Below are 922,746 nucleotides of genomic sequence, written 5' to 3'. Positions count from 1 at the left end.
TGTCTGTCTTGTTCTCCTAAACCCTGGTTCAGTAAGACAAGTTAACAGAATTATTTAAGGTATATCTCAAAACACGAACTTTAAGTGCATCAATAAAGGACTAACGGTGTGCTGTATTTAGCAGAAGTACAAAAACAGAAAGGTGGTTTACTCAGTGGCGGTGGCAAAACCGAACTGAAACTGCTAGCTTGTCAGCGAACTGACCAGAATTGGAGTACTGTGTCGGAAGAAGTGATTGCCGCTGAGGACGCAAGCAAATTAAATGATGGTGCTTTGGTATTGGTTGAACTGAATCCGAATCGTCAAGTGCAGCGGATTCAAGAAGCAGGGCGTCCACTCGTTAACATTTTGCAGAATTTTTCCCGCCAATTGGAGAAATTTAAGCTCAAGGAAGATGAGATCGATCAGTGGAAACAGTCACTAACATTTCAGGCGCAAGAGTTGAATCGCCGTGAAATGGACATGGAGGTACGAGCAGAACAGTTGCAGCAATTGGAGGATGACGTACAACACCTAGAGGAGCAAAAACAGGAAGTTGACACCTCCCGCCAGGAAATTGAACGATTACAAGGAGAAATTGAGCGCAACCGCCAAGAGTTGGAAGGCGCTTGGGAGCATTTACGAGGTGAGCAGCGTCGCCTGGAAGAACGCCAAGCGGGTTTTCAACAAGGGACGGTTTTGGATGAGGAGCAAAGTCGAGTAATGAGTGAGTTACTCGATCGCTTGTCTAGTCGTGTTACTTCTACGGAAACAGTTAGAGGACACCTGCATCTGGCCTTTGAATTGGTCGAAAAGCAGCAAGCTACTCTTACCCCGCACTGGCAAAAATTGGAGGAGCATAAAAGTGCGATCGCACAACAGCAAGAAGAAGTTGAGCGCTTATCACAAACCCTTAGCGATCGCCAAAATGCATTGCAACAAGCACAAAATTCTCTAGTTCAGCAAACAGCCCAATTGCAGATAAATACAGCAGACCTTAGCAGCAAGCAAGAGTATGCTCGGCTCGTCAAAGAGCAGTTACGAAACGCCGAAGAGTTATATCAACAGATGCACTCTTTAGCTGCAACATCTGGTGATGTAGTTCTCGGTAAGCAAGCTGATGTGGAGGCTTTGAATAAAATGCCTTTAGAAGAACTACAAAAGATAGTGCAAAACTTGCAGCATAAGTTAGAAATTGACGCTAGCTTTGTTCATGATCAAGAACAAGAACTGAAATATAAACAAGAAGCTATAGAAGAACTTCAAACTAAATTAAATCGAGCATCTGACCACGATCACATCAATTTGGAACTAGAATTAACTGATGAAAAAGACCTTTATCAGATGCTAAATTCCAGTTTGGTGGGACAACGCCGCAATATGCTACAGCATCAGAAGTTTCTCAAGCAACATCAAGCTGTACTGCTACGGCGGCAAGGGCATACTGTTACTGAAGAAGAAAGTAGCAACAAAATTAATTTAGAACCGATTCTGTTACAAATTGAAACCCAGCGACAACAATATTCACAGGAAATCCAAAAACTGGAACGTGAAATTGAGCAGATTCGTTCTGGTGTTGAGCTAAATCAGGGAATGATTGACAATCAAACTCACGATCTAGATGAAAAGCGCCAAGAACTGAAAGCGATCGAGGAAAATTTGCTATCCTTACGAAGAACAACTGCTGAATACTATGGTCGAGTGAATCTTTATCAAGAAGCACTACAACCAATTCAGGATTCTCTAGATGGATTAAGGCAAAAGCTGCAAGCAATTAGAGAATCTTTGGATCAATTCCAGGAAACTGGTGATTATCAAGTCCAAGCGATCGCTCAGTTGCGTCATACTCTCCAAAGTTTAATGCCTCAGCCAGAATTACTAGCATCTTAACAAGTAATTGGGCTTTAGCCTAGCTAAAGTCCAATTACGAACTATGAGCTTAGTTATTACTCTATAAATAAACTAGAGTCTACATGAAAAAACTCTCCCAGCTTACGAGCTTGTTCTGTATTTATCTTCTCTTGTCCATTTAAAATATTATTAACCAAATTTTCTGTTCCTAAAACTGATAATAAATCATCTCTACTTCTCTCAGATTCTTCTAAAAGAAATAACAACATAGATGTAGGATTATTTTGCTGGCTTGGTTGATAATATTCTTGTTCAAACTTTTCAATTAAAGTAATTAATAACTGATAAAGTTCGTCTTCTTCTGGGCTGCGTTCCCGGTGCATTAAATCTTCCACTATCCCCAAAGCTTGCTCATTTTCGGCTTCACTCTTTATAAGTTTGGGAAGATAAGCTGTTAATAATTCTTTATATTTATCTGGATTAAAAATAAGGGTCATTTTTCCAGTTCTCCCTATCATATTCTGCATAGTTGAGGATATATTTAATATAAATTAACTGTCCTTCATAATCTATACTAACAATCAAGCGATATTTATTTCCTTTAATATTGAAAACTGTAAAATTACCAACAGCTTCAGCTTTAGGAAAAACCTGCTGTACTTCAACTAAATTTGACCATTTCGCTTTAGTGGTAACTTTATACCAATTGCTTAATGCTTCTTGGCAATCTGAATAGATTTCTGCATATTCTCTTAATATTCTGAAACTAATAATGTGCATCGTTCCTGATCACAAAAAGCCTTTAAATAACTATTTAAAACAGATCCAATCACTTTCTACTTGAGCGATCGCACCACCAGGGAATGGATCGGTTTGCGATCGGTTGGGCGCTATAATTAAAGCCGTTAATTTTTCGATGTGTTCAAAACTAGGGGCATCAGTCAGTATTTGCTGCAATACCTGACGCATCACCCGACGTTGCAACGCCAATGGTGCTTTCTGCAATACCCGACGATTTAACCTCAGGGGAAGAAAAGGAGTAAGAGAATCTTCTTCATGCCCCATGTCCCATGCCTCATCCCGCAACTCCTGGGCAGCTTTTTCTAAATATTCCACTTCTGCTTGTAAAAGTTCTGCTGTTTGGGCTAAGGCTGATTCTACTTGGGGATTGAAATTATCTCGCAAATATGGTATTAATTCTTGGCGAATGCGGTTACGGGCATATTGCAAATCTTGATTGGTGGAATCTTCCCAAATTGGTAATTTAAATTCTTGACAAAATTGCTCTGTTTGTATGCGAGTAATTTCTAAAAGTGGACGCACTAATATAATGCCTGTAGTTAAGGGGCGTTGCCAAGTTAGGGCTTGTAAACCATCAGCACCAGTACCGCGAATTAAATTATAGAGGAGAGTTTCGGCGCGATCGCTGGCGGTGTGTCCTGTAACTATATATTGATAATTATTTGCCTGAGCGATCGCACTTAAAGCTTGATAGCGCCACTCGCGTGCAGTAGCTTCACTATTTATAGGCTTGTTCGCTGTTTCTAAATAAAAAGATATACCCCAAGTTTTAGCTAAGTTTTCGACGTGGTTAGCATTAGCTTCGGAGTCAGAACGCCAGCGATGATCGCAGTGAGCAATACCTAAATACCATCCCCATTTGGATTGTAAATCTAAAAGTAATTTTATTAAACATAGAGAATCTTGTCCGCCGGAGACAGCAATTAATAGTTGCTGGTTTCGCTCAAATAAGTGGCGCGATCTAATTGTGCGATGGATTTTTGCATGTATGGGAGTCCATACCATATAGAAATAATTTACTCATAACTGAATATGTGCTAATTAGAACCGAGTATATATCTCCCACCCAAGGGTGAGAGACATTATACATCATAAATTTCTGTTGTAATTAGTGCAGGGTAAAGCTAGCGTAAAGTGGACAATTTGACAATCTTTAATACTAAAACTACTTGGCGTATAGTCATAATCTGTCCACAGGCAACAACAACGCAAGACACTTGATATATGGTTCAGAATCTCGACTGTCTGTTAATTGATCAAGCTAACTTCTTACCAACTGTAACTGGAGGAAAGTCAGGCTACATAAATAAGCAGAGTCAGTCTGGTGTTTCTCAGGCTCCCAGACTGACTCCTAAGTTCAAAAACATAGAAAGGACTGTAAATGATGAAACCTCAAATTCCATCTATTATCCAACCCCATTTAAAGGTTAAACCAATGGAGACACAAAGAAAAGCCCCAGAGGAACCCTTCTGGAAGAAACTTCCAAAACCCATTACTGTTAACGTTATTGGTTGGGTGACTGCTTTGGGAATACTCTCGGCTTCGGGAGTGTTGGCAGGAGCCAACTGTGGAAGCCTGCACGTTCAACTTAGCTCTTTTGAGTTGCAACTCATAAAAGGAAGTTGTACACCATTTGATCAACAAATGAAATAACCTACCTCTGCTACTGCTAGGGCAGGTTTATGATGCCTGCCCTTACCTGGGTGATCGCTCCTCACTTCTAGGGGGTAAATTTTCAAATGCTTCTTGATGAAAATGCACAAATTATCATCAGGATTTAGAGGTTCCCATTCATTATTTATAATCAATCTCTTATAGCTAGATTTATTACCCCGTTCACGACTGTTGTAATTGGTGCAGTATCTAAAACGCTCAAAAGCAAGCTCCATAAATGTTTGGGCATATTGCGCTTGTGAGAAATGCGGGCTTGGCGTATAGTCATAATCTATCCGCACGCAACAACAACGCAAGACACTTTATATATGCTTCAGAATCTCGAAAGAACACGCCAGAGTGCAAGGTTTCCAGAAACTGCACCGGCTGCTAATCCCGTATTTTTTAGAACCTATAGCCGCCGGACAAAGGCGGGACTAAGGGAAACATGGGATGAGGTATGCGATCGCACTCTACTCGGCTTAGTCGAGTTGGGAAAGCTAACTCAAGAAGAAGCTGTCATCTTGGATAAGATGCAGCGCAACTTGAAAGCTATGCCTAGTGGGCGCTGGCTCTGGGTTGGTGGTACAGACTGGATAACCAAGCCAAAGAACTTTTCCGGGGCATATAATTGCACCTCTACCAATCTCGAAGACTGGAGTGCCTTCGGGTTAATGATGGATCTGGCAATGATGGGCTGTGGTACTGGAGCCGTCTTAGAACCACAATTTATTAACCAGTTGCCCCTCATTCGTAATCAACTGAATGTCACTGTCCAAGGTGAAATTGGCAGCACTCCTGTCCAACAGCGGCGTGAATATACTGAAACTCATATAGAAGGCAATAACGTCATTATTCACGTTGGAGATAGCCGTGAAGGTTGGGTTGAATCATATCAAGCCCTATTAGAACTCTCTACTGATGAACAATTTTCAGCAAAAGTTGAAGTATTAGTTGATATCAGTGATGTCCGCAAATCAGGAGAAACTCTCAACGGCTTTGGAGGAGTTGCTAATCCTGTAAAATTGCCCGGACTTTATCAGCGTTGTGCATCTATTTTGAATAAAGCTGTAGGACGACAATTAAATTCAGTTGAATGCTGTCTATTAATCGATCAAGCTGCTGTCACAATTGTTGCCGGTAATATTAGGCGATCAGCTGGCATGAGGCAAGGTTCAAGCGTTGATAGTTTGTTCGCCGATGCCAAAGATAACTTATGGCAGCAAGATGAAAATGGCAACTGGCGAATCGATCCAGAGCGTGATGCACTTAGGATGGCAAATCATACCAGAGTTTTTCACCGCAAGCCAACTTTAGAAGAATGTATTGGTGCTGTCCGCAAACAATATTATAGTGGCGAGGGAGCGATTCAATGGGCTGGTGAAGCCGTAGCGCGATCGAACATTGATTTGCTGCCAACACAAGCTTTGAAAGTAAGTTTTTTGCAAGCTTATGAACAAGGAACAGCAAAACAGTGGTTAAAAGAACGTTATCCAAATCTGGATGCTAATGAGTTAGAACATCGTTTAGCTCGTTATGGTTTAAATCCGTGTGGTAATTGATTTTGCCTCACGTTAAAAACCTCGCAAAAACGGGGAAAGCTGAGATGCTAATCCCGTGGTAATCAAAGGAAGTAAAAAGCCTTTGACACCGTACAGCGTAGAGAGTGAAACTAGATTACATCGAAAATTGGTGTCTAGAATATAATCTCTCCAAGAGTGCGGGGGCGGATGTGAAAAACACTTTTATCATCTGAAGTCACATCTGCAAAATGTACGCGGAACTACTGCGAATAATCAAGCAGTAGAACTAGGGGATAAAAAGCCTCTAGGGTAACAAATCTGGAAATCATCGGTAGTAACTTCCACTGCAATTTGTCTGAGGTTCATCTCAATCAAATCGACCCACATAACTACAAAGAACAAAAGGAGGCTTTCACTGCTGGGGCGCTATCTGTAGCAGCACTTTTAAATCACAAATTCCTAGAACCACGCTATCAATACAGCCGTGAATTAGACCCGATTGTGGGAGTTTCTTTTACAGGTTTATTTGATTTCTTTGTCCATGCTTTTGGTGTTGATTGGCTACGCTGGTGGGAAGAAGGAAGACCTGCAACTCCACAAGGATTAGCTTTCAAGCGTGAGGAAGAGAAATACCTCAGTTCTTGGAGAGATATTGTACATCGGGTGGTTTGGGATTATTGCGATCGCCACAATCTCAAACGTCCAAATCGTTGCACCACAGTCCAACCTAGTGGCACTAAGGCTTTATTAACTAATGCTAGTTCGGGATGGCATCCCCCGAAAGCCCAAAGATTCATTCGTCGAATCACCTTCGGCAAAAATGACCCAGTAGCTTTAGCTTGTATTGACTATGGTTACAGCGTCATTCCCTCTCAATCAGACAAAGATGAACACGGCAATTTACTTAACGATCCCTTCGATCCACGGGTGAGTGAATGGCTAGTGGAAATCCCTGTTTCTGTAACTTGGGCTGATTTACCAGGTGCTGATGAAATTGATGTTTCTAAGTTTTCAGTCTTAGCCCAATTTGATTTTGTCCTCCAGGTTCAACGTTGGTACGTTACTCACAACACATCAGCTACTTTGGAACTTCGCTCTGATGAAATCGAGACTTTGGGAGAACGCATTTACGAAACCATCCAAAACGATCAAGGATATATTTCAGCGGCTCTTTTAGCACGTTTTGACGATTTGCAATTATTCCCACGTTTGCCATTTGAACCAATCAATAAATCAACTTACGATCGCTTAACTCAAGAAGTGAAAGCGCGGCGCAAAACAGATGATTTCTGTGCAGTACTAAGTCGCTACGATTTAGGCGAAATGACAGAGGCTGGCCCTAGTGGTTGTGATTCTGATAAGTGTATGTTTCCCGATCAGCAACCAAGCTCATAAGGTGAAATGACTTGGAAGTATGGAGTGGGGAATGGGGATGAGGGAGATTACTTAATAATCAATGCCTAATGCCCAATGCCCCATGCCCTACATCGCTCAACACGTTACGATCAATTAAGAAGTAATAATTTTTTACGGCACTGCCAGGAGTCTCTTAATGTTCATTAATGAATTGTCACCTATATTCAGAGAATTTACCCAGCATCCAGTCTCATTTGTGGGTGGGTTCTTCTCTGGTGTGCTTCGGCTCAATCTTGCAGATGATCCCGTTAAAGGCTGGCTAGATAAACAGATCCGCTCAAATAGTTACACGACCAACATAACGGACGCACATAACGGCAAAGCCTCTGGCCCTCAGCAAATTTCGATTGACTAAAAACTCCAACCTGACATAGTTAAATTTACTACAAACTAGGGATTCAGCACTGACTCCCTAGTTTGTACAATAATTATTTTTACTTTGATTTTTACTTTGAGGATTGAGATGCTAACGAGTAAACATATCATTAATTTGGAATGGGTGGTTTATTTCCACCGTGCTGTACTAGTTGGTTGTTCTCCTATTAAGGGATACTAAAGCCAGGTACATAAGCAAGAAAATATGGAATCCTTAACCTCTCGTATGCAGGGTGTACAGTCGCCAATTATTCCTGTGGTTGGGGAACTGATTAAAAATTCTCCTGGAACAATCTCTCTAGGACAAGGTGTTGTTTATTACGACCCACCACCAGAAGCCATCGAATTTTTACCCAAATTTTTATCCGAATCCGCTAACAATTTATACAAACCAGTTGAGGGAATTCCCCTGTTGCTGGTAGCACTTGCTGGAAAATTGCAAGCCTTCAACGGCATTGAAATCAACGAGGAAAACTGCATCGTCGTGACAGCAGGGAGCAATATGGGATTTATGAATGCCATTCTTGCGATCACTAACCCAGGCGATGAAATTATTCTGAATACGCCCTATTATTTCAACCACGAAATGGCGATCGCAATGGCTGGTTGTCGTGTAGTATTAGTGGCGACGGATGAAAATTACCAACTGCGAAAAGAAGCGATCGCTCAAGCAATTACTCCTAAAACACGGGCTGTAGTTACAATTTCGCCAAATAATCCCACTGGAGTTGTCTATTCAGAAGCCGCATTGCGCCAAGTAAATCAAATTTGTAGCGGTCGCGGCATTTACCACATCAGCGATGAAGCCTATGAATACTTTACCTATAACGGCGTAAAACATGTTTCTCCTGGTGCATTTGGAAGTAGCAAGTACACTATTTCTCTATTTAGCTTTTCCAAAGCATACGGGTTTGCTAGCTGGCGCATTGGCTACATGGTGATTCCCAAACACTTATTTGTCAGCATCAAAAAAGTCCAAGATACAATTTTGATTTGTCCGCCAGTAATTTCCCAATATGCAGCTTTAGGGGCATTGCAAGCAAAAGTGGAGTATTTGCAGAGTAATATAGGTGCAATCGCTCAAGTACGGCAAGTAGTACTCGACTCCCTTAACCGCCTAGAAGGTTTATGTAGCATTACATCGGCTAATGGCGCTTTCTATTTTTTCCTTAAAGTTAATACCCAGATGGATGCTTTTGAGTTAGTTAAAAGACTAATCCAAGAACATAAAGTAGGAGTTATTCCAGGTACAACCTTTGGGATGGATGACGGATGCTACCTGCGTGTTGCCTATGGTGCGCTGCAAAAAGAGACAGCAAAAGAAGGTATAGAAAGATTAGTGCAAGGTCTGGAAACTATAGTTAGAAATTAGAAGTCATTCATCCTGCTTCCTCTGCAATCCCAAATATAAAATTGAACCGATGTCAATTATTAATAAGTTAATTGAAATTGAAACTGAGCCAAAAATTAATATTTATAATATAACACCACAAATTCAAGATTTTCTGGCTTCAACATCAATTAAAAATGGACAAGTTTTAGTATTTTCTCGACACACAACAACAGCCTTAGCTATTAACGAAAATGAAGTCAGATTGTTAGAAGATATAAAAGTATTCTTGCAAAAATTAGCACCAGAATCAGATAGTTACTTGCATAATGACTTGCATTTAAGAGATGTCCCGGAAGATGAGCCGATTAATGCTCACTCTCACTTAATGGCTATGATGCTGACCACTAGTGAGATAATTCCCATTGTGGATGGTAAATTAGCTTTGGGAACCTGGCAGTCTGTATTGTTTTTTGAGTTGGATGGGCCGCGCAAAAGAACGGTATTTGTGCAAATTTCTGGTGAATAATCCAACTTCACGCCTGCAATCCTTCCAGAGCAACCCAAAATAAAATTACGAAAACAATCAACAAGTGCATCAGTTGAGTTTACTTACAGCAATTAAAAACCTGAAAGAATGTTTCTAAGCATAACCTTCCTTTCCACAAACCAGGACTTTCGTTGTGTCAAAGGTAGAGGCAATTAGTGATGAAAAATAACGATAACTTTGTATTACGGAATACTTGGTACTATGCTCTGCCTAGTAATCAAATCAAGCCAGGTATGATGGTCAGCCGCATTTTCTTGGGTGAACCGGTGCTGTTAGTTCGAGACCAGAATGGTAAAGTCTCGGCTATGACAGATATTTGTCCTCATCGTGCCGTGCCTTTGAGTTGTGGTAGATTCGATGGGCAGGAAGTGGAATGCTGCTATCACGGTTGGCGCTTTAACCCGGCTGGACGCTGCACTGCAATTCCATCTCTTGTTGAGGAGCAGCAAATTGATTTGAGTCGCTTTGACGTACAATCCTACGAAGTCAGGGAAGCCCAAGGGAATATCTGGATATATATGGCTGATCCCGATAAATCTAAATCGGCTTCTGAGATGGAGATTCCAGTGATTCCAGGGTTTGATGATCGATCGCACCAGTTTATAGAGGTGGTAAAATTCCCTTGTTTTATAGATCATGCAGTAGTGGGTCTGATGGACCCTGCCCATTCACCCTACGTTCATCGCGCTTGGTGGTGGCGAAGTGAACAACTGCACGAGGAAGTTAAGCAATTCGATGCTTCACCCTACGGCTTCACGATGCGACGACACCGATTACCAGCGAATGGCGGTCGATTATACTGGCTGATTGGCGGTGGTGTGCCGGAAACGGAGATTTCTTTTCGTTTACCTGGCGTGAGAATAGAAGAAACCACAATTGGCAACCATCGAGTCGTTAATTTAACGGCAGTTACACCCATTTCAGACACAGAAACTGAGGTAACTTTTGCTCTTTACTGGACACTTCCTTGGGTGGGATTTTTCAAGCCACTGCTACATCTCCTGGCGCGGACTTTCATTGGTCAAGACCGCACGGTTGTGGAAAAGCAGCAAATTGGTTTGCAATATAATCCTGTGCTGCGACTGATTAAGGATTCAGATATGCAGGCGCAGTGGTATTACCAGTTGAAGCGGGAGTATGCTCGGTCTGTCGCTGAAGGACGAGAATTTGTGAATCCTGTCAAGGGTCAGATACTCCGCTGGCGTGCTTAAAATTGAGATTTACGGCGTTGCATTTGGGATGATTTAGCAGCAACTAAGTACGGTTTTGCATAAAATCGTATCGTTTTTAAATGCAGAGGGATGCATTGCTATTGCAGAGGGACGCATTGCCATTGTAGAGGGACGCATTGCTATTGCAGAGGGACGCATTGCCATTGTAGAGGGACGCATTGCTATTGCAGAGGGACGCATTGCCATTGCAGAGGGATACATTGCTATTGCAGAGGGACGCATTGCTATTGCAGAGGAATGCATTGCCATTACAGAGGGACGCATTGCCATTGCCAAATTTAATTCGCTACGAATTAATGAAATGCTGTACTAAGGCTGATTTCTCCTACTTGCCCAAATTCATCCCACTGTTCTGCAACGCCAGATTTACTTCTCTTGGCACGTCAACAATACCAATGAATAACGCTCCACTACTCGGTACTGCGTATTGGGAATATATTTTCCTAAAGAGGTAGTCCAGCAGAAGTGGTTGACGCAAAAAACAAAGGTATTGTTTTAATCAAGCTTTTAGACTGAAGTTCTAATGCGTAGGCGTAGCCCGTCGTAGACATCGCCTAAAAACCAAAACTGAGAATTTAGCCTCAAACAGCAATATCATGCTAAATCCACGGCTGATACCATTTCTTTGTGAGGCTGCGCCAAACCCTTTTAACTTCTTTCTTTCTTTCTTTCTTTCTTTCTTTCTTTGTGTCCTTTGCGTCCTTCTCTACGAGACGCTGCGCGAATGCGGTTCGTTTTTCTTTCTTGCACTTAAATGTGGTTTAGCGCATTCTTCATACAGAATTGGTATGAGAAGATGATCCGGCTATTTGGGGAAGCGCACTTGGTCTGATTTTTTTCTTATTTCCCCAGACTATTACCTGCACTTGACCTTAATTATGTACACAATATTAAATAGCTATGCATATCCCTAAGTTCTCAGAATTACCGCATTATTCAATCTAGAAGTACGAATTATGGAACACAAAAAAAGGGCAGAAATAACATCCCAACCCGGTTTTTTGGGACAGGCACTGACTGCTGCCGGAACAGCTATAGCCGCTCCCTCATTACTCAATCAGGCAACTATAGCAAAGGAAGCTAGCCAAAGTAACCCAGGTGAGATCAACGTGAAACTTACTGTTAACGGTGAGCAGCAAACCCTCGACCTTGAGCCGCGTGTCACACTCTTAGATGCCCTGCGCGATCGCTTGGGGCTAGTGGGCAGCAAAAAGGGATGCGATCATGGGCAGTGTGGGGCTTGTACTGTTCTAATCGATGGTGAGCGAGTTTATTCCTGCCTGACTCTGGCAGTGATGCAGGAAGACAAGGCGATCGTCACCATTGAAGGACTGGCCAACGGCGATACTCTCCATCCAGTACAAGCAGCATTCATTGATAACGATGGCTTCCAGTGCGGCTACTGTACCCCAGGACAGATTTGTGCTTCTGTTGCCTTACTTGATGAAGTCAAACGGGGCTGTGCCAGCGTTGTCACACCAGATTTGGCTAGTCCCCCACAGTTGGCTGAACTCTCTGAAGCTGAAATCAAGGAGCGACTGAGTGGTAATCTCTGTCGATGTAGCGCTTACAACGGCATTGTGGCAGCAGTCCAGCAGGTAACGGGACAAAAACCGCCCTCTCCTGCCGCAGTGATGGTCAATGAACCCCAGGAGATGCTCAGATGAACAACTTCACTTACGCCCGTGCCACCTCTGTGAAAGATGCGGTTGAACGGGCAACGAATGACCAAAATGCGATATTGATTGCAGGCGGTACGAACTTGGTTGACCGTCTCAAGGTTTTCCTAGATGAGCCATCGCAACTTATCGACATCTCTCGATTAGAGATGAAGCGCATTGAACGGACAAGTGAGGGTGGTCTGAGCCTTGGAGCGCTAGTAACTAACACAGCAGTGGCAGACCATCCTGATGTTCGCCGTGATTATCCAATACTGTCCCGGGCGATTCTTTCTGGTGCGTCTCAGCAAATCCGCAATATGGCAACCGTAGGGGGCAACCTACTGCAACGCACTCGCTGTCCCTACTACTACGATACCGCCTTCCCTTGCAACAAACGGCAACCGGGAAGCGGCTGTCCGGCAGCAACGGGCATCAACCGGATGCACGCCATCCTTGGGGCCAGTGACCAATGCGTGGCAGTTCAACCCTCGGATATGTGTGTCCCTCTTGCGGCTCTGGATGCTGTTGTTGTTGTGGAAGGCCCCAAGGGTAAGCGGCAGATACCATTGACAGACTTTCACCGTCTACCAGGGAACACACCCCAGCGAGATACAAACTTAGAGCCAGGTGAGTTGATTACCTCTGTGGTTCTGCCCCCAGTGCCGTTTGCCAAATCAGGGGTTTACCTAAAGTTACGCGATCGCACTTCCTATGCCTTTGCGTTAGTCTCTGTGGCAGCTGCGGTTGACTTAGCGGGTGAGCAGATTCAGAATGTGCGCTTGGCAATGGGTGGCGTAGCCCATAAACCTTGGCGCTCAAAGGAAGCAGAAAAGTTTTTGATCGGCAAGAGTGCCAATACTGCAACGTTTCAACAGGCGGCAGAAATTGCACTTCTTGAAGCTAAACCATTAACTCATAACAGTTTCAAAGTTGACTTGGCAAAGCGGGCAATTCGTCGCGCACTCACGGTGTCAGCTAAAGGAGGAGGCGTAGTATGAACAAAGTAATTGGGACTGCCATCAACCGTAAGGATGGACGGGCAAAGGTAACGGGCACGGCAACCTACGCCGCAGAACATCAAATTCCAGGTCTGGTTCACGGTTATCTTGTCACCGCCAGCATTGCCAATGGGCAAATTAAAAATATCGACACCAGTGTGGCAGAAAAGGCAATAGGTGTGATAGATGTTTTCACGCATAAAAACTCGCCGAAAGTGTTTATGCCAGCCAACGACTTTATCACCTCGAAAATCTACGAGGCTCGTCTGCCGTTGTCGGATGACAAAATTCACTATGCAGGGCAAATTATCGGTTTGGTAGTAGCAGATACCTTCGAGCGGGCGCGTGATGCGGCGCATTTGGTCAAGGTGGAATACACAAGCCAAAAGCCAGTCGTGGAAGCTGCAAAAGCCACCTTCAAGGAGGCACCACCGCAGATGGGTCAAGAGCTAAAGTTTGAAAAGGGGAATTTTGCGGCAGGGGTGGCGAGTGCAACAACGAAACTTACAGCCACCTACAAGACAGCCATCGAACTGCACGCGGCGATGGAACCCCATGCGATCATTGCCCACTGGGAAGATGCAAATTCTCTCACTGTTTACGAACCGTCTCAGTGGGTGTTGGCAACTGGGCGCACCTATGCAGAACTCTTTGGACTGCCAACTGAACAGGTTCATGTCGTCACACCTTTTTTGGGTGGAGCTTTCGGCTCTAAAGCCTTTCCCTGGCCCCACGGTATTCTCTGTGCTGCGGCTGCCCGTGAACTTCAGCGTCCTCTCAGAGTCGTCCTCAGCCGACGGCAAATGACAGCGAACGCCGGACACCGCTCCCAAACCGAGCAAACTATGCGCTTGGGAGCAACTGCTGATGGTAGTTTAACTGCGATCGCCCATGAGGTTAAATCCTGTACCTCACCAGTGGAGGTCTTTACAGAACCCTGTACCTCGGTCACGCCAGTTATGTACACAGCGCCGAATTTGCAACTGAAGCAGGAACTAGCGGTGCTGAACATCGGTACACCAACATTCATGCGCGGGCCAGGAGAGAATCCTGGGATGTGGGCGATGGAGTCAGCGATGGACGAATTAGCCTGGATGCTAAAGATTGACCCGGTAGAACTGCGCCTAAAAAACCAAACTAAAGAACACCAGCGCGAAGGTCTGCCATTCTCAGCCAAACATTTTGCTGACTGTTTGCTCTTAGGTGCGGAGCAATTTGGCTGGAAAGACAGACCAAAACAGCCCCGTTCTTTGACATCCGATGGTAAACTCGTTGGTTGGGGGATGGCGGCAGCAACCTACCCTGGCAGGCGAGGTGCAGCATCAGTCAAGGTACGGCTGCTACCAGATGGTACTGCCCATGTTCTCACTGCCGGGAATGACATGGGCACTGGCGCATATACCGTTGTTGCAGCCACAGCAGCAGACGCATTGGGGCTACCCGTCGAACAGATACATGTAGAGTTAGGCGACTCCTTGCTACCAGATGGAGGCATGGCAGGTGGTTCCATGATGACAGCATCTCTGGTTCCGGCGGTGATGTCAGCTTGTGAGCAAGTTCTGAAAACTGCTAATGCTAAGACCGCACAGGAGGCGTTTGCAACTCTGAGTCAGTCCGGCCAAGCAGCAATTGAGGCCACAGCATCCTCTGCTCCTGGCGATGAAACCAAGAAATGGGCGTTCCAGTCTTGGGGCGCACATTTTTGCGAAGTCAGTGTGGATGAAGAAATCGGGCGTTTGCGGGTGACGCGCTGGGTGTCAGTGATGAATATCGGGCGAATTATCAACTCTAAAACAGTTGCCAGTCAAGTCCGTGGTGGTGTGATCATGGGTATTGGGCAAGCTTTAATGGAGGAGTGCCAAGTTGATCCAAACATCGGCTACCCCGTGGTTTATGACCTTGCTACCTATCACTTCCCAGCCCATGCAGATATTCCTCGCATTCAGGTGGCCTTCGTCGGCGAACCTGACTTCAACTTCAACCCAGCAGGTGTACGAGGTGTAGGCGAAATTGCGATCACAGGTGTTTCAGCTGCGATCGCCAATGCAGTTTACCATGCCACTGGTAAGCGCATCCGTGATTTACCCATTACACCTGACAAGTTGCTCTAAAAGGCATTGGGCATTGAAAAGAAGCTCTAGGGGCACTAACCCAAACTAAATTCTGCAAATTCTCTTTGCCCAAATAGCATGTTTCGGTCTACGGCTGACAAAATTTTATTATTGGCGTGTTGGCTATTTAAACAGCGAACAACTAACTGCGCGACATCTGCACGATTGATGCTACCAATAATCTGTGGATCTTCGGTTAAAACGCCATTACCCGTTGCTGATTCTGACTTGAGTCCACCAGGACGGATGATTGTATAGGTGAGTCCACTGGCAATTAAGTGTTGTTCAGCTTTGTCTTTCTCAGCTAAAACTTTTCCCAGAACCTGTAAAACTTGGGGTGAGGCAGCAACAACACTATTGCCAGTACCAATGGAAGACACAAGAATAAACTTTTGCACTCCAGCTTTAACTGCTGCATCGATCAGATTTCTATTACCAGGGTAATCGGGCCTTTCTACATCTGATGGTAAACCGCCAATTGTACTGATAACAGTGTGAATAGGTTCATCTGTCAGGATTGCGCGTTCTACATCGCCAACATTCAAGGCATCTCCCTGAACTACCTCAATACCGATTCTTTCTAGTTCACTAGCAACTGCTGCTGTTCTCAGGAGGGCTTTAACCTTTAGCTGTTGCGTTGTCAGATATTGGGCAATTTCTCGACCAACACCGCGACTTGCTCCAGCCAGAAAAATATAAGATGCACTTGTCATAATCAGCCTAACTACTTACGCTCAAAGGATTTTATCAGAGGATTGGCAGTATTTAATAATTGCTCAAGCAACTGAGATGCTTCTGGTTGGTGGCGAACATAAGTGTCAATAAACAGACCAATAATTTCACTTATCAGCAAACGCAAGTTTTCTTGGGATTGAGTAGCTTCTAAGTCGAGAGAGGATCTAACTATAGTGGAGTCTGGCTCATCAACTATCGAAAAGTGATTTGCTCCTTCTAAAATTACCAGATAGGTGTCATTTCGTCCCCCAGTAATTGCTTCTTGGAATGTACGGATGACTGGGGTGGTAGCATCCTCAGGACTTACTTCGCTACTCTTAACCATGAATCCATCACGGGTTCCTCCCATCAGTAGAAGTGGTAGGGAATCTGGTAAAGGTAAAATGGTTCCTGGTTCATACCCGATGATTGGAAATCCTGTGCTACTTGCGCCATAAGCAAAAGATGCAGCAACTTCAGGGAAAAACCGAGGGTCAGCATTTTCCATAGATACCCTACCACCCGCAGAGTGTCCACCGAGAATGATCCGTTGTAAATCCAGCATTCCTGCTAAAATTCCCTGATTTTGTAACTGTTCGAGTTTAGCTAAAAGTGCTGGCAAAGCCGAAGCTGTGGGAGCAGTACGATAAATTGTGGGTTTCATCTTTTCAAAATCAATCCCAGGTGTGAGGCTAATTACGCCTGGTAGATTTTTGGTAATCCAATTAAACAGAACCACTACCAATCCACGTTCAGCGAGTTTAACCGCTAGCCATTGGTATTGTTGAGCATCACAGTTCAAGCCGTTGAATAAAATCACTACTGGAAAAGGTGCGTTTTCTGGATTAGCTGGCTCAGTTCCGGTACTTTTTTCTAACTGATCGGGTATCTGTGCTGGATAGAGAATTTTCAGGTGAATGGTATCGTAAGGTGACTGGAAACCTTCAACTTTGGCAGCTTCAAAAAAAGCCCGAACTGTCATCTGTACCTTCTTGACTATGACTTTAAGGAAATCTTCCTCTCAGTCTACAACTGTTCCTTGCAAGCAAAATCTAATGATCTAAAATAACGAAGTAACTAAATGCAAAGCAGAAGGCAGCAGTAAAAACGCGATTAATCGCGTCTGTATAGAAGTTAGGAAAATCATTTCGCTGATTGGGATTTTATGTTCAGGACTTACGCACGGGTCATGGAAGAACGAACCACAGAGACACAGAGAAGCCAGTGCGTTGGGCGGGTTCCCCGACTTGAAGCAACTGGCGCGACACTGAGGAATGAGAGTTTGAGAGGTTTTTCGCGTAAGTCCTAATGTTGAATTCTGTTTATCTATTGGTAATTAAAAATATTAGTACAATAATTATACTTAACCCAATTGTAGGAAGTCTTTTAGTAAACAATTGTGCCAATCTAGCAAATAACTTTTCAATAGATTTACTTATGGCTAAGAAATCTCAAACAAATCTAGAACAATACCAAGATGTCAGATTATCTGCCACCACCAGAATCTGGCTAATTACAGTCGCCATTCTCGGAGTTTGCGTCCCACTCTCAGCAGTTACGAGAAGCGGTGCTATTCTTCCTTTAGTTGCTATTGGTGGTGCAGCTGTTGGTACAGTCGCTGTTTGGCGTTCTGATGAACAAAAATCAAAAACTAACTATTTGCAACAGCAGCAAATAGAACTGTTAGAGCGAAGATTAGCGAATTTAGAAACAATTGTTAGCAGTGATGACTTGAACTTGCAAATGAAAATTAAACAGATTGAGGTAAGAGATACTTTTGGCGACTCCTCTGATCTAAGTACTATCTCCAGACAACCAAAACGCAAAGGTTAAAATTAGCCGAACTTTACCATTTACGCTAATTTAAGATAATCTCACCGAAAAACACCGTTACTAAGTCAGTCTAGTAGAGGTATTTGTTGACTTAACGTTGCCGCAACCTTGAAAATGCCTCTTAGATTAAACTTTCCTTTGCAGCTAGAAGTGTTTCTTTAGAAACAGTATCTTCTTATCCATCTCCGTTAGAATTGACTGACATCATTTAATTCTATATACTGCAACTGCATCAGTTCATGAAATGTCTAAGTGCTATCCATCTTTATCTTTCCCGGAAACATCTGCCAATGGCTGTGTTTTATTAGACTAGTAACATTACTGAATTTTTAATTAACTAAGGTTATAAACTTGAGTAATTGCATTGGTATAGCTTACCGTAGGTATGCAATAGTTTGCCGCAGGAATGCAGATGGATTGGATTAGCTTACTTAAAGCTCAACAAACTGACTTCCTTCAACGTGTGAAGAAACCTAAAACTTATGACTTATCTTTACTGGAAAGTCAAGTCAAAGGTTGTCACACTGAAATTATGGCTTTTTGGGGCGAGCCTTTGGCAAAACTCCAAGAACTTTCTCGCCAACAAGCAGAAGTTCTGGCCAAAAATCCGCCGCCGATACCGCCTGAATATCCTGAGCCTCCCGACTGGACGATACCTTTCCCCAAATACTTCCAGCAACAAGCCCAAGATTATCTTTTGCGGGAAAAAATCGTTGACTTGGTGATAGCTGAACGTTTGGGGAAATTGGTAAAAAAAGTGTCTTGTGATACTTTGCAAAACATGATTTTAGATGATGAAGGAAATTTGTGTGGCGAAAGCAAATTTTCTTATGTACTAAAAGATAATCCTCAGCTAAGTGTTCAAGTTTATGTTGCTGATGGAGAAAGTTTTAATGGTATTAAGAAAGACAAAATTAAGTGGTCAGTTACTCAAGAAGATTTAAAAAATCACCAAGTATTAATTTTTCTATGTTTGTTTTATCCATCTACAGGTCAGTTAGGAAACGAAAGACAAAGTATAATTACTGGCTTTTTACCTGCTAATCAAATTGAACTTACTGAACCAAAACTGTATATAAGTCCGAGTAACTTGTTGTATGGTGGGGGGTTGAGTTGGTATTTAGAATCACTTCTTGGCAAAAAAGACACCTCACCAGTCATTAATGAGCAGGCGATCGCAGATACAATACAGACTCTACCATCAGAGCATTGCCTTAAAGGTATAGTCGGTGATTGGGAATGCTGGCAGACTTTGCAAGGGCACAACAGGGGCATTAATTGCCTAGCTTTCAGTTCTGGGTGTAAGAATGGCAAAGCCTTACCCATATTAGCCAGTGGTAGTCGGGGAGAAACAAAACTCTGGGATTTAAGCAAGGGTGAATTAATAGAGACATTATCAGAGTATCCTTGGGTGATATCTGGGCTGGTGGATGAAGTGAATTCCCTGGCTTTTAGTTCAGATGGACAGACTTTAGTGAGTTGCGGTGCCGATTCTACAATTAAGCTTTGGCACGTAGGCGCACTAGACTTGATAGATATTTTGCACAAACATAATGGGGTAGTGCGGTGTGCTGCGTTTACCCCAGATGGCAGAATGTTAGCTACAGGCGGAGATGACAGAAAAATTCTATTTTGGGATTTGATGCAACGTCAGGTTGCGATCGCCCTCTCTTTAGATGATACCGCAGCTCATTCCCTGGTTTTGAGTCGGGACGGGGAAACTTTGGTTACAGGTAGCTATCGCAAAATTAAAGTTTGGCGTACCTTACCCAAGACGGGGATAAAAAGTTTAAAGGACGCACAACCACTGCATACCCTCATGGGTCATTCTCACATCGTTCGTTCCTTGGCGATTAGTACAGATGGTAAAATACTCGTCAGTGGTAGCTGGGATCAAACGATTAAAATTTGGCAATTGGAGACTGGGGAATTACTTCATACTCTTAAAGGACATAGAGATAGAGTATATGCGATCGCATTAAGTCCTAATGGGCAAATTATTGCTAGCGGTAGTGCTGATAAAACCATTAAATTGTGGCATCTACAAACCGGAGAATTGCTGGCTACGTTTACAGGTCATGGGAATATAGTCACAGCATTAGCTTTCACACCTTCCGGCGAGATGTTGGTTAGCGGGAGTTTGGATAAGACTATTAAAATTTGGCAACGCAGTTAGTAGAGAGGCGATTAATCGCGTCTATTCATCCATTTTGAACTCCGTTAACGAGTCTTTAACTGCTTAGAAAATAAGTATTAATTATGGCAAATAAAAAACGCCATTCACGTACTCTTGGCAAAGCTGAAGTACGTTTAACAAGCATTAAATCCATTAGTCCAACTCTTGATGTCGGATAGAGCTTAACAGTCAAAGATTATACTTAAAAATCAAAAACCTCCGAAAATCTTCAGAAGCATATAATACCACCCTCTCTACTATTGATGTCTTACTAACCCAGATCATCGAAAATGAACAATATTTGGCAGACTATTCTGGGAAAATTTTGCGTGGTATGGCTTATAAATATGGTAACAATAGCCATAAGTATCAGATGGCAGGAGGTATTCGTAAAAGCGATGTCTACGACGGGCTACGCCTACGCAAGCGTAATGTGCGTCAAAGCGTGGTTTTTGCCAAAGTAATACCATTTTAGATTATAGGCCGCACCAAAGGTAAAGGTGCGCTGGAAGCGCAACGCCAGATTTGGGATTGAGAATTGCTGTCTGCATCTAGGTTTGTCAATCCATCTGGGCTTTGTCTGCAAAGCGATCGCAATTGGATTAATATTGTATCAAGTAAAAGTGCGATCGCATTCCAAATGCAAAGCTGAATCAACAGCTTGAGTTTGCGAGGGAAGCCAATAGCATAAGCCCAACTCCATGCTCTATAAGCATTTTAAAGATTTTGAACAAATTTTCTGATCTCAGTGCATAAAGACTAAAAGCCATCGTAAAGAATCATAGTACAGAGTTCACCTAGTAAGTATCACAAAAAAGGTGCAAATTTGCGGTGTTGTTGAATCATAAGATGATTTGTTCCAATAGGGAACGAAGTTTTGATGATTTCAGTTGCCGATTCATCTCGCAAGTATGTAATGCCAATTTAGTGAATTAAAACTTACCTAATTATCTCTATATGCACTTAATTAAAAAAGGACAAAAACCATGCTAGACATCAACAAAAGGACTCTTATTTCTGACCTTTCTTGTATCGATGACGAACAACTATTCGCTCAATTGACTCCTGAAGAAGGTGCTGTTATAGAAGGAGGCGGGGGGTTCCTTATTATAGATCAACTTCAAGCTATCAATGCTGATGCAGATACATTCGGCGATGATGATACCTATATCACAGTCAATGGCAGTAAGCTCTGGGGATCTGGTGGTTTTTCTACGGGACAGACATCTGGAGTTAACAGGGGTTTAGGCGTTGATTTCCCTGCAAGGGTCGAACTTTTCGATGAAGACGGCGGTTTAAACGGCTCTGACGATTCTCTAGGTGGTTTTATTGTCAATGGGTCAACAAATGGTACGACGGCAATAACACGTGTGTCTGGAAGTGGCTCTATATATGATGTGTATTACCGTGTTTTTTGATTAAGAGGATCATAAGTTAGGGCGAAAGCAGCAATAGCCAAGCCTTCCAAAGTCTGAATTTAAGTTAGGTTTTTCGTACGGGCGCACATCTGTGCGTCCTTATTACGTGTTGCTCTGTGCAAAAATATTTGTAACTTAGCAATCAACTAAAATCAAACTAAAGCTATTGTCGAAGCAATAGAAAAAAGGCGGCTATGACGGTAACTACCTACTTTTCAGGTCATCTGGAAAGACCCACGAAAAACCTAACCCCCTTCCCGTTGCAGGAAGGGAAAAATTCAAAGTCTCTGACGATGGATGAAGCTTGGCAAGCAGCCCAGATGGCAGGTTTCGCGGATGATGTTGCCGCAATGCCAATGCAAATGCATACAGTGGTGAGTGAAGACAGATTCTTTCGCGACTTCTAGTCGTCGGGTGCTTACAACTGTGGAAGTTTCAAAATGTATATGTAAACTTTAATCACAAAATTATTTATTATGCCAAAAGCAATTTATAGTCGCACAGTTTTAGCCCACAACGATAATACCGTAGTTGTTGAAAACAACCATTATTTCCCTACTGACACAATTAGCAAAGAATATTTTCAAGATAGTAACAATTGTCTCAACTAAAGGGTGCATTAGGCTTAACACCGTAACGCACCCTACTGCTTTGTGTTTACTAGCAAAGCCAGACTAACAGTAAGTATACTACCAGCGATCGCGCTAGTTTCTGGCAATGATTTCAATATCAAGTTAATAAATGTAATAGAAATCTATTTTCTACATTTAACTTTAGGGTTGGATGAATATAAAATCCAATATCTGGGTTGTTTATTGGTTGTTTTTTGCTGTACTATTCATTTTTATAAAGACAACTAACTAGGTCTGTTTAAACAGATATAAATAAAATTTAGACTAGACTTTACGGACACTTTATAGAGAATTTAAGCTTAGTTGATATTATTAGATATCTATCCTTTTGCGTGTAAGTTAGAATTCAGCTAGACAACTAAAGCTCAGATACTGTTAATTAGTAAAAAATAATGTTTATTTCACAACGTGGCATTATCACCTATGCTTACGGAGCATCTTATTATCTCGAAATGGCAAAGTCATTAGCACGTTCTCTACGTCTTCATTCACCAAATGTTCCGCGTGCTATTGTTACTGATAATGAAAATGATCAAGATTTACTAGAATTTTATGATTACGTTATAAATATTAAATACGAATACGGTTATAACGTAAAACAAAAGCTTCATATATATGATTATTCTCCATTTAAATATACACTTTCTCTTGATAGTGATTGCATAGCAGTGAGGGATATTAACTTTATTTTTGATGATTTTAAAGGCAGAAGTTTTAGTGTGGCAGGTAATGTATATCTTCAAGCAGGCGATAAAGATAAGTTCATTGATGTAGATGACACACTCAAACGATTTAATCTTACAAAATTACCTAGATTTAATGGAGGTCTCTATTATTTTGAAAAAAACGATACTGCTAAGGCATTTTTTGAAACAGCACTAGAATTGGCAAGGGACTGGAAAAAGCTAGGTATTAGTGAGTTTCGTGGTGATGGCCCTAATGATGAACGTATTTTGGGTCTAGCTATGATGCTACACAATCAAAGTATGTTTGAAGATCATGGTCAGATGATGCGAACACCTATCGGTCTTCGTGGTTCTTTTAATATAGATGCGATTACAGGTCAATCTACTTTTCAAAAATACAATCAGGTAGTGTCTCCTGCTCTTGTACACTTTGCCTGCGTTTGGGGAGAACATCCCGTATATCATCGTGAAGTATCAAAGTTAAAAAACCTAGACAAAGGTTCAGCTAACCAGGTCAAGTCTAATATATTTTCCGCAATTAAATATAAGTTTGGCTATCAGATTGCTTTCTTAAGGTATATAGCTAAACGTGTACCTAAAAATTCTAAATATATTCAAGCTAGAGTGAAAAAACTTTTGATAGAATTGCCTGAGTTGATTAAAGCTAAATATAGAATTGAGCCAGTTCGGAGCAAATAAAGTTTGGTAAAACTCTGCATTGCTTTGTGCTTAATTTAAATTACTCAAAGGCTGCTTTGGTTACTTTCTGTATAGTTTTAATAGTGTATAATATGCTGTCTGTGGTTCAGACAGCACTAACAAAGTGCAATAGCGATCGCGCCTCACATCCTTCGCTCCTGACAGGTACTAGAAATTATATTTTTGTGAAAACTACAAGGATTGTATCTGTGGGTTTATTCTAGAAACTACACGGTACAGCGCAAATTTGTGCGTACCACAAAAATTTGTATTGCCGTACTTCTATGGAAAATCAACTAGGATTAATTCTGAAACTGCTTTTACTCTCGGCTTTGTTATCAGTATTGATTAAGTATGCAGGGCCAAGTCTACCAATTCCGGCGACAGCAAGCAACGCGCTGATTATAGTATTGTTGCCGATTGCGATCATAGCGATCGCTCTACTGTGGCGATTTCAAGCACAAAAACAAAATTAACTCAAACCATTCACGCACAAGTTCCTAAAATCAGCTAACCTAGCTTAATTACAATAAAATTGCATCTCGCCAACCGTTGGGAGTTAGCCTGTGAACCTGGGTCAATGGATCGGCTTAATCGCCATAGTTCTTTCTTTATACATCTTGTGGCAAATTCGAGAAGTACTTTTGCTCATGTTTGCCGCAGTTGTGTTAGCCACCACCTTAAATCGCCTAGCGAAACGCTTCCAAAGGTTTGGGATGAGGCGCGGATTTGCCGTCCTCTTAGCAGTAGCTATCTTTTTCGCAGGTGTCGTGGGCTTTTTCTGGCTAATTGTGCCGCCATTTGCCCAGCAGTTTCAAGAACTAACCTATCAAGTTCCTAAAGGGTTTGGACGCTTTAATAGTTGGCTTGATGCCTTGAGAACTCGTATTCCTGACCAGTTAATTCCTTACATCCCAGATATCAATAGCCTCATTCAACAAGTACAGCCCTTCGCCAATCGGCTACTGGGAAACTCCTTTGCTTTTGTATCTGGTTCTTTAGAAGTCGTCCTCAAGATTTTGCTAGTGTTGGTTTTAACAGGAATGATGTTAGCCGACCCCGTGGCTTACCGCAAAGTATTTGTGCGGCTTTTCCCTTCATTTTATCGGCGGCGGGTAGATGGAATTTTAGATAAATGTGAAGTCTCTTTGGAGGGATGGATTACAGGCGCTTTCATTGCCATCTTTGTAGTGGGTCTAATGAGTCTGATTGGCTTATCAATTTTGCATGTCAAGGCAGCACTAGCTTTAGCGGTTTTAGCGGGATTTTTTAACTTGATTCCCAATCTGGGGCCAACAATGAGTGTAATCCCAGCAATGGCGATCGCCTTCTTGGATGAACCTTGGAAAGCGATCGCTGTTTTGATTCTCTACTTTATCATTCAACAGGTTGAGAGTAATTTTATCACGCCCGTTGTCATGGCGCATCAAGTATCATTGCTGCCAGCCATAACCTTAATTGCCCAGCTATTTTTTGTGACTTTCTTTGGCTTTTTAGGATTATTTCTAGCGCTACCTCTAACTGTTGTCGCTAAAATTTGGTTGCAAGAAGTGTTAATTAAAGATGTTTTGGATGAATGGGGGAATAACAATAGAAAAGAGACTGAATTTGTGATAGTTTCTAAATCTCCTGGAACAGATGATAATTGGACGGCAGAAAATCTAGATATAAATGAGAATCCCTCGATTGATGATGATATCTTGAAAAAATCAGATTAGTCGCTTGACTTTAAATACGGTTCTAGTTATGGTTATTTGATGAAAATTATAGATTGCATCTCTTACCTTAACTAAACAGTATTAACTCGACTTTGGATTAATAAAAAAACTAGATAAATAAGCTATTCAAAGAGCCATTAGATGGCAACAATAATAACTGGAAAACCAAAAACTCAATGACATAAGTTATGTGAATTCTTGCAAATTTGGAAGCGATTGGGATAATGATTGCTAGAGTTAAAAACAATAAGATCGCCAACTTTTTTAAGAAGTTGGGGATCTCATACTTTTGAGTAAGCCTGAATAAATCCTATTTGAAAGAATAACCATGAGCATGGACATAATTAGCTAATCAGCTATTGTTTGTTCTGGTTTGTTACCTCTGCTTTGTTTAACTCATTAGATAAAGTAGATTCTGTCTTCTCTGATTGCGTCTCACTAGTTTGTTGCAATTGCTTGAGATGAATATTGTTCACTTGAAAAATAAAATATTCTAATGCGTGACTTGCCTTTTGGTCAAATGTAGCAATAAAATCAGATGCGATTAATCGCGTCTCTGCCCATTCCCCACTCACCAGGAAGCGTAAGCACTGATAAGATGCGAACAATTGCAGAAATTAACGAGAAAATTAAGCGCCAACGTGCAGTGGTGTTGACAACTGAAGAATTAAAAGCACGAGTTGTAGAAATCGGTGTTACTAAAGCTGCTAAAGAAGTTGACGTAATCACCACTGGTACTTTTGAGCCGATGGAATCAAGTGGTGCAATTATCAATCTGGGACATACTGATCCCCCGATAAAAATTCGCCGTTGTTGGTTAGATGGCGTGCCGGCATACTCTGGTTTTGGGGCAGTAGATTTATATTTGGGTGCGAGTTGTGCTGTGGAGACGACAGATGGGGAAGAAGTGCGAGAACGTGGTGGGGGTCATGTAATCGAAGATTTGATCGCTGGTAAATCTATACACGTGAAAGCGCAAGGACAAGTAACAGATTGTTACCCCAGAGCAAATTTTGAAACTACGATTACCAGTGATACAATTAATCAGTTTTATTTATTCAATCCGCGCAATCTTTATCAAAATTTTATTGTTGGTGTAAATGGTGGCGATCGCCCCCTCTTCACCTATCTCGGCCCTTTACAACCGCGTCTGGGGAATGCTGTTTATTCTAACCCCGGTGCTATTTCCCCCTTACTCAACGACCCCGATTTGCAACTCGTTGGTATAGGTACTCGAATTTTTTTAGGCGGTGGTGTTGGATATGTCGCCTGGGAAGGCACTCAGCACTTCCCCTTACAAAAGCGTTTAGCTAATCGTACACCGATTGGGCCTTCTGCCACTTTAGCTTTAATTGGTGATGCCAAGCAAATGGATGCTCATTGGGTGCGGGGGTGTTACTTCAAAAGTTATGGTCCCTCATTAATGTTAGGGGTTGGTGTACCTCTACCTGTATTAAATGAACAAGTAATTGAACACTGTGCCGTCCAAGATCGAGACTTAGTAGCCCCAATAGTAGATTTTTCCATTCCCCGGCGCGTCCGTCCCACTTTTGGTTTGGTGAGTTACGCCCAACTCAAATCTGGACGGATCACTATAGAGGGCAAAGCAGTACGCTCTGCCCCCTTAGCAAGTTTGTTTTTTTCTAGGCAAGTCGCTCTAGAGTTGAAAAAGTGGATCGAAGCAGGTACGTTTACCCTTACAGAACCAGTTTCTTCAATTCCGATGGAGCGATCTTTTCTACCCCAAGATCGTCGGACGGATTTTTGATTGGGGGGAGTGCGGGGAGTGCGGGAGCAGAGGAGAAGAGAAGTAGCAGTGAATCTTTCCCCGCTGCCCATCCGCACCTCTGCCTTTTGTGCCCCATGCCCAATACCCAATGCCCTATTCCCTACTCTTGAGTTGGTTTCGGTCGCTTGATGGGTTTAGGAGCGGGTGTTCTTGGTATAGGTTTTGACACCACTGAGGGGTCGCCGCCTGTACTTGTTTTCTTGATGGGGCGAGGAGTTTCGCCAGTGCGTCTGGGGGGGAATGGTTTTCTACCACCAGCACCACCAATGCCAGCACGAGGTCCACCTTTAAATGGTGGCTTGCGTTTTTTGGGCAAATCAGCGATCGCCTCAGCTTTTTCTACTACTAAAACGTCTGCTTCCCGCTTGGCTTGGAAGTCCCAGAATTTACCCACTGCTTTGGTAGTTAGTACACCCCTTAATTTCAACTTAAAATACTTCGGTTTGTCTGTTGATTTACGTGGAGCCTGCCTAATTTTGACTACCAAGCTTTTAGCATCAAAAGATTGGTATACTACTTCACCACGAACAGAAAAACCACCATCTGCAACTTCTGATGAAGGTTTGGGGGCAGTTGTACTTAGTTCAGAGTTCTCGGATAAGCCATCATCGAGTATCTGTAACTCTTGCAACTCAAAATCCGATTCGTCCTCATCTGTTGAGTTTTTAGCCAAATTTTCTGGCTCCCAAACTCCGACGATTTGGATGTGCAAGGTATCATTTTCTTGTCTGGTACGTGGATATACTACCCACAAGTGTTCTTTTTCTAAGTCTAGATGATTCTTGACTAAGCTCATAATCCGGCCTAGGAGGACGGCATTGAGTTCTACACCATCTGCGGTCAGCAGCGTACCTTGAGTAAATTGTTCGCTGCTAGCATGATAGCGACCCCGGACTAACCCGATGGCTCGATACTGCATCGGTTCGCTGGGAGGCGGAATCGGTTGCTGGCGATTAATCAAGTTCCCATTTGAGTCAGTCTCACTGAGGTTGACAGGCAAATTTTCAACTTCTTTAGAGGACTGGGCTGCTATGTGAACATTAGCGGCTGCCTCTACTTTAGTTGGGCCCTGGTTAGAGGCAGAAGAATTGGAAGATTCAGGCAACGGCATCAGGTCGGAATTCATAAAAACTCCTTGCGGCGGAGACACATCCCATTGTGGGATTTTACAAAGGCAGCTGGAAAGAGCATTTGTGCGACTGATGAAAGTATATTGGCTTTTCACAAAATCACACTAGGGTACTCTATACAATCCTAAAGGCGCTAAATTTAATGTATAAACACTAAATGTCTAATTTAGCGGCTTTACACTAGTTTCGGAAGCATATCATAGCTGCAATTCTGACGGCTCCTCCTAAAGTCATCACTTACTTTAGCAGTGTGGATAGTTAATTGTTATAAAATTCACAGGCAATTGGCGGTATTCCGCAAAGTTTTGGAAATTTTTAACTTTACGATTTGTGTAAATGATAATGTCATTAAAATTTAGGAGAAAGACAAAACCGTGTCTCAACCGCGCAATCGTTGGATAGTTCAAGTCGTCTTAGCGGTGGCAATTCTTGCTTTTGTGGGTGTTTCGGTGATTCCCATAATTGGAGCATTTAATAATACGCCACCCTCAAGTCAAAATACCGCTAGCACCAGAGGCAGTTTGCCCTCCGCTGACCAAAAATCAAAACTGGAAGACGAAGTACGGGGTTATGAACAGGTTTTGCAAAGGGAACCAGAAAATCAGACTGCGCTTAAGGGTCTGTTACAAGCACGGCTGCAATTACTGAGTCAAAAAGATAAAAGCGAGGTTAAACCAGCTGATATCCAAGTTGTCATTGAACCCCTAGAAAAGCTAGCAAAACTGAATCCCGAACAGTCAGAATATTCAGTGTTACTAGCTCAAGCCAAACAGCAAATTGGCGATCGCGAAGGAGCCGCTCAAGCTTATCGCTCGATTTTATCCATTAAACCAGGCGATTTGAATGCTTTGCGAGGAATGGTGGCTCTATTGATCAGTCAGCAACGCCCCGAAGCAGCCATTGGTTTGTTGCAAGAAACCCTCTCTAACGCAGCCCAAGCAAATACAATTCAGCCTGGAAGTGTAGATATAGTAGCCGTGCAGGTGCTGTTAGGTTCTGTTCATGCTTCCCAGAAACGCTACGCTCAAGCTAGCTCTGTTTATGACCAGGCAATTAAGAAAGATCCCAAGGATTTTCGCCCCGTCGTGGCAAAAGCGATGCTCCTGAAACAACAGGGTAAAGACGCAGATGCAAAACATTTGTTTGATAGTGCCGTAGCTTTAGCACCTGCTGAGTACAAAGACGGAATTAAAAAGGCAGCAACGGCTTCCCCCACACCTAATCCTGTTGCATCTCCCGCGCCTTCACCGGAAAGTCAGCCCAAGTAAGGGTATTGGGCATTGGGCATGAGGCATGGGGAAGAGACTTGGGGACAAGGAGAAGGGAAAGACTTGTTGCAAGTTCTAATTTTTGTCAGCTTGTCCCCTTGTCCCCTTGCCTTCCGTAATCCTCTGCTCCCCTACTTCTTCCCCTCATGCTCCCTCAATGGCTGCAACTACACCAAAGACTAAAAACAGGCATCCGCCAATAAAGGTTAGTTGACGCTCAGAAATACGTCCGGCAATCATTTTGCCGCCGATAACTGCGATCGCAGCACATAAGGAATGTCCTAAAATTGCACCTATTGTGACTCCAATGGGGTTATTGCCTGCTGATAGGGCAATAGTGGCAATTTGGGTGCGATCGCCCCACTCTGCCATAAATGTCAACACAAAGGCTTCTATGACAATTGCTAAGGAAGTCTTTTGCTTTGGTAACTGCAAATCTGCTTGTTTTACCGCAGCCTCAGCTTCTTCTACAACTTCTGTATCACAAGCAGCAACGGACATCTTACTAGCGTCATACAACAGCTTGATACCGAAGGCAATAAATAAAGCTATTTCGGCATAATGAATATAAACTTTTGGCAACAAAGATACCGCTTGTCCAAATATCACCGAAAGGATTGTCATCGCCGCCAAAGCAGTTGTCACACCTATAAATACCAGCCGCCTTGGGTGGTGCATTGCCAAAATTACAGCAATAAAAAATGTTTTATCGCCTAGTTCTGAAACTGTAATTAGTAATAAACCTGCGGTAAAAGCTGTTAACACTCTCTCAAGCTCCTGAAGAATCGTTTACCGATGTGAAGCTTGATGAGAGCCAAAAGACCTCACCAAGTTTACACTTTTCGGTGTGAACTTAGTGAAGGTCTCGCTTTCAAATATTGATTACTTGCCACCTGAACCAGGCTCATCGCCAGTATGTTGATTCAGATGTACTGGCTTTTATATTTTTTGCCAGCAGCTACTCCCCTTCTATGCGATCGCAATTATACATATTTCCCATGTATAAGTCAAGGTGGTAGGGAATGGAGAGGTATAACTTTAGAGTAAATTACCCACACTGTACCTAGCGGTCAGTGTAGGTAGTTCAGATCATGTCAGGTTAATTAAAACAAGTCCAAATCTGTCACAGCACCAACACTGCTAGAAGATACTAATTTGGCATATTTCGCCAACACGCCTTTAGTGTAACGTGGAGCCGGAGGTTGCCAGTTGGCATGACGACGGGCCAATTCTTCTTCGGATACGTTCAACTGCAATAAACGAGCGGGTGCATCAATAGTAATACTATCGCCTTCTTCTACAAGCGCGATCGTACCACCAACGGCGGCTTCTGGTGCAACATGACCAACCACCATGCCGTAAGTACCGCCAGAAAAGCGTCCGTCGGTAATTAATCCTACAGCATCACCCAAACCAGCACCGATAATTGCTGAGGTGGGAGCCAACATTTCTCGCATTCCAGGGCCGCCTCTAGGCCCTTCGTAGCGGATGATGAGAATATCACCAGCTTGAATTTTACCCGCCAAAATTGCATCTAAAGAAGCTTCTTCCGATTCAAACACCCGTGCAGGCCCGGTAATTACTGGCTTTTTTACCCCAGTAATTTTGGCGACCGCCCCTTCTGTTGCCAGATTACCTCTGAGGATGGCTAAATGTCCTTGAGCATACATTGGGTTATTCCAAGTCCGAATCACATCTTGATTGGCAGATGGTTCTTCTGGTATGTCTGCTAATATCTCTGCAATGGTTTGACCGCTGATGGTGAGGCTATCACCATGTAATAAATCATGCACAAGTAACATTTTCATAACTTGCGGAATACCACCAGCTTTGTGCAAATCTGTAGCAACATATTTACCACTTGGTTTCAAATCACACAAAACGGGAACGCGGGCGCGGATAGTTTCAAAGTCGTCTATAGTTAACTCTACATCAGCAGCGCGGGCGATCGCTAAAAAGTGCAGTACTGCATTGGTCGAACCACCGACTGCCATGATCACAGAGATGGCATTCTCTATAGATTTACGGGTGATAATTTGGCGGGGTAAGATTTGTTTGCGAATGGCTTCGACTAACACAAATGCTGATTTTTCCGTGCTGTCGGCTTTTTCGGCATCTTCTGCCGCCATTGTCGAGGAATAGGATAAACTCATCCCCAGCGCTTCAAATGCTGAAGACATGGTGTTAGCTGTGAACATTCCCCCGCAGGAACCCGCACCAGGACAAGCTCGATTTTCAACTTCTAATAATTCCTTTTCGTCAATTTTTCCAGCACTGTATTGACCAACAGCTTCAAAAGAACTGACAACAGTTAAATCGCGTCCGTTGTAGTGACCGGGTTTAATTGTGCCACCGTAAACGAATATTGCAGGGATATTCATCCGAGCGATCGCCAGCATTGCCCCTGGCATATTTTTATCACAACCGCCAATGGCTAGCACACCATCCATACTTTGTCCGGTACAGGCGGTTTCAATGGAATCGGCGATGACTTCCCGCGATACTAGGGAATATTTCATCCCTTCAGTTCCCATCGAAATCCCATCGCTGATGGTAATTGTGCCAAACATTTGTGGCATTGCTCCGGCGGTTTTAATCCCAACTTCTGCTACGAGTGCTAGTTGATTTATCCCCATATTGCAGGGGGTGATCGTGCTGTAACCATTGGCAATGCCCACAATGGCTTTATTGAAATCTTCATCTTTAAAACCAACTGCACGCAGCATAGCTCGATTAGGCGATCGCTGCACCCCTTGCGTTACAATTTGGCTTCTCAAATTCTCCGACATCTTTTTTCCTTCCGTGCCATCATCGCAACAGTTGCGATTGTATTACCTGATTTTCTCATGCCTGGGCGATGCGATCGAATATGAGTAATTCTCTATGTTTCACCGTGTCTTTTAGTCAGTCATAATTAGAATAAATCTTCATCTAACCGTTTGTATAAAATAGGAATGATTCTTGTGTGCTATACCAATTTTGTATAAAAATGCACTAAATTATACAGCAGTTTTCTTTGGCATGAAGTAAAAAGTTACGGGTTTTGAGGCAGGAGGCAGGAGGTAGAAACTATATTTTATCTGATGTTGAGTCTTGCATTTTGTACCTCATTTACTTACAAACTGCTGTATAAGGAACGAACCGCAAAGGGCGCATTCGCGCAGCGTTTCGTCAGAGAAGGATACAAAGGAAGAAAGAAAATTTGGCGCAGCCTCACAAAGAAATGGTATTAGGCATTTAGAGTGCCGGAAATACTAGGATAGTAATACGAATTTAAATATGAAAAAAAGTCATTGCTGCAAGTTTAAGCTCTGACTTTCTACGTTTATAGCACAGTATATTGATATTGATTCCGGTGCAAAGCGGAGACACTCTAGCTTTGCAGTAGAGTTCTTCTTCCAAATTATATCTGCCTTGAAAATAGTGACTAGGAACTAAGGACTGGAAAGAGATATTTTCATTCTCTAGTGCCTTCTGCCTTCTGCCTCCTGCCTTATTTTCAAGGCAGGAATATTAAATTAAAGGATGAGGTCACTTGACACTAATTGTGGTGATCCTATAAGCCGAATTTCAAAATTAGCCGACAGACTCCCATCAGTGTTACCTTGCAGAACACCTCCAGAATAACGGATTTGACCCGGTGCGGAGAATTGGCCACTCCCAATGAAAGTGAAAGCTTGGTTGCCCCCAATAGTGAAATTGGCATCGATAGTAGATACATCGATTCGATCGCCTGGCAAACTACCGTTTCCACGAAAGTCAGTGATTAAGTCACGTGACGAAAGTAGACTCTCAGAAGTTGAGTTGTACTTGAAAATATCATTACCCGATCCTCCAGTGAGAATGTCTTTGCCAGTACCGCCAGTCAGGACATCATCCCCATCACCGCCGATGAGAGTATCATTACCCGATCCTGCAGTGAGAATATCTTTGCCAGTACCGCCATTCAGGCTATCATTGCCAGCACCACCGTTAAGAGTATCGTTGCCAGCATTACCAAAGAGGTTATCGTTGCCGCCACCACCGTTAAGGAGACTGTTGCCACTACCACCTATAAGGGTACTGTTGCCACCACTAACGTTAATGATATCGCTCTGACCATTATTGCTACTACTGCTATGACTACTAGAACTGCTACTAACACTGCCGCTACCAGAGGAGATTGATATTGAAGTTGCCATTGATGAGTTTCTCCTAAACTTAGAGTAAAAAAAATTACGTCTTTACTTCCCCATTATAAAACGGCATTGCTGAATTAAGAGTATAAATTTGGTCTCCTTGAAAAGCATAAAATAAACAATTTTAAACATAGAATTTGGGAATTTCACACTTTCATTTAGCAATGCCGACAAAACAAGGTCAAAAGCTTGCAAGTAGCAATATATTTTTGAAACAAATCTGATTGAAACAGGTCTTGACTATTAAGTTTGAATATTTGAGAATATTTGAGAATATTTAAGAAATACTGGATATTTTTGATGATGTTTATATCAAAATTTCAATAAAACTCCTTTAATGTCCTAATAACTTATGTTTTCAGTCATTACATCGGAAAAATACTAATGAATAAGTAGATTTCATCCTACGTAATTATATAGATTTAAATAAAATATTCCTGTATTCAGAATAACAACACTATAGCATTATCTTCCAGGACAATTTTCTCTTGATAAATAATAATTAGCTTTCTTTTATCCTCTCACCATAATAAAATCGAAACCCTTTGTTCAGATAGGGTTAATTTTGCATATTGATATTTGTTTAGTGGTTTTTGTAGTTAGATATAACAAATAATTGCCAATAAGTTAAAAGCTTTGTTAGACCATGACCCTAAAAAAAGCCTAAAGATTTGTGTAACTTGAATTCGTTCCCAGTCTTAAGACTGGAAATGTATTTCAAGAGGGCTGCTGCCTATGGTAAAGTCACTGGAGGTGAAGCCTCCCAGGATCAGGCTGTAATTCACATTAGGTGTAAATCATAAATAAGAACCCCACCCCCAAGCGCTTGCTCTTAGAAGTTGGGTGTGAAGCGCTTTTGCAAGAGGTCTATTAGATTAAAGAATGATGTCGCTTGCCAGTAGTGGTGGTGCTCCTGTCAGTCCAATCTCAAACTCAGCCGACAGGTCCCCATCAATGTTACCTTGAAGAATACCTCCTGAATAACGAACCTGACGCACACCTGATTCCAACAGGTCTTTGCTGTTAAGTTTGAAGATTTGACAAGCACTAGATGTATTGATGACGTTGGCATCAAAATTATGCCAAGAGTGATGTGATGTCCTTATGTCTTTACTGGTTGCAGTAGGCTGCCATAACACAAGTAAACTTCCTCGTACAGAAACATATAAATTTTAGAACATTTTGATTTTATTCATAATCACAAGACTATAGTATTACTTTCAAGCCTAATTTTTTCTATCTATAAGAAAGAGTAATTAACCTTATTTTATTCCTCTCGTTAAAGCAAAATCGTAAACCTTTGTTCAGATAGGGTTGATTTTGCTTTTTGAGATTTATTGGGTGATTTATCTAGTTATGTATAAGGAAATAATTGCCAAAAACTTAAAAGCCTTGTTAACCAGTGCGATCGCTACATCCCTTGCGTCACAACTTGCCTTCTCAAATTATCTGACATCTTTTTCATTAAGTGGCATCATCGCAACAGTTGTAATTGTATTACCTGATTTTCTCATGTATACGCAGCGCAATTTAATAACTATAAACTATAACAGAGGCAAGCTAAACTTATCTCTATTTGCGACTATTCAATTATCAAAATTATGTATTCTGCCTTATTTTCAAGGCAGATAATATTAAATTAAAGGATAATGTCGCTTGCTACTAGTTGTGGCGCTCCTGCAAGCCGAATTTCAAACTCAGCCGACAGATCCCCATCAGTGCTACCTTGGAGAATACCTGCTCAATAACGGATTTGACTGGTTGCAAAGAATGCACGACTGCCGATAAAAGTGAAGGCTTGGTTGCCCTCTTTAATGGAGTTGGCGTCGATGGTAGATAAATCGATTCGATCCCCTGCAAGGATACCGTTCCCAACAAAATCAGCGATCGCATCCTGCAATAAACCAGGTTGACTCTCTGAAACGAAGTTGAAATCGAAAACATCGTTACCCGATCCTCCAGTGAGAACATCAGTTCCACCTACACCAGTGAGGATACCACCGTTACCAAAATCACCGCTAATCGTATCGTTGCCAGAACTGCCGTTAATCGTATCCTTGTTAAATCCGGCATCAATCCGATCGTCACCAGATCCGCCGTCAATTCGATCGTTGCCAGATACGCCGTTAATCGTATCGTTGCCAGCTCCACCTTGAATCCGATCGTCGCCAGATCCGCCATTAATCTTATCGTTACTGTCAAATCCGCCGTCAATCGTTCTGTTTTATTACTCTTGCCATAACGAAATATGAAATCTTTGTTCAAAGAGGTTTTTTAATAAATATCGGCATAACAAGGTCATGGTAGTACAGACGATAGTACTTGTTTTCATAAAAAAAAGTGGCATTCATTTATAAAAACTGAATACCACTTTGTATTTCTCTAAATTCCTGATGATGAAGATATTTTACCCAGGTAAAGTTATCCCAGTCACAGCGATCGCACCTGCGATCACACTGGCGCAAAGAGAAGTAATCGCTGTCCCAAATATCCACCACGCAGCATTTGCAACGGTTTTCTTGGTTTCTTCAGCTTGCTTTTGAGTTTGTTTTTGAATCGCTTTCAAGCGTTTTTGAGTTTCTTTCTGGATGCGTTCGGCTCGTTGCAATACGCCATCCCGCGCCGCTTCTATTTGGTTAATTATCCGGTTAGCATCCGCCTCGGAAATATCTTCACGAGAACTCAATACAGCAACTAAGGTATCACGATCGAATTCACTGAGGCGATCGCGCAATGCTTCAAATCCGGCTTGCGGATCGTCAAACACTTTCGCAAAGTCTTGCTTAATCCCTTCATAGTTGAGTTCGGAACGATTCAGGGAGTTGAGATAGTTGCGAACTTTGGCAAAAACTCCATCTAACACTGATTGCACTCTTTGCTGAATCTGCTGGAATTGTTCGACAATCGAGCTGCGAACAGAATCAATTTGATCCACAATTCGGTTAGCTTCTTCTTCTGAGATATCCTCACGTTGGGATAATAGCGCCACAATTGTCGAACGGTCAAATTTCGAGGCGCGATCGGTTAAATTGCCAATTCCAGCACGGGGAGAAGACAGCAGCAATTGTAAATCGCGTTTGATTCCTTCGGGGTTGAGTTCTTCTTTGTTGGTATTACGCAGATATTTTTCGAGATTGGCTTCAAAATCTAAAGCTTGTTGAGTGGTGCGCTTCGCTAAACGTCGTGGCGCTCTCAGGATATCACCAATGGCATCTTGAGCGCGATCGATAATCTGATTAACCTGTTCTTGGCTCAAGTCTCCGCGTTGACTCACGAGTTTTACTAAGGTTTCTCGATCGACATTAGACAAGCGATCGCGCAGTGCTAAGGCTCCGGCTTTGGGATCGTCGAGTAATTTTTCCAAATCCCCTCTGATACCTTCTGGATCGAGTTCTTCCAAGTTAGTATTGCGGAGATATTCAGCGATCGCTTTTGTAGTTTTTTCGTACTGTTCTTTCGCTTGTTGCGGTACTTGTAAAATACTATCTCGGACTGCTTCAAGCTGATCGAGAGTTTGGTTTACCTGTTCTTCGCTCAAATCTTGACGCTGACTGAGCAATTGTACTAGTGTATCGCGGTCAAATTGCGATAGGCGCGATCGTAAAAGGCTAATTCCGGCTTGGGGATCGTCTAGTAAAACTTTAAACTCGCGTTTGATAGCTTCAGGATTGAGTTCGTCTTTATTAGTATTCCGCAGATAGTCTTCAACTCTTTGGCGTAGTTCATCGGCTTTTGCTTTTGCTTGTTCTTGCAATTCTCTAGCACGATTCAAGAGATTATCGCGGTTGCGTTCGAGTTGACTAACAATATTATTAGCTTCCTCTTCGCTGATATCTTGACGCTGACTGAGTAATTGTACAAAAGTATCACGGTCAAATTGCCCAAAGCGGCTACTTAAATCTTCAAACCCAGCTTGTGGATCGTCCAGCAACTTGCCAAAGTCCCGTTCAATACCTTCAGGATTGAGTTCGTCTTTACCCGTCGAACGCAGATAATCTTCGATGCGGCTGCGGAAATCTTGCCCTTTTTCTCGCGTTTGAGCCTGTTTTACAGTTTCTAAAACTTCTAGGCGATCGCTTTCCATTTGTTCGGAAATTTCTTTCACCCTAGCTTCGCTAATATCACCACGTTCCTTTAGTAAGTTGGTGAAATATTCTTGATTGATTTCTTCCAACTCTCGTCTTACAGTTGTTGGATCTGCATTTACGTCATAGATGACTTCTTTAAATTCATCTACTAGGGTAATTCGGTTAAAGTGCCAAGGGAACGAATGCAATATGTACTCTTCTACATCTGCCTTAATCGCATTTTCCAGTGAGATTGGTAATTTTGCAGATACTTGCTCAGATGCTTGCTTTTTAAACTTTTGGAGTTGTTCTGTGATTTGATCGACATCGACATCTTTAATTTTCTCTTTCAGTTTTTGCAACTGAGTTGTAATTTTATCTACATCGATATTAGAAAGGTTTACTCGTTCCAGAACCGCTGGTGCAGCGGCGCTCAACCCATATCGAATAGCTTGCTTGATTACACCATTCCCATTACCGCCTCCGATTGTCACCAGTTCTTGAAGCCGTTCACCCAATTGCTCAGAATTAAGTTCTTCAGGAGTAGCAGACTTGAGTAAATTAATTACTTGTTCTGTGGGATTTTTGCGATTTAAAGCTTGTTGCCATGCACCTTCAAACTGGTCAGCAATGCTATTGATGTCTTCTTTAGATAAATCGCCACGGCTGCTGATTAAATCAACAAATGTTTGGCGATCAATGTTTTGCAAAAGGTCGCTGTTAGCAACAGATTGCAAATCTGTATCCTTAAGAAGCTGGTCAAATTGACTCCGAATTTCTTTAATATCCAGCTTTGGTAATTGTAGAGAACCTAAAGAACTTTGAAGGGTATTTTTAATACCTTCAGAATCAAAACCTGAAGTGAATTCCCGCCGGACTGCGGCTGTAATATCTTCAACAGTAGAAACTAACTGTTTTTTCGCACTATTAGCACCGATGCCAGCAGTTGCCGTGCCCATCAGAGTTTGAAAACCAGAAGTGACAGTATTAGATATAGAACCAATTAAAGAGCCTACCGCTGATGAACCCAACCAAATTACTAGTGAAAAATAGGTAGACCAAATGACTACACCAATAATTGCTCCTAAAAATGCGCTTTCGATTAGGCTCAGTTTTACTGCTAAAAAACAAGCAATAAATAATGCGATGCTAACAGTTATTAACGCCCAAGTACCAACTTTAGCTTGACCTTTACGAATTGTCTTACCCAAACTTTCAGACTCATTATCAGAATCTGAATCAATTTCCCAAGATGAAATTCCGACAGCAACTGAAAAGTTTGTCAATAACAATTGAAAAGCAAATGCCATCAAAACCCCAGCTAACAGTGCCATCAACAATTTAGGCCCCGAAAAAACAACTGATGCTTCTTCTGGAGTTAGTACTTCCTGAGCTAAAGTTATTGGCGCTAATCCTAAAGGTAGCCAATTCCATCCCCAAATAATTAAAACACCTTGAAACATAAAATTTTCTCACTTTTACTCAATTAAAGGGTGTTTGAAAAGGATCGGCTTGAGCCTCAAGTGCAATTCAGAGGTGTGAGCTTAAATGCCAAAACTCCGATTCCCTGATAGCAGCTTCTCTGTAGTTAGTACAGCTTGGTGGCTTATTTATCAGCTTAATTAGAATTTCTGTAAGCCTGCACTTTCTTAGGTAATAGGTTAGCTGTCCAAAAGTCGTATTTAATAAGATAAATATTTTTTTGTATAATTTCAAATAAAATTTATGATTTATTTAATACTTTTATCAAATAAAATTTATTAGGCAAAAGTAAATTTAATAAAACTGTATCTATCGATATAGCAGGTTTTGAGTGGGTGAGTTATAGTAACCAATGCTAGAAAATAATGCTTTTTGGTATCAATTTTATTGAGTAAACTGAAAACATTGAATAATTGTTATATAAACTTCATAAAAGGAAACATATTTTTTAGTTGAGATTTAATTACTAACTTTAGATAAAATCACCTATATCTAATGATAGAGATAAAAATTCTTCCAAGCGATTGATGAAAAATAAACATAAACATGTATTAATAAGGGCTATTAGGAGCTATAAATTAGTAGATAATTGATTTTGGCTGAGGAGCAAGAATAATGGTTGTAGGTGTACAGAAACGTGCTGTAGGTGTCTTTTCTCATCGTCGAGATGTTGAACATGCCCTACATGAATTAAAAAAAGTTGGCTTTGACATGGACAGAGTTTCTGTCATTACACAAGATGGAGACAGAGACGATATTGCTGGTGCGGATGTGAGCGATCGCGTTGGCGATAAATCTGACGACGGTGCTAAAGTCGGAGCAGCTACAGGCGGTGCTTTAGGCGGATTAGCTGGCTTATTAGTCGGTCTTGGCACTTTAGCAATTCCTGGAATTGGGCCAATTATGTTGGCTGGAGCCGCAGCAACTACCCTAGCTACAACTCTCGCTGGCGCTGGTATTGGTGCAGTAGCTGGTAGTCTGCTTGGTGCGTTAATTGGTTTAGGAATTCCTGAAGAACGAGCTAGAGTTTACGACGAACGTGTCAAACAAGGACACTATTTAGTCATTGTCGATGGTACAGATGCAGAAATCCTAAGAGCAGAAGCAATTTTAAATAATCAGGGTGTGGAAGAGTTTGGTATTTACGACCACCCAGATGCGACAAATGCAGCCACTGGTTATGTGACTCCAGCTGCAACTGCGGGTTATAGTGGTGTTGCCAAACGTGCAATCGGGGTATTTTCTCATCGTCGAGATGCTGAAGTAGCAATTACAGAATTGCGAGATGCAGGTTTTTCTTTGAATCAAATCTCCATCATTGCCAAAGATACAAACGGTCATGGGATCGGTGGTGTAGATGTAGATAGAAACGTTGGTACTGGTAATAAAGCAGATGATGGTGCAAAAGCTGGAGCCGCTACAGGTGGTGTTCTAGGCGGCTTGACTGGCTTATTAGTTGGACTGGGAACTCTAGCAATTCCTGGGATTGGGCCTGTAATTGCAGGTGGCGCAGTTGCAACAACTTTAGCGACAACATTAACTGGTGGTGCGATCGGTGCAGCAGCCGGGAGTATTGTAGGCGCACTCGTTGGCTTGGGAATTCCTGAAGACAAGGCGCGAGTATATGGCGATCGCTTCCAAAGAGGCGACTACTTAGTAATTCTTGATGGTACGGAAGCTGAAATCCACCAAGCTGAAGTAATTCTCAAACATCGAGGTATTGAAGAATTTGCAATCTATGATGCCACAGAGATTAGTAAATATCGCCCAGGTTCCGAGCGAGTAAGCGATCGTGATGCAGCAGTAGTCGATCCCATTCGTCCCAATTACTCAACAGAGACTAATAAAAACGATCCTTCTGTAGTTATTGTCGATCGTCGTGATGAAGTACTTTAATCAAAAGTAGTTTTCATTTACACTAATTAGACAAAATTGCAGGAGCAATAATTTGAAAATTTTGCTCCTGACAAAACAACTTGCTTCTCACTTGCCGTAAATATCAACAAATTTCACTTTTCGATTGCGAATTAAATCTATGCAAAAGCTAACCCCCTTCTTAATTAGCGGCTTATTAATCTTCGGTGTTGCTGCTTGTGATAACGCTTCTAAAACAAGTGAATCTGCACCCAATAATCCTAATGAAGCTCCCCAAACACCGACTGCAAAAACAACACAAGCTTCTCAACAAGACGCACAAAGTGAAGTTCGCAGAAACCAAGCTAATTCTGATATCCGCGCCCGCGAACAGCGCAATAATACTACGGGTGGCGATACACAACGAGCCAAAGGTGACTTAGCAAGTGAAGTTCGCTCTAAGTTGGAGGTTAATATACCTAAGAGCCAACTAACAGTTAATGCCGCAGATGGTGGGATTGTGACTGTCTCAGGAACTGTCAGCAATCAGCAGGAGTTGGCTAAAATTGAAAAATTAGCTAAACAAATTAAAGGTGTCAAGAGTGTAGTTGTGAAAGCAACAGTTGCCGCACCAAAACAATAGGGCAGCTAACAACAAAGCGAGCAGGTAGGCATAGACAGATTTAAATATTCCTGCTCAGTTTAAGTGGTCAGTTAAACTTATTACTGGCCACTAATAATTGACAACTGACAACCTTAATAACTATATTTATTGATCCTCAGTTCAGTTATACAAAGTCTTGTAGTTACCGAACATAAAAACTATGGAAACCGAACAACAGCAACGTGAATCGATTGATGCTTCCTTATCACAAACTACGCTAGCACTTGAAGGTACTGATACTGCAAACTTGCCAAAGTTACCACCAGCACCTGAACCTGAATCTCAATGGCAGCAAATTAGCAGACAAATTTCTCAATTTTTAGAGCAACTGCCCCAATACTTAAGTGACTTTTTTCAAGACTACAAGCAGCCTTTAATAACCGTTGGTTTAATTTTGACGGCGATTGTTACAGCTAGGCTAGTACTAGCATTACTAGCTGCAATCAATGATATTCCATTACTATCACCACTTTTTGAGTTAGTTGGAATTAGTTACACCAGTTGGTTTATTTTCCGTTATCTACTCAAGGCTTCAACTCGCCAACAATTAGCCGATGAAATTCAATTACTGAAAAGCCAATTCGTGGGCGAGTAAATTTACTAACTATTAAACTAGGATTTACACGGGCAAATAGAATTGGCAGCTACATAAACTCTCGTCCGTCTCTGCGGACTTGGTAAAGCTTTGTATAGTTGCAGATTCTAATTGCCCTTTTAATGTTAAGTGGACTTCAACTAAAACGTTGTTACACCAAGAAATGTAAATTCACAGTATTTAATCGGATTCCATCTTAGTCTTTTGGATACATCAAAAGATAGAGAATATAACATGAATTTTAAATTTAAGTCACTTCTCAAGATAGTAGCTCGGAGATAAAAAACAGCCTAATCTGGTTTTTGAAGTTATTTAATAGATTCTTTAACAAGGACATAAATTATGGCTAATGAAGCAGTTAAGAGAGATACAGATTCATCCGATAGAGCGGAAGTTGATACTTACGATCGCGGCATCATCCCAGCTGAAACTGCTGCTCGTATGGAAAGAGAAGGAGATAAGTACAAAACACTCCCCACAGAAGAACGGGAGGCAGATGCACCTACGGATGACCAAACCGATTCAGAAAGTATACGCACCACTGACGGCTATACCATAGACAGAGAAGGTTTGTCTAATAACTATGCAATTGAACCGGAAATGTATTACGAAGAACCGGGTGATGCACGCCAACAAGCGGCAGAAGATAGGGAAGAACGTATTGAAGAACTTGGAGAAGTTAATCAGGACGAGGAAGGCAAGTTGACAGATAGGGGTGACAGCCGAGGTAGAGGCCCAGGAATAATTTAATTAACTACTTCCTTTTGCTGGGTGCAATTACACGTAAGAAGGCTAAATAAGTGTTATCCAGAGACGCAATTATTGCGTCTCTAATTTTATGTGCGAATAAAGCACAACCTGACATATCAAAATTTTTGAATATTCCAATGCAATTAAGAATTTGAATTTATTCGCATTTTTGCGTAGGCGTAGCCCGTCGTAGACATCGCTAGGTGCTAAACATGGTTGAGATAACCAATTTGTGTGTAGTACTGAGGATTTATTGCAGCAGCACGATCGCTGGACTTGCCTAAATCTACTGTCAGTCTGAAGGTGAATGAGCTAGAGCAACGGCTAGGAGTCCGATTATTTCATCGCACGACGCGGCGGGTTTCTTTAACTGAAGAAGGACGGCTGTATTACGAAAACTGTTTACCCATTGTCGATGCGTTACATGACGGTGATGATGCGATCGCTAGCTTACAATTTTAAGTTGCATAGTTCAAATCGCTAGAAAGACGCAAAGATGTAATTTCAGTAGACCGAAAAGTTTTCCAGAAGCCTAAATGATTAGTGGCTCAAGTTCACGATTATGCCATTGCCGCTGATACCATTCGGCAACCAAAGGACGCACAATAAACTTGGGCTGTCCATCGCCTTTAACGTCAATACGTAAACCTGAATAAGGTCGTCGCTTTTGAAAACCTTGACCATTGCGACCGATGAAAAGATGCGATCGCGCCACTAATTTTTTCTCTTCCATCAAATCTGCTCCCTCCATCCGTTGGCGGCGCAAACTAAACCCGCTACCGCCACAAACAATCCAGTGGATATGAGAATCAGCGTGTCCTGTATCCATTGTCTCCAGATGTTCTAAGCAGTGCGCATGACCGTTTAATACTAAATTGACCAAAGGACGCCCCTGAGTCAGGGAACCGATTTCTTTCGCTACCGCATCCAGCACACCACGCAGGCGATCGCGAACGATTAGAGTTTGTGCTTGCTGCCACTTCGTCGCCTCAGTTACATAAGGTGGATGATGAAAATAAATCACCCTTCCCCGAACTTCATCATTATTCCAAGATTCAATTAATCTTTGTTTGAGCCATTCCAGTTGTTCAGTGTCAGTCAGCGTTGTTTTATTTGTAGCTAGTTGCTTATCGATATCAACAATAAGTTCTTCAATTTGTGATACCTTGGCGTGGAAGTCGTCTAATTGATCGGCTTCATTGGGATTTTCAGGACGAAGCTTTGATGAATTTTCAATGATTTCTAGCTTTTCTTGCTCGAAATCTTCACGGCGTTTTTCTAAGAGTTTGCGATCGGCATCACCTTCTTTTGTTTTAGGTAACGGTGGTGGATCGTTAAATGTATTAGAATCCAAGGCAAAGAAATCAATACCGCCATAGCGAAAAGTGTAGTAGCGATTGGGAAGACGGGTAAAGTGCCCAGGTTGATAAGAAAGACAACGACCTGTATCTGTCTTGGCTGTATAGTACTGATCTAAGTGACTGGCTAACTCACCCGGAAGCTGAAACGCCTTCAGATAGTCCAGAAATGCTCGTGCGTAAGCTTCACCGGTTCCTGAGCCATGCAAGCCCACATCTAAGTCTAAGCGCGATCGCAACAGGTGACGAATGGGTAATGTTGTTAGGGATGCCAAGCTCAATAAAATCGGCAAGTTATAGTAATCGTGATTTCCCGGCACTGGTAAAATGGGCAGCTTAAAAACCATCTGGTCAAAAGCAATCTGTTTGCGATGCTCTGTGCCCAAGATAAACTCTCGGTAAGGCTGGATGAAGTTTTGCTGGTAGTATTCACTCGATCCCACTAAATAAATCACATCCCCCGTATGCAGCATAAACCGGGATTCCTTGTGATGGGGCAGCATGAGTTCAGCCACCTGTCGCTGAGGATTGTGTCCCCGGTGCGCGCCGGAACCACTATCACCGACAACTAAAAATGAGAACTCCGAATTGTCTGTTTGACCATCTTCCAAAACCAGCCGAGTTTGGTCAATATTCCGTTCCACAATTAACGGATCTTGCCACCGTACCCGCTGATTCATTTTCCGAATTTTGTTAGCGATCGCTGGATCAGATACAAGTTTCAATGCAACCTACTCCTGAGTTTTCAATTGAAGGGGAGCAGGGGAGACAAGGGGACAAGAGGTGAGAACTTGCAACAAGTCTTTCTCCTTGTCCCCAATGCCCAATGTCTAATGTCCCATGCCCCCTGCCCTTATTCTCCGGCTGTATCTTTCATCTCAATAGTCAGATTAGGAAGTCCCTCTAGTTTTTCGGTAGGCTCAACTTCTTCTACTAATGGCACGAAAATTCTTAAGCCTGCTGGTACACACTTAATTTCTACAGGTGTTTTGCCTACTATTTCACCATCTAGAACAACTTTTTGTGGTGGGTTAGTCGTAATTTTAAATTGTTTGGCTCGCAGGAAGCCAATATCATCCCGGTCTACGGCGTTACCTGTAGAAGCCGTTTGAAATAGATGAAATGTGGCGGCGATCGCTCCTGCCTTGTTAGTTGAAGCGACAATTGTTAAATCTAGTAACCCATCATCATAAATCAGACCTGCTGGGCCTTGAGCCAAAACTGATGTGGGAGGCGCGGCATTTGCTACTGTTACTGCACAGGCGCTAGTTTTAATTATCCTATCTTCAGTTTCAATTTCAACATCAAAGTTTTTTAAATTTCTTAATTGTTGGATTCCTGCCAAAACGTAGGCCATCATCCCGAAGCGATTCTTGGCATCTCGGTCTGCCAATTCTACAGTTTCAGCTTCAAAGCCAATACCTGCCAAGAGTACCATTGGCCGATCGTTGCAATAGGCTACGTCTACATGGGTGGTTGCTCCCTGCAAAATTGTCTCACACGCACCTGCGATCGTGTCAGGAATTCCTAAAGCTGTGGCAAAAGCGTTCGCTGTTCCTCTGGAAATGATCCCAAATGGGATATCAGTTCCCACTACCGCCGCCGCCGCTATTGAGAGAGTACCATCCCCCCCGGAAGCAATGATTGCCTCTACTCCTCGCTCTAACGCTTGATATGCCAGTTGGTCAGCATCGATTTCTTCAGTTGTAAAATAAATATCTAGATCGATATCTGGCTCTAATATTGCCCGAATTTCTGCTAGCTCTGTATCTGGGTCGCCTTGACCAGCAACAGGATTAAAGATGAGACAGGCGGAACGATTCATAAGGCATAAAAACTAAGCTTGGATAACTAACGAAGATAGCAAATTATTCTTAGCATTCCTGTAAATTTTCAACTTCCCTTTTGGGGCTGAGTTTTTTAGAGATATTGACCAAGTTCAGCACGATGTGAGAGTTTGAATTGTATCGTTTCTGATTTTTTAGCATTTGACCTCGTTATCGGGCAATTAAGTTGAATATTGAGAATTGGTCAAATTACAGTTAAGATTTCATTCGAGCGTTAGCAATATCTGATGCATTTCACCGACTCAATTATGAAAGCACAACTATCGCTTTGTGGAGATATGCATACAACGCTTTGGGTCGCGAGGTTTATAACCAACACGAAAAACTATACCCACTCCCCATTCGCCTCTATTATTTGAGATTCCTCAAACAAGCTTTTGGTAAAGAATTGTAATCCAAAATCCCAAATCCAAAACCCAAAATTCGTATGAGTCACTGACTACGGTAGTGTAGATGAGAGTGAATTTATCGTCTTATTATATTGTTTTATGACTTCAGTTGTTTCTAGTCCCCCACGCACTATTCGGATTGGTTCGCGCAAAAGCCAACTTGCTCTGGTTCAGACCTACTGGGTACAAGAGCAACTCAAGAATTGCTATCCTGATATCACTTTTGAAGTCCACACCATGTCTACCCAAGGCGATAAAATCTTGGATGTAGCCTTAGCTAAGATTGGCGATAAAGGACTTTTTACTAAAGAACTTGAACTCGGAATGCTCAATCAAGAGATTGACTTTGCCGTTCATTCTCTCAAGGATTTGCCGACTCACTTACCAGAAGGGTTAACGTTAGCAGCAATTACTGAACGAGAAAACCCAGCAGATGCATTAGTGGTGCATGAAAAGCACAAAGATAAACAAATCGATACGTTGCCAGAAGGTGCGGTAATTGGTACATCTTCGCTACGGCGGTTAGCACAGTTACGCCACCACTTCCCCCACTTTGCCTTTAAGGATGTGCGGGGAAACTTAATTACACGGTTGGCAAAACTGGATGCAGGTGAATACGATGCCTTAATTTTGGCAGCAGCAGGGTTAGAGAGATTGGGAATGAGCGATGGCTGCGCCGGGTTGCACCTACGCATTCACCAAATTCTCCCCGCAGAAATCTCCCTCCACGCCGTTGGACAAGGTGCTTTAGGGATAGAATGCCGTGCTGATGATAGTGAATTGCTATCTCTACTCAAAGCGATCGAACATCCCCAAACACGCGATCGCTGTCTCGCCGAACGATCTTTCCTCCGCTCTTTAGAGGGCGGCTGTCAAGTACCTATCGGTGTAAATACAGAAATATCTGGTGATAATTTGACCTTAACCGGGATAGTAGCCAGTGTAGATGGTCAAAAGTTCGTCAAAGATACCGTTACCGGGATTGCCAATAACGCCGAAGCACTAGGCATAGAACTAGCAGAACTGTTGCGACAACAGGGAGCGCAAGAAATTTTATCAGAAATTTTTGCAGTGATTCAGCGCGGTTCCTAAGCAATTGGGCAAGGCGATGTGATTAGATAAGAATTGATCGCCGTTGCACTGATGTGCCGGACGCGACAAGTCGCGTTGGTCGGGATTTCACAAAGTTAATTTGACAATATAGACTCAGGGAAGCAAAAATTACCATGCGGATTCTATTTGTTGCAGCAGAGGCAGCACCAGTTGCGAAAGTAGGAGGAATGGGTGATGTTGTCGGGGCATTACCCAAAGTCCTGAGAGAAATGGGGCATGATGTGCGGATATTCTTGCCTTACTACGGCTTCCTGCCAGACAAAATGGAAATTCCCCAAGAACCTATCTGGTGGGGAGATGCCATGTTTCAGCACTTTGCAGTATACGAAAGTGTTCTGCCTGGTACTGATGTTCCCTTGTACTTATTTGGACATCCGGCCTTCATGCCACGCCGCATCTATTCTGGAGATGATGAAGATTGGCGGTTCACATTGTTTGCTAATGGTGCAGCCGAGTTTGCCTGGAATTACTGGAAGCCAGATATTATCCATTGCCACGATTGGCATACAGGGATGATTCCCGTGTGGATGCATCAAGATCCTGATATCAGCACGGTGTTTACCATTCATAATCTGGCTTATCAAGGGCCGTGGCGTTGGTATTTAGAGAAAATTACTTGGTGTCCCTGGTATATGCAAGGACACAACGTAATGGCAGCGGCGGTACAATTTGCCAATCAGGTAAATACAGTTTCGCCCACCTACGCCGAGCAAATCAAGACACTGACTTACGGTGAAACATTAGAAGGTTTGCTGTCTTTTATTAGCGGAAAATTATCTGGGATTATTAACGGTATTGATACCGAAGTTTATAATCCAGAAAATGACAAATATATTGCCCAAATCTTCACTGCTGATACTTTAGATAAACGCAAGTCCAACAAAATTGCTTTGCAAGAAGAACTAGGGTTAGAAGTCAACTCCAAAGCCTTTTTCATTGGGATTGTGACGCGATTAGTGGAACAAAAAGGCATTGATTTGATATTACAAATCCTCGATCGCTTCCTATCTTATACAGATGCACAGTTTGTGGTGTTGGGTACAGGCGATCGCTACTATGAAACTCAGATGTGGCAATTAGCATCCCGCTTTCCCGGACGTATGGCAACTTACTTGCTGTATAACGATGCCCTGTCTCGCCGGATCTATGCTGGTACTGATGCCTTCTTGATGCCCAGTCGTTTTGAACCATGCGGTATTAGTCAAATGATGGCTTTGCGCTATGGTTCTGTGCCCATTGTCCGCCGCACAGGTGGATTAGTTGACACCGTAACCCATCACGATCCTGAAAATGCCGCAGGCACCGGTTATTGCTTTGATCGCTATGAACCGCTAGACCTTTTCACCTCTATGATCCGGGCTTGGGAAGGCTTCCGTTTCAAACCGCAATGGCAAGAACTACAAAAACGGGGCATGAGTCAAAATTTTAGTTGGTATCAATCTGCCAAGCAGTACGTGAAGTTGTACAGGTCAATTTACGGTTTGCCAGAAGAAGAGGAGAAGACACCAGAACCAGAGTTAGTCTTAAACGAAGCAGTCACCAGTAGCAAGTCCTAAACTGCCAATAGAGGCGTACAGATGTACGCCTCTACTCCTAACTCCTAACTCCTAACTCCTAATATCATGTCCGCTTGATTTACTAATTAAACCCGAAGAACCCCACCCCTTAATCCCCTAAAAGCTTGCGGAGCTTGGTGTCCACAAGTCTCTTGACCTGCAATGCCAATGCATCAACTGACAATGCCAATGCATCGACTGACAATGCCATTGCATTGACTGACAATGCCAATGCATCGACTGACAATGCCAATGCATCGGCTGACAATGCCATTGCATCGACTGACAATGCCAATGCATCGGCTGACAATACCATTGCATCGACTGACAATACCATTGCATAATTATCTAGACTTGATATAACTCCTAACTTGTAACTCCTAACTATTGAGTACTCGTCGCTTTCGCCCTAATTAACCAGTCAGCATCATGAGCGCAAATTTCCCGACCGGATGAGTCTCCTAAGCGTTCTAGTGCTAATAAACAAGCGTATTTTAAATCCCAAATTGGCGTATTGAGGCAAATTTTAATTTCAGGAATTGCTCGTGAATCACCCAATTCACCAAGAGCGATCGCACACGCAGCACGAGATTTCTGAAACTGAGGTTCGCGGTTGTGCAGGTTTTCTACTAACAAATCGTAGGCGGGAGCATATTTGAGCCAGCCGAAAAGTTTCATCACATGATAATGAGCGCCATAATCGTTATATGCCTTGTCCGAATAAGTTGCTAGAAGTGCTGCTGGTGCTTCTTGTGCATAAATATCCAATAAAGTTTTTGTCGCTAAATAGCAACGTCCAAAATCGGTTTCGTAGAGTTCGTTAATCACAAAATCTAGAACAGGGGTAGCATCATACTCATGTACTAGATCGAGGTCGTTGGGACGATCGTAGAGTACTTGCTCTAAGTAAGGTTGAATTTCTGTAAAGGTAATTTCACCACTAGGGACGCCTACATCCAAAAGCATCCGCAATGCTCTTAACCGGAACACCAGAGATACAGGACAACGGGCAATTTCTGGGATGGCTTTGTAGTAGTGTGAATCTATCAGGTCTTGAATGCAACCGCGCCGTGCATTGACGCTGGGACTTTGCAGCAGCGCCATCACCTCAGTAATTTGGGAGTAGTCACCCGTAAACCGACAAACTGTAGCGATCGCAGCACTACGGGTAGGTTCGTCCTCAACTTGGGTAAAATTCAGTACACGTTCTAGGGACGGCTGATAGTCAGCATTAGCTAAAGTGTGAATAATGACTCGATAGATTTGACCTGGTTTATCCAGCAATTGCGCCACTTCTTCGAGAATTTCTGGATCTTTAGTCCCAATTTCCCCGATCGCCCACACGCTATTTTCAATAGTATAAATATCATCATCTTTCAGACATTGCCGAATTACAGGTAAAGCTGATTGTGCCTGCAATCGCCCCAGACTTTCTACAGCTTTGCGTCGGACAATGCGGTGGTCTAACTCATTAGGGTTACTAGTTTCAATCGCCCGCACCAAAGCCGCGATCGATTGCTCAGTTGGGAAGTTAATTAAATGGGAAACAGCAATATACTTATCAGAAGCGTCTTCGAGTTGTTCTAATGGTGTATCAATAATTGCGATCGCTTCTTCTTCTGTTAGCCCAAACATTTTAAAAAAACGTTTATCCATTGATCTGTAAATTGCTTTTGGATAATTGCTCAGATGTCACGTTTACTATCGTACTAGGGACTGGGTACTGGGGATTGGGAATTGGGAAATAGCAGATAAATTCTATTTCGGGATTGATTAGAAGCATCAAAAGCCTCTATGTAGCTATTTGAGGATAATTAGTTGGGTTTGACTTTTGAAGATTTCTATCAAAAAGCTTTACCAGTGGTAACGCGATCTGAGAAGATCGAAACATATACATTTGTCAGCTATTAGTTAGTTGCCTCTCTTTAACGAGTAACCAAATCACAAATATTCTTGGGAACACTAACCACACATAATTTAAATAAACACGCATTTAGGAAACAAAACTTATGGATGAAACTTCAGAACTCACAACAACCGACAACTTAACCGCTCTAGATGTCGCAGAAGTTATTGCAGAACTTGAGCAGTATCGGGAACGTCTAGTCCAAGAAACTATGGAAACAGCAAAACGGGCTAAGTTAATGAAAGTAAATGTTATGGCAAAACTAGAGCCTGAGCTTGCTAAGATTGATTCTGCCCTCCAGGATCTCCGTAATCAGCAAGCTACCCTGAGCGGCAGCAACTAGTAATTTATCTTGATAATTTAGCTATAAGTTATATGCTCAACTCCAAAACTCAATCCGGGGAAGATTCGTTAAATCTGTCTCAGGCAGAAACTGATGCTTTATTTGCAGCGGTGAGTGAGCAATTAAGCTTAAACACCTTCAACCCTGATGACCAAGACCTACTCAAGCAGATGATTGAGAGTATGGGAGACTCACGGGGGATGGTTAGGTTGAGTTTTGCAGAGGCATTGGGGAAAATCGGTAAACCAGCGGCCCCTTTATTGATGGAAGCTGTGGCAAATCACCCAAACCCAGTTGTACGGAGAGCTAGCACTAAAACCCTGACACTGATCGCTGACCCGATCGCAATTCCAACCTTGGTCAAGGCTCTGTTAAATGATGAAGATACAGTGGTCAAAGCCTCGTCGGTGGGAGCGCTCGCCAAGATAGGTAAGCCCGCTGTGCCAGCATTACTAAAAATCTTAGGATCAAACGAGTATCCAGAAAGTGCCAAAGGATATGCAGTATGGGCGTTAGGATTTATTGGAGCAGAGGCGAAGGAATATTTAGATCGAGAGATTAACTCAGACTCGGCTGAGGTTCGCGCTGCGGTGGTGGGAGCGATCGCTAAAATTGCTCAAGAAGGCACTGAAGAAGGAGCATTTAATATTTTAATTAACGCCCTCACCGATCCATCTGAAATTGTCCGGTGTGAAGCAGCAGCAGCTTTGGGTAGCCTCACCTATCGTTCGGCAATTCCTAACCTCATCGATTTACTGCATCATCCCGATTGGGAAACTCGAAAAGCAGCAGCTTTGGCATTGATGAAGATTGGTGACGGTGCTGCTTTAGAACCCCTGAAAGCCGCATTAACTCAGGAAGAAGAAGCGGGGGTTAAGGCAGTTATTAAGTTGGCGATTTCTCAAATTGAGAGGCAGTTAGAGGAAGAAGCTTGGGAATAAGGCGATGGACATTTACACTCCCAAGGTGATTGAGACGGAAGAAGAGTACGATCGCGCCCTAGCAATTGCAGAGCGCCTAACATTTTGCAAAAACCGGACTCCAGAAGATCAAGCTCTGCATAAGCTGATAGTAACCCTGATTGAAGCGTATGAGGCACTGAACTATCCAATCGATGAATCTGTGCCTGTTCCTCCGGGGCTTTCAGCCTACCAGCATTGTAAGAGCGATCGCGCTACCCTCTCTTATAATTAATCACCTGATCTAATCGGGGTAAGGCACTCACTGCTGACTCTCGTACATATGGATCGACAGATTGATCATTAGTCAATGCCCTCAGCACTTCCACTCCCCGGATATCACCCATCGAACCAAGTGCATTCACGATCGCTACAGCCACTGCAACATTATCCGTTGTTTTTAGAGCTTCAGTTAAAATTTCAAAAGCAGGGGAACCAATCTCACCCAGAGCCATCACAGATGCAATATAAACAACACCATTTGGGTCATTGAGGGCTGTTTTTAATCCCTGTAAGCCCTCAGTTGGGAAGGGTACGTCTGGGTGGTTGGCGGCAACTTGTGCCAGGGCCTTAGCACAACTGCCCCGAATAGTCCCATTATCGCTGTTCAGCAATGACTCTACTAGTGGCGGTACAGCATCTATACCAATGGCACCCAGTGCCTTTACCGCAGCTCGACGGTAGGTTACATCTTCTTCATCCAAAATACTCATTAACCGAGGAATAGTATTTTCATCACGGACATCAGCCAGTTCCCACATGGCTCGTTCCCGCAGATTGGGGTTGGGGTGTTTCAACTGGTCAAATAGAGAATCTATTGTCATAAGAGAAAATTTCACTGTTTAAATTTCTTGAGTTCAAGATAGAGATATAATGATAAATATTAATCACAACTGAGGGACTCTAAGTCGATTACTCAACCTAATTTAGGCAAAGCAACAGACTGAAAGTCCCTAGTTCTAGAGTGTGACAATCGCTCGTCTAGTCAATCCGTGTCACTATGACAGGGAGTTGATTACGTAGTCAAGGAGATTGCGGAACTCAACCAACGCTTGAGGAGACAAATCACGAGGAGCGCAAGCGCGATCGCGGGTGTAAGTCATTGCGGTAACGTAGGGAGCAGTAGGCAGATTCAAAGAGCGATACACTTCACGAGCACCTGCAATACCCCACTCGTCCAAAGGCCCAGTACCACCCACAACTAAGCTGTAGTTGATTAGGCGCAGGTAGTGCTTGATGTCGCGGAGGCACTTATCTTTTTTAACTTGGGTGTCGCCAGCTTCACCGTCTTGGTTCAAGTAAGGATACTTCTTGAAGGCTGCATCATAACCTTCTTTAGCTACAGCATCGATCCCAGAAGCCAGTTTTTCAGCAGCTTCTAGACGAGCGTTAGCACGTTGAATGCTACCTTGGACGGACTCTAGGTCAGAGGTGGATGGGAAACGACCTGCTGCATCAGCAGATGTAATAACCGTGGTGATAACTGATTTCATTACTTTTTATACTCCAGATGGGATTTGATCGGGTTTGAATTTCAGTTCGTTTGGCTAATAGCCGTTAGCCATGAGTTATTAGCTCAGAGCAGAAATAATGCGATCAAAGTAGCTAGCAGCTTCAGCAGCTAGAGCAGAGCAGTCGCCTTGAACTACTTCTTGCTTGCGGAACCTTTTACCAGCATTAGCTTCAGTGTTGGTGTTAGTGATGTGAGCAACGCTGATAGCCTTCAGGAGCTGTACAGCACGTACAGAAGAGCCGGTGGGGACGCCCAAAGCTGTGTAGGTTTCTTTTAGCCCATTCAGAGCACGATCGTCCAAAACAGAAGAATCACCAGCCAATAGCGCATAGGTCACGTAACGCAGCATGATTTCGGCATCACGTAGGCAAGCAGCATGGCGACGAGTTGGGTACAGGTTACCACCAGCTTGAATTAAACCTTGGTTTTCACAGGCAATCCCAGCAATGGCATCAGAAACGGCACAGCTAGAGTTGCTAGCGATCGCATTCACTGCATCAAGGCGCTTGTTGCCTTCAGCGATGAAAGACTTAAGGGCTGCCAAGTCAGCACCACCGATAGGAGCGGTTTTGGCATCAGCCGCAATTACAGCTTTGGAAAAAGCATCAAGAACCATGAGTTCTCCTTAATATTCACAAATGGCGGATATTATTTTTGGCGTGTTCTCGATCAGGTTAACTGTGAGTAGCCAAACAAAAACATAGGTGATCAACAGTACCCTAGTCTTTACTATGAGAGACAAAGTAATAATCTGTAATATTTACCTATATTTGGCTTTCCCGATCAAAAAATCAAAATTTAGCCGAAATTGGGCAAAAAAATTAAGACTTACGCATTTTGATGGAACTCTGCCATTGCGTAAGTCTTAAGGAAAAAATTTTGTTTTTTACTCGATCAAGCTTGTTTCAGCAGATGTTTGACCAAATTATCTTTCACCATCATCTGCCGTAAAACTTCTAGTAAAAATTCTTGAGCCTCTTGTTGACTCAAACTTTTTACCTGATCTTTCAAATTTTGTAAGCGAAACTGTTGTTCTAAAGTTAATTCGACTGGAAAGTCCATCATTCACTCCTGTGATTGACTGAATCGAAGGGTATTTGTTGTTAGTGGAAGACGATTGCTTTCCGCTAGTTTAGCACTCGCACAGTAAAATGTCTACATTGTCAAGCCATAATGAATGACACTCATAAAAGTTTACAATTACATGACAACACGTTTCTCTCTCCCTTTTTAGGGTGTTTATTGAAGCTGACCACTAATCGCTGTAATGTTTAGAATTGTTTAGAATGTTTATATACACAACTAATCTAAAAACAAAGAACTCGTAAAACATCATCCGCAGGAGTAATAAGTAGGAGTCAGAAGATTGATAGACGCAATGGAATTTTTTCAGCTAAGTGCTGGTAAGTGGCGATCGCAACGTGCAACTCATCATCTGGCGTTCAAGCGCTCAGAGACGGGAGAATCGGATATACAGGTAGAAACTCTGGATGCCGATCATCCAGAAATCATCGAACTGTGCCGATATCATGAGATTGACCCCAGCCTTTCAGTCGGTGGCTCGCGTGTGCGTTGGCTAGGCACAATGGCTTGGGATCGAGAGGATGAGGAGAATCATCAGGGAAAAACCATATTTGCGATCGTGCCTGATGGCGATAACCCAAGGCAAGGCAAATTACTCCGTGAAAGAGGTTACGCCGAAATTGTCCCTGTAGTCGGTCTTTTTCACATGGATGATGAAGATGGACTAGTGTTGACAACCGAATATGAAACAATGAGTTCCATTGAGCGATTCTGGTTCGCCAGCCCAAATATGCGACTACGAACCAGTACAGTCAAACGGTTTGGCGGCTTTAGCACCGCATCGTTTTGTACTGAAAGCCGCATTGAAGCTTCTGTTGAGGCTTCTAGCTCAGAAGAAGTAACAGAAAGACAAGGAGCGGATGTTTTAGAAAAAAGACAGTTTTATTCAGTTTTGGGCTGGTGAATGATTCTTAAGCAGAGCGATGCTTTTACTCGTGGGCAAGATTATCTGCGTCTAGTACAGGGACTTGCCCTAGAACCGGGTATGGTGAATGTATTTGATAACCTGCGCGATCGCATCCCCATTTACACTTGGATCGGTGATAATATTAACGCTGTGAACGCTCAGATAAACACCTATCTAGAAGTTTGTCATCAGTGTTTTCATCCCCAAGAGCGTCGCCACATCCAAATTTTTGCAGTTCCCATAGCTCAATCCTTCGGCATAGATGGGCTGTGCAACATTCTCACTAACCCAATCACTATTCTGGTAGATGTTGGCCGAGTTGCACCTAGAGACTGGTTTGGTATAGTCGTCCATGAATACGCCCATGCCCATCTAGGAGAGTTTGGTCACAATGAGCAGTTTGCTAGCATCCTATCTCATCTATGCTTAGGGCTGGGATTGGAACCACCCTACTGGGAAGCAGGAATGGAAGCAACTTTGCGTAGCTGGCCTCACTGTAAATCAACCATAGATCCCCTGGAATTTTGGATAGGTCGCTGACAGAGGAGCAGAAAAGCAAAGGGGATGGGTTTTTTAAGGTTCCATTCCTCAATCCCCCATTAATTTCTTTTGCTAAATGTTAAAAATTATTACTTCCGTTCAAAAAGGTGAAACTGAATCTCCTAATCTAAAATATGTGAATAAAATTTTTTAGTCATTTACGTAGTCATTAACCTGGAAGCCCAACTCCCTATTTCCAATTGATTAGCTATGGGTTGAATCCAGCAGGCTAATCTTTTATCCTACGAATACTTAAATTACCCTTAGTTAAGTTTCGTGAAATTTTATCAGAATCTGAGGTTCTGATACAACTACTCCCTTAATATGTGATTAAAAGTTGTTAACTTTAATTAAGAACATGGAGGCTTTAGAGTGGCAATTCCTCTGTTAGAATATGACCCTTCAAGTCAAAATCAGCGTGTAGCTGCATACGAAGTACCGGGTGATGAACAGCCCAGGATTTTTACTACCGACAATATACTTTCTCCGTCAGATTTAGGTGATTTGATCGAAGCAGCATATCGTCAACTTTTCTTTTATGCTTTTGCTGCCGATCGCGAAACATATTTAGAGTCTCAACTCCGTAATGGACAAATTACAGTACGGGACTTTATTCGTGGGTTGGTGCTTTCTAATACCTTTAAGAAAAGCTTCTACGACCTCAACAATAATTATCGCTTTGTTGAGCAAGTAATTCAGCGGGTTCTAGGACGCGATCCCTACAACGAGCGGGAAAAAATCGCCTGGTCAATTGTAGTCGCTACCAAGGGTATTGTAGGCTTTATTGATGAAGTGCTCAACACTGAAGAGTACCTGAGCAATTTTGGATACTCCACAGTGCCTTATCAGCGCCGTCGGATACTGCCATCCCAATCTGAGGGTGAGTTGCCATTCAACATCAAATCTCCGCGATACGAAGATTACCACCGTGCTAAACTGGGTTTCCCCCAAATCATTTGGCAGGTCGAAGTACGCAGATTCCTCCCACAAGAGCAAAAAGTAAAGGCTGGAGATCCATCTCTATTCCTGAATATGGCACAAAGTATCAATGCAACTGGCAATGCTCCACAACGGATCTCGCCATACAACATCGATATCGAAAAGTCCGTACCTTATCGGCAACTGTCAGGAATTAAATAACGATTTTTGGTCGGTGGCTGGCTAGTACATCCATCTGATCGCTTTATAGCGTGCATAAGTCTTGGGTTAGGTAGGAGTTTCATTTAGATATAACTAAGTGAAACAGACTCTATCCCATGTCTAATGCACGCTAGTTGTTAATGGGCATTGGGCACTTGTACTGAGCGAAGTCGAAGTATTGGATATGGTTTTTTATCAATGCTCGATGTGTTTAAAATGTGGGTAGTTTTAGGGGTGGATGAGCTTAAAGTGTAGTTCGTCTTTTTAGCATCTCTAAAAGTTTTTTAAAGTGAGCGGGAGGAGTAGCTGTTACCTCAATCAACTCTTCAGATAGGGGATGCTGCAATTTTAGTCGCCAAGCGTGTAGTGCTTGACCAGGCAAATTTACCCCGACGGAATGGCCAGAACTATAAACTGGGTCGCCGACAATGGGATGACCAATTTTGCTGCTGTGGACACGAATTTGATGGGTGCGTCCAGTTTCTAATTGAAAGTGAATTAAGGTGAAGTTACCAAGACGTTCTAGTACTTTCCAGTGAGTGACGGCGACTCGTCCGCCTTGTTCAACAGGCATAACAGCCATTTTCTTGCGGTCTTGGGGATGGCGACCAATGGGCAAGTCTATGGTGCCACTTTCAGTTTTTGGCGCACCGTAAACTATACCCAAGTATTCTCGTCGTGCAGTTTTTGCTTTCAGCTGTGCTTGTAGATGATGATGGGCAATATCTGTTTTAGCGATCGCGATCGCCCCCGTTGTATCCTTATCCAATCGATGGACGATTCCCGGACGTTGGACTCCGCCAATTCCTGGTAAATTGGGACAGTGAGCCAATAGGGCATTTACTAAAGTACCATCAGGATGACCGGGCGCAGGATGGACAACTAAGCCTGCGGGTTTATTGAGAATAAGTAACTGGTCATCTTCGTAAAGGATATCTAAGGGGATATCTTCTGCTTGCAATTCTAGAGGTTGAACTTCTGGTATTTCGAGAGTGATGCGATCGCCTAGCTTGACATTGATCTTCTTAGATGTGCAAACTTGATCGTTAAGTTGGACGTGACCCTGTTCGATTAACTGTTGGATGCGGGAACGGGATAAGTCTGGTAATTCTTGGGAAAGGTAACGGTCGATGCGATCGCCTTTGGTGTTGACGCAGTGTATTGTACTCTTAAGGGGAAGCAAGCTAGGTGTGGCATCCTCAAGTGGAGTTGATAAGCGTTCGCCCTTGGCGTTGGCGAAGCCATCGCTATTTTCTTGGATTTGTAAATTAAATTCGGTCACAATTGCTCTAGATTAATTCCCGTTCTTTAAGTAAAGCGCGGAATACCTTAATTTGGCGGTTAGAAATCGCATATACCCAGGCAAAACCTTGATTTGATCTTAGTCCACGGAGGCAGATGAGAGTTTGTGTACCCGCGAATTCTATTCGCCTTGGCTGTCTTGTATTTGTTTTCTTACCGATTGTCGAAATACTCTAAGTCCTGAACTCATTCCTGTAGTTCGTGCCATTTCCACAAACCGGGGAATGAGTTCCATGATAGAAAAAGTAGGAAATGTGGGGCTGATGAGAGACTTCACATATTGTTTGCCTTGCAGCAAGCTAATTTCTAGGTTTTTGCTTTCATATCGCCAAATTTCAGGTACTCTCAACGCTTCGTAGGCACTAATTTGGGTTTTAGAGGTGACATCAATTTCAATCGCTAAATCAGGAGGAGGATCAACAGTTAGGTCGATCCTGTCTTTGCCAATCATGAGCTTATAGTTTTGAATATAAAAACAATCATCGGGTTCAATACCTGCACTTATATCTTTTCGTTTAAAGGTAGTTGAACCTAAAGACTCCCAATTCAGATTGAGTTCATCTAACAAAGCTTTCACCAAGTCTCCGATAATTACCTTAGATCGTTCGTGTTCTGGTAATGGAGCCATAATTTCTAAAGTTCCTTGGCTGTATGCTAATCGGCTCCTGCGATGTTCCCCTAACTGGTTGAGAATTGCTTCAAATACTTGCCAACTCACATCTTCCAGTATTATTCTTTGCCCTGGTGGAACTCGAATTTGGCTGAGTTGAAGAGTAACCATAGGATTTTAGTTGTTAAATAACTTCGTTTTTACTTAAATTTGAGATGTAGCAAATGCTCTAACCAAAAAGCGATCGCTTAAATTCTCTCGATCCCTCCTCCTCCGTGTCCTCTGCGCCTCTGCGGTAGCCTGCGGCAAGCCGAAGCGTCTACGTTATTTTAAATCTATAACTTCTTGCGGCAACTCAAATAAACTATCTTCCCCAGCTTCAAAATCAATCACCTGATACACAGCATCAATATTTAACTCACCATAAATGTGAGGAAATAATTCTCCTATTTCAGCAGGTTCATAGCGAATTTCAGCTTGGACTTTTTCAGAATCAATAAAAAGTAGTACTAATTCTTTTTGATTATCAAAAAATCTCTTTGCAACCTTGAGTATTTGCGTTGATTTTGAACAATGCGTAAAACCTTCCTTGTCTGACGAATCAGCGCGATATCTACCGATGTTTTTTGCTTGTTCCCATTGTTGGCGTTTGGTGATGTGGAGGATAGTATTCATGTTGTTTGTATCAAGGTTATTTTATCTCAATAGGTTCATCTGGATGAAATTCAAGACATACACTATTTGGTTTATGACTATTAGGATATATAAATATTTTAATTTCTAATTTGCCTTTCTGCCAACCTTTGCCATCAATTTTAAGAACCTGACAATCTTTGGCAGCATTTAGTTTAATTTCACTAAAGGGTATAGACTCGTCTCCAGCAGAGATACTGCTAAACAAACTACCAACTAAATCATTCTTAATTTGAGTTTTATATGTACAAATTTCCTGACGCCATTTTTTTATAAATTGTCGTATAACTAACTCTCTTAACTTACTTACTTTATAAGTATTATTCTCAAATAAAATGACATCATCTCCACAGTCTAGAGGAATGAATTTATTTTTCATATCAATATCTATACTGACAATTCAAAGTTGCCAGTCTATACTTACTACTAAATTATATTGGGGTTTTATTAACAGTAATTTAGTATAAATACTGAATAATGAACTGTAAAGAAACAATCTGAGCAGCATCAAGCGATTGCTCAACAACATTATTCTTTAAAATCTCACCTAAATACGCAGAGTTTTTCTTTGCATTTTTGCGCCTTTGCGTGAGATTATGATTCTATAAATTCGGCGGAATACAAACATCTGGCGCACATAACCCAATAAATTCTAGTGTTTTCACTTCAAAAGTATTCAAATCTACGCGGCGGATGGCATGATTATTGGTATCAGCAATATATAGATATGAATCCATAGCACTCAATCCTGAAGGTTCAAAAAACTGAGTATTTTTACCTTGACCATTTTGTAAACCAGCAGAACCATTTCCCAAAACTGTTTGACAATTACCACCAGGACTTACTAATTTAATTTTATGGTTATAAGTATCTGCCACCCACAAAAAATTCTGAGCGTATTCCACTCCTAAACAGTGTTGTAAACGCACATCTTCAGCCTGTCCATCTACATCGCCAAAACCAAATAAACCCCCACTACCGCAAATAGTTCGTACTTGGTACGGTTCGACAATTTCAATACCACGAATTGAACTAACTTCACTGTCAGCTATATATAATTCTTGCCCATTATTAGTAATACCGCTAGGTTGGGCAAAGGCAGATTCGGTAAGTGAACCATCAATACACGCTTCTGCACCAGTACCAGCATAAGTTTTGATGATGTCAGTTTCTAAATCCATTTGCCAAATTTGATGCGGCCCAGCCATTGCAATAAATAGGGTATTTCCTACTTTCACTAAATCCCAAGGGGAATTCAGTGCGGTTTCTAAACCAGCACCGCCATGAGGATGGATATTACGGCTTTGTTCGCCAGTTCCCGCAATAGTTTCGACTATTTGGCGCTTTAAATCAACTCGCCGCAGCGCATGATTTTCTGTATCAGCAAGGTAAAGAATCTGATTTTCGGCATCATAAGCCATTCCTTGCGGTGCAAAAAATTGCGCTTCGTTAAAAGCACCATCGGTTAAGCCAGATTTTCCAGTACCAATTAAGTACAAAATTTCTCCATCAAAGCTACTCACAACAAGGCGGTGATGTCCAGAGTCAGCGATAAACAAACCTGCTTGGGTAGCCAGAACTTTACCAGGAAAAGCTAAAGGTGTAATTAATGGTTGGCGCTGTTTTTCTAAAGTCAAGCTGATTTCTTGGAAATTAATTGTGCCTTTGTCTTGATGTTGCTGAATTAACTTTTGAATCAACTCATCTAAAGTGTCACGGTTTCCTTCACCAGAAATCTGGCCAATCACGTAACCTTCTGGATCAATAATGATTAACGTAGGCCAAGCACGCACAGCATACTCTTCCCAAATCCGAAAGCCACTGTCAACGACAACAGAATGTTCAATGTCATAGCGCAGGATAGCTTGGCGAATATTTTCTGTTTCCTTTTCGTTGTCAAATTTGGCAGAGTGAACGCCGATAATAGTAAGACTATCTTTATATTTTTGTTCTAAATATTTCAGGTTTGGCAGGATATGCAGACAATTGATACAGCAGTATGTCCAAAAGTCTAAAATTACGACTCTACCTTTGAATTGTTTAAGAGACAATGGTTTATCGGTATTGAGCCAAGAGTAATTTTGTGGTAATTCTGGCGCTCTAACACGGGGAATCATAGGTAATTCGTAATACTCGCCTCCGGCGAGAAGCAAGCTACGTAATTTGTAATTAAGACGCACAAAATAAACTTTGATCCGGGCGGTTTTCTATCGGTTCCTTTGAAAGCTGCTTGATTTAAATTATCCAAGAAGGCGATTTTTTCAGTTTCCAAAACTGTAACATTAGCAGTTATCAATTGCCCAAGTGTCATATTAGAAACGCACAAAAATTTTCTGCTCCAGTTATGTCTTACTATTATTTGGCAAGTTTGAAAGTTAATTTTGGTAAAACCTTACTACAGATGCTACCTGCTTTATGTTTGTTGAGTTTGGTAGGTTGTCAAGCGGCTCAAAGCCGAGTTGAGCCAAATATATCATTCCAATCTCAAACACTTGTGGTTTCTGGGCGAGGGATGATAGATATTCCCAAAACAAATGCGCGAGTCAGTTTAGGCGTTCAGGTGCAGGGTGAAACTTCTGGATTTGTTCAACAGGAACTTGCTAAGCGATCGCAAGCAGTAGTTAACTTATTAAAAGCGCGTCAAGATGTGACTAAATTAGAAACCACCAGTATCAGTCTAAATCCCCGCTACAGCCAAAAAGATGGGAACCAAATAATTGGCTATTATGCAAATAATCTTGTCCGCTTCCAAATTGCCCCAGAAAAAATTGGCACGTTGTTGGATGAAGCGATTAAAACAGGAGCGACACGAATTGATGGTGTAACATTAGTAGCATCAGATGAGGCGATCGCTGCTGCACAAAAACAGGCGATCGATGCAGCCTCGAAAGATGCTCGCTCTCAAGCAGATGCAGCTCTTAGTGCTTTGCAACTCAAGCAACAGCAAATTGTCAGCATTCAAATTAACGGTGCTCGTCCACCTATACCAGTAGCAATGGAAATGACTGACTTAATACAGAAAGCGGCTCCAATGAATTTAGCCAACACGGCTGTTGTTGCTGGAGAACAAAGAATAGAAGCTTTTGTCACGTTGCAAGTTCGCTATCAACCCGCTCAACAATAACCGCTTTACATAAACTAGAAATGGTTTTAGCGGATATCACTTTTGAAAAGACTTGATAGATTAATTACCACAGAGTTATCAGCTTGGGTACAACAAGCGAAAACCCAAGCTGAACAAGGACAAGTTCCCGATCGCATTCCGCAATTAGCTAAAGCTAATTCTGGTTGGTTTGCAGTTTATATCTGCTGTAAATCGGGGAAAACTATCAGCTTTGGGGATACAGCTCGTGTTTTCCCGCTAATGAGCGTGATTAAGACATTTTCTCTACTTTATCTGCTAGAACATCTAGGAGCAGAAAAGGTTTTCGGCTGGGTTGGGGTGGAACCATCAGATGCACCCTTCAATTCTTTAGAACAATTAATTAGCGATCGCGGGCATCCCCGCAACCCGATGATTAATAGTGGGGCAATTACCCTCTCTGATAAATTACCAGGAAAAGATGCTAATCAACGCACTCTTTTCTTTTGTCAATGGCTCAACCAATTAGCAGGTTGCCAACTAAGCTTAGATGAGGTGATGCTGGCTTCAGTGCGATTAACCCGCTCAAAAGCCAATGAAGCGATCGCTAATTATCTCGCCCAAGCCGGTCATCTCGAAAATATTGAAACAGCACTTGACACTTATGAGCAAATATGCTGTCTTTCTGGGCGAGTTGAAGATTTAGCTTTGTTGGGAAAACTGCTAGCTTGTGAAAATAGCTGTTTATCCCCACAAAACCGCCGGATTGTAAATACTGTAATGTCAACTTGTGGACTGTACGAAGCTTCTGCGGAGTTTGCAGTCAGGATTGGTCTACCGATGAAATCAGGGATTGGTGGTGGGCTTGTAGCAATAGTACCAGGTGAGGGAGCGATCGCTTGCTACAGTCCTGGGTTGGATAATATCGGAAATCCTGTAGGTGCGATCGCATTTGTTGAAGTTTTAGCGCAAGAGTTACAGTTGAGTATTTTTGGTTAATTCTAGTTTTTCTAGATCGGGAACGGTTGTTTTAGATAACGACGTAGATTCAGGAGTTGGCGTTACTTCTGGTTGTGGTTCTGCTGGTGGCGTAATTATTTTTGGTGTAGGAGACTCGATAATCTCTGGCAGCGTGGGTGGCAAGCTAGGAGATGGCACAATTGTTACTTGCGGAGTAGGTGTCTTATTCGTTAGACGGTTAAAAAATCCGCCAAATCTAGATTTTGTTGGCTGAGGCGCAATTTTTTCGGGTAACGGTGTAGATTCAGGAGTTGGTGTTACCTCTGGCTGTGGTTCTGGTATTGGTGTAATTATTTCTGGTGCTGGAGACTCAATAATCTCTGGCAGCGTAGGTGGCAAACTAGGAGATGGTGTAACTGGTGCTTGTGGGGTGGGAACTTTACCAGCCCCACGGTTAAAAAATCCGCCAAATCTAGATTTTGTTGGCTGAGGCGCAATTTTTTCGGGTAACGGCGTTGATTCAGGAGTTGGCGTTACCTCTGGCTGTGGTTCTGGTATTGGCGACTCAATAATTTTTGGTGGTGTCGGAGAGAAAGTGGGAGATGGTGCAGCCGTTGGAACTTCCAATTTTGGTTGTTCTGGCTGAATTTTGGAATCTTCTGGAACTTCAGTTTCAGGAATCGGCTGTTTTTCTACCTTCGGTTGTATTTGAGGTGTTTTTTCAACGGATGGCGTGGGTGTAGGTTTAGGTGCAATTCTATAATTCTGGTCTACAATAGGGCGCACCTCATCTGCTGTGAGTTCTCCTCTCACGATTCTCGATAGAGTGTCTTTACCCTTTGGCTGGTAGTCAATCAATCTAACTGTAGTATTAAAGGCATTTTTGACAGGATTTCCCTGATTATCGAGAAATTCTAGCTTTACCCAGTTTTTACCTGGACGGAAGCCCTTAAGGTAAACTGCTTGCCAGCGATCGAAAATAAAGCTTTCACCATTAATTGTGACGCGGATGCGCCAATCACTGAACTCGTCGTTGGGGTTTTCCTTACCAACGAGGTGCAGGGGAGCGTTAGTTAGATAAAAATCCAGTAAGATTGGCTCTGCCCCGTAGCTACTTTGAGGACGACTGTAAGTTAGCAGGGGTAATTTAGCATCTGAGGTGTTGTCGTCGGTTTTGGTGAAGACGTGAAATATTGTTTGGGCATAAGCTCCTTCATTCTTAAAGCTTTCATGCCAAGGACGAGAGGCAAAGACGCGCAGGGTATGAGTACCTGGAGACAAGTCTGGCAAAACCAAGGGTTGATTCAGGTCGTAAACAGGAATATAAGGTTGGTTATCCAGAATTACATGGAGATGTGGTCCCAGTTGTAATTGTGGATCTTTAAATATAGGTAGATCCTTAACCTGAAAACTGGCTGTAACTTTGTTGTCTTGAAGAACTTCATCAATTTTGGGAGTAACAATTGTCACTTGTGGCTGATAAACTTCCAAAATTGGACGCAGTTCTTGAATAACAGATGGAGGGGAAACTTCCGAAAATTGCTTGGAAATTTGAGAAATCTGTGGGGAGTTTTCTCTATAGCCAGAAGATACTTCCTGACTGTCGGCTTTTTCGCCGCAACTGGTCAAGCTTAATACCAGCACCAATGTTATTACCCACCTGAGAATCGGGAACCTCTGAGGGAGGAGCTTCTCTAACACCCTTTTCTGCCACGAGTTCATGCGTTGCACCAGTGATAGTCTTCGACAATTGACAGATTATTTTGGTTCAAACTGTCCATCTGGAACTATAGCCCAAAAGCTGAAATCCGCCTCATATCCCATAAGTTTTCCTTTATATTTCAGAAAATTTTAAAATAAGTCATATTCTTTACAGTGTTTTACTTGCAAAAATTGAAATATGACATAAATGTTCATGAGTAATAGCGGTAAAAACTGGGACATCCACTACATACAGCCAAACCATAAATTTTACGATTTGTTATTGTTTGTAAATTAAATAGATAAACTATTGACTTTTGGACAAATAGTTTGAAGTTAAAAGCCAGTTAAGGCATGAATTCCAGCAATATTCGAGCAAGTTTGAATTATTGTTAAAATATCTCTAACAAAGTACAAGTGAAGACTTTATAATTCAACGAGAAACAGTTATCCACATCGGGTCTTCATCGCGGCTTCAGTAAAATTCTGGAGCTTGTGGGAATGGTTAACTTTGTGGTATTCATGATTCCTCATTCCTTATCAAGAGAGGAGGTCGAATGACAATAAGTCCTCCGGAGCGAGAGGAAAAAAAGGCAAGAGTAATCGTCGAGAACGATCCAGTTCCAACCTCATTCGAGAGATGGGCGCAACCTGGACACTTTGACAAATCCTTAGCCAGAGGTCCCAAAACCACCACATGGATTTGGAACCTGCACGCACTCGCCCATGATTTTGATACACATACAAGCGATTTAGAAGATATATCCCGTAAGATATTCTCAGCCCACTTTGGCCACTTAGCCGTAGTGATGGTTTGGTTGAGCGGGATGATTTTCCACGGCGCGAAGTTTTCTAACTATGAAGCTTGGCTAAGTGACCCGTTAAACGTTAAGCCTAGTGCTCAAGTCGTTTGGCCCATTGTGGGACAAGACATTTTAAACGCTGATGTTGGCGGTGGTTTCCACGGGATTCAAATCACCTCCGGTTTGTTCCAAGTATGGCGTGGTTGGGGGATTACAAACTCCTTCCAGCTTTACGTAACTGCGATCGGTGGCTTGGTATTAGCAGGCTTATTCCTATTTGCCGGCTGGTTCCACTACCACAAACGCGCTCCCAAACTGGAATGGTTCCAGAATGTGGAATCAATGTTGAATCACCACTTGCAAGTACTGCTAGGTTGTGGTTCCTTGGGATGGGCAGGTCACTTAATCCACGTGTCCGCACCGACCAACAAGCTTTTGGATGCAGGCGTTGCTCTTAAAGACATACCCCTGCCCCATGAGTTCATCTTGAACAAAGACTTGTTGACGGAGTTGTATCCCAGCTTTGCTGCTGGTTTAGCACCTTTCTTCACCTTGAACTGGGGTCAGTATGCTGACTTCCTGACCTTCAAGGGCGGTCTGAACCCAGTAACAGGCGGCTTGTGGATGACTGATATTTCTCATCACCACTTAGCGATCGCAGTTCTGTTTATCGTTGCTGGTCATCAATACCGTACTAACTGGGGTATTGGTCACAGCATTAAAGAGATCCTCGAAAACCACAAAGGTCCTTTCACCGGTGAAGGTCACAAAGGTCTCTACGAAAACCTGACCACATCTTGGCACGCTCAACTGGCTACTAACCTGGCCTTCTTGGGTTCGCTGACCATCATCATCGCGCATCACATGTACGCGATGCCCCCCTATCCATATTTGGCAACTGACTATGCTACGCAGTTGTGCATCTTCACCCACCACATGTGGATTGGTGCATTCTGTATAGTCGGCGGTGCGGCTCACGCTGCCATATTCATGGTGCGGGATTACGATCCAGTTGTGAATCAAAACAACTTGCTGGATCGGGTGATTCGTCACCGTGACGCGATTATTTCTCACCTGAACTGGGTGTGTATTTTCCTCGGCTTCCATAGCTTTGGACTTTACATCCACAACGACACAATGCGTGCATTGGGTCGTCCTCAAGACTTGTTCTCTGATACAGGGATTCAATTGCAGCCAGTATTTGCCCAGTGGATACAAAATATCCATGCCTTGGCTCCTGGTACAACTGCACCCAATGCCCTAGAACCAGTTAGCTATGTCTTTGGCGGCGGTGTCTTGGCTGTTGGCGGAAAAGTGGCAGCTGCACCCATTGTTTTGGGGACAGCGGACTTCCTAATTCACCACATTCACGCTTTCACCATTCACGTCACCGTCCTAATTCTGCTTAAAGGTGTGCTGTACGCCCGTAGTTCTCGTCTGATTCCAGACAAGGCAAACTTGGGCTTCCGCTTCCCTTGCGACGGCCCCGGTCGTGGCGGTACCTGTCAAGTCTCTGGTTGGGATCACGTATTCCTCGGACTCTTCTGGATGTACAACTCCTTGTCTATTGTAATTTTCCACTTCAGCTGGAAGATGCAATCAGATGTCTGGGGAACCGTAGATGCAGATGGTACTGTAACTCACATCACTGGTGGTAACTTCGCCCAAAGTGCAATTACCATCAACGGTTGGTTGCGAGACTTCTTGTGGGCACAAGCTACACAAGTCATCAATTCCTACGGCAGTGCGCTATCTGCCTATGGACTCATGTTCTTAGGCGCTCACTTTGTTTGGGCATTCAGCTTGATGTTCCTGTTCAGTGGTCGTGGCTACTGGCAAGAACTGATTGAGTCCATTGTTTGGGCACATAATAAACTGAAGGTAGCTCCAGCAATTCAGCCTCGCGCTCTGAGCATTATTCAGGGTCGGGCTGTAGGGGTAGCTCACTACCTCTTAGGAGGAATTGCCACAACTTGGGCATTCTTCCATGCACACATCCTTTCAGTAGGGTAGCAATCAGCAAAATTTTGGGTTTTGGATTTGAGATTTTAGATTCAATCCAAAATCCAAAATCTAAAATCCGAAATTGAACTGATACTTGATGGCTAAAGGTCAGAGGATTTATTAAACCTATGGCGACAAAATTTCCCAAATTTAGCCAGGATCTCGCACAGGACCCGACGACTCGTCGGATATGGTATGCGATCGCTACAGGCAACGACTTTGAAACCCATGATGGCATGACGGAAGAAAATCTTTACCAAAAGATTTTCGCAACTCACTTCGGTCACTTGGCAATCATCTTCCTGTGGGCATCCAGCCTCCTGTTCCACGTAGCCTGGCAAGGTAACTTTGAACAGTGGATTAAAGATCCCCTTCACATCCGTCCCATTGCCCACGCGATTTGGGATCCCCACTTTGGTAAACCAGCGATCGAAGCTTTTACCCAAGCTGGCGCTAGCAATCCGGTAAATATTACCTACTCTGGTCTCTACCATTGGTGGTATACCATCGGAATGCGGACAAACGGCGAACTGTACAACGGTTCAGTCTTCTTGCTGTTATTGGCAGCTGTATTCTTGTTCGCTGGTTGGCTACACTTGCAACCCAAGTTCCGTCCTAGCTTGGCATGGTTTAAGAGCGCTGAACATCGCCTAAACCACCACTTAGCAGGTTTGTTTGGTGTTAGTTCTTTGGCTTGGGCTGGTCACTTAATTCACGTTGCTGTTCCCGAAGCTCGCGGTCAGCACGTAGGTTGGGATAACTTCTTGAATACCCCACCCCACCCAGCAGGTTTGACACCATTCTTTACAGGTAACTGGGGTGTTTACTCTCAAAACCCTGACACACCTGGACATATCTTCGGGACATCGCAAGGTGCAGGAACTGCAATTCTGAGTTTCTTGGGTGGTTTCCATCCCCAGACAGAAGCTTTGTGGTTGACTGACATAGCTCATCACCACCTAGCGATCGCAGTTCTATTTATTGTCGCTGGTCACATGTACCGGACAAACTTCGGAATTGGTCACAGCATCAAAGAAATGCTGAACTCCAAATCCGGTTTAGTACCTGGTACTAATAGTGAAGGTCAGTTCAATCTGCCTCACCAAGGCTTGTACGACACCTATAACAATTCGCTGCACTTCCAGTTGGGTATTCACCTAGCTGCTCTGGGAACTGTCACCTCTCTGGTAGCGCAGCACATGTACGCCATGCCTTCCTACGCATTTATTGCGAAGGACTACACGACTCAGGCAGCGCTGTACACGCACCATCAATACATTGCAGGTTTCCTGATACTTGGTGCTTTTGCTCACGGAGCAATATTCTGGGTACGTGATTACGACCCAGAGCAAAATAAGGGCAACGTCCTTGAGCGCGTGTTGAAGCACAAAGAAGCGATTATTTCCCACCTTAGCTGGGTATCCCTTTTCTTGGGCTTCCACACTCTTGGTCTATACGTACACAACGACGTAGTAGTTGCTTTTGGAACTCCTGAAAAACAAATCTTAATTGAGCCAGTGTTTGCTCAGTTCGTCCAAGCTGCTAACGGTAAAGTACTGTACGGTTTAGATGCCTTGCTATCTAATCCAGATAGTATTGCTTACACAGCATGGCCCAACTACGCTAACGTTTGGTTGCCAGGCTGGTTAGATGCCATCAATGCTGGTACTAACTCCCTGTTCTTGACAATTGGCCCTGGCGACTTCTTGGTACACCATGCGATCGCTTTAGGTCTGCACACCACCACCTTGATCTTGGTCAAGGGTGCTTTGGATGCCCGTGGTTCTAAGCTGATGCCCGATAAAAAGGACTTCGGCTATGCCTTCCCTTGCGACGGCCCAGGTCGTGGCGGTACTTGCGATATCTCAGCTTGGGATTCCTTCTACCTCGCTACATTCTGGATGCTCAACACCCTTGGTTGGGTTACCTTCTACTGGCATTGGAAGCATCTAGGTATTTGGCAAGGCAACGTGGCTCAGTTCAATGAGAACTCTACATACCTCATGGGCTGGTTCCGCGATTACCTTTGGGCTAACTCCGCTCAGTTGATTAACGGTTACAACCCCTACGGTGTGAATAACCTGTCTGTCTGGGCTTGGATGTTCCTGTTTGGACACCTAGTTTGGGCAACTGGCTTTATGTTCTTAATCTCCTGGAGAGGTTACTGGCAAGAGTTGATTGAAACCCTTGTTTGGGCACACGAACGCACTCCTTTGGCTAACCTAGTTCGCTGGAAAGACAAGCCCGTGGCTCTGTCCATCGTTCAAGCTCGTGTAGTTGGTCTAGCTCACTTCACTGTTGGCTACGTCGTAACTTACGCAGCATTCTTGATTGCTTCTACTGCTGGTAAGTTCGGTTAATTCGGCTGCTAGTTTTGTAGGTAAGTAATAAAAATCCCCTGCCGAAAGGTGGGGGATTTTTTTAATTAATAAGGATTATCTGTAGCGTGACTACCAATTGATGAAGTAGAAGCATCCTTACACCCAAGAGCGCAGCGTCGCCTGATACGATTCTTACTCTGGCTTAGTCGTTACAAGCGCATTCAAATTATTCTTTCAACACATATAGGACTCATATCTGATTTCTGAACAAGATTTCAGATACAACCCTGATAAAACGGGCTTTTCAGTCTCAGTATGTTTTCAGAAATCAAATCGGAGTCCTATAGCCCCTATGTATTAGAAGAATTGCCACAGGAGGCTAGGATAATGCTATTGCCTGGTTCGTCTGGGACAAATATTGTTTATGGAGTGACTCCAGAATTTGCTTTGAGCCGTTTGGACGAAAATGTACATCCTGAACTATACATTTTTGTAGAAGACAGAGATTCGGAAATATTTTTACGCGAAATTCTTGCAAGTGATCCTGATTCAGCAGAACTGCTTACACGTTTAGCAATAGTTCCAGTGGGACCATCCAATGTTGTCCAAATCATGGGGAATCGTTGCAAAAAATAATAAACTGCCCTACAAATCGATTGCTGTACTGGATGGAGATGTTGTATCTAACGGTAGTAGTTGTATAACTCTTCCTGGAACTGAAGCTCCTGAACGTGTTGTATTCAAAGAACTAAAACAACTTGCATGGCCAGAGCTTCCAGCTAGATTTGGAATTGGAGCAGGTACACTTCTGACATACCTTGATGACTCGATGTTAGAACCTGATCATCACAGGTGGACATCAATGGTTGGTGATCGAGTGATTAAAAGTTCAACAAGTGTCTGGGAAACTCTTGTGAATCAATGGTGCAAATCTTGCTTAAAAAATGATGTGAGAGAAGCGTTGTTTAGGGAAATTAATAATGCCTTAACTTAATAAATATTATTTAGGTTTTGGTTCTGACTACTGAAAATCTGCTTGTTTCGTAGAAACGCTTGGGTTAAGTTTGTCAGAGAAAAATTAAGCGTGATTATCCTAACCTCACTGTCTAGAGCAATTTCCTAAAATTAAACTTATAATCCGGCTCGGCTGCCAACCCCTGCTGAGTGGGTGACAATCAAGCGAATTCGTGTGAAGGACTCAGTAAATACAGTTTGGTGGTTATCTAAAACACCCAATCCTAAAGCAGATAACAGAAAAGTTTTAAAGCCCTATAGCCAAAGTATGAAAAAATTACTCAAAAATGGCTATAAAGCAAAAATACGTCCTAGTGGACATGATATTTCTGATAAATTTCAAAAAGATAACCAAGGTGCAATTCCGCCGAATTTGTTAGAAATTGCTAATACTGAATCGAATAGTGCTTATTTACGACGCTGCAAAACAGCATAAATTAGACCCCATCCAGCACTTTTTCCTCAAGGGTTCGCCGAGTTCTTCATCAAATTCCTAACTGATGAAGGTGATATAGTATTAGCTCCATTTACAGGTTCTAATACAACGGGCTTTGTTGCTGAGACGCTGCAACGCCAATGGATATCTTTTGAAATTAATGAAAATTATGTAATGGGAAGTCGTTATCGATTTAGCCAATAACCAAATTAAGTAAAGAGTCAGGAGTGAGAAGTTAAAATTTATAACTCATAACTCTTAACTCATAACTACTCAATTAAATCTCTCCATTTACCTGCATTTGATGAACTTGATCGGCTAGCTCTTGACGACCTCGATCATCTAGTTTATCAATAGCTAACATCCCCATCAGAATAACTTCTTTCAGGGTCAAACGTGTGGAATGTGCCTGTTTTTGCACAATCTCTTTAATAATGGGACTGACACCAATCGCTGTACTAGCTCTAGCCACAGAAGAAAAGGAAAACACTAATGATTCAGCCTAAATCTTAGCACTTTCAATGAGGTTATTCTCTAGAGTTAAAACTTAATTTAAATGTGTTTCAACTCATACTTCAATGAGTAAACATAAATTTCAAATTACGTATAGGGAATTCTCAAATTCTCAGTATGGCAAACCTGATACTTGCTCATCAAGGACACATCATCGTATGATATCAATATTCTCAACAGTTAAACTTTTGCCTATTTCTCCAGAATTTTCACTAAGTCCTCAATCGTCACATTAAAGGTACGAGCTAATTTGTATATAGTAGTAAAGTAAACTGTTGTCGCAAATTACCCCAAAATGGTCAGAGACTTATTTTAGTGACCATGCTTTCACTTGTGCTAGTTATCAAAAATTTAATCTCAACTAATCACATCTCTAATAACTAGTGCATTTGCACTGCTTAATTTCACATGAAAAAGTGAAAACTGTCGAAGTATTCCCGTAGCGTTCTCGGTCTAGCAAACTCTCATGCGATCGCGACAATTGACTGAAATCTAGAAACCTAAAATCTGATGGTTATTTCACATACTAGCAATATCAAAAGCAAAAACCTCTGTCCTGAGATCCTCAAAAATCACTTACTAATCGTCAAGTTTACAAATACTTCCAATATTTGTGACAACTGAGTTATAAAAAGTGGTCGGCTGATGAAAACAGTGCTTTCAGTAGAAGTACTTCGCACAAATAAGACTTGTATACCACCGGGAAAACCGTACTTTAAAGAGATCGTAAATTGTAAAATATAATCTCATGAACACGCTTTACAGAACTATACAGCGTAAATGAGAATAATAACTTAACCGAAGTAAAATTTTCCTGAATACAGGCAAACAATGTCGTGATATGGAAAAGCAGTGAGTAGAGGAGAGACAAAGCGATGAGGGACCCTTATCTGTTGGCAGCAGGCTTGTTAACAGGATTAGCAATACCAGCATCGGCTCTTCCACATCTGTCAATTGTCCTGCCAGAAAGTTCTAGATTCCTGTGGGATTTAAAACAGGGTTCGCAGACAATAGCCAGTACAAAAATTATCAATAGCGTTGATCTCTCCTTACCAGAACTCAGCGGTCAAGCGTTCCAACTCCTAAAAAGTTCGCAGCCAATAGTTGGTGAGAAAAACGTCCCTAGCGTACCAGAATTCAGCAGTCAGGCATTACCAGTATCAACAGAGTCATCACTCAACCCCAGCGCCCAAGCAACTAGCCTCTTATTGACATCTGGAAATCAACTTTACTACCAAAGATTGGCAGCTCTGAAAACAGGTCAGATTTATACACGCGTAGATAGTGATAATTTGCAATCATTGTGGGAGTCGATCAAGAAACGTCAACTAACTTATGACGACTGGAAAAGTTTATTAGCTTTAGAAGCTAGAGCGATCGCTCAAGGTCAAGGAGCCAATCATCTAAGTATTTTAGTTGGTGATTCTTTGAGTATGTGGTTTCCCAGGGAAAAACTGCCTGCTGGTAAGTTGTGGCTGAATCAAGGCATATCTGGAGATACTTCTAGTGGCGTTTTAAAAAGATTAGGAGCATTTTCGGCAACGCGGCCAGATGTAATTTACATCATGGCTGGGATTAACGACTTACGAAAAGGCGCTACTGATGAAACAATTTTGCGTAATTATCGCCGAATTGTCCGTCGTTTACGGCAGGCTCACCCCCAAGCTCAAATCATTGTCCAATCAATTTTGCCTACTCGTTTACCAAAAATTTCCAATAGCCGCATTCGTCACATCAACATCCAACTAACCGTGATTGCCAAACAAGAAGGTGCTAATTATCTCAATATTTATAGCTGGTTTACGGATATGGAAGGCAATTTGCGTCCAGAGTTAACCACAGATGGGTTGCACTTGTCTCAAGAGGGATATGATGTGTGGCGAACAGCATTACAGCAGATAGAATACAAGCTCACTCAGCGTGAGAATTGAGCGATCGCTTTGCCGACACTTGGAGCGATGTCTAAGGGCGGGCTGCGCCTACGCAATTTTTAAATTTATGGAAGTTCCTGATATCGATGCCATCAACATACGTTCTGTAATTGAATACCAATTGGCAGCTTTTAAAAAAGATGACGCCCAAAGCGCTTTTGCCTATGCTAGTCCGGCGATTCAGGCGCAATTCGGAACCCCAGAAAATTTTATGCAGATGGTAAAGACAAGCTATCCAGCAGTATATCGTCCTCGTTCTGTCTTTTTTGAGAAGATAACAACCATCCAGGGAAATATAACTCAACCAGTCCTGCTACTTGCTCCTGATGGAGTTCCCTTGAGGGCTTTATATTTTATGGAAAAACAGCCCAATAATATCTGGAGGATTAACGGTTGCTTCCTAGTTTCTCTAGAAGATAAATAAACTCTACATTTATAGAACTAAAATCCTATACTTTAACGCCCAAAGCTTCCCTATTTAAAACCTGATTCAACTTACCGCTACGATAACCTTCTAAATCTAAGGTTACGTAGATAAATCCAAAATCTTGAAATGCCGAAACTAACGTTTGTAAATCGTTAGTCAACACAAACTCTTTGATTTGTTCTGGTGGTAATTCAATACGTGCTGTATCCCCTTGAGATCGCACGCGCAAATTCTGCCAACCTAGCTTTCGCAGATAAATTTCTCCTCTACCGACTCGTTGCAACTTAGCGACAGTAATCTCTTCACCGTAAGGAAACCGGGAGCTGAGACAAGGTTGAGCAGGTTTATCCCACCAAGGTAAACCGAGTTGTTGCGAAAGTTGGCGAACTTCAACTTTGGTGACACCCACTTCTGCTAAAAGCGATCGCGCACCTCTTTCCTTAGCTGCCTGAATTCCTGGGCGATAATCATGCAAATCATCAGCATTCACCCCATCCACTACATAGGGATAACCCAACTGTAAAGCTAAAGGTTTGAGAGTGTCGTGCAACTCACTTTTGCAAAAATAACAGCGATTAACAGGGTTAGAGGTGTAATTGGGATTTTCCATTTCGTGAGTCTGGACGATTTTATGAGGAATCCCAATAGTTGCAGCTTGAATTTTCGCGTCTTCCAATTCTTCTGGTAATAGCGAAGGAGAAACAGCCGTGACAGCCAAAGCGCGATCGCCCAACACATCATAAGCAATTTTTGCTACCAAAGTGCTATCAACGCCCCCAGAGTAGGCAATCAACGCCTGCTCCATCTCTTGAAATAAGGCTCTTAATTGCTCAAATTTTTCTGTCAGCATCATTTCCCAATCCTGCCAAAACCCTACAGCACCCAATAATTTATATTGTAGTCATTAGTTATGGGGCATTGGGCATTGGGCATGGGGCATTGGGCATGGTTTCTTCTTGTCTCCCTCACTCTTCACTCCCCACTCCCCACTCCCCATCAACCAAGGTTGGTGCTTGACTGTACTTGGCCACGAGACTGGCTAAAAGCGGTAAATCAATCGGTTTAGAAATATAATCATTTGCTCCAGCTGCTAGACAGGTTTCGCGATCGCCTCTCATTGCCATTGCTGTTTGAACGATTACCGGAATCGTTTGATATTGTTCATGTTCTCGTATTTGTTGCACCAAGTGCAGACCATTTCCATCTGCCAGACAAACATCCATTAAAATCACAGCTGGGTCTAACTGTCTTAGAGCTTTCCACATCTGGGCAGCATTCTCAACCAAAGTCACCTGATATCCCAATCTATTTAGATAAATTTGTATCAAATTAGCATTGGGTAAATCATTTTCTACCAGCAAAATTTCTCCAGAAGAACTAGGAGTCAAAGGCAGAGGAGATGAGGAAAATCTTGCTTCCCCTGCTTCCTCTGCTCCTCCCACTCCTGCCTCTTGGTTAAGGGGAAGTATGAGGATAAAACGGGAGCCGCGATCTACTTCAGATTCCACTTTCACAGAACCACCGTGAATTTGGGCGAGTTTTTGAGTCAGTGCTAAACCCAAACCAGTACCTTCAACACCATTAGTCTTGGCAACTTGAAAATAGCGTTGAAACAGTTGATCTTTATCTTCTTGAGAAATGCCAGTGCCAGTATCCCAAACTGTAAAATGCACAAATACACCTTCAAGAACAACCTCTAAGCCAACACTTCCTTCGCTGGTGAACTTTAGGGCATTCCAGAGTAAATTCAACAGCATTTGCCTGAGTCGCAATTCATCAGCTACTAGGGTTGTGATATCGGGGTTAATTTCTAGACGCAGTTTTAAACCCTTATCAGCAGCTTTCTCTTTCACCAGTGCGAAAACACTGTCACATACGAATTGCACATCTAGTGTTTTCCAGTTCACTTCTAGCTGATTTGCTTCAATTTTAGAAAGATCCAAAATATCATTAATCAGAGCTAGCAAGTGCTTGGCACTAGACTGAATGATATTTAAATAGTGTCGCAGGCTTTCTATAGTTGCTTCAAACCCTGGGGTTAAAAGCATGGAAACCGGCATAGTAATACAACTAAGCAGTGTGCGAATTTCATGGCTGGTGTTTGCCAGAAACTGATTTTTCAGTTGATTGGTGCGCTCCAATTCTTGATTAGAGTTACTTAATTGTTGACATTGTTGTTGCAAAGATAGGATATGTCTAAGTTGTAATAAAGCTTTAGTACAGTACCTAGCAGACCTTGCCATCAATTGCGATCTGAGTTGAGCTTGTGATTCTATGAGCGACTCATGATCGGAGCTTAGGTGCGCTGTGGCGATAATTAGCCAGATAACGCTCCCAGAATCATCAGCTAACCGCCAAGCACTTGGTAGTTGTTGATTCTCAAGCTGTTGCAAATCTTCAAGTTTTATGACCTCTTGCAATCTCAACAGCAGCTTTTTTTCTGCTGTCAGCACTTCTAGAAATAAAGGTTGTGAATTTGGGGATGGAGAACGAGAAATATAACAAACTGTGGCAACAGTTTCTTGTGGTTGACACATAGCGATGCCTACGGCACATTCTGTAAGTGCCAGATTACTGCTGTCAACAGCAATATTAATCTCGTTAACCACGGTTTGGAAAAATTCCGCTTGTGCGGCTTCTGTCTGTGGGACAGTGTTACAAGCAGAAGGAAAGCAATCATCAAGGCGACTTTGTAACTGATTTAAGCTGCTCTCCAGCCGCAGCTGGGCGCGAAGTTGCTCAATCTCAATTGTTGTCAAAAGTTTTGGCGTTGCATCTATCAGTGAGTTCTGGTCTGGTAAGCTTGAGTACTGCTGCATAGTCAACTAGACCGCTGAACAAGTTTAGCTTTGCATAAAAATCCCAACAGGATTCTATGTATATTAGCGGACAATTCTTTTTTATTTATAAACGATAACTGATGTTGTTATAAACCATAACTTATGATGTCGAGTTTAGCAGCTAGTTCAAAAAAAATTATTGTATAAACCACTAACCTAAAATTTTTTAAACGCAACTTAAGACTTATGGATACACAATTCGCCCAACTAATCGTTAATGGGATTGCGGTGGGGAGCATTATTGCTCTAGCCGCAGTCGGACTGACTCTTACTTATGGAATTTTACGGCTATCTAACTTTGCTCATGGTGACTTTCTCACTTTAGGAGCCTATCTGACTTGGCTGATAAACACTATTGGAGTCAATATTTGGCTGTCGATGATCCTAGCAGCGGCGGGAACAGTAGCAGCAATGCTGTTATCGGAAAAGTTACTGTGGTCAAAGATGCGCTCTATCCGTGCTACTTCCACTACGCTGATTATTATTTCTATCGGGCTTGCCTTATTTATTCGCAATGGGATTATTTTTATCTGGGGTGGCAAGAACCAAAATTATAATTTACCTGTTACTCCGGCTTTAGATATTTTGGGTTTAAAGATACCGCAAAATCAATTATTGGTATTAGGATTGGCGGTGCTAGCAATTTTGGCGCTGCATTACCTGCTGCAAAATACCAAAATTGGTAAGGCGATGCGAGCAGTTGCCGACGATCTGGACTTAGCTAGGGTTTCAGGTATCAATGTTGACCGAATAATTTTCTGGACTTGGCTAATAGCTGGCACTCTTACCTCATTGGGCGGAAGTATGTATGGGTTAATTACAGCCGTGCGCCCGAATATGGGATGGTTCTTAATCTTACCATTATTTGCCTCAGTAATTCTTGGTGGGATTGGCAACCCCTATGGTGCGATCGCAGCAGCTTTTATCATTGGCATCGTCCAGGAAGTCAGCACTCCTTGGCTGGGTTCACAGTATAAACAAGGTGTTGCACTGTTGATCATGATTTTGGTGCTGCTCATTCGTCCCAAAGGTTTATTCAAAGGAACGATTTGAGCAGCACCATTCCACTTCTAACTATTGAATAATGTGGAAATAGTAGGCTGCTACCAGGAAATTGATAGCTAACAACAACAGTGCCCACCCTGTGCGAAAGGCGTAGGGAGGTTTAGCGCCGCTGTCGGCAACTGGGGAATTCTTAGCTTTAGCAGTCATAATGCGATTCTCCTTATGTCATGACTTTTTAAGAAATACCAAACTGGCGTACCAAATACTCAAATTCTTTAAGAATATTTGTGTGAAGTTGGGAATTGGGCACAACAGTTCCGAGTTCCGAGTTCCGAGTTCTGAGTAAAGAAGTAAGATTTACCACTCAGCACTCAGCACTCAGCACTACTACTTCCCCACTCCCTCCTCTCCAGCATGATAGGAACTGCGAACCAGAGGCCCAGAACGAACATGGTTGAATCCCATTTCCCATGCTAATCTGCCGAGTTGATCGAATTCCTCTGGAGTCCAATATTTTTGGACTGGCAAATGTTCTAGAGAAGGACGCATATACTGCCCGATAGTCAAGCGATCGCATCCCACAGTCCTTAAATCGGCCATTGCTTCAATGACTTCATCAACTGTTTCTCCGTGTCCCAGCATCAAACCTGATTTGGTGGGAATTGTCGAATCGATTTCTTGAACCGTAGCCAGCACCGAAAGCGAGCGATCGTACTTGGCTCCCCGGCGCACGCGGCCAGTTAAGCGTTGCACTGTCTCGATATTGTGATTGAAACAAGCTGGTTTGGCTTTGACAATCATCGCTATTCGCTGGCGTTGACCTGACTCTCCAACACCAGCACCACCCCAAAAATCTGGGGTCAGCACTTCAATTTGAGTCTCTGGGTTCAATTGGCGGATAGTCGCGATCGTCTTCACAAAGTGTCCTGCCCCCTGATCGGGTAAGTCATCACGGGCTACAGAAGTCAGCACCACATAACGCAATCCCAAAAGCTGCACTGCCTGTGCTACCTTTTGAGGTTCATCTAAATCAAGAGGCATCGGTGCGTGACCTTTATCTACTTGACAGAAAGCACAAGAGCGTGTACACGTAGGCCCCATTAGTAAGAAAGTTGCAGTTTTTTGGGCATAGCACTCTCCCCGGTTGGGACAGCGTCCTTCTTCGCAAATTGTGTGAATTTGGCGCTGCTTAATAATGCGTTGTACGGTAGAGATTTCACTGGCTTTGCCAATCGGGCGACGTAGCCAGCTAGGCATTGCCGTAATTTCAGACTTTAGGTCGGCTTGTTGTGACGAAATCATAGACATCCAAGCAAGATGCGGATATAGATGTAGTGGTCTGTCGATTAAATATCACCATGACACAAATTGAAAAGAGCGCGAGCAAAAGTTTTGCAAAACACCTCTAGCAATGTCATTTATACCGAAATATACTATCCCCCAATTGCCAGAAATTATGTATATAGTGGGAGGATTCTCAAGGACAATCGGCAAAGCCGCTATTTACACTTATAGTTTCTGTTAGAGCAAACAGTCGTGGCAAGCAACAAGATTTTAGTTATCGATGACACTACGGTTGTCAGGGTAAAAGTACGAGAAATGTTGCCTCCGGGCAATTTTGAGGTACTGGAAGCAAAAGACGGTGTGGAAGGACTAAATTTCATTCTTCAGGAAAAACTCAGCCTGATTATGCTGGATTTCCTGTTGCCTAAAATGAGTGGCTGGGAAGTTTTTCAGCAAGTTCAAGCCCACCCAGAATTAAGAAAAATTCCTTTAGTGATCATGTCTGGTCGCAAGGAAGAGGTGACTGAGAAAATCACAGAACCATTTGAATATTTTGAATTTTTGGGCAAGCCTTTTGATCAGAAACAACTAATTGGCGCGATTAAGTTAGCTATGGCTAAGGCGAAACAGCCACGCCCAGAACTAGTTTCGGTAGGAGCAGCGGTTGCCGTCAAAAATGGCACAATAGCAACCTCTAGTGTCACCAATGGTACGGTAGTAGCCCCTAGCGTCGCAACCCCCAGTACTGGAGGAGTCTCCGAGGCAGAAATTAATGCATTGAATGAAAAAATTGTGAAAATGCAAGCAGAAATTGATGGTTTGAAGAAACAGCTAACTCAGGTTGTGACTTTTATTAAACAAAAAATCAAGTAGTATTTGTGCTCGTTATTATTATCGCAGCCAAAAATACACCATCTATACTGGTGTCCGATTAAAAGCGGATAAAAATAGTTAGTTCAAAAACACTTATGTTGACAAATCATCATTATTTAGTGAGGTGCAGCTTTACCTTAGTCCGCTAAAGCTGTACTTTATCTTCCCTCTTCGTAAGTTCGGAGAGGGGTTGTAGTTGAAGTTTTGATATCTACTTAACTTGATGAGAAAACGCTACAGATCAAGATTCAGATATTTAGTAAGAAAAATATATTAAAAGTCATATTTTCTAATACAAATTAAACAAAAAAATCCTATTTCATGATGAGGATAGTCTTTGCGCGGGAATAATAAGCCATAGAAACAATAATTATGAGTATAGTCCGCAATGTTAGTAGTATTGGATACATTATATTCGTTTCCTGGCTATCGCATTACTGAACAAATCTACTCAGGCAGTAAAACCCTGGTTTATCGGGGTATTAGAGAAGAAGACCAAAAATCAGTCGTTCTCAAATTGATGCGGAATGAATATCCTACCTTTACGGAAATAGCTCAGTTCCGAAATCAATATATCATCACCAAAAACCTCGATCTTCCTGGCATAGTCAAAACCTATAGCTTAGAAAATTACCGTAACAGCTATGTCTTAGTGATGGAAGATTTTGGCGGTATTTCCCTGCAAAACTGGCGAATAGAGGACAAGGTAAAAAAGGAAAACTGGCTTTCCCTGAACGAGTTTTTCCACATTACGATTAAAATTGCTTCTACCCTGGAAAGACTACATCGCGATCGCATCATTCACAAAGATATCAAGCCTGCCAACATCCTCATAAACCCTAGCACAAATGAAATCAAACTCATCGACTTTAGTATTGCCACGCTTCTGCCAAGAGAAATTCAATTTCTCACGAATCCCAACATCTTAGAAGGTACTCTAGCTTACATTTCCCCAGAACAAACCGGAAGGATGAACCGAGGTATTGACTACCGCACTGATTTTTATTCCCTCGGTGTCACCTTCTTTGAGCTCCTCACCGGACAGTTACCCTTCACCAGCAAAGATCCGACAGAGTTAGTTTATTCTCACATTGCCAAACAACCGCTAAGAGCCAGTCGGATTAACTCCAATATTTTGCCAATTTTGTCTGACATCATCAGCAAGCTGATGGCAAAAAATGCCGAAGACCGCTATCAGAGTGCTTTGGGGTTAAAGCATGACTTGGAGACGTGCCAAAGCCAATGGCAAGAAACAGGAAATATTACACCCTTTGAACTCGGTGTGAGAGACATCTCAGACCGTTTTGTAATCCCCGAAAAACTCTACGGTCGCCAAAGTGAAGTTGAAACCCTACTCGCTGCTTTTAAGCGTGTAACAGAAGGGGCAACAGAAATGATACTAGTCGCAGGTTTCTCTGGCATTGGCAAAACTGCCGTGGTCAATGAAGTCCACAAACCTATTGTGCGGCAGCGTAGTTACTTCATTAAAGGCAAATTTGACCAGTTTCAACGTGACATTCCTTTGTCAGGATTAGTGCAAGCCTTTCGGGACTTAATCGGGCAACTGCTCTCAGAAACTGATGCCCAAATTCAACAATGGAAAGTCAAAATTCTGCGGGAATTGGGTACACAAACCCAGGTGATTATTGATGTCATTCCTGAACTCGAACAGATTATTGGTAAGCAACCTCCAGTGACTGAACTATCTGGCAGCGCTGCCCAAAATCGTTTCAATTTGTTGTTTCAAAAATTCATCCAAATCTTCCCAACTAAAGAACATCCCCTGGTTATCTTTCTAGATGACTTGCAATGGGCAGATACGGCTTCCTTGAAATTAATTCAGTTATTAATGTGTGAAAGCATGTTGTCTTCTTTTTCAGAAGAGACAGAACAGATGCGTGAAACCAAAGGAGGTTTTTTATTAGTTGGTTCCTATCGAGATACTGAAGTTTCCAAGGTACATCCGCTTTATTTGACACTACAGGAGATTCAAAAAGCAGGAGCAATCATTAATACAATTACTTTAGTACCTCTAAATCAGAGTGATTTAAATCATCTAATTGCTGATACACTTCATTGTTCGGAATTAGTTGCTGTTTCTCTTACCCAGATGGTATTTGCTAAAACTAAAGGCAACCCCTTCTTTTCTGTTCAATTTATCAAATCTTTACATGATAATGGGCTAATTGTATTAAATTTTGATGCAGGTTATTGGCAGTATGATATTTCCAAAATCAAAGATTTAGCTCTCACGGATGATGTAGTAGAATTTATCGCTCTGCAAATAGAAAAATTGCCAATATATACCCAAAAAGTTTTGAAACTAGCTGCCTGTATTGGGAATCAATTTGACTTAAAAACTCTGGCGATCGTGAATGAAAAATCTGTAGTAGATACAGCATCAGACTTGTGGCAAGCGAATACTAGATTGTGAACATCACCACTTGCCATTTCTCTAGAATACGAGAAGAGATCATTACACCAGGCAAGAATATTAATTGTCTTCTGCTTGAGTTTTTTGAAGATGTCGTGCTGTCGTAAAATATCAGGAATCAGCAATTGATCGCAAAATTCAATCAATACTACGGTAAGATCCCCTGCCGAACTTAAGTTCCGTATTCTGATATAGGTATCAATATCCGGTATAATTCCCTGTGCGCGGTTACTTGCTTCCTGTACACATCCGGCGAAGTATTCCTCAAAGCTAAAAACAAAATGATGGAACCATTTTATGCTTCCTATCTGAAGCATCCGTTGTCGTAGGTCGCTTAAAGCATAGCTAAGGTGTATATCGTTGCTTGTAAGTTCTGCTCCATTTAGTACTTCAATAAATCTTTGGTGAAAAAGCTTGAGTGCTTCAGGTTGTTGGCCTAAATCTGACATATCACATTGGTCATCCTAAATAAATAGCCAACTGAACAAGTCACTGGCAATCTTGATTTTTTCTAGATCGCAGTAAGGATAAGCACCTGCTACTAGCTTAAAAAAATTTGACTTGATGAAACGTCGGTAAACTGATTGATTTGCCAGTAGGTTAAAACGAGTTACCCATTCTAGAGCATACTCTTCTAAAACATCAACATGCTTATTGATATGGGATGAAAATGGACAGTATAAATCAGACGAAAGTAGTTCCTTCATAGAAATATATTAGTTAGAAGTAACCAACATGAATTGCAGGATAAAAAAATCAATAGACTCATAGAGAGCCTATGACAATTCCTTGAAAAGAATTAGCTAAAACACCAGATGCTATATAGTGTGCAAATCATATTTGCATCACTGTTAGTGGTATATAAATCTATCTGAATATTTACTAACTTAAACAGTATTCTTCAATGTTTTCTTTAAAAGCATAACCGGAACTTTACTGAAATTTTCCAGAATTCTATTTTTTGATAAAATTTTTATATCTAGAAATACTCATGATAAATACTGTTGACTAACTGAAAAAATTAACTTATGGCATCAACAATTTTGAACTTTGATAGCGCTACTTTTATAAAAATACAAGGGTAATAATAACTAATTTTAAAGCGTTCGCTTTATGAAAGAGGATTTTAAATTTTAGTGAAAGTACAGATGAGTGGTTAATTTCCATGCTGTAGCGATAGATAGGTCTGTTGGTTGCATAGGGCAATTTAGTTTGAAAATGTTGGTGTTATCAGAGTTTTTGGGAACTATAGGGTTGTCAGACGAGAAATTTGCAGTCAGTCTGCCAATAAAATAGAGGTGACTTAGCTGCGATCGCAGGCAATAGTGAATAATTAACAATGAGTTAAATTAATCTAAATACATGAACGAAAATCAAGATATGAGAATACTTTATGAACCAGAAGATAATTTAATATTAGTGGTAGATGATACTACTACAAACTTAGAAATTGTCTTTTATATATTAACTAATGTAGGTTTTAAAGTTATCACAGAGAATGATGGAGAAAAAGCAATAAAACAGGTTGAATCTAGACTACCAGATTTAATTTTATTAGATGTAATGATGCCGGGGATAGATGGATTTGAAACCTGTAAAAAGCTGAAAAATAACTCAGAAACCTGTGATATTCCTATAATTTTTATGACGGCTAATTCTGATACTGATAGTAAAGTAAAGGGTCTAAATATAGGGGCAGTTGATTACATTACTAAACCCTTTCATGAAGAAGAACTATTAGCTAGAATTAAAACCCATCTGCAATTACGAAATCTCACAAAAACTTTAGAAAAACGAGTTGTGGAAAGGACAGCAGCTTTGTCTAGAGCATTAAAAGACCTACAAGAGTCTCAACTCCAGCTTGTGCAGACAGAAAAAATGTCTGCCCTTGGTCAATTAGTAGCAGGAGTTGCTCATGAAATTAATAATCCAGTTGGTTTCATTCATGGCAATCTTGGACACGCTTCAGTATATTTCCAAGACATGATTAACGTCATCGATCTCTATCAGCATCACTATCCTAATCCAGTCCCAGAAATTGAAGAGGAAATTGCAGCGATAGATTTGAAGTATATGCTTGCCGATCTGCCTAACTTAATTTCCTCAATGAAAGAGGGTGTTCAGCGGATTCGCGACATTAGTACCAGTCTCAGAACTTTTTCTCGAGCAGATAGCGATCGCAAATTTTATTGCAATATTCATGATGGCATAGACAGTACAATTATGATTCTCAAACACCGTTTAAAAGCATCCGAAGCTCGACCCGATATTCAAGTAATTAGAAATTACGATATATTACCAGAATTAGAATGTTTTATCGGACAACTAAATCAGGTATTTATGAATTTATTAGCTAATGCTATTGATGCTTTGGAGGAGTCTAATTTAGGACTTACCTATATGGAGATTGAAGCAAATCCTAATCAAATTTTGATTCAAACTACTCTCACTGAAGATAAAAATTATATCTTGATTAGGATTAAAGATAATGGCATAGGAATGTCGGCTGATGTCCAACAAAAAATCTTTGACTATTTATTCACCACCAAGCCTGTAGGTCAAGGTACAGGATTAGGGTTATCAATTGCCCGTCAAATTGTTGTCGAAAAACATGGAGGAACTCTAGAGGTAAATTCATCAATAGGGCAAGGTTCAGAGTTTATCATTAAACTTCCCATTTAATAATTATAGTAAGTTAAGTTTATCAACATAATAAGTAAATTTATGTTCAAAGCAGTAGTAGGTCACAGTAACGAGCCAGATTCTCTAGCAGCAGTTGAAGAACTTCTTCAACAATGTGCCAGTTCTCTTGCAGGAGATATACCAAAAGCTGGGATTATTTTTGCTGCAATTGACTTCGATCATTCTCTCATTTTGCAGCAAATCGATCGGGCTTTTCCGGGGATTGAGTTGATTGGTGGAACAACAGATGGAGAAATTTCTTCAGTCTTAGAGTTTCAGCAAGATTCAATCACTTTGATGTTGTTTTGTTCAGACGAAGTTGAAATTCATGCAGGAGTTGGACGCAAAGTTTCAGACGATCCAATTACTGCAACTAAACAAGCTGTGGAGCAAGCCAAAGCAAAAAGTACTGCACCTCCAAAGCTATGCCTAACTCATCCAGAGAGCCTCACAACTAGTGGTGTCTCTATATTGAATGGCTTAAAGCTAGCTCTTGGTCAATATATGCCAATATTCGGTGGTTTGGCAGGCGATCAATCAAGATATCAAAGTACATATCAATTTTTTCAAACAGAAGTATTAAGTGATTCTGTACCAATTATGCTTTTTTCCGGCACAATATTGTTTTCCCATGCTGTTGCAAGTGGTTGGCATCCTATTGGTCAAATAAGCAAAGTGACTAAAGTAGATAAAAACATAGTCTATGAAATAGATGATAAACCAGCTTTAGATTTTTATCATCATTATTTAGGTTTGCTTCCTCCTTCAATGGAATATCCACTAGCAAGGTACAGATCGTATTTTCAATATTAGCCATAGCCTACGAATTTTCTCTAGAGCCGATACACAACAAAAAATTCTCTTTAATATTCATGAAGGTATTAACAGTACTCTCGTCATTCTCAAACACCGTTTACAAGCGAATAAGATTCGTCCTGCTATTCAAATAGTTCAATATTACGAAGAAATTCCCCTAGTAGAATGCTTTCCGGGACAACTGAATCAGGTATTTATGAATCTCTTAGCAAATGCCATTGATGCTTTAGATGAGTCTACTGCTAAACTCAATTTTAATGATATTAAACTAAATCCCAATCAAATTACAATTCATACTGCCCTCGCTGAAGATAAAAATCATATCTCGATTCGGATTCAAGATAATGGGGTGGGAATATCGGCTGATGTTCAGCAAAAAATGTTCGATCATTTATTCACAACAAAACCTGTGGAAAAAGGAACAGGATTAGGATTATCAATTGCTTATAAAATAATTGTGCAAAAACATAAAGGAACTCTAGAAGTAAATTCTGTATTAGGAAAAGGTTCTGAGTTTATAATCACTATACCTATTTATTAAAGTAGTAAAAAGATGAATTGCGTAAACTATTTCAAAAATAAATTTTTTCATTATAACCAAAAGCAAACACTAAATTCTCAGAATAAAAAGATTAAGTAGTTACTTTAGAGGCATTTTGGGGAACTCTATATATAACTGTACTTTCAAGATTGTATCTTCAAAATTTATGATCGATGCACCTAAGCACTCAATAGCTACGCTTAATCTTTCTTTGGAACGCGATATATTTTTACGTACACTAATTAGAGAATTATCTGGTACTTTGCAGGATGTAGTTGGTTTAGAAGAAGCTTCTGGATTTATTAGTGTAGTTGGTCAAAGGATGGCTAGGCATCTAAACCAAGATTACAAATCTGCCCTGGAAGTCTCAAATCTTTCCCGCAAACAGGTAGCTGATGTCTTGATTGATTTAAAAAAACGAATCCAAGGCGATTTTTATGTCATTGAGCAGGATGATGAAAAAATTGTCTTTGGCAACCGTGTTTGCCCATTTGGCGACAAAGTACTTAATCGCCCTGCGATGTGCATGATGACTTCAAACGTTTTTGGAACGATCGCAGCTAATAATCTAGGATATGCGAAAGTAGAATTGCAAGAGACGATAGCACGAGGTTATTCTGGATGTAAAGTTATTGTTTACTTAAAACTTACAGAAGAGGCAGAAGATGCAGAAGGTCGAGAATACTTTAGAGGACTAGAGTCTGTGTAAATACTTCAGCATCAAACAAAATCAATCCAGAATACAAGCTTAGTGCAGATATGTAAAGTAGAGTCGAACCCTTAAATTGGAAGCCCCATGACTCCTGAACAATTTCTTGAACTTGCCAGAGTTTTACCAGAACCTTTACTCCTGGTGAGTGGAGAAGGTCAGTTGTTAGCGACCAATCAACCAGTAGCAGATATATTGGGGTTACGCCGTCAGGAACTGCGGGGAATAATGCTGTTTGAACTTGTAACTCAGTCTGCTGATGATGTTGTAAAGTACCTACAAGCTTGTTCAAGTAGCAGAGCAATGGTTATTGGCTCCTTGACTTTCCGAAAGAATGATGGACAAACATTAATATGTCGTAGTCAAGGAGCAGTTATTCAACCTTGGTCTCCTGAATCTTCAGCTTTAATTCTCTTACGCTTGGAAAATAGAAACCTGGCCAGCAGTAATTTCGTTCTTTTAAACGAAAAAATTGATGAATTAGGAAAGGAAGTACAGAGACGAAAACAAGCGGAAGAAGCGCTTTGGAAAGCGAATCAAGAGCTAGAAATTCGGGTTGAGGAACGTACAACTGCTTTACAAGACACACTAAACGAACTACAACTTACCCAAACTCAGCTTATCCAAGCTGAAAAAATGTCTAGTTTAGGTCAGATGGTCGCTGGTATTGCCCATGAAATTAATAACCCTGTAAGTTTTATTTATGGGAATCTTCACCACGCCCATAAATACACTCAAGATTTACTAACATTGGTGCAAATTTATCAACAACTTTGTCCAAATATTCCTCCAGAAATCCAAGATAAAGTAGAAGAAATAGATTTAGATTTTCTGATTCAAGATATAAGTAAACTATTCCAGTCAATGAAAGTAGGAGCAGAGCGCATTCAAGAAATTGTTAAATCACTACGTAACTTTTCCAGACTTGATGAAGCACAACTTAAGCAAGTTAATATTCATGAAGGAATTGATAGTGCTTTAATGATTTTAGAGCATCGTCTGCAAGCTAAATATGAGTACCCAGAAATCAAAGTCATCAAAAAATACAGTCAACTGCCGAATGTAACTTGCTATCCTGGTCAACTCAACCAAGCATTTATGAATATTCTTGCTAATGCGATCGATGCACTGGAGGCGTCGGCTAATAATGGTCAGAGGTCAGCAATAAATCCACAAACTGCTGATAATCAACAATTTGCAGAGAATAATCCTAAAATTCAAATAAAAACTGAGTTAATCGATCAAAACTGGATAGAGGTTACAATTGCTGATAATGGTTTAGGGATAAATGAACAAGTTCGCTCAAAGCTATTCGATCCGTTTTTTACCACGAAAGCAGTTGGCAAAGGCACTGGATTAGGGCTATATATAAGCTATCAGATTATAGTTGAAAAACATAACGGACAACTTAGCTGTTTTTCAGTTCCAGGAAAAGGTGCAGAATTTGTAATTAAGATACCTATTAACTCAGTCTGATTAAATTTAATTTCAAAGATATGATAAACGCCTGTCTGCTAATTTGCAAACAGGCGTTTTTTGAGTATAAAGTTTGATGGAGAATCGGTTAAATCTTAGCAGTAGAATCAACTGAGGGTTGAGACTGACTAACCGAATCTAACTTTGGCAAAAGCAGTAGCTTTTGTGCTTTTACATTACTGTTGATTGTTGCTTGCAAAAATGGGGTATGGGAGATGGAATTGTTAGCCAATGTAAACAGTGGATTTGACAAAATCCCTGCTATGGAAGTGGCAATTAATGTTACCACCAAACCGACCTGCAAAGGTCTTAACCCAGGCAAATCCCAACGCACTTGTGGATAATTCTTCACCGCGTCGGACATTTCATGAGGTTCTTTGACTACCATCATCTTGACTACGCGAATGTAGTAGTAGATGGAGACGACGCTGGTAACTAAACCCAGCAAGACTAACCAATAAAGTCCTGCTTGCCAACCAGCCCAGAATAAGTAAATCTTGCCGAAAAACCCAGCCAATGGTGGAATACCACCCAAGGAAAGCAGGGCGATACTTAACGCCAGTGTTAGGAGTGGGTCTTTTTGATATAAGCCAGAGTATTCGGCAATCTGGTCGGTTCCCGTGCGTAGTGAGAACAGAATGATGCAGGTAAAGCCGCACAGGTTCATGAACAGGTAAACCAGTAGGTAAAATATCATACTGGCGTATCCTGCCTGTGTACCAGCAATCAAACCAATCATCACAAATCCAGCTTGGGCAATGGATGAATAAGCTAGCATCCGTTTCATGCTGGTTTGGGCTAGGGCGACTACGTTACCCAAGATCATGCTGAGAACGGCTAGAGCAGTGAAGACAAATCTCCACTCGTCAGCAACAAGGGGGAAGGCTGTTGTCAGCAAGCGAATGGCTAGGGCAAACCCAGCTGCTTTGGAACCGACAGATAAAAAGGCGATGACTGGGGTGGGAGCGCCTTCGTAAACGTCTGGTGTCCACTGGTGGAAGGGTGCTGCGGAGATTTTGAAGCCAATACCTGCGATCGCAAAAACCAGGGCAATCACTAAACCTAAAGATTGACCGACTTTAGCTGTGGCAATGCCATTAGCGATCGCACTTAGTTCGGTTTGTCCTCCAGATAGTCCATACAGCAGTGATACACCGTACAAAAATATTGCTGTACTGGAAGCTCCAATTAACAAGTATTTCAGCGCCGCTTCATTGGAGCGAGGGTCACGCTTGGTATAACCTGTTAACAAATAAGAGGAGATACTCAGGGTTTCTAGGGAGATGAAAATCATCACCAACTCACTAGCCCCGGATAAAAACATCCCTCCCAAAGTAGCACTCAGCAAAATAGCGATAAATTCTGCTAAAGCGGTGCCGCTCTGCTCAACGTAGCGAATTGACATCAGTATAGTTGCGATCGCAGACAAGGCAATAATACCGCGAAAGACGATACTCAGGTCATCACCGTTAAAGCTGCCGGTAAAACCGATGGGATTAGGAGAGTCCCATTGAAAATATAGGGCGACAATCGAAGCAAATAAACCTGCGATCGCTAGATATCCAATCCAGCGTGCGGATGTACGCCCCAAAATCAAATCAACAATCAAAACCCCCAAGAGGGTGAGAATAACAATCCCCTCTGGTAAAATCGTTCCAGCGTTTAGCTGGGATGCAATATTAGCAAAATCCATGAGATGTATAGGTTTTGGCGATTAGACATTAAGGCTAACTCTGTTCACTCTAGCAAGTTTTATAATCCCCGGACTAGCTCTTTTAACAAGAGCTTAACAGCTTAGGTGCAGATGGCGAACGTACCAACTTCACTGGCTTACCAGCAGCTTTATCAGTATCTAGGAATTCACCTAACAGCTTTCCTACCTCGTTTTTTAGGCGCGAACTTCAGCGAATATCATAAATAATTATGCCGCAACCAGTGCGATAATTAGGTACAAAAAGCTTATAAAATTAATAAGGGCACAGCATTGCTGTGCCCCAACAATATTTATAACTCCTAACTTTATTAAAAACTGACTGATGGCAGCTTGCCTTGTAGTGACTGAAATTTGGCTTGAACACAGTTGGCACAATTACAACCAAGTTGATCAATAATCGAATTAGATGTTTGAATCAAGTTTGGTGTTACCAGATCGGGAATTTGTTGTGTAGATACCACCGTCACAATTTGGGTAGCGTATGTAGATTTCAGGCTGGATGCGTTTGCTGGATTGACTACCAGCAGCATGGATACCAGAAATGCAGGACAGGCAAGTAGAATCAGTTTGATAATGTTCATAATTTACAAAGATACCTTTGCTGATACAGCATAGCCAATAAATTGCCGAGGTTCAACTTTAATTAGTGAGTATTGCTTAACTACGTCCAAAGCCTTGACCGCGTAAAACCTTTGACCATACAAGTAATTCACCCTGCTCACCGCCGGCGGCCAGTAACTTGCCTTGGTGATGCCAAGCTAGGCTAGAAAATCCTGCTGAGACACCTGTGATAATTTGGGATACTTCCTTGGCTTTGTTCCACAAACATAACCAGCCGTCAGCAGCAGCAGAAGCGAGAAGGAAGCTTTTGGGTGCAAAGGCGATCGCATTGATTACACCCACATGATTTGTTAATACTCTTGCTTCCCAACCTAATGAATCATCCTCTAGCTTTTCCCAGACTACAATACCTTCAACGCTAGAAGATGCCAGTATTGGCGCACCTACTTTAGTTATAGCTTCTGACCATGCCAATTGGCGAATTTTACCGGGGAAGCCACGCATCACCCAAGGATCGGGGTTGTTCCACTCCAAAACGGTGACACTACGATCCATGTTGCCAGAAGCCAGGAATTTGCCATCGGGCGACCAAGCCATAGCTAAACTGACAGTAGTCATATCTAAGCAGTATGGTTCTTCATCCCAGTTTTGACTATGCCAAATCTTCACTCCCTTGTAACCACTAATGGCTAAGTATTGTCCGTCAATGCGCCAATCTATACCCAATACTGAAGAGTTGTCGAAATTCAGCGTCACGACAATTTCACGAGTATCTGCATCCCAAACTTGGACATAACGCCCCAAACTAAAAGCCAGTTGGTTACTGGTGTAATTCCAAGCTAGTTTATCAACCCATGCGGGAGCATTTTCCAATGTGGCGATTAATTCAGTGTCGCGCCAAATTTTCACCTGTCCATCTTGTCCACCAACCGCTAAAAATTTTCCATCTGGCGAAAAGGCTAGACAGTCTACTGATTTACCGTTAGCAGTTTGTAAGCTTGTGAGTTCGCCATCATTCCACAAAACTACTTCACCGGCGGCGGAAGTTGCTGCTAAAGTTTGACCTTGTGGCGACCAAGCGATCGCAGTTACATAATCTGAAAGTGTCCCCGAATAGTTTTGTTCAAATTCCTTAGATTTGGTTGTGGAGTTCATATCTATAAGTGTGGAGTGGGGAATGGGGAATGGGGAATGGGGAATGGTAAATTCCCTACTCTCTACTTCCCACTTTCTAAATTATGCTAGACAAGCGAGAAAATCTTGCTTGAGTTGGGCTGCATCAAGATTGCGGCCGATGAAGACTAGTTCGTTTTTGGGGGTTTCGCTTGGTTTCCAGGGGCGATCGGGTTTGCCGTCAAATATCATGTGTACTCCTTGGAATACAAATCTATTATCTTCTCCAGCAATATTTAAAATACCTTTCATCCGAAAGATATCTGGGCCTTGGGTACGCAGTAACTCCGAAAGCCAAGTGTTTAATTTTTCGCCATCGACTGCACCTGCTTCTACTAAAGCTACAGAAAAAACAGTTTCATCGTGTACATGGGCATCTTCGCCTAAGAAATCTGGATCAATTTCTAAGGCGCGTTCTAAATCAAAAGCTTTTACACCTAATAAAGCATCCATCCCTAGTTCAGAATTTTGGGTTCGGTAGATTTTTGCGATCGCATTCATCGCCCGAATCCGTTTTTCTAATTCATCCAACTCTTCTGGCGCTACCAAATCTGTTTTATTAAGTAAAATTACATCAGCAAAAGCAATCTGTTCTTGTGCTTCGTCTGCATCCCAGTGCTGCCAAATATGCTTGGCATCTACGACTGTCACCACTGCATCTAGAGACAGTTGGCTTTGCAAATCTTCATCCACAAAAAATGTCTGAATTACTGGTGCTGGATCAGCTAATCCAGTTGTTTCAATTACTAAATGGTCAAATTTATCACGCCGTTTCATCAAATTACCGATGATCCGAATTAAATCGCCGCGTACTGTACAACAGATACACCCATTGTTCATTTCAAATATTTCTTCATCTGTATCGATAATCAATTGATTATCAATACCCACTTCCCCAAATTCATTGACAATCACAGCAACTTTTTTGCCATGTTCGTAGGTGAGGATGTGATTGAGTAGAGTCGTTTTACCTGCTCCCAAATAGCCTGTAAGAACAGTAACGGGAACTGAATTGTTGATTACGTCAGCCACCATACTCTAAATTCCTCTTGTCTCACCTTGTGGATAATCATTATCGCCTATGATAAATCTTTTTATATTTTTGTGCGAACTTGCTATTATTTTGGGTTTCAGCAAAATCATCACATAACTTAATCAAGAAATATTTTATTTTTATGCATCTGTAATAAGTTAGGACTTACGCACTGTACAAATTAGCTCTAATATGCATTATGATGTTTGGTCGTTTTAGGCGCTTGGCATAACCCTGATTTACTCGCATATTTGCGTAGACGTAGCCCGTCGTAGACATACAGACTGCTAAACATGCCTTAAATACCCAAATTATACATCTGACTTATGTGCTATACCTAAGTCATAGTATCTTCTCAAGTAAAAGTCTATAAATCAGTTCTATCGTATCTTTGCTAATAACTTTATTAGTGGGATTTTGTACAAACTGTCTTTTACAGTTTTGGCACTGGTATTTTGGTTTTTGATTATGAATACTGCTATTTTTGACAGTGTGTTGAGAACTATAATTAGGGCAAGTAGGTTTGGAGGCTGACATCGAGGCTGAAATAGTCTAATTTAAAAACACTGGTACTAGATTACGTGTAACAAGTTATAACTAAACCATACATTTAACAATTTTATAATTTATAAAGAATTAAATTATTTAGTTAAATATAATTAAAAATTTCAATAGCTAAAAACGAATAATTTGAGTTAGTAAGTATCAGTTTTAACTAGATATTTACCACTAGCTGCAAGATTATGTAAAGAATCAGGTTTTAATTTAAATGATTGAAGGAGCGATCGCAATCAGTAAAGTTGAGGATTGCTTATTGAAATTTCTGTTCTACAAAGTCCTATTCTAATAGGTAAAAAAGAGCGATTCTATGAAGTGAGGTATCGCTCTAGTTGTAATTAATGGTGATGAAACTGAACTAAGCTAATTTACGGCCTTTATGCTGTAGTAGATAACCAGCACTGATTAGACCAAAGGTTAATATTCCTAGTACTTCTGATGGTTCGGGAACAGCAGTATAAGAAATAGTTCCATTCCAAGTACGTGAACTGAAGCTAGTGCCAAAAGTTCCTCTGTTCCCAGTACCTAAGCTGAGACTGATATCTGCGTTGCTGTAAGTATTTGAGCCATCTGTGTAAGCCAGGATATTAGTATTACTACCAGCGACGAACGCGCTATTTGGTTGCCCTCGAAATAGAACATATAGCCCTGTAGTTGAATTGGCTGGGAGAGTAAAATCACTAACATCTACAAAGGTAGGAGTGTCTGTTGGGTTGGCTGAAGCCAGAGAAGTCGCAGACACTAAAGTCCAGGCAGCAGGATTAGTTTCTGAACCAACATAAGTCCCTGATTTAGTGTAGACATCAATCACGGCGTTTGCAGGGTCATTTAATTGCATAACGTTGATGTTCAAATCGGTGACAGTTAATGGTCTGCGAAAGGTAGTAACATCAAACATGTTACCTGCTTGTTCATTGTCACTTGTAAAAGTAGTGGTGATAGAAGCTGCTTGAGAGGGACGGACATTGCTTAGGAAAGCTAAACCTAATGTAGCTCCAGCTAGGGCAATCAATGATTTTTTATGAACAAAAAACGTACTGTTTAATTGCATTTTGTCAACTCAAAAAGAATAACATTAATGTATGTTATAAAGCAGATTTTTGTCAATTAATTGCCCATAGCAGCAGCAATTCCAAGTTAATAACTTGACACTTAAAGATTAAAAGGAGATTAAAACATAAGTAGGTCGGCACGATAAAACCCATGTACGTTTAATTTTGTAAAAACTGTGGAATCACTCATTTATAAGCTGTTCGCTGATTTTACATTTCGTCACATAAGTTGATTTTTTAACGCCGAGTTATTTAGATGATAAAAAGATTTAGAGTAAAAATCTTAAATCGATGAAATTATTGATTTATACAGGACTTACGCATTGACAGAAAGTTGACCATGTGAATTTAAGGGACTTCCAGAAAATAAAATATCCAGTTGCTAAGAATTGCATATTTATTGAAAGAGAAAGCGGTTGCCGACGGCAACCGCTTTCTCACCCTTAAAATGATTATCATTTTAATTGGGTGTATATTTTATTCTCTAGAAGTCCCTAATTTTAATCTCGCACCAAGGCGCAAAATGATTCTTTGCGTCTTGGTATGAGGATTGAATTTTATCGGGAGAACAAAAAATCTTGAACTGCTTCTAAAATAACTGCTGGGTATTCTTCATGTAGTCCCAGAGAACCAGGAATGACAACGCTTCTCACTCCTGGTAAGGCTATCAAAGCGTTCATTTCTTCTCGTGATTTGGGAGGACTAGATTCCCCAATTACTACCATGAGCGGTACGGTTAAAGACTGCACAAGTTCTAGAAAATCAGATTGTTCGTGTACAGCATCGAGATTACCAGTTACAAAGGCAGCAGATGCAAATCGCGCTCCTGGTTGTTGAGTCGTGTGCCATTTCTTCTCAATGAAACTGGGTGTAATTTTAGCAGCGTCAGTAAAGACATGACGGCGGTACATAAAACTTAAAAAAGATTGGGTAGTGTTGAGTTTGTAGAGAGCTTGACCAAGTATAGGCGATCGCACCAATTCTCTCACAATGCCAGCTATTTGCTGACTTGCTCCCATTGTCGGCAAAGGTCCACGCCAAGTAGGGCCTAACAATACAATCCGTGAAAAAGTAGCAGGTTGTTTCACCGCTAATTGTAAAACGTAACTAGCAGCATGACCAGCCGCCACCGCAGTAATCGGAGTATTAAAAATAGCTTTGACAAAATCTTCCAGAAATTGCTGATATATTTCTGGTCGGTAATTCAAACTAGGGCGAGAAGATTCACCAAATCCAGGCCAGTCTAAGGCTACAACTTGAAAATTGGGAGCTAGTAACCTGGCAAGTTCGCCCATTTCCAAACGCGTCGAAACACTGCTGAAAGCTGGTAGTAGCAATAGCGGTGAACCTTTACCGAGGGTTTCATAAACAACGCGCAATTGCTGGTTTTCCCAGTTCCAGAAATATTCTTGAACTACTCCACCAAAGCCAATAGCAGTAGAGGTAGATAATAGATTGGTTGACATGAGACTAAATTTTGGTAGTTGTACCTTATTTGTCCTTTGTCATTTGTCATTTGTCCTTTGCTAATGACCAATGACCGATGACCAATGACTAATGACCAATTTTAGATTCCAATGCTTTTTTTTGCATGGTTTTAAAAATGTTGTAAAATCCATTAGCACGGGAAGGTGTCAGGCTAACATTTAAACCTGTTTCTTGAATAAAATCTGGAGTAAGTTGGACAATCTCAGTTGGCGTTAGTCCATCTAATCCCTCTACCAGAAGCCCTACTAATCCTTTGGTTAACTGGGAATCGGAATCGCCCTGAAATACAACTTTACCATCATCCAAGGCTGCGGTGATATAAACTTGAGACACGCAACCAGGAACTTTATTTTCGGGTAATTTATCAGCTTCTGGGAACTCATTGAGCTTCTGAGCATACCAGATTAGCTGTTCGTAGCGTCGCTTCGGTTCGGAAGCGCGTTGAAAGCGCTGGACAATTTTAGCGAGCGCAGGTGGCAAAGAATCTAGAGTTGAGGACATAAACAGAAGCTGAAAACGATCGGTATCTCCTTGAGTGTAGATTATCTTTAGAGCGATCGCGCCTCCGGTTCTTTTGGCATTACTGACTATAATTTATCAAATCCATCTAATTACTGCGATCGCATTGATAAAGATCGAGTTTTTTGATGTGTCTAATCACAAAAACTTAATTTTATGTTTTTATAAGCAAGTTTTAACAATCAGTCTACATAAACTATAGTTGCATCCATATATACTTTTATGACATAAGTATGATAAATTGGTGAAACTTATGTGTCATTTGATTTGATTGAAATCCAGATAGATTTTGTGGAGCTTAGGCGATTTGCACGCTCCTCGCTGCTAACTCTCAACTACGCCTTAGTATGACTAGTGGCGATGCGATTCCTACGGCGGGCTGCGCCTACGTACTTACAAAATTAGCTGCAAGTTCATTAAACTAAGCAGCTAGATAATTATCAACAATTAAAAATTAAAAATCAAAAAAAATTCTGATTTTTAATTTTTAATTTCTCTCCCTTGAGGATTAATTTGTAGTTTGTGCAGCTAGCATCTGCTTCAGCTTTTCTAATTCCGAAGCCCAACGAGGATCTGGACGAATAGCATCTGAATCAGTGGTTGTGGTGTTGTTTTCACGAGAACCGCCGCCGCCACCGCCGCCACGACGAGGCTTCTTAGAGCTTTTCTCGCGGCGGCTACCTTCTCTGTTGGGGCTAGGAGTCGGGGTACTATTACTAGCAAGAGTGACTGGTTTAGGAGCTTGCTCGTCACCCTCTTCACCCTTTGTCCGAGGTAATGCCTTCTCTAGCTTAATGGGAGTATCTTTGAACATCTGACCATTATACTTTTCAATAATTTCGTCAGCTTGTTCGTCATTGTTGACTGTAAGAAAACCGAAACCACGGCATTTGCCAGTTTTGCGGTCTTTAATTAATTTAGTAGTTACAGCATCACCTTCTGCTGCAAAAACGGCTTGTAGATCTTGACGATCTATTTCATCTTTAGGCAAATTACCTATATATAGGCGAACGGACATGAACTATACCTCCAGAGTTGAATGAACATGGCAAGGCAAGAAAACAATCATTTAGCTTTAGCTTTTAAATAGATGCTATTGACCAAGACTGCCATAAACCAATTTTTTTGCTCGAAACTGTCAACCTATACAACAATACAGTTTTTCGTCGGGATCAAGCTTATTTAATCCAATGGCTCACACTATGGTGAGCTAATAACACCTTAATTCTAAGAATTGTAAATTTAATAGCCTATTGCCTGCTAAAGTACACGCTTTCTTCTATGCCCTTATTCGCAGAATCAAATACCATTCCTTACATTACCACGGTATTTTCTACGTAGCTAGTTTAGCGCATACATTTCCGACATTTAGTATTACTGCATCGTAACATAAAACACATTTTTTTATTCAAGTGAGCATATTTTGAAACAAAAACCAGCCAGTGGCTGGTTAATTTGCTGCTGTGTTGGGAGGATAAAAAGGTATAGAGCGGGGAAAAAGCACCTAAATCCACAACTAAGCGGTGATGCTGAGTTATGTTGGTTGCTCTTGTTTGTGTAAATAAATGTAACACTTGTTAAGGAAACCTGCAACTTTTGTTTACATTCCGATTTGTCCTTTGTCCTTTGTCCTTTGCTAATGACTAATGACCAATGACCAATGACCAATGACCAATAACTAACCAGTAAGAAAGACGTATGCGCCCCAAGCCTGTGCTGCAACAGCCAAAAAAGTAGACCAAATGGGATGAGGGCTATGAATGGTTTTACCACTTTGAGTTTCTAGGGTTTGGATATCGATCCAAGGTGTTGCTCCTCGCCGGAACCAACCTGTGACGATAATTTGCCGCCCGATAAGATCCTGGTGATTGACTGACTGTCCTAGCCAAGAAATATGATGTAATTTCACCAAACCTGCGCTGGATTGAAGAATTAAATCTTGCGCTAGGGAGTTGCTAGTACCTTGACGACCTAATAATTTACCCACAAGACGCACGCTGACGCTATCAATAGGTAAGGCAGAAGGGTCAGCTAACAGGTTGGGTAAGCTGTCATCAGTTTGCACGGTGGACGGTTTAATATCGGGAAAGAAAGAATTAATCCGCATCACAGTACCAATGCTAAAGCCAATCAGAAGGCAGCCTGTAATGAAAGACCAATCTTCATATATCCACTTTAGATTTAAAAACTTGAGTGTGAATGCTAGTTGCCAGGTTAGCCAGACGAAAGCTGCAAACAGAACCCCTAGAGGAATTCCTAACCAGGGAGCGACTTGTAATAGAAAAGACTGACGCTTAACCTTTGATGGTTCGCTTGCAAAATGTAGTTCGGTGTCTAGATGCCAGTGACGGACTATTTGGCAGAGGCGTTCGAGGCGATCGCCCATTAAAGGATGGCTATTATTAATCGTAAACCATTGGCGATAGGGATTGGCTGTATCCCACTTCAAAAAGGATTCAAAAGATAGATTACTGGCAATAGTTCCTAAAGATAAACTCTGTTGGTAGCTGACTGGTGTTAAAAGATTTAAGCTTTCCAGTTGCCAACTGGTGTGTTCTTGTTTTTGGATATCAGCGGCAATGCCAATGGCGATTTTGAGTAAAGCGCGAATCAGGGCATTGGGATTACCAGTAATTTCAGCGGCGACGCGATCGCTATAATAAAGCCGCAACCGCGACAACCACAATGCAGTTCCAGTTAGCAAACACCAAATTCCATAAATTAAACTCCCCAGAATTGTCACCGGCCAGCGCCAAATTGCTGATATTTTGTCTCCCAACTCCGACACTTGCTGATATAGCTTATGAGTTGGTAGTGTCACCAGTAGCAACAAAGACATTACAGCAAAATCCCAGTGAGCAATATGCCCTAGCTGCGTGGCGTAAATAATGGCGATTTCATCATCTGCCAACTGCTCTAATAGCCCTTGACTCACAACAATCCTGGCATTACGTGGTAAACTACCATAAGTCAGAATAATTGGTGCAGCCGTTGGTAAAATCCGCAGTTTGGGTAACGGCCAGTGCCGCTGTTGGCAACAACGTTGTAGCACCCGAATAGCTTCGCGGCTATGGGTATTCAATACATCTTTGGGAAATTCTCGCTGACCATACAAGTTCGCTAGTAGCAGATCCAGCAACCAAGGTGATACTCCGATTAAAATCACCAAGACTATTAGCAACATCTGAGTAGGGTCATGGTATAAAAGTTGTATCGGTTCCAGATAAGGTAGTTTGACTAAAGTCTGATTGATGAATCCCAATGCTAACTTGAGGATTTCTCGTATTACCCAAAACAAGGCGATGAATGTTCCTGCTGACAGTAGCCGCAAGGGAATTAGTTTTGGTTTACGTAATGGTTGCCATGCTCTGGCGCGTTGTGCTTGTCGCCAATAAATAACGCCGAATAATTTGGCTTGGGTGCGGGTAACGGAACCCATGAAGCCGCTTAGGGGCGTAGGTGGTGTCGCTAATGTAGCTTTGAGTCTAGCTAGTGGCACCATCGGCGGGATATCGTCGCTTTTGGTTTCTATTACTTGCTCGTTCGGCTTTTCCTCTAATGTAGGAGTTTCCGGGGGAGTCACGGAGGTTGAATCTGGAGTTGAATCTGGAGTTGAATTCTCAAAGGCAACAAATCCAGTTTCGATTTTTTTTGATTCTTGCTCAGGTTTTTTACGTTTTGTTAGGTGTTCGAGAGCGCGTCTTGCCCACTCTTGAACTTGCGGATTGTTACTCTCAATGAGATTCTGGGAAATAGCGATCGCTTTGGGAACTTCGCCAGTGCGAGCATAAGCCATCACTAAACCAACTTGGGCTTGTAAGCTAGCAGTAGCATTGCTTTGAATACTAGCAATAGGTTCTAGTTGAGCGATCGCTGTTTGGTAATTTCCTTGCTTGAGGGCAACTAAACCAGCCTCCAAAGATGGTTTGGCATGTGAAGGCATACAAATTCTGGCACTCCAATCTCTTCTAAATGATCCACGTTTGTGCAAAAGCGCGAACCCCGGATGCCGTGGAAATCAACCGCGCCCAGTTAAATTTGTCAAGTGAACGATAAAGATTGAATAAAGGCGTCAGTCGTCAGAATTCAGTTGGATCTCCTGTAGGAATAATTCTGAATTCTGAATTCTGGATTCTGTATTCTTCTTCACTCCTCCACTGGTTGTTGACTAGAAAATACTGGGGCGATCGCGCTTAATTTTAACTCTGGATGGTCGCCCAATAATTGTTGACAATTCCATTCATTACGGAATAGCAACACTGGCCGTCCCATACTGTCTTTAACTGTAGTGGTATTGAATATTCGTCCCACTTTTTCTAATGCTTCCCAACCACCCTCAACCCAACGGGCGACACTGTAGGGCAATAAATCTAATATGGTTTCTACACCATACTCATTTTGTAAGCGAAACTGCACTACCTCGAATTGCAACTGACCCACCGCCGCCAAAATTGGATCGCGCTTGGCTTCATCAGTTGAATACATAATTTGTACAGCACCTTCTTCTCGCAATTCCGCAACGCCTTTTTGGAATTGTTTAGACTTCGAGGGGTTGGGATTCCTCAAAGATGCAAACAGTTCCGGTGAAAAATACGGAATCCCCTCATATTCGAGCTTTTGTCCTGTGTAAATTGTATCTCCGATCGCAAAAACACCGGGATTATTCAAACCGATCACATCGCCAGGATAAGCCACATCAATCGATTCTCGCTCTTGAGCAAAAAGTTTTTGCGGGCGAGATAGACGGATAAGTTTACCAATGCGGGCGTGATTCACCATCATATCTTTTTCAAACTTACCAGTGCAGACCCGGATAAATGCGACGCGATCGCGGTGTTTCGGGTCCATATTCGCTTGCAGTTTAAAGACAAACCCCGAAAACTCAGGGTATGTAGGAGCAACTTCGCCAACACTGCTGTAATGAGAACCGGGTTTAAGGGCATAGTCGAGGAAGTACTTGAGGAATAACTCTACCCCAAAGTTAGTCATGGCGCTACCAAAGAACACAGGCGTCATTTTGCCTTCGTGTACCAGCTGCAAATCTAGCTCTGGCCCAACTCCTTCTAACAGTTCTAGATCGTTTTTCAGTTGGTAGTACAGGTTTTGTTCTAGCTGTTCTTCTATTTTCGGATCGCCTAATTCTACTATCGTATCACGGGCTTCTCGGCTACCGTGGGCGCTGCGTTCAAACAGGTGTATTTGTTGCTTGTGTCGGTCAAAAACACCTTTAAAGCGATCGCCCATGCCAATCGGCCAGTTGACTGCATAAGTTTGCAATCCCAATTCTTGCTCAATTTCATCCAACAATTCCAGAGGCTCCCTTCCTGGGCGATCGAGCTTGTTGATAAATGTAAAGATCGGGATACCCCGCAACTTACACACTTCAAACAATTTGCGCGTTTGGGGTTCCAAACCTTTTGCCGCATCAATCAACATCACGGCATTATCAGCGGCGGCGAGGGTACGATACGTATCTTCACTGAAATCTTGGTGTCCGGGAGTGTCTAATAAATTTATTTGACAATTCCGGTATTCAAATTGCAATACTGTGGAGGTAATGGAAATACCCCGTTGTTGCTCCATCGCCATCCAGTCAGAGGTAGCCTTGCGCTGTGCCCGTCGCGCCTTAACAGCCCCAGCCTCGTGAATTGCACCCCCATACAGGAGTAGCTTTTCAGTTAGTGTAGTTTTACCTGCATCGGGGTGAGATATAATCGCAAAGTTGCGGCGAAGTTCAACTGCTTGAATAAGTTCAGACTGAAGTTCAGTAGACATAAATGTATTTGTTTGTTAGCTAGCTTAATTTTTTTTGACTCTGGCAAGTCTTTTAATCTTAAGACAACGATGCTCATGATAGGGTCGTAGTATAACCAACAATCTGACTAAATAGGAGAAAGCAATGTACGACACAGACAAGCGAAAGCTTCTATCTGCTTTGTCTCATGGAGCGATTTTTTTCAGCACAACAGTGGTATCTGTAGGTATACCTATCGCCATAATGCTTGTATCTGACGATCCTGTTGTTAAAGAAAACGCCAAAGAATCCATCAATTTCCACTTTAATGTCTGGCTTTATGGAGGAATTCTGGGAGCGCTGTTTTTTCTATTTGGTTGGTTAGTGTTACCTCTATTATTGTTGGGACCACTAGCCGGTCTGGGATATCTATTACACTGGGGATTAACAATTTGGGCACTCATCGGAGTTTTCAACAATCCTGATATACCCTTCCGTTATCCCTATATTTTCCGAGTTTTTTAACACAAATTATCATTGGGCATTGGGCATTGTCAGTTATCTGCTACTGAGTACAAAATTTCATTAATTCGTAGCGAATTCTCTGCGTGCCTCTGCGTTGACCTCTGCGCCACTTTGCGTTTATATTTCCACCCTCAATTCTCCAAGATTTTGCCAACAGATGGTCTTATCATTTTGAATTTTGAATTGCTTCATAATGTTATTTTTTTCCAGTCCGTCGGATAGGTGCAACCCAGCTGTAGAATACAAAATTGCCCCACAACTTGATTAAGAGTAGGGCAAAGGACAGTTAAGCACTGTTTGTAGTCTGTCTGACGGCAGGAAAATTTTACCCTGCTTTTGTGACGCTTTATTTTGTGTCCATCTGCGTTGTTTTTCTTCATAAAATTTTATGTTTCCTACACACCGCCCCCGTCGTCTGCGTACACATCCCCAATTGCGCCGGATGGTTCGTGAAACTGTTTTAACAACAAGCGATTTAATCTACCCACTATTTGCCGTACCGGGTGAGGGAATCGCTAATGAGGTGAAATCGATGCCTGGAGTCTACCAACTTTCGGTAGATAAAATTGTCGAAGAAGCAAAAGAAGTTTACGATTTAGGAATTCCTTCTATTATTTTATTTGGGATTCCGGCTGATAAAGATGTGGATGCCACTGGCGCTTGGCATGATTGCGGTATCGTCCAAAAAGCAGCAACGGCGGTAAAAGCAGCAGTGCCAGATTTGATTGTAATTGCTGATACTTGTTTGTGTGAGTATACTAGCCACGGTCATTGTGGTTATCTGCAAGTTGGCGATTTAACAGGACGAGTTTTAAATGACCCAACTCTGGAATTGTTGAAGAAAACAGCGGTTTCTCAAGCAAAAGCTGGTGCCGATATCATCGCGCCTTCTGGGATGATGGATGGGTTTGTGCAAGCAATTCGTGTGGGTTTGGATGAAGCAGGATTTCAAGATACGCCGATTTTGTCTTATGCTGCTAAGTATGCTTCGGGTTATTATGGCCCATTCCGGGATGCCGCAGACTCGACACCACAATTTGGGGACAGAAGAACTTACCAAATGGACCCAGGTAATGCCCGCGAAGCGATTAAAGAAATTGAATTAGATATCGCTGAAGGTGCTGATATGCTCATGGTTAAGCCAGCCTTGGCATACATGGATATTATTTGGCGCGTCAAGGAAGCAAGTAACTTGCCCGTTGCGGCTTACAATGTTTCTGGTGAGTATGCGATGGTGAAAGCTGCGGCTCTCAATGGTTGGATTGATGAAGAGAGAGTGGTTTTGGAAACTTTAACTGGGTTTAAACGCGCTGGTGCAGATTTGATTTTGACTTATCATGCCAAAGATGCGGCGCGATGGTTAAAGTAGGCTAGGCTTATTAAATAATAATTTAGTGAGAAATCTCACGCAGACAGACGTCTGAGCGCCGACTTCCGGCGCTCAGAACTTCCCTGGGTGCAAAGACGCAAAGTTGTGTTTTGGTGTTTGGGCGTGAGATTCTTTATATTTTGGCTATTGTGATGCTTGCGGTAAATGTTCGCCTACGCAACTTTGGACAGTATATCGTCAAAAACCTTTCGAGTGGGTGTTATGGGGATAGCGATCGCAAGCGTTACACAGTTAACTTCAAAATATGAAAAAGAAGGTTGTCAATTAGAGATTTTGTGATCAAAGTGATGCCGAAAGGTTAACTAGAACTGAGCCATTCTCTAACTATAATATTTGATGACTTTGTAATTTCTGGTTATACAGAATTGTAAAAATTAGTTATTTCTTGGTGGATTGAACCTTTCCCATGTTGAAGGCAGACTAAATTTCCTGTATTATGAATTGCTTTTGCACCAAATCTTTGTATATTGGAAGTTGTTTATCCAACAATATGATAGGCAAGCTTGTCCAGCACCCGCCGCACCCATTGTTCTTTTAAATTTACCAAAGTTTTTAAAACCTTCCCCTTTTATTTTGGGAAGAAATTCTGTTCTTGATGCTAGTTCTTTTGCTATTTAAATTATTGCTACAACAGATTTTTTACTCTGGTGTGACTTCAGTTAAGTTGGTATCTTTCAAATGTAAACTTTTTAATATATTTTATACGTTTACTCTACGTTTTATTACATAAACAAATCAGCCGCATTTGCCAGAGGATAAGGCGATCGCTTATAAAGCTCATAAAACATCTAAAATCGAAATTAAATAGCTTTGATATAGTTATGGCAATCACTCGCTCTATGCTAGGGGCCGTTTATTTAAAAAACCTAAACTCTAACTAGTGCGATCGCTCACTGTATTTGCGACAGCAGCACGATAAAATTCTAAAACCATAATCGTACTAAAAGGTCTAAATGGCAGAAACACTATTCTTCAACGCCTTACGGGAAGCCATCGATGAAGAAATGGCGCGTGACTCCAGCGTATTCGTTCTCGGTGAAGATGTAGGACATTACGGCGGTTCCTATAAAGTTACCAAAGACCTGTACCAAAAATATGGCGAACTCCGCATTCTAGATACCCCCATCGCTGAAAATAGCTTTACTGGGATGGCTGTGGGAGCCGCAATGACTGGGTTGCGTCCGATCATTGAAGGCATGAATATGGGCTTTTTACTGCTTGCCTTCAACCAAATATCCAACAACGCTGGAATGCTGCGCTATACTTCTGGCGGTAACTTTAAAATTCCGATGGTAATTCGCGGCCCTGGAGGTGTGGGACGGCAGCTAGGCGCAGAACATTCCCAGCGATTAGAAACCTACTTCCAAGCTGTGCCAGGCTTGAAGATTGTTGCCTGTTCCACACCAAGAAACGCTAAAGGACTGTTGAAATCCGCTATCCGTGATGATAATCCAGTGTTGTTCTTTGAACACGTTCTGCTTTACAACTTGAAAGAAGATTTACCAGAAGAAGAATATTTACTACCTCTGGATAAAGCAGAAATTGTCCGTACAGGGAAAGATGTGACAATTATTACTTACTCGCGGATGCGCCATCATGTAGTGCAAGCCGTAAAAACTCTTGAAAAACAAGGATACGATCCAGAAGTTATCGATTTAATATCCCTCAAACCATTAGATTTTGATACCATTGGTGCATCAATACGTAAAACTCATAAAGTCATTGTTGTGGAAGAATCGATGCGAACTGCGGGTATTGGAGCAGAAGTCATCGCCTCAATAAACGATCGCTTATTCGATGAATTGGATGCGCCAGTACTGCGGCTTTCTTCCCAAGATATTCCTACACCTTACAACGGCAATTTGGAAAGACTAACAATCATCCAACCAGAGCAAATAGTAGAAGCTGTGGAAAAAATGGTGGCGTTGCGAGTCTAGGGACTAAAGACTGACGGGGCAGAGGGGCAAGAGAAGAATAACAATGCCCAATGCCCCATCCCCAAACTCCCAACTCATAACTCCTCAAAAGAGCGCTATTATAGCGTTTGTCAGTTGCGAGTTATGGTATGCAAAGACAGCGATCGCTATTCATTTTGATTTTAGTCCTGATAATCGCCGCTATTACGGTGATTGCCACAATTCCGATACCTCTTGGACTGGATTTGCGCGGAGGTTCACAGCTCACAATTCAGGTGAAACCATCAGCGGAAATTCCCAAAATCACCGACCGAGAATTGGAAGGTGTGAAAAAAGTTGTCGAAGGTCGGATTAATGGTCTGGGTGTTTCTGAGCCAGTAATCCAAACAGTTAGCTCAGATAAAATCTTGGTGCAACTACCAGGAGTCAACGATCCAGAGCAAGCTGAACGGGTGTTAGGGGGTACGGCGCAGTTAGAATTTCGTACCCAAAAGCCGAATACAGAAACTCAACTACTTGCTTTTCAAGCATCAAGAGCCGAATTGAAATTCAAGCAAGAAGAGTTAAGAAAAAGTACCGACAAAGCGGCAATTGTCAAGAATCAAGAAAATTTACAGAAAAATAATCAAGCGATCGCAGAATTGTTTGAAAGCACCAATCCACCGCTAATTGGCAAATACCTCAAGGATGCCTATGGTGAACCCACTCAAGGTAACAACTGGAATGTTGCCATTCGCTTCGACGAAAAGGGTGGTGAACTGTTTGCCAATTTGACGAAAAATCTCGCTGGTACTGGGCGTAGCATTGGTGTTTTTCTAGACAATGAAGTTATTAGCGCTCCTACCGTGGGTATAGAATTTGCCGCGACTGGCATTACTGGTGGCTCTGCTGTGATTACAGGACGGTTTACTGCCCAACAAGCCAATGACTTAGGTGTGCAACTACGCGGTGGGGCATTACCCGTACCAGTAGAAATAGTTGAAAACCGTACCGTCGGGGCAAGTTTAGGTAAAGATAGTATTCAACGCAGTATTTACGCTGGTATTGGCGGATTGCTGTTAGTATTAATTTTCATGTTAGTTTACTACCGACTACCAGGGTTAATTGCCGACTTTTCTTTGATTATCTATGCGCTATTGACTTATGCCACCTTCGCTTTGCTAGGCATTACATTAACTCTCCCCGGTATTGCTGGGTTTATCCTCAGTATCGGCATGGCAGTTGATGCTAACGTATTGATTTTTGAGCGCACCCGTGAAGAACTACGTGCTGGTAAAACTTTATATCGTTCTGTAGAGTCTGGATTCTACCGAGCTTGGTCTAGCATTTTAGATAGTCATGTCACATCATTAATTTCTTGTGCAGCACTGTTTTTCTTAGGAGCAGGTTTAGTTAAAGGCTTTGCTTTGACATTAGCGCTAGGGTTAGGGGTGAATTTGTTTACTGCCATTACTTGTAGTCGCACACTGCTTTTCCTAACATTGGGATTTCCCAACTTGCGTAAGCCAGAGTTGTTTTGTCCCAATCTCTCAACGTCAATTAAGTCTGGTGCGGAGGTACAGTCATGAAATTTAGTGTCATCAAACGTCGGAGACTTTGGTGGACAATTTCTGCCACCCTGATGATCCTTAGCATCGTGGCGATGGTGATTTCTTGGCAACAACTAGGCGCACCACTACGTCCCAGTTTAGATTTTGTTGGTGGTACGCGACTACAATTTGAACGCGATTGTACACAACCAAACAGCTGCACTCAACCGATTGAAATTTCTGATGTTAGGGAAGTAGTTGACGCTCAAAAGCTAAATAATAGTAGCATCCAAGTTGTTGGTCAAAAACAACAGGGAATATCCATTCGCACAAAGACATTAAATGTCGAGCAACGCACCCAGTTGCAAACAGCTTTGAGTGAAAAAATTGGAGTCTTTAACCCGAAAGTCACTCAAATTGACACTGTTGGCCCAACACTTGGTCGTCAGCTATTTTCTCAAGGGTTATTAGCTCTGGTTGTCTCCTTTGCTGGGATCGTTATTTATTTAAGTGTGCGGTTCCAGGTGGACTATGCCGTAATCGCAATTCTTGCCTTGTTCCATGATGTTTTGATTACGCTGGGTGTTTTCTCCATCTTAGGATTAGTAGTAGGTATTGAAGCTGATAGCCTTTTCGTCGTTGCTATTTTGACTATTACTGGTTTCTCGGTGACAGATACCGTGGTCATCTACGATCGCATTCGGGAAATACTGAGTCAACATCCTAACGATCGCATTGACAAAGTTGTTGATGATGCAACCAATCAAACTTTAACGCGATCGATTAATACCACGTTAACTGTTTTGCTAACATTATTTTCCCTATTCCTATTTGGCGGCGAAACCCTGAGAAACTTCGCCCTGACCTTAATTATTGGATTTACAATGGGTGCATATTCAAGTATTTTCGTCGCCAGTACTCTCCTAGCTTGGTGGCGAGAGCGCAGGGGTGAATCCCAGGTGCTAGACAGCGCTGAGTCGATTGATACATCTCCCACTTCTCAGGATAGTTAAACTTGTGTATATTTCACAATTGGGTGAAAGCATTTTGAATTGCTTACCCATGCCTTGCAATCTTATTCCCCTATGGATCAACCGAAAGAACCATTAAATACTGTCCCAGACTTTGAGAAATCTGACCCATCATTTGCTCAACAAGTACAAAGGCTACATCAGCTGACAGTATATGGCAGGTGGCTGTTTGTCGGCTGTCTATGGCTGACCATTGCGCCTGTTTCCTTGTGGGGTCTACGTGCAGAAATTGCTCTGTGGCAACAATATTTTACCTGGGTGGCAGTGAGATTTGGATTGTTCTACCATCCACTGTCTACCTTCGGTCTAGCCTTTTGTCTGGGGATGACTGCTGCTGTTTTAGTTTGGCAAAGTCGGAATATTCTACTCGGACTACCACAGCAGGAAAAACAACGTTTAGAAAAACAAGTTTATCGGATACGTCAACAGGGAGCAACTCATCCTCTATGGAAGTGGGTTTGTCATTAAATTTTCTTTCTCTACACGTATAGCAATTTATAGCAAAATATGACTTAACCATACTAGACATCTGCTGAAAAAGAATGTAGAGACTTAGCAGTGCTACGTCTCTACAAGATTTCTGGATAATACATATTTAATTTCACCAAATGTCTGCTCAAAGATACTGCCAAAAGTGGATGCCATACATGAACCATCTTCAGATTAAATTTAGTGATCGCAAGTCTGAAATTGACCTTTATCAACTCCAAGAACTGTTAAACGTTTCCGCTTTCTGGGCAAAGGGACGCAGTATTGAAGATTTAGGTATAGCCATTGCCAATAGTGAGCCAGTGATTTCTGTTTGCGATCGCGATCGACTCATTGGCTTTGCCAGAGCAACATCTGATGGCATCTATCGCGCCACAATTTGGGATATTGTGATTCATCCAGAGTATCAACATCGTGGGTTGGGAAGCAATTTAGTAGAAACCATTTTGAGACATCCCCGCATGAGGTCGGTTGAGCGCGTTTATCTGATGACTACTCACCAACAGGGTTTCTACGAAAAGATTGGTTTTCAACCCAACACTACTACTACGATGGTACTACATAACCGAGCTAACCGTACTTTCCTTGCTGCTACAGAAGTTCAGCTTCAGGAATCACTAGGGGGATAGAGATTTGTAGTCTGGTAAGCTGCTGAAGTGGTTCCTTGACAGTGATCGAGGGCAAGATTTCTAACTTTCCTCCCATAACTTCCAGCAGAGTCTGATTGATTAATAGCCTCATTCCTGGGGAAAGAGCAGTCTTCTTTTGGTCAATCTGGGTCAACCGATCTTCAATTTGGAGCAAATCAATCGGCTCACTCCAGGTCATAGCATGGGTTGGGATATCTAGCCAAATGGTTACAAAATTGTTTATAGGTAGGTTGCTAGTGGAAATACAAATGCTGCCTTCCTCCATCTGAGTAATGGCAGTGTCTATTAAACTGATTAATACTTGGCGGAGCCAGAGGTAATCTGTCAAAACATAAATTTCTGGGTCGGCGGCTAATAATTGTAAGGGAAAATTGCGATTTGCCGCCAGCATATAAGTTAAGTCATGAACCTCATCTAAAATTTCGGCTAAGGGTCTGGGCTGAATATCTAATTTATTGGTGCCGTGTTCAATTCTAGCAACATTGAGAATTTCATCCATTAGCTTCAGCAGTTTCAGCGTTCGCTCGTGAGCTTGGACAATAAATTCTCGCTCTTCAGCTGGATCTTCACACAAATCTGACAAAATTAATTGATGTAAGCCAATCAAACCATTAAAAGGCGATCGCAACTCATGGGTAGTCCGTGCTAAAAAACCAGCTTTAAACTGGCTCATTTCCTTTGCCATCAGGTATGCCAGCTGTGTTTGCTGTAACTGTTGGGATATTGGTGGCATATCCTGTTCAGCTAATGGCGCTACTGGGGATGAGCTAGATGAAACATTAGGCGATGGCTGCGGCGGGCGTAGCCATCGCCCAAATAACTGACGGAAAACCATACCTAGTGCTATTCCTACTCCTAGATATATCCAGTTGCTCCAATTCATATCTGGCAATTATTAACTTGCTAATTAACTACAACAGCGCAAACTAAAGTTTCAGATTTCTCTGTTGTTAAAACACGAAAACAACATTATAGCTACCTATACTTGGTTATCAGTTGATAAATCTAACTCAATTGCACCTTGCCGCAATATCTGCCAATTTATCCCTGTCCATTTAGCAACGGTGGAAGGTATACCCATCCCTGGTATTTCACCCTGGTATTCTGTCGTTGCTAAAGTCAGAACCTTGGGAAACTGATTCTCAATTTCTGCCATTTTTTGCAGAGGCGGCTGACCAGAAAAATTGGCGCTAGTGGTAGCAAGAGGGCCTGTTTGAGCCAAAATAGTTTGAGCGATCGCACTGTTTGGTACTCGAATGCCAATTGTTGTAGGATCGATGGGATTCATAACTTTTGGTAGGCGTTGACTCGCTGGCAAAACTAATGTCAGCCCTCCTGGCCAATATTTATCTGCTACTTCTTGCCAAACTTTATACTCGTTCTCACTACCTTTGACATACAGCCACAAATCTTTAGCATTAGCAGCCATCAAAATCAAAGGTTTGTCTTGACTACGTTGCTTCGCCGCAAAAATTAATGCTGCTTTTTCTGGTACTACTGCAAGTGCCGGAACAGTATCAGTCGGAAAGCTCACCAAAAGACCAGCACGTGCGCCAGCTATTAGATTTGTTAGAGAAACTTGTGTCATTTTTATCGGGTTTGGCATGGGACATTTTTCCTATTCCCTATGCCCCATGCCCTATTTCCTAACTTTTGTAGGCCAGGGCAAAGCGTTCAATTCCAGCTAAATCAGCGTGAATTTGAATTTTATAATAGCTACCTTGATTTTGTAAAAGTTCTTGCACTGTATCTGCCTGTCCAGCCATCATCTCAATCAGCCACACGCCACCAGGTTGCAAATAAGTGGGGGAGATTTCGATCAAATGGCGAATGCAATCTAAGCCATCAACGCCACCATCTAAAGCTAGATGCGGTTCGTGGTTAACTACTTCTGGTTGCAAAGTAGGTAAAGTACTGGTGGGTATGTAAGGAGGATTTGACACCATACCACTGAACTGACCTTTTAAGAATGCCAGTGGCTCCCACCAGAAACCTTGATAAAATTTAATCCGGTTAGCAAAACCTAAATTATGGGCATTGGTTTGTGCGATCGCCAGAGCTTCTAAACTGTAATCAACTGCATGAATTGTTGCTTTTGGCAAGACATCTGCTAATCCCAGTGCGATCGCTCCACTCCCAGTACCCAAATCTGCCCAGTGTCCTGAGGCATTGCTAGCAGATGCTTCAGCTAAATCAATTAAACACTCTGTCTCTGGTCTGGGAATTAAAACCGCATTCGACACCCCAATTTTAAACTGACGCCAGGGTGTAACTCCCACAATATACTGCACTGGTAAGCGGTCATTTAATCGCCTCTGCCATAGCTGCTCTAACTCATCTAGCGGCAATTGCAGCTGGATTTGCGGCCAGTTTTTAAAAGACTCCAAACGCAGTGCCAAGCGGTCTAACCCAGCAACTTCTAAAAGTAGCCAATCTACCTCCATTGGTGGCACATCAGTGGCGATCGCTGCTTTAAGAGCTGCATTCCGCCACTGCCAAAGTTGTAAACCAGAAACTATTAAATGTTTCTCCCCCATACCTCAACCTTGGAGCGCATATCCGTTATTTTTTCGGAGCGGGGGCAGCCACAGGCTTGGCCGCTGGTGATTGATTTGGCGCAAGGGAGCGAATAAAGTTGATCGACTCCCGTGATGGATACAGAATAATTTTATTGATACTAGGATCGCTGCTGCTATTGAGAGCTTCCATAACACCGTACAAATCCACCACCTGAATTTCAGTATTGGCTGCTTCCTTTGGCACGGCTTTTTTGAATTCCTCTAACAGAGCCACTGCTTGCTCTTTCTCAAAAAAGAAAGGGATGTATCGCTCATTACCTTTAGCAAGGGGAATAGTCAGATAGCTATTATCTTTCTTAAATTTGGGTACAAATAAGGGAATACCATTGAATTGCTCTACCTTTTTACCATTTTGATTTAGCATACTTGTTGCCGAGGCTACCTGCTCTTGCGTCGGCACTAAAGTATAAATCACAGAATCTGATTTCTTTTTGCTTTCTTGGACTATTTTATAGTAGTCTGCCAAAGACAAAGGTCTAACCTGTAGCGTGCCTGCCAACTGGGGATTTTCTTTTTTGAGCCGATTGTCAAGGAATTTTTGAGCATCTTGCTTGCTAATAAAAAATCCTACTTGTGAGACCGGCTTGGATGCGTTGTTTCTCGAAAGAACTACGAATTCGCCTTTAGGATTGGTAAGCGTGAATACAGGTACTTCTTGGAGCTTTTTCACGACCTGATCTTGTGGCAAGGCGATCGCCTCTAGATTGCCCAGTCCTGGCATATTGCCTATTCCTGAAAGCCCTGTTAAAAATACACTGCCAGCTATACCCAATGTCGCACCTAAGCGAATAAATGATTTCATGACTGCTCCTCGCATCAATAGTCCAATTAAATTAAACAAATGGTTGGATTTGCACAGCACCAACTAGCTTTAGTTATATAGCAATCTATTTGAGTTGTGAAAAATTCATTGTGCGCGTTGAAGTTGAGTGTTAAGCCTCAACGGTCAAAATCCAATGTTCCCTAACTATTTAGAGTTGCTATAGTATCGTTTTCACAAATTGGTTGTGCTAACGTTGTGTTTTTCTAGGTTTTGCTTCGCTATTGACCGCGAAATGTCGTAGATGCCTATTATATGTCTTCTCAAACAGCAAAAAGTCTCTCGCTCTCTCCAACCTTGGAGATGATAAATGCTATTTTATCGGCTTTTTCTAATATTGGTTGACGCTATTACTTAATCAATCGTTCCATCTGCGATTGGTTTAATATCTTCTCAAAGATATACAAAACTCAGTGTCAAAAATCACCTTACTACTTAATGACAAAATTTGCCTGTTAGGCTTCAACAACAGAACACCCTAATTAGTCTTCTCTATAAAAATATCCAATTAAATTGCAGATTTAGCAAAGAAAGCCTAGCTAATTACCTTAACTGTTAACTATATTAATTAAATCGGGATGACAGGATTTGAACCTGCGGCATCCTGCTCCCAAAGCAGGCGCGCTACCAAGCTGCGCTACATCCCGTTACACTTAATCTACTTTTTTGGGTTTGGTTTTATCCCATCAAAGCGATCGCACTTCACAAAAGTGTTAAACCAATCATATCACATAACACCGCTCATGCCTAATATATTTATCTCTTCTGCAAATTCGAGCTAAATTAGATAATTATACTGATAAAGGTTTGGCTGCCGACTTCGTTTTACAAGAGATATTACTTGTTCGTTCGTCGGCTAAACCTTGTCAAACCAAATTAAAATAATAGATTTATACTACTATACCTACCTGATTTTATTGTGCAAATCGGGTTTTATTTGGATTGAGTGTTAGTGAGGATACCAGAACATACCTTTGATGCCTTCTGGATCAGCCATAAACCCCATAGTTCGGTAGAAATCTACAACATGGGGGTCGGCAAAGAGAGTGACATTACTAATTTCTTCACTCCTAAGTTTTTTGAGAACATATTTCATCAGCGCCTTACCCAGTCCTTGACTTTGAAAGTCTGGGTGAACCACTACATCCCAGATAGTGGCATTAAACGCGTGATCTGAGGTAGCACGGGCAAAACCAATGAGCCGCTTTTGGTTTCCTCTCACTTGCCACATTGAGGCAACGAGAAAACTATGCTCAATAGCTTTTTTCACTTTTCTTAGAGGACGACGCGACCAACCAACTGCATCACAGAGTTCTTCTAGCTCATATAGGTCAATATCTCGTTCCGTGCTGAACACGATCCGAGCCTCCTTTGAAGAAGCTTCGCTAATATTACTGGGGCTATTGCCCGCAGTTTCTGCTGTATGCTCTTCAAAGAGGTTTGTCCTAGTTGTCCCTACAGATTCAGGAGTACTAAACCAAGTTTTCCAAAAACCCATGCCAACGCGGTTCGGGTAGTATAACTGAATTGGTTTCCACTCTCAGGAGTGTTGATTCACTTTTAACATCGCTATCCCCATTTACTACCCTTTACACTCAAAGTTTTTCGGTTGTTTTCGGGATTTGTAATGGTAACAGCCAGTTAGAGCGTGTTTCACACCAATCATTTTCAACTTTAGCATTTTGTTGTAAAGGCTAGGAGAAATTCGCCAAAAGGGTAAGGATATAAACAATTCAAAATTCACGCATTCATAATGGAAAAACCTAATCTTGGCAATTGCTCGTATAGAGCTTAAATGCACGTTAGCTTAGGTGTGAATTGTATACAGGATTGGGCATTGGGAATTGGGTATCGAGAACACTCTTGTGTTGTCCCCTTGTCCTCCCAGTCCTCAATCTCCAGTCCCCAATCTCCAGTCCCCAATCGCAAACACCCAGCCCCCAATACCCAGCCCCCAGATGACGAAAGCAAGCGAGTTTTACCCTTAACAATGGCTTCTGGTTTAAAATCTTCGACACTGGAACTCCTAAAGCGCTTTAACCGAGCGTTTCCCCAGTTTTATGAGCAATTTGTCAGTAGTGAAATTCAACTGCAAAATTTGCGGCTAGCCTACCGTCTCTATAAAACTAGACGCGCTGTTATTGAACTGAAACCGGAAGGTAGTAAAAGTGCTTTGCATTTTGCTTACCGCAACCAGTCTTTTCTCCTCAGCGATATTTTTGGTGTACTAGCAGCTTATGGGTTGACTATCCACGGTCTGAGTCTATACGGTCAGATCCGTCCGCCAATGTTAGTTTTTATCAAACTGTTGGTATCTCGTGGTAGTAAAGCCTTGACCGAGAAAACCGCAGAAAATGTCTGTCGCGCCATTCGAGAGGCTTTAGGAGGTCGGTTTGAAGTAGAAGAGATGCTGGCAGTAGAATTTAATCTTGACACTGGTTTAGAGCAGGTACAGACTGAGTTCTATGTCGATCCGGTCTTTCATCTCCCGGCTCTAGTGATTGAAGCTGATAATCAACCAGGATTATTCTACAAAGTGATGTACGCTATCTGGCAGGAAGACCTTTTGGTAGTCAATGCCAATCTACTGGTTTGGCGCGGACGTACACGGCTAATTCTCTACTTGTTAGGGCCGAATGAAAGCCTCATTCCTGAATATCTGGGTCACAAAATTGCTGAAGGAGTGCGACAGAGGTTGCTGGGTAAATAAAAAAGTGAGAAGTTATGAGTTATGAGTTATGAATTAAAAATTTCTCACTCCTAACTTCTAACTCTTCCCACTTTAGTATTTAGTCGCACCCGTCCTTAAGGGTACGATATAAGTATGGCAACTATCGAAATCTTGGGCGTTCCACACGCATACGAGCTAACGGCTCCCACTTCCTGCCCCCATGCTTTAGTATTTATCCACGGTTGGCTCAATAGCCGTGGATATTGGCAACCTGTGATTTCCCGCCTATCAGATGATTTGCAGTGCCTGTCCTATGATTTGCGGGGTTTTGGTGAATCCCAGTCCCAGGTAAAAACCGATTTTAGTCGAGCACAAACGTCTTTGAGTCTGATGCCCATCTCCAGTAGTGCGGTTGACTCATCTTTCGATTCTCTTTATACTCCTGCTGCGTATACTCAGGATTTAGCGGCTCTTTTGAAACAGTTGAATATTAAAAGTGCTTGGCTAATTGGTCACTCATTAGGCGGGACGATCGCTCTTTGGGGAGCAGATCAAATACCTGAGTGTGTTAAGGGAGTTATCTGTATCAACGCTGGCGGTGGTATTTACCTCAAAGAAGCCTTTGAGCAGTTTCGCTCGGCGGGTCAGAAATTTTTACAAATGCGTCCGCGTTGGCTCTCCCAAGTGCCTTTGATTGATTTGCTGTTTACCAGAGCTAGTGTGGCTCGTCCTTTGGAGCGCTATTGGGCACGTCAGCGGGTAATAGATTTCGTCGTGGCTGACCCAGAAGCGGCTCTGGGAACTCTGTTAGACTCCACAACTGAAGAAGAAATCAATCGTTTACCTGAGCTAGTATCCCAACTGAAGCAGCCAGTTTATTTTTTGGCTGGCGCGGAAGACAAGGTTATGGAACCCAAGTATGTGCGCCATTTAGCCAGCTTTCACAGACTTTTCCAATATTGTGGTGACAATGTTCTGGAAATTCCTAATTGTGGACACCTGGCGATGTTGGAACAGCCGGATGCTGTGGCTGACCATATCCGAGCGATAGTCAAGAGTCTATAGCAAGAGTCATTGGTCATTAGTCATTGGTCATTAGTAGTTACAAATGACTAATGACTATTGACTAATGACAACTCAATAGGTTGATACAACTTCATCACCTGAGTAAGCCCTAACCTAGACTCAACGCCTAGTGTGAGGGGGGATGTATGACCACGCGATAAATGGTCAGCGGCGGCACAGCCAATCATGGCAGCGTTATCGGTACAGAATTTTAAAGGTGGGAATAAGACGCGTAGGTTATGTTTAACGGCGGCAGCTTGGAGGTTTTTTCTCAACCCGCTATTAGCTGCTACACCGCCACCAATGGCAATTGTGTCTAGACCATAGTCAAGGGCACAGGCGATCGCTCTTTTGGTTAGCGATCGCGCTACCGTATCCTGAAAGCTAGCTGCTACATCTGCCACTGGTACTTGTCCACTATCTTTCTCTAACTGCTGCACTAAACGCAACACAGCCGTTTTTAACCCACTAAAACTCGCATCATAACGATGAAATCCACCACCGGGTAAAGAAACTCTTCCTTCCGGTAAAGCAAAGGCTTGAGGATTCCCCTCTTGTGCTAACTTGTCAATCACTGGCCCACCGGGATAACCCAGCTTTAACAATCGCGCCACTTTATCAAAGGCTTCACCCGCAGCATCATCACGGGTTTGTCCCAGGGTTTCGTATATACCACAATCTTTGACATAAATCAAGCTTGTATGTCCGCCTGAAACCAGTAAGCTAAGAAAAGGGGGATTTAAAGTTGATTCACTTAAATAAGTTGCGTAAATGTGACCTTCGAGGTGATGAACTCCCAAAAATGGCTTGTTGTGTACCATTGCCAAGGTTTTGGCAGCAGTCAACCCCACTAATAGCGCTCCTACGAGTCCAGGTGCACAAGTGGCGGCAATTGCGTCGATTTTTCCCCAGTCTAATTGGGCTTGATCTAAGGCTTGGGCGATCGCTTCATTGATTGTTTCCAAGTGCTGGCGAGACGCTACTTCTGGCACTACCCCGCCATACTGCTGATGGACTGGAATTTGCGAGGCTACGATACTGCTGCAAACTTTACGATTATTAACAATTGCGACGGCTGTTTCATCACAACTGGTTTCTATTGCTAAAACGGTTGTCATTGAGAGTAATAAGTGCTGTTAGCGGATATGCTAGGGTTTAGCCCGTGCTGAGTCTGGAGTCTTGAGTAATAGAGAGAAAATCTTGCTTCTTTACTACCCTACAACAACAATTCTTATACTTGGCGCTCTAACTGGGCACTCAACACTCTATTTTAGTTGAGAAGCTTTAACTTTTATTTACTTAAACTTTACTCGGTTCCCACCCAAGAGTATGATGACTTCCTAGTTATGCAAATAAACAACTGTACAAGCCGCTTCGTTTTGTACAAAGAACTTCTTGTTTTGTAATAAAAGGAAACAACTCTATGCGACGATTGTTTGCTTTGATGTTAGCGATTAGTCTTTGGTTCAACTTTGCCCCCCCAGCACAAGCTTTAGGGGCGAATTTGACACCGTGCAAAGACAATCCCGCTTTTCAAGAGCTAGCAGCTAATGCCCGTAATACCACCTCTGACCCCCAATCAGGGATAAAGCGATTTGAGCGTTATTCTCAGGAGCTGTGCGGCCCTGAAGGGTACCCCCACTTGATTGTTGATGGTAGTCTAAATCATGCTGGTGACTTTTTGATCCCTAGCATTTTGTTTCTATATATTGCTGGTTGGATTGGTTGGGTCGGTCGTGCCTATCTGCAAGCAATTAAAAAGGAATCTGGCACTGAACTAAAAGAAATCCAAATCGATCTTGGTTTGGCACTACCTATTATGGCGTCAGGCTTTACTTGGCCAGTAGCAGCAGTCCAAGAACTTCTCTCTGGAAAATTAGCAGCCAAAGATACAGAAATCCCCATTTCCCCACGCTAAATCAGCTTAACTAATTCATTTGTTTTGGAGACTAAATTCATGGCAGACAAAAGCGACCAATCAGCCTATTTGATTAAATTCCTTTCTACAGCCCCCGTGGCAGCTACCATCTGGCTGACCATCACAGCAGTTATCTTGATTGAATTCAACCTCTTTTTCCCCGACCTACTTTTCCACCCACTGCCATAAGTGTCAAATGGGATTTAGGACAGTTGAATGTCTTGTTTTTTGCTTAATATTGTGTAGTTGATGTCTTCAGCTTAGTTAGGCAGAATTATCACCAGAATAGGCAGCAAAAATAGTTTTTTGAAACTCGTGATTCTGTTTACAGGTCGCGAGTTTCACAGTTTTAAAACTAGCTAAATTAATTTTTCTAAACTTCCTAGCAAAAAGACATCTTTAGCGACAATTATTATTAATATAAAAATGCCACCATTTTAATTTAGAGGCGAACATAAAATATGGCACAAGCAGTAGATGCATCAAAGAATCTTCCCAGCGATCCCAGAAATCGGGAAGTTGTTTTTCCCGCATTTGGCGATCCACAGATAGGCAACCTAGAAACCCCGATTAATGCTTCTCCCTTAAGCAAGTGGTTCATTAATAACTTACCTGCCTATCGCCCAGGTCTGGCTCCTGCTAGACGCGGTTTAGAAGTTGGTATGGCTCATGGTTACTGGCTATTTGGTCCCTTTGCCAAATTGGGCCCACTGCGGGATACAAGTGATGCTAACTTAGCTGGGTTGCTGTCAGCCATTGGGCTGGTTGTAGTTCTTACAGGCGCTCTGTCGCTGTATGCCAATAGCAATCCACCCAAAGCACTTCCTAGTGTTCCCGTACCCAAGCTTCCAGCAGATGCTTTTAACTCTAAAGAAAGCTGGAACAACTTCGCCAGTTCTTTCTTGATTGGTGGTATTGGTGGTGCTGTAGTTGCTTACTTTTTGACTAGTAATTTGGCACTAATTCAAGGTCTATTTGGTTAATTACTAGAAATTAGGAGTTAGGAGTTAGCGAGGTTAAATTCATAACTTCTAACTCTTAACTCCTAACTTATTTAAATAAAACTGCTTCAATATCATTTAAAGCAGTTTCAAAATCGTCATTAACGATTTGAATATCAAATTCATCTGCGGCTTGAATTTCTTCTTGGGCGCGAAGCAGACGGCGGGCGATCGCTTCTTCAGAGTCTTGGGCACGAGAGCGTATTCGTTTCTCTAATTCATCAAAGGAAGGCGGTAAAATAAAAATGCTGAGGGCACTGGGAAAAGAAGCACGAATTTGTCTTGCCCCTTCTAGTTCAATTTCCAGTACCACTAACTTACCGGCATGAATTTGGTTAAGTACAGCTTCACGGGGAGTGCCGTAATAGTTACCAGCAAATTCTGCCGATTCTAAAAATTCACCTTCAGCAACTAATTGTTCAAACTTACTGCGGCTGATGAAGTAATAACTTTTGCCATCGATTTCCCCTGGACGGGGAGAACGAGTTGTTACAGATACAGAATAATAGAGTTTTGGATGACGCTCTAGGAGCGATCGCATTAAAGTGCCTTTACCGACCCCACTGGGGCCAGTTAAAACAATTAACCTGCCTAAATGTAAGCATTCTTCGGTAGTCACACTACTCTGGATGGGTAAAACTGGCATCATCCCTTCAACCTGTGAATCAATCAATACATATTATTCATTAGTTTTGTGTTCCTGGTCTAGACCACTAGTGACTAAAGAATTTGTAGCAAGAGTAACAGAAAATTTATCTAATTCACATGGTACTACTGATCCGGTACAAAGACGAGTGGGAAAAATCCACTGCTAGTCAATTATCTACAGTTTGATGATCGCGAGAAATTACAAAGCGATTCGCTACCGTTTCCGGCTGAATTGCTGACAAAATTACGTGGCTGGAATCGGTGATAATTACAGCCCTAGTCCGACGACCGTAAGTTGCATCAATCAGTTGACCTCTATCCCGTGCATCGGTAATAATCCGCTTAATCGGGGCAGACTCTGGACTGACAATGGCAACTACTCGGTTGGCAGACACGATGTTACCAAAGCCGATGTTGATTAACTGAATGTCCATAAAAAAACTGACGCTAAACGCGGTTTGATAAAGCTTGAAATAAACTTCTTTCCATGTTATCGCCAAAAAACGGGAGTTACAACGCTTAAATTCAAGCCAATCTACGTTTTTAAATAATGTCTGCTTCTTTTAGCTATTTATTAGCTATTTTTCCTAAAAATATTCCTAAAGATACAGGCAAAATCATACTGATACAAGCTAGTTAGGTGATGTATCTTCTATGAAAATAACTAGTACCGCAAGAAGCGAATTCAAAATTCACAATGACGCTTGCAGACTCGCAAACAAAATTAAAAATGAATACAGCGTAAGCATTTTACTGATTTGAAATGGTGAGGCAGTCCGGTCTTGGGGGTTCCCCCCATGAGGAACTGCCGAACCCGAAGGGGTAGTTTATTTACGCTGTACTGTAAAAAGTTAGCTTACCTTTAACAAGGGGCTATGCCACGCAAGAGCATTTCAAAGGAAGTAATAACTTTCGAGCTTGTGTTTGTGTTGATTACCCAATCTTTCAATCTCCTCAATCAAACGATCCTAATCAAGATGTTCTAAATCTCGTTCTTGCAATTATTTCAATGTAGTTTCTAACCACAAGTTATAATCCTGTTTATAAAGAATTTGAGTAAGTATTTTTAGACATTACTTAATATTCTTCTAATTTACGAAGATTGGGAATTATAGCGCTTCTCGGTTGAGTCCAATACAGACCTAACCCCCACCCCCTTAAGAGCTAGCGTTGAGGAGTAAGATTCAAAGCCTCTCTCCTAAAAGGAGAGAGGAATGGAAGTGAGGTCAAAATGTATTGCATCCAGACGAGAACCGCTATAGGTTTTATTGACGTAAACTTCCAGCTTCACAATCGCGTAACCAAGCTTTAACCCCTTGGGCAACAGTACCGTTACTACTATCTCGTGGTGGAGATAGTGGCTGCTGTTGTGAATGAGAACCAACTTGAGAAAACATCATCACTAGTTGCCAACCACTTTGAGTTTTAGTCAATAACAGCCAGTGAAATTCTTGCAATTCTACAACTTTCTGATCTATGTACTGCCGCTCCAAGGTAGTAAAAAAAACTTGCTCAACTCCTGATCCAGCGCTTTTAGACGCATCTGCACTATATTCTTCAAGGTTAAGGGGCAGAGGAGTAAACTCAGGTTTTCCTGCAACTAACATATAACTGTAAACCTGACTGCTTCTACTGAGGCGGCGGGCGCGTTGACTAGCGCGATTGGTATAACTAGGTAATTTTTGCAGTAGCTGTATAGTTAATGTTTCTAAATTTTGCTCAGAACACAAAGACCTCGCATCACTGTTGACATTTTCCCTTTCTGCTAGCGCCGAGGGTTTAGGGGTGGAGTTTATCGAGAAAGCTGGGTAAGCAAAGCTATTTGAGACTACAACCCAGAAGCCACAAGCAAACAGGAAACTATAATTTTTCTTCTTGAGCGAAGAGGCAAGATTGTTCTCCCCTACACCCTGCACTCTGAGTTTCTCACTGACTCTTAGCTTCATGCCACCGTGATTAACTCCTCAGAAATCCGCTTCCAGGCTAACTCAGGCTCAGTAGCAGCGGTGATGGGACGACCAATAACTAGATAATCTGCACCGGCTTTTATGGCTTGGGCTGGGGTGAGCGATCGCTTTTGATCGCCTTTATCTGCCCAAGTTGGTCTAACCCCCGGACAAACTAGCAAAAAGTCATCTCCACAGGTTTGTCGTAGCTGTACCACCTCTTGAGGCGAACAAACTGCCCCATCTAAACCAGATTCTTGAGCCAGCAGGGCCATTTCTAGAGCATATTCTGGCAATTCTAGGGGTATTTTTAAATCAAATGCCAACTGCCGAGCAGAAATGCTCGTTAGCAGTGTAATAGCAATTAACTTTGGTGGTTGTACGCCTGCTTTTGCAGCCCCTTCCTGTGCCGCCTCAGTTGCGGCTTTCAGGGCATCTCTACCAGCAGTAGCATGAATTGTCAGTAAATCCACTCCGTATCTAGCTGCACTTCGGCAAGCACCAGCAACGGTATTGGGGATATCATGAAACTTTAAATCTAAGAAAATGCGCTTTTGCCGGGACTTTAACACTTCCAGAATTTTCGGGCCAGTGCTAGTAAACAATTCTAAACCGACTTTCCAGAAACTAACTTGTGGTAGCCGATCTATAAGAGCGATCGCAGCTTGCTCATTTGGCACATCCAAAGCCACAATAACTCGTTGTCCTACCTGTTCTCCATTCCCCATTCCCGACTCCCCATTCCCCATTTAAGGCACTAAGCGCACAAACTTATTTTTTCCAACTTGTAAAACTTTACCTTGTAATTCACTAGGAGCATCGAAAGTGGTATCAGCATCAGTGATGCGATCGCCATCTAGGCGTACTCCACCTTCTTGAATTTTCCGCTTTCCTTCCCCGGTACTTTTGCACAAGCCAGTGACATTGAGAATATACGCTAACTTAGTAGGAAATTGCTGCACGCCAGCTAGAGAGAATTCTGGAACTGCACCTTCCTTGCCACCGCTTTGCGCTGCTTCTTTGGCTTCTTGGGCTGCGGTTTCACCGTGGTACTGTTTAACAACTTCCCATGCTAAGAGTGTTTGGCGATCGCGGGGATTTTCTGGCAGTTGATCCAAAGGTAAATCCGTCAACAGTTCAAAATACTGTTCTAGTAGATTATCGGGAACTCCTTGCAACTTTTGATACTTTCGTCCTGGGTGTTCTGACAATCCGATATAATTACCTAAAGATTTAGACATTTTTTGCACGCCATCCGTGCCAATCAAAATTGGCAACAGCATCCCAAATTGGGGTTTTTGACCAAAATGGCGCTGCAAATCTCTGCCCACAGCAAGGTTAAATTTCTGATCAGTCCCTCCCAATTCCACATCTGCTTCAACTGCAACCGAATCAAAACCTTGCATTAACGGGTACAGGAACTCATGAATAAAAATCGGATTCTCTTTTTTATAGCGATCAGCAAATCCTTCCTTCGCTAACATCTGCCCCACCGTCATCGTGGAGAGTAACTCCAAAATTTTCTCTAAGTTTAAACCAGAGAGCCATTCGGAGTTATAGCGCACCTCTAACCTTCCTGGTGTGTCAAAATCCAAGATAGGACGTACTTGATCTAAATAAGTCTGAGCATTTTTAGCTACATCTGCTTCTGTAAGCTGACGACGCACTTCAGATTTACCAGTTGGATCGCCAATACGTGCTGTAAAATCGCCAATAATTAAAACTGCTGTATGACCTGCATCTTGAAATCCTCGCAGTTTTCGTACTGGTATGCTATGACCAAGATGAATATCAGTACCCGTAGGGTCAATCCCTAATTTGACCCTTAAAGGTTGTTGTGTAGTTAGTAAGAGCCTTTCTAAACTTTCGCTGTTAACATCATCTGATTGTGGGAATACTTCTACTACACCACGACGCAACCAAGCAAAATCTGGCGTCATCCGAAGAGATTCATTATTAGCTATGTTTTGCACACTCGAAGTTAAGTTGGTTATAAACACTTGCAATTTATCCACTTTCTCATCTGCCAAACTACTATAATTGCAAAAAACTAACCGCCTTGCTTCACCCAATCAATTACAGTTAAATTTACAAGTGAGGAAGTGAAATAGCCGTGTCGTCGTCTAGGACTTTTGAAGATAAACAGCCACAGCGTCGGGCTTCATCAGGTTTTGAGTTTTTGAAAGGAGTCGGTCAGGTAACTGGCGGTACTCTCCTCTCAATCACCATGCTGGCAAGTTCCATTGTAGCCGGAGGACTGGTTGGTTTAGCCATCAGTTTCCGTAATTTGCCAGATGTCAGACAGCTACGTAACTTCTTTCCCTCAGAAACGACTTACATTTATGACGTTAAGGGCAAACTCTTAACGAGTATTCACGGGGAAGCCAACCGGGAAGTCGTACCTCTAGACAGAATTTCGCCGAATTTAAAACGGGCGGTATTGGCAAGTGAAGATGACCACTTCTACGATCACCACGGTATTAATCCCAGTGGTGTTGGCCGGGCTATAGTAGCTAACGCAGCAGCAGGCGGAGTCAAAGAGGGTGGCTCTACTGTCACCATGCAATTGGTAAAAAACCTATTTTTGTCTCGCAAGCGTGCTTTTACCCGCAAGTTAGCAGAGGCTGTGCTAGCAATCCGGTTAGAGCAAATTCTTACTAAAGACCAAATATTAGAAATGTACCTCAATCAAGTTTATTGGGGTCATAACAATTATGGTGTACAAACAGCAGCCCGCAGTTACTTTAATAAGTCAGCAGAATATTTAAGCTTGGGTGAGTCAGCAATGATGGCGGGTTTAATCCAAGCACCAGAAGAATTCAGCCCGTTCGTGAGCATGAAGCTGGCAAAACAGAAACAAAAAGAAGTGCTAGGACGGATGTTGGAATTGAACTGGATCAACCAGTCAGAATACGACAATGCCCTCAAGCAAGAAATCAAACTTGGGAGAATCAAATCCTTTCAAGGTAGTGCCCTACCTTATGTAACCAATACCGTAGCGCAGGAGTTGGCTAAAAAGTTTGGGCGTGAGACACTACTCAAAGGCGGGATGCGGGTGCAAACTACAGTTGATGCCAACTTCCAAATCATGGCAGAAGAAACTGTTAGTAAGTGGCATAAAACACTTCTGGGGCAAGGATTATCTAAGAATCAAATGGCTCTGGTGGCAATTGATCCGCGCACACATTTTATCAAAGCACTGGTGGGTGGTATAGATCCTAAGACCAGTGAGTTCAATCGTGCAACTCAATCTCAACGGCAGCCCGGATCTTCTTTTAAACCATTTGTATACTATACTGCTTTTGCTAGTGGTAAGTATGGGCCAGATTCAACGGTTGTCGATGCCCCAGTTAGCTATCGAGATGGTAACGGTTGGTACTTTCCGAGAAATTATGATGGCGGTTTTAGCGGAGCTATGCCAATCCGCAGAGCTTTAGCCCAATCGCGCAACATTCCGGTGATCAAGATTGGTAAAGCTGTGGGGATGAATAGAGTCATCGAAACGTGTCGTACCTTGGGGATTACGAGTCCGATGGAACCTGTGACTTCCTTACCACTTGGGGCAATTGGTGTCACACCTCTGGAAATGGCTAGTGCATACGCGACTTTTGCTAATTATGGCTGGCAATCTCCACCAACTGTAATTGCCCGTGTCACTGATAGTAGTGGTAATGTGTTGTTAGATAACACCCCTAAACCGCAGCTAGTCCTCGATCAATGGGCATCAGCAGCAATTATTGATGTAATGCGATCGGTAATCTCTGAGGGTACAGGTAAAGGTGCTGCTATCGGTCGCCCAGCCGCAGGGAAAACGGGAACAACATCATCAGAAAAAGATATTTGGTTTGTTGGTACTGTGCCACAGTTGACAACTGCTGTCTGGGTAGGGAGAGATGACAACAGACAATTAGCTGACCATGCCACAGGTGGTGTTCTGGTCGCTCCCATTTGGAAAGATTTTATGGAGAAGGCACTCAAGAACGTACCAGTAGAAAACTTCAAGCCACCTTCGCAGTTTTCTCGTCCCAAGTCACAATAATTTAGTTTTAGATTTTGAATTTTGGATTGCCAATGAATCCAAAATCTGGCTTGGAAAGTTGGAGTGCCGACTTCCGGCGATCTGACTTTCCGCAAAATCTAAAATTGACTAGTACAGCACGGCGTAAATAAAAATACCATTTCAAATAGTGTAAAAGCCCGAAATACAATTATGCGTGACTTTTGACTTCCGCCTTGTGTTACTAGGGCTGTTTTTCTAGCTCGGCTTTCATCCGTTCTAAAGTGAGGTGCATTTGGTCAAACATTTGTTGTGGGGTGACACCGAACTGACCTAATTGCGTTTTCAGTTGTTCTACTGTCATTTGTGCCATGAAATCTTCTGATAGCTCGAAGCGCTTCATAAAGATGCGATACCGATCCATCATGGCTTCCATTTGCTCAATAAACAGCTTTTTGCCATCACGGTCAAATTTGCCGTAGCTGTTGCCAAGCTTGATCAGCGCTTGATAATCTTCAAACAGCTGTTTTGCTTCTTGTTGAACTATTTCAGAATCGAAGAATCCCATATTGCTTATATTAAACTGAGTGCCCAGACTCAGTAGCTTAATAGCTTTACTTCTATTTATTATTTTAGTCTAGGGGAGTAATCTAGTCACGAAGCTTCGGTTTTAGTACGGTTTGTTACCGAAATTTCAACACTTGACTTGAGAACGTTTCCCCTTGTTAAATCGACTTAATAAAGCCGCAATACTCAGAGCTTTAGCCATTGATTTAGGATTGGTGTTTTCACTCGGTTCAATTTGCAATCTGGTAGCGTATTTTTGAGCTAGTAAATCTTGCGGGTTAAGTTTTAATGCTTGACGGATGTAAACCCTGGCCATCCCGATAAATTTCTGTTTTAGATGTACTAAACCTAATAAGGCATAATAGTCGCTGTTATTTGGCTCTAACTTGATGGCATCGCGCAGTTCTTGCACAGCTAGGGGCCAATTAGCTAGCCTGACGTACTCAATCGCTCGCTGGTAGTGGTGTTGAGCGTAGTTTGTCAAAACTGGTTTGACATTAGTTTTTTCATTTAATGTCAATTCAACTGGCTTGACTTCTACTTCAGGGATGATGCGAACGGGTTTTTGCGGTAGAAACAGGTCAGGTTTATGCAACTGTAAATAAACTAAATTCAGTATACTAATTTGTTGTGTAACTTGATAAAACTGATGGAGTGATTTGTATTGAGCTTCTGCATAGGAGGCGATCGCTTCTTCATAAAACAATTCTGCTTGGGGTGGAGACATTTCTATAATTTCCTTAGCTATGGCACTTTGCCCACACAAAGCTTGCTGCTGTAATACTCTTGCGTCCGATCGCAGCATAGCTATAGCAATCAAACGGTTGTGTCGATTTTTGAGTTGTTCGTAAGCTGGATTGATTAAATAGCTAAGTATTGCCGTTGCTAATTGTTGATCTGGATTGCAGCTTTTGGCATAGCGATCGGGATGTAGCAGTTTCGCTAAAGTGTGATAACGTTTAAAAATCTGGCGATCGTCAGCACTCACAGAAATTCCTAGCACAGCGTAAGGATCACAAAGCTGTTTCAGCCATTCTGGCGGTAGGAAAATCTGTGACATGGTAGTAATCTAAATCCGTTCGTTAAAAACTTAAAATTAGCATCAAAGCTCAATGCACAGTCATGTGAAACTTACTCAAATTTCTTCAAATTAGGGATTGGGGACACTTCTCTTCTTAGGCTGCGCCAACGACAAGCTCAGTGCATCGCTGGGGATTGGGGATTGGGAAGATTTAGTTAGGGATGAATTGTTTCTGTGCCTTTTGGCTGTCTTATTGTAGGAACTATGGTATTCGTATATTTATTAGAAATATGTTGACTAAGCGCAAAAGTCGAAGTGTTGCCGCTGTTTTAGCTTTTTCTGGCACGCTGACAATTTCCGGATTACATAAATTCTACTTGGGACAGCCCCTGTGGGGTGTTTTGTATGTGTTGCTTTCCTGGACGCCTATCCCCAAGGTAGCTAGTGCGATTGAGGGAGTTTGGTATTTAGCCCAAGACGAAGAAGCTTTTGATCGTAATTTTAATCTAGGCAAGTCAGCGGCAAGGAACTCACAAAAGGCGATTAATCAGGTAGGAGCGATCGCTGAGGCAATGCGTGAATTAGATGCTCTGCGCCAGGATGGACTGATTTCAGAGTATGAATTTGAACAAAAGCGCCGCCAATTGCTAGACCAGATTTCCTGAGGTAAGCGACAATCATGAATAACTGGCTATCTTTAAACTCTAGACTGCAAAAACTGCGCGCCAAGCTTCTCAACGATCCCTACTATCGCCTACAATCTGGGGAAGAAATTCAGATTGCAGCTCAATTAGGTATCCGCATTGATGCTAATCAAGCGACTGTAGATGATTGGTTACGCCTACCAGGTTTGTCAATTCACCAAGCGCGATCGCTTGTGGAACTTTCACATTCAGGTGTGAAATTTTACTGTATTGAAGATATCGCTGCGGCTTTGGGTATGCCAGCGCCGCGCTTAGAGCCATTAAAGCCTCTACTGAATTTTATTTACTATGACCACGAATCTTTAGAAAATCCTAGGCATTTAATTAACCCGAACACAGCAACCGTTGAAAAATTAGCACAAATTCCATTTATAGATTTGTCTGTGGCGCAAGCAGTGGTGCAAAATCGCCAATCAGCCGGGCCTTACCGTAACCTGGCTGATTTCCAGCGACGGCTAGAGTTAACTGGTGATGCGATCGCTCAGATGATGTATTATTTGAGGTTTTAAGTTAAAAGTTAGAAGTTTTAAAATAACTCCTAACTCTGGAAATTTGGAATTTTGGATGGAAAGAAAATCTAAAATCCAAAATTGATTAAATGAACCCAATGCGATCGAGAGGCCAAAAGCGAAACGTTGCCCGACCGATGACATTTTTTCTGGGTAAAAAGCCCCAATAGCGAGAATCATTACTATCGTTGCGATTATCTCCCATGACGAAAAATTCATCTTCTGGGACTTTCACTGGTCGATATGGCTGATTTGGAGGTTCAGCGATGTAGTTTTCTGCCAAGGGTTGACCGTTAAGGTAGACTTTGCCAGAAGCAACACTAATTACCTCACCTGGCTGGCCAATAACTCGCTTGATAAACGCTTGGTCTTTGGGATATCCTCGACGTTGTAGTTCTGCGGGTGGCTGAAAAACAATAATATCTCCAGTTATCGGAGGGTGAAAATGGTAGGAGATTTTTTCAACTACCAAGCGATCGCCAGTATGTAATGTAGGCAACATCGAATCAGAAGGTATATAGCGCGGTTCGGCAATAAAAGTCCGGATCAGGAATGCCAAACTCAGTGCGATCGCAATTAAAATCAGATTTTCTTGCCAACTACGCCATACTTTTAACGACGCACGCTCTTCTTTTGCATCACTTTCGTGAGGAATCATAAAAGTTTCTAGCCAGTTTCAGAAGTGAGACAAATACCTTGATTATTTTGACTCAAAAGGTATATTAATAGGAAAACAGTGTTTAAGGTCAATTTATACAGACATTAAATAATACACTTATCCATTTACCAAAGATGAGCAGAAGTGCTGTAAATAAACTATGACTTGTCTAAGGTAATATAAGCTAATAATTAGGATTGCTAAATAGATAATTAAAAATAAAAATTCTAATTGCTGTAATTATAAGGCAAGTTATGAGATGATTGTAAATTTTGTCTCTTTCTGCAAAAGAAGCTAGTACAGGACGGCGTAAATAAACATACCATCCAAAATGTTTGAAAAGCTTAATTCACAAACCTTTTGACTTTTGACTTTTGATTTTTGACTTCCGCCTTGCGGTATTAGTTACAGACTGCTAGAGCGATACAACCAGTAGGTTTTTTCTTTAAACAGAAAATTGGTCGTAGAGTCGCAAAATAGTCTACCCCATATTTGACAGTATCTACCTCACTTTACTGAAAAAAGGCAGAGGGTAGTTTTGCTGGAGGTTGAGTTGCAAGAAAATATCTATTTGGTCTGTATTATTAAGTGATATTACATAAAATTAGTCAAAATGTAAATATATTTTTAAATACAGAAATATAGTTAAATAAGGGTTTTTAGTAAAAAATACTACTTTTCAATATTAAATATAGACTTTAATGCTTCAATGGATAGATGTCATACTATTGTAATTTTAATCACTTATCTATACATACGAAATTAATTTCCGTAATTACACGGTGACAGTGCATATTAAACTGTACTATTAATTAAGATATAAACATACTTAATTATCGAGAAAAACATTCACAGACAGAAAGCTACTAGCAATTTCGGCTAAAGTATCAGCATCCGAAAAAGAAGTAAGCTGCTGATAGAATTATTTTTGCTGAATGAGTCAAAGGTGACTAGATTTAAAGAATAAATGCCCCTTGGCAATGAGAAACTATATTGAATCAATTTTCGTCTGGTCTATTTCATATAAAGTACAAGGTAACATTCTGTAAGTTGAAAATTTAACTTTTTCTTAAAAAAGAAACAATGGTAACAGGCAGTAAAATATATCCTATCAAGAATAGAACTAATAGCTTACCAGACTCTTTTTTTAAAGACAATCCGCCCTTGTAAGTAGTTTTGTATGTTAATCAAACAATTCACTTAAGTTGTAAATTATACAGTTTTACTGTCAAAAAGTCTGGCTAAAAAAACTTCAGTCTGCTAAAAGTGCAAATTGTAGGTATGACAGCTTAGTTCGTCTTATTTGAAAATCTATAAAACTTGAAAGGATAATGCTGCCTTAGCAGTGAACTGAAAAACAGCAACTAATTCAGAACTCCTATTTAAGAGGATTTTGGGGTGTGGTTAATTATCTGATTGTGTTCCTCTCCTTCTTAGAGCTAGCGGTAAGAGTGTGGAAGCGCAGAGCTTACCTTTTATGACTGGGTTGAAATTAAACAGTACCAATTATTGTATATTCAACACTGTCCAAATCTAATGCATATAGATTTCAGTTAAAGCAATATAGTCTGTCTTATCAATTCTGAATTTCCGTTAGTACCAATTCTAATTTTCATGATTACCAGAAAGCAACTGGTATCTAAATATCTAATAAAAATGTGCTATAACGTACCGTCATAACCGTGGTGATGGTTCGATCTTTGAAGGAGCGTTGAGGTGGAAAACAATAAGTCGTTTCTGTGGCCAGAAGGAATATTAATTGCGCTACTTGCTTTAGGTGGTGTTTTTAGTCTTGCTTTTATGATGCTTCTAAGGCCAAATGCTTCGGATGCTCAGAGTAGACCAAGTATAAATATCAAGGATGTATCTGCAAACGTAGGAACTCAGCAGCGCATTGAGAAATTAAAGGCGACGATGCTTACAAGTTGGCAGCAAGAAGCACAAACAAAGGGTCTAGCCTACCCTTTACCATCACGTTTTCAAGGGGCAATAATTAATGCTGCAAAACTCACTCAGGGTGAGAAAGTAATTGCTCTTACCTTTGATGATGGGCCTTGGCCTCAGACTACAGAGCAAGTGCTAAATATTCTGAAATCAAATAATATTAAAGGGACGTTTTTTGTAGTTGGGCAGAACCTAAAAAATTATCCAGAGATAGGAAGGCAGATTGTTGCTCAAGGTCACGTCATTGCCAACCATACTTGGCATCACTGGTATCACTTCTTTAATCAACAAGCAGCTGCTTTTGAAATTGATCGCACAGAAGACCTAATTTATCAAGTTACAGGTGTTAAAACAAATCTGTTTCGACCGCCCGGTGGCATCCTACACAATGGATTAGCTGGTTATGCTAAAGGACAAAAGTATGCTGTGGTAATGTGGTCGGCTGACTCCACAGACTACAAGTTACCAGCTGTACCAAAGTTGATTAATAACGTGATTAAAGATTCTAAACCTGGTGGAATTGTGCTGATGCATGATGGTGGTGGTAATCGTTCCAGAACTGTGCAAGCTTTACCAGAAATTATTAGCAACTTTAAAAAGCAAGGCTATCGCTTTGTGACTATTCCAGAACTTTTAGAAATCGAAGATACAGACCAAAAGTTGCTTGCTAACAAAAAGTAATAATTATTAATTATAGGTAATTATTCAATAGTAATTGGCTAAATAGTAAAATTATCTTTTTTGGTTAACATGGTTGTTTTTGCATTTGGTTGGAGAGTGATAATTAAGGGCGCTCTAGCAGTGAACTAAAAATTTTTTCTTTAAAGAACGATCGCCCAAATCTTGATTTTGTATTAATATTATTACATAAGCATTACAAAAGTTTTTGGCACTGAAAACCTTGTTTTATTAAAAGGCAGACCACAAGGCCCGCCTCACAAGATTGAATTTATTTGTTGAAGTCTCTTAATGACTGCTTACTAAACTGAACTCAGTTGTTTTTTTTTCAGGATTGGCTTCTGGACTATCAGCTTCAGAAGGCGGAACTAACTGCCAGAATTTCGGCAAAAATTCTTGCCAATTTTGCAGAATTTTCTTCGCTTTTGGTGAACCAGTACGTTCTGCATGAGTTTGAATCAATTCTTGCAGTTGCTTTGCACCTACTTCGGTAATCACCCGCTGTATTTTGACAATTTCTAGGTTGACTAACTCACGAAATGAGTCCTCTTCATCCAAAAAGTATGCCAGTCCACCAGTCATTCCAGCGGCTACGTTACGTCCTACTTTGCCAAGGACGACAATCACACCACCAGTCATGTATTCACAGCAGTGATCCCCAGCGCCTTCAATCACTGCGATGCCTTTGGAATTTCTCACAGCAAAGCGTTCTCCTGCTAGGCCATTGGCAAATAATATGCCTCCAGTAGCACCATAGAGGCACGTATTGCCAACTATCACATTTTGTGATGCGTTATACGTAGCATCCGTTGGAGGTTTGATGATGATTTCACCACCATGCATCCCTTTACCTACATAGTCGTTTGCTTCTCCTTCTAGGCTCAGAATTATGCCTGGGAGATTGAAAGCACCAAAGCTTTGTCCAACACTACCTGTAAAGTTGAGATTAATTTGTCCTTCAAAGCCACTGTCACCGTATTGAGAAGCGATCGCACCCGCTAATCTTGTGCCCACTGTTCTGTCAGTATTGATAATTGGGTAAGTCTTGGTGACAGTAGATTGATCCCTAATGGCAGCCTGAATTTCGGGATCGGCAAGAAACTTGTCATCTAAAACCACGCCGTTGCTGTGAACTTCTTCATGCACCAACCAGCTACGATTGTCTTTGCTATTTGGTAGCTGAAGTAAACAGTCGAGATTTAGCGATCGCGTTTTGGTGAGTTTTGCCTCTTGGCGCAGTTTTAACAAATCTGCACGTCCAATGATTTCTGACAAAGAACGATAGCCAAGCCGGGCTAACAAACTACGCACTTCTTCGGCAATGAAGTAGAAGAAGTTGACAACCTGTTCTGGTATTCCCGTAAACCGCTTGCGGAGTTCTTCTTTCTGAGTAGCAACACCCACAGGACAGGTATTCATGTGGCAAACTCGCGCCATAATACAGCCTTCAGCAATCATGGCGATGGAGCCGAAACCAAATTCTTCACCACCCATTAATGCACCTATTACCACATCCCAGCCACTCTTGAGTCCGCCATCTACGCGTAAAATCACGCGATCGCGCAGATTATTTTCCATTAAGACGCGATGCACTTCACTTAAACCCAATTCCCACGGCGAACCAGCGTGCTTAATCGAACTAAGTGGTGATGCCCCTGTACCACCATCATGACCAGAAATCTGGATGATATCAGCGTTTGCTTTGGCGACACCAGCAGCGATCGTCCCAATGCCAACTTCTGCAACTAGCTTCACCGACACTTTTGCTTTCGGATTAATTTGGTGCAGATCAAAAATCAGTTGTGCTAGGTCTTCAATCGAATATATATCGTGGTGCGGTGGCGGCGAAATCAGCGTCACTCCTGGCTTGGAGCGTCTTAACATCGCAATGTATTCACTCACCTTGGGGCCTGGCAGTTGTCCGCCTTCCCCAGGCTTGGCACCTTGGGCGATTTTGATTTCAATTTGTTTGGCGCTGCTTAAATACGCTGGCGTGACACCAAAGCGTCCTGATGCGACTTGCTTAATAGCACTAGAGGCGGTGTCGCCATTTTGCAATCCTTTCAAATGCGGTAGGGTTGCCGAGTGACCATCCTTTACATCATCTAGAACTGTATAGCGCACTGGGTCTTCGCCGCCTTCCCCAGAATTTGATTTACCACCAATGCGGTTCATGGCGATCGCTAAAGTTTCATGGGCTTCTCTTGACAAAGCGCCTAAAGACATGCCACCTGTGCAGAAGCGCTTGACAATTTCAGTTACCGACTCTACTTCTTCTAGAGGAACCGACGGGCGATCGCCTTGGAAGTCTAGCAAGTCCCGCAAGGCCGTTACTGGTCTGCCTTGGAGGTGCTTTTTGTAAACTTCGTAGTGGTCGTAGTTTTTGCCATCTAGAGCTTTATGCAACGCCTTAACCATTTCTGGGCTATTCATGTGGTACTCGCCGCCAGGACGGTACTGCACAAAGCCCAAGTTTTCTAACTTCTTGGTCGTTAGTTCTGGGAAAGCTTTGACGTGGAAGGAAAGCACTTCATCAGCGAGTTCAGTAACACTCAAACCACCGATGCGGGAAGTCGTACCACGAAATCCCAGTTCGATTAAATCTCCACCAATGCCAATCGCTTCAAAGATTTGGGCTGCTTGATAGCTGGAGAGCAGAGAAATTCCCATCTTGGAGAGAATTTTTAGCAAACCTGACTCTACTGCTTTGCGATAATTTCCTAAAACTTGTTCTAGGGTGAGGGTGGCAATTTTTTGTACCCCCATTAACTTTTGAGTTTTGGGATCAGACCACCAATCACGCACCGTATCTAAAGCCATATACGGGCAAACTGCACCAGCACCATAGCCAATGAGACAAGCAAAGTGATGGGTACTCCAGCATTGAGCAGTATTCACAATCAGGGATGTTTTCATTCGCAATCCCTCACGAATCAGATGGTGATGCACAGCGCCCACTGCTAATAGGGGAGGAATGTAGGTATATTCTGTGTTGATACTGTCATTGACGCCATCGCTTAATATTAAAATCTTTGCACCTGCCCGGACTGACTCAGCTGCTTGTGCTTGCAAAGACTGCACTGCGGTTTTCAATCCTTCCGGGCCATTCGCGATCGCAAACAGGGTTGACAACTCAGCCGTGGCAAATCCTGACAGCTTAATCGCCTCTAATTCCGCATCCGTTAACACTGGCGATTCGAGTTTCAATCTCCGAGCATATTCTGGCTTGGGTTCTAATAAGTTACCCCGTTCACCTAATTCGACTTTCAGAGACATCACTAGCTTTTCCCGCAGGGGATCGATCGCCGGGTTCGTCACTTGAGCAAAGCGCTGTTTGAAATAGTCATAAAGCAGGTGTGGCTTTTGTGATAGCACGGCTAAAGGAATATCATCACCCATGCAGAAAGTCGGCTCCGAACCTGCGATCGCCATTGGATGAATCACCATTTCTACATCTTCTGTGGTGTAGCCAAAGGCAGTTTGACGCTGAAGCAAGGTTTGCTTGTCAATAGTCAATTGTCCTTGGTCATTTGTCAAATGTCCTTTGCCATTGCCATTTGCTAATGACGGATGACTAATGACCAATGACTTTAATTCTTGACGGTACTGTTGCAGCCATTCTCCATAAGGGTGCTGCTTGGCGATGCGCCCCTTTATATCCCAATTCTTCAGCACTTCATGATTTTCTAAATCCACGGCGATCATTTGCCCTGGGCCGAGTCTACCTTTTTCGACAATATCGGCTTCTGGGAAGTCCACCACACCAGCTTCGGAAGCTACAACAATGTAATCATCTTTGGTGATCGCGTAACGAGCGGGTCTTAAACCATTACGATCTAGTGTTGCACCAACTTTTTTGCCATCGCTGAATACTAAAAGTGCTGGCCCGTCCCAAGCTTCTTGCAAACCACTGTAATATTCGTAGAAATCAACAATTTCTGGAAATTTATGTAAAGAAGGCTGATTTTGGTAAGCCTCTGGAACCATAATCATTAAGGCTTCCAAGGGGCTGCGTCCAGAGCACACCAGTAATTCCACTACGTTGTCTAGGGTGGCTGAGTCACTGTTATCAATATGAACTAATGGCTTGAGTTCCTCGATGCGATCGTTCCATACAGGATGATATAGGCTAGCTTCTCGTGCCATCATCCAGTTGATGTTACCCAATAAGGTATTGATTTCGCCGTTGTGACCTAAAAACCGCATCGGTTGGGCTAGAGGCCATTTGGGCATCGTATTCGTACTAAAGCGGCGGTGATAGACAGCAAAGGCGCTTTTATAAGCTGGATTTTTTAAATCGTCATAAAAGTTGCCCAAAACGGCGGAACGCACCATGCCTTTGTAGACAATTGTGCGACTTGACAACGAGCAGATATAAAATTCTTCTGAGATATTGGTTGCAGCTTTACTAATTCGGCGGCGGGTAATGTACAATTGGCGTTCCAATTCATCGCCGCTTTTGTCAACAGAAGCTAACAAAACTTGTTCAATCTGGGGCTGATTTTCTCTTGCTTGTGCCCCCAGCAAATCAGATTGCACTGGCACTACTCGCCAACCCAATACAATTAATTTCTCTTCAGCAGCTACTTGCTCAACTGTTGCTCTAGCTTTTTGTGCAGCTTGCTGGTCTTGTGGTAGAAATATCATCCCCACAGCTATATTATTGGTGGATGTAAATTCCTTCCCTCTTTTGGCAAAGTCTTGTTGGAACAACTCCCAAGGTATTGCTGTCAATACTCCAGCACCATCACCAGAATCTCGATCGGCGCTACAACCTCCCCGATGTTCTAAGCAGGTTAAAGCAGCTAAGGCTTTTTCGATAATTTCGTGGCTGGTATGATTCTGGCGATGAACAATAAAACCTACACCACAGGCATCTCGTTCTTCTACTAACCACTTTTGCCCCTGATAGGTATCTCTTGAGTTGATATCAGCTGTGATTTTCTGGCCTTGATTCATCGGTTTATTATTCATACCCTGTTCCTGAAGTATTGAGTTACCAATTTTGCCACTACATTGTGGGTGGGAAAAAATTTCTAATTTCAGCGATGGAAAAATATATAAGCACCGAAATTTAGGGAAAAAAAATTTTAACTTCGGTTTTACTTTATCAGTTCCCCCGTGTTAAAATTATTGCGTGTTTTTTATGTATTTATGCGGTGTTAGACAAGTTCCCTCCGCCAAGACATTATTTTTGCCCTGACAGTTTCTTTTTTATATTTTGAAGTTAAGTATTTTCTCAATCCCTTTTTTCCAGATGCACACTAGCTACTTACCGAGCCTATTTTTTTGGCTCACCTGAAACAAAACTAAAACTAAACGCTGTACTATGTTCTAAAGCCAAAATCATCCCGATCCAGCAATAAAATCAGCGTATTACAATATATACCCATTTGACAATTCCCAAATATTTTTGTTGTCTAGAATTTTGCCGCTTACCAGTTGCCGCATGTATTACTATTAACTAGACATTACTGAAATAATCATATTAGCAACGTTCAGCTAGGATTAAATATCTTAATCCAGTTTTGATAACCAAAACTACCGTATATGGTGTGCTTAAAATTAGTGGAAGTTAAAACACTTGATTGCAGTGGCTTTAGCGTCTACATAAATTAATGTGTGTTTAAAAGAGACAAATAGCCAATATATAGATTACCATATTTATTCAAAAATAAAGTCATGCTTTCTTTATATTTCCAAATAATTAGTTAGTTTATACCTTGGGTGATAGTTTTCAAAAGTACCTAGTAAATTATGGTAAAAATGCCGAATTGTTGCCAATCAGGGATTAGCGATGGCTCCGTCAAAGCCAAGGGCGAACGCAAATTTTTTCGGGCTACTGTGTCACCAATACTTTTGACAGTACTGTGCTTAATTACTACCTATCCTATCAACGCCCAGGAGTCCCTAAAAACCACAAAATCAACACCCAAGTTAATCTCACAGTCACCGACACCTCCTTTAACAGGCGCGGCATTTTCTGGTAATCAAATTTCCCTCAATGGTCGTACTCTACCAGGAACTTGGTTGCAGCAACCTGGAAAATCTGGTCAGGTGACAACTCATCTCAGTGACGGGGCATTCAGGCAATTAATTGGAGTAAATTTCTTAAACAGTAGTAATTCAGCGAAACAACCAATACAGTGGTTTTCGCCGATAACAACGCCACAGGTTTTAGCCGCCAGGCTAGTAGGAGCATATCGCTATCTGGATATTACTAATTTTGCTCGAACATCAGGATGGCAAATCCAAGCTAATGGCAACACCTTGGAAATTGCTACCCCAAAAGTACAAGTCACAAATATTGTTCCGAGTCAGCAACCTCCAGAAGCGAGTGTCCCTTTGCAACAGGCTCGGATTATTGTCGATTTAGATCGTTCAACTCCCTGGCAAGTTGCACAAGGGTCAGCGATCGCCAAACTGCAAACTCCATCTTCCGATCCAGATACGCCAACTCCCAAATCCACTGTACCGCCAAATAGACAGTGGACAATTACTCTGGATGGAATAGCTGACCCTGTTTTGATAGAACGCTATACCCCCCAGCCACCACCAGCACCACCAACATTGCTGCCAAACCTGCTCAAACAATTATCACCAGCGACACCAACACAACCAATACTACCAGCCCCTGAACCACTGATTCAAAAAGTGGAGGTGGTGAAAAACCAAACGATTATTAGTCTGAGCGTTCCCTTTGGTCTATCGCCTCAAGTTACTACTGTAGCTAACCCCAATCGCCTGATGATCGATATTCGACCCGATCCTCTAGAAGAACGAGATATTACTTGGGCCCCAGGATTGCGCTGGCGACAGCATTATGTCAACTTAGGCACAGAACGCTTTCCTGTGGTCTGGTTAGAAGTTAATCCCCGCAAATTTGGGCTAACGTTTAAACCTATGTGGGCTAGTCCATCAGGGCTAGCCGGTACTGCTCCCTTAATTCAAACAGCACAACGTTACTTAGCAGTAGCTGGAATTAATGGTGGTTATTTTAACCGTAATAACAGATTGCCATTGGGTGCGATTCGTCGGGATAGTCAGTGGTTATCAGGCCCGATTCTTAACCGGGGTGCGATCGCTTGGAATGATTCAGGCCAATTTTACTTCGGTCGTCTCACCTTGGAAGAAACTTTAATTACGGCAAATGACCAGCGCCTACCAATTCTGTTTCTCAACAGTGGCTACATTCAAAGTGGCATTGCTCGTTACACCTCAGCTTGGGGATCAACTTACACACCCCTGACAGATAACGAAATTATCTTAGTGGTAGAAAAAGACCAAATTACTAATCAGTTACCAGGCGGCAAAGTTGGTGCGACAGCGGTTCCCATTCCCCAGGATGGCTACCTGCTAACTTTACGCGCTAACGCTACTAGTGCTGCCTCCCAGCTACCTATTGGAAGCGCAGTAAGTATTTCCAGCGCTACTACTCCAGCTGATTTTAGTCGTTATCCCCACATTATTGGTGCTGGGCCGCTATTAGTCCAAAATCGTCAAATTGTCCTTGATGCCAAAGGCGAAAAATTCAGCAATGCCTTTATTGCCGAAAAGGCTATTCGTAGCGGTATTTGCACAACGGCAACAGACACACTGATGATTACTGCCACACATAATCGTGTCGGCGGTTATGGGCCTAATTTGGCAGAACATGCCCAATTGATGCAACTCATGGGCTGTGTGAATGCCCTAAATTTAGATGGCGGTAGTTCTACCAGCCTTTATTTAGGAGGGCAACTACTCGATCGATCGCCCAGTACCCCTGCTCGTGTTCATAACGGAATTGGTATTTTCCTGCAATCACGATAATGGGGAATAGGGAAAAACTCAATCCCCAATCTCCAGTCACTTTTTAAAGTTTAGAACAAGCTGTTATTTAGCTTGATGAAGACTTGGTGTAGACATCAGAATTTTAGTAGTGATGGTTTACACCATAAGGTCTGATTTTGCTATGTTTATCAAAGTGCGACAAAATTGCTGATTTTCAAGGTTGCAAGATAGCGCTAGATTTTTTTATCAATAATTAAGAGTACCAACGGTTTGTTATGTCTTCAAATGAGGTAACTATGGCTCGATATCAAGAAACTACACAGACTGAAACTCTACACCTCCCTCCAAACATAACTTCCAGGGGCGTTGCTGCAACTGAATTACGTCCTTGGGGTGCTTTTACAGTTTTGGAAGAAGGGCGCGGATACAAAATTAAGCGCATCGAAGTTAAGCCTGGACACCGCCTCAGTCTACAAATGCACCATCACCGCAGCGAACATTGGATTGTCGTCTCTGGTACAGCTAGAGTAGTTTGTGGTGAAAAAGAAGTACTACTGAGCAATAATGAGTCAACTTATGTACCTCAATGTACATCTCATCGTTTAGAGAATCCAGGCGTGATCCCTTTGGTCTTGATTGAAGTCCAAAATGGCGAATACTTAGGAGAAGATGATATTATCCGCTACCAAGATGACTATGCCCGTACCAAAGATTAAAACCAAAAGAATGCTATTAAAGCTCTAATCCTAAAGCTGAATACATTTTTATGTAAACCGTCTTTGTAAACGAACTATTGCACCCCAGAAGTCCCTACCTTAACAAGGTGGGGACTGAAGCATATTAGTGTTATAAATGTAGTAATAGCGATCGCGCTCATACCTTCGGTGATTTGGAATTTTGCACAAGCAAAGGTCAACCCATCTGTAAAATGGAAGATGGGGTATTCAATTGCAAAAAACGAGTTCCATGATTCATCTGAGTGAAGCAGCCATAAGTGAGATTGGGCGAATTAAGTCCAAGCAGCCAAATGTCTTGTTTCGATTGGCAGTAAAACCAGGTGGTTGTTCTGGATTATTTTATGATATGTCCTTCGATGAAACAATAAAAGTTGGCGACCAGGTTTTCGACTTGGATGAGATTCAAGTAGTCATCGATGCCACAAGCTTAAATTACCTCAACGGTTTGAGAGTTGATTATTCAGAAGACCTAATGGGTGGTGGTTTTCGCTTCCACAATCCCCAGGCGATCGCTACCTGTGGTTGTGGCAATTCCTTCTCCTTAAGTCCTTAGTGATTGAACAATTAGTCAAAAAACAGATGTTCAATTACTAAGGAAAAATAACAATTGACATAAAGCCGTAAAAAAAGATATAATCAGGATTTGTTAAAACTTAGACTATAAGCAGCTTTACGCGCTGTAACTCATGCCAACAATACAGCAGCTAATACGAAATGAGCGCGAACAAGCGCGTCAGAAAACCAAGTCCCCTGCTCTGAAACAATGTCCCCAACGTCGAGGAGTTTGTACCAGAGTATACACGACCACACCAAAAAAGCCTAACTCAGCCCTACGCAAAGTAGCAAGAGTCAGACTTACCTCTGGATTTGAAGTCACAGCTTATATTCCAGGTATTGGTCACAACTTACAAGAACACTCAGTTGTGATGATTCGTGGCGGTCGGGTTAAGGATCTACCAGGCGTGAGATACCACATTATCCGTGGCACCCTAGATACAGCCGGAGTCAAAGACCGCAAACAAGGTCGTTCCAAGTATGGAACCAAACGTCCGAAAGCAGCGAAAAAATAGGATTGGGCGATTAATCGCATCCAACACGATTGATCGTCTACTTAAGAAGCGCTCAAGGACAAAAAACTATCAGGGTCTGTGTTCTAAGAGCAGTTATGAAAGCTGCTCAAGTTTGTTTAAAAAATCAAGCAAGCTACACCTACACTAAGCGAGCAAGTGTAGAAGTTCTGAGGATAACGCTGTAACCCACAGCAGAATTCTAATCTGGATATTAAGGTTTAAAATGTTGTCGCCTTGAGTATTTAGTTGCAGGTAGCAAGTCAATGAATTTTGGATTTTAGACTTCGACTACGCTCAGTCGAGCGATTTGCAATTTTGGATTGGTCGAACCCACAAGGGTATGAGGCTTATAGACGTTTGATTTTTTCCAATCCTTGTGGTCGGAACATCTACCAAAAACTCTAATCCAAAATTGGCAGTCAATAGGTCAGCCTTGCTGCAACAGTCGAAAACAAAATTGAAAAAGTCTGAAGATTGGGTTTTACAGCTTTTAGTTTCCGGTGTCTGATAGCATATAATTTCGTTGCCAATTCCGAATTAAAGGTGAAGTATGTCTCGTCGTGGTGTTATTCAAAGGCGCCCAGTTCCGTCTGACTCCGTATATAACAGTCGCCTTGTGAGCATGATTATCAGACGGATCATGCGTCATGGCAAAAAATCACTTGCCGCACGCATTGTTTATGATGCATTAAAAACTATTGAAGAACGCACTGGTGCTGGTGCGTTGGAAACCTTTGAAAGAGCAGTGCGAAATGCCACGCCTTTAGTAGAAGTAAAAGCTCGGCGAGTTGGTGGAGCAACTTACCAAGTACCAATGGAAGTGCGTACAGAACGGGGCACTACCCTAGCACTGCGTTGGTTAGTGCAATATTCCCGCTCCAGACCAGGCCGGACAATGGCAAGCAAATTGGCAAATGAATTAATGGATGCTGCCAACGAAACTGGCAATGCTATTCGGAAACGCGAAGAAACGCACCGGATGGCAGAAGCTAACAAAGCATTTGCCCACTATCGTTATTAAGTCAAAAAGCGATATATCGCCTTGCTAAAGTGGTATATCGTGGATTTGCAAAAAGAAGACGGTTTTCCGTAAAAGTATAGAATCTTAACAAAGAGTAATATACAAGATATCATGAGGCAAAAACTATAGGAGGTAGCTGTGGCACGCACGATCCCGCTAGAGAAAGTACGCAACATTGGTATTGCGGCGCATATAGATGCGGGCAAAACAACAACAACAGAGAGAATATTATTTTACTCTGGAATAATTCATAAAATTGGCGAAGTTCATGAAGGAACTGCCGTCACAGACTGGATGGAGCAGGAGCGGGAGCGGGGAATTACCATTACTGCTGCTGCGATCAGTACCAGTTGGAAAGATCATCAAATTAACATTATCGATACTCCGGGCCACGTAGACTTCACAATTGAAGTTGAGCGTTCCATGCGCGTGTTGGATGGTGTAATCGCAGTATTTTGTTCTGTGGGCGGCGTGCAACCGCAGTCTGAGACAGTGTGGCGGCAAGCAGAACGCTACAAAGTTCCTCGGATAGCCTTTATCAACAAGATGGATCGCACCGGAGCGAACTTTTATAAAGTTCACGAACAAATCCGCGATCGCCTGCGGGCGAATGCGATCGCCATTCAACTACCAATTGGTAGTGAAAACGACTTCCAAGGCATCGTTGATTTAGTCCGAATGCGTGCGTATATTTACGCAAACGATCAAGGAACCGATATCCAGGAAACCGATATCCCGGAAGCATTGCAAGCGCAGGTAGACGAATTCCGCACCAAGCTAATAGAAGCTGCGGCAGAAACTGATGATGCTCTGATGACTAAGTACTTCGAGGGCGAAGAACTTACAGAACAGGAAGTTCGGACTGCCCTGCGTAAAGGCACAATTGCGGGGACAATTGTACCAGTACTTTGCGGTTCGGCATTCAAAAACAAAGGCGTACAGCTGATGCTGGATGCCGTTGTTGATTACTTGCCAGCGCCAAGTGAAGTACCGCCAATTCAAGGCTTACTGCCGAATGGCGATACTATTGAGCGGCGGGCTGATGACAACGAACCCCTAGCAGCTCTGGCATTCAAGATTATGGCTGACCCTTATGGTCGCCTGACATTTGTTCGCGTTTATTCTGGTGTCCTGAAAAAGGGCAGCTACGTACTCAACGCTAGTAAGAATAAAAAAGAACGGATTTCCCGCTTAGTTCTAATGAAAGCAGACGATCGGCAAGATGTCGATGAGCTGCGAGCGGGTGATTTGGGAGCAGCTTTGGGATTGAAAGACACCTTGACAGGTGACACGCTCTGTGATGATGGATCGCCAGTAATTTTGGAATCCCTATTCATTCCTGAGCCTGTGATCTCGGTGGCGGTTGAACCCAAAACTAAGAATGACATGGACAAGCTGTCCAAGGCTCTGCAATCTCTCTCAGAAGAAGACCCCACCTTCCGTGTCCGCGTCGATCCGGAAACAAACCAAACCGTGATCGCGGGGATGGGAGAGCTACACCTAGAAATTCTAGTAGACCGGATGTTACGAGAATTCAAGGTGGAAGCGAATGTAGGTGCGCCGCAAGTAGCTTACCGGGAAACAATTCGGAAAGCTGTGAGCAAAATTGAAGGCAAATTCATCCGCCAAAGTGGTGGTAAAGGTCAATACGGTCACGTTGTGATCAATTTGGAGCCTGGAGAACCCGGTACTGGTTTTGAATTCGTCTCCAAAATTGCCGGCGGTACAGTACCTAAAGAGTACGTTGGCCCCGCAGAACAAGGAATGAAAGAAAGCTGTGAATCCGGTGTTCTAGCTGGATATCCGTTGATTGACGTCAAAGCGACGCTAATTGATGGGTCATACCACGATGTAGACTCTTCGGAAATGGCTTTCAAAATCGCCGGCTCAATGGCGATGAAAGAGGCTGTGCTGAAAGCTTCACCCGTCCTCTTAGAGCCTATGATGAAAGTTGAGGTTGAAGTTCCTGAAGACTATATCGGGAACGTCATTGGCGACCTCATCTCCCGCCGAGGGCAGATTGAAAGCCAAAGCACTGAACAGGGACTCGCTAAGGTCGCATCCAAAGTTCCACTAGCGACCATGTTTGGCTACGCCACTGATATCCGTTCAAAGACGCAAGGTCGGGGTATCTTCACGATGGAGTTCAGCCACTACGAAGAGGTGCCTCGCAGCGTAGCTGAAACTATCATTGCAAAAAGCAAAGGGAACGCTTAGTTAAAATAAGGAAATGAGCATTCATGGCACGCGCAAAGTTTGAAAGGAATAAACCCCACATCAATATCGGTACAGTTGGCCACGTTGACCACGGTAAAACTACCTTGACAGCAGCCATCACCATGACCTTGGCTGCTATGGGTCAAGCTATAGCTAAAGGCTACGATCAAATCGATAATGCCCCAGAAGAAAAGGCACGGGGTATTACCATCAATACCGCTCACGTAGAGTATGAAACCGCAAGTCGGCACTATGCTCACGTAGACTGTCCAGGACACGCTGACTATGTGAAGAACATGATCACCGGTGCTGCCCAGATGGACGGAGGTATCCTGGTAGTTGCTGCTACCGATGGCCCTATGCCCCAAACCCGCGAACACATTCTGTTGGCAAAACAGGTAGGCGTTCCCAGTCTGGTTGTCTTCTTGAACAAAGAAGATTTGATGGATGACCCAGAACTTTTGGAACTAGTAGAACTAGAACTGAGAGAACTGTTAAGCAGTTATGATTTCCCTGGTGACGATATCCCCATCGTCAAAGGCTCTGGTCTACAAGCTCTAGAAGCAATGACCAAGAATCCTAAGACCCAACGCGGTGAAAATCCATGGGTAGACAAAATCTACGAATTGATGGATGCTGTAGATTCTTACATCCCCACTCCTGAGCGGGATGTTGATAAACCCTTCCTGATGGCTGTAGAAGACGTGTTCTCAATTACAGGTCGTGGTACTGTCGCCACCGGTCGGATTGAGCGGGGTGTAGTCAAAGTTGGCGATAACGTTGAACTAGTAGGTATCAGAGATACTCGCGCCACTACCGTAACTGGTATTGAGATGTTCAAAAAGAGTCTCGACCAAGGTATGGCTGGGGATAATGCTGGCGTACTACTCCGGGGTATCCAGAAGGCTGATATTGAACGGGGTATGGTCATTGCCAAACCTGGTTCGATTAAACCTCACAATGAATTTGAAGGTGAGGTTTATGTCTTAACAGAAAAAGAAGGTGGTCGTAAAACTCCATTTTTCGCTGGCTACCGTCCCCAGTTCTACGTACGGACAACTGATGTAACTGGTACCATCAAAGCCTACACCTCCGATGAAGGCAAAGAAGTAGAAATGGTAATGCCAGGCGATCGCATCAAGATGACAGTAGAATTGATCAACGCGATCGCGATTGAACAAGGAATGCGCTTCGCTATCCGCGAAGGTGGTCGCACCATCGGTGCTGGTGTCGTCTCCAAAATTATCAAGTAGCACCTTTTTGCTCATAACAAAGGAGCAGAGATGGTATGTATTTTGCCTCTCTGCTCCTTTCTCTTCCCTCTATAAATAAGGTAATAGGTTACAGGGGACAGGTAATAGTTTTCTGTAACCTTTACCCTGTAACCTTTAACCTGTAATACTCCCCTAATTACGCAGAACCTGGAAAATTAAAGATGGCAACTCTACAGCAGCAGAAGATTAGAATCCGCTTACAAGCCTTTGACAGGCGCTTATTAGATACATCTTGCGAGAAGATTGTAGACACAGCTAACCGCACCAACGCTACAGCTATAGGCCCAATTCCTTTACCAACAAAACGCCGGATCTATTGTGTGCTGCGATCGCCCCACGTAGATAAAGATTCACGGGAGCACTTTGAAACCCGTACTCATCGCCGGATTATTGACATTTACCAGCCCTCTTCTAAGACTATTGATGCCCTGATGAAATTGGATCTACCATCGGGCGTAGATATCGAAGTCAAACTTTAATTTAGTCATTAGTAATTGGTCATTTGTCATTAGCAAAGGACGAAGGACAAAGGACAAAAGACAAATTACATTAGTATGAATATTTACATAGCCCTGAAGAAATATATCTCAGGGCTTTTATTTAGCTAGGAAACAAATGATAGAAATGATAGAATGTAGGTAAAGTACGGGAAAAGCAGAGAAAAAGAAATTTTAAAGATTAAGTTTATCGCAAAATAACAATGACATCATCTTCTAAAATTGCAGTTCGCGAACTACCTCTGTTCCCGTTACCCGAAGTAGTTCTGTTTCCTACTAGGCCATTACCCCTGCACATCTTTGAATTTCGCTACCGAATCATGATGAACACGATTTTGGAGAGCGATCGCAGGTTCGGTGTTTTGATGTTTGATCCAGTCAAAGGTACAATTGCAAACACTGGTTGCTGTGCCGAAATCATTCATCACCAACGGCTGCCAGACGATCGGATCAAGATGATGACTTTAGGGCAGCAAAGATTTCGTGTATTAGAGTATGTTCGTGAAAAGCCATACCGGGTTGGCTTAGTTGAGTGGATAGAAGATCAACCACCAACTAAAGATTTGCGACCTTTATCAACTGAAGTAGAACAACTACTGCGAGATGTAGTGCGTCTGTCAGCCAAATTAACCGAACAAAATATCGAACTGCCAGAAGATTTGCCCGATTTACCAACAGAGTTATCTTATTGGGTAGCCAGTAATCTTTATGGTGTCGCCGCAGAGCAGCAATTATTGTTAGAAATGCAAGATACTGTAACTCGTCTAGAGCGGGAAGCAGAAATTTTAACTTCTACTCGGAATCACTTGGCAGCTCGCGCTGTTCTCAAAGACACATTTAGTGAAAAGTGAGGAATTAGAAAGAAATAACAAAAAATAAAAGATTGACAACTTATAATTTCTAGTCCCAAACAGATAACTCTTAACTTTTCAAGTAAGGGTGGCGATCGGTAAAACATTGTAAGCGCCAAGAATTTTTAAAATCTCTGTGTGAGTAATTAATTCTGCTAAAGCAGATTGCATTTGTGCTTCCTTGACATCTGCTTCTAAATCCATGAAAAACAAGTATTCGCCTAGCGATCGCTTCGTTGGACGAGATTCAATCCGACTGAGGTTAATTCCCAGTTGAGCAAATATTTGCAAAGGTTTTACCAATGCTCCGGGTGTGTTGGCAGGCATACTAAAAGCCAGTGATGTGTGACTAGCAGGCGCTTTTGTTGCCTGGTATCCAGCGTCCACTTCCCCCTGACTTACTACCCAAAAACGAGTAAAGTTTTCTGGATTGTCGTTGATACCACTAGCAAGTATCGGTAGGTTGTAAAGTTGAGCTGCTCTACTAGAAGCGATCGCTGCCGTTGTTGTATCTTGCTCCAATCGCTGTAGTGCTTCGGTTGTGGAATTACTGGGAATAATCTCTACTGTTGAGAGAAACTGCTCTAACCATCCCTGACATTGTGCCAAAGCTTGCGGGTGGGAGTAAACAGTTTTAATCCTATTTAAATTAGACGCACAGGAAATTAACGTATGGGCAATGGGTAATACCAAAGCCAACTGAATACGCAAACTGTCCAACTGCCATAGTGTATCCATTGTTGTAGTCACACTCCCTTCAATAGAATTTTCTACTGGCACAACAGCCAAGTGAGCTTGACCATTAGCAACGGCGTGCAGTGATTGAGGGATAGTGGGATAGGGGCATAATATAGCTTCACTTCCCGTACTTTTGCTCAACCAGTTGACATAAAAAACAGCTGCTTGTTCTGTGTAAGTGCCGGGAGGCCCTAAATGTGCGATCGATAAAGTCATGTTTTAGCCTTGAGTTGCTAGTTTAATGCGTAAACAGAGATTATAATATTTTGGTTTGGCAAATATATCCAACATCTACTCTTACTAAACACTGTTATCTCTAAAATTTACGCACTAAAGGGATAGAAGGAAATATGTATCTAAAAAAACAAGTTATGGAAATCAGTCTTCTAGCAGATAGATTTGCTAGCAGTTTTTTCTGCTAAATCCCTCTGAAGATTTAAGAGCAATGATATTGGTTTATACCAAAATCAATAATCATATTCTGGATTTTGTGTCAAGACTTAAATTTTAATCTATATTTCTTGAACTAAAGATAGAATGAGCCTACCAACTTTTTGCTAATGATGTATAGCTGATAAGCAACAATCGTTTTTATAGTCAATAAATTTTGTACTTTTATAATAATCAGAACTAAGTTGTTAAAAAATATTAAAATTAAGAAACAGATATTTTTATTAGCTCATGGCTACCCGGTTTACTGCCTCTCAATCGGTTGAAATCGCTGTTCCAGAGCAGCCTATTCCCATTCAGCACTACTTGCGTCAGCCTCAACGTCTAGTTAAGGCTTTGGTTGACAATAGCCGGATTCAGCAGCTTTCTGAGGAAGTATTTCGCTTGAAAATGCGTCCGCTGACTTTTATGTCATTGAGTATTCAACCTACTGTAGACATGAGAGTCTGGGCAGAATCAAATGGAATAATTTATTTGCGATCGCTCAACTGTGAAATTTTAGGTTTCGAGTATATTAACCAGCGCTTTGCTCTCAATTTAAAAGGGTATTTGTCTCCCAAAGAGTTTAGCACTGGCACTCGCCTCCAAGGAAAAGCTGATTTAGAAGTGCTGGTGGATTTCCCACCGCCATTTTCCTTCACTCCTAAGCCGATTTTAGAAGCTACTGGTAATGGTTTGCTCAAAAGCGTGCTGTTGTCGGTCAAGCAACGTTTATTAAATCAACTTTTGACAGATTATAGTTACTGGGTAATATCACAAACCAAAGATAGAGGACTTGACAGTGATAGTACTGAATTCCCAATCCTGAATGCTGAGTAATTTTTAAACAAACAGAATTCAGGAGTCAGCAGCCAGAATTCAGAATTGAATTCTGTAATTAGTGGAAGGTCTGTAGCAAGATCCCCCAGGGTTTCCTCGACTAATTCATTCTGAATTCTGTATTCTTCTTCAATCACTCAACACTCAGACCTTTGATTTGGCAAGGACGAAAAGACTGACGGTGTAAGGGCGAGGAACCGTATTGTTGCAAAGCCAGCAAATGCCGCTGGCTACCATAACCCTTGTTACACTCCAGATTGTACATAGGGTATTTTAGTGCTAGACGCATTATCAGATCGTCACGCCAAACCTTAGCGACAATACTAGCAGAGGCAATAGCGAGCGATCGCTCGTCCCCTTTAACTATTGTTTGTTGCGGCAATAGCAAATCTTTGATGGACTGATTGCCGTCAATCAAGCAAAGTGCCGGCTGTACCTTTAACTTCAGCACAGCCCGCCTCATTGCTAACAGCGTTGCTTGCAAAATATTTATCTTGTCAATTTCGGCAGTAGAAGCAAACCCTATTTTCCAGTCTATAGCTAGCTCACAAATTTGCTGCGCTAGCTGAGTTCTCCGAGAACTAGACAACTTTTTACTGTCTTTGATTTTAGCTGCTATCAGTATTGGCAAAGCGCGATCTGGTAGGATCACTGCTGCCGCCACCACAGGGCCAAACAGAGCGCCTCGCCCTACTTCATCCACACCTGCAACCAACCCTGGAATCCCTGACAAGGTAGAAAACTCCAACCAAGTGGATTGTTCCAAAGGTGTTGGCGATGTTTCTACCATAAAGTAAATTAATTATCCTCGATCGCTGAGGAACGACGACGGCGGCGACGGCTGGCTGTGGCGCTACTATTAGCTTCACTTTCATCTGCGATCTCGTTCGCGGCTGCGGCTTTCGCAGACAAGCGTCCCGAAGGATTCACAGTCAACTCCGATGGTTCAGTTGTCTCTTCAATCAAAGATTTTTGTTCTGGCTCAATAACTTTTGGTGTCGGTATTTTGCTTGCAGTTATTTCCGGTGTTGCCTTTTGGGCAATAGTGATTATTTCAGGTGTTGCTTTTTGGACAATAGTTGATTCTGAGGTTGATTCAATTGGGGTCGTTGGCTGTTGACCGGGCTGAATCACATTAATAATCACAGACTTGGTATTTTTAACCTCTTGCTCTAACTTCACCAAAGGAGATATTCCCATCAAAGCAAATATATCCTGTTCTTGGAGGCTCATTTCTACAGTTCTAATCTCCGGTGGTTCTACCACTGGTTTAACTGGTTCTGCCTTGATAATTTTAGTGCGCTCTACTCTTTCACTCCAACCTGGTTTACCAAGGGTGGGTGAGGGAATTTCTGGCGCAACTCCTAGTTCTGGTTCTATATCCAGGTCTAAATCTGGCTCGTTAACAAAAGCCAGGGGGTTGGGAACAATCCGAGATTCATCTTTCCCGTTTAACCCATTAACACCAATTCGACTACGGCGAGTCCGGGTACGACGCTTATCATTAAGTTCTTGATAACTAGGATGATTGATCAGATTGAGGTTGCTCAATTCCGAGTCGCCGTCAAATGCTTCCCCAAATCCATCATAGGTTTCTCGTGGTTCTGGGATGCGGGCAGATGGCTGACGTGGTTCTCGGTGAGGCAAGGATACAAAACGCTCGCGCTCTGGTGTCTCAGCCGGTATCGGTAATCGGTTTTCGATTTCTCCAGGCAGACGCACAGTATGTCCTAAACCGCCACAGGTGGGGCAAGTTTCCCCAAACAATTCGTAGATATTTTGGCCCTGACGTTTGCGGGTCAGTTCTACTAAACCCAGTTCGGTAAGTTGGGCAATCTGAGGACGAGCTTTGTCTGCTTTGAGTGCTTTATTAAAGTGTTCGAGAACTTGCAGTTGGTCGCGTCGCGATTCCATATCGATAAAATCAACGACGATCACCCCGGCGATATTTCGCAGACGCAACTGGCGAGCAATTTCTGTTGCGGCTTCGCAGTTTGTCCACAAAACTGTTTCTCTAGCAGTTGCCGATCGCGTGAAGGAACCAGAGTTAACATCGATTACAGTTAATGCCTCCGTCGGTTCGATGATAATGTAACCGCCAGAAGGTAGGTCTACCCTTGGTTTTAGGGCTTCTCGAATGGCAGCAGTGATGCGGAAGTACTCTAAAATTGGGGAGCGATCGCGATGATGGTCAATCAACAATCCCTGCGGTGTTTGACCGCCACTCCAATTCTGCAAGTACTGTTTGACGCGCTTCAAACCAGTACTAGAATCTACGACAATCCGATTGACATCCGCGCCGTACATATCCCGCAATACGCGCTGGATAAAGTCATCATCTCGGTTGAGCAGTGCTGGAGCACGGGTGGAATGGGCTTCCTGCTGGATAGCCTCCCATTGCTTTTGCAGCAACTCCAAATCTTCCATAATCGCTTCTTCAGGTTTGCCTTCTGCTTCTGTACGCACAAGCAAACCCATTCCCGCCGGTTTGACCAAAATCGCCAGTGCTCGTAAACGGTTGCGCTCACTTTCACTTTTAATCCGTCGGGATAAATTTACGCCCCGACCATAGGGCATCAGTACTACGTAGCGTCCGGGTAAAGTAATATTACCCGTGAGTCTAGGCCCTTTTGTGCCCGTTGGCTCTTTCATTACTTGCACCAAAACTTTCTGTTGTGGTGCTAGTAGTTCTGTAATTGCCGCTGCAGTACGCTTGAGCTTCAATGGCCCCAAGTCGGTGACGTGAATAAAACCGTTGCGCTCTGGGTCGCCAATATTGACAAAAGCCGCATCTATCCCAGGTAATACGTTTTCTACTACTCCTAAGTAGATATCACCTATTTGATGATGACCTGTAGCAACAACAAGTTCCTGTATTTGATCTTCAGAAAAAACCGCAGCAATTTGGTGCTGCTCCGCGATGATAATTTGTTTTGGCATTCAATTTCCTCAAAAATTGGCAGCACTTACAGGTTTGAGGTTTGTTGTATCAAGTCCGGTTAATTACTTAATAATTCAAAACTATCTGCGTCTCCGCGTCAGTTTGAATTACCAGTGTTTCTCGGTTTGATATTATACTTTCGCTGCCCTCGCAACCCTCAAAAGGCGCTACTGATAATAAAAATCGCAAATCTGAGCTTCTAAGTTAAATAGCTATTGGCGCTCTTTAGAGCGTTTTTACGGCTGATTATTTCATAACTGCTGCATATCGTTTAAGCAATTAAATCAACCGTCCGTGGTTGATTTGTGATCCAATACCCTCAATCAAGGGAGTTCTGAGTTGAAAGTTCTAAATCCTGAGTGAGCATTTTAACTCAGGATGCTTTATTTGAGAGTAACCTACTGAATTCGTTAAGAAAAAGAAACTATTTCTATTTTCCATTCCCCGGATTTATCTTAGGGTTATACTCAGCTGCGCCAGTTGCTAACCTGCCTTGAGCCGCTCTAGCCTAAGACAAGCAGCGCTTTGCGCGTCTCGTAAACGTCTACAAGTCGGCATAACCGACAGCGGTTGCTTTAACTCTAAAAAAGTAATGCACTAGCTCTTGGGCACTACCTGGATTAGACATTCAGCAGTTGTTTAAAAGCATGGATTTAGAGAAGCTAACCGAGCCTGCTGTTAGTTACTGATTCACAAGGTAGCTATAGAGAAAGTGTGCATTCTTTAATCTGCTTTTTGATTTGTCTAGAATAAAATCCTAGAAGTTGCACTCTAATATCTTTGCTTTCGCCCCCTGAATACCAGGGTAGTGAACCAGCTAATTCAATGCAGCGCCAGAAAATTTCTCTTCACCCTATTCTAACGCAACCTTGCTAAAAATCAATTCCTGCGATCTGCCATCTTAGGACAACTACTAGCAAGTTGCCCTACAAGGATTATACCCCTAAAATTAGCCGATTGCGGTGGATGTGCAGGAGTTGAAATTCTACATTAGCCACTGTCTCTAGCATAAACAGGATTTGTTCGGGACGCAACAGCAAACCGTCCTGGCGATAGCTACCTAGATAACGGATTACAGATGACATAGATTCAGTTTTGTGATTATGGGTTTCTACTAATTCCAGTTCAAATAAGCGATCGCGCAGATTTATTAACTGGCTCTTGCCTGACTTAGTTATTTGCTCGTACCAAAGTTCCTCTTTTGCTTTGATTGTATCAATCCAGTTTTGCCATTGTATGGGTGTTGTTTCTGCAAGTGCTGCTACAGTAATCAAATACTCTGCGGTCTCTAGCAGTTGGGTAGCGGCACTAGATTTTAAATCTATCTGCTCCACATTATATATAGGTATATCTGTGGGCATTTCACCAGTCAACTTTTCTCGGAAAGTATTAACTTCCACTGGTACAGTTAACTCAAAATCTGCAATTTCACCGCTGCTAGTAGCCCCTAAAGCCAAAGCAGTTGCTAGAGAAATCCGTGGCATTGGGTGAAACCCACCAGTAAAAGCAATTGGTAAGCCTGCTCGCCGCACAACTCGGTCAAATAGACGGATTAAATCCAGATGGCTCATCAAAGCCATATTACCCTGCTTACCAAACCAAACTCGCAGTCTTTGCGCCTTAGTTGTGTTGGGGACAAATTCGCCAGCAAATTTTGGGATGGCAGGTGATTCAATCACGATATTATGCCCAAAGTCGATGCCACAGACGCCACAATGAGAACAACCTTCAAAAGAGCAGTCGGGTACAATTGCAGCTTCTAGAGCGCGTTGCAAGTCTTCTTGGAGCCACTTTTTGTCAATTCCGGTATCAATATGATCCCAAGGTAGGGGAATATCGAGGGAATGGGGAGTGCTGAGTGGGGTATTCTCCTCTGCTCCTCTGCTCCTGTGCTCCTCTGCGTGAAACAAATTCCCTTCGCCATTTTCTACTTGGCGGTATTTCCAATCTAAACCTGCTTGGGCGATCGCAGACCCCCAAGCACTAAAAGCCCGATCTAAATTTTCATACCAGGAATCCATACCTGCACCCAATTCCCAAGCACGGCGGACTACTTTGCTCAAATTGCGATCGCCTCGTCCCACAAAATCTTCCATTGCCGAAATGCGGACATCGGTAAAATTTACCTTCACTCCCTTGATTTGGCGGAATTCTTGCCGCAAGAGGTTTTGCTTTCGCTTAAATTCAGCAGTAGAAACTGAGTGCCACTGGAATGGTGTATGGGGCTTGGGCGTAAAGTTAGAAATTGTCAGGTTAAAGTTTAGGGGTTTTCTGCCTTTGCCCCGACATTCTCGCTGTAGCCAGCTTACTGTTTCGGCAATGCCTAAAACGTCAATATCCGTCTCACCCGGCAAGCCAATCATAAAATACAACTTTATTTTATCCCAGCCTTGCTCCCAAGCCGTTTTCACCCCCCGCAACAATTCTTCATTCGTCAACCCCTTATTCACAATGTCTCGCATCCGCTGAGTCCCAGCTTCTGGAGCAAAAGTCAGTCCACCTTGCCGCGTACCTCCCAGGATATTGGCAATATTCTCATCAAATCTGTCTACCCGTTGGCTTGGTAGAGTTAGAGAAATATTTTCATTTTTTAAGCGATTTTTGATTTCCATCCCCACTGCTGGTAGGGACAAATAATCAGAACAACTCAGAGATAGTAGAGAAAACTCATTGTAACCAGTTGCCCGCATCCCCTGTTCTATTGCTTTTACAACCCGATCTGGTTCTACATCCCGTGCTGGTCGAGTCAGCATTCCTGGTTGACAGAAGCGACAGCCACGAGTGCAACCACGCCGAATCTCAATGGTCAAGCGGTCATGCACCGTTTCTACATAAGGAACTAGCCCAATGGAATATGCTGGTATGGGAGTTGCAACCCGTCGCAGAATTCGTTTTGGCACATCCGGGCGACGAGGATGAACTGAGCCATCCTCTGCCATATCGTAAAACTGAGGGACATATACGCCAGGTATCTGTGCCAAATCAAGTAACAAATGTTCCCGACTCAATCCTGCTTGTTTGCCTTCTTCCAACACCAAACCAATTTCTGGCAGTAGTTCTTCTCCATCTCCAAGGGCGAAAAAGTCGAAGAAGTCAGCATAAGGCTCAGGATTCGATGTCGCTGTTTGCCCACCAGCAAAAATTAACGGAAAGCATGACTGGGTATCGGTAAGTTCCCCCCTGCCCCCCTGCTCATCTGCCCCTCTACCTCCCTGCCTTTCTCGCCACGTCAATGGAATTCCAGCCAAATCCAACATTTCGAGGATGTTAGTTGCACCCAGTTCGTAACTGAGGCTAAAGCCTAAAATGTCGAATTCTGTCAGCGATCGCTTTGACTCTACCGCAAACAATGGCGTATTAGTTTCGCGTAGTTTGGCTGCCAGGTCTTTTCCTGGGAGGTAGGCGCGATCGCACAATTGACGCGGTTGGGCATTTAAGATGTTATAAAGGATAATGTGCCCTAAATTAGATGCACCGACTTCATATACTTCTGGGTAGGTTAAAACCCAATGTATTGCTGTCGTATCCCAAGGTTTGTGTACTGCTAACAGCTCGTTACCCAGGTAACGGGCTGGTTTTAAAATATCCGACGTTATTAATCTTTCAACTGCAACAACCACTGTGCTATCTTCTAGCTACCTTAATTACAGCTACCCAACCCCAACCTTAGCATTGAATTAGGTCTTATAACAGAATTTATCGTTGCAACTTACAACTCCTTTACAAAAACTCTACTTATTGCCCGAACCTTTGTGCTTTTACATAAAGTTATGGTTGGACCAACTCAGCTTCAGCGTCTAATATTTCAAATACCCTATCGAGTTGCGTTAGTTCAAAAATAATTCTAATTTGTGGAGCAACAGCACAAAGTCGGCAACTTCTTCCTAAAGTAAGAGCCAGCTTGTGTGTAGATAACAATGCCATCAACCCCGCGCTGTCTAACGATTCTACTGCTGCGAGGTCTACTACCAAGATGGAAATACCATTTTGCGCCAACGCTGTAGTCATATCTCGTTCAAATTCCAAGGCGTTTGCAGCATTTAAACACCCTTGGGGGCGAATAACTGCAATCTTGGGATAGTTAAGCACTGCCTGCATAGTCACATCCTATTAAGAATTTTGAAGCGTCAAGCTAAGGATTATTTGAACATAAACTCTATTTTGTTGCATCGACCATACGTCTTAGCTCTCTTTGCTGAATCTTTATTGCTTTAGTATGTCTGTTTAAAGATTGTTATAATTCCAGGCTAAAATGTGTTTATATATACTTTTTTTTTATGTCAGTTCAAAAACAATCAACTATAGACGGCCATAGAGCAGACAAATTATCAGTAACTATGCTGATAAACCTTGCTTAGTCTATAACTAAAGCTAATTTAGCCAAGTCTTAACGGTAGGTTAAATCTCCCACTTTAGCGTTGCTGATGGTATACAGCAAAGTCATAGTGAATTATCTAGTTAACTAATTAAATTGTGATATATATCACTAATAAGTTAGTATTTGGATCGCTCTTTATACTGAGGCTGATCTGGGATGATTAGTGTCATATTACAGTTGGGTTATTACTTATGAGAACTCAGTACGCTATTCGTAAATTGGTAGAAAAAGCTCTTGACATTAAAAAACTAACTCCTGAGATAGAGAATGAAATAAACTCAGAACTGACGGAACTGGGTTACATTTCTGATGTTGATTACGAAGCCCTAGAATTATTAATGGCAGAGATGGATGCTGGACGAATCCAGTTGGTTCCTAGCCTGGGATTTTAAAATAATTCATAATGACGCTCTCTACGAGACGCTGCACTAACGTAATGACACTCTCTACGAGAAAGTTGTGTATAGCTTGCTTCTCTTTAAGGGTACAAGGACTCCCTAACATAATTCGTAATTAAATTTAGCAAGGGGACAAGGAAGAATTATTGAAGAAGTCTCTACGTTGTCTATTCTCCATGCCCAATGCCCAATACTTATCTACCAGAGGCTGCGCCAACGGCTTCGCTCAGTACAAGTGCCCGATGCCCAATCACTAATCCCCAATCCCCAACCCCTCTTGATATGCTTGCCAAAGTTGGTGAATAAACTGATTGAGTTGCTGCTTGGCGGCTGAATCCGGTTCAGTTTTTGGCTCTTTTGCTAAAAGTTGGCTCAAGAAGGTAATTACTTCTGTGTCTAATGCTGGGCGAAATAAATTGGCAGGCCAAAGTAAGTCAGATGCATCTCGCAAATCAGTAATTAGGGGTGATTCTTCTATGAAAGTAACCATTAATAAAGGACGCACCCAGCACAACTGGCGGGAAACTACAAATTGAATGACTTCTGCATACAGGTTCCTCTCGCCATACTCTAGAGACACAATTTGTCCCGGTTGAAGAAAATCTAGGCTCATGTCCATCTTGGGGAGGGGCAAGGATTATTTTGCTTGCAACTTCCTTAATCTTAAAAGGGAAAATGCGCTACGTTTAAGGAAAGCTTCTGTAAGATTAGGGTAGCACTCTTACGGCAGCCATGTCTAAGACGTGTACCTTATCAAGTGGCTACGCAAAACTAATACAACCAATCCCTGGCAGCCAAGGGTTTTCCTAGCATAGTATCTGAGCAAAAATACTATAGAATAGGTAAATAACTGTTGAGCGATCGCTAGACAGAGATTTTGTTGTAGTGAAGTAACGAGAAAAGAGCAAAGAGCCGTGTCAGTTGAAACCATTGAAAAGCCTTCCACAACCCGCAAGCTCGCGCCTCGGTATCGCGTTTTGCTCCATAACGACGACTACAACTCTATGGAGCATGTTGTACAGTCACTAATAGCCACTGTACCTAGCCTTACCCAACCCCAAGCTGTGAGCATCATGATGGAAGCCCATACTAATGGGCTAGCTTTAGTCATTACTTGCGCCCTGGAACACGCTGAGTTTTATTGCGAAACATTGATAAGTCACGGTTTAAGTAGCACGATTGAACCTGATGAATAGTCATTGGTCATTGGTCATTGGTCAGTAGTCGAAATTTAGAGTATTGGCTGCTGATTAGTGACTTATTTAGTATGAAAGAAAACCTTGTCCGTTTAGCTGAACGCCCTGCCCCTATTAGGCTGGGTGCTTTTATTTTGACTTTATTGTTGCTATGGTTGCCATTGGCTATACCAATATACTTACTAGTACATGATTCAAACTTAGAAAGTATATTGACATTAGTATTGTTATATGCAGTATTTATTTTTATCCTGAGACTATGGGGTAAATATGTCTACCAGCAGCCCCAAATTCTGCGGCATTATGGCTTAGAATTCACGCGGCAAAACGGTGTGGATTTACTGCGTGGCTTGGCTCTGGGGCTAATTAATATTCTGATACTTTTTGGGGTAGAAAGTTTGTTGGGTTGGTTGGTGTGGCAACAACCGAAAGTTTTTTTGCTGAAAGTTGTTTTAGAGGGTTTACTTGTTGGCTTAGGTGTTGGATTTGCTGAGGAATTGTTATTCCGAGGCTGGTTACTAGATGAGTTACAACGAGATTACAGTCTGCGTGTGGCACTGTGGACAGATGCAACTGCCTTTGCTACATTGCACTTTATTAAACCCTTGGAGGCAATTATTCATACACTGCCGCAATTTCCAGCTTTAGTACTGCTGGGGTTAACGCAAGTATGGGGAAAGCGTTGGCGGAGGGGACGCTTGGGTTTTCCAATTGGTTTGCATGGTGGTTTAGTTTGGGGTTACTACATTATTAATGTGGGTAAATTAGTGAAATATTCTGGCCAGGTTCCTGATTGGGTAACTGGTGTGAATAATAATCCCCTACAAGGAGTGATGGGGGTGTTGTTAATGAGTATACTGGCGTTTTGGATACGGGGGCGAACTGAGCGATCGCGTCATATATGAAAATAAAAATATTAATCGTATCAGCTTATTTTTTAGTACTAATTATTTCACTAAGCTTCCTTTTGGCTGGCTGTGAGAATAAAGACGAAAATAAGGCAATGGATGAAAAGATATCAAGACTTGAGAAAGAAGCAGAAAAGCATCTTGTATATAAGATTCAGGAGCAACAGAGCTACTTCTCCAAACACAAAACCTTTTTTAAACCTCCTGATGAACGAGGAACTAATTCTGGTTACTTTCCACCAATTTTCGGAACACAAATTTGTTATGGTTACTATACTGAGATAAATGCTGACGTTCTCTCTAAGACAACTATTGATGCTGTTTATAGCTATGCCGTTCAAGACTATTGTAATGGAAAGTGGGGCTTTGAGCTTAAGTCCTATGTTGGAGCAGTCTTTGCTGTTCCCATTACTGGAGATAAACAACTGAAAACGCTAAGTATTGTTTGTAAAAGCGTTGAAAGGTTTGCCCCACCCTCTCGACCAGAATACATAAACGGTGTAGTATAATGCCCCAATAAGACAACGAAAGTATATTAACGCGAGGAAGGACTGAGCGATCGCCTCTTTGATAGGATAAGCACTGGCTTACATACACGCTCACCATTAGTGGAACCAACACAAGAGTAAACTTGATAAGAAATGCCCAAGAAGCTCTAAATTTACTTGTTTGGAGATTATATCATGAAGACACAGGGTATTGGCATATTCAAACCCTAGCACTGTTTTACCCTTGGCAACAATATAACGAAACGGCGAAGTAGTGACCTTTGGATGGGAATAAAAACGATGACGCAATCTAGTACCATTAAACAGCAGCGATCGCAAAGAATATTAGAACTATTTGCGATCGCACCTACGCCACATTTTTAACTGAGATAATTCCTTCACCACACCACTGAATCAATAGCCATCTGTCAGAATCTTTATCCAGTGCTGGCTTGAGACGAAAATTAAAAACCTCTTACCATACCTCTACTCCATACTGGGATACAAAATTTGCCTCCAATTCTTTAAACTGTTCCCATTGCCGATTTGCGATCGCGATCAACATAGGAATAATTGTGGTGATTGAGACTTGTGCGGCGACGGATGTCATTCTGGGTAGTCCTCGAAAATACAAATAATCGGCATAGGTGGTTTTTTGGTGCAATCTTTACGTAAGCGCCTCCACAACTGTTCCCACCAAACACGCTTTATTCAAATTAACGCCGCTCAAATTTACACCTTCTAACTCTGCACAAAGCAAATTCGCCCCGGAAAAATTCGCCCCAGCTAAATTCGCCCCCCGCAAGTCGGCTTCTTCCAGGTTTGCTTCACTCAACAAAGCCCCTTGTAAATCAGTACGACTCAAGTCTGCACCTTTGAGATTTGCCCCAGTCAGGTTTGCACCGCGCAAGTCAGCACCGCGCAAATCAACGCCTTGCAAGTTCACATTCATCAAATTGGCACCACTCAAGAAAGCACCCGCCAATGACACATCACTGAGTCTTGCTCCCATCAAGTTAGCGCCGCGCAAGTTGCTACCCCGCAAGTCAGCACCTGTTAAATCTGCTTGCATCAGGTTTGCTCCCATGAGGTTCGCCCGCAAGTCAGTTTGCTGGAGGTTGGCTCCCATCAAATTTGCTCCCTCCAAATGCCCACCTTCGAGTTTAGAACCAGCAAAATTAGTGCCGACAAGGGTAGCACCAGCAAGATTAATCCGGTTTAAATCCAGTCGGGAGAGTTCCTCGTCTTCTAAATTTGCCCCTGGAAGTTGTTTGAGTTTTCCTAATTTAATGGCTTCAATATTCATGTAAAGTAACTACCAATCTGCTCACTTATCTTGCTTTGGCTATCCCATTGGGAATCAAGTATCCAGATGCCGGCGCTGAATTTGGGTGTCATCAAGGGTAAGTCAAGTCCCTGTTGTAAACCCATTACTAATAAAGCTAGGGTATCTACAAGTTTAGGGTCAAAGCGGGTAGATTGTTGCTGTCTGCACTCATCTAAAGCTTGAGTAAATATCTGTTCGCGGCTTTGATTTGACGATTTTTGCTGATTGAGTCGCCACTGAAAGTCTGCCAATAATGCCAAAATTCTCGACTCTAGGGGTATTTGATCTCCAGCTAAACCTGCTGGTTCCCCTGTGCCATTCCACCACTCGGTTTGATGAGTGATAATTTGGGCAACTGCTCGCAGTCGTGGCATGGTTCGCAATACTTGCACCCCTGGTACTAAGGGGCAAGTTAAGGGAGAACTGGGGGCATCTTCTTGGTAGTGTGTGGATATACCACCAGTGAGTATGCTTTCTGCTTTTTGTAATGGATCTATGCGATGCAACAAAGCCGCTAACCGCAATCTCTTAATCTGCCATGCAGGAAGATCCAAAAGCTGGGCGATCGCTTCAGCAAGTACTACTACTTCCGCAGCTGCCATTGAATTGTTGACATCTGCCATATCCATCAGTTGCGCCATTCGCAAAAAGGCTTGGATTTCGTTAGAAACCAAGTTTCGATCTAGCGTTTGTTTCTGAAGCGCTGTGGGGATGGATAAATTCTCTTGCCCAGTCTGGAGGTAATCTACTACACGGGAGACAACTGCACCTAAATTTTGGGATCTGTCCATTGAAGGCACAATTTGTTCTTTATCGGCTGTGAGTTTTTTCGCCAGTTCTAGGTTGTATTTTTTGATGTGAGCGATCGCTATTTCTGCTGTCTCTTGCACTAACTCTGGCTCAAATGTCCACAAACCATAGAATTTGCGCTCTAAGTCTGATGTCGGTACTCCAGCGCTGCCATAATCAGCCTCTGATAATTCTTGACAAATTACCATTGCTGTGTATTTTGGCGATAAAATAATTAAATGCCACTCTTGCGCTACTGGATCTCTTGGATCTAATCTTACTAAATCTACATTGGGTAGCTGGCTGGTAGGATGTTCAGCAAAGCCGGATTCCGAGGCAGCCATGATGGCAATTTCGCGGCTGCGCTGGGCGATGTCTGCATATCGTTCAGCTTCTTGTAGATACCATTTACCCTGTTGGAAGGCTGTGATGACTAGGGGTGTACCGTCATCGGTTAAGATATGGTCTTCGAGAGCGTGGCACAGGGCAACTAAGGTATTTTTGTAGTAAACACCGAATCGAATTGGCCTGGTGGTGTGGCGATGGGCTGTTTCTAGCTGTTGTAGGATTGAACCTTCTAACATGGGATTTGGTAAAAATAATCGCAGAGGCACAGAGAAGCCAGTGCGTTGGGCGGGTTTCCCGACTTGTTCGCTTTTAGCGTTCCCGAAGGGTAGCAACTGGCGCGACACAGAGGAAGAAAATTAGAATTCGTGTTTACTAGGATACACCTGCTAACTGTTTTTCTTTCGTTTCTAATGGTGCTGTCAGTGCTGCTTCTAAGTCAGCACAACCCAGCTTTTCTTCTAAGATTTTCATAACTTCGCGTCCGAAGTCGTTGGGGTTTTGTTGCCAAGCTTGCAAGCAGACTTCGCCGAAAAATGAACCAAGGGGTTCGGGATTCCAGAGAAGTTTTTTGGCTGTCCACGGCATCAAACTCATTGGATCATACCCTGGTTTGAGGATGCCCTCTTTGAAAGCATATTCTTCTAAATGGGTATGGGGTTGTAGTCCAATAAAGAAGATGGCTGGTTCGACTTTATCAGCACCAAAAATCCGTTCTAGTTCCCGGTGGTAGGCGATGGTTTGGCGGATGGTTTCGGGACGTTCATCAATGACGTTAAAGGAGTAGTTGACGGAAACTAAGTCGTTGAAACCAGCTGCTTTTAAATCACGGCAGTTTTGCAAGACGTTTCGCAGGTTATACCCCATCCGCATTTTCCGCACGAGTTCTTGAGAACCACTGGTAATCCCTATTTCAAAATAGTTCATCCCGGTTTTCGCCATCAAGTCGCACAACTGGGGTGTCAAATTGTCGGCTCTGATATATGCTGCCCAGTGGATATCTGTCATACCAGAATCGACGATTTTTTGCAAGAGTTCTATGGCATCGGCGATAAATTTTTTCGCGGGGATGAATTGGGCATCGGTAAACCAGAAGTTGCGAATGCCGCGATCGTATAATTGGCGCATCTCCGCAACTACTTCATCTGCTGGGTTAATGCGTACTTGTTTGCCTTCGACAACAGTGTAGACACAATAACAACAGTTGTGAGGGCAACCACGCTTAGTTTGTACACCTATATAAAAGTCTTGCTCTTGCAGGTAATAGTTAAATTCCGGCCAGATGCTTTCGATATAGTCGTAATTACAAGCCGTTTTTTCTATTGGGGTGGGTTGTTCGTGAATTAGCCGTTTCCGTGGTTGAATTTCTCCTGCAATGTAACAGCGTTCATCTCGGAAATCTCTGCCACTTAAAAGTTTTTCCAGCAGGGTTTCGCCTTCACCTACAGAAATAATTGCCCCTTGGGGTAAGCTTTTACCTAACTGTTCGTAAAATACGCTAACTGCACCACCACCTACAACTACACGGGCATCAGAATTATATTTTTGAGCGCGTTTCAAACCACGTTTGATTAAGCTCTGGTTTTGCCACAATTCTACATAGTAAGCGATGAAGATTCGCAAACCGCCCAATCCGCCGCGTAGTTTCAATAGAAGATTTTTGGCGTAGTAAAATTCAAAGGCATTTTGCAGTGGATTACCACCACGTCCGCCAACTGGGGCATAAATTTGAATATCCCGCCAAGAAAATACTAATAGTGTCGGTTTAAATTCATCGATACAGCGAGCCAGAGCAGAACTGTAATCTAAGGGTGGCACTGTTCCCAAATCAAAGATGCGCTGTTCAATATTAGGAAATTGCTTGTGGACATGATCGCTTAAGTAGACAACCCCAATCGGAAAGATGGGGTTACAAGGAAGGCGAACGTAAAGAATTCGATTTTCCATCATCTATGTTTTAACTTCCATCTTGCCAATCTGTGGAGAAAGCGAGAGAAACATCTAGTTTTAAAGTGTGTGCTTGTTTTATTTGGTTTTGTCGGTCGCAATCGTGCTTGACATTTCAGCCGATTATTGGTATTGACGAATCGGCTCTTCGCAACTGCGAAAAACCCTAAAATTGCTGTACATCAAACATACATGGAATCTATACAGAGCTTTATGAAGACATTTTTTCATATAGCTTTACCATAACATTGAGTTTATTCATTAAGCGATGATCCCTGTCGATTAATCCTGGGATAGATAAAAACAGCAAAACTCACTTTCTCGCTATGCTAAAAGCAAGGGGATCGTTGTTATGTCAATTCCCTAACAATCTGCTTTTAGAGAATCGAAACTTTTTTACCAGGAAAAAATATCAAAAATTTTCATTTCATAGTGTATAATTCCGAAAAACGTATGAATAATTACAAACAAAATTTTCTTAACTAAAAATATATCTTTAGACAGAAATAATCCACAACAACTCAGTTGGTATTCGCAGTTACAGCAACTGGGGATCGGTGAGTGCTAGGCTTGGCTAGTGTAATGTAAAATTGTGGCGTAAAGCTCCTCAGCAGTTATGGCTCAAATATTAGATCCTCTACCACCTGAGCAATCAGGAAAAATTCTCTGCTGCTATATTAATGCCACGAGCAAAATACAGGTAGCTCGCATTTCCAATATTCCCAACTGGTACTTTGAAAGGGTTGTTTTCCCTGGACAACGTTTAGTTTTTGAAGCTCCGCTAAAAGGTCAAGTGGAGATTCATACAGGGATGATGGCAAGTGCAATTTTATCCGATAAGATTCCGTGCGATCGCCTGATGCTCGAAGAACCCAGTACTTATGAGTTTGATACAGACTCATCAGATGGAAAAGACCCTATTAATACCAATTTAATGGTGCAGCAAATTAATACAAAAATCGGAGATACTACAAAACCCTTGCAAATCCTTGGTTTAGCCTCGGTTGATTAAAAAAAACAATTTTATCTAAATTTAAGGGTTGCTAATTCAGCAGCCCTTTTTGTTTATTATTTATTGGGCATTGGCTATTGGTTATTCTTCTTGTCCCCCTTATCTCATCTACAATCAATCTTATGAATCTGCCTTCATTTCTTTGGTTGTGGAAAATAGCCGCCTGGTCAATGGGATTATCCCTGCTGGCATATCTGATGTTAGCAGTTACTGGCGTTTGGATGTTTCGGGCGAGAAGTTCGCAGCAATTCCCTTTTATTACCCCATTTATGGGCGGAAATAAAGGTGTGCGATCGCTCCATTATACAATGGGCATCAGCATGGTAAGTTTAGTGCTACTGTTGCTAGCGATCGGCATTGTTGGCACTTTCGGGCACTTTGGCTCTTTAGGTCACTCGTCACACCTAATCGCTGGGTTGATAGTGGTAGCATTAGTTCTACTGTCTGCTTTTAGTGCGACCCAAATTAGTACCAGACGACCTTGGGCCAGACCCTTACACATCGGTGTCAATATTATTTTGTTTATAGGATTTGCCTGGGTATCCCTTACTGGTTGGATTGTAGTGCAAAAGTATTTACCGTGAACTACCACACGCCAACTACCAGGGAGATAGACCTACCCTACAATGAAGAAAAGCATTGTAATTGAGCCGTGACAGCAAACTCAGCCAATATCTCAGCTTCTGTTTTTCGTCTGTCTCCTTTGATTCGGATAACGTTGCTGAGTCTATACATAGCACTCACAGTCCCATTACCCTTCTTATCGCAGGTAACAGCTGCACCCGTACCTCCAGAATTATTGTGGATAGGGATTGGCATCGGTTTAGTTGCCTTGTACGCGGTATTAACTGAACAAGTAACGGTAGATGACCAAGGAATTCAGGTTACTTACCCCGCCTGGGTGCCTCGCTTTTTTCGTAAAGGCTGGTCTTTACCTTGGTCAGAGGTGAAAGAGTTAAAACCCCGTAGCACTGGGCAAGGAGGGCTAGTTTATTACTTCCTCAGCCAGGATGGGAAAGCTTATTTACTACCGATGCGTGTAGCTGGATTTGCCCGTTTCGTGCAAATTGTCCAAGTAAAGACGGGCATTGATACCACAGATGTTCGCCCTTTAGCACAGCCGTGGATGTACCTGATTTTACTGGGATTTACTCTGCTGCTACTATTAGTCGATGGCTGGGCGATCGCTACAGCCTTAACCACTGCACAATTAACTTAAAATTGGGTATGGGCATTGATCTTCTCCCAAGTTCCCCAGTCCCCATCTCCCCACTCCCCTTGAATACAGCAAAAGCCACACTCAGGCTAGAGCAAGTTAATCTGTTTACAAAGCTGAAAACCCAACTTCCCGGCAATCAGCAGGGATACCCGATATTGCAGGATATTTCCTTAGAGGTATTCCAGAGCGAACGCATTGCCATTGTAGGTCCAGTAGGCGCTGGGAAAACTTCGTTATTACACCTCATCAACCGCCTAATTGAACCCACGAGTGGTAAACTCTATCTAGAAAATCAAGAATATCGCCAAATTCCCGTTATCCAGCTACGGCAGATGCTTGTACTTGTATTGCAAGAGTCAAAGCTGTTGGGGATGACAGTTGGGGAAGCCTTGGCTTATCCTTTATTTTTGCGTGGTTTACCCAAACAGACAATTCAGCAACGAGTCAATCATTGGACAGACCAACTGCACATTCCCAATGAATGGTTAGAGCGAACAGAGGTGCAACTTTCAGCAGGACAACGACAACTAGTAGCGATCGCTCGTGCCTTAGTCATCCAGCCTAAAATATTATTATTAGATGAGCCAACCTCTGCCCTCGATACTGGTACGGCTTCTCATCTAATACAAATCTTAACCCAGTTGAGTCAAACTCATCAAACCACAATTCTGATGGTCAATCACCAACTGGAACTAGCCCAGATGTTTTGCACTCGGTTATTACACCTACAACAAGGTCGTTTATTCGCAAATCAAAAAGTCTCAGAGATGAACTGGGTTGAATTACGAAAAAGCTTAATTCAAGCAGAAGCTCAAGATGATTTTGGATTTTAAATTTGGCTTGATGAGGAGACAGAAGTCAGGAGTCGTTATCTTACTCCCCGATGCCCAATACCCCATCAAACTTGACTACTAGTAAGTGTTGAACGTTGATTATTAAATCTCTCTCTAGCTAACTTTGTTGTCTGTGACTGTGAAATATTGGTATTCAAAATTTCCATGTTAAAACGGTATCCAACATTGCGGATAGTTTGAATTAAATTGGGTTGCCGAGGATCGAGTTCAACCTTTTTTCGCAGCGATAAAACGTGAGTATCAATGGTACGAGGGTTATCAATAGCGTCAGGCCAAGCACGACGCAGCAATTCCGATCTACTTAGAGGTACTCCCCCAGCTTGTGCTAAAACGTACAGTAAACTGAATTCCTGGGGGGTTAAGTCAATGAACTCCCCTTGGAAGCGGACACGACGCTGAACTAAATCGATTTGCAAGGTGCCATAATCCAAATAAGCTGGTGCGGTAGGTGTGCGCTTCCGGCGAATCAGTGCCTCTACCCGTGCCAAAAACTCTTGCATTCCAAAAGGTTTGCTCAGGTAATCATCTGCACCCGCCTTTAAACCTGCGACTATATCAGCTTCACTATTACGGGCAGATAGCATTAAGATTAGAGGCTGTTGCTGACGATGCAACCAACGACAAAACTCAATGCCATCACCATCAGGCAGGTCTGCATCCAAAACTACCAGTGTTGGTTGATGGCTTAAAAATACTTCCCTTGCTTGATAAATACTGGCAGCTTGATGCACGCGGTATTCCAGTTGTTGCAAGTGCCAACCCAACAACGACCTCAGATGGGGATTCCCCTCAATGATTTCTATACAAACCGAACCCACGGTGGCAAGACCCCTTAGCGTCGATGACTTTCAAAGTAACAAGCCCATCTCTAAGGTTTTGTAGCCTTTGTTACTTCAATTGCGATTAACTTTACATTTCCTAATAAAATAAGTGGCAATATCTTTAATTTATGCCTTGCCAATAGGCAATTAGAAATATTATTAAATTTTTATTAAATTTATCGAAAGTTTTGTTAGACTTATGAAAAGTTCTTTTAACTTAACATTTTGTTTTTAGATGGGTGTAATGTGGCAAATATCTATAACCCAACCAGCTAACAACAACAGCTTTTTAACCTGATTCAAGCTGATGGTAAAAGTGGGTTTTTTCGCAAAAATTTAGTGTTCCCATCCAGGAATATAACATCAATACAATTGGGCTGTTGATTGTGAAAATCAAAAAAAAATAACTTAGCAGCTAATTAGAATCGATGTTTTCTGGAATAAAATTAAAGAAGCTTGTAGCTGCTATGAGGGTACTACCCAAAGTAGATGTGTTGACTTTGAGTTGATGCCAAAGTGAAATTACACTTCACTTTTGAGCGTGAATCATTTACAATTCTCATTCCAAAGAGATTAATACAGCAGTTATGCTCCAAGACACACAAACCATCCGCTATTACCAAAGACTTACCGACGCCTTCGTCGAGCTATGGAATCGCGGTTATCGCACGGATGATATGCGGATGTATTTGGATGGATATCTAGCCGCACTGCGACATAGCAACGTCATTGAACCTTTTCTGATTCATCGCCTAGAAGAGGAAGCCAGCCGCTACTTGTACGATGGATCGAACTTTGCAGTCCCGCAACCACAGCCACAACCCGATTACTACTAAGTACCATTTACCTGGTCATTGATAGTAACCGTTAATTACCGCAGATGATTATAGCATATTATTTGTATTAGTCAACGGGTTGTCGTGGTGTGAAATTTTGGAGATATTGTATTGATTAAACGCATCCCCTCAGTCCTATATTGGTTTTGCCAATATAGGACTGAGGGGATTGTTGGCTAGGTATGAAACTAAGTCCAACAAAGAGTATTTTTGTCAGAAACCGATTAAAAAACCCTTGAAAGGGGAGAGAATATAGTGTCTCTCCTTTCAAGGATATTAAAAATGGCAGATTGCCTTGATTGCGAAGGGCAAATTCAGCAGTGTATCCTTTAGTTTGCGTAAAGAAAGATTAAGAAGCTAATGCTACTTCTACCTTTTGCTGCAATTCACCTTTTTGGTATAGTTCAATTAAGATGTCAGAACCGCCAAGGAATTCACCATTGAGATACACTTGGGGAATTGTGGGCCAGCTAGAGTATTCTTTAATACCTTGACGAATTTCAGCGTCTGATAGAACGTCAACCGTCTCAAAGGGAACTCCCAAGGTATTGAGAATCTGCACAACGTTGTTGGAGAAACCACATTGGGGCATTAACTTGTTTCCCTTCATGAAAACTAAAATCTTGTTTTCTTGTAGCAAGCTATCAATTTTGTCTTTGAGTTCTGGTGTCATGGTATTTATGTTTCCTATGTTGGATTCAACAGTGAGGAGTGAGGAGTGAGGAGTCTAGATTCATAACTCCTAACTTCTAACTCTTATTTACGAAGTTGCTGTTGCTTGCCAAGCTTCGGGAGTGTATGTTTTCACCGCCAAGGCATGAATCGCTTCAGTTGACATAGCTTGACCCAACGCACCATAAACTAACTGGTGCTGTTGCACTAATCCTTTACCTGCAAAGTGCGATGAAACTACTGTCACCTGATAGTGGTCGCCGCCACCAGTCAAGTCTTGCACCTGAATCTGTGCGTCTGGCAGTTCCGCCTTGATCATTTCCTCAACCTGTTGCGGACTAATCATCGCAATTCCTGAAAAAACTTACTTTTCTATTATTAACAGATATAGAGCAAATGCCTGTGCCAACTTCAGGTTTTGGCAAGGCTGTAGACAAAGGCGCTTCTGAGGTGTATTGCTTGAGAACGCCGGGTCAAGGTTAGGGCAGATAGCTCTATCCTAGCACTGGGGCGTTCCCAAGCAACTGCTTAGGAGAATGTAGGTAACAAAGAGGTAACAAAAATTTAATTTATTTTTTTGGGGATGAGGAGGATGAATTACCACCTTCTCTGGGATAAGGAGAATCAACAAAACCCAACTCAAACAACTGTTTATAGGCTTTCTTGCCTAAATCCCGCGTTGGGTTTTGACTCTTAATTATTTGAATCAACAATGGTACAGCTAATTCTGGCTGATTTTGTGCCCGATGTACCAATGCTAGCTGAAAAGTAGCTTCATCTCGCTTTTGGGCTGTTAATAGAGCTTTTTGACGTTGAGAATCAGAAACTCTGTTGTCAATTCCCGAAAAGCTAGAATTTAACTCTTGATAAAAATTAGATAGCTGATTATAAACTTGACGTGCTTCTTGCAGTTTTTTGGCAGCTAAAGGGTAGTTTTGAGCAGAAACAGCTTGTTCTGCATCTTTTAGTAAGCGATCGCCACCTGCAATGCTCAAAAGGCTGTTACTTTCGGTTATGGGGCGGAGGTTATTAGGAGCGTTGGGGTCAATGGGTTGTGGTTGGCTGGTAGTGCCTGGTGACTGTGATACCTGAGCATTCACAGGTGATAGCAGGCTGAGGACTGCTATAACTGATAAAACAGTACGGTGCATCAAGGTAACAGCGACAGCAGTGTTCATGGGATCAATTAGTGCGACAACTATATAAAAGAGTTACGGAAACTTCGGGTATCTTAACTCTGTTTTGGTCTTGGACAAAGCAAAGTTACATCCTAAGTATCTCTGATTTAGACTAAAAATCAGTTTAATAGAGTTCCCATTACCCCTGTATACCAACTAACTTATGTCGCTGTAATCAGCGATACCTACGGTGGAGTGCCTTACCATTTGTCTGACTACCGACTTTCTTCCCCAATAATTATCTCAGCTTAACTAGAATATTTGGCAGGAGAATTTTCCCAAATCACTGCTTGAAGTATTTGCGTAGGCTAGCAAAAACCGTAGGCATCGCACCAAACTAGTTCAGAATAGCGATATCCTCAGTCCGCGCTTTTCAACTTTTATTTAACTATCTGACCAAATAATCAAAATCTTTATCATCAAGTAATTCAGTAGTTTGCAGACAATTAATTAGCTATTGGCTCAAAAAAATGCCAATTTGGCTGAATATATGATCAATAGAGGGTAATCTATATATATACATCCTTAAAGGTTGCAAAATACCACTAATCTTTTGTGACTTACTCAGAATGAATATAGCAGTTAGCAATTAGTGTCAAATATTGAAAAGGTGCAGTTTCTAAATTATGCACGGTCAATAATTATGAAGTTTGACTATTTCAAGAATTAGTAACTTCTGCAAATGCGTGGTTAGTAATTTTTGTTTCTTGATGGCTCAATTGTTGCAGTGCCTTTGCTAAATCAGTTGTAATGCTTTTGGCATCTTGTTTTATAGAGCCATTCATGTAATCCGCGACTTTGATTGGAGAGCCAATGTCAATACTCACATCTGTACCCCAATTGGGATGAGATTGGCTGTAATTAATGCCTATGGGTATAATTTTCACTCCCAGCCCGGAATGACTAGATTCAGCACTCAAAGCAAGACGAGCAATTCCCGGCTTCAGCTGGTGAACTTGGCCATCACGAAAAATATTACCTTCTGGAAAGATTACCAGGGTTTTGTGCTGCTGAAGTAGTTCTACTCCATGTCGCAGCGTGCGAATTGACGGATGCTTAGAATTTACAGGAAACCCCCCCAAACGTTGGACAAACCAGCCTTGCAAACCTTGGCATTCGTCAATAGTCACCATAAACCGCAGGTCTTGTTCTCTCCGACAATCAGAGGTAGCGTAAGGTACGAGCAAGGCATCCCAACGCGCCCGATGAGTAGGCGCAAGGATCACAGGCCCAGTTGTAGGGATATTTTTTTGTCCGGTTATTCTAATTTGTCCAAAGAATAATGGTAATAGGCAGTGACGCCCTAATAAATATGCCAGAGGACTTAACCAAGGAGAAACCCTTGAGGTAGTGCTATCTACCTGAGGATTTACTGGGGTGTGCTGGCAAGTATCGGATGAAGAGTAAAATTCCATCATGACGAATGCAGCTGATTGACGGGTAAAATTTAATGAAATACCTGATTAGTTACACCGTAGATTCTCTTGCGTGACTTGTGTCGTACTAAATGGACAGTTTTACCTCTGTCCGTTATTTTACCCGACGCCGCTTAGTAGCAAACCAAGCCTGTAATTGCTGACGACAAGCTGACTCTAGTATGCCTCCGATTACCTGTAAGCGGTGATTAGAAGCAGCGCTATCGGGGATGTTAATAACTGTACGAATTGCGCCAGTTTTTGTATCGTCTACTCCATATACAAGTAATCCTAATCGTGATTGGACGATCGCACCTGCACACATCGGGCAAGGTTCGAGAGTTACATAGAGGGTGCATTCATTAAGATGCCAATTTTGTAAAGTTGTTGCCGCTGTCTTGAGAGCGAGAATTTCCGCATGAGCGGTAGGATCTTTGTCGCCCTCTTTTCTGTTTTCTCCTTGCGCTAGCAATTTGCCTGTCGAATCAATGATAACAGCACCTACAGGGATTTCACCTGCATCACCTGCTGTTTTTGCTAATTCTAAGGCATAACTCATCCATTGTTGATGTATAAGATATTCTGTATACTTAGTTAGCATATTCTTATCAATTAGATACTCCTTGCTTTAAAGGTGGGCAAACTTGCAGTACAGTTTACTGGCACAATGTCTAAGCTAGTAATGAAAAGTTTGTAGTAAGCACTTTAGTGCTTAGAAAATTAAAGAATAAAGTCCTTACTACGAACTTGCTCACCGAGTAATTTAAAATCCAAAATTGCCCAACACAGTATCACCAAAGAAATTGTTGGGGGCTAATTTGATTTCTAAATAGCGGCTTGGGCTAAAAGGGGATCGAGTTGACTTTGTGTGTCTAGCTGATAGAGGTCATCGCAGCCGCCAATGTGCTGGTTATTGATAAAAATTTGTGGTACGGAACGGCGGCCGTTAGCGCGTTCTGCCATTTTAGCTCTGGCTGCTTCGTCGCCGTCGATTTTGTATTCAGTAAAATTTACCCCTTTCCACCACAGCAGTATTTTGGCACGAATGCAGTAAGGACAAGTTTGCCAGGTGTAAAGTTCGACATTGGCTTTGACTCGCTCTGGATGGCGATTTAAAACGGGATTAAGAAAGTCCAGCATATTGATCTTAAGCAAGGTTTTCATTATGTCTCTAGCCTAGATCATTGCTTACCGCATCGGCGCTGGAACCCACTTTTGGAAACTCTCTAAATGATTCCAGTAAGATAAATATCCAGTCAATGCCCAAATTAGAGCGGCTACTATCAGCACTGCTACGCCAATTAGCCGCCAAGTTCGGTTGGTTTTCCAATAAAGAGTTGGTGCTGCAAAAATACCACCTAATCCAGTTAAAATAAAGCCGATTCCTGATAAAAGCGGTTGCTTTGTCAAATTCAAGTTGATGATCCGGATACCGACTACGATCGCAACTGCACCAGCAAAGAAGCCGTAAATTGCGATTGTCAATAAATCCCAACCTTGAGCCAGGGCGATCGCAGCTGCCACAAACAAGATTCCAAATAAGACACTTGTTTCACCGAAGGCAATGTTAAAGCTACCCATTACTGGCCAGGTGAAGCTCATGTGTAAACCAGTTGTGAGTGCGATCGCACCCGTAATTCCAAACCCCGGAATCCACGGTCTTTGATTAAAACTATCTATACCACGATACACATAGTCAGCGAGTAGAAATAACCCAGCTACCATGTTGATTAACATAAGGGTGATGTAGTCAATAAACACGATTTACCTCTGAATTTGACAAGTTATTTACTCTGCGCCTCATTTTTGAGTTTTTAGTGAATCTCCCAGCTTTTTTCTTTATTATTTTATACCTAAAGATAGATACTGAAGAAAAGCAATTTTCTAGATATACACTGTTACGCATTTGTACCAATTTTTAACTTAGTTACTTTTGAAGACGTTTTATACTGGAGTGGTTATGAGTAAAAAATCAGGATGTGTTAACTGGCACTTTTCTAACGAGTTAGCAGTAAAACTTAACTTTCTTCCACGTGTATCCGCCCTTTGGTAGACTTGAAAACTGAAATAGGCAGATTAAACGACGCAAATTCAAGCAACTGAGAGGGCAAACTCTGTGGAAAATTCACTTGGTTTAGAGATTATTGAAGTAGTAGAGCAAGCCGCGATCGCTTCCTCGAAGTGGATGGGCAAAGGCGAAAAAGACATTGCTGACCAAGTAGCAGTGGAAGCTATGCGGGAGCGGATGAATAAAATCTATATGCGGGGTCGCATTGTGATTGGGGAAGGCGAACGCGACAACGCACCTATGTTATACATCGGGGAAGAAGTTGGTATCTGTACCCAACCAAATGCCAGTAGTTTGTGTAACCCTGATGAATTAATCGAAATTGATATCGCCGTTGACCCTTGTGAAGGTACGAACTTGGTAGCTTATGGACAACCTGGTTCGATGGCTGTGTTGGCAATTTCTGAGAAGGGTGGATTATTTGCTGCTCCTGACTTTTACATGAAGAAGTTAGCAGCACCTCCCGCAGCTAAGGGCAAGGTAGACATCAACAAGTCAGCAACAGAAAACCTCAAGATTCTCGCTGAGTGTCTAGATCGCTCGATTGAAGAACTTGTGGTCGTGGTGATGAAGCGCGAACGCCACAACGATTTAATTAAAGAAATCCGTGAGGCTGGAGCGAGAGTCGCCCTAATTTCAGATGGTGATGTGGGTGCAGCCATCAGCTGTGGTTTTGCTGGAACTAATATCCACGCGCTGATGGGTATCGGTGCGGCTCCTGAAGGCGTAATCTCAGCAGCTGCAATGCGTGCTTTGGGTGGACACTTCCAAGGTCAACTGATTTACGATCCAGCAGTCGTAAAAACAGGTCTGATTGGAGAAAGCAGAGAAGCCAATATTGATCGCTTAAAGTCTATGAATATCAATGACCCCGATAAGGTCTATGATGCTCATGAACTGGCATCTGGTAAAACTGTTCTGTTCGCTGCTAGCGGCATTACCAGTGGTAATCTCATGGAAGGTGTACGTTTCTTCAACGGTGGAGCCAGAACTCAAAGCTTGGTAATTTCTAACCAATCGAAAACGGCTCGATTTGTTGATACGATTCACATGTTTGGTGAACCCAAGACTCTCCAACTGAACTAATTTTTAGGGAATGGGGAATGGTAAAAGTAGGGGTAAAGCATTTAGAAAGAAATGTTTCGATAAAACGGAAAAATATTCACCTAAATGTTTCATCCTTACACTAGTTAGTAGTTAGTATTTAGTGATTAGTTATTGTTTGTTGGTTGAAAAAACTCTCAACCAATAAACAAAAATTCCCCATTCCCTATTCTGACTTAATGCCCTATTTTCAACTACCAACTAGTAACTACGATTTAGCAAATGAATATAGCAGTGGTGGGGTTAAGCCATAAAACAGCCCCAGTAGAAGTCCGGGAAAAACTGAGCATTCCAGAACCACAGATTGAAAGTGCGATCGCTCAACTGGCCAGCTATCCCCATATTGACGAAGTTGCAATTCTTAGCACTTGTAACCGCCTGGAAATTTACATTGTTACCAGTGAAGCAGACCAAGGTATCCGAGAGATAACGCAGTTTCTTGCAGAATACAGTAAATTACCCGTGCTTTCTCTGCGACGGCATTTGTTTATGCTGCTACATGATGATGCAGTGATGCACGTTATGCGGGTAGCAGGTGGTTTAGATAGTCTGGTACTCGGAGAAGGTCAAATACTGGCTCAGGTGAAAACTACTCACAAACTGGGACAGCAATATAACGGTATAAAAACCATTTTGAATCGATTATTTAAACAAGCGCTGACAGCTGGTAAGCGGGTTCGCACTGAAACTAGTATTGGTACTGGCGCTGTCTCTATCAGTTCGGCAGCTGTAGAGTTAGCGCAGCTAAAAGTAGCAAATTTAGCAGCTTGCCGAGTGGTAATTCTGGGTGCTGGTAAAATGTCGCGGCTGCTGGTGCAACACCTACTTTCTAAAGGTGCTGTGGAAATTAGTATTGTAAATCGCTCTCGCGATCGCGCCCAAGAATTAGCAAAGCAGTTCCCTCAACAACCAATCAAAATTCATCCGCTATCGGAAATGATGACAGTGATTGCCGATAGTGATTTGGTGTTTACAAGTACTTCGGCAACAGAGCCAATACTTGACCGTGCCAAGTTGGAAATGGTTTTAGAAGTTCAGCGCTCTTTAATGTTATTTGATATTTCTGTGCCACGTAATGTTCATGCGGATGTTAATGAACTAGAAAATGTGCAGGCGTTTAACGTGGATGATTTGAAGGCTGTAGTGGCGCAAAACTACGAAAGCCGTCGCAAGATTGCACAGGAAGCCGAGCGACTTTTAGAGGAAGAAGTGGAAGCCTTTGATATTTGGTGGCGCTCTCTTGAAACTGTGACTACTATCAGCTGTCTGCGAAATAAAGTTGAAACCATCCGCGAACAAGAATTAGAAAAAGCTTTGTCGAGATTGGGTTCGGAATTCGCTGAAAAACATCAAGAAGTAATTGAAGCATTAACACGGGGAATTGTCAATAAAATTTTACATGACCCGATGGTACAGTTGCGATCGCAGCAGGATGTGGAAGCCAGAAGGCGCTGTATGCAAACTCTGCAAATGTTATTTAACCTCGATGCAGAGGAACAGTTTAGTTAAATTTAACAACAAAATCCCCGGCTTCTGTGAGAATTTGGGGATCTGAGCTTTTCAATTAGATATACTTCTAATTAGATAGATGTCTAATTAGAAGTTAGTTATGCAACCAGAGCAATTTAACATCTTACTGCGCTTTTTCAAGGCATTAGCGGATGATAGCCGATTGAAGATTGTAGGTATCCTGGCGAATCAGGAGTGCAGCGTCGAAGAATTGGCGGTGCTACTGCAACTCAAGGAACCCACGGTATCCCATCATTTAGCGAAACTTAAGGAGCTAAATTTGGTGACAATGCGCCCTGAAGGTAATAGCCGTCTATACCAGTTGGATAGTGAGGCTTTGCAAAGCATTAGCAAGGAAATTTTCACACCTGAGAAAATAGCATCTTTGATTGAGGATGTGGATACTGAGGCTTGGGAAAGTAAAGTGTTGAAAAACTATTTCGACGGCGATGTCTCCGACAAGGACTCTGTTCAACGCCTCAAAGAAATCCCCGCTAGCCGGAAAAAGCGTCTAGTTATTCTTAAGTGGTTAGCAAACCAGTTTGATGTAGGAGTCAACTACCCTGAACACCTGGTAAATGATATTCTCAAACGCTACCATATTGACTGTGCGACTCTGCGACGAGAGTTGATTGCTTGCCAGTTAATGCAGCGAGAAAATGGGGTTTATTGGCGTACAACATAGATACAAAAAATAACCGCACAATTATAGGTTGTATTTTTATGCAGTTAGAAACACAAAAGTTATATTACACACCTGAAGAGTATTTAGAAATTGAACAAAAGGCAGTATATAAAAGCGAATACCGTGATGGAGAAATTGTACCGATGACGGGTGGCACTACAAATCATAATAAAATTGCTTTAAATTTAGCTGCATCCTTAAAAATTGCTTTAAGGCGTAAAAATTATGATGTTTATATTGGTGATGTGCGTTTGTGGATACCCCGTTATCGGCAGCATACGTATCCCGATGTGATGGTAATTGAGGGACAACCTATTTATACAGGAACCAGCACAACAACGGTTATGAATCCGATGTTAATTGCTGAAGTTTTATCTAAATCGACTAAAAATTATGACCAAGGCGATAAGTTTCTTTATTATCGCTCTATTCCAGAATTCAAGGAATATATTTTAATTGACCAATATCAGTATCATGTGATGCAGTATGTAAAAACTGCGGAAAGTCAATGGTCATTCACTGAACTTGAACATGAATCTGCAACTTTATCGTTGCAAACGGTTGATTTTCAAATTGAATTGCACGACCTTTACGAGCAAGTCAATTTTGGAGAAAATAACGAAGATTAAAATAATTCGTAGTGATGTTTGTGGATTTGCAAATCTAATTGGTAATAGTGATAATCCGGTTTAATAGCGACTAAAGTTTTTTACAAAATTTGTGTTTCTTCCTCGGTAAAGATAGGAGGCCACAATTCAGTAATGGGCAATTCCCAACCGGGAAAAAGTTCTGGTATTGTTAAAATATCGCCATTTTCTAAAACTGTAGGTTCGCCTGTAGAGCGATAAATTGTAACTGTCTCTTCATCAGGATCAATCAGAATGCCGACGAGCGCTCCTAATTCTATAAATTTCAGAATTTTGGCTACTACAAGTTTAATTTTATCACTCTGAGATTTAATTTCTACCACCAAGTCAGGAACAAGTTCTCCAAAGTAACGAGGACTTTGGAGAAGTCGAGAAGCGCGAACAAAGGAAACATCAGGTGCTTTGAGGTTTGTATCTGGCATGATGAAACCGCCAGCTGAATCAAATACTCTTCCCCAGCGACGAGGATTTATCCAAGCAAAGAGAAAGGCGATGAGACGACTACTGATTTCGCTGGATACAATATCTGACGGGCCCATTATTGAAATTTTCCCATTTTCGAGTTCCAGCTGGTAATCTAAACCTGCTTCGGTAAAAGCGGTTTGAACTTGCTCTAAATCTCTGAGTGTCATCATTGACATAAAAAGCTTTTTCCACTGAGATATACAACTCGATTTTAACAAGAGCCAAATTTCCGAAGATTTGACGCCGTGTGCAACTTTCTCTCAAATCGTTGCCTAGCAGCGAATCAGAGTAAGAATAAAAGCCTCTCTCCCTGTATGGGAGAGCTTTGGAATAGAAAGCCAATCGCTCTTTATTTTCCCAAATAAGCTTCTAAAACTTTGGGATTAGTTTGAATTTCTGCGGGTGTACCGTCAGCTAAATTCTGTCCTTCAGCAAGTACCCAAACACGATCGCACAAGGACATAACCACATCCATATTGTGTTCAATAATCAGAAAGGTCATCCCATCTTGACGGTTCCAAGTGATAATGCGATCGCAAATATCATCAATCAGTTTCGGATTTACCCCAGCCGCCGGTTCATCCAACAAAATTAACTTGGGATTAGTCATCAGTGCTCGTCCCATTTCCAGCAGCTTGCGTTGTCCACCAGACAAACCACCAGCATAATCGGATGCTTTTTTTGCCAAGCCCACTGATTCTAATAAAAACATTGCCCGCTCTTCGAGTTGCTTTTCTTCCTTAGCGACAACGTGCGGTTGCAACTGCACCTGCCAAAAATTTTCACCAGTTTGTTTTTGCGCCGCCAGCAGCATATTTTCTAACACCGACAACCGCGAGAGAGTCCGTGCAACCTGAAAGGTGCGGATTACCCCCTGCTGGGCGATTTGATATGGTTGCAAATTGTGAATCGGTTCGCCGTCAAAAATCACTCGTCCCTTATCGGGGCGGATGAAGTTTGAGAGTAAATTAAATAAAGTAGTTTTACCAGCACCATTGGGGCCAATCAAGCCCGTAATGCTGCCTTTAGCAACTTCGATTTTCGCCTCATTAACTGCTTTGACACCACCAAAGCTTTTAGAAAGTCCAGTAGCTACCAAAAGGGGAAGTGGGGATGAATAATTATTTACCAAGGGTGAGTTCCTCCTTTTTCCCTAAGATACCTTGAGGACGCCAAATCATCAGTACCATCAAAATTAGTCCGATTATCATGATCCGAAATGCACCCAAACGGGCTTCATCAAGGTGAACAATTCTAGGTAAAACTTCCCGCGTTAGCGCATCGTAAGCAAAGAAAATTATCGCGCCTACGATTGTGCCGACATTTTTCCCAGAACCGCCTAAAATCACCATAATCCAAGTGTCAAAGGTGATCTGCGGTTGGAAATTATCAGGGTAAATGGCACTGAGTTGCCAAGCGAAGAAAGCACCAGCGATACCCGCGATCGCACCTCCTAACATGAGAGATTGTAATTTATACCAAAAGACATTTTTTCCCAATGCCTTGGGAATTTCTTCATCTTCACGGATGGCTTTGAGAATTCTACCCCAAGGCGATCGCACCAAAATTTCTAACCGCCAGTATACAAATGCTAAAACCAGCAACAACACCAGCATTAAACCCGCTTTTGGGTTGTAATTATACAGTCCGATTGCCCCAGAAATATAAATCGCTGCCGCCAAAAGTGCTAACACAATTCCCACACCCAAGCGTGATACAAATTCTTGCTGGCTAGTTGTCCTTTTACCTAAATCAGTAGTCCGAGATATTTGAGTGGTACGAATCCATTGCCACAACGTAAAGAAAGTTACGGCAGCCAGCAGCGTCAAAAGCCCAATCATTACTAATCTGACAAACAAACTTGGCTCTGTGGATAGGGGTATGGGATAACTTTGCACGCCAAACGCCCCAGAAATCCAAGTGTCACCCACAGGTAATTCCTGATTATTCACCACCAAACGAATTAATTCGCCCGTGCCAATGGTGACAATTCCTAGATAATCTTCCCGTAAACGGAGAGTTACAAAACCAATTATCAAACCCAATAAGGCAGCAGCAATTGCCCCAGCCAGTGCCGATACTAGTATCGGTACGCCCTTTAAGCTTAATAATACCGTTGTATATGCTCCCAGGGTCATGAAAGCAATATGACCAAAGTTAATTAATCCCGTAAAGCCCCACTGTAAATTGAGTCCTAGTGCGAATAGAGCAAAAAGTGCTGTAGAAATTGCTAAGAAAATTAGATAGTCAACCATATTAAATTATTTGGGAATTGGGCATTAGGAATTGGGAATTGGGCATTGGGCATTGGAAATTGAGCATGGTTATTTTCATTGTCCCCCTTGTCTCCCCTGCTCCTCTGCCCCCTTCCCTGGGCGAATAAATTTTAGCGTAGCTTGAGCGGAGCTAATTTTATGGGAATACTATTTATTGTTGGTGTTTGCTGGTAGGGAATAATTGACGTATGAATTTGCTGCGCCTTAGAATGCACCACTTAATTGAGCAGTTAGGTGATGACGATTTGCAAGACATTTGGAACGTTCTCGAAGCTTTACATTATGACTTTTATATGCTTAAAGCCATACAAAAAGTCAAGCGATCGCAGCAACCGTGGGATATCTTAACCCATGAAGAAGCAGTAAGACTGTTGATGTTTTTCTGATTCAGCAGCGCTTTCTTCTCTTGTGCCAGTGGCCCCTCAAGTTTTGGTGAAGGTAACGCCCAGTGAGTCTGGAAATGCGCTATGCCAGGTCTTTTTTGCTAGACCTGAAGAATTTAGAACCTGCCGCCTACGAGCGGGTGCATGATTTTGTTTTTATTGAGTTAGCCCAAAAGTGGCAACTGACTGATTTAAAAGAACTGCGACAGCTTGATAGTGAAGGCATTTTTCACCGCTTCACCCTAGACAATTATCTGATTGGTATAGAAATTCGGGGTGAAATTGTGAAATTTCTGTGTGTCATCCCTATGCCAGATGTTTAAAGTCAAGAGTCAATCAATTTTGGATTTTGGAATTGCGGATTTTGGATTTGTTCCACCCACGTTCGCTTTCTTGGCACGTTCGCGGTAGCTTCTGGTAAAGAAGTGCGGGGCATCAACCGAAATAATTTTTAATCTAAAATCTAAAATCTAAAATCTAAAATTGGCACGGTCAAGGGAACACTTAAAACTGTAAACTGTATAAGGCTAGGCAGGGATCGCTATAACCTTACATTAAACTGGTTTTTGAAATAACACTTTATTTGAGATTTCCCTATGGATGCTAGGGCACTTTGGCAACGATACCAAAACTGGTTATATTTACACGAGGGATTGGGGCTGTACTTAGACGTAAGTCGGATACGGTTCGATGATGCCTTCGTGGAATCGTTGCAGCCGAAGTTTGACAAGGCGTTTGCGGATATGGCTCAACTAGAGAAGGGTGCGATCGCAAATCCTGACGAGAACCGCATGGTTGGACACTACTGGCTGCGAAATCCTGATTTAGCGCCAGCTCCAGAACTTACACAAGAAATAGTCCAAACCTTAGAACAAATCGAAGCCTTTGCGGAAAAAGTTCAAACAGGTGCTATTCATCCTCCCAGAGCAAACCGCTTTACGGATATTATCTCCATTGGCATTGGTGGTTCCGCTCTCGGCCCCCAATTCGTCTCCGAAGCTCTCGCTCCTGATTTCCCGCCCCTGAAACTTCACTTTATCGATAACAACGATCCGGCAGGTATCGATCGCGTTATCAATTATCTGCGAAATAGCCTCGCCAGCACTTTGGTATTGGTGATCTCCAAATCTGGAGGAACACCGGAACCTCGCAACGGCATGATTGAAGTTAAAAAAGCCTACGCCGGACACAATTTAGAGTTTGCTCAATATGCGGTAGCAATTACCAGCGTTGATAGCAACCTCGATAAACTGGCCAAAGACGAAGGTTGGTTGGCCAGATTTCCGATGTATGACTGGGTAGGAGGACGCACCTCAGAAATGTCTGCTGTGGGGCTAGTACCAGCAGCATTGCAGGGGATTGATGTTCGCGCCATGCTAGATGGCGCAAAAGAAATGGATGACGCTACCCGCGTCCCAGATGTGAAAAATAACCCAGCAGCCTTGCTTGCTTTGTCTTGGTATTTTGCTGGCAATGGAAAGGGTGAAAAAGATATGGTTGTTCTACCTTACAAGGACAGCTTATTTTTATTCAGTCGCTATTTACAACAGTTAGTGATGGAATCCTTGGGCAAGGAAAAAGACTTAGACGGCAACGTTGTCCATCAAGGCATTGCCGTTTATGGCAACAAAGGCTCAACAGATCAACACGCTTACGTCCAGCAGTTACGCGAGGGTGTAGCGAATTTCTTTGCTACCTTCATCGAAGTGTTGGAAGATCGTCAGGGCCCATCCACTGAAATAGATCCGGGAGTTACATCAGGCGATTATCTTTCCGGTTTTCTCCAAGGAACCCGACAAGCGCTTTATGAAAATCACCGCGATTCGATTACAGTCACGATTCCCCAAGTTAATCCCCGAACTGTAGGGGCATTAATTGCTTTGTACGAACGTGCTGTTGGTTTATATGCTAGCTTGGTCAACGTCAACGCCTACCATCAACCAGGCGTAGAAGCTGGCAAAAAAGCTGCCGCCACCATTCTCGATTTGCAAACACGAGTGGTAGCAGTGCTACAAAAAGAAAAAACTCCCCTTTCTCTAGAGGAACTCGCCAAGAAGGCAGACGCATCAGACCAAGTTGAGGCAATTTACAAGATTTTACGTCATATCCATGCCAATCAACGGGGTGTAGTTTTGCAAGGCGATCTTCACAAACCCGGTACTTTGACCGTTTCTGCTAGCTGATAACTCTAGTCTAAATATCACATTTTGTCCATGATTGTTGTATCAGCAACAATTTTTTATTGTGAAGCATCCTAAATAGAAGATATATCTTCTGTCTAGGATGCTTCACTGTATAATTCGTAATTCGTAATTAAGTCTTATAACTCAATACCGTTGAGTTAAGTATTGCTTTCTTCTCTTCCTTTGCCTAATTACGAATTATTTTAATTATGAATTGCCATAAGCCGTTGATTAAAGTAACTCTTAGGTAAGAAACAGCGATCAGGTAAAAAAGGATTGTTGAGATTTTGACATAAGAAAGTACTGGGTTTATCCCAATGACAAAATGGTGGCACGATTCCCCAATGTTCTGCTAGCCAAATCCAGTATCCTGTTTCAATTCTGCCGTAGCTTGATACCGTGAGAATCTCTCCAAGGCTATTGTTAATAGATACTAAATCTGACGATGATTTGATGTCAATTAACAGCCAAGCTAACTCATCAGCAGAAAAGTAATAGCCATTCTCGGCAGCGATATCGATGAATTGCTGCGGATCTTTAGCTATTAGTTAATTCTTCTTTAAGAGATGGCGTTTTTTGCCTACGCTTGTTATTGCTTCTCATAAAATAAAATTAAGTCAATAGATAGTATTAATTATTTATGAATGAATTATCTGTAAAACAATCTGCACTTCAGTTATTTTGAAAAGAACCGCGTACTCCTATGGAGAAGTAAACTACGCGTAACATTTCGTAGAGAAGGTGCAGAGAACGCAGAGGTAAGAAAACACATATTTCGCTTTCTTTAGTTAATAGTAAGATTGCGGAGAAAGTAAAAGCGATCGCTCTTCCAATCACTACCCTTAATTCGCCCCAAATAACCTGTTAAGGGTGAGGAAAGTTCAATCAAAATTTCATGCATTTCTGGTGTTTGTATTCGCTGTGGCGGATGTGAGCCGAAATACGCACCATGTAAAGCTTCTACACCAGCCGATTCTATACCTGAGTTTTCTAAGTAATTTTTGACGAGATGGATAATGTGCGATCGCAACCTTATAGATTGTTCAACTTTATCGATATAAGTATTAAGTTTATCTTCAGCTAAACCAAAAGGAGCTTGTTGCAAACACTCTTTTAGTTCTAACAAGTTGATAGAATTTTTGTAGTTTGCTTGCAGTGCGATTAGTTTTTGTAAAGTTTCTGGGCTAATAACATTCATTTGATTTTCGGTAGCTGTTCTCAAGGCGTAAAAATTTAGTTCTCCGGCGGCTATAATTAATTTAATAGAATTGTCATACTGAAATTTACCAAGATGGTTCATACCTATTTTTAGTAACTGTGCAGGTGTACCATCAGTAACTTTTTCAGTTTTAGTTGCTTTGCACTCTCCTACTATTGGATAAGGTTGTTCAGTGTAAAAATCCATGCCTCCTGCGCCACCCGTTGCATCTGGATTTAAGCCTGAACCTGTAAAGCCTAACTTTAGTAATCCTCTACGAACCAATTTTTCAAATGTATGTCCGTCGCTAGAGTTCCCAATTTTAGCAATTTTCTGAATCCAAGCTAAGTCTAAATCTAATGTGTTTGTTGGTTGATTGCTACTCCAACCTAAGAATATTTTTATATCGTCGTCTAATTGTTTCGCTGCTGGTTGGCTAATGGTTAGGGATGCGATCGCATTCTGCAATTTTTCTAGTTCAGGATACAGCGGTGGCTGTCGATTTTCTAACTGATGCTTGCGTTGTGCAAAAGTGCGATCGTTTAATACGGGTTTTGCTTCAGAAATAGTTAAAGGCTCATTTAAATAAATAAACTGGCTGTTTGCCTTGAGAGAGAGTGTAATTAGTTTGGGTAACTGATAAACGCGCAAGTATAACAAAAAAATATTATGTCGTTGCCCTAATATTTCTTTTAAGGCTTCTGTAGTCCAAATTGTTAGCGGTGATAAAGCAGACAATGATTCAGTATTATGCAAAGGTTCACACTTTTCACACTTTACCCAAGCTTTAATTGATATAGTTTCAACACTTACTTGGATAAGAGCAGTTTTGGCATTAGCCAAGAAATTTGTGTGATAGTACTGTTCAACTGGCAACACATTAATTGAAGAATCCATTGGATAAAGCGCAAATTGACGCTCTGGAACGATATAATTTTTGGACATCGCCACAATCGTTCGTCCTTGAATTAATGCCTCAATATCTGGCGCAGGCAAGCAAATAGCAGTATTAATTACAGCCAAATTATTCATAATTGCTAAAAAATCCAAATATTGCCGCTAAAGAAACCAAGTCCACCTACACGGACTTCATTTCTTTAGCCTGAAACTTCTAGCTTTAGGGAAATTCATTACAACAATATACACCTGTTTTAAGTATCTTCATCAATAGCATCTTCAGGAATTTGTCCAGATGGATCGCTGAGAATTTCATGAATGAGATTATTATCAATTACTATCCTATTTTGTAGAGTAAAATCAATTATTTGTGCTTCCGATAATTCATAATCATGTCGGGCTTTAAGAACAGAAGTAATTGCTAAAATAGGCTTAATCTCTTCACCTTTTAACAATACCCACTCCCCGCCTAAATGAGGTGACAAAAGTATATCTAAATACTGTTTTGCTTTAGTACCACTACTAATCTTTTTAGAACGAATTAAGCAACCACGAGTTAAATCAAATTCTTTATATTCGATTAAGCGTTTTAATGCAGCCTGTAGGAACCTACCACTGACTCCTTGAAGAACTGAGACTCCAATTTTTACAACATTGCCATTTTCCTGACCAACAATTTTAAAATTAATATATCCTTGGTCTACGCTACGAGCTTTAATATCTACAATTTCTGTAATTTGGACATTTTCTAAAATTTGTCCAACTAACGTGGAAAAGCTGAATCGCAGAGCGTTAGCGAGTTTGGTTTTATCCTCTATGTCATCTTGTATCTTACTTTCAACGGCTGCAAGTTCTTTCTTGTAAGCAGATTCTACTGGGTGTAGTGGTGGCGTCAACTCAGTAGACCAGTTTTCCTTACACCACTGTAATACTTTTCTTACCATTGGTCTTTCCTTCCCCAGTTCTTTCAGCTTCCCTTCGTCAAAAGGATAAACTGAATTAGGTGATGTTACTCCTTGTCGATCGTAAAAGTCTTTCAACCACTGGGAAACTAAAACAATAACATCTTCCGATTTGAGATAAGTTAACTCAATAGTCTTTTGAGCAATCCGATCTGTAACTGATTCAGCTTCTTTTAAGGCTCTTATTTGATCAGTCCAGGTTTGAGGAAACATCGCCGTTATAAAAACACCCCGTTTAATCTTGTCGTATAAGTCTTTGGCTAAAATAGCAGTAACTTGTGATGCTGTGAATCCTGCATCATTACACATTAGGATACTTTCCAATTCGTCAAAACAAATGACTATTGGTTTGTAATCACTAATTAAGTCTAGAATTTGACGAACTGTGCTGAAGGCTTGCGCTTCTCTATCCTGGGCGCTGGAATTTGCTAGACCTAGTGCATCAGCTTTTGACTGTGGTAATTCTTGACCCGCAAGCCAGTTTATAGCGTAACGCTCCTCAGATGGATTAGAGGAGAGTGTCCATAAAATTGCAGCGATAATATCAGGATTTTCAATGTCATGCTTAATTCCCAAGACTCTATCCGTCCAATGCTCCACTACTTTGGAATTTACTTTTAAGACTTCAGAAAAGTGACGAACCATCTCATCAGGTGTGAAGGTCTTGTTGTAAGCTTCATTGAAAATAGCAGTTGCTAATTCCCGCCACTGGCTCATCCCTTGGCTACCTATTTGTTTAAGGCTATTTGCTACATTTCGTAAAAATTCCCCTTTAATTCGATTTAAATCGTTAATCTCGCTCGTATAGACAAATAAAGCACTACCATCAGTTTGAAGTCGGCGGCGAATTCGACTGATAAGATGGCTTTTGCCTAGTCCTCTTTCAGCCTTGATGGTAATGCCTATAACTGGTTGTTGTTTGGTGCGAACTATCTCAATGGCATCAAAAATAGTATCTGAGGCATGAGCATTTAAGGAAGAAACGTCAGGAAAACCTGTTACCCAAATATCTTGACTTCTAACTACTAAAGGTCTGTCAAATGGGTTGTGACTTTTGATAGCATCAATTAAGCCGTTGTCGTTAGACATGGATCTAAAGTGAGGTGAATTTTTGATTTGGAATACTAGATTTTAGATTGCTCACTATTTGTAGCTGCACGACATCTAAACTGGCGTTTCAGTGGGTGTGAAGAGCAACCTAAGAATAGGTTTATGAGTTTAAATGCTTGGCGTAGCAGCGTAACCCACTTACTGGGGTAGTTATGGAGTCTTCCAGTTTGTCTGGATCGCCGTCTGACAAGCTACCGCCTTGGAGTTGCAAAATGTCCTTTTCTTGCATTTCCAGTAGCCACTCATTGAAATTTTCACGACTTACCCGATCACCTATTTCTCTCCTTATGCGATAAATTGGCACAAGATCATCTAGGTTGTAGTTTTGGTTCAGCTTGTCGTAGACTTCCAACGCCACGGATTTAAACTCGTCGTAAGATGCGATCGCAACCTTCCCATTAACTGGTACATCTGCACCAACTACCGCAACATCAATCTGACTAATCCACTTCACCAACGCATTCGCCGCCCAAGTACCGACAATCGTCCCTTCAAACTTAAACTCGCCACTTCTCAAACCTTCACCCAATACCTCTAAACCCTTGCCAGATGTCAGAGAGTATCCCTTTTTGGAAATTGCGATCGCACCCTGCTTCTGTAATTCCTCGAATATGCCCTGATAATCTGCCACCTTCTGGCTTTTAGCTACAATTCGCTTAGTGAGTTGACCTTTCTTAACTTCCTGCTGCATTCCTCCCAAATCCCACAAAGCCAAAAGAAGACGAGTACTAGTATTTTTTGATGTCATATTGAGTGTACTTCTTGACAAAAAGCATCATAGTAACTGTATCTTTCTAAGTTATTTATGCAGAAAAAATAACCGAGAAATTGCTGAAGATTTCGGCGTTTCAGCTAAATAGACTCATCAAAAATCAACAATATATTTCCTTGGGATGAATGCAGTTTCTCTCAAAGGCGGGATGCAATGCTTGAGAAAATCGACGACCATGACAGAGAAACGCTGTAGCTGTGCAGTTGTAAATTAAGTGGTATATGTTTTTTCAATTCCCAGCGAAATAACAGGAATTCCAACTTTGTTTTTGCAACAGCAAGGCTTTTAGCAAATACAGGTGAGAACGAAATCCAATGAATACAATATATAAAGAACGTAAAATAGTTTCGCGTCTATTTGCAGTGCTGCTTTCCGCATTGCTAATGGTGCCCTTGCTCAGTAGCTGCGGAGGCGGTTCTAAAAACGCTTCAGTTCCACCACCTGTTGATGATACCGCCGGTAGAACAGTGAGCGATCGCCAAACTGAAGCGAAGAAGGGATTGGGTACAGGACAAAAAGTGGCACTTTTGGCAGGTGCTGCGGGACTTTATTACCTCTACAACCAACATAAGAATGCTTCACAAGAAGGAGCGCAAGGTAAGTACTATCTATCCAAGAATGGGCGTGTATACTACCGTGATGCTGAACACCGCGCTCACTGGGTAACAGCACCAGCAGAAGGAATTCGAGTACCAGAATCTGAAGCACAAAAGTATCGGGAATTCCAAGGCTATAACCGGAGTACCACAGGTCGCGATCTCAGTGGTCTAACTTCATCGGCAGCACCGGCACTCTAGATCAGCGAAGCGTGTGTAAATAAGAAAGCGGGTTTCCTGGAGGATAACGCCGATCGCGCACGTCGGAGAACACGAACTTAAATCAGGAGACAGATTATGGTAGATGAATTTTTCCGAAAGGCGAAGGAGTTGCTTTTGGGGTCGAACAGCGATCAAGCCGATCAAGATGCCGAATTCCGCGATCGCAATGTACGTCCAGCCAGCGAAGATCCCTACGGCGATCCCGCAGATCCGGCAGCTTACGGCAATGTTCGCCCAGCTAGTGAAGACCCCTACGGCGACCCCGCAGATATCTCGTCTTACGGCAATGTTCGCCCAGCTAGCGAAGACCCTTATGGCGACCCCGCAGACACAGGGGAGTATGGTGACGTCCGCCCAGCCAGCGAAGACCCCTACGGCGACCCCGCAGATCAGGGCCGTTAACCCAAAACCCAACCCTCCAGCCTCCTTCTCTACCAGAAAATGGAGACAATTCAAAGCCTCTTTTTTAGAAGGGAAGAGGTTTTGAGAGGAATTTACAGATTTGATTTATAGGGTGATAAAAAAAGGCAGCAGGATTAAAACCTACTGCCTTTTTTTGCTGCTATTTTTACAAATTACGAAATTATTTTGTTACTCAAAATTTCCTGCGATCGCTCAATATTTTGACGCACAGATCGAGCCGAAGTATACAAACCCTCTCTTTCTTCATAGGTAAGCGTTAATTCTAAAATATTCTCAATTCCACTGCATCCCAACCGACAGGGAACACCAATTATTGGTAAACCATTTGCTTGCCAAGCTAAATAAGTAAACTTCTTGTAGAAGTGGGGAAAAGGGTAAGGGGTAAAGGGGTAAAGCCGCGAGCGAAAAATCCTTTGGCTTTCACCTTTTCCCTTACCCCCTCTTGCAAAACTATTTTTGCAAGAGGTCTAATCATTACATCCAACGGGCTGGTGACAACAATAAAAATGGCATTAAGAGAATAAGCGATGTCTACGACGGGCTACGTCTACGCATTTTTTGCAGCTAAGATGCGATTTTTCTCAACAAGAATTCAGGAGTCAGAATAAATGCTGAATTCTGACTTCTGACTTCTGAATTCTTTTTACTTATTTAAACTCTTCGAGTTGATCCACACGTAACCAAATATTAGGTGTTGGCACTTTCCCAAACTTAATCAGGGCGTAATCACCTTTGATGTCTACAATTTCGCCCTTGCTTTCAAACAAATAAGAAGGAAAGCGAGGATCGCTGGCTTTAGCCTCCAGACTGTTTTCTAGTTTCTCGCGCACAGCGCGAACCATATCCCCTTTTTTGACTGCCATGATTTACTCTCTCAAATTTGTAAAGTCTTTCATCTGCATTTTAAAAGAGTTCCGAGTTAGAAGTAAAAACTCCTAACTCCTAACTCCCCTTAACGTTTGACACTCGGAGCAAAAATGACTAGATCGCCCAGCTAACCTAATCCGTTGAATTGCTGTACCACAAATTCGACAGGGTTCTCCAGCGCGGTTATAAACCCAGGCTACACCACCATAATTGCCGTTAGTACCTTTAACATTTAAGAAATTACTAAATGTCGTACCACCAGCCTCAATGCTGGTTTCTAAAACTTGAATGATGGCTGTTCGCAAACGTTCAATTTGCTTTAGCTGCAAATCTATACACAAGGTTTCAGGTAAAATTCCACTCTTAAACAATGCTTCATCGGCATAGATGTTACCTAATCCCGCCACCACCGATTGATCTAGTAGCGCAGTCTTAATTGGACGGCGGCGGTTTTGGAGTTTGCTTGCTAGATATTCAACAGTGAATTCGGATGAAAATGGATCTGCTGCCAGTTTTGCCAAACCAGTCATAATACTTTCTACAGCAACACCAGGCGGAACCCACCATATTTTACCGAAGGTACGCTGATCGACAAAGCGTAATTCCTGCTGTTCTCCAAAGAATAATCTAACCCGCGTGTGCTTGTGTAATGGTTCATCTCGATGCAGCCATAGTAATTGACCGGTCATTCGCAGATGAACCCCTAGCCAACTGGTTGATGAAGGGGAAGATGAGGAGAGTTCGGCGAGGAGATATTTACCGCGACGATGCCAAGTAGCGATCGCATTTTTTTCAATTCCATCAACAAACTCACCAACAGAAAACGGGTAGGCGATGGTGCGATCGAGCAACACATCTCCTCCCGTGATTTCTTGGTTGAGGGTCAATTGATTTAGACCCCTTCGGACTGTTTCAACTTCAGGCAGTTCGGGCATTCAAGCTGAGTTAAGCAGGCAATTGTGATTTATTTGAGGAATCCAGGAAGAAGAGATGGAGTAGTAACTTACATAGCCGTATATAGCTCGTATTACTACCCAAAACAAACCGTAAATACCCGCAGGGCGGCTCTTGGAGATTAGGGTAGGCTAGGACAAAGAATGAATGCACTGAAATTTTCAGACTTCATACTTCAGACTTAAGACTACCCTTCATCATTGCATCAAACAACCCCCTTGTAGCTTTGCTGCTATTTTTTCGGTGCTTTAGCCTTTGGTGCTTCAACCTCGACTAATTCATCCTGGGCAAAGTTGTTGGTATTAATACCAGAGTAATTGACCTTTTCAAAGCGGACAATTACTGGGTATTTGATGCCGCTTTGGTCGATGGAAGCCACAGTTCCTAGATCCTGAAACCAGTAGGATTCAGGGCGGAGAATACGTACTTTAGAACCACGTTGAACCATGATTATTTTCCCTTTTAGTTATCAATCGCCAATCTAGAGGGCTAATTGATTTCACTCTACAACCTCAAGGTCGCAGCAAGAGTCTTTGTTAAGTTATTTGTCTGAATTGGGGAAGGTGGGGCCCCCTCTGGGGATAAGGGGGAGTGGGGACTGGGGAATGAAAAATGGGGAAATGGGGAGAGTATTGAATATTAGTTCTCCCCAACCCAAATTTAAAATTGTATTAGACCATACTTGACAAGGCACACGTTATAGCGTACCTTCGTTCGCAAACAGTTATTTTGTAGAAGCTTATGTTTTAGTTAAGACAAACACACTTCCCTCATTACCTCTGCCGATCCGCAGGTCGTTATCTATATAAGTGATATCTAACCAGCCTTGCTGTTTGTCACTGTTTATAGCAACATCAATTCCGGGAAATTTTCTACCTGCTTCAATTTGTTGGATAAAAGTTACCGGAGAATTGTATTCTATTAAACGTTGTAAGCCGATAATAGAACGCTCAAATTTTACTTGGACACGCCGACCTGAAACTGGCTCAAATTTAGCAGCAACGCTGACTAATCCTTCTAAATAAGGTAAACCATAAATCTCAGCTATGTTGTAAACACTGGTAGTCTCTACCCGGATATACTGATAGATTTGACCGAGTTTGCATAAAGGTAGACGATCTAAGTTTAAAAGAGCCTTGCTAGTGGTGTATAGTAATCGCCAATTGCCATCTAGCAAATTACTAGCTTCCACCGGACGGGGTGTAGGATTAAAGTCTTCTAAGTTGGCGATCGCGATTAAGATAGCCTGTTTCTGTTCTTCGGTCGCTAGTAGACCGCGATTAGTAAGTGCGATCGCATTTATAAGAGCCGCTTTTCCCATCATCGCCTGTCACCTCAAAAATCACTCACTTTCCATCAGCATAAACAAGATATTCATGACATATATGTAGAGCCATAAAAATTACTAAGAATCGCTTGACTTAAGCCTTATGCTTATCAAATAAAAAATTTCTATCTGAATGCGGATTTATCAACTAAAGGGTTGAAAAGATAACTAAATTAATCCGTGTCAAGTGATAGACTCTAAATGTCAACTTACGTAAACCTTTTCTTGTCCTCACTCGATATGTTGAACTCTCCATTACGTGAAGAAGCCCGTAACCAGCGAGCCAATGTCATCCCCCTAAAGCCAGAGTCCTCTTTGTTGGACTGGTTACAAAATAACGGTCGCATCATCGCGCGTGACGTTCACGAACCGGATTTTCAAGCTGACGAAGAAGGAATAGACTCCTTAATGGGTGTAGAAGATGGAATTGGCTACGACCTCGATGATGATGAAGATGATGATATAGGAATCGCTGAGAATTAGCCTTTTTAGGCTAGGGACTTGGTAGTATCCCTAGTTAATGGTATTCAATTTTATAAGTGTGGAGTGAAGGGAAACTTCTGTGGACGCTAAATTATCTCCTGAGCAAGGATTAAGTATTTCTGGAATCGTTCTAGCTTCTTTATTAGCCGTAGGGCTAGGCACAACAGCATTTTTCTTGGATTCGATCGCCAATCGTCTACCTTGGCAAAGTATGTCGTTAACCCTGCCACTGCTGTTGTGTGCGTTGGGTTCAGGTGTGGTGGGCTATTGGGTAATACCTTTACTTCAAGCACTTAAAACTGGACAAATAATTCGCGAAGATGGGCCCCAAGCTCATCTAAAAAAGGCAGGCACTCCCACAATGGGCGGTATATTTTTTATACCTGTATCTGTGCTGCTTGCTTGTATCTTGTCTAACTTTTCTAAAGAGGTGCTTGCAGTTTCGGCTTTGACAATCAGCTACGGATTGATTGGCTGGCTCGACGATTGGCAAATTCTGCGCCGGAAATCAAATAAAGGTATATCTCCACAAACAAAACTGGCTTTGCAGGTGAGTTTTGCGGCTATGTTTTGTCTATGGCTGATGTTTAATCAACCTTCTAATATTACAAATATTGCTTTGCCTTGGGTGAGCTTCACACTACCCTTAGGATTTCTATTTTGGCCTTTAGCAGGTTTTGTGCTAGTTGCAGAAAGTAATGCGACTAATTTAACAGATGGTATTGATGGCTTGGCAGCAGGAACAGTTGCGATCGCACTTTTGGCATTAGGTGCTTTAGTTGCACCAACAGCACCAGGATTGATGGTTTTCTGTGCTGCTTTAAGTGGCGGGTGCTTAGGTTTCTTAGCCCATAATCGTAACCCAGCCCGCGTTTTCATGGGAGATACTGGTTCTTTAGCACTGGGAGGAGCTTTAGCTGCTGTAGCATTATTGACAAACACCTTGGTAGCACTGTTCATTCTCAGTGGTATCTTCTTTGTAGAAACCCTTTCGGTGATGGCACAAGTAAGTTATTACAAAGCCACGAAGGGCCCCGATGGCAAAGGCAAACGTCTCTTCAAAATGGCACCCTTACACCATCATTTGGAACTTACTGGCTGGTCAGAATTGCAAGTAGTTGGAGTGTTTTATATAATCGCTGCGATTTTAGCTACCATTTGTTTAGGCATCGCTCCATTCTGAATGTTTTAAAAACTGCTTGAATATAAAAAACAACTCTCTGAAGATGTGGGAGTTGTTTTTTTATACGAGAAATTTATGAGTTTCTGATTTCTATGCTGGAAAGTCTGACGCTTGATGCCGACTGAAGGGCTGCCCATTCTAGCGTTTGTGGTGTTATGAATTATTAATTATAGGTATTTACATACTCCATAACCCGATTCTTTCCTGTTCGCTTTGCCTCAAGCATCGCTTGATTTGCCCGATTCAGAAAATCCTTAACCGTAATCCCTTGTTCTGATACAGCTATTCCAAAAGAAGCAGTGATACTTTTGAGGATATGATCGCCGTCTTTCAATTGCATTTGTTCAACATCTAACCTTAATTCTTCTGCTCGCTTTCTGAGTGTTTCCAGCGTCATATTAGGCATCACAATCACAAATTCTTCACCACCCCATCTGCAAGCAATGTCAAAAGAGCGAATAGATTTTAACAGCAGTTTTGCTAATTCCTGGAGAACAATGTTGGCAGTCACATGTCCATAGTGAGAGTTGTAAGATTTGAAGTCATCGATATCAAGGAAAATAACACTAAGAGGTTGTCCCGACCGTTCAGCCTCCGCTAGCCTTTGTCCCGTTATGGTTTGCATATAGTTTTGATTGAATAGTTGGGTCATCCCATCCCGCAAGTTCTCATAGGTTAGACGTTGTTTTATCGATAGATTATTTAGTGCAAAGGCTAAATATCTAGCAAGAATCTCAGTAATTTGCTGATCTTCTGGGCTGATTTCTTCAAGGGCATAGATGTGTAAAATGCCAATTACTTCGCCTTTTGTAAACAATGGAACACATAAATGGACACCGCTAACAGGTGGTATTAAGTGGTTGCATATCAATCCTGGATGACAAGACGATGAAAGGTTTAATTTCCCTCTCCGCAATGCCCAACAATCAGATAGTGAAAATACTTCTTTACTGCTTATTTTGCGTCCCCAATTACTATTCATCTGAACATAATTTTTGGAATCAGCAATTATATTGATACAACCACTCATATTAGGAAACAGCTTGGAACAGGTTAAAGCGACCACTTGATACACCTCATCTTCAGACTCACAGGAAAAAAGCATATCTGCCATATCTGAAAGATATATAAGTTCCTGTTTTTTTACCTCTAATTTCAGTGTTTTTTCTTCTAGCTGCCGATTTAGGTCGGTGAGCGATCGCTGTGTTTCGATGGATTCTGTAATATCGATACTGATCCCACCGATGCGCCAAGCGCCCGTTGTATAATCGCTAAATGGAAACTTAAACGATAGCCAGTAGCACGGCTGATCATTACCAGGCATCTTTACCTCTTCAATCAGCTTCAAGGGGCGTAGAGTCTTCAAAACGATTTGATCGTTTTCCATTATCTGCCGCCCCTGTTCTGGATCTGGGAAGAATTCACTATTTCTTTTCCCCATCCATTCTTGTGGATCTAGCGAAAATCTAGACTGTAGCTCCTGGTTGTAGTAAAGCACTCTAGATTGCTCATCTTTGATATAGGCTCCAAACGGGCCCTGATCTAGGAATAGCCGTTGTATCTGCTGCCTGCATTGAAGTTCGCAGGTATCTTCTTGATATCTGGCGATCGCCTCTACAATTTGATAAGCGGTTGGTATCAAGTAAAATAACGCGGACAAGGAAATAAACGCCATTAGATCAAGTACGGCTAAGTGCAACAATGACACTGCTTGATGAGGTTCAAACACAGCCAAAAGGTGATGAAATCCGCAAAACAGTACGAATCCACCTGATAAGAAAAAGGCTAGCCAAAACTTAGAAGGGATAGTTGCCTTAGTTTTTGCAAAGAAAACCCCTATTACTATGGGGATGCTAAAGTATGAAAATGCAGTGATGCCGTGAGCAATTACGCAATTCCAATAACTAAACTCCATCATTAACCTGATATCAACATCTTATCTGTTTAACTATAATTATCTCTGGGTAGCTTCAAAATCCATGTGTACAAAGGATGAGATTCGTGCGTCGTCCGTCTGAATTACTGCTTATCTCACCCGCTTACAAACCTGACTTACCAAGTGAACGAGTTCGGGTAAAATGAGTTTTTCCATCGCTAGGCGCACCGCATTACTGGAACCAGGAAGCGAGAAAATTAATTTATTTTGATAAATACCAGCAACAGCGCGAGAAGCGATCGCCCGCGAACCAATTTCTTGATAACTTAAAAAACGAAATATCTCACCAAATCCCGGTAAGGTTTTCTCCAGTAACTTCTCAATTGCATCGTAGGTGGTATCTCTTGGTGCAATACCTGTGCCACCATTGAAAATTACAGCATCTAAATTTGCGCTTTTACCTAGATTTTCTATCTGCCCTTGGATTTGTGTTGGTTCATCTTTGATAATTGTGTAGGCTCCTACAGTATGGTTAGCACCAAGGAGTAACTCCTGAATTAGCTGGCCACTTTTGTCTGTCTCGGAAGTGCGTGTATCGCTAACTGTAACCACAGCACAAGTTGTTGTAATTATAGGCGAGTCTGGGTGAGGTTGTAACGTCATAGGTAAGTCATGAACTTTTGATCATAGATTATTGGGCATAGGAAATGGCGCATTGGGCATAACAATAATTACCTATGCCCGATGCCCGATACCCTATGACGCCAGTTGCTTCAACGGGGGAACCTCCCTTCGGGTTCGGGGGTTCGCAATCGACGGGAACCGCCATCGCTCTTAGCGTCTCCCCTTGGGAGAAGACTGCGACCCCCTCACCGCAACGCACTGGCTCCCCTATGCCTCATTTTTGCTCAGTCCCAGATCGTTTTCTTCAGCATACCGCTCCATGAAACGCATAAAGCGATCCCATTCTTGGGCAGATTTCATTACATAAAGTGCTTCTAATGCTTCCGGTTTCCCGTTAATAAATTTAGCCTTAACTTCACGGGTTATTATCTCGCCTTCTTCGTCAATCAAGTACATCCCGGTAATATCTTCGGTAGTACCTTGATCTAAAATTTTCGGATTCGTAAAAATAAACGTCGCTGTACCACTCTCGCCAGTGCGCGATCGCGTCAAACGCACATCTGGAATTACCTCTTCGTCAAGACCTCTAGAAAACTGGATTTTCGTCATGATCAATGAATTTAAACTTTTGTGATGGTTAATTTAATATTCTCTCATCAATTAGAACACCACGGTCTAGAGGCTACTGTTATTCATTTTTTTAGTGTATATACTTAAATTGCTTCTTTTTCAAGTAACAAAGTTACTGGGCCATCGTTTTCTATTGTAACTTGCATCATTGCACCAAATTGACCTGTTTCCACCTGCAACCCGCTAGCTCTTAATTCGGTAACAAAATGATTATACAAATCTGCTGCTGATTGAGGAGCGGCTGAACGGTCAAAAGAAGGACGACGACCTTTAAAGGCAGTCACCGTAAAGCGTAAACTGACTGACTACTAACAAATCGCCGCCAATTTCTTGTACAGATTTTTGCCAACGGTCGTCTCCTTCTTGGTCAGGAAAGAGCCGTAATTCCAAGCACTTACGCACCATCCAGTCGATTTCAGCATCAGTATCGGTATTGGCTATACCTACGAGCAAATTTAGCCCCCGCCCAACTTTACCGACAATTTCACCATTAACTGTAACTTGAGATGATTTGACTCGCTGGATAACAACGCGCATTTTAACTAATTCGTAATTCGTAATTATTGTCCAAACACTCGCACGTAATTTACAGCAGTTAGCAAGTTAAGAAGTTGATAATGCAGGGGAGTGAGAAATGCGATGTCTACGACGGGCTACGCCTACGTTATTTTCTCATTTTCATTGCTTAAAATCGATGGCGGAGCCATTAGAAATAAATTCCCAGGTGGAACCTGGGAACGAGTAGTAAGTTCCTAACTTCTAACTTTTATTTGCCAAAGCCTTTACCGCGAGAGGTTGAAGGTAGACAAATGCACTTTTCGAGTTGACTAATTAAAGCCTCACGATCCAAATTTTGACCAATCAGCACTAGTTGGTTTTTCAATTGACCTTTCCATTCATCATCATCCAAAGTGAAGCGTTTACCGCAAAGGTGGAAAATATGACGCTTCGGACTTTCATCAAACCACATAATCCCCTTCGCTCGGAAGATATTTGAGGGTAGCTGGTTATCTAAGAAATACTGAAACTTCCTAATAGAAAAAGGCTTGTCACTCTGGAAAGATATGGAAGTAAAACCATCATTTTCTAAATGGTCAGAATGATGGTGATGATCATGGTCATGGTCGTGATGGTCATGACCACATGTTGAGTGATCATGATCGTCATGATCGTCATGATGATCGTGATGGTCGTGTTCATCCACCACTGTGTCAAAATATTTATCAGACTCAAACAGACCAACACTTAAAATTAAAGGAAGTGGCACTTGCGATCGCGTAGCGCGGATAATTCTTGCTCCTTCCTTGACTTCGTTAATTTTTCCTTCTAACTCGTTCAAAGTGGCTTCATCAACCAAATCTGCCTTATTCAGCACAATTACATCGCCATAAGCAATTTGGCTGTATGCTGCCTCAGAGTTAAATAAATCTAGGCTGTAATTCGCCGCGTCTACCACGGTAATAATCGAATCTAAGCGGGTTAAATCCCGCAATTCTGTGCCCAGAAATGTTAAAGCTACTGGTAGCGGATCTGCCAATCCAGTTGTTTCCACTACTAGATAATCTAGATTTTCTTGGCGTTCTAAAACTTTGTAAACTGCATCTACTAAATCATTATTAATAGTGCAGCAGATACAACCATTATTTAGCTCCACCATGTTCTCACCAGTGGAAACAATTAGCTCGTTGTCGATGCCAATTTCGCCAAATTCATTCACTAGAACAGCGGTTTTTAAACCCTGTTGGTTGTTGAGGATATGATTGAGTAAAGTCGTCTTGCCACTACCGAGGAAACCCGTAATAATTGTTACTGGCATTCCTTGTTTGGGCGTATCCATTGCCGAAGATTCGGGTGTAACTGCTGATTGCATAGCGCTGTTATCAAATAGTCAAAAAATAGTAATGTAGCGCAGATAGTCCAGAAAACACTAGCGCCGCTACGCGGAAGTCAAAAGTCAAAAGTCAAAAACCCTTGATTTATGGGCTTTCGAGATTTTGTCCAATAGTATGTTGATTTCCGCCGTGACGTACTAGCATAGGGATGCTGGACTGTCATCCCAGCTGCCTTACCCTATTATTACGTATCTCCTTATTTCAGCATTACTCTGTTATGACCCTAACCCTTTACAATACCCTCACCCGTCGTCAAGAACCGTTTGAAACTCTCGTTGCAGGCAAGGTTAAGATGTATTACTGCGGCGTGACGGTGTACGACTACTGCCATTTGGGTCATGCGAGAGCTTGCATTGTTTGGGATGTAGTGCGCCGATACCTCCAGTTTATCGGCTATGAAGTCCGATATATCCAAAATTTTACCGATATTGATGACAAAATTCTCAATCGAGCCTGTGTTGAACATTCATCAATGGAAGCTGTAGCCGATCGCTTTATCAAAGCATATTTTGAGGATATGGCGCGGCTGGGGATTAAAGAAGCCGATGAGTATCCCCGCGCTACTCACACGATGAATGGCATTCAACGGTTAATTCATGAGTTGGAAAATAAGGGTTTTGCATACCCTGCTGACGGCGATGTGTATTATGCAGTACGGCAGTTTGCTGAGTATGGCAAGCTTTCGGGACGCAAGTTAGAAGATATGCAGGCGGGGAAAAGCGATCGCGTCAATGTAGAAGATCCAGAGTACCAGAAAAAGAAAGACCCCTTTGATTTTGCTTTATGGAAGGCAGCAAAACCGGGAGAACCTGCTTGGGAATCACCTTGGGGCGCAGGTCGTCCGGGGTGGCACATTGAATGCTCGGCAATGGTGCGCGATCGCCTGGGTGATACCATAGATATTCATGCTGGTGGTGCTGACTTAATTTTTCCCCATCACGAAAACGAAATTGCCCAATCTGAGGCCGTGACAGGAAAACCCCTGGCGCGTTACTGGCTGCATAACGGCATGGTAAAGGTAAATGGTGAAAAAATGTCCAAATCTTTGGGCAACTTCACCACTATTCGAGAATTGCTGGATCGAGGCGTTGACCCAATGGCAGTGCGCTTATTCGTGTTGACCGCTCAATATCGTACACCCATAGATTTTACCGATGAAGCGATCGCCGCAGCAACCAACGGTTGGCACACCATTAAAGAAAGTTTACTCTTCGGCTACCTATATGGCAGAGTACTAGGCTGGGAACTGGAAACTAGCTCACTACTCCCTGAAACTGTTGAACATTTCCAAGAAACTGTGAATAATGACTTTAATTTTCCTGGTGGGTTAACAGTGCTGTTTGAATTAGCCAAAGAAGTGCGTCGTGAGAGAAACATTCTTGTGCATGGAGGGAAAACTGAAACATCACCAGAGAAGTTACAGCGTCAATGGCAAACTCTTGTCACATTGGCTGGAGTTTTGGGTTTAGAAGCCAAGATAGAAGCGGAAATTCATAAAAGTAATGGTTTAAGCGATGCGGAAATTGAGGCACGAATTCAGCAAAGGCAAGAAGCACGTATTGCCAAAAATTTTGCTGAAAGCGATCGCATTCGTGACGAACTTCAAGCAGAAGGTATTACGCTAATTGATAGCCGTGATGGCACGCGCTGGCATCGAAATTAGAGGGGACTGGGAACTAAAAATTGAATTCTTCCCAATGCCCCATGCCCAATTCCCCAATTCCCAATTCCTTAAATTATGTGGTCTGAACTCAAAAAAGCGATCGCTAGTTTCGATATTCCCGCTGATTGGATTGGTATTAGAGCCGTAAAAGAGACTTCTACTACCCGTTCAGTCCGTGACGCCTTACCCCAACTAAACGGCAAATCCTTCACTGTCGGAGCCATGCTGGAAGTTTTGGTCAATGGCTGTCTGGGTTATGCAGCTACTAACTCTCTAGAACTGTCTTCCCTTCAAACCGCTGCTCAAACAGCCTATAAACAAGCACTAGCAGCCAGTGAATGGTGGATACATCCTTTCCGTGAAACTGAGCGTCCTAAAGTTGTTGGTGAATATAAATCTCCATTTCTTGAGCCATTGGATGCTCTGAGTCCAGGGGAAATCAACGATTTACTGGTTCGTATTTGCCAAACGCTCAAAGTTGACGACAAAATTGTGCAAACCATAGCTAGTGCTAGCACAATGGAGAGAGAATCTTGGTTTGTTAGCAGCAACGGCTCAGAAGTCTATCAAAAAATACTATCTATAGGCACCAATTACGGAGTCACTGCCCAAGATGGAGCAGTTGTACAGCAGCGCAGCAACAACGGCTCGCAAGCAAACTGTTACCAAGGCGGACTCGAACTATTAAAACAAGAAAACTTATGGCATCGGGTGCGGCAAATAGGCGAACAAGCAATAGAACTCTTGACAGCAGAAGAATGCCCAACCACCTGTACCAATTTAGTTTTAGCTCCAGATCAAATGATGCTGCAAATCCATGAAAGTGTCGGGCATCCTCTAGAAATTGACCGAATTTTGGGAGATGAGCGTAACTATGCTGGGGGTAGCTTTGTCAATAAAAGTGATTTTGGCAACCTAGTATATGGTTCGCCGTTGATGAATATTACTTTCGATCCCACTGTGCCTGGTGAATTTGCCAGTTATGGCTTTGATGATACGGGTGCTGTAGCAACACGGGAGTATTTAGTTAAAGAAGGTGTACTCCAACGGGGTTTAGGCAGTCTGGAGAGTCAAGTAAGAGCAGGTGTACCAGGAGTTGCCTGTGCCCGTGCTTCCTCATGGAATCGACCAGCGATCGATCGCATGGGTAACTTGAATTTAGAGCCTTTAAACGGCACTTTTGAAGACATTATTGACGGGATACAACACGGCGTTTACATGGAATCTAACCGTTCTTGGTCAATTGACGATCGCCGCTACAAATTCCAATTTGGTTGTGAGTACGCTAAATTAATTGAAAACGGTAAACTTACCAAAACCCTCCGTAATCCCAACTACCGCGCCACAACACCAGAGTTTTGGCATAGTTTAATTAAAGTCGGAGATGCCACAAACTGGCAAATGTATGGTACTGCTTATTGTGGTAAAGGAGAACCAAATCAGGCCATTTGGGTAGGACACGGTTCACCTGTCTGTGTATTTGCTAATGTCGAAGTTTTTGGTGGAGGAATTTGAAAAATACAATAGTTAGGAGTTGGTAGTGAGGAGTTTTGAATTAAGTAAATAGGCATAATTAAATATAAAATAAAATCCTAGCTCGTAGGGAGCGATTCAATCGCTCAAAAAAAGGATTATCAGGACTAAAGTCCTTACTACAAACTTTAATTTTTTTACGCCTAGCTACTTACGAAAATTCTTTTAACTCCTAACTCCTAACTCCTAACTTTCTCCTTACCCTATTCCCTATTAATATTTAATATCTATGAAAATTGAGGAATTATCTGCGTTAGAAGTCAGCTTTAATCGACTGATTGAAAGTCTGCTGCTCAAAAAAGCAGAAGATGAACAATTCACTGTGAGACTCAGCAGTGAAATAAGTCAATTTACTCGTTTTAATCATGCGAAAGTGCGACAAACTGGTTGTGTTGCTGATGGTTGGATAGAACTAACTTTGATGCAAGATCGGCGCAACAGTGTTCAACAGTTTCCCTTTACTGGAAATTGGGAGGTAGACTGGCAGTTAGCATATACTGCTTTGCAAGAACTACGTGACGAACTTATTCTACTACCCGTCGATCCATATCTAGTTTTGCCATCAGGAAATAATATCAGTAGAGAAATACATTCTGGAAATTTATTGGCGGCTGAAGCAGTAGTCCCGACTGTGCTAGAACTAGTTGCTGAATTGGATTTTACAGGAATATACGCAGGAGGAGTGGTAATTAAAGCTTATGGTGATTCTAGCGGTCAAAAACACTGGTTTGCTACTGATTCTTTTACCTTAGATTATTCTCTATTTTCCCCATCGGGACAAGCAGTTAAGGGCACATTTGCCGGGAATGATTGGAATCAATCTAAATATATAGCCAAAATTAGCGAAACTAAAAAACAACTAGAATTGCTTGCTCGCCCAACTAAAGAACTGCCACGGGGACAGTACAAAACTTATTTTGCACCTGCTGCTGTTGCAGATTTATTATTGATGCTTTCTTGGGGAGCGGTAAGCGAAGCTGATATCCAACAAGGAAACAGTGCTTTAGCTGTTTTATCGCGTCAAGAAAAACAACTTTCTCTAAAATTTAGTCTAAAAGAAAATTTTCAGCGGGGATTAGTGCCGCGATTTAATGAATTGGGAGAAATGGCAGCACCGGAGTTACCTGTAATAGAAAAAGGATATTTGGTAAATACTCTGGTGAATTCTCGCACTGCTAAGGAATATCAAAAAATTGCCAACGGCGCTAATGGTTCAGAGACTTTACGAGCGCCAGAAGTCAGTACTGGGAATTTAGTCTTTGAGCAGATTCTTCCGAGTTTAGATACAGGATTATATGTATCGAATTTGCATTACTTGAATTGGAGCGATCGCCAAACTGGTAGAATCACAGGTATGACCCGTTATGCTTGTTTTTGGGTAGAAAATGGAGAAATTATTGCCCCCATTGAAAACTTACGTTTTGATGAAAGTCTCTATCGCTTTTGGGGAGATAAGTTAGTGGATTTTACCACTTTTCAAGAATTCATTCCCGAAGTAGGTACTTATGAAAGTCGCCAACTTGGAGGTAGTTTAGTTCCAGGTATGCTGGTGGAAGATTTTACATATACTTTGTAATCATCTGCTAACGAAAAATCAAAAGCTAGTACCCCACTGCGGAAATAGAGCAACCATTTAAAATCCCTAAAGAGTAGGGCTATATCATTCTATACATAAACCGCCCAGAACTAAAGTTCTTTGGCTTTTAGCTAAAGTCTGTTAAAACGGACTATAACCTTTTCTCAGTCATCTTTGGATGACTTTCGCTATTAGACTCAGAATTCATTCTGAGGCGGGCTAAATGAGAATGAAATAGCTCTGTCTAAAGAGCTACCCAGTACCCATTTTTCTGACTTTTAAAGACTAATTTTATTAATTAAATTATCTCAATTCTAAAATCATCTATTTCTGTAAACTGTATTAATTACAATATCTTTGATAAGTAGGTAAATAATTAATAAGCTCAATAAAAGCTGCCCAAATTGAAGAATTGGATCTAATCGCCAGCCTTGGAAAGTTAAAATAAACCCACACAATAACATTATAATTGGTGTAAATATCGCTTGGATAATATAAAGTGCTAAAGCCCAACTCGTAAGTCTTGCTCCATATTTGACTAGCCAAAATACCATAAAAATCAAGTAAACTACTCCTAAAAGCAAATAAAGAAGTCCCAGTATACTAGCTGAATTTGCTCCAAAGTTAACTTGAGCTAAAGTAAGCATTTTAGAAAAACCCTGTTTAATTAAAAGTCAAAATTTTAAATCTCTTACCAGTTAGGTATAGAAAAGCAAAAGTCTTTATTTATAAAAATTGTTGGGTTTCGCTGTTGCTTAACCCAACCGAGAATTTTTTCCCATCTCTGGTTATAACCTCTATTTTTTCTTACCTGGAGGTGAATTGCGCTGAGTGAGGTTATCAATTTGCAATTGTTGCCGTCCGTTGGTGATAATTCGTAACATCTGCTTGAGATCCTGCTCAATATTTTCCAGGATGCCATCAGCATAAGCATCAGCACCATCTTCGATTTCTTGAGCCTGAGCGATCGCAGTTTGCCTCATTTGCTCTAACTCTTGTTGACAAGCATACCGTTTACGCTCAATTTCGGAGAGAGTTTCTTGCATTATTGCCTCACACTCTTGTTGCACTTGTCGCCGCAGTTGTTCAGCTTCTTGTTCGGCCTGTTGAATAATATCGCTTTCAGCTAAAATTTGCGCTCTTTTTGCTTGTGCGGCCTCAACAACCTGCTGTCCATACTCTTCCGCTTCCAGCAGAATTTCGTCCTTTTGGTTGAGGATAGCTGCTGCTTCTTGAAAAAGCGATGGTAAAGCGAGCCGGATGTAATCAAGCTGATCTAGCAGCTTTTCTTCATCTATGAGAGTGCGTCCCGTCAAAGGAATCCTGAGACTAGAGAGAACCATTTCCTCTAGGCGGTTGAGTTCCTCCTGAATATTTATGCTTCCCTCTCCACCGAGATACTCTTGAGGGGAGGGATTGCTTCCGTTGAGATTGGGTTCAACATTGGAGAGTTCTGATTGTAGCATTGGTATATATCTAGGGCAATGTGTGGGGGAACGAGATGATCGATAGAGCCACCAAACCTTGCAATCTCTTTTACCACACTACTACTTAAAAAACTATACTCATTTGAGGTTGCGAGAAAAACTGTTTCTATTTGGGTAGAAAGAGTTTTATTGGTGTGAGCCATTTGCAGTTCCACTTCAAAATCTGACACAGCACGTAAACCCCGGATCAAAACTTGTGCTTGTCGCATTTGGGCATAGTTGACGGTAAGACCATCAAAGCTGTCTACTTCTACATTCGGTAGATGTTGTGTAGAAAGACGGATCTGATCTAGCCGTTGCTCCACACTAAAAAGTGGCATTTTGTTAGGGTTCCGCAGTACAGCAACAATCACCCGCTCAAACAGCCGACTACCGCGCCCGATGAGATCGAGGTGTCCCAAGGTAATGGGGTCGAAGCTACCAGGATAAATAGCGATCACAATTTTAAATATATCAAAGTTGTTTAGGTGATTATATCGAAACCATTTTGTGTAACTTACTCAAATCTACCATCTTGCGCTCTCGGTAAGGATGGTAAAGTCAATTGTTTTAGTGGCACAAGTTATGCTCAACTAAGCGTTAGGAACTAGACTCCTAAATATGAATACTGGATTTTTATTTACGTCCCCACGATATTGTGGAAGATTCAAGTGTAGTTACAGTATTCGAGACACAAGAAACCCCGTACTTAGCGAAGTACGCGGGTAGTTAAAGAACTTTTCTAGGTAATTTTTCATGGCACTGGATTTTCCCACTTTGCCCTTGGCGTTTCAATTTACTTCTCCAGGACCGATTCTGGTGAAAATAGGGCCACTAAGTATTCGTTGGTACGGCTTGTTAATTGCCACAGCAGTGTTAATTGGCGTCATCCTTTCCCAGAATTTGGCAAAGCGCCGTAACATTAATCCTGAGTTGCTAGGCGATTTGTTCTTTTGGTTGTTGATTGGGGCAATTCCTGGCGCACGACTATATTACGTTTTTTTTGAGTGGTCAAAATATGCCCCAACTCCAGGAAAAATTTTTGCGATCTGGGAAGGAGGTATTGCCATTCATGGAGCGATTCTTGGTGGCGTTGTGGCTGCGTTAATCTTTGCCAGAATCAAGCAGGTTTCTTTCTGGCAACTGGCAGATTTAGTAGCACCTTCGCTGATTTTAGGGCAGGCGATCGGACGTTGGGGCAATTTCTTTAATTCTGAAGCTTTTGGCGCTCCGACTAATTTACCCTGGAAGCTCTATATTCCAGCAGACCATCGTCCTTTAGAATATGTTAGTTTCGATTACTTTCATCCCACCTTCCTCTACGAATCTCTATGGGATTTAATGGTGTTTACGCTACTAATAACATTGTTTTTCTGGTCTTTATCCGGTAAGCCACGTCTCAAGGTAGGCACACTGTTTCTAATTTACTGGCCAGCCTACAGCTTAGGACGCTTGTGGATTGAAGGCTTTCGCACTGATAGCTTGATGCTGGGGCCATTACGGATGGCACAAGTAGTCAGTAGTTTAGGAATTCTATTGGGATTAGTTGGATTAGCTTGGCTTTACTTACTCAAACGCCCTTTACCAGACGTAGTTCCTACTCTTAAGGGAAATGGGGAGAGTGGGAGATGAGGGACTAGGGATGAAGGGTATGTGGAAAAGAGAGCATAATGAAATATTCAATGCCCAATGCCCCATGCCCAATGCCCAAAAATAAAAAATGCCCCAGAGTATTCTCTAGGGCTTAACCAGGGTGCATCTACCATTACTCTCTACTAGCGAAAGAGGGTGAATCCGGAAAGATACTGAGAAAATATCAAAAAATTTTTTGAGGGATTGCCGTGGGTTCTTTTAAAAGTGAATATACAGAAAGCCTAAGATATAAAAAAACACTATATGCTGTAGAACCGTCTGTGTATATTGTCGGAGCAGGCCCTGGAGATCCTGATTTATTAACGGTGAAGGCACAGAAACTACTGGCTGTTGCTGATGTGATTTTATTTGCTGATTCTTTAATACCCGAACAAATTTTAGAACTTTGCCGAAAAGATGCGGAGATAATTAGAACTGCAAATCAAACTTTAGAAGAAATTTTGGCGATTACGATCGATAGAGTGCGATCGCAGCACAAATCTCTAGTCCGTCTCCATTCTGGCGATCCTAGTCTCTACAGCGCCATCCACGAGCAAATGCACCTCCTAAGAGAGGCAGATATTCCTTTTGAAGTCATCCCTGGTATCAGCGCCTTTCAAGCTGCTGCTGCCAAACTCAAAGTAGAACTGACTGTACCTGGTTTAGTTCAAACCATCATTTTGACACGCATCAGCGGACGTACAGAAGTCCCTGTCGCCGAAGAATTAGCCACTCTTGCAGCACATCAGGCTAGCCTTTGCCTGTATTTGAGTGCGCGTCACGTCGAAAATGCCCAAGCTAAACTACTCGAACACTATCCAGCCGAAACCCTGATTGCGATTTGCTTTCGCATCGGCTGGCCCGATGAAAAAATTAGGGTTGTCCCTCTGAATCAAATGGCAGATTGCACTCATCAAGAAAAACTAATTCGCACTACACTTTATATAATCAGTCCAGGACTCTCGACAACAACAGGGCGATCGCGTTTATATCATCCCGAACATAATCACCTATTTCGCTCATCTCATCACTAAAGGCTAGGAACGTGGATTAAATAAAATGCAAAACTTCATCCTCTATCTTGCTTCCCTCTCCAATATATCGGAGAGGGATTGAGGGTGAGGTAAGTCAGGGACATAAATTGTATGTTATTTAATTCTTATTCCTAGGGCATTGGGCATTGGTTATTCTCCTTGTCTCCCTCATCTCCCTTATCTCCCCATTGCCTCTGCGTTTCGATAAACTATAACAGTGTAATAAAATCCAAAACTCCAATTCGTTACTATGCCTTTAATTAAAGTGCAAACTTCTGCATCTGCTCCTCAAAAAGCTGAAATTGAGTCAATGCTTTTAAACCTATCAGCCAAGTTAGCGAAACATTTGGGAAAACCAGAATCTTATGTAATGACTGCTTTTGAGCCAGAAATTCCTATGACTTTTGCGGGAAATACAGACCCGGTTTGCTACATTGAAATTAAGAGCATTGGCACGATGAAGCCAGATCAAACCGCAGCAATGAGTCAAGACTTTTGCCAGCAGATTAACCAAACTCTAGGTGTGCCGAAAAATCGTATTTACATTGAGTTTGCAGACGCTAAGGGTGCAATGTGGGGCTGGAATGGCACAACTTTTAGTTAATTTATCGTCTTCTTTGGTCAAGACTAACTCGATCTGGCAGGTGTAGGATAGAGATCCAACATCAACTCGCGATCTTTTTATGTCTGCTACGCCTCTTGTATCTCAGGTTGACTTCAACTCAGAAAAATCAGAATTAATCCCTCCCCTTCTAGGTGCTTCTCTGGCGGAGTTAAGCACTTGGGTGCAGCAACAAGGACAACCTGCTTACAGAGGAAAGCAACTGCATGAATGGATCTACGACAAGGGGGTGCGATCGCTAGCTGATATTTCTGTCTTCTCTAAGCAATGGCGCAAAGAAGTAGCAGAAATCCCCATTGGGCGCTCAATTTTACATTACCGCTCTGAGGCTGCCGATGGTACTGTGAAATATCTTTTACGATTAACAGACGGGCAGATTATTGAAACTGTAGGCATCCCCACCTTCGCAGAAAGGGGAGAAGGCCCAAAAGCCCGTTTGACAGTTTGTGTTTCTACTCAGGTAGGTTGCCCAATGGCGTGTGATTTCTGCGCTACTGGTAAGGGAGGCTACAAACGCAACCTAGCACGGCACGAAATTATTGATCAGGTGTTGACTGTGCAAGAAGATTTTCAGCAACGAGTTAGCAATGTGGTGTTTATGGGACTGGGTGAACCGTTGTTGAATACTGAGAATGTCCTAGCAGCCCTAAAATCCCTGAATCAAGATGTCGGTATAGGACAGCGATCGCTTACAGTTTCTACAGTGGGGATTCGCGATCGCATCCGTCAATTCGCGCAAAACAATTTGCAAATCACTCTAGCTGTGAGTCTCCACGCACCCAACCAAGCACTACGAGAAAAACTCATCCCCAGCGCCCGCGCCTATCCTCTAGAAGATTTACTGGCTGAATGTCGGGAATATGTGGAAATCACTGGACGCCGCGTTACTTTTGAATATGTTCTCCTTGCGGGTGTTAACGATTTACCAGAACACGCATTGGAACTTTCAAAATGCCTGCGAGGATTCCAAAGTCATGTAAATTTGATTCCTTACAACCCCATCCAAGAAGTAGACTACAAACGCCCCAACCGCGATCGCATTCAAGCTTTTGTTAACGTTCTCAAGCAGCAAAATACTGCTGTTAGTGTCCGTTATTCCCGTGGTTTAGAAGCTGATGCTGCTTGTGGACAACTCAGAGCAAGTAAAAACTAAAATTTTTACATAGAGTTTTTTGATCAACACGTAGCTACAAGTTTAGGTTAAACGAATCGCACTATTATACTCATAGTGCTTTCAAGTACGTATTTATACTTCTGTTTTTTGTTTCTTACTAAGAATTTAGGGCTGCTATACCAATGAATGAATCTACACTTCTTTACGATGAGAATTTTTTTAATAGCAAATATTTTCAAACTGATTATAAAACTATAGCTACGACGATTTTCAACTTGTATCAACCAAAAACAGTTGCAGATTTTGGTTGTGGCCCTGGGCATTTAAGTAGAGAGTTAGCAAAATTAGGTGTTAAAGTAACTGCTATTGATGGTTTTTCTCAGCCGGATTTTTCTAATTTAAATGTTGAATTTCATCTTGTAAATTTGAACGACTCAATTGCCATAACTAATATATTCACTAACAGAACATTTGATATGGCAATTTGTTTAGAAGTAGCGGAACATTTAAATCCGTCAGTCTCGTCAGAGTTAGTTACTTGGTTGACAAAAGTAGCGCCAGTAGTAGTATTTTCTGCCGCAGTTTTGGGACAGGGTGGAGTTGGACATATTAATCTACAACCCCGTGATTTTTGGCATGGTCAATTTACCCAACACAGTTTTTTATGTGCTGATAGAATACGAGAACAATTACGTTTAGTGCCTAGTATTGCTCCTTGGTATCTTTATAACATTTTGGATTATGTTCACACACACCATCCTTTAGTACCGCAAGCAGAGGATGTAATTCAACGCTTAATTGCATCGGAATCGGCAGCAACTAGTGCCTATTTTGGTTTATGGCGTTGATGATTACGGTATGAATGTAACTAAACAAAGGAATAAAAAGGAGTCAGAAAGCAGAATTCAGAATTGGTGAATACTCCAGCCATCCTCTCTGTGCTGAACCTGTTCGTGTAATTTATCTAAATCTTGTTTTGAGAAGTCCAGTCAAACTCAGAAGGTTGGCAATTGCTGCAAGAATACAACGCTAAAATAGATACATCAGGATAAAGCGATCGCTCAACCCAACTGATAACAAATAACTGTATGTTGAATCGATCATTGACGCTTAAACTATGGCTACTAGCGATTGTTCTTGCAAAAGCTTTGCCGATGAATTCTCCTGCTTATGGACAAATAATTCAACCGATTCCTCAGCAACCTGAGTCTTTTCAAGAAAGAATGAGACAACAACAAGAGGAGCAAACTCAGCAAACACAAGAGCAATTGAAGGATACATGGCTACGCCTAAACCTTCAACAACCACAACAACTGCAACAACAACAGAAAATACAACAGCAAGAATTTACACGACAACGGGAAGAACTGATACGCCAGCAACAATTTAGACTACAACAGCAAGAAACAAGACTACAACAGCAACAATTTACACAACAGCAACAGTTGAGAATACAAGATCAACAACTCAGACAAGATCAACAACTCAGACAAGATCAACAATTTAGATTACAAGAACAGAGACGACAGCAAGAACCTAGACAACAGAAAGAAAACCTGTAAAGTGTTCAAAATTTCTGTTGAAAAAAGTTTAGAATACAGAATCCAGAATTCTGAATAAGAAAGTGGAGAATTACTTTGCAAAAAGCAAGCTCCTGATTCTCCTACTAAATGTAAACCGCTAAATCTTCTTTTTCAGAAACGTGCAAAGGACAACTTAGCGTATTTATTAAACATATTTCTTCAGAAGTTCTTTACAAGACGACGCGCGTAGCTTGTTTCCCCGTAGAGGTAAGCGGACTCACTACTGCTGCGCGCCAGTCAGACTCCAATTCCCACTAAATTCTATTTTGATAAATAACTTTTTTATTAAAAATTAGAGAAAATCTTCTCCAATTTTTAATTTGTTATTATTAGCTATCGGTGTGCATGAATGCCAGGAGCATACGCTTCAATTACTTTGCCAGTGCGAGTGCAACTAATCATCAAATAGTCACAACTTGGGCATTGTGTCCGAGTTAATTGACTATCATAAATATAATAACGCTCCGCATGGCTACCACAATTTGGGCAGTAAATCTTTTGTACTGTCTGCATTTTAAAACCCCTATTTGTAATTATTTTTTATTTGGTAAAGCTACTAGTTAAACCAGGAAAAAATCTGGTTGACCCAACTTAACAAACTGCTGTAATATTGGCTGATTATTTTAAACAAAACTTCAGCTTTGATAACTTTCCCATATCTTTATCTATTATTCGAGAATTTCAGTGATTTTACCCTCCTACTTTAGATACATAAATTATTTTTCAATTAGATGCTGCTTAGATATTTACTGATCCCTATGACTAATGCCTTGAGAGAGCCTTGTTTATAGTCATTTCAGACGAATACAAAAGAAGCCGTTCTTGTATTCAAAAATTAAACTACAGAAATTACTGTATATTTAGTAACAAAATATCTATCTTAAGATTTGGTTAATATTTGCTGACAAAATTTATCAGAGCAAATTCTAATGAGATAATTTAAATAAAACTACTAAACTTTATGGGGAGCGGCTTTCTTTGGTTGAAACTTCGGGAGCCGCTTAAAGTTCTCTCCAATGGCAGTAATTAAACCCGAATCTTAGTAGAGCAAAATCTAGCATCCTTTTGATAACTGGTCTGTTTTTGACATCTTGGAAAGAACTTATAGGAATATATCTGTTTAGTACGCACTAAAGTTTTCGCTTGTAGTAATTCTCGTTTACGGGTGTACCTCACGTAAACGAGAACCGTTATGAAGGCTCACTACCTTCCCATTACTCAGTCCCTAGTACAACACGGCGTAAATATAGCGGTTCCCATTCAGATGCGGTACAAAATTATATCGTGAGGTACACCCGTAGGGGCACGGCAGTGCCGTGCCCCTACGGGTGTACCTCACGCAAACAATAAGCGCTATAAACCACCCATTCCAAATCAATGAAACGCTTACGCTGTATTCATTTTTAATTTTTAATTCCGCCTTGCGCTACTAGTCCCCAATCCCCAGTTAAAAGTGACAATGGGAGTTGTCACTTCAAGCAGGATGAAAATAATCGTAAATTTCTTGAGCCAAACGCGGCCCAATTCCTGCTACTTCAGCAAGTTGTGTGGTCGTTGCTTGCCGAATATAATCAACTGAGCGAAAATGCCCTAGTAGCTGCTTTTGGCGATGATGTCCTAAACCAGGAATTTCATCTAAACGCGATCGCTTCAATTTATCACTGCGCTGCTGACGATGGAAACTCACTGCAAACCGATGCGCTTCATCCCGCAGCCGCCGCAACAACTGTACCCCTGGTTGTTCTGCATCAGTTGTTAAGGGTTTAGATTCTCCTGGTAAAAAAATCTCTTCTCGCTGCTTTGCTAAACTTACAACTCGCAAGTCTTCTAATAAATTCATCTCTTGCAAAACGGCGACAACCGATGATAACTGACCTTTACCACCATCAATCATGATTAAATCAGGCCAGTCAGGATTACCCAAACGTGCTAATTGCTGATCTTCCGCATACTTGCGAAACCGCCGCTGGATGACTTCAGCAAGACTAGCAAAATCATCTGAATGTCCCGCCGTCACAGTGGGATTTTTAATTTTGTAGTGGCGATAATGCTGTTTTGCGGGTAATCCGTCGATAAACACAACTTGCGAAGCCACAGCATTTGACCCTTGAATATGGGAAATGTCATAACCTTCGATGCGGTGGGGTACATCTGGTAAATCGAGGATGGCGGCTAAATCTTGCATTGCTTGGTGATTGCGATCGCCAAACTTCTGCATTCTTTGCAATTCATACTGAGCATTTCGCTCTACCATCTCTATTAATTCTGCCTTAGTTTGCCGCAAAGGAGTCAAAATCGTGACTTTTTTGCCTTTACGTTGAGTTAAAACATCAGCTAATATCTCCGCATCTGGTAAATCATGCTGTACCAAAATCTCTAAAGGTATTTCTACGGAATCAGCAGTTTGGTAATGTTCCTCTAAAGCTCGTTGTAAAATAGCTCCTGGTTCCGCGTGAGCATCAGCCACAAAGGCTAAACGTCCTACCAATTGCCCAGCCCGAATCTGGAATAGTTGAATACAGGCGTGCTGTTCGTCGGCTGCCAGTGCGATCGCATCCCGCGAAACTGTATCATCTGGTAAGGAAACTTTTTGGTCGGCTGTCAGCGACTTTAACCCAGAAATTTGATCGCGAATTCGCGCCGCTGACTCAAAGTTCAAGTTCTCAGCTGCTGCGTTCATCTGTTGGGTCAAAATATCAATCAGTTCCTGAGTTCGACCTTGAAAGACCATCGCTATTTTTTGCACAATTTTGCGATATTCTTCTGGTGAAATCATCTGTTGACACACACCAGGACAACGCCCTAAATCAAAATTCAAGCAAGGACGGTCTTTAAAAAGTGGTTGAGGTCGTTGTCGCTGTGGAAAAATGCGCTTGCAGATGCGGACAATTTCTCGTAATAAACCAGCATCAGTATAAGGCCCGTAAAATTTATCCTTTTCTTTACCGAATTGGCGTTTACGGGTAATAAAAATTCGCGGATAATCTTCTGACCAAGTAATGCAGAGATAGGGATATTTTTTATCATCTTTGAGCAACACGTTAAAGTATGGCTGGTGCTGCTTGATCAAATTGGCTTCTAGCGCTAAAGCTTCGGCTTCAGTATCAGTGACGATGAATTCAATTTCTGTCACCAACTTGACCATCGTGGCGATACGTTCACTTTTGTTGTAGCCATCCCGGAAATAGGAACGGACACGCGATCGCAACTTACGCGATTTACCTATATAGATAATGCGGTCGCTCCCGTCCCGCATGAAATAAACCCCCGGTTCCGGTGGAATTTCGGCTAGACGGTTTTCTAATCGTTCTGGTTCTTTAACCAGTGGTAATATTTGAGTTGATATTGTCACAACCAAAATTAGGTAATCTTTCTCTATTTTAAGAAAAATTATTTTTTCGTGCCGATTTCACAAATTATTTATCAAGTAAATATAAAGTAGCTGTCATGAGTGGTACACACCACAACAGATGAAAGAGGAACTGGGGGAGTATAATAACTTCTAACTCAGCACTGGCTCACCGCCCCGCTACTGCTGACAGTACTCTCAAATCATCAGGCTTTTAGTTTGTACAAAGAAGAAGTCTGCTGTAGACACTTCTTTGGCGGTGGGTCGGCTTCCAGGCTAGAGGCTTGCCAAAAAATTTACTGCAAGCATCACATCACAATTTTTTTTGAGCAGACGATACTTTGTCTAGCTGCGACCTTAGTCATTGGCTGCTACTGTCAGAATAAAAACTTGATTTTTTGAATCTATAATTAACATTTTTCAATTGATGATACTTTATTCTCTGAAACTTTATATTTTAGATTGGATAATAATATTTTTATCTTCATTTGTATTTGTTATTAATAAGCAATGTATTAAGTATATCACTTGTATAAACATAAAATAAAATCTTAATGTTTTGACACTATTTATGTTTATTTATTGAATTTATAACATTAAGCGAATTAACGGATTGAGTCAGTTAAATTTATGATTATGATTGAGAATATAGTTATTATGATAATTTAAAAAGAGAGCTAAACAATGAATTTACAAGATTTTGAAGTCCAGTATCGTGAGGCTATGGCTGAAACTCTCAATGAACTGCAAACAGCAGTTTTATTATTAGCGCAAGTACAACAGAAAATTTTAACAATTGGCAGTTCTGTACAAACTCTTAGTGAGCGCGTTGAAGAGTTTATTGCTGACCAAAAAGCGAAATAAATACACGCCTAGTAAAGAAAGCTTATCTGTGGCGACAAATAAACTGTTCTTCAATTGCAAGGATGAGATCCTTGAGTATTAAAGGTTTGACAAAATATTTACGTGCGCCTAAACTCAGAGCTAGTTCTTGATCTGCTTTAAAAGCAAAAGCTGAAACCACAATGATCGGTATTTTTGACAAATCAGGTTTTTGCTGGACTTGTTTTAAGAGTGAATAACCGTCAATATCGGGCAATTTCAAGTCCAATAACATTAAATCTGGCTTGAATTTATCTATGGTTGAGAAAAAAGCAGAGCCTTCTGATAAACTTTGGACTTCGTACCCATAGTAACTTAGATAGTCACTAAATAACATCCGATTGAGGTCATGGTCTTCAACTAGTAAAATTCGTCTAACTTTGTGTGACTGCAATGGCTGATCTATATTGAGTAATTGTACTGTCATTGCTACCTATTATCTGATTATCTTAATTAAAAACCAATAGTTATTACCATAAACTAAAACAGTAGTGCATTTAAACAGTGAACCAAATAAAAATTGTACTTATGTAATCTAATTTAGTATCTGAATCAATTAAATATAGCTACATTACAATACTTAAATGATAGTATCATTAAATATAAATACATCAAAATTTAAGCTTTTTTTACGATTACTTTATAATTTTGAGTATTAAGTTAACATCTTTTTTACAAATTTAATTACCTAAATTTTATGAGTAAAACTACTTAAGTAATACTGAAACTAATATTATGGGAATTGCCCTTCTTAAAGATGTGAGGGTAAGTAATACCAGTGTACGAGATCCATATTGCAAACAAATAAAGTTGGTAGGGGTATACAGATATAAAATCTTGCAACCGATTTATTTGTTGCAAGTATTTTTAGAAACAGTATAACCTAGAAGATTAAATTATTTTCTAACTGCAATAAAATATTCATCAAAAAAGGGAGCTAATATAACAGTTCCCTTACTTATTTGTAGTTTTGAACCCACAATTTTGAATAGATGCTTTTTTAAATTAGCATTGTGTTCGTTATAAAGACGCCAGCAAACCGAACATTACTGATGGTTCTTTCTGGAACTATTGTTGCTCATCAGAGGCTGTAATTCATGACACAGTGGGGTTATAGGTGTAAGCGTAGTAGGTTTGACCATAAGTAACTACAATAGACCGATCAGAAAATTAGGTTTTTATCCCTGCTGTACAAGGCTTTGATAGTCATTTGCGAATAAGTTTAATAATACAGAAAAAATATTAAAAGTTTGTAAGAAAAAAAAGGAGCAATTTTGCTCCCTTACTTATTTTTTGGAATGGAAACCGGAGTTTCAACCAGAGATTTTTTTTAACTTGCGTTGTGTAGCAAAGATACCAGCAACACCTAAAATACCAAATACTACTGAGGGTTCTGGTACTGAGGATGGAGAAACATACTTAGGTATTGTCCAAGTATAAATCGCACTGTAAGATACACCATCATCAGAAGCAGTAATACCGGATGCAGTGGGGTTAAAGCTATAGGCATAGTAAGTTTGACCACCAGTAACTACCTTAGCAATTTCACTAGCCGCAATTTCACCTTGATATGCATTTAATGCAGCTTGTAGAGTCAGTACATCTTTAAATGATGTGAGTTGAGAGATTTGACCTGGTAACTGATTTTTGAGAGTATTCAGTTGAGAAATTTGACCTGGTAGCTGATTTTTGAGAGTATTCAGTTGAGAAATTTGACCTGGCAGTGTCTGATTTTTGAGAGTATTCAGTTGAGAGATTTGACTTGTCAGTGATTGCCTTTTTGCTTGATTGGCTGGAATATTAGGAATTGCGCTGAGTTGTGTTTGCAGTGTGGTAATCTGTCCTGGAATTGCGTTGAGTTGTGTTTGCAGTGTCGTAATTTGTCCTGGAATTGCGTTGAGTTGTGTTTGCAGTGTTGTAATCTGTCCTGGAATTGCGTTGAGTTGTGTTTGTAGTTGTGGAATTGAACTTTCAAGTTGCGAAAGGGTTGGTTGAGTTGTTTGTTGAGGAAACTGTGATTTTATTGCATTCCACTTTTCATCAACCTTAGTGGAAATAGTTGTTGCAAGTTTAGTCTTTACATCCAAGTGACCAACCAACTTCAGTTCCACACCGCCATTTTGACCGAATTGGAAACCACCAATGTTCGGATCTCCCATTCCCAAGGAAGGAAAATAACTAGTTACTAGTGATTTGCTCTCAGCTGAAAACCCGTTCCAAACTGATTGAAATGGTGTGTAGCTACTCAATAAATCGCCTAGCCATTGCGAACCAAAACTATTCCAGTCATTAGCAGTGACGCTGCTAACGGTGGCTTTATAGCTTCCTTTTGTGGCGGTGAAGCCAACGTTAGAATCTGGAGTTTCGCTACTATACCAAAGCTCGACGTTAGAGCTAGAATCGTTATCTGTCAAAGCTTTGATGGCAGCTTTAGTACCACCTTGTGCATTTCCTTTGATAAAGGTACCATTTGAGCCACCAGTATAAGTATTAATTTCTCCTGTATTATTGAAGTCAAAGGATGTAGCGTGTGCTGGAGCAGTGGCAAGAGCGCTCACACCAACGGCCATTGAAGCACCAATTACAAGTTTCTGAAAAGTCATTTTCATTATTTTCAAGTCTCTGTCAGTTTGGAAATTAAGTTTTAAATTACTGCCGTTTTTAGGCTTGGGCTGTCTTGACTACAGGCTTTTTGGCAATACAGCTGCTTAAAAGCACGACCTGCATTGTTAGCCGTGTTTGGTATCTGAGCGTACAAACCCAGTTTAAGAAACGGGGAGACCTGATTGGGTAAAGTTACTGCTGATTATCAATAAAAAGATGAAGAATATTTTGATAGTTTTATACGTTTAATTACGTATTTTACGTAATTAAACAGCACTTACCGCTATTATGCAATACAGTTTTTCTTCTTGCCTCTCTCCTAGCATGGCTTTCAGCTTTGAGGATGTACCTCATAGCTGCCGGAAGTGCTGTAAAAGTGACATTCAAATGTGTTTAATTTCTGTACAATGCGGTGATTGCTAGGGATGCACAAATGTGCGCCCCTACCGCGTGTTCTATAGGTAAACTTTGCCACCAAAAATCCTTGGTGTTCAGCTTGAGAAGAAATTTAATGAAGAAACTCAGCCATTCTTTCTACAGCAATTTCTAACAAAGGTGGCTCATGCACTAAGGCAAAACGGATATACCCCTCTCCAGATTTGCCAAAGCCAGCACCAGGAGAAACTGCTACACCAGTTTGTTTGACTAGCTGGGTACAAAATTCTATAGAGTTTTCACTCCAAGGGGAGGGTAATTTTGCCCAGATGTACATTGTGGCTTGGGGAGTGGGAACATTCCAGCCAATGCGATGTAAAGCACTGATGAAAGCATCACGCCGCGTCTGGAAGGTGTTGACAGCAGATTTTACGCCAGCTTGAGGGCCAGTTAGGGCAGCGATCGCACCATTCAAAATTCCCCTATACTGATTAAAATCAACCGCAGCTTTTACCTGGCGTAAGGCGTTAATTAACTGGGCATTACCGATAGCATAGCCAATACGGAAGCCGCCCATATTGTAGGACTTGGAAAGGGTGAAAAATTCAATCGAGACGCTTTTCTCTGGATCGGCTTGCAGAATTGACGGGACTAGGGATGGGGCATTGAGCATTAGTGATTCTCCCCTACTCCCTTTTCCCCAGTCTCCAGTTTCCCCAAATACCAAATCTACGTAAGGGAAATCGTGAACCAACACGAGATTGTGCTGCTGACAGAAGGCGACAGCTTCTTGGAAGAAAGATAAAGGTGCGATCGCAGCGGTGGGATTATGAGGATAACTTAATACCATCATCCGCGACTGAGCCAAGACTGGGGCAGGAATATCAGCAAACACTGGTAAAAAACCATTTTCTGCCAGTAGTGGCATCGGGTAGATTTGACCACTGGCTAGGTACACTCCTCCAGCATGGGAAGGATAACCTGGATCGAGCAACAGGGCAAAATCTCCTGGATTGAGTATTGCTAGGGGTAAATGGGCTGTGCCTTCCTGAGAACCAATCAGAGGTAGTACCTCAGTTTGAGCATCGACTCTGATGCCAAATTTTTGTTCGTACCAGTTGGCTGCGGCTTCACGAAATCCTTGGGTACCGTTAAACAACAGATAGCCGTGGGTACTGCGATCGCTAAGAGACTGAGCGATCGCCTCAATAACGTGTGCCTCGGCTGGTAAATCAGAAGACCCCAAGGATAAATCAATTACCTCTCGGCCAGCGGCCAAAGCGATTGCCTTGGCTCTGTCCATATCAGCAAATACATTCGATTTTAGGGGTTGTAAACGTTTTGCAAACTGTATGTTAGTCATTAGTCATTAGTCATTGGTCATTGGTCATTGGTCATTTGCTATGAACTATGAACTATTGACTAATTACTATTTAAGTGGGTATCTAGGAGAGCAAATAATTTCTCTTTGCCGATGACTCCCTCGGTGGATATCAAAACCTCCTGGTCTTGAAATAGTCTGAGGGCGGGTACACCTTCCACTTGATACTGCTTAACAGTGAGTGGGTTGGGGTCAATTTCCATTTTAACGACTTTGAGGCGATCGCTATATTCGCTGGCAGCTGAGTTAATCGCGGGCGACATCAATTGACAAGGCCCACACCAGGAAGCCCAAAAATAAACTAATACAGGCTGCTCGGCTTTTAACACTTCGGTTTCAAACTCAGCATCGGTTATGGTGATTACAGCCTTACTCATTGCAGTCTCCATCAGGTGGCGATCGAAGTTGGCACACACAATACTTTATCCCAAAGTCGTCAATAGTCCATAATCAATAATTCATAGTTATTAGGATTGTTAACTATTGACTTATGACGTAAAATCCCACAGCCAACAGGTGTGGGACTAGCTTAAATAAGTTTTCTGTCAATTTTACAGTTGATCCAATTGCTTGCGTAGGGAATCTAATTCGGCATCAACCACCTCATTAGATTTAGGAGCAGTAGTTTGTTGTTGCGGTGGCAGTTGGGGTTGACTTTGTGGAGTAGCCGGTGGTAGCATTTGTGCTTTCAAAGCTGCCAATTCATCATCAACATCACTACCACCTTCCAACTGGGCAAATTGGGTTTCTAAATCTGCACCTGCCAACTCTCCTAGTGCCTGGGCCCGGGATTCTTGCATCAAGACTTTTTCTTCCATCCGCTCGAAGGCAGACATTGCACTGCTGGTATTCATCCCACGCACCATACCTTGGAGTTGCTCTTGGGCTTTGGCAGTGGTGATTCTAGCTCTGAGCATTTCTTTCTTGGTTTTAGCTTCAGAAATCTTGCTTTCCAGCTGGATTAAGTTGCGCTTGAGGGTGTCAACTTGAGTACTTTGCGTATCTAAACTAGCTTTCAGCGCTGTGCTGGTGTCAGTATAAGTTTTCTTGCGCTCTAGAGCTTGTCGTGCTAAGTTCTCATCACCTTTTTGCAGTGCCAGTTGGGCATTGCGTTGCCACTTATTGATTTCATTTTGGGCATCATTGTACTGTTTCTCACTGCGTTTTTGGGCGGCGATCGTCTGTGCTACTCCCTGACGCAGCTGCACCAAGTCTTCCTGCATTTCCAGGATGGCTTGCTCTAGCATTTTTTCGGGGTCTTCGGCTTTGTTAACCAGGTCGTTGAGGTTAGAACTAACTACTCGCTTAATGCGATCGAATAATCCCATAACTTTGTTTTTCCTTGTGTGATTTACGCTTTTTCTTGGACAGTTAGCTTTTTTACTTTTTTATAGCTACCTATTTCAATGTAATCTTTCCAGTTTGAATCAGTACCTCCTAACAACTCTTAATTGTTAAGATATCGCCAAACTAGGCTAATTAGTGGAACTTCAAGAATCCTGAGTTTTGGGTAACTGCTGTTGAGTAGGCTGCCCTGTCTTTTGGCTCTCCTCAATAAGGAGACTGTTGTGCTGTGTGTTTTCTGACTGCTTGAAAACCTGCACCTTCATCGCTGCTAATTCGGTATCTACATCATTAGATTCCAAAGAAGTAAATTGTGTTTCCAAGTCGTCGCTACTAAGTTGAGCTATGGCTTCTGATTGAGCTTCTATCTGTGAAACTTTTTCTTCCATACGCTCAAAGGCACTCAGACTGCTAGTAGCAGAAACTCCGCCGAGCATTTCTTGGAGGCGATAAGACGCTTCAGCAGAACGGGCGCGGGCAATATACATATCTTTTTTAGTTTTCGCCTCGGAAATTTTTAACTCTAGCGATCGCATATCCTTTTTGAGCCTAGCGACTATCTCGTTTTGCTGCTCTATCTGCGAAAAGAGGGCTGTAGTGGTTTCTTTATAGGCTTGGCGCCTAGTCAAAGCTTCGCGTGCTAGAGGTTCGTTGCCTTGTTGCAGGGCCAATTGAGCGCGACGATACCATTCTTCCGTTTGAGACTGGGCAGCCGCTGCTTGTCGTTCAGTACGTTTCTGAGTAGCGATCGCTTGTGCTACACCCTGCCGCAACTGCACCAGATTTTCCTGCATTTCCAGGACAGCTTGCTCCAAAATCTTTTCTGGATCTTCTGCACCACCGACCAAACTATTGAGATTAGCGCGAATCACCCGCAGGATACGCTTGATTAATTCCATGTCGGCTCTCCATTCACGAAATCCAGTTCTGAGTGCTGAGTGCTGAGTGCTGAGTGCTGAGTGCTAACAGCACTCAATCACTCACGACTGTTATCTCATGGTATCGTAGATTTTTGCAATTTATGGCTGCTGAACTCGTGCCTTGATTCCCTTCGCTTGTAACAGTTTCATCTGTTGTTTTACTTGCTCTTTAGTTTTAAAAGCACCCAGATAAATCAATTCTTTGTTGGGCGATAAATAAGCATCAGGAATTACTTGTTGTGCTGAGGCAAAAGTCGCCCCTTTATTATCTATCACCACATGATAGAACCCATCTGTTCCTGGTTTGATTTCTGCATCTGGCTTTGGTGAGGTTGCAATTGCCTTGGGCGAGGTTTTTGTCGGTGAAGTGGGAGGTGAATTTAGGGGAGGCAAGGATCGTAGCGTCGGTACTGGTGCTAAAGCGATCGGATTGGTCGGTTTTAGGGCTGTATTGGGGTTAAGCAATGGCGCTTGAGGATTTGCGGGGTTTTGAGGAACAACTGGATTAGGCACTACTGCGGGGGTTGGTTGGACTTTGGGTTTTAAGCCAACTACATCATTGGGATCTCTTACTTCAGGAAACTCTTCAGTAGCTAGATTGGGATATTTAGGTATAGATGTGCTTGGTGGCTGGATTTGAGGTTGGGCATTACTCCCAACTTCCTCAGTATTTTCTGGTGTGGGAGAGGAGTTGCCGTTAAACAAATTGCCTAAATTCCATTGTGGTAAGCTTTTAGGATTGAAGACTACATAACCCAAGGTAAGACTCGCAACTAATAGCAGTAACATAGAGCCAATACCCAAAGGTGATAGCAGACTGTCGCTAGAATTGCTTGGTTTTTTGGTTTCTGGTTGTTCTTCTGTCAGACTTCGCAACAATGCTTCACTAGATTCTAAATAGTCATCTGGGTGCTTGGGGCTATCATCTGGCTGCAAGTGATTTTCGCTTTTAGTATTTTTAACGATTGCTGGCACGATGCTGCTACTAAAGTTGGGTGGGGGTGGTGGAAGTTGAGTTTGTGTTTTAGCTGCATTGGATGTGGAGGACACATTAAGATTATTCAGTTCCTCAATTTTTGCCGTAGCTGGTGCTGGGTTCATCTCAGGATTCATAGCGACAGATGCGGGTGGTACATCAATTTTTGCCGTAGTTGGCGCTGGGTTCATCTCAGAATTCACGGGTACAGATGCAGGGGGTACGTTGGTTTTAATTTCCGTTGCTGATGACTGAGTTGCGCCCAATGTTGTCGGAATGGCAGTTAACGGTTGGGGTTGTCCGCTCATGTAACTTGCAACACGGGACTGGTTCGATGACACCAAACCAGTTCGCGTGCGTCGGTATCGAGCTAACTCTTGATCTAGCGGCACTTCTAAACTTGCTAGTGCTGCTGCTAGTACTGGTTTCAACCCAGGTGTTTTAGACGATTGATGAGTACTGGAGTCGTTCAGGGGTTTTTGAGTCATTGCTTTTGTGCCTCAAAGTGTAGATTACTAGAATCAACTTTTAGATATATTTTGTGACAATAGTAGCGGAAATTATTTAAATAGATAGAGTGGGCATTGGGCATGGAGAAGAGACAAGGTTGACGAAGAAGAGGGGAAGAGACTTGTTCAATAATTGAATTCCTCTTTGTCTCCCTTGTCCCCTTGTCTCCCCTGCCTCTTCTGCTCCCCTGCTTTCCACTTTCCCACTCCCCACTTTGAATAATGTCGTTGAAATCAATTAATGATCTTTTAAGGATTCTGGAAAAGCAGGCCAAATGGCAGGAGCAGCCATTTCAACGCCTGCTCAAGTGTTGGGCAGAAGTTGTTGGGCCAGTGGTTGCCGCAAATACTCGACCATTGTCGATTCAGCGCGATGTTTTGTCGGTAGCAACTTCTAGTGCTGCTTGGGCGCAAAACCTGACTTTTGGTCGCACATCTCTACTTTTAAAGTTGAATAAAAAGCTGCCAACGCCTTTGGTTGATATTCGCTTCTCTACTGCTGGCTGGCAGAATCCGTTGGTGGAAAGAAAAGAGCAACAATCGGTTTCGCCCCATGAGCATCCCAGTTACCTTGGTGATGAGATTAACCGCCCTGATGCTACACCCACTAAGGATGTGAATGCCGCTTTTGGACATTGGACGAAGATCATGCGATCGCGATCGCATGGCTTACCCCTTTGTCCCCAATGTCAATCTCCCACCCCACCCGGTGAACTCCAGCGCTGGGAAGTCTGTTCTGTCTGTGCTGCTAAACAGTTTTCAAAGCAAAATAGTTGAGCGATTATTCTTTGAGCAGAATTTATCCTGACAAACTTGCTGCTATCACATAAAATAGTTTTGATTCTGGATAAAAAACATATTTTAGTAGTTAAAATATGCCGAACGTGGGATGTAAAGCAGACTATTTATTTGCAATTCTATGCCTTAAGGATGGCTTAAGGAGGAAATTAAAAGGCTAACTAAATCAAAAGCTTTGGTTTTAGTCTTGATCCCTAATAAGTTTTAGACGATATCTATATGCAACCGCTTTAAGGATTATTTAAATATATAACAAGATTATAAAAATATCCTGAAGTTTATTTTTTCCTTGGGATCGCTGAAACCTAGATAAAATAATGACTTTTTGGCTCTTATCCGTATTTATATATAGAAGCAAAATAGAAGGGTGAAATTCAGCCAGAAACGGCACTAAAGATGAATCCAAATGAAACCTATTAAATTTTTAGCATCTGCCTGCAAATATTGCCGTCATTACCAGCCAGAAGGTCGCCGTGGTGGAACGTGCCAGCAGTTGGGCGCACCAGTTCAAGCGACTTGGAAGGCTTGCTCTTTGGCGCTCCCACCTTTTGCACCTTCTTGGGAAACCTTGGAGGATGCTTGGGGTTTGCCAGATGCAGCCCCAGTTTTAACATCTTGTCAATCTCTAGCCTCAGATTTAGACAATACTGCTCTTGCCCCTCTAGAGGAAATAACTGCTTCCATACCTGAACAGGTAAAGACTAAAGCAGTGGTTATTTAGTCATCCATTATTACTGAACTGAGTTTGTAGTCTACTTAAAATAAGATTTGTTTTTAAGATTTTTAGTGCTGTAAAAGTTGATATATATAAAAATCGCACCTCACTAAAGGGTGCGATTTTTGCAATTCTAAGGCAACCAAGGAAAAGAGCGAAAATCTGGTGGACGCTTTTCGAGAAAGGCTTGTTTGCCCTCAGACCCTTCTTCTGTCATGTAATAGAGTAGGGTGGCATTGCCAGCGAGTTCTTGTAAACCAGCTTGTCCGTCACAATCAGCGTTGAACGCGGCTTTGAGACACCGAATTGCGATCGGACTTTTTTCTAAAATCTCCTGCGCCCATTGAACCCCTTCAGTTTCTAGTTGTTCGACTGGGACAACGCAATTAATTAAGCCCATTTCTAGCGCTTGTTGTGCATCATATTGGCGGCAGAGAAACCAAATTTCTCTAGCTTTTTTTTGTCCCACAACGCGGGCGAGATAGCTGGCTCCAAAACCACCATCGAAACTGCCGACTTTCGGGCCAGTCTGTCCAAAAATGGCGTTATCGGCAGCAATGGTAAGGTCGCAAATTAAATGTAGGACATGTCCACCACCGATCGCATATCCGGCGACAAGGGCAATCACCACTTTCGGCATCGAACGAATCAGCCGTTGTAAGTCCAGTACATTCAACCGAGGGATGCCAGTATCATCCAGATAACCCGCATGTCCCCGCACGCTTTGATCGCCACCAGAACAGAAGGCATATTTGCCATCAGTGTGTGGACCATAACCAGTAAATAGGACAACACCAATAGTAGTATCTTCACGAGCATTACAGAAAGCGTCGTACAGTTCAAAAACGGTTTCAGGACGAAAAGCATTGCGTTTATGGGGACGGTTGATGGTAATTTTCGCAATGCCATCAGTTTTTTGATACAGGATGTCTTCGTAGGTTTTGGCGGTTTGCCAGTTAATTTGCATTGGTATGGAGTGCGCTGTTGTGCTTGAGAATTTTATCGCGGACGTAGGGACATGCGATACCTGCGGTGGGCTACGCCTACGCTAAAATAAATTGGTGTCTCAAGCCTTTACAATCGGGTAATTGTCTGGGTGTTGAGGAATAAAAATGCGACGTGACACCATCTTCTATAAATTATTTAAGCAATTTCCCGGTTTGCTGTTTGAATTAGTAGATGAACCACCCGCAGAAGCGGAAAACTACCAGTTTGAATCAGTTGAAGTGAAAGAAACGGCGTTTCGGATTGATGGAGTGTTTTTACCTCCCGCGAATGCAGTTTCCAAAACCGTCTTTTTTGCTGAAGTGCAGTTTCAGAAGGACGAAGACTTATATCACCGCTTCTTTAGTGAATTGTTTTTGTTTCTCTACCGCCACTCTATCCGTTACGATGACTGGTTTGGGGTAATAATTTTTGGCTCTCGCAGCCTGGAACCTTCTTCCTCTTCGATTCACCGCGCTTTGTTGGAAAGTGGTCAAGTCAGGCGGGTTTATCTGGATGAGTTGGGGGATTTGCGACAACAACCTTTGGGATTGGGTTTGATGTTGCTGACAAATGTTACTTCTGAAACAGAAGCAGTGGAAGGGGCGCGGTTTTTACTGGAGCAAGCACGGCAACAGTCGGAGCAAGCGATAATTGATTTGGTGACGACGATTATCGTCTACAAGTTTTCTAACCTTAGTCGAGAGGAGATTCAAGCGATGTTGGGACTGAATTTGGAAGAACCACGGGCTATTCGGGAAGCGAAGGAAGAAGGAGAAAGAACGATCGTTTTACGACAATTAAATCGGCGGGTGGGTAATATTCCTGATGCGCTGCTGTCCCAGATTCAAGGGTTATCGGTGGAAGAGTTAGAAGCTTTAGGTGATGCGTTGTTGGATTTCTCTACTCTTGCTGATTTGTCAGGATGGTTACAAGGTGAAGTAAGCGGGTAAGTTTCACCCAGAGATGCACAGAAGAAGGGCGATCGCACTCCGTAAAATAATTATGGCTACAAATAAAGTTTCTCTTAGTGAAGAAGCATTTGCAGACACGCCAGTATATCAGAAGCGGTGGAAGAAATAGTGCGATCGCTCGTCCTCCGACTGTTAAAACGACTGACTATTTGGCGAAATTGCTGAGGAACAGTTGGAAGCGTTAGTTTTGGCGTTGTTGGAATTGAGATTGCGATCGCGAACTTGGAAAGGTTGTTACAAACAAGGTTAACTAAAAGGGTAAATCTCACACAGAAAAGGAGAGTGATCGCTCATTCTTCTTTTTTTACAGTTCATCAATTTTATACAAGCAACTGGGTAAACTAAAAATAGAATTTTTATTAATTTAAAATTCAAAATTATGGGTATTTTACAAATGTCGCTTATGACATTATACAGTGAATTAGAAAATATTTGTCGCCAACAAATATTAGATAGTTATCCTTCAGATTGGTCAGAAGATTACATTAATAGAAAAATACTTTTTGAATATAGAAAACTATTTCGTGATATTCAAATTAATGGTATATCTTCATTGCCAATCAAGATTAATTCAGCAGCGTATAAGTTTACTGGAAAAGCTGAAACTAAATTTGGTGATATAGGGCTTATTGTAAGAATTACGCATCCTGGTAGCCGTTCTTTTGAGGGAGTTACTTCTCTCGAAGCAAAAATCATACATAAGAATAAGAGAAAGTTTCAAGAGATTAAAGGTAACCAATTGAATATAATTAGCAGCAATGTTCAATATCCTATGCTATTACTATATGATAATCAATCTATTGAAAAGTTTCATGACTATTCATTTTTTCCTTCAACTGCAAAACAAAATCATGCAGTAGTTGTCCCTATTCACATAGTAGAATCAATTATTAGAGACAAAGTTCCAGATTATCTTACTCAAGATAAAGCCCGAAAGAAGTTACCAATAGAGGCAAATAGTAGTATATATAAATTTTCGGTTCCATTGGCTTATCAAATATTATTTAGATACTTTCGAGGATTAGACTTAGATTTTAACCAAGATTTAATCCAGCGTATAAAAGGTTATGAATTTGAGGATATACTTGATATGCAAAATAGAACATTGCCTCAGTATCTGTTGCTGGTATCAGTAAGCTACGGAGATTCTGATAGTAATATAGAGTTTGATATTAATAGAGAGATTTTTAGGGACATAACCTCCTCAGAACCAGAGGAATTCCAATTTTAAGGTTATTCACAGCACAATAATTTCACCTAAATACCATATTTTATGTACCGTGATTAAGCCAACTTTAATAGAATGGTTCATATTACAATGTTTGCAGCAAACTTTCTTAAATTCTCTTGTCGCCACTTAGCATCAGCTTTGCGATTTGTCTGCAACTCTAAAACCCGAATTCCCTGAGTTGGGAGCATATTTAATCTTTGTTGCAATTGCTGCCAAGAAGTAATCAATTCATGCTGCACATTATAAGTAGCGCACAACTGAGCGAAATCAATATCCTGAGGAGTACCAAAAAACTCTTCAAATGGTGGGTCAAATTTGGCGATGGGTAACATTTCAAAAATACCACCGCCATTATTATTGATTAACACAATCGTCAGATGTCCGACAAACTTATTGCGGATTAAAAAACCATTGGTGTCATGTAACAGAGCCAAATCTCCCGTTAACATCACACTACTTTGCTGGCGATGGGCAATTCCTAAAGCAGTGGATAATGTGCCATCTATGCCATTTGCACCCCGGTTAAAGTGCGATCGCACTCCTAAATTATTCGGTTTCCAGAAATATTCCACATCCCGCACAGGCATACTATTGGCAATAAACAGAGGCGTTCCGGGCGGTAAAATCTGAGAAATTAACCAAGCTGCTTTACTCTCAATGATTTCATCTATTTTTCCCATCGTCTGGTCAACAACTAACCTGACTTTAGCTTCCGCATCACACCATTGCTGCAAATAGTCTGAGGAGAAAGATAAATTTCTCTCCTTTACCTTTATGTCTTCTACAGATATCCGTAAATGCGTCGTCCTCCCATGCAAAGGGTCGAGGTTTTGGTCACTAGGGTCAATTACCCAGCGTCGCGGTTGGGTTGCATTTATCCAGGTACGTAGTTCTTTACTCGTAGGCATTTCTCCTACCTGAATCACCATTTCGGGCGCTAGCTGCTTTGCTAATTGCTGATTTCGCAAAATCAGGTCATAAGTGGAAATTAAATAAGGGTTGAGTTCGGCATAATTTCTCACTGGGGAGAGTCCCTCTGCTAGCACAGGCCATTTGAGAGTTTGGGAAAGTTGCGCGATCGCTCTACAATATTCCTGTGGTTGCTGTGGTTGGGCAACACCTGCAATAATAATGCCGCGATCGCATTCCTTCCATTCTTTGAGCATTGGGCATTGGGCATCGAGCATGGGGCATGGGTTTGTTATTGCTGCGAAAAAGTCTTCTGGTTGAAACTGTGATTGCAAATAGCTCAAGTCAGTTCCATCAGGAAGAGGCGCTAAGGGATCGCGAAAGGGAATATTCAAATGTACTGGCCCCTTTGTAGGAGTTTGCGCTCTTTCCCAGCTATGAATTACCGTTTGTCGCAGATAAGCTAGCATTCCCAGATCGGCGGAGGGTAAGGCTAACTCTGTTTGCCAATTTGGGTAGTTTCCATATAATCTCAATTGATCTACAGTTTGCCCAGAGTGACAATCTCGCAATTCTGGAGGTCTATCGGTGGTTAATATCAACAATGGGACGCGACTATATGAGGCTTCAATGACTGCTGAATAAAAATTTGCTCCTGCTGTACCAGAGGTGCAAACTAATACTACAGGTCGTCCGGTTGCTTGAGCTTGTCCCAAGGCAAAAAAGGCGGCGGAACGTTCATCGAGAATGGAAATTGCTTCAATCTCAGGTGCTTGTTGAGCAAAGGCGATCGCTAGGGGTGTAGAGCGCGATCCAGGACAAATGATGGCACAAGTCAGTCCCAACCGCTTTAGGGTCTCTGTTAAAATATAAGCCCAAAGTTGATTAACATTTTTAAAGGCGAGCGACATTAAATCAAACATAGCTATAAAACAATCTTAAATTTTAGATTTTGTCTAGGGAAATTCAATTTAAAATCCATCAATGCGGTGATGGAATCCAACACCGCCACGCGAGTTTCGGAGAAAGAAAATCTCCAAGCAAACTTGCTCAACTTTCCACAAAATGCACAATTTGCTCTCAAACTTCTATGGACTGCATTCATTTAACGGGAATTCGCGGCTATGGCTACACTGGGTATCTACCAGAAGAACAGGTGCTAGGACAATGGTTTGAGGTGGATGTGAGATTATGGTTGGATATCTCCACAGCGGCCAAGACTGACGCGATCGAAGACACTTTAGATTATCGCAGCGTCATTAGCTTGATACAACATCTGATCAAAACGTCTAAATTTGTTTTGGTGGAGAAATTGGTAACAACGATCGCAGATTCTATCCTCCAAGAGTGCGATCGTGTAACAAAAGTCCAAGTCACTCTCAGCAAACCTGCCGCACCTATTCCAGACTTTGGTGGCAAAATTAGCATTGAACTGACTAAAATCAAGTCCAATATTTAATTCACAAAATGTGTTTTTTTTCAATATCTATCAGCTAGCAAAAAACAGGGGGTTTACGTGCAACTTGGGAGTGTCTCACAATGAGAATCTTTGCTGCCATTGCCTCCAGCACCTGCTGATTATCAAAAAGCTAAAAAATACCGCGATTTGCTGATGAGCATTTAACTTGCATATTTTCAAAGGATAGGAATTGTGATTAGCTTATTAACCAGAAGCTATAGGGCTAGTATTGGATTTGTAAAATATGCGTAGTGTCGTGGCAAGGATAAAATAGTGCATGAAAAATGTATCATTTATTGAGATTTGAGTAAACATAACTACTTTTTATATTGCACACATTTAGGCTTGCCAGGCTATTACAAGACCAGCGAGTGGTATTTTTAAAAAGCAATTTACAATTTTTATCTGAATATTTTTAAGTAATACTAGTTCACTGATTATTCAAGATTTCAGACATTTTTAGACCGGAATCTAGACCTAATCGGATATAAAAGCTACTTGTAGGTAAAGCAGCATTAAACTTTTTATAAATATTAATTATTATTAATAATTTAGTGAGTTGAGTATATATTCTTATATTACATACAACACACTCTAGATTTTTTAACTTATATTAAAGTAATATACTGGGATTTTATGAAATTTTATTCTTGATTAATTTTTATATAGATATTATACTTAGTGTTTATACTTTCCCAATAAAAAATTATTGTATACATTTTTGAATTTGATGTTAGTAGCATCATATTAGCTACATAGATTAATCAAAATTAGCTTTAATAAGCATAGAAATTGCCGGAGATTAATAACATGATGCTATTTACTCATTAGTCAGTATTAATATCAAGCAAGAATACAGGGTAGTTAGAGATTGTTTATGATAAGATAAGCACTTTTAACTTGAGTTGACACTGACAACAAGAATCTGAACCTTAGCAAACAGGTTATTGTAACATGTTCGCCCACAAAATCCTAGTTGTTGAGGATGAAAAAAATATAGCCTCAAAGATTAGAAAAAGTTTACAAAAATTAGGTTATTTAGTATCAGAAATAACTGAATCTGGTGAGGAGGCAATAAAAAAGGTAGCAGAAACTCATCCACATTTAGTATTAATTGATATCTGTCTAGCTGGAGAAATAGACGGTCTCCACGTAGCGGATATTATCCAGAATCACTTCCATGTACCTGTAGTATATCTAACGGAGTGTTCGGAATATAAAACATTACATAAAAATCAGCTAAGTGAACCTTTTAGTTACATAGTCAAACCATTTATTGAAAGTGATTTACATTTTGTGATTGAAATGACCTTGTACAAACATCAGAGCAAAAAAATATTATATGAAGAAAAACAGAGGTTGATGGCAATTATTAATAGTATGGGTTGTGCAGTGATTGTGACGTATGCAAATGGTTGTATTGAAATGATGAATCCCATAGCAGAACTAATCACTGGTTGGAAGCAAAGTGAAGCGTTCGGGAAAGATTTAATAGAAGTCTTTAACTTAGTTAATAAAGATATAGGAGAAAAAATTGAAAATTTGGCTACTTATGTAATCGAAGCAGGTGAAGTTTTCAATTTACCAGAAAACTGTACATTGATTACCAAGGATGGTAAAGAAATAACGATTGGAGATAATGTTGCACCTATCCGCGATCGAGATGGCAATATTACTGGCGCGGTTTTAGTTTTTCAAGACATCACTAAACGTAAGCAGACAGAGGTGCAACTGATCCGCAGTGCATTTTATGATGGGCTAACAGAATTACCGAATCGTATTTTATTTTTAGATCGGCTCAGACAAACCATTGAACGTAGCAAACGCAGAAGCGATTATTATTTTGCAGTTTTATTTTTGGATTTAGATGGCTTCAAAGAGATTAACGATCGCTTTGGGCATGGAATAGGGGATGATTTTTTAGTAGCGATCGCTAAACGTTTAGAGTCGTGCTTACGTGGTGGCGATACTTTAGCACGATTTGGTGGTGATGAGTTTACTGTTCTTTTGGAGAATATTAAAGACATTACCGACGCTACCAACGTTGCCAAACGTATTCAAGATTCCTTAAGATTGCCAGTCAACCTGAATGGATATCAATTATCTACTACAGCTAGCATTGGTATTACTTGGAATTTTAATAATTATGAGGAGCCTGCAACTCTGCTGCGGGATGCTGATATTGCTATGTACCAAGCTAAACGGCAGGGAAAAGCTACTTATGCCATATTTAGTTAAGGATGGAAATGATACTCTAGGCACTACTAAGGTTATGGTATACAACCGAGAAGCCCCATAAATCTGTTATGGAAAAAACCGAAAAACAGAAAATGCTCGCAGGCGAATTATATTTGGCCGAAGATCCAGAATTGGCTGCCGAAAGTAAGCGAGCCAGTCGTCTGTTGCGAAGGTATAATTCTACAACCGAAGAACAGCAAGAGCAACGGCAGCAAATTTTACAAGAATTATTTGGAAAAATCGGTCAAAAAGTAGCAATTGTGCCACCCTTTCACTGCGACTATGGCAGTAATATTTTTGCTGGCGACAAATTGTATATGAATTATGGCTGTGTAATTTTAGACTGTAATACAGTTCACATTGGTGAAAATGTTTTATGCGCTCCTTATGTGCAAATTTATACTGCTTACCACCCAACAGAGCCAGAAATTCGTCTTTCTGGTAGAGAATTAGCTGCCCCAATTAAGATTGGTAATAATGTCTGGATTGGTGGCAATGCAATTATTTGTCCAGGTGTAACTATTGGTGATAACACAACCATTGGTGCTGGTAGTGTCGTTGTCAAAGATATACCTGAGAATGTTGTCGCTGCTGGTAATCCCTGCCGCGTCATTCGGTATTTGTCGTAGAATTTAAAATTTATAACCTCTAGCAATCCAATAGAGCCAGTCTGCGATCGCTTCTTGAGTTTCACTATCAACATCAATGGCTGCTATTTCAGATAATTTGGCAGAATATACATCATCATCCTTACCATTAATATAAGCCACTTCCACAAACATATCTTTTAAGCACTCATCATCTGGGGCCATTCCCAGTACTTCCACTTGTTTCTCTTCGACAGCACCTGATTTGCGTCCCTTCTTAGTCCATGTAGCCAAAAAGGGAAAATTCAGAGCCTCTTCGAGGTAGTAGTACCAACCCATAGCCCGGTCTTCTTTGTCTTCAGCATCTACAACGATCTCCGTTTTAATGCGATGCTCTCGGTTTTCGTCGGCTTCAACACTAGGCATAAGATAACACTTTGCGTATAATTCATTTTGATAATACTACCAAAATGTTTCTAAAATCATAGTTAAATATATCTATTATGTCCACTTAATTACTTATTCACCTCCCACAACCCCACCCCTTAATCTTCTCTTTGGAAACTCTTAGAGCAGGGTGGGGTGAAATGACTGTGGCAATCATAACTAATTATCTGGAAATGATATAAACTCTACAAAAAACCGCTTGTCAATGACAAACGGTTTTCTAGTTATTGTTCTTAAGGGGAACTTATTCGTTGCACTAAGATGCAAAGTTTTTCTTAACGCTCAAGCGCAAAATTTTCACAGATTAAACAAGTCTCAAATCAGGATAATTTGCTAACACATCATCAGATGTGAGAGTATCATTTTCAGCTTGAGGAGTCCAAAGAACTTCAATTGCTAGAAGCTTTTCGCTAGGGATACTACCAATTTGCCGCAAAGCTTGACGCAAATCATCAGCACTATTAATCGCTGTGGGGATGTCAAACTTACCTAGTGTCGCCGCCAGCAAGGTGACGATAATGTATTCACCAGCGCCTTCGGTAAATAGGCGGGTGGGGTTGTCGAGTTCACCAGTCGCAGGTAAAGCATCTTTGGCAAGGGCTGCTTTTAGCTGGTTGTTGACGTTAGAAAGAGTTTCTTCGCTAAACTTGCTGCGTTCTGCCAATGACAGCCGATTAAACTGACCTTCAGCTGAATTCAAACTGGCTTGTTGAGTGCCACCACCTGCATATACAAAGTATTCGGGATGGCGGAGTAAAGCGAGGCTAGCTTCTTGTAGAATTTCTGCTCTGCCTTCTGGGGTGTTAGTATCAGCAGTTTCAGCAATGTGGTTGAGTTCATTTTGCAATTCACGGGCTTGAGCTAACAAACCTACTTGCAAACGAGCTACAGAAACAGAAGAGTTACTGCTGTAATCGGCTTCTCCAGTTTCACCACTAGAGACGCGGCGGAAAGTTTGCAATAAGAAATTAGCGATCGCCAAGAAAATTAAGATGGTAAATATACCACCAAATCCTCCTCCAATACCCCAGAAGGGAAGTAGGAAGGGAAAGCCAAAGCCACCACCAAAACCACCACCAGGATAGTATCCGCCCCCGCCAGGAGGTGAGTATGTGCGCGGTGTATAGGTGCGGCTGGAAGGTGCTCTAAAGGAGCCACCACCGATACGACCCCCACTGCGGGCTGCTAATGCGCCATCGGCGTGACCAAGAGCCAAAGCTAACACCAAGCTTAGGGCTAAGAAGGTTTTTAACAGCGGTTTGATGGTTTGTTGTAGTTTTTTACGCATAAGACAATCGCTTGAAAAACGGAATTATTATTTATGATCTCTACCCCTATTGGGAGCAGTGTTGCAGGATGTCGCTAACGCTAGCCCCTAACAAGCAAGTTTGTAGCATTCACGTAGCATTTACTTTTAGAGGCTACATATTTAATTTACCGCGTCTTATCTTGGGTAAGTAGCGATCGCAGGGGGGATTTCTCGACTGGGGAACCGTACCTGAAGATATGTTTATCCTCACAGAAATTTGCGATGTCTACGACAGGCTACGCCTACGGGCAATTGTTTGCTATGCTTTGGACTAGCACTTTCAGACTACAGTTTTGAATTATACAGATGATTGGAATTTTTGGTGATTATTTTGACTAATTTTTTTAATTATTCACTGAAACGGTGTCGAGTAAAAAAACAGGAGTTACGCAATCCGAGTAGCAAGTGAATCTGACTTCTCACGGAATTTGGAAAATCTCTCTTTTTCATATCTCTCCTTCTAGCAGAGAGACTTTAAATTTTCTCTCTTCCCGACACAGGAAGGAGGTGAAATTTTCCTGGGCTTTTCCACATCACGTCAAAAGTCAGGAATATTTATTTACAAGTATTCCTTTTTAACTGATTACTCATGATTTAGAACTGCTCAACGACTTGCCACGATTTGTAGAATTATTTAATACATTTAAAATGTCTAAGCTTACGTATATATATAATAGTATAGACTGTCTGTGATGCTTGTCAGTTATGCCAGACAGACACCATCTTGTTGTTAAACAGTTACAAGTATTTTTAGCATTTTGGCACAATAGTTCAGGTATTTAGAATATTCTATTGAATGTAGCTAAATTTGGGAATCGCAACAGTTGTTCACTGAGCAATTTCGCTATAAGTGCTAGTTTTGATTTATTGTTCATCATGTACATAACTTCTCATTAATGGAGAAATTTGCAACAAAAATAAAATCAACACAATAAAAAAACAATCTTCCTGGCTAATCTTCTAAAATCGGCTTCAAATTTGTCTACCAAATTCGTTTTAAAAGAAATAAAATAATAATGATGGCTTTGAAAGTAATCCTAATTCGAAATAAATTAAAAACTATTTGAAATATAGTTGTCAACTTTATTATGGAACATATTTCTCAACTAACAGCCGAAATCAGAGACAAAGCTGCATATCCAGATATCCTAATCATATCCCGGATCTTCCTGCCGAAAGAAGCTGTAATTGGGGAATATATCTACAATCGCTGTCTCCAAGATCCAGAACGAGTAATTGTGCTGGCAGCTAGTTGCTCAGGAGATGGAGTATTTGATGAAAGTCAACAGTTTCCTGTGTATCGCTGGTATTATCCTAAATATTGGCGTAGCGGCTATGTGGGAAATATCCTGAAGCCTTTGGTCAATATCGTCTGCTCATTTGTCTTAGCAATTAAACTCTATTTTCGCTATCACTATCGTTATATCGAGTGGGGCCACGGCTATGATTTTCCTTCACTGTTGCTATTGAGCTATTTGTTACCTATTCGGTTTTTTATCTATTTGCACGGCAACGATCTTCTTTGTACTTTACACAATCCCGTGCTGCGATCGCTATTTAAATTAACACTCAAACGCGCCGAAGGCATTGTTTGTAACAGCTCTTATACAAGAGACTACCTCAGAACTGCTTTCCGATTAGATACTCCTACCCACGTCATTAACCCAGTAATCAGACCAGAAAAATTTGGTAATAATGTAGCCAGTCCCAGTAGCCTTGATGATTTACGGGTTCGCGTGCGTCAGACGTACAACATTCCCGAAACAGCAATAGTTATTCTCTCCATCGGCAGATTAATAAAACATAAAGGTTTCGACCGAGTAATTGATAATATCCCAATATTGCTAACTTTTGGGGTTGATGTCCACTATATACTCTGCGGTCAAGGGCCAAGTGAATCTGAACTTAAATCTCTGGCGTATCGTTTGCGGGTTGATAAGCGCGTTCACTTTGCCGGATATGTGCCAGAGCGAGAATTAGCAGGTTATTATGCCGCTTGCGACATATTTGCCATGCTGACTTTATCGGATACTAAACCTAATAATATGGAAGGTTTTGGTATGGCTTATTTAGAAGCAAGTTACTTCGGTAAGCCTATAATTGCTCCTCGTTTAGGCGGTGTTCTAGACACAGTTCAGCATGAAGAAAATGGAATACTGGTTAATCCAAATTCTGGTTATGAAGTTTTTCAAGCTTTCAATCGGTTGTGCAAAGACCAGCAACTACGTGAGCAACTTGGCCGCAAAGGTAAAGAATTAGCCAAGCGTAGAACACTTCATCGGTCGCTTTACAAACCAGAGGGAAGAAATACAATTTTATGAAATAAATGCAGATCGAGCAATCATCAAAATATAATTTCCGTAATATACAGCAATCCTAAATCATTCCTAATAAATAAAATCCCCAACTTATTAAATAAGTCAGGATCTGCGGTTTGCAATTATTGCTATAGTAGTTCTAAATCATCAGATTCAAAAAATGCTAACAATGACAATTTGCTATAAGTCCTATTTATAAATCAATCCAGTTCAGAATGAGCAACAAAACCCTGATGTAGAGACGCAATTTATAGCATCTTGAAAGACCAATTATTTACATCAATAACCCTTAACCTAAGTGTATTGACTTATAAATAACCTTTAAAAAATTGCTTCGCAAATGAGCAAGATTGCAGTGTAAAATCACGCTTGTGATCTGATTAAATGTGCAATGAAAAATATCTGGTTTCGCATAGAGTAATACCTTCAGCGTTACGCAAAGCACCGAATGCAATCTTTTGTGTTTACAGTCATTGGATGTCTTGCTGAAGATGCAGCCGCCTACATTGAGATTACACGACGCAGCCTCAAGAATTTGGGCTTGCTGGCTCAGATCAACTAACCACCTCCGACAATAGTTACCACTTCTAAGCGATCGCCTGGTTGCACTTTTGTTTGCAGCCAAAACTGGCGGTGTAAAATTTCGCCATTATATTCTACAGCTACCAAACGGGGATTGAAACCCAACTGTTGGAGTAAATCAGGTAAAGAAGTTTGAAATGAGCAGCTATGGGTTTCCCCATTTACCTGAATCGTAATCTCGTTAGACATAAATGTGGGGAATGGGGAATTGGGTATTGGTTACTCACTTTGGGCTAATGACAAATAACTCTTTTAAAGTTCTGGTTTAATGCGATTGAGTTGAGAGAGCAAATATTGCGTTACTAGGGTAGGCTGTTCGGCTTGCATAAGCGATCGCACCACCGCTACACGTTCGGCTCCGGCATCGATCACATCATTGACATTATTGGCATCTATTCCCCCAATTGCAAACCAGGGAATTGAGCAATTTTTGGCAGCATAGCTGACATATTCTAAACCTGTTGCTACCTTACCTACTTTCGTGGGAGTTTCATAAACTGGCCCCACGCCAATATAATCTACACCTTCAGCAATTGCTGCTTGCATTTCTTCTTTATTTGTGGTAGAAAGCCCTATCAGACGCTGCGAACCCAGTAATTGCCGAGCAACAGCAATAGGCATATCTTGTTGTCCCAGATGCACCCCATCGGCATCGACAGCTAAAGCTACATCTACGCGATCGTTAACGATGAACAAAGCACCGTAGATGTGGCATAACTGCCGTAATTTTCTCGCTTGTTCCAGACGCAAAGAATCATCGGCATTTTTATCGCGGTATTGTAAAAGCGTTAATCCCCCTTTGAGGGCAGCTTCAACGTTGTTCAACAAACTTTCACTAGGGGAAGTCACAAGATACAAACGCGATCGCCACAACAATTGATGGCGCTGATGACCCATTAAACTACTTTCTAGGGTATAAACCTGATAGCGCATCTGCTTACAAGCTTTAGCCATATTTGGCTGGAAAAGCTTGCTGTATTCTTCCAACACCCGTAATGCTTCTTCTATCCGGCAAAAGTTAGCTTGCAAGACCGATTTTATACTAGCTCGTTGTTCTTCTTGAGGATGAGTTAACTCAGTCCCAGGATCGCCTGGTGTATCTCGCGCCGCCCGCAATTCTGAGGTATGCCACTTGGCTACCTCTTGTCGCAGCCGCTTGCATTCAAGAGCCAACTGGGCATTATTCAACCCAAACCGACACCATTCCTCAATAATTCGCAAGCCCTCACGAGCGCGGTCTAAATTGGCATCTAAAATGCGGTAAACAACTTGCTGTATTTGCTCTTTTTGGCTGTATGGCTCGACCATTACAACAACCCCATTAGTGCTTTCATCGAAGTGTGAATTATCATAAGTCCTAGTAACCATAAGTTAATTAATTTGCTTTTTTTTACTAATTTTTGCGGAATCTACGCAAAACAACGTAGTAATGAGGGTTACGGTAAATTATCCCATGTTCCTATAGACAGTGATAAGGGTAGTTTGAGGCTACAGTTTCGCACTGAGCTTAGTCAAGTATTTTATGGTAAACAACAAGCTTGCAAAGGACTGCCAAAAGAAAATCCACAATAGATATATTAGTGAAGACAACGTAGAGACTAGCAGTGTTACCTCTCTACAAGGATTTTGGATAACGCATATTTAATTTCACTCTTATATCCATTTAGATATGGGAGTAAAAATGACGTAGGCACAATTCAGTAATTGTGCCTACAAATTATTTTGGGCAACGCACAATTAATTTCTGGAGATGTCTAATATCATTTATTACTATGTATTAAATATCGCCAATGGGTCAAGATATGAGTAATATTATCGACATAATACTCACTAGAGAGTATAAGAATTTATTGTTACCTCTAAGGAGTCGTGTTAAATATGATTCTCCCTCGTGTGTTTACTGAGTACCGTAGAGTAGATGCTCTGCTTGCAAAGCTGAAGTTTTTGAAATCAGCAAGGCTTTTATTTTTTAGTTTTTCAGTATTATCTTTTACTGTATGTATGGAAACGGTAAGTATAGCGTTCCTGGGTACAAGTCTGGATAGTGCGATCGCTCAGATTCCATCGACACCAGATTCAGCGCCTGTGAATCAGAAAACACCTTCTCAGGCTAATGTGCTATTTGTCAATCCTGGTGTTGGAGATGACAAGGCAGGCAATGGCAGCGAATCCGCTCCTGTAAAGACGATTACCCAAGCCTTGCGATTAGCTAAGGCCAATACTGTAATTATGCTTTCCACTGGTACTTATAGCGCCGAGACAGGAGAGGAATTTCCCTTAATACTGAAACCGGGTATTTCAATTCAAGGCAACCCCAGCAATCAAGGTAAAGATATTATCATTCAAGGAGGCGGTGATTACCTGAGTCGGAGCTTTGGCGGTCAAAATGTCACAATTGTTGGAGCCAACCAAGTCTTCCTCACTGGGGTAACGGTGACGAACTCCAATCGCCGTGGTTACGGTTTATGGATTGAATCTAGCAATCCGGTAGTCGCGGAAAATACTTTTAGTGGCAGTACTCAAGATGGGATTTCCGTCAGTGGTAATGCTGCACCCACCATTAGCAAGAATTACTTCGATCGCAATGGAGCCAATGGTATCACAATTGCTGGTAACTCTAGTCCGCAAGTGAAGGAAAATGTCTTTCACCAAACAGGTTTTGGGATTAATATTGCCCAAAACGCCGCTCCTATACTTATAGGTAATCAAATTCAGAACAATAGATCGGGAATTGTCGTACAAGCAAATGCCCGCCCGATTTTGCGGAATAATTCTATTCAAGATAATAAAGAAGATGGTTTAGTTGCGATCGCTCAAGCAATGCCAGATTTGGGTAGTGCATCCGAACCTGGGGGTAATACATTTCAAAATAATGCCCGCTACGACATTAACGCCAGCGCTGCTAAACAGGTGATTCCTGCTGCTGGTAACAACCTTGTGAGCGATCGCATCAGTGGCAAGGTAGATATTAACGGTACAACAGCACTAGTAACCGAAAATTCTCAACCCGCTCCTAACAACGTATTACGACAAATACCAGCAAGTGGAGAAATTACCTTCTCGGGCCCCGAAATCTCTGAAACTACCAATGGGCACAGTAACAGCATTTCAGCAAATAATCCTGTTTCTGGGCAATTAAACAGTCAACTGCTGCCATTAATGCCAGCCAATAATGTACCGCTTTCCACGCCTATATCCAATCAACAACCACCCACTTCTAGCGTCGCCGGATTTCCTACTCCTAGCAGCTTGTTAGGTAAACAAATACCAACTAACACTTCAAGAGTTACAACTTCCAGTCCAGCACAGCCACTTGATACACCACAGTTAAATTATGTGCGGCTCGATCCTAATACCATTGAATTTACTACCCCTGAGTCCCCATCCAATTCAGTTGCACAGCCACCAGTTCCAAGTATGAAGGAGCAAACACAGCAGCCATTACCAATACTAGAAACTGCTGCCCCAGGTGCTTCAGAACTTTTACCACTTCCCAATCGCAATATCCCGATTGTTAATACTCGCAATCTGCAAACAAGTTCTGCAAGTATTCCCGATAGTGGTAACTCTGCGAGACAATTTGGTGTGCGTTATCGCGTAGTAGTGCCACTTGCAACTGATAAGGATCGAGATTTGGTAAAATTGCTTGCTCCTGGTGCGTTTCCCACAGTTTGGCAAGGTCAAAGAGTTATGCAAGCAGGAGTATTTAGTAGTGAATATAACGCTAAAGAAATGCTAAAAACACTCTCTAGTAAAGGTTTAAGAGTTATTATGGAGCCGTTGAATTAATTGGGCATTGGGCATTGGGCAAAAGGGGCAAAGGGGAAAGACTTACATCCTCTCCAGTCTTTTTCCTCAATTTTGAATTTTGATGTCAGGGCGATCGCTCTTTAACGGGTAAAGTAAACTGAAGACAGAAATACCACAAATCCAAGAATTGGCCCCATGAGCGTTCAAATCGAATTTCAGGTTACCGCTCCACCGTTTCGTTGGGATGAAGCTGGAGGTATTCGCATTGGTCAAAGCCGCGTTACTCTCGATAGCTTGCTAGCAACATACCATAACGGCTCTACACCTGAAGAAATTGCTGTTCAGTATCCCGTTCTCTGTTTAGGGGAGATATACGCAGCGATCGCATATTATCTCACCCATCGCCAAGAAATTGACAATTATCTAGAGCAGCGTCGCAAAAAAGCTCAACAACAGCGAAATCAATTTGTCCAGCAGTATAATTTAGCTAATCTTAGGCAGCGCTTGCGCGATCGCTATCAGCCCCAAGGAGAATTCTAGCCAGTGCGTCTATTGACTGATGAGAACTTCAATGGCTCGATATTGCGGGGCTTGATAAGACGTTTACCTGGATTGGACATTGTTCGTGTCCAAGATATAGGTCTAATCCATACTGATGATTCCACTATCTTAGAGTGGGCAGCCAATGAAGAAGGCATCTTGCTTACCCATGATGTAGCAACGATTACTGTTTATGCTTATGAGCGAATCAACAAAGGTTTGTCTATGCCTGGAGTTGTTGAAGTTATTGCAACGGCTCCAATCGGACAGGTCATTGACGACTTATATTTATTCGTTCGTTGCAGTAAGTCTGGCGAATATGAAGGCCAGATCCTTTTCATTCCCTTTTCTTGATTGTAATGGGCGAGCGCGGGTCAAAATGAGATCAATTGCTTTAAGAGAGCGATCGCTTTTCTAATGTGGAGGAGGCAATCGCGGTTTCATCAAAGGAGCGATCGCACACTTTTATATCTGCGCTGATTTGGCGACTTGCGTCTGGATACAGCAGGCTGAGTTTTTTCTGTTTTACCAACTTTCGGTGATTGGGGATCGGCTAATACCAATTCTCTAAAATAAGGCAACAGATGTAAGCAGGGATTGCCTTGGTGTATCTAAATTTCTCAATTGCGTTAGCGCAGCGTTAGCGAGTCCACGTTCGCTTTTAGCGTCTCGTAGAGAGCGTCATTGCGAATTGCGAATTGCGAATTGGTATAAGATATCCAGGGCAGACAAATGACAAAACTCGGCAAAACAAGAGGTAGCGTTACCGTCAGTATGCCAGATTTTTACTGAAGAACCAGAAAAAATAACTCTCAATTATAATAAAAAATATTTATGTAAAAGTTCTCCTGGAGATAATTTTTGCCGTTTGTGGTAATGGTGTGCCAGTAAAAAAAACCGTTGCATACATCAGATATTTTTAGGAATAATACGAAATCACAATGTATTTATTTAGTAATTCAGTTTAGGAATTATTAGGCACTGATTATGTTTCTATAATGACTAATTACTGTAATTGCAAAAATACGATTTTTCTAAGTAATAACACTGGTATTAAAGCACAACAGAGAAATGAAAAGGAGTTAACTATGGATCTATCTGAACCGCCAAAATTACTTGTTCCCTATGTAAGTGGATTGATTATCTTATGCATCTCTGTACTTTGGTTAGTTGAGCAGTTTGTAATTTGGTTCCGTAATCGCACTAGTGACTTTCCCTTTGAGCCACTAATTGCTACAGCTACTGCTCTTGGGCTTCTACTTGTCTCTCCTGGTCTAGAAGAGAAAGATTGGGTACTATCATGGGTAATCTTTCTCATCGCTTTAGGGGTGCTGATATGGATGATGGGAAAAATACAAAATATCAAAAGATGGCAATTCCAGACAGTGATTGCTATTTTTGTGCTTGTAAATATAATACTATTTTGGAATTATAATCAGAATGACTTGCATGGTGAGACGATCAAGGTGATGTTGCAAACTGAACCGAATCGTGAGTCAATTGATAATTATTGGACACGCACTTGGGAGAAGAGTGCTGCTGAACAATTTCAGAAAGATTTTGGTGTAAAGGTCGAAATTATTCCTGTTAAAACTGGAGTTAGCAAACGTCTAGATCAATTTTTAGAAGCACTTGATCCAGAACTTCCACTCAAGCAAGGGGATGAAGTTGATGTGTTTGCTATTGACGTAATTTGGACTGGGTTAATGGCAAGACACGCAGCAAATTTACAACCAATCTTTCAGGAGTTTTCAAACAAATTTAATTTGAATATCTTTGAAAATAATAAAGTTCGTATTGGTAATAATACTAAGCTCGTCGCTGTACCTTGGTTCATTGATAATGGGCTACTCTTTTATCGCAAAGATCTACTTAAAAAGTATTTCCAAAGCGACCTTCCACCAGACACTTGGCAGGAGTTGGAAAAGAAGGCTATGGAAATTCAGGATCAAGAGCGAAAACTAGGAAATAAGGACTTCTGGGGCTTTGTTTGGCAAGGTGACCCATCTGAAGGGTTGGTATGTAACGCTCTTGAGTGGCAGTTTTCTCACGGTGGCGGTACGGTTGTTGCTGTAGAGAAAAACGTCGTAAATGTAGATATCAATGTAGAAGCAACTACTAAAGCATTTGATCGAGCAAAAAACTGGATTGGTAAAATTTCGCCGCCAGATATTCTTAAAGACTACGATCATAAAAAGGCATACCAAACTTGGAGAAAAGGCAATGCTGCCTTCATGCGTAACTGGCTATATGCTTACTCCGATACCTTTAAGGAAAGTCCAGAGCTTCCAAATCTTCAAGGTAATGTTGGGGTGACGCTATTGCCAAAAGGTGATGATAAGAATGCAACCTATGCTTCCACATTAGGCGGGTGGCAGTTAATGATCAATGCCCGTTCTCAAGGAAAGCAAAAGAAAGCCGCAATCGAGTTTGTAAAATTCTTATTAAGTAGGGAGGAACAAAAATCAATTGCACTTAAAACTGGTAAAGTTCCTGCCTTAAAAGAACTCTATACTGATGCAGAAGTCTTGGATAAGCTTCCATTTCTTAATGATAATGAGGATAATTCTAAACTCAACAAGCTCTTTACGGGTGAATCTTCTGTGATTGTGCGGAGACCATCCTCCTTAACAGGTAGAAGTTACCCTATAATATCGGAGGTTTATCTTAATGGGGTTCGCGACATATTGCAACGTAATGTTGTAAATACGCGAAAAGCTGTAGAGATGTTACGGGATAGAGTAAAGAACCATCTCAATACTTAGTATGCTTGGGAGCATCCCATATTCAGACTCCAGAACACTCAACAGCTTCTCTTCCACAGTCATCAGATAAAGACGATTCAGCTTCCCCAATGACTGCAATAAATTGTTGACTGTCTCCTCCAGTGAGTCTGAGTATATTCTACTGATGCGATCGCACCAGCAGTTAATGGCTCCATCTACTACCTCTTAAGCGCGGCATCATATTTTACTTTTACCACATAGTTTCTCTTTTAGATTTCGCAATTAATGAAGAAAATATCTAGTTAGCTTATGATTTAGGCTCCTATTTAGACTGCATTCCACTTTTGGGCTATTAAGTAGAATGGGTGGCTGAAAGTATTCATTACTCGTGCTCGTGAGCGGTGTCACCACATAAGTGTATTTTACCAACTTAGGGTTATAAGTTGGTATTTGAGTTCTGACTGGATTAGTTAGTAACTATGTACTAAAAAAGTGTCTGCTTGTAGCCTTCTTATATTTGGTTAAAACAGAGAAGTAAAAAGTTGAATTATATTTATGATACTTTTGTGCGCGATCGCCTTCGCCGTAAATCGGGTTAAGGCAAGAAAACTCATCATCTAATACTTCAATACGATTTCAAAGTACCTCAACACGATGTTGAAGTACCTCAACACGACTTTCAAGTACCTCAACACGACTTTCAAGTACCTCAATACGATGTTGAAGTACCTCAACACGACTTTCAAGTACCTCAACACGACTTTGAAGTACCTCAACACGACTTTGAAGTACCTCAACACGATGTTGAAGTACCTCAACACGACTTTGAGGTACCTCAACACGATGTTGAAGTACCTCAACACGACTTTGAGGTATCTGTTGCTTATTTGATGTTACTTTTATGACAAAATTAATAAATCCCTCAGTACAATCCACTAAAAATAATTAGGTCGATCTTAATTTGCTTTAATTTTTCCGAATTATCTCTCAGAGAAGTTTATTGTTGCATTGGCTAGAGTACATGCAGTAATCCCATAACTTCCTTCAGGAGCGCATTTTATGGCACGACTAAAACGCAGTTCACCGACTCTAGAAAAGGCTCTCCGTCGAATTGCAGGAATGCGATCGATTAGCCCGACGCTAGAATTTGGCAACGGATTAAATTTGACAGACTACGACAGCCACATCCAAACCTTGCAAACCCAGCTATCTACTTACAACACTTTACTCTCTAGCATAGATGAAATGGCAGGTCGCCTCTCTCTAATTGAAGAAGAATTGGGCGGCTATTCTGAAAAGATGTTAATGAGTGTGGCAACGCATTATGGCAAAGACAGTTTGCAATATGTCCAGGCGGGAGGCAAGTCACGCAAGAAATTATCACGCCGTTCGAGTAACACCCAATCCCCATCTGATACCGTTTCACTTTAAGACTGATACAGATGGCAGGCAGGGGAGGCAGGGGAAGTAATTTGTATCAATAATTTAGTGAAATGGTATGAGAGTACAGCTAATCTCCCTACTCCTTATCCCGGTTTATGATCCAAACGAGTCGCTTGCTCTAGGGCGGCTTTTTCTTTGGCTCGGCGGGCATAGGGTTGTAATTGGGCGCGATCGCAACCTGTTAAAATAATCAGGTTTTCTAAGGTGATCCCCCGCATTAACATTTCTACGCGCCAGGTTTGTTGTGCTTGGGCAATTACTGGTGTTTGTCCTTGGGGAGTTAACAGTCCCTCACTCCATACTTGCCAACGTGTCTGAAGCTCTGATTCGGAAATCGGTTTGCCTGTTTCATTCAAAAACATGGCTGTTTGAGCATCTTTACGGCTTTTGTGCCATTTAATTAGAGGATTATTAGTGTAAGAGCCGTAGCGTTTGCCCAAAATCCACTGATTCACAGGCACTTGACGGACAAATCCTGGGATTGTAATTTGCAGGAAGTGTCCTTGAGTATCGTAGATTTGGTGCGATCGCTCCAAGCTAATTATTTCTGTAGCGGATAACCCAGCCCCAAATAACACATAAGCTAAGGCATAATCTCGTACTCCCCATTTTCTGGCTTGTTGCAGAATTTCATGAACTAAACTAGCTGGTAAATCAGCTACTTCTGTGGTAATGAAGCCTCCTTGTAAGGAGTTTGTTGCTGATTCCGCTGAAGATGACATGGCTCCATGTAAAAACAACTCCACCAAATTTTCCAAAAAATCATCGCGATCCTCCCAAAGTTCGTGAAATTCGCTGGTAAACTCAATTACGGCATATCCTAAGATCATCCCATTCAGCAAACTGGCTAATTTTTCTGCGGGTAAATAGGTATTTAAGTGTCCTTGCTGGATTACAGTAGCTAAATACTGAGCCACATAGCGGTTTGCCTCTGTTACTCCCCTGCCTAGTGCGCGGCGATTTTCTGCTGGGAATTGGTCGGCTTCTCCGACCACAGACCGCACGAACTCTGGCACTCGTTCTAATGCATGTAAGCTGTCACTTGCATAATCTTTAAGAGCTTGGTAGACATTGCCGGGAGGCGTTGCCCGCCGCACCAGCGATTCACCTAAATCTTTGAAGGCTGCGGACTCTTCCAGCACAGCTAAAAGCAGTCCATGCTTATTGCCAAAATTCCGAAATAGAGTCACTTCGTTGACTTCGGCTTTTTCGGCGATTTGGCGGGTTGTGGTAGCGCTAACTCCCTGAGCGGAAAACAACTCAAGTGCAGCTTGAATCAGGCGTTGACGAGTGGAAATGAGTTGAGACGACATAGAAAAATGCAAGTGGCACTTGCAAGATGTATCAGAGTTCTGCTAGCATAACAAATGTAAGTGATACTTGCTTTACTCTCCTGTAACGAACTAGTATATAGGGCGGGTAAATCCCTTGTGGGATGGCATCCAAGAAAAGGCAAATTGCTTCATCATCCATCAACAGGAATTTTTATGACCGCAAATTTTGGGGCGTTCGCTAAAAGCGTTGGCGTTCGCGTAGCGTCTCGTAGAGAAGCCATCGCCCCTGAGAGAGGCAACTCACCTCGACTCAGTTGGACGAATGTAGTATTTTTTGCTGCATTTCATGCTTTAGCACTTCTGGCTCCTTGGTTTTTCTCCTGGCCAGCATTAGGTTTGCTAGTGTTTCTGCACTGGTTATTCGGGAGTATTGGTATTTGCCTGGGATATCACCGACTACTGAGCCATCGGAGTTTCCAAGTTCCCAAGTGGTTAGAGTATGCGATCGCCCTCATTGGAGCGTTGGCTTTGCAAGGTGGGCCAATTTTTTGGGTAGGTGGACACCGCCAGCATCACGCCCACACAGAAGATATTGACCTAGACCCCTATTCTGCTCAAAGAGGATTTTGGTGGAGCCATATATTGTGGATTTTTTACCCACGTCCAGAATTTTTTGACTATGAAACCTATAAAAAATATGCCCCCGATCTAGCAAGACAACCCTTTTATTGTTGGCTGGATCGCTACTTTTTGCTGTTGCAAATACCCTTCGGGCTGCTGCTATATGCCTTAGGAGGATGGTCTTTTGTGATTTACGGAGTATTTGTCAGGTGTGTCTTGCTTTGGCACTCAACCTGGTTTGTGAACTCCGCATCACACCTGTGGGGTTATCGCACCTTTGATGCCAATGATGGTGCTCGTAATCTTTGGTGGGTATCCCTCGTCACATACGGAGAAGGATGGCACAACAACCATCATACTTATCCCCATCTGGCGAAATCTGGGTTGTCTTGGTGGGAGATTGATGTTACTTGGTGGAGCATCCTAGTGTTGCAGACTTTGGGTTTAGCCAAAAAAGTTGTCTCGCGTCCTCCTCAAGGTGCAACTCACGGCTAAATTGCAACTGAATCATTATGAATTTGCCAAGCCGACTGCTGATTTGCCGTCGGCTTACTAATTTTTATCAGTAGTATTTCACGGTAAAATCTCAACGGGCAAATCTCAGCAATAGATCATGCGTGAAAACTGACAGTATTTTTATTGCCTTTTTCTTGAAAAAGATCCAGAGCGACTTCAAGAAGCTGAAAACTTACTAGTTCAAATAGACCAGTTGCAACGAATCCCCCACCGGATTACACCAAGTTGCACCAGCTACAGCACGGCGGGAGTGACTAAGGCAATGCAGTTAGTTAGGGCGACAGACAGATAGCAGTGGTGGCGAAGGTGCTGATGGTGTTGTACCTCTAAGGGAGTTTGAGGGCAGCAGAAGTTTGCTTGTTGCCTGTGTTGTTATCGGAATTAGCTTTTATAGATTTAGTGAATTGAAAATAAATCTTATTAAGAGCGGTGATGTCAAATACATCGAAAGTGTAGCGAATCAGCGACGCGGAGGCAACAATTTTGGCGAACCCTTCACGGTGATTGGCTCGGTTTCAGTGCAGTTTTAACCCCACCTTACCACCAGAGGGATTAAGGGGAGTAGTTAGAGGAAGTTTCAAGATAGTCCACCATCCGCTAGAACTGCTATTTTGTCAGGCTAATTCCTAAATATGACTCAATTTCCGACAAAACTCACAGGCGTTCCGCGTACTATGCTGATGACTACCCGCGTTCGGGTGGATGAACATCAACGTCAAGTCGGTGCTTTGTTTTGCGATCCGAAAGTGTTTGAATGGTGGCAAGCGATCGCACCGGTGCTTTCGTTAGTGCAGGAAAATTATCGTTATCCGCATCGACTTAATGCCCTGCGATGGATTCGCTGGATTGCCAAACTGCCCTACTTTCGCAATGCCAGTTTGATTCTTGAAACCAAAGTTTTACCCCTGTCATCAGGCTAATCTCTACGTAAATCTTTCGCCATCATTAATGTTATTGCAGTGAAATTTTAATTCCAATGCTGCTACTCAAGTATTCTATTAGTTACCAATCATTAACCAGATAATTACAATGAAACCATTTTTATTCAGTGCTTTGTTAATTACCAGTAGTGCGATCGCCGTTGCTTGTCAACCAACACCTCAACCACCGATAGCGAATCAATCCACTGCAAGCGAAATCTCAGCAACTCAGATAGACAATCAAGAAAAAGCTGGTTTCAACTCAGAAATTTATCTGCTGGCAAATCCCGATGTTGTCAAATTGATTCAAGAAGGAAAATTCAAATCTGCCTTAGATCACTATGAAAAAGTAGGAAAGTCTGGCAAAAATTCTAAAGGAGAAGTGATTGAAGGATACTTTACAGGCACTAGTGGCAATGATACAGTGACTGGCTTTGGTCAATCTCCTTGCCTGACTGGCATTAACTTTGAAATTGTATCAGATAAGAAGGGCCCATTTCCCATACGTCCGAAAACTTTAGGCGTTGGTGAGGTGGATACCTTAATTGCAACCAAAGGTTCAAAGAATGAATTTCTCTTGGGTAGCTTCATCACTATTGCTAACCCGAAAGCTGAACCGTTTTATGTTGGTAAAGGAGATGCTGATTATGCTCGAATTCAAAATTTCACCAAGTCTCAGGATAGAATTTCCTTGGCAGGGCAACCACAACAATACAAGTTTGAGACTGTAAAAGGAAACTTTCGCATTTTAACTGCTAGCGGTGATTTAATTGCGATCGTTGAAGGCATAGACAAGCTTGAAGCAGGTAAAGTATTTAAAAAGTACGGAGTATTTACCTTGAAATAATCTCAAAAATTAGTAATTACTATGAGCAAACTATCTAAACCAAGCGCACTCAACGACGCAAGAGTTGAAACTGTTTTAGCGCAACTGCACGCAGAAGCTGATAAGCAATTTGGTGGATTAATTCTCCACTACTTGCCGAAGCTTCCTGGGTTATTTTTAGGTAAGGGCATTAAGTGGGATCAGACAAAAACTGAATTTTACAACGATAATTATTGGTCTTGGGGTTGACAGCCAAACAAATCACGCAGGTATTGAGATTTGGAAGTTAAACAAATTCGGTAAGCTGCAAAAATAGCCTCTAAGTCCAGATAAATCAACGAAAATAAACAGTATCTCTAAATATCCTAGCTATCTTCGGTTCCTACAATTTTTAATTTTTTCTATGATTTCGCTCTCTCCCATTCTCCAAGCTAGACTCTCCCAACCCTTAAAGATTGGCTCATTTGAGGTAAAAAGTCGGGTTCTTCAGTCGCCTCTATCTGGAGTCACAGATATGGTGTTTCGCCGTCTCGTGCGTCGCTATGCCCCAGATTCGATGATGTATACCGAAATGGTAAATGCTACAGGGTTGCATTATGTCAAGCAGTTACCCAAAATCATGGAGGTAGATCCAAATGAACGCCCAATTAGCGTTCAACTATTTGATTGTCGTCCAGATTTCCTGGCAGAAGCAGCAATAAAGGCAGTTGCCGAAGGTGCTGATACTGTTGATATTAATATGGGTTGTCCGGTTAATAAAATCACTAAAAATGGTGGTGGTTCTTCATTGTTGCGGCAACCAGAAGTAGCAGAAGCAATTGTGCGGGAAGTGGTAAAAGCTGTTGATGTACCTGTGACAGTAAAAACCCGTATTGGCTGGAATGACAACGAAATTACGATTCTCGACTTTGCCAAGCGGATGGAAGATGCCGGAGCGAAAATGATTACGGTACATGGACGCACCCGCGCCCAAGGGTACAATGGCAATGCGCGTTGGGAATGGATTACCCGTGTAAAAGAAGTGCTTTCTATCCCAGTGATTGGGAATGGAGATATTTTTTCTGTTGAAGCAGCCGTGAAATGTTTAGAGCAAACTGGCGCTGATGGCGTCATGTGTTCTCGTGGAACTTTGGGTTATCCGTTTTTGGTGGGAGAAATCGATCGCTTCCTAAAAACAGGGGAGATATTACCGACACCTACACCGATTGAGCGTTTGGAATGTGCAAGAGATCATTTACAAGCCTTGTGGGAATATAAAGGCGATCGCGGCGTGCGTCAAGCCCGTAAGCACATGACTTGGTATGCTAAAGGTTTCGTTGGTGCTGCCGAACTTCGAGGACAGCTAAGTTTAGTTGAAAAGGTAGATCAAGGTTTAGCCATGATTGACCAAGCAATTGAAAAACTGGCTAATGGTTATGAATTAGAGGAAGAAACACAAGCTAGTTTGGTAATGCTTTAAAAAGTTGATTTTATCACTAGCTTGGGGTGATATTGCTGGTTGCTAAAAGTGACGCGATCGCTTCGATACTACTATTTCAGTTAGGGTTTAAATCTCCTTATGTAACTCTTTTGAATTTTGAATGTTTAACTAGCCAAAATGGAGGCTCACAATGTTAGTTTCCAAACACAATGATGTTGTAACCGTATCCGAAATCCTCTCATTAGAAGACTTCATGGCAAATCCTCCAGAGGGAATGGAGTGGGTAGACGAGCAACTAGTAGAAAAAACAGGGATGACATTAAAACATAGCGAAATTCAATTAAATATTGGTTTTACTGGAGAAGTTACATTAACTCCAATCAACAAGGTGGGAAAGTTTATACTGAAGTACCTTGTCGTACATATAAACAGGGTCGTCGTCCTGATGTAGCTTATCTAACGCCTGAGTTGGTAACTGAGTTTGGTGATGTTCCCACTTTGCCACAGAGTTTCCCGTTGATTGCTGAGATAGTTTCACCCACCGATTTAGCTGAAGAATTATTTCTCAAAGCGCAGGAGTATTTACAGTCCGGTTGTGAGGAAGTTTGGCTAGTATTTCCTGAAAGTCAATTAGTTTTTGTCATCACTGATAATCAGGTTTGCGGGTTTAAAGCTGGTGATGTGGTTAGCTTTTCAAAAGTATTACTGGGTTTTAGTGTAGCTGTAGACGAATTGTTGGGTTGAAAAGGCGATCGCTTTAGTTAAACAATTTTGGATTTTAGATTTTAAAGGTTAATTACAATTGGTGCAACAACAATTGTTACACTTACAATCTTAATGTTTCAATCCCTAATAGGGATTTTAGTTAATTGCAATTTGTAAACCTGTTCTCTTTTGAAGATAAAAGATTTAGTTTCAATCCCTAATAGGGATTTTAGTTAATTGCAATTCCTAACTACGCAGGGCATACCCTTTTCTCTGGGGTTTCAATCCCTAATAGGGATTTTAGTTAATTGCAATAATCAACACCTTTATAAAAAACATCTTTATTGGCGTTTCAATCCCTAATAGGGATTTTAGTTAATTGCAATGTTTTGCTGCCACATGGTAGCGTAGAAGCTGGCGGCGTTTCAATCCCTAATAGGGATTTTAGTTAATTGCAATTGTTAAATTCCAGTCTATTGAGATTGGCTTCTGCTGTTTCAATCCCTAATAGGGATTTTAGTTAATTGCAATAATTCAAAAGTGTCACCATTGCTATTCTTGCCTATTGTTTCAATCCCTAATAGGGATTTTAGTTAATTGCAATTTTCAAAAGGATCTAGGTGAATCTTTCTTTTGCCAGTTTCAATCCCTAATAGGGATTTTAGTTAATTGCAATGCTGTCAGCAACTGCTTTGATTCGGTATCTTCTGTTTCAATCCCTAATAGGGATTTTAGTTAATTGCAATACTAGGGAATTTAGCTGTGGGGTTGTCATGTCGCCGTTTCAATCCCTAATAGGGATTTTAGTTAATTGCAATGATTACAGTGAGAGACACGCATATATAGGTGATAGTTTCAATCCCTAATAGGGATTTTAGTTAATTGCAATGATTAAGATAATGAACTAGCAGAAATTCGCTGTTTCAATCCCTAATAGGGATTTTAGTTAATTGCAATATAATCGTATATGCGATCGCTATAAGTGTAGTTGTTTCAATCCCTAATAGGGATTTTAGTTAATTGCAATCGCTGGCTTCTGAAAGCGCTGCTGTATTTGGTTTTCAAGGTTCAGTTGCGCAAATGAACGAATCATAACACAGGGAATAGTGATATCACAAGATGCAAATCGCTGAAAACCCGTCCCCATAAGGTGCGCGGATGGTTTGAAAGTACCGTTGCCTTGAAAGTCTTGTATAGATTGAGCGTACAGCCTTTTTCGCTCCTTCTCATTTTGTACACCTACCCATCCGCGCATAAGGCAAGAAAATTAGTCTGATTGGCGATCGCTACCAACATTAAAATAAGCGATCGCCTAATCCTTGCACACCTTAATTTACCAAATCAGGGAATACTTCTTGTACAGCAGGATGCACTAAGCGATGATTCTGCACATTCACACCTTTAGCTAATGCTGGGTTAACTTCCAGTGCCAAAATTCCCAAATTCGCCAACTGGACAACATAAGGTAATGTACTATTATTAAGTGCCTGAGTTGATGTCCAAGGTACTGCTCCTGGCATATTAGGAACGCCATAATGCACCACACCCTCTTCAATGTATACCGGATTTGTGTGGGATGTAGGGTGTAAGGTTTCTATGCAACCGCCTTGGTCAACAGCTACATCAACTATTACCGAACCAGGACGCATTTGTTTGACCAATTCGCGAGATACTAGTATTGGCGCTCTACGTCCTAGTACTAAAACTGCACCGATGAGCAAATCGGCTTCAATGACTGCGGCTTCGATATGAGCAGAGTTGCTATAAAGCAATTCCACTCTAGAGCCAAAGAGTGTTTCTAAGTAAGATAAGCGCTCGACACTCACATCTAAAATCTGGACACTAGCACCTATGCCTACAGCAATTTTAGCTGCTTCTGTGCCGACAACGCCGCCACCTAAAATTACTACTTTGCCTGGTTTAACTCCAGGGACACCGCCCAAAAGGACTCCTCTGCCACCTTGCTGACGTTCTAGGAATCTGGCCCCAAATTGTACTGCTAGCCGACCGGCAATAACGCTCATGGGGGTGAGCAAGGGTAGTCTGTTTGCCCCAGGTTGTTCTACAGTTTCGTAAGCGATGGCAGTTGTGCCACAATCAATTAAATGCTCTGTCAATTTGCGATCGGCTGCTAAATGTAAATAAGTAAATAATATCTGCCCTTTTTGCAAAAATTTATACTCAGATTTCAGAGGTTCTTTGACTTTAACAACCAATTCCCGATTCCAAGCCGTTTCTGATGTAGGGACAATTTCGGCTCCAGCACTTCTGTAGTCATCATCGGAGAATCCAGCACCATTACCTGCTTGCGTCTCGACGAAGATGCTATGACCATTTTCTCGCAGCACCCGCACGCTAGAAGGACTTAACCCTACCCGAAACTCTTGATCCTTATTTTCCTTGGGAACGCCGATTTCCATATATCGCCTCAGATAATTTTTTTGTTTAACTGTAGCCTTCCAATTTCAAGCTTGCTACTTCTGTCTTGCTAGTTCCGTATTAGAGATAGCTGGATATAGAGATACCTAACTTCTGTTCTAACTTTCTCAATTCAATCTGAGTAGCCCAAACTCCTATCCTTGACTATTGCCCCAGTATTTATACAATATATAAAGAATAGTAACAATTTATTAAAAGAGCGATTGTATAGCTCCCTACTAGGAGGCTCTTGCTTAATTTATTAAGTCATCTTGGCATTCCAGCATTGCAATCAGCTTTTAAGCTAACCTGACTTTTCACGTCATCTGAAAAATTCAAAGTCTCTCTCCTAAAAGGAGAGAGATTTAGAGAGGAGTTTTCCAGATACCATGAAAAGTAAGTAGTGATTATACCTACATTCCCTGACTTTTACCAGAAGTCTCATATCAAGTCCCGTTTGCCAAAAAAAGGTTTCTTAAAACATGACACAAACACAACCAACAATTACACCTAAACTAGAAGAGCCTAAGTTTGGCTTTAACGAATATGCCGAACGCTTGAATGGTCGAGCGGCAATGATTGGCTTTGGTTTACTGCTGGTGATTGAATATACAAGTAATCAAGGGGTGCTATCATGGCTGGGTCTGAAGTAGTGTCATCAACAAGCACAATCTTGAAGTTGTAAGCTAGTAATTAAAAGAGTTTCAACCAGCTGGAACAACCAGTTGGTTTTGACTTCAATATATTGATAGCGGAGTACTTCGCCCTAGATAGATTAATTAGACTTATTCATAAATAACTGCCCTAGAATGTAAGCAAGAGAGGAATCGAAATACCTATTAGCGCTCAAAATATCATAGACTTGCAACTAGTATACGCAAAGCAATGAATGAGTAAATTTCCTCCCCTACTAAAAAAATCATAAATTTAGTGTCTGCCTTGAATGAGAAAGGCAAATTACGGGTGAGGTATTCTTGGTAAATATACACAAAAGGTGAACTGGAACCAACCAAGCTGTGATGAATGCTGTATTACCTCGTTTTTTAAAGTCAACCTACCGAAAAGAGCCACTAATCAGTGTATTGATGACAATGGGTGTTATGGATGCCCTGATTGGCGGATTGAATGATAGCTGGTCGTTGTTTGCTTTTGGTTTGGGAACGGCAGGGATAGCGCTAGGCTTTAAGTTGTGGCGTTTTCAGCAGCGTCGTTCTTTACCAGAGGAGCCTGTAGTGCAACATTATTTGCCCTCTCGTTCTTCTAGTGCGCCTTTACCAATGTTAAGCGTTTCTAAGAAAAAACCACCTCTTTAAGATGTGCAGAGTTATTTAAGTAATAACTCTGCAAAATTTATTGGGTTTAACTGTATCTATATAAAGTGAGGAAAAAGAGTGAGTATTGAGGGAAGAGGTGGCGGTAAATTTCTGCGGCCGGATATTATCCTGGCATTTATGGCAGCTGTGGCCCTTCCAGTGATTACCTGGGAAGGGTTTTATATTCATCAAGCTCATGCTGCCATTGAAGTAACGCCAAACTTCCCAGCTAATACCAACTTTGCTAATGCTCAACTGCTCTACACACTCATAGGACATAACGGAACCATTAAATCCCTCGCTTTCACTCCAGATAGCAGAATTCTTGTGAGTGGAGGTGCAGAAAACGAGGGTGTCATTCGCCTGTGGAATTTAGCAAACGGCAAAAAGTTGGCGACTATTAACAAAGCACACAAAGCAGCCGTAGAATCTTTAGTGATTTCGCCAGATGGACAAACCCTCGCTAGCTGTAGTGATGACAATACGATTAACCTCTGGAGTCTGAAAAATTTAAAATTTAGCCGCTCTTTTGTCGGACATACCAGTAATGTATTATCTTTAGCGGTGTCTCCTGATAGTAAAGTTCTTGTCAGTGGAGCTTTAGATGGGATTCGTCTCTGGGATTTGCTACAGCAGCGTCCTCTAGGGACTATAGTACGCTTTGATAATTTGATTTATACCCTAGCTATTAGTCCTGATGGACAGACCTTGGCTAGTGGTGATAATAAGGGTGTAATCAAGCTGTGGAACTTGAGTACTGGTAAATTAATCAGTCAATTGGCAGCTCATTCCGATGTTGTTAGCGCTGTGGTCTTTACACCAGATGGACAAACATTAGTCAGTGCTAGCCACGATCGCACCATAAAACTGTGGAATATTAATACTGGAGAATTAGTCCGCACCCTTACAGGACATAATAACTGGGTAAATGCGATCGCCCTTAATCCCGATGGACAAACCCTTGCTAGTGCCGGTAGAGATGGAATTAAATTGTGGAATTTATCTACAGGCGAGTTAATAAATACACTGAGTGGACATACAGACTGGGTAAGTGCGATCGCTTTTAGTCCAAATGGTAAAATTCTTGCCAGTGGTGGATTCGATCGACAAATCAAGATTTGGGGCATTCCCACAAAACGTAATTAACAGCGATTGGACAAAATAACCGTCAGAGAGTATACTATATCCCCGATTTCTTGTAAAACCAAGTCGGGGATACAATTTTGACGCTCCTTCTAAAGCTTAGTGACTCGCTATCGCTCAACTTTTCATGTCATGTAGAAAGTCAGGCGATCGCTAACGCCGAAAAATTCCCCCAATCATTTCCTATATCTGCTAAACTTTGGTCTTGCCTTTTTAGAGTTTTTGTAGTAGAAAATCAACCAAAGCTCAGATGAAATTTTGCTATAACTAGTCAAAATAAATGATGGTAGCAACCAACAGCGATGTCTACGACGGGCTACGGTCTACCCCAAATCTTGAAGAACTGTGAATACTTGATGAAAATACAGCCGAACTAATATCTTATCCAGCAAATTACTGTAAGTATAAACATAGGTAATTTCAAATCATGTGTGCAGTTACTTGCCCTCTATCTCGGAACAATTTCTGAACTTAGACAATCTTAGAAGTGGTCATCGTCAGTAAATGCACTCAGGCAAAAATCACTATTTCGTGTGAAGCAAAGGATTACAGCGCTTAAGCGCTACTTTCAAGGTAGGATAACTTGCTACTTAAATGATGTTTAATTTTCCCGAACTGCTTTTGATCCCCATTTCGATAGAATGACTAGGCAGAACCCTAAAACTAAAAACCGCTTTTGACTGCGACGCCCATGAATCAATTGAACAATGGTTTTACGCTATTTTTAAGTCTGCTAGTCGAGGCGATGCCTTTTTTGCTTCTTGGGGTTTTATTCTCCAGTTTGCTGCTATTTTTTGTTGATGAGCGCAAACTAGTAGAAAGAATGCCCAAAAATCCGCTGCTGGGTGCTTTAGTTGGCAGCATGATCGGCTTTTTATTTCCAGTGTGTGAGTGCGGGAATGTACCGGTAGCACGGCGGTTCCTAATTCAGGGAGTACCCACACCAGTGGCAATTGGTTTTTTGCTAGCAGCACCAACAATTAACCCAATTGTAATTTGGTCAACTTGGACAGCATTTCGAGATCAGCCAGAAATAGTGGTCTTACGAGTCGTATTTTCCCTAGCAATTGCCACAATTATTGGGTATGTTTTCAGTTTTCAAAAAGACTTAAATCCCATAATCCAACCTGCGATCGCTCGTTATATGAAGTTTAATCCACCCGCGCAGCCTGAAACCAAACGCCGTGGTAAGCGTTACCAAGAACAACAGGAAGAAACAGTACCGAATCTGTTGCAATCCGGGACTTATATCTTAGGAGGAAAAGCAGGTATACCTCTACGGATAGATGCTAATTTAGTACCGCCTACCTCAATGTCTACTTCTAATAAACCGCTGGCAGCGAAACTGCGCCTAGTTGTGGATAATAGCATTCAAGAATTCCGAGAACTCGGCGGAGTCATGGTTATTGGAAGTGCGATCGCTGCTACCATTCAAGTCCTAGCTCCCCGTGAATTAATTCTCAGTTTGGGTGCTGGGCCCATTACCTCAATTGTGGTCATGCTGATATTAGCGGTAGTCGTGTCAATTTGTTCTACAGTTGATTCTTTCTTTGCCCTATCTTTTGCCTCAACCTTTAGCAGTGGTTCATTGTTGGCATTTCTAGTGTTTGGGCCAATGATTGACATCAAAGGCATTGGTTTGATGTTATCCATTTTTAAACCCAAAACGGTTTTTTACTTATTTGCTTTAGCAGCACAATTAACATTTGTGTTCACCCTTTTCCTGAACTTGCACGTCTTTTAAAAAACTATTAGTCATTTGTCATCTGTCCTTTGTTTAATGACCAATGACCAATGACCAATGACCAATGACCAATAACCAATGACTAACAAAAATCCCAAATCTAGAATCCCAAATCTATTACTCCCTTGGCTCGATGCTGTAGCAATTACAGCTTGGGGCACTTTGATGTTGAGATATTGGCTAACTAACAAGCTGAACCTGTTGATTCATCCAAATTACATTTGGTTCGTGGTCGTGACAGGTATCGGCTTGATTATTATTGGTTTCTTCAAGATGCAGGAACTTTGGCAACGTCGTCGCCGTGATGTTACACCAAACGCCCCGCATATTAGTTTATTTCCCCCTGGTTGGGGCAGTGCTTTGTTATTGACTACAGCGATTTTAGGTTTTATTATTACACCGCAAGTTTTTGCTAGTGACAAAGCACTCCAAAGAGGGGTGACGACTGATTTATTAGGAAGCACACGTGTTAAACCTCAAGCCTTTCGCGCTACTGTTCGTCCAGAGGAGCGATCGCTTGTAGACTGGGTACGCACCGTCAATGTCTATCCAGAGCCAGATACATATACAGGGCAAAAAGTCAAGGTACAGGGATTTGTCATCCACCCGCCGGATATAGGAAAAGAATATTTGTTTTTAGCACGATTTGTCTTAACTTGTTGTGCAGCAGATGCTTACCCTGTGGGATTGCCCGTCAAACTACAAAATAATCAAGAGCCTTACTCCGCTGATACCTGGCTGGAAGTAGAAGGACAAATGGTGACAGAAAATTTGGCAGGTAAACGCCAACTTACCATTGCCGCTAACTCTCTCAAAAAGATTCCTCAACCCCAAAATCCTTATAGTTATTAGTTATTTGTTGATGACAGATGACAAATGACAAATAACAAATGACAAATAACCAATGACTAAATCTAAAGCATTTATCCAACCACTGGATCGCATAGCGATCGCACTAATGCTACTGCTGAGTGTGCTGATTGGGTTAATTATCTTGCAAGGTGATGTGGTAACTGCTCGTGTGCGGGAATTTACTTGGCAAAATCAACAAATTGGAGCAGAAGATAATTCCTTCACCCTCACCTTCAGCCGCCCAATGGAAGTAAAAAGCGTCGAGGATAACTTGAAAATCGAGCCACCCCTAGCAGGTAAATTCAGTTGGGCAGGGCGGCGGATGGTTTATACACTGGTGACACCAGCACCCTATGGCACAAATTATAAAGTGCAGTTACAGGGAGCTAAAGATAAGTTTGCAGAGCAAGAAGGGAAAAATCGGTTGATACAGCCCTTTACAGGTAGTTTTCGGACACGCGATCGCGTTATCCTTTACATCGGAACCGAGCAAGAAGAACAGGGACGGTTAGTTCTTTACAACTTGACTCAAGAGCAAAAAAGGATACTGACTCCCAAAGACCTGATAGTAATCGACTTTGAATCATTTCCTGATGGGGAGAAAATTTTATTTTCTGCTCGCGCCGCAAACAATCAAGACTTACTTTCAGCCCAACTGTATACAGTGACAACAGGCGTTTCTGCTAAATCTGGACAAAAAGCAGAACCAGAAGGCAAAGTTGACCTGACTTTAGATAGTAAAGATTATCAAAACCTGAAATTTGACTTATCACCTGATGGGCAAACTATTGTCATCCAGCGGGGAAATAAAACTAATCCTGGTGACTTTGGACTTTGGTTTATGCCAGCAACCAGTGATGGTTCAGCAGAAAAACCCACCCCGAAACGCCTAAAAAGCCAACCGGGGGGAGACTTTATGGTGACACCAGATAGTAAAGCCGTAGCAGTTGCCCAAGGACAGGGAGCAGCGATTTTACCACTGCAAGGTGATGCCAGTAAACCCCTAGATTTTCTGCCGCAGTTTGGTTTGGTACAGGCTTTCTCCAAGGATGGCTCTCAAGCAGCGATGGTAAAGTTTAATACAGATTATACGCGGGATTTATTTTTGGTGACAAACCAAGGTGTTCAGAAACAGCTATTAAAAACAACAGGTTCAATTCTCAGTTGCCAATTTGATATCGCCTCACCCACCCTCTACTGTTTGCTGACACAGCTAGTATCAAAGGAACAATATATAGAACAGCCTTATGTGGTGGCAATTGATCTGAAAACCGGGCAACAGAAACCACTGTTAGTACTGCCTCCCGCTCAACGGAATGTGCAAATGAGTTTATCTGCTGACGGTTTGGGCTTGTTATTTGACCAAGTAGTACCGCAGACAAATCCCCCAGCATCATTACCCGCAAATACTTTGAAAACTGATGACGGAGATACGATCGCTACCAGTAGCCTCTGGTTAATGCCTCTGTTGCCCATTGCTGATGCTGCGACTGTTGAAATTAGACCAGAACAACTCCCCTTAGCCGGATTTCATCCCCGGTGGTTGCCTTGAAAAAACTTAGATTCCCGACTTCTTAGAGAAGTTGGGAATCTTGTTGGTAACAAGCTGACAATTCCTGATTTATTGGATTTGAAACTATGAATTGATAATTTGTCCAAGCTTCCCAAAAAATATAAATTGATAGTATTCCTAAGAAGATGCGAAGCACTAAATTCACAGTAGAATCTGGTAGTTTGGGCAATGTGCGAGTACTTATCTGGACGCCTAAAAGACCACCACATCCTAAAACTATACCTTGAACAAATAGAATATTTCCCTCTAATGCGTGTCCTGTGCAGGCAGCTAAAGCAGTGATGACAATCACACCCAAACTAGTTTGAATTGCTACTTTAATTTCTTCTTTTAGTAGCAACATTTGTAGTGGCACCATAATCGTACCCCCACCTAAACCGAATAAACCTGCTAAAATTCCTGCTGCTCCCCCAGTGCCAATTTTAGAAACTAATGGGTTAAATACTGGGGCTGTATCCTCTATTTCCTGGAAGGCCAGCTGCTTGCGAAGCTCAATTAGATAGATATTAGCAAGTAGTATGATGCCAAATGTAAAGAGTATTATATAAGATGGAATTTTATTGGCGAAATATACACCTATTCCAGTAGTTAGAAAAGCTGGAATTCCTAAATAAATTACTCGTTTAAAGTCAAAGTAGCCCATCCACCAATTCTGCAAACTTCCAGAAATTGAAGTAATTACAATAGCAAGGCTACTAGTAGCGATCGCCTGAACGGGAGTATAACCTAGTGTGACTAAAAGAGGAATTGTGATAATACCGCCACCTATTCCTAAAAGTCCAGCTATGACTCCAGATATTAGACCCCCACTTACTAAAATTAACCAACTAAAATCAATCATAAATAATTCTTTTTCTACAGAACTGACTTGGTGTAATTAACCCTGTACTGTCACTGGATGGCTAACAACGCCCCCGTAGAGCAATCCAGAATCATTCCACGGAACTGTACTCGCTTGTGTATTACCTAAATTGTCAGTAGCACGAGCTTGGAGAAAATATTCCCCAGGAATTGGGTTCCATTCAATGTCCCACCGTACCCATGCAAATGGAAAATTTGGTTCTCTAAGTCGTGCAAATTGCCAAGTTTTGCCGCCATCCAGGCTGACTTCCACACGGACAATCTTTCCTTTCCCAGACCAAGAACGTCCACGTAGTAAGTGGCTTCTAGCAGAAAGCGTAGCTGGCCAAGCCAACTCAAAGGCACTTTTGACATTTTGATAGGTAATCAGCTTACCTTTATACGGTGCGATCGCTGGGTAGTCTGCACCAACCAGCACCATCTGCTCCGTTACCCACTGGGTATATATCGGCGTTTCGGAAACTTCAATCCGCTCAATCCATTTAACGTTGGCGTTTCCTCCCCAACCAGGGAATAACACACGGCACGGCTGACCATGATCTGGAGGTAATGGTTCTCCATTCATTGCATAGACAACGAGCGAGTTATCTGCTAATGCCTTGCTAATTGGAACTACACTGCTAAACTTGGATTTATTTGTCTGTTTTGAGTCTAGCGAATCCACATCTGCACCCTCAACGAGTACATCTTTTGCTGTGGATTTCAGTCCAGCTCGCTCTAACAACATACTAAGTGGTACACCAGTCCACTCAGCCACACCAATAGCCCCAAGCCTCCAACGTGTTCCAGGGAGTGGGGTGTTGTAAGCTTCTTCAAAGAAGCGCCGACCGTTAGCAGCACACTCAATGGCACAAGTGACTGAGATGGATGGCATGGCGATGATTTCATCGTAGGTAAACTCACAGGGGGCAGAAACGCCAGTTCCATGAATTTGCAAACGCCATGTAAATGGGTCAAAGGTCGGAGGTGCGCTGCGGTTGTGAACATAGAACCAATCATTTGGTACTAAATAGCCACGCCCATACATCGCTTCCCAGTTCATCTCTAATGTGCCTTTGCTATGAGAGATATACCCTGGTGGCAATGGCTTAAGTATTTTACTGCCTTTAGTTTTAACAGCTGTCTGACTGTGGGCGAGTGCAGGTTTCGCTAACCCTCCGATGGCTGTTGCGCCAACCATAGTAGCTAGTATTTTCAGAAAGCGCTGGCGCGAAATACCTGCATCTGTACTTTTTTGCCAGATGCACTGTTCAACCCGTGCCTGTAAATAATCCTCTTGGTCAAAGAGGTTTTCATCGCTCAAGCTATTACCCCCTTGTAATTATTTATAATTTTCAGTGGGTAGGGGCACGGCACCGTGCCCCTACAAGCTATATATCTTTTGGCGAGAAAAAGGGGCGAGACTAACCCTCTATCGCTGTCCAAATACCAGTTATCTCATCTTGTGTGTAATTGGGCAAATAATGAGCCAATCCGTTTTTAGCTATTTGAGCGATCGCATCTATAAAGCGATCGCAATCTTCCAATGTATTATATACAGCAAAGCTGGCTCTGATAATACTAGGAATGTTGCGTGTAATTCCTCTATCTACTTCCTGAGCAATTTCCCAGTCTTGCTCGTCTGAAATATTCTTGAGTTTACGAATGTATTCATAAGTGCAGAAAGCCCCAGCCCGAACGCCAATGCCGTATTCCTGTGCCAGAATCTCTGCCACTAAGCGTCCATCAAACCCATCAATATCCAGGGGAATAACATGGGCTAAATTATCTCCTGGGATATGTACTTTTACACCAGAAATAGCTTGAAGTCGTGTGAATGTGAACTCAACTAGAGAATGTTCGTAATTAGCAATGCGCGAACGTCCAAGGGCTTCAATAATTTCAATCGCCTTGGCAATGGCGATCGCACCCATTGCGTTTGGTGTTCCAGGGTCATGGGCCCGTTCTGTATAGAAACGCTTGATCTCTAGGTTTCTGGTGATATAAGGCAGGTTTCCACCACCGATTTGATAAGGGTAGGAGCTATCAAAAAATTCCTTTGGCCCCAGCAAAACCCCGGTTCCATAAGGGGCATACATCTTGTGTCCAGAGAAAGCCACAAAATCTAAATGACATGGGTGATCATCTGCACGCATATCGACTCGTTCGTGCTGAATTAACTGACACACGTCAGCAAATATCTTCGCACCATACCGATGTGCTAAAGCTGCAATTTCATAAATTGGGGGTCTGTAACCTGTAATTGTGGAAGCACCTGTAATAGTTACTAACTTAATTTGCTCGGCTTCGGGGAGATTTTGGTGTGCTTTGAAGATATCTTCAATTTCTGTGATACTGACACTTCCATCTGGCTGGGTTCTGTACTGCACAACTTCGTCTCTAGTAACCCAAGGCAGCAGGTTGGATGAATGCTCGATATCAGAAACTAAGATTTTCCCAGGTTTTTTTGCCCAAAGTGTGGCGGCTCCATTAATTGCTTCTGTTGTATTTTTCGCAAAGATTACATAGTTATTTGAAGATGATCCCACAAAGTCCCGAATAATGTTCCGACTGGCGTCATATTCTCGTGTAGTTATGATGGACTTTTGCCCAGAACCTCGATGTACACTGCCATAGGTATCAAGCATTTCGTCCACGTACTGCTTGAGGGTTGCAAAGGGTGTGGTTGTAGCTCCATTATCCAAGTTGACGTACTTGACATAGTTTCCGTTAAGAGTTTTTACCTTGAAAGATAGAGACTCATCTGTAAATAACGGTCTAATTTCTTTGTCCCAAAAGCTGTCACAATTTTCTGCAAACAGCGGGAATTGGACAGCTTCTTGCTTGATTTTTGCATCCATTGCGAGTATGTCAGTCATCTTTAGCACCTCTACTTTAAATTGTATTTTTTAGACAAACCTAACCGCCACAAAGCTTTACTTCGTGCCAAAATCATATTAATTGCCAGTAATTATAGTCTTTATAATTACTTAGTTCCTAGTAGAAAACTCGGCTATTCCAATTATTCTTTAATAAACTAATTAAAAATGATATCCGTATTTATACTTAATTATAATACTTTAGCTATGAGTAAATACACAATGTAAACAATATTTATAAGTAGTTAAGTATACTTTAAACAATTTTTTTGTAGTCATTAAACAAACTTGACCCATTGAAGACAAGTTGATAGAAAAAGCCTCTCACTAACTAAGCCTATAATTGCTTACTGGGACTGTATTTAAGGATAAAAAAGCTCTTACTAAGTTGAGATTGCTCTTTAAAAAAGCTTTATTAATTAACTTAGACTTATTGTTACTTCCTCAAGATCATTTTATACGTATTTACTCGTATTTGTCATGCTTTACTAATATTGCAGCCATCGCAGAAGCTCTTAGTTGTTGGCTGATATTAAATAGCGATCGCCCAGAAGCACAGAATTATCATCTAATAGTAGATACTTATACGGGCATCTATCCTAAGTAATAAATAAGTCAGTAGAAAAATGTGTTGAAGGAGACATTTATATTTATGTCTTAAGACAGATGCGTTTATAATAAAGAAAGTATAATGGAAGGCAGTTTTTTGATCTAGAAAAACTTCATCAGCCAATAGCTAATACAGTTTAGTTTTTAACGTATTGGGTTTTTCCACTCTCTTGCCTATCCTCAAAGGCGGATCGAGTTCCCCTTCTGCTTCCCTCTTCTTGACGGGAAAGAGCATCATAGTGTTATAACGGCATCAGTCTAGATACAAAATGGGGAACACCAATTGATAATTAATTGCTGGTGCTTGGAGAGAGTTAAACTTAGCTTCTAGAGCAAACCCTGATTAGACACAGTTGATAAGCAATGCTAATGCCAGCACTGCTGAATATTTTTAAGCAGGTGAGTCAAGAGTGATGAATGAAGCTGACACCTCAAACAAGGGGGCTGTGATAGAATCCCTAAATTCTGCTAATTCGCCACAATCAGAGCAGGCGAGTTGTCCCTTTTACTCAGTTGTGCCCAATGACAATATGACAGTTAGAAAACTGCCACTCCTCATGCCAGCTGAAGATACACAATTTTTACAAGATACTACCCAGCAGGACTGGGTTGCAGAGCCTGAAAGCGGCAAACAAGCACTTATTGACTCGGAATTTCAGAACCTGCTGGCATTGAACGAAGAATTACGTGCGGCTAACAATAAATTGTATGAACAAGTAGAGCAGCTAAAAGACAACCTAGCTGAGTCAGAAAAGGTTTTGCAGTGGCAGAAAACGCGTTCTAGCGTTAGTGAGTCGATGCTCAACCAACACACTCAGGAACTAGCTGCGGCTCAAGAACAGATAAAATCTTTATTTCAACAATTAGAAACTGCTGTACAAACTGTTCAACGTCAGGAAATTTTCACTGATACTTATAAAGCACAACTACAAATTAGCCAACAACGCCTTGCTCAGTTAGAGCGAGAATGTACGTTGCTACACACTAATAACAACGAACAATCTCAGCAGTTATTGCAGTCAGAAAATGTTTGTCGGGAGCTACGTACAAGACTGATGCGACAACAACGCCAGACGCTGCAATTCAAAGCAGCTTTGGAAAAATGTCTAGATACATCCGTTCCTAGCTATGACTCCTTAGAAGATGCTGCAAAACATCCTAAAGACATAACTAGTAGCCAAGGAAGATTTTCTAGAAAAGCTCGGTCTTTGTTTCCTAACGCCCAGCCAATTCAACCTTGGTCAGCAGAAGAAGAATCCTTGAGTAACGATCTAGATAATTCTTGGGGTGAACCCTCAGCACCAATCCCATTCCAAAGAAATGAAGCTCCTGCGACGCCATCATCTCCTTGGAACTGGAAAGTTAAGAAAGACACGCCAACATCAACACAACCCGCGCCATCTCCAGAAGTTGATGATTCTCCAGATCCAACTGAAGCGGTTTCACCTTCGGGTTCATCAAATTTAGATCAGCAATTAGATAGTCTAATCCAAATGTTTTTCACCTCCCAGCCTGCATCTACATCACCACCAGCTGCTGCGAAAACAGATGTTAGTGATGCCCCTATTTGGGAGACTTTGGCAACAATCTTAGAAGACGATGAGGAACTAGAAAATCCACAGGAGGAACATTTGGAAGCAGAAATTAATCCTCCTGCAACTACCTCTACTTCTTGGACGACGGATTCTGTGCTTTCACCAGCCAATAACCTACTGGTTTCCTCTACTCCATCTCACACCGAAACGCCTGTTGGAGAAACTGAAGACTACTGGTCAGAAGTTTCACAATTGTCAGCAAGTAATTTGTCCTCAGAGTCATTAGGTGATAACACCAATGATGACAATTCACCTTCACCAGTAGTTTATCCCCAGCGTCCACCCAAGGGGCGTAAGTCATTGGCATCTGTAGAACTGCCGAATTTTCGCCCCAAGAGTCAATAGTTAGTTGTCATTTGTCATTTGTCATTTGTCCTTAGTCATTTGTCTAAAACTAATGACCAATGGCTAATGACAAATGACTAATTCAGAATCCTTACTTCTGACTTCGGAATTATGGCTTCTGGGTTGGTTTTTGCTACCTGGCTGGGCGATCGCGGTTTGCCTGTGGCGATCGCATAATTAATCGCCAACAGCCACAGCCACAAGCCTGGATTCCGGGGTTCTAGCCAAAAACCTACTCGGTTTAAGAAGCGCGAGAACCACGGACTTAGTAAAGCACTAACCAGGGCATGACGACCGAAGTTGAAATAACTACCAAGCCATCGCACTAAATCTCTTGGGCCAGCAAGTTCCCAAATCCATAAAAGCAAGGCAGGATTTTTCCTGGCTGCTTTCAGTGCTAAACGGTTAAAGGTTAACCAATCACACCGATCTTTGATGAAGTTATCTGCCACTTCTGGCGGTTCGTCTGCTAACAGCCCAAAGAAGGTGTTGAGCATGGAGTTAATCCGCTGGGGTGGTAAAAATTTCCCTGTGGGTACCATCATGCCTTTGGAAAAGAGCCAAGTCACGGAAACGTTGGTTTGATAGGCGCGAATTTGGTTTAAGTGGCGGAAACTCAACAAGTCATGTTTGAGGGCAGTATCCAACAGGGTTGTTAAGCGCTCTAAGTTGCGAACTAGGGAACCAAAACCGGTGAAAACGAGGGGAGATTGGAGTGATGCAGCATCACCGATCGCAATCAATCGATCGAAGGCAACTGTGCGATCGCGACTTCCCACACTAAAATGCCCTGGTATATACCCAAATGTCGGCTTCTTCCACACCAATTTGTCCATATCGCACCTGCGATACTCTGGCAAAATTGTGAAAAAGTCCTCGTACATCTCCAGCAAGGAACCGGGATTTTTAGCATTGACTTCGTGGTAATGAAATAAATAAATCGTCAGTTCATCATCAGCTGCGGGAAACAATTCCCAAATCAACTGCCTTCCCCGCGAAATATCCCCATGACTGTAAAGAACGTCCCCATATTGGGAATCCCATACTCCCGGCTCAAATCCGCTTTCAATTGCCGCTCCCACTGTCGGACAGACACTATCAAAGGCACGACCACCGTTTAATTGCCAAGCGATGGGGGATGCAGTTCCCATTGCATCTATTAGCAGTCGTCCACTTACTTGCTTCTCAATGTGACTGGGCAAGTGCTTGACTTGCAAAACTACCTGTGATATATCAATATCTGCACGGATAAACTCTGTTTCATCCCAAATTTCACCGCCTGCGGCTTGCAGTTTTTGCCCACACATTTGGAGCCATTTTTCGGAATCTAAGCCTAAATTTAGGACTGTGGGTGTGTGGAGGATGGGCGATCGCAGTTTGGCTGGATTGTTAGCATCAAAAAACTTATTGAATCCATCTTTGTATTCCCTGGCAATGATGGTTTCTAACTCAGCGGGGGTGACTAAACCCAAGTTAACCAAGCTTTGAATCTCGTCGCGCGAAATATTCCATTCTCGGTTCATCCGCCCAAAGGGCATTCGTTCCACCAGCAAGACTTTGTATCCGAGTTTTGCCATCAGTGCTGCATGGATTGCGCCTAGTGCGCCACCGATGTAGATGATGTCGTACTGGGCATGGGGTATGGGGGCATTAGTTGTTTCCCCCCTGCTCGCCTGCTCCCCTGCTCGCCTGCTCCCCTGCGAAAACACCACTTGACGCGGCTGCTGCGGATTCTGCACCCCTTCGCGCCACCGTTTTTCCCACCAATAGGCACGAGTTAGGTCATATTCACCGTTGGGCATTTTCTGAAAATACTTGACGGTAAGGGGGTAAGTAGAGCCTAGTGCGGCAAATATTGATTGCTGGGATAAATCAATTGCTGGCGGCTCTGGATAATGATGCGGAAAACGGCTTCTGATTTCCTTGGTCAAGCGTTGCAGAATTTGTCCTTCACTGGGAAAGGGTTGTTCTGACCAGCGAAACACTTTCAGATAGGTAGTTCGTTGCACCGACCAGACAAATACCGAAAGTTCTGTAAGCAAGTTTTCGGAAGGAGCCACTTCAGCAGGTGTAGTAGCACTGGGTATTCTAAGGCGAAAGCCTTCCGAGGTAAGCACTTTTTCTCCATTTCCAGGTTCAAAATCTGTTTGTAACCAACTACGCACAGTTTCTATATCTGGAGTTGGAACTTCTAAATAAAGTATTTCTTTCATTTTTTCCTGACATCTCCCATCAATCTACTCACTAAGACAGATTTTCTTAAGTCATCAAGTAAGGTAAACTCCGCCCTATTAGTTTCGTAAAGATTCAGTAAAGAAATTTTAAGAGTTTGTCAAAGTTATTGTTCATTTTGTATTTCTCTAAACCTACGCCATGAATTATCCCATTCCAGACAGTCCCCAAGAAATTATTGCTCTGCGACAACAGCCCATTGACGAAGAACTAGTTGCCAGTGCGATCGCTGGAGTAATTAAAATTGTCCGCGCTCAGGGTCAATCTTTGGAAGAATTGACCGCTCAGTTGTTAGCAGACGATCCACTGTTGGATCAGCAACAACGCCGCTGGTTAAGTCAATTAGTTGCCCAATCCTGGGAAAAATTTTCCTAAAACCTTGGATAAGATGAAGTTTTGGTCGCAGCATTAGATTTCTAGGTCTGTACCTAAATCTTAGAGATCGCATTTTCGGTATAAGAGTAATAATAATGGTCAGTATGGGATTGGCAATTGGGTTGCTATTTTTGCGTTCATGGCACAGAAGCCACTAAATTAACCATATCAGCGTTTTACGTTGCTGATGAATTTTACAACGTTCTGAAACGGAAAGACCTCTGGCGCAAAGCAGAGGTCTTTTTTTGGGAGCAATTTTTATGCTGTTTGAGCAACACCTCGGTACATAAATTCAGTTGAGCGATCGCTAACTAAGTGAGTAAAAATAAATACAACTATGCTACAAATCCATTTGAAAGCCTTGACAATGAATAATCGTAGTCAGCGGCTCTAGCCATTTAAAATCTTATGCAGAGCGATAAATCGCTGACTACGAACAAAAATTTTATCTTAGATTTAATTATGTCTACCTACTTATCCACAGACGATCGCTTTCAACCCATCAACCTTTTTGAGTACGAAAAGCTAGCAAAAAAACATCTGTCTCAAACGACGCTTGATTACTACAGCAGTGGTGCTTGGGACGAAATCACATTGCGAGATAATCGTGCTGCCTTTGAGCGAGTCAAGCTGCGACCTCGGATATTAGTCGATGTGAGCGATCGCAATCTAAGTACCTCCATTTTAGGACAACCTTTGCAACTACCTTTGTTAATTGCACCAATGGCTTTTCAATGTCTAGCCCATCCAGATGGAGAAGTTGCCACAGCCCTAGCTGCTGCATCGGCTGGTGTGGGTATGGTGTTAAGTACAATGGCAACAAAGAGCATTGAAGAAGTGGCAACTGCATGTAATCAGTTTCCAGATTCTCTACGATGGTTCCAGCTTTACATCCATAAAGATCGAGGGTTAACTCGTGCTTTGGTAGAAAAAGCTTATAAAGCAGGCTACAAAGCACTTTGCCTAACTGTAGATGCACCCGTTCTCGGACAGCGCGAGAGAGATAGACGTAATGAGTTTGCCTTACCCCAAGACTTACATCTGGCTAATCTTGCGAGCATCTCAGGGCTAGATATTTCCCATGAAAAAGGTGAATCTGGGTTATTTACCTACTTTGCCCAACAGCTAAACCCAGCAGTCACTTGGGACGATTTGGAATGGTTGCAGTCTTTATCTGGGCTACCTTTAGTCATCAAAGGAGTTTTACGCCCAGATGATGCTGTGCGGGCTGTAGAACATGGAGCTAAAGCAATTGTTGTTTCCAATCATGGTGGCAGACAACTCGATGGTGCGATCGCTTCTTTAGATGCCCTGACTGAAATAGTAGCCGCAGTGGATGGTAAAGTAGAAGTGGTGTTGGATGGAGGCATTCGTAGAGGCACAGATATTCTCAAAGCTCTGGCATTAGGAGCAAAAGCAGTACTGATCGGACGACCCATTTTGTGGGGACTAGCGGTAGCAGGACAAATCGGCGTATCTCATATCATCTCACTGCTGCAAGATGAGTTAAATGTAGGAATGGCCCTTAGCGGCTGTGCCAAAATACAAGATATTGACCCTAGTTTATTGAACCTGCCACGCCTTTAAGCTGGAGATTCTTAAAACTGTTATTCCAGCAAAACTTTGAGAAATAATTTTCAGACTTGTTACAAAATCTCTTAATTTAGAGTATACTAGTTAAGGTTAGATATAAGGGCGGGTGGCGGAATTGGTAGACGCACCACACTCAAAATGTGGCGGCCTTGCGGTCATAGGAGTTCGATTCTCCTCCTGCCCACTACCAAACAAGTTGTTAAAGAGGTTAAAAACTTATGCGCCTGAAAAGATGGGAATCTCCCCGTAAAGAAGGCAGAAATCATAAAGGTAAAGGCGGTTCTGCTAGGAAGCGTCAACTTAAAAAACAAAGGCAAATGTTACGCCAAAGACTTAAAGAAAGTAACAAGTCAGACAATAATAAAAACCAGAGAGCAGGGAAAGATAAATTTATCTTTCCCTTATTTTTTGGGCTTTTATTTCAGAAAAAAATAAAATCTAGAGATTTTTCATCAATACAAGAACTAAATTAAATCTGTAATAAATTTGTAAATCATAATCAAAAGTTATTAGCTGTTCTTTAAAATATACTAATTTTCATTCGACCTCTTAAGCGCATATTTACGTATAAAATTGGCAGACTTAGTGGCTAGCATTTTACTTTCTTACTTAAGGAGTCAAGTACTATAGAGTACTTAATATACAACATTTATCTAGGAATTTATCGCAATTATAATGCTTGGATGAACTAACCAAAAATTAATTATGAAGGAAGTATGAATTTTGTCAAGCAGTGTCTAAAATCCTTAACATAAAACAGTAAGCTAAGACACAGCAGCAAATAATTCTAGTATTACTGATTAAGCCAAAAGTATACTAAAAAGGCAATTGCACCTCCATGTGTTAACTTCCAACAATGACACAAGTCGACAAAAAGTCAGGAGTCATCCAATCCGAAATATTAAATAATTTGGATTGGTCTAGGTAATCTATGAATTGTTTTCTTGGATACAGGAGTTATTGATGCTGGCAAGAGTGCTTCTACCTACTAAAAAAGTGCTTGATTTTCCTATTACTGCTTTACGGTTTGACGAGCAGATACAAACAATACTCAAGTGGGCGAGTAGGCGTGAGAGTAAAACTGTATATGTAGCCAATGTACACATGCTCATTGAAGCCCATTGGAATCCAGAGTTTGCCACCGTATTGCGAAATGCAGATATAGTTACTCCTGATGGTATGCCTCTGGTATGGATGATGCGAAAAATGGGAGCGCTTTACCAAGACCGTGTGGCAGGGATGGATATTTTTCTTGCATTGTGTCAGCTAACTCAAACCCAAAATCTGAGCATTTTCTTTGTAGGTTCCCAAACAGAAATTCTGTCTAGGATACAAAACAGGTTAGAGAAGGAATTTCCGCAGATAAAGATTGCGGCGATGGAACCTCTACCCTTTCGTCCCCTAACGGAAATTGAAGACGAAGCCTTGGTTCAAAAGATTAACTCTAGTGGTGCTAGCGCTGTCTTAGTTTCTCTGGGATGTCCCAAACAAGAAAATTGGATAGCTCAACATAAGGGCAAAATACAAGCTGTAATGATTGGACTGGGTGGAGTTTTCCCAGTTTATGCCGGAATTCATAAGCGGGCACCCCGCATAGTTCGAGACTTAGGACTTGAATGGCTATATCGATGGATTCAAGAACCACGCCGACTTTGTAGTCGTTATGCGAAGACTATTCCACTCTTTATATGGCTAGCTACTAAACAACTATTATCATCAAGTCGGATTGCAGCGGTCTTCCTTCACGAGACTGGGGACTAAAGAAAAAGAAATAGGTGAAGACTGACTCTAAGGCGTTCAGCCATCAAGTAAAGCAGATTTTAGATGCCAAGGAAAGAATTTTATGCTTTAAGCATCAAGATTCAAGGGGTCAACCTCAAAATGATGAAAGATTCTAAGTATAAGGATTCCGACTCATCAATGTCCTGCTGTAAAAACCCATTATCTGAAATCAACTATTAAAGTACTTGACATTAACCCAGGACTAAGTGTTATATTAACGGTAGTGAAATTGTTGGGGCGTCGCCAAGTGGTAAGGCAGCGGGTTTTGGTCTCGCCATCCCTGGGTTCGAATCCTAGCGCCCCAGTTAATCTAGAACACAGACTTTTCAGCCTGTGTTCTAGATTTTTTAATTGCATTTTTAAGATGTATCTCAATGCATATAATTCTGTAAATGTTACTTGTCAGGGGATTTGAGAGCTTGATCTAGAGTCTGCCTAGCTAGTTCTGCTTTAGACCGCGCTTCTTGGTAACGCACATTAGCTTGAGCAAAATTTTTGAGAACTTTAAAACCTTCCTTGAGTCGAGTAATTTCCTCTTCAGTCACCGACTCATCGGTGAACAGAATATCAACAGCTTTGCGAATTTCCAACGCTTCAGATCGTGACTCCTGAACTTTCAGCTTGAGCGTTGCCAGGTTACTCAGAATCTGGACAGCTTGTGTAATTGTATCCTCACCACTAGCAGTATCAATAGTTGACTCTTTTACCTCAATTAATTGTTGAGGGCCAAATCCTTCTTCTAGTTCGGTGGATAGCTTACCTGCATCCATCAGTTCCATTAGCTGATCCATTGCTTTATCACGGGCTTTAGCTGAATCTTTTCCAGAAACAGTAAGGATAATTTCTGGGCTTTGAGCGAGAGTGTATTGAACCATATTTGAGCAGAAAATTTGCTGATTTAATCAAGCTGAGGCAAGTAATTATATCATTTTGCGTGTCAGACCATTTGTTGATTGTATAGTCAATTAAAGAGTTTCAGACCGAACGTCAACACGTAGTTCGGGAAAGTTTAGTGGTTCCGACTTTGCTCAGTTACTCTGTGGGAAGGAAGCTAGAGTGGGAGTTTAAATTAGAGTCTAAAACTCTCTTCTCTACCAGAAGCTGCGCAAACAATTTGAAATTTTGAATTGTTACCTCTATCCCTGCTAAGTCGCTCAAAATAAAACTTTATACTTAAGAAAAGGGAATAAGTTTTAACAGGAGGGGAGAGCAATGGCTCCCAGTCCCACCATCATGCAAGCTGTGGAACAACTGGGCTACCGTGTCACTGTTGGTGATGTGGCAACTCAGGCAGGATTGAACGTCGCTGAAGCTAATCAAAGCTTGTTAGCCCTGGCATCTGATGCTGGCGGACATTTACAGGTAGCGGATTCCGGTGATATAGTTTTCCTTTTTCCACAAAATTTTCGAGCAATTTTGCGTAATAAATACTTCCGGCTAAGATTGCAGGAATGGTGGAAAAAGGTCTGGAGTATTCTGTTTTACCTGATTCGCATTTCTTTTGGAATTTTCTTAACTGTTTCCATCGTCCTGATCGCTGTTACCATCTTCATGATCGTTACTGCTGCCAATTCAGACCGTAACGGCGACAATCGGGGCAGTAATTCCGGCGGTGGGGGCTTCTTCTATTTTCCAAATTTATTTTGGTATCTTAGCCCAAATTATGACACCCACTACCAGGAACCGCAACGTGGAAGCCGGGAAGAAACCAATCTGAATTTCTTTGAAGCTGTGTTTTCGTTTTTGTTTGGCGATGGTAATCCAAACGCCAACTTAGAGGAACGTCGCTGGCAAGAAATTGCTACGGTGATTCGGAGTAACCGTGGTGCAGTGGTAGCAGAACAAATTGCCCCATATTTGGATGACATTGGCCAGGGATACACAAGAGAGTACGAAGATTATATGCTGCCCGTTCTGACGCGATTTAATGGGCAACCGGGAGTAAGCCCAGAAGGACAAATTGTTTATTACTTCCCAGAGTTGCAGGTGAGTGCAGTTAAAAAGCGCCGTCATGCAATATCAGATCGCTTAGAAGAATTTCCCTGGCGTTTTAGTGCCGCAAGTTCTGGGCAAATTATGCTGAGTGCTGGGTTAGGGGTACTAAATTTTGTTGGTGCTTTAGTACTGGGAAGTTTGTTGAGAGATGGAACTGTTGCCGTCCAATTAGGTGGACTGGTAGCTTTTGTACAAGGAATTTATTGGCTGCTATTGGCTTACGGAGCAGGTTTTTTAGGCATACCGTTATTGCGTTATTTCTGGATTCGGTGGCGTAATCGCCAAATAGGCGATCGCAACCGCGAACGGCTTTCCAGAGCAAGGCTATTGGCAAGTCCTGATGCACTTTTGCAACAAAAAATCAACTATGCCCAACAATTTGCAACAGAAAAAGTCATTGGCAACGAAGATTTAGTGTATTCTAGCGAAACTGACTTACTCGACCAAGAAGTTGAACGTTCTGCAAAAATTGATGCTGAATGGCAACGGCGCTTAGAACGTGGGAGTGGGGAATAGGAAGCAGAGGAGCAGGGAGCAGAGGAGCCAAGGGGGACAAGGGGGACAAGGGTGAATTATTGAACAAGTTTCTCCTTATCTCCCCCCTCTTCCTTGTCTACCTTGTCTCTTCTCAATGCCCAATGCCCAATCCCTGATTACTTCGCCTGAATCGGTGTTAGAGCTACACCTTGATAATAATGTCCCAAAATTTGCAGATGGTTCACTCCTTGCCGAGCCAGATTGTACGCCCCCCACTGACTCATGCCTAAAGCATGACCGTAGCCAAGCCCTTGCAGTACAAAACTACCATCAGCCCCCTTGGTGACGCTAAATTTGGTACTTTTTAACTTGAGGGCTGTTCGGACTTCCTCGCCCTGTAGAACTTTTGTGCCCTTATTGCCCACAATTTTTAAAACTTTAACACTACGGAAAGGTGAGTATGTCTCTGGAATCATTGCCGTCACACTGCCCACCTCAGGAAATTTAGCGCTAATTTCACTCGGCGAGAAGGTTTTCACCCAATTACACTCGCGGATATTTTGATCGTAGTCTTGAACAGCACGTAGATAAGGTTCGCTGCTTCCCCAAACATCTTCTACGTTTTCAGTGTGTCCCCCAGAACAAGCGTGGAAGACTGAGAGAATAATCCGGTTTTTGTAAGTTAGTACCTGCCCTAGAGTAGAATCCACTGCGGTGTAAGTAGCTGGAGATTCACTAATGACACCTTTGTAAATTTGCCAGTGATCGGGGGTATTGCCTACATCATAAACGGGATTATTTCGTTGTTTTTCCCGTTCGTAGAGGGCATAAGTACGGGCTGCGATCGCTTGAGCTTTTAAAGCTTCTTGGGGCCAGCTAGCATCCATTTCGCCACCAAGAACGCTGTAGAGATATTCTTGGTCATCAACCCAGTTAACAGCGGTTAAGCCTTTTTCTGTGGGGACAACCAGAGTTCTGCCTCGATACCAGCGATCGCCAATATAAACAAATCCCTTGCCAGTTGGCTCAATCCAAAATAAACCAGACTGCCACTTATCTAAAGCAACTCCGCCAGGAACGGCTTGAGCATAATATGCACTCATTGCTGGCAACTGTCCAAGAGTCCGCCCAGTACTATCCTTAACGATCCCAGTAGTGGAACTACCCACTTTTACCTGATTAACGCCCCTCTCAATTGCCACACGTAGGATTACAGACGCTTGGGCTGGGGCAACCAAAGCTATCCACAAAAAGATACTTACCCACCAATAACGTACTTTAATCTGAGAAAATAAAGAGCCTAAGTAAAGTTGGAATTTCATACCGATCATCTAATCACACTAGTATCTAATTGACGCTCTGGATTATGGCGTCTACTACTTTAAGATGAGACAGTTCTCCAACGCAGGAGGTTGCCACCTCCTACTAATTATGCATTTTGCTTGAAATATAAGGTATAAATCAGAAATTGGGGAAAGTGAATCGTCTAAATCTGACTGCTGTGGAAGAGAAACTTTTATTCTCCGATTTACGATGCCAATACTTTTTGAGAATTGCTCGCTTCATTAGCGATAATTCCAATTAAATTCAACTTACTCAAAATTTCTGTTGCTTGAGTCAGTTCAGTTCGAGTCACTTTTCCCATGCGCTCTACCATTACAATACCATTGCAAAAAGATGCCACAATCCTGGCATCAACCGTGCCTAAAATAGATGGAGCATCTATTAGTACTAGGTCATAACTTTGCTCAAACACCTCTATTAGTTCTTTCATCCGTTGAGAACTGAGCAACTTCACTGTGTCTTCTGGTTCTGGCCCAGCAGTCAAAATATCAATGGAGGGGTGAATCGGCTGGATGTAATCTTGAAAATGAGTAGTTGTCTCATCAACTAATAACAGAGATAGTCCCCAGTCATTGGATAGTTCCAGGATTTTGTGCAGGCTAGGATTATGTAGATTAGCATCAATTACTAATACCCGTCGATGCATCCGGGTAGCACTAGCTACAAGGCCTAACACTAAGGTTGTCTTCCCTTCCCCTGGTAGTGCTGAAGTAAACATCAGCGACTTGAACGGTAAAGGATATTTTAATATTTGAATATTTTGGTAGATCATGTCCAAAGTTTCATGGACGGGCAATTTATTACTGGCTTCTATTACAGAATAATCTGAGCTGACTCGGCTATTCCAAGGCAGGCTAAGCCGCCGTTTTTTGACACTACGTGATGGTAGTTTTGGTACCGATCCCAGTACACGTAGGTTTGTCAGTTTCTTTAAATCTCCGGCACAATAAATAGCGTCATTAAACTTTTCCAAAATTAGGGCTGCTAAGATACCTAAAATCGGCCCAATTACCGCTCCTCCAAGCAAGAGTAATAATCTGTTATTATCCATATAAATACCGGGAGAAGGTTCTGCCAAAACTTGCCAGTTATATCCTTCCTGAGCAATTTTCAGTCCCAATGACTGTTGTGCCTGGAGTATTTGTTCAAGGTTTTTGCGGCTAGTTGCTATCTTTGGCAGCAGATGATTATACTCTGCTATTAAACTTGGGTATTTGTTTAGCTCAGAGCGTAGTTGCTGTTCTGATTCGATGAGATTTTTTTCATTGGCAGTTAGTCCTAAAACACTTGTCTGTACTAAAACAAACTCATCTACAAGCGTTGGATCAACTCCTAGCATTTGTCCTTTTGATAAAGGTTTATCTTTATTGCTATTAGTAATAGTTTTCACCTCTTCTCGTAATAAGGACAGTTGACTTTCGCGTTGCTGCTTTAATTTTTGTACCGATGGATAATCATCTGTATAGCGGAGCCGCTCCTTAGCCAAAGCTAGTTCAGTTTTTTGAATTTCACTTAATAATGCTTGATAGCGGCTTGACTGATTTAATTGAGAAGAAATTAGTGTATTCTGTTGAGACGAAGACGCTATTAGTTGCTCTAGATTATTGTAGCGAGCGTTTACATCTTGAAGGTTGGCACGAGTGGTTTGTAGCTGTTGTTGAATATCGGCTAGAGATTCTAGCAGAATTTTACTTTGGACTTCGGGATCGAGTAATTTATGTTTTTTGCGAAACTGTTCTAAGTTTTTTTCAGCTTTACTCACCTCTTTTTTTATCTCAGGTAGGCGAGTGTTTACAAAAGCTAATCCCTGATTCAGACGTTCTTTTTGTTGCTGTTTGTTGTAGTTTTGATAGACTTTCTCTAGAGCTTGAAGTACTCTTTGTGCTTTTACTGGATCTTGATCATTAAAAGAAACTTTAAATGTCTGATTAAAAACTTTATTTGCCCCTATGCCTCCTGCTTCTGGAGTTACTTCTAAAGGTGCTTTTTTGCTATATTCTTTTTGACCGTTGATGTCTTGTAAGGTAATATCAGGATAATCAGAATGGAGTAAATCTACAGCTTTCTGAAGCAACTTATAACTCAGCATGAGTTTCATCTGAGTAGTGGAATCAACAACTTGAGAATTTGAATCAATAACCTGAGTATTTGACTGTGCCCCTTCAGATAAATTGGAATTCACCAATATCTGCATATTACTCTGGTAAGTAGGTTTGGCATTGATAGCCAAGAGGCTAGCAGCTGACATAACTACACAAAAAACCCCAAAGGTCAGAAAGCGTCGGCGAAGCAAAATAGTAGATAGTTGTCTGATGTCAACTGCGCCTTGTGCTGAAGTTGTAACCTGTTGCTCTTGATTCAGACTAGTCTTAGCCACTATTAAACTCCTCTAATATCGAAACACTATATTTATTTGGAAGATTTATGAGAAATATGAAATGATTTTTTACACCTAATAGCTGCGATCGCGTACTTTATTCTTCTTCCAACAATGACAAGCTAATTTAGCACAATATTATGTCAACTAGCGCTTTCATGTTCATCAATTCATGCAGATAAATTCTTAATCAGTGTTGGAAGGATAAATTTTTAATAAATATTTTATTTAAAGAAGAAAAATCTTGACGAAAAATTAATTATTTTTCCTAATTATTTGAGTATACAATTATCCAACTCGCAACATTGCTATATATTAAAGTTATTTTGATAACTTGTAATAGTAAAAACACATTGATAAAAATATTTCAACCATAGCATTTATATATTTTTGATACATCTAGTTAACCGTAAATTGTTGGTTAAATAGTTGACTTACTCAGAAAACCGAACTGCTCTTTATTTGCTTGATATTATGATTGAGACTATTCAAATCTAAGATAAAGCCTGGTTAATTTTAGATTTTAGATTAGAAGCGTTCAATAAGAAATCTAAAATCTAAAATCCAAAATTTAAACGCCTACCTTGGTTAACTCTACTTCCCGCCGTCTGGGTACTTCATGAATCATAAAATCGTAAGCCATATCAGTATGAGGAAAAATAGCACGAGCTTCTTTGAGGAGATCCTTCAACTCCAAAGTATTTCCGGGAGCATAGCGGGGACTGAAATGACTCATAATCAGTCGATGCGCTCCAGCAGCTAAAGCTGTTTGCGCTGCCATTGTGGTTGTGGAATGCAACCGCTGGAAAGCCATATCTGCATCTTGATGGGCAAAGGTTGCTTCGTGAATTAATACATCAACATCATGAGCTAATTCCACTGCACCATCACAATAAATTGTGTCTGTACAATAGGCAATCTTTCGACCAATTTCTGTAGGGCCGCACAATTGGGTGCCATCAATCACCCGTCCGTCCGTAAGGGTAACTGTTTCACCGCGCTTGAGTTGACCGTAAACCCGACCAGGAGGAATTTGCAACGCCTTGGCTTTTTCCACATCAAAGCGTCCGGCTCGGTCTTTTTCGGTTACGCGGTAGCCGAAAGCTGTAATCCGATGATGCAAATTACCGCAGCTAACGGTGAAGTCATCGTCTTCATAAATTATCCCTGGACGGATGGCGTGAACTTTGATTGGGTAAGAAAAGTGCGTGTAGGAATAACGTGAGGCAGATTGAATGTAATCATTTAATCCAGGTGGGCCATAGATATCAATTCGTTCTACATTGCCAGCCAAGCCGCAAGTAGCAAGAAGTCCCATCAAGCCAAAGATGTGGTCGCCGTGCATGTGGGTGATAAAAATTCGGGAGAGTTGACTGATTTTCAGTTCACTCCGCATAATTTGATGCTGAGTACCTTCGCCACAGTCAAATAACCACAGTTCTGCCCTTTGGGGTAATCTCAGAGCGACACTGGAAACATTGCGCGATCGCGTGGGTACACCGGAACTCGTCCCTAAGAATGTTATCTGCACAGTGTTCTTTAGTCTTCCTATTGCTCAATTTGCAGCTCTATTTTCTATAGTGGCACGGTTAATGAGTAAAAGATTTAGGATTTTGGGGATTGGGCATGGGGCATAGTTAGCGATCGCCTTAATAAAGCCTGTGAGCGGATCTAAACCCTAAGCAGAGTGTGAGACTTGAGGAGCTATCAATTACTCAATTCTCTTGAGTAATCAACGGTGAGTAGCCAGATTCATGAATCCTTTAAACAAATCCGGCAGAAATATATGAAGTTTTGTAACACAAAGCGTAATTATAACTAGTCAAGCTGAAGTCATAATTATCGGAGTTCACAAGAGCGTTAGAAACCTAATGCTTTCGTACCACTCTAGACTTTGTATTATTGATTCTTTCGTTGCCAAACTGTACTAATCAAACTCACGTTAATTTAGTACATCACAAAATAAGTTCACACATTTACCAGTCTCCAAGGAGAGCAAAAATTATGAATTCTCAAAATACGCAGCAGTCAACAAACGATATCCAAAATGAATTGAGTGAAGTTCTGAAGAAATCTGAGATGGATGTTGCGCTTAAAAAGGACGAGACAGAAGATAATTTTCAAGAAGAATTGCAGAGCCGTATCGACCCAAAAAAAAATGAATTTGATGCTGTTTACAACCAAGGAGTTAAGGATTTGACAGAAGTAATTCAATCGAAGAAACTTGCAGACGAGGTCTGCTGGTATACCCCAGAGGGTATAAGAAAGTGTAAATAATCCTTGATTGTGTATCAACTTAATGATTAACTTTCTATTGATAATCAAGGTCAGAGATGTAAATAAAAAGTTAATCATTATTTTATCAGTTTTATAGACTTTTGACCTTATCAAATTAAATACAACTCCATTGAATATAGCGCATTTTTATTGAATGAATTTGAACGTTTATTCCATCTTGTTCGACAAAGCAAATAATATTATCAACTTAATAGCAACCATCTCAACTTATTTATTAAAAATTACAGGTTTTTTGTAGCATACAACATTGTTATGCCCAAGTTAATCTTAGGATTTGGTTGGTAAATAGTAAAACGCAGATGAGCTATTTGAAAGGTAGTGTACTTATATTAAGTACAGCATTACCATTGTTCGGTAACTGTTAATTCTTTGAAGGAGTGTATTAGGTATGAGTATTCGTTGGGTCTGGTTTAAAAGTCTAGGATCTGTCATTGGTTGTGCAGTAGCTTTATTTACAAACTCTGCTGTTGCCCAAATTACCCAGGATGGGACTCTACCTAATAATTCTCAAGTTACACAACAGGACAATATCACAATTATTGAAGGTGGAACCCTATCCCAAAGTGGACGCAATCTATTCCACAGTTTTAAGGAGTTTTCCGTAATTAAAAATAGCATTGCTGAATTTAAAAATGCTGACAGTGTTCAAAACATTATTAGCCGGGTAACAGGTAAGTCTGTTTCTAATATTGATGGCATTCTTAAAGCTAATGGTACAGCCAACCTATTTTTGATTAATCCCAACGGAATAATTTTTGGTCCCAGTGCTTCTTTACAAATTGGCGGCTCATTCGTGGCGAGTACAGCTAGTAGTCTGAATTTTACTGATGGAACTAAATTTAGTGCCACAGATCCACAAACCCCACCTCTGCTAACGGTAAATGTTCCCAATGGCTTACAATTCGGCACAACTGCGGCGTTCATCCACAATCAATCTCAAGCACCTAGCTCAGATGGCGTGACAACTAATATACCTGTTGGTCTACAAGTACAGCAAAACAAAACCTTGGCACTTGTAGGTGGCGACATAACTCTGGAGGGCGGAAATTTAACAGCAGCGTCAGGACGAATTGAGTTAGGAAGTGTTGCTAATAATAGTCTGGTCGACCTCAAACCAACAGACCAAGGTTGGATTTTAGGATATCAAGGTGTCCAGAATTTTCAAGATATTCGATTAGTCCAGCGAACTGTTGATTCTTCTAAGATTGCATCTCAGGTAAATACTAGTAATAGAGATGGCAGTGGCGGCAATATCCAAATCCAGGGTAACTTAGTGGAACTAATTGGTCCTGTGGTTTTAAAAACTCAGACTACAGGTGTTGAGAATGGCGGAGACTTAACGATTACTAGCAAGAAAATAATCATTAGGGATGGAGCACAAGTAAGTACTACCACTTTGAGCAAGGGTGATGGAGGAAACTTGACTGTAAACGCCTCCGAATCTGTGGAGGTGATTGGTGGCTTTTCTTCTCCAGATAGTGATGACAGGCAACCTAGTGGATTGTTGAGTTCAACAGCGGTTGCCGGAAAGGCGGGTAGCATAAATATTAAGACTGGAAGATTACTTATTGAAGATGGGGGACAGGTAGCAACAGATTCTACTGCATTAGGCATAATAGCAGGTACAGGAACAGGAGGAAATTTGACTGTGAGCGCCTTTTCCGTAGAGCTAATTGGAAACTCAACAAGTGGGTCCACTGGCTTGTTTGCTTCTACAAATACTTCTGGAGATGCGGGTGATATAACAATTGATACAAAAGAATTAATGATCCGGAACGGAGCTAAAGTAACTGTGAGCAGTCAACTTGTAGACTTTTTCACCTACGCAAAGGATCTACCTAACTCAGGAAAAGCAGGCGATCTAAATATAACGGCTCGCTCTATACTTCTGGACAACGCAGGAAAACTCATATCTGACAGTAAATCAGGTCGTGGTGGTAATATTACGCTACAGGTGCGGGACTTATTACTGATGCGGCGCGAAAGTAAAATAACCACTAACGCCAAGGGTAATGGAGATGGTGGTAATATCACCATCAATGCACCAAATGGCTTCCTTGTCGCCAGCCCCTTAGGAAATAACGATATCACTGCCAACGGCTTCTCTGGCTCTGGTGGTAAAATCACAATCACTGCTAAGAACCTCTTTGGTTTTGTACCCCGCACAGGTACAGACGTACAGAGGCTTGACCCAGTAGAAAAAGACCCGAATAATCTCCTAACAAATGACATCACGGCATTTTCTCAGCAAAATCCTTCATTAAATGGCACTGTACAAATCAACTCACCAGATGCTGACCCCAGTAAAGGATTAGTGGAATTGCCCGTAAATCTGGTTGATGCTTCGCGGCAAATTGTTGCTAGTTGTAGTACTGGTGGAAAAATAGGAAGGAGTTCATTTATTCAGACTGGGCGTGGAGGACTAGTAGCCGATCCCACCCAGCCATTGATAGCTGATGATGCGGTGCTTGCAGATTGGATCACACTCTCTCCACAGAGTCAGAATCGTGCTGGCGGTATTCAGAAAAGAGCCGTTGTTCAGGGGCAGCGAAACACAGAAGAAAAATCACAGAAGGTTAATTCTGTCAATGAACCTATTCAAATTGTAGAAGCCCAAGGATGGGTAATGGATGCCAATGGGAACGTGGTTCTAGTTGCTCAAGTACCCGCAGCGACGCTCTATAACTCCTCGCTTACCTCTAAATCTTGCCCTGCTAATTAGGCGTGAGTTCAACAAACCTCTCCCTACCTTGAACTAAAGTTCAAGCTTGTCCCTCTTTGATCTAAAGAGGGACAGGTTTTGCGTAGTCAAATCAGGGAGAGGTCTTTGTCTTAAGATTGTTTTAGGATAAACGCAATCAGCAATTGTGTAGGCGTAGCCAGCCGTAGGCATCGCCGAAATAACAAATGCGAACGCCAAAATAGCAAATGCGTACGCCGAAATAGCAAATGCGTACGCCGAAATAGCAAATGTGTACGCCAAAATAGCAAATGCGTACGCCAAAATAGCAAATGCGTACGCCAAAATAGCAAATGCGTACGCCGAAATAACAAATGCGTTCGCCGAAATAACAAATGCGTTCGCCGAAATAACAAATGCGTTCGCCGAAATAACAAATGCGTTCGCCGAAATAACAAATGCGATGAGCAAACGTTATCCGTATCATTAGCGCACGTCTAGCAACCAAGAAAGAACGAAGAGATTATAAAGAATTCACAGGCTTTTGAATTCCGTAACAACGCAGACGATGACTTGCTTCCAGAGTATAACTTTGACTATCGCAAAGCCTTGCCCAACCGTTTCGCCAGTCAGCAAGAAAAAGCTCCTTTGACAGTTACCCTCGATGCTGATGTTGCTGAGATATTCAAAACCTCAGAAGCTGTTAACAACGCTCTTTGTGCTTTACTCTCAGCAATTCCACAGACTGAAAGATAAACTGTGTAAGTGTAGCCAGCCGTAGGCATCGCCTATTCTCTAATTCATCTCTTGGATAGAATAAGAATACCTTTAGCAAAAATTATGGTAAACATTAATGTATGTATCATTAACTCCAGAGCTTGAGCAGTTTATCCAAAGTCAGGTTGAAAGCGGTAAATATTCTTCGTCTGAAGAAGTGATTCTGGCAGCTATCAAGCAATTGGAAGTAAGAGAAAATATCTACAAGGGACGATTTGAGGAGTTACAACGCTTGATTATGATTGGTGTTGAAGCTTCCGAACGAGGAGAGGTTATTGATGGTGAAACACTTTTCCACCAGCTACAACAGAAGTTGCAAGAGCGTCGGGAACAGGCTAGTTAATGAGGAATATTTGCTCTTTTACTGTTCCGGCTAGTCGAGATATTGAAAGTATTATCGATTTTATTGCTGATAGCAGTGGTTTGGATGCAGCGGATAGATTTCTCAATAAAATCAACGGTAAGTGTAATAATTTAGCAATGTTTCCCAGCATGGGGCGTAAGAGGTCTGAGCTTTTGCCTTCATTGCGGAGCTTTCCAGTTGATGATTATTTAATATTTTATCGCCCAATTGAAACCGGAATTGAAGTTCTGCGAGTGGTTAGTGGCTATCGTGATTTAGATGCGCTTTTTGATCAGCCAGACGATGAGTGAATGTCATATTGATGACCCACAAACCCAAACTTTATCCGCAGTGAGGGAAAAGAGGAGGGGAAGTAGGGGGAGAATAACTCCCATTGGTGTCAACTTAAGCCGAAAACTATATCAGACAGGCGTTTTGCAAATCCCTCACGCCCTCATCCCCTAACCCCTTCTCCCTTGGGAGAAGGGGAATTGAATGTCTAGCTCCCCTCTCCCTTGGGGAGAGGGGCTGGGGGTGAGGGCAAAACGTTGTCACCAAGCGGGTTTCACGTTAAATTGACACCTATGAATAACTCCCCACTCCCTAATTCGTCTCCTGAATTTGCAAACGAACAGTGTGTTCAGTCGCACCACTTAGTTGTAATTCCATGATTTCGCCACCCAGAGGTTCCAAGCAAGTGAGGAGCGATCGCAAGTTGGGTGTACTTGCGCCAGTATCTACATATAATCGATCTGCTAAATTACCGATCCGTTTCCAAGTCATGTACAATTTAGCGATCGTTTGTTCAATTTGCGATGCTTGATTTACCAAATCAGCAGCAATGCTCAAACAGCCGACTCTTTGCGCTTCTTCTAAGGCTGTTTCAATGTCAATATTCTCCTGCGTTAGCGCCTGAACTTGAGCCGCCCCTTTGAGATATTTGGCTAAGTTACGCGCTTCAGTAGTTACCTGTTTCAGGGTATCCACATCAGGATTGGCAGCTATTTCCTTTTGGATAAACTTTTGATGCGATTCTGGCAGTTTTTCCATTTCCTTCACCAATGGGGCAATGTAGCGCGGGGGAAGGGTGTTATCTGCTGCTTTTTCTTTGACTGCTTCGGGTAATAAATCTGAGGACATGGCTGTCCATTCATCATTGAGTTGACGCACTTCCCGCCTAGTGATGCGATCGCCTTTTTGGGCAGCTTCACTCACCATCTGTTGCACTTCGGGGACTGCTTTGGAGGTTTCGACAAATGCCCGTTTGCTGAAATTGTTCACAGATCCGGGGTCAAGTTTACCGTCTTCAATCAGAGTATCGGCACTATTCGCCAGTTGAATCCAAGAGTATGCTTGACTTTTGCTGATTTCCCGCTCTTTTAGCCATCGCAGAAAGCCAGTACCGCGTCCGTCACCACCCACTTTTTCTCTGTCGCGGATCGCCCGTAAAATTCGCCCCCGCCAGATTTCAGTTTGCAAATCAAAGCGATCGCATACCTGCCAAGCTATTTCTAGCTGCTGTTGAAAATCTGACTCTAGAATCTGTTCATCTTCTGGATCGGGCAGTTCAAAGCTGATATCGGCTGGCTGTAGTAAAGCAGCAGCAAGGTCGTTGATGGAGTCGGTATCTTGCACGATTGATGACTAACTAGTGGATGCGATCGGCTTATTATGCCACAATCTGTGGACTCTCACTTAAGGGGGAGTACGGTATTTTGAGTTACAACAAAGATAGTAAGAAGGGGTAAACCACCTTTGTAAAGTCTTTAATTAATCAGAGAGAATAAAAATAAAACCATGAACCAGGTAGACTACCTCCGCATTAGCTTAATTGATCGCTGCAATTTTCGTTGTCAATACTGTATGCCAGAGGGAGTAGAACTGGATTATATTCTCAGGCAACAGCTGTTAACTGATGAGGAACTACTCACCTTAATTCAAGAAGTATTTATTCCAGTAGGCTTTACCCGATTTCGTTTGACTGGGGGTGAACCTTTATTGCGTCCCCGTGTGGTGGATTTGGTAGGTGCGATCGCAACTTTACCCCAAACTCAAGATATCTCAATGACCACCAACGGTTTTTTGCTGGCTCCGATGGCGCAAAACCTCTACAATGCTGGTTTACGACGAATTAATATTAGTCTTGACTCTCTCGATCCCGACATTTTTGATCAAATTATTGGTAATCAGGGGCGTTCTCGTTGGCAACAAGTTTGGCAGGGGATTCAAGCTGCCTATGAAGTCGGATTCGACCCACTGAAGCTGAATGTAGTGGTAATTCCTGGCGTTAATGACCATGAAGTTTTAGATTTAGCCGCTCTGACAATTGATAAACAGTGGCACGTTCGATTTATTGAATTTATGCCCATTGGCAATGTGCATTTATTTGGCGATCGCGGTTGGGTATCTTCAGCCGATTTACGAGGACAGATTCGCGATCGCTGGGGCTTGACAGAATCTCAAGTTCGTGGTGCTGGCCCTGCTGATGTCTTTCAAATTCCCGGTGCGAAGGGGACACTAGGATTTATTAGTCAAATGTCAGAATGTTTTTGCGATCGTTGTAACCGGATGCGCCTGAGTGCTGATGGCTGGCTGCGTCCCTGTTTATTAAATGAAACTGGTCAAATAGATTTAAAAACTGCTCTACGTTCTGGTGTCAGCACCGCTCAATTACAAGAGCAGGTTAGACATTTACTCGCAAACAAGCCAGAAATTAACTTTAAAGGGCGCGATTCTGGCATTTCAGGTACATATACCCGCACCATGTCACAGATTGGCGGGTAGTCATTGGTTATTTGTCATTTGTCCTTTGCAAAGAACTCAGGACAAATGACTAAGGACAAATGACTATTAAGCTTGTCGTGAATAGTATTCCACCACAAGTAGTTCATTAACTTGTAATGCCACCCATTCGCGCTCAATAACGCTGTTAACTTTACCAACCAACTTATTTTTGTCAAACTCCAAATGACTGGGGAGGTTGGCCAAACCGGGATATTGCAAGTTAGCTTCTACCAACTTCCGTGATTGTGCCCGATCTCTGACGGCAATTACTTCGCCAGGACGGCATTGGTAGCTGGCAATATTCACCACACGACCGTTAACAGTTACGTGACCGTGATTCACTAGTTGGCGAGCTGCGGGGATAGTCGGCGCTATACCCAAGCGGAAAACGGTATTATCCAAGCGCATTTCTAGCAATTGTAGCAACACCTGTCCGGTAGAACCAGTAACACGTCTGGCTTTCCGCACATAGCGGAGCAATTGCTTTTCAGTCAAACCGTAGTTGAAGCGGAGCTTTTGCTTTTCCTCCAGACGGATAGCATACTCAGAGCGTTTCTTGCGGTTCTGACCATGCTGACCAGGTGGGTAAGCGCGTCTGGCGCTTTTACGAGTCAATCCTGGTAAGTCGCCCAAGCGGCGGACAATTCTGAGGCGGGGCCCTCTATATCGGGACATGAGTTTCCTTAATCTAATCCTGTTTAAACTTTACCCAAACATTCAATTTTGACATTCCACTGAATAATAAATCAGCGGATTCTTGGTTTTTTGAAGGTGCTTACTTTGGTATGACGTATCTTACCAATGTAGAGGCATCTCCTTTACGCCAGTTGCTTTAAGTCGGTTGAGCCGACACACTAGCTTCCAAGCTTGAATTCCGACGTGCCCGCCGTACTACTGCCAATAAGTTTTTTGTGTTTATTTAGTTTCGTAGGCTACTCAATCATCAGATTGGTTTACGCAGTATTCTTACTCTAAAATACTTTTTACGTTGCCTACTTATCTTTCAAACAGCTATATTAACACAATTTTCGACATAATTAATTATATCTATACCTTACTACCTCTGAAATTCTTAGATTACAGAGGATTTTTAAGATATTTGAGTTAGCATAACTTTGGGTGTTTGGAGAATGGCAATGTCAATGAGCAAAAAAGTGGTTAGCAGAGGTAAGAACAAACAAGGCAGTTACACCTTCAGGATTTTAACATTACCAGTTTTGGCTATAGCTGGATGTTTAACAATCTTGCCTAATATGGCTGTTGCTGCCTCCTACAGGAATGATTATAGTGTCTGTGCTGGTCGCCTTTTGAGTGTGGGTGTAAAGGCAGAAGCGGCATCAGAAGGTTGTGCAGCAGCACTGCGTCCAAAAGATTTGGCTGCTTGCGTGGTGAAAATTGGTAAAGAAACCCAAATTGCTGCAACAGATGCGCTTTCTTCTTGTGGAAAGGCTCGGCGTCCTGAAGAGTTAGCAACCTGTGTAGTTGGCGTCAGCCTAAGTACTAAGGAAGAAGCTAATCCGACAGTTTTAGATTATTGTGGACGCAGTTTGTTACCCGTACGCTTTGGCCAGTGTGTGGTTGGCTTGCGTAGTCAAATCGACTTTCCCGCTACTCAAGCGCTAGATACTTGTATCAGTGCTGATGATAGTGTTATCGGTGCTTCATCTTCATCTACACCGCCAACGATAATTCCTGCGGGTTCAAGTCCAAGTTTAGAGACTACTCCATTTCCAACTCAACCAATTGTTCCAACTCAACCAATTGTTCCAACTCAACCAATTGTTCCAACCCAACCGGGCACTAATTAAATTACAGTGCTTTATTTAATTGATTGAAAATACAGGTTGAATATAGAGTGGCTATTTGCCAATTTGATTCAGGGACTACCAAAAAATAAATCATCCGATTTTAATTTGTAGATTGGGTTTCGCTGTTGTTCAACCCAACCTTATACAGCAGATTGCAACAGGCGTGAGGTACAGATTAATCGTAGGGGCACAACATGTTTTGCCCCTACGCGTGTACTTCTCAAAGAAAAGATTACCTGTAGTTCGATCGTAGATAAAGCGATCGCTTGCTGTTGTCCATAGGTCTCAACTTAAGGTGAAACCCTTGTCAAGACGTGATATTCAGTTCTCTCACTTACCACCACTCTTCGCGTCACCCCACCCCGGTTTTGTCTAAAGCCAAAACTGCCCCTCCCCAAGGCATCGGGGAGGGGTTGGGGGTCGGGTAAAAGGTATGTTGGGTAAAGTTACTATATTTCTTACTTTGGTTTCTATATCATCATCGAAAGGTTGAAGAAGTTTCTGCACCTCGCCCAAAAAAGCCGTCTTTTTCCCCTTCTCGATTCTGCCAACACCCGGTCTTATCCAGAGACTACAAAGATATCACGTGAACCTTGCGGCGGATTGTACACTAATGCAACTTCTGTCAAACGCTCTATGATCTCGGACAAACTTCAGTACCAATTCTGCCACTTGTGGTCATTCCGATACTTAGCACTGTTCCCAAAGTGTCCGCTGACCAAGTAAGCATTCAAAGAAATGAAAAACATTATAATGCTCCTCTCCAACGCAAAGAGGAGTTGGAGAGAGGTTAGTTGAACTCACGTCAGTTTTTCAGCTTTGGGAATTTAGAATTTTGCACAGTTTGCACAGTTAGTTGTACTAGTCTTCTTTTTCACCAAACGCCGTCTGTAAAACCACTGCAATACCACCGTCTTGGTGATATTTGTCTGCCCAGGCACGAATAACTTCATCCAATTCTTCCATAGCCTGATCCATTTTTTCTGGGAGGATATCAAGTTCTTCCAGCAACCGCATGGCGTTTCGTCGTCGTTCTGCCCAATTTTTCATCATGCGGAAATACCGAGCGGTATCTTCCACGGTGATGTGTGTACGTTCTTCATCGTCTGTTGGGGTATAAGAAAGACGGGTAAGCGCATAGAAGGGCATTCCCCAAGGAGAATCAATACGCGTTACCGTTCCTGAGTAAAGCAGACGACGCTTGATATGCTCACCCAAAGCTTCACTCAAAGGCATTTGGTGTTCGGGTGGTAAGTCTTCTTGCGATCGCTTGTGTAAAAACTCGATCAAATCCAGAAACTCAAAGGAGCTAACTAACTGAGCATCAGGTAAATTACTGGGCAGTTTCTGCTCAATTTGTCTTTTTTCTTCGCTTGTCAGACTGGTACCAGGAACGCGCGATCGCCCCGGTTGCCAAGGATATTTTTCTAGCCAGATATAAGGCAATTGAATCAAATAGCGAGGTTCCTGAGAACCCAACATTTTTAACAGTTTGCCTTCTGTTAATGCCTGTCTGACTTCTTCTACAATAATTTTTACTCGTTTCGGCTCCAAGTGATGCAAATGCCCTGTCATTCGCAGGTTTTGTCCCTGCTCTAGATAGGTCATGTAAATTGCACACTTTGCTGCTGTTGCGGCTGCATCTAAAAATGCCCCATGCCTGTGCCCACTCGTCCGCATGGCACTAAAAGCCAGATAAAGCATGATCTGATCCATCGCACTGGGGTCAAGACGTTTGATCAGATCTATGTCGTTACTCATATTACAGACAATTGAATAGCACGTTTACACAATTTTTAATCGAGTGAAAATAGGTAGTATACACCTGGCTGAAGGCTGTCTTTACTTCAGACTATATTAGTATGCGATAACGATGATATCGGTGGTAGCACAAACTACCGTTTTCGCATATTTCCTGGTACAAAAAGCAGAGTCGGTAGTTGTCACTATAACTGTCTCTGCATCTAACCAGAAAATTAGAGACACCACCAAATCCAGTTTAACGGCGGTTTATGTCCCAACAGTCAACTATGCTGCAATTAATCTACAAAGCCTTTTAGTTTTCTGGTTTTTTTCATCTTTCAAGAGCAACAACGTCAAGCTGCTTACACCTAATTATGGCACTATGCCGACTCAGAGTAAAAACTAGTTTGCGCGGTTAATCTGGGATATCTGTTACTAGAAAAAGATGCTTTTTTTCAGCTTTTGCGAATTATTTGTAGTACACAAGTGACTAGAAATAATTGGGAATAGTCTCAAAAGAAATCGCTTACCAGGTGTAGCCACATTTAGAGGTTGAGCTATACAGCTCGTTGTGAACTATCATTCCGTTTACAACCTCCAGTGATGTCTCGGCAGTATCAGCCGTTGGCTTGAGGAAAGATAGTAGACATCAAGTAGAGCAAATAATTCCAATTTCAAAATACCTGTTATTTTTCAAATATTGTTCCTCATCATATCACTTCTTTTTCGTTTTGAAACATAATTGGGCATTTTAAAGTTTATAAATGATGACTATTTAAATATTTTATATTCTGCTCAAATTAAGGTTTGATGATATTCTTATATTTACTCCTTAATCCAAGTTTTATTTATTATTTTATTTGATGGGTGGACACAAAAAGCCGCGATTAATTACGACTAAATCGCGTATCTATAAGGCTTTGTCGCTCGTGCTAATAACCGAAAGATTAGTTAATAGCCATACATATAATAAAACATCTTGGTTTCCATCCGATGAATATTTAGAGATTTTTTTGCAATAAATTTATATTTCTTTCATGAAAAAAATTTAAATTTTCATAATTTAACTAATTTACTGGCTACTTTCAAGTATGTTTTTACCTCGCTATTTTATATATTTGAGAGACTTAAATTACGTAGATAGTTTGTTGCTATAAAAGAATGATAATCCGCAGCAAGCTACGATATCAGCTTCTTTTTCTGGGTGTTTGGGCGATCGCAGATTAAGTAGACTGGTATAAAACGACAGAAAGAAAGATAACATCTTACGAAACACAATTAGCAAGTGGGTGTGAATAATTAAAGATTTCTGGTAACTTAGCACCGTCTGGGGTCTTTTCCATAAGCGACAAATAAAACCGAAGTATAAGGGCTTTAGCCCTCAGTATAAGGCAATTTGACAAATTTACAGTGCTTAACATAAGTTAGTTTATTCTTGCCCACTTATTTATCCTCCCACAGAGAAAAAACGGGCAGTCCGGCTGCTTAATATCAACAAAGGGATTATATTCTCAATAAATTCCAAATTAGTCGCATTAAGAACTGCTTATTGATACAGATTTTGCGTAGGTGCAGTCTATCGTAGACATCGCTTTGAGTCTTGGAAACTACCAAACCTAAACAAGAAATGCTGATTTTGTGGTTGGTTTTTAACATTAGTTGCGCTCGAAAGTAATTAATTTAGATGCGCTTGCCTCAAAAAAACGAGTTACTGTAAACATTTCTGCGATTTCTTCATCTGTTAGTTCCAAAATGTGCTGCAATTGTCTTAACTCTTTGTGAATCTTCTCTTTGAGCAAGTACTCGTGCTCAATTGCTAGAGTCAGTACTACTCATATTGCTTACATATACGTGTTTTCCCTATCTGTATCAGGCTAAATTCCTAAAAATATATTACAAGTCGATTTATTCTGAATACTGCTTGCCGATCTATTAAATGTTATCTGCACCTATACAGCATTCTGAAATCATTCGTAAAAACTTAAATCCCCGACTTTTCAAAGAAGTCGGGGATCTTGTTTGTCACAGATGATTTAGAGAAGTTACAAGTGGGTGCATTAGCGTCAAGATTGATGCTGAGAGTGATGGGAGGTAAAGTAGCTTCCATCACACTGAAGCTGATTGAACTCGCCATTTAATTCGTGGGATTAGAGGGTTTAACCTGATTTCGCATTGTTTCAAAGCTGAAAGCAGCCGCGCCAAAAGTTACAAATAACACTCCCAGAATTTGCACAATATCCAAATTCTCTTGAATAATTAACCCAGCGAAAATCACGGTTAAAACTGGGATGCTACCACCGATGAGCGCCGATCGCGAGGCTCCTAGTTTACTAATACCAACATTATTGAGCAAATAACCTGCAAGAGTCAGCACACCCAAAATAAACGCGCTCAAAACCAGTTCCAGTATTTTAGAGGGGTCAACTATTACCAAGTTCCAACTGCTTGGCAAAGGTAGCATCAAACAGATAAAGCTCAACAACAGCATGGTAGTGAAGTTAATTAAAGTAAAAGTCACAGGATGCAGTTTGCTAGCACAGACTCGCGTCAGAATTATATAGGCAGCAAAAGCCACACCCGAAAGAATGGCGGTGCTGCTTCCCATTGAAGTATTACCGATACCGATGCTGGGAGAACCCCCTAAAACTAACAATTCACCGCAGCAAATCGCGGCGATCGCCGCGATGCGGAATAGAGTGGGGCGATCGCGAAACAGAAACCACGAAAATAGACCACTAACCATTGGATAGATAAAGAACAGTGCGATCGCCATTCCAGTTGTGACTTGAGCGATCGCAATATAGATTAGTACCTGAGATAAAAACAAAAAGCACCCACTCACAATTGACAACACCAAAATCTGCTTGGTAGCTGCATTGGCAGGTGTGGCATTTCCTCGGACTGAAGCGGACAAGTTTTCCAAGTCTTGCCACAGTCTTGGATGCAATATCGGAGACAAAAGTACCATTAGTGGTACGACTACCATAAACCGTAGCGTCAAAATTAACAGAGTATTGCCCAAAGTCGGCGGTAGCAATTGCTCTACGTCTAATACTCCAAAAATCTGGGAACCTTCGTGGAAAATTACCTTGATGGCTACGTTATAAAGTGACGATATCACTGCTGATAAGACAATCAACAACAAACCGATTTGGAGTGTCGATGAGCTAGAAGAATTAGGCGATCGCGATTGTGAGGGTTTTGCTTTTACCTGCGGTTCTAGCGCCGTGGTCGATGAGGATTCAGCTTTGGTTTGCGATACGTTCTTACGGCGGACAGCAATTGGTTCATTAGGATCCTTTGGAGAAGGTCGGATCATTCTCGGTTGTAGCAAAGATGCGATCGAAGGCTCTGATTTCGTTTCGTTTTCCGGCGATTCTTGATTTAAGACAGAAATTGGTTCGGTGGCATTGTCTTTTGGTGGCGGAACTACAGCCGCAGTAGGCTCTGATGGCGTTTCCCTTGACGACAAATCCTTGCTGGGAGAAGAAATTGGATTTGCGGTGTTTTCTTTAACAATCGGCGACTCTGATGTCGTTTCCCTTGGCGACAAATCCTTGCTGGGCGAAGAAATTGGATTCGCGGTGTTTTCTTTAACAATCGGCGGCTTTGATGTCGTTTCCCTTGGCGACAAATCCTTGCTGGGAGAAGAAATTGGATTCGCGGTGTTTTCTTTAATAATTGGCGGCTGTGATGTCGTTTCCCTTGGTGAAAATTTATTGGAGATCGGGGAAATTGGCTCAAGGGAATTTCTTACTACTTGCTCAAACTCTGGTAAGGATGTTTCAACAGAACTGTTTTTTTCTGGCTCCGTAAACTGCAAAACAGTCGGGATACCTGCTGTTGCTGATTTGCGTGAAGTTTCTTCTATAGTTTTATCTAGTTCTCCATGCAGGCGGTTGACAAACTCTGTCAAAATCGTTTCCCCTTGCTGCTGCTGGCTATACATCCGTGACAACTGTTGGGAAAGATTACTTTGATAGTTCTTCAGCTCCTGTTGTAGGGAATTAAAGGTAACAGTAACGGTGTCATCCAGACTGTCAAACATGTGTTCGACTTTTTCATTGATTTCACCGACTACATTGCTGCTCACTTCAGCAGACTTCAATGCAGCTTGTTCGTAAGATTTGCCCTCTATGCTTTGATTAGCTAAAGTTGCCAGAGAGGATTGCAGTTGTGAAGATATATGCTTTGCCAGAACTTCTGCCAGTTGCCGAATTAACACTTGCTGCTCGGTGATTTGGCGCACTTGTTGTAAATGCTCTTTTTCCTCTACCAAGCTTTGAATCTCATCAGATAACCGATTTTTTTCTGACTGAAGCCGCTTTACGTCTTCCTGCAAAGCTCTGAGGACATTCTGCTGAAGATTTTCTAAGTCTTCAACTACAGCCCAAAGAGCATTTTCTGCTGCTCTAGATAGCTCCCCTCTGACTCTTGGGTTTTCTGGTTGCTTCTCGAATCGCCCCATTAGCTTCTAACCTCTAACACTTTGACGATAAAGCTGCTTCCGGTACACTTTATTGGCGGTCATCCTAATTTCCTGTATTTTGCCAGATAAATTAAAAATTTTAACAGTACTTCCGCATTTCAACGTAATTCTGTCATCCTAGACACAGGTTAGCAAAGCATCTAAGTTTGCTACACAGCTTATTACACCGTGTTCTCTTCAGCATTGATAAGTATTTAACCATTAGATTTGGAATTTTGGTGAGGTAGCACCCGTCTTGGTGAGTCCACTTGCCGTCTTGGCGCTTTGCGTCGTTAGCGAGTCTTCTCCCTTGGCGCTAGCCTCTCCCTTTGGGAGAAGGGGAGACGCTAAGAGCGAACGAGCGTCTGGCAAAGTGGCGTTAGCGAGCTTGCGAGCGTCACCCGAAGGGCGATTCCCATCGTTAGCGACGCCAGAGGGACTGGGGGATTGCCCAACCCGAAGGGATTTTGGATTGATCGCCACGCCTGGAAGTCCCTTAGATAGAGACTTTTTATTTTTTGGTCAGTTTAATTTTCATAAATTATTTGCCAATGAAATTTTTACTTTTAAAGAAATCTCACTCCAAATAAATATTTATTATTTTGCTGCCAATAATAATTGTCAAAGATTCACAGATGCGTGTGCGTAGGCGACTCGTCGCTAGATATCCCCACCAAATTGTCTGACTTGCGAAACTAACTGTAAATTTGTGTGGAATGTAACTGGTATGACAGTTTATATCTCTAAATGGAGATTAAAGTATCTCTCTGTGGAAATTAAAAGTTACGCTATCCCCTGCACAACATTCTAATAAATGAGCAGCAATTCTGCAAAAGCACGCTTTTTTTAGCGTTGTTGCAGTCTGGGTTTTGCTTTGAGTAAATTCCAGTAGAGGAAAAGTTTGGAAAATATTAATAGTTCTTAGAAGAATATAATCTGGGCGATGCTGAAGATGGCAGCGCTAAGGGCAGCACTTACGGGGATTGTAATTAGCCATGCGGCGGCAATGCCTTTTAGTGTTTGAAACTTAATCGAATTGAGATTTTGCACTAGGCCAATACCAACTACACCACCAACAAGAGCGTGGGAGGTGGAGACTGGTAAACCTAGCCGGGAAGCGATGAGGATGGTGGTAGCAGTTGCCAGTTCGGCACAAAATCCACCACTGGGTTGCAAAGCAATGATGTTTTCGCCAATGGTAGCAATGACTTTTTTTCCCCAGACAGCTAAACCACCAACAATACCAGCACCACCAAGAATTAAAATCCAAAGGGGGATAGTTATACCATCAGTAGGTACGCTACCAGTACGATTGATGTAAACGATCGCAGCTAAAGGAGCGATCGCATTTCCCACATCATTAGAACCATGAGCAAAGGCGACAAAGCAAGCACTTAGTAGTTGAAATCGAGCAAATAATCTTTCTACGGGATTGGGGAGTATTTCTCCCTTGTCTCCCTTATCTCCCAATTGTCGCCAACTGATGATTGTGAGTCCAACTGCTGCTACTGCACCGGTTAACAGGGGGATGTCATGAGAAGGGATTTTGAAACCAACTTGCTCAATTACAAAATTGGTGAGCGGTTCTGTGAGCGAAGGTAAGACAATCACGCCGAATACACCTAGCAGCGCAGTACTCAACCAGGGAATCCACTCTTGTAACTGGACTACTTGATTGGGTTGATCTAAAATCCAGTGCTTGATTTGACTGTAGAGTAAAGCGGCGATCGCACCACTAATTAACGGCGTTAAAATCCAGCCAATGGTAATCGAGCCAATTGATGACCAATCAATTGCATTTACTCCCAAAGCTACCCAACTAAATCCAGCGATCGCACCAACAACCGCATGAGAAGAGGATACGGGTAAACCGCGTGATGTGGCAATTTGTAACCACACACCACACGATATTAGTACCGTTACCATTCCAACAACAAATATTTGAGGTGTAGCTGCGAATAAGGCGGGATTAGCAATTTTCGTTGCTAGAGTTTCCGTTACCTCATGTCCAAACAACACAGCACCCGTAAACTCTAATACCCCAGCAATTATTAGTGCTTGTTTGAGGGTGACAGCTTTGGAACCTACAGAGGTTCCCATCGCGTTAGCGACATCGTTTGCTCCGAGATTCCAGGCGACGTAGAAAGCTAGTAGAGCTACGAAAAGTAGGGTAATAAGCATTTTGTTGGGGACAAGAGGAAAGTGAGAGAGATGAGGATGAAACTTGAGCTTTTAAGGGTGAACTTTGAACCTTTGAGCTTCATCGTTGAACCTTTGAGCTTCGTCGTTGAACCTTTGAGCTTCATCGTTGAACCTTTGAGCTTCGTCGTTGAACCTTTGAGCTTCACCGTTGAACCTTTGAGCTTCGTCGTTGAACCTTTGAGCTTCGTCGTTGAACCTTTGAGCTTCGTCGTTGAACCTTTGAGCTTCATCGTTGAACCTTTGAGCTTCATCGTTGAACCTTTGAGCTTCATCGTTGAACCTCTGAGCTTCGTCGTTGAATCTCAGAACTTTAAACTTCTAGTTTTAACACTCTCCCATCTCCCTAATCTCCCTTTTAGGGATAAATTAAGATTTTATAAGTATCCGGTGTGGGTGCGATCGCAACTTCCACAGCTGCTGATAAATCTTTTAATGGATAGCGATCGCTAATCAAAGCTTGCACATCAATTCGCTGATTAAATACAATATCGGCTGATAGACTCTGAAGCCGATAAGATGAGCTATAACTGCCGATCAAGTCAATTTCCCGACGGTAGAGGATATTCGGGTTAATGGGAATTTCCACCTCATCAGGGAATTCAGCGAAAAACAAGATTTTCCCACCTTTGCGGGTACTATCAAGTGCTTGAAAGAATGCTTTCTCACTCGGAACAGCCAGCAAGGTAACATCAACACCGAGTCCAGCAGTTAAGGCAGAGATTTTGGCTGGTAAATCGGGATCACGAGCATCAAAAGCCGCCTCTGCACCGACACTCAAGGCTTTATCAATTCTAGAGGGTAGTAAATCGGTAGCGATCGCTTTTGCTCCGAAATACTTCACCAACATGATAAACATTAACCCAATTGGCCCAGCACCAGTAACTAACACAGTTTGTCCGGGAGCAATTTGGGCTTTTTTCACTGCTTTTAAGCAGCAGTTGGTTGGTTCGACAAAACTGGCTTCTTCAAAACTAATATTATCAGGGATGGGAATTAACCCGCCGTTTTGGACAATATGTCCGGGTACTTTGACATAATCGGCGAAACCGCCACCACTAGCATTAAAGCCTGCGGTTGTGGAAATGTTTTTGTAAACATCGCACATAGAGAAATTATCATTCATGCAGTAGGCACAACGCATACAAGGGATGTGGTGCATCACTGCTACCCGTTGTCCCACTTCCCAGCCTTTGACATTATTGCCTAGTGCTGCGATCGTACCGGCAGTTTCATGTCCAAAAATGCGCGGCGGTTCATACAGCGGATAACGAATTTTTTTAATATCTGACTGACACAACCCCACAACCTGCACCTGTACCAGCACTTCATCTGGTTCTAGGGTTGGAACTGGGATATCTTCGTAAGAGAGTTGATTAACGCCTCTAAATACCTGTGCTTTCACGTTGGTTTTTCCCCGCTCAACGATACTAGATGTAACATTAGCAGTCAACGTTAAGCTATCAAATTTGAGATTTCTGTGTTTTAGCTTGTTCTAAGCTTTGTAGCCTTCCGAAGAGGGGGACGCTGATAGGCAGGGAAAATTTGGTCTAACTTCACAGAGAAACAGTTATTAGACTTCTTGCATGAATCCTTACCCTCACCCTAAATCCCTCTCCCAAGCTTGGGAGAGGGACTTTGAAATTGACTCTGCTTATTGCTGAAATGGGCGCCGGCAAAAGCACTCTCTCCCAAGCTTGGGAGAGGGACTTTGAAATTGACTCCCCTTCTCCCAATTTTGGGAGAAGGGGTTGGGGGATGAGGGCAAGTTTTGCATTCGTGCAAGAGGTCTATTGACACACTAACAACAATTATTTGCAATAATTTTCCTAATACTGTAAGCTTTTCTCAAATATATGGAATATTTTTATCAATAAGTTTTTACAAGAGGTTTGACACACTGGTAAGTCTGGCTGGAAAAATCAGCTGGAATCAGATATAGCAACTTGTGGTTATTAGTTACAAAATTCTTAATTAGCAACTTGAGAGTTTATTCTATTTACAGGAAAATCAGGATGTCTAAACTGCCGGATGTTCTTTGGTTAAATACAAGCCCTAGTTTGCAATACTTTGCTCAACCACTACTTCGTTACCTGTCTGATCTAGTGACAATCCAAGAGTGGAAATATCGCCAAAGCCAAGATGAAGTAAGTTCACTAGATGCTGCTGTTGTTCTGCTTCATGACTACCTCAAATCTTGCAATCGACCTGTTCACCTGATTGGTCATAGTACAGGAGGATTACTAGGGCTACTCTATAGCCGTCGCTATCCAGAAACAGTCAAGTCTTTGACGCTATTAGCCGTGGGTGTTGATGCGGCGGTTGATTGGCAAGCTCATTACTATATGCACCGTCAGTTTTTAAGTCGCCAAAAGCTTTTGACTGATATGGTTTACAACTTATTTGGTTATCAGGATGAACGCACTCTCAAGAGTTTGACACATCTGCTGGAGCAAGATTTAGATTGTTCGCTCTCTCCTCATTCTCTGTTTGAGAGGGTGAGTATAAAGGCAAACAGAGTTTCAGTACCTTTGATGGTTTGTAGTAGCTTAAATGACATTGTTGTGGAACCAGAGGCACTGCAAGGATGGCGATCGCATTTGAAGGAGGGCGATCGCCTCTGGTCTTGTTTAGAAGGAGGGCATTTCTTTCACTTTTCCCAGTATCAGCTTGTAGGAGAACAGCTACTCGACTTCTGGAAGTTTATCCGGGTATCAGATTCGCTGTATTCCTGTTTGCGACTTTAGACATAAATATAATGAGAATACATCTCAAGAATGATTTGTTAAGCAAAATAAATGTGAGAGGTTAATAGTATCCTAATTTATTTGAGGCAAGTCTAGAAATGGTTGTAGCTTTAGATGATACCAAGCGTAAGGCGATCGCTACAGAGCTAGCAGATTTGAAAGCTATACAAGAGTTGCTAATTTCTAATGAACGAAAAGTACTACCTGCTGTAAGCAACGATCAAGAAATTAGCAAACGCCTAAACGACTTTCTCAAAGATGACCAAGAAAACCTCACAGTGATTGAGGGAGTTATTTCAAAATTTGGTGGTGGTTCAGCCCAGCCTAGAGACACCATAGGGCAGTACGTTGAGCAAGTAGGTCGTATAATAGATGGGGATGAGCTGACACTGTACCAAAAGGTTTCTATTCACGAAAGGATTAAGCACCAAGCCGTAATGACTGGTTTAATTATCCATAAAGCTGCTCAGGTAGTAGGTGATGACGTAAAAGAAGCTATTGGGCCGCTCAATCAAGTGAACTTTGAAAATCGCGCTCATCAAGAACAATTGAAAGGTGTGTTGGAAGTTTTGGGTACAAGAGAACTTACAGGTCAAGACCCAGATCAAGGAGTTTGGGCGCGCACTCAAGATGCTGTTGCAGCTTTGAGGGGTGTGTTTGAGGGTTTGACAAAGTAAATCTAACTCAACACTGCCTTGACTTCTAGTTAAGTAAGTACTAATTGAAAAATAATCCTAATAATTTTTGATTTCAGGAATCCGATCGCGATCGCACTCAGTTTGAGATAAAAACTGGAATGCGATCGCTTTTTTTAGGAGAATATGTCGGAACTCCTGTGAGGTTAAAGGATGGTTAATCAGACATATACAGCTGATGTCTTAGTTGTCGGTGGCGGAACCGGAGGCACTGCGGCTGCTATCCAAGCAGCGCGACGGGGAGCCAAAACCATTCTGGTGAGTGAATTTCCTTGGTTGGGGGGAATGCTAACTTCGGCTGGAGTGTCTGTACCCGATGGCAACGAATTAGAAGCCTTTCAAACGGGGTTATGGGGTGCGTTTTTGCAGGAATTGCGACAACGACAGCCTGGAGGATTAGATAACAGCTGGGTAAGCTTTTTTAGTTACGATCCCCGAATTGGGACAGAGATTTTTGCTGATTGGGTGCAGGAATTGCCCAATCTACACTGTATTTCTGGACAAGTACCAATAGATGTTTACCGCCAAGGTGATTCGATTACTGGTGTCTGCTTTGCAGATTTTGCTGTCACAGCCAAGATTATTCTCGACGGCACAGAGTTAGGAGATTTATTACCTTTAGCTGATATACCTTACCGCTGGGGTTGGGAATTGCAATCGGAGTGGGAAGAACCCAGCGCCCCAGTGACTTTTAACTCTTTAACCCAGAAATATCCCGTGCAAGCGCCCACTTATGTAGTGATTATGCAAGACTTTGGTGAATCAATTGCACCAGAGATTCCGGCTGCAACTAACTATAATCCATCCCAGTTTATAGGTGCTTGGGATGGCTATGGAGCAGAGACATTTTTAAATTATGGACGTTTGCCTGGTGGCCTGTTTATGATGAATTGGCCCATCTGTGGCAATGATTACGGAGAAGGGGTAGGGCGGTTGATAGAGTCAGATGTATCCAGAGGTGAATTCATCCAAGAATCTCGCTGGCACAGCCAAAATTTTGCTCATTTTATTCAAAAACAGCTTGGTCGTCGTTATGGTTTAGCAAAAAAAGTATTTCCTCACACTTCTACAGCTTTTGCACTGCATCCCTATTACCGGGAAAGCCGCCGCTTGGTGGGGCTAACTACTGTCCGAGAACAGGATATTTTACCAATCGCCAAAGGTAGAGTTGCATCTATATTTAATGATGCGATCGCAGTTGGTAACTACGCCAATGACCATCATTATCCTGGCGTTCAATTCCCACTGCAACCTAAATCCATCCGTTGGGGAGGACGTTGGACGGGGACTCCCTTTACAATTCCCTACAGTTGTCTAATTCCAGCCACAACAGATGGTTTTTTGGTCTGTGAAAAGAATATTTCTGTCTCTCACATTGCCAATGGCGCTACCAGATTACAACCTGTGGTTATGGGAATTGGTCAAGCAGCGGGGATGGCAGCGGCGATATGTGTTGAATTAAACTGCCAGCCGAGGGATTTACCTGTGAGGACGCTGCAAACGGCTTTATTAGAAGATAATCGCTCAAAAGCAGCAATTATTCCTTTATTTAATCTTCCACCCAATCGTTCGGATTGGCTGGACTGGCAACTGTATTACTTAAATAACCCACAAGCCTATCCAGTTAGTGGCGATTGCCCTGACTCTGCTTTTGACAAAGCATTAATTGGAGAAAGTAACTGTTTTAAAGGCATCTTTTTCCGCTGGGAACAGCAGGAATACAGATTCACTGTCACAGCACCAGCCGCATATCAAGGGCAAAATTGGCAGCTTGTGACTTTGCGATCGCATATCGACGAGCAATTACGCGCTTATCCCCACGAACAATTAGTTACATTGTGGGGTCGTCACAATCACTCTGGTAATTGGTTATTAGTCGAACATTTAAACAGAGGATAAAAAGAGTTTATTTTCAGTAAAGCAGAATACTTTTTGATTAATTGTCCGGATATTCCTTAAAAAGCTAAGTATCAGTGAAGAGGAGAGTTCCAAAATAGACATCTGCTATGCGTGCTGCCATTTCACTTTTAGTCTCGAGTCTGGTGTTCGGCCCCTTAGCTTTTAATTGCCAAGCAATGGTCAATCACTTATCAACAGCGCTGCCTTCCACGCCTACTTCGGAACAGCGGCTCTCGGCGTCATCTGAAGCTTGTTCAGATGATGCGCCACGTCATCGCGGTAGTGGGCGCAGAGAAGTGACACAAAAAGCCCGAAATATCTATGCTGTGGTTTAACTACTGTAGGGTAATGCCTCTTTTCCCAAAGGAACAGAATTACCAGAAAACAGGATGTTGTGCTAACATCTGTTACATAGTTTTTCTGGCAGAGATATATACAGTTGACACAGGAAAGTCTTCAGTGATCGCTTAGTATTTCAACTGCAAGCTTTGTATATATAGTTGGCCTCAATCCTGCCGATCAAAATTCCCCAATAGATTTTCTTCTCATGCATTCAGTAAGTGGTTATCTACATAAGCAAGTAACCGATTTTAGCTCCGACATCTGTTTAACGTCCTTTGCCGAAGCATAAAATCTCTTTCGTTTCATCTCTTGCTTATCTAGCGTATGGATTAGCATAAGTAGTATAGATTTATTGCACTTGCTAACAAATCTACTAATCTTGACCTACTTTTGCCCCCTGGTTCGTTCTCCTCGCAGATGGCTCCCGACGAGATAATTATTAAGAAGGATCTGCCAGTTCATCTTAGTCATTTTAATTATTCTACACCCAAGGCCAGATGCAAAATTTTGCATTTGGTCTTTTTAAATGAATTTTAGTTAAAGAAAGCAATAGGGGAGCAGAGGAGAAGTTCAGTAAGTTTTTCCCCTCTGCACCTCTGCCTCTTGTGCCTAATGCCCCATGCCCCTTTTACACTGTTGTTTTCTTGCGGTTATTCTCTCTTCCCTGGATGCCATTGAGGAACATTGGCACAAACTTCTCGATAAACATCTGTGGATCGCGCTGCCAAGCCTTTTGTGCAGCCTGAATCCTAGTAAATTGCAACTCAGGCGCTAGCAAAGTCTGGGGTAAGCGTTCCATCAGGTACTGGGGACGTTGCCAAAGTGGCATGGTATTTGCCACTTCCACCAAGTTGGCAACTCGTCGTAGTTCTGCACCCAAGGTGATATCCATTCCCGATTCAAATGCAGCTTGTTCAATTGCAGTATATTTTCGCTTGGCTTGCTCGACTTTTTGCTGATGTTCTGGACTTTTACGCGCGAGTTCTCCTAGCCAACGATTACCCCACCGGACGTGTCCTACTTCCTCTGGGAGAATTTTTTCAATTGTTTCCCGAATTTTGATGTTTTCTTCTGTCTGCGGTGCTTGTTTGAGGGCGTGAATATGGGCAGAGAAATACTCACAGCCCCGTTTTTCGGTAACGTTAATTGCGGCAAGGGAAGAAATCACAAAATCTTCGAGGTCTTGGACTGGATCTTTTTGTTCGCGATCGAGTAGGCGTTCAAATTCATTGATATATGAGGAACCGGGCGGCTTACCAATATCTGCTCCCAGGTCTGTCAACAAGTCAGTTAGCCACATGGCATGACGAGCTTCATCCGAAATGTGATGAGACAAATCCCGCACTAGTTGCCGTGGCTGTCCATTCAGTTGTTCAATTAGCTCTGTGAGGTCTTTGCAGCTGTGTTGTTCGCTGTAACGGTAGCGGTTGAGGGTAATAAGATGGATTTCGCGATCGCATACCACCCGTTTTAATATATCTCTCGCACTCAAAACATTCTGAAATTTACGCGGGTAGGTAACTGTCATAAATTATGTAAATTTTTGTAAATCTTTATTTAATAATAACTTAATTTTTGCGATTGCTGTATTTGTGCCGCTTCACCTAAAAAAATAGTAAAAGTCACAAAAATTAATCACTTGAGTTGAACTTAAGTGTAAATAAAAGTAAAGAATAAATGTTCAGTCTTGGGTAAGGTGTGTTTTTAAGTTAGACCAATCTGAAGCTAGATGATTTTAGTTATCAAAAGTGGATTAGAGGATTTTCCTCCAAAGCCGGAAAATTGTAGGCTAACAAAATATAATTTTTTTGTAAAAAGTAGCTTATGTTACAGAAATATTGTTATATTAGTCTTGTAAGGAAAGAAAAATTATATATTCACGAAATAGAGAGGACTATGATTATGTCTATCGCAGATAAATCTCGTGCGTTAATGGTGCGCGAACATCAGCAAGTCAAGAATCGCCAACAATCAATACTAATGCGGGCGGCACAAGAGCTTGGTCTTCCTGAAGAAGCATCTCATTACTGGAACCCAATTCAAGGGAAGGTAGATGCTAATACTCGGATGATTTATGGGCCTAGTCATGCTTCCATGAGCTGAATTTCAGGAATTCTAAGCTGAATTTTTTGAGTTAATGTCTCAACTGAGAAATCTGGAAAAAAAGCCACCCTAAAGTAGAGGGTGGCAAAACTTATTACTTTTTAGTTAGATACGACTCTTAATTAAGCATCGTAGTAAAGGTAAAATTCGTAGGGATGAGGACGCAGCTGCAACTGTTTAACTTCGTTACCTAGCTTGTAATCAATCCAATTTTCGATAAAGTCTTCCGTGAAAACGCCTGATTCTGTCAAAAAGGCGTGATCTTTTTCCAGTGCTTGCAACGCCAGTTCTAAAGAACCTGGAGTTGAAGGAACCTTTGCCAGTTCTTCTGGAGAGAGTTCATAGATATTCTTATCTAGGGGTTCACCAGGATGGATTTTGTTTTTGATGCCATCGATACCAGCACAAAGCATTGCAGCAAATGCCAAATAAGGGTTAGATGTAGCATCTGGACAACGGAATTCCAAACGTTTGGCTTTAGGGTTAGTGCCAGATAAAGGAATACGGATAGAAGCAGAACGGTTCCCTTGGGAGTAAGCCAAGTTAACAGGAGCTTCATAACCAGGTACTAGGCGCTTGTATGAGTTGGTGCTAGGGTTGGTGATTGCCAACAGGGCTGGTGCGTGTTTGAGAAGACCACCAATGTAGTACAACCCCATATCGCTCAAACCAGCATATTTATCACCTGCAAACAGAGGTTGGCCGTCTCTCCAGATGGATTGGTGACAGTGCATTCCCGAACCGTTATCGCCAAAAATCGGTTTTGGCATGAAGGTGACGGTTTTACCGTATTTCTTGGCAACGTTCTTGATGACATATTTGTAAATCATCAACCAGTCAGCCGCTTCGATCAACTTACCAAACTTGAAACCAAGTTCGCACTGACCACCAGTAGCAACTTCGTGGTGATGCTTTTCAATGGGTACACCTAATTGTGCCATCGTCAACAGCATCTCTGTACGGATATCTTGAAAAGAATCCGTTGGTGAAACTGGGAAGTAACCTTCTTTGAAGCGTGGTTTGTAACCCAAGTTGGGTTTTTCATCTGTACCGGCTTTACCAGAATTCCAAGCACCTTCTGCGGAGTCTAAGAAATAGTAGCCTTCGTTGGCGGTTTGTGCAAACCTAGCACTGTCAAAGATAAAGAATTCAGCTTCAGGGCCAAAGAAGGCTGTGTCACCAAGACCAGTGGAAACCAGGTAATCTATTGCTTTTTGGGCAATAACGCGTGGGCAACGATTGTACCATTCACCCGTGCGGGGTTCTTTAATACTACAAATTATACTTAGCGTTGGGACTTCCATAAATGGGTCGATCCAAGCAGTGTTGGGGTCGAGTACCATCGTCATGTCTGATTCGTTAATTGCTTTCCAACCCCGGATGCTGGAACCGTCAAAAGGTACGCCATCAGTGAATGCAGTCTCATCAATTTGGTCTTGATACAGTGTGAGATGCTGCCAAGTCCCTACTGTATCGATGAATTTGAGATCAATCAGTTGAATTTTATCATCTTGAATTCTCTTCAAGACTTCTTGCGGTGTTGTCATTGTTACTCCTTCTCTACCAATTTCCTAAAGTAATACTAGAATCTTCTAAAGCATCCTAACCCTGCTGATCTCAATCAAGCCGTGACACACCAGAAATATCTTAAATACTAGCCATTAGCAGATTTTGTAGCTTGTGCTACAGATATCTTGATTACAGGTTATATTAACCTTTCAGCGATCATCTATACAAAACGGGAAAATTCATCACATAGGGGTCAACTTTGGCATAGAATCCTTAAATAGTGGATAGATTGTTTTTGTGCCGAATCCTATTTTTAATAGCACAAAAATTTAATGGTGCATAAGTGCAGGCAAATAAATATCAAACCATAAATAGCAATGATTGGGAGAAAAAGGAATGCGCGATGCGGTAACAAGTTTAATTAAGAATTATGACCTAGCTGGTCGGTATTTTGACCGGAATGCGATCGATAGCCTGAAGTCTTATTTTGATAGTGGTACAGCAAGAGTACAAGCGGCGGCGGCAATCAATTCTAATGCGGCTGCACTTGTCAAGCAAGCTGGTTTAAAGTTATTTGAAGAACTGCCAGAATTGATTCGCCCCGGTGGAAATGCTTATACAACTCGTCGTTATGCAGCTTGTCTGCGGGATATGGACTACTATCTGCGCTATGCCACCTATGCGCTGGTTGCTGGTAACACAAATGTATTGGATGAACGAGTCCTGCAAGGGCTACGTGAAACTTACAATTCTCTAGGAGTACCAATTGGCCCTACGGTTCGCGGTATCCAAATTCTCAAGGATTTGATTAAGGAACAAGTAGTAGCAGCAGGTGTGGTTAATACTGCTTTTGTAGATGAACCATTCGATCACATCACACGCGAGTTGAGCGAGATAGATATTTAGATTTTAAGCGGGCAAGGTGTCTGCCCCAACATAAACATAAATAGCGATCGCACCTTGATTTAATGGAGCGATCGCTTTTTTGTGAACTCTAGACGTTGAGAAGGGCTTTATTCAAGCTTTTGCCCTTGGCGGGCAAAATCATAACTCTGTAAAATAACTTTGCTAGATTAAAGCTGTGTTTTTGGAGCTATCTTTCAACTAATGCCACCCAGAGACATCTACCACACCGCAGTCATTAAAGCACTTATCGCAGATGGTTGGACAATAACCAACGATCCCTTATACCTGGCATACGGGGGTAGAGAACTTTACGTAGATATTGGAGCAGAAAGAGTTACCATTGCTGCTGAGAGAGACGATCAAAAAATAGCTGTTGAAATCAAAAGTTTTCTGAGTCCTTCTCCCGTGAATGACCTCCAGGAAGCTGTAGGACAGTATGAAGTTTATCGTAGCGTCCTTAAAGAACTACAACCAAAACGCCAACTTTATTTAGCAGTTCCCAAGCGGGTTTACGAAGGTATATTTTCCGAACGCTTTGGTCAGCTAATTCTTAATAGTATAGGAATAAACCTAATTGTCTTTGACGAGCAACTAGAAAGGATTATTAGATGGATAAGCTAGCTCGGTATCGTGAAATTATTCGTCAGTTGATATTTGACTATGCTAGTCACAAGCCTGCTAACGGTCAAATAGAGACAGAAGCAGTCATTGACTCGGAGCGAGACCATTACGAAGTGTTACACATTGGCTGGGATGGAGTGCGCCGCGTACATGGTTCGGTGGTACATATAGATATTATTAATGATAAAGTGTGGATTCAATATGATGGTACTTCCCAGCCAGTAGCAGAGGCATTATTAGAAGCGGGTATTTTGCACAAAGATATTGTCTTGGGTTTCCATCCTGCTGAACTACGGCAATACACGGATTTTGCTGTATCTTAATTATTTTGATGTCGTGTATTCCAAAAGAATAATACATTTAAGTAGCGATCGCTAGATTAAACGCATTAGCTTATGTTATCTGAACCAGAACCGTCATCAGCCACAATAGAAGTTGCCGATGTTTGAGGCGCTGATGATGGAAGAATTATTAACCCTGAAAGACTTACTTGTTAAGGGCGATGTTCAAGGGGCATTGATTATAGTTGAAGAATTAACAGAAATGAGCCGAAATGACATAATCAAGACGATTCGTAGCTATGCAGTGATTTTGCTGTTGCATCTGATTAAACAACAAGCTGAAAACCGCACGACTCGCTCTTGGGAAGTCTTAATTCGGAATTCAGTTCGGGAAATTCAGCGGGAAAATAAGCGGCGTAATGCTGGAGGCTATTATCTCGCGCCAGAAGAATTGTTAGAAATCTTAGCAGAAGCCTATTTAAATGCCATTGATGAGGCTTCTCTAGAAGTAGAAGAAGGTCGTTATGAAGCCCAAGAATTAGAAAAGCTGATTAACCGAGAAGAAATTATCAATCGTGCTTTGGCTTTAATCTTACCAGGAGAGTCTAGTTAATTGGCGAAACAGCGACTCGACACACTATTAGTAGAGTTAAATTTATGTTCTTCTCGCGCCTTAGCACAACGGTTAATTCAGGCGGGGGAAGTTACTGTTAATCAGCAGTTAGTTGATAAACCTGGAACAGAAGTAGATATTGCAGCTCAAATAAATATTAAAGAGCGATCGCCTTTTGTTTCTAGAGGCGGTGAAAAACTCTCCAAAGCTTTGTCAGTATTTACGATTCCCGTAGCCGAGCGCATTTGTTTAGATGGTGGGATTTCTACTGGTGGTTTTACTGATTGTCTTTTGCAAGCTGGAGCAAAACAAGTTTACGGTATTGATGTCGGTTACGGACAAGTTGACTGGCGGTTGCGAAATGATTCGCGGGTGATTTTGCGGGAACGCACCAATTTACGACAACTACGACCAGATGAATTATATGGTGAAAATGACCCGATTCCTGATTTGGCGGTAGTTGATGTATCGTTTATTTCTTTAACTAAGATTCTGCCTGCTTTGTGGCAACTAACTCAAGCTAACCGAGAAGCTGTGTTGTTAGTTAAGCCACAGTTTGAAGTCGGCAGATCCCGTGTGGGTAAAAAAGGTGTTGTACGAGATCCAAACGACCAAGCTGATGCCATTTTCCAGGTGTTGCAAGCCGCCCACGAATTAGGGTGGAAATACAAAGGCTTAACTTGGTCGCCGATCACTGGCCCGGCTGGGAATATCGAATATCTTTTGTGGTTGGGAATGGAAAGTGAAATACCACCACCTAATTTAGAGGCAGTTAGGCAAATAACGCAATCAGCAACAACTGATTTACGGAAAAGTTAAACGTCGTAGATGAGACATTCTACGGAACCTGGATGGGTATCGCAGTAATTTTCTAGAGAGGTTTTCTTTTGTTTTGCTTGTTGTTGATCAGCTTTCTCAGCTTGCAACTCTTCTACAATGTCCCAGGCTACGGCACAATCGGCAGAATTACTGCCATCTTGCTCACAAGTTGTACGGGCTTCAGTAATGGCACTAGTAATGGCTTCTTCAAGATTTGCCGTCCCAGCATTTTCAAATGAGTTTAGGCTAGTTGTCATGATACTTTCACCTTTAGTTTACAGAGATAGATTTTAACTGTGAGCTTTTAATGACCTCAGAAAGCTCACATTTCTAGTTTAGATAGGCTTCCCACAAGAGGTAGTGGTAAACACCGCCATCTTTTTAGCAAAATTGAGTGGGATTACCCTCTTGTCATCTTTGATTCAAAAAGGTAAAGGAATTCTACTAGTTGCGATCGCTAGTAGAGATGGTCATGTTCTCAATCTTGCATCCCAAATTGGCAATGTCAGTCAATTGTCAGAAGAGGTTGATAGAAGTTGATAAACACTTATAAACGGTAATAAAGACGAAATAATTCTTGTTTATTCTCAACATTTATGTCTGTAGTAACTCAAAACTCTCTAAAGCACTACTCATCTGTACAACTAACTACCCAATTTATCAGGTTGTACTGTCTCTAAGCAGCAAGGCAAAGCTAAAGGCATAGTCTAGGCTCACTAACTTCGACTATTTTATAACTGCCGTGTCAGCGAGCTTGATACGGTAGTTTTTACTTCCTGTTAATTTGAGTCAACAGAAACTTTTCGGAACACAACTCAAAAATCTTAATATTTTATACCTAACTCTTGTCGCAGACGATACATAATTGTGTTTTGGTCAACTTGAGAGAGAATTTCTTGAATGACACTGCTAGCGCCCAATTGTCCCCAAGTGCAGCCTTTTTCGAGATAGACTTGGGCGGCTTTGCCAACGGAATATGCGCCATAACCGGCAATACCAGCTTGAGCGATCGCACTGCCAGCAAAAGCAGTAATATTGCTGGGATTGTCACCACTAGTTATTGCAGCCGTACTTTTACCTAAACCCAAAAGAAAACTACTACCTAATTCTCCCAGTAGCAAGCCACCAGAACTAAATAAAATCGTTTTTAAAATTTTCCCGGCTTCATAGCTAGTCATCGGCAAACCATACAATCTAGCGAGAGCGCGAATTAAAGCTAAATCAGCAACAGTTCCGCCAAGGATATCTAAGAAGGCGATGGGATTGAGCATTACTGCCAAAGCTTTGTATTTGGTAAATTGCCAAATAATTTCTTCGGCTTCTTTTTCGCGTAAATCGATAGTTTTTTGAGCGATGGCGGCTTCTGCATCCCGTGCTTGGATCAGTGCATTTAAAGCCAGAAGCGATCGCCCTTCCCGATTGAGAATATTCAGAATTGTCTCTTTGAGTTCGTCTACTTGCGGTGGTGGTGTTTCCCATTCATAACTGACACGCCCATCAGGCCACTCAACCCGCACTTCCATTGCTGCTGGTTCCGCCGCCACCATCACAATTTCATCCGGGAGTAGAGGCTTTGCTTGGGGATTCCCAGCACCCAGTTGTTGCAAATTTTGGTAAATCACTCCGCGATCGGTATCTGGGTATAAATCTATCTTGTTAAACACTAAAATTAGGGGTTTTTGTGATTTTCGCAATTCCAGCAGTGCTTGATACTCAGTACGCGTGATATCACCAGAGACGACAAACAAAATCAAATCTGCCTGATGTACTACTTCTCGTGCCATATCCGCCCGTGACTCACCCGCAATTTCGTCTAATCCGGGCGTATCAATTAACTCTACTAGTACCTTACCACCGGGCTGCCACCGCACAGAACGCGGCCATTGGGTGACACCATTTAACGGCCCCGTTTGCAGAATTTTGTCTCCCAGTAAGGCATTTAAAACTGCTGACTTTCCTCGACTCACCAAACCAAAGACAGCTATTCTAATGACGTTTGAATCTAGCTTATTGAGTGTGGCATTTAAAGCTTCCAATTCTGGTTTTACCAAACCTACCAATTCTGGGTTAGATGAAAGCTGTCCTGACTTGCGAAGATATCCATACCAAGAAAGCGCTTGTCTGAGACTGGCGCGGGCACGATTTAAGTGAGTTTCTTGCAGATTACGATAAACCGACATAATATCAACACTTCAGCCTTCACTCTCTCTAAAATGCTCATCCAATGCTTAAAACACTTACTTTCAGCATTTGATCGTAAATAATAGGTATCAATTAGTACTCATTAACCATGCTTAACTAATGCTTACTTTCTTAACCCCATTATCAGGGGAAGGAAAAGTTAAACATACCTCTCTATTATCCCTAAGTTGAACTAATACCCTATATATAGAACATAAAAAGTCTTTAACTTTATGAGGTTGGAGATTAGGTGTTTTATAAATTTTAAGTAAAGATGTGACCAATGGATAACTAGCTCCTAAAGAGAGAGGCTAACGCCAACATCTATACTTAGCTCAAAGACAGATTGGCTCGGACTTTGTTCAGTTTTAGTCAGGGTTAAAATTCCCTCATGTAACTCTCTTCTCTACAAGAGGCTGCGCCCTAAGGGTAGCTATGCCGCAGGCTTTACGTGACGCTACGGCTAACTTGCTTCTCTGTAAGTACAATTTTGAAATTTTAATTTTGAATTGTTGATCTGGGTATCCTAAGAAAGACAAGGTTAGATGATATAGACAAAGGAACAAAGTTTATAACTTATGTATGAATAGAGAAAACAACAAAATTTCTATTAAAAAAACTGATTGAACAATTAGCCAACTCATTCCATAAAAAGAAGAGTGCTTGCGGTCAATTATGAAGGTAAAAGCTGGTTTACACCCTTATACCAATTTTGCGATGCCTGCGGCGGGCTAGGCCTACGCAGATGGTTGAGAACTTTGATTGAGCAAATTTTACCATAAGTGCAGCCTGAAATTCTGGACTTATAGGAGCAGTCTTTTTTAGACTAAGACATAAATATTAATTATATGAGAAATTGAGGAACAGCCATGCGAGGAAATGAGCGGGAAAAAATACGCCATCTGTTGGTCATCCAAGACCTGGAAGGGCGGCGAACTGTCCCCTTACGAGAGACTACTTATTCTCTGGGGCGGCATCCTGCAAACACTATTGTCTTGGCTTCCCGGTCAGTATCAATGCAACATGCAATTTTATTGCGAGTAACTGTTCCAGAAACTGACCAATACGGCTTCCAGATTATTGATGGCAATTATAAGGGTAAAGGCAGTACTAATGGCTTATTTGTAAATGGTAATAAATGCTTTTCTCATAATCTTAGGCATGGAGATATCATTGCTTTTGGCAGTAATAAAGCTCAGGCTAAATATTATGCTATTTCCAATATTTCAGAACAAGCATTTTCTGAATCTTTTGATGTTGAAGACTTATCTGGTTTCTTATCAGAGCAAGCCAGTCCTGCCAATCCTTTTCAAACCTTAGCCATCGATCCCAGCTTTGAAGCAGCTAGTGAGTCCGCCCTAGCTCGCCTAGCATCCTTTCCTGAACTCATTCCCAATCCAATTATTGAAATGGATCTCGAAGGAAGAATTACTTATCTCAATCCAGCCGCAGGTATCAAGTTTCCCAATATTAGGGAAGTTGGGACAGAACACCCGATCTTAACGGGACTCTTGATTGGAATTAACAATCTAGAAAAAAATTCTTTTGTGCGGGAGGTGGAAGTAGGCACAGAAGTTTTTGAACAATCCGTTCTCTATCTTCCTGAAAGTGATTTAATTAGAACTTTTATTATTAGGGATATTACAGAGCAAAAGCAAGCTACAGCCGAACTGCGCCAGCGCGATCGCTTGTTACAAGCAGTTGCAGAAGCTGCCAATTATTTGCTAGGAGAAATGAATTACGAAACTGGTATCGATCGAGCTCTCGCTGTACTGGGCGAAGCTGCCAAGGCAGATCGTGCCTATCTCTTTCAGAACCATCCCCATCCTGTTACAGAGGAAATAGCAGTCAGCCTCAAGTTTGAATGGACACAATCTTGTATTGAATCTACCCGCAACCATTGGCAGAATCAGCCTTATCAAGCTCCTGGATTAGCCCGTTGGTACACAGTTCTCTCTAGCGGCCAGTCGATTAGCGGAATTACCCAAAAATTTCCTGCCGCCGAACAAGAATTCCTAATTCGAGATGGCATTCAATCTCTTCTCTTAGTGCCTCTTCGCTTGGATAATGATTTCTGGGGATATCTTGGCTTGGCAGACTGCACCTTTGAGCGTCATTGGTCAAAGCACGAAGAATCTACTCTTTTAACGATGGCGGCTAGTATCATTGGTGCGCGGCAGCGTCAACAAGTAGAAGAAAAGATTCGCTATCAAGCCCTCCATGACTTGCTGACAGGGTTGCCCAATCGCCTACTATTTAATGAGCTGCTCAGTAAAACTCTGCCCAACGCCACTCGAAATGGCGAAAGTTTAGCTGTGATCTTCCTCGATTTGGATCGCTTTAAGGTGATTAATGATACTTTGGGGCACACTCTGGGAGACCAATTGTTACAAAGTGTCTCTCAAAGATTAAAAGACTCACTCAGAGGCGGAGACACTGTAGCCCGTTGGGGAGGCGATGAATTTACTATTTTACTCCCACGAGTCAATGATATTGAAGAGGTAACTTTGGTGGCGCAAAGAATCTTACAAGCCTTAGAGGATGCTTTTCATCTCCAAGAACATGAACTTTATGTGACTGCCAGCCTCGGTATTGCCTTACTTGATAACAATAGTCCTGACGCCGAAACACTAATCCAGCACGCAGATGCCGCTTTATACTACGCTAAAGACAAAGGGCGGAATAACTACCAATTCTATAGTGTTTCCCTGAGTGCTAAAAATCCTGAACTCCTGACTTTAGAAAAGAGCTTGCGCTATGCCCTAGAACGCAATGAATTTACGCTGTACTATCAGCCTCGTGTGAACATTGCCACCGGAAAAATTACTAGTATGGAGGCTCTGTTGCGTTGGCAGCACCCAGAGATGGGATTGGTCGCCCCCAGTGTGTTTATTCCCCTGGTCGAAGAAAGTGGATTAATTGTCCCCATCGGCGAATGGACTCTACAGACGGCCTGTAGCCAAAATAAAGCATGGCAAGATGCTGGATTCCCACCGATTATGATCGCTGTTAATCTTTCTCTAAAGCAGTTCCGCCAACCCAAATTGGTAGAGACTATAGCCAAGGTTTTAGAACAAACAGGTCTGGAACCGCGCTTTTTAGAACTAGAAATTATGGAAACCACAGCGATTGAGGACTTGAATTTTACCACAAAGGTGTTAGAGGAGCTACAGCAGATGGGTGTTTACATCTCCATTGATGACTTTGGTACGGGTCATTCCTCGCTCTCACGCCTACAGCTTTTGCCACTCCACAATCTGAAAATAGATAAATCTTTCATTCAATATTTGACGCAGGATGCCAAAGTAGCTCATATTATCCAGGCGATAGTAACCTTGGGACACAGCTTGGGATTAAAGTTAACAGCCGAAGGGGTAGAGAAGGAAGAGGAATTGGAATTCTTGAAATCTATTAACTGCGAGGAGGTACAAGGCTTTTTATTCTACCGCCCACTTTCTGAACAGAAAGCAACAGAAGTTCTCGAAAGTAAACGAGCAACGATCTAGTACCGCAAGGCGGAAGTCAAAAGTCAAAAGTCAAAAGTCAAAAGAATTGTATTTCGGGCTTTTACACCATTTGAAATGGTAAGGCAGTCCGGTCTTGGGGTTCCCCCCATGAGGAACTGCCGAACCCGAAGGGGTATGTTTATTTCCGCCGTGCTGTACTAGTACAAGGGAAAACTGTTTGTACCAGTGAGGATACAATAAAATTCATTGTCCTGCTGCCGACCTTTTTCGTCCTATGCTACCAGTCATTTATTCCGACGAATTTTTAGATCACAAGACTGGAAAATACCATCCCGAAAAACCAGAACGTTTAAGTGCGATCGCAAATGCCTTAAAAGCAGCTACATTCGCAGATAAAATTAGCTGGAGATCGCCCACACCAGCATCAGAACAGCCATCACTGATGTCTTCGTTGGTTAGAACACATAGCCCAGCCTACATCAAAAAACTGTGGCAAATCGCCTTTAGTGGCGGCGGCCCTTTGGATGGAGATACGCCAGTTTCCCCGCGCAGTTATGATGTGGCATTATTGGCAGTCAGTGCATGGTTAGATGGAGTTGAGGTTGTATTAGGGTCGGATAATCCAGCTTTTGTACTAGCGCGTCCTCCAGGACACCATGCTGAAAGTGATGCAGGGATGGGCTTTTGTCTATTTTCTAATGCCGCGATCGCCGCTTTATTTGCTCTAGAACAACCTGGAATTAACCGCGTCGCCATCCTCGATTGGGATGTGCATCATGGTAATGGTACTCAGGCGATCGTTGAAACAGAAGCACGCATCGCCTATTGTTCCCTACATCAGTATCCATGCTATCCCGGTACGGGAAGATCGACAGAACGCGGCTTTCACAATAATGTATTAAATTTACCAGTACGCCCTGGTAGTGATATTGCCATATATCAGCCACTATTTGAAAAACAGGTAGTACCATTTTTAGTTAACTTTCAAGCGGATTTACTGATTGTGAGTGCTGGTTATGATGGCAATGCCGCAGATCCTTTGGCAAGTATTAATTTGCAGCCAGAAGACTACGCTTTATTTACTGATTATTGTCTAGGGGTAACTCGTAAAATTCTGTTTGGCTTAGAAGGTGGTTACGATTTTGATTCTCTTTCTCAATCAGTTGTAGCGACAATTGAACGCTGTTTATTTTAAGCATTTCTTTTTTGGCCTTGCAGAGAAAGCGTGATGATTTGGGGACTTCTAAAATTCCCCCTCAGATTCAAGAGCTTGTTCCAATTTATTCCACTGTTCTGCAACGCCCTTTTTTTAAGTGAAACCTCGGAATTCCTAATTGAATAACTTTCGTATATCCACTGAGATCGTAGTAATCCTATTTGATTTGTAGCTCAGATTTCCAATTTATTTGAGAAACTGGGAATCTTCTTCTATATTTACAATATTTACAATATAGTTGGCAAAAATAGGCAATTTGTAGATATTTATTCTCAGAATTATTTGTGAGTTAGCTGACATATTTAACAACTATCTTTACGTAAATTTAGGGTGACACAACTTGCGAACTAAACTAAAAGTAAGTAGTTTTTTTGACAAAGGCTTTCTAAAATTCATCAAATCTTCAGAAATAAAAAGTTTGAATGGTGTTCTGAAAGAGCTAAAGTTTTGTTAAGATGCAATTGCTAGCAATTTCTCAACGAAATTCACCTATCAGGGTGTGGAGAAATAAAAAGCACTAGCAGCACAAAGTTCAAAAGGTGAAGCAATGACCACCTATATTTTTTTCGATGAAGCTTTACGAATGCTGACCAACGCCTATTTGATATCAGTAGTACTGTTAATGGCAGCTTCTGGTATAGGTTTGGCGGTAATTGAGACAATAGAAAAAACAGGAGAACGCTAAGTTTATAGATGGCAATGTAGTTCCTGCCAAAAACCATTGGATACAAGTGTTCACCGTGAATAAATCCTGGGAACACTAAAGGATGAAAGTCTCAAGCATCACAGTCTTTCCTGTAAATCTACCAAACATACAGGTAACTATAACGCTATTGGGACTCTAACCAAGGAGCTACTACAATGGGTCTATTCGACGCTGTGTTGGGCACAGAAAGCCAAGCCCAAGCAGCACTCAGTCCAGCGGAAGCTTTTGCTGTCATTATATTGACGGCAACGGCTTCAGACGGTTATCTTTCTGTTGAGCAAGCAAATTCTATCATTTCTGTGCTATCTCGGATGAAACTTTTTAAAAGTTATCCCAATGAAATGATGAACAGGCTGTTTGAAAAAATTTTGGGCATTCTCCAAGGTGATGACTTTAATGCTTTGTTTAATGCAGCAAAAGATTCTTTATCTCAAGACTTGCGGGAAACAGCCTTTGCAGTAGCCACCAATTTTGTCCTAGCTGAAGGTATTATACCTGAAGAAGAAAAAAACTTCTTAAATGATTTATATCAAGCTTTAGGGGTTTCTAGAGAGATAGCAATACAAATTGTGCAAGTAATCTTGATTAAAAATCGTGCATAGGGCGATCGAACATAACTTGTTATGCCCATTGTCCTTTACTTGATTAAACTGTATAAGTAGCTTATAAATAAGGCGTGGCACGGAAGTTAAGCTTCTTTGCCACTATTTTTTGCTTTTATGATTTTGAACTTTAAATTATAAATTGCTTATGCTTTGTTCTGTCACCCTAACCCAACTGGCTGAAGTTATTTTGGCCCACTGTGTAAACTTATCTGAAACTGCTTTAACACAAGTAACTAGCGGTATCCAAACAGATAGCCGTACCTTGAAGCCAGGTGAAATATTTGTCGCTTTCCGAGGCGATAAGTTTGATGGACATGAATTCGTGCCAACTGCGATCGCAAAGGGTGCAATAGCTGCAATCGTAGATTTTGAATACGAAAATCCAGGATTCCCTGTATTACAGGTAAAAGATACTCTTAAGGCATATCAAAAACTTGGAAGATGGTGGCGCGATCGCTTTAATATTCCTGTAATTGGTGTAACAGGTTCCGTGGGTAAAACTACAACCAAAGAATTGATCGCCGCAGTTTTAGGTACAAAGGGACGAGTTCACAAAACTTATGGAAATTACAACAACGAAATCGGTGTTCCGAAAACTCTCCTAGAACTTGGCGCCGAAAATGACTACGCCGTGATTGAAATGGCGATGCGGGGTAGGGGACAAATTGCTGAACTGACGCAAATAGCGCGGCCAACAATTGGAGTGATTACCAATGTGGGGACAGCGCATATTGAGTTACTAGGTTCGGAAGAAGCGATTGCTGAGGCAAAATGTGAGTTGTTAGTCGAAATGTCTGCTAATAGTGTGGCAATTCTCAACCACGACAATCCCCTATTAATGGCTACAGCAGCAAAAGTTTGGCACGGAGAAGTTTTAACTTACGGCTTTTCTGGTGGGGATATTCAAGGGCAGTTAATTGATAACGAGACTGTAAAAGTAGCAGGAATCCAACTACCTCTACCTCTACCTGGTCGTCATAATGCGACTAATTTCTTGGCAGCTTTAGCGGTGGCAAAGGTTTTAGGGATCGATTGGGCATCCTTAAAAGCAGGTGTAATGGTGGATATGCCCGCAGGGCGATCGCAGCGATTTACCTTACCCAGTGATGTGGTAATCTTAGATGAAACTTATAATGCTGCACCAGAAGCTATGATTGCAGCGTTGCAATTATTGGCAGATACACCCGGAAAGCGGAAAATTGCTGTATTGGGTGCAATGAAAGAATTGGGAGAGCGATCGCAACAGTTGCACCAGCGAGTGGGAGAAACGGTGCAAAAGTTGAATTTAGACGGCTTGTTGGTTTTGGTAGATGGACAAGATGCCGAAGCGATCATTCTTAGTGCCGAGGGTATCCCATCGGAGTGTTTTGCAACTCATGCCGAATTGGTGGCTAGGTTGAAGACATTTGTGCAAACAGGCGATCGTTTATTGTTCAAAGCCGCCCATTCTGTAGGACTGGATCGGGTAGTCAATCAGTTATGTGCAGAATTTCCCAAGTGAATCTACCACTAGAAACCCAACGTCTCATACTGCGAGACTTTGTAAAATCAGATTGGCCAGCAGTTCATAAATACGCTAGCGATCCTAAAGTTGTGCGTTATTTAACCTTTGGTGCGAATAGCGAAGAAGATACCAAAAACTTTTTGCAAACAGAGATTTCATTGCAAGGGGAAGAACATCATCAACATTTTGCCTTAGCAGTAACTTTAAAACCCCGAAAGCAATTGATTGGTATCTGTCGCATATCCATTCAGGATACTGATAATAAAATAGGCTCTATTGGATACTGTTTAACTCAGGAATTTTGGGGACAAGGATATGCACCTGAAGCTGTAAAAGCAGTTGTATCCTTTGGTTTTCAGCAGTTAGACTTACATCGCATCTTTGCGAATTGTCATCCAGAAAACATTGCCTCAGCACGAGTTATGCAAAAAATTGGAATGCAACAAGAAGGATATTTGCGAGAACACCATTGGATTAAGGGAGAATGGCGAGACTCTTGGCTCTATGCCATTCTTGAGCATGAATGGAGAGGCGTCAAATGATCGTTTTCGGAAAATATCACTTATAGACGCCCGATAAACTTCAGTTGGAAAGACTAGGACTGTTACTGTAGCGTCTTTGAAAAAGAATTGCTGCCAAATTAGCCACCAAACAGGTGATTGCTAGCCACAGCAAGATATAAGTAGGAGCCATCACCACGCCAATCATGAACCAAGTATATACGTGCAATATCATTACAGAAGCGAAAAAGCCAGCAATTCCAGCAGATTGCCACACTTGATACGATGGGCGACGTAAGGCTACTAGGCTCATCGTTAAAATTGTGACAATCAAGTTTGCTGGTACAAGAAACGCACAAATACCTATACAGTTACCACGAGAGAACTCTACTAAGGTGTTAAAATCGAGCATTAATTTTCTTGGGATAGATGTTAGCTTTTTAGGAACTTAATTTATTTTAAAATAACTAAATTTACATTAACAGATGAGTGAGTAATCACATTGCAAACATAACATAAATTAAAATATTGAGTCGCATTTTGATACTACTCAATAGTTAGTTAATTATAAAGATTTTGGATAAGTAGGGTGGAAAACACCCACCCTAGCTGAATTAACCTGGTAAAATCACTGTATCAATAACGTGTACCACACCATTGTCAGCTTCAATATCTGCTGCTAAAACTGTGGCATTTTTAACTTCAAAACCATTAGAAGAATCAATTTTAATGGGTGAACCTTCTACAGAATTAACCGTACCGAGTTGTGCCAAATCAGTTTTTAGTAGCTTTCCTGGAACGACATGATACTTTAGAATACGCGTTAGCTGGGGAATGTTTTGTAACAGAGTTTGGATAGTTCCCGCTGGTAACTTGGCAAAAGCATCGTCATTTGGTGCAAAAACAGTGAACGGCCCAGGACTTTTTAATGTTTCTACTAAACCAGCAGCCTGTACAGCTGCCACCAGTGTTTTAAACGACTCAGCCGTAACTGCAATATCAACAATATCAGCCATATATCTTACCTAAATCTCTGCAAAAGATTTTAAAGGATAATAAACCTATTTTAAGTTTTATTAAACAAAATAAATTTAAAATCAGGCGTTGAATAAACTACACCTAGACGCGTACTCCCGTCAGACATCACCTTATGATGTTTCTAGGAAAATTCCGTTATAGAAAAAATGTCCGATCGCACGTATGCCATTCTGGGAACTGGAGCATTAGGTGGATTCTATGGCGCATTTACTACTAGCACGTTGGAAAAAGCTGGTGTGGAATATCCCGTACAATGGGCTTTCTGTGATTCTCAACCCTAGAACAGATGAATTAATGGCGCATGAGTACACTAGCAAGTTAGTTGAACAGTTGATGTATGAAGTAGCGGCGGGGGCAAAAAGTTATGGGCGGACGATCAGCGATCGCTTCATTCAAACAATGCTCGATTATACTGTCAAAATGACACCTTACCGCCCTAGCATGAAAATTGACTAAGACGAAAGAAAAAGTCTGCTACCCAAAATCAAAGTTGAGAGCGAAAAGTGGATCTATGAAAGAAGATACTATCGAGATCGCCGGTTTTCATGCTCATGTTTACTTCGATCCTGAGAGTCGGGATGTAGCTGCGCGTGTACGCGAAGGATTAGGCGCTAGGTTTGACGTGCAACTCGGACGCTGGTTTGACAAGCCCATCGGCCCCCACCCAAAAGCAATGTATCAAGTTGCTTTCTTACCGAATCAGTTTGATAAAGTCGTTCCCTGGTTAATGCTCAATCGTGACGGATTGGATATCCTCGTCCACCCTGAGACAGGCGATGCTGTGACAGACCACGCAGTTCATTCGCTATGGTTAGGAGAAAAGCTAGATTTGAATATTGAGTTTCTTCGACAGCTCAGTCCGACTTTATCCAATTAAGAAAAGTCAACGTGGCAACATCCAAGCGGCACAATAGTCAAAACTAATCTTCTGAGAAATGTAATCGATCAAAAAGAAGTTGCTACTCAGTTCCCCCTTAATCAGAGGATAATTGTATCAGGAGAGCAAAGTAGAAAAGTTAGAACTACGCTAGCTACCAACATCACAAAATTAGCTGTTCTCGGTTGAGTGAGGTATAAAAACTTTACTCCCTTCATACAGCAGATTTCAACTCGGTGAGGTATAAAAATATCCCACCCGCGCTATCGTGCATCCTCCCCTTGGTAAGAAGAGGGTTGGGGAGGGGTGTACCTCATGTATCTGCAAAAACCTGTAACAAGCGAGGAGCAGACTATGATGTACCTTACTTCTACTATTATCTAGTAAGAGAAGGAGAATCGTGTAGATAATTGGTCTTTAAAGACGCGATAAATAGCGTCTCTACATCGGGATTTTGTTGCTCATTCTGAACTTTATTGAACTCTATAATTGAAGCAACTGATTGACTTTAATATTTAGTCATTCGGTATTTGCTTGAGTAAAGCTGTCCACATATCAGATGGAGCGGAGTAGTAATCAATTTCTTCAACTTGATATTGATAAGATTCACAACCTTCTCGTAAAATAATGCGATCGCAGGCTTTAACGCGTTTCCCTACTCCAGTCATGTACCCGATTGTTCCTTCATTGAGGCGCTCAAATATGTAGTCGCCTCCACAAACTTGTTGTCTGTAATCATGGATTTTCTTCTTTTGTTTTAATTCTGCTACTGGAGAGATAACCACAGCTAATTTATTTAAAAAACTAAAACTTAAGTTCATACCTGTCCTCATCAAAGACATAAGTGAGTTCTCCCAAAGAAGAAATCTATAACAAAGAGTTCTGGACTCTAGGTGAATCTAAATCTCTTTCAATCACCAATCCAGAATTGAACAGGTGGACAATCTAGTTAGTAATTAACCACATTGACAGCTAGTAAAGGCAATTTATCACCCAATGTCTAATTAAGCAGTTCGTTGAAAAGGTACTTAAATAATAATTTTAAAAGAATATCAATGATTTGAAATTATTTTTTCTTCAATCTTAATCTTTAGTTATTAATGTTTGAATTAATGTTTGAATTAATGTTTGAATTTACTCAATGATATCTTTTGTCCAGCAACCATTTAAATTTACAGTACTATCAATTGCAGCTTCAACTGTAAAATCACCGAATTATTGGACAATAATAGGTTAGATGTCACATTTTTTTACTTAACTAGACATCTCCAAAAATTTATAAAGCTTTTATGTCTTGAGAATGTCATCTATGTATCTTTTTTAAGATAAATAGCATCTAGTCCTTACTAGTAGTTTTTAGGGCTACATCTACGTGCTCTAGTAATACTTCTAGGGTGAAGGAGTTATCTAAAACAACATCTGCATGAGCCACTTTTTCTTCGATAGATAATTGGCTATTAATCCTGGCACGTGCCTGTTTTCTATTTAAATGGTTTCGTTGTATCAATCTTTGTAGTTGTTGCTCTTGGGAACAACGCACTACCCAGATTTCAGTTACCAAATCAGTCATTCCCGCTTCAAATAATAGAGGCACTACTAACACCAGTGTTTGTGAGGAAGACTGAGCAATTGCTTTGAGAAAGCGATCGCGCACATCAGGATGAATCAAATTGTCTATCCAGTTGCGTTCATCTTGGCGATTAAAGATAATTTCACCTAGCTTTTGACGGTTGAGGCTGCTATCTGGTAGTAAAATTTGTTCACCATAACGTTGAGCGATCGCACCCAGAATCGGCGAACCTAAAGATACTGCCTCTCTAGCATAAATATCTGCATCCAAAATCGGCAGGTTATAAGTGCTAGCTAAATAATTGGTGACAGTGGTTTTGCCTGTGGCAATACCTCCGGTTAAACCGATTATACGTTTTGTCATTTGTCATTTGTCATTTGTCATTTGTCAGTAGTTATTCTCCTCTGCTCCCCCGGTTACTGAGCGCAGTCGTTGGCGCAGCCTCTCGTAGAGAAGTATGCTTCTCTGCCTCCCTTGCTCTCTCATCTAAGAATTTGCCGCCCATGCGATCAGTGCTTGGGTTAAACCATCTAAAGTATATTCTTGGGCTTCTATATCCACACGTCCAAATAAATCATGGCAAGTTTTGGAGGTTTGGGGGCCGATAGAGGCAATACAAACTCCCTCTAAGAATTGGCTAGCATCAGAGTTGTTGGGAAATATATTATTAGTAAGTTGACAGAAAAATTGTACAGTTTTAGAACTGGCAAAGGTGATCGCATCTACTTTGCGGTTTTGGAGAGCTAACTTTGCCGCAGGTGGAATACTACTAGGACAACAAGATTGATATGCCGCAACTTCTATCACCTTTGCTCCCTTGAGAGTTAATTCCTTAACTAAGACTTCTCTGCCGCCGCTTTCAACTCTGGGAAATAAAACCTTTTTACCATCTAATTTATCTGGGAAACTTTCCACTAAAGAATCGGCAACAAAGTTAGGGGGAATAAAATCTGGTTGGAGAGAGCGTTGTTTGAGACTTTGGGCTGTTTTCTCACCAACGACGGCAATTTTAATGCCAGCTAAGGCACGGCTATCTTTACCTTGGGTAGTTAGCCTTTCAAAAAAGTAGTCTATGCCATTGGTAGAAGTGAGAATTAACCAGTCGAAGTCAGACAAATGAGCGATCGCACGATCCAAAGCTTCCCAACTGGAGGGCGGGCCGATTTCTAAGGTAGGCATTTCGATGACTGTTGCACCTGATGCAATGAGGCGATCGCTAAATTGACTCGATTGGCCAACTGAACGTGTCACCAAGATCATTTTACCAGTAAGGGGAGATAGGGGAAAATTGCTTGACATAGCAGGGGGGCTAAAAGTTTTGGCTGTAGTCGAAACCTGACAATCTATTTTCTCAGGTTGTAAGTACTTACGTAGCCCAACAACTTCGCCAATTACAATTACCGCCGGGGAAAGGGATAATCCGGTGGTTTGTTCTATAATATTGCCCAGTTGCGCTGTCCAAATTTGTTGTTCGGGAGTTCCTGCCCAACGGATGATCGCAATGGGTGTTAAGTGCGATCGCCCATGCTGCACCAGTTGATCTACAATCTCTGGTAGATGTCGCCCTCCCATCAAAATTACCAGTGTCTCTAACCGTGAGAGTGCCTCCCAGTCTAAAACCTCTGGTTCGTGAGCTGTAAGCACTGCAAAAGTGCGGCTTAAAACCGGATCTGTGAGGGGAATTCCTGCCAACAAAGGTGCTGCAAGGGCTGAGGAAATTCCTGGTACTAGTTCAAAATCACAACCGGATGCTTTCAACGCTTCAATTTCGGAAGTGCAACGCCCAAAAATCAACGGATCGCCTGATTTGAGCCGTATAACTTGTTTTCCTTGCAGACAGTGCTTTACCAGTAACTTGTTAATCTGTGCTTGGCTTGTACTGGGTTTGCCACCGCGTTTGCCGACATCTAACTTCAGGCAATCATCTGGTACGCACTGCAATAATTGAGCATCTACTAAAGCATCGTAGACTAACACTTGAGCAGCAGCTAAGAGTTTGTCAGCTTTTACTGTTAGGTATGCCGCATCTCCAGGCCCAGCTCCTACGAGGTAGACTTTGCCCCTTTGTTTTGTCATTTGTCATTTATTAATAGTTCTTCTTCCCTGCTTCTTTGCTAGTCCCCAGTCCCCAATCCCCATGCCCCATATTCAATTCGTTTGGGTATTAATTTTTTGGATTAGCCGATCGACTTGCTCAACCATCTCCTTGTTTTTCTCAGCTTGGAATAATTCTCTGGCTTTTTTGAGATTAACGATCGCTTCTTTTGGCTGTTGTTGTCTTCCTAAAGTGATTCCCAAATTATAGTAAGTGAATGCATCGTTGGGGACGAGGCTAATGGCTTTTTTGTAATGTGCGATCGCTTCTTCAGGTTTACCTCGATCGTCCATCGCATTTCCCAAACCTGTGTAAGCTTGTGCGTGTTTGGGATCGAGGCGAATCGCTTCGGTATAGTCGGCGATTGCTTCTGTTAGCTTGCCTTGAGCATAAAAAGCACTTGCTAAATTATAGTGAGCGTCTGCATAGTTGGGAGCGAAGCTGATGGCTTTTTTGTAATGTGCGATCGCTTCTTCTAGTTTGCCTTGAGCGTATAGAGTATTTCCCAAGGCATTATAACCTGCTGGATTTTTCGGAGCGAGGCGAATGGATGCTGTATATTCGGCGATTGCTTCTGCTGGCTTTCCTTGAGCGTACAAGGCGTTTCCTAAGTAATAGTGAGCGTCTGCATAGTTAGGATCGAAGCTAATGGATTTTTTATACTGGGTAACTGCTTCTGCTAGCTCACCTCGATCGTACAGAGCATTTCCTAAACGCGTGTAAGTCGGTGCATAATCTGGTTTGAGGCGAATTGCTGCTGTATATTCGGTAACTGCTTCTGTTAGCTTGCCTTGAGCGTAGAGAGCATTTCCTAAGTTATAGTAAGCTTCTGCATATTTGGGTTCAAGGCTGATGGCTTTTTGATATTGTGCGATCGCAGCTTCTAACTGATTCAGTCTTGCTAAAGTCAAACCGAGATTAAAGTATGCTCTAGAGTCTTGAGGATCAAGGCTAATGGCTTTATTGTATTGGGCGATCGCTTCTTGTGGTTTACCTCGATCGTCGAGAGTATTTCCCAAGGCAATATAAGCTTGTGCAAAATTGGGTTCTAGTTCAATTGCCTTCCGAAAAGCCGCCTCTGCTCCTTTTAAATCTCCCTGTTTATAGAGATTGCTTCCTTGCTCGAAGTTAGCAACTGCGTTTTTGTTCCGAATAACTGCGGACTGAGTATTTTGAATTTTTGCTAAAATAATGCCAACATCTTTACCAAAGGCAGTATTCCCATTACTCAAACACAAGCAGATAATAGCTGCTACCAGTAGATTCTTGTTTCTCAGCATTTTTATTACCTTACCTGCTTGGTTTACATATAATATCAAGTTCGGCGGATTACCATCACAAAAATACCTCACCCTAGCCCCTCTCTACTGACTCTTCGGAGAGCAAAAACACAGCTTTGGCAGGATTCTAGCAGGAATTATAAGTGATTAAGCTAACTTGATACAAGTGTATTCTTAATTGTTCATTTGTATACAATATACATTTGGTGAAATTAATTATGCGTTATTCATAACCCTTGGGGAGATGTAACATTGCTACTTCTCCACATTCTTTTTCACCACATTTTTAATAGATGGTGCTTTATTAAGAGTAAAAAGTCGTTTTTTAGGTAATTACTGACACTTTTGTTTCCATAAGTTTAATAATGGCTGCAATTAATTCTTCTGGGTTAAGAGGTTTGGGTAAATCCATCTTAAACCCAGCTTTTAGGGCTTTTTCTTGGTGATCATTACTGGCAAAGGCAGTCAAGACAATTGCTGGAATTTGTCCACCTTATTCTGCTGTACGAGTTCTCACTTAATGTATTAACATATAGCCATTTATATCAGGGATAACCCGGATTATCGCTGCTGAAATGCTTATTTCATATACATTTTTGCAGTTTCTGACCTACTTTTTTTATCTCTTTGTGATAAATCCGGGCAAGACTAGGTATTCTAACTAATAAATTCTTATATTGAGTTGTATTGCATTATGTAATTCATTGTATTGTATTCGGTAATTTATTGTTGTTTATTTTTTATTATAATTTATGATAATCTTCAAACAATCAACCATCTATGGTAAAGTATAGCAATAAAAAATATTTAATTTTTTTTCATAGATTTATTGTCATAGTGGTGATGTTATTTCTACTTATCACCACTATGACAATTAGTTACGCTCAAGAAAAAAACCTTATTGTTAATCAGACTCCAGAAGCTGTTAATAAGATAGATGGTACTCCTGTAATATTGGGAGACAAAACACTATTTATTATTAAAAAAAATGTCGGTTCTTTTTCTCCACAGGAGCGAGCACAAGCGGTTACGAATAGAATCGAAACAATAGCCAATGACCCATCTATTCCTGTTGATACTTTAAAAAGTTTAGACGAGGAAGATACTACAAATATTGTCTTAGGAGAGAAACTAATATTTACTATTACCGAGAATGATGCAAAAGCCGCAGGTAAAAGTAGACAGGAACTGGCTCAAGAATATATCAAAAAAATTAGTGGTTCTATCGCTAAGTATAGGAAAGACCGTAGTTTAAATTATATTTTAAAAGGTCTACTTTACAGTTTTCTTTCCACTCTAGGTTTATTTATATTTTTAAAAGTTTTTAATCAGATTTCCCCAAAAATCATTACTACATTACAGAATTGGCAAGGAATTAGAATTCCTGCCATCAGAATTCAAAATATCGAACTTTTACCTGTATCTAGAGTCAGCAATATTGTAACTAAAGTAGTGAAAATACTCCGGCTGATGATAATGTTAGGAGTTATATATATCTATGTTTCTTTAGTCTTAGGATTTTTCCCTTGGACGAAACAGCTTAGTTCTAAACTTGTTAGTTATTTTTTAGAAGCTCTCTATCAAAGTTGGTTAGCATTTGCAGCTTATTGTCCTAAACTGTTCGCCTTGGGATTGATTTTTTTTGTCACCTACTATATTTTGAAAATTATTAGACCAATATTTACAAGATTAGGTAATGGAAGTCTATCCATTTCCGGTTTTTATCCTGAGTGGGCAGAACCGACATATAAACTAGTATTCTCTTTAATCATTGCCTTAGCAATAGTACTGGCTTTTCCCTATCTACCAGGATTTGGTTCACCAGCTTTTCAAGGAATATCTGTGTTTTTAGGTATTTTGTTATCGTTAGGTTCTACAGCATTGGTTGCCAATATTGTCGCTGGAATTATTCTAATTTATACCCGTGCTTTTCAGATTGGCGATCGCATTAAAATTGGTGATGCTACTGGCGATATTGTGGAAAAGACTCTGTTAGTAACGCGAATTCGTACTATCAAGAATGTGATGATTACTATTCCTAACGGAAGTGTATTAACTAGCCAAATTATTAACTACAGCGCTCTTGGTCAAGACCCTAATTATCATTTAATTTTACACACTACAATAACGCTTGGCTATGATTTACCGTGGCGCAAAGTTCATCAAGTTTTGATTGATGCTGCGCTAGCAACCAAAGATATTTTAGCAAAGCCTGTTCCTTTTGTGTTCCAAACTAGTTTAGATGATTTCTATGTGAGCTATGAATTAAACGCCTATACTAATAAGCCAATGCTGATGGGGAGTATTTATTCACAACTACATCAAAGTATTCAAGATAAGTGTAATGAAGCAGGAATTGAAATTCTTTCTCCTCATTATTCGGCTATTCGGGATGGGAACCAAATTACTATACCAGAAAATTATCTGTCTCAAGATTATCAAGCACCGGGATTTCGTCTCTCTCCTCTGGATAATCTATTTAAGCAGTTCAACGAAAAAGATACACCTGAGTCGGGTGAATAATCAAAGTTCGACAAGTGAGGATAAATAACAGTCAACGAAGATAGCACCTAAAAAGTTTACAATCTTGTTAAGTGGCGATCGCTTACTATGCAGTATAGACTTATTCCTTCCCATCTACTCTGTCATAGTTTATTTGCAAAAAAGGTGAAAGTTCTTTATTTAACTTACCTGCGCGGACAAACTCAGCGTAGGTATCAGCTTCAATTGCCAGTAGTTCCCTTCGCAGTTCTTCGGTTGTAAATTCTTGTAAATTTGGGTATTCATCAAGTAACTTATCAATTTCTTCTTGCAAAAAGGTAATTTCTCCTAAAAGCAGCGTCTTCTGATATTGATAAAACTCTGGCTGAATTCCGGGACGCTTTTGTGCCGTTTCTAAATATTCCAGCGCCCTTTGGAGAGCAACTTGACGGGCAATTGCTTCCGTGTATTTTTGACGTAGCGGTTGCGAACCTAAAAGTTGGAGTTTCTCTAATAATGGTTGGATGGTTAAGCCTTGTACTAACAGGGTAAATAAAACTACTCCAAAGACTGTAGCAATAATTTCTTCCCTTTGCGGGAGTATGGCTGGTACACTCAAAGCCAGGGCAATGGAGACAGAGCCGCGTAGCCCACCCCACGTCAATACAGTTTGTTCAGATAAAGGAATTTGGGATTTAGCTAACCAGTTGCTAAGACTACTTAAAGCATAAATAGATACTGCCCGTCCCACAATCATCGCGACAATTGTGACTGCAATAGTTTTTAGGTTATCTCCTAAGACAGCAAAGCGAATTTGATCGCCAATTAAGAGAAAAACAATCGAATTCACAAAAAAAGCTAGAAATTCCCAAAATTCAGTGACAATGAACCGCGTGCGGGGGTTCATGCCGATGCGTGAGCCAAAGTTGCCTAAAATTAAAGCTGTGGTGACTACTCCCATCACGCCGGAACCACCCAAATATTCTGTAATTAGGTAAGTGCTGTAGGCAGAAACCAGTGTAAGGGATTGTTCTACTAATGGTAAGTCGAAACGTTGGGTTAGATAGGAAATACCAAACCCAATTAATCCTCCAACGCTGATACCAATGCCTACTACTTGAAAAAATTCTAATAAAGCAGACTGTAAATCAAGTTTGGCATTACCTAACGGCAGAGCAACTAATAAGCCAAAAGCCACAACCGCCATACCATCATTAAATAAACTTTCTCCTTCCATCAGCGTTCTTAGACGTTTGCTTGCTCCTAATTCCCGAAACAAAGCTGTTACCGAAACCGGATCGGTTGCTGATAGACTAGCTCCAACTAATAGAGCAATGCTCAGTTCAAGTCCAGCGAATTGATGAAGACCAAACGCTACTCCAGCGATAGAAATTATCACCCCAACTACTGCATACAGACAAATAGGTAATAAATCCCGCTTTAAGTCTGACCATTTCAAATTCCAAGCAGCTTCAAACAGCAGAGGCGGTAAGAAAATCATCAGAATTAATTCAGGAGAAAGATTAATCAATCGCACATTCAGGAATGCTAATCCTAATCCCACAATTACCAGTAATAATGTATAAGGGATGCGGCGAAACCAACTAAAAATTTGTGGTAATGTTGCTACACCCAAAGAGACAGAGAGTACTAGTAGAAATTGCTTGAGTTGTTCTGCAATCACAACTTCACCCGTGGTAGACTCTAAGACCATAAGGGGATTCCAGTTAAATAGAATATTTAGCATCAAGTAAAATAGAGAGATTATCAAACTCCCAACATTTTACCCCGATCGATACTGCACCTCTTACTCTTCTAACCAATAGAGTAGACCAAGAGAGGTAACTCCCCCAAAAAAGTGAGCGCCAATCATGTTGACGTTTGCTAACATTACAAAAATATCTAGCGAACGAATTACATTTTCTGGTTGATAAATTGCGACACCTTCAGGTTGTGCTACTGCTTTCCCCAATATAACTGTAACCGTCACTTCCGAAGCAATAAAAGCTATTAATAACCCTACTAAACTCACAATTAATCCAATTTTTAAACTTTTAATTACGTCTTCTTTTTTGGGATGGTTTTCAGAATTTGGTGTTTGTAAAAGTTTAGCCATTTTCTGATAACGCAAAGCCCAATAGACTCGAAAGCACAGCAATAAAATACTAGCAATAGCCAAAAATATGCCAAATCCTATACCTGCATTATTTGCTTGAGTGGTAATGTTACGACTAAAGCAGGCCAACAATACAGCAATGCCAGAAACACCACCAAGTACTAACTGTACCCAAAAACTAATTCGACTTACTAAACGAAAGATCGCAGCAAATTCTTGTTTTTTTGGTGAATGTGAAAATGGTTCTAAATTATTTAACATATATACCTCCTAAGTACATAATTGAATGAGTAGAGCTTGTTCTACCCACGCGATAACCGGGGTAAGCTTTCCAATTCAGACAATTCTTTTTTTGATTTCAGCTAAGGTCTGATTTTTTAAAGCTTGAATCGCACTGTCATATTGCTTTTGTACATCCTTGCGGTCTAGTTCTTCTGGTAAACCCTCTTGGCTACCGCGCAAAATCATCTCTGCATGACGCTGTAAAACTGCTTGGTATTTTAGATTGTTGGTGTAAGTTGCAATACTCGCGATCGCTTCCAATAAACGAATGGTTACTGATGCATCAGATCGTGCATATTGCCGAATTCCATTCAAGGCACCATCAACCAATCCCTCAAATGTCACCCCATAAGCGATCGCACGTAATTTATGATCTTCATCGTAACGGTAGGGTGAAGGAAAATCTTTTTGGGCTAAACGGGACAGTCCTGCTCCTAGTCTATCAACACAGCGAATTGCGGTAAATGGGTCATTGATCCCTGGAGAAAGCGCACGTAGGGCAATTTCTACTAACTGATCGATGGGAAACTCGATATCTTGCTGTTCGCTACGTTCTTTACCCAAAATAAAAGCATCATTGATTTGTTTGGTTAATTTTTTATTAACAAATTTACCAGGAAAAACCATAACTAAATCACTGTCCTTAACAATAAACTTTCCCGGTCGAGACTCGACGCGCAATAAAAGATTGTGTTTTTGGGCAATTTTGAGCAATTCTTCGTCGTCAATTGCTTGTATGTAACCATTATTATTAACTATTACAGGACTTGCAACGAAGTCAAAATTCTCAGGTATTTCTGGAACTTCTTGTCCGAATGGGCCACTACGTCCGATTTTTTTGGGAAACAAGCGATCGATGGCTTTATCTAAGTCATCACTAACGTTTTCGATGATGTGCGAAGCCTGAATTATTTTGGAGGCATGATCGATAAAATAAATCAACACTGCTATGCTAATAATTGCAAGTAGAATACCGCACGTAATCGAAATTTGTGGTACAAACCGACTATATCCATCTCCTTCACCATGAACAGTCCGAAGTATGAGCAAGCAGTAGATGAACGTACTTATAAATGTACCAAGGACAACTTGATTACCAGTGTCCTGCATGAAATTACGCAGTAGACGGGGGCCAAAATTGGAAGCAGCTAACTGAAGCGCCACGGTTGTAATTGAAAAGACAGTAGCAGCAACGCTAATCATTGAACCTGCAACTGTTCCTAAAAGCGATCGCGCTCCATCTGCTCCACCAGTGTAGCTCCACCAATAATTAATATTTGCTTTACCTGTGCGATCGAGCATTAACATTGTGAATGCCAACGCAGTGGTAATTATAGCCATAATTGAGGGAATGAACCAGTAACTTGAGTGGAGCGTATCCCAAAGTTTGTTCAGTTTGACATTTTTCATTATTCATTATTCACCTTTGTAGAATCTACCTTACCATTACCATCATCTTGCTTTTGAGCAAGTAACTTGAGAGAATCTGTAATCCGATGTGGCTCCGGGACTTCCCCTTTACCGGAAGGCCAACCTTCACGCTGACGCGATCTGTTTCCATCCGTCTCTTCGGTCTGGTCGTGGAATAGAATTTGTTGAGTTGGGAAAGGCAAATCAATGCCATTTGCAACAAGGGTTTTCTTAATTGCAGTAATCACCTTGTCCCGCGAAGTCAGACTATCTGCTCGTCGTGGTGGATTAATCCACCAGCGCACCCGGATGTTAACATTGCTTCCGGCTAGTTCCATAGCCAGTACATCAGGAGCCGGATCTTTTAAAACCTCATCTATACTATGCACTGCGTCTAACATCAACTGCTTGGCTTGGTCAATGTCATCGCCGTAGCCAATGCCGACATCATACTCCAATCGGCGGTTATCAAAGGCAGTGTTTACAGTTACCGAATTAGTAAATAACTCAGAGTTAGGAATGACAATCCGCCTACCGTCATAAGTTCTAATTGTTGTTGCACGTGTCTGGATATTTTCGACAGTTCCCTCAAAGTTTTTGAATACTATTTGGTCATCAATTTGAAAAGGTTCAGTTAGCAGAATTAGAATCCCAGCTAAAAAGTTTTGCAGAATATCGCGGAAGGCAAAACCAATCGCAACACCGCTAATTCCTAACAGTTGAACTAAATCACTTACTTTAAACGAGGGAATCAAAATGGAAAGGGCGATAAACAATCCAATCAAAACTGTCACCCCCTGCGCTAACCTTCCTAGCACTAATCCTAGATTCCGAGCAGAGCGACGATTGCGAGTCAACTGCTTGACCAGTACCTTAATTCTGCTAGCAATAAACAAAAATAAAATGAAGACAATTAATCCTAATACAATATTTGGTAGCAAAGCTATGAAACCGTTGACCATGCTTTGAACCGTGTCCCAAGCTGAAGAAATTGCTATTTTCATTAACTTTCTTTACTAATTAATTTTTACTAACATCAACGCTCTAAATTCTGATGCAATAATTCTGGAATTTCTCCCTGAAGCAGTTGAATCGATTTCGCTCCAGCTAACTCTGCTTCATCATCATCAGTATCACACCAATAAAGAACGTCGCTAAAATCGGAGTTACGTAGCTAAACACGGCAAACGCATATAATGCTCAGAAAAAATAAAGTACCCTTCCTTCTGGCGTTTTGGGCCAATACTCAGAACCCATTGTCTTCATTAGCATTGCTGTCATACCATAAAGCACTGCCATAATTGTGCAGCCCTGATTCCACAGGAACTTCGTTTTCAAAAGTATACATCCTTGCTGCTCCTACTAAAGTAACAATCATTGTTAACGTGACAATATAACCAAATTCTCGACGGCTAATATTTGCAGCTAAAACCCGCGTTCCTCGGTTAGCACGAGTCATAACTGCTCGTTCTTCAAGTTGTTGTTTTTGTTAGTGGATATCTGTACAGGTTCCAAACCACTTTACTACAAAACCTTACTCATCTTTGAGTGGTAAACCTCGCGCTAGCTGCCAACGATAGGAGCCATCAGTAGCTCGTTTAAAGCGATATTCATTATTATATATAGTGCTATTTTTTACAGCATCAGACTAGACCTTATCAGCACTTGTAAGCGTTCAGCTATTTGGGTTTGAAGTTCTTAATTTGCTTGTTCTAATTGAGTGGGGCTAGAAAATGCCAGTGCTTGGGGAACTAGATATACAAGTTTTACTGCTGTAATTAAAGATATTGTGGCTATTATCACTTTGACAAACCCTGATAACCAATAGGTTGGATTGTATTGGGACATAATTACGGCAGACATTGGTAAATTCCAAAATAAAAACCATTCCCATCATGATGATGAGAATGGCAAAAAATTAGGAGACACAACAAGAAAATTTAATCTCTGCAATTCTCATGAAAGTTAAGATTCGCTTGACTTAGCACTGATTTTATCTAACAGTTGAGTGATTTTTTTAGCTTTTTCTAGTTGGCGTTGTTTTTGCAATAAATCTTTAGCTTGTAACAGGTTAGTTTGAGCTTCTTCTTCTCGCTCATGCTGCATGAGGATATTAGCGAGACGCAAGTAAGCATCAGGATTTTTCGGGCTGCGGCGAATCACTTCTCGGAATAATTCTGTTGCTTCCTCTACTTGTCCTTGCTGGTTTAAAACGTCTCCCAAAAACAAGCGCACTACGTCATTTGTAGAGTTGATGGAAATCACTTTGCGAAAAGCTGCTTCTGCGCCTTGGTAATCTTTTGCTTGGGCAAGATTGATGCCTTTTTGAAACAAGTCTGAGGTGATCAAAGTTTTCCAAGCGAAATAGCCAAGGATTGATAGACTCAGAACAACTACAACAGCAGCGATAATCGAACTAGTGGGAAAGGTTTCTAGCATTGTCTAAGCCAAAAGACAGGCGATAGGAAAAATCAGATATTCCATAAAAAAGAGTTTCCAGATAAATTGGTAGAATTGAGCGATCGCACTTTTATCTTGTAAGTCTACCGTCAAACTCCGCAACCACAGCCAAGCCAACAGTCCCAAATGAGTAACTACCAGGAATATGGCGTTAACTGAGGCGACGTGTAGCACCCCAACCATAATTATTCCCAGATAACAGGCAGTTATTACCCAAAGAGACAGATTGAACACAGCTTGGGGACCAAGTTTGATGGTGAAAGTAGTAATATTGTAGAGGCGATCGCCTTCCATATCGGGGATATCTTTAAAGATAGCGATCGCAAAGGTAAACACCAAAATAAATAATGTCAACACCCATACCACAGGCGGAATTGTTTGGCTTTGTTGCAACGCCCAACTGTAATGCAGATATAGCCCTAAGTTAACAATCGTACCGCGCACCGAAAAAATACACAGCGCCGCCCAAACCGGGAACTGTTTTAAGCGAATTGGCGGTAAAGAATAAGCAGTACCAATAGCCAAGCTAATTGCTACCATACCCAATAAGAACGGGCCAGTTAGCCACGCCACAACCAGCGCCAAAATCCCAGTAGAAGCGACAATTAATTGCCCAGTTTGCTGGGAAAATTCCCCAGACGCTAAGGGTAAATGAGGCTTATTAATCTTGTCAATTTCCACATCTTCTAATTGATTCAACCCCACAATGTAGACATTGCCACACAGACAACCAATCCATGCACCGAAGACAGGGAGTAGGGAATACGTAGAGACAAGATTCATCGCGTTTGTAGAGACGCGATTCATCGCGTCTGTAGAGATATGATTAATCGCGTCTCTACTTATAGCAATGGCAATTAAATATAAACCCAAAACACTCAGACTTGTACCAATAATTGTGTGAGGGCGAGAGAATTTCCAGAAGGCATATAACCACTGGAAATATGATTGAACAGGTTTGCCTGGTAAAGGGCTGTTTTGAGAACTTTGGCTCATGAGTAGCTTAAATACAGTATTCTGGCTGGTTGTTAATCATTGTCACAGAATTTGGTCATTAGACTTCTTTCATGAATCAAAGAGCTTTCATCCTAAATTCCTCTCCCAAGCTTGGGAGAGGGACTTTGAAATTGTCTACCCTTCTCCTCCGTGCCCTCTGCGGTAGCCTGCGACCAGCCGAAGCGTCTACGTTATTCTAAACTTATAACTTCTTGCGCCAACTCAAATAAAGAATGCGATTAATTTTATACAGTAAACCCGGCTGTCATTTATGTGAAGGCTTGCAAGAAAAGCTAGAACAAATCCAAAATCTCAGTTTCGAGTTGAAAATTAGGGATATTACGACTCGTGAAGATTGGTTTGCTGCGTATGAGTATGAAGTGCCGGTACTTTATTTATCGAACTACAGAGGCACAGAGGATGAGGAGGGAAGTGAGAAATTATTGCCGCGTCCTTCTCCTCGTGCTAGCGTGCAACAGTTGGAGCAAATGTTGCGTAAATATTTAGCCAATTAGAAAAAAATAATGCAGAATAAGCGCAAGATTGAGAATGTGACGAGGTTCACAAAATGAAATTGCGGGAATTACTAACAGCGGTAGACAGTGTTGAGCAATTGCCTAATTATCCAACTTTGGAAGATGTGGAAGTTAGGGGTTTAAAGACGAATTCCCATGCTTGTCGTGTGGGAGATTTGTTTATTGGGATGCCAGGAACGCGGGTTGATGGTGGGGAATTTTGGCAAAGTGCGATCGCATCGGGGGCGGTAGCTGCGATCGTTTCTCCCGAAGCTGCACAAAAAAATCCTCCCACAAATCAGGCTGTGGTCATTAGTGCAAGTAACATCACTCAAGCTTGTGCCCAGATAGCCAGTGCTTTTTACGGTTATCCAGGGCGAAAACTCCAGCTGGTAGGCGTAACTGGTACAAATGGTAAAACTACAACTACTCATCTAATTGAATTTCTACTCAACAAAGCTAATTTAGCTACAGCTTTGATGGGAACTCTCTACACTCGTTGGGCAGGTTTTGAGCAAACTGCTGCCCACACTACCCCTTTTGCAGTGGAACTGCAACAGCAGCTAGCAGAGGCGGTAAAGGCTGGGAGTGAGTTCGGGGTAATGGAAGTCAGTTCTCACGCTTTGTCCCAAGGTAGAGTGTTGGGGTGTGAATTTGAGGTGGCGGTATTTAGTAATCTTACTCAAGACCATCTCGACTATCACAGCGATATGGAAGATTACTTTGCTGCCAAAGCGTTATTATTTAGTCCTAATTATCTCAAAGGACGGGCAATAATTAATGCTGATGATTCTTACGGGAAGCAGTTAATTGCGTCGTTGGATTCCGAACGGGTTTGGAGTTACAGCGTCAACGACAACAGCGCTGATTTCTGGATGAGCGATTTAAGTTACCAGCCAAATGGTGTTAGTGGGACATTACATACACCAAAAGGTGACGTGGCTTTTCAATCGCCCCTAGTCGGACAATATAATTTAGAAAATCTTTTAGCAGCCGTAGGAGCAGTTTTGCACTTAGGGCTAGATTTGGAGTTAGTGGCAAATGTAATACCTGAGTTCCCTGGAGTTCCCGGACGGATGGAACGGGTACAGATTAGTCCCGATCAAGATATTAGCGTGATTGTGGATTATGCCCACACACCCGATAGCTTGGAAAATTTATTGAAAGCTGCACGTCCGTTTATACCTGGCAAAGTGATTTGTGTATTTGGTTGTGGAGGCGATCGCGATCGCACTAAGCGCCCAAAAATGGGTAAAATCGCTGCTGAGTTAGCTGATGTGGCAGTGGTGACATCAGATAATCCCCGGACTGAAGATCCAGAAAGGATTTTGCAAGATATTTTGGCGGGAATAGCTGACACAGTGCAGCCAACAGTAATTTGCGATCGGGCGATCGCAATTCGTACCGCTATTTTACAAGCACAACCCGGTGATGGAGTCTTGCTTGCTGGTAAAGGTCACGAAGACTACCAAATTCTCGGCACCGAAAAAATCCATTTTGACGACCGAGAACACGCACGCGACGCTTTACAGCAAAGACTTAACGTACAAGCTTAATTTGGGCATTGGGCATTGGGCATTGGGCATGAGTTATTCTCTTTGTCCCCCTTCTCCCCTTGTCCTCCACTCCCTTTTAGATAGAGTTTTTTATAGTTAATGTTTCTTTGCGTGGTGATTTTGTAAAAAATGCACACATAAAGGTGAAAATCGAAGACAGAATTATTTCTTGCTTCATCCAAGTTGTGCTTGACTCATGAATGTTTCTCTGGCTAAGGATCTGTCTGTTTATCAACTGGTTATGGGAGTGCAAACGCCTCCTAAACCATTGTCCCTCAGTCCTGCTACTCTGCTATCACTGGTAAGAGCGCAAATTGACTTACTCATTGAGCAGCAAATTGCAGCCACTCTCTGGGTGAAGCTACCACCAGATAAAATTTGGCAATCAGAATTAGCGCGTTATCAATCCTCGGTAGGTGCGTCTAGTCTCATTTATACTTGCCAGATTGAGGAGAGTAGGAAAAAAGAAGCAGGGGAAGCAGGGGAAGACAAGGGAGAGGGAAGATTAAATATCTCCTCATCTCCCTCATCCCCATCATCTCATTATGTCCCCGTTTACTTACCACCAGATAGCCAAATGCGACGGGAAAACTTTCTGATAGTGTTATCACCCCAGTTTTGCAGTTTAATTATGGCTCATCGACCACTTAAAAAACCCAAAAATCAGACATCGGGGAAGGTAAATACTAATAAAAACCAGCCGTTGCTAATTATAACTACTGTTGAGGGGAGAGTAATTCAGCAAGTATTAAATGGTATCCAACAAGCGATTACACCAGAATCATCCTCAATTTTACTTGCTAGTTTTATTTGTCCAACCGTGCCCCAAGCCGCACTGATGAATCAACTGTTGGCAAAACAACTCCTCCGACAAGATGAAATTAATGGTCAAATCATCACAGTACGCACTAATAAATTGGAGCAGCAAAATCAAGAACTGCACAACAAAGAGCTACTTAAAGATGAATACCTGAAAAATGTCTGTCAGGAACTGCGTATACCCTTGACGCACATGAAGACAGCACTTTCGTTATTAAATTCCCCTAATCTTAAACCCCCACAGCGACAACGTTATTTACAGCTGTTAAATACCCAGTGCGATCGGCAAAATTCCCTGATTACTGGGTTTTTGGAACTGGTGCAGCTAGAACAGAATTTGGAGGGGACGACTTTGGAGTTAGTGCGTCTCTCAGATATTGTACCTGGAGTAGTCAGTACCTACCAACCTGTAGCCCAAGAAAAAGGAATTATGCTAGCCTACACCGTACCGACTGAACTCCCATCTGTTTGGTGTGTAACTGGTAAGCTGAAACAAATTGTGATTAATCTGCTGCACAACAGTCTTAAGTTTACCCCTAATGGAGGTCAAGTATGGGTGCGTGCCCGTAATCAAGGCGATTATGTCCAATTAGAATTCCGCGACACAGGTATCGGTATTGCCGAAAACGAAATTCCCAAAATCTTCGATCGGTTTTATCGTGTGCGTACAGCAGCAACCGAAGATTATGGTGGTGCTGGGTTGGGGTTAACAATTGTACAGCAATTACTGCTGCGCTGTGGTGGATCTATTTCTGTAAAAAGTAAATTATCTGAAGGTTCTACCTTTACAGTGCAACTGGCAACTGTTGGTAATATCCCAAGAGCGATCGCTACAGAAAATGAGTTATGAATTATGAGTTATAAGTGATGAGTTAAAAATTCATAACTTATCACTCATAACTTATAACTCCTGCAATTATTTTGCTTAACCTGCTACAAACTCAGTAAACTTCCGCTTGTAGGGAGCATGAAAATTTAAAACAATATAGCAATCCTAAATCATTAGTGAAAATTTATGTTAATTATTCTCTCTGCGCCTCTGTGGTTCGATTAAAAAATAATTTTCACAACTCAGATAGAATTGTTATATATTATAATGATTAATAAGTACACATAAATATTGCAACTTTTGATTTTTTAATTAATACTTTTATAGTTTATTTACCAATACAAAACCTACTAAAAATTCTCTCTAAAACTGATTCTGTTACTTCTTCTCCGGTAATTTCTCCCAAAGCTTGAATCGCCCCCCGTAAGTCAATAGTCCAAAAATCAAGAGGTAACTGCTGAACAATTGTTGCTTGTACTTGTTCCAAAGATATTTTAGCTTTAGTTAAGGCTGCTGCCTGCCTTTGGTTAATAGCTAAATCCATATCAGCCGCTTGCACTTTTCCAGATTGAACTATTTCTAAAATTGCTCTTTCTAAAGCATCAATACCTTGATTTTGGGCTGCGGCTGTGACAATTGTAGATTTTGGGTCGTTCATTTGGTGGGCTTCCAGCGCAACTAGGATTTTGGATTGAAGGTTTTCCCTATCACTTTCTTCTACTAAATCGATTTTGTTAATAACTATAATCAACGGACGGTGTTGTACCTTTTGGTAAATTTCTTCATCGCCTTCTGTCCAACCTGCGGAAGCATCGATGGTAAGCAAGACTAAATCAGCTGCATTGGCGGCACGACGCGATCGCTCGACGCCAATTTTTTCCACTTGGTCTGTTGTTTCCCGAATCCCCGCAGTATCTAGCACTTGTACGGGAATTCCGCCAACAACTAACTGAGATTCGACAACATCGCGGGTTGTACCAGGTAAATCAGTTACAATGGCGCGATCGCTCCGGCTCCAAGCATTCAATAAACTCGACTTACCCACGTTCGGACGCCCGACAATTGCCACTTTTAAACCAGTGCGTAGCAACTCACCTTGATCTTTGGTTTCTAATAACCTAGTTATTTCTGCGGCAATTTTATCGATTGCTGATATCATTGCTTTATCATCCAACGGTGGAAGGTCTTCCTCAAAATCAATTCGAGCTTCGATTTCTGCCAAGATATCCAAACAGTTAGCGCGTAACTGCCGGATTGGATGAGCTAATTTTCCTTGTAAACCAGCTAAGGCACTTTGAGCAGCTTGGGGCGATTTAGCTCCCACTAAATCAGCAATACCTTCGGCTTGAGTTAAATCTAATCGTCCATTCAAAAAGGCGCGGAGGGTAAATTCTCCAGGTTGCGCTAGTCTGGCCCCATTTTCCAAACACAGTTGTAATACCTGCTGCACTGCCATAATTCCCCCGTGGCAATGGAATTCCACTACATCTTCACGGGTATAAGAACGGGGTGCTTTCATAATCAACAACAAAGCTTCATCCACCATTTGTTGCGTCTGGGGATGGCGAATGTAACCGTAGAGAATCCGGTGACTTTCCCAAACTTGTCGCCCTGGTGCATGAAAGAGACTTTGGGCGATTGCCATTGCTTGAGAACCAGACACCCGCACAATCCCAACACTACCCTGTTGGGGGACAACAGCAGTGGCGATCGCGGCTATAGTTCCAGTAGTAGCAAAGAGTTCTGACATGAGCGCCCTTTATTAAGAGTCAGGAGTAAAAATCATAGCTTATAACTCATAAGTTTCTAAATGGTAAGTAGTTAGACTAATGAAATACCAACTGGCAAGGTAAAATTTACTTGTAGGTCATGCCTGATAGTAAAGAGTTAAGAGCGGAGCGGGAGACGCTTTGCCTCCGGTGAAGAGTTAGAGATGAAAATCATGACTCACACACTTATAACTCATAACTTTTAGAGAGAGGAATTTACTGTGGAGCAAAAGATTAACTGCGCTGTAGCCTGTGTTAACGGGTGTGTTTTAGGGGATAAATGCCCCAATACCGAGTTTAGAAAAGCTACGACAAAATTTATTGAAGAGACTCCCTTAGAGAAAATGCTGGAGTTGGCACAAGAACGTCTGCACAAAAAAATGACGGAACCGCCAAAATGGGTTTTTCCTGAAGATCCATAGCATTTGAGTCAACAGGCACAAGCAAGACAGCGTAGAAGTTAAATCGTATCTGGATCTATATTTAATTCTCGCAGTTTTGCTGCCTAGCGATCGCTACGTTGTTTCTGGTGTTGTGCCACTTCTTCCGGTGTGGGAATCAGTTCTCCTTCACGAGTGTAAAAGCGTAATTTTTCTTGAACAACTCCTAAATATAAACCTAGCTGTTGACTCCATAACCAGCCTTGGGGATTTTGTTCTAGCGGTTGATATTCACCATCGAGCAAATGGAACCCTGAAAATTCTAACGTTTCTGGGTCAAACCAGAAGTAATCTGGTGTGCGAAATATATCTTGGTAAATTTGTTTTTTTAAGCCTTTATCAGTGTCGCCTGTGCTATCCGAGATAATTTCTATAATTACATTGGGATATTTGCCATCTTCTTCCCAGACAACCCAACTTTTACGGGGTTTGCGTTCAGTCCCCAGTACGACAAAAAAATCTGGCCCCCGGAAATTTTCTGATTTGCGCTGGCGTGGACTGTAGTAGATGGTGAGATTACTCGATGCATAAAAATCTTTGCGATTTTGCCACAGCCACTCCAAACATTGGATGAGCAGTGTCATTTGCAACCGATGCAAGTCAGTTTCACAAGGCGGTTCGTCACTATATAAATCCCCTGGGGGAAATATAACATTTTCTGGGGATTCTAAATCCTGGGCGACTGACATGGCAACAAGTGTCTCATTGCTATAAGTTTAGCGTAGCAGTCAGCCCAACTCTTAGATACACTGTTCGCGTTCAGGGAATTTAAAATTCAAAACTACTCAGGGTTAAAGCATTCTACAGCACCTAATTATTACGTGAGTTCGACAGACCTCTCCCTCCCAGCCTCCCTCTCCTAAAAGGCGCTACGGTGTACACACAAGTCTCTACGTTGTTCTTTGAATCTGGGTTTTACCCCACCCTAACCACTGCTTGAATTCAATGAACGACCACCCGAATTCAATGAACGACCACCCGAATTCAATAAACGACCACCCGAATTCAATAAACGACCACCCGAATTCAATGAACGACCACCCGAATTCAATGAACGACCACCCGAATTCAATAAACGACCACCCGAATTCAATAAACGACCACCCGAATTCAATAAACGACCACCCGAATTCAATAAACGACCACCCGAATTCAATATATTTATTGCATAAATTCTCAAAACCTCACCCCAAACCTGATTTACTAAGGTTTTAGCTTTAGTTTTACTCCACCCTAACCATCACTGCGATTAAGTAGGTAATCTTTGGGATTTAAGAAGAAATTCGACTTGTGTGTACACGGTAGCCTAAAAGGCGAGGGAGGAGTAACGAGATTAGAGGGTTTTTGCTCCCCTCTCCTCGTAGGAGAGGGGCTGGGGGAGAGGTCAAAATAGCACTCGTCAAACTCACGTTAATTATTCATCACCGCATCCAAAAGCAGATTGGCATCAAAGCGGACTACATCGGTGCAAGGTAGCCCTGTTTCTGCTATTGTTTGAGCGATGCTTTCCTGAGCCGCAGATTCATCTAAATGGGCTGTGTTCAGCGCTATACCCACTACAGAAACACTTCCAAAAGCACCACCAGCATTAGCAACAGTTTCATAAAGCCGAATCACCTCAGGTATTGGTGGAATTATTACATGGGGATGATTACGTACATGAACTTGTCCCGCCCGATGTACTAACAGCAGTTGGGTTGGTTGCGAACCACGGATTAAGGGTAGAGTTGCCGTTGAACCAGGGTGTAGCAGCGAACCTTGTCCTTCAATGTGCAAGATGTCATAGTTTTTGCCATAGCGCATGACTATCTGTTCCACAGCACCAGCAGCAAAATCTACTCGCACGGCATCTAAAGCCACACCATCCCCTTCTAACATCACCCCAGTTTGCCCTGTGGCCAGGAATTTAGAACGCCAGCCCCGCAGTTTTGACGCCCAATGTAACTCTAGACTAGTTGACATTTTACCGATTGCCATATCGGTTCCCACTGTCAACACCCGCCGACACGGAAGGGTACGTGCCATTCCACTAGCAACACTAATATTAGATGGTTCTTTTCGGACATCCCAAATTAGTTGCCCTGGTTTGAGCAGTGCATTTAATTCTGGGATAATTGCCATTGGTGTATGTAAACCATTCACCAACGACATTCCTGCTTCTAAAGCGTCTTTGATTTCTAGCCAGTAATCATCTGGTACAGCACCACCTCCTGGGGCAATGCCAATTACTAAAACTTCTGGTTTGTACTCTAAGGCTGCGCCTACCGATGCCACAATTGGCACATCACGCTTAATACCTGTTAATTCTGGTAGGGATTTGCCAGCACACTCGCGATCGATTACGGCTACGATTGGAGCTTCACTGTAACGTAAAATTGCTAGCCCTGTTTTGCCGTGAGTCCCAATAGTCCCTTCATGCAGCAAGATAGCTACTCGTTGATTAAGTGATAGACGCACTATGTTGTACTCCCAAACCTGGTAAATCGTTTGGCAAAACTCTTCCTTGTTTTAGCAATGCACCTGTAAAAGGGTCATCAATTAAGTTAAGGTGACTGTCTAAATCTAAATAATCAGCTAGTGGCGCTAGCTGTAATGCTGCTGTATTAGCTAGCGAACTGTCAGAATAGCAACCGAACATTACTTGCAACCGATATGCTCGTGCTGTATGTACCATTCGCATTGCCTCTGTTAGCCCCCCAGATTTCATTAGTTTGATATTAATGCCATCCACGTAATTTGCCAAATCGGGAATATCGGCGCTGGTGAAACAACTTTCATCCACAAAGATGGGCAGGGGAGAGTGTTGTTTGAGTTTTGCTAAACCTTTTTCTTCTCCCCGTGGCAATGGCTGTTCTACATACTTTATACCTAAATCAGCTAGCCAATTGCACATAGCGATCGCATCTTCTAAACTCCAACCTCCGTTAGCATCAACAAAAAATTCTAGTTCAGGTGCTTCTTCTCGCACCGCTAAGAGCATTTTTTGATCTGCATCTATGCCATCTGGACTACCTAGCTTCACCTTAAAAAGGCGGACATCGGTAAATTTTAACCAGTCTCGCGCTCTCGCCCTAGCGCCTTCAGGTGAATTAATCCCAATTGTGACTGAAGTCGGGACTATTTGATTGCGATCGAGTCCCCAAAGTTGCCACAAGGGTAATCCTACGCGCTTACCCAACCAGTCGTGCATTGCCATATCTAAGGCAGCTCTTGCAGCAGAAGGAATCTGGTTTTGTATTAAAACTTGCTCAATTTCCTGACGTTGTAAGGGGCTGAATGTTTTTAACAGTGGCACAACTTGCTCTAAGGCATTTTTGATTGCATCAGTTGATTGCCGATGATTACCCACACCAAAAGGTGATGCTTCCCCCCAGCCTTCGATATCATCTTGTGAAATCCTCACCCATACATTGGTTGTCTGTGCCGTTGTACCCCGACTAATAGTCAAGGGAAATCTCTTATTTACTGTAAATAAATTTACATTTATTTGCATACTTGTTTTACATATTATGTTATTGCAAAAGCCAGTGTAAGTTCAAAATTTAAATTATCAGATGCATCTGTTATACTTTTTTACATTCATTACAAATTTTTTATACATACATTTTATTTTTTACTTAATTTATGAACAACTTAAAGAAATGGAAGACTTTAAAATCAAAAATGGTTTTAGATAATCCTTGGTGTCAGGTGAGGCAAGATGAAATAGAATTACCGAATGGAAAAATTATAGATGATTATTTTGTCAGTATTAAGCCTGACGTTGCAATGGTCTTACCTATCACTAGTAATAGAGAAATTATTTTTGTGCGGCAATATAGACACGCTGTAGGTGAATTTTTCTTGGAACTGCCGGCAGGGAATTTCGATCCTACAAAGGAGAGTGCAGAAATAGCAGCAATTAGAGAACTAACAGAAGAAACTGGTTATATTCCCCAAGAATTTAGAAAAATCGGAACTTTATACGATAAGCCGAGTAAAGACACCAATCAAATACATTTATTTTTAGCAGAAAATGTGAGCAAAGTTGGAGAGCAACAACTAGATATTACAGAAGAAATTGAAGTTGTATTTATTCCTCTAGAATCAGTTTTAAATAAAATTATTCAAGGAGAAATTTCTGTTGCCGGAACTGTAGCGGCTCTCTTCTTAGGTTTAAATTTTATTAATTATTAATAATAATCATTCTACCTCTCTTATATTAAAAAAATACTTGAGACGAATTGTATCGTGAAGCTTTTACAGCAACTTTTTTTGGACGTTTGAGCATAGAATAATATTAATAAAGTTTCTATATAATGTCCTCGTAAGGATGATGTACAGAATTTTTCTGTATACAACTGTTACTATGCTAAGGACAGAGTGCAAGTAGCTAAATTCAAATTGGCGGTTTGTAACGTGGATGTTCTAATTGAGTCAACAAGAAGCTTTGAAAAGGATCTTGGCAGGCTGAGTGAAGAGGGAAAAGCCGCAACGGTAAAAAAAATTAATGATTGCGCCAGCCTCTTCCCAACTAAAAAAGCTGACGTTTATCGTAAGTTGCGTCGTCTTCCTCTACCGTCAGATATTAATGGCTATGAATCTTCGCTGTACACGCTAAGGGTTTCGCAGAAACTAAGGGTGATTTTGACAGTTGACGAAGATCCAATTTTTGGGCAAGTTATTTTTACTCTTTTTCGAGTGGTCAAACACGATGACCTCGATAAGGCATATAAAAGTGTGGCAGAGTCTTTGTATCAAGAATTACTCCACCACAATCAAGAAACTGCCCGGATTTCGTAAGTTGGTTTACGGCACAAACCCTTACTCTGTGTGATGAATACGGCATTATTTATCAAGCAATGAAGATTTTGCCAGATGACGAGTTAAAGATTGCTTTTCTTGAAGCTTTGGTAGAGCTTGAAGATAACGAGTGTCACAGAACAAGAAAATTTCCAAAAACGAGGCTGTACAAAGTAAAAGGTGTGAAACAGGCAATTTATCGTGCTGATATCGATAAAGTCTCAGGTTGGCGTATCCACGTTCAATATATTAATGGGCAAATTCATCTCAAGGATATTATCGAGGGGCAAAGACACGATGATGTAATTGAGGTGATTAAATCTAAAAAGGCACGCTATGAGTAATCCTTATTACGATACGATCCATCGTCAACAGCAGCATAGTTGCCAGATAATCATCTACACCGCCATCGTGATCCATTAATACTAGTTGTTTTGTCATAAAAGGAGAATTATATGGACGAGTTTATGGAAGCTGCTATTCAAGAAGCAAAACAAGGCAGACAAGAAGGCGGAATTCCCATTGGTTCAGTTCTCGTCAAGGATGGCAAAATTCTCGGCAGAGGACACAATAAACGCGTGCAAGATGACGATCCTGTTACCCACGCCGAAATCGATTGTCTCCGCAATGCTGGAAGAGTTGGCACTTATAGAGGTACAACACTATATTCAACTTTAATGCCGTGTTACCTGTGCGCTGGGGCAGTGGTACAATTTGGCATTAAAAAAGTCATCGCTGGAGAATCCAGAACTTTTCCTGGTGCTAAAGAATTTATGGTATCTCACGGTGTGGAAGTAATTGATCTTAATCTTGACGAATGCGAACAAATGATGAGTGAGTTTATTGAAACTAACCCTGAACTTTGGAATGAAGATATTGGTAAATAGTCATTGGTTGGGCATTGGGGATTGGGCATGGGTTGTCCCCCTTTTCCCCTTGTTTCCCTACTCCCCACAACCCACCTTTCAAGGATAGGTATTTTAAAATCAGCCAGTAGATAGAGTAATGTGATGCCAGGAAAAGTCACTGCGTTTACTGTCTTTAAATAGACATTTATCCAAGAACGTATGGAATGAGTTTTGAGAAAGAAACCCTAGAGACGATTAAGCAAAACTATCATATTATGTCCGCATAATTAGTTATGATTTAGATAGTCATTGCATCCCTACAATCATAACGATCGCAATATCTGGTTGAAGTCCAGCACATTAGGAAAATATTGATAATACTTAAGAAAGAAGCTGCAAATTATTTTATATTACACAATAATTTTAGTGACTGTAACTAGCTAAAATTTAAAAGTGTAAAAATGGCAAATTTAACTGAATTTACATTATTTGCTCCTCGCAACAAAGGAGCAGCTTTAATTGGGTCTTTTTCAGATTGGAAAGAAATTCCAATGTCAAAAGGTGAAGATGGTTATTTTCGCACTCAAATCAAACTGGAAGACGGCGTTTATCAATATAAATTTCGCATTCAAACCAAAAGCCCAAATTTTGCACTTGATGAATGGATAGATATCATTGATCCCAAAGCAACAGATGTTAATGAAACAGAAAAATATAGCATAGTACGCATTCAAGATAGTCAACGTATTGTTGATACTTACCTTTGGCAACACGATGAAATACCTTTGCCTGATAACCGGGAATTAGTCATATATGAAATGCACGTTGCCGATTTTACTGGTGATGAAGTTGACTCTAACGAGCGAGGCAAATATCTAGGGATAATTGCTAAGTTAGATTATCTTTGCGAATTGGGAATTAATGCAATTGAATTAATGCCAGTTAATGAGTACCCTGGTGATTATAACTGGGGCTATAAAGTTCGCCACTTCTTTGCTACAGAATCTAGTTACGGTTCAACAGAAGATTTAAAAAGGTTGATTGACGAATGTCATGCTAGAGGCATTCGCGTTTTTATGGATGGAATTTATAACCACACAGATGAAGAATGCCCTTTAATATTAATTGACCGGAATTACTGGTATTACGAATACAAACATTATCCTGAAGATCCAGATAATTACTGGGGGCCAGAGTTTAATTATGATAATTACGACAAAAACTTAAATATTAAGCCTGCATGGGAATACATCGGCGATGTGGTAAAGTTTTGGATTCAGGAGTATCACATTGATGGAATTCGCTTTGATGCAGTGCGGCAATTGGCTAACTTTGAATTTCTCAACTGGCTGACTAAGCAAGCGAAAAACCATGCTGCACCCAAACAGTTTTACAACATTGCTGAACACATTCCCGATACAAAGACTGTAGTCAAGCCAGATGGCCCATTAGATGCTTGTTGGCATGAAAGTTTTCGCTACTTTATAATTCCATATATTTGTGGTAAATCATTTGAATTAGAACAACTCAAGCAGATTTTAGATCCCAAACAGCAGGGTTATGCGATCGCTACCAATGTAATTAATTATTTGGCAACCCACGATCGCGAACGTGTATTACGAGAATTAGGCAATTGCGGTATTTTTGACGCAGCCGCATTTGAACGAGCCAAGTTAGCAGCAGCTCTGTTAATGACAGCGATGGGTGTACCGATGCTGTGGATGGGAGAAGAGTTTGGCGAATATCAGCAAAAAAGCAAAGATGTAACTAAGCCGCAGAAGATTAATTGGTCTTTATTGTCAAGCGACCAAAATCATGATTTATTTGAGTATTATCAAAAGCTGATTGCTCTACGCCAGCAAACTCCAGCTTTGCAAAGTGACAATATTAAATTTTTCTTTGAAAATGCAGATAATAAAGTGCTAGCTTACACCCGTTGGGATGAGCAGAATTTTCATGTCGTCGTCGTGGCAAATTTTTCCGACCAAAATCTAAATCAATATAAAATTTCAGGTTTCCCAACTGCTGAGTATTGGCGAGATTGGGTTAGCAATCAAGAAGTGAAATCTGGAGAGGATGGTTTAGTCACTGACTTGCCAAACTATACAGCTAAGATATTTGTTTCAAATTTACAGTAATGTCGTCTGTGGGTCGTAGGTGTCAAAAGGTTGTAAATACATTGTCGCAAGCAGTGCGTTCACCGGAGGTGTTGGCGCAGCCATCGCTCGTAAAACAAACTGCTTGCGTCGGTGGTTGTGAGAGCAACAGCAAATAAAATAATATCATGTCCATCGGATAAGCCCAAAACCCAGATGTAGAGACGCGATTTATTTATCACGTCTTGAAAGACCAATCATCTACACCAATAACCCTTAACCCAAGCGTATTGTGACATAACACCATCTGCGAACAAGGCGTTGGGCAGTAATTAACAGGAGGCTTTATGATAATTATTGACAATTTGCGCTTCCCTTTGACGCTGATCACAGCACTAGGCTGTGGGCTTGTGGCTGGCGTCTTTTTTGCCTTCTCGACTTTCGTGATCAATGCCCTTGCACGACTCCAGCCAAAGGAGGGCATTATCGCCATGCAATCCATCAATATCACCGCAATCAATCCGTTGTTCATGGTGGCACTCTTCGGAACGGCTGTGGCTTGCATTTTTCTAGCGGTTTCCTCGGTGTTAAAGTGGCATCAACCTGGTGCTGCCTACTTGCTTGTCGGTAGCCTGCTCTATCTGATTGGCACTGTTCTAGTGACGATCGCGTTCAATGTGCCGTTGAATGATGCGTTAGCGATCGCCAAACCCGATAGCAGTGAAGGCGCAAACCTATGGGCTAGATATCTTACCAACTGGACGTTCTGGAACCATGTTCGGACAATAGCGGCACTTGCGGCAGCACTCACCCTCGCACTGTGCGATCGCACGGTGAAATAGGAATGATGAATACGTATGATACCCTTTGCTCGGCAAAATGAAGCTATATGAGTATTCAAGCAGCATACGATAATTGGTCAGCCACATACGATGCTGACAAAAATCTGACGCGCGATCTAGATCGAACCGTCACCAGAGAAACCTTGATGGGTTTGAGGTGTAAATCAGTCGTGGAAATTGGCTGTGGCACAGGTAAAAATACGCTTTTACTTTCACAAATTGCTCTGAAAATTTATGCAATTTAAGCAATATCAAGGAACAAAAGCTAATTTTCAAAGACAGCAAGAGTTCATTAAAATTCCTGCATTTGTGCATCATTTATTAGACTTTTTTAACACAGCGAAAGTTCATGGTTTCCTACTTGACGACTTCCAAGAATGGTGGCATGAACAAGATCAAAATAAACCACCAAGACTAGTATCAATCTTGTTAAGAAAGTGAAGAAGAAAATTTGGGGGCATTGAAATTTAGAGCAGTTGCAGAGATACTTGCAAGAGTGATAGAAGATGGGCGACTAATTATGGAATTTCCAAAACAGGTAGAGAAAATCTCTGTCAGCGCTGACAATTGCTTAACATCAGAATTCTCAAAAAAGATTCATCAGTCATTAACACAGCGAGATGCTCAGTTTATTGAATTACTGATGCCTGTATGGGAATGGTTTTACCGTTATTACTTTCAAGTAAAAACTGATGGATGGCATCATATACCAACAACAGGGAAAGTATTACTGGTTGGCTCTCATAATGGGGGCATGGCTTCTCCAGATTTAATAATGATGATGTACGATTGGTTTTCTAGATTTGGAACTGAGCGTTTGGTGTATGGTCTCATGCACCCTTCCGCTTGGAAAGTGAGTCCAGAAATAGCAGGATTAGCCGAGAAATTCGGAGCAATTGTTGCACATCCCAAAATGGCTAGTGCGGCTTTCGATCGAGGTGCTAGCGTTCTGGTATATCCTGGAGGACAATATGATATGTTTCGTCCTCATAGCCAACGCCATAAAATTCATTTTGCCGGTCATCAGGGCTTTGTAAAACTAGCTTTAAAACAAGAAGTTCCGATTATTCCTGTAATCTCGGTAGGCGCTCATGATAGCTTGATAGTCTTATGTGATTGCTATGATTTAGTCAAACAATTGCATCAATGGGGATTGCCGTGGTTATATCAAATAGACCCTGGAGTTTTCCCAATTTACTTAGGTTTGCCTTGGGGTTTGTCTATTGGCCCTCTGCCAAATATTCCTCTACCTGTGCAGATTCACACTCGTGTCTGTCATCCAATTACTTTTGAAAGATATGGTCAAGATGCAGCTAGAGATCGTAACTATGTGAATGCTTGTTATGAAATAGTTCAAAGTCAAATGCAGCAAGAGTTAAATAATTTGGTTAGAGATACTCAGAAATCTAGCTAAAACATGAATATTAGTGACGAAGTAACGCCTCTTTCAGTATTTCCAAAAGCGATCGCTCCATAACTTCACTGACAAATTTATTACCTTGCAAGTTGAGGTGAATGTGGTCGTGAAACAAACCTTGTGGGTTAGTAGTTGAATTGAAACTCGGTAAAAAATCTAGATAGTGAATTTGCTGTGCTTTAGTAAAATCACTCAAGCGCTGACGTGCTTTTATTTCGTAATCGCGGGGGCCTGGTTCGCCAATTTCTCGTAGCAAAGGAGTCATCACCAGCAGAAATTTGCTGTTAGATTGGCGAGTCAAGGCTTGAATTTTAGCGATCGCTTCCAAATTAATCCCCACGCGATCGCCTGGTTCATTTTGCACGGCTTGTAATTCAGGAATTGGCTTTTGCTTAACGATATAACGCTGCCACACTTCCACTAATGCTAGAGGAGGTTTACGAGCGGGATAATTGCGATCGCGTCCGACTGGTAAAGAAGTAGGAGGAGTTGCAAATAAATCATCGGTATTAATTAATAACACCACTGCTTGCGCGTTAAAAGTGCCAAACTTCTCTAAATAAGCTAATTCATTCCTTGGCCCCCAAGAGTTTGCTGAAGCATTTAGCACTTCTACTTCCTGATAATTACTATTAGTAGATGATGGTAGAGAACGCATCATCAAACTAGATATTGTATTAGTCTGATCTGTCCACCAGCCACCATTAGCAATAGAATCACCTAAGAGTAGAATTCGCAGCCCAGTAGATGCAGGTAGCTTTTTTATCGGACTACCTCGCATAGAATATTCATTAATTTCAATGCGATTACCAAAACGACGGGTACGTTGGTTAGGAGCCAACAAATAACCAATCTGCTCATCGCCAATATAAATCAGGGGATTACCAAAACCAAACAGCGATCGCAGTCCGATCTCAATTACCACAAACAATCCCACAACCACCGCCAAGATTACGCTCAGTGCTATTTTCACCTACTCACACCCTCTTATACTGAGTTGCTTTTCAATGATACTGGGGGATTGGGCATTGGGCATTGGGCATTGGGCAAGATTATTTTCATTGTCCCCTTGTCCCCTTACCCCCACTCCTCACTTCTAAATTTTTAAATTTTTAAAGTGAATTTAACATCATCCGCAAAGAGAAGGACTACAATCAAAACGGACAAATATTTCATGCTCCAAAAAGAGAGGATTACAAAGCTGTGTCCGACTTAAATCGCGGAATTATGAAATTTAAGGGAGCAGATTCCCCAAAAGTAGTCACTATCTCTACCGTGTTGCTTCTGGGATCGATCGCTGCTCTCGTCATCTGGGCGCTACAAGCTGCCTATGCGCTAAACTAAAACCATTAGTAGTCTAGAAGGACACTGGCAAAAACGGAAACCGTTTTAGCCAAGTGTCCATTTAGTAACTAGTAAATAAAAGCCCTTTTATAACCATCAAAAATTTCAGAAAAACTTTAGATTTTAGATTTGAGGTTTTAGATGGAAAATTTAAATCTAAAATCCAAAACCCAGAATGTTTGAACCTTGGGGTGTTTTCGTTATTTTAATTATCTGCCCCCTTTTGGGCGGATTACCCCTGATTTCATGGATAACTTACGCCCTGAAGCGGAAGCAGTTATCACAAGTTGGTACAGGAAACATAAGTGTATCAGCTGCGTTTTATCATGGCGGTAAAATTGTCGGAATTCTGGCAGTCTTGTCAGAAGCTTTAAAAGGAGTTGCGGCAGTCTTACTCACCCGCATTTTCTTCCCAGAAGGATCGTTTTGGGAATTGGTTGCCCTGATCGCTCTGGTAATCGGTAGATACTGGATAGGCAGAGGAGCAGGTACGACAAATGTTGTCTGGGGATTTGTCGTACACGATCCACTGGTAGCGATATTTGTATCTTTCTTTGCAGGTATTACTTTTACAATTCTGCAATCAAGAAAGGTAGTCAAATTTGGGGTTTTGCTGCTTTTTCCTTTGTTTGTGGCACTTCTGCACCTGAGCGATATTCCCAGAATATTTGCTGCTGTCGCTTTAGCAGGTTTAATGGGCTGGATTTATACTAAAATTCCTGATGATATGAAACTGCCAGCCCAAGAGGCACAAACAGAATCGCAAGCGATGTTGGAATTTTTACGCGGCGATCGCGCTATGGTTTCTCTAGATGAGGAGTTGAATGCTGCCATAGTCGGAGAAAAGGCGGCGACATTATCTCAAATTAAGCGCTGGGGCTATCCAGTGCCGAAGGGATGGGTACTAGCTCCCATCGACGATCCTGAAGGGTTGACAGAATTTCTCCAGCCATCAGAATTATCCCCTTTGGTGGTGCGTTCCTCTGCTATTGGAGAAGACTCAGAACACGCTTCTGCTGCTGGACAGTATGAAACAGTTATCAATGTTACTAGTCCACAGGCATTACAGTCAGCGATCGCCCAAGTTAAAGCTTCCTACGATCATCCTTATGCTGTCCAATATCGGCGCGATCGCGGTTTAAATGATACAGCAATGGCTGTGTTAATTCAACAACAAGTCCAGAGTGTATATTCTGGCGTCGCTTTCAGTCGCGATCCCATTACCCAGCAAGGCGATGCGATTATCATTGAAGCCCTTCCAGGCAGCCCGACACAAGTCGTTTCGGGAAAAATCACACCAGAACAATATCGCGCTTTTGTTGTTGAAACAGAAAATTCCTACTCTGTACAATTAGAAGGTCAAGGACGAGTACCACAGTCATTAATAAAACAAGTTGCTTACCTTACTTACCGACTCGAAAAACGTTATCATGGCACTCCTCAAGATATCGAGTGGAGTTATGATGGTCAAACACTTTGGGTGTTGCAATCTCGACCGATCACCACTCTGTTGCCCATCTGGACACGTAAAATCGCTGCTGAAGTAATTCCCGGAGTAATTCACCCCTTAACATGGTCAATTAATCGTCCTTTAACTTGTGGAGTTTGGGGAGAATTTTTTACTTTAGTTTTAGGCGATCGCGCCTTGGGGTTAGATTTCACCAAAACAGCAACTCTCCATTATTCCAGAGCCTACTTTAATGCTTCCCTCTTAGGAGATATTTTTCTCCGTATGGGACTGCCGCCAGAAAGTTTGGAATTTTTAACCAGAGGAGCTAAATTAAGTAAACCGTCCTTGCAGTCAACTTGGGAAAATTTGCCAGGACTAGGGAAGTTGCTGAAGCGGGAATTAAATTTAGAAAAGGACTTCAAGGAAGATTATCAAAAACGGTTGATTCCTGGGTTGTCGCAGTTGGCGCAGGAAGATATAGATAACTTGGAAGCACCGGAGTTGTTGGCAAGAGTTGATTTTATTCTGGAGTTGCTGCGTCATGGAACGTATTACAGCATTTTAGCTCCCTTGAGTGCTGCCCTGAGACAGGCGATTTTTCGGGTAAAGGATGGGCAAATCGATCATAGCGTCACTCCAGAGGTAGCGGCATTGCGATCGCTCAGTGCAATCGCTACAGATGCCAAGCAGGTATTGGTTGAGTTTGAGCCACAGCAAGTATTTGAACAATTAAAGCAAACCCCCGAAGGAGAGAAGATCCTCCAAGAATTTAACGAATTGCTTCAAGATTATGGCTATTTAAGTGAGGTGGGAACTGACATCTCCGTTCCCACTTGGCGGGAAAATCCCCAGATGATTAAGCAGATGTTTGTGCAGCTAATGCAGGGGAACGAACCACAAGCAGGTGCTAAAGACGCGATTAATAGTATCTTTGCCAGTAAGCGCAAACGCTCTTTCGTGCAACGGCGCGTGGATATCAAAGGACGAGTCACTGAAGTTTATTCCCGACTTTTGGCCGAATTGCGTTGGAGTTTTGTGGCTTTAGAGAAGATTTGGTTAAAGTCTGGCTTACTTAGGCAAACAGGCGATATCTTTTTTCTCAACTTTGATGAAGTGCGGCGTCTAGTTGGGGATGAAGATTCCAGCTTAATAGAGCAGTTAGATGAGTTAGTAGAATTTAGGCGATCGCAATTCCTGCAAGATAGCGAGATTATTCAAATACCTGTTTTAGTCTACGGCAATACACCTCCTCACCCCTTAGCTCCCTCTGAACTCTACTCTGACCAAATTTTACAAGGTATTGGAGCTAGTCAAGGGCAAGCCGAAGGTAGAGTGAAAGTGTTGCGAAATTTACAAGACGTGCCAAACATCGATCGAGATACGATTCTGGTAGTGCCTTATACAGACTCAGGCTGGGCCCCATTTTTATTAAAGGCTGGAGGATTAATTGCCGAAGCTGGGGGAAGGCTTTCTCACGGTGCGATCGTTGCTCGTGAGTATGGAATTCCCGCAGTGATGGATGTTCGAGGCGCTACATGGCTCTTGCAAGATGGTCAACGAGTCAGGATTGATGGATCTAGGGGTATTGTGGAATTGTCTAACGATTTAAGACCCGAATGATTACCACTTCCCTCAAAAACTTGCCTGAAGAGTCGGTTTCTCACAATGCCGAAATCAAGAAAAAGGTGATGTTACGCTTCGGCGATTTACCTCACCTAACTAACTTTTCTCAAGCACATTTTGCTCCTGGACAAACTGCACCAGCACACGCGCATCAAGATATGTGCGAGGTATTCTTTGTAGAAGCTGGTTCGGGAGTAATTAACATTGATGGTACAGAATACCCCTTGCTTCCAGGAAACTGTGTAGCCATCGAACCGGGAGAAGTCCACGAAGTTGTCAATAGTGGCTCCACCGAACTTGTTTTGACATACTTTGGTTTGCGAGTCGAAAAACTAGCGTAATTATTTTGAATACAAGATACAGTCAGGGCACAACATTTGTTATGCCCTCACAAAAATTTGCGGATGTTGCTTATAAACAAAAATAAATTTGCAAAATCCTAATATACTAAGGGTGTCGCGCCGCGCATCTGACGTAAAGAATTTATACAAGCAGAACAATCACAGCCAAATAAGTCGATTGCCACATTGCTTTCTTGATCGTTAAACTCCAACATGGGAGCATCTTCTTGAGAAAACTCTATTTCACGCTGATAGTTAGGAATTTGAGCCAATACGGAAGCCCTAGCACATACTAAACCCATCAGGAATATGCACAAAGGCAGATGGTGGCATGACAATCCCCAAGAGCTTTGTATATAGAGGTTGAATAGATCCCAAACAAGCGATCGCTCTGTTGCGTAATACGGTAATCATGGTCATATAATGCAAGTCTGTTTCTGATAACGTCAAAGCGGAAGTTGCTACAGGCTGCGCGAAACACCGAAACGTCAAGGCAGAAGTTATTACAGGGAAGACAGAAGCTGCTACAGGCTGCGCGAAACACCGAAACGTCAAGGCAGAACTTTACAGCATAGCTGCTCAGTCGCTCGAAAAACCTGAAGAACCTGAAGAACCTCAATTTAACCGCCCATGCTAGGCAAGGTTTAGGCAAAAATCAGAAGCTCGAAATAATAAAAGCCGTTTGAGAAGGGCGTTAGCGTCAAAATATTGTCGGACTGAAAATCCTCGTGTCACCGGTTCAAGTCCGGTTCCTGGCACTCTCTTAAACCCCTTGAAATCTAATAATTTCAAGGGGTTTGTGGTTTGTAGGTACTAGCTTATATAGAAAAACTGTTATAGCTTTGACTAAAATCTAGGGTACTTTTTGATACCTTTAGATAGACAATGGGTGTAAAACTGGTGTAAACAAGCTAAGAAGCGGGAGATTTGCCAAGTAGTTGAAATCTTGTTAACGTTTATGCTTAAAATTGCACAAGAGGTTTATTTAGCATCTACTCACAGCTAAAGTTAACCCTTTGCAGGACTACCCCAAGCAATGCTGACTGAAATTTTGCCTTTCCGTTTTGAGTTAGACACAATCGCGATCGCTGGAGCGAGTTTGTGGTCATTGGCGCTATATCTAGGTTTTTCCAGAGTCAATGAATGGGTAATCGAGCAACTTAATCGCTGGTTTAACTTTGCCGAGCGATCGCTCTACACCAGCCAGTCGGAATTTGAAAAGACTCGTAAAGCCAGAGAATCCCAAAATGCTTTCTACGCCTCACTGTTTAGCATTGTGCCTTTTTTGGTAGTCGGCACTTTATGTAACTGGGTTCTGGAAATTAGTTTAGGTGAGAGTTGGGGAATTAGTACAGGTATATTGGCCTGTATGGGTGCCGGCATTTATGAACTTGGGCGCAGGGATGGAGAATCTTCAGATTAAGCCAGAGTCAAAATCAGGGAGATGTTGCTCCGTTTACTCCCTCATCTCTCCCGACTTCCCAATTTCCTCACCAACAATCTGTGCTATCTTCTGAGCTGCACCGCTTTTACCGCGAATATTACGGAGTTTAGCGCGCATATCATCCAATTTTTCTGGATTCGCCAAAAAGTCTAAAACCATTTCCCCAACTTCTTGCGGTTGAAGTTTACCCATAAGTTCTGGCACAATCTCTTCCTGTGCCCAGATATTTGGCCATGCTAATAAACCTTTGTTTCTTACAAATCTCAGAAATGACCAATTAATCACCTTAGCAAAGGGTGTACCGACTACTGGCAGATTTGCCAACAATCCAGGTAAACCATCCCAAGAACGCATAGCATCAAGTTGCTGTGTTGGTAGTAAAACAATCATTGGCACTCCTAAAGCACCGAGTTCAGCAGTGTTTGCCCCCACCGTAGTTAAGCAAATACAGCACTGGGATAATAAGTGATATGCAGGGTTTTCTTGCCACAGTTCTACAGTTAAGCCCGTTGCTGTTTTGAGCAATGCCTTGCCTTTAGCATCCTCTGGGACAATTAAGGAAGCACCGCTAAAGCCAAAGGTTTCAGCAATAGAGTTCTTTTGGCGATCGGCAAAACTAGCTAAAGTTGGTAAATCCAAAGTTGGGGCTATAGGAATTACAAATCTGGTTTGCGGTCTTTTTGCATGAACGTATTCCGCAATAACTAAACATAATGGTACTCCTTGGGCTAATTTTGCTGCTTTTGAACCAGGGAGTAAACCAATGATTGGGGAGTCGGGGTTAGGGAGTAGGCTTGCCGTGACTTGTGCCGAACGGGAGTGGGAGGGAGTGCTGACTTGTTCTTGTGCTTCTAGCATCAAATCGCCAACAACGGTGAATTTGTGACCATATTTCTGGGGGACATGGGTTGCAACTTCGGGTTTCATGATTCCAAAGCGATCGATCCAGTTATGCCATCTAGCTTCCCATTCGGCGTAAACTACTGTGCTATATCCGAGCTTTTTGCCTATAATCACTGGAAAAATTTGATCACCGCCCAGAAAAACAACTACACCGCGATCGCACCAATCCCAATTATCAAAGGTTTTACCCCAAAGCAAAAATTGCCAAAAATGTTCTGCTCCCTGAACTCTATCTACTTCTGGGTAAGAAAGAGCGATCGCTGCTTCTTTACCACTGGCATTTGAGCAAGGTGATAATACTACAGAAATCCTCACTAAAGAACGGTCATCCCCTAATTCTTGCCGCAACGCCTTTACTACTGGACGTACCCAGGTTGTTACTTCACCCGGGCCATTTGAAAGGATCAGAATATCTACTTGAGTCATTAGTCAAAAGGCAAATATTACCTAATTCTTTACTATGTTATAGGTATATACTGTAGCTTGTTAGTGAGATTTTATAATCTGTTCCACATTTAATTTGTTGCTACTATTAGTTAGTTTTTTAGGGAGTTTAACTCGCACTTTTGCCTGTTTTATGTGGGCTTGATGGTCAGCAAAATTTAGGGTATTGATAATCGCAGCTATAGATAACAATCATAGCTGTGATTATCAATAATTTTTTGGGCAATCTAAATATATATAGCCCTTTTTTTTGCTTACCAAACCCATTGTTTAGAGGGTGAATCCTGTGATAAAAGGCAACTCCAGCCTATCCGCTCCCAAAATATACTCCTCGCGCAATTTACTGCTCCGATTTATTCTTGGCGGCACTACTCTTATTGTAAGTATTTCTGCTTATTTTAGCTATCAAGCTGCTCGGAAAATAACGCTAGAAGACTTGAGAGGAAAAGCTTTTTTAGAGGTACAGAAAGGGGTTGATGAAATTGAAGAATGGTTGCATGTTCGGAAAGTGGAGGTGCAAACCATTGCTCATACTTCCGCTGTACGCTCCTTAGACTGGTCTGTGGCAGAACCTTATTTAAAGTCAGAAATTGAGCGGATCGATGAATTTTTCTTTTTCCTAATGGCTACCCCGGATGGTTCGTATTTTAATACTAAGGTTGGTCGGTCAAATAAGAATATTAAGGATCGAGACTACTTTCAAAAAGCACTAGCCGGAAAAAGTAATATTTCCGATCCCTTTATCAGCCGTTCCACAGGCATTCCTTTAATTGCGATCGCCACCCCAATCTGGTCAAATTCTCCCACCAATCATTCACCGATTGGGGTTTTCCACGGCAATGTTAAAGTTGATCGCATTGCTAAGGTAGTCAACTCGCTGCGCTACGGCAATAACAGCTATGCATTCGCCCTCAATTCCCAAGGAGAAGCGATCGTCCATCCCAACTCAACGTTAATGTCAACGGTAGAAAAACCTGCACCCAGCCTGCTGAAAATTCCAGATCGGAATTTAAATGCGATCGCGCAGCAGATGGTAAACAAACAACAGGGAATTCAGTTGATGGAAATTGACGGCACCAAAAAGTATGTTGCTTATGTGCCGTTGCGAGAAGCTAATTGGTCTGTAGCTTTGGTAATTCCGCGCCAAAATATTGAATCTCGGCTACAATTTCTCGATCTGATCGCTCTAATTGTGGGCGGATTGACCGTGACGATGATCGCTGTCTTATGGCAGGTGCAAGCGTTTGAACAAGCTCAACTGAAAAAGTCTAAAGCAGCAGCTGATACCGCAAATCGTGCTAAGAGCGAATTTTTAGCCAACATGAGCCATGAACTGCGAACGCCCTTGAATGGTATTTTGGGTTGCGCTCAAATTTTGCTGCGTTCTAAAGGTTTGCCGGAGCCAGAGCAATATCATGTAAACATCATTGAACAGTGTGGCTCTCATCTACTGACTTTAATTAATGATATTTTGGATCTTTCCAAAATTGAAGCACGAAAACTGGAACTGCATCCTCAAGACGTTCATTTTCCGTCTTTTTTACAGGGAATTGGGGAAATTTGTCAGATTCGGGCAGAACAAAAAGGCATTTTATTTGTCTATGAACCCGCAAGCAACTTACCCACAGGGGTTCATGTTGATGTCAAAAGGTTACGTCAGGTTCTCTTGAATCTGCTGGGAAATGCGATTAAATTTACTGATGAGGGTAAGGTTAGCTTCAAGGTTGAGGTAGTCGATCAACTTCCTGCTGATGGGCAGACAGAGAAATATCGCATTCACTTTAGTGTAAAAGATACAGGAATTGGCATAACTCCAACCCAATTGAGCAACATTTTTTTGCCATTTGAACAAGTAGGTGAGAAAAAGCATCAGATAGAAGGGACAGGGCTGGGTTTAGCAATTACTCGGCAGTTGGTGCAGATGATGGGTAGCGATATTCAGGTTAAAAGTCAGCTTGGTGAGGGTAGTACTTTCTGGTTTGAAATTGCGATCGCCCAAGCCAGCGAATGGGTACAGTCTGCTATGGCTGCATCCAAGGGACAAATTATTGGCTTTGCAGGTAGCCCTCGCACCATCTTGATGGTGGACGATCACTGGGAGAATCGCACAGTAATTACAAACTTATTGCAACCATTGGGTTTCAATGTGATTGAAGCCATCAATGGTAAAGATGGTTTAGAAAAAGCGATCGCCCTTAAACCAGACCTGGTGATTACAGATTTGCTCATGCCAGAAATGGATGGGTTTGAATTGATTAAACACCTGCGTCATACCCCAGATATCGAGGATGTCAAGATTATCGTCTCTTCTGCTAGTGTCTTTGAAGCCGACCAACATCGCAGTCTGCAAGCAGGAGGTGACACCTTTTTGAGCAAACCGATACAGGCAGATGAATTACTGCATCAATTAGAGTGCCATTTAGGTTTGGCATGGATTTACCAGCAGTCTGAGTCACAAAAAATCAATTCTTCGGCTACAACACTTGATAGCTCATCAGATAACTTGACTCTTCCTTCCCCCGATGTATTGCGGGAACTGATGAACTTAGCGAGTAAAGGTAACTTCAATGACATTCTCAAATGGGCAGATAAACTAGAAGAAACAGACACAAAATTCGCTCTCTTTGCTAACCAACTGCGGCAGCTAGCGAGGCAGTTTGACGAAGATTTAATCCTCAACTTTTTGAGCGAAAAAGAAAAGGATTAATTTCCCTAAATAAATTTAGGGAAATTGTAATGCGTGAATTTTTAATTTTGAGCGATCGCCTTTGGCATATCGCAAAGAAGCAACGTGAATCAATATAGGGTAGAAATATTATGACAGCAACTATAGGCGATCAGAAGAATTCCCTAAATAGCGATCCTAGCAGAGGAATTATTTTAGTCGTTGATGATAACCCTGCCAACTTACAAGTTTTATCAAGCTTTTTGGATCAGTCTAGATTTGAAGTTTGGGCAGCTCGTAGTGGTGAAAAAGCAATTCAGAGATTAGACAATGATAATTTACCTGATTTAATCTTGCTTGATATCATGATGCCGGGTATCGATGGGTTTGAAACTTGTAAATACCTAAAAAGTGAGAGCAATCCTCGTGTTCAGGATATTCCGATCATTTTTATGACTGCTCTTTCAGATACTGCTGATAAGGTTAAAGGATTGCAATTGGGAGCCGTAGATTATATTACTAAACCTTTTCAGTATGAAGAGGTATTAGTGCGAATAGAGCACCAACTGAAGCTAAGAAATTTGACGAAAACCCTGACAGCCAAAAACGCCGAATTACAACAGGCTCAAACCCAACTTATTCAAGCAGAAAAGGTAGCAACCTTGGGTCAAATGACAGCAGGAATTGCCCATGAAGTAAATAATCCCATCAATTTTATCGCTGGCAACTTGAATTTTATTGAAGAGTATTTCCAAGAGGTTGTTAATTTACTCGAACTATATCAAAAATATCTGCCCGATCCACCGACTGAAATTCAAAATGCTATTAAAACAAAAGATATAAATTATTTGTTAAATGATTTATCAAAAATTATTCAATCTATGCAATTAGGTACAGATCGAGTTACAGAAATTGTGTCATCGTTGAACAAGTTCTCTCGACACGGAGAAGCAGGAAAGAAACGCGCTAACCTGTATGAAGGATTAGAAACTACGCTACTCATTCTTGGACATCGACTTAAAGCAAATGCTCATCGCCCAGGAATTAAAGTAATTAAAGAATATGGAGAATTGCCACCTGTTGAGTGCTATCCAGGCGAACTAAATCAAGTTTTTATGAATTTGATTGGCAATGCGATCGATGCAATTGAAGAAATCCCAAAAAATCAATATTTTGATGAAAAATTTAGACATATTGGGATGATTTGGATTAAAACTGAAGCAATTGGAGAGCGAGTTATTCTCAGGATTGCAGACAATGGCTCAGGAATCAGCGAAGCAAACCGGACAAAGATATTCGATGCTTTCTACACTACAAAAGTCATCGGGAAAGGAACAGGACTAGGTTTATCTATTGCTTACCAAATTGTAGTTAATAATCATCGCGGTAAGCTAAGTTGTCATTCAACACAAGGTGAAGGTACAGAGTTTGTGATTGAATTACCTATCCGATGAGGTTGTTCTCCATCCAATACTTTTCGGTTAAGGCCAAAAACAGGTAAATTAAGAGTTGTACTTAAAAACATGCGCGGCTAAGACATCATCTTATAAACCTATGACTGATTATAAATACCAAGTTGGTGGAAGTTTGACAGTTAATGCACCTAGTTATGTGCGAAGACAAGCAGATTACCTGCTTTATGAGGGTCTTAAGCAGGGAGAGTTTTGCTATATATTGAACTCTCGACAAATGGGTAAATCCTCTCTGCTTGCAAGTACAAAACATCGCTTGGAACAAGAAGGATTTAAATGCAGTACCATTGATATGTCGATTATTGGTACTTCCCATATCACCCCACTCCAGTGGTATAAGAGTGTAGTTGGTGATTTATGGTTAGGTTTTAATTTATTAAATAAAATCAACTTAAAAAGTTGGTGGCGTGAACAAGAAGATATATCTTTACTAGAAAGATTAAGGTGGTTTATTGAGGAATTATTACAGCTTCATTTTCCTGATAAACGATTATTTATCTTTGTTGATGAAATTGATAGTATTCTGAGTTTAGATTTTTCAGTTGATGATTTTTTTGCATTGATTCGGTTTTGCTATAATCAACGAGCAATCAATCCTGAATATAAACGTATTACCTTTGCTATTTTCGGAGTTGCAAGTCCATTAGATTTGATTCAAGATAAAAGACGTACACCATTTAATATTGGTAAATCAATAGAAATTCAGGGTTTTAAGCTACAAGAAACTATTCCTTTAACAAAAGGATTGGAAGGAAAAGTAGTAAATCCAAAACTTATTTTAAAAGAGATATTAGTTTGGACTGGTGGACAACCATTTCTTACTCAAAAGCTATGTCACATTGTGGCAAATGAACAATCTAAAGATAGAGATAAATCACTAATAAATAATTCTCAATTATTTATTAGTGATTTAGTCAGGTCACATATTATAAATAATTGGGAGTTTCAAGATGAACCAGAACATTTAAGAACAATAAGCTCACGTCTTTTAGAGAACGAGCAAACAGCAGGAAGATTGTTAGGATTCTATCAGCAAATTTTAATGGGAGAAGAAGTCACAATTTATGATATTAGAGAAAAGAATGAGCTAATCTTGTCAGGCTTAGTCATCACATCTCAAGGAATAATCAAAGTTAAAAATAAAATATATCAAGCTATATTTAATTTAGATTGGGTTACTACAAAGCTAGAAAATCTACGTCCATATTCTCAAAATCTCAAAAAATGGCTTGCAAGCAATCAGCAAGATCAATCTCAATTATTAAAAGGTATAATATTAAAAGAAGCAATAGCTTGGTCAGAAAATAAAAAGCTTTCTAATATAGATTACCGGTTTCTTGCTACTAGTCAGCAGTTAGATAAACAAGAAATTGAAATAAATTTAAACGCCGAAAAAATTGAATTAGAAAAAGCACAGGTTACTATAACAGCTGCGAAGGAAGCGAATCGGATTTTGAACCAAGCCCGAAAAGCTGCTAAATTAAATGCTGTATTACACTTTGGAAAACCGTGTGTTGTCAGCTTTGCAATTGGTATTACTAGTTTTATTATCCTGCTACGCTTTATTGGTTTATTGCAGGGAATGGAATGGAATATATTTGATAGCTTTTTGCAACAACGACCCCAAGCAGGAATTGATTCTCGTGTTGTTGTAATTACAATTGATGAACCAGATTTACAAAAAATAGGACAATACCCCATACCTGATAGTATCTTGGTTAAAGCACTCAAAAACTTAAAAACCTATCAACCTAAAGTAATTGGGTTGGATTTATATCGAGATTTGCCAGTAGAACCAGGGTATCAGGAATTAGTAGAATTGTTCAAGACTACTCCCAATCTTATTGGTATTGATAAAGTCGTAGGCACTAAAGTTGCACCACCAAGAGTATTAGCCCAATTAAGCCAGGTGGGTTTTAGTGACCAAGTATTGGATGGAGATGGTAAGGTACGTCGTGCCTTATTGACAGTGCGATCGCCAAAAAATCAATTACGCCAGAGTTTGAGTTTACAATTAGCATTACAATACTTAAAAACTGTTGGCATCACTCCCCATCCTCATCCTCAAAATCGCCATTATATTCAGCTTGGTAAAGCCTTAATAATACCCTTACAACCTTTTGACGGAGGCTATGTTTGGGCTGATACTGGAGGGTATCAAATTTTACTTAGTTATCACGGCACAGAACAAAATTTTCAAAGCTTCTCCATCACAGATTTGTTGCAAGAACGGATACCAAAAGAAAAAATCCAAAATCGTGTTGTCTTAATTGGTGCAACAGCTGAAAGTATTAATGACTTGTTTCAAACACCTTATAACAATCGGCTATTTGGGTCATCAAAACAAATGGCAGGAGTATTTATTCATGCTAATATTACCAGCCAAATATTAACCGCAGCATTACAAGGAAGAGGAATGCTGCGGACTTGGCCTGAGATATGGGAGAGCTTATGGATTTTGCTTTGGTCTGGGATAGGAACATTAATTGCTTGGCGATTAAAATCACCTAGACAGTTAATGTTTCTCGTCACCAGCACTGGACTAGGATTAATTGTGTTTAGTTATCTGGCATTTTTACAAGGTTGGTGGATTCCGATTATTCCCCCATTATTGGGATTAATACTTGCTCCGATTATTCTACCTATGTTTGCAACTAAGCAGCTTGATAAAATCCAACTCCAGCAAACTCTCAAGTTACTACTTGTGGTTGCAAAAGAGCAACCTGCTGCTGGAAAAATTGCGATTGAATATTTCAAACAAGCAGAAGGCAAAGAAAATCAGCAGTTGATAGACAAGATATTACAACAGGATGATTGACCAAATAATTCGTAATTAATTACGAATTATTTTAATTGCGTATTCTTGGATTCAGCTTTCTTAGCTTTCTCTATAGTCATGAGCATTTCATACCAGTATCCTCTTTGTGCGTACCAGTTTGCTTGACCGATGGTAGTCAACTGGCTCAACTCCCTATCTACTTTGGTGGTTTTTGCAACTCGTTGTACCCAACCTTTAAATATAGGATCGTCTGGTTGCACAGTTTTTCCACAGACAACTACTAATGACCATTCGTAATTTTTACCTACGGTTAGCGGCGTTTTTTCTTTGGGTTGAGTGAAGCTAACAATCCCTCCACTAGCAGTAATAGGTAAAAAAGTTCTTTCATAATAGTTACCCGTTTCATCTTTAAAGGTTAGCACAACCTTCTGTGCTGAAGTTTTGGGTAAGGAAATAAATACGGGAGGATGATCTTGGAAGGTTAATCCAAAGTTACGTTTTGGCATCAAAGGTCTAATGGGCTGTTCATTCTCAGAACACCTCAGCCCATCACGAGAACCTGCACCAACAGTTTCACTTTTTGGTTCTGGCTCTCCAGGTGGTTCAAAAGTCTCTTGAAAAACGAATTGCTCTGGTAGGCTGGCAATTGAAGTGACTGATTCTGATTGCGCCAAACTGGGTAAGGCAAACATCAACAGTTGTAGAGATAAGCCAACAGTAAAGAATTTAAATTGATATGAGGCATTATTTACTATCATTTTCTGAAATGTCTGTGGTCAGAGTTCAGTTGTTATTTGTCAGAGTTCAGGTGTTATTGTAAATAAAAGGGTTTAAGGCCCCTACGTCTACACGTAGCGCGGAGTCGGAGTCACTCCGCCTCTGATCAGTTACCCTGCGGGAAGCAAGCTACAGTTGGGGTTTAAATCCACCGAGTTGCTCCTTTTATACCAATTCTGTATGAAGATGCGCCTACATGAGGAACGAACCGCAAAGACCGCAAAGGACACAAAGAAAGAAATAAGAAGCCAAGAAAATTTGGCGCAGCCTCACAAAGAAATGGTATTAGGGAGACCCCAAGACCGCACTCCTCTTCGTTTGAAAATGTCTTTAATGCAAGAATTTTGAATTTTGAATTGTTAAGCCTCCCTGCCTCCTTCATCGTGAGTCAACGCCAATTTCCTACCAGTACAAACCCAGACCAATAATAAGGATGTTTGTACTGAGGAGAATTTAATAGAGATAGTTGTGCTTGACGCAGTGCTTCGGCTTTGCTGACGACATTTTGGGTAAGCAAACGGTAAAATTCTCCTGTCAAGTTAGCAGTTGATTTGTCTTGTACTGACCACAGGGTTGCTAAAGTACTCCTAGCACCAGAACGGACGGCAATTCCTGCCAATCCTAAAGCAGCGCGGTTGTCGCCTTTAGCAGTTTGACAAGCGCTGAGAACTAGCAGTTCAATTGGTTGGCGTGGAGCATTTTTGCTCAGTTTTGAAGATGCACCTTTTAACCATCTATCTAAATCTTTAACATTAATCCGGTCTTCCCAAGTTAAAAGAAATGTGTCTTCGGCTTTGGAGCTAAATTCTGCGTGGGTGGCAAGATGAACTACAGAAAAGGGAACTTCTTCTATTTGTTTTTGGACGTTGGCGCGAGTAAATTTTTCATTTAGTAGTATCTTTGCATGGACATAGTTTGTAATTTGTTTAATTTCTTGCTTGACACCAGGTAACTCAGCAAAGCCTTGACGTGCTTCTGCTAAACCCGCAGTTAAGGCTTGAAACTGTTGGGGAGGAAGATGCCGAGACTCTAATAGTTGCAAACCAGGAGTCAATGCTATGCTGTACTTCTGGATGATAAACTGTTGGCGATCGTGCAAAACTGCCATTGGTACACTGCGTAAAAAACCATCCAAGACAAACACTAAGGTTTTAATCCCCTGAAGTTCTATCTCTTTTTCGGCAGGACGCAACAACCAATCATACAATTTTTGGGCAGAAGGTAGTACCTCATCAGGTAAGAAAGCAGGGTTTAAAGACTGGCGCAGTTCATCAAAAACCTCTGATTCCTCTTTTGAGGAAAGGTTTGTTCCATAATGTTGCAAAGGTTGTCCAGGAAGAGAAACAACTACCTCCAAGCGACGTTCTAGCAAAATTGGGTAAATTACTGCGGCTTTTGGATCAATTTTATCTATGGGTTGTGGTTTATAAGTTAAGCAGGCTTGGTGGAAGAAGTTTTCTAATTCTGCTAATTGCAGTGCTTCAATTGTTTTGCGAGATTTCTCTAAGTGTTGTTGCTTGATGATTTGTGGTAGGCTGTCTACATCTTGTAAAAGTAATTGTACTAACTGCCGATACACTGGTTCAACGCGATCGCGGAAATTAAATTGCACGTCAGGATTCAATTGCACTAAGTCTTGACGCAGAGATGTTAAAAAACTAACAGCTTGTTCATAAGCAGTAATTGCTGACTCAATATTTCCCCTAGCTTTCTCGATTCGTCCTTGCTGCCACAACCAATTGACGGCAATATCATCTGCTTGCACTCCCTGTGCTAAAGTTAGTGCTGTTTGGGTGAGATTTAAAGCTTCTGAGAATTGCTGAGTTTGTTCGTAAAGATGTCCTAACTCTCCCAAAGCATAACTTTGCGCTCTTGCATCTGTTAATTCGCTGGCCTGTTTGACTGCTGTTGCCAAAAGTTGAGCAATGTCTTTTGTTTTTGATGATGACAGTTTCATCCAACTTGCTGCTAAATTAACTTGCGCGTAAATTCCCCAACGGCTGGCAGGAATGTTAGCAAGACGTTCTTGAATTTGGGGTAATAATACTAGTGCATCTGGATTTTGCTCAGTTTTTATTAAAAGGCTGAGTTGGTTAAGGAGTGCTTCTAATTCAGTATGCTCGCCACCAATTGCACTTGCTTGTTGATAAAATTCTAAGGCGGCTTTAAAATCTTCCCTAGCTCTAGCGGTATTCCCCAATCTTAAGAAGGTTTCCCCAATATCTGCGGTAGAATTTACAAGCTTGGCGATCGCTAAACTTTGCGATAATACTTGTTGCGATCGCTCTAAATCTCCCACGACTTGCAGAGTTACCCCCAAACTTTGTAATCCCCTGGCTTTTAGGAGATTATCAGGTAAAGCAGCAAGGTCTTGATTGATTTGTTCTAGTTGCCTTTGGGCGCGACGATACTCTCCCAACGTTTGCAATGCTTGGGCTTGGTTAATCTGCGATAGCACAATCCCTGTTACATCCTTGAGGGAACGATAGATTTTCTCGGACTGCTGCCAAGTTTCTAAGGCTAATTCCGGTTGTCCAGTGTTAAATTGTAAACTTCCTTGGGTGTTGAGGACTTGAGCATAAAGGAAAGAATCATCCATTGTTTTTAGGATATTCTCTGCTTGGGTGATTAGCGATCGCGCTGCTGACCACTTGCCCAAGTCTTGATAAGCGATCGCTAAATAGTTGTAATTTAATGCTTGATAGTGCTGCTGTTTGCTTTGCTGAAATATCTGAGCTGCTTCTGACCAAATTTGTGCAGCTTCTACCAACTTTCCGGCATCATAAAGTTGTTTTCCTTTTTCGAGTAGGGTGACTGGGGATTGAGTTGGGGAAAGAGAATACTGGGCAGTGGCTGGTAAAACAGTTGTTATTAAGAAAAAGATTAGTAGGGCTAAAATTAGGTGAGGATGAATACGCATAAATGGTCATAATAATTTGCGATTTATAACTCTTAGTTCGGAATTTTAGCGTTGATTAATCACATCAAGTTTGCTTAAGTAAGTATGTATAGCTAATATTTACACATAATGGTAGAGAGCATCTATGTAAGAGGTATTAGTAAAACTTCAGTAGACATCACTTGGAGCTTGCGGGGTGGAGCATCGAAAACGCTACTGAGCCGTACTTAACCTTGTTTTTTCACTGTTGGAAAATAAGAATCGAAGTTAGACTCTGGAACTTTGATTTAACCAAGGTTTGAGAGTTTGTTTTCTGACATTAACTAAAATTTCTAGCCAAAAATTGAAAAGTAAACTTCTGAAAGCCTTTCAGCAATTGGGTGATCTCAAACTGATAAAACAAGGTTAATATCATGCTATTAACATTCTAAAATTAGACACCATAAAAGAATTGCACTTGGTTTTCTATGTCAATATATCATTCTTATACTTTTTTGACGCATATAATTTGTTATTAGTCAATAAATAATGTTAATAGTATAGTTTTTTAGATATTTTATAATACATATAATTTGTTACTATGCAATTAATAATATTAATAATATAGTTATTTAAGTTATCAAAACTCATTGTACTTTTGTTAAAGATTGATTTCTGTTTTGACTTGATATTGTAAGGTATGTATAGTGTTACATCAGTAATTGTTCATCAACAAAATAGAAGAACCAAAAGCTAATGAGTAGTAGCTATCAACAATCTTGCACCGAAATCTCTGTTAACGGAAATGTCCTATCAGCCACTTGCGAAAAGCGCGATAAATCGCCGAACCAAACCTCAATTGTCTTGATGGGAATTGAAAATATTGATGGAGAATTAAAAGTAACCGACCCAAATCAACCTAGTAGTTTCGACCAAAGTTCTACCGAAATCTCTATTAATGGAGATGTACTCTCAGCCACTTGCAAAAAGCGCGATGGTTCGCCGAACAAAAGCTCAATCGTCTTAAATGGAATTGAAAATATTGATGGAGAATTAAAATATACAGGTACGATTTAGCGATCGATCATCATAAAAAGCGTAGACGCAAAGCGGTGAGCCAATCTGTTAGACGGGTTCCCCGGCATAAAGGAACTGGCGTTAGCGGTAGCGGTTAGCGACGTAGGAGCGTCACCCGTAGGGCTTGCCGTAGACATCGCTACAGAAGTTCATCTAGAACAGATTGACTTGAAAAACAGATCGCGATCTGATTTCGGTCGAGGTCGTCAAGAAACCTTTTGCTATTTCTGGATAAGTTTTGGCAACACAAATGTGTAATTAATCAGGAGAACATCCTCATGTCTGATCAAGATGTCGTTAAGTTTGATGATAACTTTTATCTTAAACACGAGAGCGGTAAATACTGGATTGCGGTTGATCAAGGACGCTACAATTGGCCGAAGTTGGGTCAAGAGAAAAAAAAAGTAGTAAAACTTAAACTTGTGGGCGGCAATGGCGAGGTTCAATCCAACAGCCGCATCAAAATCAGCACGACAGAATCAGCAATAGGCAACAATAATGTTTTGGGAGCTTTCGCAGATAGCCATGATTGTTACTATTGGCAAGATGGCTATGATGAGGATAAACAGAGCTGGCAGATTACTAATGCTTCTGGCGATGCAAGTCCAATTCGCTATGGCGATCGCGTTCGCATCAGCAACATCTCCTACAGTAATCAAAGGCTAGCTCCCGATACAAAATACGATGGTTATATAACTACCGTGGAAAATGCTGATGACTCGTGGATCTTAGCACCTGCTCCCGCCGTAGACAGTTCTTATAGAGGTTTAGACGATACGGGGGAACATGATCCGGAAGAAGTAAGTGATGGAGAGGATGAGGATGATAATGTTCCTACTTGGTTCTAATTCATCTGTACTACCGTCTTTTTCTCGTTTGTCGTCGTGGTTTTGCGTCGTGTTGCGTGTTTGACGTTCATGACTCCGTAGTTCGGAATTTATCTCAGGCGATCGCATCTAAATATTGATGGGTGAATCAGTTACGGTTGATCTGATAAATTCCCACAATCACTTTTATTTCTCCCACCATCAGGTTGTATTTGGGTGGTAATATTTGCCACCAATTCCACCTGTCCTAGTTGATTAATTCTCCATCCAGTAGCTTCTAGTAATGGTGGTTGCCCTTTTATATCTGGTACTTTTCTATGGCTGATTTGCTCTGATTTATTTGGGGAATCTGCACTTACTCGCATATCCTGTAAAACTACCTGACCATGCAACACTTGGCGGGGATCTTCTGGTAAGCCTCCCCGTCCGCTAACCACAAAATTCGCCTCTTCGTTGCTGGGACAACCTGCGACAATTTGATTTGCAGGATCGGTAGGCACAGAAGGCAATTGAGTTAATCCTCTGGTAGGGTCAACATCTGGGGTATTGATATTAACGATACCGTTGATGCCTAATTGAGAACTGGCGGTGATATCACTATTTGGAGTGAGTTTGTCACTAACCTGTAAGCCAAAAATACCTTGGCTAGTAATGTTGATATTCCCACCATTTCCAGCAAAAGCATTGGCGGTGATGTCGCTGTTTTCTTGCGGGACAGCAACAATAAATCCACTATTAATATCCATATTGCCACCATTACCACCGCCACTGTTTTCTATTCCTGCACGGGTGGAAATTTGACTATTATTTCGTAAAAATAAGTTATTGGCTACCTTGAAGTTGATGTTACCTCCCTGTCCAGAAACGCTGGTAGCAGTGATGGAACCTTGATCAAGAAAAATTGAACGGGCATCAATATTGATATCTCCAGCATTGCCTGTTCCTAAAGCGCTGACGGAAATGGTTGCGCGATCGCGGATATTTAAGTCACCATTGGGAATGTTGATATTAATGTCTCCCCCGTTTCCCGAAGCAGTTTGAGCCGAAGAAGCAAATAAGCCTGAGCCGAAACCCTGCTGGGAGGGGTCAATTAAATCAATGGACTCGAAAGCATTAACTGTTAAATCCCCGGCTTTTCCAGAACCAAAGGTAGTAGTAAATACCTGTGCGCCGCCTTTGGCTGTAAGTTGACGCGCTGTTAGGTTAACATTCCCAGATTCGGCATTGGTTAATGTTCCTGTACCGATGAAAGAGTTATCTAACGCGAAAGTATTACTGGTATTAATGGTAATATTCCCCCCCTGTCCTTGACCCAAGGCGGTAGTAGCAATTATGCCACTATTGCGGCTAAGAAAATTCGGGGTTTGAATTACAACATTTCCAGCTTTACCTTGGCCTGCACTCACAGCAACGATTCCTTGGTCAAAGTTAGCCAGGCTGAGAGTACTCGCATAAGCTGGATTGATAATTTTTTCTTGCAAGTCTGCAAATCCATTCCCAGCAACTTCTACAGATTCGTTAGCGTTGATAGTAATATCACCTCCGTTACCAGCACCAGCTGTAGAAGCGTTAATCCTACCGTTATCTAATTGCAGCGTGCGGGTATTAATTGTAATGGGTGCGCCATTTCCTTGACCAACTGTAGCGGTAGTAATCTCTCCTCCTTGGTGGACAATTAACTCCCCAGTCGTAATATTCAAAGGCCCAGCATTACCAATCGGACTCAAGGAAGCCGTTGCGATCGTACTGGGAAAACTGCTATTGTCTGCGAAATTCCCCACCACTTCTACCTTGTCGGTAGCGTTGAGATTTAATGTTGCTGCATTCCCCTCTCCTGTAGTTGCTGAGGAGACAATAGAACCATCACGGACATTTAGTTGTTTAACTGATAAAGTTAAGTTGCCAGCATTGCCCGTACCAGCTAGCGCCGTTGCATTGATTATCGACCTATCGGTGAGCGTTACATTATCAGCATTAATTGTCAAATTCCCGGCTTGCCCAGAACCAGCAGTTGCTGTTTGAATCCCGGCAAAATTCTGCAACAATATTTCTGTAGCATTAATTGTTAAATCTCCGCCATTGCCTGACACCGGGAATGTGGTAATTCCACCTGCATCTCGAAGCACTAAGCGCCCAGTGTTAACCGTCAGTTTCCCAGCGTTGCCACTTCCGAAAGCATTTGTGCTTATACCTACTCCCGTTCCTTGTAGAAGTTGGCTCACCAATTGGCTAGGGGTAAGTATTGGGGTTGTGGGTTGACGACCGATAAGTTCTACGGATTCTGAAGCATTGATTGTTAAATTCCCGGCATTACCCGTTGTATTTGCGTCAGTTCCAGTACTTATGGAAGTTGCTCTAAATGGAAAGAAAGCTGTTGGATCTTGACTAATGCTCAACCGACGAGTATTGAGAGTAAAATCTCCAGCATCGCCGCTAGCACCAGTAGGCAGATTTACAGGCAATGCCGCATCAGAATTTGTACCAATATCGCTTGTCCGCATTACTACGTCATCTGTAGCATTGAGAATCATATTTCCCCCTCGACCTTTACCCCTAGCCAAGGCAAAAATAGATGTAGTGTCCAGAAAAATCGAGCGGGCGGTAAGGGTGATATCATTGCCTCTACCAGCACCTAAGTTTGCATTGACAATGCGGATATTTTTACCAGAGAGGATATTACCACTAGTAAATGTAATTTTTCCTGGTGTGTCTCCAATAGAAGCAATATTACCTGAACGAGGAAAGTCACCTGCGGCATTGAGGCTAAGATTACCTGCGGCTAGTAGTGAAATATCTCCTGCTTGCTGTTGAGCATTAGCTAACAGATAATTAGTAGTAGTAATTCCGCCTGCGGTGCTGTTGATAGTAATGTCACCGCTATTAATAGAGTCGGTGATATTGGGTATGTTGAAAAACCCACTAATTAAATTACCAGTTGTAATATCATTGATAGCGTTTAGGGCAATATTGCCACCATTCCCGCTACTTTTCGCAGAAATGATAGATGCATTGGTAGTATTAATTTGACTGGTTTGGCCAAACTTTCCTGATGTAATCGTTGCATTCCCGCCATTGGTGAGGATTTGGGAACCTGGGTTCATGAAAAACTGCGCTGTTCCAGGACCTCTTTCGATGGCGATCGCATTTTCATCGTTAATTTTGGCGTTAAAATTACCACCATTGATAATAATACTGCGGTTGGGATTTATGGTGAGCGATCGCCCCGCTTCTAAGTTAAGATTATTTGCCCCAACGCCTGTGATATCATCATCAACAGTAATATCATTATTAGCTTGTAAACTGACATTATTAAGTGCTAGCGCTTGGCTCAAACTTTGACCGCTAAGAGTGCCCCCTGCTTGAATCAGAATATCTTTCGGGTCAAGCAGTAATCTCCCAAATGAGCCATTTGACGCACTAGTATCCACAGTACCAGCAAATTCCACTCTGCCACCTGATACTTCTACAAAACCACCGTTCCCAGAATTGTCACCGCCACGGGCACTAATATTACCCTCAAAATGCGTCAAATCGTTTGCTTTAATAATTACAATGCCGCCATTGCCATTATTAATAGCATCAGTGTTAATCTTGGCATTATTTAATAAACTTACCTGATTTCCTACAAGCTGCACGGTTCCCCCTGGTGCGGTAAGAGAACCATTACTAGTAATAATATCTCCCTGTAAAGTCAGAGTTTGCCCACTACCTATTGTTAAATTTCCTTCTACACTAATCTCTGCTTGTTGTTGGTACAAGGCATTAGCAAATAAAACTGTTGGCTGAATTGTGAGTAAATTACTATTTTGTGGTTCTGTTGCACTAAATAACCCATTTTGTCCTAATTTAATTGCATTTGCAGTACTAGCTACAAAAGAACCTGCGATATCTAACCGAGCATTTTTACCAAAAATAATCCCATTCGGATTAATCAAAAATAAATTTGCAGCACCATCTATACCTAATGTACCCAAAATCTTAGATATATGGTTTCCTGTAACGCGAGTGAGGATGTTATTAATGCCTGCTGGATTGGTAAAATAAACTTGCTGCCCTTGATTAACATTAAATTCTTGAAAACTATGGAAAAGATTACCACCGCGAATTGCACCTCCACCAACTAATTCACGAGTATTCTGAGGGGTAATGGTAGATTTTTCAGTTCCTAAAGTGTTATCAGGTATTATTTGAGCATTAGCTGGGTGAAAACAGGTAATAAAATAAGTAAATATATTACTAAAAAATAATATTGTGTATATTTTAAAGTACTGAGAGTACTGTCTATGAATATTTATTACTTTAAACATGAGTTAACTCGTTTCTAATTTGAAAGCCCCAGAACCAGCTTTTTGTTTATTACGAATGATTTAAAATTACTGTATTCTTAGTTAAGTAATCACTAAAATACTCTCTATACAAACCACAACTCACTGTTGCAGTTTTTCCTTCCATATATATCAGCCCCAAACTTTTTAACTTAAATGCTACTTCTTGCTCTAAGGTAATTGGTACAGTTAACCTAATAACCTGTTGAAAACCATCAACCAAATCAGGATTTTGCAGAAGATAATGTAACTGATTATGCAAATACTCGCTAAAAATTCCAGTAGCAGTAGTGGCATTTTGCACTAAAGTGTCCACAGGAATTTTATATTTAACGCTATGATAAAACGCCAGTCGCACTAAGTAAGGAAATCCTCCTGTAAATGCCATTAATTGTTCAAATTGCAAGGTTGTAAGTTGGAGTCCGTGACGTTGTGCTAAATCTTCTACCTGCAATCTTGTAAAAGCAGGTAAATCAATTGCTAATCCTATATTGAAAGGAGACTTATTAGTATCTAAATTAATATAAATGTCGGTGGATTTAACAATTAAAATTCGTAATTTCTGCCAAATTGATATATCTCTAGTTTCTTCATACCATGAGCGCAATAGTCCTAAAAAATCACGAGTCAATTGAGGATATTCAAACAATTTATTTACTTCATCTAATGCTAAGATAATGGGAGTAGATATCTCCTGTAATATATACCCTTGAAAATAGATAGTACAGTTCATCAAATCACCCATATCTTCATCCCAATATTCATCTAGCTTTGACTTGATTCCTAACTGATAGGTAACATTGGTACAGAACCAGCGTAAAAATTTTTCTAATGAGCTAAAAACTTCTGTTTCAGCACGATGTAAACTTAACCTTACAGTATGATAACTACGCGAACTACCATAAGCAAGTATTCTGGTCATTAAAGAAGTTTTTCCCATCTTTCGTGGCGCTTTGATATGGATAAACGCACGAGGTTGAAGAATTACTTGATAACAGACTTGTTCTACGTTCCGTTCAATATACAAAGTAGAAGAAAGCGGAACTTGTCCTTCTGGAGGTTCTAAATTTATCTTTTGCCGCATCTGTGTAGGCTGAGATATTGTTTGCAAAGATGAATTGTCTAGTCGTTGCTCTAGCACAGCACGACAATTGGTTCGATTAACTTTCTCACCAAAAGTAGTAGAAAGTAGTTGCCATAATTTAGGAGCAACTAATTGCCTAATATAGTTCTCAGAGTAGTTATTTTCTATAGCAATTTGCCCGTAACTTTTTTTTGTTTCCAATAGAGATGCTGACAAGACAGCTTTTTGAATAAATGAGAGCGATTTTCCTGTCTTATTATTGATTAATGTTTCAGTGGATTCGATAATTTGTTCTATGCTCCTCATCTTTTTTCAAAACCAAAAGTGTTTAAGGCTCCATTTACTATTAGCAATTATTCTAAAAATCAGAAATATTTAATGCTCCATTTTTTCTCAACCATTGCTTTTGTTGAAAAGTTAATCCAATAGCGTCAGTAAATAGCGCTCCTTTAACGCGAGAACTGGAAAAATTTACCCCCTCTAATTGAGTATTTGTCAAATTTGCGTGTCTTAAATCACTATCACTCAAATTTGCCCCATTTAGAACCGCCTCCTCTAAATTGGCGTTAAATAAAGAAGCTAACTTTAAATCAGCACGACTCAAGTCTGCATTAAATAAACAGGCTAACTCCAAAGCAGCTTGACGTAAAATTGCATCACTCAAATCTGCATTACTCAAGTCCGATTTAATTAAATCTGATTCTGTTAAGTCAGCTCCCTTTAAAATAGTATCCTGTAATTGTGCTCCTTCTAAATCAACTCGTCGTAAAGAAGCAGTAGACAAAATCGCTCCTTCCCAGTTGGATTGCCGCAGATTGGCATCATCAAATATAGCACCAGTAGAGTCTGTAGCTTTGAGACTTGCTTTAAACAAGTTTGCCCCAGTTAAGTCTGCTTGAGTCAAACAAGCCTTTTCTAAATTAGTCTCTGTTAAATTTGCCTCTCTTAAGCAGACAGAATCAAGCCTGGCATAATTTAAGTGAGCATTGGTTAAGTTTACTCTAGTTAGATTAGCGTAACTTAAGTTTGCCCACAGTAGACTCACATTTAACAAGTTTGCGTTTTGCAAATTGGCTTTTTGGAAGTCCGCTCGATTTAAATCTGTCCAAACCAGGGTGGCACAACTTAAGTTAGCTTCACTGAGATTAGCACTACTGAGGTTAGCATAGCTAAAATCAATACCACTAAAATCAACACCCTGTAAATAAATCTGGCTTAAATTCAGGTGTTGAAAATCTCTTTCCTTAGCTGCATAGCGTTTGATAATTTCTTGGGCAATCATTGTTTTGAGCTAGTTTAAATAACAATAAACTACCGCCTACAATGAATTGTCTCCCAATATAGCAATATTTAATTAATAATTTATATTTAATTTTCTGTTATCAAAATTAATACATTTTAACTAAAGATATGAATTTTATCTATTGACAAATTATTCATGTATATGTGTAAATATAATATTTACGACATTATATGTTCAAAGTTGTGATACTTATATATTGACAAAAAACTAATCTGTGAGGCAGTAACTAAAAATATCTTGCAGCAGAGATAAATATATGACATTTATGTACTTGTTTGATTTCAAATGAAAATGCTTTAATAAACTTCTAGAGCAAGGGTATTTGCAAAATTTATCCAAAAAATTCATATTTACTATTTTGTTTTTCATTCCTTTACATGAAAATTTCTAAACCTCTGTAAGTATGAATTTTATTGAAGGATTCTGTTGCTGACAACCTGAAAGATATGCCAAACATTAGCTTGGAAAAGATTGATCCAGTTACTACTGGTGGAAAGGGAGCATTTAACATCTATGTCTACGATCGCGTCAACATCCAGCATTTTGAGTACGGTTAGCAGTATTATCAACATGGTTTCTGACGAAAAGTTGCAACAGGCTTTGAGTCAGAGTTTCTTGGAAGCAAGTGAAGCACTGCAACATTGTGAAAACTTTTTTGAGCTGTTACCTACCCATTGCTGGTCAAGCAAAATGCTAGCTACATTCTTTAATTCCTGGAAAGCTACGCACTTGAAAATGTTAGGTATATATGGCCTATCTTGCCGTTTACAACGTCTTGCTTTAACCAAAGATACTCAAGAACGGGAACAATTATTATTAGCTAGCGCCTTCAATGCTGAAACTAGTCACGAAGATTTGGGGTTAGACTACGAAGGTGTAACTCACGCTGCACTCTATGAAGATTTTGCTAACAGCTTTTTAGAAAATTACCCTTGGCAATTAGATGAATATTGTTTACCCCAAGCGGGTGATTTTAAGACATGGATATATCACAACATGGTGGTAAATGATATTTCCAAGGGGTTATTCACAAATATGTTCTCAGAAATTTACAACCACGGTGAGTATACGCGAGCCTTATTTGCTTTTTCAGAATTAATTGACAAATATTACCACTTCTCCCCTGAAGAAAAAAATAAAGCTCTGTTCTATATCGGTGTTCATGTTGCAGACGAAACGGAAGTGGCTCACTTTCAAGTGGTAGTCAAAGCCTTGAATGAGTATAGCAAAGCTACTAATACTCCAATTGACTATACACAGGCAAAACTTTTGTTTAAGGAGTACCTGACTCGGTTAGGTACTGTAATGGAAGCACTAACTATAGAGATGAGGCAAGAAATAAATGCAGCAAAACATCTGCTATCCGTGTCTTAAACCTCAAGCTCAACATTTTTTTGAGGATGCTCAACAAGCTATTGCTGCAACTTTAGATTTTCGACAACATCTGTATGCGATCGCTCAAAACAAAAAGCTACGCTCAGAGGCTGTTGAGGATCAAAGTTACCCCAATGAAGTGATTGTACTTAGACCAAAACAGACTCAAGCGCCTGCTTTACTACTGTTGGGCGGAATGGGGCCTTTAGCAGGTTTGGGAGCTTTTGAGGTAGCCTGTCAGATGTTCCAGAACAGTAGGGAAATTGTTCTGTTTCAAGCTTGTTCGCTGCCTAATCGGACTACGGCCATTCAACAAAAGATTCAAATTGGTGCATCTCAAGAGCCGGATTTGGTGGTGATGCTGGCGATCGCTATTCGAGAAGCGATGCAGTATATTTGCTCTACCGTCGAACCTGTTGAGTTGATCGTTCTGTGCAATGGCGCTCATTATTTCTTACCTGAAGTGATGCAGCAACTCTTGCTTGATTATTCAAAGATTTTTTTCAGACTGCAATGGATCTCTTTGATTGACACTACAATACAGTACTTGCAACAACGAAACTTTTGTCAGCCTTTAATTCTCTGTACTACAGCAACGCGACTAGGGTGTGTTTACTCTCGACCACTTCAAAAAGTCGGCATTGTTTACTTAGAACCCAACGATGAGTTGCAATCAATATTAATGCAATCTATTTATCAAGGAGTAAAAACATCTGACTACAATTTTGCTTGTAAAGTCGGTGAACATTTTTTTGTTGAGCTACTCAAGCTCCAGCCTACTGTTGACTGTATCATCGCTGGATGTAGCGAAATTCCCTACTTGCTGGAATGGTTGAAAACTAACTCTTCTAAGCAAGTTAAGGGGTTCTTATCAAAATTGGAAATTATTGATCCTGTAACACTAACTTTGAACAGCAGACTTAAATCCTTGCAGCATTTGAGGACAGTGAGTTAAGACTTACGCAAGAACTCTCTGAAACTTATATTCCTTTGTGTACTTTGCGTCCTTGGCGGTTCGTTTATTCCTGATTTTGCATAAGTCCTGTGAGTCATTAACGCCAAGAAAAATTAAATAGCTCTAATCATGAAAATCAACGATGAATAACCCGTTGCAACAGTTAATTCAGAGACATCATGTCCACCCAAATAACTCTTTTATAAAGTTCGACAAGAAAGATGTTGAACTATCGGTTCCTGAGCGCTTTCAAAAACAAGTAGATATGCATCCTGAGCATATTGCTGTTAAGACTGGAGAGCATGTGTTCACATATAATGCCCTGAATCAGTTCGCCAATCGCATAGCCAGGGCTATCTTAACCAAGCGCGAACACCTTCGGCGCAGCAAAGCTGAACGCCAAGCAGAACCGATTGCAATGTTATTTGAGAGTGGTGCTCCGATAATTGCTGCAATTCTGGGTGTATTGAAAGTTGGTAAGTTTTATGTACCACTAGATACCTCGCTGCCACAGACAAGGATTAGCTATATTCTGAAAGATTCGCAAGCGGGTTTATTACTAACAGATAGTAGAAATATCTCATTTGCCAAAAAATTGCAAATTAGCGGATTAGAAATACTCAATATTGACGAGATAGATTTCAGCATTTCTTGTGAAAATCTAGATTTACCTCTGCAACCAGATAATTTTGCCTACATCATTTATACCTCTGGATCAACAGGGCAGCCTAAAGGCGTGATCCAAAACCATCGTTATGTTCTGCATCTGACGATGAACTATACCAATAGCAGTCATATTTGTGCCAATGATAAGCTAGCGCTTTTGTACTCCCCAAATTTTGCTGGTGCTGTGAGAGATATCTTCTGCTCGTTGCTTAATGGTGCAACTCTTCTGCCATATAACGTTAAACAAGAAGGGCTAATAGGTTTAAGTAGCTGGCTGAAACAGCAAGAAATAACCATCTTTTTTGCCGTGGCGACTATGTTTCGCCATTTTGTCAACACCTTAACTCAACAAGATAAGTTCCCCAAACTGCGCCTAATTCAGGTAGGCAGTGAGACAGTCTATAAAAAAGATGTAGAACTTTACAAGCAGCATTTCTCTGATGACTGTATTTTTGTTGCCAATTTGGGAGGTTCAGAAATTAGCCCAATTCGGCAGTACTTTGTTGATCAGGAAACGGAAATTACTGGCAGTACTGTACCAGCTGGCTACGCAGTTGAGGATCATGAGGTTTTGTTAATTGATGATCAAGGTAAACTAGTTGAGTTTAATCAGATTGGTGAAATTGTAGTCAGAAGTCGTTATCTCTTTTGTGGTTATTGGCAAAGACCAGACTTGACTGAAGCAGTACTCTTCAAAGATGTCCAAGAAGAAAATAAGCTGTTGTATAAAACGGGCGACTTAGGTTGTATGTTGCCAGATGGCTGCCTTTTGCACTTAGGCAGAAAAGACTTCCAGGTGAAAGTTAGGGGCTACCGCATCGACGTTTCGGAAGTCGAAATGGCATTGATCAATACCAACCTCATCCGAGAGGCTGCTGTCGTAGCATCACCCGATCATCTAGGTCTAAGAGCCTATATTGTGCCGCTCGTTCCCCAACAAGCACTCTCACTCCGAGAACTACGAAGTCTGCTCTTAAAAAGCCTACCAGACTACATGGTTCCCTCAACTTTTATGACTTTAGAAGCGCTACCCCTAACGCCCAATGGCAAAGTTGACCGTTTGGGTTTACCCGCTTTCAGTCAGGTGCAAAGAGCGCAGTTAGAAAGTTTAGTTTTGCCTCACACTCCTACTGAGCAGATATTAATTGACATCTGGACTAAAATTCTCGGAATAGAAGAAATTGGGATTCATGATAACTTTTTTGAATTAGGGGGTCATTCCCTACTTGTTAATGAACTTATTCTAGAATTATTTAACACTTTCTCAATAAATATTCCATTAATTACTGTATTTGAATTACCAACGATCGCTCAACTAGCCAAACGTATTGAAAACACTCGTCGGATATTAGTACAAAAGGATGTGCTTGATAGCACAGATGATTGTGAAGAAGGGATGCTATGAAAACGCTTGATGAACTGTTGTTAGAACTTGGTTGCCTCAATGTCAAAGTCTGGGCTGATGGCGACAACCTCCGCTATCAAGCACCTAAAGGTATTCTAACTTCAGATATACTGGCTCAAATAAAAACATATAAAACGGAAATTTTAGCCTTCCTCAATCAATCAACAATTGAATCACAATCAATTATTAAACCTGTTGATGCAATTATAAAAAATGATGTCCCTTTATCCTTCACTCAACAACAATTTTGGCTGCTCCATCACCTAGAAGAGTCAAATTATATCTACAACATGGTGAGGGCGTTTCGCTTGGAAGGGGATCTGGATATTCCCAGCTTCGAGCAAGCAATCCAATGTCTGATTGCGCGTCATTCCATTCTGAGGACTGGGTTCAAGGTGGTGAATGGTTCGCCAGTACAGGTTATTACACCTCACCTGACCTTTGACATTCCTGTAATTGACTTGCAGAACTTATCAGAAACTGAGCGTATTTCTCAAGCACAACAACTTCTTTTGCAAGAGCGTACCCGTGCTTTTGATTTGAATCAGTCTCCTGTGTGGCGAGTGACTTTAATCCGTCTTCATCCTCAAATTCACTTGTTGATGTTCAATCTGCACCACATTATCTGTGATGATTGGTCAATTCAGGTATTTTTGCGGGAATTATCAGCTCTGTATCAAGAAGTTTTAATAGGAAAAACAGCTTCTTTACCAGAACTCCCCATTCAATATGCTGATTTTGCTCATTGGCAAAATCAACAGATCGCTTTTGATAAATATCACCAACAATTAAACTACTGGCAGCAACAATTGGCAGATGTTGTGCCTATTTTGGAACTGCCTTACTTAAGCGATCGCAGCAATCATAATACAAAGCAAGCGTTTCAATCTGGTATAGTACCGTTGTCTGTGAGTGCTGAGGTAACTAACAAGTTGAAGCAGTTAAGTCAACAGTCTGGGACAACCCTTTTTACCACCCTCCTGACTGCTTTCGCCATCTTACTTTCCCGCTACACCCATCAGGAGGATTTAGTTGTCGGAACTGTTATTGCTAATCGCACCTTAGCGCAGACAAATCCACTTATTGGTGCTTTTGTCAATACACTGGGCTTACGTATTCAAATTCCTGATAATCCTACCTTTCGAGAACTGTTAACTGAAGTCCAAAAGGTTGTTTTAGAAGCGTATGCTCATAGTGAGGTTCCCTTTGTTAAAGTTATTGAAGCTCTGAAAATAGATCGCAAATCAGGTAATAATCCCCTTTTGCAAGTGATGTTTACTCTAGAAACTATCGCTCAGGATAAATTGCAACTCCCAGGAGTTATGACAACAGTACTGGAGTTGAATAAACCAACAGCCGGAGCAACCTTTGATTTAACCTTAAATTTGTGGGAAACAAACTCAGAACTGCAAGGGAAACTAGAGTACAACGCCTATCTGTTTAATGAAGAAATAATCCAGCGCATCAGTGGACATTTTCAGACTTTGCTAGCAAGAATTGTTGAATCTCCAAATCAGCGTATCGGCAATTTGTCAATACTCAACGCTACAGAAAGGGAGCAGTTGCTAGGAAAAGAAATACAGGAGATTGAGTCTGAGTTTCTGTGTTTGCATGAGTTGTTTGAAGCACAGGTGGAGAAGACACCCGCAGATGTAGCACTTAAGTTTGAAGGACAACAGCTAACTTATCGGGAATTGAATCAGCAGGCTAATCAACTGGCACATCACTTGCAAACTCTGGGTGTAAAACCAGAAACATTAGTAGGCATTTGTGTAGAACGTTCACTAGAAATGATTGTGGGCATATTGGGAATACTCAAAGCCGGAGGGGCATACGTACCACTAGATCCCAATAATCCACAAGAACGGTTGAACCACATATTAGAAGATGCACAAGTGCAAGTGTTGGTAACGAATTCGCAATTACGCAACACTCTAGATCAAAGCAATTTTGTTGTCTATTTAGATAAAGAGGCAGACAAAATTGCTCAGTACCCCGGAAATAACTTAGTCAGTGGTGTGCAAGGTAATAACCTAGCGTACATGATTTATACATCCGGCTCTACAGGAAAGCCCAAAGGAGTATTAATCACTCATCACAATGTCGTTCGGTTATTCAAAGCAACGGAAGATTGGTATCACTTTAATGAAACGGATGTATGGACGCTATTCCATTCGTTTGCATTTGACTTTTCGGTTTGGGAACTGTGGGGAGGGTTGCTGTATGGCGGGTGTGTTGTGGTTGTGCCTTCCGAGGTGAGCCGAGACTCGCAAGCATTCTACAACTTACTGGTTGCTGAACAAGTGACTGTTCTCAACCAAACTCCATCCGCTTTTTACCAACTAATTCAAGTTGATGAACATTCCAAGACAACAGAAAAATTGAGTTTACGGGTAGTGATATTTGGCGGAGAAGCACTCTCGTTACCTTTGTTGCAGCCTTGGTTTGAGCGGCATGGAGATCAACTGCCCCAGTTGGTAAATATGTATGGCATTACAGAAACAACGGTTCATGTGACAATCCGTCGTTTAACCTTAGCTGATGTGAAAGCCACTAGTAGCTTAATTGGGCTGCCAATTCCCGACTTGCAGATTTACCTTCTGGACAAATACCAACAACCTGTACCCATTGGGGTGGTAGGAGAACTTTATGTTGGCGGTGGTGGTGTGGCGAGGGGATATTGGCGGCGCAGTGAACTGACTAAGGAGCGATTTGTACCCAATCCCTTTAGCAATCAGCAGCAAGGGCGTTTATACAAAACGGGGGATTTAGCGCGATATTTGCCTACAGGTGAGCTTGAGTATAAAGGACGCATCGATCATCAAGTCAAAATTCGCGGCTTTCGGATTGAGTTAGGAGAAATTAAAGCACTACTTTCTGGGCACCAAGCTGTGCAAGAATGTGTTGTACTTGCCAGAGAGGATGAACCTAATAATAAGCGATTGGTAGCCTATATTGTTCCTGACCATATCCAAGCTTCAACCATTCTCAATTTGGTGAGTTTAAGAGAGCAGGCTATACTAAGCGATGCTCCTTTAGGAACCGCCAAGGGCGATCGCTCTTTCAACGAGTTAGCCAATGGAAAGCAGTGTTTCCCTCAAAAAACGGGAGCAAATAGTTTAGGCGATCGCCAATCAACTTGGAACAGTTTAGAAACATATATTCAAGACCTTCGCCACTATCTCCAGAAAAAACTGCCTGAGTACATGATTCCATCTGCCTTTGTTGTCCTAGAAAAGTTTCCCTTAACGTCCAATGGAAAAGTTGATAGTCGCGCTCTACCCATACCGGAAAATTTTAAGAATGGACTAGAATCTAGCTTCGTAGCACCCAGCACCCCCACCCAAGCAATTTTAGCTAACCTTTGGGCTGCGATTCTCAGTATTGAGAAAGTGGGGATTTACGATAACTTTTTTGATTTGGGCGGACATTCTCTGCTAGCGACTTCACTTCTCTTCCGAATTCGCCAAGCCTTTGCGATTGATTTTCCCCTACGGTGTCTGTTTGAAACCCCAACGATCGCCGCCCTCAGCAAGTTAATTGAATCGTTCAAAGCCCATCCAACACTCAGTTCAAATGGGATTCCCTCTACCATGCTAGCCATGTCTCGCTTAGAGAGAAGCCCATCTACACCCGTGCCGCTATCGCTATCACAGCAGGGCTTGTGGTCACTGCATCAATCAGCAAGTACGGTTGCAACTCTCAATAGTTCGACTCTGATGCGAGTTAAGGGTTCCTTCTTACCAGAGGTCGTGGAGCAAAGTTTTAATGAAATCGTCCGCCGTCATGAGAATCTCCGCACGGTCTTCACCGTCATCAACGATCAGCCGATGCAGATCGTTTTACCTCACCTGCACCTGCCATTAATCTATGAAAACCTACAGCACCTACCCCCAGAGGCGCGTCAGTCGGAAGCGGTTCGTTTGGGAATTAAAATACGTCAGCAGCCCTTCAACCTGGCTGTTGCTCCCCTGATCAGAACTGCTTTATTTCAACTGAATCCAGATGAGCATTGGCTCGTGATTACTATGCACCATCTGATCACAGATGGTTGGTCATTTAGTGTGCTTCTGCAAGAATTAAACGCACTGATGCAGGCTTTCGCAAATGGACGACCTTCGCCCCTGCCAGCCCTATCATGCCAATATGCAGACTTTGCCTTGTGGCAGCAGCAAGTCTACAATGAGTCCGCGATCGCACAGCAACTCAGCTATTGGCAACGCAAACTCGTTGATCAGGAGTTATACCCATCTCCAAGTCTGATGCTCTCTAGTAAACAGGCAGGGCACCGTTTTATCCACTTACCTGAGTCTCTGGTTCGTTCGGTTGAAGGGCTGGGTCGTTCACAGAGGGTAACGAGTTTTGTCATCTTGTTGAGCGCTTTCAAACTTGTTTTAGCAAAGTGGAGTCAACAAAATGAGATTTTGATCCTGGCAACGCTCGGCAACCGCACTGGGCTAGACACAGAGCGGATGATTGGCTGCTTTATCAATGACGTGATTCTGCGATCGCTAATCTTGCCGGAACAGACTGGCTCAACCGTTATTAAACAACTTCAAGAAACCGTCAATGAAGCGATCGAACATAAAGAGGTGCAGTTGCATCGGGTGATCAACCAGATCCAACACTTACGTCCCCTGAATCTGCTGGCAAGTATTACCATGACACCCTCGGTTCAAGATCAAATGCCAGGTTGGGAAGCGATCGCATCGTCACAATGGGGCGATATACCAATGGAACTTTATGGCAAAACACCTCCGTTGGAACTTTACGTTGAACTGTCAAAGACAATCCGGATCAGGGCTAAATACGGCACTGAGAAATTCACAGCAGAGACAATCGATCGCCTATTAAACAACTATCAGGAGATGCTGACTAAGCTTGTTAGCCATTCAGAAATGACTGTTTCAAACCTCTTTAAGACAATACATTCAGAGTACTTTTGAATCTTCAGTTGTTAAACAGATTGGGGTAGTACTATTTTGTAAATGGTAGAGAAAAATGATAATAAGTGAAGGTACAAATTGTCCGTTAGCATTTGATGTTCTTTAGGTTAAGTCCTAATTCAAACAACATAAAACATATATAGCAACCGCCAAGGTGATTAGGACATCAATAGATGATAAAACTTAGACACAAAAAGACTTTTCACCCAGTCCCCAGTACCTTGCTATATCTAAAATTTCCTTATAACTCCTACTAAATGATTATTGGACAACAATTATGCACGACAATTTAATGAAAAACAAGTGGAATGAACGTGCTAAAAAAGATGCATTTTATTATATAGAAACAACTTTCTATGATGGGGATATAGATGCTTTTTTTGCTCTTGGTGAAGAGAGAACTAAATTAATTGTTGACCCTATCCTTACTCAATTATTACCATCGGCAAGTAATGCATCTGTATTAGAAATAGGGTGTGGTCTTGGTAGGTTTAGTCGTGCGCTCTCCAAACGATTCCGTAGCGTCATTGCAGTTGATGTTGCTGATGAAATGATTCGTCAAGCTAAAGAGTTATCCTCTGAGGAGCAGTATGCTAATTTGAAATTCTATACAAATGACGGGACTTCTCTATCTTTAATAGAATCAGAAAGTGTTGATTTTGTCTTTTCCTATGAAGTTTTTCAACATATGCCTTCTTTGAAAGTAATCTTAAACAACTTTACTGAGATCCGACGAGTTATTAAAATAACTGGTAAAGCACTGATTCACTTAAGGACAGAAACAGTTTCTCCATTAACTAAATTCCAAATATTTGCTAAAAGTCATCTTCCAAAATTTCTCTTGAAATTACTAGGATTATCTAGCATTGATAAAACATGGACGGGGACAACCTTAAATACTAAGAATATCGATCAATTATGTAAGTCAACAGGTCTAGAAATCTTACAGCTAATCAACGATCCAACACACGCGCCTAATACACGTATTTTTGTTTTACTTAGTCCTATGAAATAGTCCTATGCTAAGAATTCACGTAGCAGGTATCGACCAGGGGGGTGAAAAAGCACTACCCAGATTGGAGATTCAAGAGAAGGCACTAGAGACGAAGTAAAATGAATTCTCTCAATATACTTCATATTAATAACTGGTTTGGCTTAGGTGGTGCATTTATTGCTGCCTACAATCTGCATCAAAGTTTATCCAGAGCCGGTGTTGAATCTTTCTTTGCCTATAAAGATGAGATTCATGGAGTGTTTCAGGAAAAAGCTAATGATTTGAAAAATACGGTACAGATTGTCCAAAGAAAAAATCAGTTTGTCGATTTAGCGAACTCAATTACAAGACGAATTGGCTTGAATTACGTTGCCAATCCCTCAATTGCTGCTCTTAAACATCAAGCCTGTTATCAGAATGCTGCTTTACTCAACTTTCACCTGCTTCATGATGATTATTTTTCCTATCTCATGCTTCCCTCATTAACGAGAGATAAACCTGCGGTCTACACGCTACATGATATGTGGAGTTTCACGGGACACTGTGCCTACAGTTATGACTGTTTAAAATGGCAGACTGGTTGTGGAAAATGTCCTTATCCTAATGCTTTACCTCCGATTCAACGAGATGCCACATCTCTAGAGTGGAAGTTAAAGAATTGGGCATATCGACACTCCAACTTAACGATTGTGGCTCCTAGTCGTTGGTTGGCTGAATGCGCTAAACAGAGTATGCTCAACTGTTTCCCCATTCATCACATTCCCCACGGAATTGATACAGTAGCCTATCAGCCACTCGATCAACAGCAGTGTCAAACTGAACTGGGAATTCCCCAGCATAAAAAAGTTCTCATATTTGGAGCACAAGACATGACCAATCGGCGTAAAGGTGGCGATCTATTGCTCAAAGCTCTTTCTTACATACCTAAATCGCTCAAAGCTGAAACCGTGTTGCTGACTTTTGGTGATGAAGCGAAAACAATCTCAAATGCCGCAGAAATGGAAGTACTGCACCTTGGCTATATCAGCAGCGATCGCCTGAAAGCGGTTGCCTATTCTGCCGCCGATTTATTTCTGTTTCCAACCCGTGCTGATGTTTGCGGGTTAGTCAGTCTGGAGGCAGCAGCTTGTGGTACGCCGACAGTTGCCTTCAATGTTGGTGGTGTTCCAGATTTAGTCCGTCCTGGTATCACTGGCTATTTAGCAAAACCTGAAAACGCTGATGATTTCTCTAATGGGATTGTCCAACTATTAGAAGACGTTAATTTACGCGATCGTATGAGTCAAAATTGCCGCAAGGTTGCGGTTGAAGAGTACTCGTTAGAAGTACAAGCCCAACGATACATTCAGTTGTACCAGCAAATTCTTAACCTATAGGGGTAGAAGTAACTAAACTAGTACCGCAAGGCGAAATTCAAAATTCAAAATTCAAAATTAATACAGCGTAAGCATTTCATTGGTTTTGAAGAAGTGGTTTATTTACGCCGTACTGTACTAGCTACTTAAAGACTAAATATTCTGCTGTTCAAAAAGTTTTTGCTTTAGCCCTAACCTTAGCGCAAATGCATCTCGAAAAAATAGGTGACGTACAGGACTAAAATAATGTCTAGCAGCCCATTGCTTGCCAGCGTAGTTAGAGGTGATAGAGAATTTATCTTTGGCAAAACAGGCGATTTCTTCTGGAGACCAAGTACTATTTCCTAGTTGATAAGCTGCCTCAGCAATAATTGTTTGCTCAGTATGAAACTCAGAATTTTCTGCTGCTATTTTTAGTAAATGATCTAAATTAGAAGCCTGTAGCAGATTTCCTTTTAAGAAGACTAGACCTGTATTGATGAATGGTGGACTATACAAATGACTGAGACTCTGTTCTAGAAGATCTATGTCATAGCTTGCCATAAAGTCCTCAGAGACTTTCAAAATTGGCAGATCGCTGTCTTCATCTTTTAGCGGTAATTCTGGTAGTTCCTTAAACCAGAGAATGTCGTTATCACACCAAAGAGTTGCACCATACTCGCCGAATTCTAGAAGAATTGCTAATTTTTTACCCAGCAAATTTTTCTCGGCAAATTGTGCCACAGATTCACGCCCTTTCTGTCTGTGATAGGAAACACTTTGCTCCCAGTAGCTGAAGGACTTTGTTCCAGTCCACCATGCTAGTGCTTCTTCTAGTTTTGATATAGTAATCGTGCCGTCAGAAACGATTTGTAGCTTTGGTATTGATGACCAGCTAGTATATAAAGAAAACAAACACTGTTGAAGGAATGGTAAATGTTTAGTTCCAGTCATTGTCAAAAACATTAGCTCTATTTCTGGTTTTGGCGGAACTTGAGGATTTGGTAAAAGATTCAAAAGAAATTCGTATACCATTCTAGAGCGAACAGCTATTAGCTTCTTAAAATTAGTACTTAACAGCATGAATTCTCCTTACCTCTGTAGGTGACATGGTTGTTGACATATCTAAAATCTTGTGAAATTTGGAAACTCTAACCGTATGTACTTCAAAAACTCTGGTCGCTTTTGCTATTTATCTAACGTAACTCTAGAAATAATTTATAATACTACGTGCTTTTTTTCAAAAAAACCACAATTATTAATAATATAGAAATGAAAGAGTTAGAGTAGAAAAAATTTTACAATTGTATTTAAAAAATCATAAAGTAATTATATAAAATTACTTGATGATTTCTATAGTTCTTATTTTTTCATGGAGCAGTGTTTTGGTAGGTTAGTAGCTTTTTATATTACTAAATTGTTGCGATCGCAAAATCAATAACTACCTTTTTATTAAAGACTGAACACACTAAATACGGAAGAACAAAATATGTCCGATAACAGCAGTACAGATCAATCTATCTTCTATCCACGATTTCGAGATTCAGAACCATTAGCTGCATCGAAGTATTATACTGAAAAGTATGACTGTGACTTGGCAATACCTAGTTATCTTGGAATAGGAAGTTGTGTATGTTATACACCATTAGTTGAAGCATTATCTTTAAAAAAAGGGCGATTCATAAAATTATTGACCGCCCCTTTAAACTACTATAAAAAGGCTCAAGAAAACGGGTATGCAATCTGGGAGAACAATCCATATATTGAGACAATTATCAATGCCGATGACATAGACCCGAACATCATGGTAGAAGTGTCCGTTGAATCAGATAATTTTTGTCAAAGCCGTCATATCATAGAAAATATCTGTTTTGCTCATGGACTGCGCCCTCGTCAATTAAGAGGTTCTTTATTTTTATCTCACGCAGAAATGCAGTGGGGATTAAAGACCCTTGCTCACCTGAAACGTCCCGTTGTTTGTATCTGTCCCTATGGAACTTCATCGAGTATTAAAGACTCACCTTGGCACTTAGATAATTGGCTGGAATTAGTTGATTACTTGAAAAATCAAGTAAGTTTTTTACATATTGGCAATAATGACTTTGAGCAAAAGACGTTTTCTATCTTTACACCAAAAACAACTATTAGACAAGCAATGGCTCTGATTTGGGCAAGTGATTTATATGTAGGATTTGATACTGGCCCTTCTCATATTGCCACTGCATTTCAGAAACCAACACTGGTTTTATGGGATGCTGTGAAAAAAGCTTCTTTAGAAGAAGAGAAACAGGAAGGATTTAGCATTGCCCATCTGCGTCGATGGTCTTATCCTCAAAATCAGAATCTAGTTATTATTGGTGAGAAAAAGAAGGAAGTCCTTGAAGACTGCTTGGAATTCATTCTTGAACAACTCAACTCCTTTAATCGACTTAGTAAACTAATCACAAATTGATAAAACTAAGTACAACATTTTATTAATTCGTAGGGAATTCTCTGCGCCTCTTTGCGAACCTTTGCGTTTAAATTTCAACCCTCAATTCGCCACGATTTTACGCAAAGCTGTACTAAGAGAATATTTGGAAAGTTGTTGTCAGGCATCATCTAAAAATAATTTGAAAAATTTGTAAGAAATCCGTGATATGCAAGTCTTTATCGATCAATCCTTACGCCCCCATCCCCATATTGCCGTATTCGGCTCCAGCAAGGTTGGCAATTATGTAGTAACTACCCCCTTGCTGCGAGGTCTGAAAGAAAAATATCCAGATTGCACGTTGGATTTTTTTGGCAGTGACGTAACCCAAGACTTTGAACTTTATTGTCCCTACATTGATTGGCGCTTTTCTCTGTATAGCGATCGCGATGATATCTTAGCGCAGTTAGCGCAAGTAGTACATCAACGGCAACAAGTTGCAGGTTCTTACGATTTAGCAATTAATTGTGATGAATTCAGCCCCATCAACCTAGTGATGACAACTGCTCTACGTCCCCTGTATGTGACAGGAGCGGCCTTAACACAAGACTTTCAGAAAAAGCTTGATGGAGGTGAAAATGCGAATTCAATTCAACGCCTGCTCCAGGATCAAGATTGGAATAGTTCTGAATTGGTCAAACGGCATCAAGGCGTGATTCAGAGCAACTATATTGGGGAAATCTTCTGTCGTTTAGCCTATGTTGAAACCGACTTTTTCAAGCTAGAACTGCCTAGTCAAGAACCTAATTTTCCTGTACCCGATGTGCTAATTCATGTGACAGCCACCCGACCTGCTAAACTCTGGCCGATTCACGCTTGGCAGCAAGTTATCCAGTGGTGTGCGGCACAAGGATTGAGTGTCGGTTTAGTGGGCAGTGCGCCGAAGATACAGAAAACGCTATACAATGCAGGTTCTATAGAGGACGACTTATTACAAACTACTGCTTTGATTGATCTCAGAGGTCAGACATCTCTATTAGAATTAGCAGGCGCATTTCTTCAAACCAAAGCCTTCATCTCAGTGGATGCAGGGCCATTGCATATTGCAGTTGCGGTGGGATGCCATACAATTGCTCTCTTCGGTAATGATGTTGACGGCGATGGAGCCAGTCCAATACATTTGTGGAAACCAAGACAACCTCACGTACATCTAGCGCTTTCAACCTTCAAATGTACCTTGTGTCAGGAGCATAGTTTTAGTAATAAGTCCTGTCTTGTGCCAGACCACCCCTGTATGAGCCATCTGTCTTTTGAGCAAGTTATCGATTATCTCCAGTGCCTGCTAAAGAAAGTTTGTCAAAAAATGGTGTGAAATTGCTCATCGTTCGCGTAATAGGCATTGAATCCGATGACCATATACTCATCGCAATCACCATACAAATCACCAAGTGTGATGTCAGTTTCCGCTTGCGTATCTCTCTACTAAGTAAGTCGGCACAATCAAACCAAACTGTGTGAAGAAAAGTAAACAAGACTCAAACCCTCTCTCCTCCCGCTCCCAGCCCCCAGCAATAACTGCCTTATCCCAACGATAATTATTTACGCCGACCTACTTATCTGTTTGCCCTAATACTTGCTCAATTGCTTCCGTTGGTATCGCTGTTTCTATCGCTTTTAGCACTTTCCCCGATTCCATTAAAAGTGATACCAGCGAAAATTCTTTGAGTTGCATTAGCCGCGCGTGTTTTTAAGTACAACTCTCAATTTACCTGTTTTTGGCCTTAACCGAAAAGTATTGATATCTAAATAGCTATTTAACTATTAAAAGTAAGTATTGCAAAAAATTTACAAAAAGGTGAGCTAATACTTTTAGATAAAGTCAACAATTACGAATAAATATTTCGTTTTTTATATCGATTTGTGTCATATAGACGATAAAATGCCCAGTGGGCAAGCGTTTTCTGATAAAAAACACATATTGCCTAAAGATCACAAGTTACCTGTGGCTGCTGATGCCGCTAGGAACTTCCTTCAGAGAACACGCATCAAAGGAGCCGAAGAAGCATGTTCACACACGTCAAGTCCACCATTAGACACATTGCGCCTGATAACTTACGCGGACGTAGTTTAATCAAGGTGGTCTATGTCGTGCTTGAGTCCCAGTACCAGAGTGCTTTGTCGCAAGCAGTTCGCACGATTAACGCGAACAATCCCAACTTGGCGATTGAAATCAGCGGGTACTTGATTGAGGAACTCCGCGACCCAGAGAATTACGAAGAGTTCAAACGAGAAATTGAGAGTGCGAATATCTTCATCGCTTCCCTAATTTTCATCGAAGACTTAGCACAGAAAGTAGTAGCAGCAGTAGAACCACACCGCGATCACTTGGACGTTTCCGTTGTCTTTCCCTCGATGCCAGAAGTAATGCGCCTGAGTAAAATGGGCAGCTTTTCCTTGGCACAGTTGGGTCAGTCAAAAAGTGCGATCGCCCAATTCATGCGGAAACGCAAAGAAAAATCCGGTGCGGGATTCCAAGATGGAATGCTGAAGCTTTTGCGAACGCTGCCGCAAGTGCTGAAGTTTTTACCGATGGACAAGGCACAGGATGCCCGAAATTTCATGCTCAGTTTTCAGTATTGGCTAGGTGGTTCTCCAGAAAATCTGGAAAACTTCTTGCTGATGCTAGCTGATAAATATGTATTTAAAGGTTTAGAAAAACATAATTTTGCACCTTCTACATACGAACAGCCGGTGGTTTATCCCGATTTAGGGATTTGGCACCCTTTGGCTGGCAGTATGTTTGAAGATGTCAGAGAGTACCTGAATTGGTATACAGCTCGTAAGGATATTTCTAGCGATCTAAAAGATCCCCTAGCTCCTTGTGTCGGGTTAGTATTGCAACGCACTCACCTAGTTACAGGAGATGATGCCCATTATGTAGCGATGGTGCAGGAGTTGGAAGCATTAGGTGCACGGGTACTACCTGTGTTTGCTGGTGGTTTGGACTTCTCCAAGCCTGTAGATGCATACTTTTATGAACCGACTACTAATATCCAGTTGGTAGATGCAGTGATATCGCTGACTGGTTTTGCTTTAGTAGGTGGCCCAGCCAGACAAGATCATCCCAAAGCAATTGAGTCACTCAAACGCTTAAACCGTCCTTACATGGTGGCGTTACCCTTAGTATTCCAAACCACAGAAGAGTGGATGGATAGCGATTTAGGGTTACATCCAATTCAAGTAGCTTTGCAAATTGCAATTCCTGAATTGGATGGGGCAATTGAGCCGATTATATTATCGGGTAGAGATGGGACTACAGGCAAAGCGATCGCCCTGCGCGATCGGGTTGAAGCTGTAGCCGAACGCGCCTTAAAATGGGCAAATCTGCGCCGCAAGCCAAAACTGGATAAAAAAGTCGCCATCACCGTTTTCAGCTTCCCGCCAGATAAAGGCAACGTCGGAACCGCCGCTTACTTGGATGTATTCGGTTCCATCTACGAGGTAATGAAAGCCCTCAAAAATAACGGCTACGACTTACCCCAATTGCCAGAATCAGCCGAAGCGTTGATGCAAGAAGTCATCCATGACGCCCAGGCGCAGTACAATAGTCCAGAACTGAACATTGCTTACAAAATGTCGGTTCCTGAGTACGAGGCGCTGACCCCCTACTCTCACCGCCTAGAAGAGAACTGGGGCCCACCTCCTGGACATCTCAATAGTGATGGGCAAAACCTGCTGATTTATGGTAAGCAATTCGGTAACGTCTTCATCGGTGTCCAACCTACATTTGGTTATGAAGGCGATCCAATGCGGTTGTTGTTCTCTCGTTCAGCGAGTCCTCACCACGGTTTTGCTGCCTACTACACTTACCTAGAGCAAGTTTGGAAAGCTGACGCTGTACTGCACTTTGGTACACACGGTTCCTTGGAATTCATGCCAGGTAAACAGATGGGGATGTCTGGCGACTGTTATCCAGATAACTTGATTGGCTCAATTCCCAACTTGTATTACTACGCAGCTAATAATCCGAGTGAGGCGACAATTGCCAAACGTCGGAGTTATGCCGAAACGATTTCCTACTTGACACCGCCGGCAGAAAATGCTGGTTTGTATAAAGGTTTAAAGGAACTCAGCGAGTTAATTGCTTCCTATCAAACCTTGAAAGATAGTGGACGCGGTATTTCCATTGTTAACAGCATCATGGATAAATGCCGGATCGTGAATCTGGATAAGGACATCAATCTGCCAGAAACCGATGCTAAAGAGATGAGTGCCGATGAGCGGGATAATATTGTTGGCAACGTCTATCGCCGGTTGATGGAAATCGAGTCCCGGTTGTTGCCTTGTGGGTTGCACGTGATTGGGAAACCGCCAAGTGCAGAAGAAGCGATCGCAACTCTCGTCAATATCGCCAGCTTGGATCGTCAAGAAGAAGAACTTCAAGGCTTACCGGGAATTATCGCTAACAGCATTGGGCGTAACATTGACGATATTTACCAAAATAATGACCGAGGCATTTTAGAAGATGTCCAGTTATTGCAAGATATCACCTTGGCAACCCGTGCAGCAGTTACTGCCCTTGTACAAGAGCAAATCGACGCACAAGGACGAGTTTCTCTCGTTTCCCGATTGAATTTCTTCAACATGGGCAAAAAAGAGCCTTGGGTAGAAGCATTGCATAAAGCGGGTTATCCCAAAGTTGACACAGCCACACTCAAACCCCTATTTGAGTATTTGGAATTCTGCCTCCAGCAAGTTTGTGCTGACAACGAACTAGGAGCATTACTCAGAGGCTTAGAAGGCGAGTACATCCTACCTGGCCCTGGTGGTGATCCCATCCGCAACCCGGATGTCTTGCCCACGGGTAAGAATATCCATGCTCTAGATCCCCAATCGATCCCAACAACAGCAGCAGTACAATCAGCCAAAATCGTCGTAGATAGGCTTTTGGCACGTAGCAAGGTGGAAAACGAAGGTAAATGGCCAGAAACTATCGCCTGCGTTCTTTGGGGAACCGATAACATCAAAACTTACGGCGAATCCCTAGCACAAATCATGTGGATGGTGGGCGTGCGTCCAGTTCCCGATGCCTTGGGACGGGTGAATAAGTTGGAATTGATATCTCTAGAAGAGTTGGGACGCCCCAGGATTGATGTGGTGATCAACTGTTCTGGTGTATTCCGCGATTTGTTCATCAACCAAATGAACCTACTAGACCAAGGCGTGAAGATGGCAGCTGAGGCAGATGAACCCTTAGAAATGAACTTTGTTCGCAAACACGCTTTGCAACAAGCCGAAGATATGGGGATTAATCTGCGTCAAGCAGCGACTCGCGTTTTTTCCAATGCTTCTGGTTCCTATTCGTCAAATATCAACTTGGCGGTGGAAAACAGCACTTGGGATAGCGAAGCCGAGTTGCAGAACATGTATCTCAACCGGAAATCCTTCTCGTTCAATTCCGATAACCCCGGAATAATGGACGAATCCCGGCAGATTTTTGAAAGTACATTGAAAACTGCTGATGCAACTTTCCAAAATCTCGATTCTTCTGAGATTAGCTTAACGGATGTTTCTCATTACTTCGATTCAGATCCTACTAAGTTAGTTGCAAGTCTGCGGGGTGATGGTAAAAAACCAGCATCTTATATTGCAGATACAACCACAGCTAACGCTCAAGTGCGGACATTATCAGAAACTGTGCGCTTAGATGCCCGTACCAAATTATTAAATCCCAAATGGTATGAGGGGATGCTGAATCACGGTTATGAAGGTGTGCGCGAACTCTCCAAACGGTTAGTAAATACAACAGGTTGGAGTGCAACAGCCGGCGCTGTGGATAACTGGATTTACGAGGATACTAACGAAACCTTCATCAAAGATGAAGAAATGCAAAAACGGTTGCTGAACCTCAATCCCCATTCTTTCCGCAAGATTGTATCAACTTTGTTGGAAGTGAATGGACGCGGTTATTGGGAGACTAGCGAGGAGAATTTAGACCGCCTACGTGAGTTGTACCAAGAAGTTGAAGACCGGATTGAAGGAATAGAATAGTCATTGAAGGGCAGGCATCTTGCCTGCCCAAATTTGCTATCTTATTTATGAATCAGGCATGATCAAAAACAAACACATGGTAACAAGTGTTTATGCTCAACAACTAGAATTATTTCAATTATTTGAATCAGCAAATGTTATAAGTTTTCAATCAAAATTTACATTTATAGATTTATTCGCTGGCATAGGTGGATTTAGAATTCCTCTGCAAGAGTTAGGAGGAATATGTCTAGGCTATTCAGAAATTGATAAAGAGGCTATTAAAGTTTACCAAAATAATTTTATTCGTTATGCCAATGTTGAGGAAGCATATTTAGGAGATATTACTAATTTAAATAAGCTCCCGTTTGAAATAGATTTGTTAGTTGGGGGTGTTCCTTGTCAACCTTGGTCAATAGCTGGTAAATTACAAGGTTTAGACGACCCTAGAGGTAAGCTATGGATTGATGTTTTTAGAGTCGTTAAAGCTAACCAACCGAAGGCATTTATATTTGAAAATGTTAAAGGTTTAACAGAGCCAAGAAATAGAAAAAGCCTAGAGTATATACTTAATAATCTGACAGCATGTGGTTATGTAGTTAAATACCAGGTACTTAATTCCTACGATTTTGGTTTACCTCAAGATAGAGACAGGATATTTATTGTTGGGATTAGAAATAATCTGGAAAAATGCTGGGCTTTTACCTTTCCTAACTCCTTAGATAAACAGCTAAAACTTTATGATGTAATTGCTGGTATTCAACATAGTAATTTTGCGAAAAAAAAATTTCCCCCAGAAATTTTATTTTTTGATGGTAAAATTCCAGGTTCTAGAGGCAGATTTCAAAAAATAGATGAATTAAATGATTTTTTCACTTTTGCTGATATTAGAGATGGACATACTACTATTCATTCTTGGGACTTAATAGAAACAACTTTAAGAGAAAAGTTCATTTGTCAAACTATATTGAGAAATAGAAGAAAGAAAATTTATGGACTCAAAGATGGTAATCCTTTAGAATTTGAAGTATTACAAGCTCTCATTCCTAGTTTACAGATGGAAGAAATAAATACTTTAGTAGCCAAAGAAATTCTACGTCTTATCGAGAGTAAAGGCTATGAATTTATTAATTCTAAAATTTCTTCGGGAATTAATGGCATTTCTAAAATATTCTTGCCTCATGCTGAGGCTATTGGAACTTTAACAGCAACTGGAACTAGAGACTTTGTTGCAACTATATCTATAGAATGTAAGGAACCAGAAGCATATAAGCAAACTTTTATTCAAGAAATTTATGTTAAAAAGAACTATAAACCTTTAACAGCCAAAGATTACGCTAGATTACAAGGATTTCCAGAAACTTTTAAAATCGCTGAAAGTGAGAGTACAGCCAAGCATCAATTTGGTAATGCGGTTTCTGTTCCTGTCGTTTACCATTTAGCAAAAGCTTTGTTAAAAATAATTTTCATAGGTTAAATAAAATCAAATAAAACATGGTAGCTATTAGTTCAAACACTCGTGCAGTAATTAAAGGTTATCTAGAAGGATTTATTAAGGCTCTTGTTGATGAGTATAAAGGGCGTAAAATTTTAAAGCCAGATAATGCAGCAGAGTATTTATCAAGATTCTCATATAATGGAGAATTGAAACCATTTCAAGCAGCACTGATTCCACCAGAATTAATACGTATCAACCAATTTGAAAGAGGTTTGAGTACGAAGCTAGGTAATTCTTTTGAAGAATGCGCTCGCTTAATTGCTCTAGAACATCATCAAGATGTACGTCGAAATTATGATATTAAATCGCAAGTAAGTATTGCTGCTTTTGCAGAAGCTGAACTTCAGAAACAAAATTACGAATCTGCTACGAAAAAAGAACAACCCAAGCCATCTTTTGAGCAGATGATAACAGCAGTTATTAATGCTCGTCGTAGTGATGATTTAGAAATGAAGATTGTTCGCGCTGATCTTTATATTCTGGCGAAAGACGGCACAGAATTCTTATTTGAAATCAAAGCTCCTAAACCAAACAAAGGACAATGTTTAGAAGTATTGCAACGTCTACTTAGATTTCATTTACTACGCGGTGTAAACCGTCCTCAATTACAAGCTTACTATGCTATGCCTTATAATCCATATGGTATTACCAAAGCTGATTATAAATGGACGCAGGCAAAAAGCTATTTACCTTTTGAAGAGGCTGTAATTATCGGAAATGAGTTTTGGAATATTATAGGGGGAGCAACTGCTTATGAAGAATTATTGGAAATCTATCTGGAAGTGGGACGGGATAAAAGTAAATATATGTTGGATGCTTTAGCTTTTGGGTTTTAAGAGTTGTTGAACAAACAGAATCAGAGGTAAAAAGCTTAATCAATATCATTATCATTTTATAGGAGCAATTGCATTTTGGAGTTATAACCGCCGCACCACTCTTCCACAACAAGCGATGCCTGTGGCGGGCTGCGCTAACGCTCTCTCTTCCACAACAGGCGATGTCTAACGACAAGCCGAAGAAGCGTCTAAGCCTTGTTTTCGAGGTTTTCTGTAAGGCGATCGCACTCACTCTTCTACAACAGGCGATGTCTAACGACAAGCCGCTACGTGTCTACGCTTTGTTTTTGAGATTTTCTGCAAAGCGAGCGATCGCTCTGTTGAGCAGCAAAACATATACAGCGTTCAATTGGATGGACAAAATCTTGTCCGCTATATTTAAGGTGTACTAGTTGCTTCCTCACTCCAAGTTAATCAGTATGGATATCACAGCTACTTTGAACGAAATCGCAACTCTCAGTGTTGAAGATAGAATCCGTATTGTACAGGCAATTTGGGATACTATCGCTGCGGAACAAGTTTACCCTGATTTAACCGATGCACAAAAGCAAGAGCTTGATCGTCGAACTTCTGACTATAATTCAAATCCAAATAATGTGCTGACTTGGGAAGAAATCAAAGCATCAATTAAGAGGCAGCAATGAATTATGTCCTGGTATTTCGCCCAGAGGTTCGAGAAGAACTCAATGATGCACACAGTTGGTACGAGAGTCAGAAACCCGTTCTGGGTGACGAGTTTTTAGACTGTGTAGACTAAACGGTGAATCGAATTTCTCAGATGCCAGAATCCTATGTAATTGTCTACGGTGATATTCGACGAGCAATAGTGCAGCGATTTCCCTATGCTGTATACTATAGGATTGTGTCGAGTCGAGTAATAGTGACAGCAATTTTTCATGGTCGCAGAGATCCAAAATCTTGGCAGACGCCAACCTAACACTATAATTACGAGCAATGTCACTCGACTTGCCACTACACATCTACGCTTTGTTTTTGAGGTTTTCTGCAAGGCAATATTACTCGACTTGCCGCTACGCATCTACGCTTTGTTTCTGAGATTTTCTGTAAAGCGTAGGCGTAGCCCGTCGTAGACATCGCTCCTTTTTCACAACAGGCGATGTCTAACGACAAGCCGCTGTGCGTCTACGCTTTATTTTTGAGGTTTTTGCAAAGCGATCGCTCTTTTGTTAACTATCCCTCTTCTGTCACTTTCCGGGAGGGCGATCGCTAGAAGCCTGATGAGGCAATCAATACAAGCTATACTATTAGAAAAAAATTGGTCTTGGATTTGTTATTAAAAAAGAATCGTGCGATGCCTACGCTTGCTATACAAAAGCTCTAGAATTCAGAAATGGCAAATGTTTCCGGAGACTGACAGAAGAGGGATAAAAGAACCAAAAATCCAAATAATTAAATTGTGCCAAGTATTAGCAAGTTATGTTGCTGATAATCGGCACAATTAGTGTCTGAATATTTTGTAACTTTAAGCAAGGAAACCCGCAAAAAAGTCCAGAGTTTCTTTCAGTGCTTTGATGAAAACATCAATTTCCTCGCGGGTGTTGTAGAAAGATAGACTCGCTCGTGCGGTTGCAGCAAGACCTAAGTAACGGTGTAATGGTTGAGTGCAATGATGTCCAGAACGAATGGCAACGCCTTCTTGATCTAATAATGTAGATAAGTCGTTGGCGTGGACTTCCCCGGTGGTGAATGACGCAAGTGCAGCCCTACCTTCCCCTTTAGCATTTGGTTTAGGGCCGTAAATTCTAATTTGGGGAATTTGCTCTAATTCTTGGAACAAATAGGCTGTTAATTCTGCTTCGTAGGCATGGATTTTATCCATGCCGATATTGCTAAGATAATCTATCGCAGCCCCAAGTGCGATCGCTTCCCCAATTGCAGGTGTACCGGCTTCAAATTTATGCGGTAATTCTGCATAGGTGGAATGGTCTAAATACACCTCTGCAATCATCTCACCACCACCAAAAAATGGTGGCATTGATTCTAACAATTCCAACTTGCCATAGAGAAATCCTATCCCAGTTGGAGCGCACATTTTGTGACCGGATGCTACCAACCAATCACAATCTATCTTCTGCACATCAACAGGGTAGTGGGGAACACTCTGGCAAGCATCAACTAAGAATTTAGCACCATATTTGTGTGCGATCGCACCAATTTCTTCTACTGGGTTAATACAACCCAAAGTATTGGAAATATGAACCACTGACACCAATTTTGTTTTCTCAGAAATCAGCTTTTTAAACTGTGACAAATCAAACGTTTCTTCTGGTGTCAGTTCTACAAATTTCAGTACTGCACCCGTTTTTTGCGCCACCAATTGCCAAGGCACAATATTACTATGGTGTTCCATCACCGAGAGAATAATCTCATCTCCTGGCTGCAAATTGTTCATTCCCCAACTGTAGGCTACTAGGTTAATCGCCTCACTTGCGTTGCGGGTATAAACGATTTCCTGACGTGATGCAGCATTAATGAATTTAGCAACTTTGTCTCGCGCCCCTTCATAAGCATCGGTAGCTTTAGCACTGAGGGAATGGGCACCGCGATGCACGTTAGCATTATATTGCTCGTAGTAATCCCGCAGGGTATTTAATACGAACAAAGGCTTTTGCGATGTCGCTGCATTATCGAGATAAACTAAAGGTTTCTCGTTAACTTCCTGATGCAAAATCGGGAAGTCAGCACGAACTTGATCAGCAACGGTTTTGGTAGGAGTGAAAGTCATTGGTAGATTAGTCAAACAATTTGGGATTTGGGACTTCGGCTTACTTCGACTTACTTCGACTTACTTCGACTTCGCTCAGTACAAGTCGCTCAGTCTAACGATTTTAGATTTTAGATTAACTCCACAGAATTTTAGAGTGAAAAATTTCATCTAAAATTCGGATTGGGGCTTGAAACCTTTTTAAACTTTGGATTTTGAATATTCATCCCAAATCCAAAATTTAAAATCTAAAATTTTCTCAAGAGTCAGGCGATATGGACTTAAGATTATTAACTATGTTTAAAAGGATTTCTCGCAGAGAGGGAATCGGTATTTTATTGATGACTTCAGCCGCGAAGGCGTTAACTAACAACTTCCGAGCATCGTTTTCATCAATTCCCCGACTTTGCAGATAGAATATTTCGTCATCTTCTAATTGGCTAACGGTAGCACCGTGAGCGCATTTGACATTATCGGCAGTAATTTCCAATTGGGGTTTGGTATCAACTCTGGCTTTCGATGATAGCAGCAAATTCCGATTCAACTGGGCTGCATTTGTCAACTGCGCTAGTTTGGGTACAAAAACTTTACCATTGAATACCGCATGAGCGCGATCGCCTACAATACATTTATGCAATTGATCGGTTGTACCGTGAGGATGATTTAGTGCGATCGCACTGTGAGTATCAGACAACTGCTTACTAGAAATCATCGTCAACCCATTGAGAGTAGTTTCTGTCTGCTCACCAGTTTGCAAAATTTCTAAATTGTGCCGTGACAACTTCGCGCCTAAATTTATGGCATTACAAGTATATCGACTATCACGAGCTTGCGAGACAGATGTTTTACCAATGTGAAAAGCCTCTGCACTTTCTCGCTGAATTCGCGTATGGTTAACCTGGGCATTTTCCTCAACCCAGATTTCTGTAACTGCGTTAGTAAAGTGAACTACTTCCCCAAGTTGTATTTGATCTGGATCTTCTATGTTTGTTGGTTGATACAGATAATCTTCAATGAGCGTAACACTACTACCAGATTCAGCCACTACTAAAGAACGAGGTTGTGATAGTATCGGTGAATTACCAGGAATAGACAGGAATAGTAAATGAATTGGCGTTTCTACGACAACATTTTTTCCCACCCATACTACAGATGCATTTGTGAAAGCAGCAGTATTCAACGCAGTGAAGACTTCTTGCGTACCCTCTTGTTGGGCTAAATAATTCTGTAGGCGATCGCGATATTCTAAAGGAAATTCAGCTAAATCTTCCACCCATATACCTTCTGGCAAATCTGCAACAGATGACAGATCCGGCGCAAAAACTCCGTTGACAAACACCAACCGACTATCAACAGCTTCTGGTAAAGTCAGTTGTGTGATATCAAATTTTATAGACCAAAACCCTCGTGTCTCTACATTGAATTTTACTTGCCGTAGAGACGATAGATCAGTAAATCGCCATTCTTCTTCACGGGTAGTGGGGATAGTTGAGTGACGGACAAAATTAGCAGCGCGATCGCGCACTTGTTGTAACCAAGCAAATGTTTCTGGCTGAGGAACTTCCTCGAAAATCAATCCCTGAAATTGATTTAACAACTCACTCAGGTAAGGATCTCCATTTACCAAGGTGTTGGAAGCCTGATTTTGAGATACTTGAATACTCATTACACACCCACCTCAGCAGCTGCAAATTCTGCTAGCACCCAATCATAACCGCCAGACTCCAATTTTAATGCCAGTTCCTTACCACCACTGGTGATAATCTGTCCTTGTGCCATTACATGCACAAAATCAGGCACAATATAATCGAGTAAGCGTTGATAGTGAGTAATCAAAATTGTGGCATTTTTTGGACTTGCCAGTTGATTTACCCCATTCGCCACAATTCTGAGCGCGTCAATATCCAAACCCGAATCAGTCTCATCCAAAATTCCCAACTTTGGTTCTAGCAACGCCATTTGCAGAATTTCATTCCGCTTCTTCTCGCCACCAGAAAACCCTTCATTCAAACTCCGACTGAGAAAACTGGGATTCATTTTCACCACATCCAGCTTTTCCTCAATCAAATCGTCAAAATCAAAAGCGTCTATTTCCTCTAAACCTTGCGCCTTGCGACGAGAATTGTACGCCACCCGCAAGAAATCTAAATTGCTCACACCCGGAATTTCTAACGGATACTGAAAGGCTAAAAATACACCGCTTCTGGCGCGTTCTTCCGGTTCCAATTCCAGTAAATTTTGCCCCTGGAAAATCACCTCACCGCCAGTCACCTCATACGCCGGATGCCCAGCCAACACCTTAGAAAAGGTACTCTTACCAGAACCATTTGGCCCCATAATCGCATGAATTTCACCCGATCGCACCTCAAGATTCACACCTTTCAAAATCGGTGTCCCATCAACATTAGCCGTCAGATCCCTTACTGACAGCACAATTTCACTATTTTCAATAATCATGTTGTCTCTCTTCTTTTTTGGTTCGTAGTCGCCGCTTTAGCGCTTTTATCCAGCGCTAAAGTGCTGACTACAAGCGTTAATCTTTTCAGTTCGTAGCGATTTTCCAGCATTATGCTGAGTACAAGCGCTATCCAACACTGCCTTCCAACTTCAAACTCAACAACTTATCAGCTTCCACAGCAAACTCCATTGGTAGCTGATTGAAAACATCCTTACAGAAGCCGCTAATCATCATCGAAATAGCATCTTCTGAAGAAATACCCCGTTGAGCAAAGTAAAATAACTGATCTTCCCCAATCTTGGAAGTAGAAGCTTCATGCTCCACCTTGCCAGTGTTATTTTGCACCTGGATATAAGGGAAAGTGTTTGCATGGGCATTATCCCCAATCAACATCGAGTCACACTGAGAATAATTTCTCGCCCCTTTTGCCGTCGGGTTGACTTTCACCAAACCCCGGTAGCTATTGCTGGATTTACCTGCGGAGATTCCTTTAGAAATAATTGTGCTGCGGGTATTCTTACCTACGTGAATCATCTTACTGCCGGTATCGGCTTGCTGCATGTGATTTGTCAGCGCCACCGAGTAGAATTCACCCACAGAGTTATCACCCACCAACACACAACTGGGATATTTCCAAGTAATTGCTGAACCTGTTTCTACTTGAGTCCAGGAAATCTTGGAATTTACTCCCTGACACAAACCGCGTTTGGTGACAAAGTTGTAAATACCGCCTTTACCGTTGGCATCGCCAGCGTACCAGTTTTGCACGGTGGAGTATTTAATTTCGGCGTTGTCGAGGGCGACGAGTTCCACAACTGCGGCGTGCAACTGGTTGCTGTCATACATCGGTGCAGTGCAACCTTCCAGGTAAGAAACATAACTACCTTCTTCGGCGACAATCAAAGTCCGCTCAAATTGTCCCGTATCACCAGAGTTGATGCGGAAGTAGGTAGACAGTTCCATTGGGCATTTCACGCCTTTAGGAATGTAGACAAAGGAACCATCGCTAAATACGGCGGCGTTCAAGGCAGCAAAATAGTTGTCAGCGATAGGAACAACGCTACCCAGGTATTTTTTAATTAGTTCTGGGTGTTCTTGCAAAGCTTCCGAAAACGAGCAGAAAATAACGCCATCTTCCGCTAGCTTCTCTTTAAATGTAGTGGCGACAGAAACGCTATCGAAAATCGCATCGACGGCAACATTTGCCAGTCGCTTCTGTTCAGATAGAGAAATACCTAACTTTTCAAAGGTTTCTAAAAGGGTTGGATCAACTTCGTCCAAACTGTTTAGTTTTTCTTTCTTACGTTTTGGCGCTGAGTAATAAATGATATCCTGATAGTTGATTGGCGGATACTTGACATTCGGCCAAGTTGGTTCCGTCATTTTTTGCCACTGGCGATAAGCCCGGAGGCGAAAGTCCAGCATAAACTGTGGCTCGTTCTTCTTAGAGGAGATCAAGCGAACAACGTCCTCGTCTAGTCCACGTGGAATAGTGTCGGCTTCAATATCGGTGACAAAGCCGTACTTGTAGGGTTGGTTGACTAAGGTTTTGACAGTGGCACTCATCAGTAATAATCTCTCGTGTTCAGAACTCTTTTAAGATGGGAGACGGACTTTATCTTTAGTCGATTCCCATATCACGTTACGCAATGGTTACACGGCTGCTAGAATAGTGGTGGAGACTAAAACAACAGCTATGTTGTTTAATGTATCTTCATTTTACGCTAAATTAACAACAACAATGTTGTCAAAGTCAAATTTTCAAAGAAATTTTTGGGACGTTCGCTGAACGCCTCGCACCAACCATAAGATGGCGACTACCCACCAGTCCTCAACCAAGCAAGATATCCTTGAGTATCTGCACAAACACGAAAAAGCAACGGCTTTGGAGCTAGCTGAAGTTTTAGACGTTACCCCCCAAGCTATTCGTCGCCATCTCAAGGATTTGGAGACGGAGGAGCTAGTTTTGTATTCGACATCAGTGCAGGCGGCGGGGATGGGGCGGCCGCAGCACCTTTATCAACTGAGTCATCAAGGACGCGATCGCTTGCATCGAACAATGAGCGATCGCTTTGGTGATGGCCACGGTCATTTTGCGGTTTCGCTGCTAGACACCTTAGCCGAAACGGTAGGACATGACCAATTTAAATGGATTTTACAGAAACAGTGGGAGCGCAAAGCATTAGAGTACCGCGATCGCGTGGGTAGCGGTTCACTGCGGGAACGGGTGGCTAACTTAGTAGAGTTGAGAAAAGCAGAAGGCTTCATGGCGGAGTATCACCCTGTTGATGTGAATGACTGCTTTGAGAGCGATCGCTTTATCTTAATGGAGCATAACTGCGCTATTTCCAACGTTGCCGAGTCTTTCCCCAGCATCTGTGGTCACGAATTAGAAATGTTTGCAGCCGTCTTACCTGATTGTAACGTAGAACGCACCCACTGGATTATCAATGGCGAACATCGTTGTGGCTATTTGGTACAAATTCGTCATTAGTCATTAGTGAAAACTACTCCCCACTCCCTAATAATCAAGTAAGTTTGAGATAGCGTTTATGGACGTATTACCACAGCAACCATCAGCACAATTTTTAACCCTGGAAGAATCAGCAAAAGTAGACGCAGCTTTGTTGTCTTCCCCAGAAAAGTTTTTAACAAGATTGACAATTTCATCACTTAAGCTTTTGAAGCATATCGCTCAAGAGTATGGCGTTACTATTGAAGATTTGACAGCACAGCAACTAATTTCCTGGTTTGAAAAAGATGGTAAAATTCGACGCGAACAGGGAATTGAAGCTTCATACCTGAAATGGTGATTTGCAGTAGTAAAATTTTCGTTGCATTTACTTAGACAAAATAACTATAAAAATATCGCGCTTTTAAAAAACAGAAATGTTTCTTAAGAAGCGCGATATTCACAGATAAGCAATTTTGCTTAAAGTCTAATATTGGAGCGAGAACCTTTTAAGTACTTCGCAACACAAAGCATAGTATTAATTGTCGGTTTATGACCCTAATCCACTAGGACAAATATTTTGGCAACAGCAGAATTAATTGGACGCTACAAACGCCAACCTTAAATAATAAACAAAAAACACCTTTTTCAAGGTGCTTTTATTTAAAAATAAATAACATTTGATTTTTCAAACAATTATTTAAGCATTGTAAGTATTAGTGTTAGTCCGAGGACTACGAGCGCCAGTTACGGCTCCAATCATTGAGGCTATTAAACCCAACAAAGAACCAAACACAAACCACCACAATCCCGAACGTATATTAGCTGCCGTTTCACGAGCTTGTTGGGCACTTATGTTTGCTTGTGGTACATTAACACCACCTTGCTGTTGTACCTGGTTTATGACTTCCCCTGCGTTAGAAGCAGCAACACCAAAAGCACCAGATACTCCGCTTGCTAAAAGCCATGAGCTAACTGCCAAAGTCGTTGCCCAAAGAATTGCGCCGTTAAGAAGAGCTGTATTGCGGTTCATCGGCCCACAAGCACGGGCTGTAACCCAACCACCAGTAAATAGGGAAATTAGTAAAGCGATAGTTGACCAAAGCCCCGCATTCCCCGCAGCGTTAGGGGCAATTGTTCTAGGTGCACCTGAACCCGCGACTGTGCCTGCCGCAACCGCAGCAATGATAGAACTCAAAATTAATTGTGTAGCCAAAGAAACCAACAAACCAGCAATAATTGGGCCCCAGCGAACACGATCGTGATATTCAGCTACTCGACCTGCTACCACAGTATCAGTAGATATAACGTCATTGCCTGTCCGATTTACGTATGACATCGCTTATGTTCTCCAGTGCTGTTTCAGCAAAGTTCCTGCTCGGGTATATTCATCTTTATGCTTCAAATTAAATAACTAAATGTTCTATTTTAATCTCTATCAATAGAAAGATTTAATAGGTATATCTTTAGCTCTAAAAAAACAAACTTTATTTAACAAATTTTAATTTAATTTAGTATTTATTTATATTTTATTTTCTAAATTTTCCATATAAAAATTCTTAACTTAAAATCAAATTATTAGCTAGCTATCAGAAAGTAGCTTTAACTATGTATGTAATTAGACTTAATCTAACTAAAACTTTCTAATGATTGTCAAAAGTAAAAATTATCAAAAACTAACGCATCCTCACAGCAGTGCCTGTGGCAGTAATCAGCAAAAGAACTCCTGACTGGTCAAGATTGATTGTGCCAGTATCAATTTCAATCCCGATTACAGCATTTGCTCCTAAACGTTGTGCGCGTTGTTCTAATTCTTCTAGTGCCTTGCGTTGACCCTGCTCAAATAGACGCTCATAGCTAGCAGTACGTCCACCGATAATATCTCGAATTCCAGCCAAAAAATCCCGCAAGAAATTGCTGCCGTAGACTACTTCTGCGGTCACAACGCCTAAATATGACTCAATCACGGCTCCTTGAATTACATCAGTGGTAGTTATAATCATAAATTAACCTCCTATATGGGATATATCTTGATATTTATTATTAAAATATTTTGATAAATACTTCAATAATTGTAACTATTATTACAAAATATAGGTTTGATAAACATCCTCTCAGACAATTTTAGATTGCGCTTTGGGTTTGAGTATTGTCCTAAACAGATTAATTGAGCATTTTCCAGTTTAAATTTATCTTACCTTTGAATGAGCAAAAAAGGATGTAAATGCCTGGATGATAACTTCTCAAAGGGTAGTATCAAGGATTAAAAATGTCAGACAACTTGGATACAGAGTCAGCAAATTCTTAAATTAAATAAAAATAGGAATAAATGTCAAAGGCTATAAGCTTGCTGCATCAGAATCTAGGATTAAGTCAGATGCCTGTTGAGTTTTTCTGAGTAACACGTATAACTACTGATTAAAACATGTGTTGTTTTGCTGTACTGGTTTATATGTATGGTATCTTCACCTGCTCCTGCATCGCTGACACTTCATCCTTCAGTAAAAACTCTGTTATGTAGGGTTAAATGTAAAGGAAAGGAGAATGAACTATTAACATCTTAATCAATACGAAGAAATACAGTTTTCAAAAGTCCATATTTTTGTTTTAATGTACAAGAAAAAAGTCCTCTAAAATTTCAGGAAATTTACTGTGTACAAGCCAACATCATTCGTGTTTAGTGTGGTGTTACTAGGATGTTTTACTTTCACCATACCTTCAGTAGCTCAGGCTCAGGTATTAGTGGCGCAGGGCAAAAACCCAGAGTTAAAACAATTACTGGAGGAAGGACGGAGGTTAGTGAATGCCGGTGATTATGGTGGTGCGATCGCTGTTTATCAGCAAGCAGCTAGTATAGATCCCAAGAATGCTAAAATTCATTCAGGTATTGGGTATTTATACGCTCAACAGGGAAATTACCAGGCAGCATTAACAGCTTATCGTCGGGCGATCGCTATCAACCCTAACAATAGTGATTTTTACTACGCTGTGGGTTACATCAAAGCCAATTTGGGCGATACACGTGGGGCGAAGGAAGGCTACCGTCGTGCCATACAGCTGAATCGTAACAACGTTAACGCCTATTTAGGATTGGCTGTGACGCAATCGCGTATGGGAGACTATAATGCTGCTACTTGGGCATACCAACAAGCAATCGATTTGGATAAAAACAACGCCCAGACTTATGAGTTGATGGGTTCGATGTATAAACAGCGACGACAAACTAAACAAGCGAACAGCTTGCTTCAGAAAGCCCGTGACTTGTACAAACGGCGCAATGACTCAGATGGCGTAGAAAGGGTAGAAGCCATGCTGCGGCAGTTAGGAGGATGAGGTTAATCTAACTGGCGTCCCGTTAATTCTACAAAAATATCTTCCAGATTAGAGGGACGCACCATCATTCCGGTTTTATCGGGCTGTTCATTCAAGTAGATATTTGCTGCTTCCAAGGATGGGAAAAACAGATATTCCCAATTACGAACGCTATCACTTCCGACATTAGACGCACCTAATTGTTTCATCACCAAACCTTCACCGTGAGAAGAATGCAGCTGTTGTAAAGTTCCTAAAGAAATCAGCTTACCGCCATCCATAATACCGATTCGTCCTGGCTTGGTAGAACCAAAGGCATTGCACAAAAATTCGACTTCATCCATATAATGGGTCGTAAGTAGCATCGTCATCCCTTGTTTATTCAAATCCCGAATAATTTCCCAAAGGCGTCGCCTGGTTTGGGGGTCTAGTCCTACCGTTGGTTCATCCAGAAACAAAATTTGCGGTTGATGCAATAAAGCTCTGGCAATTTGCAACCGTCGTTTCATACCCCCAGACAGGGTTTTTACCAAATCATCACGTTTTTCTGCTAGCTCAACATACTCTAGCCATTGATTTATCAATTTTTGTCGCTGCGGGTTACTAATATGATGTAGTCTCCCGTGCAGTTCCATATTTTCCCAGACGGTTAAATCGTTATCCACACTGACTTGTTGTAAGACTACACCAATACTCTGTTTTGCCAATGTTGCTTGGCTAGTAACATCATACCCACCTACTTCTATCCGTCCTTGGGACGGTTTGGTGAGTGTAGTCAGCATCCGAATTGTGGTTGATTTACCCGCACCGTTCGGGCCAAGTAGAGCAAATATCTCCCCCGCTTCAATTTGGAATGACAGGTCATTGACTACAGGTACATTGTTGTAAAACTTGTAGACGTTTTCTAAAAAGACAGCAGCAGTCATGGATAAATTTGCTCACACTAGTTCCTAATTAACACTACCATTCTGATTACATCAAACTAAATATATTTTATTAACCCTTAGATAACTCAATCTTTACTTGTTGACATAACAACGTGTGGTAAACACTTATCCTGTAATACTTTAGTTTAAGGTTGCTATTATTTAGTATGGAATCTCATCACCCATTGAAGCTAAATCGGCGTCAGTTTTTGCTACATTCAGCTATCACAGCCGGTGGAATTATTTCCACAAATCTTGTAGCTAAATCACCAGTTTTTGGCAAAGCACCTGCAATCATTACCTCTGATAAAATGCGTCCTGGCATACCTTATGGTGTAGCTAGCGGTGATATATCTAACGATAGCATTGTCATCTGGAGTCGGAGCGATCGCCCCACCAAAATGATCGTAGAATATTCTACCAGCGAATCTTTTCGCAATGTGCAGCGCGTTGTCGGGCCTAATGCTTTAAAAAATAGCGACTTTACAGCACGACTTTATCTGAAGAATTTACCACCAGACCAAAAATTATTTTATCGGGTGATTTTCCAAGATTTAGATTATCAACGCACTTACAGCGCTCCTGTCAAAGGCACTTTCCGAACTCCCCCCAAATCTGGACGAGATGTATTCTTTGTTTGGGGTGGCGACACCGCCGGTCAAGGATGGGGAATTAATCCTGATTTTGGTGGGATGAAAATTTACGAAACTATGCGCCAACTTCATCCCGACTTTTTTATCCATTCGGGCGATAATATATATGCCGATGGCCCCATTCAATCAGAAGTGACTTTAGACGACGGCACTATTTGGAAAAACATCACTACACTAGAAAAATCCAAAGTAGCAGAGACTCTCACAGAATTTCGTGGCAACTATATTTACAATTTGCTGGATAATAACATCAAGCGTTTCAATGCTGAAGTTCCCATATTGGCACAGTGGGACGACCACGAAACCAGAAACAATTGGTATCCTGGGCAAATTATCCTCAATGATGACCGTTATACAGTTAAGGATGTTAACTTGTTAGCTGAAAGGGCAAGACAAGCATTTTTAGAATATCTGCCTATTGGATATGAAAGCAATAATCCAGATAAGGCGAAAATTTATCGCTCTTTCAACTATGGCCCATTATTAGACATTTTCATGCTAGATGAGCGCACCTACCGGGGGCCAAATAGTCCCAATAATCAGCCGGTACCAAGTAAAGAAACAGATTTTTTAAGCAGAAAACAAGTGCAATGGTTGAAAAGGCAATTGCTGTCATCAAAAGCAACATGGAAAGTAATTGCTAGTGATATGCCTTTGGGGCTGATAGTTCCAGACGGTAGCACAGATTTTGAAGCTTGGGCGAATGGAGATGGCCCACCATTAGGAAGAGAACTAGAACTTGCCGATTTACTACGATTTATCAAAAACAAAAATATCCAGAATGTTGTTTGGTTAACTGCTGATGTACATTACGCAGCAGCCCACTATTACAACCCCGCTAAAGCACAATTTACCGACTTCAAGCCTTTTTGGGAGTTCGTCGCCGGGCCGCTTAACTCTGGTACATTTGGGCCTAACCAATTGGAAAATACCTTTGGGCCACAACTGGTATTTCAAAGCCTTCCTCCAGATACAAAAGCAAATCGACCGCCAAGTGAAGGTTTGCAATTCTTTGGAGGAGTTAAAATTGATGGAAATACAAAAGTGATGACAGTAACACTGCGTAACTTGGTAGGGAAGACTATTTATAGTGTAGATTTACCGCCAGAAAAATAAGTCGCCAAAATCACAGTGATATCTAGCCAGTTAGATAGAGTAATTACGCAATTCTTTACTTTGTCTGCTGGCTTTGCTGTTTTTTTGCTGAGATGTTGAAGAAGAAAAATCTTGTGCGATGCCTGCGGCGGGCTTTGCCAACGCTACTGTTAAGAGCTAAATTTAAGTAGGTAGAGTTTTGGAGTTGATCATGCTTAAGCAACTCATCTTAGAAAACTGGAAAAGTTTTCGTTATGCGGAGCTTCCACTTGACCCTTTGACTGTTCTGATTGGGACAAATGCAAGTGGTAAATCTAATGTGGTTGAAGCTTTGGAGTTTTTACAAATAACCTTTATAAGGCAGGATATTAAACCAGCTTTAGTAGGTGATTCAATGTTACCTTCGATTCGAGGAGGTGTAGAATGGGCTGCATTTAAACCTGAAAAAAAATTTACATTAAAGGCTGTTATACAAGGTCAAGATATTAATACTGATTATATTTACGCTATCACAGTAAAGACAAAACCTTCCCTTCAAGTTTTAGAAGAATCTATAATTTGTCAAGTAGCTCAAAATGATTATAATAAAAAGCCTATCCAGATAGACAATATAAGAGCTTCGTTTTTAAATAAAAACGAAACAACTATTCATAATAAAGACGAAACATATATTCTTCAAAGTGATTTATTGCCTACTCAACCACAACTTGCCAATGCTCTATTTGTTGACAGGGACTCAAGTTCTCAGATGATGAGATATGAAAATATATATACTTTTTATGAATATCTTAAAAATATTTTTATTTTAAACCCCATTCCCTCTAAAATGCGGTCTTACTCACCAATTGGGGAAAAGCTAGAAACTGATGCCTCAAATATAGCTGGTATACTAGCAGGACTATCTAAGAAACGGAAAGCAGAAGTTGAGGTAGCACTATCCAACTATATTAAAGAGCTACCAGAAGGTGATATACAAAAAGTCTGGGCGCAAAAAGTAGGTAGATTTCGTACTGATGCCATGCTCTACTCTCAAGAAGAATGGAAACCTGGTCACATTACAGAAATAGATGCTAGAAGTATGTCAGATGGAACTTTACGCTTTCTAGCAATTATCACAGCACTACTTACTCGACCAGAAGGTAGTCAAATAGTAATTGAAGAAATAGATAACGGTCTTCATCCCTCGCGTGCAGGATTGCTGGTAAGAATCCTGCGTGAAATTGGCAACAAAAGAAAAATTGATATTTTACTAACTACCCATAACCCAGCTTTGCTTGATGCTTTAGGCCCAGAGATAGTTCCATTTGTGGTTGTCGCACACCGCGATAAAGAAACTGGAGAAAGCAAGCTTACACTTTTAGAAGATATTGAAAATCTTCCTCTTTTGCTAGCATCAGGAACTTTAGGCAGATTAGCAACAAAAGGCGCAATTGAAAAGAGCCTTTCTGATAATAAGTAAAATGAAATATGAGAAAGGTTTTGATTATTGACACATCAATACTTTGCGTCTACTTGGGTGTACCTGGTAAAGAGACTTGTGGTACTGATAAAGATAAATGGGATAAAAAAAGAGTTGAAGCCCGTTTTCAGGAAGAAGAAAAACAAGGTGCAAAATTTATACTACCAATAGCAACAATTATAGAAACTGGTAATCACATTGCACAAGCTAACTCTAAACGATATGAAATTGCTCAAGCTTTCGGTAATATTTTAGTGAAAGTAGCAGATGGAGTTATACCTTGGGGAGTTTTTGAAACTCAAGTGGGTGAACTTTGGAACTCAGAACAATTGAAACAGTTGGCTACTGAATGGCCTACTCTAGCATCTAGAAAGATTTCCATCGGAGATGCGACAATTAAAACTGTAGCTGAATATTACGCTAAAACCAGTAGCACATTCCAAGTAGAAATTTTTACAGGCGATGGGGGACTCAAGGCTTATGAACCAGCTACCCCAGCACCTACGCGTCGTAGCGATCGCAAAAAAGGGTAAAATATCCTTGAGCTTTAAAATTATTTTGGAATACGCTCTTACCAATGGTTAATAAAGAACTTCAACCACAGTTAGAAGCAACACTAAACTAACTTTGCAAACTATGCAAATGAGTTTAACTGCATCAATGGCAGTCAGCGAAATTACTCCTGGAGTGAAAGAGAAAGTAATTAAAAAGGGTTTTGGAAATTTGGTTATCTCTCAGACTGCTGCTTACACTTGCAGGCTACTGTTTAGAGAACTAAAGCATTATCTTGTATAATCAACGACTAATCACTAATAACTCCCCATCAAGGGGAGTTATTTGATATCAGTTAGCTAGCTAAAATGAAATTGGTACATTTTTAAATGCGGCTGTATCTGGCACAAAAATGTCCAAATTATTGATACCATCGGGAACTCTTAGCCAGATATAAGCATCTGCGGAGGCTTGTGGACGTACTTGGAACAAAGAAACGCTTCCTGTTGAGCGATTAAGAGCAACTCCTTTGTAGGTTACGCTAGTGTCAGGATTGCGGGCTGTTGTACTAGCAACCGATATAATATCGCTACCAACAACTCCATCTGTGGCAAGGCGACGAATACGCATTTGCAGATTTACCACATCACGGTTTCCAGTTTCTGGATCTTTAATGCGTTTTGCTGAAAGTAACTCAACTTCTGCCTTTTTGCCAAAAGCAGGCTGCACAAATTGACCAGGCCTAATTGCTGAAGTTGTAGCACTGGCTGGAGATGGTGAGACTGTTGCTTGTGGAGAAGTTGTAGCTGTAGGATTTGGCACTTGAGTGGGAATGCTGCTACTGACTGTATTAGTAGCATTTAGTGTCTCCCGTAACGTGAAAACTTCATAAGCTACATAGCCGCTACATCCCAAAGCCAAAGTAGAGAGTAATACAGCTACACCAGATAAAAATGTACTCACACCGTTGCCTCGATTTCGTGTTTCTGTATATGCAGGTTGACTTACGTTTCTATTTTGTAATCCCATAAATTATGTTTGTGCGTAGGCGCAGCCCGTCGTAGACATCGCCTATGTATGAAACGTGTGAACATCTTCCCTATACTAATTAAGTAACTTTACTGAGCCAATTCTTCTCTCTCCGGAAAAAAATTGTTTGCAAAGTAAAAATATCTGTCTTTGGGACAAAGAAAATTGGTGAGACTTAAGACTTTAAATCAACCACTGGGTGTTTTATTAATATTTTTGACTAGCCAAATAGGATTTAGTTCTAGGGTTGCGAAAGCACAAACCCCAGTTGCACCAACAACTACCACAAAATCAATTTGCTCTAGCCAACTAGGAACAGCGATAGATACTGTAATCAATCGTCCCTTATTTAGTCGGGGGCGCTGGGGAATTTTGATACAACCTCTCTCAACGGGGTCAACTCTTTACAGTAGAGATGCTCAAAAATATTTTACTCCTGCGTCTAACCTTAAATTGCTGACAACAGCAGCTGCATTGCAGGAGTTGGATGCTAATTTTCGGATTCGTACCTCTATTTATCAGAATGGTAATGGTGTTTTACGTGTTGTCGGTAGGGGAGATCCTAGCTTAAGTGATACTCAACTGCAAACATTAGCACAGCAGTTAAAACAGAAAGGTATTACCCAAATTCAGCGATTGATAGCTGATGATAGTTATATTCAAGGTGATATTGTTAATCCAACCTGGCAATGGGAAGATGTGCAGTCAAGTGATGGCGCACCAGTCAGCAGCTTTATTTTGAATCAAAATATTTTTAGCTTCAAACTTGTACCACAGGCTGTAGGTAAATCTTTGCAAGTGGTGTGGATCGATCCTGGTGAAGCGAAACAGTGGCGGATAATTAATCAGTCAGTAACCGTTGCCCAAAATCAACCAAGCTCTGTCAATGTCACCCGCGAATTGTCAGGAACAGTATTACGAATTCAAGGACAACTGGCGACGAATTCAGAACCCTCTTTAATAGATTTGCCTGTAGTCGATCCTAATTATTACTTCTTACGGCACTTCCGTACTGCCTTAGCAACAGAAAAAATTAGTTTGGGACAAACATTAGTAGTAAATGGTGGTGTGAATCAAGAAGAAATAGCATTTGTAGAGTCGCCACCTTTAGCGGAATTATTAATGGAAACTCTTCAGAATAGTAATAATCTTTATGCTGAAGCACTGCTGAGAGCATTAGCTGTGAAAAAAATCAGACTAAAAAATCAGACTAGTGCTGATGTCGGTTTGGAAGTTGTCAAAGCGAGTTTAACTAAATTGGGGGTCGATCCAGCAAATTATATTTTAGTGGATGGTTCCGGTTTATCACGTCGTAACTTAGTGACACCAGAAGCTTTTGTCCAAATTTTGCGGGGAATGGCAAAAACTCCAGCAGCATATATATATCGCACATCTTTACCCGTAGCAGGTAAAAGTGGAACTCTGGAAGGCCGCTTTCAAAATACATCTGCTGAGGGCATTGTGCAAGCAAAAACAGGTACGTTAACGGGTGTAGTTTCTCTATCTGGATATCTGAATGCGCCGAAGTATGAACCGCTAGTTTTTAGTATTATCGTCAATCAGTCGGATCAGTCTGCAACAGTTATACGGCAAGCAATTGATGAAATTGTTGTGTTTTTAACACAGTTGCAGCATTGTTAATATGATACTTTTCACTCCTAACTTGTTTCATGTCAGCCAAAATCTTACCACCGCCCTTAAAACCTGGAGACTTACTACGAGTAATTGCCCCTAGTGGTGCTTTGCGAGAATTCAAGGAATTTGAACGAAGTCTAGAAATTTGGCGATCGCGTGGTTATCAATTAAAAGTCAGTCCTCAGATAGATGACAAATGGGGTTATCTAGCTGGAACAGACGAAAACCGCCGTCAACAGCTAGCAGCAGCATGGCAAGATCCTGATTGTCGTGGTATTCTCTGTGCCAGAGGTGGTTTTGGCAGCACCCGCATTTTAGAAAATTGGAATTGGCCAAACTCAGGACTTCCCAAGTGGCTGATAGGCTTTTCTGATATCACAGCTTTATTATGGAGCCTTTATACAGCAGGATTTTCCGGCGTTCACGGCCCTGTAATGACAACTTTCGCAGATGAGCCAGATTGGTCAATTAAGCGGTTATTTGATTGGGTAGAAGGTAGTTCTTTCACCCCTCTTAAAGGTTGCGGTTGGGGTGGTGGTGTGGTTCATGGTACTTTATTACCAGGGAATCTCACGGTGGCTACTCACCTTTTGGGTACACCAATCCTGCCACATCTGGATGGTGTAATTCTGGCGTTGGAAGATGTTACCGAAGCACCTTATCGGATTGACAGGATGTTGACACAGTGGCGTTTGAGCGGTGCTTTGTCTCAAGTCTGCGGTATTGCTTTAGGGGGTTTTACTCGCTGTGAAGCGCCACCAACTATATCTAGTTTTAGTGTAGAAGAAGTATTGCGCGATCGCTTGGGTGATTTGGGTATTCCAATTGTCTCCGATTTGCCTTTTGGCCATGATAATCCCAATGCAGCCTTACCAATGGGTGTAGAGGTAACTTTAGATGGGGATGCGGGAATATTAGCGATCGCGCCATAGTTTCCCGCAAATATTTTTATCACAAAAAGTTTTAATAGTACATAAAATCAAATAATATCCAAGTTAAAGGACATTACTACTATTCATTTTTTCAGGATTTTTTGAAACCATTGTTCTACGCGATCGCCCATCGCTTCTAAAGAATATAAAGTTTCTGCTTGCTGGCGACAAGCTTGGCGGTCAATTTCATCCAAATGCTTAATCGCTTCTACCAAACCTTGAACACTATCAGGTTGAACCAAAAAACCAGTTTTGCCTTCTTGGACAATTTCTGTTAAACCACCCCGACAGTAAGCAATTAAAGGCACTCCACAAGCAAGCGCTTCTATTGCTACATTTCCAAATGCTTCTATCCAACGAGGAGTTACTAAAAGTGCTCGACATTGACCTAACTCCTTTTGTAACTCAACCGTTGGTAAAAATCCGACATATTCTATGGGAGCATCAGGGTATTGTTGACAAATCTTCTCCCAGTAAGATACATCCTGTTTTAACCCGAATATTTTCAGTGTAATTCCGATTATTTCTGCTGCTGCTACTGCATCTTCTAGTCCTTTTTCAGGAGCTATCCTACCTACCCACGCCAAGCTCTGAGTTGGTTCGGGACAAAATTGATAAATAGATAAATCCAAACCATTTAGCAGACAAATACATCGTTCTCCAAATGTAAAAGTTGCTGCCTGTGTTTGACTGTGAACACCAATAGTACCCGGAAAATTGATTGCTACTTGTTCAATAATCTGATCCATTGCATCTATCAAAGAACCCATACTGATCAGATGGGCGAGCGGACGGTTAAAAAATGGTGTTAAATACAGTGGCAGCCAATCATAAGCAAAATTAACAATCAAATCATAATCTGCTTGCACTTGGCGAGCATAATCCCACATATTCGCTAAAACAGAATTTTTATGCAGGAAAATCGGATCGCTACGACTCTGATTTTGGGCTGGTATCTGTATTAGTTCTCCGGAGATTTCTTTAATAGGTAATGAATTACTGACAGAACCCTGTGGTGCAACAATTTCTAATTGATGTCCTCGCCGCAGCATCTCTATAGCAATATTAGATAGGGTCAACTCTACTCCGCCTCCCAATCCTGAACCTAACGCACCCATTGGTGTAGACATAAATAATAATTTATGGTGCATTTTCGTCGTTAATATATTTTAATCAAAAACATTTTTTCACCTAAACAACGTACTTATTGGGTTTCGCTGTGGCTCCACCTAAGAGGATGTTTGAAAAGTCTTCAAGCGTATGTTTCACTACCCTGGCTACCAAGAAACCGCTACGAGAGAATCGGAGTTTTGGAATTTGAGATCGCGCCCCTGAGTCATACTTGAGGCTCAAGTCAACCCTTTTCAAACAACCTCTAAAATACATGAAACTAAACTCAACTTTGCTTACGGTAGCAGCGAGTTGTAATCAGGTAAGGGTGAAAAACCTCTAAGAAGTGACTCTGAAGTGTATGGAAAAACGTTTCTACTACTTTAGGATCATCTAAATGAAAAGGGTATTCTTGATTAAAACCTTTAAAGAAATACCAATTCACTATCATCTTACCTTCAGAGTTCAAAGCTTGATAAAATTGTAATAACTGCTGGCTAGGATCTAACAAATGTTCTAAAACATCAAAGCACAAAATCGTATCAAATTTATCTTTTACAGGCATTTCAAGAGGGAAAACTATTTTTTTGTCCAGTCCCATTTTCTCAGATCGATACTGAACAAAATTACGATTTATCGGATTAATATCATAATAGATTACTTGCTCAACTTGTGGGCAAAGAGCAGCGCCAAGGGCATGAGTTCCGATTCCCCCACCAAAATCTAACACTCGACCTTGGGCACAATCTGCAATCAACCGCAACATATCTCCAATATACTCATGACTTGACAGATGCCAAGCCCCCAATTCAAATAAGTAAAGTTCTCCTACTTGATCGCGATAGAATGCACTTGCTTCTTCCCAATTAAAATCTTTGTGTCCTAAGTTTTTTATTTCTTCTTGTTCTGCTGCTAACTTTGTCTCTATGGTTTCTGGATCTAAATGTAAAAAATCTTGTAGATGATGCTTGAAGTGAAATGAATTTTCCAAAAAGCTACTTAAGAAAGAGGGCGTGGTAGAATTTACCATAAAAGTTATGTCACTATTAAAATACACGTATTAGATTATACAATAAAAGTTTACTAGTTTAACTTATTAGCACTCGTTACTCTAAGCCGAGGCACTATTTTGGTGAAGTGATAGATGCCCAACAAATCTAAAAATTGACATGAAAATTACCCTTTTCCAATCCCTAATTCCGAATTTTTCCCGCCAGTTAACCAGTTCTGTTTGGCGGCTTTCGCTGATGGGAATTATTCTGAGTATATTTTTGATATTTTTATATGGTTGTCAGGGGACAGTTGAGAAGAATGACGGAGTAATTCATCTGAGTCTATGGCAATCAATCAATCCCCCTACTAATCGGGATGTATTTAACAAACTAGTAGATAAATTTAATCAGACTCATACTGATATTCAGGTGGAATCTATCTTCATCGGTCAACCCCAATTGCCAAAAATATTAACAGCAGTTGTGGGCAATGCGCCTCCAGATATTCTGTCATTCGACCCTCAATTGACAGGTCAGTTTATGGAACTAGGGGCAATTCGACCTTTAGAAAAATGGCTAGACAAATCGCCATTGAAGTCGGAAATTAGCCCCAACTTATGGGAAGAATTAAAATTAGACGGTCATCTTTGGTCAATCCCCCTGTACACCAGCAATTTAGGCATTTTTTACCGACCTAAACTTTTCCAAGCTGCGGGAATTACGCAAATTCCTAAGACTTGGGAAGAGTTAAGGGAAGTCGCCAAAAAATTGACCATAGACAGCAATGGTGATAATCGACCTGAACAGTACGGAATGTTACTGCCTTTAGGAAAGGAAGAATGGACTGTCTTTAGTTGGTTCCCCTTTTTATTGAGCGCTGGCGGAGAAGTTGTTACCAATAACCGTCCGAATTTGACGAATGCAGGAGCGATCGCAGCCTTACAATTTTGGCAAGACTTATTAAAAGATGGTTCAGCGACACTTTCTTCCCCAGAGCGAGGTTATGAAGAAGACGCTTTTATTGCAGGTCGCGTTGCTATGCAGATCACAGGCCCTTGGACTTATATAATAAAATCCAATGTTGACTTTAACGTATTTCCGATACCAACAAATATGAAGCCTGCTACAGTGACAGCTACTGGAAATATGTATTTGATGAAGACCACACCAGCAAGAGAGCAAGCTGCACTCAAATTTTTAGAGTATGTTTTGAGTGAAGAATTCCAAACAGAATGGAGTATCGGAACCGGTTTTTTACCAGTTAACCTTAAAGCTATTCAAAGTGAAGCTTATCAGCAATTCATCAACCAAAAACCTTTGTTAAAAGTGTTTGTGGAACAAATTCCTTTGGCTGGCGCTCGACCGATTATTGCTGGATATAACCGTCTTTCTGACAGTCTTGGTCGAGCTATAGAAGCTACATTGCTAGGAGAGTCTGCGGAAAAAGCGCTCAAGATATCACAAGAGCGTTTAGAGCTGATTTGGGATGACAAATAAATGAGACTGGGTATTGGGTACTAGGGATTGGGGAACTGGTTGTATCCTCTGGGGTGCAGTGACTTGAGTACATAATTAACTACTAGCATTGGTAATAATTCCTACAAGCACTCGCACTAATTCTTCCAAACCTTCTGGAACGCGATAAAGTTTGATATCTTGCATGACCCGTTTATCTTGCCGATAAAATATTCCAAATCGCCAATCTTCTCCATTTGTTACAGCACCATACAAAGCTGGTGTTTGCGAATCTGTCCATTGGTCAAGTGCTATCAATTCAATTGCAAGTTGAGTAAATCCCTGGCTTAAATCGGATTGCTTGGCTTTAACTACTAACAGTGAATTTGAAGATGAAATATAGTAATCAAAACTTCCTTTGAGTTGTTCGCTAACATTAATCGGATACTCAATATTCAGTTGAGTTTGCGTTTGGTCGCAAACTTCCAACAAAATAGGAGCAATTAAAACTTCACGTGCAGCTTCACTGATCGGATTTACGCGCATGATATTGCGCCGTAAGTAACGCTGTAAAAACTCTAAATAGTCAATTATACCTGAATATTGTGGTAGTTGTAGCGATGCGCGTTCGTAACTACATCCCAGTTCCGCCAAGATATCTGCTGGGGCATAAGGTAATTCAAAATACTTACTAAATGTATAACTTTGACCAAGTTGGAGAATACGCGGGCGAGTCATAAATATTAAGGTTATGGAATATATCGATAAAAGTCAGGAAGAAACTCCAGTTTTGGAATGTAAATTTCTTTTCAATGTACACAAACCAATTGCTGGTATGGCTCCTAGAATCGCTGCTGTCAGTCCTTGTCCACTCCAATATAGTATGGGAGTACGGTAAGTTTCTGGAATCAAATTTTGCACAATAAAAAGTAACCAAACCAAAATAGTAATCCAGAAAAAAGAGATTGAGGGTAAAAAATTCCACCACCAAATGTCTGTTGTATATCGCCTCAATACCAGCCATTGGCAAATCCCTAGCCAAATTCCAGAGATGATATATGCGATCGCAGACAAAAATCCAAAAATCAAAGTATCTTCAGAAGATGATGAGGCAATGGTTGAAATGTAGTTAATCCAGGCTGTAGAAACGCCGTTGGCAATCAGCCAACCTACACTAGTAGCAACTAGCCACTGCCAACCCGGTAAATATCGATAAAGGGCAAGGGCTTGGTCGGCAGCAAAAATCACAGCAAATATAACATTACTGAGACTTCTAACCAAAATGCTCCATGTTTGTGGTTGGATAGCAACGTTAGGTGAGAGACTTTGGAGAATAATTTTCTCTAAAGCGATACTGGCAATACCACCCACAACCCATCCGATCAGGGTCATTAAGGTAAACTGAATAAAGAACCTCTGTCGCTGCGATCGCGGAATCAAAAACTTTCCTGGATTAGGATCGTTATTAGCAGATGCAACACGATCGGGACTGTTAGAGTCAGTTTGCATAAGAAGTTAGAGGAGTGAGGGAATAGGGAGATTGGGGAGATAGGGAGCAGGGGGAGAATAACTAATGCCCAATTCTCAATTAAATATTGATTCTTGTTTTACCCTATTTCTCAATCACCAGTCCCTATTTTCCATTCCCCACTCGCCACTCGCCACTAGTCACTTCTCTAAGGCGAGGATATTATGTCAATAATATAAGTATATTCTCAATAGAGTCGGAAATAATCTCATTAACCTATCCATTTAGGGGTAGCTTATCATAGACATCGTTTTGAGTCTTGAAAACTAAAGCAAACGAGAAATGGTGATTTTTTGTTGGTTCTTAACCTTGATTGCGATCGAAAGTAATTTAGATGCGTTTGTCCTACCCACTACAATTGCACAAGATCCTTCACATAATCTTTAAAGATATTTTAGTATATACACTGTATCTTTTCTGAGTCATAAAAATAAAAATAGTATCACAAGGCATCAAGATAAACTTATATCTTTGAGCTTGTTTTACCCAACAACATTCATATATCAAGACCTAATAATCTTTGTGATTTTCTTCTAATTTGTTGGAGTAAGGAAACCAGTTTTTTAGAGCTAGTTTTCCAGAAAAGTTCAGTCTTCATTCTCTTTCTGTTCTTCAAGATTTATTACTAGAATGCTGCAAAAAATCTCTTTGGCTTTACTCGGAATGACTGCTGTAATCATGAGTGCGAATCCAGCTAGTGCCGTAAGTTTGAAAGTCAATACTGGCCCGTTTTCTAGCTACGCTGATGCCAAAACTGTCACCTTTGACGATGGCACAGCAAACGATCCTAATGGATTTGTTACTTACTCTAATATTACTAGTAACATTGTTCAAGGTAGTGTAGGTGGTCAATACGCCTCACCTTATGGGGATAACACCAAATTTCTCACAATTGCTCCGTCAGGTAGTAATGTTGCAGGCGACAGTGGTTTTGTCAACATTAACTTCAAAAAAGCTGTTAATTACTTCGGTTTTTATGCAGGTTCATTGGATGATTACAACTTTGTTGACATTTACAAAGGTGATCAGAAGTTAAAGACTTTTAGTGGTGCAGATGTGCCAAATGCTATAGCTAATGGTAGTTGGACTAGCTCTCAAGCTAATATGTTTGTCAATCTTGTAGCTGATACAGGAGAAACATTTGACCGAGTTGTGATGCGCTCAAATGGTGTTGCCTTTGAAACAGATAACCACGCCTATAGACTAGCCGAGAGCGTTCCCGAACCTAGTGCGATGTTAGGTGTGTTAGCAATAGGTGCTTGTGGTATGACTTCACTTTTCAAACGCTCACAACATAAAGCGACAGTGAAAGGATAAATCGATCGCGATATCGGTTGAAAATCCTTAAGGATGTGTCTCTACGTCAAGCGTAGAGACACATTTTTTATTTGTCATGCAGTTTTTCTGATACGTTCCCTTGATGTATAAGTCAGAGGTGCATTTCTACGTGGAACTCAAAGCGATGATTTCATCGGATCAGCCAAAAAAAGAATAACTTGTAGCGCTTGCTGGCATTAATAACTGTAGTCAAGCCAACCGAGCGCTCATATCCAATAATCAAAATATTATAAAATATTACTATTATGCCCTGCTATTCACCTTTTCCTGAAAACCTGCTGGAAAAGCGTAATCCCAGAATGATAAGCTAAACAGTGGCATAAAAAAGTGACTCTTTAGGATGAAGTAATAAATGGGTGTTTCTTCAACGACTCCTCATCTTTTACGGGCTGCTCGTGGTGAAGTAGTAGATCGTCCCCCTGTATGGATGATGCGACAAGCGGGACGATATATGAAAGCATATCGAGACTTAAGAGAAAAGTATCCTTCGTTTCGCGATCGCTCCGAAATTCCAGAAGTGGCAATTGAAGTTTCCTTGCAACCCTGGAGAGCTTTTCAACCAGACGGAGTAATTTTATTTTCTGATATTGTCACCCCATTACCTGGTTTGGGTATTGACATGGACATTGCCGAAGGTAAAGGGCCAATCATTCATTCGCCCCTGCGTACTCAAGAACAAATTGAGCGTCTGCATCCTTTAGAACCAGAAGCAGCTCTACCATTTATCAAAACAATTTTGCAAGCGCTGCGTTCGGAAGTAGGCGATAAATCAACCGTGTTGGGCTTTGTGGGTGCGCCGTGGACGTTAGCAGCTTATGCAGTTGAGGGAAAAGGTTCTAAAACCTACTCCATCATCAAAAACATGGCATTCTCAGATCCGACGATATTGCATCAACTTTTAGCTAAACTAGCAGATGCGATCGCCATCTATGCCCGCTACCAAATTGACTCTGGTGCTCAAGTTGTGCAAATGTTCGATTCTTGGGCGGGTCAATTGAGTCCTCAAGATTATGATACCTTTGCTCTCCCCTATCAGCAGAGAGTTTTCCAACAAGTCAAGCAAACCCATCCCGATACACCTTTGATTTTACTAGTTAGCGGTAGTGCGGGTGTGTTGGAAAGAATGGGACAATCTGGTGCTGATATAGTCAGTGTAGACTGGGCAGTAGATATGGCAGATGCACGAGCCAGATTGGGTAAACAAATGAAAGTTCAAGGAAATCTTGACCCAGGCGTACTATTCGGCTCTAAACAGTTTATCCGCGATCGCATTCTTGATACAGTTCGCAAAGCTGGCAATTGGGGTCATATTCTCAATCTCGGTCACGGTGTCTTACCAGAAACTCCCGAAGAAAATGTCGCTTTCTTCTTTGAAACGGCAAAGGAATTGAATCTTGCAGGAGTTAAGGGTTAGGAGTTATGGGTTATGAGTTAAGAGTTAGGAGTTATGAGTTATGAAGTTATTAGTTGTGAGGTGCAGAGTTATTTTTAACTCTTCGCTTCTAACTCATAACTTTATTTTTAACTCCTGATTCGGAACTTTTAACTTTATTTTTAATTCTTCACTTTTAACTCCTAAATTTTTCAAAATTTTCTATGAGCCAGAAACGGATTTTAGTGACTGGTGCAAGTGGTTGTGTAGGTCATTATTTAACAGAAGCCTTAATTAAAGAAACAGATCACGAACTGTATCTACTAGTTAGGAACCCAAGCAAACTGCAAGTTGATACCAAGATACGTTCAGGGATCAACGTTTTACAAGGTGATATGCAAAATCTTCACCAGTTTGCTGATTTGCTATCCACAATTGATACAGCGGTACTCACAGCCACAGCTTGGGGTGGTGATCAGACATTTGATATTAATGTCGTCAAGACTATAGAGTTACTCGAACTGCTAGATCCAGAACGTTGCCAACAGGTGATTTATTTTTCGACAGCTAGCGTTTTGGATCGCTACAATCAACCATTAAAAGAAGCCGGAGAAATTGGGACAGATTACATCCGTTCTAAATATGAGTGCTTAGAGAAAAAAGAAAAATTAGCGATCGCACCCAAAATTACCACAGTATTTCCGACTTTAGTATTAGGTGGTGATGCCAATAAACCCTATTCTCACCTCACGTATGGCATTCCAGAAGTTACGAAATATATTAATTTGATTCGCTTTTTGGAAGCAGATGGCAGTTTTCACTTTATCCACGGACGAGATATTGCCACTGTCGTGCGATATTTGATTGATCGTCCTCTCGAAAGCGATCAACCACGTCGGCTTGTTTTAGGTCAAGCACCGTTAACTGCTAATCAGGCAGTGAAAGAAGTTTGTGCTTATCTGGGCAAAAAGATTTACTTTCGCATCCCCATATCTATAGCATTGGCTAATTTGATTATTGTTCTGTTCCGCATTCGGATGGCCGCTTGGGATCGATTTTGCATGAACTATCGGCATTTTACATACGAAAAATTCATCAATCCTGATAGTTTCGGCTTGCCAAATTATTGTGCAACCATGAGTGATGTTTTGAAAATTAGCGGTGTTGAAAAGGCTAAAAATTGATTATAATCTGTGGCTTTTGACAACGTTTGGAAAATATTAGCAGAAAATTATCCTAATTTCGTAGAGAGCTTCTGGGGTTTTCTCCATTAGTGACTGGCGTCATTGAGTATAGGTGAAGAATGGAAAATTATCTCTTTCCTCTCTGCTCCCCAGTCCCTTGATTTAAGTTAAAAATCTCAATGGGACAATAAAACAACTTTAGTAAAAAGTTAATAGCTCTTAATTTTAGTTAGAGTAGTGTAACAACAAAGTGTGAGGATCGATACTAAATGCGAATTTTGTTAATGTATCCGATATTTCCTAAAACCTTTTGGTCTTATGAAAAAATTTTGGAGTTAGTCGATCGCAAAGTTTTATTACCACCTCTGGGTTTAGTAACAGTAGCGGCGATTTTGCCCCAAGAATGGGAATTCAAGCTGGTTGATCGCAACATCCGCCCAGCAACAGAAGCAGAATGGGCATGGGCAGATGTGGTAATCCTCTCGGCGATGATTGTCCAGAAACAAGATTTACTTGACCAAATCCAGGAAGCAAAAAAACGTGGCAAGCTAGTCGCAGTCGGCGGCCCTTACCCCACCTCTGTACCTCACGAAGTTGAAAATGTTGGCGCAGATTTTCTGATTCTGGATGAAGGGGAAATCACGCTACCCATGTTTATTGAGGCAATAAAAAGGGGAGACACATCTGGCACTTTCCGCGCCACAGAAAAACCTGATGTCACAAGCACACCAATACCCCGCTTTGATTTATTAGAATTGAACGCTTATGACATGATGTCAGTGCAGTTTTCGCGTGGGTGTCCCTTCCAGTGCGAATTTTGCGACATTATTGTTCTCTACGGGCGCAAACCGCGTACCAAAGCCCCAGCTCAACTTTTAGCAGAGTTAGATTACCTCTACGAACTGGGTTGGCGGCGGGGTGTGTTCATGGTGGATGATAACTTTATTGGCAACAAGCGAAATGTAAAATTGTTGCTCAAAGAGTTAAAAGTCTGGATGGCAGAACACAAGTATCCCTTCGGATTTGACACGGAAGCTTCAATTGACTTGGCGCAAGACGCAGAAATGTTGGAGTTGATGGTTGAGTGTGGTTTCTCGGCGGTGTTTTTGGGAATCGAAACGCCGGATGAAGATAGTTTGCAAATGACTAAGAAGTTTCAAAATACTCGCAGTTCCCTAACTGAGGCAGTGGAAACCATCATCAAAGCAGGATTGCGCCCAATGGCTGGGTTTATTATTGGGTTTGATGGCGAAAAAGCAGGCGCAGGCGATCGCATTGTCCGCTTTGCTGAACAAGCAGCAATTCCCTCAACTACCTTTGCCATGTTACAAGCGTTACCTAATACTGCGCTTTGGCATCGCCTGAAAAAAGAAGGGCGACTGCGGGAAAATCAAGATGGCAACATCAACCAAACAACATTGATGAACTTCCTGCCCACCCGTCCCTTGGAAGAACTTGCACGAGAATATATTGAAGCGTTCTGTACTTTATACGACCCAGTACAGTATTTAGATCGCACCTATCGCTGTTTCTTGATGATGGGCTTGCCAAGTTGGAAAGCCCCAGCAAAAATGCCAGAGTGGGTAGTTGTAAAAGCGTTGCTGATTGTGATTTGGCGACAAGGAATCAAACGGGAAACCCGCTGGAAATTCTGGCATCATTTGTTCAGCATTCTCAAGCGTAACCCTGGAGTTATTGAACATTACATTTCTGCTTGCGCCCACAACGAGCATTTTCTAGAGTATCGCCAAATTGTGCGCGATCAAATTGAAAGTCAGCTAGCTGAGTATTTGGCACAAGGTGCAGAAACGCCTTATGTACTAGTTAAGAAAAAAGCTGAAGAAAAAGCGCAAGCGGTAGTTAGTTAAGGTTGGTAATGGGTAATAGTAAATAAATTATTTATTACCCGTTCTCAAATAAAATTATACAAATCCAATATTTGAGTTTAAATTACTTTCAGTAGACCGAAAAGTTTTGCGATGCCTACGGCAGGCTACGCCTACGTTAAAAATTTGAAGTGGCTGATTAGTTTGCAGAAGCGATCGCCCTAATTCGGGAAGATACCTGTTTTAAGGTCATTTGGGTAGAGTCGATGGGCGGTATTATCCGCCGCCGCACGTTCCAGAACGCCCAGGTCGCAGTGAAGCACGAGTAAAGAAACGTCGTCCGAAAGCTTACTCCTTAATGATCAAACCCTGGCACGAATTACGCAAGCAATTACAAACCGCTTAAATCACAAGCCTTTTTGCTTTTCTTAGTGCTATTCCTTTAATAGTCATTGTCAGCCACACAAATGCCTTTACATTTAATACCGTTGGTAACGGTGCGCTGACAATGAGAACATAGAACTTTTTCATTTTCTGTTTCTTGATTTATCTTTAAACTAGTACTTGCCTGTAATTTTTCTTTTTCGGTCTGGATTTTTAGAGTCATAGTTAAAAGCTGTTTAATTACTTAGAACTTTTATCAAATATTGTGTCAATGTAAACGCATCTACACCCAATTCGGTGCGCTCTTGGGCTGCTAAAATACCTGCTTGGGAATGCCACCAAGCAGCAGTTGCTACAATATCTTCTACGGGAATCTGTTTAGTTGCTGCTTGCGCCAACAATCCACCTAGCAGCCCAGTTAACACGTCGCCGCTACCGCCACGCGCCAAAGCGGGTGTGCTCTCAGGAACAATCCAAACAGCACCTTGAGGGTTGGCGATCGCAGTTCTCGCCCCTTTCAACAACACTATCGCCTCACTTTGCGCGGCTGCTTCCCTTACTGCTTGCACCCTGTCATGTTTGGCATCGGGGACATCAGGAAACAATCGCTCAAATTCGCCAGTGTGGGGTGTGAGTACGGTTACTGCTTGGCGTTTTTCTAGCGTGGCGATCGCTCCCATTTGTGCCAAGATATTTAAACCATCCGCATCGAGAAGCAAAGGGCGATCGCTGTCGATCGCTTCTTGCACAATGGGCGTAGCATCTCGTGTTAAACCGGGGCCACAAGCGATCGCATTAAAGGAACTCAGATCGGTGTTTTCTGGTAGTTGTAGGTGGGCGATGGCTCCACTTTCCGTCTCTGGACAACCAACAATTAGCGCTTCTGGCAAGTGTGACACCAAAAGAGATTTCAGGGATTCGGGTACGGCAATCGAAAGCATCCCGACACCACTAGCCCTAGCACCCAAACCAGTTAAAATTGCCCCACCTGCATAACGCCGCGAACCGCAAATCAGCAGTAAATGTCCTTCCTTATATTTGTGAGTAACTGCTGGACGGGGTAAAGGTAAAGTGGCAAGTGCCTTTGCTCGTGTAATAAGTTTAATTTTAGGTGCATCTTTGAGAACAGCTTCCACATCAGCCAAAGGAATATCGAAATCGATTAACTCAGCTTTCCCAAGATATTCCAACGCTCGATCTTGGAAGAAAGCTAGTTTCCATAAACCTAAGCAAAATGTGTGAGTGGCGCGAATGGCAGTTCCCAATACTTCGCCTGTGTCGGTGTGTAAACCTGAAGGTAAATCGATACTATAAATCGGTACAGACAATTCATTTAGCTGATTAATTGCAGAGGCGATCGGATCGGTCAGGTTTCTTTCTAAACCAAATCCAAACAAGCCATCAATCAACAAATCAGAATCTGGCAGTTGCTCAATTGTTTGATAAATTGGAATGCCCAAACTCTGGGCATATTGCAAGTGCTGCGAAGTTAATTCCTTAAGCTTAGAAAAAGGAGCATAAATCCAAACCTCATACCCGCGAAAGTATAATTCACGGGCTACGACTAAAGCATCGCCACCATTATGACCGGGACCGACAAGAATTCCCACACGAGATCCCCTTAACAAAGCGGTGTTTGAAAGAATCTCTGGAATGCGACGAGCAATTAATCCCGCCACCTTTTCCATCAAAGCAACTACAGGCATTCCCGCTGCAAAGATCCGCTTTTCAATATCGCGCATCTGCCCAGCAGTCACTACCACTTGCGAAATTTGTTCTTGCCTATTTTGCATTAGTCCTGAGTGGTGAGTTATGAGTTTCAGGCTAACTGAAAGTTTAGCAAAATTGACTCATATTCACCCAAAAAAGTTACAAACCAATTTCCACATCTTCAAGGATGCCGAGTGCGTCTAGTACAGCACGGCGTAAATAAACCACCCATTCCAAATCAATAAAACGCTTATGCTATATTCATTTTGACTTTTGACTTTTTACTTCCGCCTTGCGGCACTAGTCCGTACTCCTCAAACAGGGGGGACAACTCAGTGACGGCAGTGTTATTAAACTGCTGTAACCGCGAGGTCATACCAATTTGAAAAAAGAATGCGACAAATAGACCATTTGTAGAGACGCGATTCATCGCGTCTTTACCCAAGGATGTGTTGCAATCATTAATTGAATTGGTATAAGCATTTGTGACTTATAGCAATTCAAAAATGTTTGCGACAGATATCCTGCGCACCTTCTCTGATGCTTTGGCTACGGGCTGAGGCTGAAGAAGCGATTGCCCCCTCTGAATTGTATACAACTTAGTGGCAAAAAAGTATTGCTATCACTTTGGCTGAAAGCTAGATAACATAAGATTCGGCGTGTTTACTGTTCGGGAGTGCCAAAATGTCTAAACAGCTGGGTCAAAAAATTGCACCTACACCAATATCAAATGATATCAATGTAGTGGATTTGATCGATCAATACTTCACCGCTTACAACTCAGCGCGGTTGCGGGAAATCTGCCAACTACTGAGTCGCGATGTACTAACGGAAGGTGTCACGGTGGGCGTTAGCCTTTCTGGTGCGATGACGCCAGCAGGATTTGGGGTTTCAGCGCTTGCACCCTTAATTCGCAACGGCTTTATTGATTGGATGATTAGCACTGGTGCAAATCTTTACCACGATATGCACTATGGTTTGGGTTTTGAACTCTTTGCTGGTAATCCGTTTTTGGATGATGTGAAACTGCGTCAAGAAGGCACGATCCGCATTTATGACATTATCTTTGGTTACGATGTGCTGCTAGAAACTGATGCGTTCATCCGTAAGATTCTGCAAGGAGAAGCGTTTCAAAAGCGGATGGGAACGGCTGAATTTCACTATTTACTAGGTAAATATGTCCGAGAAGTAGAAAAGCAATTGGGTGTGCAGCATTCCTGCTTGCTAGCTACAGCTTATGAATATGGCGTACCGATTTATACGTCTTCTCCAGGAGATAGCTCAATTGGGATGAACGTGGCGGCTTTAGCATTGGAAGGTTCGCAGTTGGTGATAGATCCATCAATTGACGTGAATGAGACAGCAGCGATCGCATATAATGCCCGTGAATCTGGAGGTAAAAGTGCGGCGGTAATTCTTGGTGGCGGTAGTCCTAAAAACTTTTTGCTACAAACTCAGCCCCAACTTCACGAAGTCTTGGGGTTGGAAGAACGAGGACACGATTACTTTGTGCAGTTTACCGATGCACGTCCAGATACAGGCGGTTTATCTGGAGCAACCCCATCGGAAGCTGTCAGTTGGGGTAAGATTGACCCCGATGAGTTACTTAACACAATCGTTTGTTATACCGATAGCACGATTGCTCTACCACTGGTGACAGCGTATGTGTTAAACAAATGCCAGCCTCGTCCCCTGAAGCGCGTCTATGACAGGCGAGAAGCCATTTTAGAGAAACTGCAAAAAGACTATCTAGCAGCCAAAACCCAACCATCGGATCGGATTCCAGCAGCAGTTGCTGAAAGTGCTTCACAGCAAACAGCAACTTATCCCTGTGGTCGGGTGATTCCGAATACTCACTAAGGGAATAGGCAGGAGGAAAAATCAATTCAAAATTCAAAATTCAAAATTAAAGAACTTCTGCCTCCTGCCTCCTCTTTCCCAATCCCCTCATCTCTTCCGTCCAATCAACAAATAAGTTATCATCTTCCCTTTGCCTTTAACTTCAATTTCGCCTCGTTTTTCAAATACAAATTCATCACATAAGCACTTATAAGTATTTTCTGTAACCTGGATTTTACCAGCAATACCTTGGGATTCCATACAGCTAGCGATGTCTACTGTGTCTTTACATTCATAAGTAAACTTATTCAGATCGATGACTCCCCCCATTACTGAACCGCTATGGATGCCGATACGGATGCTGAAATTTTGGTTATTCTCAGTATTAAATAGAGCGATCGCAGTTTGCATATCTAGTGCCATCAGAGCGATCGCTTCAGCACGAGCTTGGGGGCGTGTATATAAGCCACCAATCACCACATAAGCATCGTTAATGGTTCTGATTCTCTCTAAACTATATCGTTCGGTGAGGCGATCGAAAACGGAGAAAATTGGGTTGAGTAGGTTCAGCAGTTGAATTGCACTCATAGAAGTAGCAATTTCGGTGAAGCCGACGATATCTGCAAATAAAACTGTGACATCAGCAAAGTCTTCGGCAATGCTAGTTGGTTGTTCTTTCACCTCTCTAGAAATTGTGACTGGCAAAATATTCAGCAATAAACGTTCGGTTTCTTTCTGCTGATAGCGAAGTGTTTCTTCTGCTGCTACTCGTTGGGTTACATTGCGAAAAATGCCGCGAATCGCAACTGGATGACCTTCAACAAATTTACAATTAATATTACCTTCTAGAAAGATTGTTTGACCGTCTTTAGTAACGAACATAGTTGTTATTTGCCCAAGCTTTTCTCCTGATAGCACGCGATAAAATCTTTGCAAACTGCTTTGTTTAAACTCTGGATGTATAATATCGAAAATACTCATATTCGCAATTTCAGCTTCGCTATATCCCAAAGCTTCTCGCCATGCACGATTGACATATAAAAAACGACCAGATGGATTCACAGATTGAATCAAGTCATTAGCATTTTCAAATAAGTCTCGATATCGCTCTTCACTTTCTACAAGAGCATCTTCTGCTTGTTTGCGTTTAATAAATTGGGCAATTTGGCTACCAATAGAACCCATCATCTGCAATAGGTCTTTATCTTTTGGTAGTAACTCCCGGCTAAAAAAAAGCATCACTCCTAAGATTTCACTATCGTCTAAAATGGGGAAGCCAAAAGCTGCGTGCAATCCAGCCTCCGCAGCCGATAGCGATCGCCTTTTATCTCCATCTACTGTGATATCTTTAATCCACAAAGGCAAACGTCTGATCCAAATTCTACCAGGTAAGCCAACACTAGGTGTATAAGTAGTTTGCCAGGTGATTGCTTTAAACTCTCGCACAGAAACTAATCGACTTGACCAAATTTCCACACACCTTAGTACTGCATTGAGACTATCTCCTTGTACCGAAGTGCCAATATATTGGCTTGGTGTCCAAAGTTCGCCTAAATCCCATCCCAAGTTTTGACAAATCGACTGCAAAATTTGTGGAATTCCCTGCTTTATGCTCTGTGATTCTGATAATATGCGAGTAATAGAATACTGGGCACTTGTACGCTGTTCCCGGCGTTGCCAAGCAGTAATATCCCGACCAATGTAGACAATATCTTCTAGTCCTTCTGTTTTTTTGGGAATCACTGAGCAAGAAAAAGCAATCAACAGTTTTTCTCTAGTTTTTGTTCGACAAACTACTTCTATATTCTGGGAATTACGTTTTAAATAAGAATGTTGAGAAATAGCTTTAATTAAAAATTGATCCTCATCAATAATTAGTGAGATTGGTTGATTTATTAATTCTTTTTCCTGAAAACCAAATAATTGTTGAGCAGCACGATTTACTTTTTTTATTTTTCCTGAATTACTGGTTACTAACAAAGCATCTGCCATTGAAGTAATGACTTGTTCCATGTAATTAATGTTTGATTAATATACAAGCCTGTTTTTAGAAAATTTATAGAAGTTACTATTACTCAGTTTTTTTACTAAGTTTATATTACTTGATTAAGTGTACTATTTTTTCACATCAATCGAGTATAGTTGAGCAAAAACGACTAGTTTGCTGTAGCGGAAGTTTGCCTACTTTTAACAAGTTATTCAGAGCAACTTATCTAGTTAATTGAGATAGTAGCTAGATTTCCGTCGTGCTGTACTAGTGCAATGTCTAAGCTAGTGCTAGTACACCACGGCGTAAATAGAGCAACCATTTAATATCCCTAAAAAGCACATTCCATAATACTTTTGACTTTTGACTTTTGACTTTTGACTTCCGCCTTGCGGTACTAGAGGTTTTGTAATAAGCACTTTAGTCCTTACTACACACTTGCTTATCCATCAATATTAAACTAAATAAGCTTGATTAATATTTTTAATATACTTCTTTTGGACGATTGACAATTTAATATAATATTGCTGTTTGAGCAGATGATACTTAATAGTTTCCTTTATATTTAATTTTAATCCTATGTGGTATTTTACAAAACGCTGAGTTAGATTAGTATTCCAAATAACATATTGTCGTAAACACCTTTCATTAGTTTCGCTATCTTGAAAGTTGATTTTTCAAGATAGCGCGATCGCCAGCATCTGGGAAATTTAAAACCCGTCACTTTATAAGAGAGTGGCGAGTCTGTAGGTTGGTTCTTGCCACTCTCTTGTTGTTTAATTCCATCAATGAAGTTTATGATTGTGCGCTGGCTACGATTTGATTCCAGGCTTTGACTGCTTTCTGTAAATTCTTTGGCAGGTTATTTTGAGAAATATCGTTGTACTGAACCGTACCTTCTTGACTGGTGAGGGTATAGGTGATATAGTCAGCAGCACCACTGGGGGCTGGGTAACTCAGATTCCGAAATTTATTAAACTGAGAACGTTCTAGCGATCGCACAAATTGTTGTACCTGTTGCCCAGAAACACGGCGAACACTACGTTCAGAATCATTAGCATCACCAATCCGCACGCGAATCAGTCGCCCATCTTTGAGTAAAACAGTCTCATAGGTTCTGCCAGCAAAACCCCCACTGGATATTTGGCGAAATACTATATCTCGATCTAACGGTGGTGGTAACTCACTAGCTGGAATTTGCACAGGCCCCAGTGTAGTTTCGTTAGCCTTTTGATTCAGCCTGAGTGCGGAACCTGTTTGATTGGTATGATAAACCAAGGTTTGTCCAACTCCGCCGACAACCACAACCACCCGCCAGCCTGATACCAAAGCTTGGGTACAGAATTCATCAGCATTAGCTAATTCTAAGCAGCTATCTCTCCAAGTTTGCCATTGAGCCTCAATAATGGTTAACTGATAAATTGGCTGTTGTAAACGTCTGGATGCGGCTTGTAAAACAGCATTTTTTACAGATGTAGGTAATTTATCTGGCAGATTTTCTGAGGGAGTGTTTGCCGAAGCTAAACGTAGCGATCGCCCATTATTATTGGTATGATAAACCCAGTTTTCTTTGCCATTAGATACCACAATCCGCCAACCAGGAACTAAGGCTTGGGTACAGAATTCATCAGCTTGAGGCAGCTCCAAGCAACCATTGCGCCAAGTCTGTTGATTGTAGTCAATAATTTGCAGTTGTCTAGTAAAAATTCCCTGGCTGCGGGCTAAATCTCGCAGTACCGCATTAGCTACTGGACTTGGCAAGCGGTTTGGTTTAATATTGTCTTTAAGAACTTCATTGCTTGTTTCTAGAGATAAATTCGCAGAAGCGCCCGTCGCACTTTTGACAAGTGTTAAACCGCTAGCAACAGACAAAATTCCAGTCAAAATCAAAGCAGTGAAAATTCGCCCTTGATTCGTGTTAAAGTAGTTTTTCAGCATAATTTTCATAGTAAAATAGAACTAAAAAATAGTGTCCAGTCACTAAGTAGACAATAAAGTATATAATTCCAGAACTTCAGCACTGGAATTAGTTTAGTATTTGTGTTTTAAGAGAGATATAGAGATAGACGCTGATGTACTGATTGTTTGTTCCTTAATATAAATTCTAGTTGAAGAAGAATTCAGGAGTCAGAACAATCAGTGGGGGATATCCTGCGGGATCTTGCTACAGACTCGCCACTGATTGAAAACCACTAAATCTTCTCTTTCAGAGAGGTTACGCGAATGATTTAGTGGGGGTTTTAAACCCTCTTGTTCAGACGCTCGCGGACTCGCTCTAAGCGAAGCCATGCCGTTGGCGAAGCCTCTCGAAGAGAAGGCTTTACGCTACGCTATCCGCCAGCGATGTACTGAGCCTGTCGTACCACTTAAGAGCGGGACGCTACGCGAACGTGGAAGCAAGCTACGCAAAGCGTCTGTCTGCGACACGCTGCGCGAACGTAGAGAAGTGTCATATAGAATTAATTCTGAATTCTGACTCCTGACTCCTGAATTCTGTTTGATAAATCCATCAAATTTGCCAGCTTGTAAACTACCCGCGCTCCAACATTACCATCCCACTCCGCATCACCGACTTCGCAGATATCAAAGCCAATAATTTTTTTTCCACTATTGACCAATTCTCGGAACAGACAAAAAGTTTGCTCTAATTCCAACCCACCCGGAACAGGAGTACCCGTACTCGGACAAAGTTTTGGATCTAAACCATCTACATCAAAGCTAATATAAACATACTCAGGTAAATGACTGATAATTTCTCGACATAAATCAATCCAAGTTGTGCCAGAGTAAAGCTTTTGCTTAATAGCGGGATCGTAATAAGCAATAATGCGACTATCAGATTGGTCAATCATTTGCACTTCATCATGACTAATATCACGCAAACCTACCTGCACTAACTTAGAAATTTGCGGTATTTTCATCGCATTAAACATAATCGACGCATGGGAAAACTCAAATCCCTCATAAGCATCGCGTAAATCTGCGTGGGCATCAATGTGCAAAATGCCATAGTTTGGATATTTAGCTGCTAATGCTTGGAAATAACCTAAAGGCGAACTGTGATCTCCACCAATTACTGCAACTCGCTTACCATTATTAATTGCTGCTTGACAATTTTCAAACAGCCATTGATTAACCTGTTGACCAGCCTGATTAATTTCTATCAGCACAGATGTTAAATCTGGTGTATCTGAAAGTTGTTTACCTTGGGCTAATCGCCCAATAATTTTTGCTGCCAAAGCGCGGTAGTATGTGTTCTTCTCTAAAATATCTTGGGGAATTTCTTTCATAAAAATTCCCTGCTTCCAGCCATCAGGGTGATCGAAATCGAACAAATCTAGTTGAGTCGAAGCATCTAGAATTCGCTGTGGGGCATTAGCAGTGCCAGCACCATAGGAAACAGTGACTTCCCACGGCACACCAAAAACAATCAAGTTTGCAGACTCATAATCGCAGGGCAAACCTAAGAGGTTGCCATTTATTTCACCTACACCGCTGGGATTGTAGTCTTTTAATTGATTACTCATTGAGTATCTTCTGGATTTATGTGGATAGACAGCACGCCGCCTAGTGGACATCTGCATTGTAATCAAAATTTTTCACAGGCGGTAAACTAGTGGTCTGTCCCAAAAGTTTTGATAGGTAAATCAGTTTTAAATTTCTCTTCTTTACCTCTTAACTTTGTGCTCTTTGCGTCCTTCTCCCAAGGGGAGACGCTAACGCGAATGCGGTTCGTTTTCTTAATCCAGCAAAATTAATGGGACAGACCACTAGGATATTTATTTGTATTTAACCAATGACCAATCTACCTTCAAAAAGCGGGCAATTATAACTAAAACTCCGCTCGTCAGCTAATGAGCTACTTAAGACCTCGAAGATTTCTGTCTTAGTATCGTGATAGTGTAGCGGGCTACCTTGCGATCCGGGTGGCAGTTCAAACCGGAATTTTACGTACTCCTCATTGGTATCATTAGTTGAGCGAAAAAATGACTAACTATTTACTCAACCCGCTTAACTTCAAATCCCCGTAATCCTTCCGGTTCCTCATATTCAACCACAACATCTTTAACCACAGCAGCAGGTGGCCCAGAGTGACACCAGCGAACCATGTCATCTACAACCTCTCGCGCCCCTTCAAAAACTGCCTCTACTCGATTATCGGGGAGATTCCGCACCCAACCGGTTAATCCCAATTGCCTAGCTGTATCAACAGTGGAATAGCGATAACCTACTCCTTGGACTTGGCCAGAAATGAATACATGGGCGCGGATAATCTTTGGCAGTGCTGTGGAATTCTGCATAGACTAGTCTAATCTTTACGATTTCCAGTCTACCTAGTTTGTGTATACACAATCTGTTTTTAACTCCAACTCGCGAAATTAATCCCGGTCTTTCTTAATACCTACTAGTTTTTGTATATTTCCAGCGCTTTTCTAGTAATAAAACTACCCTACTCCTAATTTAAGTCCTAGTCTAAATACCTAAAAACTGCTGTAATTTAATCAGTAGTTAGTTTTTCCACTTGGAATTTTGAGTTGTTTATGTCTAACCTGCCACCACTTAATACAGAAACAATTTGGGCAATTCTTGACGATAAACTTGATGATGCCACAGTCAACCAGTTGCTATGGCATTCTTTAGGCTATCGCTATGACTCCTCAATTGCACAATGGGACGTTAGCCAAGTTGCACCAGAATGGTATAGTGAATACCCACAACCACCAGATTTCATTCAATCTCGCCCCGCAACTGTCAAGTTGACTCGTTCCATTCCTGCTGAAAATAAACAAATGCTAAAAGAAAAACTGGGTTTCAAAGGTTACAAAATTGGAGAATTTGGGCCTCGGCAAACTCGCAGAGCAACGGCGGCGAATTGGTTATTAAGTTATCTACAACAAGCTAACAACAAAAAAGAGTAATTTGGCAGAAAATATTTGGTAAGAAAATATTCTAACTTTTAACGAATATCATCTGCGTTTTAATCTCATCCAAACAATTGTTTTATTTAATGACTTTTTGCCGCTACACCAATTTGTAAGTAAATGAGGTACAAAATTTATAATTACAAATCAGATATAAACAGTTTCTACCTCTACCTCCTGCCTTTAAACCTGTAGCTTTGTACTTAATTCATGTAAAAGAAAACTGCTGTATATGTAATAGTGTTAAAAACATATAGCAATCCTAAATGAGATTGTGAAAAATTTTGTTATGTCGTACTTGGTCATTTGTGATTACAAAGGACAAATGACTAATGACTAATGACAGCCAACAGAAAAATATTCCACATATATTTTATACGCGATATTTCCTACACAGTAAATCTGCATTTTAGTCAAGAAACAAATACTAGAAACAGCCAATAATTAAAAAACTATAGTTAAGTTTTATAAACAATTCACAAATTCTTCCTGAAGACAGAAGCACTCCCGATTGAATTATTTCTCTAGAGCGATTTGCAAATTCTATTGAGCATCAGAGAATATTTCTATCAACCCTTGATATTACAAACACTTCTATGGCAAAGCCAATTGAATTTAATTTATTTGCACCTTATAACAAAGGAGCAGCATTAATTGGTTCTTTTTCTGATTGGCAAGAAATTCCAATGGAAAGAGGTGATGATGGTTATTTCCGCACAAGTGTTGAACTAGAAGACGGCGTTTATAAATATAAATTCCGCGTTCAATCAAATTCATGGTTTTTTGAACCAGAGCAATGGGTTGATGTTACAGATCCTTATGCAACTGATATAGATGAACAAAGTGGAAAAGATGATGGTGTTATCCGGGTCAAAGATGGGAAAAGGATTACCGATACTTATGTTTGGCAACATGATGATAAACCTTTACCTGCTGACTACGAATTAGTAATTTATGAATTGCACGTTGGTGACTTTTCTGGTGGCGAGGATGATCCTTATGCACGAGGTAAGTACAAACACGTCATTGAAAAGTTAGACTATTTGTGTGAACTGGGAATCAATGCTATTGAGTTGATGCCACTTAAAGAATATCCTGGTGATTATAGTTGGGGTTATAATCCTCGCCACTTCTTTGCAACAGAATCTAGTTATGGTTCTACTGCTGAGTTGAAAAATTTGATTGATGAGTGTCATGGTAGAGGTATTCGTGTAATTCTTGACGGTATTTATAACCACTCAGAAGCATCCGCTCCCTTAACACAAATTGACCACGATTATTGGTATCATCACGAACCTCGTGACCCTGATAATAATTGGGGGCCTGAGTTTAATTACGAACATTATGATGAAAAATTAGATATTAAGCCAGCCTGGAAATTTATTGGTGAGACAATCCGTTTTTGGATTGGAGAATATCATCTTGATGGTATTCGCTATGATGCGGCGCGGCAAATTGCTAACTACGACTTCATGCACTGGATTGTTCAGGAAGCCAAAAAAACTGCTAGCATGAAGCCTTTTTACAATGTTGCCGAGCACATTCCTGAAACTACCAGTATTACCAATGTAGATGGGCCAATGGATGGTTGCTGGCATGATAGTTTTTATCACTGCATTCTAGAACATATTTGCGGTGATACATTTGATTTAGAGCGTTTAAAAGATGTGATTGACTGCAAACGCCAAGGCTTCTTGGGTGCCACCAATGTGGTAAATTATCTCACCAACCATGACCATAATCATCTCATGGTTGAACTGGGGAACCGTGAGATTTTTGACGAAGAAGCCTTTAGGCGGGCTAAATTAGGAGTGGCCATCCTCATGACTGCTGTTGGTGTACCTTTGATTTGGATGGGAGAAGAATTTGGCGAGTATAAACCTAATCAACCTGAATCATCCAAAATCGAATGGACACTGTTAGGGAATGATTTAAATCGTAGTTTATTTGATTCATACAAAGGCTTAACCAACCTGCGTAAAAGTAATCATGCTCTCTACACAGAAAATATCGATTTTATCCACGAAAATCCTGAAGCTAAAGTATTAGCTTATACTCGTTGGAATGATGAAGGTTCTCGTGTAGTCGTAATTGCAAATTTCTCAGAAAACTTCCTAGCTGAGTATCATGTTCCTAACTTTCCTAGTGCTGGTACATGGCACGAGTGGACAGGCAATTATGATGTCGAAACTGGTGATGATGGTATCATAACTGACTTAGGACCATACGAAGCCAAAGTGTTTGTATGGCAGTAACGATCTACACTACTGCTCAGTCAGTAGTCTAATAGCAAAGAAAAAGGGGGAAAATATTTCCCCTTTTTTAGTTATAATTTTATGATTTTACTTGCTTACAGTTTAATTAAAAATTTGTCAAGCAGAAAATAAGCTATTTTAAAATTTCATAGGTTTGTGTTACACTTTTGAGTTGAAGTGCGTCTATAGAATTGCCAAAGCATCCCCATGCACAAAAAATTATTTAATAATAATATCGAAAACGCTAACATTGAGAACGATCGCATCTTATTAACTCCCAATGAAGTAAAGTCAAAATTACCTTTGACACAATTAGCCGAAAAAAGAGTTTTAGCATATAGGCAGGAAATAGAACATATCCTGGATTTTCAGGATCGGAGGAAATTTATAGTAGTTGGCCCATGCTCAATCCACGATCCAAAAGCAGCGCTCGAATATTCTGAGAGATTAAAAATATTGGCCGAGCGAGTCAAGGATAACTTGCTACTAATTATGCGAGTGTATTTTGAAAAACCAAGAACAACCGTAGGCTGGAAAGGTTTAATTAACGATCCAGATATGGATGATTCTTTCCATGTCGAGAAAGGTTTATTAATTGCACGGGAGTTACTATTAAAAATTACAGAATTGGGATTACCTGCTGGCACGGAAGCACTAGATCCAATCATACCTCAATACATCAGTGAACTGATTACATGGTCTGCCATTGGCGCCCGCACAACTGAATCACAAACTCACCGCGAAATGGCAAGTGGACTTTCGATGCCTGTAGGTTTTAAAAACGGTACTGATGGCAATATTCAAGTAGCTTTGAATGCCCTACAATCAGCTGGAAACCCGCATCATTTCCTGGGAATTAATCAAAACGGTCAGGTCAGCGTCTTTCAAACTAAAGGTAATGGCTATGGTCACGTAATTTTAAGAGGTGGTAGTCAACCAAACTTCGATCCAGCAAATGTCAAACTGGTAGAAGAGAAATTAAAACAGGCAAATTTACCACCGAGAATTGTAATCGACTGTAGCCACGGCAATACCAATAAAGATTACAAATTACAAGGTGCTGTCTTAGAAAATATTATTCAGCAAATAGTGGATGGTAATACATCAATTGTTGGCATGATGCTAGAATCGCATTTGTATGAAGGTAGTCAACCAATTACTGGTAAACAAGAAGAATTAAAATATGGTGTTTCTGTAACTGACAAATGTATTAGCTGGGAAGAAACCGAAAAAATTATTTTGGCTGCTCACGAAAAACTTAAGTGAGAAGTCAGAATTTAAAATACAGAATGCAATCAATAGGGGATTTGGAAGATGTTTGTAAAGTATTAAAATATACTAAAAACCCCACTTCCATTTCTCTCACCGTTTCGGTTACGGTGTCTACACAAATCGAAAAACCTGCTCCACTTAGCTTTAATTTGGTAGGGTGCGTTATGGAGTCTAGTCCTAACGCCACCGAAAATCTTTGATGGTGCGTTACGCTGAGGCGATAACACACCCGACAAAACTGGAAAACGCCCAAGTAATGGCAACAAATTTCATCTATTGAGAGAATATTTTAAGATTTGCACTTTTGCCTCAGTTTCCTGTCGGGTACGAGAGTTCAGTGACCCCAAATCAGTAGGAATCGAATACCCAACTGAAGACCTACCATCTGTCTCCTTTAAGATATACCCAAGATAGATGTAATAGTATCTAATATGTGCTAGTTAATCAATACTACCAACTGAAGGATTGAAAATTAGTATTTTTCTACATAAAATTAAAAATCTAAAATTAAAAATTGGTAACACTGATGGTTAGGAGTGTTAGAGTTTCAAGAAATTCACCGAAACTTTTCAGCGGGTATTCATGCTGAAGAAACTACAAAAAAAGCAAATTTCGATAATTGCGGGTGCAGCACTGTTTGCCTTTTTAACTGGGGCAATGGTATCAGCACCTGAGATTGGTAAGTCTCTGGGAAAATGGCTCAAACTGAGTCAGAATCAAGCAGAGCAAAAATCGGACGGTAGTGTTGCTCAATCAGCCGTCTTTTTGCTGATATCGCAATCACTGCCAGAACGGGCGGCAAAACTGGCAACGATCGCTCAAGAATCGCGATCGCCAGATCGGAATCGCGCTCGTTATCTTTTGGCGAGTGATTATATTGAAAGAACCCAAGGGCAAAAAGCTCTAGTTTTACTCCAAGGATTAGAGAAAGACTATCCCATCCTCGCGCCCTACATTTTGCTCAAACAAGCCCAGGCAGAGGATATGTTGGGCGAGGACGGCAAAGCCTCGGATCTCAGGCAAAGGGTGCTAAAACTGTATCCTAAAGAACCGGCCGCAGTCAAAGCGCTATATCTAATTGCTCAACCGAAGCAGCAAGAAACTGCGATCGCTCAATTTCCTTCTAATCCTCTAACTTGGGAAATTATCCGCAAACGCTTGCAAGAAAATCCCAATCAGCCACAATTACAATTGATTTTGGCTAAGTATGCCTACGATCAACCAGGCATAGTCGGCGTTTTGGATCAGCTAGTAAAACAGACTACCCTCAAATCCGAAGACTGGGAACTCATTGGTACTAGCTATTGGGAAAATAGTCAATTTCCTAAAGCGGCCAATGCTTACGCCAAAGCACCCAAAACATCGCGCAACCTCTACCGTACTGCACGAGGCTTACAGGTAGGAGGCAAAGATAAAGAAAAAGCGATCGCCACCTATCAACAATTAGTGCAACAATTTCCCAATAGTGAGGAAACTGGAATGGCACTACTGCGGTTAGCAGAAACCGCAAAAACACCTAAAGACGGCTTACCGTATCTTGAGCAGGTAATTAGTAAATTTCCCAAACAAGCTGGTACTGCACTGGCACAAAAAGCCAAAACTTTCCAAACTCTCAAGGATCAAAAGTCAGCTAGCGCGGCGTGGCAATTACTCATAGGTAAATACGGTAACTCTGACGAAGCCGCAGAATACCGTTGGAAAATTGCCCAAGATAAAGCCGAAGCCAAAGATTACGTCGGTGCTTGGCAATGGGCAGAACCAATCGTCACTAATAACCCCAATAGTATTTTGGCTCCAAGAGCAGGCTTTTGGGTAGGTAAATGGGCAGCTTCACTGGGGAAACAGCAAGAATCTAAAACTGCTTATGAGTATGTGATTAGCCAGTTTCCCTACTCTTACTATGCATGGCGAGCCGCGACAATGTTAGGGCTAAATGTCGGCAATTTTGACAACGTGCGCGTCATGAACCCGGAAGTAATCGCACCTCAGCGTCCATTACCGCCTGCTGGTTCTGAAACTTTCAAAGAATTGTATCTGCTAGGTCAAGACCGCGATGCCTGGTTACAATGGCAAACAGAATTTCAGAACAAAATTCAGCCAACGGTAGCAGAGCAATTTACTGAAGGGTTGATGCGGCAGGCTAGGGGAGAAAATCTCATCGGAATTGATGAAATTTCTAAATTAGAAGATCGGGAAATACCAGCCGAACTTGCCCAATATCAGACTCTGAGTAAACAAATCACCTACTGGCAAGCGCGTTATCCATTTCCCTATCTGCGAGAGATTGAAAAGTGGTCTATTGATCGTAAACTTAATCCTTTGCTAGTAACTGCTCTGATGCGTCAAGAGTCACGGTTTGAACCAAAAATCAAATCTGTCGCTGAAGCTACTGGTTTAATGCAGCTGTTACCGAGTACAGCTAAATGGATCGCGCCACAAATCAAGGTGGATTTCAAAACAATCAACTTAGAAAATCCCAACGATAACATCATGCTGGGTACATGGTATTTGGGTCATACCCACGATCAATATAACAATAACTCCTTGCTGGCGATCGCTAGTTACAATGCTGGCCCCGGCAATGTCTCCAAATGGTTGCAAACTCTAACTACAAAAGATCCAGATGAGTTTGTTGAAGAAATTCCCTTTGATGAAACTAAAAACTATGTGCGGCAAGTATTTGGCAACTACTGGAATTATCTAAGGCTTTACAACCCTGAGATTTCTGGCATCGTAACAAAGTACTCGACTACACACCCACAATTACCGGCGCGATAATCTTAGAAAGTTATGAGTTGTGAGTATTGAGTTCAAGCAATTTTTTAATTCAAAGTTCACAACTCATAGTGATATCTGTTTAACTAATTACTAATAGGTATTACCTTCAATGCTAACTACAATGCTGTTATTACAGCCATAAATGCTGCTACATTGAAGCTGGGCATAGGTAATAGCAAAGCTGGTCAAAAGTATCACTTTTACCCAGGTTGACGATGTGCCATTATTGACAGTTGAAGCTCATAAATAACTTGTCATCTGCTGGCAACAGTGTTATAAAACACAATTTTTGGAAAGGCGATCGCGAATAGCTTGAGTTGATTGCACCTGTGGCGTTAATATATCTTAATGTATTCAGTATTGCTTTTTAGCGCCCCAATGGAGTTAACCTCAAAAGAATTTCAGTCAGAACTGATATTAGAAGTCCAAGCCTGCCTACAATTGGCAGTTCCTTTGGTAATTACTCAAATATTAGAAGCGGGCATTCCTTTATTGGATGGCGTAATGATGGGCTTGCTTAACAGCCAAGCTTTAGCTGCGGGTGCTTTAGGTGCTGTTACCTTTTCTACCCTAGCTTCCGTCTGTCGTTCTGTTCTTTCAGCTGCGGGTGTGAGTGTCGCCAATGCTTTTGGTGCAGGAAAGATAGACCAAGTGAGCCGTGCTACCGGTCAAGGAATTTGGTTAGCTGTGACGATGTGCTTACCTGTGATGTTTATCATTTGGCACTTTGACTATATCCTGCTGCTAACTGGTCAAGAAGAAAGCAATGTGTTATTAGCTCAAATATATTTGCGGTCTATTGTTTGGGGTTTTCCTGCTGCACTCGGCTTTTGTATCTTAAAAGAAGTTAGCTCTGCCCTTAATCGTCCCCAATTCTTAATAGTAATTACGGTAGCTGGACTATTATTAAATGCGGTTGCTAATTACGTGCTAATGTTCGGCAAATTTGGTTTCCCAGCCCTTGGTTTAGCCGGTATCGGTTGGGGAAGCACACTCATTTTTTGGCTAAATTTTATCGCTGCCACCAGTTGGATTTGCTTTGATAACTACTTTAAAGACTATCAGCTTGATTGTGCTTTGCATCAGTTCGATAAAGATATGTTTATAGATATCTTCCAAACTGGGTGGTTTTTGGGGTTGCAGTATGGAGCAGAAATTGGAGTATTCACTACCACTGCTTTACTGATGGGGTGGTTTGGAACAGAAACATTAGCAGCACATGAAATTACCGTCGAGACAGAAAGTTTTGTCGAAACAGTGTCTATAGGTATTTCCTATGCCGTCACAATGAGAGTAGGACAGTTGAGGGGACAAAACGATCTCCAGGGTGCAAGCAGAGCGGGATTAGTCTGCATTGCGCTTGTTACTCCCTTTGTAAGCATTGTGGCACTAATTTTTTGGCTGTTTCCCAACTATATTGTGGCAATGTATTTGGACACTAGTAATCTAGATAATATCGAGATAGTTAAAACGGCAACTTCTTTCCTCGTTGCGGGGGCAATAGTCCAAATATTTTATTCTATTCAGACTATTGCTGCTGGTGCTTTAATCGGGTTGAAGGACACCAAAGTGCCAGTGTTCATTACTATGTTCGCTTACTGGGGAGTAGGTCTAGGTGGTGGCTATCTGATGGCATTCACTTTCGGCTGGGGTGCTATAGGTTTATGGTTAGGTTTAGTACTAGGGCTACTTATCGGTGCAGTGGTTTTAACTGGGCGTTTTTATCTTTTGACTTCTGAGATTGAGTTTGGTTGACTGGAGACTTAAACCCTTACTCTCAGCGCCTGATTTACCGCCGTAGGTATCGCAGTAGTTCTTGCGTAGGGCAGTATTCCTCTAGTCTCCCGCCCGACGCAAGAACTACCTCTTTTGTTAAATATTTGTTGAATGACTAGAGTCATCATAGAGATTTGGATAAATAGACCCATCGTCAGGCTTTTGAGACTGCAATTCCCAGATATCGCGTTTTTCTAGTTCTCGATCCACTAATAACTGTAGATGATCTGGTAATTTAGTTGTTTGCCAAATAGACCAAATTTCTTCACCAAATAATTCTTTTTCAATTTTTCCAGAAAACATGATTTGACCTCCATGAATGTTCAATTTTAAGTTTAGTAACTTCTAATTTAGGAAAGACGAAGTAACAAAATTATCATTCTTCATTCTTTCGCTATCTTTAAAATACAGGTACTATTCGCCCTGAATACTGCTTGTTAATAAAATCTCTAACTTGTGTAGCGTTAAGTAACTTTTCATTACGGATATTGTCGATGGTATCGCTTCGTGTGAAGGCAATTATCCGTTGAAAAAAGGCGATCGCACGAGTATCATCATCACCAATTTGTCTACTCATACTTGTGCTCATGGTTAAAATAACAGATCCTGCGCTGAATAAGAGTTAGATGAGACAGGGCAAAACTTTTAGCTTAATAAGCCTGCTATGCATACTATAATTAATATGTAAAGTACGTATTAGACTTTGGACAAAAAGTAATTTGTTCGCGTAAACTATACGCGAACAAATTTAATAATTAGTCTTGCTTATAGCGCTTCTCGTTTGCGTGAGGTACATCCGTAGGGGCACGGCAGTGCCGTGCCCCTACACCCCACAATATAATTTTGTACCGCATCTGAATGGGAACCGCTATATAGTTCAAGACGCTTGGGTTAAGGGTTATTGGTGTAGATAATTGACCTTTCCAGACGCGATAAATCGCGTCTCTACATCTGGGTTTTGGGTTTATCTGAACTCAAGCAATGAGATTGTAAACAATCTCGTTGCTCAATTAAAACTTAACGAAATAAGTATTTGTTGGTAATTTTTGGGCAGTTCCTACATTTGTAGCCAAGTCATTGATTTTATTATCTGTTTTGATTACTGCAAACTTATCAGTAAATAGCAATACTTCACCATTTCCCGGTGTTACCCAAGCGTGGCGAGTCATTAGGTTTTTGGAGACAACTAAAAGAGATGCATCTCCACGGTAAGCCGAGATAGGTTTACCCATGAAGGTTTGATTATCTCTATTGGCGATCGCATAAGCAGCAGAGGAACCCACAAAAATTTTACTGCCATCTGAGTAAATAGTTTTAGGAAAATTGCTACCGCCGTCTCCCAGCCCCGCAGTTGTAGGCCTTCTTGGAAAACTTAGCTGTCCGCGCTCGACAGTAAAATTAGTCAGATTAACAGTTCCTATATATACCTTTGTTTCGTCACGGGTCTGTGCAGGATTGGTATAGGTGTCTGTAACAATCAAAGTCTTTGTTAATAAGTCTTTGCCATTCCACCTGTAGATTGAGTTACCTCCATAAACTGAACCGAGGACATAAAGCTTGTCTTCAAAAATATGTAATCGGTTGAGTCTTGTGTCTGCCATATCGTTAGCAAGATCAGCAGAATTGTAGCCCCAAAGCTTGCCTTGGTTATTTCCTGCTAAATTTGCCAAAGCAAATATTTTTGCTCCGTCGAAAACCATTCGGTAAAGAAAAGCTATCTGGACGGGAATACCTAACCTCTTTTGTTGCTGGTAGCCACTAGTGTAAAGATACCCATTTTTATACTCAAAATCCATTACCTCAGTTACGCCATAACTCTGTTTGGCTTTAAAGTTGAGGTTTTTGTCATAAATTGACAAAGTATTTGCAGACTGGTAAATAATCCAATTTTGCAAAAATTTAACTCGTGCCTTTAAGTTGGCTGGGTTGCTAACTATTTTTTGGTTAGTTCCGTCAGCTTTTATTTTTACTAGTCCTGTTGGAACCGCTAAGACATAAGTTTTGCCGTCAATTGCTACAATGTCACGGGCATCATAATCAGAGTTTGGAATTAGTTTTTTCGTCCCATTACTGTCTACTTCCCATACGCCTTCAGTATTGATGACCGCAACTTTGCTGCCGTTAGTGCAAGCTGCTATTGGCGAAGAAATATTAAGGTATGTAGCTAAAGCGGGGGTAGAATAATCAAACATTGTACAGTTCAGATAAAGTTGACTGAAAAATATTGGTGCTCAATTAAGAAAAAAAATCTTGGAGTTTTTGCGCGTTTTTAACCTAAACTCGTCTTAAAAAGTGAAGAAAATATCGGCTACGGTAAACTCAAACTCAAAGATTGAGTAATCCGCAAAATATGCATATCTGCAAACATCAGTAAAATTAGAATTGAGTTGTTTGTGGTTATGTCGTAGCGATAACCTGTTAATTGGGGGAAAGTAACTTCAATTAATTTGCCTCTCAGCCTGCTTTATAATTCGACAAATACTTCACTGACACTTTCTGCCCCAGATCACCCATCTCCTCTAGCATCCTCTCAATCTTTTGCATAGCTAGAGATGAAGGCTTGGTATGTCCTTTCTCGCAACGGTTTACCGTCGAATAAGTTATACCTAAAGATGCTGCAAACTGTTCTTGGGTAAGACCAGTTATGCCACAGAGTTCACCGATGAGCTGTCCAACTTCCGGTTGCTTGATTAGCAAAGGTTTCTTAATGGTCATTTAGCTCAGAACGCACCTGTTAATCTGGTGAGTGATATGTATTCCGCTACATCCTATTAGGGCTAATGCTGAATTGATAGGCGAAAATATACTAGACTTTTTATACTTTTTTTATTTTAATAAGTAAGTAATTGCACGTCCGTAGATAAAATATTTCCTAATGCAATATGCTTGGGTTAAGAATAATAGTAGGTTGGGTTGAACCCAACAAAGCCTTGATAATGTTGGGTTTCGTTCCTCAACCCAACCTACGCTAGTTTTAGTTTTTAAGCTGCAAATTCTGTGAGTTAAGTATTTTCGCAAAATTGGGATGTTCTCAATATTTCAGCTATTACCATTGTGAAAAAGGGTACTTTACTAAATTGCTGTTGAAATATCTGGAGTCATCAGAAACTTCTTGTCCAATCCAGCTTGGTAATTCAATTTGCTGATTTTCATCACTGAGTTCAACTTCTGCTAATATCAGTCCTTTATTAACACCATCAAACTCATCTATTTCCCAAATCAAACCACTCGACTCTATTTTATATCTGGTTTTTTCTATAAAGGGACGTTGACATAATGTCTCAAGTATTTCCTGAGCATCTTTAACAGGAATAGGATACTCAAACTCTAATCTCGAATATTTAATATTGGGGCCTTTAATGGTCAAATAACTTTTTTCCCCTACTATACGTATACGTACAGTCGCTTTTTCTTGTGTAGCAATGTATCCTTGACGATATACACTACCTTCAGCTAATCCTCTCCAACTATCTCCTCTCACTAAATATTTACGCTCTATTTCTTTCGCCATTTTATTTACCAAATTATTTGCTTTTTTATATCACAAATAATATAGCAATCTTAAATATCGATACAAAAGTGTGTGCAATTATTGTAAATCAGAGTGAAGTTGTTGAAGTATTGATATTGACTAATTGATAATTAGCGATCGCTTCTACTATAGTACGATAATTTACATACTGACGACGATTTGATGCTATCTGCACTAGGCGATTGCAACTAGCAGTAAATTCGTCATTTTTATCCCACTTATTTCAAGGTGCAGTGAATTGGAAAGACTTTTAATCCTCCATACCCATGCTCAATCACTAGCCCGAAATTCAAACATTTGTTATATACAAGAACTCACTAAATTTTCTTGTTGAACTTGTTCTTTTGCTAAAGCTAATGCTTGATGAGCATTTTTCAACTTTGTTGCATCTGTAAATTTCCGATCAAAATGCTTTAAGTAAGCTTCCAAATACCGAATACGTAAGTGGGGATCAGTAGGATTCTGAAGAAAGGGGAGGTCAGCCTCAACCATGAACCGGATAGCTAATAAGGGGATAGGACTACGAAGTGGACGAAAATTTAGATTGTGTAAACCAGGACTTTCGTTACGTTTATGAAATTCTCCTATCATCAATCCTGACTCAACAAACAAAGGTTTAAGTTTTTGCTGAACACTATCTATTACTTTAGGAGCATCTTCTATATCGATGTCAGGAAAAATAAGTAAAAAAGCTCTATTAATTCCTAATTCCTGCTCTTTAATATCTATTTTCAGAAATATATCTCGATAGCATCCAACAATCTCTTCTAATTGTTCTGGATACAAATCTTTTGTGTGAATAACTGCTAGACGAATACTGTTGGATTTGAGAGAGTAAGGTACAAACGGGCAAACTGCGCCAGGTCTACCTAAGTCAGGATGAGACCTTCCTAAAAATTTTTTCACCCACTCCATAATTTCAATTAAGGCAGAAAGGTCTTCGTGTTGCTGGAGTTGTTCGATTTCACGAGTTGTATAGAGTTGCATAAGCTTGAGTGAAATGGAATAATTGTTTAATTTTGAATCCCAAATTAGTTTGACAATACACATGTAGGTGAAACTAATTATTTAAGTAAACAAAACAAGCCTTTTGTTGGTTATTTTTGGTTAATCTGTGGCTTGGAGAAAATAACAATGTTTTACCATTTTGTTTTGTGAACTTCAAGTAAGTTATGTAAATACAACATACATACACAAATTTTCTATCAAATAACTTGTTTTTATTTGTTTTGAAATTAGTTTGTAATATGTTAGCTACAGGACTAATATTGAGTTTTGAAATATATGTAGTACATACTACACTTTGCTAACACACCGTACACTTACTTGACAAATTTTTCAAAAACAATTTACGATTTCTATAGGATACGTATGTATCATCATTATTCGGCATCTGTTTCTAGTTTTTTACACTCTTAAGCTTCTGTTATTTTTATGAATACATTATAAATTTTATGTCTAAATAGTTATTTATACTGTAAAAATTTGATGTAGATTTAACAGCAACTTTAGGGCTACTATCAAGGTAATATACTTTTAGCAAATAAAAAATTTATATAGAATTTGGTATAAGGCAATTTTATAAGCTGGATATTACTTACAGCAGATTACAAATTAATAAAGTACACTCTTCCAAATAGATTGGGGAGGATGCCTAATAGGGTGGGGTAGTTACTCCACTTAGGTGAAAAGTAGTGTATTTTCGTATTAGTTGATCTTAACGTCAGGTATTTGCAGCGAATATCGGTAGTTTAGGCTTTATTTGGTCTAAAAAGAAAAATTGTAGGAGGAGGCAAAATGAGCGGCGACTTCTAGCATTCCTTATAACCCTATTCTTAAGTAAGCTACTCACAAAATTAAATATTTTAGGACTTACATACTATACCAATTAACCATAATATGCATTCAGCCAAATGTAAGGATTCAGGTGCTGATTGCAACCCCGATTTTGTTGCATATTTACTGTTCTGGGTATTAGACATGGCTCAAAAGCCCAAAATTAGTATAGTCAATATGTATGATACGTAAGTCTTATATTTGTTTAATTGGAAGTCCTTTATTTCTCAACAAATTCTTTCACCACTGCCATAGCATCAGGCGGAATCTGCGTAATTAGACGAAATGGGAATGCAGCAGTTGAAGCAAACTGGGCATAGTCTGGTGTCAGGAAGATAGCATAGTTTTTAGCTTCTGGAGTCATTTGCGCAGCAAAGGCCAAGGTTAGAGCTTTAACGTACTTGCGAACATCTGCTGCTTGTTCGCCGACAACTTCACCGCCACTAATCGGTGTATTTGGTTGTCCGATCTGATCTAATGTGGTGCTGGGGTCTTTTACACTTAGATGAGTACCCCCAATTATACCAACTAACGATTTTGGGGATGGGATCTTTTCAAATCCTACAATCTGTTCAGTTAAAGCTGGGGTAGTTTTATCGGCGGAACCTGCTAACACTATGGTAGGAACTTGTATTTTTGTTAACCCAGTTTCGCCAAAAATCAGAGAAGTTGTCGGATTGAGAGCGATCGCTTGTTTTATTCTGGGATCTCGTAGTTGATAGCTATTTTCTGGTAGTTCTTGAGCGATGCACTGCATATTTTCTCCCAAACTCAAGATAGTCAGGTTCTTTTTACAACGTTGTTTGAGATGTTCTAGTTGTAACTCCGCTCCAGCAAGTGCTAAAGCTGTACCACCACCAAAAGAATAGCCAACAACCATCGCGTTCATGGTTGCAAGTTTCCCTTGTAGGGGATGATTAGCCGTTTGGTTGAGCTTTTCTAATTCGTCAAGGACAAAACTAATATCTTGAGGGCGATACAAAAACTCCTCAGGCTTCATGACTCTGGTTTTGCCTTGTAATGTTAGGTTAACATTTGCCTGATTACTACCGGGATGTTCTAAAGCTGCTACTACATAACCGTGGGATGCTAAATGTTCTGCTAGGTAACGCAAGTCCGTGCGGACTGACCCGAAGCCGTGAGAAAAGACAATAACGGGTTTGTCGAGAGTTGCAGCAGTTGACCAGTAAATATCAACTGGGATTTTGCGTTGGCGTAGCCCGCCGTAGGCATCGCGCTTTTGATCGTTCAAGCTTAAATTGAGGATTTTTACTTGGGCGCTTCCTGGTTGGCTGGGATCAAAAGGGAAAGCAATCTGCGGTGTTCCCGGCTGTGCTGTTATCGGGTTGAGTTGGGGAGCGATCGCTAACATGAATTGCTGGGTGCGCCAAAAAGCTGTATTTAAATTTCTTGTAACAACCCAAGCCTTTGGCAAATCAATTTCTAAGCGTTTGCTGGGATAAGCAGCAATAAAACTTAGTATAGAAAGACCCTGTGGTGCAGTGGAACCTAATACCAATCCTGCTCTGAGTGCTTGTACTCCAGCTTTATCCTTTCGGGCTAAGGCTGTAGCAAAATCATTGAGAATAGTTGTACCAATCTGGGTATTAATTAACTTATCAAGTGTGACAACATTCATGGGTATATTCATGCCCAGCGCTCCCAAGAAGAAGCGGCGTTGTTCTTGGGATAATCCTTTAGTGTAAGACTGTAAACTCCCAGGCAATTCCCCAGTTTTTGCAGCCTTTTGCAACTCAGCAAGGGAGATGGATTCTGTAAATAAACCCAAACGCACAACAACTGTATCAGCAGCAATGGCTGAAGTATTTGCCCCAAACTGTGTAAGTGCGATGGCGCTAAAGAAACCCGCAACTGTCTTAAGACTTCTCCAATTTCCCATAAACTTTTATACCAATTGTTACTTACGGGAATATAACGGATATTTGTGTATTTGACTACCCCAATAAATGCTTAGAAATAAAAGTAAATTTTTTCTTAATTTGATGGCGATGTCTACGACGGGCTACGCCTATGCTCTAATCTCCTCAAAGCATCTGCTGATGCAAACAGAGCCACATTACAAGCATGACAAAAGCAACGAATTGTAGAATTCATCACAGCTAAAAATTTGAGCATAAATCAGTGTTAACAGCCACAAAAGCTTAATGGTTTCTCAGCTAGGTTTAGTACTGTAACGGAGCTACTAGAACAGGGTAAGCGATCGCATCTACAATCTGCAATTTTTTTTTGACAGGAAAATTTAATCGACTGCTTAATGTTTTGTCTTTACTCTTTAAAACGTTTTGCAGAGGTGTTGCAGGTGAATAGTCTGACTGCTCTAGCTGCACGATCATTACTCATCAAATTTTACCAGCCGCATCAACAATTTTTCTTGGCTTTATGCGTCGCAGACTCCCATATATTTTCATTTTGCTACTCTCTCTGAGTATTATTACGCTGTGGTGGCCTGTGAATGATTCTGATTGCAATTTTGAGGCTTTTATCGCATCAAAAACTACAAAATTCCAAGTACACGCTACTAAAGTTATTGTTCAGCCGTGGCGTGGTCGTCATCATGTATATGGAATCTTTATGATTCCTGATGAATACAAACAAGCTCCATTTTTTGTGTTAACAGTCCAAGGTGCTGGTAGTTACTGTTCAAAACAATTTGGTCATAAACAAAACTTTGATGATATCTTTGCTGAACCAGGAACTTATCTGGTAAAGAAGGCTATTAGAACTCGAAAAACTCTCCGGCTCATTCTCCAAGGTTTGTATTCTCAGGTCAATAATAAAAATAATTGGACGTTGACTTTCCCTGAACCAAAAGCTAGTCAAGATAATTCATAATTCATCAGTTAGCTTGGTGCTTGAGTTTCCAAAACCTGGTTTTTCTCTAACAAGGCACTAGTAGCATTAACTACAATTTGTGCTGCTCCTGTGAAGAACGATCGCTCGATAATCGCTGGCACATCGCTAGGTTTATGATAGTGCGGAGTGCGTAAATTTGCGGTATCTGTCACCAGTACAGCGCCTACGCCCTGGTACCAAAACGGTGCATGGTCGCTGCGTAGGGTGTCTGGTGTCAGTAAACCTTTAAAAGGAATTGGTAGTGTTAGGACTGCTGGCAGATTTGCTTTTTGTTTATTCAGGGCGATTGAGGGGATGTTGTGTGAATTTTGAAAAGCATTCAGCAAAGGTAAATGTTCTGTATCACCAACTACTGCCAAAAAATCGCCCTTGTCGCTAGGTGGCGTAATAGGCAATCCGGCAGGGTATTTCTGACAGCCAGCAGTGTAACAAGCGTAACCCACCATATCCATAACGATCGCTCCGCCTAAATTTTGCAAGCGTGCTGTCTTACTCACAAAAGCCTGACTACCCAAAAGTCCTGCTTCCTCTCGATCAAAAAAAGCTAGCTGTAACGTCCGTGGCGTAGGATGGGAACCGAGCAACCGAGCGACTTCCAGCACTACAGCTACACCACTGGCATTATCATCAGCACCAGGGGATAAGGCAACAGTGTCGTAATGCGCTGCTACGAGAATTGCTTTAGCGGCTTTGTTAGTTCCTGGACGTTCGGCAAAAATATTTACACCGTCAAAGAACTTTTCTAATTTAGGTTTCCAGCCGATTTTTTTCAGTTCCGTTGTAATATAAGTGCGAGTAAGCGATCGCTCTTTTGTGGTGTAGCGCTGAAAATTCAACTTTTGGATATGGTTTAACAGCTTGTCAGTAGACACTTGCGGGTTAATGTCAACTTCCTTTGACTCTGGCTGTGCTTCGGGTGTTTTTACTGGAATGCTCTCAACAATTGTCGGTGAGGGACGCTGTTCAAAAAACGTGCTACCTCTGCTACCCAACACGGCAACTGTCATCAGCACCAACAGCATCAGCCAAATCCATTTTCTCATCTGATTTATCCTTGGCTTCCTGACTTAGGGTAGCGCAAATTCCCAAGCATCACTTTCCAGGATTGCTAGGAAGGGTTTTATTTTAATACGGTTAGATTAAGGTTTTTTGATGAAAATTCTAGATCGAAAAGATGCGATAAACCATCACAAAGGCGCGATAAATCGCCGTCAAGACGAAAGACTAGATTATTGTAGAGACGGCGATTCATCGCGTCTCTTGCCTTAGCGACTGACACCTAACATTTGTCTTTTAACAAGAGCATGGCCAGATTGCACATCAAACCAGTGAATATCCTCAGGGGGCAATGCTAGTGTAATATCCTTGTCACTCCAATTTTGGTCTATTGGCAACAAAGCACGTACTGTAATCGCTTCGGTTTGTGAACCTTCAACCCTGACACTGACCAAATAGTGCATACCCAAGTTTTCTACTAAAAACACTCGCCCTTGGATAGTCTGAGTATCACCTGGTTGAGCAATGCGGACATTTTCTGGGCGGATTCCCAGAACAATCTGCGGTGGTACAGTTGGTATATCTGGAAGAAGCACTTGGAAGTTACTCAGAATGGCGTATTGTCCCTTACAAGGTAAAGTCAGCAAATTCATTTGCGGACTACCAACAAATCCAGCCACAAATAGATTAGCTGGATGGTTATAGATGCGGTCAGGCGGATCGAGTTGCTGGACATAGCCATCGTTGAGTAATGCAACCTTCGTGGAGAGCGTCATCGCTTCGGTTTGGTCGTGGGTGACGTAGACAACTGGCACTTTTTGGGCTGCAAAAATTTGCTTAATATCGGCTCGGACTCTTTCCCGCAGCAGTGCATCTAGGTTACTTAAAGGTTCATCCAGCAGGTAGACATCGGCATTACGCACCAAAGCCCGACCGACAGCAACCCGCTGCCGTTGACCTCCCGACATTTGACCAGGCTTGCGGTTCATTAACTCTGCTAATCCTAAAACTTCTGCCACTTCTGCCACTCGCTGTTTAATTTCTGTAGGTGGTACTTTTTTCAGCTTGAGTCCAGAAGCGAGGTTTTCGTACACTGTCATGTGGGGATAGAGTGCATAGCTTTGAAATACCATTGCAATGTTGCGATCGCTTGCTCGTTTATAGGTGACATCCACCTCTCCAATCTCGATCTGACCGCGAGTCGGTTCTTCAAGACCCGCAATCATTCGTAGGACGGTGGATTTACCACAGCCAGAAGGGCCAAGTAAAGTGAGAAACTCATGGTTATCTACAGTTAAACTAACGTCTTTGACAGGGACGACTTTAGGATTATAGGTTTTGTTCAAGTTTTTGAGTTCGAGTTTAGCCATTTTGATTTTTATCCTTTAACAGCACCAGCGGTAAGACCTTGGACAATCCGGCGCTGGAAAAACAAAACTAGTAAAATTAGGGGTAACGTCCCCACAACAGTAGCAGCAGCGATCGGGCCATAGGGAATTTCATATATTGTCGCACCACCCAACTGAGCCGCAGCAACGGGAATTGTCTTCAACTCTTCACGGGTCATAAACGTCAGAGCGAAAATAAACTCGTTCCAAGCAAAAATAAAGGTGAGGATTCCAGTAGTCACCAAGGCGGGAAGGGTCATGGGTAACACGATTTGCCACAGTAGTTGAAAGGTGTTGTAGCCATCGACCCTAGCAGAATCTTCCAAGTCTTTTGGTAATTGTTCAAAAAAGCTTTTAAGTACTAAAATTGTTAGCGGCAAATTGATCGCGGTATAGGGTATAATCAGCGCCAGATAATTATTGCCCAATTTCAGCGCTTGGATAATTTCTAACAATCCTAAGAACAACAGAATTCCAGGAAATAAGGTAACGATTAAAATGCTGGCGAGGATAACTTTTTCACCCCAAGGGCGTAACCGTGCGAGAGCATAAGCCGCAGGTGCGCCGATCGCTAAAGCTACAGCTGTAGAAGTAATCGACACAAAGGCACTGTTGAAGATGTAGCGCCAAAATGGACGACGGGTAAATAACTCAATGTAGTGATTGAAAGTGAATCGTGTGGGGAAATAGACAGTAGGAACGGCGGCAATATCGTCATTGACTTTAAACGAAGTCAGCAATTGCCATAAGGCTGGCGCGAGGCTAAATAGCAGTATTAATACAACTATGATGAACAGCAAGATTTTTTTCAGAGAAAACTTGGTTTCCCCTGTTCGTCTTGGAGTCGTTGGAACTGTTTGTGGAGTTACACTCATGGCTTAAATGGCTCCTGATGTTTTGGCACGGTATTTGTTAAGCAAGAAACTAGCGATCGCCACCGCCGCAATCAATATTAAAAATGTCACTACTACCAGGGCTGCGCCATAACCAAAATCTAAGTAGCGCATCACCGTAGAGTAAATGTACAATGACACCACTTCCGTAGCGCCACCAGGGCCACCCCCAGTCATCACAGCAATCAAGTCGAAAATCCCAAAAGCTTGAGCAAACCGAAATAGCACTGCAATTAAGATTTGCGGTAGCAGTAATGGCAGGGTAATATTGCGGAAACTTTGCCAAGCAGTTGCCCCATCGACTGAGTAAGCTTCATAGAGGTCTTTTGATATCGACTGCAACCCAGCTAGCAACAGGATACTGATAAACGGCGTAGTTTTCCAAACATCAGCAAAAACCACTGCGATCATCGCCAGTGTTGGATCTCCTAACCAATTAATCCCAGTCTTAATCAGCCCCAACCGTTGCAAAATATCGTTCACAACCCCAAACTGGTCGTTAAAAATCCAAGACCACGCCAGACCAATCAAAGCAGTAGGCAAAGCCCAAGGGATAATTGCAGTTGTACGCACTATGCCCCGCCCAAAAAACGCCTGATTGAGAACTAAGGCAATCCCCAGTCCTAGCAGTAGTTCTGAGATTACTGATGCTGTTGTGAACACGGTTGTCGCCCACAAACTCTGCCAAAAACGACCATCACCCGCCATCCGCACATAATTCTCCAAACCAGAGAATACAGGTTGTAGCTCTGTTGCCAAATTTTTAGTAAATACGCTTAACCAAAATGCTCGTAAAATTGGGTAGGCAAATACAAACAACAGTAGCAGCAATGCGGGTGTTAGTAAGATCCAGGCTGTCTGTTGTTCCCGACTTTTGAGTGTATGTAAATTTGTCATTTGTTATAAGGGATTGGGGATTGGGGTTTTGAACTCCATTAATGAGCCTTTGAACTCCATTAATGAGTCTTTGAACTCCATTAATGAGCCTTTGAACTCCATTAATGAGCCTTTGAACTTCATTAATGAGTCTTTGAACTCCATTAATGAGTCTTTGAACTCCGTTAATGAGTCTTTGAACTCCGTTAATGAGTCTTTGAACTCCATTAATGAGTCTTTGAACTCCATTAATGAGTATCCGAGGTGGATGAACGAGTCTTTAAACCAATGCTTTAATTTCTAACTCCCCCTGCTCCCCTGCTCCTCTGCCCCCCTGCTCCCTGCCCCCAGCAGCCGGCGTGTTTCGGCAGCAGCAGCTTGCATTGCTCGTTCAGGATTCATCCGACCGGATAAGGCGGCGCTGAGATAACGCTGCAAAATATCTGATGTCTGAGGATATTGCGCGATCGGCGGACGTAAAACTGCATTGTCCACGACCTTCAATAACTGCGGATAGTGGGGGTATTTAGCAACAATCTCTGGGTCTGTAAACAAATCCCGGCGACTTGGCACATAGCCTGCACTCAAAATAAATCGGCGCTGTGCTTCCCGACTGGTAAAATACTGAATTGCTTTCCAAGCTTCTTCTGGATGTTGAGAAGATTTCGCAATCCCTAAACCCCAGCCCCCTAAACAAGCCGCTCCCGTCTTACCAGGAGCATGAACCATCGGTTTAATCGCAATTTTGCCCCGGATTGGCGAATTTTCTGCCTGGGCTAAAGGCCACGCATAGGGCCAACTGCGTAAAAACGCTACTTGACCACTTTGAAACAAGCGTCGGGTGTCTTCTTCCTGGTAGGTCGTGACTCCAGGAGGAGAAACGCCTTCTTTAACGGTACTACGCAGAAACTCAATCGCTTGTAATGTTTCTGGTCGATCTAGTCCAACTTCGAGCGTCTTGGGATTAACCCAGAAGCCACCAAAGCCATCGAGGACTTCCGCAAACATCGCCACAAGTCCTTCATATTGCCGACCTTGCCAAAGATAGCCCCAATGTACTTGGTTTTTCTTCTGCAAAATTTGGGAAATTCGGATCAAATCATCAAAGGTTTCTGGCGGTTTCAATTCTGCTTGTTTAATTAAATCTTCCCGGTAGTAGAGCATTCCCACGTCGGAACGCACTGGAATCCGGTACAGCTTGTTTTGATAACGTCCCCCTTCTACATCCTGGGGTGAAAATGCTGCCAACTCCTGTTTAGAAATGCGATCGCCTAAGGGTAGCAACCATCCAGCAGCAGCAAACTTGGATGTCCAGATCACATCCATATTGATCAGGTCATAAGGGGATTCACCCAAGATAAAAGATGAGGTATACAGGTCTTCGAGCAAATTTGTGGCATTGGGCCCTTCAACTAGGTTAATGCGAATACCAGGGTTCTCAGCCTCGAAGTCTCTAATTAAACCCTGCCTCCAAGGTTCGGCATCAGGAGCAGTCATTAATATATTCAGGGTAACTGGTTGCTGCGAGAGTGCTACCCAACTGAAAAATATAATGCTCAAGAGAGTTGCCAGGAAAACCCCTATATGCAGATAACTTGGTTTTTTGATGAATTTTTGTAATTTGTTAATTGGCTTTCGGTACAACATTATCAATGTAGCGATCGCTAGTGGTAATTATTAAGAAATAAAAACATAAAATATCTGAAAAAAGATTATTTTGTATTATTTTTTATCAAAATGCTTGAGTAATAATCAGGCTTTGAATGCACTTCGCAATGGCTTATTTCAAGGTTCGGTAGTATTAATCATTGATGGCAAAGGCTCTAGTTGAAAAATCGGCAGCAGCAAGTAGGGAAAAGACACTTTTCTTTGCAAGTACCTAAACATAGAGCTTGATAGTTGATAAATTTCTGCCTGTTAACTCTGTCATTTGTTAGAGTAAACAATTGTTCTTGTTGACTAGGATGTGAGTGCTGTCCTTAGTTCCTATACATGGAAGAGAGCGATCATGGCTACCCTTGAACAATTGCAAGCATGGCATGAATTGGCGCAACAACTGCGAATTGATAGTATTCGTGCCACCACCGCAGCCGGATCTGGTCATCCCACCTCCTCAATGTCAGCTGCTGACCTGATGGCAGTGCTACTTGCCAAGTATCTGCGTTACGACTTCAGTAATCCGCACTCCCCTAACAACGATCACCTGATCTTCTCAAAAGGACACGCATCACCGCTGTTGTACTCAATTTATCGAGCGGCAGGAGCAATTGATGATGACGAATTGATGTCTTTACGCAAGTTTGGTAGTCGCCTAGAAGGGCATCCAACCCCAGCATTACCTTGGGTAGACGTGGCAACGGGTTCATTAGGACAAGGACTGCCGATCGCTGTTGGTATTGCTTTAGCTGGAGAGTATTTAGACAAGCTGCCTTACCACACCTGGGTTTTGTTAGGGGATAGTGAAATGGCGGAAGGTTCTATTTGGGAAGCCTTTGAACACGCCAGTCACTACAAACTGGCAAATCTGATTGCCATCCTCGATGTCAACCGTTTGGGACAGCGAGGTGAAACGATGCTGGGCTGGAACACCCAAACATACTGCGATCGCGCTCTTGCTTTCGGCTGGAAGGCAATTGAAATCGACGGTCACAACCTAGAAGAAATTGACGAAGCTTATGCAGCAGCTATCGATAACCCCAACTGTCCGACACTGATTGTGTCTCGGACAAAGAAGGGCAAGGGTGTTGCAGATTTAGAAGATATTGGCGGTTGGCATGGAAAAGTCTTGAAACCTGACCAAGCAAAGGCAGCGATCAAAGAACTAGGTGGTGAACGTCAGATCACTATTGCCGTTTCAAAACCTAATTTACAAATCCAAAGAACTTCAATTGGGCAAATTCAAGCTCTCCAACTTCCTAGCTATCAATTGGGAGAAAAAGTGGCGACCCGTAAAGCTTATGGGGATACCTTAAAAGCTCTCGGAGCGTCTCGACCAGATGTAGTTGCCTTAGATGGTGAGGTGAGCAACTCCACCTACGCTGAAGAATTTGCCAAAGCTTATCCTGAGCGGTATTTTGAGATGTACATTGCCGAGCAGCAATTGGTTGCCGCAGCAGTGGGGTTACAAGTGCGGCAGTATAAGCCCTTTGCTTCCAGTTTTGCGGCATTCTTAAGTCGCGCTTACGATTTTGTGCGGATGGCTGCGATTTCTCGCGCCAATATTAAACTTGTTGGTTCTCATGCCGGAATTTCAATTGGTGAAGATGGCCCTTCACAAATGGCACTAGAAGACTTAGCTTGTTTGAGAGCCGTGTGCGGCAGCACTGTGCTTTACCCTAGTGATGCCAATCAAACCGCTAAACTTGTCGCCCAAATGGTCGATTGTGATGGGATTGTCTACCTACGCACAACCCGTGAAAGCACACCTGTTCTCTATGAAGCTGAGGAGGATTTTTCAATTGGTGGCAGCAAGGTCATCTATAGTTCCGAGCAGGATCAAGCAGCAGTGATTGCAGCAGGTATTACGCTACATGAAGCTCTTAAAGCATATCAGCATCTCAAGCAAGAAGGGATTACGGTACGCATTATCGATGCTTACTCAGTCAAACCAATTGATGCTACAACCCTGCATCAGGCTGCCCGTGATACCCAAGGCAAACTCGTTGTAGTCGAAGACCATTGGGGCGAGGGTGGACTGGGAGCTGCTGTCCTCGATGCTTTTGTGGGTACAGATGCTGCTCCTACCTCTGGTGGATTGCCACTAAACCTAATCAAACTGGCAGTACGGGAGCTGCCTGGATCTGGTACTCCAGAAGAGCTACTTCATGCAGCAAAAATTGACGCTTCTTCTATTGTCGAGGCTGTGCGATCGCTTGTTAAACAACCTGCTTACGTATTAACGAAGTAACATCGCATCATGGCAACGGGCGACTTGCGGCTCTTTCTGTGGACTTAACCGGAAAAGTCAGGTTGCTGAACACATCAACTTTGACACACTATAACAATTTAGGTAAATAAGATAATGCAAGCAATTCGCGTTCATAACTATGGTGAGTCAGACGCGCTGACACTGGAAACTATAGCGCAACCCGAACTACAACCGAATGAAGTGCTAATTCGGGTTCAGGCGGCTGGAGTCAATCCGCTCGATTGGAAAATCCGGGCAGGCTACATGAAAGAGTTTTTTCCAATGCCTTTGCCATTCACGCCTGGAATGGATGTTGCAGGCATTGTAGAAGCGATCGGCACTGATGTCAAAGCATTCCAAGTTGGTCAAGCAGTTTATGGTGAACTGCGAATGGGAGCTTATGCCCAGTTCGCTACGGCTCCACAAGATGCGATCGCCCTCAAGCCAAAGACACTGGATTTTGTGCAAGCGGCATCGGTGCCGATGGTAGCAATGACCGCCTATCAAGGGTTGTTTGATCGTGCTGATCTCAAGCCTGGTCAAACCGTTCTGATTCATGCGGCATCGGGTGGAGTTGGCATATTCGCGGTACAGTTTGCTAAATGGAAAGGAGCGCACGTCATTGGAACTGCCTCAGCCGCGAATACAGAATTTGTCCGATCTCTGGGTGCAGATCAAGCGATTGACTACAAAGCAACACCCTTTGAAGAAGTTGTTGAGAATGTCGATGTAGTTCTAGATACGTTAGGTGGCGACACACAAGCGCGGTCTTATTCAGTGCTGAAGCCGGGTGGCATTCTGGTTTCAACCGCCGCTCCCCCGAATACTCAAAAAGCTCAAGAAGTAGGTATCCGTGCAGAGATGATGAATATGAAACCCTCGGCCTCGCTGCTAGAGGAAATTGCTAGTTTACTCGATTCCGGGCAGCTTAAGACGGTTGTTGCTCAGACCTTTTCTTTATCTGAAGCCCGTCAAGCTCAAGAATTGAGTCAGGGCGGTCATGTCCAGGGCAAAATCGTGCTTCAAATCAATGCTTAACCCGATGCGTGCTCAACTTGTCGATCTATCTGGAAAGGCTAAAAACACCAAAAATCGGGGAAATTTATAAGTTAGAGAAATTTGTAGGCAATGGTAAAAAATCTAGAGTCAGTATTAACTCTAGAGCCATTGCACTACCGACTTAATCAAAGGGTGAAATTCATTCTTGTATTCTTTAACCAGTCTTGCTAAACTATTGTTCAACTAGAGAAGCACCCATGATTTTTATCCCCTGAACTCTTGCAATTTTACCTGTTTTAGGGAATGAAACAGCCCTGGTGTTAGAGGATGTTTGAAAAGTCATAATTGATGTATCAAATATTTTTTACCCCACCCTAACCCTCCCCTTTACAAGGCGAGGGAACCAGATTTTTATTGTTTCCCACCTTTACAAGGGGGGATTAAGGGGGGTAATAATGTGATTAAAATTACAGCCAACTATTTTTCAAACAACCTCTTAGAAGGTTGGTTAGGTTGGGAAGGGTTGGTTAGATTGGTTTGATGGGTTTTGGGCAGTTTTTGGGCGATGTGAAAGTTAGTTTGACTTGGCTTTTAACTGGCGTTTTAAGGCTTTAAATTCTAGTTAATTTAGTTTGTAGTTCTTTTTTTCTTAAAGTGCTATAAGCTCCAAATAATCCCAGAGTAATGAGAGGAACGATAGAATTATTTTCGGGAACAGAAACTGGATCGGCAATTTGTTTTAAATTTAAATTTCCTTCAAGTCTAAGTGCAGAATCAAAATGACTACCACCCACTGTAAAGCCAAATGTTTGACCAGCAGAAATATTGCTAAAAGTATAACTACCAGATTCATTAAATCCAGCAGAAGGGGAACTACAGCAGTCAGTCGGCCCCGCGCTGTATAAAGTTGTGTTTGGATTAAAAGTATTGAGGAAGGCTGTTACCTCGTAGTAAGAATGGAAACCTGTATAGTTCCAGTCAAAATTATAATTACCATCAGCATTTGCTACTGTCGAAATTGTCCAAGTGTTTGTATCAAAACCTTCTGTCCCAGGTAGATTATAACTTAAATTATATTCATCTAGATTGACTTGTTGGGTATTAGTTGTTCCAGGCCCAGATATTGTCCAATTAACTGGAGTGAAAGTACTAGCAAGGCAGTTAGGTGCAATACCTAATGTTAAAGCTGTAGTACAAGCAATTACTTTATTTATAGTCTTCATAGTTGATAGTGAAAAATTACTGCGTTGATTTTGTAATCAACTAACATTACCTCTAACTAGCGTTTATTAGCAGCACACATGTCACAAAAGTTTACACTTCGTTGAAATGGTTATACTTCCATCACAATTGCCCAAAGACTTATCTCTCATGATATTGACAAACTCATTCATCGTATGGAATAAAGCAGCCCTGCCTTATAAAGGGGACTTTGATTCCGGTTCCCACCTTTTTAAGGGGAGCCAGCGCGGTCTTGGGGTCTCCCCAAGTGGAGTGACTGGCGTGGGTTAGGGGGGATCTAAAAGTCCCTAAAATCACATTGCAGATATCCACCTTTAGGAATAGGATTTATTGTAAACATCAAGTTTGACGCTTTGTCTTTTGACAGCGATCGCAACTTCACTTACAGTTCCGCACTAGAGGAGTGTTGAGTACTAAGTAAAGAAGAAAAGAAAAAATTTCTTATTACTTCTTCAACATCTTTATTCGGACACTCAGGACTCATAACTCAGAATCTCGGGACTTTTTTTATGGTAGATTTGTTGCTGATCGCAATCCTGGGGTTCCTGGGGAGTTTTGGACATTGCTTTGGGATGTGTGGCCCGCTAACAGTGGCATTTTCTCTGTCTCATCAGCCAAAAAGTCCACAAACAGTCTCCTTGGGACGGACATTAACCTTAGAAAAACCCGATACTTGGCAACAGCAATTAAAATTTCATATCCTACTAAACCTGGGGCGGATGTTGAGCTATGCTCTAGTTGGTGCTGGCATTGGGGCGCTAGGTTCGGTATTGCTGCAAGGTGGACAGCTAGCAGGTATTGGCAGCGACTTCCGGCGCTGGATGGCAATTCTGACTGGTGTGATGTTGATTTGGTTTGGCTTAGGACAAGTAAAACCCGATTTACTACCGCGCATTCCCGTGTTACATCCCCTATTGCAAGGTAGTTTACACGATCGCCTCAGCAGAGGAATGGTTAAACTTTCCTTAAAAACCAAATGGTGGACGCCAATGCTTTTAGGGATGACTTGGGGTTTAATGCCCTGTGGTTTTTTGTATGCTGCCCAAATTAAAGCCGCTGAAACTGGCAATTTATGGATGAGTACAGCTACTATGCTGGCTTTTGGCTTGGGAACCTTGCCCACGATGCTAGGTGTAGGCGTTACCACATCTTTGGTAAGTAAAGACAGGCGCAGTCAGTTGTTTCGATTAGGCGGTTGGGTAACACTCACCATTGGCGTCATTACCTTGCTGCGGACTGGTGACACAATGGTAGATTATACCGGACACGCCGCCTTAATCTGCTTAATTTTGGCGTTAATTGCGCGTCCGATTAGTGGCTTGTGGGCTTCACCACTGCGTTACCGCCGCGGCTTGGGAGTGGGATCTTTTGTGCTTTCTGTGGTTCACACCTTCCACATGATAGAACACTCATTGCAATGGAATTTTGCCGCCTTTTCTTTTCTGCCACCAGAATTTCAGTGGGGGATGGCTGCGGGTGCTGTAGCATTGGTATTAATGTCCCCCGCCGCTTTTACAAGTTGGGAATCGTTGCAAAAATCTTTGGGCAAGCGTTGGCGACAGATTCATCTATTGGGTGTGCCAGCTTTGCTCTTGAGTGCCATTCATACTGTGTTGATTGGTTCCCATTACCTGGGTTCCTTGCAATCAACTTGGGGAAATAAATTAGCGGCAGTACTGATGGTAATTGTTACTCTCAGTGTCTTGCTAGTGCGTAGGGCGAAGCCCTTGCCGTAGGCATCGCGCTTTTTTTGGTCCAAGTTAGCCGTAGAAAAGTTTTATGTTCCCCCAACCAAATCGCGGTAAATCATCCTTATTTTCTGGCTCTATTCTAACGAGTCAAGAACAGAGACGTTACCCCCTCAAAGGCATTTTCTGGAAGAATCAAGGAACAATAAAGTATTTATTATTCCTGAGTTGCTTAGTTATATCAATAACTAATCTTTACCCTGCTTTTGCTCATAAGGTAGAAGTAGCTGGAGATGTCGGCGGCACTCTCCACATTGAACCAAATGATAATCCCCGTGCTGGAGAACCAAGCCAAGCCTGGTTTGCACTTACCCGCAGAGGTGGAAAAGTGATTCCGCTGTCACAGTGTAATTGTCGGTTGGCTGTTTATGCCGAACCTTATGCAGTTGGAGAGCCACCGCTGTTAGAACCACAGTTAGAACCTGTAGCAGCCGAACGCTATCGAGGTATCCCAGGTGCAGAAGTTGTCTTTCCCAAACCAGGTCTTTATGAATTGCAACTAAATGGAAAACCTGTCTCTGGGGCAAGATTCAAACCCTTTGAATTCAAATTTGAAGTGACTGTGGCAGGAGGCGGGTCTACACAAAATACACGAAACCTGCGAGATGTCAACGGTGATTTAGTAGAGGGTCAATCTCAACAATTACCGACTTGGGCGATCGCACTGCCAATTCTCGGATTTATTGGCATCTTAGTTGTCGTCATGCAAAGTATGAGGAGGGGTGGGGAGTAGGGAGTGCTAAGTGCTGAGCGCTGAGTACTGAGTGGGAAATCTTAATTATTTACTCAGCACTGGGAACTCAGCACTGGGAACTGTTTTGCCCCATGCCCTTATTTATGTCGCTTTTGATGCCACTGCCACGCATGAGCGACAATATCTTTGATGGATGGATACTGAGGTTGCCAGCCTAAGATTGTTCTGGCTTTCTCGGTGGTGCCAATGAGAATTGGGGGATCGCCAGGACGGCGATCGCGTTCTTCTACTGGTATCGAAATTCCTGTCACGTCTTCGACTGCGGCAATGACTTCTCTGACGGAGAAGCCGCTGCCATTGCTCAAATTAAAAACTTCGCTATCGCTACCTTTTAATAAATATTCCAATCCCAAAATATGGGCATCTGCTAAGTCATTAACGTGAATATAATCTCGAATACACGTACCATCGGGCGTGGGGTAATCAGTGCCGAAAATTGAAATGGATTCTCGTTTGCCTAAAGCTGTCATTAGCACTAAGGGAATCAAATGGGTTTCTGGGTTGTGATCCTCGCCCAGTAAGCCATTGGGATTAGCACCAGCAGCATTGAAATAGCGAAAACGCACTGATTGCAAACCGTAAGCGACATCAAAATCAGAGAGAATCCTTTCTACCATCAGCTTTGTAGCGCCATAGGGATTAATCGGATTTTGGGGATGGGTTTCTGGAATCGGCACGAATTCCGGTACCCCGTAGGTGGCACAGGTAGAAGAAAAGACAAATTTCTTTACAGATGCTGTCAGCATCGCTTCTAACAGGGTCAAAGTACCAAGAACGTTATTGCGGTAATATTTGGCCGGATCGGTAACAGATTCTCCTACGTAGGCATAAGCAGAAAAATGCATCACCGCAGCAATATCGTGGGTTTTAAATAGATGATCGAGCAAGGCGCGATCGCTTGTGTCCCCAATTATCAGTTCTACCTGTAAAACCTTTTCTACTAAATCGCGATGTCCATAGACCAGATTATCAAGTATGACAATGCTATAACCCGCTTTCTTCAAAGCAAGCACTGTATGGGAACCAATATATCCAGCTCCTCCCGTTACCAGAATAGTAGGCTTTTCAGGCGACATAGTTTTTCCTTTTAAGTCGATTACTTAATTAATTTAGTTTATCGGTGCCATATTACTCTTCTGGAAAATTATAAATAATAGACGCAGTGTCAAAAAATTGCACTAAAATCACTACGACGGTAGTCTTTGGGTGTGAGGTTTGAGAAATTTTAAGTCAAACAGTACGATTACAATTTGACAATAAAATAAATCTATTTCCCGAAACCTCTAGGTTGAGCCTTACGGGTGACGCTTCTAACGTCGCTATCAGTAAGAAGTCGCCAGTTGTTTTATGCAGGGAAACCATGCATAGCAGTCTTTTCTGGGGGCAACCCCGATCAAAACGGACTGCCTTACCACCACACTGGCTCACTGCACCAGAAAATTTGAGAGTTAGTCTATGTTTCTATTGTTAAGCCGGGTACTGCTGTGGCTGCTGATTGGCACTATCGTCTATTCTCTGTTCCAGCGATTTTATCCCTCTGGAAGTTTTGTCGGGCGATTAATCTTAGTCGTTATCTTGGTAATCGTAGCCCTATCATTTCTTAACCCCAATGAACCTGCTGTGGCGTCCTTGTGGAGGATGCTATCTTTTCCACTCAAGCCTCTAGGAGCCTCTGTTTTACTGATGATTATTGCCGCTCAGAAAATCAAAGGAGGTGGAATAGAGAAACCAGGAGGATACTTGATCGGTTGGGCACTGACGATTTTGCTGTTGGCAAGTACACCAGCAGTCGCCTATTTCCTTTATAGAGCGCCACTAGCAATGACAGGTGAAAGCTCTGTCGCAACTGCTACACCAACATCTGGGACACTGGTGGCATTAGGGCAACCTACCACAGCTAACATCTCAGATGTAACGGGAGATAGCATTCTTTCTTATAATTTAAGAGTGCCTCCCTATTTATTACAAGGAAGTCCTCAAGATATTCGCACACGCGGTTTACGACTTGAAGACTTTGTACCAAATTCGGAAACGTTGCAATTGACAACAAGAACTTGGGAAAGTTATCTCATTGAAGTTTACAGGTTCTTGCGTGTTCAGCGGTAATCAGGCAAGAGAACAATGCTTGGTTCGTAGTGAGCGTTTGAGCGCTCCATCCAAGGACTAAAGCCCTTACTACGAACTTATTTCTTCATTAAAGTTGCTGTGATGGACTACTAGTAATGAATGGCAATAACTATCCAGTTAAAAGAGGTAACAAAAGCTGAATTTATAACAAGCGGTATTTCCTCTGTATAGCTACCTTCTTGGACTAGCAGTTAATCTAGATGATAAAGTTGCACAATTGCTTTAATGGCAAAATCTCGACGAATCGCTAAACTCAGTGCTTACCTACGACCCCATTGGCGGGAAGCCTCCTTGGGCATTCTCGCTTTGTTGTCTGTCAATGCACTGGGTGTTTATATCCCTTGGTTGATTCGTGCTGGTGTTGACAAACTCTCGACAACCTTCAGATGGAACCAAATACTACATTACGTAGTAGTCATTGTCTTGCTCAGTTCGGCGATGTGGCTAATGCGGATGGCATCACGCATTTGGCTATTTGGGGTGGGACGTCAGGTGGAATTTGACCTGAAACAACGGATTTTTGAACACTTACTCAAGCTGGAGCCTGCTTATTTTGCCAGTAATACTGCTGGCGATTTGATTAGTCGGGCTACTAGTGATGTGGACAATATCAAGCGGTTATTGGGTTTTGCGGTCTTGAGTTTGGCAAATACGGTGTTTGCCTACGCCCTGACACTGCCAGTAATGCTGGCAATTAGTGTGGATCTCACCCTAGCCGCCCTAGCAGTGTACCCTTTTATGCTCTTATTGGTGAGTCTGTTTAGCGATCGCCTACGCAAACAACAAGCAGCAGTCCAAGAGCAACTCTCTGACATCAGCGAACTCATCCAGGAGGATATCAGTGGCATTGCCTTAATTAAAATCTATGCTCAAGAAGCAAACGAGCGTCGAGCCTTTGCCAAGAAAAATCAGCAGCTATTGACTGCTAACCTGGAATTGGCAAAACTCCGCAATACACTGTTTCCGCTAATTGGCGGGCTAGCTAATATCAGTTCACTGGTAATCATTTGGCTAGGGTCGGCACGGATGTCTGCTGGGACGCTTCAGGTTGGCGATTTTTTAGCACTGTTAATTTATGTAGAGCGCCTGGTTTTTCCCACTGCCCTTTTAGGATTCACAATTACTGCCTACCAACGCGGTGAAGTTAGTATCGATAGACTTGAATCTATTCTCTCTGTCACACCAAAAATTAAAGATACAGCCGATGCCATACATTTACCAGTGGCTGAACTTAAAGGCGAACTGACAGCTAAAAATCTCACCTACAATTACCCTGGTTCCACTACTCCAGCTTTAGCAAATGTTAACTTTACGATTGCTCCTGGAGAAACTGTAGCGATTGTTGGGGCAATTGGTTCGGGGAAATCTACTTTGGCCAATGCTTTACCGCGCTTGTTGGATATTGAATCAGGACAATTGTTTTTAGATGGGCTAGATATTACTAAGATCGCTTTGACAGATTTACGAGGTGCGATCGCCTACGTTCCTCAAGATAGCTTTCTATTTAGCACTACAATCAAAAATAATATTCGCTACGGCGATCCAGTTAGCGAACAACAGCAGGTAGAATCTGTCGCTAAACTTGCCCAAATTAAATCAGAAATTCAGAATTTTCCGCAGCAATATGAAACTATTGTTGGCGAACGCGGTATTAATCTTTCTGGCGGTCAACGGCAACGTACTGCTTTGGCTCGAGCAATGTTGGTCAATGCTCCAGTGTTAATTTTGGATGACGCTCTCTCTAGTGTGGATAATCAAACAGCCACGCAAATCCTCAAAAATCTCTCCAGTGGTACTGAACGTAAAACAGTAATTTTTATTACGCACCAATTATCAGCAGCGGCGGCGGCTGACCGAATTTTTGTAATGGAAAAGGGAAAAATTATGCAGATTGGAAATCACTTAGAACTTTTAAAACAACAGGGTTTATACAGAACTTTGTGGAGCCAACATCAAGTTGAGGAATTACTGCGGTAAGTTTAGCATGAAGTGGTGCGATCGCTCCTCCCGTAACATATTCAGGGCGGACAAGACTTCAGCGTGAGCGCTCAGTCGAATGCTGCCCAACCCCCAAGATGGATAATTTATTTATTGGAAATCCCTTATTTCTGACTTTACTCAAGGATTGTAAAGAGGTCTAGCAAAATAATCATATTTATTATAACTTTGTAGTTATATAGCTATTGATTCGCTCGCCTCATTAATCATGGTTAACACCCTACCCAAGCCAGAAATTAAAACCCCCAGCAAAGAAACTGTACTCACCCCCCGGTTTTACACTACAGATTTTGAAACCGCAGCCAAGCTGGATTTGTCTGCTCAGGAAACGGAGTTGCAGGCGATGTTGACAGAAATGCGGACAGACTACAACCGCCACCATTTTGTTCGCGATCAAGCGTTTGAGCAGTCTTGGGAACACATTAGCGGTGAAGCAAGGCAGGCATTTGTAGAGTATTTGGAACGCTCTTGCATTTCTGAATTTTCCGGCTTCTTGCTTTTCAAGGAATTATCCCGCAAGCTAAAAAATCGCAGTCCAGTGCTAGCGGAAATATTTCAAATGATGGCGCGTGATGAAGCCCGCCACGCCGGATTTCTCAACAAAGCAATGGCCGATTTTAAACTCTCCCTTGATTTAGGCACTGTTACTAAAACCCGCACTTATACATTTTTCCCGATTGAATGGGTACTTTACACCGTTTACCTCTCAGAAAAAATTGGCTACTGGCGTTACATTATTATTTTCAGGCATCTAGAAAAGCACCCAGAAAACCAGTTTTACCCCATATTCCGCTACTTTGAGAGTTGGTGTCAGGACGAAAACCGCCACGGGGACATATTCAAAGCATTATTGCGTTCTCAACCGCAACTCTGGAACACCTGGAAATCTAGGCTGTGGAGTCGCTTTTTTTTGCTATCAGTGTTTGCTACTCACACCCTGACAGTTCATGAACGTTCTGGGTTCTACAAATCATTGGGACTTGATGCCACAGAATTTGATATCCAAGTTGTCCGCAACACCAATGAAACCGCAGGACGGGCTTTTCCTGTAATGTTGAATACCGAACATCCCAAGTTTTTCCCACGTCTGCAACGCTGTGCTGGTTATAACTTGAAAATTGCAGATATTGAAGGCAGTTCTAGTCCGAAATTGGTGAAGCTAATTCGCAAACTACCTTTGATTGCAGCAATTGTTTGGAATCTGCTGTTACTTTACCTCATCAAACCAATTGATGCTGAAGCCCTGCGGGGAACGGTTCGTTAGCTATTTATTAGACATCTGCTGGTGAAATTAATTATGCGTTCTGAATAAAGCATATAGCGGTTCCCATTCAGATGCAGTACAAAATTATATCGTGGGGTGTAGGGGCACGGCAGTGCCCATAGGTGTCAACTTCAGGTAAAAGTTAGGTAAGAGAAAGCGTTCTAGAGTTGCCCTCATCCCCTAACCCCGAATCCCATGTTGGGATTCGGGGAACTGGAGAATTATGCTCCCCTCTCCCAAATTGGGAGAGGGTACGTAGAAAAAGGATCTGCATACACTGTATGAAAAAGTTTATAGTCATTGCGTCCTGGTAAAGATCAGCCTCGCTAATTTTTCCTTAATTAGCATTTGAAGAGTTAACTTGACTTGTATTCTGGGAACTATCATAGGAACCACCAAAATTTATTAGAAAACAACATTCAGACAAGTATTAATGTTTAAATTAATTGCTCACATCCCTGACTATAGTATTAGAAGTTTAATTTATGAGGCTGCTGCCACAGTAATTTATCGAGCATACTCCAAGGCTAAGGAATGCTCAGTTGTGATCAAACTGCTTAAAGCAGAGTATCCCACTATCAAAGAGATTGCTCAACTCAAACACGAATACGAAATTATCCAAAACCTGAATATTGCAGGTGTAATTAAAGCCCATGAATTAATCAATTATGACAACGGCTACAATAATGGTCTAGCACTGGTTTTAGAAGACTTTGGTGGAGAAACCTTAAAACATCAGATATCTACTACAGGAGTTGAACTTACAAAATTTCTTAACATTGCCGAACAAATTACTGAAACTTTGGGAGAGTTACATACCCACCACATTATCCATAAGGATCTTAAGCCCGAAAACATTCTTTATAACCCCAATACCGAAAAAATAAAACTGATTGACTTCAGCATCGCTTCGCTGTTATCAAAAGAAAGCCCAGAAATCAGTAGCCTCAACCTCCTAGAAGGAACGCTGGCTTATATGTCGCCTGAGCAAACTGGACGCATCAACCGAACCTTAGATTATCGTACAGATTTTTACTCATTAGGTGTAATTTTCTACGAAATGCTGACAGGTCAGCTCCCCTTCCAAAATGCCCAAGACCCAATGGAGTTGGTGCATTGTCACATTGCGAAAATCCCAGTAGCTCCGCACGAGATTAATCCTAAAGTACCACTGGCAATCTCTGCGATCGCAATGAAACTTCTGAGCAAAACTGCTGAAGACCGCTATCAGAGTGCTTACGGGTTAAAGGCTGACCTAGAGCAAGCAGCGATACAACTGCAAACAAAAGGCAGCATTGACCTTTTTAATTTAGGTCAGCAAGATTTTTCGCATCAATTCCAAATAGCTCAAAAACTTTACGGTCGGGAAGTAGAAGTGGCGGCTTTAATGGCTGCCTTTGAAAAAGTTAGCCTTGGTTCTAGCGAAGTTGTGTTGGTAGGAGGATATTCTGGTATCGGCAAATCCTCACTAGTTAACGAAGTTCACAAACCGATTGTGCGGCAACGAGGTTACTTTATCGGTGGCAAATTTGACCAACTTAAGCGAGATATTCCTTATGCTTCTTTAATTCAGGCATTTCGAGAATTGATGCGACAACTGTTAGCTGAAAGTCAAGCCAGAGTTGAGGTTTGGAAAAATAAATTACTACGAGCATTGGGAGCTAACGGTCAAGTTATTATTGATGTCATCCCGGAAGTAGAACTGATTATTGGGCAGCAAGCGCCTGTACCGCAGTTGGGGGTTGCTGAGTCTCAAAACCGTTTTAATCGGGTGTTTAAGCAATTTATCCATGCCTTTACTGCTGCTCTCCATCCCTTAGTACTGTTTTTAGATGACCTCCAATGGGCAGATGCTGCCTCTGTGAACCTGGTCGAGAATCTGATGACTGACCCAGAAAGTCAGTATCTCTTGCTGATTGGGGCTTATCGAGATAACGAAGTTAGTCCCACCCATCCGCTGATGCTAATGCTAGAGACAATTCAAGCATTTGGGGCAACCGTTGAAGAGTTGCTTTTGAAGCCATTAGCAACACCTCATATTACTCAACTGGTTACTGACACGTTCAATTGTGAATCATCTCAGGCAGAACCTTTAGCCGATTTGCTGTTTCAAAAAACCCAAGGTAATCCCTTTTTCTTAACTCAGTTACTAAAAGTACTTCATCAAGATAATCTCTTGACATTTGATTATCATTCGGGTTTCTGGAAGTGGGATCTCAACAAAATTCAGTCACAAGCCATTACCGATAATGTTGTCGATTTAATGGTGAATAAAATTCAGAGGCTGTCAGAACCGACGCAGCAAGTTTTACAATTAGCTGCTTGTGTTGGCAACCGTTTTAATTTAGAAATTCTAGCTGTAGTAAACGAAAAATCTCCATCAGCAACAGCAATTGATTTATGGGAAGCTTTGCGAGCGGGATTAATTCTTCCCTTAAGCGATACTTACAAAATTCCTCAGTTGTTGAATCAGTCTGAATTGGCAATATACTGCAATACTGCTGTAGAAGTTGACTATAAGTTTTTGCACGATCGCGTTCAGCAAGCTGCCTATTTTTTAATTCCAACCGACCAGCAACAACAAGTACACCTAAAGGTGGGAAAATTACTATTACATAATACTGAAAAAGCCCAGTTAGAAGAACATCTTTTTGATATTGTCAACCATCTCAATGCTGGTAGTTCATTGATTGTGGAATCAGTAGAAAGATATGAACTGGCAGAATTAAATCTGAAAGCAGGTCAACGGGCAAAATCATCTTCGGCGTTTGTCACTGCACTCAAATTGCTAGAGACAGGGATGAGTTATCTACCTGAAAATAGCTGGCAAGATAATTATTTACTTACCTTAACTTTATATTTACAATCTGGAGAAGCAGAATTTTTAAATGGAAAATATGAGGAAGCTTTGCTGATTTTTGAGCAGACTTTCAGCCAGGTTCAAACTACTCTTGATATGTGTCGGGTGAATGAATATCGGATTATGTGTTATCGGATGGAGAATGATTTAAACTCTGCATATAAAATTGGGTTAAACACCTTGGAACTTTTAGGCTTAAAGTTTACAGCTTATCCCGATGATGCATATCTGTTGGCAAAACTTAATCAAACAAAAAAAATTATTGGCGATCGCTCAACTTTTAGTCTCGCAGAACTACCGCCAATGCAAGACGAAGAGAAGTTAATGGCTCAACGCATCTTAAAAGAAGTCTGGCCTATTGCCTACTTTTTAGGATCTAAAGCGTTGCATATCACATCTATGAACATAACTCAACTTTCAGTTAAGTATGGCAACTCCCGAATTTCGGTATTTGGTTACATGCTGTATTCCTTCAACTTAGTATTTCAATATGGTGAGGTAGATTCAGGTTATGAGTTTGGTGAGCTATCTCTGCGTTTGCATGAAATTTTAAGAACGAAGGAATTAGAAGCGAATATTTTGAATATGTGGGGAGGTTTAATCTGTCATTACAAAGACCATATTAGTCAGGCAAAACCTTATTTACTAAAGGGATTTAATAGTGGTTTAGAAACAGGTTCTTACCAATGGTCTGGTTATTGTTCAGTTAATTTTTTGTGGCAATCGTTATTTGGGAATGAATCTTTGGAAAAAACCGCAGAAATAGCCGAAGATTTTATTCCCACTCTTCGCAAGATTGACAAAAATATGTTGAACTATCATCTGCTGGCTATGGAAGCGATCGCTAACCTGACTAAGCCAGCAGGCAAGATTGACCAACTTCTTGGAACTTGGGCAGATGAACAACAAGTGCTAGAGTTTGCGTTGGCATCTTCGGATATGTTGAGTGCATTTGTAGTTTACATCTATAAACTTGCGCTCTGTAACTGGTATGGAGAATATATCAAAGCTGTTGAATATGCAGAGAATGCAGAAAAATTTGTTGGGGGAGCGCGAGGAATTTTTATTAATCCTGTTTTCTATTTTCACCAAAGTATTGCCTTAGCAGGGGCTTATGCAGAGGCTGATACCGCAACTCAAGTCATTTATCTGCATAAACTAAATGCCAACTTAGAAAAATTCCAGCAATGGGCAATGCACTGCCCAACCAATTATCAACACAAGTTCCTGCTGATTCAAGCTGAAGTGGCTCGGATTTACCAACAAGATTATCAGGCAATGGAGCTGTATGACAAGGCGATCGCTTCTGCTGCCGAAAACGGTTATTTACAAAATGAAGCCTTAGCAAACGAACTCGCATTTCGATTTTACTTAGCCAAGGATAGAACAAACTTTGCCAAAGTTTATTTTAAAGAAGCCCGTTATCGCTATCTAAAGTGGGAAGCTACGGGTAAAGTGCAGCAACTAGACGAACAATATTCCCAACTTTTTACAGATACAGTTGGGGAGGTTAATGGGCGGGGTACGGCTACAAAGCAGATTCGGGATATTTCTGAAGCTAAAACCCAAACTCTAGATTTAACCACAGCGATTAAAGCATCGCAAGCACTCTCAAGCGAGATGGAGCTAAGTCGGCTGCTGGAGAAAATGATGACGATCGCGATCGAGAATGCTGGGGCCCAAATGGGTTATTTACTTGTAAAACGGGAGAACCAGTGGGTGATTGAAGCTGAAGGAAGCATTGATCGAGATCAATTGACAGTGCGATCGTCCAGTCTGGTACAAGTAAAGCATAAATTGCCAGTTTTACTGATTAACTATGTTGAAAGAACAAAAGAAAATTTGGTTTTAGACGATGCTAGTCACACAGAGCGTTTTGTGAGTGACAACTATATTATTGCCAATCAACCTAAATCAGTTTTGTGTTCGCCTTTTGCTCACCAGGGTAAGCTAACTGGAGTTCTTTACCTAGAAAATAACCTCACCACCGGAGCCTTTACCGCAGAGCGACTAGAGGTACTGAACCTATTGACTTCACAAGTTTCCATCTCTATAGAAAATGCTCGCCTCTACACAAATTTGCACATATACTCCCAGGAGTTAGAGATTTCGGAAACACAAGCGCGTGAGAAAGCAAAGCAGCTAGAACACACGCTCGATGAATTGAAGCTCACCCAGTCTCAGATGGTGCAAAGCGAAAAAATGTCTAGCTTGGGGCAGTTGGTGGCAGGCGTTGCTCACGAAATTAATAACCCAGTCAGCTTTATCTACGGCAACCTTACTTACGTTAATAATTATGTCAAAGACTTGATGAGTGTAGTAGAACTTTATCAACAGCAAAACCAGAATTTACCGCCTAAAGTTCAGAATCAGATAGATGCGGTTGACTTAGATTTTTTGATGGAAGACTTACCTAAGCTGTTGGCTTCAATGCAAGTAGGAACTGATCGCATTCGCCAGATTGTATTATCTTTACGAAACTTTTCCCGCCTAGACGAAGCTGAAGTCAAAGCCGTTGATATCCATGACGGTATTGATAGCACCCTAATGATTTTGCAAAATCGGCTCAAACCCCAACCAGACTCTCCCGGAATTCAGGTAATACAGGAGTACGGCAACCTGCCACCTGTAGAGTGTTACCCTGGCCAACTCAATCAGGTATTTATGAACCTACTGGCAAATGCGATCGACTCTTTAGAGGAATTTAACGAACACCGGACTTATGCCGATATCGCACGTCAGCCAAGTATCATTACAATTCGTACTACTATTGAAGGCAATGTCGCCGTCATTCGCATTGCTGACAACGGTTCTGGTATCGGTGAAAATGTGCAAACGCAACTCTTCACACCCTTTTTTACCACAAAACCTGTTGGGAAAGGCACTGGTTTAGGGTTATCTATTAGTTACCAGATTGTGACTAATAAGCATCGAGGACAGTTGGAATGTGTATCAGTTTTAGGAGGAGGGGCTGAATTTATTGTTTCTATCCCCCTTCAGGCAAGACTAGAAGCAAGAAGTTTCTAATCAACCATTACAGCCCAAATATGGGCTAAACAATTCCGGATCATCGTGTACAGTGACTTTTTATATTGGGGAGAATTGGGATTCTCTCGTTGGGTTGGCTGGGGAATTATTGCTCATAATTTAACTATTATTAGTTGAGGCACTCTCAAAAATAAATATTCCTGCTAAATTTTAAATTTTTTAACATCCCAAAAACTTAGTTTACTGAAATATTAGTTTCCCCAAAAAACGAGCAAACTTTTAATATTTTACTTTGCTATAAAAATATAGTTGTAACACAGAACTATTGGTTATTAACAAAGTTTTATATCTAATTCGTTCAACACTTTTGCACCGGGAACTAGACTAAAGTCTATACATAAGTATGTCAATAAAATAGTTAAATTTTTGTATACAAGATACTGGAATGCAATAGATAAGAGGTTCATTAATTAATCTAGAAAATGTAGGAATTGAGAGATGAGCGACATTAAAAGACAAACCGTTTTGCCTTTACTCAGATGGCAGCGACCCAACACAGAAACATCAAATTTTACGAATCCATCGCTTGTCTTATCACATGGACTCACTCAAAATACAGGAGTAACCGCGGTACAGTACTCATAACGCTACATTAGTCTTCAATTTTTTCAAGAGCATCGAATTTATGAGCAGCTTCTTTGCCAGTTTTGTCGCTTTTCACTAGATATTGTGGATTATCCTTTGAGGCAGCAACATGATGTCCACTTATATCTATGGGTGAAGTTAATTTTTTTTCTACTTTGCCAGTAGTTTCACCCTGTGATGTATTCCACTTTACCCGATCGCCTTTCTTTAATTCTTCAGTCACGAGTTTTTCTTTTGGCTATTTTATATCTGCTTATTATGGTGGGGTCGCCAGAAAAATTAATCAGCCGAACGAGAGAAAAAGGGTTATGGAGAGCTAACTTTTTCCGGTATCGTTTGGGCAAAGCGATGTCTAAGACGGGCTAGGCTTACGCTCAATGACTAAGTTTCGTCGGTTCAGCCGATTTCATTCTTGCTTCACCAACCTCTGCTTTTGCTTCTGTGATGATATCTTTTGCCAACATGCGATCGATGTCAGTGCGATCGCAAATACCTGCCGTGACAATTAACGGAATCATCACACCCACCTGTTGTTGCAAAGAGTCCCGCAGTTGAGAAATTACAGACTCAATCGATTATCCTGGAATTTTTACTACCAAAGTGCTAATTTTAGATATTTTCAATAGGATATTTGATGATACATATTGCTGACTTTTTACTAGCAGATTAGTAAATAATAATGTAGTGATGTTTAAAATACTTATCCGGGAATAAAGCTTGATTTTTATCAAATAAAAAAGATAAAAGTTATTAATTTTAAATTTTCCCATACTGCATAGCAAAATCCATAGATGCCCGACAGAAGGCTGGTCATAGAGTAAGCTAGAAGGTTGATGCGACTAGCTGACAATGCAGCAATAGATAAAACAAATATTTTCACAGGTGCTTGATTCTTCTGGCTGTTTGTGATAAGTTTCTTTATTACGAACGCAAAATACTGTAACTTTATCAAGATACCGTTGTTTATTAAATTTCGTTAACCTAGTTGCAAGGATTTGCAGTTAAGAATAAATAGCTAATCTATCGAGATTATTTATTACAGGTAGTATATTGCGAACCAACGAACTAGAAATTAATCTCTAAGCTAGGGCAACCTTATGAGCAAAATACGTGCTGTGATTATTGATCCCAATGTGCCAGGGCGTTTGGCACTGAGTGAAGTGACTGCACCAAAACCTGCCCCAGATGAAGCTCTAGTGCAGGTAGCGGCCATTTCCCTCAATCGGGGAGAGATAAAACGTTCAACCACTGCTGAGGCTGGTTGGCAGCCTGGTTGGGACTTAGCAGGTGTAGTGGAAATCCCCGCCGCCGATGGTTCGGGGCCTCCCCAAGGGGCGCGTGTAGTTGGCTTGCGCCGTGCCGGTGCTTGGGCAGAACTCGTGTCTGTTCCTACTAACGCCTTAGCAGTAGTGCCGCCATCAGTATCTTTTGCTCAAGCCGCCACACTGCCTGTAGCAGGTTTAACTGCATACCATGCAGTCTTAAAAGGTGGTTCACTTTTGGGTCGGACAGTTCTGGTTACAGGTGCATCAGGAGGCGTTGGTTACTTCGCTATCCAATTGGCGCAACTGTCAGGAGCGCAAGTTGTGGCACATATTCGTCAAGCTGGCTATGAAACTCTAGTTAGAGAAGCAGGAGCGCAATCGGTGGTGATTGGCGAAGACCTTTCACCCGCCAGCGAGTACGGCCCCTACGATCTAATTGTAGAGTCAGTAGGTGGCAAGACTTTGGGGGTAGCCCTTGGCTTACTGGCACAGGATGGAAAAACTGTGCTGTATGGAGTATCAGGGGGAGATGAAGTAACATTCAACGCGGCTCAATTTTTTGGGACTGGTAGCGTGAGCCTGTATGGTTTACGTCTGTTCGATGAATTGAGATTTGAATCAGCAGCAGTCGGTCTAAAACGGCTTTTGAGTCTAGTAGAAGCAGGTGAGTTACATCCTCACATTGATTTAGAAGCTTCTTGGACACAAATAGCTGACGTGGCCCAACAACTACTCGATAGGCGTTTTCCTGGCAAAGCTGTGTTGCACATTTCCAATTGAGCAATAGCAGATGGTATGAGGGATAGTACTGACTTCTGGTTCAAACTAGATCAGCTTGTAGCCATTAGTAATCTCAAGATAGATCGCCCAAAAGGGACATCACATCCACGTTATCCATCCTTTGTTTATCCATTGGACTATGGATACTTGGAAAATACTCGCTCTGGAGATGGAGCCGATATTAATGTCTGGATAGGTAGTTTGTCTAGCAAAAAAGTCACCGCCGTCATTTGTAGTGTTGACTTGGAAAAACGGGATACAGAAATCAAAATACTTCTGGGCTGCACCTCTGGGGAAAATCAAGCCATCTTGGATATCCACAATACAGGCTCTGAATCAGCAATATTATTGGTTCGCAAGTAAATTACATTTTTGAGGGTAGTTTGTATGAGTTTAGAACTAAAACTATCAGGTAAAACAGCGATCGTTACAGGAGGAAGTGCGGGAATTGGATTAGCTACTGCCAAAGCACTCTATAGTGAGGGTGTGAATGTAGCGATGCCTACGGCGGCAAGCTACGCAGCCCGCAATCAAGAAAGACTAGAAAATGCAGTAGCTGCCATCCAGTCTTTACCAACTCCTGGCGCTAAAGTTATTGCCATCAGCGCTGATTTAACGAAAGCAGAGGATGTTGAGAAAGTTGTCTCCACAACATTGGCCCAGTTTAATCAGATTGATATTTTGATTAACAATGCCGGATCAGCCCGTGCTGGGTCTTTCCTAGAATCCACTGATGATTTATTTTTGGATGCTTGGAACTTAAAATTATTGGGCTATATCCGCTTAGTTAGAGCCGTCGTTCCCCATCAAAAAAGTCGCGGTGATGGGCGGATTGTCAATATAGTCGGTGGTGCAGGACGGACACCTCGTCCGAACTTCCTAGCTGGTGGTACAAGCAATGCTGCTTTACTGAACTTCACAAAGGGCATTTCTAAAGAGCTAGCCGAGTACAAAATTCGCATTAACGCTATCTCCCCTGGTGCTACAGCTACTGAGCGTGCCGAGACTTTAGCTCGGCAAAATGCCCAAGCGCAAGGCATCACCGTTGAGCAAGTGAAGGCACAAAATATCCAAAGTATTCCTTTAAAAAGAATCGCCCAGCCAGAAGAAATTGCCGCGCTGGCGCTATTTTTGGTGTCTGATCTTGCTGCATCGATTACAGGAACAGAGATTATCGTTGATGGCGGATCTACCCCTGGTGTTTAAAAGTAGAGACGTGATGAATCGCGTCTCTACTCTTGTAAAAACATAAACTTCTTGGAGATAAAAACATGGGTTCTCAATACTTTGATATCAAACCAGTTGCAGGACGTATCGGTGCTGAAATTATTGGTGTTAATCTGAGTTCTAAACTCAGTGATGACATCATCAGCGATATTCGCAAGACTCTAGTCAAATACAAAGTGATCTTTTTCCGTGATCAGCAACAACTCGATGCTGATGGACAAGTCGCCTTCGCTCGTCGCTTCGGTGAACTCACTACAGCCCACCCCACCGTACCATCGCTTCCAGAAAATCCAGAAGTCTTAGACCTGAATTATGGGCGTACCACTTCCCGCGCCAATAGCTGGCATACTGATGTAACATTTGTAGACCGTCCTCCTCTCGGCTCTATCTTACGAGCGCTTGACATTCCGCCAACTGGTGGCGATACAATCTGGGCAAACTCCGTGACCGCGTACCAAGATTTATCTATCCATCTGCGTAATCTTGCCGACCAACTTTGGGCAGTACATAGCAACAAATACGACTATGCTACTGCATTTGACCTATCTGAAGATGCCAAAGCTTACCGGGCTGTCTTCACCTCGACTGTATACGAGACTCTGCACCCAGTTGTACGCGTTCATCCCGAATCTGGGGAGCGTGGGCTATTCATCGGCGGATTTGTGCGCCAGTTCCGTGGCTTATCAACAACTGAATCAGATGACATTCTGCGACTGTTGCAAGCATATATCACACGTCCTGAGAACACAGTCCGGTGGCGTTGGCAAGTTGGTGACGTAGCCTTTTGGGATAACCGGGCTACTCAACATTATGCGATCGCAGATTACGGCGACCAGCCCCGCCACGTTCAACGCGTGACAATTGTCGGCGATCTCCCAGTTGGCATCGATGGTAAACAAAGTGAGGCGATTAAAGGAGATGCTTCTGAGTACAATCGACGTGAGGCGGTAACTGCATAATAGTTGGGCATTGGGAGTAGGGGATGAGTCTTTGATACTCGTGAATGAGTCTTTGATACTCGCGGATGAGTCTTTGATACTCGCCGACGAGTCTTTGATACTCGCCGACGAGTCTTTAATACTCGCGGATGAGTCTTTGATACTCGCGGATGAGTCTTTGATACTCGCCAACGAGTCTTTGATACTCGCAGATGAGTCTTTGAACTCCACTCCCCTTTGCTGGCTTAACCTTCCACTGAGTTTGGATATAGACTCAAAATAGCAATTTGTCAAGCTAGTTTTGAGGGTTTGTAGTAAGCAGTTTAGTGGTTAGAAAATAAGAACTAAATTCCTTACCCAACGGGAAAGTTAGTCGCTCATGGGGGAAACCCCCAAGACCGCGCTAACTCACTACGAACTTGCTTATCCATCAATTTAAACTTGACAGACTAGTAGATACCACTGAAATATCTTTCAGACATTTCCTAATTTTTTAACCAGATTTTTTCAAATGTTAAAACGATTGACGTTTGAACTTAATATCTAATGACGATCGCACTTTTTTATGAAACTCTTTTATACACCTAACTCTCCCTATGCACGCATTGCACGGGTAGCAAGACTAGAACTGAATCTGTGCGTAGGCGTAGCCCGTCGTAGACATCGCATCGAAACGCAAAAAGTTATTGCACGAGATCCAAACAGCGACCTATTGAATTACAACCCTACAGGTAAAGTACCAACTCTAGCGACTGACGACGGATTTATCTTGAGTGAAACACGTATAATATGCGCTTATCTGAATCACTTAAATCCTGAAATTAAACTAGTTGCTGACAATTCTAATGGCTTTTTACAGCAACTCGAAGGTATGACTAGTGGGTTCATAGATGGTATTGCTGTCTGGGTGCGGGAGTTAAGGCGTCCCCACAGTGAGCAGTCTCCTGGGGCGATCGAGTTTGAGCGTGAGCGGGCGTTGAGAATTTTGGACTATTTCGAGAAGATATCAGATAAACTCGACCAAACTCCAAAACTTGATCATATAACCCTCGCCTCTGCACTGGGACTAGAGATCCGTCTTCCCAATCTCCAATGGCGGCAAAAATATTCAAAACTTGCTAATTGGTACGATGAATTCTCTAAACTACCCTCCATCCAAGCAACAAGACCAGAGTCCTAATAACTAACATTTTGTTGTTGCAAACAGGAGAACGAAAAAAGCATAAGTACGCGGGGACATCGAACGATTCTCGGAACACCAGAACATATTGCCGATCAGTTAGAAGATTGGTTTGTTAATGGTGGGGCTGATGGATTTAACATTATGCCACCCTGGCTACCTGGGGGTTTAGATGAATTCGTGGACTTGGTAATTCCCGAACTGCAACGTCGAGGAATATTTCGTACTGAGTATGAAGGTCGAACCCTGCGCGAGAATCTTGGTTTACCCCGTCCGGTGAACCAGTTCACCACAAAAATTGCTCCTGAACTTGTGGGCGTCGGTTCCTTGGCATAGTTTTGATTGAACAACAGGCAGTGTTTTTAAAGCGACGGCTTTGATTTCCTCAAACTTCATCTGGTTTGTTAGGTTTTAACAATACAATCAGGTCGTCTCTAAGGAAACTTTTTATCGTGTTGGGCATCCTAACGGTTCTACTATCCTCCTTTGTTTTGACGTTTCACAACGTTACTGTCCGAGTTTTGTTTTCAGAACATCTCGTACTAGGTTTATTTTTACTCGGTGGATACGTTAAACCGGATTTGCAAAATTCATTCTTGCTGATGTTCATGCGAATGCTGCTGGTAGTTCCACTCATGGCATCTCTATCATTCAAGCTATATCCATCTGCTCTTAAAGAATTTCAAGACTTGTTTACCCGCGATCGCAGGGATGTTCTGATTCAAGCTCTTGGCTGTGGGGTGCTGATGTTTGTGTATATTGCCTCACTCTACATTGCTATTGGCTTGATTCCCACAGGCATTGCTTTGACCCTTTTCTTCACCTACCCCGTATTTACAGCGCTGTTGTCTTGGAGGTTTTTTGGCGATCGCCCCACATTGTTCCGTTGGCTGGTAATGGCTATTATTCTGGTGGGAAGCGCTCTCACCATTCCTCAATCTTCTGCCACCTACACCAGTCATACCATTGCGATCGGCATTTTCGCTAGTTTTGGCGCTGGAATTGTTTATGCCTTTTATTGCATCATTGCTCAAAAATGTTTAGAAAAATTCCATCCAATTCCCTTTACCTGGATCAGTTTTGCCTCCACTCTATTGCTTTCTGGTGTTAGCTTACTGTTCTGGCCAGCTAATAACGCCCAACTTGATTGGACACCCCTATGGATTGGTAGCATATTTTCCGGTCTTGTCAGCTTTCTCGGACACACTCTAAACAATGTGGGGATTCGGATGGTTGGCGCTTCTACCGCTTCCATAATCGGCTCTAGCAGTCCAGCATTGACGGCGCTAGTTGCATGGATAACCATTAGCGAAACTTTAAACGTGATTCAAAGTGTGGGGATTGGTGTTGTCACATTGGGCATCGCCTTACTTAGTGCAGAAGGCTTTATTAAATCGCTCAAACTTAGGGGTTAAATTGGGAATTAAGATATGCCTTTCTCTGCTATCCTTTTTGATCTTGACGGGACTTTGACAGATCCTAAACCTGGCATTACTAGTTGTATTCAGTATGCGGTCTCTGAACTCGGTTACAAACCACGCAGGTTTGTTGATTGTGGTGCTGGGATCGGGGCTATGTTTCCTGATTGATAGCATCAGTTACATCGCTGTAATTATTGCCCTCCTAGCAATACGGCTGACATCTAGAAAAGCCATCATTTCCACACGCAAACCTTTAGAAGAATTAAAAACTAGTTTTAAATATGCCTTTGGGTTTTTGCCAATTCGCTCAGTCTTGATTGGTTCGGCTTTAGTCTGCTGTGTGTGGGGATTTTACTTAGCCTTGGGACCGATTTTTGCCAAAGAGATTTTGCAGGGTGGCCCTAACACCTTCGGCTTCTTGATGACAGCTTCCAGTTTGGGAACCTTAGCAGGTGGTATCTATTTAACTAAGCACAGCAATGTACTGGAATCGGGTAAAGTTCTAGCATTGGGTATATGTTTTATGGGAGTAAGCTTGATTATTTTTGCCCTATCTCGTGTATTCTGGCTTTCACTGCTCTCATTATTTACAGCTGGTTTCGGCTTTATTTTGCAGATAATTGCCGGACGCACTTTGCTTCAGTTGTTGGTGAGTGATGAAAATCGCGGACAAATTACAGGTCTTTATGTTATGGCATCTACAGGCGCAGTACCTATAGGTAACTTAATAGCTGGCGCACTAGCAAGCAAAATTGGTAGTAGCAATACTGTCATCCTTGGTGCAAGTATTTGTATTGCAGGCTCAATTTTCTTTATGCAACAAATCTCCACCTTCCGCGATCTGGTTCGTCTGAATCTACGTACTGAAGGAGCTTAAAAGAAAAATAGCTCTGGCTATTTGAAAGAGTGCATAATCAGCCATAACACCAAAAATTGGTAAAAACAATGACTACTATAAATGACCCTACTATTGTCGCTGAAGTAACTGATTTGTACCTCAAGTATGAAGAAGCTCTTTGTAATAACAATTTAGAAGTGATGGACAGCTTGTTTTGGGATGCGCCCGAAGTAGTGCGGTTCGGCATCACAGAAAACCTCTATGGCGGTGATGAAATTCGTAACTTTCGCCAGAATCGACCAAGCCCAAAAATAGAGCGAGAAATCTTGAATCTCAAGGTTGTAACCTTTGGGAAAGATGCAGCAACAGTAACTTTAGAATTTCGCCGAATCATCAATGGTCTAGAGCGTTTCGGGCGACAAAGCCAGACTTGGTACAAGTTTACCGAAGGATGGAAGGTGGTTTCAGCGCACGTTTCATTATTGCCAGTGTGAGTTTCAAAACTATGACTAGTATTTTAGTTAGATATTAGCTGCCATAAAAGATAGTGAGTAGCGATAATACTAGCTTTACCTAATTTCAAATCATTAAAAATAATTCCTGTAACAAACGTTCAATAGAGGTTTAAATATGGTAAATCCATTTGATTGGATTGTATTAAAATCTAAACATCTGCTCGCTTTAGCATTTGTAGGGTTTGGCAATGTTAAGAAATATTTCGCTAATAGCATCCGTTGACCGTGAATAAGTGGGTGTAGAGAATGAAACAGGGATGCTCAAAGTAAAATGCGATCGTTGGAATGAAAATGCCTCTATCTTGACAGAAGAAGTCTTGAAAGCAGATGCCTGCTTATTCTGGTGAGTTTAGCGTTGTTTTCAAGATATTTCTTGCTCTGTGGAGGCGACTCTTAACTGCTTCCACAGTAATACCCAAAGTTGTGGCTACCTCTGCCGTTGTCATTTCTTCTAGATCGCGCATGACAATCACTTCTCGGTAGATAAGGGGTAAGTTTTTAATAGCGATCGAAATGTCCTGTGCGATATGCACTCGATCCCTACTTTGTTCACGTTCGTCTGGTGGTTCTGGGACAGTATCAAGTGGCAATTCTTTCTGCCTAATTCTGAGTAAGCGATAGCACTCGTGCTTGACGATCATAAATAGCCACGAAATAAAGGCACTAGCTACTCGTAAGGAACCAATCTTGCGCGACATAATCCACAACGTTTCTTGGAGCGCGTCTTCTGCATATTCTGGCGTGGCACACAAGGTATGGGCAAAACGCCTGACATTATACTACCGCAGATGCACGAATCAAATTGAAGCGTCTTTATCCCTCAATTATTTATTGACAGACTACTAGTAATGAATAAAAATTGCAGTCTTATGCAGACTCACCTTGACACCAGTATCTCCAATCCCCAGTCCCCACTCCCCTGCTAGGCTAGAAACAGCCGATACACAAGAGAGGGAATCGAGAACATGCCGCATACAATTGTTACAGAAGTTTGTGAAGGCGTCGCTGACTGCGTAGATGCCTGTCCAGTAGCTTGTATTCATGATGGCCCAGGCAAAAATGCCAAGGGAACTGATTGGTACTGGATTGACTTTGCCACTTGCATCGACTGTGGCATCTGTCTCCAAGTTTGCCCAGTAGAAGGGGCGATTCTTCCAGAAGAACGACCGGAGTTGCAAAAAACCCCATAATAGTTCATAGTCAACAGTCAATAGTTAATAGTTATGCTTGACTTGACTGTTGACCAATGACCAATGACAAATAACCAATGACAAATGATTATTTATTAGAAGTTCAAAATGTCCACGCTGGATATATCAAAGATGTAGATATCCTGCAAGGTGTAAATTTTCAGGTTGCACCAGGGGAATTGGTGACAGTGATTGGCCCCAACGGTGCGGGTAAATCTACTTTGGCAAAAGCAATTTTTGGGCTTTTGCTCCCCCACACAGGCACAATTACCTTCAAAGGTGAAAATATCGTGGGGCTAAAGTCCAATCAAATTGTCCAACGAGGAATGTGCTACGTACCGCAAATCGCCAATGTTTTCCCTTCTCTGAGTGTTGAAGAGAATTTGGAGATGGGTGCTTTTGTGCTTAACGTTCCTTTGAAACCAATTAAAGATAAAATATTTATTATGTTTCCTAGATTAAGCGATCGCCGTCGTCAACGTGCTGGTACTCTCTCTGGAGGAGAACGCCAGATGCTAGCGATGGGCAAAGCTTTGATGTTGGAACCTGGTTTGCTGATTTTAGATGAGCCATCTGCTGCTTTGTCGCCGATTTTGGTGACACAAGTGTTCGAGCAGATTAAACAAATTAATCAGGCAGGTACTGCGATCGTATTAGTAGAACAAAATGCTCGTAAAGCTTTAGAGATGGCTAATCGTGGATATGTATTAGAATCGGGACGTGATGCGATATCCGGCCCTGGTGAAGAATTGTTGAATGACCCGAAAGTGGGTGAGCTATATCTGGGAGCAGGTAAGAGACATTAACCCTTTTTAATCACTCTTGCCCCATTCAACATAACACCAGCTTAATATCGGAGCTTTACCAGTCTATAGCGATGACTAGGTTGGGCTGCGCCGACGCTATCTATAACTAATACAAAAGCCATAACACTACCTGCCACTGCCGCGACCGTCGTTTTCGATGCTCAAAGAATTCTCCCTAATAATCCGTTTCTAATCACATCTACAGCTAGTCGAGATGCAAAACAGGACATTCATTCAGGAAAAACTGACAAAAACGTAAATTACCCGGATTTACCAAAATCCCCATTCGCAATTCGCAATTCTCAATTAGGTCATGGATGGGTATTTAGACCCCAACCATAAATTAAATGTATAGGTATCCAAAAATATGTCGGTCGAATTAAAGAATCTAGACGGACTATTCGCCGTCATAGCAGTTTTTATATTGGATTATATGGATCTAATTGGGTCAATTTCATGGAAGATGACTACGAGTTAGTTGCCGAATTAATTGATACTAAGTCCTAACAAGCACAAGTACTACCAACAAGGAAGAAAGGGCGATGAGGCTTATTTTATCTCCATCCTAGCCCTTTTTGTAGCCCCGTAAGCTTGCACAGAGACGTAAAAAACATAGAAAGAAACTCTCTGGATTCTTTGCACCTCTGGGATTATTTTTATCTTGGGCGTCCCAATGTAGTGATATATAAAGCAGCTTCATCAGCAGGAATACCCAAAACTTCATTTACTTGATCGTCAAAGAATCCACCGATACCACTGACGCCTACATTCAGGTGTATTGCAGCTAAATTGAGGCGTTGTCCCAAATGACCGGCATCCATGTGCAAGTAACGGTAAACGCGATCGCCATATTGTGCGATCGCAGCTTTCAAATCGGCTGTATGAAATAATACCGCTGCTGCATCCCGCCCTAATTCTTGTCCTAAACAGAGAAAATGTAACTCTCGCCGAAAGTTTTTAAAGCGAATTTGACGTAATTCTTGGGCTTTGGGTGCGTAATAGTAACAACCCGCTTCCAATCCTTTGACTCCGCAAACAGCAATGAACGTTTCGATTAAATTCAAATCAAAGTAGTCTGGAGAAATATCTAAACTTTGGTCGATGTAATTTTGCGGCTGGTAAGTGAAATCGAGTAAACTTTTCAATTCATCGAAGCTTAAATCATCACCATTGTAAGCGCGGGTAGAGCGTCGCTTATACATAGTGCTTTCCAGTTCTGATAGTTTTTGTCCCCAGTTTATCGGTGCAGTGGTGGTGGGAATTTTTAAACAGAAAGGAAAATTGTATTTATCCTCTAAAGATTTTTCTTGTTTAATAGTTGGTAGATTAAGATTACCAGTTACACCTGATTGGATCTGGGTGTGTCGATGGAAATATGTTAGTAGCTCGCCATCGGGGATTTGAGGATAACTAGTTTCGGTAGCCGAAGGTAAAGCAGTACATCCCAATGGTAAATTTTGATTAACATCTAACAAGTCTGCCAGAGGTAAGACAGCGATCGCACCTTCTTGTTGCGGATCGACATAAAGCAGATCGTTGACCGATTCATCGACAAAGCCGCCGATTAAATGGGGGCGATAATCAGTAACCGCACTAGCTAACTCGATATTACCCAACAGATGTCCCGTATCCAGAAAAATCCGACGGTAAGCCCGATCTTCATAGCGCCACGCAGAACGATAGAATACCGCAGTCACAATAATTGCTAATTGGGTATTTTCTAAAGAAGGATGCCAGAAACAAGCTGCTTGGAGAGTTTGCCAAACATCACTTTCCCAATAATGCATGAGAGAATGAGTTCGACACTGGTAGTTATATAGACCAGGCGGCAATAACGACGTACCACGGGAAACCACATACACCTCAGCAGGGTATAGTCCGCCTGCACTGGGAGCAGCGCGTAAATACACTGCACTACCCATAGAAGGCATTTTCGCCGTCAATCCATAACTGCGAAACAATAGCCGTGAAAGTCTTTGCCACCATTGAGCATCTGGGTTATTCGCATAAGTCTCTGTTTTTTCTTGGATATAGGGTTTGAGATCAAAAGTAGAGCCAATTTTGTACTCTTTGAAGGGCACTGGCTGTTTAGTCCAGTCTAATCGCTGACTTTTGGAAGCGAGAGTCTCAGGATTGTATTTAGTCCGTTCGTGATAATGCTGGGCAATTGATTGGTGTAATTCTGGCATAGTACTTTTAATATCCTTGGGGCATCCTTTTCTTGATCTTGGCATTCATTAGCCTCATTATTTCGTGTCAATTGGTACAATCCTCAGAGTCATAAAATGGTAAATGGTAACAATTGAATTGGGGATTGGGCATTGGGTATGGTTATTCTCCTTGTCCCCCTGCTCCTCTGCTCCCCATCTCCTTCTGCAATACCATATAAACGCAAAACTATCTAAGCCTGGATGTGCAATGATGCCTGTACGTCAAACTTTATCAAAGCCTGATATCCAACTTTCTTATTTAGAATGGAATCAAGGTCAAGAACCTTTACTGCTGTTACATGGCTTAGGCGATCATGCTCTGGTGTGGTCTAGTTTAGGAGATTACTTGGCGGCGGAATACCACATAGTTGCGCCAGATATGCGTGGACATGGCCAAAGTAGTAAACCAGAGATAGATTATAGCTTTGAGAGTGCGATCGCAGACCTTGAAGCACTCATGGATAGTCTTGGATGGACTTTTGCCCATATTGTAAGTCACTCGTGGACAGGAAAATTAGCCGCTATCTGGGCAAGACAAAACCCAAAGCGTTTACGGAGTATAATCCTGGTCGATCCAATTTTCATCTGGAAAATGCCTAGTCTTCTCAGGGTAACTTTCCCAATGTTATATCGCTTCTTGCCTTTTCTTAAAAGCATGGGCCCCTTTGCCAGTCAGGAAGAAGCCGAACAACAAGCACGGCAATTAAAGCAATATCAAGGATGGACTCCCTTACAAGAGCAAGTTTTCCAAGCAGGAATAGAACAAAAACCCGATGGGAGTTGGGGCAGCAAATTTACCATAGCCGCCCGCGACGGAATTTTTGAGGCAGTAATGCAAGTGCCTGGTTTTACAATTACCCTTGACACCCCTGCCCTATTCGTCCAACCACAACAAGGACTGAACCACCAAAATTGGCAAATTCAACCTTACAAAACTTATCTTCAAAACTTACGTATCTGCCAAGTTCCCGGCAATCATTGGCCGTTTTTGACACAACCAGAGGCATTTAACCAAACTGTGGCAGCTTTCTTGGCTGAACACAAATAAAAAATCTCATGATTATTGGACGGGATTATCATACAGCATCAGAAGAATTAATAGGAGCGATGTCTAGGGGGATTGGGCATTGGGCATTGGGCATGGGGGATTGGGCATTGGGCATAAGAGGCAGAGGTGCAAACGGGCAGAGGGGCAGAGGGGAAAAACTTACTGCAACTTCTCCTCTGCTCCCCTGCTGCCCTACTCCTTTGCTTTTCCACTCCCTGATCTCCCCCACTCCCTACTCCCTACTCTCCTGTCATGAGCCTTTGTATCAACCCTGTTTGCCCTAAACCAAATCACCCGAATAATCATCAAAACCGCTTTTGTCAAAGTTGTGGTTCCCATCTAGAATTACTAGGGCGTTATCGGGTGACGTGCCTGATGAGTGACAAAACAGGTTTTAGTAAAGTTTATGAGGCATACGAGCAAGATACCCCCAAAATTCTCAAGATACTCAAAGAAGATTTATCAGGCGACGCCAAAGCAGTAGAACTATTTCAGCAAGAAGTAACCGTGTTGGGACAATTCAAGCATCCCGGAATTCCCAAAGAAGATAGTTACTTCCAGTATCAAACTCGAAATGGTTTAGTGTTGCATTGCATTGCAATGGAAAAAATCGATGGCTATAACTTAGAACAATGGCTACAGCAGCAAAATAGCCCTATATCCCAAGAACAAGCCATAAACTGGTTAAGACAGTTGATAGAAATTTTAGATGTAGTACATAGCAAACAGTACCTACATCGAGATATTAAGCCATCTAACATCATGATTAGATCCCCCCTTGAGCAGGATTGGGGGAATCTAGTACTGATTGATTATGGCACCGCCAGTGAAATTAATAAAATCTACCAAGACCAACTAAGCAACGGCGACAAGATGCCAGCACTTATGTCATCTGGCTACAGCGCCCCAGAACAAATGAATGGTCAAGCAGTACCGCAATCAGATTTCTTTGCTTTGGGACGCACTTTTGTATTTTTGCTGACAGGATATCATCCTTTAGAGATGTATGATGTCCAGCAAAATTTGTTGCACTGGCAAAATCATGCTACCCATATTTCACCCTTACTATTGAATTTAATTGATTGGCTAACAGCATCGGAAATAGAAAAACGTCCTGCCAGTACTCAAGAAATTTTGCATTCCCTAGAAGAAATCGAAACTCAATTAACAGACACGACTCCGACAAATAGTAATATCATAGAATCTTCTAACGTTGAACATTTAACTGGAGATATTAATAACAACTCATTACATCCAAATAAGCAGCCGGAAAAAGTGCCTATATTAGGATTTTTTGCAGTTCTATTAGTAATATTAGGATTACTTAGTATAGTGGCTTTAGCCACGCGGAAATCAGATGTTTTTGAAACATCTGATTACAGACAATATCCAGAAAAAAAAGGTAATATCGATTATTTTTCTTATCAAGAAGGTAGGGATAGCCAGGGAAGGATAGCTGAGTTTAATATAGCCGTTTTATCACTGAAATATAAATGGCTTTTAGGTAGCAACTTTCAAATTAAATACAATGATGAGATTATTAGTATTGACCTTTTGAAGTTGAACTTAGAACAAGAAGGTATAGAGAAGATAATAGAAGCTCCCAATGAGATTATCTCTGTTGGCACAGCTTCTTGTAAAGGTGATAGATTAGTTCAAGAACGTGTGGCTTTAGAACGTTCTAAACAAATACAAATTTTGGTCAAAAATTTATTTATTAATACACCAAGTGTCAAAAGTTATCGCTTATTGAATTTGGGTCAATTTCAACGGAGTGATTGTCAAGCAAAGGATTTAACGACATATCAGACAAGTGTAATAATTATTGGTGTTAAAAGAGAATCATCAGGTGTTATTCTTGACGAGGCGCTACGGAATAGATTAGAAAAGAAGCCTTTTGCTGATTTTAAATTAGAAGATTATTCTTTGGGGTCTGCACAGAAGTTCAAGACTATACCGAGTAATTTATAAAATCTCTAGCAAAGTACAATCAGTACATAGGTATATCTCTTATGGGTAGAGCAGCAGATATCAGCACCAAGCGATTAATCAGCCTTGCACTCGAAAATTGGGTAAAAAAGGAGAAAGGCTTTGAATCTTACTCACCAACGCTAGTAGGAAAGGGGTTGTTCTTGTTCAGTCTATATTGGACTCATGTCTGTTTAGGATAAACCCGCTACCTACTTATTTATCTTTGTTGACAAATTACTAGTAGCGTCTTCCTAACTAACTAGGACGGTTATTCGCACCGTGAGTTTTTAGCATAATTTGTCAAAATAAAAGATAACTGGAGGTTCAAAATATGAAATTTTCAATCCAAGCACTTTACACCTGGTATCGCAGTGTACTTCGTAACCCAAAATACCGTTGGTGGGTAATTTTAGGAACGTTGGTCTATTTGGTCAGCCCATTTGATGTTCTCCCAGATTTTATACCCGTTGTGGGACAGATTGATGATGTTTTCCTCTTGACTCTGCTAGTTAGTGAGGTATCTGGGCTAGTAATTGAAGGCTGGAAAACTCGTAAGGGTGAGGTGGGTACTGAAGTACCTAATACTCCAGAGGGTTCTACTTCGACTGCAAGCACTATTGATGTTGATGCTGTTTCTGTTAAGTAGTTTTAATAAAACCCCTGCTTTTGGAATCTGAGGTGGGGGATATTTTTTTCAACGCAAAGGGGCGCAAAGGGAAGCGCAGAGGTTCGCAGAGGATGATAGAGAGTGAGAGGAGGAGTTAGAGGTTGTTGGCTACCCGTTTAATACCTTCTTTGAGGTGGAGGACGTTAAAGTTGAGGAGAAGACCTAGTTTGCAGTTTGCGAGTTTGAGGTAGGTTAGGAGTTGAACGGAGTGAATTGGGTGGAAGGATTCTACAGATTTAATCTCTACAATTACTTGGTTTTCGACAATCAAATCTAATCGATAAACACATTCCAATTGCACATCTTGATAGACTAAAGGCAATGGAATTTGCTTACCAACATTCAATCCAGCTTTCTTCAACTCATAATCCAAGCACTCCTCATAAGCCGATTCCAACAAACCAGGACCCAAAGCAGTATGCACCCTCATCGCACACCCAATAATCATCCCACTCAACTCATTCTCTCTCATCCTCTGCGTTCCTTTGCGTTTACCTCTGCGCCCCTTTGCGTTTAAAAATCTTTCACAAATTCCGTCAAGAACCTGAATGCCTTCAAAATATAACTAGCGCAATCTCTAGGAGAGGTATTGTAAAACGATCGCCATGCACTCGCCTTATCCTCATCATAGCGATCGCTACTTTGACTATGATTCTCTAACCACGCCAATCGCACTGCGTGTCCAATTAATACATCCAACACAATATATTCTTCGATTTGCAGCTTGGGATTATTGGCAGCGATCGCTCCTAATTCGATTAATGCTTCAATATTAACTTGGCGGTATTCTGAAGCTTCGATTTTATTCAGCAAATGCTCAACCAACAGAGCAAAATTTCTTTCCCCTGCTGTCATTTCCGACAGCATTATCTCACTATCTAAACGATTGCGGCGCTCTAATTTATCGCCAATTACTAGACCTTTGCAATGTTGCATTAACAGCCAAACTTGCTTAAAAAACTCTTTTGGTACGCGCCCCGTCGCACCTTCGGCTTGACGAAACCGCCGCCAACCGCTCGGCGGGACTTCTATTCCTTCGGCGATTCCCGGTAACACTACCCAAGCAATATCACTTTCTTTTTGTTTGACGTGCAGTGATTCTTGCTGGCGTAACAGGTTACTCATGCCAGTATATCCAGTTAATACCTGACGCAAGCGCATTTTAACTTCAAAGGGTGACAGTTGCATTAAGCGATCGTAAGCTTCATCTTGAGTGACATGTAATTCCTGCGCTAGTTCGCTGGTTATCAACAGGATCAGATAGCCGACTCTCAAGGTTAGTAGTCCCTTGAATAATTCGGGTTCTGAGCGAATTAAGATACCAAGATAGATTAAAATCTCTTGAGTCAGGACGCGATCGCGTATATCCTCACGACAAAAATGATTAATTTTATCGGCAATTTCATCGTGGGACATGGGTACGGTAATCAAGGACGCTTCACTGTAAGCTTTACCTACAGCAATTTGCTTACCTCGCACCAAAATACTCGTTACTGCATCTGATAGGCTGATATCAACCATTTGCCGTAACCCCGCAGCCCGACGCACTACTGCCCAAATGCCTAAATCTCCGGCTTTGGTGTAAACTTCATCTAGTAAATCGGCTACGGTAACGGGATATCCTGGGCCGCCATACCCTGTATCAAATTTCATTCCCTGCAAGCGAGTTAAAGTTTGCAATAACTCAATTTGTTCGTAGATATTCTCTGATGAGCGCAAATAAGAAAGTAATAACCCCAAGTTCGTTTCATACTCCATTTGAAATTCTTGGGTATGTCCTAAGCGCCAGTTTTTATCAGGATGATAAGCTAGATAATAGCAACGTGGGCTAGCATTTTTGACTGGCGATCGCGAGAATTCTGCATTTGGCAGAAAATCAATTCTTTGGATTCCTGCTGTTAGCATTAGCTGATTTAGCCGCCCTAATTTCACCCGCACACCGTTACAAACACCATCTTTCAGTTCTTGCATCAGTTCTAGTAATGCTTCCGAACCGGCTTCTAACATGGTGTGCGTCAACATTAAAGTTAGAGTAGGACGTCCTAAATCGCTCCAATATTTTTGAATGTAAGCTAGTTCGCCTCTAATTTGATCCAGCAAAAAATGGTAGTCAAGGGTTAAGTAAAACTGTTGAGAATCTGAGAATGAAGGCAAAAATACAATTGTTTCACCGCTAATCCGAAAGATTCTAGATGTTGTTAAACTCCGCAGCCGCCGCACTGGCCGCCCAGTTAAACCAAGTTTATTGTTACGTCCAATTTGGGTATAAATAGCGGAAAATTCTCCAGCTTTTCTCACTTGAATCGGTTCTACTTGGGTGGGTGTTTGCGCTTCAATTCCGTGAACTTCTAATTTCGTTTGTAAATCTTCATCTTCTGCTAACAAGGCAATTTGTACCAATGCTTCACGCTGTTTGCCCACACACAAATGTCTTCCCAAAGGGTCAATATCACCAACTGCTATTAAACCTTCACTCAACATTTGACTGAGAAGATATAAACTCTGCGCCCACACCAAAGGAATATTTTCATTAGGCAAACGTGGTTGCGTTTGGGGTGATAACTTTTCTGCTTCTATATTTTCTGCGGTAACATAATAAAGTTCTGGCAATAAACGCAAACCATCTTGTTCTATGAGTAATGATTCTAAAAGCTCTTGGTATTTTTTAACTTGTTCTTGTTCGCCACGAAATAATCCATCTAGAACTAAATAAGTGAAAAATAACGGCCATTCGCATTCAATATGCTCAAATTGCTTGAGTTCCCACGGTTCGTAGTGCAAGCGCTGATGATCTTCTAAAACGGTTTGGTGTCCATCACGCAGAAAGCGTTTGCAGCCGTATTTACCTGCGAGTTTATTGATAATATCGTTTAAGGTGCGATCGCGTAACTCCAAATCTTCTACCGCAAAGGCAGGATAACTAATAATACTTAACAGCGCTGCATCAATTTCTTTGGAACCAGATTCTCTTGGTAATAGTGATTCTAAAGTAATCCGGGCACGGGCGATTTCATCTGGTAGCACATGAATCACCGATGCTTGACTACCACGCACACCAAACAAATCCAGTCCATTGATAGCTTCTAAAGCAGCTTTTGCCATGCCTACAGAACTGGCATTTAACTCCGCATTGCCACGATTAATTTTATTCCCACGTTCCCAAATGCCGTAATCTGGTGTGCGGTAAGCTCGTCCAATATAGTAAACCAAATTTTGGACGAAATTCACTTCATCAATCGTATAAATTATTTGTAATCCTGCTGCCGTCATTTGCGCCAATATCAGCAAAAATATAGATGTGGCATCAAGTTGCAAATGTCCCCATTCATCATCACCAACAACAATATCACCAGTCGCAGTATTATATTTGGCGTGTAGTCCATCTAGTAGCGACTGAGTATGTTTAAATGTCTCTACTTTATGAGCCTGTCGCATCATCGCAAACAACAACCCGCGCATTAGTTTAATGACACTGTGTTCTAATTCATAGGTGCGTCCTTTGTCGTCGTCAATCTTGCGGTATGCAAGTCCTAAACCCCAAACTGCCAAAATGCTGTAAACATTGTCTCGCACCCAGGCATCAGTATAATCGCCGTGGGCTGTAATCGCTGTACTCGCAGGTAGTAAACCAGTAATCGGATTCTGCCGAGTCAGAATTATCGTTTTGATTTGCTGGTAGTAATAGTCCAGGCGAGCTAGCAAATTGGTAGATGTTTTCATGATTTGGTTCAGAACAACTTGCAAATGACCCTATGGCTGCGAGGTGAATTATCTAAACCAAGCCAGAATAAGTTCTGTAATGGTTGATGAGACAACAGCTGAGGGTGGTGTGAGTTTATTATTATCTCTTGTTAATAGGTTTCCGGGTACTTAATTTTAGTGATCGCCAACGAAAATATTATATTTGTTCAAATCTTCATGAATATAAGTAAAATTTTATACTTATACTTTCAGCTTTTTAAGGCATAACGAATTCTTTTTGTTGATAATTAACTTAGATAGACGACTAGTAGTTTCAGTTAAATTACGTATGCAATGGTAACTATTCTAGCTTTATAATAATTTTTAAGTTGGAAATAAAATATTTGATTGAGTGGCGAAGTAAACAACAAGCCCTCATCAATGATTGCCTGTGTTATTAAACATCATTTCCAATTAAATTTTTAAGTGCCTACTTACATTAGAAAAATTATCACCAATTATGGTGATTTAACGAGCGCTTGCATTAAACCCAAATGGCGAATTATACAGATTGGAATCAGGCTTTAATTGATTATTTTATCAAAGGTACGCCACAGGGTACAAAAATTTATTTGAGCGTTGATGAAGATGTAATAGAACGTATTGGCTATCATTTTGGACAATCATCTACAAGTGGTACTTGGGTTGATGACTTCTGCACAGCAGTGAGAAGAAAAGTCATCTTTGAGGGACAGGTTAATTTGCAGCATTTAAAAGGGCGTGATTCGCAAGGATTACCCAAAGGAGTTGCTTTTTTATGCGCTACAATTTTAGCCGCTTCACAAATGGCTCAAGAAGAAAATACATCAGAAACTAATTATTTCAAACGTTTACGAGAGATTTTAGCCTTGCCTGGTTTTGCTCGTCCATTGGGGATGAAATTTGGTAATGAAGCTGAAGAACCCCTTTGGCGCGAGTGGAATCGTTGGCTAATGGAAGATAGATTTTTACCTTCAGCAGAACGGGGGCGTGGTGCTTCAACTACCTATATTAATTATCCGATTTCTCAATCCTTACTGCGTCGTACTGATAAAGATAAATTGCGAAAACTATTCCAAGAGAAGCAATGGCAAGCAGAATGGGATGCCCAAACTTTGTTTGATCATGTTCGACGAGAAGCAGGGGTATTTAGCATCCATTTAAAAGATTTACTGACGGAAAATAAGCAACGCCATGAGGCGATTTTGGAAGCGTTGCATCAAGTTTATGAACAGTGGAAAGCTCAAGGATGTCCTACGGCAGACAAGAATAATTATTGCTCTTGGAGTCGTCATCTTTTCTGTGGTTTATATCGGGCTGAAGATATATTTTTAGGTCAGGTAGATTATTCTCTTTACCCCAAACAGCAGCGAGGACGCAGCCTAGAATCAGTAGAGGTTAAACAGGGAGATAATACTCACTCATTAAGAGAAGAACGCCGTGGATGGTATTCTCCTTTAGAGTATTCAGTCAGTCAGAAAGAGTTAGAAAATGGTGCTAAATACCAAATTACTTCTCAAGACGATCTAGATTACCTAATTTTGCCTGCTCGTGACTTTTGGATACTAATTCCCGATCCTGAAAATCCTGATTCTGGAGCTTATGCATCTTGGCAAGCCCCATCATTAGGTACTCCGTTTATTCTCCTGTGCAAACAAGAATTGCTCAGTGATATTCAACGCTTGCAAGATGAGCATTTACTAAAGTCGAGTTGTACACCTCAGCCGATATTTAATAATTCTGGATGGGTAGAACTTCAGCAGTGCATGGTTGTTTCTCAAGCTTGGGATGGAGTCTTCATCAAAAATCAAACTCTTAAGTATGCTTTGCAACCAAGTGTCAAATTATCAATTAGTTTGTCTGGCGGCTTGCGCGTACCCAAAATTGGCGCTTGGCTTGTGAATCATGGGCCACAAATTACTATTTTTGGCTTTTACCGTAACGCAGAATTAAAAGTAACTCGATTATCTGATAATCAGGTAATTGTTGATAGTTCGCAACTTGCAAATACTTCTATATCGCTGAATTTTTCCCATCCTGGTGATTATCTAATAGAAGCTAATTTTGTAGGTGAATCAAGTCAACGTTTAATCAAAATTGTAGATTGGGATTATCTTACCATAGAAAAATATGTGCCTTGTGAAGTGTTCAAAATTGATTGTGCATATCATATTTGTGGCAGTGTAATAGAGCAAAAAATTTCAACGATTTAGAATTAACATGGTGCATTATGCCACAAGTCAAAAGATGGTATACAGGATTTTATTACCGGGGAAACCCACAAGACCTAATCAACCAAATTTCCGAACAAGTACAACGTCAAAATCTTAGTAAAATCATACCGCTTTTGCGAGTAGAAAAGGGAGCTAAACCTCGGAAAGAGTTTTGTTTCTTTCTCGCAATTGAAAATTGCCAAGTAGGTGAATTACCTACAGAATTACAAGCAAGTTTACTGAAATTATCGTGTTTTCAACGTCCTATCACAGGGAATCGCGGCTTCACTTATGAACAGATAAAACCGATGGTTGGTGTAGCTCATGATGTTCGTGATTATACCAGCCCTATTCCTTATGAACTTAGACAAAATCTCAGTGCTGAGAACCCGTTTGAATTAACAGAATTACACTCTATTAATCATTCTGATGCTGATTGGGTGAAATCTTCCCAAAATAGCGATCGCTTCTTATACTGGTTATCAACCCTCGGCAATGGTAGCTGGGAATCCTTTCAAAAAAGCTGCAATGCACTCCAACTTCAGGAACCTAAACGCATCTTACGACGGTTACGCTTATTAGGACATCTTGAATCTTCACTAGACGGTTCCAAATGGTCGGCGGCTCCTTCAAGCTTTGTTAAAATTAACTCAAATAATACCGAATTTATACTGTGTGGTCAACGCAGTATGAACTTACTCAAACAATTAGAAGAATATGGTATTGTAGCATCTATTACTCATCAACCCAGAGGGGAAGCACCACCCTGCATTCAATTGGTGGTGAATAACCCTGATGCGATCGCAAATAATTTTCCAATCATCAATGCGGGTGAAGTATCCACACGACTTGCCCAAATTCTACCTGATATCGCTACTTGGCAGCAAAATCTCAGGAATATGCCAGTAATTGTGCCGAGTCGGTGGGAATGGAAGCACTTTGACGGTGATGATTTTGAAATCTGCGGTATTCCTCACGAAACAGGGATGTATCAGATGTGTGATGAAAACCGAAACCTCCGCTACACCCTTTTTTACAACCAAAACACTAACACTTGGCATCAAGGTGATTGGTATGGTTTGCGCTTTCTAGCTTTGTATTATCATGGTGCATCTTGCCAAGCTCATTACAATTTTGCTACAAAGTGTTTGGCAATACCAGTAAAGCAGCGCTGGCCTGAACTATATGAACGTGCTTTGGTGCTGGCATCTGGACAACTGCCAACATATCAGGGCAACTGGCTGCTGTATCAAAACGTGAGTGGGGAAGTTGCCCATCAATTGAGTCAAAAGCTAAATGTTAAATATGAAGAGGCTTTAATTTGTGCATGACGTAGTTGGAGCGTATCAAAGACTTAACCATATCTATCAGCTGTATATTAAAAGTGCCTTTCCACTACGTTATCGCTCTTTAGCGGCAGAACGCGATCGCCTTTTACAACAACCAGGTATTTTAAGCCAACCACCTTTAATAGAACCAGTTCCCATTTATCCCTCATCTGGGAGAGACTTACAAACTGCTGCCAAACAACTGCCTGAAAAATACCATGATTTGGCACAACTGGGAAAAATGCTATTTGAAGGGGGAATCGAACTTTATCAACACCAATGGGAAAGTTTAAAAGAAGTTTTAATCAACCAAAAAGATTTAGTTGTTACCACTGGTACAGGTTCCGGGAAAACTGAGTGCTTTTTATTACCATTACTCGCCCATTTAGCATGGGAATCCAGCACTTGGGAGGCAAGTCCGCCTCCACCAAGTAATCATTCCTGGTGGGATGTTCAAGGCGATCGCGTTTCTCAGTGGAAACACGTTACTCGCCCAAAAGCTATGCGAGGTTTAATACTCTATCCCCTCAACGCCTTAGTAGAAGACCAATTGCGACGACTCAGAAAAACTTTGGAAGCGCCACAAATCCACAATTGGCTAGATAGAGAACGCGGCACAAACCGGATCACCTTTGGGCGTTACACTGGACAAACCCCGATTCCGGGTGAACCAACACCTGATAAAATCAAAAGACTGCGAAACGAATTAGATGAGTGTGCCAAGCAGCAACAAAATCTACTTCAGGCGAATTTATCTTTAAATCCCGATTTACCTTACTACTTTCCCCGACTTGATGGTGGCGAAATGTGGTCACGTTGGGATATGCAAGATACTCCACCCGATATTTTAATTACTAACTACTCGATGCTCAACATTATGATGATGCGGAGCATTGAAAATGATATTTTTGATATAACTCGTGATTGGCTGGCAGAACCAAATCATCCAGAACGGCAATTTTTCCTGATTATTGACGAATTACACGCCTATCGTGGCACTCCAGGAACAGAAGTTGCCTATATTTTACGCTTGCTTTTTTCACGGTTGGGTTTAACACCAAATTCGCCAAAGCTGCGGATAGTCACGACTACAGCAAGTTTGGATGATAACCCAGAAGGAAGAAAATTCCTGCGCGAATTTTTTGGACGTGATGACAAACAGTTTGCTTTCATCACTGGACAACAACAACAGCCAAAAGCCAACGCCAGAAAATCTCTGGTTAAATATCAAAGTGCCTTTGCAGAATTTGCCCAGTCTGTGCAGCCCGATCCATTACAGTCAATGACACAGCCAGATCCAACGGCTAATAGTGTGGCTATGTCTACCTTAGCTAGCAAGTTAGGATACTCCAAATCTGGAATTAGTGAAGAACAGCAACTCGGTGAGGCTTTAGCGATTGTTGATGCAGGTGAAGCTTTGCGCGATGCTTGTCAGGAAGTCGATCGCGTTGTTCGCCAAACTAATCAGCCGTCGGTTCGGGCGGCGAAAGTCAAAGATCCCAATAAACAAAAACAGCAAACAGATTTAGATAACGAACTTTTCCCGAATGCTGCGGCTAATAGTTTGGTATCCGACTCCATGCGGGGACTACTATTAGCATTGGGGATGTCAAAACTGAGTAATGGGCGATCGCCCCAACCTGTGCGCGGACATTTATTTTTCCACAATTTGCAAAGCCTATGGGCTTGCTGTAACCCCAGTTGTACCCAAGTCGATCAAATTCAGCGACAAAGCGATCCACCAACCATTGGTGCTATCCATGCTAACCATCGCCTCAGCTGCGGTTGTGGTTCTCGCGTTCTCGATTTAATTGTGTGCGAAGTCTGCGGCGATGTCTTTTTGGGAGGATACAAAAGTACTCGTAAGCTAAGTAACCAGACAGTAGATATCCTTACGCCAGATCAGCCGAACTTAGAAGGTATACCCGATTTGGTTGTGATGAATCAACGTTACGGCAACTATCGGGTATTTTGGCCATTACCGGGAGAAACACTAGCCTGGACTACACAACCTCAAGTTTTAGAATGGAGTGTTGATCGGATAAAACGCCAGTGGGTGAAAGCAAAGTTAGACAAACAAACAGGCGTACTCATTCAGAATGCTACACCACCGAAAACTGATGAGATTCCAGGGTGGCTGTATCAGGTAAAGGGAGATGATTTAGATCAACCAGCACTACCAACAAAATGTCCCCGATGTGATGCTGACTACGGTAAACGAGATAAATTCCCGACTCCTTTACGTATCCACCGCACCGGCTTTCAAAAGGCTTGTCAAGTTATTGCTAGTGGATTATTGAGAGAAATGCCAGCACCGTCTCAACAGGGATTAGGTAGTTCTCGCAAGTTGGTAATATTTTCTGATAGTCGCCAAGATGCAGCTAAACTGGCTGCGGGAATGGAACTTGACCATTACCGCGATATGGTGCGCCTACTACTAATCCAATCATTTTATCAATATTGGGATGATTTGATCGCCTTTTTGCGGATTACTGCTGCTAATAACCCAGCCAGTCTTGCGAAATTGCAGACTTTAAACGCTAATCTTTATAGTGCTGTTACCCAAGCAGCAGATGATATGACTCGGCGCGATCGCTTTGCTAATGCTAATCCTACCTTAGTTACAGAGGCGCTTTTCTGGCTGATGGGTTTACCCGCCAATAATCAACAGGCGAGTAGTGCGTGGCTTGGTTTACTCAAACGCTATCCCGAACGCATTCCATTGTTGGAATTACGGCAAAAAGTTAGAGATGCTTTATTAGAGTGTGGTATTTGTCCCGGTGGATCAAGTTTTCGCGCCTTGAGTTACTGGATTGGACAAAATCAGGGTCAGCAACGGTATTCTTGGTTTGAATGCTACAACTGGACTGGTAATTCGGTGACGAGAATTTTTCCAGCGACACAAAACCAGACTGACCATGCTACCCGACTGGAAGATATGCTCACTGCTGAACTGATGAATCCATTGTTTGATCACATGGTACGCACAATGGAGGGTTTTGGGCAAGGGTGGGTCAGCTATCAACCGCTAGAGAATACACCATCTAAAATAATTCAAGCTACTGATGCAGTTATCAGACAATTAGGCATCCGTCGCCGACACCAGTATTCTAAGTTTTTTTATCCTGGAACAGATCACAACTTACCCGGCTATGCCCAAAAGTATATTGAGTCTACAGGTTTAAAACCTCAAGATATACAACAGCAATTACTCCAATCACAGGCTGGAATTGCGGCTAGTGGTAATTTGTCACTAGATCCAAATAAACTTTATTTAATGCTACCGTCGGATAAAAATCAGGGATATCGGTGCGATCGCTGCAATGCATTCTATCTCCATCCTGCTGCTGGCTTATGTCCTGAATGTAATAGCCGTAGTAACACCAACAAAAATCCTCAACAACTTGGTGCTGGAAACCCAACTGGCGACTTCGATTACTATACCTATCTTTCCTTAGAAGGTCAGCCCTTCCGCATGAACGCCGCCGAGTTAACTGGACAAACCGACCGAGATCAACGTACCAAACGCCAACGCTGGTTTCAAGACATTTTTATTAATGATGAAATCTCCCGCGTCCAAGGCATCGACCTTTTAAGCGTCACAACTACAATGGAAGCGGGTGTTGATATCGGTGCGCTGTTGGCAGTGATGATGGCAAATATGCCACCCCGGCGCTTCAACTATCAACAGCGAGTTGGTCGGGCCGGTAGACGTTCGGCTGGAGTTGCCTTAGCTGTAACTTTCTGTCGCGGTAGAAGCCACGATGATTTTTACTTTCAACGCCCAGAAAGTATCACAGGCGATCCGCCACCACCTCCCTATGTTGATATGACTAGCGTTCCCATTTTTGAACGGGTTCTGATCAAGGAAGTTTTACGCCAAGCCTTTAGCGATTTAGGTATTAGTGCTGCTAATGGAGGTGACAACGTACACGGTGAATTTGGTAGTGTAATTGATTGGAATAATTACAAACCAGATATCCAAGATTGGTTACACGACCCCAAGAATGAGCCAGCCATAATCAGTATATTAGATAGCTTGCGAGTCCAGACAGCTTTACCCAACGCCAGCAATGCCCAGATGTTGAATTTCCTGCGCGATGATTTAATTCCAGAGATTCAAACAGTTGTGGAAGACGATACTTACACCCAAGATAAGTTAAGTGAACGTTTAGCAAATGCTGGGTTATTGCCGATGTTTGGCTTTCCGACGCGGGTGCGATCGCTTTATACTCGTTTTCCCACACGCGCCAACCAATGGCCACCAACAGAGGGAGTAGTTGATCGCAATCTAGATATTGCCCTGAGTCAATTTGCCCCTCGTTCCCAAACAGTTAAAGATAAAGCTGTGCATACAGCCTGTGGTGTAGTCGAGTTATATCCCCAAGGTAAGAATATAGATTCTAAACCAGGACTTGTGCCAGCCCTCACCCAAGAGAATAAATCTTTAGGACTTTGTGCTAACTGTCAAGCGGTTATCTACCCATACAAATTGTTAAAAAAACCACATCCAGGAGGTCAGGAACCACCAAAAGATACCTGTCCAGTCTGCGGGGTGGATGCTTTGCGTTGTCTAGATACTAGAGAACCCAAGGGATTTTTTACTAACTTGCAACCCGAAGACTTTGATGGACAATTTGAGTGGCAACCAAACGCAACCAGACCATCTTTAAGTGTGAATGCTGAGGTGGGCAATATACAGCGTATCCTTAACGCTTCCGTGTCTGCATTTAATGAGCACATAATTTCTGTAAATGACAACGGCGGCAATGGCGGATTTGACTTTCAGAATGCCTTAATTTATGGTAAGCCCAAACCCGGAGCTTATGCCGTTCATTCAGATAAGAATAGCTCAGTAACTACTTATGGTTCTGCCTATCGGGTGGCGTTGTTATCTCGCCGGAAGACAGATATTTTGTTGGTAAATATTGAGGAATGGCCTACTGGTGTTTTTGCAGATCCAACCACAGTTATTGGACGTGCAGCTTGGTATTCCTTTGCATTTTGGTTGCGGGTAGCAGCTGCCACCCAATTAGATGTGGATGCAATGGAGTTGCAAGCTGGGTTCCGATCGCTAGAGCAAAATGGAACTGCGATCGGGCAGGCTTTTTTGTGCGATCATCTAGAAAATGGGGCAGGATATTGTCGGTTTCTGGAAAAGCCAAAAGAATTTAAAAAATTGATGAATTTGGCGAATCCCAATATTCTTAATAGCATTGCCAACAAGTGGATAAATCAGCCACATGGAAACGCCTGTGATACATCATGCAACTTATGTTTGCGAGATTATCAAAACCTTGCTTATCACGGCTTATTAGATTGGCGACTGGCTTTAGATATGGCGCAATTAGTGTTATCAGCCTCATCTGCAATTGATCTCAATTCCCCCAACGGCAGTATTCCAAATCCTTGGAGTGAACTATATCAAGGGATGAATGCACCAATTACTGCTACCCTGCAACGCCTTGGTTACGGCTTACCCACTCAGTTCGGAACTCTTACAGGTTACGTACACCAAAATCAAAAACGTCAGACAATCCTGATTTTACGGCATCCTCTGTGGCAAGATAACCATCCTGAGTGGATTGCATCAGAAGCGATCGCCAAAGCTCAAACACCTTACCACGACTATGAGGTGAAATCTGCTAACCCATTTCTAATTCTCCGTCGTCCAGGTGACTACGCATGAAGTTGCTTGATACCAAATACTACTTGTATAGATGTAGTAATACTCCAGGCTAGCAAAAATCTAGCTAGAAGCCTTGAAAAGCATAGTTGCTATTTTGGCTTCTCTATCAATGCGTAAGTCATAAAAAATTAATTAGTTTGTTTACATAATAAATATCCTAGTTTGATTTATTACACCCTAAGATATTTACTAAATACCCTGATGCTATTTCAGATGGAGAAACTGGTTTTTTCGTTGATGAAAAAGACGATCAAGCTCTCGCAGAAAATTAGATATAGCTAAAAAATGTACATAAAGCTACTAAAAATCTAAAAAATTCTCAGTATCTACCGGACTGCGCTATTCCGGGTTAGGATGATGACTAGCAATGCTTTGATTTAGCTATCGATATTGAATTGTTGAAATTTTATGGACCATAGTCCACAAGATGGCAGTATCAACCTCCTCTGAGCTGTGGCGAGGAAGTCTCCCAGCGCGGGAGAGACTAAGGAGATATATATTATGCTCACAGAAGATATTCGTGATTTGTTGAGTGATACTACCGATTTAAACCAGTTGAAATGGGATTTAAATCGCTTGCAACCTGTGGATGTGGGAGAATACATTACACAATTGCCTGAACAACAACGGGCGATCGCATTCCGTTTACTCAACAAAGGTCAGGCAATTGATGTATTTGAATATCTGCCGACACAGGTACAAGAAGAACTAATTAATTCCCTACATGATGTCCAGGTGGTGCACCTTGTAGAAGAGATGAGTCCCGACGAACGGGCAGAATTATTTGATGAACTACCTGCTGGGGTAATCAAACGGCTATTACAAGAACTGAGTCCAGAACAAAGGCAAGCAACAGCAACGATTCTCGGCTATCCAGAAGGTACTGCTGGGCGGGTGATGACAACCGAATATGTCCGGTTACGGCAAGGATTGACTGTAGGCGAAGCCTTGAGCAAAATCCGCCGTCAGGACGAAGACAAGGAATCGATTTACTATGCATACGTCACAGATGACAACCGCACACTAGTGAGAGTAGTTTCACTACGTCAATTGCTGTTTACCTTTCCCGATGTTTTCATCAAGGATATTTCTAGCGATCGCGTCATCAAAGTTAGAACTGAAACTCCTCAAGAAGAAGTGGCGCGAATTATGCAGCGCTATGACTTAATCGCGATCCCCGTCGTCGATCGAGAAGACCGATTGGTGGGCATTGTCACCATTGATGATGTTATGGATATTTTGGAAGAGGAAGCCACAGAAGATATCCAAAAACTGGCAGGTGTGAGTGGTGATGAAGCAGCTTTATCCTCTCCCTTACTCACCATCCGCAACCGCTTACCTTGGCTGTTGGGGATCATGGCACTATATATTGGTGCAGCCAGTGCGATCGCGCCTTTTCAATCTATAATTGCCGCAGTGCCAGTTCTAGCAGTAATCATGCCGATTTTTTCTAACACTGGTGGTACTGTCGGTATTCAATCATTAACGGTGACAATCCGCGGCTTGGGAGTAGGAGAGGTAACACCCAAAGATACCTTAAAAATTCTTCGCAAGGAACTTCTAGCTGGTTTAGGTACAGCCTTAGCTTTAGCCACAACGATGATCCTGCTTTCCTTAATTTGGGCGCGACCCCAAGAACGATGGGTGGCTTTAATTGCCGGAATGGTAATGGCAACTAATACAATTGTGGCTGTCACACTCGGCACTTTACTGCCAATGGGTTTGACACGGCTGAAGCTTGACCCTGCTTTGGTTAGTGGTCCGTTAGTGACTACAATGCTAGATACAATTGGGTTTTTAACGTTCCTCAGCCTAATTTCTCTAGCTTTAAACGTTTTCCATTTACCAACATGAAAGGGAATGGGGCATTGGGCATTGGGTATTGGGCATTGGATATGAGGCAGAAGGGAAAGACTTGCTACAATTTCTCCACTGCTCCCCTGCTCCCCTTGTCCCTACTCCCCAAATTCTATGCCTACTACTACCTGGAATCGTCATCATATTCTTTCACTGGCTGACTTTACTACTACTGAATACGATACAGTTTTGCAAACTGCTGCCAGTTTTCAAGAGGTGCTATCACGGCGGACAAAGAAAGTGCCAACTTTGCAGGGACAGGTAGTGGCGAATTTATTTTTTGAATCGTCTACCCGGACTCGCAGCAGTTTTGAACTCGCAGCCAAACGTTTAAGTGCGGATACGCTGAACTTCGCCGCCGCCACATCTTCTATGACTAAGGGAGAAACAATTCTCGACACGGCGAAAACCTATTTGGCTATGGGAACTGATATTATGGTAGTCCGCCATCGAGAGGCAGGAGTACCAAATGCGATCGCGGCTGAAATGGATCGTCTAGGTGTACGAGTTAGCGTCCTCAATGCTGGTGATGGTCAACACCAGCATCCTTCCCAAGCACTGCTAGATTTATTTACCATAACTACTCTAATTGACCCACATCGTCCCCGACTGGAACTTTTAAAGGGGAAAAAGATTGCCATTGTTGGAGATATTCTCCATTCTCGTGTGGCGCGATCGAATATTTGGAGTTTAATTGCCAGTGGTGCCGAAGTGCATCTGGCAGCACCACCAACCCTTTTACCTAAATTCTTTGCTGAGTTTATCTCGGAGGAAGTAGAAGGTAGGAGTCAGGAGTCAGAAGTCAGGAGTTATTCCCCCAATCCCCAACTTTTTTTACATTGGCAGCTAGAACCAGCTTTGCAGAATGCCGATTTTGTCATGACTTTGCGCCTGCAAAAGGAACGGATGACGGCTCATTTATTGCCAAGTTTGCGAGAATATCACCAACTGTTTGGCATTACACGCACAAAACTGCAACTTTGTAAACCTAATGTCAAAGTTTTGCATCCAGGCCCAGTCAACCGTGGTGTTGAAATTAGTTCTGAATTGATGGATGACCCAGAATTTAGTCTGATTCAATCACAAGTTACCAGCGGTGTTGCTGTTCGGATGGCACTCTTGTACCTATTAGGTAGCGGCAAGGTTTAATATAATTTCAGTTGGAAATTTCCTCCCATCGGACTACCTAATGGAAGAATACCTAGTCTTATGGAACTTATATATTCCTCCGATCGCATGAGGACAGAATTCTGTAATCTTGGCACACTGGTATCGTAGAAGTTCAGAATTTAATGACTTCTAGAAGTGTCCGAGGTAAATTATGAAACGAATTTTTTTGACGGCAGCAGCCTTACTCAGCACGCTATCCTTAGCTGCTCCCATTCCCGTCAAAGCAGAAAATTCCGCCCCTGTCCGCCGCTTGTTAGAAACTAGAGAATGTTCCGGATGCAATCTAGCAGGAGCTAACCTTAAAGGCGCTCATCTAATCGGTGTTGACTTAAGAAATGCAAATTTAAAAGGAGCTAATCTCGAAGGTGCTAACTTAGAAGGTGCAGATTTAACTGGAGCTAATTTAAAGTCTGCTAATCTCACACAAGCATTTGTTAGCGATACGATGTTAAATAATGCCAATCTCACCAACGTGAATTTGAGTAATTCCCGTTTATATAATAGTGACGTAGATGGCGCTGTTTTAGCTGGTGTTGATTTAAGCGGTGCTGATGTATTTAATACTGCCATTAGCATTGGTGGTGAATACTAATGGTGAGTCATGATTTCCAAGTTAAGAGTTAAGAGTTAAACTCTTAACTCTACACTTCCTAAGTTTTATTCGCCGGTAATCGATAGTTCATTAACCCAGATTTTCGGGCAAACCCCACCTGGCGTTAACTCTGGCTCTTTTTCTACATAAATAATTGACTTCAAAAGTTCCAAGAAATCGCCAGCAACAGTTGCGGACTCAATACTCGTCCTTACTCCCTTATTAACTAGCCAACCATCAAACGGCAAAGAAAAGGAACCTTGCAAGGATTTAACTCCAGCATGGAGAGCTTGTAAATCATCGATAAAAATCACATTTTCAGCAGTTTCTAAGCTCAACTCTTGCTCAGGAGTTGCTGTTGAAAATACGTGATAAAAATTGGGACTAACGCTGACTTTTGCGCCAATACTAGCATTACCAGTTGGCTGGGCATTTAACCTTTTAGCAGTGCCTGCACTGTGGAGAAAGCTTGTTAAAACGCCATTTTCAATTAGCGAAATCTGACGAGTGGGAGTTCCTTCGCCATCAAAACTTTCCGCACCAACGTTAGCTGGGTGCAGTGCATCATCAACAACCGAAAGCAGAGGAGAAGCTATTTGCTTACCTAAATCATCAGGAGTAGATAGACTTTGATTGTCTAAAATACTTTGGGCATTGAACAAGTTAGAAAAAGCGCCCAACAGACTTAAGAAAGCTTCCGCAGAGAAAACAACTCGATATTTACCAGTTTTGATTTTTTCATAATTCAAGTGACTGATAGTTTTATCGGCAGTTTCTTTGATGCAACCATTAATATCTAGATTATCTAAATTTTGGTTGATTCTAAAAGCGCCTGCACTGCGCGGTTTTTTGCCATCTTCCTCAGTTTTGCTGTACAGATAAACTGATGACAAAGAGTGAGATTCAGTTCTCACTGCGCCGTCGCTATTGAGATAAAATCTGTCAATATCTCTTTGTGACAAACCATTATAAGGTACACCTTTAATTGCTGGATGGGCCGCTAGTAATTCTTTTTCAGCTACCAACAATTTTTCTATAAGTTCAGCAACAGGTGCTTGGGATGTTTTAGCCTGAGGTTTACTTGAAATCGGAGTAGTAGCCTCTGGACTAAAATCAGGAACATTTTCTTTAACACCAAAGAAACTAGCTTCGTAGGCAGTTTTCAAAGCTAATTCCAGTCCCTTGGGGTCTACATCTGTGGTGCTGGTGACACCCATTGTATTCTCTTCATTCCAGACACGAACAGTAACACCAGAGCGATTTGAAGCTTTGACCTGTTTTGGCTCACCTTGGTCTACTTGCACGCTAGTGTCATCAACTGTTGAACCATAAATGTCGAATTTCTTGATGCCAAGCTTATCAGCATTGTCCTTGGCAGAATTTGCAATTTCATTGATATTCGGCATAGTCAATTTTTAGATTTTGGATTTTAGATTTTGGATTGGAAACGATTCCATTTTTGATATTAGAGTTTGGATTTTGGATGTTATGACTTATATTTTTCTCGTAGTGTTTCTATTGATGCAACAGTCATAGCTAGAATTTCGTTAGCTTCTTGCATTAGGCTTTTTAGTTTTTCTGCTGTCATTAATCCAGATTCAATAACAAGCTCTAACCAGTAAAGCGTTTCATCAGCTTCTTCTTCCACGATACTGAGTTTGGCAATTAAATCAGCTTTTGATTTAGCTCTACAGGCTGCTCGATAATTAGCACCAACTGAAGTTGCGGAACGTAATAACTGTTTGCTGATGACATCAGAAATTCTAGTTTGTGGCAGTTGCTCAACTAGACGAATGACTCGTAATGCCAGCTGCTTTGTTCTAGCCTTAAACTCCTGCTCATTCACAATCCAAAATCCAAAATCTAAAATCTAAAATTATTATCGTCCACCGACGGTAATAGAATCAACCTTGATATGAGGTTGTCCGACTGTGGTGTAAATACTGCCACTGACTGAGCCACAAAAACCTGGTGCAATCTCCAAATCTTGAGAACACATGGAAATTTTATTCATAATTTCCTTGGCTTCACCGATGAGAATTGCTCCCTTTAGCGGTTTGGTGATTTTGCCATTTTCAATCAAATAGGCTTCATCAACACTAAAGTTAAATTGACCTGTAGCACCAACGCTACCACCACCCATCTTTTTACAGTAAATACCTTTATCAACAGAGGCAAATAATTCATCATTGCTATATTCGCCAGAATCAATATAAGTATTACGCATCCGGCTAGCAGCGGCATAGGTATAATTTTGGCGGCGTCCACTTCCAGTTCTGGGGTGTCCGGTGCGTGCAGAACCTGTTCTATCTGCTAAGAAGTTTTTCAAAACGCCTTTTTCAATTAAGAGGGTTCTTTGAGCAGGCATACCTTCGTCATCCATGTCAATTGTTCCGAAGGCATTTTCAGAACGCCCTTCATCCCAGGCCGTCAAACTTTCGTGGGCAATTTTTTCGCCTTTTTTGTCAGCAAAGGGAGTGGTATTGCGTTCTATTTGAGTGGTTTCTAGCAGGTGTCCGCAGGCTTCGTGGAAGATTACGCCGCCAAAGTGATTGGCCATAATGATGGGATAAGTACCTGATTCCACGTAATCTGCGTAGAGCATTTTTCCAGCCGATTCTGCTATTTTCTCGGCGGCTTGTTGAGAATCCCAAGTTCTCAAGAAGTTGGCATCGCTAGTATTACCCGCGCGATCGCCAATTGAGGTACGATTAGCACCATCAGCACACAACAGGTTAAATCCTACTGATTGCGTGAGGCGAATATCACGGGCAAAAGTCCCGTCACTGGCGGCGATTAAAACTTCTTGCCAATCCCGGAAATAGGTAGCACGGCGCGATTGGACGTGGCTAGCTTTTTGCTTCAGGTGGGCTGTACCATCTAGGAGGATTTCTCCCATTTCTCGGATGGAGCTACACACAGGTAGCCATGCATCTTTACCTCTTTTGGTGGCGTAATCCCTGAGTAATTCTAGGTTGATTTCTGGGATGAAAGCCTTAGCAGTGGGTAGTTGTAATCCCAAGATAGAAAGACCTTTTTCTAAGGCTGCTTTCAAACCGGAAAACGAAAGGTCATTGGTGCTAACGTAGCAGTCAGCTTTACCGCGAAATACCCTGACTCCCGCGCCTGTAGACAGACTGGGTGAAATACTCGTGATAGCGTCATCTTCTGCAAGAGAACTAATATAGTTGCGACGCTCTAAAAATAATTCGATGAAGTCAGCACCAGCGGCGCGTCCTAGTCCAAGAAGGGTAGCCAGGGGGGCTTCCCAGGTTTCATCGAAACGCTCTGGTGTGGAGGAATATTGGAGAGTGGGAAGTTGATTCGAGAGAAGTAGCGTACTTGTAAGCATGGGTAGCCTCGTCTGCTGGCGTAGTTCAGAGATTTGACTGAAAAATCCTGGTGTGTTCAGTCTAACAAATGAGTGAAAGCCACAGTTGGCAGTTATGCAGTAGGGGTTTCCTCACTGCACTTGGACTTTAGCTTCTACGCCTAGATAAAAGTCAGGAGAAGAAGAAATATCTTATAAGTAATGCACTTGAGGGAGCGATCGCTATGATGCAGGAGTCAAAATAAAATACAGTTTAGTAAACTGTATTTTGCGACAATAGGGGGTAAGAGTTTCATAGCATTGCCAATACACGCAGGGACTGTTTTACCTCAACAAGGAATATAAAAAATGAGTTCGTATGCTTTTTGGAACAACAAAGGCGGCGTGGGAAAGAGCTTTCTTTGCTTTGTGGCTGCTGCTGAATATGCTCACCGTCACCCCGATACAGATGTTTATGTAATTGACCTGTGTCCCCAAGCTAATGTCTCAGAAACCATACTAGGGGGATATCTCAATAGTCCTAAGGCACTACATTCTTTGAGCAGTAAAACACCGCGTGCCACGGTAGCTGGTTATTTAGAAGCACGTCTTAACTCCCCCTTCCGAATGATTACTGATGTATCTCCTTATGTGTGTGAGCCAAGAGAATTTAACCCACAAATACCAGAAAATCTGAGGCTAATATGTGGGGATAATCTTCTCGAAATAATTTCTGAAGCAATTAGGCAAACTTCTCAACTGTCCATACCAATTGATGCTTGGAAACAGGTGCTTAGTTGGGTGCGAGATTTAACATTTGCTTTACGTACATATAGTGGTGAGCGAGATACTTTATTCTTAATTGATTGTAACCCTAGTTTTGCTGTATACACACAGCTTGGTCTAGTTGCAGCAGAGGGCGTAGTTGTCCCATTTACTGCGGACGATAGTTCGCGTCGTGCAATTGAGAATGTGGTTGCACTTCTATATGGTATTAGCGATCCCAATACTGCATCATATGCACGAATTAGCTTTGCTAAACGTGCAAAAGAAGAAGGCGTATCCGTGCCAAAATTACATACGTTTGTGAGTAATCGAGTCACAATGTATGAAGGTAAAGCCGCTTCTGCATTTATAGCTGTCAACAAAATCATTAAGAAAACTATGGATGATATACATCAGAAGAATCGTCATATTTTTGCTAGTCCTAAAGACTTACCAAGTAACAGTTTCATTGAAATTCCCGATTATCATAGTGCTTGTGTAGTTGCGGCAACAACTGGCACCCCTTTACATAAGCTCAAACCAGGCCCCAAAAAAATTGGCGAGGAGCGAGTGCAATTAAATCCAGAGCCATTACAGAGGTATCGAGATGCACTTGAAGAGTTTGTGAATTGTCTCTAAGAGCATCGCCGTGCCATCACCAGCAGCATTAAGGTACGATAAAGCGGCTCACAAGGCTCGTGTCCTACGTGATACAGCGACAGATCCTCGCTTGCGCCCAATATTAAATAGCCAAACTCAAGTCTATTACCACTCTGCTTTAGCAACGTTTGTTGCTGGATGGGAAGCTTATATTGAGGAACTAGTTCGCAACTTTTTTGATGTAACTGCAAATCCTTTAGATCCTCAGTTTCATGCTGTCCATTCTATTGCTAAAAATGCAGCAGAGCGATCGCTTAAACAATTTAATACACCAAATGCAGATAATTCGCGTAACCTTTTATTTCAATATACTGGCTATGACCCTATCAATGATTGGGTTTGGTCAAAAAGAAGCATGAATGCACTCGCCACTCGACAGATGCTAAACGATATTCTGCAAGTCAGACACAGTTTTGCTCATGGTTTTCCAATTCCCGCATTTTCTTGGACACAAACACCAACTGGAAAAGTTCGGCTTACCGCTAAAGCTATTAAGGATGTTGATGCCTTGTTACAATATCTTGTCGCTGTTACTGACCTTGGTATGAAGCAAAATATTCAAATTATCTATGGCATCGTTACACCCTGGTAATCAATGAAGAGAATGCTTAGAGAATCAGTTGCAATACTGGATGTAATATTTTCATACATAATTATAAGACAGTCTAAGACTGTCTTATAATTTCTGAAACTCTAGAAAGGAAGATCCACCCAGATATATTAGTAAAAGCAACAATTTCATTAAACAAACTTATTTTTGATTTCTGCCTTGCTCATCCCTATAATCCCACCGTTGATAAATTAATATTTTCCCATCCAGTTAATTATTAGTGAAAACCTATTTATTATCAGGTTTATTTACGATTTGCCATTTTTAGTGGAATTCTTGCTGTTTCTTGCTCATTTAAAATCCGATCTAAATTGGAAGTTGGCTCTGTTGATGCTAGATTCTTAAACAAGAGCTTCAGTGTTCGAGTAATAGTTTTAAGAATTTTCATTTTGCTAGCAGTCGGCTTTTGATCGTATCTCAAAACCATTGGAATTTCTACAATTTTTGGTTTGAGTACTTTGGCTTTCAACAATAAATCTATCATGCAAGCAAATCCACTTTCAGTGAATAAACTGTCACCATAATACATATCCAGTTTACTGACGAAAGTACGGTTATATAGCCTGTAGCCACAAGTATAGTCTTTTACGCCTGGTACACGGGCGGCTATTCTGAAAAGCCAGCTGGCTCCGTAACTCAGCAGCTCTCTAAATTTTGATAAGCCTATGACTTTAGAACCTTTTCGATATCTAGATGCGATCGCAATATCATAGCTACCAGCTATCATAGTGTCATACATTTTTATTAACAGTTCTGGTGGTTGAGTATTGTCGCAATCCATCGCAGCTAAAAAATCACCTTCTTTAGAAATTTCTAAGAAAGTCGTAAAACCTGTTTTAATTGCCTGACCTAAACCAGCATTTTTGGGATGTTGGACTAATTTCAGTAATATACCTAGTGATTGAGATTCTTCTAAAGCAGTCTGAGCAGTTTTATCGCTACTGCCATCATCGACAAGAATCAGTTCTATCTCTATATTAAAGATTTGTTGCAATCTTTGAAACTTTTTGAACAAGGGTGGAATTGATTCTTGCTCGTTATATGCGGGTAATAGAACAAAAAGACTCATAAAGACCTCGTGTGATTTTTAAAATAAAATGTGATTACTCAGATTTCAAGAATTCAGTAATGCTGATTTTTTGAGAAATTCATCGACTTGTCGAACTACTGCGTTGTTGTTCACGCTATCATTGACCAACTGTGAGGTATTGACGACGAAAAAATCATCGTTTTCAGTACTCACTTTTGGAACAAGGCTTGAATAATTTAAAACTTGTAGTGGCTGTACTTTAATCGCTCGATTAATATGTGCTGCCACAATGTCATCTGCTTTGAGTTCAGGAAACATTAAACGTATACCTTGAAAAAATATTGGGCGTAATTCGTCATCTGGTTGTTTTAACAACGGGTCAGTGGAAAGTATATATTTTGGTAGGAATGTAATGTGATACCCTGCTGTCTCTTGTAAAGAAACTAAGTTACTCATACCGATAACTCCGGTAAAAGGAATATTTTTATCGGCAATATTTACTACGTAATAAGGAACTAGAGGTTTACGAGTAATCAGTACCATGCAGATTACACCCAGGTATTCTACTGTTTCACCAGTGCCTGAAACTTTCACTAGTCCCTTGGCTGCAACCTGTTGCAAGATATTAACTGGGCCAGTAAAGATAACTTTATCAAAATGCTCTTTTTTACCCTGATATTCTACCCACATTCCACCCCCTGGATGAGGTGCGATATATTCAACTGCAACACCTTTATGGATATGACCTCCAGCCGCGTAAATTAATTTTTCTATATGGTCAAAAACAGTTTTATAACCACCAGAGACATAACCAAGTTGTTCTTTATTTAATGAAGAATCGCGCGCTGAAAATAGTCGTTTGATATAAGCCCAGATAAAAACTGCTGATATTCGCTTATAGTTTTCTCCTAATTTAGATAAAAGCAAAGGTTTCCAGAGCTTTTCGTATGTGTTTTTCCCACCGAGTTTCAATAGCCAATCTTCAACTAAAATCTTCTCTAAGCGCCGCCAGTTATTAAGGCGTGAACCATATAAGAGAGTAAAAGCTAATCTGATTTTACCGATAAGTCCAAATAAAGGAAAACGCAGGAATTCTATAGTGTTACTAATAGAATAAAACTTTTTATTGTCATAAAAGCCTGTTAAACTTCGATGCCAACGCAGTTTATCTCCAAGACCAATATCTCTGATAAAATTTATTAAGTGAGTATCAGAAGGTAAAATAACGTGATAAAAGCGATCCCAGGTAAATAATCCGTAATCATGATAGGTAGTAAGCCCACCAAGCTGCTTATTACTATCAAAAACAGTGACTTTATGTCCTTGATGTGAAAGACGTTGAGCTAATACTAGCCCAGTTATCCCTGCGCCAACGATACCTATATTCATAAATTAAATTTAGATTTTGTGAAAATGTTTTAGAAGATGATGTTCAGAAGCTATTAATAATAAACAATCTGATTATTTGCCTATTAAGCTATTAATGTACAACCAGAATTACGCCAGTTATAATAACAGAAATTCCTAACCACTGGCTAAAGATAACTTCTTCTTTTAAAAGATAGTGAGATGCAATTGGTACAAATGCATACATTAATCCTAAAACTGGAAAGGCTTGACTTAAAGGAATTGTCCGCAATACATAAAGCCACAATATAGTCATAAATGTATAGCAGATAAACCAAATCAAAAAATAACGAGATAATAAGAGATTTTTGAGAGATCCGCTTTCTCCTTTATTAGAGTTAGAAATGTAAAGTCCATACTTGAGTGAAAGTTGAGCTGTTGTTCCAAACAAAACGACAAGCATTAAATTTAGCCAAGTAAAAATACTCATTTTAAATTTTTCAAGTAATTAATTATCTAAATTTTAACTTTTTTATAGGATTAACTACTAAAAGAACACCCAAAAAGATAGTGATTACTCCTACTATTCGAGTTAATGTAATCACCTCATTAAAAAAGTAGTATGAACCGAAAAGTATCCCGACATAATTTAAACTAGTCAGTGGATAAGCAATACTCAACTTTACAGATCGCAGAGCCAAGATCCAATTTACTATTCCTAAACAATAAACAGTAATAGCTAATGATAGTTTTTGAAAGAACTCCCAATTCAATACTTCCTCATTTGTATGATTCATGGCATTTTTCATCAGCAATTGTCCACAAATACTAAACAAAATACTTACAAATAAAATAATATAAGGAATTATTTTAAAGTTTGGACTTTGCGACATAGATTTCATCGTACTTTGCCTTAATCAAGATAGTAGGTATGAACCGGATAGTAAAAAGCCAGTTGTTTTGAACGTTTCATATCTCGGCAACACCTTCTTTACAATTCGACTTCCACTTCAGTAAATAGACAACAAAATTAGGAAGACTATGTTGAAGTGACTGATATAAAAACGATCATTGAAGCTCATGCCCTAGAGTTAAAAACTAAATACTATGTCATATTCCAGGATGATTGCTTTATCATGTAAGCGTTCGATATGATTCGGAGTAAAGCACGCTTAATTGTTTGACTGGATTATACTCCCAACCAAACCAGTTTATTGCTTGGCAATTGGCACAATCAATTTATAGTTTGCCCAACTATGAATTACAGATATTTTCTGTGCTACCCAGGTTTGCTCCAAGACTATTTTGAGCGCGATCGCGATAATCTAGTAGTAGATGCAGACATAGGAAGGTTGAGAACTTTGTCACAAATTCTCTCACATACATAAAATTTGCAGTGTGCGTAGATGTAGCCCGTCGTAAACATCGCTAATGCTAAACTCTGATTACACCCACATATTCAACAGATGCACCTAAATCAAAATGGATTGCTAGAATTTTTGATTAACCCATTCATTAACTTTCATGAGTTGTATCCTGTTGTAGAAATCTTTTGAAGATACTAGTGATCTTCTCAAACTATATAAACCTAGCTGGATTGATAAATATTCTCTATTTGCTCCAGGAAAGTTGATTAATGTATTGACATATCATCAAATTTCTCCCGGCTCACAGACATATCTGTAATCTCATCTGGAAATTAAGCCGATTTATAAAAGTAATGGTTTTTACTCAAATTGAGTATGTATGCGTGCTCTTTTTGGGCATGGCAACACAATAAGTAATACAAGTCTGACTGGCTGCGTAAATTCTAGAGAGATAAATGAATCTACAGTAATACGCTTTACAGGTTTATGGGGAATTTCACTGAATGTCCAAATAGAGCCTTTTTAACAAAACAACTAATGCAAACTAGCGTTAGCTAATCAACTTTAAGTTGAAGTTGCTTGCATTGAATTTGAGATATTTCTACACCATTTAGTATTAGGGTTGCTTGATTTATCGTTCGTAATTTTTTTAAATAGACTTTGTTCTCCAATTTTATTGTTACATGTAATTACTTACTAGAATACCACGAGAAAGGTATGTTGCAAATTTATCGCTGTACTTTATCAAAAATTTATCTACTGGCAAATACGCTTAAACAAAAACTTCATAAAACAAAAATCCTTCTTTATTAGGAATTTTTGTCTAGGAAATTTGTACATTTATGAAGTAATTTCTGGGTATTAAACTTGTATAAGTAAAGAGTTAGTATTAGACTCGATAAATACAAAGCTAAGAGTTTACCCAAGGAAAATTTAAACTTGAACAACACTACTTGTGCTGAAAATAGCACACAACGTTACACTAAATTACAGCCTGAATTTTTAGATGACAATCGAGAGTTTGAATTGTTTTTTATCTATTCCCAAAAGTCTTCATTTAAATTTACATCTCTCAGCCAGAGTTAGTAGTCCGCCAATTTTCCTTGGCTGGATAGAAGTTTTTCTATTGTTTGGACTCATTCTCCTCACAAAATTCTGTTGGTAATAATGATTCACAATCTAAACTGAATCTACCAAGGTGCTAATACTAGGCTTAAAATCAAGCTAATAGCTGCAAAGTATGCAATTTAATTAGTACTCTTTTTGAACAAGCAGACAGTAGATCAAACAGGACATAGTGGTATCAAGAAAAACGCTAAGTTCCTTTGGCTGGATAGAGGTTTCTCTAGGTTGTTTTCCTATTGTTTGGACTCATTATCTTGTAAAAGTCTGTTGGTAATGACGAAGACAATGATTAATAATCCAAACTGAATCTGCCAAGGTGCTAATACTAAACTTAAGATCAAGCTAATCGCTGCGAATACACCTGCAAGATATGCTATCTCATCAGTACTCTTTTTAAAGAAATAGCCAGTAGCTAAAGCAGTACATAGTGGTATCAAGAAAAACAAAGGCATTTAATTAACCTCTGAACTAAAGGTTGCAGTGTTTTTAAAACAAATTTTTTGGAAGTGTGGTTAATCTTACATCCAATGAGGTTTTGGCTACAACAGTCGAGGGAAATAAACATTATAAAAAATCAAGATTACGCAACGTCGTATATTATACCAATTGGAATAATTATTGCGACACATGAAGCGCCTAAAAGCTTGACAACTCTTTTTTCTGTGGTCGATGGTGTGCGCCGCAAGCTTTAAAAGTACGTATGAGGCGGTATGCGAAGTTGCGTAGTATTTAGGAACAGACAATTTCTGTGGGTGATGCTACTTTTGCTGTTCTCCCAACTCAGCCAAGGTGCTAATACTAGACAAATTCTCATTCATCTACGCAAATTGAAAGGGTTATAAAACTTGCATAGGTGCGTTTTGTCTATTTCGCCAATTTTACTATTGTGAGCAATCATCTGGTAAATTAGCTTAAAACTTTGGCCTTGCGCCAGGATAAGGATCTAGCATATTACCTTTAGAAGTAGCATTTTCATTTTAGACACCTAATGCTGAACATTCCTCAATTACTGGCAACTGAAATAAACCTCAAATCCCATCAGGTGCAAAACGCCCTGGAACTTTTGGCGGAGGGTGCAACAATTCCGTTTATTGCACGTTACCGCAAAGAGCGCACCGATGAAATGAATGAAGTGCAACTACGCGAACTGGCCGATCGATATACTTATTTAACAGAACTGGAAGAACGGAAATCGGTGATTTTAAGTGCGATCGCTCAACAAGGTAAACTTACAGATGAACTCAAAGCCAAAATCTCATCCTGCTTACAAAAAACGGAACTTGAGGATTTATACTTACCCTATCGACCAAAGCGCCGCACCCGCGCTACTATTGCCAGAGAAAAAGGACTCGAACCACTAGCGGAGTTCATCAAGTCGCTAAATGTGAAAAATGGTGCAACGGCTTCACTAGAGGAAGAAGCAGCTAAGTATATTTCGGAAACCAAGGGAGTAAAAACAGCAGAAGAAGCACTCAAAGGTGCTGCTGACATTTTAGCGGAAGAAGTGGCTGAAAAAGCTGAGTTACGCGCATATATCCGCGACTATCTTTTAGAAGAAGGAGTATTTGTCTCCCGCATTAAAGATGATTATCCTGAAGGTACAACCAAATTTGAGATGTACCGTAACTATCAAATTAGGGTAAAAAATATTGCACCACACAATATGCTGGCGTTGTGTCGGGGTGAAACTGAAAAAGTATTAAGTTTTGAAATTGCTTTTGATGAGGATACGGTACTTTACTATCTTGAGTCGAAAGAAATCAAAACCAAAGTACGGACAATTCGGGATTTTTATCAGGCGATGCTGAAAGATGCATTCAACCGTTTAATGAAAATCTCTCTAATGGGAGAGGTAATTACTGAGAAAAAAGTTTATGCAGATATAGAATCAATTAAGACATTTGAAACTAATCTGCGGGAGTTGCTACTGTCTGCACCAGCAGGGATGAAACCAACCCTGGCGATAGACCCTGGATTTAGAACTGGGTGTAAGGTTGCTGTCCTCGACCAAACTGGACAATTTTTGGAATATCAAGCGGTATTTCCCCACCAAGCGGCTGAACAGCGACTCAAAGCTGCACAAACTGTCAAAAATCTGATTGAAAAGTACAAAATTGAGTTAATTGCCATTGGTAACGGTACAGCGTCTCGCGAGACAGAGGAATTTGTCACCCAAGTATTGCAAACCATAGAACGCAAACCAGTTAAGGTGATGGTGAATGAGTCTGGCGCATCTATATATTCTGCTAGCAAAGTGGCGTTGGAAGAGTTTCCCGATTTAGATATTACTGTGCGTGGGGCCATTAGTATCGGCCGCCGTTTGCAAGACCCCTTAGCGGAACTAGTGAAAATCGATCCCAAATCGATTGGTGTGGGACAATATCAGCACGATGTCGATCAAAAGTTGTTGAAAAAGAAATTGGATGACACTGTAGAAAGCTGCGTGAATTACGTCGGCGTAGACTTGAACACCGCCTCCAAAGAACTTTTAACATCCGTCTCTGGGATTACGGCAACAGTCGCCAATAATATTGTCGCCCATCGCAACCAGCATGGAGCCTTTAAAAATCGCCGACAACTGTTGAAAGTTCCGAAGTTGGGGCCAAAAGCTTTTGAACAAGCAGCAGGTTTTCTGCGGATTCGCGGCAGTGATAACCCATTAGATAATACAGCAGTGCATCCAGAGAGTTATTCTGTAGTAGAAGCGATCGCATCCGATCTAAATGTGCCATTAAATCAGGTGACACAAATTGCCGAAAAACTCAAAAAAACCAACCTGAAGAAATACGTTACCGATAGCATCGGCGAACCCACACTGCGCGACATCCTCAGCGAACTCGAAAAACCAGGTAGAGATCCTCGTGCTGAGTTTAAGTATGCCACCTTCAGAGAAGGAATTAAGGAAATCAGGGACTTAAATGTGGGAATGGAACTAGAGGGAATTGTGACGAACGTCGCCAACTTTGGAGCCTTTGTCGATATTGGCGTACATCAAGATGGCTTAGTGCATATATCCCAACTTGCTGATAGATTTATAGACGATCCCAACAAAGTGGTCAAAGTTGGACAAGTAGTCAAAGTGCAGGTGTTAGAAATCAACGAGAAACTCAAACGGATTAGTTTGTCGATGAAAGTAGTTAAACAATAATTAGAAACAGCAGATGGCAGTTTATCAAGTTCGATTTATCAATCCTACACTTGGATTAGATCGCACCATTCCAGTCCCAGACGATCAATATATTTTAGATATGGCGGAAGAAGCTGGTATCCGCCTACCATCTGGGTGTAAACAAGGCGAATGTTCTGCGTGTATTGCGAAACTTATTAGTGGTGAAGTCGAGCAAAGCGAGCAAAAATTTCTGCGTCCAAATGAAATACAAGCTGGTTATGTTGTTACTTGTGTAACTTACCCTTTGTCTGATTGCACTTTAGAAACCCATCAAGAACAAGTCTTATATAAATCAGCCCTTTATTATAAGCCTGAGTCGGGAAAATCTGAGTGATTTTTGCCTTGTGACATTAAATTAATCTTAAATTTCTAGGGTGCGTTAAGTTTGTATAACGCACCCTACAAAACATTGTAATGCGTTAGACATCTTCAGAAATTAATATACCTTATCCACAACCCTTGTAGAAACGTAGCACTGCTACGTCTCTACTCCTATGTCTAATGTATAGGCATATAGTTGTGCGCCCATAAAATGTATTTAAAACCGCTATATTTTTATCAATGATAGACCTAATGGTAGAAAGAAATTCTATCTTGCAAGGGAGGTGAAACCTTAGCAGATAGTCAAAGATGATATAAGAAGTCCTAAAAAAATCTCTAGTTATTAGGTAAAAACAATGTTGACTCCATTTTTAACCGCGCTAGCTACAGCTTTGAGCCTGTTGATTGTTGATATCGTTGTTCCAGGCGTTAATATTGCTAATTTCCCCGCAGCTTTGATTGCTGCTTTAGTAATTGGTCTAGTTAACGGTTCAGTTAAACCAGTTTTGTCTGCTCTTTCCCTACCACTTAACTTTCTCTCATTTGGAGCATTTTCGCTCGTTGTCAACGGTTTGTGTTTTTGGTTAGCAGCAGTACTAGTTCCTGGGTTCGCAGTTCATGGAATTATTGGTTTCCTGCTTGGGCCAGTAATTTTAACTTTCGCTAACACTTTTATTAACAACTACTTTGTTGAAAGAAACCTTTTAACTAGCAGTGGTGATGTAAAGAATCAAACTGAATTACCTTCTTCTAGATAAGTTAGAACCAGTAGAAACGCAAGTTAAATCAAGTTTCTCATCTACATAAAATCTCCGAATGTGGATTATTCTAATTCGGGATCTCAAATGTAATTAAACAAAATCACCAAGTTGTAACATCATGAAATTAGTTCGTTTTATTTTAGGTTTGTTAGTTCCTCCTTTAGGCGTTTTCTTGACAGTTGGAGTTGGCCCGACTCTGATTATTAACATTGTGCTTACAGTTTTAGGTTGGCTTCCCGGTAGTATTCATGCAATTTGGGTTATAGCCAAGCATGACGAACAAGTTAATGGAGAAGGACGTATTTACTAATACGCAATAAGAGTTTTATAAATGGGTAATTGTCGCACGACGATTACCCATTTACTATTTTTATATAATCCAGTGCAATGTAAAGCCCTCATCCCCCAACCCCTTCTCCCATTTTGGGTAGAAGGGGAGCTAACTTCAAAGTTTTCAAAGTCCCTCTCCCCATCTGGGGAGAGGGATTTAGGGTGAGGGCTTTTTATCCATACAAAAAATCTAATGAAAACTACTGTTTCAACAAAAGTAGGGTGAGAATTTCCCACCCTACTTTTGTAAGTCAATTAAACGTTAAAACAGTCTATTTATGAATAGTCTCCCGCTCTTTATCAGCAGGTTGCTTATCTTTGAACAAGTCAGCCGCCGTTAAGAGTAACTGCCTCAAAGTTTGTTTGATTTGGCGCTCTTTTCTTGCTAAAGATGTACCAGCTTCACCTAATTGCTCTTCTAGTTGCGATCGCTTCTGTTCTACCTGTACAGCCATAGACTCTGCTTGGGGACGAGCTTTATCATACCAGTGTTTAGCCTCGTCTAGATAATCTTGAACTTCCATATTCCGCCCGCCATAGCGTGCAGCCATATTAGCTCGAACAATGGCTAGCTGTGCTTGCAGTTGCGCGTAACGTTTCTTTAACAATCCGACTTCTTCACTATCTTTAATAGCATTGACAGCAGAATCAATAGCAGTTTTAGTACTAGCTGGTTTTTCCTTACCCGTCTCTTCAATTTCTGCCAAAATTACATCAACCTCTTGTTGGAGTTGTTCTTCTTCACCATCAAGTTGAGCTTGTAGCCTTTTTATATCTGTTTGAGTTTGAGCAATGCTTTCGTGTCTTTTGCTATTAATTCCTTCCAACGCTCCTTCAATGGAAGCTGTCACTTCATCTTTGAGTTCGCCACCTTTTTCTTGGAAGTTTTCAACTACAGCAGAAACCGCATCTTTCACAATGCTACGAACTTCACTAGAACCTTGTTTAAACTCAGAAGCTACTTGAGAAACTGCGGATTTTACTATTTCTCGAATCCGCTCCGTTCTTAATTGTCCAGTTTCTTTCGCTTGTTGCAAGTCGGCTTGAATTTGTTGCTTGATATTGTTAGGCATTTTCAACTCTTGGGATTTAACTAATTTGGATAAAATTTTCTAGAGATGTTCTTACATCAACATTATGGCGTAGCCTGATTAAGCTAGGCACTTCCTTTAGATAGAAAATTCTAGCCCCAAAGAGGTGATGTGTAAGATGTTGCCCATTTATGAGATGATGAATATTTAGTGGTAGTAATTGGGAGTGAAATATGTGGCGAGTAAATATTACTTGTTCGGGTGATGCCTGGAAACTCTATGGTGTTGATTTTAAAGCGATACCAGAGAAATATCAAGGTGAATTGATTGGTTCCAAAAAAATGCCAGACGGTACGCGCATCATGTCATATAAAATTGAGGATGTTAGTGATGCAGAAGCTTTTCAAGAAGATTGTGCAAATTTTTCTGGATTTACAACTGACTTTGAATCCCTCTAGTATTGGTTCTGATACTTATGCTTAAAACTAGTATGTCAAAATCTGGAGAAGTTAATTGAAGAAACTACTTACATTAGTATTAGTAACGTTTTTGTTATTAATCAGTACTTTTACTTTACCTGCTAGTGCAGCAGACACAGTTAACGGTGAACAAATATTTAGCGTTCATTGTGCTGGTTGTCATATCAACGGCAGCAATATAATTCGGCGAGGTAAAAATCTAAAAAAGCCAGCCCTGAAAAAGTATGGTATGGATTCAATAGAGGCAGTTACATCTATAGTTACCAATGGTAAAAATAATATGTCAGCTTACAAAAAGCGTCTCAGCGAACAGCAAATTCAAGACGTTACTGCTTACGTTCTCGAACAAGCTGAAAAAGGCTGGCGTTAAAAAGTTAGGAGTTAGGAGTTAGAAGTTAGGAATTAGGAATTATCAGTTATGATTTATCTATTAGTAATTCTTAAGTCTTCCCATTCCTAACTTTTCGCTCATAAATTGAAAATGAACTTACCCGCAGCTAGTCGTCTCCAATTTACTCCTGATTTGAACATCTGCCGCATATTAAATGGGATGTGGCAAGTCTCTGGCGGACATGGACAGATCAATCCCCAAGTCGCTATTGAGACTATGTTCAAATATGTAGATGCAGGCTTTACCACTTGGGATTTAGCAGATCATTATGGCCCCGCAGAAGACTTTATTGGTGAGTTTCGCTGTGAACTAATTGATACTCGTGGGAAAGATGCTTTATCTCAGGTGCAAGCCTTTACAAAATGGGTGCCTCGTCCAGGCAAAATGACGAAAAAACTGGTTGAGGAAAATATTGATATTTCCTTGAGAAGGATGAATGTGCAATCGTTAGATTTGATGCAATTCCACTGGTGGGAATATCAGGATAAAAATTACCTGGATGCCCTCAAATATATGGCAGAACTTCAGACTGAGGGTAAAATTAAGCATCTAGGTTTAACTAATTTTGACACGGAAAACTTAAAAATTATTACTGAAGCAGGTATCAAAATTGTTTCTAACCAAGTGCAATTTTCCCTTATTGACCGCCGCCCTGAAGTTAATATGGTGGAGTTTTGTCAACAGCATGACATAAAGCTTTTTACTTACGGTACACTTTGCGGTGGTTTGTTATCAGAAAACTATGTAGGTAAACCGGAACCACGAGGATTTGATCTATCTACTGCTAGTTTGAAAAAATATAAAAATATGATCGATGCTTGGGGTGGTTGGCAATTATTTCAAGAGTTGTTGGCTATCTTAAAGGAAATTGCTAATAAGCATGACGTAAGCATTTCCAACGTGGCAGTGCGTTACATTTTAGATCGGCCAACAGTGGGCGGTGTGATAGTTGGTGCCAGACTTGGTGTATCTGAACATATAGAAGATAACGCCAAAATATTTAGTTTTAGTTTAGATGAAGACGATCGCGATCGCATCAATGCAGTATCTCGCCAATCACGCGATTTGTACCAGATAATCGGCGATTGTGGCGACGAATATCGCCGATAATTTCGGGAAAAAGGTGATAATACGGTGAAGGTTACTGTGGAAACTACTGCTGTCAGCTATGCCCGTAAACTTCACCTTCATCCTTAGTCAACAGCAAACTTTTGAACTGCGCTGTAATTATGGCTCACGTCGCCTGAATAAAGCAGAGTTGGGAGCGCTGATTAATTTGTGTGAGCAAACATTAGTACGCGAAACATTGAGACAGCCTACCCTATCTCACCCAGTTGGGACGGCAATCATTATTGTTTAAATCTAGACTATTATTTTTTTGATGGCGTTGCATAATTAAAGGATAACTGTCCATATTGTGCATCTAACCTTAGCCGTAAGAACGGGCATCGTCGTAGAAAACAAAACTACATCTGTACCTCTTGCGACGTGCGTTTTGCCCTGCTCCGCTAACGCCAATTTCTAGAATCATATTCAAAACGCGGATACAACGACGAAATTAAACAACAATGTCTAACCATGTACGTGAATAGCATTGGTTTGAGCGCTACCCTAAGTCCCTCTCCCAAGCTTGGGAGAGGGACTTAGGGTGAGGACTCCCCTTCTCCCAAAATTGGGAGAAGGGGTTGGGGGATGAGGGCAAGTTTTGCATTCGTGCAAGAGGTCTATTGTAAGCGGAGCGAAGCAATCCAGTCTTCATGAGATTGCTTTCGCTCCGTCCTTCTCTACGTTCGCGGAGCATGTCGTAGACAGAGGCTGCGCCAACGGGAACACTAAGGGCGAACGCAATGATTAATCAGCACTGCATAAGTCCTGCCTACTTAAAACTAAAACAAAGCCTGCGTAGACAGGCTTTGTTTAGGTAGTCCCAGACTATAAGTCTGTGGGCGCTTTCAAATTTTTACAAGAAATTAAATGACTAATTTCAATCAACTGCCCTCTTCACTGCATTACCTGCATCGTCAGCTGTGCGCTGAACATTTTTACCAGCATCCTCAGCTCCACGCTGAACATTTTTTGTCACGTCTTCGGCTGCATTCTGGGTATTACCCTTAATATTTTCAATTCCTCGCTGAGTTCCCTTAACAACACCTTTGCGAACTTCTTCAGCTGAACTGCCGATATCTTCACCCAGGTTCTTCACTCTTTCGCCAAGTGGTGTACCTTGTTTGTAATTTTGACCATATTGCCCTGGGCTGTCAGCTCCTTTCTGCTCAATATTTTTTTGAGCATTTTTTGCTAGCGCATCAGCTCTATCATTAGCTGCCTTTTCATCTAATCTGCCTCTGGGTTCTACATCACTAAAGTTATTTATTCCACCAGCAGGAGAAGAGAGAGGATAATCTTTTGTGGGATCGTATCGTTTGGAATAAGGTGATGGAGTGTCAGGCTGTGGTGGCTGTGTTGCTACTCCTGGAGCACCACAGGCTTGTGTCAGAAATAAGAATATTCCTGCTAAAAAAACAGTCAAAACTTTCAAGGGACGAATGTTTCTCAGCCAAGTCATTGCTTTTTTCATACTTCTCACTCCTTGCATTTTTGTGACTAGTTAAACTTCAACCAAGATAGCATTTGCAATCTATTTCAAATCTCAAGTATTTCAAATCTCAAGCATTGAGACAAAATAAGGCTTCTATCTGCCTAATGCCGGATTTTTTTGTAATTCCGGTCTAGCACCCGCTTCCTCTGCGTTGCTCTTCAAAAAGCCGGAAGCTTCTTCAACAGCTTCTTTTACAGTCTCAAGACGATCTTTGACCCGATCTCCTACATTTGCTTCATTCTGAATCAAACCACCGGGTTCAGGCTGGCGGAAGTTTTTATCTGTGATGATTGGCAGTTCTGCTTCTTTCTGGACTCGACCTGCTGGTGTCTCGCCACCAGGATAAAGTATCCCAGATTCTGCATTTGTAGCAATCAACAATTGCGAACTTGGTTGCAAGTTAGCTTGGTCGCGTCCCTGATTGGCTTTTGGGTTTGTTATTTTCGGATCGGTGGACATATTGTTGTTGGTATAATTGTCTCCACCATTCTTATAAGGATTGTTTGCTCCGCCAGCTTGTACAGCAGGATTTTGTGGATTTGCACCTTGAGCATTTGCTCCAGTACAAGCAGTGCTAACTATCAACATTAGTCCAGCTAAAAAGATAGTTAATATCTGGCGCAATCTTATTTTTTTCAAGAATACTCTCACCGCGTTCACGTAGTTCTCCTTACCAAAATATTAATAAGCTAATAGTTTGCTGAATTATTAGAATTAGCCAGCAAGTTATTGTGCTTGTGTTGGTTCCCTGACTTTTGATAACCTCTATTAAGGATATGAATAATAAAATTAACTTTACCTCTAGCGCAGGCCACATTTTTATTATTAATAATAGAATACTTTTATCTAACTGTAGAGAGATATAAAATAAAATAATATCCTTTTCAAAAAAAAACTACATAAACCTGTTTAATACTTCAAAAGCTTTGGATAGGTAGCTGATGTACTGTAATAGTTGAGGCATTCAGCCCTTGTTGCTCTAACCGTTAAATTACTAAATTAATGAAGCAATTTTTACGCTGGATAATTTTGGGGGGAACGCTGTTTTTTTTAGGGAAAGCTCTGAAGGATAATTGGATTGAGGTGACAGCTATCCGCATTGATGATGTAGGATGGGCAATTATGGCGATCGCTACAGGGGTAACTTTACTAGCACATACTTGGGCAGGCTGGATCTGGACTTGGATTCTTCAAGAGTTAAATCAACCTGTATCATCTCCCCAATTCATTCAAGTTTACCTAAAAACGAACATCGCGAAGTATTTACCAGGTAATATCTGGCATCACTACGGACGAATTGTCGCCGCCAAAAATGCCAATATTCCTACTGGTGCAGCCACCTTAAGCGTTTTGCTGGAACCGTTACTCATGCTAGCGGCTGCTTTAATCATCATTGTCCTATGCAGTAGCCAATTTGCAGCAGCGAATACTACCCTTGTTCTACAAATACTACAATTTTTGAGTTTAGCTGTAGTCCTTGGTGCGATTCATCCGTGGTTTTTGAACCCCGTTATCCGTTTTTTGTACAAATTAAAAGCAAAAAAGTCTGCTGCTACCACTCAACCAACTATTCCCTTCAGTCTTAAAAGCTACCCTCTACGACCTTTGTTAGGAGAAGTAGGCTTTATGGGACTACGCGCCACTGGGTTTATACTAACTATGTTCGCTCTGAGTTCGTTGAATGCGAATCAAATTCCTTTGTTATTCGGGGCTTTTAGTTGCGCTTGGTTGTTGGGGTTTGTTATACCGGGTGCGCCTGGTGGGTTAGGTGTGTTTGAAGCGACTGCGTATGAACTTTTACGACACCACTTTCCAGCTGCCTTAGTATTTAGTGCGATCGCTCTATATCGCCTCATTAGTATTCTAGCTGAAACTGCGGGTGCTGCCCTAGCTTGGTTAGACGAACGCGTTGCTAAATCATAAATCAGGCAAAACTTATTTTTGTCTATCTACCTTCATCTGTGAAAACACCCGATAACTATCCAGATTTAATTGCTGATTACTGCTTTGTTTTTCTTCTTTTATCTTAATCAAGTTATATTCTACATTTTCTGCATAAATGGCGAATGTGATATTAAAAATCTCGATAAAATTTATGACTCCTTTGCATTCCTCTTCCGAATATTTTTCGTAAAAACGAATCAAATGAGCAATCCGAGTTTCTAAATGTCTCCGGGAATTTCTACAAATCAAAATAACCTTTAATAATATAATTACCAGGGTTAGAGCATGACCTCGCTCAATTAATAAGATAAATAATCGTGAAGGCTCTTTAGCATTTTCTGTTGTAAAGTAATCAATTACTCGATTACAGGTTCTCAAGAAAAATTCTTTAGTAATAATTTCTTGATTATAATCTATCTTCCATAAGGATAAACTATGTGCAAAATGCTGCCGCCAATTCTCGACTGATTCTTGATTTTCTACAGAAAAAAATAGATATTTTTCTAGGTTGATTTTAAATTCTTTCAGAGTTTGATTTTCAGTTTGCTTGAGAAATATATGGGCAATATTATCATGACTAAATACGCCTCTTTTCAAGACAATTGTTTTTATTAAGCGCAGAGCTTGGTCTCCCAAAATACTGGGATTTTTATAGCGTGTTGTGCTTGAAACGCCAGATTGAGAACGAGCAATATACATTGCTAGCTCAAACTTAAATTTGTCTTTTATCTGTTTGGAAAGCCTTCTTGCAGCCTCCTGTTGCTCTTTAGGGTTTTTATTATTAACAGATTGATCGATCAATAAATAGGAAGTGTAGCGATTAGCCCAATGTCCTTTAGATGAATCTTCATATTTAGTAGCAAATAATTTCAGATCCTTGTAATCTTTGCTATTGGCAAAATTCTCTAACCAGATTTTACAAGTTTTTACTACCGAAGGATTATTGTCCTTAATTTTCAGATTTTCATCAACAAATAAATTAACTAAGTCTTGGATATATTTGTCTTTTCGCTTGGTTTTCCAATTATTAACAATGATGTAACAGCACCGCTTAAGTGTATTATATAATTCCTGTTCATTATCATCTAGAAAAATATTATATATTCCAGGTATATAATCGGAATATTCGGAATCAAGACCGTCTATAAATAAACTTTTAAATTCACGTAAAACATCCTCTGGGGTCAATTTATTGACAATTTCCACAAAGAAACTATAAACCTCCTCTTGGGCAGTTTGCACATCTAATTGTTTAGAGTTAGACGTAACACAATGCGGATTTTCCTGACTAATTGATAAACGATTAGTGGTCATTTCAGTTATCAGGACAAAAAGGCTTCCTGTTCATATTATTACCAGCTTAACCTTGGCGAACAGGAGGAGCAATCTATTCTTCAGAAATTCAGTCATCTTTTTACATAAATTTGATTAAATAGAACTATAAATAAAGTATTAAAGACAACTTGTTTAAAACTTCATCAAATAGTTCAGTGAAATTACTTATTTATCACCAGAAAAGACTATACATACATAAATATATGGATATGGGCGAGTTTATCTATAGATTTAGATACAACCCGCCCATACCTTCTATCGAAGCCTTTCGGTATTTTAAATTTTTAGTGGGGGTGGAGGGACTTGAACCCACACGACCTTTTACGGTCAACGGATTTTCATTCTCCCGCAGTTTTCACTGCTACCTGATGACAATAGCCAACTCAGATTTTGAGAATTGGACTCTCCCTTTACCCTCGACTTAACGTTAGGGTAGCTCCCGTCGGGTCTCTGCACCTTCCGAACAGTTAGTGAGTTAGGAGTTATGAGTTAGGAGTTTTAAATTTACTCAGCACTCAACACTCATGACTCAGGACTTTTTTCGGCTTGGCTCAGGATTGCCATGTCTGTTAACAGATTTAGGTTTCCCTGAGTTTGAGAGCTTCCACTTGAGGGATTTCTCCTTCAAGGCTCAATTATTTAAGTCCGTAGCGTCTACCATTCCGCCACACCCCCAAAGGTGTTTGGCAACTAGTGTAACTAGTTATTTTTTAGAGGTAGCAAATACCTCCTTATATATTCCACCATCAATTGTGTCTTTTGTCCAACTAGATTGAAAATATTTTTTCCAGATTGTGCGATCGCTTCAGAGATTTAGAAGTCTTCTTGCTTTTCTCGTAATCAATCTGGATGAGTTTTCGATCTTGTTTGACTAGAACATTTGTTTGCTAGTGGATTCACATAATAGCATGATATTAGCTTTTGTGATGAAATCCGTTAAATTGCCCACAGTAAAAGTACTCCAGGCCGCCAAAGCTGGGCTTTCGCCTCCTTGTTAGCGGTTTCGAGGAATTCTGGCGCAGTTATCTTGAAAGCATTATGACTATACTTCTCTGAGTCTGTCTCTTCAGCCTATGATGGAAAACAGATGCTTAAGACTTGAAAGTTATGATTGTCGCCCTGCTATATCTGATTTTGGCTGGAGCTTACCTTCTAGTAATCCCCATTGCTGTCTTACTGTACCTGAAGCAGCGTTGGTATGTAGCTAGCTCCATTGAGCGTGTCTTTATGTACTTTTTGGTGTTTTTCTTCTTTCCAGGTCTGTTGGTTCTATCGCCGTTTGCAAATTTCCGACCCCAACGGCGACAAGTTCAAATTTAACGAGATTGGTAGGTCATAACTCTCATGCGACGGATTGACGCTATTGGAATTGGCTTGGGTGTTTTTATTGCCGGTGGCTTGGCATACTTGGGATTTCAGCTAGTTGGTTTGGATAATCAGAAAGCTGGTATATGGAGCCAAGTGTTACTTGTCAGTGGGTTAGTTGGCTGGCTGGCCACCTATTTTTTCCGTGCGGTGGGACAAAAAATGACCTACCACCAACAGCGGGAACAGTATGAGCAAGACTTTCTGCAAAAGCGGCTAGACGAGCTTACTCCCGAAGAACTAGCACGAATTCAAGCCGAAATAGAACAAGAAGAGCAATCTCAGGTGTAAAGTTATCATTGGTCAGTTGTTATTTGTCCTTTGTCATTAGTCATTTGTCCTTTACTAATGACCAATGACTAATGACCAATGACCAATGACCACTGACTATTGACACTTGACTAAATGACTGCGATTTCTGATTGCTTTGAAACCCTTGGGCACAATTGTGAGTGCGCTCTGATTCCATTTATCACTGCTGGCGACCCAGATTTAGAAACAACAGCAAAAGCCTTGCAGGTTCTAGATCGTAATGGAGCCGACATTATAGAAGTGGGTATACCCTATTCCGATCCTCTAGCTGATGGGCCAGTCATTCAAGCTGCTGCTACCCGCGCCTTGCAAAGAGGTACGAAGTTAGAGCAGGTGCTAGAAATGCTGCAAGGGATTACTCCCAAATTGCGATCGCCGATTATTCTGTTAATCTATTACAACTCAATTTTGCACCGAGGAATTGAAAAATTTCTTGGGCAAATTGCTGCTGCTGGGGTCGCAGGATTGGTAATACCTGACTTACCTTTAGAGGAAGCAGCAGGCTTGCTCCAATCAGCTAGTGAGATGGGAATTGACGTAATCTTGTTGGTAGCTCCCACCAGTTCTGCTGAACGGATCGAAGCGATCGCTCGTTCTTCCCAAGGATTTATTTATTTAGTCAGCGTCACTGGAGTAACAGGAGTGCGATCGCAACTGGAAATCCGCGTGTCCGATTTACTCAAACAAATTCGTAGTGTTACTGATAAACCCATCGCAGTCGGCTTTGGCATCTCGGAAGCGGCCCAAGCCCGTCAGGTTATGGAATGGGGCGCAGATGGTGCAATCGTGGGTAGCGCTGTTGTCAAACGGTTAGCCCAAGGAACACCAGAGCAGGGACTTTCGGCGATCGCCCAATTTTGCCAAAGTCTCAAAGCAGCCATCAAGCCGACCAACATCAGCACAAATACTCCTCTTGATTAGACGCAGAAAGTAGATTAAAAAAGATAACAGTGTAGTTTTTCTATCCTTATTTGGTAGACAATTTGACCATTATGGTCTTGAATATTAACATCAGATATGATTGTGTAAAAAAACTAGCTGATAGAGTTGCTTATAGTTTGAGTATTATGTGAAATCAAGTAGGCATAATTTATGAGTGTGAGAGTGAGTCAGTCAAAAATGATTATAGTTACGTCGCGATCGAGGAGCAAAGGCGATGAGTGAAAGTATGGCATTTATCGGCGGAGTGGCCGTAGCTGGGCTGGCGGCTCTTGTATTGCTCAAAGGAACAAATATCCCCCTACAATCTAACTTCGCTGTTGCTCCGCAAATGCCAGGTACTGTAGTAGCGCCCCAAGGAATGCAGCCACAAATGTATCCTTACGGCCCTTATGGGCAACCAATCTATCCCAATTCTAATCAATCGTCAGTTCCTCCCAATACTGACCAGCGCCTAGAGGCGGAGAAGTTGAACACGCAGATGCAGCTGGAGCGTTTAAAAAACGACAATGAACAGCTAAAGTTCCAAAATCAACAACTCCAGGGCCAAGTCCAAAATTTCAATACTCAGCAGCAGTGGCAATTAGCCCAGCAGAATAACCAACAAAAAACAGCAGCAACATTCCAGCCGCAAAATACTTGGTGGTCTTCACCCGTGCTTTGGGCTGTGGGAGGCGCAACTCTCACTATTGGTGGTGGTGTTGTTGTCGCTGGGGTATTGGCTTTATTCTCACCACGGCAGCGTCCAGCCCGTACTGTACAAGTTATTCACCCTTACCAAGGAAATACGCCGCCCTTGGTTCCAGTCCGTCGTGCTGAGTTTCTGCCTGCTTCGCGGATGGAAGCAAGACGAGTTGAAGCCCAAGAATACGACGAAATGCACGGATAGGGAAAATAAAACTACAGATAAATATCGTTTCCAGGTTACGCCTGGAAACGATATTTATTGGGCTGCTGCTGCGAATTCAAGAGGCGGCATCCCTGATTTAGCTATTCCCAGCCATAAACTGGGAATGAGATAAAGCGTGTTTACTGATAACTGTTAAAAGCCGCTTTTAGGAGTTTCTGTGGTTGCAGGTTGATTAGGATCAGAAACTTTCTGTTGGGTATTTTTCTGATTACCTTGATTTTCTAGCTTAGTTAGTGCCTGTTTTGCGAGATTTTCGGCAGCTTGTTTAAATAATGGTTCTATTCTATTTCGCCAATATTGAGTATTAGGCAACTTTTCTGGATGGTTTCTATAATCTAAAACTTTATCCCATTTACCATCATCTATTGCTTTGTTGATCTCATTAGATAATGCCTCTGCCTTAGCCCAGTCTTCCTGCCATTGGGCAATCATTTTGCCTGTTTCTTGGATACTAGAAGCAGCATTTGCCGGAACCGATCTTAAAAGTGCGATCGCTCCAATTATATCCCCTGAATCATACTTCTTTTTTGCTTGTTCGATAATATTGGCACTGTTATCATTAGGCTGCGATCGTTGTGATTTCTCAGCATCGTCAGTTGACCCCTTCGGCTTTTCTGGTAATGGAGTTACTACATCCTTATATTTTGGTTGTGGCTGGGGAATTGTTCGAGTCGCAATCAGGGTACTATCATCTACAATCCTAGTTGCAATGCCCTTTTCGCGCAGGCAAGAACCCCATTCCTGATTATTGGTTATCACGGCCGGATGTGCCCAAGCCGAACGACCAGATTTAAGTTTAACTTCTATCCAACCTCGTTTTGTCCGCTTGCCAGTCACCTCGAAATTGGTGTTATCAGCAACAGTTTGCACAATATTATCAGAATTTATCGAACTAGGTTCAGAACGGATATTAGAATTTCCGACGACAACAGCCGAGCATTTGTTTGCTAAAGCCGTATCCTTACCTGTAAAATTTAAAGCTAAATTTTTCACATTTGGATATACATTTGCTACCAAGGCAGCCGCACCACCCGCCAATAATATGCCAATTAATATCGGCCAGGGGTCGGATTTACTAGAGTCTTTACGCGCAGGTTTGACAGGATTGGCTGGTGCAAATGCAATAGTTTGCAGTCGAGATACTTGAGGCTGGGATTTAGCTGCTTGATAACTGGAATTGTTGGCGGCTTCTTGAGGTGTGGAAAGTACAGGTACTGGATTAATCGCGTCTTTACACGCTTGCAGTGCTTCCGTGGCGTTTTGGTAGCGGTCTTTGAAGTGATAACGCACTATCTTGGACAATACTGCCGCCAGTCGATGGTTCACGGTTACTGAATGCCGCCAGATAACTTCCCCCGTTTCCGGGTCTTCTTGCAATTCTGTTGGCTGTAATCCTGTTAATGCTTGAATAGCAATAATGCCAAGGGAATAGATGTCACTGTTGGGACGAGGTTTACCTTGCCCTTGTTCTGTGGGCATATAGCCAGGAGTACCGATAACCACTGTCGCAGAGGCTTGTGCGCCTACAGTTACCAATTGTGTACGCAGTTGCTTTACTGCACCAAAATCAACTAAAACTAACTTATTATCTGAGGTACGGCGAATGATATTATCCGGTTTGATGTCGCGGTGAATCACGCCTTGGCGATGGACAAATTCCAGAATTTCTAGAACTTCCTGCAACAGTTGAACTACTTGGCTTTCACTCCAGCGCTTACCAGGTATAAGTTCCTCAGCTAGGGTATGTCCTTCAATATATTCTTGTACTAAATAGAATTCTTGATTTTCGTCAAAGTACGCCAGCAGCCTGGGTATTTGGTCATGGTTGCCCAGTTTTTCTAAAGTTTCGGCTTCACTGCTGAACAGGCGTTTAGCAGTATCAAAAACTCTGGGGTCAGTTCCGGGTTTGAGGTGCTTGACAACGCAGATAGGATTGCCTGGTCGCCTAGTATCTTGGGCAATGTAGGTTTGACCAAATCCTCCCATCGCGAGGACTCGAATTACTTGGTAACGATGGTCTAGTAGCTTGCCTATCATATTCCCTCCCCAGAGTTATTACCTAATTTTCCAGCTGGTAATAAATATCTCCAAATTTTCTTCAATGAAATCCGCTATCTTGAGAAAAGATTTAGATTAAAAACGCAGCTTTTTAATAAATGCAGACTGTTTATTTTTCTTTTAGTGCCCCTGTTTATTACCAATGCCACCTAAAATAACAAACTCAGTTGCATGGCAGCAGGCTGAAATCCTCATGCAACCTGCTTTCATTCGCGTTATCGACAATATCCGCAAGCAGCTTGATGAATCTTCCTGGACGGGAACTTACCATGATGTCCTGATTTGGCCGCCTAGCACCACTGATGAAATCAAAGCATTGGTGACTGAGCTGTTGCAAGCAATGGAAACTGCAACACCCCAAGAAGCAGATGAAATCAGAGGAACTCTGGCTCGTCTGCCGATGCCCCATCCAGGATATCATCTACGTTTACAGCGTCAACAGCAAGAAGCGAGTATCGATTTGTGGGAACTGTGTTATCAGGTGTGTTTTATTGAATACAGCCCAGAGAAGGAAGCTGCTGATATTGATACTAGTTTAATCGATGAATTCGGTGAAGTGGATTGGCTGCGTTTGGATGCCAAGTCAAAGGAGTTAGTTGAGCAGGCGTTTGCTAAGTTGCCAGAGAGTTGAAGCCCTGAAAATAGAATACACGAACAAAGCCCACTTGCGTGGGCTTATGGGGTAAGACGAAGCTTTTTCAACTTATCTGGAATATCGGTGTGGTCTATCGCCTATCTGATTCTCTGCAATGGCTTCCAATTATCTAATGATGCTCGAATAGCAGTTACTTCATTCAAGTATTCATTCAGCTTGACTTTTTGAACATTAAGAGTTTCACGAATTTGTTCAGCCTCGGCTTCTCTGGTCTCCCGTTCTTTCAACAAGCGGTCAAACTCATCTTGAAAGCTTTTGATGTAGTCATTAATCTGTTGCTCTGCATTCTTAAAGTCGTCTAAGACTTGCTTGTGAATGATTCGTTGTAGAACTACTTGACTTCCTGATACCTGAGTGTCTATTTTCTGCTTGATTAGTTTGGTTGTTTCGCGCAAATCAACTTCGTAAAAGGAACGTTTATCTTCAAATTAGACCTCTTGCATAAATCAAAAATAAGAACCTCACCCCGCATTTGAGTAAAGCAAATGCTCCCCTCCCCGATGCTTTGGGGAGGGGTTGGGGTTGGGGTATTAGGGACTTTTGCAAGAGGTCTATTGAATGGTAGCTTGATATGGAACTTGCTTTATGGAAGTTTTAACTGCTGCTATTCCTAATACTGCCGTCTGGCATGATGGTGTTGTGGAAAATAACTCTGCTAAGGTTAGCTCCTTCAAGATTGGCTCCAGTCAAATTAGCCTGTCGCAAGCTAGTATCCCTAAAATCAACGCCTTCCAAGTTAGCTCTAGTCAGATTAGCCCTGTAGAACGTAGTGTTTCCAAATCTAGCTTCTCTCAAATCGGCTTCGGTCAAGTTAGCACAATTGAGACTAGCTCCACGCAAGTCAGTTCCCCTGAGATCAGCTCGGCTCAAATCAACACTATTAAGGCTGGAATCGGTCAAATAAGTATTCCACAAATTAACACCTATCAAGATGGCACGAGATATCTCGAATTGTTCCAGCCTAGTACCACTCAAGTCGGCACCACTAAGGTCAACAGCGTACAAGTCGTCCGCACTGATTTCAATCCCAGAGAAGTTCCGCTCTCCGGCTGCATAACGCCTGAGCAGTTCTTTTTTATCCATAGTTCAACTCCTACATCAATTAACCTGTATAGGACTTTCCTATAAAATATTCGCCTCAGTAATTGCACTGTCATAATCAAGGCGATCGCATTCCATCCCAATCAACAAATCATCCAGGTACTCGCATTGAAAGAAAGCTATACGAACAACCCTGAAGAACTAGAGCTACACTTAAGACCCTGTGCGATAGAAACAGTATCAATAAAGATACCAACAGATACATTGCGATCGCTCGAAAAAGTTGCAGATAATCGAGATATATCACCTCAAGCCTTGCTAAAGTTAAGTAAGTCGCGACAGCTTTAATATTTTTCACAAAATCACAATTTTCATCAATAAAAAAATGATTTTGCTAACCACAGCTTTAACATTCTTCACAAAATAACGATTTTCATTAACAAAAGAATGATTTTGCTAACCACAGCTTAAATGTTCTTTACAAAATCGCGATTTTCATCAACAAAAGAATGATTTTGCTAACCACAGCTTTAATTTTCTTCACAAAATCGTGATGTTGATAAGATTTTGATTAGACGTTAGAAGAAAACCGGAGGTAGATTGAAGCCACAAACGCTTATTTGCTAAGATTTCCAGTGCGACAACATTCAAACAGGGCAACTTCTGATCGCTATGCCAACATCTACACTTGACGATAAAGACGCAGCAGCTATCCAAGCCGCCAGAGTTGGGGTTGCAATATGCGATCGCACCGCCTGGGGACGGATCAAAGTAGCTGGCGACGATCGCCTCAACTTCTTACACAACCAAAGTACTAACAATTTCCAAATACTCAAGCCAGGACAAGGTTGTGATACGGTTTTTGTCACTTCCACAGCCAGAACAATTGATTTAGTAACCGCCTACGTTAGAGAAGATGCGGTAATCTTGCTGGTTTCACCTAACCGTCGCCAGTTTTTGATGGAATGGCTGGATAAATATATTTTCTATGCAGATAAGGTGGAATTATCTGATATTACCCAATACACCAACACCTTCAGCCTGATTGGCCCAGGAAGCGACGCTGTTTTAGAAAAGTTGGGTATTGGCGAACTCATCGGCCAACCTTATGGTAGTCACCAAGTATACACGATCGCTCCGGCTGAAGGAGTGCGAATTGCTGTGGGTAGCGGGTTAGCTGCGCCCGGATACACCTTCACTTTCCCCTATACTGATAAAGAAACAGTGTGGAACAAACTGTTAGAAGCTGGGGCGGTAGAGATGAGCGATCGCGCTTGGGATGCCTTGCGAATCTTACAAGGCCGCCCCGCCCCAGATGCGGAACTTACAGATGATTACAATCCTCTGGAAGTTGGCTTGTGGCAAACAATTTCTTTTACTAAAGGTTGCTATATTGGGCAAGAAACTATTGCTCGGTTAAATACATACAAAGGTGTAAAACAACACCTGCTTGGTATTCGCCTCAGTGCCCCTGTGGAAGTTGGAAGTGCGATCGCAGTTGGAGATGAAAAGGTCGGCAAACTTACTAGTTACACAGAAACCGCTGATGGTTACTTTGGACTAGGTTACATTCGCACCAAAGCTGGTGGTGTAGGCTTAAAAGTCAAAGTAGGAGAAACTGAGGGTGAAATAGTAGAAATTCCGTTTGTTTCTCACGAGTACCCGTAAGTAACTCAAATCAAAATATCTTTCTCTTTATCTCTAGCACCGTAACAAAATTCATCTACCCAAGAAGCTATACTACGGGCATTTGTAGTTGCTAAATTTACTTTGCTCTTAACCTCTTGTGGTTGAATATTCGGCTCTTTACCGTTGCTTTTAACCCCAGTAGTAATTGCTAGCGATGCTCTTGAAGGGAGCTGCCCAACGGGCGATGTCTGACGACAAGCTGCAAAGCAGCTACGCACTGGTTTGCCATTACTGTCAATCTCAGTGGTAATTGCCAGGAATGCGCCTACAGGGATTCGGTTAGATGGCGGGTTGCTTTTAACCTCAGTAGCTAACACCGCAGATGGCATAGTTTTGGCTTTGGTATTAACCTCAGCAGTCATTGTCAACGAGTTTCCTGAAGGGAGGCGTTCAAGGGGCGATTGTAGTGGTTGATATTCGCTTACAAAACCAGAGGCTGGCGTTTTTGCTGGAGTATCTGGAGCGATTTTAGTAGCAAATGCAACTACTAACTCAGGTTGGCGTGTACGAACTACCTCAGTATTAACTGTAAATGATGGCAGAAGTTTCTCGGCGTGTGGCAACTTGGAGTCTAGAGTTTTGGCAAGAGAATTAGGCGCAATCTTGGTAGCAGTTACAACCGATGACAAATGTTTATCCTCAGAATACTTCTCATCTGGCGACTCATTTTCAGCTTGGCTGGTAGCTAGAAAATAATCTGATTTGATTAAACGTAACTCTTGATCAGGATTGAAGTTAAGACCTAAAGCAGCGACTATTTTATCTGGATCGTTATTCAGATCCAGCATAAAAGCAAGTATTTCATCAAACTGGGGTTCCAAAACAGAGAGTGTTGCCAAAATAAAACCGGACAAAGGACGGCGCAAACCATCATAAGTGGCCCAAATTCGCATTTTGATTAGCCAGGAAATATTTTGCTTGTAGTAAACAAGCCACTTTTGTTTTAAGGATTGACGCAGCTGCTGGATATTCATTGGATGCCTCACTTCAGTCAAAAAGATTGCAGAGCTTAATATTGAAAATTTAGCTTTCTTTCTGGGGATGAAACCGATAATAGAGCATCTGTTTGACTCTTTGACCACCTAACAAATGATTTTCTATCAGTAGAGATACTTCATCAGGTTGAACGCCGCTATACCAGACCATATCGGGTAATATCAGCACCATTGGGCCATTGCCACATTGTCCTAAACAGCTGCTAGCCGTTACAGTTACACCGGGGATTGGCAAAGCTGTAAAAGCTGCTAAAACCTTAGCTGCACCTTGCTTTTTACAAGTACGATTTTGACAAACCCGCACACATTTAGGAGAATCTCGATCTATTATCGGGAAGTCTGATGGTTGAGTGATGTTGGTCATTTGTCCTTTGTTATTTGTCATTTGTCATTTGCCAAAAGTCGGAAGTCGGAAGCTAATGACCAATGACCAATGACTAATGACTAATGACTAATCTATTGAAAGTCCTTTTGAAGCTAGCCATTCCAGGTTGAATATCCGCGACTGATACCGGGAACCACTATCACACAAGATGGTGACAATGGTATGTCCTGGCCCCAACTGCTTCGCTAAGGCAACAGCTGCCCCAACATTAATACCCGTTGAGCCGCCCATTAACAACCCATCTTTCCTCAGCAGTTGGTAAACTACTCGCAAAGCTTCTTTATCATCGATTTGGATGGCATCATCAGCAGGTGCGCCTTCCATATTGGCTGTGACACGACCGTTACCGATGCCTTCAGTGATGGAATTTCCTTCTATCTTGATTTCGCCAGTTTTGACATAGCTATAGAGTCCACTACCTAGCGGATCGGCTACAACACATTTAATTGCTGGATTTTGTTCTTTTAAGTACGATGCTACACCAGCATAAGTACCACCAGTACCAGTTGCAGTTATCCATGCATCTATTTTACCATCTGTCTGCGTCCAAATTTCCGGCCCTGTGGTTTCGTAGTGGGCGAGGCGGTTGGCTAAATTATCAAACTGATTTGCCCAAATGGCATTTTCCAATTCAGCAGCGACTCTACCAGATAGCTTGACGTAGTTGTTCGGGTCTTTATAGGGTACGGCGGGGACGGGACGAACTTCTGCTCCTAGTGCTGTCAGTGCGTCTATCTTTTCTTGTGATTGGGTATCGGGAATAATAATTAGACATTTGTAACCTTTAGCGTTGCAAATATGTGCTAGTCCAATGCCAGTATTACCTGCGGTTCCTTCTACAACCGTGCCACCAGGTTTGAGTAGACCTTTCTTTTGTGCATCTTCGATAATGTAAAGTGCGGCGCGGTCTTTGACGGAACCCCCAGGATTGAGAAATTCTGCTTTAGCAAGGATTTCACACCCTGTTTCTTCGCTAAAACTGTTTAAGCGAATTAAAGGGGTGTTGCCAACAGCGCCAACAAAGCCATTCTTTATATCCATTTTGACTGTACTTGTGTGAGTCTGTATAAAAATTTTGGCTGATAGCTGTAGGATGATTTACAACTGATTTGCCTAAAATTCTATGATACTTACATTGGAGGGCTTGCCGTTGGTGTACTTCCTATCTCACTCCTAACTCCCCACTTATTCACTTTCCATAGTAAACTCTGGCATTACCGTATCCGATATTTCGGATATACTTGTTCCATTCCTCAGCTTGGAATCGATTTTGGAAAGGCCCTACTGCTACGTGTGGGCCTCGTGGTTGCGTCCTTTGGAGGACTCCGCCAGATCGTCCTAAATCTTGGGTAAATCGGCCTAAATTCTGCCTAACTTGTGCTGCGATCGCAGATAACTGTTCTGAAGTGGTGGGAATGGCGACATAATATCTAGAGACTCGTCTATTAGCATTTATATTATTGCGATCGCCTATAAACCTGTCATTGCCTGCATTTATTTCCTGTCCGTTACCAAAGCTGATAATTCGGGCGTTATATATGCCTCGTGATTGTAGCTCATTCACCTGTTGTTGGGCGTTGGCTACTCTGTTAAAAACTCCTGACTGAATTACATTCCGACCTTGGAACTGGCGAATGTAAGCACTGGGTTCAATCTGACGTATTGCTTCTAGTGTCTGGTAATCACTACCATCAACGTAAACTAAATAGCGCTCAAAGTTCTGGTTATATTGACTAAACTGTGTGGGTTGAGAGGGCTGAAAATTCTGCTCAAATTGATTGTTCTGTAATGGTTGAGAGGGCTGAAAGTTCACTTCCGGTTGATTGTTCTGTACTGGTTGGGAAGGCTGAAAGTTCACTTCCGGTTGATTGAAGTCCTGTGGTTGAGCCGGTTGTAACTGCGGTGATGCCTGTTGACCAAAGGGAATTATTGGCGGTGGCGGTAAAATCTCACCTTCTTGAGCCAGTAAGAGGTTGCTGTTGGAAATTTGTGCTTGTGCTGGGGTAGAGTCGGGAATCAGTACTAACCATCCTCCCACTAACAAAAAGAGAACCGCTATAGTGGGCTTCCAACCCTGAGAACTTCGGCGTAACATCTGAAATGGGATAAATTTACTTGATATTCCTCTCGACATAATAGTTAGAAAGTAGTCACAGTATTTTTAGGTAATTTCTATCAGGAACTTATTAGTTCACCGTTGTAGCAACTATATAGCGTTAACGTAAAATTAGATCATCTGCGTGGCAAAAAATACATCTGTAATTAATCTTAGATGAAGATGATTGAGGAGTGAATAGCGATTGCTAATTCAGCAACTCTAAAACTGAAGCGCTTTAGTAGCAAGGCAATGAAAGAGTGTGTGCTACAATTGGGCAACCACGAATATCGTGTCGTGCTTTGTATGAAAAAAGTCGTCGTTGGTCTTTCTGGTGGCGTTGACAGTTCCACCGCCGCAGCTATCCTGCACTATCAGGGCTATGAAGTGATTGGTTTGACTCTTTGGCTAATGAAAGGCAAAGGTCAATGTTGCTCTGAAGGTATGATCGACGCGGCTGATCTCTGTGAACAATTGGGCGTTCCCCATCAGGTTGTGGATATTCGGGATCTCTTTCAGACGCATATTGTCGATTACCTGGTGACTGGTTACAGTGCTGGAATCACGCCATTGCCTTGCTCTCAGTGCAATAAAACGGTGAAGTTTGGGCCAATGGTGCAGTATGCTCGTGAAGAATTGGGATGCGATCGCATTGCCACTGGTCATTATGCCCGAATTAGCTATGACGAAGCAACTGGACGTTACCAATTATTAAGGGCTGTTGACCGCAACAAAGACCAGTCATACTTTCTCTATGATTTGTCTCAAGATTTACTTGCAGCAACGATATTCCCTCTAGGCGAACTAGAAAAAACTCACACGCGCCGCATTGCAACTGAATACGGACTGAAAACTGCTGATAAGCCAGAAAGTCAAGACTTATGCTTAGTGGAAAGTAACGGTTCCATGCGGGCATTTTTGGATAAATATTTAGCTCCCAAAACAGGCGATATTGTCGATATGACAGGCAAAGTTTTGGGACAGCATGATGGTGTCCATCATTACACCATTGGCCAGCGCAAAGGCTTGGGGATTGCTGCTGCCGAACCGCTATATGTGATTGAATTAGATGCGGAAAATAATAAAGTAGTAGTAGGCGATCGCACAAAAGTAACTCAGCCAGAATGCACTGTAAATCGGGTAAATTGGGTTTCTATTGCCGAACCATCTACCCCAATTCATGCCGAAGCGCAAATTCGCTATCGTTCAACGGCTACACCAGTGACGGTGATTCCGTTGGAAAACTCTCGTGTGCGTTTGGTGTTTGATGAACCCCAAATCAGCATCACCCCCGGACAAGCAGCAGTGTGGTACGACAGCGAAAAAGTGTTAGGTGGCGGAATTATTGAACAGTTTAGTTAATAATAACTCTTACCCTGTTTTGGCATCAAGTAAAACCACCCTTCCTCGCTTGTAAGGAGGGGTATTTTTATTTTTAAATTGCATATATGCCGGAAGAACCTATCTCTGACCAGTTTTTGATACAGTTATTAGAAAGCTATACCTCAGCAGAGGTGGCAGAGATTCAAAAGTACATAAGTCAGTGGGATGCTGCCACCTATATGAGTGTTGCCCAGAGTATCTTAGACCATGCTAATAGAAAAGGAATTGACCCATTAAAGTATCTACGCAAGGCTCATAACTTTAATAAAAAAGGAGCGATTAGAGTTCCGAAAACTGGATATCGTGGAGATAGTTCAGCTGTATATCGTAAAAGCAATGAATATCTGATTGTCAGACCCGATCAATATGGTACTGAAAAGATAGTTACTTATGGAGTCAATGATGACTAAAGCAATTTTAAATCAGCAAGAATTAATTAAGAGAAATATTAGTCACTTATTAGCACAATTGACTAATACTTATGAAAATACACGCGGCGAACGAAAAGAAATTTCTACTCGGTTTCCACCAGAAGATGAAGATTTTTCACTTTTAGAAGAACTTGAACTTTTAACAGTAAATATTAGAGGTTATGCAAGTCAAATTCAATCCATAGGTCAAATTGTCAATCAAGCCCAGGCAATTGAGCAATTACAAGCTATGCAAGTTTTAAATGTACCTCAGATTGCGAGTTTTTATTTTGGCAGTAATGGCAATTATGAACAGATAAAGAGTTATATTAGAACGTTAGATTACTTGCGGTTACTACTATTGGAGTATTTGCAGCTTCAAAAACCATAGTACTGAAATAGCGATCGCTTTTTATCTTTAACCAAGGTTTAGTCAATCAATCAGATAAACAACTATTAATTTCATTAATTATATCAATAATTTTATCTTCATTATTTTGATAACCTTGTTCTTTAGCTACTGCTAATGCTTGCTGATAATATTTCAGGGCTTTGGAATGTTGTTTTAGCTCAAGAAATAGTTCGCCTATATGTTCAATATTTTGAAGTTCAGTCATCCGATTGCCTAATCCTTTACAAATAATTAAAGATTGCTGATAGCATTTTATAGCTTTTTCATACTCTTTCAAATGTTTATACATCAACCCTAAAATGCTAAGAGTATTACTCTCACTCAGACTATCTCCAATTTCTTTACTAATTGCTAGAGCTTCTTGAAGATAATTTTGTGCTTTTGAGTAATTTCCTAAATCGCAATAGACATCACCTATGAGATAAAGAGTCTCTGCCTGGCCTGGACGAGCCTTAATTTCTCGTCGAAGTGCTAATGCAAGCTCGTAATAGTTTAATGCTTTTTCAAAGTCTTTTAAACTAGCGTTAAGTAACCCAAGATTACTCAAAACAGTAGCCTCTGTGTCGCGAGCGCCCATTTTACTCGCTATTACTAGTGCTTCTTGATAGCATTCTAAAGCTGTTGTATAATTTCCATAACGAAAATATATATGACCTATATTATTGAGGGTTGTACTTTGACCACCAAAATCACCAATCTGCCGATGTAGGCTTAAAGCTTCTTCATAGTATTGAAGTGCTTTGGGGAATTCTTCTAGAAAACTATAAACGGCTCCAATGTTATTTAAAGTAGTACCTTCGTCTTGTTGCGCTCCTATTTCTCGACTAATTGATAAAGCTTGGTGATAATATTTTAATGCCTCTTGATACTGTCCTGTCTGATCATAAATACCTCCAAAATTATTGAGGGCTGTAGCTTCGTTGGCACGATCATCTAATTTTTTGAAAATTTTTAAAGCTTTTTTATAGTGTTCTAGCGCTTCTGTATATTGTCCCATCTGGCGATAAACACATCCTATATTATTCAGCGAAGAAGCTTGGCCTGATAAATGATTATTTTCTATCTGGATATTAAGACTTTGATGATGTAGCTCTAATGCTTCTGGATATTGGCTTAAGTCATTGTAAATTTGTCCTATATTGTTAAGAACAGATGCTTCACCATTTAGATGATTTTGACTCCTGTAAATTTTTAGTGCCTCTTGATATATTTCTAAGGCTTTTTGAGGTTGTCCAAGCCTTTCATAAATTAAGCCAGTATGACTGAGAGTAGCAGCTTCATTAGATAGATGGCCTACTTCTCTACTAATTATTAAAGACTGATTATAGTGCTGTAGCGCTTCTGAATATTGTCCTAATAAAGAATACACTGCCCCAATACCACAAAGTGTTTTTCCTTCCATTTTGCGATCCCTGACCTCAAGATGAAGAGAAAGCGCTTTTTGATAGTTCTCTAAAGCATTTGAATATTGTCCAATCCTACGATATGCACTGCCAATATTACTAAGAGTAGTACCTTCATTTTTTAAATCTTGAATTCTTTGAAAATAAGATAAAGCTTGACTGAACTGTTTTAATGCATCATGATAAAGTTCTTGGTTATATAAGTCAAGTCCCAGATTTAAATGTCTTACGCCGTCTGCTTGATATTCTTGTTTTATTAAAAACTTAACGAATCGACGGATTGCTCTTAATGGTCTAAGTAAAGCTGAAGTTAGCACACGTAAGTAAGATAGCACTTGCAACCTCCAAAGGTTAGTTCTTGAGTTCAAACTTATTTTTCCCAATTATTAGTCTGGAGTTGCAGGAAACTGAAAGCAGTTCTTATCTCAGGTAAATCTTGTAGTAGGTTGAAACGACACTATTTTTCCAACTATTTTTTTTCTACGTACCAGCATTTGATAAGTTAGTACATAATCTGAAACAATAACAGTTAATACAAAGAGGGGATTACGTTGAGTCACAATCCAGATGCCATAGCTCCCCACGGTGGACAGTTGGTTAACCGTATCGCCACACCAGAACAAAGAGCAGAGTTTCTCTCAAAAGCTGACTTTTTGCCGCGAGTGCAACTTGACGATCGCGCCGTTTCCGATCTAGAAATGATTGCGATCGGTGCTTTTAGTCCACTCACGGGTTTTATGAACCAAGAAGACTACGATCGCACTGTCACAGAAATGCGATTAGCTAACGGTCTTGTGTGGTCAATCCCGATTACACTATCGGTAAGCGAAGAAGTAGCTTCACCGTTGCCAGAAGGCGGCTTAATCCGTCTGGATAACTCGATAGGCGAATTTATCGGAGTTTTGCAACTTACGCAAAAATATGACTACGACAAAATCCGCGAAGCAATAAAAGTCTACCGTACTAATGATGTCAATCATCCCGGCGTGCAGGTACTCTATAACCAAGGTACTGTAAATCTGGCGGGTGATATTTGGTTGTTGCAACGCGAACCTCATCCCCAGTTTCCCAGTTACCAAATCGATCCAGCGGCCTCACGGCAACTATTTCAAGACAAAGGTTGGAAAACCATCGTCGGCTTTCAAACTCGCAACCCCATCCACCGCGCCCATGAATATATTCAAAAGTGCGCCTTAGAAATCGTTGATGGTCTATTTTTGCACCCATTAGTCGGGGCGACAAAAGAGGACGATATTGCTGCTGACGTGCGGATGCGTTGTTATGAAATTTTGCTAGAACACTACTACCCCTTAGACCGGGTAACTTTGGCAATTAATCCAGCTGCAATGCGTTATGCTGGGCCTCGTGAAGCCATATTCCATGCTTTAGTCCGCAAAAACTACGGCTGTACTCACTTTATCGTCGGACGAGATCATGCTGGTGTTGGTGACTATTACGGCACTTACGATGCTCAGTATATCTTTGATGAATTTGCGCCAAGTGAATTAGGCATTGTGCCGATGAAATTTGAACACGCTTTTTACTGCATGCGCACTAAGCAGATGGCAACATCTAAAACCAGTCCCAGCAGGCCAGAAGAACGTATTCACCTATCAGGAACAAAAGTTAGGGAAATGCTGCGGCGCGGTGAGTTACCTCCACCAGAATTTTCTCGTCCAGAGGTAGCAGCAGAGTTGGCGCGGGCAATGCGGATAGAAGTACCAGCTTAGGGCATGGGGCAAAACAGTTCCGAGTTTCGAGTTCCGAGTGCTGAGTAAAAAAGTGAGATTCCCCACTCAGCACTCAGCACTCCTGAAGGGCATTGGGCATTGGTTCTAAATTATTCTCCCCCGCTCCCCTGCCCCTCCACTCCCACATTTTTGTAACTTTACAATACAGAGTTCAGCCCTGTAAGCTGCTAACTGATAGCTGAGGGCTGATAGCTAATTATGAAACGTCGCACGTTTTTAGAGAGAATTGGCTCAATACTCGCGGTATTGGGGATAACTGAAGCTGAGTGGTTGTCTTTGGGAAATCGCTATTATCAGGCTTTGGCACAACCCAGTCCGCGCAAATTGGCATTGTTAATAGGTATTAACCAATACCCCAAAATTCCAGCCCTCAGTGGTTGTCTGACGGATGTGGAACTACAAAGAGAACTTTTGATTTATCGCTTTGGTTTCCAAGGGTCAGATATCTTAACTTTAACTGAGGAAGAAGCTAGTAGGGAATTCATTGAGGCGGCTTTTTTGGATCGCTTGGGTAAGCAAGCTAAACCCGATGATCTGGTCGTCTTTCACTTTAGCGGTTATGGCAGCCGTGTCAAATTGGATACATCGCCAGAGACAATGCAAAATGCTCTGGTGACAGCTAATGCTAGTCTAATTTCACAAGAAGAGAAAATAGTCAACTATATATTAGAAGAAACTCTACTACTATTATTGCGATCGCTCCCTACAGATCGAGTCACAGCAGTATTAGATACTAGCTATTATGCGCCAACCCCAGTATTAGGATTAAAAAGTCGCGCCCTTCCAGAATCAGTAGAGGCAAAGCTAGCAGCAGAAGAACTTGACTTTCTCCAACAACTTAAAACTCAGAAGTTACACAGCACGCCGATTGTCTTAGCAGCTAGCTCAAATCCTAAGCAGTCGGCGAGGGAAGAACTCTTTGCTGGTTTTAGTGCTGGGTTATTTACCTACGCCTTGACGCAGTATTTGTGGGAATTCACCCCAACTACCAGAATTCAAGTCGCTCTCTCTTATATGGAAAATTCTCTATCCAAATTGGGTAGTAAACAGCAACCAGCGTTATTAAGTAGTCAGAAAAATCAACATCTAACGTCTCTACCACCAGACGGTATTATTGGTGCAGAAGGCGCAGTGACAGCAATTGAAGAAGATGGCAAAACAGTCCATCTGTGGTTAGCAGGATTACCCCCCCAAGTGCTGCTATACTACGGAGTTAATTCTCGATTCACCTTAGCAACAACAACAGAAGAATTAGTATTGCGATCGCGGACTGGGTTAACAGCAAAAGCGCAAATTTCCCAAATAGAAGGTGCAAATCCCCTACAAGTCGGGCAACTTGTCCAAGAAGCAGTCCGGGTTTTACTCCGAAAGATCCATTTAATAATTGCTTTAGATACTGGATTGGAAAGAATTGAGCGCGTAGACGCTACAAGTGCCTTTGCTGCATTTCCCCATGTCTCCACCGTAGTCGCAGGAGAAAAACCGGCTGATTATTTATTTGCCAAACTACAGCAAACACCTAGTCGCTATGGTTTATTTTCTCTTAGTGGCGAACTAATTTCCAATGCCACGGGGGAAGCAGGAGAAGCAGTAAAATCAACAGTGCAAAAGTTAGCGCCAAAATTATCAACCTTGTTAGCAGCTAAGTTATGGCGACTGACAGAAAATCAAGGTTCTTCCCGCTTGGCTCTCAAGACAACCTTAGAAATAATTAACAATATATCGCCTCGCGTGATCATGCAGCGCGAAACAGTACGAACTTTCAAAACAGAAACTTCGATTCAAAAATCACTCCCTACTCCGATTGTCCCTATCGGTAGTCAAATGCAATATCGGGTAGAAAACCAGAGCGATCGCCCAGTATATTTAATCTTGCTGGGATTAAACAATAATCATACAGCGATCGCCTTCTATTCTTGGGAAACCCCCCAAGAACCAAACACTGCGGACACCAACCCCGTCCTTAAACAAATCGTCATCTCTCCAGGTGAAACCCTCACCCTACCCCAAACTAATACTGCTTCCGAATGGGTGATTTCAGGCCCAGCTTCTGAGTGCGAACACCAACTGATTTTTAGTACTGCCCCCTTTAACGGAACTCTCGCCGCCTTGAACACGGCCAAGTATTCCACAGCCGAAGAAGGGCCAATTGGCCCATTGTTGAATTCCTTAGACGTTGTACAAGCCTTGCTACAAGACCTACATAACGCTAGTGCCCTCAAAACAGATATGAACAGCACAGCAGCCGATTCACATAGCTTGGATGTGAATAATTGGGCAAGTCTTAGCTTTAGTTTTCAAGTGCTGTAAGTTAAGTGGGTGTGAATAATTAAAGGTTTGTTAGTGCCTCTACTAAAGCCTGATTTTGCTCATCTGTCCCCACAGTGATGCGTAATTTATCATCTAGTCCGGGCTGCTTGAAATAGCGGATTAAAATTCCCTGTTCCTTCAGTTTTTGATAGAGATATTCTGCGTTTCCTTCTCTTGGCTGTGCCAGCAAAAAGTTAGCTTGGGAATCCCAGATATGAAAACCTAATTGTTTCAAGTCTGTTGCTAACTTAGTCCGTGATGCTTTAATCTTGGCTACACAAGCATTTTTATAAGCTTGGTCAGCGATCGCAGCCGTACCAATTGCACAAGCGATCGCATCAATGTTATAGCTATCTTTAACCTTAAACAATCCCTGCAACAGTTTAGGATTCGCCACCCCAAAGCCCAATCGCAATCCTGCCAACGAGTACCCCTTAGATAATGTGCGAATCACGATGACGTTTTCGTATTCCTTAACCAAAGCCAATGCGTTCTCTTCGGTAAAATCTATGTATGCTTCATCGATCGCTAAAACTCCAGATAACTGGCTGGCTAATTTTCGTAAATCATTTGTTGCTACCAGATGCCCCGATGGACTATTGGGCGACGCAATAAATGTTACCGCCCCATTAGCAGCAACTAGTTCGTCCTTTGGTAAGCTGTAGTCTTTGCTGTAGGGAATCTCAATAATTTCCGCCGCTTGCATTTCTGTTAATGTGCGATATAGCACGTAAGTAGGCATCGGATAAACTACCTTCTTCCCAGGTTCTGCACAAGCTCGAATTACTACACTCAACAATTCGTCACTGCCATTTCCGACAATTATCCAATCACTAGGAACTCCTAAAACTTTACTTGCAGCTTGCCGAAACTCCCCCCCAAAAGGTTCTGGATACCGCCGCAACCACTCACCATCAATATTCCGTAGCACAGCTAATGCCGCAGGAGAAGGAGGATAGGGGTTTTCATTGCTATTAAGTTTAATAATTTGTGTACCGCGTTGAGGCTGCTCACCAGGAACATAGCTAGCCATTGCATCAACATTGGAGCGAAAGTAGTTAGTCATAGAGCATTGGGAATTAGATAGGATTTCTACGACGGGCTACGCTTACGCACCTTATGGCGTATCTTAAGTAAATTTCAACCCACAATTTCTGACGATATCGTTTTTTGTTGTTTACATCAGAAAATAGGGCTTTATAAATTACGAATGTGATATTTTTTAATGCGGCATTGCAGCGTCCATTCTTTTTCCCCTATAAGCGCATCTTAATGTGGGGGGCGTATTTAAGAAACTGAAGCTAGTTAGCTAAAAACTTTACTGTGTATAAGTGGGCGATACTGGATTTGAACCAGTGACCCCATCCGTGTGAAGGATGTGCGCTACCCCTGTGCTAATCGCCCAAGACTTTTTATATTACCATAACTTACTAAATAGCAACGTAAGCTGAAATGCCAAAGGCTGACTTGCTGCGCCTACGCTTTTGACGTCATTCTTTATCATTGCCGTATGTCACGCAAGGATTGTCAATTATGAGTGCTGGCTCAAATGAATTGCAGAAAACGACGCTAGAACAATTAACCCCAAATTCGTCAGGGTGAATGCACTTTATCGCTTTTTCTACTAAGGTATGGAAAGCACAATCATTGCAGATAGTCTGACATTTATCCACTAAGTATAAATATTTTAAATGGTATTGCGATCGCACTTCTATCAGTTAAATCAGAACAGTAGCGACAAAATTAAATGTTTAAATCTCGTAGAGCCAGACGAATTTGCTCGGCTCGTCTACGGTTGACACCAAGATCAGATTCTCCCACGCGAGAAGCCGATCGCAGATGAATTACTGACTCATTAGCAGGTAAATAAAATTCTACATCATCAACAAATTTGAAGATGCGGCTTTTAGAAAGAGCGTGGATATAATTATCTGTTTGTTCTACAATTTCTGTACGGGGAACAACGCCGAGAACTTTTAGTAAGACTTCTCTAGCTGCATTGCGGTCTACATGATAAGGAATCGGGTCGATGGCGTGTTTGGCATCTGCGTTTTGACTGACAACACAGTTGTTTGAAGCCGGACAAGAACTAAGATGACCATTATTAACTCCCAAGCTAGAAGCCGCCCAAGTAGCCCCAGGAAGTATTAAACTACTAATCAAAGTTAAGAGTATTGCAAAAGCGATACTCCGCAAGAATCGCTGCCGGAAGACTGTTAGCAGACGGGACATGATAAATTTACTCTTTTTGTTCGGTTATTTTGGGTGAGTACTGCGAGTTGCCAATTCGTTCTACAGATTATCATCTATCCAGCTACACTCTGAGTTTGGGCAATCCCAATGCACCCGCCCCGACCAGTCCCTTTTGCCATTATTGCTGCCAATAACGAAATCAAGTCAAAAAGTGACCAATAATTCAGATTTCCATTGACTACGAACCCAAAATCATTAGCAGGGGGTGCTACTGCATTCCCTGGTGATTCCAGCTTTGACTCAGAAGAATTGGCTGGTATCGGCTTTATTGTGGCCAATCTTAGAAAGTTTGATGGTTGTAGATGAATATAGGAATAATCCAGCCTTACAGTAACGGGTTTTTAGAAGTTGTACCAGAGAGCGATTATTGGCAGATTGCAGCTATACACATCAATGGCCAAGCCTACTGCCCTACTCCTCAGCTTTATCGTTCAGAAAAAGTGGCATTAGCAAAAGCTACACAAATTTATGATTGGATAGCTAACCACGAACACCAAATTAGCGATGAGGCTTACTACTGCTCTGAATTGAAACTCATCCTATGGCAGCAACCAAAAGTATCTTAATACAGCATTTCATTAATTTGTAGCGAATTAAATTTGGCAATACCTTGCAATGCCAATGCGTCCCTCTGCAATGCCAATGCGTGCCGATACAATGTTAATGCGTCCTCCTGCAATGCCATTGCATCTAGATACAATGTTAATGCGTCCCTCTGCAATGCCATTGCATCTCGATACAATGTCAATGCGTGCCGAGACAATGTTAATGCATCACCCTGCAATGCCAATGCATCATTCTGCGTTCAAAACGCTACGCTTTTACGCAAAATTTTACTTAGTTAACCAGGGAGATTACTTGTTTTAAAGGTTGAAACCCCTCCCCTTTGTATCTCTGCTCCTGGAGCGGTCTTAATGATAAGTCTTTAGCTGGACACGATATTATACCGACAATACGACTTTTCAAACATCCTCTTAGGCAAATCTGATAGTAGTTTCGTATTAATGTTTCAGAGTAAACCTATAGCCCCTGCTGCAAATGTGGGGATCTTACTTTGTTGATAGGATGCGTGCGTATACCCGCCCGCTTGAGTCGTGTTAAGTCAAAGTAGCTAGGCTCTGGTTGCAGGGGTCGCTGAAGCTTCATTTCTTTAGTTTATCTAAAGTCGCATCTAAGTTATCAAATTACCTTTCTAAGATAGAAGCAGCAACTATAAGTTGCTATAGATGACTAAAACCCAATTAACAGCTAGTGGCTGCGGAGAACATAAAAATGGCTAAAGCGCCAGAATCTTTAGACTTATCTACCGACGATATTACAGACAGAGCTTTAGATCGTGACTGTACAACCTTATCCCGTCATGTCCTCCAACAACTTCAGAGTTTTTCGCCAGATGCACAGGATTTAAGTGCGCTAATGAATCGTATCGCCCTGGCTGGGAAACTGGTTGCTCGTCGCATGAGTCGCGCTGGTTTAATGGAAGGCGTTCTCGGATTTACTGGGGAAGTTAATGTCCAAGGCGAATCCGTCAAAAAGATGGATGTCTATGCCAATGATGTATTTATCTCAGTGTTTAAGCAAAGCGGCTTAGTCTGTCGCCTCGCTTCTGAGGAAATGGAAAATCCCTACTACATCCCAGAAAATTGCCCCATTGGACGCTATACCCTGCTGTATGACCCAATTGATGGCTCATCCAACACTGATAATAATCTCAGCTTAGGTTCCATTTTCGCCATTCGCCAACAAGAAGGAACTGATAGCGATGGCAAGGCAACCGATCTCCTCACCAATGGACGTAAGCAACTCGCTGCGGGATACATCCTGTATGGACCCTGCACGATGTTGGTTTATACTATAGGTAAGGGCGTTCATTCTTTTGTCCTCGATCCCAGCTTAGGAGAGTTTATTCTCACAGAAGAAAATATTCGCATTCCTAACCACGGTTCTGTTTACAGCGTGAACGAAGGTAACTTCTGGCAGTGGGAAGAATCGATTCGAGAATACATTCGCTACGTTCATCGCACAGAAGGCTACAGCGCTCGTTATAGCGGCGCAATGGTAAGCGACATCCATAGAATTTTGGTTCAAGGCGGCGTGTTTCTCTACCCAGGTACAATTCAAAACCCAGAAGGAAAATTACGCTTGCTTTATGAAACGGCTCCTCTCGCCTTTTTGATTGAGCAAGCTGGCGGCCGTGCTACTACAGGACTAGTAAATATCTTGGATGTGGTGCCAAAAAAACTGCATCAGCGCACGCCTTTAATTATTGGTAGCAAAGAGGATGTAGCAAAGGTAGAGTCTTTTATTCAAAACGGACACTAGAAGACAATTCGTAATTCGTAATTACTGTTACGTAAGGGTTTTAGACGTTTTATAAGAGTGACTTATTTCCTCTGTGCTGTACTCTCATCTGCCATTAATTAAACGTTAATCATGGTGATTTAGGATTGGGAATGCAAAATAGCGCTTTTTGAAGATCAATTAAGGATTATCTCAGCTGGCCGATGCAATAAATAATTGGCAACGCCACAATTCAAAAGTAACCATCAATTATTTGATGCGTTTTGCCAAATTTACTTAGAAGCATCACTATACAGGAGTGAAAGAAACTAGCTATGGCTACCAATCATCTACTAGAAATTAACCAATACGGTCAAAGTATCTGGATGGATAATTTGACCCGTGACATTATTCAATCAGGCGAACTCAAAGACCTGGTTGAAAATCAAGGTATCTCTGGGATTACCTCTAACCCAGCCATCTTTGAAAAAGCGATCGCAGGTAACGTCATTTATGATGGCGATATCGAAGCCGGAGTTCGGGCTGGCTTACCGACACACAAAATTTACGAATCCCTAGTTTTTGCAGATATCCGTAATGCCTGTGATATTTTACGCCCTGTTTATGAAGCCTCGAATAGACTAGATGGTTATGTGAGTATCGAAGTCCCGCCAACCATTGCCCATGATACTGAAGCAACAATAGCTGAAGCTCGTCGCTATTTCCAAGAAGTTGGTCGGGAAAATTTGATGATTAAAATTCCCGGCACAGAACCTGGTTTGCCAGCAGTGGAGCAGGTAATAGCCGAAGGGATGAATGTTAATATCACGTTGCTGTTTTCTGTAGAAAGCTACATAAACACAGCTTGGGCTTATATTCGGGGCTTAGAAAAAGGGGTGGCTGAAGGTAAGGACATCAGTAAAATTGCTTCAGTCGCTAGCTTCTTCCTCAGTCGGATCGATAGCAACATTGACGGCAAGATTGATGCTAAGTTGAAAAAAGGCGTTGATGATATTGCCGTAGAAGCAAAGCTCTTGGCTGTTAAAGGGAAAGTAGCGATCGCTAACGCTAAGATTGCATACCAGGAATACAAGAAAATTATCGAGAGCGATCGTTGGAAAGCCTTGGTAGAAAAAGGGGCCACAGTACAGCGGCTACTTTGGGCCAGCACCAGCACCAAAGACCCTAACTACAGAGACGTAATGTATATCGAAGAGTTGATTGGCCGTGATACCGTCAACACCGTACCACCAGCGACGATTAAAGCTTGTGCCGATCATTGTAACGTAAGCGATCGCTTAGAAACGGATGTAGAAAATGCTTACACGCTGATCGAAAACCTCAAAGATCCCGACATCAACATCGATCTCGATACCGTAATGGATGAACTGTTAGTCGATGGTATTGACAAGTTTATCCAGCCCTTCCAGTCCTTGATGAACTCTTTAGAAGAGAAGATCAAGGTATTGTCACCAGTGTAGGGACTGGGTATTGGGGATAAGGGGACAAGGGGGACAAGGAAAATAACTCATCCCCCATCCCCATCCCCCATACCCAATCTCAAAATCCAAAATCCAAAATCCAAAATCCAAAATTGTTATGGTTAGTCTGCTAGAAAATCCCTTGCGCGTTGGTCTGCAACAACAAAGGATGCCCGAACCCCAGATTATTGTCATTTTTGGCGCTTCTGGCGATCTCACTTGGCGCAAACTAGTGCCAGCACTTTATAAATTGCGGCGAGAACGGCGTATTCCCCCAGAAACTACCATTGTCGGTGTGGCACGTCGAGAATGGAGCCATGAGTACTTCCGCCAACAAATGCAAAAGGGCATGGAAGAGGCACATCCTGATGTCGATTTGGGGGAACTCTGGCAAGATTTCTCTCAAGGTCTGTTCTACAGTCCTGGGGATATAGACAACCCCGAAGGCTACCAAAAACTGAAAAACTTATTGAGTGAATTAGACGAAAAACGGGGCACGCGAGGGAATCGCATGTTCTACCTCTCGGTTGCACCCTCCTTCTTTCCCGAAGCGATTAAGCAGTTAGGAAGCGCCAGGATGCTAGAAGATGCCTACAAACATCGTCTAGTAATTGAAAAACCTTTTGGTCGGGACTTGGCTTCAGCCCAGAGCCTTAACCAAGTGGTACAGAAATTTTGCAAAGAAAACCAAGTATACCGCATCGATCACTACTTAGGTAAAGAAACAGTCCAAAATTTGCTGGTGTTTCGTTTTGCCAATGCGATTTTTGAGCCGTTGTGGAATCGTCAATTTGTTGACCACGTACAAATTACCGTAGCAGAAACCGTGGGAGTGGAAGACCGGGCTGGTTACTATGAAAGCGTCGGCGCACTACGGGATATGTTGCAAAATCACCTCATGCAACTTTACTGCCTAACGGCGATGGAAGCACCCAACGCAATGGATGCCGACAGCATCCGCACAGAAAAAGTGAAGGTACTCCAAGCTACTCGTCTAGCTGATGTTCACAATCTGTCGCGGTCAGCAGTACGCGGTCAGTACAGTGCTGGCTGGATGAAAGGTGAAGCAGCGCCAGGGTATCGGACAGAACCAGGCGTTGCTCCCAACTCCACCACACCGACCTACGTCGCCATGAAGTTTTTGGTAGACAATTGGCGCTGGCAAGGTGTTCCCTTCTACCTGCGTACTGGTAAGCGGATGCCGAAAAAAGTCAGTGAGATTTCCATCCACTTCCGCGAAGTTCCGTCTCGGATGTTTCAATCTGCCGCCCAACAGACAAACGCCAACATTTTGACGATGCGGATTCAGCCAAATGAAGGAATTTCCATGCGTTTTGATGTGAAAATGCCGGGGGCAGAATTTCGTACCCGTTCCGTTGACATGGACTTTAGTTATGGTTCCTTTGGCATCCAAGCAACATCCGATGCCTACGATCGCTTATTCCTTGATTGTATGATGGGCGATCAAACATTGTTCACCCGCGCGGACGAAGTAGAAGCCGCTTGGCAGGTGGTAACGCCAGCCCTTTCCGTTTGGGATGCACCCGCCGACGCAAATACTATTCCCCAGTATGAAGCTGGTACCTGGGAACCAACAGAAGCAGAATTCTTAATTAACCAGGATGGTCGTCGCTGGCGCAGACTGTAAATATTAGTCATTAGTCATTAGTCATTAGTAAAAACAAATGACGAATGACAAAATCCAAAATCCAAAATCCAAAATCCAAAATTTCCTATGGCTTCCCAAGCTTCTACAATTTATTCACTTCAGGCGCCAAAAGATATTTCGCTTAACGAAATAGATACGGAACTGAATCAAATTTGGCAAAGTTACGGTATTACTGGCGAGGACGGTGGACTTCCTGCTGCTACTCGCGCCACTACATTTACCTTAGTGGTTTACGAACCGGAAGAAACCCAGTATCTATTGGCTACTTTGGGATTTTACAACGGTCCGCTTGACGGGATTTTAGGACCTCAGATGAGAGCTGCCTTGCGGCAAGTGCAGACAAAATATGCATTGCCAGAGACTGGAATAGCAACACCTGAAACCCTGGCTATCTTGAGAGAAGAATTCATCAAACGTCAAGGAAACAGCGCTACGGGAGACAATAGTTCTATTGAACTTCCCAGCTTAAGCTTAAATGCCCCAAGCCCCAGAATTGCTGATGAAATTGCCCTCCGCAACCCTTGCCGCATCATCGCCCTATTTCCCATTACTGGCGAAGATAAAGGGGTCAAGGCTCAAGTTTCTGCCTATTGCCCGATCCAAAAGCAATCGTCAAGTACACTAATTTGCTGCGAATACATCACTCTCAGTGGAACTGCTGCTGCCTTGGAACGGGTAGGGGGCATGATTCCAGCCTTGTTAATTGGCGGCTTACCAAAGTTTCTCTGGTGGAAAGCAACACCAGACCCCAATAACACTCTATTCAAGCGGTTGGCAGACGTCTGCAATAATGTGATTGTGGATTCTTGCCGCTTTAACGAACCAGAAAGTGATTTACTCCACCTCCAAGAATTGGTGGAAAGTGGGGTTCCCCTCGCTGACCTCAACTGGCGTCGCCTCGCAGCATGGGAGGAATTGACAGCTGAAGCTTACGACTCACCTCATCGTCGGGCTGCCCTTCGGGAAGTTGACCGAGTAACTATTGATTACGAAAAAGGCAACCCTGCACAAGCATTGCTGTTTTTGGGTTGGTTGGCAAGTCGTCTAGAATGGCAGCCAGTTTCCTATAAAAAGGAAACCGGAGATTATGACATCACTCGCATTAACTTTATTGCCCAAGATCAACGGCAAATAGAAGCCGAATTAGCAGGTGTTCCCCTTGCTGATGTGGGTGAGATTGCTGGCGACTTGATTGCTTTGCGCCTCAGTTCGACTAATCCGAAGGCAGACTGTGGTACAGTAATTTGCTCGGAAACTGGTGGTTGTATGCGCATGGAAACTCACGGCGGTGCCCAATCTGCCGGTCTGTTTCAACAGGTGACTTCACTTTCAGAACAAAAGGCGGAAGCATTGCTGAGTCAGCAAGTACAACGCTGGGGTCACGAGTCACTTTTTGAAGAAAGTCTGGGAGTGACAGCGAATATTTTCAAATTGGAAACAAATAGTTAGTTTCGCCTGGAAAGCATAAAAGTTACCAAAATTGCGAAAATCAAACACAAGCCCTTCAGATTTTTGGATATTTCAATCATCTGGAGGGTTTCTCTCTTGTGTGTACACCGTAGCCGATTCTCTGGGGAGGGGATTAAGGGGAGCCAGTGCGGTCTTGGGGTCTCCCCAAGTGGAGCATCTGGCGTGTGGCGTGCAATGACTGTGGGAATCATAACTAATTATCAGGACATAATATTGTTGATTAGTTACGAATTACAAATTATTCTTAAACCCAAAATGTAACTTTTACTGATTGATTTGGCAATAAACGCGGATCTTCTCCACGAGATATAGCTGTGATAATTGACTCTACAAATATATGAATTGTGTCTGCCGACGTATTATAAAATTGTGTCCCGTATTTAGCGATCGCTTCCCCCTGAATACCCAAAATTTCCACATCTTGGCGGATAATGTGTTGAGCAGTCCACCGCACAAAGGGACGTGCTAATTTATTCCAGATACCATAGTTGTAGGTGACATCCGTGTAAACCAGAGTGGAATTATCAGTTTCTGGAATAGATTGACTGGTAATGAACAAATGGCGATTGTGTGCCATTTTATATTCCACAGAGGTAATATTTGGCATATAAAAGCGATCGCTATGTTTAATCTCTGCACCCTGCAAATTCAGAAAACGGCTGTACCATCCCAAATTACTGTTTTCATTGCGATACTCCACCAAAACCGAACCATTGCAGCGTTCTACAGTCATCTCTAACTTTTGTTGGCGGGAAGTACGGAAAACACCAGGATGAACAAAAGCCGTATGGGGAATATCAATAAAGTTCTCCGCACAATTAGTAACATTGTTAGCAAAACGGTTAATTACCCGCACCGTTTCCCATCCTGTTTCTCTGTAGTGAGGCATAGAAAAGGGTTCAAAATCAACGCTTGGGGTATCAGCTAACCGCACATAAACATAGCCATCTTGTTCTTTGGTAGCGTAACACTTGGCTCGACGCTGTGGGGAAGGTTTGAAGTCATTTCCTTCGGCTGGAACAGCAATAACGTTCCCAACCCCGTCGTATACCCAACCATGATAGGGACATTGTAAAGTACCGTCACAGACTTTACCTACTGATAGACGGCTATTACGGTGTAAACAGCGATCGCGCAAAGCTACGGGTTGTCCATCTTCACCGCGAAATATCGCTAACCATTCTCCTAATATGGTTCGTGGTAATACCTTGTTAGGTTGTAATTGTTCGCTGAGTGCGACAATGTACCAGAAATCTGTAAATGGCATGGTGGGTGGGAGCGATCGTATTTAAATTATGGCAATGTCTTGAGTAGAACTGCATTGCTGTATCGATCGAATTCTAAAAGAGCTAATTTACAATTAAAGGTGAGATAGCCTGAGATGGGAAAATGATCATGACATTACAACAATTACAAAAGCAGGTATTACAGCTACCAATTAGCGATCGCTGGACACTAGTGCAGACCCTTTTGGAGTCGCTACAGCGAGAAACTAGTTCTGAATTGAAAAAGGGTAACTTGTCTCGACTGCGAGGGATTGCAAAAGGTACAGAAATATCCAGTGAAGATATGGAAGTAGATTATATTAACTATCTGACTGAAAAATATCAATAATGCAAATTTTAATTGATACAAATGTTGTGCTTGATTTTTTACAAGAGCGAGAACCTTTTGTAGAGGATGCGGCAAAACTGTTTGCAAAAATTGATGCTGGTGAAATCGAAGGGTTTATTGCAGCAACAACAATTACTAACATCTATTACATTGTCCGCAAAGCAGCAGGTGCGATTGCTGCTCAAGATGCGATCGCACAAATTCTCACAGATTTACATATTTGTGCAGTCGATAGAGGAATTTTGGAACAAGCGATCACACTTAATTTTCAAGATTTTGAGGATGCGGTGCAGTGTGCTTGTGGAATAACACATGGGGTTGATGCGATCGTAACTCGTGATGTGTCTGGATTTATCAGTGCGGGAATTTTAGTAATTGCACCAGGGGAGTTAGAAAATATAGGTAGTGAGTAAATGAAGCGATCGCGCAAAGCTGCGGGTTGTCAATGCTTGCGACGAAATATCATCAATTACCGTCCCAACAGCGATCATACTAGTACAATGTTAGGTTGTAGCTGTTCGCTGAGTGCGACAATATACAATAAATCTGAAAATTGTATGGTGAATAGGGGAATTTTCTATGGCTGATACTTATTACTTTATTAAAGACTTGATCAATGATTTGGAGAGAGGAAGAATCAGGATTCCGTCTTTTCAAAGAGGTTTTGTTTGGGAGCCAAGTCGAGTTGCCTACTTTATAGATAGTATTTATAAAGGTTTTCCTTTTGGATCTGCATTATTTTGGAGAACTAGAAATCCTCTACGAACTGAAAGAAATCTTGGACCTTATAGACTTCTTGAAAATGATCCGGAATATCCTATAGATTATGTTCTTGATGGACAGCAAAGAATAACCTCTATTTTTGAAACCTCTCTTACTGCTGAAGAAGGTCAAGGCACTGATTGGACACATTTATTCTTTGAACTCAACAGTGAAGCATCAGTTAGATTTCAATATTTAGAAGATTTCACAAATTATGATGCCAATAAATTTTTTCCCTTAAAATACGTCTTTGATTCTCGTCAATATAGACAGGTTACTAGAAATTTAGATGAAACCTTAGCACAGGAAATAGATGATTTAGTCGAAAGATTTACAAAAGCTCGAATTCCTTTAGAAAGGTTTGAAAGCGAGGAGCGTAAGTATGTTGCAACAGTTTTTGAGAGAATCAATCGACAAGGTATTGAATTAGATACTTTCCAGCTTTTATCTGTATGGAACTGGAGCGAAGATTTTGATTTACAGGAAAAATTTAAGGAACTTACCGAAGAACTGGAACCATTTGGTTTCAAAGAAGTTGGTTCAGATATACTCCTCAAGTGTTGTTCCTCTGTAGTCATGAATAGTGCTGATCCAGAGGATTTTATGAATCTTCCTGGTAGTGCAGTAAGAGAAAAATTTAATGAAATCCGCATAGGTATATTTAGAGCTATAGATTTTTTGAAAGATGAGTTAAATGTTTTCTCACTTAAACTTTTACCGATGGAGAATCTCTTAACTGTTTTAGTATCGTTCTTTGCTTCTTCACAAAAACAGCCTCCTCCTATTCCTGAAGAACAATATAAAGTTATTAAAAAGTGGTTTTGACGTACATGTTTTTCGCAAAGATATGCAAGAGGAGGGGCTAAGAGTACTGATAGAGATTTGGTAGAATTGCAAAAACTTAAAGCTGGTGAACCTCATAAACTCGGAGATTTTGATGTATTATTAGATAGTGATTTCTTCATTAAAAAAGTCTTCCGAAGGTCTTCAGTTGCAACTGAGACTTTCATTCTCCTTTTAGCACAAGGTAAGCCCTTAAACTTTATTCAAGGTACGAATATATCCTTGCAAGAAGTTTTATCTCAAGGGAATCGAAAAGAGTTTCATCATATCTTTCCTAAAGCCTACCTAGAGAGCCTTGGAAGTAATTATGGTGAACAAATCAACTGCCTAGCAAACTTCTCCTTACTTGCTAGAAGCGATAACAATAAAATCAAAGATAAATCACCTAGTCGTTATCGTCCTGAAATGTCTCCTGACAATCAAATTTTGGAGAAAATACTGTCAACTCATTTCTGCCCGACTAATATGTTTACAGATGATTATGATAGCTTTTTAGTTGCAAGAGCTGACTTGCTTATTAAAAAAGCAAAAGAACTTTCACAGGTTAGTTGAGGAAATCACCACATTAAACAAACTCACCCTTCCAGCCTATGAATTAGCACATCACCTGTAAGCTCAACCTGACAAGCTAACCGCGCATGAGTATGATTAGCTGCTAATGTCTCCAGCATTTCCTGTTCATCAGGTTGAGGAGGAGGAATATCACCAATAACCTCAACCAAACAAGTGCCACAAATACCAGTCCGACAACCAAACAAAACAGGTGAATTCTGAATAGTGAGATGTTCAGACAAATTTTGATGACATTCCAAAGTTATAGGAACAAAATGACTTCCCGGAAACGATATATTACAGAAATCAGCCATAAGATGCAACCATTTTACCTAAACAACACTCTCCCATTCTTCTCTGTGCCTCTGCGTCTCTGCGTGAGCTAAAAACAAATCCTCTTGGTGTTCAAAACCTTGAAAAGCCTTTTGTTGAGTCGCCAAATATCGAGAAATCGAATTAGTAGCCATCAGCGACATATCTTGATTACGTTGCCAAAGATAATCGAGTTTCTCAACATACACTTGATAAGATTTCATCGCTTCCTGATGAGTTGAAAAACTGCGCTGCAATCCTTCCGACTCCTCTGTAAAACAACGCCGCATCATTTCTTTAGCATCCCTGTCACTCATCTCAAAAATGGGCGATCGCAACACTTGATAAATCTTACTATACAGCGCCGGATCGTACCAGAAAATCCCGTTAATTGCAGATGAAAAATGAAAGTGATCGCGCTGACATCCCCACAATCCTAAATTAGCCACCAGTCGCTCAAAAGCAGTCGGTGGCTTAAGACAAGTGACAACATCGTGAGATATAATAGTCGAACTATTGAAGTGAAAGCTTTCATCCATAAAGTGATAATAAGAGACTTTAGCCGGAATGGGAGCCGCTTCAGGATGAGGATGTTTTTGATAATAATTGCTGAGTTTGTGCTGTACTAATTTACCGTTTAGTGTCCGCACTCCCCGAACTGTGAAATACTGACAAGCCAAAAAAGTATTATTTGCAGAAATCAGCCCAAAGTATTGAAGTTGAATTTTTTTCCACCAACTTTTTAGGGCATTGGTGTCAGCATAAACCATCGTTTCTGTAAAGGGGCCGCGCATGGGGTAGGTAAAGATCAGTTCCCCAAATAACGCTTGTTCAACCTGTTTGGCAATTGTGCGGAAGGCGTTAATGTGCGATCGCTCTTGGGAGGACTCCAAATCTAATGTATCGCAGATTAAGCGAAAATCTTCTTGAGCGTAAAGTCCGGCTGCACTGGTTTGATTGAAAAAGATAGTGGCAATTTCAGCAGAAACAATTTGTGAGTAATAAGCTACCCAGTAAAGTTGGTTCAAAATTACACGCTGATGTTGGCTGGACTGTTCCCATAAAGGTGTACCATATAGCAGGGAAAACTCCTCTGGGTTCCAACACTCGTTTTGACAATCTTCATAGCGAAAATTGGTAACTGCTTCATCCATTAAAGCAGTATGGTCTTGCTGTTTGTTGCGGGTGTGATTAATTTGTAATTTGCGATGAATAGTTTTTTCCATATCCGTTTTTATTTCACGCAGAGATAAGATTGATATTTATTACACGCATTGATAAGCGGGGAGGGGTTGAAAAGCTCCGCGTTCTTCTAAATTTTGCAGGATAGACTGGGCTGATTTTCCTCCCATGAGCGATCGCAATATTTGTAATCGCGTTCCACTGTGGGTTTCGGTATTCAGTTCTTCTAGAATTTGGATTTTTTGCGATCGCGTCAAATGTCCTTTCACTTGTTCGACTGCTGCTAGTACGCTTTGCGGCCCCACTTGTACCATAAACAAAAACTGTGCCAATACATCAAGAATTGTTGTTTGACTGAATGCTGAAACAGTAAGTTGATTAAACAAGGTGGTTCCTGTCGCGTGATGACGGGATTCAGATTGTAAAAAACTGGAAAAAAGTTCTGCTAAAACTGGATAGCGGCATTGCTTTGCTAAACGCCGATAATGGCTTAAACCCCATCCTTCTAAAACGACTTGCAGCACAAACAACAAAACTGTTCTATCTGTACTTTCAACCACTTCTGATAGTAAGCGCAAAAACGCATCGTTCATGCTACTTACTTCCATTTCTGGTAAAAAATGGCTAATTTGGTGAAGGTGGGTAGCTTCATCAGCCGTAAACAATCCATAAAGCATTCGTTCTTCAACTGTTTCTGCTAACAGTACCATTTTTGCCATGTAGCCAACGCCTGCTTTCTCAATGAAATATGATTCTTCTAACAGACTGCGGTTGGCAAGTTCCAAAATAGCAGATTGTTCATTAATATTAGATTCTTGAAAACTTTTGACTTGATGTAAGTTGAAAAATTCAGCATTCCAATAATTTAATTGTGGGTAAGGAGCATAATTATTCTGATTGGGTAATGCTGCTGTTAATATTTTCTGCAAACGATCATGAGAATCTGTGTGTGGCAAATCAAAACCGACAATGTTATATTTTAAATCCATTTTTTTCTTGTTCAATTAAAGTAAACTCAGGGTTAGGTGTTGATGAGATTTGAATATTTGAGTAATTAACAGTTTCCCACTTTCCCCAAGTTAAGGCTTTTTGGTGATTAACGTGCTGAATAAATTGCAAAATTGATTTATCTGCTTTAGTGGGAGTCTGCAAATTAAATTGAATAGTTTGAAATACCTGGGTATCCCCCTTTGCAAAATAATTACCAACCTGCTGGGTTAACCATAGCAAACCACGATTTACTACCCATCCTAAAAATCCAGGACGTTTGGGAGTCACTAAAATTGTTTGTCCCTCGGTTTTTCCTCCTTCTATCATTCGCAGCGCAAATATAATGTAGAAGTGTAGGAAATCCGGCCCTAGCGTCACAGTGCCAGTACTGCCATACCAATAACACATACTATAAGTAACTTCGTTGCGGTATAGAGGGCGAATCAGGCGAATTAACCAGGAATCATCCCCTCCGCGTGTAGTGTTACTGAAGGTAATAGCGTTGGGGTTGAGGTCTTGGGAATCAAATATAATCTCTAAGGGCAGATTGTGTACTGTATTAAAGTGGTGAGCATCAATCGCATTAATTAGTAAGACATTTGGATGGCAGTTTTTAACAAACCGAGTCCCCAATATATAATCACAGTCTGCCTGTTCTAATTCTGGTACGAAAGGCAGCGAACTTGGCTTTTCTTCTCCCACCCAAATCCAAATCATGCCGTACTTTTCCGCAGTGTGCCAAGTTTTAATACATACAGGTAGCGGTTTTTCGAGAGAAGGAATATCTACACAAATTCCACGCTCATTGTATTTCCAATTATGAAAAAAGCAGCGAATATTATCACCTTCCACCTTACCTTCTGCTAAATGTGCGCCCATGTGTGGACAATAGGCATCTATAGCTACTACTTGACTACTAACTCCCCGATAAATTGCCAGATTTCTACCTAGCAACGTTATAGCTTTTACCTGGCCAATTTTTAATTTTTTTGATGGTAATGTCCAATACCATCCCTCTAGAAATTGTGTTGGATTGTTAAAGTTTAAGTCTAGGTTGGTAGATGGCATAAAAGTTAAATGAGAACACAATCTTGCACAAATGTTAACGATGATTCTGACTCCCACATCCGTTGTCCAGCACGGGTGAGATTGTCATAACTGATCTCAGTTAAACAAACTAATTCATCTCCTTGTCGATAGCCTGGATTTTTTTCCTCGAAAAACTGGATATGGGGATTAGTCTGTCGTCCTGATGGAATTTCAATCAACCCTTCCTGTAAAATTTGGGGATGCGAGAACCGGACAATACCAGTTGCTTCTTGGTATAAATTACCATAGTATTCGCTTGCTAAACTCACCATCAGATTTGCAACATCGGCAGGTGTTGTGACATCATAACGGGGGTAGAAATCTTGCCAAAAGGTAGGGAGAAAACGATAAGTGCGAAAACCAGAGCAAATTAGCAGCCAGTAAAGTTTATTTTCTGTATAGTGTTGACGCAGAAAATTGATGGCCGCAATCCAACTACGTGGTAGTGTTGTACTCGACCAAGCACTAGGATCAACAATAGTGTCGCCGGAATATACCACACTAATTTTTTCTCCCAAAAAAGTCTTTTGGCATAACATCAGAGTTGAAAATCCTTTGAGTGTGTTGGATGTTTCGTCTCTCAACAACAAAACCCAGTTTTTGCGCTCTAGATCAATTTGAAACCCATCCCAGGTTATACCTTTAAAATGATTTTGCAGCAGCGCATACATAGCGGTGCGATCGCTTGGTTGCAACTTTTGAACAGGAATCAGCAAACTCTTCATTATTCGGAAATTACCTAAAATCGATTTGTAATATGTTTGTAATTAACACTTTATCGACCAATTTGGTAAATTTACGGTGTAATGTGACAGATTCCAGAATGGTTATTTACACTACAATTGAGTATTCACATCTTGCACCTTCTCAATAAGAGTTGGTGGGCATTCCCCACTCTAGAAAATAATTCAGATGTAGGTTAGGTTGAGAAACGAAACATTACCAAAGCTTTTATTGGGTTACACTGTAGCTAACCAAATCTACTATTCTACACCCCTATTTTTTGACCATCGAGACGGTTTTAGCTGGTTTACATACTCCATATATTCAGCTAATGGCCGATCAATACTAAGGAGCAACTTCGGAGTAAAGCGAATATTGTCGTAAATCTTGCCATCTTCATCTCTGAGCATATAGTAAGCCAAGCGAGTACAGAATAGCAAAAACTGACTCAGCAGATATCCCCCAATACCTTTACGTTTTTCAGTTACATAAATCGGTTGAATTATCGTTCTTCCAGGTGCAATTGGAGTATAAGCATATATCATATAAAGTGGCGGAAAAAGCCGGACATCTTTCATCATTGTTAACAAACCAATGCAACCATGAGCATAACGCATTGAATACTGATACGTAGAACCAAGAAATCTTTGAATTAACCTTTCTCTCCAAGTAGTTTGAGGAAATTGCCCTCGCATTGTAAAGTCGATTTGCGTCCCTAATTCGCTGCGATGTAGCGATAAATCCATTTTGATATCTAAATGATGAATTGTTTTTAAATGTTGAGCATCAATCCCATTCATCATACAAATATGATGATGGCAACTTCTTTCAAATGCAATATCAGCTTGTGCAACAATTTCTTTTCCCTTCAATTCATCAAAATCAGCCACTCCTTCCGGTGCTTTAGTATCTGGATAAATCCAGATAAATCCATACTTTTCCTCTGTTGCATAAGCTTGTAATTTAGCTTGGATAGGAATTTCTGACTGACAAGGAATATTTTTACAAAGTCCTGTTTCATCAAATGCCCAATGATGAAATGTACAGCGAATCCAATTACCATCAACCTTCCCAATTCCTAAATCTGTTCCCAAATGAGGGCAGTAAGCATCCAAAGCCCGTACTTGCTCATCTTCACCTCTAAAAATAGCAATTTTTTGACCGCACACTTCTACAGATTTTGCTGTTTTCTTAGGTATTTCATGACTAGGACAGGCAATATACCAACCCTTAGCAATCACATTCCAGTTATTAAATATTTGCATAATTGTTTGATAGATAATTATTTAATATTTCTTGTCGTTGGCGAATATCATCTTGATATTTACCCGTCAAAATTCTAAATAACATTTTACCCAAACAATAAGAAGCCCGCCAAGAAAAAACGGCATCTTGTAAATCAATATGGCTACGCTCAAATAAAAAATGTCCGGTTAATCCCACCAATTGAGTTAATGGTAAGCCCAAAAGTAACCAAAAGTTTTGCAACTTACAAGTATAAAATAGTAATCCATAAAAAAAGAATATCCCTATAATGTGTAGAGTAATATTAATTGGATGCTGATGTTTAAGAATAAAAATATCCCAATAGTCTGTAAAAGGATGATCCTGAATTTGATTATTAATCTGATTTCTGAACTTTTGTTGAGGATTATAATAATTCATGTTAAAACCTTCTAGAATTAATCCTTATTTAGTGCGATCGCTAGCAACACCACCCAGATATCTCAACCGTCCGCTCGATCAACTTGTCATCTTGCTGGCACAACTCAAGACCTATAGCGCAAGCACTAAACGAAGACCTTCATCAACAAGCACCATTACGCGAGCGCCGTAGGCATTGCTCTACAGATAATGGTTAAACGCACTGGCAGCAGATAACCTTTGCATCCTTACCAACGCCTTTTGTTCTTTCTCTGCCGCGAAGTGTTAGCCTACGGAAAAACAGGAAGTGACAGTTTTAATGAGGAGGTATAAACTTGTTTACCAGAGATACAAGAATTGCAGTGGCTAGACTTATGCAAGCGATCAAAACTGGATTCCAAACGATTCGCTCTTGCCGTCTGGCTTCTTCCTCTTTTCTTTTATCCTCCTTTGCTTGCAGTGCTTCTTGTCTTTTACGCTCAAACTGATTGAGATGATACTTCGCCATTGCTCTTAGAGTTTCTTCTGGTAGCCCATAGATCCCAATACGCTCCCCGATTGGCTTTTCATCTTCAACCCAAGTATGCAAAGTTACTTCAGTTTGTCTCTCAAATAATGGTTGCAGTTTTTCAATTGCTTGAGCTTGGGCTGGCGTTTGCACAGATGCGTCTTGCACTTTGGCTAAAAAAACGTGTGCCTGATGTCCTAGCCACAAAGTTTCCTCAAAATCAAAATCTCCCATTTCAAAAAAGCAATGCGCCATAGTAATGTGGTACATTGCCCATGCTGTTTGACGAACATTGTTTTCTATAATAGCCTGGTCTGCAATCTGGGATAAGACAAACATTTTAAAAGCAAAAAACTCTCTTCGATCTTTATCTTGAGTCAAACGAGTACAAATTTCATCTGCATGGTTTTCATTATCCCAATCTACTCCATCTAATAAAGGACTGTTTTTGAGAAAGAGTTCTGCTTTATCTTTATAAAACTTTAGTAAAGTTTCTAATTCTGCTTCTGATTTTGGCTCAACCGCCGCTAAAAGCATTCTTACTGTTAGTAAAAGACCATTTCTAGTAAAGAACCCTCTTCGTCTAGGGCTAAGTGAAAAAGGCTCCATTAGAACATGAAGAGATTCTCCCGCATTGACAACTAAACCTTGTCCATTTTCTGCTGGTGTTGGTGGAGTGTAGATAGTTTTGCCACACTCTGTACAGCTTCTTGAGACATAGCAACTTACATTACTACTTAAGGGTACAAGGCTTAAGCCACACCATGAGCAAAACCTCTGTTGCTTTACAAGATTTTCCTGTTCTAGTTCCTGCTCAATCATGCTTTGAGTTTTGCGGTTGTTTTCTCTAGGATAGCTTTCCCAGTCAAAGTTGGCAGTTTTCAAGGTTATTGGCTCATAAGAGTGTTCCAAGAATATACGGAAATTTTCCGTAGATCACACTAACCAATTTAGCTAGGGAAAGGATTACAAACATTTTAATTATAAAATCAAGGAATTTTCTGGATATCGTCAATATCCAAGTGTCATGGAGAACTTCTCCTAATAACTCTCCGCGCCTCTGCATCTCTGTGTGAGATACTTCAACAAGGAAACAAAACCGTTCCCAACCTTTCACCCCCTATGCCAAGTATAGGAATTCACTGTCACGAATTACGTATTCGAGATACAGATAAAAACTGGAGGATCATTTATCGAATTGATGACGATGCAATCTTGATTGTTGAAGTCTTTAATAAAACAACCAGAACAACATCCAAAAACGTAATTGAGGTTTGCAAAAAGCGTCTGAGTAAATACGATACCGATCAACAGGAGTAATGTGATGGATCAAGCTAAGAGAGAACGTTTGGAATCTAAAGGCTGGAAAATTGGCACAGTTTCAGATTTTTTAGAGTTAACATCCGAAGAAACTATCTTTGTTGAAATTAAGCTAGCTCTCAGCCAAAACTTGAAGAAGCGTCGGCAAAAATTGATGACTCAAAGTGAACTCGCTGCTAAGATTAGTTACAGCCAACCTGAAAAACGCATTGGCTACGCCGACACAAATCCGCCAACATTGCATATTCTTTAAATTTGGCGTGTTGAGAGGGAATTGTACAGCCTTGCCATTCTCCACTCATCCGATGCCAAGGAAACATATCAATAGAAATACCAATAAAGCCAGCGTCTAAAGCATCTGTGGCTATGCGCTGCATCACTTTTAGTTCAAATTTTGTCGGCTGAACCGTTAAACTGCGTTCTAATCCCATCACATGAGCGCGTAAGGCACTGTGTCCAAACATTGGGGCAACATTGGGACCAAGGGGTAACTGTTGCAAATGCTGTAAATATTCTGCTGGTGTCTGCCAGGAAACCGACTGTTGTAGCCATTTTGCAATCAGCCGATGCGAAAGTGTCTCTACCCTTTGAAAAATATCAGCCAGAATTTGGGGTTGTGCGATCGCAACAGACAAGCTACAGTTACCAATGACCACGCTGGTAACACCATGACGCACTGATTCGCTCAATCCTGGTGCAATTTCTAACTCTAAATCGTAATGAGTATGAATATCTATAAATCCAGGTGTCACCCATAAACCAGAAGCATCAACCACTTCATGCGCTGGGATATTTAAGGAGGGTGCAAGGGTGACAATGCGGCCATTTTGAATGCCGATATCTGCGCGAACAGGTGGAGAGCCTAAGCCATCAAAAATTAACCCGTTTTGAATCAGCAAATCTAACATGATTTTTTCCCTTGCCTTCCTTGCAAGTTTTAGGGCATGGCTTTGAGATCCTCTTGCACTTTATCAATAAAAAGTTTGTTTATCTTAGCCTCATATCTTCAATTCCCACTTCAGCGTGTATAAGGTTGTGCTGTAATAAGGTCAGGTATAACCCTGTAATGTTTGATGTTGAAAGTACATAGTGTAGCTCCTGTGCCAACAGCGCAAGCAGCAATCAAAGCATCAAGTAAGCCTAAATTATCTGATAGGTGATAGCTGGTGAAATTTGATAGAGCAAGCGCACAATCAGTTTCACTAGGCCAAATCACCGTTAAGGGAGCAACGAGCTTGAGAGTATTGAGGACTCGTTGAGTATTTTGAGCATTTTGGATGAGTTCCATAACAACAAAGCCAGGAATGCTCGGTACTTCTGGAAGGCTGGCAAACCAAGCAATTGCAGGAGTGTGGCCACGCTGAATATCAATCAGAATGTCTGTATCCAATAAGTACATGAAATTTACCTACGATCGCTCCCGTGTTTCAGCCTGATGGCGCAACTCACGAGCATAGGCTTGACTATCAGTGATATCGGGGCGTGAATTGATTACACCTTCGTTTTGCCAGTAGGTAACAAGTTCTGCTCCAGTTTTTGGTAAATCATCTACAGATTTTCTTGTAAATAAAATACGTAAAATATATTCGGATAACGGTAAATTGAGTTGAGAAGCTTCGGTGTGAAGTTCATTTTCTAGTTCTGATGGTAGGTTCAGGTTAATATTCATCTCGCTCTTTTGTCTAGTTTTGATTCTAAATTGATTTTAGCTTGAGCGGAAAAAGGATTTGCTGGGGTTGTTTTGAAATAGTGATCGCTTATTACTAGATATTATCGATCTACTGATAACCTTTCATCTACCCCAATAATGGCATAGTTTACCTCCTAGCTCAGTTTTCACCCAGTGCGATCGCTCATTTTCCCGATTTCTTCAGTTAAATTTATGCAATAGCATATCCCGTATATTGCCTGACATTTTGCGGGTGAAATCCTAAGACAATTTTATCTTTAGGAATTCCGGCAGCTTCTAATTCGTAGGTAACACCATCTTCTGTATCATCCCGTTGTACCCAGATTTTGCCATCGATAATGTCAATATGAACTAAGCAACCGTGAATTCTTTTAGCACCGTCCCAACCAAAAGTTATCAGCAAATAGCTATCATTTTCGCTATCAAAGGCTGTTTTACACTCAATATCTGCGTAGGAATAAGGAATTTGTGTATAAGGTACTAATACCTCTTTAATAATGCGTCGATAGTTATCTAAGGTATCCATTGGATAATCCTCTCAGTTTCAGGATTGAAAACAAGTAAATTTAAATTTTCACTTTCTATTAAAAGTGTACCAATTGGTTCCTCGAATAAAGCTGTGAATACGCTGTCACGCACTGCTAAATATAATATTCTATCAGGTTCTAGGCGACTGATAACAGCACGATACAGAATAAATCCGCCGATGGCATTTTTGAGGTCTGCCATTTCTGAAGGACTGACAAAACTTTTAATTTCTACGGCTATTTTTTTAGTTCCTTGTTCTGCGGCTAAAAGTTGTTTTGCTCCTAAATCTACATATCTTTTTGACCCCATTTTAAATGTAGGGGGTCATCTGTAATTATCCAACCTTCTTGAATTAAGGAGTTTTTAACAGCATCGTGATAGATATATTTTGCAGGCATCTTAAATGTTATTTTATTTTTTGCTAGAATCACTGTCAGTATTTTGACCACGATGCTCAGTTTTTACCCAGCGCGATCGCTCCTGCACACACATCTTTAAAGTCGTCACAATCATCACAGGAATCCAATGCACCATATATAATGACCCTTGAATTGTTGCCCAAAGCAAAGACCATCCTCGTAAATTTTGAAATTGGTAAAGTCCAGCAATAAAGGCAATCGTCAGAATGATGCTGAGTAGTGTCTGGAGTGGAAACAAAACAGGATTATGGCTATAAAATATTGTCCAAAGTAAGTCGGGGATGAGTCCAATTGGTAGAAGAAATTGCAATATAAAAAACAATAGTAAATCAATTTCTTTCGCCCAACCTAAAGTAAGAATTTGCGGAAAATAATCTAGGTAACGCTGATAGCCACCTTCAGCCCAACGACAACGTTGATACCAAAGTTTTTCCCAAGTAGTTACACCTTCTTCCTGAATTGATGGAACTGTAACAAACTCCATTTCCGCACCTGCTAAATAGAGTTTGAAGCAAAGATCCAAATCATCGGTGACAGTGTTCTCATTCCAACCTTGACACTTTTTTAATAACTCCCGACGAACTAACATCCCATTACCGCGCAGTTCAGACATTCCATCAATAGCAATGCGATGGGTTTGCAAAAAGCTATCACAGCACATTTCCATCTGCTGACAACGAGTTAAGAAATTGCTATTAGCATTAAAAATCACTTTTCGCACTTGCACTGCACCGATAGCTTGCTTCTGAAACAGAGGTACTGTTTGCTGGAGAAAATTGGCTCTTAACTGAGCATCTGCATCACAGACTAGAATAATCTCCCCTTGGGTAAAGGGAAACACCGCATTCAACGCCCCTGATTTACCACCTTTTGATTCCCGTCGATGAACTTGTAAAGCTGGAAATTGAGTTTGTAATTCTTTCAAAACTTGGGGGGTTTCATCGGTACTACCATCATCAACAACCCAGATATCTAAGCGATCGCTTGGGTAATTCAATTGGCATAAGCTGTAGACTAGATCGGGCAAGACTAGACTTTCATTTTTAGCCGGAACTAAAATTGAGACTGGCGGTAAATAAATCTCACTCTCTATCGCCGCCGCCGCTGGTTTTGCTACCAACATTCGTAACGTTTGCACAGTCAGGATTGCGGTTAATCCCAACATCAACCATTGTGTTTCTGGTAGCCAATGCAGTAAACTCACGCCACCCCAGACTAATAAAACTACTAGGATTGCTTTGAGACGGCGATGAAAGCTAATATTTTTACTGGGCTGAGAGGTGCTTCTTCCCACTTTATTTGCTATATCTTTTCGGTTTGTTGCTTAGTGCTGCGACGTAATAATAGCATCATCACCGCTCAAAGAAATAGCATTGTCAGTCGATGCAATGCCATTGTTAGTCGATGCAATGTCATTGTTCGTCGATGCAATGCCATTGTTAGTCGATGCAATGTCATTGTTCGTCGATGCAATGTCATTGTTCGTCGATGCAATGTCATTGTTAGTCGATACAATGCCATTGTTAGTCGATACAATGCCATTGCAAGTCAAGAGACTTGGTGTACACCGTAGTTCTAGGAGACAGGAAGCTTTTGCAGATACGCAAGCTTACTTTTACCAATAGCCGCCAGTTGGGTTAACAAAAATACGTGTCCCTCAATGCGCTCAAATACTCACCGCAAATCTGGTACACTATCTTTTAGTTGGCGCTGTCGCAAAATCTCAACTCCCGCGACTGTCGCCACTCTATAAATTTCCATATACACAATTTACCCGCCTGTCGCGATGTCTACGACGGGCTGTGACGCTCGATAGTGCAAGGTGCGATGCCTGCTCTGGGCGTAGCCAACGCCTTTTCAACTTTATCATTCCACCTTATATCTCGAAACACCAAGCTTTTTTCTCAATACATCGAGTTATAAGGCTAAAAAATCTAAACTTTGCCGAAAAGAGATTAGTATTTCATTTAATGCAGCCATGTCAATTAAAAAGGCATCATGTCCGTGGGTTGACTTCAGCCACGCAAGTTGAGCATTCGGGATTAAATTCGCCAATTCTTGTTGTTCTACTGGAGGATAGAGGATATCAGAATCAATTGCAACAACTAAAGTTGGTTGCTGGATGATTTGCAGAATAGATTCATAATCTGACAAATTAGGACTGGTGCGATCGCGTGCAACATCGTGGCGATCCATTGCGTGGGTAAGAGTGATGTAAGTGTTGGCATCAAATCTTTCTGTTAGCTTTTGACCCTGGTGCTGTAAGTAACTGGTTATAGTAAACTGCTCAGATGCATCATACTGCCGTCCAAAGCGGCTTGTAAAACTATCCCAAGAACGGTAAGTAGACATCGCCATCATCCGCGCCACTGCTAGTCCTTGATTTGGGGGCGCATCCAAAGTATAGTTCCCTCTTTGCCAGTTTGGATCGGCATAAATTGCCTGTCTTTGAGCTTCACTCAATCCAATACACCAAGCTGAATGTCTGCCAGAAACAGCAATGGGTGCAATTCCTTTCACCTTTTCTGGATATAACAATGCCCATTCCAGTGCTTGCATCCCACCGAGTGAGCCGCCAATTACTAACCGCAGAGATTGAACACCCAGGTATTCTAGTAGTACAGCTTGCAGGTGAACCATATCTCGGATTGTAATCTCAGGGAAGGATACGCCATAAGGGTTTCCCGTTATGGGATTGATAGTAGTTGGCCCAGTTGTGCCGTAACAACTTCCCAAAATGTTGCTGCATACAATAAAGTCGCGTTCTGGATTGAAAGCTTTCCCGGAACCAAACAAAGGTTCCCACCAATCATCAGCGTCAGCCGAACCAGTTAAGGCATGACAAATCAGTACCCCATTATCGCCTTGAGCATTTAACTGTCCCCAGGTGCGATAAGCAACCTGAATCCCAATTAATACTTCGCCGCCTTCAAGTGGAAATGGCACAGTCATCTGGTAAAACTGGGTTTGCAGTGAAATGAAATCTGAGTAGATCATATCTAATACCAATTCTCTAAAATAAGGCAACAGATGTAAGCAGGGATTGCCTTGCTGCATCTAAATTTCTCAATTGCGAATTGCGAATTGCGAATTGGTATAAGAGTGGGGAGCAGGGGGACAAGGGGGACAAGGAGGACAAGGAGGACAAGGGAAAATTATTCAACAAGTTTCTTCCTTGTCTCTTCCTAATGCCCAATGCCCCATTCCCAATTTATTGATAACTAACTCTTAACTTGCTGGAATGCTTGCTCAAAATCTTCTTTGATGTCGTCGATATGTTCAATTCCCACTGATACACGCACCAAATCGGGTGTCACTCCTGCTGAAAGCTGTTCGTCATTACTTAGCTGTTGATGGGTTGTAGAAGCGGGATGAATAACGAGGGTTTTCGCATCACCAACATTTGCTAAATGACTCGCTAATTTCACATGATTAATAAAAGCTTTACCCGCCTCTAGTCCACCTTTGATGCCAAAGTTTAAAACTCCCCCGAAGCCATGCCGAAGATATTTTTTCGCTCGTTCATGATAAGGGTGATTGGGAAGCCCCGGATAATTAACCCATAATACTTGCTCTTGCTGCTCTAACCAATGAGCCAATTCTAGGGCATTGCTCGCATGACGATCTACACGTAAAGAGAGAGTTTCTAATCCTTGTAGTAACAGAAAGGCGTTAAATGGACTCAAGCACGGGCCAAAATCTCGTAACCCTTCAACTCTGGCGCGAATAATAAAGGCAATGTTACCAAAGGAACCATCGGGGCCAAATACTTCTTGGAAATTCAGCCCATGATAGCCCGGTGCTGGCTCAGTAAATAGAGGAAATTTGCCATTACCCCAATCAAATTTACCCGAATCGACAATTACGCCACCGATGGAAGTACCATGTCCACCAATCCATTTAGTTGCAGATTCCACTACTATATCTGCACCATGTTCAATTGGCCGAGCTAGATACCCACCAGCACCGAAGGTATTATCCACAATTAAAGGTATGCCGTTTTCGTGGGCAATGTGAGCTAAAGCGGCAAAGTCGGGAATGTTGAATTGAGGATTGCCAATGGTTTCAACGTATAACGCTTTCGTGCGATCGTCGATCGCCTGACGAAAACTTTCTGGCTGATCTCCCTCAACAAACTTGACGTTAATACCTAAACGTGGTAGAGATACTTTAAATTGGTTATATGTTCCCCCATACAAAAAACTAGTGGAAACAATATTATCCCCAGCCTGAGCGATGGTACTAATTGCCAAAAATTGTGCCGCCTGACCGCTAGCTGTTGCTAATGCTGCTACACCCCCTTCTAAGGCAGCAATCCGCTTTTCAAATACATCTGTTTTGGATAAATCAACGGTAATTTGCAAGGCTTACCGTATTTTAACTGTTTGCACCCAGGATTCCTTATCTCTAGCACAACAAGTTGGAAAATAGAAAATGGGAATTATAGCAAGGGCAAGGCTTTTGCTATAATTACGCAGATATGAAATGCCTAAAATCACAGCAAACCAATTTTCAAACAACCTCTTAAATTCGGGGAGTCGTTGATTGAATTCGGGCAGTCGTTTACTGAAGTCGGGGAGTTGTTGATTGAATTTGGGGAGTTGTTGATTGAATTCGGGGAGTCGTTGATTGAATTCGGGGAGTCGTTGATTGAATTCGGGGAGTCGTTGATTGAATTCGGGGAGTCGTTTACTGAATTCGGGGAGTCGTTTACTGAATTGGGTGCGACTTTTTTAGGAAGACGGAGAATAGAGTTTAGACAGGTATTGCAAGTTGTAGTCCATGAAGGTTGGCGCAAAATGCTCGACTGGCATAGCCAACGGGGATTAATTTTTTTACAATTAGGATTACGCAAAATTGAACGGTTGTGTTATTAACGTCTCCCAATTCCCCGATTAGCTACGTTACCTCGAAAAAGTCCTCCACCTGCTACGTCTTCACTTAAAAAATGAGCGCAGATAGAGCAACAAATTGAGTTCTTGCGTATCACTGTATTCTCTACTTGAGACTCCGAAGAGTTTTCTGCACCACTCAGCTTACTCATTCAGTTTTTTATTTTTAAGCATAAATTGCTCCAGATCGTGATATTGACCTTTGAAGAAGGCATACTGTTTCTGTATACCCTGACTGTGAAAACCTAACTTTTCTAGCAACTTTTTAGAAGCGATATTTTTCAGCATCACTTGGGCAATAACGAAACGCAAACCCATTTTCTCAAACCCAAATTGCAAGATAGTACTCACTGCCTCAGTCATGATACCTTGTCTCCAAAAAGTACTGGCAAGCTCATAACCGATTTCGGCTGAGTGTTCTTGTGGGTTCCACGTAAACCCACAAGAACCAATCAAAACGTTGTCTTGCTTACGGATAATTCCCCAGCGAATTCCATCTCCTTGCTCAAACCGCTTGGCTCTACGTTCAATGACAGCAATCGCTTCTTTAATAGAAGTGAAGGTATCAAGATCGTGAAACTGAGTCACACTCGGCTCGGAGAATACAGCAAAGGTAGCTTCAGCATCCTGCAAGCTTGTCTCACGAAGAAGAAGCCTTTCTGTTTCTAATTGAGGAAAGGAAGATGGTGAGAAATCGTTGCTCATAGTTGCAACCGATGATCTAGGGTTAGAGCTAACTTAGCGATCGCCACAGTGACAAGACAATTTCATTAGGCTCAAGGCTGAATAGTTTTCGCCGACTGGTTAAATAACAAATTTCGTAACTTATCTGGATCGAGCGCTTCAGTTTTGAATGCTTCTGCTTTTTCGTAGGCGCGAATTGTTGCTGGACGCGCTTTAATTGTCTCAAACCAGCGCTTGAGGTGAGGAAAATCCTCTAGGTTTTGATTTTGGAGTTCATGGGGAACTATCCAGGGATAAGCAGCAATATCAGCAATGGAATAATCGCCAGCTACAAATTCTCTATCTGCTAGTTGCTTATTCAATATTGCATACAAGCGTCCCGTCTCATTCACATAGCGGTTAATGGCATATTCAATCTTTTCGGGAGCATAAGTACTAAAGTGATGATTTTGTCCCGCCATCGGCCCCAGCCCTGCCATTTGCCAAAACAACCATTCTAAAACTTGAGTGCGATTACGTAAATCTTGGGGAATTAATTTCCCAGTTTTTTCTGCCAAATATAGTAAGATTGCACCAGACTCAAATACCGAAATTGGCGCACCTCCGTCTGCTGGCTCGTGGTCAACGATCGCAGGCATACGATTGTTAGGAGAAATCTTCAGAAATTCCGGCTTAAATTGATCCCCAGCGCCAATATTCACAGGATTTATGGTGTATGGTAAGCCAACTTCTTCCAAGAAAATTGTGATTTTATGACCGTTTGGAGTTGCCCAATAGTAAAGTTCAATCATGGTTATTTATCCTAAAATTGTGCGATTTTTTTGTAGATTAATAGTGTGTTACAGACATTTCTTAATTACGAATTACGAATTACGAATTACGAATTAGATTGCGGTGATTTTGCGATCGCCGCCCAAACTCTATGGTGAATCTGAAGAATTGGTATAGGGTATTTTGTTTCGAGTAATGTTGCCAATTCCTGGTCAAATACTTCTACTTTTTCTGGTGTCAAGCTGCCTCCCACACCAGCACTCGCCCGAACTCGTCCTCGCCAGTCTTCGTGTGTATAAGACACAAATACATCGTAAGAAAATGTGCGGATTTCTCGAAAACCTCCTTCGCCAATATCTTGTAACCACTGGGGATACAATCCGTTACCGCCGCCTAGATTCCATGCGGGATTATGAGCCTCGATTAGTTGTTCTGTTGCTTCAACTACATTACCTTTTAAGGGTATCCAATCAAAATGGGCGATCGCGATCGAGCCATTTCTTCTCAATATCCGAGTAATTTCTTGGACGGCACGCGGACGGTCAAACCAATGCCAACATTGTCCAGCTGTCACTATATCCGCACTACCATCTGGTAACTCGGTATGCTCGGCAGTTGCGACTCGATAATCTACTTTCAGTTGGACAGATTCGCTTAACAGTCTCGCTTGTTCTAAAAGTGAGGCTGATGGATCTATGGCAATTACATAAGCACCTCTATCGGCAAACCCCCGCGCTAGTGTTCCTGTTCCTGTACCAAGGTCAACAATGTTTTGCCCTGGTAAACCTATACCATATTCAGACAGTTTGTTAAATAATGAACTGGGAAAGCCAGCGCGGTGTTTTGCATAATCAGTAGCAGTTGCACCAAAATCAATTCTCATACCTACAAAACTATCTTTGTAACAATTGTCTAGGCTAGAAGTTCTCTACCCACGGACGTAGTTCTACTTCATAAGTCCAAGCACTGCGAGGTTGGCGGAGAATGCTGAGATAAGTTTGAGCGATCGCATCCGGGTCAAGAGTACTATCAGGATTATCTACTCGATCTTGGCGGTCTGCGGAGCGGATTGCACCATCAATCACGAAATGCGCCACATGGATATTCTTTGGTGCTAATTCTCTAGCAATACTCTGAGCCAAACCGCGTAGTGCAAATTTACCCATTGCAAAGGGAGCAGACAAAGGATAACCCTTAATACTGGCTGAAGCTCCAGTAAAAAATATAGCACCGCCACCAAGTTGCAAAAACCTTTTGGTAGCAGCTTGAGCCACAAGAAAGCCACCATAAGCAGTGATATCTAGGGTTTTTGCCACTTCACTAGGGTCTAGATCGACAAGAGGCCCCCGCACCCGAAAACTAGGATTGTAAACGACAATATTCGGGGAACCAACTTTATTATCAACATCAATAAATAACTGTTCTACTTCATCTGGCTTTGAGGCATCAGCGGCGAAACTAACTGCGCCAATTTCACTGCTCAATTCAGTGATTTTTTCAATTTTGCGAGCCGCTAAAGCTATGGTGAATCCTTCTTTGGCAAATAGGCGAGCTAAAGAAGCGCTCAGTCCACTACCTGCACCGACAATTAAAGCTGTTGTTGCCATAAATTCAATTCTACTTGTTAAGAGAAACGATTAAGATTAGTTATTCAATAATTCTTATACTAAATTATTATTTACAAAATAAAAATCAGTTATATATCTACCAATATTATGTTGTCTACGAAATTTTGTATTTAAAAAACGTCTATTTCTTAAACATTCCCATAATATTTGCTCTGCTGGTGTTTTTTGTGTTCTTAACTTACGCGCGCGTTCTAATAATATCTTTGGGAATTTATCGGTTACTACCAGCTAATTTAGCAATTTCCGCCCTCACCCCTAGCCCCTCTCCTAGAGGGAGAGGGGAACAAGATTTATCTTTATTCTTATCTTGTTGATATTTATTCTCTTTTTCTTTTTCTTACTCCCTCTCCCTTGGGGAAAGGGTTGGGGTGAGGGCTTATATTCCATAATTCTGCACCTAAAACGAACTCATTTGTCCTTCACTATGCTCATCTTTTCCTTTTTTACCCCAGACTTAGAATTCTTCGCCTTTTTTTGCCTTTATCATGCGCGCAATTATTGAATTTCGGTGGCGAGGTTGTGGAAGCAGTTGTAAGTTTTGGCTAATCCTTCAGAGAATGCAAATTATCAAAACGTTGCTGCACATCTACACCCACTTGCGATCGCAGCTTAATTTTCACACCTTGTTTAGGGTAACGTCTACAATCGGGGCTACTGCCACCTTCCTTGCTGGCAGCAGCCTAAGAGCAGCATTTTTAGCTAGAAAAACGAGAGTTGAAAAGGGTTTGGGCTTAAGTTAATACCAATACCCTCAACCCTCACCCGCTCTTAACCGTTAAGCTCATCTTCTTGATGGGTTTGGATTACACAGTCAGAAGTCGGCTTGGCAACGCAGGTGAGAACCCATCCTGCGTCTATTTGATCGTCGTCTAAGAAGTTCTGATCTGATTGGTCAACTGTACCTGAAATCAGCTTACCAGTGCAGGTTGAGCAAGAACCAGCGTTACAGGAGTAGGGCAAGTCCATCTCATTTTCTTCGTTAGCAATCTCTAAGATGTAATCATCATCAGAAACTTCAATTGTTTTTTCTTCATCTGGAGTCTTTAATGTGACTTTATAAGTTGCCATGTAACAATCCCTAGCTAAATGTGAACTACATTGTTGATCCTACGGGTTTATGTGCTGCGAGTCTAGAGTTAAATGTGGTTGATTGTTTTATATCTTTAGACGCTTGGTTTTAATCGGAAGTAAGAGTAAAAAATGCTGCGATCGCTTCAGCAAATCCCTCAAAAGAACTGTAATCTCTAGACACGATAGAGACAGTCATACCCAACTTTTGGGCATTAGCAGTTGTATAAGGCCCAAAACATGCAACAACACAATGTTCGTAATCGCTTTGCGAGTTAACCATTGTCAAAAAGCTTTCTACTTCCGCTGTGCTACTAAAGGCAATTACATCAATAATTCTTTGACGCATCAGGTTTAATTCAATACCGTAGATACTTTTGTCTAAACCCTGCGTAATATATGTGGGTACGCGAGTTACTTCTATGCCTAATTGTTGCAAATCCGTAATCAAATTGGGTACAACATCAGGTTCAGGCAAACCCACAACTTCTGGAGCAGGTATCAGCACTTTTTTCTCGTGAATTTGCGGAAGTTTCGCTAATTCAGCTACAATTCCGGCTGGGCTAGATTCTGTTGGAATTAAATCCACTTTGCCAGAAAAAGACAACAAGCTTTCTGCATCTTTTCCCAAAGCACATAAGTGACATTTTTGCACTACAGATATCGGAATATTCAAATCATTTATGCGGTGAAAAAATGCAGTGATTCCGTTTCTACTTGTGAAAAGAATCCAATCAAATTCGTTTATATGGGCTAAAGCGGTATCTAAGAGGGTGTAGTTTGATAAATAGCAGGTTTCGATAGTAGGCATGAAAACAGGTAAACCACCTTTTTTGATGATTTGTTCGGATAACCTATAAGCATAATTTCTCGGTGCTGTGACTAAAATTCTCTTGCCATATAGAGGTAAGTTTCTAGATGGAGTCAGCAGATTGATTTCTCTTGATTCAGTGTACATTTGTTTATCGAACTGACTTTTCCGATTAAGTCGTGAAACAACCAAATAGCAAGGTTTTACACTATATTTATTCTCGACAAGTTAATTTTAATGACAATTAATCACCAGAGAATAGGGCTTTAGGCTAGGCGTATAGTAAGCATAGGCGTAGCCCGTCGTAGACATCGCTCCATTAAGGAGATAACGGGAAAAGTCAGATTGATAAACAACTCCGTAGCATTCCCATAACGTCACTCTGACAGCGCCTCCTTCACAGCCAGCAATCGCTCTTAAGGCGGGGCGTAGCAGATCACACAACTCTAACAACTTACTTTACCCCATCCACTGCACTCAATCGGGCGTATCTAAAACCAGTTGAGCAAACTTGTCTAGTTCAAAATTCCCTGCGCGAATGCTAACGCTTTTTGTGGCTGAAGATTATTAACTGACTAATTCCTTTACGTCTCAATCTGAAATTGGTATCTAATGCCCAGTCTTTCTGTGCAAGATAAAGTTATTTACCATTAGCTCATTTTTTAGGTAACGATAAGTAACTTGTTAAGATGATGTTGACTGCACAATTACTCAAAGTAAACCATCACTGACCACCATTAAAAGCATGAAGCATCTGTCGGACTACAACTTCTTTGACCCGGAAGTGCTTGTGTGTCCTTATGAATTCTACAAGCTGGCACAGGAGCAAGCACCAATTATGGAGCTACCTAGTTCCACACCAGGAGCAAAACTCTTTCTCGTTACCAGCTATGACTTGGTGAGAGCAATTCTTAAGGATACAAGAGTATTCTCTAGCAATTTCTCTACTTTACTGGCTGGAAAAGAAGAACAGGATGATGAGTTGCAGAAAATTTCCGCTCAAGGCTGGCCTCAGATGAACACCCTGCTTACAGCAGATCCGCCAGAACACGAGCGATTTCGAGCGCTGGTGAATAAAGCATTCACCTCTGAGCGTGTCAACAAAATGTCTGAGTTGATTGAGCAGATTGTTGATGAACTGATTGACAGTTTCATCGATCGCAGCAAGTGTGAGTTCGTCAGTGAGTTTGCCGTAGCTTTACCGCTGAAAGTTATTGCTCAACAGTTAGGTGTGCCGCAAGCAGATATACCAAAGTTCAAGCAATGGTCTGATGCTTTTATTGCGCGTCTAGGCCACACACTCTCTAGAGAGCAGGAGATCGAGTGTGCTAAAGATGTTGTTGCTTTCCAGCATTATTTTAAGGATGTCATAGACTCGCGCCAAAAACAGCCTCAAGATGATTTGATTACTGACTTGGTACAGGCAAAGGTAGCTGGGGAGCGATCGCTTGATACTGCTGAACTGCTGAGTATAATTCAGCAGATATTAGTGGCTGGCAATGAAACTGTCACCAGTGCGCTCGCAGGTGGGATGTTGTTGCTGGCAAACAATAAAGAGCAAATAAAGTTGCTACAAACAGATATTTCGCAGCTAGAGAATTTTGTTGAAGAAGTTCTACGGATGGAAAGTCCAACAGCGGGAATGTGGCGAGTTGTGACCGAAGATATAAAACTAGGAGACGTTGCTCTCCAAGCTGGGTCTTTGGTGATGATCCGCTTTGATGCTGCTAACCGCGACCCGATAAAATTTATTGAGGGTGAGCGTTTCGATGTGCGCCGCCATAATGCCAGCAATCACCTATCTTTTGGTCATGGGATTCATTTTTGTTTAGGTGCTATGCTTGCTCGTAAAGAAATGCAGATTGCATATCAGCGATTGTTGCTACGGCTTAAGAACATCCGCTTGGGACATTCCGGTTATCAGTACTTACCGAATATACTTATGCGGGGACTGAAGTACCTCTATATTGAATTCGACAAGGTAGTATAAGTGGTTATTTAATCTTTAGACGTTGCAGAATTATGGGATGATTTCGCCCAATCTGGAACGAATTCTCAATGGTTTCAACCGCCAAATCATCCCGCATTTATGCAACGCCTTAATCAGACGTTAGAGGTAGTGCGATAAGCCTAACGGCATGGCTTCGCTTACTGCACAGCCTACCAAAACAAAAAATAGGACGTGCCAGGTAAGCTCTGCTTAGAAGACCAATTGCTGATGACATTGGAATATTAGACCTCTTGCATAAATCAAAAATACAGAACCCCATCCCACATTTGAATAAAGCAAACGCTCCCCTCCCCGCTTGCAGGAAGGGATTGGGAGTAGAGTGTTAGGGACTTTTGCGAGGTCTAATGCCAAAAAGCTGATGTCAATCCTAGCCATTTTTCTAGGGTGAATTCTCCCCATTTTTCCGATGTCATCTGTGTTGAGAAAACGGCACGATATGAACATCTAAGAACGTTTGCACAAAAATCTTATGTCTTCATTACTAGACCTGTCCAACAGTTTAGCTGACACCGTAGAACACGCTGGGAGTGCTGTGGTTGCGGTGAATGGGGGTACACGTGTTTCCCCAAGCGGCATTCACTGGCGTAATGGCATCATTGTTACCTCTGATGAGTCTCTTCAGCGCTATGACGACATCACCATCACTCTATCAAATGGTAACACTGCACCAGTAACACTCGTTGGTCATGACTCTAGCACCGATATCGCTGTTTTTAAACTAGAAAATGTCGAAATACCTGTGGCAAAAGTTGGCGATGCCAAAACGCTTAAAGTCGGTCATTTGGTGTTAGGGCTAGCAAGAGGTAGCGAAGGTGACTTAAGGGCGGCGATGGGTGCTGTGAGTGTAGTTAGCGGTGCTTGGCGAAGTATGAATGGCGGGAATATTGAGCAATTCATCCGCCCAGACATTACCCTTTACTCTGGCTTTGCAGGTGGGCCGTTGGTAGATGCTGCTGGTTTTGTGGTAGGCATGAATACATCGGGGCGGCGTGGTACTGCTCTGACTATTCCTACTGCTACAGTCGATCGCGTGGTTGATCAATTAGTAGCAAAAGGACGTATTTCAAAAGGCTACTTGGGTGTGGGAATGCAACCAGTACGTTTACCAAATAACCTGAAAACTGCTCTCAATTTAACTTCTGCAACTGGGGTAATTGTCGTTAATGTTGAGCCTTCCGGGCCTGCTGATAATGCAGGTGTGCTGCTTGGCGATGTTTTGGTAAGGTTCGATGGCGTAACTGTGGGCGATACAGGTGATGTGCTGGGGCTGCTCAATAGTAGCGATCGCATTGGTAAATCTGTCAACGTCCAAGTTATCCGGGGTGGGGTGTTAATTGAGTTAGCGATCGCAGTTGGTGAACGACCTACTAAGGAAGAATAATCCAATTTGGGATGGGTTTAACTAGCTGTGTCAAGATTTATCTAAATTTTCTATTCATTCGAGCTTCTGAACTCGGAATTTCCACCTTTTTACTCGAACATTGAGCTTCTGAACTCGGAACTTCCACCTTTTTACTCGAACATTCAGCCTCTGAACTCGGAATTTCCACCTTTTTACTCGAACATTCAGCCTCTGAACTCGGAACTTCCACCTTTTTACTCGAACATTGAGCTTCTGAACTCGGAACTTCCACCTTTTTACTCGAACATTCAGCCTCTGAACTCGGAACTTCCACCTTTTTGCTCGAACATTCAGCCTCTGAACTCGGAATTCTCAGAATTTGCTTTCCAAAGTTGGGTTGACTGATATCTTGCAGCATTCTCAATTATCTCAACCCGACTAAAAACTATTTTCAGATCACTGATTCTACTTTGACATGGGGAAAAATTGTATAACATGGCAAACACAACATTAACTAACATCGCTGCTGAATTGACAGAGGTAGCTGCTAGGCTACGCCTACGCACTGTCAAAGTAAAAAGCGGCTCTTTGGGAGTCGGTTCTGGTGTAATTTGGCAATCTGACGGGCTAATTATTACTAATGCCCATGTTGCAACCAGCAACCGCGCAACTGTGGAATTGGCAGACGGAAGGGTATTTGATGCGGTGCGTACACAATTTGATCCACAGCAGGATTTAGCAGCCCTGAAAATTGTCGCCACTAATTTAACTGCTGCAACCATTGGTAATTCTGAGGCGCTACGAGTGGGTGAATTAGTTTTAGCGGTGGGTAATCCCTTTGCTGACAGTGGTGCTGTGACAACTGGAATTATTTATGCAAATAATCCACGGGCTGTTATGGCTGATTTGCAGCTATATCCTGGAAACTCTGGGGGGCCACTTGCCGATTGTAAAGGCCTTGTTGTGGGAATTAATACGATGATTGTTAATGGTTTGGCTGTGGCAGTTCCCAGCAGCACTGTTGAGCGTTTTGTACAGGGTAATAGTCGTCCGCAGCTGGGAGTTACACTGCAACCTGTGCTTTTAAGTAGGCGTAGCTTGGGTTTATTGGTGTTATCAATTTTACCTAACAGTGCGGCGGAAACTGCTGGTGTGCAAATCGGCGATGTTTTAATTGGAGTTTCGGGGCGATTATTCACTAGCATGAATGACTTATCCAAATATCTCCATGACAGTAAAGGATCTGTACCGCTACAACTCCTACGCGGTGGGCAGCAATTCGTGATTTATGTTGAGGTGCAGTCTGGTAAAACTGCTGTGGAGGCGACATGATCCGAGTGATGGTAGTTGCCACTTCCCCTGTAGTGCGGGCAGGGTTATCAGCTGTGGTGACTACCAATCCTCGGCTGACGGTTGTGGGGAGTGCATCCGATTTGGATGTATTGGCGAGTGAAGTTGGGCAATTACAGCCAGATGTGGTGCTGGTAGATTTGAGTGGCAATCTTCAACAATCTGTGTGGGAAAAATTGCTGGTTATTCAAGAGGAACAATACCCATTGGCAATGATCGTCATTGTTGAAGAACTTGACAGCATTGATTTAGAGACGGGATTACGTTCTGGTATCCGGGGGATATTGCCCAGTACTAGCACAGAGTCAGAAATTGTTGCTGCTGTGGAGGCGATCGCTTATGGTTTGGTGGTGCTGCACCCGGATGCTATAGAATTATTATCTATCCGGGAAAAAGTGGTGGCAAATCCCGTACAAACCTTGACACCACGGGAGATAGAGGTTTTAGGAATGCTTGGTTCTGGGTTGGGGAATAAAGCGATCGCTAAAGGCTTGCACATTTCGGAGCATACCGTCAAATTTCATCTCTCATCTATTTTTCAAAAGCTCACTGTCTCCAGCCGCACTGAGGCTGTTGCTGTGGGTGTGCGACTGGGTTTGATTATGCTTTGATCTGTAGTGATTATCAGTTGAATGCAATTGCTCATCAGCTAAGATCCCGTCTAAGGAATAAGAATTAAATAACATACAATTTATGTCCCTGACTTACCTCACCCTCAATCCCTCTCCTTATAAAGGAGACGGAAGCAAGATAGAGGATGAAGTTTTGCATTTTATTTAATCCACGTTCCTAAGGAGCGCTTGAAGTCTTCTTGGTCTTAAAGGGGTACACCGATTTATGCTCGTGATATCCTTTATTGATGACACGCCCTCAACGCACATATTTCTCCGATTGAAAGAATTACCATGACTTCTGACAAACATTCTGTATCCTTGGATGACGCACGACGAATACTAGCGGCTGGAGAAGCGAAGGCTCGTGCAATCGGACAACCAATGAATCTGGCGGTTGTTGATGCTGGCGGGAATCTTGTTGCTCATATTCGGATGGATGGAGCGTGGATCGGAAGTATCGATATCTCAATTAACAAGGCATTTACTGCTCGTGCGTTTGATCTCTCTACCAAATCCCTTGCTGAGGATGCTCAACCAGGAAAACAATTTTATGGTATTCACGCCTCAAATGGAGGAAGAATCATGATCTTTGCCGGGGGTATACCACTTCAACGCGATGAGCAGATAGTTGGTGCGATCGGAGTAAGTGGTGGTAGCGGTGAACAGGATCAAGCTGTAGCTGAGGCAGCTGTCGCAGCTTTCTAATACCATTTAGACATCTTTAAAATAGAAGCAGCGCCCATTTAGCAGTGAGATTAGCAAGTCCACCCAAAAATCGTAACCACACCGAACTATTGTAGTCATCTACCAAACACCAGGAGGAAACGCGCGTTTCCTCCTGGTGTTTTTGGACGTGACATACAGCCTCCAATGAGGGCATGGTGTATATATCACATTTGATTCATTACTTGTATGAACATTTTAATGCTATCTTCCACCTTTCCCTACCCACCAACACGTGGGGGAACCCAAGTCAGGACATTTAATTTACTTAAATACCTAAGTCAACGCCATACTGTTACCCTGGCGACTCAACGCGAGGGCGATGTTACAGACGCAGAAGTAGCAGGATTACGCGATTGTGTGGATCATCTAGCCATTTTTGAACGTCCGCCAGATTCTCAAACCACCGGAATATTGCAGAAAATACAGCGATTTAATAGATTTTTGCAGCAGGGGACACCGCCAAGCGTACTCAACCGCTACTCAGTTGAGATGCAAACATGGGTTGATAACTGGGTGGAAGCGGGAAAATGCGATGTAATTACCTGCGAACATAGCGTCAATGAAATTTATGTGCGATCGCATTTTCCCAAACAACTAAAAACTATAGTTAATGTTCATAGTTCAGTTTACGCTACTTGTCGCAACCAACTATCAACGGGCATTTCCGAAAATTCCCTTAGAGACAAAATTAATCTGCCACTTTTACGGCGTTATGAGCAAAACTACTGTGCTAAGTTTTCGGCAATCGTTGCGACAACAGAAGAAGATAAAATTCAACTAGAAGAATTTAACCCCAATAGTGAAATTACAGTTATTCCCAATGGTGTAGATTTAATTTCTTTCCCCAACCGTACCAACGATCCCGGTGGACACCGTTTAATTTTCATCGGTGCAATGGATAATTTGGCAAACATTGATGCTGTCTGCTTTTTCAGCAACGAAGTTTTGCCAGAAATCCAAAAATTGTATCCTGATACAACTTTCGATATTGTCGGTTCTCATCCCGTAGCAGAAGTTTTAGCACTTGCTCAAAAACCAGGAATTAATGTGCTTGGGCGTGTACCTTCGATGGCAGAATATTTACATCAAGCCACCATCTGCGTTGTACCGATGCGGACTGGGTTTGGGATTAAAAATAAAACTTTAGAAGCAATGGCAGCTGGTGTACCTATAGTAGCGAGCGATCGCGGTTTAGAAGGATTAGCCGTAGATGTTGCTGGTCATCCATTACGGGCATTACGAGCAAATAAACCGACAGAGTACGTCACCGCTATTAGTCAACTATTTGATCATCCACATCTGCGTTCAGAATTGTCTCACAACGGCAGACAACTAGTAGAAACAGAATTCACTTGGGATATTGCTGGTAAAAGCTATGAACAAGTTTGTCTTAGGAGATAGTAATACTAATTCGTCATTAGCACATACATAAAACTTTCTTGTTTCTGTGGGACAAATATATGTAGAGACGTTGCATTGCAACGTCTCTATATCGGTTGTGCAAATTATCTTATCTAAATCGTATTGGTTTTTAGTTAGCTGGTGAATAGGCACGTCAATTATTGTCAAATCTAGTCGAACAACCTAACACAAGTAATTTCTTCTGCTTACATTTCTTCTTATTTTGGAGAGTAATCAAATAATTATCAACGTAGCGAAAAGCAGCTGCACCGTCGTAATCAGCAATAGCGATCGCTTGCAAGAAAACCTTTGAGGGAATTTCAAACCCTAAAAATTTTTCTGTTAAGATTAATAAATCTTCATCTGTGGCAGGAAAAGTAGTTTCTTCTGCCCCTTCTGAATCAGAAAATATATCATCAATTAATGCTTTGTACACTTTGTACCTCCCCAAAAGCATAAGATGCAAAGCCTGTAATGAAGTTTAGCTGCTGATCGCGAGTTTGTAAGTTAACAGGGAGTTCAGTACCAGGACATCCGATTTCCCGTAAAATTTCCAAACAATAAGCACCGAGTTGAGTGTATGGAGCTTGCTCCAATTCTTGAGCTACTTCTAGAGCCATCTCCAAATTGACTTGGATAACCGTCTTTACAGGGTTGGTCATAAATCCGCCCTAATAAACTGGATGCTCTAAGTTTTGATCGCAATCACAAATAGCGTAACGGTGTTTTTGCGGAATTTATGAAGAGGGGAAATTAAAGTATCAGCGCATTTGCGGTAATGTACCCAAAATTATGCAAACTAGGCCCAGAGCTAGGCAATTTCTATCCAAGTGCGATGCCTGTCTAAATAAGTATAAATATATACAGATATTCCAATATTATTGCCAATATACTTACTTTTTGTGGGATAGACCAAAAAGCCCACCCCATAATATTGGATAATTTATTTATTATAAATCCCTGATATCTAGTTTTGCAGAGTAGTTTAACAACAGAGGCAGGAAGAATACTGTCCTCAGCAAGGGTTTAAGTCAATAACACCAATATCTCTGCCACAGTTGGATTGCAATATGCTGGGGGTCTGTCTCTTGGGCGTTTGGTAGAGAAACCACTACCAAATTGTATCCCTCCTGCCCCCTGCCTTCTTCATGCTTTGACCTTAGCTTTAGACCAGACACCATTTTCATCTTCATCATATTGCTGGTGAATAGCCTCCCAAGCAGCTTGTTCGGCTGTGATCTCGTCACTTTTTTCTTTTCTTTGAATACAGCATTATAGCGCTCAATGAATGTACTCTGGGCTTCATCAGAAAGATGAGCGCGAACTTCAGAAGACAAATCTGCCGGACTGTTGCACTGTCCAGAACAAGAACGAGCCAGAGTTTTCTCCATTGTGTGATATTTCTTCGCCACCAGCACTTTCGAGCAGCAATTGAAATTCGCCAGTGCGATCGCTTTCAACTTCTGCGATCACGAAAAATTCGCCAGCTTGTAAGCGAGTTTGGTAAATAGCCGCTTTATCTTCTGGCATTCCCAAAGTAGTTAGAACCGATACTAGACTGGCACCTGCACTACTTGCGATCGCTCCGCTAGCAGCTCCCAACAGCACTGCACTAATAGGCCCTGCTGCTACGATTGGGCCGACAAAGGGAATAAACAATACGCCTACACCCTTGAGTTAAGAAAATTGTCGGTTGGGTAGTAGCTTGCTTTCCCGCAAGGGTACAAAGTAAAACCCAACAAAGTCACAGAAGTGTTGGGTTTTGTTCCTCAAACGCCACTTGCTTCAACGGGGGGAACCCCCGTTGAAGCAAGTGGTTCCCCAACCTACGTAGAAGTTGAGTTTTAGGCTTAACTGAACTGTATGGGATGCAAGCAGATTAATTCTTTCACATCAATTGAGGGAAGAATTAATCCTCCCTCAGCCATCCTTGACTCAGATGTTATGAGTATGAGCTATACACCTACGGGAGTCTTAGCCCCTGCTGCTGGCTGTCTACCATCTGCATCTATTGCCTCGCCTTCAATAAATGAACGCAGCATCCAAGCTATCTCTTCATGCTGTTCGAGTAGTCCAGTCAAAAAGTCGGCAGTTCCTTGATCGTGGAACTTTTCACCAGACTGATCCAAATGGTCTCTCAAATTACGAATAACTTGCTCGTGATCGTCCACTAAATTAGCTACCATTCCTGTTGCAGTGGGCACACTACCAGCATGTTCCTTGAGGGTAGCAATCTTAAGAAATCCCTCCAATGAGCCAACTGGATAACCGCCTAAAGCACGAATCCGCTCTGCCACAGCATCAATATTTAGAGTCAGTTTTTGGTAGTGTTCTTCCCAAAGCTGGTGCAAAGAGCGGAACTGAGGACCAACGACATCCCAGTGGTACTTTTTGGTTTTCACCAGCAGTAAATAGGCATCTGCCAAATCTTGATTCAACAGATTAATTACACCTTGACGCTGTTCGTCCGTCAAACCAATGTTTATCGCACGCATTGTTTTCCATCCCTAAGCAAACATATCTATTAATTTGCCAAATTTTCCACCTAATCCACATCAACCAAAGGAAATATTATGAGTTGAGATTAATTATTACATTACATAGTTATACCTATGCCTTAATAGGTAGTACCATTCAGTCGATAGAGAATTTAGCAATTAGCTACATTTCCTTGTTTTTTATCAGCTAAAAAAATAGATACAAATATTAATATAATAAGTAGTAATGGGCGATCGCGTAAACGCGATCGCCCATTACTAACAAAAAATTACCAAGGTATTAACTCTGTTACTTACCTGTAACTTTGTCCAAGAAACTCTTTGTTTTTTCTTCCACTGAGGTTGCACCCTGGGAATTTTCAGGACTCTTTTGCTTGTCAATATCAGCCGCTCCCTGAACTTCATTGAGTCCTTTATTGGACTCCTTTTGAACCTTTTTCAGTCCCGCTGGTGGTTCTTTAGCAGCTTCGTCAGTTTTGCGCTGAATGTCAAGCAGTTGTGTAGTACCTTCGGTGGGATTACTTTGGTAGCTATCGATTGCAAAAGCAGGAAAAGCATTAGAGAATAATAATAGGGCGCTAGTAAAAGCCACTACTAGAAAACGCACTGGACGGAAAATAGATAAAACAGAAGTAATCATCTTCATTTGAAATCCTCGATAACAGCTTTTAACAACGCAGAACTTTTACTTAAAGAGCGAAGCATATACCTTTAGTTAGCAATTTTAAGCAATAATATAAACTGGCAAGCTCCGCTTCAATTTAGAAGTTCTTGAAAAACGAACCTGATGAAGAAATTTCTTTTTTCTTTCTGCACCGGATTAGTAAGGGATAATAAGCAAATACCACCTTAACTCTTTAGCAAAATCATTAGATTTCACAAAATCATTAGATTTGATAATTGAAATCCTTTATTCTAGGTTCCCTATTTACACTTTTACTTTGAAAAAGCTAAGGTCTGCATCAATCTCTAGAATGAAGTTTACTGCATCTTTAGTTGCAATAAAATCAGTCTCTAGGTATATCGACTTAATCTAGTTTTGGCAGGTTAATGGCTGCACTATTTATGTTCAGTTAGCTCGACTTTATCCAATCAAAGGAATTTAAGGAATAAGCATTTGAGAGGAAATTTGTAAAGTATTAATTTATATAAAGATTAAAGCTCTTGCATAAATCAAAAATAAAGAACCCCACCCCGCTGAGTAAAGCAAACACTCCCCTCCCCAAGGCATCGGGGAGGGGTTGGGGGTGGGGTGTTAGGGACTTTTGCAAGAGGTCTATTCTCCTTAATCCCCTTTCATAAAAGGAGAAAAATAAATCTTTTCTTTAAACTTGATAAGTCTGCCTTATTACCTCTTCTATTGAACTTACCCGATGGAACATTTCTATTAATTCATGGGATCTTGTTTTTCGCTTTGCCAGCAGCACTTTTAACGGCGTTAAATAATGAACATCTGGGTCATCTTCTAAAGCAACTTCGGCTGCTTGTAATACTTTTGTCGCATTTTCAAAAATATCTTCGTTTTCAAACGCTTCTTTTGCAGAAAGTTGGTGCAACGCTGCATCGGGTACAGTTGCTCTACCCGGTAAGGTTTCATCTAACACCAAACCCTTTAATAATATCAGCAAAGCCGCATAGATTAAAAAATCATCACAACTATCACAAGCCTTAAATTCGATGCGTCCCACTTCAGCCGGAATGCGGGCAATTTTTGTTAAGGCAGGTATGCTATTAATCAGCTGTTCTTCTTTTTGAACAAAAACCAGAGTAGCTGGTCTTTTTCCAGTTCTGATAAATGTTCGTACCGATAGTCCATCCCATAAACCTCCATTATAAAAGGGAGAGCTATAACTAAAAGGAACGATATAGGGACTGTAATAAGTTAACTTTCTGCCAATATCAATCACATCTTCCGTTGACAAATCTGCCACTGAAATATTTAAATCTGGCCCATAAGATACCATGTGAATATTAGCAGTTTGTTCGTCAGGATAAGGTTCTAGCTGTTTGATTTCATAATTGTTTAATGGGGGTTGAGGCTCAAAAGCTGGATTGTAGGGATTGAAACTAACCAAAACTGGTGATAAGCCAAAGTCAGCAGCAACCTCACGTAGCAAGTCAAAACTTTCTGATAATTCAGTAATAGCGCCTTGAATATTAGAATGGATAGTTGTTCTAATTTCAATACCTTTAACATGACAGTCTATCACTTTATCAGAATCCGCAAATCTTTCAAATCCCTCAATGTACCATCTCTTCATCTTAATACCCGCATCACCAACGCGGAGTTGAGGATAGTCACTGGGGTATATAGGTAGCCTTTCAATAATTTGATTGAAATCAGCAAATTTTGTGTGGGAAAAATCAGCAAACTTTCCCTCATTGTTCAAGAAAGCGACTTCATGTTCAATGCCAAAGAAAAACATTATATATAATACCTTAATTTTTTAGAGTTAACTAATTTATTTCATTAATACCAAACGCTCGCAATCCCACAGAAAAGGAAGTAGCATCAGTAAACGATTCATTAGAGAAAAACGTCGGCGATATTTAGCTGGCAGGTTCACATACTTAAAAAATTCCATCCCTCTGTAGCGCTTACGGTCTTGAACCTTATAAATATTTGAGACACTCCCATCAAATTCACTTTAAATAGAAAAATTATCAACAACGCTACAAATGGATTTTACCTTAAGACCGACTGTTGCAATTTGAAAACTTCTCTGATTTATTTTTCTGTGCTGCTTCTACTATCTTCATAGTCATTGGGTAAGCTAGCTTAGTAGTGACTGAGGAAAGCTTGAGACGTGAGTTTATGACAAGTACCGTTCAATCCCCCTACAGCAACGAACAGATTGCTGCTTGGTTGCGTGGACTGCTCACCATTGCTTGGGCAGATGGTAATTTTGACGATCAAGAACAGGAATTAATTGCCAGCATCACCAAAAATGAATTAGCTCCTAAGATTAAATGCGACTCACTAGAGATAATTACCCCACAGGAATTAGCCGCAGCCTTGGGTAAAGGTACACCAGCCGCGGAAAATTTCTTAAGGACAGCGGTGATGGTAGCGATCGCGGATGGTACTTATTCTCCCAGCGAAGATAAGGTTCTGCAACAGTTTTGTCAAGCTTTGGAACTGCCAGAGAAGTTGTTGTCAGCCCTTCGCCACACTCTGGAACACCCACAGCAAATTATCCCCACTATGGCCAGCACTGGGCTGACAAAGCGTCAAATCAATGCCCTACACCACCTGCGTGACTGGCTCAATGGGCTAGATATCCAAGACCCAAGAGTAGCCCGCTTTTTGTGTAAAATGATTCCCGCCCAGTGTCCCTTTGAACGGGATGTCACCCTATTTGGACGCAAGATTGTGCATATCCCACCGATGTGTAAAATTAACCCGTTATATGAGCAGCTGGTGGGCTTACGTTTTCGCGCCCTCTCCTATTTAGCAGATAAATGTGGTGAAGATGTTTCACCATATATTTGAGTAGGGAGTAGGGTGTCAGGGAGCAGGGGACAAGGGGGAGAATAAAAATTACCTCTTTCTCCTGTGCCCAAGGTCTAATGCCCAATGCTAAATAAATAGTTCGTAGTTGAGTGGAAAATCTGACTCTGCTTTTGGGAATACTTGATTTATTCACCTGACTAATCTAGAACTCAGGCATTATCAATATGAAGCAGTTTACTAAAGTCTCTCTTAGTGAAGTGCAAGAGAACCTCATCCCACAAGATTTAATGCAAGACAAGGTGGTATTAATTGGTGCTACCCCTGAGAGTTGGAAGGATCTATTCTATACGCCTTACAGCAGTAATGTCTTGACTGACCCAGAACGAATGGCGGGTGTAACAATTCATGCTAATTTGATTAGTCAAATTTTAAGTGCGGCAATAGAAAAGTCAACGAACAAAATCAGCAAATGAATTTCCCAATTCTGGAAATGGGAATTGGGATTAATACAGGCGAGGCTGTAGCGGTAAATGTTGGTTCTCAAAAACGCGCTCAATATACAGTTATTGGCAGTCATGTTAATTTGGCTGCTCGAATTGAATTTTATACAGTGGGAGGACAGATTTTAATTTCCGAAAATACCTATAAGGATGCCAATATTGACCTCAAAATTGCTGGACAACTACAAATAGAACCTAAAGGAATAAAACATCCTGTGACAATTTGTGAAATTCATGGCATTGGCGGTAAATATAATTTACTCTTGCCTAAATATGATCAAAGAATGGTCATTCTCACTCAAGAAGTACCTGTAAAATACACTATTTTGCAGGGAAAATATGCAGTGGTAACAGTATTTATGGGAGATTTTATTAACCTCTCAGAAAAAGGGGCGCAACTGCGTAGACGCCCAGCGTCTTGTCAGCAGACATCGCCACATTCTTTAGAACTCTTGAGTAATCTCAAACTCAAGTTATTGATTGAAGCAGAAATGGCTACAGAAGAAGAACATATCTATGCGAAAGTGATCGAACAATCTCATGTTGACGAGCATCTTTTTCTGCTTCGGTTTACAGCTGTTTCCCCAAAAGCTGACGCAATTCTCAATGCACTGCGTCAGCCTGGGTGAGATTAGGGCATCAATATTGAAATGGGAGGTGTATGTAAATAGGGTAAACCGAAAAAGTAGGTAGTCTAGCTTTTTCTAAAACAGTAACAATTGTTGCTGATAGAACCAAGCGATCGCGGTAAGATTTTGGACTTAAGCCCGATCTAACTCCAATAACTCCTTAATAATTCGTAATTCGTAATTTCTCGTATGAAGCAACTAAGTTGAGTTGTGGAGTTCAAAATATGATTTCTTCTAAAACTGAGATTCAATTACACCCAAAAGACAAATGACAAACGGAAACAACTTTCAAAGATTAGTAGAACTTGCAAATGATTATGGAATTATTTGCGAGCCAACACCAGAAGAATGTTTGATTGCATCCTTGCCTGGAGACGATGATTTCTTATTAGCTTTTACTTGGTCTGGTACTATTGAGGGAGAGCCGCCAGAGCATGAGTTAATCGCAATTAGTGTACAAGATATAGTCAAAGAAGTTACCGTTGCAGCTTGGCAGATTCCTTTTTATTTATTCGGAAACGTTTTAAGACAGGCTCAAATGCTTGTCGCTGCTCACAAAGATTTTGTTAGCTAAGAAACAAGTCCTAATTACAAATTACTATCCCTGTCCACAGTGGCAGGGATTTTTATTTGAACTACTGCGCCCACGGCAAGAGTTGCTGACACCGATTGTCAGCTTTAAAGATTTAGAAAATATTAAATAAACGTGAGTTATACAAATCACAAAACAGCAGGAGATAGAGCAGTTAAGCCTTTGGGGTAAATATCGAAAAATCGGAATTGTTACAAGCTATATAATAGCTTGTCGTCCTAGCTAAAATTTCCCGTTGACGGGAACTTTTATTAAAATACTTTGTTTATGGATTCACTCAACGATTGACAATCACATCAACTATAGAGCATTTCTAAGTTTAGTCAAACCCCCGCTTCAAGCTATTCAAATTTTCCTTTCTATCTCTTTTGCTTTTTGATAACCTACTTTGTAAAAACGAATATTTGCAGTAAACCATTGTTTAGGTTTTTGGTTTCAATAATCCATAGTTCCTTTTATCTCGTCGGGTGTAACACTATTTTAATCTTTAATTAGATCAATGGACATATAACCATGCTTTGGTTCACCATCAAATGTTTGAAATACAATAAATATTTTTTTCTCTAATGGTAATATAGCAGCCGATTGACTTGTCCACGTAACATCTCTTTGTTTAAATGGAGTATTATTAGAGATTTTTTTACAATTTTCTACTTTTTTTTTTCACCAATCAAATGTCTAGTGACACTAGAAGTCTGATTTATGTGTACATTTCTTAATCTTTTTTTACAACCATCCTCGAAAAAAACAGTATCTTTTATATTTACCTCAGCTTCATAGACCCAATCTCCTGAAATTTTTATTTCATTTAATAATTTCTGATCTCCCACAAGAGTAATACTTGTATATTGGTCTCTACTCATAACATCAATCCCTGGAAATTTACCAGTCCAAAAAAGACCGAGAAAGATTCCTCCTACACCAGTAACTAAAGCAGCTTTCCAAAGAGTATCAATTAATTGATTTAAATTTTGTAACATAGTAAGTATGTTACATACTCTGTAATAAAAATTACTTTACATAAGTTTCAATGTTTTCTATCATAATAAATAAAAATATTTATATTTCAGTACCAGTACCTCTGTGATCGTATCACCAAGGCATAACCAGATAATCTTTGAAAATCAAACGCAGCATAATTGAAGTAAATAAATTAATTTTTCCAGTTTTCATCTCTTCTATCTGGATTTTTAACCGGCCGCTACTTAAATGCTACTTAAAAGGGTAGCCTAGAAGAGTCACTTTTCTCACTCTATGACGTGTCATGTTGCCGAAACCGAAGAAATATTGGACACCTTCAAATTGGGCAAGTTGGAAACCTTTTGGCATTGGCGAACAGTACCCTAACAACTACTGGGAGGTCTAAGTTATATCTGCAATATCAATACTTTCAACGTTTTTTTTGATTTCTGCTACTTGTTTGCTACTTGAAACAACTATTTTTACCCTGATTTGTAGCGATCGCAAGCAACAATTGTGCTACTCAAATGCTACTCATTTTTAGCGATCGCGCTTTATAACAGATGCCTGTCTGCGTTGCCGAGTCGAACGGCTTACCACATTCCCTATTCGGGCGAGGACAACTACCCGCTGATATCCTCCCACTGGATGCAGGGCGATCATTTATCATTCTATTCATCTCGACAAGTGACAAAATGGAGATTATGCCCTGACAGAGGCGTAAGGCAAGCCTTTGCATTTATCAGGGCAATTCTATTGTACAAAATGGAGATTATGACTCCTTATTACAAGTTAGAAGGACACATACCTATTGCTGTTGATTTTGAGGAATGGGCCGCCTGGCGTACAACCGCTAACACACAAGTTATTCTTTCTGTTATTCACAGTTTCATTAGCGTTTCAACTGTATTCACTGGGATAAATATTGGGACTGTTGAACAGCCCAAGATTTTTGAGTCATTAGTAACTGGAGGGAGTTGCGATCGCGAAAAACGCTTCTACTCAACTTGGGATGAGGCGATATCTGGTCATTACGACCTAATCATCCAGTCCATCGCCATGACTCCTTACCCACTAATTGTCTAGAGTGACCCTAAAAGTTTCAGTTACCCTGAATCCCCAAAAGGTTTTTTGGCTGCTTGCCAAGCCTCAACACAGTTCCAAGCTTCATCGTAAGAGTTATGGACGTGAGTGCATAACCCATGAGGTTTATTTCCATTGGATCTAGAAGTTAGTCGCCATCTGCCAGTTTTCTGACCAGAATCAATGATTTCCAAAACTTCAACTATTTCCATAAATCTCCAGTGAGTTAATCGCCGCAAATCCCCACAAAGCAACCCCAGAGAGTAAATTGAAATAACGCACATGGGAAAACAGCGTCCGGTTGCCTGTACATTATCAACGCCTGCTAGAAGGTAATGGGCATAGTGCAGTGAGAGGTAAAACTCTTGCAGGGTGGGAAGCAGGGAAAAAATACTTGTGCGAATTACTTTTGGGGCTGTGGCTGTTCACCAGATGCGGGTCGCTGTACCAAATACCCCAGTATGGCTGTAGCAAAACCGCCGACAGTGCCAGCAACAGTTTGATTAATCGCCCCAATGCTGCCAAGGAAGTTTGCAGCCCCAGCAGCCAGCCCCAAAATGGTAGTTAGGGTGTTAAGAGTTGATTTAGACATAATAATTGACCTTTGTTTGTAGTTAAGAGTATTTTTGATTGCCAATCATGTAAGCTTTGATTTCTCGCAATTCGTTAGACATGACATTCATCTGGTCTTCAAGATCCTCAAAGCCATGAGCGATATTTTTGGAAATGTCTAGCTGGTTGTTGACAAGATGGTTAAAGTCACGCCTTTCATTTAGAGCTTGTTCGGCATCCTTGACAGCTTTTTGAATAATTTGTTGTCTTCTGCCGATCCACCAAGCCACCCAGCCAGAGACTGCGCCACTAAGAGCTAGTAAAAAGCTGAATGTACTAGCATCAAATTTCATCTTTTTGACCTTGTTATCTTACCCAGAAATTACCGCCGATTTAATAACATCTAATTCCTGTTCAATTATTGTGCGGCTATCACCTTCGTATTGGTAAATTCCCAAATTACAAGAAATAAACCATTTAGGAACCTGAATTTCCAATTGATAATTATTTGATAAATTATCAGAAATTGCTAAATTAAATCTCCCCAAAAATAATGGCTTTCGCTTATCAATATCTATTTCTCCCAGAGATGAATCTGTAAACCGGGAAAGACTACCGGCATAAGACCATCGCTTGCCAGTGGGTATTGTAGTATTAATAGCAATACCCAACACTGCTTTATCCAGAATTATGCCAGGACGAATTGGTGTGATCTTGGCGTAATAAGTCTTACCTCCAACGGTTCCTATTACCGTTGCAGGGATAGACACCGAATACATCAATTGCCAATTGGATTCAGTAGATAAATCCAAGTTTCTAGTCATTCAAGGTAATTGATTACCTCATCAACAAAGCCATGTGTTCTTCAACTTCACCAACAAAACCTAATGGGTCAATACCGAAATGATTTAACAATTCAAAGTAAGTGTAATCATCAATTGCTCCAGTCAACCATTGACTAGCAGCGCCATTGACAATAAGCATTCCTTGAACGGTAGAATCATCTGCTTGTCCGTCAACAGACACAGTGAGTAAATCACTGATGTCTGGGGGAATCCACAGTAAATTATTGTCAGATGCAATTGACATTACACACCTTCTGGTTTGAATCGATAACGGCTAGCTAGGGCGTTTTCGCTACCACTAAATAATCCAGTGAAAGCCGTTTGCCCTTTAATTGCTGTAACGACGGTGTCGTAAGTATTTGATGCTTCTTTCTTGCCAAAATTAGTAGTTACAGAATCATTTTCATGCCGATAATATTGTCTGCCTGTAATCCGAGATGCTTCTTTGGTAGTAGCTGTTGTTATCCTTTGAATAACTGTTAGTTTGGCAAACTTGAATTTGTGAACATTATCTATGATGTTAGGAGTCGTCAAAGCTGCAAGTTCCGCAGTTGTGAAAGTATACTCAGCAACGATTGTCTGTAACTTTTTAGCTAATTCTGCACCTCTGCCGGTTTGAGTAGGACTAATTAATCTTGCAGGAATATAAACAAGATTTATTCCGCTTGTATCAAATGGAATAATTGCACCAGCAACTCGATCAGTTTTTACTTTATTAGCCGCCGTGGTAATAGCTGCGTACGCAGTCTGCCTAGCTTCTGTATCTTTCTGTAGCCACGTCATATATTTGGCGTGATCGGCAGCTAGGCGAACACCACGACTAATATCTTTATAAGCCATTTTATTTTTTGATAAAACTTGGTTGTGACTCAACTATAGCAACGGTTTTAGCGTGATTTGTTTTTCGGAGATATATTATATTTCCCTTGTTTTTAGCGTGGTTTATTTTAGGTTGCTTCAAATTTTGACTAAAGGATTGTATCTGTTAGTCGTGTCTATCAAAAATACTGGTTGTGGCTCACCAGGAATATATACGCAAGCATACCGAAATCGAATTTTTAGTACCCGACGATAAGCTCTTTTCTTACGGGTTTTACCCATAATAACTTGAGTTTCTGTAACCGTCCCCGTAGTACTAGGTTTTTTTGGATTGCCAACATTTATTTTTAATTCGTCAAAAGGTACGTCAACTACATTACAAATCTTTTGATAAAGATTTATGCCATCTGTTTCATCGTTAGATAAAATTTTTGAACCGTTGGGAAATCCATGCTTTGTATCTTTATAGCTAATACAAAGATTTCCTTTGTCGTGAATAATTCCTTGTTTGTTAACAACAAATTGTGTCTTAATTTCATGAGCTATTTCTATTAGTTTTTCATGCAAATTAATAGAAGTGTTTTCTAAAGTCATTAACCTAACACTATACTCTGCATCAGCTTTGTAATCTTGCGTAGCTGGTACAGATTCAGAATCTTGTGAAAAGTAAAAGACTACCTTCGGATGCCCTTCAACAGGCAAATCCATATTTTCTCTAGAGCCATAGTAGACAGCTAAATTTTTTCTGCTATATCCTAACAAATCAAATAATAAATGATGCCGCAAGTTCATCATTAATTGATTATCAGAATCGAGCATTGTACAAGCGACTCTTAAGCTACTTCTAGCAGTCGCTATATTTGGCTTCCAATCAGGTGCATGATCTGAAAAATATTGCCGAACAAGTGCATTGTGCTGAGGAATATATACTTCCTGCAAATGTTCAAAAGGTTGAAAATTGTCTGGTAATTTATCATCAGGTGGGGCATTTGGATTAATTGCTGGCGTAAAAGGTGTTTTTGTTGCTCCAGATGTAACATCCGATGTTGGCGGTAGTTGCCTACCTTGGTCATCTCTAGGCGGAATAAGAATCGGATCTGCCATTAGTCACTACCATCAAAAATATCTTCTAATGTTGCAGCAATAATATTTGTACTATCTGCTTTAGCTTGTTCTTGTGCTATTACTGTTTTTGTTGGATCTGGCACTGTTACCCCAGGTTCCCATTTGAGGGGATTGCCTAATTTGTCGGTTATTGGGTGTCCTTGATCGTCTTTAGGGTTTTCTTGGTCGAGTTCTTTTTTGACAGCCCCAACACTGTTATTTATTTCAACTGCTGCTGCCGATATTCCGATCGGGATGGCGACCATCATCGCAATAGTGTTAGCTTTTTCTGTAGCGGTATTAATAAAATTGAAAAATTTACCTTTGAGATTAGGTTGTGGATTCATCCACGAATAAGCCTTTTCACCAATCACACCCCAAATTTTAAGGGCATTTCCAATTTTGGCAACATTGCCGCCAATTACTTCCATTCCAGCAGTGACAAGCCCGACTGCATTACCAATTTGATTAAAAACGTTAACACCAGCTTGATAGATTCTATTTGCTTTTGCCCAATCTTCTGATATCTCTTTGTAATTCGCTTCACCAATGGTATCAGCAATAATTTCGTGGGCTAGTTTTCCCAAAACGCCGTTAATGCTAATAGGAGTACCATCCAAACCTTTTGGTAATATGAACCCCAATACCTGATCTATGACTGTTCCCAGCGTTTGAGCAAGGTTGTTTGACAACATCAACCCATTATGAACTGTTGCTGCGAAAGTTAAAACTGACAACGCTTTTTCAACATAAGTATTGGTTGCAATCGCAGTAATCAGCGTAGTCACACCTGCTACCTGGGCAGTGAAAAATGCTTTAACTCCACCGACTAAACCTGTGGTCGTTGCATTAATATTCGCTCTAGTCGTGGCGTGTTGGGTTACAATTAATGCTCTTAAACTTGCGATATCTGCTGGATTCACGTCAATTCCATTCCTGCCGTTACGACCAGGTAATCCGTTTGTACCGTTTCTACCATTACGACCGGGTATACCAGGAATTTGTACCACTGTGGTGATGCCGTTAGTACCTGGGATTCCTTGCGCTCCAGTAAGTCCTCTGTCTCCTTTATCCCCTTTCTGCCCTGGTAAGCCTGGTAGACCTCTCAACCCTTGCAGCCCTCTTAACGACCTCACTGTTTGATAAAGTGCGATCGCTGTGAGTGCCGTAGTAAGTGCTACACCTGCTTTACCTAGTGCATCGCCTGCAATGCGCTTGGCTTGTTCCCCAATACCTTCTGCCTTGATGCCTTGTTTGTAGGCTGTCGTAGCATTCTCGTTTGCGACACCAGCATTACGAACTGCACCGTCAGCAGTTGTTTGAGCCGTCTTGGCGTTGGCGTTAGCGATTTGTGCGAAATTTTGGGCGCGTGTTGCAGTTACTTGTGCTGCACCCGCTTTCAGGTTTGCCGCTTCCCCAATACCCAAGGCATTGAGGGCGATGTTTTTTACTTCTGCGGTCAGTGACTCGTTGGCGCCGATCCGATTCTGAAGCCCTAATAATTTACCCAGAACACGGGATAAATCATTGCCTAAAGCTACTACACCGCTTTCTACTGCATCAATTCTGCCACCAAGGACATTCAGTGTCGCTAGTTGCTCAATTAGCGTGAATATCGTACCAATGACTTGAAAAATCTCTAGTATCCTACCGGCTAATCGCCCTGTCGCCGCAAGGGCTTCTGAGCTTATGCCCACTGCTTTTGCAGCGTTCGTTATTGCAGTGCCAACCTTTGTTTCCAGTGTTGCTAACGCACGACCAAGCCCGTCAACCCTTGAACCGATACCGTTGACAATCTGCTTTAAACCGTTTGCGTCAAGAGATGCGTTTAGCGCTGCTTTTGAGGCCGCTGCGGACTCAGTGACAGCATTTGATGCTTTCGCGCTTGCCGTAACAACCTCGTTTCTAGCCTGGTTTGAAAGTCCTTTCGCCAGTTCCGCCTCTTTTTTGGCAGCATCGGTAGCACTCTCTAAAGCATTGAATTTCGCGGCATTTTTGCGCTCAACGCCTGCCAGTCGTTCAGCTTCTCGCGCGTTACGCCGCTCCAATTCCCTTAATTCAGTATCAGATACTTGCAAAGCTTTGTTTTCCCGGTTTAATCGCGCTTGCTCGCCTTCGAGTTGGGTAGCTTTCGCTTGCGCTTCTCTCATCTGCCTGGCATATTCAGCAGCATTTTTTTCCGCCCTTGTTGCGGTATCTCTTGTTCCCCTCGCCTCTATCTCAAGTAAGCGTTGTTTTCTGGTATTTTCGACTGCTTCCATGAAAGCATCAGTTGCTTTTTGTTTAGCAGCATCAATTTGTGGCTGAAGTTTATTAACGGTAACAACACCCGCCGCAGCTACAGCAGTAAGAATGTCAGGTTGTAGTGACGCCTTAAGTGATGTTTTAAGGGCATTCTCATCAAGACCTTTAAGGTTTAAAAGTCGAGCATTAATAGCATTTATCTGCTGTTGTAAATTATCACAACAATCACATTTTCCAGCGCAATTAAGCGCTGTTTGCATACTTCCAATCACGTTGGAGGTACTCATATATTTAGCCGCAATTCCTATTTTTTAATTGATTTGATAAACCTTCTATTTGCGCCCAATCCAAACTTGATACACATTGACCACTACAGCCGTGAGCGCCGCAAGCAACCTGACAATCTGACAAAGAAGCATATAGTCCTAAAGTGCCGTGGGTCGTTGAAGGTACACAAGCTCCATTGATGCAGTCATAGCTTTGCAATATTTGACAAGATGCTTGGTCGCTCCGATAAATAGTATAAGTCCCGTCAGCGAATGATTCGGCGCCATTAAAAGAAGTGTACGCATAGCCCCAATAACCTTGGTCATTGGAATTAGAGTGATAAGTAACTTGTGGTTCTGAGGTGTAGAAAATAGCACGTTTCGTTGTTTGATGTGGCGCTACTACCACATCTCCGCTTATGCACCATCCTTGAGTCATTGTTTTTAATAATCACCAGGGTTAATCGTTGAGCCAGTGTCAATTTTGGCAAGGGATAGCGTTAGTTGGTCAAGCCTATATTGTGTTTGCCCTCTTGTGGTGAAGCTTGAGAATCCATCACCAAGAATTAAGCTTTGGTCAGTGTTTGCATCGAAATTTGTTTGAGTTAAATAATTCATTGCAGCCAAGAAAATACCAACCAATAAACTTTCTGCACTATTAGAGGAACTTGCTGTTAATCGAGGTAATGCCGATTTTTGGATAGTAATACTACTGCTATCCTGTGTCGCACCTGTACCAAATACTTGCACTAATGTTGGTTCAGCCATAAAAACGGATTTTGATGAGGTGAATAAATCCGTTGTATGCCTTAATCAAATTTGTGTAAATGTTCCAGTTTTATGTAGAAGAGGAAGTAATTTCACTTACCGTATGTGTTGCCATGACTTAGTTACAGAGATATTGAGTTTTTCAAAGATAAAAAGTATACCTATTTAACCCTGGAGAGAGGTAAAACAGGAACTCATCCGAAATTGAATCCAGATGTTATAAGTATCTGTACTGAATTTGCTCTGAAAATAATTTATACAATCTTTACAAGCGATCTCTCTCCAAGGTAGAAGTGCGATCGCGTTTTATTCCTTGCGTCTCCTCAAACTCCCCAAAGTAAACAGTGATGACTGTGTTGTTAGGAGTTTTGAAGGTGAAATGGGTGCTAGATGGCGAATTGGGTATATCTTGAAGAATGCAATCATCAATCCACTCGTAATCTTCCTCTCCTAAAATTCTTACTTTGAACTTGCAAGTTTCAATTTTGGAACTGAAATCCTTTCTTCGCCTCTCCTGCCACTGTTGGATCACGTTGCATTCTTTGGCTAATCTGGGCAGCGCTCTTTGACTTGGGTCTGCCTTAATACTCTTCGTTAGTGTCTGTCCTTCGGGAGTTTGGAATTCAAACCAGATTTTGCTCTCACCCGTTCCAAAACGGTGATAGGGTTCAGCGCTGACGCTGACCGTCCCAAAGTCTGTTTCGATTTTAAAGATGAAGGGTTTAACTTCAACTATTTGATAATAGCGGCACTTTGCCGGACGGGTGATAGCAGCCTGTAGGGGTAGCGCGTTGTAGACATCGCTTTCTGGTTCATTGGTTATTAAAACCTGATCTGCCTGCTCGGTTTTTTCCTCTATATAAGTTGGGGTTGCATCAGCACTATCCGTCACCTTGTTATCTGGCAAGGGTTCCGACCCGTCACCTGACCCGTCACCTGACCCGTCACCTGACCCGTCACCACCCGTCACCCGTTCCATAAGTAAGTAATCGTATGTTGGATTTTCTACATCTAAGGCGGTTCTTAGCCGTAGTCCCTTGATATATTTGCCAGTCTTAGTATGGTGTTTCAATACTGGCCATTTCAGGATGGTGTGGCAAAGTTCTACTAAATCCGGGGTGAAAACCTTGCTACTCTTGGGCAAATCGCCAGAAGCTTGGCAATGGCGGACATAGGAGCCAAACAAGGTTTGAACCTGTTCACCATTTGCACCCTCGTTTCTGTCGTTTCCAATTGAAGTAATAGCGTTGACATCGTAAATAATTTTGTCGTTGATCCAGGCTGCTACGGAATCGCCCTTCATTTGGTTGTTCCAGAATTCCAAGGTACATTCTGGGATTTCTTTTTTACCTCTGAGGACTGCGGTAACGCGCTCGTCACTAATAGAAAGCAAGTAGTTGGTGAATGCCGCTAATTCTGGTTCAAATACGGTAGATAGTTGTTGCCGCTTGGCTTCGGGAACAGTGTTGTTACAGGGAACAGTGATGGTTCGCCGTTTGGCGCGGCTGCTGCTGCCGCCACTGAAAACGGGAAAATTTGAAACTACTAGGGTCATTCCCTGGTAGTCAAAGTTGAAAGATTTCTGTCTTTTTTCTTCGGCTCTAACCTGGTCTTCACCAGTCAAACTGAGAAATCGTCCTATGGTTCCTCTGTAAGGATCTTCGTCAGGGAAGATGATCAGCCGCTTGCCAAAAGCGTTTGCTCCCTCGAATTGGTTTGTACACCAGATGGGAAGATTAGTTACTAAAACATTTTGCTTGCCAATCAATTCAGTTAGCAATCTGGTAAATGTTCCCTTGCCCGTTCCACCCAATCCAATCAGGTGAAGGAATTTCTGTAAGTCGTACCGTCCTTTAATGACAGCGTTGCAGTAGCAAATTAGTAGCTCTTTGATATCAGCATTACCAGCCGCCAGGTGTTCTAGGAAGGCGTTGATATTTTCCCAGCTTCCACCAAGAGCCGAATAATCCCTTGGTAGACACCAGGTCAGCCGATACTTTGGTGAGTGCGGCAACAAATCACCTGTCTTAACTTCTGCTACTCCGTTGAGAAAGGGGAGAAAATCGCGGGATGAGACTTGATTCCACTGGCGCTCAATAAGTTCGTGACGGAGTATTTTGACTACACCTGTGACATAATCAGGCCCAAAATTGTAAGCGCCTTCATTGCCGAGAATCTTATAAACAATTGATTCCACGTATTCCGGCGATTCATTAGACCACACGCCATCGAAGTCAGCCGCGTATCTGCGCCATTGCTTGGTCTCGTTGTCAAATGCCAGCAGTTGGCGGTAATCTTCGGCTATTTTTTTCGCCATCTGGTCAGGGGGCGGGTTTTTGTGTTTCTCTTCCTTGGAATTTGATGTGCTGTTGGGGTGAAATTGCTTCTCTAATCTTGCTATAGCACGATTGTAAGCCGAGTCAAAAGCCCCAAATCCTTTGTTTACCATCAGGTCGTCTACTCCTTTGCCATCTTCTGATGACCAGACAATATCTTCTCTGTAGGTCTTAAATCCATCCCTGTCTAGGACATTTCCTAAATCTCGTTTGGCAGCGTTAACCCGATGTCTGGTTTTTTCTTTGGTGTCACGGTCTAGGGCAAACAGCCAGATAGCATCTTCCTGGTTGAATCGTTTCAAATCAGGAATTAATTTCTCTCTGCCGCCGGAGCTACAGCCATATAAAGGTAGCGGGACGTAACCCTGAGAAAGCATGGATAATCCCTTTTTGCCCCCTTCGCCGATAATGCGGGGAATTGTAGCAGTTTCAACCCATTCCCAGAAACTGCCGTCTGTTGGCACTTCTACCCCATACCGGGAAGCAATGCGTTTTCTGGTAGATTGGGGAACTGGTGGGAGATAAACGCGATCGCCATTTTCCTTGGGAGCCATATAACGGTAAGGTCTCTGACGGTCTTCGTCCCAGAGGGAGACAACAGCTTGCCAAACTGTGCCGTCTTCGTTCATGAAGAAAGCGGCGTACATTGGCTCTTTGACTTGTTGGGTAAATCGGGGAAACGTCCAATTTAATGCCTCATGAATGGGGGTAGTGACTTCACCGCCATAGTCAAATTCCTGGTCTTCATGAAATTCGATGCAGTGTTTAAACAGCTTTGGATCTATACCACTGCCATCGATAAAGGCAGTTTCAACGAACTCTTGAAACTCATTAAATGATTGGAATCTATTTTGAGAATTAGGCGGCTGATATTCAGCAATTAGCGCCGAAGAACCTTGCTGCAAGGGAGTTGTGTTAATCATTTTTCCCTCCAGATATGCTATAGTTTAATAGATTTGATATTAATTTTTCTTTTTTTTGTTTCTGAGCAATGCCCTTGCATTCACTCAGTTTTTTTTGTCTATTTTTCATGTCGTTCTCCTAATAAATAATATTGGTTACTTAGAAAGGGATGCCATCAATGATGCTGTGGTGTACTTCGATTCCTTGCGTTTTCATGTAATTGATAAAGTCATGAACGGCGGTATGAGGGGCATTTATAGATACGCCAGTGGGGAAAACAAATAACAATCGGATTACGCGTAATCTATGTGCCCATTTTGGCAAGCTAAACATTAGGTTGAGGCGTGCTGTTTCAATCTCGAATATGAAGCGATTGAAGTGGGGTGAGTGCATGGCTCCCCACTGCCAAAATCTAAAAATTATCGCTGTTCGATTCATTCTTCTCATTGGTGACGGGTTGGTGACGGGTGAGGTGACGGGTGAGGTGACGGGTCAGAATCCTTGCTGTGTAAGGTGGTGACGGGTCAGTCCATTATTAGCCGATTTTTTAGGCAACTGCGATCGCACTTTCAAGTTCGGTTTTCTATCCATGACTAAAACGGGTCGATCGCAATTTCGAGGCAGTCGTTTATCCACTGGCTAATATCGGCAACACTAGAAATTGAATCAGCTGATTGCCGCAGCGCCGCTAGCTCAGAAGTGAATCCGCCTGCGGCATCCCAGCAAGGGGCGTTGATGTAATGTCGGCAATATTCGGCTAGGATGCTGATTTCATCGATCCTCAGATACTGGGAACTAAAGTATTTGAAAACTGCACGGGGCAATTCTCCTGATGTTTCGTTCCTCCAGTTCAGGGGCACACCCAGCGGTGGGCTGTAAATATTAGGTATTCGCCTGGGCTGGTAGCTAGTTATTTCAATGATTTCGTCACTCATGGGCGGTTGTCTCTTATCGACTGACATTGTTGCCTAATGCCATCAGCAAGTACTGGATTTGCTTCAAATAATCTCGGCAGCAAATTTAAAGTTATGGACGCTGCGGTGATTGCCTCGTGATGTTCTAGTTCTGGGTCTAGGGTTTGGAGGTAATCCACGAATTCGTTTAGCTGTTCGCAAGCAATATCAATGGCACTGTTTAATTCTGGGGAAGCCATGCTGATCGCGTCGGGGAAGACGACGATCGCAGCTTTGATCTGTTCTTCTGTGTTCACTGGTGTATTGGGTGTTGGGGTATCAGTAAGTTGCAGGTAAAGAAGAAAGTTGTCTAGTTCGTCTTCGGTTAGCAGGAGGCGCGATCGCTTGCCGTAATATTTCATTAAATGCTCTCGACCCTGTTCTGTTGTCCAGCCCAGGCGCTGCATTTCGGCATCTATACCACCCATTAGGTTGTCGAGGTTTCGTTCGTTGGTCACTGGTCATTGGTCATTGAGCGATCGCTACTGAATTCTTTGGCAGGGAGTGCCCTCGATGTCTATTCCTGTCTTTCCGCAGATGAACTTAGCCAGTAGGTAATCTCGTTCATCGCTGAAACCTTTTCTGCGTAACTAATTTCATTGATAACTTCGAGTACCGCTGCCGGAAATTTGTAGCTCTCTCCTTCCACTAAGTCGGAGATTGGGTCATCGTCGTACTTGGCAGATTTGGCTAAGAGCGCCAGTAAGTCGAGTAAGTAGGGTTTACAAAGGGCTAGTAGGAGGTCTGTTTGTTCTTGAGTCATAAGTTAGTTGTTGGGTATCAGATATGCAAACATTCCTCCCACTGGTAAGTCGCCTCCGAGAGGTTCTGCTCTACTCGCTTGTAAAGATGTCCTTTGCTCAAAATGAAGTTAGGAAATTCAAGAACGCCAATTAATTCCGTTGTTTCGGCTGTTTCCCCGGTGCTGATTTTTAGAATCACTTTCATGGTTGTCCTCTGGTTTTAAGGCAAGTAAGAAATATACCCAGGAAACTCCCCAGTAAACTCTTCTTCCTCTACTGGTGTGCGGGGAAAGAGATAATAGTGAGTTGTTCTGTAGAATGCCTCGGTCGGCGATCGAATCACCACAAATAGGTAAAGTCCACCATCTAGGAAAATAGCAGGCGGAAATCTGATCACAAAGGGCAGTTCCTTGGTTTGTTCTATTTCTCCTCTTGGTGAGGTCAAAATGGCTTTCAACACTGAATTTCACTTCCTTTTCACGCAGCAGTGAAGTCAACGTAGTAGGCAGTGCCAACAGAAAATTGAGCCGATGCCAGTGGGTTGGTGATTTGGAGTGTAATGTTACCGGCTGGTGTATATCGCCAGAAAGTTAGATTTTCTTCGCTGGGTGGGTCATTGGTTACTGGGGTGAAGACAACTGTTGCTGTCTGGGTTTCGTGGTCGAGGGTGTTCTGTTGACAGGTGAATTTAGCTCTGATCATTGGTTTTATTTGTTGGTGAACAGTGGGAAAGATTAGGGAAGGCGGATGAAGTTTGCAGCTTGATCCGCCATGTTCTAAACCGAAAGAGAAAATCGAAATGAGTCACAGACAGAAATTATCGAAATTGATTGATGAGCGTAAAAAATTTAGCGACGAGAAATATAGATTCGACTTCAGCGATCAAAATGGATTTAGTTTTGACGATGAAGACGTTGTATCTGGTTTTTCTTGTCCAGCTTTTGATATGCCGCCTATGCTTAAATTTCGCAATCTTATACAAGCCATTTTTTCCTGGATAGGTGGGAAGAATAGTTATTCTAATGCTGAGTCCCAATGGTTTTCGGAAGAGGGCTGTAAATGTGAGATTTTGCTGGTTAAAGGTGGAGGCTGGCAGAAGGGAAGATTCCGTTTTCGGCTAGAATTCATCCCTGATAACCCAGAAGCTTTTTTGAAAAATTATCCTCCAGAAGATGAAAAACCACAGTCACCATTAGATGATCTCCGATCGCAACTGAATCCCGAATAGTCACAGATACGTCGCCTAGTGCGGGGATTCTCCAGCTAAAAGCACCGGAGAATCCCTGCATTTTTGTTTAGTTTTACTTGTTTGTCCGGTCATAACATTTTTTACTCGTTTTACTAATTGGCGCAGGTGGGATAGTGACTCTGTGAGGGCAGCTGCTGAAACGGCTACATCAGTCACTCCGTGGGTTCTCGCTCAAAATAAACACGCATAAATGGGAATGTAATGGATGGACGGAACCGTTTACCAGACACTTCCGCCCAACGTTCTTTATCCAGCGAAGCCAGCAAGGTTCCGTTAAACGGACTCTTGCCAAGGTTCCGTTGCTAGTATAGTATGACAGAAGACAAAAGATCACTAACTCCAATGGATTTGAGAAAGGGTGCTGGCTTGACTCAAAGGCAAGTAGCCGTTGCTCTCGATAAAAAAGTCGCAACCATCAGTGATTGGGAAAGAGGAATAACAAAACCTCGGTTGACATTTTCCGAAACTAAAAAGCTGATGGAGATTTATCAATGCACACTTGATGAACTGATCAAAGCTTACGAAGATCAGGCATTACAACCTGAATAGTTTGCTTCACAGTAGAAAGCAGAGAAAATCTGCCTTCTACTGCCACTAATGCTGCACCCCAAACCAGGCAGAGATAGCAGCCTGCCAGCACTGAGCGAACGCCAAAGACCTGCTAGTGGGAAGTGATAACGGACAATCGACAACTTACCCAGGAGATAACCAACATGACAATTACAGTTCAAGGATTGATTGAAAAACTACAAGGCTACCCAGGTGATGCGGAAATTGCGATCGAGAATCTTGAAGACGATCACGAATTCTTTATTGCCAGTCTTGGTATGGGTGATAACAGGCTAACTATTGTTATCACCGACCGAGAAGAAGAGGAAAACGAGGAAGGATAAAGCTTTTGGACAACTGCATTCACCCATAAGTCGTAGCGATCGCAGGGTTAGCAGTACTTAGCTTCCATCCATGCTGAATGTATTAATCGATAGCTGTATTCAGCAGTAAATCCTAGCGATCGCAACCACCCTATGCCAAGAACACCTATTCATATCCAACAACCGAATGATGAAATCATTTTCAACTGGCAAGCAATTAAATTCATTGTCAAGAAAGAGGCAGGTGTCTTCGTCCACTTCCTGGGGGATGACGAACCATTGCATTTAGAAGGAGAAGCAGCAAAAGCATTCTGGGATAACGAGTATGAGCAAAGTAACAAGATTTACCCGGCACCACCAGAGGAGGAATTTAAGGACTGGCACATGTAAAAGGCAATAGCGCAACAACAGAGCGATCGCCGACACAACAAATTTAGTAATAAGGAGATTTAGCAATATCAGGCAATTAAAAATCTAGAGCAAATGCCCTGGATATCCAAAACCGATCGGCAAATAAATAAGTTTGAAAGGGAGAACAACATGAATGTAACAGATACAAAACCAGTTGACATCATCACCCGTATCGGCAACTTTAACCACACCCAGGCTATCGGCTTAAATTGCCTAATCTTCTTGGCAGTGCGGGAACAAACCACTGTTACCTATCAATATGAAGAACTCGGCTTTGAGGACATCCCTCAACAGATCGTTACCCTTTGCGATCGGCTTGATGACGACGCCCTGCTCGACTTGGCAGGACAAATCACATTTTGTCTAGTGACAGAAAAAACCGCCGCAGCGCTGGAAGAAGAAAACGCCCAACTCCTTGCTGCACAAGCAATTGACGACCAAAAACAACCAACTTTATTGAGCGACTACTAACGCACTATGACCGATCAACAGATAACCGATAAACCACTTAACGGGCAACGACCAAGCCCCATTAACAGCCGCAAAGGGCGGAAGAAGGAGTGGAAAGACTTAACTATTGACCCACTCTTGGAAGGGTACGAAAGCCATCAAGCCGACTATGTGGTAGGTAACTCGCCGATTACCTGGGCATTACTCGAAGTCGGACAACTGTTCTCGCGCTCCAAAAACGGCAAGAACTTACACGTGAAGCTAAATGATGGTCGCGCTATCTGCTTAGACACCCGGCGTCCGATTGAGTTTAAGCCATCAATCCGCAACTCTACACAGGTTTGGGTCGTGACCAATTTCAACTCGACCAGCGCAAGTAAAGCCGATTTTTAAAGGCGATCGCCATCAGCACAGATTCGCGATCGCCCAACCAACAATGTAATGTCGTCTCCACCGCTGAAAACTAAACATCACCTTGCATTATATGACTAATCAACCAAATCCCAGTAACGAAATTCACCACGTCGGCTTCCCAGAGGGGCAGCTGCTAGGCAATGGTGCAACAGTGAAGGAGTGCGCCGAAATCTCAGCCGCCTATCTCCAAGGAAAGCCACTGCCCACCAGTAATAACGAAGTTATCAACCGAATCAACGACCGCCTGACCGAAACCAGTGGCTATGGGCAGTACAGCGACTGGGGGAAAAAGTAACAAGAGTGAATCAAGCAATCATCCTTTTTTGCACCATAGCCGCCTTGGTAATTGCGATCGCCTCCCTGTGCAAGCAGCAAAGCGATCGCCCTTTCTACCTCAAAATCGAGGTGCAGTATGGCAGATGAACAAAAAATAGTCGTTGAAGTTCCGAGCAGCGGCGGTCACTATTCCCCAGTCCCCATTCCCCATTCCAACAAACTGTCGGAATTTAAGCGGGGGTGGATTGAGGCGATCGCCCTCCCAGACAATCTGCCAGACTTAGCTTACACTCTTGCTTCCACTGTGGCGATTCCCGCCTTGTTAAGTAGCTGTTGGGTAACAATACCCATGCCTGGGTTTATCCGCCTGGGGGTGTTGTTCGTTTTGGCGATCGCCGCTACTTTCGTCCTCTACTTGCGGCAAGCCGTGCCAGAGGTGAAAGATATTCTCTTACTCCGGATTGGCTTAATCGCAGTAGGGGTATTGCTAGGAATATGACAATCTACAAAATTAAGTACTGGGATAATGAAGGGCAGGGTACTACTTTGATTGATTCACCTAGCCAATTGGACGCAGAGGAAGCAGCAAATTTAATACAGGAGCAATTGCAGGAGAACGGAATTGATACTAGCCCAGTACAGATAGAAGAATTTCGGGAAGTCCAAAATTCCTTGGATCTGCTTGTAGCAAATATCCAAAGACTGGGTTTCGGGGGGTAAAGATGAGCAGTGATTTACACCCTTCCCAGTTACACCAACACTTGCAGATGTATGCCTATGCCAAGTGGTCATTCTGGGGAAGTCTAGTTGTCAGCTGTGGCTTGCTGTTTTTAGGAGCAAGCCAAAAGTCCGACTCTAAACCGTGGATACTGGCGGCCTCCGTTGGCACTTTGTCAGTAGGGCGCAGACATCGCCAAACAGCTAAACTACTTCTTGAATCACTTGGCGACATCGAAGGCGCATCGCGGTTTAACTTCCAAGCTTGGGCCCGTGCCAACACCCAACCCACAGCACAGTTAGCGCTTACCGTTGGTGCTATCGATGCCAACTGGCAACCAGAAAACTTAATCGCCGATCCGGTTGAGTACGTTAACAAAGTACAGAAACACGTTGCTTTAGTTGGGGGAACTGGTGACGGCAAATCAACCCAGGCTCAATACTTCTCTACCCGCATCGGCGGTAAGGTCGTTGTCTACGATGTAGACAGTGCCAAAGGAGATTGGGGTTGGGTCGAGCCAACTGACCTAATCGGTGACGGTGGCTTGCCAGAGGTAGACAAGGCAATGCAAGAGGCGCTTGACTACCTAGAAAAGATGCGAGTTTACCGTAAGGAAGTTTCAAAAGACATTCCCCAAGAATTTGCTCGATTTTATATTGCTGAAGAATTCCCGGTACTTGCTGACGGCGATAACGCCCCACAGTGGATTAGGCAACACGCCAAGGTAGGAAGAAAGCGCAAGCAGTTCATTATGGTGCTGGCTCAAAATGATACAGCTGCTAACTTTGCCTTAGAAGGTGATGCCGATATCTTAGATACCTGCTTTGTGCGTATCCGTTTGGGCAAGAAAGCTCAGGACTACGCCAAATCAACACTAAAGAATCCTCAGTTAGAGCAGTGGTTAAAGGGTGGCGGTAAAAAGCGGTTTATGGTCGATGATTATCCCTGTGAACTGGATTTAGGACTGTGGCAACCAAACGCGGGAGCAACACAGGAAAGCAACGACGAAGGGAATAAAGAAGTGCGATCGCAACCAGAAACCATGAATGAGTTCGAGCAATTTATCCTTGACTGGGGTCAACAGCACCCAGGTGAGATTTTAAAAGCCGCTCATCTCAGTCGGGCTACGCGGTTATTCGACAGTATGCAGCCAGACGAAATACGGATTTTCTTCGTTTCTATGGCTGATAGGGGATTGGGGGAAGTCGAAGGAAATGGTGATCGCTTGGGCTGGAGGTGGTTAAAGTAATGTCTACAGTTTGCCTACAGCCCGTCTACAGGCTGTAGGCAACGTTATATGAGTAATTGTACTCATAAATTAGCTAGTGCTTGGGTGGAAGTGCGATCGCTTAACACATCGCCAATAACCACTCGAAAGTCCGTCTACACCGCCTACAGTTTTTTAGCGCCAAAATTTTGGCTGTAGACGCTGAAAAGCGCTCTCAAAGAAAATTATAGCGATTGTAGACAAAGTTTTAAAAGCCCAAAAATTTGATTTTTTCGAAAAAAAATGAGCGATGAACTTGTCGAATTAGATTTTTGTTGTCCAGAGTGCCACGACAAGGGGGTACTTGCTTTTGGCGGTGTGAATTACTCCTGTACTTTGTGTAACGGCAGTGGGAGGTTTTAGCTGATGAACAAAGATATGTGGATTAGCGTTGATAAGCGCTCTAGCCGATTAATTATTCGGTTTTCTCTGCCAGGCTTCAAGCGGCAATTCTTTATGGGTACTAGACTCCTAGACACTCCCTCAAATCGGGAATTAGTCAGACGCAAGCGAAATTTAATCGCCGCAGATATTGCTTTAGAAAGATTTGATCCGACACTCAACAGCTATCGGTTTCGGACTGCCCAAGAAACAGAGGCATTGACGCTTCAAAAGCTAGAAGAAGAATCTTCCTACAGCTTACAAGAACTTTGGGAGCGCTTTACTGAATTTAAGGCGAGTCAAGTTGAAAAAACCACAATTTTAGTCAAATACCAACGAATAGCTAATTACATTAGCCGATTTCCTACCCAGTCAACGGAGGATGCCGCCAAAATCCGAGATTGGGTTTTAAAAAACCTGTCCCATTATATGGCGTGGGAGACTTTAAACAGTCTTAGTCGCTGCTGCGATTGGGCAAGTGACTCAGGACTGATTTCTAATAACCCCTTTTTTAAACTCAAAATTCCTAAGCCCAAAAATAAATCCCTTGACAACGACTACAAAGCGTTCACCTTGGAGCAACGGGATTTGATTATTCAAAACTTTGAAGAACACTCCTTGTTCTGCCATTACGCCCCCTTGATAAAGTTCCTCTTTTGGACTGGGGCAAGACCTGGTGAAGCGTTTGCGTTGACTTGGGGTGATATCAGCCCTGACCGTTGCCGAATTTACATTGACAAATCGTGTAACCTTTACCGTATTCACAAGGGAACTAAAAATGGGAAGAAGCGAATATTCCCGTGTGAGAGCGGGTCAAAACTGCAAAAGTTGCTTTTGGATATTTCTCCAGTAGTCCCTCAATCTGCCAAATTGGTTTTTGTCAGTAAAACCGGCAGACCAATGACCAGTAGCATCATGTTTAGTTTTTGGAATGAATGGAAGTCAAAATCCAGTACCTTCAAATACCTGGGGCTAGTCAAAGAATTGGCAAATCAGAATCAAGTGCCCTACCTCAAACCCTACGCCACTCGTCACACCTTTGCCACATGGGCAATTAGCAGCGGCGTATCACCCGACAAAGTAGCACTGTGGATTGGGGATACTGTTGAAACGGTGCTAACGCACTACTGCCATCCAGAAATAGTCAGTGCTGAATGTCCAGACTTTTAAAATCCCTGCTACTAAAATGCTACTAAAAACGGTAGCCTAAAAGAATCATTTTCTTACGATCGCGGACGCATCATGTTACCTAAACCCAAGAAGCACTGGACACCGCAGCACTGGGCCAGTTGGAAGCCCTTTGGCATTGGCGAACAGTACCCTAACAACTACTGGGAGGTCTTTCGGGCAATTTGGCTATCTCGTGACAAACTACCATACACGTGGAATATCCTAAATAAAGGTGTATGCGATGGTTGTGCTCTGGGAACAACAGGGATGAAAGATTGGACTGTAGATGGTATTCATCTGTGCAATGTCCGGTTGCGGCTGTTGCGGATGAATACTATGCCAGCTTTTGACCCTGTGCTATTGGAGGATGTCTCGCAATTACAAAAGCAAAAAAGTGCCCAATTAAGAGACTTGGGACGACTTCCTTATCCGATGATTCGTCAACGAGGCGAAAAAGGTTTTCGCCGTGTGAGTTGGGATGAAGCTTTAGGAGTAATTAGCGATCGCATTCGCACTACTACACCAGACCGCCTCAGTTTCTATGTTACCAGTCGTGGTACTGTCAACGAAACTTATTATGCTACCCAAAAAGCTGTGCGGGCAATGGGAAGCAATAATATTGATAACGCTGCCCGCATTTGCCATTCTCCCAGTACGGCGGGACTGAAAGCTTCTCTAGGTGCTGGGGCTACCACCTGTTCTTATAAAGACTGGATTGGTACTGATTTATTAGTCTTCATTGGCTCCAATGTTGCCAATAATCAGCCTGTTACTGTTAAATATCTCCATTACGCCAAGAAAGCTGGCACTAAAATTGTAGTTATTAATACTTACCGTGAGCCAGGAATGGAGCGCTACTGGGTTCCCTCAATTGTAGAAAGTGCCGTTTTCGGTACAAAATTTGCCGAAGACTTCTTCTTAATCAACATGGGCGGGGATATAGCGTTTTTAAATGGCACTATTAAACATATAATTGCTAACAATTGGGTAGACCAGTCATTTATTAACTTACATACAGTTGGCTTTGCCGAACTTAAAACATCGTTAGAAAGCCAATCTTGGGAAGAATTAGAGCGGCTTTCTGGAACATCGTGCGAATCAATGTACGCCTTTGCCAAAATGGTCAAAGAAGCTAATAAAGCTGTATTTGTTTGGAGTATGGGTATTACCCAGCATGAATGCGGCGAAGATAATGTGCGAAGTATCATTAATCTAGCTCTCACCAAAGGTTTTGTCGGTCGGGAAGGTTGTGGTTTAATGCCAATTCGCGGTCACTCTGGGGTGCAGGGTGGTGCAGAGATGGGATGTTACGCCACAGTATTTCCTGGTGGTAAGCCAATTACCCCAGAAAATGCTGCCCAATTGAGTCAGCATTGGGGCTTTGAAGTGCCGACAAGTAAAGGTTTAATTGCTCCAGAAATGATTAACGCCGCACATCAGGGACAGTTAGATGTGTTGGTTTCTGTGGGCGGGAATTTTTTAGAAGTGCTACCAGAACCAGATTATGTGGAAGCAGCACTGAAGCAAATACCCCTGCGGGTACATATAGATATTGTTCTCTCCAGCCAAATGTTAGTGGAACCTGCTGATACTGTGGTGCTTCTACCTGCGACGACTCGTTACGAAATACCAGGAGGAGTCACAGAAACTAACACCGAACGCCGGGTAATTTTCAGTCCAGAAATTCCGGGGCCGCGGATTGGAGAAGCGCGTCCAGAGTGGGAAGTGTTTTTAGAATTGGCAAGGCGGGTAAAGCCAGATTTGGCAGATAAGCTGGCTTTTGCTGACACAGCTGCTATTCGTCAAGAAATTGCTCAAGTCGTCCCCCAATATGCTGGGATTCAACACTTACAGCAAGCTGGCGACCAGTTTCAATATGGTGGCTCGCATTTATGCTTTGGTTGGAATTTCCCGACACCCGATGGGAAAGCACACTTTGGGGTATTATTGCCACGCCAAAGAGAATTACCAGAAGGTTATTTTTTATTAGCAACCCGCCGAGGCAAACAATTTAATAGTATGGTGCAGGAACGCAAGGATGCAATTACTGGGGCGATGCGAGAGGCGGTGCTAATGAATGCTGCTGATGCTGCACAGTTAGGTTTAAAAGATAGCGATCGCGTCATTCTTAAGAATGATTTAGGTGAGTTGTTATGTCAAGTCTATATTGCGCCAATTCAGTCAGGTAACTTGCAGGTACATTGGCCAGAAGGGAATGTGCTACTCGATAAAAGTAAGCGATCGCTCGAAGGTGTACCTGATTATAATGCGATCGTGCGGTTGGAAAAAATCTAAATCCAGTCTCATTTTCGCAGTTTATTTCAACCACATCTATCGTAGGGGCACAGCATTGCTGTGCCCCTACGGTCTGATCTATTTACCTAAAAATAGCTGTAATTTTCTACTTTCAGTTATCGCCAATTCTAGAAAGCTATTGAAAATACTTGGACTTGACTAACCCATTGCTTCCACGACACTCAGCATGAAATTAATCCGTTGCTCAAACTCTAGCTTTTTGATCAATGCGACAAATTCATCCGTTTCACCAGGAAGTTGATAGTCGGAGGGCACTTGAATTATGCTTCCATCCTCCATTCCTTGTGCCAGCATAAACCAAACGTCTAATTTGGCATTGGGACTTAGAGCATTATAGCCTTGGCTGATCTCGTTAGCTGCACCATTAATAATGTCACGTTGCGCTTGCAGTTGCTCTTCTTTAGACAATTCCAGGAATTGGTCAAAGAGTGTTCTAGCAGGAACTTCTACGCTTTGAGGAGGTGCAGGCTGTAGCTGCTCTTTAAGATCCAAGTAACCGAACCAAAGTAGGGCTAGCTGAGTGTCTACATCAAAGCGTTTAAAACTTTCTAAAGCCGGTTTTGTTGCTTCATCAATTGTGTAAGTCATAAAAAACTCCAACTAAGTTACTGTGAAAATTTGTTTTCAGTACCTTTATATAACTTAACGAACAAATGGAAATCAATAACCCTACTTAGGGTAGGGATAGGATCACTACATAAGATAGATATATAGATAACTGAAATTACTAGTTACAAAGTTTACACCAACTCACCACAGAGGAACCTTTATTTGCCTTATTGCCTTGTTTCATTCACTCACCATGCAATATTATCGCCAAATTTTATCTAAACTTCTGGCTAAAAATCACCATCAACCTGACTTTCAACACTTACAGCTATTTTCAGGTAAATAGACCACGCGGTAGGGGCGCAAGGCCTTGCGCCCCTACAACAGATGTGGTTCAAATACTTGAATTCTGCTGTAAATAAGTTTTCTTTTGAATACTGAAGCCAAAACGCCCTGCACTGTATTTTAACCACAGATTCTCAATAGTGTGTCAGTGCAGGAAAAATTTTCATCTCCTTTAGCCGATCGCTTGAAAGAGTTCCTGATTATAATGCGATCGTGCGTCTGGAAAAACAAACCTAGATGTTAAAACTCAAACTACTGCTACGGTAAGTTTTTATCACCCATATCACCCGAAAACTTTCAGCCATGTCCGCCGCCAAAGATTTTGAATTCCTAAATGATGTAATATTTCCTCCAGGGGATTTATATAGTGACGAACCACCTTTGGAAAGTGAATTACATCTACGCCAAATAATTCTGCTATTACAATCTTTGGAATTGTGGTGGCGAAATCGCAATGACTTTTACGCTGCGGGTAATCTAACAATTTACTACAGTCAACGCCAGCGGAGGTCAGAAGAATTCCGGGGTCCCGATTTTTTTGTAGTGCTGGGATGTGAACGCAAAGTTCGTAAAAGTTGGGTTGTTTGGGAAGAAGACGGGAAATATCCTAACATAATTGTAGAGTTTCTCTCGGATTCTACAGCAGCAACTGACAAGGGTTTGAAAAAACAAATTTTTCAAGATATCTTTCGCACACCAGAATATTTTTGGTTCGATCCCAATAATTTAGAATTTGCTGGCTTTATCTTGATTGGCGGTACTTATGAACCGATAGAACCTAATCTTCAAGGATGGCTGTGGAGTCAGCAATTAAATTTGTACTTGGGTGTTTATGAACATAAATTGCGCTATTTCACTGCGGAAGGAAATCTAATTCCCACACCTGAAGAAGCCGTTGAACAAGAACGACAACGTGCTGAACAAGAACGACAACGCGCTGAACAAGAACGACAACGTGCTGAACGCCTAGCAGCAAAATTGCGAGAACTGAACATTGACCCAGAAAATTTATCGTAAATTAAAGGGTTTAAAACTTCTACGTCTATACGTAGGGCCGAGTCGGAGCCACTCCGCCTCCGATCAGTTTTATTCAGGGTTTAAATAAGAGTCTGAAAATGTCTTTAATGCGTGAATTTTAAATTTTGAATTATTAAAATGCCAGCCCTACAAGCATAATTACAAATTAGGATCATTTATTCTCGACAACCTCTAGACCTGTTTTAGCTACTGATTTAATATCAACATTCTGATTGTTTAGCAGCACTACTATAGTAGTTTTTTCATTGGGTAAATATGCAAGCAATGTTACGAAGCCATAAGCTGTACCACTATGCCCAATTGCCTTTGCTAAAGGAGATGAAAATCGTTCTACACCCAAGCCATAACTATAACCTGCGCCATTATCTTTAAATTTCAACATTTCTTTCATCATCTTTGAGGAAAGTAAGGTTTTTTTGACAAATAACGCTTTGGCGAACTTGGCTAAATCTTCTGCTGTTGAAACTAATCCCCCATCTCCCAAACCATTACCATCATTGACTTGGGCGTAGCTATCTAGCTTACCATCCTTATTGCGATCGCCATAACCTGTAGCGACTTCTCCAATTATCGGTTCGCGCAATTCCGTGAAGGTATGTTTTAATCCCAATGGTTTTAAAATCTGACTGCGGATTGCTTGGGCGAGAGTTCCCCTAGTGATGTTTTCAACAATCAGTTCCAAAAGAATATAGTTGCAATCAGTATAAATAAATTTTTCTCCAGGATTTGCCTGTGGTTCTTCTTGATACATATACCGAATAGCTTCTCTGGCTGTCCAAGGCTGTGAGCGACTTCTTTTCGCTGTAGCTTGAATAAACTCTTTTGTATCTAAGTATTCAGCAACACCACTGGTGTGGTTGAGGAGTTGACGAACTGTAATTTTTTCGCTGTTGACAATATGAGGAGTTATGTCTCTTGGTAAGTAGGTTGCGATCGCCCGATCTAATCCTATCTTTCCTTGTTCCACTAATTTCAGCACAACCACCGCCATAAAAGTTTTACTCATACTGGCAATAGAAAAGCCATCTGTGGGTTTCATCCTGGTTTTAGTTGACAAGTTACTCACACCAGATGCTCCCAGCCAAGAACCTTTAGGTGTAGTAATATACATGACTGCACCAGGAATTTTCTGTTCTACAATTATCTCATTTAAAAGCTTCTGTAGTTGAGCACTTTTTCCGACGGTGGAGGTAGATATCACTTGTTTAGCAAGAGATTTTTCAATTACTCTCTGACTAATGTTATTAGCCACTAAATATCCTGTAAAACCAAGGGAAATCACAAAGACTATCGCAAATAAAATTTTGCTGAAAGCCAAAAGTTTTAGGTTCATTTTACTTCCTAAACAGAAACACAGCCGATCTAGCTCAACTGCACAAAGTAATTGGTGAGCATCAACCTGACATCTGACATATAAATAGCATTACTTTGTTTCCAGATTAGTATCAAAATTTAAATTTACCAACTTGCACAAATATGAGAATGCCAACTAAAAGCAAAACCAAAGCCACTGTTTGGGTAGTGGAAAAAGGTCAAGTACGGTCTCGTTTAGATCATCTTACTACTGAGGAACCTTTGGAAATTCGTCTTGTTCCTTTCCAGAAGACGGTAGCTGTAACAATGCGGACACCAGGGGCAGATTTTGAACTAGCTGCTGGCTTCCTCTACAGTGAAGGAGTCGTTAATAGCAGGGAAGATATTCGACGTATCAGCTACTGCGTAGATGAATTAGTAGATGGTGAGCAGCGCCATAATATTGTAAATGTGGAACTGCGGGATGGGTTGATTCCAGACTTACAGCCTTTGGAGCGCCATTTCTACACAAGTAGCGCCTGTGGGGTGTGTGGTAAAGCTAGCCTTGAGGCTTTGCGTCTGCGGGGATGTCCAGTAATTTCTTCTGGCCCAACGGTAACACCTGAGATCGTATACAGCCTACCAGATAAACTCCGGGCTGCTCAAGGTATTTTCACTGCTACAGGGGGTTTGCACGCTGCGGCTATCTTTGATGCTCAAGGACAAATGTTAAACCTGTGGGAGGATGTTGGGCGACACAATGCTTTGGATAAATTGATTGGTACAGCTTTGCTCAGTGATGAATTACCTTTAAATAATTGTATTGTTCTGGTTAGCGGACGCTCAAGTTTTGAGATTTTGCAAAAGTCTACAACTGCTGGAGTTCCCATTGTCTGTTCTGTTTCTGCTCCCAGTAGTTTGGCGGTATCTGTTGCCAAGGAATTCGGGATTACCTTAATTGGATTCCTGCGCGGAGAACGATTCAATATTTACACTGGTTTGCAAAGAATAAACGCTGCTTAAGAACACTTTCGTAGTGGTGTGGCAAGGCTAAATTGTTGCAAAGAAGCGTGAGGTACACCCGTAGGGGCACGGCACTGCCGTGCCCCTACACCCCACGATATAATGTTGTACCGCATCTGAATGGGAACCGCTAGTATGGGCAATAATTTAAAATATTAAGATTAGCTAGATTTACAATCATACTTTGTATGGTAGTTCTGCACACACTTTCAGATTTCATCGACTGCGATTTTGCGATCGGCGACTCATCTTGTAGCTATTGGTACGAAGGGCGTTGTCCGCAAAATGGCGTAGGCGTAGCCCGTCGTAGACATCGCCTAAAATTACCCCGCACTTCAATGTCCGAAGCGATCGCCCACGGACTAATACAATATCTTGCCAACAATGACTGTTATTCTCGTGAAGGGAAGATGTATGGAATACTATTGGTTGAACTGCCTAATGGCGAACAACGAGTACTAAAAGCCTTTTCCGGTCTTTTGAATGGTTGCAGTGTGGTTGAGGGCTGGGTGCCGCCAATTCCCGGACGAGACGAAGTTGCTTTCGAGGAAGCCCGCACTTTGGCTGAGTTGGACGCAATTAAGCAAGAAATTATTACCTTGAAGCAACTGACCGAACGCCAGCAGTATGAAATTCTGTTTAATGACTTTGAGCAGCAGTTGCAAGCAATGAGCGATCGCCATCGCTATTGCAAACATCAGCGACAGGAAAAACGTCAGCAAATCTGCAATATACTCTCTTCCGAAGCACTCACGATTGCCCTTGAACAACTCGACGAAGAGAGTCGTCAGCAGGGAATTGAGCGACGACAACTTAAACGCCAGCAAAATGCCGTATTACAGCCCCTCCAGCAGGTAATTACAGCGACGGATGCGCGAATTAGCGAACTGAAACAACAGCGTAAAGCACTTTCTTGTCAATTGCAAGCTCAGATGCACGCTAGCTACAGCCTGACTAATTTTTCCGGGCGATCGCAATCACTGCAAGAATTGATGCCAGGAGGTTTGCCCACTGGCACAGGAGACTGTTGTGCCCCAAAGCTGCTGCATTATGCGGCAACACATAATCTCAAACCCCTAGCAATGGCAGAATTTTGGTGGGGTACGTCTTCCGCAAATCAGAATAAAATTCCGGGAGAGTTTTATGGAGCGTGTGCCGAGCGATGTCAGCCATTGATGGGGTTTTTGCTCTCAGGCTTGAAACCTCCCTTGCCAGCTAGGCAAAAGGCAGTAAGAAGCCCTTCCTGCCCTGATAGGGGAAGGGTTTGGGGAGAGATCATACCAATTATTTATGAAGATGAATGGCTGATTGCTGTAAACAAACCTGCTGGATTACTTTCAGTACCCGGTCGTTATCGCGATCGCCAAGATAGTGTCTTGAGTCGCTTACGCCATCTATTACCTGATGGCATGGCACTTCTATCTGTGCATCGCCTAGATCAGGAAACTTCCGGGATTTTGTTGTTGGCGCGCGATCGCCAAACTCATCGGCAACTCAGCCAACAGTTTCAGCAACGCCAGGTTCACAAGGTTTATGAAGCCATACTTTCCGGTGCTGTGACAGTTGAGCAAGGTAAAATTGACTTGCCACTGTGGGGAGATCCTGAAAATCGCCCTTATCAAAAAGTTGATTGGCAGTATGGTAAACCTAGCTTGACACACTTCCAGGTAATGGAAAGAGAAGGGGACTACACCCGCGTAGAATTTACGCCACTAACAGGACGCACTCATCAGTTGAGGGTTCATGCAGCTGATGCGCGAGGACTTGGGATAACTATTTTAGGCGATCGCCTTTATGGATGCCGTGCAGTTACCAGTCGTTTACATCTGCACGCCAGAGAACTTCGCTTCAAGCATCCGCAGTTAGAAAAAACCTTGCATTTACAAGCAATTACGCCCTTTTGACCACGATACCCCCCATCAACCCAAATCTGTATCAATCTTGCCATGCGATGCCTACGGCGGGCTACGCCTACGCGCATAGAGTCGAGTTTAACCAAAACTTTTTTTGCACCTGCTTGTTCGCTTACACTTGCAGCCGTGATGACGACAACTATGAGTAAACCCAGTGTATCGACAAGTATATGGCGTTTACGCCCCTTCGTTTTTGGTAAAGCAGGTGTTTATTACTATAAGATTGCCAGAGCAGAAGATGACCGCCCAGTTGAGGCGAATCGGGTTCGTAAGTCCAAGATAAACAATTTGTTGCGATAATATCGCATCTGAAGAAGGCGAAAGATAGCAACTATCCTTCTAAGTTGTGGACAAGGTTAATCATGCTTATTATGAGCGAGAAGACTGTACAAATAATCAATCCGTTTCCAAGCGATCGCAGCTTGCGGTGGAGAACAACTCAATCCATTTTTGGATCATTTATTTCCTTGGATTACTCTAAAGCCAATTCCCCACTAAAACATAGGGTGCCCAATAAAATGGATGTTCTTTATCCTTCAAAACAAACTCTTGAGCGCGACGTAGGGCTTCTGCTTTACTTAAATTGGCATCTTGTGTTAATTGTCGATAGAATTCACTCATTAGAACGGAGGTAGATTTATCGTCTACTTGCCACAGTGAGGCCAGGGTACTGCGTGCGCCGGAACGCACAGCAACACCAGCGAGTCCCAAAGCAGCACGCTTATCTCCAGTCGCTGTTTCACAAGCACTGAGAACAAGTAATTCAATTGGAGGTGGTACGCGATTGGAGCGCCCTACCACTTGTTCTCTAGTTTGCAGTATTTCACGCAATAGTTTAATATTAATCTTGCGATTCCAAGTAAGAATATATGTATCTTCAACTTTAGAACTGAATTTGCCGTGAGTTGCTAGGTGAACCACAGGAAAAGAAACTGAACTGACCTCCTGTCCAATGTTGGTGTCAGTAAAAGCTTGGTTTATAAGTTGTTTAGAAGGAATAATAGACTTTATTTGCTGCAATTCGATGGCGACATTTGATAAGGAACTAAAGCCGAGGCGAGACTCTGTTAATCCGGCGATTAATGCTTCCAATCGTCTGCGTTTTTGTTTGGGTGCTAGCAGTTGCAAACCGGGCAAGAGGGCAACGCTGTATTTTTCTATCAAATACTGTTTACCGTCATAAAGCGCAGCCATTGGGATATTCCGCAACGAACCATCCATCACAAAGACTAGATTTTTGACATTATTTTGCTCTAAGTCTGCAATGGCAGGTTTGATAATCCAGTTATATACTTCTTGAGAAAGCTCTTCGCGATCGCGAAATGTATAGCGTTGTTCTAGTTTTTGTCGCAGTGCTTCTAAAGTATTTTCTACTTCAACTTTGGGTTTATAAGTCGTGAAATGCCGTAATTCGTCAGAATGCGGTAATTTGACAATTATTTCGAGGCTGTCTGGTAAGATAATTGAGTAAAAAACTGCTGTCACTGGATTAGCATTGTTCACCACTTCGTCAATCGGCGTTGGCTGGATGGTAATACAAGTATCTTGGAAAAAGTTGTCTAATTCAGCCAATTGTAAAGCTTCAATCACATCGCGAGCTTGCTTTAAATTTTTCTGGCTGACTTGTTTGGTTACTGCTTTGTCAGTCGAGGTTTGGTCTGATTGTAAAAGTAATCCTACCAATTGACGATATACTGGTTCTACTTCATCTCGAAAGTCAAATTGAATGTCGGGATTAAGAGCTACCAAATCACCGCGTAAAGTATGAAGAGTTTCCACTGCTGTGGTGTAAGCTGCTACTGCTCTTTCTGAATCTCCCTGTACCAAAAGCAGGCGTCCGAGTTGCCATTCCCACTGATAAGCAATATCCGGTGCATTTATCATCTGAGCAAGATTTAAAGCTGACTCGGTATATCTCTGTGCGTTTGGCAATTGTTTTTTCATCTCGTAAAATTGAGCCAGATAACCTAGACTATAAGACTCGGCTCGTTGGTCTTTGATGTCTTTGGCTTGTTGCACAGCAGTGTTTAATAGCTCGACAATTTCTTCGGGATTTTGAATTTTAGCTTGTTCCCTGGCTGCTGCTTGGAAATCCTGATTTTGGGTTGGGGAATTGAAAATTTCTCTTGTTGTCTGCTTCTGTGCCTTTTCAAGACAAACCAAACTCTGGACAAAATTTATTCTGGCGTATACTGCGGCTCGACTGGGGGTTAAATTGGAGAATGCAGATTTAATTGCTCCAAGATATTCGCTCGTCGGTTGTTGCCCAAGAAACTGCAATACACTCAAGCGATTGAGTTGTGCTTGTACAGTAGTAATGGGGGAACTTGACTTATTAGCGATTTCATCATAGTAATCAGATGCTTTTTTGAAGTATTTGGTATCCTCTGTTTGGGCGATCGCTGTTTGTCCACACCGCGACGGGAGAAAATTATCCTCAGTAGTGCTTTCTTTGATGAGATTTTTCTTGCCCCTTGCGAATGCGAGATTGCCTAAACTAAGTAAAGTTGCACTTTCTTCTTGTGGCGATCGCAACTGTTGCGCTACTGCCAAACTTTGCTCCAGTATTTTCTCAGGATCTTCTATATCTCCACTAATATCTCCACTAGCTAGCAGCGAATTTCCAAAACTTCGCAATCCAGCAGCTTTTAAAAGCGAGTTTGGCATGGAAAGGAGATTTTTTTCTACCTGCTCAAATATTTTCATCGTGCGGTGGTAAAGCCCCAAAGATTGGAAAGCCGTAGCCTGGTTAATTAAAGTACCAATATTACCAGCACTATCACCAATTTCAGTATAGGTTTTAGCCGCCTTTTGCCATGATTGCAAAGCATTTTCAACTTGCCCCAGTACTAATTGTAAATTGCCTTGAGTGTTGAGAACCAGAGCGAGAATGTGTTTTGCGTTACTAGTACTTAAATTTGCTTGCTTTAATAAATTAAGACTAGTTGTAATTGCCACACTTGCTTGGTTCAAATGTCCCAGTTTTTCCTCAGTTAAAGAAAGGAAATTTAACGCCAAAGCTTGGTTGAGTGCGTCATTTTGGGACTGATAAACCTGTGCAGCCTGCTGAAAAGTTTGCGCTGCAAAGGCAAATTGTCCTGATTGGTATAAAGTCTTGCCCTTTTGCATCAGTTGTTCTATGCTTTCAGGCACTTCGGTATGGGATATAGAAGCATTGCTAATTGGCTGACTCGATTGGATGGAAACTTTCTCAATAACTGGGACAATAGAAGCAGCCGATAGCAGATGAACACTAAAGCTGAAGGTCAATCCCAGCAAAGCTAACAGGATAATTTGCCACTTGCGAAATACACCCTTTTTTCTAGCCGTGTTCCAAAAATTAGGTCTTGCCATTCCAATCCCTTGCTAAACAATCATCATTGTTTCATACCACGTACCCATTAATTGGCAATTGGTGACTGACATCCAGATGATGAACTTCCTACTTTGTGTGGTGTTGCTGTGGGAGCGTAAGCTGTAAGAATCACTTCCCCATTCTGATTAATTATCCACCCTTGCGCTTCCACAATTTGAGTAGGGCGTGAGGAATTATTCTCTCCCTTTATCCCCACAAGGGACTGCAAGTTCCCCTTATCTTTTTCTCCCTCTCTTCCCTTTGGTACAGCAGTGAGTCGCCAATCTTCCCATACCGCATCACTATTAAGTGTGTTGTTGGGAGAGGGGGGTAAACCACCACTTCCGGTATAAGTGAAGCTACTTTTAGCGGTTCTGGCGCAGACATTATCGTCTACTAAACGGGCGACATCAACCACATCTGTTGTTAAAGAAACTAATCCTTTACTAGGGTCTGTATCAAAGGTATTGATTTGTATATTTCCGCCCAAGTCAGGACTTGCTCCTGTTGCAGTAATGCTACTTATTAGCGGAAATGATGTTGTTGGAGATTGAAAACCAAAGATTTGAGCTACATTAATTGTGACATTTCCACCACGAAAGTTTTCCGAATCAGCACGAATATTACTATTTTCATCTTCAACCGCAACAACAAAGGCATTTTTGCCATCGATTGTAATATTACCACCAGTAATATTGTTTCCAGAAGCTTTAGTAGTGATTTCACTATTACGACGCATTATTAATAAATCTCTTGGATTTAGATTTATATTGCCTTGTCCGGCGATGGTGTCGGCTGAAATTTTGCCTCGGTTGTCAAGACTAATCAAATTAGCATTTACCGTTAAGTTGCCTGCGGCTCCATTTCCCTGACTGCTGCTAGATAGTTCGGCGCCATTGGTAATAAAAAGCGACCTAGTTGTAACATCAACATCACCTCCATTGCCCACAGCATTTTCTGCTACCTTACTCTCAATCGTACTTGGCAATCCATTAGCACTTGCTCCATCAATAGATACCATATCTTGGGCAGTAAGATTTATTTTTCCGGCATTCCCTTCTCCCTCTGTGCCTGCACTCAAGCTCGCACCATTTCGTAAAAAAAGTGAGCCTGTATTAATGTTAATATCATTTGCCGCACCTGTTCCTTGAGGTAACACAAGACTATAAGCACCACTTCTCTTATTGTTACTGCTTACACCATCAAATAAAACGAAATCAGTCGCATTGATATTGACACTACCAGCATTTCCATTACCATTTGTACTAGTAGCCAAGCGGGCACCATCAGTGACTTTCAACGATCTAGCAGTGATATTTACATTGCCTCCATTGCTATTTGGTTGAATGGTCGCAACTTCGCTGTAAATGCCTCCTGGAAAACCTTCTTTGTTGACTCCACTTAAATTAACGGCATTAGCGGCGTTAATAGTTACACTGCCAGAATTTCCTTGTCCTAGAGTACTTGCTGCTAAAAAGGAACCATCACTCAGGGTTAAAGAATCCGCTGTAATATCTATATTGCCCCCCTTGCCATTTGCACCTAATTGTACTCTGGTATAAGCTCCTCCCTCAGTTAGAAAAGACACATTATCTCGTGCTTTAATATCAATATAACCGCCGTCTCCCTGTCCATAAGTATCAGCCTGGAGCGAGGAACCACTGGCAACTGAGAGTGAACCTGTGGTAATGCTGATATTACCTGCTTTACCCTTTATTTGCTCTCCTAACAGGCTTTTTAGAGAACTTCCATCTGATAAAGAGACGGTATCGCGGGCATCAATGATGATATCACCTGCATTTCCTTGTTTGCTGTAGCTTTCTGCTGTTAATTTGGCTTGGTTGGTGAGCTGAAGCGAACCTGTAGAGATTTTTACTATACCTGCGTTGCCTAATCCTTCGCCATATCCTTCCAAACCTACGCTGCTAGCAGCATAACTGTTACTACCATCAAATCGAACCGAATCGGTAGCATCAATTATTACATTACCTGCGTTGCCTTCACCGAAAGTACCTGCTGTTAAAAATGATCCATCAGTAACCGAAACTGACCTTGCTTGGATTGAAAGGTCATTTCCATTTCCTTTGCCGCCTCCTTGGACTGTGGTAACCGCTCTACTATTATTTGCAAAGGATACATTATCGCGAGCCTGTATTTTCACACTGCCCGCATTTCCTTTTGCAATTGTACTGGCATCAAGAATTGAATTATTGGTCAGTGTGAGTGAACCCGTGTTGATTTTTATGATACCGCCATTACCTTCTCCTTTTTCAACTCGGCTGAAGGCAAAGGATCTATTATAAAAATCAACGGTATTACGAGCATCAATTGTTAAATTGCCAGAATCTCCCGTACCTAAAGTACTAACATTTAATTGAGAGTCGTTACCAACTAACACAGAATCAGCTTGAATCTGCAAATCTCCACTTTTTCCTACACCTGTAGATTCTAAAGTAGTCGAGCCAAAACTTCCATCTAGAAAAGAGACTTCTTTGCGAGCATTTATATTGATATTGCCGGCATTAGCTGGTTGACCCAAGGGACGATCGCCCAAGGAACGAGTGTAAATTCCAGATCCCTCCTTTACGGATAATAAGCCAGTAGTAATATTAATATCACCAGCATTCCCGATACCATTCGGTCGAATCTGATTTCTAATTTCGCTTTGCTCTTCTATTTTAATTGCTTCCGTGGCGCCAAGAGTAATATTTCCTGCTTTTGCAGTTGCTGAACCCAAACTTCCCTCGATACCACCATTGAGTGAACTTCCTTTTAATAAATCTATGTTGCGTGCGTTGATTGCAATACTACCACCACTACCATAAGCAACATTAGCGATCGCTCCATTATTTAAAACTACATCACTTCGTGATAATTCAGGTACTTGAGTACTAAAAATGTTGCCATCAATAGCAAGATTTATACTTCCTGGAGCAGATAATCCTGCTAATTCGATTCGTCCACCATAAGCATTTAATTGTCCGTGATCCATCGTCACATTACCACCGATTAGTAATAAGCTTTTACCATCAGGAACTCGCAAACCAAATGTTTCAAAATTCGCTAAATGAAGACCAGCAGCTGCAACTGAGTAATTTTCAATTGCTCCTGTAGGGATTTGGTTGTATAAAAAAGCTGAAGGGTTAATCGTCAGTAACGGTGAAGGTGCTTCTGGATTTGTAGCACTGAAGCTGCCTAGACTACCGAATTGTAAAGCGTTGGCTGTTGTAGCAGCAAAAGAACCACCAATACTTAAGCTGCCAGTTGGTCCAAATACAATTCCATTCGGATTAATTAAAAACAGATTTGCAATACCGTTTGCCTGAATTTTGCCATTGATATCAGAACGTTGGCGACCCGTGACTCGACTAATAATATTTTGAACGTCTAAGGCGTTGTTAAAAAAAGCTGTACCGTTGATGGGTACAGAGAATTCTGAAAAACTGTGGAAAAGATTGCTTCCGGTTTGCGTTCCACCCTCAATAATTGTGGTGTTGCCATTTAATTTGACATTAGAATTATTCGGCAGAGTAGCATCCGGCGTAATTTGGGCAATAGCGCAATTAGCAGAGAGTATTATTGCACCAGCGAACTGACAAGTTAGAGCTTGCGCGATCAGCGAAGCGCAGCGCGGGTAAGTGCTCGCAATTCCTAACCCTCTGAAGCACTCAAAACTCATATATTTTCTCAAAATTGTATCCCTCTAAAAAAGTAGAAAAAGTTTTTGCAGATATCCAATGCCCGATGCCCATGTTAGAGAGTACAACAAGGTGCGATCGCTTCGGTAGAAATATCTTCCAACCCCACAGACTCCAACAAATCTTTCCAATCAGTCGCCAAGGCTGCATCTTGGCTTTTGCGGGCGCGAAGTTCTCCTAAAATAGTTAGAGCATCTTGCCAAATACCTGCTTGAGCATAAAGGGCTACTTGTTGAATTGGGGTTGCTGTCTGTAAGCGACGTGTTAATTCATCTTTTAGGACAATGCGTTGCACTAACCCTTCAACTGCTATATCTTCTGAGCGGCTTTGGGGGTTACAATCAATCAAAAAGTACCAGTGATAATATTGTCCAATTTCTAGGGGTTTCTCTGTTGTCGGAACACTAATCCTAATCACTCCTGGTGTGTTGGATAAAGTAATAGGAATTGGTTCTTTGGTGAGAGAGTTCTTTTTTTCATCCAGTAAGACAAATTTCACCGAGTTGATATTCTTGGGTAAATAGGGAACGTAAAACCAAAAAGTTGGATGTTTATCTGTGGTTAAGCTTAAAACATATTGTGTAGTATCTGTGCCTGTTGTTACTTGCTTCTGATTTGCGGTTTTTGATACTAAAGGTACTAAGGCGATGAGAGGTTTGTTCGGAACTGAGCTAACTGGGCAATCACCGCGAGTTCCTGCACCTCTTCTGTCTCTTGGTGCGCCCCGATTTTCTGGTTGTCTATCTAAGATTGGCTGAACAAAATGTATTTTTGTAGTGTTTGATTGCTGAGATTGTGCTGATAATTGCGTAATATTAACTAATAAAAAAGTTGCACTCAATAAGAATGCTTTTAGTGGTGAAAGAAAGTTGATTTTAGTCATGATTAAATTTTCAATTATTTACAGTTATTTTTTTAGGAATAATTTTTCGCATTTTTTACACTGATTCCGGTGATTACTAATCCTAGTGCAGAGGGAAGAAATGGCATCCAACCTCCATATAGCAAGAGAATAAAACAGCAACTGTAGAGGATGAGTAATTCAGCACTGATGAGAATAGCAAATTTTAATAGTGACCGACTGTATACAGCTAATATTCCGGCTACCAAAGACGTACCGCAAATCCCCAGGATTTCACCCCATGCAGGTAAAACCCACAGCAGCGAACGCTTGTCTAAAACAGCACTTAGAATTTGACTAACCATATCTGCCTGAAGCAGTACCCCTGGAATTTCCTGGTAGGGGGTAGTTGCCATACTGTAGGGTGTAAGAAAATAGTCTTTAGCGCCTTGTGAGTCAACGCCAATCAAAACAATCTTATCTTTTACCCAGTTGGGGTTGAATTGAGCGTTCAGGACTTGTGCTACACTGACTTGTTTTGCAACCTCCCGCGAAGAGCGGTAATTAAGTAGTATTTGATGTCCTTTGGCGTCAAATTGTTGATAACCACCTGTAGGAACATCTATGGGTTTAAAGACTATCTTGCCAAGCTGTAAGTAGCCTTCGTCAGTAATATGAAGTTGGATGCCTTGTTTAGCTAGATATTGTCGTGCAAGTTGGAAGTTGAGGGAGTACGGCGACTTGCAATTTGATTGCGGTTCTGGTGTTATAGATAGTAAATTACGACGGATTATCAAATCGCTATCAAATACAACATCACTAAAACCTATGCGGTTAGGTGGAATTTCTGGTGGTGGTGAAATTCCAACTGCTTGTTGTTTGCTACCGCTAACTTGACAGATAGCAATAAAATTGTTGTTTGTTCGCAAATGATTTGCTAAATCTGAATATTGAGAACCTACCGGAAAATCTCGATAAATATCCAAACCAATAGCTCTTGGTTTGTAAAGTGACAATTTTTGTAATAGTTCTTGTAGTGTACTGTCTGATAGTGATGATTTTTGTCTTTGTTTTTGAGCCTGAATATCTGCTTCTGTGACAGTAATCACTAAAAGACGTTCATCTGCACCTTCGTCAGGTCGCATCCGCATCATTGAGTCGAAAGCTGACAGTTCCCATTGTTGCATGAAGCCGAGCGATCGCACTCCCGTAATTAGGCCAGTGATCAAGACACTGACTAAAAATGCGATTTTAAAATTCCGCGCTGTCAATTTAGGGAAACCAATTGTGTTACTTTGACCGCATAATTCTTGCCAAGTGAGAGTCTCTTCCGCTATATTTTGACAAATCACAGGTAGCCAAGAAGCACCAGGAAATTCCTCTTCCAAACCCTGTAATCTTGAACGTGCATAACGCACCGCTAAATAGAAAGATTGACCTTCAGAAAAAGCTCCCAAGAAATGTTTCACAAACTCTTGTGCTATAAAATCCGGTATTTCTTCCCGCATGACAATAACTTGATTAATTTGCAAATCAGTTAACTGTCGCGCTAATCCCAAACCATCACAAGAATTGAAAATAGCTATTTTTAAACCGCGTGAAATTGCGTATATCAACGCATTTTTTAACTCGTTTATTGTTAAGCTACTAGTTTTATTTATATGTATATGACCCCGATCATCTTGGCTCTGACTGTGACCTGCAAAAAACAGTATATCCCAGCCTTGTTCGTCCCAAAGCCATTTATCTAATTCCTGACGTGAAGGCTCTACTAAAAATACTATTGATGCATTTGGTAATTGTTCTAAAATATTTCTATCTTGCTGAATATTAATTCCTTTACTATTACCCAAAATTGCCAATATTCTAACTTTATTTGTTTTCTGTTTGGGTAATGGTATTACTCGCTCATATTTTGGAGTACTGACAGCAACTTCGCATAATTGGTAATGCTCGATAAAATTCCACAAATGCCAAGGTAGCCGTTGTAGAAGATAATCGCTTGCTTCAATAATAACTTGAAATTCTTCATCTAAAGCCAATTTTTCTCGTAATTTTTGATCGATTGGGCGAAATAAATCAGAGTTTAGCCAAGAATTGATTTCTTCATATAACTGTTCTTGAACTTCACTAAAATCTACTTCACTAACGTTATTTAAACCTGTTGAGTCTACTTCGAGTCCCGAACGATTCACAAATCGTTTATGAAGTGCTTGATATATTAATTGAAAACGTTTATAGAGTTCAGCAATTTTTGGTGCAGGAGGTAAACTACCTATAAATTTTATCGGACGAGAGTTATTCTTTTCCCACAATTGTGCAGTTACAGGAAAAAAGCCATCGTTTAAGTTACCTTTTTCTAAGCTGATAACAATTAACTTACTCATCTGGAATTAAATTATAAGATAGCTATGATTCACAGGCATAATGCATACCGATTTCATGTATATTATAAGTGTTTTTCTGTTGACTCATGACTTGAAAATACTCATTAGCTAATCCAGGTTTGCTTAAACACTTATAATATCTGTAGGTTATTAGGTTGAGGAACGAAAGAAACCCAATGCAAGTTTAAAGTTCATGTTGGGTTTCACAAGGTTCAACCTAACTTGTCCTGTATTGATAAATTTTATTATAAGTAATTACCCAAATTTGATTTTATTTCAAATCGAAAAATTTTCTATCATCAGGAAATTATCAAGAGTTAGTTGGATAGAAAAACTGGTTCCGCTTAAACCTTTAAACCGGTTAAGTTGAATGTAGCAATCTAAACTTCTTGATTCAATTTGTTGTAAAATATTTCCCGATTCTAAAAGCATAATTTTGAGATTGGGTGGCAAATATTTATTATTACCAGTGGGATGAACTTGTACGATGATAGCAGTTTTTTTGTCTTCTTCCTGCGAGAGAGCAAGCATCAATGCTAAAGATTGTCCTCCTAATTGTACCCCTAAATCAATTAATTTGACTCCATTTACACCTGTTTTACTAGTTGCAGAAAAACTTCTGAACTCAAATGCTAAATTTCCTAGCTGTGAATTTAAAACTTCGTCAATAGGTTGCCATCCTGCTGCAAACAGCTTCTCAAACCATTGACTAAGGTTAATCTGAATCAATGAGGAGTCTACAGAGACGCTATTCATCGATTCTATGCTTGATGACAAGTATTTCTTAGCAGTGGATACAGTATTTTTTTCTTTACCTAAACGTTGATTATACAGTTGTTGTCGCCACTGCTCATTGGAAATTAATGCCGCCCATTGAACAAATGGTATATCCAAATGTACCCTGGGAGAATAAATAGAAGTATCACTTAATGTCTGCAATAAGTTTTCAGCTTTTGCTACTGACAAAATTACTTCAGGTGGTACTTCTTCTCGCCAACGCAGTCCTAGTGTAGCAAAAAGTAAGGTGAAATTTTCAGTTAACTGTTCGATAGGTAAAGAATAAGTGCGATCGCTTGAATTATATTTGCCTTGGTTTTTCAATTGACGATGGGTAGCAAATCCGCATACTCGTATCCAACAATCATCATCGTCATCCAAATTTACCTGCACTGGTATATAATAGTCAGCCGCCCAACTATTAATATCTACCCATTCTTGCGGTACGCACAATTCTTCTATATCTATTGTTTCAGTCGGCACTAATACTATCTTGGTTTCACCCACCTTAATTGCTGTACCATTTACTATCTCTAAGATACTAGGTAAATTTTCTTCACTAGGAAATACCTCTACGCGTAACCTGGCTTCTTGTAAGGATGATTGAAACCAAGTGAGTAAGCGACTCAAGCAGATGCGATTAAGATAAGCATTGTAAATTGCGATCGCATTTGAGTGATGTTGAGAAAGCTGCCATACTTTTTCTTGTTCGGCTGTCTCTACCTGCAACCAAATATGCTTAGTGTCAATATTTACGAAATCTGATAAACTCAACATAATTTTCCTCCTCCCTAATAAATTTAATACAACTGATTTTGAGTATATATTTCCACTAGAAAAATCTTTTCTTCTAGTTTTAATTCTTTATTTCCTGATTTAGCTTCCTTTTTCAACACTACTTTTAGGAGAGATTTGTAGTAATTAATTAACCACTTTTCTAAATATTCTTTAATCCAAATGTTTATTTCCTGCATCAATTTTTCTTGTAAGTGATTTCTTGTTTTAGTAAGTCTTGTAGCTATTTCATTCAAGCTAATACCTAACTGAGAAGCAATTTTTATTTCATCCATTTGCTCTCCATAATAAAGTTGCAAAATCTCACGTTCTTCATTTACTAATTTTTTGATGGCTGACACCAAAACTGCTTGAATCAAATCTGAGTGTACTGGTGCATGATACTCGCTTTCTAACCATCGTCTTACATACCCTTTAACCCATTGTTGTGGTTGGGAAATTCTAGCTATAGCTTCTAATAGTTTGATTGTAGATTTAGTTAGATAACGAGAAATTGTACTTTGATTCATTCCCAATCTATCTGCTAGCTGTTTTTGATTGAGTCCAAACCCATAATAGAGAAGTAAAATTTTCCGTTCATCCAGTTTCATGGATTGAAGTTGCTCAGATAAAATTGAATTAGCTTGATTCGCCAAAAATCCTTGTTCTCTTGTATTTTCACTGCTTGATATCTTTTCCCATTCGATTTCCGGAGCTTGTAATTCTGATTTAACTTCAAATTCACCTTGGAAGGCATCAAGTGAAAATTTCGGTAGAATTGATATCGGATAACTTTTTAAAGCTTTGATGCAAATCTCCATCCAATCTTGAATTTGTTTTGCAGTTACCTTAGTTGAGTTAGCAAATACTTCATGGGGTGCAGTTGGTAATCCCTTTTCTACGTTATAACATTGAGCAGATTTTGAAAAATCTTCTTCGTCAGGAGCTATCCATTTTTTACCTGTGTTTCTGGTGGTATTTTTAATCTTGTTGATTAAATAAACTTGTTTAAAGTATTTTCTAGCAAAAATAATTAATGAAATTTCTGGTTCGATGATTCCCAATGCTTTTAGTGCTTCTATGAGTTCTTTATCACTCTTCTTATATAACAATCTCCACCGCGAAAATCTATGAACTTCTGCCGAATATTTAATATGGTTTATTAAAATGTTAGTTAAATATGTATCTATATTCGCACTTTTAGAATTATATTTAACTAAAATTTCTTTCAATTTTAGTGGGTTGTAAACTAGCAATCTAGCAATACATAGATATTCTTCCCAAGAATTTACGTTACGGTCTTTACATAAGTCTTTGGCAGCCCAATAGCATTTTTCTTCAAAATAACTTGCTAAATGTTCATAGGCAAGTTGTGTTTTATTGCTTGGCTCCCAATCTGCTATTAATTGTGATTCATCAAATGCTACTTTTCGCCAAAAATTTGCGATGTCTATTCCTTTATCCTGGTGGCGAAATAAATTAGAAAACTCTGGATGCTTGTCTTCATATAATTTCAAATTACGTTGCAGAGAAGGTTGATGTTTCCATTGCAATGCTAATTGATTATTTTCGTTACATATCACAATATAGGTAGAAAATTTGTTAAGATTACTCCTCCGCTTTGGTAGTACGGGAATACTATCATGTTTAGTAAAATTAAGCACCATAATTTTTTCTCCCTACTAGATAACAAAATGAGGTTTACAATCTATGCAAGGGGAGCAACGCGATTTGGTGAAGTGCTAAAACCAAGAACGGAAATAGGCTATTTCGGGATGCGATTACCTCCGTTACGCTACGCGTAGACGTAGCCAGCGTAGGCATCGCAACAAAAAAACTTGGTTCTATTGAGAATTTACCGATCTAATTGATAATTTAATCCCAATTTTACCAAATCGCGTTGCTCCCAGCAATATGCAAGTATCAAATACACTGCATTGTTTTATATGATTTTAGCTTTACTGAACTTATTGGGAACAAAGCAAGTTAATTATGCAGGCTGTAGGCATTATAAAAACTTGAGGGTAGAAATTGGTCAAAATGCTTATACTTTTACCTTGTCACCATAGAATATTTATTTATCAAACAACAAAAAGACTGGTTTTAGCAAGCTAGGAAAAATAAATAATCTCAAATCTTACGTAAAAAAGACATAATTTAGGTATAAAAAATAAATGTCGTTAACGTATGGTAAGGACTACAACTGGTACAGTGCTTAATACTCCTCATTTGTCACTTTGCGAAAGCAAAAATCAAAAGCAACTTTTAAAACTCTGACTGGATTTGTGTCTCAAATTTTTGAAGTTGCTGCATAACCAGATGCGATTAATGAGGAATCTTTTGTCCTTAGTAAGTTTTTACAACACAACCTTAAATCTAGCCAGAAATTTCTACACTCGTTAATGATTTCCCTAGTTTTTCATACTCTGTTTAAGTGCTTCATTTGCACAGGCTCTTCTGCATCGGCGGCCATAAAAGCTGAGTTGATGTCATGATGCGGATATTACCGCTAGGAGCGTTAAACTGAGCTAGGTTTTCAAAGTTTAAGCCTTTGGTTCGATGGGCGGCATCTGGGACAGAAAATTGAATCATAAACATCGCTCTGTTCTTTGCTACAATTTTGTAATCCCAAAAGCCGCGAGCCAAACTAGTGGTAAAACTAACGGTATTGAGAGATTTAACTGTACTTTACTTCAAAGAGTTTCACGTTTGGTTAGATAAACCTTGTCATTCTCCAAAAAGTTAGAAAACCATATTGGAGCTATCTGGTATTTCACCCATCGCTATAATGAGTTGCTACGGATTTAGGGCTATCTATCCTTATCTATTTAGGATTAATAGATAGTTTTCGTTGCTTTAGTTCTCTCTCAAGTAAGTGACATATTCTCAATTAAGATTTGAGGTTTTCATTTTGGCGATCATCTATTGGTTGCTGTTTGTTTTTTGCACTTTGATTAAATGGTTTATCAACTGTTTCTCTGATTTTAGATTCAGCAAAATCAGTTATTTTGTATCTTATTTGATCGGATAGTCTATCAAAAAGTCCGCCGAAAAATCTACTAAAAAAGTATCCAATTGATTCCATGATTTTTACCTCATAATTGAAACGATATTAAATAATTAAAGAGTGACTTTAATTAAGTTCATACTAGTTTAGTGGACTATGAAATGTCAGTAGACTTATGTCTATAAACAGGGTTATTTTATTAATTTACAAGACTCTAGACAGAATTATTGAAATTAAAATTTCTATCCGCACTGTTTCTCAATTGATTTGCGGGGTATCTCCGACTGCGTCCTCATTTGCGCTGCGGCGACCGCGATCGCGTCCTACCTCAAGGGGATTGTTCTCTGTTTGTGTCCATAATTAAATTGATTTACCCTGCCATTTCCATCCGCACTCTTGCTCAATTGGTTTTCGGGCTATCTCCAACTGCTCCTCATCTGCGCCGCGACTACAGTTGCTGAATCGGCAAATTTAGCGACGACGCTGCCCTCCCGATCCCGGCGGCGGCGGTAGCGGTCGCGACGGCGGTGATCCCGGCGGCGGCGGCAGCGGTCGCGACGGCGGTGGTCCCGGCGGCGGCGGCAGCGGTCGCGACGGCGGTGGTCCCGGCGGTCGCGGTCCCGATGATGATGACGATGACGAGTCGTGCGCCGAATACCGCTGCTGTCTCGACGGCGGTTCCGGCAGCGGCCGCCGCGGTGGAGGTCCCGGCTGCGGCGGCAACGGTCTTGTCGGTGGAGGTCCCAGCTGCAGCGGCAAGTATCCTGCCTGCGGTCGCTGCGACGAGGGTATTTTCTGTGGTCGCTCTGGCTGCGACGGCTCCGACCGTCTCGGAAACTGGTATGGCGACGGCTGCCGCATTGGTACCGGAACATTCGGAAACGCCTCATGCATAGCCTGCATCGCCGAAACCGGGCGTGCAGGCTCCAAAGATAGAGCAGGCTCAGGCGGAAGCACAGGAAAACCCACCGGCGGCGGCGACCACGGCGGCGGCGACTCTGACGGTTGGGTATCCATCAACTGCGAATCCGCTACTGGATATAGATCTCTCTGCTGCTGCGCGTTTCGCCACCCCACGCTCCGGTGCTGCCGTCGTGGGGCATCCGTTATGTATGACGGTGGAACCTGAGCCAGAGACTCTGGATATTGTGGCAGCTGCGACACTGGCGGCTGCGGCACTGGCGGCAGCTGCGACACTGGCGGCCGCGGTGGCCTCTGCGGCACGGCTTGCTCATACGACGGCGGCTGATGCGACGGCTGCGGCGGACCGATCTGCGGCCGCTGTTGTTCTTCTCTTCGTTCTCTTTCTCTTTCTCTTCGTTCTCTTCTTGACCGTCGCGGATGTAAGATATTATCCACAAAGCCTGCCATTATTAGTGTTCTCTGTGCTTTAGATATGGTTCAAACGGTCAAAATCTGGTTCCAAATCACCCGGAATTAAAAATTTCTTGTTTAAGCGATCGCAAAAGGCGCGTATGTTTTAATGCTAAGAAGTGCGATCGCGGGCGTTGAAACTTTTTGAGCCGATTACTTGCTGTAGCTAATTTTTAGGGTTTTTAAACTCCAATTATAAATTTGAAGTATATCTTGGCCACCTGAGTCGTGAACTATATCGTGTCCTTTTTGTCCAAGTTTTTGGTAAAAGCACAATCCCTGCGATCGCTGTGGCGGCGACGATCCTGCTGGCGATCGCATCCTACCTCTAGGGGATTGTTCTCTGTTTGTGTCCATAATTAAATTGATTTACCCTGCCATTTCCATCCGCACTGTTGCTCAATTGGTTTTCGGGCTATCTCGAACTGCTCCTCATCTGCGCCACGACTACGGTCGCTGAATCGGCAAATTTAGCGACGACGCTGCCCTCCCGATCCCGGCGGTCGCGGCTGCGGTTGCATCGATGGCGGTAGCTGTAGGGCTGGCATCGGCGGCATCGGCGGCACCTGGGGGACATTCTGCTGCTGTAGCCGCCGTTCGTGCTCCTGCCGTTCGCGCTGCTGTTGTTCCTGCTGCTCCCTTCTTTGACGCATTTCGCTCAGAGCCTGCCCCCCCCTAGCTATCTCATCGTCTGACAGACCCGGCCGTGGTGGTGACATCGGCTGTGCTATTGACGTCGGCTGTGTTGGCTGTGGTGCCCACGGTAGCTGCATGGGGTTCCCCACGTTCATCTGCGGATGCTGGGGGACACCCTGTTGCTGTAAAGACAGTTCGTGTCTCCTCTGCCGCTGCATATGCGAGTCATAAGATATAGGATGAAGATCGTCATTCCTCGGTGTCGCATACGTCCCCCACACACCCCCAGGGCGAGTAGAATTCATAGACTCCTCATATGACGGCTGCCGCTGGCTCTCTTCATATGACGGCGCCTGCCCACGTTCCTCTCTCTGCCGATTCTCCTGTCGCTGTTGTCTCCGTCGCCTTGATGACTGTCGCGGATGTAAGATATTATCCATAAAGCCTACTATTATTAGTGTTCCCTGTGCTTTAAATATGGTTCAAACGGTGAAAATCTGGTTCCAAATCACCCGGAATTAAAAATTTATTGTTCAAGCGATCGCAAAAGGCGCGTATGGTTTAATGCTAAAAAGTGCGATCGCGGGTATTGAAACTTTCATTAGATCCAGCCAGCGACTTCTACACTCGTCAATGACTTGCTTAGTTTTTCATACTCGGTTTGAGTAGCCCCTAAAATATGCTTCATTTGGACTGCTTCTCCAGCATCAGCCGCTACAAATGCAGCATTGAGGGCAATAATGCGGATATTTCCACCTGCGGTATTGAGCTGAGCGAGCTTTTTAAAATCTAATCCTTGAGTGGGGGTATTCGATGGGAAAATTCGTTGCCAAATTTTTTCTCGATGCGCCGCATCCGGGAGAGAAAATTGAGTCACAAAGCGCAGCCGCCGCAAAAAGGCAGAATCCAAATTGCTCTGCAAGTTTGTGGTCAAGATGGCTAGTCCAGAATAAGATTCCATTCGCTGTAGCAAATAACTGACCTCAAGATTGGCATAGCGATCTTTAGAATCCTTTACCTCACTCCGTTTACCAAAGATTGAATCTGCTTCGTCAAATAACAAAATAACGCCACCACTCTCTGCTGCATCAAAGATACGCTGGAGACTTTTTTCGGTTTCGCCAACATATTTGCCGACAACTGAGGACAATTCAATTTTATAGAGGTCTAAGTTTAACTCATTGGCAAGCACTCCAGCAGCGAGTGTTTTCCCCGTTCCGCTAGGACCAGAAAATAAAGCTGTGATACCCAGTCCACGTCTATTCTTTGCTGCAAATCCCCAATTTTCATATACCTTAGCTTTTTGGCGAACGTGGGCTGAAATTTGCTCTAAGGTATGTTTTTGTAGGGGTGGCAATACTAGGTCTTCCCAGGTCAATTTAGATTCAATCCGCTCTGCAAGTTTATCTAAACCAGGTCGCGCTTGAGTGCGACAACTCTCCCATAATGCCTGTTTGAAGGAAACAGCAGATTGCGTTGTCAATTGTCCAATTACTGCGGTACAGGCACTACGAATTGTAGAAGTGCTTAAATAAAACTGAGACGTGAGCGCTTGCAAATCTTGAGACAACTGTTCTGAGTTTGGGATCAGCGTGCCTTGTCCATTGAGTTGGGTTTTGAGTTCGTCTACAGAGGCTTGCCAGGTGATTAACTGTTCTTGGGGTTCTGGTTTGGGAATATCAAAGCGAATCATCTTACACTTTAACTCCTGGAGTGGAACACGCGTTGTGATAATGATAAACCCTGAAAATTCCTCTGTGAGTTGATTGAGCGCAGCACGTTGTTCTGGATCAAAAAGATCCGTATCATCGCAATTGAGCAGGAGCGCCCTATGCTCTAAAATACATTCTCTCTGCAATCGGCGAGTGAAAGAAGTTAAGTCGTCAGAGTTTAGAGGAATGCGATCGCAGTTCAGGAGACTGATGCCTCGCTCAAGTTGGTGACAAACGACTTGGGCAATATCTATCTTATCTTCTATCTCTGAACCACACAGTTGAATTATGGGGGGAATATCTTGAGATGAACTTAGATGCCATAACGCTGCTATTTTATCGGCCAAGCTCTGGTGAGAGGGCATTAGTTGATTAGGACGATCTGAAGGTAGCTCAGTAAGTCCTGTCAGTAATGGGTCTGTCGTTTGGATACCTCGAAGGTAATGAAGGATTCTCTCATCTATAAACAATTGTTTATTTAAAAGGCTATTACCTGAACCTAAATCGATAAGCTTCCAATAGCGAAGCGCTCCATCAGGAGCTAATGCACTCCAATGAGGATTTGGTAAGGCTCTGAGGGTTAACCCAAATGTTGGATAGTAGTAGTTCTCATTATTATAGGCTTTAGTGCATAACCCTGGAAAACGTAAATCGAGTTCAATGGCAGCGCAAAAAACCAGTATATAAAACTCAAATTCTGAAAGTTTAAATCTTTGAGAAATTTGCTCAAAAGCTGGACTAAATGACATTTCAGAAGCTATCTTCAAGAGTTCAGATCGAGCTTGATTGATTTTTGAAGATATTGCGTCAGGATCATTTTCAGATTGATTAATAAAGTTTTGTAGAATATTGTGGAGTAGATCGAAGGCGGCAATTAAATAGTATTGGTTGGCTTGGTACCAGACATCAAAATCTGTTGAACTATACATTAGTAAGAGATCCTTGAGACTCAAACAGTTTATAGACAAATTAATCAGTTGACCTCAAGCCTATTGCATAAATTGAGAATATCCCAGGATTTATGCACCATCATACTTTGTAGGCAATTGAGGATTGATAAGAGCTTTGTAAGAACGACCACAATCTGGACATGTGTGTTTTATTGCTCATACGCTGCTTTTCGCCCGCTATCCCTTTCGCGAGCTTCCCTGCCCGGTTCACCATCCAACTTTAAATTATCCTCCAGAAATGTTGGAGGGCAATCCCTAAGTGTTGGTTCTCCTTATTGGAATTCGAGTTACTTGTTTTGGTGGCCGCACGTTGGCTGCTCCTTCCTTTTTTAGTCTTTGTGCTTCTTCTATGTTTGCTTGTTCTTTCCCAGGTGCAGCTTGGTTCCATTGCTCATACGCTGCTTTTCGCCCGCGATCCCTTTCACGAGCTTCCTTGCCCGGTTCACCATCCAACTTTAAATTATCCTCCAGAAGTGTTGGAGTGCGCCCCTCAAGTGTTGGTTCTCCTTGCTCATTCTGTCCAACGTTAAAGCCCCACTCCACTGTTCCAAACTCTTTACCTGTTTTCTTATCCATGGCAGTTGACATAGCATCAAACTTGTAACCTTGTCCAGCGATCGTAGGTCTATCTACGAGATTAGCAGAGTCTGACTTTTTCAGAAGATGATGCTTGCCCACGTCCGGTGTGAGTTCTGAGTGGCCTTCGCTGTGGAAAGGTGTGTTTTGGTCTGATTGGTCGACTCTCCACCCTGTACCAGTCTGTTGCTCTGTAAGTTCACTGCGATGAATAAATTTCGGCTTTCCTTCTGAGTCAATTGGCTTTCCAGATTCGTCAGTTTCACCAGTCCACCCATGATCTGTCGCCGTTGTCTTCCAATTGTCGTTAATATTGCTTCGAACGGTTTGAACAAAATCAATCTTAGAACCGCGAGCGCGTATATTGGGGGTCATTTCCATCTCGGTGGAGTAACCTTTACCAAAAGGTTGCAGTCCTGTTCTCACATCACGCTGGATCTGAAATTTCCCATACTTATTCTTCAAAGTGTCCGGTGGTAAGTTTTGGAAATTTTCCACTCCTTGCAACTGAGGTATTTGGGACTGAGTAGCTACAGGAGGGGGAATCTGAGTAATAACATCTTGTTCAGACTGAGCAGTCACAGCAGGGGGGTTGTTAGTAGGTTCCAATCTTGGAGAGGGCTGCCTCTGCGATTGCTTGGATGAAGTAGAATCCTTCGAGTTAGAGCGTGATTGTCGTCTTTGTTTGCTGGGTTCGGCGTACATTGTTTTGCCTCTAATGTTGTGTTGTAAAAACTTTTAGATAATAGAGCTTTTCTATTAAGTAGCTCTCGTTATGCTGCAACTCCAAAAACTTGATATCCTACTTCCAATCTGAGCCGATTTATGGTCTAATATCATGGCCGGATGATCGAATGTAGTGAGTGCAAAGATAGGTCATGCCAAAACGAATTGGTGTAGCTGCACACATTAGTCTTGAAGAGCTAGAACAGGGTTATCATCTATGGTTGGATGTAAAACGAAAGTCTGCTCATTCGATACTACCTCTAAATCTTTATAGTTTTGGTACTTATATAGTTGTTGATGAACAACTTGAACCTTTTGAACCCCAGCATATAGATTGTGAGGCAGTTTAAACAAAATTCTGTTGTCTTCAACAATTTGTGGTTCTAATAGGTTTTCTCCTCCGTTCAGACGGAGCAGAGTTATATCCTCACTCAAATTCTTCCCATAGATGATTAAACTGCTCCCCGCTACAATCTCGCCATTTGTAGGCGATGCAACAATTTTCTCAATTTGCGGCTGATTCAATGCCCCTTTACTAGAACTTGGAACAAGTAAAGATTTATTAGATCCAATAAACATCATCGATACTTCGTAGGTAATTGAGGGTCGATAAGAACCTCGTAAAAGCGACCACAATCTTGACATCTGTTCTGTATCGAACAAGTTTGGCGCGATCCTTACTTGGTCTAACTGCTCGGTTAAAGCTTCAACAGAAGTCGATTCAATCGCTTGTGCCAAAAGACCGGAACGATTGATGGTTGCGACATGATTTAGCATTGCTCGAATCGTGGCATTGGATAAAACCGGAGTTTGATGCATAAGCTGCATAACATAACCCAACAGTATCTCCGTTTGAAAGTCTTTGTTTCCGTAGGCAGTCAATACATAATGGAGATTGATGGCTAAGGGGAGAATTGCATCTTCTTGTGTACTGGCTTGATGATGGGCTGGCTGGTTGCGTGGCTTGCCGCCTTTGGCATCGCACCCACCCAGATCTGCATTACGATTTTCTGAAACTTGGTAGAGAAATAGATTTAGCTGAGGTTGACCATCGACTCCAATAGAAATCTGATCTGGGGGAAGTGTGGTTACTAGCACATTTCCCATACTCGACAGAGCTGCATTCTGAACCAAGCCGTCTTCTAATAAGTTTTTGAATACAGCTGTTATCGCTGCGATCGCCAATCCATTACTCATACATTTTTACCTAAAAAACTATTTGTATTGTTAGGCACTTAAAAAACATTTTTCATGTAACTAAGATAAGAAGAATCCAGTGCTAAGGCGAACCTAAACTTTTCGCTAAACAGGTTTTCAGAGTGTTCTAAATGCTATTGAGATTTTTGAATAGTAATTTCAGATTCTTCGTAAATTCAGCAATGGCTAAATTGATATTCGTTCAAACCCTTCATAAGCGATCTCTATATCCTCAATTTCTACATCACTTGAATCCGTTTTCATCTCTCCAATTCGGTATTTGGTTGGCCAAGCTTCTGTAAACTGAAAGGCTGCTTGGGGACTATTCCCTTGATGAAAAGTGATTGATATAGTTCTGCGCTGTTTGAACCAGTTGCCCTCTTGCACCGACGAAAACCATAGCCACAAACTCTTGGAAATGTTCATGCCTCTGCGTAAGGTTAGATTTCCACCGACTGCATTACCAGGAAGCTTGGTCAGTCGGGAGCGTCCCTTATTAGCGTTCCCCCAGCGTTCGCTAGTGACTTCTCTAAACTGGATAACCTCTTGGGTAAAGTCAAAACCATCACACTCCTTAAAAGTTCCGTCCAAAAAATCATTGGAGCCATCAAGTCGCAAGGTTATAGAGAAGCCAGATGCCATCAATACAGTTGGTTCACTCATAGATTGATTAAAGTGTTTCAAAGGTTACGGTTAGCTATTTCATCCCAATTTTATTCAGTCGAACTATAGATGGGATTTGGCAACCCCCAATCTGGAGAGTAGTACTCTTGGAGTAAGTCTCGAACCTACTACTCTCCAGCTCCTCTGTTGTCAAGGTGAGTGGCTGTTGGGGGAGATAGATCTCTAATTTGTCATTAGAGATCAGGAGGTTGAGGTAGGACCTCGATCGGGAAGACTGAAACACACCAGTAATAGGGTACGTTTGACAGTATTACTCACCATATAATGGTGTTTATATCTGGAGTCTTCATTCTTCCATCTTTGCGAACATTACTGCATCCGCTCAATTTCTGTAATGCACAGTTGAATTGTTTCAGCAGCAAGCTCGGCATTGTTAGATTCTGAATCAGACACCTGGTAACTCATGGGGAAGACGCCTTTTAGTTGCCATTGAGCATGAACTGCTCCAGCCTCCCCTGCAAAGGTGAACATCAAATCCTCAGTTTTATAAGTGCCTTGTTGAGCATTAGGATTTAATTTTTTCCACCAATCTGCTAATTTTTTATCACCCTTAGGTATTGGGCAAACAAACGTTGGTTGACCAGGCTTTGTTGGACCTGGTCTAGGTTCTAGCTTCTTCTTTCCTCCCTGCTGATTACCGACACAATTAGAAGACACTTCAACATCCATTTTTAAACCACTAAAGCTTTTTACTGCTATTTGTCCACCCAAAGTGCCCCCACTAAGGCTAAAACCAGAGCCTAGACTATATTCTGATTGCGCCATGACTTTCTCCTATTTTTTTACTTGATATGAATGAGCTAAAACAAGTTAGTTGTCGTTTTCATTTTCCAGAGCATTCCACTGACTAATGCGGAAGACCACAAATTCAGCCGGACGCACTGGGCATACACCAACATCGATATACAAACGACCCAAGGTCATCGTTTCAGGCGTATTGTTTTCTTCGTCACACTTCACGTAGAAAGCTTGTTCAGGATTAGCACCAAATAAAGCTCCCTCACGCCAGATGCGCTCTAAAAAGTTCATAACGCAATATCGCACTTGCGTCCACAACTGTTGGTCATTCGGCTCAAAGACAGCCCACTGAGTTCCTACTTCAATGGAACGCTCAATATAGCTGATGAGTCGTCTGACACTGATGTATCTCCATTCCGTTTTGTCAGGTTCCACTAGGGTACGGGCACCCCAAATGCGGATTCCTCGGTTGGGGAATTTACGAATGCAGTTGATACCGAGTGGGTTAAGAAGCTCTTGCTCTCTGAAGTTGACATCGTAGGCTAAACCAGTTATCCCTTTAGGAACTTCATTCGCAGGAGCCTTATAAACCCCTCGCGTTTCATCTGTTCTACCCCATACGCCCATTATGTGGCCAGAAGGAGGAACAAGAATTGAACGCCCTGCATTTCGAGGATTGGGTACTTTAACCCACGGATAATAGAGAGCCCCAAACATGGAACGACGACCAAACTCATCTAACCAATCAACGACATCTTGAGGTCTAGTGCGATCAGGAGGAGGATCTAACACAACCATTCGATTCGTTGCCCCTGGCATATTGCCGCTAGCAGAACCTTCAGACATGCTGATCATGGTCTCCATCACACCATGAACTTGTTCAATGTTTAAAATTTGAGCTTCATAGGCTCGCATTAAATCCGGAAAACAGATCATTGTGATCTCGTCGATTTCAAAGATGCCGAGAACGCCAGTTCGTCTGCTTCGATCCCCTTCTACTTCACTAGCAAATTTCTCAGATGTAGAACTCGGTGCTGGAGGCAGTAGTTCGTATTCGCCATTCAAGGGCCGTCGGGCTAAGGGCGGTCCGGGCTGGGCAATATCTCCAATCGAAATATACTTAGAGTTTTTCAGAGCCTCAACAACGTAGGTTGCAGCCTGCGTTTGGGGTTTTGGATCCATACTCAAGTGATTGTATTGCTCAAGCACTTGATCGTCTCGGCACACTTTTAGAGAGAAGAACTCACGTGGATTTTGAGGTATTTCTACTTTATCCGTTCCCTGCGATTGACCTTTATGGTCACTCGCTTTATCATCATTCTTCGCAGGAGGTAACGCCCGAGGCATTCCATCCTGAATTTCGATTTTAATGGGTCCGTTATCGAAGTGTTCAGACCTGATGGATAAATTTAAACTTGGGCGATCGCCGCGTCTTGGGATCTCTAAGGGAGGTGCTTGCCGTTTTGAACTTTCTAGCCCAATATTGGGGAGTTGGGTTCCAATACTTGTAACCCAACAACGTCCGCCTCCATTCAGGAAATATCCTCGAACTGAGAAAGGTAAATACGCATCGAAGTCTGTAAACCCGTTAGAGTTGCGTCGGGCAAAGTATTCAAGATACTGAGTCCAACTGGTGACAAGCATGGGTTTAAAGAGTTCGGCCCCGCCTCGTATATCTTCAGTAAAACCGATAAATCCTGCGACCGAAGTACTGACGCCCTCAATCGGACGACTGCCGCGATCGACTTCTTCAACATAAACGCCTGGTGCAAAGTAGTCTAGTCTAGCCATGTTAAGTGCTCCTTGATTTGTTAGATAATCGATTGATATAGAAATCTAGTAGGCGGGCATGAGTAATATCTCTTTGGGGATACATGATTCTCCGTCTACAAAAACATCGCAAGTCTTAAACTGATAGCCAAATCGTTTCAGGTGTAAAATGTAGTTTCCAGAAGTCAAATTATCAAACATAAAATACCCTTCCTCGTTGCTAGTTACTGATTTTTCGGTTCCTTCAAGTATGATTTGAACTCGTTTTAATGGCTTTGAGTTTAGAGTATTTTTGACAATACCAGCAATGGCAACTCGCTGAATTTTAGAGCCGCTCCGGCTGATAGCTGGAATTGAATTATTGACCCCAAAATGTCGTTCAGTAACCAAAGGTACAGTTGTTTTTCTCCATACATTAAAGGGAACAGTTACTGTCAAATAAATAGCAGGTCGTACGGGAATAGAAAGAGAACTCCATAAACTTCCTACATCAATGGGTGGGTCGTTAGTGACTGATAATGATAAGTTGCCATGACCACGAAGGTCAGGAGTTAGAAACTCCTCCCGCAAGACTCGACTACGCATTAACAGCAGTAGAGTTTCAGACAGAAGATGAAGCTCTCCTAATACAGTGCGATCGCGGGCTGTAATCACAATGGAGATATCGAACCAACTGGGTGCTCTAGATACTTCTGCAACCTGTCGTGAATCATCAAAATGGCGTTCGACCTGCCTGCCATTATTTGGCATTTTTTTACTGATTCGAACATCATACAGATAGAGATTAAGTGATAGCTCTCTATTACTATCTTTTAAGCTTCCAGGGTGACTAAAGTTTATTTGCTCAGTGCTAGTGAGAACAGATCCGCTAGTCAACATTTCAGCAAGAGTTTGAAGAATCGAATTCAGCATAAGCAGATATCTAATTCGTTTCTATATACTCAGATTAAGCGATCTACTAGCCAATGCAATCAGACTTATGTACGAATTGAAATTTAGAAGTTATAGCTTAATTCTTTTTCAAAAATCACAATAAAAGCTCATCTTTGCATAGAGCTTTAGCTGATGATGTAATTAATTTTACAAATCATTTAATTACAAATAGGTCAACTCTATTTGAGAATGAAAATTAGGCATGAACTTTTTCCAGTAGTCAGGTTAAAAAAGTATAATATTGCCAAGACCTTTTCAAATTACAAAGGAGTATCTGGAGAATGGCACTAAGAAAAGCTCTAAGCTATGACAGATATAAGATTTCAAGCTTTATACCTACTGAGCAGTAGGCGGAGGATTGATCGGGCGATGTCTACGCTTGGGGTAGTGTTATGGGGGATCGCCTAGCTTGGAGTGAAGCACGAGTCCGTAAACGCCGCCCGAAAGCTTACCCCTTAATGACAAAGCCTCGGCATGAATTACGTAAGCAATTACAAACTGCCTAAGTCACAAGTGTTTCGGCTTAACAAGCGTGCCATTCGGCTATGAGGTGATGAACATGCTCCCAAAGGACAAATTTCAGGCATCAAAAAAGATGACATTTTTAGGTCAAGTAAAATTCGTTTCTCAAATTTTTGAAGTTGCTGTCTAACCAGATCCAATTAATCAGGATCTTTTGTCCTCAGTAAGTTTTTGCGATCCAACCGTAATTGCACCTTCTCCTTTGCTTTTGCCGTTCTTTACGCTCTTAACAACTATTTAAGTTCTGTCTTGCTTTCTTTGCTCTCTAGTTTGTAAACCTGTGCCATTGCTTCAGCTTAAACTCGCTAATTTTACTCTGCGATCTGTAGCTTATAGCATTTCACGAAATGCTTGATACAAATGATTTGTCTCTAACTCTTTCCCCCTATTCCCTGTTCCCTGCTCCCTTGCTGCCTATTTGTATCAATCTTAAAGTGAAATGGTATTACTGTTGGAGAACTGGTATTAATAGGCTTCGGAAGTGGTTTTGGCGTATCAACTTGGAGCAAAAACGCACGTTTGACTGATTGACCTTGTTCGGTTTCAGCCGTGAGGATAATTTGAGAGAGATTTGTGGTCGCTTTGAATGTCCTAGAACCGCTAGCTGGGACATCACCTAAAGGTTCGAGTTTAACCTTGACACCATCCCCCTGTACCTGCCAGTTGAGAGTCACAACTTGTCCAACTTTTAAGAATATTGAGGGATTCGTCTCTGAACTTTGATTATTGAGCGTAAAGTTCATAATTTGAAGGGGTGTTGCCTTTAACTGGACTTGAATTGCTTTGGAGAGTGGCAATTGTTTTTGACTTCCATTAGACACAGGTTGAAGGCTAATCGCATAGTCGCCTGGTTTAGCCGGAAGCCCTATATCCACATTGGAACAACTCAACGTCTCGTTGACTGGAGGTTGACATTGCTTAGTTAGTTCTGGAGGAATTTGTTTTTGAAAATCATAAGTTTTGAAAAGCGTTGGTTTACCGTCTTTGAGTTGACCTATAACCTGAAGCTGACCGAGTTGGCTAAAGTTCTTGATGTTCCAACTAAGGGTTAAGGGTTTCCCTTTTTCGAGTTGAGACTGGCGTGCTGCAATGCTCATCACCTGCGGCAGTGGCTTAGGTTGAATTACGACATTCAGTTTCTGCTCAATAGGCTTTTGGGCTGATTTTGCTTTAATCTGAAGTTGGAAGGTGTATTCTCCCGCCAGTCGGGCACCTGTATCGACGTTAGTGCAGGTTAAATTGCGATCGCCTACGGCGGGGCGTAGCCCATCGCTAATTTGGCAATAACGGTTCAGTTCTGTTGGTAAGCCTTGACGAAAGTCGTAAACTTGGGGACTGTTCGCAGTTTGGTCTTTAGTTGAAGAAACCACTAGCCGATCGAGCCGATCGGAATTCGAGATTGTCCAGTTTAGGCGTACCCTGCCTCCCTCGGTATAGCTAGCGCTATCTGGTTTGAATTCTGTCAGGATTGGCGGAGGAACGGGTTTAAAGAACACAAACCAAATCAAAAAGCCGAGTCCCGACAATGCACCAACCCCTGCCAGCACCCACAGCAGAAACTGCCACCAAGGGCGTGCTTTCCAGACTAACAACCCCATCGGTAAATTTTCTGGTGTCGGTAATGCTTGAATATCTTGAAGATTGACTTGAAACGGTAGCTCTAAGCCATACCCAAAGAGGGGACGTCGCCATTTCTGCTTGGGATAAACGCTTAGACTAATCGTCGCTGTTTCGCCAATCAACAAATTGACAGAAGACGGACTGCAAACATAGTAGCACAACTGGGTTTCATCTCGGCTGCTAGCACTTACGGCCAATTCTCGAATTGAATTTCCGTGATTTGTCAGTATGAGTCGATACTGACCCGGGCTGTGACTGACTTTTCCCAGAATAGTCTCCAGTTCAACACTCAGGTGAAGTTTTGGCTTTACCTCTAAATACACCAGATCCAAAAAGACCTGCTCTGGGGCATTATCAGAAATGAGCTGTAGAGTTGGTGAATAGTGACCAGCTGGCATGTCTATGGGATAATGGAACTCAATAATGATTTTGCCTTGGCCTCCAGGATTAAGTTCCAAACCATCGGTACTGGAAACGACGCCTAACTCACTCAGTTCGTTGTAAGGATATTGAATCGTGAACCACGTTTTATCCAAGTCAAGACAATGGAGCCGAAACCGATCCACTCGACTAGAGTGGTTGTTCACGATTACTGATAGCGTCTGGTGCTGGTTGGGCTGAATTAATAAGGGCTGAACGGGACTAGTTGCTGGGTTAATTGAAAAGGTAAGATTTTGTGACCGTATAACAGCCTGCTCTTTGACTAGAACTTCAAGACTGCCTGGGTAATGAATCGGAGTCTCTTCTGGATAATGCTCTGGCGCATCTACTACTACCGTGTAGGGATAACTTCCTGGTAGAGCGTCTAAGGGAATCTCAAAGACCAGGCTGACTTCACAAGCCTGTTGGGAGTCGAGGGCAACCCGCTTTCTTGCAGATGGACACCATGGCAGCAAGGTCTGAGCCATAGGATCGATAAACACATCAATCGCGGCTCCCTGCTCGCCTTGATTAATCAGACTGATGTGAAGGGTAACGCTCTCCCCTGGGAAACCCTCTAGGCGGGTGGGAGGATTCAGGATAACTTTGAGTGGTGTTATGAGATTCAACATCTTTACAGCGTCTTTAGTAAAGGACTATGGCGTTGCTGAAATGTAATGGTAGTTGCACAATAAAAGAATAAAATTTCCATGCAGCTTTATTGAAATTAGAAAAAATGGTTGTCGTCGTGGTGAAATCGGCTTTTTGATTCAACTTAGTAGTTTTCTTCCAACTAATTCCTGCCGCATTAAACAAGTCACGCCCCTTCTCTACGAGACGCTACGCGAACGGGGAAGTCAAAAATCAAAAGTCAAAAGTCATAATAACTCCGTTTTAATTCGTAAGTTACATCATATTAAAATGCTAATTTATACTCAATTTCGCCAAGCTCCCAACTATCTTTCGTTTACAGCCAATTTAATATTTCTTGTTGCTGTTCAATATTCAAATAGCTCTATAATCTTTTATTTTAAAAAGGATTATAGAGTAAACTAAAATACAGACCATTTTCTTGCAATGTTCTCTCATTTGAGTCAACAGATATTAAAGGAATACCCCAGTCAAGACGAACGGTTAAGCGATCGCCCTGTGCCCAACGCAACCCCAGACCAACAGAAGCTAGAGTATTAGGGTCGGGATTATTTCTACCAGAACTGTTCCAGCCAACACCAAAATCTACAAATGGCACAACTTGTAAAGTGCTATTTATCTGGGGTAAGCGCAGAATTGGGACTTGAACTTCCGCAGAAACAAAAGTGCCATTATCCGTCAGCAGATAATCTTGACGGTAGCCGCGAATGCTATCCTGCCCACCTAAGCCAAATTGCTCTATAGGCAAAAGTGTTCTAGATGCAAGTTGCGTATTTAAACGAAGTAATAATAAGGTTTCAGGAGCTAAAAGGCGTGCCCATTGCGCTTGCCCTTGCCAAGCAAAAAAACGGCTATCAGGAGCATCTTGATTAACCGTGGCATCCAACACATCTATGCCCAAACTGAATTGAGAGCGTAGGGCGATGACTTCTCGACTGTTACGATTCGTCCATTCTTGAAAAAATCGCAACGCAGATACTCTAGTGCGTCCCTCTTCATCAGCGCCAGGCGAAAGTTGCGGAGCGGGAACCCTACCTCTGTCTAGTATCCATGAGACATCACTTTCGCGTCGGGAAGCTGTTAACCCCAGAGCCAATTCTTGTGTCGGAGTTTGGACTATAGGCTGGCGGAATGTCAGTTCGTAGTAGCGAGAAGCCGATTCGATATCTAAAAAGTCGAAAGGAGGCTCAATGACATGACTCGACGTAGTGCCATAGTTTAAGCTCAGAGTTCCATTGCGGGGATTGAGAGGCAATATGTAACTAGCGTCAAAGGAGTTGCTACCATCAGTATTGGTGTAGCCCAAACTCAGATCGTCTCCCAATCCGAGTAAGTTGGCTTCATTCAATCTTAACCCGCGTCGGAAACTGCCAACACTAGGCGATCGCCCATTATCAAGAATTATTTGCCCACTAAAGGTTTTTGCCTCACTGACTTTAACTTCTAAAAGACTCGTACCCGGTTGCGATCCTGTTGAGAGTTCAGCAGTCACGTTTTTAATCAAAGGATTGAGTTGCAAAAGTTGCAGTGCCTCTAGTAAACGCTGGCGATTCAGAGGCGCTGATGTCGCAATTGCTAGTCGGCTGCGGACATAATTGGGATTCAACCGCCGAGTCCCAGTTACCTGGATATCTTCTAATTTACCTTCCACCACCTGAATTTTCACAACACCGGATTGGATTGTTTGGGGTGGAATCAAAGCACCAGAAGTAATGTAACCATTTTTGACGTATAGCTCAGTGATTTTAGAACGTGCTTGAAACAATTGAGTCGGTGAGATTGGTCGTTTGGTAAATTCAGCAGTGGCTTGGGCTAACTCTTGGGCACTGAAGACTGTGCTACCAATAACTTCAAACCGCTCAACAACAATAGTTTGAGGAAAATTGCCAGAGGGTAGTTCCTCAGGTGTGGGAGTTGGGGCAGAGGGTGGAAATAGTTCTGCTGGTGGGGGGAGTGGCTGTGGCACTTCCGGTGAGGGAAGTGGTGAAGGTGTGGGTGGTTTAACATCCTGTGGTGGGGGGACATCCTGTGGTGGTGGAATTTGTTGTGATAGGATGAAATTACTAGTTGGTAATTTTGTAATATCAACAGCCTCAGCTTTCATTGGACTTAAAGATGTACTGCTAAGTAATAAAAGCATACTCAGTGGGAAACAGGGCATTATCAGATTTTGGGGATATTTATCAATCATCGCACTGGACTATTTTTTGTCAGTAACTTTTATTCATCTGGGTTAAAGCGATAGAGATGAACTTGTGCATCATCGGAGCCACTGGCAATCCAAACCCCCTGCTCTTTAGCAATCAAGTCTAAGGAAGTAATCCTGCTGGGTAGGGTTGCGATCCGCTTCGGTTTTTGAGTCAGATCGGGAGTGACCTTTGCAGTCAAACGCCAGGCCAGGATCTGACCATCATCGCCTGCACTTACGAGCCATCGTCGATCTGGAGTAAATAGAATGTTGCGAACCGATGTTTTTGAAACCTGCCACCTCGCCCGTTGTTCGCAGCTTTGCTGAGGCAGCTGCTCTTTAGGCGACCCCTTTGGCGTTGCTTTCTGACATTGACTTAAGTCCCAAAGAGTAACGTAACCATCAGAATCAGAGGCTGCGAGGATGGAAGTATTAGGCGCAAAGTTGATATCCCAGAAAAAGTCATTTTCTCCGCGATTTTGAGCATTCTCTGAGAGTCTTAGCTGCCAAGGTTGCGAGTTGGCGACATCCCACAAGACAAGCCGCTTAAACTGTCCGGCACTCACAAGGATCTTTTCATCTGGACTGAGTGCTAAAGACCAGGCTTGATATGCGAAGCGATCAGGTACCTTCAAAACCTTGGCAGGCTTTGAGTCAAAACGGACATCCCTCGGTCTTTGCCAACTCCGAATGGTTCCGCTGCCATAGCTGGTGTATAGCGTCAGAGAGTTGCGAGTAAACATCAAGTCCAGAATGCGATCGCTTGTTTGGTCGTTGGGGTCTTTGAGCGTATAGAGTCCCTTCCCAGTGTTGATATCCCAGACCTGAACAGTTCCATTCTCTAGACCTGCAAAGACCTGATTATTTTTTACCGGAATTAATGCTAGGGACCGGATTGCTTGCTGAGTAATAGCGAGAAGTCCTTTGTCAGAGTTAGGTTGAGTATCCGTGCAGGTTTTGGCTAACGTCCCCTTACTCAAAGTACCCTGCGGGGTTAGGGTTCCCCAATCTGTCACGCCCCAAGTCCGAACTGAACAATCGTCTGAGGCACTCATTACCAGCGGTGATCTGCCACTTGTGCCACTGAGTCGCACGGCATTAACGCCAGCTAGATGAGTAATCGGCTTTGGTATAAATATAGCGGCTGCGATCGCTAAGAGCAATGTCAGCAATAACCATAAGGGTACAATTGGAAAAACCTTTAAGAACAAAATCTGGGTTGCTGGGTCGGTACTCCCTAATCTTGGGTCTGATAGCCAAGGCTTGAGTTCAAACTTTAGTTTTCGCGACCAGCCAATCCAAAGACGACGGGGAGAGATGGTTAGGTTTGTAGAAGTTATTTCCCCCAATGGCAGAACGGGTTTTTCTGGACTAATCTGAATTTGGCATCCTTTCGCGTCTTGGCCTCGTACTTCAAGATCGAGCGTTTGCAACAGATTACTATTGTTCTTAAACATCAATTGGAAAGTACTGCTACGCGATCGCCAATTCGGGAGCCAAGGTCTTTTAGCCGGGATAGACTGCTGCTGAGGCTGGACTTCAAACTCCATGAACCCAACGGGCAGAACTTCTACAATCCCTTGTGCTTCAACGGGAGTACCCAGATGACTTTTGGCAATTATGATCAAGGGATAATCGCGACTCGCAACTCGATCTGCTCTAGGGGGCTGACATTGGAAAGTTGCTGTTATCTCTTCATTTGCGGGAATTTCTATATACCGTTCAGAGCTACCAACTAGCCAGGACGACTCAAGTTCTGTACACTGCAAGCGCACTTGGTAAGGCTGCGACCCCACATTCTTGACAGTCACGGGAATATCCACGACGTTACGTGGATAAACTTGAAACCGCTTGGTAGGTAGTCCGATCCGCAGTAGGTTTAATTCACTGCTTGGTTCTAACGTTAACCGCAGAACTAATCGTCGTTCTTCAGAGAGCTGGGGCGAAAAAACCCGCACTGTTAGATTGATGATCCCGACGAAATCAGGGATGGGAGAATCTAAAATCTTAACTTGAAAATCGGTGCGATCGCCCGGTGATTTCGCCGCAGATACATCTGGAGAAAGGTGATACCAATTACTCTGCTCGCCTGCTCCCGCCGCTTTAATTTCAAGTTGAAACGACGCAAACTGATTGCTGCGGTTGATGACCGAAACACCAAAAGAAACCGATGGACCTCCGGGGCGAAAGGCTATATTTTGTGCGGTCAGGCTAGCATCGATTATTGAGCTGGCAAGCATAGTAAAGAGAAATATTTGGGCTGTTTTAATATTGAATAATAATTTTGATTGGAATAGATCCGACTTCTGTCTAATTAACCTACGGTGTACACACAAGTCTTCTAAAGCTGCCCTACACCTTGACCTGCAATGCCAGTGCATCGACACGCAAGGCCAGTGCATTGACATGCAATGCCAGTGCATCGACATGCAATGCCAGTGCATCGACATGCAATGCCAGTGCATCGACACGCAATGCCAGTGCATTGACACGCAATGCCAGTGCATCGACCTGCAATGCCAGTGCATCAACCTGCAATGCCAGTGCATCAACCTGTAAAGATTAGCCCACCCTACGTTACACAGCAACTCTAAAAGACTTATGTGTACACGGTAGGTCTAATTCGCTGAGGCACTTTGATAAGCGATCGCACCTACATCGCGACGTTATACAGCGGTTGTTTCTTAGTATAAACACTAATAATCATCTTAAAGGCTGCATATTCTGATTTCAGTTATCCCAATGAGTAATACAGAAGCGTAAGTTCGGCTTTGGCTTTAAGTCGTTAGTTATGCTTGTTCACAAACAAAGAACTGTACTCACATGCTGCTCCACAAGACCCAATTATTTAAATGAGAAAACAGATGACGACAAAAACCAAGACAATAACCGCTCTGGAACAGTTTTACACTGAACTGTTGAAAGACCTGGTTTTGTTGCAAAACTTACTGAGGACAAAAGATCCTGATTAATTGTAGCTGGTTATGCAGCAACTTCAAAAATTTGAGGCAGGAATTCTACTTGACCTAAAATGTTACCTTTTTTGATACCTGAAATTTGTCCTTTGCGAACCATATTCATCGCCTCATACCCTCTCGCGGCGTACTGTGTTGAATGATTTGAATCCCATACTTGCGTTCATTAATCACGAGAGCAACGCGATTTTGTGAGGTCAGAGCAAAAACCAGCCATACCTGCGGTGAGCTAAATTTACACTAATAACTATCTATTGTCAAAATTTTTTGACCAATATTCATCTGGATAAGTTTCTTTTATTTCCTGATTTTAAACACGTTGTGTAGTAAAAATCTCTGGTCATACTTTTGTTATATGTTTGTCATAAATGCGTCAATTTAATATGAAATGATTAGAGGTTATGTTTTACTGCTTATGTGAGTTGGGTTATCGCCTTGCCTGGTTGACAGGCTTGCTCTCTGAGCATTTCATCACCTACAAGAATGTACCCGCACCCGTGGTGATTACAATTCTCTGCTTTGGCTACTGCTATGAAAAGCCAAGCTTTGAAATCTTTCCCCACAAGGGATCTACCGTAGCTTCTTTTAGTGGATGCAAAATTTTCAACAAAATTACGGAATTGAGATGATATCGCTTGAATAATAATTATCAGTCTGAATATAAACTGACTGGATTTACTGAATTTCTTACTTTACCAACTCCAAGTAAGAAATCTTGAAAACAACCAAATGATTAAGGGAACAATGCGATTTTGTGAGATCGGGTTTTAATTCTTAGTTACAAAGCTAGATTCTCAATAAAAACAGCTATATTGCTGCAACTGCACTATTAAATAGGTGATTTATACCCCTAATTTTTGGCACCTGATAAAATCGCACTGCTCCTCATGGGAAGCTGATCATCAACGACAAGGCTTTCCTACCTTACCATCTCATTCACTTTTTGCGATACAACTTTTTTTCCAACAGAACCAGAAGTAGAGCATATAATTTGGAGGAAAGTATGGATAGTCTCACAGATAACCCAGGCATAGCTCTCAAACTTTTAAAAAATCTGAGTCCTCAGTCAGAAAAGGGGACTTCCCAGTATTACACTCAGAAACTAAAGCATTTTTTGCAGCTACAGATCGACCAACTAGTAGCTCAATCGCAGATTCAATGGACGAGAGTGGTTTATCAAGATCCGCAGATGTCCGATCGCCAACAAGTTCTTGAAGCCTCTCAAATGCCTTTTTCTTTTGGCAAAGAGACCCTAGCTTACTTACAGACCGAAGATTGGTTAGCTAATGTTTCATCGGCTCTAGCGCTAAAGCCGATTGATTCAGAGACAATAGAAAAAGGCTTCTATTATTGTCATTTTGGTGAATCAAGTCAGCCTAATCAATACTTACTATTATTTGCCAAGGGGCCTTTGTCTCATACTCATCGGCAATTCATCAAGCGAACAGCTGCCAGTATCGGTGAATATTTAGACGAACATCAACAAAACTGCCAACACCGCCAGAAGATTCAAATTTTAGAACATCTTGTTCAACGAGTCGGGCATCAGTTACGTCATCCTTTGGGTTTAATTAGTCTCTATGCTCATAACCTTACTCGTCTTCTGCCTAACAGTAAGGAGCAAGAACAAGCTTCAGTCATTTGCAAGACTGCTCACGGCTTAAATCAAACTCTCACTGAGATTGTGCAGTGTGCAAGTAGCAAAAAGTTACAGATTGTACCGCAAGATATCCGTAGTCTCGTCTCTAAAACGCTGGAAGAATTTCAAGGCTGGATTTCGGAGAAAGATATTCAGGTTTGTTGCGCCGATCGCACACTTATTTTGAAACTCGATCCACTTCAAATCAAACAGGCTATCAGCAATTTATTGAGTAACGCCATTCATTTTAGTCCCCAAGGAGCAAAAATTTTCATTGATTGGCAAGAGCAGCAGGGCGATGTTTTGCTGACCTTGAGAGATGAAGGCCCCGGTCTTTCCTCAGAGGATTTACAGAAGCTATTTAAGCCTTTTTATACTCGCCGTTTAGAGGGAACAGGTTTAGGATTAGCCATTGCCCAAAAAATTGTGCTCGATCACGGAGGGAAACTATGGGCAAGAAATGCACCCAAAAAAGGTGCAGAATTTTCCATAAGCCTACCTCGATTGATTCCATCCATTGACTTATCAGAGGACAACGCCGCATGTTAACCCAAGTAGAACAAACCAAAACCCTATCGATGCTTTTAGTCGATGATGATCATCAATTTCGGGCTGGAATCAGAACTTTCCTAAGCTTTTCCCAGATTCAGGATCGAGCCATTAAGGTGATTGGGGAAGCGAATTGTCCGGCTCAGGCTTTATCCCTTGCCAAGCAGCATACTCCCGACCTAATTCTGATTGATATGGAATTAATTGAGGGAGATGGTCTCTCCTTATTACAGCAGCTCCGAGACAGCAATGCATCGAGTAAAACCCTTGTTCTATCGGGTCATCAAGAAGACTACTGGATCTATCAGGCTATGCAGTCAGGGGCGGATGGCTACGTATTTAAGGGTCAGGTTTCACAGCAGTTGCTAGATGCGATCGCCACTATTATGCAGAACCAAATCTATTTACCACCTGAAGTTGCCACTAGCTTCTTTAGAAAATTCCAAAAAAACCAAGCCTCATTACCTTCAGTGATCGGTCAGCCCTGCAATCTCTCTGAGAGAGAAAGCGATGTTCTATATTGGCTCGTTCAAGGAGCCTCAAACGATGAAATTGGGAAGCAACTCTACATTTCAGTGGCTACTGTTAAGACGCATCTCACTAATATTTTTCTGAAGCTACAGGTAACAAGTCGGACACAAGCTATTGTGGCAGCGATCAAGATGAATCTGGTTCAGTCGTAATTGGGTTCAATCATTTTGGTTTAGCCCTAACTACTGAGAAGATTCTATGCCTATTATTGATTCTAATGCGCTAGCTAAATTCTACCGATGTACCCAAAATGCACCTCTGGGCTGTCAAAAGCCGATAGAAACTACTGAGAAGATACCAGGTGCCAAGTTTTGTATGGAATGCGGATTCCCCACTACATTGCCAGTTCAGACTGAACTTCGGGGCAGCTTAGGCACTTATCGTATTTCAGAAATGCTTAGGTCTCAGGGAATGGGACGGCTTTACAGAGGAACTCAGACCAACAATGGTCAATCTGTTGTGGTGAAGGAGTATTTACTGCCTAAGCAATATTTTAATGCTGTGGAAGCACAACAGCGCAGAATCGCCTTGGGTCAAGTGGCTAAGGGCAATTTGACCACCCCGAAGGGTCGGGAGTTTCGGTTGGTAAGTCCATCAGAAACCATTGCCGATCCATCCAGCGATCGCGTCTATCTGATTTTTTCAGGCGAAATCGCGACACTTCCTACCCTGAAGCAGACTTTGAGAGAGACAGGAGCCTTTTCGGCATCGCGAGTGCGACAAGTCCTAAATCAAATGTTGCAGTCGCTACATTTCCTCCATAGTCAGCCATCGAGTTTTGTCTCTGAAGCAATAGGTTCAGGAACTGCCCACGGCAACTTGGGGCTTGAGAGCCTGGTCATAAGTGATAGCGGCTACGTCTATATCTGCGATCTGGCATCCTGGGAACAGCTTTTTGTCCCTGCCCCGCGCCAGGTGCTGTTACCGGAACAAGACTTAATCGATCTTGGAGCGATCGCGTTTGCTCTCTGGACAGATCAAGTGATTCACTCTGGTTCTGACGCACCTCTAAATCCGCGCGAGGCTCAACATTGGCCCCAAGATGATCCGCCCCTGAGAGATTTTCTGCTTCGTTTGCTAGGGTTAGACACCCCATTCAACTCCGCAGCAGAGGCGCGTCAGGCTTTGATTAAACTGCCTCAACCTAAAAAGGCTGCTGGTTTTCAGGAAAATCTTAGCCCAGAATCTCCAGCAAAACCGAATCGAAAGTATTGGCTTTTGAGTTTACTCGCTTTGCCTCTATTGGGAGGGCTATTGTGGTTGCTATTGCCCCGATTTATGTCAAATTCTTATGCAGAGACGAATAGCTTTAAGCATCTTTTGCCATCATTTGCAGATATTAATGGTATGCAGCCAGGACAGTATCCCTATACAGGAGAAGGGCTGGGAACTTGGACAATAGTCTTGGACAAGAAGCCAGTGAGCGATCGCAAAATTAGAGCATTGCTGACTCAGCCCAAGTTGGATATGGCAGCTATTTTTAACTACCGAACTTATGCCCCTCAACGGTCTCCCCTGAATGAAGTTCTCGAAGCCAACGCCAAGGCAAATTTTGCGATCGCCAGTTTATCAACTCAACTACCCGAAGGGTTAATTCCGGAAACGATCGCCTACGATGGTCTTTTAGTCTATGTACCTGCCTATAAAAGTCAAAATCTACCAAGTGCATTGCGAGGCAAGATCAGTCTTGCCCAATTGCAGCAAATTTTTACAGGGCAACTTACCAACTGGAAGCAACTAGGTTCAGATTTTCCTGACCTGCCGATCAAACCCTATCGACCAATGGAACCTGAAGCATTACGCCTGTTCCAACAAAAAGTTTTAGGCAACGATCCGAGTCTGATTGCCCAATTTAGCAAGATTGAGCAACGTTCAACTTTTAATACCTTGCGCTCGATTGCAGTTGGAGAAAAGCAGGCGCAAAAAACTGAAGCTGGCTCAATTAGTTTCGGACTATTGACCCAAACCTGGGATCAATGCAAGATTTATCCCCTAGCTATTGCCCAAGAAAATCTAGACCCAGTACAGCCTCTGTTGAGAGAAACCACCAACGGCACAATGCAACCTATTTCTCCATCAGACAATCTCTGTCTAGAGAAAAAGCCCTTACTTAATATATCAGCTTTTCATACAGCAACCTATCCACTCAGCGCACCGTTAATTATTGCCTATCCTAGAGATAATAATTTGCCTGGGAATGTATCAGGACCACTCTTCGCTAATTTTCTCAAAACTCAAGATGGCCAGTATCTCCTTCAGCAAGCCGGTCTTGTGCCGCTACAAACTCCACCTAAAAACTACACATTATCGTCAGCTATTCTGAATCGTTAGGGAGCGCAATTACTATGGCAATCCAAACTCATCGTTGTCCAGAGCCAAGCTGCTCTTTCTTTAATCAGGTACTGCCACATAATGCTAATATCTGCCCAATGTGCGGTACTTCCTTAGCACAGGCAGTACAACCACCCCCTGCTATGGTAGGCTCGGCAGCCCGCTATGCTCAAACCTCGGCTCCTTCGCCCCAGCTCTCATCAAAAATCAATAGTCAAGAGCGTCCTCAATTGAAGTTGCTTCATCCCAGCGAACAAAGTTTTCTATTGCTTAGGGAGTCTGGCGTGATCGGTCGTCAAAATCTTTCTAACGGGATGCGGCCTGAAATCGATTTAACGGGACTGCCCCATGCAGGTATCGTCTCTCGCACCCATGCTCATCTCTACTGGGATCTTGTTCGACAAGTTTACATGATTGTTGATGATAGCCTAAACGGTAGCTACCTCAATGATAAATTATTACCTCGTGGAGCACCCCATCCATTGAGTCATGGAGATAAATTACAGCTAGGTCAAGAGCGGTTGATTTGCTTGCAAGTTGAGTTGAACCATACTTCAATTTAAATGGCGATGCATGAGATTCATCTTTTTTTGGTTATTAAGTGAATCTAGAGTTAGAACATTAGTTTTGTAACTTTCTTTTTAGATAAAACATAAACCAGGACACTTAAAATATTATTAGACAGTAAAGAACAGAGCGATCGCTTTGTTTTTTGCAATAATTTTGTAATCAAAAAAGCCGTTAGCAAAACCAGTGGTCAAACTAACGGCATTGAGAGGTTTAACTGTATTTTGCGTCACAGAGTTTCACGTTTGGTTAGAGAAACCTTGTTATTCTCCAAAAAGTTAGAAAACCATATAGGAGCTATTTGGTATTTCAGCCATCACTATAGTGAGTTAATACAGATTTTGGGCTATCTATCCTTACCTATTTAGAACTACTAGACAGTTTTAATTGCTCTAGTTTTCTTTTAAGTAAGTGACATGCTCTCAATTAATATTTAGTGTTTTGATTTTGGCGATCGGTTGTTGTTTGCTGGTTGTTTGTTGTACCTGAGTTAAATGGTTTCTCAACCGTTTCTCTGATTTTAGATTCAGCAATATCGGTTATCTTGTATCTCATTTGATCGGATAGCCTATCAATAAATCCGCCGAAAACTCTAGCAAAAAAGTATCCAATTGATTCCATGATTTTCACCTCATAGTTGAAACGATATTAAATAGTGGCCTCGATTAAGTTCATTCTAGTTCAGCGAACTATGAAATGTAAGTAGACTTATGTCTATTTTATCGATAGGTTAAAAAGTTTTTGGTCAATGATATATAGATATAAAATGAGTTTTTTAATAATAGAAAATAAACATGTTAGAGCAATAGCTATACTATTATGAATGCCTTTAAATTGGATAAATATATTATTTTCTTCTGAACTTACTCGTATATTTAACAGGCATAGAGAGAAGTTTAAGCGAAGAAACAAGAAAAACCTAATAAAATTGTACTGAGGTTTTAAAAAATATAAATCATAATACTTCTTAAAGTATTTAGTAAAAATAGACTTATGTCTGATTTCAAATATATTCATACTTGTCAAAATATAGTTGCTAGTTAATTCTATATTTCCAAATCATTATGGGTGGTTCTCAAGAGGAAAATTTAAAGCGCGATAGGAGCAGGAGCAATTCTGGCGACTCGCAAACACGCGGTTCCCAGAACACGAATGTGAAGAAGTCGAGGCCAATCTCTCCACATACTCCACCTATTGGGGGATACGGCAACTTACTGGGAAGAGCCACCCAGTATGCTCCATCTGCCTCAACTGCTGCGGAAAGTTCATCATATCTCATATTACAGAATAAGACTTTAAGAAATATTATGAATCAATAATAGAGCAAATTAAGCAAAACTTAAAAACAGAGGAATCAATAAAATCAGTTAAATCCGAATTGCAGGATGATAAGCATTACAAGTTTTCCGATTTAAAGGCCGCTAGAAAGGCGAAAAAATGGCAAGAAGCTATAGAAATACTGAAACCTGTTAAGGAAGAAATTGTGCCAAATTTAATTGAAGTTGCACAAATGTCTGAACAAGAAAAACAGCAAGAAAATGCGCGTAAAGAAGAAAAGAATAAACAGAAGCGGGATGGCCCTGAAAGAGCATCAAAGATTAGCGAAGAAATATTAAAATCTAAATATTTCTATCTGTATAGGAAAATGGCAACAGAAGAAGCAAATAAAATTTTTGATAAATGGGAAAAGACTAAAGGACATAAGGAACAAAAAGCTCTTACAGAAGTGACGGCAGATAATAAGGGACGCAAATGGTTGGCAACGACTCCAGAACATTCAAAAAGTTTTAGCAATGAAAATGTGGATCAGGAAACAAAGCAAGTAGTATTAAAAATAACACTGGATAGTCAAAAATATAATAAACTCCTAGAGTCTTGTTTGCCAGCGTACGAAACTGACTCATATCGCAACATATACAAAGATAAAGTTCTAATACATCAAGAAGAACTGGCTAAAAGCGAAATAGCTAATACAAAAAATGAAAGTGAGTTAAATAAAATTTTCCCCGAAAAAGAGAACTATTGTGCTGGTTTTTCGGATAAAAATATTAAACAACTAGATAATGCAATCAAGGAAATGGAAATAATGAAATAAAAAAATATTAAGGTTTGATCGAGATTGGAAAACAGATATAGTAAGAGTTAATCTGTACGTCCGTGCTGTACGGTAGACTTGTCTAAAATATGAACTTAGGAAAATAATAAAGGTTTTTATATCTTGTGATCGTTTAGACTTTTGGCTGATAGAGACTTTTCAATTGAAAGATATCCTAAACTTATACCTGAAATTTAGGAACAATAAGCATGGCAAACCTAATAAACGAGCAGCCAAAGTATTTAGGTACAGGCTTATCTTTCCCATTGCAAAGCAATGTACAGGGAGGACTCAAGCTAAGTGCTGAAGCTCAGAAAGTCAAAGAATCAATCTGGTTAATTTTGCGTACTGATTTAGGCGAACGTGTTTACCGTCCTGATTTTGGCTGTCGCTTATCAGAACTAGCTTTTGCCCCCATGAATAACGATACTTTACTAAGAATTAAGATTTACGTACTGGAAGCATTACGAAAATGGGAGCCTCGAATTGACGTTGATGAAGTTCGCGCAGATCCCGACACGATCGCTGGGCGCGTCAATATTGTCATTGACTATCGCCTCAAATCTTATCCAGACCTTTACAGTTTTGTCTACCCGTTCTATTTAGCTTCAGAGGAGGAGTAATCGTGGATTTTGACTTTTTACCTCAACTTCCCAGTTCTCATCTGGACGAGCGCAACTTTGACGATTTAGTAGAAGAATGCTTACTGCGTATTCCCCGCTATTGTCCAGAATGGACCGATCACAATATCAGCGATCCTGGCATTACCCTAGTCGAGCTATTTGCTTGGCTCACCGACCAGATGCTGATGCAATTCAATCAGATTCCCCGTAAAAACTATGTAGCCTTTCTAGAACTATTAGGAATTCGCCTACAGCCACCGACCCCAGCTCAAGTTAGGCTGACTTTTTACCTCAGCACTCATTTACTGGAAAACTATACTATCCCACAGGGAACAGAAGTTGCAACAGAGCGCACTGAAACCCAGGAAGCCATTGTTTTTACTACCAACCAAGACCTGTTGCTTGGTCAACCAACCTTAAAACATATATTGTCCACACCAGATACAGCTAATACTCCTCAATCGCTCCAAGATCGCACCGGGCAATGGCATCCTCAACATGACGGTCTGGCAGTGACTCACGAATTTGAACTATTTCCGCAAAAGCCGCAGTCTGGCAATAGTTTTTATCTGATAATAGAGCCTGATACCCCTTTGGAAGGAACTGTTTTAGAGATCGCCTTCACAGGAGCGCAAGGTACGCCTACAGGCATCGATCCAAAGCATCCTCCCCGCAGTTGGGAAGCCTGGGACGGCGAATCATGGGTAAAGGTACTCTTGCAGGAAGCAGACGACACCACCAATGGCTTTAGCTTTAATGAGAATACGGGAGATGACGATAGTTTTGAGCAAAATGGTGATGTGATTCTACATCTGCCCGAACGCTGGCCTGTATCCAGCTTTGATGGCTATCGAGGTCGTTGGATTCGCTGTACCCTCACTGAATCTAGCGATCGCCAGCCAGGATATGCCAATTCTCCTCGGATTAAAACAATTGCGATACGTACCATTGGTGGATCAGTGCAAGCTAGTCAGTGCGTTCTGGTACAAGAGGAAATATTAGGTATCAGCGATGGGCAACCGGGGCAGAGCTTTGACGTTGAGACTGCGCCCATTCTGGAGCGCCAGGGAGAAGAGGAACTGCTTGTTTTTCCACTGGGGAGACTCCCCGAAATCTGGCAAGAAGTTGAAGACTTTGCTGACTCAAAACCCCAAGATCGGCATTATGTTGTTGATGCATTGACAGGCACTATTCAGTTTGGACCGTTGATTCGCGAACCTCAAACGCTTAAGAAGCAAACGCAAACTCGTGCTTATCTACAGCAAATGCTGCCAGCAGATCGATCGCTTGGTTATGACCTGCACGAGCAAATAATTGAGCAACAGTATGGGGCAATTCCTCCCCATGGTGCTGAAATTGTGTTTACCTATCGTACCGGAGGTGGCAAACAGGGAAACGTACAGGCAAACACGCTGACGTTTATGCAGACAGCAATTCCTTATATAGACTGCGTGACCAATCATCATGCTGCTGTCAATGGTGCCGATGCCGAGTCTCTCGAACGAGCCGTCTTGAGAGCGCCTCAGATGCTGCGCTCGCATGATCGAGCCGTTACTGCTTCAGATTTTGAAGCCTTAACTCTCAAAGGCAGTGGTGGTGCGATCGCCCGCGCATTGTGCTTACCTATGTCCGCCAGCCAAACTGCCGGGAGCGTCAGTGTGTGCGTCGTGCCTCAAGCCAATACCGACTTGATTGACTTAGGACGCGGGATTGCTCCAGACAACTTCAATTTAAATTCGGCTCTGCGCGATCAAGTCTTGGACTATCTAGACGAAAGACGTTTGCTAGGTATTCAGGTGCAGCTACAGCAGCCTAACTACGTTGGCGTATCCGTTCAAGCCGAAGTCACCCTAGAGCCTGCCTATAAAAACCCAAGTGCCCAAGCCGAAATTATCCATAAACTCAAAGTCGCGCTTTATCGCTACCTCAATCCTTTAACTGGCGGCCCAGAGATGACGGGCTGGCCCTTTGGTCGCCCCCTTTATCCGTCAGACATAATGGCTCTCCTTCAGCAAAAAGCAGGGATTCAATACTTGGGTGCTATTTTACTGTTTCCTATTCAAAAAAATGGGGAATCTTGGCAGCGGCAAACTACGCCTGTAAACTACATAGATCCCGGCTCCTTGGGTTTACTTTGCTCCTGGGCAGATCCGCAGGCGCGCACAGAACATAGTGTAAATGTTTTGACAGACCAATCTGCAATGAGGATTTAGGGTATGGTGCCAGTACTTACCTCCAAATCAGCCAGTCTTCAGATATCTCCCATGCAGATTTCTGTGACTACCTCCCAAGGAGGCAGTCGGATGCTTGGAGCTGAAGCTGTAGAAGGTTCGCAACCGCAATCTGAAATTGTGGTTTATCCGGGAGAACTCTGTCGGGTTGCCCTTGAGATTAAAAACTGGGAGTCTCAACCTCAACACCTCACCTTAAAGCTAAATGGGACGTTCCCTTTGGAATGGTGTCAGGTGCAGACGGATGCTGAGAGTGCACCTCAATTCGGGACAGCCCCAGAGCAGAACTCAGTGGCACAAAAGTCAAACACTGCAATGAAGACTGCCATCGACCTGGTAACGCTAGAAGTAGCTGCCAAGAAAAGCAAACATGCTGACTTATGGTTTCTGATTCCTGACGATTTTTTTGAGGGGCAAGATGCCCTTCAGGGAAGTAAGGAAAAGCAACTCGATTTTCGAGGTTGTCTGTCGATTTATGCTAGCCAAAGCCTGAGTCAAGGGTCAAGTCCACATCCGATTCAAGAATCCAATTTTGAGCTAAATGTTCGACCACGAAGCAGCTATACTGATTTTTTGCCGATAGTTTATCAAGAAGTTGACTATATTCATCGCTTCATCAAAATTTTTGAGCAAGCGTTCGATCCAGTAGTGAATAGCTTCGGTTCAATGTGGGCGCATCTAGATCCGTTGACTGCACCTCAGGCGCTCCTGCCGTTTCTAGCTCACTGGGTAGACTGGCCAATTGATGCACAGCTAGATTTAACGCATCAAAGGCGGCTAATTCGACGCGCCGTAGAAATTTATCGCTGTCGCGGAACCCGTAAGGGACTTCGATTTTTTCTACATTTATATACGGGTTTACCGCTCGACGAACAAATTGACCGGGAAGAAGATAAATCAATCAGCATCACCGAACCCTTTGGTCAAGGATGTTTATTTGGATTGGCTTATGTAGGCGAAGATGCGATTATCGGTGGTGGCAAGCCTTATCACTTTGATGTGCGCTTGCGTGCCCAGCCCAACAGCCCAATTGATGAGCAGCTCGTCCGGCGAATAATTGAGCAAGAGAAACCTGCATTCTGCTCCTACAGCCTGCGGATAGAAACAGAATAGATAAAAACAGACCATCGTTAAAATAATTCGTAATTGATAATGGGCTTCTCTACGAGACGCTAAAAGCGAACGCCCCGCTACGAAGACAGTAATTCGTAATTGAATTAGTTAGGGATTTAAACCTCAACTAATTTTAAACCGCTAATTTCAAAAAAATTTAGCGCGGTGTTCCGTTCCTTTTAATTACGAATTATGAATTAGTAATTATTGTTGAACCTTCACCCAAAACTTATTCAACCGAGTTAGTCTATTGCATTGGAGATTTTCTCATGACCCATCCTTTTCCAAATCCAGCGATCGCTCCTATGCAGCGCCAACAAGTTAGAGATGGCTTGCTGCTAACTGCCGAACGTTGGCAACGCGCCCATGACTATCAGCGCAAACGCCAAAATCTTCACTATCAATCAATTAATCAGCCAGGAATTGTTTGCGGGTTAGGAGTACGGGTAATTCCAGCTCCAGAAGAAGTTGCCGCTCAATATCGAGACAATCGCTGGGTACAAATTCAGCCGGGAATTGCCATCGATCTAGAAGGGAATCCGATTGTCGTGCCTCATCAAATCAATTTTCGGATCGCAACCGAGTTAAAGGATTCGGAACCTGTCACGGTTTATTTGGTTGCTCAGTATCGAGATCCCGATCGGTTAGGAGGAAACTCCGATCGGGAAGTCGTACAAGAAACATTCAGAATTGATGAGAGAAGCCGTCCCCCTGAGCGTTCAGATGTAGAGCTTTGTCGTGTCTTGCTGCGATCATCACAGCAAGAATTGCTCCGCACACCTGCCGATATCTTTTTTCCGGGATATGGCGATTTAGACTTGCGTTATCGCCGTCAAGCACAGGCAAGACCCCAAGGCTTGGTTCAAATTGCCCAAATCAACTCTGATGATGAAGACTGTAACCGAAATTTTTTCAATCTCACTTACTTACTACGCGCTGTTGAAGATATCTATCCATCCTTAAAAGGTGCAGAAACCGTCGATCGAGTCACTTGGGATGGAGGTCTGCATCCCTACGAACTGCTATATCTGACTGGGCATCAGAGTTTATCGCTAAACAACCATCAATTTTCAAACCTTTCAAGCTACCTGAAGTCGGGAGGCACTTTGCTGGTCGATGCCCCCGCTCAGAGTACAGAACTGATTCAATCAGTCCAGGCACTGGCTCAACATTTGCAGACACCACTGAAGTCTTTACAAGAAGCCCGTCGCGACCATCCCTTGCGGATAAAGCCGTTTTTATTTTCTGCGTTGCCAATAACGGATGGAACCAGAATTCAACTCTTGTCTGGCGGGGGAATTATTTTAGCAATCGGCAATCTGGGCGGATTATGGGGTTTAGACGAAGAATTGCAGCGATCGCGAACTGAGATCAGAACCGCTCAAGAGTTAGGCATAAATATCTTACATTTTGCCTGGAAACGCAAACAGGCGATCGATTTACAGTCTGAAGGGGACGCTGTTGCATAAATAAACTCAGTAAGATTAAGGGTTTTAAGTAAACAAGTATGCAACAATAATCCTGACTAAAGCCTTGCTCTCTGAGTAGGGCTTCAGTCATTCAATGTCCTTAACTAAGTTCAAAAATGACTATTTTCGACCAATAATCTCATGATGACAATAATAATTTAGAGCGAGAAAGATTTATACTTCCCCGCTGGTGTTTCATACAATTCTAGGATTTTAGATTGCAGGCAATAGTCTTCTTAGACTGGTACAACCATAACCGGTGCGCTGTTAGCAGTGACTGCCCCAGTCATCGTAACAGCAGGTCCCATTGTCGCAGGTCCAACAACTGTAAAAGGTCCTGTTGTTGTCACAGCTCCTATCATAGTGATTGTAGGTGCCATCATATTAATTGATGCACCTTTTAATGAAATTGCGCCCACTGCATTGACATTGATAAGGGGACCAGCATTTACATTAATCGTCCCTGTGGTTCTAAGCATAACCGTCATTCCAGTATCAACAAAGGTTAGCTGTTGTCTCATTCTAGTTCTAACGCTAACAATAGATTGTGTATCATTTAAAATCACTTGATTTCTACCTGACGTTTTAATTTCGATCTTTTTCGATCTAGGTTTATCATCCATACGGATGCTATGCCTACCAGCAGTTTTAATTTCTATAAATTTTTGACTATCGTTGATGTCGATACGATGTCCGCTCTTAGTTTTAATATAGATTCCTGCTTTGGAACTTTTATCATCTTCCTCGACAAATTGAATTGTATGTCCTGTACGAGTTTTAATAGTGCGTACTCTCACTTTGCGGTTCTTAACAGTATTAGCAACAGTTTCAACCGTTTTGTCCTTGCCATTCCAGACACCCCCTACTATATAGGGTCGATGAATATCACCGTGTTCAAAACCGACAAGCACTTCATCATCAATTTCTGGTAAGCAATAAAATCCTCTTTTATCAGCTGCCCCTAAACCTACAACCCTAGCCCAATTGCTTTCATGACTCATAGTCAAAGTGGGGAATTTTACTTTAACGCGACCCAAACCTTTTGGATCGTTATTCTTAGTCACCAGACCCACTAATAGAGTTTGACCAGGTTGCAGATGAGTCTTGGGAGGCAATGTAGAAAGTAAGCTACCTTCTCTTAGCCCTCGAACTGTAAAACCAGTTGTATAATTCCCATGTATGTAGTGGTGACAAGTTTCTGTGACATAGTAATCACCACTATAGCGAGTTCCCATATTTTCAAGTGTAACCACTTTGCCCGGTCGAATTATAGGGTTTCCCATAGCTTTGGCATCAGCAGTCACAAACTCTCCGCCTAGCTCATTACAAAGAGCCTGAGCCATCTGTTCTGCTTCTTTTAGAGTATCTACAGGTTGATCTACCACAATCATTTTAGGAGGTTGTTGCATTTTAAACTTATTACTGATGCTGCTCCCGTCACCATTTCCCGTCACCGTAACCAACTGTTCCTTTGAGGCGGTTCCTGCGATCAACTTTTTATTACTATAATCCCAGCTATTAACCTGAACCGAACTAACTTGTTCAGCACTGGTAACTCTTACATCAAAGCTCATAAGATTATGAAGCCACTCCAAGTTGATAGAGCCTTCACGTTTGGGCTTGCGAAAGTGAATCTTATTGTCTTGAACAAAGAGTTCAAACCCTATTCTTGCGGCTCGCTCCCGCAGAAACTCCATATTGGTTTGATTTTCTTGAAAAACATAATCATGGGAGACACCACTGGCATCCAATTGACCAATTTTAATCTTTGCTTCTTGAGCAACCTTTCGTACAATATCGGTATCCGTACAGTTTAAGAAAGATCGGTTGTAGCGACCCCGATGCAGTCGATGGGAAACATCATAGCCGCGCACAATAATATGGGCTGTAGATGGAGCGACAAATTTGACTTCAATACCTGTAATTTCGCCCTCAATTAACCGCTCCTCTATTTCAACCACATCAAATTCAATATCTTCTGTCGTACCAGCCCCAAATCCAATTGTAATTTGATCGCCAATATTAAAGTAATTTTCGTTTTTCCAAGGCTTGCTGTCCTCGCTCGCAGCAACATACACATTATGGATTTTCATGACAAACATACTTGGCATATGTAAGCTTTCATCCACAACAATTTCCAGAATGTCGTCTACTAGTTCCTTTGGTGCCGACGCTCCACTCAGTTTAAGTATAGGCTTGTTTAAATAAAGGTTTTCACTATTATTTTTGCCAGAGTTAGGTTTGGCAGAATTAGGTTTGGCAGACCGAGGTTTGGAAGAGTTAGGTATGGCAGGCATTGGCAAATACTCTCAGTGTTGTTAGGTGATTTAGAGTTTGTTCTCTTAATAGGTAGAATAGATTCCTGGATTGATATAACCTTCAGCAAGTTTTAAAATTTAGTGAAGTCTTTTACCGCTTCGGCCTTGGCTTCGGCGAGGGTGGATTTTTCGACCCAGGTGGATTTTTCGACCCAGGTGGTTTTTTTGACCCAGGTGATTTGCCCCCCGACATATCTTCAGGATCGACTTCTCGGAGCGCAATATTAACGAGCGCTTTAACCGGGGTACCATCAGCTAAAAATAAAGTGAGTCGATAGTTCAAACTCGTCATAACACAGTGAAAATAGCTATCTTGCCAGGTCAAAATATAGACTGGCGGACGAGTAAGAGTAGTGCAACGGCTCGTAGCACCCTTTTTAATATTGTCAATATATTCCTTAAGAACAGATGTCTTTTTTTCATAAGTATCAAATAACAAATTTTGTAATGTAAACGAATAGGGTTCTACTCCAGAAAAATTAACTTTTGGCAATAACGTGCTTCCCCGCTGACCTATATCACTATGCCAAATTACTTGACGAGTAAAATCAAGTTCTGACGGATTAAACATGAACTCAATATCTTTGGCCTGCCCGCTGGGGTCGCTATGCACTATCAGTTTTGCTTTTACAAGTTGCATTGCGTTTTTCTCAACCTTTTAAATGTATTAAAATTACCAGGGTAAACAGCCTCCAGACCGTCCCCATCGCTCGCGCTTATAGATTAGACGGTGGTGCAAAAGCTGCTCGATTTCCTGGGTCAGCCGTTCTAGTACATCTGCTGCCTGTTCAGATTTTGAGGAAATTTGAGCGGTTGCAATCGTTTGGTGTGAAAAGATTCGGTTGCTTTGATGAAAGCCTCTACGTTCCATCTGAGAATTTAGATGCGGACTGATGCGATCGCAAACAATCTGTGCAAGTAATTCTAAATCTTTTGCTGCTTGCTGAACAGTATTGACGGTTGGAGTTAGGACTTCCTCAAGTCTGGGGTTTTGGGGTGCAAAAGTACCTGGTGGAAGCTTACCTTCCTGCTGGGTCAAGTCTTGGGTTGGCGACAGAGCTTTAGCACGTTGGTCATGGCGATCATTTATCATAAGCCAGTAAGTCTCGAATACTAGACTGTTGTGTCGATAGATGGGTTGATGTCTTCGCCGCATTACTCCAATTGAGCTGCCGCAATAGGTTATCAACACCATCGTCAGAAGCGCCGTTAGATCGCTTTGACGATTTGGACTCAATAAGGAGGTTAAGGGACTTCCAATTTACGTTCATTCCCAGGCGCTCTCAGCAAAATATCCCTTCGCATCCCTAGAGACTGCATCGCCACCAGCGGACTGCTTACTAATTTTTAAACCCTCAAAGGCTAAAGTTAATTCTTCAACTGCAACCGTATTGCCATTAGCCTCTAAACTAGGGAGTTTCCACCCCACTGGAATGGCACCAATTAGGCACCAGCTCTTCATGATATCCCCAGCTTGGTTATAGGTAACAATATTAACGTTGCGTCGTTGCGTTGTTTGCTCAAATAATTCGCTTAACCACTGTGAAAAGGTATTGTCGTCGGTTGTGCCCCGCTTTAGTGTGATATCTGAAAAACGAGTGTGTCCTAAGCTAATTCTTTGCTGATCGTTTACGCCACCCTCTTGATATACCTCTTTTTCTACGTCAATACTGATACCCGAACATTCCGAGAATGAGGCAACTGTATTTTCTTCAATTTCTATATAGAATCGGTTGGTTGTGACGTAGTTCTCAACGTTAGAATTGGATTTTTGACTACTTAAATTACTAGGTTTTTGTCCACCTCGATTACTGGGTTTTTGACTACTTGAATTACTAGGTTTTTGTCCACCTCGATTACTGGATTTTTGACTACTTGAATTACTAGGTTTTTGTCCACCTCGATTACTGGGTTTTTGACTACTTGAATTACTAGGTTTTTGTCCACCTCGATTACTGGGTTTTGGTGCAGCCATTTTATTGTCTTCCTGTACTAGAGTTACCGATTCTTTCTTTTTGAATTTTGATATCTGCGTTGAGTTGTTCGTAAACGCGATCGCATAATTGATGCATTAGCATCGGATTGTTGAGATATTGTTGAGCTGACTGTGCCAGACGGTTATACTCAAAATCTGTGTGGGTTAAGTTTGTATGACTAGAGTTTTGGGACATGGACATCACCGAATCATTGATGGGCGTTAACTTCCCAAGGACAAGCTCAGACGACCGCTACGCTAGAATGTGCGTAAGTCCATAATAGGGTGGGTAATGAAGCATGAAAACAGACAAACGTCGGGTTTCAAATCCCAAAAGGTAGTTCCTTAAAATTACTTCCAACTTTGAATCAGCATCTGGGCATCCTTAAAAAAGTGGCTTGTCTCAGAAATTTGTTCAGCCAGAGCTCGCGCATTGCGAAATTTACCATTTCTAGCCAGCTCTTTGGCAAAAGAAAGTCGACAAAGATCCAACTCCCGCAGTTTTTTCTGATACTGTTCCGGGCTAGGCGGCTCTTCTGAAACCATCACGTTATGAGTAGAACGATTGATGCGGCTTGAAGATGCCTGTTCTAAAGTCTTCACCACAGCTTGCTCCCTGCCTAGATGAAAACGAGATTGTAGTTGCTTTAGGTCAATCTTCCTCCAGATTGAATCAAAAAATTGCCCTGTGAAACTTATAAAGCGCGAGGTAAACGAGCTTGATGTCCGAAAGATATCCCGAAAAATACTTGGATGGAATAGTTGAACATGCGCCCGATTTTTTGATACAATCTCCGCAGGCATCAACACTGAAGATTGTGGCATCCTTAATTGGAAAACCGTTTGATCAAGCTCGGTAGACAATGGCCGCATTGCTTGATAAACCGTTCGATCTGCTGGATTATGAATGGCTGAGTCCGAGTATTGGACAATGGTGTTGTCATGGTTTTGAATTACAGCAACCCCAGCAGTATTAAGATTTTTAGAATCATTCTCTAAGGAAAATTGAGCAATGAGATTTGGTGTAAGGCTTACTGGTTCAACAGTTTGGGTAGGTTGGGATGAAGAACCTATCCGTTCTACCACTCCAGGTTTTTGGGGTGAGAGAGATACATGATCGACTAATACTACTGAAAAAGGATAGTCTTGGGGGCTTGGGTTCGGTAGTCCTTGCAAAATGGTATTGTCATTTCCTGCTTCTGCTTTTGGAAAAGGACTTGCGACTTGCAGGATCGTCACATCTTCAGAAATTTGTGCTGACAATGCTTCTGCGTTGATGTCAGTATTTATTGCAATCTGAGAAGGTCTGACCAATGGAGTTTTGACTGAGTGAGTCCCCATCCATTCAGGTTGGGGCGATATGCGCTCGCTCACTTCTACCTGTTCGAGTGCCTCCCGTAACTTTTGCTCTGAAGGGTTAAGATCGTTGGATGGATTCTGCATAGAGTGCTGTCTCATAATGATTAAGTGTATAGGTTAAAACATCAATAAACATTTATTTTCTAGACTTGTCGTCTAAAAAATATTGGTCGGTTTTGCAGCCTTGTGAGTGCCTATCCAATTAGCACAACGTTAAAAGAAGATAATCTCAAATTGGAATAGAGGGAGAAACACAGAAAACAAAGAGTCATACTTTTAAACAACTACTTAGATATAGACTATATAACTCTATATAAGGGAAGTTTAAAGCAGAAGAGATCAGACAGAAGTCTGATTTGATTTCCTCACATAAAGAAGGAAAATGATATTGCAGAACTAAAGGAGGGAGCAATGCGATTTTGTGAGGTCGGCTAAAAAAGGTGCGATCGCTAATCCGATTTCTCAGTAGAAAACACACATTATTTATATATTAGACAGTATTAATACGTAGAAATAATGAGATTTGATGAAGAGCGATCGCCCTCCACGGAGTTTTTGCTCCTCGGTCAAAAATAGAACTAGCCCTTTCAAGGTGTTGTGTGATGGGCAGATTTGTAGTTTGGTAAAAAGAGGTGCAAATCTGTTGGGTGGAGAAAAAATGTTGTTAGGGCAGGTATTTGAGCGGTTTGTAAAAAAGAGTCCAGTATCAGTGATGGTTCGCGGGCTTTTAGAGAAAGCACTGTGTCCCGAAACCCTGGATGAACTATTTTTGTTCGGAGTGCAAAAACTCAGTACACCCGTGAATTATTATTCTCCACAGTAGTAAATTTAATGAGCCTTGTCGTCTGTGGAGTTCACCCATCAGTACATGCAGCCCACCAAGCATCCTCTGAAGAAATAAGTGTTTCAGTGACCTTAGTCTATAACAAAATCAATGGCATTGAACCGATTACAAGTGGGGAGTTAGTCAGAGAAGTTGCAGAACAAATGGAAGCGACGATTCGGCATCTCAACGCTCCCGTACCTGATTTGCTACCAGGTTATCGAGTCAAAATTCTTGATGGGAACGCGATCGCTGCGACCGAACAACGTCTAAAAGTGTTGCGTGAGATTAGTAGCGCCCCATTGCCGGGTCAATCCTTAGATTATGTGATGCGACTGGAAACCAGGGACGGCTTGATCGTCCACTACCGTGAATACTGGAACCCGATGCCCGCTCTTAATGCGTTCGGTAACGCACAAAATTTGTGTCAATCTTTCAATCCAGACAATGCAGAATAACGCACCCAAAGAGAAAAAATATGAGAATTGTGATTGCAGCCGCATCCGGCAAGATTGGACGACGCATCGCAGAGAAAATTATCCAGGCTGGAGCCGAAACTGTTCTTCTGGCACGACATCCAGAGAAGTTGGCTGATTTAGTGGCTCAAGGTGCGACGGTGAAGCCAGTCAGCAGCGATGATACTCAAGGGTTGATCGAGGTATCAAGTATGTTCAGGTGACTATTGAATCAATACAGCAGCACCTTGCATCGACAGGAGCGACACCTGATGTACAACGAGAGCTAGGAAATCTGTTCCGCGCTCTTGGCAATCCTGACGGGGTTTACGCTACAGTCCGAACACCTGAAGCACTCACACCAACAACGTTTGAGCAGTTTGCAAAACATAAACTACTGCCAAACATCTGCTGAATGCCATTATCAATACCTCTGCTCCCCTGCTGCACTCGCTCCAGGTTCGAGATAGCTATCAAGTCTACGAATCAGTGACTTGAGGTTGAGCAAGGCGATCATCAGTCCGTTTTCTGGCGAAATCGGCGAGCAAGCGGATGAGGTGCGGGGAAAGAATGATCAGTCCATAAGGGCGGTTTGGTGGCGAAGTATTCAACTAACGTGTTGAGTAAGCTGCTGTAAGCGGAGTGCATCTCCAAAAACTTTTGCCAGGCCGATTCTGCATCCTTTAGCACAAAACCCGCCTCTGCTAAACTTGCCCGTGACTGCTCAAATTGTTCGCGATCAACTTCGAGTATGCCGGCTTTGGGAAGTTGAAACAACTGATGCAGATCCAGAACAATACGACAGCCCATTCGGTGCATCAAATACGCTCGACCGCTATGCTCAGTTTGCACGGTAGTAAGCAACAGCGTACAAGCGTCGAGCATTGCACCGAGTGTACTAATCCAGGAATCATCTTCCAGAGTCGAGCGAAAAAACGACAGAATCGGATACGCGCGATGGCTCTCCAAAATTTCGGCTGCCCAAACTTCCCAATCCCCAATGTCACCAGGCAGTTGGTCAAGAATCTTTAACCGAGCATAAGTTTCCAACAACGTCACCCCCGATGGAGGACTGCCAGCCCGGGCCTCGACGAGATTGACAAAAACTTCCCGATGCTGTAAAGAACTGTAGAGTGAGAATAAAAACGCGATCACAAGCGACATCACTGCCAATCCCGATCCTGCTGCCGCCAGCATCACCACCCGTGCAATCCCTACGGAGACAAAATCACCAAATCCAAGGGTGAATAGCGAGGTTCCTGCTACGTAAAGGGCACTACCAAAATCTCGAATCGCAGGTTGGATGGAGTCTTGCAGAGCGTACAGGATCAGTCCGTATCCAAAAATCAATACAATCACCCAAACCGTGAGCAGCAGCATTAATGACAACGGCGCAAATATTCCCAATAAATACTCCTGCCGCTTGCCGGCGTGCAAACTTAGTTTTCGCCACGGCAACCAAAATAATCTGATCAGCAGAGATGAAATCCTAAACGTGCGCGGCGAACGACGAGGAACGATCACCACCTGAAACACATCAAACGACACAATCACAATGATTAAGATACCGATGCTTGCCTCACATATCGCCATCGTTTGATTGCCTGAGTCGGAACTTTTACCTTTGACAAAAATTGTAAACTATGCATAGCCAGATTTTGGAAGATTCTGACTCAAATGGCAGGCTTGAAAAGCTCTAAACTATGTACAATAAGCACTACAGCTTTCTCTTCCCTATTGAACAGTGAACAGATGAGTAACTGACAAGGCGCAGCCCACCTTTAACATCGCTTCGCTGTACCTTGTCAGCAAGATAATGCGCTCTCACTCAATTCCAGCGATTACCTGTTGAATCAAGGTTTTTGCAAATGCTGCTGTTAAAGGTCTGTGCTTGAGTATTAAGTGATACCACATTGCACCATATAACGTATCTATGCCATAACAGTTATCGGGGAGCAACGCTCTCAAACTGAGATCATCGTGAAATGAGCAAGGGGAGTAAAGAGAAACTTTTGGTAATTTTTACTACTAAAATAGCTCAAAATACACTTATTTATTTCTCTCCCCCTGCCTAAGAACTGCCTCCCCATCTCACTGTTAGAGCATTGCTCCCGAAAACGATCTCCCGTTGGTGGACTTCTAAGGCAGAGGTTGTGATGGAGGCATACACCGAAACGTACAGTTTACACCGTACCTGTGTCGCAGATTCCTGGACTTTATCAGCTAGACTTATGGGTAGGACTGAAAACAATCGTAATGGTAGTACCTTCGACCCAGCATTGGGATAAAAGAATCCCAACCAAGAATTTTATGATTTACCAATTTCATAACTTAGTGCCATTCTACCTTTATCTATTGTGCCTCACTTGTCTTTTTAAGTGTGCATTGGCACAACCAACACTTTATCTACCCTGTTTCCATCCATACTAACTATTTCAAAGCGTAGTCCCGCCCACTCAAAATGTTCAGCCACCAAGGGAATATGCCCTAGTTGGTTGACGACAAATCCCCCCAAAGTTTGATAGTTGACACCTGCCCCTGGTAACAACTTTCTGATGTCTAAAATTTCTTTCAACTCATCAATTGGCAACAGTCCATCTAACAACCAAGACCCATCTTCACGTTGCACTATATCGGGATCAGCTAGTTCTTCACTGGTTGGGATATCACCTACTATCGCTTCCACAATATCAGTGATTGTCACCAGCCCTTGTGTCACGCCATATTCATCTACGATTAAAGCTAGGTGAGTCCCAGATTTCTTAAATAACTCTAAAAGGTTCAAAGCCTTAATGCTTTCTGGCACATATAAAAGTGGCTTTAGTAAAGCTTGCAATTCAATGGCTTCGGTTGGATTTTGGGCTAAAAATTCTTTGGTTTGCACAATACCTAATAAGTTATCAATGCTCTGTTGAGCAACTGGGAAAAATGAATGAATACTTTCAATGACTTGGCTGCGGATTTTTGACAATGGTTCATCAATATCAAGCCAAACCATCTCTGTGCGTGGTGTCATAAATGCACTGACTTGTCTGTTGCCAATGCTAAACACTCGCTCTACTACGTCTTGTTCGGCTTCTCCCAACAGACCCGCTTCATGGCTAGCTGCCACTAAAAGTTTCAATTCTTCAGTCGAATGAAGCAATTCTTCGCTACTTCCTGGTTCCAAGCCTATAAGCTTAAGAACGAAATTTCCTAAACTATTCAAAGCTTGGACAGCAGGGCGAAATATCACTAAGTATAGTTCTAAGAGATTTATAACCGCGAAGGCTGTTCTTTCCGTGCGCTGGAGCGCTAAACTTTTTGGAGCCAATTCTCCTAAGACGATGTGGAGAGACGTAATGATTGTAAAGGCAATCACTACTGATAACGTATGGGCGCTAGTTTGCGATAAAGATTTTGGCAGCCAGTGGAAAGCGGGTTCGACCAGTACTGCAATCGCTGGTTCTCCAAGCCAACCTAAGCCCAAAGAGGCTATGGTAACACCAAGTTGGGTCGCTGCTAGATAAGCATCCAAGTTATTTACTGCCCGTTGTAAAGCTTTTGCACGGGGATGAGCTTGGAGAACCAACTGCTCGACACGACTACGACGAAGCGCAACCAAGGCAAATTCAGCTGCGACAAAGAACCCGTTGGCTAGCACCAAGAAAATCACCGATAGCAATTTGCCCGCAGTAAGCCAAGTCAATGGACTGTTCATGACTATCTATTGTAGCCTTTGATCCTAATTACTACCGCGATTATTTTGTCAACGCTAATTGCTACCTATTTGCCGCCCAACTAGATAAATATGTCTATCGTTTGCCAGTGGAATTATTGCCCACTCAGGCGGGAGAGTTAGAGACAGTTGGTCGTTTGTGGCATCGGGAAAGCTTGCTATTGCCGCTGGCGCTGTATTTAGATGCCCAAGAAATTGACACTAAACCGACTACAGAAGGACAAGCACTTCCCTTGCATCGGTTTCTTACCCGCAGTGGTGGTCTACTTTTCCTTAGCACTCGTGAAGTTAGGCAAAACTTAGGTCTGCCGACAATTGTCGTAGATGTTGAAAAGCCAACACCCACGGAACAAAAAGTAACTTGGACTGAGGCGTTAGGAGCAGTCGCAGATAGTAATCCGCAACTTCTGGCGAGTCAGTTTAACCTCAATTTAGTCAAGATTGAGCAGATTTCCCAACAAGTGCTAACTGAAACACCCAACTCTGAAATCCAAAATCGTTTATGGTCGGCTTGTCTTGCTAGTACTCGTCCGCAGTTAGATACTTTAGCTCAACGCCTCGACCCCAAAGCGACTTGGGATAATATCGTCTTACCAACAGAAGAGACAAACTTGTTGCATCAAATTGCTGACCAAATAAGGCAGCGCAGCCTAGTTTATCAAGAGTGGGGTTTTCACAACCGCATGAATCGGGGAATGTGTAAAAAGGTAATGCGATCGCCTAATATCATGTTCGGATGAATATTAACACACTATCCATTCTCACTCAAAATGCGATCGCTCATGTATGGAGGTTTGATTTGGTGCGTAGGCGTAGCCCGTCGTAGACATCGCGTCATCTGACAAGCTCTTGTTGTGACATTGTAAAAAGGAATACGATCGCTTACGTAGAAATATTGATAAGCGTGCGATCGCGCCATTATTTACTGATTCAACCTGACCTCAAAGCCATCGCCACATATCGATAACTTACAATTTGAGTAAAAAGCCTTTGCGTATTATATGTGAGCCGAAACAGAACCCTATGAATTGGAAAATAGAAGAAGCGCAGCAAAAATTTTCTGAAGTAATTGATGCCGCAGTTGCAGAACCACAACTGATTTACAACCAAGACAAAGTGGTAGCAGCCGTTATAGAAATTGAAATATTTCAGGAATTCTTAGCTTGGCAGCAACAGCAGCGCCAACGTTCTCTTGCAGATGCCTTTACCCAATTGCGTCAGCTTTGTGCAGAGGAAAACTACACCATTGAAATACCCGATCGCGAAGATCGTTTTAATCCTTTTGTTGATAGCCTACCGTGACATTTCTCTGTGACACTAATATTATCAGCGAACTAGCACGCCCCCAACCCAATCCAGGAGTGTTAGCGTGGAGTACACAGGTTTCATCAATCTCCTTGAGTGTGATTACCCTAGAAGAAATCGCTTACGGGTTAGCGTCAAAACCAAATGCCAGAGTACAAAAATGGTTTCAAGAATTCCTGAAAGATAAAAATTCCAAAACAATTCCCATCACTCACCAAAAAAATACTCACTTAAATTTAAATGCGATCTCACGCAGTATAGGTTTATGAAAGATGTTGACATCAACTATTTTAAATTTCTTGGACAGTGCGATCGCTAATCTTGTAAGGACGGTTTTAAAAAGAATGCAATCGCTTATGTATGAAAGTTTATGAGCGTGCGATCGCATCATCTTCCAAGCTCTTGTAGTGACAGTGTAAAAAGGAATGCGATCACCCACGTATAAATATTGATGAGCGTGCGATCGCGCCATATTCAACCCCATCTTTTGCAAAGCAATAGTTGTAGTACGTCCTGGGATCTTAACTGGTACTGGCATACCAACAGTTAACAAAAAGAAAATTTGCATTTTTGGTGATGAGAAAAAAGTGGCGTTGCATAAATGCGGGATGAATCAGTTAATCACGAGTATTTCTCTATACTTTAAATAGTGAAGTAACAAGCGGATTGAGAATTTAAGCATATCTACTGACTTGGAATACCATCGACCACAACTGACACAAATGTGATTTTGTTTACCTCTTCGTTTACCATTTTTTCTGATATCCGTAGATTTGCAGTATGGACAATGCACAGTAGTAAATCCTAATTCATCCCTCTATTATGCAACGCCGATGCAGGTATGCGATCGGGGTCATCATGTCATATTCACGTTGCTCCCACCGATAACTATGACAATCGACTTGCTTTTTAAATTTGGATGTGATAATTTCTGCTTGTAGAAATTCGACGGTTATTCGACCAACTTACCGTACTTATTTAAGGGAGCTAACATCACAGTTAAGAAACTTCCCAATAAAAATATTCAACTACAAATGATTGTGAGACACCCCACAAAATTGGATGATTTATTCCTTGGAAATTCCTAAATAGTAGTAAAGACGAGAGTGCTGGAGTTAGTATCTAGACTCTCATTCTTATCTTTTCTCTAATAAGACTATTTGTCCCACGGCTAAGTAGGGGCAGAGGGGCAACCTTGCCCTGAGCGTAGCCGAACGGGAGCAGGGGCAGAAGAGAATAATTTTTTTATTCCCTAACTCAGTCAGGGAATTCTCCCAATCCCCACTACCCAATCTGACGATCGCAAATCTAAAATTCCAAATTACATGACTAAAGTATTCATTCTCGATGTCAACAAACAACCGTTATATCCAGTACGCATCAGCCATGCTAGGCTACTATTGTCACAAGGTAAAGCTACTGTATTCCAGAGGTATCCTTTTACTATCATTCTGAAGGAGTCCCTTTCTCATTTAAAACTTGAGCAACTTGGCTTTAAAATTCATCCTGGTATTAAAATAAATCGTAATTGAATTCTTAATTACGAATTACGAATTACGAATTACGAATTACGAATTAGTAATTAGTTAATCTTAGTCGCCTCCTAAACAGAGGAATATAGATGACGAACCACACTATTTTAGAACCGTTACCAGAAGACCAATGGTTTATTGAGAGCCAGGAACTACGATCCTTTGTAGCAACAGTGCGAGAAATTAGCGCTAGCACTGTTGACGATCGCACACAAACTCTCGCTAGACTAGAACCCTATTTTCAAGAACTCCTTGCCCAACAGCAATGGCTACCGGAAAAGTTTGCCCAAGTCAATCCCGAAAGCCGGATGGGTGGTGGTATTGGTCAATGGCTGCTTTATCGTACCAAAGACCGTTCCCTGTCAGTATTCAGTTTGGTGATTCCCCCAGGTTCCACAACTCCCGTCCACGACCATTTAGCCTGGGGATTGATTGGTTTATACAAAGGTAATCAAGAAGAAACAGTCTATCGCCGTGTAGATAATGGCGATGCCGAAGGACACGCACAATTACGAGTAACTGAAGTGCGATGGCTTCAACCAGGGGATATCTACCGCCTCTTACCCCCAGATGGTGATATCCACGCCGTCAAAACCACATCCCAGAGCGCATCTGTATCCATCCATATCTTAGGTAATGATACTGGTTGCATTTTACGTCACCAGTTCATCCCAGAATCTCACAGTGTCAAATCCTTTCGCTCTGGATATTCCAACGCTCCCTGTAAAGAGGAAGAGGAAAAAGAACATGCCCAAGTACGATAGACCACAACCCCCAGTATTCGAGCAAGTTGAAGACGAACGCCTGCACCGTAAGCAACGCCTCGCCGCTGCCTTTCGCCTGTTTGGTAAGTTTGGGTTCAGCGAGGGAATCGCAGGCCATCTTACAGCTCGTGATCCGGAGTTTACAGACCATTTCTGGGTCAATCCATTAGGAACATACTTCGGTCATATCCGAGTTTCTGACCTGATCTTGGTTAATAGAGAAGGTGAGGTGGTTAAAGGTGATGCTGAAGTAAATCAAGCTGCTTTCGCCATCCATTCTCAGATTCATGAAGCTCGACCTGATGTAATTGCAGCAGCTCACGCCCATTCACTTTATGGTAAAGCCTGGTCTAGTTTAGGTCGTCTCCTTGACCCCTTGACTCAAGATTCCTGTGCTTTTTACGAAGACCATGCGCTATTTGACGATTTCACAGGGGTGGTTTTAGAAACCTCTGAAGGTCTGCGACTGGCGCAAGCCTTGGGGTCAAATAAAGCCGTAATTCTGCGTAACCATAGCATTTTAACTGTGGGACATACGGTAGATGAAGCTGCCTTTTGGTACATTAGCTTAGAGCGATCGTGCCAAGCCCAACTACTAGCTGAAGCTGCGGGTAGACCGACTACGATCAAACACGAAACAGCCCGTTTAACACAAACTCAAGTGGGGTCACATGTAAGTGGGTGGTTCAGTTTCCAGCCCCTTTACGACCGGATTGTGCGTGAAGAACCTGATTTGTTAAATTAGTGCTGTGTTTTTTGGCATTGGCATAATAGGCGGGAAAGTTTCCAGTTAACCTACTTCCCGCTATTTTGATGTCAATTAAACCTAAATTTATTTATATACTCCGATAAACCTATAGGTTTATAGTACTACTATAGTTCACAAGAATCATTTTGATGATTAATCAAATCTTTAGTCGTTTTATTGCCAAGTGGATATCGTTGATAAAATTCAGGAATATCCCCTTTAACAACCAACATAAATTATTCTTTTCTTCTCCTTTACCAATAGTGGGGGCTTTTGTTACAGGTCTTTGTCTGAGCTTGCTATTTGCTGCTTGTTCATCGACACCGACTGTTAATGCACCTAATCCCAGTACCACATCTCAGGGTAATTCTGCTGACAGTAAAGCAACAGTGGTCAGATTTGGCTATCAAAAAACGACCGTTTTGCTGAGAACTAAAGGTGTTTTAGAAAAGCGTTTAGCACCAGAAGGTATCACTGTACAGTGGACTGAATTTCAAGCGGGGCCGCAACTACTAGAAGCGATGAATGTGGGTAGCATTGACATCGGCCCTGTGGGAGAATCACCGCCAATATTTGCCCAAGCAGCGGGGACATCACTAACTTATGTTGTTGGTATTGCGGCTACTCCAGCTAGTTCAGCAATTCTTGTTCCTCAAAATTCACAAATTCAAAAAGTTGCTGACCTGAAGGGCAAAAGAGTTGCCTTTCAAAAAGGATCTAGTGCCCACTTATTATTAGTCCAAGCTTTAGAAAAAGCCGGATTAAAATATACAGACATTGAACCGAAATATTTAGCTCCGGCTGATGCCCGTGCTGCATTTGTGAAAGGAAGTGTAGATGCTTGGGTAATTTGGGACCCATTTTATGCAGCGGCTCAAGAGGCAACTAAAGCCAGAGTCCTAATTGATGGCACAGGAATTAATAAACAGGGAGGATATTATTTGATGACTCGCAAATTTGTCACTGAGAATCCCCAAACTGTCAAGGTAATACTGGAGGAAATTCAAAATCTCGAAGAATGGTCTAAACAGAATCGAGAAGAAGTAGCAAAAACTCTTGCACCTGTGTTAGGAATTGATTTAGAGACGATGAAAAAAGCAACTAACAGGCGGACTTTTGGGATTGTACCAATTGACGACAATCTGATAAATCTACAACAAGGTGTTGCAGATACATATTATAAATTGAAGCTAATTCCCAAAGAAGTAAATGTGAAGGATGCAGTATTGACAAAAGAAGAATACGCTGCATTTTCACCAAAATACTTAAATTAGTACAATGAATCGGGTGTAGGGAGATACATCTGTACATCCCTACAAATGAAATTGGTGTTAGGAATAAAACAACTGACAATTTTTGAATTTTGAATCCTGGAATTGATTATGACTAATCCTACAGAATTACTGCGATCGCGCTACGGTGAAATTCCCTTCAACCCCGAAATTGAATGGAATGATTCTTTAACAGCACTATTATCTCACCGTTCAATTCGGTCTTATCTATCCGATCCTCTACTACCGGGAACTCTGGAATTGCTAATTGCAGCCGCCCAATCTGCATCTACTTCCTCTAATTTGCAAACCTGGAGTGTGGTAGCAGTGGAAGATCAACAGCGCAAAGAGGAATTATCCAAGCTAGCGGGGAACCAAGAACATATTAAGCAGGTTCCTTTGTTCTTGGTTTGGTTAGCAGACTTGGCGCGTCTAAGTCACGTTGCTGACAGTCGCGGCATATCTCATGATGTACTGGAATATTTGGAAATGTTTGTGATGGCAACAATCGATGCAACATTGGCAGCACAAAACGCCGCAGTTGCAGCTGAGTCACTCAGTTTGGGAACAGTATATATTGGCGGAATCAGGAACCGCCCGCAAGAGGTAGCAGAGATATTGAATTTGCCCTCCTCTGTGTATGCTGTATTTGGATTGTGTGTGGGCTATCCGAATCCGGAAGTAGAAGCGGCGATTAAGCCGAGGTTGCCCCAGTCAGCGATACTGCACCGTGAAACCTATAAATTGGCAGAACAAGAAGAAGCGATCGCTCACTACAACGACATCATCAAAGAATTCTATACTGAACAAAAGATGAATGTTGATGGCGATTGGTCAGAACACTCAGCCCAGCGCATCGCAACTGTTGAGGCTTTGAGAGGACGCGATCGCTTGCGTGAAGCTCTCAATAATCTCGGCTTCAAGTTACTGTAAATTAAGAATAATCAAGATTATGGATTTGCAACTCCGTGGCAAAGTCGCCTTAGTGACAGCTGCTAGTAAAGGTTTGGGCAAAGCTACAGCGAGGCAATTTGCCCGTGAGGGTGCAAAAGTTGCCATCTGCGCCCGCAGTGAGTTAATTGACAAAACTGCTGCGGAGATTGCCAGCGAAACAGGTACAGAAGTACTATCTCTGCGTGCAGATGTTACTAGTCAAGCAGATATTGAACGGGTAATTAACGCCACAGTCGAAAAATTCGGCGGGTTGGATGTTCTCGTTACCAACGCCGGAGGCCCACCTGCTGGCACTTTTGACGATATCGATTTGGCAACTTGGGAAACTTCGATTAACTTAACTTTGCTGAGTGCGGTACGTCTGATAAAGTACGCTTTACCTCACTTACGCCAATCTATCGCACCAGCAATTTTGACCATCACCTCAACCTCAACTAAACAACCAGTTCAAAATCTGATTTTATCTAATTCCATTCGATTAGCAGTGATTGGTTTAACGAAAACTCTCAGCCAAGAACTGGGTAGCGATAAAATTCGCGTCAACAGCATTCTACCAGGCTGGACATATACAGAACGGGTAGAAGAATTGATCGATGCCCGCATTACTAAAAGTGGTGAAACCAAAGAAGCAGAAATTGCTAGAATCAATGGGACTGTTCCTTTGGGTCGTATCGGGACACCAGAAGAGTTTGCCAATGTTGCGGTATTTCTGAGTTCACCAGCAGCCTCATTTGTGAATGGAGTCATGCTGCAAGTAGATGGCGGAATTATTCAAAGCACATTTTGAGCGGCTTGATTAATAAAAAATAATCGGCGGCAATATTGTTACCGATCATATCATTATCATTAAAGTAACAGAGTGCAGTACTTCGGCTACGCTCTGTTACCGAGGAACTGAGGAAAGGGGTTTTTGGGCTTGTGACACTACGAGTATAAATTCTCTGTTGAGAAATTCAATTCATCTCTGGGATTACCTTTTAAAGAGCTATTACCAAAGTCTGCAATTAGACAAGCAATATTTGAGCTAAAAATTCAGTATAAAAAGCGATGAGTTGAGCCGTTTATAACTTTGTGGGCATTTTTATCTCAAGTTTTAGATACTGAGCTTAAACCACAGGCTTTTCGGCTTTTCAAGCGTACCATTCACCTGGGACACCTTGCTACGGCACTGATACTTCGCTGCCGTCTGGGTTGCTCTGGAATGTCCAGGTACCACCTGATCGGAAGGTCGAACCTGTGCCAAAGGTGTCCTCCATATACTGCATGTAGGTGACTAAGCCATTCTTCACCTTCGCCAGGACAGAGAAGGGAGAGATGAACGTTTTATCGAGTTTCACTGAATGGACGGTGAAGCTGCCGAAGACAGCGACGTTCTCGCCCTCGCCAAATATCTGCTGAATATCGAACGCCTCGATGTTCCAAAAGGTATTGAGTTCCTGGAAAACTTTGAAGACGCTGGCCGGACCATCTTTGTGCGTGCCTGCCCAAGGCATAAGCTTTTTCAGGTCGGGATTATCGTAGCTGAGTGATACGTAAATGGCATCGGGGGAGACGAGTCGGTTGACGACCTCAGCGTTGGTGGGGTCTTTGAGAAGGGCTTGGACGATTTCTACAGGTGTACTAGACATACGTGTTCCTATAAGGCTGCTTATGCGAACTTGATAGTCGGGTTTGATGGTTGTGAGGCTTATTTAACAAGGACTCAAGATTTAGATCCAAGCTCAACTATTGGGCAGAAACGCCAACACTGGGGATCACTCCTGAGTTGAAAGCGATATGTTTGTACTCTAGGAATTCATCGATCGCCGTCAGACCATTCAGCCTGCCGTTGCCGCTGCGCTTGAATCCGCTATACTTGATTCTAAATTTCTTTGATTAAGTTGACGATACCATGATTTTCTCCTATGAACCCTATGGATGTTTGAAACTGCCGTTGCGTCAAAGGCGCTCTTACCGAAGTCGGCGGACGAAGTGGAGGTCGAGGCCGGATAGTGGAGCGCCGACCTCATGTATTGCACCACCCGTTGCGAGGGAACCGAGATCAACCGCGACCAAGCCGGTGCTGTTGATCAACTCCATCACCAGCTGTTTGGCTTCGTGGTCGTCGCCGGAAGTGAAGATGACTGTGCGGGGTTTGTTCGGTGAGAAATCCTGTATCCAGGCCATTGGCATGTTGCTGATCGATTTAACGAGCCGCGCGCCAACTGCCATCTCAGCAACCATCTCGCTAGAGGTGCGCTCCTTCAATGCAGCACGCGATCTGGTTACGCCAGCCAGACTAATGTCCGGCACAGCGTCCACATGTGCGTTCGTTGCATCGATCAGGATGCGGCCTCGCCAATCAACTCCCTTTAGAGCATCGTCCACACGGACCCAATTCGTGGCAAGAATGACGATGTCGCATTCGGCAGCCTGTTGCTTCGTCCCCGCGATCGCGCCTGGACCCAGATCAGCAACAAAATCAGCAAGCGTCTCCGGTCCTCTTGAATTTGATACGACTATGCTGTGACCAGCGGTTAACAAATGACGGCCAAACGTACCCGTGACGGTACCGGCGCCTATAAAGCCTACTTTCATGACTAATCTCCTCTCTTGCGTTGGACTTGCGAACGAGCTTGCCGTTCAAGTGACTGCTGCAATCAGCCGAGCTTGACCAGATTCTGAAATAGAAGGCCGCCAGGACGCCCGCCTAGAACATGAAGGGGTACGCCGCCCTGATCGAGGCTTCCGAGTTCGACTGGAGCAAAGCCAAGCTGATTTGCTACGGCCGCAACGGTCGCGCTGGCATCGGCGTCATTGCTCGATACGAACACGGTCTGCCGCTGCCCCTCCACGAACGGATTCGTTCCAAGCTGTTTCGCGGGCAGATGATTGAAGGCCTTCACGAGGCGCGCTCCGACAAACGCTTTGGATACGACTTCAGTAGAGAGGAGACCTCCTAGCTCTTCCGGAGCAACATCAAAAGCATTCGTGACGTCGACAACGATCTTGCCGTTCCACTGCTTGAGTTGCTTCGCCACCTCCTTGTGAGCCGGAAATGGGACAGCGAGGAAGATGATCTCAGCATCAAAGGCGTCTTGAATGGATTGGGGATGGACGCTCTTACCGAGTTCTTTCTTCAAAGACGCAAGCGTCTCAGGTCCACGGGTGTTTGCGATTCCGACTTCGATATTCTTACGCGCGAAGGTGCGTGCGAGCGCGATACCAATGTTGCCGGAACCAATAATGGCGTACTTCATAAAGAATCTCCAGTCGCTCAGCGCGTGCTGACCATTGTTGAGGGTTATTTGTTGTTATAACTGACACGATGAATCGTAGAGTCTCGTGCGTCAGCCTATTTGAAATTGGGATAGTGACAGAGGAGTTAGCCGGATTCTTACTTCGATACTCCATCTTTTTATCAAAATAGTCGATTTTCCAGTACATTTACCTTACCGTTTCCAGCAATTTTCCCAGCAAGCTTTTTCAAAAGTCTGACTATCAGGACGCTTTGAAGGTGATGTCTGCCTGATCGAGGAAGGGCTGGAACAGGTCTACCGGCCAGTTGGGATCGCTCTTGGAGGTGCGCTCCAGACACTTCCAGACGCCATCGCGACGTTCAAAGATGTCGTCGTAGGTGCCAGTCGAAACGGTTCCGACGTGTTCAGCCTTCCAGGACACGAACCATCGCCAGTGCGCTTCGGCCCTGTCACCCGATCCGGAAATTTCAAACGCGCCCATAGAGTGGAACCACTTGTCCATCGGGAAGACGCTGTGTGCGTAGTCGAACATCTGCTTCATGCCTTCAAAACCCTCGAAAGTTGAAGTACGTAAGTCGTTGACGTGGAATTTGGCCTCCGGCCAGTAAAGGCGGTTGTAGAGGTCGACCTGCTCGCGCCCCCAACCCTTGTCGATACATCGCTGATGCATGTTCAACTGCTCGAAGATAGTAAAGCGGTCGATCACCGTGAGTTCGTTGTTCTGAGACATTGAAATTCTCCTCTACGTTGAAATTCTTGCGGGCGGTCGACGAGTTGATAGTGTTCTAGATTTTTGTTAAGACTCTTGAAACGTCCAATGCATAGATTCTTCAGGCGAAGAGCAACGAATATAGAACACCACCCTTTGTTGGTTCAGCCATAGCTATTTCCTTGCCTAGCTAGTTGATGCTGCCGTCTTCCTCAAATTACATTCATTTCTCATCGTTGTACAAGTATCATTTTGTTGATGCTATGTTTCTTTTTAGGAAACTTTAGAACTACGATGGACACCTTAACGAGCATGAAAGTATTGCTTCAGGTGGTGGAATCGGGAAGTTTTGTGGCAGCCGCCGAGCGGCTCAACTTATCCACAGCCATGACCAGCAAGCATGTGATGCACTTGGAACGAAACCTTGGGGCACGTTTGTTGAATCGAACCAGCCGACACTTAAGCCTAACCGAGGCAGGAACGGTCTATTATGAGCAATGCCGGGAAATGCTTGATAAATTGGAAATGGTGGAGGCAGCGGTGAGGCAATCAGCCGTCGTCGCGCGTGGCGTACTCAAGATCAGCGCCCCAGTTTGGTTCGCTAACCCGTTATTCACTAAAGCCTTGGCGAAGTACCGCTCTCGCTATCCAGACGTTTTGCTAGACCTGAATTTGAATGATCGGGTGGTGGACTTGGTGGAAGAAGGATTCGACTTGGCGTTACGTGTCACGACTGAGGAACCCGCTTCTTCACTGATCACGCGACGCATTTGCCCAATTCAATTCATATTGGTCGGCTCAGATGACTATTTGCAAAGAAATGGATACCCAAAAACTCCCAGCGAACTGTCAAAGCATCTAAGCATCAGCTATTACTACTCGCAGTTTGCCGATGAGATACTCTTTGAGGGTTCTAACGGGCGGGAGACTGTCAAACTGCCAGTCTCCATCCGCTCCAACAACACTACCATGCTGTATCAGGCGACCCTAGCCGGTATGGGGTTGGCGGTTTTGCCAAAGTGGTTGATTGAAGATGATCTTACCAGCCAACGATTGGAGGTGCTGAAGCTGGACTACACGTTGGCAACCTCATCTCTTTATGCTGTCTATACGAATCGGCGATACCTATCACCCAAAATAAGGACTTTCGTAGATTTTCTAGCTGAACATTTTTCTGGCATCACCGAGATGGAAAACAACGTTTGAGATCAAAGCATCCCGAATGTGAAAGAGGGTTCAGCGGCGAATGGCACGCTTATTTTCGCCAAATACATAAGGTATATGGATGAGAGACTGTAAGGGAAAGAATTAAGAACTAAATAATAATACTCACAAATCAACTACTTCCCTTACACCCCATCACCATGCAACCCCTACACAAACACCCTGACAGGGGTTTCACGTTTTGCTCCTGCCTCCTGCCTTCCTCGATAAAAACTAACTTTGATTACTTTCATCATTTTTTCAATTGTTCTAAAGAAACAGCAATCGATATCATAATGCTGTTACATCTTTGTTAAGAATAGTTACAACTTCTTAACACAAGGAAATATTGATTATGGTAGTCTCACTTGAAAAGAATGCACCACATCGGGTTGTTGTCGTTGGTGGCGGCTTTGGTGGACTGTATACAGCAAAAGCTTTGAAGAAAGCAAATGTAAATGTTACTCTCATTGATAAACGTAACTTTCACCTATTTCAGCCGCTTTTATATCAAGTAGCTACAGGTGCGCTATCACCTGCTGATATTTCGGCACCATTGCGATCTGTATTCAGCAAAAGCAAGAATACAAAAGTGTTGTTGGGAGAGGTAAATGATATCGATCCAAAAGCACAAGAAGTTATTCTGGGTGATGAAGTAATACCTTATGACACATTAATTGTCGCCACAGGTGCTAACCATTCCTATTTTGGTAAAGATAACTGGAAAGAATTTGCTCCTGGCTTGAAAACTGTTGAAGATGCCATAGAAATGCGTCGTCAGATATTTTCGGCATTTGAAGCGGCAGAAAAAGAAACCGATCCCGAAAAACGCCGTGCTTTGTTGACTTTTGTGATTGTGGGGGGTGGGCCCACTGGTGTAGAATTATCCGGGGCGATCGCAGAATTGGCATACCAAACTCTCACAGAAGATTTCCGCAGCATCAACACCTCAGAAGCGAGAATTTTACTATTGCAAGGGGGCGATCGCATCCTCCCACACATTGCGCCAGAGTTATCGAAAGTAGGAGCAGAATCTTTGCAAAAGTTGGGTGTGGCTGTCTACACTAACACCAGAGTCACAAATATTGAAAATAGCACCGTTACTTTCAAGCAAGGCGATGAATTGACAGAAATTACCGCAAAAACTATCTTGTGGGCAGCAGGTGTTCAAGGTTCGCCTATGGGGAAAGCCCTAGCAAAAAGCACAGGTGTAGAGTGCGATCGCGACGGACGTGTGATTGTAGAACCGGACTTGTCTATTAAGGATTATAAAAACATTTTTGTCGTGGGAGATTTAGGTAACTTCTCCCATCAAAATGGTAAACCCTTACCTGGTGTTGCACCTGTAGCCAAACAACAAGGAGAGTATGTAGCTAAACTGATTAAACGCAGGCTTCAAGGTGAGACTTTGCCACAATTTCGTTACAATGACGTGGGTACTTTGGCGATGATTGGGCAAAATTTAGCTGTTGTAGATTTAGGCATAATCAAACTCAAAGGTTTCATTGCTTGGCTCTTTTGGCTAGTAATTCACATCTACTTCTTAATCGAGTTTGACACTAAAGTAGTAGTAGCAATTCAGTGGGGATGGAATTATATTACTCGTAATCGTCGCTCTAGATTGATTACAGGTCGAGAAAGTTTTGTAGAAGCAAAAACTGTTAACAATAGGGTGCAACAGCCTTCTGGGACACCTCTGTAACTTCAGAAATCTCACCTGATAGGACTCACAAGCTAGGTAATTCCTATACTTGCAAACTGCTGTAATTTAGTGCGATCGCGATCGCACTATACAAGAAGGGACTTGGTTGAAAATCCCTATTTTGTTCATCTAGGGAACGCTATAAACCCTTTAAATTATTTACTGTCGTAGCTGGCGATCGCCACAATCGTAGATAAAGGAACTTCCGCAAAATACTGTTGCTGAAATTGTTCTTCTCGGACAGCAGCTAAAAATCGTGCAACTGCTTCATCAGCAAGGTTTTCGGCACTATCGCTTGGATGCCAGGTAATTTGTAAAGAACGGTCTTGTCGTTTAACTGTGAACCCTAAGTATTTTAAAGCTTTGATTCCGACAAGTAAGGTTTGGTCGCTGATGCCGATTTTCTCTAAAAGTTGTCCACGGGTAACTAGTTGATTTGTGCGACTGAGATATTTGGCAATTCCGACAAGAGTCAGCCAAATTTGATTGGGTGGTTGGTGGTTAGGTTTAGACCAAGCGATCGCTAATTGTTGCTGATTGTCAAGCCCAGACCTAGAGCGGCTTGTCGCCAAACATCGCCGCAACCAAGTGCGTAAATCATCCCAATTTGTGGGACAATCTTCAATAATCAGTGTTGAGTCCTGAGTGCTGGGTGCTGAGTGTTCCTGATTCCGTAAGTCTAGGATGAAGGGTGTTAGCGATTGCGGGGCGTTGAGCCACTGCTGAGTGGTGAATGCTGAGTTAACAGAAGAACGCACGGCAATTAATCTGATTTCATAACGTTTTTTGAAGGTGTTGTAGTCTAATTCTGCTATACAATCACACCTTCCTATGGGCAATTCATCTTTATAGTGTCCCCACCATAACCCAGGAAAAGCGCTTCTGGTGGAATCATCCCGAATATCAAACTCAGTTTTAATGTACTGTACCTTTTTCCCTTGCCAATCCTGCTGATTGCGATGCCAAGAATTTTCAAACCAGCAGTTTTGAATTAGCAATTTCGGAACAGGATTACCCATTCCACAAGGTTCTAGCAGTTTCAGTTCCAAAAATAACTCTTTCCCCAAGTCTGCAACTGTTACCGTCAAGTCTGCTTGCACGGTTGGCGTTAGAGTTGTACTTCCTAAAGATTGCCGCAACTGCTGATTAATCGCCGCTGTAAATAAAGGAATATTCTCCACCAACAAACTCAAACCCGCTGCAAAGGGATGTCCTCCAAAACGATGTAATAAATGTGCTTGGTCTTTCACCAATTGGTATAAATCGACAGAATTCACCGAACGGGCGGAACCACGGGCTAATGCAAGTGCTGAGTGCTGAGTGCTGAGTTCTGAGTTAGAAAATAAAGGAGTAATTTCTCCCCCTGCTCCCCCTGCTTCCTCTGCTTCCCCTGCTCCCCTGCTCTCCTGCTCCCCTGCTCCTTCCGTACTCAACAAAATCGTTGGGCGTCCAGTTTCTTGTGCTACCTGTCCAGCAACTAAGCCCAATACACCCGCAGGCCATTGGGCATCTTCTAGGACAATGACGCTGGTGGTTGATAAATCTAATTGAGTAAGTTTTTGCGCCACTTGTGCTTGCACATCTTTTTGTAAAGATTTGCGGCGGGCGTTGGCGAGTTCTGTAACTTCGGCTAGTTCGTTACAACGTTTGACATCCCGACTAGTTAATAATTCCACGCAGAAACTGGCATCACCTTGGATGCGACTAACGGCGTTAATTCTTGGCCCCAAACCAAAAGAAATATCTGTGGGGCGATCGCCACTTTTCTGGCACAATTCTAATAATCGTCCTACCCCTGGCCGCCGCCGCGCTGCTGCTGGCTGTTTAAAATCTTCTTGCAGTCGTTGAATTCCCATCTGTGCCAAGTAGCGGCAATCTCCACTTAACTGTACTAAGTCGGCAATTAATCCAACTGCAACTAAATCTAATAAATCCTCTAAAGGATATTTGGCAACATTGGGCAGGCTTTGATATAGTGCTTCCACCAACTTATAAGCTACCGCCACCCCAGAAAGATTAAATAACTGATGTTCTTTTGGAAAATAGCGGGGATTGATAATTGCTGCGACGGGTGGGCGTTCGGCTGGTAAGGTGTGATGGTCTGTAACTATTACATCTATACCTAGCTGTTTGGCATAGATAATTTCCTCAACATTTGTGCTACCTGTATCGCAAGTAACAATTAATTTGCAACCTTGTTTTGCTAAGTTATCAATTCCTTGATTATTAAGTCCGTGGGATTCTTTCAGACGATTGGGAATATAGTAAATTAACTGAGTATTTTGAGCGAAAAACTGCCCCAATCCATCCCAAAGTACCGATGTAGCGGTAATCCCATCGGCATCGAAATCTCCCCAAATGGCAATTTTTTCTTTAGTATTATATGCTTGTTGCAAGCGTGCGATCGCCAGATGCATTTCTTGTCCAAACTCAAAGGGACTTGCTGGTTGATAAGCTTTATAGTTGATAAAAGCTGTTAATTGTTGACGATCTTTAATACCCCGTTGCCACAACAACTGCGCTGCATACAGTCCACTTGATGCAGGTGTATACTGTTTTACTGCTTGGATAAACCACTCTGGTGGTTGCTCAGTTGCTGTTATAGTCCACTGCTGTTGTTCTGGCATACAAAGAAAGTTAGGAGTGAAAACTCTTACAATACAAGCTTATGTTAAAGCATTGAATATTGCTAACACAGAATTAAAAATATCTCCAGAAAGTCAAGTAACTAAAATCATACGACTTAAATCTCATCGTATTATAGGTGCAAAATTACTACTAAATCCGGGACTGATTCAGAGGTTTTAAACGATTGTTCAAGCTCTAGAAATGATTTACCGTCTTTGGTTGTAATATTGACTGAACGCTTACGTTGTATGTTCTCCAGAAACAAAAGTGCCTGACTTCATAGCAGTTGACTCCTGAGATGGTGCTGAGGGGACTAAAGACTTCGCCGGAGTTGCAGATCCAAGAACAGGTGTATTCACTGCGATCGCACTTTCATTAAACTTATTACTTGATACTTTTCGGACATAAATTTACATTTAGTTAAGTAAAATTTCATAATTTTGTTGTATGTAAATAGCAGATGTCTCTAGTAGAATCTTTCTATAAACTCACATCTTGCACCTAACGATTAAAATCGCTGCTACCCCAACCAAACTTGCGGAAGCAGGCTTCAAAACCCATGCAATAGGTATCCATGAGCAAAACCAGTGATGACGAAATATTGTTGCACAAGCAAACTTGGCAGCGTGAGCGGCAAATCATAGCACGTTTGTCTTCTTTGAACTATCGAACTGGCGAACTGGGTAGCTATTTGCACAACATTGCTTGCGGAGTCAGCGAACTCATTGGAGTTGATTGGACAGTTGTTACCTTTTGCCAAGAGGGGTTTGAAACTGTTCTAGCCAGTAGCCTTGAAATGGGCGAAGGCGAACATGTTTATTCACTACATGGTTTACTAACTGGTACTGTTATCAAAATGGGTAAATCATTGGCAGTAAAAGATGCTCAAAAACACCCAGAGTATGGACAGGCTCCAGAAGGTTATTGTGCATATTTAGGAATACCATTGCGGACTGCTGAAAGTGAAGTGATTGGTACTATCTGTTCTTTTAATCATCTACCACGTGATTTTACAAAAGAAGACATCCAAATTGTGGAATTGTTTGCTGAACGAGCTGCAACAGCAATTAACAACTATCATCTCTATCAACAGCAGTGCCAATTTAATCATATTTTGGAGGCTGAGGTAGAAAAACGCACCGCAGAATTACAAGCAGCCCAAGCCAAGCTTTTAGAGCAGGAACGACTGGTAGCTATTGGTGAATTTGCTGCAATGATTGTGCATGAAATTCGTAATCCATTGACTACAATGAGCATGGGATTAAAATATTTCCGAAAAACCATTTTAACTGAATCAGCCCAAGAGCGATTAGCATTGGCACTGAGTGAAGCTAGTCGTCTAGAACGTCTATTGAGTGAAATTTTGCTCTATGCAAAACCTCAAGTTTTGCAACTTTGTGAATTAGACGTGAATGAATTTATTTATGAATTGCTTGTATGTATTCGTGAAATGCCAGAAGCTCAAGAACGACAAATTGAATTTATTCCGGCATCACCTACGGTAAAATTTTTGGGAGATAAAGACAAACTTAAACAAGTATTTATCAACATTGTCCGCAATGCTTGTGAAGCAGTTGCAGCAGAAGATATCATTAAATTGAAAGTAGATTGTTCGCATACAAATAAAGTTTGCATTAATGTCCATAATGGCGGTGATCCAATCCCATCAGAAGTTATTACCAAAGTTTTTCAGCCATTTTTCTCTACCAAACCTTGTGGCACTGGGCTAGGACTTGCTATTACCAAACGCATCGTCAATGCTCATAATGGGGAACTGTTAATCTCTTCTGACCTCTTGACAGGAACTACTGTGAATGTTCAATTACCTGTAGTTATTAAATGAATTTTTAATTGATATAAATGCCAGGTTTTTGCAATGATAATATTTATTACTTTTACTTTTATTTACAACTTGTGAGCTAAATCACACTAGTACCGCAAGGCGGAAGTCAAAAGTCAAAAGTCAAAAGTCAAAAGTATTATGAAATAAGCTCTTTAGGGCTTTTCAATGGTCTGCTTATTTACGCCGTGCTGTACTAGTAACCTAAGCACTGAAATAAAATTCTATTTTTGCATAAAATATTACATACAAAATGATGGAATTACTTCAACTAATTTTGGTGCTAGGTGCAGTAGTTGGTGTTGCAGACGGAAACACAATTTTGGTTAAAGATAATGCAGGACAAACAACTACAATCAAGTTAGCCTGTATTAACGCACCAGAAGCAACTGACAAGCGCTATGGTTTAGCAGCAACACAAAGGCTAAAACAGCTATTACCACCTCAAACTCCTGTCGTGATTAGAAGCACAGAACAAGTTAAAAATGGTCGCCCGGCGGGTGAAGTGTTTGCAGATAATCGGTCAGTAAATCTCCTTTTGGTAGAGTCAGGTAATGCCGTCGTTGACCAAGAATCTTTACAAAATTGCTATGAGAGCAAAACCCAATTTTTAATTGCAGAAGCTAATGCTAAAAATAAGCATTTGGGTTTGTGGCAACATTCAAAATTGTAAATGAACTGCATATTTTAAAAGCAAGTTTTCAACTTTTTATTACCAAACCAATTGATCCAATGGAACTCGTGGATAAGGTGGTTGAAACGTTAAAAACCTAATTACTCCACGTTCTTCGGCTGGGATTTTTCTAGATATAAGAAAGCATCGTCACTTTGAAACGCCTATTGAAAAACACAAGCGTAAAGAAATTGCCAAGCATAGGTAGGGTAAAAGACATTTCCGCACTTGATGAGTGACATAGATATTCATCAATGCCCTCAGAGATTTTCTGAGGGCTTTATTGATGGAAATCAGCACAAGTAATCAAAAAGTCAGAATAGAATTTTTATTCCTCAGTAGAAAATCAATATAGATAAGGGTGAGCAAGAAATGAGCAAGTTTTGGTCTGGAAAGTGAGTAGTAAGAGCAAATAAGCTGTGAAGCGCTTCGGTAATATCCGCAGTCTTTTTTGAAATCCAAATCAACTTGCTATTTCCACACCAACAGTAGAGGCTAAACACCTCAAAAAGGGCAACTATGAGAATAAATGCTCGGAGTATCACGTCTTTTATAGCAACTGAAGGCAGGTTACTCATAGATAAAGCAGTCCAAAATATGGTATTTCTTTCCATCAAGCGATCGCTATATTGGACTAAAGCTACTCGTTTTTTTCGTCCCATAGTGGCATTTGTCGCTATTTTGCTGGTAGTCCTAACCTATGCAACCCCTAAAGCTTTGGCTTCAGATCACCAGGACACAACTTTTCTTGCCACTAAGCTGACTGCTGCGGATCTCACAGATTTGTTTGTGTTTGAGAGTCCGACAAACCCCAAAAATGTTGTCTTAGTGATGGATTTCGACCCTCTGATCGTTTCTGGTGAAAAAAGACCATTCGATCCAAACGTTCTTTATCAATTCAAGATTGATAACACTGGCGACAGTATTGAAGATGTCGTACTCCAATTAAATGTAAATGGTAAAGGCTCACAGCAAACTGTCACAGTCCGCGGCCCATGTCGTCCAACCACAGTAGGAACAGAGTCAGCTTTGCTTCCAGTAAGTTGGACAGGGCAACTCAACCAAACATTCGCCGCATATAACGGCATGAAGTTCTTTGTTGGGACACGCAAAGACCCGTTCTTTTTCGATTTGGAACAGTTCTTCAAAATCATCCCGGATCGGAACTATAGCCTTCAGCCTAATCCCAGTCCTCCCTTCACAGTTCTTACCTTTAGACCACCTGGACAAGCAAAAGACACTCTAGCCCCATTCAATGTCCACTCAATTATTGCCGAACTACCCAGGAAACTGCTTGGTAAAGGCAAAATTGGTGTTTGGATCACAACTAGTGTTAAAACTCCTAGACTCAGAAACGGGCATTTTGCTCAGATTGAGCGGTTAGCAGTTCCAGCCCTGAATGAACTTTTTATGGACTTTAAAGCTCATAATAATAGTAATCTTCAGACACCAACAAAAGACGCTAGCAATCAGTCCCAATTCATTCAAGCCTTTGTGAAAGCAATCGGTAGACCTAAAGGCATAGCCGATGCAGTAATCTCAGTGGCGATTCCTGATGTGATCCAAGCTGACCTTTCTAAACCTAGCGGTAGTTATTTTGGTACTCAGTTAGGCAAAAATTTTGGTGGTAGAAGACCAAAAGATGACGTAATCGATGTAACAGCATCTGTTGTCTTTGGTGATGCAGTTACAGGCATTTCTACAGGTAAAATTCCGGGGCTGACTAGCGATAATGTTGGGCCTAATAATGCCAACTTTCTTCCTACCTTCCCTTATTTAGGTAATCCTTTGTAAAGTTTATGTATCTAAGAATACTATGGGTGTTAGTGCTGACTAGCCTACTGGTTTTACTAAGACCCTGTGATACACAAGCGCTAAGTCTAGGCTACACCAATGGTAAGTTAGGCACATATTCCTCTCTTGTGCAACTGCTGACTGTTAATTCTAGGCAGATATTACCAGTTCAGCAGTCAGATTTAGTCTTCCCCGATTATTTACAGCGATCGCATATTATCAGCGTCTATGAGGAGAAAGTTGCCCAATCTCCCGATTCCTCAATATTTTTACGTCTGTTAGCCGATCAATATTTGAGGCGCTTTCGAGAAATTGGAGATATAGACGATGTGTTACGAGCAGAACAAGCGGCACGTAGATCCCTGGCAATACAGCCGCGCCATAATGATGTTTCTTCTATGCTCTTAGCATCAGCTTTACTATCTCAACATCAATTTCGGTCAGCTTCAGATGTGTTAAATAATTCATCTGTTGACAATTCCAATATTGTCTCGCTGAGGGCATCAATTCAGATGGAGTTGGGTGATTATGAAATAACTCATCAACTCTTGCAGAACCTTGCACAGGAAGAATCGAACTCTGGTCATAACGCGGTTTTAGCTCGTTATTTAGAGTTAACTGGCAATTTAGCCTCAGCGCGAAAACTGCTAGATGAAGCTATGCAGGAGATGGATTCTTTCTACACGACGAGCGCAGAAACTCGCGCTTGGTTTCATGTGCGGACAGGGGATCTTGCTTTTGCAGCCGGTGATTTTGCCCTGTCTGAGCAGCGATATCGGGAAGCTTTTGACCTCTTCCCACGGCATATAGCTGTGTTTACAGGACTGGCCCGCCTCTATGCGGCACAGCATCGATGGCAGGATGCTCTGAATACCGCAAATCAGGGTATAGAATTGATGCCGTTGGTAGAAACGCTGGGGTATAAAGCAGATGCTCAACTGGCTCTGGGAGACGAAAAAGGCGCAACTGAAACTGAAGATTTAATTGGGGTAGTCGCTTACCTGAGCAAGGTTAAAGGAATCTACGATCGCGCTTTGGCAGTCTACTACACCGAACACGCAATTCATTTAACAGAGGCTCTACAGATTGCCCGTAGTGAAGTAGCAGTGCGAGACGATGTATATGCAGAGGATACTTTGGCTTGGGCAGCTGCGGCTAATGGGGAATGGGAAGAAGCGCAACGGGCAGCCCAACGGGCAACTCGCTTCGGAACAGAAGATGCTTTGCTGCAATTTCATGCTGGCATGATTGCGTTTCACTTAAATAAGCGTGAGGAAGCAATCAAGCGATTAACTCAAGCTGTTAGCCTCAATCCTCAATTTCATCACAAGTATGCTGATGAAGCTCGTCAAGCAATTTTGGATTTGGGATTTTAAATTTTAGATTGATTGCTAATTCCAAGTTCATACCTTAACCCTTGTGGGTGAGACAAATCGCAGATTTAAAATCTTCAAGCTCTATCCGTTTATCAGTGGGGTCAATCCAAAATTTAAAATCTAAAATCTAAAATAACGCCACAGGGAGTTCTTTATGAAAAAGCTGCTACATTACTTGGCTTGGAGTACTGCAATCATCGCAATATGTTTATTTTGGATGCCGAAGGCGGATGCCCATCCTTTAGGCAATTTTACCATCAATCACTACGCAGGAGTGCAGGTAGCCCCGGATGGTGTAGGGATTGATTATGTTCTAGATATGGCAGAGATTCCGGCTTTTCAGGAAATTAATCATTTAGATACTAATCGCGATCGCCAAGCTGAACCTGTAGAGACGGTTCGATACCCCAACCAAAAATGCCAGGAAGTCAATTCACATTTGGAACTGTTAATCAATAAACAGCCTTTAGCACTGTCTTTGATCGAATCAACAGTCGAATTTCCTCCAGGTGTCGGAGGATTATCTACACTGCGGCTGAGTTGTAATTTTCAGGGGATAACGGAGTTAGTAGGCGCGAATCAGTTAATCGAGTTTGAAGATCAGTTTTATCCACAGCGCTTGGGCTGGCGTGAGATAACTGTGGCTGCAAATGGCGTTCCTATTCAAGGTGATTTCACCTCTTTGAGTATCACCAACCGTTTGAGAGATTACCCCACTGAGTTACTTAGCAGTCCTCTCGACCAGCGGCGGATTGACTTTAAACTCAATCCGTCTCTGACATCGAGTGAACAAGCGCTTCCACCGTCTGTTAAATCATTCAGCCGTTTAGATAATGCTTTGACAGGAAGAAGCAACGATGTATTTACTAGCCTAATTACCCAGGAAAATCATAATTTCCTGACTATTCTAATAGCTCTAGCGATCGCCTTTTTATGGGGTGGTTTACACGCCCTCTCCCCTGGTCATGGGAAAACGATAGTCGGTGCTTATTTGGTGGGTTCCCGCAGTAATGCCCAACACGCCCTATTTCTGGGGTTGATTATGACGATTACCCATACTGCTGGCATATTTGCTCTAGGGTTAGTCACTCTTGGCACATCCCAGTTTATTTTGACAGAGCAATTGTACCCTTGGTTAAGCATACTCTCTGGTGTAGTGGTAACTGTAATTGGTCTGAATTTGTTTATCAGTCGATTGCAAGGGACTCAAGTCTCTCATTCGCACGACCATGTACATAGTCATCAACACGGCCACGACTTGCATCATCACCATCACCATGACCATGTACATCATGAGCATTCACATCTACCACCTGACGGTGCTTCCATGAAGTGGTCTAGCCTACTTGCGCTGGGAATATCGGGCGGCTTGTTACCTTGTCCTTCAGCCTTAGTAGTGTTGCTGAGTGCGATCGCAATGGGACGAGTTGGCTTTGGACTAGCGCTGGTGTCTGCCTTTAGCTTAGGTCTAGCAGCAGTACTAACTGGAATCGGCTTAATGCTCGTCTACGCCAAAAATCGGTTTGAGCATTTGCCACTTCAGATACCCAAGATAAAAATGTTACCTGTGGCAAGCGCCTTGTGTATTACCCTAATTGGCTTAGGTATTACTTCACAGGCTTTACTCGCTCATCCCTGGAACTAGACAAAAGCACTCAGTTTTGTAAAAACAACCCTGAACAACTATATGTCACAAGCAATTAAAGAATCCATCGTCTCAGAAAACAATCTATCTCATCGCTGTGCCAAATTTTCACAAACAGCCAAGCTTCAGAGTTTGAGTGAGTATTCATTTAATTTTTGGCAAAAATTGCTAAGACGTTCAATTCCTATTACCTCTGCTGCGATCGCTCTATCTGTAAGTGTTATCTTGCCATCTCAGGCATCCACCATATCATATTCTGGTGATACAACAAATGCACCAACTTTTAACCGTCCGCAAACGGAAGGGTTTGAAGGTGGTACTAACCCACCCACATCACTTTCTAGTAATGGTACTGCTGTCCCTTATTACAGCCAGCCTTTCTTTGTTGATACTACAGGCTCATATAATGTTGTAGGTTCTCAAGCTTTCCTGGGCATCCAGTTCTTGTACCAAAACAGCTTCAACCCAACTACCCCATTAGTTAATTTACTCAGTGGGAATGATCCTTTCCCAGATGAGGGCACATCTGGTTTTAGCGGCTTGAGCTTAACTGCCAATAATCAATACTTTTTAGTAACTACTGGATTTGACAATAGCAATAACAGTTTTGGTACTTTTACCAATACCATCACAGGCCCTGGCAATATTACACTTGTCCCCGAACCTTCTTCAATCGCTAGCACAGTAGTCTTTGGGATTCTTGGTAGCACCTTAAGACTAAAGCGCAAACTAAAAAAGCTAAAATCTGTCAACTAACCTCTAAATGAATCATCCAGATTCATTACTTATACCAATTCTCTGTAAACTTGCACTTAATAACTAATTTCTTTCTTTGTATACTTGGCTGTTTGTTTAATAAAACTTAAGTGCGTCTTAATGGATAATTGGTATTAATTTAACGGACAATCGCCTGTTAATGGCTGAATCTAAACTCCAAAAGTAGCAATAACCAAGGATAGTTCTAATCTATCTAATTCATTGCTAGTTATATGTGATGAGTTTGTCAGAAAATCTTATTTTGAGGAAAATATGAAACGATATATCTTCATTTTTTTAATAACTGCTTTGTGCATAATAGGCTACTTTGAAATTAGTTTGTCACAGGCTGAAAAGCTTTTTTGGCTGAATTTGAGTCTTTAAAATCCTCTCTCACAAAATCATTTCGCACTCGCACTCGGAATTTTCGCTGTTAGCTAATTTCTCCTTGCCATAAAATATCTGTAACTCTTGTCATCCCAGCTTTCAGATGACGGCGATAGGTACTGAAAGGCAAATCTAGTAACTCAGCTGCTTGTTCTTGCGTGGGGGCGGGATTTAAATAAGTTCGATAAACAGCGCGATAGAGTTTTTCATCACGCGGGGATGATTGTAAGGATTCAACTGCTTGTTTCACTAGATTTTGTAAAACCTTAACGCGTTGGCTTTGCCCACCGCAGGCATCGCCTAAGTGCCCATCCGGCTGCTCAGAGAGTTGAGTCTCGTTTGGACTCTTGTTCATACTTGCTTTTGTGGCAACTTGTTCTGACACTAAGCGCCACAACACTTCCTGTACGCTTCGCGATCGCACTAATGGATTATTCTGTAATACATGAGGACAACTAAAGTTACGTAAGGCATTCTGCACCGCCTCCACAAATTCTGGCTGACTAAGAACTAACAGAGGTTCACCGACTGGAGTATTGTCTACAGATTCTCCGGCAGTTGTAACCTCTTTTCGGGCCAAAATTTCCTTCCATGCGGCAGGTGACACAATTCGCCAGTCATGGGCATAAACACCATAGTGTCTTCCCTCAACTGTAAAATCAGTTTCAGAAAGTCGTGTTAAGTCGAAGTAGTTCAACATTGCTGTCCAACTATCGGCTTGGGCACAAGGTAGGAAGGTGTATGCTAACCCCGGTGTTTTCTGAAAATACTGCACAAAATTAATGAAAATTAGACTTTGGGTGGGGGAAACAGCTTGATAAGTGTCCCGCGCCATCCAAAAGCGGAAAATAGTTGCGCCTTCGCTAGGGCGTAATGGTGCATGAGTTTGCAGATATTGCCAAGATGCCAGAGCGCCCGGATCTGCACTCAAATCTTCAACAGTTGCTGTCTGCAATGCCACCATCATTGCAAATCCCGCAGGTTCGGAGTGCAAGTCACGAAATACTACTACATTCTGCGGTTGGCGCTTCAACCAGTGATCTGCTATTTTTGCTGATTCTTCGCCTTCGTATTCTGCCACCATCCCCAGGAGTGCGGTTTTGTCAGTTTCCCGTAGTGAGTCCGTCAATAAACTACTTTGCTCACCCCAGGTGAAACAGGATCGAATTGCCGAGTTATCCCGATGCAAAAAAATATAATCAAGTAGCACTCGATGCTTTTCTTGCCCTTGGGTTTGTCCTAGTCGTTTAGTATAATATTGACGCGCTCGGTGGTGTAATTCAGTGTAAAATTCCGAATTACGCCAACGCAAGTCAGCAATTAAAACTTCACGTGCTAAATCGTGGGGAAATAAACCCAATTGCCCTGATTCGATAAACGACAATCCGCGCAACCACTCAAATAAATCATGAACATCAAGTATTTCCCCTAAAGAGTGAGCCTTACCAGCCAAAGTATTTTGAGGCAGAGCCAATATTTGATTTAGTCCGGCTTCGGTAGTCAGCCGGATCACCGCACAAGCTTCTAAAGCCATACGGTGTAGGGGCGTTGGTACTTCTTTTATGAATCTTGACAACAGTGTTTTAACAACATTCGGAGCAGATTCTGCTTGAAAAGAGATTTCTTTTCCCTGAGCAAACACCTCAGCAACCAAAGATAATGCTAAAGGATGTCCGTGGGTAAATTCTAGAATCGTCTGGTGTTGTGTGGTGGGAATATCTCGTGTGGTGAGATAAGTTTGACTTTCTTCTGGGGTAAGGTTGCGTAGAGGGAAAGTGTGCATCAAAGCTTGCCAACCTGGATCGCTACACCAACCAGATGAGGGGGGATTGCGTCCAGCAATCACAATTAAGGTATCAACAGACAAATGGGGTAAGAATCCTTCCCGCAACCATTCATCTAGCTGGGTAATAGCTTCATAGGTATCAATAAAAATTACATTACGTTCTTGTCTTTGGGCTAGCACGTGCAAAGGAGAATCTGATTCATTCAATCCCATCAACGAACGCAACGTGCTAATAAAAGATTCTGGCGCAGCTTCTATATTACGTGCTTCTACGTAGATAGTTGAGGTTTTTGATCGTTCACAAAACCGCAAAAACTGCTGCATGAGGGTTGTCTTGCCCACACCGCCAGGGCCAAAGACGTGCAAAATGTGAAAAGGTAATTCTCTTGATGCGATCGCATCAATAAATAGCTCCACTTCCCGCCCACGTCCTACAAATCTGCGATTTCGTTCTGCACTTAGTCGCTGTAATAGAGATGTCATTGGCATCCCTTCCTTGAATTTTACGTAGGATTACTGTTTTAAAGTATGAAGGATATTGTTGATTTATAAAATCTACTTTGAGAAAATTTATAAATTTTATATCCAAGCTTAAAGGCGTAATAAGTAGGTGGACGCTAAAAAAAATACAAATATATTAATAGATATAAATTGCTTAAGAGCTTATATTCAAAGCGTTTATGGTGCTTTATATAAGTTTATACAGTTCGGTTTAATTGTGCCTACCTATTTACTAACGAACCAGTATTAGATAACCTTCTTTGTAGCATTGGTTTGGCTCCCCCAATTGCGACTGGTACAACCCAGAAAAAGCGTTGCAAGGTCGTACTAAAAAAACGCTTATGCAACAATACTTTACACTTTATAGATTTCTTACCTTTTTCTTTTAGACCTGACTTTTGCCATTAAGTCTCAAAAAGCTTGCTCAGAAAGTATTCTGGACAAAACACAGTATATATATACAATACAGTAATTGAAATTCAGTGCTAAAAGTGACAAGCTGTTTGTTGACTGGTGGGAGAATTTGTGCTTGTCGTGCGATCGCAAACGCGGTTACGAATTTTTCTCTAATTCCAAAACAACATTTGATCTGACTTTTCACGGGATGTGGAAAAGTCAGATCAAATGGTGGGGTGCAATGACTATGGGAATCATAACTAACTTATGCGGACATGACACAAGTAGGCTAGGTCACTTACTTTTTTGCGTTTTTAATATCACCAACTAATTCATCAATCCTTGATTGAGTAGTGTTCCAAGAACACATAAAACGTACTCCTCCCACACCAATAAATGTATAAAACTGCCAGTTCTTTGCTTTTAAGCTGTGAATGACTTCTTCAGGTAATTTTACAAATACGGCGTTGGCTTCTCTAGGAAACATCAAGTCAACGCCTTCTATATTTAATAGTTGATTTTCTAAGTATTCAGCACATTGATTGGCGTGTCTGGCATTTTTTAGCCAAGCACCAGTTTCTAATAAGCCCAACCAAGGAGCAGAAATAAACCGCATTTTTGAAGCTAGCTGGCCTGCTTGCTTGCATCGATAATCAAAATCCTCTGCTAGGGCTTTGTTGAAGAAAAGAATGGCTTCACCTAATGCCATTCCATTCTTGGTACCACAAAAGCACAATACATCCACTCCAGTTTTCCAAGTAATTTCAGCAGGGCTTTTATTCATAGCAGCAACTGCATTTGCAAAACGAGCGCCATCCATGTGAATCTTTAAGTTATATTTGTTTGCAACTTCTTTAATATTTAAAAGTTCTTCAATAGAATATAAAGTTCCTAATTCCGTTGATTGTGTAATGCTAATAACTTTAGGTTTGGGATAATGAATATCAGTACGTTTAGTAACAATTGCCTCTATAGCTTCTGATGTTAATTTGCCATTTTTACCTTGAGCAAGTAGCAGTTTTGAGCCATTAGATGCAAATTCAGGTGCGCCACATTCATCTGTTTCTATGTGAGATGTCTCATGGCAAATGACGCTGTGATATGACTGACAAAGAGCAGCTAAAGATAAAGAATTTGCAGCCGTACCGTTAAAGGTAAAAAATACTTCACAATCAATTTCAAAGAGTTCACGAAAATAATCTGTTGCTTTTTGAGTCCATTGATCATTTCCATAAGCTGGAACACTACCTTGATTTGCCCTAATCATATATTCCAGTGCTTCCGGACAAATACCAGAGGAATTATCACTTGCAAACTGTTCTAATTGGCTACTCATGATTTAGATTTTGATTTTTAACAGTTATTATTACAATAATAGTAAATAGTTTGTGAATTTGCCAATTATAAGATTGATAAATAATGCTATTAACCTCTCATGTTATTTAATAATTATGCTAATTTAAATAACTTCGGATGGAATCAAAATGATTTTTTATAGCCATAATTAATCATTTATGAAAAATATGTTTTTGACTTCCTATATATATAAAGCTAGAAGTCTGAACATTTTTATTTTCATAAATTAAATCTGATTTTTATATATTGTATCAACCTACTTAATGAGCTTTTTTTGCTGTAACTTTTCTCTAAAGTAGTTATAACCTTAAGTAGTATAGTAATACTATTAAATGACTTGGCTGATGTCTACAGAAAACTGGAATCTTATTTTCACATCACTGAGATGTTTAATTACTACGGTGTCTTCGTCAGCCTTGTGTTGAGGGTATTTTGAGACGATAAACATTGCCAATAACTAAATATTATGCTAAAAAAATAAAGTTTGCTTAATCAGAATGCTAATTATGTACTTATAATACACTATACAATGTCCTACCAATAACTATGAAACCATTATTTGGCATATTTGTCCTTTGTTAGTTCTCAGTAGTCATTTGTTTATTTTCTACTGACTAATGACCAATGACCAATGACCAATGACTAATAACTAATGACTGAACCATTGATTGAACTGAAAGGTGTTTCTAAGTCCTTTGGTAGCCATAAAGTTCTAGATAATATAGACTTAACTATTTACCGGGGAGAAGCACTAGGGATTATTGGGCCATCAGGGACTGGGAAATCAACTATCTTACGAGTAATAGCGGCGTTACTTAGTCCTGATGAAGGAGAAATTTATGTGCAAGGAGTGCGGCGAGAGGGTTTGATTGAAGATGGCGGCCAGCAGGTTGGCATTGGTATGGTGTTTCAGCAGGCGGCACTATTTGATTCGCTGACAGTGGAGGAGAATGTAGGATTTTTACTTTATCAAAATTCAAAGCTACCGCGATCGCGCATCCGAGATTTGGTAAAAGAAAAATTGGAGATGGTAGGTTTGCCAGAAGTAGGCGACCTCTACCCAGCCGAACTTTCCGGGGGAATGCGCAAACGGGTGAGTTTTGCCCGTGCGATTATGTCTAACCCCGACACTCCCAATGAAGGTCCAGAAGTTTTACTATACGACGAACCAACCGCCGGACTCGATCCCATAGCCTCGACAGTAATCGAAGATTTAATCCGCCATTTGCAATGTTTGCATGGAGTTTGTAGTACTTATGCCGTTGTTACCCACCAGGACAGCACTATCCGCCGTACATCTGATAGACTTATATTTCTCTATGAAGGTAAAGTGCAGTGGCAAGGTACAGTTAGTGAAATATACAACACAGAACATCCCTTGATCAGACAATTTATCAGTGGAAGTGTTCAAGGCCCGATTAAAGTCGCCGGCTAGAAATTTAAAAGTGAGGAGTAAAAAGTTAAATTTAACTACTAATTCCTAACTTTTAACTCCTAATTGGTTGTTGGTTAGTTGGTGGAGGCAAAAAAATGCGAGGTCTTATGACAAGCCGCTTCGCCTCTGGGCGAACATTTAGAGAAGGTTCTGTGGGGTTATTACTCCTGCTAGGACTAGGGGTATTTGGATTACTCTTTCTGTGGTTAAATAGATTCACTGCTGCTGGCCGTTCATACAAAATTATTGTAGAATTTGCTAACGCTGGCGGAATGCAAAAGGGAGCAGCAGTTCGCTATCGTGGTGTTAAGGTAGGAACTATTTCCCAGCTTCGACCAGGAGCAAATGCCATTGATGTAGAGATTGAAATTCCCCAAACTGACCTAATTATCCCTCGCGATGTAGTGGTGGAAGCTAATCAAAGCGGGTTAATTAGCGAAAGTATTATCGACATCACACCAAAAACAACCTTACCTGCTGGGGTTGTGCTTGCTAAACCCCTAGAAAAAAGTTGTGATACCAGTCTTATAGTCTGTAATGGCTCTCGCTTAAAAGGTCAGCTTGGCATCAGTGTTGATGAACTAATTCGCAGTTCAACTGAGCTAGCAGGTGCATACAATAATCCAAAATTTTATCGAAATGTCAATAGGGTTCTAGAAACTACCACAGGCGCAGCATCCAGTTTTACTGAGTTAAGTCAGGATTTACAAGGTTTGACCAAAAGCTTACGACTACAACTTAATACTTTTTCTGCCACGGCTAATTCAGTGCAACGGGCGACAAACCAACTTAATGCATCCGCCAATCAAACAGTAAATAAATTCGGTGCAACTGCAACTCAAGCAAATCGATTGCTGAACAACCTGGATAATCTGTTGACAACAAATCGTTCGACGCTGGTTGGTGCTTTGAACAATATCACCGAAACCAGCAACCAACTGCGGGTTACAGTCAGTAGCTTATCACCATCCGTCAATCGATTGACTAAAGGAGAATTACTCAACAATTTAGAAACTCTTTCCGCAAATGCAGCCCAAGCCTCAGCTAATTTACGCGATGCTTCTAAAACCTTAAACGATCCCAAGAATGCGGTGTTGCTGCAACAAACTTTAGATTCAGCACGAGTTACCTTTGAAAATACCCAAAAAATTACATCTGATTTAGATGAATTGACAGGCGATCCTAATTTCCGTAAAAATCTGCGGCAATTGGTAAATGGTTTAAGTGGTTTAGTATCTTCTACACAACAGATGCAGCAACAAGTGCAGGTTGCTACTACTCTAGATTCGGTAAAAGCTGCTGTAAGCAAACCAAAGAATCTAGTTCCTATACCAGCACCAACCCAACAGGCGATGTTTAATGACAAATCGCTACCCGTCTATGTAATTAATCCCTCACCTACTAATTTTGGAAATATCGACACCGACCTTCAACCAAGTCCCAGTCCGTCTATCCCGAATTCATCCCAAGAAAACCTGTTGAAACAGCTGCGAGAATATGGCAAGCAACGAGGGCAACTGGAGACGGAGAAAGAGGTAATACAGGTTGACCCTTCGGTTTCGTTCACTGCTGACCCTGAGCGAAGCCAAACTGTTGAGAATTTTAAGTAAGATATTTTACTGTCAAGTAAATGTGTTGAAGTCCATCGACACCAGTCGCTATAATCTTGAAAACCACATAATTTTGTTGACTGGTGTCGATTATTTGCACAGTAAGGTTTTCAGGCTGTAAAATCCATTGCTTATTGATAATTAGTTGATGGTTGTTGACACTTTTAAGAACGAATTAACATTGGGTCATAAATTTGACATTCTTGAACCCCATAATTACACAGAATAGAGCTAGCTATATCTTGCTCATTATCTGTGCCACTAACGATAAGTATGTAATTGCCTTGCTCTATTTGCTCATTGTAAAAGCGTGCCCACTCATCTGCTATTCCTAACCTCATAGCGTCAAAGCGTTCACTTAAATTAATGCCTATTAACCCAACCAATTGAGAAAAGTCTTTGCAAATTAAGGAAATCTGGTTTAATGAAAAACCTGCAACACACATATCCTTAATTGCCGCTTCAGCATTATCTCTGCTATTAAAGCAACTAACACTATACTTAGACATCATCCCACTTTTATTAGGAATGGCAGTAGCAGAAGTCGTTGTGGTCAGATAATTTGTAGTTTCATATTCACTGTTGAGATGCTCGTAAATGCCAAACTCTTCAATACCCCAACGCTGTAGTATTTCTTCTACTTTAGCGATTTCAAAAGATGTGCAATCTACAATTATTAAATAGTGTCCGTCCTCTACTCGCTCGTTATATGCTCTAGCTTGCTCTGACGACATTCCCCAACCAACTAATGCACCAGCAAAAGTCCCAGTGGCAGCACCAATACTTGCTCCAACAAGGGTTGTAACCAAAGCAGTTGCTGCTGCCCCAGCCAGCATTATTGGGCCAACTCCAGGGATTGCTAAAGTCCCAAGACCCACTAATAAACCAGTTAACCCACCAACAGCGCCGCCTGAAAGCCCTCCTACTGTTGCACCTTCATCAGTTTTATCGCCAGTGTCCTCTTTAACATCATTATCGGCAGTCTCATGATTGCGATCGGAATTTTGTACAACTACAGATACTTTCTCCATCGCCAAGCCAGAATCTTTCAACTCATGTATTGCCCGCTCTGCATCTATCCGATGAGTAAATACGCCTACAGCACGTTGATATTGACTTAAAACCATTATTACTCCTTGGTCGCAGGGGAAAGATTAATCACTGACAAAGTTGATTCTTCAGTACCTGTTATATTAAATACGAGTTGGTTCAATTCAAAACTATCCTTAGTAATAAAATACATTCTCTCCCCCATTAGATAGGCAATAACACCCTCAACGGTGCAAGTCATTTTACTAAACAATGTCTAAACCCATCTCGTTCTGGAAACGAGGTAGCGATCGCAAGGTTTATTTTAATATTTCAAAAACTATTTGGTTATTTATTACTAAGCTAGTAAATAAAGATACTGTTTTAGGATTAGCCACTTCCCGGTAGATTATAAAAAAAACATGGTGGACAACTCACAGTGACATCTGAATTAGGCAAAGGCACAGAATTAGCGATCGTCATTCCAGGGCTGAGTCAGGAGTTAGGAATGGGAAAGAATAACTAAATACCCAATTCCCAATGCCCTATTTTCCATAACTAATTCCAATCCTGTTCATCTTTCTTGCCACGGCTTTTGTAAATTCCACCCAAATCGTGAATTTGACGAGTTTTCTCAAAAAGCTGGGCTTCGGTCAAACCCCACTGCTGCAAGACTTTATCTAAGTCTTTTTGGATGTCTCTCGCCCCTGGAAACCCTTGATAGCGCATTCGCAGTCTAGCCAATTCTGCTAAATTATAGTCTGTAGCCTCTTGAACAAGTAAAATATCAATAAGGGGGCGATCGCGGTTATAAAGTGGATGTTGTTGGTCTTTACCGGCCGTTGCTTCAGTCATTGTCAGTCCTGAGTTTAGAGTGCTAAGTCCTGAATTTTAAGTTTAGCTGACAGTGGAAAACAGGACAGACAAAAGAAAATTGTCAAATACCAAAAGCTTAACTGTCAACTTTGCAACTCTTGATTTTCTACGTACTCCACTCAGCACTCCCACTAGACGGCAAGTACACCTGATGTCTTACGGCTCTCACCACTGCCACTTAACTTTAAATAAAGTTACATTAGTCCTTAAGAAAATACAAAAAACTTTAGATGAGGGTGAATTTATATCTCACCCAAAGTCCAAGCAGCGAGGGAGCAATAACCCATTATGTTTGAACACTTCACTTCCGAAGCCATTAGAGTAATTATGTTAGCTCAGGAGGAAGCACGTCGCCTGGGACACAATTTCGTAGGAACTGAACAAATTCTCCTGGGTTTGATGGGAGAAGGAACTGGGGTTGCTGCTAAAGTGCTGGCCGAATTAGGCGTTACCCTCAAAGATGCACGTCGCGAGGTAGAAAAAATTATTGGTAGGGGTTCTGGCTTTGTACCACCAGAAATTCCTTTTACTCCTAAGGTGAAAAGCCTCTTTGAGCAATCGTTTAAAGAAGCTCACAGTCTAGGACAGAATTACATTAACACTGAACACTTACTCTTAGGATTAACCGAGGCTGGTGAAGGTGTCGCCGCCAAAGTCCTGCAAAATCTAGGGGTTGACTTCAAGAGTGTCCGCAGTGCCATAGTTCGCCGTTTGGGTGAAAATGCACCAGCTTTTGCTGGTAGTGGTAGTCAAAAGCGTACCCAACCGCTAACAATGGAAGAATTTGGCAGAAATTTGACCAAATTAGCCCAAGAAGGCAGACTCGACCCCGTAGTTGGTCGCGAGAAGGAAATTGAGCGGGCAATCCAAATTCTCGGTCGCCGCACTAAGAATAACCCAGTGTTGATTGGAGAACCAGGAGTTGGTAAAACTGCGATCGCAGAAGGTCTAGCTCAACGGATTATCAACCAGGATGTTCCCGAAAATTTGCAAGACAAGCAAGTTATCAGCCTCGATATGGGATCATTGGTAGCTGGAACTCGCTTCCGTGGCGATTTTGAAGAACGCATCAAAAAAGTCGTGGAAGAAGTCCGCACTGTGGGCAATATCATCTTGGTGATTGACGAAATTCACACCTTGGTTGGTGCTGGTGGTACAGAAGGTGGCTTGGATGCAGCCAACATCCTCAAACCTGCCTTAGCACGAGGTGAACTCCAGTGCATCGGCGCAACTACCCTTGATGAGTATCGTAAGCACATCGAGCGTGATGCCGCCCTAGAGCGTCGTTTCCAGCCGATTAAGGTTGGGGAACCCTCAGTAGAGGAAACCGTACAAATTCTCTACGGCTTGCGCGGCGCTTACGAACAACACCACAAAGTCACAATTTTGGATGCGGCACTTGTCGCAGCAGCAGAATTATCAGACCGCTATATTAGCGATCGCTTCTTGCCCGATAAGGCAATAGACTTGATTGATGAAGCTGGTTCTCGCGTTCGTTTGCGGAACTCCCAAAGTTCTCCGAATAAAGAACTCAAGCGTGAACTCGCTGGTGTCACCAAAGAAAAAGAAGCAGCAGTCAGAGTCCAAGATTTTGACAAAGCTACACAACTGCGCGACCAAGAGTTAAAACTCGCAGAACAACTGCAAGCAACGTTTACACCAAACGAGCAACCTGTCAACTCGACTGTAGTTGACGAAGAAGACATCGCTCAAATCGTTGCCTCTTGGACTGGTGTACCAGTCAACAAACTTACTGAATCTGAGTCAGAGTTGCTCCTACACCTAGAAGACACTCTACATCAGCGGCTCATCGGACAAGAGCAAGCAGTCTCGGCTGTATCTCGCGGTATCCGTCGCGCCCGTGTCGGCTTGAAAAATCCCAATCGTCCCATTGCTAGTTTTATCTTCTCTGGGCCCACTGGAGTCGGTAAAACAGAATTGGCGAAGGCGTTAGCTGCCTACTTCTTCGGTGCGGAAGACTCCATGATTCGCTTAGATATGTCCGAATACATGGAAAGCCACACCGTCGCCAAGCTGATTGGTTCGCCTCCTGGTTATGTCGGATACGACGAAGGCGGACAACTTACAGAAGCCGTGCGCCGGAAACCATACTCAGTGTTGCTATTCGACGAAATCGAAAAAGCACACCCCGATGTATTCAATATGCTGCTGCAACTCTTGGATGACGGTCATCTTACGGATGCAAAAGGTCGGAAAGTGGACTTCAAGAACACGCTGATCATTTTGACTTCTAACATCGGTTCCAAGGTGATTGAAAAAGGTGGTAGTGGTTTAGGTTTTGACTTCGACACTCAAGCCGACGCTAGTTATAACCGCATCCGCACCTTGGTAAATGAGGAATTGAAAGCTTACTTCCGTCCTGAGTTCCTCAACCGTCTTGATGAGATTATCGTCTTCACCCAGCTTTCTAAGGATGAAGTTAAGCAAATCGCTGAAATTATGCTCCGCGATGTTGCTAATCGCTTGACAGAAAAAGGAATTATCTTAGAAGTTAGCGATCGCTTCAAAGAGCTTGTGGTACAAGAGGGTTATAACCCCAGCTATGGCGCTAGGCCATTACGTCGGGCAATTATGCGCCTTCTAGAAGATTCTCTCGCTGAAGCAATGCTGTCTGGTGAAATTACAGATGGAGACACAGCCCTTATCGATGTTGATGATGACTCTCAAGTGAGAGTACAAAAATTAGAAAAACGAGAATTGCTCTTGGCAAATGTTGGCTAATTTTATACCCGATCGCTTTTTACTGTAATATTTGAGAAACACTCCAGCCTCTTGCGTAGAGCGGAGGCACAAACAGGGTCATCTCAGACAAACATCAAGTGAAATGGTATTATTTCCCACCCCTAGTAGAAATGCTAGGGGTTTTTTTATGCGATTCCTTTTGAGTGGTCAATACCCACTTGTATCATATTCGCTTGATTACTTATTAAAGCCGGAGAACCCTACCCCTTAATCTCCTCCCCAAACCATCCTATGCATTACCCAGATACTTCTTAACATGGCTGTAAGTCAGACTCTGCGGGGATAATAGAAGTAAATAACAACAGGAGGATTGACTTTAGAGACAGAAAATGCAGTAAATTCTAGTGCGATCGTTAACTACAAAGATGTCTTAAGAGAATCGGGGTAGAGAAATTTCCAAGTGGCGGCAATATCGTGTAATCGCCTCAGCCCGCGCCAAATGGTTTTCACACCAGGTTCACCATCACCTTTGCGACCCAAAAAGCCACCAATATGGGCAATCATCCGTATTAGTATTATGATTCTTGCTTCTCTAGTCAGCATCTCGGCAGGCGGTAGTGCTGGTCCAGAAGCAGCACTGGTACAGGTAACAGGTTCTTTTGGTACTTGGGTTGCCGATCGCTTAAAGCTCCAAGGTGAAGACCTCAGAACCATGAGTTTAGCAGCAATGGCAGCTGGTTTCACTGCCTTGTTTGGCGCACCTCTTGGCGGTGCAATGTTCGCTTTGGAGATTCTGCACCACGAGCATATTGTGGAATATTACGAAGCCTTAATGCCAGCCATTGTTTCGAGTTGCGCTAGCTATCTGGTATTTGCAGCAATTACACATTTGGGTATTGCCCCACTTGGCATTTCTCCTCAGTATCACTTAGAAAGGATTGATGATTTTGCGATCGCGATCGCGTTTGGAATTATCGGGGCGGTGGCGGGATGGATTTTTATGGGTATTTTTCGCAGCTGCGATGCCTTTTGGCAAGCTGTTTCACGTCTGGGCATCTTTGCACCAACTCCTGTTCCTATTTATGTACACACAACACTAGCAGGAGTGGGACTTGGCAGTTTAGCAGTTTTATTACCCCTCACGCGTTATTGTTGGACATGAAGAGTTATATTCAGTCCTGACTGCTAACTTTAGTGCTGTTTTTCTCTTAACTCTAGCTCTTGGGAAAATGGCTGCCATTAGCATTACAGTAACAGGTGGGTGGCGCCGTGGATTGATCATTCCCCTATTTTCACTGGTGCTTGCATTGGTAAAGCAGTAGCAGTCTTAATTCCAGCACTCGATCCTGCCTTAGCGATGATTTGTACAATGGCGGCTATCAACGCAGCCGTAACGCGTACACCAATAAGTACGACTTTACTACTGTCAAAACTGACAAACTTGAGTCCCTTTACGCCAATCCTTTTTGCCAGTTTGATTGGATTTTTTCTTGCCCCTAAAGTTCCTCTGATTGCATCTCAACTCAAATCTTAGAGAGAAGCTACGCATCGAACAAGCGCCTGAGTTAGCTGCCCAGGCAGAAAAAAGCAATATATGATAGAATTGTATCAAATTATAGCAATTATTCAAGAGCAATTTAGAATAATTTTGCGCTTTGTTGAGTAAAAAAGCTAAAATCTACGATTTTTGGAGATTTTTAGGTTATGACAACCTCACAGGAGAGGATTATCCCGATAGACTTGCGAACCGAAATGTCGCAGTCTTATCTGGAATACGCCATGAGCGTGATAGTGGGTCGGGCGTTGCCAGATGCCAGGGATGGTCTAAAACCTGTGCATCGCCGCATTCTCTACGCAATGCACGAGCTAGGTCTGCTCCACGATCGCCCTTTTAAGAAATGCGCCCGTGTGGTCGGGGAAGTGCTGGGTAAATATCACCCCCACGGTGACACGGCAGTATATGATGCCTTGGTGCGGATGGCGCAGGATTTTTCCATGCGATCGCCCCTAGTTAACGGGCATGGTAACTTTGGTTCGGTAGACAACGATCCGCCAGCCGCGATGCGGTATACAGAATGCCGCTTGCAAGCTTTAACTAGTGCTGGTCTACTCCACGACATCGAATTAGAAACCGTAGACTTTGCCGATAACTTCGACGGTTCCCAGCAAGAACCCACAGTTTTACCAGCACGGATTCCCCAGTTATTGCTTAACGGTTCCTCTGGAATTGCCGTAGGCATGGCCACCAACATTCCCCCCCACAATTTGGGCGAATTGATTGATGCTTTGGTGGCAGTAATCCACAATCCAGAAATCACTGATCTCGAATTAATGCAGTATGTCCACGGCCCAGATTTTCCGACTGGGGCGCAAATTTTGGGGACATCTGCCATTCGAGAAGCTTACACTACAGGGCGTGGTTCCATCACCATGCGTGGTGTAGCTAACATTGAAACCGTTGAACAACGGGGACGCCCAGATAGAGAAGCAATTATCATCACCGAATTGCCCTATCAAACCAACAAAGCGGCGCTGATTGAAAAAATCGCCGAAATGGTGAACGAAAAGCGTCTAGAAGGGATTGCAGATATCCGGGATGAAAGCGATCGCGACGGGATGCGAATTGTGATCGAACTCAAGCGTGATGCTTATCCCCGCGTCGTGCTGAACAACCTTTACAAGCAAACGCCACTGCAAGCCAACTTCGGCGCGAATATGCTGGCGTTGGTGAATAGCGAACCCCAAGTACTCACCCTCAAGCAGTTTTTAAGCGTTTTCTTAGATTTCCGTATTGAATCCATTGCCAGACGCACCCGCTACGAACTGCGGAAAGCCGAAGAACGCGACCATCTCCTGCAAGGGTTATTAATTGCCCTAGCTCAGTTAGATCCGATTATTGTCTTGATTCGTCATGCTCCCGATGCACCCACAGCTAAAGGCGAATTAATCACAACTTACGGACTCTCAGAAGTGCAAGCAGATGCGATTTTGCAAATGCAATTGCGGCGCTTGACTGCCTTAGAAGCAGACAAAATTCGTCTGGAACACGAAGAATTACAAGCGAAAATTACCGACTTGCAAGATATTCTGGCACGCCGGGAGAGAGTGCTAGAAATCATTGAAACCGAAGTCGCGCAACTAAAAACTAGCTTTGCCACACCCCGCCGCACAGTGATTTTACCAGGGGAAGGTGAATTAGACGATCGCGACCTCATTGCCAATGAAAAAGCGATAATTCTGGTGACAGAACAAGGCTACATCAAACGGATGCCAGTTAACACCTTTGAAGCCCAAAGCCGTGCAACTAGAGGTAAAGCCGCAGCCAAGGTGAAGGATGATGATACTATTGAGCATTTTTTGACTTGCTGCGATCACGACAGTATTTTATTCTTTAGTGAGCGTGGTGTTGTTTATTGCCTGAGAGCTTATCAAATTCCAGCGAGTTCGCGTACCAGTCGCGGGACACCAATCGTCCAGATGCTACCGATTCCCAAAGAGGAAAAAATCACTTCGATTGTACCTGTTGACGAGTTTAGCAACGAAGAATATCTGGTCATGCTTACCAAAGGTGGCAATATCAAGAAAACCGAATTGGCAGCCTTTAGTCACATTCGCGCCAATGGTTTGATTGCTATTTCCTTAGAAGAAGGCGACCAACTGCGCTGGGTGCGACGCGCTAAAGTCGAGGACAGTGTAATCATTGGTTCTCGTAACGGGATGGCGATTCACTTCCGGTGTAACCACGAACAACTGCGTCCTTTAAGTAGGGCGACTCGTGGGGTAAAAGCCATGAAACTCAAAAATAAAGATGAACTTGTGGGTATGGATATTCTCCCCGCAGCAATTCTGGAAACTTTGGATGTTACAGAAGCAGAAACTGAAGATATCGAAACAATTGAAACAGAAGATATCGAAATTACCGAAATTAATGAAGAGTCAGTAGAAGTGCCTAGCAGTGGCGTAGTTGGCCCTTGGGTGTTGGTAATTACAATGGGAGGATATGGTAAGCGCGTACCAGTTGCCCAATTCCGACTGCAAAATCGTGCTGGTCAGGGTTTAATGGCAACCAAGTTCAAAAACCGCAAAAACAAAGATAAGTTGGCAACCCTACGCATTGTCAACAATGATGCTGATGAAATTATGATGGTGACAAATCGCGGTATTATCATCCGTCAAGCGGTGAATGCGATTTCGATCCAATCGCGATCGGCAACTGGGGTCAGAGTGCAGCGTTTAGATGAAGACGACGCCATTACTGGAGTAGCAATAGTTCCACCTGATGCTGGCGATGCAGAAGAAGCAGAATAAAAAGCAGGGGGAGAGGTTAACCGCCTTACTCCCTTACTTGATTGCCTTAGCTAGCGGCATTCTAATGGGGCTAACCGTCGCCCCTGTCGGCGCATGGTTCTTGGCTTGGATTGCTCTAATTCCCTTATGGGTGCTAGTTGTCACTTCAGCCAAAGGCAAAAACCAATTCCCTCCTGCTTTCTTGTGGGGTATCGGTTATCACGGTGTCGCCCTATGGTGGATTACCGGAATTCATCCGATGACTTGGTTGGGCGTTCCGTGGTTGCCAAGTTTGGCAATCACTCTTTTTTGTTGGGGATTTATCAGTGTTTTGGGAGGGGTATTCCTTACTATTTGGGCGGCTGTAATAGTTCGCCTGGTTGGGCAAAAACCGTGGCTACGTATACTGATTGGTACAGCCGTCTGGTGCGGTTTAGAGAGTCTATGGAGTGCCGGGCCTTTGTGGTGGAGTTCTCTTGCTTACACCCAAAGTCCGCACAATCTCGTAATTGTACATTTGGGTCAACTCTCTGGGCCTAATAGTGTGACAGCAACAATAGTTGCTGTTAATGGGTTACTTGCTGAAGGATGGATGAACCGCACAGAGGCAGAGAGAATTTCCTCTGTGTCGCGCCAGTTGCTTCTCCTAAGGGAGACGCTGCGCGAACAAGTCGGGGAACCGCAAGGGCGCACTGGCTTCTCTGCGCCTCTGCGGTTGGTTAATAAATACTGGGTTATCGCCACAGGACTATTAATTACCTTACACGTGATTGGTTTTATCTTATATAGCCGTCCCATTGCCCAACTCCCAGAAGCAGCCTTAAAAGTGGGGATTATTCAGGGTAATATCCCGAACCGACTTTTACGAAGTTCCGAAGGGTTTCGTCGCGCCCAAGAAAATTACACCACTGGGTATTTAACTTTAGCAGACCAAGGTGTAGATGCAGTCCTCACCCCAGAAGGAGCCTTACCTATTTTTCAACGCAACTTGATGGAAACTGCCTTAGTCGCAGCAGTGAAGGAAAAAGGCATAGTGGCTTGGATTGGGGCTTTTGGCGAACGGGGAGACAGTTATACAATTAGCTTGTTTACTTTCAACAGGAAGGGTGAAATTGTCAGCCGCTACGATAAAGCAAAACTAGTACCTTTGGGAGAATATATTCCCTTTGAAGGAATTTTAGGCAAAATAGTTCAACGCTTGTCGCCTTTGGATGCACACCAAGTTGCTGGTTCAGCAAATCAGCTATTTGACACTCCTTTTGGTCGAGCGATCGCTAGTATATGTTATGAATCTGCTTTTCCTGAACAATTTCGTCGTCAAGCTGCTATGGGTGGGCAATTTATCCTCAGTTCTTCTAACGATGCCCATTACACTGCATCCATGCCATTCCAGCATCATGCACAGGATATCATGCGAGCAATTGAAACCGATCGCTGGTCAGCACGGGCAACTAATACTGGATATTCAGCCTTTGTAGATCCTCATGGCAGAACCTTATGGATGTCTGGATATAATACCTACGAAACTCATGCTGAAACAATTTATCGGCGACAGACAAAGACTTTATATGTGCGTTGGGGTGATTGGTTAACACCCTTGTTATTCATATCTTCTGGAGGAGCTTGGCTGGTAATTCGCAGTATAAAGAAATTTAATAATTTTGGCAATTCCTAGCGGATTGAGTCTTTGGAGTTATTAGCGATCGCTTCACTATTTAATGATTTAATCACAAGTCAACTTCCTATTATCGGGCGGCTTTTGGAGGAAAACTTTTCGATTTACTGAAATTATCGAGTTCAGAGGCGGTGAGGTCTCGCCATTGACCCAATTGTAGGTCATCTAATTGTAGGTGAGCTATACTAACCCTGACCAGTCGCAAAGTCGGAAACCCGACAGCCGCAGTCATACGACGTACTTGGCGGTTTTTTCCCTCTGTCAAAGTCATTTCCAGCCAAGCTGTCGGGATATTTTTGCGAAATCTAATCGGTGGGGTGCGTTCGGGTAACTGTGGTTCTTCTGGTAGAAGCTTAACTTCTGCTGGTTGAGTGCGGTAATCTTGAATTTCTACACCTGTTTGTAACTTTTTGATAGCTTCTGCATCTGGAATTCGCTCTACCTGTACCCAGTAAGTACGTTTATGACCAAAACGCGGATGGGCGAGGCGATGTTGCAATTGTCCATCGTTCGTTAACAGCAGCAATCCTTCACTATCCCAGTCTAAGCGTCCCACAGGATACACATCAGACACATCAATATAATCTTTTAGGGTGCTATGTGTGGGGGCATCTTTTGTAAACTGGCTAAGAACGCCATAGGGTTTGTAAAAAATAATATATCGGTAATGATTAGTCATTTGTCATTTGTCATTTGTCATTCGTCATCTGTCATTGGGTACAAGAGTTCGATAGTGGATTAACTTTACAGCAAGAAGCGCAAGCAATGAAACCAATTGACTGTCACGAAGCAATGAATTTAGATGGTGGTGCATCGAAAGCCTTTGCTGCTAACAGTAAAATTTTAGTCCCCGCCGGACGCCTACTAACTAATGTGATTGTTGTTTATGATGCTAAGAATCCTGCTGCTGCTGCTTTACAACAATTATGAGTCAGGTTTGAGAAAGGCGATCGCCCCATGATACCCGATCGTTAAAAGCTTTTAATTGAGAGTGCTGGAGTGCGATCGCTTAACTGCCATTGCTAGAGTATCGATTAAAAAAAGTTTAAAATGCCGCAGCTACGCTCGTTGTAGACATCGCTTTTCTAAACGTCAAGGTATTATCTACTCGAACACCGTGCAGCATACATAAAGTCTGAGGTCTTGCATGAAAGTAGCAGTTTTCAGTACAAAAGCCTACGATCGGCAGTTTTTGTCAGCTGCAAATTCTCCCATCCAACACGAATTAGTCTTTTTTGAACCGCGTTTAAATCGAGATACGGCTATCCTGGCTGCCGGATTTCCGGCGGTTTGTGTATTTGTGCATGACCAGGTTGATGCCCCAACTTTAGAGATTCTCGCCTCAGGGGGAACTCGCGTGGTTGTCCTTCGCTGTGCAGGGTTTAACAATGTAGACTTACAAGCCACAGCAGATTTAGGAATTACCGTTGTGCGTGTTCCCGCCTATTCACCTTATGGGGTAGCAGAACACGCCGTAGGATTGATTTTGAGCTTAAATCGCAAAATTCATCGTGCCTATAACCGTGTCCGAGAAGGCAATTTTTCTATAGATGGACTGTTGGGATTTAATTTGCATGAGCGCACAGTCGGAATTGTCGGTACTGGCAAAATCGGTCTGATTTTAGGACAGATTATGAAGGGGTTTGGCTGTCACCTACTCGCCTATGACGTTTATCGCAATCCAGAATTGGAGGCGCTGGGTGGAAAGTATGTAGAACTACCTGAGCTATTTGCCAACTCCGATATTATCTCCCTGCATTGCCCCCTGACTCCCGAAACCCATCACTTGATTAACACTGAAACTATAGAAAAGATTAAGCCAGGTGTGATGCTAATTAATACTAGCCGAGGAGCGCTGATTGATACCCAAGCAGTGATTGAGGGATTGAAGTCTGGTAAAATTGGCTATCTGGCTGTAGATGTCTACGAACAAGAATCGGAATTGTTCTTTGAGGATTTGTCTGGGGAAATTATTCAAGATGATATTTTCCAGCGTCTGACAACGTTCCCCAATGTACTCATTACCGGACATCAAGCCTTTTTTACAGCAGAAGCTCTCTACAATATTGCAGAAACAACTTTTGCTAATATTAGCGATGTTGAACAGGGTCGTCCTTGTGCCAATGAAATTCGTGCATAAACCTTTAGCAATCTCAAATCCCAAATTGTGTTACCTCATAAATTGTTAACATCTTTGCTCCCAGATATAACCAAGGTGCTACACTACATCCATGCTAGGGGTGCCTATATAACCAGGCTGAGATCACACCCTTAACACCTGAGTCTGGGTAATACCAGCGAAGGGAAGCTGTTTATTGAGGAATTACAATATGCGGACTGAATGGGTTGCTAAACGACGTGGGCAAAGTAATGTATCTCAAATGCACTACGCCCGCCAAGGTGTTATCACCGAAGAAATGCACTACGTCGCCAAACGGGAAAATCTCCCGGCCGATCTCATTCGTGAGGAAGTAGCGCGGGGACGAATGATTATCCCCGCTAATATTAATCACACTAACCTAGAGCCGATGGCTATTGGCATCGCCTCTAGATGTAAGGTAAATGCTAATATCGGTGCTTCTCCCAACTCTTCTAATCTTCAGGAAGAAGTTGATAAGCTGAATCTGTCCGTGAAGTACGGCGCTGATACCGTGATGGATTTGTCCACAGGTGGCGGTAATTTGGATGAAATTCGTACCGCCATCATCAAGGCTTCACCTGTTCCCATTGGTACAGTGCCGGTTTACCAAGCTTTAGAAAGTGTCCACGGCACAATCGAAAATCTGACTGCTGATGATTTTCTCCACATCATCGAAAAGCACGCCCAGCAAGGAGTAGATTATCAAACTATCCACGCTGGGATTTTGATTGAGCATTTGCCTTTGGTGAGAAACCGGCTCACTGGTATTGTCTCTCGCGGCGGCGGTATTTTGGCGCGGTGGATGCTGCATCACCACAAACAAAACCCGCTTTATACCCACTTCCAAGATATTATTGAGATTTTCAAAAAGTACGATGTCTCCTTCAGTTTAGGAGATTCCCTGCGTCCCGGCTGTACCCATGATGCCTCAGATGAAGCACAATTAGCTGAATTGAAAACTCTCGGACAGCTAACTCGCAAAGCCTGGGAAGATGATGTTCAGGTGATGGTGGAAGGGCCTGGACACGTGCCAATGGATCAAATTGAGTTCAACGTCCGTAAGCAGATGGAAGAGTGTTCGGAAGCACCTTTCTATGTGTTGGGGCCATTGGTAACAGACATTGCTCCCGGTTATGACCACATCACTTCAGCGATTGGAGCAGCGATGGCTGGATGGTATGGGACTGCAATGTTGTGCTATGTAACACCAAAAGAACATTTGGGTCTACCAAATGCCGAAGATGTCAGGAATGGGTTAATTGCCTATAAAATAGCGGCTCATGCGGCTGATATTGCTAGACATCGCCCTGGTGCAAGGGATAGAGATGATGAACTTTCTAAGGCGCGTTACAACTTCGATTGGAACCGTCAGTTTGAATTATCACTCGATCCAGAAAGAGCTAAGGAATATCACGATGAAACTCTGCCAGCAGATATCTATAAAACTGCTGAATTTTGTTCGATGTGTGGGCCTAAGTTCTGCCCAATGCAAACTAAGGTTGATGCTGATGCGCTGACAGAATTAGAGAAGTTCTTGGCGAAAGAGCCTGTGACTCAAAGCTAACAGATTAGACCTCTTGCAAAAGTCGAAAAACCGCTGTAACTGGTATCAACTATAAGTTAAAACTCTTTTAAAACCTCATTCCCAGTTTCCGACTGGGAATGAGACAAAATGGTTTTGCTTCTTTCAAAATATCAGGTTAGGTTTTGCGATCGCACTTTTACTTCGTACAAGAGTAATCCAATTGCGTTGGCAAAGCCTACCAAAAGTATCGCCTACTTACTTCGGCAAAACCAGGCTTTGACGCACAGCACGCTTGCGGTCGCTTTTACGAATACCTCCAGCCATCTGATACTCATGGCTATTATTACCATATTTATAAGCAATACCACGCAAAATTTTCTCAGAATAGTCTGCCAAATCTTGTTCATTTTCAACGATCTGGGTTAGTAAGACATCAATAGTAGAGAGGGTAGTATTGTATGCTTCTAGAGATTGCCGGAGGTTTTCAATTTTTTCAGTATAATCTTTGACTGTTAAGCTCTCTCCGACATCGAGAGTTGGACTAATAGATTTAATGCTTGCTAGACGTAGTTCAGCTTTGCCAAGAGTACGTGAATTGCGTTTTGACCTTGCCATAATTAATACTCATTTTCTGAATTCCTGATAACTCTATAGTGGACAATTGTTGAAAAAGTTGTCATACGTGAAATTGTTGATTTTTTTGAAAAAGCCTAAAATTTAAATCCCCTACAACATTTTTTGCCAATTGAAACCATATTTATTGTTGAGGCACAGCAGTGCTGTACCTCAAAAGCGTGTTCTATTTAAAGGAAGATGCTGTAATACCAATTCTGTATGAAGATGCGCCATATATGAGGAACGAACCGCAAAGAACGCAAAGAACGCAAAGAAAGAAAGAAATAAGAAGCTAAGAAAATTTGGCGCAGCCTCACAAAGAAATGGTATAACACAAGTCTGTTTCTGATAACGTGAAGGCGGAAGCTGCTACAGACTGCGCATAACACGGAAATGTCTTGGCGGAAGCTGCTACAGACTGCGCGGAACACGGAAATGTCTTGGCGGAAGCTGCTACAGACTGCGCATAACACGGAAATGTCTTGGCAAAAGCTGCTACAGACTGCGCATAACACGGAAATGTCTTGGCGGAAGCTGCTACAGACTGCGCATAACACGGAAATGTCTTGGCGGAAGCTGCTACAGACTGCGCGGAACACGGAAATGTCTTGGCGGAAGCTGCTACAGACTGCGCGGAACACGGAAACGTCTTGACGGAAGTTCCTACAGGGAAGAATATTTTGATTTTTGCTCAGTAATATAAAGAGGAGCTAAATTTCTTTGCTCTAACTTAGATCGATTGTCCAAGGTTTTTCAGATCATGGAAAACCATAAAGAGAAATCCAAATGAACTACGACATTAAAGACAAAACCATTTTGGTTACGGGCGCAAATCGCGGCATCGGCAAGGCGATAGTTGAGTCGTTTATTGAACACGGAGCCACCAAAGTCTATGCGGCTGTTCGTAAGCTCAACAGTGTCTCCTCATTGGTTGAACAATACGGCGATCGGGTAGTACCAATTCAGATTGATTTAGGTGATCCTCAATCTATTGTTGCTGCCGCTCAAACTGCCAAAGATGTGCAAATAGTTATCAATAATGCAGGAGTCTTTCAAGGTGGAACTCTCTTAGCTGAGGATGCGATCGCCGCTCTCAAATTTCAGATGAACATCAATGTATATGGATTGATCTACATGGCTCAGGCGTTTGCCCCGGTACTCAAAGCCAATGGAGGTGGCGTCTTTGCCCAAATCAATTCTGTTGCTTCGCTCAAGGGTTTCCGCGATTCTGCCACTTACTCTGCCTCAAAAGCTGCGGCCTATTCAATCACGCAGGTATTACGAGAACTATTGAGTGAGCAGGGCACGCTTGTGCTAAGTGTTCACCCTGGCCCGATTACCACGGATATGAGCGATGCGGCAGGACTGAGTGAGATTGCAGAGCCACCTGCACTTGTGGCAGACGGGATAATAAAAGCTCTGAAAGCTGGGGATTTTCACGTCTTTCCTGACTCAAGGGCTAAACAAATGGGCGATGCTTATAAAAGCTTTGCCCAAAATGTCGTTGAGGTGTCATTAAGTTAACTATATTGCAGGGTAATGCTCTAGACAAGGGGATCTGGGTATTAAACAGCAACCCCAAACTCTTCTCGATTGATGAACAAGCCAATCACAGTATCATGCATCAAATCCAGCTTGGAAAAACAGATTGTCTTGCAAGCCTTGCGCTTAATTCGTAGTTCTCAAATATGTCAAATGGGTTCAATTCTCCAGTTCCCCTTTTCCGATGTTGGGAGAAGGGGAATTGAATGTCTAGCTCCCCTCTCCCCAAGGGAGAGGGGCTGGGGGTGAGGGCAAAACGTTGTCACCAAGCGCGTTTCACGTTAAATTGACACCTATGTGCACAGCTGTGCGCCCCTACTTAAAATCCAATTTCAATGGTCAAACTGCGAATCTTTCCTGTATCTGCCTCAGCTTTATCTGCAACTTCCAGAGTCCAGGTTCCTTGGGGACTTTTACCTTTAAAAGCAGCAAGTTTAAGGGTGTTTACCTCGTCATAAGTTGTTTTAATATTATCTGTAGCTCCGCCCTGGCGATCGTGCAGAACTATGGGAAGTATGCCTATTTGCACTGGGGGAAGAAGAGTAACGACAAGATCCCCAATATAAGTATGCTCGATATCTACATTAACTTTGATGGATTTTAGGAGGGTGGTATTAGCGATCGCCACCGACAATGTTGATGTTTGCAAGTCGTTTATTGGGATATCTTGCACTGCCTGGAAAATACTAATGGGCGATGTTTGCGCTGGTTTGGCCAATTCTACAGCTTTGAGAGCATTGATTCGACCGTAACCGTAGAAAGGGCTGCGACCATTGGCATCATATTTACCTCCAGATGAATCAATGCGATCGCAGGAACGTTTAAAAATATCTCGTACTTCATCCCAACGCAGATTTGGGTTTCTGGCAAGAATCAAGGCGGCTACACCTGCTGCACCTGGACAGGAACTAGAAGTTCCGCCAAATTCGTTTGTATAGTTGCCTAAAGCCTCACCCAGATTTCGATTACCCGAATTATAGCCAAGTACACCAGAGCGATCGGTTGTCCAAATTCCAGTGGTTTGAGAACTGTCACCATTGTTGCTGGGGAAGGCGCACCAAACCGCCTGACCAAAGTCACTGTAAGCGCTTCTCGTGCCGTAGTCGTTACAAGCTGCCACTGCAATCACCTTTTGGTAGCTGGCGTAGCCGTCGTTATCGACGCTTTCGTTACCATTGCCAGCTGCGAATAAAATTACACAACCCTTGCCATTGCGTCCTTTATTGATTGCAAAATCTATAGCAAGTCGTGTGGAATCAGGCAAAGGTACTTTTTGCTTGTGTACAGGATCGTCTGGCTCAAACCAAGTACCGTCTGCTGGGCCCCAACTACAAGAAATAACATCAGCACCATTTTGAGCCGCCCAAATAAAAGCATCTGCTTCATCCTGCAACCCCAGCGCTGAATCTAAACGAATCGGCATGAGTTTTGCCCCCGGTGCTACACCAGATGCCCCAAAATTACCGTTTGCACAAGCTACTCCTGCACAGGATGTACCGTGGTTATTATCATTTCCCGGTCTGGGATTGTTCGTTTTACGTGTGACATCACGCGGGGTAACAATCTTGCCAGAGGAACGGAACTCTTCATGATCGAGATCCACACCATCGTCGATAATTGCAATAATCATCCCGGTGCCATTGCTCAACTTCCAAGCGGCTTCAACGTTAGCATGGGCATTAATTATTATACCGTTAATTGTTGTTTGCTTTAAGTGCCACTGCTGCGGGAAAACCTGACGTTGGCGTGACTCACGCGCTAATTCAGGATGGCACAGTTCAACTGATTCCTCATTTAAAAGTCTCTCGGCGATGTCAAAAACCGCTATACCAGTATTTGCGGGCGCACTGACAAAATAAGCATTTCGTGCGTATTCAAGTTGGCGTTTAATTATTAAGTTGTAACGTCTTAAAACCTCTTGGCAGCCCCTTGACTCTTCTTCGCTATCAAATTTAACAAAAAGGTTTTCAGTGTAGACTACAGGTTGTTGGGATACTGGATCGATGAGGACACGTCCGGCAAATTGGACTTCAGACTCATTGTTGAGAATTTCACGAGCGCGATCGCGCAAAGCGATACCCTGATTCGGAACTTTTGCTTGCAAAATTTCTACACCCGCTTGCCGAAACCGTGTTTTTAACTCAAATTGATTGAGGATATTACGAGCTATGGGTGATACAGGTGCGACTTCAAAGGATCTTGCACCAACAATAGTGTTACGGCTTTCGGTACGCACTACAACGTGTTCGTTACTGATAGCAAATTCATACTGTTGGCCGTTCTGTCCACCATAGCGAACCTGAACCATTGTTTAATCTCCTAAATATTTTGAAAGTTGAGAATTGGGAAACCGTATTATGCCTTACTTTTAAAGCTTGCTACACCCATCGTTGCAATTCACCAGTTACCGCGCACCCAAGAAACCCTGTGGTTAAGAATTCTCGGTCGAGGAACATTACAAAAACAAGCCATAGATGAATTAGAAGCACTACCATCAAATCATCCATTTTGCAGAGCAACGCTAGAATTACTTTATAACTTGCGACAAAACTTGCAAGTTAATCAAAATTCAGAAGAAGACGATCGGGAGTTAATTATGCGATTAAAACCACTTTATCAACAAGACCGAGAGCAAGCTGTACAACAAGGCGAACAACGTTTAATTATACGTCAATTAAATCGCCGTTTTGGTGAGATTGATTCATCTACTATTGAGCGAGTTCAAGGATTATCTATTGAACAATTGGAGGCGTTAGGAGAGGCTTTGTTAGACTTTTCAGCTATTTCTGATTTAGAAGCTTGGTTAAACCAACAAATTGAATAAATCTAATCTGTAAATCAATTAAACAAATCTTATGTGAGACTGCACTTTATTCATGTAGGAGCAAGTCATGAATTGCCCCCACAATTTAAATGAGAATACTAACCAAAACTTTGAACAACGTACATATCATTTCCTGTATCGCCGACTAAAAGCAAGCTACTATCATCACTTTCTAAATTTTGACTGCCAGCAATACCCTTTTGCAGAACTTTAATTATTCTTTGGGGAGTGAAAGATTCTAATTCCACAAACTTTCCAGATTCTAACCATGCTAATTCTTCAGCAGATAAGCTTTGACGTACTTCTTCAGGCAATTGTTTAGTTGCTTGCGCCGACTCTGGAGAGGATTGAATGAACATTCCGCGCTTCGTAGCGATAATTTGACGTGGCGTTAGTCCAATATCAATAATTACAATCTCGCTATTGAGAAACCAATTAGCATTGATTCTCAAATTATGAACTAAAGCAATTCCTCGTGGATTGCAATCATGTATTGCATAGACTTTCAAATCGGGATTGCGCCGAAGCATTTGCATTGTGGTGTCAAAAATGCTTTGGGGATATCCAGTAATGCTAAGAATTGCACAGTTATTTTCAAAGTGAAAATTATTAGCGATTAATAGTTGAGCAATACTAGCACTATCACAAACGACTAATCTATCAAAACTGTAAGCAGTCACATCAGGATTAACCGTGACTGGTGTATTTTCCTGCTTAGGTGAAGGAAGAATTTTGACAATTGACCCATTGATTTGCTGCCAGCGATCTAGCCAATCTTTAACCTGAGATTGTGAAATTAAAAAGTCTTGTATTAATAATTGAATCCGCCTTAGCTGTCGAGTTCCTAAATATATAGGTAGCATTCCTATAATCACAATAATGACAAAGAGGGTAAATGACTTTAAAGCCAGAATTCCTATGGAAAGGATAATTACTCCTATGATTTGTAAATTCCTCGCATTCTGTTTGCGACTTACAAGATTGAGTTTAGTTGATTTGCTACTTGCATAAAAGAAATTAATAAACGCAAGATTTACTATTAGCGGTATAAAAATCGTTAATGATGTAACAAAATTAATAAATAAAAAAGGAAGTAACCAGCCAAATCGTGAAATTGACTTTGAGCTTTGTTTTAGACGATTATCTAAAAAATAAAGTAGTTGCTTGGGTGTAAAAAATAAGGTATTGTTTACAGAAATGTCAGCGATCGCTTTTGCAAAAAAAGGATCGGTAATCTGAACATTACTCATACTAGTCGGTTCAAAGGCAAAAGTATGATTGCATTTTAGACACCGACCTTGATTAGCTGTCCGATCTTTTAGTTTATTGTCAGTTCCGCAGTTAATACACTTCATAATGGTTAATTGATGTTAGTTATCTAACACCTGATTTGTTAATAAAACACTGTAATCTTCCCGCCGACGAATCAAGCGATGCGTGCCATTTTCTAGCAAGATTTCCGCAGGTTTGGGGCGATGTAAAAAGTGAGACGACATTGCATAACCATAAGCACCGACATCTAGAATGGCAACGATATCGCCAATTTCTAAAATTGGGAGTTGGCAATTTTTCCCCAGATAATCTCGTGAATAGGTGGTGTTCCCACAAATATCGGTTGTAAATGGATTATCTGCTTGCTTCCAAGTGATGATTTCTCGGTAGCCGCCGTGTACTGAGGGTACTGAAAGATTGGCAACGGTGGTATCAACTCCAACAATCTGTTTTTCTCCTTGCCATTTCACCGAAACAACTTGAGCAAGCAAAGTTGCACATCCAGCGATCGCACTTCGTCCTGGTTCAATCACCAAATCAATTTCCCGTCCTAAACGAGTAATTCTCTCGGTTAACTCAGCCCCAAATATTTCCCAGTCAAAGGCTGTTTTGTTGTGGTGATAAGGATAGCCAAAGCCACCACCAAAATCTAAATATTCCCAATCAAGTAACTTTTGTGCTGTGGCGATTACCGTATCAATTACTTGGGTAAAAGCGGCTGTGGCATTAGTTCCAGTACCTCGATAGAAGTGTAAACCACTCAGCTTTAATCCCACCTCAGCAGTTAAAGCGATCGCATCAGCAAATTCCTCTGGACGTACACCAATGCGGCTATCTCCGGTAATTTCTGGTAAATTGAGGCGTAAACCCAGCCGAATAGATTTTTCTTTGTGTTTGGGCAAAACTTCGCAGCACAACTGCAACTGAGCGAGGCTATCAAGATTGAGTGTTGTAACTCCCCAATTTATGACTTGTAGCATCTCAGCGCAATTCAAATTACTGCCACTATAAACAATCTCACTAGGATCGAAACCAGCTTGCAATCCTAAATAAATATCTCCTGGCGTATTGGCGTGAAGTCCCCACCCAAAGGAGCGAAAAATTTTTAACAGCGCAATGTTGCCATTAGTAACACTAGCAAAGCGAAATTGCGTGCGGGGATAACTGACTGCTTTGGTAATCCGCTCAATAGTTTCGCCCAAGCGATCGCCATTATAAACATAAAGCGGAGAACCGTAGTTATTCAGTAACTCCTGAGCAAGTTCCCTGGAGAATGGGGGATTAAGGCGATTTTGAGTTAAATTATTTGATACCATTTACCAAAAATACCGATACAGTAAATTACGAATTACGAATTACGTTAGCGAGTCATCGAGCGTCATTACGAATTATTTTGTAATTTCTCCATAGCCAACGATGTAACCAAAAGGGATGATCCCAAGACTGTTTACTTAGTTTTTCATTTAAAACGTGCGATCGCCAAAGTTGCCACATAATTAGTAACCAGAGTGTTTCACCAATTCGACGGCCTTGAATAGCTGCTCCTAGTTTGCCTTCAACGATTTGGGCTGCAATGTGAGGATAAAAGTGATTGTTGGCGCGAAGTATTTCTGGATTGAGCCAAATGCCGAGTTGATGCCAAAAATCATTTAAACACCAAGAAGTTAAAGGAACCCCCATACCACGTTTTTGTCGCCAGACAATTTCGGGTGGAAGCCAATTTTCTACAGCCCGTTTGAGGATATATTTTTCACAAGCACCCTGCAAACAGAGTTCTCCAGATAGGCGGAATGTCCACTCAGCTAGAGGTAAATCACAAAAAGGCGATCGCACCCACAACCCATGAGCAAACCCCAATGCAGTCGCACGGGGATGGATATTCTGCGCTCCTTTGAGCATCAAATTAGCACGGCGGAGGCGATGCAGCAAAGATGGACACTCATCTTGAGCTAGAGCTGTTAACAACCAATCTTCAGGATGCAAATTTTGGATCTGTGCATAAACCTCTGGCTGATAAACTTGAGATTCGTATCCCCCAAGACGATGAAAGGTGCGGAGATATTGCTGGATAAAAGTTTCCTGTCCGGCGGGATTTTCTGCTTGATAAACACCTGCGGCAATTAAAGGTTTGTTCGTCCAACCGGCAAACAATTGATCTCCACCTTCACCGTTAAAAATTACCTGAGTTTCCTGACTCGCTCTTTCAGATAGGAGATACAACGGCACACACACGCCATCTCCAAAAGGCAAATCCAATGCTTGCACAGTCGGAATTAAGGAATTCTCGATCGAAGTTGGGGTTACTGCAACTTTAACAAGCGGAATTTTGAGAAACTGGGCGACTTGTTCAGAGTATGGATATTCTGGAATCCCTGCGTTACCAAAATCTAAAGTGTAGGCGCGGACTTTCACCCCTGCTTGTACCAGCAGCGCCGCCACCACTGAAGAATCGAGTCCGCCAGAGAGAAACACCCCGACAGGCTCATCTTTTAAATCGGCAATCTGTCGCTCAATCGAGTCTTTCAGGAGAGTTTGCAATTCGGTAATTGCTGTAGCTTCATCTGTTAACTGTTCTGGCGCTTCCCGCCACGAGTGGATGTTTCTAGATTTAGGTGTTTGCAGCTTACCTGATTGGCGATCGCTCTGCCAAACTAATTCAGTTCCCCCTGGAACTGCAAACACGCCATTAATAGGAGTTAAGGGCGTGGGAACGTAAGAAAAACAGCTATAACCATATAACCCAGGAATGCTAACTTCTGACTGTTGCAAAATCGGTAAAAGTAATTGCAGTTGGGATGCAAACCAGATTATTTGTCCTTGCACAGTCCAATACAAAGGCATCTTTCCGAAAGGTTCTCTTCCCAAAATTAGGCAGTTGTTTTCCTGGATTACCCAAGCATCGGGTGAACTAAATAATCCTGATGCAAAGATGGCAGCAATTTGATTTTGTTGCGACGGGGAATTGCTATCAAGTCCTATATGAACAACATTCCAGATGGGAAGAGGAAAATTTTCCGGTGCAAAAAACTTCAAAGCCTTTCCCCTTTTATCTACAACACTAGTTAACAGCGCTTCCAAATCCTGTTGAACGCCGTAACCCCAATAGCCAAGAAAGTGATGTGGGATACCCATCTGGACTATTTAACTTCAAAGGTTGCATCGCTAATCTGCCGACCTTCCAACAACATCTGCACTTTCCAATTACCGACAGTTGCAGTTGGGTTAATAGTGTAACGACACTGGGTATCCCAGACAGAGGTATTAATCTCGCGGGTTTGATAGTTGTTTTGCTTGACAATTTGACTGCTTGGGTCAATCCAATTACAGGAAAGAGCCAACTTTTTACCCAAGGGTGCATCCTTTAAGGTGACACGATACAACACTTCTGGATTGGTTTGGCGGGAAATTGTCTTTAAGTCCCCGCCATTATCTTGTGTCAAAGTGATGCGGTCTTGTTGAGCATAAATACGGGAAAGTGTAGAATTTTGCTGCTGCATGAAAAATATTGTAGATGCAATGACAACCAATATAACTGTCACCACTCCAGAGACAATCCATCGATTCCGGCGTTGTTGTACCTCTAATGCTTGGCGGCGATTTAATTGAATCAGCGCTTCATTTAGTAACTCTGGCGGTAAATTTAACTCCTGTAAAATTTCTTTAACCTGCTGTTGGTCTAGTTCCGCTTCCCGACGCAATTGCAGACCTTCAACTTCTGTAACTATTTGTGATAATTGCTCTTGAGTCAGTCGCTGCGTCATAGCTTAACTCCTGTTAAAAAAACTTGATAGCGATCGCTAAATCTCGCTTTTGTAGGTACATCATAAGCTACAAAATAAAGTTGTTGCTTTTCGGATTCTTTAAGAGATACTTTTGTAAACACAGACGCGATGAATCGCTTCTCTACTTCTCACTCTTTCTTGTACAGACGCGATTCATCGCCTCTCTCCCAACTCAGCACTGATTATGACTCAAGAACAACAAACGACAATTGCAGGTATCTATGAAGTCTGCATCGGCATTCCAGAACCAATTTCTGCAATTCAGTATTGGGAGCAATTTGGCTATCGCATTGGTGAAGTGGGTGAATTAACCGCAGATGTCGCCCATCAATTATATGGGGTGAATTCGTCTTTACGCTCAATCCGCCTCTACCACCAAAATGCAGATCATGGTTTGATTCGGCTGATGGTTTGGCAAAATCCCACAAATGAAGGTTTGGGAACAGCGTCAATGAAAATTAAGGGAAATCGTTGGGCAACAAGCTTAACTGCGGATGTCTTGAGTATTTTAAATCATATAGAGGATGCAAAGGCAGCAGGTTTCCCTATTAGATACTCTTACCCTTATTGGGAAGTCATCTACAACAAAGAGAGGAAAAGCCGTCCTTTTATTGAGCCAGCAGTTGGTGTACGAGAAATGCTGCTATTGCAACCCTTAGCTCGACAGGTTTTGTTTCAACGGTTTGGCTATACACTACCGCATTACGGACAAGTTAACCATAATGCGCCTCTCAAGACTAGTCAGTTTACTCATATAGGGATTATCGTTCAGGATGACAGCAAAGAAACCCTGAAGTTTTATGAAGAAGTTTTGGGTTTGCTGCGTGTGCGTGATGGTGTAGAAACTAGCTATGAATCTTCGCCAGCAGGTCGAGATATTTTTGACCTAAATCCTGGTGAAAAGTTTATTGTCACTACCTTTGACGATCCTCGTTCTTCTAAGTCTGACCTAATGGCTACACGTAGTGGTAGACTTTATATCGTTCGATTCCCAGAATCTATTAATTTGGAATCGCGCTTTGAAGCAGCCCAACCAGGTAGCTTGGGTATGTCTTTATATACCTATCGGGTTAAAGGAATACAGGAATATTGCGATCGCATCAAGGCAAGTACTGCACAAAAAGTTACAGACATTATTAGTAATGAATTCGGCGAGACGAGTTTCTCTTTTATTGCACCAGATGGTTATTTCTGGACTTTGCTAGAAGATAATTAACTAGACATCTAACGAAAAAAAATGTAAATGCTTAAAATTTTGTGTCTATTATTTATTATACCATTTCTTTGTGAGGCTGCGCCAAATTTTCTTTCTTCCTTTGTGTCCTCTCTAACGAGACGCTACGTGAATGCGCCCGATCCTGCGAGAACGCTCTTAGCGTTCTCGTAAGAGTAGCCGCTTTGTGTCTATGCGGTTCGTTCCTTATATAATTTGGCGCATCTTTATACATAATTGGTATTACTTGTAATTACTAGAATTAACATCACGAAAAAGAGACTTTTTGCAAAAGTAAAAAACCGCCCAGAAGTTGATTTTTGGGCGGTTTTTTACTTTTGCAATAGATTTAATAAATTCCGAATACCTCCTTACCATTAGTTTAAATTTCTGGATTTTTGCCAATAGACAATTGTTTTTTGCTATGTTTCAACTCTTTCCAAAGTGACTTAATTTGCTGATAAGCCTCTTCCTGAGACAATTTACCCCCTGTTTCTAGGGAAGTGATGTAACTAATTTTTTGAGAGAATTCTTGGAGGTTGGCATTAAATACAAAGTTCTCTGGCTGAAATTTCCCATAATACCGACTACGAGGGTAAAGAAAGCTGTTTTTGTCTTGCGAGTTAGGTTGTGTCATAAGTTTTCTCTTGTAAATCTTTCTTAATTTTTAAACTATAATTTCTCTCTTTGTGTACATACACAGGATAACATTCAAATTCCTGAAGAAAGAGGTTAATTTTTTAGTTCAATATTAGAATAAATCAGAAGGACAGGTAATTAACTGTGGAAAATACTGAAATAATCGCGTCACTTACCAAAATGAGTCAGTCAAATGGCATATTCTTTGCGTAAAATACCAAAAGGAGTAAGTGAAATAGGATTTTGCTGATTAAACTCGACTAGCTCAAATGCGGCTCAAATAATATCATGCCCGCAGAATTAGTTATGATTACCATAGGCTTTAGTTAGGGTTGATAGCGAAGGCTAAAGTAAAAGCCATCATCCTGAGTGTTATTACCGCGATCGCTCAGATCGATAAATGGAAATCCATAATCTAGCCGCAAAAAGACGGGTATGGGGTGATTGTTGATATAGCAAGCGCCAAGGTGGTTATGACATAAACTGGAAGTAGTCTCAAATCGTCCTTCGGCGCGATCGGACTCATTTCATGCCCAAACCCTACAGTTACGACTTGCGTCAGAAAGTTATCCAAGCCATAAAGCTTGATGGATTGAAGATTAGTGGATCTTGTCTTCTATTTAGTATTAGTCGCAACACCATCAACCTATGGTTAAAGCGGCTGGACGTTACTGGGGACTTTCAAGCGTTGCCTAATCAACCTCCCGGTAATGGGCACTCTTATCACCGATTGGACAAAATTCCGCGAGTTTGCCTTATCTAATGGAGATAAAACTCAAGTTGAGATGGCAAAACTGTGGGAAGAGCAGATTAGCGATCGTACCATCTCGCGGGCGTTGCAGAAAATTGGCTTGACTCGAAAAAAAAGACTTATGGCTACCGTGAGTGCGATGAAAGCAAACGAGAGGCTTTTGTAGCACAGTTGTCCACCCTATCTGCAGAAAAGATTGTCTATCTTGATGAGTCTGGGATGGATAATCGAGATCAATATGATTATGCTTGGAATGAAAGAGGGAAACGTTTCCATGCACTTAAGTCAGGGCGACGTGAGGGACGGGTGAACATGATTCCAGCACTGTGTTGTGTAACCAAAACTTAATAGCCCCTAGAGTAGTGAAAGATGCGATCGCCCAAAGTAATGCTTTACTTAGTTTAGGTAATACAGTCCGCGCTCAAATCCCTTCGTAATGATTTAGTTGCGATTAATCCTGACGTACAATTTTCTTTCTGCGAAAGCGTAGAACCCGTATATCGACAGTACGTTGATTTACTGCTGCAACTTCAGGAAAATACTCTTCAAAAGCCAGATAATCTCGTTCAAGCCCGTCAGGTAATTGAATCTCTCCAGTTAGCAGAAATTTAACCCACATTCCGCTCTACTGACAATCTTGATGTCACGGCAACCATAAGTTGTCCGCAGTAGAAGCTCAAAAGCAAATTATTACCAGGGCAAACGCTTCTTATTTACTAATAAAAACTAAAAAGAATTTCTCAATTATCTAAATAACTGTAAAATCTCATAAGTTGATAAATAAAATAAATGGAATTTTCTCTAAAATATAAATTATCTCATCTTCAAAGATATAACTCTTTATTAAGACTATAAAAGTCATTAATTGGGTATATAAGAGTAAATTAATTTTGAAAAATAGTTAATTTTTCTTTTTTATAGGTGCTATGTTGAATCCTCTGAAATCCTGTGCCTATGCCTAACTGGAATAGTTTTTCAACTTCATCATAAAGATTACCTTGGTTCTTTTTTAACGTAATTACATAATCAGTGTTATCTGATGTATTGATTTCATCCAACCAAGAAAACATGACTGAAACTGGATTGGAGTAGAAGATGACCAAATCCCTCATAACTACTCGCAGTAGTTTGAGGGATTTATGATCTGTTCTTTTCCAAAAGTTAAAAAAAAGGTTATTCTTTCTAGCTAATTGCCTTCTTTTTCTTCAGCCATATTCCCAATAAACCAGCAGTAACTGCTATTCCTCCAATAGTTGATGGCTCAGGCACAGGTTTTACACTCACATTATCCAAGTATAAGAATCCATATTTATCCCAATCCCCAAACTTTAACTCTGTGGATGATGTATCTGCTGTGAAATTGAACTTATATTGCGTGTATGGTTGAAAAGAAATGTCTTTTTGATCAAAAAGCTTATTTCCACCTACAAATGTCTGAAATTGATTATCAAGGTCAGGGGCCTCATCTATAGATGCTAAATAGTAACTAAGTTCGTATTGCTGACCAGGTTGTGTAGAAAGTGTTTGTGATATGTAGCTGAGGTCTATAAATCCACTAAGTGATAAGCCCTGATTACCACTATTATGCTGAGGAAAATTGCTTATTCTTATTCCTGATATATCCATCGGATCGCCAGCCTTAGTCCAGTCTGTAATATTCGGATTTGTAGTGTTGGGATTGTTAGGATCTACAAGAGGATCGAGTTCAAAGCTTCCGTTTTTAACAAGTTCTGCCGCTTGTACTGCGGTATTAGAAGTATTAGTAATTACAGCAGTGCTAATTAAGGTAGTAGTAAAACTAAAAACAATAATTGAGAGTTTTTTAGTGAAGTTCATAAAACTTGACTCCAAATAATTCTAAATTACGACAATTCAAACAAGGTGATAGTTAGATTTATGCTGGCTCTAATTGGTGTCAAGAAAAATCAACACTTTATCCAGGTTGATAAAAGTTAGTTATTCACCATAGATCATCTCTCGATAAAACGATGATGGAGTTTTTTAATCAGATGAATTTAAGTGGCATTCTCAGCACTATAGAGCCAGATATCGCTTGGGATTTTAAGAGAGTGAGGGTTAGCTTGCAAGCTGTGGCTTATTCACTCCCAGCAGCGTCACTCACAAACAGAGTTTTGCCCTAGTTTCTCTGTAGATTGGAAACTCACATCATCCAAATATAAAAATGCATACTTGACTCTGGAAGCAAACCTGATCTCAGTGGATGTTTCTTTGGCTTGAAAATAAAACGTGTATTGTGTGTAGGGTTGGTAAGAAGTATTTTTTTTCGTACAAACCGGCTTTTCACGTATAAAAGCCTGAAATTGATTATCTAGGTCAGGTGCTTCCTCTGTTGATGCTAAATAGAAAGTAAGTTTGTAGTATTGATTAACAACTGTAGGGACATTCTGTGATATGTAGCTCAAGGCGGAAAATCCACCAAACGATAAACCCTGATTCGCAGTGTTAGGAAAATTGTCAATTCTAGTACCTGATGTATCTACCGGATCGCCATTTTTAATCCATCCTGTAACATTAGGATTTGTAGCATTGGGATTATTCGGATCTACAAGAGAATCGTTTTCAAATCCCCCGTTGGTAATCAGTTCTGGTCCATTTGCTTGTGCTGCTGACTTATAAGTATTGGTAATCACAGCAGCATTAAGGAGAGCAGTAGTCAAACTACAAAAAATAATTGAGAGTTTTTTAGTGAACTTCACAAGACATAACTCCAAATAGTTCAAAATTCACGACAGCGAGTACTTGATTGATTTTCTTTGTGGTGATTAAGGCAAGATAAACCCGTAAGTATTTTTGAAGGTATTCTGGGCAGTAGCACCACTTAAGTAGGTAGAAAAACTTTGTGCTGTCGACAAAACTGTAGTTCTGGTGAGTATACCCAGTGGATAGGTAATCGGATCGCTCTCTGTTGTTAGAGCTGTTTCTACGACTCTTACCTTGTTAGAAAGGGCAGCATCGGTTTTGTAAACAAAACCTGCATCGATGGTGTGACCATTTAGGGTTTTATTTTCAACAGCAGTTAAAACGGTACGCACATTACTGCCAAGGTATAATTTGGGACTAACGGTAGTGAAAATACCTCGGCTAGTCAGAACTTGTTTGGCATAATTTCCTGCTGGTACAACTGGTGGAGTACCTGTGTAATCACCTATAGCAATACCAGTAATGTTGGCGTTGGTCAAACCATTGATGGTAGTCAGAGCCGCACTACCAGCACTAACAGGAGCTGTCGTCGGAGCTATCAAAACTAGACGGTTTTTGACAACGTTTTTACGGCTACCTGATACTATTTTGCTTGGGCTTGAATTCTGCAAGACATCTAGTTGGTCGGTGGCAGCAGAAATGAAAATATCTGCTGGAGCTCCTGCTTGTATTTGACTAAGTAAAGTACCAGAAGCACCAAAGGTATAAACAACGTTGACACTTGGGTTAGCACTTTGGTACTGAGTCTTAATGTCATTCATCGCGTTTGTTAAGCTGCTAGCCGCATACACGTTAAGTGTAGTTGCAGAGTTGGCTGGCGAAAAATTGACAAACTGAGAGCCTATTACCAGCATCATGCTGGTAACTGCCGTAGCAATCCAAGCGATAAGTCTTCTTCTGTTCATGAAAGTCATAGTTTGGGGAAAATATTACCTAAAGGTCTCTTTATTGACATACCTGACTTACGCACAGGCAACAGAAATACCAACCACAGATAAATGGAAGTTAGAGAAGGTTTTGGCGTAAATCCTACGCATGATAAATTAGGGAAATAGACGGGCAATGACACTAATGCTTTTAGCAATTGTGATTGCCCGTTTGTTATTTCCAGGTGGAATTACACAAACAGCGAGTGAAATTTATTTAGTGATAAAATAATATCAGTTAAATACACCTTTTACCAACTTATTTGGTTAACAAATCCTGACAAAAAGTTAATGCAAGTATATTTAAGTTCTCTAAAAACCACGTTTTCTCTCACACAGCATGGTTTTTGGGATAAAATTGTCAGAAGCTTTTAAACATTTCTACCAACAAAATACTTTAAATTATCCATTTAACTAACTTTATTGGTATTTTGAGTGTTGTACTGATAATCTTGGATGCGATCGCTCTTTTTTCTACACAGTGGTACAGGCGATCGCATCCAGCAATGCTCATAACTTATCCACCTGGACGATGTACATATAATTCTTTATTTGTATAAAAATATATATAAATTTTTATATTACCAATAAAAGAAATAATTTGTCATACGCCTAATGATAGATAGATTTTATTGAACAAATAGTTTAGATTTGTAACAAGTTACACAGAACTAAATAAAGCACATGGCCAACATAATTGACACTGCCACTAACAATGGCTCTTTCACGACACTAGTTGCAGCAATCCAAGCGGCTGGTTTGGTAGATACACTTAAAGGTGCTGGGCCATTTACCGTTTTTGCACCCACCGATGAAGCATTTAATAAGCTTCCAGCAGGTACAGTAGACGCATTACTTCAAGATATTCCAAAGCTCAAAAAAATCTTGACCTATCATGTGGTATCAGGGAAAGTACTAGCTGCTGATGTGGCTAAACTGAAGACAGCTAAAACTGTTGAAGGTTCAGATGTAAAAATTGACGCTTCTAATGGCGTCAAGATAAATGATGCAAAAGTTGCAACAGCAGATGTTGCTGCTGATAACGGTGTCATCCACGTCATTGACACAGTTTTGATTCCTGCATAACTAAACGTCAGAATAGCGAATGCTATTTCTGGGGTGACGACTACCTATAGTCGTTTATTCATTACAGTCTGGTTGAATGTTTTTTAGCAAACATCAACTACCAACAAATCTATCTAGATAGGATCTAGATAGATTTGTTGTTTTATGCGTGTAGAAATGTTGCAATTGCTAGTCTCTCTTAATTAGATGCAATCAAATTTTTAGTTTTGCCAAACCTAAATAACGGATACCTTCGGGAGAAATGTCAAAACGGCAAGGTAAGACTTCTAAACCGAGAGCGATCGCATCCCGCAATAATTTACCATATATAGGATCTGTGCGATCGCCAGGAGAGAACTCGATACAATCACCCCGATTGATAAAATAAAGCATCACCGCACGAGTCAAAGGTAACAGCGCCATTAATTCTCGCAAGTGTTTTTGCCCCCTGGTAGTCTCCGTGTCAGGAAATAGGGCTAATCTCCCCTCAGACAAAGTTGTATTTTTCACTTCTAAATAAATCGGGCGTTTCTCATTACTCCCCGTCAAGAAAAAATCCACTCGACTTTTTTTATCTAGCCCATAAACTACCTCGCCCTTAATTTGGCTATAGTCACCCAATTCCGAGAAAAGATATTTCGCCAAAGCTAGCTTTACCACCCGATTGGGCAAAAAAGTATTTATGCCTACCCAAGTCGGCTCATTGTCATGTACCTGAATTAGTTCTAGAGTGTAAGCCAATTTGCGGTTAAGATTATCGCTTTTGGAAAGCTGTACCGCACTTAGAGGTGTTGATACTCCAGTCATTGGCCCTGTATTGGGACAGTGTGCTGTCACTATTTCGCCAGAAGTAAGTTGAACGTCAGCAAAAAACCGCTTGTAACGCTTGAGTAAAATACCGGGATACAAAGGTGGGTAACGGTAAAGCCAATCTATCATTATGGAATCCTTGTTGCTGTTTGTAAATATACGTTGATTCTTTGCCCACTGAACCCCTATCTGCAAATCTTTTCAGCAACTACTGCGCCCTGTAACAGAATTTGAGGAACTCTAACTATCATGAATTGTCAATTTTTGTAGTTAAATTGACAACATAGTAACAAAAAGTAGCATAGACTAAGTATTACAAGCCTCCCAAACAAATCCGGGAGAATTTTAACGTGCAAGGAGGTAAATCCTATGCAAAAAGTGTGGACGGCAACGGAATTAGAATATGCTTTTCTATTTACTCTCAGAAAGGTAAATTCGATCGGTCTAGAAGGTTTCAAGCCATTTTTTAGTAGTATGCCTCTTGACCCTTATATCAAAGGCAATTATCGTTCTAGAAGATTATCTCGGTTCACAGTCTCTGGAAATCAGTTAATCAAATTACCTCATGGCGTCTTTTTTCAAAGTAAAGAGTATAATCGATTAGCGGGTGACATAAAAAGAGAGTTTGCAGAATTAGATGATGCACTCATAGAACTTGATATTTTCAAAAATCTCGTTTTGGCATTTAGTGATTCTTGTAAATTTCATCCTGAAGCTGAAATCGGAGTTCATCAAATTAGAATTAGTTGTTCTCCAGAGAATTTTGGTAATCCAGCACCTGAAGGTATCCATCAAGATGGCACTGATTTTATTGGCATATTCTCAGTAGATAGAGAGAATATTCAAGGTGGAGAAACACATCTGTATACTGCCAAAAAAGAAAAGCCTGTATTTAGTAAAATTCTAAATCCGGGAGAACTCCTATTGGTTAATGACCATGAGTTTTTCCACTACGCCAATCCTATAAAACCACAAACTGAGGCTCAAGGAAATTGGGATGTTTTTGTTCTGACTTCTCCCAGCTTGCTTTCAGAATAATGTTAGTGTAAAATTTCAGCACCCAGAAAGCAGAGTTCAGAATAAATCGAGTATTACTTAGTATATTGATTACAGGAATTTCCTGCTGATTTTTGAAATATTCTGACTCCTAAATTCTGAATTTTAGTTAACCATAAATATTTTACAATCTACGAAAGCCGGGGAATTGAATCTAGTCATTTCCCCAATTTTTTACTGTTAATTGAACAGAATAAATGTGATAATGTGGCTAAAATTTTTATGTCAGTTAATAAAGCTATAATTTTTTCTATAGTTAGATCAACTAGAATCGTAACTGTATAAAATACATAGCCACAAACGGCTGAATTTAATAATAAATTTGATTATTGATATTTCACTAAACTGAACTCCAAAATCTGGATGTATACAATATTCCATTTATCAAAAGTTAGGGCAAGTGTTAGTTTTATTTCACAAAAACTATGAAATATACTTAAAATATGAAGATGAGTGCATAGATTAGGCTACGAAACAAGCCTGCTGGAATTCAATTAACTGAATCAACCAAACAAATGTCATGAATGACGAATTCTACAATAGAGGATTGGAAAAGGCTAGGCGAAAAGATTACGCGGGAGCAATTGAGGAATTTAACCATGCTTTACAACTAACACCTTACTTTAGCGAAGCTTATTTGCAGCGGGGTTTAGCATATTATGACTCAGGAGCAATCCTGAAAGCTGTTTCAGATTATACCGAAGCTCTGAAGCTGAATCCTGAGAGTGTCGAGGCATATTATTGTCGGGGATTGGCTAGAGTAGCGCTGAAAAATTTATCGGGGGCGCTAGACGATGTTGAACGCGCGATTCGTCTCAATCTTAATTATGCTGCTGCTTATAATCTACGGGGAATGGTGCGGCGCAAACAGGGTTATATTCAAGATGCGATCGCTAACTTTAAAAAAGCTGCTGGGTTATATCTAGAGCAACAAGACAAAGAAAATTGTCGTCTTTGTCTAGAACGAATTAAACAGCTACAACCTAAAGAATTACCTGTCCTTGAGGAATCGCGTTCCACTAATGCGCCAATTTTATCCACTAATGATTATTTCACGCAATTATTAGAAAAGGCTGAAAAGGGAGATACCCAAGAAGCACTCGCCGATTTAAACTGGATATTAAAAGCCGATCCGCAAGATGCCCAAGCTTACTGCTGTCGTGGGGTTGTGCGTTGTAAAATGGGAAATTATCGAGAAGCGATCGCAGATTTTAATCAAGCATTACGACTAAATTTTCAAGATGCCATTGTCTATCGCAACCGAGGTAAAGCACGTTCTATCTTAGGAGATCATCAAGGGGCGATCGCGGATCTTAACCAAGCACTCCAGATGCAACCTGAAGATGTCTTAGTTTATATTGCCAGAGGTAATGCCTATCGGACAACGGGCAATTATCTTGGTGCAATTCAAGATTACACGCAAGCGCTGCAAATCAATTCTGATGATGCTCAAGCTTACTACAATCGCGGCATTGCCTATACTTGCTTAGAAGAAATACATAATGCCGTGGAAGATTATCAACGGGCGGCGAGTATCTTTTGCGAACAAGAAGACTGGGAAAATTATCAACAAGTCTTAAATAGCCTAGAAAAAATCCAGAAATTTAGTCCATCAAAAAAGCAAAAATATCACCTGCTACGTCAGCGACTTTTACGAATGGTTGGGGGATACTGGGAAATTGCCGAACGATTGATTCAGCAAAACCGGGATTACCATCCTGGGATGTCAGACGAGTGGTATTTGCAAAAAGTTATTGATGATTTAGAACGCGATCGCAATAGATAAAATATAAATGCTGGTATAAAAAACGTAAAATCACCCGTAGATTATTTATACGGGTGAAAATGGGAGCGATCGCTTGTTATCTTCCAATGAAACTAAACGCACCCTATATTAAGCACCGTTTCCAAGTTTAGTGAGAAGTGCGACTTTGACGGCGGCGGCGCAATCCAAACATACCAACTGCTCCCACCGCAAACATTGATAGAGTAACAGATGGTTCAGGAACGGTAGCACCAATTAACGCTTTAACATTTGCCTCACCGACATCAAGAACGACGACAACATCATTAAAGTCGCGATCGGAGCCTTCGTTCCACTTACCAGTTGCCGAATCTACCCCTGAAGCGTGTAAACCACCGTATAAATCCTCGAATGCCAGGAGGATGTAGTTGTTGTAAGCATAAGCAACCGCGTGCTGTAGTCCGTCAGCGTTAGAGGCAGTATCAGTACCAAAGATATTGGCAGAGTTGCCACGGTTCAAACCATCAGCTCTCAACCAGAAGTCTAGTTGAGTACCTGCGGTAACATTACCAACTTTCACCCCATCACCTAGTTTTAGTGCGTTACCGCCCCAGCCGCCAACACATCCAGTCCCTTCACAAGAAATATCATTAAAAAGCAGTCCAGACTTCTTAGTAGCTCCTGTAGCTTCAAAGGCTAACTGGTTTCTATAACCTGCACCCTCATTAATAAAGTAAACAGAAACATCGTGGTTGTATTTTAGGTTTAATTTATTGGGGTCTAATTTAAATTGTCCGCTGTTTGGAAGAGCAGCGCTTTCTGCTTGGACAAATTGTTGGAAAGGAGTGTCGTTAAAACCAGTTTGAGACTTATTATATATAGTTGGTTGAGTCCAAGAGCTATTCCAATTAAAATCAGCAGCAGATGCAGTTTCTACTTTGGAAACTAATCCGGTCAATGTAGCTGTAGCGGCAATCAAAGCTGTGAATAAATTAGGTTTCATATTATGAGCCATTAAGTAGGAAAAAGAATTTAGATAATGCTTCTTGAGCAGCTATCCGTCTTCGCTTGTCTTTTACTTCTAACAGCTATATTTCTGCAACGTCAATCTGTTTATTTACTTTTACTAGTATATTTAAATAGCTCTTTATTTAAAGTGTTTTCACTTAAAAGAGCTATTTTATATTTGATATTAACCTGTTATTAGTACCTAGTAATTAAACTTATATCTAATGAGAATTGGATGAAGGATTTATATTTTTTATGAAAATCAGATATGCAGTTTCTATAGTGAAATGCTAAAAGCTTAATCTATAGGAATTTTCATTTAAATGAGGTAGATAAGTAATAGTACGCCGTCATCCGTATCAACTGAGCCAAGGCTTAGTTAATACGCTGCTATACAAACAGAGTTTATCTCCGTACTTACGTTGGAAAACGTAGTAATCTATCAAATCAAAGAAACCTGGGGAAATAAGTTTAGTCTTTGTTTTAAGCACTCAAGTGCTTACTACGTACTACGCTTTTGTTGACTTGATTAACTAGTAGTAGTCTGTCAAAATCGACTTCGGTATCGTCAGAATCTGGAAGTTATGCCAAGGATGGAAGACAATTTAAGGGGGTTGTACCTTAAAATGACAGTCTTTGCCTAGACTTGATGAATATCTTTTAAGGTTAAAATAATCAAGCTTTTCCAGAGCTACATTCCCCCTTTCACAGATAAAATCTATATATGAACGCTACACAAGAAAAACTAAAAACTCTTTTAGAGCAGGCTTTAATCGCGGCTTTTGGCGCTGACTTGGCTGGAGTAGATCCAATTTTGGTTCCTGCTAGCAATCCTAAATTTGGCGATTATCAGGCGAATGTGGCTTTATCCCTGAGTAAAAAGTTAGGATTGCAACCAAGAGCGATCGCAGGTGCGATCGCCCTGAAACTAGATGTATCCGAAATCTGCGAACCGCCGGAAATCGCTGGGCCAGGATTTATCAATCTCAAACTGAAAACAGCATATTTAGAAGCACAACTAAACGCGATTCAAGCCGATCCCAGACTGGGAGTTCCAGCCGCGAAAACGCCGAAGCGGGAAATTGTGGATTTTTCTAGTCCGAATATTGCCAAAGAAATGCACGTCGGACACTTGCGTTCAACAATTATTGGTGACTCCATCGCTCAGATTTTAGAATTTCTTGGACATGATGTACTGCGGTTAAATCATGTTGGTGATTGGGGTACGCAGTTTGGAATGTTAATCGCCTATCTGCGGGAAGTTTACCCAGATGCGCTTACCACCGCTAATGCTTTAGATATTGGTGATTTAGTCTCTTTTTATCGCAAAGCCAAACTGCGGTTTGATACAGATGAAGCTTTTCAAGAAACAGCACGCCAAGAAGTCGTCAAATTACAAGCAGGTGCAGAAGATACACTTCATGCTTGGAAACTATTGTGCGAACAGTCACGGCGGGAGTTTCAAATAATTTATGAGTTGCTGGATATCAAATTAACTGAACGCGGGGAATCTTTCTACAATCCATTACTAGCAGGAGTTGTGGAAGATTTAGAAAAATCTGGATTACTGGTAGAAAACCAAGGGGCAAAATGTGTTTTCTTGGAAGGGTTTACAAATAGAGAAGGTGAACCTTTACCTTTAATTGTGCAGAAATCAGATGGTGGTTATAACTACGCCACAACAGATTTAGCATCTCTCCGTTACCGAATTCAGCAGGATGAAGCAAAACGGATAATTTATGTAACCGATGCTGGACAAGCAAACCACTTTACTCAATTTTTCCAAGTGGCACGCAAAGCCGGATGGATACCCGATGATGTGGAATTAGTCCATGTTCCCTTTGGGTTGGTGTTAGGAGAAGATGGTAAAAAATTCAAAACTCGTTCTGGGGATACTGTGCGGTTACGGGATTTATTAGATGAAGCTGTTTCTCGTGCCCATGCTGACCTCAAAACTAGATTACAAAAAGAAGAACGTATTGAAACTGAAGAATTTATTAATGAAGTTGCTAGGGTAGTTGGAATCAGCGCAGTTAAGTATGCAGACTTAAGCCAAAATCGCACGAGTAACTACATCTTCAGCTACGACAAAATGCTGGATCTTAAAGGTAATACTGCGCCCTATATGCTGTATGTTTATGCGCGGATTCATGGGATTAGCCGCAAGGGTAATATTAACTTTAAAGAGTTGGGAAATAATGCCATTTTGTTGCAGCATGAAACAGAATTAGCGTTGGCAAAATATTTACTTCAACTGGATGAAGTTATTAGTAGTGTAGAGCAAGAGTTGCTACCCAATCGTTTATGTGAGTATTTGTTTGAACTGAGTCAGAAGTTTAACCAATTCTACGATCGCTGTCCTATACTACAAGCGGAGGAACCGCAGCGAATATCTCGGTTGATTCTGTGTGATTTGACTGCTAGAACCTTGAAGTTGGGATTATCTTTGTTGGGAATTCAGGTATTGGAAAGGATGTAATATTTTTTAACGCATAGGCGCTTCGCCTTCCCGTAGGGTAGGTGCGCTGAGGTAGCGCATAGGCGCTTCGGCTTCCGGCAGGGTAGGTACGCAGAGTAAGAGTTAAGTTAAAGCTGATTTTTTCTTTGTGTCCTTTGCGGGTTGTTAAGAAAATTTGCTGGATTTGGAGGCGATCGCTTATGGTACGGACACCATCTAAAAACATAACTTTGGCAGAATTTCTAATGCTACCAGAAACGAAGCCCGCTAGTGAATACATCGATGGCCAAATTATTCAAAAACCTATGCCACAGGGAAAGCACAGTATAATTCAAGGTGAAATGGTTAGCACTGTCAACTTAGCAGTCAAGCCCAAGCGAATTGCTCGTGCTTTTCCAGAACTGCGCTGTACTTTTGGTGGAAGGTCAATAGTGCCAGATATTTCTGTGTTTACTTGGCAAAGAATTCCCCGTGATGAAAATGGTGAAGTTGCCAACGTATTCCAAGCAGCTCCTGATTGGACTATTGAGATTCTATCGCCTGACCAAAGACAAACGAAAGTTACAAAAAATATTTTACATTGCCTGAATTATGAAACACAAATGGGTTGGCTGATCGATCCAGAAGAACAAACAGTATTTGTGTACATCCGCAATCAACAGCCAATCATGTTGGATGAACTAGAAGCTTTACTCCCTGTGCCAGATTTTGCAAGTGAGTTGAGGCTAACGGTGGGAGATTTATTTGGTTGGCTGTTGGAGTAAACCCAATCATGTCAAACTCTGACGAACTGAGTAAGAAAATACACCAATTACAACAGGTTTTATGGGTAGGAATCGGTTGTAAACGGGGAACATCATGGCAGCTGATTGATTGGGCAATTGAGAAAGTCTTTCGAGAAAATCAACTTTTTCCAAGTGCGATCGCAGGTATTGCTACCATTGACACTAAAGCCTCGGAGGAAAGCTTAGTAAAACTTTGTCGCCTCCGCAATTTGCCTCTAAAAACCTTTTCTGCGAAAATCCTTAGCTCTGTCTGTGTCCCCAATCCTGCCACAATTACCGACGATAAAGTAGGTACACCTAGCGTAGCAGAGGCAGCTGCTATTCTTGCAGCCTCTCAACTCACATCGTTGACTGTTTTCCCCTTTACAAAGATAGAGGAATTGCGGGTGAAGTTTTTAGTTCCTAAACAAATTTTCCAAATACAAGGGCAACCAGGAGCGGTAACTTTTGCTGTTGCCCAAGCTTTAAATATTAGTATTACAAAAGTTCTCTAATTTTTCTAGTCAACAACTCTCAAAAAATAGTTAATTATGCTAGAAACAATTGCTAGCACAATTGAACCTAACAAAGCAGGTAAAAAGCCCTGAATCTCAAAACCAGAACCAGGAGTTAGGACACTTGCCAGCCAAAGGGCTAAGGCATTAATCACCAATGTAAATAAACCAAAGGTGAGTAAGGTAATTGGAAATGTCAAAATTTGCAAAATTGGTCTAATAAATGCATTAACCAGACCAATAACAAGGGCAGCAATTAAGGCAGTCAGAAAATTCTTGATAAAGAATCCCGGAACGATATTAGCAGTAAGAAATAACGCCACCGCAGTACCGAGCCAAGTTAATAAAAAGTGTTGCATAAGTTTTTTTAGAGGATTTAGCAGTCAGTTTAATTAATTTCACTATTGCTAGTTGTGATCTGTAACACGATTAGGTATTGTTGTGCTTGACTCCTAAAGTTGCCATCATCTTTCGTCAGCCTAAAATCAATGTAATTTTTCAGTGCTGCTAAGAGAGATACTTCTAATCGGTATATCTTTATCGTATTGCAGGATGTACCGCATTAAATTCATAAAAAATGCTGTGAAGCGTAAAATCCCTACAGAGGTTTACTGAAGTTGAAAAACCTCTGTACTTTGGGGATTTCCAAAAAATAAATAAGTTATCAGAACTTCAAAGTATTTCGCCCGTGCCTTTACTTACACGCAAAGGAGACGCTGGCTATGCTCATACTATGCCTAACGCCGCAAAAGAACCTCCCAGGTAGAGCCACCAACTACGCCGTCAGCTTCTAAACCATAGCGCTTTTGTGCAGCTTTCACCGCGTCTTCGGTTGTCTCGCCAAAGTCACCATCGGCATCGCCTTTCAAAAAACCAAGCTTTTTCAGTTGTTGTTGCAACTTAACAACTTCAGAACCACGTAATCCTATACGCAAAATTGGCAAACCTTCTGAGGTGTATTGAATACCGGGAGTTCGTTTAGTAGTTGTGTTTGACTGAGTTCGAGTAGTTGATGTAGTACGCTTCGGCGTTTTCTTTGTGCTAGAAGTTGTCGTTTTTCTGGGAGTAGCAGGTCTTGGCTCAGGGTTGCCCGTAACTTGGGTTACAGCTTTTTTTGGGGTAGTAGGTTTTGCTTCTGGTCTAGTCGGAACTTGGGTTACAGCTTGTTTCGGAGGGTTGGGGTTGGGATTTGCAACGTTGGTGAGGTTACTAGCTTGGGTTGGAACAGGAAAATTTGTAGCTGAGTTAAATCTTGGCTGGGATGAAGGGACGGTTGATGCTGCTACAGGTTGATTAGGAAAAAGTCGTTGCCAAGTACTGGCATCAACAACGCCATCTGGATTCAAGCCAGCTGCTTGTTTAAACTGGGAAACAGCACTAGCTGTATTCTCACTATAAATACCATCTACTGCACCAGAATAAAAACCCAAAAGTTTCAGAGCTGCCTGAAGTTCAGATACGCGTTCGCCTTGGCTACCAACTTTAAGGTTAGGGCGGTTAATGCTATTTCCAGGATTTAGTTGGGCAATTTTTTGTGGGGCTGCTATTGACACTAGAGTCGTTGAGGTAATAAGCAGAGGCGTAGCCAAGAACAAGAGTATTTTAATGGCTGATAAAGATTTAGACCTCTTTGGCCACCAATCCTTTTGCCGTTTTTCCATTTTACAGCGATTTACAGTTGGGTCTAGTAATTTTAAATAACTCAAAATACTTGCTGTCAGGCTGCTTTGCATGGAATTCACTCCCAGAATATTCTCATGCTAATGGTACAGCCGCTTGGTCGAAAAAACAGCTGCTGGATTTTACGATATCTGCAACGGGCGTAGCTGCGGCACATTCTCAGTTACGCGATCGCTCGATTAATTGCTTCTTCTTGACCAACTAAAGACAAGTAAGGCTCTTTTAAATATTTACAAGCTGAAGCGATCGCATCCTTGGCACTCACCGCCGCAATCAATTCTTGAAACTTGGTGTCAAAATCAATTCCTAAGCCCAAAATTTCATACCAGCCGTATATCTGAGCAATTTGCCCGTTCGTTTGCTTCCCCAAGGCGTATTGCCCCAGGATCTTGTTTTTAGCAGCTTGGAGTGCGCTTTCAGATACTTCGGTGGTACATAACAAATCTACTTCTGTACGCAGTCCTTCTAAGGCAATGCTGGTATTTTCTGGTGCTGTACCCATGTAAACTACAAACGACGCTGGAAATAGCCTTGTGGAGTAAAAGGCGGATACTTCGTAAGCTAAACCGCGCTTTTCCCGTAATTCGACAAACAAGCGGCTAGAAAGCCCATTTCCCAAGTAGGTACACAGCAACTTCAGGGCGGCGTAGTCAACAGAACTCACCGATGTTCCCAAATACCCAAGCATCACGATTGATTGTTGTGTCTGTACTGGCTTCAGCCTTACCTGTGGTTCCACCTTAATCTCAGGTAAATTCAGGATTGGTAGTGCTTGGGCTGGCGCTTGCCAATCAGCAAAAACTTCTTCCACCAACGCTGCTGCATCTGTGGGTGTGACTCTGCCTGCAATACTAATTACTACATTATCTGGACGGAAATAAGTCTGGTGATACTCCACTAAATCCGCACGAGTTAAGCGGCTCATGGTGGATTCATCTCCCAGCACTGACATGGAGTATGGATGATTTTGGTACATTACCTGCCGCATTTGTTCAAAGGCGACATTGAACGGTTGCTCTTTTTGGGAACGAATATCTTGGAGTGCTAAACGCTGTTCTAGTTCTACTTGAGTTTCGGGAAAAGTAGGCGATCGCAAAATCCGCCCTGCCAATGTTAAAATTTCCCCAAAATCAGATGTTACCGTCTTGAAAGATAGCAAAAAATAATCAGTGCCAGCATCTGCACTCAAACTCGCCCCTACAGACTCGACAATTTCAGCAATTTCCAAGCTAGAAAGTCCATCGCATCCCTTTGTCATCACTGCTGATAACAAATGTGCCAACCCTGCTTGCTCCCGGTTTTCGTTACAACTACCGGCACGCACAAAGATTCGCGCTGCAATAATGTCCGCAGCCGGATTTTCTGCCACCAGCACGACCATGCCATTGTTCAATACGGTGCGATGGATGGGCGATTTTTGCAGCAAGGTTGTCATTTGTCCTTTGTCATTTGTCATTTGTCCTTTGTCCTTTGTCAAAAACTAATGCCCCATGCCCAATAACTAACACGGTTTAAGTACAGTAACCGCGTAATTCTCCGGCGAGAGATACTGTTTAGCTAATTTTTGCAGTTCTTTGGCATCAAAAGACTGAATCTGCTGGGGATATGTCACAGCTAATTCCGCTTGGGCAATGGTATTGTAATATCCATAAAGCCCCGTCAGTTGATTTGGTGTTTCAGTAGAAAACGCATACTCATTACATAGAAGTCTGCGTATACGAGCAAGTTCTTGTTCGCTAATTCCTCTAGTCAGCAAATCATCCAAATGAGCGCAAATTAAAGACTCAACTTCCTCCAGATTTTCTGGTTCTAACCAGGCAGTAATTGTAAATAAACTTGATTCTCGTTGTAGAGAAAAACTACTGCAAATTCCCTGTACCAATTGCAAATCTTCTCGCAAATCGCGCACTAAACGCGAAGTCCGCCCTTCTGCCAATAAAACTGACAAAAAATCTAAACCATAGCCAGTACGGATATCTTCTACTCCGGGTACTAGCCACGCCATTAACAATCGCGCTTGCTCTATGCGTGGTAAACACAGTTCTTGACGGTGAATTCCTGTTATTACTGGCTTTGTCACTTTCTCAAACTGCGGACAACTCGAGCGTTCGGCAAAATCAGCAAATGAATGATTTACCATTTCCCAAACTGGTTGCTGGGCTATACCGCCTGCAATTACCACTGTCATGTTTTCTGGCTGATAGTGAGTGCGGTGAAAACAGCGCATTGCTTCTGGCGATTGCTGCATCAGTTCTTGCTCAGTACCCAGCACCGAACGTCCGTAAGGGTGATGCGGATAGATGCTTTGAATCAGCGCTTGAAAGCCTATCCAGTCAGAATCGTCCTGACAAGAGCGAATTTCCTCTAGCACCACGTCCCGTTCGCGGCTAAATTCATCTTCTGGAATTGCCGCATTGAGCAGTAGTTCTCCCAAGTAGGGCAGAGTCTCTTTTAAATAAGGGGCAGCTGTGGTGAGTGAATAATGAGCATAATCATAGCTTGTCGCCGCATTACTCACGCCACCCCGGTTTTCAACTTTGGAATCGAACATTCCAGGAGGTAGCGTCGCCGTACCTTTAAAAATCATGTGTTCTAAAAAGTGCGCCATACCAAACCAAGGTTTTGGCTCTAGGCTGGCTCCAGCACGCACCCAAACATCCGCCACAACTACAGGAGTAGTGGGAATTTCTTGATGAATAAAAGTTAAACCACTCTCTAGTCGGAAGACCGAGGCTGGAAATGCGGTATTAGTTAGTTGTTTTAACAATTTTTTGTAGTTTTAACCACAATTTTACGCAATTGTGTCATTTTAACTCTGAACGATACCTGATTTAGAATCAAGTTATACAGATTTTGTAGAATTGTGCTATTGCTGTTCTCCGCATTACGAAGAAATTGGAAGCGTTATGCATTGAGAGGAAAATCGCAAATTAGTTAAAATACTGGAATCTCAATGACAAATTCTGTTCCTTTGCCAAGTACAGAATTGCAACTCAACTGCCCATCATGGGTTTCCTCGACAATTTGACGAGCGATCGCTAATCCTAATCCCGTTCTTTTCCCAACCTCTTTAGTTGTAAATAAGTGGTCGAAGATCCTTGCTCTAATCTCCTCTGGCATCCCCGATTGCTTCAGATAGACTCTTGTGAGGTTCATTCTCTATCCGAACCCACTCCCTGAGACTGTCATGGATTTTTAGCCAAGTTCCATATGCAGCGCCAATTACGAAAATATATGTAGACTGTCTGCCAAACTGGAAAATCTCCTTCTTAGCGATCGCCATCTAACTCCTTCTAACAGAATATAAAAAATCCCATTCAGGACTTCCCACATATCGACTTCAAGAAAAGCGACCACCCGGTTTGGCTTCTGGAATCAGGTCACTAATCAATTCATATTGTTCCAGGGTCAGGTTGCTCTTGTATGCTTTACTCATGTCACTCTCTGAGTGTTGTTTATTATCTTCTGAAAGCGCCAAAACTTATAAAAATGAAAAATATTATCTCGATTTGGAATAACTGGTTAAAACGGCACAAAGACTCTGTTTTACTATTTGACTCAATTGCTGCCGCTAGTGAGATTGCCCTGATGCTTAACGGTCAGTGGGATGGCTGCAATGGTGTAATCATAGCTAAATGTGATGAGGTAGCTATTAACACTGCTGCCAAACTATTAGAAACTACATGGTGTTATCAAGGCGCATCAAAAGCTGTTTTAGACAGAGTAGCAAGTGATGAAATTTTACGCCGTTATGCAATCGGAGAAAGAAATTTTGTTAATGCTAACTTGAGGTGTGCAGTACTTGCATCAGTAAAGCTGAGTGAAATTAACCTAAGTTATGCTCAGTTGAGTTGGGCAGACCTAAGTCAAGCCAATCTCACTAAAGCTGATTTAACAGCAGCAGACCTCAGTCAAGCTAATTTAAGTGGAGCCGACCTCAGTAAGGCATACCTAATGAGGACAAACCTAAGCGGGGCAGACCTGCAACAAGCTTCACTTCGTGGGGCTAACCTAAGTAGTGCTAACTTAAGTGAAGTTAACCTCACTGGTGCAGATTTAACAGGAGCTAATCTAGCACTAGCAGACCTAAGAGGGGCAAATTTTTACGAATGTAATTTAAGTGGGGTTAACCTAACAGGTGCCAAGTTAATTGAAAGTGACTTGGCTTTTGCTAGACAATAATCGCGCCTGGAGGCGATCGCACTTAGGTGTGGTTTACTTAAGTAATGTTCAGCGCGGTGCAATATTTGTGAGACTTGGGGAGCGATCGTCCCCACCCAATTCTTAGAGGAAAAAAGCGTAAGCGCAGCCCCTTAAAGTAGACATCGCATACAAAAGAGCTTGGTCTATGTCAGAACCAAGCTCTTAGCTATCTCAATCAATTATTTCTTAGAGGTAGAGTAGTCTCATCAGAACCCATTAGGCAGCAGGTTGCTCTAGATTAACTTTGACAATTTTGTTCTTTTCTTGCTCAGTTTTAGGCAGTGTCAGATTCAAAATGCCGTCTTTATAATCTGCGGTGACATTGGTATTTTGAACCCTAGCAGACAGAGGAATTACACGTTGGAATTTACCGTAGTAGAATTCACTCTTGGTAGCTGGCGATATAGTCTTTGCAGGCGTGTACGCCCTTCCACCGCTTGTTACTGCGGCAGGTTTTTCCCACATACAGCATTATAAATCAGAGGATGTCAAAGAATTATGCCTTTGATATTCAATCCGCACTTGCTTAACGTCAAGCTCAGATTCTAAAAACACGAGTTTTTCTACTGGCTGTAATCCCAAATTTTCAAACTGTTTGAGTTCCGAGTCTGATAATGGCCAAGGTGGGCCAGAAGGTTCAGCTTCTGTATCTCGAACACGAGTAATCAGCAAAAGTGTGCCACCGGGAGCAACTTGAGAGGTAACTGAGGAGATAACCCAAGAACGCACATTCAACGGCAAAGCTTGAATATTACGACATTCAAAAACAAAGTCAAAAGCTTGATGCCATTGTGGGGGAATTGCTAACAAATCTGCAACTATATAATTGACAGTCGAATCTGGAAATCGCTCTTGACACCAAGCGATCGCTGTCGGTGAAATATCAAAGGCAGTTACTTCAAACCCTCGATCAGCTAAAGCTTCGGCATCATCTCCCAAGCCGCAACCAATGACTAGCGCCTTTTGCCCAGAAGCGAACGGTTGATGATCCGTCAACCAATCTTGTAGATAAGGGTGAGGAGTTAACTTTGCCCAAGGAATTTTTGCTGTATCACCTTTAGCTTCGGTATATAACACTTCAAACCATGCCGATGGTTCTGATTTTTGCAAAGCTTCGGTAGCTAACTGTTTAACATAAAATTGTAAATCTTCGGGTTGTTGTTCAAACATAAAAACTGACATTACTAACAATTGTGCAAAACTTCCGAATACCCTAAGTATTGTAGATCAGCAAAAGCGATACCTACGGTTCAAGAAGCCTACGCTTCACTCTATTACACTTATATTTTGGCGTTGTATAATTGAAGACTCATTTAAATAATTAAAGCCCCCAAATTCTAACTGAACTTTGGGAGCTAATAATTTTAAGTTCACCGCGACGCCGTTTTACCTAAGTTTATGACCTGGGTTTATCCAGGTGGGAACCTAAATTCCTCGTTTAAAGTTTCCGGGTACATGCCCGGTATACTGCCACGAGAACAGTTGACTCCCTTGTCATTAAAGGCATAGATCAAAAAACTTGATGGCAGTCACCAACGTCGTAGTGCAACTCACTCATTATAGCTTTTCAAAAGATGTTGTGTGTTCAACATCGAAATTTTCCGATCTATTTACCTGGGATACCAGATAGATTCTATGGTCTGGGCGATCGCGATCGCCATCTCTCGATTTTGATTATCCAGCAAAACGGTGATATGTCCTAACTTTCGTCCCGGACGTGATTCTATCTTTCCATACCAGTGAACCTGTGCCTGGGGAATTTCTGCTATTTGTTGACGCTGGCTTTGGTAGTCACTGTGAGAATTTTCATACCCCAATAGGTTCACCATTACAGCGCTGGCGCACTGCAAAGCCGGATTCCCTAAAGGTAAACCACAAACAGCTCTGAGGTGCTGCTCAAACTGAGAAGTTTCACAAGCATCAAGAGAAAAATGCCCAGAATTGTGAGTACGGGGCGCAATTTCATTTACCAGCACTTTGCCATCAGCCCTGAGAAATAGCTCAATTCCAAAAATTCCCACTACTTCTAGGCTATTTAATAGAGTATGTGCGATCGCTTGGATTTCTGCTACTTGATTGGGCGTAATTTCGGCTGGCGCAATCACTCGCCGACACACTTGTTGTTCTTGTTGGGTTTCTACAACTGGATAAGTGACAATTTCTCCCTCCACAGAACGAGCTGCAATTACTGCTAGTTCTCTTTCAAATGGGACAAATTCTTCTAACAAGAAAAGCGATTGATTTAAAGTTTGTGTTGTACTTTTATCACTTAGCTTTTGCTCTAAAGTAGCAAAATTTTGAATTATGAAAGTACCTTGACCATCATAACCGTGACGACGGGATTTGAGGACTACTGGAAAACCTAGATATTCTATTTTTGATTTGATATTTTCCACCTCGTCAAGGGCGAAAAATTGAGGAACTGGTAAGCCCAAGTCGCGTAAATAGCAACGCTGATGATATTTATCTAAAAGAGGAGTTAATGCCTCTACTCTGGGACGGAAGCAAACGCCTTGCTGTGCCAAACCAGATAAAGCATTCAGGTTAACAAATTCGTTTTCAAAGGTAATAACATCGCATTTTTGAGCTAATATTTCCGTAGCACTTGCATCATCAACTGGTGCGAAAACAGTTTCTTTGGCGATTGACACGGCCGGGTCGTGTTCGCTAGGAGTTTGTACTACTAATTCTACTTTTAGCTTCTGTGCTGCATCCGCCATCATCCAGGCAAGTTGTCCGCCACCAATTACACCAACACGCTTCATTGACATCCTAGAGAATCACGAGTTTGCACGCCTGTTTTGGAATTCACACCACTGGCTTTGGTGCACAGTTCTTTGATTTGCACTCTATCCAAAATTGCATCTGTAAAATCTGCACCGTCTATATTTACATCATTAAATATGGCACGGAGCAAAAGAGCTTCTTTGAAAACTGCATCGCTCAAATCTGCCTTAGTCAAGTTTACCTGATCGACCATTGCATTCGTTAAATCCGCTCCGTGGAGATTTGCTTTTGTCATTACCGAAGCGCTCATGACTGCTCCCCGTAAGTCAGCGTTTGTAAAGTTAGCCAATTCCATATTGGCGTTAGAAAACTCCGCAGCTTGCAAACTCTGTCCAGAAAAATCACGTCTTGATAACTCTGCATTGCTAAATGACAGTGGATGAGTCCAGTCTACTGCCACTGCTGGATCGGCCACACACCAGATAATAATTCCGAGAAGGAACGCCAACCCTTGCCGCCAAAATATATTGAGAGCCAATTTAGTGTATAATCGCCACATTTAATTACCGCATTTGAATATTAGCAAGACTGGCTCGTACTAATTGAGACTCGCAGCTTTGCTACTGGACTTGAAGAACGTATATTTCCGTTGCTTAATATTTTGTAACGCAAAAAGAGCATAAGCTTCTTACTTTAGCAAAATTATCCCTGCTACTTGAGGTAGAGCGTGGCAATCAGCGATCGCACTAAAATTACATTTGGATATCAGAACAATAATTACTAAATAGCGATCGCAATGACTGAGTATAAAGTGTTTCTTACATCAAGCAAGCTTTAGCAAAATAGAGACGGGGAGCATCATCTATCGCTCTTAATGAAGATAAAACTTGAAATTTCTAACTCTAAAGGAATAATTTAGCTAAATAAAGCAATGTCTACTATGGCTTATGCTTGTTGACTTATTTACAATTCTTCATTTGTAGATTTAAATTTTCAAGACATAAAAAGTTTTTTTGAGCAGTAATACTTACGGAGTTATTTACAATTCTTGACTTTCTATTTTTCAAGTAAAGTTTGTTGTATTTTAAATTCAACAGCCCCGATCGACTGTTAGTCTTTTAATTAATGAAAGCAAGGTTTGGACGTAATTATATGCGTATTCAATTGCTTAACAAAGCTTAAAAGTTCGATAATTAGCGTTAATTTTATAGCGATTAGTTAGTTCTTCAGGAATCTCCCAGAGTTTACATTCACCAAGTACACAACTTCCACAAACCGAACTCCGAAACCCGATGATGAATCATTACTCACTTCAATGGATTGAGGCATGGTGCCAAGAAAATGGCTGGACAGATTTATTTGTTGAGCGACGTAACAACTTCTGGGCTTTCCCTCCGGGTGGGGTAATGCCAGAGCCAATTCCAGTTCATGTTCTCAGATTGATTAAAGCCGAAAAAGGACTGACTTTTGAAGAACGATTGTGGTCAATGTCGGCAGTAATTGGCACAATCCTAGCTGTTCTTTTTACCTTTTGGTTTCAGTCGCCGATGCCATTAGTTTTAGCTTTCGCTTTTAATGCTGTTACAGTGGCTCAATTTGAACTTGAAGATGCCTAATTTTTATTTTGGGCTTTGTTATTCAAAACTGCTCTTGTCTGCTTTCAGCAAGAGCAGTTTTTAATTTAACAAGAAAGAATTCAGGAGTCAGGAGCCAGAATTCTCTTGCTTGTATTCTGTGCGACTCGCTACCCCTGCAAAGAAACAAGCTATGCGCTGCACGAACGTAGAGAACGTCTTGATTCTGACACTTTGGTGGAGCGTCTCAGGCTTCGCTTCTGAATTGTTCTTTAATGATTTGTATAGCAGCCTTCTAGTACACTACGGCGTAAATAAAGCAACCATTTAAAATCCCTAAAAAGCCCATTCCATTATACTTTTGACTTTTGACTTTTGACTTTTGACTTCCGCCTTGCGGTACTAGTCTATTAAGACATAACAATTAAAAATCACTAACATTTAAGAGCAGCTAGCAGGTATAGCTATTTTTGCGTGTTTGTTAACGTAGTCCACAAATAATTGCTTCAATCGGGGACTAACGCCAGCGTGTTCAAAGAATCCAAAGCCGAGATTCTTCGCTTTTGCTAAGGTTTCCTCTGGTGTTAATCCTTCCTGGATAGCGATACTCAACAGCGCAATTCCAGTCGATCGCATCCCGGCGGCACAATGTACAACCGCTGGTTTCGGGATTTGTTCGAGTATCGTGAGGATTTTGGTTATCACCTCTTCATTCAAATTTTTTAGATCCACCTTGAGTGGAACATTTTGATAATACAGCCCCAATGCTTCCGCTACTTTTTGCTCATCTTTGGAAAATCCTAGTTCATCAGGCGATCGCAAATTGAGAACGGACTTAAAACCCTCTTGAATAGCTTGCTCAAGCTGTTTCGGTATGATTTGTCCTGTTGTTGTCAAGTTTTCGTTAATTTGTATGGCGTTGATCACATTCACTCCTTTTGATTTTCTAATGTCTGCCAGCTTGGTAAATACTCTAAGGGAGCAAGCTTTGAGAAGATATTCAAAATAAACACAATAAAATTAGCCAAATATCACAAGATATTGCTTGATTACTTCAAAATTTCTCTTTTGAAGTTGGTTATTTTTTTGCTTTATCCATAATATACGGTTTGTCGATAGAATTAGTGATAATTAAAGTTATTTATAGTTTCTGTTGATAAAATTACCGTAACTTATATTTCAAAAGTTATACTATTGGGCAAGTTGCAGGAGCAATCGATCGGAATTTTTGCGAACAAGGGTATCAATAATGACTGTTACAGAACAAATTTCTTCTCTATCGATTGGAATAGTATTGTTCCCAGATGTAACGCAGTTAGATTTTACGGGCCCCTACGAAGTCTTTGCCAAATTGCCAAAGGTGCAATTATATCTGCTGGCGGAAACACTCGAACCAATTCGGAGCGATTGCGGCCTCACTTTTCTACCTGACACAACCTTTGCTCAAGCCCCAGCCTTAGATGTATTATTTGTGCCAGGAGGCCCAGGTATCAATGCCAAAATGGAAGATGAAAAGTTCCTCGGCTTTCTCAAAACCCAAGGGAAACAAGCTCGCTATGTTACGGCTGTCTGCACTGGTTCGCTGCTGCTGGCGGCGGCGGGTTTACTTCAGGGTTATTGCGCCACTACTCACTGGCTATCGTTGGATTTACTTGAGATGTTAGGAGTGAAGACAGTTGCTCAAAGAGTTGTCATCGATCGCAATCGAATTACAGGCGGTGGTGTGACAGCTGGCATTGATTTTGGGCTGGTTCTAGCTGCTGAGTTATTTGGGGAAGCGCTCGCCCAAGCAATTCAACTAGGGATTGAATACAATCCTCAACCACCCTTTAACAGTGGTTCTCCCCAAACTGCCCCTGCGGCAGTACTTGCTCGCGTTATAGATGCAAGTCACAATGTTCAGGAAATCAGACGGCAAATTGTCCAGCGAGTTGTGACTCAATTGCAAACTGCTAATAAATAGCTAGGCGCAAATAATTAGAAGATAGGGTAGATTGTATTAGCGTGAAACACATAACGCACCATTTCCGATTTTCGGTGCATTACGGAAGCCGTAACATACCCTACAGAACAATTCTTCTTTTTAAACTGGGCAATGACCCAGAACTAAAGTTTTCATTCATACTTCTTTCCTCTTGCCTTCTCCCAAGGGGAGACGCTAAAAGCAATCTGCTCTCTGCCTTCTCTTGTAATCTGAATGCCAGCCCTGAACCTATGAACGCTAAGGAAATATCTCTTCGACCTGCCCAAGAAACAGATGCGTGGGTGCTGAGTGCAATTCATATTGCTGCCATCAAAGCTCTGCCTGCAACTTTCTACACCCAAAAAGAACTTTTAGCTTGGCGCAATTACCGCGACAAACCTAATGGGTCAAATATCTTGAAGAGTATGAAAGCAGAATCTTTCTGGGTTGCGATCGAGGGAGATGTTGTTATAGGTTTTGCTCGTTTCATTGTTGATGAACTAATCGGGTTGTATGTCCATCCTAAATATCAAGGTAAAGGGATTGGCCGTACTTTAGTTCAACATTTTTGCGATGAAGCAACTGAGCAAGGTATAGATAAGGTAATTACAACCGCTAGCCTTTATGCTGAAGGGTTTTATTTACGATTAGGATTTACTGCCATCCAAAAAGCACCTCATTATTTAAGAAGTGGGATAGTTGTTCCAGTTACTAAAATGAGTAAAACATTAGCTACTGCACCTAAATCAATTTGAAAAAGTAAATATTTTCAATAACTTTAAAAATATTGGTATCAATATTATTTTCCCCAAATTACGACCACTTTTTCTACATAATCTATGATGAAAGTAAGTACTTGCCAGCATAAATGCATAAAACCATCCGTTCATCAACTCTCACCCGTACACGTTTGATAGAAGCCGCCTTACAGGTATTTGCCAGTTTAGGTGTTCAAGGAGCAACTACCCGTGAAATAGCTCGTGTTGCTGGTGTGAATGAGGTGACTTTATTTCGCCACTTTGCTAGCAAAGAACAACTTCTGGGAGCAGTAATGAAAAATGCCTTGGCACTCCAGACAGAAGCCCTTGCACACTCCGAAGCGTGGACACAGGATCTAAAAATTGATTTAAAACAGTATGCCGATCTTTACAATACTATGCTAGAGACACAGGAGGACTTAATTCGTACCTTCATTGGAGAAGCCAAACGTCATCCAGAGGCAGCGAAACAAGTGATTCAAGAAGCTGCCAAGCCCTTAGCAAAAAAACTGGTAGCTTACCTGCAATCGAGTCAGAAACGAGGCACCGTCAGAGCAGACCTCGATCCATTTCCGGTTGTCGATATGTTTACAGGAATGCTATTGGCTGGAATGCTATGCCGCAGTGCAAAATTCAATCAAGGCAGCTATAGCTGTGAGGACTATATCGAAACCTGTGTAGATATTTTTGTGCGCGGTATCAGTACCACTCCCCTCTAATTTGTCGATGCAGTTGTAAGGCATGAGCCAAATTAGACAATTTATGGCAACAGCAGTGATTCGGAGTTAATGATCTATGAAGGCTAATAAAGGTAAGTTCTTTCTGCACGACTCCTAGTAAAGCTAATCAAGAGGAAATAGATTTAGCGATCGCTACTGCATAATATGTTCAATCTATACAATACCAGCCTATTTACAAAAATAAAAATATATGAAAATCTTAAAAGGTAAGGTTGTCAGTGGTTTAGGAAACTTTTCTTACTGGATTGAGAAACTCCAAGAATATTACTTGAGAAAAACGGGGATGAAATTTTTTCCTGGAACTTTAAATATTCAGTTAGATCAACCTTACCATCTTCCGAAAAATTTCATACGTCTGGAAAAGGAAGAATATGGAGGGACTGTTTCTGTGAGCATTGTTCCCTGTCAGATATTTGGCAGAGATGCTTTCATCTTAAGAACAGACAAAAATAATACTGAAAGTGGAGATCATCCGAAAACAATTATTGAGATAGCTTGCAATGTGAAACTTCGGGAGCTATATAACCTTAAAGATAATGATTTGATTGAACTTGAGATTCACGATGTTAGATTTAGTTTTGAAAGTGTGCCAGGAAGTTGAGGTAGATATACGCGAGCTTTTTGAGATCCAGGAATAGCAATATGTATTGTTCTTGGGAGTGGGAGCTTATGCCACTGAAGGGGGCGAAACGCCCTCGATGCAGGTGGAAGTTGGACAACCAACACCGGAGCCTGAATATGCCTCCCAGCAAAAAAGCTGCAAGAGAAATTTTCCCTTTCGCCTTACAAATAACTGCGATCGCACGGAGAAAACTTTTTAGACATCCTCTTAGGAATTCTTTCTAAAATACCAGAACCAAATACCTTATTCATTTCTAAATATTCCAGATGAACGTAACCAATATGACAATGACAAGTTTGGTTGCTACAAAGTCGATCCCCCAAAGCTGCTTCCCATTGAAAATCATAAATATTACCAATTGGTTCTTTAATAAAATGACAGCGGCACATTGTACCGTCACCATCAACAGAAATCGCTGATTTACCAGCCTGACAAGAATGCCCAAAGCTGGAATAATGCTTGGTATTTAATTCATATAATGGATCGATAGATTGGAAGAATTCTCGGTCTGCTGATGATAAATTAGGAAGTTCAGCTTTCACAGCATTAATCCACAAATAAACGTGGTTTGGTAACTCCTGACGTAAAGCGGCTATTTCTGTTTTAAACTTGGGAAAACCCACAACTCCAACGCTAAAATTAACATTTTTGTTGTCTAAATTGAGGCATTTTGCTACAAAGCGATCGCGTGTCACCCATTCTGAATGAAAAGTTGCCCAAAGTGCCAATTTATCTTTGTTACATTCCTCTACCCAATCTAAATTACAGGATAGATTAGTTTGAATTGCTGCTTTATTAACATTGGGCAATTGCGTTAATTTTACCAGAGCTTGTTGATACCAAGAATGAATTAAGGCTTCTCCCCAAGGAGTAAAAAGAATTGAAAATTGATGTTGAGGATGTTGGGAAATCCAATTGACAAATTTTTCTAATGCTTGTTTATCAATTGCTAATTCTGCGGCTGTTTGTTGGCGTTTTGCAAAGGGGCAATATTCACAGCCGTAGTTGCAACTAATTAGAGAACCGCGATAGAGGATGGTGAAGTGCATAGTAATAGTTAGTTATTATTAAATGTTAGTTAAATTTGATTATTAGGCAACATAACAATATATGAATTATTTATATATCATTAGGTGAACTTTGCCTTTCAGCAATAACTTCAATATCTAATTGAGCAAAATTTTCAATTATCTTATCAGTTAAATAATTATCAGTAATATCAAGAGGATCTAGTTGACGAACAGATGGGCAATTAAGTAAATATTCTGCACCCTTGTATCCTAATGTTCCAACTGAAAGGTTTAGTTCCAGTAAATTTTCAATAATTGGAGAATCTATGATAGTAAAAGCAATATCATCTGAGAAGTCACAGTTACGTAGTCCTAAATATTTAAGTCTTGGAAAAATATGAGAAACATTTCTGATCAATTCAATAACAGAGGAATATATGTAGCAATTTGTACCAAGCCATAATTCAAGGTATTCCAAGGCTGGTAATTCTAGCTTGCAAATTTCATCAATCACTTCATGGCAAATTTCAGTTGACTCGATAATAATTGCTTTTAAAGTTTCATGTCTAATTGGACTGAATTGTATCCCAGTGAAGTATTTATAATACCTTGAAGAATTATTACAGCGAATTTTTAATACTTCCAATTGTGGATAAGCTAACAAAATATAACTGAAATTACTGTATACAAGTGGCAAATGAGTCAATTCACAATCATTAACGTCTCCTATAAATAAAGCTTTAATGTTACTAAGTTGTTCATGAGCATTAAGTAATGCATCCATAACAGGACGGAAAGTGTAATCTTCTAAAGAACTTGTGTACCACAATCCGAATACCAAAGCTTCAATCTGATTAGCAAGAGGACTTTGCAACAATATTTGCAGCTTGTCTACACTACTCATAACGGGTTTTCCATAGCTTTCAGCGGGGACAATCCTTAAAGCGTAAGCTATATTATCTGTGTCATTAATCTTAATTTTAGGGTCAAATTCTATCACTTTTCGGTTAGCAAATGTAGTTGAATAACCACAAGGAATACTATAGTTTTTTTCAAAATTGCTCCAAAACTTGTAATTCTGTAAAGCTAGTTTTGCTTGAGATATTTCTGTGTTTTTTAAAATATTTAATGCATATTTTTGTATTTTTTTTGATTTATTTTTTAAAGCTTCAATTACCAAACATAGTCCTGCATCACCATAATTTAGTGCTTCACTTAAAGCCGCAATTCCCACTTCAATATTTGAATTCGATAAGCGTCTTTTAATTCCTTCAATACCACCTAAAACAGCACCTTGTAGAGGTGGTGCTGCTTCTCCACCAAATACCGCATCAAATTCTCTGGGTTGATTTTGATTGTTTGTCATATTTTATCCAACAGTAGATACAATGTAAAATTCTGTTTAGACGCGAGCAATTGCTTTGATACAAATCTGGGTTAAACCCGACTATTTCAACTCATAACCTTGCATTAGTTCTTGAACTTTCTCAGAAAATAACCACGCGCCAATAGTATCAGAACGTTCAATACCAAATTCAGTTAACTGCAAAATATCCTCGTCTTTTATCGCCAAATTCAAAGCCAGTAATTCTGAAAATTCTGGGAAATCAGTGTCCACTTCACTACCAAATCGCTGGCGATAACTAATCAAATTTAATCCTTCATTAGAAAGTAAAGATAATAGAATATACCGCCGACGTTGTTCTTCTGCATCTAGTTGAAAACCATAATGCGCGTATTCAAATAACTCATCGGGTGTTTGAATATATGCTTGTAAAATCTCGCTGATTCCCTTTGCTCCCACTGCATACTCGTTGGAGTAGTGCAAAGTATCGGTGTAAGAACGTGCGCCACAACCTAAACCAACCATACCGTCGGCTTGACAACAGTAGACCGGAGAAGGGGGAGACAAGGGAGAAATATTATTACCTTGTTCCCCTTGTCGAAACATCCGCATAGAAACTTGCGTATATCCTTGCGATAATAATAGCGATCGCCCTTCGCGGTAACAAGCTAAACGAATATCGTCCCATTCTTTATCTGTTCGTCCCAAACCTGTTAACGGTCGTACATATAATGGATACAGATAGATTTCTTCTGGTTGAAAGCGCAAGGCAGCGTGTATTGATTGCAACCAAGTATTGACAGTTTGACCGGGTAAACCGTAAATCAGGTCAATATTCAAAGTAGAAAATCCAGCCTCTTTTATCCTTGTCAAAGCTGCTTCTACTTGAGTATTAGATTGACGGCGCTGGGTGGCTAAGACTTCCGACTCGATGAAACTTTGGACACCAATGCTAACACGATCGACGGCGTGCGATCGCAACAACCTTAACTTATCCTCAGTAGCGGTTTCTGGCGAAACTTCCACAGAAATGGGGATTTCTTGTAATTTCACACCCATCGTATTTTCAGCAATATCGAGAATAGTTTCAAGGTGCTGAATGGGTAACTGGGTGGGAGTTCCACCACCGATAGCGAACCTAGCAAAAGACGCATCACCCAACACCGCTTTCATTTGTTGCGCCTGTCGCTGTACCGTGCGGACGTATTGACTCATAAAATCTTCATTGTGGCTGACTGTGGTAAACAAGTTACAGAAACCACAACGCATTTCACAAAACGGTATGTGTATGTAAAGAAATAGCGCTTGTCTATCTTGCTGCGTCCAAAGTTCCGGGAGATATACGGGTGGGCTGAAAGGACGATAAGCTGTTTTGTGAGGGTAAGAATAAACGTATGCTTGATAAGGAGACTGGGCAATTTTAGATTTGAGATTTTGAATTGTCAGCATAGGATTTAAAAGAATTTAGAACTCTGCGCCTCTGCGCCTTTGCGTGAGGTTTTCATAAAATAAACTCTGCATAAGGAACAGTCCAAACGACAGGATGGCTGAGTCGATGTCCAGTGTAACCATCTTCACCATAAGTTGTCCCGTGGTCAGAACACAGAATGCAAAAAGTAGAATGCCTTTCTCGTATAATATTCCAGAGTTTAGCTAATTGGCGATCGACGTATTCCAAAGCTGCGGCGTGAGATTCAATGGTATCGATTTTATCTTTTGCATCGGGAAGATAGAAATAATTTGGTTGATGCAAGGCAGAAATATTTATAAATAAAAATATACGTTGATTATTTGGCGTTTGTTCTAAAATTTTTCGCGCCAGATTTACCTGATTTTCTGTAGATTCGGGGTTAGTAACTCCTAATTCTGGACTCCAATAACTTTCAGCAAACATTGAGGGAATTACATTACCTAAAGGGTTGCGTTTGTTGAAAAAACCAACTCCACCAATGCAAACTGTATGATATCCCTTTGCAGCTAATCCATTAACAATATTTGAGCTATCTAACACACAAGTTGTATTACTTGTAGTGGTACTTCCTTCAAATCCCAAAGCAAAAAGGCGGGGGTGAATTTCAGGTGTTACAGGTGTGGGTAAAAAGCCTGCAAAGAACGCATGATGAGAAGCATAAGTGAAGTTTCCAGGTGAATGTCGTTCTTCCCAACCTGTGTTTCGTAGAACTTTTTCTAAATTAGGAGTCCGTTTTTGTATAAGTAAGTTTTTAGCTACGTCATAGCGCAGAGTATCTAGCGTAATAAATAAGATATCGTGAGTTTCCACTATTTCATTCATATTAAGCATCTTAAAAATTTCTCTTTATTCTCTGCGTTCTCTGCGCCTCTGCGGTTCGTTCCAAAATCGCTTTAACTTCACTCGTATAAGTATCCATCTCATTCCATAAAATTCCCGGTAATAAATCGCCAAAAGCATTAATCTCTAAAATTGCATGAGTTTTCCAATCCGGTAAAATTAGTAAATCAACTCCGCAATATAAACTATTAGTAAATAACGCTGCTGCTTGTTCGCAAGTTCGCTTCATCATTTCCCAATTTTCTATACCAACTTTTGCTAAAAATTCCTCTGTATCTCCTCGTTCATTACCTAAATGTAAATTTGTCATCGGACTTTTACCAAGGCGAACAACGATATGTTGTGCTTCACCATCAATAACCACCACACGCACATCAAAACCGCATCCTTGCAAATTTGCTTTGGGTAGCCATTCTTCAACTTGTACGCCTTCTGCTGTTAAAATGTTGATGATATCAGCGATTTCTTCACGGTGGGTGTAGTGCCTAATTTTACGAGAGTTGTAAAGTAGGGTTTCTCCATTTTCTCGCACTTGTTCGACGGTGGTAATAGCTGATTCAAAACGGGAATTTGCGCGATAAGCCACAACTCCCGAAGCGGCAGAACCGTGGGAAAGTTTGACGAATACTCGTTCTATTCCCTGTGTTTGCATTTGTTCGCGCAAATGTTCGTAATTGTGAATTTTACCAAGCGATCGCGGAACGGGAATATTGTAACCCTTGAATCTTTCGTGACAGGCTGGTTTGTCAAACATCACAGCGATATCTTGCGGATGGTTCATGAAGTAACCCTGGAGTGGAGTAAGTTGAGATTCCCATTTTTGCAGGAGATATCGCCAGCCTAAATACCACTGTCGTGGGTAGAGGATGAGTCCTTTGTCGAATTCTAATTTTGTCGCCGCTTCTTTACTGATACGTTGATGATTAAAAATCTCCCCATTCCCTACTCCCCACTCGCCACTCCCTTCCCCAATGATGGCTTTATCAATATCAAAGTTCTTTTCTGGAGAATCGAAGCGGATAATCGTGTTAGGTGCGTTGAATTGTGCGAGAGTTTGTTTACCTGATATTAAATCTGCGTAATCTACTACGGTGGCTCGTGGTAAATTGAAATGAGTTAGTGCTTGTTGAAAGAAACCAACACGGCGATTTTCAGGGTTGGCGATGAGAATGAAATTTAGCATTTTTGATATATTGTTTATTCGTATAATGCGTAATAACGTGAAGCCGATCCTCCTCGATGGTAGTTCTCATTTTCTTCTTGCGAATCTGCAATTAATCGACAATCAAGTTGAGACAATTGTTGAACCATCTGTGGGGATATGCAGTTTTTGGAAATATTAAGTGTGTAAAGCCGATTTACACTTGGGCAGCTTAGCAAATTTTCTGCACCTTTATCAGTTAAAGTTCCCATCGATATATCAAGCACAGCTAGACGTTCAATAATTGGAGATTGCACTAAAGCTTCTACAATCACGTCAGTATTTTCAAAGCTTGGTAGAGCAAGGTAAGATAAGTTAGGAACTAATTCACCTGAAAATAGGGTCTTAAAATAATCGAAATTTGTTGGTGAGTATCTACACCTCCCTCCCCATAATTCTAAATATTCAAGTGATGGCAATTCAAGGTTGCATATTTGTGCTATTGTGCGAGCATTGTTATCTGCTGTTTCTAATACTAAATTTTTCAAATATTGATGATAAGTGCTTTTAAAAAATAGATTTTCATAAGGATTTCCATGTAATTTAAATACCTCTAATTTTGGTAACATCTCTAATATAGAAGTCATATCACTTAGAAAAATACGCGATTTTTTGTATTCATGTTGGCGGCGATCGCCAATAAATAAAGCTTTTAAATTTATTAACTTTTGACTAGCTTTACAAAGCATATTTATAAGTGTCTGACACTCTTCGTGATATATTTGTAAGTAGCTTTCATCAGGCATCCAACAAGCTAAAGCTTCAACTTCACTGACTTGAATATCATTGAGGAATAATTGAAGAGCATCTAGATTAAAATCTTCAACTACACGAAATCCTCCACGAGAATTTGGCTCCTCACGATAGAGGTTAACATTGTAAGCTGTACTAATTGCAGAAGTGATTCCAATATTTGGATAAAAAGTTTCAAATTGCCAATCTTCTAGCATCGTAAAACATTCCTGAGGATTATGTCTCAATAAAACCTGTTTACCCTTTTGTCCACCTTTATCTCGAAGAAGACGAGCAGCAAACATCTGCACTTTATCTGAAGGGTCTTTCAAGGCTTCAATTACTAATTCAAAACCTTCTTTTTGATAGCGTAAAGCATCAATCAATGTAGATGCTCTTTCTCTAGCTTCAGGGCTTTTCAACCGATTTTTAACTCCTTCAATCCCTCCTAAAACCACACCAGTAACAGGAGGTGGTGTTTCTCCACCAAGTACTGCATCAAAATCTCTCGGTTGATTTGAATTATTGTTCATTTTGGCTAATCCTAATTTATCGATAAAAATTTGTAGATGTAGGATTTTTCATTCGTGTAACGAAGAATAGCAAAAAGGGCTATATCCTTGATAGATTGACAAATGGTGATTTTGGCTTTAGTCTATTCCCAGACTGAGTAATAGCGATCGCTAAACTGAGAATCTGCAATTACTCGACATTTCAAGGTTGAAAGTTGCTCAATTGTATTTTTATGTAAACGATTTCCAGAAACATTGAGAGTATGCAGGCGATTAACTGTTGAAGACTTTAACAAAGCCATAGCACCTCCACTACTTATATTTCCATCTGTTACCTCAAGTATCTTCAAAGTTGTCATGATTGGAGAATTAACAATAGCCCGAGCTACCTCGCTCATATTTCCGCATTTTCTTACTGCTAAATACACCAAATTAGGGAAAGATTTACCTGAAAGTACAGGTGCTAAGCTATCGATATTGATATTACTTAAATTACTTCTACTTAGCCATAGTTCAAAGTACTCTAGAGATGGTAAATCTAAATTGCAAATTTTCGCCAGATTACTATCAGATATACCATCAGCATCAATAATCAGAGTTTTTAAACTCTCATGTTTTAAAAGCTTAACTGAAATAATAGAATTATTTTGATAATTCAGAACTTGTAGTATTTTTAGTTCAGGTTTTAGAATATCTTCCTCAAGCATACGTCCGCGTATGTGAAGTAGTTCTAAATTAGGATAGGCTTTTAACAGAGGATGAATATTAGATACATTAACTCTGGATTTTCGGTATTTCTCATTATAGGTTGTAGTATAATCTCCAATCAATAATGCTCGAAGAGAAGAAAGTAGTTTACTAGCATTTATAATTGTTAATACAAAATCCTTAAAAGCAGTTTCACGATTTGGATCTTTATAGTATACTTCACATTTAATTGCTTCTATATATTTAGCTTTGGGATCTTTAAGCAAGCGCAATAATTTATTTTTACTATTTACATAATTTTCAGCACACAGACAATATGCCTGACCTCTTGGGTCATTAATTCTGTCATAATCGTAATCTTCCCAATTGTTAAATGTAGTTAAAACTAATCAAGGGTCATAATCTAGTAATGCCTGTTTTCCTTTAATACCCACTTTATGTAGTAAATCAATAGCACGATTATGTATTTTTTCTGAATGGTCACATAACGCTTCTATTATCAAATCTACTTCTGCGTCACTATATTTAAGCGCATCTTCAAGCGCCGCAATTCTGACTTCATCATCTTCGTTATTTAAACGATTTTTAACTCCTTCAAGTCCTCCTAAAACTACAGCGTAGTTTTGATTCTGCTGTTTTCCACCAAGTACTGCGTCAAATTCTCCGGGTTGATTTAGATTGTTATTCATTTGAAATGCCTTATGTTTTTATTTAAAAATGAACATGATGTACCTATAAATTACTCTGCAATGGAACAATAGCGACCATGAATATAGCTATCTTCATCTTCTTTCTTCTGATTATTTGCCAAAACCCGCACATCCAAACTAGACAATTTATCAATCATTTCTTCAGATAAAAAGCTTTCTGACACATTGAGAATATCAAGATAACTGATAGCCTGACAATTCAGCAATTCTTCAGCACCGATATCACTCAATGTTCCCATCGACAGATCAAGTATGCTGATAGAATTAATAATTGGACAAGCCACAATAGCACTGACTATTTCATCGGTAAATTGACTATTGCGTAACCCTAAATAAGTTAAATTGGGAAATATTCCTTCAAAAATAATCGGATGTATATCTTCAACCCAACAGTCTCCGCCGTAATCTTCACTGCCGAACCATAATTCTAAATGTTCTAATGCTGGGAGATTCATCTTACAAATTTGGGCGACAGCATCTCGATTTAATCCTCCAGTTTCCACAATTAATGCTTTGAGGCGATCGTGTCGTACTGGTGGACTAAAATGTAAACCGTCGCCACCACGAACTTGTAAAATTTCCAGTTTGGGATAAGCTCGTAAAATGGGGCTTATATCACTTTGTTGAATCCAAGAAATTTCGCATTCATCAGGAGCAATATCACCGATAAAAACAGCTTTGAGATTAGTTAAATATTTTTTGCCATCAAATAAAGCTTCGACAATACTACTTGAATCCCTTTCATAAGCTTCCGGCCACAAACCAAAGACTAAAGCTTCTACTTTGTTAGCGTTGGATTCTTGCAGAAGTCTACTCAGTTGACTCCATAAATTCTGCTCATTATCATCATATCCACATCTCAGGACGTAAGCTTTGTTAATAGGTTCAGTAATACCTATATTTTGATCAAACTCTACAACTTGCTGATTAGCAAATTGAGTAACGGCATACCCTTGATACTCGTTCAATCTTTCTTCCAAGTTCCAAGGTTTATATATCTGCAAAGCTTGTAAAGCTTGCGGTTCTGTTCTTTGCTTCAATACTCGATAAGCAAAACGCTGCACTAACCTCGATTTATCTTGTAACCCTTGAATTAAGACATCTAAGCCTGCATCACCATATTTAAAGGCTTCGCTGAGTGCAGCAATTCGCACATTAGCCACAGGATTTGATAAACAACGCTTAATACCCTCAATTCCTCCGAGAACAAGTCCATCTATAGGAGGCGGCGATTGTCCTCCTAAAACTGCATCATAATCTCTGGGTTGATTTTGATTGTTAGTCATGTTGATTTACCTTTCAAGTCTTAGTTAGGGTTCCCAAAAACTTAGTTCTAATTTGATTACCAGCTTGCTAGCGCCGCTTTTACGTAATAATAGTAGCAAATCGTACATCTGTACCGTTGACTCAGTTTTTTTCATGCTTGTGCAATCTTATTCGATATAGTACATTTGTTTTGATATATTAGCAAAAGCTCTAACGCGCTTATTTGGTAATTGCGGTTCCCTGGCAAAAGTGATACAACGGAATAACTGCGTATTGCTTGAAAACCTTGAAAATCTAGAGTTTTTATTTATGGCAGAGTATCAAAAAGTTGAGTATCGTATTGGTAAAGATGGGAAAATTACCGAAACAGTGATTGGTGCTTCTGGTGCAAGTTGTATCAACACAACATCTGGAATTGAAGATGCTTTAGGAGATGTAGAAACTCAAGAACTGCTTCCTGAATATTACGAGGGGCAAGAAAACGTGACAGGAACAGAACAACAGTCTCTCAAACAAAAATAGGAGAGATATAGATGCTCGCAGACATCATATCAGACATCCAGAGAAGCGGAATGTTTTCCCTGGAAAGTATTTTAGCGATCGCAATTGGATTTTTGGCGTTACTTTTGATTATTCCAGCAATTAACGCAGCGATCGCTTCTCAACCAAACAAGCGAACTGACAAGTTAGGGCTGGCGCAATCTCAAATTAAATTACTAGAAGATGAACTCCAAGCATCTCATCAAAAATACTTAGAATTAGAGCAAAAAATACAGCAACTTATTTCTGAAAAAGCTGCACTGCATCAAGAAGGCTTGCGACTCCATGAAGAGTTGCAACAGCAACGTCTGGAACTGACAGAAGAATTTCGCACTTCCACATTTGAGCAATTGCAGACATTGTTGGCAAACTATCCCAGCATTCACCAGATGGTGAGTGTTAAACCAGAATTGCCCGTGAAAAATCTGCTTTCGATGTTTACTTCTCTAGATAATCTCATTAGTAAATGGGGTTACGAACAGATAGGCAAACCTTGGGAACAAGTGCCTTACAATTCCCAATTTCATCAACCAGACAATGCCGATATTACTGAAGGTGAATTAGTTTACATTCGCTTTGTTGGTTATCAGCATCAAGGAAGAATTCTTTGCCCTGCCAAGGTTAGCCGTAGTTTGCCGGGAGGGGGGAGGTGAGGAAGCAGGGGCGCAGGGGGAGGAATAACAGATGACCAATGACAAATGACAAATAACTAATGACTACAGTAATAATTGATTTTGGTACGAGTAATACTGTTGTTTGTACTACAGATTTGATTACGCGAAAACCACGGACGTTGCGATTTGATTCGATGTCGCGGCGGTTTGAGGTTGGGGCAAAACAAGTTAGCGTCGTGCCGAGTTTGGTGTTTGTGGAAGGGCAAAATAGCATTTTGTTTGGTGAATCTGTACGCGCCAAACGCTTGGGGTTTGCCCAGCCGGAACGCTGTTTTAGAGCTTTCAAACGCGATTTGGCAGCAGATTTTGTCCCACCTCCCCGACAGTTGGATGGTAATAGTTACAGCGCTGAGGTGGTTTCAGAACTGTTTCTCAAGGAAATTTGGCAACAGGTTGAACAGCAATTACAACCCAGTAGCGTTATTTTCACAGTTCCCGTCGGTGCATTTGAGCGATATCTTGACTGGTTCCGCAACTTAGGCGACAAGTTAAATATTCCCGCAGTGCAAATTGTCGATGAATCTACCGCAGCAGCCCTTGGTTATGCTGTCAAGCATCCTGGTGCTGTGGTTTTGGTGGTTGATTTTGGCGGTGGTACTCTAGATTTAAGTTTAGTACGAACTGTCAGCGCTGAATCTGAACAGCAAATAGTGCGTGCCGAAGTTATCGCCAAATCCGATGCTTTTATTGGCGGCGTAGATATTGATACATGGATTGTCGAACATTACCTGCAAAAAATCGGTTCCTCCCGTGCTGAAGTTGGAGAAATCGGCTTTATGAATCTGCTGGAAGTAGCAGAAAGGGTGAAAATCCAACTTTCGATAACAGATGAGGCCAAAGAAGCTTGGTTTGATGACGAAAATTTTATGTCCCATGAATTGCAATTGCATCGGAACGAGTTAGGCGAAATTTTAGAAAATCAACAATTATTAGAACAGCTAAGACAGGCGATAGATGAAGTATTAGCGATCGCACTTTCCAAAGGCATAGCTAAATCTGCCATTGAACAGGTTTTATTAGTCGGCGGTACTTGTCAAATTCCCGCTATCCAACAACTAGTAATTTCCTATTTTGGCAAACAAAAAGTAAAGTTAGATAAACCATTTTAAGCCGTCGCACATGGCGCATTAGCTTTAAGTGAAATGGCAGCAATTGATGATTACCTGCGCCACAGTTATGCTATTCGTCTTTGGGAACCCCACAGTAAAAGTTATTCTTATTTAACTTTGATTGAAAAAGGGGCAAAGTATCCAGGGGCGCGTTCTGAAGCTTTAACTCTGCAAGTCGCCACAGAGGGACAGCGAGAAATTCGCCTTGATATTGGGGAAGTAGCAGAAGTTTCTCAAGCGGAAGTTTCTTACGATCCTCAAGGAAGGATGACGAGCAGCCAGTTAGTAAAACAAGATAGTTATCGCTCTTTGGAAACTGATCATCAACAAGTATGTGTCGCCCATATTGAACCACCTGGAGAAACAGGAGTAGACCGAATACAGGCACAATTTGAAGTGAATGAACAACAGGTATTAGTAGTGACGGTGAAGGATTTACTAACGGGGAAAATGTTAGTAAATAGGGGTGCGATCGCTAAACTCAAATAATCTTAGCTTAGCGTTATTTGTGTCTTAGCGGTTCGTTAAAAAAGAACTTTAATCAAAAAATTGAATACTCCTAATACTAAAGCGGTAAACATACAATGACTGAGAATAAACCAAAAGAATATGATGTTATAGTTGGTGGGCATCAGCCCCCGCCATTAGGTGGTGTCGTATTGGGAGGTTTAGAAGGAGCTAAACACCGTTTATCAAGTAATATTTTAGAAGAGCGCATTGCTGCACTTTATGAATTATTTAATTATGGAGAATCTGGTTTAAATTTGTTGATTCATGCTTTAAAAGATGAATCAGAACAGGTTCAGAATAAAGCATACTCTCTTTTGTTATCAAGAGAGGAAGAAAATGTCAAAGAGCTACTACTTCAATACAAACCCTGGCAATTTTTTGAATACTTACGCACCACAATCGGACATTCATCTTCAGTATGTTGCAGTGTAGTTAGCCCAGATAGCCAAATTTTAGTAACTGGTGCAGATAGTATTAAAGTTTGGAATTTAAAAACAGGAAAACAAATTTTTTCCTTGTCAAGTCCTGGACCTAGATATGTGAGTATTAGCCCTGATGGAGAAACTCTTTTGAGTGCTTTTTATGAATATGGTCAAATGCAACTTTGGAATTTAAAAACAGGTCAACTTATTCAAACTCTTAAACCAAAAGATTCACGACATCCTACTTCTATAATCGTTAGTTCAGACTGGCAGACTGTTGTTGGTGTCAAAAACAAAAGTATTGATATATGGGATTTAAAGACAAAACAGCTAATCCTAAATCTAAAAGTTTATTGTGGAAAGCTTAGTTGTATAGCTCTTAGTTCAAATGGAAAAATATTGGCAGGAGGTAGTTTTGATAACCGCATCCGAGTATGGGATTTGAATACAGTAAAAGAAATTAAGACGCTTGAAGGTCATGTACAAAGTGTTTGTTTTCTTGCTATTAGTCCCGATAATAAAACTATTGTTAGCTGTGGAGATAAAACGATAAAAATATGGTATTTAGAAACAGGAAAATTACTTAATAGTTTCATAGGTCATAAACGCCGCATCGTTTCTGCTGCTATTAGTGACGATTGGCAAACAATTCTCAGTTACAGTACAGATAAAGTTATTGTTAATTGGAACTTAAATACAGGTCACCAACTAGGTACATATCAAGAAAATTGTGAAACAGATTTCTCTTTATTAATAACTGAGAATGGGCAAAATTTTATTACTATCAGCGATCATATGGTGAACACATGGGATTTACATACAGGACAGGTCATCGACACATTCTCAGTAGTAGGACATTTAGGTTCAATTAGTTCTCTAGCTCTCAGTCCTGATGGATTAACTATTTACAGTTGCGGAGGTCTTGATGCAACTATTAAGTTATGGGATTCTAAAACAGGGGAGAAAATTTCTAGTCTCTATGGACATTCATCTCCAGTTCATTGTGTAGTTACTAACCAGGATGGCAGTATTTTGTTGAGTGCTGGTAGCGATAAAACTATCAAAATTTGGGATGTAAAAGATAGGCAAGAAATAAGTACTCTCGTTGGTCATTCCAACAGAATTTTTTCTTTAGATATTAGCTATGATGGGAAAATTTTAGCTAGTGGAGATCTAGATGGTAATATTAAAATATGGAATTTAGAAACAAAAGAAGAGATTTATACTTTACAACAGAAGGCATACTCAGATTATTCTAGAAATGGAGTTTTCAGCCTAGCTATCAGTTTAGATAAGAAAAAATTAGTTAGTTGTACTGAGCGGCTTTATCCAGTATTGCAAGTATGGAATTTAGAAACAGCAGAAGAAATTTATGCATTAACAGAGTTACCTGTAGAATATGTAAAGATTAGTCCTAATGGAAAATATTTAATTAGTGGTGATTATAATCGTAAAACTATTGAAGTACGCGCTCTACAAACAGGAAAAGAAATTCGTACTTTTCCAGGACAAATAAATTGCCTTACCATTAGCCCTGATGGAGAAGCGCTATTTGTTGGTAGTAAAGACCAAAGCATCCAAATCTGGAATTTGAATACAGGAGAACTAATTCGCTCGTTAAGAAAACACTCATTTTCTTATCATAGTAATGTACTAGCTATCAGCCAAAATGGGCAGATTCTTGTTAGTGGCAAGGGGGGTACTATTAATATATGGGGAGTACAGAAAATTGAGTAAAAATTATTTTGAATGGGGAAATTAACCCATATGCTCAGAATATTTTAGTGAAAATTGCGATCGCCTAACTCAAGTGATTGGGAGTGAAGCAGGGGTGTATTGATAAATTGCAAGCCTTTTCTAAATAAAAACGGCAATGTCAGAAAATTACAATCAACCAAGAGAATATGATGCTGTGCTTGGCGGACAAGTACCACCCCCAAAACATGGTGTGGTTTTAGGAGGTCTGGAAGGTGTTAAACGACGGTTGACCGACGCCACATCTCCAGAACAACAAATTGTCGCCGTTGCAGAAGCCCTAAAGTATGGCGAAGCCGGTACTAAGTTGGTGTTTGAGATTGTAAATACTGAATCTGAAAAGTTGCAATTTACAGTATCGTCACTGCTGGGACAACAAGCATTAGCAAAAGTACAGTCCCATCTAGACAGGGAAATACCATTAATCTCTGCGGTTGATTTAAACTACAGTCGTTTGCAAAATTTCCTCGCTTCCGAAAAGTGGGAAGATGCAGACCAAGACACTGCTAATATAATGCTGCGGGTATGCGATCGCAAAGCACAAGGATTTTTAGATCCATCAGACATCGAAAAATTTCCTTGTGAAGACTTAAGCACCATTGAAACTCTCTGGCAAAAATATAGCAACGGACGCTTTGGCTTTGTTGTCCAAACCCATATCTGGCAAATCGTTGGCGGTACATCGAATCCCGACTGGGAAGCATGGTGTCGCTTTGGTAAAGGTGTGGGATGGTTTTCTCAAGGTACTTGGTGCTATTGGAATGACTTGAAATTCAATTTGAGTGCGCCTGTAGGAAACTTACCCCGTGGCGGTGCATTTATTGGTTGGGGGTTAGGCGACTTTTGGACGGGTTGCAGAACTCTGTCTGCGATCGCAGAGAAATTAGCAAACTGCAAAATAACCTAAATTTGGGAACACTGGTATTAGCCACAGGTAAAAAGCGATGCCAGATAATACCAATCAACCAACAGAATATGATGCTGTGCTTGGCGGAAAAAATCCTCCGCCAGTCGATGGTGTAGTTTTAGGCGGATTGGAAGGCGCAAAACAACGTTTCGCTAGCAGTGATGAAAATTACCGCCTTTTAGCGGTTTTGCAACTCATTAACCATAGACAGGAAGGCTGGGATTTAGTAATTCAGGCTTTAAAAGACCGATCACAACGGGTACAGCTAGCAGCATATAAATTATTGCGGGATATCTCAGAATTAAAAGTAAAACAGGCAATCTTAGAATTTAATCCCTATCGTTTTTTTGAGTGTGTTTACACAATTGAGCTTAATAGGAATGATGCTGCGATCGCTATTCATCCCGACGGCAAAACCCTAGTCTGTTGCGATGCTGGCGGTAGTTCTTTTGAAGAACCTCAAAGAGATGGCAGTATTGTTGGTGGGACTTATATAGACTTTAAAAAGTGGGATTTAAAGACAGGAAAAAGTCTTCGCACCATCAGTAAAATATTTGGTACGAGAGTAAAAGACTATCCAAAACATTTAACTTTCAGTTCCGATGCTCAAACTTTAGCAATAGGTGGTTCTCAGTATGACAGTACTATTAGAACTGAAATCTGGAATTTCAATACTGAGCAATTAAGTCATGTTATTAGCGGACAACCATTGTGGGAGTCGGGAACTCGAAAGCGTAATACTCTTACAGCTATTGCTCTCAGTTCTGATGGCAAAATATTAGCTAGCGGTAATGAAGCTGGTAATATTATCGTCTGGGATTTAGAAACAAAACAAAATATTTACACTATCAAAGGACACTCAAAAAATATAACTTCCCTTGCGATCAATATAGATGCAAAAATTTTAGCAAGCGCTAGTTTAGATGAGACTATTAAACTATGGAATTTAATAACGGGAAGTGAGATTTACACCTTAGTAGGGCATGAGTCTATAAATAGGCACCCTTATGGCGTTGTCTCATTAGCAATTAGTCCCAATGGACAAACCTTAATAACTGGCGATAATCATTTGCCAACACGCATTAGAATATGGGATTTGAGAACTGGTAAAGAAGTTCATACTTTATTTCCTAATAGTGGCCAATTAAACTTTTTCACTTTCAATTCTGATGGAAAAATATTTGTTAATTGTGGTGGTGATGTTGATATCTGGAACTTGCAGACACAAGAACGGCTTGCTAAACTTTCTTCTTATGGAAAAAGTGTTGCTATTAGCCCAGATGGACAGACTATTGTCACTTACATTAGGAAATTAATTCAAGTATGGCGAGTTCCATAGAATAAAGGATAGGTGCGATTCCAAATAAGTGCGATCGCATTTCCTTAATTGGGAATACTGGTATTAGAGTCGAGGAAGAGAATTATGCCAGAAAATCCCAATCAACCTAGAAAATATGATGTTGTTTTAGGCACTCAAAATTCTGCCCCTATTGGTAGTGTTATTTGAGGGGGAATAGAAGGAGTAAAAAGCCGCTTGGCGAATCCATTTGTGGAAGTGCAAGTTGCAGCATTAAAAGAGGCGATAAATTATGGTGAAGCAGGTTTAGACTTAGTGATTCAAGGTTTAATGGATGAATCGGAAACAATAAAAATAGCGGCTTATCTGCTACTGCGACAAAGGACAGAGCCAGAAGTCAAGCAGGCTTTACAAGGTTTTAATCACTGGCAACTAATAAAGTGTCTTAGTACTCTTGAAAGATATGGAACAGTTATTTCTCTTCCCATTAGTCCCGATGGGCAAAGAATTTTTGTTGGCGGTTATGGAGTGATTCAAATTTGGGATTGGCAGACAGGAACGATCCAAACACGAAGTCTACAAGGACATTCAGATGAAGTCAATTTTTTTTATTTCACTTTAGATGGACAAACAATCATAGGTGGGAGTTGGAAAGATGCTCGAATTAAAGCTTGGGATTGGCAGACAGGAGAGATTATAAGTTCTCCGATAAAAGAGTATTCATTGGGCATTAATTCTATAGCTATCTGTTCAGATGGGGAGACAATTATTGTTGGTTGCGGTGGAGGATTGATTAAAGTATGGAATTGGCGGACAAATCAACTTCAACGCGTTCTCGAAGGTCATTCAGGGTCGGTTACAGTTGTTATTAGCCCGGATGGGAAAACTCTTGTTAGTGGTGGTGATAACACCATAAAAATGTGGAATTGGGAAACAGGTGAACTTTTGCGTACCTTAGAAGAACCACAAGGAGTTAATTATCTAGCTATCAGTTTTGAAAAAGGAACTGTTATTAGTAGTAATTATGATAAAATTAAATTGCGTGATTTGCAGACAGGACGCCTTAAACTTACCCTCAATGAGCATCCACAAAATATTCGTTGTCTAGCTATCAGTTCAGATGGATGCACTCTTGTCTCTGGCAGTAGAACAGGAACATTAAAAGTGTGGAATTTGCAAACTGGCGAACTTCAACGCAGTATAGAAGGGCATTCATACTATATTCATGGACTAGCTTTTGACCTAAATAAACAAATAATTGTCAGTAGCAGCCTGCACGAGATTAAAGTCTGGGGAGTTGGATAAAGTAAGTCTGAAAGATAAATTGAACAAAAATGAGTGGCAATCAAAAAGTGATGCAATTGCCACCCAATTCTTTGATCGTTCTACACCCAACGCCCTACAACTACCCGCACAGTTCCATCTTCTAATACTTCTTCGTCCTCCACATTAAAGCCTTGTTCTTGCACCGTTGCCATCAAGGTTTTAGGAGCATATTTTTGGCTGATGGAGTTAACAAACTGCTGTTGATTAATTTTTGCTCCCCAAAAGTCTGCAACTATTTCGTAATTTTCACCACTGCGGCGAAAACCTAAATCATAACCATTCTTCTGGCGAATTACATACTCGGCTTGAGTCATATCGCCTCGATATCCGCGTACATTTGTGTTGCATTCAACTTGATAGTTTAATTCTTGCAACACTTGATGCAGAATTTCACCGTGTTTGATTTGGACTTTGATAGTTGTGAAATGAGACATAATAACAATTTTGGATTTTAGATTTGGGATTTTGGATTAAATGACGAATCACAGAGGACACAGAGAGTTTTTCTTAAAACCTTTGCGCGAACTATTCCTATTTTAATCGACTTCTAAAGGGCCTATTCCTTGTTCGGTTGAGTATTGTTTTAATTCTTCTACCAACAGCACATCATTGGAGGCGGTTCTTGCACCGGCTTGTGCTGCCCATTGCTTTAATGCTTCAATTTGTTCATGTGCGATCGCAGCTAAGGGCACTGTCTGCGCTACAGCCTGTAAAATATCCTCTGTATTAAAGTCTCGGCGCTGTCCCTCAATTCTTGTGGAAAATGCTTGGTGCATGGCATCAACGATTACCTGCTCAATTTCCGCACCGCTAAAATTGAGACTTTGTTTGGCTAACAAAGCTAAGTTAAATTCTCGCAGCCGATTCGGGCGTAACCTTTGCAAATGCACTTTAAAAATCTCTTGGCGTTCGGCTTCTGTAGGTAGATTCAAAAAGAAAATTTCATCAAATCTTCCTTTTCGCAACAACTCGGCTGGTAATATTTTGACATTATTTGCCGTGGCAACAATAAACACACTCGCGGTTTTCTCCTGCATCCAGGTAATCAAACTGCCAAACACCCGGCGCGATGTCCCCGAATCCCCATCAATGCTACTGGTAATATTGCCAAAGGCTTTATCAATTTCATCAATCCACAAAACGCACGGTGCCATTGCTTCGGTTAGCTGAATCATTTGACGGACGCGGCTTTCGCTTTCGCCGACAATCCCACCAAATAAACGCCCAGAATCTAATCTTAATAAAGGTAAGCGCCATTCATGGGCAATTGTCTTGGCTGAAAGGGATTTACCTGTTCCCTGAATGCCCACAAGTAACATCCCTTTGGGGTTAGGAATGCCGTAGCGTCTGGCTTCTTCGGTAAAAGCATCTTGCCGCATTAGTACCCACTGTTTGAGTTGATCTAATCCACCAACTCGTTTGAGTGATTCTTGCGGTGTGAAAAATTCTAGAATTCCAGTTTGGCGGATTGCTTGCTTTTTTTCTTCCAATACGCCGTCAATGTCAGACTCATTTACCTGCTGTTTAGCAGCTAAAGCTTTTGCCAATACTCTCGAAATCCGGGTGCGACTTAAACCTTGACAGGCTTTAACTAACTGTTCCCGCGATAAACCAGAAACATTTAATTTATCTGGTACTACCAACTGTTGGATTAAATTATCTATTTCGCCAACGCTAGGTAAGGGAAAATCCACTACAGTCACTTCTTGCAGTAACTCGTCGGGAAGTTCTAAAGTATGGCTGGTGGTAACGATAATTTTACGCGATCGCTTTAACTCCCGCGTCAAGTTTCGCAACTCCCGCACAATTGGGGCATTCTTCTCCGTAGTCGGATTTTTCACAAATGGATGCAAATCCCGCAGTACAAACATTGCAGGTGTTTGAGCATCAGCTTTGCCAATTCGCCCTAATGCCGCCATCACCGAACCTTTATCTGCACCATTGTCACTCCAACCCCGGACAATATCCCAAAATAAAACTTGTCGTTTTGGCACAGAACGCAATGCAACTTGCTGCAATACTTCTTCCACAGGTTCTTCTTCAACGGAAATCACATACAGTAAGGGATACCGTGCTCGAATCATTAAATCAAGTTGTTCTACTAAGGTGGCGTATTGCTGATTCTCGCTGCTATGAGTTGCATCTGGTTTTTCATGTTGATAAAAATTGCTCATAAATAGACTATTACAAACTAGTAATTAGTTAGTCTTAATTAATACTATAATTTTTTCGGAAATATACTAGTATAAATTTATCAAAAAAATATAAAAATTAAGGGCTTCTGGTAATTAACAGTCTGTACCAGCGTAAAAAGGCTAGCGATCGGATCGCTCCTAGAGAAATGCCAGCTATCTACATTTTTCATCTTCTGAGGTTTTATTTGGTTTTGTTCATTTCTAGCCAGTTGTAGAGCGGGAACTGAACTCTGTTGAGCGCTGTATCAATTATGTAGAGCTTTTCTACAGCGCTCATTTGACAACTGGCATAGCACGGGACACCAGAAGCGGAAAGTTTTGCCACATCCCTCGTACAACTTCTTCACTGTCCCGTTGTGTTGATATCTCCATTGAAACTGCAACCCAAAGACATTGGATGCCAAATTGCCAAAATTTTTAAGGGTGTTATCTCTTTCCCATTGTTCAGACTCCAAAACACTCAACAATTTCTCTTCCAGTGCCCCAAATGCTTCAATACAGCACGGGCAGCCTTTTCCAGCTTATCGTTTTCCCGTAGCCTGTTAATGCGATCGCTTCTTGGCCGTTAGCTGCTGTCAGAGTTTCAAAACCAATAGTATTAAATAACTGCCTTAATAAATCGCAATTGTCTTCGCGGTCATCAACTATCAGAATTCTGTATAGAAAGCATTTGACCACTGGAAATCGCAACGGTGCTGTAGCAGCTTTGGAAAATATAACGCAAACTTCTAATTTACATACACGAACGCGAGTAGAAATTGCCCGAACTTTAATTAATAGCGATCGCTCGGCTCCAAGTACTCAAGAACTCAAAGCCGCTTCTGTCGCCATTGAGGCACTGGTATTAGAAGGTAGCGATCGCTATCGTCTGACTAAACAAGTATTAAAAACTGCTCTCAATTTAATCACCTCGCGCCAACTCCAAGCTACTGCTGATTTAACAATGCTTTTCTTTTTCTAGCCACAATTCACATTTGGATTAACAAAATTTTATTAGTGGGATAGGTTCACATTCATTGAAAAACTGGCGTTGCACCAGAAGTTGCTTGACGATCTCCTGCCTCGCGCAGACGCGTTTCAATTTCAGAAATACGCGCCTCACCCGTTCGCAAGGCCTCGGCAGAAGTGTGTACGGAATAGTATCCCAGTTTTAGGTCATACGGATGGCGAACTGCCGACCCCATTATGAAAACCGCTCCGTCTTTTTTATCAGCCTGCATAGTGATAACGCCATTATCAGAGGAAAAAGTCACCAACTCACCCTCACTAGCGATATCTGGTGTCGCCACCGCTCCGCGACTGACACTTAGCCAAGCCACATCCTGACCTATGGGCGGCTGGTATTCCCAGCATTTACCTGGGGCAAGCGTGACCAACAGATAATTTATGCCTTCAGGAGAGCGTACAGGGCTTTTTACCCCAGCATAACTACCAAGAATGATACGGGCTGGACCTACGCCTGGAATTTTATCAGCTTCGAGATATTGACTATCAACTTGCCCATTTTCGAGTTCAGGTGGAAGGGCGATCCAAAGTTGATATCCACGCACACGCTTTGATGTACCGGACGTCATTTCTTTCCCGTGCCAGACACCACCACCAGCACGCATCCATTCCACACCACCATAAGATATAGTACCCCTACCCGATTCAGGATCGTCGAAGTGAGCGTCACCTTCAATAATAAGAGTTACGGTCGCAATACCTGAATGCGGATGGATTGGCATAGATTCCGCCATCCTTGCATCGGCATCAATCAGATCCAAAAAGACAAAAGGTTTCAGCAAATGTCCTAAATCGGAAGGACTCATGAGCCGGATAATCGGCCCGTGACCTTGACCGCGTGTCTGATGGACAATTCTCCTTGTTTCTGTTTTTTGTGACATTGAAAGGGATAATATTAGGACTTAGGAACTTTACAAAGTTCCCATAATATACATTAGTCGATGTATACATTTCAGGTGCTGACTGCAACTCTTATTTAATCTTATATTTATTCTTTTGGGTGTTAGACACAACTTAAAAGCCCAAAGTTAGTATAGTACATATGTATGATGCGTAAATCCTAATTATTTTCTTAAATACTAGATTTATGGATTCTTCTCAAATTGAAACAGGTGCGCCTCTTTCTATAGAAATTGCTCAGATTGCCTCACCATCAACAACACTCTCTCCAACCTCAACACTCAGCCCTCGTATTTCTAAAGATGCTATTCGCAGCAGTTTGAGGGCTTCTACTGCCGATGGTGTTTTCGCAGCAGTTTTCTCTATTGGTACTGGCGGAATTTTGCTAGGTAATTTCTTAGTGGGGTTGGATGCCAGTCCAGTGGTATTTGGGATGGTGAGTTCTATCCCCATGTTAGTGAATCTCTTTCAGCCGATGGGTGCTTATTTGTCTGAACGCAGCACTAGCCGCTTTCAGTATTCCCTTAGCACTCATGGAATTGGTCGGCTACTATGGCTGATTTTAGTAATTGGCATTTTTAGCTTTAGTTGGGGAGGGCTGAATTCCAACCAATTAGTGATATTGTCGCTTTTGATTCTCGTATGCAGCAATTTTTTAGGAGGACTAGGAGCCGCATCTTGGTTGAGTTGGATAGCAATGTTAGTCCCACGGCAATTACGAGGTAGATATTTCGGGCTACGCAATAGCCTTGCCAACTTAACCGAGTTGGTCGGTTTGCCAATAGCCGGTCTAGCTGTATCACATTGGTACGGGGGACCTATCCAAGGTTACGGGGTGATTTTGCTCTTAGGCATTATCTTTGGAATTGTCAGCTTGGGGTGTCAGTATTTCCAGGTAGATATAAATCCTCAATTACAAAATACTTATCATGCTAACTCATCTCAAACCAATGAGATTCAGTTAGACTCGGCACCAAATGAACCTGTTGAGATATCTGAACCAATCTCTCTACCGCAAATGCCAACTCCTCAAAACCAGATAGATAGCAGCATTTGGAAAAACTCTAATTTTTTGGTGTTTCTACTTTATTTCGGCTCATGGACGTTTGCTGTTAATCTGAGTGCCCCGTTTTTTAACCTCTACTTGCTAGATACGCTGAACTTGGATGTGAGTTGGGTAACTTTCTACAACAGTCTGCGAGCAGGAGCACACATGCTAATGCTCATCGTGTGGGGTAGATTAGCAGATAAAATAGGCAATCGTCCGATTCTTATTTCTAATGGAATTCTAATTGCAGTCATACCCTGGCTGTGGCTGAAGATGGGTTCTAGTCCTCTCGATCTCTGGCTATGGTTGCCACTGTTACACATTTTTATTGGAGCTAATTGGGGAGGAGTTGACTTGTGTAACAACAATCTCCAGATAGAGATTGCACCAGTAAAAAATCAGTCTATCTATTTTGCAACAGCAGCAGCTATTGCTGGGGCAAGTGGTGCTTTAGGAGCAACTATCGGTGGTTTCATCGCTCAATTTGCTGGGTCTTTTGGCATAGCGGAAGTATTTATTGTATCTGGTGTATTACGATTAGCATCGCTTGTGCCACTTATTGTTAAAAAAGATTTGGGTAGTTAGAGTGAAATTTGTTTGTTAAAGATGTGACAAAGAATATTGCACTCAAACGGGAGATTTCTACACCTATAGGAAGACCTGCTAACATACATATTTACTCTATAGTGAAAAAGATTTGTGACATAATAACAAAGTTGATGTCAGTAAAGCAGTTTCTAGAAATCTGTTGTTACATAAACTCAACTTTATCAATTTTTGGGCAATGGTCAAGCTGAAGTTGAAACATTTGTGGAACAGTAGTTTTACTCTTTGATTTCACGGAATTCTCAGTGAAATCGAAAATTTTTTGCCCAATCGAGAAAACCAAGTTCTTAATCTTGGATAAAGTCGCAATATGATATACATTTGGTTGACCGTCTGGTCATAATTTCGGTTTCAATATGCAATTTGAATGCCGATTAGCTTATCTGACCCAAATTAGTTAAATTTCAAAATTTGAAAAAGTTACGATGCTTAAGGTAGACACATCAAAAATCACCACCCAACAAGTTGAAGCTTTCGAGCGAGACGGTGTTATCTGCGTCAAAAATGTGTTGGATGACATCTGGGTAGAACGGATGCGAAGAGCCGTTGACAAGAATGTATTAATTCCTGGGCCTTTAGAAGTTAAGGGCATCCCTAGAGCAGAAGGTCATGTGGAACATACCAGTAGCTTATGGCTCACGGATGCTGATTTCCGTGCTTTGGCTTTTGAATCTCCCCTAGCGACGCTCACTGCTCAAGTCTTGAAATCGAAAAAACTTAACTTTTTGGGTGACGGTTTCTTTGTTAAAAAGCCGAAAGGAGAGACGGGTGTCGGCTGGCATAACGACAAATCTTACTGGCCTATACAAGGCTGGCAGTGTTGTAAAATTTGGTTAGCTTTAGATAGTGTCAACCAAGAAAATGGTAAATTAGAGTACATCAAAGCCTCTCATCTATGGGGCAAGGAGTTACGTGAAGCATCTGACCCCTCGTGGTTTGTAGAGCCAGAGCCTCACGAAATTATATCTTGGGATATGGAGCCTGGAGATTGCTTGGTTCATCATTTTATGACAATTCATCATTCAGTAAGAAACACATCCTCCACACGACGACGCGCAGTGGTGATTAATTGGACTGGCGATGATGTTACTTACGAGCGCCGCCCCAATGCTTGGCCTTTCAGACCTCTTGAGGAAATTGATATACCAGAATTTGAGTCTCTCAAAGCCAAAAAATCTGGGGAGCCAATAGACTGCGATATATTTCCGAGAGTTGAACTGCATCGCTAGTCCAGAATTTAGAAGTGGTTGCTGCTATTGTTAAGGATGCGATCGCTATACAAAATCTTATGGAGATTGTCCTCAACTCAGTAGCAATCATAACTGGGATTTATTTAGCTGGGTTTATCAAAATGTTAGGTGACTACTAGGATGTAATCTTGTCAAGTTCATCAAGAATATTGTTATCTATATCAATGTCAAATTTTCGACCAAAATGAGCAGATGATGCCAGCAGATTAGGCAAATCTTCCATTAGCAATATTTTTGGGTGAGGACCTCCAGTTGACCAATCAATATATCGCCGACAGTCATTTTTTAGTCTAAGGTGAGGTGTATTAGCAAGTATAGTTTGAAAATACGCCTCATCTGTATATTTAAGCTTACTGTAGTACAAAGTTAACACATTTCTCTGTTCGTGGAAATCGATAATGTACTTAGCAGCTTTGCGATTGGCACAAAACCATTGACTTCCACTGAAACAAGCAAGTTTCTTTGAAAAAGGAAGAAAAGCTTTTGTTAATAAGGGATGTTCTAAGTGTATTTCCATATTCAGTTGAGCAAAGTATTTCTTTGAGTAATGAAAATAAAATGTCTTCGTACAGTATCGTTGATAGGAATTTTTCAGCCATAACATGTTAGGTATTAAATCACGTTTATAAGTTTCATATGTGATTTGCTCATACTCAATATAAGCATCATATGGACTTGAAGCTAGATCATCCAATATATGCCTTGCAGTTTTAATGGGATAGTCTGCTCCACTGAGTAATACAAACCAATCCGGTGTATCTGAAACTTCGTACATCAGTCGAAGTGCTTGTACTGTTGCTTCTACTAAAGTAAACCCTGCCCACTCCGTTTGGATGTGAGGGCGTACTAGTAAAACATTTTTTGACAGAGTATCTACAGATAAATCACATTTTGAAAAATCATGATGACACACAATTACAGGATAGTTGAACATCGTGTTTAACTTATTTATCAGTCTGTAAATTTGTAAAGGTTTTGTATGTGTTAATAAAATAAAACCTATTGATGGGCTGGTGCGCTCGTGCATTTGTTCAAGTTGTAAATGTATTGATATCAAGTTGCATTCCACGAGATTACTTTTGAGATAACTGTGAAATGTGGTGTAAAATTACTTCAATACATTACACTATTACGCTAAAATCTTGCAAGAGCAAACTTTTTGTTAATGAATAAATAGTTAAACCAACAATGATAAAGCCTCTATTGGTTAACACTTACGATCCCAAGGGAGGAGCAGGAGCTGCTCGTGCTGCTTATCGGCTACATCAGGAACTACTGAGATTAGAAATTGATTCTCAGATGCTAATTCAAGATAAAAGAATAGCTGAGTCTACTGTAATCAGTTCTCCCAATAAGGTAGCCGAAACAATATGGAAAGCGCGTCCGATTTTAAATGATTTACCACTAAAACTTTATATAAATAGGCAACAAAAGCCTACATTTTTCAGGCTGCAATGGCTCCCTAATACAGTTGCGTCGCAAATTGCTGGACTTGAACCAGATATCATTAACCTGCATTGGATATGTGACGGATTTATACCAATTGAAGCACTGGCAAAATTCAATAAGCCTATTGTTTGGACATTTCATGATACGTGGGCATTCACAGGTGGATGCTGCTATTCTCTAGGGTGCGATCGCTATACAAAATCTTGTGGAAATTGTCCTCAACTCGGTAGCAACCATAGTTGGGATTTATCTCGCTGGGTTTGGCAGCGTAAAACTAAAGCCTGGCAAAATCTCAAGCTTACTATTGTCAGTCCTAGTAATTGGCTTGCTGAATGTGCTAAATCCAGTTCACTATTTTCAAATAGTGACATCAGAGTTATTCCTCACGGGTTAAATCTCAGCATTTATAAACCAACTGAGCGTCAAATAGCCAGAAACTTACTGAACCTACCACAAAATAAGCAACTAATTTTATTCGGAGCAATCAACGGAACTAGCAATCCCAGAAAAGGATTTCATCTATTACAATCAGCGTTGCAAAAATTGAGCCAGTCTGATTGGAAAGATAAAATTGAACTGATTATTTTTGGCTCATCTCAACCTGAAGATTCAGTTGATTTAGGTTTTAAGGTACACTACTTAGGCAAAATTGATGATGAGAAGAAACTAGCGCTTCTCTACTCATCTGCGGATGTGATGATTGTGCCATCAATTGAAGAAGTTTTTGGACTGACTGCTTGTGAATCCCTGTCCTGCGGCACACCTGTGGTTTCTTTTGATTCAACGGGACTCAAAGATATAGTTGAACATCAAAAAAATGGATATCGAGCGCAATGTTTTAGTTGTGATGACTTAGCAAATGGTATTATTTGGGTAATAGAGAACAAAGAGCGGCATCAAAAACTTTGCGCGAGCGCTCGTGAGAAAGCCGAACAAGAATTTGCGATCGAGCTACAAGCATATCGTTACTTATCCCTCTTTGAGGAAATGGTTACGTATTAATTTAACAACCTATGACTAGGAATTAAAAACCTTTTAAAAGCGTTGCCCTACAGCCCTTTGGGTATCCTATGGCGGGCGTTGGCAAAGCGATCGCAGCCTTAACCGACTCTTAATCAGCGATCGCTCACCTATACACTACAAGCAGAAAAACCTATACCAAGAAATTCACTATCAATTTTGCAACGCTTTTTTATTACTGCCTAACGTTTCATTAATAGCCATGATTAATAACTCATTTAGAGGGATTCCCACTGCTTTCGCCATAGAGGAAATCACACTTTTGGGGGAAAAAGAACAATATAAGCCGGCTTCTAAGAACCAAGGTTCTCCCTCTGGGTCGATCCGAAAGTCAAATAAACTGTAGTGGCGACAGCCTAAAGCCTGATGACACTTCTTAGCCACTTGCTGAACTTTTGGGGTCATCGGGTCATTCGGGTCTACAATCCAAGACTTCTTATTATCTTTAGCAGCGAAACCCAAGTTGCCATCGTCTGTTTGTTGGAGTTTATCAGCATGGCTGCGGATGGGTTTTTCGTGGGGGTCTAGCAGATACTCTTCAAGGGGTAAACCCACTAGCTCACCGTCTTTGACAATGATGCCGCATCTGACTTCTCGACCGAGTTCGATGAATTCTTCTACAATCACCTCATCTGAATATTCAAAGGCTTTCTTCAGAGCAGCGTCATAGTCAGTAGCCTCTTTGACTAAGGCCATCCCTAAAGAGTTATCGGAACTTACGGGTTTGACGATCGCTGGAGGTGTAATTGGCGGCGTATCTCCTTGACGAAGCAGTTCTCCACGAGGCACTTTCACCCCTGCTGCTTCGACAATTGCTTTGGTTCTGGCTTTGTGCGCCGTTATTGCCATGATATCTGGAGTATTGCCTATGTAAGGGATCTTCAGCAAGTCGAATAAAGCGCGGTATTCAGTCATTCCAGGGATACAAAACATTTGTGGTAACATGATGTCAATGTTTTGTGCTGTTAGAAACTGTATGGCATCAGACAGAGTCATCGGTTTGGTGTCAGCAATATCTTCAGGGCTGAGGGAGGGAGGAAATCGCCACTGGCGATCGGGTGTGATGTATGCAATCTGAAAGTCATAGTGCGATCGATCTGCCGTTGCTGCTAGACAGTCTTGGGCATAAAGGCGTGACAAATCACAATAAAAATCATTGTATGCAGACCCAACTAAATGAAGGATACGAAGTACTGGCATGATTTATCTTCCTTATATATTGTTAAAATTTATATAGCGGTTCTCAGCTTGAGTGAGCTACAAGAACCCCACCCCCAACCCCTCCCCGCAAGCGAAGAGGGGACTATGATGTACTGAATTTTTTTAATTACGAATTATTTTAATCGCCACCTAATTCCACCAGTTTACCAATGTTAAAGTCTATTTTTACCCATCCTTTGAGTTGTTGCAGATTTTTCAGCAAAAGTAAGGGAATCTGCCAATGATGCAAAGTCAAAAATGGTATGGGGTCATCAAGACTATAAATGGCATCAGTGCCTCGCACTAGAGTATTAACCGATGTTTGCAATTGTTTCCAGGAACGGATACCAGTTAGTCGCCAAATTTCGTGATATATGAAGTAAGTGGGCTTGCTACTTGCTAGGGGTTCCAGAGGTGCAGCTAGGGGAGTTTTACCAAGATAGGCGTCTGCAACACCGGGGTGATTGTAGAACATTGTAATTGCCGAATGGGTACGGGGATTGCATTCAATGGCGTAAACTGTACCGTCTTGGGCTTGGATAAAGTCGAAAGAAACTTGCCCAGTCAGTGCCAAACTCTTGACGAAGTGTTGTACCCATTCACGGATTTGGGGATTTTCGACGTTTTCATAGTTGATTTGAAAAGCAGAAGAGTCTGAACAGCAATGTAATCTTAATTCCCCATCCCGCACTGTACTATGTGTGCATAATTCTTTACCAGGAATAAACTCTTGCATAATCCAAGGTTTTTCTGGACTGATGGGTAAACTGTTGACAAAGGCTGCTGTCTCTTCTGGGGTGTCGCAGGGAAGTTTGGTTAAATTTAAGCGGCGAACGGAGTCGTAATCAATACTTTTAAGAATATATTTGCGGGTTTCTTGACTAAAATCGAAATTGATAACTTGTTGAGGATCTGTGATTTTAAAAGATTTGGGGACAGATAAACCAAGCGATCGCGCCCGATCGGTAAGGGCAAATTTATCATCCAACATCTTGGTTATATCTGGATCAAAGTGGAAAACTTCGCAGTATTCTGATAATGCAGCCTTTGCTAAAGATTCATAGTAGCTAGATACAGGACTGGATACAGGTACATAAACGTCAACCTTTTCCTTTTTAACGATTTCTACTAGCGCCTGGATATAACCTTCTAAGTCTGATTGCGGAGCCAGAACTGTATAAAAACGACTCACCGCTTTGGAAAATCTATGACCAGACAACCAGTATTTGTGACCTTCAATCAAAATAACTCTGTGCCCTGCTGCATGGAAGGAGCGGGCAAGTTGCAATGCTTTAGTCATCTTGGCTCCACTCACCAAGATCGTTTGAGGATGAGCAGCTACGACATTTTTCGTAAACAGCGATCGCCTACGGCGGGGCAAGGTCCAACGCACAATCCCCCACAGCAAAGATATCAATACTATCAAAGCATTGAACGGCAAGGCTATTAGTAATAATGTCAGAGTACCGAGAGTCTTGAATAAAGCTATTATCTTTACCCTAACACTCGTTGATGACGTTGGGGATTGAGGCAGAGATAAAGAAATTGATTGTCCCATAAGTCTTTCCTTTGTGTTTATTGTAGAGACGTTACATTGCAACGTCTCTACAAACTTCATTACACCACGCGTCTAATTAGAGTTATACCATCTCGGATGGGTAACAGAACTTGCTCGACACGAGGATCGGCAGCGACAAAACGATTGAACTGAGCGATCGCTTCACCGTTGGCGGTGCGTTGTTCGGGTGGTAGGTAAACTTGTCCCTGCAACAAAGTGTTATCCACACAAATTAACCCGTCGGGAGTCAGTAAGTTACTATCTAAAATCGTTTGGAAGTACTCTACATACTCTTTTTTATCTGCATCAATGAAGATCAGATCGAATACTTCTTTTCTCGCAGCCAGCTTGTAGAGTGTCTCTAAGGCAGGTGCTACTTCTACAACGATTTTGTTGCCGTGGGGAGACTCACTAAAGCAACGAACAGCAAATTGAGCAACATAAGGATCTACTTCGCAACCGATAAGTTGCCCATCACTTGGTAATGCTTCTGCCATTGCTAAAGCTGAATACCCTGTGAACATTCCTACTTCTAGAATGCGCTTTGCCTTGGTGATATGAACAAACATTTTCAATGTCTGTCCTTCCAGATGTCCTGAGAGCATTTCCTGCTCTAGTTGACGCACTGTTTCGCCATCGCTGAAGCGTTTGCTCCAGTCTTCTCTGCTAGTTTTTTGCGCTAATGCCGTCAATGCGCTCGATTCGGGGGTGGTGTAATCATCTAAGTAGGGATCTAAACCCGCCGCTAATTGAACACCCTGCCGTAAAGAATCTAATATCTCTACGGGAACGTTGTTATCTTCTGCCAATTTGAGGGTTTGCTGTAGCTGGGCTACTAAGATGCTATGTGGCGTTATCGGTCTAGCTGTTTCTCGTCCTACAACACTCGTCATATCTTCAGACCCCCAATAGCTTGGCTTCTTGACTTTCAATGTATGCGTCAACACCTTTGCCGCCACGAGGGTATTTAGCGCAAAGACGTTTGTGTTCAGCTAGGGCCGCATCAAGTTCTTCACGAGTCAGATCGTTGACAAAGAAGCACTCACCAATCGGACGAGGCATGGCTGCGCGTTGTTTACCATCTCGTGTCAAGCTTATAGACTGGGTAGCATACCAGAGCAAATCCCCATCCAATAGAGGATGATCGAGTGATAAACCGATACGACTCATCAAGTCTAGGATGCGATCGCGCTCTCCTGTTGGAATATAACCCCGTTGTGCTGCAATGGTTGCAGACAAAGCCATATCTATATTGACCGCATGACCGTGATATAGGGGTATTTGAGGTGCTAATTCTAGGGTAGGACTCCAAGTGTGACCGTAGGCGATGACGCGATCGAGGTCTAATTCATGCAAGTTAGGAGTCTCTAACTCCAACATGGTTTTTATTGCCTCGTAGTTGACTTTATGAGCAATCTCTTTAATTTCCGGTGTCGCATTCACGTGTCCAAAGTGAGTGGAAAGCAGTTCTTCGCCATATTCGTATAGCAGTTCAAAGACTTCAGAGTTAGAAACTACCGCAATTTTCACCAACTCTGCCATTCCATTACGAACTTGAGCCGTTGGCAAGGTTTTCAAAAACGAGAAATCCAGGATAACTTTTAAAGGTGCATGATATGCTCCCAAGCGATTTTTTTCCTTACGATGATTAACTGCAACCTTAATTGCTACACCTGCATCAATTAAACCAATCAACGTGGTAGGAATGCGAATGTAGTTACTCTTGCGACGGTAAGAAGCGCAAGCAAACCCAGCCACATCAGTAATTAAACCACCGCCGACGACTAAGACTGGTTCCTTACGAACTAAGCCAAAGTCCGAAAAAGCGTCAATAATTTTTTCAAAAGTTGCCAGGGTTTTAGCTGGCTCTGTAATAATAATTGGAAATACCGTCAGTTCAATGTCATAGTGTCTAAAATATGACTTGATCTGATCGCCATAAAGTTCATGGACATTGGCATCAATTACAGTCAGACAGCGACCAAATTTTGCATAGCTATCTGCGATTTCTTTGTTTTGAATATCAAATGCACCGTTCACATAGACAAGACTAAAATCGATTTTTTCGTAACCTTGCACGTGAAACGCAGCTTCTGTAGCTTCAAATGATGCTTGAACTTTATTCATCTGTGTTGACCTGATTCCAATTAAAAAGTTGTGAGATTTCGGTAATAATTGCGATTTACCCTAATGTATGCCATCAAGCAACCATGCTCTTTACCCTTTCAGATAAAAGACAGGACAAAATTAGCTTTCAATAAAAAGCTAACGCTTATTACTGACTGGTAATGTTTTTAAACAACACCATTCATTTGAGTAAATTGTGTAGATGGGTTAACCTTTAATTTGGCATAACCTCAAAAAAGTCAACTAGCACCACTAGCAATATATTAATATAATACTTGCCTGCTTTTTCTGTGGATTGTTAACTTTAAATTTGGGAAATTCATCTGAATTCAGATTTATTCCACTACATTTAAATATAGTGGCTTTCCCACTGTACGATTCCGCAAAAACTCTAGCCTAGACAACTGATTGTACCGTTGCTCTCCAAGCTTAAATTTGAGATTATAACCCTGATTAATCGTTAGTTCGCTGTTTATTAGCATTAGTCTCAAACCTTATATTACTAAACTCGCTACATTCTGTTTGCTTCAGAATAACAGTGGACTTTTAGGAAGTTTACCTGAATTTTTATTAACTCCACTATATTTGTCTCTAGCAACTTGCCAATCGTTAGACTTTGCAAAACTCATATCTTAGTAAACTACTCATATTGTTTATCATTGTCTATCTCTAGGCTGACATTTGATATTACAGAAATGATTAATCTCCATTTCGCTGTTTTTTTGCATTAGTCTCAAACCATAAAATGGTTAAAAACAAAGATGACTCACTGCATTCTATTCAAAATACCAGTAGAATACCTCTTTTACTAAGTTAATTTACTGCTCAGTAATCAACATACTTACCTCAGCAACTCCTGAAAATTCAGAATTTAAATATATCTGAGCTTTTTGTAACAAAAGTTTAACTTTTTTAAGGAATGCTTGTGTATATTAAAGGTTTCTAAGTTTGCTTAAATTGCCTTCTTAGTCCTAAAGTAAGCCTTTTCAGCTTAAAACAGCAAATAATTTACTATTTGGTAACTGAAAAGTACAACATAAATCATAACATTACAACAATGCAAATCATAACATCTGTAAATATCCTTAAGTCAATCCACCATGCGAAGTGTACCAGATAACCAAACATCTACAAAAAAATCTGTCTCAAGATAGATATTTTATACAGCAGCTATATCTAATATCGTGTCCGACTAAAGACTTATCATTTAGATCGCAGGGAGCAGGGGGAAAGAGGCTTTTGGGATTTTTGCACAGATGCGGTAATCATAAGTAATTAACCGGACTTGATATAACATTTACAGCTATTTTCAGGTAAATAGACCACGCGGTAGGGGCGCAAGGTCTTGCACCCCTACGACAGGTGTGGTTCAAATACTTGAATTCTGCTGTAATTATGGGTTACGTTGCCCGAAATCCGTCGCTTTTTTCGGTTCTAGATGCATTTACATACAATGTCTCACTTTTGCAAGCAGATTCACGGGTAAAAGATCGCGATTTACCGGATGTCAACAGTACACTAATTCACATAAATAGCAAAATATTGCCACGATATGCGATCGCAAATGGCGTAGTTTAAGACATCATGGAACACAGGCTGTTTTTAGATCATATCTGCGTTAAAAACTGACAATATTACTGTTGTGCTAGATAGCTGATAGCTGCCAAAGGGGGGAATCTGTGAGTGCGATCGCTTAGTTACTTTACAATATAATCCAAAATACTATTGTTGGTGATGGTAGGATTATCGTCGGGTCAGAGATAATTCATGGATGAATATTCTGGGTTACTCTATCAGCCAATATGAAGCTAATCAAATAAGGATTTTCATCCAGCAGTTTTCAAGTAGATGAGGTACAAAATAACTGAAGTGTCTGCTTTAATATCCGATATTGCTTGACAAGTTAATTTCGATAGAAAAAATTGAGTATTTCTAAGCAGACAAAATCTATTTCAATTACTTTTTATAAAATCTTAAAATTTCTTAACTTAGTTTAAAAAATCTTGGTATTGACTTCAGAATATAAGAGCGATCGCTTTGTAAAGGTTAGTTGATATTAGTTGTCAAATTGCTGGTGAAGTTAGAAACTAAAGAAATACAACACACGCAATTATTTTATGACTGCTATTTCTAACCTTGAATTCAAACGACCAATTTGGCAAACCGCGATCGTATTGACCTTGGGCTTTTGGCTCAGTGCTAGTCTGGTTTTAGACTGGGTAATTATGCCTAGCCTTTATCTTTCGGGGATGATGAGCCAAGCTGGTTTTACGACAGCAGGCTATACGATTTTTTGGAACTTCAATCGGATGGAATTATTATCAGCTGCTGTAGTCCTGACTGGGGCACTAGCTTTGAGCAAAACCCGATATCACTGGAGTATTGGCAGTATTGTTTTATCTGTGCTGCTGCTAACTATAGCTGTGCTTGATACCTATTTCTTAACTCCGCAGATGTGCGCTATAGGAGTTCAACTCAACCTATTTGAAGCTGCTGCTGCTATTCCATCGACAATGAATTTACTACACGGTAGTTATTGGCTACTGGAATTAGTGAAGCTGGTAGCTGGTGGTACACTTTTAAGCTGGTGCTGGCGGGAGCAATTTTAAGTAGATGGAGAAGTATAACGGTGAGAATGTCCACTTATAAATCTCACGCCAAAGACGCAAATAATTTCTTTGCGTCTTTTCGCTACATATATCTTATAAGTTAATGAATGTGATGTTTATGACACCCTAGGCCTATGCGTACAATTTTGTACTTATATTTTGTGATTTTTCAAACTTGAGATTTTTCGGGTAAGATAATTCAGTTTTTTATAAGTGTAATTCAATAAGCAGACATATAATTATCTTTTACTATACATTTTCAGCTTACCCGGATATCTAAACAAATAAATATTTATAACAATTTTCGGGAAGATGATATTAATTAGTTTTCATGTTTACTTTACTGATTTCTCATGAAGTTTATATATTTCTGGTAACTTTTTTTGAAAATTATAGTAATCTAAGTTTTAGTGAGTATGTTACTTGTTATCTACCATCTAGCTGAAAACTAGCTATTTTGCAGGTATCTACTACTAATCAAGGATTTTCCTGTAAGTTCTTGAATTTGTCACTCCGATTTATGCAGGGTGACTATTTAGCCCCACACAACATTAGAACCCGTTTCCAGTATTTATGAAGAGATTCCCTTCTGCTGATTTGGTCGCCTGTGCATCTCACCACACACCATCATGGCGGCAATTATCAGCAAACTCATTCTTGGCCGGAGGTTTTCCATTATTGTTGTGCAAGTGATAATTTTTTTGCCAAGTCCCAGGATTAAGAGTTGCTCTACAATCACAAACTTAAGTAAGATATTGAACTTTTGGAATGCTTAGTTTTTAATAATACTTTTTCTCTTGTGAAGTTATACTCAAGAATAAACTTCTTGAAAAAGTAGCCAACGACTTTCGTCACGGATATAAAAACATACTTTGTCAGCGCGGACTTAATGCCTATAAGCCTTGATGGAGAAACATTTACGTTTACATTACAGTAGATTTTGGTCGCTCCAGACTTTAGGATTAGGGACAAAAAACTTTTGCAAGAGAACTAAAGTATCTATAATTTTAAGCTGCAAAATACGGATAACAATGATACTTTTGTGACTGATGGGCGAGAGCCAATGGTCTTTGTGTGCCACTTGAGTTACTGTTAGATTGGCTAGATTAGCTAAAGATACAGAAAACCAATCTAATTTTTGAAATACTATATCCTGGCAACTAGTCAGGCAATTTTGCTATTGGTCAGTAGCACGAATTGGTTCAGTTGTAACTCGTGGATTATAGCTTAACCGAGATTGGTGAATTAAGAGTTGGGGGGTGTGGAATCTCTGTACTAACTCAAATATGACCGTTATATTTATCTGACAGTGCTTCCAACAAAGTCAGGGTGAATTCCGAAAAGGTAATTCACTAATTTTACCTGCAAATGTTAATTTTATTCCAAAGCTATCCCAATGAAGACACTTCCGATTAGTAGATACAGATTTTTCCAAAAGCTCCAGCCCCTAACTTTGTTGAAAAAAATCACTGGTAAGTCGGTTACTGGTTGTTTACAGGTGTTTAGTACATCAGGTTCTTGGTCAATATATGTAGATGAGGGGAAACTAATTTATGCCTGCTACTCAGAGAAAATGTTTGAGCCGCTTTACAGAAATTTGCAACGCTTGAGTCAGCAAATTTCTACTCTCCCTGACGGAATCAAAGACCAGTTGCGGGCGATATTTGAAACTGGTATTGAAAATCAGGCAATACCGAACCCAGATTATCTGGCTATTTGTTGGTTAGTCAATCAGAAATATATCAGTTCCTCTCAAGCTGCAATGCTAATAGAGCAATTGGCGCTAGAAGTTCTAGAGTCATTTCTGAACTTAGAAGAGGGTAGTTATGAATTTATTCCTGAGAGCTTTCTGGATGATATGCCAAAGTTTTGTCATCTAAATCTCCGTTTATTAGTTGAAGAATGTTTAACGCCCCAAAATGTTGGTGTTCGCGTTAGCGTTTTTGAAAGAGAAGCCTCTCATAAAGAAGGGGTTTATCGTCAAACATTGCCAAGTTATCAATCGCATACCTCACAATTTTTCCAAATAAATGAGCTACAACCTAAAGTCAAAACTACGCCAAAGTTGCCTAAAATAAACGGCTATAAAGCAGCAGCCTACTCTATTAATACTAATGAAAACAGGGGTCAGCAAATCATCCAACCCTCTGTTGACAGAAAAATATACACAATCTTGTGTATTGATGACAGTCCTACAGTATTGAATGCTATTAAAAGTTATTTAGATGAGCAAACCTTTTCTGTTATCGGAGTCACTGATTCTTTAAAAGCTTTAATGCAGATTATCCGTATAAAACCTGACATAATTTTGTTGGATATATTAATGCCTAATCTAGATGGATATGAACTCTGCTCTTTGCTGCGTAAACACTCATATTTTAAAAATACACCTGTGATTATGGTGTCAGAAAAAGTAGGATTTCTAGATAGAGCTAAAGCGAAGATGGTCAGAGCATCAGGCTATTTAACTAAACCTTTTAAGCAAGGAGATTTACTAAAAGTTATTTTTCAACATATTGTTTAATTTTCTAATATATAAAGTCACTTTATTTAAATAGCTTATTATTTTAAACATTTAAGGTTAAATATTATCTAGTTCCCTATTAATGTGGTTAGAAAAGATTGTTTGAATGAATTAAAATTAATTAGTCATTTTCTAAATCAAAATTGACATAAGTAATTAGAAGAATCTAATGTCTTAAAAAGAAAATAAAAATTTTGACTAGTTTATTTCTCCTGAAATGTCCAAACTCCTTCATCCCAATCTGATTCTGTTGGGGGTGATTGTAACCAATGCTGACAACGCAACAGATGCAACATAGCAGCTTTGTCCTGGCTGTCTGCTGCCAACACATTAGCAAACTCAGCCCTGGCACGAGAAAACTGCCGCTTGAGGTAATACTCACGCCCTTTATGATAGTGCTCAATCACTTGCAATTTTTCGCTTTCAATCGGATTGGAACGCAAACCCAGTAATTCGTATATGGCTACTGGTTCATTTCTACCCTTGACACGTATGTAATCTAATTCCCTAGCCCAAATATTATCTTGGCATGGTTTAAAGGTGTTATGGCTAATAATAATATCGCAACCATACTGTTTACTAACACTTTCTAATCGAGAGCCAAGATTAACGCCATCACCAATCGCAGTAAATTCCATCCGCTTACTAGAGCCAATATTTCCACTAATCACAGTATCTGAGTTGATACCAATACCGATTTTAATTCTGGGTTTATCATCTGTATGGCGACGTTGATTAAATTCGTGCAAGCGATCGCGCATTTCTAAGGATGTTTGTACCGCCATCCAAGCGTGTTCTTCTAATGGTAGAGGAGAACCAAATACAGCCATGATGGCATCACCGATATATTTATCAAGAGTGCCTTTATGTTTAAACACTGCCTCCACCATTGATTCAAAATATTCATTGAGCATACTCACCACTTCTTCTGCTTCTAAGTTTTCCGTCAAAGTGGTGTAGCCGCGAATATCGGAAAATAAAATCGAAACTTCTTTGCGATCGCCTCCGAGTTTAGCATCATCTAATTTCAGCAATTCTTCGGCTAATTCCTGGGTCATGTAGCGGTACATCGTACTCTTGAGCCGCTTTTCATCACTAATATCTTCCATGACTACCAGCGCCCCACGGACTTGCTCTTGGTCGCTAGCATCGGCAATTGTGTTAATCGATAAATTAATACTATGCTGTTCTGTATCAGTGGTTATGAGTGTGCGATCGGGGTAATATTGCTGGCGACCTTTTAAGTCAACTGCATGTAAAGCATCCTGATACCACTTGCTAAAGTCACCTTCTTTGATGCCAATGACATCAGTAACTAATTTACCTTCTAATCGGTCATCTACTCCTAGTCCTAGCAAACGTTGGGCGCTTTCATTGGCGGCGATAATTAACCCAGTTTTATCAGTGGAAACCACTCCATTGGAAAGACTACGCAGAATATCCCGTTGCATTTGTTCTTGTTGCTTGACTGTGGCAAACAACTGGGCATTTTGCAGCGCTACTCCCGCTTGAATATTAAAAGCTTCCATGAACTCTTCATCGTTGCGGTCAAAGCTAGCTTGGAAGCAGTCGGGAGCTTTGGGCCAATCAGCTGGATTATAAGGTGGAAAATCCCCGGATTTCTTTTTATTTACCAGTTGGGTAACGCCAATCAGTTGTTGATCGGCATTAAATACTGGCATACAAAGCAAGCTACAGGTGCGATAGCCATTTTGCTGGTCTAGTTTTTGGGCTGTCTCTGAGTCAGGATCGTAGTACAAATCAAAGCCAATATTCAGCTTCTTGCCAGAAGCCGCTACTATGCCAGCAAAGCCTTTACCTATGGGGACTCGCAACTCTTTGGTTGAACCATCATCCTGAGTAATTTTCGTCCACAATTCATGGCGATCGCGGTCTATTAACCATAGTGTACTGCGATCAGCATTCATTAATTCTTTGGCTTCATCCATCACCCGTTTGAGGGTGTCTTCTAAGTCGAGGCTGCTTTGAGAGAGAGACTTGATTGCCTTCATCAGCGCCGCCACTGCTCTTTGTTTTTGGGTGGCGACATAAAAAGAGCGCGAGGACTCTAAAATCAGGCGAATCGAAGGGGCAAATTCTTGAAATAATTGTTCGTCAGTACAAGTAAAACCTTTGGTATCAATGCGCTCTGCAAGTGGAGCATTGTGATTATTCCCAGATTTTAATTTATTCAGTAATTGCACTACTGCAACTAATTGCCCATGTTCATTTAAGAGTGGCAAAGCTAACATGGTGTAGGTGCGATAGCCAGTTCTCTTTTCTTGTTCTTGGGCAAAATGCGATCGCGGGTCACTATAAAAATCAAAGGGAATATTGATAACTTGCTTGGAGGTGGCGACTTCCCCAGCAATGCCTTTATCAGCGGGGATGCGGATTTCTAAAGAGCGACCGCCCTCCCCCTCAGCCAGAATTGACCAGAGTTCTTGTTTTTCTTCATCCAATAAAAATATCGTCGTCCGATCTGCTCCTAGTAATTCCCCGGTTTTCAAGGTAATCGAATGCAACATTTCTTGCAGAAGAGTTTCAAACCCATGAGAATCAAGCATTGATAGGGTTTGATGAACAATCTGTAATTTTTGCTCGACATCCTTAACGACCTGTTTAAAAGTATCCTGAGTCAGGGGAGCAAGAAACGTAGAAAAAGTTCCTTGTCTTGTGGCAAGAGCACCCACAGGAGCAGAATTTGCTGGTAATTCGAGGTTTTCTTGGTTGTGAACACCAATAATCAAATCGGTGGTCTCCCCACAACTTCCTTGATACGCTGACATAACTGGTATTTTATATAACAGGATGAGGTTTTAGATTTAACAATGAGATTAAATTTATGTAAGTGGTGTTAAAAGCAACAATTGCTTGACATTATCCATAGTTTAATCGCTTGTTTAGCCAGCGTCATCCTGTCAATAAGCGCTCAAGCTGATTACCAACAAGCATGGTTTAACCAAAACCCCTTTCCACTGCTGGATACAGATGATAAATAGAGGGTTAGACCCCTCATATAAATGAGAAAACAATGTTTTCCGCAGGCGATCGATTGTTAGTGTTACCTCATAATATTTTCCAGGGACAGACTAATGAGTATTGCTGTATCCGTAATATATAGTCGATTTATCTGAAAATTCCTATATCTTATAAGTAATTATACGTAAGCACGTCTAGCTCAACTGCGATCGCTTCCTTTCGCAGATATGTCAGCCTGAAAAAGAAAGTGCTGAGTAAAAAATAGACTTCTTGCATGAATCAATGAGCTTTCACCCTAAATCCCTCTCCCAAGCTTGGGAGAGGGAGTTTGAAATTGGCTCCCCTTCTCCCAATATTGGGAGAAGGGGTTGGGGGATGAGGGCGAATTTTGCATTTGTGCAAGAGGTCTAATATTAGCCCCTACTGACTACGAGTTTAATCTGTTGTCATGCCTGTGACAGACTATATCGTAAATATTCATTTTTTTACAGATAGAGTTAATTAAAAATATTAAGCACAATATTATCTCAGTCAAACATAAATATAAAATCAGATTGAATCTTGGAGTTGAACCCATATTTACATGGGATGGAACATTCACCATATTGTTGAAAATCTACAGGATTATTTTAATGAAAAAATTAAAGAATCAAGTATTTTTAGGCTTGACAGGTGCATTTTTGGCAGTTGGATATTCCAGTTTGCTGGCTAGAGAAATTCCCATACAAAGTACATCAAGTCTCAGAAAGGATTTATTAGCGCAGTCAGAAAACAACCCAAACGTCAATGAGTATCTGGATAAAAATAAACCCGAAAGTTATAAAGCTCTGAAAAGGCAGTTAGATACAGCTATTGAGGATGCAAAAAGACCGAGTGAAGATAAAGTAGTAAAAAATCTTTGGCCATTGTCAAAAACTAATCCTCAAATAAGGTGGAGAGAAAATAACGGCAAAATTGAATATTTGATGGCAAGTTGGAAATATGTCAAAAACCCAACTGAAGATTGGAAAATAGGTACAAAAAAAAGTATAGAAGCACGGACTTGGTTAACAGCCGTTCCTCAAGTTAAAGAATTTTGTCAAAATTGTAAGGGTATTGGTATAAATATTCCCGGTAATATCATGCTATCTCTGAGGTTACAGCAGTATTTAGGCTTAATTTTAAATAGAAATTCAAATAAGACGCATTTTGTCGAAATGTGGGTGAAAGCTGAAGATTTAAATAGACCATGTGTCGATCCAGAAATTAATGATTCTAGTTGTAATGTTTTTAATATACCGATTCCTGCTAGTTATCCGATTTTGCAAGAGATATACACAACTTCTTATGCAGTTGGTAGTCAAGAACATTATCCTTGGACAGGTTTAGGTTACACCTATGATTGGGGAAATCCGAAAAAACCTCGTGAAGGAGCTAGTGAGTTTCTGATCGACGGAACTAAAGAAAAATCGATAGAAGTAGAAGTTGTTTCAGTCACAGCTACGAAAGAATATTGTAATAATCAATATTTAACGGTAAAAGATTAGAAATGAGCGCTCATGAAACACCTTGAAGGTAAAGTGGCTTTGGTAACAGGTGCTACACGGGGAATTGGTCGGGGAATTGCGATTGGACTTGGTGAAGCAGGTGCAACTGTATACATCACGGGTCGCAGCCTCAACAACTCCTCCAGTGATGGGGTTTCAGGTAGTCTTAGTGAAACAAAATCAGCCATTGAAGAAGTCGGTGGTGTATGCATTCCCGTCCAAGTAGACCACAGCGACGATCAGCAGGTGCGTTTGCTTTTCGATCGCATTCAAGATGAGCAGAATGGACAACTCGACCTACTGGTAAATAATGCTTACTCAGGAGTTCAGGCATTAAAAGACGCTCAGGGACAGCCCTTTTGGGATTCTGAACCAAATCTTTGGGATGCTAGCAACAACGTTGGTCTTCGGAGCCACTATGTTGCGAGTGTTTTTGCGGCTCGGATGATGACTAAGCGTAACTCTGGATTAATTTGCACGATTTCCTCGTGGGGTGGGATGTCTTATATCTTTAATACAGCTTATGGTGTTGGCAAAGCAGCTTGCGATCGCCTTGCTGCTAATATGGCTGTTGAGTTAAAACCCCATAACGTCACTTCTGTTTCAATTTGGCCGGGTATTGTTGGTACTGAGCTTTTTTCCCGTTTTGCTTCTGAAATGAATCAAACCAATGCTACTGAAAATAATTTCTCATTTTTAAGCGATCGCTACAACTGGGAAACTCCCTTATTAACTGGACGAGCGATCGCTGCACTTGCTAGTGAGCCAAATCTGATCAGCCGTACAGGACGTGTGCAGATTGTTGCCGAACTGGCTAAGAAATATAATCTTGTAGATGAAAATGGCGATCAGCCTGCATCGTTACGCTCTCTGCGTTTTGTACTACCTGCTGCATTACCCGTACTGAGAAAGTATTCATGGCTTATACCTGATATTAAAGTGCCGTGGTCACTACTATTATTGAATGCCCTCAGTTCGCCTAAAATTTAATGGGCATTGGCTATGGAGCCAGAAGAGATGCGTCATTAAATAATGCGACAATAAGTCTTTGATACTCGTGCATGAGTGTTTGAACTCGATGAATCCACCTTTGAACTCCGTTGACGAGTGTTTGAACTCGATGAATCCACCTTTGAACTCCGTTGACGAGTGTTTGAACTCGATGAATCCACCTTTGAACTCCGTTGACGAGTGTTTGAACTCGATGAATCCACCTTTGAACTCCGTTGACGAGTGTTTGAACTCGATGAATCCACCTTTGATACTCGTGAATCAAAATACCTTCAAAAATCTTGATGTATCCTTCCTGCTCACCTACTACCTACCCCCTTCAAAATAAGCAAATTTTGTCACCCCTTTACGAAACAAGCTGTTTGAGACCGTAAAACTTTGTATCCTGAATTAATAGGTCTTAAGAGTTTTTTTAAAACTGGTGCAAGAAGATTTTCGGTTAATTGTTGATTTAGTTTTAGTTCTAGGCGTTGCAGCCTGTGGTGGACTATTCGCGGCACTTTTGCAACAACCCGTGCTGCTGGGGTATCTCATTGGCGGGATAGTCATTGGGCCAACGGGACTGGGATTGATTAAAGAACTTATTCAAGTAGAGACTTTGGCACAGTTCGGGGTCGCCTTTTTGTTATTCGCCTTGGGTGTGGAATTTTCCTTTACGGAACTCAAGAAGGTAAAAGCGATCGCTCTTGGTGGAGGTGGACTCCAGATTGCTTTGACGATTTTGGTCACGGTTTTAATATGCGGGTTAAGCGGAGCCTGGGGAGCCTTACCTGCGAAGGGGATGTTTTTGGGGTGTATTCTCTCCTTGTCTTCCACAGCGGTTGTCCTCAAGTGCTTGATGGAGCGCAACGAAACAGAAACGCCCCACGGGCAAGTAATGCTAGGGATTTTGGTAGTCCAGGACTTGGCACTAGGACTAATGTTAGCAGTCTTACCAGCCCTCAACCAACCAGCAGAAACTATTGGCATCGCCGTCCTCACAGCGCTGGCTTCGATTGGTTTATTTGCGGCTGGGGCGGTAGCTGCGGGGATTTGGCTGATACCGCCTTTGTTACAACTGCTAGCCCGTACTGAAAGTAAAGAACTATTTTTATTAGGGGTTGTAGCCCTGTGTTTAGGCATTGCCCTGTTGACTGAGCATTTGGGGCTGTCCATTGAGATGGGGGCATTTGTCGCGGGTTTGATGATTTCTGAAGTGGAGTACGCCGATCAAACCCTGACTTATGTCGAACCACTGCGAGATATCTTTGCCAGTTTATTTTTTGCCGCCATTGGGATGTTAATTGACCCAGTGTTTTTGTGGAATAACCTGGAATTGATTTTGGGGTTGGTAGCAATAGTTTTCGTCGGTAAATTTTTGATTATCACGCCCTTAGTGAAACTGTTTGGCTACCCTTTGAAAACAGCGATAATCGTCGGTTTGGGATTAGCGCAAATTGGGGAATTTTCCTTTGTTCTCGCTAGTGAAGGGCAGGCATTGGGGCTGGTGTCCCGACAAATATACTTATTAATTTTGGGAACCACCGCAGTTACTCTGATGCTTACTCCCTTTGTCCTGCGGCTAGTGCCATTTATATTTAACTTTGCCGAATCAATGCCCTGGTTGAAACCGTATTTAGAAGAACAAGAGGCGCGGGATGTGTCAGAAGATTTGCCCTTCAAAAACCATGTGGTAGTCTGTGGCTATGGGCAAGTTGGCAAAAATTTAGTAAAGTTGTTGCTGCAACATGACCTGCCTGTGGTAGTAATCGACCAATCAGAAAGTAGAATTCAGCAGTTGCGTGAAATGGGTGTGTCTTATGTCTATGGCAATTGCGTGAGTTTACATGTTCTGGAAACTGCTGGTGTGAATCATGCCAAAGGAATGGCGATCGCACTCCCAGACCCAATGAGTAGCCGTCTTTGCTTGAAACGCGCTTTGGAATTGTGCCCAGAATTAGATTTGGTTGTCCGTGCTACCCAGGATAAAAATATTGAGGTGCTGTATCAATTGGGAGCCAAAGAAGTTGTGCAACCAGAGTTTGAAGCCAGCTTAGAAATGGCAACTCATTTATTAACTGGCTTAGGCTTGTTATCGCCAGTTGTCGTCCAACGGGAAATGCAGCAAATCCGCAACGATCATTATTTAGATTTGCGCCCACAGCGTTCTGCTACCGAAGTTGCTCGTGATTTACGCCAAGCAACCCGCGATTTAAATCAGCGCTGGTATCCTTTACCATCTGCTTCGCCCTTAATTGGCATGAGCTTAGAAGAAGCGGATATGCGCTATTTAACAGGAGTGAGTTTGATGGCAATTCGCCGCGCTGAAGGCGAAGAAATCGATTATCCCAACAATCAAACCAAATTGGCAGAAGGCGATCGCTTGCTGGTGGTGGGAGCAGATGAAGAACTAGCGGCTTTAGCAGAATTAGCTAAAGGACAAGCTGTTGTTCCTGGAGAAAATAGTGCTTGCCAGTGGGTTACAGTTAATGCAGATGCGCCAACACTAGGTAAAACGCTTAAAGATTTAGAGATCGGTAAGCAGTATGGAGTACAGGTACAGGCGATCCGGCGCGATGGTAAATTTATTCGCTATCCCGATGGCGGCATGGACTTGCGAATCGGCGACCAAGTATTATTATGTGGTGGCTTAACAGGTTTGAGTCAACTAGAACAGTTATTTGCGATCGCAAGTTCAACACCCCTTTCTACGTAACTATTCACTCCCCCTCGTCTACAAAATTTTCGAAACCCTTGATTTTTCGTTGAAAGCCTAAAGAGTAAGTAAAAAGCAAGAAATAGCAATTGTTTATGTTCCAGATAGCCATTTTTCTTGTACATTAGCTTTCTGAATGGGTGTGGAAGAACTCTCGCGCCAGAGAGTTAACGATCATCTAGCCTTAAAGAAGTGCGATCGCCATTACCAAGGTGTTCTAGCAGAATAGATACTCTTGAAGCTAGAACATTGATTAACCACCCTAGGAGTGCGATCGCGCTTTGAGGTTATCCTTACTGAGCATTCAATATGAAATCATCTGTAATAAATGCAACATATACTTTCTCGGGTGTTGCGCCTACAGACTGAATAAGACTGTAGACGTCGTTTGCAACCTGTTTACTAGTAACCGAGGGATTGCTGACATTCAGGTAGAGTGTAGTGTTAGGCAAATGCAAATTAACCCGATCAGGAAATAATGAGTTGACATTTAACGCTTGAAAGGTTGTAGCAGTGTCTTCCAATTCAAGTCTTTCCTTTACGCGAGCATTGTCGCCTGACTTGACGTTTTTTAAATCGTAACAAACGATAGCTGTTCTCATAATTTCCGCTATTTAAATGTGAGTAAATAGTTAAATGCCTGATGCTCAATGGTCTTGCTGCCTAACCAGGTAGTCTAAAACCGCGCCAATTCTGTCCAAGGCAGCACTAGTAGTGCGTTGGTACTCCTCTAACTTGGCATCGGTTTGTAATTGCCCAACGGGTTAACAACTTCAACGCTCATTTGCGAACTTCCAGCTGTTCTAGCTTTTTAAGTCCTTCATCCAAAATCTCTTCAGTTAATAGGCTCATGGTTGTGCCCAAGCGAACAGCTTAAAGTTTTAAGCGAGTTCTGAGCGACTCCCTAACATCTGTTTGTAGGACTACCGTTTTTTCTTCTTGTGGCATTAATAACATTAGCAGCATTTAAAACAATTATCGCTTAAGAAGCATTGTTAGTCATACTACCACGTTACCATTGTCAGGAATGCTAGCACTAAAACTATTGCTAGCTTAAATGCGCTTAGTAATAACAGAGTGCTGAGTTTGATGTTTTACATTGCAAACTCGACAAAAAGCATTTTACCGTGAATTTTGCTTTGTAAAAAACGTCACGGCAAAAATCAGCATTTCGTATACACAAAAATCTCCGAAACATCTATCATGCAACACTTTCGGAGTAAACTGAATGGAAATTTTTGCTGTTAAAAAAGCAGAGTTTTAATTAGTAAGTAAGAAAAAGTTCAGTGTTCAGGAGGTGCTATGCCATTTAACCGAAGCTAAATAAAACACAAAGCTTGTTAACCAACCTAACCAAAGAACCAATAAAAACGTGCCTTGAATGTATCAATTTCTGGGGTTGGTTAACAAGCTTTATTAGCTTCAAGTTAAGTGGCTAGCGCTTTTAGGCTATGCTGACGGTGTACCTGGGGGGCCTCACCAGAGATTGCTTGGCACTTAAATTTAAAAGATTGGGGGTAGTAGCGGAATGCCCATTATGGCAGGTCAACGCCAGCATTCGAGCGCTGACCACGGGCATAATAAAAAGGATTTTTACCACTACAAGATTTTCCCAATTTCAGTAGATCGAAAAGATTTCTAGAAGCCTTACCAACCACTCATTTCAGCGAGTGTATAGAATTTGCTGGAATCCTCTTATAATCTGCTGTTCGAGTAATTCTGTTGTCAATTAACTCTGCTGCGATGGCGTACCCGCCCGCCGTAGGCGATCGCAAATGAACGCTTGTGTTAGTTCCAAACCATCGGCTGAAACCCTTATTCTTCCGTCAACTTACAAAAGTTCTCGATCTACTGAATTTGGTAAATTTTAGCCAGCACCGTGGGAAGGGGCGTTCCAAACACACACCGATTTATGACTAACTCTTGGGTTTGATATAAGCGATCGCTTGTTTCCAAACAGTAGTTTGCTGAGTGTTTTCATCAACAATACAGATACACTGTGGATCTTGCCATAAAACTCTCCCTGTGAGTACATCACCAGTCAGCAGCTTTAATTCTACTGGCGTTGTTTGTTTAATCAGATTTTGGACTTGTCTAATACTGGGTAAAGTGGTGTCAAATTCGGTAAGCATTTTTAGTAAAGATGAACCTACAAGGCAAAATAAAGAGTAACTAATCCTTGATAATTCATCCTTGAAGAAATGGCAATCGAATTTACTAAGTATCATGGTCTAGGCAACGACTTTATTTTGATTGACAATCGCTCGTCATCATTGCCTGTAGTGACTCCAGAGCAAGCCATCGAGTTGTGCGATCGCCACTTGGGCATCGGTGCTGATGGTGTCATTTTTGCCCTACCTGGAGAAATCGGCACTGACTACACCATGCGGATTTTTAATTCTGATGGTTCTGAACCAGAAATGTGTGGCAATGGCATTCGCTGTTTAGCTGGCTTTTTAGCAGACTTAGAAGGGGAATCCCGGAATCAAGACTCATATCGCATTCATACTTTGGGTGGTGTAATGACTCCCCAACTCTTATCTAATGGTCAAGTTAAAGTAGACATGGGTTTACCCAGGTTACTCGCTAGCGAAATTCCCACCACCCTTTCACCTAATGAAGAAAAAGTCATTTCTCAGCCGTTAGAGGTAGCGGGGAAAACTTGGGATGTCACCTGTGTAAATATGGGAAATCCTCACTGCATTACTTTTGTGGAAGATGTCGCAGCAATTGAGCTAGAAACCATCGGCCCGAAATTTGAGCATCACCCAGTTTTTCCCCAACGCATAAATACCGAATTTATTCAAGTAGTGCGCCGTGACTATTTGAAAATGCGGGTATGGGAACGGGGTGCTGGAATTACCTTAGCTTGCGGGACTGGTGCTTGTGCTTCTTTAGTAGCTGGTGTGTTAACCGGGAAATGCGATCGCACTGCCACTGTAGAATTACCAGGTGGCCCCTTGCAAATTGAATGGTCAGAAGTAGACCAACGGGTTTACATGACAGGTCCGGCTGAACGAGTATTCACGGGTAAAGTGTAACCGACTTCCCATTGGCATTACTACTTGAGTAATGCCATAGAAGACTACAAACTCTTAAAAGAAGTTTGTAGTAAGCACTTTAGTGCTGAGAAAATCAGAGCTAAAGTCCTGACTACGAACTCGTTAAGATTCACTTTCTGCTGGAGATTGGATATGGGTATTAACTTTAGATTGCACAGATTCTTTATTAGAAATTGCTAGATATATACCCGCTAAAATTAGAGCCAAACCTAACAAGTTAAAAATACTCAATTTTTCCGAGAAAAGTATCCAAGCAAGAATAGCAACAATCAGTGGATTGAGTAGTAAGAATAAAGAGATAAATCCTGATGAAAAATTTTTGAGGCTGTATATAATTAGCCCATGACCCAAGGCTTCGCAAATAGCAGCTAGCGCAAATACTACTAACCACCCCGACAAAGTAACTGGAAAAACTTGTTTTTCAAAAATTAGCACAACTGGTATCATCAATGAAGTTGCAATTACACAACGCCACAGGAGTATGGTGATAACTGAAAACTTATTGCGGATCTGCTCAATAAGTAAAAAGTTTGCTGCATAAAATATCGATGATATGAGGGCAACAGCATCACCTGTAATATTATTATTAGAATGCAATAAATCTTCAAATCCGACAGCGATCGCACCGATTATGGCTAAGATCAGACCAATGATAAATTTACGCCCAAAGATTTGATTAAAAAATAGCCATCCTCCTAAAGTAGTAAATAGCGGATTGAGACTACCTAAGGCATTAGCATTAGCAGCACCAGTCTGAGTTAGCGACCAAGTCCAAGATAATCGACCTAATACATGAACTAAAGCCACTGCGATTAAAAACGCGATCTCTTTAATTGCGTAAGGCTGCTGTGGTAATACAGCTTCATCATCTGTAATTTCAGTCCGTGCTTGGTTAATTCCACTCCATAATCCAAAGATAATAGTCGCTATCCATAAACGATTAAAGAATGTCGTAACAGCGCTCATTTCTCTAATAGCAATTTTAATAAATATTGCTGTTGAAGATAAAGCGAATAAGGCAATTATTACGATGATTATCGGCAGTATATTTAAAGTTTTCTCAGACTTTTCTGGTATTAAGCTTAATTGATTTTCTGCCATTTAGTTTATATTTATGATCCGAACTGCCCTTCGGGTTCACCAGTCGCCTACGGCGGGTTTCCCGCCGTGCTGGTTCACCAAGTGCGCCATCGCGCAGCGTCTCGTAGAGAAGAAAGAAAGAGTAATTATTTGGGATTACTCAGGTAATAGTGCCATAAAAGTCTTGCCGCAACTGCTCGCCACGGACGCCAGTGCAGTGTCATTTCTTCTAGTTGCACTGGTGTTGGACGCGTTGCCAAGTTTTTGAGTTTTTGTAAAGCGATCGCGATCGCTAAATCGCCTTTAGGAAAGACATCAGGACGTTGCAGCGCCATAAGCAAATAAATATCAACTGTCCAGTCTCCGATCCCTTTGAGACGCTTTAACTCAGTTCTGATAGTAGTTTCGTCCATTGTTTGGAGTTTGCTGAGGTCAAGCTGACCAGTTGCGATCGCCTGAGCCAATCCACGACAGTATAGAATCTTTTGCCGACTGAATCCAATTCCTCTTAATTGAACATCATCCAATATCAGAAAGTTTTCTGGCGTCAGAGTTACAACCTCACATAGACGTTTAAATACAGCCCTTGCAGCCGCTACGGAAACTTGCTGTTCGAGAATTATGCACAACAGTGTTGCAAAACCTGCTTCTCTTGACCATACTGGTGGAGGCCCCAGTGTCTCTAAAATCCGAGCCAAATCACTATCAAGTTTGGCAAGCACCATTAAACCACGGGTCAAACTTTCTTCAGTCAACGATTCTAGTTCAGGTGTTTGAGTCATCTTTGGAAAAAGGAGTGGGGAGTAAGGAAGAATTCTAATCCCGCGCGGTGCGTTCTGATTCTTGTGTAAGCAGTTTTTGTTTACGCTCAATTCCCCAGTGATAACCACCAAGACTGCCATCACTCCGTAGCACTCGATGACATGGTACAATCAGCGCGATCGGATTAGCTCCACAAGCATTACCTACAGCTCGGACTGCCTGGGGTTTGGCAATATTACGGGCAATATCAGTGTAAGTGCAGGTTTCGCCATAAGGAATTTTTTGTAATGCTTGCCAAACCTGTTTCTGAAATGCTGTCCCACGGATATCAAGTGGTAAATCAAGATGTGCCTTGCCTCCTGCAATCAAGTCGAGGATTGCTTGTATCCAGTCTTTGTGTGTGCGATCGTCACGCACGATCTGCGCTTGGTGAAATTCCTGCTTCAAAATGTGTTCGAGCTTGTCTGCTTCATCACCTAATTTTACGGCGCAGAGACCCTTCTCTGTTGTTGCCACAAGCAAATATCCTAATGGACATGGAGCGATCGCATAGACAATGCTGATTGTTTTTCCAGCTTGTTGGTAAGTCTTTGGTGTCATTCCCAGTTGTTTAGGTGCTTTCTCATAGAGTTGACTACTTGAACCATACCCCGTATCGTAAACTGCATCAGCAATTTCTTCCCCTGACTGAAGACGCTGTTTCAATCGCTGGCTACGCAGTGCATCTGCATATTGATAAGGCGATACACCAATTATTTGCTTGAATATTCTTTGTAGATAACTGGGACTCATTTCCACCTGAGAGCATAATTCCGAGAGGGTTGGGATGTGGTTAACTTGTGCTTCAATATATCGACATACTGCTAAGATTTTGGCTGTATTTGGAACTATTTCAGATTGTGGCTGACAGCGCTTACAAGGTCGAAAACCTGCAATTTCAGAATCTTGTACCGACTGGAAGAAACAAACTTGATTCCGATTCGGTCTGCGACTAGGGCAAATAGGTCGGCAATAAATGCCTGTAGAGCGAACACCATAGAAAAACTTGCCTTCAAAAGTGTAATCTCGATTGAGAACTGCTTCCCAGAGTGTTTCTTCTAAAAGTTGTATCTGTTGTAATTGCATTCATGTCTCCTATAATTTATTGCCAAGCATCCCACTTTCGAGTGCCTATTATTAGTTTTTGCCTTTAGGTAATAACTAGATTAGATGTATTGATAAACTATTTTCTATCTGATTGTTGCGATCGAAGTTGATTACCTCAATTTTTTAATTTACCAATTCGCTAAACGGGTGTTCGCTACTCGATGAAATCAAGAACCTTAAATTAGGTCAACACAACGGAGTTTTTATGAGTGGTGGTATTTACTTGATTCAGGATAATTGCCAATTAGTTGAGTTCTCAAACAGTTTTTGGAATTACTGATCTGGGGTATTCGTGAAATTAAATTATCATAATTTGGTAGTATAGTAATCCTATTTTGTTTGTGATAATTGCAAGCCGCAGATACCCGGCTTCGTAGAATTTGTCGGGTTTATTGTTTATTACGAATGATTCAGGGTAGGTAATTACTTACCAAATTTCTGCTAAATCTAAAACAAATCCTGGCAAAACATCTTCTCCCGATAGAGTTTTAGGACTTTGTATAAGCTCAATTTCTCGATTAGGACGATAAATTTCTACCTGCTGCTGTCCTCTATTAATTAACCAGCCTAATCTGGCGCCATTCTCCATATATTCCCTCATTTTGGTTCGCGTTTTTTCTAAAGAATCACTTGGAGACATTAACTCAACCACAAAATCGGGACACAAAGGAGCAAATCTTTCTTTTTCTGCTTCACTTAAAGCATTCCACCGTTCCATTTTCACCCAGGAAGCATCTGGAGAACGCTCTGCACCGTTAGGAAGTTTGAAACCACCAGAAGAGTCAAAGGATTTACCTAGCTTATTTTGACGACTCCAAGCTCTTAATTGATAAGTTAAATCGGCATTACGATCGCTAGTACTACTCCCCGTAGGTGGCATAATAATTAGTTCCCCTGAAGCTGTCCGCTCAAACTTTAAGTCTCGATTATTTTGACAAAGCTGAAAAAATTGCTCGTCCGTTAAGTCGATATTTAATTCGAGGGTTGGAGGTAAACTGACGGTGGTAATATTCATGCGATCAGTTTAACTGGAAGTAATATATCTATTTTAGTAGTCTGTCAAGTCAAATATCCTAAGTAAATAAACTTGTAGTAAAAACTAAAGTCCTGAACTGATTGCCTCTTTGACATCTTTGACAAATGGTTCACCCGATTGGGTGAATGCGATCGCAGCATCCAGAACTACTCTGAAAGTAGAGCCATTTTTTTGTTGTTAGCGATGTCTACGACGGGCTATTCGGCGTCGCGCTGAGAGCTAAAAACTTTTATAATGGCTATGATTACCTTGAATATTATGCCAATTGCTTATATATCAAAGGGTCTAAGAGTGGATGAAATTGTAAAATCACTGCATAAACCAGATTTTCCACCAGAGAAAATCACTCTGTTGGAAACAATTGCTGCCAATTTACCGGGGATGATTTTCCAAATTCTGCAACGACAGGATGGTTCTGTATTTATCCCTTATATTAGTTCTGGTTGTAAGTATTTGTATGAATTAGAACCAGAGGCTGTACAGGCAGACTTTCAGGTGTTATGCAAACTGATTTATCCACAGGATATAAAAGCTTTTACAGAATCTATTGCTGTTTGTCGTACTACTCTTACACCTTGGCATTGGGAAAGTCGGATTGTTACGCCTAGTGGCATTAAATGGATTCAAGGTACTTTGCAACCCGAATTACAAGCAGCAGGTGATTTTCTTTGGCATGGCTTGGTTATAGATATTACAGATCGAAAACAAGCCCAAGAAAAATTGCAAGAAACTGAGGCACGGTATAAAGCAATTTTAGATGCTATCCCCGATTTGATGTTTCGTATCAGCCGCGATGGCGAGTATCTAGATTTGAAAAGCGAGGGCGCAAATATCACTCTTTCGAGAGAAGAAATAGTTGGAAAAAATTTGCAAGAGTTATTGCCGAGTGATGTTGCTGCCATTAGCCAAGTAGCGATCGCTAAAACTTTAGATTCTGGAATTTTACAAACTTGTGAATATCAACTACCAACATCTTTGGGGGTCAGAGATTATGAGGCGCGGTTGGTAGTGAGTGGCACAGATGAGGTACTAGCAATTGTCCGAGATATCACAGAGCGCAAACAAGGAGAAGTCGCCTTACAAAATCTTGCTCAAAAATTTGCGAAAGCTTTTAGTTGCAGCCCCGATTCAATTACGATTAGCACGCTGCAAGAAGGACGCTTTATCGAAGTTAATGACAGTTTTGTGAATCTTTCAGGTTATGGGCGAGATGAGGCAATTGGTAAAACTTCTTTTAAGTTAAATCTTTGGGTAGACGATCGCGATCGCTTAAACTTAGTGCAAGAGTTGCAAAGTACGGGAGTCGCTCGTAACTTGGAAGTTGAATTTCGGCAAAAATCTGGTGAGATAATTACAACCCTGCTTTCAGCCGAAGTCATTGATTTGGATGGTATTCCTGCCATTTTAGCAGTGCATCACGACATTACAGAACGCAAACAGGTAGAAGCACAATTACGCCTTTGTGCGCAACGCGATCGCTTGTTGGCAGAAACCCTAGTGCGAATTCGGTCTTCGCTTAACTTAGAGGAAATTCTTCAAACCACCGTGACAGAAGTTAGGCAATTTCTCCAAGCAGATCGAGTTTTTATTGGTTTAAATAATGCCAATTTAGGAGTCAGAACTATTGCCGAATCAGTAGATCCCAAATATCCATCAGTCTCAGGTTGGTCTACTAATGATGAAGCTTATTTACAAGAATTACGAAATTTACTAAAAGATAATCTTGTGCGTGTCGTTGAAGACATAACCCAAATAGAAGTATCTCCCAAAGTAAAAGCACACTATCGAAAATTCCAAACGAAGGCGACTTTGGCTGTACCAATTATGCTAAATAACGAATTATTTGGCGCATTAATTGCCAATCAATGCTCAGGTTCGCGTCATTGGCAGCCAATAGAAATTGATTTGTTACAGCAGATGTCAGAACAGGTAGCGATCGCTATTCAACAAAGCCAGATATGCCAAAAGCTAGCAGAACTTAACACTAATTTAGAATACCAAGTCCAAGAACGGACAGCACAGTTGCAGCAGAAAATGCAAGAAGTTGAAAATTTGCATCGTGTCAAAGATGTTGTTTTGCATACAGTTGCTCACGATTTACGAACTTCGGTGATGGGTAACTTGATGGTATTAAAGAATTTGTTAAATCAGCGAGTGGGGAGTGGGGAAGCAGGGGAGCATACTTCGACTGCGCTCAGTAACCAGGGGAGCAGGGGGGAAATTAAAGCAAGTCTTTCTCCTCTGCCCCCCATCCCCTCTGCCCCTCTGCCTCTTTCCCATGCCCAATCCCCAATCCCAATATCTCGCTCAATCATCGAGCGAATGATTCAGGGCAATGATCGCCAACTGACAATGATTAACTCATTGCTAGAAATTAATTCCTGTGAAAAACAGGGTATTGAGATCAAACTCGAACCTGTGCAACTTAGTACCCTACTGGGCGAATGTTTCTCGCAGTTGGAACCCATGCTGACACAAAATCAAGCGACTCTGAAGAACTTGGTTCCCGCAGATTTACCGTTAGTAATCGCAGATGGCACTCGGTTACAGAAAGTTTTGGTAAATTTAATCGCACATGGCTTGCAAAATAATCCACCAGGGTTAAATTTTACCCTGAGTGCCACCGTTGAGGCGGGAATGATTCGCACTCAGATTCAAGATGACGGTGTGGTAATGAGTAAAGTAGAGTGCGATCGCCTTTTCGATCTTCATGTCCGCGATCCTCAAGACTGTTGCTCTACAAGCATTGGCTTAAAAATGTATCTTTGTCGGAAAATCATTAAGGCGCATGGCGGCGAAATCGGGGTTATGAGTAACCGCAAGCGTGGATTAACTTTCTGGTTTACACTACCTCTTTTCACTTCATCCGCAACAAATCGCCCATAAATCACCAAAAAATGAGAGGGTGTTATTTATGGCAATGTTGAGTAAGGGAAACACCCTCAAGGTATGGGCAAAGTTGCTCGGATGCTAATGGCTACTCCATTTACAACAGTGCAAAGGTGGTGGATAAAAACCTTTTCTGCACCAACAACAGATGAAATCACTACTCTTTACAGAGCTTGGCGTAATCGTTTCTTGTGGCAGAGATTACGTTTATGGTTATGGCTGGCGCTGATTTGTCTATTGTCTTTTACTTTGCGAGACATTTACAGCTTGTTTTTTCCTTTTGCAGAGTTGCAGCAACTACCAGAAGTACTGAGAACTCAGCGCTTAGTAATTAATGTTACAATGCTTGCAACATTAATTATTTGCTTTGCTTTACACAAAACTAAATTAGGTCGTCATCGTCCAGATTTATTATTTTTAGGGTCTTCTTGGTCAATTAGTCTAGCATCACAGTTGTTTGCAACTCTTAGTGGTTTCGCGCTACCCGATACCATTGGTTGGTCGCTGTTGTTCTTGAGCCAAGCTGTGCTGATGCCTGTTTGCTGGATTCTTCACTTGCTGACTCAAGTGAGTGTGCTGATTTACTATTTTGGCGTGAATACAGCACTTGGGCTAAAAACACCAATCCCCGACCACCCAGGAATATATAATGTAACGTTCATTTTATACATTTTCTGGTTTTGTACTATATGTGACATTGGTGTTTATCTGTACGATCGCCTGCAACGTTCTGAATTTTTCGCCCGTCAAGAACTGGAATCTGCCTACCAAAAACTCAAGGTTGCCGAAGCTAAATATCGCAGCATTTTTGAAAACGCCGTTGAAGGGATTTTTCAAAACAGTCCTGATGGACGTTACATTACGGCAAATCCTGCTTTAGCACGTATTTATGGCTACTCCTTGGCGGAGGAGGTGACAGCAAATTCCACTGATATTAAACAATTGTACGTTGATCCGAACCGCCGAGCAGAATTTGTGCGCCTGATGGAAAACTATGGCAGCATTTCAGAGTTTGAATCCCAAATTTATCGCCGAGACGGAAGTATTGTCTGGATTTCGGAAAAAGCCTACGCAGTGCATGACGAACAAGGAAAACTGCTTTACTACGAAGGTTTGATTGAAGACATTACCCAGCGCAAACAAACTGAAGAAGAACTACGAGTATTTTTCCATGCAGTTTCCCATGACTTACGCAACCCAGCGCTGGGTACTTTAATGGTGCTGAAAAATTTGCTTTCACGTCCAGAAGAGAATATTTCGATTTCACGCTCAATTTTAGAGCGGATGATTCAAAGTAGCGATCGCCAACTTAATTTAATTAATTCATTGATGGAAGCTCATGTCAGCGAGTTACAAGGTGTAGTTTTGCAGCGTCAAGCCGTAGAATTACTGGCAGTTGTCGAAGCTGCGATCGTTGATTTAGAGCCATTACTAGCACAAAATCAAGCCAAACTGACAAATTTGGTATCCGCAGATTTGCCATTAGTGAATGCCGATCCCACGCAACTATGGCGAGTTTTTTCTAACTTAATCGTCAACGCTCTGAAACATAATCCCCCAGAATTGCTTTTGACAATCAATGCTACCCGTAAGGATGACATGATTTATTGTACTGTTAGTGATAATGGCGTGGGAATTAGTCAACAACAAAGCGATCGGCTTTTTGACCTTTACTTTCGGGGTGCAAGTATCGGCAATTCTGTAGGTTTGGGATTAGGTTTGTATCTGTGTAAGCAAATCATCCATGCTCACGGCGGCGAAATTGGTGTGAACAGTGCATTGAATGCAGGGGCAACTTTCTGGTTTACATTGCCTATTAGCTGACTAAAAGGCAGCACCTGAGTCCGGCAAAGTTGCCAATAGAGCTTCGGTTAAGTCAATACACGTTTGATTTGCCACATGCAATAGTAAGTCGGTTACTATATTCATCATTACTTGTTTAGGACTACTAGACCATCTAGTACAGCACGGCGTAAATAAACATACCCTTTCGGGTTCGGCAGTTCCTCATGGGGGGAACCCCCAAGACCGGACTGCCTCACCATTTCAAATGCTGTAAAAGCCCGAAATACAATTATGCGTGACTTTTGACTTTTGACTTCCGCCTTGCGGTACTAGTAGCATGAATTTATCGACCTAATTTTTGCATAGGAGAGCAACAATCATGACGATGAATCAACTTCCTCAACCGGGAATTGTTTTACAACCTGGTCAAGGCCGAACGCTGTGTGTTGCAGGCGATGTTGTTACCTTCAAGGCAGTCGGCTCCCAAACCGAGGGCAAGTATATGCTGATGGAAACTCGTGTTGAACCCCAAGCAGGGCCACCACCACACATTCACAGTCGAGAAGATGAAGCATTTTACATTCAGGCTGGAGTTGTTGAATTTCAGCTTGACGAGCGCACTATTGTTGCAACACCTGGTACTTTCTTGCATTCTCCCAAAGGACAGCTTCACTCATTCAAAAACATTGGCACTACCCCCGCCAAAATGCTGATTTGGTCAACACCAGCTGGAATTGAGCAGTTTTTCATAGAAGTTGGGATTCCCATGCAAGACCCAGAAGGGTTGCCACCTGCATTAACTTCTACCGTAGTTGAGAAAATGTTGGCAACAGCTCCTAACTATGGTATCGAGATCAGACTAAACTAGATTTGCAGGTCTGCAATGTCCGTTGATTAGGTTGCCTAGTGCATTATTTCGGAAAAAAGAAACGAATAGAACAACAAAATCCGGGTAAAAGTGGCGATGTTGTTTCATCATCGCCTAACAAAGTTGCAACTAAAACCAACTGTGCTTTTTCTCGTCGATAAACTTCGACTTGTTTAGTAAAGCGATCAACAATCCAATACTCACGCACGCCTTGAACTGAATAAAGTTTCAATTTTGCTTCTTTGTCTCGAAGTTCATTTTGTTTACCAGGGGATAAAACCTCTACTACTAACTCTGGTGCGCCTGTCAAATGTCCCGCTTCATCTTCAATTTGCGCCAGTCGTTCTCGACTTACCTAAACTACATCCGGTATAACGCTATCTGCTTGCGAAAAAATCATTCCTAGAGCCACAATTGTTTTCCCTAAAACACTCGAATCTGACCAAACATCAAGTTGTCGAGCAATATTTTACACAAACTTGTTGATGACAGCGGTGAGGAGTGCGAGTCACAAAGAGTTCTCCATTAATAATTTCATAGCGCGTCCACTCATTTTCGGGTAGAACCTTTAAATCGTGAATTGTCCAGCGTACTCACTCAACGGCTTGGTTCATGATTGTCCCCGTTTGGCTGGTTGCCTTTGTTTGTTTAATTTTATCTTTCCTTCGGGCAAGGCAACTATAGGGTTTAAATTAGAACCATAATGAAAAGCAAAAGTTCAGGCGAAACTCTGTATGCTGACATTTACCCAACTTAAACCACCTAATCGCGATGTTGCTGTTACTTTTACTCTGGCGCTAACAGCAGAAGAACGCACCCGCAGTCGGCATCGCTTTGAAACGGAAGATGGTAAAGTTGTGTTTTTACATTTACCCAGAGGAACTGTCTTACACGATGGCGATATTCTGCAAGAAGAGATCCATAGCAGTTTAATCAGAATTACTGCCAAACCAGAATTAGTGCTGACTGCCTTTACCCAAACACCACTTTTATTATTACGGGCGGCATACCATTTGGGAAATCGCCACGTACCTGTAGAAATTACTCCGACTTATTTACGCTTGTCTTCAGATTCTGTTTTACACACGATGTTGGAACAACTGGGGTTAGAAGTTAAAGAGGAAATTTTACCGTTTCAGCCAGAATTAGGAGCTTATGGACAACACCATCATGCTCACTGATAGTCATCTTTTGAGTATTTTGCAGCTGGCTAGCCCCGCTTTACCTGTGGGAGCATATAGCTATTCTGAAGGTTTGGAAATGCTGGTGGAAAATGGTACGATCGCTAACCACATACATCTCAAAGATTGGTTAAAAGCAGAGTTGCTCTACGGAGCAATTCGGTTAGAGGCAGGGGTGATGGTACGATCGCAGCAAGCTGTAAAAATGGGTGATATTGAGTCGCTATGCCGTTGGAATCTGTGGTTATCCGCAGCTAGGGAAACAGAAGAGTTACGCGCCTCTAGTTGGCAGATGGGGCGATCGCTCATCCAATTACTTGCTAAACTAGAACCGCAGATTATACCTGTTGCCAATGCTGTAGGTAAACCGTGCAATTATGCGATCGCTTTTGGTATTGCTGTTGCCCATTGGCAAATCAGTATCAAAGCCGCATTACTCGGATATCTGCATAGTTGGGCAAGTAATTTGATTACTGCTGGCGTGAAACTTATCCCCCTTGGACAAACAGCAGGACAGCAGTTATTGCTAGATTTACAACCATTACTCAGTGCTGCGGCATTAGAAATTCTCGCATTGGAGGATGATGAACTCGCCTGTTGTAGTTGGGGTTTATCGCTAGCGAGTATGCAGCATGAAACGCAATATACAAGGTTGTTTAGGAGTTAGGGGCAGAATAATTTTAGATTTTAAATTTTGGATTTTGGATTGAACAATCTAAAATCTACAATCTAAAATCTAAAATCCAAAATCCAAAATGGTGTGAGTTATGAATGCATTTCGAGTAGGGGTTGCTGGGCCAGTGGGTTCGGGGAAGACGGCTTTGGTGGATGCTTTGTGTAAGGGGTTGCGTGAGCGGTATCAGATTGCGGTGGTGACGAATGATATTTATACTCAGGAGGATGCTCAGTTTTTAGTGCGTTCTCAGGCGTTGGCAAGCGATCGCATTTTGGGTGTAGAGACTGGTGGTTGCCCTCATACTGCTATCCGCGAAGATGCTTCGATGAATTTGGCGGCAATTGAACAATTAGAGGAACGTTTTATCGATTTGAATTTAGTATTTTTGGAAAGTGGCGGTGATAATTTGGCTGCTACTTTTAGTCCAGAATTGGTGGATTTAACGATTTACGTCATTGATGTTGCGGCTGGTGATAAAATCCCCCGTAAGGGTGGCCCCGGTATTACTAAATCTGATTTGTTGGTGATTAACAAAACTGACCTTGCACCCTACGTTGGTGCAGATTTAAGTGTGATGGAACGAGATGCTAAAAAAATGCGCGGCGAGAAACCTTTTATTTTTACTAATTTGAAAACTCAGTCTGGACTTGCAGATGTAATTAATTTTGTTTGCACAAATATCTGTTAAAAAAGAATTTTATATAGCGGTTCTCGTTTACGTGGGGTACACCCGTAGGGGCACGGCAGTGCCGTGCCCCTACACCTCGCGATACAATGTTGTACCGCATCTGCATGGAAACCGCCATAACCCACGAAGGTGGGTAAAGCCTTAATACGGTTCGGATAAGATCCCCCCGCCTGCGGCGACCCCCTTTTTAAGGGGGTAAAGATTAGAAAAAGCCCCCCTTTTTAAGGGGGGTTGGGGGGATCTTCGAGAGAAAAACAGGTTAACCGAACCGTATTGGGTAAAGCCTCGTGTAGACGCGGTTTCTAATTGCCCTTTTAACTACAAAGCCCGTAGATGACGATTTCGCACCCGTTCAGCACTACCGGTAGGAATCGCAGCAATTAATTTTTGCGTGTATTCCTCTTTGGGTTCTTGGTAAATGCTTTCTGCTGTGCCTTCTTCAACAATTTGACCGCGATTCATGACTAAAATGCGATCGCTCATAAATTTCACCACACTTAAATCGTGAGAAATAAAGATATAGGTAAGCTGAAAGTCTGACTGTAATTCTTTGAGAAGATTTAATACCTGCGCCTGTACGGAAACATCCAGTGCTGAAACTGATTCATCGCAGATGATAAACTTAGGATTTAACGCCAAAGAACGGGCTATGCAAATTCGCTGGCGTTGACCACCAGAAAACTGATGAGGATAGCGGTTAATTGCATCTGCACTCAACCCCACCCGTTCTAAGAGTTCGACTACTCGCACGCGTCGTTGTTGCTTTGTCTTACCAACGGAGTGAATTAACAACGGTTCCATCACCGCGTCCCCAACCTTCATCCGGGGATCGAGGGAACTAAAAGGATTTTGGAAGACTATTTGCATTTCTCGCCGCAGTTTTTGCAACGGTTCACCTTTGAGGCTAGTAATATCTTGTTTCTCAAAGATAATCTGACCACTCATCGGTTCAATTAATCGCAGCAAGGTTCTACCAAGGGTGGTTTTACCGCAACCCGATTCTCCCACTAAACCTAATGTTTCCCCTGGTTTAACATCAAAAGAAACGCCATTAACTGCCATATTGTAACGTTTTGTCCCACCAAACACCCCACGCACTGGAAAACCAACTTTCAAGTTGCGGATTTGCAGCAGAGGTTCCTTTTTATTGAAGTTTGCCAATCTTGCAGCAATCTCTTCGGTAGTGACTTCTGTGGGTTGTGCGGGTTCTTTCGGCTGAATTACTACTTGTCCCGTTGCTGTCTCTTCTGCACTCATGTAGTCAGAAACGGTGAGTAATTTTTGGGGACGGCGGTTGAGTGTGGGACGACAAGCTATCAAACCTTTAGTATATGGATGCTGGGGACTGCTGAAAATTTGCTCAGAAGCACCAGACTCGACAACTTTACCTTTATACATCACCGCTACTTCGTTAGCAATTTCCGAAATTAGCCCCAAGTCGTGGGTGATGAAAATCATTGCCATGTCACGGCTTTGCTGCAATTCTCGGATTAACTCCAAAATAGTCGCTTGCACCGTCACATCCAAGGCTGTGGTTGGTTCATCAGCAATTAAGATTAATGGGTTGCAAGAAATTGCCATTGCAATCATCACCCGTTGCAACTGACCCCCAGAAAGTTCATGGGGGTAGCGTTCTAGCATTGCTTCTTTGTGTTCTTTAACCAACTTTGCCAACTTTGATGGTTCTGGTTTTGATGAATTGCTGTTGTTTTGATGCCAAGTTTCGATATACTGCTGTTGTATCTCCTCATCGCTAGGTAGAAGTTTTACTTCTTGCAGACCTGCGATCGCAATTTGTCGTGCTTGGGCTGCTGAGACATTCTGATGCCGCATAATCGCTTCTGTTAGCTGAAACCCGATGTTATAAACCGGATTAAGCGAACTCATCGGTTCTTGAAAAATCATGGCAATGTCGCCACCCCGGTGTAACTGCATTTGTTCAGGAGGCAATTTTACTAAATCGATGGGGTTAGCATTCTCTTGAGGACGAAACCAGATTTCACCGCCAGTAACTATACCGGGAGTTTGCAACAAACCCATCACAGCTAGGGCTGTCACTGATTTACCACTCCCCGACTCTCCTACTATTCCTAGAGTTTCACCTCGATGCAGGCCAAAGGAAATACCATCCAAAGCTCTGTTAATGTTGCCATCACCGGGAAATTCAACTTGGAGATTGCGAACCTCTAGGACAGTTTCTCTCATAGGAGTTGGGTAGGAATTTTAACTTAAAATTATTTGGATTTTAACAATAGTTTTGATCTATTGGGATAGGTGCATAGTCAGCGTAGGCGTAGCCCGTCGTAGACATCGCTCTTTGGGAAAAAGATAATGTACAGTCACATGAATTTGTGCCGATGTCATTTAATTTGGCACTGTCAGTAATAGTCATGTTAACACCATTATGATCTCTAAACTGTCCGCCTAATGGGACGCGGCAGATGATCGGATGGCATACCGCCTGAGTACGTTTAGGATCTCAAGGGGTCGGGAACGGCGATCGCTCGCATACCAAAATCTGAGCGGAGCATCGTGATTCGTTAGTCAAGATAGTCTGGCGGGAACACTTCCTGACCATACTTTCTGGCAATTTCCTGCATTGTTAACCATAATATCGACTGCACCCCACGTCTGCTGTACCTGCTCTGAGAGATTCTTGCAGTTTGACTCACTGCTTACATCTGCCTCGATCGCCAGCAACGCATCTGGCGAGCCGAGATCAACTACCAATTGGTTAAGCGCTTCCGTTCTGTTATCGACTGCACAGACCTTCTGCTCCCTCCGACAGAAAGCGGCGCGTGATTGCGCTACCAATTCCTCCAGCAGCACCAGTAATAACTACGAATTTGTTCGAGAATCGCATCGTTTGCTCCTTTAAAGTGGTTAGCAAGTTCCGATCGGTTTGTGAGGCATCAATTACAAGTTCTTGTGAGATTTTGCCCAGTTGCGATCGCGCAAATAGGATTCAAAGTCGGTCGGTGCCGGAAAATCACGTTTCAACTGCGCTAGATCCGCCCCGTAGCCAACGTTCTCTAGCCAGCGAAACATGATGGTCACTTCCTCCCCAGCTTGCTGCTCAAACGCTTCAAAGGGAATTTGTTGGTATTCGACGTTTTTTCCGAAAACGCGGCTGAATGTGGCAGCGATTTCCGTCATGGTCATATCCACACTGGCGACTTCCTGTTCACGGATGGCAACCGATTTTATCAACGCTCTCAGCAAATTCTCAACGATTTGGAAGAAGCCGAACTCGAAGTCAAACAATCGCAATCCATGCCGATGGGAACATTGCGATTGGATCTGAGCTTTGTGTTTGGCAAAATGCATATCGCCCCGGCTCTACTGCAATTTGCCGCACAATATCCGAAGCTAAATTTGAATGTTTCTTTTAACGATCGCCTGATCGATCTGATTGAGGAAGGCGTTGATGCGACTGTGCGGATTGGAATTAGCAGCGATTGCAGTTTAATCATGCACCACCTGGCAACTGCACGCTACATAACTTGTGCCTCGCCGCAGTATCTTGCCCAGTATGGTACACCCATAATACCCACAGAACTATTGCAGCATCGCTGTGTCAACTTTATCTATCCACAGACTCGGCGAGAAGCTAACTGGAAGTTTGCACAAGACGGAAAATCGATTGACCTTGCCGTTGACAGTTATCTGCGATTCGATAATTCAGAAGTCATTTTAGAGGCGGTCATTCAAGGAGCTGGTGTGGTGCAATTGCCCAAATTTATTGCAGCGAACGCGATCGCACGGGGCGACCTCCAACCGATTCTCCAAGCCTACACGACCCAAGTCGGATTACCGATCTCCGTGTTGTATCCGCAAAAACGCTATCTCTCGGCTAAAGTTCGCGTTTTTGTTGAGTTTATGAAAGAATTGACGGCTGCTTTAAAGCGAGATGATGTTGTAGATTGAAAGGGCGTTATTGCACGAACAGGAAAATTGGTAAATTATACCTATTAACTCTTCCCTATCTACTCTTAGTTTGATTATGGGTAATAGTGCATAGTAATGATCAACTAAGAAAAAATAGCACATCCTAAAGGATGGCTATTTGTAAAAATTGTCTAATCGTAATACTTCCTGCTAAGTATGTAAGCAAATTAAATACACGCTCAACTACCAACTTTAGAAGGGAATATCATCTGGATCTGGTTCTTCTTCTTTCACTGCTGGATAAGTGGTTCGCTCATAATTTGTGGGTTGGGGTACGGGTTCGTAAGTTTTCGTTTGGGGAGCAACGCCAACAGGATTTGTCGCTGGAGTAGGCGCTGGACGTGGTGACTCGTAAGTGGGAACGTCTTTCTGTGGAGGAGGAGATGCTGAAGATGGTTGTCGGGGAGCAGTTTCAGTGAATGATGGAGTTACGGTTGCTGAGGGCAATGGATCGGTATTAAAACTACCTCCAACAGATTGAATTTGTTGCACTGTCAATTCAGCGCGTTTTTCTTTAAAACCTTCTTGACGATCAACAGTATTCATAGTTAAACGTCCTACCAGGATGACACGATCGCCTTGGTGGTAGTTTTGCTGAATTTCTGTCGCTAAATTCCCCCAGCCGACAACTTTCAGGGTGGCTGGCGGATCTTCTGGTTTCTGGGAATTGGGAAACTGCACCAGCATTTCCGTGACTCCCAGATTATCCGCTGTATAGCGGAGTTGTGGCTCATTGATAATTTCCACCATCAAAACGCAGCTGTTCATTAAAATTACTCCTGACTGCAAAAAGTACTGATTGAAAAAGAGGGGGTTTTTCTATGTAGTGTCAATTAATATCTAGATATGTTTAATTGTTTGCATTTTTTAATAATATTTGAAAAAATTTTCTACATCCACTCTGAGTTTTTAGTCCTTTCTAGCATAAAAGCCAAGCGATCGCTTTGAACAGCATTGAGTATACTGTTCGCCACCTTCGCTTGACTAAATTGAGCATTCAATTCTGCATAGAGTAGTATGATTGTACCACTTATTGATTAAATAGAAAAAATTCTTGGCAAAAATTAAGTCTTGACGTGAACTGGAAAAACACCCAACGCGATTAACCTGGCTGGAAGGTCGCGCAAGATGGGTAAGCGCAAAAACGCAGGTGGTACAAAGGTGCGATTTGAGGTGAGAACCGGGGCCAATACCCGCTTTTGGATAAAAGTTTGAAACGCCTGAATGATGCGTGTGGGCAACTCGCGTTGACGTTGTACTTTTGCTAGGTCGCTAAGTTGTACTTCTCGGTTCTTGAGCGGTTTGCTGAGTACATTCGCCGCGACTACAGCATCTTGAATCGCATAATTAATGCCAACTCCACCAACGGGGGACATTATATGAGCTGCATCACCGATGAGTAACAGTCCCTCACGATACCAGCGTTTGACACGGCTGGACTCGACTGAGAGAAAAGCTATTTGTGACCAATCATCTAAATTTTGGAGGCGTTGCTGGAATTCTGGCACTACTTCGCCAACAGATTTTTTTAATTCCTCCAAACCCGCAGCCCTTAGTTGTTGATAGCCTCCTTTAGGAATAACATAGGCAAGTTGCCACTCATCACCACGGTCAAGCATGGCGATTAGCTTACCTTGACCAAAGCGCCCCATTCCCCCTTCAGGGTCTTCTGGCTGACGCGGTAGGCGAAACCAGAGGACATCCATTGGCGGCGAAGTTTCGATGGATTCAAACTCACCCAGATGGCGTAAACGTGAGTGGCGACCGTCTGCACCCACTGTCAGTATTGCCCGAATTTCATGCCAACCACCGCCTCCTCGATAGCGGACACCTTGAATCACACCATTTTCGGTAATTAGTTCCTGTACATTTGCACCCATCACCAGATGGAAACTAGGATATTTTTGCGCTTCTTGGGTGATGAACTCCAGGAATTTCACCTGGGGAAGCATTGTAATGTAGGGATAATGGGTTTTCAGATGACTAAAATCTGCGAATGTGACAGTATCTTGAGGAGTTTGAATACTAATTTGGCGCATTTTGGTATGGGGAAGTCCTAGCAAGCGATCGCTAAGTCCCAATTCCTCCATAATTTCCATCACCGATGGATGAATCGTATCGCCACGAAAATCGCGATCCAAGTCTTTGTGTGCTTCCAGCAACATTACAGAAATGCCTTGACGCGCTAACAACAGCGCCAATACTGCTCCTGCTGGGCCTCCACCCACAATGCAACAATCTGTAGTTTGTACGTCTACAATGTCATGGACAGGGTTAACGCTTGGGTCTTGGGAAAGATTTTTAGGTACATCGGTAGTCATAACAACACCTCCTGACAGCCCTAAAATTTAGAATAGTTTGCTTTTTATGGTAAAAGCTGTTTTTTTAACTTTTCGTATTTAGATAGAACGTGTATTATTATGGGCGCTAAAGTGTGATTAGTCATTTGTCCCTTTTCCAAGCCAATGCCCAATATTCAATGACAATAATTAACAGTTGTGTCTCAAGTTATTTTAGAAAACGTTTATAAAAGTTTTTCCTCGCGTAAAGGGGAAAGTGTTGCCTCACAAACCGAACTCCCACTCAAGTCTGGAGATAAAACTGATGCAGCGCAAGGGCGTGCGGAAAGTGTCAATGTCTTGCGACGGATTAACCTGACGATCGCAGATGGCGAGTTTATGGTGCTGGTAGGCCCTTCTGGTTGTGGTAAAAGCACCTTGCTGCGGTTAATCGCCGGGTTAGAAGTGATGACTGGAGGCAATATTTGGGTAGGCGATCGCTTGATCAATGACCTACCACCCAAGGAACGCGACATTGCAATGGTGTTTCAAAATTACGCCCTCTATCCTCACATGACGGTGTATGACAACATCGCCTTTGGGTTACGCCGCCGTTTTGGGAGAGCAGGGGGAGCAGGGGGAGCAGGGGGAGCAGGGGAAGCAGGGGGAGAAATTACTCCCTCATCTCCATATCTTCGGACGTGGGCGGAAAATCTTTTTGTGGGGGCGACAAGAAAGTTACCTAAAGGATTACGCTACATTTCTGACAAAGAACGGGCGGTAAATGAGCAGGTGCGTAGTGTTGCTCAACTGTTGCAAATCGAAACATTGCTGAAACGCTTACCCAAACAGCTATCTGGGGGACAAAGACAACGGGTTGCATTGGGACGAGCGATCGCGCGTGACCCCCAAGTATTCTTAATGGATGAGCCGCTTTCTAACTTAGATGCCAAACTTCGGGCGGAAACCCGCGCCCAAATTGTGAAATTGCAGCGCCAACTGGGGACAACGACAATTTACGTTACCCATGACCAAACAGAAGCGATGACAATGGGCGATCGCATTGCAATTATGTCTGAGGGTAAAATTCAGCAAGTTGCTTCTCCCCTAGAACTTTACAACCGCCCTGCCAATCTTTTTGTCGCAGAGTTTATTGGTTCACCACCGATGAATTTTATTTCTGTAGAATTTCATGCCCCGCAGTTGATTACTCATTCCCAGTTTCGTTTCACCCTGCCCGAAGTCTGGGGAAAAGCTTTACAAAAATATGATGGGAAAACTCTAATTTTAGGTATTCGCCCAGAACACTTAAACTTGAGTATGCCTGCCACTAAAAATCTACCAGTGCAAGTAGATTTGGTAGAGAATCTCGGCAACGATTCCTTTCTCGCTGTTAAGATTGCCGAACCAGGATCTCAACCTGCCACTACAGCCAATTATCTACAAGTGCGAATACCACCAGATCGATTTGTACAAACTGGTGAGCAACTTTGGTTATCGCTAACTCTAGAGAAAATTCACTTTTTTGACCCAGAAACTGAGTTAGCGATATTTCCTTAAGAGGATATTTTAAAAGTTCTTTGGTCGGTAGCAAAACGTTTAAGCTCCCCCTAAATCCCCCGATAAATTGGGGGACTTTGATTCCGGTTCCCCCCTTTTGAAGGGGGGTTAGGGGGGATCTAGAAGTGCCTAAAATTACAGCCGACCACTTTTAAAACATCCTCTAAGACTATCCGCGCCTAATTGGTAAAATACGAACTCTGGATTGGGTTTGATCAACAGTAACCAATGCGCCTGTCTCTAGTAAGTCCTGAAACTGATTCAGGGCTGAAATGATTAGATTTTCGATACTGTTCGGCAAAACATCCTGGGTACTAACCTGAATAACACTGGGAGTATCGACACCTGTCGCAGCTAGTAGGGAGCCGAAGTCTAAATCGTGAGTAAAGATGATATATCCATTAGTTCTTGCCCACTCTATAATTATTGAATCTTTCTCACGGCGATCGCCAACAGTAGACCAGTGGACAGCAGCAATATTGTACTTCTCAAAAACCGCAACCCAATCAGGAGAAAGGTTCATATCAATCAAAATTTTCATGCACTTCTGAGAGGAACTTCAATCTCTTCAGCCCGCCATGCAGCGTAGGCAAGGGCCTCATAGATGTCGGCTTCTTCGAGATAGGGATATGCTTTGATAATGTCGCTATTACTGTGTCCAGATGCCATTAAGCCGACGATAGTACCAACAGTGACACGCATTCCTCGAATACAGGGTTTGCCGCCCATCACTTCAGGATTACGAGTAATTCTAGTGAGATTTTGCATAATTTTTGTAGAATGGGAGTAAGGTTATGGGATTGAGAAACCAAAAATGGCTGTGTCAATCTTTTTTATTATTGAACTTTTACCACCTTCCAGGCTAACTGATTGCTAATCTTCACTTAAGGATAATTGTAGCGACTGTTTTAAAAGTCAAGCGTAGGCGTAGCCCGCACTTGTGTACTTAATCGCGGTGCGACAAAGTTTGAAGTACTCCAACACGACTTTGAAGTACTCCAACACGACTTTGAAGTACCTCAACACGACTTTTAAGTACCTCAACAGGACTTTTAAGTACCTCAACAGGACTTTGAAGTACCTCAACACGACTTTTAAGTACCTCAACACGATGTTGAAGTACCTCAACACGACTTTTAAGTACCTCAACACGACTTTGAAGTACCTCAACACGACTTTGAAGTACCTCAACATGACTTTGAAGTACCTCAACACGACTTTGAGGTATCTGTTGCTTATATAGCAGTCCTAAATCATTCGTGAGAATTTGAGATCGTTTTAACCCCCCTGTAGTCCCCCCTTGGTAAGGTACCGTGTATACACACAAGTCTTCTAGAGTTACCCCACAGGCTTTTGATCCCCCCAACCCCCCTTTTTAAGGGGGGCAAAAACTTCTCAAAGTCCCCCTTTTTAAGGGGGATTTAGGGGGATCTAACGTCGTTTTGTATCTTGTACAAAGATGTGTGTACACCGTAGCTTGGTAAGGGGGGACGGCTCAGACATTGAGATCAAAAGTGCGATGCCTGCTCTGGGCTACGCGATCGCCTGATATTGTAGATTGGGTTATAGCTTGCTTCTCCTAATTGGTAAATCAAAATTTTCATGCACTTATGAAAGAAACTTCAGCCTTCAAGTAGTATATTGTGTCTTAATTGACATATCACCTGAGTATTAGCCATGTAGAGTATGACTATGAACTCGCCTGTTCCCCAAAATTATCAATATCAATTTGGTGGTAGTCTTCCTGCTAATGCACCTACCTACGTCACCCGCAAAGCTGATGCAGATTTGTATGACGCTGTGAAAGCTGGAGAGTTTTGTTTTGTCCTCAACTCTCGACAAATGGGTAAATCCAGTTTGCGTGTCCGCACAATGCAAAGGTTACAGCGTGAAGGAATTGCTTGTGTATCTATTGATTTAACTGCAATTGGGACATCTGGGCTAAAGTCTGAACAATGGTATTCTGGGATTATTGATACTATTGCTGGTTCTGAAAGTTTAAACTTAGGTGAGCAGTTTGATATAGATGAGTTATGGTCAGAAAATTCCCGCTTTTCTGATGTGCAGATTTTTGGTAAGTTTATTGACAAATTACTCAAATTAGTTTCTACACAGATTGTTATTTTTATAGATGAAATTGATAGTATTCTCAGTTTAAAATTTCCGGTTGATGATTTTTTTGCTTTAATTCGAGCTTTCTTTAATCAAAGAGTTGATAACCCTGAATATCAACGCATTACTTTTGTGCTTTTGGGAGTAGCTACCCCTTCTGAGTTAATTCAAGATAAAAAGCGTACTCCTTTTAATATTGGCAAAGGAATTGAGTTAACCGGATTTGAATTTGCAGAAGCTTTACCTTTAATCAACGGATACTCTGGACAAACTAGCAACCCAGAAGCCGTACTAAAAGCGATTTTAGAATGGACTGGAGGACAGCCATTTTTGACTCAGAAAGTCTGTGAATTTGTCCGTAAATCTGCAATTATAATTCCCCCAGGTGAAGAAGCTCCTTTTGTAGAGAATTTAGTCAAAGATAGAGTGATTCAGAATTGGGAATCTCAAGATGAACCGGAACACTTTAGAACGATTCGGGATAGAATTTTAAAAAGAGATGAACAGAAAGCAGCATACTTATTAGATTTATATCAACAAGTATGGCACTCAGGCGGAATTGATATTGATAGTAGTATTGAACAGAGTGATTTACAGTTAGCGGGAATCGTTGTTAACAAAAGGAATAAATTAAAGGTTTATAACCTGATTTATCAAACAATATTTGACAACTTATGGATTGAGAAAACTTTAGGCAGTTTGCGTCCTTATGCAGAGAATTATCGTCAGTGGATATTATCAGGAAAACAGGATGAGTCTCGGTTATTGCGGGGAAATGCTTTAGCAGAAGCGTCAACCTGGGCAAGGCATAAAAGTTTAGGTTTTCAAGATTTAGAATTTTTAGCAGCTAGTCGTAAACGAGAGCGAGAAGAGGAGCTAGCAGAAACAGAAATCCAGGCAGAATTAGAAAGAGAAAGGAAAGAAAAGGAAGCGGCAGAAAGGGCTAGACAAATTGAAGGTAAAGCTAAACAGAAAGCAGAAAGACAATTGGTAACTGCTAGAAAAAGAATGCGTTTTGGAGTAGTAGTCTTATTTATCACTTTAGTGATTACAGCTTTGTTAGGAATAGCTGCATTTATAGGGCTTCAAACCGCTAAGAGAAATACAAATGAACTCAACCAATCAATTGTTAAAATTAGAGAACTATCAACGGTGGCTTCTCAACTACAACAAAAAGGGAAAACAAACGAAGCAAATCAGTCTTTAAATATTGCAGGGTTGGTTTTGCAAGAAAGAATTAATAATCCCAAACTAAAAGAGGTTTTATTAGATAGTGCGCTAGTTTTAGGATATCAATACCAAGCAGATAAAAAAAATGAGGGAAATAAAACAGAGGATTTAAAAAATGCTGAGAATAATTTTAATAGAAGTATACGAGAATTATCAAAAGTAGAAAAGCAATTTGATAATAATTCAACCAATTTAGCTACTTTAGTTTATATTAACTATGCTAAAGGTAAATCAGAAGAAAATTCAAATCAAGCTAAGGCTTTAGTAGATTACAAGAAAGCATTTGACCATCTCAGCAGTCTAGAATCTAAGTTGAAATCTAATGTTGAATTATTTACTTTAGACCTAAATATTCTCTACAATGGCAATGCTGATATTGTGGCTTTGCTTTATCGCCAACTTAAAGAATTAGACGGCTCAAACCCAGTTTATAATCTATCTTTAAAGGAACATTTATTGAATGAATTAGACTATTTAATGAAGCAAGAAAGATGGAGAGAAGCAGATTTAAAAAATTGGCTATTTATTCTTTATTCAGCAGGAAAGGAAAAACAAGGCTACTTAGATTTAACTGATGTCGAAAACTTTAATTGTAAGGATTTAAAACAACTAGATACACTTTGGGTAAATAACTCTAAGGGGTATTTTGGTTATAGTGTCCAGAAAAAAATATATTTGGCTAGTGGAAATTCTCTCGATTTTGATTGGGAGAAGAGAGAATGGAAAAATTGGAACGAGAAAGGGTATAATGATTTTACAAAAAGTGTGGGATGGAGAGGAAAGGATGGGGAGTGGAGAAGATATGAGGAATTACCCATGAACCTGAAGGGTATAAAGGATGAAAGTGAAAAAAAGGAGAGAATATCTCGAAAGGGAGAACTCCCGGTTTATTGGGTTGGGAATGAACTTCTTGATGATTGGGGGAAGGTTTGGGATGAGAGGGAAAGACTCCTCTCTTCTTGCAGAGACTTGTAAATTGTAGCAGATAAGGCTTTCAGAGAATTGTAAATATTTATTCCTGGGAGATTTTCCACGCAAGAATAAGGCTTTTGGAGATTCGATACCTGGCACTAAACGGCACAAGGCAAAGAAACAAAACAAACAACACAAAGGAATTGAATTTAGAGTCGTTGATATTACCAAAAAGTAGCAAATTCCTCTAAAAAAGACATTTTTAGTGATAAATAGAGACACTGCTCCTATCTTCATCTCAAATCATTGACTGTGATTTCTAAAAATCATCCCTGCAACTTGGGGATTGTAACAATTAGCAAAAATAAATTTCTCAGCCACATTAACAATTTCTGGATTACTTGTCTCCCAAGTATCCCAAGGTAATCGCATCTGTCCAGGTGATGTTTTTTTACCTTTGTCTTTAATTACTTTCGGCAAAAATTGATTACCCCAAGAATAGTGTTTTTCTGTTTTCGCTTTTGGTTTGTACTTTTTACAAAAACCCCGATATTTAGCAGCACATTCATTCAAAGTTTTACCCAGAGCTAAAAAAGCCGGATGCCAAGTTGTTAAACCATCATCCCCAAGTCGGTCATAGACTCCATAATTACTAAAATCATAGAAAAAGCCTTCTTGCATTCCCGCAGCTTTTGGGTTGGCGTGAATATAACGCAGCGTATTCAATGCCCGTTGATGGTCACTTTGCTCAAATCCTGTGCTGTGATAACGTTTTTCCCAAAAATGTCCTGTACGGTTCAACATTCGGTTAAAACACATTGCCGTGTACCAATTTATCCAGTGCATAATTTTAGGTAAATCGTTTGGTTGTGCCGGCTCAACTAGGTAGTGGACATGGTTAGACATAATACATAGGGCATAAAGCTTAAATTGGAACTTAGCCAAAGCCTTTTTGAGAGCATAGACAAACACCTGACGGCATTCGTGACGCGTTAATTTAAACTCGCGGTTATTGCACCTAGTAGTGACGTGATAGCTGTATCCTAGTTTTAAGTCGCGCTGTGTTCGTGGCATAAGAAGAATTTGTCATCCTCTAATTCTCCCCATAATATCTATGCCCTTTAACATTTTTTCTAAACCCCCAAAACCTGAACCCGCAGAGATGACTGGTTTAATCAAAATATCAGGATGTGACAACCCAAAGCGGTGCGGGGATGTGATTTTTGTTCACGGTTTAGGTGGTCATGCACGAGGAACTTGGCATCCAGAAGAACTACGCAACGATGATAATTTCTGGTTAACGTGGCTTGCACAAGAAAGACCAGATTTAGGTATTTGGTCTTTTGGCTACAAAGCTGAACCCTTTGAGTGGAGAGGGTCAACAATGCCACTCTTTGATAGAGCTAGTAATTTACAAGAATATTTAGAGGTTTATGATATTGGAAAATACCCAATAATTTTTATTGCTCATAGTATGGGTGGATTATTAGTTAAAGAAATGCTGCGTAATGCTCAGACTTTTCAAAAGAAAGCAGTTATTCAACAAACAAAAGGCATTGTATTTCTATCCACTCCTCACACTGGTTCTCATCTCGCTAACTTAGTCGATAAAATTGGTATTTTGGCACGAACCTCTGTTAGTGTTAATGAATTGAAATCACATATTCCCCAACTGCGTCAACTTAACGAGTGGTATCGGCAAAATGTTGATTCCTTGGAAATTACTACAAAAGTTTATTATGAAACGAAACCCACTCAAGGTTTTTTAGTTGTAGACCCAGATAGCGCTAACCCAGGCATCAAAGATGTCCAACCTACCGCTACAGATGACGACCATCTTTCTATCACCAAGCCAAAATCAACAGAGAATTTAGTCTACAAGGGAGTTAGTCAGTTTATTAAGCAACAATTGCTACTTAATCTAGGCATTGTTGAACAACCAACATCAAAAGTCAAACAGAACAACTCCTCAGTAATTTTTGAAAATACTGATGGTCAAGTTCCTCTTAACTCCCCCTTTTATATCGAGCGTCCAGAGGTGGAAATTAAATGTTATGAATCCATCCTGCAACCAGGGGCGTTAATCCGCATCAAAGCGCCGCAAAAGATGGGTAAAAGTTCTTTAATAAGCCGCATTCTTGACTATAGTAAACAAAAAGGTTATCGCCCAGTTTCTCTTAATTTATGGAGTAAAGAAAATCTTACCGATCTCAATAATTTTTTACAGGCATTCTGTGCAACTCTGAGTTATGAATTAGGGCTAGAAGATAAAATAGATCAGTGTTGGAAAAGACGCTTAAGCAGTCAAGTTAACTGCACTAATTATTTAAAAGACTATTTATTAAAAAATATTGATACTCCCTTACTATTAGGCTTAGATGATATTGACAAAATTTTTCCTTATCCCGAAATTGCTCAAGAATTTTTTGCACTACTCCGAGCTTGGCATGAAAACGGTAAAAACGAAGAAATCTGGCAAAAATTGCGTTTAGTAATTGCTCATTCTCAAGAAGTATATGTTTCCTTAAATGTCAACCAATCCCCCTTTAATGTGGGTTTATCTGTTGAAATAGGAGAATTCAACGCCACACAAATAAAAGAATTAGTCCAACGACATAAATTAAATTGGTCGGATACACAAATCGGACAATTAAGGGGAATGCTTGATGGTCATCCTTATTTATTAAGGACTGCTCTTTATCAAATTGCCACAGGTAATTTAACTTTAGAACAATTTCTGAAAATTGCGCCCACTGATGAGGGATTATTTAGAGGCTTTTTACATCCCTATCTTTCACTGTTGGAAGAAGATATATTGTTAAAAACAGCGCTCCAAAAAGTTATCAAGAGTGATATTCCTGTTCATTTAGATTATGCACAAAGTTTTAAATTACGCAGTCTGGGCTTAATTGAATTTAAAGAAAATAAAGTTCAATGCCTTTGTAATTTATATCGCCTTTATTTTCGAGAACGCCTATCTGAATGATTACATCCAGCTTGAGAGGATGAAACATCAATAATTAGCGGTAAAATGATTAGCGATCGCTGCACCAACACCAAAGGCGAACGTACCTCATTACATCCCAAATTTCACAAATGCGTAGCCGTAAGGCTTGTCGTCAGACATCGCACTCTCAAAGTTACTAATTTGTAGAAGTGCTAAAAGATAGTGCAGATGCTTCCAGTAGATGCGGATGGTGGCATTGCCAAAAACTCAAAATCTGTTCGCCAACCTGTTGAGGATAGAAGTAGTGAAAAAAATGATACCCTTGTGGGCATTCCCAGAGTTTATCTTCTGGCTTCAACCAATTTAACCAGTCATGCAATGCAGGCGGATTGACTACAGGATCGCTCTTGCTACCACATACCATCATTGGCATAGAAACTCCACCCTTAGGTAAATAAACCAACTTAAATAAAGAGTGGGACGATGGAGATTGTTCTAAATCTTTATCTAAAGCAGCTACTAACTTTTTAGTGGTATGAGGTGGTTGATTTCCAAATAGACTGCGAACGCTGCTTGCCAAAACTAGCTCACGGCTGATGCTAAAAAGTTGTCGTTGAAAGTAATAGTGAGCGTGCCAATTGTTTGCAGGTTGAGCTGCTACAGCCAGCAGGGTGAGCGATCGCACTTTTTGAGGAAATCGACGCGCAAAGGTTAAAGCGATCGCACCACCTATACCATGTCCTGCTAAATGCACGGGGCGATCGCGCGATTTTAAAAAGTCATACACCAAATCCACAGCTTGATCTATGCAACTGGCTTCATCTTTGGTTTGCTGGTATTCCCACTGGGCAACATTTATATAACTAGATAAATGTTCAAGTAATGGTTTATCAAAACGCTGTAAAACAGGACTGGCACTTAACCATAAAACATCAAATGAATCAGACATAAATACCTATAACTTCCAAATTATCAATTTCAATAAAGGCGCACAGCTAGCCGTGCGCCCCAAATCTCTACAAACCAAATTCTGTCTTCAACTGAGTAACCCAAGTTTTAATTCGCTCATCTGTTAGCTCAGATTGACTACCTTCATCAAGTGCCAAACCAACAAACTTGCCATTTTTCAAAGCTCTAGAATTCTCAAAGTCATACCCATCTGTTGGCCAGTAACCAACAGTTTTACCGCCTCGTTGGGAAATTTTTTCTTCCAAAATTCCAATTGCATCCTGGAAGTTATCGCTATAGCCATATTGGTCTCCATCACCAAAATAGGCAACCAGCTTACCACTAAAATTTATTTCATCCAGATCGGAGAAAAAGCCTTCCCAATCGCTCTGAAGTTGACCAATATCCCAAGTGGGAGAGCCAATAATTAGTAAGTCATACTCATCAAAAGTTGTAGTATCCGCTTCATAAATGGGATGTAATGTTACAGCATCACCACCAAACTCATCCCGAATTTTTTCAGCATCAGATTCAGTGTTGCCAGTTTGAGTACCGTAGAACAGACCGATTTTTTTCGACATATTTTCACCTGATATATAGTTTTGCGATCGCCAAGATACCTATTTGCCTTGCTTATTGAAATATATTGCTAGCTTAATGACTATCTATATCAATAAACTTGAAAATATCCTATCAGACTTATTGACAGTTTTTATTATTTAATTTAAGTAAATATTTGTAAAGTATTTCAGTAAACAAACCGAAAAGTCTAGGGGCGGTTCATTCAACCCCAATAAGGATGGGCTATCAGCCAACTTTTTGTAAGTCGCTTACGATAGCCTCACACAATATTCCGAAGAATTACTAGTTACAAAAAATACATCGGAAGCGGAAGCTAGAGAAAGTAAATTTTTTGTGCATTTATGAAATTAATCCAAATACTAAAACTAGCCGTAATTCCTGTTTTGACTGTATTGAACTTTGTGTCTACATCAAATACAGCACTAGCTGACTATTTAAATAGTCAGGGTTCAGGAGGTAATTACCGTTATGAATTATGGTCTACTGATGATAATAATTATTACTATTTGAAAGTTTGGCTATATGAAGCAAGTCCAGAAAGTAGCCCATACTCGACAACTAGAGCATTCCCCTCTACTAGGGAAGCTTTAATTTATTTTGATTGCAATTACGCTGAGAAAAATTTAGCGGAATGTTCTCAATGATAATTTGGAACCCCCTCAACATAATTCGTAATTGCTATAGCGCTTCTCGTTTGTGTGAGGTACACCTGTAGGGGCACGGCAGTGCCGTGCCCCTACACCCCACGATATAATGTTGTACCGCATCTGAATGGGAACCGCTATAATTCGTAATTCGTAATTAAAGAATTCAATTACGAATTACGAATTACAAATTAAACTTCGGCTGGTTGATATTCTTGTTGTCTTTCCACAAACGACTGGACACGGGTGCGGTAGTTTCTCATAGTTTCATCTACCCATTCGCGATCGTTGCTATTTGCATACAAATGCACCAGTGGTTCGCTGGCATCTGGTAAAACTAACAGCCAACTGTCATCGTAGGGTTGACAGATTTTTACTCCATCAATTAATTCTAGATTTTGCGCTGGGTGAGTTTCCACCAAGTAACGCATCAAAGCACCCTTGGCTGTCCACGGGCAACGGACTGTATAAGTCTTGTGAATTACACGAGGCAATTCTGACCGTGCAGCAGCAAGCGATCGCTCTTGTATAGTCAACATCTCAATTATCTTCGCAATGCAGAACATGGCATCAAATCCCGGATGCAGTTGCGGGAAAATAAAACCAGTCTCTCCACTACCTCCTAAGACCACATTCGGGTTTTTCTGGCAAGCTTCCATTAAAGCTGTAGGGTTGGCTTTAGTGCGAATCACTCTGCCATCATGCCGACGGGCAACTTGTTCGATAGCGCTGGAAGCATGAACTGGTACAACTACTGTTCCTCTGGGGTTAGCGGTTAATATCATGTCTACCATCAGTGCTGTTAACATTTCCCCACGAATTGGGTAGCCTGATTCATCAACTAAAATTAGCTGTTCTCCATTAGCGGATACTTGCACCCCAAAGTTAGCTTTTAATGCCTCCACTACATGACCTAACTGAGTCAGCAATCCTTCGCGATCGGTGATTGACATCGCTGTTTTATTGACACTGGCATTCAATACCACTGCATCAGCGCCAAATTTATCCAACATTTGGGGTAAAACTGCCCCCGACACTGCATAAACATAATCAATCACCACTTTTGCGCGGCTGTTGCGGAGTGTATGAACATGCAACAGTTTCTCAAAAGCAGTACAGTAGCGGTCATTCACTTGGCTAGGGTAAGACACATCGCCAATTTCATGAATTAGCGCCCGCCGCATATCCTCCTTAAAATAAGCCCCTTCAATTTTCTTTTCCAGGGCTTTGGAGATATTAATGCCCTTGGCATCCATAAATTCAATCAGAATGTAGTCAGGGCGATCAGGGTGTACCCGGACGTGGATACCACCAGCTACCGACATTGTGGGTATAACCGTGCGGGCGATGGGGATAGCTGTGGCATCGAGGTTTTGAATGTCAACAGCTACTGACATTAAACCAGCAATCAGCGATCGCGTCACCATCCGAGAGACATTACGCTGGTCACGCGAAACCGTTACTTTAGAACCAGGTTTCAAAGTAGAACCGTAAGCCGCTCCCAATTTCACAGCGAATTCTGGGGTGATGTCGATATTCGCTAATCCTTGGACACCACGTTGCCCAAATAAATTTCGTTGGGCGGTGTTTCCCCAAATCAAGTTAATGTTTAAAACTGCTCCTGACTCAATCTTTTTACTGGGCCAAACACGTACACCAGGGCTAATTTGAGCTTCTTCTCCCACCGTGGAAAGCGAACCCACAACAGCAGCTTCTAATACATGGGCGCGGCGGTCTACACGAGTGCCACGGGAAATTACACAGGCAGAAAGATGTGCTTCCTCGCCAATAAATGCCCCATTCCACACTATGGGACGTTTGAGATTAGCATCAGCGCCAATAGTGACATTATCCCCAATTACGGTTCCTGCCTCAATTTGTACTCTTGCGCCAATGCGACAATTGTCACCAATCACTACTGGGGTTTCAATCACAGCCGTATGATCGATGTAAGTATTTTGGCCTACCCATAACTCATGAGAAACTTCTTTATAGGCAAAATCTAGTTGCACTTTCCGATCTAACGCGTCATACTGAGCCTCACGATAGGCATCTAAGTGACCAACATCACACCAGTAACCTTGAGCAATGTAACCATACATTGGCTCATCTTTTGTTAGTAGTAAGGGGAATAAGTCTTTGGAAAAGTCAGATTCAATGTTTGCTGGCAGATATTCCAAAACTTCTGGTTCAAGAATGTAAGTACCAGTATTGACGGTATCAGAAAAAATTTCACTACTAGAGGGTTTTTCTAAAAATCGCCGAATCCGTGTCTCCTCATCGGTAATCACCACTCCAAATTCAATCGGATTGGGAACCCTGGTTAAAATCAAAGTAGCTTTTGACTTCTTTTGTTTGTGGAATGCGATCGCTGCTGTCAGGTCAAAATCTGTTATGCTATCACCGCTAATAACTAAAAAAGTTTCATCAAGAAGTTCAGCAATGTTTTTCACACAGCCAGCTGTACCCAAAGGCTGATCTTCTTCGACAGCATAGGTCATCTGGACGCCAAAATCGCTGCCATCTTGAAAATAGTCTCGCAAGACATCAGGTAAATAATGCAATGTCGCAATAACTTCTGTAATTTGATGTCGTTTGAGGAGATTGATAATATGTTCGGCAATTGGTCGATTTAGAATCGGCACCATCGGTTTCGGCAGATCGCAAGTTAACGGGCGAAGCCGCGTTCCCGAACCCCCTGCCATCAATACTGCACGCATAAACCCTCCTTATAACTAGTTACAGCTTTCGCTACTTGAAAACGTGTTAGATATATTTTGTTCTTCTTTCTCTAGTCTCCTATGGATATCGATATTTGAGGAACTTCCACAAGATGCATTACCGCAAGGCGGAAGTCAAAAGTTAAAAGTCAAAAGTCAAAAGTTTTGTGCAAGGCTTTTGCAGGGCGTTGGGAAGAGGACTTGGGGACAAGGAGAAGGGAAAGACTTGTTGCAAGTTCTAACTTTTGTCCCCTTGTCCCCTTGCTTCCCCTGCTCCTCTGCTCCCCACTCCCCAGCTTATTGACAGTGATAAAGTTCATATTCGTAGCCGTCTACGGTTGGCAAAGATTGAGTATCAGACATAACACATGTGTTCGCGCTTTCTGCTACGGGTGCGTGAAAGTTTACCAGCCACAGATCAAAAGGTCGTGGTAGTTTTTTTAAAGTATTTTCCAAAGCAATGGTGGAAGCATTCGGATCTCGATCTTGATGAGCAAGGAGAAACAGAGGATTTTGAAGTGAATTTGCAAGTTTAATCTCCCTCGCAACTCCCATAATTTCTCCAGTGTGTACATAAGTTTTGTGGGTGGTGGCAATCAGTACTGGTGTTGGGGATGTTTGTTGAATTAGTTGCACAAACAGGTCAGGACGATAATATTTTTGATAGCCGAGATTGCAAATTACTGTAACTGCACTGAAAAATCCGATTAACCAAATTAATATTACGGCTTTTTTCCCGTTTATTCCCCATTTACCTATGCTTGTTATCCCATTTTTCCCTGGCTCTGTTTCCATCCATTCTTTGGGAGGATGCCAACAAACTGCCAGACTTGCTCCTAGTAAAACAACGATCGCCGGAAAGTAAACAAAGTTATATCTAGCACCCCTGGTGAGGTCAATACCCAAAAAGTACGTAAATATAAAGAATAAAGCGATCGCACTGATAACTACTCCAGCAAACACCTGAATCATCATCCGGTTTTCGGGGTGCTGTAGTTGAATCTTTATCCCACGCAGCAAAATTGGTACTGCCCAAATAAAGAAAGTCAACATCACTACTCCAGAAGGAATCACAACCAAAGCTTGAGAAGATTCAACTGGTAATAGGGAAATCATTGCAATCAATGTTCCTAAAGCTTGAAAAATTGGGCTTAACCAATCTAGTCCAACGCGCGAACCTCGAATCCACTCTGTCAAACTATCACGATTTTTATTCTCTAACAAGGTTGGTATCCAAATTAAACCCGCTACACAAGTACCTATAGCAACGGCATAGATGCGCCGCCAGGGAGGAGAGAAGAGGAGAGAAAATTTGCTGCTAGTTTGCAATTGAAGCCAAGCAAGAAAAATCAAAACTACGACTTCTGTACAGAGAGTCAGGGTGAAAAAATAATGAGTAGCAATACCTAAAGCATTAATTTCTATCCAGAAAAGTGCTACCCATATAGATAAAGGTGTGCGGTTTTGAATATGACGTGTGGCAATTACTAAGCAGGTGAGGGAACCAATTACCCATAAGATTGCCAAAGTGTAATGACGCGCTTCTTGTGCTAAAAATACACCATAAGGTGATACTGCCATCATGGCAGCAGTTAAGTGTCCCACTAATCGCGAACGAAATGCTACCCTACCTAATACGTAAACACACGGGATGGAGGCAGCACCGAATATAGCTGGTAGCGATCGCGCAGCAAACAGCGATACTAATCCTCCATCGCTGGGAAATAATTTCATCCACAGGTAAGCCAGCACAAAATACAGTGGTGGATGACTATCTTGTGTAGCTAAGTTGTGAATGACATCACCAATAGTAGCGGCTGGGTTTAGTTGCAGTGGTTGTAATAGAATATCAAGTGCGATCGCTCGATCTAGGGGTACTGATAAAAAAGTATTCCCCAAGCTAAACACCAAGGTGGCAAACTCATCAGTCCAAGGAGGCTTTGCAGTCAAGTTAACTAGGCGCAAGCTGATGCCGACAATCAACCAGATTAAGATCGGCAAGAGATGAACCCAGAAAGGAGGAAGGCGAGTCTGCCAATTATGCCAATGCTTGCGTAGTGAGCTGGAGTTTTTATCTGTTAGAGGCAGGAAATGGATAGCGTAGACGGGTAGCAACGAGATAATTTGTTTGTAAAAATAAAATGCACCTTGGAAAAGAACTCTCATTGCCGCGCCTCACACGAATGGATTTGTAGATTTGACGTTTTAGATTTCAGTTCGTTCTAAAGTCTAAGAACAAAAATCAAAATCTCAAATCCCTCGTTGTGATTATTTCACATCAGTGACGCGCCAGCTAAGTTTCAAATTAATCCAGAAATTCCAGACGGTAGCAACTGCGATCGCAATAAAGTTGGCAATATAACGGTTAGGAATAAGAAAATTGAATATCAAATATAATACCAGTAAATTCAATCCCAGTCCAACAAGACAAATGGTGTTGAATTTGACAAACCGCTTCAGGCGTTGCTTCCATCCTTGCTGTCTAGCGCTGACATCAGCAAATGTCCAAGCATCATTCCAGAAAAAATTATTTAAAATTGCAATCTCACCAGCAATAATTTTGCTGGGCATCAGTGGCCAAGCCAAAGTAGTTGGATCGCTAAGTAAGTAAAGTATTGCCATATCTACAAATACGCCACTAAAGCCAACCAACCCAAACCGGAGGAATCGACCAACTGGGAAATTGACTTTTCTACGCAATCGTCCTAATTTCCCTGTGGAAAGCCGCAATCGTACCAAGTGGTGGATGTAATCTATATATTGCTTCCATGTCACCTTACTCTCACCCTGTTTGCGTTCACAAAATACATACCCAACCTCGGCAACTTGGTCTACTTTTCCCCGGCCAATTACTTCTAGGAGAATTTTATATCCGACTGGATTGAGTGTTGCACCTGCGATCGCACTCCGACGCACCATAAAATAACCACTCATCGGGTCAGAAACTCTGCCCAATACCCCCGGTAAGATTACCAAGCCTAACAACTGAGCGCCACGAGACAAAAAACGCCTAACAACACTCCAGCTACTAACACCGCCTCCTTCTACATGACGGCTAGCTACTGCCAAATCTGCTCCTTGCTCAATACTACGCAACAGTTGTATTAGTACCTCTGGTGGATGCTGTAAATCTCCATCAATCACCCCCAACACAATGCCTGTGGCTGCTTGCCACCCACGAATCACCGCTGAAGACAGCCCCCGTTCCTGTTGGCGTCGCATCACCCGCAATTGGGGGTATTCTGTCGTCAAAGATTGTGCTATCTCCCAGGTTCGGTCTGGGCTATCATCATCTACCACTATTAGTTCATACTTTCCTGCAATAGATTCATCCAGTAATTGACTCAATACGTTGACTACATTCTTGATGTTTTCACGCTCTTTATAAGTAGGAATTACTAGAGAAAGATGAATAGATTCATCACCTGTACCCACGGGGTTGGGAGGCAACTCTGAAATCTTTAACGGGCCAGTTGATACTGTTAACAGCGAGTTGGATGAGTTTGTTTTCATATTCCAAATTGCAAAACGGGGGTGTGTAAAGTCTGTGGAAAATAGAGGCAAACATCTGCTGACTTTATTGACTGAACCTAATTACTCAAAACTTGAGGAATACTTTTGTTACAGTTAGATGCCCTGAAAGTTTAGTAATTCCCGCACTTCGATTCACAGTAGGATTGACAGTATTTTCCCAAATCTCATCTAAATTTTACATTTTACCCCTTGTTTTTATGATATTATACTGAAGTCTGGGTGTTTTTATCGCAATATTCTGTAGTATATATAAGTAAACTAAATCAGCAAATATACAGTTTAGTAAGCAAATTTAAACGATTTTTTATACTATAGAAAATAGTAATTTAATATAGAGTATCGGAAATTTGGGAAATATGCTTATACATTATTATTGTTACAGCAAGGTAAAAATAAAGTGCCAATACTGATTGCATAAGCTTGTTACGCCAGGAAAACCTTATTTGTTGATGCAAGAAGTATTGAATTAATTAAACACTACAAAACAAAGAAAAATAAAAAAATAAAAACATTTTTTTGAGAATATAGATATAACTATTTCTAAATTGTAAGAGCAGCTATAGGAATCCTATTTGATTTTGGAAAAAGCGAACTACTCCATAAGGTAAGAGGCAAGTTAACGTTTCGCTATTACCTGTTTTTAAAAGTGATTTCATCAACCAAATGAAACTAGATATGTGCAGTCTGTTTGGCCAGATTTGTCAACATTTAGCGGGATAAAAAAATAGCTTAATAAAATTTAATAAGTTATTCAAGAAGTATAGTATTTAGTAAAAACTGTATTGTAAATTATGTCAAAAGTAACACGATAAAATCCCTCAATAGGGCATTGCAAAAAATAGAAAAATTTTGTTTGTTATTAAAATGATGGCGTAGTTTTATTGCTTGTTTTGAGTAAATGAACCTCTAAGAATACAGGGTAGATCATGCATATTCCTGATGGATTTGTTTCTATTCCGGTGGCAGGGACTACTGGTTTAGCGAGTGCGGCAGCGCTGTTTGTTGCCTTCGGGCGATCGCAAGAGGCTTTTGGTATTCGTCGTACCCCGATATTGGGACTAACCACCGCCTTTATTTTTGCTGCCCAAACGATCAATTTTCCAGTAGCAGGAGGTACTAGTGGTCACTTGTTAGGGGGAACCTTAGCTGCGATCGTTTTGGGCAGTCCTTAGGCAGGAACATTATGTCTGGCTACAGTTTTAATTATTCAAGCCGTGCTATTTGCTGATGGTGGCATTACAGCCTTGGGAGCAAATATTTTTAACATGGCAGTAGTTAGAGTTTGGGTTGGCTGGGTGGGTTATGATTGAAACTTTGCAACAGATGTTTGGTGGGTCTAAAGGGCGCTTACCCTTGGCTGCTGGTAATCGCTGCTGGTGTGAATGTAATAGTAGCTGCGATCGCTTGTGCCATTGAATTATTGGTTAGGCAGAGACACTCAACAGGCTTTGGTACTGTCTGGCGATCGTATTCAAATAGACAGCGATATTCAACCACTGTTAAAAAATGGTGCTACTTTAGACCAGTTGGGTTTGCCGATAGATTGGTGATTTCAGATCAGGATAAGTCAAGAAGGGAATAGGTTATAGGTTACAGAATACAGATTATTCCCGATCACCTCTCCCCTAATCCTAATACCTCTTTTACCCGTAATATTGGATACTATATTGTGGGTTTGATTGCTGTTGGGGTGTTAATGTCTGTTTTACATAAATATACTGTTCTTGCTCCTGTGAGCCTAAGTATTGCTTTATGCATTACTAGTTGCAGCGACAATAAAGTTTCCCAGTGCCAGCGACTGATTCGAGTCGTGAATGCTGGAACTTCTCTAATTGATAAAAATAAAGGATCGCAAGTAATAACTAGCATACAGCTATCTAAAGATTTAGACTTTGTGACCAAATCCATTGGAGAACTGAAGCTAACAGATCCGAAACTGAAAGAATTTCAAAGCGATTTTGTGAAGATTTTTCAAAATCTTAGTCAAGCGATCGCTAAAGCAGGTAAAGCCCTTGGTGCAACCAAGACAGCAGAAGCCTCTGAATCTGGGAGAGAAAAAATCCAAAAGGCGAGAGCCGAAATTGATTCAGCACTGACAACAGCTACAGATATTGGCAAACAGTCAGATACGTTAGTGAATCAGATGAATAAGTATTGTAGCGAGCCAGAATAATCTATCTGGGGCATTGGGCACATAGGCAGAGGTGCGGAGGCAATACTTTTCGGATAAACCCAATAATCTCTTTTTTGGTCTGGGGAAAGGTTACTGAGCTTGGGCTAAAGGTAAATCCAAACCCTTTCCTTTTCCCCCAAAACCCGAAAAGTATTGGGGCAGACAATGGATGAAATTGGCACACGAGCCGCACAAAGCGGCTTAACGCCAGAGATTTTGAATGATGAAGAATGCCCATTTTTAATTTGTTGAGGGTGCGATCGCCGCACCGCTTCATAATATGGCTGTAATGGTTTTATTGTGCGTAGACGCTGAGTTGTTCAGCCGACGATTATCGCCCTCCATTCACCTCACCTCTCTACAACTCCCACGAAATAGTTGTTCTATCTCACTGAGTTGTCGAATTCTACCAGAGGATTGCTCAAGCAATCGCAATGGTGGTGCAACCCCCACAGTCTTTGATTTCAAATCCGATCTCCCAGGTTCGCCAAAGGTGACATCTTTGGAAATGACTAACTCACCCCTCGCAAGAATAGAAATCAAAGTACCTGCAACTGCAACTCTCATAACTCCTGCACCAACTACTGGTAGTGGTAATACACCCATTCCCCCATTAGTAATTGATGGTAATGCGATCGCTCCTGCTCCTGTAGTCAGTGATGGTAATGCGATCGCTTCCTCAACACCTGCAACGTATACATCTGAATCTAATTCTCCATCACTTTCTACTACACCTAATATGGAATTCAGTAACGGTAATTCTCTAGAGGTCAATCAAGTAGTAGTCAACCCTGCAACCCTTGCTCAAGCTGCTTGTTCACAGGATTATGCCAAGAGTTGTACAATACCCACCTCACCCAAACAAGCGATCGGCCCTCGTAGTCGAGTGCTAGTGCGTTAGTTAGGGACTTTCAAATAAAAAATATCCAACTACTTCTTGTTGGGTGGGCATCTCACCCGCCCCTAAGCAAAGGCTAACTTGACAAAAATTTTGGGTGCTTCTGGAACTCTAGCAGGGCAAAATGAAATCAATATAATAGTTAGCACAGGGGCAATATTGCAATTAAAAAAGTCCAGCATCAGTTATTAGCGGCGTTTTTGTTGCTCAGACTAGCTTTCGGTGGTATATTTTACCCTGATGATTTTCTGGCTATACTAGTGGCTTGAGGCGATTGATTGATAAATTTCATCCTCCAGCATAAAATACACAAAAACTCTAAATTTTGGACATATAGGACTCATATTTGATTTTTGAAAAAAACTCAGTACACCTTTATTCCTTCTTCCCAGTCCCCAGTCCTTAGTCTCTACGAGTAATTCAGGAATCAAATCGGATTGCTATATAAGAGTATGCATTTACTTCTAACTGACACAAAAATCTTGTCTGATGTTGGAGGAAATTAATTTTCTTGGAGGCTACAAAAACTCGATCGCTAAGGTTAACACTAACACTACAAAGTGAATATACATCAATCAAACATCTTCCGAGTAAGCACCTATGAAAGAAGAATTGATAGCCAAAGTCGTGCAAGTCTTGCGAATTAATATGAGTTGGATGACTTGGAATTTGTTTCTGGCTTTTATACCTTTGGCTTTGAGTGTCTGGCTATTTCGCATGAGGCGCGGTGGCACTTGGCTTTGGTGGCTAGGATTCTTAGTTTTCTATGCTTTCTTACCAAATGCACCGTATTTGTTGACCGATGTAATTCACTTGATAGATGATATCCGCACGATTCAATCGGTGTGGATGATTACTTTAGTACTTATTCCTCTGTATTTGCTAGTAATTTTAAGTGGACTAGAAGCTTATGTAATATCGTTAATTAATTGGGGTCACTACTTACATCGCATCGGTAAGAGCCAATGGATTTGGCGCGTTGAGACAATTACACATTTTCTCTGTGCTGTTGGTGTTTATTGGGGACGATTTTTGCGTTTTAACAGTTGGGATTTTATTACTCAACCCGATGCCGTACTTACCAAGGGGGTAGAAGAAATTCTAGGAAAACAGCCCTTAGTGATTATTGCTATCACCTTTGTGGTACTTGCGTGTTTGTACTGGATTATGAAACGAGTAACTTTAGGTCTTAGCCAATCAAATAGCAAAATAGGGATAAACTCAGGACGCACAAACTCTAATACGCCAAACATTTGATTCGACGTGGCGATTTTGGCTTTTAAATTTGGGGTTTTAATTAGTAATTCCCTTGAGGAATATTGCCTATCAAAAGAAAGATGCAACTAAACTTTCCTTCAACTAAACTCTCCTTGAGGTGAAATAAACTCAGAAGCAAACGGTTGAACTTCAACCGCCATCACTTGAGAATAACGTCCTATCAGATCGTTGAATATCGATGGTCTGGTTTGGTCTATCTAGTCATGTTGATAGGAGGGATCTAATATGCAATTAATCTCGAAAGAGGAAATCAAGACATTAATAGAACAGCCAAAAGGAAATTGTGTTTCCATTTAATATGCCAACGCACCCAGCCGGGCCAGAAGTGCGACAAGACCCAATTCGCTTTAAAAATTTGGTCAAGGAAGCGGAGACTCGTTTAATTGATGCGGGTTTGGAGGAGAAAAATGCGATCGCATTGTTAGAAAAATCCCATGAACTTGATACCCAAGAGTTTTGGGAGCAAATGGGAGAGCAAGGACTGGCGATTTTTATTTCTGAAAATATTTTTCGCTATTATACCCTGCCAATTGATTTTCAAGAGTTGGTCGTGGTTACAGACCGATTTCACATCAAGCCACTGCTGCCAATTTTAAATGGCAATGGTCGCTTCTATATACTGGCTTTGAGCCAACAAGATGTCAGGTTCTTTGAAGGAACACGCTACAGCATCAATGAAGTGGGAGTAGAAAATCTCCCTAAAAGTCTAGATAAAGCTTTGCAAAGAGACGAGACTGCTAAAGAAGGCCAGTTCCGCATCGCAACATCAAAAGGGGGAACCAGCAATACTTTTTCGCAACCAGGCACGTTTCACGGACAGGGAAGCCCTGAAAAGGATAAACACCAAGAAGACATCCTCCAATTCTTTCAAATTGTTGGTGGCGCATTACACGAGAAACTGCGAGTGCAAAAAGCGCCTTTGGTGTTGGCTGGGGTAGAGTATCTCTTGCCTCTCTATAGACAGGCAAATACTTACCAGCATTTGATGGATGAAGCTATCACCGGTAATCCAGAAATTCTCAGCGCCCAAGAGTTACATAACCAAGCTTGGCCGATTGTCGAGGCTGATTTTCAAAAGTCGCAACAAGATGCTTTAGAGCAATTTCACGAATTGTTTGGTGGTGATACTGGTAAAGCATCTAACAAGCTTGAAGAAATTGTCTCAGCAGCTTATTACCAACGCGTGGATTCATTACTAGTTGCAGTTGGTCAGCAACAGTGGGGTTTATTCGATCCAACCTCAGAAACGGTTTATTTGCACCCAGAAAAAGAAGCTGGTGATGAGGATTTGTTGGATTTTGTTGCTGCTCATACTTTATTAAATGGTGGCACGGTTTACGCTATTCCCTTTGAACAAATTCCATATAGCACAGCCGTTGCAGCGATTTATCGATATTGAGTATTTTCGCGGTGTTGTATAAAGTTGAATGTGCTATATACAACACCAACAATGATTATTATTCGCTCCTTGCATAATAACAAGGTAAAATGACCAAGATTCTACTTAATATACTTTGATTTATAAATTCAGGAGACCGACTTTTGAACAGGCTGCAACGATTAACCCTTAACGGATTCAAGTCTATTAAGGCGATGGATATTGAGTTGCGCCCCTTAAATATTTTGATTGGAGCAAATGGAGCAGGCAAAAGCAATCTCATCTCGTTCTTCAAGATGCTTAATGAGATGATGGCTGGACGCTTCCAACAATATATCGGTATGTCAGGGCGTGCTCAGTCCCTCTTGCACTTTGGAGCCAAGATAACTCCTCAGATAGAAGCAAAATTGGAATTTGAAGTCGAAAACGGGGTGGATACCTATCATCTGCGGTTATTCTATGCCGCTGGTGATACGCTGTTCTTTGCTGAGGAGACATTGAGCTTTCTGCAAACGGGTAGGACATCCCCAAGAATTGACCACTTGGGTGCAGGGCATCAGGAAACAAAAATTAGTGAAGCAGCAGAGGAAGGTAAACAAACAGCCAAAGCTCTCAAGTACTTGCTTGATCGTTGCCGTGTATATCACTTTCACGATACATCTTCTACAGCGGGAGTGCGGCAATCCTGTTACATTGGCGATAACCGATGGCTCATGCATGATGCCGGAAATTTAGCTGCATTACTTCTGAAATTCCGCGAAGAAAATATTTCAGCTTATCAACGTATCATCGGAACAATCCGTTTAATTGCACCATTTTTCCATGACTTTGTTCTTGAGCCAGATGCATCTAATCGTGTCATTCTGAACTGGCAAGAAAAAGAGTCTGATGGGGTATTTGGACCCCATCAATTTTCAGATGGCACTTTACGCGCTATATGTCTTGTAACACTGCTCTTACAGCCAGAAGATAAACTACCAGAACTCATCGTTGTTGATGAGCCAGAATTAGGTCTTCACCCCTATGCTCTAAATGTTATGGCTGCCTTGTTTAGCAAGGCTTCGCTCCATACGCAAATCCTCATCAGCACCCAATCGAGCTCCTTCTTAGATAATTTTGATCCAGAAGATGTGATTGCGGTAAACCGAGAGGGCAAGGAGTCGCAATTTAAGCGGCTCAATCCCACAGTATTAGAAACTTGGCTCGACGAGTACAGTCTAGGAGAAGTCTGGGAGAAAAATATCATTGGGGGAGGACCACATTAATGATGCGCCTCTACCTATTTGCTGAAGGACAAACCGAGCAGACATTCGCCGACACTTTGATAAAACCGCACTTAGCTCAACATGAAGTGTTTATGCACTACCCTCGGCTGATCGCTCACGCCAGGAATAAGGGGAAGGTGCATCGTGGCGGTGGACGCAATTACGCGCCAATGAAAAACGATATTCTGCGATCGCTCAAGGAAGATAGTAACCTTGATGTATTCTTCACTACGATGATTGATTTGTATGCTATCCATCCTGATTTTCCGGGATTAGCTGAGTCTGAGAGTTTGCGCCAAAATCCCATAGAGCGAGTTGAATTTTTAGAGCAACAGTTTGCAAAGGATATCAGTGATTACCGCTTTATCCCGTACATTCAATTACATGAATACGAGGCATACCTTTTTGCTGATCCAATGTGCTTTGAATATCTTTATGCTGATCGCACAAAGGAAATTGAGGCTCTTAACGCGATCGCTAATCAATATGAGACACCTGAGTTGATCAACGACGGACAGCAGACAGCTCCGAGTAAACGCATCATCGCTCGGTTTCCTGATTATGAAAAAGCGAAGTCTGCTTTTGGACCACAGTTGGCTGAACAAATTGGACTAGAAGTAATTCGAAGCAGGTGTCCCCACTTCAACACATGGCTGTCACGCCTAGAATCATTGAATCATTCCTAACTAATGCAGTTTTCGGCGTGCTGCTGCTAAAATTAGACGTTGCTCAGCACGAGCGATCGCTTGATATGTTCGCTCGATTGCTTCCGGTTCAACAGAAATGGAAGTAATACCCCATTCCACTAACTTATCAATAATTTCTGGATAGAGGGCTGGTGCTTGACCGCAGATTGAACAAGGTATATCAGCACTTTTAGCCATTTGGATCAGTTGAGCGATCGCACCCATAACTGCTGGATGACGTTCATTAAATACTTTTGCTAGCTGTCCTTGTTCTCGATCTACTCCTAGCAATAATTGGGTCAGGTCATTTGTACCAATAGAAATTCCCGCCACACCTGCATTAACATATTCTGGTAATAAAAACAAGACACTTGGCACTTCTGCCATCATCCACAATTGAAACTGCACCACCTCGGTTAAAAGAGCTTGCTCAACTTTGCGACGACAAAAGACAAATTCTTCCACAGTCCGCACAAAGGGCAACAGCAGGTTTACATTAGTGTAGCCAGCTTGCTGTACACTCACCAAAGCTTTCAGTTCTAGCTCAAAGACTGCGGGATTTTGTAAATAGCTAAAGGTGCCGCGTTCACCTAACATCGATTGGGGCGAATATTCTGAACTATCACGCAATGATGGTAAATCCTGCGATCGCCAATCTAAAGAACGATAAAAAACTGGTCTTGGTGCAAAGGCACGGGCAAACTGCATAATCTGCTCTGACCATAGCTCTAACAATTCTGCCTGACGCCCGCTTAAAATCCAACTATTGGGATGTTGCCCGTTCAATATATTTAGTATCATCAATTCTGAGCGCAACAATCCCACTCCATCCACAGGCAGGTTTTGCACTTGTTCTATTAAAGTGGACTGACTCAAGTTAACCAGCAGTTGGGTAGCAATCATAGGTAGATGAGACGTAACAGAAGCATAGGGCGCTTTCGGGTTAAGGTGATGGGAGGAAAGAAGATTTTCTTCTCTGCCTTTGTCCATCTCCTCCTTTGAGTCTCCTTTGATGCGATAAACTTCTCCTCTGTCGCCATCAAGCAGCAGTCGTTCGCCAGTTTGGATTAAAGTTGTGGCAGATGTTACGTTGACTACTGCTGCAATACCCAATTCTCTAGCCAGAATTGCCGCGTGACTGGTTAATCCCCCTTGTTCTGTGATAATACCACCAACTTGTTGCAATAAGGGCAACCAATCAGGTGTAACTGTTGGTACTACTAAAATCACTCCCTTGGGTAATTGTTCGGGTTTCTGTTGCGGATTAATAATTACCAGGGCAGTGGCTATAACCCGTCCCCCGGCTGCTCCTAGTCCCCGAATGAAGTGTGAGTGGGGAATTATAGATTGTGAAGGACTAACTTGTGTGATGTAGAGCTTGCCAGATGTATTTTGTTGAGTGATAGTCCATTTAATCGTAAAGGTTTTACCTAGTTCACTTACTAGTTGAGTTCCCAGAGAAATTATTTGTTGTAAGTATTCTTCTTGTAAAGAGTACTGTTTTTGTTGAGCTTCTGGAAGTAGATAGGTAATCAGACAAGTGCGATCTAGTGTTAGCAATAAGTTGGGTATGGGTTGCGAAAAAGCTCCAGATGCTGCATCAACACCATAAGCCAGCATTTTATTGCCCAGTTTTTGCTCAAGCACAACCCCAGTTTCTGGTTGAATGTAGTAAACATCTGGCTGTACTTCGCCTTGAGCTACCGCAATTCCTAATCCCCAAGTAGCTTCAATTTTCCACCCAGAGGAATTGGTTGTGAGCGAGCCACTGGCGATCGCATTCTCAACAGGTTGCACCAAAACTGCGAGATTAATTTGTTGGAGATTAATTCCTGAGTGCTGCCAATATAATAGACTTCTGGCCCGAAATATTTGGCTCCAGGTACACTTTAGAGCCAAAGCGATCGCTTCCGGTTCGCACTGGCAAAATACCGACTCCAGCAAACCCGATATATTCTTCATACCTGGGTTAGCAGTCGATACTGCCAAAGTTGGCCGAAGAATCAAACAGCTAGTTTGCCATTCTCTAGCTGCTTGGAAAATTGTACTTACCCACTGCTGTGCCACAGTTGCAGTCAGAATTTCTTGGCGCAAGCGACTAGCCACCTGCTGAAGTTGACGCCAATTAGTTACATCCAGGTGTAACGAAGAATAAGGTAAGTCAGCGACTAATGATTCGGAACTATTGAGATTTTCGAGAAATTGCCGCAAAATTTCCGCCGAAATTACAAAACCAGGCATCACCGGATAGCCACGCTGGATAATTTTGCTCAAGTAAAAGGCTTTGTCACCTACTTTGGCGCGGTCTTGTAGTTTAATTTGATCTAGCCAGTAGAGTTTATTCACTCAATTTGTTAGTTGTCTATTTGTAGCCACAGCAATTTCTTTTTGGTATGTTATCAGGTTAATCCACTGACTTCTGAATAGAAAGTACTTAGGACTTACAGCAGTTTTCTTTTGCATGAATTACAAAGTTACGGGTTTTGAAGCAGAATACAGGAGGTAGAGACTCCTGACAGCAGAATTCAGAATTCAGAATGGGCTGCGCTAACAGGAGTCAGAAGTAAAACAGGCTTTATACCTGGCTTTGAGACAAATCGTTGTGTACTTCAGTAACTTTAAATACGCTGTATAGCTGATTTGCTCGATTTGTACATGGTCGTATCATATTTAATTGTTGAGTGTATGGGTTAAATCTAAAAATTTAAGGTATAATTTTGTGGCTAAGTCATTTTAAATAGCCAAAAAACTATTTAATAAACTTAAAAGTTATGTAGTTTGCCCAAATTACGATCGCTGCCACAATTTAACAATGCAAATCTCCATTCATGCGCCAGAATAATATCTTATTAAAAAATAATCCTAATAATAATGGAAAATCTTAATTCTCAGTTTCAAAACCATTACTGAATTGATAGAATCCCAATATGAGATAGGCTATTGCACTACACCCATTGGATTAAACTCCATTAATAAAACATTAGAATAGTTTTGTACTATTTTTATAAAAATATTACGATTTAATCTAGTATATAGAATTCTCCATATCAGACTAAACATTGGCAAACACTTACTACCTTGCAACTGATGATTGGCTGAATATCAGCTTCCGGCTATGTACTGCATTGCTTATTGGAGCAATCATCGGCTTAGAACGCCAAATTAGGCGCAAACCAGCTGGTTTAAGAACTCACATGCTGGTGAGTTTAGGTTCAGCCTTATTTATCTTGATAATCATGCAAACAGGAGGACTACAAGCTGCTAGTCCTGATGCACTTAGCCGCGTGATTCAAGGGATTGCAGCTGGTGTAGGATTTCTTGGTGCTGGAGAAATTGTACGCCAATCTTCCCAAGAATCACAGCAACTTGAAATTCACGGACTCACCTCAGCAGCGGCTATTTGGGTTTCATCTGCATTGGGAATTGCTGCTGGCTGTGGTTTATGGCAGTTAGGATTAATCAGTGCTATGCTGACTTTTTTAGTTCTCAACGTTTTTAAAAGGTTAGAAAAACATCAAAAAAAATCATAGTAGAGGCATACAGATGGATGCTATAAATTCTTGTATGAAACCAATTCGCAATTCGCAATTAAATCAAGCCACCCACGAGGAGTGGGGTTTTAACCTGCCTCGTGATATTTCGATGAAAATATCTTTAAATCAATACAGTTCAGAATGAGCAACAAAACCCCGATGTAGAGACGCGATAAATTGTGTCTTGAAAGACCAATTATCTACACCAATAACCCTTAACCCAAGCGTATTGATCTTTATATAAATTTTTAATTTTTCATTGTTAATTCTCCTGCTTTCACGAAAATAATTTGCGATGACTTCAACCATTGGGAATCAAAAGAACCCAAGTGAGTAGTAGTAATCAGGGTTTGAAAGCGGTCTTGAATGGCATCAAGCAATTGATTTTGGCGGGATAAATCTAGTTCGGCAAGAACATCATCCAGCAATAGTAATGGTGGCTCTTTAACGACTTCTTCAATTAATTGTAATTCGGCTAATTTTAAAGCTAGAACCAGCGTTCGTTGCTGACCTTGAGAACCATATTGACGAGCGGGTGTCTGGTTAATAGTTAATTCTATTTCGTCTCGATGCGGGCCGACAAGGGTAGTACCTTGGTGCATTTCAGCAACGGCTCGCTGCTGAATTTTTGCTAAAAAAGCTTGCTGTACTTCTTCTGGCTGGTTATCCTCTAAAGGAATATTAGGCACATACTTGATTTGGAGAATTTCTGTACTGCCACTGATACTGCCGTGCCAGGTGGTAGCAATGGGAGCTAATCTTTGAATGGCGCGATCGCGTCGTCTAATTACCCTAGTTCCTGTAGTAGCTAACTGTGCATCCCACAGCGCTAGTTCTGATTGTAAAGATGTTGCATCTAACGTCTCTACATGGCGTTTTAAAAAGGCATTGCGCTGGCGTAATACATGATTATACTGCTGCAAAATGTGAGCATAAACTGGTTCCAGTTGAATTAATAATGTATCTAACCAGTTACGGCGACCTTCGGGACCGCCACGTACTAGTTCTAAATCCAGGCTGGAAAATTGGACTGCATTGAGAACGCCGAGAAAGTCCATTTGACGGCGGATCGATTCGCCATTGAGAGCAACGCTACGGCGACCATTACGGCGCAAGGTCAAGGTCAGGTCACTAACACCTGTTTGTCGCTCAAGGGTGGCATTAATTTGAGCTATGGCTTCCCCTTCTTGAACTAAATCGCGATCGCGGGTCATGCGGTGCGATCGCAATGTCGCCAGTAACTCCACCGCCTCCAACAAATTTGACTTTCCTTGAGCATTATTACCTACCAAAATCGTTTTGGCAGCAGTAAACTCAACCTTTTGGTCTTGATAATTGCGAAATTGTCGGAGGTTTAGAGTTTTTAGGTACATAGAGAAAAGTTAGGGGCGAGGAGGTAAGAGTTAGGAGTTAGCAGTTAGGAGTTAGGAATTGAAAACTCATATCTTAGTAACTCATAACTGCTGTAGAGACGCGATTAATCGCGTCTCTACTAATAACTCCTCACTTTTTCAAACGGCCTTCTTGCCCATAATCCGCAAAAATATCTTCTCCGCTTCAATCCAGACAAACATTAAAGCACTGAAACCAATACAAACCCCCAACTCTTGCATATTCAGGTAGTGAGTACCAAAGAAATCTCGCAGAGGTGGGACATAAACTAGCATCAGCTGCAAAATCGTGGTGACGACAACAGCCGCTAGTACAAAGATATTGGAGAAGGGATTCATCTCAATGGTCAGTCGGTTGTTGGAGCGAATAGCGATCGCATGACCCATTTGGGCAATACACAAGGTAGTAAATACCATTGTTTTCCAAGCTTCGGGATTTCCCTGATACCCAGCAGCATGGGTATGTTGATAAGCCCACCACATTAAAGCAATGGTAATAATGGCAAAGATGATGCCAATACGAATCATATAAGAACCCAATCCCCTAGCGAAAATACTTTCGCGGGGACTAAAAGGCGGACGTTGCATGACATCTGGTTCTGGAGGTTCCACAGCTAATGCTAAGGCTGGTAAACCATCTGTCACCAAGTTCATCCACAAAATTTGTAAGGGAGTCAGGGGAACGCCTCCCAAGCCGATTAAAGGTGCGGCGGCAATTGTGAGAACTTCACCAATGTTACTGCCCAAGATGTATTTAATAAAGCGGCGGATGTTGGTATAAACAACTCTGCCTTCCTTGGTGGCGCTGACAATGGTGGCGAAGTTGTCATCAAGTAACACCATGTCACTGGCTTCTTTACTGACATCAGTGCCAGTAATGCCCATTGCAATACCGATGTCGGCTTGTTTGAGGGCTGGAGCATCGTTGACACCATCGCCTGTCATCGCCACAAATCGACCCCGGCGTTGCAGTGCTTGGACAATTCGCAGTTTGTGTTCTGGGGAAACTCTGGCATAGATGCTCACCAAGTCAACGTTTTGCTCTAATTCCTGGTCAGTCATGCGTTGCAATTCTTGACCTGTAAGCAGGCGATCGCCTTCTTGGGCAATTCCCAAATCGGTAGCGATCGCTCGTGCTGTTAATTGGTGGTCGCCAGTAATCATCACTGGGCGAATACCTGCTTCTCGGCACTCTTGCACAGATGCCCTGACTTCTGGGCGTGGTGCATCTAGCATTCCCACCAATCCCAGCCAGACTAAATCTTGCTCAGATGTTTCGTCTGAACCTTCTGGGGGAATCTCCACCAGGGGTTTGTAGGCAAAACCTAGCACCCGTAAACCTTTACTCGCCATTTGGTCATTTTCTGCCAAAATTTTCTGGCGTTGTTCTTCGGTCAAGCGGCCTGTGTCATTACCCAAATGAATCTGAGTGCAACGTGCCAGGGTTAACTCTGGAGAACCTTTGGTAAACATTAAATAAGGTTCAGATTGCAGAAAACCGGCGATCGCAGGGTCAACACCTCTCGAAAATGCTTCACCTGTGGCAACTCCCTCCACCTGAGCGATCGCGCTCATCCGTTTACGTTCTGAGGAAAAGGGGAACTCCGCAACGCGAGGTAACTTACTGTTCCACTGGTCTTTTTCGATTCCGGCTTTTCCCGCCAGGGTGAGTAATGCCCCCTCAGTCGGATCTCCCAAAATTGCCCATTCACCTTGTTCTTTTTGCAACACCGAGTCATTACAAACAGCACAGGCGACTGATAACGCGGAGATTTCTGGAGACTCCTCTAGGGAAATTTTTTGACCATTTAACTGAAAGTCTCCTGTGGGAGCATAACCTTCGCCGGTGACGCGAAAAGTTTTATTATTGGTGGAAATCGATTGCACCACCATTTTATTTTGAGTCAGGGTGCCGGTTTTATCAGAGCAGATGGTAGTTACAGAACCCAACGTTTCCACTGCTGGCAATTTGCGAATCAAGGCATTTTGGCGCACCATTCGCTGGGTTCCCAGTGCCAAGGTGACGGTAATTACAGCGGGTAAACCTTCTGGCACTACAGCAACCGCCATACTCAAGGAAACTTCCAAGAGTTCTTGGATGTTTTTAAAACCTCCGTCCTTAATGACACCGCCCACGACGACGATCGCCACGAGAATTAAAGAACCTGTAACCAGGACATTACCCAGTTGAGTCATCCGCTGCTGTAATGGCGTCGGTTCACTTTCCACCGCCTGCAACATCGCAGCAATTTTACCCAGTTCTGTAGTCATTGCGGTGTTAGTCACCAGAACCTTGGCACGTCCTTGGACTACTTCAGTTCCTTGAAAGACAACATTTAAGCGATCGCCTAATGATGTTTCCTCCGGCAATTTTAATGATGCCTGTTTATTCACCGCTTCCGCTTCACCAGTCAATGCCGACTCACGTACTTGTAAATTAGACTGTTCGATCAAGCGTCCATCTGCGGCTATCTGCATCCCAGCTTCTAGCAGCATTACATCCCCTGGAACTAGTTCTTTAGCTGCTATCTCCACCAGTCTGGTGTCGCGGATCACCCGCACTAAGGGAGAAGTCATTTTTTTCAAGGCTGCTAGGGCTTTTTCGGCACGGCTTTCTTGGACGTAGCCGAGTATGCCATTGAGAATAACAATTGCTAAAATTGCGATCGTATCTTTAAATGGCACTTCACCAGGCTTTAATCTGCCCTCCCGCAAAGCCATCAAATCTAAAAACCCAGAAATGAGAGCTACGCCAATCAGCATCAACAACATAATGTTCTTGAACTGATCCAGCAGAATTTCCCAAGCACTACGGCCCGCAGTTTCTTCAAGTTCGTTGGGGCCGTATTTTTGTAATCTCTGTTGAATTTCTTGGGGTGTTAAGCCGCTGTCTGCGTTACTATCAAGCAGGTCTAGCGCTTTATCAACTTCTAAACTATGCCAAACGGCGGCACCTTCAGGCAGAGAATTAGCAGACATCGTGTAGGTCACAGCAAATGGTTACAAAATTCGATCATAATTTAGTGATGGCAGGAATTCCATCTTCTAAAGTTACATTAAGCTGATCGCCCAGTTGTATGAGTGTATATGTAATTCTTAATATTTGTAAATTCCTCCTCTTTTAACATAGTATTATTTCTCACGAAAGAGTTTTTCGGAACACATTGTACCGATAATTATTAGTACCCCGCTGTAAACGTGGCGATCGAGAACCACTAATTGATGTACTTGGTAAGAGCAACGCCCATTGTGGGTAGTCTTTTAACTCAGCACTCTTCATCCACCCCAATCGGCAAAGCCATTGCTCGACTAGGATTTTTCCATCTCAAGCAATTGGTGTTACCACGCTAAAACCGCTTGAGTCATGTTTCCTCCCCTACCTAAAGGTGAGGGTTTTTTACACTTACCACAAGGTTTTATGAGTTTTGCACTCCCCACTTTGACCGTTAGCCAAATGTTTGGGCAAAGAACAATTCGACCGCTTACTGCTGCTGCCCTGTGTGGCATTACTTTCATTAAAGATAGATTGATTGCCATTGACAGTATTAAAGGACATCTACTGGAGATCGATCCCACCTCTGACAACAGCAAAATTCTCAATCCCCATCAAGTTGAAGAATTTACCGATGTCACGGGTCTAGCGGTGTGGGATGATACCCTGTGGGTAAGCCGAGAAAATAGTGTTTATTTGTGCAAGCTCAATGCTTTGGATCTGGAACATTTTGTAACATTGCCTTATGCAGCTGATGGTGTTGCTGTTTGGGAAACAACAGTTTATGTCAGTTGTCAAAGGCTGGGCTACATTCTGGTTTTTGACCGCGAAACGCGAAAAGAGATTACCAGATTTTATGCCCCTGGAGTTGGGATAGAGAATTTGGCAGTCAACCAAGAAATGCTCTGGATTTGCGATCGCACCGAACAATCAGTTTACGCGATGGATAGAGCCACGGGAGAGCTGCAATTCAGCGTCCTGACACCCTTTGAATGTCCCACAGGCATAGCAATACATAAAAATGAGGAAACAGGCAAAGAAAGTATTTACGTCGCCTACGCCTCAGAGGAGCCTTATATTCGGGATAACCCCAATGCCGATCCGAGTCATGAGCTAACATTCCGCGATCGCACTTTTATTCATCCTCTGTATTATCATTACCAGCCAGATAAGCGTTACGCCCTCTCTAACGGCTATCTGATTGAAATGTCTTATGCAGAGGAAATTGCACCTCTAGACGAGGTTTATTTACCTGATGTCGAATGGCGCATCGCCCTACCATCGGAAACTGAGCGTCAAAAGGTGAAACACGTTGAACCTATTGGTATACCTTTTACCGAAGAAGTGATAGAGGGGCAACGTGTAGCAGTCTTTAAATTTGATTCTCTTGCACCAGGAGAACGGCATATATTTGGCTGGAAAGCACTTTTGGAAGTTCGAGGGATTAAGTACCGCATCACACCTAGAGATGTGGAAAATATACCGGAACTGTCCCCAGAATTACAAACACGCTACCTAGTGGATGACGACGATTTAGCAATGGATAGTACCATTGTTCGCCGTTCCGCCAGAGAAGCGATTGGTTCTGAAACCAATGTGCTGCGGAAAATGCACAGCATCCGCAACTACGTCTATGATCAGTTGTCCTACGGTATTAAACCTTACATTGATCCACCAGATACAGTTTTAGAGCGGGGCGTTGGTTCCTGTGGCGAATATGTCGGTGTTTTACTTGCTCTATCCCGTTTAAATGGCATTCCCTGCCGCACCGTAGGCAGGTACAAATGTCCTCCCCATAGTGACTTAGTAGGAGTACCGCTACAACCCGACTTTAATCATGTTTGGTTAGAATTTTACGTCCCGAATTTTGGCTGGTTGCCAATGGAATCAAATCCTGACGATGTAGCTGAAGGTGGCCCTTATCCGACGCGCTTTTTTATGGGCTTATGCTGGTATCACATTGAAATTGGCAAAGGCATCACCTTTGAAACCGTGACAAGTCAAGGTGCGCGGCTAACTAAACAAGATATCCCCATCGGTGATTTGGCGATTAATCATATTCGGTTCACAATTCTTAAAGAATTACCGGACTTTTGAATTCGAGAAAGACTACGAGAAAGTGAGTAGGGTGTGTTATGCCGTAGGCTAACGCACCTTAAAACTCTCTGCTTAACCACAATTTTCCTCTACTCCTAAACTCTTATTCCTATTCAAGTATTCTTCAAACAATTCAAAAAATTTCTGTAGTGCCTCATGCTCATCTACAGAATAGAAAAGGATTATCTTAGCCCATGACTGACCTGAGTTAATTCCATATTTTTCTTCAATCCATGATTGAAACCCCTCAAATTCCCTTTCTGGCTCAGTTGGAGGTACGCCAACTTCTCTTCGAGCAAAACTGTATCCTCGCAAAAGCATATCTAGTCTAGTAATTGAACTAGTTCCTAGATACATTCCTGGTCTTTTCTTTATAGCACCTAGAATCTCCTTGTAAATATCAAACCGAGGAAACATCAAATCCTGACGAAGCCTTAAAACATCTTCACTTTCTTGAGTTTTTGAATTATTTTTCTGCTTTTTGAACTTTTTAAAAAGTTCAAAAAACATATAGAAAGCATCTTTTTCACTACTAGAAAGAAACAGAATTATCTCAAGCCAAGATTGAGTTATATTAGTTTTTGCTCTTTCTTGCATCCATTCATTAAATCCTTCCATCGGGTAGCCTTCGGGAGTTAATCCTAAGTTACTTAGTTGACTTAAATACCCCCCGACAAAGAAATCAAGGCAAGTAATTGATGGCTTATCTATGTATATGACTGGGTTATCTTTAATCTCTTGGAGAAGTCTAGATAGATTCCTCATATTGATTACTCCAATTGAATTTAGCGAGTTGGGTATGTTAGGCTACGGCATAACACACCTTACTACTCTCTGCTTATTACCGATTTTTTTGAAGAACAAAACTGCCGTAAATTATAGATAGTTCAAAGATGTCTGTGGTAATTACAGCAGCTTTCTTATGGGATTCTGCACCGATAGAAAAGCCGATGAGATCAGCTTCTAGTTCATGTACTTCCTCTGAGTCATGCACACTCCACCTTATGTCATGACACTCCTGAAAAACTAGCACATAAGGCAAGCGATCCTCGGTAGGATCGTACACACATTCAACTGATACTTCGTTTCCCCATAGAGACACATTTACACTTGTAATTAGCGATGTCAAACCACCAAGTTTAAGTAAATGGTAATCGTCTGGCATATTAATTTAGCCCCAAAGGATATCTCTATTGCAAAGCTATAGCTGCGATACTTTGCTTCTGCCACTATCCGCTTCCTCTGAACCAAAACTAGGCTTTGTGTCAAGGTACTTCTGGCATATCCCTTCCGCTGCAAAGGGCTTCAATGGCATCAATTCCAGAGTTCCCTACATGAATCAATGTGTCATCGTAGCCTGCGTATACTTTACCATCTTGAGCCATCACTAAAGTCATATGATAGCTGAAAGCCTCGCCGATTATGCAAAGCGGAGCACCTACCCGCTCACTGTAATCTTCAACCCTTTCAGGATAGATATGTGAAGCAGTAACCGTTGGATTAATGTAAAATTCGTCCTTTTCTTCTCTAAGGCGATGATGTGGGTGTACCACTCGTAAGCCCCCAAACTGCCTTAGAAAATCCACTACAACTGCATGAATAGGATACCCTTCTGACTGCAAGCTTTTCTCGTATTCGCTTGTATTCACACAACGGTCTTCGCTCCATCTTGCCTGTTGTAGCAATGCTCTTGTTTCTGCTGAAAATACTGCCATAAGTAATTGTTACTGTATGGATTTCTAAATCCTATATGTTGCCTTCATCTAATGCGGAGGGAGATCCCCCAAAGTCAGTTGTCAGTTGCTGTGTGCTGCGCTTGTTCAAGGAGTAGGCGCAGCATCTTGCGGGGAACTATTTTTATCGATGCTTTTTCTCGTTTAAGTTTTGGCATTACTGTACTTCTGCCTTATGCCTTCCGCTACAAATAGCTTCAATGGCATCAATTCCAGAGTCCCCTACACGAATTAATGTGTCGTCGTAGCCTGCGTATACTTTACCGTTTGAATCCATCATTAGAGTCATGTGATAGTCGAAAGCTTCACCGATGACGCAAAGCGGCGCACCTAAGCGCTCATCATAGTCTTCCCTCACCCTTTCTAGACAGATATGGGCAGCAGCAACCATCGGATTAATACAGAACTCATCAGTGGTTTGAAAAACACGGGGGTGAGGATATATTACCCGTAAACCCCCAAAACGTGCTAAAAAATCCACTACAACCGTATGAACTGGATAGCCTTCTAACTTTAAGCAGTAAAAATACGAGGATTTAGCAGATGTTTCTTAGAGATTTAAGAAGAGAAAGACGTAAATCAGACACATTGAAATTCCTGATTATAAATACTTGTCAGACAATATTTTCAGGTGTTTACTTGGAATGCGATGTCTACTAAAAGCGAACATTGTAAATTCTTTCTCACTTTCCCTATTAGCTATTAACTCTTAAACTTGGCAATGGATATGATTGATGCTGCTTAAAATCGGCAAAGTCACAGATTGAGTTAAATGGGCAAAAGCGGCAGTGAGAGCCAGGATTGGGAGGAAAAACTTTACTGAAATTACTAGTTTCTTCCTGATATTTTTGCAAATCGTGCTGGTGCTTGTGGGCAACATTCGCTAACTCAAATTTTAATGATTCTAATTCATTATTATTGATACTAATTAACTCAGATCTTTTACATATTTCTAAATTATAAAATGATGCAACAGCTTGCCGTTCCGGGTAAAGATAACGAGCAGCTAGCAAATAAACTAATGCTTGTCGTTTGTCAAAAGCGGACTTACCAGTTTTGAAATCTAAAATATGTAAAGTGCTATCAGACTCAATAAAAACGCAGTCCATAGCCGCATATAAGCGAAAGCAATAATCTTCTTGTTCAACTACTATCGGTTTAGGAAAGCCTTCATCACCCGGAGTTAATTGGATAATATCTTTATCCAAAAGCAACGGCGCATCGTGATATTTGTGCAAAATTTGCAGTACACGTTGCTGGACTTGAACGCTTGAGTTGCCTAATTTAAGTAGCTGGGCAACTCTTTCTACACCATCTGCTTGCTTCAACAGATACCTGTGATGATGAAACTCATAAATGCCTTTTTGAGCTAATATGCCAATCCGCTGGGGCGCGGTGGCTTGCCCTAAAAGCGCTTTGACTTGTGGTTCGTGTTGCCGTGCTTTGATAAACCCCCGTCTCATCTGGCAATGCCAGCGTTCTTGCCCAGTCGCTGGGGCAACTAGAGACCAAAGGTGATAACTGGCAAAAGGTCGATCGGGGGTTGACATTGCTCAGAAACAGTGAGAGAAAATACGATGGGGAGAAGTTTAAGCTAAGGCTTGCTTAGAAAAGAACTTCGGAGGATACTTGCTGCTACACACGCTTTGCGGGAAGCTTTTATAGTACTGATAATGTACCGGAGCAAGTGGCAAAAATGTCTAGCAAGATAAAATTTGGTACCGATGGATGGCGAGGGATTATTGCCGATGACTTTACTTTTCCCAATGTGAGAAAAGTAACAAGGGCAATCGCCACTTACTTAGAAACAGCCTACACAAAAGATAGACCAGTACTTGTTGCCTACGATACTCGCTTTTTAGCTGACCAGTTTGCCCAAACAGCGGCCCAAGTACTAGCAGACTTAGGTTGGACTGTGAAAATTACCGATCGGGATTGCCCCACACCAGTAATTGCCTACAACGCCCGTCACCTAAATTCCGCCGGGGCGTTAATGTTTACTGCTAGCCATAATCCAGCACCCTACTGTGGAATTAAATATATACCCGATTATGCTGGTCCTGCCACTCCAGAGATTACTGATACTATTGTGGCAAATATAGAAGGTGCATCGGATGAGTTGCCTGGGAGCAATCCATCAGGTTCAATTTCAATTTTCGATCCGAAACCAGATTACCTGCAATTTATCTACACCCTACTTGATGTAGAAAAGATCAAAAGCGCTAATTTAAAGGTAAAGTACGATGCTTTGTATTCTACCTCTCGCGGCTATTTAGATGAAGTTTTGCAACATAGTGGCGTTCAATTAGAAAGTTTCCATGATTGGAGAGATGTTTTATTTGGGGGTGGAATGCCAGAACCCAAAGGAGAACAGTTAGTTGAGTTAGTGGAAGCAGTAGTTCGAGATCAAGCTGATTTGGGCTTGGCAACGGATGGAGATAGCGATCGCTTTGGTATCGTTGATGAACAAGGAAACGTCCTTACTCCGAATACTGTGCTGCTACTTCTAGCACGTCATTTAATCAAAAACAAAGGTAAGACTGGCGCGATAGTCCGCACTGTCGCTACAACCCACCTGCTGGATAATTTTGCTGCTAAAAATGGGCTGCAAATTTACGAAACAGCAGTTGGTTTTAAATACATCGGCGAAAAAATGCGCGAAACTGCCGTGCTAATCGGTGGAGAGGAATCAGGTGGTTTGAGTATTATCGGGCATATTCCCGAAAAAGACGGGGTATTAGCCGATATGCTGGTGGCAGAAGCGATCGCTTATGAAGGCAAACCGCTAAGTCAACTTGTCAAAGAAGCGATCGCTGAAGCCGATGGCCCACTTTACAATAACCGCCTAGACTTGCACCTCACAGAGGCGCACAAAACCGCCGTCATCGACTCCTTTACTAAAAATCCACCTACAGAGGTAGCAGGAATTAAAGTCAAGGAAGTGGGGCGTAAAGACGGTATTAAGCTCTATTTAGAAGAAGGTAGCTGGATTTTACTGCGTCCTTCCGGTACAGAACCACTGGTACGCGTCTACCTAGAAACCAACACTCCCGAAAAACTCACCCAAATCGCCCAAGAGTTAGAGAGTGCCATTGCTAAACTAGAGGCAGTAGCAGTTTAATCTGTCAGAGTTAATAATTATGAATTAGGAGTTAAGAATTGTAAATTTACAATTCTTAACTCCTGATTTCTAATTTCGAGCAAAATATAACTCCTAACTTTTTACTCTTAACTCCTCACTTCAATCAAAGTATGAAAATCGCTCCTTTTTTGACATCTCTAGTTGTAGCGGTTTGGGTAATTGCGATCGCAATTATTTCAGTCCAAAATGCCACACCCGTATCGTTAAAATTCTTAACATTCCAATCGATTCAGATACCAATGGGTTTAGTGCTAGCTTTTAGTGCCGTTGTCGGTTTAATTGGCATGGCAGTGCTGCAACCTCTGTGGGGACTTGCTGGTATTGGACAGGGTAATTCTAGATTGGAAGATGATGCCGAATTTTTTATTGATGATGAAGATTTTTAAGGTTTGAAAAAAAACACATAAAATTACACCAGTTAAGTAATCTTCATCTGGTAGTATGCACATTTGTGCATATAATAGATTTAGATGGCGTATCAGTGGGATAGGGATAAGGCAGCAGCTAATCTTCGCAAGCATGGCGTTGACTTTACTGATGCAGTAACCGTGTTTTCTGACGATTTAGCAATTACCATCACAGATGAACGTTTTGATGAAGAGAGATTTATCACTATTGGGATAGATGCTTTCAGTCGAGTTTTAGTAGTTGTGTATACATGGCGCAATGATCAGATTCGATTGATTTCTGCCCGCCAAGCTACGCGCTATGAACAAAAGCAGTATGAAAAGGGATAAGTTATGGAAGCTGAGTATGATTTTAGCCAGGGCAAGCGGGGAGCGATTGAATCAACACCAGCAGGCAAAACTCGAATTACAATTCGCCTAGATGATGAAGTACTAGCATGGTTTCGTGACCAAGTTCACGCAGCAGGTGGGGGAAATTACCAAACTTTGATTAACGATGCCTTGCGTGAGTACATTCAGCAGCGCCGTGAACCGTTAGAAGAGACATTACGGCGAGTATTGCGAGAGGAACTTGAGCGCATCGGAAAATGAGGTGAAAGGGCGATCGCAATTATTTCAGTTCAAAATGCCACACCCGTATCGTTAAAATTTTTAACATTCCAATCGATTCAGATACCAATGGGTTTAGTGCTAGCTTTTAGTGCGGTTGTCGGGTTAATTGGCATGGCACTGCTGCAACCCCTGTGGGGACTTGCTGGTATTGGACAGGGTAATTCTAGATTGGAAGACGATGCTGAATTTTTTGTTGATGATGAAGATTTTTAAGGTTTGAATAGCTGTGCAGTACCAAAACATTATTACAATCGAACCAGGAAAACGAGGTGGTAAGCCTTGTATTCGAGGAATGCGAATTACTGTATACGATGTTTTATCTTATCTTGCCTCTGGGATGACCTACGAGGAAGTGTTTGATGACTTTCCTTATTTGACACAAGAAGATATTTTAGCTTGCCTAAGCTATGGGGCTGATCGAGAACGGCTATGAACGCAACTTATAAAGCAGATTTTAACTTGTGGATTGAACAGACAGCCCAACTATTGCGATCGCATCGCTGGCAGGAAGTTGATGTAGAACATCTGATTGAAGAGGTTGAAGGCTTGGGCAAAAGTGAACGACGGGGTATTGCCAGTCAACTAACTCGCTTACTATTGCATTTGCTCAAGTGGCAATATCAACCCCAACGTCGCTCAGATAGTTGGCTCGATTCGATTACTGATTCTCGCACCCAAATTGAGTTAGCGATAGAAGATAGTCCTAGTCTTAAGAACTATCCTACAGAGCAGCTTGAGGAAAGCTATCAAAGGGCACGTCGCCAAGCAGCCAAGCAAACAGGGATACTTTTATCCGTGTTTCCAAAAGAGTGCCCATATTCTGTAGAGTTAGTGTTGGATGAAGACTGGCTACCGGAAGCAAGCGATATTTGATAACTTTATTTGTGACTGTGTGGGTAGTGGCGAGCGCTATGAAATAATAACGCCTGTAAGCCTCACACTATATGAAAAAAGCCTGCGTTGTCAGGCTTTTTTAGAAACTTGTGGCAGAGCGATCGCACTTTTATAAAATTAAAATGTCCATTCGTGGTCTGGATCATCTAGCGCAGCGCGAACAGAAGCTAAGTTTGCAAGGTCTTTGAAAGGGCTTGATTTAGCAATTTCTGTGATTGAGTTTAAGGTAAGGGCTAGTTGTTCATTATTGCCGGATGCGATCGCATTATCAACGACAGCAAACAAAGCGCGAAAGTTTTCTGCACGTTCATCAAAAGAGCGATCTAGATACGCTATCAGCAACTCTCGCTGGGCGTTAATCTTGGTGATTGTTTCTTTTTCCCAAGCTTCAATCCCTCGTCTCTTTGTCTTTTCCTGTTCGGCAATCATTTTATATTCAGTATAAGCTGAAACCATTTGCTGTAAGCATTCAGCAGGATTTAGGTTTGCGAGTGCAAAAGCAGCTATTTTATGTACTGACATGCTTAATTATCCTCCCAGAGTACGATACTTTGCTTGGATAGTCGTGCAGGCAGGATTCAGATACCCTTCATTGTCTAAAACAGGAGTTTTCATAATTTCTGCAAGCGCTTTCACCAGAAGTGCTACTTCTTGAAACTTCCTAGCATCGCGATCGCGATTAAAAGGTTGGGCTTCAAGCTCTTGAAGTGCAGATTTAGCACGGTTGTTTAAATTACACACTAAATTAGCCAGTTCCACTGTTCGCTGTTTAACCTGTAATAGAAAATCTTGAGCTGCTTCAATATTGGCAATTTCTATATTTACCCTAGCTTCATACTCTCGCGCTTTAGTCAAAGCTTCCTCACCCTTACCAGCAAGTTGAAAACCCCCAACCATCAACGCGGGGCCTAGTGTAATACCTCCCAATACAGCACCACCAACTGCCATACTAGTACCACCACCTAACCAAGTTATGGCTCCAGTCCAAGCCGCAGCACCACCAATTTGTGAGATAGCGACTTCACCAGCCCACAATCCAAAGAACTTAGAAACAGTAACAGTACCTACACTCCTTGCTAAGGTAACTGCACTAGAACCTGCTGCTGAGGCTGCAACAGCTGCTGACACACCACCTTTCACCCACTGTTCAGCTTTGATAACTTCTGTTTTGTACTCCTGAACTTGCTGAGTGGAAATGTCTAATCCAGTTAGAATATACAGATTGTTTTGGGAAGCTCGCTGACCAATTCTCTCAATAAAAGCTATAAAGTTTGAAATTGTACCCTGCTTGATACGAAGCTGCATTTGACCATAAACTTCTGCCGACTGGTTAGTAATTTCCCAAGCTGCTTTTAAGTTTTGCAAGCTACTTTCGTATTTTTGTTGAGCCTGTTCACCAATTTCCTTTGCCTGATTCATATTGCCAATCCCTTCAGCACCTTTTACTGCTCCGAAGGCTCCAGTAGCTAAAGCAGCAGCACCTAAGATAAGTGGAATCATGAATACTCCTGATTGTGATTAATATTTGGTCAGTACTTGTCTACGGGTTCGCCATAAAAATAAGGCATCACCTTATACTTAAGTTTCCCGGAAATACTAACTAATGAACATTCAGAAGGTATAAATTTGAGACTGCAATGAACACAGCTGTCAATTCTTTTCGTTTTGAATGCGATCACAGGGAAGCTAACACCTCAATGCAATGGACAAGCGATCGCATTATCACTGTAAATTGACTTGAAGTAGAAACCCAACAATTTATGTATCTTCAGCAACTACACTACTTGTGCATAGAAGCTTTTTAACAGCTTGGCGCAGGCATCACAACTGTTAGGATAAGACACAGGAGGGTTTTTATGTCCAATAACGCCCATGAGATATATAGCCAAGTTGTTTGTAACTTGTCACCAACTGAGCGGCTACGCTTGGCAACCCTGATTCTAAATGAGCTAGTCGAGCAAAACTTGTCGATCATCGATCAAAGTGATGCTTGGACTGAGCAAGATCAGCTTGATTTAGCATCGTTTTCGTTACAGTACGCAGCTTCAATTTTGCCTGAAAGTGAGGAGACAGTTTAGTGACGTTCCATCCCGGTGATGTAGTCACAGTTGATTTTCCCGGTGTTACTGGTATTAAGCGTCGTCCTGCTATAGTTCTGTCATCAGCCACTTATCATACAATCCGTCCTGATGTAATCATTGGACTCATTACTACTCAAACAACTGCCCTTGGAATTACTGACTATGCACTTCAGGATTGGGCAGCAGCAGGTTTGCGGGTTGCATCTGTTTTCAGAAGTTTTATCGTCACCTTACCACCCTCTGCTAATTTGGTTTTGATTGGTCACTTGTCAGAACTTGATTGGAAAGGTGTTTGTGCGTGTGTCAAGATAGCTCTGGCTGAGTTAAATGATTCTAAACCATCATCAGATACATCATCTGCTTCATAGAAATTTATGTATTTTTAGTAATTACACTACTTGTGCGATCGCACCTTTGGGAGGCTAACACCTCAATGCAATGGAAAAGCGATCGCACTTGGCTTGACACTAGAATATTAGTCGCTATCTTGTGGAGATTATGAGTTGAGCAATTTACTCATGAACTGCTGCTGATTTCTACAATTGCTTCTCCTTGCCGCAGTTGTTCTATTGCATCAGGTAAAGCGATGTCTACGACGGGCTACGCCTACGCAATTATCCAAAGCCCACACAACAGCAGAGCTAAATAAATTTAGAAATTTAGGTTAGTTGTAGCTTTAGGTAATCAATAAAGTCCAGAATTTCTGTATCAGTAAGTTGTAGACGCGATCGCTTGCCATATTTCTGCTGCAAATAATCCCTTCCCTGCTCTGGAGTCCAATTTAATTGGGTTAAATATGTGTCAGTTTGAGTTATAAAAACATCACGGGGTTCAACTGTTTTTATATTGTCACTTATTTCTGGTTGAGATTGATTTTTATCTTGATTAAAATTGTGGATTTTATTAATTTTTAAACTTACTTTCTGCCCTAAAGCTTGCCAGTCAATTTCCCTATATCCGTCCCAACTAACACCTATAGAGCGATAAGTGGCTGGATCGTAAATATTACAGAATACTACTTTTTTATCTCCAGGACTAACGGTAATAGTAAGTGGATGACGCAGTTGTTCAAAAGTAAGAATATCTAAAGACAGCAATAAGCCTTTACAAAAATAGGTATCGCTTCCTGAGCGGATAATATAAGGTTTATCTGCCAAAATATTTAAATCTGTTCTGATAACTTCCCCGAATGTATTTTCAACCTTTTTATTAATTTCTATTCCTGTAATTACCCCAGTCAAAGCTCTTTCATAAATTGGGATGCGTTTTTCATCTTCAGCGAGCATATACCAACAGTGATCAGGTTCTCTGCTGACAAAAACATATTGAGGTCTTGGGACTGCTCCAAATCCTAATTTTACTTCCATATTTTTGATGAAGGTTTTGGTAAATATATTTATTGAGTAACCAGCCGTTACGATTTGTACCGTAAAGCTATTAGTTGCTTTATAAATATAATTCCCTAACCAGGAAGCTAATTAACATCAAGGCAGCGAAAATTACAAAATTTAGTGAATCTATGACAAAGTTTCTGGATCAACACCAAGCGCATTCAACCTTTCAATTAACATTTTCACTTTTTGCTCTGCTTCCACCCGTCGCTGTTCTTCAAAAGCTGTGCGTTCTTCCGCTTCCCTAATGCGTTCTTCTGGTGTCAGCAATTTTTGCCCTTCCTCGTCATACCAGTATAGCCACTCCCGCACTATACCTTGATAAATTCCCCGTTCTCGCCCAATTCCTAAACCAATTTCTGGTAGCCAAACGGGATTTCCTGACATTAAGATATATTCCCTATCAACTAGACGATACACTTCCAAAGGCGACTTTTTACGCCGAAGGGGACTATACACAACGTAGTACAAAATTCCTAATTCTTTGGCATAAAATTCTTTCTTGATATTATATTCTTCTCGATATATTTGGGAAACAACTTCTATCGCTAAAATTGGCAGTTGCTTTTCTTCCCACAGCACATAACTTAGGCGTAAATCCTCATCAATGAAGCGTTTAACTTCTAAGCTGAGAAACCCATCAGGGACAATGGCTGGTTTGTCTGGGTGATAATAAATACCCATATCAACACCAAAAAACCAATCCCAGCGATCGCACCAAACCAAAGCTAGTATCGTTTTTAGCAAGCCGGGAATTAAATTTTGGAGTTCATTATCCACAGCAGTATCATCTGAGTCGGGTAGTTCTTCGGAAGATGGCAAACAATGCAGTGGATCGTAGTTTAACATGAGCGGTTTTGCCAAATCTGATTCTAGATAGATTGTATGTAATCTATTGATGTGCGATCGCGCTCATTTTGATAGCCTTTGCAAAGAAATTATATAAGCTTATTTTCTCCAAGCAAAGCGCAACCCAACCTACAATTTTTCACAAAGCCAAGCGTATTGCATCTCATCATGTACCAATACAAAATTTTTGAACTCAGGTCGATGATTTATTTTTTACTTTCCCGAATCAAAAATCAATTTTTTTCTTCTGTGTGTTTCGCGCCAGTTGCTTCAAGTCGGGGAACCGCAAGGGCGCACTGGCTTCTCTGCGCCTCTGCGGTTCGTTAAAAAAGTTGACTTTGATAAAGAGTTTTAGCCTTAACCCAAGCGTATTGAATCAAAAATTACGAGTGAGTAATAAAAAGGGCAGGTACAAAACCCGCCCTCAAAGTAATCAATATTTAAACTCGCAACTTAATTAGCTATTTGGGGCGCACTCAAAGAAACCTTTAGCGTTTCTTCTTTTTGCTGTGCTAATGTCGGCACGGAATCACGCAATCTTGCCGTCAATTGTACAGTTGTAGCGTCGTACATCTGAGTCAGCAATTTTGGATAGAAACCAATACCAATAATTGGAATTAACAAACAGGCAATGATAAATACTTCACGGGGTTCGGCATCTATCAAAGCTTGGTGAGAAACTAATTCCTCGTTCTCTTTACCGTAGAAAATTTCTCGCAGCATCGACAGCAGATAAATCGGAGTTAAAATCACTCCCACTGCCATCAAGAACACCACGATAACTTTGAAGGTAGAGCTATAAGCATCGCTAGTAGCAAAGCCCACAAATACCATTAATTCTGCCACGAAACCGCTCATACCTGGCAATGCCAAAGAAGCCATTGAACAGGTGGTGAACATAGCGAAAATCTTCGGCATTTTCTTAGCAACACCGCCCATTTCATCCAACATCAGGGTGTGTGTCCGGTCATAAGTTGCCCCTACAAGGAAGAACAAACTCGCCCCAATTAACCCGTGGGAAACCATTTGTAATACTGCCCCACTCAATCCCAAATCGGTGAAGGAGGCGATACCAATCATCACAAAACCCATGTGAGAAATTGAGGAGTAGGCAATTTTTCGCTTCAGGTTACGCTGGGCAAAGGATGTTAAGGCAGCGTAGATGATATTAACTACCCCCAAAACTACAAATACTGGCGCAAAGAAAGCGTGGGCGTCGGGGAGCATTTGGGCATTCATCCGAATCAAGGCGTAACCGCCCATTTTCAGGAGAATACCTGCTAATAACATGTGTACGGGGGCTGTAGCTTCACCGTGGGCATCAGGTAGCCAAGTATGCAAGGGAATAATCGGCAACTTGACAGCGTAAGCAATCAAGAAGCCCGCATAGAGGGCAAGTTGGAAATTCAGGGCGAAATCTTTTAAGGCGAGCGATCGCATGTCAAACGTCACCGTATCGCCGTAAAATCCCATTGTCAGGGCAGAGAGTAAAATAAACAGCGACCCGCCAGCGGTGTATAAAATAAATTTGGTCGCTGCATATTGCCGCCTTTTGCCTCCCCAAATCGACAGCAGAAAGTATATCGGCACCAGTTCCAGTTCCCACACCAGGAAAAATAGCAGCATATCCTGGACAGCGAACACGGCAATCTGACCGCCATACATCGCCAAAATCAAGAAGTAAAATAGCTTGGGCTTGAAGGTGACAGGCCAAGCTGCTAAAATCGCCAGCGTGGTAATGAATCCAGTCAAAATAATTAGGGGCATGGACAAGCCATCTGCCCCTACTGACCAATTCAAACCCAATTGTGGTACCCAGGGGTAACTCTCCACTAACTGCAAATCTGGATTGGAAAAATCATACCCAGTATAAAAAGCGTAAACAATTAGTGCAAAATCTATCAGCCCCACGATCAGGGAGTACCAGCGCACTGTTTTGCCTTCTTTGTCAGGGATGATGGGAAGAAGTAGCGACGCCGCTATCGGAAACAGAATAATCGTCGTCAGCCACGGAAAATTAGCTGTATTCATCACAATTCGTCTGCTATCAAAATCATGTTTGGCAAAAAGTCACTAGTTATTAAGTAACAGCTTTTTAGGGATTTCGTCTTCCTCGTTAGGTTGATTTAATTAAATTGGCAATCCTCCGTTTCTGCTGTTGGGAGTATCTTTTGACAGTTGAGGGTGCGGAATGTGGGTTGGAATACTCCCAGTCAAGTCAAAAATTTAGCCTAGAAAAGCCGATAAAATTATAGTTTAGGGGTGCGATCGCGTAATCAAACCTATTGCTAAAGCAAAAACGCCAATAAGAACACTAAGAGGATGTTTTAAAAGTGGGGGGCTAGTGTAAGAAAGCTCACAAGGCGTATGCTGAATTTTGTAGAAACCAGCACCCTGTGAGCGAATGACTAAAGCATACCGTAGCAATCTGACCTGGGAACAGTGGGAATTGATAGCAGATATTTTCCCAGAAGCAAAACCAGGCGGTCGTCCCCGAAAATTAGGATTATTTGCGATCGTGAATGCAATTCTCTATATTCTGTGTGAAGGGTGTACATGGCGAGGCTTACCAGCAGATTTCCCCCCGTGGTCAACGGTTTATGGTTATTTTTGGAGATGGAGTAAAGATGGTACATGGTTGAAAGTTCACGACTAACTCTACCAGTGGGTGAGAGTAGACGCAGGGCGTGACAAGAGTCCATCAGAAGCAGCCGTTGATAGTCAATCAGTAGAAACCGCAACAATGATTTCCATTGATGTCGGCTATGATGCTGGGAAAAAAATACATGGACGCAAACGACATCTGAGTGTGGATCTGTTAGGGCTAGTTTTGAGGGTCTTGGTCACCTCTGCCAGTTTTCCAGAACGTGAAGGCGCGAAAAAAGTTCTTCAACGAGTTCATGATACTGGTAATTACGTAAAACGGCTGAACATCATTTGGATGGACGGAGGATACCGAGGCGAAGAATTTATGCGTTGGGTGATGGATATGTTTACGGCTAATGTGGAAATTGTGCTTCGACCATTGGAGAAAAAAGGTTTTGTGCATCTACCGAAGCGTTGGGTTGTTGAGCGTACTTTTGGCTGGCTGAATTGGTGTCGGCGTTTAAGTAAAGATTATGAAAGACTACCCCAAACCTCGGAGACATTTATCTATATTGCGATGATTCGTATCATGGTCAGACGATTGGCATGATTTTTGACTAGTTTTGACTTTTAAAACATCCTCTAAGCTGCATATCTAATAATCTCTAATTCTGCTCCATTATTAATAGCTAACTCTGCTTTTTTTAAAACCTGTTCGGTAACTGCATCACTTAAATAATATTCACCGCAGTTATCACAAATTTCTGCTGGAACTTTTTTTAGAACAATAATACATTCATCTCTTTCTAATGTCACAGTTACTAAACCTGGTTTAGTTTCTCCATGCTGACAAATTACACATTTCATCATCTTTGTTTCCTAGTTTTAAAACCATCTAACCAAATATTAGCATCAGGAATATAAGCTGTTACTACATATCCTGTATCTGTAGCTTCATCGTAGGAAAATACAACATGAATCGGTTTACCTTCTATAAAATCCAATATTAGATAACTGGGGTAGGGTGTATCATCATGATTTTCTTCTATTACTTCTCCATAAGAAATCGCAGTTTTTACTTCTTTTTGACTGATGCGACGATAAAACATTTGTTGGATAGCATGACGGGAGAAAACTAGATTTTGACAATACATGAATTATTTTTTAAATTATATTTAGTGAAAAATTTATTATTTTGCTAAATGTTGGGATTCTATTAATTTGTCGGGTGGGTTACGGCGCAAAAAGATTATTATATTTTACCTCTTTATCGCGATCGCCAAATTCCAATTGACATTCAACCCATTATTGATTAGCTACAGTCTGGAAACTTTATCGACGATCAAATCTCTGGCATGGACTTAACCGTTTTTAAAGTTCGAGCAAAAAACAGTGATATCAGAGTAGAATTCGTTGGGGAAATTGTATGAAAGAGATGATACCAAATTTCTTTGAGTAAGATATTGACTTTTTGTAGGTATAGCTGTTACATTTGACTCGTACCAAAAATAACAACTACTAGATTTACCCATATGTAGTCAACTCTGTTATCCGTTTTTCACAAAAATGCCTTCTAGAAGGGATTCTAGTGTCTAAGTTAACAACGGATGAAGAGGAAAAAATGGGAAACAGAAACCAGCAGGTACACAAGCTTATTTCCACAGCGATCAAAACCCACACCTTCAGTTTTACAGCCCATGCTGTAACTCAAAGTATGCATCGCTGTCTTGTATCCGAAGATGTTTTCTATTCCGTCCTCAATGGATCAGTATTGGAAGAACAGCAAGACTTAAATCGTGCGCCAAGATTTATCGTTTGTGGAAGAACTAAAACTGGTATGCGTTTAAACACTGTTTGGGCATACAATGAGAGAAATGGTTGGGCTACGCTGATTTCCTTGTTTAGCCCTGATGCAAGCCGTTGGAATAAAAGCCATATAAGAAGGAGGTAGCCGTGCTGCCTTTCGATGAGTGCCCCGTTTGTGCGGGGCTAATAGTTGAAAAAGAAGTTACTGAAATCATTACATGCGGCAAAAAAAAGGCCGCATTAAAATTATATGCTTACGTTTGTTGTAAATGTTCTGAACGATTTTATTCTTTGAAGAGCATTAAACATCTTGAAAAAATCAGGGCTGAACTAGAAGGCTAAACTCTTATGGCTTGGATTAAAAAATCTTGTCATCTTTTCAGACCCAAGTCTCAATTCCTCTGTGCGACTCTGTGCCTCTGCGTGAAACAAAAAAGATGTAGTTCACTTACCTGAAAATGGCTGTATCACAAAATTCAAGAAATAATGTAGGGGTGGACGAATGTCCACCCCTATTAAAATCAGGTAACACCAAAAACAATCACTAAGCCCAAAACCGCCCCAAACACAATCAAGGCATAGAATTGAGCGCGACCGTTTTCTAGGTACTTCAGACCTTCACCGCTGACAAGGGTGAAAAAGCCTGTGAGGTTAACAGCACCATCTACAACGCGGAAGTCAACTTCCATAACTTGTCTAGCTAGGCGACGCAAGCCGAGGACAAAAACCCGATGGTAAATGTCATCAAAGTACCACTTGTTGAGAGATAACTCGTAAAGTGGTTTGATTTTAGCAGCGATCGCAGCCGGGTCAATCTTACGGCGCAAATACATCAGCGAAGCTAAGGTAATCGCAATCAAAGAAATTCCGACTGAAGCACCCGCCATGATGTAGAATTCCGTCGGATTGAACTCGGAAGCCTTTTCTATAACTTCGGAGAGAGTTTCGCTAGGAGGAAAGATAAACTCTTCAAAATAATTGGCGTAGGGAGTTCCCACCAAACCAATCAAAATCGAAGGCACAGCCAACAGTGCCAACGGCAGTGTCATCGTCCACGGCGACTCATGGGGGGAGTCGCTGTGATGCCCGTGGGAGTCATGAGAGTCATGAGAGTCATGATGCTCACCAGTTGCCGCCAATTCTCCTTTCTTCATCGCCCCAGGCCCAAAATTCGGGACTGGTTCTTGTGACTCTAATTCCAGGACAATTGTCGCCGCAGCCTTCTTGAGTTTTTGCTTGATTTTATCGTCATTACCCCGGAATTCGCCTTCAAATGTCGAGAAATACATCCTAAACATATAGAAAGCAGTAATCCCAGCAGTTAGCCAGCCAATCAACCAGAGAAATGGGTTAGCCTCAAAAGCCTTCCCCAGAATTTCATCTTTTGACCAGAAGCCAGCAAAGGGTGGAATACCAGAAATTGCCAAGCAACCAATCAAAAAGGTAATTGACGTGATCGGCATGTACTTCCGCAGTCCGCCCATCAGCCGCATATCTTGCGCTAAGGCGGGGTCGTGTCCAACGACACCTTCCATACCGTGAATTACTGAACCTGAACCCAAGAACAGCATCGCCTTGAAATAGGCGTGGGTCATCAGGTGGAATAATCCAGCACTGTAGGAACCTATTCCCATTGCCATCACCATGTAACCGAGTTGGGAAATGGTGGAGTAAGCCAAGCCCTTCTTGATGTCATTTTGGGTAATGGCAATGGTTGCCCCCAAAAACGCCGTAAACGCCCCAGTAAAGGCAATGACATTCATTGCGGCTGGAACGTCTTCAAATACTGGGTACATCCGGGCAATCAGGAAAACACCCGCCGCCACCATCGTTGCTGCGTGAATCAAGGCAGAAATGGGGGTGGGGCCTTCCATTGCGTCTGGTAGCCAGACATGGAGGGGGAATTGGGCTGATTTCGCCACTGGCCCTAAGAAAACTAAAATCGCAAACAGGACAGCGAGAAAATTGCTGATAGAACCTGATTCTACGAGTTGGGCGAGGCGATCGCCCATGATATTAAAATCAAAGCTTCCTGTTGCCCAGAACAGCCCCAGAATGCCGAGTAATAGACCAAAGTCGCCCACGCGGTTGGTAACAAATGCTTTTTGCGCGGCATCGGCTGCTGACTTGCGATCATACCAAAAGCCGACCAGCAAGTAAGAACACATCCCGACCAGTTCCCAAAAGATATAAATCTGTACTAGGTTGGGGCTGATCACCAGACCTAACATTGAGGAGCCAAACAAACTGAGATAGGCGTAAAACCTCACGTAACCGGGATCGTGAGCCATATAGCCATCGGTGTAAACCATGACTAAACAGGCTACCGTTGTGACAATCACCAGCATTAGGGCTGTCAGGTGGTCAATAGTGTAGCCCATGCTCAGGTGAAAATTACCTGCTGCCGCCCACTCAAAGGTGCACAGATAAGGCGCGTGTCCTTGAATTTGACTCCATAACAAGGCAAACGACAGCCCCATAGCTGCTGCCATCATGGAGATAATCACCACAGCGTTAAGCTGCCGTAGGCGGTTTGTCACCTGATTCAACGAGATTAACCCTAGACCGACCAGCATCGCCCCAAAAAGAGGGAACACCGGAATCAGCCAGGCATACTGATAGATTACTTCCATCACTGACGCCTACTTTTAGAATTCTTGATTAGCGTGTCGAAACTGTTAATAATTGTGACACACACCCTTTAGGATAAAATAACCCACCCAAGGCTGATTGGGTGGGGTATTAAGCATGGTTTTAGATTTGGTCATTAATCATTGGTCATTTGTCATTAGTCATTTGCCCCATGCCCAATGACGCCAGTCGCCTCAAGTCGGGAAACCCGCCCACTGCGCTGGCTCCCCAATGCCCAATGTCCATCAAGCTGACCGATACTCTAAGTCCACTGTTTTTGAACTTTTGTAGATTTTGGGGTAATTGCTGTAGCTGGCTTTAATCTCTTCTAAAGCTAGACGTAAATCTTCTCTGCCGCGAAAGCATTCCAAGCGATGGCGAATAGTGCCATTTTCAATCAATAGTAAAGTGGGTAGTGATTTTAGCCTATAGGTAGTAGACAATTTAAAATTTTGATCGGCGTTAACCCCGACTAATTTAATTTCATTCCCGCACTGGGCTTGAAATTGCAACAATAGTGGGTGTATAACTCGACACAAGCCACACCAAGGTGCTTCAAAGTTAACTAAAACAGGAATAGGTGATTCTAAAACTTCTTGAGTAAATGTCCGCTCACTAACCGACAACACCATGACGCCTCTTGGATTATAAGGTTTTTATATCAAACTAGCTATCAGTACTGAATTGAGTAGTGCTGAGTTCCGAGTTCTGGTTGCTGAGTAGAAGTCCATAACTAAAGTTAGCGGATTGAATGAGGAACTCGTTTCTTTTTCTTTTAGAGTAAAGCAAGGATTGGGACTAATTGCCAAGCTAATGAATACTAAGTTGCTTGCTTTTACTCAGGACTCAGGACTCAGCTACTGCTTCAGTGGAGGATTGGCAAGTCAGTAACTGCCGTATAGATGCATTCAGGACACAGAATAATTGGCAAAAATTGAGCGAGTTAATGTGTCTCTGACTGAAAAGCGACCTTAGAAGTCGCGTTGGCTTTTTTGAATGTTAAACTCCTGATTGCCGTGACCGCCTGGGGATTTGACTGAATCTGCCACTTTCTTTCAAGGAAAGGCAACTGACCAACGACTACCAATATAAAATCTCAAGCTGACTGAATGCACCCCCCACTGATAGATGTTTGAATTTATCCTACATTGATTTTGAGCAATTGATAAGCTGAAATTTCCATCTATTTCGGATTTTCTGCTGATACTGGGGATCGTCTAAAGTTACCATCCTATGCTACTAGTTGCTTCCAGTAACAGAGGGTGCGACCACCAAAGCAAAGCTATAAAAATGGCAACTCCCAAATAGGCAGGGCGGAAAAATTCCTGCCATTTGAGAGATTGACGTCCGTCAATAATTGCTTTAAAGGGAATAATTGAAGTCCGCTGTTTGGCAATTTCAAAAGCTTCCCCATAACGATCGCTCAGGCGGCGATCCCCATGCCAAACCCCAAACAAGTGATGCAATATCAATCCAATGGAAGTCACAAGGGTAAAGGTAGTACCCAGCCAGAGAGTATGGGCAACACACCAAATTACTTGTCCTACCATCTGAGGATGACGGGTAATCCGAATAATTCCTGTTTCGTAAAGATGAACTTGGGGCTTTTGAATAGCAGCAATTTCTAGTAGATTGAAGGTAGCAGGATATAAAAACAAAAACGAGATTGCTGATAGCAGCCAAACAAATTCTCGGACTCCTGGCACCCCTTGTACCTGCCAAATTTGCAAACCATCATAACGGTGCCCAAAAAAGTAAATAATTAATATCACAGCCAACGGTAGGCTGACTAATGCAAAGAGAATGCGATAAAACCTTGGGCCAATGTATTTTTCTGCCCAAGGGCGTAAAGCAGCGCCTCCACTGTGAGCGATCGCAAAAACTATTTGTAACCCTAGTATGACAAAATGACTGGGTGTCAACCAAGAAATCAGCAGCATATACACAGGTGAAGTAATTTAAAGAAAACTGAATTCAGTACAACCAATACCACAAAGTATTCAAAAGGGGACTTTAGTCAAGATGTTGTGCTACTGTCTTTTTCGAGTCAATCCTTCAAGTTTAATATGCAACAAATCATGTCCGGCTGATTGCTGTCAAACCGGATTTATTACGTGCATCTGCTCCTTTAAAAGTTTGTGGGTTGAGCCTTATGTCTGACCTTCCTTTCACTTTAGATCAGTTACGTATCCTGAAAGCGATCGCCCAAGAAGGAAGCTTCAAGCGTGCCGCTGATAGTCTTTACGTCTCCCAGCCTGCCGTCAGTTTGCAAGTCCAAAATCTGGAACGGCAACTCGATGTCCCCTTATTTGATCGTGGAGGACGACGCGCCCAATTAACCGAAGCTGGGCATCTACTCTTAAACTACGGTGAAAAAATCCTCAGTCTCTGTCAGGAAACCTGCCGCGCCATCGAGGATTTACAAAATCTCCAAGGTGGTACTTTAATTGTCGGTGCTTCTCAAACCACTGGCACTTATCTTTTGCCCAGAATGATCGGTATGTTCCGACAAAAATATCCAGATGTGGCAGTACAATTACACGTCCACTCTACCCGGCGGACTGCTTGGAGTGTCGCTAACGGACAAGTCGATCTGGCAATTATCGGCGGTGAAATCCCTGGTGAACTGTCAGAATCTTTAGACGTGATTCCTTACGCTGAGGATGAGCTAGCGCTGATTATACCTGTCTTTCATCCTTTTACCAAACTTGAAAAAATCCAGAAAGAAGACCTGTATAAATTACAATTCATTGCCCTAGATTCCCAATCGACTATCCGCAAAGTCATTGACCAAGTGCTAGCACGCTGTGAAATCGATACCAGACGTTTTAAAGTTGAAATGGAATTGAATTCTATTGAAGCGATTAAAAATGCTGTGCAATCTGGTCTAGGGGCTGCCTTTGTTTCAACTAGTGCGATCGCTAAAGAGTTACAAATGGGCGTTTTGCACCGTACTCCCATTGAAGGCGTAGTCGTCAAACGGACGCTGTGGCTGATTTGTAATCCCAATCGCTATAGATCCAAAGCCGCAGAAGCCTTTAGTCAAGAAATTTTGCCCCAGTTTGCTAACCCAGGATGGAATCAAGATGTGTTAAAATTAACACAAAAAAGTCTAGTGTTAACTACATTGGAGGTAGCAACACCCACCTCATCTGGTGAAGACTAAAATCAGGTTATTAGTCCCTTGTCATTTGGACTTTGTTTTTTGTAAATGACCAATGACTAAATAATTCGTAATGACGCTCCTCTTTTGCTAACGCTACGCTAACGTAATTCGTAATTATCAACCCATCGCTGTTCGTGCCGGGCATTGTAAGCAAGCTAGGGGTTTAGCTTCCGGAAAAAAGTTTCCTGTTCTTGATTAATAAATTTGGTTTCTATGTAACCTGAACTAATTACGAATTACGCAGTTTACTTCTCGCCATTCGCGTAGCATCTATTAGAGAAGGCGAGTATTATCAATTACGAATTATTTTGACTAATGACTAATCACGAAAATGGAAGTTTACTGCACTCGTCCCCGTTGTCCGCGCCCACAAAACTATTTTGCCGATTTAGATGATATTACGACACTGAAAACAACCCAGCAAAAGTATTGCACTACCTGTGGTATGCCACTGATGCTAGATGGTCGATACGTGCCAACGAAACTGCTGGGAAGGGGCGGATTTGGAGCCGCATTTTTGGCACGCGATCGCCGAATACCGGGAATGCGTCAATGCGTGGTTAAGCAGTTTCAACCATCGGGAAATTTAACCTTAACTCAACTGCAACAAGCGCAGTTAATGTTTGAGAGAGAGGCAGAAGTTTTAGCACAGCTTGGTAACGATCACGAGCAAATTCCTGACTTGTTTGCTTTCTTTCCAGTGATAGTTAATAGCTTGCAACCAGGAGAGCAAGACCAATTTTTTTACTTGGTGCAAGAATATATTGATGGGCAAACCTTAGAGGAAGAATTAATTCAACAGGGCAAATTTTCTGAACAGCAAGTATTAGAGGTGTTGCAAGGAATTGTGCGGGTTCTAGAGTTTGTCCATGACAGAGGCATTATCCACAGAGATATCAAACCTTCAAACATCATGCGTCGTCGTGATGGTAAACTTTTCTTACTAGACTTTGGCGCAGTCAAGCAAGTAACAAATGCTGCACCTGGTTCTGCGGCTTCTTCCACAGGAATTTATTCTATGGGATTTGCACCGCCCGAACAGATGGCTGGTGGGCAAGTATTTCCATCTACAGATTTATACGCTTTAGCTGTAACTCTGATTACCTTGTTAACAAACCAGGAAGCAATTCAACTATTTGATGCTTATAGTAACCAGTGGAAATGGCGAACCCAAGTAAGTGTCAACCCTCACCTTGCTGACATTTTAGACAAGATGCTGCTACCTGCGGCTAATCAACGCTTCCAGTCAGCCCAAGAGGTTCTACGCGCACTTAACTCACAGGTAATTCAAGCCCCTACACAATTTAATTCGCCCTCTGCAACCTTCCCGCCACAACCACCTCAAGGTTCTAGTCCTGTCGTCCCCCGTCGTCCACCAACTCAGCCAGCGTTTTCGACATTGGAATTATTGGGTGGGGCAGCATTTAGTGGATTTGAGGGTGCATTGCTCGCGATCGCCCTCTTGAGTCTAGTCAAATCACCAATAGTTACTTTGATTACTTGCGCCCTGATTTTAGGTATACTTATTTTTGCCCAAACTCGGCGATGGATTGAAAAGTTCGATTTATTAATTATTCCTACAATTACTTTTGCAATTATTTTTTTTATCCCCTTTTTACGGGGAGGTCTTGACCTTCCGTCAGTGGTGATTTTAGCAGTTGGAGCAGGCTTAGTAGCTATTTCATTCACAGCTGTATTTCGACTTATTTATAAATTACTATCTCTCTTACTTTAAAAAATTTCTGATACTAACAGCTACATATAATGTCTCAGAAAAACGAAACACTTAGTCTTTTTTTAGCCGTTGTCATCACTATTGGTTTAATCTTTGGTGGTCTATGGTTTCTTATGGAACAGTGGGCGCAATTAAACGGAACTGGCAACAAGTGGATGGGCCAAATACCCGCAATTTATTTGTAATCGTTAAACAGAATGGTCAAACAGACCAGTAAGCTGGTGAAGCGCAAATTGGCTGTTGATACCTCAGGGTCAAAAACTGAGAAAAAAAGCTAGATTTGTTAGAATTAAATGATAAAAATGCTTAACTTTAGCCAAATAATTAAAATAATAAATATTTTTTCTTTATTCAAATTTGTTCATGTCACAAAAGAATGAAACTGCAATTTTAGCCTTAGCCCTGCTGCTGACAGTTGGTATAGTTGGCGGTGGTTTTTGGTGGTTTACTAACAATGGGACCAAAATTGGTAATACCACCATTCAAAATCAACAACCAGGCAACAATTCATCCTTACAAGACCGCATTAGTTTTGGCGAAAAAGCCTTTACTCCGGGTGACATTTCTGCTGTGAAAAAAGAAGGAGTACAGGCGATCGCTACTAAAAATTACGATGGAGCGATCGCCAATTTCACAGCTGCCCTAAAACTCAACCGAAACGATCCAGAAACGTTAATTTTTCTTAACAATGCCCGCATCGGTTCTTCCAAGAGCTATACCATTGTGGCTTCTGTACCATTTGGCACTGACCCCAATGTTTCTCTAGAAATTTTACGTGGGATAGCCCAAGCTCAAAATCAAGTCAATAGCTCTGGAGGAGTCAAGGGAGTACCGTTGAGGGTAGGGATAGCTAACGACGACGACAATCCAGAAATCTCCAAGCAAATTGCTTCTACCCTAGTCAGCAATTCCGAAGTATTGGGTGTAGTTGGGCCGAATACCAGCGATTCCACCTTAGCCGCAGGTGCTATCTATACGTCTGGACAACTTGTAGCCATATCTCCGACTAGTACATCTGTCAAAATTTCTAACTTTAGCCACTACGTTTTTCGCACAGTTCCCAGTGATTTTATGGCTGCGAGAACTTTAGCCAACTACATGGTGAGAACCTTGCAGAAAAAAAATGCAGTGGTTTTCTTTAATTCTCAGAGTAACTATAGCCAGTCTTTAAAGTCAGAGTTTGTCTCATCCGTTTCCTTAGAGGGTGGACAGGTAGCCAGTGAATTTGACTTATCCAGGGCGGATTTTAGCGCGGCTAAAAGCGTAGAACAAGCAACGAAGCAAGGTGCAGAAGTGTTGATGTTAGCTGCTAATACTGAAACTCTCGATAAAGCACTGCAAGTAGTTCAAATTAACCAGAAACGATTAACTCTGCTGGGGGGAGATGATGTTTACACCGCTAAAACTTTGGAAATTGGTAGAGAACAAGCTGTGGGGATGGTATTAGCAGTTCCCTGGCATATTGATAGCGATCCGAAGTCAGATTTTCCCCAGAAATCGCGGCAATTATGGGGCGCTGATGTGAGTTGGCGAAGTGCCCTCAGTTATGATGCCACTGTCGCTCTAATTGCGGCATTAGAACGCAATCCCACGCGAGATGGAGTCCAACAAGCACTCTTGTCCTCTGACTTTTCTGCCACTGGCGCTTCTGGTACAATTCGGTTTTTAGCATCAGGCGATCGCAATGCGCCAGTCCAACTTGTAAAAATTGTTCCTGGTTCTCGCTCTCGCACCGGTTATGACTTTGAACCAGTGCGTTAATCAGCAATAAAAAATTAAAAATTAACCAAGCGTTAACCTGGAAAAACCCTCAAGATGAGAAATTGAGCTTTATCGGGAAAAATCTTAATATCAACTAACAACTTATCCTCACCAACACTCAAGCCTTGAGAAAAGAGACGAATAATCCAGAGGAAATTTATTATACCTTGGTTTTTAAAGTAGTCAGAAGTGAGGATTTGTCTGCATTTTTAATAAAACACCCGTCCTCCAAATACAATCTCAAGTAGCAAGCACTTATTAAGTCAAGCACTTATATTGAATGGACGCGCGGGTAATTATACTATGTCCCAAAAAAATGAAACAACTATTCTTGTATTATCCATCCTAATCACCGTCGGGCTAATAGCTGGCGGTTTTTGGTGGTTTACTAGAAAATCTGGTGTCGATCTAAATACAATTAATTCTGGTAACACCAAAACGCCCCAAACCGGATCGGAACAACCTAGTGGCAATACTTTCACTTCAGTAAAGGATGTTCCTACAGGATTATTCAATTACGGAGGCAGTACATCTTGGGCACCAATTCGATTAGTAGTTGATCCAGTAATTCAAGCCGCGCGGCCAGAGTTACGGATGCGCTATGTAGAACCCAGCAATGCATCTCCTGGTTCTGGTACTGGCATTCAGTCCCTGATAGATGGTCAACTAGCCTTTGCCCAGTCCTCCCGACCAGTTCTAGATCAAGAATTAAGCCATGCCCAACAGCGTGGGTTCAGTTTGAAACAAATTCCTGTGGCAATTGATGGTTTAGCGGTTGCAGTTAACCCCAATCTCAATATCCCAGGACTAACGATAGAACAGTTAAAGTCAATTTATACAGGCAAAATCAATAATTGGAGCCAGGTGGGCGGTTCCAATATCCCGATAAAGCCCTATTCCCGCCGCATTGCTGATGGCGGTACTGTCGAACTTTTTGTCCAAGACATCTTGGGTGGTCAAGCTTTCAGCTCCAATGTAGAATTTATCTCCACAACCACCCAAGCCTTGCAAAAATTGGCTAATAGTCCTGGTAGCATCTACTACGCTTCTGCCCCAGAGGTGATTCCTCAATGCTCAATCAAGGCCTTGCCGTTGGGGCGCACGCAAGGGCAATACATTGCTCCATACCAAGAACCTTCTGTCCTCCCGTCTGAATGTCCTGGTAAACGGAACAAGTTGAACATTGAGGCTTTCCAATCAGGAAAATACCCGATTACCCGCAATCTGTTTGTGGTGGTCAAACAGAATGGTCAGACTGAGCAGCAAGCAGGTGTCGCTTACGCCAACTTACTGCTGACTGAGCAGGGACAGGAACTGATTTCCCAAGCGGGATTTGTCAAAATTCGCTGACAAGAGCGATCGCCTCCGGCGGGGCGTAGCCCATCGCATTCAAGACAGAGTGGCGGAAATCGCCGCTCTGAACTGTACCTTAACCAGCTCTATTAATCGACTCTGCTGGCAAGCATATTAGATTATCGCCTTGAGTCAGGATTAAACCACGTTGACGCAGCTTACCCATCAAGCGGGTGACAGTGACACGAGTAGAACCAATCGCGCTACCAATTTGGGCATGGGTGAGGGGAAAGGGCAGACAATAACCGCGAATCACATCAGGATCAGTGTCGCTCATTGCTGGCTCTCCATATTCCTCAATTAACAATGTGAGAAATCCTAAGAGTCGGTCAATTGTGCGGCGTTGTCCCAAGGCACTCAGCCACAGCAGCTTACGCTGGTGCTGATACCTAAAGGCATCCATAACTTCGCGACGGAAGTGAGGCCAGTTGTCTAAATCATGCCAGTACATCCACAGCACCGCAGTTTGATCGACATGGGCATAAGCCTGGAGTGTGAATGGTGACTGAGCAACAATTTCAAATGGCTGTCCCGCTCCCACAAAACCCAAGAACGCTTCTTCTGGGGTTCTGTTAATTCGTCGAGACGTTAGCTGACTGGCAGTCGCACTAACTTGGGCGGTTCCTACCATGCGGATCGCACCCCTTTGTACCAAATATAGCAATCCAGGCCGGGCTGGAATGCGCTCATCTTTGCTAAAGGTGCGGCAGCGATAGTGTTCTTGAGCCCAGTCAAGAATGCGTTGCCAAGTCAAAAAAGGCCGTGATGCCTCAGAAAAGGAGGATGGAGATTGCATAGGTAACAAAGAGCGTTCGGCTGAAGACAAAGACGTAAATAAAAGGGTGCAAGGAGTGTCTTTGTGTTGACGAGGCAGGCTTAACGCCTAACAGCGCCAGCCAATCCAAAGAATAGAAAGCAAATTACTCTCTACTCTTTTGTTATACTTCCTACTGTACAATGGTGGTAGTAAAGTTTACTTACTATTCATCGATTATTCATCAAATTTTATCCTCTTCTCATTTTTCTTCATCTAAATTAAATTTATACCGCAAGATAGATGGCAAAAATGTAACAAATATATCTTACATGACTATTTAAATAATATTACGTGCATTATAAATTACCAGTTAGCAAATATACGTCAATCAAACAGCTATTATATAGTTATATAATAAAATCAATAAGCATTGATACTTACAGGATAGAAGATAGATGCATAAAAGACGAAAAAATTACTCTACATAAAGGTAGAGATGATAAGAGAGTTTTCTATACCTCAAGTGTGTCTCTGCGACTATCAAAATCTCAGAATCGAAAAGCGATGGAGCTTGCCAGTGCGATCGCTTCAGATTTATCAGGGATTTGTGAGGGCGTTTTTAGCATCCAAATAGTTCCCCCTGGTTGGATAAATTTTGAATTAACTCACTCAACCTTAGCGACTTGGTTACAAAGTCTCGTAATTGGGAGTTCGGGGAGAGCAGGGGAGCAGGGGAGCAGGGGAGCAGAGGAGACAATTGATGCCCAATCCCCAATAACCAATTCATTGTTTGCTGTTGAATATGCTCATGCACGCTGCTGTTCGCTAGTGCTGCTGGCTCATCGAGAGGGATTGATTAAACTTAGAGAACCAGTTCCAAATACTAGTCCAGCTTTTTGGGATGTTATTTTTCCTAACCCCCTACCTTGGCTTAATTGCGACGGAATATTGCAGCTAAATCACCCAGATGAGCGTCGTCTAATTGGCGAGTTAATACAAGTGGTAGACAACATAGAGTGCCCTGATGTTAGCGGTTCTGTGAAATGGGAAAAAGTAGCGCTGAATTTGAGCCAAGCTTTTGAAAAGTTTTGGTCTAATTGCCGGATTTGGGGTGAGGTGAAAATTACCTCACCAGAACTAGCCCAAGCTAGACTCGGATTGCTCATGGCTACTCAGTCAGTATTAAAATTTGTCCTAGAGGAAAATCTGGGGGTTTTTGCGCCTTTGGAGTTATAAATCGGTAATGTCGCTTAGGCAAAAATAAAAACTTTTTATATAGCTATTGACTCAATGCACTACCTCAGATACATTAGCAGGTGTGTGAGGAGCGAACCAGCAGGGGCACCGAGACGAAACACGGCCAGTCGTCGGTGTCCTTTCTGATTTGTATGGGTTAGATTTGAAAAAATGCCTTCAACTACAGCAAAAACTTTTCAATTGCTACTGCTGCCCCATCTTCCTCTACGCTAGGAGCTACCCACTTTGCGATCGCTTGCACTCCTGCTGGTGCGTTGCCCATAGCGACACCAAGTCCAACATACTCCAGCATTTCCACATCATTGAAGTTATCGCCAATCGCCATAACGTTGGCTAATTGTAATCCCAGCAATTCTTCGGCTAGGTAACGTACAGCAGTTCCCTTATTTACAGAGGCGTTAGTTGCTTCAAAAAAGGTAGCAACAGATGTCGTCAGATAAAGTTCAGCAGGTGTATATTGGCGGCGCAAATTTCCCAATAGCTTGTCGATTACATCAATGTCATCAGACAATGCAAGAATTTTTGTCGGTTCATTCGTTAAGGCTTGACGCAAATCACCCACAGGAATCGGGATAACACCAGAACGTTCTGCATAAATTTTGGTTTCTCTGGTTAACTCACGGACGTATAGTTGATCGTTGATGTAAAAGTGAACAGATAGAAGTGATCGCAACTCCGGCTTTTCAAAATAGTCGAGTAACTGGTGGGCGATTTCTCTGGAAACAACCCAATGGCGATGAATTTTTTGGGTAATTGGGTCTTGAATCCAGGCTCCTTGATAGGCCATTAATGGTAAGGTAGAGCCGATATCTTGGTGGAAGCGCAAGGCTGAACAATACATTCTACCTGTAGCGATCGCCACTTGAATTCCTCGTGCTTGCGCTGCAACAATGGCTTGCTTTACAGGTTTGCTGATAGTGTTAGAGTGTCCAGCGATCGTGCCATCTATATCCAAAACTAGTAGTTTAATATCTTTTGCAGCAGCCTGATTGTCAGTAGATGCTTTCTGCATAATTTCCTAGATTTTAAGTTCCAGTAAGAGGTTAACAGGCTCTAGCGACCAGTGGGGAGTAGTAGAAAAAATTGGGTTGACTAGAGAACCCAATTTTCTTACCGTGAAGATGCTGAGTAACACAATTAAGATGATAAGTTGGGGAGCTAGTTACTATGTTTATACTCACGTACTTAATAGGGCTGGTATCCCTGGCAAAAGGTGGTTCTACTTGGCTTCCGTACTAAAGCTGTAAATGCATAAATGTTACTTAGTCTAAAATTATACTTATTAATAGCAGGGATACAAAACTGGGCTATTGTCACCAAAGCCAAGCTGAACGAGCATCTGAAATTGCTAACTATGTGACAAAGCTTCTGGCTAAAATAGGGCTATGTCTGAAACCTTCACTTCTGCAACTGCAACACGCCCCACCTTCATCCTCGTAGATGGGCACTCGCTGGCTTATCGTTCATACTTTGCTTTCGCCAAAGGGCGAGATGGAGGACTGCGTACCAAAACAGGCATTCCCACCAGTATATGTTTTGGTTTTGTGAAGTGCCTGCTGGAGGTAATGGCAACACAACAGCCCCAAGCAATGGCGATCGCTTTTGATTTGGCTGAGGCAACTTTTCGCCACGAAGCTGACGATACTTATAAAGCCGATCGCCCGGAAACGCCAGAAGACTTTATTCCCGACTTAGAAAACCTGCATGAGTTGCTGAATGGCTTTAATCTACCCTTTTTCACTGCCCCCGGTTATGAGGCTGATGATGTTTTGGGAACCTTAGCACAACGAGTAACTGCGGCTGGGTATAGGGTGAAGATTTTGACTGGCGATCGCGATTTATTTCAACTGATCGACTCTGATAAAGAAATCACTGTTCTGAATTTTAGTCCAGATGCCCTAAAGCGCTCTACAAATAGCATCACTGAATTTGAAGCAGAACAAGTCAAAGAAAAAATGGGCGTTTTACCTTCACAAATTGTTGATTTCAAAGCTCTTTGTGGTGATAAATCAGATAATATTCCTGGTGTCAAGGGAATTGGGGAAAAAACAGCGGTGCAACTGCTGAATACCTATGGTTCACTTGAGAATGTTTATGCTGCGTTAGATGAAATTAAAGGCGCAACTCAGAAAAAACTGGCAGCAGGTAAAGAAGATGCCGAAAAGTCTCGCTATTTGGCAACTATAGTTTTAGATGTTCCTATAGAATTTGATTTAGAAGATTGTAAATTAAAAGGGTTTGATACAAGCGTTTTATCACCAATTTTAGAAAAATTAGAATTTAAGTCTTTTTTAGGCAAAATCAACGACCTCCAGCAACGTTTTGGTGGCAAAGTTGAAGAAAAACAAGAAGCCAAAACAGACCCAACTAATCCCAATACTAATTCAGAATTAAACTCTAATGAAGATAATAATTTGTGGTTTTTCAGTGCTAGCGATACAGCAGCAGTTACACAACAATCTACTTCCCCAATTACACCACGCATCATCAACACCGAAGCAAAATTAACTGAGTTAGTGAAAATTTTACAAAAATTCACTAATCCAGAAACTCCCGTTGCTTGGGACACTGAAACCACCGATTTAGAGCCAAGAGATGCTGAGTTAGTAGGAATTGGTTGCTGCTGGGGAACGAAACCAGATGAGGTAGCCTATATTCCTTTGGGGCACAAAACTGGGGAAAATTTGCATAAAGATTTGGTGCTAGAAACACTACGTCCAATTCTTGAAAGTGCCGATTATCCCAAAGCTTTACAGAATGCCAAATTTGACCGCTTAGTTCTCAGATGTCAAGGAATTAATTTGGCGGGAGTGGTGTTTGATCCCATGCTGGCAAGTTATATTCTAAATCCAGATTCAAGTCATAACTTGATGGATTTGTCGCAGCGATATTTGGGATTGATAGCAAAAAGTTACTTAGATTTAGTTCCTAAAGGTAAAACTATAGCTGATATAGATATTCACGCCGTCGCAGATTACTGCGGGATGGATGCTTATTCTACCTTTGGTTTAGTGTCGAAACTGCGTGAGGAACTGGATACAATTCCAGCTTTATCTAAGCTATTAGCGGAAGTGGAACAGCCGCTAGAAGCAGTTTTAGCTCAAATGGAATATACAGGTGTTCGGATTAATTCAGCTTATTTACAAGAACTTTCGCAGCATTTAGAAACAGAGTTAGCCAGGTTAAAAAAGGAAGCAACTGAAATAGCTGGGGAAAATTTTAACTTGGGTTCTCCTAAGCAATTGAGCCAAATTCTGTTTGAAAAATTGGGATTAAGCACCAGACATTCTCGTAAAATTCAAACGGGCTACTCTACAGACGCAGCAACATTAGAAAAACTTCAAGAAGATGATAACACTGGATTTGTTGAAGCGATCGTTGAGTATCGCACCCTATCTAAATTAAAGTCTACTTATGTTGATGCATTACCTGCATTAGTGCGTCCAGATACCCAGCGAGTGCATACTGATTTTAATCAAGCAGCAACATCAACTGGTAGATTATCTTCTTCTAATCCGAATTTGCAAAATATTCCCATTCGTACAGCTTTTAGTCGCCAAATTCGGAAGGCATTTTTGCCTGAACCTGGCTGGTTAATGGTGGCTGCTGATTACTCACAAATTGAATTACGGATTTTGGCTCATTTGAGTCAAGAGCCGATATTAGTGCAAGCATATCAGCAAAATGAAGATGTTCACACTGTTACCGCGCGCTTAGTCTTTGAAAAAGAAAATATCACATCAGAAGAACGAGGGATGGCAAAAACTATCAATTTTGGTGTGATTTATGGAATGGGTTCTCTAAGATTTTCACGCTCAACTGGGATAGATAAGACCATTGCCAATGAGTTCATTAAGCGCTTTAATGAACGATATCCTAAAGTATTTGCATATTTGGAGCGAGTCAAAAAAGAAGCGATCGCTCTTGGTTATGTAGAAACTATTTTCGGTCGCCGTCGTTATTTTGACTTTACTAATAACAGTTTACGCAAATTAAAAGGCAGTAATCCTGAAGATATCCATCTGAGTAAATTGAAGAATTTGGGTGCTTTTGATGCAGGTTTATTACGCTCCGCTGCTAATGCACCAATTCAAGGTTCCAACGCTGATATTATCAAAATTGCAATGGTGAGATTGCATGAAATTTTGAAGAAATATCAGGCGCGTTTGTTGTTGCAAGTTCACGATGAATTAGTGTTTGAAATTCCTCCTGATGAGTGGGAAGAATTACAACTGCAAATTAAGTCGGTGATGGAAAATGCAGTACAGTTGAGTGTGCCGTTATTGGTAGAGGCGCGTGTTGGTGAAAATTGGATGGAGACGAAGTAAGTTTGATTGGGGATTGGAAGAATTACATTACTAATTTGTAATTCGTAATTCGTAATTAAACCGATAGCATCATTAGTAATTACAAATTACGAATGCTAATATTTTATTATTATTACTCATATAAGGAATTTTAATATGTATCGTCGTTGGCTTTTATCTGCTTTCGTAATTTTGTTGAGTATAGTTTTAGTTGCTTGCACCACTGCAAATACTCAGCAACTACAAACAAAAGTGGAAAATACCACTGAGGCGACTAACACGAATTCTCAGCAATTACCAAAAGAATCGGCAAAAAGAGTGGTTGCTCTTTCTTCTCTATCGGCTGATATTATCTCTCGACTTGATCAAACAAAAGTTGTTGGAATCACTGGTAGCAAATTATTTAAGAATGACTCAAGATTTAAGGATATTCCCCGCGTTAGCGAAGGTCAAAGTCCGCCAAATTTAGAGAAAGTGGTAGCACTCAAACCAGATTTAGTTATTGGTGCTGAAGGTTTTTCTAACATTCCAATTCAAAAACTTCAGCAGCTAGGAATTCAAACTTTGCTCACTAAGGTGAATAGCTGGAAATCTTTAGAAGAACTTACAAAGACACTGGCTCAGTCAATTAATGCCGATCCTCAGCTTTTGTTAAATCGTTATAAAACTTTCTTGCCAGATAAGTCAACTCAGAGTCCTTCTACTCTAGCGCTGGTTAGTCGTCAACCAATTTTAGCGCCGAATAAAAACAGTTGGGCAGGAGATTTGCTGGCGAAATTTCAGGCGAAAAATATCGCAGCAGATTTACAAGGAAAAAGTCCAGTTGGCGGCTATGTGACGCTTTCGGCGGAGAAAGTTTTAGAAGCAAATCCAGAGGTGATAATTTTAGTTAATCCTCCACAAGTAAATTCGGAAGCGGCACTTTTAGATTCTTTGAAAAAGGAAGCTTTTTGGCAACAACTGCAAGCAACTAAAAATAACCGAGTCTATGTGTTTGATTATTTTGGTTTGGTAAATCCAGGTAGTATAGATGCAATAGAAAAGGCTTGTCAGCAGCTTAAGCAAGCCTTGTTTGCACCACAGAGTTAGCTCAATAATGGGAGAACATCGCAGTCAATAAAGGATGCATTTAATCGGAGGTGATTTTAGATAAAACCCTTATAAAACAGGCTTTTCAGTCTCAGTATGTTTTCAAAAATCAAATCTGAATCCTATGTACTCTGCGTGACTAATACCCCTCTTTGGTTTTCTCCTTAGCTTGCTTGGGGGAGGGGGAGGCAGGGCAGGGACAGGGGGGGTGATCTCTGGTGATCTCGCTCCTACTTTGATAATGGGGTCTGTATGGCTCTTGAAGGGTCTTTGCGTGCTATTGTTTTTTTCTCGGTCAATGTTACCAACCAGGATAGTAAAAATTCCGCGTATTCTCTTGGAACGTTTGACCGATACCTTGGGCTATGCTGCCTAAATGGATAAAGTCGAGCTTACATTTGGAGAAAGAAATGCTATCTGAAACAAAATTATCTACGATGATTTCCCCTCAAATACTTTTCAAAATTCAATGGTTAGGTGAACAAATTATTTTGGAGCCGAATCAGCTACTTTATAGTGATGGGGACAAATCAGAATATATGTATATAACACTTGAAGGTGAAGTGTATTTTTACTATGGAAATATAAAAATTTGGATTGGTCCTGGAGATTTTATTGGAGAGATTGGGTTTCTTTTGGGTAGTGACCGTATTGAAACAGTGAAAGTGGGAGAGAAAGGTTGTGTTTTGTGGCGCGTTAGACGAAATAAATTATTTCAAACAGATGATATTGAAATAACAATTTTGATGACTCACTTACTTATTGGAATTGCTCCTTACATGGAGATGAGAATGATGGAATTTACGGAGGAGTTCAAAGTAGCATCTGATATTGCTACTAACCATTGTGATTTTGACCACCCTTCCATTCGCTATACTGCTGAGCTATTGAAGGGCAAGGACGATTGGGAATCAGCCATTAATGTATGGGATTATGTCCGCACAATGCCTTATCGATTTGGTTTTTGGTATGTCAAAGCATCACAAACGCTGGAACTTGGTTTTGGAATGTGTACTACTAAAGCTAATCTCCAAGTAGCATTGTTACGAGCAATGGGAATTGAAGCTAACTATGGTGAAGCTAATGTAGCGGCTGAATACTTAATACCCTTTCTACCACCTGCTTACCGATTTAAAGTTACTAAAGATATTAAACATTATTTTTGCCTTGTTAATTTAGACGGAGAATACTTTCGCAGTGATGCATCTTTTACTAAAGAAAGTTTACAGTGTTTTGCATCTTGCCATCCAGAATATTTATTTCTTGTCCACAAGAAATTTACTCGTGGTGAACATTTTGCGGTCGAACGCAAAGGAAAAACTTTAGAATACCGTATGATTGATAACTTATCA

Annotated in this window: 827 protein-coding genes, 4 tRNA genes, 1 other RNA gene, 37 pseudogenes, 1 CRISPR repeat array and 1 riboswitch (1 of these 871 running past the window's edge); of the genes and pseudogenes, 450 read left to right on the top strand and 419 right to left on the bottom strand. The window is 41.7% G+C overall.

Annotated elements, in window-relative coordinates; translation table 11 throughout:
• Positions 1-108 precede the first annotated feature (108 nt).
• On the top strand, positions 109-1,869 hold the full coding sequence (gene hmpF / locus NLP_RS18235; protein WP_104907623.1) for a pilus motility taxis protein HmpF: 1,761 nt from the start codon (positions 109-111) through the stop codon (positions 1,867-1,869).
• Between the two features lie 56 nt (positions 1,870-1,925).
• On the opposite strand, the gene NLP_RS18230 is transcribed toward hmpF, so the two are convergent.
• Genes NLP_RS18230 through tilS form a run of 3 tightly spaced genes read right to left on the bottom strand, consistent with a single transcriptional unit; the run spans position 1,926 to position 3,636 of the window.
• The gene (locus tag NLP_RS18230; protein ID WP_104907622.1) at positions 1,926-2,327 is read right to left on the bottom strand and encodes a helix-turn-helix domain-containing protein; all 402 of its coding nucleotides are present in this window, start codon (positions 2,325-2,327) and stop codon (positions 1,926-1,928) included.
• A complete protein-coding gene (locus NLP_RS18225; protein WP_104907621.1) occupies positions 2,311-2,610 on the bottom strand; it encodes a type II toxin-antitoxin system HigB family toxin in 300 nt (99 codons plus the stop codon). Before NLP_RS18225 ends, NLP_RS18230 begins: the two co-directional genes overlap by 17 nt.
• Positions 2,611-2,640: 30 nt before the next feature.
• Positions 2,641-3,636: a tRNA lysidine(34) synthetase TilS gene (gene tilS, locus NLP_RS18220; RefSeq protein ID WP_104907620.1), complete on the bottom strand. Its 996-nt coding sequence runs from the start codon at positions 3,634-3,636 to the stop codon at positions 2,641-2,643.
• A 376-nt stretch (positions 3,637-4,012) separates the two neighbouring features.
• On the opposite strand from tilS, the gene NLP_RS18215 reads away from it, so the two are divergent.
• From NLP_RS18215 to NLP_RS18160, 11 genes and pseudogenes are all read left to right on the top strand, one after another.
• On the top strand, positions 4,013-4,285 hold the full coding sequence (locus NLP_RS18215) for a hypothetical protein (protein ID WP_158680448.1): 273 nt from the start codon (positions 4,013-4,015) through the stop codon (positions 4,283-4,285).
• Positions 4,286-4,614: 329 nt separating this feature from the next.
• Positions 4,615-5,841, top strand: a pseudogene (gene nrdJ / locus NLP_RS18205) (ribonucleoside-triphosphate reductase, adenosylcobalamin-dependent); the annotation flags it as partial.
• 288 nt (positions 5,842-6,129) lie between these two features.
• Positions 6,130-7,203 (top strand): annotated as a pseudogene (nrdJ, locus tag NLP_RS18200) (ribonucleoside-triphosphate reductase, adenosylcobalamin-dependent); the annotation flags it as partial.
• Between the two features lie 157 nt (positions 7,204-7,360).
• The gene (locus NLP_RS18195; RefSeq protein ID WP_104907617.1) at positions 7,361-7,579 is read left to right on the top strand and encodes a hypothetical protein; all 219 of its coding nucleotides are present in this window, start codon (positions 7,361-7,363) and stop codon (positions 7,577-7,579) included.
• Between the two features lie 225 nt (positions 7,580-7,804).
• Complete coding sequence (locus NLP_RS18190) at positions 7,805-8,971, top strand: pyridoxal phosphate-dependent aminotransferase (RefSeq protein WP_104907616.1); 1,167 nt, start codon at positions 7,805-7,807, stop codon at positions 8,969-8,971.
• 49 nt (positions 8,972-9,020) lie between these two features.
• On the top strand, positions 9,021-9,458 hold the full coding sequence (locus tag NLP_RS18185) for a secondary thiamine-phosphate synthase enzyme YjbQ (RefSeq protein ID WP_104907615.1): 438 nt from the start codon (positions 9,021-9,023) through the stop codon (positions 9,456-9,458).
• A 179-nt stretch (positions 9,459-9,637) separates the two neighbouring features.
• Positions 9,638-10,690, top strand: a complete 1,053-nt coding sequence (locus tag NLP_RS18180; protein WP_104907614.1) for an aromatic ring-hydroxylating oxygenase subunit alpha — start codon at positions 9,638-9,640, stop codon at positions 10,688-10,690.
• Between the two features lie 55 nt (positions 10,691-10,745).
• Positions 10,746-11,024, top strand: a complete 279-nt coding sequence (locus tag NLP_RS18175) for a hypothetical protein (protein WP_104907613.1) — start codon at positions 10,746-10,748, stop codon at positions 11,022-11,024.
• Positions 11,025-11,667: 643 nt separating this feature from the next.
• Entirely contained in the window at positions 11,668-12,378 is a 711-nt protein-coding gene (locus tag NLP_RS18170; RefSeq protein WP_104907612.1) for a 2Fe-2S iron-sulfur cluster-binding protein, read from the top strand.
• On the top strand, positions 12,375-13,370 hold the full coding sequence (locus tag NLP_RS18165; RefSeq protein WP_104907611.1) for an FAD binding domain-containing protein: 996 nt from the start codon (positions 12,375-12,377) through the stop codon (positions 13,368-13,370). The genes NLP_RS18170 and NLP_RS18165 overlap by 4 nt, the downstream gene beginning before the upstream one ends.
• Positions 13,367-15,481, top strand: a complete 2,115-nt coding sequence (locus NLP_RS18160; RefSeq protein ID WP_104907610.1) for a xanthine dehydrogenase family protein molybdopterin-binding subunit — start codon at positions 13,367-13,369, stop codon at positions 15,479-15,481. Before NLP_RS18165 ends, NLP_RS18160 begins: the two co-directional genes overlap by 4 nt.
• A gap of 35 nt (positions 15,482-15,516) precedes the next feature.
• On the opposite strand, the gene NLP_RS18155 is transcribed toward NLP_RS18160, so the two are convergent.
• Both NLP_RS18155 and NLP_RS18150 read right to left on the bottom strand, forming a co-directional pair.
• Positions 15,517-16,194 carry an SDR family oxidoreductase gene (locus NLP_RS18155; protein WP_104907609.1) on the bottom strand — a complete coding sequence of 226 codons (678 nt, stop codon included), beginning with the start codon at positions 16,192-16,194 and terminating at the stop codon, positions 15,517-15,519.
• An 11-nt stretch (positions 16,195-16,205) separates the two neighbouring features.
• The gene (locus NLP_RS18150) at positions 16,206-17,177 is read right to left on the bottom strand and encodes an alpha/beta hydrolase family protein (protein WP_104907608.1); all 972 of its coding nucleotides are present in this window, start codon (positions 17,175-17,177) and stop codon (positions 16,206-16,208) included.
• Positions 17,178-17,632: 455 nt separating this feature from the next.
• On the opposite strand from NLP_RS18150, the gene NLP_RS18145 reads away from it, so the two are divergent.
• The 3 genes from NLP_RS18145 (at position 17,633) to NLP_RS35030 (ending at position 20,679) form a co-directional block, all read left to right on the top strand.
• Positions 17,633-18,028: a hypothetical protein gene (locus NLP_RS18145; protein WP_104909920.1), complete on the top strand. Its 396-nt coding sequence runs from the start codon at positions 17,633-17,635 to the stop codon at positions 18,026-18,028.
• 406 nt (positions 18,029-18,434) lie between these two features.
• A complete protein-coding gene (locus NLP_RS18140; RefSeq protein ID WP_199784641.1) occupies positions 18,435-20,204 on the top strand; it encodes a WD40 repeat domain-containing protein in 1,770 nt (589 codons plus the stop codon).
• Positions 20,205-20,505: 301 nt separating this feature from the next.
• Positions 20,506-20,679 carry a hypothetical protein gene (locus NLP_RS35030; protein WP_234016978.1) on the top strand — a complete coding sequence of 58 codons (174 nt, stop codon included), beginning with the start codon at positions 20,506-20,508 and terminating at the stop codon, positions 20,677-20,679.
• On the opposite strand, the gene NLP_RS33310 is transcribed toward NLP_RS35030, so the two are convergent.
• Positions 20,676-20,861, bottom strand: a complete 186-nt coding sequence (locus NLP_RS33310; RefSeq protein ID WP_158680446.1) for a hypothetical protein — start codon at positions 20,859-20,861, stop codon at positions 20,676-20,678. The two genes, NLP_RS35030 and NLP_RS33310, sit on opposite strands and share 4 nt — an antisense overlap.
• Before the next feature lie 329 nt (positions 20,862-21,190).
• Between NLP_RS33310 and NLP_RS18130 the strand changes: the two genes are divergently transcribed.
• The 5 genes from NLP_RS18130 to NLP_RS18110 all read left to right on the top strand — a co-directional run bounded on the left by NLP_RS18130 (position 21,191) and on the right by NLP_RS18110 (position 25,357).
• Positions 21,191-21,622, top strand: coding sequence for a hypothetical protein (locus NLP_RS18130; protein ID WP_104907606.1), 432 nt, complete (start codon positions 21,191-21,193; stop codon positions 21,620-21,622).
• 194 nt (positions 21,623-21,816) lie between these two features.
• The gene (locus NLP_RS18125; protein WP_104907605.1) at positions 21,817-22,029 is read left to right on the top strand and encodes a hypothetical protein; all 213 of its coding nucleotides are present in this window, start codon (positions 21,817-21,819) and stop codon (positions 22,027-22,029) included.
• A 617-nt stretch (positions 22,030-22,646) separates the two neighbouring features.
• A complete protein-coding gene (locus NLP_RS18120; RefSeq protein ID WP_104907604.1) occupies positions 22,647-23,639 on the top strand; it encodes a hypothetical protein in 993 nt (330 codons plus the stop codon).
• 284 nt (positions 23,640-23,923) lie between these two features.
• Positions 23,924-24,115: a hypothetical protein gene (locus NLP_RS18115; RefSeq protein ID WP_104907603.1), complete on the top strand. Its 192-nt coding sequence runs from the start codon at positions 23,924-23,926 to the stop codon at positions 24,113-24,115.
• 90 nt (positions 24,116-24,205) lie between these two features.
• Positions 24,206-25,357 (top strand): AI-2E family transporter, encoded by a 1,152-nt coding sequence (locus NLP_RS18110; protein WP_104907602.1) that lies wholly within the window; start codon positions 24,206-24,208, stop codon positions 25,355-25,357.
• 356 nt (positions 25,358-25,713) lie between these two features.
• On the opposite strand, the gene NLP_RS35025 is transcribed toward NLP_RS18110, so the two are convergent.
• Positions 25,714-25,965, bottom strand: a complete 252-nt coding sequence (locus NLP_RS35025) for a hypothetical protein (protein ID WP_234016977.1) — start codon at positions 25,963-25,965, stop codon at positions 25,714-25,716.
• Between NLP_RS35025 and NLP_RS18100 the strand changes: the two genes are divergently transcribed.
• Complete coding sequence (locus NLP_RS18100; RefSeq protein ID WP_104907601.1) at positions 25,956-27,125, top strand: homocysteine biosynthesis protein; 1,170 nt, start codon at positions 25,956-25,958, stop codon at positions 27,123-27,125. The two genes, NLP_RS35025 and NLP_RS18100, sit on opposite strands and share 10 nt — an antisense overlap.
• Before the next feature lie 121 nt (positions 27,126-27,246).
• On the opposite strand, the gene NLP_RS18095 is transcribed toward NLP_RS18100, so the two are convergent.
• Positions 27,247-28,272 (bottom strand): hypothetical protein, encoded by a 1,026-nt coding sequence (locus NLP_RS18095; RefSeq protein ID WP_104907600.1) that lies wholly within the window; start codon positions 28,270-28,272, stop codon positions 27,247-27,249.
• A gap of 378 nt (positions 28,273-28,650) precedes the next feature.
• Here NLP_RS18095 and NLP_RS18090 point away from each other — a divergent pair, with 378 nt between their 5' ends.
• A complete protein-coding gene (locus tag NLP_RS18090) occupies positions 28,651-29,544 on the top strand; it encodes a tetratricopeptide repeat protein (protein WP_104907599.1) in 894 nt (297 codons plus the stop codon).
• Positions 29,545-29,688: 144 nt separating this feature from the next.
• Here NLP_RS18090 and NLP_RS18085 read toward each other — a convergent pair whose 3' ends face one another.
• The 6 genes from NLP_RS18085 to NLP_RS18055 all read right to left on the bottom strand — a co-directional run bounded on the left by NLP_RS18085 (position 29,689) and on the right by NLP_RS18055 (position 39,252).
• Positions 29,689-30,309 (bottom strand): TMEM165/GDT1 family protein, encoded by a 621-nt coding sequence (locus tag NLP_RS18085; protein WP_104907598.1) that lies wholly within the window; start codon positions 30,307-30,309, stop codon positions 29,689-29,691.
• Between the two features lie 338 nt (positions 30,310-30,647).
• The gene (gene ilvD, locus NLP_RS18080) at positions 30,648-32,333 is read right to left on the bottom strand and encodes a dihydroxy-acid dehydratase (RefSeq protein WP_104907597.1); all 1,686 of its coding nucleotides are present in this window, start codon (positions 32,331-32,333) and stop codon (positions 30,648-30,650) included.
• Positions 32,334-33,062: 729 nt separating this feature from the next.
• Positions 33,063-33,725, bottom strand: coding sequence for a calcium-binding protein (locus NLP_RS18075; RefSeq protein ID WP_104907596.1), 663 nt, complete (start codon positions 33,723-33,725; stop codon positions 33,063-33,065).
• An 872-nt stretch (positions 33,726-34,597) separates the two neighbouring features.
• Complete coding sequence (locus tag NLP_RS18070; RefSeq protein WP_104907595.1) at positions 34,598-34,861, bottom strand: hypothetical protein; 264 nt, start codon at positions 34,859-34,861, stop codon at positions 34,598-34,600.
• A 602-nt stretch (positions 34,862-35,463) separates the two neighbouring features.
• The gene (locus NLP_RS36135) at positions 35,464-35,880 is read right to left on the bottom strand and encodes a calcium-binding protein (protein ID WP_442946669.1); all 417 of its coding nucleotides are present in this window, start codon (positions 35,878-35,880) and stop codon (positions 35,464-35,466) included.
• A gap of 249 nt (positions 35,881-36,129) precedes the next feature.
• On the bottom strand, positions 36,130-39,252 hold the full coding sequence (locus NLP_RS18055; RefSeq protein WP_104907593.1) for a hypothetical protein: 3,123 nt from the start codon (positions 39,250-39,252) through the stop codon (positions 36,130-36,132).
• Between the two features lie 634 nt (positions 39,253-39,886).
• Between NLP_RS18055 and NLP_RS18050 the strand changes: the two genes are divergently transcribed.
• From NLP_RS18050 to NLP_RS18030, 5 genes are all read left to right on the top strand, one after another.
• Positions 39,887-41,167, top strand: a complete 1,281-nt coding sequence (locus NLP_RS18050; protein WP_104907592.1) for a general stress protein — start codon at positions 39,887-39,889, stop codon at positions 41,165-41,167.
• A gap of 139 nt (positions 41,168-41,306) precedes the next feature.
• Positions 41,307-41,768, top strand: a complete 462-nt coding sequence (locus NLP_RS18045; RefSeq protein ID WP_104907591.1) for a BON domain-containing protein — start codon at positions 41,307-41,309, stop codon at positions 41,766-41,768.
• A gap of 181 nt (positions 41,769-41,949) precedes the next feature.
• Positions 41,950-42,384 (top strand): CAAD domain-containing protein, encoded by a 435-nt coding sequence (locus NLP_RS18040; RefSeq protein ID WP_104907590.1) that lies wholly within the window; start codon positions 41,950-41,952, stop codon positions 42,382-42,384.
• Positions 42,385-42,726: 342 nt separating this feature from the next.
• Entirely contained in the window at positions 42,727-43,134 is a 408-nt protein-coding gene (locus NLP_RS18035) for a hypothetical protein (RefSeq protein ID WP_104907589.1), read from the top strand.
• Positions 43,135-43,386: 252 nt separating this feature from the next.
• Complete coding sequence (locus NLP_RS18030) at positions 43,387-43,596, top strand: LysR family transcriptional regulator (protein WP_104907588.1); 210 nt, start codon at positions 43,387-43,389, stop codon at positions 43,594-43,596.
• Positions 43,597-43,666: 70 nt separating this feature from the next.
• On the opposite strand, the gene NLP_RS18025 is transcribed toward NLP_RS18030, so the two are convergent.
• Together NLP_RS18025 and NLP_RS18020 are read right to left on the bottom strand one after the other, a co-directional pair.
• Positions 43,667-45,217, bottom strand: a complete 1,551-nt coding sequence (locus NLP_RS18025; RefSeq protein ID WP_104907587.1) for a metallophosphoesterase family protein — start codon at positions 45,215-45,217, stop codon at positions 43,667-43,669.
• 128 nt (positions 45,218-45,345) lie between these two features.
• Positions 45,346-46,317 (bottom strand): YegS/Rv2252/BmrU family lipid kinase, encoded by a 972-nt coding sequence (locus NLP_RS18020; protein ID WP_104907586.1) that lies wholly within the window; start codon positions 46,315-46,317, stop codon positions 45,346-45,348.
• Between the two features lie 510 nt (positions 46,318-46,827).
• Between NLP_RS18020 and hemC the strand changes: the two genes are divergently transcribed.
• Both hemC and glgA read left to right on the top strand, forming a co-directional pair.
• The gene (gene hemC, locus NLP_RS18010; RefSeq protein ID WP_104907585.1) at positions 46,828-47,820 is read left to right on the top strand and encodes a hydroxymethylbilane synthase; all 993 of its coding nucleotides are present in this window, start codon (positions 46,828-46,830) and stop codon (positions 47,818-47,820) included.
• Between the two features lie 134 nt (positions 47,821-47,954).
• Positions 47,955-49,397 (top strand): glycogen synthase GlgA, encoded by a 1,443-nt coding sequence (gene glgA, locus NLP_RS18005; RefSeq protein WP_104907584.1) that lies wholly within the window; start codon positions 47,955-47,957, stop codon positions 49,395-49,397.
• 109 nt (positions 49,398-49,506) lie between these two features.
• Here the strand turns inward: glgA and NLP_RS18000 are convergent, their stop codons facing one another.
• Complete coding sequence (locus NLP_RS18000) at positions 49,507-49,734, bottom strand: hypothetical protein (RefSeq protein WP_104907583.1); 228 nt, start codon at positions 49,732-49,734, stop codon at positions 49,507-49,509.
• Positions 49,735-49,781: 47 nt separating this feature from the next.
• Positions 49,782-51,053 carry a HEAT repeat domain-containing protein gene (locus tag NLP_RS17995; RefSeq protein ID WP_104907582.1) on the bottom strand — a complete coding sequence of 424 codons (1,272 nt, stop codon included), beginning with the start codon at positions 51,051-51,053 and terminating at the stop codon, positions 49,782-49,784.
• Between the two features lie 353 nt (positions 51,054-51,406).
• On the opposite strand from NLP_RS17995, the gene NLP_RS17990 reads away from it, so the two are divergent.
• The 3 genes from NLP_RS17990 to NLP_RS17980 are packed head-to-tail and all read left to right on the top strand — an operon-like array spanning position 51,407 to position 52,840.
• Positions 51,407-51,646: a hypothetical protein gene (locus tag NLP_RS17990; protein WP_104907581.1), complete on the top strand. Its 240-nt coding sequence runs from the start codon at positions 51,407-51,409 to the stop codon at positions 51,644-51,646.
• A 32-nt stretch (positions 51,647-51,678) separates the two neighbouring features.
• Positions 51,679-52,587: a HEAT repeat domain-containing protein gene (locus tag NLP_RS17985; protein ID WP_104907580.1), complete on the top strand. Its 909-nt coding sequence runs from the start codon at positions 51,679-51,681 to the stop codon at positions 52,585-52,587.
• A gap of 4 nt (positions 52,588-52,591) precedes the next feature.
• Entirely contained in the window at positions 52,592-52,840 is a 249-nt protein-coding gene (locus tag NLP_RS17980) for a hypothetical protein (protein WP_199784640.1), read from the top strand.
• Here the strand turns inward: NLP_RS17980 and NLP_RS17975 are convergent.
• From NLP_RS17975 to NLP_RS17960, 4 genes are all read right to left on the bottom strand, one after another.
• A complete protein-coding gene (locus tag NLP_RS17975; protein ID WP_104907579.1) occupies positions 52,821-53,429 on the bottom strand; it encodes a HEAT repeat domain-containing protein in 609 nt (202 codons plus the stop codon). The two genes, NLP_RS17980 and NLP_RS17975, sit on opposite strands and share 20 nt — an antisense overlap.
• Positions 53,430-53,603: 174 nt before the next feature.
• Positions 53,604-54,098: a bleomycin hydrolase gene (locus NLP_RS17970; RefSeq protein WP_104907578.1), complete on the bottom strand. Its 495-nt coding sequence runs from the start codon at positions 54,096-54,098 to the stop codon at positions 53,604-53,606.
• A gap of 78 nt (positions 54,099-54,176) precedes the next feature.
• Positions 54,177-54,734: a bleomycin hydrolase gene (locus NLP_RS17965; RefSeq protein WP_104907577.1), complete on the bottom strand. Its 558-nt coding sequence runs from the start codon at positions 54,732-54,734 to the stop codon at positions 54,177-54,179.
• Positions 54,735-55,012: 278 nt separating this feature from the next.
• Positions 55,013-55,183 carry an NblA/ycf18 family protein gene (locus tag NLP_RS17960; RefSeq protein ID WP_012410163.1) on the bottom strand — a complete coding sequence of 57 codons (171 nt, stop codon included), beginning with the start codon at positions 55,181-55,183 and terminating at the stop codon, positions 55,013-55,015.
• 304 nt (positions 55,184-55,487) lie between these two features.
• On the opposite strand from NLP_RS17960, the gene NLP_RS17955 reads away from it, so the two are divergent.
• The 3 genes from NLP_RS17955 (at position 55,488) to NLP_RS17945 (ending at position 57,788) form a co-directional block, all read left to right on the top strand.
• Positions 55,488-56,105, top strand: a complete 618-nt coding sequence (locus NLP_RS17955) for a phycobiliprotein lyase (RefSeq protein ID WP_104909918.1) — start codon at positions 55,488-55,490, stop codon at positions 56,103-56,105.
• On the top strand, positions 56,106-56,648 hold the full coding sequence (locus NLP_RS17950; RefSeq protein WP_104907576.1) for a hypothetical protein: 543 nt from the start codon (positions 56,106-56,108) through the stop codon (positions 56,646-56,648).
• A gap of 372 nt (positions 56,649-57,020) precedes the next feature.
• Positions 57,021-57,788 carry a phycobilisome rod-core linker polypeptide gene (locus NLP_RS17945; protein WP_104907575.1) on the top strand — a complete coding sequence of 256 codons (768 nt, stop codon included), beginning with the start codon at positions 57,021-57,023 and terminating at the stop codon, positions 57,786-57,788.
• Positions 57,789-58,032: 244 nt separating this feature from the next.
• On the opposite strand, the gene NLP_RS17940 is transcribed toward NLP_RS17945, so the two are convergent.
• The 5 genes from NLP_RS17940 to NLP_RS17920 all read right to left on the bottom strand — a co-directional run bounded on the left by NLP_RS17940 (position 58,033) and on the right by NLP_RS17920 (position 62,510).
• Positions 58,033-58,950, bottom strand: a complete 918-nt coding sequence (locus tag NLP_RS17940; protein ID WP_104909917.1) for an RluA family pseudouridine synthase — start codon at positions 58,948-58,950, stop codon at positions 58,033-58,035.
• 261 nt (positions 58,951-59,211) lie between these two features.
• Positions 59,212-59,871, bottom strand: coding sequence for a Uma2 family endonuclease (locus NLP_RS17935; RefSeq protein WP_104907574.1), 660 nt, complete (start codon positions 59,869-59,871; stop codon positions 59,212-59,214).
• A 153-nt stretch (positions 59,872-60,024) separates the two neighbouring features.
• A complete protein-coding gene (locus tag NLP_RS17930; protein WP_104907573.1) occupies positions 60,025-60,375 on the bottom strand; it encodes a DUF952 domain-containing protein in 351 nt (116 codons plus the stop codon).
• Positions 60,376-60,391: 16 nt separating this feature from the next.
• Positions 60,392-60,772, bottom strand: coding sequence for a KGK domain-containing protein (locus NLP_RS17925; protein ID WP_104907572.1), 381 nt, complete (start codon positions 60,770-60,772; stop codon positions 60,392-60,394).
• 223 nt (positions 60,773-60,995) lie between these two features.
• Positions 60,996-62,510, bottom strand: coding sequence for a thioredoxin-like domain-containing protein (locus NLP_RS17920; protein WP_104907571.1), 1,515 nt, complete (start codon positions 62,508-62,510; stop codon positions 60,996-60,998).
• Positions 62,511-62,737: 227 nt separating this feature from the next.
• On the opposite strand from NLP_RS17920, the gene NLP_RS17910 reads away from it, so the two are divergent.
• A complete protein-coding gene (locus NLP_RS17910; RefSeq protein ID WP_199784639.1) occupies positions 62,738-63,517 on the top strand; it encodes an SIMPL domain-containing protein in 780 nt (259 codons plus the stop codon).
• A gap of 42 nt (positions 63,518-63,559) precedes the next feature.
• Positions 63,560-64,474, top strand: coding sequence for a glutaminase A (gene glsA, locus NLP_RS17905; RefSeq protein WP_104907569.1), 915 nt, complete (start codon positions 63,560-63,562; stop codon positions 64,472-64,474).
• Here glsA and NLP_RS17900 read toward each other — a convergent pair.
• Together NLP_RS17900 and NLP_RS35015 are read right to left on the bottom strand one after the other, a co-directional pair.
• Positions 64,451-66,088 (bottom strand): hypothetical protein, encoded by a 1,638-nt coding sequence (locus NLP_RS17900; protein WP_234017367.1) that lies wholly within the window; start codon positions 66,086-66,088, stop codon positions 64,451-64,453. The genes glsA and NLP_RS17900 overlap by 24 nt on opposite strands.
• Positions 66,012-66,185: a hypothetical protein gene (locus NLP_RS35015; protein WP_234017391.1), complete on the bottom strand. Its 174-nt coding sequence runs from the start codon at positions 66,183-66,185 to the stop codon at positions 66,012-66,014. Before NLP_RS35015 ends, NLP_RS17900 begins: the two co-directional genes overlap by 77 nt.
• Positions 66,186-66,693: 508 nt before the next feature.
• Here NLP_RS35015 and psaA point away from each other — a divergent pair.
• The 6 genes and pseudogenes from psaA to NLP_RS17870 form a co-directional block, all read left to right on the top strand.
• Positions 66,694-68,952 carry a photosystem I core protein PsaA gene (gene psaA, locus NLP_RS17895; RefSeq protein WP_104907567.1) on the top strand — a complete coding sequence of 753 codons (2,259 nt, stop codon included), beginning with the start codon at positions 66,694-66,696 and terminating at the stop codon, positions 68,950-68,952.
• 119 nt (positions 68,953-69,071) lie between these two features.
• Positions 69,072-71,303, top strand: a complete 2,232-nt coding sequence (gene psaB, locus NLP_RS17890) for a photosystem I core protein PsaB (RefSeq protein ID WP_104907566.1) — start codon at positions 69,072-69,074, stop codon at positions 71,301-71,303.
• Between the two features lie 96 nt (positions 71,304-71,399).
• Positions 71,400-71,531, top strand: a complete 132-nt coding sequence (locus tag NLP_RS36130; protein ID WP_199784868.1) for an AAA family ATPase — start codon at positions 71,400-71,402, stop codon at positions 71,529-71,531.
• 48 nt (positions 71,532-71,579) lie between these two features.
• Positions 71,580-71,900 (top strand): hypothetical protein, encoded by a 321-nt coding sequence (locus tag NLP_RS17880; protein WP_104907565.1) that lies wholly within the window; start codon positions 71,580-71,582, stop codon positions 71,898-71,900.
• Positions 71,863-72,258 carry a hypothetical protein gene (locus NLP_RS17875; protein ID WP_104907564.1) on the top strand — a complete coding sequence of 132 codons (396 nt, stop codon included), beginning with the start codon at positions 71,863-71,865 and terminating at the stop codon, positions 72,256-72,258. Before NLP_RS17880 ends, NLP_RS17875 begins: the two co-directional genes overlap by 38 nt.
• A 138-nt stretch (positions 72,259-72,396) precedes the next feature.
• Positions 72,397-72,918 (top strand): annotated as a pseudogene (locus NLP_RS17870) (DNA methyltransferase); the annotation flags it as partial.
• A 73-nt stretch (positions 72,919-72,991) separates the two neighbouring features.
• Here the strand turns inward: NLP_RS17870 and NLP_RS17865 are convergent.
• Positions 72,992-73,204 carry a hypothetical protein gene (locus NLP_RS17865; protein WP_099099566.1) on the bottom strand — a complete coding sequence of 71 codons (213 nt, stop codon included), beginning with the start codon at positions 73,202-73,204 and terminating at the stop codon, positions 72,992-72,994.
• Positions 73,205-73,419: 215 nt separating this feature from the next.
• A pseudogene (locus NLP_RS35825) lies at positions 73,420-73,497 on the bottom strand (hypothetical protein); the annotation flags it as partial.
• 605 nt (positions 73,498-74,102) lie between these two features.
• Between NLP_RS35825 and NLP_RS17860 the strand changes: the two are divergent.
• Both NLP_RS17860 and NLP_RS17855 read left to right on the top strand, forming a co-directional pair.
• Positions 74,103-75,158 carry an SGNH/GDSL hydrolase family protein gene (locus NLP_RS17860; RefSeq protein ID WP_104907563.1) on the top strand — a complete coding sequence of 352 codons (1,056 nt, stop codon included), beginning with the start codon at positions 74,103-74,105 and terminating at the stop codon, positions 75,156-75,158.
• A gap of 67 nt (positions 75,159-75,225) precedes the next feature.
• Positions 75,226-75,582, top strand: a complete 357-nt coding sequence (locus tag NLP_RS17855; protein ID WP_104907562.1) for a DUF4864 domain-containing protein — start codon at positions 75,226-75,228, stop codon at positions 75,580-75,582.
• Between the two features lie 25 nt (positions 75,583-75,607).
• Here the strand turns inward: NLP_RS17855 and larE are convergent, their stop codons facing one another.
• Both larE and hrmK read right to left on the bottom strand, forming a co-directional pair.
• Positions 75,608-76,435, bottom strand: a complete 828-nt coding sequence (gene larE, locus NLP_RS17850; protein WP_199784867.1) for an ATP-dependent sacrificial sulfur transferase LarE — start codon at positions 76,433-76,435, stop codon at positions 75,608-75,610.
• 115 nt (positions 76,436-76,550) lie between these two features.
• Positions 76,551-78,404 (bottom strand): hybrid histidine kinase/response regulator HrmK, encoded by a 1,854-nt coding sequence (gene hrmK / locus NLP_RS17845; RefSeq protein WP_104907560.1) that lies wholly within the window; start codon positions 78,402-78,404, stop codon positions 76,551-76,553.
• A gap of 207 nt (positions 78,405-78,611) precedes the next feature.
• Between hrmK and NLP_RS17840 the strand changes: the two genes are divergently transcribed.
• The gene (locus tag NLP_RS17840) at positions 78,612-79,478 is read left to right on the top strand and encodes a branched-chain amino acid ABC transporter permease (RefSeq protein WP_104907559.1); all 867 of its coding nucleotides are present in this window, start codon (positions 78,612-78,614) and stop codon (positions 79,476-79,478) included.
• Positions 79,479-79,499: 21 nt separating this feature from the next.
• On the opposite strand, the gene NLP_RS17835 is transcribed toward NLP_RS17840, so the two are convergent.
• The gene (locus NLP_RS17835; protein WP_104907558.1) at positions 79,500-79,637 is read right to left on the bottom strand and encodes a photosystem I protein PsaX; all 138 of its coding nucleotides are present in this window, start codon (positions 79,635-79,637) and stop codon (positions 79,500-79,502) included.
• Between the two features lie 180 nt (positions 79,638-79,817).
• Positions 79,818-80,732, bottom strand: coding sequence for a lipoyl synthase (lipA, locus tag NLP_RS17830; protein WP_104907557.1), 915 nt, complete (start codon positions 80,730-80,732; stop codon positions 79,818-79,820).
• A 234-nt stretch (positions 80,733-80,966) separates the two neighbouring features.
• Here lipA and NLP_RS17825 point away from each other — a divergent pair, with 234 nt between their 5' ends.
• Together NLP_RS17825 and NLP_RS17820 are read left to right on the top strand one after the other, a co-directional pair.
• Positions 80,967-81,587: a response regulator gene (locus NLP_RS17825; RefSeq protein WP_104907556.1), complete on the top strand. Its 621-nt coding sequence runs from the start codon at positions 80,967-80,969 to the stop codon at positions 81,585-81,587.
• 388 nt (positions 81,588-81,975) lie between these two features.
• A pseudogene (locus tag NLP_RS17820) lies at positions 81,976-84,006 on the top strand (AAA family ATPase); the annotation flags it as partial.
• Here the strand turns inward: NLP_RS17820 and NLP_RS17815 are convergent.
• Both NLP_RS17815 and NLP_RS35010 read right to left on the bottom strand, forming a co-directional pair.
• Complete coding sequence (locus tag NLP_RS17815) at positions 83,931-84,470, bottom strand: terpene synthase family protein (RefSeq protein WP_234016974.1); 540 nt, start codon at positions 84,468-84,470, stop codon at positions 83,931-83,933. The pseudogene NLP_RS17820 and the gene NLP_RS17815 sit on opposite strands and share 76 nt — an antisense overlap.
• 15 nt (positions 84,471-84,485) lie before the next feature.
• Complete coding sequence (locus NLP_RS35010) at positions 84,486-84,728, bottom strand: hypothetical protein (protein ID WP_234016973.1); 243 nt, start codon at positions 84,726-84,728, stop codon at positions 84,486-84,488.
• 655 nt (positions 84,729-85,383) lie between these two features.
• Between NLP_RS35010 and NLP_RS17810 the strand changes: the two genes are divergently transcribed.
• The 5 genes and pseudogenes from NLP_RS17810 (at position 85,384) to NLP_RS17790 (ending at position 90,245) form a co-directional block, all read left to right on the top strand.
• Entirely contained in the window at positions 85,384-86,703 is a 1,320-nt protein-coding gene (locus tag NLP_RS17810) for a hybrid sensor histidine kinase/response regulator (protein ID WP_234016972.1), read from the top strand.
• A 42-nt stretch (positions 86,704-86,745) separates the two neighbouring features.
• Positions 86,746-87,489: pseudogene (locus NLP_RS17805) on the top strand (FIST signal transduction protein); the annotation flags it as partial.
• A 13-nt stretch (positions 87,490-87,502) separates the two neighbouring features.
• Positions 87,503-88,060 (top strand): sensor histidine kinase, encoded by a 558-nt coding sequence (locus NLP_RS35820; RefSeq protein WP_104907555.1) that lies wholly within the window; start codon positions 87,503-87,505, stop codon positions 88,058-88,060.
• A gap of 166 nt (positions 88,061-88,226) precedes the next feature.
• Positions 88,227-88,769, top strand: coding sequence for a methanogen output domain 1-containing protein (locus NLP_RS17795; RefSeq protein WP_104907554.1), 543 nt, complete (start codon positions 88,227-88,229; stop codon positions 88,767-88,769).
• Between the two features lie 87 nt (positions 88,770-88,856).
• Positions 88,857-90,245 carry an ATP-binding protein gene (locus tag NLP_RS17790; protein WP_104907553.1) on the top strand — a complete coding sequence of 463 codons (1,389 nt, stop codon included), beginning with the start codon at positions 88,857-88,859 and terminating at the stop codon, positions 90,243-90,245.
• A gap of 88 nt (positions 90,246-90,333) precedes the next feature.
• Here the strand turns inward: NLP_RS17790 and NLP_RS17785 are convergent, their stop codons facing one another.
• The 11 genes from NLP_RS17785 to prfC all read right to left on the bottom strand — a co-directional run bounded on the left by NLP_RS17785 (position 90,334) and on the right by prfC (position 104,118).
• Positions 90,334-91,938, bottom strand: coding sequence for an NAD(P)H-quinone oxidoreductase subunit N (locus tag NLP_RS17785; RefSeq protein ID WP_104907552.1), 1,605 nt, complete (start codon positions 91,936-91,938; stop codon positions 90,334-90,336).
• A gap of 329 nt (positions 91,939-92,267) precedes the next feature.
• On the bottom strand, positions 92,268-92,540 hold the full coding sequence (locus tag NLP_RS17780) for a hypothetical protein (RefSeq protein ID WP_104907551.1): 273 nt from the start codon (positions 92,538-92,540) through the stop codon (positions 92,268-92,270).
• A gap of 76 nt (positions 92,541-92,616) precedes the next feature.
• Positions 92,617-93,675, bottom strand: coding sequence for a WD40 repeat domain-containing protein (locus tag NLP_RS17775; protein WP_104907550.1), 1,059 nt, complete (start codon positions 93,673-93,675; stop codon positions 92,617-92,619).
• An 81-nt stretch (positions 93,676-93,756) separates the two neighbouring features.
• Positions 93,757-94,728 carry a CobW family GTP-binding protein gene (locus NLP_RS17770; protein ID WP_104907549.1) on the bottom strand — a complete coding sequence of 324 codons (972 nt, stop codon included), beginning with the start codon at positions 94,726-94,728 and terminating at the stop codon, positions 93,757-93,759.
• Between the two features lie 340 nt (positions 94,729-95,068).
• Complete coding sequence (locus NLP_RS36125) at positions 95,069-95,263, bottom strand: IS1/IS1595 family N-terminal zinc-binding domain-containing protein (RefSeq protein ID WP_442946626.1); 195 nt, start codon at positions 95,261-95,263, stop codon at positions 95,069-95,071.
• Between the two features lie 379 nt (positions 95,264-95,642).
• Positions 95,643-96,335, bottom strand: coding sequence for a hypothetical protein (locus tag NLP_RS17760; RefSeq protein ID WP_104907548.1), 693 nt, complete (start codon positions 96,333-96,335; stop codon positions 95,643-95,645).
• Between the two features lie 558 nt (positions 96,336-96,893).
• The gene (locus NLP_RS17755; protein WP_104907547.1) at positions 96,894-97,802 is read right to left on the bottom strand and encodes an alpha/beta fold hydrolase; all 909 of its coding nucleotides are present in this window, start codon (positions 97,800-97,802) and stop codon (positions 96,894-96,896) included.
• Between the two features lie 88 nt (positions 97,803-97,890).
• Positions 97,891-98,325 carry a SufE family protein gene (locus tag NLP_RS17750; protein ID WP_104907546.1) on the bottom strand — a complete coding sequence of 145 codons (435 nt, stop codon included), beginning with the start codon at positions 98,323-98,325 and terminating at the stop codon, positions 97,891-97,893.
• A gap of 526 nt (positions 98,326-98,851) precedes the next feature.
• Positions 98,852-99,361 (bottom strand): RNA recognition motif domain-containing protein, encoded by a 510-nt coding sequence (locus NLP_RS17745; protein WP_104907545.1) that lies wholly within the window; start codon positions 99,359-99,361, stop codon positions 98,852-98,854.
• 660 nt (positions 99,362-100,021) lie between these two features.
• Positions 100,022-102,286, bottom strand: a complete 2,265-nt coding sequence (locus tag NLP_RS17740; protein WP_104907544.1) for a M48 family metallopeptidase — start codon at positions 102,284-102,286, stop codon at positions 100,022-100,024.
• Between the two features lie 203 nt (positions 102,287-102,489).
• The gene (prfC, locus tag NLP_RS17735) at positions 102,490-104,118 is read right to left on the bottom strand and encodes a peptide chain release factor 3 (RefSeq protein ID WP_104907543.1); all 1,629 of its coding nucleotides are present in this window, start codon (positions 104,116-104,118) and stop codon (positions 102,490-102,492) included.
• A gap of 124 nt (positions 104,119-104,242) precedes the next feature.
• On the opposite strand from prfC, the gene NLP_RS17730 reads away from it, so the two are divergent.
• The 7 genes from NLP_RS17730 (at position 104,243) to NLP_RS17700 (ending at position 111,586) form a co-directional block, all read left to right on the top strand.
• Positions 104,243-104,602: a DUF4870 domain-containing protein gene (locus NLP_RS17730; protein WP_104907542.1), complete on the top strand. Its 360-nt coding sequence runs from the start codon at positions 104,243-104,245 to the stop codon at positions 104,600-104,602.
• 388 nt (positions 104,603-104,990) lie between these two features.
• Positions 104,991-105,971, top strand: a complete 981-nt coding sequence (hemB, locus tag NLP_RS17725; protein WP_104907541.1) for a porphobilinogen synthase — start codon at positions 104,991-104,993, stop codon at positions 105,969-105,971.
• 974 nt (positions 105,972-106,945) lie between these two features.
• The gene (locus NLP_RS17720) at positions 106,946-107,929 is read left to right on the top strand and encodes an alpha-ketoacid dehydrogenase subunit beta (RefSeq protein WP_104907540.1); all 984 of its coding nucleotides are present in this window, start codon (positions 106,946-106,948) and stop codon (positions 107,927-107,929) included.
• 128 nt (positions 107,930-108,057) lie between these two features.
• Positions 108,058-109,476 carry a protein translocase subunit SecD gene (gene secD, locus NLP_RS17715; RefSeq protein WP_104907539.1) on the top strand — a complete coding sequence of 473 codons (1,419 nt, stop codon included), beginning with the start codon at positions 108,058-108,060 and terminating at the stop codon, positions 109,474-109,476.
• Positions 109,473-110,450 (top strand): protein translocase subunit SecF, encoded by a 978-nt coding sequence (secF, locus tag NLP_RS17710; RefSeq protein WP_104907538.1) that lies wholly within the window; start codon positions 109,473-109,475, stop codon positions 110,448-110,450. Before secD ends, secF begins: the two co-directional genes overlap by 4 nt.
• Positions 110,451-110,522: 72 nt before the next feature.
• Positions 110,523-110,936 carry a hypothetical protein gene (locus tag NLP_RS34235; protein WP_104907537.1) on the top strand — a complete coding sequence of 138 codons (414 nt, stop codon included), beginning with the start codon at positions 110,523-110,525 and terminating at the stop codon, positions 110,934-110,936.
• Positions 110,937-111,115: 179 nt separating this feature from the next.
• Entirely contained in the window at positions 111,116-111,586 is a 471-nt protein-coding gene (locus NLP_RS17700; protein ID WP_104907536.1) for a GNAT family N-acetyltransferase, read from the top strand.
• Here the strand turns inward: NLP_RS17700 and NLP_RS17695 are convergent.
• From NLP_RS17695 to NLP_RS17670, 6 genes are all read right to left on the bottom strand, one after another.
• Positions 111,549-112,490 carry a sensor histidine kinase gene (locus NLP_RS17695; protein WP_104907535.1) on the bottom strand — a complete coding sequence of 314 codons (942 nt, stop codon included), beginning with the start codon at positions 112,488-112,490 and terminating at the stop codon, positions 111,549-111,551. The two genes, NLP_RS17700 and NLP_RS17695, sit on opposite strands and share 38 nt — an antisense overlap.
• A 96-nt stretch (positions 112,491-112,586) precedes the next feature.
• Positions 112,587-113,195 (bottom strand): L-threonylcarbamoyladenylate synthase, encoded by a 609-nt coding sequence (locus NLP_RS17690; RefSeq protein WP_104907534.1) that lies wholly within the window; start codon positions 113,193-113,195, stop codon positions 112,587-112,589.
• A 58-nt stretch (positions 113,196-113,253) separates the two neighbouring features.
• Positions 113,254-114,144: a peptide chain release factor N(5)-glutamine methyltransferase gene (gene prmC, locus NLP_RS17685; RefSeq protein ID WP_104907533.1), complete on the bottom strand. Its 891-nt coding sequence runs from the start codon at positions 114,142-114,144 to the stop codon at positions 113,254-113,256.
• A 25-nt stretch (positions 114,145-114,169) separates the two neighbouring features.
• The gene (locus NLP_RS17680) at positions 114,170-114,988 is read right to left on the bottom strand and encodes a Tic22 family protein (RefSeq protein WP_158680444.1); all 819 of its coding nucleotides are present in this window, start codon (positions 114,986-114,988) and stop codon (positions 114,170-114,172) included.
• Between the two features lie 591 nt (positions 114,989-115,579).
• Positions 115,580-115,653, bottom strand: a tRNA-Pro gene (locus NLP_RS17675).
• A gap of 302 nt (positions 115,654-115,955) precedes the next feature.
• Positions 115,956-116,504 carry a GNAT family N-acetyltransferase gene (locus NLP_RS17670; protein ID WP_104907531.1) on the bottom strand — a complete coding sequence of 183 codons (549 nt, stop codon included), beginning with the start codon at positions 116,502-116,504 and terminating at the stop codon, positions 115,956-115,958.
• Positions 116,505-116,996: 492 nt separating this feature from the next.
• On the opposite strand from NLP_RS17670, the gene NLP_RS17665 reads away from it, so the two are divergent.
• Together NLP_RS17665 and NLP_RS17660 are read left to right on the top strand one after the other, a co-directional pair.
• A complete protein-coding gene (locus NLP_RS17665; RefSeq protein WP_012410214.1) occupies positions 116,997-117,716 on the top strand; it encodes a hypothetical protein in 720 nt (239 codons plus the stop codon).
• A 114-nt stretch (positions 117,717-117,830) separates the two neighbouring features.
• Positions 117,831-118,742 carry an alpha/beta fold hydrolase gene (locus tag NLP_RS17660; protein WP_104907530.1) on the top strand — a complete coding sequence of 304 codons (912 nt, stop codon included), beginning with the start codon at positions 117,831-117,833 and terminating at the stop codon, positions 118,740-118,742.
• 47 nt (positions 118,743-118,789) lie between these two features.
• Here the strand turns inward: NLP_RS17660 and tsaD are convergent, their stop codons facing one another.
• Positions 118,790-119,860, bottom strand: a complete 1,071-nt coding sequence (tsaD, locus tag NLP_RS17655; RefSeq protein WP_104907529.1) for a tRNA (adenosine(37)-N6)-threonylcarbamoyltransferase complex transferase subunit TsaD — start codon at positions 119,858-119,860, stop codon at positions 118,790-118,792.
• Positions 119,861-120,165: 305 nt separating this feature from the next.
• Here tsaD and NLP_RS17650 point away from each other — a divergent pair, with 305 nt between their 5' ends.
• From NLP_RS17650 to NLP_RS17640, 3 genes are all read left to right on the top strand, one after another.
• The gene (locus tag NLP_RS17650) at positions 120,166-120,660 is read left to right on the top strand and encodes a Photosystem I reaction center subunit III (protein ID WP_104907528.1); all 495 of its coding nucleotides are present in this window, start codon (positions 120,166-120,168) and stop codon (positions 120,658-120,660) included.
• Between the two features lie 39 nt (positions 120,661-120,699).
• Positions 120,700-120,849 carry a photosystem I reaction center subunit IX gene (gene psaJ / locus NLP_RS17645; protein WP_104907527.1) on the top strand — a complete coding sequence of 50 codons (150 nt, stop codon included), beginning with the start codon at positions 120,700-120,702 and terminating at the stop codon, positions 120,847-120,849.
• 272 nt (positions 120,850-121,121) lie between these two features.
• Positions 121,122-121,643, top strand: a complete 522-nt coding sequence (locus NLP_RS17640) for a photosystem I reaction center protein subunit XI (RefSeq protein WP_104907526.1) — start codon at positions 121,122-121,124, stop codon at positions 121,641-121,643.
• 67 nt (positions 121,644-121,710) lie between these two features.
• Here NLP_RS17640 and gmk read toward each other — a convergent pair whose 3' ends face one another.
• The 5 genes from gmk to tyrS form a co-directional block, all read right to left on the bottom strand.
• Complete coding sequence (gmk, locus tag NLP_RS17635; RefSeq protein ID WP_104907525.1) at positions 121,711-122,310, bottom strand: guanylate kinase; 600 nt, start codon at positions 122,308-122,310, stop codon at positions 121,711-121,713.
• Between the two features lie 166 nt (positions 122,311-122,476).
• Positions 122,477-122,743: an extracellular matrix/biofilm regulator RemA gene (remA, locus tag NLP_RS17625; RefSeq protein ID WP_073639751.1), complete on the bottom strand. Its 267-nt coding sequence runs from the start codon at positions 122,741-122,743 to the stop codon at positions 122,477-122,479.
• A gap of 831 nt (positions 122,744-123,574) precedes the next feature.
• On the bottom strand, positions 123,575-124,255 hold the full coding sequence (locus NLP_RS17620; protein ID WP_104907524.1) for a hypothetical protein: 681 nt from the start codon (positions 124,253-124,255) through the stop codon (positions 123,575-123,577).
• The gene (gene pyrF, locus NLP_RS17615) at positions 124,252-124,983 is read right to left on the bottom strand and encodes an orotidine-5'-phosphate decarboxylase (protein WP_104909914.1); all 732 of its coding nucleotides are present in this window, start codon (positions 124,981-124,983) and stop codon (positions 124,252-124,254) included. The genes NLP_RS17620 and pyrF overlap by 4 nt, the downstream gene beginning before the upstream one ends.
• Before the next feature lie 21 nt (positions 124,984-125,004).
• Positions 125,005-126,195 (bottom strand): tyrosine--tRNA ligase, encoded by a 1,191-nt coding sequence (tyrS, locus tag NLP_RS17610; protein ID WP_199784866.1) that lies wholly within the window; start codon positions 126,193-126,195, stop codon positions 125,005-125,007.
• Positions 126,196-126,368: 173 nt separating this feature from the next.
• Between tyrS and NLP_RS17605 the strand changes: the two genes are divergently transcribed.
• Positions 126,369-128,294: a transglycosylase domain-containing protein gene (locus NLP_RS17605; RefSeq protein WP_104907523.1), complete on the top strand. Its 1,926-nt coding sequence runs from the start codon at positions 126,369-126,371 to the stop codon at positions 128,292-128,294.
• A 202-nt stretch (positions 128,295-128,496) separates the two neighbouring features.
• On the opposite strand, the gene NLP_RS17600 is transcribed toward NLP_RS17605, so the two are convergent.
• Together NLP_RS17600 and NLP_RS17595 are read right to left on the bottom strand one after the other, a co-directional pair.
• A complete protein-coding gene (locus NLP_RS17600; protein WP_104907522.1) occupies positions 128,497-128,820 on the bottom strand; it encodes a DUF1825 family protein in 324 nt (107 codons plus the stop codon).
• A gap of 126 nt (positions 128,821-128,946) precedes the next feature.
• Positions 128,947-129,879: a J domain-containing protein gene (locus tag NLP_RS17595; protein WP_104907521.1), complete on the bottom strand. Its 933-nt coding sequence runs from the start codon at positions 129,877-129,879 to the stop codon at positions 128,947-128,949.
• A gap of 251 nt (positions 129,880-130,130) precedes the next feature.
• Between NLP_RS17595 and NLP_RS17590 the strand changes: the two genes are divergently transcribed.
• The gene (locus tag NLP_RS17590; protein ID WP_104907520.1) at positions 130,131-130,505 is read left to right on the top strand and encodes an NINE protein; all 375 of its coding nucleotides are present in this window, start codon (positions 130,131-130,133) and stop codon (positions 130,503-130,505) included.
• 14 nt (positions 130,506-130,519) lie between these two features.
• On the top strand, positions 130,520-131,053 hold the full coding sequence (locus tag NLP_RS17585) for a helix-hairpin-helix domain-containing protein (RefSeq protein WP_104907519.1): 534 nt from the start codon (positions 130,520-130,522) through the stop codon (positions 131,051-131,053).
• Positions 131,054-131,138: 85 nt separating this feature from the next.
• Here NLP_RS17585 and lepB read toward each other — a convergent pair whose 3' ends face one another.
• A complete protein-coding gene (gene lepB / locus NLP_RS17580) occupies positions 131,139-131,711 on the bottom strand; it encodes a signal peptidase I (protein WP_104907518.1) in 573 nt (190 codons plus the stop codon).
• 1,716 nt (positions 131,712-133,427) lie between these two features.
• On the opposite strand from lepB, the gene NLP_RS17575 reads away from it, so the two are divergent.
• Positions 133,428-134,336, top strand: a complete 909-nt coding sequence (locus tag NLP_RS17575; RefSeq protein ID WP_104907517.1) for a polysaccharide deacetylase family protein — start codon at positions 133,428-133,430, stop codon at positions 134,334-134,336.
• A gap of 285 nt (positions 134,337-134,621) precedes the next feature.
• Here NLP_RS17575 and gltB read toward each other — a convergent pair whose 3' ends face one another.
• Positions 134,622-139,307, bottom strand: coding sequence for a glutamate synthase large subunit (gene gltB / locus NLP_RS17570; protein ID WP_104907516.1), 4,686 nt, complete (start codon positions 139,305-139,307; stop codon positions 134,622-134,624).
• 783 nt (positions 139,308-140,090) lie between these two features.
• Between gltB and NLP_RS17565 the strand changes: the two genes are divergently transcribed.
• The 9 genes from NLP_RS17565 to NLP_RS17525 all read left to right on the top strand — a co-directional run bounded on the left by NLP_RS17565 (position 140,091) and on the right by NLP_RS17525 (position 149,773).
• Positions 140,091-142,145 (top strand): phosphodiester glycosidase family protein, encoded by a 2,055-nt coding sequence (locus NLP_RS17565; RefSeq protein WP_199784638.1) that lies wholly within the window; start codon positions 140,091-140,093, stop codon positions 142,143-142,145.
• Positions 142,146-142,402: 257 nt separating this feature from the next.
• Positions 142,403-142,822, top strand: coding sequence for a cupin domain-containing protein (locus NLP_RS17560; RefSeq protein WP_104907515.1), 420 nt, complete (start codon positions 142,403-142,405; stop codon positions 142,820-142,822).
• Positions 142,823-143,072: 250 nt separating this feature from the next.
• Positions 143,073-143,396 (top strand): HesB/IscA family protein, encoded by a 324-nt coding sequence (locus NLP_RS17555; protein ID WP_104907514.1) that lies wholly within the window; start codon positions 143,073-143,075, stop codon positions 143,394-143,396.
• Between the two features lie 133 nt (positions 143,397-143,529).
• The gene (rpsL, locus tag NLP_RS17550) at positions 143,530-143,913 is read left to right on the top strand and encodes a 30S ribosomal protein S12 (RefSeq protein WP_045868172.1); all 384 of its coding nucleotides are present in this window, start codon (positions 143,530-143,532) and stop codon (positions 143,911-143,913) included.
• Between the two features lie 550 nt (positions 143,914-144,463).
• A complete protein-coding gene (gene rpsG / locus NLP_RS17545) occupies positions 144,464-144,934 on the top strand; it encodes a 30S ribosomal protein S7 (RefSeq protein WP_069070112.1) in 471 nt (156 codons plus the stop codon).
• A gap of 138 nt (positions 144,935-145,072) precedes the next feature.
• On the top strand, positions 145,073-147,151 hold the full coding sequence (gene fusA / locus NLP_RS17540) for an elongation factor G (RefSeq protein ID WP_104907513.1): 2,079 nt from the start codon (positions 145,073-145,075) through the stop codon (positions 147,149-147,151).
• Between the two features lie 23 nt (positions 147,152-147,174).
• Entirely contained in the window at positions 147,175-148,404 is a 1,230-nt protein-coding gene (gene tuf, locus NLP_RS17535) for an elongation factor Tu (RefSeq protein WP_104907512.1), read from the top strand.
• A gap of 182 nt (positions 148,405-148,586) precedes the next feature.
• On the top strand, positions 148,587-148,904 hold the full coding sequence (gene rpsJ / locus NLP_RS17530; RefSeq protein WP_008232935.1) for a 30S ribosomal protein S10: 318 nt from the start codon (positions 148,587-148,589) through the stop codon (positions 148,902-148,904).
• A 221-nt stretch (positions 148,905-149,125) separates the two neighbouring features.
• Positions 149,126-149,773 (top strand): LON peptidase substrate-binding domain-containing protein, encoded by a 648-nt coding sequence (locus NLP_RS17525; protein WP_094349488.1) that lies wholly within the window; start codon positions 149,126-149,128, stop codon positions 149,771-149,773.
• Between the two features lie 78 nt (positions 149,774-149,851).
• Here the strand turns inward: NLP_RS17525 and pheA are convergent, their stop codons facing one another.
• Positions 149,852-150,727 carry a prephenate dehydratase gene (gene pheA / locus NLP_RS17520; RefSeq protein WP_104907511.1) on the bottom strand — a complete coding sequence of 292 codons (876 nt, stop codon included), beginning with the start codon at positions 150,725-150,727 and terminating at the stop codon, positions 149,852-149,854.
• Between the two features lie 465 nt (positions 150,728-151,192).
• Here pheA and NLP_RS17515 point away from each other — a divergent pair, with 465 nt between their 5' ends.
• Positions 151,193-151,780 carry a DUF1997 domain-containing protein gene (locus NLP_RS17515; RefSeq protein ID WP_104907510.1) on the top strand — a complete coding sequence of 196 codons (588 nt, stop codon included), beginning with the start codon at positions 151,193-151,195 and terminating at the stop codon, positions 151,778-151,780.
• Between the two features lie 133 nt (positions 151,781-151,913).
• On the opposite strand, the gene NLP_RS17510 is transcribed toward NLP_RS17515, so the two are convergent.
• The 4 genes from NLP_RS17510 to NLP_RS17495 form a co-directional block, all read right to left on the bottom strand.
• Positions 151,914-152,570 carry a ribonuclease HII gene (locus NLP_RS17510; protein WP_104907509.1) on the bottom strand — a complete coding sequence of 219 codons (657 nt, stop codon included), beginning with the start codon at positions 152,568-152,570 and terminating at the stop codon, positions 151,914-151,916.
• Between the two features lie 8 nt (positions 152,571-152,578).
• On the bottom strand, positions 152,579-154,720 hold the full coding sequence (locus tag NLP_RS17505) for an Rne/Rng family ribonuclease (protein ID WP_104907508.1): 2,142 nt from the start codon (positions 154,718-154,720) through the stop codon (positions 152,579-152,581).
• 936 nt (positions 154,721-155,656) lie between these two features.
• Complete coding sequence (locus tag NLP_RS17500) at positions 155,657-158,341, bottom strand: TIGR03960 family B12-binding radical SAM protein (protein ID WP_104907507.1); 2,685 nt, start codon at positions 158,339-158,341, stop codon at positions 155,657-155,659.
• A gap of 148 nt (positions 158,342-158,489) precedes the next feature.
• Complete coding sequence (locus NLP_RS17495; protein WP_104907506.1) at positions 158,490-158,819, bottom strand: STAS domain-containing protein; 330 nt, start codon at positions 158,817-158,819, stop codon at positions 158,490-158,492.
• A gap of 471 nt (positions 158,820-159,290) precedes the next feature.
• Here NLP_RS17495 and NLP_RS17490 point away from each other — a divergent pair, with 471 nt between their 5' ends.
• Positions 159,291-159,491, top strand: a complete 201-nt coding sequence (locus NLP_RS17490) for a hypothetical protein (protein ID WP_094349495.1) — start codon at positions 159,291-159,293, stop codon at positions 159,489-159,491.
• A 259-nt stretch (positions 159,492-159,750) separates the two neighbouring features.
• On the opposite strand, the gene NLP_RS17485 is transcribed toward NLP_RS17490, so the two are convergent.
• On the bottom strand, positions 159,751-160,116 hold the full coding sequence (locus NLP_RS17485; protein WP_199784637.1) for a hypothetical protein: 366 nt from the start codon (positions 160,114-160,116) through the stop codon (positions 159,751-159,753).
• 295 nt (positions 160,117-160,411) lie between these two features.
• Here NLP_RS17485 and clpS point away from each other — a divergent pair, with 295 nt between their 5' ends.
• From clpS to NLP_RS17470, 3 genes are all read left to right on the top strand, one after another.
• Positions 160,412-160,693, top strand: coding sequence for an ATP-dependent Clp protease adapter ClpS (gene clpS, locus NLP_RS17480; protein ID WP_104907504.1), 282 nt, complete (start codon positions 160,412-160,414; stop codon positions 160,691-160,693).
• Positions 160,694-160,764: 71 nt separating this feature from the next.
• Positions 160,765-161,598 carry a CPBP family intramembrane glutamic endopeptidase gene (locus NLP_RS17475; RefSeq protein ID WP_104907503.1) on the top strand — a complete coding sequence of 278 codons (834 nt, stop codon included), beginning with the start codon at positions 160,765-160,767 and terminating at the stop codon, positions 161,596-161,598.
• A complete protein-coding gene (locus NLP_RS17470; protein ID WP_104907502.1) occupies positions 161,595-162,110 on the top strand; it encodes a hypothetical protein in 516 nt (171 codons plus the stop codon). Before NLP_RS17475 ends, NLP_RS17470 begins: the two co-directional genes overlap by 4 nt.
• A 454-nt stretch (positions 162,111-162,564) precedes the next feature.
• Here NLP_RS17470 and NLP_RS35815 read toward each other — a convergent pair whose 3' ends face one another.
• From NLP_RS35815 to NLP_RS17450, 4 genes are all read right to left on the bottom strand, one after another.
• Complete coding sequence (locus NLP_RS35815; RefSeq protein ID WP_325034681.1) at positions 162,565-162,699, bottom strand: hypothetical protein; 135 nt, start codon at positions 162,697-162,699, stop codon at positions 162,565-162,567.
• 57 nt (positions 162,700-162,756) lie between these two features.
• Entirely contained in the window at positions 162,757-163,395 is a 639-nt protein-coding gene (locus NLP_RS17460; protein ID WP_104907501.1) for a pentapeptide repeat-containing protein, read from the bottom strand.
• Positions 163,392-164,789 (bottom strand): DICT sensory domain-containing protein, encoded by a 1,398-nt coding sequence (locus NLP_RS17455; protein WP_104909911.1) that lies wholly within the window; start codon positions 164,787-164,789, stop codon positions 163,392-163,394. The genes NLP_RS17460 and NLP_RS17455 overlap by 4 nt, the downstream gene beginning before the upstream one ends.
• A gap of 136 nt (positions 164,790-164,925) precedes the next feature.
• Positions 164,926-166,500 carry a photosystem II high light acclimation radical SAM protein gene (locus NLP_RS17450; RefSeq protein WP_104907500.1) on the bottom strand — a complete coding sequence of 525 codons (1,575 nt, stop codon included), beginning with the start codon at positions 166,498-166,500 and terminating at the stop codon, positions 164,926-164,928.
• A gap of 613 nt (positions 166,501-167,113) precedes the next feature.
• Here NLP_RS17450 and NLP_RS17445 point away from each other — a divergent pair.
• The 4 genes from NLP_RS17445 to NLP_RS17430 all read left to right on the top strand — a co-directional run bounded on the left by NLP_RS17445 (position 167,114) and on the right by NLP_RS17430 (position 169,561).
• On the top strand, positions 167,114-167,509 hold the full coding sequence (locus tag NLP_RS17445) for a DUF1830 domain-containing protein (protein WP_104907499.1): 396 nt from the start codon (positions 167,114-167,116) through the stop codon (positions 167,507-167,509).
• Between the two features lie 122 nt (positions 167,510-167,631).
• Complete coding sequence (locus tag NLP_RS17440) at positions 167,632-168,093, top strand: DUF4079 domain-containing protein (protein WP_104907498.1); 462 nt, start codon at positions 167,632-167,634, stop codon at positions 168,091-168,093.
• 68 nt (positions 168,094-168,161) lie between these two features.
• Positions 168,162-168,728, top strand: coding sequence for a hypothetical protein (locus NLP_RS17435; RefSeq protein ID WP_104907497.1), 567 nt, complete (start codon positions 168,162-168,164; stop codon positions 168,726-168,728).
• Positions 168,632-169,561 carry an ABC transporter ATP-binding protein gene (locus NLP_RS17430; protein WP_234016970.1) on the top strand — a complete coding sequence of 310 codons (930 nt, stop codon included), beginning with the start codon at positions 168,632-168,634 and terminating at the stop codon, positions 169,559-169,561. Before NLP_RS17435 ends, NLP_RS17430 begins: the two co-directional genes overlap by 97 nt.
• Positions 169,562-169,626: 65 nt before the next feature.
• Here NLP_RS17430 and NLP_RS17425 read toward each other — a convergent pair whose 3' ends face one another.
• A complete protein-coding gene (locus tag NLP_RS17425) occupies positions 169,627-170,400 on the bottom strand; it encodes a response regulator transcription factor (protein ID WP_094349507.1) in 774 nt (257 codons plus the stop codon).
• A gap of 590 nt (positions 170,401-170,990) precedes the next feature.
• On the opposite strand from NLP_RS17425, the gene NLP_RS17420 reads away from it, so the two are divergent.
• On the top strand, positions 170,991-171,239 hold the full coding sequence (locus NLP_RS17420; protein WP_104907495.1) for a DUF6761 family protein: 249 nt from the start codon (positions 170,991-170,993) through the stop codon (positions 171,237-171,239).
• Between the two features lie 349 nt (positions 171,240-171,588).
• Here the strand turns inward: NLP_RS17420 and grxD are convergent, their stop codons facing one another.
• From grxD to NLP_RS17385, 7 genes are all read right to left on the bottom strand, one after another.
• Positions 171,589-171,912, bottom strand: a complete 324-nt coding sequence (gene grxD, locus NLP_RS17415; RefSeq protein WP_104907494.1) for a Grx4 family monothiol glutaredoxin — start codon at positions 171,910-171,912, stop codon at positions 171,589-171,591.
• Between the two features lie 87 nt (positions 171,913-171,999).
• Entirely contained in the window at positions 172,000-172,257 is a 258-nt protein-coding gene (locus NLP_RS17410) for a BolA family protein (RefSeq protein WP_104907493.1), read from the bottom strand.
• Positions 172,258-172,480: 223 nt separating this feature from the next.
• On the bottom strand, positions 172,481-173,089 hold the full coding sequence (locus NLP_RS17405) for a hypothetical protein (RefSeq protein WP_104907492.1): 609 nt from the start codon (positions 173,087-173,089) through the stop codon (positions 172,481-172,483).
• A 659-nt stretch (positions 173,090-173,748) separates the two neighbouring features.
• Positions 173,749-174,507, bottom strand: a complete 759-nt coding sequence (locus tag NLP_RS17400) for a lysophospholipid acyltransferase family protein (protein WP_104907491.1) — start codon at positions 174,505-174,507, stop codon at positions 173,749-173,751.
• A 112-nt stretch (positions 174,508-174,619) separates the two neighbouring features.
• A complete protein-coding gene (tadA, locus tag NLP_RS17395) occupies positions 174,620-175,105 on the bottom strand; it encodes a tRNA adenosine(34) deaminase TadA (RefSeq protein ID WP_104907490.1) in 486 nt (161 codons plus the stop codon).
• A 224-nt stretch (positions 175,106-175,329) separates the two neighbouring features.
• Positions 175,330-175,644 (bottom strand): glutaredoxin 3, encoded by a 315-nt coding sequence (gene grxC / locus NLP_RS17390; RefSeq protein WP_104909910.1) that lies wholly within the window; start codon positions 175,642-175,644, stop codon positions 175,330-175,332.
• A gap of 48 nt (positions 175,645-175,692) precedes the next feature.
• Complete coding sequence (locus tag NLP_RS17385) at positions 175,693-176,265, bottom strand: DUF981 family protein (protein WP_104907489.1); 573 nt, start codon at positions 176,263-176,265, stop codon at positions 175,693-175,695.
• Between the two features lie 355 nt (positions 176,266-176,620).
• Here NLP_RS17385 and glpX point away from each other — a divergent pair, with 355 nt between their 5' ends.
• The 4 genes from glpX (at position 176,621) to NLP_RS17365 (ending at position 180,499) form a co-directional block, all read left to right on the top strand.
• A complete protein-coding gene (gene glpX, locus NLP_RS17380) occupies positions 176,621-177,658 on the top strand; it encodes a class II fructose-bisphosphatase (RefSeq protein WP_104907488.1) in 1,038 nt (345 codons plus the stop codon).
• A 240-nt stretch (positions 177,659-177,898) separates the two neighbouring features.
• Positions 177,899-179,185, top strand: coding sequence for a glutamyl-tRNA reductase (locus NLP_RS17375; protein ID WP_104907487.1), 1,287 nt, complete (start codon positions 177,899-177,901; stop codon positions 179,183-179,185).
• A gap of 100 nt (positions 179,186-179,285) precedes the next feature.
• Positions 179,286-179,870, top strand: a complete 585-nt coding sequence (locus tag NLP_RS17370; protein ID WP_104907486.1) for a DUF2087 domain-containing protein — start codon at positions 179,286-179,288, stop codon at positions 179,868-179,870.
• 38 nt (positions 179,871-179,908) lie between these two features.
• Positions 179,909-180,499 (top strand): Uma2 family endonuclease, encoded by a 591-nt coding sequence (locus NLP_RS17365; RefSeq protein ID WP_104907485.1) that lies wholly within the window; start codon positions 179,909-179,911, stop codon positions 180,497-180,499.
• 80 nt (positions 180,500-180,579) lie between these two features.
• Here the strand turns inward: NLP_RS17365 and NLP_RS17360 are convergent, their stop codons facing one another.
• The 3 genes from NLP_RS17360 to NLP_RS17350 all read right to left on the bottom strand — a co-directional run bounded on the left by NLP_RS17360 (position 180,580) and on the right by NLP_RS17350 (position 183,237).
• Positions 180,580-181,158 carry a Uma2 family endonuclease gene (locus NLP_RS17360; protein ID WP_104907484.1) on the bottom strand — a complete coding sequence of 193 codons (579 nt, stop codon included), beginning with the start codon at positions 181,156-181,158 and terminating at the stop codon, positions 180,580-180,582.
• A gap of 173 nt (positions 181,159-181,331) precedes the next feature.
• Entirely contained in the window at positions 181,332-182,114 is a 783-nt protein-coding gene (locus tag NLP_RS17355; protein WP_104907483.1) for an ABC transporter ATP-binding protein, read from the bottom strand.
• Complete coding sequence (locus NLP_RS17350) at positions 182,104-183,237, bottom strand: branched-chain amino acid ABC transporter permease (RefSeq protein ID WP_104907482.1); 1,134 nt, start codon at positions 183,235-183,237, stop codon at positions 182,104-182,106. Before NLP_RS17350 ends, NLP_RS17355 begins: the two co-directional genes overlap by 11 nt.
• A 209-nt stretch (positions 183,238-183,446) precedes the next feature.
• Here NLP_RS17350 and NLP_RS17345 point away from each other — a divergent pair, with 209 nt between their 5' ends.
• From NLP_RS17345 to NLP_RS17335, 3 genes are all read left to right on the top strand, one after another.
• On the top strand, positions 183,447-183,644 hold the full coding sequence (locus NLP_RS17345; protein WP_104907481.1) for a hypothetical protein: 198 nt from the start codon (positions 183,447-183,449) through the stop codon (positions 183,642-183,644).
• Positions 183,645-183,706: 62 nt separating this feature from the next.
• Entirely contained in the window at positions 183,707-183,964 is a 258-nt protein-coding gene (locus NLP_RS17340) for a cytotoxic translational repressor of toxin-antitoxin stability system (RefSeq protein WP_104907480.1), read from the top strand.
• A gap of 273 nt (positions 183,965-184,237) precedes the next feature.
• On the top strand, positions 184,238-185,824 hold the full coding sequence (locus NLP_RS17335; protein WP_104907479.1) for a glucose-6-phosphate isomerase: 1,587 nt from the start codon (positions 184,238-184,240) through the stop codon (positions 185,822-185,824).
• Between the two features lie 203 nt (positions 185,825-186,027).
• Here NLP_RS17335 and NLP_RS35810 read toward each other — a convergent pair whose 3' ends face one another.
• The 4 genes from NLP_RS35810 to NLP_RS17315 all read right to left on the bottom strand — a co-directional run bounded on the left by NLP_RS35810 (position 186,028) and on the right by NLP_RS17315 (position 190,739).
• Positions 186,028-186,339, bottom strand: coding sequence for a hypothetical protein (locus tag NLP_RS35810; RefSeq protein ID WP_325034766.1), 312 nt, complete (start codon positions 186,337-186,339; stop codon positions 186,028-186,030).
• A 269-nt stretch (positions 186,340-186,608) separates the two neighbouring features.
• Entirely contained in the window at positions 186,609-188,054 is a 1,446-nt protein-coding gene (locus tag NLP_RS17325) for a DUF1802 family protein (protein WP_199784636.1), read from the bottom strand.
• Positions 188,055-188,173: 119 nt separating this feature from the next.
• Positions 188,174-189,970 (bottom strand): hypothetical protein, encoded by a 1,797-nt coding sequence (locus tag NLP_RS17320; protein ID WP_104907478.1) that lies wholly within the window; start codon positions 189,968-189,970, stop codon positions 188,174-188,176.
• 121 nt (positions 189,971-190,091) lie between these two features.
• A complete protein-coding gene (locus NLP_RS17315; RefSeq protein WP_104907477.1) occupies positions 190,092-190,739 on the bottom strand; it encodes a hypothetical protein in 648 nt (215 codons plus the stop codon).
• Between the two features lie 338 nt (positions 190,740-191,077).
• Between NLP_RS17315 and NLP_RS17310 the strand changes: the two genes are divergently transcribed.
• Positions 191,078-191,560, top strand: coding sequence for a hypothetical protein (locus tag NLP_RS17310; RefSeq protein ID WP_104907476.1), 483 nt, complete (start codon positions 191,078-191,080; stop codon positions 191,558-191,560).
• Positions 191,561-191,656: 96 nt separating this feature from the next.
• A complete protein-coding gene (locus NLP_RS17305) occupies positions 191,657-191,983 on the top strand; it encodes a translation initiation factor (protein ID WP_104907475.1) in 327 nt (108 codons plus the stop codon).
• Positions 191,984-192,156: 173 nt separating this feature from the next.
• Here NLP_RS17305 and NLP_RS35000 read toward each other — a convergent pair.
• The 5 genes and pseudogenes from NLP_RS35000 to NLP_RS17280 all read right to left on the bottom strand — a co-directional run.
• Positions 192,157-192,318 (bottom strand): annotated as a pseudogene (locus NLP_RS35000) (malate dehydrogenase); the annotation flags it as partial.
• Between the two features lie 333 nt (positions 192,319-192,651).
• Positions 192,652-192,867 (bottom strand): NAD(P)H-quinone oxidoreductase subunit O, encoded by a 216-nt coding sequence (locus NLP_RS17295; RefSeq protein WP_104907474.1) that lies wholly within the window; start codon positions 192,865-192,867, stop codon positions 192,652-192,654.
• A 72-nt stretch (positions 192,868-192,939) separates the two neighbouring features.
• A complete protein-coding gene (locus tag NLP_RS17290) occupies positions 192,940-193,806 on the bottom strand; it encodes a DNA-formamidopyrimidine glycosylase (RefSeq protein ID WP_104907473.1) in 867 nt (288 codons plus the stop codon).
• Between the two features lie 251 nt (positions 193,807-194,057).
• Positions 194,058-194,273 (bottom strand): photosystem I reaction center subunit IV, encoded by a 216-nt coding sequence (locus tag NLP_RS17285; protein WP_094349537.1) that lies wholly within the window; start codon positions 194,271-194,273, stop codon positions 194,058-194,060.
• A gap of 291 nt (positions 194,274-194,564) precedes the next feature.
• Positions 194,565-195,149, bottom strand: coding sequence for a PAP/fibrillin family protein (locus tag NLP_RS17280; RefSeq protein WP_104907472.1), 585 nt, complete (start codon positions 195,147-195,149; stop codon positions 194,565-194,567).
• Between the two features lie 243 nt (positions 195,150-195,392).
• Here NLP_RS17280 and NLP_RS17275 point away from each other — a divergent pair, with 243 nt between their 5' ends.
• Positions 195,393-195,635, top strand: coding sequence for a DUF3134 domain-containing protein (locus NLP_RS17275; protein WP_104907471.1), 243 nt, complete (start codon positions 195,393-195,395; stop codon positions 195,633-195,635).
• A gap of 79 nt (positions 195,636-195,714) precedes the next feature.
• Positions 195,715-196,818, top strand: coding sequence for a phospho-N-acetylmuramoyl-pentapeptide-transferase (gene mraY / locus NLP_RS17270; protein WP_104907470.1), 1,104 nt, complete (start codon positions 195,715-195,717; stop codon positions 196,816-196,818).
• A 163-nt stretch (positions 196,819-196,981) separates the two neighbouring features.
• On the opposite strand, the gene NLP_RS17265 is transcribed toward mraY, so the two are convergent.
• The 5 genes and pseudogenes from NLP_RS17265 to NLP_RS17245 form a co-directional block, all read right to left on the bottom strand.
• Positions 196,982-198,736 carry a diguanylate cyclase domain-containing protein gene (locus NLP_RS17265; protein WP_234016969.1) on the bottom strand — a complete coding sequence of 585 codons (1,755 nt, stop codon included), beginning with the start codon at positions 198,734-198,736 and terminating at the stop codon, positions 196,982-196,984.
• 108 nt (positions 198,737-198,844) lie between these two features.
• Entirely contained in the window at positions 198,845-199,357 is a 513-nt protein-coding gene (locus tag NLP_RS17260) for a MogA/MoaB family molybdenum cofactor biosynthesis protein (RefSeq protein ID WP_104907469.1), read from the bottom strand.
• Positions 199,358-199,585: 228 nt separating this feature from the next.
• Positions 199,586-199,927, bottom strand: coding sequence for a photosystem II reaction center protein Psb28 (gene psb28 / locus NLP_RS17255; RefSeq protein WP_104907468.1), 342 nt, complete (start codon positions 199,925-199,927; stop codon positions 199,586-199,588).
• A 104-nt stretch (positions 199,928-200,031) separates the two neighbouring features.
• Positions 200,032-200,485 (bottom strand): annotated as a pseudogene (gene dtd, locus NLP_RS17250) (D-aminoacyl-tRNA deacylase).
• 229 nt (positions 200,486-200,714) lie between these two features.
• The gene (locus NLP_RS17245; protein WP_104907467.1) at positions 200,715-201,818 is read right to left on the bottom strand and encodes a CobW family GTP-binding protein; all 1,104 of its coding nucleotides are present in this window, start codon (positions 201,816-201,818) and stop codon (positions 200,715-200,717) included.
• Between the two features lie 239 nt (positions 201,819-202,057).
• Between NLP_RS17245 and cysS the strand changes: the two genes are divergently transcribed.
• From cysS to NLP_RS17230, 3 genes are all read left to right on the top strand, one after another.
• Positions 202,058-203,503: a cysteine--tRNA ligase gene (cysS, locus tag NLP_RS17240; RefSeq protein WP_104907466.1), complete on the top strand. Its 1,446-nt coding sequence runs from the start codon at positions 202,058-202,060 to the stop codon at positions 203,501-203,503.
• Between the two features lie 75 nt (positions 203,504-203,578).
• Positions 203,579-205,018: a TldD/PmbA family protein gene (locus NLP_RS17235; protein WP_104907465.1), complete on the top strand. Its 1,440-nt coding sequence runs from the start codon at positions 203,579-203,581 to the stop codon at positions 205,016-205,018.
• 247 nt (positions 205,019-205,265) lie between these two features.
• Positions 205,266-206,612, top strand: a complete 1,347-nt coding sequence (locus tag NLP_RS17230; RefSeq protein ID WP_104907464.1) for a TldD/PmbA family protein — start codon at positions 205,266-205,268, stop codon at positions 206,610-206,612.
• 320 nt (positions 206,613-206,932) lie between these two features.
• On the opposite strand, the gene NLP_RS17225 is transcribed toward NLP_RS17230, so the two are convergent.
• From NLP_RS17225 to coaD, 3 genes are all read right to left on the bottom strand, one after another.
• The gene (locus tag NLP_RS17225; protein ID WP_104907463.1) at positions 206,933-207,259 is read right to left on the bottom strand and encodes a Ycf66 family protein; all 327 of its coding nucleotides are present in this window, start codon (positions 207,257-207,259) and stop codon (positions 206,933-206,935) included.
• A gap of 150 nt (positions 207,260-207,409) precedes the next feature.
• Positions 207,410-208,078, bottom strand: coding sequence for a hypothetical protein (locus tag NLP_RS17220; RefSeq protein WP_104907462.1), 669 nt, complete (start codon positions 208,076-208,078; stop codon positions 207,410-207,412).
• Positions 207,988-208,539, bottom strand: coding sequence for a pantetheine-phosphate adenylyltransferase (gene coaD / locus NLP_RS17215; protein WP_104907461.1), 552 nt, complete (start codon positions 208,537-208,539; stop codon positions 207,988-207,990). The genes NLP_RS17220 and coaD overlap by 91 nt, the downstream gene beginning before the upstream one ends.
• 295 nt (positions 208,540-208,834) lie before the next feature.
• On the opposite strand from coaD, the gene lgt reads away from it, so the two are divergent.
• The 6 genes from lgt (at position 208,835) to NLP_RS17185 (ending at position 214,042) form a co-directional block, all read left to right on the top strand.
• Positions 208,835-209,710, top strand: coding sequence for a prolipoprotein diacylglyceryl transferase (lgt, locus tag NLP_RS17210; RefSeq protein WP_104907460.1), 876 nt, complete (start codon positions 208,835-208,837; stop codon positions 209,708-209,710).
• A gap of 209 nt (positions 209,711-209,919) precedes the next feature.
• The gene (gene cobM / locus NLP_RS17205; RefSeq protein ID WP_104907459.1) at positions 209,920-210,744 is read left to right on the top strand and encodes a precorrin-4 C(11)-methyltransferase; all 825 of its coding nucleotides are present in this window, start codon (positions 209,920-209,922) and stop codon (positions 210,742-210,744) included.
• A gap of 250 nt (positions 210,745-210,994) precedes the next feature.
• Positions 210,995-211,348, top strand: coding sequence for a phenylpyruvate tautomerase MIF-related protein (locus NLP_RS17200; RefSeq protein ID WP_104907458.1), 354 nt, complete (start codon positions 210,995-210,997; stop codon positions 211,346-211,348).
• A gap of 79 nt (positions 211,349-211,427) precedes the next feature.
• Positions 211,428-212,519 (top strand): 23S rRNA (adenine(2503)-C(2))-methyltransferase RlmN, encoded by a 1,092-nt coding sequence (gene rlmN, locus NLP_RS17195; RefSeq protein WP_104907457.1) that lies wholly within the window; start codon positions 211,428-211,430, stop codon positions 212,517-212,519.
• Positions 212,520-212,662: 143 nt separating this feature from the next.
• On the top strand, positions 212,663-213,328 hold the full coding sequence (locus NLP_RS17190; RefSeq protein ID WP_104907456.1) for a class I SAM-dependent methyltransferase: 666 nt from the start codon (positions 212,663-212,665) through the stop codon (positions 213,326-213,328).
• Between the two features lie 240 nt (positions 213,329-213,568).
• Positions 213,569-214,042 carry a hypothetical protein gene (locus tag NLP_RS17185; RefSeq protein WP_158680442.1) on the top strand — a complete coding sequence of 158 codons (474 nt, stop codon included), beginning with the start codon at positions 213,569-213,571 and terminating at the stop codon, positions 214,040-214,042.
• Positions 214,043-214,396: 354 nt separating this feature from the next.
• Here the strand turns inward: NLP_RS17185 and NLP_RS34995 are convergent, their stop codons facing one another.
• Positions 214,397-214,576 (bottom strand): replication restart DNA helicase PriA, encoded by a 180-nt coding sequence (locus tag NLP_RS34995; protein WP_104907454.1) that lies wholly within the window; start codon positions 214,574-214,576, stop codon positions 214,397-214,399.
• A gap of 961 nt (positions 214,577-215,537) precedes the next feature.
• The gene (gene uvrC, locus NLP_RS17175) at positions 215,538-217,415 is read right to left on the bottom strand and encodes an excinuclease ABC subunit UvrC (RefSeq protein ID WP_104907453.1); all 1,878 of its coding nucleotides are present in this window, start codon (positions 217,413-217,415) and stop codon (positions 215,538-215,540) included.
• A 681-nt stretch (positions 217,416-218,096) separates the two neighbouring features.
• Here uvrC and NLP_RS17170 point away from each other — a divergent pair.
• The gene (locus tag NLP_RS17170; RefSeq protein ID WP_104907452.1) at positions 218,097-218,276 is read left to right on the top strand and encodes a hypothetical protein; all 180 of its coding nucleotides are present in this window, start codon (positions 218,097-218,099) and stop codon (positions 218,274-218,276) included.
• 22 nt (positions 218,277-218,298) lie between these two features.
• Here the strand turns inward: NLP_RS17170 and NLP_RS17165 are convergent, their stop codons facing one another.
• From NLP_RS17165 to NLP_RS17130, 7 genes are all read right to left on the bottom strand, one after another.
• Positions 218,299-218,721 carry a response regulator gene (locus NLP_RS17165; RefSeq protein ID WP_104907451.1) on the bottom strand — a complete coding sequence of 141 codons (423 nt, stop codon included), beginning with the start codon at positions 218,719-218,721 and terminating at the stop codon, positions 218,299-218,301.
• A gap of 886 nt (positions 218,722-219,607) precedes the next feature.
• Positions 219,608-220,897, bottom strand: a complete 1,290-nt coding sequence (locus NLP_RS34230; protein ID WP_234016968.1) for an NF038130 family PEP-CTERM protein — start codon at positions 220,895-220,897, stop codon at positions 219,608-219,610.
• A gap of 509 nt (positions 220,898-221,406) precedes the next feature.
• Positions 221,407-222,636, bottom strand: coding sequence for an LL-diaminopimelate aminotransferase (locus NLP_RS17150; protein WP_199784634.1), 1,230 nt, complete (start codon positions 222,634-222,636; stop codon positions 221,407-221,409).
• Between the two features lie 59 nt (positions 222,637-222,695).
• Positions 222,696-223,031, bottom strand: a complete 336-nt coding sequence (locus NLP_RS17145; RefSeq protein ID WP_104907450.1) for a thioredoxin family protein — start codon at positions 223,029-223,031, stop codon at positions 222,696-222,698.
• A 174-nt stretch (positions 223,032-223,205) separates the two neighbouring features.
• Positions 223,206-223,982 carry a PspA/IM30 family protein gene (locus NLP_RS17140; RefSeq protein WP_104907449.1) on the bottom strand — a complete coding sequence of 259 codons (777 nt, stop codon included), beginning with the start codon at positions 223,980-223,982 and terminating at the stop codon, positions 223,206-223,208.
• A gap of 162 nt (positions 223,983-224,144) precedes the next feature.
• Positions 224,145-224,897, bottom strand: coding sequence for a PspA/IM30 family protein (locus NLP_RS17135; RefSeq protein ID WP_104907448.1), 753 nt, complete (start codon positions 224,895-224,897; stop codon positions 224,145-224,147).
• Positions 224,898-225,017: 120 nt separating this feature from the next.
• Entirely contained in the window at positions 225,018-226,382 is a 1,365-nt protein-coding gene (locus NLP_RS17130; protein ID WP_104907447.1) for a hypothetical protein, read from the bottom strand.
• Between the two features lie 243 nt (positions 226,383-226,625).
• Between NLP_RS17130 and NLP_RS17125 the strand changes: the two genes are divergently transcribed.
• On the top strand, positions 226,626-227,180 hold the full coding sequence (locus tag NLP_RS17125; protein ID WP_104907446.1) for a DUF721 domain-containing protein: 555 nt from the start codon (positions 226,626-226,628) through the stop codon (positions 227,178-227,180).
• A gap of 427 nt (positions 227,181-227,607) precedes the next feature.
• Positions 227,608-227,922, top strand: a complete 315-nt coding sequence (locus tag NLP_RS17120; protein ID WP_104907445.1) for a hypothetical protein — start codon at positions 227,608-227,610, stop codon at positions 227,920-227,922.
• A gap of 127 nt (positions 227,923-228,049) precedes the next feature.
• Here the strand turns inward: NLP_RS17120 and menB are convergent, their stop codons facing one another.
• On the bottom strand, positions 228,050-228,883 hold the full coding sequence (gene menB / locus NLP_RS17115; RefSeq protein ID WP_104907444.1) for a 1,4-dihydroxy-2-naphthoyl-CoA synthase: 834 nt from the start codon (positions 228,881-228,883) through the stop codon (positions 228,050-228,052).
• 145 nt (positions 228,884-229,028) lie between these two features.
• Between menB and NLP_RS17110 the strand changes: the two genes are divergently transcribed.
• Together NLP_RS17110 and NLP_RS17105 are read left to right on the top strand one after the other, a co-directional pair.
• On the top strand, positions 229,029-229,853 hold the full coding sequence (locus NLP_RS17110; RefSeq protein WP_104907443.1) for a DUF2887 domain-containing protein: 825 nt from the start codon (positions 229,029-229,031) through the stop codon (positions 229,851-229,853).
• A gap of 400 nt (positions 229,854-230,253) precedes the next feature.
• A complete protein-coding gene (locus tag NLP_RS17105) occupies positions 230,254-231,105 on the top strand; it encodes a hypothetical protein (protein WP_104907442.1) in 852 nt (283 codons plus the stop codon).
• 77 nt (positions 231,106-231,182) lie between these two features.
• Here NLP_RS17105 and menD read toward each other — a convergent pair whose 3' ends face one another.
• Positions 231,183-232,937: a 2-succinyl-5-enolpyruvyl-6-hydroxy-3-cyclohexene-1-carboxylic-acid synthase gene (menD, locus tag NLP_RS17100; protein WP_104907441.1), complete on the bottom strand. Its 1,755-nt coding sequence runs from the start codon at positions 232,935-232,937 to the stop codon at positions 231,183-231,185.
• Between the two features lie 167 nt (positions 232,938-233,104).
• Between menD and folB the strand changes: the two genes are divergently transcribed.
• From folB to NLP_RS17085, 3 genes are all read left to right on the top strand, one after another.
• Positions 233,105-233,473 (top strand): dihydroneopterin aldolase, encoded by a 369-nt coding sequence (gene folB, locus NLP_RS17095; RefSeq protein ID WP_104907440.1) that lies wholly within the window; start codon positions 233,105-233,107, stop codon positions 233,471-233,473.
• Positions 233,474-234,427: 954 nt separating this feature from the next.
• Entirely contained in the window at positions 234,428-235,711 is a 1,284-nt protein-coding gene (locus NLP_RS17090) for a GGDEF domain-containing response regulator (RefSeq protein WP_104907439.1), read from the top strand.
• Between the two features lie 68 nt (positions 235,712-235,779).
• Positions 235,780-236,340, top strand: a complete 561-nt coding sequence (locus NLP_RS17085; protein ID WP_104907438.1) for a sugar O-acetyltransferase — start codon at positions 235,780-235,782, stop codon at positions 236,338-236,340.
• A gap of 3 nt (positions 236,341-236,343) precedes the next feature.
• Here NLP_RS17085 and NLP_RS17080 read toward each other — a convergent pair whose 3' ends face one another.
• The gene (locus NLP_RS17080; RefSeq protein ID WP_104907437.1) at positions 236,344-236,724 is read right to left on the bottom strand and encodes a calcium-binding protein; all 381 of its coding nucleotides are present in this window, start codon (positions 236,722-236,724) and stop codon (positions 236,344-236,346) included.
• Positions 236,725-237,049: 325 nt separating this feature from the next.
• A complete protein-coding gene (locus NLP_RS17075) occupies positions 237,050-238,033 on the bottom strand; it encodes a DUF1517 domain-containing protein (RefSeq protein ID WP_104907436.1) in 984 nt (327 codons plus the stop codon).
• 1,109 nt (positions 238,034-239,142) lie between these two features.
• Between NLP_RS17075 and NLP_RS17070 the strand changes: the two genes are divergently transcribed.
• Positions 239,143-240,375: a glycosyltransferase family 4 protein gene (locus NLP_RS17070; protein WP_104907435.1), complete on the top strand. Its 1,233-nt coding sequence runs from the start codon at positions 239,143-239,145 to the stop codon at positions 240,373-240,375.
• 555 nt (positions 240,376-240,930) lie between these two features.
• On the opposite strand, the gene thiS is transcribed toward NLP_RS17070, so the two are convergent.
• Together thiS and NLP_RS17060 are read right to left on the bottom strand one after the other, a co-directional pair.
• Positions 240,931-241,143 (bottom strand): sulfur carrier protein ThiS, encoded by a 213-nt coding sequence (gene thiS, locus NLP_RS17065; protein WP_104907434.1) that lies wholly within the window; start codon positions 241,141-241,143, stop codon positions 240,931-240,933.
• 63 nt (positions 241,144-241,206) lie between these two features.
• The gene (locus NLP_RS17060) at positions 241,207-242,262 is read right to left on the bottom strand and encodes a thiamine phosphate synthase (RefSeq protein ID WP_234016967.1); all 1,056 of its coding nucleotides are present in this window, start codon (positions 242,260-242,262) and stop codon (positions 241,207-241,209) included.
• Positions 242,263-242,832: 570 nt separating this feature from the next.
• On the opposite strand from NLP_RS17060, the gene NLP_RS17055 reads away from it, so the two are divergent.
• The 3 genes from NLP_RS17055 (at position 242,833) to NLP_RS17045 (ending at position 245,598) form a co-directional block, all read left to right on the top strand.
• Positions 242,833-244,743 carry a DUF1565 domain-containing protein gene (locus NLP_RS17055; protein ID WP_104907432.1) on the top strand — a complete coding sequence of 637 codons (1,911 nt, stop codon included), beginning with the start codon at positions 242,833-242,835 and terminating at the stop codon, positions 244,741-244,743.
• Between the two features lie 156 nt (positions 244,744-244,899).
• Positions 244,900-245,244, top strand: coding sequence for a DUF433 domain-containing protein (locus NLP_RS17050; RefSeq protein ID WP_104907431.1), 345 nt, complete (start codon positions 244,900-244,902; stop codon positions 245,242-245,244).
• 3 nt (positions 245,245-245,247) lie between these two features.
• Complete coding sequence (locus tag NLP_RS17045; protein ID WP_104907430.1) at positions 245,248-245,598, top strand: DUF5615 family PIN-like protein; 351 nt, start codon at positions 245,248-245,250, stop codon at positions 245,596-245,598.
• 40 nt (positions 245,599-245,638) lie between these two features.
• Here the strand turns inward: NLP_RS17045 and NLP_RS33300 are convergent, their stop codons facing one another.
• Complete coding sequence (locus NLP_RS33300) at positions 245,639-245,776, bottom strand: hypothetical protein (protein WP_158680440.1); 138 nt, start codon at positions 245,774-245,776, stop codon at positions 245,639-245,641.
• A gap of 556 nt (positions 245,777-246,332) precedes the next feature.
• Between NLP_RS33300 and NLP_RS17040 the strand changes: the two genes are divergently transcribed.
• Both NLP_RS17040 and NLP_RS17025 read left to right on the top strand, forming a co-directional pair.
• Positions 246,333-248,009 carry an extracellular solute-binding protein gene (locus NLP_RS17040; protein ID WP_158680438.1) on the top strand — a complete coding sequence of 559 codons (1,677 nt, stop codon included), beginning with the start codon at positions 246,333-246,335 and terminating at the stop codon, positions 248,007-248,009.
• 1,020 nt (positions 248,010-249,029) lie between these two features.
• Positions 249,030-249,401: a hypothetical protein gene (locus tag NLP_RS17025; protein ID WP_104907426.1), complete on the top strand. Its 372-nt coding sequence runs from the start codon at positions 249,030-249,032 to the stop codon at positions 249,399-249,401.
• A 95-nt stretch (positions 249,402-249,496) separates the two neighbouring features.
• Here NLP_RS17025 and NLP_RS17020 read toward each other — a convergent pair whose 3' ends face one another.
• Positions 249,497-250,726 (bottom strand): TetR family transcriptional regulator, encoded by a 1,230-nt coding sequence (locus NLP_RS17020; RefSeq protein ID WP_104907425.1) that lies wholly within the window; start codon positions 250,724-250,726, stop codon positions 249,497-249,499.
• 174 nt (positions 250,727-250,900) lie between these two features.
• On the opposite strand from NLP_RS17020, the gene NLP_RS17015 reads away from it, so the two are divergent.
• The 7 genes from NLP_RS17015 to NLP_RS16990 all read left to right on the top strand — a co-directional run bounded on the left by NLP_RS17015 (position 250,901) and on the right by NLP_RS16990 (position 255,734).
• Positions 250,901-251,803, top strand: coding sequence for an acyl-CoA desaturase (locus NLP_RS17015; protein ID WP_234016966.1), 903 nt, complete (start codon positions 250,901-250,903; stop codon positions 251,801-251,803).
• Between the two features lie 653 nt (positions 251,804-252,456).
• The gene (locus tag NLP_RS17010; RefSeq protein ID WP_104907424.1) at positions 252,457-252,744 is read left to right on the top strand and encodes a hypothetical protein; all 288 of its coding nucleotides are present in this window, start codon (positions 252,457-252,459) and stop codon (positions 252,742-252,744) included.
• Positions 252,745-252,853: 109 nt separating this feature from the next.
• On the top strand, positions 252,854-253,591 hold the full coding sequence (locus NLP_RS17005; protein WP_104907423.1) for a hypothetical protein: 738 nt from the start codon (positions 252,854-252,856) through the stop codon (positions 253,589-253,591).
• A 21-nt stretch (positions 253,592-253,612) separates the two neighbouring features.
• The gene (locus tag NLP_RS17000) at positions 253,613-253,819 is read left to right on the top strand and encodes a hypothetical protein (RefSeq protein ID WP_104907422.1); all 207 of its coding nucleotides are present in this window, start codon (positions 253,613-253,615) and stop codon (positions 253,817-253,819) included.
• A 154-nt stretch (positions 253,820-253,973) separates the two neighbouring features.
• On the top strand, positions 253,974-255,029 hold the full coding sequence (dusB, locus tag NLP_RS16995; RefSeq protein ID WP_104907421.1) for a tRNA dihydrouridine synthase DusB: 1,056 nt from the start codon (positions 253,974-253,976) through the stop codon (positions 255,027-255,029).
• Between the two features lie 151 nt (positions 255,030-255,180).
• A complete protein-coding gene (locus tag NLP_RS34990; protein ID WP_234016965.1) occupies positions 255,181-255,441 on the top strand; it encodes a hypothetical protein in 261 nt (86 codons plus the stop codon).
• A complete protein-coding gene (locus NLP_RS16990) occupies positions 255,330-255,734 on the top strand; it encodes a Uma2 family endonuclease (protein WP_325034765.1) in 405 nt (134 codons plus the stop codon). The genes NLP_RS34990 and NLP_RS16990 overlap by 112 nt, the downstream gene beginning before the upstream one ends.
• Positions 255,735-255,829: 95 nt before the next feature.
• Positions 255,830-256,722: a CRISPR direct-repeat array (repeat unit 37 nt; unit sequence GTTTCAATCCCTAATAGGGATTTTAGTTAATTGCAAT).
• A gap of 301 nt (positions 256,723-257,023) precedes the next feature.
• On the opposite strand, the gene ald is transcribed toward NLP_RS16990, so the two are convergent.
• Positions 257,024-258,115: an alanine dehydrogenase gene (gene ald, locus NLP_RS16985; protein WP_104907420.1), complete on the bottom strand. Its 1,092-nt coding sequence runs from the start codon at positions 258,113-258,115 to the stop codon at positions 257,024-257,026.
• A gap of 480 nt (positions 258,116-258,595) precedes the next feature.
• Here ald and NLP_RS34225 point away from each other — a divergent pair, with 480 nt between their 5' ends.
• The 6 genes from NLP_RS34225 (at position 258,596) to NLP_RS16960 (ending at position 264,717) form a co-directional block, all read left to right on the top strand.
• The gene (locus NLP_RS34225) at positions 258,596-258,766 is read left to right on the top strand and encodes a hypothetical protein (protein ID WP_199784633.1); all 171 of its coding nucleotides are present in this window, start codon (positions 258,596-258,598) and stop codon (positions 258,764-258,766) included.
• Positions 258,767-259,132: 366 nt separating this feature from the next.
• Positions 259,133-259,426, top strand: coding sequence for a hypothetical protein (locus tag NLP_RS16980; RefSeq protein WP_104907419.1), 294 nt, complete (start codon positions 259,133-259,135; stop codon positions 259,424-259,426).
• 138 nt (positions 259,427-259,564) lie between these two features.
• The gene (locus NLP_RS16975) at positions 259,565-260,572 is read left to right on the top strand and encodes a WD40 repeat domain-containing protein (protein WP_104909904.1); all 1,008 of its coding nucleotides are present in this window, start codon (positions 259,565-259,567) and stop codon (positions 260,570-260,572) included.
• A gap of 688 nt (positions 260,573-261,260) precedes the next feature.
• On the top strand, positions 261,261-262,313 hold the full coding sequence (locus NLP_RS16970) for a permease (RefSeq protein ID WP_104907418.1): 1,053 nt from the start codon (positions 261,261-261,263) through the stop codon (positions 262,311-262,313).
• A gap of 78 nt (positions 262,314-262,391) precedes the next feature.
• Positions 262,392-263,165, top strand: coding sequence for a TIGR03943 family putative permease subunit (locus NLP_RS16965; protein WP_104907417.1), 774 nt, complete (start codon positions 262,392-262,394; stop codon positions 263,163-263,165).
• 52 nt (positions 263,166-263,217) lie between these two features.
• Entirely contained in the window at positions 263,218-264,717 is a 1,500-nt protein-coding gene (locus NLP_RS16960) for an Ig-like domain-containing protein (protein WP_104907416.1), read from the top strand.
• 22 nt (positions 264,718-264,739) lie between these two features.
• Here NLP_RS16960 and NLP_RS16955 read toward each other — a convergent pair whose 3' ends face one another.
• The 3 genes from NLP_RS16955 to NLP_RS16945 all read right to left on the bottom strand — a co-directional run bounded on the left by NLP_RS16955 (position 264,740) and on the right by NLP_RS16945 (position 268,457).
• A complete protein-coding gene (locus NLP_RS16955; RefSeq protein ID WP_104907415.1) occupies positions 264,740-265,579 on the bottom strand; it encodes a sulfite exporter TauE/SafE family protein in 840 nt (279 codons plus the stop codon).
• A gap of 36 nt (positions 265,580-265,615) precedes the next feature.
• A complete protein-coding gene (locus tag NLP_RS16950; RefSeq protein WP_104907414.1) occupies positions 265,616-266,902 on the bottom strand; it encodes a sulfite oxidase in 1,287 nt (428 codons plus the stop codon).
• Positions 266,903-267,002: 100 nt separating this feature from the next.
• Positions 267,003-268,457: an aminotransferase class V-fold PLP-dependent enzyme gene (locus NLP_RS16945; RefSeq protein ID WP_104907413.1), complete on the bottom strand. Its 1,455-nt coding sequence runs from the start codon at positions 268,455-268,457 to the stop codon at positions 267,003-267,005.
• A gap of 1,022 nt (positions 268,458-269,479) precedes the next feature.
• On the opposite strand from NLP_RS16945, the gene NLP_RS16940 reads away from it, so the two are divergent.
• Complete coding sequence (locus tag NLP_RS16940) at positions 269,480-271,006, top strand: hypothetical protein (protein WP_104907412.1); 1,527 nt, start codon at positions 269,480-269,482, stop codon at positions 271,004-271,006.
• 77 nt (positions 271,007-271,083) lie between these two features.
• Here the strand turns inward: NLP_RS16940 and NLP_RS16935 are convergent, their stop codons facing one another.
• Positions 271,084-273,219, bottom strand: coding sequence for an NAD(P)/FAD-dependent oxidoreductase (locus NLP_RS16935; RefSeq protein ID WP_104907411.1), 2,136 nt, complete (start codon positions 273,217-273,219; stop codon positions 271,084-271,086).
• A 160-nt stretch (positions 273,220-273,379) separates the two neighbouring features.
• Here NLP_RS16935 and NLP_RS16930 point away from each other — a divergent pair, with 160 nt between their 5' ends.
• From NLP_RS16930 to NLP_RS16905, 6 genes are all read left to right on the top strand, one after another.
• On the top strand, positions 273,380-273,613 hold the full coding sequence (locus tag NLP_RS16930) for a hypothetical protein (RefSeq protein WP_094349603.1): 234 nt from the start codon (positions 273,380-273,382) through the stop codon (positions 273,611-273,613).
• Positions 273,614-274,075: 462 nt separating this feature from the next.
• On the top strand, positions 274,076-275,200 hold the full coding sequence (locus NLP_RS16925) for an alpha-hydroxy acid oxidase (protein ID WP_104909903.1): 1,125 nt from the start codon (positions 274,076-274,078) through the stop codon (positions 275,198-275,200).
• Positions 275,201-275,306: 106 nt separating this feature from the next.
• Positions 275,307-275,390, top strand: a tRNA-Leu gene (locus NLP_RS16920).
• Between the two features lie 34 nt (positions 275,391-275,424).
• The gene (locus NLP_RS16915) at positions 275,425-275,679 is read left to right on the top strand and encodes a hypothetical protein (protein WP_104907410.1); all 255 of its coding nucleotides are present in this window, start codon (positions 275,425-275,427) and stop codon (positions 275,677-275,679) included.
• A 490-nt stretch (positions 275,680-276,169) separates the two neighbouring features.
• A complete protein-coding gene (locus NLP_RS16910) occupies positions 276,170-276,967 on the top strand; it encodes a WecB/TagA/CpsF family glycosyltransferase (protein ID WP_104907409.1) in 798 nt (265 codons plus the stop codon).
• A gap of 254 nt (positions 276,968-277,221) precedes the next feature.
• Positions 277,222-277,293: transfer RNA gene (locus tag NLP_RS16905), tRNA-Gln, on the top strand.
• Between the two features lie 90 nt (positions 277,294-277,383).
• Here NLP_RS16905 and NLP_RS16900 read toward each other — a convergent pair.
• A complete protein-coding gene (locus tag NLP_RS16900) occupies positions 277,384-277,863 on the bottom strand; it encodes a hypothetical protein (RefSeq protein ID WP_104907408.1) in 480 nt (159 codons plus the stop codon).
• Between the two features lie 337 nt (positions 277,864-278,200).
• Here NLP_RS16900 and NLP_RS16895 point away from each other — a divergent pair, with 337 nt between their 5' ends.
• Positions 278,201-279,499 (top strand): hypothetical protein, encoded by a 1,299-nt coding sequence (locus tag NLP_RS16895; protein WP_104907407.1) that lies wholly within the window; start codon positions 278,201-278,203, stop codon positions 279,497-279,499.
• Positions 279,500-279,636: 137 nt separating this feature from the next.
• On the opposite strand, the gene NLP_RS16890 is transcribed toward NLP_RS16895, so the two are convergent.
• From NLP_RS16890 to NLP_RS16880, 3 genes are all read right to left on the bottom strand, one after another.
• Entirely contained in the window at positions 279,637-280,782 is a 1,146-nt protein-coding gene (locus NLP_RS16890) for a SpoIID/LytB domain-containing protein (RefSeq protein ID WP_104909902.1), read from the bottom strand.
• 206 nt (positions 280,783-280,988) lie between these two features.
• Positions 280,989-283,181 (bottom strand): GumC family protein, encoded by a 2,193-nt coding sequence (locus NLP_RS16885; protein ID WP_199784632.1) that lies wholly within the window; start codon positions 283,179-283,181, stop codon positions 280,989-280,991.
• A gap of 571 nt (positions 283,182-283,752) precedes the next feature.
• On the bottom strand, positions 283,753-284,712 hold the full coding sequence (locus NLP_RS16880; protein WP_104907406.1) for a ribonuclease Z: 960 nt from the start codon (positions 284,710-284,712) through the stop codon (positions 283,753-283,755).
• Positions 284,713-285,185: 473 nt separating this feature from the next.
• Between NLP_RS16880 and NLP_RS16875 the strand changes: the two genes are divergently transcribed.
• From NLP_RS16875 to NLP_RS16850, 5 genes are all read left to right on the top strand, one after another.
• Complete coding sequence (locus NLP_RS16875) at positions 285,186-285,458, top strand: hypothetical protein (protein ID WP_104907405.1); 273 nt, start codon at positions 285,186-285,188, stop codon at positions 285,456-285,458.
• A 409-nt stretch (positions 285,459-285,867) separates the two neighbouring features.
• Positions 285,868-288,201 carry a two-partner secretion domain-containing protein gene (locus NLP_RS16870; protein WP_104907404.1) on the top strand — a complete coding sequence of 778 codons (2,334 nt, stop codon included), beginning with the start codon at positions 285,868-285,870 and terminating at the stop codon, positions 288,199-288,201.
• Between the two features lie 531 nt (positions 288,202-288,732).
• On the top strand, positions 288,733-288,915 hold the full coding sequence (locus tag NLP_RS16860; RefSeq protein ID WP_234016964.1) for a hypothetical protein: 183 nt from the start codon (positions 288,733-288,735) through the stop codon (positions 288,913-288,915).
• Positions 288,916-289,012: 97 nt separating this feature from the next.
• Complete coding sequence (locus tag NLP_RS16855) at positions 289,013-289,279, top strand: type II toxin-antitoxin system ParD family antitoxin (RefSeq protein ID WP_104907402.1); 267 nt, start codon at positions 289,013-289,015, stop codon at positions 289,277-289,279.
• Positions 289,279-289,590 (top strand): type II toxin-antitoxin system RelE/ParE family toxin, encoded by a 312-nt coding sequence (locus NLP_RS16850; RefSeq protein WP_104907401.1) that lies wholly within the window; start codon positions 289,279-289,281, stop codon positions 289,588-289,590. Before NLP_RS16855 ends, NLP_RS16850 begins: the two co-directional genes overlap by 1 nt.
• A gap of 292 nt (positions 289,591-289,882) precedes the next feature.
• Here NLP_RS16850 and NLP_RS16845 read toward each other — a convergent pair whose 3' ends face one another.
• Entirely contained in the window at positions 289,883-290,914 is a 1,032-nt protein-coding gene (locus NLP_RS16845) for a hypothetical protein (RefSeq protein ID WP_104907400.1), read from the bottom strand.
• Between the two features lie 162 nt (positions 290,915-291,076).
• Here NLP_RS16845 and moaA point away from each other — a divergent pair, with 162 nt between their 5' ends.
• A complete protein-coding gene (gene moaA / locus NLP_RS16840) occupies positions 291,077-292,063 on the top strand; it encodes a GTP 3',8-cyclase MoaA (protein ID WP_104907399.1) in 987 nt (328 codons plus the stop codon).
• Between the two features lie 66 nt (positions 292,064-292,129).
• Here moaA and rpsD read toward each other — a convergent pair whose 3' ends face one another.
• Positions 292,130-292,738, bottom strand: coding sequence for a 30S ribosomal protein S4 (gene rpsD / locus NLP_RS16835; RefSeq protein WP_012408407.1), 609 nt, complete (start codon positions 292,736-292,738; stop codon positions 292,130-292,132).
• A gap of 467 nt (positions 292,739-293,205) precedes the next feature.
• Here rpsD and NLP_RS16830 point away from each other — a divergent pair, with 467 nt between their 5' ends.
• Positions 293,206-293,871: a hypothetical protein gene (locus NLP_RS16830; protein WP_442946668.1), complete on the top strand. Its 666-nt coding sequence runs from the start codon at positions 293,206-293,208 to the stop codon at positions 293,869-293,871.
• Positions 293,872-294,732: 861 nt separating this feature from the next.
• Here the strand turns inward: NLP_RS16830 and hetR are convergent.
• Positions 294,733-295,632, bottom strand: a complete 900-nt coding sequence (gene hetR, locus NLP_RS16825; protein ID WP_104907397.1) for a heterocyst differentiation master regulator HetR — start codon at positions 295,630-295,632, stop codon at positions 294,733-294,735.
• 112 nt (positions 295,633-295,744) lie between these two features.
• Between hetR and NLP_RS16820 the strand changes: the two genes are divergently transcribed.
• Complete coding sequence (locus tag NLP_RS16820) at positions 295,745-296,020, top strand: hypothetical protein (RefSeq protein WP_104907396.1); 276 nt, start codon at positions 295,745-295,747, stop codon at positions 296,018-296,020.
• 1,575 nt (positions 296,021-297,595) lie between these two features.
• On the opposite strand, the gene NLP_RS33290 is transcribed toward NLP_RS16820, so the two are convergent.
• The 4 genes from NLP_RS33290 to NLP_RS16805 form a co-directional block, all read right to left on the bottom strand.
• Positions 297,596-297,748, bottom strand: coding sequence for a hypothetical protein (locus tag NLP_RS33290; protein ID WP_158680435.1), 153 nt, complete (start codon positions 297,746-297,748; stop codon positions 297,596-297,598).
• A complete protein-coding gene (locus NLP_RS16815; protein ID WP_104907395.1) occupies positions 297,749-300,082 on the bottom strand; it encodes an EamA family transporter in 2,334 nt (777 codons plus the stop codon).
• A gap of 222 nt (positions 300,083-300,304) precedes the next feature.
• Positions 300,305-300,565: a hypothetical protein gene (locus tag NLP_RS33285; RefSeq protein ID WP_158680433.1), complete on the bottom strand. Its 261-nt coding sequence runs from the start codon at positions 300,563-300,565 to the stop codon at positions 300,305-300,307.
• Positions 300,566-301,003: 438 nt separating this feature from the next.
• Positions 301,004-302,263, bottom strand: a complete 1,260-nt coding sequence (locus NLP_RS16805) for an inorganic phosphate transporter (RefSeq protein WP_104907393.1) — start codon at positions 302,261-302,263, stop codon at positions 301,004-301,006.
• 36 nt (positions 302,264-302,299) lie between these two features.
• Here NLP_RS16805 and NLP_RS33280 point away from each other — a divergent pair, with 36 nt between their 5' ends.
• The gene (locus tag NLP_RS33280; RefSeq protein ID WP_158680431.1) at positions 302,300-302,734 is read left to right on the top strand and encodes a hypothetical protein; all 435 of its coding nucleotides are present in this window, start codon (positions 302,300-302,302) and stop codon (positions 302,732-302,734) included.
• Here the strand turns inward: NLP_RS33280 and NLP_RS16795 are convergent.
• Positions 302,640-303,686 (bottom strand): zinc-dependent dehydrogenase, encoded by a 1,047-nt coding sequence (locus NLP_RS16795; protein ID WP_104907392.1) that lies wholly within the window; start codon positions 303,684-303,686, stop codon positions 302,640-302,642. The genes NLP_RS33280 and NLP_RS16795 overlap by 95 nt on opposite strands.
• A gap of 610 nt (positions 303,687-304,296) precedes the next feature.
• On the opposite strand from NLP_RS16795, the gene NLP_RS16785 reads away from it, so the two are divergent.
• The 4 genes from NLP_RS16785 (at position 304,297) to patX (ending at position 307,957) form a co-directional block, all read left to right on the top strand.
• A complete protein-coding gene (locus NLP_RS16785) occupies positions 304,297-305,028 on the top strand; it encodes an alpha/beta fold hydrolase (protein ID WP_104907390.1) in 732 nt (243 codons plus the stop codon).
• Between the two features lie 98 nt (positions 305,029-305,126).
• Positions 305,127-305,705, top strand: coding sequence for a hemerythrin HHE cation-binding protein (locus NLP_RS16780; protein ID WP_104907389.1), 579 nt, complete (start codon positions 305,127-305,129; stop codon positions 305,703-305,705).
• A 171-nt stretch (positions 305,706-305,876) separates the two neighbouring features.
• Positions 305,877-307,622, top strand: a complete 1,746-nt coding sequence (locus NLP_RS16775; protein ID WP_104907388.1) for an FAD-dependent oxidoreductase — start codon at positions 305,877-305,879, stop codon at positions 307,620-307,622.
• A gap of 107 nt (positions 307,623-307,729) precedes the next feature.
• A complete protein-coding gene (patX, locus tag NLP_RS16770) occupies positions 307,730-307,957 on the top strand; it encodes a heterocyst-inhibiting protein PatX (protein WP_104907387.1) in 228 nt (75 codons plus the stop codon).
• Positions 307,958-308,592: 635 nt separating this feature from the next.
• Here patX and NLP_RS16765 read toward each other — a convergent pair.
• Entirely contained in the window at positions 308,593-309,492 is a 900-nt protein-coding gene (locus NLP_RS16765) for a ferritin-like domain-containing protein (RefSeq protein WP_104907386.1), read from the bottom strand.
• A 374-nt stretch (positions 309,493-309,866) separates the two neighbouring features.
• On the opposite strand from NLP_RS16765, the gene NLP_RS16760 reads away from it, so the two are divergent.
• Entirely contained in the window at positions 309,867-310,067 is a 201-nt protein-coding gene (locus NLP_RS16760) for a hypothetical protein (RefSeq protein WP_094327996.1), read from the top strand.
• A 122-nt stretch (positions 310,068-310,189) separates the two neighbouring features.
• On the opposite strand, the gene glnA is transcribed toward NLP_RS16760, so the two are convergent.
• Positions 310,190-311,614, bottom strand: a complete 1,425-nt coding sequence (glnA, locus tag NLP_RS16755; protein ID WP_104907385.1) for a type I glutamate--ammonia ligase — start codon at positions 311,612-311,614, stop codon at positions 310,190-310,192.
• A 358-nt stretch (positions 311,615-311,972) separates the two neighbouring features.
• Here glnA and apcB point away from each other — a divergent pair, with 358 nt between their 5' ends.
• The 5 genes from apcB (at position 311,973) to NLP_RS16730 (ending at position 314,816) form a co-directional block, all read left to right on the top strand.
• A complete protein-coding gene (gene apcB / locus NLP_RS16750) occupies positions 311,973-312,482 on the top strand; it encodes an allophycocyanin subunit beta (RefSeq protein WP_104907384.1) in 510 nt (169 codons plus the stop codon).
• Between the two features lie 201 nt (positions 312,483-312,683).
• The gene (locus NLP_RS16745) at positions 312,684-313,103 is read left to right on the top strand and encodes an element excision factor XisH family protein (RefSeq protein ID WP_104907383.1); all 420 of its coding nucleotides are present in this window, start codon (positions 312,684-312,686) and stop codon (positions 313,101-313,103) included.
• Positions 313,091-313,426: a XisI protein gene (locus NLP_RS16740; RefSeq protein ID WP_104907382.1), complete on the top strand. Its 336-nt coding sequence runs from the start codon at positions 313,091-313,093 to the stop codon at positions 313,424-313,426. Before NLP_RS16745 ends, NLP_RS16740 begins: the two co-directional genes overlap by 13 nt.
• A 136-nt stretch (positions 313,427-313,562) precedes the next feature.
• Positions 313,563-313,997: a DUF29 family protein gene (locus NLP_RS16735; protein WP_104909900.1), complete on the top strand. Its 435-nt coding sequence runs from the start codon at positions 313,563-313,565 to the stop codon at positions 313,995-313,997.
• On the top strand, positions 313,998-314,816 hold the full coding sequence (locus NLP_RS16730) for a TlyA family RNA methyltransferase (RefSeq protein ID WP_104907381.1): 819 nt from the start codon (positions 313,998-314,000) through the stop codon (positions 314,814-314,816).
• Here the strand turns inward: NLP_RS16730 and NLP_RS16725 are convergent.
• On the bottom strand, positions 314,813-315,073 hold the full coding sequence (locus NLP_RS16725; protein ID WP_104907380.1) for a Calvin cycle protein CP12: 261 nt from the start codon (positions 315,071-315,073) through the stop codon (positions 314,813-314,815). The two genes, NLP_RS16730 and NLP_RS16725, sit on opposite strands and share 4 nt — an antisense overlap.
• A 103-nt stretch (positions 315,074-315,176) precedes the next feature.
• On the opposite strand from NLP_RS16725, the gene NLP_RS16720 reads away from it, so the two are divergent.
• Positions 315,177-315,356, top strand: a complete 180-nt coding sequence (locus tag NLP_RS16720; RefSeq protein WP_104907379.1) for a hypothetical protein — start codon at positions 315,177-315,179, stop codon at positions 315,354-315,356.
• A 284-nt stretch (positions 315,357-315,640) separates the two neighbouring features.
• Here the strand turns inward: NLP_RS16720 and NLP_RS16715 are convergent, their stop codons facing one another.
• Complete coding sequence (locus NLP_RS16715) at positions 315,641-316,996, bottom strand: GTP-binding protein (protein WP_104907378.1); 1,356 nt, start codon at positions 316,994-316,996, stop codon at positions 315,641-315,643.
• An 870-nt stretch (positions 316,997-317,866) separates the two neighbouring features.
• Between NLP_RS16715 and NLP_RS16710 the strand changes: the two genes are divergently transcribed.
• The 6 genes from NLP_RS16710 to NLP_RS16685 all read left to right on the top strand — a co-directional run bounded on the left by NLP_RS16710 (position 317,867) and on the right by NLP_RS16685 (position 325,037).
• Complete coding sequence (locus NLP_RS16710; RefSeq protein WP_104907377.1) at positions 317,867-320,503, top strand: EAL domain-containing protein; 2,637 nt, start codon at positions 317,867-317,869, stop codon at positions 320,501-320,503.
• Positions 320,504-320,738: 235 nt separating this feature from the next.
• Positions 320,739-321,659, top strand: coding sequence for a histone deacetylase family protein (locus NLP_RS16700; RefSeq protein WP_104907376.1), 921 nt, complete (start codon positions 320,739-320,741; stop codon positions 321,657-321,659).
• A gap of 568 nt (positions 321,660-322,227) precedes the next feature.
• Positions 322,228-322,365: a hypothetical protein gene (locus NLP_RS34220; protein WP_190240853.1), complete on the top strand. Its 138-nt coding sequence runs from the start codon at positions 322,228-322,230 to the stop codon at positions 322,363-322,365.
• Between the two features lie 176 nt (positions 322,366-322,541).
• Entirely contained in the window at positions 322,542-322,988 is a 447-nt protein-coding gene (locus NLP_RS16695) for a tellurite resistance TerB family protein (RefSeq protein ID WP_104907375.1), read from the top strand.
• A 148-nt stretch (positions 322,989-323,136) separates the two neighbouring features.
• Positions 323,137-324,492, top strand: coding sequence for a UDP-N-acetylmuramoyl-tripeptide--D-alanyl-D-alanine ligase (locus NLP_RS16690; protein WP_104907374.1), 1,356 nt, complete (start codon positions 323,137-323,139; stop codon positions 324,490-324,492).
• Positions 324,471-325,037 (top strand): GNAT family N-acetyltransferase, encoded by a 567-nt coding sequence (locus tag NLP_RS16685; RefSeq protein WP_442946625.1) that lies wholly within the window; start codon positions 324,471-324,473, stop codon positions 325,035-325,037. Before NLP_RS16690 ends, NLP_RS16685 begins: the two co-directional genes overlap by 22 nt.
• 40 nt (positions 325,038-325,077) lie before the next feature.
• Here the strand turns inward: NLP_RS16685 and NLP_RS16680 are convergent, their stop codons facing one another.
• Together NLP_RS16680 and NLP_RS16675 are read right to left on the bottom strand one after the other, a co-directional pair.
• On the bottom strand, positions 325,078-325,407 hold the full coding sequence (locus NLP_RS16680; protein ID WP_104907373.1) for a hypothetical protein: 330 nt from the start codon (positions 325,405-325,407) through the stop codon (positions 325,078-325,080).
• Between the two features lie 202 nt (positions 325,408-325,609).
• Positions 325,610-326,011: a fasciclin domain-containing protein gene (locus tag NLP_RS16675; RefSeq protein WP_104907372.1), complete on the bottom strand. Its 402-nt coding sequence runs from the start codon at positions 326,009-326,011 to the stop codon at positions 325,610-325,612.
• 229 nt (positions 326,012-326,240) lie between these two features.
• Between NLP_RS16675 and NLP_RS16670 the strand changes: the two are divergent.
• Both NLP_RS16670 and NLP_RS16665 read left to right on the top strand, forming a co-directional pair.
• A pseudogene (locus tag NLP_RS16670) lies at positions 326,241-326,486 on the top strand (ketopantoate reductase C-terminal domain-containing protein); the annotation flags it as partial.
• Between the two features lie 58 nt (positions 326,487-326,544).
• Positions 326,545-326,910 carry a DOPA 4,5-dioxygenase family protein gene (locus NLP_RS16665; protein WP_104907371.1) on the top strand — a complete coding sequence of 122 codons (366 nt, stop codon included), beginning with the start codon at positions 326,545-326,547 and terminating at the stop codon, positions 326,908-326,910.
• 515 nt (positions 326,911-327,425) lie between these two features.
• On the opposite strand, the gene NLP_RS16660 is transcribed toward NLP_RS16665, so the two are convergent.
• The 5 genes from NLP_RS16660 to NLP_RS34985 form a co-directional block, all read right to left on the bottom strand.
• On the bottom strand, positions 327,426-327,731 hold the full coding sequence (locus NLP_RS16660) for a hypothetical protein (protein WP_234016963.1): 306 nt from the start codon (positions 327,729-327,731) through the stop codon (positions 327,426-327,428).
• A 515-nt stretch (positions 327,732-328,246) separates the two neighbouring features.
• Positions 328,247-328,843, bottom strand: a complete 597-nt coding sequence (gene coaE, locus NLP_RS16655; RefSeq protein ID WP_104907369.1) for a dephospho-CoA kinase — start codon at positions 328,841-328,843, stop codon at positions 328,247-328,249.
• A 123-nt stretch (positions 328,844-328,966) separates the two neighbouring features.
• Positions 328,967-330,556 (bottom strand): uroporphyrinogen-III C-methyltransferase, encoded by a 1,590-nt coding sequence (gene cobA, locus NLP_RS16650; RefSeq protein WP_104907368.1) that lies wholly within the window; start codon positions 330,554-330,556, stop codon positions 328,967-328,969.
• Between the two features lie 72 nt (positions 330,557-330,628).
• Positions 330,629-331,855, bottom strand: a complete 1,227-nt coding sequence (locus NLP_RS16645) for a tetratricopeptide repeat protein (RefSeq protein ID WP_104907367.1) — start codon at positions 331,853-331,855, stop codon at positions 330,629-330,631.
• A 325-nt stretch (positions 331,856-332,180) separates the two neighbouring features.
• Positions 332,181-332,324: a hypothetical protein gene (locus NLP_RS34985; protein WP_234016962.1), complete on the bottom strand. Its 144-nt coding sequence runs from the start codon at positions 332,322-332,324 to the stop codon at positions 332,181-332,183.
• Between the two features lie 311 nt (positions 332,325-332,635).
• Here NLP_RS34985 and NLP_RS16635 point away from each other — a divergent pair, with 311 nt between their 5' ends.
• The gene (locus tag NLP_RS16635; RefSeq protein ID WP_104907366.1) at positions 332,636-334,378 is read left to right on the top strand and encodes a mechanosensitive ion channel family protein; all 1,743 of its coding nucleotides are present in this window, start codon (positions 332,636-332,638) and stop codon (positions 334,376-334,378) included.
• Positions 334,379-334,478: 100 nt separating this feature from the next.
• Here NLP_RS16635 and NLP_RS16630 read toward each other — a convergent pair whose 3' ends face one another.
• The 9 genes and pseudogenes from NLP_RS16630 to NLP_RS16595 form a co-directional block, all read right to left on the bottom strand.
• Positions 334,479-336,050, bottom strand: coding sequence for a Na+/H+ antiporter (locus tag NLP_RS16630; RefSeq protein ID WP_104909898.1), 1,572 nt, complete (start codon positions 336,048-336,050; stop codon positions 334,479-334,481).
• A gap of 93 nt (positions 336,051-336,143) precedes the next feature.
• Positions 336,144-336,713 carry a DUF3611 family protein gene (locus NLP_RS16625; protein WP_104907365.1) on the bottom strand — a complete coding sequence of 190 codons (570 nt, stop codon included), beginning with the start codon at positions 336,711-336,713 and terminating at the stop codon, positions 336,144-336,146.
• A 75-nt stretch (positions 336,714-336,788) separates the two neighbouring features.
• Positions 336,789-338,144, bottom strand: coding sequence for a DUF2254 domain-containing protein (locus tag NLP_RS16620; RefSeq protein ID WP_104907364.1), 1,356 nt, complete (start codon positions 338,142-338,144; stop codon positions 336,789-336,791).
• Positions 338,144-339,148 (bottom strand): mechanosensitive ion channel family protein, encoded by a 1,005-nt coding sequence (locus tag NLP_RS16615; RefSeq protein ID WP_104907363.1) that lies wholly within the window; start codon positions 339,146-339,148, stop codon positions 338,144-338,146. The genes NLP_RS16620 and NLP_RS16615 overlap by 1 nt, the downstream gene beginning before the upstream one ends.
• A 32-nt stretch (positions 339,149-339,180) precedes the next feature.
• Positions 339,181-339,606, bottom strand: a pseudogene (locus NLP_RS16610) (potassium channel protein); the annotation flags it as partial.
• 72 nt (positions 339,607-339,678) lie between these two features.
• Positions 339,679-339,768, bottom strand: a complete 90-nt coding sequence (locus NLP_RS34980; RefSeq protein WP_234017365.1) for a PAS domain-containing protein — start codon at positions 339,766-339,768, stop codon at positions 339,679-339,681.
• Between the two features lie 74 nt (positions 339,769-339,842).
• A complete protein-coding gene (locus NLP_RS34975) occupies positions 339,843-340,007 on the bottom strand; it encodes a hypothetical protein (protein ID WP_234016961.1) in 165 nt (54 codons plus the stop codon).
• Between the two features lie 102 nt (positions 340,008-340,109).
• A complete protein-coding gene (locus NLP_RS16600) occupies positions 340,110-340,583 on the bottom strand; it encodes a tetratricopeptide repeat protein (protein WP_104907362.1) in 474 nt (157 codons plus the stop codon).
• Positions 340,584-340,586: 3 nt separating this feature from the next.
• On the bottom strand, positions 340,587-341,600 hold the full coding sequence (locus tag NLP_RS16595; RefSeq protein ID WP_104907361.1) for a homogentisate phytyltransferase: 1,014 nt from the start codon (positions 341,598-341,600) through the stop codon (positions 340,587-340,589).
• Positions 341,601-341,833: 233 nt separating this feature from the next.
• Between NLP_RS16595 and NLP_RS16590 the strand changes: the two genes are divergently transcribed.
• The 3 genes from NLP_RS16590 to NLP_RS16580 all read left to right on the top strand — a co-directional run bounded on the left by NLP_RS16590 (position 341,834) and on the right by NLP_RS16580 (position 345,340).
• Positions 341,834-342,115 carry a glutaredoxin family protein gene (locus NLP_RS16590; protein ID WP_104907360.1) on the top strand — a complete coding sequence of 94 codons (282 nt, stop codon included), beginning with the start codon at positions 341,834-341,836 and terminating at the stop codon, positions 342,113-342,115.
• 53 nt (positions 342,116-342,168) lie between these two features.
• Positions 342,169-343,671 carry a UDP-N-acetylmuramoyl-L-alanyl-D-glutamate--2,6-diaminopimelate ligase gene (locus NLP_RS16585; protein ID WP_104907359.1) on the top strand — a complete coding sequence of 501 codons (1,503 nt, stop codon included), beginning with the start codon at positions 342,169-342,171 and terminating at the stop codon, positions 343,669-343,671.
• A 196-nt stretch (positions 343,672-343,867) separates the two neighbouring features.
• Entirely contained in the window at positions 343,868-345,340 is a 1,473-nt protein-coding gene (locus NLP_RS16580; RefSeq protein WP_104907358.1) for a DICT sensory domain-containing protein, read from the top strand.
• Positions 345,341-345,647: 307 nt separating this feature from the next.
• Here the strand turns inward: NLP_RS16580 and mnmE are convergent, their stop codons facing one another.
• Complete coding sequence (mnmE, locus tag NLP_RS16575; protein ID WP_104907357.1) at positions 345,648-347,069, bottom strand: tRNA uridine-5-carboxymethylaminomethyl(34) synthesis GTPase MnmE; 1,422 nt, start codon at positions 347,067-347,069, stop codon at positions 345,648-345,650.
• Positions 347,070-347,309: 240 nt separating this feature from the next.
• Between mnmE and NLP_RS16570 the strand changes: the two genes are divergently transcribed.
• Entirely contained in the window at positions 347,310-347,510 is a 201-nt protein-coding gene (locus NLP_RS16570; protein ID WP_104907356.1) for a hypothetical protein, read from the top strand.
• Positions 347,511-347,593: 83 nt separating this feature from the next.
• Here the strand turns inward: NLP_RS16570 and NLP_RS16565 are convergent, their stop codons facing one another.
• From NLP_RS16565 to NLP_RS16550, 3 genes are all read right to left on the bottom strand, one after another.
• Entirely contained in the window at positions 347,594-348,217 is a 624-nt protein-coding gene (locus NLP_RS16565) for a Uma2 family endonuclease (RefSeq protein ID WP_104907355.1), read from the bottom strand.
• Between the two features lie 721 nt (positions 348,218-348,938).
• Positions 348,939-349,985 carry a DUF1611 domain-containing protein gene (locus NLP_RS16555; RefSeq protein WP_104907353.1) on the bottom strand — a complete coding sequence of 349 codons (1,047 nt, stop codon included), beginning with the start codon at positions 349,983-349,985 and terminating at the stop codon, positions 348,939-348,941.
• A complete protein-coding gene (locus NLP_RS16550; RefSeq protein WP_104907352.1) occupies positions 349,969-351,021 on the bottom strand; it encodes a dipeptide epimerase in 1,053 nt (350 codons plus the stop codon). Before NLP_RS16550 ends, NLP_RS16555 begins: the two co-directional genes overlap by 17 nt.
• 131 nt (positions 351,022-351,152) lie before the next feature.
• Between NLP_RS16550 and NLP_RS16545 the strand changes: the two genes are divergently transcribed.
• The 8 genes from NLP_RS16545 to NLP_RS16510 all read left to right on the top strand — a co-directional run bounded on the left by NLP_RS16545 (position 351,153) and on the right by NLP_RS16510 (position 357,510).
• Entirely contained in the window at positions 351,153-351,704 is a 552-nt protein-coding gene (locus NLP_RS16545) for an NUDIX hydrolase (protein ID WP_104907351.1), read from the top strand.
• A 186-nt stretch (positions 351,705-351,890) separates the two neighbouring features.
• A complete protein-coding gene (locus NLP_RS16540) occupies positions 351,891-352,310 on the top strand; it encodes a hypothetical protein (RefSeq protein WP_199784630.1) in 420 nt (139 codons plus the stop codon).
• A gap of 59 nt (positions 352,311-352,369) precedes the next feature.
• Entirely contained in the window at positions 352,370-352,654 is a 285-nt protein-coding gene (locus NLP_RS16535) for a hypothetical protein (protein WP_104907350.1), read from the top strand.
• A gap of 111 nt (positions 352,655-352,765) precedes the next feature.
• Entirely contained in the window at positions 352,766-353,197 is a 432-nt protein-coding gene (locus NLP_RS16530; protein WP_104907349.1) for a nucleoside deaminase, read from the top strand.
• Positions 353,198-353,619: 422 nt separating this feature from the next.
• Positions 353,620-355,296 carry an alpha-amylase family glycosyl hydrolase gene (locus NLP_RS16525; RefSeq protein ID WP_104907348.1) on the top strand — a complete coding sequence of 559 codons (1,677 nt, stop codon included), beginning with the start codon at positions 353,620-353,622 and terminating at the stop codon, positions 355,294-355,296.
• A gap of 449 nt (positions 355,297-355,745) precedes the next feature.
• The gene (locus NLP_RS16520; protein WP_325034677.1) at positions 355,746-356,096 is read left to right on the top strand and encodes an anthrone oxygenase family protein; all 351 of its coding nucleotides are present in this window, start codon (positions 355,746-355,748) and stop codon (positions 356,094-356,096) included.
• A gap of 47 nt (positions 356,097-356,143) precedes the next feature.
• The gene (locus NLP_RS34970; protein ID WP_234016960.1) at positions 356,144-356,341 is read left to right on the top strand and encodes a hypothetical protein; all 198 of its coding nucleotides are present in this window, start codon (positions 356,144-356,146) and stop codon (positions 356,339-356,341) included.
• 275 nt (positions 356,342-356,616) lie between these two features.
• A complete protein-coding gene (locus NLP_RS16510) occupies positions 356,617-357,510 on the top strand; it encodes a lysophospholipid acyltransferase family protein (RefSeq protein ID WP_158680427.1) in 894 nt (297 codons plus the stop codon).
• 10 nt (positions 357,511-357,520) lie between these two features.
• Here the strand turns inward: NLP_RS16510 and NLP_RS16505 are convergent, their stop codons facing one another.
• Complete coding sequence (locus NLP_RS16505) at positions 357,521-358,486, bottom strand: SGNH/GDSL hydrolase family protein (RefSeq protein ID WP_104907346.1); 966 nt, start codon at positions 358,484-358,486, stop codon at positions 357,521-357,523.
• A gap of 546 nt (positions 358,487-359,032) precedes the next feature.
• On the opposite strand from NLP_RS16505, the gene NLP_RS16500 reads away from it, so the two are divergent.
• Positions 359,033-361,927 (top strand): glycerol-3-phosphate acyltransferase, encoded by a 2,895-nt coding sequence (locus tag NLP_RS16500; RefSeq protein ID WP_104907345.1) that lies wholly within the window; start codon positions 359,033-359,035, stop codon positions 361,925-361,927.
• Positions 361,924-362,271 (top strand): cupin domain-containing protein, encoded by a 348-nt coding sequence (locus NLP_RS16495; protein WP_104907344.1) that lies wholly within the window; start codon positions 361,924-361,926, stop codon positions 362,269-362,271. The genes NLP_RS16500 and NLP_RS16495 overlap by 4 nt, the downstream gene beginning before the upstream one ends.
• 98 nt (positions 362,272-362,369) lie before the next feature.
• Here the strand turns inward: NLP_RS16495 and NLP_RS16490 are convergent.
• Together NLP_RS16490 and NLP_RS35580 are read right to left on the bottom strand one after the other, a co-directional pair.
• A pseudogene (locus tag NLP_RS16490) lies at positions 362,370-362,573 on the bottom strand (hypothetical protein); the annotation flags it as partial.
• Positions 362,554-362,685, bottom strand: a complete 132-nt coding sequence (locus NLP_RS35580) for a hypothetical protein (protein WP_267894875.1) — start codon at positions 362,683-362,685, stop codon at positions 362,554-362,556. The gene NLP_RS35580 and the pseudogene NLP_RS16490, both read right to left, overlap by 20 nt.
• Positions 362,686-363,307: 622 nt before the next feature.
• Here NLP_RS35580 and NLP_RS16485 point away from each other — a divergent pair.
• On the top strand, positions 363,308-363,694 hold the full coding sequence (locus NLP_RS16485) for a hypothetical protein (protein WP_104907343.1): 387 nt from the start codon (positions 363,308-363,310) through the stop codon (positions 363,692-363,694).
• 33 nt (positions 363,695-363,727) lie between these two features.
• On the opposite strand, the gene NLP_RS16480 is transcribed toward NLP_RS16485, so the two are convergent.
• Positions 363,728-365,044, bottom strand: coding sequence for a lipid-A-disaccharide synthase (locus NLP_RS16480; protein ID WP_104907342.1), 1,317 nt, complete (start codon positions 365,042-365,044; stop codon positions 363,728-363,730).
• 304 nt (positions 365,045-365,348) lie between these two features.
• On the opposite strand from NLP_RS16480, the gene NLP_RS16475 reads away from it, so the two are divergent.
• From NLP_RS16475 to NLP_RS16465, 3 genes are all read left to right on the top strand, one after another.
• Positions 365,349-367,769, top strand: a complete 2,421-nt coding sequence (locus NLP_RS16475; RefSeq protein ID WP_104907341.1) for a hybrid sensor histidine kinase/response regulator — start codon at positions 365,349-365,351, stop codon at positions 367,767-367,769.
• Between the two features lie 110 nt (positions 367,770-367,879).
• Positions 367,880-369,181, top strand: a complete 1,302-nt coding sequence (locus tag NLP_RS16470) for a sensor histidine kinase (protein ID WP_104907340.1) — start codon at positions 367,880-367,882, stop codon at positions 369,179-369,181.
• A gap of 100 nt (positions 369,182-369,281) precedes the next feature.
• Positions 369,282-372,017, top strand: a complete 2,736-nt coding sequence (locus tag NLP_RS16465; RefSeq protein ID WP_104907339.1) for a CHASE2 domain-containing protein — start codon at positions 369,282-369,284, stop codon at positions 372,015-372,017.
• A gap of 26 nt (positions 372,018-372,043) precedes the next feature.
• Here NLP_RS16465 and NLP_RS16460 read toward each other — a convergent pair whose 3' ends face one another.
• Both NLP_RS16460 and NLP_RS16455 read right to left on the bottom strand, forming a co-directional pair.
• Complete coding sequence (locus NLP_RS16460) at positions 372,044-372,736, bottom strand: DUF928 domain-containing protein (RefSeq protein WP_104907338.1); 693 nt, start codon at positions 372,734-372,736, stop codon at positions 372,044-372,046.
• A gap of 407 nt (positions 372,737-373,143) precedes the next feature.
• Positions 373,144-375,675, bottom strand: coding sequence for a CHAT domain-containing protein (locus NLP_RS16455; protein WP_104907337.1), 2,532 nt, complete (start codon positions 375,673-375,675; stop codon positions 373,144-373,146).
• 714 nt (positions 375,676-376,389) lie between these two features.
• On the opposite strand from NLP_RS16455, the gene NLP_RS16450 reads away from it, so the two are divergent.
• Together NLP_RS16450 and NLP_RS16445 are read left to right on the top strand one after the other, a co-directional pair.
• Complete coding sequence (locus tag NLP_RS16450) at positions 376,390-376,710, top strand: CVNH domain-containing protein (RefSeq protein WP_104907336.1); 321 nt, start codon at positions 376,390-376,392, stop codon at positions 376,708-376,710.
• A 278-nt stretch (positions 376,711-376,988) separates the two neighbouring features.
• A complete protein-coding gene (locus NLP_RS16445) occupies positions 376,989-377,558 on the top strand; it encodes a hypothetical protein (RefSeq protein WP_104907335.1) in 570 nt (189 codons plus the stop codon).
• 131 nt (positions 377,559-377,689) lie between these two features.
• Here NLP_RS16445 and NLP_RS16440 read toward each other — a convergent pair whose 3' ends face one another.
• The 3 genes from NLP_RS16440 to NLP_RS16430 are packed head-to-tail and all read right to left on the bottom strand — an operon-like array spanning position 377,690 to position 384,228.
• On the bottom strand, positions 377,690-381,844 hold the full coding sequence (locus tag NLP_RS16440) for a two-partner secretion domain-containing protein (RefSeq protein ID WP_104907334.1): 4,155 nt from the start codon (positions 381,842-381,844) through the stop codon (positions 377,690-377,692).
• A 49-nt stretch (positions 381,845-381,893) separates the two neighbouring features.
• Entirely contained in the window at positions 381,894-383,252 is a 1,359-nt protein-coding gene (locus NLP_RS16435; RefSeq protein WP_104907333.1) for an AAA-like domain-containing protein, read from the bottom strand.
• Positions 383,253-383,304: 52 nt separating this feature from the next.
• Entirely contained in the window at positions 383,305-384,228 is a 924-nt protein-coding gene (locus NLP_RS16430) for a pentapeptide repeat-containing protein (RefSeq protein ID WP_104907332.1), read from the bottom strand.
• 434 nt (positions 384,229-384,662) lie between these two features.
• Between NLP_RS16430 and NLP_RS33265 the strand changes: the two genes are divergently transcribed.
• The 7 genes from NLP_RS33265 to NLP_RS16400 all read left to right on the top strand — a co-directional run bounded on the left by NLP_RS33265 (position 384,663) and on the right by NLP_RS16400 (position 395,965).
• The gene (locus NLP_RS33265; protein WP_158680424.1) at positions 384,663-384,806 is read left to right on the top strand and encodes a hypothetical protein; all 144 of its coding nucleotides are present in this window, start codon (positions 384,663-384,665) and stop codon (positions 384,804-384,806) included.
• 13 nt (positions 384,807-384,819) lie between these two features.
• On the top strand, positions 384,820-385,623 hold the full coding sequence (locus NLP_RS16425) for a hypothetical protein (protein ID WP_104907331.1): 804 nt from the start codon (positions 384,820-384,822) through the stop codon (positions 385,621-385,623).
• Positions 385,592-386,578, top strand: coding sequence for an aspartate/glutamate racemase family protein (locus tag NLP_RS16420; protein ID WP_104907330.1), 987 nt, complete (start codon positions 385,592-385,594; stop codon positions 386,576-386,578). The genes NLP_RS16425 and NLP_RS16420 overlap by 32 nt, the downstream gene beginning before the upstream one ends.
• A 142-nt stretch (positions 386,579-386,720) precedes the next feature.
• Positions 386,721-388,649: a non-ribosomal peptide synthetase gene (locus NLP_RS16415; RefSeq protein ID WP_104907329.1), complete on the top strand. Its 1,929-nt coding sequence runs from the start codon at positions 386,721-386,723 to the stop codon at positions 388,647-388,649.
• Positions 388,646-393,595, top strand: a complete 4,950-nt coding sequence (locus NLP_RS16410) for a non-ribosomal peptide synthetase (RefSeq protein ID WP_104907328.1) — start codon at positions 388,646-388,648, stop codon at positions 393,593-393,595. Before NLP_RS16415 ends, NLP_RS16410 begins: the two co-directional genes overlap by 4 nt.
• Before the next feature lie 277 nt (positions 393,596-393,872).
• Entirely contained in the window at positions 393,873-394,610 is a 738-nt protein-coding gene (locus NLP_RS16405) for a class I SAM-dependent methyltransferase (RefSeq protein WP_104907327.1), read from the top strand.
• Between the two features lie 98 nt (positions 394,611-394,708).
• A complete protein-coding gene (locus NLP_RS16400; RefSeq protein ID WP_104907326.1) occupies positions 394,709-395,965 on the top strand; it encodes a glycosyltransferase family 4 protein in 1,257 nt (418 codons plus the stop codon).
• Positions 395,966-396,097: 132 nt separating this feature from the next.
• Here NLP_RS16400 and NLP_RS16395 read toward each other — a convergent pair whose 3' ends face one another.
• On the bottom strand, positions 396,098-397,006 hold the full coding sequence (locus NLP_RS16395) for a hypothetical protein (protein ID WP_104907325.1): 909 nt from the start codon (positions 397,004-397,006) through the stop codon (positions 396,098-396,100).
• A 406-nt stretch (positions 397,007-397,412) separates the two neighbouring features.
• Between NLP_RS16395 and NLP_RS16390 the strand changes: the two genes are divergently transcribed.
• Both NLP_RS16390 and NLP_RS16385 read left to right on the top strand, forming a co-directional pair.
• Positions 397,413-398,375: a glycosyltransferase family 9 protein gene (locus NLP_RS16390; RefSeq protein WP_104907324.1), complete on the top strand. Its 963-nt coding sequence runs from the start codon at positions 397,413-397,415 to the stop codon at positions 398,373-398,375.
• Between the two features lie 187 nt (positions 398,376-398,562).
• Positions 398,563-399,705, top strand: a complete 1,143-nt coding sequence (locus tag NLP_RS16385) for a glycosyltransferase family 9 protein (protein ID WP_104907323.1) — start codon at positions 398,563-398,565, stop codon at positions 399,703-399,705.
• A gap of 237 nt (positions 399,706-399,942) precedes the next feature.
• Here the strand turns inward: NLP_RS16385 and NLP_RS35575 are convergent, their stop codons facing one another.
• Positions 399,943-400,065, bottom strand: a complete 123-nt coding sequence (locus NLP_RS35575) for a hypothetical protein (protein WP_267894874.1) — start codon at positions 400,063-400,065, stop codon at positions 399,943-399,945.
• Positions 400,066-400,397: 332 nt separating this feature from the next.
• Here NLP_RS35575 and NLP_RS16375 point away from each other — a divergent pair, with 332 nt between their 5' ends.
• The 6 genes from NLP_RS16375 (at position 400,398) to NLP_RS35805 (ending at position 407,634) form a co-directional block, all read left to right on the top strand.
• Positions 400,398-404,384, top strand: coding sequence for a magnesium chelatase subunit H (locus NLP_RS16375; RefSeq protein WP_104907321.1), 3,987 nt, complete (start codon positions 400,398-400,400; stop codon positions 404,382-404,384).
• 19 nt (positions 404,385-404,403) lie between these two features.
• Entirely contained in the window at positions 404,404-405,840 is a 1,437-nt protein-coding gene (locus tag NLP_RS16370; RefSeq protein WP_234016959.1) for a DNA cytosine methyltransferase, read from the top strand.
• 17 nt (positions 405,841-405,857) lie between these two features.
• A complete protein-coding gene (locus NLP_RS16365; RefSeq protein WP_104907319.1) occupies positions 405,858-406,697 on the top strand; it encodes a TdeIII family type II restriction endonuclease in 840 nt (279 codons plus the stop codon).
• Between the two features lie 68 nt (positions 406,698-406,765).
• Positions 406,766-407,089: a hypothetical protein gene (locus tag NLP_RS16360; RefSeq protein WP_104907318.1), complete on the top strand. Its 324-nt coding sequence runs from the start codon at positions 406,766-406,768 to the stop codon at positions 407,087-407,089.
• Between the two features lie 27 nt (positions 407,090-407,116).
• Positions 407,117-407,341: an addiction module protein gene (locus NLP_RS16355; protein ID WP_104907317.1), complete on the top strand. Its 225-nt coding sequence runs from the start codon at positions 407,117-407,119 to the stop codon at positions 407,339-407,341.
• Positions 407,342-407,457: 116 nt separating this feature from the next.
• Complete coding sequence (locus NLP_RS35805; RefSeq protein WP_325034676.1) at positions 407,458-407,634, top strand: type II toxin-antitoxin system RelE/ParE family toxin; 177 nt, start codon at positions 407,458-407,460, stop codon at positions 407,632-407,634.
• Between the two features lie 546 nt (positions 407,635-408,180).
• Here the strand turns inward: NLP_RS35805 and NLP_RS16345 are convergent.
• The 4 genes from NLP_RS16345 to sufB form a co-directional block, all read right to left on the bottom strand.
• Positions 408,181-409,443 carry a cysteine desulfurase gene (locus NLP_RS16345; protein WP_104907316.1) on the bottom strand — a complete coding sequence of 421 codons (1,263 nt, stop codon included), beginning with the start codon at positions 409,441-409,443 and terminating at the stop codon, positions 408,181-408,183.
• Positions 409,444-409,681: 238 nt separating this feature from the next.
• Entirely contained in the window at positions 409,682-411,088 is a 1,407-nt protein-coding gene (gene sufD, locus NLP_RS16340) for a Fe-S cluster assembly protein SufD (RefSeq protein ID WP_104907315.1), read from the bottom strand.
• The gene (gene sufC, locus NLP_RS16335) at positions 411,088-411,879 is read right to left on the bottom strand and encodes a Fe-S cluster assembly ATPase SufC (RefSeq protein ID WP_104907314.1); all 792 of its coding nucleotides are present in this window, start codon (positions 411,877-411,879) and stop codon (positions 411,088-411,090) included. Before sufC ends, sufD begins: the two co-directional genes overlap by 1 nt.
• A gap of 127 nt (positions 411,880-412,006) precedes the next feature.
• Positions 412,007-413,446, bottom strand: a complete 1,440-nt coding sequence (gene sufB / locus NLP_RS16330) for a Fe-S cluster assembly protein SufB (protein ID WP_104907313.1) — start codon at positions 413,444-413,446, stop codon at positions 412,007-412,009.
• Between the two features lie 244 nt (positions 413,447-413,690).
• On the opposite strand from sufB, the gene sufR reads away from it, so the two are divergent.
• Both sufR and NLP_RS16320 read left to right on the top strand, forming a co-directional pair.
• Positions 413,691-414,374: an iron-sulfur cluster biosynthesis transcriptional regulator SufR gene (gene sufR / locus NLP_RS16325; protein WP_104907312.1), complete on the top strand. Its 684-nt coding sequence runs from the start codon at positions 413,691-413,693 to the stop codon at positions 414,372-414,374.
• 58 nt (positions 414,375-414,432) lie between these two features.
• The gene (locus tag NLP_RS16320) at positions 414,433-414,693 is read left to right on the top strand and encodes a hypothetical protein (RefSeq protein WP_104907311.1); all 261 of its coding nucleotides are present in this window, start codon (positions 414,433-414,435) and stop codon (positions 414,691-414,693) included.
• A gap of 339 nt (positions 414,694-415,032) precedes the next feature.
• On the opposite strand, the gene NLP_RS16315 is transcribed toward NLP_RS16320, so the two are convergent.
• Both NLP_RS16315 and NLP_RS16310 read right to left on the bottom strand, forming a co-directional pair.
• On the bottom strand, positions 415,033-415,671 hold the full coding sequence (locus NLP_RS16315; protein ID WP_104907310.1) for a hypothetical protein: 639 nt from the start codon (positions 415,669-415,671) through the stop codon (positions 415,033-415,035).
• Between the two features lie 337 nt (positions 415,672-416,008).
• A complete protein-coding gene (locus NLP_RS16310) occupies positions 416,009-416,335 on the bottom strand; it encodes a YbjQ family protein (protein WP_104907309.1) in 327 nt (108 codons plus the stop codon).
• A 649-nt stretch (positions 416,336-416,984) separates the two neighbouring features.
• On the opposite strand from NLP_RS16310, the gene NLP_RS16305 reads away from it, so the two are divergent.
• A complete protein-coding gene (locus NLP_RS16305) occupies positions 416,985-417,665 on the top strand; it encodes a tetratricopeptide repeat protein (RefSeq protein WP_104907308.1) in 681 nt (226 codons plus the stop codon).
• Positions 417,666-417,667: 2 nt separating this feature from the next.
• Here the strand turns inward: NLP_RS16305 and NLP_RS16300 are convergent, their stop codons facing one another.
• Positions 417,668-418,570 carry an ABC transporter ATP-binding protein gene (locus NLP_RS16300; protein WP_104907307.1) on the bottom strand — a complete coding sequence of 301 codons (903 nt, stop codon included), beginning with the start codon at positions 418,568-418,570 and terminating at the stop codon, positions 417,668-417,670.
• Positions 418,571-418,737: 167 nt separating this feature from the next.
• On the opposite strand from NLP_RS16300, the gene NLP_RS16295 reads away from it, so the two are divergent.
• The 3 genes from NLP_RS16295 to NLP_RS16285 all read left to right on the top strand — a co-directional run bounded on the left by NLP_RS16295 (position 418,738) and on the right by NLP_RS16285 (position 422,310).
• On the top strand, positions 418,738-420,339 hold the full coding sequence (locus NLP_RS16295; RefSeq protein ID WP_104907306.1) for an alkaline phosphatase D family protein: 1,602 nt from the start codon (positions 418,738-418,740) through the stop codon (positions 420,337-420,339).
• Between the two features lie 190 nt (positions 420,340-420,529).
• Positions 420,530-421,777, top strand: a complete 1,248-nt coding sequence (locus tag NLP_RS16290) for an AAA family ATPase (protein ID WP_104907305.1) — start codon at positions 420,530-420,532, stop codon at positions 421,775-421,777.
• 8 nt (positions 421,778-421,785) lie between these two features.
• A complete protein-coding gene (locus tag NLP_RS16285) occupies positions 421,786-422,310 on the top strand; it encodes a hypothetical protein (protein ID WP_104907304.1) in 525 nt (174 codons plus the stop codon).
• Between the two features lie 322 nt (positions 422,311-422,632).
• Here the strand turns inward: NLP_RS16285 and NLP_RS16275 are convergent, their stop codons facing one another.
• Positions 422,633-423,232, bottom strand: coding sequence for a hypothetical protein (locus tag NLP_RS16275; protein WP_104909895.1), 600 nt, complete (start codon positions 423,230-423,232; stop codon positions 422,633-422,635).
• 231 nt (positions 423,233-423,463) lie between these two features.
• Between NLP_RS16275 and dacB the strand changes: the two genes are divergently transcribed.
• Both dacB and NLP_RS16265 read left to right on the top strand, forming a co-directional pair.
• Complete coding sequence (gene dacB, locus NLP_RS16270; RefSeq protein WP_234016958.1) at positions 423,464-424,939, top strand: D-alanyl-D-alanine carboxypeptidase/D-alanyl-D-alanine endopeptidase; 1,476 nt, start codon at positions 423,464-423,466, stop codon at positions 424,937-424,939.
• Between the two features lie 29 nt (positions 424,940-424,968).
• Positions 424,969-425,865: a S66 peptidase family protein gene (locus NLP_RS16265; protein ID WP_104907303.1), complete on the top strand. Its 897-nt coding sequence runs from the start codon at positions 424,969-424,971 to the stop codon at positions 425,863-425,865.
• An 83-nt stretch (positions 425,866-425,948) separates the two neighbouring features.
• Here the strand turns inward: NLP_RS16265 and NLP_RS16260 are convergent, their stop codons facing one another.
• Both NLP_RS16260 and NLP_RS16255 read right to left on the bottom strand, forming a co-directional pair.
• Positions 425,949-426,995 carry a glycosyltransferase family 4 protein gene (locus NLP_RS16260; protein WP_325034675.1) on the bottom strand — a complete coding sequence of 349 codons (1,047 nt, stop codon included), beginning with the start codon at positions 426,993-426,995 and terminating at the stop codon, positions 425,949-425,951.
• Between the two features lie 266 nt (positions 426,996-427,261).
• Complete coding sequence (locus NLP_RS16255; RefSeq protein WP_104907301.1) at positions 427,262-428,005, bottom strand: class I SAM-dependent methyltransferase; 744 nt, start codon at positions 428,003-428,005, stop codon at positions 427,262-427,264.
• Between the two features lie 139 nt (positions 428,006-428,144).
• Here NLP_RS16255 and NLP_RS16250 point away from each other — a divergent pair, with 139 nt between their 5' ends.
• On the top strand, positions 428,145-429,464 hold the full coding sequence (locus NLP_RS16250; RefSeq protein WP_104907300.1) for an ABC transporter substrate-binding protein: 1,320 nt from the start codon (positions 428,145-428,147) through the stop codon (positions 429,462-429,464).
• 75 nt (positions 429,465-429,539) lie between these two features.
• Here NLP_RS16250 and NLP_RS16245 read toward each other — a convergent pair whose 3' ends face one another.
• Together NLP_RS16245 and NLP_RS16240 are read right to left on the bottom strand one after the other, a co-directional pair.
• Positions 429,540-430,160, bottom strand: a complete 621-nt coding sequence (locus NLP_RS16245; RefSeq protein WP_104907299.1) for a hypothetical protein — start codon at positions 430,158-430,160, stop codon at positions 429,540-429,542.
• A 33-nt stretch (positions 430,161-430,193) separates the two neighbouring features.
• On the bottom strand, positions 430,194-430,931 hold the full coding sequence (locus tag NLP_RS16240; protein WP_104907298.1) for a hypothetical protein: 738 nt from the start codon (positions 430,929-430,931) through the stop codon (positions 430,194-430,196).
• Positions 430,932-431,580: 649 nt separating this feature from the next.
• Between NLP_RS16240 and NLP_RS16235 the strand changes: the two genes are divergently transcribed.
• From NLP_RS16235 to NLP_RS33260, 5 genes are all read left to right on the top strand, one after another.
• On the top strand, positions 431,581-432,267 hold the full coding sequence (locus NLP_RS16235; RefSeq protein ID WP_104907297.1) for a PEP-CTERM sorting domain-containing protein: 687 nt from the start codon (positions 431,581-431,583) through the stop codon (positions 432,265-432,267).
• A gap of 373 nt (positions 432,268-432,640) precedes the next feature.
• Complete coding sequence (hemE, locus tag NLP_RS16230) at positions 432,641-433,702, top strand: uroporphyrinogen decarboxylase (RefSeq protein ID WP_104907296.1); 1,062 nt, start codon at positions 432,641-432,643, stop codon at positions 433,700-433,702.
• A 182-nt stretch (positions 433,703-433,884) separates the two neighbouring features.
• Complete coding sequence (locus NLP_RS16225; RefSeq protein ID WP_104907295.1) at positions 433,885-434,844, top strand: NAD-dependent epimerase/dehydratase family protein; 960 nt, start codon at positions 433,885-433,887, stop codon at positions 434,842-434,844.
• Positions 434,845-435,113: 269 nt separating this feature from the next.
• Positions 435,114-436,712, top strand: coding sequence for a B12-binding domain-containing radical SAM protein (locus NLP_RS16220; RefSeq protein WP_104907294.1), 1,599 nt, complete (start codon positions 435,114-435,116; stop codon positions 436,710-436,712).
• Positions 436,713-436,923: 211 nt separating this feature from the next.
• The gene (locus NLP_RS33260) at positions 436,924-437,076 is read left to right on the top strand and encodes a hypothetical protein (protein WP_158680422.1); all 153 of its coding nucleotides are present in this window, start codon (positions 436,924-436,926) and stop codon (positions 437,074-437,076) included.
• 214 nt (positions 437,077-437,290) lie between these two features.
• Here the strand turns inward: NLP_RS33260 and NLP_RS16215 are convergent, their stop codons facing one another.
• Positions 437,291-438,847 (bottom strand): NAD(P)H-hydrate dehydratase, encoded by a 1,557-nt coding sequence (locus tag NLP_RS16215; RefSeq protein ID WP_104907293.1) that lies wholly within the window; start codon positions 438,845-438,847, stop codon positions 437,291-437,293.
• Between the two features lie 601 nt (positions 438,848-439,448).
• Between NLP_RS16215 and NLP_RS16205 the strand changes: the two genes are divergently transcribed.
• Positions 439,449-440,624, top strand: a complete 1,176-nt coding sequence (locus NLP_RS16205; RefSeq protein WP_104907291.1) for a homospermidine biosynthesis protein — start codon at positions 439,449-439,451, stop codon at positions 440,622-440,624.
• A gap of 87 nt (positions 440,625-440,711) precedes the next feature.
• Here NLP_RS16205 and NLP_RS16200 read toward each other — a convergent pair whose 3' ends face one another.
• The 4 genes from NLP_RS16200 to NLP_RS16185 all read right to left on the bottom strand — a co-directional run bounded on the left by NLP_RS16200 (position 440,712) and on the right by NLP_RS16185 (position 446,891).
• On the bottom strand, positions 440,712-442,616 hold the full coding sequence (locus NLP_RS16200) for an adenylate/guanylate cyclase domain-containing protein (protein WP_104907290.1): 1,905 nt from the start codon (positions 442,614-442,616) through the stop codon (positions 440,712-440,714).
• Positions 442,617-443,385: 769 nt separating this feature from the next.
• Complete coding sequence (locus NLP_RS16195) at positions 443,386-444,537, bottom strand: hypothetical protein (protein ID WP_104907289.1); 1,152 nt, start codon at positions 444,535-444,537, stop codon at positions 443,386-443,388.
• Between the two features lie 512 nt (positions 444,538-445,049).
• Positions 445,050-446,117: an agmatinase SpeB gene (gene speB / locus NLP_RS16190; protein WP_104907288.1), complete on the bottom strand. Its 1,068-nt coding sequence runs from the start codon at positions 446,115-446,117 to the stop codon at positions 445,050-445,052.
• Positions 446,118-446,588: 471 nt separating this feature from the next.
• Positions 446,589-446,891, bottom strand: a complete 303-nt coding sequence (locus NLP_RS16185; RefSeq protein ID WP_104907287.1) for an acylphosphatase — start codon at positions 446,889-446,891, stop codon at positions 446,589-446,591.
• 240 nt (positions 446,892-447,131) lie between these two features.
• Between NLP_RS16185 and NLP_RS16180 the strand changes: the two genes are divergently transcribed.
• The 5 genes from NLP_RS16180 (at position 447,132) to NLP_RS16160 (ending at position 455,572) form a co-directional block, all read left to right on the top strand.
• Positions 447,132-447,509, top strand: coding sequence for a DUF1823 family protein (locus tag NLP_RS16180; protein ID WP_104907286.1), 378 nt, complete (start codon positions 447,132-447,134; stop codon positions 447,507-447,509).
• A 599-nt stretch (positions 447,510-448,108) separates the two neighbouring features.
• Positions 448,109-449,767, top strand: coding sequence for an alpha-amylase family glycosyl hydrolase (locus NLP_RS16175; protein ID WP_104907285.1), 1,659 nt, complete (start codon positions 448,109-448,111; stop codon positions 449,765-449,767).
• A 207-nt stretch (positions 449,768-449,974) separates the two neighbouring features.
• Positions 449,975-451,033, top strand: a complete 1,059-nt coding sequence (locus NLP_RS16170; RefSeq protein ID WP_104907284.1) for a 3-deoxy-7-phosphoheptulonate synthase — start codon at positions 449,975-449,977, stop codon at positions 451,031-451,033.
• Positions 451,034-451,621: 588 nt separating this feature from the next.
• The gene (locus NLP_RS16165; RefSeq protein WP_104907283.1) at positions 451,622-453,817 is read left to right on the top strand and encodes a lytic transglycosylase domain-containing protein; all 2,196 of its coding nucleotides are present in this window, start codon (positions 451,622-451,624) and stop codon (positions 453,815-453,817) included.
• A gap of 378 nt (positions 453,818-454,195) precedes the next feature.
• The gene (locus NLP_RS16160) at positions 454,196-455,572 is read left to right on the top strand and encodes an MATE family efflux transporter (RefSeq protein ID WP_104909893.1); all 1,377 of its coding nucleotides are present in this window, start codon (positions 454,196-454,198) and stop codon (positions 455,570-455,572) included.
• 117 nt (positions 455,573-455,689) lie between these two features.
• Here NLP_RS16160 and NLP_RS16155 read toward each other — a convergent pair whose 3' ends face one another.
• The 8 genes from NLP_RS16155 to NLP_RS33250 all read right to left on the bottom strand — a co-directional run bounded on the left by NLP_RS16155 (position 455,690) and on the right by NLP_RS33250 (position 463,315).
• Positions 455,690-455,896, bottom strand: a complete 207-nt coding sequence (locus NLP_RS16155; protein ID WP_104907282.1) for a hypothetical protein — start codon at positions 455,894-455,896, stop codon at positions 455,690-455,692.
• A gap of 97 nt (positions 455,897-455,993) precedes the next feature.
• Positions 455,994-456,170: a hypothetical protein gene (locus NLP_RS33255; protein WP_158680420.1), complete on the bottom strand. Its 177-nt coding sequence runs from the start codon at positions 456,168-456,170 to the stop codon at positions 455,994-455,996.
• Between the two features lie 433 nt (positions 456,171-456,603).
• Positions 456,604-457,785, bottom strand: a complete 1,182-nt coding sequence (locus tag NLP_RS16150; RefSeq protein ID WP_104907281.1) for a DUF5050 domain-containing protein — start codon at positions 457,783-457,785, stop codon at positions 456,604-456,606.
• Between the two features lie 262 nt (positions 457,786-458,047).
• Entirely contained in the window at positions 458,048-458,308 is a 261-nt protein-coding gene (locus NLP_RS16145; RefSeq protein ID WP_104907280.1) for a helix-turn-helix domain-containing protein, read from the bottom strand.
• 331 nt (positions 458,309-458,639) lie between these two features.
• Positions 458,640-459,104: a CYTH domain-containing protein gene (locus tag NLP_RS16140; RefSeq protein WP_104907279.1), complete on the bottom strand. Its 465-nt coding sequence runs from the start codon at positions 459,102-459,104 to the stop codon at positions 458,640-458,642.
• Between the two features lie 321 nt (positions 459,105-459,425).
• Positions 459,426-460,112 carry a DUF6875 domain-containing protein gene (locus NLP_RS16135; RefSeq protein ID WP_104907278.1) on the bottom strand — a complete coding sequence of 229 codons (687 nt, stop codon included), beginning with the start codon at positions 460,110-460,112 and terminating at the stop codon, positions 459,426-459,428.
• Between the two features lie 1,069 nt (positions 460,113-461,181).
• Positions 461,182-462,861 (bottom strand): alpha/beta hydrolase, encoded by a 1,680-nt coding sequence (locus tag NLP_RS16130; protein ID WP_104907277.1) that lies wholly within the window; start codon positions 462,859-462,861, stop codon positions 461,182-461,184.
• Positions 462,862-463,144: 283 nt separating this feature from the next.
• Positions 463,145-463,315, bottom strand: coding sequence for a hypothetical protein (locus NLP_RS33250; protein ID WP_158680418.1), 171 nt, complete (start codon positions 463,313-463,315; stop codon positions 463,145-463,147).
• A 46-nt stretch (positions 463,316-463,361) separates the two neighbouring features.
• Between NLP_RS33250 and NLP_RS16125 the strand changes: the two genes are divergently transcribed.
• Positions 463,362-463,814: a hypothetical protein gene (locus tag NLP_RS16125; protein WP_104907276.1), complete on the top strand. Its 453-nt coding sequence runs from the start codon at positions 463,362-463,364 to the stop codon at positions 463,812-463,814.
• 8 nt (positions 463,815-463,822) lie between these two features.
• Here the strand turns inward: NLP_RS16125 and NLP_RS16120 are convergent, their stop codons facing one another.
• From NLP_RS16120 to NLP_RS16095, 5 genes are all read right to left on the bottom strand, one after another.
• Positions 463,823-464,878 carry a M28 family peptidase gene (locus NLP_RS16120; protein WP_104907275.1) on the bottom strand — a complete coding sequence of 352 codons (1,056 nt, stop codon included), beginning with the start codon at positions 464,876-464,878 and terminating at the stop codon, positions 463,823-463,825.
• A 222-nt stretch (positions 464,879-465,100) separates the two neighbouring features.
• On the bottom strand, positions 465,101-466,201 hold the full coding sequence (locus NLP_RS16115; RefSeq protein ID WP_104907274.1) for an ABC transporter ATP-binding protein: 1,101 nt from the start codon (positions 466,199-466,201) through the stop codon (positions 465,101-465,103).
• An 8-nt stretch (positions 466,202-466,209) separates the two neighbouring features.
• Positions 466,210-467,094, bottom strand: coding sequence for a carbohydrate ABC transporter permease (locus NLP_RS16110; protein ID WP_104907273.1), 885 nt, complete (start codon positions 467,092-467,094; stop codon positions 466,210-466,212).
• 3 nt (positions 467,095-467,097) lie between these two features.
• Positions 467,098-468,009, bottom strand: coding sequence for a carbohydrate ABC transporter permease (locus tag NLP_RS16105; RefSeq protein WP_104907272.1), 912 nt, complete (start codon positions 468,007-468,009; stop codon positions 467,098-467,100).
• Between the two features lie 279 nt (positions 468,010-468,288).
• On the bottom strand, positions 468,289-469,635 hold the full coding sequence (locus NLP_RS16095; protein ID WP_104907270.1) for an ABC transporter substrate-binding protein: 1,347 nt from the start codon (positions 469,633-469,635) through the stop codon (positions 468,289-468,291).
• A gap of 361 nt (positions 469,636-469,996) precedes the next feature.
• Here NLP_RS16095 and NLP_RS16090 point away from each other — a divergent pair, with 361 nt between their 5' ends.
• Positions 469,997-471,895: a transketolase gene (locus tag NLP_RS16090; protein ID WP_104907269.1), complete on the top strand. Its 1,899-nt coding sequence runs from the start codon at positions 469,997-469,999 to the stop codon at positions 471,893-471,895.
• 114 nt (positions 471,896-472,009) lie between these two features.
• Entirely contained in the window at positions 472,010-472,933 is a 924-nt protein-coding gene (locus tag NLP_RS16085; protein WP_104907268.1) for an NADP-dependent oxidoreductase, read from the top strand.
• Positions 472,934-473,505: 572 nt separating this feature from the next.
• Here the strand turns inward: NLP_RS16085 and NLP_RS16080 are convergent.
• Positions 473,506-474,117, bottom strand: a complete 612-nt coding sequence (locus NLP_RS16080) for a hypothetical protein (protein WP_104907267.1) — start codon at positions 474,115-474,117, stop codon at positions 473,506-473,508.
• Between the two features lie 528 nt (positions 474,118-474,645).
• On the opposite strand from NLP_RS16080, the pseudogene NLP_RS16075 reads away from it, so the two are divergent.
• Both NLP_RS16075 and NLP_RS16070 read left to right on the top strand, forming a co-directional pair.
• Positions 474,646-475,941, top strand: a pseudogene (locus NLP_RS16075) (urease accessory protein UreH domain-containing protein).
• Positions 475,916-476,617, top strand: coding sequence for a hypothetical protein (locus NLP_RS16070; RefSeq protein ID WP_104907266.1), 702 nt, complete (start codon positions 475,916-475,918; stop codon positions 476,615-476,617). Before NLP_RS16075 ends, NLP_RS16070 begins: the two are co-directional and overlap by 26 nt.
• Positions 476,618-476,715: 98 nt before the next feature.
• On the opposite strand, the gene galE is transcribed toward NLP_RS16070, so the two are convergent.
• Entirely contained in the window at positions 476,716-477,714 is a 999-nt protein-coding gene (gene galE, locus NLP_RS16065) for a UDP-glucose 4-epimerase GalE (protein WP_104907265.1), read from the bottom strand.
• Between the two features lie 379 nt (positions 477,715-478,093).
• Here galE and NLP_RS16060 point away from each other — a divergent pair, with 379 nt between their 5' ends.
• The 4 genes from NLP_RS16060 (at position 478,094) to NLP_RS16045 (ending at position 487,914) form a co-directional block, all read left to right on the top strand.
• Positions 478,094-478,744 carry a hypothetical protein gene (locus NLP_RS16060; protein WP_104907264.1) on the top strand — a complete coding sequence of 217 codons (651 nt, stop codon included), beginning with the start codon at positions 478,094-478,096 and terminating at the stop codon, positions 478,742-478,744.
• Between the two features lie 246 nt (positions 478,745-478,990).
• On the top strand, positions 478,991-480,742 hold the full coding sequence (locus NLP_RS16055) for an ABC transporter ATP-binding protein (RefSeq protein WP_104907263.1): 1,752 nt from the start codon (positions 478,991-478,993) through the stop codon (positions 480,740-480,742).
• 229 nt (positions 480,743-480,971) lie between these two features.
• The gene (gene acsF, locus NLP_RS16050; protein ID WP_104907262.1) at positions 480,972-482,027 is read left to right on the top strand and encodes a magnesium-protoporphyrin IX monomethyl ester (oxidative) cyclase; all 1,056 of its coding nucleotides are present in this window, start codon (positions 480,972-480,974) and stop codon (positions 482,025-482,027) included.
• 433 nt (positions 482,028-482,460) lie between these two features.
• Complete coding sequence (locus NLP_RS16045; protein ID WP_104907261.1) at positions 482,461-487,914, top strand: trifunctional serine/threonine-protein kinase/ATP-binding protein/sensor histidine kinase; 5,454 nt, start codon at positions 482,461-482,463, stop codon at positions 487,912-487,914.
• A gap of 613 nt (positions 487,915-488,527) precedes the next feature.
• Here NLP_RS16045 and NLP_RS16040 read toward each other — a convergent pair.
• Complete coding sequence (locus NLP_RS16040; protein WP_104907260.1) at positions 488,528-488,743, bottom strand: DUF2945 domain-containing protein; 216 nt, start codon at positions 488,741-488,743, stop codon at positions 488,528-488,530.
• A 151-nt stretch (positions 488,744-488,894) separates the two neighbouring features.
• A complete protein-coding gene (locus tag NLP_RS34205) occupies positions 488,895-489,059 on the bottom strand; it encodes a hypothetical protein (RefSeq protein ID WP_199784628.1) in 165 nt (54 codons plus the stop codon).
• Positions 489,060-489,617: 558 nt separating this feature from the next.
• Here NLP_RS34205 and NLP_RS16030 point away from each other — a divergent pair.
• The 10 genes and pseudogenes from NLP_RS16030 to hpxZ all read left to right on the top strand — a co-directional run bounded on the left by NLP_RS16030 (position 489,618) and on the right by hpxZ (position 496,663).
• Positions 489,618-490,565 carry a zinc-binding dehydrogenase gene (locus NLP_RS16030; protein WP_104907259.1) on the top strand — a complete coding sequence of 316 codons (948 nt, stop codon included), beginning with the start codon at positions 489,618-489,620 and terminating at the stop codon, positions 490,563-490,565.
• A 15-nt stretch (positions 490,566-490,580) separates the two neighbouring features.
• Complete coding sequence (locus tag NLP_RS16025) at positions 490,581-490,928, top strand: inorganic pyrophosphatase (RefSeq protein ID WP_104907258.1); 348 nt, start codon at positions 490,581-490,583, stop codon at positions 490,926-490,928.
• A 24-nt stretch (positions 490,929-490,952) separates the two neighbouring features.
• A complete protein-coding gene (locus NLP_RS16020; RefSeq protein ID WP_104907257.1) occupies positions 490,953-491,771 on the top strand; it encodes an SDR family oxidoreductase in 819 nt (272 codons plus the stop codon).
• A 65-nt stretch (positions 491,772-491,836) separates the two neighbouring features.
• Complete coding sequence (locus tag NLP_RS16015; protein WP_104907256.1) at positions 491,837-492,751, top strand: TauD/TfdA dioxygenase family protein; 915 nt, start codon at positions 491,837-491,839, stop codon at positions 492,749-492,751.
• 544 nt (positions 492,752-493,295) lie between these two features.
• Entirely contained in the window at positions 493,296-493,910 is a 615-nt protein-coding gene (locus NLP_RS16005; RefSeq protein ID WP_104907255.1) for a glutathione S-transferase family protein, read from the top strand.
• A 51-nt stretch (positions 493,911-493,961) separates the two neighbouring features.
• Positions 493,962-494,246, top strand: a pseudogene (locus NLP_RS16000) (nitrilotriacetate monooxygenase); the annotation flags it as partial.
• A 116-nt stretch (positions 494,247-494,362) separates the two neighbouring features.
• Entirely contained in the window at positions 494,363-495,325 is a 963-nt protein-coding gene (locus NLP_RS15995; protein WP_104907254.1) for a DMT family transporter, read from the top strand.
• A 15-nt stretch (positions 495,326-495,340) separates the two neighbouring features.
• The gene (locus tag NLP_RS35800) at positions 495,341-495,499 is read left to right on the top strand and encodes an HAD family hydrolase (RefSeq protein ID WP_325034673.1); all 159 of its coding nucleotides are present in this window, start codon (positions 495,341-495,343) and stop codon (positions 495,497-495,499) included.
• Positions 495,429-496,208, top strand: a complete 780-nt coding sequence (locus NLP_RS15985) for an MFS transporter (protein WP_325034764.1) — start codon at positions 495,429-495,431, stop codon at positions 496,206-496,208. Before NLP_RS35800 ends, NLP_RS15985 begins: the two co-directional genes overlap by 71 nt.
• A gap of 68 nt (positions 496,209-496,276) precedes the next feature.
• A complete protein-coding gene (gene hpxZ, locus NLP_RS15980) occupies positions 496,277-496,663 on the top strand; it encodes an oxalurate catabolism protein HpxZ (protein WP_104907252.1) in 387 nt (128 codons plus the stop codon).
• A 356-nt stretch (positions 496,664-497,019) separates the two neighbouring features.
• Here the strand turns inward: hpxZ and NLP_RS15975 are convergent.
• Positions 497,020-497,445 (bottom strand): annotated as a pseudogene (locus NLP_RS15975) (RNA polymerase sigma factor); the annotation flags it as partial.
• 204 nt (positions 497,446-497,649) lie between these two features.
• On the opposite strand from NLP_RS15975, the gene NLP_RS15970 reads away from it, so the two are divergent.
• The 3 genes and pseudogenes from NLP_RS15970 to NLP_RS15960 form a co-directional block, all read left to right on the top strand.
• The gene (locus tag NLP_RS15970; protein ID WP_104907250.1) at positions 497,650-497,874 is read left to right on the top strand and encodes an indolepyruvate ferredoxin oxidoreductase subunit alpha; all 225 of its coding nucleotides are present in this window, start codon (positions 497,650-497,652) and stop codon (positions 497,872-497,874) included.
• A gap of 77 nt (positions 497,875-497,951) precedes the next feature.
• The gene (locus NLP_RS15965; protein WP_104907249.1) at positions 497,952-498,680 is read left to right on the top strand and encodes an ABC transporter ATP-binding protein; all 729 of its coding nucleotides are present in this window, start codon (positions 497,952-497,954) and stop codon (positions 498,678-498,680) included.
• A 342-nt stretch (positions 498,681-499,022) separates the two neighbouring features.
• Positions 499,023-499,249: pseudogene (locus tag NLP_RS15960) on the top strand (IS4 family transposase); the annotation flags it as partial.
• A gap of 87 nt (positions 499,250-499,336) precedes the next feature.
• Here NLP_RS15960 and NLP_RS15955 read toward each other — a convergent pair.
• Positions 499,337-500,869 carry a SagB/ThcOx family dehydrogenase gene (locus tag NLP_RS15955; RefSeq protein ID WP_104907248.1) on the bottom strand — a complete coding sequence of 511 codons (1,533 nt, stop codon included), beginning with the start codon at positions 500,867-500,869 and terminating at the stop codon, positions 499,337-499,339.
• Positions 500,870-501,101: 232 nt separating this feature from the next.
• On the opposite strand from NLP_RS15955, the gene NLP_RS15950 reads away from it, so the two are divergent.
• The 3 genes from NLP_RS15950 (at position 501,102) to NLP_RS15940 (ending at position 504,555) form a co-directional block, all read left to right on the top strand.
• Positions 501,102-501,938, top strand: a complete 837-nt coding sequence (locus tag NLP_RS15950) for an alpha/beta fold hydrolase (RefSeq protein WP_104907247.1) — start codon at positions 501,102-501,104, stop codon at positions 501,936-501,938.
• Between the two features lie 252 nt (positions 501,939-502,190).
• The gene (locus tag NLP_RS15945) at positions 502,191-503,909 is read left to right on the top strand and encodes a serine/threonine-protein kinase (RefSeq protein ID WP_104907246.1); all 1,719 of its coding nucleotides are present in this window, start codon (positions 502,191-502,193) and stop codon (positions 503,907-503,909) included.
• 331 nt (positions 503,910-504,240) lie between these two features.
• Positions 504,241-504,555 (top strand): YkvA family protein, encoded by a 315-nt coding sequence (locus NLP_RS15940; RefSeq protein ID WP_104907245.1) that lies wholly within the window; start codon positions 504,241-504,243, stop codon positions 504,553-504,555.
• Positions 504,556-504,670: 115 nt separating this feature from the next.
• Here NLP_RS15940 and NLP_RS15935 read toward each other — a convergent pair whose 3' ends face one another.
• On the bottom strand, positions 504,671-505,048 hold the full coding sequence (locus NLP_RS15935) for a GxxExxY protein (protein ID WP_104907244.1): 378 nt from the start codon (positions 505,046-505,048) through the stop codon (positions 504,671-504,673).
• Positions 505,049-505,089: 41 nt separating this feature from the next.
• Positions 505,090-508,296 carry a glycoside hydrolase family 15 protein gene (locus tag NLP_RS15930; protein ID WP_104907243.1) on the bottom strand — a complete coding sequence of 1,069 codons (3,207 nt, stop codon included), beginning with the start codon at positions 508,294-508,296 and terminating at the stop codon, positions 505,090-505,092.
• A gap of 515 nt (positions 508,297-508,811) precedes the next feature.
• Between NLP_RS15930 and NLP_RS15925 the strand changes: the two genes are divergently transcribed.
• The 6 genes from NLP_RS15925 (at position 508,812) to NLP_RS15900 (ending at position 521,145) form a co-directional block, all read left to right on the top strand.
• Positions 508,812-510,509, top strand: a complete 1,698-nt coding sequence (locus NLP_RS15925) for a hypothetical protein (RefSeq protein ID WP_104907242.1) — start codon at positions 508,812-508,814, stop codon at positions 510,507-510,509.
• Between the two features lie 17 nt (positions 510,510-510,526).
• Positions 510,527-511,840: a hypothetical protein gene (locus NLP_RS15920; protein ID WP_104907241.1), complete on the top strand. Its 1,314-nt coding sequence runs from the start codon at positions 510,527-510,529 to the stop codon at positions 511,838-511,840.
• Positions 511,833-517,526 (top strand): DEAD/DEAH box helicase, encoded by a 5,694-nt coding sequence (locus NLP_RS15915; protein WP_104907240.1) that lies wholly within the window; start codon positions 511,833-511,835, stop codon positions 517,524-517,526. The genes NLP_RS15920 and NLP_RS15915 overlap by 8 nt, the downstream gene beginning before the upstream one ends.
• A 501-nt stretch (positions 517,527-518,027) precedes the next feature.
• On the top strand, positions 518,028-519,380 hold the full coding sequence (mgtE, locus tag NLP_RS15910) for a magnesium transporter (RefSeq protein ID WP_104907239.1): 1,353 nt from the start codon (positions 518,028-518,030) through the stop codon (positions 519,378-519,380).
• 117 nt (positions 519,381-519,497) lie between these two features.
• On the top strand, positions 519,498-520,532 hold the full coding sequence (locus NLP_RS15905) for an aspartate carbamoyltransferase catalytic subunit (protein ID WP_104907238.1): 1,035 nt from the start codon (positions 519,498-519,500) through the stop codon (positions 520,530-520,532).
• Positions 520,533-520,704: 172 nt separating this feature from the next.
• Entirely contained in the window at positions 520,705-521,145 is a 441-nt protein-coding gene (locus tag NLP_RS15900) for a pentapeptide repeat-containing protein (RefSeq protein ID WP_104907237.1), read from the top strand.
• Positions 521,146-521,210: 65 nt separating this feature from the next.
• On the opposite strand, the gene NLP_RS15895 is transcribed toward NLP_RS15900, so the two are convergent.
• From NLP_RS15895 to NLP_RS15885, 3 genes are all read right to left on the bottom strand, one after another.
• Entirely contained in the window at positions 521,211-522,551 is a 1,341-nt protein-coding gene (locus tag NLP_RS15895) for a TldD/PmbA family protein (protein ID WP_104907236.1), read from the bottom strand.
• An 80-nt stretch (positions 522,552-522,631) separates the two neighbouring features.
• On the bottom strand, positions 522,632-522,991 hold the full coding sequence (locus NLP_RS15890; RefSeq protein ID WP_104907235.1) for a four helix bundle protein: 360 nt from the start codon (positions 522,989-522,991) through the stop codon (positions 522,632-522,634).
• A 33-nt stretch (positions 522,992-523,024) separates the two neighbouring features.
• Positions 523,025-524,497 carry a TldD/PmbA family protein gene (locus NLP_RS15885; RefSeq protein ID WP_104907234.1) on the bottom strand — a complete coding sequence of 491 codons (1,473 nt, stop codon included), beginning with the start codon at positions 524,495-524,497 and terminating at the stop codon, positions 523,025-523,027.
• Positions 524,498-524,824: 327 nt separating this feature from the next.
• On the opposite strand from NLP_RS15885, the gene NLP_RS15880 reads away from it, so the two are divergent.
• Positions 524,825-525,859, top strand: a complete 1,035-nt coding sequence (locus NLP_RS15880) for a ParA family protein (RefSeq protein ID WP_104907233.1) — start codon at positions 524,825-524,827, stop codon at positions 525,857-525,859.
• A gap of 10 nt (positions 525,860-525,869) precedes the next feature.
• Entirely contained in the window at positions 525,870-526,472 is a 603-nt protein-coding gene (locus NLP_RS15875; protein WP_104907232.1) for a HEPN domain-containing protein, read from the top strand.
• Between the two features lie 262 nt (positions 526,473-526,734).
• Here the strand turns inward: NLP_RS15875 and NLP_RS15870 are convergent, their stop codons facing one another.
• From NLP_RS15870 to NLP_RS15855, 4 genes are all read right to left on the bottom strand, one after another.
• Complete coding sequence (locus NLP_RS15870) at positions 526,735-527,559, bottom strand: glycosyltransferase family 2 protein (RefSeq protein WP_104907231.1); 825 nt, start codon at positions 527,557-527,559, stop codon at positions 526,735-526,737.
• A gap of 45 nt (positions 527,560-527,604) precedes the next feature.
• Positions 527,605-528,909 carry an NAD(P)/FAD-dependent oxidoreductase gene (locus NLP_RS15865; protein WP_104907230.1) on the bottom strand — a complete coding sequence of 435 codons (1,305 nt, stop codon included), beginning with the start codon at positions 528,907-528,909 and terminating at the stop codon, positions 527,605-527,607.
• Between the two features lie 91 nt (positions 528,910-529,000).
• Positions 529,001-529,357 (bottom strand): EamA family transporter, encoded by a 357-nt coding sequence (locus NLP_RS15860; RefSeq protein ID WP_104907229.1) that lies wholly within the window; start codon positions 529,355-529,357, stop codon positions 529,001-529,003.
• A gap of 22 nt (positions 529,358-529,379) precedes the next feature.
• Complete coding sequence (locus tag NLP_RS15855; protein ID WP_234017364.1) at positions 529,380-529,760, bottom strand: EamA family transporter; 381 nt, start codon at positions 529,758-529,760, stop codon at positions 529,380-529,382.
• A 2,587-nt stretch (positions 529,761-532,347) separates the two neighbouring features.
• On the opposite strand from NLP_RS15855, the gene NLP_RS15845 reads away from it, so the two are divergent.
• The 4 genes from NLP_RS15845 to NLP_RS15830 all read left to right on the top strand — a co-directional run bounded on the left by NLP_RS15845 (position 532,348) and on the right by NLP_RS15830 (position 535,920).
• Positions 532,348-534,507: a Tex family protein gene (locus tag NLP_RS15845; protein WP_104907226.1), complete on the top strand. Its 2,160-nt coding sequence runs from the start codon at positions 532,348-532,350 to the stop codon at positions 534,505-534,507.
• 13 nt (positions 534,508-534,520) lie between these two features.
• A complete protein-coding gene (locus tag NLP_RS15840) occupies positions 534,521-534,862 on the top strand; it encodes a 2Fe-2S iron-sulfur cluster-binding protein (RefSeq protein ID WP_104907225.1) in 342 nt (113 codons plus the stop codon).
• 343 nt (positions 534,863-535,205) lie between these two features.
• On the top strand, positions 535,206-535,607 hold the full coding sequence (locus NLP_RS15835; protein ID WP_104907224.1) for a phage holin family protein: 402 nt from the start codon (positions 535,206-535,208) through the stop codon (positions 535,605-535,607).
• Positions 535,608-535,728: 121 nt separating this feature from the next.
• A complete protein-coding gene (locus NLP_RS15830; RefSeq protein ID WP_104907223.1) occupies positions 535,729-535,920 on the top strand; it encodes a YqaE/Pmp3 family membrane protein in 192 nt (63 codons plus the stop codon).
• A 292-nt stretch (positions 535,921-536,212) separates the two neighbouring features.
• Here NLP_RS15830 and NLP_RS15825 read toward each other — a convergent pair whose 3' ends face one another.
• Complete coding sequence (locus NLP_RS15825) at positions 536,213-537,013, bottom strand: histidine kinase (RefSeq protein ID WP_104907222.1); 801 nt, start codon at positions 537,011-537,013, stop codon at positions 536,213-536,215.
• A 191-nt stretch (positions 537,014-537,204) separates the two neighbouring features.
• Between NLP_RS15825 and NLP_RS15820 the strand changes: the two genes are divergently transcribed.
• From NLP_RS15820 to NLP_RS36120, 5 genes and pseudogenes are all read left to right on the top strand, one after another.
• A complete protein-coding gene (locus NLP_RS15820) occupies positions 537,205-537,429 on the top strand; it encodes a hypothetical protein (RefSeq protein ID WP_104907221.1) in 225 nt (74 codons plus the stop codon).
• Between the two features lie 55 nt (positions 537,430-537,484).
• Positions 537,485-537,820 carry a cytochrome c6 PetJ gene (gene petJ / locus NLP_RS15815; RefSeq protein ID WP_104907220.1) on the top strand — a complete coding sequence of 112 codons (336 nt, stop codon included), beginning with the start codon at positions 537,485-537,487 and terminating at the stop codon, positions 537,818-537,820.
• Positions 537,821-537,931: 111 nt separating this feature from the next.
• Positions 537,932-538,951 carry an aldo/keto reductase gene (locus NLP_RS15810; protein ID WP_104907219.1) on the top strand — a complete coding sequence of 340 codons (1,020 nt, stop codon included), beginning with the start codon at positions 537,932-537,934 and terminating at the stop codon, positions 538,949-538,951.
• Positions 538,952-539,009: 58 nt separating this feature from the next.
• Positions 539,010-539,201 carry a hypothetical protein gene (locus NLP_RS15805; protein ID WP_104907218.1) on the top strand — a complete coding sequence of 64 codons (192 nt, stop codon included), beginning with the start codon at positions 539,010-539,012 and terminating at the stop codon, positions 539,199-539,201.
• A gap of 47 nt (positions 539,202-539,248) precedes the next feature.
• Positions 539,249-539,443 (top strand): annotated as a pseudogene (locus NLP_RS36120) (IS1/IS1595 family N-terminal zinc-binding domain-containing protein); the annotation flags it as partial.
• 382 nt (positions 539,444-539,825) lie between these two features.
• On the opposite strand, the gene NLP_RS15800 reads toward NLP_RS36120, so the two are convergent.
• Positions 539,826-540,419 carry a hypothetical protein gene (locus NLP_RS15800; protein ID WP_104907217.1) on the bottom strand — a complete coding sequence of 198 codons (594 nt, stop codon included), beginning with the start codon at positions 540,417-540,419 and terminating at the stop codon, positions 539,826-539,828.
• A 114-nt stretch (positions 540,420-540,533) separates the two neighbouring features.
• Positions 540,534-541,100, bottom strand: coding sequence for a DUF6658 family protein (locus NLP_RS15795; protein ID WP_104907216.1), 567 nt, complete (start codon positions 541,098-541,100; stop codon positions 540,534-540,536).
• Between the two features lie 342 nt (positions 541,101-541,442).
• Here NLP_RS15795 and NLP_RS15790 point away from each other — a divergent pair, with 342 nt between their 5' ends.
• The gene (locus NLP_RS15790) at positions 541,443-542,363 is read left to right on the top strand and encodes a lysylphosphatidylglycerol synthase domain-containing protein (RefSeq protein WP_104907215.1); all 921 of its coding nucleotides are present in this window, start codon (positions 541,443-541,445) and stop codon (positions 542,361-542,363) included.
• Positions 542,364-542,375: 12 nt separating this feature from the next.
• Here the strand turns inward: NLP_RS15790 and NLP_RS15785 are convergent, their stop codons facing one another.
• The gene (locus NLP_RS15785; protein ID WP_104907214.1) at positions 542,376-543,698 is read right to left on the bottom strand and encodes a hypothetical protein; all 1,323 of its coding nucleotides are present in this window, start codon (positions 543,696-543,698) and stop codon (positions 542,376-542,378) included.
• A 1,128-nt stretch (positions 543,699-544,826) separates the two neighbouring features.
• Between NLP_RS15785 and ndhL the strand changes: the two genes are divergently transcribed.
• From ndhL to NLP_RS15765, 4 genes are all read left to right on the top strand, one after another.
• The gene (gene ndhL, locus NLP_RS15780) at positions 544,827-545,039 is read left to right on the top strand and encodes an NAD(P)H-quinone oxidoreductase subunit L (RefSeq protein WP_104907213.1); all 213 of its coding nucleotides are present in this window, start codon (positions 544,827-544,829) and stop codon (positions 545,037-545,039) included.
• A 24-nt stretch (positions 545,040-545,063) separates the two neighbouring features.
• The gene (locus NLP_RS15775; protein WP_104907212.1) at positions 545,064-545,375 is read left to right on the top strand and encodes a DUF3007 family protein; all 312 of its coding nucleotides are present in this window, start codon (positions 545,064-545,066) and stop codon (positions 545,373-545,375) included.
• Positions 545,376-545,489: 114 nt separating this feature from the next.
• Positions 545,490-546,317 (top strand): tryptophan synthase subunit alpha, encoded by an 828-nt coding sequence (gene trpA / locus NLP_RS15770; protein WP_104907211.1) that lies wholly within the window; start codon positions 545,490-545,492, stop codon positions 546,315-546,317.
• Between the two features lie 235 nt (positions 546,318-546,552).
• On the top strand, positions 546,553-547,224 hold the full coding sequence (locus NLP_RS15765) for a heterocyst differentiation related protein (RefSeq protein WP_104907210.1): 672 nt from the start codon (positions 546,553-546,555) through the stop codon (positions 547,222-547,224).
• A 153-nt stretch (positions 547,225-547,377) separates the two neighbouring features.
• Here NLP_RS15765 and NLP_RS15760 read toward each other — a convergent pair whose 3' ends face one another.
• On the bottom strand, positions 547,378-549,282 hold the full coding sequence (locus tag NLP_RS15760; RefSeq protein ID WP_104907209.1) for a serine/threonine protein kinase: 1,905 nt from the start codon (positions 549,280-549,282) through the stop codon (positions 547,378-547,380).
• Between the two features lie 163 nt (positions 549,283-549,445).
• On the opposite strand from NLP_RS15760, the gene NLP_RS15755 reads away from it, so the two are divergent.
• Positions 549,446-549,934 carry a hypothetical protein gene (locus NLP_RS15755; protein ID WP_104907208.1) on the top strand — a complete coding sequence of 163 codons (489 nt, stop codon included), beginning with the start codon at positions 549,446-549,448 and terminating at the stop codon, positions 549,932-549,934.
• Positions 549,935-550,035: 101 nt separating this feature from the next.
• Here NLP_RS15755 and NLP_RS15750 read toward each other — a convergent pair whose 3' ends face one another.
• Positions 550,036-550,353, bottom strand: a complete 318-nt coding sequence (locus tag NLP_RS15750) for a hypothetical protein (RefSeq protein ID WP_104907207.1) — start codon at positions 550,351-550,353, stop codon at positions 550,036-550,038.
• A 199-nt stretch (positions 550,354-550,552) separates the two neighbouring features.
• Positions 550,553-551,041, bottom strand: coding sequence for a pentapeptide repeat-containing protein (locus NLP_RS15745; RefSeq protein ID WP_104907206.1), 489 nt, complete (start codon positions 551,039-551,041; stop codon positions 550,553-550,555).
• A gap of 126 nt (positions 551,042-551,167) precedes the next feature.
• Between NLP_RS15745 and NLP_RS33240 the strand changes: the two genes are divergently transcribed.
• Both NLP_RS33240 and ygfZ read left to right on the top strand, forming a co-directional pair.
• Positions 551,168-551,347 carry a hypothetical protein gene (locus NLP_RS33240; RefSeq protein WP_158680416.1) on the top strand — a complete coding sequence of 60 codons (180 nt, stop codon included), beginning with the start codon at positions 551,168-551,170 and terminating at the stop codon, positions 551,345-551,347.
• Between the two features lie 324 nt (positions 551,348-551,671).
• Positions 551,672-552,667 carry a CAF17-like 4Fe-4S cluster assembly/insertion protein YgfZ gene (gene ygfZ / locus NLP_RS15740; protein ID WP_104907205.1) on the top strand — a complete coding sequence of 332 codons (996 nt, stop codon included), beginning with the start codon at positions 551,672-551,674 and terminating at the stop codon, positions 552,665-552,667.
• A 5-nt stretch (positions 552,668-552,672) separates the two neighbouring features.
• Here ygfZ and NLP_RS15735 read toward each other — a convergent pair whose 3' ends face one another.
• The 4 genes from NLP_RS15735 to NLP_RS15720 form a co-directional block, all read right to left on the bottom strand.
• Positions 552,673-553,662, bottom strand: a complete 990-nt coding sequence (locus tag NLP_RS15735; protein WP_104907204.1) for a DUF5331 domain-containing protein — start codon at positions 553,660-553,662, stop codon at positions 552,673-552,675.
• A gap of 49 nt (positions 553,663-553,711) precedes the next feature.
• Positions 553,712-554,047: a (2Fe-2S) ferredoxin domain-containing protein gene (locus tag NLP_RS15730; RefSeq protein ID WP_104909892.1), complete on the bottom strand. Its 336-nt coding sequence runs from the start codon at positions 554,045-554,047 to the stop codon at positions 553,712-553,714.
• Positions 554,048-554,134: 87 nt separating this feature from the next.
• Positions 554,135-555,109, bottom strand: coding sequence for a cysteine synthase A (locus NLP_RS15725; protein ID WP_104907203.1), 975 nt, complete (start codon positions 555,107-555,109; stop codon positions 554,135-554,137).
• A 148-nt stretch (positions 555,110-555,257) separates the two neighbouring features.
• On the bottom strand, positions 555,258-556,163 hold the full coding sequence (locus NLP_RS15720) for a hypothetical protein (protein WP_104907202.1): 906 nt from the start codon (positions 556,161-556,163) through the stop codon (positions 555,258-555,260).
• A 306-nt stretch (positions 556,164-556,469) separates the two neighbouring features.
• Between NLP_RS15720 and mnmA the strand changes: the two genes are divergently transcribed.
• The 3 genes from mnmA (at position 556,470) to NLP_RS15705 (ending at position 558,347) form a co-directional block, all read left to right on the top strand.
• Positions 556,470-557,525, top strand: a complete 1,056-nt coding sequence (gene mnmA, locus NLP_RS15715; RefSeq protein ID WP_104909891.1) for a tRNA 2-thiouridine(34) synthase MnmA — start codon at positions 556,470-556,472, stop codon at positions 557,523-557,525.
• Between the two features lie 86 nt (positions 557,526-557,611).
• Complete coding sequence (locus tag NLP_RS15710) at positions 557,612-557,956, top strand: hypothetical protein (RefSeq protein WP_104907201.1); 345 nt, start codon at positions 557,612-557,614, stop codon at positions 557,954-557,956.
• Positions 557,946-558,347: a hypothetical protein gene (locus NLP_RS15705; protein WP_325034671.1), complete on the top strand. Its 402-nt coding sequence runs from the start codon at positions 557,946-557,948 to the stop codon at positions 558,345-558,347. The genes NLP_RS15710 and NLP_RS15705 overlap by 11 nt, the downstream gene beginning before the upstream one ends.
• A 46-nt stretch (positions 558,348-558,393) precedes the next feature.
• On the opposite strand, the gene NLP_RS15700 is transcribed toward NLP_RS15705, so the two are convergent.
• Positions 558,394-560,106 (bottom strand): tetratricopeptide repeat protein, encoded by a 1,713-nt coding sequence (locus tag NLP_RS15700; RefSeq protein WP_158680414.1) that lies wholly within the window; start codon positions 560,104-560,106, stop codon positions 558,394-558,396.
• A gap of 216 nt (positions 560,107-560,322) precedes the next feature.
• Between NLP_RS15700 and sat the strand changes: the two genes are divergently transcribed.
• Both sat and NLP_RS15690 read left to right on the top strand, forming a co-directional pair.
• Entirely contained in the window at positions 560,323-561,501 is a 1,179-nt protein-coding gene (gene sat, locus NLP_RS15695; RefSeq protein ID WP_104907198.1) for a sulfate adenylyltransferase, read from the top strand.
• Between the two features lie 219 nt (positions 561,502-561,720).
• Complete coding sequence (locus tag NLP_RS15690; RefSeq protein WP_104907197.1) at positions 561,721-563,832, top strand: caspase family protein; 2,112 nt, start codon at positions 561,721-561,723, stop codon at positions 563,830-563,832.
• 19 nt (positions 563,833-563,851) lie between these two features.
• On the opposite strand, the gene hisC is transcribed toward NLP_RS15690, so the two are convergent.
• The 4 genes from hisC to NLP_RS15665 all read right to left on the bottom strand — a co-directional run bounded on the left by hisC (position 563,852) and on the right by NLP_RS15665 (position 566,363).
• Entirely contained in the window at positions 563,852-564,898 is a 1,047-nt protein-coding gene (gene hisC, locus NLP_RS15685) for a histidinol-phosphate transaminase (RefSeq protein ID WP_104907196.1), read from the bottom strand.
• 266 nt (positions 564,899-565,164) lie between these two features.
• A tRNA-Val gene (locus tag NLP_RS15680) sits at positions 565,165-565,236 on the bottom strand.
• A 339-nt stretch (positions 565,237-565,575) separates the two neighbouring features.
• Complete coding sequence (locus NLP_RS15670; protein WP_104907194.1) at positions 565,576-566,064, bottom strand: DUF1499 domain-containing protein; 489 nt, start codon at positions 566,062-566,064, stop codon at positions 565,576-565,578.
• Between the two features lie 74 nt (positions 566,065-566,138).
• Positions 566,139-566,363, bottom strand: coding sequence for a hypothetical protein (locus NLP_RS15665; RefSeq protein ID WP_104907193.1), 225 nt, complete (start codon positions 566,361-566,363; stop codon positions 566,139-566,141).
• A 24-nt stretch (positions 566,364-566,387) separates the two neighbouring features.
• Between NLP_RS15665 and NLP_RS15660 the strand changes: the two genes are divergently transcribed.
• Positions 566,388-566,651, top strand: coding sequence for a hypothetical protein (locus NLP_RS15660; protein ID WP_104907192.1), 264 nt, complete (start codon positions 566,388-566,390; stop codon positions 566,649-566,651).
• Here the strand turns inward: NLP_RS15660 and NLP_RS15655 are convergent.
• On the bottom strand, positions 566,648-566,875 hold the full coding sequence (locus NLP_RS15655; protein ID WP_104907191.1) for a hypothetical protein: 228 nt from the start codon (positions 566,873-566,875) through the stop codon (positions 566,648-566,650). The two genes, NLP_RS15660 and NLP_RS15655, sit on opposite strands and share 4 nt — an antisense overlap.
• A gap of 482 nt (positions 566,876-567,357) precedes the next feature.
• Between NLP_RS15655 and fbp the strand changes: the two genes are divergently transcribed.
• The 4 genes from fbp to opcA all read left to right on the top strand — a co-directional run bounded on the left by fbp (position 567,358) and on the right by opcA (position 572,964).
• Complete coding sequence (fbp, locus tag NLP_RS15650; RefSeq protein ID WP_104907190.1) at positions 567,358-568,407, top strand: class 1 fructose-bisphosphatase; 1,050 nt, start codon at positions 567,358-567,360, stop codon at positions 568,405-568,407.
• A 293-nt stretch (positions 568,408-568,700) separates the two neighbouring features.
• Positions 568,701-569,846, top strand: a complete 1,146-nt coding sequence (tal, locus tag NLP_RS15645) for a transaldolase (protein WP_104907189.1) — start codon at positions 568,701-568,703, stop codon at positions 569,844-569,846.
• Positions 569,847-569,964: 118 nt separating this feature from the next.
• A complete protein-coding gene (gene zwf, locus NLP_RS15640) occupies positions 569,965-571,494 on the top strand; it encodes a glucose-6-phosphate dehydrogenase (RefSeq protein ID WP_104907188.1) in 1,530 nt (509 codons plus the stop codon).
• 87 nt (positions 571,495-571,581) lie between these two features.
• Positions 571,582-572,964 carry a glucose-6-phosphate dehydrogenase assembly protein OpcA gene (gene opcA, locus NLP_RS15635; RefSeq protein WP_104907187.1) on the top strand — a complete coding sequence of 461 codons (1,383 nt, stop codon included), beginning with the start codon at positions 571,582-571,584 and terminating at the stop codon, positions 572,962-572,964.
• Positions 572,965-573,229: 265 nt separating this feature from the next.
• Here opcA and NLP_RS15630 read toward each other — a convergent pair whose 3' ends face one another.
• The gene (locus NLP_RS15630; RefSeq protein ID WP_104907186.1) at positions 573,230-574,252 is read right to left on the bottom strand and encodes an aromatic ring-hydroxylating dioxygenase subunit alpha; all 1,023 of its coding nucleotides are present in this window, start codon (positions 574,250-574,252) and stop codon (positions 573,230-573,232) included.
• 128 nt (positions 574,253-574,380) lie between these two features.
• Here NLP_RS15630 and NLP_RS15625 point away from each other — a divergent pair, with 128 nt between their 5' ends.
• From NLP_RS15625 to NLP_RS34195, 4 genes are all read left to right on the top strand, one after another.
• Positions 574,381-574,599 carry a hypothetical protein gene (locus NLP_RS15625; protein WP_104907185.1) on the top strand — a complete coding sequence of 73 codons (219 nt, stop codon included), beginning with the start codon at positions 574,381-574,383 and terminating at the stop codon, positions 574,597-574,599.
• Positions 574,599-575,012: a type II toxin-antitoxin system VapC family toxin gene (locus tag NLP_RS15620; RefSeq protein ID WP_104907184.1), complete on the top strand. Its 414-nt coding sequence runs from the start codon at positions 574,599-574,601 to the stop codon at positions 575,010-575,012. The genes NLP_RS15625 and NLP_RS15620 overlap by 1 nt, the downstream gene beginning before the upstream one ends.
• Before the next feature lie 166 nt (positions 575,013-575,178).
• On the top strand, positions 575,179-576,186 hold the full coding sequence (locus NLP_RS34200; RefSeq protein ID WP_199784627.1) for a GmrSD restriction endonuclease domain-containing protein: 1,008 nt from the start codon (positions 575,179-575,181) through the stop codon (positions 576,184-576,186).
• Between the two features lie 57 nt (positions 576,187-576,243).
• Entirely contained in the window at positions 576,244-576,756 is a 513-nt protein-coding gene (locus NLP_RS34195) for a hypothetical protein (protein WP_199784626.1), read from the top strand.
• 23 nt (positions 576,757-576,779) lie between these two features.
• On the opposite strand, the gene NLP_RS15610 is transcribed toward NLP_RS34195, so the two are convergent.
• From NLP_RS15610 to NLP_RS15580, 7 genes are all read right to left on the bottom strand, one after another.
• Positions 576,780-577,070 (bottom strand): 2Fe-2S iron-sulfur cluster-binding protein, encoded by a 291-nt coding sequence (locus NLP_RS15610; RefSeq protein ID WP_104907183.1) that lies wholly within the window; start codon positions 577,068-577,070, stop codon positions 576,780-576,782.
• Positions 577,071-577,088: 18 nt separating this feature from the next.
• A complete protein-coding gene (locus NLP_RS15605) occupies positions 577,089-578,294 on the bottom strand; it encodes a P-aminobenzoate N-oxygenase AurF (RefSeq protein WP_104907182.1) in 1,206 nt (401 codons plus the stop codon).
• Positions 578,295-578,333: 39 nt separating this feature from the next.
• Positions 578,334-579,239: a ferritin-like domain-containing protein gene (locus NLP_RS15600; protein WP_104907181.1), complete on the bottom strand. Its 906-nt coding sequence runs from the start codon at positions 579,237-579,239 to the stop codon at positions 578,334-578,336.
• Complete coding sequence (locus tag NLP_RS15595; RefSeq protein ID WP_104907180.1) at positions 579,223-580,308, bottom strand: aromatic ring-hydroxylating dioxygenase subunit alpha; 1,086 nt, start codon at positions 580,306-580,308, stop codon at positions 579,223-579,225. The genes NLP_RS15600 and NLP_RS15595 overlap by 17 nt, the downstream gene beginning before the upstream one ends.
• A 5-nt stretch (positions 580,309-580,313) precedes the next feature.
• Positions 580,314-581,054, bottom strand: a complete 741-nt coding sequence (locus NLP_RS15590) for a hypothetical protein (protein ID WP_104907179.1) — start codon at positions 581,052-581,054, stop codon at positions 580,314-580,316.
• Between the two features lie 258 nt (positions 581,055-581,312).
• Entirely contained in the window at positions 581,313-582,317 is a 1,005-nt protein-coding gene (locus NLP_RS15585; RefSeq protein WP_104907178.1) for an aromatic ring-hydroxylating oxygenase subunit alpha, read from the bottom strand.
• Positions 582,304-582,717, bottom strand: coding sequence for an Mpo1-like protein (locus NLP_RS15580; protein ID WP_104907177.1), 414 nt, complete (start codon positions 582,715-582,717; stop codon positions 582,304-582,306). Before NLP_RS15580 ends, NLP_RS15585 begins: the two co-directional genes overlap by 14 nt.
• Here NLP_RS15580 and NLP_RS33235 point away from each other — a divergent pair.
• The gene (locus NLP_RS33235; RefSeq protein ID WP_158680410.1) at positions 582,716-582,889 is read left to right on the top strand and encodes a hypothetical protein; all 174 of its coding nucleotides are present in this window, start codon (positions 582,716-582,718) and stop codon (positions 582,887-582,889) included. The genes NLP_RS15580 and NLP_RS33235 overlap by 2 nt on opposite strands.
• A gap of 123 nt (positions 582,890-583,012) precedes the next feature.
• Here NLP_RS33235 and NLP_RS15575 read toward each other — a convergent pair whose 3' ends face one another.
• Entirely contained in the window at positions 583,013-584,089 is a 1,077-nt protein-coding gene (locus NLP_RS15575) for a hypothetical protein (protein WP_158680408.1), read from the bottom strand.
• A 111-nt stretch (positions 584,090-584,200) separates the two neighbouring features.
• On the opposite strand from NLP_RS15575, the gene NLP_RS15570 reads away from it, so the two are divergent.
• Together NLP_RS15570 and NLP_RS15565 are read left to right on the top strand one after the other, a co-directional pair.
• Complete coding sequence (locus tag NLP_RS15570) at positions 584,201-584,524, top strand: type II toxin-antitoxin system RelE/ParE family toxin (RefSeq protein ID WP_325034763.1); 324 nt, start codon at positions 584,201-584,203, stop codon at positions 584,522-584,524.
• 4 nt (positions 584,525-584,528) lie between these two features.
• Positions 584,529-584,777, top strand: a complete 249-nt coding sequence (locus NLP_RS15565) for a transcriptional regulator (protein WP_234016957.1) — start codon at positions 584,529-584,531, stop codon at positions 584,775-584,777.
• Here NLP_RS15565 and NLP_RS15560 read toward each other — a convergent pair.
• The 7 genes and pseudogenes from NLP_RS15560 to NLP_RS15535 form a co-directional block, all read right to left on the bottom strand.
• Positions 584,707-585,300, bottom strand: coding sequence for an amidohydrolase family protein (locus tag NLP_RS15560; RefSeq protein ID WP_267894938.1), 594 nt, complete (start codon positions 585,298-585,300; stop codon positions 584,707-584,709). The genes NLP_RS15565 and NLP_RS15560 overlap by 71 nt on opposite strands.
• Positions 585,301-585,312: 12 nt before the next feature.
• Positions 585,313-585,441, bottom strand: a pseudogene (locus NLP_RS35570) (hypothetical protein); the annotation flags it as partial.
• A gap of 101 nt (positions 585,442-585,542) precedes the next feature.
• Positions 585,543-585,923 carry a PIN domain-containing protein gene (locus NLP_RS15555; protein WP_104907175.1) on the bottom strand — a complete coding sequence of 127 codons (381 nt, stop codon included), beginning with the start codon at positions 585,921-585,923 and terminating at the stop codon, positions 585,543-585,545.
• A gap of 9 nt (positions 585,924-585,932) precedes the next feature.
• Positions 585,933-586,193: a hypothetical protein gene (locus tag NLP_RS15550; protein WP_104907174.1), complete on the bottom strand. Its 261-nt coding sequence runs from the start codon at positions 586,191-586,193 to the stop codon at positions 585,933-585,935.
• A 211-nt stretch (positions 586,194-586,404) separates the two neighbouring features.
• The gene (locus NLP_RS15545) at positions 586,405-586,740 is read right to left on the bottom strand and encodes a XisI protein (protein WP_104907173.1); all 336 of its coding nucleotides are present in this window, start codon (positions 586,738-586,740) and stop codon (positions 586,405-586,407) included.
• A pseudogene (locus NLP_RS15540) lies at positions 586,728-587,140 on the bottom strand (XisH family protein). Before NLP_RS15540 ends, NLP_RS15545 begins: the two are co-directional and overlap by 13 nt.
• A 13-nt stretch (positions 587,141-587,153) precedes the next feature.
• Positions 587,154-588,455 carry a glycosyltransferase gene (locus tag NLP_RS15535; RefSeq protein WP_104907172.1) on the bottom strand — a complete coding sequence of 434 codons (1,302 nt, stop codon included), beginning with the start codon at positions 588,453-588,455 and terminating at the stop codon, positions 587,154-587,156.
• Positions 588,456-588,534: 79 nt separating this feature from the next.
• Between NLP_RS15535 and NLP_RS15530 the strand changes: the two genes are divergently transcribed.
• Positions 588,535-588,786 carry a hypothetical protein gene (locus NLP_RS15530; protein WP_158680404.1) on the top strand — a complete coding sequence of 84 codons (252 nt, stop codon included), beginning with the start codon at positions 588,535-588,537 and terminating at the stop codon, positions 588,784-588,786.
• A 292-nt stretch (positions 588,787-589,078) separates the two neighbouring features.
• On the opposite strand, the gene metX is transcribed toward NLP_RS15530, so the two are convergent.
• Both metX and NLP_RS15520 read right to left on the bottom strand, forming a co-directional pair.
• Positions 589,079-590,218, bottom strand: a complete 1,140-nt coding sequence (gene metX, locus NLP_RS15525) for a homoserine O-acetyltransferase family protein (protein ID WP_442946624.1) — start codon at positions 590,216-590,218, stop codon at positions 589,079-589,081.
• A gap of 164 nt (positions 590,219-590,382) precedes the next feature.
• Positions 590,383-591,525, bottom strand: a complete 1,143-nt coding sequence (locus tag NLP_RS15520; RefSeq protein WP_234016955.1) for an O-acetylhomoserine aminocarboxypropyltransferase/cysteine synthase family protein — start codon at positions 591,523-591,525, stop codon at positions 590,383-590,385.
• Between the two features lie 177 nt (positions 591,526-591,702).
• On the opposite strand from NLP_RS15520, the gene NLP_RS36115 reads away from it, so the two are divergent.
• On the top strand, positions 591,703-592,038 hold the full coding sequence (locus tag NLP_RS36115) for a hypothetical protein (protein WP_104907170.1): 336 nt from the start codon (positions 591,703-591,705) through the stop codon (positions 592,036-592,038).
• Between the two features lie 159 nt (positions 592,039-592,197).
• On the opposite strand, the gene NLP_RS15510 is transcribed toward NLP_RS36115, so the two are convergent.
• The 8 genes from NLP_RS15510 to NLP_RS33225 form a co-directional block, all read right to left on the bottom strand.
• Positions 592,198-592,758, bottom strand: a complete 561-nt coding sequence (locus NLP_RS15510; protein WP_104907169.1) for a GNAT family N-acetyltransferase — start codon at positions 592,756-592,758, stop codon at positions 592,198-592,200.
• 71 nt (positions 592,759-592,829) lie between these two features.
• Positions 592,830-593,528, bottom strand: coding sequence for a glutathione binding-like protein (locus NLP_RS15505; RefSeq protein ID WP_104907168.1), 699 nt, complete (start codon positions 593,526-593,528; stop codon positions 592,830-592,832).
• Positions 593,529-593,614: 86 nt separating this feature from the next.
• Positions 593,615-594,391 (bottom strand): class I SAM-dependent methyltransferase, encoded by a 777-nt coding sequence (locus tag NLP_RS15500; RefSeq protein WP_104907167.1) that lies wholly within the window; start codon positions 594,389-594,391, stop codon positions 593,615-593,617.
• Positions 594,392-594,425: 34 nt separating this feature from the next.
• Complete coding sequence (locus NLP_RS15495; protein ID WP_104907166.1) at positions 594,426-595,115, bottom strand: SDR family NAD(P)-dependent oxidoreductase; 690 nt, start codon at positions 595,113-595,115, stop codon at positions 594,426-594,428.
• Positions 595,116-595,169: 54 nt separating this feature from the next.
• Positions 595,170-595,283: a DUF559 domain-containing protein gene (locus NLP_RS36110; RefSeq protein WP_442946667.1), complete on the bottom strand. Its 114-nt coding sequence runs from the start codon at positions 595,281-595,283 to the stop codon at positions 595,170-595,172.
• Positions 595,284-595,904: 621 nt separating this feature from the next.
• Positions 595,905-596,204: a ferredoxin gene (locus NLP_RS15485; RefSeq protein ID WP_104907165.1), complete on the bottom strand. Its 300-nt coding sequence runs from the start codon at positions 596,202-596,204 to the stop codon at positions 595,905-595,907.
• 109 nt (positions 596,205-596,313) lie between these two features.
• The gene (locus tag NLP_RS15480; RefSeq protein ID WP_104907164.1) at positions 596,314-597,162 is read right to left on the bottom strand and encodes a uroporphyrinogen-III synthase; all 849 of its coding nucleotides are present in this window, start codon (positions 597,160-597,162) and stop codon (positions 596,314-596,316) included.
• 87 nt (positions 597,163-597,249) lie between these two features.
• Positions 597,250-597,468, bottom strand: coding sequence for a hypothetical protein (locus tag NLP_RS33225; protein WP_234016954.1), 219 nt, complete (start codon positions 597,466-597,468; stop codon positions 597,250-597,252).
• Positions 597,469-597,760: 292 nt separating this feature from the next.
• Between NLP_RS33225 and NLP_RS15475 the strand changes: the two genes are divergently transcribed.
• Together NLP_RS15475 and NLP_RS15470 are read left to right on the top strand one after the other, a co-directional pair.
• Positions 597,761-599,005 (top strand): cytochrome P450, encoded by a 1,245-nt coding sequence (locus NLP_RS15475; RefSeq protein ID WP_104907163.1) that lies wholly within the window; start codon positions 597,761-597,763, stop codon positions 599,003-599,005.
• 490 nt (positions 599,006-599,495) lie between these two features.
• Complete coding sequence (locus tag NLP_RS15470) at positions 599,496-600,407, top strand: S1C family serine protease (RefSeq protein WP_104907162.1); 912 nt, start codon at positions 599,496-599,498, stop codon at positions 600,405-600,407.
• A gap of 37 nt (positions 600,408-600,444) precedes the next feature.
• Here NLP_RS15470 and NLP_RS15465 read toward each other — a convergent pair whose 3' ends face one another.
• Positions 600,445-600,786, bottom strand: coding sequence for a hypothetical protein (locus NLP_RS15465; protein WP_104907161.1), 342 nt, complete (start codon positions 600,784-600,786; stop codon positions 600,445-600,447).
• 77 nt (positions 600,787-600,863) lie between these two features.
• On the opposite strand from NLP_RS15465, the gene NLP_RS15460 reads away from it, so the two are divergent.
• The 4 genes from NLP_RS15460 to NLP_RS15445 all read left to right on the top strand — a co-directional run bounded on the left by NLP_RS15460 (position 600,864) and on the right by NLP_RS15445 (position 604,459).
• Complete coding sequence (locus tag NLP_RS15460; RefSeq protein WP_104907160.1) at positions 600,864-601,700, top strand: S1C family serine protease; 837 nt, start codon at positions 600,864-600,866, stop codon at positions 601,698-601,700.
• The gene (locus NLP_RS15455; protein ID WP_104907159.1) at positions 601,697-602,329 is read left to right on the top strand and encodes a response regulator transcription factor; all 633 of its coding nucleotides are present in this window, start codon (positions 601,697-601,699) and stop codon (positions 602,327-602,329) included. The genes NLP_RS15460 and NLP_RS15455 overlap by 4 nt, the downstream gene beginning before the upstream one ends.
• Positions 602,330-602,623: 294 nt before the next feature.
• Positions 602,624-603,037, top strand: a complete 414-nt coding sequence (locus NLP_RS15450) for a GlcG/HbpS family heme-binding protein (protein ID WP_104907158.1) — start codon at positions 602,624-602,626, stop codon at positions 603,035-603,037.
• 207 nt (positions 603,038-603,244) lie between these two features.
• Positions 603,245-604,459 (top strand): glycosyltransferase family 4 protein, encoded by a 1,215-nt coding sequence (locus NLP_RS15445; RefSeq protein ID WP_104907157.1) that lies wholly within the window; start codon positions 603,245-603,247, stop codon positions 604,457-604,459.
• Between the two features lie 154 nt (positions 604,460-604,613).
• Here the strand turns inward: NLP_RS15445 and NLP_RS15440 are convergent, their stop codons facing one another.
• The 6 genes and pseudogenes from NLP_RS15440 to NLP_RS15415 form a co-directional block, all read right to left on the bottom strand.
• Positions 604,614-604,895 carry a hypothetical protein gene (locus NLP_RS15440; RefSeq protein WP_104907156.1) on the bottom strand — a complete coding sequence of 94 codons (282 nt, stop codon included), beginning with the start codon at positions 604,893-604,895 and terminating at the stop codon, positions 604,614-604,616.
• Positions 604,876-605,121, bottom strand: coding sequence for a hypothetical protein (locus NLP_RS15435; protein ID WP_104907155.1), 246 nt, complete (start codon positions 605,119-605,121; stop codon positions 604,876-604,878). Before NLP_RS15435 ends, NLP_RS15440 begins: the two co-directional genes overlap by 20 nt.
• Before the next feature lie 484 nt (positions 605,122-605,605).
• Positions 605,606-606,136: pseudogene (locus NLP_RS15430) on the bottom strand (ChaB family protein); the annotation flags it as partial.
• Positions 606,137-606,414: 278 nt separating this feature from the next.
• Positions 606,415-606,954, bottom strand: coding sequence for a Dps family protein (locus NLP_RS15425; protein WP_104907154.1), 540 nt, complete (start codon positions 606,952-606,954; stop codon positions 606,415-606,417).
• Positions 606,955-607,246: 292 nt separating this feature from the next.
• Positions 607,247-607,603, bottom strand: a complete 357-nt coding sequence (locus NLP_RS15420; RefSeq protein WP_104907153.1) for a hypothetical protein — start codon at positions 607,601-607,603, stop codon at positions 607,247-607,249.
• Between the two features lie 679 nt (positions 607,604-608,282).
• On the bottom strand, positions 608,283-609,383 hold the full coding sequence (locus NLP_RS15415) for a glutamate-cysteine ligase family protein (protein WP_199784831.1): 1,101 nt from the start codon (positions 609,381-609,383) through the stop codon (positions 608,283-608,285).
• A gap of 389 nt (positions 609,384-609,772) precedes the next feature.
• Here NLP_RS15415 and NLP_RS15410 point away from each other — a divergent pair, with 389 nt between their 5' ends.
• The 4 genes from NLP_RS15410 (at position 609,773) to NLP_RS15400 (ending at position 612,114) form a co-directional block, all read left to right on the top strand.
• Positions 609,773-610,450, top strand: a complete 678-nt coding sequence (locus NLP_RS15410; protein WP_104907151.1) for a Mo-dependent nitrogenase C-terminal domain-containing protein — start codon at positions 609,773-609,775, stop codon at positions 610,448-610,450.
• A gap of 185 nt (positions 610,451-610,635) precedes the next feature.
• Positions 610,636-610,884: a CHASE2 domain-containing protein gene (locus tag NLP_RS35795; protein ID WP_325034749.1), complete on the top strand. Its 249-nt coding sequence runs from the start codon at positions 610,636-610,638 to the stop codon at positions 610,882-610,884.
• On the top strand, positions 610,881-611,540 hold the full coding sequence (locus NLP_RS15405) for an adenylate/guanylate cyclase domain-containing protein (RefSeq protein WP_325034748.1): 660 nt from the start codon (positions 610,881-610,883) through the stop codon (positions 611,538-611,540). Before NLP_RS35795 ends, NLP_RS15405 begins: the two co-directional genes overlap by 4 nt.
• Positions 611,541-611,808: 268 nt before the next feature.
• Entirely contained in the window at positions 611,809-612,114 is a 306-nt protein-coding gene (locus NLP_RS15400) for a hypothetical protein (RefSeq protein WP_104907150.1), read from the top strand.
• Between the two features lie 668 nt (positions 612,115-612,782).
• Here NLP_RS15400 and NLP_RS15395 read toward each other — a convergent pair.
• The gene (locus NLP_RS15395) at positions 612,783-613,112 is read right to left on the bottom strand and encodes a hypothetical protein (protein ID WP_104907149.1); all 330 of its coding nucleotides are present in this window, start codon (positions 613,110-613,112) and stop codon (positions 612,783-612,785) included.
• Between the two features lie 520 nt (positions 613,113-613,632).
• On the bottom strand, positions 613,633-613,755 hold the full coding sequence (locus NLP_RS35565) for a hypothetical protein (RefSeq protein WP_267894925.1): 123 nt from the start codon (positions 613,753-613,755) through the stop codon (positions 613,633-613,635).
• 111 nt (positions 613,756-613,866) lie between these two features.
• Here NLP_RS35565 and NLP_RS15390 point away from each other — a divergent pair, with 111 nt between their 5' ends.
• Complete coding sequence (locus NLP_RS15390; protein WP_158680399.1) at positions 613,867-614,178, top strand: hypothetical protein; 312 nt, start codon at positions 613,867-613,869, stop codon at positions 614,176-614,178.
• Positions 614,179-614,198: 20 nt separating this feature from the next.
• On the opposite strand, the gene NLP_RS15385 is transcribed toward NLP_RS15390, so the two are convergent.
• From NLP_RS15385 to NLP_RS15305, 18 genes are all read right to left on the bottom strand, one after another.
• Entirely contained in the window at positions 614,199-614,387 is a 189-nt protein-coding gene (locus tag NLP_RS15385) for a hypothetical protein (RefSeq protein WP_104907147.1), read from the bottom strand.
• A 191-nt stretch (positions 614,388-614,578) separates the two neighbouring features.
• On the bottom strand, positions 614,579-614,767 hold the full coding sequence (locus NLP_RS15380) for a hypothetical protein (protein ID WP_104907146.1): 189 nt from the start codon (positions 614,765-614,767) through the stop codon (positions 614,579-614,581).
• 22 nt (positions 614,768-614,789) lie between these two features.
• A complete protein-coding gene (locus tag NLP_RS15375; RefSeq protein WP_104907145.1) occupies positions 614,790-615,080 on the bottom strand; it encodes a hypothetical protein in 291 nt (96 codons plus the stop codon).
• An 18-nt stretch (positions 615,081-615,098) separates the two neighbouring features.
• Positions 615,099-615,551: a hypothetical protein gene (locus NLP_RS15370; protein WP_104907144.1), complete on the bottom strand. Its 453-nt coding sequence runs from the start codon at positions 615,549-615,551 to the stop codon at positions 615,099-615,101.
• A 13-nt stretch (positions 615,552-615,564) separates the two neighbouring features.
• Positions 615,565-615,816, bottom strand: coding sequence for a hypothetical protein (locus NLP_RS15365; RefSeq protein ID WP_104907143.1), 252 nt, complete (start codon positions 615,814-615,816; stop codon positions 615,565-615,567).
• Positions 615,816-616,412, bottom strand: a complete 597-nt coding sequence (locus NLP_RS15360) for a hypothetical protein (protein ID WP_104907142.1) — start codon at positions 616,410-616,412, stop codon at positions 615,816-615,818. Before NLP_RS15360 ends, NLP_RS15365 begins: the two co-directional genes overlap by 1 nt.
• A 117-nt stretch (positions 616,413-616,529) precedes the next feature.
• Positions 616,530-617,495, bottom strand: a complete 966-nt coding sequence (locus NLP_RS15355) for a hypothetical protein (protein WP_104907141.1) — start codon at positions 617,493-617,495, stop codon at positions 616,530-616,532.
• Positions 617,495-620,026 (bottom strand): collagen-like protein, encoded by a 2,532-nt coding sequence (locus tag NLP_RS15350; RefSeq protein WP_158680398.1) that lies wholly within the window; start codon positions 620,024-620,026, stop codon positions 617,495-617,497. The genes NLP_RS15355 and NLP_RS15350 overlap by 1 nt, the downstream gene beginning before the upstream one ends.
• 4 nt (positions 620,027-620,030) lie before the next feature.
• Positions 620,031-620,444: a hypothetical protein gene (locus NLP_RS15345; protein WP_104907139.1), complete on the bottom strand. Its 414-nt coding sequence runs from the start codon at positions 620,442-620,444 to the stop codon at positions 620,031-620,033.
• A 5-nt stretch (positions 620,445-620,449) separates the two neighbouring features.
• Complete coding sequence (locus NLP_RS15340) at positions 620,450-620,773, bottom strand: hypothetical protein (RefSeq protein ID WP_104907138.1); 324 nt, start codon at positions 620,771-620,773, stop codon at positions 620,450-620,452.
• Between the two features lie 265 nt (positions 620,774-621,038).
• Positions 621,039-624,032 (bottom strand): DUF3854 domain-containing protein, encoded by a 2,994-nt coding sequence (locus NLP_RS15335; protein ID WP_104907137.1) that lies wholly within the window; start codon positions 624,030-624,032, stop codon positions 621,039-621,041.
• Between the two features lie 139 nt (positions 624,033-624,171).
• Positions 624,172-624,450: a hypothetical protein gene (locus NLP_RS15330; protein ID WP_104907136.1), complete on the bottom strand. Its 279-nt coding sequence runs from the start codon at positions 624,448-624,450 to the stop codon at positions 624,172-624,174.
• Between the two features lie 155 nt (positions 624,451-624,605).
• On the bottom strand, positions 624,606-624,947 hold the full coding sequence (locus NLP_RS15325) for a hypothetical protein (protein ID WP_104907135.1): 342 nt from the start codon (positions 624,945-624,947) through the stop codon (positions 624,606-624,608).
• Positions 624,944-625,423 (bottom strand): hypothetical protein, encoded by a 480-nt coding sequence (locus NLP_RS15320; RefSeq protein WP_158680397.1) that lies wholly within the window; start codon positions 625,421-625,423, stop codon positions 624,944-624,946. Before NLP_RS15320 ends, NLP_RS15325 begins: the two co-directional genes overlap by 4 nt.
• 59 nt (positions 625,424-625,482) lie before the next feature.
• A complete protein-coding gene (locus NLP_RS15315) occupies positions 625,483-625,728 on the bottom strand; it encodes a hypothetical protein (RefSeq protein ID WP_104907133.1) in 246 nt (81 codons plus the stop codon).
• A gap of 17 nt (positions 625,729-625,745) precedes the next feature.
• Entirely contained in the window at positions 625,746-625,913 is a 168-nt protein-coding gene (locus tag NLP_RS33215; RefSeq protein ID WP_158680396.1) for a hypothetical protein, read from the bottom strand.
• Between the two features lie 15 nt (positions 625,914-625,928).
• Positions 625,929-626,168 (bottom strand): hypothetical protein, encoded by a 240-nt coding sequence (locus NLP_RS15310; RefSeq protein WP_104907132.1) that lies wholly within the window; start codon positions 626,166-626,168, stop codon positions 625,929-625,931.
• A gap of 17 nt (positions 626,169-626,185) precedes the next feature.
• Entirely contained in the window at positions 626,186-626,410 is a 225-nt protein-coding gene (locus NLP_RS15305; RefSeq protein ID WP_104907131.1) for a hypothetical protein, read from the bottom strand.
• 97 nt (positions 626,411-626,507) lie between these two features.
• On the opposite strand from NLP_RS15305, the gene NLP_RS15300 reads away from it, so the two are divergent.
• From NLP_RS15300 to NLP_RS15245, 14 genes are all read left to right on the top strand, one after another.
• The gene (locus NLP_RS15300; protein WP_104907130.1) at positions 626,508-626,936 is read left to right on the top strand and encodes a KGK domain-containing protein; all 429 of its coding nucleotides are present in this window, start codon (positions 626,508-626,510) and stop codon (positions 626,934-626,936) included.
• 333 nt (positions 626,937-627,269) lie between these two features.
• Positions 627,270-627,506, top strand: coding sequence for a helix-turn-helix domain-containing protein (locus NLP_RS15295; RefSeq protein WP_104907129.1), 237 nt, complete (start codon positions 627,270-627,272; stop codon positions 627,504-627,506).
• A 164-nt stretch (positions 627,507-627,670) separates the two neighbouring features.
• The gene (locus tag NLP_RS15290; protein WP_104907128.1) at positions 627,671-627,850 is read left to right on the top strand and encodes a hypothetical protein; all 180 of its coding nucleotides are present in this window, start codon (positions 627,671-627,673) and stop codon (positions 627,848-627,850) included.
• Between the two features lie 132 nt (positions 627,851-627,982).
• A complete protein-coding gene (locus NLP_RS15285; RefSeq protein WP_104907127.1) occupies positions 627,983-628,219 on the top strand; it encodes a hypothetical protein in 237 nt (78 codons plus the stop codon).
• A 150-nt stretch (positions 628,220-628,369) separates the two neighbouring features.
• A complete protein-coding gene (locus NLP_RS15280; RefSeq protein ID WP_104907126.1) occupies positions 628,370-628,711 on the top strand; it encodes a hypothetical protein in 342 nt (113 codons plus the stop codon).
• A gap of 6 nt (positions 628,712-628,717) precedes the next feature.
• The gene (locus NLP_RS15275) at positions 628,718-629,083 is read left to right on the top strand and encodes a hypothetical protein (protein ID WP_104907125.1); all 366 of its coding nucleotides are present in this window, start codon (positions 628,718-628,720) and stop codon (positions 629,081-629,083) included.
• 82 nt (positions 629,084-629,165) lie between these two features.
• Positions 629,166-629,399, top strand: a complete 234-nt coding sequence (locus NLP_RS15270; RefSeq protein WP_158680395.1) for a hypothetical protein — start codon at positions 629,166-629,168, stop codon at positions 629,397-629,399.
• A gap of 5 nt (positions 629,400-629,404) precedes the next feature.
• Complete coding sequence (locus tag NLP_RS35560; protein WP_267894924.1) at positions 629,405-629,527, top strand: hypothetical protein; 123 nt, start codon at positions 629,405-629,407, stop codon at positions 629,525-629,527.
• Positions 629,517-629,879: a hypothetical protein gene (locus NLP_RS15265; protein ID WP_104907123.1), complete on the top strand. Its 363-nt coding sequence runs from the start codon at positions 629,517-629,519 to the stop codon at positions 629,877-629,879. The genes NLP_RS35560 and NLP_RS15265 overlap by 11 nt, the downstream gene beginning before the upstream one ends.
• Entirely contained in the window at positions 629,876-630,100 is a 225-nt protein-coding gene (locus tag NLP_RS15260; protein ID WP_104907122.1) for a hypothetical protein, read from the top strand. The genes NLP_RS15265 and NLP_RS15260 overlap by 4 nt, the downstream gene beginning before the upstream one ends.
• Before the next feature lie 2 nt (positions 630,101-630,102).
• Complete coding sequence (locus tag NLP_RS15255) at positions 630,103-631,347, top strand: hypothetical protein (protein WP_104907121.1); 1,245 nt, start codon at positions 630,103-630,105, stop codon at positions 631,345-631,347.
• 48 nt (positions 631,348-631,395) lie between these two features.
• Positions 631,396-631,524 carry a hypothetical protein gene (locus NLP_RS35555; protein ID WP_267894923.1) on the top strand — a complete coding sequence of 43 codons (129 nt, stop codon included), beginning with the start codon at positions 631,396-631,398 and terminating at the stop codon, positions 631,522-631,524.
• A 207-nt stretch (positions 631,525-631,731) separates the two neighbouring features.
• Positions 631,732-632,916 (top strand): site-specific integrase, encoded by a 1,185-nt coding sequence (locus tag NLP_RS15250; protein WP_104907120.1) that lies wholly within the window; start codon positions 631,732-631,734, stop codon positions 632,914-632,916.
• Between the two features lie 72 nt (positions 632,917-632,988).
• Positions 632,989-635,211, top strand: coding sequence for an FdhF/YdeP family oxidoreductase (locus NLP_RS15245; RefSeq protein WP_104907119.1), 2,223 nt, complete (start codon positions 632,989-632,991; stop codon positions 635,209-635,211).
• 159 nt (positions 635,212-635,370) lie between these two features.
• On the opposite strand, the gene NLP_RS15240 is transcribed toward NLP_RS15245, so the two are convergent.
• Positions 635,371-635,820, bottom strand: coding sequence for an orange carotenoid protein N-terminal domain-containing protein (locus tag NLP_RS15240; RefSeq protein ID WP_104907118.1), 450 nt, complete (start codon positions 635,818-635,820; stop codon positions 635,371-635,373).
• Positions 635,821-636,175: 355 nt separating this feature from the next.
• Positions 636,176-636,265, bottom strand: a complete 90-nt coding sequence (locus NLP_RS36105; protein ID WP_199784864.1) for a GUN4 domain-containing protein — start codon at positions 636,263-636,265, stop codon at positions 636,176-636,178.
• 164 nt (positions 636,266-636,429) lie between these two features.
• Here NLP_RS36105 and NLP_RS15230 point away from each other — a divergent pair, with 164 nt between their 5' ends.
• A complete protein-coding gene (locus NLP_RS15230) occupies positions 636,430-637,143 on the top strand; it encodes a Uma2 family endonuclease (RefSeq protein WP_104907117.1) in 714 nt (237 codons plus the stop codon).
• A gap of 172 nt (positions 637,144-637,315) precedes the next feature.
• Here NLP_RS15230 and NLP_RS15225 read toward each other — a convergent pair whose 3' ends face one another.
• On the bottom strand, positions 637,316-638,497 hold the full coding sequence (locus NLP_RS15225; RefSeq protein WP_104907116.1) for a serine hydrolase domain-containing protein: 1,182 nt from the start codon (positions 638,495-638,497) through the stop codon (positions 637,316-637,318).
• A gap of 143 nt (positions 638,498-638,640) precedes the next feature.
• Between NLP_RS15225 and fdhD the strand changes: the two genes are divergently transcribed.
• Positions 638,641-639,480, top strand: coding sequence for a formate dehydrogenase accessory sulfurtransferase FdhD (gene fdhD, locus NLP_RS15220; protein ID WP_104907115.1), 840 nt, complete (start codon positions 638,641-638,643; stop codon positions 639,478-639,480).
• Positions 639,481-639,668: 188 nt separating this feature from the next.
• On the top strand, positions 639,669-641,384 hold the full coding sequence (locus tag NLP_RS15215) for an RluA family pseudouridine synthase (protein WP_104907114.1): 1,716 nt from the start codon (positions 639,669-639,671) through the stop codon (positions 641,382-641,384).
• Here NLP_RS15215 and NLP_RS34955 read toward each other — a convergent pair.
• Positions 641,381-641,584 (bottom strand): annotated as a pseudogene (locus NLP_RS34955) (transposase); the annotation flags it as partial. The gene NLP_RS15215 and the pseudogene NLP_RS34955 overlap by 4 nt on opposite strands.
• Here NLP_RS34955 and NLP_RS33210 point away from each other — a divergent pair.
• A complete protein-coding gene (locus tag NLP_RS33210; RefSeq protein ID WP_158680394.1) occupies positions 641,535-641,693 on the top strand; it encodes a hypothetical protein in 159 nt (52 codons plus the stop codon). The pseudogene NLP_RS34955 and the gene NLP_RS33210 sit on opposite strands and share 50 nt — an antisense overlap.
• Before the next feature lie 177 nt (positions 641,694-641,870).
• On the opposite strand, the gene NLP_RS15200 is transcribed toward NLP_RS33210, so the two are convergent.
• The 6 genes from NLP_RS15200 to NLP_RS15175 form a co-directional block, all read right to left on the bottom strand.
• Positions 641,871-644,747 carry a CHAT domain-containing protein gene (locus tag NLP_RS15200; protein ID WP_104907113.1) on the bottom strand — a complete coding sequence of 959 codons (2,877 nt, stop codon included), beginning with the start codon at positions 644,745-644,747 and terminating at the stop codon, positions 641,871-641,873.
• A gap of 47 nt (positions 644,748-644,794) precedes the next feature.
• On the bottom strand, positions 644,795-648,427 hold the full coding sequence (locus NLP_RS15195) for a two-partner secretion domain-containing protein (RefSeq protein ID WP_104907112.1): 3,633 nt from the start codon (positions 648,425-648,427) through the stop codon (positions 644,795-644,797).
• Positions 648,428-648,501: 74 nt separating this feature from the next.
• Entirely contained in the window at positions 648,502-649,329 is an 828-nt protein-coding gene (locus tag NLP_RS15190) for a DUF928 domain-containing protein (RefSeq protein ID WP_104907111.1), read from the bottom strand.
• 32 nt (positions 649,330-649,361) lie between these two features.
• Complete coding sequence (locus NLP_RS15185) at positions 649,362-651,674, bottom strand: CHASE2 domain-containing protein (RefSeq protein ID WP_104907110.1); 2,313 nt, start codon at positions 651,672-651,674, stop codon at positions 649,362-649,364.
• 276 nt (positions 651,675-651,950) lie between these two features.
• A complete protein-coding gene (locus NLP_RS15180) occupies positions 651,951-653,228 on the bottom strand; it encodes a DUF1822 family protein (protein WP_104907109.1) in 1,278 nt (425 codons plus the stop codon).
• A gap of 23 nt (positions 653,229-653,251) precedes the next feature.
• On the bottom strand, positions 653,252-654,892 hold the full coding sequence (locus NLP_RS15175) for a sigma-70 family RNA polymerase sigma factor (RefSeq protein WP_104907108.1): 1,641 nt from the start codon (positions 654,890-654,892) through the stop codon (positions 653,252-653,254).
• A 985-nt stretch (positions 654,893-655,877) separates the two neighbouring features.
• On the opposite strand from NLP_RS15175, the pseudogene NLP_RS34950 reads away from it, so the two are divergent.
• A pseudogene (locus tag NLP_RS34950) lies at positions 655,878-656,033 on the top strand (IS1 family transposase); the annotation flags it as partial.
• An 82-nt stretch (positions 656,034-656,115) separates the two neighbouring features.
• Here NLP_RS34950 and NLP_RS15165 read toward each other — a convergent pair.
• Complete coding sequence (locus tag NLP_RS15165) at positions 656,116-656,310, bottom strand: hypothetical protein (protein ID WP_104907107.1); 195 nt, start codon at positions 656,308-656,310, stop codon at positions 656,116-656,118.
• A gap of 839 nt (positions 656,311-657,149) precedes the next feature.
• Here NLP_RS15165 and NLP_RS15155 point away from each other — a divergent pair.
• Positions 657,150-657,626, top strand: coding sequence for a hypothetical protein (locus NLP_RS15155; RefSeq protein ID WP_104907106.1), 477 nt, complete (start codon positions 657,150-657,152; stop codon positions 657,624-657,626).
• 133 nt (positions 657,627-657,759) lie between these two features.
• Here NLP_RS15155 and NLP_RS33200 read toward each other — a convergent pair whose 3' ends face one another.
• Positions 657,760-657,963: a hypothetical protein gene (locus NLP_RS33200; RefSeq protein WP_158680392.1), complete on the bottom strand. Its 204-nt coding sequence runs from the start codon at positions 657,961-657,963 to the stop codon at positions 657,760-657,762.
• A gap of 166 nt (positions 657,964-658,129) precedes the next feature.
• On the opposite strand from NLP_RS33200, the gene NLP_RS33195 reads away from it, so the two are divergent.
• The gene (locus NLP_RS33195) at positions 658,130-658,285 is read left to right on the top strand and encodes a hypothetical protein (protein WP_158680391.1); all 156 of its coding nucleotides are present in this window, start codon (positions 658,130-658,132) and stop codon (positions 658,283-658,285) included.
• Between the two features lie 558 nt (positions 658,286-658,843).
• Here the strand turns inward: NLP_RS33195 and NLP_RS15145 are convergent.
• From NLP_RS15145 to NLP_RS15090, 11 genes are all read right to left on the bottom strand, one after another.
• A complete protein-coding gene (locus NLP_RS15145) occupies positions 658,844-660,703 on the bottom strand; it encodes an ATP-binding protein (protein ID WP_234017336.1) in 1,860 nt (619 codons plus the stop codon).
• Between the two features lie 456 nt (positions 660,704-661,159).
• Positions 661,160-662,185 (bottom strand): hypothetical protein, encoded by a 1,026-nt coding sequence (locus NLP_RS15140; RefSeq protein ID WP_104907103.1) that lies wholly within the window; start codon positions 662,183-662,185, stop codon positions 661,160-661,162.
• Between the two features lie 204 nt (positions 662,186-662,389).
• The gene (locus tag NLP_RS15135) at positions 662,390-663,403 is read right to left on the bottom strand and encodes a DUF4255 domain-containing protein (protein ID WP_104907102.1); all 1,014 of its coding nucleotides are present in this window, start codon (positions 663,401-663,403) and stop codon (positions 662,390-662,392) included.
• Between the two features lie 186 nt (positions 663,404-663,589).
• The gene (locus NLP_RS15130) at positions 663,590-664,066 is read right to left on the bottom strand and encodes a phage tail protein (RefSeq protein WP_104907101.1); all 477 of its coding nucleotides are present in this window, start codon (positions 664,064-664,066) and stop codon (positions 663,590-663,592) included.
• 330 nt (positions 664,067-664,396) lie between these two features.
• Positions 664,397-664,852 carry a phage tail protein gene (locus tag NLP_RS15125; protein WP_104907100.1) on the bottom strand — a complete coding sequence of 152 codons (456 nt, stop codon included), beginning with the start codon at positions 664,850-664,852 and terminating at the stop codon, positions 664,397-664,399.
• Positions 664,853-664,897: 45 nt separating this feature from the next.
• A complete protein-coding gene (locus NLP_RS15120; protein ID WP_104907099.1) occupies positions 664,898-666,616 on the bottom strand; it encodes a phage tail sheath family protein in 1,719 nt (572 codons plus the stop codon).
• Positions 666,617-666,661: 45 nt separating this feature from the next.
• The gene (locus NLP_RS15115; RefSeq protein WP_104907098.1) at positions 666,662-667,507 is read right to left on the bottom strand and encodes a Pvc16 family protein; all 846 of its coding nucleotides are present in this window, start codon (positions 667,505-667,507) and stop codon (positions 666,662-666,664) included.
• A 914-nt stretch (positions 667,508-668,421) separates the two neighbouring features.
• Positions 668,422-670,722 carry a COG1470 family protein gene (locus NLP_RS15110; RefSeq protein WP_104907097.1) on the bottom strand — a complete coding sequence of 767 codons (2,301 nt, stop codon included), beginning with the start codon at positions 670,720-670,722 and terminating at the stop codon, positions 668,422-668,424.
• Positions 670,723-671,120: 398 nt separating this feature from the next.
• Entirely contained in the window at positions 671,121-672,932 is a 1,812-nt protein-coding gene (locus NLP_RS15100; protein WP_104907096.1) for a ShlB/FhaC/HecB family hemolysin secretion/activation protein, read from the bottom strand.
• Positions 672,933-672,961: 29 nt separating this feature from the next.
• Positions 672,962-675,169, bottom strand: coding sequence for a hypothetical protein (locus tag NLP_RS15095; protein ID WP_104907095.1), 2,208 nt, complete (start codon positions 675,167-675,169; stop codon positions 672,962-672,964).
• A gap of 112 nt (positions 675,170-675,281) precedes the next feature.
• Complete coding sequence (locus NLP_RS15090) at positions 675,282-675,467, bottom strand: hypothetical protein (protein WP_234017335.1); 186 nt, start codon at positions 675,465-675,467, stop codon at positions 675,282-675,284.
• A gap of 1,440 nt (positions 675,468-676,907) precedes the next feature.
• On the opposite strand from NLP_RS15090, the gene NLP_RS15085 reads away from it, so the two are divergent.
• The 5 genes and pseudogenes from NLP_RS15085 to NLP_RS15065 all read left to right on the top strand — a co-directional run.
• Positions 676,908-678,092: a sensor histidine kinase gene (locus NLP_RS15085; protein WP_104907093.1), complete on the top strand. Its 1,185-nt coding sequence runs from the start codon at positions 676,908-676,910 to the stop codon at positions 678,090-678,092.
• A complete protein-coding gene (locus NLP_RS15080) occupies positions 678,086-678,775 on the top strand; it encodes a response regulator (protein WP_104907092.1) in 690 nt (229 codons plus the stop codon). Before NLP_RS15085 ends, NLP_RS15080 begins: the two co-directional genes overlap by 7 nt.
• Positions 678,776-678,821: 46 nt before the next feature.
• A complete protein-coding gene (locus NLP_RS15075; RefSeq protein WP_104907091.1) occupies positions 678,822-680,954 on the top strand; it encodes a substrate-binding domain-containing protein in 2,133 nt (710 codons plus the stop codon).
• Between the two features lie 14 nt (positions 680,955-680,968).
• Positions 680,969-681,517, top strand: coding sequence for an FHA domain-containing protein (locus NLP_RS15070; RefSeq protein ID WP_104907090.1), 549 nt, complete (start codon positions 680,969-680,971; stop codon positions 681,515-681,517).
• A gap of 171 nt (positions 681,518-681,688) precedes the next feature.
• Positions 681,689-681,889 (top strand): annotated as a pseudogene (locus NLP_RS15065) (IS1 family transposase); the annotation flags it as partial.
• A 58-nt stretch (positions 681,890-681,947) separates the two neighbouring features.
• On the opposite strand, the gene NLP_RS15060 reads toward NLP_RS15065, so the two are convergent.
• On the bottom strand, positions 681,948-682,142 hold the full coding sequence (locus tag NLP_RS15060; protein ID WP_104907089.1) for a hypothetical protein: 195 nt from the start codon (positions 682,140-682,142) through the stop codon (positions 681,948-681,950).
• A 757-nt stretch (positions 682,143-682,899) separates the two neighbouring features.
• Here NLP_RS15060 and NLP_RS15050 point away from each other — a divergent pair.
• The 5 genes from NLP_RS15050 (at position 682,900) to NLP_RS15030 (ending at position 689,052) form a co-directional block, all read left to right on the top strand.
• Complete coding sequence (locus NLP_RS15050; RefSeq protein ID WP_104907087.1) at positions 682,900-683,616, top strand: hypothetical protein; 717 nt, start codon at positions 682,900-682,902, stop codon at positions 683,614-683,616.
• 209 nt (positions 683,617-683,825) lie between these two features.
• On the top strand, positions 683,826-684,239 hold the full coding sequence (locus NLP_RS15045; protein WP_104907086.1) for a GPW/gp25 family protein: 414 nt from the start codon (positions 683,826-683,828) through the stop codon (positions 684,237-684,239).
• A 2-nt stretch (positions 684,240-684,241) separates the two neighbouring features.
• Positions 684,242-686,452 carry a putative baseplate assembly protein gene (locus tag NLP_RS15040; RefSeq protein ID WP_104907085.1) on the top strand — a complete coding sequence of 737 codons (2,211 nt, stop codon included), beginning with the start codon at positions 684,242-684,244 and terminating at the stop codon, positions 686,450-686,452.
• Positions 686,453-686,455: 3 nt separating this feature from the next.
• The gene (locus NLP_RS15035) at positions 686,456-687,583 is read left to right on the top strand and encodes a phage tail protein (RefSeq protein WP_104907084.1); all 1,128 of its coding nucleotides are present in this window, start codon (positions 686,456-686,458) and stop codon (positions 687,581-687,583) included.
• A 269-nt stretch (positions 687,584-687,852) separates the two neighbouring features.
• Positions 687,853-689,052, top strand: a complete 1,200-nt coding sequence (locus tag NLP_RS15030; RefSeq protein ID WP_104907083.1) for a DUF4159 domain-containing protein — start codon at positions 687,853-687,855, stop codon at positions 689,050-689,052.
• A 236-nt stretch (positions 689,053-689,288) separates the two neighbouring features.
• Here the strand turns inward: NLP_RS15030 and NLP_RS15025 are convergent, their stop codons facing one another.
• From NLP_RS15025 to NLP_RS14995, 7 genes are all read right to left on the bottom strand, one after another.
• Complete coding sequence (locus NLP_RS15025) at positions 689,289-691,349, bottom strand: VgrG-related protein (RefSeq protein WP_158680390.1); 2,061 nt, start codon at positions 691,347-691,349, stop codon at positions 689,289-689,291.
• Between the two features lie 112 nt (positions 691,350-691,461).
• Positions 691,462-692,010, bottom strand: a complete 549-nt coding sequence (locus tag NLP_RS15020; protein ID WP_199784830.1) for a CIS tube protein — start codon at positions 692,008-692,010, stop codon at positions 691,462-691,464.
• Between the two features lie 33 nt (positions 692,011-692,043).
• Positions 692,044-692,463 carry a hypothetical protein gene (locus NLP_RS15015; RefSeq protein WP_104907082.1) on the bottom strand — a complete coding sequence of 140 codons (420 nt, stop codon included), beginning with the start codon at positions 692,461-692,463 and terminating at the stop codon, positions 692,044-692,046.
• Positions 692,453-692,641, bottom strand: a complete 189-nt coding sequence (locus tag NLP_RS15010) for a hypothetical protein (protein ID WP_104907081.1) — start codon at positions 692,639-692,641, stop codon at positions 692,453-692,455. The genes NLP_RS15015 and NLP_RS15010 overlap by 11 nt, the downstream gene beginning before the upstream one ends.
• On the bottom strand, positions 692,638-693,345 hold the full coding sequence (locus NLP_RS15005; RefSeq protein ID WP_104907080.1) for a phage tail protein: 708 nt from the start codon (positions 693,343-693,345) through the stop codon (positions 692,638-692,640). The genes NLP_RS15010 and NLP_RS15005 overlap by 4 nt, the downstream gene beginning before the upstream one ends.
• Position 693,346: 1 nt before the next feature.
• Positions 693,347-693,541, bottom strand: a complete 195-nt coding sequence (locus tag NLP_RS15000) for a hypothetical protein (RefSeq protein WP_104907079.1) — start codon at positions 693,539-693,541, stop codon at positions 693,347-693,349.
• Positions 693,542-693,696: 155 nt separating this feature from the next.
• Complete coding sequence (locus NLP_RS14995) at positions 693,697-694,788, bottom strand: hypothetical protein (protein ID WP_104907078.1); 1,092 nt, start codon at positions 694,786-694,788, stop codon at positions 693,697-693,699.
• A 442-nt stretch (positions 694,789-695,230) separates the two neighbouring features.
• On the opposite strand from NLP_RS14995, the gene NLP_RS34180 reads away from it, so the two are divergent.
• Genes NLP_RS34180 through NLP_RS34940 form a run of 4 tightly spaced genes read left to right on the top strand, consistent with a single transcriptional unit; the run spans position 695,231 to position 696,397 of the window.
• Positions 695,231-695,527 (top strand): hypothetical protein, encoded by a 297-nt coding sequence (locus tag NLP_RS34180; protein ID WP_199784829.1) that lies wholly within the window; start codon positions 695,231-695,233, stop codon positions 695,525-695,527.
• 8 nt (positions 695,528-695,535) lie between these two features.
• On the top strand, positions 695,536-695,985 hold the full coding sequence (locus NLP_RS34175) for a nuclear transport factor 2 family protein (protein ID WP_199784828.1): 450 nt from the start codon (positions 695,536-695,538) through the stop codon (positions 695,983-695,985).
• A gap of 20 nt (positions 695,986-696,005) precedes the next feature.
• Positions 696,006-696,206 (top strand): NAD(P)H-binding protein, encoded by a 201-nt coding sequence (locus tag NLP_RS34945; protein WP_234017334.1) that lies wholly within the window; start codon positions 696,006-696,008, stop codon positions 696,204-696,206.
• Entirely contained in the window at positions 696,203-696,397 is a 195-nt protein-coding gene (locus NLP_RS34940) for a hypothetical protein (RefSeq protein WP_234017333.1), read from the top strand. Before NLP_RS34945 ends, NLP_RS34940 begins: the two co-directional genes overlap by 4 nt.
• 101 nt (positions 696,398-696,498) lie before the next feature.
• Here the strand turns inward: NLP_RS34940 and NLP_RS14975 are convergent, their stop codons facing one another.
• Positions 696,499-697,575, bottom strand: a complete 1,077-nt coding sequence (locus tag NLP_RS14975) for a potassium channel family protein (protein ID WP_104907077.1) — start codon at positions 697,573-697,575, stop codon at positions 696,499-696,501.
• Between the two features lie 512 nt (positions 697,576-698,087).
• Here NLP_RS14975 and NLP_RS33190 point away from each other — a divergent pair.
• Complete coding sequence (locus NLP_RS33190) at positions 698,088-698,270, top strand: hypothetical protein (protein WP_158680388.1); 183 nt, start codon at positions 698,088-698,090, stop codon at positions 698,268-698,270.
• An 86-nt stretch (positions 698,271-698,356) separates the two neighbouring features.
• Here NLP_RS33190 and NLP_RS14970 read toward each other — a convergent pair whose 3' ends face one another.
• Positions 698,357-699,682: a hemolysin family protein gene (locus tag NLP_RS14970; RefSeq protein WP_104907076.1), complete on the bottom strand. Its 1,326-nt coding sequence runs from the start codon at positions 699,680-699,682 to the stop codon at positions 698,357-698,359.
• Positions 699,683-699,789: 107 nt separating this feature from the next.
• Between NLP_RS14970 and NLP_RS14965 the strand changes: the two genes are divergently transcribed.
• Positions 699,790-700,440: a hypothetical protein gene (locus NLP_RS14965; RefSeq protein ID WP_104907075.1), complete on the top strand. Its 651-nt coding sequence runs from the start codon at positions 699,790-699,792 to the stop codon at positions 700,438-700,440.
• 11 nt (positions 700,441-700,451) lie between these two features.
• Here the strand turns inward: NLP_RS14965 and NLP_RS33185 are convergent, their stop codons facing one another.
• Positions 700,452-700,619, bottom strand: a complete 168-nt coding sequence (locus NLP_RS33185) for a hypothetical protein (protein WP_158680387.1) — start codon at positions 700,617-700,619, stop codon at positions 700,452-700,454.
• A 104-nt stretch (positions 700,620-700,723) separates the two neighbouring features.
• On the opposite strand from NLP_RS33185, the gene NLP_RS14960 reads away from it, so the two are divergent.
• Positions 700,724-701,002 (top strand): prevent-host-death protein, encoded by a 279-nt coding sequence (locus tag NLP_RS14960; protein ID WP_104907074.1) that lies wholly within the window; start codon positions 700,724-700,726, stop codon positions 701,000-701,002.
• 229 nt (positions 701,003-701,231) lie between these two features.
• Here NLP_RS14960 and NLP_RS33180 read toward each other — a convergent pair whose 3' ends face one another.
• Entirely contained in the window at positions 701,232-701,573 is a 342-nt protein-coding gene (locus tag NLP_RS33180) for a hypothetical protein (RefSeq protein ID WP_158680386.1), read from the bottom strand.
• On the opposite strand from NLP_RS33180, the gene NLP_RS34935 reads away from it, so the two are divergent.
• Positions 701,503-701,655, top strand: a complete 153-nt coding sequence (locus NLP_RS34935; protein ID WP_325034762.1) for a hypothetical protein — start codon at positions 701,503-701,505, stop codon at positions 701,653-701,655. The two genes, NLP_RS33180 and NLP_RS34935, sit on opposite strands and share 71 nt — an antisense overlap.
• Here the strand turns inward: NLP_RS34935 and NLP_RS36100 are convergent.
• Both NLP_RS36100 and NLP_RS14950 read right to left on the bottom strand, forming a co-directional pair.
• Positions 701,619-701,705 (bottom strand): annotated as a pseudogene (locus NLP_RS36100) (IS1 family transposase); the annotation flags it as partial. The gene NLP_RS34935 and the pseudogene NLP_RS36100 overlap by 37 nt on opposite strands.
• A pseudogene (locus tag NLP_RS14950) lies at positions 701,703-701,798 on the bottom strand (transposase-like zinc-binding domain-containing protein); the annotation flags it as partial. The pseudogenes NLP_RS14950 and NLP_RS36100, both read right to left, overlap by 3 nt.
• A gap of 532 nt (positions 701,799-702,330) precedes the next feature.
• On the opposite strand from NLP_RS14950, the gene NLP_RS14945 reads away from it, so the two are divergent.
• The 6 genes from NLP_RS14945 to NLP_RS14920 all read left to right on the top strand — a co-directional run bounded on the left by NLP_RS14945 (position 702,331) and on the right by NLP_RS14920 (position 707,061).
• Positions 702,331-702,537 carry an RRXRR domain-containing protein gene (locus NLP_RS14945; protein ID WP_104907072.1) on the top strand — a complete coding sequence of 69 codons (207 nt, stop codon included), beginning with the start codon at positions 702,331-702,333 and terminating at the stop codon, positions 702,535-702,537.
• An 89-nt stretch (positions 702,538-702,626) separates the two neighbouring features.
• The gene (locus NLP_RS14940; protein WP_104907071.1) at positions 702,627-703,301 is read left to right on the top strand and encodes a cysteine dioxygenase family protein; all 675 of its coding nucleotides are present in this window, start codon (positions 702,627-702,629) and stop codon (positions 703,299-703,301) included.
• The gene (locus NLP_RS14935; protein WP_104907070.1) at positions 703,285-704,046 is read left to right on the top strand and encodes a class II aldolase/adducin family protein; all 762 of its coding nucleotides are present in this window, start codon (positions 703,285-703,287) and stop codon (positions 704,044-704,046) included. Before NLP_RS14940 ends, NLP_RS14935 begins: the two co-directional genes overlap by 17 nt.
• Positions 704,047-704,198: 152 nt before the next feature.
• The gene (locus tag NLP_RS14930; protein ID WP_104907069.1) at positions 704,199-705,323 is read left to right on the top strand and encodes a sulfonate ABC transporter substrate-binding protein; all 1,125 of its coding nucleotides are present in this window, start codon (positions 704,199-704,201) and stop codon (positions 705,321-705,323) included.
• A gap of 108 nt (positions 705,324-705,431) precedes the next feature.
• Positions 705,432-706,253, top strand: a complete 822-nt coding sequence (locus NLP_RS14925; protein WP_104907068.1) for an NADPH-dependent oxidoreductase — start codon at positions 705,432-705,434, stop codon at positions 706,251-706,253.
• Positions 706,254-706,272: 19 nt separating this feature from the next.
• A complete protein-coding gene (locus NLP_RS14920) occupies positions 706,273-707,061 on the top strand; it encodes an SDR family oxidoreductase (protein ID WP_104907067.1) in 789 nt (262 codons plus the stop codon).
• Between the two features lie 373 nt (positions 707,062-707,434).
• Here the strand turns inward: NLP_RS14920 and NLP_RS14915 are convergent, their stop codons facing one another.
• From NLP_RS14915 to NLP_RS14900, 5 genes are all read right to left on the bottom strand, one after another.
• Positions 707,435-707,902 (bottom strand): nuclear transport factor 2 family protein, encoded by a 468-nt coding sequence (locus tag NLP_RS14915; RefSeq protein WP_104907066.1) that lies wholly within the window; start codon positions 707,900-707,902, stop codon positions 707,435-707,437.
• A 322-nt stretch (positions 707,903-708,224) separates the two neighbouring features.
• Positions 708,225-708,851, bottom strand: coding sequence for an NADPH-dependent F420 reductase (locus NLP_RS14910; RefSeq protein ID WP_104907065.1), 627 nt, complete (start codon positions 708,849-708,851; stop codon positions 708,225-708,227).
• Between the two features lie 62 nt (positions 708,852-708,913).
• Positions 708,914-709,513 carry an NADPH-dependent F420 reductase gene (locus NLP_RS14905; RefSeq protein WP_104907064.1) on the bottom strand — a complete coding sequence of 200 codons (600 nt, stop codon included), beginning with the start codon at positions 709,511-709,513 and terminating at the stop codon, positions 708,914-708,916.
• Complete coding sequence (locus NLP_RS36095) at positions 709,449-709,700, bottom strand: DUF3768 domain-containing protein (protein ID WP_158680385.1); 252 nt, start codon at positions 709,698-709,700, stop codon at positions 709,449-709,451. Before NLP_RS36095 ends, NLP_RS14905 begins: the two co-directional genes overlap by 65 nt.
• 54 nt (positions 709,701-709,754) lie before the next feature.
• Entirely contained in the window at positions 709,755-710,243 is a 489-nt protein-coding gene (locus tag NLP_RS14900) for a nuclear transport factor 2 family protein (RefSeq protein ID WP_104907063.1), read from the bottom strand.
• Positions 710,244-710,516: 273 nt separating this feature from the next.
• Here NLP_RS14900 and NLP_RS14895 point away from each other — a divergent pair, with 273 nt between their 5' ends.
• Both NLP_RS14895 and NLP_RS14890 read left to right on the top strand, forming a co-directional pair.
• Positions 710,517-711,428, top strand: coding sequence for a LysR family transcriptional regulator (locus NLP_RS14895; RefSeq protein ID WP_104907062.1), 912 nt, complete (start codon positions 710,517-710,519; stop codon positions 711,426-711,428).
• Positions 711,429-711,780: 352 nt separating this feature from the next.
• Positions 711,781-713,127, top strand: a complete 1,347-nt coding sequence (locus NLP_RS14890) for an NAD(P)/FAD-dependent oxidoreductase (RefSeq protein WP_104907061.1) — start codon at positions 711,781-711,783, stop codon at positions 713,125-713,127.
• Positions 713,128-713,282: 155 nt separating this feature from the next.
• Here the strand turns inward: NLP_RS14890 and NLP_RS14885 are convergent, their stop codons facing one another.
• Positions 713,283-715,754 carry a single-stranded-DNA-specific exonuclease RecJ gene (locus tag NLP_RS14885; RefSeq protein WP_104907060.1) on the bottom strand — a complete coding sequence of 824 codons (2,472 nt, stop codon included), beginning with the start codon at positions 715,752-715,754 and terminating at the stop codon, positions 713,283-713,285.
• 575 nt (positions 715,755-716,329) lie between these two features.
• Here NLP_RS14885 and NLP_RS14880 point away from each other — a divergent pair.
• From NLP_RS14880 to NLP_RS14850, 7 genes and pseudogenes are all read left to right on the top strand, one after another.
• Entirely contained in the window at positions 716,330-717,598 is a 1,269-nt protein-coding gene (locus NLP_RS14880) for a GAF domain-containing sensor histidine kinase (RefSeq protein WP_104907059.1), read from the top strand.
• Positions 717,599-717,848: 250 nt separating this feature from the next.
• On the top strand, positions 717,849-718,268 hold the full coding sequence (locus NLP_RS14875) for a thermonuclease family protein (protein WP_234017332.1): 420 nt from the start codon (positions 717,849-717,851) through the stop codon (positions 718,266-718,268).
• 112 nt (positions 718,269-718,380) lie between these two features.
• Positions 718,381-718,476: pseudogene (locus NLP_RS14870) on the top strand (small ribosomal subunit protein bS21); the annotation flags it as partial.
• Positions 718,477-718,787: 311 nt separating this feature from the next.
• Entirely contained in the window at positions 718,788-720,062 is a 1,275-nt protein-coding gene (locus NLP_RS14865) for a DUF4331 domain-containing protein (RefSeq protein WP_104907057.1), read from the top strand.
• Between the two features lie 5 nt (positions 720,063-720,067).
• On the top strand, positions 720,068-721,438 hold the full coding sequence (locus tag NLP_RS14860; RefSeq protein WP_104907056.1) for a tetratricopeptide repeat protein: 1,371 nt from the start codon (positions 720,068-720,070) through the stop codon (positions 721,436-721,438).
• A 154-nt stretch (positions 721,439-721,592) separates the two neighbouring features.
• Positions 721,593-723,083 carry a nickel/cobalt transporter gene (locus NLP_RS14855; protein ID WP_104907055.1) on the top strand — a complete coding sequence of 497 codons (1,491 nt, stop codon included), beginning with the start codon at positions 721,593-721,595 and terminating at the stop codon, positions 723,081-723,083.
• A 42-nt stretch (positions 723,084-723,125) separates the two neighbouring features.
• A complete protein-coding gene (locus NLP_RS14850; RefSeq protein ID WP_104907054.1) occupies positions 723,126-723,839 on the top strand; it encodes a hypothetical protein in 714 nt (237 codons plus the stop codon).
• Between the two features lie 433 nt (positions 723,840-724,272).
• On the opposite strand, the gene NLP_RS14845 is transcribed toward NLP_RS14850, so the two are convergent.
• Together NLP_RS14845 and NLP_RS14840 are read right to left on the bottom strand one after the other, a co-directional pair.
• Entirely contained in the window at positions 724,273-726,495 is a 2,223-nt protein-coding gene (locus tag NLP_RS14845) for an ATP-binding protein (RefSeq protein ID WP_104907053.1), read from the bottom strand.
• A gap of 712 nt (positions 726,496-727,207) precedes the next feature.
• Positions 727,208-728,245 carry a threonine aldolase family protein gene (locus tag NLP_RS14840; RefSeq protein ID WP_104907052.1) on the bottom strand — a complete coding sequence of 346 codons (1,038 nt, stop codon included), beginning with the start codon at positions 728,243-728,245 and terminating at the stop codon, positions 727,208-727,210.
• Positions 728,246-728,917: 672 nt separating this feature from the next.
• Here NLP_RS14840 and NLP_RS14835 point away from each other — a divergent pair.
• Together NLP_RS14835 and NLP_RS14830 are read left to right on the top strand one after the other, a co-directional pair.
• Complete coding sequence (locus NLP_RS14835) at positions 728,918-729,700, top strand: ABC transporter ATP-binding protein (protein WP_104907051.1); 783 nt, start codon at positions 728,918-728,920, stop codon at positions 729,698-729,700.
• A 95-nt stretch (positions 729,701-729,795) separates the two neighbouring features.
• A complete protein-coding gene (locus NLP_RS14830) occupies positions 729,796-731,310 on the top strand; it encodes an MlaD family protein (protein WP_104907050.1) in 1,515 nt (504 codons plus the stop codon).
• A gap of 164 nt (positions 731,311-731,474) precedes the next feature.
• Here NLP_RS14830 and NLP_RS14825 read toward each other — a convergent pair whose 3' ends face one another.
• Together NLP_RS14825 and NLP_RS14820 are read right to left on the bottom strand one after the other, a co-directional pair.
• A complete protein-coding gene (locus NLP_RS14825; protein WP_104907049.1) occupies positions 731,475-732,437 on the bottom strand; it encodes a hypothetical protein in 963 nt (320 codons plus the stop codon).
• Positions 732,438-732,897: 460 nt separating this feature from the next.
• A complete protein-coding gene (locus tag NLP_RS14820) occupies positions 732,898-733,194 on the bottom strand; it encodes a DUF3288 family protein (protein ID WP_104907048.1) in 297 nt (98 codons plus the stop codon).
• A gap of 309 nt (positions 733,195-733,503) precedes the next feature.
• Here NLP_RS14820 and NLP_RS14815 point away from each other — a divergent pair, with 309 nt between their 5' ends.
• On the top strand, positions 733,504-735,957 hold the full coding sequence (locus NLP_RS14815; protein ID WP_104907047.1) for an ATP-dependent Clp protease ATP-binding subunit: 2,454 nt from the start codon (positions 733,504-733,506) through the stop codon (positions 735,955-735,957).
• Between the two features lie 378 nt (positions 735,958-736,335).
• Here the strand turns inward: NLP_RS14815 and NLP_RS14810 are convergent.
• Positions 736,336-736,488: pseudogene (locus NLP_RS14810) on the bottom strand (IS4 family transposase); the annotation flags it as partial.
• Between NLP_RS14810 and NLP_RS14805 the strand changes: the two are divergent.
• The 3 genes and pseudogenes from NLP_RS14805 (at position 736,418) to lnt (ending at position 741,880) form a co-directional block, all read left to right on the top strand.
• Positions 736,418-737,452 (top strand): annotated as a pseudogene (locus NLP_RS14805) (chloride channel protein). The pseudogenes NLP_RS14810 and NLP_RS14805 overlap by 71 nt on opposite strands.
• A 170-nt stretch (positions 737,453-737,622) precedes the next feature.
• A complete protein-coding gene (gene gyrA, locus NLP_RS14800) occupies positions 737,623-740,226 on the top strand; it encodes a DNA topoisomerase (ATP-hydrolyzing) subunit A (protein ID WP_104907046.1) in 2,604 nt (867 codons plus the stop codon).
• Positions 740,207-741,880 (top strand): apolipoprotein N-acyltransferase, encoded by a 1,674-nt coding sequence (gene lnt, locus NLP_RS14795; protein WP_104907045.1) that lies wholly within the window; start codon positions 740,207-740,209, stop codon positions 741,878-741,880. The genes gyrA and lnt overlap by 20 nt, the downstream gene beginning before the upstream one ends.
• A gap of 70 nt (positions 741,881-741,950) precedes the next feature.
• On the opposite strand, the gene NLP_RS14790 is transcribed toward lnt, so the two are convergent.
• A complete protein-coding gene (locus tag NLP_RS14790) occupies positions 741,951-742,559 on the bottom strand; it encodes an rRNA large subunit pseudouridine synthase E (protein ID WP_104907044.1) in 609 nt (202 codons plus the stop codon).
• Between the two features lie 14 nt (positions 742,560-742,573).
• Between NLP_RS14790 and NLP_RS14785 the strand changes: the two genes are divergently transcribed.
• The 3 genes from NLP_RS14785 to thiC all read left to right on the top strand — a co-directional run bounded on the left by NLP_RS14785 (position 742,574) and on the right by thiC (position 745,584).
• Positions 742,574-742,810, top strand: a complete 237-nt coding sequence (locus tag NLP_RS14785; protein ID WP_325034747.1) for a phosphodiester glycosidase family protein — start codon at positions 742,574-742,576, stop codon at positions 742,808-742,810.
• 217 nt (positions 742,811-743,027) lie between these two features.
• Positions 743,028-744,020 carry a 2-hydroxyacid dehydrogenase gene (locus NLP_RS14780; RefSeq protein ID WP_104907043.1) on the top strand — a complete coding sequence of 331 codons (993 nt, stop codon included), beginning with the start codon at positions 743,028-743,030 and terminating at the stop codon, positions 744,018-744,020.
• Positions 744,021-744,106: 86 nt separating this feature from the next.
• A riboswitch (TPP riboswitch) is annotated at positions 744,107-744,203 on the top strand.
• Between the two features lie 7 nt (positions 744,204-744,210).
• Positions 744,211-745,584 carry a phosphomethylpyrimidine synthase gene (gene thiC, locus NLP_RS14775; RefSeq protein ID WP_104907042.1) on the top strand — a complete coding sequence of 458 codons (1,374 nt, stop codon included), beginning with the start codon at positions 744,211-744,213 and terminating at the stop codon, positions 745,582-745,584.
• Between the two features lie 216 nt (positions 745,585-745,800).
• Here the strand turns inward: thiC and NLP_RS14770 are convergent, their stop codons facing one another.
• Positions 745,801-746,160, bottom strand: a complete 360-nt coding sequence (locus NLP_RS14770; RefSeq protein ID WP_104907041.1) for a hypothetical protein — start codon at positions 746,158-746,160, stop codon at positions 745,801-745,803.
• Between the two features lie 566 nt (positions 746,161-746,726).
• Here NLP_RS14770 and NLP_RS35550 point away from each other — a divergent pair.
• On the top strand, positions 746,727-746,858 hold the full coding sequence (locus NLP_RS35550; RefSeq protein ID WP_267894922.1) for a hypothetical protein: 132 nt from the start codon (positions 746,727-746,729) through the stop codon (positions 746,856-746,858).
• An 88-nt stretch (positions 746,859-746,946) separates the two neighbouring features.
• Positions 746,947-747,684 (top strand): SDR family oxidoreductase, encoded by a 738-nt coding sequence (locus NLP_RS14765; protein WP_104907040.1) that lies wholly within the window; start codon positions 746,947-746,949, stop codon positions 747,682-747,684.
• Between the two features lie 41 nt (positions 747,685-747,725).
• Here the strand turns inward: NLP_RS14765 and NLP_RS36090 are convergent, their stop codons facing one another.
• Both NLP_RS36090 and NLP_RS14755 read right to left on the bottom strand, forming a co-directional pair.
• The gene (locus NLP_RS36090; protein ID WP_199784862.1) at positions 747,726-747,833 is read right to left on the bottom strand and encodes a hypothetical protein; all 108 of its coding nucleotides are present in this window, start codon (positions 747,831-747,833) and stop codon (positions 747,726-747,728) included.
• A gap of 188 nt (positions 747,834-748,021) precedes the next feature.
• Positions 748,022-750,010, bottom strand: coding sequence for a S8 family serine peptidase (locus NLP_RS14755; protein WP_104907039.1), 1,989 nt, complete (start codon positions 750,008-750,010; stop codon positions 748,022-748,024).
• Positions 750,011-750,076: 66 nt separating this feature from the next.
• Here NLP_RS14755 and NLP_RS14750 point away from each other — a divergent pair.
• Positions 750,077-750,526 (top strand): annotated as a pseudogene (locus NLP_RS14750) (DUF4351 domain-containing protein); the annotation flags it as partial.
• A gap of 98 nt (positions 750,527-750,624) precedes the next feature.
• On the opposite strand, the gene NLP_RS14745 reads toward NLP_RS14750, so the two are convergent.
• The 4 genes from NLP_RS14745 to NLP_RS14730 are packed head-to-tail and all read right to left on the bottom strand — an operon-like array spanning position 750,625 to position 755,559.
• Complete coding sequence (locus NLP_RS14745; protein WP_104907037.1) at positions 750,625-751,881, bottom strand: hypothetical protein; 1,257 nt, start codon at positions 751,879-751,881, stop codon at positions 750,625-750,627.
• A 15-nt stretch (positions 751,882-751,896) separates the two neighbouring features.
• Positions 751,897-753,114, bottom strand: coding sequence for a diaminopimelate decarboxylase family protein (locus NLP_RS14740; protein WP_104907036.1), 1,218 nt, complete (start codon positions 753,112-753,114; stop codon positions 751,897-751,899).
• A gap of 52 nt (positions 753,115-753,166) precedes the next feature.
• A complete protein-coding gene (locus NLP_RS14735) occupies positions 753,167-754,930 on the bottom strand; it encodes an asparagine synthetase B family protein (RefSeq protein ID WP_104907035.1) in 1,764 nt (587 codons plus the stop codon).
• 5 nt (positions 754,931-754,935) lie between these two features.
• Positions 754,936-755,559 carry a DUF3859 domain-containing protein gene (locus NLP_RS14730; protein WP_104907034.1) on the bottom strand — a complete coding sequence of 208 codons (624 nt, stop codon included), beginning with the start codon at positions 755,557-755,559 and terminating at the stop codon, positions 754,936-754,938.
• Positions 755,560-755,764: 205 nt separating this feature from the next.
• On the opposite strand from NLP_RS14730, the gene NLP_RS14725 reads away from it, so the two are divergent.
• A complete protein-coding gene (locus NLP_RS14725; RefSeq protein ID WP_104907033.1) occupies positions 755,765-756,796 on the top strand; it encodes a VOC family protein in 1,032 nt (343 codons plus the stop codon).
• Between the two features lie 379 nt (positions 756,797-757,175).
• On the opposite strand, the gene NLP_RS14720 is transcribed toward NLP_RS14725, so the two are convergent.
• Positions 757,176-757,430: a DUF7219 family protein gene (locus NLP_RS14720; RefSeq protein ID WP_104907032.1), complete on the bottom strand. Its 255-nt coding sequence runs from the start codon at positions 757,428-757,430 to the stop codon at positions 757,176-757,178.
• A 531-nt stretch (positions 757,431-757,961) separates the two neighbouring features.
• On the opposite strand from NLP_RS14720, the pseudogene NLP_RS34930 reads away from it, so the two are divergent.
• Both NLP_RS34930 and NLP_RS36085 read left to right on the top strand, forming a co-directional pair.
• Positions 757,962-758,510: pseudogene (locus tag NLP_RS34930) on the top strand (IS630 transposase-related protein); the annotation flags it as partial.
• Between the two features lie 93 nt (positions 758,511-758,603).
• Positions 758,604-758,792: pseudogene (locus tag NLP_RS36085) on the top strand (hypothetical protein); the annotation flags it as partial.
• Positions 758,793-759,365: 573 nt separating this feature from the next.
• On the opposite strand, the gene NLP_RS14705 reads toward NLP_RS36085, so the two are convergent.
• The 3 genes from NLP_RS14705 to modA form a co-directional block, all read right to left on the bottom strand.
• A complete protein-coding gene (locus tag NLP_RS14705) occupies positions 759,366-760,019 on the bottom strand; it encodes a DUF642 domain-containing protein (RefSeq protein ID WP_104907030.1) in 654 nt (217 codons plus the stop codon).
• Positions 760,020-760,297: 278 nt separating this feature from the next.
• Positions 760,298-760,900: a DUF642 domain-containing protein gene (locus NLP_RS14700; RefSeq protein ID WP_104907029.1), complete on the bottom strand. Its 603-nt coding sequence runs from the start codon at positions 760,898-760,900 to the stop codon at positions 760,298-760,300.
• A gap of 66 nt (positions 760,901-760,966) precedes the next feature.
• The gene (gene modA, locus NLP_RS14695; protein ID WP_234017331.1) at positions 760,967-761,809 is read right to left on the bottom strand and encodes a molybdate ABC transporter substrate-binding protein; all 843 of its coding nucleotides are present in this window, start codon (positions 761,807-761,809) and stop codon (positions 760,967-760,969) included.
• Positions 761,810-762,514: 705 nt separating this feature from the next.
• On the opposite strand from modA, the gene NLP_RS14690 reads away from it, so the two are divergent.
• The gene (locus NLP_RS14690; protein ID WP_104907027.1) at positions 762,515-762,916 is read left to right on the top strand and encodes a fasciclin domain-containing protein; all 402 of its coding nucleotides are present in this window, start codon (positions 762,515-762,517) and stop codon (positions 762,914-762,916) included.
• Between the two features lie 192 nt (positions 762,917-763,108).
• Here NLP_RS14690 and sfsA read toward each other — a convergent pair whose 3' ends face one another.
• A complete protein-coding gene (gene sfsA / locus NLP_RS14685) occupies positions 763,109-763,834 on the bottom strand; it encodes a DNA/RNA nuclease SfsA (RefSeq protein ID WP_104907026.1) in 726 nt (241 codons plus the stop codon).
• A gap of 240 nt (positions 763,835-764,074) precedes the next feature.
• Here sfsA and NLP_RS14680 point away from each other — a divergent pair, with 240 nt between their 5' ends.
• Together NLP_RS14680 and NLP_RS14675 are read left to right on the top strand one after the other, a co-directional pair.
• Positions 764,075-764,743 (top strand): 2OG-Fe dioxygenase family protein, encoded by a 669-nt coding sequence (locus tag NLP_RS14680; RefSeq protein WP_104907025.1) that lies wholly within the window; start codon positions 764,075-764,077, stop codon positions 764,741-764,743.
• Positions 764,744-765,281: 538 nt separating this feature from the next.
• A complete protein-coding gene (locus NLP_RS14675) occupies positions 765,282-766,547 on the top strand; it encodes a tetratricopeptide repeat protein (RefSeq protein ID WP_104907024.1) in 1,266 nt (421 codons plus the stop codon).
• Positions 766,548-766,674: 127 nt separating this feature from the next.
• Here the strand turns inward: NLP_RS14675 and NLP_RS14670 are convergent, their stop codons facing one another.
• On the bottom strand, positions 766,675-767,508 hold the full coding sequence (locus NLP_RS14670) for a DUF4114 domain-containing protein (RefSeq protein ID WP_104909886.1): 834 nt from the start codon (positions 767,506-767,508) through the stop codon (positions 766,675-766,677).
• A gap of 729 nt (positions 767,509-768,237) precedes the next feature.
• Here NLP_RS14670 and argS point away from each other — a divergent pair.
• The 3 genes from argS (at position 768,238) to NLP_RS14655 (ending at position 771,250) form a co-directional block, all read left to right on the top strand.
• The gene (gene argS / locus NLP_RS14665) at positions 768,238-769,992 is read left to right on the top strand and encodes an arginine--tRNA ligase (protein WP_104907023.1); all 1,755 of its coding nucleotides are present in this window, start codon (positions 768,238-768,240) and stop codon (positions 769,990-769,992) included.
• Between the two features lie 179 nt (positions 769,993-770,171).
• A complete protein-coding gene (locus tag NLP_RS14660) occupies positions 770,172-770,735 on the top strand; it encodes a Uma2 family endonuclease (RefSeq protein ID WP_104907022.1) in 564 nt (187 codons plus the stop codon).
• Positions 770,736-770,743: 8 nt separating this feature from the next.
• Complete coding sequence (locus NLP_RS14655) at positions 770,744-771,250, top strand: cobalamin biosynthesis protein (RefSeq protein ID WP_104907021.1); 507 nt, start codon at positions 770,744-770,746, stop codon at positions 771,248-771,250.
• A 5-nt stretch (positions 771,251-771,255) separates the two neighbouring features.
• Here the strand turns inward: NLP_RS14655 and NLP_RS14650 are convergent, their stop codons facing one another.
• A complete protein-coding gene (locus NLP_RS14650) occupies positions 771,256-771,609 on the bottom strand; it encodes a phage holin family protein (protein ID WP_104907020.1) in 354 nt (117 codons plus the stop codon).
• A 378-nt stretch (positions 771,610-771,987) separates the two neighbouring features.
• Positions 771,988-772,983, bottom strand: a complete 996-nt coding sequence (locus NLP_RS14645; RefSeq protein ID WP_104907019.1) for a peptidoglycan-binding domain-containing protein — start codon at positions 772,981-772,983, stop codon at positions 771,988-771,990.
• Here NLP_RS14645 and NLP_RS34165 point away from each other — a divergent pair.
• Positions 772,881-773,135, top strand: coding sequence for a hypothetical protein (locus NLP_RS34165; protein ID WP_199784903.1), 255 nt, complete (start codon positions 772,881-772,883; stop codon positions 773,133-773,135). The two genes, NLP_RS14645 and NLP_RS34165, sit on opposite strands and share 103 nt — an antisense overlap.
• On the opposite strand, the gene NLP_RS14640 is transcribed toward NLP_RS34165, so the two are convergent.
• The 4 genes and pseudogenes from NLP_RS14640 to NLP_RS14625 all read right to left on the bottom strand — a co-directional run.
• Positions 773,094-774,365: a M16 family metallopeptidase gene (locus NLP_RS14640; protein ID WP_104909885.1), complete on the bottom strand. Its 1,272-nt coding sequence runs from the start codon at positions 774,363-774,365 to the stop codon at positions 773,094-773,096. The two genes, NLP_RS34165 and NLP_RS14640, sit on opposite strands and share 42 nt — an antisense overlap.
• A 66-nt stretch (positions 774,366-774,431) precedes the next feature.
• Positions 774,432-775,697: a M16 family metallopeptidase gene (locus tag NLP_RS14635; RefSeq protein WP_104907018.1), complete on the bottom strand. Its 1,266-nt coding sequence runs from the start codon at positions 775,695-775,697 to the stop codon at positions 774,432-774,434.
• Between the two features lie 167 nt (positions 775,698-775,864).
• Positions 775,865-776,053: pseudogene (locus tag NLP_RS14630) on the bottom strand (ATP-binding protein); the annotation flags it as partial.
• Positions 776,043-776,366 (bottom strand): annotated as a pseudogene (locus tag NLP_RS14625) (transposase); the annotation flags it as partial. The pseudogenes NLP_RS14625 and NLP_RS14630, both read right to left, overlap by 11 nt.
• Positions 776,367-776,419: 53 nt before the next feature.
• Between NLP_RS14625 and NLP_RS14620 the strand changes: the two are divergent.
• Complete coding sequence (locus tag NLP_RS14620) at positions 776,420-777,112, top strand: pentapeptide repeat-containing protein (protein WP_104907017.1); 693 nt, start codon at positions 776,420-776,422, stop codon at positions 777,110-777,112.
• A 237-nt stretch (positions 777,113-777,349) separates the two neighbouring features.
• Here NLP_RS14620 and NLP_RS14615 read toward each other — a convergent pair.
• The 5 genes and pseudogenes from NLP_RS14615 to NLP_RS14595 all read right to left on the bottom strand — a co-directional run.
• Positions 777,350-777,526 (bottom strand): annotated as a pseudogene (locus tag NLP_RS14615) (Hsp20/alpha crystallin family protein); the annotation flags it as partial.
• A gap of 78 nt (positions 777,527-777,604) precedes the next feature.
• Positions 777,605-778,303 (bottom strand): class I SAM-dependent methyltransferase, encoded by a 699-nt coding sequence (locus tag NLP_RS14610; protein ID WP_104907016.1) that lies wholly within the window; start codon positions 778,301-778,303, stop codon positions 777,605-777,607.
• Between the two features lie 196 nt (positions 778,304-778,499).
• Positions 778,500-778,683, bottom strand: a non-coding RNA gene (gene ssrS / locus NLP_RS14605) — 6S RNA.
• A gap of 60 nt (positions 778,684-778,743) precedes the next feature.
• Positions 778,744-779,898: a 5-(carboxyamino)imidazole ribonucleotide synthase gene (locus NLP_RS14600; RefSeq protein ID WP_104907015.1), complete on the bottom strand. Its 1,155-nt coding sequence runs from the start codon at positions 779,896-779,898 to the stop codon at positions 778,744-778,746.
• Positions 779,895-780,419, bottom strand: coding sequence for a pentapeptide repeat-containing protein (locus tag NLP_RS14595; protein ID WP_234017329.1), 525 nt, complete (start codon positions 780,417-780,419; stop codon positions 779,895-779,897). The genes NLP_RS14600 and NLP_RS14595 overlap by 4 nt, the downstream gene beginning before the upstream one ends.
• Positions 780,420-781,152: 733 nt before the next feature.
• On the opposite strand from NLP_RS14595, the gene NLP_RS14590 reads away from it, so the two are divergent.
• The gene (locus NLP_RS14590; RefSeq protein ID WP_180277395.1) at positions 781,153-781,476 is read left to right on the top strand and encodes a hypothetical protein; all 324 of its coding nucleotides are present in this window, start codon (positions 781,153-781,155) and stop codon (positions 781,474-781,476) included.
• Between the two features lie 399 nt (positions 781,477-781,875).
• On the opposite strand, the gene NLP_RS14585 is transcribed toward NLP_RS14590, so the two are convergent.
• Positions 781,876-782,361 (bottom strand): beta-lactamase hydrolase domain-containing protein, encoded by a 486-nt coding sequence (locus NLP_RS14585; RefSeq protein ID WP_104909883.1) that lies wholly within the window; start codon positions 782,359-782,361, stop codon positions 781,876-781,878.
• A gap of 322 nt (positions 782,362-782,683) precedes the next feature.
• On the opposite strand from NLP_RS14585, the gene NLP_RS14580 reads away from it, so the two are divergent.
• The 4 genes from NLP_RS14580 (at position 782,684) to NLP_RS14565 (ending at position 785,496) form a co-directional block, all read left to right on the top strand.
• Entirely contained in the window at positions 782,684-783,397 is a 714-nt protein-coding gene (locus NLP_RS14580) for a DJ-1/PfpI family protein (protein ID WP_104907014.1), read from the top strand.
• Between the two features lie 251 nt (positions 783,398-783,648).
• Positions 783,649-784,152, top strand: coding sequence for a GNAT family N-acetyltransferase (locus NLP_RS14575; protein WP_104907013.1), 504 nt, complete (start codon positions 783,649-783,651; stop codon positions 784,150-784,152).
• A gap of 113 nt (positions 784,153-784,265) precedes the next feature.
• Positions 784,266-784,874 (top strand): TetR/AcrR family transcriptional regulator, encoded by a 609-nt coding sequence (locus tag NLP_RS14570; RefSeq protein ID WP_104907012.1) that lies wholly within the window; start codon positions 784,266-784,268, stop codon positions 784,872-784,874.
• 211 nt (positions 784,875-785,085) lie between these two features.
• Entirely contained in the window at positions 785,086-785,496 is a 411-nt protein-coding gene (locus tag NLP_RS14565; protein ID WP_104907011.1) for a DUF120 domain-containing protein, read from the top strand.
• Positions 785,497-785,678: 182 nt separating this feature from the next.
• Here the strand turns inward: NLP_RS14565 and NLP_RS14560 are convergent, their stop codons facing one another.
• The 9 genes from NLP_RS14560 to NLP_RS14520 all read right to left on the bottom strand — a co-directional run bounded on the left by NLP_RS14560 (position 785,679) and on the right by NLP_RS14520 (position 795,332).
• Positions 785,679-786,566, bottom strand: a complete 888-nt coding sequence (locus NLP_RS14560) for an STM4011 family radical SAM protein (protein WP_104907010.1) — start codon at positions 786,564-786,566, stop codon at positions 785,679-785,681.
• A gap of 70 nt (positions 786,567-786,636) precedes the next feature.
• A complete protein-coding gene (locus tag NLP_RS14555) occupies positions 786,637-787,893 on the bottom strand; it encodes a hypothetical protein (RefSeq protein ID WP_104907009.1) in 1,257 nt (418 codons plus the stop codon).
• A gap of 81 nt (positions 787,894-787,974) precedes the next feature.
• Positions 787,975-789,321 (bottom strand): STM4012 family radical SAM protein, encoded by a 1,347-nt coding sequence (locus NLP_RS14550; protein ID WP_104907008.1) that lies wholly within the window; start codon positions 789,319-789,321, stop codon positions 787,975-787,977.
• Between the two features lie 52 nt (positions 789,322-789,373).
• Positions 789,374-790,165 carry an STM4013/SEN3800 family hydrolase gene (locus NLP_RS14545; RefSeq protein WP_234017328.1) on the bottom strand — a complete coding sequence of 264 codons (792 nt, stop codon included), beginning with the start codon at positions 790,163-790,165 and terminating at the stop codon, positions 789,374-789,376.
• Positions 790,166-790,175: 10 nt separating this feature from the next.
• Positions 790,176-791,366, bottom strand: coding sequence for an STM4014 family protein (locus NLP_RS14540; RefSeq protein ID WP_104907006.1), 1,191 nt, complete (start codon positions 791,364-791,366; stop codon positions 790,176-790,178).
• Positions 791,367-791,380: 14 nt separating this feature from the next.
• Positions 791,381-792,649 (bottom strand): hypothetical protein, encoded by a 1,269-nt coding sequence (locus NLP_RS14535; protein WP_104907005.1) that lies wholly within the window; start codon positions 792,647-792,649, stop codon positions 791,381-791,383.
• 122 nt (positions 792,650-792,771) lie between these two features.
• Positions 792,772-793,602, bottom strand: a complete 831-nt coding sequence (locus NLP_RS14530) for a hypothetical protein (protein ID WP_158680381.1) — start codon at positions 793,600-793,602, stop codon at positions 792,772-792,774.
• A 123-nt stretch (positions 793,603-793,725) separates the two neighbouring features.
• Positions 793,726-794,025 carry a hypothetical protein gene (locus NLP_RS14525; protein WP_104907003.1) on the bottom strand — a complete coding sequence of 100 codons (300 nt, stop codon included), beginning with the start codon at positions 794,023-794,025 and terminating at the stop codon, positions 793,726-793,728.
• Positions 794,026-794,075: 50 nt separating this feature from the next.
• A complete protein-coding gene (locus NLP_RS14520) occupies positions 794,076-795,332 on the bottom strand; it encodes an STM4015 family protein (protein WP_104907002.1) in 1,257 nt (418 codons plus the stop codon).
• Between the two features lie 289 nt (positions 795,333-795,621).
• Between NLP_RS14520 and NLP_RS14515 the strand changes: the two genes are divergently transcribed.
• The 8 genes from NLP_RS14515 (at position 795,622) to NLP_RS14485 (ending at position 803,831) form a co-directional block, all read left to right on the top strand.
• Positions 795,622-795,834: a DUF2997 domain-containing protein gene (locus NLP_RS14515; RefSeq protein ID WP_104907001.1), complete on the top strand. Its 213-nt coding sequence runs from the start codon at positions 795,622-795,624 to the stop codon at positions 795,832-795,834.
• A gap of 11 nt (positions 795,835-795,845) precedes the next feature.
• Complete coding sequence (locus NLP_RS14510) at positions 795,846-796,505, top strand: hypothetical protein (RefSeq protein WP_199784826.1); 660 nt, start codon at positions 795,846-795,848, stop codon at positions 796,503-796,505.
• Between the two features lie 59 nt (positions 796,506-796,564).
• Positions 796,565-797,635: an Hsp70 family protein gene (locus tag NLP_RS14505; RefSeq protein WP_234017327.1), complete on the top strand. Its 1,071-nt coding sequence runs from the start codon at positions 796,565-796,567 to the stop codon at positions 797,633-797,635.
• A 33-nt stretch (positions 797,636-797,668) separates the two neighbouring features.
• Entirely contained in the window at positions 797,669-798,124 is a 456-nt protein-coding gene (locus NLP_RS34925) for a hypothetical protein (RefSeq protein ID WP_234017326.1), read from the top strand.
• Positions 798,125-798,219: 95 nt separating this feature from the next.
• Positions 798,220-800,304: a WD40 repeat domain-containing protein gene (locus NLP_RS14500; RefSeq protein ID WP_104907000.1), complete on the top strand. Its 2,085-nt coding sequence runs from the start codon at positions 798,220-798,222 to the stop codon at positions 800,302-800,304.
• 136 nt (positions 800,305-800,440) lie between these two features.
• Positions 800,441-801,229, top strand: coding sequence for a GUN4 domain-containing protein (locus NLP_RS14495; protein ID WP_104906999.1), 789 nt, complete (start codon positions 800,441-800,443; stop codon positions 801,227-801,229).
• A 37-nt stretch (positions 801,230-801,266) separates the two neighbouring features.
• On the top strand, positions 801,267-802,568 hold the full coding sequence (locus tag NLP_RS14490) for a WD40 repeat domain-containing protein (RefSeq protein WP_104906998.1): 1,302 nt from the start codon (positions 801,267-801,269) through the stop codon (positions 802,566-802,568).
• A gap of 195 nt (positions 802,569-802,763) precedes the next feature.
• Complete coding sequence (locus NLP_RS14485) at positions 802,764-803,831, top strand: WD40 repeat domain-containing protein (RefSeq protein ID WP_158680380.1); 1,068 nt, start codon at positions 802,764-802,766, stop codon at positions 803,829-803,831.
• 80 nt (positions 803,832-803,911) lie between these two features.
• Here NLP_RS14485 and NLP_RS14480 read toward each other — a convergent pair whose 3' ends face one another.
• The 3 genes from NLP_RS14480 to NLP_RS34920 form a co-directional block, all read right to left on the bottom strand.
• Positions 803,912-804,286, bottom strand: coding sequence for a DUF1257 domain-containing protein (locus tag NLP_RS14480; protein WP_104906996.1), 375 nt, complete (start codon positions 804,284-804,286; stop codon positions 803,912-803,914).
• Between the two features lie 102 nt (positions 804,287-804,388).
• Entirely contained in the window at positions 804,389-805,936 is a 1,548-nt protein-coding gene (locus tag NLP_RS14475) for an AAA family ATPase (protein ID WP_442946666.1), read from the bottom strand.
• A gap of 603 nt (positions 805,937-806,539) precedes the next feature.
• On the bottom strand, positions 806,540-806,725 hold the full coding sequence (locus NLP_RS34920; RefSeq protein ID WP_234017325.1) for a hypothetical protein: 186 nt from the start codon (positions 806,723-806,725) through the stop codon (positions 806,540-806,542).
• On the opposite strand from NLP_RS34920, the gene NLP_RS14470 reads away from it, so the two are divergent.
• Entirely contained in the window at positions 806,718-807,008 is a 291-nt protein-coding gene (locus NLP_RS14470) for a tetratricopeptide repeat protein (protein ID WP_234017324.1), read from the top strand. The genes NLP_RS34920 and NLP_RS14470 overlap by 8 nt on opposite strands.
• Positions 807,009-807,060: 52 nt before the next feature.
• Here the strand turns inward: NLP_RS14470 and NLP_RS14465 are convergent, their stop codons facing one another.
• Positions 807,061-807,858: a pirin family protein gene (locus tag NLP_RS14465; RefSeq protein WP_104909882.1), complete on the bottom strand. Its 798-nt coding sequence runs from the start codon at positions 807,856-807,858 to the stop codon at positions 807,061-807,063.
• Between the two features lie 281 nt (positions 807,859-808,139).
• Here NLP_RS14465 and NLP_RS14460 point away from each other — a divergent pair, with 281 nt between their 5' ends.
• From NLP_RS14460 to NLP_RS35545, 3 genes are all read left to right on the top strand, one after another.
• Positions 808,140-809,585 (top strand): MFS transporter, encoded by a 1,446-nt coding sequence (locus NLP_RS14460; protein ID WP_104906993.1) that lies wholly within the window; start codon positions 808,140-808,142, stop codon positions 809,583-809,585.
• A 446-nt stretch (positions 809,586-810,031) separates the two neighbouring features.
• Complete coding sequence (locus tag NLP_RS14455; protein WP_104906992.1) at positions 810,032-810,835, top strand: phytanoyl-CoA dioxygenase family protein; 804 nt, start codon at positions 810,032-810,034, stop codon at positions 810,833-810,835.
• Between the two features lie 14 nt (positions 810,836-810,849).
• Positions 810,850-810,975, top strand: a complete 126-nt coding sequence (locus tag NLP_RS35545) for a hypothetical protein (RefSeq protein ID WP_267894921.1) — start codon at positions 810,850-810,852, stop codon at positions 810,973-810,975.
• Here the strand turns inward: NLP_RS35545 and NLP_RS14450 are convergent.
• Complete coding sequence (locus tag NLP_RS14450; protein WP_104906991.1) at positions 810,972-811,883, bottom strand: beta-1,6-N-acetylglucosaminyltransferase; 912 nt, start codon at positions 811,881-811,883, stop codon at positions 810,972-810,974. The genes NLP_RS35545 and NLP_RS14450 overlap by 4 nt on opposite strands.
• 161 nt (positions 811,884-812,044) lie before the next feature.
• On the opposite strand from NLP_RS14450, the gene NLP_RS14445 reads away from it, so the two are divergent.
• Entirely contained in the window at positions 812,045-813,307 is a 1,263-nt protein-coding gene (locus NLP_RS14445) for a glycosyltransferase family 4 protein (protein ID WP_325034743.1), read from the top strand.
• A gap of 171 nt (positions 813,308-813,478) precedes the next feature.
• On the opposite strand, the gene NLP_RS14440 is transcribed toward NLP_RS14445, so the two are convergent.
• The 4 genes from NLP_RS14440 to NLP_RS14425 form a co-directional block, all read right to left on the bottom strand.
• Positions 813,479-814,525, bottom strand: a complete 1,047-nt coding sequence (locus NLP_RS14440; RefSeq protein ID WP_104906990.1) for a D-alanine--D-alanine ligase family protein — start codon at positions 814,523-814,525, stop codon at positions 813,479-813,481.
• Positions 814,526-814,664: 139 nt separating this feature from the next.
• Complete coding sequence (locus NLP_RS14435) at positions 814,665-816,083, bottom strand: ATP-grasp domain-containing protein (protein ID WP_104906989.1); 1,419 nt, start codon at positions 816,081-816,083, stop codon at positions 814,665-814,667.
• Between the two features lie 59 nt (positions 816,084-816,142).
• A complete protein-coding gene (locus NLP_RS14430) occupies positions 816,143-816,976 on the bottom strand; it encodes an O-methyltransferase (protein ID WP_104906988.1) in 834 nt (277 codons plus the stop codon).
• Positions 816,977-816,980: 4 nt separating this feature from the next.
• Positions 816,981-818,210: a sedoheptulose 7-phosphate cyclase gene (locus NLP_RS14425; protein WP_104906987.1), complete on the bottom strand. Its 1,230-nt coding sequence runs from the start codon at positions 818,208-818,210 to the stop codon at positions 816,981-816,983.
• A gap of 1,377 nt (positions 818,211-819,587) precedes the next feature.
• On the opposite strand from NLP_RS14425, the gene NLP_RS33155 reads away from it, so the two are divergent.
• The 3 genes from NLP_RS33155 to NLP_RS14415 all read left to right on the top strand — a co-directional run bounded on the left by NLP_RS33155 (position 819,588) and on the right by NLP_RS14415 (position 823,343).
• Entirely contained in the window at positions 819,588-819,788 is a 201-nt protein-coding gene (locus NLP_RS33155; RefSeq protein ID WP_158680379.1) for a hypothetical protein, read from the top strand.
• A gap of 539 nt (positions 819,789-820,327) precedes the next feature.
• Complete coding sequence (locus tag NLP_RS14420; RefSeq protein WP_104906986.1) at positions 820,328-820,819, top strand: hypothetical protein; 492 nt, start codon at positions 820,328-820,330, stop codon at positions 820,817-820,819.
• Between the two features lie 1,396 nt (positions 820,820-822,215).
• Positions 822,216-823,343 carry a response regulator gene (locus NLP_RS14415; RefSeq protein ID WP_104906985.1) on the top strand — a complete coding sequence of 376 codons (1,128 nt, stop codon included), beginning with the start codon at positions 822,216-822,218 and terminating at the stop codon, positions 823,341-823,343.
• Between the two features lie 203 nt (positions 823,344-823,546).
• Here the strand turns inward: NLP_RS14415 and NLP_RS14410 are convergent, their stop codons facing one another.
• Positions 823,547-826,132 carry a GAF domain-containing protein gene (locus NLP_RS14410; RefSeq protein ID WP_104906984.1) on the bottom strand — a complete coding sequence of 862 codons (2,586 nt, stop codon included), beginning with the start codon at positions 826,130-826,132 and terminating at the stop codon, positions 823,547-823,549.
• An 825-nt stretch (positions 826,133-826,957) separates the two neighbouring features.
• Here NLP_RS14410 and NLP_RS14405 point away from each other — a divergent pair.
• From NLP_RS14405 to NLP_RS14390, 3 genes are all read left to right on the top strand, one after another.
• Positions 826,958-827,851, top strand: a complete 894-nt coding sequence (locus NLP_RS14405) for a hypothetical protein (RefSeq protein ID WP_104906983.1) — start codon at positions 826,958-826,960, stop codon at positions 827,849-827,851.
• A 12-nt stretch (positions 827,852-827,863) separates the two neighbouring features.
• A complete protein-coding gene (locus tag NLP_RS14400; RefSeq protein ID WP_104906982.1) occupies positions 827,864-828,841 on the top strand; it encodes an SDR family NAD(P)-dependent oxidoreductase in 978 nt (325 codons plus the stop codon).
• 442 nt (positions 828,842-829,283) lie between these two features.
• Positions 829,284-831,557 (top strand): cation:proton antiporter domain-containing protein, encoded by a 2,274-nt coding sequence (locus tag NLP_RS14390; RefSeq protein WP_104906981.1) that lies wholly within the window; start codon positions 829,284-829,286, stop codon positions 831,555-831,557.
• Positions 831,558-833,473: 1,916 nt separating this feature from the next.
• Here NLP_RS14390 and NLP_RS14380 read toward each other — a convergent pair.
• On the bottom strand, positions 833,474-833,689 hold the full coding sequence (locus NLP_RS14380) for an Hfq-related RNA-binding protein (protein WP_104906979.1): 216 nt from the start codon (positions 833,687-833,689) through the stop codon (positions 833,474-833,476).
• Between the two features lie 69 nt (positions 833,690-833,758).
• Between NLP_RS14380 and dapF the strand changes: the two genes are divergently transcribed.
• Positions 833,759-834,598: a diaminopimelate epimerase gene (gene dapF, locus NLP_RS14375; RefSeq protein WP_104906978.1), complete on the top strand. Its 840-nt coding sequence runs from the start codon at positions 833,759-833,761 to the stop codon at positions 834,596-834,598.
• Between the two features lie 123 nt (positions 834,599-834,721).
• On the opposite strand, the gene NLP_RS14370 is transcribed toward dapF, so the two are convergent.
• From NLP_RS14370 to NLP_RS14355, 4 genes are all read right to left on the bottom strand, one after another.
• Complete coding sequence (locus NLP_RS14370) at positions 834,722-835,720, bottom strand: DMT family transporter (protein ID WP_104906977.1); 999 nt, start codon at positions 835,718-835,720, stop codon at positions 834,722-834,724.
• A 125-nt stretch (positions 835,721-835,845) separates the two neighbouring features.
• Entirely contained in the window at positions 835,846-836,481 is a 636-nt protein-coding gene (locus NLP_RS14365; RefSeq protein WP_104906976.1) for a DNA-3-methyladenine glycosylase family protein, read from the bottom strand.
• Positions 836,482-836,515: 34 nt separating this feature from the next.
• Positions 836,516-837,586 (bottom strand): bifunctional DNA-binding transcriptional regulator/O6-methylguanine-DNA methyltransferase Ada, encoded by a 1,071-nt coding sequence (ada, locus tag NLP_RS14360; protein WP_104906975.1) that lies wholly within the window; start codon positions 837,584-837,586, stop codon positions 836,516-836,518.
• 448 nt (positions 837,587-838,034) lie between these two features.
• On the bottom strand, positions 838,035-838,622 hold the full coding sequence (locus NLP_RS14355) for a Uma2 family endonuclease (protein WP_104906974.1): 588 nt from the start codon (positions 838,620-838,622) through the stop codon (positions 838,035-838,037).
• Between the two features lie 255 nt (positions 838,623-838,877).
• Between NLP_RS14355 and NLP_RS14350 the strand changes: the two genes are divergently transcribed.
• From NLP_RS14350 to NLP_RS14340, 3 genes are all read left to right on the top strand, one after another.
• Positions 838,878-841,529 (top strand): sensor histidine kinase, encoded by a 2,652-nt coding sequence (locus NLP_RS14350; protein ID WP_199784825.1) that lies wholly within the window; start codon positions 838,878-838,880, stop codon positions 841,527-841,529.
• 63 nt (positions 841,530-841,592) lie between these two features.
• On the top strand, positions 841,593-843,356 hold the full coding sequence (locus NLP_RS14345; RefSeq protein WP_234017323.1) for a PAS domain-containing sensor histidine kinase: 1,764 nt from the start codon (positions 841,593-841,595) through the stop codon (positions 843,354-843,356).
• 340 nt (positions 843,357-843,696) lie between these two features.
• Positions 843,697-844,185 carry a cupin domain-containing protein gene (locus NLP_RS14340; protein WP_104906973.1) on the top strand — a complete coding sequence of 163 codons (489 nt, stop codon included), beginning with the start codon at positions 843,697-843,699 and terminating at the stop codon, positions 844,183-844,185.
• Positions 844,186-844,228: 43 nt separating this feature from the next.
• Here the strand turns inward: NLP_RS14340 and NLP_RS14335 are convergent.
• A pseudogene (locus NLP_RS14335) lies at positions 844,229-844,766 on the bottom strand (Uma2 family endonuclease).
• Between the two features lie 153 nt (positions 844,767-844,919).
• Here NLP_RS14335 and ureE point away from each other — a divergent pair.
• The 3 genes from ureE (at position 844,920) to ureG (ending at position 846,730) form a co-directional block, all read left to right on the top strand.
• Positions 844,920-845,366: an urease accessory protein UreE gene (ureE, locus tag NLP_RS14330; RefSeq protein WP_104906972.1), complete on the top strand. Its 447-nt coding sequence runs from the start codon at positions 844,920-844,922 to the stop codon at positions 845,364-845,366.
• Positions 845,341-846,033 carry an urease accessory protein UreF gene (locus NLP_RS14325; RefSeq protein WP_104906971.1) on the top strand — a complete coding sequence of 231 codons (693 nt, stop codon included), beginning with the start codon at positions 845,341-845,343 and terminating at the stop codon, positions 846,031-846,033. The genes ureE and NLP_RS14325 overlap by 26 nt, the downstream gene beginning before the upstream one ends.
• A 100-nt stretch (positions 846,034-846,133) precedes the next feature.
• Positions 846,134-846,730, top strand: a complete 597-nt coding sequence (gene ureG, locus NLP_RS14320) for an urease accessory protein UreG (RefSeq protein WP_104906970.1) — start codon at positions 846,134-846,136, stop codon at positions 846,728-846,730.
• Positions 846,731-847,048: 318 nt separating this feature from the next.
• Here the strand turns inward: ureG and NLP_RS14315 are convergent, their stop codons facing one another.
• The 3 genes from NLP_RS14315 to NLP_RS36080 form a co-directional block, all read right to left on the bottom strand.
• Positions 847,049-848,935 carry an ABC transporter ATP-binding protein gene (locus tag NLP_RS14315; RefSeq protein WP_104906969.1) on the bottom strand — a complete coding sequence of 629 codons (1,887 nt, stop codon included), beginning with the start codon at positions 848,933-848,935 and terminating at the stop codon, positions 847,049-847,051.
• A 339-nt stretch (positions 848,936-849,274) separates the two neighbouring features.
• Positions 849,275-849,544 (bottom strand): SDR family NAD(P)-dependent oxidoreductase, encoded by a 270-nt coding sequence (locus tag NLP_RS14310; protein WP_234017322.1) that lies wholly within the window; start codon positions 849,542-849,544, stop codon positions 849,275-849,277.
• Between the two features lie 102 nt (positions 849,545-849,646).
• On the bottom strand, positions 849,647-849,898 hold the full coding sequence (locus NLP_RS36080; RefSeq protein WP_442946653.1) for an NmrA family NAD(P)-binding protein: 252 nt from the start codon (positions 849,896-849,898) through the stop codon (positions 849,647-849,649).
• On the opposite strand from NLP_RS36080, the gene NLP_RS14300 reads away from it, so the two are divergent.
• Complete coding sequence (locus NLP_RS14300) at positions 849,830-850,657, top strand: substrate binding domain-containing protein (RefSeq protein WP_199784824.1); 828 nt, start codon at positions 849,830-849,832, stop codon at positions 850,655-850,657. The two genes, NLP_RS36080 and NLP_RS14300, sit on opposite strands and share 69 nt — an antisense overlap.
• Before the next feature lie 213 nt (positions 850,658-850,870).
• Here the strand turns inward: NLP_RS14300 and NLP_RS14295 are convergent, their stop codons facing one another.
• Together NLP_RS14295 and NLP_RS14290 are read right to left on the bottom strand one after the other, a co-directional pair.
• On the bottom strand, positions 850,871-851,446 hold the full coding sequence (locus NLP_RS14295) for a single-stranded DNA-binding protein (protein WP_104906967.1): 576 nt from the start codon (positions 851,444-851,446) through the stop codon (positions 850,871-850,873).
• A 296-nt stretch (positions 851,447-851,742) separates the two neighbouring features.
• Entirely contained in the window at positions 851,743-852,999 is a 1,257-nt protein-coding gene (locus tag NLP_RS14290; protein WP_104906966.1) for an FAD-dependent oxidoreductase, read from the bottom strand.
• 177 nt (positions 853,000-853,176) lie between these two features.
• On the opposite strand from NLP_RS14290, the gene NLP_RS14285 reads away from it, so the two are divergent.
• Entirely contained in the window at positions 853,177-854,517 is a 1,341-nt protein-coding gene (locus tag NLP_RS14285) for an ABC transporter ATP-binding protein (protein ID WP_104906965.1), read from the top strand.
• Positions 854,518-854,686: 169 nt separating this feature from the next.
• Here NLP_RS14285 and NLP_RS14280 read toward each other — a convergent pair whose 3' ends face one another.
• The 3 genes from NLP_RS14280 to NLP_RS14270 form a co-directional block, all read right to left on the bottom strand.
• Complete coding sequence (locus NLP_RS14280) at positions 854,687-855,058, bottom strand: DUF5615 family PIN-like protein (protein ID WP_104906964.1); 372 nt, start codon at positions 855,056-855,058, stop codon at positions 854,687-854,689.
• Positions 855,055-855,285: a DUF433 domain-containing protein gene (locus NLP_RS14275; RefSeq protein WP_104906963.1), complete on the bottom strand. Its 231-nt coding sequence runs from the start codon at positions 855,283-855,285 to the stop codon at positions 855,055-855,057. The genes NLP_RS14280 and NLP_RS14275 overlap by 4 nt, the downstream gene beginning before the upstream one ends.
• A 178-nt stretch (positions 855,286-855,463) precedes the next feature.
• Positions 855,464-855,883, bottom strand: a complete 420-nt coding sequence (locus NLP_RS14270; RefSeq protein ID WP_104906962.1) for a hypothetical protein — start codon at positions 855,881-855,883, stop codon at positions 855,464-855,466.
• A 320-nt stretch (positions 855,884-856,203) separates the two neighbouring features.
• Between NLP_RS14270 and NLP_RS14265 the strand changes: the two genes are divergently transcribed.
• The gene (locus NLP_RS14265) at positions 856,204-858,834 is read left to right on the top strand and encodes an AAA-like domain-containing protein (RefSeq protein WP_325034742.1); all 2,631 of its coding nucleotides are present in this window, start codon (positions 856,204-856,206) and stop codon (positions 858,832-858,834) included.
• 240 nt (positions 858,835-859,074) lie between these two features.
• On the opposite strand, the gene NLP_RS14260 is transcribed toward NLP_RS14265, so the two are convergent.
• A complete protein-coding gene (locus tag NLP_RS14260; RefSeq protein ID WP_104906960.1) occupies positions 859,075-859,845 on the bottom strand; it encodes a transposase in 771 nt (256 codons plus the stop codon).
• A 40-nt stretch (positions 859,846-859,885) separates the two neighbouring features.
• Here NLP_RS14260 and NLP_RS14255 point away from each other — a divergent pair, with 40 nt between their 5' ends.
• Positions 859,886-861,757 (top strand): AAA-like domain-containing protein, encoded by a 1,872-nt coding sequence (locus tag NLP_RS14255; protein WP_104906959.1) that lies wholly within the window; start codon positions 859,886-859,888, stop codon positions 861,755-861,757.
• A 157-nt stretch (positions 861,758-861,914) separates the two neighbouring features.
• On the opposite strand, the gene NLP_RS14250 is transcribed toward NLP_RS14255, so the two are convergent.
• Both NLP_RS14250 and fldA read right to left on the bottom strand, forming a co-directional pair.
• Positions 861,915-862,667: an alpha/beta hydrolase gene (locus NLP_RS14250; RefSeq protein WP_104906958.1), complete on the bottom strand. Its 753-nt coding sequence runs from the start codon at positions 862,665-862,667 to the stop codon at positions 861,915-861,917.
• Between the two features lie 67 nt (positions 862,668-862,734).
• Positions 862,735-863,247, bottom strand: a complete 513-nt coding sequence (gene fldA / locus NLP_RS14245; protein WP_104906957.1) for a flavodoxin FldA — start codon at positions 863,245-863,247, stop codon at positions 862,735-862,737.
• 342 nt (positions 863,248-863,589) lie between these two features.
• Between fldA and NLP_RS14240 the strand changes: the two genes are divergently transcribed.
• Complete coding sequence (locus NLP_RS14240) at positions 863,590-863,892, top strand: hypothetical protein (RefSeq protein WP_104906956.1); 303 nt, start codon at positions 863,590-863,592, stop codon at positions 863,890-863,892.
• A 191-nt stretch (positions 863,893-864,083) separates the two neighbouring features.
• Here the strand turns inward: NLP_RS14240 and NLP_RS14235 are convergent, their stop codons facing one another.
• The 3 genes from NLP_RS14235 to NLP_RS14225 form a co-directional block, all read right to left on the bottom strand.
• On the bottom strand, positions 864,084-866,612 hold the full coding sequence (locus NLP_RS14235; RefSeq protein WP_104906955.1) for a mannose-1-phosphate guanyltransferase: 2,529 nt from the start codon (positions 866,610-866,612) through the stop codon (positions 864,084-864,086).
• Between the two features lie 297 nt (positions 866,613-866,909).
• A complete protein-coding gene (locus NLP_RS14230) occupies positions 866,910-868,778 on the bottom strand; it encodes a glycosyltransferase family 39 protein (protein WP_234017321.1) in 1,869 nt (622 codons plus the stop codon).
• Between the two features lie 102 nt (positions 868,779-868,880).
• The gene (locus NLP_RS14225; RefSeq protein WP_104906954.1) at positions 868,881-870,125 is read right to left on the bottom strand and encodes a glycosyltransferase; all 1,245 of its coding nucleotides are present in this window, start codon (positions 870,123-870,125) and stop codon (positions 868,881-868,883) included.
• A 947-nt stretch (positions 870,126-871,072) separates the two neighbouring features.
• Between NLP_RS14225 and NLP_RS14220 the strand changes: the two are divergent.
• The 7 genes and pseudogenes from NLP_RS14220 to NLP_RS14185 all read left to right on the top strand — a co-directional run.
• Positions 871,073-871,572: pseudogene (locus NLP_RS14220) on the top strand (energy-coupling factor ABC transporter permease); the annotation flags it as partial.
• Between the two features lie 270 nt (positions 871,573-871,842).
• Positions 871,843-872,319 (top strand): hypothetical protein, encoded by a 477-nt coding sequence (locus NLP_RS14210; protein WP_104909876.1) that lies wholly within the window; start codon positions 871,843-871,845, stop codon positions 872,317-872,319.
• Positions 872,320-872,599: 280 nt separating this feature from the next.
• Complete coding sequence (locus NLP_RS14205) at positions 872,600-873,220, top strand: hypothetical protein (RefSeq protein WP_199784823.1); 621 nt, start codon at positions 872,600-872,602, stop codon at positions 873,218-873,220.
• Between the two features lie 597 nt (positions 873,221-873,817).
• On the top strand, positions 873,818-874,474 hold the full coding sequence (locus NLP_RS14200) for a DUF1361 domain-containing protein (protein ID WP_104906953.1): 657 nt from the start codon (positions 873,818-873,820) through the stop codon (positions 874,472-874,474).
• 304 nt (positions 874,475-874,778) lie between these two features.
• Positions 874,779-875,894 carry a baeRF6 domain-containing protein gene (locus NLP_RS14195; RefSeq protein ID WP_442946652.1) on the top strand — a complete coding sequence of 372 codons (1,116 nt, stop codon included), beginning with the start codon at positions 874,779-874,781 and terminating at the stop codon, positions 875,892-875,894.
• Positions 875,895-876,037: 143 nt separating this feature from the next.
• Positions 876,038-877,138, top strand: a complete 1,101-nt coding sequence (locus NLP_RS14190; protein WP_104906952.1) for an AAA family ATPase — start codon at positions 876,038-876,040, stop codon at positions 877,136-877,138.
• Positions 877,138-877,824 carry a DUF4276 family protein gene (locus tag NLP_RS14185; protein ID WP_104906951.1) on the top strand — a complete coding sequence of 229 codons (687 nt, stop codon included), beginning with the start codon at positions 877,138-877,140 and terminating at the stop codon, positions 877,822-877,824. The genes NLP_RS14190 and NLP_RS14185 overlap by 1 nt, the downstream gene beginning before the upstream one ends.
• Here the strand turns inward: NLP_RS14185 and NLP_RS14180 are convergent, their stop codons facing one another.
• On the bottom strand, positions 877,825-880,170 hold the full coding sequence (locus NLP_RS14180) for a putative PEP-binding protein (RefSeq protein ID WP_104906950.1): 2,346 nt from the start codon (positions 880,168-880,170) through the stop codon (positions 877,825-877,827).
• A 713-nt stretch (positions 880,171-880,883) separates the two neighbouring features.
• Here NLP_RS14180 and NLP_RS14175 point away from each other — a divergent pair.
• Positions 880,884-881,354, top strand: a complete 471-nt coding sequence (locus NLP_RS14175; protein WP_104906949.1) for an MgtC/SapB family protein — start codon at positions 880,884-880,886, stop codon at positions 881,352-881,354.
• Between the two features lie 251 nt (positions 881,355-881,605).
• On the opposite strand, the gene recF is transcribed toward NLP_RS14175, so the two are convergent.
• Both recF and NLP_RS14165 read right to left on the bottom strand, forming a co-directional pair.
• A complete protein-coding gene (gene recF, locus NLP_RS14170; RefSeq protein WP_104906948.1) occupies positions 881,606-882,730 on the bottom strand; it encodes a DNA replication/repair protein RecF in 1,125 nt (374 codons plus the stop codon).
• 138 nt (positions 882,731-882,868) lie between these two features.
• Positions 882,869-885,727, bottom strand: a complete 2,859-nt coding sequence (locus tag NLP_RS14165; protein WP_104906947.1) for a cation-translocating P-type ATPase — start codon at positions 885,725-885,727, stop codon at positions 882,869-882,871.
• Between the two features lie 439 nt (positions 885,728-886,166).
• On the opposite strand from NLP_RS14165, the gene NLP_RS14160 reads away from it, so the two are divergent.
• A complete protein-coding gene (locus NLP_RS14160) occupies positions 886,167-887,837 on the top strand; it encodes a transglutaminase-like domain-containing protein (protein WP_104909875.1) in 1,671 nt (556 codons plus the stop codon).
• 72 nt (positions 887,838-887,909) lie between these two features.
• Here NLP_RS14160 and NLP_RS14155 read toward each other — a convergent pair whose 3' ends face one another.
• From NLP_RS14155 to NLP_RS14135, 5 genes and pseudogenes are all read right to left on the bottom strand, one after another.
• Positions 887,910-888,602 carry a hypothetical protein gene (locus tag NLP_RS14155; RefSeq protein WP_104906946.1) on the bottom strand — a complete coding sequence of 231 codons (693 nt, stop codon included), beginning with the start codon at positions 888,600-888,602 and terminating at the stop codon, positions 887,910-887,912.
• Between the two features lie 76 nt (positions 888,603-888,678).
• Positions 888,679-889,002: a hypothetical protein gene (locus NLP_RS14150; RefSeq protein WP_104906945.1), complete on the bottom strand. Its 324-nt coding sequence runs from the start codon at positions 889,000-889,002 to the stop codon at positions 888,679-888,681.
• A 100-nt stretch (positions 889,003-889,102) separates the two neighbouring features.
• On the bottom strand, positions 889,103-889,552 hold the full coding sequence (locus tag NLP_RS14145; protein WP_104906944.1) for an SUKH-3 domain-containing protein: 450 nt from the start codon (positions 889,550-889,552) through the stop codon (positions 889,103-889,105).
• A gap of 175 nt (positions 889,553-889,727) precedes the next feature.
• Positions 889,728-890,066 (bottom strand): annotated as a pseudogene (locus tag NLP_RS14140) (SUKH-3 domain-containing protein); the annotation flags it as partial.
• A 199-nt stretch (positions 890,067-890,265) separates the two neighbouring features.
• On the bottom strand, positions 890,266-891,120 hold the full coding sequence (locus NLP_RS14135; RefSeq protein ID WP_104906942.1) for a PD-(D/E)XK nuclease family protein: 855 nt from the start codon (positions 891,118-891,120) through the stop codon (positions 890,266-890,268).
• A gap of 146 nt (positions 891,121-891,266) precedes the next feature.
• Between NLP_RS14135 and NLP_RS14130 the strand changes: the two genes are divergently transcribed.
• The 8 genes from NLP_RS14130 to NLP_RS33145 all read left to right on the top strand — a co-directional run bounded on the left by NLP_RS14130 (position 891,267) and on the right by NLP_RS33145 (position 894,740).
• The gene (locus NLP_RS14130; protein ID WP_104906941.1) at positions 891,267-892,691 is read left to right on the top strand and encodes a phosphoglucomutase/phosphomannomutase family protein; all 1,425 of its coding nucleotides are present in this window, start codon (positions 891,267-891,269) and stop codon (positions 892,689-892,691) included.
• Between the two features lie 131 nt (positions 892,692-892,822).
• Positions 892,823-893,098, top strand: coding sequence for a LapA family protein (locus tag NLP_RS14125; protein WP_104906940.1), 276 nt, complete (start codon positions 892,823-892,825; stop codon positions 893,096-893,098).
• An 84-nt stretch (positions 893,099-893,182) separates the two neighbouring features.
• The gene (locus NLP_RS14120) at positions 893,183-893,449 is read left to right on the top strand and encodes a BrnT family toxin (RefSeq protein ID WP_104906939.1); all 267 of its coding nucleotides are present in this window, start codon (positions 893,183-893,185) and stop codon (positions 893,447-893,449) included.
• Positions 893,450-893,452: 3 nt separating this feature from the next.
• Entirely contained in the window at positions 893,453-893,710 is a 258-nt protein-coding gene (locus tag NLP_RS14115; RefSeq protein WP_104906938.1) for a BrnA antitoxin family protein, read from the top strand.
• A gap of 12 nt (positions 893,711-893,722) precedes the next feature.
• Positions 893,723-893,944, top strand: a complete 222-nt coding sequence (locus tag NLP_RS14110) for a LapA family protein (RefSeq protein ID WP_104906937.1) — start codon at positions 893,723-893,725, stop codon at positions 893,942-893,944.
• A gap of 13 nt (positions 893,945-893,957) precedes the next feature.
• Positions 893,958-894,164, top strand: a complete 207-nt coding sequence (locus tag NLP_RS14105; RefSeq protein WP_104906936.1) for a DUF433 domain-containing protein — start codon at positions 893,958-893,960, stop codon at positions 894,162-894,164.
• Positions 894,161-894,604: a DUF29 domain-containing protein gene (locus NLP_RS14100; protein WP_104906935.1), complete on the top strand. Its 444-nt coding sequence runs from the start codon at positions 894,161-894,163 to the stop codon at positions 894,602-894,604. The genes NLP_RS14105 and NLP_RS14100 overlap by 4 nt, the downstream gene beginning before the upstream one ends.
• Entirely contained in the window at positions 894,570-894,740 is a 171-nt protein-coding gene (locus NLP_RS33145) for a hypothetical protein (RefSeq protein WP_158680375.1), read from the top strand. Before NLP_RS14100 ends, NLP_RS33145 begins: the two co-directional genes overlap by 35 nt.
• A gap of 2 nt (positions 894,741-894,742) precedes the next feature.
• Here NLP_RS33145 and NLP_RS14095 read toward each other — a convergent pair whose 3' ends face one another.
• Together NLP_RS14095 and NLP_RS14090 are read right to left on the bottom strand one after the other, a co-directional pair.
• The gene (locus tag NLP_RS14095) at positions 894,743-895,147 is read right to left on the bottom strand and encodes a hypothetical protein (protein ID WP_104906934.1); all 405 of its coding nucleotides are present in this window, start codon (positions 895,145-895,147) and stop codon (positions 894,743-894,745) included.
• Positions 895,148-895,153: 6 nt separating this feature from the next.
• A complete protein-coding gene (locus NLP_RS14090) occupies positions 895,154-896,125 on the bottom strand; it encodes a hypothetical protein (RefSeq protein WP_104906933.1) in 972 nt (323 codons plus the stop codon).
• Positions 896,126-896,481: 356 nt separating this feature from the next.
• On the opposite strand from NLP_RS14090, the gene NLP_RS14085 reads away from it, so the two are divergent.
• Both NLP_RS14085 and NLP_RS14080 read left to right on the top strand, forming a co-directional pair.
• Positions 896,482-896,703 carry a hypothetical protein gene (locus NLP_RS14085; RefSeq protein ID WP_104906932.1) on the top strand — a complete coding sequence of 74 codons (222 nt, stop codon included), beginning with the start codon at positions 896,482-896,484 and terminating at the stop codon, positions 896,701-896,703.
• A complete protein-coding gene (locus NLP_RS14080) occupies positions 896,703-897,074 on the top strand; it encodes a type II toxin-antitoxin system PemK/MazF family toxin (protein ID WP_104906931.1) in 372 nt (123 codons plus the stop codon). The genes NLP_RS14085 and NLP_RS14080 overlap by 1 nt, the downstream gene beginning before the upstream one ends.
• A 291-nt stretch (positions 897,075-897,365) precedes the next feature.
• On the opposite strand, the gene NLP_RS14075 is transcribed toward NLP_RS14080, so the two are convergent.
• From NLP_RS14075 to NLP_RS14065, 3 genes are all read right to left on the bottom strand, one after another.
• Entirely contained in the window at positions 897,366-898,073 is a 708-nt protein-coding gene (locus NLP_RS14075) for a hypothetical protein (protein ID WP_104906930.1), read from the bottom strand.
• A gap of 150 nt (positions 898,074-898,223) precedes the next feature.
• Complete coding sequence (locus NLP_RS14070; RefSeq protein ID WP_104906929.1) at positions 898,224-898,946, bottom strand: Uma2 family endonuclease; 723 nt, start codon at positions 898,944-898,946, stop codon at positions 898,224-898,226.
• Positions 898,947-899,399: 453 nt separating this feature from the next.
• Positions 899,400-900,977: an NAD(P)H-quinone oxidoreductase subunit 4 gene (locus NLP_RS14065; RefSeq protein ID WP_104906928.1), complete on the bottom strand. Its 1,578-nt coding sequence runs from the start codon at positions 900,975-900,977 to the stop codon at positions 899,400-899,402.
• Between the two features lie 373 nt (positions 900,978-901,350).
• On the opposite strand from NLP_RS14065, the pseudogene NLP_RS14060 reads away from it, so the two are divergent.
• Positions 901,351-902,142: pseudogene (locus NLP_RS14060) on the top strand (IS5 family transposase).
• A 32-nt stretch (positions 902,143-902,174) separates the two neighbouring features.
• Here the strand turns inward: NLP_RS14060 and NLP_RS14055 are convergent.
• Entirely contained in the window at positions 902,175-902,402 is a 228-nt protein-coding gene (locus NLP_RS14055) for a type II toxin-antitoxin system MqsA family antitoxin (RefSeq protein WP_234017320.1), read from the bottom strand.
• Complete coding sequence (locus NLP_RS14050; RefSeq protein ID WP_104906926.1) at positions 902,399-902,686, bottom strand: DUF4258 domain-containing protein; 288 nt, start codon at positions 902,684-902,686, stop codon at positions 902,399-902,401. The genes NLP_RS14055 and NLP_RS14050 overlap by 4 nt, the downstream gene beginning before the upstream one ends.
• Before the next feature lie 434 nt (positions 902,687-903,120).
• Here NLP_RS14050 and NLP_RS14045 point away from each other — a divergent pair, with 434 nt between their 5' ends.
• Positions 903,121-903,483: a DUF4258 domain-containing protein gene (locus NLP_RS14045; protein ID WP_234017318.1), complete on the top strand. Its 363-nt coding sequence runs from the start codon at positions 903,121-903,123 to the stop codon at positions 903,481-903,483.
• Positions 903,484-903,485: 2 nt separating this feature from the next.
• Positions 903,486-903,680 carry a YgiT-type zinc finger protein gene (locus NLP_RS36075; RefSeq protein WP_104906924.1) on the top strand — a complete coding sequence of 65 codons (195 nt, stop codon included), beginning with the start codon at positions 903,486-903,488 and terminating at the stop codon, positions 903,678-903,680.
• 179 nt (positions 903,681-903,859) lie between these two features.
• Here the strand turns inward: NLP_RS36075 and NLP_RS14035 are convergent, their stop codons facing one another.
• From NLP_RS14035 to NLP_RS14025, 3 genes are all read right to left on the bottom strand, one after another.
• Positions 903,860-905,971 carry an NAD(P)H-quinone oxidoreductase subunit 5 gene (locus NLP_RS14035; RefSeq protein WP_104906923.1) on the bottom strand — a complete coding sequence of 704 codons (2,112 nt, stop codon included), beginning with the start codon at positions 905,969-905,971 and terminating at the stop codon, positions 903,860-903,862.
• Positions 905,972-906,214: 243 nt separating this feature from the next.
• Positions 906,215-906,601 carry a thioredoxin family protein gene (locus NLP_RS14030; protein ID WP_104906922.1) on the bottom strand — a complete coding sequence of 129 codons (387 nt, stop codon included), beginning with the start codon at positions 906,599-906,601 and terminating at the stop codon, positions 906,215-906,217.
• 591 nt (positions 906,602-907,192) lie between these two features.
• Positions 907,193-907,909: an NnrU family protein gene (locus tag NLP_RS14025; RefSeq protein ID WP_199784822.1), complete on the bottom strand. Its 717-nt coding sequence runs from the start codon at positions 907,907-907,909 to the stop codon at positions 907,193-907,195.
• 212 nt (positions 907,910-908,121) lie between these two features.
• On the opposite strand from NLP_RS14025, the gene NLP_RS14020 reads away from it, so the two are divergent.
• From NLP_RS14020 to NLP_RS14000, 4 genes are all read left to right on the top strand, one after another.
• Positions 908,122-909,135: a LysR family transcriptional regulator gene (locus NLP_RS14020; protein WP_104906921.1), complete on the top strand. Its 1,014-nt coding sequence runs from the start codon at positions 908,122-908,124 to the stop codon at positions 909,133-909,135.
• A 331-nt stretch (positions 909,136-909,466) separates the two neighbouring features.
• Positions 909,467-910,870 (top strand): serine/threonine-protein kinase, encoded by a 1,404-nt coding sequence (locus NLP_RS14015; RefSeq protein WP_104906920.1) that lies wholly within the window; start codon positions 909,467-909,469, stop codon positions 910,868-910,870.
• Positions 910,871-911,233: 363 nt separating this feature from the next.
• Positions 911,234-912,631, top strand: coding sequence for an ABC transporter substrate-binding protein (locus NLP_RS14005; RefSeq protein WP_104906919.1), 1,398 nt, complete (start codon positions 911,234-911,236; stop codon positions 912,629-912,631).
• A 303-nt stretch (positions 912,632-912,934) separates the two neighbouring features.
• On the top strand, positions 912,935-913,981 hold the full coding sequence (locus NLP_RS14000; RefSeq protein WP_104906918.1) for a PstS family phosphate ABC transporter substrate-binding protein: 1,047 nt from the start codon (positions 912,935-912,937) through the stop codon (positions 913,979-913,981).
• A 79-nt stretch (positions 913,982-914,060) separates the two neighbouring features.
• Here NLP_RS14000 and NLP_RS13995 read toward each other — a convergent pair whose 3' ends face one another.
• Positions 914,061-914,780 carry a Crp/Fnr family transcriptional regulator gene (locus NLP_RS13995; RefSeq protein ID WP_012412419.1) on the bottom strand — a complete coding sequence of 240 codons (720 nt, stop codon included), beginning with the start codon at positions 914,778-914,780 and terminating at the stop codon, positions 914,061-914,063.
• A gap of 312 nt (positions 914,781-915,092) precedes the next feature.
• Between NLP_RS13995 and NLP_RS13990 the strand changes: the two genes are divergently transcribed.
• Positions 915,093-915,977, top strand: coding sequence for a DALR anticodon-binding domain-containing protein (locus tag NLP_RS13990; protein WP_104906917.1), 885 nt, complete (start codon positions 915,093-915,095; stop codon positions 915,975-915,977).
• A gap of 181 nt (positions 915,978-916,158) precedes the next feature.
• Here NLP_RS13990 and NLP_RS13985 read toward each other — a convergent pair whose 3' ends face one another.
• Entirely contained in the window at positions 916,159-917,010 is an 852-nt protein-coding gene (locus NLP_RS13985) for a Cof-type HAD-IIB family hydrolase (protein ID WP_104906916.1), read from the bottom strand.
• 373 nt (positions 917,011-917,383) lie between these two features.
• Here NLP_RS13985 and polA point away from each other — a divergent pair, with 373 nt between their 5' ends.
• From polA to NLP_RS13970, 3 genes are all read left to right on the top strand, one after another.
• Positions 917,384-920,326 carry a DNA polymerase I gene (gene polA / locus NLP_RS13980; RefSeq protein WP_104906915.1) on the top strand — a complete coding sequence of 981 codons (2,943 nt, stop codon included), beginning with the start codon at positions 917,384-917,386 and terminating at the stop codon, positions 920,324-920,326.
• Positions 920,327-920,461: 135 nt separating this feature from the next.
• Positions 920,462-921,394 carry an ABC transporter substrate-binding protein gene (locus NLP_RS13975; protein ID WP_104906914.1) on the top strand — a complete coding sequence of 311 codons (933 nt, stop codon included), beginning with the start codon at positions 920,462-920,464 and terminating at the stop codon, positions 921,392-921,394.
• 410 nt (positions 921,395-921,804) lie between these two features.
• Positions 921,805-922,746: the 5' portion of a cyclic nucleotide-binding domain-containing protein gene (locus NLP_RS13970; protein ID WP_158680374.1), read on the top strand. The gene runs 219 nt beyond the window's last position; the window shows 942 of its 1,161 coding nt (coding positions 1-942); the start codon lies at positions 921,805-921,807; its stop codon lies beyond the right edge, outside the window.

Source organism: Nostoc sp. 'Lobaria pulmonaria (5183) cyanobiont' (assembly GCF_002949795.1).
In the GTDB taxonomy this organism is placed as follows: Bacteria; Cyanobacteriota; Cyanobacteriia; order Cyanobacteriales; family Nostocaceae; genus Nostoc.
Note: the sequence above shows the minus strand (reverse complement) of the source record. Positions and strands in the feature narration are given on the sequence as shown.

Coding starts and splice junctions, on each gene's coding strand:
- NLP_RS15710 (WP_104907201.1), top strand. CDS start 557,612: ATGCCGGAAGAACCTATCTCTGACCAGTTTTTGATACAGTTATTAGAA.
- NLP_RS16440 (WP_104907334.1), bottom strand. CDS start 381,844: ATGTTTAAAGTAATAAATATTCATAGACAGTACTCTCAGTACTTTAAA.
- NLP_RS16250 (WP_104907300.1), top strand. CDS start 428,145: ATGAAAATTACCCTTTTCCAATCCCTAATTCCGAATTTTTCCCGCCAG.
- NLP_RS16915 (WP_104907410.1), top strand. CDS start 275,425: ATGCGCCTGAAAAGATGGGAATCTCCCCGTAAAGAAGGCAGAAATCAT.
- NLP_RS14460 (WP_104906993.1), top strand. CDS start 808,140: ATGGATTCTTCTCAAATTGAAACAGGTGCGCCTCTTTCTATAGAAATT.
- NLP_RS14900 (WP_104907063.1), bottom strand. CDS start 710,243: ATGTCTCAGAACAACGAACTCACGGTGATCGACCGCTTTACTATCTTC.
- NLP_RS14085 (WP_104906932.1), top strand. CDS start 896,482: ATGTCCAATAACGCCCATGAGATATATAGCCAAGTTGTTTGTAACTTG.
- NLP_RS14005 (WP_104906919.1), top strand. CDS start 911,234: ATGTCACAAAAGAATGAAACTGCAATTTTAGCCTTAGCCCTGCTGCTG.
- NLP_RS14225 (WP_104906954.1), bottom strand. CDS start 870,125: ATGAAAACAAACTCATCCAACTCGCTGTTAACAGTATCAACTGGCCCG.
- NLP_RS15330 (WP_104907136.1), bottom strand. CDS start 624,450: ATGAATCGAACAGCGATAATTTTTAGATTTTGGCAGTGGGGAGCCATG.
- lepB (WP_104907518.1), bottom strand. CDS start 131,711: ATGATTCCTCACGAAAGTGATGCAAAAGAAGAGCGTGCGTCGTTAAAA.
- NLP_RS17995 (WP_104907582.1), bottom strand. CDS start 51,053: ATGGATAAACGTTTTTTTAAAATGTTTGGGCTAACAGAAGAAGAAGCG.
- NLP_RS15625 (WP_104907185.1), top strand. CDS start 574,381: ATGACATTACAACAATTACAAAAGCAGGTATTACAGCTACCAATTAGC.
- NLP_RS15390 (WP_158680399.1), top strand. CDS start 613,867: ATGACTCCTTATTACAAGTTAGAAGGACACATACCTATTGCTGTTGAT.
- NLP_RS17485 (WP_199784637.1), bottom strand. CDS start 160,116: ATGGACATGAGCCTAGATTTTCTTCAACCGGGACAAATTGTGTCTCTA.
- NLP_RS14835 (WP_104907051.1), top strand. CDS start 728,918: ATGACTGAACCATTGATTGAACTGAAAGGTGTTTCTAAGTCCTTTGGT.
- NLP_RS17975 (WP_104907579.1), bottom strand. CDS start 53,429: ATGACAATAGATTCTCTATTTGACCAGTTGAAACACCCCAACCCCAAT.
- NLP_RS14155 (WP_104906946.1), bottom strand. CDS start 888,602: ATGAGGAATCTATCTAGACTTCTCCAAGAGATTAAAGATAACCCAGTC.
- NLP_RS15580 (WP_104907177.1), bottom strand. CDS start 582,717: ATGAATTATTATAATCCTCAACAAAAGTTCAGAAATCAGATTAATAAT.
- NLP_RS17665 (WP_012410214.1), top strand. CDS start 116,997: ATGGCTTCTGGTTTAAAATCTTCGACACTGGAACTCCTAAAGCGCTTT.
- NLP_RS16145 (WP_104907280.1), bottom strand. CDS start 458,308: ATGACCATTAAGAAACCTTTGCTAATCAAGCAACCGGAAGTTGGACAG.
- NLP_RS17420 (WP_104907495.1), top strand. CDS start 170,991: ATGCTCCAAGACACACAAACCATCCGCTATTACCAAAGACTTACCGAC.
- NLP_RS16240 (WP_104907298.1), bottom strand. CDS start 430,931: ATGCAAACTGACTCTAACAGTCCCGATCGTGTTGCATCTGCTAATAAC.
- NLP_RS14295 (WP_104906967.1), bottom strand. CDS start 851,446: ATGAACAGCTGCGTTTTGATGGTGGAAATTATCAATGAGCCACAACTC.
- NLP_RS14670 (WP_104909886.1), bottom strand. CDS start 767,508: ATGAAACCTAATTTATTCACAGCTTTGATTGCCGCTACAGCTACATTG.
- NLP_RS35575 (WP_267894874.1), bottom strand. CDS start 400,065: ATGCAACTCAAAGAATTTTCGCTGGTATCACTTTTAATGGAATCGGGG.
- rpsG (WP_069070112.1), top strand. CDS start 144,464: ATGTCTCGTCGTGGTGTTATTCAAAGGCGCCCAGTTCCGTCTGACTCC.
- NLP_RS16485 (WP_104907343.1), top strand. CDS start 363,308: ATGCTGACTGAAATTTTGCCTTTCCGTTTTGAGTTAGACACAATCGCG.
- NLP_RS16245 (WP_104907299.1), bottom strand. CDS start 430,160: ATGACTCGCCCGCGTATTCTCCAACTTGGTCAAAGTTATACATTTAGT.
- NLP_RS14765 (WP_104907040.1), top strand. CDS start 746,947: ATGAACTACGACATTAAAGACAAAACCATTTTGGTTACGGGCGCAAAT.
- NLP_RS17265 (WP_234016969.1), bottom strand. CDS start 198,736: ATGATGGAGTTTAGTTATTGGAATTGCGTAATTGCTCACGGCATCACT.
- mnmA (WP_104909891.1), top strand. CDS start 556,470: ATGAAAAAAGTCGTCGTTGGTCTTTCTGGTGGCGTTGACAGTTCCACC.
- NLP_RS15260 (WP_104907122.1), top strand. CDS start 629,876: ATGACAATCTACAAAATTAAGTACTGGGATAATGAAGGGCAGGGTACT.
- NLP_RS16600 (WP_104907362.1), bottom strand. CDS start 340,583: ATGCTAGAAACCTTTCCCACTAGTTCGATTATCGCTGCTGTTGTAGTT.
- NLP_RS15015 (WP_104907082.1), bottom strand. CDS start 692,463: ATGATAAATGATCGCCATGACCAACGTGCTAAAGCTCTGTCGCCAACC.
- NLP_RS14000 (WP_104906918.1), top strand. CDS start 912,935: ATGTCCCAAAAAAATGAAACAACTATTCTTGTATTATCCATCCTAATC.
- NLP_RS15885 (WP_104907234.1), bottom strand. CDS start 524,497: ATGCTTACAAGTACGCTACTTCTCTCGAATCAACTTCCCACTCTCCAA.
- ndhL (WP_104907213.1), top strand. CDS start 544,827: ATGATTGTCGCCCTGCTATATCTGATTTTGGCTGGAGCTTACCTTCTA.
- NLP_RS16150 (WP_104907281.1), bottom strand. CDS start 457,785: ATGTTTGATTATTCTACCCCCGCTTTAGCTACATACCTTAATATTTCT.
- NLP_RS16260 (WP_325034675.1), bottom strand. CDS start 426,995: ATGTCTACACCAATGGGTGCGTTAGGTTCAGGATTGGGAGGCGGAGTA.
- NLP_RS15610 (WP_104907183.1), bottom strand. CDS start 577,070: ATGGCTGATTTCTGTAATATATCGTTTCCGGGAAGTCATTTTGTTCCT.
- NLP_RS14875 (WP_234017332.1), top strand. CDS start 717,849: ATGATGGAATTACTTCAACTAATTTTGGTGCTAGGTGCAGTAGTTGGT.
- NLP_RS17345 (WP_104907481.1), top strand. CDS start 183,447: ATGAATTTGCTGCGCCTTAGAATGCACCACTTAATTGAGCAGTTAGGT.
- NLP_RS17290 (WP_104907473.1), bottom strand. CDS start 193,806: ATGCCCGAACTGCCTGAAGTTGAAACAGTCCGAAGGGGTCTAAATCAA.
- NLP_RS17190 (WP_104907456.1), top strand. CDS start 212,663: ATGAATGAATCTACACTTCTTTACGATGAGAATTTTTTTAATAGCAAA.
- argS (WP_104907023.1), top strand. CDS start 768,238: ATGAACGCTACACAAGAAAAACTAAAAACTCTTTTAGAGCAGGCTTTA.
- NLP_RS15555 (WP_104907175.1), bottom strand. CDS start 585,923: ATGTACTTATTGGATACAGACATTCTGATTGATATTCAGCGTGGCCAC.
- NLP_RS34990 (WP_234016965.1), top strand. CDS start 255,181: ATGTTAGTTTCCAAACACAATGATGTTGTAACCGTATCCGAAATCCTC.
- NLP_RS14825 (WP_104907049.1), bottom strand. CDS start 732,437: ATGGTTTTAAGTCAATATCAACGTGCTGTAGGCGTATTTACTCATCGG.
- NLP_RS15475 (WP_104907163.1), top strand. CDS start 597,761: ATGAAGCATCTGTCGGACTACAACTTCTTTGACCCGGAAGTGCTTGTG.
- grxC (WP_104909910.1), bottom strand. CDS start 175,644: ATGCTGGACTTTCTTAATCCCGTTTTAAATCGCCATCCAGAGCGAGTC.
- secF (WP_104907538.1), top strand. CDS start 109,473: ATGAAATTTAGTGTCATCAAACGTCGGAGACTTTGGTGGACAATTTCT.
- NLP_RS16460 (WP_104907338.1), bottom strand. CDS start 372,736: ATGATAGTAAATAATGCCTCATATCAATTTAAATTCTTTACTGTTGGC.
- NLP_RS17670 (WP_104907531.1), bottom strand. CDS start 116,504: ATGGGTTTTTGGAAAACTTGGTTTAGTACTCCTGAATCTGTAGGGACA.
- NLP_RS17620 (WP_104907524.1), bottom strand. CDS start 124,255: ATGAAGCTAAGAGTCAGTGAGAAACTCAGAGTGCAGGGTGTAGGGGAG.
- NLP_RS35815 (WP_325034681.1), bottom strand. CDS start 162,699: ATGACATCCGTCGCCGCACAAGTCTCAATCACCACAATTATTCCTATG.
- NLP_RS17075 (WP_104907436.1), bottom strand. CDS start 238,033: ATGCGTAAAAAACTACAACAAACCATCAAACCGCTGTTAAAAACCTTC.
- NLP_RS18165 (WP_104907611.1), top strand. CDS start 12,375: ATGAACAACTTCACTTACGCCCGTGCCACCTCTGTGAAAGATGCGGTT.
- NLP_RS16595 (WP_104907361.1), bottom strand. CDS start 341,600: ATGAGCCAAAGTTCTCAAAACAGCCCTTTACCAGGCAAACCTGTTCAA.
- psaA (WP_104907567.1), top strand. CDS start 66,694: ATGACAATAAGTCCTCCGGAGCGAGAGGAAAAAAAGGCAAGAGTAATC.
- NLP_RS17325 (WP_199784636.1), bottom strand. CDS start 188,054: ATGAATAATTTGGCTGTAATTAATACTGCTATTTGCTTGCCTGCGCCA.
- NLP_RS16645 (WP_104907367.1), bottom strand. CDS start 331,855: ATGCTGAGAAACAAGAATCTACTGGTAGCAGCTATTATCTGCTTGTGT.
- NLP_RS17490 (WP_094349495.1), top strand. CDS start 159,291: ATGAGAACTCAGTACGCTATTCGTAAATTGGTAGAAAAAGCTCTTGAC.
- NLP_RS17165 (WP_104907451.1), bottom strand. CDS start 218,721: ATGACAGTACAATTACTCAATATAGATCAGCCATTGCAGTCACACAAA.
- NLP_RS34995 (WP_104907454.1), bottom strand. CDS start 214,576: ATGCAGACAGTACAAAAGATTTACTGCCCAAATTGTGGTAGCCATGCG.
- NLP_RS14575 (WP_104907013.1), top strand. CDS start 783,649: ATGAACGCTAAGGAAATATCTCTTCGACCTGCCCAAGAAACAGATGCG.
- NLP_RS16135 (WP_104907278.1), bottom strand. CDS start 460,112: ATGCAACTCTATACAACTCGTGAAATCGAACAACTCCAGCAACACGAA.
- NLP_RS17810 (WP_234016972.1), top strand. CDS start 85,384: ATGAACGAAAATCAAGATATGAGAATACTTTATGAACCAGAAGATAAT.
- NLP_RS16110 (WP_104907273.1), bottom strand. CDS start 467,094: ATGAGTGTAACTCCACAAACAGTTCCAACGACTCCAAGACGAACAGGG.
- NLP_RS17285 (WP_094349537.1), bottom strand. CDS start 194,273: ATGGTTCAACGTGGTTCTAAAGTACGTATTCTCCGCCCTGAATCCTAC.
- NLP_RS17700 (WP_104907536.1), top strand. CDS start 111,116: ATGAACCATCTTCAGATTAAATTTAGTGATCGCAAGTCTGAAATTGAC.
- NLP_RS16765 (WP_104907386.1), bottom strand. CDS start 309,492: ATGACAGTTACCTACCCGCGTAAATTTCAGAATGTTTTGAGTGCGAGA.
- NLP_RS15945 (WP_104907246.1), top strand. CDS start 502,191: ATGAGCCTTTGTATCAACCCTGTTTGCCCTAAACCAAATCACCCGAAT.
- NLP_RS16395 (WP_104907325.1), bottom strand. CDS start 397,006: ATGCTGTTAAGTACTAATTTTAAGAAGCTAATAGCTGTTCGCTCTAGA.
- folB (WP_104907440.1), top strand. CDS start 233,105: ATGGACTGCATTCATTTAACGGGAATTCGCGGCTATGGCTACACTGGG.
- NLP_RS14820 (WP_104907048.1), bottom strand. CDS start 733,194: ATGACTGAAGCAACGGCCGGTAAAGACCAACAACATCCACTTTATAAC.
- NLP_RS14790 (WP_104907044.1), bottom strand. CDS start 742,559: ATGACTAATCATTACCGATATATTATTTTTTACAAACCCTATGGCGTT.
- NLP_RS33195 (WP_158680391.1), top strand. CDS start 658,130: ATGGCGGTAGCTGTAGGGCTGGCATCGGCGGCATCGGCGGCACCTGGG.
- NLP_RS16455 (WP_104907337.1), bottom strand. CDS start 375,675: ATGCGTATTCATCCTCACCTAATTTTAGCCCTACTAATCTTTTTCTTA.
- NLP_RS17230 (WP_104907464.1), top strand. CDS start 205,266: ATGAAAATTGAGGAATTATCTGCGTTAGAAGTCAGCTTTAATCGACTG.
- NLP_RS16310 (WP_104907309.1), bottom strand. CDS start 416,335: ATGATTATAACTACCACTGATGTAATTCAAGGAGCCGTGATTGAGTCA.
- NLP_RS17410 (WP_104907493.1), bottom strand. CDS start 172,257: ATGATTAGTCCGCAACAGGTTGAGGAAATGATCAAGGCGGAACTGCCA.
- NLP_RS14745 (WP_104907037.1), bottom strand. CDS start 751,881: ATGAAGTGTATTAACTGCGGAACTGACAATAAACTAAAAGATCGGACA.
- NLP_RS18195 (WP_104907617.1), top strand. CDS start 7,361: ATGTTCATTAATGAATTGTCACCTATATTCAGAGAATTTACCCAGCAT.
- NLP_RS15225 (WP_104907116.1), bottom strand. CDS start 638,497: ATGAACCTAAAACTTTTGGCTTTCAGCAAAATTTTATTTGCGATAGTC.
- NLP_RS15505 (WP_104907168.1), bottom strand. CDS start 593,528: ATGATTGAACTTTACTATTGGGCAACTCCAAACGGTCATAAAATCACA.
- NLP_RS17970 (WP_104907578.1), bottom strand. CDS start 54,098: ATGAAATCAGTTATCACCACGGTTATTACATCTGCTGATGCAGCAGGT.
- NLP_RS15115 (WP_104907098.1), bottom strand. CDS start 667,507: ATGCTGAATTCGATTCTTCAAACTCTTGCTGAAATGTTGACTAGCGGA.
- NLP_RS16420 (WP_104907330.1), top strand. CDS start 385,592: ATGCAGCAAAACATCTGCTATCCGTGTCTTAAACCTCAAGCTCAACAT.
- hrmK (WP_104907560.1), bottom strand. CDS start 78,404: ATGCAGCAGTACTCAAGCTTACCAGACCAGAACTCACTGATAGATGCA.
- NLP_RS15350 (WP_158680398.1), bottom strand. CDS start 620,026: ATGAGTACCTCCAACGTGATTGGAAGTATGCAAACAGCGCTTAATTGC.
- NLP_RS14205 (WP_199784823.1), top strand. CDS start 872,600: ATGGCTGTAATGGTTTTATTGTGCGTAGACGCTGAGTTGTTCAGCCGA.
- NLP_RS18145 (WP_104909920.1), top strand. CDS start 17,633: ATGGCTAAGAAATCTCAAACAAATCTAGAACAATACCAAGATGTCAGA.
- NLP_RS14770 (WP_104907041.1), bottom strand. CDS start 746,160: ATGGCAAGGTCAAAACGCAATTCACGTACTCTTGGCAAAGCTGAACTA.
- NLP_RS17740 (WP_104907544.1), bottom strand. CDS start 102,286: ATGCCTTCACATGCCAAACCATCTTTGGAGGCTGGTTTAGTTGCCCTC.
- NLP_RS14940 (WP_104907071.1), top strand. CDS start 702,627: ATGACGAACCACACTATTTTAGAACCGTTACCAGAAGACCAATGGTTT.
- NLP_RS15670 (WP_104907194.1), bottom strand. CDS start 566,064: ATGTCCCGTCTGCTAACAGTCTTCCGGCAGCGATTCTTGCGGAGTATC.
- gyrA (WP_104907046.1), top strand. CDS start 737,623: ATGACAACCTCACAGGAGAGGATTATCCCGATAGACTTGCGAACCGAA.
- NLP_RS14500 (WP_104907000.1), top strand. CDS start 798,220: ATGACTGAGAATAAACCAAAAGAATATGATGTTATAGTTGGTGGGCAT.
- NLP_RS14410 (WP_104906984.1), bottom strand. CDS start 826,132: ATGTCAGCGTATCAAGGAAGTTGTGGGGAGACCACCGATTTGATTATT.
- NLP_RS18130 (WP_104907606.1), top strand. CDS start 21,191: ATGCTAGACATCAACAAAAGGACTCTTATTTCTGACCTTTCTTGTATC.
- NLP_RS17225 (WP_104907463.1), bottom strand. CDS start 207,259: ATGCTTACTTTAGCTCAAGTTAACTTTGGAGCAAATTCAGCTAGTATA.
- NLP_RS14855 (WP_104907055.1), top strand. CDS start 721,593: ATGAAAAAGCTGCTACATTACTTGGCTTGGAGTACTGCAATCATCGCA.
- NLP_RS14545 (WP_234017328.1), bottom strand. CDS start 790,165: ATGAATGAAATAGTGGAAACTCACGATATCTTATTTATTACGCTAGAT.
- NLP_RS17460 (WP_104907501.1), bottom strand. CDS start 163,395: ATGAATATTGAAGCCATTAAATTAGGAAAACTCAAACAACTTCCAGGG.
- NLP_RS15140 (WP_104907103.1), bottom strand. CDS start 662,185: ATGTACGCCGAACCCAGCAAACAAAGACGACAATCACGCTCTAACTCG.
- NLP_RS14345 (WP_234017323.1), top strand. CDS start 841,593: ATGGGCAAAGTTGCTCGGATGCTAATGGCTACTCCATTTACAACAGTG.
- NLP_RS16945 (WP_104907413.1), bottom strand. CDS start 268,457: ATGACTGACATACTCGCAATGGATGCAAAAATCAAGCAAGAAGCTGTC.
- fdhD (WP_104907115.1), top strand. CDS start 638,641: ATGAGAATGCCAACTAAAAGCAAAACCAAAGCCACTGTTTGGGTAGTG.
- polA (WP_104906915.1), top strand. CDS start 917,384: ATGTCTGAAACCTTCACTTCTGCAACTGCAACACGCCCCACCTTCATC.
- NLP_RS17930 (WP_104907573.1), bottom strand. CDS start 60,375: ATGAATACTATCCTCCACATCACCAAACGCCAACAATGGGAACAAGCA.
- NLP_RS15705 (WP_325034671.1), top strand. CDS start 557,946: ATGATGACTAAAGCAATTTTAAATCAGCAAGAATTAATTAAGAGAAAT.
- NLP_RS14560 (WP_104907010.1), bottom strand. CDS start 786,566: ATGCACTTCACCATCCTCTATCGCGGTTCTCTAATTAGTTGCAACTAC.
- NLP_RS34225 (WP_199784633.1), top strand. CDS start 258,596: ATGACACAAACACAACCAACAATTACACCTAAACTAGAAGAGCCTAAG.
- NLP_RS17120 (WP_104907445.1), top strand. CDS start 227,608: ATGAAACCTATTAAATTTTTAGCATCTGCCTGCAAATATTGCCGTCAT.
- NLP_RS15295 (WP_104907129.1), top strand. CDS start 627,270: ATGACAGAAGACAAAAGATCACTAACTCCAATGGATTTGAGAAAGGGT.
- glnA (WP_104907385.1), bottom strand. CDS start 311,614: ATGACAACACCGCAAGAAGTCTTGAAGAGAATTCAAGATGATAAAATT.
- NLP_RS14340 (WP_104906973.1), top strand. CDS start 843,697: ATGACGATGAATCAACTTCCTCAACCGGGAATTGTTTTACAACCTGGT.
- NLP_RS16085 (WP_104907268.1), top strand. CDS start 472,010: ATGCAAGCAATTCGCGTTCATAACTATGGTGAGTCAGACGCGCTGACA.
- NLP_RS15365 (WP_104907143.1), bottom strand. CDS start 615,816: ATGTCAATTGCATCTGACAATAATTTACTGTGGATTCCCCCAGACATC.
- ureE (WP_104906972.1), top strand. CDS start 844,920: ATGCTGACATTTACCCAACTTAAACCACCTAATCGCGATGTTGCTGTT.
- NLP_RS16080 (WP_104907267.1), bottom strand. CDS start 474,117: ATGAAGACTATAAATAAAGTAATTGCTTGTACTACAGCTTTAACATTA.
- speB (WP_104907288.1), bottom strand. CDS start 446,117: ATGAGTAATCAATTAAAAGACTACAATCCCAGCGGTGTAGGTGAAATA.
- NLP_RS18185 (WP_104907615.1), top strand. CDS start 9,021: ATGTCAATTATTAATAAGTTAATTGAAATTGAAACTGAGCCAAAAATT.
- NLP_RS14645 (WP_104907019.1), bottom strand. CDS start 772,983: ATGCAAAGCAGCCTGACAGCAAGTATTTTGAGTTATTTAAAATTACTA.
- NLP_RS15460 (WP_104907160.1), top strand. CDS start 600,864: ATGGCAAACACAACATTAACTAACATCGCTGCTGAATTGACAGAGGTA.
- NLP_RS17060 (WP_234016967.1), bottom strand. CDS start 242,262: ATGGTCGAGCCATACAGCCAAAAAGAGCAAATACAGCAAGTTGTTTAC.
- NLP_RS17560 (WP_104907515.1), top strand. CDS start 142,403: ATGGCTCGATATCAAGAAACTACACAGACTGAAACTCTACACCTCCCT.
- NLP_RS14185 (WP_104906951.1), top strand. CDS start 877,138: ATGATGCGCCTCTACCTATTTGCTGAAGGACAAACCGAGCAGACATTC.
- NLP_RS15230 (WP_104907117.1), top strand. CDS start 636,430: ATGTCCGCCGCCAAAGATTTTGAATTCCTAAATGATGTAATATTTCCT.
- NLP_RS33215 (WP_158680396.1), bottom strand. CDS start 625,913: ATGAAAGTGATTCTAAAAATCAGCACCGGGGAAACAGCCGAAACAACG.
- NLP_RS14275 (WP_104906963.1), bottom strand. CDS start 855,285: ATGCAAAATCTCACTAGAATTACTCGTAATCCTGAAGTGATGGGCGGC.
- NLP_RS16635 (WP_104907366.1), top strand. CDS start 332,636: ATGGTAAAGTATAGCAATAAAAAATATTTAATTTTTTTTCATAGATTT.
- NLP_RS15500 (WP_104907167.1), bottom strand. CDS start 594,391: ATGAGAATTGATTTTGGTGCAACTGCTACTGATTATGCAAAACACCGC.
- NLP_RS15070 (WP_104907090.1), top strand. CDS start 680,969: ATGGCAATCCAAACTCATCGTTGTCCAGAGCCAAGCTGCTCTTTCTTT.
- NLP_RS15445 (WP_104907157.1), top strand. CDS start 603,245: ATGAACATTTTAATGCTATCTTCCACCTTTCCCTACCCACCAACACGT.
- NLP_RS14315 (WP_104906969.1), bottom strand. CDS start 848,935: ATGAGAGAAACTGTCCTAGAGGTTCGCAATCTCCAAGTTGAATTTCCC.
- NLP_RS15510 (WP_104907169.1), bottom strand. CDS start 592,758: ATGAGCAACGATTTCTCACCATCTTCCTTTCCTCAATTAGAAACAGAA.
- NLP_RS15000 (WP_104907079.1), bottom strand. CDS start 693,541: ATGTCCCAAAACTCTAGTCATACAAACTTAACCCACACAGATTTTGAG.
- NLP_RS14240 (WP_104906956.1), top strand. CDS start 863,590: ATGAAATTAATCCAAATACTAAAACTAGCCGTAATTCCTGTTTTGACT.
- NLP_RS16785 (WP_104907390.1), top strand. CDS start 304,297: ATGTCTAAACTGCCGGATGTTCTTTGGTTAAATACAAGCCCTAGTTTG.
- NLP_RS16870 (WP_104907404.1), top strand. CDS start 285,868: ATGAGTATTCGTTGGGTCTGGTTTAAAAGTCTAGGATCTGTCATTGGT.
- NLP_RS16220 (WP_104907294.1), top strand. CDS start 435,114: ATGCGAATTTTGTTAATGTATCCGATATTTCCTAAAACCTTTTGGTCT.
- NLP_RS15185 (WP_104907110.1), bottom strand. CDS start 651,674: ATGAGTAAGTTAATTGTTATCAGCTTAGAAAAAGGTAACTTAAACGAT.
- NLP_RS15275 (WP_104907125.1), top strand. CDS start 628,718: ATGACCGATCAACAGATAACCGATAAACCACTTAACGGGCAACGACCA.
- NLP_RS16830 (WP_442946668.1), top strand. CDS start 293,206: ATGAGCAAAAAAGTGGTTAGCAGAGGTAAGAACAAACAAGGCAGTTAC.
- fldA (WP_104906957.1), bottom strand. CDS start 863,247: ATGTCGAAAAAAATCGGTCTGTTCTACGGTACTCAAACTGGCAACACT.
- NLP_RS15360 (WP_104907142.1), bottom strand. CDS start 616,412: ATGGCTTATAAAGATATTAGTCGTGGTGTTCGCCTAGCTGCCGATCAC.
- NLP_RS18035 (WP_104907589.1), top strand. CDS start 42,727: ATGGCTAATGAAGCAGTTAAGAGAGATACAGATTCATCCGATAGAGCG.
- NLP_RS18190 (WP_104907616.1), top strand. CDS start 7,805: ATGGAATCCTTAACCTCTCGTATGCAGGGTGTACAGTCGCCAATTATT.
- NLP_RS14565 (WP_104907011.1), top strand. CDS start 785,086: ATGAAAATCTTAAAAGGTAAGGTTGTCAGTGGTTTAGGAAACTTTTCT.
- NLP_RS16320 (WP_104907311.1), top strand. CDS start 414,433: ATGGACGTATTACCACAGCAACCATCAGCACAATTTTTAACCCTGGAA.
- NLP_RS16480 (WP_104907342.1), bottom strand. CDS start 365,044: ATGACTCAAGTAGATATTCTGATCCTTTCAAATGGCCCGGGTGAAGTA.
- NLP_RS17720 (WP_104907540.1), top strand. CDS start 106,946: ATGGCAGAAACACTATTCTTCAACGCCTTACGGGAAGCCATCGATGAA.
- NLP_RS15565 (WP_234016957.1), top strand. CDS start 584,529: ATGGATCAAGCTAAGAGAGAACGTTTGGAATCTAAAGGCTGGAAAATT.
- NLP_RS14620 (WP_104907017.1), top strand. CDS start 776,420: ATGAAAAATATTATCTCGATTTGGAATAACTGGTTAAAACGGCACAAA.
- NLP_RS15745 (WP_104907206.1), bottom strand. CDS start 551,041: ATGGATAAAAAAGAACTGCTCAGGCGTTATGCAGCCGGAGAGCGGAAC.
- NLP_RS15290 (WP_104907128.1), top strand. CDS start 627,671: ATGACAATTACAGTTCAAGGATTGATTGAAAAACTACAAGGCTACCCA.
- NLP_RS17090 (WP_104907439.1), top strand. CDS start 234,428: ATGTTCGCCCACAAAATCCTAGTTGTTGAGGATGAAAAAAATATAGCC.
- NLP_RS14850 (WP_104907054.1), top strand. CDS start 723,126: ATGTCACAAGCAATTAAAGAATCCATCGTCTCAGAAAACAATCTATCT.
- NLP_RS15420 (WP_104907153.1), bottom strand. CDS start 607,603: ATGAAGATGATTACTTCTGTTTTATCTATTTTCCGTCCAGTGCGTTTT.
- NLP_RS15785 (WP_104907214.1), bottom strand. CDS start 543,698: ATGACCACTAATCGTTTATCAATTAGTCAGGAAAATCCGCATTGTGTT.
- NLP_RS18120 (WP_104907604.1), top strand. CDS start 22,647: ATGTTTATTTCACAACGTGGCATTATCACCTATGCTTACGGAGCATCT.
- tadA (WP_104907490.1), bottom strand. CDS start 175,105: ATGCTAACTAAGTATACAGAATATCTTATACATCAACAATGGATGAGT.
- NLP_RS16465 (WP_104907339.1), top strand. CDS start 369,282: ATGACTGATTATAAATACCAAGTTGGTGGAAGTTTGACAGTTAATGCA.
- NLP_RS15790 (WP_104907215.1), top strand. CDS start 541,443: ATGAAGCAATTTTTACGCTGGATAATTTTGGGGGGAACGCTGTTTTTT.
- NLP_RS16130 (WP_104907277.1), bottom strand. CDS start 462,861: ATGGGAAATTGGAGAAGTCTTAAGACAGTTGCGGGTTTCTTTAGCGCC.
- NLP_RS14070 (WP_104906929.1), bottom strand. CDS start 898,946: ATGTTAAACTACGATCCACTGCATTGTTTGCCATCTTCCGAAGAACTA.
- NLP_RS15195 (WP_104907112.1), bottom strand. CDS start 648,427: ATGAGTTTTGAGTGCTTCAGAGGGTTAGGAATTGCGAGCACTTACCCG.
- NLP_RS17365 (WP_104907485.1), top strand. CDS start 179,909: ATGCAGTTAGAAACACAAAAGTTATATTACACACCTGAAGAGTATTTA.
- NLP_RS16385 (WP_104907323.1), top strand. CDS start 398,563: ATGCAAGTCTTTATCGATCAATCCTTACGCCCCCATCCCCATATTGCC.
- NLP_RS14125 (WP_104906940.1), top strand. CDS start 892,823: ATGAAAATCGCTCCTTTTTTGACATCTCTAGTTGTAGCGGTTTGGGTA.
- patX (WP_104907387.1), top strand. CDS start 307,730: ATGCGTGCTGCCATTTCACTTTTAGTCTCGAGTCTGGTGTTCGGCCCC.
- NLP_RS17855 (WP_104907562.1), top strand. CDS start 75,226: ATGGAAGTTCCTGATATCGATGCCATCAACATACGTTCTGTAATTGAA.
- NLP_RS15620 (WP_104907184.1), top strand. CDS start 574,599: ATGCAAATTTTAATTGATACAAATGTTGTGCTTGATTTTTTACAAGAG.
- NLP_RS36125 (WP_442946626.1), bottom strand. CDS start 95,263: ATGTCAGCCTCCAAACCTACTTGCCCTAATTATAGTTCTCAACACACT.
- NLP_RS16070 (WP_104907266.1), top strand. CDS start 475,916: ATGTTCCCCCAACCAAATCGCGGTAAATCATCCTTATTTTCTGGCTCT.
- NLP_RS16940 (WP_104907412.1), top strand. CDS start 269,480: ATGAATGAAGCTGACACCTCAAACAAGGGGGCTGTGATAGAATCCCTA.
- NLP_RS15940 (WP_104907245.1), top strand. CDS start 504,241: ATGAAATTTTCAATCCAAGCACTTTACACCTGGTATCGCAGTGTACTT.
- rlmN (WP_104907457.1), top strand. CDS start 211,428: ATGTCTGCTACGCCTCTTGTATCTCAGGTTGACTTCAACTCAGAAAAA.
- NLP_RS15930 (WP_104907243.1), bottom strand. CDS start 508,296: ATGAAAACATCTACCAATTTGCTAGCTCGCCTGGACTATTACTACCAG.
- NLP_RS17275 (WP_104907471.1), top strand. CDS start 195,393: ATGTTGAACTCTCCATTACGTGAAGAAGCCCGTAACCAGCGAGCCAAT.
- NLP_RS14675 (WP_104907024.1), top strand. CDS start 765,282: ATGAATGACGAATTCTACAATAGAGGATTGGAAAAGGCTAGGCGAAAA.
- NLP_RS14520 (WP_104907002.1), bottom strand. CDS start 795,332: ATGACTAACAATCAAAATCAACCCAGAGATTATGATGCAGTTTTAGGA.
- NLP_RS17125 (WP_104907446.1), top strand. CDS start 226,626: ATGTCGTTGAAATCAATTAATGATCTTTTAAGGATTCTGGAAAAGCAG.
- NLP_RS16585 (WP_104907359.1), top strand. CDS start 342,169: ATGAAATTGCGGGAATTACTAACAGCGGTAGACAGTGTTGAGCAATTG.
- NLP_RS17925 (WP_104907572.1), bottom strand. CDS start 60,772: ATGAAAAATAAATTCATTCCTCTAGACTGTGGAGATGATGTCATTTTA.
- larE (WP_199784867.1), bottom strand. CDS start 76,435: ATGCTGACAGAAAAATTTGAGCAATTAAGAGCCTTATTTCAAGAGATG.
- NLP_RS16160 (WP_104909893.1), top strand. CDS start 454,196: ATGGAGTTAACCTCAAAAGAATTTCAGTCAGAACTGATATTAGAAGTC.
- NLP_RS16735 (WP_104909900.1), top strand. CDS start 313,563: ATGGAAGAATTATTAACCCTGAAAGACTTACTTGTTAAGGGCGATGTT.
- NLP_RS15245 (WP_104907119.1), top strand. CDS start 632,989: ATGTTACCTAAACCCAAGAAGCACTGGACACCGCAGCACTGGGCCAGT.
- NLP_RS17695 (WP_104907535.1), bottom strand. CDS start 112,490: ATGAATTGGAGCAACTGGATATATCTAGGAGTAGGAATAGCACTAGGT.
- remA (WP_073639751.1), bottom strand. CDS start 122,743: ATGGACATTCAGTTAATCAACATCGGCTTTGGTAACATCGTGTCTGCC.
- fbp (WP_104907190.1), top strand. CDS start 567,358: ATGGCTAAAGCGCCAGAATCTTTAGACTTATCTACCGACGATATTACA.
- NLP_RS16030 (WP_104907259.1), top strand. CDS start 489,618: ATGAGCAAAATACGTGCTGTGATTATTGATCCCAATGTGCCAGGGCGT.
- NLP_RS16660 (WP_234016963.1), bottom strand. CDS start 327,731: ATGAACTTAAGTTTTAGTTTTTTAAATAAATTAGCTGTGGTTATCTCT.
- NLP_RS14570 (WP_104907012.1), top strand. CDS start 784,266: ATGCATAAAACCATCCGTTCATCAACTCTCACCCGTACACGTTTGATA.
- NLP_RS15830 (WP_104907223.1), top strand. CDS start 535,729: ATGAAATTAGTTCGTTTTATTTTAGGTTTGTTAGTTCCTCCTTTAGGC.
- NLP_RS14495 (WP_104906999.1), top strand. CDS start 800,441: ATGTCAGAAAATTACAATCAACCAAGAGAATATGATGCTGTGCTTGGC.
- NLP_RS15765 (WP_104907210.1), top strand. CDS start 546,553: ATGAGTGAAAGTATGGCATTTATCGGCGGAGTGGCCGTAGCTGGGCTG.
- NLP_RS35795 (WP_325034749.1), top strand. CDS start 610,636: ATGAAGCAGTTTACTAAAGTCTCTCTTAGTGAAGTGCAAGAGAACCTC.
- tsaD (WP_104907529.1), bottom strand. CDS start 119,860: ATGACAACCGTTTTAGCAATAGAAACCAGTTGTGATGAAACAGCCGTC.
- NLP_RS33185 (WP_158680387.1), bottom strand. CDS start 700,619: ATGGCGCGATCGCACGCTTATCAATATTTCTACGTAAGCGATCGTATT.
- NLP_RS14065 (WP_104906928.1), bottom strand. CDS start 900,977: ATGAATACAGCTAATTTTCCGTGGCTGACGACGATTATTCTGTTTCCG.
- NLP_RS17320 (WP_104907478.1), bottom strand. CDS start 189,970: ATGTCTAACGACAACGGCTTAATTGATGCTATCAAAAGTCACAACCCA.
- gltB (WP_104907516.1), bottom strand. CDS start 139,307: ATGAATAATAAACCGATGAATCAAGGCCAGAAAATCACAGCTGATATC.
- NLP_RS17775 (WP_104907550.1), bottom strand. CDS start 93,675: ATGAACTCCACAACCAAATCTAAGGAATTTGAACAAAACTATTCGGGG.
- acsF (WP_104907262.1), top strand. CDS start 480,972: ATGGTTAACACCCTACCCAAGCCAGAAATTAAAACCCCCAGCAAAGAA.
- NLP_RS15180 (WP_104907109.1), bottom strand. CDS start 653,228: ATGTTGAGTTTATCAGATTTCGTAAATATTGACACTAAGCATATTTGG.
- NLP_RS17370 (WP_104907486.1), top strand. CDS start 179,286: ATGCAACCAGAGCAATTTAACATCTTACTGCGCTTTTTCAAGGCATTA.
- NLP_RS17780 (WP_104907551.1), bottom strand. CDS start 92,540: ATGAACATTATCAAACTGATTCTACTTGCCTGTCCTGCATTTCTGGTA.
- NLP_RS14865 (WP_104907057.1), top strand. CDS start 718,788: ATGAGAATAAATGCTCGGAGTATCACGTCTTTTATAGCAACTGAAGGC.
- modA (WP_234017331.1), bottom strand. CDS start 761,809: ATGAACAGAAGAAGACTTATCGCTTGGATTGCTACGGCAGTTACCAGC.
- NLP_RS14255 (WP_104906959.1), top strand. CDS start 859,886: ATGCCCTTTAACATTTTTTCTAAACCCCCAAAACCTGAACCCGCAGAG.
- NLP_RS15870 (WP_104907231.1), bottom strand. CDS start 527,559: ATGAGTCTTTTTGTTCTATTACCCGCATATAACGAGCAAGAATCAATT.
- NLP_RS16435 (WP_104907333.1), bottom strand. CDS start 383,252: ATGAGGAGCATAGAACAAATTATCGAATCCACTGAAACATTAATCAAT.
- NLP_RS14705 (WP_104907030.1), bottom strand. CDS start 760,019: ATGAACTTCACTAAAAAACTCTCAATTATTGTTTTTAGTTTTACTACT.
- NLP_RS35580 (WP_267894875.1), bottom strand. CDS start 362,685: ATGATTACCGTATTACGCAACAGAGCGATCGCTTGTTTGGGATCTATT.
- NLP_RS16300 (WP_104907307.1), bottom strand. CDS start 418,570: ATGACTGCTGCTGTCTTTTTAGAAAACGTCTACAAGTTTTACAACAAT.
- NLP_RS18170 (WP_104907612.1), top strand. CDS start 11,668: ATGGAACACAAAAAAAGGGCAGAAATAACATCCCAACCCGGTTTTTTG.
- apcB (WP_104907384.1), top strand. CDS start 311,973: ATGCGCGATGCGGTAACAAGTTTAATTAAGAATTATGACCTAGCTGGT.
- NLP_RS16045 (WP_104907261.1), top strand. CDS start 482,461: ATGTTTAAATTAATTGCTCACATCCCTGACTATAGTATTAGAAGTTTA.
- sufB (WP_104907313.1), bottom strand. CDS start 413,446: ATGAGTGCCACTGTCAAAACCTTAGTCAACCAACCCTACAAGTACGGC.
- NLP_RS14490 (WP_104906998.1), top strand. CDS start 801,267: ATGCCAGATAATACCAATCAACCAACAGAATATGATGCTGTGCTTGGC.
- NLP_RS17200 (WP_104907458.1), top strand. CDS start 210,995: ATGCCTTTAATTAAAGTGCAAACTTCTGCATCTGCTCCTCAAAAAGCT.
- NLP_RS13985 (WP_104906916.1), bottom strand. CDS start 917,010: ATGCAGAAAGCATCTACTGACAATCAGGCTGCTGCAAAAGATATTAAA.
- NLP_RS35555 (WP_267894923.1), top strand. CDS start 631,396: ATGAGTAATTGTACTCATAAATTAGCTAGTGCTTGGGTGGAAGTGCGA.
- NLP_RS17295 (WP_104907474.1), bottom strand. CDS start 192,867: ATGGCAGTCAAAAAAGGGGATATGGTTCGCGCTGTGCGCGAGAAACTA.
- NLP_RS15010 (WP_104907081.1), bottom strand. CDS start 692,641: ATGAACGTAAATTGGAAGTCCCTTAACCTCCTTATTGAGTCCAAATCG.
- hetR (WP_104907397.1), bottom strand. CDS start 295,632: ATGAGTAACGACATAGATCTGATCAAACGTCTTGACCCCAGTGCGATG.
- NLP_RS14595 (WP_234017329.1), bottom strand. CDS start 780,419: ATGTGGCGATTATACACTAAATTGGCTCTCAATATATTTTGGCGGCAA.
- NLP_RS17590 (WP_104907520.1), top strand. CDS start 130,131: ATGTTGACTAAGCGCAAAAGTCGAAGTGTTGCCGCTGTTTTAGCTTTT.
- NLP_RS18125 (WP_104907605.1), top strand. CDS start 21,817: ATGACGGTAACTACCTACTTTTCAGGTCATCTGGAAAGACCCACGAAA.
- NLP_RS16955 (WP_104907415.1), bottom strand. CDS start 265,579: ATGATTGATTTTAGTTGGTTAATTTTAGTAAGTGGGGGTCTAATATCT.
- cysS (WP_104907466.1), top strand. CDS start 202,058: ATGACCCTAACCCTTTACAATACCCTCACCCGTCGTCAAGAACCGTTT.
- NLP_RS16965 (WP_104907417.1), top strand. CDS start 262,392: ATGACTAACAAAAATCCCAAATCTAGAATCCCAAATCTATTACTCCCT.
- thiS (WP_104907434.1), bottom strand. CDS start 241,143: ATGTCTAACGAGATTACGATTCAGGTAAATGGGGAAACCCATAGCTGC.
- NLP_RS14130 (WP_104906941.1), top strand. CDS start 891,267: ATGTCTAGCAAGATAAAATTTGGTACCGATGGATGGCGAGGGATTATT.
- NLP_RS16470 (WP_104907340.1), top strand. CDS start 367,880: ATGACAGCAACTATAGGCGATCAGAAGAATTCCCTAAATAGCGATCCT.
- NLP_RS16975 (WP_104909904.1), top strand. CDS start 259,565: ATGGCAGCTGTGGCCCTTCCAGTGATTACCTGGGAAGGGTTTTATATT.
- NLP_RS14610 (WP_104907016.1), bottom strand. CDS start 778,303: ATGTTTGAACAACAACCCGAAGATTTACAATTTTATGTTAAACAGTTA.
- zwf (WP_104907188.1), top strand. CDS start 569,965: ATGGTTAGTCTGCTAGAAAATCCCTTGCGCGTTGGTCTGCAACAACAA.
- NLP_RS17495 (WP_104907506.1), bottom strand. CDS start 158,819: ATGCAGGCAGTGCTTAACTATCCCAAGATTGCAGTTATTCGCCCCCAA.
- sufR (WP_104907312.1), top strand. CDS start 413,691: ATGGCGACTACCCACCAGTCCTCAACCAAGCAAGATATCCTTGAGTAT.
- NLP_RS15840 (WP_104907225.1), top strand. CDS start 534,521: ATGGCAGTTTATCAAGTTCGATTTATCAATCCTACACTTGGATTAGAT.
- NLP_RS15075 (WP_104907091.1), top strand. CDS start 678,822: ATGCCTATTATTGATTCTAATGCGCTAGCTAAATTCTACCGATGTACC.
- NLP_RS18000 (WP_104907583.1), bottom strand. CDS start 49,734: ATGGTATTGTCAGTCGATGCAATGGTATTGTCAGCCGATGCATTGGCA.
- NLP_RS17140 (WP_104907449.1), bottom strand. CDS start 223,982: ATGGGATTATTCGATCGCATTAAGCGAGTAGTTAGTTCTAACCTCAAC.
- NLP_RS33210 (WP_158680394.1), top strand. CDS start 641,535: ATGAGTAAACCCAGTGTATCGACAAGTATATGGCGTTTACGCCCCTTC.
- NLP_RS16265 (WP_104907303.1), top strand. CDS start 424,969: ATGTCAGCCAAAATCTTACCACCGCCCTTAAAACCTGGAGACTTACTA.
- NLP_RS16400 (WP_104907326.1), top strand. CDS start 394,709: ATGAATTCTCTCAATATACTTCATATTAATAACTGGTTTGGCTTAGGT.
- NLP_RS14730 (WP_104907034.1), bottom strand. CDS start 755,559: ATGACGCAGCGACTGACTCAAGAGCAATTATCACAAATAGTTACAGAA.
- sufD (WP_104907315.1), bottom strand. CDS start 411,088: ATGAGTATTCAAGTATCTCAAAATCAGGCTTCCAACACCTTGGTAAAT.
- NLP_RS15395 (WP_104907149.1), bottom strand. CDS start 613,112: ATGTTACAAAATTTAAATCAATTAATTGATACTCTTTGGAAAGCTGCT.
- NLP_RS14100 (WP_104906935.1), top strand. CDS start 894,161: ATGAACGCAACTTATAAAGCAGATTTTAACTTGTGGATTGAACAGACA.
- NLP_RS17145 (WP_104907450.1), bottom strand. CDS start 223,031: ATGAGTAAGGCTGTAATCACCATAACCGATGCTGAGTTTGAAACCGAA.
- NLP_RS13975 (WP_104906914.1), top strand. CDS start 920,462: ATGTATCGTCGTTGGCTTTTATCTGCTTTCGTAATTTTGTTGAGTATA.
- NLP_RS15410 (WP_104907151.1), top strand. CDS start 609,773: ATGACAAGTACCGTTCAATCCCCCTACAGCAACGAACAGATTGCTGCT.
- galE (WP_104907265.1), bottom strand. CDS start 477,714: ATGTCGCCTGAAAAGCCTACTATTCTGGTAACGGGAGGAGCTGGATAT.
- NLP_RS17150 (WP_199784634.1), bottom strand. CDS start 222,636: ATGACTAACATACAGTTTGCAAAACGTTTACAACCCCTAAAATCGAAT.
- NLP_RS17585 (WP_104907519.1), top strand. CDS start 130,520: ATGAATAACTGGCTATCTTTAAACTCTAGACTGCAAAAACTGCGCGCC.
- NLP_RS18215 (WP_158680448.1), top strand. CDS start 4,013: ATGATGAAACCTCAAATTCCATCTATTATCCAACCCCATTTAAAGGTT.
- NLP_RS16410 (WP_104907328.1), top strand. CDS start 388,646: ATGAAAACGCTTGATGAACTGTTGTTAGAACTTGGTTGCCTCAATGTC.
- NLP_RS17640 (WP_104907526.1), top strand. CDS start 121,122: ATGGCACAAGCAGTAGATGCATCAAAGAATCTTCCCAGCGATCCCAGA.
- NLP_RS18150 (WP_104907608.1), bottom strand. CDS start 17,177: ATGACAGTTCGGGCTTTTTTTGAAGCTGCCAAAGTTGAAGGTTTCCAG.
- NLP_RS17525 (WP_094349488.1), top strand. CDS start 149,126: ATGACATCATCTTCTAAAATTGCAGTTCGCGAACTACCTCTGTTCCCG.
- NLP_RS15450 (WP_104907158.1), top strand. CDS start 602,624: ATGACTTCTGACAAACATTCTGTATCCTTGGATGACGCACGACGAATA.
- NLP_RS15925 (WP_104907242.1), top strand. CDS start 508,812: ATGGCGAATTATACAGATTGGAATCAGGCTTTAATTGATTATTTTATC.
- NLP_RS15130 (WP_104907101.1), bottom strand. CDS start 664,066: ATGAGTGAACCAACTGTATTGATGGCATCTGGCTTCTCTATAACCTTG.
- NLP_RS16615 (WP_104907363.1), bottom strand. CDS start 339,148: ATGAAAATAGCAATTTCTTCAGCTTGGGACACGGTTCAAAGCATGGTC.
- NLP_RS15755 (WP_104907208.1), top strand. CDS start 549,446: ATGCCACCTAAAATAACAAACTCAGTTGCATGGCAGCAGGCTGAAATC.
- NLP_RS14405 (WP_104906983.1), top strand. CDS start 826,958: ATGAAAAAATTAAAGAATCAAGTATTTTTAGGCTTGACAGGTGCATTT.
- tyrS (WP_199784866.1), bottom strand. CDS start 126,195: ATGACGCCAGATTTTGCTTGGTTGCGTCGTGGTGTAGTAGAAGTATTC.
- trpA (WP_104907211.1), top strand. CDS start 545,490: ATGACTGCGATTTCTGATTGCTTTGAAACCCTTGGGCACAATTGTGAG.
- NLP_RS14235 (WP_104906955.1), bottom strand. CDS start 866,612: ATGCGTGCAGTATTGATGGCAGGGGGTTCGGGAACGCGGCTTCGCCCG.
- NLP_RS16450 (WP_104907336.1), top strand. CDS start 376,390: ATGAGTAGTAGCTATCAACAATCTTGCACCGAAATCTCTGTTAACGGA.
- thiC (WP_104907042.1), top strand. CDS start 744,211: ATGCGGACTGAATGGGTTGCTAAACGACGTGGGCAAAGTAATGTATCT.
- NLP_RS16695 (WP_104907375.1), top strand. CDS start 322,542: ATGGGTCTATTCGACGCTGTGTTGGGCACAGAAAGCCAAGCCCAAGCA.
- NLP_RS14660 (WP_104907022.1), top strand. CDS start 770,172: ATGGTACGGACACCATCTAAAAACATAACTTTGGCAGAATTTCTAATG.
- NLP_RS14720 (WP_104907032.1), bottom strand. CDS start 757,430: ATGACACAACCTAACTCGCAAGACAAAAACAGCTTTCTTTACCCTCGT.
- NLP_RS16565 (WP_104907355.1), bottom strand. CDS start 348,217: ATGTCAGTCGCCCAGGATTTAGAATCCCCAGAAAATGTTATATTTCCC.
- NLP_RS34180 (WP_199784829.1), top strand. CDS start 695,231: ATGAAGAGCGATCGCCCTCCACGGAGTTTTTGCTCCTCGGTCAAAAAT.
- NLP_RS35565 (WP_267894925.1), bottom strand. CDS start 613,755: ATGATCGCCCTGCATCCAGTGGGAGGATATCAGCGGGTAGTTGTCCTC.
- NLP_RS17005 (WP_104907423.1), top strand. CDS start 252,854: ATGAAACCATTTTTATTCAGTGCTTTGTTAATTACCAGTAGTGCGATC.
- NLP_RS16890 (WP_104909902.1), bottom strand. CDS start 280,782: ATGAAATTCCAACTTTACTTAGGCTCTTTATTTTCTCAGATTAAAGTA.
- NLP_RS15425 (WP_104907154.1), bottom strand. CDS start 606,954: ATGCGTGCGATAAACATTGGTTTGACGGACGAACAGCGTCAAGGTGTA.
- NLP_RS15255 (WP_104907121.1), top strand. CDS start 630,103: ATGAGCAGTGATTTACACCCTTCCCAGTTACACCAACACTTGCAGATG.
- NLP_RS15970 (WP_104907250.1), top strand. CDS start 497,650: ATGCCGCATACAATTGTTACAGAAGTTTGTGAAGGCGTCGCTGACTGC.
- NLP_RS16495 (WP_104907344.1), top strand. CDS start 361,924: ATGATTACCACTTCCCTCAAAAACTTGCCTGAAGAGTCGGTTTCTCAC.
- NLP_RS16630 (WP_104909898.1), bottom strand. CDS start 336,050: ATGGTCTTAGAGTCTACCACGGGTGAAGTTGTGATTGCAGAACAACTC.
- pyrF (WP_104909914.1), bottom strand. CDS start 124,983: ATGGGGAATGGAGAACAGGTAGGACAACGAGTTATTGTGGCTTTGGAT.
- NLP_RS34925 (WP_234017326.1), top strand. CDS start 797,669: ATGGCAGCAATTGATGATTACCTGCGCCACAGTTATGCTATTCGTCTT.
- NLP_RS16620 (WP_104907364.1), bottom strand. CDS start 338,144: ATGAAAAATGTCAAACTGAACAAACTTTGGGATACGCTCCACTCAAGT.
- NLP_RS15370 (WP_104907144.1), bottom strand. CDS start 615,551: ATGACTAGAAACTTGGATTTATCTACTGAATCCAATTGGCAATTGATG.
- NLP_RS17980 (WP_199784640.1), top strand. CDS start 52,592: ATGGACATTTACACTCCCAAGGTGATTGAGACGGAAGAAGAGTACGAT.
- ureG (WP_104906970.1), top strand. CDS start 846,134: ATGAATGCATTTCGAGTAGGGGTTGCTGGGCCAGTGGGTTCGGGGAAG.
- NLP_RS16290 (WP_104907305.1), top strand. CDS start 420,530: ATGCTTAAGCAACTCATCTTAGAAAACTGGAAAAGTTTTCGTTATGCG.
- NLP_RS14550 (WP_104907008.1), bottom strand. CDS start 789,321: ATGCTGACAATTCAAAATCTCAAATCTAAAATTGCCCAGTCTCCTTAT.
- NLP_RS15400 (WP_104907150.1), top strand. CDS start 611,809: ATGACAAACGGAAACAACTTTCAAAGATTAGTAGAACTTGCAAATGAT.
- NLP_RS17650 (WP_104907528.1), top strand. CDS start 120,166: ATGCGACGATTGTTTGCTTTGATGTTAGCGATTAGTCTTTGGTTCAAC.
- NLP_RS15735 (WP_104907204.1), bottom strand. CDS start 553,662: ATGAATATCCAGCAGCTGCGTCAATCCTTAAAACAAAAGTGGCTTGTT.
- NLP_RS17815 (WP_234016974.1), bottom strand. CDS start 84,470: ATGTCAGATTTAGGCCAACAACCTGAAGCACTCAAGCTTTTTCACCAA.
- NLP_RS15690 (WP_104907197.1), top strand. CDS start 561,721: ATGAAACGTCGCACGTTTTTAGAGAGAATTGGCTCAATACTCGCGGTA.
- NLP_RS15125 (WP_104907100.1), bottom strand. CDS start 664,852: ATGGCGCAATCAGAATATAGTCTAGGCTCTGGTTTTAGCCTTAGTGGG.
- NLP_RS15025 (WP_158680390.1), bottom strand. CDS start 691,349: ATGCCTGCCATACCTAACTCTTCCAAACCTCGGTCTGCCAAACCTAAT.
- NLP_RS35800 (WP_325034673.1), top strand. CDS start 495,341: ATGCCTTTCTCTGCTATCCTTTTTGATCTTGACGGGACTTTGACAGAT.
- NLP_RS15135 (WP_104907102.1), bottom strand. CDS start 663,403: ATGAGTAATGGATTGGCGATCGCAGCGATAACAGCTGTATTCAAAAAC.
- NLP_RS14400 (WP_104906982.1), top strand. CDS start 827,864: ATGAAACACCTTGAAGGTAAAGTGGCTTTGGTAACAGGTGCTACACGG.
- NLP_RS15845 (WP_104907226.1), top strand. CDS start 532,348: ATGCTGAACATTCCTCAATTACTGGCAACTGAAATAAACCTCAAATCC.
- NLP_RS16780 (WP_104907389.1), top strand. CDS start 305,127: ATGGTTGTAGCTTTAGATGATACCAAGCGTAAGGCGATCGCTACAGAG.
- NLP_RS14590 (WP_180277395.1), top strand. CDS start 781,153: ATGATGAATCATTACTCACTTCAATGGATTGAGGCATGGTGCCAAGAA.
- NLP_RS16535 (WP_104907350.1), top strand. CDS start 352,370: ATGAAGATTTTGCCAGATGACGAGTTAAAGATTGCTTTTCTTGAAGCT.
- NLP_RS14525 (WP_104907003.1), bottom strand. CDS start 794,025: ATGAATAACAATCTAAATCAACCCGGAGAATTTGACGCAGTACTTGGT.
- NLP_RS14780 (WP_104907043.1), top strand. CDS start 743,028: ATGAAAGTAGCAGTTTTCAGTACAAAAGCCTACGATCGGCAGTTTTTG.
- NLP_RS14035 (WP_104906923.1), bottom strand. CDS start 905,971: ATGGAAGTAATCTATCAGTATGCCTGGCTGATTCCGGTGTTCCCTCTT.
- NLP_RS17350 (WP_104907482.1), bottom strand. CDS start 183,237: ATGGTTGACTATCTAATTTTCTTAGCAATTTCTACAGCACTTTTTGCT.
- dusB (WP_104907421.1), top strand. CDS start 253,974: ATGATTTCGCTCTCTCCCATTCTCCAAGCTAGACTCTCCCAACCCTTA.
- NLP_RS14260 (WP_104906960.1), bottom strand. CDS start 859,845: ATGCCACGAACACAGCGCGACTTAAAACTAGGATACAGCTATCACGTC.
- NLP_RS16060 (WP_104907264.1), top strand. CDS start 478,094: ATGTTTCTATTGTTAAGCCGGGTACTGCTGTGGCTGCTGATTGGCACT.
- NLP_RS16140 (WP_104907279.1), bottom strand. CDS start 459,104: ATGGCGAAAGAAATAGAGCGTAAATATTTAGTGAGAGGAGATAGTTGG.
- NLP_RS17110 (WP_104907443.1), top strand. CDS start 229,029: ATGCGACGTGACACCATCTTCTATAAATTATTTAAGCAATTTCCCGGT.
- NLP_RS16850 (WP_104907401.1), top strand. CDS start 289,279: ATGAGGAATATTTGCTCTTTTACTGTTCCGGCTAGTCGAGATATTGAA.
- mgtE (WP_104907239.1), top strand. CDS start 518,028: ATGCTCACAGAAGATATTCGTGATTTGTTGAGTGATACTACCGATTTA.
- NLP_RS16510 (WP_158680427.1), top strand. CDS start 356,617: ATGGAATTTCCAAAACAGGTAGAGAAAATCTCTGTCAGCGCTGACAAT.
- NLP_RS14160 (WP_104909875.1), top strand. CDS start 886,167: ATGAGTTTTGCACTCCCCACTTTGACCGTTAGCCAAATGTTTGGGCAA.
- NLP_RS16625 (WP_104907365.1), bottom strand. CDS start 336,713: ATGTTAAATAATTTAGAACCATTTTCACATTCACCAAAAAAACAAGAA.
- NLP_RS18055 (WP_104907593.1), bottom strand. CDS start 39,252: ATGTTTCAAGGTGTTTTAATTATTTGGGGATGGAATTGGCTACCTTTA.
- NLP_RS15120 (WP_104907099.1), bottom strand. CDS start 666,616: ATGGCTAGACTAGACTACTTTGCACCAGGCGTTTATGTTGAAGAAGTC.
- NLP_RS17505 (WP_104907508.1), bottom strand. CDS start 154,720: ATGCCAAAACAAATTATCATCGCGGAGCAGCACCAAATTGCTGCGGTT.
- NLP_RS15335 (WP_104907137.1), bottom strand. CDS start 624,032: ATGATTAACACAACTCCCTTGCAGCAAGGTTCTTCGGCGCTAATTGCT.
- NLP_RS17135 (WP_104907448.1), bottom strand. CDS start 224,897: ATGGAATTAATCAAGCGTATCCTGCGGGTGATTCGCGCTAATCTCAAT.
- NLP_RS16345 (WP_104907316.1), bottom strand. CDS start 409,443: ATGACTTTCACTCCTACCAAAACCGTTGCTGATCAAGTTCGTGCTGAC.
- NLP_RS14370 (WP_104906977.1), bottom strand. CDS start 835,720: ATGGCAGAAAATCAATTAAGCTTAATACCAGAAAAGTCTGAGAAAACT.
- NLP_RS18115 (WP_104907603.1), top strand. CDS start 23,924: ATGGAAAATCAACTAGGATTAATTCTGAAACTGCTTTTACTCTCGGCT.
- NLP_RS18020 (WP_104907586.1), bottom strand. CDS start 46,317: ATGAATCGTTCCGCCTGTCTCATCTTTAATCCTGTTGCTGGTCAAGGC.
- NLP_RS15280 (WP_104907126.1), top strand. CDS start 628,370: ATGAATGTAACAGATACAAAACCAGTTGACATCATCACCCGTATCGGC.
- NLP_RS14725 (WP_104907033.1), top strand. CDS start 755,765: ATGACTCAAGAACAACAAACGACAATTGCAGGTATCTATGAAGTCTGC.
- NLP_RS16775 (WP_104907388.1), top strand. CDS start 305,877: ATGGTTAATCAGACATATACAGCTGATGTCTTAGTTGTCGGTGGCGGA.
- NLP_RS15030 (WP_104907083.1), top strand. CDS start 687,853: ATGACCCATCCTTTTCCAAATCCAGCGATCGCTCCTATGCAGCGCCAA.
- hisC (WP_104907196.1), bottom strand. CDS start 564,898: ATGACTAACTACTTTCGCTCCAATGTTGATGCAATGGCTAGCTATGTT.
- NLP_RS14815 (WP_104907047.1), top strand. CDS start 733,504: ATGTTTGAACACTTCACTTCCGAAGCCATTAGAGTAATTATGTTAGCT.
- NLP_RS14890 (WP_104907061.1), top strand. CDS start 711,781: ATGGTAGTCTCACTTGAAAAGAATGCACCACATCGGGTTGTTGTCGTT.
- NLP_RS16725 (WP_104907380.1), bottom strand. CDS start 315,073: ATGACAACTAGCCTAAACTCATTTGAAAATGCTGGGACGGCAAATCTT.
- NLP_RS14015 (WP_104906920.1), top strand. CDS start 909,467: ATGGAAGTTTACTGCACTCGTCCCCGTTGTCCGCGCCCACAAAACTAT.
- NLP_RS14090 (WP_104906933.1), bottom strand. CDS start 896,125: ATGATTCCACTTATCTTAGGTGCTGCTGCTTTAGCTACTGGAGCCTTC.
- NLP_RS16295 (WP_104907306.1), top strand. CDS start 418,738: ATGGAATCTCATCACCCATTGAAGCTAAATCGGCGTCAGTTTTTGCTA.
- NLP_RS14930 (WP_104907069.1), top strand. CDS start 704,199: ATGATTAATCAAATCTTTAGTCGTTTTATTGCCAAGTGGATATCGTTG.
- NLP_RS33200 (WP_158680392.1), bottom strand. CDS start 657,963: ATGGACACAAACAGAGAACAATCCCCTAGAGGTAGGATGCGATCGCCA.
- NLP_RS13995 (WP_012412419.1), bottom strand. CDS start 914,780: ATGCAATCTCCATCCTCCTTTTCTGAGGCATCACGGCCTTTTTTGACT.
- NLP_RS15860 (WP_104907229.1), bottom strand. CDS start 529,357: ATGAGTATTTTTACTTGGCTAAATTTAATGCTTGTCGTTTTGTTTGGA.
- NLP_RS16365 (WP_104907319.1), top strand. CDS start 405,858: ATGGTAGCTATTAGTTCAAACACTCGTGCAGTAATTAAAGGTTATCTA.
- NLP_RS14555 (WP_104907009.1), bottom strand. CDS start 787,893: ATGACAAACAATCAAAATCAACCCAGAGAATTTGATGCGGTATTTGGT.
- NLP_RS14860 (WP_104907056.1), top strand. CDS start 720,068: ATGTATCTAAGAATACTATGGGTGTTAGTGCTGACTAGCCTACTGGTT.
- recF (WP_104906948.1), bottom strand. CDS start 882,730: ATGTACCTAAAAACTCTAAACCTCCGACAATTTCGCAATTATCAAGAC.
- glgA (WP_104907584.1), top strand. CDS start 47,955: ATGCGGATTCTATTTGTTGCAGCAGAGGCAGCACCAGTTGCGAAAGTA.
- hpxZ (WP_104907252.1), top strand. CDS start 496,277: ATGACTACTATAAATGACCCTACTATTGTCGCTGAAGTAACTGATTTG.
- NLP_RS14210 (WP_104909876.1), top strand. CDS start 871,843: ATGTCTGTTTTACATAAATATACTGTTCTTGCTCCTGTGAGCCTAAGT.
- NLP_RS14885 (WP_104907060.1), bottom strand. CDS start 715,754: ATGCCAGAACAACAGCAGTGGACTATAACAGCAACTGAGCAACCACCA.
- NLP_RS17730 (WP_104907542.1), top strand. CDS start 104,243: ATGTACGACACAGACAAGCGAAAGCTTCTATCTGCTTTGTCTCATGGA.
- NLP_RS17085 (WP_104907438.1), top strand. CDS start 235,780: ATGGAAAAAACCGAAAAACAGAAAATGCTCGCAGGCGAATTATATTTG.
- NLP_RS16665 (WP_104907371.1), top strand. CDS start 326,545: ATGAAAGAAGATACTATCGAGATCGCCGGTTTTCATGCTCATGTTTAC.
- NLP_RS17690 (WP_104907534.1), bottom strand. CDS start 113,195: ATGACACAAGTTTCTCTAACAAATCTAATAGCTGGCGCACGTGCTGGT.
- NLP_RS14465 (WP_104909882.1), bottom strand. CDS start 807,858: ATGAGTCCTTCCGATTTAGGACATTTGCTGAAACCTTTTGTCTTTTTG.
- tuf (WP_104907512.1), top strand. CDS start 147,175: ATGGCACGCGCAAAGTTTGAAAGGAATAAACCCCACATCAATATCGGT.
- NLP_RS14450 (WP_104906991.1), bottom strand. CDS start 811,883: ATGCACGAGCGCACCAGCCCATCAATAGGTTTTATTTTATTAACACAT.
- NLP_RS18050 (WP_104907592.1), top strand. CDS start 39,887: ATGGTTGTAGGTGTACAGAAACGTGCTGTAGGTGTCTTTTCTCATCGT.
- hemB (WP_104907541.1), top strand. CDS start 104,991: ATGTTTCCTACACACCGCCCCCGTCGTCTGCGTACACATCCCCAATTG.
- NLP_RS17455 (WP_104909911.1), bottom strand. CDS start 164,789: ATGTTAGAAGGTTCAATCCTACAACAGCTAGAAACAGCCCATCGCCAC.
- NLP_RS18095 (WP_104907600.1), bottom strand. CDS start 28,272: ATGAATTCCGACCTGATGCCGTTGCCTGAATCTTCCAATTCTTCTGCC.
- NLP_RS17600 (WP_104907522.1), bottom strand. CDS start 128,820: ATGGGATTCTTCGATTCTGAAATAGTTCAACAAGAAGCAAAACAGCTG.
- NLP_RS14445 (WP_325034743.1), top strand. CDS start 812,045: ATGATAAAGCCTCTATTGGTTAACACTTACGATCCCAAGGGAGGAGCA.
- NLP_RS16930 (WP_094349603.1), top strand. CDS start 273,380: ATGAATTATCCCATTCCAGACAGTCCCCAAGAAATTATTGCTCTGCGA.
- NLP_RS14165 (WP_104906947.1), bottom strand. CDS start 885,727: ATGTCTGCTAATTCTCTGCCTGAAGGTGCCGCCGTTTGGCATAGTTTA.
- gmk (WP_104907525.1), bottom strand. CDS start 122,310: ATGATGCCAGTTTTACCCATCCAGAGTAGTGTGACTACCGAAGAATGC.
- NLP_RS14230 (WP_234017321.1), bottom strand. CDS start 868,778: ATGAGAGTTCTTTTCCAAGGTGCATTTTATTTTTACAAACAAATTATC.
- NLP_RS16820 (WP_104907396.1), top strand. CDS start 295,745: ATGATATCGGTGGTAGCACAAACTACCGTTTTCGCATATTTCCTGGTA.
- NLP_RS18040 (WP_104907590.1), top strand. CDS start 41,950: ATGGAAACCGAACAACAGCAACGTGAATCGATTGATGCTTCCTTATCA.
- hemC (WP_104907585.1), top strand. CDS start 46,828: ATGACTTCAGTTGTTTCTAGTCCCCCACGCACTATTCGGATTGGTTCG.
- NLP_RS15955 (WP_104907248.1), bottom strand. CDS start 500,869: ATGCCAGAATTACACCAATCAATTGCCCAGCATTATCACGAACGGACT.
- NLP_RS16445 (WP_104907335.1), top strand. CDS start 376,989: ATGTCTGATCAAGATGTCGTTAAGTTTGATGATAACTTTTATCTTAAA.
- NLP_RS15470 (WP_104907162.1), top strand. CDS start 599,496: ATGTCTTCATTACTAGACCTGTCCAACAGTTTAGCTGACACCGTAGAA.
- NLP_RS17745 (WP_104907545.1), bottom strand. CDS start 99,361: ATGTCCGTTCGCCTATATATAGGTAATTTGCCTAAAGATGAAATAGAT.
- NLP_RS16855 (WP_104907402.1), top strand. CDS start 289,013: ATGTATGTATCATTAACTCCAGAGCTTGAGCAGTTTATCCAAAGTCAG.
- NLP_RS17055 (WP_104907432.1), top strand. CDS start 242,833: ATGATTCTCCCTCGTGTGTTTACTGAGTACCGTAGAGTAGATGCTCTG.
- NLP_RS34235 (WP_104907537.1), top strand. CDS start 110,523: ATGGATCAACCGAAAGAACCATTAAATACTGTCCCAGACTTTGAGAAA.
- NLP_RS17105 (WP_104907442.1), top strand. CDS start 230,254: ATGGGTATTTTACAAATGTCGCTTATGACATTATACAGTGAATTAGAA.
- NLP_RS15045 (WP_104907086.1), top strand. CDS start 683,826: ATGGCAAACCTAATAAACGAGCAGCCAAAGTATTTAGGTACAGGCTTA.
- NLP_RS17305 (WP_104907475.1), top strand. CDS start 191,657: ATGGTAGATGAATTTTTCCGAAAGGCGAAGGAGTTGCTTTTGGGGTCG.
- opcA (WP_104907187.1), top strand. CDS start 571,582: ATGGCTTCCCAAGCTTCTACAATTTATTCACTTCAGGCGCCAAAAGAT.
- NLP_RS14455 (WP_104906992.1), top strand. CDS start 810,032: ATGCTTAAGGTAGACACATCAAAAATCACCACCCAACAAGTTGAAGCT.
- NLP_RS15095 (WP_104907095.1), bottom strand. CDS start 675,169: ATGCTTGCCAGCTCAATAATCGATGCTAGCCTGACCGCACAAAATATA.
- dapF (WP_104906978.1), top strand. CDS start 833,759: ATGGCAATCGAATTTACTAAGTATCATGGTCTAGGCAACGACTTTATT.
- NLP_RS17985 (WP_104907580.1), top strand. CDS start 51,679: ATGCTCAACTCCAAAACTCAATCCGGGGAAGATTCGTTAAATCTGTCT.
- sufC (WP_104907314.1), bottom strand. CDS start 411,879: ATGATTATTGAAAATAGTGAAATTGTGCTGTCAGTAAGGGATCTGACG.
- NLP_RS17360 (WP_104907484.1), bottom strand. CDS start 181,158: ATGTCAATGATGACACTCAGAGATTTAGAGCAAGTTCAAACCGCTTTT.
- NLP_RS15215 (WP_104907114.1), top strand. CDS start 639,669: ATGGTAGTTCTGCACACACTTTCAGATTTCATCGACTGCGATTTTGCG.
- NLP_RS17475 (WP_104907503.1), top strand. CDS start 160,765: ATGAAAGAAAACCTTGTCCGTTTAGCTGAACGCCCTGCCCCTATTAGG.
- NLP_RS14680 (WP_104907025.1), top strand. CDS start 764,075: ATGCAAAAAGTGTGGACGGCAACGGAATTAGAATATGCTTTTCTATTT.
- NLP_RS14600 (WP_104907015.1), bottom strand. CDS start 779,898: ATGAAGCGTGTTGGTGTAATTGGTGGCGGACAACTTGCCTGGATGATG.
- NLP_RS15200 (WP_104907113.1), bottom strand. CDS start 644,747: ATGGCAAGACCTAATTTTTGGAACACGGCTAGAAAAAAGGGTGTATTT.
- NLP_RS14250 (WP_104906958.1), bottom strand. CDS start 862,667: ATGTCTGATTCATTTGATGTTTTATGGTTAAGTGCCAGTCCTGTTTTA.
- NLP_RS33290 (WP_158680435.1), bottom strand. CDS start 297,748: ATGGCGAGTTCAATCAGCTTCAGTGTGATGGAAGCTACTTTACCTCCC.
- NLP_RS18045 (WP_104907591.1), top strand. CDS start 41,307: ATGCAAAAGCTAACCCCCTTCTTAATTAGCGGCTTATTAATCTTCGGT.
- NLP_RS15720 (WP_104907202.1), bottom strand. CDS start 556,163: ATGTTACGCCGAAGTTCTCAGGGTTGGAAGCCCACTATAGCGGTTCTC.
- hemE (WP_104907296.1), top strand. CDS start 432,641: ATGGGTGTTTCTTCAACGACTCCTCATCTTTTACGGGCTGCTCGTGGT.
- NLP_RS15820 (WP_104907221.1), top strand. CDS start 537,205: ATGTGGCGAGTAAATATTACTTGTTCGGGTGATGCCTGGAAACTCTAT.
- NLP_RS14055 (WP_234017320.1), bottom strand. CDS start 902,402: ATGATGAAATGTGTAATTTGTCAGCATGGAGAAACTAAACCAGGTTTA.
- NLP_RS16170 (WP_104907284.1), top strand. CDS start 449,975: ATGCACAAAAAATTATTTAATAATAATATCGAAAACGCTAACATTGAG.
- NLP_RS14915 (WP_104907066.1), bottom strand. CDS start 707,902: ATGTCTAGTACACCTGTAGAAATCGTCCAAGCCCTTCTCAAAGACCCC.
- NLP_RS15965 (WP_104907249.1), top strand. CDS start 497,952: ATGACAAATGATTATTTATTAGAAGTTCAAAATGTCCACGCTGGATAT.
- NLP_RS17445 (WP_104907499.1), top strand. CDS start 167,114: ATGGCTCAAATATTAGATCCTCTACCACCTGAGCAATCAGGAAAAATT.
- NLP_RS16680 (WP_104907373.1), bottom strand. CDS start 325,407: ATGCTCGATTTTAACACCTTAGTAGAGTTCTCTCGTGGTAACTGTATA.
- NLP_RS34220 (WP_190240853.1), top strand. CDS start 322,228: ATGACCACCTATATTTTTTTCGATGAAGCTTTACGAATGCTGACCAAC.
- menD (WP_104907441.1), bottom strand. CDS start 232,937: ATGTTTGATTTAATGTCGCTCGCCTTTAAAAATGTTAATCAACTTTGG.
- NLP_RS15480 (WP_104907164.1), bottom strand. CDS start 597,162: ATGTACACTGAATCAAGAGAAATCAATCTGCTGACTCCATCTAGAAAC.
- ilvD (WP_104907597.1), bottom strand. CDS start 32,333: ATGTCGGAGAATTTGAGAAGCCAAATTGTAACGCAAGGGGTGCAGCGA.
- NLP_RS14095 (WP_104906934.1), bottom strand. CDS start 895,147: ATGTCAGTACATAAAATAGCTGCTTTTGCACTCGCAAACCTAAATCCT.
- NLP_RS16980 (WP_104907419.1), top strand. CDS start 259,133: ATGAATGCTGTATTACCTCGTTTTTTAAAGTCAACCTACCGAAAAGAG.
- NLP_RS16910 (WP_104907409.1), top strand. CDS start 276,170: ATGCTGGCAAGAGTGCTTCTACCTACTAAAAAAGTGCTTGATTTTCCT.
- NLP_RS16020 (WP_104907257.1), top strand. CDS start 490,953: ATGAGTTTAGAACTAAAACTATCAGGTAAAACAGCGATCGTTACAGGA.
- NLP_RS15485 (WP_104907165.1), bottom strand. CDS start 596,204: ATGGCAACTTATAAAGTCACATTAAAGACTCCAGATGAAGAAAAAACA.
- NLP_RS16700 (WP_104907376.1), top strand. CDS start 320,739: ATGCTACCAGTCATTTATTCCGACGAATTTTTAGATCACAAGACTGGA.
- NLP_RS17510 (WP_104907509.1), bottom strand. CDS start 152,570: ATGGTAGAAACATCGCCAACACCTTTGGAACAATCCACTTGGTTGGAG.
- NLP_RS16090 (WP_104907269.1), top strand. CDS start 469,997: ATGGCTACCCTTGAACAATTGCAAGCATGGCATGAATTGGCGCAACAA.
- NLP_RS14425 (WP_104906987.1), bottom strand. CDS start 818,210: ATGAATAAAGTTCAAGCATCATTTGAAGCTACAGAAGCTGCGTTTCAC.
- NLP_RS16960 (WP_104907416.1), top strand. CDS start 263,218: ATGACTAAATCTAAAGCATTTATCCAACCACTGGATCGCATAGCGATC.
- psb28 (WP_104907468.1), bottom strand. CDS start 199,927: ATGACGAAAATCCAGTTTTCTAGAGGTCTTGACGAAGAGGTAATTCCA.
- NLP_RS14840 (WP_104907052.1), bottom strand. CDS start 728,245: ATGAGTAGCCAATTAGAACAGTTTGCAAGTGATAATTCCTCTGGTATT.
- NLP_RS16550 (WP_104907352.1), bottom strand. CDS start 351,021: ATGCAAATAAATGTAAATTTATTTACAGTAAATAAGAGATTTCCCTTG.
- NLP_RS17795 (WP_104907554.1), top strand. CDS start 88,227: ATGATCGATGCACCTAAGCACTCAATAGCTACGCTTAATCTTTCTTTG.
- NLP_RS17405 (WP_104907492.1), bottom strand. CDS start 173,089: ATGAACACTGCTGTCGCTGTTACCTTGATGCACCGTACTGTTTTATCA.
- NLP_RS14580 (WP_104907014.1), top strand. CDS start 782,684: ATGACTGTTACAGAACAAATTTCTTCTCTATCGATTGGAATAGTATTG.
- NLP_RS14960 (WP_104907074.1), top strand. CDS start 700,724: ATGAATTGGAAAATAGAAGAAGCGCAGCAAAAATTTTCTGAAGTAATT.
- NLP_RS15265 (WP_104907123.1), top strand. CDS start 629,517: ATGGCAGATGAACAAAAAATAGTCGTTGAAGTTCCGAGCAGCGGCGGT.
- NLP_RS17015 (WP_234016966.1), top strand. CDS start 250,901: ATGACCGCAAATTTTGGGGCGTTCGCTAAAAGCGTTGGCGTTCGCGTA.
- NLP_RS16405 (WP_104907327.1), top strand. CDS start 393,873: ATGCACGACAATTTAATGAAAAACAAGTGGAATGAACGTGCTAAAAAA.
- NLP_RS14510 (WP_199784826.1), top strand. CDS start 795,846: ATGCTCGCAGACATCATATCAGACATCCAGAGAAGCGGAATGTTTTCC.
- NLP_RS34970 (WP_234016960.1), top strand. CDS start 356,144: ATGAGTATTCAAGCAGCATACGATAATTGGTCAGCCACATACGATGCT.
- NLP_RS14975 (WP_104907077.1), bottom strand. CDS start 697,575: ATGGCGATATGTGAGGCAAGCATCGGTATCTTAATCATTGTGATTGTG.
- NLP_RS17835 (WP_104907558.1), bottom strand. CDS start 79,637: ATGACTGCTAAAGCTAAGAATTCCCCAGTTGCCGACAGCGGCGCTAAA.
- NLP_RS15455 (WP_104907159.1), top strand. CDS start 601,697: ATGATCCGAGTGATGGTAGTTGCCACTTCCCCTGTAGTGCGGGCAGGG.
- metX (WP_442946624.1), bottom strand. CDS start 590,218: ATGCAGCAAGGCAATCCCTGCTTACATCTGTTGCCTTATTTTAGAGAA.
- tilS (WP_104907620.1), bottom strand. CDS start 3,636: ATGGTATGGACTCCCATACATGCAAAAATCCATCGCACAATTAGATCG.
- NLP_RS15345 (WP_104907139.1), bottom strand. CDS start 620,444: ATGACTCAAGGATGGTGCATAAGCGGAGATGTGGTAGTAGCGCCACAT.
- NLP_RS17440 (WP_104907498.1), top strand. CDS start 167,632: ATGAATCTGCCTTCATTTCTTTGGTTGTGGAAAATAGCCGCCTGGTCA.
- NLP_RS17235 (WP_104907465.1), top strand. CDS start 203,579: ATGTGGTCTGAACTCAAAAAAGCGATCGCTAGTTTCGATATTCCCGCT.
- NLP_RS17050 (WP_104907431.1), top strand. CDS start 244,900: ATGAGCGTTCAAATCGAATTTCAGGTTACCGCTCCACCGTTTCGTTGG.
- NLP_RS15380 (WP_104907146.1), bottom strand. CDS start 614,767: ATGTCTAAATCAACTCTTAACACCCTAACTACCATTTTGGGGCTGGCT.
- NLP_RS15465 (WP_104907161.1), bottom strand. CDS start 600,786: ATGCTGCAAGATATCAGTCAACCCAACTTTGGAAAGCAAATTCTGAGA.
- lgt (WP_104907460.1), top strand. CDS start 208,835: ATGGCACTGGATTTTCCCACTTTGCCCTTGGCGTTTCAATTTACTTCT.
- NLP_RS14895 (WP_104907062.1), top strand. CDS start 710,517: ATGGACACCTTAACGAGCATGAAAGTATTGCTTCAGGTGGTGGAATCG.
- NLP_RS17245 (WP_104907467.1), bottom strand. CDS start 201,818: ATGCAATCAGCAGTTACACCCGAATCTTCGGCAATGGATACGCCCAAA.
- NLP_RS16215 (WP_104907293.1), bottom strand. CDS start 438,847: ATGCAAAATAGGCAAGAACAAATTTCGCAAGTGGTAGTGACTGCTGGG.
- prfC (WP_104907543.1), bottom strand. CDS start 104,118: ATGTCTACTGAACTTCAGTCTGAACTTATTCAAGCAGTTGAACTTCGC.
- NLP_RS16425 (WP_104907331.1), top strand. CDS start 384,820: ATGGTTTCTGACGAAAAGTTGCAACAGGCTTTGAGTCAGAGTTTCTTG.
- rpsD (WP_012408407.1), bottom strand. CDS start 292,738: ATGTCCCGATATAGAGGGCCCCGCCTCAGAATTGTCCGCCGCTTGGGC.
- NLP_RS16690 (WP_104907374.1), top strand. CDS start 323,137: ATGCTTTGTTCTGTCACCCTAACCCAACTGGCTGAAGTTATTTTGGCC.
- NLP_RS16155 (WP_104907282.1), bottom strand. CDS start 455,896: ATGTTTTCTGGAAAAATTGAAAAAGAATTATTTGGTGAAGAAATTTGG.
- NLP_RS16935 (WP_104907411.1), bottom strand. CDS start 273,219: ATGAAAGAAATACTTTATTTAGAAGTTCCAACTCCAGATATAGAAACT.
- NLP_RS15190 (WP_104907111.1), bottom strand. CDS start 649,329: ATGACTAAAATCAACTTTCTTTCACCACTAAAAGCATTCTTATTGAGT.
- NLP_RS17375 (WP_104907487.1), top strand. CDS start 177,899: ATGAATATAGCAGTGGTGGGGTTAAGCCATAAAACAGCCCCAGTAGAA.
- NLP_RS15005 (WP_104907080.1), bottom strand. CDS start 693,345: ATGGCTGCACCAAAACCCAGTAATCGAGGTGGACAAAAACCTAGTAAT.
- NLP_RS33235 (WP_158680410.1), top strand. CDS start 582,716: ATGTTAAAACCTTCTAGAATTAATCCTTATTTAGTGCGATCGCTAGCA.
- NLP_RS15165 (WP_104907107.1), bottom strand. CDS start 656,310: ATGGAATCAATTGGATACTTTTTTAGTAGATTTTTCGGCGGACTTTTT.
- NLP_RS15375 (WP_104907145.1), bottom strand. CDS start 615,080: ATGAAATTTGATGCTAGTACATTCAGCTTTTTACTAGCTCTTAGTGGC.
- NLP_RS34945 (WP_234017334.1), top strand. CDS start 696,006: ATGAGAATTGTGATTGCAGCCGCATCCGGCAAGATTGGACGACGCATC.
- NLP_RS17080 (WP_104907437.1), bottom strand. CDS start 236,724: ATGCCTAGTGTTGAAGCCGACGAAAACCGAGAGCATCGCATTAAAACG.
- NLP_RS17220 (WP_104907462.1), bottom strand. CDS start 208,078: ATGCTACAATCAGAACTCTCCAATGTTGAACCCAATCTCAACGGAAGC.
- NLP_RS18230 (WP_104907622.1), bottom strand. CDS start 2,327: ATGACCCTTATTTTTAATCCAGATAAATATAAAGAATTATTAACAGCT.
- NLP_RS15865 (WP_104907230.1), bottom strand. CDS start 528,909: ATGAATATAGGTATCGTTGGCGCAGGGATAACTGGGCTAGTATTAGCT.
- NLP_RS15905 (WP_104907238.1), top strand. CDS start 519,498: ATGCCTACTACTACCTGGAATCGTCATCATATTCTTTCACTGGCTGAC.
- NLP_RS15805 (WP_104907218.1), top strand. CDS start 539,010: ATGCCCGTAAACTTCACCTTCATCCTTAGTCAACAGCAAACTTTTGAA.
- NLP_RS14020 (WP_104906921.1), top strand. CDS start 908,122: ATGTCTGACCTTCCTTTCACTTTAGATCAGTTACGTATCCTGAAAGCG.
- NLP_RS16925 (WP_104909903.1), top strand. CDS start 274,076: ATGTCTACCTACTTATCCACAGACGATCGCTTTCAACCCATCAACCTT.
- NLP_RS14415 (WP_104906985.1), top strand. CDS start 822,216: ATGAAGACACTTCCGATTAGTAGATACAGATTTTTCCAAAAGCTCCAG.
- NLP_RS17555 (WP_104907514.1), top strand. CDS start 143,073: ATGATTCATCTGAGTGAAGCAGCCATAAGTGAGATTGGGCGAATTAAG.
- NLP_RS16005 (WP_104907255.1), top strand. CDS start 493,296: ATGAAACTCTTTTATACACCTAACTCTCCCTATGCACGCATTGCACGG.
- NLP_RS15325 (WP_104907135.1), bottom strand. CDS start 624,947: ATGAGTGACGAAATCATTGAAATAACTAGCTACCAGCCCAGGCGAATA.
- NLP_RS16200 (WP_104907290.1), bottom strand. CDS start 442,616: ATGGAACAAGTCATTACTTCAATGGCAGATGCTTTGTTAGTAACCAGT.
- NLP_RS16180 (WP_104907286.1), top strand. CDS start 447,132: ATGTCTAACCTGCCACCACTTAATACAGAAACAATTTGGGCAATTCTT.
- NLP_RS15835 (WP_104907224.1), top strand. CDS start 535,206: ATGTTGACTCCATTTTTAACCGCGCTAGCTACAGCTTTGAGCCTGTTG.
- rpsL (WP_045868172.1), top strand. CDS start 143,530: ATGCCAACAATACAGCAGCTAATACGAAATGAGCGCGAACAAGCGCGT.
- NLP_RS15415 (WP_199784831.1), bottom strand. CDS start 609,383: ATGTTTTTCTTTGGCATTGAACATGAAGTCGCTTTCTTGAACAATGAG.
- NLP_RS14970 (WP_104907076.1), bottom strand. CDS start 699,682: ATGAACAGTCCATTGACTTGGCTTACTGCGGGCAAATTGCTATCGGTG.
- NLP_RS14910 (WP_104907065.1), bottom strand. CDS start 708,851: ATGAAAGTAGGCTTTATAGGCGCCGGTACCGTCACGGGTACGTTTGGC.
- NLP_RS17020 (WP_104907425.1), bottom strand. CDS start 250,726: ATGTCGTCTCAACTCATTTCCACTCGTCAACGCCTGATTCAAGCTGCA.
- NLP_RS17880 (WP_104907565.1), top strand. CDS start 71,580: ATGTTTTCAGAAATCAAATCGGAGTCCTATAGCCCCTATGTATTAGAA.
- NLP_RS14540 (WP_104907006.1), bottom strand. CDS start 791,366: ATGCTAAATTTCATTCTCATCGCCAACCCTGAAAATCGCCGTGTTGGT.
- NLP_RS14355 (WP_104906974.1), bottom strand. CDS start 838,622: ATGAATATTACCACCGTCAGTTTACCTCCAACCCTCGAATTAAATATC.
- NLP_RS16235 (WP_104907297.1), top strand. CDS start 431,581: ATGCTGCAAAAAATCTCTTTGGCTTTACTCGGAATGACTGCTGTAATC.
- NLP_RS15085 (WP_104907093.1), top strand. CDS start 676,908: ATGGATAGTCTCACAGATAACCCAGGCATAGCTCTCAAACTTTTAAAA.
- NLP_RS14935 (WP_104907070.1), top strand. CDS start 703,285: ATGCCCAAGTACGATAGACCACAACCCCCAGTATTCGAGCAAGTTGAA.
- NLP_RS14945 (WP_104907072.1), top strand. CDS start 702,331: ATGACTAAAGTATTCATTCTCGATGTCAACAAACAACCGTTATATCCA.
- NLP_RS15810 (WP_104907219.1), top strand. CDS start 537,932: ATGAACTTACCCGCAGCTAGTCGTCTCCAATTTACTCCTGATTTGAAC.
- lipA (WP_104907557.1), bottom strand. CDS start 80,732: ATGATTTCGTCACAACAAGCCGACCTAAAGTCTGAAATTACGGCAATG.
- NLP_RS17660 (WP_104907530.1), top strand. CDS start 117,831: ATGGCAACTATCGAAATCTTGGGCGTTCCACACGCATACGAGCTAACG.
- NLP_RS17935 (WP_104907574.1), bottom strand. CDS start 59,871: ATGGTTACTCTTCAACTCAGCCAAATTCGAGTTCCACCAGGGCAAAGA.
- NLP_RS14430 (WP_104906988.1), bottom strand. CDS start 816,976: ATGACGAGTGTTGTAGGACGAGAAACAGCTAGACCGATAACGCCACAT.
- ygfZ (WP_104907205.1), top strand. CDS start 551,672: ATGCCAACATCTACACTTGACGATAAAGACGCAGCAGCTATCCAAGCC.
- NLP_RS14050 (WP_104906926.1), bottom strand. CDS start 902,686: ATGTATTGTCAAAATCTAGTTTTCTCCCGTCATGCTATCCAACAAATG.
- NLP_RS14920 (WP_104907067.1), top strand. CDS start 706,273: ATGGATTTGCAACTCCGTGGCAAAGTCGCCTTAGTGACAGCTGCTAGT.
- NLP_RS16545 (WP_104907351.1), top strand. CDS start 351,153: ATGAACAACTTAAAGAAATGGAAGACTTTAAAATCAAAAATGGTTTTA.
- NLP_RS17860 (WP_104907563.1), top strand. CDS start 74,103: ATGAGGGACCCTTATCTGTTGGCAGCAGGCTTGTTAACAGGATTAGCA.
- NLP_RS14350 (WP_199784825.1), top strand. CDS start 838,878: ATGGCTATGATTACCTTGAATATTATGCCAATTGCTTATATATCAAAG.
- NLP_RS14075 (WP_104906930.1), bottom strand. CDS start 898,073: ATGGAAGTAAAATTAGGATTTGGAGCAGTCCCAAGACCTCAATATGTT.
- NLP_RS14905 (WP_104907064.1), bottom strand. CDS start 709,513: ATGAAGTACGCCATTATTGGTTCCGGCAACATTGGTATCGCGCTCGCA.
- NLP_RS15175 (WP_104907108.1), bottom strand. CDS start 654,892: ATGGTGCTTAATTTTACTAAACATGATAGTATTCCCGTACTACCAAAG.
- NLP_RS15315 (WP_104907133.1), bottom strand. CDS start 625,728: ATGACTCAAGAACAAACAGACCTCCTACTAGCCCTTTGTAAACCCTAC.
- NLP_RS16805 (WP_104907393.1), bottom strand. CDS start 302,263: ATGCTTATTACCCTACTTTTCGTAGCTCTACTAGCTTTCTACGTCGCC.
- NLP_RS14380 (WP_104906979.1), bottom strand. CDS start 833,689: ATGCTTACCGAATTTGACACCACTTTACCCAGTATTAGACAAGTCCAA.
- NLP_RS18100 (WP_104907601.1), top strand. CDS start 25,956: ATGCGAACAATTGCAGAAATTAACGAGAAAATTAAGCGCCAACGTGCA.
- NLP_RS17280 (WP_104907472.1), bottom strand. CDS start 195,149: ATGATGGGAAAAGCGGCTCTTATAAATGCGATCGCACTTACTAATCGC.
- NLP_RS34975 (WP_234016961.1), bottom strand. CDS start 340,007: ATGTCTGCCGTAATTATGTCCCAATACAATCCAACCTATTGGTTATCA.
- NLP_RS14515 (WP_104907001.1), top strand. CDS start 795,622: ATGGCAGAGTATCAAAAAGTTGAGTATCGTATTGGTAAAGATGGGAAA.
- NLP_RS14925 (WP_104907068.1), top strand. CDS start 705,432: ATGACTAATCCTACAGAATTACTGCGATCGCGCTACGGTGAAATTCCC.
- NLP_RS16815 (WP_104907395.1), bottom strand. CDS start 300,082: ATGGGGCGATTCGAGAAGCAACCAGAAAACCCAAGAGTCAGAGGGGAG.
- NLP_RS14290 (WP_104906966.1), bottom strand. CDS start 852,999: ATGACTACCGATGTACCTAAAAATCTTTCCCAAGACCCAAGCGTTAAC.
- NLP_RS16105 (WP_104907272.1), bottom strand. CDS start 468,009: ATGACAAATTTACATACACTCAAAAGTCGGGAACAACAGACAGCCTGG.
- NLP_RS16525 (WP_104907348.1), top strand. CDS start 353,620: ATGGCAAATTTAACTGAATTTACATTATTTGCTCCTCGCAACAAAGGA.
- NLP_RS15630 (WP_104907186.1), bottom strand. CDS start 574,252: ATGCCATTTACAGATTTCTGGTACATTGTCGCACTCAGCGAACAATTA.
- NLP_RS14740 (WP_104907036.1), bottom strand. CDS start 753,114: ATGGTATCAAATAATTTAACTCAAAATCGCCTTAATCCCCCATTCTCC.
- NLP_RS17025 (WP_104907426.1), top strand. CDS start 249,030: ATGGCACGACTAAAACGCAGTTCACCGACTCTAGAAAAGGCTCTCCGT.
- NLP_RS15590 (WP_104907179.1), bottom strand. CDS start 581,054: ATGAAGAGTTTGCTGATTCCTGTTCAAAAGTTGCAACCAAGCGATCGC.
- moaA (WP_104907399.1), top strand. CDS start 291,077: ATGAACCAGGTAGACTACCTCCGCATTAGCTTAATTGATCGCTGCAAT.
- NLP_RS15900 (WP_104907237.1), top strand. CDS start 520,705: ATGAAACGAATTTTTTTGACGGCAGCAGCCTTACTCAGCACGCTATCC.
- menB (WP_104907444.1), bottom strand. CDS start 228,883: ATGCAAATTAACTGGCAAACCGCCAAAACCTACGAAGACATCCTGTAT.
- NLP_RS36095 (WP_158680385.1), bottom strand. CDS start 709,700: ATGTACTGGAAAATCGACTATTTTGATAAAAAGATGGAGTATCGAAGT.
- NLP_RS18160 (WP_104907610.1), top strand. CDS start 13,367: ATGAACAAAGTAATTGGGACTGCCATCAACCGTAAGGATGGACGGGCA.
- NLP_RS15250 (WP_104907120.1), top strand. CDS start 631,732: ATGAACAAAGATATGTGGATTAGCGTTGATAAGCGCTCTAGCCGATTA.
- NLP_RS16055 (WP_104907263.1), top strand. CDS start 478,991: ATGGCAAAATCTCGACGAATCGCTAAACTCAGTGCTTACCTACGACCC.
- NLP_RS16590 (WP_104907360.1), top strand. CDS start 341,834: ATGCGATTAATTTTATACAGTAAACCCGGCTGTCATTTATGTGAAGGC.
- rpsJ (WP_008232935.1), top strand. CDS start 148,587: ATGGCAACTCTACAGCAGCAGAAGATTAGAATCCGCTTACAAGCCTTT.
- NLP_RS16255 (WP_104907301.1), bottom strand. CDS start 428,005: ATGGTAAATTCTACCACGCCCTCTTTCTTAAGTAGCTTTTTGGAAAAT.
- NLP_RS16760 (WP_094327996.1), top strand. CDS start 309,867: ATGTCTATCGCAGATAAATCTCGTGCGTTAATGGTGCGCGAACATCAG.
- NLP_RS16875 (WP_104907405.1), top strand. CDS start 285,186: ATGAATTCTCAAAATACGCAGCAGTCAACAAACGATATCCAAAATGAA.
- lnt (WP_104907045.1), top strand. CDS start 740,207: ATGCAGAAGAAGCAGAATAAAAAGCAGGGGGAGAGGTTAACCGCCTTA.
- NLP_RS16390 (WP_104907324.1), top strand. CDS start 397,413: ATGTCCGATAACAGCAGTACAGATCAATCTATCTTCTATCCACGATTT.
- NLP_RS15660 (WP_104907192.1), top strand. CDS start 566,388: ATGAATATAGGAATAATCCAGCCTTACAGTAACGGGTTTTTAGAAGTT.
- NLP_RS15760 (WP_104907209.1), bottom strand. CDS start 549,282: ATGATAGGCAAGCTACTAGACCATCGTTACCAAGTAATTCGAGTCCTC.
- NLP_RS14845 (WP_104907053.1), bottom strand. CDS start 726,495: ATGACATCTCTATTACAGCGACTAAGTGCAGAACGAAATCGCAGATTT.
- NLP_RS17750 (WP_104907546.1), bottom strand. CDS start 98,325: ATGTCCTCAACTCTAGATTCTTTGCCACCTGCGCTCGCTAAAATTGTC.
- NLP_RS15285 (WP_104907127.1), top strand. CDS start 627,983: ATGCCAAGAACACCTATTCATATCCAACAACCGAATGATGAAATCATT.
- NLP_RS15950 (WP_104907247.1), top strand. CDS start 501,102: ATGCCTGTACGTCAAACTTTATCAAAGCCTGATATCCAACTTTCTTAT.
- NLP_RS33255 (WP_158680420.1), bottom strand. CDS start 456,170: ATGAGTAGACAAATTGGTGATGATGATACTCGTGCGATCGCCTTTTTT.
- NLP_RS14830 (WP_104907050.1), top strand. CDS start 729,796: ATGCGAGGTCTTATGACAAGCCGCTTCGCCTCTGGGCGAACATTTAGA.
- NLP_RS17335 (WP_104907479.1), top strand. CDS start 184,238: ATGGATGCTAGGGCACTTTGGCAACGATACCAAAACTGGTTATATTTA.
- NLP_RS15355 (WP_104907141.1), bottom strand. CDS start 617,495: ATGGCAGATCCGATTCTTATTCCGCCTAGAGATGACCAAGGTAGGCAA.
- grxD (WP_104907494.1), bottom strand. CDS start 171,912: ATGACACCAGAACTCAAAGACAAAATTGATAGCTTGCTACAAGAAAAC.
- NLP_RS17040 (WP_158680438.1), top strand. CDS start 246,333: ATGGATCTATCTGAACCGCCAAAATTACTTGTTCCCTATGTAAGTGGA.
- NLP_RS17875 (WP_104907564.1), top strand. CDS start 71,863: ATGTTGTCCAAATCATGGGGAATCGTTGCAAAAAATAATAAACTGCCC.
- NLP_RS14120 (WP_104906939.1), top strand. CDS start 893,183: ATGGCGTATCAGTGGGATAGGGATAAGGCAGCAGCTAATCTTCGCAAG.
- NLP_RS14995 (WP_104907078.1), bottom strand. CDS start 694,788: ATGCAGAATCCATCCAACGATCTTAACCCTTCAGAGCAAAAGTTACGG.
- NLP_RS17070 (WP_104907435.1), top strand. CDS start 239,143: ATGGAACATATTTCTCAACTAACAGCCGAAATCAGAGACAAAGCTGCA.
- NLP_RS14650 (WP_104907020.1), bottom strand. CDS start 771,609: ATGCAACACTTTTTATTAACTTGGCTCGGTACTGCGGTGGCGTTATTT.
- NLP_RS16225 (WP_104907295.1), top strand. CDS start 433,885: ATGAGCCAGAAACGGATTTTAGTGACTGGTGCAAGTGGTTGTGTAGGT.
- NLP_RS15110 (WP_104907097.1), bottom strand. CDS start 670,722: ATGTTGAATCTCATAACACCACTCAAAGTTATCCTGAATCCTCCCACC.
- cobA (WP_104907368.1), bottom strand. CDS start 330,556: ATGACAAAACAAAGGGGCAAAGTCTACCTCGTAGGAGCTGGGCCTGGA.
- NLP_RS14640 (WP_104909885.1), bottom strand. CDS start 774,365: ATGACAACCTTGCTGCAAAAATCGCCCATCCATCGCACCGTATTGAAC.
- NLP_RS17010 (WP_104907424.1), top strand. CDS start 252,457: ATGACTCAATTTCCGACAAAACTCACAGGCGTTCCGCGTACTATGCTG.
- NLP_RS14200 (WP_104906953.1), top strand. CDS start 873,818: ATGAAAGAAGAATTGATAGCCAAAGTCGTGCAAGTCTTGCGAATTAAT.
- NLP_RS15080 (WP_104907092.1), top strand. CDS start 678,086: ATGTTAACCCAAGTAGAACAAACCAAAACCCTATCGATGCTTTTAGTC.
- NLP_RS15305 (WP_104907131.1), bottom strand. CDS start 626,410: ATGATCAGAGCTAAATTCACCTGTCAACAGAACACCCTCGACCACGAA.
- NLP_RS17565 (WP_199784638.1), top strand. CDS start 140,091: ATGGTAAAAATGCCGAATTGTTGCCAATCAGGGATTAGCGATGGCTCC.
- NLP_RS16115 (WP_104907274.1), bottom strand. CDS start 466,201: ATGGCTAAACTCGAACTCAAAAACTTGAACAAAACCTATAATCCTAAA.
- NLP_RS16125 (WP_104907276.1), top strand. CDS start 463,362: ATGCGTCGCAGACTCCCATATATTTTCATTTTGCTACTCTCTCTGAGT.
- NLP_RS16895 (WP_104907407.1), top strand. CDS start 278,201: ATGGCTCCCAGTCCCACCATCATGCAAGCTGTGGAACAACTGGGCTAC.
- NLP_RS15725 (WP_104907203.1), bottom strand. CDS start 555,109: ATGGATATAAAGAATGGCTTTGTTGGCGCTGTTGGCAACACCCCTTTA.
- NLP_RS33145 (WP_158680375.1), top strand. CDS start 894,570: ATGAAGACTGGCTACCGGAAGCAAGCGATATTTGATAACTTTATTTGT.
- NLP_RS15935 (WP_104907244.1), bottom strand. CDS start 505,048: ATGAGAGAGAATGAGTTGAGTGGGATGATTATTGGGTGTGCGATGAGG.
- NLP_RS16580 (WP_104907358.1), top strand. CDS start 343,868: ATGAATGTTTCTCTGGCTAAGGATCTGTCTGTTTATCAACTGGTTATG.
- NLP_RS15145 (WP_234017336.1), bottom strand. CDS start 660,703: ATGTCATTTAGTCCAGCTTTTGAGCAAATTTCTCAAAGATTTAAACTT.
- NLP_RS16095 (WP_104907270.1), bottom strand. CDS start 469,635: ATGTTGTACCGAAAGCCAATTAACAAATTACAAAAATTCATCAAAAAA.
- NLP_RS14690 (WP_104907027.1), top strand. CDS start 762,515: ATGGCCAACATAATTGACACTGCCACTAACAATGGCTCTTTCACGACA.
- NLP_RS17950 (WP_104907576.1), top strand. CDS start 56,106: ATGATTCTTAAGCAGAGCGATGCTTTTACTCGTGGGCAAGATTATCTG.
- NLP_RS15550 (WP_104907174.1), bottom strand. CDS start 586,193: ATGAATATTAACCTGAACCTACCATCAGAACTAGAAAATGAACTTCAC.
- NLP_RS16710 (WP_104907377.1), top strand. CDS start 317,867: ATGCGAGGAAATGAGCGGGAAAAAATACGCCATCTGTTGGTCATCCAA.
- NLP_RS15895 (WP_104907236.1), bottom strand. CDS start 522,551: ATGCCGAATATCAATGAAATTGCAAATTCTGCCAAGGACAATGCTGAT.
- NLP_RS15600 (WP_104907181.1), bottom strand. CDS start 579,239: ATGGATTTAAAATATAACATTGTCGGTTTTGATTTGCCACACACAGAT.
- NLP_RS16355 (WP_104907317.1), top strand. CDS start 407,117: ATGGATATCACAGCTACTTTGAACGAAATCGCAACTCTCAGTGTTGAA.
- NLP_RS17790 (WP_104907553.1), top strand. CDS start 88,857: ATGACTCCTGAACAATTTCTTGAACTTGCCAGAGTTTTACCAGAACCT.
- tal (WP_104907189.1), top strand. CDS start 568,701: ATGGCTACCAATCATCTACTAGAAATTAACCAATACGGTCAAAGTATC.
- NLP_RS18225 (WP_104907621.1), bottom strand. CDS start 2,610: ATGCACATTATTAGTTTCAGAATATTAAGAGAATATGCAGAAATCTAT.
- NLP_RS15800 (WP_104907217.1), bottom strand. CDS start 540,419: ATGAAAAAAGCAATGACTTGGCTGAGAAACATTCGTCCCTTGAAAGTT.
- NLP_RS15855 (WP_234017364.1), bottom strand. CDS start 529,760: ATGTCGCAAAGTCCAAACTTTAAAATAATTCCTTATATTATTTTATTT.
- NLP_RS16175 (WP_104907285.1), top strand. CDS start 448,109: ATGGCAAAGCCAATTGAATTTAATTTATTTGCACCTTATAACAAAGGA.
- NLP_RS14475 (WP_442946666.1), bottom strand. CDS start 805,936: ATGATTCGAGCACGGTATCCCTTACTGTATGTGATTTCCGTTGAAGAA.
- secD (WP_104907539.1), top strand. CDS start 108,058: ATGCAAAGACAGCGATCGCTATTCATTTTGATTTTAGTCCTGATAATC.
- NLP_RS14145 (WP_104906944.1), bottom strand. CDS start 889,552: ATGGCAGTATTTTCAGCAGAAACAAGAGCATTGCTACAACAGGCAAGA.
- NLP_RS14880 (WP_104907059.1), top strand. CDS start 716,330: ATGAGCAAAACCAGTGATGACGAAATATTGTTGCACAAGCAAACTTGG.
- NLP_RS15435 (WP_104907155.1), bottom strand. CDS start 605,121: ATGACCAACCCTGTAAAGACGGTTATCCAAGTCAATTTGGAGATGGCT.
- NLP_RS17990 (WP_104907581.1), top strand. CDS start 51,407: ATGGATGAAACTTCAGAACTCACAACAACCGACAACTTAACCGCTCTA.
- NLP_RS15300 (WP_104907130.1), top strand. CDS start 626,508: ATGAGTCACAGACAGAAATTATCGAAATTGATTGATGAGCGTAAAAAA.
- NLP_RS14025 (WP_199784822.1), bottom strand. CDS start 907,909: ATGCTGCTGATTTCTTGGTTGACACCCAGTCATTTTGTCATACTAGGG.
- NLP_RS34230 (WP_234016968.1), bottom strand. CDS start 220,897: ATGACTTTTCAGAAACTTGTAATTGGTGCTTCAATGGCCGTTGGTGTG.
- NLP_RS16195 (WP_104907289.1), bottom strand. CDS start 444,537: ATGAAAATTATGCTGAAAAACTACTTTAACACGAATCAAGGGCGAATT.
- NLP_RS17680 (WP_158680444.1), bottom strand. CDS start 114,988: ATGAAATCATTTATTCGCTTAGGTGCGACATTGGGTATAGCTGGCAGT.
- NLP_RS16500 (WP_104907345.1), top strand. CDS start 359,033: ATGTTTGAACCTTGGGGTGTTTTCGTTATTTTAATTATCTGCCCCCTT.
- NLP_RS16025 (WP_104907258.1), top strand. CDS start 490,581: ATGAGGGATAGTACTGACTTCTGGTTCAAACTAGATCAGCTTGTAGCC.
- NLP_RS16430 (WP_104907332.1), bottom strand. CDS start 384,228: ATGATTGCCCAAGAAATTATCAAACGCTATGCAGCTAAGGAAAGAGAT.
- NLP_RS17910 (WP_199784639.1), top strand. CDS start 62,738: ATGTCTTACTATTATTTGGCAAGTTTGAAAGTTAATTTTGGTAAAACC.
- mnmE (WP_104907357.1), bottom strand. CDS start 347,069: ATGTCAGAACTCTTTGCTACTACTGGAACTATAGCCGCGATCGCCACT.
- ada (WP_104906975.1), bottom strand. CDS start 837,586: ATGCAATTACAACAGATACAACTTTTAGAAGAAACACTCTGGGAAGCA.
- ald (WP_104907420.1), bottom strand. CDS start 258,115: ATGGAAATCGGCGTTCCCAAGGAAAATAAGGATCAAGAGTTTCGGGTA.
- NLP_RS14535 (WP_104907005.1), bottom strand. CDS start 792,649: ATGAACAATAATTCAAATCAACCGAGAGATTTTGATGCAGTACTTGGT.
- NLP_RS17760 (WP_104907548.1), bottom strand. CDS start 96,335: ATGCAATTAAACAGTACGTTTTTTGTTCATAAAAAATCATTGATTGCC.
- NLP_RS16675 (WP_104907372.1), bottom strand. CDS start 326,011: ATGGCTGATATTGTTGATATTGCAGTTACGGCTGAGTCGTTTAAAACA.
- NLP_RS16685 (WP_442946625.1), top strand. CDS start 324,471: ATGTGCAGAATTTCCCAAGTGAATCTACCACTAGAAACCCAACGTCTC.
- NLP_RS14150 (WP_104906945.1), bottom strand. CDS start 889,002: ATGCCAGACGATTACCATTTACTTAAACTTGGTGGTTTGACATCGCTA.
- NLP_RS17130 (WP_104907447.1), bottom strand. CDS start 226,382: ATGACTCAAAAACCCCTGAACGACTCCAGTACTCATCAATCGTCTAAA.
- NLP_RS16745 (WP_104907383.1), top strand. CDS start 312,684: ATGCCACCCAGAGACATCTACCACACCGCAGTCATTAAAGCACTTATC.
- psaB (WP_104907566.1), top strand. CDS start 69,072: ATGGCGACAAAATTTCCCAAATTTAGCCAGGATCTCGCACAGGACCCG.
- NLP_RS17170 (WP_104907452.1), top strand. CDS start 218,097: ATGAATTTACAAGATTTTGAAGTCCAGTATCGTGAGGCTATGGCTGAA.
- NLP_RS33180 (WP_158680386.1), bottom strand. CDS start 701,573: ATGCAAATTTTCTTTTTGTTAACTGTTGGTATGCCAGTACCAGTTAAG.
- NLP_RS17260 (WP_104907469.1), bottom strand. CDS start 199,357: ATGACGTTACAACCTCACCCAGACTCGCCTATAATTACAACAACTTGT.
- NLP_RS16165 (WP_104907283.1), top strand. CDS start 451,622: ATGCTGAAGAAACTACAAAAAAAGCAAATTTCGATAATTGCGGGTGCA.
- NLP_RS16970 (WP_104907418.1), top strand. CDS start 261,261: ATGAATCAATTGAACAATGGTTTTACGCTATTTTTAAGTCTGCTAGTC.
- NLP_RS15920 (WP_104907241.1), top strand. CDS start 510,527: ATGCCACAAGTCAAAAGATGGTATACAGGATTTTATTACCGGGGAAAC.
- NLP_RS16530 (WP_104907349.1), top strand. CDS start 352,766: ATGGACGAGTTTATGGAAGCTGCTATTCAAGAAGCAAAACAAGGCAGA.
- NLP_RS33250 (WP_158680418.1), bottom strand. CDS start 463,315: ATGATCGTGCAGCTAGAGCAGTCAGACTATTCACCTGCAACACCTCTG.
- NLP_RS35010 (WP_234016973.1), bottom strand. CDS start 84,728: ATGAAGGAACTACTTTCGTCTGATTTATACTGTCCATTTTCATCCCAT.
- NLP_RS14440 (WP_104906990.1), bottom strand. CDS start 814,525: ATGCCAGTACTTCGTATCCTTCATTTAGTTGGGTCTGCATACAATGAT.
- NLP_RS18155 (WP_104907609.1), bottom strand. CDS start 16,194: ATGACAAGTGCATCTTATATTTTTCTGGCTGGAGCAAGTCGCGGTGTT.
- NLP_RS17770 (WP_104907549.1), bottom strand. CDS start 94,728: ATGGTGGCTGACGTAATCAACAATTCAGTTCCCGTTACTGTTCTTACA.
- NLP_RS17315 (WP_104907477.1), bottom strand. CDS start 190,739: ATGACATCAAAAAATACTAGTACTCGTCTTCTTTTGGCTTTGTGGGAT.
- NLP_RS16715 (WP_104907378.1), bottom strand. CDS start 316,996: ATGTCGGTTTATCGTAATCTGCAAGAAACTCACTTAAATCGTGCCCGC.
- NLP_RS14480 (WP_104906996.1), bottom strand. CDS start 804,286: ATGTCTCATTTCACAACTATCAAAGTCCAAATCAAACACGGTGAAATT.
- pheA (WP_104907511.1), bottom strand. CDS start 150,727: ATGACTTTATCGATCGCACATTTAGGGCCTCCCGGCACTTACACAGAA.
- NLP_RS15730 (WP_104909892.1), bottom strand. CDS start 554,047: ATGACCAACATCACTCAACCATCAGACTTCCCGATAATAGATCGAGAT.
- NLP_RS14735 (WP_104907035.1), bottom strand. CDS start 754,930: ATGGGTATCCCACATCACTTTCTTGGCTATTGGGGTTACGGCGTTCAA.
- NLP_RS15545 (WP_104907173.1), bottom strand. CDS start 586,740: ATGGATACCTTAGATAACTATCGACGCATTATTAAAGAGGTATTAGTA.
- NLP_RS14420 (WP_104906986.1), top strand. CDS start 820,328: ATGACTGCTATTTCTAACCTTGAATTCAAACGACCAATTTGGCAAACC.
- NLP_RS17450 (WP_104907500.1), bottom strand. CDS start 166,500: ATGATGGAAAATCGAATTCTTTACGTTCGCCTTCCTTGTAACCCCATC.
- NLP_RS17470 (WP_104907502.1), top strand. CDS start 161,595: ATGAAAATAAAAATATTAATCGTATCAGCTTATTTTTTAGTACTAATT.
- NLP_RS15605 (WP_104907182.1), bottom strand. CDS start 578,294: ATGGAAAAAACTATTCATCGCAAATTACAAATTAATCACACCCGCAAC.
- NLP_RS17960 (WP_012410163.1), bottom strand. CDS start 55,183: ATGATGGACTTTCCAGTCGAATTAACTTTAGAACAACAGTTTCGCTTA.
- NLP_RS16285 (WP_104907304.1), top strand. CDS start 421,786: ATGAGAAAGGTTTTGATTATTGACACATCAATACTTTGCGTCTACTTG.
- prmC (WP_104907533.1), bottom strand. CDS start 114,144: ATGGGGGAGAAACATTTAATAGTTTCTGGTTTACAACTTTGGCAGTGG.
- NLP_RS17000 (WP_104907422.1), top strand. CDS start 253,613: ATGAGCAAACTATCTAAACCAAGCGCACTCAACGACGCAAGAGTTGAA.
- NLP_RS34175 (WP_199784828.1), top strand. CDS start 695,536: ATGAGCCTTGTCGTCTGTGGAGTTCACCCATCAGTACATGCAGCCCAC.
- NLP_RS16900 (WP_104907408.1), bottom strand. CDS start 277,863: ATGGTTCAATACACTCTCGCTCAAAGCCCAGAAATTATCCTTACTGTT.
- NLP_RS18180 (WP_104907614.1), top strand. CDS start 9,638: ATGAAAAATAACGATAACTTTGTATTACGGAATACTTGGTACTATGCT.
- NLP_RS16375 (WP_104907321.1), top strand. CDS start 400,398: ATGTTCACACACGTCAAGTCCACCATTAGACACATTGCGCCTGATAAC.
- NLP_RS17840 (WP_104907559.1), top strand. CDS start 78,612: ATGGATACACAATTCGCCCAACTAATCGTTAATGGGATTGCGGTGGGG.
- NLP_RS17515 (WP_104907510.1), top strand. CDS start 151,193: ATGGCTACCCGGTTTACTGCCTCTCAATCGGTTGAAATCGCTGTTCCA.
- NLP_RS15495 (WP_104907166.1), bottom strand. CDS start 595,115: ATGGCAACAACAGCTTTAATTGTCGGTGCAGGTAGTGGACTGAGCGCT.
- NLP_RS14030 (WP_104906922.1), bottom strand. CDS start 906,601: ATGGTGTTGTCGGTTAGTGAGCGGACATTTACTCAAGAAGTTTTAGAA.
- NLP_RS34200 (WP_199784627.1), top strand. CDS start 575,179: ATGGCTGATACTTATTACTTTATTAAAGACTTGATCAATGATTTGGAG.
- coaE (WP_104907369.1), bottom strand. CDS start 328,843: ATGACAAAACGTATAATCGGTTTAACCGGAGGTATTGCCACAGGCAAA.
- NLP_RS15880 (WP_104907233.1), top strand. CDS start 524,825: ATGAGTTCGTATGCTTTTTGGAACAACAAAGGCGGCGTGGGAAAGAGC.
- NLP_RS15340 (WP_104907138.1), bottom strand. CDS start 620,773: ATGGCTGAACCAACATTAGTGCAAGTATTTGGTACAGGTGCGACACAG.
- NLP_RS17785 (WP_104907552.1), bottom strand. CDS start 91,938: ATGGATTTTGCTAATATTGCATCCCAGCTAAACGCTGGAACGATTTTA.
- sfsA (WP_104907026.1), bottom strand. CDS start 763,834: ATGATAGATTGGCTTTACCGTTACCCACCTTTGTATCCCGGTATTTTA.
- NLP_RS17595 (WP_104907521.1), bottom strand. CDS start 129,879: ATGTCACAGATTTTCCTACCGCCAGAATGGCTGAAACAGCTTTGTGAT.
- NLP_RS14265 (WP_325034742.1), top strand. CDS start 856,204: ATGACTATGAACTCGCCTGTTCCCCAAAATTATCAATATCAATTTGGT.
- NLP_RS14280 (WP_104906964.1), bottom strand. CDS start 855,058: ATGAAAATTTTGATTGATATGAACCTTTCTCCTGATTGGGTTGCGGTT.
- NLP_RS16205 (WP_104907291.1), top strand. CDS start 439,449: ATGTCTAAACAGCTGGGTCAAAAAATTGCACCTACACCAATATCAAAT.
- NLP_RS15595 (WP_104907180.1), bottom strand. CDS start 580,308: ATGCCATCTACCAACCTAGACTTAAACTTTAACAATCCAACACAATTT.
- NLP_RS16015 (WP_104907256.1), top strand. CDS start 491,837: ATGGGTTCTCAATACTTTGATATCAAACCAGTTGCAGGACGTATCGGT.
- NLP_RS15405 (WP_325034748.1), top strand. CDS start 610,881: ATGAATTTCCCAATTCTGGAAATGGGAATTGGGATTAATACAGGCGAG.
- NLP_RS16740 (WP_104907382.1), top strand. CDS start 313,091: ATGGATAAGCTAGCTCGGTATCGTGAAATTATTCGTCAGTTGATATTT.
- NLP_RS14365 (WP_104906976.1), bottom strand. CDS start 836,481: ATGACTCAAACACCTGAACTAGAATCGTTGACTGAAGAAAGTTTGACC.
- NLP_RS15060 (WP_104907089.1), bottom strand. CDS start 682,142: ATGGAATCAATTGGATACTTTTTTGCTAGAGTTTTCGGCGGATTTATT.
- NLP_RS14755 (WP_104907039.1), bottom strand. CDS start 750,010: ATGGTTCAGGTTCGCTATGGTGGACAGAACGGCCAACAGTATGAATTT.
- NLP_RS17185 (WP_158680442.1), top strand. CDS start 213,569: ATGTTGAATCGATCATTGACGCTTAAACTATGGCTACTAGCGATTGTT.
- NLP_RS16120 (WP_104907275.1), bottom strand. CDS start 464,878: ATGAGAAAATGGATTTGGCTGATGCTGTTGGTGCTGATGACAGTTGCC.
- NLP_RS18140 (WP_199784641.1), top strand. CDS start 18,435: ATGCAGATGGATTGGATTAGCTTACTTAAAGCTCAACAAACTGACTTC.
- psaJ (WP_104907527.1), top strand. CDS start 120,700: ATGGCAGACAAAAGCGACCAATCAGCCTATTTGATTAAATTCCTTTCT.
- NLP_RS15775 (WP_104907212.1), top strand. CDS start 545,064: ATGCGACGGATTGACGCTATTGGAATTGGCTTGGGTGTTTTTATTGCC.
- NLP_RS33280 (WP_158680431.1), top strand. CDS start 302,300: ATGAAACTTGAGCTTTTAAGGGTGAACTTTGAACCTTTGAGCTTCATC.
- NLP_RS16415 (WP_104907329.1), top strand. CDS start 386,721: ATGAATAACCCGTTGCAACAGTTAATTCAGAGACATCATGTCCACCCA.
- NLP_RS17965 (WP_104907577.1), bottom strand. CDS start 54,734: ATGGTTCTTGATGCTTTTTCCAAAGCTGTAATTGCGGCTGATGCCAAA.
- NLP_RS15240 (WP_104907118.1), bottom strand. CDS start 635,820: ATGACTTACACAATTGATGAAGCAACAAAACCGGCTTTAGAAAGTTTT.
- NLP_RS17920 (WP_104907571.1), bottom strand. CDS start 62,510: ATGATTCCCCGTGTTAGAGCGCCAGAATTACCACAAAATTACTCTTGG.
- NLP_RS15385 (WP_104907147.1), bottom strand. CDS start 614,387: ATGGAAATAGTTGAAGTTTTGGAAATCATTGATTCTGGTCAGAAAACT.
- NLP_RS14505 (WP_234017327.1), top strand. CDS start 796,565: ATGACTACAGTAATAATTGATTTTGGTACGAGTAATACTGTTGTTTGT.
- NLP_RS17755 (WP_104907547.1), bottom strand. CDS start 97,802: ATGTCAACCAATCTATTATCTACCTCTACTGCTATTGGCTTTGGTGGA.
- NLP_RS15825 (WP_104907222.1), bottom strand. CDS start 537,013: ATGCCTAACAATATCAAGCAACAAATTCAAGCCGACTTGCAACAAGCG.
- NLP_RS15585 (WP_104907178.1), bottom strand. CDS start 582,317: ATGCAAATATTTAATAACTGGAATGTGATTGCTAAGGGTTGGTATATT.
- NLP_RS14135 (WP_104906942.1), bottom strand. CDS start 891,120: ATGTCAACCCCCGATCGACCTTTTGCCAGTTATCACCTTTGGTCTCTA.
- NLP_RS15035 (WP_104907084.1), top strand. CDS start 686,456: ATGGTGCCAGTACTTACCTCCAAATCAGCCAGTCTTCAGATATCTCCC.
- NLP_RS14115 (WP_104906938.1), top strand. CDS start 893,453: ATGGAAGCTGAGTATGATTTTAGCCAGGGCAAGCGGGGAGCGATTGAA.
- NLP_RS16315 (WP_104907310.1), bottom strand. CDS start 415,671: ATGTCATACGTAAATCGGACAGGCAATGACGTTATATCTACTGATACT.
- NLP_RS17400 (WP_104907491.1), bottom strand. CDS start 174,507: ATGATGGAATTTTACTCTTCATCCGATACTTGCCAGCACACCCCAGTA.
- NLP_RS18075 (WP_104907596.1), bottom strand. CDS start 33,725: ATGGCAACTTCAATATCAATCTCCTCTGGTAGCGGCAGTGTTAGTAGC.
- NLP_RS14325 (WP_104906971.1), top strand. CDS start 845,341: ATGGACAACACCATCATGCTCACTGATAGTCATCTTTTGAGTATTTTG.
- NLP_RS15020 (WP_199784830.1), bottom strand. CDS start 692,010: ATGCAACTTGTAAAAGCAAAACTGATAGTGCATAGCGACCCCAGCGGG.
- NLP_RS17310 (WP_104907476.1), top strand. CDS start 191,078: ATGAATACAATATATAAAGAACGTAAAATAGTTTCGCGTCTATTTGCA.
- NLP_RS15100 (WP_104907096.1), bottom strand. CDS start 672,932: ATGATTGATAAATATCCCCAAAATCTGATAATGCCCTGTTTCCCACTG.
- NLP_RS14655 (WP_104907021.1), top strand. CDS start 770,744: ATGTCAAACTCTGACGAACTGAGTAAGAAAATACACCAATTACAACAG.
- NLP_RS14435 (WP_104906989.1), bottom strand. CDS start 816,083: ATGGGACAATCAATTTCTTTATCTCTGCCTCAATCCCCAACGTCATCA.
- NLP_RS16185 (WP_104907287.1), bottom strand. CDS start 446,891: ATGCAGAATTCCACAGCACTGCCAAAGATTATCCGCGCCCATGTATTC.
- NLP_RS16520 (WP_325034677.1), top strand. CDS start 355,746: ATGCAATCCATCAATATCACCGCAATCAATCCGTTGTTCATGGTGGCA.